This is a genomic window from Rhodococcus sp. C1 (assembly GCF_020809065.1).
GTDB classification, from domain to species: Bacteria; Actinomycetota; Actinomycetes; order Mycobacteriales; family Mycobacteriaceae; genus Rhodococcus_F; species Rhodococcus_F qingshengii.
The window spans coordinates 920,636-1,843,381 of sequence record NZ_CP078080.1; the positions used below are offsets into that span (position 1 = coordinate 920,636).

The 922,746-nt window shown below is 62.4% G+C and carries 878 protein-coding genes, 6 tRNA genes, 6 pseudogenes and 6 riboswitches (2 of these 896 only partly in view); of the genes and pseudogenes, 475 read left to right on the top strand and 415 right to left on the bottom strand.

Annotated elements, in window-relative coordinates; translation table 11 throughout:
• Positions 1-1,088, bottom strand: the 5' portion of a protein-coding gene (locus tag KTR60_RS04235) for an NAD(P)/FAD-dependent oxidoreductase (protein ID WP_003945449.1). Its footprint begins 223 nt before the window's first position; 1,088 of the gene's 1,311 nt are visible here — the first part of the coding sequence; the start codon lies at positions 1,086-1,088; its stop codon lies beyond the left edge, outside the window.
• 257 nt (positions 1,089-1,345) lie between these two features.
• Positions 1,346-2,686: an MFS transporter gene (locus KTR60_RS04240; RefSeq protein ID WP_058039219.1), complete on the bottom strand. Its 1,341-nt coding sequence runs from the start codon at positions 2,684-2,686 to the stop codon at positions 1,346-1,348.
• A 401-nt stretch (positions 2,687-3,087) separates the two neighbouring features.
• Here KTR60_RS04240 and KTR60_RS04245 point away from each other — a divergent pair, with 401 nt between their 5' ends.
• Complete coding sequence (locus tag KTR60_RS04245) at positions 3,088-4,305, top strand: PucR family transcriptional regulator (protein ID WP_041814672.1); 1,218 nt, start codon at positions 3,088-3,090, stop codon at positions 4,303-4,305.
• Between the two features lie 642 nt (positions 4,306-4,947).
• On the opposite strand, the gene KTR60_RS04250 is transcribed toward KTR60_RS04245, so the two are convergent.
• From KTR60_RS04250 to KTR60_RS04260, 3 genes are all read right to left on the bottom strand, one after another.
• The gene (locus KTR60_RS04250; protein ID WP_228401885.1) at positions 4,948-6,372 is read right to left on the bottom strand and encodes a PQQ-binding-like beta-propeller repeat protein; all 1,425 of its coding nucleotides are present in this window, start codon (positions 6,370-6,372) and stop codon (positions 4,948-4,950) included.
• A gap of 142 nt (positions 6,373-6,514) precedes the next feature.
• Positions 6,515-7,816, bottom strand: coding sequence for a TrpB-like pyridoxal phosphate-dependent enzyme (locus tag KTR60_RS04255; protein ID WP_003945451.1), 1,302 nt, complete (start codon positions 7,814-7,816; stop codon positions 6,515-6,517).
• Positions 7,817-8,073: 257 nt separating this feature from the next.
• Positions 8,074-8,532 (bottom strand): PaaI family thioesterase, encoded by a 459-nt coding sequence (locus tag KTR60_RS04260; RefSeq protein WP_003945940.1) that lies wholly within the window; start codon positions 8,530-8,532, stop codon positions 8,074-8,076.
• Between the two features lie 85 nt (positions 8,533-8,617).
• On the opposite strand from KTR60_RS04260, the gene KTR60_RS04265 reads away from it, so the two are divergent.
• The 3 genes from KTR60_RS04265 (at position 8,618) to KTR60_RS04275 (ending at position 11,048) form a co-directional block, all read left to right on the top strand.
• Entirely contained in the window at positions 8,618-9,193 is a 576-nt protein-coding gene (locus tag KTR60_RS04265) for a TetR/AcrR family transcriptional regulator (RefSeq protein WP_007734151.1), read from the top strand.
• A gap of 72 nt (positions 9,194-9,265) precedes the next feature.
• The gene (locus KTR60_RS04270) at positions 9,266-9,769 is read left to right on the top strand and encodes an SRPBCC family protein (protein WP_019746932.1); all 504 of its coding nucleotides are present in this window, start codon (positions 9,266-9,268) and stop codon (positions 9,767-9,769) included.
• Positions 9,770-9,797: 28 nt separating this feature from the next.
• Positions 9,798-11,048, top strand: a complete 1,251-nt coding sequence (locus tag KTR60_RS04275; RefSeq protein ID WP_007734160.1) for an NADH:flavin oxidoreductase/NADH oxidase family protein — start codon at positions 9,798-9,800, stop codon at positions 11,046-11,048.
• Here the strand turns inward: KTR60_RS04275 and KTR60_RS04280 are convergent, their stop codons facing one another.
• Positions 11,049-11,924: an aldo/keto reductase gene (locus tag KTR60_RS04280; RefSeq protein WP_064112448.1), complete on the bottom strand. Its 876-nt coding sequence runs from the start codon at positions 11,922-11,924 to the stop codon at positions 11,049-11,051.
• Positions 11,925-11,977: 53 nt separating this feature from the next.
• The gene (gene ald, locus KTR60_RS04285; RefSeq protein WP_003945541.1) at positions 11,978-13,078 is read right to left on the bottom strand and encodes an alanine dehydrogenase; all 1,101 of its coding nucleotides are present in this window, start codon (positions 13,076-13,078) and stop codon (positions 11,978-11,980) included.
• A 109-nt stretch (positions 13,079-13,187) separates the two neighbouring features.
• Between ald and KTR60_RS04290 the strand changes: the two genes are divergently transcribed.
• Entirely contained in the window at positions 13,188-13,709 is a 522-nt protein-coding gene (locus tag KTR60_RS04290; protein ID WP_003945867.1) for an Lrp/AsnC family transcriptional regulator, read from the top strand.
• A gap of 7 nt (positions 13,710-13,716) precedes the next feature.
• Here the strand turns inward: KTR60_RS04290 and KTR60_RS04295 are convergent, their stop codons facing one another.
• The 3 genes from KTR60_RS04295 to KTR60_RS04305 are packed head-to-tail and all read right to left on the bottom strand — an operon-like array spanning position 13,717 to position 16,106.
• On the bottom strand, positions 13,717-14,781 hold the full coding sequence (locus KTR60_RS04295; RefSeq protein ID WP_064075162.1) for a maleylacetate reductase: 1,065 nt from the start codon (positions 14,779-14,781) through the stop codon (positions 13,717-13,719).
• A gap of 1 nt (position 14,782) precedes the next feature.
• The gene (locus KTR60_RS04300) at positions 14,783-15,571 is read right to left on the bottom strand and encodes a pirin family protein (protein WP_020906267.1); all 789 of its coding nucleotides are present in this window, start codon (positions 15,569-15,571) and stop codon (positions 14,783-14,785) included.
• A 37-nt stretch (positions 15,572-15,608) separates the two neighbouring features.
• On the bottom strand, positions 15,609-16,106 hold the full coding sequence (locus KTR60_RS04305) for a VOC family protein (RefSeq protein ID WP_007734170.1): 498 nt from the start codon (positions 16,104-16,106) through the stop codon (positions 15,609-15,611).
• Between the two features lie 111 nt (positions 16,107-16,217).
• Here KTR60_RS04305 and KTR60_RS04310 point away from each other — a divergent pair, with 111 nt between their 5' ends.
• Both KTR60_RS04310 and KTR60_RS04315 read left to right on the top strand, forming a co-directional pair.
• Entirely contained in the window at positions 16,218-16,688 is a 471-nt protein-coding gene (locus KTR60_RS04310; protein WP_042449445.1) for a MarR family winged helix-turn-helix transcriptional regulator, read from the top strand.
• A 62-nt stretch (positions 16,689-16,750) separates the two neighbouring features.
• Positions 16,751-17,569, top strand: a complete 819-nt coding sequence (locus KTR60_RS04315) for an HAD family hydrolase (RefSeq protein WP_003945542.1) — start codon at positions 16,751-16,753, stop codon at positions 17,567-17,569.
• Between the two features lies 1 nt (position 17,570).
• On the opposite strand, the gene KTR60_RS04320 is transcribed toward KTR60_RS04315, so the two are convergent.
• The 8 genes from KTR60_RS04320 to KTR60_RS04355 form a co-directional block, all read right to left on the bottom strand.
• Positions 17,571-18,458 carry an alpha/beta fold hydrolase gene (locus KTR60_RS04320; RefSeq protein WP_007734173.1) on the bottom strand — a complete coding sequence of 296 codons (888 nt, stop codon included), beginning with the start codon at positions 18,456-18,458 and terminating at the stop codon, positions 17,571-17,573.
• Between the two features lie 225 nt (positions 18,459-18,683).
• Entirely contained in the window at positions 18,684-19,349 is a 666-nt protein-coding gene (locus KTR60_RS04325) for a hypothetical protein (RefSeq protein ID WP_064112450.1), read from the bottom strand.
• Between the two features lie 122 nt (positions 19,350-19,471).
• On the bottom strand, positions 19,472-20,236 hold the full coding sequence (locus KTR60_RS04330; protein ID WP_042449451.1) for an SDR family NAD(P)-dependent oxidoreductase: 765 nt from the start codon (positions 20,234-20,236) through the stop codon (positions 19,472-19,474).
• A 146-nt stretch (positions 20,237-20,382) separates the two neighbouring features.
• Complete coding sequence (locus KTR60_RS04335; RefSeq protein WP_003945931.1) at positions 20,383-21,435, bottom strand: acyl-CoA dehydrogenase family protein; 1,053 nt, start codon at positions 21,433-21,435, stop codon at positions 20,383-20,385.
• On the bottom strand, positions 21,432-22,397 hold the full coding sequence (locus KTR60_RS04340; protein WP_007734178.1) for an acyl-CoA dehydrogenase family protein: 966 nt from the start codon (positions 22,395-22,397) through the stop codon (positions 21,432-21,434). The genes KTR60_RS04335 and KTR60_RS04340 overlap by 4 nt, the downstream gene beginning before the upstream one ends.
• A complete protein-coding gene (locus tag KTR60_RS04345; RefSeq protein WP_007734181.1) occupies positions 22,394-23,554 on the bottom strand; it encodes an acyl-CoA dehydrogenase family protein in 1,161 nt (386 codons plus the stop codon). Before KTR60_RS04345 ends, KTR60_RS04340 begins: the two co-directional genes overlap by 4 nt.
• Positions 23,554-24,426, bottom strand: coding sequence for an enoyl-CoA hydratase (locus KTR60_RS04350; RefSeq protein ID WP_228401886.1), 873 nt, complete (start codon positions 24,424-24,426; stop codon positions 23,554-23,556). The genes KTR60_RS04345 and KTR60_RS04350 overlap by 1 nt, the downstream gene beginning before the upstream one ends.
• Positions 24,423-25,964, bottom strand: a complete 1,542-nt coding sequence (locus tag KTR60_RS04355) for a FadD3 family acyl-CoA ligase (protein WP_021332413.1) — start codon at positions 25,962-25,964, stop codon at positions 24,423-24,425. The genes KTR60_RS04350 and KTR60_RS04355 overlap by 4 nt, the downstream gene beginning before the upstream one ends.
• Before the next feature lie 55 nt (positions 25,965-26,019).
• Between KTR60_RS04355 and KTR60_RS04360 the strand changes: the two genes are divergently transcribed.
• The 4 genes from KTR60_RS04360 (at position 26,020) to KTR60_RS04375 (ending at position 29,969) form a co-directional block, all read left to right on the top strand.
• A complete protein-coding gene (locus KTR60_RS04360; RefSeq protein WP_007734188.1) occupies positions 26,020-27,249 on the top strand; it encodes an acyl-CoA dehydrogenase family protein in 1,230 nt (409 codons plus the stop codon).
• Positions 27,249-28,061 carry an SDR family oxidoreductase gene (locus KTR60_RS04365; protein ID WP_003945582.1) on the top strand — a complete coding sequence of 271 codons (813 nt, stop codon included), beginning with the start codon at positions 27,249-27,251 and terminating at the stop codon, positions 28,059-28,061. Before KTR60_RS04360 ends, KTR60_RS04365 begins: the two co-directional genes overlap by 1 nt.
• Positions 28,062-28,137: 76 nt before the next feature.
• Positions 28,138-28,809 (top strand): TetR/AcrR family transcriptional regulator, encoded by a 672-nt coding sequence (locus tag KTR60_RS04370; protein ID WP_003945807.1) that lies wholly within the window; start codon positions 28,138-28,140, stop codon positions 28,807-28,809.
• An 11-nt stretch (positions 28,810-28,820) separates the two neighbouring features.
• Entirely contained in the window at positions 28,821-29,969 is a 1,149-nt protein-coding gene (locus KTR60_RS04375; RefSeq protein ID WP_007734192.1) for an acetyl-CoA C-acetyltransferase, read from the top strand.
• Positions 29,970-30,023: 54 nt separating this feature from the next.
• Here KTR60_RS04375 and KTR60_RS04380 read toward each other — a convergent pair whose 3' ends face one another.
• Together KTR60_RS04380 and KTR60_RS04385 are read right to left on the bottom strand one after the other, a co-directional pair.
• The gene (locus KTR60_RS04380) at positions 30,024-30,341 is read right to left on the bottom strand and encodes a DUF4333 domain-containing protein (RefSeq protein ID WP_228401887.1); all 318 of its coding nucleotides are present in this window, start codon (positions 30,339-30,341) and stop codon (positions 30,024-30,026) included.
• A gap of 97 nt (positions 30,342-30,438) precedes the next feature.
• Positions 30,439-31,839 (bottom strand): cytochrome P450, encoded by a 1,401-nt coding sequence (locus KTR60_RS04385; RefSeq protein WP_228401888.1) that lies wholly within the window; start codon positions 31,837-31,839, stop codon positions 30,439-30,441.
• A 96-nt stretch (positions 31,840-31,935) separates the two neighbouring features.
• Between KTR60_RS04385 and KTR60_RS04390 the strand changes: the two genes are divergently transcribed.
• On the top strand, positions 31,936-32,523 hold the full coding sequence (locus KTR60_RS04390; protein WP_003945528.1) for a TetR/AcrR family transcriptional regulator: 588 nt from the start codon (positions 31,936-31,938) through the stop codon (positions 32,521-32,523).
• A gap of 47 nt (positions 32,524-32,570) precedes the next feature.
• Here KTR60_RS04390 and KTR60_RS04395 read toward each other — a convergent pair whose 3' ends face one another.
• A complete protein-coding gene (locus KTR60_RS04395; protein ID WP_228401889.1) occupies positions 32,571-33,581 on the bottom strand; it encodes an ABC transporter substrate-binding protein in 1,011 nt (336 codons plus the stop codon).
• 82 nt (positions 33,582-33,663) lie between these two features.
• Positions 33,664-34,542, bottom strand: coding sequence for a bile acid:sodium symporter family protein (locus KTR60_RS04400; protein ID WP_003945620.1), 879 nt, complete (start codon positions 34,540-34,542; stop codon positions 33,664-33,666).
• A gap of 132 nt (positions 34,543-34,674) precedes the next feature.
• On the opposite strand from KTR60_RS04400, the gene KTR60_RS04405 reads away from it, so the two are divergent.
• From KTR60_RS04405 to KTR60_RS04415, 3 genes are read left to right on the top strand one after another with little or no spacing between them, the layout of a single operon-like run.
• Entirely contained in the window at positions 34,675-34,947 is a 273-nt protein-coding gene (locus KTR60_RS04405; protein WP_003945457.1) for a DUF2277 domain-containing protein, read from the top strand.
• 5 nt (positions 34,948-34,952) lie between these two features.
• A complete protein-coding gene (locus KTR60_RS04410; RefSeq protein WP_042449462.1) occupies positions 34,953-36,374 on the top strand; it encodes an alpha/beta hydrolase in 1,422 nt (473 codons plus the stop codon).
• A 23-nt stretch (positions 36,375-36,397) separates the two neighbouring features.
• Positions 36,398-36,889, top strand: coding sequence for an NUDIX domain-containing protein (locus tag KTR60_RS04415; protein WP_073512098.1), 492 nt, complete (start codon positions 36,398-36,400; stop codon positions 36,887-36,889).
• 384 nt (positions 36,890-37,273) lie between these two features.
• On the opposite strand, the pseudogene KTR60_RS04420 reads toward KTR60_RS04415, so the two are convergent.
• The 11 genes and pseudogenes from KTR60_RS04420 to KTR60_RS04470 all read right to left on the bottom strand — a co-directional run.
• Positions 37,274-37,600: pseudogene (locus KTR60_RS04420) on the bottom strand (transglycosylase family protein); the annotation flags it as partial.
• 484 nt (positions 37,601-38,084) lie between these two features.
• Positions 38,085-38,990, bottom strand: coding sequence for an oxygenase MpaB family protein (locus KTR60_RS04425; RefSeq protein WP_003945519.1), 906 nt, complete (start codon positions 38,988-38,990; stop codon positions 38,085-38,087).
• Between the two features lie 24 nt (positions 38,991-39,014).
• Positions 39,015-39,572 (bottom strand): hypothetical protein, encoded by a 558-nt coding sequence (locus KTR60_RS04430; RefSeq protein WP_054827261.1) that lies wholly within the window; start codon positions 39,570-39,572, stop codon positions 39,015-39,017.
• Positions 39,559-40,779: an MlaD family protein gene (locus tag KTR60_RS04435; RefSeq protein WP_007734224.1), complete on the bottom strand. Its 1,221-nt coding sequence runs from the start codon at positions 40,777-40,779 to the stop codon at positions 39,559-39,561. Before KTR60_RS04435 ends, KTR60_RS04430 begins: the two co-directional genes overlap by 14 nt.
• On the bottom strand, positions 40,776-41,804 hold the full coding sequence (locus tag KTR60_RS04440) for an MCE family protein (RefSeq protein WP_228401890.1): 1,029 nt from the start codon (positions 41,802-41,804) through the stop codon (positions 40,776-40,778). Before KTR60_RS04440 ends, KTR60_RS04435 begins: the two co-directional genes overlap by 4 nt.
• 32 nt (positions 41,805-41,836) lie before the next feature.
• Positions 41,837-42,934 (bottom strand): MCE family protein, encoded by a 1,098-nt coding sequence (locus KTR60_RS04445; protein ID WP_007734229.1) that lies wholly within the window; start codon positions 42,932-42,934, stop codon positions 41,837-41,839.
• Positions 42,931-43,986, bottom strand: a complete 1,056-nt coding sequence (locus KTR60_RS04450; protein WP_228402260.1) for an MCE family protein — start codon at positions 43,984-43,986, stop codon at positions 42,931-42,933. The genes KTR60_RS04445 and KTR60_RS04450 overlap by 4 nt, the downstream gene beginning before the upstream one ends.
• Complete coding sequence (locus KTR60_RS04455) at positions 43,986-45,017, bottom strand: MCE family protein (protein WP_228401891.1); 1,032 nt, start codon at positions 45,015-45,017, stop codon at positions 43,986-43,988. Before KTR60_RS04455 ends, KTR60_RS04450 begins: the two co-directional genes overlap by 1 nt.
• Complete coding sequence (locus KTR60_RS04460; protein ID WP_228401892.1) at positions 45,014-46,237, bottom strand: MCE family protein; 1,224 nt, start codon at positions 46,235-46,237, stop codon at positions 45,014-45,016. The genes KTR60_RS04455 and KTR60_RS04460 overlap by 4 nt, the downstream gene beginning before the upstream one ends.
• Positions 46,238-46,240: 3 nt before the next feature.
• The gene (locus tag KTR60_RS04465; protein ID WP_003945491.1) at positions 46,241-47,098 is read right to left on the bottom strand and encodes an MlaE family ABC transporter permease; all 858 of its coding nucleotides are present in this window, start codon (positions 47,096-47,098) and stop codon (positions 46,241-46,243) included.
• Entirely contained in the window at positions 47,098-47,907 is an 810-nt protein-coding gene (locus KTR60_RS04470) for an MlaE family ABC transporter permease (RefSeq protein ID WP_003945485.1), read from the bottom strand. Before KTR60_RS04470 ends, KTR60_RS04465 begins: the two co-directional genes overlap by 1 nt.
• A gap of 540 nt (positions 47,908-48,447) precedes the next feature.
• Here KTR60_RS04470 and KTR60_RS04475 point away from each other — a divergent pair.
• Both KTR60_RS04475 and KTR60_RS04480 read left to right on the top strand, forming a co-directional pair.
• Positions 48,448-49,707, top strand: coding sequence for a TetR/AcrR family transcriptional regulator (locus KTR60_RS04475; protein ID WP_228401893.1), 1,260 nt, complete (start codon positions 48,448-48,450; stop codon positions 49,705-49,707).
• 34 nt (positions 49,708-49,741) lie between these two features.
• Positions 49,742-50,947, top strand: coding sequence for a winged helix-turn-helix domain-containing protein (locus tag KTR60_RS04480; RefSeq protein WP_042449474.1), 1,206 nt, complete (start codon positions 49,742-49,744; stop codon positions 50,945-50,947).
• A gap of 246 nt (positions 50,948-51,193) precedes the next feature.
• Here KTR60_RS04480 and KTR60_RS04485 read toward each other — a convergent pair whose 3' ends face one another.
• Both KTR60_RS04485 and KTR60_RS04490 read right to left on the bottom strand, forming a co-directional pair.
• Positions 51,194-52,348: a Rieske 2Fe-2S domain-containing protein gene (locus tag KTR60_RS04485; RefSeq protein ID WP_042449476.1), complete on the bottom strand. Its 1,155-nt coding sequence runs from the start codon at positions 52,346-52,348 to the stop codon at positions 51,194-51,196.
• Positions 52,349-52,431: 83 nt separating this feature from the next.
• Complete coding sequence (locus KTR60_RS04490; RefSeq protein WP_007734247.1) at positions 52,432-53,196, bottom strand: SDR family NAD(P)-dependent oxidoreductase; 765 nt, start codon at positions 53,194-53,196, stop codon at positions 52,432-52,434.
• A gap of 250 nt (positions 53,197-53,446) precedes the next feature.
• Here KTR60_RS04490 and KTR60_RS04495 point away from each other — a divergent pair, with 250 nt between their 5' ends.
• Entirely contained in the window at positions 53,447-54,166 is a 720-nt protein-coding gene (locus KTR60_RS04495; protein WP_042449480.1) for an IclR family transcriptional regulator, read from the top strand.
• A 78-nt stretch (positions 54,167-54,244) separates the two neighbouring features.
• Here KTR60_RS04495 and KTR60_RS04500 read toward each other — a convergent pair whose 3' ends face one another.
• Genes KTR60_RS04500 through echA20 form a run of 4 tightly spaced genes read right to left on the bottom strand, consistent with a single transcriptional unit; the run spans position 54,245 to position 57,747 of the window.
• Complete coding sequence (locus KTR60_RS04500; RefSeq protein ID WP_007734249.1) at positions 54,245-55,306, bottom strand: NAD(P)H-dependent flavin oxidoreductase; 1,062 nt, start codon at positions 55,304-55,306, stop codon at positions 54,245-54,247.
• A complete protein-coding gene (locus KTR60_RS04505) occupies positions 55,303-56,058 on the bottom strand; it encodes a CoA-transferase subunit beta (protein WP_003945796.1) in 756 nt (251 codons plus the stop codon). The genes KTR60_RS04500 and KTR60_RS04505 overlap by 4 nt, the downstream gene beginning before the upstream one ends.
• Entirely contained in the window at positions 56,055-56,963 is a 909-nt protein-coding gene (gene ipdA / locus KTR60_RS04510; RefSeq protein WP_042449482.1) for a cholesterol ring-cleaving hydrolase subunit IpdA, read from the bottom strand. Before ipdA ends, KTR60_RS04505 begins: the two co-directional genes overlap by 4 nt.
• 7 nt (positions 56,964-56,970) lie before the next feature.
• Positions 56,971-57,747: a (7aS)-7a-methyl-1,5-dioxo-2,3,5,6,7,7a-hexahydro-1H-indene-carboxyl-CoA hydrolase gene (gene echA20 / locus KTR60_RS04515; RefSeq protein WP_003945611.1), complete on the bottom strand. Its 777-nt coding sequence runs from the start codon at positions 57,745-57,747 to the stop codon at positions 56,971-56,973.
• 102 nt (positions 57,748-57,849) lie between these two features.
• Between echA20 and KTR60_RS04520 the strand changes: the two genes are divergently transcribed.
• The gene (locus KTR60_RS04520) at positions 57,850-58,764 is read left to right on the top strand and encodes an SDR family oxidoreductase (protein ID WP_003945561.1); all 915 of its coding nucleotides are present in this window, start codon (positions 57,850-57,852) and stop codon (positions 58,762-58,764) included.
• A gap of 67 nt (positions 58,765-58,831) precedes the next feature.
• Here the strand turns inward: KTR60_RS04520 and KTR60_RS04525 are convergent, their stop codons facing one another.
• From KTR60_RS04525 to KTR60_RS04540, 4 genes are all read right to left on the bottom strand, one after another.
• Complete coding sequence (locus KTR60_RS04525) at positions 58,832-59,503, bottom strand: GNAT family N-acetyltransferase (protein ID WP_003945460.1); 672 nt, start codon at positions 59,501-59,503, stop codon at positions 58,832-58,834.
• A 94-nt stretch (positions 59,504-59,597) separates the two neighbouring features.
• A complete protein-coding gene (locus KTR60_RS04530; protein WP_007734258.1) occupies positions 59,598-60,011 on the bottom strand; it encodes a hypothetical protein in 414 nt (137 codons plus the stop codon).
• A gap of 57 nt (positions 60,012-60,068) precedes the next feature.
• The gene (locus KTR60_RS04535) at positions 60,069-60,557 is read right to left on the bottom strand and encodes a nitroreductase family deazaflavin-dependent oxidoreductase (protein WP_050655745.1); all 489 of its coding nucleotides are present in this window, start codon (positions 60,555-60,557) and stop codon (positions 60,069-60,071) included.
• A gap of 1 nt (position 60,558) precedes the next feature.
• Positions 60,559-61,722 (bottom strand): steroid 3-ketoacyl-CoA thiolase, encoded by a 1,164-nt coding sequence (locus KTR60_RS04540; RefSeq protein WP_003945509.1) that lies wholly within the window; start codon positions 61,720-61,722, stop codon positions 60,559-60,561.
• A gap of 174 nt (positions 61,723-61,896) precedes the next feature.
• Between KTR60_RS04540 and KTR60_RS04545 the strand changes: the two genes are divergently transcribed.
• Positions 61,897-63,147 carry a cytochrome P450 gene (locus KTR60_RS04545; RefSeq protein ID WP_007734267.1) on the top strand — a complete coding sequence of 417 codons (1,251 nt, stop codon included), beginning with the start codon at positions 61,897-61,899 and terminating at the stop codon, positions 63,145-63,147.
• A 194-nt stretch (positions 63,148-63,341) separates the two neighbouring features.
• Here the strand turns inward: KTR60_RS04545 and KTR60_RS04550 are convergent, their stop codons facing one another.
• The 6 genes from KTR60_RS04550 to KTR60_RS04575 form a co-directional block, all read right to left on the bottom strand.
• Positions 63,342-63,722, bottom strand: a complete 381-nt coding sequence (locus tag KTR60_RS04550; protein ID WP_020906296.1) for a VOC family protein — start codon at positions 63,720-63,722, stop codon at positions 63,342-63,344.
• A 173-nt stretch (positions 63,723-63,895) separates the two neighbouring features.
• The gene (locus KTR60_RS04555) at positions 63,896-64,306 is read right to left on the bottom strand and encodes a nuclear transport factor 2 family protein (protein WP_007734269.1); all 411 of its coding nucleotides are present in this window, start codon (positions 64,304-64,306) and stop codon (positions 63,896-63,898) included.
• A gap of 9 nt (positions 64,307-64,315) precedes the next feature.
• Positions 64,316-65,179 (bottom strand): TIGR03619 family F420-dependent LLM class oxidoreductase, encoded by an 864-nt coding sequence (locus KTR60_RS04560; protein ID WP_019746978.1) that lies wholly within the window; start codon positions 65,177-65,179, stop codon positions 64,316-64,318.
• A 36-nt stretch (positions 65,180-65,215) separates the two neighbouring features.
• Positions 65,216-66,397 carry a thiolase domain-containing protein gene (locus tag KTR60_RS04565; protein WP_007734272.1) on the bottom strand — a complete coding sequence of 394 codons (1,182 nt, stop codon included), beginning with the start codon at positions 66,395-66,397 and terminating at the stop codon, positions 65,216-65,218.
• Positions 66,397-67,467, bottom strand: a complete 1,071-nt coding sequence (locus KTR60_RS04570) for a thiolase domain-containing protein (protein WP_007734273.1) — start codon at positions 67,465-67,467, stop codon at positions 66,397-66,399. The genes KTR60_RS04565 and KTR60_RS04570 overlap by 1 nt, the downstream gene beginning before the upstream one ends.
• Positions 67,468-67,477: 10 nt before the next feature.
• Complete coding sequence (locus KTR60_RS04575) at positions 67,478-68,455, bottom strand: Zn-ribbon domain-containing OB-fold protein (RefSeq protein ID WP_019746979.1); 978 nt, start codon at positions 68,453-68,455, stop codon at positions 67,478-67,480.
• Positions 68,456-68,528: 73 nt separating this feature from the next.
• Between KTR60_RS04575 and KTR60_RS04580 the strand changes: the two genes are divergently transcribed.
• On the top strand, positions 68,529-69,566 hold the full coding sequence (locus tag KTR60_RS04580; protein WP_019746980.1) for an LLM class F420-dependent oxidoreductase: 1,038 nt from the start codon (positions 68,529-68,531) through the stop codon (positions 69,564-69,566).
• Positions 69,567-69,739: 173 nt separating this feature from the next.
• The gene (locus tag KTR60_RS04585) at positions 69,740-70,714 is read left to right on the top strand and encodes a hypothetical protein (RefSeq protein WP_228401894.1); all 975 of its coding nucleotides are present in this window, start codon (positions 69,740-69,742) and stop codon (positions 70,712-70,714) included.
• 137 nt (positions 70,715-70,851) lie between these two features.
• Here the strand turns inward: KTR60_RS04585 and KTR60_RS04590 are convergent, their stop codons facing one another.
• Complete coding sequence (locus KTR60_RS04590) at positions 70,852-71,676, bottom strand: crotonase/enoyl-CoA hydratase family protein (RefSeq protein ID WP_007734275.1); 825 nt, start codon at positions 71,674-71,676, stop codon at positions 70,852-70,854.
• Between the two features lie 79 nt (positions 71,677-71,755).
• Between KTR60_RS04590 and KTR60_RS04595 the strand changes: the two genes are divergently transcribed.
• Both KTR60_RS04595 and KTR60_RS04600 read left to right on the top strand, forming a co-directional pair.
• On the top strand, positions 71,756-73,429 hold the full coding sequence (locus KTR60_RS04595) for an acyl-CoA synthetase (protein ID WP_039973409.1): 1,674 nt from the start codon (positions 71,756-71,758) through the stop codon (positions 73,427-73,429).
• On the top strand, positions 73,429-74,544 hold the full coding sequence (locus KTR60_RS04600) for an NAD(P)H-dependent flavin oxidoreductase (RefSeq protein WP_007734277.1): 1,116 nt from the start codon (positions 73,429-73,431) through the stop codon (positions 74,542-74,544). Before KTR60_RS04595 ends, KTR60_RS04600 begins: the two co-directional genes overlap by 1 nt.
• Before the next feature lie 55 nt (positions 74,545-74,599).
• Here the strand turns inward: KTR60_RS04600 and KTR60_RS04605 are convergent, their stop codons facing one another.
• The 6 genes from KTR60_RS04605 to KTR60_RS04630 form a co-directional block, all read right to left on the bottom strand.
• Positions 74,600-74,755 (bottom strand): hypothetical protein, encoded by a 156-nt coding sequence (locus KTR60_RS04605; RefSeq protein WP_003945810.1) that lies wholly within the window; start codon positions 74,753-74,755, stop codon positions 74,600-74,602.
• Between the two features lie 67 nt (positions 74,756-74,822).
• Positions 74,823-75,560, bottom strand: a complete 738-nt coding sequence (locus KTR60_RS04610) for a FadR/GntR family transcriptional regulator (RefSeq protein ID WP_007734278.1) — start codon at positions 75,558-75,560, stop codon at positions 74,823-74,825.
• A gap of 60 nt (positions 75,561-75,620) precedes the next feature.
• Complete coding sequence (locus tag KTR60_RS04615) at positions 75,621-76,439, bottom strand: ABC transporter ATP-binding protein (protein WP_007734279.1); 819 nt, start codon at positions 76,437-76,439, stop codon at positions 75,621-75,623.
• Positions 76,436-78,514 carry a dipeptide/oligopeptide/nickel ABC transporter permease/ATP-binding protein gene (locus tag KTR60_RS04620; protein WP_039973385.1) on the bottom strand — a complete coding sequence of 693 codons (2,079 nt, stop codon included), beginning with the start codon at positions 78,512-78,514 and terminating at the stop codon, positions 76,436-76,438. Before KTR60_RS04620 ends, KTR60_RS04615 begins: the two co-directional genes overlap by 4 nt.
• Positions 78,514-79,473, bottom strand: a complete 960-nt coding sequence (locus KTR60_RS04625; RefSeq protein WP_003945671.1) for an ABC transporter permease — start codon at positions 79,471-79,473, stop codon at positions 78,514-78,516. Before KTR60_RS04625 ends, KTR60_RS04620 begins: the two co-directional genes overlap by 1 nt.
• 43 nt (positions 79,474-79,516) lie before the next feature.
• Positions 79,517-81,142 (bottom strand): ABC transporter substrate-binding protein, encoded by a 1,626-nt coding sequence (locus KTR60_RS04630; RefSeq protein ID WP_007734285.1) that lies wholly within the window; start codon positions 81,140-81,142, stop codon positions 79,517-79,519.
• Between the two features lie 274 nt (positions 81,143-81,416).
• Between KTR60_RS04630 and KTR60_RS04635 the strand changes: the two genes are divergently transcribed.
• The 9 genes from KTR60_RS04635 to nagB (KTR60_RS04675) are packed head-to-tail and all read left to right on the top strand — an operon-like array spanning position 81,417 to position 89,794.
• Entirely contained in the window at positions 81,417-82,475 is a 1,059-nt protein-coding gene (locus KTR60_RS04635; protein ID WP_007734287.1) for a Gfo/Idh/MocA family protein, read from the top strand.
• Positions 82,472-83,467: a Gfo/Idh/MocA family protein gene (locus tag KTR60_RS04640; protein ID WP_007734295.1), complete on the top strand. Its 996-nt coding sequence runs from the start codon at positions 82,472-82,474 to the stop codon at positions 83,465-83,467. Before KTR60_RS04635 ends, KTR60_RS04640 begins: the two co-directional genes overlap by 4 nt.
• Entirely contained in the window at positions 83,464-84,522 is a 1,059-nt protein-coding gene (locus tag KTR60_RS04645) for a Gfo/Idh/MocA family protein (RefSeq protein WP_007734307.1), read from the top strand. Before KTR60_RS04640 ends, KTR60_RS04645 begins: the two co-directional genes overlap by 4 nt.
• 46 nt (positions 84,523-84,568) lie before the next feature.
• Positions 84,569-85,498 carry a dihydrodipicolinate synthase family protein gene (locus KTR60_RS04650; RefSeq protein WP_007734313.1) on the top strand — a complete coding sequence of 310 codons (930 nt, stop codon included), beginning with the start codon at positions 84,569-84,571 and terminating at the stop codon, positions 85,496-85,498.
• A 1-nt stretch (position 85,499) separates the two neighbouring features.
• A complete protein-coding gene (locus tag KTR60_RS04655; RefSeq protein WP_007734314.1) occupies positions 85,500-86,429 on the top strand; it encodes an ROK family protein in 930 nt (309 codons plus the stop codon).
• A complete protein-coding gene (locus KTR60_RS04660; protein ID WP_007734316.1) occupies positions 86,426-87,133 on the top strand; it encodes an N-acetylmannosamine-6-phosphate 2-epimerase in 708 nt (235 codons plus the stop codon). Before KTR60_RS04655 ends, KTR60_RS04660 begins: the two co-directional genes overlap by 4 nt.
• Entirely contained in the window at positions 87,130-87,822 is a 693-nt protein-coding gene (locus tag KTR60_RS04665) for an SGNH/GDSL hydrolase family protein (RefSeq protein ID WP_073512002.1), read from the top strand. Before KTR60_RS04660 ends, KTR60_RS04665 begins: the two co-directional genes overlap by 4 nt.
• The gene (locus KTR60_RS04670; RefSeq protein WP_228401895.1) at positions 87,822-89,003 is read left to right on the top strand and encodes an N-acetylglucosamine-6-phosphate deacetylase; all 1,182 of its coding nucleotides are present in this window, start codon (positions 87,822-87,824) and stop codon (positions 89,001-89,003) included. The genes KTR60_RS04665 and KTR60_RS04670 overlap by 1 nt, the downstream gene beginning before the upstream one ends.
• Before the next feature lie 11 nt (positions 89,004-89,014).
• Positions 89,015-89,794 carry a glucosamine-6-phosphate deaminase gene (gene nagB / locus KTR60_RS04675; protein ID WP_063315002.1) on the top strand — a complete coding sequence of 260 codons (780 nt, stop codon included), beginning with the start codon at positions 89,015-89,017 and terminating at the stop codon, positions 89,792-89,794.
• 9 nt (positions 89,795-89,803) lie between these two features.
• Here nagB (KTR60_RS04675) and KTR60_RS04680 read toward each other — a convergent pair whose 3' ends face one another.
• The 3 genes from KTR60_RS04680 to KTR60_RS04690 form a co-directional block, all read right to left on the bottom strand.
• Positions 89,804-91,435: a long-chain-fatty-acid--CoA ligase gene (locus KTR60_RS04680; protein ID WP_007734324.1), complete on the bottom strand. Its 1,632-nt coding sequence runs from the start codon at positions 91,433-91,435 to the stop codon at positions 89,804-89,806.
• 61 nt (positions 91,436-91,496) lie between these two features.
• Entirely contained in the window at positions 91,497-92,618 is a 1,122-nt protein-coding gene (locus KTR60_RS04685) for an acyl-CoA dehydrogenase family protein (protein ID WP_054825143.1), read from the bottom strand.
• Positions 92,619-92,630: 12 nt separating this feature from the next.
• Positions 92,631-93,812, bottom strand: a complete 1,182-nt coding sequence (locus KTR60_RS04690) for an acyl-CoA dehydrogenase family protein (protein WP_003945878.1) — start codon at positions 93,810-93,812, stop codon at positions 92,631-92,633.
• Positions 93,813-94,077: 265 nt separating this feature from the next.
• Between KTR60_RS04690 and KTR60_RS04695 the strand changes: the two genes are divergently transcribed.
• From KTR60_RS04695 to KTR60_RS04750, 12 genes are all read left to right on the top strand, one after another.
• The gene (locus KTR60_RS04695; protein WP_007734330.1) at positions 94,078-94,269 is read left to right on the top strand and encodes a ferredoxin; all 192 of its coding nucleotides are present in this window, start codon (positions 94,078-94,080) and stop codon (positions 94,267-94,269) included.
• 109 nt (positions 94,270-94,378) lie between these two features.
• Entirely contained in the window at positions 94,379-95,296 is a 918-nt protein-coding gene (locus KTR60_RS04700; RefSeq protein WP_007734334.1) for a 3-oxoacyl-ACP reductase, read from the top strand.
• A gap of 502 nt (positions 95,297-95,798) precedes the next feature.
• Positions 95,799-96,563, top strand: coding sequence for an MlaE family ABC transporter permease (locus tag KTR60_RS04705; protein WP_003945687.1), 765 nt, complete (start codon positions 95,799-95,801; stop codon positions 96,561-96,563).
• A gap of 64 nt (positions 96,564-96,627) precedes the next feature.
• Positions 96,628-97,479: an MlaE family ABC transporter permease gene (locus KTR60_RS04710; RefSeq protein WP_042920421.1), complete on the top strand. Its 852-nt coding sequence runs from the start codon at positions 96,628-96,630 to the stop codon at positions 97,477-97,479.
• 11 nt (positions 97,480-97,490) lie between these two features.
• On the top strand, positions 97,491-98,675 hold the full coding sequence (locus KTR60_RS04715) for an MCE family protein (RefSeq protein ID WP_003945815.1): 1,185 nt from the start codon (positions 97,491-97,493) through the stop codon (positions 98,673-98,675).
• Complete coding sequence (locus tag KTR60_RS04720; RefSeq protein ID WP_054188084.1) at positions 98,675-99,694, top strand: MCE family protein; 1,020 nt, start codon at positions 98,675-98,677, stop codon at positions 99,692-99,694. Before KTR60_RS04715 ends, KTR60_RS04720 begins: the two co-directional genes overlap by 1 nt.
• Complete coding sequence (locus KTR60_RS04725; protein ID WP_003945728.1) at positions 99,691-100,749, top strand: MCE family protein; 1,059 nt, start codon at positions 99,691-99,693, stop codon at positions 100,747-100,749. The genes KTR60_RS04720 and KTR60_RS04725 overlap by 4 nt, the downstream gene beginning before the upstream one ends.
• Positions 100,746-102,050 carry an MCE family protein gene (locus tag KTR60_RS04730; RefSeq protein ID WP_083471212.1) on the top strand — a complete coding sequence of 435 codons (1,305 nt, stop codon included), beginning with the start codon at positions 100,746-100,748 and terminating at the stop codon, positions 102,048-102,050. Before KTR60_RS04725 ends, KTR60_RS04730 begins: the two co-directional genes overlap by 4 nt.
• Positions 102,050-103,297 carry an MCE family protein gene (locus KTR60_RS04735; RefSeq protein WP_118606095.1) on the top strand — a complete coding sequence of 416 codons (1,248 nt, stop codon included), beginning with the start codon at positions 102,050-102,052 and terminating at the stop codon, positions 103,295-103,297. Before KTR60_RS04730 ends, KTR60_RS04735 begins: the two co-directional genes overlap by 1 nt.
• A complete protein-coding gene (locus KTR60_RS04740) occupies positions 103,294-104,688 on the top strand; it encodes an MCE family protein (protein ID WP_020906318.1) in 1,395 nt (464 codons plus the stop codon). Before KTR60_RS04735 ends, KTR60_RS04740 begins: the two co-directional genes overlap by 4 nt.
• Positions 104,688-105,491 carry a hypothetical protein gene (locus tag KTR60_RS04745; RefSeq protein WP_228401896.1) on the top strand — a complete coding sequence of 268 codons (804 nt, stop codon included), beginning with the start codon at positions 104,688-104,690 and terminating at the stop codon, positions 105,489-105,491. The genes KTR60_RS04740 and KTR60_RS04745 overlap by 1 nt, the downstream gene beginning before the upstream one ends.
• Positions 105,488-106,036, top strand: a complete 549-nt coding sequence (locus KTR60_RS04750) for a twin-arginine translocation pathway signal (RefSeq protein ID WP_228401897.1) — start codon at positions 105,488-105,490, stop codon at positions 106,034-106,036. Before KTR60_RS04745 ends, KTR60_RS04750 begins: the two co-directional genes overlap by 4 nt.
• An 88-nt stretch (positions 106,037-106,124) precedes the next feature.
• Here KTR60_RS04750 and KTR60_RS04755 read toward each other — a convergent pair whose 3' ends face one another.
• Together KTR60_RS04755 and KTR60_RS04760 are read right to left on the bottom strand one after the other, a co-directional pair.
• On the bottom strand, positions 106,125-107,588 hold the full coding sequence (locus KTR60_RS04755) for an alpha,alpha-trehalose-phosphate synthase (UDP-forming) (protein WP_085989962.1): 1,464 nt from the start codon (positions 107,586-107,588) through the stop codon (positions 106,125-106,127).
• 103 nt (positions 107,589-107,691) lie between these two features.
• Positions 107,692-107,865, bottom strand: coding sequence for a hypothetical protein (locus KTR60_RS04760; RefSeq protein ID WP_164490548.1), 174 nt, complete (start codon positions 107,863-107,865; stop codon positions 107,692-107,694).
• Between the two features lie 156 nt (positions 107,866-108,021).
• Here KTR60_RS04760 and KTR60_RS04765 point away from each other — a divergent pair, with 156 nt between their 5' ends.
• Positions 108,022-109,776, top strand: coding sequence for an ABC transporter ATP-binding protein (locus KTR60_RS04765; RefSeq protein ID WP_228401898.1), 1,755 nt, complete (start codon positions 108,022-108,024; stop codon positions 109,774-109,776).
• Positions 109,777-109,787: 11 nt separating this feature from the next.
• Positions 109,788-111,575: an ABC transporter ATP-binding protein gene (locus KTR60_RS04770; protein ID WP_376136873.1), complete on the top strand. Its 1,788-nt coding sequence runs from the start codon at positions 109,788-109,790 to the stop codon at positions 111,573-111,575.
• A 44-nt stretch (positions 111,576-111,619) separates the two neighbouring features.
• Here the strand turns inward: KTR60_RS04770 and KTR60_RS04775 are convergent, their stop codons facing one another.
• Positions 111,620-112,555 carry a methionyl-tRNA formyltransferase gene (locus KTR60_RS04775; protein WP_007734348.1) on the bottom strand — a complete coding sequence of 312 codons (936 nt, stop codon included), beginning with the start codon at positions 112,553-112,555 and terminating at the stop codon, positions 111,620-111,622.
• Between the two features lie 110 nt (positions 112,556-112,665).
• Between KTR60_RS04775 and KTR60_RS04780 the strand changes: the two genes are divergently transcribed.
• Positions 112,666-113,469 (top strand): alpha/beta fold hydrolase, encoded by an 804-nt coding sequence (locus tag KTR60_RS04780; RefSeq protein ID WP_003945829.1) that lies wholly within the window; start codon positions 112,666-112,668, stop codon positions 113,467-113,469.
• A 59-nt stretch (positions 113,470-113,528) separates the two neighbouring features.
• Here the strand turns inward: KTR60_RS04780 and KTR60_RS04785 are convergent, their stop codons facing one another.
• From KTR60_RS04785 to KTR60_RS04795, 3 genes are all read right to left on the bottom strand, one after another.
• Positions 113,529-113,798, bottom strand: coding sequence for a metal-sensitive transcriptional regulator (locus KTR60_RS04785; RefSeq protein WP_007734349.1), 270 nt, complete (start codon positions 113,796-113,798; stop codon positions 113,529-113,531).
• 90 nt (positions 113,799-113,888) lie between these two features.
• A complete protein-coding gene (locus KTR60_RS04790; RefSeq protein ID WP_228401899.1) occupies positions 113,889-114,299 on the bottom strand; it encodes a DUF302 domain-containing protein in 411 nt (136 codons plus the stop codon).
• Positions 114,300-114,402: 103 nt separating this feature from the next.
• The gene (locus tag KTR60_RS04795; RefSeq protein WP_228401900.1) at positions 114,403-116,550 is read right to left on the bottom strand and encodes an MMPL family transporter; all 2,148 of its coding nucleotides are present in this window, start codon (positions 116,548-116,550) and stop codon (positions 114,403-114,405) included.
• 151 nt (positions 116,551-116,701) lie between these two features.
• Between KTR60_RS04795 and KTR60_RS04800 the strand changes: the two genes are divergently transcribed.
• From KTR60_RS04800 to KTR60_RS04815, 4 genes are all read left to right on the top strand, one after another.
• The gene (locus KTR60_RS04800; RefSeq protein WP_003945672.1) at positions 116,702-117,286 is read left to right on the top strand and encodes a class I SAM-dependent methyltransferase; all 585 of its coding nucleotides are present in this window, start codon (positions 116,702-116,704) and stop codon (positions 117,284-117,286) included.
• An 85-nt stretch (positions 117,287-117,371) separates the two neighbouring features.
• On the top strand, positions 117,372-134,081 hold the full coding sequence (locus KTR60_RS04805) for an amino acid adenylation domain-containing protein (RefSeq protein ID WP_416309257.1): 16,710 nt from the start codon (positions 117,372-117,374) through the stop codon (positions 134,079-134,081).
• Positions 134,082-134,231: 150 nt separating this feature from the next.
• A complete protein-coding gene (locus KTR60_RS04810; protein WP_007734359.1) occupies positions 134,232-135,578 on the top strand; it encodes a lysine N(6)-hydroxylase/L-ornithine N(5)-oxygenase family protein in 1,347 nt (448 codons plus the stop codon).
• Positions 135,575-135,823 carry an MbtH family protein gene (locus tag KTR60_RS04815; protein WP_003945538.1) on the top strand — a complete coding sequence of 83 codons (249 nt, stop codon included), beginning with the start codon at positions 135,575-135,577 and terminating at the stop codon, positions 135,821-135,823. Before KTR60_RS04810 ends, KTR60_RS04815 begins: the two co-directional genes overlap by 4 nt.
• A gap of 83 nt (positions 135,824-135,906) precedes the next feature.
• Here the strand turns inward: KTR60_RS04815 and KTR60_RS04820 are convergent, their stop codons facing one another.
• Positions 135,907-137,334, bottom strand: a complete 1,428-nt coding sequence (locus tag KTR60_RS04820) for a threonine/serine ThrE exporter family protein (protein ID WP_007734361.1) — start codon at positions 137,332-137,334, stop codon at positions 135,907-135,909.
• A gap of 122 nt (positions 137,335-137,456) precedes the next feature.
• On the opposite strand from KTR60_RS04820, the gene KTR60_RS04825 reads away from it, so the two are divergent.
• Positions 137,457-137,528, top strand: a tRNA-Thr gene (locus KTR60_RS04825).
• A gap of 70 nt (positions 137,529-137,598) precedes the next feature.
• On the opposite strand, the gene KTR60_RS04830 is transcribed toward KTR60_RS04825, so the two are convergent.
• The 4 genes from KTR60_RS04830 to KTR60_RS04845 all read right to left on the bottom strand — a co-directional run bounded on the left by KTR60_RS04830 (position 137,599) and on the right by KTR60_RS04845 (position 141,447).
• The gene (locus KTR60_RS04830) at positions 137,599-138,396 is read right to left on the bottom strand and encodes a GAF and ANTAR domain-containing protein (RefSeq protein WP_228401902.1); all 798 of its coding nucleotides are present in this window, start codon (positions 138,394-138,396) and stop codon (positions 137,599-137,601) included.
• A gap of 478 nt (positions 138,397-138,874) precedes the next feature.
• Positions 138,875-139,690, bottom strand: a complete 816-nt coding sequence (locus KTR60_RS04835) for a hypothetical protein (RefSeq protein ID WP_003945831.1) — start codon at positions 139,688-139,690, stop codon at positions 138,875-138,877.
• 47 nt (positions 139,691-139,737) lie between these two features.
• Positions 139,738-140,052: a DMT family transporter gene (locus KTR60_RS04840; RefSeq protein WP_228402262.1), complete on the bottom strand. Its 315-nt coding sequence runs from the start codon at positions 140,050-140,052 to the stop codon at positions 139,738-139,740.
• 14 nt (positions 140,053-140,066) lie between these two features.
• Positions 140,067-140,132: riboswitch (guanidine-III (ykkC-III) riboswitch) on the bottom strand.
• Positions 140,133-140,175: 43 nt separating this feature from the next.
• Positions 140,176-141,447, bottom strand: coding sequence for a hypothetical protein (locus tag KTR60_RS04845; protein WP_228401903.1), 1,272 nt, complete (start codon positions 141,445-141,447; stop codon positions 140,176-140,178).
• 372 nt (positions 141,448-141,819) lie between these two features.
• Here KTR60_RS04845 and KTR60_RS04850 point away from each other — a divergent pair, with 372 nt between their 5' ends.
• Both KTR60_RS04850 and KTR60_RS04855 read left to right on the top strand, forming a co-directional pair.
• Positions 141,820-142,536: a response regulator transcription factor gene (locus KTR60_RS04850; protein ID WP_007734368.1), complete on the top strand. Its 717-nt coding sequence runs from the start codon at positions 141,820-141,822 to the stop codon at positions 142,534-142,536.
• Positions 142,533-143,984: a sensor histidine kinase gene (locus KTR60_RS04855; RefSeq protein WP_064111860.1), complete on the top strand. Its 1,452-nt coding sequence runs from the start codon at positions 142,533-142,535 to the stop codon at positions 143,982-143,984. The genes KTR60_RS04850 and KTR60_RS04855 overlap by 4 nt, the downstream gene beginning before the upstream one ends.
• Before the next feature lie 25 nt (positions 143,985-144,009).
• Here KTR60_RS04855 and KTR60_RS04860 read toward each other — a convergent pair whose 3' ends face one another.
• Entirely contained in the window at positions 144,010-145,320 is a 1,311-nt protein-coding gene (locus KTR60_RS04860; RefSeq protein ID WP_042449526.1) for an alanine racemase, read from the bottom strand.
• 47 nt (positions 145,321-145,367) lie between these two features.
• A complete protein-coding gene (locus KTR60_RS04865; protein ID WP_003945627.1) occupies positions 145,368-146,843 on the bottom strand; it encodes an amidohydrolase family protein in 1,476 nt (491 codons plus the stop codon).
• Between the two features lie 203 nt (positions 146,844-147,046).
• Here KTR60_RS04865 and KTR60_RS04870 point away from each other — a divergent pair, with 203 nt between their 5' ends.
• The 7 genes from KTR60_RS04870 to KTR60_RS04900 all read left to right on the top strand — a co-directional run bounded on the left by KTR60_RS04870 (position 147,047) and on the right by KTR60_RS04900 (position 155,216).
• Positions 147,047-147,892: a M55 family metallopeptidase gene (locus KTR60_RS04870; RefSeq protein WP_007734371.1), complete on the top strand. Its 846-nt coding sequence runs from the start codon at positions 147,047-147,049 to the stop codon at positions 147,890-147,892.
• Positions 147,893-148,168: 276 nt separating this feature from the next.
• Positions 148,169-149,386, top strand: coding sequence for an MFS transporter (locus KTR60_RS04875; RefSeq protein ID WP_228401904.1), 1,218 nt, complete (start codon positions 148,169-148,171; stop codon positions 149,384-149,386).
• A gap of 14 nt (positions 149,387-149,400) precedes the next feature.
• The gene (locus KTR60_RS04880; protein WP_019747028.1) at positions 149,401-150,258 is read left to right on the top strand and encodes a tryptophan 2,3-dioxygenase; all 858 of its coding nucleotides are present in this window, start codon (positions 149,401-149,403) and stop codon (positions 150,256-150,258) included.
• A gap of 143 nt (positions 150,259-150,401) precedes the next feature.
• Entirely contained in the window at positions 150,402-151,496 is a 1,095-nt protein-coding gene (locus tag KTR60_RS04885) for a M20 family metallopeptidase (RefSeq protein ID WP_003945833.1), read from the top strand.
• A 2-nt stretch (positions 151,497-151,498) separates the two neighbouring features.
• Entirely contained in the window at positions 151,499-152,437 is a 939-nt protein-coding gene (locus tag KTR60_RS04890) for a GNAT family N-acetyltransferase (RefSeq protein ID WP_003945514.1), read from the top strand.
• Positions 152,434-153,549, top strand: coding sequence for an o-succinylbenzoate synthase (menC, locus tag KTR60_RS04895; RefSeq protein ID WP_228401905.1), 1,116 nt, complete (start codon positions 152,434-152,436; stop codon positions 153,547-153,549). The genes KTR60_RS04890 and menC overlap by 4 nt, the downstream gene beginning before the upstream one ends.
• Positions 153,550-153,596: 47 nt before the next feature.
• On the top strand, positions 153,597-155,216 hold the full coding sequence (locus KTR60_RS04900; RefSeq protein ID WP_058039306.1) for a PucR family transcriptional regulator: 1,620 nt from the start codon (positions 153,597-153,599) through the stop codon (positions 155,214-155,216).
• Positions 155,217-155,287: 71 nt separating this feature from the next.
• Here the strand turns inward: KTR60_RS04900 and KTR60_RS04905 are convergent, their stop codons facing one another.
• From KTR60_RS04905 to KTR60_RS04915, 3 genes are all read right to left on the bottom strand, one after another.
• Positions 155,288-156,184: a serine hydrolase gene (locus tag KTR60_RS04905; protein WP_007734380.1), complete on the bottom strand. Its 897-nt coding sequence runs from the start codon at positions 156,182-156,184 to the stop codon at positions 155,288-155,290.
• Between the two features lie 156 nt (positions 156,185-156,340).
• Entirely contained in the window at positions 156,341-156,976 is a 636-nt protein-coding gene (locus KTR60_RS04910; protein ID WP_007734383.1) for a ScbR family autoregulator-binding transcription factor, read from the bottom strand.
• A 238-nt stretch (positions 156,977-157,214) separates the two neighbouring features.
• Positions 157,215-157,643: an HIT family protein gene (locus tag KTR60_RS04915; protein ID WP_042449536.1), complete on the bottom strand. Its 429-nt coding sequence runs from the start codon at positions 157,641-157,643 to the stop codon at positions 157,215-157,217.
• A gap of 87 nt (positions 157,644-157,730) precedes the next feature.
• Between KTR60_RS04915 and KTR60_RS04920 the strand changes: the two genes are divergently transcribed.
• Entirely contained in the window at positions 157,731-158,972 is a 1,242-nt protein-coding gene (locus tag KTR60_RS04920; protein WP_007734387.1) for a glycosyltransferase, read from the top strand.
• Entirely contained in the window at positions 158,969-161,116 is a 2,148-nt protein-coding gene (locus KTR60_RS04925; RefSeq protein ID WP_228401906.1) for an ArnT family glycosyltransferase, read from the top strand. Before KTR60_RS04920 ends, KTR60_RS04925 begins: the two co-directional genes overlap by 4 nt.
• Positions 161,117-161,201: 85 nt before the next feature.
• Here the strand turns inward: KTR60_RS04925 and KTR60_RS04930 are convergent, their stop codons facing one another.
• From KTR60_RS04930 to KTR60_RS04955, 6 genes are all read right to left on the bottom strand, one after another.
• Positions 161,202-162,506: an HNH endonuclease signature motif containing protein gene (locus KTR60_RS04930; RefSeq protein WP_228401907.1), complete on the bottom strand. Its 1,305-nt coding sequence runs from the start codon at positions 162,504-162,506 to the stop codon at positions 161,202-161,204.
• A 70-nt stretch (positions 162,507-162,576) separates the two neighbouring features.
• A complete protein-coding gene (locus tag KTR60_RS04935; protein WP_003945821.1) occupies positions 162,577-163,224 on the bottom strand; it encodes an ABC transporter ATP-binding protein in 648 nt (215 codons plus the stop codon).
• A 1-nt stretch (position 163,225) separates the two neighbouring features.
• A complete protein-coding gene (locus KTR60_RS04940; protein ID WP_228401908.1) occupies positions 163,226-164,143 on the bottom strand; it encodes an ABC transporter ATP-binding protein in 918 nt (305 codons plus the stop codon).
• Positions 164,140-164,961: an ABC transporter permease gene (locus KTR60_RS04945; RefSeq protein ID WP_228401909.1), complete on the bottom strand. Its 822-nt coding sequence runs from the start codon at positions 164,959-164,961 to the stop codon at positions 164,140-164,142. The genes KTR60_RS04940 and KTR60_RS04945 overlap by 4 nt, the downstream gene beginning before the upstream one ends.
• A complete protein-coding gene (locus tag KTR60_RS04950) occupies positions 164,954-165,988 on the bottom strand; it encodes an ABC transporter permease (protein ID WP_228402263.1) in 1,035 nt (344 codons plus the stop codon). The genes KTR60_RS04945 and KTR60_RS04950 overlap by 8 nt, the downstream gene beginning before the upstream one ends.
• Positions 165,985-167,607 (bottom strand): ABC transporter substrate-binding protein, encoded by a 1,623-nt coding sequence (locus KTR60_RS04955; protein ID WP_042452680.1) that lies wholly within the window; start codon positions 167,605-167,607, stop codon positions 165,985-165,987. Before KTR60_RS04955 ends, KTR60_RS04950 begins: the two co-directional genes overlap by 4 nt.
• A gap of 171 nt (positions 167,608-167,778) precedes the next feature.
• Here KTR60_RS04955 and purD point away from each other — a divergent pair, with 171 nt between their 5' ends.
• Positions 167,779-169,035, top strand: coding sequence for a phosphoribosylamine--glycine ligase (purD, locus tag KTR60_RS04960; protein WP_042452678.1), 1,257 nt, complete (start codon positions 167,779-167,781; stop codon positions 169,033-169,035).
• Between the two features lie 242 nt (positions 169,036-169,277).
• Complete coding sequence (locus tag KTR60_RS04965) at positions 169,278-170,846, top strand: GMC oxidoreductase (RefSeq protein WP_007734403.1); 1,569 nt, start codon at positions 169,278-169,280, stop codon at positions 170,844-170,846.
• 74 nt (positions 170,847-170,920) lie between these two features.
• On the opposite strand, the gene KTR60_RS04970 is transcribed toward KTR60_RS04965, so the two are convergent.
• Positions 170,921-171,433 carry a MarR family winged helix-turn-helix transcriptional regulator gene (locus KTR60_RS04970; protein ID WP_003945763.1) on the bottom strand — a complete coding sequence of 171 codons (513 nt, stop codon included), beginning with the start codon at positions 171,431-171,433 and terminating at the stop codon, positions 170,921-170,923.
• Positions 171,434-171,475: 42 nt separating this feature from the next.
• On the opposite strand from KTR60_RS04970, the gene KTR60_RS04975 reads away from it, so the two are divergent.
• Positions 171,476-172,558, top strand: a complete 1,083-nt coding sequence (locus KTR60_RS04975) for an ABC transporter substrate-binding protein (protein ID WP_228401910.1) — start codon at positions 171,476-171,478, stop codon at positions 172,556-172,558.
• Here the strand turns inward: KTR60_RS04975 and KTR60_RS04980 are convergent.
• Positions 172,494-173,327 (bottom strand): phosphatase PAP2 family protein, encoded by an 834-nt coding sequence (locus tag KTR60_RS04980; RefSeq protein WP_228401911.1) that lies wholly within the window; start codon positions 173,325-173,327, stop codon positions 172,494-172,496. The genes KTR60_RS04975 and KTR60_RS04980 overlap by 65 nt on opposite strands.
• Before the next feature lie 117 nt (positions 173,328-173,444).
• Here KTR60_RS04980 and KTR60_RS04985 point away from each other — a divergent pair, with 117 nt between their 5' ends.
• Complete coding sequence (locus KTR60_RS04985) at positions 173,445-174,119, top strand: response regulator transcription factor (RefSeq protein ID WP_228401912.1); 675 nt, start codon at positions 173,445-173,447, stop codon at positions 174,117-174,119.
• A gap of 3 nt (positions 174,120-174,122) precedes the next feature.
• Here the strand turns inward: KTR60_RS04985 and KTR60_RS29285 are convergent, their stop codons facing one another.
• Positions 174,123-174,422 (bottom strand): sensor histidine kinase, encoded by a 300-nt coding sequence (locus tag KTR60_RS29285; protein WP_416309258.1) that lies wholly within the window; start codon positions 174,420-174,422, stop codon positions 174,123-174,125.
• Positions 174,423-174,492: 70 nt separating this feature from the next.
• Between KTR60_RS29285 and KTR60_RS29290 the strand changes: the two genes are divergently transcribed.
• Entirely contained in the window at positions 174,493-174,750 is a 258-nt protein-coding gene (locus KTR60_RS29290; RefSeq protein WP_416309259.1) for a hypothetical protein, read from the top strand.
• On the opposite strand, the pseudogene KTR60_RS29295 reads toward KTR60_RS29290, so the two are convergent.
• From KTR60_RS29295 to KTR60_RS05005, 4 genes and pseudogenes are all read right to left on the bottom strand, one after another.
• A pseudogene (locus KTR60_RS29295) lies at positions 174,742-175,341 on the bottom strand (HAMP domain-containing protein); the annotation flags it as partial. The gene KTR60_RS29290 and the pseudogene KTR60_RS29295 sit on opposite strands and share 9 nt — an antisense overlap.
• A 349-nt stretch (positions 175,342-175,690) precedes the next feature.
• The gene (locus KTR60_RS04995) at positions 175,691-177,088 is read right to left on the bottom strand and encodes a serine hydrolase domain-containing protein (RefSeq protein ID WP_007734413.1); all 1,398 of its coding nucleotides are present in this window, start codon (positions 177,086-177,088) and stop codon (positions 175,691-175,693) included.
• A 20-nt stretch (positions 177,089-177,108) separates the two neighbouring features.
• Positions 177,109-180,477, bottom strand: coding sequence for a serine hydrolase (locus KTR60_RS05000; RefSeq protein ID WP_228401913.1), 3,369 nt, complete (start codon positions 180,475-180,477; stop codon positions 177,109-177,111).
• A 54-nt stretch (positions 180,478-180,531) separates the two neighbouring features.
• Complete coding sequence (locus KTR60_RS05005; RefSeq protein WP_042452661.1) at positions 180,532-182,142, bottom strand: ABC transporter substrate-binding protein; 1,611 nt, start codon at positions 182,140-182,142, stop codon at positions 180,532-180,534.
• A 162-nt stretch (positions 182,143-182,304) separates the two neighbouring features.
• Here KTR60_RS05005 and KTR60_RS05010 point away from each other — a divergent pair, with 162 nt between their 5' ends.
• The 5 genes from KTR60_RS05010 to KTR60_RS05030 all read left to right on the top strand — a co-directional run bounded on the left by KTR60_RS05010 (position 182,305) and on the right by KTR60_RS05030 (position 187,536).
• Positions 182,305-183,465: a pyridoxal phosphate-dependent aminotransferase gene (locus KTR60_RS05010; RefSeq protein WP_228401914.1), complete on the top strand. Its 1,161-nt coding sequence runs from the start codon at positions 182,305-182,307 to the stop codon at positions 183,463-183,465.
• Positions 183,466-183,529: 64 nt separating this feature from the next.
• On the top strand, positions 183,530-184,135 hold the full coding sequence (locus KTR60_RS05015; RefSeq protein WP_003945736.1) for a TetR/AcrR family transcriptional regulator: 606 nt from the start codon (positions 183,530-183,532) through the stop codon (positions 184,133-184,135).
• Between the two features lie 56 nt (positions 184,136-184,191).
• Positions 184,192-185,613, top strand: coding sequence for an adenylosuccinate lyase (purB, locus tag KTR60_RS05020; RefSeq protein ID WP_003945775.1), 1,422 nt, complete (start codon positions 184,192-184,194; stop codon positions 185,611-185,613).
• Between the two features lie 65 nt (positions 185,614-185,678).
• Entirely contained in the window at positions 185,679-186,092 is a 414-nt protein-coding gene (locus KTR60_RS05025) for an HIT family protein (RefSeq protein WP_042920316.1), read from the top strand.
• A 55-nt stretch (positions 186,093-186,147) separates the two neighbouring features.
• Positions 186,148-187,536, top strand: coding sequence for a DUF1254 domain-containing protein (locus tag KTR60_RS05030; RefSeq protein ID WP_076948615.1), 1,389 nt, complete (start codon positions 186,148-186,150; stop codon positions 187,534-187,536).
• A gap of 13 nt (positions 187,537-187,549) precedes the next feature.
• On the opposite strand, the gene fes is transcribed toward KTR60_RS05030, so the two are convergent.
• On the bottom strand, positions 187,550-188,785 hold the full coding sequence (gene fes / locus KTR60_RS05035) for an enterochelin esterase (RefSeq protein WP_228401915.1): 1,236 nt from the start codon (positions 188,783-188,785) through the stop codon (positions 187,550-187,552).
• A 66-nt stretch (positions 188,786-188,851) separates the two neighbouring features.
• Between fes and fepB the strand changes: the two genes are divergently transcribed.
• The 3 genes from fepB (at position 188,852) to KTR60_RS05050 (ending at position 191,931) form a co-directional block, all read left to right on the top strand.
• Positions 188,852-189,847: a Fe2+-enterobactin ABC transporter substrate-binding protein gene (gene fepB, locus KTR60_RS05040; protein ID WP_042920315.1), complete on the top strand. Its 996-nt coding sequence runs from the start codon at positions 188,852-188,854 to the stop codon at positions 189,845-189,847.
• 147 nt (positions 189,848-189,994) lie between these two features.
• The gene (locus tag KTR60_RS05045) at positions 189,995-191,272 is read left to right on the top strand and encodes a sensor histidine kinase (RefSeq protein ID WP_007734428.1); all 1,278 of its coding nucleotides are present in this window, start codon (positions 189,995-189,997) and stop codon (positions 191,270-191,272) included.
• On the top strand, positions 191,269-191,931 hold the full coding sequence (locus tag KTR60_RS05050) for a response regulator transcription factor (protein ID WP_003945911.1): 663 nt from the start codon (positions 191,269-191,271) through the stop codon (positions 191,929-191,931). The genes KTR60_RS05045 and KTR60_RS05050 overlap by 4 nt, the downstream gene beginning before the upstream one ends.
• A gap of 96 nt (positions 191,932-192,027) precedes the next feature.
• On the opposite strand, the gene KTR60_RS05055 is transcribed toward KTR60_RS05050, so the two are convergent.
• Positions 192,028-192,960 carry a tyrosine-protein phosphatase gene (locus KTR60_RS05055; RefSeq protein WP_007734429.1) on the bottom strand — a complete coding sequence of 311 codons (933 nt, stop codon included), beginning with the start codon at positions 192,958-192,960 and terminating at the stop codon, positions 192,028-192,030.
• 250 nt (positions 192,961-193,210) lie between these two features.
• On the opposite strand from KTR60_RS05055, the gene KTR60_RS05060 reads away from it, so the two are divergent.
• The 3 genes from KTR60_RS05060 (at position 193,211) to KTR60_RS05070 (ending at position 197,408) form a co-directional block, all read left to right on the top strand.
• Positions 193,211-194,248, top strand: coding sequence for an ABC transporter substrate-binding protein (locus KTR60_RS05060; RefSeq protein ID WP_128637852.1), 1,038 nt, complete (start codon positions 193,211-193,213; stop codon positions 194,246-194,248).
• A gap of 155 nt (positions 194,249-194,403) precedes the next feature.
• Positions 194,404-195,297 (top strand): phosphoribosylaminoimidazolesuccinocarboxamide synthase, encoded by an 894-nt coding sequence (locus KTR60_RS05065; RefSeq protein ID WP_003945463.1) that lies wholly within the window; start codon positions 194,404-194,406, stop codon positions 195,295-195,297.
• A complete protein-coding gene (locus tag KTR60_RS05070; RefSeq protein ID WP_215515663.1) occupies positions 195,294-197,408 on the top strand; it encodes a S9 family peptidase in 2,115 nt (704 codons plus the stop codon). The genes KTR60_RS05065 and KTR60_RS05070 overlap by 4 nt, the downstream gene beginning before the upstream one ends.
• Positions 197,409-197,436: 28 nt before the next feature.
• Here the strand turns inward: KTR60_RS05070 and KTR60_RS05075 are convergent, their stop codons facing one another.
• Entirely contained in the window at positions 197,437-198,126 is a 690-nt protein-coding gene (locus tag KTR60_RS05075; protein WP_003945570.1) for a response regulator, read from the bottom strand.
• Complete coding sequence (locus KTR60_RS05080) at positions 198,123-199,709, bottom strand: sensor histidine kinase (RefSeq protein WP_042920313.1); 1,587 nt, start codon at positions 199,707-199,709, stop codon at positions 198,123-198,125. Before KTR60_RS05080 ends, KTR60_RS05075 begins: the two co-directional genes overlap by 4 nt.
• A gap of 119 nt (positions 199,710-199,828) precedes the next feature.
• On the opposite strand from KTR60_RS05080, the gene KTR60_RS05085 reads away from it, so the two are divergent.
• Entirely contained in the window at positions 199,829-201,241 is a 1,413-nt protein-coding gene (locus KTR60_RS05085; RefSeq protein WP_007734438.1) for a C4-dicarboxylate transporter DctA, read from the top strand.
• Positions 201,242-201,369: 128 nt separating this feature from the next.
• On the opposite strand, the gene KTR60_RS05090 is transcribed toward KTR60_RS05085, so the two are convergent.
• From KTR60_RS05090 to KTR60_RS05100, 3 genes are all read right to left on the bottom strand, one after another.
• Positions 201,370-202,593, bottom strand: coding sequence for an acyl-CoA dehydrogenase family protein (locus tag KTR60_RS05090; protein WP_054188015.1), 1,224 nt, complete (start codon positions 202,591-202,593; stop codon positions 201,370-201,372).
• Positions 202,590-203,867 carry an acyl-CoA dehydrogenase family protein gene (locus KTR60_RS05095; protein ID WP_042920311.1) on the bottom strand — a complete coding sequence of 426 codons (1,278 nt, stop codon included), beginning with the start codon at positions 203,865-203,867 and terminating at the stop codon, positions 202,590-202,592. Before KTR60_RS05095 ends, KTR60_RS05090 begins: the two co-directional genes overlap by 4 nt.
• A gap of 125 nt (positions 203,868-203,992) precedes the next feature.
• Complete coding sequence (locus KTR60_RS05100) at positions 203,993-204,817, bottom strand: sucrase ferredoxin (RefSeq protein WP_228401916.1); 825 nt, start codon at positions 204,815-204,817, stop codon at positions 203,993-203,995.
• Between the two features lie 277 nt (positions 204,818-205,094).
• Between KTR60_RS05100 and KTR60_RS05105 the strand changes: the two genes are divergently transcribed.
• The 4 genes from KTR60_RS05105 (at position 205,095) to KTR60_RS05120 (ending at position 208,984) form a co-directional block, all read left to right on the top strand.
• Positions 205,095-206,033: an ABC transporter substrate-binding protein gene (locus KTR60_RS05105; protein ID WP_042452648.1), complete on the top strand. Its 939-nt coding sequence runs from the start codon at positions 205,095-205,097 to the stop codon at positions 206,031-206,033.
• A 47-nt stretch (positions 206,034-206,080) separates the two neighbouring features.
• On the top strand, positions 206,081-206,578 hold the full coding sequence (locus KTR60_RS05110; protein ID WP_003945816.1) for a glutathione peroxidase: 498 nt from the start codon (positions 206,081-206,083) through the stop codon (positions 206,576-206,578).
• A 94-nt stretch (positions 206,579-206,672) separates the two neighbouring features.
• Complete coding sequence (locus KTR60_RS05115; protein ID WP_007734443.1) at positions 206,673-207,377, top strand: DUF2334 domain-containing protein; 705 nt, start codon at positions 206,673-206,675, stop codon at positions 207,375-207,377.
• A gap of 227 nt (positions 207,378-207,604) precedes the next feature.
• Positions 207,605-208,984 carry an Ig-like domain-containing protein gene (locus tag KTR60_RS05120; RefSeq protein WP_228401917.1) on the top strand — a complete coding sequence of 460 codons (1,380 nt, stop codon included), beginning with the start codon at positions 207,605-207,607 and terminating at the stop codon, positions 208,982-208,984.
• An 8-nt stretch (positions 208,985-208,992) separates the two neighbouring features.
• On the opposite strand, the gene KTR60_RS05125 is transcribed toward KTR60_RS05120, so the two are convergent.
• Positions 208,993-209,640 (bottom strand): MBL fold metallo-hydrolase, encoded by a 648-nt coding sequence (locus tag KTR60_RS05125; RefSeq protein WP_007734446.1) that lies wholly within the window; start codon positions 209,638-209,640, stop codon positions 208,993-208,995.
• Between the two features lie 165 nt (positions 209,641-209,805).
• On the opposite strand from KTR60_RS05125, the gene purS reads away from it, so the two are divergent.
• Both purS and purQ read left to right on the top strand, forming a co-directional pair.
• A complete protein-coding gene (gene purS, locus KTR60_RS05130; protein ID WP_003945817.1) occupies positions 209,806-210,045 on the top strand; it encodes a phosphoribosylformylglycinamidine synthase subunit PurS in 240 nt (79 codons plus the stop codon).
• On the top strand, positions 210,042-210,719 hold the full coding sequence (gene purQ / locus KTR60_RS05135) for a phosphoribosylformylglycinamidine synthase subunit PurQ (protein WP_003945887.1): 678 nt from the start codon (positions 210,042-210,044) through the stop codon (positions 210,717-210,719). Before purS ends, purQ begins: the two co-directional genes overlap by 4 nt.
• A gap of 79 nt (positions 210,720-210,798) precedes the next feature.
• Here the strand turns inward: purQ and KTR60_RS05140 are convergent, their stop codons facing one another.
• Positions 210,799-212,019: a pyridoxal phosphate-dependent aminotransferase gene (locus KTR60_RS05140; RefSeq protein WP_058227295.1), complete on the bottom strand. Its 1,221-nt coding sequence runs from the start codon at positions 212,017-212,019 to the stop codon at positions 210,799-210,801.
• A 138-nt stretch (positions 212,020-212,157) separates the two neighbouring features.
• On the opposite strand from KTR60_RS05140, the gene KTR60_RS05145 reads away from it, so the two are divergent.
• Both KTR60_RS05145 and KTR60_RS05150 read left to right on the top strand, forming a co-directional pair.
• Complete coding sequence (locus KTR60_RS05145; RefSeq protein ID WP_042452643.1) at positions 212,158-213,564, top strand: PLP-dependent aminotransferase family protein; 1,407 nt, start codon at positions 212,158-212,160, stop codon at positions 213,562-213,564.
• A 57-nt stretch (positions 213,565-213,621) separates the two neighbouring features.
• Positions 213,622-214,068 carry a MarR family winged helix-turn-helix transcriptional regulator gene (locus KTR60_RS05150; protein WP_007734451.1) on the top strand — a complete coding sequence of 149 codons (447 nt, stop codon included), beginning with the start codon at positions 213,622-213,624 and terminating at the stop codon, positions 214,066-214,068.
• A gap of 6 nt (positions 214,069-214,074) precedes the next feature.
• On the opposite strand, the gene KTR60_RS05155 is transcribed toward KTR60_RS05150, so the two are convergent.
• Complete coding sequence (locus KTR60_RS05155) at positions 214,075-215,283, bottom strand: macrolide family glycosyltransferase (RefSeq protein ID WP_158170193.1); 1,209 nt, start codon at positions 215,281-215,283, stop codon at positions 214,075-214,077.
• Positions 215,284-215,446: 163 nt separating this feature from the next.
• Between KTR60_RS05155 and KTR60_RS05160 the strand changes: the two genes are divergently transcribed.
• A complete protein-coding gene (locus KTR60_RS05160) occupies positions 215,447-215,737 on the top strand; it encodes a YiaA/YiaB family inner membrane protein (protein ID WP_228401918.1) in 291 nt (96 codons plus the stop codon).
• On the opposite strand, the gene KTR60_RS05165 is transcribed toward KTR60_RS05160, so the two are convergent.
• Positions 215,721-216,842, bottom strand: coding sequence for a sensor histidine kinase (locus KTR60_RS05165; RefSeq protein WP_082893152.1), 1,122 nt, complete (start codon positions 216,840-216,842; stop codon positions 215,721-215,723). The two genes, KTR60_RS05160 and KTR60_RS05165, sit on opposite strands and share 17 nt — an antisense overlap.
• Positions 216,839-217,552 carry a response regulator transcription factor gene (locus KTR60_RS05170; RefSeq protein WP_007734457.1) on the bottom strand — a complete coding sequence of 238 codons (714 nt, stop codon included), beginning with the start codon at positions 217,550-217,552 and terminating at the stop codon, positions 216,839-216,841. Before KTR60_RS05170 ends, KTR60_RS05165 begins: the two co-directional genes overlap by 4 nt.
• Positions 217,553-217,768: 216 nt before the next feature.
• Between KTR60_RS05170 and KTR60_RS05175 the strand changes: the two genes are divergently transcribed.
• On the top strand, positions 217,769-218,419 hold the full coding sequence (locus KTR60_RS05175; RefSeq protein ID WP_007734459.1) for a DUF305 domain-containing protein: 651 nt from the start codon (positions 217,769-217,771) through the stop codon (positions 218,417-218,419).
• Positions 218,420-218,561: 142 nt separating this feature from the next.
• Positions 218,562-220,610: a heavy metal translocating P-type ATPase gene (locus tag KTR60_RS05180; protein ID WP_228401919.1), complete on the top strand. Its 2,049-nt coding sequence runs from the start codon at positions 218,562-218,564 to the stop codon at positions 220,608-220,610.
• 18 nt (positions 220,611-220,628) lie between these two features.
• Here KTR60_RS05180 and KTR60_RS05185 read toward each other — a convergent pair whose 3' ends face one another.
• From KTR60_RS05185 to KTR60_RS05200, 4 genes are all read right to left on the bottom strand, one after another.
• On the bottom strand, positions 220,629-221,399 hold the full coding sequence (locus KTR60_RS05185; protein ID WP_228402264.1) for an alpha/beta fold hydrolase: 771 nt from the start codon (positions 221,397-221,399) through the stop codon (positions 220,629-220,631).
• Between the two features lie 142 nt (positions 221,400-221,541).
• Entirely contained in the window at positions 221,542-222,123 is a 582-nt protein-coding gene (locus KTR60_RS05190; RefSeq protein ID WP_228401920.1) for a hypothetical protein, read from the bottom strand.
• An 8-nt stretch (positions 222,124-222,131) separates the two neighbouring features.
• Complete coding sequence (locus tag KTR60_RS05195) at positions 222,132-223,733, bottom strand: ABC-F family ATP-binding cassette domain-containing protein (RefSeq protein WP_042452635.1); 1,602 nt, start codon at positions 223,731-223,733, stop codon at positions 222,132-222,134.
• Between the two features lie 218 nt (positions 223,734-223,951).
• Positions 223,952-224,506, bottom strand: coding sequence for a hypothetical protein (locus KTR60_RS05200; RefSeq protein ID WP_003945732.1), 555 nt, complete (start codon positions 224,504-224,506; stop codon positions 223,952-223,954).
• Positions 224,507-224,602: 96 nt separating this feature from the next.
• Here KTR60_RS05200 and KTR60_RS05205 point away from each other — a divergent pair, with 96 nt between their 5' ends.
• From KTR60_RS05205 to KTR60_RS05215, 3 genes are all read left to right on the top strand, one after another.
• Complete coding sequence (locus KTR60_RS05205) at positions 224,603-226,420, top strand: penicillin-binding transpeptidase domain-containing protein (RefSeq protein ID WP_228401921.1); 1,818 nt, start codon at positions 224,603-224,605, stop codon at positions 226,418-226,420.
• 107 nt (positions 226,421-226,527) lie between these two features.
• Positions 226,528-228,207 carry an NTF2-like N-terminal transpeptidase domain-containing protein gene (locus KTR60_RS05210; RefSeq protein WP_042920293.1) on the top strand — a complete coding sequence of 560 codons (1,680 nt, stop codon included), beginning with the start codon at positions 226,528-226,530 and terminating at the stop codon, positions 228,205-228,207.
• A 30-nt stretch (positions 228,208-228,237) separates the two neighbouring features.
• Positions 228,238-228,975: a sulfite exporter TauE/SafE family protein gene (locus KTR60_RS05215; protein ID WP_003945554.1), complete on the top strand. Its 738-nt coding sequence runs from the start codon at positions 228,238-228,240 to the stop codon at positions 228,973-228,975.
• 6 nt (positions 228,976-228,981) lie between these two features.
• Here the strand turns inward: KTR60_RS05215 and KTR60_RS05220 are convergent, their stop codons facing one another.
• The 4 genes from KTR60_RS05220 to KTR60_RS05235 all read right to left on the bottom strand — a co-directional run bounded on the left by KTR60_RS05220 (position 228,982) and on the right by KTR60_RS05235 (position 233,317).
• The gene (locus tag KTR60_RS05220; protein WP_228401922.1) at positions 228,982-230,454 is read right to left on the bottom strand and encodes a peptide MFS transporter; all 1,473 of its coding nucleotides are present in this window, start codon (positions 230,452-230,454) and stop codon (positions 228,982-228,984) included.
• A gap of 57 nt (positions 230,455-230,511) precedes the next feature.
• Complete coding sequence (locus tag KTR60_RS05225) at positions 230,512-230,889, bottom strand: DUF3054 domain-containing protein (RefSeq protein WP_042920346.1); 378 nt, start codon at positions 230,887-230,889, stop codon at positions 230,512-230,514.
• 64 nt (positions 230,890-230,953) lie between these two features.
• A complete protein-coding gene (locus tag KTR60_RS05230) occupies positions 230,954-231,502 on the bottom strand; it encodes a YceI family protein (RefSeq protein WP_003945643.1) in 549 nt (182 codons plus the stop codon).
• Positions 231,503-231,580: 78 nt separating this feature from the next.
• Positions 231,581-233,317, bottom strand: a complete 1,737-nt coding sequence (locus KTR60_RS05235; protein WP_058039160.1) for a 2-isopropylmalate synthase — start codon at positions 233,315-233,317, stop codon at positions 231,581-231,583.
• A 163-nt stretch (positions 233,318-233,480) separates the two neighbouring features.
• Between KTR60_RS05235 and KTR60_RS05240 the strand changes: the two genes are divergently transcribed.
• Positions 233,481-234,161 carry a FadR/GntR family transcriptional regulator gene (locus KTR60_RS05240; protein WP_007734477.1) on the top strand — a complete coding sequence of 227 codons (681 nt, stop codon included), beginning with the start codon at positions 233,481-233,483 and terminating at the stop codon, positions 234,159-234,161.
• Here the strand turns inward: KTR60_RS05240 and KTR60_RS05245 are convergent.
• Together KTR60_RS05245 and KTR60_RS05250 are read right to left on the bottom strand one after the other, a co-directional pair.
• Positions 234,158-235,264: a TIGR00374 family protein gene (locus KTR60_RS05245; protein ID WP_058039159.1), complete on the bottom strand. Its 1,107-nt coding sequence runs from the start codon at positions 235,262-235,264 to the stop codon at positions 234,158-234,160. The genes KTR60_RS05240 and KTR60_RS05245 overlap by 4 nt on opposite strands.
• 9 nt (positions 235,265-235,273) lie before the next feature.
• Entirely contained in the window at positions 235,274-236,752 is a 1,479-nt protein-coding gene (locus tag KTR60_RS05250) for an adenylate/guanylate cyclase domain-containing protein (protein WP_003945952.1), read from the bottom strand.
• Between the two features lie 192 nt (positions 236,753-236,944).
• Between KTR60_RS05250 and KTR60_RS05255 the strand changes: the two genes are divergently transcribed.
• The 4 genes from KTR60_RS05255 to KTR60_RS05270 are packed head-to-tail and all read left to right on the top strand — an operon-like array spanning position 236,945 to position 240,737.
• On the top strand, positions 236,945-238,123 hold the full coding sequence (locus KTR60_RS05255; RefSeq protein WP_007734480.1) for an AI-2E family transporter: 1,179 nt from the start codon (positions 236,945-236,947) through the stop codon (positions 238,121-238,123).
• Positions 238,116-239,339: a MacS family sensor histidine kinase gene (gene macS, locus KTR60_RS05260; protein ID WP_058039158.1), complete on the top strand. Its 1,224-nt coding sequence runs from the start codon at positions 238,116-238,118 to the stop codon at positions 239,337-239,339. The genes KTR60_RS05255 and macS overlap by 8 nt, the downstream gene beginning before the upstream one ends.
• A gap of 28 nt (positions 239,340-239,367) precedes the next feature.
• A complete protein-coding gene (locus KTR60_RS05265) occupies positions 239,368-240,000 on the top strand; it encodes a response regulator (RefSeq protein ID WP_047269712.1) in 633 nt (210 codons plus the stop codon).
• A 17-nt stretch (positions 240,001-240,017) separates the two neighbouring features.
• The gene (locus KTR60_RS05270) at positions 240,018-240,737 is read left to right on the top strand and encodes a DUF1707 SHOCT-like domain-containing protein (protein WP_007734485.1); all 720 of its coding nucleotides are present in this window, start codon (positions 240,018-240,020) and stop codon (positions 240,735-240,737) included.
• A gap of 4 nt (positions 240,738-240,741) precedes the next feature.
• Here KTR60_RS05270 and KTR60_RS05275 read toward each other — a convergent pair whose 3' ends face one another.
• Together KTR60_RS05275 and KTR60_RS05280 are read right to left on the bottom strand one after the other, a co-directional pair.
• Positions 240,742-241,194 carry a MaoC family dehydratase gene (locus tag KTR60_RS05275; RefSeq protein WP_003945664.1) on the bottom strand — a complete coding sequence of 151 codons (453 nt, stop codon included), beginning with the start codon at positions 241,192-241,194 and terminating at the stop codon, positions 240,742-240,744.
• Between the two features lie 35 nt (positions 241,195-241,229).
• Positions 241,230-241,757: a cupin domain-containing protein gene (locus KTR60_RS05280; RefSeq protein WP_228401923.1), complete on the bottom strand. Its 528-nt coding sequence runs from the start codon at positions 241,755-241,757 to the stop codon at positions 241,230-241,232.
• 152 nt (positions 241,758-241,909) lie between these two features.
• Between KTR60_RS05280 and KTR60_RS05285 the strand changes: the two genes are divergently transcribed.
• Both KTR60_RS05285 and KTR60_RS05290 read left to right on the top strand, forming a co-directional pair.
• The gene (locus KTR60_RS05285) at positions 241,910-242,482 is read left to right on the top strand and encodes a TetR/AcrR family transcriptional regulator (RefSeq protein WP_042920278.1); all 573 of its coding nucleotides are present in this window, start codon (positions 241,910-241,912) and stop codon (positions 242,480-242,482) included.
• A 137-nt stretch (positions 242,483-242,619) separates the two neighbouring features.
• On the top strand, positions 242,620-244,482 hold the full coding sequence (locus KTR60_RS05290; RefSeq protein WP_076948591.1) for a DUF2339 domain-containing protein: 1,863 nt from the start codon (positions 242,620-242,622) through the stop codon (positions 244,480-244,482).
• Here KTR60_RS05290 and KTR60_RS05295 read toward each other — a convergent pair.
• Genes KTR60_RS05295 through trmB form a run of 3 tightly spaced genes read right to left on the bottom strand, consistent with a single transcriptional unit; the run spans position 244,457 to position 248,869 of the window.
• Entirely contained in the window at positions 244,457-247,396 is a 2,940-nt protein-coding gene (locus KTR60_RS05295; RefSeq protein WP_007734492.1) for an MMPL family transporter, read from the bottom strand. The genes KTR60_RS05290 and KTR60_RS05295 overlap by 26 nt on opposite strands.
• A gap of 10 nt (positions 247,397-247,406) precedes the next feature.
• Positions 247,407-248,114 (bottom strand): NYN domain-containing protein, encoded by a 708-nt coding sequence (locus KTR60_RS05300; RefSeq protein WP_003945733.1) that lies wholly within the window; start codon positions 248,112-248,114, stop codon positions 247,407-247,409.
• Entirely contained in the window at positions 248,111-248,869 is a 759-nt protein-coding gene (gene trmB / locus KTR60_RS05305; protein WP_118602730.1) for a tRNA (guanosine(46)-N7)-methyltransferase TrmB, read from the bottom strand. The genes KTR60_RS05300 and trmB overlap by 4 nt, the downstream gene beginning before the upstream one ends.
• A gap of 163 nt (positions 248,870-249,032) precedes the next feature.
• Here trmB and KTR60_RS05310 point away from each other — a divergent pair, with 163 nt between their 5' ends.
• From KTR60_RS05310 to epsC, 6 genes are all read left to right on the top strand, one after another.
• Positions 249,033-249,965, top strand: coding sequence for a GTPase domain-containing protein (locus KTR60_RS05310; RefSeq protein ID WP_228401924.1), 933 nt, complete (start codon positions 249,033-249,035; stop codon positions 249,963-249,965).
• Positions 249,958-251,298 carry a hypothetical protein gene (locus KTR60_RS05315; RefSeq protein ID WP_228401925.1) on the top strand — a complete coding sequence of 447 codons (1,341 nt, stop codon included), beginning with the start codon at positions 249,958-249,960 and terminating at the stop codon, positions 251,296-251,298. The genes KTR60_RS05310 and KTR60_RS05315 overlap by 8 nt, the downstream gene beginning before the upstream one ends.
• A gap of 134 nt (positions 251,299-251,432) precedes the next feature.
• Complete coding sequence (locus KTR60_RS05320) at positions 251,433-251,771, top strand: DUF6802 family protein (RefSeq protein ID WP_058039155.1); 339 nt, start codon at positions 251,433-251,435, stop codon at positions 251,769-251,771.
• Positions 251,772-252,048: 277 nt separating this feature from the next.
• Positions 252,049-253,878, top strand: coding sequence for a phosphoenolpyruvate carboxykinase (GTP) (locus KTR60_RS05325; protein WP_003945806.1), 1,830 nt, complete (start codon positions 252,049-252,051; stop codon positions 253,876-253,878).
• A gap of 165 nt (positions 253,879-254,043) precedes the next feature.
• Entirely contained in the window at positions 254,044-254,979 is a 936-nt protein-coding gene (gene cysK, locus KTR60_RS05330) for a cysteine synthase A (RefSeq protein WP_058039154.1), read from the top strand.
• A gap of 5 nt (positions 254,980-254,984) precedes the next feature.
• Entirely contained in the window at positions 254,985-255,563 is a 579-nt protein-coding gene (epsC, locus tag KTR60_RS05335; protein WP_228401926.1) for a serine O-acetyltransferase EpsC, read from the top strand.
• Between the two features lie 57 nt (positions 255,564-255,620).
• On the opposite strand, the gene KTR60_RS05340 is transcribed toward epsC, so the two are convergent.
• Genes KTR60_RS05340 through KTR60_RS05350 form a run of 3 tightly spaced genes read right to left on the bottom strand, consistent with a single transcriptional unit; the run spans position 255,621 to position 257,854 of the window.
• Positions 255,621-255,929, bottom strand: a complete 309-nt coding sequence (locus KTR60_RS05340; protein WP_058039153.1) for a hypothetical protein — start codon at positions 255,927-255,929, stop codon at positions 255,621-255,623.
• Positions 255,930-255,957: 28 nt separating this feature from the next.
• Entirely contained in the window at positions 255,958-256,905 is a 948-nt protein-coding gene (locus KTR60_RS05345) for a cation diffusion facilitator family transporter (protein WP_228401927.1), read from the bottom strand.
• Positions 256,906-256,915: 10 nt separating this feature from the next.
• On the bottom strand, positions 256,916-257,854 hold the full coding sequence (locus KTR60_RS05350; protein WP_228401928.1) for an alpha/beta hydrolase: 939 nt from the start codon (positions 257,852-257,854) through the stop codon (positions 256,916-256,918).
• A 52-nt stretch (positions 257,855-257,906) separates the two neighbouring features.
• Here KTR60_RS05350 and KTR60_RS05355 point away from each other — a divergent pair, with 52 nt between their 5' ends.
• The 5 genes from KTR60_RS05355 to KTR60_RS05375 all read left to right on the top strand — a co-directional run bounded on the left by KTR60_RS05355 (position 257,907) and on the right by KTR60_RS05375 (position 262,363).
• Entirely contained in the window at positions 257,907-258,515 is a 609-nt protein-coding gene (locus tag KTR60_RS05355) for a TetR/AcrR family transcriptional regulator (RefSeq protein WP_228401929.1), read from the top strand.
• Between the two features lie 16 nt (positions 258,516-258,531).
• Positions 258,532-258,669: riboswitch (cobalamin riboswitch) on the top strand.
• A gap of 115 nt (positions 258,670-258,784) precedes the next feature.
• Positions 258,785-259,792 carry a FecCD family ABC transporter permease gene (locus tag KTR60_RS05360; protein ID WP_118602736.1) on the top strand — a complete coding sequence of 336 codons (1,008 nt, stop codon included), beginning with the start codon at positions 258,785-258,787 and terminating at the stop codon, positions 259,790-259,792.
• On the top strand, positions 259,789-260,607 hold the full coding sequence (locus KTR60_RS05365; RefSeq protein WP_070162149.1) for an ABC transporter ATP-binding protein: 819 nt from the start codon (positions 259,789-259,791) through the stop codon (positions 260,605-260,607). Before KTR60_RS05360 ends, KTR60_RS05365 begins: the two co-directional genes overlap by 4 nt.
• Positions 260,604-261,665: an ABC transporter substrate-binding protein gene (locus KTR60_RS05370; RefSeq protein ID WP_118602738.1), complete on the top strand. Its 1,062-nt coding sequence runs from the start codon at positions 260,604-260,606 to the stop codon at positions 261,663-261,665. Before KTR60_RS05365 ends, KTR60_RS05370 begins: the two co-directional genes overlap by 4 nt.
• A complete protein-coding gene (locus KTR60_RS05375) occupies positions 261,662-262,363 on the top strand; it encodes a (2Fe-2S) ferredoxin domain-containing protein (protein ID WP_070162153.1) in 702 nt (233 codons plus the stop codon). Before KTR60_RS05370 ends, KTR60_RS05375 begins: the two co-directional genes overlap by 4 nt.
• Positions 262,364-262,694: 331 nt before the next feature.
• On the opposite strand, the gene KTR60_RS05380 is transcribed toward KTR60_RS05375, so the two are convergent.
• The 5 genes from KTR60_RS05380 to KTR60_RS05400 form a co-directional block, all read right to left on the bottom strand.
• Entirely contained in the window at positions 262,695-264,140 is a 1,446-nt protein-coding gene (locus KTR60_RS05380) for an aldehyde dehydrogenase (protein ID WP_003945530.1), read from the bottom strand.
• A gap of 4 nt (positions 264,141-264,144) precedes the next feature.
• The gene (locus KTR60_RS05385; protein ID WP_228401930.1) at positions 264,145-265,314 is read right to left on the bottom strand and encodes a hypothetical protein; all 1,170 of its coding nucleotides are present in this window, start codon (positions 265,312-265,314) and stop codon (positions 264,145-264,147) included.
• A gap of 1 nt (position 265,315) precedes the next feature.
• Positions 265,316-266,503 (bottom strand): phosphotransferase family protein, encoded by a 1,188-nt coding sequence (locus tag KTR60_RS05390; protein ID WP_228401931.1) that lies wholly within the window; start codon positions 266,501-266,503, stop codon positions 265,316-265,318.
• A gap of 139 nt (positions 266,504-266,642) precedes the next feature.
• Positions 266,643-267,530: an ROK family protein gene (locus tag KTR60_RS05395; RefSeq protein WP_228401932.1), complete on the bottom strand. Its 888-nt coding sequence runs from the start codon at positions 267,528-267,530 to the stop codon at positions 266,643-266,645.
• A 4-nt stretch (positions 267,531-267,534) separates the two neighbouring features.
• On the bottom strand, positions 267,535-268,305 hold the full coding sequence (locus tag KTR60_RS05400; protein ID WP_228401933.1) for a class I SAM-dependent methyltransferase: 771 nt from the start codon (positions 268,303-268,305) through the stop codon (positions 267,535-267,537).
• Positions 268,306-268,478: 173 nt separating this feature from the next.
• Between KTR60_RS05400 and KTR60_RS05405 the strand changes: the two genes are divergently transcribed.
• On the top strand, positions 268,479-269,693 hold the full coding sequence (locus KTR60_RS05405; protein ID WP_063314955.1) for a glycosyltransferase family 4 protein: 1,215 nt from the start codon (positions 268,479-268,481) through the stop codon (positions 269,691-269,693).
• Here the strand turns inward: KTR60_RS05405 and KTR60_RS05410 are convergent.
• A complete protein-coding gene (locus KTR60_RS05410) occupies positions 269,640-271,379 on the bottom strand; it encodes a hypothetical protein (RefSeq protein ID WP_228401934.1) in 1,740 nt (579 codons plus the stop codon). The genes KTR60_RS05405 and KTR60_RS05410 overlap by 54 nt on opposite strands.
• A gap of 33 nt (positions 271,380-271,412) precedes the next feature.
• Between KTR60_RS05410 and KTR60_RS05415 the strand changes: the two genes are divergently transcribed.
• On the top strand, positions 271,413-272,639 hold the full coding sequence (locus KTR60_RS05415) for a lipopolysaccharide biosynthesis protein (RefSeq protein WP_042920247.1): 1,227 nt from the start codon (positions 271,413-271,415) through the stop codon (positions 272,637-272,639).
• Here KTR60_RS05415 and KTR60_RS05420 read toward each other — a convergent pair.
• Positions 272,620-273,576 (bottom strand): ABC transporter substrate-binding protein, encoded by a 957-nt coding sequence (locus KTR60_RS05420; protein ID WP_228401935.1) that lies wholly within the window; start codon positions 273,574-273,576, stop codon positions 272,620-272,622. The genes KTR60_RS05415 and KTR60_RS05420 overlap by 20 nt on opposite strands.
• Positions 273,577-273,745: 169 nt before the next feature.
• Positions 273,746-274,879: a DUF3068 domain-containing protein gene (locus KTR60_RS05425; protein WP_007734539.1), complete on the bottom strand. Its 1,134-nt coding sequence runs from the start codon at positions 274,877-274,879 to the stop codon at positions 273,746-273,748.
• A gap of 288 nt (positions 274,880-275,167) precedes the next feature.
• Between KTR60_RS05425 and KTR60_RS05430 the strand changes: the two are divergent.
• Positions 275,168-276,097 (top strand): annotated as a pseudogene (locus KTR60_RS05430) (acyltransferase family protein); the annotation flags it as partial.
• Between the two features lie 71 nt (positions 276,098-276,168).
• Here KTR60_RS05430 and KTR60_RS29245 read toward each other — a convergent pair.
• From KTR60_RS29245 to KTR60_RS05450, 4 genes are all read right to left on the bottom strand, one after another.
• Positions 276,169-280,503: an alpha-(1->3)-arabinofuranosyltransferase gene (locus tag KTR60_RS29245; RefSeq protein ID WP_323374291.1), complete on the bottom strand. Its 4,335-nt coding sequence runs from the start codon at positions 280,501-280,503 to the stop codon at positions 276,169-276,171.
• Between the two features lie 43 nt (positions 280,504-280,546).
• Entirely contained in the window at positions 280,547-280,720 is a 174-nt protein-coding gene (locus tag KTR60_RS05440; RefSeq protein ID WP_003945488.1) for a DUF2613 domain-containing protein, read from the bottom strand.
• A gap of 129 nt (positions 280,721-280,849) precedes the next feature.
• Positions 280,850-281,938: an isochorismate synthase gene (locus KTR60_RS05445; RefSeq protein ID WP_228401937.1), complete on the bottom strand. Its 1,089-nt coding sequence runs from the start codon at positions 281,936-281,938 to the stop codon at positions 280,850-280,852.
• Positions 281,939-281,983: 45 nt separating this feature from the next.
• Positions 281,984-282,451 carry a universal stress protein gene (locus KTR60_RS05450; RefSeq protein WP_003945900.1) on the bottom strand — a complete coding sequence of 156 codons (468 nt, stop codon included), beginning with the start codon at positions 282,449-282,451 and terminating at the stop codon, positions 281,984-281,986.
• A 101-nt stretch (positions 282,452-282,552) separates the two neighbouring features.
• Between KTR60_RS05450 and KTR60_RS05455 the strand changes: the two genes are divergently transcribed.
• Complete coding sequence (locus tag KTR60_RS05455; RefSeq protein WP_228401938.1) at positions 282,553-283,731, top strand: glycoside hydrolase family 3 N-terminal domain-containing protein; 1,179 nt, start codon at positions 282,553-282,555, stop codon at positions 283,729-283,731.
• 72 nt (positions 283,732-283,803) lie between these two features.
• The gene (locus KTR60_RS05460; RefSeq protein WP_003945885.1) at positions 283,804-284,403 is read left to right on the top strand and encodes a TetR/AcrR family transcriptional regulator; all 600 of its coding nucleotides are present in this window, start codon (positions 283,804-283,806) and stop codon (positions 284,401-284,403) included.
• Positions 284,404-284,519: 116 nt separating this feature from the next.
• Here the strand turns inward: KTR60_RS05460 and KTR60_RS05465 are convergent, their stop codons facing one another.
• On the bottom strand, positions 284,520-285,383 hold the full coding sequence (locus tag KTR60_RS05465) for a MaoC/PaaZ C-terminal domain-containing protein (protein WP_007734551.1): 864 nt from the start codon (positions 285,381-285,383) through the stop codon (positions 284,520-284,522).
• Positions 285,383-286,729 (bottom strand): 3-oxoacyl-ACP reductase, encoded by a 1,347-nt coding sequence (locus KTR60_RS05470; RefSeq protein WP_003945596.1) that lies wholly within the window; start codon positions 286,727-286,729, stop codon positions 285,383-285,385. Before KTR60_RS05470 ends, KTR60_RS05465 begins: the two co-directional genes overlap by 1 nt.
• A 130-nt stretch (positions 286,730-286,859) precedes the next feature.
• Between KTR60_RS05470 and KTR60_RS05475 the strand changes: the two genes are divergently transcribed.
• Entirely contained in the window at positions 286,860-288,215 is a 1,356-nt protein-coding gene (locus KTR60_RS05475) for an acetyl-CoA C-acetyltransferase (protein ID WP_003945465.1), read from the top strand.
• A gap of 294 nt (positions 288,216-288,509) precedes the next feature.
• Complete coding sequence (locus KTR60_RS05480) at positions 288,510-290,729, top strand: VanW family protein (RefSeq protein ID WP_228401939.1); 2,220 nt, start codon at positions 288,510-288,512, stop codon at positions 290,727-290,729.
• Between the two features lie 4 nt (positions 290,730-290,733).
• Here KTR60_RS05480 and KTR60_RS05485 read toward each other — a convergent pair whose 3' ends face one another.
• From KTR60_RS05485 to KTR60_RS05495, 3 genes are all read right to left on the bottom strand, one after another.
• A complete protein-coding gene (locus KTR60_RS05485) occupies positions 290,734-291,717 on the bottom strand; it encodes an LLM class F420-dependent oxidoreductase (RefSeq protein ID WP_228401940.1) in 984 nt (327 codons plus the stop codon).
• An 85-nt stretch (positions 291,718-291,802) separates the two neighbouring features.
• Complete coding sequence (locus tag KTR60_RS05490) at positions 291,803-292,291, bottom strand: hypothetical protein (protein WP_007734564.1); 489 nt, start codon at positions 292,289-292,291, stop codon at positions 291,803-291,805.
• Entirely contained in the window at positions 292,288-292,533 is a 246-nt protein-coding gene (locus KTR60_RS05495; protein ID WP_007734566.1) for a helix-turn-helix transcriptional regulator, read from the bottom strand. The genes KTR60_RS05490 and KTR60_RS05495 overlap by 4 nt, the downstream gene beginning before the upstream one ends.
• Positions 292,534-292,598: 65 nt before the next feature.
• Between KTR60_RS05495 and KTR60_RS05500 the strand changes: the two genes are divergently transcribed.
• Positions 292,599-293,177 (top strand): nucleotidyltransferase family protein, encoded by a 579-nt coding sequence (locus KTR60_RS05500; RefSeq protein ID WP_228401941.1) that lies wholly within the window; start codon positions 292,599-292,601, stop codon positions 293,175-293,177.
• Here KTR60_RS05500 and KTR60_RS05505 read toward each other — a convergent pair.
• Both KTR60_RS05505 and KTR60_RS05510 read right to left on the bottom strand, forming a co-directional pair.
• Positions 293,174-295,186, bottom strand: coding sequence for a YhgE/Pip domain-containing protein (locus KTR60_RS05505; protein WP_007734572.1), 2,013 nt, complete (start codon positions 295,184-295,186; stop codon positions 293,174-293,176). The genes KTR60_RS05500 and KTR60_RS05505 overlap by 4 nt on opposite strands.
• Before the next feature lie 5 nt (positions 295,187-295,191).
• Positions 295,192-295,914, bottom strand: a complete 723-nt coding sequence (locus KTR60_RS05510; RefSeq protein WP_064111899.1) for an ATP-binding cassette domain-containing protein — start codon at positions 295,912-295,914, stop codon at positions 295,192-295,194.
• Positions 295,915-296,093: 179 nt separating this feature from the next.
• Between KTR60_RS05510 and KTR60_RS05515 the strand changes: the two genes are divergently transcribed.
• Positions 296,094-296,726 (top strand): hypothetical protein, encoded by a 633-nt coding sequence (locus tag KTR60_RS05515; RefSeq protein WP_228401942.1) that lies wholly within the window; start codon positions 296,094-296,096, stop codon positions 296,724-296,726.
• An 85-nt stretch (positions 296,727-296,811) separates the two neighbouring features.
• Here KTR60_RS05515 and KTR60_RS05520 read toward each other — a convergent pair whose 3' ends face one another.
• The 4 genes from KTR60_RS05520 to KTR60_RS05535 form a co-directional block, all read right to left on the bottom strand.
• The gene (locus KTR60_RS05520) at positions 296,812-298,647 is read right to left on the bottom strand and encodes an acyl-CoA dehydrogenase (RefSeq protein WP_007734578.1); all 1,836 of its coding nucleotides are present in this window, start codon (positions 298,645-298,647) and stop codon (positions 296,812-296,814) included.
• Positions 298,648-298,736: 89 nt separating this feature from the next.
• A complete protein-coding gene (locus tag KTR60_RS05525; protein WP_228401943.1) occupies positions 298,737-299,369 on the bottom strand; it encodes a class I SAM-dependent methyltransferase in 633 nt (210 codons plus the stop codon).
• A gap of 21 nt (positions 299,370-299,390) precedes the next feature.
• The gene (locus tag KTR60_RS05530; protein WP_070162176.1) at positions 299,391-301,874 is read right to left on the bottom strand and encodes an FtsX-like permease family protein; all 2,484 of its coding nucleotides are present in this window, start codon (positions 301,872-301,874) and stop codon (positions 299,391-299,393) included.
• The gene (locus KTR60_RS05535; protein WP_054826162.1) at positions 301,874-302,656 is read right to left on the bottom strand and encodes an ABC transporter ATP-binding protein; all 783 of its coding nucleotides are present in this window, start codon (positions 302,654-302,656) and stop codon (positions 301,874-301,876) included. Before KTR60_RS05535 ends, KTR60_RS05530 begins: the two co-directional genes overlap by 1 nt.
• 109 nt (positions 302,657-302,765) lie before the next feature.
• Between KTR60_RS05535 and KTR60_RS05540 the strand changes: the two genes are divergently transcribed.
• The 4 genes from KTR60_RS05540 to murJ all read left to right on the top strand — a co-directional run bounded on the left by KTR60_RS05540 (position 302,766) and on the right by murJ (position 307,549).
• Complete coding sequence (locus KTR60_RS05540) at positions 302,766-304,004, top strand: sensor histidine kinase (RefSeq protein ID WP_179090776.1); 1,239 nt, start codon at positions 302,766-302,768, stop codon at positions 304,002-304,004.
• Positions 303,992-304,633: a response regulator transcription factor gene (locus tag KTR60_RS05545; RefSeq protein ID WP_042452561.1), complete on the top strand. Its 642-nt coding sequence runs from the start codon at positions 303,992-303,994 to the stop codon at positions 304,631-304,633. Before KTR60_RS05540 ends, KTR60_RS05545 begins: the two co-directional genes overlap by 13 nt.
• A gap of 161 nt (positions 304,634-304,794) precedes the next feature.
• A complete protein-coding gene (locus tag KTR60_RS05550; RefSeq protein WP_003945837.1) occupies positions 304,795-305,823 on the top strand; it encodes a beta-ketoacyl-ACP synthase III in 1,029 nt (342 codons plus the stop codon).
• Positions 305,824-305,920: 97 nt separating this feature from the next.
• A complete protein-coding gene (gene murJ, locus KTR60_RS05555; protein WP_228401944.1) occupies positions 305,921-307,549 on the top strand; it encodes a murein biosynthesis integral membrane protein MurJ in 1,629 nt (542 codons plus the stop codon).
• On the opposite strand, the gene KTR60_RS05560 is transcribed toward murJ, so the two are convergent.
• From KTR60_RS05560 to KTR60_RS05570, 3 genes are all read right to left on the bottom strand, one after another.
• Positions 307,535-308,689, bottom strand: coding sequence for an alkaline phosphatase family protein (locus KTR60_RS05560; protein WP_058227328.1), 1,155 nt, complete (start codon positions 308,687-308,689; stop codon positions 307,535-307,537). The two genes, murJ and KTR60_RS05560, sit on opposite strands and share 15 nt — an antisense overlap.
• 135 nt (positions 308,690-308,824) lie before the next feature.
• On the bottom strand, positions 308,825-309,598 hold the full coding sequence (locus KTR60_RS05565; protein ID WP_042452552.1) for a VOC family protein: 774 nt from the start codon (positions 309,596-309,598) through the stop codon (positions 308,825-308,827).
• A 262-nt stretch (positions 309,599-309,860) separates the two neighbouring features.
• A complete protein-coding gene (locus KTR60_RS05570; protein WP_042452549.1) occupies positions 309,861-310,805 on the bottom strand; it encodes an alpha/beta fold hydrolase in 945 nt (314 codons plus the stop codon).
• 219 nt (positions 310,806-311,024) lie between these two features.
• On the opposite strand from KTR60_RS05570, the gene KTR60_RS05575 reads away from it, so the two are divergent.
• Positions 311,025-311,162: a hypothetical protein gene (locus KTR60_RS05575; protein WP_003945592.1), complete on the top strand. Its 138-nt coding sequence runs from the start codon at positions 311,025-311,027 to the stop codon at positions 311,160-311,162.
• Here the strand turns inward: KTR60_RS05575 and KTR60_RS05580 are convergent.
• Complete coding sequence (locus tag KTR60_RS05580; protein WP_007734596.1) at positions 311,144-311,905, bottom strand: SDR family NAD(P)-dependent oxidoreductase; 762 nt, start codon at positions 311,903-311,905, stop codon at positions 311,144-311,146. The two genes, KTR60_RS05575 and KTR60_RS05580, sit on opposite strands and share 19 nt — an antisense overlap.
• Before the next feature lie 205 nt (positions 311,906-312,110).
• Between KTR60_RS05580 and KTR60_RS05585 the strand changes: the two genes are divergently transcribed.
• Entirely contained in the window at positions 312,111-312,260 is a 150-nt protein-coding gene (locus KTR60_RS05585) for a hypothetical protein (RefSeq protein WP_021343080.1), read from the top strand.
• A gap of 109 nt (positions 312,261-312,369) precedes the next feature.
• Here KTR60_RS05585 and KTR60_RS05590 read toward each other — a convergent pair whose 3' ends face one another.
• The gene (locus KTR60_RS05590; protein WP_158170210.1) at positions 312,370-313,215 is read right to left on the bottom strand and encodes a hypothetical protein; all 846 of its coding nucleotides are present in this window, start codon (positions 313,213-313,215) and stop codon (positions 312,370-312,372) included.
• Between the two features lie 108 nt (positions 313,216-313,323).
• Between KTR60_RS05590 and KTR60_RS05595 the strand changes: the two genes are divergently transcribed.
• The 3 genes from KTR60_RS05595 (at position 313,324) to KTR60_RS05605 (ending at position 317,132) form a co-directional block, all read left to right on the top strand.
• A complete protein-coding gene (locus tag KTR60_RS05595) occupies positions 313,324-314,559 on the top strand; it encodes a cytochrome P450 (protein WP_158170211.1) in 1,236 nt (411 codons plus the stop codon).
• Complete coding sequence (locus KTR60_RS05600) at positions 314,556-315,119, top strand: TetR/AcrR family transcriptional regulator (RefSeq protein WP_042452540.1); 564 nt, start codon at positions 314,556-314,558, stop codon at positions 315,117-315,119. The genes KTR60_RS05595 and KTR60_RS05600 overlap by 4 nt, the downstream gene beginning before the upstream one ends.
• Positions 315,120-315,218: 99 nt before the next feature.
• Positions 315,219-317,132, top strand: a complete 1,914-nt coding sequence (locus KTR60_RS05605; RefSeq protein WP_003945738.1) for an alkyl/aryl-sulfatase — start codon at positions 315,219-315,221, stop codon at positions 317,130-317,132.
• A gap of 34 nt (positions 317,133-317,166) precedes the next feature.
• On the opposite strand, the gene KTR60_RS05610 is transcribed toward KTR60_RS05605, so the two are convergent.
• From KTR60_RS05610 to KTR60_RS05620, 3 genes are read right to left on the bottom strand one after another with little or no spacing between them, the layout of a single operon-like run.
• The gene (locus KTR60_RS05610) at positions 317,167-317,787 is read right to left on the bottom strand and encodes an L-threonylcarbamoyladenylate synthase (protein ID WP_003945756.1); all 621 of its coding nucleotides are present in this window, start codon (positions 317,785-317,787) and stop codon (positions 317,167-317,169) included.
• A 26-nt stretch (positions 317,788-317,813) separates the two neighbouring features.
• Complete coding sequence (locus tag KTR60_RS05615) at positions 317,814-318,239, bottom strand: MerR family transcriptional regulator (RefSeq protein WP_047269546.1); 426 nt, start codon at positions 318,237-318,239, stop codon at positions 317,814-317,816.
• Positions 318,240-318,274: 35 nt separating this feature from the next.
• Positions 318,275-319,774: a SulP family inorganic anion transporter gene (locus tag KTR60_RS05620; protein ID WP_228401945.1), complete on the bottom strand. Its 1,500-nt coding sequence runs from the start codon at positions 319,772-319,774 to the stop codon at positions 318,275-318,277.
• 297 nt (positions 319,775-320,071) lie between these two features.
• On the opposite strand from KTR60_RS05620, the gene KTR60_RS05625 reads away from it, so the two are divergent.
• The 4 genes from KTR60_RS05625 (at position 320,072) to KTR60_RS05640 (ending at position 323,642) form a co-directional block, all read left to right on the top strand.
• Positions 320,072-321,286: an Ig-like domain-containing protein gene (locus KTR60_RS05625; protein ID WP_064443192.1), complete on the top strand. Its 1,215-nt coding sequence runs from the start codon at positions 320,072-320,074 to the stop codon at positions 321,284-321,286.
• Positions 321,287-321,341: 55 nt separating this feature from the next.
• Complete coding sequence (locus tag KTR60_RS05630; RefSeq protein WP_054187972.1) at positions 321,342-322,460, top strand: Ig-like domain-containing protein; 1,119 nt, start codon at positions 321,342-321,344, stop codon at positions 322,458-322,460.
• A 289-nt stretch (positions 322,461-322,749) separates the two neighbouring features.
• Positions 322,750-323,118: a hypothetical protein gene (locus tag KTR60_RS05635; RefSeq protein ID WP_003945774.1), complete on the top strand. Its 369-nt coding sequence runs from the start codon at positions 322,750-322,752 to the stop codon at positions 323,116-323,118.
• 353 nt (positions 323,119-323,471) lie between these two features.
• Positions 323,472-323,642, top strand: coding sequence for a hypothetical protein (locus tag KTR60_RS05640; RefSeq protein WP_007734610.1), 171 nt, complete (start codon positions 323,472-323,474; stop codon positions 323,640-323,642).
• A gap of 16 nt (positions 323,643-323,658) precedes the next feature.
• On the opposite strand, the pseudogene KTR60_RS05645 reads toward KTR60_RS05640, so the two are convergent.
• The 3 genes and pseudogenes from KTR60_RS05645 to KTR60_RS05655 all read right to left on the bottom strand — a co-directional run.
• A pseudogene (locus KTR60_RS05645) lies at positions 323,659-324,402 on the bottom strand (HNH endonuclease family protein); the annotation flags it as partial.
• Positions 324,403-324,480: 78 nt separating this feature from the next.
• Positions 324,481-324,822: a pyridoxamine 5'-phosphate oxidase family protein gene (locus KTR60_RS05650; RefSeq protein WP_003945719.1), complete on the bottom strand. Its 342-nt coding sequence runs from the start codon at positions 324,820-324,822 to the stop codon at positions 324,481-324,483.
• A gap of 136 nt (positions 324,823-324,958) precedes the next feature.
• The gene (locus KTR60_RS05655) at positions 324,959-325,327 is read right to left on the bottom strand and encodes a hypothetical protein (RefSeq protein ID WP_020906454.1); all 369 of its coding nucleotides are present in this window, start codon (positions 325,325-325,327) and stop codon (positions 324,959-324,961) included.
• A 704-nt stretch (positions 325,328-326,031) separates the two neighbouring features.
• Between KTR60_RS05655 and KTR60_RS05660 the strand changes: the two genes are divergently transcribed.
• Positions 326,032-326,502: a hypothetical protein gene (locus KTR60_RS05660; protein WP_228401946.1), complete on the top strand. Its 471-nt coding sequence runs from the start codon at positions 326,032-326,034 to the stop codon at positions 326,500-326,502.
• Positions 326,503-326,509: 7 nt separating this feature from the next.
• On the opposite strand, the gene KTR60_RS05665 is transcribed toward KTR60_RS05660, so the two are convergent.
• From KTR60_RS05665 to KTR60_RS05675, 3 genes are all read right to left on the bottom strand, one after another.
• Positions 326,510-327,433 (bottom strand): DUF2797 domain-containing protein, encoded by a 924-nt coding sequence (locus KTR60_RS05665; RefSeq protein ID WP_058037552.1) that lies wholly within the window; start codon positions 327,431-327,433, stop codon positions 326,510-326,512.
• Positions 327,434-327,498: 65 nt separating this feature from the next.
• Complete coding sequence (locus KTR60_RS05670) at positions 327,499-328,155, bottom strand: DUF305 domain-containing protein (RefSeq protein WP_064112936.1); 657 nt, start codon at positions 328,153-328,155, stop codon at positions 327,499-327,501.
• Entirely contained in the window at positions 328,152-329,717 is a 1,566-nt protein-coding gene (locus tag KTR60_RS05675) for an LVIVD repeat-containing protein (RefSeq protein ID WP_228401947.1), read from the bottom strand. The genes KTR60_RS05670 and KTR60_RS05675 overlap by 4 nt, the downstream gene beginning before the upstream one ends.
• A gap of 178 nt (positions 329,718-329,895) precedes the next feature.
• Between KTR60_RS05675 and KTR60_RS05680 the strand changes: the two genes are divergently transcribed.
• Entirely contained in the window at positions 329,896-330,483 is a 588-nt protein-coding gene (locus KTR60_RS05680; protein WP_228401948.1) for a TetR/AcrR family transcriptional regulator, read from the top strand.
• A 45-nt stretch (positions 330,484-330,528) separates the two neighbouring features.
• Positions 330,529-331,665 carry a GIY-YIG nuclease family protein gene (locus KTR60_RS05685; protein WP_228401949.1) on the top strand — a complete coding sequence of 379 codons (1,137 nt, stop codon included), beginning with the start codon at positions 330,529-330,531 and terminating at the stop codon, positions 331,663-331,665.
• Positions 331,666-331,745: 80 nt separating this feature from the next.
• On the opposite strand, the gene KTR60_RS05690 is transcribed toward KTR60_RS05685, so the two are convergent.
• The 4 genes from KTR60_RS05690 to KTR60_RS05705 all read right to left on the bottom strand — a co-directional run bounded on the left by KTR60_RS05690 (position 331,746) and on the right by KTR60_RS05705 (position 335,551).
• On the bottom strand, positions 331,746-332,963 hold the full coding sequence (locus tag KTR60_RS05690) for a Dyp-type peroxidase (protein ID WP_228401950.1): 1,218 nt from the start codon (positions 332,961-332,963) through the stop codon (positions 331,746-331,748).
• A complete protein-coding gene (locus KTR60_RS05695; protein ID WP_228401951.1) occupies positions 332,956-333,456 on the bottom strand; it encodes a copper chaperone PCu(A)C in 501 nt (166 codons plus the stop codon). Before KTR60_RS05695 ends, KTR60_RS05690 begins: the two co-directional genes overlap by 8 nt.
• Positions 333,457-333,481: 25 nt before the next feature.
• Complete coding sequence (locus KTR60_RS05700) at positions 333,482-334,912, bottom strand: PepSY-associated TM helix domain-containing protein (RefSeq protein ID WP_007734624.1); 1,431 nt, start codon at positions 334,910-334,912, stop codon at positions 333,482-333,484.
• A 108-nt stretch (positions 334,913-335,020) separates the two neighbouring features.
• A complete protein-coding gene (locus KTR60_RS05705; protein WP_214925352.1) occupies positions 335,021-335,551 on the bottom strand; it encodes a hypothetical protein in 531 nt (176 codons plus the stop codon).
• A gap of 220 nt (positions 335,552-335,771) precedes the next feature.
• On the opposite strand from KTR60_RS05705, the gene KTR60_RS05710 reads away from it, so the two are divergent.
• Together KTR60_RS05710 and KTR60_RS05715 are read left to right on the top strand one after the other, a co-directional pair.
• Positions 335,772-336,479, top strand: coding sequence for a hypothetical protein (locus KTR60_RS05710; protein WP_003945876.1), 708 nt, complete (start codon positions 335,772-335,774; stop codon positions 336,477-336,479).
• A 309-nt stretch (positions 336,480-336,788) separates the two neighbouring features.
• Complete coding sequence (locus KTR60_RS05715; RefSeq protein ID WP_003945525.1) at positions 336,789-337,955, top strand: MinD/ParA family ATP-binding protein; 1,167 nt, start codon at positions 336,789-336,791, stop codon at positions 337,953-337,955.
• Positions 337,956-337,995: 40 nt separating this feature from the next.
• On the opposite strand, the gene KTR60_RS05720 is transcribed toward KTR60_RS05715, so the two are convergent.
• The 3 genes from KTR60_RS05720 to KTR60_RS05730 all read right to left on the bottom strand — a co-directional run bounded on the left by KTR60_RS05720 (position 337,996) and on the right by KTR60_RS05730 (position 340,595).
• Positions 337,996-339,030 (bottom strand): hypothetical protein, encoded by a 1,035-nt coding sequence (locus tag KTR60_RS05720; protein ID WP_007734628.1) that lies wholly within the window; start codon positions 339,028-339,030, stop codon positions 337,996-337,998.
• Between the two features lie 201 nt (positions 339,031-339,231).
• Positions 339,232-340,314, bottom strand: a complete 1,083-nt coding sequence (locus KTR60_RS05725; protein WP_003945574.1) for a M48 family metallopeptidase — start codon at positions 340,312-340,314, stop codon at positions 339,232-339,234.
• Between the two features lie 77 nt (positions 340,315-340,391).
• Positions 340,392-340,595, bottom strand: a complete 204-nt coding sequence (locus KTR60_RS05730; RefSeq protein ID WP_003945456.1) for a hypothetical protein — start codon at positions 340,593-340,595, stop codon at positions 340,392-340,394.
• Between the two features lie 145 nt (positions 340,596-340,740).
• On the opposite strand from KTR60_RS05730, the gene KTR60_RS05735 reads away from it, so the two are divergent.
• Positions 340,741-340,896 carry a DUF6131 family protein gene (locus tag KTR60_RS05735; protein ID WP_003945912.1) on the top strand — a complete coding sequence of 52 codons (156 nt, stop codon included), beginning with the start codon at positions 340,741-340,743 and terminating at the stop codon, positions 340,894-340,896.
• Here the strand turns inward: KTR60_RS05735 and KTR60_RS05740 are convergent.
• The 3 genes from KTR60_RS05740 to KTR60_RS05750 all read right to left on the bottom strand — a co-directional run bounded on the left by KTR60_RS05740 (position 340,890) and on the right by KTR60_RS05750 (position 345,712).
• Positions 340,890-342,068 carry a carboxylate-amine ligase gene (locus KTR60_RS05740; protein WP_042452497.1) on the bottom strand — a complete coding sequence of 393 codons (1,179 nt, stop codon included), beginning with the start codon at positions 342,066-342,068 and terminating at the stop codon, positions 340,890-340,892. The two genes, KTR60_RS05735 and KTR60_RS05740, sit on opposite strands and share 7 nt — an antisense overlap.
• A gap of 1,165 nt (positions 342,069-343,233) precedes the next feature.
• Positions 343,234-344,640: a serine hydrolase gene (locus KTR60_RS05745; RefSeq protein ID WP_228401952.1), complete on the bottom strand. Its 1,407-nt coding sequence runs from the start codon at positions 344,638-344,640 to the stop codon at positions 343,234-343,236.
• A gap of 184 nt (positions 344,641-344,824) precedes the next feature.
• Complete coding sequence (locus KTR60_RS05750) at positions 344,825-345,712, bottom strand: class I SAM-dependent methyltransferase (protein ID WP_228401953.1); 888 nt, start codon at positions 345,710-345,712, stop codon at positions 344,825-344,827.
• A 384-nt stretch (positions 345,713-346,096) separates the two neighbouring features.
• Here KTR60_RS05750 and KTR60_RS05755 point away from each other — a divergent pair, with 384 nt between their 5' ends.
• Positions 346,097-346,582: a hypothetical protein gene (locus KTR60_RS05755; RefSeq protein ID WP_054827314.1), complete on the top strand. Its 486-nt coding sequence runs from the start codon at positions 346,097-346,099 to the stop codon at positions 346,580-346,582.
• A 44-nt stretch (positions 346,583-346,626) separates the two neighbouring features.
• Here the strand turns inward: KTR60_RS05755 and KTR60_RS05760 are convergent, their stop codons facing one another.
• From KTR60_RS05760 to KTR60_RS05775, 4 genes are all read right to left on the bottom strand, one after another.
• Positions 346,627-347,397, bottom strand: coding sequence for a glucose 1-dehydrogenase (locus KTR60_RS05760; protein ID WP_003945779.1), 771 nt, complete (start codon positions 347,395-347,397; stop codon positions 346,627-346,629).
• Complete coding sequence (locus tag KTR60_RS05765) at positions 347,394-347,981, bottom strand: TetR/AcrR family transcriptional regulator (RefSeq protein ID WP_007734655.1); 588 nt, start codon at positions 347,979-347,981, stop codon at positions 347,394-347,396. The genes KTR60_RS05760 and KTR60_RS05765 overlap by 4 nt, the downstream gene beginning before the upstream one ends.
• Before the next feature lie 51 nt (positions 347,982-348,032).
• Positions 348,033-348,560, bottom strand: a complete 528-nt coding sequence (locus tag KTR60_RS05770; RefSeq protein WP_042452472.1) for an SRPBCC family protein — start codon at positions 348,558-348,560, stop codon at positions 348,033-348,035.
• 112 nt (positions 348,561-348,672) lie between these two features.
• Complete coding sequence (locus KTR60_RS05775) at positions 348,673-349,860, bottom strand: zinc-dependent alcohol dehydrogenase (RefSeq protein ID WP_042452468.1); 1,188 nt, start codon at positions 349,858-349,860, stop codon at positions 348,673-348,675.
• Positions 349,861-350,041: 181 nt separating this feature from the next.
• Between KTR60_RS05775 and KTR60_RS05780 the strand changes: the two genes are divergently transcribed.
• On the top strand, positions 350,042-350,188 hold the full coding sequence (locus tag KTR60_RS05780) for a hypothetical protein (protein WP_164490549.1): 147 nt from the start codon (positions 350,042-350,044) through the stop codon (positions 350,186-350,188).
• 139 nt (positions 350,189-350,327) lie between these two features.
• On the opposite strand, the gene KTR60_RS05785 is transcribed toward KTR60_RS05780, so the two are convergent.
• Both KTR60_RS05785 and KTR60_RS05790 read right to left on the bottom strand, forming a co-directional pair.
• Positions 350,328-350,966 (bottom strand): PAS and ANTAR domain-containing protein, encoded by a 639-nt coding sequence (locus KTR60_RS05785; protein ID WP_037132380.1) that lies wholly within the window; start codon positions 350,964-350,966, stop codon positions 350,328-350,330.
• Positions 350,967-351,134: 168 nt separating this feature from the next.
• Positions 351,135-352,010: a haloalkane dehalogenase gene (locus tag KTR60_RS05790; RefSeq protein WP_047269290.1), complete on the bottom strand. Its 876-nt coding sequence runs from the start codon at positions 352,008-352,010 to the stop codon at positions 351,135-351,137.
• Positions 352,011-352,072: 62 nt separating this feature from the next.
• Between KTR60_RS05790 and KTR60_RS29300 the strand changes: the two genes are divergently transcribed.
• Entirely contained in the window at positions 352,073-352,531 is a 459-nt protein-coding gene (locus KTR60_RS29300; protein WP_176741993.1) for a MarR family winged helix-turn-helix transcriptional regulator, read from the top strand.
• A 125-nt stretch (positions 352,532-352,656) separates the two neighbouring features.
• On the opposite strand, the gene KTR60_RS05795 is transcribed toward KTR60_RS29300, so the two are convergent.
• The 3 genes from KTR60_RS05795 to KTR60_RS05805 form a co-directional block, all read right to left on the bottom strand.
• The gene (locus tag KTR60_RS05795) at positions 352,657-353,271 is read right to left on the bottom strand and encodes a hypothetical protein (protein WP_047269291.1); all 615 of its coding nucleotides are present in this window, start codon (positions 353,269-353,271) and stop codon (positions 352,657-352,659) included.
• A 49-nt stretch (positions 353,272-353,320) separates the two neighbouring features.
• On the bottom strand, positions 353,321-354,109 hold the full coding sequence (locus tag KTR60_RS05800; RefSeq protein WP_003945568.1) for a hypothetical protein: 789 nt from the start codon (positions 354,107-354,109) through the stop codon (positions 353,321-353,323).
• A 70-nt stretch (positions 354,110-354,179) separates the two neighbouring features.
• Positions 354,180-355,052 (bottom strand): hypothetical protein, encoded by an 873-nt coding sequence (locus KTR60_RS05805; protein WP_116057147.1) that lies wholly within the window; start codon positions 355,050-355,052, stop codon positions 354,180-354,182.
• Between the two features lie 369 nt (positions 355,053-355,421).
• Here KTR60_RS05805 and KTR60_RS05810 point away from each other — a divergent pair, with 369 nt between their 5' ends.
• On the top strand, positions 355,422-356,798 hold the full coding sequence (locus KTR60_RS05810; RefSeq protein ID WP_228402265.1) for a WS/DGAT/MGAT family O-acyltransferase: 1,377 nt from the start codon (positions 355,422-355,424) through the stop codon (positions 356,796-356,798).
• Positions 356,799-356,813: 15 nt separating this feature from the next.
• Here KTR60_RS05810 and KTR60_RS05815 read toward each other — a convergent pair whose 3' ends face one another.
• The 6 genes from KTR60_RS05815 to KTR60_RS05840 all read right to left on the bottom strand — a co-directional run bounded on the left by KTR60_RS05815 (position 356,814) and on the right by KTR60_RS05840 (position 363,053).
• Complete coding sequence (locus KTR60_RS05815) at positions 356,814-358,025, bottom strand: serine hydrolase domain-containing protein (RefSeq protein ID WP_054187951.1); 1,212 nt, start codon at positions 358,023-358,025, stop codon at positions 356,814-356,816.
• 74 nt (positions 358,026-358,099) lie between these two features.
• Entirely contained in the window at positions 358,100-359,425 is a 1,326-nt protein-coding gene (locus KTR60_RS05820; protein WP_007734679.1) for an MFS transporter, read from the bottom strand.
• 132 nt (positions 359,426-359,557) lie between these two features.
• A complete protein-coding gene (locus tag KTR60_RS05825) occupies positions 359,558-359,872 on the bottom strand; it encodes a DUF202 domain-containing protein (protein ID WP_007734680.1) in 315 nt (104 codons plus the stop codon).
• Complete coding sequence (locus tag KTR60_RS05830) at positions 359,869-360,198, bottom strand: YidH family protein (RefSeq protein ID WP_100245478.1); 330 nt, start codon at positions 360,196-360,198, stop codon at positions 359,869-359,871. Before KTR60_RS05830 ends, KTR60_RS05825 begins: the two co-directional genes overlap by 4 nt.
• Positions 360,199-360,299: 101 nt before the next feature.
• Positions 360,300-361,484, bottom strand: coding sequence for an acyl-CoA dehydrogenase family protein (locus KTR60_RS05835; protein WP_007734683.1), 1,185 nt, complete (start codon positions 361,482-361,484; stop codon positions 360,300-360,302).
• 12 nt (positions 361,485-361,496) lie between these two features.
• Positions 361,497-363,053, bottom strand: coding sequence for an acyl-CoA synthetase (locus tag KTR60_RS05840; RefSeq protein WP_228401954.1), 1,557 nt, complete (start codon positions 363,051-363,053; stop codon positions 361,497-361,499).
• A gap of 115 nt (positions 363,054-363,168) precedes the next feature.
• Between KTR60_RS05840 and KTR60_RS05845 the strand changes: the two genes are divergently transcribed.
• Positions 363,169-363,777, top strand: a complete 609-nt coding sequence (locus tag KTR60_RS05845; RefSeq protein WP_007734687.1) for a TetR/AcrR family transcriptional regulator — start codon at positions 363,169-363,171, stop codon at positions 363,775-363,777.
• Here the strand turns inward: KTR60_RS05845 and KTR60_RS05850 are convergent.
• From KTR60_RS05850 to KTR60_RS05860, 3 genes are all read right to left on the bottom strand, one after another.
• Entirely contained in the window at positions 363,735-364,937 is a 1,203-nt protein-coding gene (locus KTR60_RS05850) for a CaiB/BaiF CoA transferase family protein (protein WP_007734688.1), read from the bottom strand. The genes KTR60_RS05845 and KTR60_RS05850 overlap by 43 nt on opposite strands.
• Positions 364,938-365,075: 138 nt before the next feature.
• Positions 365,076-365,936, bottom strand: a complete 861-nt coding sequence (locus KTR60_RS05855) for a hypothetical protein (protein ID WP_007734690.1) — start codon at positions 365,934-365,936, stop codon at positions 365,076-365,078.
• 12 nt (positions 365,937-365,948) lie between these two features.
• Positions 365,949-366,926 carry an HAD family hydrolase gene (locus tag KTR60_RS05860; protein ID WP_052027945.1) on the bottom strand — a complete coding sequence of 326 codons (978 nt, stop codon included), beginning with the start codon at positions 366,924-366,926 and terminating at the stop codon, positions 365,949-365,951.
• Between the two features lie 177 nt (positions 366,927-367,103).
• Here KTR60_RS05860 and KTR60_RS05865 point away from each other — a divergent pair, with 177 nt between their 5' ends.
• On the top strand, positions 367,104-369,446 hold the full coding sequence (locus KTR60_RS05865) for an arylsulfatase (RefSeq protein WP_228401955.1): 2,343 nt from the start codon (positions 367,104-367,106) through the stop codon (positions 369,444-369,446).
• Positions 369,447-369,454: 8 nt separating this feature from the next.
• Positions 369,455-369,636, bottom strand: a riboswitch (cobalamin riboswitch).
• Between the two features lie 41 nt (positions 369,637-369,677).
• Here the strand turns inward: KTR60_RS05865 and KTR60_RS05870 are convergent.
• On the bottom strand, positions 369,678-370,535 hold the full coding sequence (locus KTR60_RS05870) for a siderophore-interacting protein (RefSeq protein WP_003945614.1): 858 nt from the start codon (positions 370,533-370,535) through the stop codon (positions 369,678-369,680).
• A gap of 156 nt (positions 370,536-370,691) precedes the next feature.
• Between KTR60_RS05870 and KTR60_RS05875 the strand changes: the two genes are divergently transcribed.
• Both KTR60_RS05875 and KTR60_RS05880 read left to right on the top strand, forming a co-directional pair.
• Positions 370,692-370,850: a hypothetical protein gene (locus tag KTR60_RS05875; protein ID WP_155419158.1), complete on the top strand. Its 159-nt coding sequence runs from the start codon at positions 370,692-370,694 to the stop codon at positions 370,848-370,850.
• Positions 370,851-371,016: 166 nt separating this feature from the next.
• The gene (locus KTR60_RS05880; RefSeq protein ID WP_054187942.1) at positions 371,017-371,808 is read left to right on the top strand and encodes an SDR family NAD(P)-dependent oxidoreductase; all 792 of its coding nucleotides are present in this window, start codon (positions 371,017-371,019) and stop codon (positions 371,806-371,808) included.
• 50 nt (positions 371,809-371,858) lie between these two features.
• On the opposite strand, the gene KTR60_RS05885 is transcribed toward KTR60_RS05880, so the two are convergent.
• Positions 371,859-373,214: a DUF1254 domain-containing protein gene (locus KTR60_RS05885; protein WP_054187941.1), complete on the bottom strand. Its 1,356-nt coding sequence runs from the start codon at positions 373,212-373,214 to the stop codon at positions 371,859-371,861.
• Positions 373,215-373,315: 101 nt separating this feature from the next.
• Here KTR60_RS05885 and KTR60_RS05890 point away from each other — a divergent pair, with 101 nt between their 5' ends.
• From KTR60_RS05890 to KTR60_RS05905, 4 genes are all read left to right on the top strand, one after another.
• A complete protein-coding gene (locus tag KTR60_RS05890) occupies positions 373,316-373,717 on the top strand; it encodes a nuclear transport factor 2 family protein (protein ID WP_054187940.1) in 402 nt (133 codons plus the stop codon).
• A gap of 164 nt (positions 373,718-373,881) precedes the next feature.
• Positions 373,882-374,037 (top strand): DUF6131 family protein, encoded by a 156-nt coding sequence (locus tag KTR60_RS05895; protein ID WP_003945564.1) that lies wholly within the window; start codon positions 373,882-373,884, stop codon positions 374,035-374,037.
• A 135-nt stretch (positions 374,038-374,172) separates the two neighbouring features.
• A complete protein-coding gene (locus KTR60_RS05900) occupies positions 374,173-374,649 on the top strand; it encodes a hypothetical protein (RefSeq protein ID WP_003945539.1) in 477 nt (158 codons plus the stop codon).
• Positions 374,650-374,713: 64 nt separating this feature from the next.
• On the top strand, positions 374,714-375,871 hold the full coding sequence (locus KTR60_RS05905; protein ID WP_042453495.1) for an AI-2E family transporter: 1,158 nt from the start codon (positions 374,714-374,716) through the stop codon (positions 375,869-375,871).
• Positions 375,872-375,878: 7 nt separating this feature from the next.
• Here KTR60_RS05905 and KTR60_RS05910 read toward each other — a convergent pair whose 3' ends face one another.
• A complete protein-coding gene (locus tag KTR60_RS05910; RefSeq protein WP_003945874.1) occupies positions 375,879-376,094 on the bottom strand; it encodes a hypothetical protein in 216 nt (71 codons plus the stop codon).
• Positions 376,095-376,281: 187 nt separating this feature from the next.
• On the opposite strand from KTR60_RS05910, the gene KTR60_RS05915 reads away from it, so the two are divergent.
• Positions 376,282-376,551, top strand: a complete 270-nt coding sequence (locus tag KTR60_RS05915; protein ID WP_003945929.1) for a DUF4235 domain-containing protein — start codon at positions 376,282-376,284, stop codon at positions 376,549-376,551.
• A 22-nt stretch (positions 376,552-376,573) separates the two neighbouring features.
• Here KTR60_RS05915 and KTR60_RS05920 read toward each other — a convergent pair whose 3' ends face one another.
• Positions 376,574-376,981, bottom strand: a complete 408-nt coding sequence (locus tag KTR60_RS05920; RefSeq protein ID WP_019747226.1) for a RidA family protein — start codon at positions 376,979-376,981, stop codon at positions 376,574-376,576.
• A gap of 111 nt (positions 376,982-377,092) precedes the next feature.
• Here KTR60_RS05920 and KTR60_RS05925 point away from each other — a divergent pair, with 111 nt between their 5' ends.
• Positions 377,093-377,308: a BldC family transcriptional regulator gene (locus KTR60_RS05925; protein WP_003945782.1), complete on the top strand. Its 216-nt coding sequence runs from the start codon at positions 377,093-377,095 to the stop codon at positions 377,306-377,308.
• 72 nt (positions 377,309-377,380) lie between these two features.
• Here KTR60_RS05925 and KTR60_RS05930 read toward each other — a convergent pair whose 3' ends face one another.
• The 3 genes from KTR60_RS05930 to KTR60_RS05940 are packed head-to-tail and all read right to left on the bottom strand — an operon-like array spanning position 377,381 to position 380,003.
• Positions 377,381-378,580, bottom strand: coding sequence for an acetyl-CoA C-acetyltransferase (locus tag KTR60_RS05930; protein ID WP_192712023.1), 1,200 nt, complete (start codon positions 378,578-378,580; stop codon positions 377,381-377,383).
• Positions 378,577-379,239, bottom strand: a complete 663-nt coding sequence (locus tag KTR60_RS05935; RefSeq protein ID WP_007726396.1) for a 3-oxoacid CoA-transferase subunit B — start codon at positions 379,237-379,239, stop codon at positions 378,577-378,579. The genes KTR60_RS05930 and KTR60_RS05935 overlap by 4 nt, the downstream gene beginning before the upstream one ends.
• Positions 379,236-380,003 (bottom strand): CoA transferase subunit A, encoded by a 768-nt coding sequence (locus KTR60_RS05940; RefSeq protein WP_179090791.1) that lies wholly within the window; start codon positions 380,001-380,003, stop codon positions 379,236-379,238. The genes KTR60_RS05935 and KTR60_RS05940 overlap by 4 nt, the downstream gene beginning before the upstream one ends.
• Positions 380,004-380,170: 167 nt before the next feature.
• On the opposite strand from KTR60_RS05940, the gene KTR60_RS05945 reads away from it, so the two are divergent.
• Positions 380,171-380,950, top strand: a complete 780-nt coding sequence (locus KTR60_RS05945) for an IclR family transcriptional regulator (RefSeq protein WP_042452404.1) — start codon at positions 380,171-380,173, stop codon at positions 380,948-380,950.
• Between the two features lie 17 nt (positions 380,951-380,967).
• Here the strand turns inward: KTR60_RS05945 and KTR60_RS05950 are convergent, their stop codons facing one another.
• Entirely contained in the window at positions 380,968-381,549 is a 582-nt protein-coding gene (locus KTR60_RS05950) for a helix-turn-helix domain-containing protein (RefSeq protein ID WP_042453490.1), read from the bottom strand.
• Between the two features lie 112 nt (positions 381,550-381,661).
• Between KTR60_RS05950 and KTR60_RS05955 the strand changes: the two genes are divergently transcribed.
• The 10 genes from KTR60_RS05955 (at position 381,662) to KTR60_RS06000 (ending at position 395,312) form a co-directional block, all read left to right on the top strand.
• A complete protein-coding gene (locus tag KTR60_RS05955; protein ID WP_042452402.1) occupies positions 381,662-383,065 on the top strand; it encodes an MFS transporter in 1,404 nt (467 codons plus the stop codon).
• A 109-nt stretch (positions 383,066-383,174) separates the two neighbouring features.
• Positions 383,175-385,082: an alkyl/aryl-sulfatase gene (locus tag KTR60_RS05960; RefSeq protein ID WP_042452401.1), complete on the top strand. Its 1,908-nt coding sequence runs from the start codon at positions 383,175-383,177 to the stop codon at positions 385,080-385,082.
• Positions 385,083-385,099: 17 nt separating this feature from the next.
• Complete coding sequence (locus KTR60_RS05965) at positions 385,100-386,080, top strand: linear amide C-N hydrolase (RefSeq protein WP_228401956.1); 981 nt, start codon at positions 385,100-385,102, stop codon at positions 386,078-386,080.
• 104 nt (positions 386,081-386,184) lie between these two features.
• Positions 386,185-387,516, top strand: coding sequence for an MFS transporter (locus KTR60_RS05970; RefSeq protein ID WP_007726415.1), 1,332 nt, complete (start codon positions 386,185-386,187; stop codon positions 387,514-387,516).
• Between the two features lie 46 nt (positions 387,517-387,562).
• Positions 387,563-388,759 (top strand): anhydro-N-acetylmuramic acid kinase, encoded by a 1,197-nt coding sequence (locus KTR60_RS05975; protein ID WP_003941439.1) that lies wholly within the window; start codon positions 387,563-387,565, stop codon positions 388,757-388,759.
• On the top strand, positions 388,756-389,631 hold the full coding sequence (locus KTR60_RS05980) for a MurR/RpiR family transcriptional regulator (protein WP_003941452.1): 876 nt from the start codon (positions 388,756-388,758) through the stop codon (positions 389,629-389,631). The genes KTR60_RS05975 and KTR60_RS05980 overlap by 4 nt, the downstream gene beginning before the upstream one ends.
• A gap of 123 nt (positions 389,632-389,754) precedes the next feature.
• A complete protein-coding gene (gene murQ, locus KTR60_RS05985; RefSeq protein WP_228402266.1) occupies positions 389,755-390,672 on the top strand; it encodes an N-acetylmuramic acid 6-phosphate etherase in 918 nt (305 codons plus the stop codon).
• Positions 390,673-391,452, top strand: coding sequence for a glucosamine-6-phosphate deaminase (nagB, locus tag KTR60_RS05990; RefSeq protein WP_161120330.1), 780 nt, complete (start codon positions 390,673-390,675; stop codon positions 391,450-391,452). It begins immediately after the preceding gene.
• A gap of 60 nt (positions 391,453-391,512) precedes the next feature.
• Positions 391,513-392,928, top strand: coding sequence for an FAD-dependent oxidoreductase (locus KTR60_RS05995; RefSeq protein WP_161120331.1), 1,416 nt, complete (start codon positions 391,513-391,515; stop codon positions 392,926-392,928).
• 86 nt (positions 392,929-393,014) lie between these two features.
• Positions 393,015-395,312: a serine/threonine-protein kinase gene (locus KTR60_RS06000; protein ID WP_228401957.1), complete on the top strand. Its 2,298-nt coding sequence runs from the start codon at positions 393,015-393,017 to the stop codon at positions 395,310-395,312.
• Positions 395,313-395,339: 27 nt separating this feature from the next.
• Here KTR60_RS06000 and KTR60_RS06005 read toward each other — a convergent pair whose 3' ends face one another.
• A complete protein-coding gene (locus tag KTR60_RS06005) occupies positions 395,340-395,648 on the bottom strand; it encodes an amphi-Trp domain-containing protein (protein ID WP_037129603.1) in 309 nt (102 codons plus the stop codon).
• Between the two features lie 248 nt (positions 395,649-395,896).
• On the opposite strand from KTR60_RS06005, the gene KTR60_RS06010 reads away from it, so the two are divergent.
• From KTR60_RS06010 to KTR60_RS06020, 3 genes are all read left to right on the top strand, one after another.
• Entirely contained in the window at positions 395,897-396,340 is a 444-nt protein-coding gene (locus KTR60_RS06010) for a Fur family transcriptional regulator (protein ID WP_037129600.1), read from the top strand.
• 36 nt (positions 396,341-396,376) lie between these two features.
• A complete protein-coding gene (katG, locus tag KTR60_RS06015; protein WP_212633930.1) occupies positions 396,377-398,599 on the top strand; it encodes a catalase/peroxidase HPI in 2,223 nt (740 codons plus the stop codon).
• A gap of 79 nt (positions 398,600-398,678) precedes the next feature.
• On the top strand, positions 398,679-399,152 hold the full coding sequence (locus KTR60_RS06020; RefSeq protein ID WP_064114277.1) for an NUDIX hydrolase: 474 nt from the start codon (positions 398,679-398,681) through the stop codon (positions 399,150-399,152).
• Between the two features lie 17 nt (positions 399,153-399,169).
• Here the strand turns inward: KTR60_RS06020 and KTR60_RS06025 are convergent, their stop codons facing one another.
• From KTR60_RS06025 to ctaD, 3 genes are read right to left on the bottom strand one after another with little or no spacing between them, the layout of a single operon-like run.
• On the bottom strand, positions 399,170-399,988 hold the full coding sequence (locus KTR60_RS06025; protein WP_064114278.1) for a universal stress protein: 819 nt from the start codon (positions 399,986-399,988) through the stop codon (positions 399,170-399,172).
• Positions 399,966-400,217 carry a hypothetical protein gene (locus KTR60_RS06030; protein WP_007726433.1) on the bottom strand — a complete coding sequence of 84 codons (252 nt, stop codon included), beginning with the start codon at positions 400,215-400,217 and terminating at the stop codon, positions 399,966-399,968. The genes KTR60_RS06025 and KTR60_RS06030 overlap by 23 nt, the downstream gene beginning before the upstream one ends.
• Positions 400,210-401,952, bottom strand: a complete 1,743-nt coding sequence (gene ctaD, locus KTR60_RS06035; RefSeq protein ID WP_007726434.1) for a cytochrome c oxidase subunit I — start codon at positions 401,950-401,952, stop codon at positions 400,210-400,212. The genes KTR60_RS06030 and ctaD overlap by 8 nt, the downstream gene beginning before the upstream one ends.
• A gap of 199 nt (positions 401,953-402,151) precedes the next feature.
• Here ctaD and KTR60_RS06040 point away from each other — a divergent pair, with 199 nt between their 5' ends.
• On the top strand, positions 402,152-402,532 hold the full coding sequence (locus KTR60_RS06040; RefSeq protein WP_007726436.1) for a VOC family protein: 381 nt from the start codon (positions 402,152-402,154) through the stop codon (positions 402,530-402,532).
• Between the two features lie 3 nt (positions 402,533-402,535).
• Here the strand turns inward: KTR60_RS06040 and KTR60_RS06045 are convergent, their stop codons facing one another.
• The 3 genes from KTR60_RS06045 to KTR60_RS06055 all read right to left on the bottom strand — a co-directional run bounded on the left by KTR60_RS06045 (position 402,536) and on the right by KTR60_RS06055 (position 405,536).
• Positions 402,536-404,236 (bottom strand): GAF domain-containing protein, encoded by a 1,701-nt coding sequence (locus tag KTR60_RS06045; protein ID WP_039972680.1) that lies wholly within the window; start codon positions 404,234-404,236, stop codon positions 402,536-402,538.
• Positions 404,226-404,957 carry a response regulator transcription factor gene (locus tag KTR60_RS06050; protein WP_039972719.1) on the bottom strand — a complete coding sequence of 244 codons (732 nt, stop codon included), beginning with the start codon at positions 404,955-404,957 and terminating at the stop codon, positions 404,226-404,228. Before KTR60_RS06050 ends, KTR60_RS06045 begins: the two co-directional genes overlap by 11 nt.
• Before the next feature lie 234 nt (positions 404,958-405,191).
• Positions 405,192-405,536, bottom strand: a complete 345-nt coding sequence (locus KTR60_RS06055; protein ID WP_037129595.1) for a nitroreductase/quinone reductase family protein — start codon at positions 405,534-405,536, stop codon at positions 405,192-405,194.
• A gap of 238 nt (positions 405,537-405,774) precedes the next feature.
• Here KTR60_RS06055 and KTR60_RS06060 point away from each other — a divergent pair, with 238 nt between their 5' ends.
• Entirely contained in the window at positions 405,775-405,996 is a 222-nt protein-coding gene (locus KTR60_RS06060; protein ID WP_042925672.1) for an RGCVC family protein, read from the top strand.
• A gap of 254 nt (positions 405,997-406,250) precedes the next feature.
• On the opposite strand, the gene KTR60_RS06065 is transcribed toward KTR60_RS06060, so the two are convergent.
• The 11 genes from KTR60_RS06065 to KTR60_RS06115 all read right to left on the bottom strand — a co-directional run bounded on the left by KTR60_RS06065 (position 406,251) and on the right by KTR60_RS06115 (position 419,407).
• Complete coding sequence (locus KTR60_RS06065) at positions 406,251-406,718, bottom strand: DIP1984 family protein (protein ID WP_007726442.1); 468 nt, start codon at positions 406,716-406,718, stop codon at positions 406,251-406,253.
• A 282-nt stretch (positions 406,719-407,000) separates the two neighbouring features.
• Positions 407,001-407,978, bottom strand: coding sequence for an ABC transporter substrate-binding protein (locus tag KTR60_RS06070; protein ID WP_007726443.1), 978 nt, complete (start codon positions 407,976-407,978; stop codon positions 407,001-407,003).
• A 59-nt stretch (positions 407,979-408,037) separates the two neighbouring features.
• Complete coding sequence (locus KTR60_RS06075; protein ID WP_063892133.1) at positions 408,038-409,648, bottom strand: ABC transporter substrate-binding protein; 1,611 nt, start codon at positions 409,646-409,648, stop codon at positions 408,038-408,040.
• 14 nt (positions 409,649-409,662) lie between these two features.
• Positions 409,663-410,967 (bottom strand): NtaA/DmoA family FMN-dependent monooxygenase, encoded by a 1,305-nt coding sequence (locus tag KTR60_RS06080; protein WP_007726446.1) that lies wholly within the window; start codon positions 410,965-410,967, stop codon positions 409,663-409,665.
• Positions 410,964-411,794, bottom strand: a complete 831-nt coding sequence (locus tag KTR60_RS06085; protein WP_228401958.1) for a sulfurtransferase — start codon at positions 411,792-411,794, stop codon at positions 410,964-410,966. Before KTR60_RS06085 ends, KTR60_RS06080 begins: the two co-directional genes overlap by 4 nt.
• Before the next feature lie 61 nt (positions 411,795-411,855).
• Positions 411,856-413,823: an acetyl/propionyl/methylcrotonyl-CoA carboxylase subunit alpha gene (locus KTR60_RS06090; RefSeq protein WP_228401959.1), complete on the bottom strand. Its 1,968-nt coding sequence runs from the start codon at positions 413,821-413,823 to the stop codon at positions 411,856-411,858.
• Between the two features lie 4 nt (positions 413,824-413,827).
• Positions 413,828-415,429, bottom strand: coding sequence for a carboxyl transferase domain-containing protein (locus KTR60_RS06095; protein ID WP_228401960.1), 1,602 nt, complete (start codon positions 415,427-415,429; stop codon positions 413,828-413,830).
• Entirely contained in the window at positions 415,416-416,615 is a 1,200-nt protein-coding gene (locus KTR60_RS06100; RefSeq protein WP_007726452.1) for an MFS transporter, read from the bottom strand. Before KTR60_RS06100 ends, KTR60_RS06095 begins: the two co-directional genes overlap by 14 nt.
• Positions 416,612-417,775 carry an aminotransferase class I/II-fold pyridoxal phosphate-dependent enzyme gene (locus KTR60_RS06105; protein ID WP_230691568.1) on the bottom strand — a complete coding sequence of 388 codons (1,164 nt, stop codon included), beginning with the start codon at positions 417,773-417,775 and terminating at the stop codon, positions 416,612-416,614. The genes KTR60_RS06100 and KTR60_RS06105 overlap by 4 nt, the downstream gene beginning before the upstream one ends.
• A gap of 556 nt (positions 417,776-418,331) precedes the next feature.
• Positions 418,332-418,934 carry a hypothetical protein gene (locus KTR60_RS06110; protein ID WP_007726456.1) on the bottom strand — a complete coding sequence of 201 codons (603 nt, stop codon included), beginning with the start codon at positions 418,932-418,934 and terminating at the stop codon, positions 418,332-418,334.
• 23 nt (positions 418,935-418,957) lie between these two features.
• Entirely contained in the window at positions 418,958-419,407 is a 450-nt protein-coding gene (locus KTR60_RS06115) for a winged helix-turn-helix transcriptional regulator (protein ID WP_007726458.1), read from the bottom strand.
• Positions 419,408-419,534: 127 nt separating this feature from the next.
• Between KTR60_RS06115 and KTR60_RS06120 the strand changes: the two are divergent.
• Positions 419,535-420,632: pseudogene (locus tag KTR60_RS06120) on the top strand (MFS transporter); the annotation flags it as partial.
• 66 nt (positions 420,633-420,698) lie between these two features.
• Here KTR60_RS06120 and KTR60_RS06125 read toward each other — a convergent pair.
• The 4 genes from KTR60_RS06125 to KTR60_RS06140 form a co-directional block, all read right to left on the bottom strand.
• Complete coding sequence (locus KTR60_RS06125) at positions 420,699-421,949, bottom strand: amidohydrolase (protein ID WP_064114285.1); 1,251 nt, start codon at positions 421,947-421,949, stop codon at positions 420,699-420,701.
• Positions 421,950-422,046: 97 nt separating this feature from the next.
• Positions 422,047-422,469: a hypothetical protein gene (locus KTR60_RS06130; protein WP_007726468.1), complete on the bottom strand. Its 423-nt coding sequence runs from the start codon at positions 422,467-422,469 to the stop codon at positions 422,047-422,049.
• Between the two features lie 470 nt (positions 422,470-422,939).
• A complete protein-coding gene (locus tag KTR60_RS06135; protein WP_003943619.1) occupies positions 422,940-423,488 on the bottom strand; it encodes a hypothetical protein in 549 nt (182 codons plus the stop codon).
• 159 nt (positions 423,489-423,647) lie between these two features.
• Positions 423,648-423,908, bottom strand: a complete 261-nt coding sequence (locus KTR60_RS06140) for a hypothetical protein (RefSeq protein WP_228401961.1) — start codon at positions 423,906-423,908, stop codon at positions 423,648-423,650.
• A gap of 187 nt (positions 423,909-424,095) precedes the next feature.
• Between KTR60_RS06140 and KTR60_RS06145 the strand changes: the two genes are divergently transcribed.
• The 4 genes from KTR60_RS06145 to KTR60_RS06160 all read left to right on the top strand — a co-directional run bounded on the left by KTR60_RS06145 (position 424,096) and on the right by KTR60_RS06160 (position 428,742).
• Positions 424,096-425,811, top strand: coding sequence for a 3-ketosteroid-delta-1-dehydrogenase (locus KTR60_RS06145; RefSeq protein WP_073513440.1), 1,716 nt, complete (start codon positions 424,096-424,098; stop codon positions 425,809-425,811).
• Between the two features lie 688 nt (positions 425,812-426,499).
• Positions 426,500-427,306 (top strand): peptidoglycan DD-metalloendopeptidase family protein, encoded by an 807-nt coding sequence (locus tag KTR60_RS06150; protein WP_228401962.1) that lies wholly within the window; start codon positions 426,500-426,502, stop codon positions 427,304-427,306.
• 175 nt (positions 427,307-427,481) lie between these two features.
• Positions 427,482-428,312 carry a pentapeptide repeat-containing protein gene (locus KTR60_RS06155; protein WP_228402267.1) on the top strand — a complete coding sequence of 277 codons (831 nt, stop codon included), beginning with the start codon at positions 427,482-427,484 and terminating at the stop codon, positions 428,310-428,312.
• Positions 428,313-428,325: 13 nt separating this feature from the next.
• On the top strand, positions 428,326-428,742 hold the full coding sequence (locus KTR60_RS06160; RefSeq protein WP_037131026.1) for a hypothetical protein: 417 nt from the start codon (positions 428,326-428,328) through the stop codon (positions 428,740-428,742).
• A 44-nt stretch (positions 428,743-428,786) separates the two neighbouring features.
• Here KTR60_RS06160 and KTR60_RS06165 read toward each other — a convergent pair whose 3' ends face one another.
• From KTR60_RS06165 to KTR60_RS06180, 4 genes are all read right to left on the bottom strand, one after another.
• Entirely contained in the window at positions 428,787-429,161 is a 375-nt protein-coding gene (locus KTR60_RS06165; RefSeq protein ID WP_228401963.1) for a hypothetical protein, read from the bottom strand.
• The gene (locus KTR60_RS06170) at positions 429,158-430,309 is read right to left on the bottom strand and encodes an alkane 1-monooxygenase (protein ID WP_228401964.1); all 1,152 of its coding nucleotides are present in this window, start codon (positions 430,307-430,309) and stop codon (positions 429,158-429,160) included. Before KTR60_RS06170 ends, KTR60_RS06165 begins: the two co-directional genes overlap by 4 nt.
• A gap of 95 nt (positions 430,310-430,404) precedes the next feature.
• Positions 430,405-431,058 carry a class F sortase gene (locus KTR60_RS06175; RefSeq protein ID WP_003943710.1) on the bottom strand — a complete coding sequence of 218 codons (654 nt, stop codon included), beginning with the start codon at positions 431,056-431,058 and terminating at the stop codon, positions 430,405-430,407.
• Positions 431,059-432,390 (bottom strand): ice-binding family protein, encoded by a 1,332-nt coding sequence (locus tag KTR60_RS06180; protein WP_228401965.1) that lies wholly within the window; start codon positions 432,388-432,390, stop codon positions 431,059-431,061. It abuts the gene before it with no gap.
• A 223-nt stretch (positions 432,391-432,613) separates the two neighbouring features.
• Between KTR60_RS06180 and KTR60_RS06185 the strand changes: the two genes are divergently transcribed.
• Positions 432,614-433,330, top strand: coding sequence for a TetR/AcrR family transcriptional regulator C-terminal domain-containing protein (locus KTR60_RS06185; RefSeq protein ID WP_042452349.1), 717 nt, complete (start codon positions 432,614-432,616; stop codon positions 433,328-433,330).
• A 357-nt stretch (positions 433,331-433,687) separates the two neighbouring features.
• On the opposite strand, the gene KTR60_RS06190 is transcribed toward KTR60_RS06185, so the two are convergent.
• The 5 genes from KTR60_RS06190 to KTR60_RS06210 all read right to left on the bottom strand — a co-directional run bounded on the left by KTR60_RS06190 (position 433,688) and on the right by KTR60_RS06210 (position 438,155).
• Complete coding sequence (locus KTR60_RS06190; RefSeq protein WP_165639161.1) at positions 433,688-433,831, bottom strand: hypothetical protein; 144 nt, start codon at positions 433,829-433,831, stop codon at positions 433,688-433,690.
• A 58-nt stretch (positions 433,832-433,889) separates the two neighbouring features.
• Complete coding sequence (locus KTR60_RS06195) at positions 433,890-434,351, bottom strand: Hsp20/alpha crystallin family protein (RefSeq protein ID WP_007726499.1); 462 nt, start codon at positions 434,349-434,351, stop codon at positions 433,890-433,892.
• Positions 434,352-434,537: 186 nt separating this feature from the next.
• Positions 434,538-435,422 (bottom strand): MBL fold metallo-hydrolase, encoded by an 885-nt coding sequence (locus KTR60_RS06200; RefSeq protein WP_042452347.1) that lies wholly within the window; start codon positions 435,420-435,422, stop codon positions 434,538-434,540.
• Positions 435,423-435,559: 137 nt separating this feature from the next.
• Positions 435,560-436,813: a wax ester/triacylglycerol synthase domain-containing protein gene (locus KTR60_RS06205; RefSeq protein ID WP_065352041.1), complete on the bottom strand. Its 1,254-nt coding sequence runs from the start codon at positions 436,811-436,813 to the stop codon at positions 435,560-435,562.
• A gap of 46 nt (positions 436,814-436,859) precedes the next feature.
• Entirely contained in the window at positions 436,860-438,155 is a 1,296-nt protein-coding gene (locus KTR60_RS06210) for a hypothetical protein (protein ID WP_176741986.1), read from the bottom strand.
• Positions 438,156-438,707: 552 nt separating this feature from the next.
• On the opposite strand from KTR60_RS06210, the gene KTR60_RS06215 reads away from it, so the two are divergent.
• Together KTR60_RS06215 and KTR60_RS06220 are read left to right on the top strand one after the other, a co-directional pair.
• Positions 438,708-439,325, top strand: coding sequence for a hypothetical protein (locus KTR60_RS06215; protein WP_007726510.1), 618 nt, complete (start codon positions 438,708-438,710; stop codon positions 439,323-439,325).
• Between the two features lie 200 nt (positions 439,326-439,525).
• A complete protein-coding gene (locus KTR60_RS06220; RefSeq protein ID WP_007726512.1) occupies positions 439,526-440,017 on the top strand; it encodes an FBP domain-containing protein in 492 nt (163 codons plus the stop codon).
• Between the two features lie 149 nt (positions 440,018-440,166).
• On the opposite strand, the gene KTR60_RS06225 is transcribed toward KTR60_RS06220, so the two are convergent.
• The 4 genes from KTR60_RS06225 to KTR60_RS06240 form a co-directional block, all read right to left on the bottom strand.
• Positions 440,167-440,907, bottom strand: a complete 741-nt coding sequence (locus tag KTR60_RS06225; protein WP_007726514.1) for a hypothetical protein — start codon at positions 440,905-440,907, stop codon at positions 440,167-440,169.
• On the bottom strand, positions 440,904-441,839 hold the full coding sequence (locus tag KTR60_RS06230; protein WP_042452339.1) for an ABC transporter ATP-binding protein: 936 nt from the start codon (positions 441,837-441,839) through the stop codon (positions 440,904-440,906). The genes KTR60_RS06225 and KTR60_RS06230 overlap by 4 nt, the downstream gene beginning before the upstream one ends.
• Positions 441,836-442,198, bottom strand: a complete 363-nt coding sequence (locus KTR60_RS06235; protein ID WP_007726518.1) for a GntR family transcriptional regulator — start codon at positions 442,196-442,198, stop codon at positions 441,836-441,838. The genes KTR60_RS06230 and KTR60_RS06235 overlap by 4 nt, the downstream gene beginning before the upstream one ends.
• A gap of 2,488 nt (positions 442,199-444,686) precedes the next feature.
• A tRNA-Gly gene (locus KTR60_RS06240) sits at positions 444,687-444,760 on the bottom strand.
• 305 nt (positions 444,761-445,065) lie between these two features.
• Here KTR60_RS06240 and dcd point away from each other — a divergent pair.
• The 3 genes from dcd (at position 445,066) to KTR60_RS06255 (ending at position 447,797) form a co-directional block, all read left to right on the top strand.
• Positions 445,066-445,635 carry a dCTP deaminase gene (dcd, locus tag KTR60_RS06245; protein WP_003943702.1) on the top strand — a complete coding sequence of 190 codons (570 nt, stop codon included), beginning with the start codon at positions 445,066-445,068 and terminating at the stop codon, positions 445,633-445,635.
• A gap of 25 nt (positions 445,636-445,660) precedes the next feature.
• On the top strand, positions 445,661-445,945 hold the full coding sequence (locus KTR60_RS06250; RefSeq protein ID WP_042452329.1) for a hypothetical protein: 285 nt from the start codon (positions 445,661-445,663) through the stop codon (positions 445,943-445,945).
• Positions 445,946-446,273: 328 nt separating this feature from the next.
• Positions 446,274-447,797: a hypothetical protein gene (locus KTR60_RS06255; protein ID WP_228401966.1), complete on the top strand. Its 1,524-nt coding sequence runs from the start codon at positions 446,274-446,276 to the stop codon at positions 447,795-447,797.
• A 3-nt stretch (positions 447,798-447,800) separates the two neighbouring features.
• Here the strand turns inward: KTR60_RS06255 and KTR60_RS06260 are convergent, their stop codons facing one another.
• A complete protein-coding gene (locus KTR60_RS06260) occupies positions 447,801-448,553 on the bottom strand; it encodes an IclR family transcriptional regulator (protein ID WP_228401967.1) in 753 nt (250 codons plus the stop codon).
• Positions 448,553-450,064: an APC family permease gene (locus tag KTR60_RS06265; RefSeq protein ID WP_042452324.1), complete on the bottom strand. Its 1,512-nt coding sequence runs from the start codon at positions 450,062-450,064 to the stop codon at positions 448,553-448,555. Before KTR60_RS06265 ends, KTR60_RS06260 begins: the two co-directional genes overlap by 1 nt.
• Positions 450,065-450,302: 238 nt before the next feature.
• On the opposite strand from KTR60_RS06265, the gene KTR60_RS06270 reads away from it, so the two are divergent.
• From KTR60_RS06270 to tatA, 3 genes are read left to right on the top strand one after another with little or no spacing between them, the layout of a single operon-like run.
• Positions 450,303-451,883 carry a flavin monoamine oxidase family protein gene (locus tag KTR60_RS06270; protein ID WP_007726538.1) on the top strand — a complete coding sequence of 527 codons (1,581 nt, stop codon included), beginning with the start codon at positions 450,303-450,305 and terminating at the stop codon, positions 451,881-451,883.
• 39 nt (positions 451,884-451,922) lie between these two features.
• A complete protein-coding gene (locus KTR60_RS06275) occupies positions 451,923-452,594 on the top strand; it encodes a Rid family hydrolase (protein WP_007726540.1) in 672 nt (223 codons plus the stop codon).
• Positions 452,594-452,770, top strand: coding sequence for a Sec-independent protein translocase subunit TatA (gene tatA, locus KTR60_RS06280; protein ID WP_003943732.1), 177 nt, complete (start codon positions 452,594-452,596; stop codon positions 452,768-452,770). The genes KTR60_RS06275 and tatA overlap by 1 nt, the downstream gene beginning before the upstream one ends.
• Before the next feature lie 52 nt (positions 452,771-452,822).
• Here tatA and KTR60_RS06285 read toward each other — a convergent pair whose 3' ends face one another.
• From KTR60_RS06285 to KTR60_RS06305, 5 genes are all read right to left on the bottom strand, one after another.
• A complete protein-coding gene (locus KTR60_RS06285) occupies positions 452,823-453,437 on the bottom strand; it encodes a class I SAM-dependent DNA methyltransferase (RefSeq protein ID WP_042926398.1) in 615 nt (204 codons plus the stop codon).
• The gene (locus KTR60_RS06290; protein ID WP_003943643.1) at positions 453,434-454,192 is read right to left on the bottom strand and encodes a PIG-L deacetylase family protein; all 759 of its coding nucleotides are present in this window, start codon (positions 454,190-454,192) and stop codon (positions 453,434-453,436) included. The genes KTR60_RS06285 and KTR60_RS06290 overlap by 4 nt, the downstream gene beginning before the upstream one ends.
• Positions 454,186-455,124: a hypothetical protein gene (locus tag KTR60_RS06295; RefSeq protein WP_007726542.1), complete on the bottom strand. Its 939-nt coding sequence runs from the start codon at positions 455,122-455,124 to the stop codon at positions 454,186-454,188. Before KTR60_RS06295 ends, KTR60_RS06290 begins: the two co-directional genes overlap by 7 nt.
• On the bottom strand, positions 455,121-455,825 hold the full coding sequence (locus KTR60_RS06300) for a glycosyltransferase (protein WP_228401968.1): 705 nt from the start codon (positions 455,823-455,825) through the stop codon (positions 455,121-455,123). The genes KTR60_RS06295 and KTR60_RS06300 overlap by 4 nt, the downstream gene beginning before the upstream one ends.
• A gap of 233 nt (positions 455,826-456,058) precedes the next feature.
• Positions 456,059-456,826: a GAF and ANTAR domain-containing protein gene (locus KTR60_RS06305; protein ID WP_003943624.1), complete on the bottom strand. Its 768-nt coding sequence runs from the start codon at positions 456,824-456,826 to the stop codon at positions 456,059-456,061.
• Positions 456,827-456,935: 109 nt separating this feature from the next.
• Here KTR60_RS06305 and KTR60_RS06310 point away from each other — a divergent pair, with 109 nt between their 5' ends.
• The gene (locus tag KTR60_RS06310; RefSeq protein ID WP_037131016.1) at positions 456,936-457,634 is read left to right on the top strand and encodes a HemK2/MTQ2 family protein methyltransferase; all 699 of its coding nucleotides are present in this window, start codon (positions 456,936-456,938) and stop codon (positions 457,632-457,634) included.
• Here KTR60_RS06310 and KTR60_RS06315 read toward each other — a convergent pair.
• Positions 457,591-458,640 carry an iron-containing redox enzyme family protein gene (locus tag KTR60_RS06315; protein WP_058038939.1) on the bottom strand — a complete coding sequence of 350 codons (1,050 nt, stop codon included), beginning with the start codon at positions 458,638-458,640 and terminating at the stop codon, positions 457,591-457,593. The two genes, KTR60_RS06310 and KTR60_RS06315, sit on opposite strands and share 44 nt — an antisense overlap.
• Between KTR60_RS06315 and KTR60_RS06320 the strand changes: the two genes are divergently transcribed.
• Positions 458,641-458,880, top strand: a complete 240-nt coding sequence (locus KTR60_RS06320) for a CDGSH iron-sulfur domain-containing protein (RefSeq protein WP_003943717.1) — start codon at positions 458,641-458,643, stop codon at positions 458,878-458,880. It begins immediately after the preceding gene.
• A gap of 128 nt (positions 458,881-459,008) precedes the next feature.
• Here KTR60_RS06320 and KTR60_RS06325 read toward each other — a convergent pair whose 3' ends face one another.
• The 3 genes from KTR60_RS06325 to KTR60_RS06335 all read right to left on the bottom strand — a co-directional run bounded on the left by KTR60_RS06325 (position 459,009) and on the right by KTR60_RS06335 (position 461,030).
• Entirely contained in the window at positions 459,009-459,212 is a 204-nt protein-coding gene (locus tag KTR60_RS06325; RefSeq protein ID WP_003943666.1) for a cold-shock protein, read from the bottom strand.
• A 316-nt stretch (positions 459,213-459,528) separates the two neighbouring features.
• Entirely contained in the window at positions 459,529-460,506 is a 978-nt protein-coding gene (locus KTR60_RS06330) for a YihY/virulence factor BrkB family protein (RefSeq protein WP_003943713.1), read from the bottom strand.
• Positions 460,507-460,592: 86 nt separating this feature from the next.
• Entirely contained in the window at positions 460,593-461,030 is a 438-nt protein-coding gene (locus KTR60_RS06335; RefSeq protein ID WP_054187566.1) for an STAS domain-containing protein, read from the bottom strand.
• Between the two features lie 329 nt (positions 461,031-461,359).
• On the opposite strand from KTR60_RS06335, the gene KTR60_RS06340 reads away from it, so the two are divergent.
• Positions 461,360-461,608, top strand: coding sequence for a hypothetical protein (locus KTR60_RS06340; protein ID WP_003943680.1), 249 nt, complete (start codon positions 461,360-461,362; stop codon positions 461,606-461,608).
• 16 nt (positions 461,609-461,624) lie between these two features.
• On the opposite strand, the gene KTR60_RS06345 is transcribed toward KTR60_RS06340, so the two are convergent.
• Together KTR60_RS06345 and KTR60_RS06350 are read right to left on the bottom strand one after the other, a co-directional pair.
• Positions 461,625-462,407: a SigB/SigF/SigG family RNA polymerase sigma factor gene (locus KTR60_RS06345; protein ID WP_003943639.1), complete on the bottom strand. Its 783-nt coding sequence runs from the start codon at positions 462,405-462,407 to the stop codon at positions 461,625-461,627.
• Positions 462,404-462,838, bottom strand: a complete 435-nt coding sequence (locus tag KTR60_RS06350; protein WP_003943620.1) for an ATP-binding protein — start codon at positions 462,836-462,838, stop codon at positions 462,404-462,406. Before KTR60_RS06350 ends, KTR60_RS06345 begins: the two co-directional genes overlap by 4 nt.
• A 237-nt stretch (positions 462,839-463,075) precedes the next feature.
• Between KTR60_RS06350 and KTR60_RS06355 the strand changes: the two genes are divergently transcribed.
• Complete coding sequence (locus KTR60_RS06355) at positions 463,076-463,513, top strand: hypothetical protein (RefSeq protein WP_039972685.1); 438 nt, start codon at positions 463,076-463,078, stop codon at positions 463,511-463,513.
• A gap of 9 nt (positions 463,514-463,522) precedes the next feature.
• Here the strand turns inward: KTR60_RS06355 and KTR60_RS06360 are convergent, their stop codons facing one another.
• From KTR60_RS06360 to KTR60_RS06375, 5 genes are all read right to left on the bottom strand, one after another.
• Positions 463,523-463,840, bottom strand: coding sequence for a WhiB family transcriptional regulator (locus tag KTR60_RS06360; protein ID WP_003943622.1), 318 nt, complete (start codon positions 463,838-463,840; stop codon positions 463,523-463,525).
• Between the two features lie 185 nt (positions 463,841-464,025).
• Positions 464,026-464,697, bottom strand: a complete 672-nt coding sequence (locus tag KTR60_RS06365; RefSeq protein WP_042925720.1) for an ANTAR domain-containing response regulator — start codon at positions 464,695-464,697, stop codon at positions 464,026-464,028.
• A gap of 48 nt (positions 464,698-464,745) precedes the next feature.
• Complete coding sequence (locus tag KTR60_RS29175) at positions 464,746-464,880, bottom strand: hypothetical protein (protein ID WP_256082897.1); 135 nt, start codon at positions 464,878-464,880, stop codon at positions 464,746-464,748.
• 73 nt (positions 464,881-464,953) lie between these two features.
• The gene (locus KTR60_RS06370) at positions 464,954-465,499 is read right to left on the bottom strand and encodes a Dps family protein (RefSeq protein ID WP_003943731.1); all 546 of its coding nucleotides are present in this window, start codon (positions 465,497-465,499) and stop codon (positions 464,954-464,956) included.
• A gap of 84 nt (positions 465,500-465,583) precedes the next feature.
• Positions 465,584-465,742, bottom strand: coding sequence for a hypothetical protein (locus KTR60_RS06375; protein WP_003943664.1), 159 nt, complete (start codon positions 465,740-465,742; stop codon positions 465,584-465,586).
• Positions 465,743-466,100: 358 nt separating this feature from the next.
• Here KTR60_RS06375 and KTR60_RS06380 point away from each other — a divergent pair, with 358 nt between their 5' ends.
• Positions 466,101-466,403: a MerR family transcriptional regulator gene (locus KTR60_RS06380; RefSeq protein ID WP_003943719.1), complete on the top strand. Its 303-nt coding sequence runs from the start codon at positions 466,101-466,103 to the stop codon at positions 466,401-466,403.
• Positions 466,404-466,427: 24 nt separating this feature from the next.
• Here the strand turns inward: KTR60_RS06380 and KTR60_RS06385 are convergent, their stop codons facing one another.
• The 4 genes from KTR60_RS06385 to KTR60_RS06400 all read right to left on the bottom strand — a co-directional run bounded on the left by KTR60_RS06385 (position 466,428) and on the right by KTR60_RS06400 (position 469,293).
• Entirely contained in the window at positions 466,428-466,805 is a 378-nt protein-coding gene (locus tag KTR60_RS06385) for a hypothetical protein (protein WP_007726560.1), read from the bottom strand.
• A 136-nt stretch (positions 466,806-466,941) separates the two neighbouring features.
• Positions 466,942-468,429, bottom strand: coding sequence for an alpha,alpha-trehalose-phosphate synthase (UDP-forming) (locus KTR60_RS06390; RefSeq protein WP_064075809.1), 1,488 nt, complete (start codon positions 468,427-468,429; stop codon positions 466,942-466,944).
• Entirely contained in the window at positions 468,426-468,845 is a 420-nt protein-coding gene (locus tag KTR60_RS06395; protein WP_007726563.1) for an STAS domain-containing protein, read from the bottom strand. Before KTR60_RS06395 ends, KTR60_RS06390 begins: the two co-directional genes overlap by 4 nt.
• Positions 468,846-469,104: 259 nt before the next feature.
• Positions 469,105-469,293: a PI-type proteinase gene (locus tag KTR60_RS06400; protein WP_136472457.1), complete on the bottom strand. Its 189-nt coding sequence runs from the start codon at positions 469,291-469,293 to the stop codon at positions 469,105-469,107.
• Positions 469,294-469,460: 167 nt separating this feature from the next.
• Between KTR60_RS06400 and KTR60_RS06405 the strand changes: the two genes are divergently transcribed.
• Positions 469,461-469,709 (top strand): hypothetical protein, encoded by a 249-nt coding sequence (locus KTR60_RS06405; RefSeq protein ID WP_007726566.1) that lies wholly within the window; start codon positions 469,461-469,463, stop codon positions 469,707-469,709.
• A gap of 220 nt (positions 469,710-469,929) precedes the next feature.
• On the opposite strand, the gene KTR60_RS06410 is transcribed toward KTR60_RS06405, so the two are convergent.
• Both KTR60_RS06410 and KTR60_RS06415 read right to left on the bottom strand, forming a co-directional pair.
• Positions 469,930-470,421 (bottom strand): hypothetical protein, encoded by a 492-nt coding sequence (locus KTR60_RS06410; protein WP_218960345.1) that lies wholly within the window; start codon positions 470,419-470,421, stop codon positions 469,930-469,932.
• Positions 470,418-470,996, bottom strand: coding sequence for an RNA polymerase sigma factor (locus KTR60_RS06415; protein WP_007726571.1), 579 nt, complete (start codon positions 470,994-470,996; stop codon positions 470,418-470,420). The genes KTR60_RS06410 and KTR60_RS06415 overlap by 4 nt, the downstream gene beginning before the upstream one ends.
• A 186-nt stretch (positions 470,997-471,182) precedes the next feature.
• On the opposite strand from KTR60_RS06415, the gene KTR60_RS06420 reads away from it, so the two are divergent.
• The 10 genes from KTR60_RS06420 (at position 471,183) to KTR60_RS06460 (ending at position 474,898) form a co-directional block, all read left to right on the top strand.
• Positions 471,183-471,647 (top strand): Asp23/Gls24 family envelope stress response protein, encoded by a 465-nt coding sequence (locus KTR60_RS06420; RefSeq protein ID WP_003943699.1) that lies wholly within the window; start codon positions 471,183-471,185, stop codon positions 471,645-471,647.
• Complete coding sequence (locus KTR60_RS06425; protein ID WP_042452304.1) at positions 471,644-471,928, top strand: hypothetical protein; 285 nt, start codon at positions 471,644-471,646, stop codon at positions 471,926-471,928. Before KTR60_RS06420 ends, KTR60_RS06425 begins: the two co-directional genes overlap by 4 nt.
• 70 nt (positions 471,929-471,998) lie before the next feature.
• Positions 471,999-472,187, top strand: a complete 189-nt coding sequence (locus KTR60_RS06430) for a hypothetical protein (protein WP_007726577.1) — start codon at positions 471,999-472,001, stop codon at positions 472,185-472,187.
• A 38-nt stretch (positions 472,188-472,225) separates the two neighbouring features.
• Positions 472,226-472,405: a hypothetical protein gene (locus KTR60_RS06435; protein WP_003943629.1), complete on the top strand. Its 180-nt coding sequence runs from the start codon at positions 472,226-472,228 to the stop codon at positions 472,403-472,405.
• Positions 472,398-472,790, top strand: coding sequence for an Asp23/Gls24 family envelope stress response protein (locus KTR60_RS06440; protein ID WP_019747452.1), 393 nt, complete (start codon positions 472,398-472,400; stop codon positions 472,788-472,790). The genes KTR60_RS06435 and KTR60_RS06440 overlap by 8 nt, the downstream gene beginning before the upstream one ends.
• Positions 472,787-473,356: a DUF6286 domain-containing protein gene (locus KTR60_RS06445; RefSeq protein ID WP_065456024.1), complete on the top strand. Its 570-nt coding sequence runs from the start codon at positions 472,787-472,789 to the stop codon at positions 473,354-473,356. Before KTR60_RS06440 ends, KTR60_RS06445 begins: the two co-directional genes overlap by 4 nt.
• Complete coding sequence (locus KTR60_RS06450; RefSeq protein ID WP_118602922.1) at positions 473,353-473,937, top strand: hypothetical protein; 585 nt, start codon at positions 473,353-473,355, stop codon at positions 473,935-473,937. Before KTR60_RS06445 ends, KTR60_RS06450 begins: the two co-directional genes overlap by 4 nt.
• Positions 473,938-474,001: 64 nt before the next feature.
• Positions 474,002-474,124, top strand: a complete 123-nt coding sequence (locus KTR60_RS29180; protein WP_003943707.1) for a hypothetical protein — start codon at positions 474,002-474,004, stop codon at positions 474,122-474,124.
• A gap of 222 nt (positions 474,125-474,346) precedes the next feature.
• Complete coding sequence (locus tag KTR60_RS06455; protein ID WP_003943661.1) at positions 474,347-474,610, top strand: GlsB/YeaQ/YmgE family stress response membrane protein; 264 nt, start codon at positions 474,347-474,349, stop codon at positions 474,608-474,610.
• A gap of 90 nt (positions 474,611-474,700) precedes the next feature.
• Positions 474,701-474,898, top strand: coding sequence for a CsbD family protein (locus KTR60_RS06460; RefSeq protein ID WP_007726588.1), 198 nt, complete (start codon positions 474,701-474,703; stop codon positions 474,896-474,898).
• A gap of 33 nt (positions 474,899-474,931) precedes the next feature.
• On the opposite strand, the gene KTR60_RS06465 is transcribed toward KTR60_RS06460, so the two are convergent.
• Positions 474,932-475,654 carry a hypothetical protein gene (locus tag KTR60_RS06465; RefSeq protein WP_021333851.1) on the bottom strand — a complete coding sequence of 241 codons (723 nt, stop codon included), beginning with the start codon at positions 475,652-475,654 and terminating at the stop codon, positions 474,932-474,934.
• 306 nt (positions 475,655-475,960) lie between these two features.
• Here KTR60_RS06465 and KTR60_RS06470 point away from each other — a divergent pair, with 306 nt between their 5' ends.
• The 4 genes from KTR60_RS06470 to KTR60_RS06485 all read left to right on the top strand — a co-directional run bounded on the left by KTR60_RS06470 (position 475,961) and on the right by KTR60_RS06485 (position 482,342).
• Positions 475,961-477,922: a hypothetical protein gene (locus KTR60_RS06470; RefSeq protein ID WP_054187561.1), complete on the top strand. Its 1,962-nt coding sequence runs from the start codon at positions 475,961-475,963 to the stop codon at positions 477,920-477,922.
• Entirely contained in the window at positions 477,919-479,652 is a 1,734-nt protein-coding gene (locus KTR60_RS06475) for an ArnT family glycosyltransferase (protein ID WP_003943618.1), read from the top strand. The genes KTR60_RS06470 and KTR60_RS06475 overlap by 4 nt, the downstream gene beginning before the upstream one ends.
• Before the next feature lie 46 nt (positions 479,653-479,698).
• Positions 479,699-480,847 carry a cellulase family glycosylhydrolase gene (locus KTR60_RS06480; RefSeq protein WP_054187559.1) on the top strand — a complete coding sequence of 383 codons (1,149 nt, stop codon included), beginning with the start codon at positions 479,699-479,701 and terminating at the stop codon, positions 480,845-480,847.
• Positions 480,848-481,418: 571 nt separating this feature from the next.
• Complete coding sequence (locus KTR60_RS06485) at positions 481,419-482,342, top strand: UTP--glucose-1-phosphate uridylyltransferase (protein ID WP_007726597.1); 924 nt, start codon at positions 481,419-481,421, stop codon at positions 482,340-482,342.
• On the opposite strand, the gene KTR60_RS06490 is transcribed toward KTR60_RS06485, so the two are convergent.
• The 3 genes from KTR60_RS06490 to KTR60_RS06500 all read right to left on the bottom strand — a co-directional run bounded on the left by KTR60_RS06490 (position 482,336) and on the right by KTR60_RS06500 (position 485,859).
• Positions 482,336-482,662, bottom strand: coding sequence for a helix-turn-helix domain-containing protein (locus KTR60_RS06490; protein ID WP_228232489.1), 327 nt, complete (start codon positions 482,660-482,662; stop codon positions 482,336-482,338). The genes KTR60_RS06485 and KTR60_RS06490 overlap by 7 nt on opposite strands.
• Positions 482,663-482,923: 261 nt before the next feature.
• Positions 482,924-484,396 carry a glycosyltransferase gene (locus tag KTR60_RS06495; protein WP_081305432.1) on the bottom strand — a complete coding sequence of 491 codons (1,473 nt, stop codon included), beginning with the start codon at positions 484,394-484,396 and terminating at the stop codon, positions 482,924-482,926.
• The gene (locus tag KTR60_RS06500) at positions 484,390-485,859 is read right to left on the bottom strand and encodes a hypothetical protein (protein ID WP_228401969.1); all 1,470 of its coding nucleotides are present in this window, start codon (positions 485,857-485,859) and stop codon (positions 484,390-484,392) included. Before KTR60_RS06500 ends, KTR60_RS06495 begins: the two co-directional genes overlap by 7 nt.
• Positions 485,860-486,731: 872 nt before the next feature.
• On the opposite strand from KTR60_RS06500, the gene KTR60_RS06505 reads away from it, so the two are divergent.
• The 24 genes from KTR60_RS06505 (at position 486,732) to KTR60_RS06620 (ending at position 516,294) form a co-directional block, all read left to right on the top strand.
• Positions 486,732-488,252, top strand: coding sequence for a sugar transferase (locus KTR60_RS06505; RefSeq protein WP_007726602.1), 1,521 nt, complete (start codon positions 486,732-486,734; stop codon positions 488,250-488,252).
• Positions 488,253-488,402: 150 nt separating this feature from the next.
• Positions 488,403-489,500, top strand: coding sequence for a glycosyltransferase (locus KTR60_RS06510; protein WP_007726604.1), 1,098 nt, complete (start codon positions 488,403-488,405; stop codon positions 489,498-489,500).
• Positions 489,472-490,623, top strand: a complete 1,152-nt coding sequence (locus KTR60_RS06515) for a polysaccharide pyruvyl transferase family protein (RefSeq protein WP_228232491.1) — start codon at positions 489,472-489,474, stop codon at positions 490,621-490,623. Before KTR60_RS06510 ends, KTR60_RS06515 begins: the two co-directional genes overlap by 29 nt.
• 1 nt (position 490,624) lies before the next feature.
• Entirely contained in the window at positions 490,625-491,947 is a 1,323-nt protein-coding gene (locus tag KTR60_RS06520) for an O-antigen ligase family protein (RefSeq protein ID WP_054187556.1), read from the top strand.
• Entirely contained in the window at positions 491,944-492,993 is a 1,050-nt protein-coding gene (locus KTR60_RS06525; RefSeq protein WP_007726612.1) for a glycosyltransferase, read from the top strand. Before KTR60_RS06520 ends, KTR60_RS06525 begins: the two co-directional genes overlap by 4 nt.
• Positions 492,990-493,781: a glycosyltransferase gene (locus tag KTR60_RS06530; protein ID WP_003943625.1), complete on the top strand. Its 792-nt coding sequence runs from the start codon at positions 492,990-492,992 to the stop codon at positions 493,779-493,781. Before KTR60_RS06525 ends, KTR60_RS06530 begins: the two co-directional genes overlap by 4 nt.
• Entirely contained in the window at positions 493,771-494,697 is a 927-nt protein-coding gene (locus KTR60_RS06535; protein ID WP_007726615.1) for a glycosyltransferase family 2 protein, read from the top strand. The genes KTR60_RS06530 and KTR60_RS06535 overlap by 11 nt, the downstream gene beginning before the upstream one ends.
• A 164-nt stretch (positions 494,698-494,861) precedes the next feature.
• Positions 494,862-496,046: a polysaccharide biosynthesis protein gene (locus KTR60_RS06540; protein WP_228401970.1), complete on the top strand. Its 1,185-nt coding sequence runs from the start codon at positions 494,862-494,864 to the stop codon at positions 496,044-496,046.
• A 46-nt stretch (positions 496,047-496,092) separates the two neighbouring features.
• The gene (gene gmd, locus KTR60_RS06545) at positions 496,093-497,124 is read left to right on the top strand and encodes a GDP-mannose 4,6-dehydratase (RefSeq protein WP_064114234.1); all 1,032 of its coding nucleotides are present in this window, start codon (positions 496,093-496,095) and stop codon (positions 497,122-497,124) included.
• Positions 497,121-498,089, top strand: a complete 969-nt coding sequence (locus tag KTR60_RS06550; RefSeq protein ID WP_054187555.1) for a GDP-L-fucose synthase family protein — start codon at positions 497,121-497,123, stop codon at positions 498,087-498,089. Before gmd (KTR60_RS06545) ends, KTR60_RS06550 begins: the two co-directional genes overlap by 4 nt.
• Before the next feature lie 52 nt (positions 498,090-498,141).
• Positions 498,142-499,467: a UDP-glucose dehydrogenase family protein gene (locus KTR60_RS06555; protein WP_007726621.1), complete on the top strand. Its 1,326-nt coding sequence runs from the start codon at positions 498,142-498,144 to the stop codon at positions 499,465-499,467.
• 639 nt (positions 499,468-500,106) lie between these two features.
• Entirely contained in the window at positions 500,107-501,552 is a 1,446-nt protein-coding gene (locus tag KTR60_RS06560) for a polysaccharide biosynthesis tyrosine autokinase (RefSeq protein WP_007726623.1), read from the top strand.
• Between the two features lie 381 nt (positions 501,553-501,933).
• On the top strand, positions 501,934-502,272 hold the full coding sequence (locus tag KTR60_RS06565; protein ID WP_228401971.1) for a GNAT family N-acetyltransferase: 339 nt from the start codon (positions 501,934-501,936) through the stop codon (positions 502,270-502,272).
• A gap of 879 nt (positions 502,273-503,151) precedes the next feature.
• A complete protein-coding gene (locus KTR60_RS06570; protein WP_228401972.1) occupies positions 503,152-504,675 on the top strand; it encodes a sugar transferase in 1,524 nt (507 codons plus the stop codon).
• On the top strand, positions 504,662-505,987 hold the full coding sequence (locus KTR60_RS06575) for an O-antigen ligase family protein (RefSeq protein WP_228401973.1): 1,326 nt from the start codon (positions 504,662-504,664) through the stop codon (positions 505,985-505,987). Before KTR60_RS06570 ends, KTR60_RS06575 begins: the two co-directional genes overlap by 14 nt.
• Position 505,988: 1 nt before the next feature.
• Positions 505,989-507,200 carry a glycosyltransferase family 4 protein gene (locus KTR60_RS06580; protein ID WP_228401974.1) on the top strand — a complete coding sequence of 404 codons (1,212 nt, stop codon included), beginning with the start codon at positions 505,989-505,991 and terminating at the stop codon, positions 507,198-507,200.
• Entirely contained in the window at positions 507,197-508,408 is a 1,212-nt protein-coding gene (locus KTR60_RS06585; RefSeq protein WP_228401975.1) for a hypothetical protein, read from the top strand. The genes KTR60_RS06580 and KTR60_RS06585 overlap by 4 nt, the downstream gene beginning before the upstream one ends.
• Positions 508,405-509,301: a glycosyltransferase family 2 protein gene (locus KTR60_RS06590; RefSeq protein ID WP_228401976.1), complete on the top strand. Its 897-nt coding sequence runs from the start codon at positions 508,405-508,407 to the stop codon at positions 509,299-509,301. The genes KTR60_RS06585 and KTR60_RS06590 overlap by 4 nt, the downstream gene beginning before the upstream one ends.
• Positions 509,298-510,464 (top strand): glycosyltransferase family 4 protein, encoded by a 1,167-nt coding sequence (locus KTR60_RS06595; protein ID WP_228401977.1) that lies wholly within the window; start codon positions 509,298-509,300, stop codon positions 510,462-510,464. The genes KTR60_RS06590 and KTR60_RS06595 overlap by 4 nt, the downstream gene beginning before the upstream one ends.
• Before the next feature lie 5 nt (positions 510,465-510,469).
• Entirely contained in the window at positions 510,470-511,366 is an 897-nt protein-coding gene (locus KTR60_RS06600; protein ID WP_228401978.1) for a WecB/TagA/CpsF family glycosyltransferase, read from the top strand.
• Entirely contained in the window at positions 511,363-512,394 is a 1,032-nt protein-coding gene (gene gmd, locus KTR60_RS06605; RefSeq protein WP_003943655.1) for a GDP-mannose 4,6-dehydratase, read from the top strand. The genes KTR60_RS06600 and gmd (KTR60_RS06605) overlap by 4 nt, the downstream gene beginning before the upstream one ends.
• Positions 512,391-513,359: a GDP-L-fucose synthase family protein gene (locus KTR60_RS06610; protein ID WP_037131034.1), complete on the top strand. Its 969-nt coding sequence runs from the start codon at positions 512,391-512,393 to the stop codon at positions 513,357-513,359. Before gmd (KTR60_RS06605) ends, KTR60_RS06610 begins: the two co-directional genes overlap by 4 nt.
• Positions 513,360-513,414: 55 nt before the next feature.
• On the top strand, positions 513,415-514,740 hold the full coding sequence (locus KTR60_RS06615; protein ID WP_037130986.1) for a UDP-glucose dehydrogenase family protein: 1,326 nt from the start codon (positions 513,415-513,417) through the stop codon (positions 514,738-514,740).
• 129 nt (positions 514,741-514,869) lie between these two features.
• Positions 514,870-516,294 carry a polysaccharide biosynthesis tyrosine autokinase gene (locus KTR60_RS06620; protein WP_064074620.1) on the top strand — a complete coding sequence of 475 codons (1,425 nt, stop codon included), beginning with the start codon at positions 514,870-514,872 and terminating at the stop codon, positions 516,292-516,294.
• Here the strand turns inward: KTR60_RS06620 and KTR60_RS06625 are convergent.
• Entirely contained in the window at positions 516,266-516,790 is a 525-nt protein-coding gene (locus KTR60_RS06625; protein WP_058038968.1) for a protein-tyrosine-phosphatase, read from the bottom strand. The genes KTR60_RS06620 and KTR60_RS06625 overlap by 29 nt on opposite strands.
• Before the next feature lie 108 nt (positions 516,791-516,898).
• Between KTR60_RS06625 and KTR60_RS06630 the strand changes: the two genes are divergently transcribed.
• A complete protein-coding gene (locus tag KTR60_RS06630; protein ID WP_228401979.1) occupies positions 516,899-518,218 on the top strand; it encodes a UDP-glucose dehydrogenase family protein in 1,320 nt (439 codons plus the stop codon).
• Between the two features lie 149 nt (positions 518,219-518,367).
• Entirely contained in the window at positions 518,368-520,044 is a 1,677-nt protein-coding gene (locus KTR60_RS06635; protein ID WP_228401980.1) for an Hsp70 family protein, read from the top strand.
• 9 nt (positions 520,045-520,053) lie between these two features.
• Here KTR60_RS06635 and KTR60_RS06640 read toward each other — a convergent pair whose 3' ends face one another.
• On the bottom strand, positions 520,054-521,316 hold the full coding sequence (locus KTR60_RS06640) for a YibE/F family protein (RefSeq protein WP_003943628.1): 1,263 nt from the start codon (positions 521,314-521,316) through the stop codon (positions 520,054-520,056).
• 509 nt (positions 521,317-521,825) lie between these two features.
• A complete protein-coding gene (locus KTR60_RS06645; protein WP_003943683.1) occupies positions 521,826-523,079 on the bottom strand; it encodes a pyridoxal phosphate-dependent aminotransferase in 1,254 nt (417 codons plus the stop codon).
• 76 nt (positions 523,080-523,155) lie between these two features.
• Here KTR60_RS06645 and KTR60_RS06650 point away from each other — a divergent pair, with 76 nt between their 5' ends.
• On the top strand, positions 523,156-525,096 hold the full coding sequence (locus tag KTR60_RS06650) for a prolyl oligopeptidase family serine peptidase (protein ID WP_228401981.1): 1,941 nt from the start codon (positions 523,156-523,158) through the stop codon (positions 525,094-525,096).
• On the opposite strand, the gene KTR60_RS06655 is transcribed toward KTR60_RS06650, so the two are convergent.
• A complete protein-coding gene (locus KTR60_RS06655) occupies positions 525,086-526,018 on the bottom strand; it encodes a hypothetical protein (protein WP_228401982.1) in 933 nt (310 codons plus the stop codon). The two genes, KTR60_RS06650 and KTR60_RS06655, sit on opposite strands and share 11 nt — an antisense overlap.
• Before the next feature lie 245 nt (positions 526,019-526,263).
• Between KTR60_RS06655 and KTR60_RS06660 the strand changes: the two genes are divergently transcribed.
• Entirely contained in the window at positions 526,264-527,442 is a 1,179-nt protein-coding gene (locus tag KTR60_RS06660; RefSeq protein ID WP_218694972.1) for a DUF6745 domain-containing protein, read from the top strand.
• A 45-nt stretch (positions 527,443-527,487) separates the two neighbouring features.
• Positions 527,488-527,943, top strand: coding sequence for a hypothetical protein (locus KTR60_RS06665; RefSeq protein WP_003943690.1), 456 nt, complete (start codon positions 527,488-527,490; stop codon positions 527,941-527,943).
• Between the two features lie 173 nt (positions 527,944-528,116).
• Here KTR60_RS06665 and KTR60_RS06670 read toward each other — a convergent pair whose 3' ends face one another.
• Complete coding sequence (locus tag KTR60_RS06670; RefSeq protein ID WP_214924474.1) at positions 528,117-531,284, bottom strand: (Fe-S)-binding protein; 3,168 nt, start codon at positions 531,282-531,284, stop codon at positions 528,117-528,119.
• 359 nt (positions 531,285-531,643) lie between these two features.
• Here KTR60_RS06670 and KTR60_RS06675 point away from each other — a divergent pair, with 359 nt between their 5' ends.
• Positions 531,644-532,294 carry a glycine zipper family protein gene (locus KTR60_RS06675; RefSeq protein ID WP_003943407.1) on the top strand — a complete coding sequence of 217 codons (651 nt, stop codon included), beginning with the start codon at positions 531,644-531,646 and terminating at the stop codon, positions 532,292-532,294.
• Between the two features lie 79 nt (positions 532,295-532,373).
• Here the strand turns inward: KTR60_RS06675 and KTR60_RS06680 are convergent, their stop codons facing one another.
• The 5 genes from KTR60_RS06680 to KTR60_RS06700 form a co-directional block, all read right to left on the bottom strand.
• Positions 532,374-533,684, bottom strand: a complete 1,311-nt coding sequence (locus tag KTR60_RS06680; RefSeq protein WP_054187117.1) for a S1 family peptidase — start codon at positions 533,682-533,684, stop codon at positions 532,374-532,376.
• A gap of 225 nt (positions 533,685-533,909) precedes the next feature.
• Positions 533,910-535,250: a S1 family peptidase gene (locus KTR60_RS06685; protein ID WP_042452237.1), complete on the bottom strand. Its 1,341-nt coding sequence runs from the start codon at positions 535,248-535,250 to the stop codon at positions 533,910-533,912.
• 109 nt (positions 535,251-535,359) lie between these two features.
• A complete protein-coding gene (locus tag KTR60_RS06690) occupies positions 535,360-536,607 on the bottom strand; it encodes a hypothetical protein (protein ID WP_228401983.1) in 1,248 nt (415 codons plus the stop codon).
• 111 nt (positions 536,608-536,718) lie between these two features.
• Positions 536,719-539,157: a LuxR C-terminal-related transcriptional regulator gene (locus KTR60_RS06695; RefSeq protein ID WP_228401984.1), complete on the bottom strand. Its 2,439-nt coding sequence runs from the start codon at positions 539,155-539,157 to the stop codon at positions 536,719-536,721.
• Between the two features lie 14 nt (positions 539,158-539,171).
• Positions 539,172-540,899 (bottom strand): Hsp70 family protein, encoded by a 1,728-nt coding sequence (locus KTR60_RS06700; protein WP_228401985.1) that lies wholly within the window; start codon positions 540,897-540,899, stop codon positions 539,172-539,174.
• Between the two features lie 336 nt (positions 540,900-541,235).
• Between KTR60_RS06700 and KTR60_RS06705 the strand changes: the two genes are divergently transcribed.
• The 5 genes from KTR60_RS06705 (at position 541,236) to KTR60_RS06725 (ending at position 549,362) form a co-directional block, all read left to right on the top strand.
• A complete protein-coding gene (locus tag KTR60_RS06705; protein WP_042452232.1) occupies positions 541,236-543,533 on the top strand; it encodes an IniB N-terminal domain-containing protein in 2,298 nt (765 codons plus the stop codon).
• A 123-nt stretch (positions 543,534-543,656) separates the two neighbouring features.
• Positions 543,657-545,525, top strand: coding sequence for a dynamin family protein (locus KTR60_RS06710; protein ID WP_007726689.1), 1,869 nt, complete (start codon positions 543,657-543,659; stop codon positions 545,523-545,525).
• Positions 545,522-547,006 (top strand): dynamin family protein, encoded by a 1,485-nt coding sequence (locus KTR60_RS06715; protein ID WP_042452229.1) that lies wholly within the window; start codon positions 545,522-545,524, stop codon positions 547,004-547,006. The genes KTR60_RS06710 and KTR60_RS06715 overlap by 4 nt, the downstream gene beginning before the upstream one ends.
• Before the next feature lie 104 nt (positions 547,007-547,110).
• Positions 547,111-548,694 carry an MFS transporter gene (locus tag KTR60_RS06720; protein WP_007726692.1) on the top strand — a complete coding sequence of 528 codons (1,584 nt, stop codon included), beginning with the start codon at positions 547,111-547,113 and terminating at the stop codon, positions 548,692-548,694.
• Between the two features lie 23 nt (positions 548,695-548,717).
• Positions 548,718-549,362, top strand: coding sequence for an FMN-dependent NADH-azoreductase (locus tag KTR60_RS06725; protein ID WP_076948793.1), 645 nt, complete (start codon positions 548,718-548,720; stop codon positions 549,360-549,362).
• A 19-nt stretch (positions 549,363-549,381) separates the two neighbouring features.
• Here the strand turns inward: KTR60_RS06725 and KTR60_RS06730 are convergent, their stop codons facing one another.
• Both KTR60_RS06730 and KTR60_RS06735 read right to left on the bottom strand, forming a co-directional pair.
• Positions 549,382-550,386, bottom strand: coding sequence for a TIGR03617 family F420-dependent LLM class oxidoreductase (locus tag KTR60_RS06730; RefSeq protein ID WP_042452226.1), 1,005 nt, complete (start codon positions 550,384-550,386; stop codon positions 549,382-549,384).
• Positions 550,383-550,958 carry a hypothetical protein gene (locus KTR60_RS06735; protein WP_039972689.1) on the bottom strand — a complete coding sequence of 192 codons (576 nt, stop codon included), beginning with the start codon at positions 550,956-550,958 and terminating at the stop codon, positions 550,383-550,385. Before KTR60_RS06735 ends, KTR60_RS06730 begins: the two co-directional genes overlap by 4 nt.
• 262 nt (positions 550,959-551,220) lie before the next feature.
• Here KTR60_RS06735 and dnaK point away from each other — a divergent pair, with 262 nt between their 5' ends.
• The 9 genes from dnaK to KTR60_RS06780 all read left to right on the top strand — a co-directional run bounded on the left by dnaK (position 551,221) and on the right by KTR60_RS06780 (position 561,549).
• Complete coding sequence (gene dnaK / locus KTR60_RS06740; protein ID WP_003944365.1) at positions 551,221-553,074, top strand: molecular chaperone DnaK; 1,854 nt, start codon at positions 551,221-551,223, stop codon at positions 553,072-553,074.
• A complete protein-coding gene (gene grpE, locus KTR60_RS06745) occupies positions 553,071-553,667 on the top strand; it encodes a nucleotide exchange factor GrpE (RefSeq protein ID WP_003944430.1) in 597 nt (198 codons plus the stop codon). The genes dnaK and grpE overlap by 4 nt, the downstream gene beginning before the upstream one ends.
• A gap of 22 nt (positions 553,668-553,689) precedes the next feature.
• Entirely contained in the window at positions 553,690-554,862 is a 1,173-nt protein-coding gene (dnaJ, locus tag KTR60_RS06750; protein WP_003944329.1) for a molecular chaperone DnaJ, read from the top strand.
• Positions 554,859-555,269 (top strand): heat shock protein transcriptional repressor HspR, encoded by a 411-nt coding sequence (locus tag KTR60_RS06755; protein WP_003944355.1) that lies wholly within the window; start codon positions 554,859-554,861, stop codon positions 555,267-555,269. Before dnaJ ends, KTR60_RS06755 begins: the two co-directional genes overlap by 4 nt.
• Before the next feature lie 332 nt (positions 555,270-555,601).
• The gene (locus KTR60_RS06760) at positions 555,602-556,816 is read left to right on the top strand and encodes an ABC transporter substrate-binding protein (RefSeq protein WP_007726702.1); all 1,215 of its coding nucleotides are present in this window, start codon (positions 555,602-555,604) and stop codon (positions 556,814-556,816) included.
• Positions 556,813-557,670 (top strand): branched-chain amino acid ABC transporter permease, encoded by an 858-nt coding sequence (locus tag KTR60_RS06765; RefSeq protein WP_007726703.1) that lies wholly within the window; start codon positions 556,813-556,815, stop codon positions 557,668-557,670. Before KTR60_RS06760 ends, KTR60_RS06765 begins: the two co-directional genes overlap by 4 nt.
• A gap of 1 nt (position 557,671) precedes the next feature.
• Positions 557,672-559,522 carry an ABC transporter permease subunit gene (locus KTR60_RS06770; protein WP_003944379.1) on the top strand — a complete coding sequence of 617 codons (1,851 nt, stop codon included), beginning with the start codon at positions 557,672-557,674 and terminating at the stop codon, positions 559,520-559,522.
• Positions 559,522-560,241, top strand: a complete 720-nt coding sequence (locus tag KTR60_RS06775; protein WP_042452222.1) for an ABC transporter ATP-binding protein — start codon at positions 559,522-559,524, stop codon at positions 560,239-560,241. Before KTR60_RS06770 ends, KTR60_RS06775 begins: the two co-directional genes overlap by 1 nt.
• Before the next feature lie 132 nt (positions 560,242-560,373).
• Positions 560,374-561,549, top strand: coding sequence for an NADH:flavin oxidoreductase (locus KTR60_RS06780; protein WP_042452220.1), 1,176 nt, complete (start codon positions 560,374-560,376; stop codon positions 561,547-561,549).
• A gap of 91 nt (positions 561,550-561,640) precedes the next feature.
• Here KTR60_RS06780 and KTR60_RS06785 read toward each other — a convergent pair whose 3' ends face one another.
• Entirely contained in the window at positions 561,641-562,102 is a 462-nt protein-coding gene (locus KTR60_RS06785) for a hypothetical protein (RefSeq protein WP_007726708.1), read from the bottom strand.
• A gap of 176 nt (positions 562,103-562,278) precedes the next feature.
• Between KTR60_RS06785 and KTR60_RS06790 the strand changes: the two genes are divergently transcribed.
• Positions 562,279-562,938, top strand: coding sequence for a response regulator (locus tag KTR60_RS06790; RefSeq protein WP_058038556.1), 660 nt, complete (start codon positions 562,279-562,281; stop codon positions 562,936-562,938).
• Positions 562,939-562,945: 7 nt separating this feature from the next.
• Here the strand turns inward: KTR60_RS06790 and KTR60_RS06795 are convergent, their stop codons facing one another.
• Positions 562,946-563,386: a hypothetical protein gene (locus KTR60_RS06795; RefSeq protein ID WP_039972735.1), complete on the bottom strand. Its 441-nt coding sequence runs from the start codon at positions 563,384-563,386 to the stop codon at positions 562,946-562,948.
• A 237-nt stretch (positions 563,387-563,623) separates the two neighbouring features.
• Here KTR60_RS06795 and KTR60_RS06800 point away from each other — a divergent pair, with 237 nt between their 5' ends.
• The 5 genes from KTR60_RS06800 (at position 563,624) to KTR60_RS06820 (ending at position 567,943) form a co-directional block, all read left to right on the top strand.
• A complete protein-coding gene (locus KTR60_RS06800; RefSeq protein WP_007726712.1) occupies positions 563,624-565,249 on the top strand; it encodes a flavin-containing monooxygenase in 1,626 nt (541 codons plus the stop codon).
• Positions 565,246-566,043 carry a mycofactocin-coupled SDR family oxidoreductase gene (locus KTR60_RS06805; protein WP_228401986.1) on the top strand — a complete coding sequence of 266 codons (798 nt, stop codon included), beginning with the start codon at positions 565,246-565,248 and terminating at the stop codon, positions 566,041-566,043. Before KTR60_RS06800 ends, KTR60_RS06805 begins: the two co-directional genes overlap by 4 nt.
• A gap of 4 nt (positions 566,044-566,047) precedes the next feature.
• Complete coding sequence (locus KTR60_RS06810; protein ID WP_228401987.1) at positions 566,048-566,878, top strand: mycofactocin-coupled SDR family oxidoreductase; 831 nt, start codon at positions 566,048-566,050, stop codon at positions 566,876-566,878.
• A gap of 115 nt (positions 566,879-566,993) precedes the next feature.
• Positions 566,994-567,296, top strand: a complete 303-nt coding sequence (locus KTR60_RS06815) for a hypothetical protein (RefSeq protein ID WP_007726715.1) — start codon at positions 566,994-566,996, stop codon at positions 567,294-567,296.
• Positions 567,293-567,943 carry a hypothetical protein gene (locus KTR60_RS06820; RefSeq protein WP_003944437.1) on the top strand — a complete coding sequence of 217 codons (651 nt, stop codon included), beginning with the start codon at positions 567,293-567,295 and terminating at the stop codon, positions 567,941-567,943. The genes KTR60_RS06815 and KTR60_RS06820 overlap by 4 nt, the downstream gene beginning before the upstream one ends.
• Before the next feature lie 21 nt (positions 567,944-567,964).
• Here KTR60_RS06820 and KTR60_RS06825 read toward each other — a convergent pair whose 3' ends face one another.
• Positions 567,965-569,398: an FAD-dependent oxidoreductase gene (locus KTR60_RS06825; protein WP_054187130.1), complete on the bottom strand. Its 1,434-nt coding sequence runs from the start codon at positions 569,396-569,398 to the stop codon at positions 567,965-567,967.
• A gap of 423 nt (positions 569,399-569,821) precedes the next feature.
• Between KTR60_RS06825 and KTR60_RS06830 the strand changes: the two genes are divergently transcribed.
• Both KTR60_RS06830 and KTR60_RS06835 read left to right on the top strand, forming a co-directional pair.
• Positions 569,822-570,133 carry an STAS domain-containing protein gene (locus tag KTR60_RS06830; protein WP_228401988.1) on the top strand — a complete coding sequence of 104 codons (312 nt, stop codon included), beginning with the start codon at positions 569,822-569,824 and terminating at the stop codon, positions 570,131-570,133.
• A 236-nt stretch (positions 570,134-570,369) separates the two neighbouring features.
• Positions 570,370-571,641, top strand: a complete 1,272-nt coding sequence (locus KTR60_RS06835) for a DICT sensory domain-containing protein (protein WP_007726720.1) — start codon at positions 570,370-570,372, stop codon at positions 571,639-571,641.
• Between the two features lie 57 nt (positions 571,642-571,698).
• Here KTR60_RS06835 and KTR60_RS06840 read toward each other — a convergent pair whose 3' ends face one another.
• On the bottom strand, positions 571,699-571,941 hold the full coding sequence (locus tag KTR60_RS06840) for a hypothetical protein (RefSeq protein WP_042452212.1): 243 nt from the start codon (positions 571,939-571,941) through the stop codon (positions 571,699-571,701).
• A 72-nt stretch (positions 571,942-572,013) separates the two neighbouring features.
• Positions 572,014-573,384 carry a cytochrome P450 gene (locus KTR60_RS06845; RefSeq protein ID WP_080726744.1) on the bottom strand — a complete coding sequence of 457 codons (1,371 nt, stop codon included), beginning with the start codon at positions 573,382-573,384 and terminating at the stop codon, positions 572,014-572,016.
• A gap of 91 nt (positions 573,385-573,475) precedes the next feature.
• Here KTR60_RS06845 and KTR60_RS06850 point away from each other — a divergent pair, with 91 nt between their 5' ends.
• Positions 573,476-574,096, top strand: coding sequence for a TetR/AcrR family transcriptional regulator (locus tag KTR60_RS06850; RefSeq protein ID WP_042452208.1), 621 nt, complete (start codon positions 573,476-573,478; stop codon positions 574,094-574,096).
• On the opposite strand, the gene KTR60_RS06855 is transcribed toward KTR60_RS06850, so the two are convergent.
• A complete protein-coding gene (locus KTR60_RS06855; RefSeq protein WP_042452206.1) occupies positions 574,074-574,751 on the bottom strand; it encodes an AAA family ATPase in 678 nt (225 codons plus the stop codon). The two genes, KTR60_RS06850 and KTR60_RS06855, sit on opposite strands and share 23 nt — an antisense overlap.
• Positions 574,748-575,182 carry a nucleotidyltransferase domain-containing protein gene (locus tag KTR60_RS06860; RefSeq protein ID WP_037131485.1) on the bottom strand — a complete coding sequence of 145 codons (435 nt, stop codon included), beginning with the start codon at positions 575,180-575,182 and terminating at the stop codon, positions 574,748-574,750. The genes KTR60_RS06855 and KTR60_RS06860 overlap by 4 nt, the downstream gene beginning before the upstream one ends.
• Positions 575,183-575,274: 92 nt before the next feature.
• Here KTR60_RS06860 and KTR60_RS06865 point away from each other — a divergent pair, with 92 nt between their 5' ends.
• Both KTR60_RS06865 and KTR60_RS06870 read left to right on the top strand, forming a co-directional pair.
• Complete coding sequence (locus tag KTR60_RS06865) at positions 575,275-575,475, top strand: hypothetical protein (protein WP_228401989.1); 201 nt, start codon at positions 575,275-575,277, stop codon at positions 575,473-575,475.
• A complete protein-coding gene (locus tag KTR60_RS06870) occupies positions 575,472-575,957 on the top strand; it encodes a flavodoxin family protein (protein WP_007726729.1) in 486 nt (161 codons plus the stop codon). Before KTR60_RS06865 ends, KTR60_RS06870 begins: the two co-directional genes overlap by 4 nt.
• On the opposite strand, the gene KTR60_RS06875 is transcribed toward KTR60_RS06870, so the two are convergent.
• The 3 genes from KTR60_RS06875 to KTR60_RS06885 all read right to left on the bottom strand — a co-directional run bounded on the left by KTR60_RS06875 (position 575,930) and on the right by KTR60_RS06885 (position 577,174).
• The gene (locus KTR60_RS06875) at positions 575,930-576,175 is read right to left on the bottom strand and encodes a hypothetical protein (protein ID WP_007726731.1); all 246 of its coding nucleotides are present in this window, start codon (positions 576,173-576,175) and stop codon (positions 575,930-575,932) included. The two genes, KTR60_RS06870 and KTR60_RS06875, sit on opposite strands and share 28 nt — an antisense overlap.
• On the bottom strand, positions 576,175-576,561 hold the full coding sequence (locus tag KTR60_RS06880; protein WP_003944423.1) for a nuclear transport factor 2 family protein: 387 nt from the start codon (positions 576,559-576,561) through the stop codon (positions 576,175-576,177). The genes KTR60_RS06875 and KTR60_RS06880 overlap by 1 nt, the downstream gene beginning before the upstream one ends.
• Positions 576,562-576,673: 112 nt before the next feature.
• Positions 576,674-577,174, bottom strand: coding sequence for a flavin reductase family protein (locus KTR60_RS06885; protein ID WP_007726733.1), 501 nt, complete (start codon positions 577,172-577,174; stop codon positions 576,674-576,676).
• A gap of 240 nt (positions 577,175-577,414) precedes the next feature.
• On the opposite strand from KTR60_RS06885, the gene KTR60_RS06890 reads away from it, so the two are divergent.
• Positions 577,415-578,116 carry a PadR family transcriptional regulator gene (locus KTR60_RS06890; protein WP_228401990.1) on the top strand — a complete coding sequence of 234 codons (702 nt, stop codon included), beginning with the start codon at positions 577,415-577,417 and terminating at the stop codon, positions 578,114-578,116.
• A 1-nt stretch (position 578,117) separates the two neighbouring features.
• Here KTR60_RS06890 and KTR60_RS06895 read toward each other — a convergent pair whose 3' ends face one another.
• The 5 genes from KTR60_RS06895 to KTR60_RS06915 form a co-directional block, all read right to left on the bottom strand.
• Positions 578,118-578,900, bottom strand: coding sequence for an IclR family transcriptional regulator (locus tag KTR60_RS06895; protein WP_007726735.1), 783 nt, complete (start codon positions 578,898-578,900; stop codon positions 578,118-578,120).
• Positions 578,901-579,129: 229 nt separating this feature from the next.
• Positions 579,130-580,041, bottom strand: coding sequence for a biphenyl-2,3-diol 1,2-dioxygenase (gene bphC / locus KTR60_RS06900; protein ID WP_228401991.1), 912 nt, complete (start codon positions 580,039-580,041; stop codon positions 579,130-579,132).
• A gap of 39 nt (positions 580,042-580,080) precedes the next feature.
• Complete coding sequence (locus tag KTR60_RS06905) at positions 580,081-581,262, bottom strand: acyl-CoA dehydrogenase family protein (RefSeq protein ID WP_003944352.1); 1,182 nt, start codon at positions 581,260-581,262, stop codon at positions 580,081-580,083.
• Positions 581,263-581,313: 51 nt separating this feature from the next.
• Positions 581,314-582,510, bottom strand: coding sequence for a Rieske 2Fe-2S domain-containing protein (locus tag KTR60_RS06910; protein ID WP_003944428.1), 1,197 nt, complete (start codon positions 582,508-582,510; stop codon positions 581,314-581,316).
• A 126-nt stretch (positions 582,511-582,636) separates the two neighbouring features.
• A complete protein-coding gene (locus tag KTR60_RS06915; RefSeq protein WP_007726737.1) occupies positions 582,637-583,182 on the bottom strand; it encodes a hypothetical protein in 546 nt (181 codons plus the stop codon).
• A 222-nt stretch (positions 583,183-583,404) separates the two neighbouring features.
• Between KTR60_RS06915 and KTR60_RS06920 the strand changes: the two genes are divergently transcribed.
• The gene (locus KTR60_RS06920) at positions 583,405-584,979 is read left to right on the top strand and encodes an AMP-binding protein (protein ID WP_039972740.1); all 1,575 of its coding nucleotides are present in this window, start codon (positions 583,405-583,407) and stop codon (positions 584,977-584,979) included.
• Positions 584,980-585,003: 24 nt separating this feature from the next.
• Here KTR60_RS06920 and KTR60_RS06925 read toward each other — a convergent pair whose 3' ends face one another.
• Entirely contained in the window at positions 585,004-585,687 is a 684-nt protein-coding gene (locus KTR60_RS06925) for a response regulator (protein WP_042452198.1), read from the bottom strand.
• Positions 585,684-587,336, bottom strand: coding sequence for a sensor histidine kinase (locus KTR60_RS06930; protein WP_228401992.1), 1,653 nt, complete (start codon positions 587,334-587,336; stop codon positions 585,684-585,686). The genes KTR60_RS06925 and KTR60_RS06930 overlap by 4 nt, the downstream gene beginning before the upstream one ends.
• A gap of 112 nt (positions 587,337-587,448) precedes the next feature.
• Here KTR60_RS06930 and KTR60_RS06935 point away from each other — a divergent pair, with 112 nt between their 5' ends.
• A complete protein-coding gene (locus tag KTR60_RS06935; protein WP_007726742.1) occupies positions 587,449-588,501 on the top strand; it encodes a Bug family tripartite tricarboxylate transporter substrate binding protein in 1,053 nt (350 codons plus the stop codon).
• Positions 588,502-588,594: 93 nt separating this feature from the next.
• Positions 588,595-589,980 (top strand): CitMHS family transporter, encoded by a 1,386-nt coding sequence (locus tag KTR60_RS06940; RefSeq protein ID WP_003944372.1) that lies wholly within the window; start codon positions 588,595-588,597, stop codon positions 589,978-589,980.
• Between the two features lie 6 nt (positions 589,981-589,986).
• Here the strand turns inward: KTR60_RS06940 and KTR60_RS06945 are convergent, their stop codons facing one another.
• Positions 589,987-591,174 carry a nitric oxide synthase oxygenase gene (locus KTR60_RS06945; protein WP_228401993.1) on the bottom strand — a complete coding sequence of 396 codons (1,188 nt, stop codon included), beginning with the start codon at positions 591,172-591,174 and terminating at the stop codon, positions 589,987-589,989.
• A 235-nt stretch (positions 591,175-591,409) separates the two neighbouring features.
• On the opposite strand from KTR60_RS06945, the gene KTR60_RS06950 reads away from it, so the two are divergent.
• Positions 591,410-592,570 (top strand): globin domain-containing protein, encoded by a 1,161-nt coding sequence (locus KTR60_RS06950; protein WP_003944359.1) that lies wholly within the window; start codon positions 591,410-591,412, stop codon positions 592,568-592,570.
• Between the two features lie 3 nt (positions 592,571-592,573).
• On the opposite strand, the gene KTR60_RS06955 is transcribed toward KTR60_RS06950, so the two are convergent.
• Together KTR60_RS06955 and KTR60_RS06960 are read right to left on the bottom strand one after the other, a co-directional pair.
• Positions 592,574-593,320, bottom strand: coding sequence for an FAD-binding oxidoreductase (locus tag KTR60_RS06955; protein WP_228401994.1), 747 nt, complete (start codon positions 593,318-593,320; stop codon positions 592,574-592,576).
• Between the two features lie 16 nt (positions 593,321-593,336).
• The gene (locus KTR60_RS06960) at positions 593,337-594,533 is read right to left on the bottom strand and encodes an FAD-binding oxidoreductase (protein ID WP_007726748.1); all 1,197 of its coding nucleotides are present in this window, start codon (positions 594,531-594,533) and stop codon (positions 593,337-593,339) included.
• Positions 594,534-594,715: 182 nt separating this feature from the next.
• On the opposite strand from KTR60_RS06960, the gene clpB reads away from it, so the two are divergent.
• The 5 genes from clpB to pyrE all read left to right on the top strand — a co-directional run bounded on the left by clpB (position 594,716) and on the right by pyrE (position 600,848).
• Entirely contained in the window at positions 594,716-597,268 is a 2,553-nt protein-coding gene (gene clpB, locus KTR60_RS06965; RefSeq protein ID WP_007726750.1) for an ATP-dependent chaperone ClpB, read from the top strand.
• Positions 597,269-597,426: 158 nt separating this feature from the next.
• Positions 597,427-598,380 carry a hypothetical protein gene (locus KTR60_RS06970; protein ID WP_228401995.1) on the top strand — a complete coding sequence of 318 codons (954 nt, stop codon included), beginning with the start codon at positions 597,427-597,429 and terminating at the stop codon, positions 598,378-598,380.
• Positions 598,381-598,466: 86 nt separating this feature from the next.
• A complete protein-coding gene (locus KTR60_RS06975) occupies positions 598,467-599,369 on the top strand; it encodes a hypothetical protein (protein ID WP_228402268.1) in 903 nt (300 codons plus the stop codon).
• Between the two features lie 46 nt (positions 599,370-599,415).
• Positions 599,416-600,216, top strand: coding sequence for an SDR family NAD(P)-dependent oxidoreductase (locus KTR60_RS06980; RefSeq protein ID WP_228401996.1), 801 nt, complete (start codon positions 599,416-599,418; stop codon positions 600,214-600,216).
• 98 nt (positions 600,217-600,314) lie between these two features.
• On the top strand, positions 600,315-600,848 hold the full coding sequence (pyrE, locus tag KTR60_RS06985) for an orotate phosphoribosyltransferase (RefSeq protein WP_003944385.1): 534 nt from the start codon (positions 600,315-600,317) through the stop codon (positions 600,846-600,848).
• Positions 600,849-600,899: 51 nt separating this feature from the next.
• Here the strand turns inward: pyrE and KTR60_RS06990 are convergent, their stop codons facing one another.
• From KTR60_RS06990 to KTR60_RS07000, 3 genes are read right to left on the bottom strand one after another with little or no spacing between them, the layout of a single operon-like run.
• Entirely contained in the window at positions 600,900-602,156 is a 1,257-nt protein-coding gene (locus KTR60_RS06990) for an MFS transporter (protein WP_003944384.1), read from the bottom strand.
• A gap of 23 nt (positions 602,157-602,179) precedes the next feature.
• Positions 602,180-602,623, bottom strand: coding sequence for a MarR family winged helix-turn-helix transcriptional regulator (locus tag KTR60_RS06995; RefSeq protein WP_003944339.1), 444 nt, complete (start codon positions 602,621-602,623; stop codon positions 602,180-602,182).
• A gap of 33 nt (positions 602,624-602,656) precedes the next feature.
• Complete coding sequence (locus KTR60_RS07000) at positions 602,657-603,220, bottom strand: TetR/AcrR family transcriptional regulator (RefSeq protein ID WP_003944378.1); 564 nt, start codon at positions 603,218-603,220, stop codon at positions 602,657-602,659.
• A 63-nt stretch (positions 603,221-603,283) separates the two neighbouring features.
• Between KTR60_RS07000 and KTR60_RS07005 the strand changes: the two genes are divergently transcribed.
• Together KTR60_RS07005 and KTR60_RS07010 are read left to right on the top strand one after the other, a co-directional pair.
• Positions 603,284-603,964 carry a lysophospholipid acyltransferase family protein gene (locus tag KTR60_RS07005; protein WP_003944312.1) on the top strand — a complete coding sequence of 227 codons (681 nt, stop codon included), beginning with the start codon at positions 603,284-603,286 and terminating at the stop codon, positions 603,962-603,964.
• 49 nt (positions 603,965-604,013) lie between these two features.
• The gene (locus KTR60_RS07010) at positions 604,014-604,727 is read left to right on the top strand and encodes a lysoplasmalogenase (protein WP_058038546.1); all 714 of its coding nucleotides are present in this window, start codon (positions 604,014-604,016) and stop codon (positions 604,725-604,727) included.
• A gap of 4 nt (positions 604,728-604,731) precedes the next feature.
• Here KTR60_RS07010 and KTR60_RS07015 read toward each other — a convergent pair whose 3' ends face one another.
• The gene (locus tag KTR60_RS07015; RefSeq protein WP_007726759.1) at positions 604,732-605,175 is read right to left on the bottom strand and encodes a hypothetical protein; all 444 of its coding nucleotides are present in this window, start codon (positions 605,173-605,175) and stop codon (positions 604,732-604,734) included.
• A 34-nt stretch (positions 605,176-605,209) separates the two neighbouring features.
• Here KTR60_RS07015 and KTR60_RS07020 point away from each other — a divergent pair, with 34 nt between their 5' ends.
• The 5 genes from KTR60_RS07020 (at position 605,210) to KTR60_RS07040 (ending at position 609,249) form a co-directional block, all read left to right on the top strand.
• On the top strand, positions 605,210-605,992 hold the full coding sequence (locus tag KTR60_RS07020) for an SDR family oxidoreductase (protein WP_003944309.1): 783 nt from the start codon (positions 605,210-605,212) through the stop codon (positions 605,990-605,992).
• A 67-nt stretch (positions 605,993-606,059) separates the two neighbouring features.
• Positions 606,060-606,659, top strand: coding sequence for a DUF6636 domain-containing protein (locus tag KTR60_RS07025; RefSeq protein WP_003944380.1), 600 nt, complete (start codon positions 606,060-606,062; stop codon positions 606,657-606,659).
• Complete coding sequence (locus KTR60_RS07030) at positions 606,659-607,351, top strand: TrmH family RNA methyltransferase (RefSeq protein ID WP_042452183.1); 693 nt, start codon at positions 606,659-606,661, stop codon at positions 607,349-607,351. Before KTR60_RS07025 ends, KTR60_RS07030 begins: the two co-directional genes overlap by 1 nt.
• A gap of 57 nt (positions 607,352-607,408) precedes the next feature.
• Complete coding sequence (locus KTR60_RS07035; protein WP_063314837.1) at positions 607,409-608,530, top strand: glycoside hydrolase family 76 protein; 1,122 nt, start codon at positions 607,409-607,411, stop codon at positions 608,528-608,530.
• Positions 608,531-608,541: 11 nt separating this feature from the next.
• Positions 608,542-609,249, top strand: a complete 708-nt coding sequence (locus KTR60_RS07040) for an alpha/beta fold hydrolase (RefSeq protein ID WP_054187134.1) — start codon at positions 608,542-608,544, stop codon at positions 609,247-609,249.
• On the opposite strand, the gene KTR60_RS07045 is transcribed toward KTR60_RS07040, so the two are convergent.
• A complete protein-coding gene (locus tag KTR60_RS07045) occupies positions 609,212-610,210 on the bottom strand; it encodes a GNAT family N-acetyltransferase (protein WP_228401997.1) in 999 nt (332 codons plus the stop codon). The two genes, KTR60_RS07040 and KTR60_RS07045, sit on opposite strands and share 38 nt — an antisense overlap.
• 91 nt (positions 610,211-610,301) lie before the next feature.
• Here KTR60_RS07045 and KTR60_RS07050 point away from each other — a divergent pair, with 91 nt between their 5' ends.
• The gene (locus tag KTR60_RS07050; RefSeq protein ID WP_228401998.1) at positions 610,302-611,654 is read left to right on the top strand and encodes an LLM class flavin-dependent oxidoreductase; all 1,353 of its coding nucleotides are present in this window, start codon (positions 610,302-610,304) and stop codon (positions 611,652-611,654) included.
• A 44-nt stretch (positions 611,655-611,698) separates the two neighbouring features.
• A complete protein-coding gene (locus tag KTR60_RS07055) occupies positions 611,699-612,826 on the top strand; it encodes a GTP-binding protein (protein ID WP_003944416.1) in 1,128 nt (375 codons plus the stop codon).
• Between the two features lie 11 nt (positions 612,827-612,837).
• Here KTR60_RS07055 and KTR60_RS07060 read toward each other — a convergent pair whose 3' ends face one another.
• Complete coding sequence (locus KTR60_RS07060; protein ID WP_003944306.1) at positions 612,838-613,500, bottom strand: DedA family protein; 663 nt, start codon at positions 613,498-613,500, stop codon at positions 612,838-612,840.
• Positions 613,501-613,529: 29 nt separating this feature from the next.
• Positions 613,530-614,267, bottom strand: a complete 738-nt coding sequence (locus KTR60_RS07065) for a VTT domain-containing protein (RefSeq protein WP_277921643.1) — start codon at positions 614,265-614,267, stop codon at positions 613,530-613,532.
• Between the two features lie 181 nt (positions 614,268-614,448).
• Between KTR60_RS07065 and fbaA the strand changes: the two genes are divergently transcribed.
• Complete coding sequence (gene fbaA / locus KTR60_RS07070; protein WP_007726777.1) at positions 614,449-615,486, top strand: class II fructose-bisphosphate aldolase; 1,038 nt, start codon at positions 614,449-614,451, stop codon at positions 615,484-615,486.
• Positions 615,487-615,565: 79 nt separating this feature from the next.
• Here fbaA and KTR60_RS07075 read toward each other — a convergent pair whose 3' ends face one another.
• On the bottom strand, positions 615,566-616,396 hold the full coding sequence (locus KTR60_RS07075; protein WP_058038540.1) for a nuclear transport factor 2 family protein: 831 nt from the start codon (positions 616,394-616,396) through the stop codon (positions 615,566-615,568).
• 125 nt (positions 616,397-616,521) lie between these two features.
• Here KTR60_RS07075 and KTR60_RS07080 point away from each other — a divergent pair, with 125 nt between their 5' ends.
• The 3 genes from KTR60_RS07080 (at position 616,522) to KTR60_RS07090 (ending at position 619,091) form a co-directional block, all read left to right on the top strand.
• The gene (locus KTR60_RS07080) at positions 616,522-616,938 is read left to right on the top strand and encodes a DUF3151 domain-containing protein (protein ID WP_007726781.1); all 417 of its coding nucleotides are present in this window, start codon (positions 616,522-616,524) and stop codon (positions 616,936-616,938) included.
• The gene (locus KTR60_RS07085; protein WP_003944297.1) at positions 616,925-618,070 is read left to right on the top strand and encodes an FUSC family protein; all 1,146 of its coding nucleotides are present in this window, start codon (positions 616,925-616,927) and stop codon (positions 618,068-618,070) included. The genes KTR60_RS07080 and KTR60_RS07085 overlap by 14 nt, the downstream gene beginning before the upstream one ends.
• Positions 618,071-618,161: 91 nt before the next feature.
• The gene (locus KTR60_RS07090; RefSeq protein WP_007726784.1) at positions 618,162-619,091 is read left to right on the top strand and encodes a cation diffusion facilitator family transporter; all 930 of its coding nucleotides are present in this window, start codon (positions 618,162-618,164) and stop codon (positions 619,089-619,091) included.
• Here KTR60_RS07090 and KTR60_RS07095 read toward each other — a convergent pair.
• Complete coding sequence (locus KTR60_RS07095; RefSeq protein ID WP_054187145.1) at positions 619,081-619,545, bottom strand: pyridoxamine 5'-phosphate oxidase family protein; 465 nt, start codon at positions 619,543-619,545, stop codon at positions 619,081-619,083. The genes KTR60_RS07090 and KTR60_RS07095 overlap by 11 nt on opposite strands.
• Positions 619,546-619,609: 64 nt before the next feature.
• Here KTR60_RS07095 and KTR60_RS07100 point away from each other — a divergent pair, with 64 nt between their 5' ends.
• Positions 619,610-620,563, top strand: a complete 954-nt coding sequence (locus tag KTR60_RS07100; protein WP_065352077.1) for a helix-turn-helix transcriptional regulator — start codon at positions 619,610-619,612, stop codon at positions 620,561-620,563.
• On the opposite strand, the gene KTR60_RS07105 is transcribed toward KTR60_RS07100, so the two are convergent.
• A complete protein-coding gene (locus KTR60_RS07105; protein ID WP_007726787.1) occupies positions 620,560-621,501 on the bottom strand; it encodes a DUF808 domain-containing protein in 942 nt (313 codons plus the stop codon). The genes KTR60_RS07100 and KTR60_RS07105 overlap by 4 nt on opposite strands.
• 240 nt (positions 621,502-621,741) lie before the next feature.
• Between KTR60_RS07105 and KTR60_RS07110 the strand changes: the two genes are divergently transcribed.
• Positions 621,742-622,398, top strand: a complete 657-nt coding sequence (locus KTR60_RS07110; protein ID WP_042452162.1) for a class I SAM-dependent methyltransferase — start codon at positions 621,742-621,744, stop codon at positions 622,396-622,398.
• Between the two features lie 28 nt (positions 622,399-622,426).
• Here the strand turns inward: KTR60_RS07110 and KTR60_RS07115 are convergent, their stop codons facing one another.
• Positions 622,427-623,596: a thiolase family protein gene (locus tag KTR60_RS07115; RefSeq protein WP_228401999.1), complete on the bottom strand. Its 1,170-nt coding sequence runs from the start codon at positions 623,594-623,596 to the stop codon at positions 622,427-622,429.
• Positions 623,593-625,008, bottom strand: a complete 1,416-nt coding sequence (locus KTR60_RS07120) for an MFS transporter (protein WP_064114292.1) — start codon at positions 625,006-625,008, stop codon at positions 623,593-623,595. Before KTR60_RS07120 ends, KTR60_RS07115 begins: the two co-directional genes overlap by 4 nt.
• Before the next feature lie 58 nt (positions 625,009-625,066).
• Between KTR60_RS07120 and KTR60_RS07125 the strand changes: the two genes are divergently transcribed.
• Complete coding sequence (locus tag KTR60_RS07125; protein WP_007726791.1) at positions 625,067-625,564, top strand: winged helix-turn-helix transcriptional regulator; 498 nt, start codon at positions 625,067-625,069, stop codon at positions 625,562-625,564.
• A gap of 92 nt (positions 625,565-625,656) precedes the next feature.
• A pseudogene (locus KTR60_RS07130) lies at positions 625,657-626,896 on the top strand (DUF222 domain-containing protein).
• A gap of 100 nt (positions 626,897-626,996) precedes the next feature.
• Here the strand turns inward: KTR60_RS07130 and KTR60_RS07135 are convergent.
• The 3 genes from KTR60_RS07135 to KTR60_RS07145 all read right to left on the bottom strand — a co-directional run bounded on the left by KTR60_RS07135 (position 626,997) and on the right by KTR60_RS07145 (position 628,997).
• On the bottom strand, positions 626,997-627,485 hold the full coding sequence (locus KTR60_RS07135) for a GNAT family N-acetyltransferase (RefSeq protein ID WP_007726792.1): 489 nt from the start codon (positions 627,483-627,485) through the stop codon (positions 626,997-626,999).
• A 70-nt stretch (positions 627,486-627,555) separates the two neighbouring features.
• Positions 627,556-628,326, bottom strand: a complete 771-nt coding sequence (locus tag KTR60_RS07140) for a site-2 protease family protein (protein WP_003944319.1) — start codon at positions 628,324-628,326, stop codon at positions 627,556-627,558.
• Positions 628,323-628,997, bottom strand: a complete 675-nt coding sequence (locus tag KTR60_RS07145; protein WP_082654884.1) for a hypothetical protein — start codon at positions 628,995-628,997, stop codon at positions 628,323-628,325. Before KTR60_RS07145 ends, KTR60_RS07140 begins: the two co-directional genes overlap by 4 nt.
• A 283-nt stretch (positions 628,998-629,280) precedes the next feature.
• Between KTR60_RS07145 and KTR60_RS07150 the strand changes: the two genes are divergently transcribed.
• Complete coding sequence (locus KTR60_RS07150; RefSeq protein ID WP_003944351.1) at positions 629,281-630,570, top strand: adenylosuccinate synthase; 1,290 nt, start codon at positions 629,281-629,283, stop codon at positions 630,568-630,570.
• A 52-nt stretch (positions 630,571-630,622) separates the two neighbouring features.
• Here the strand turns inward: KTR60_RS07150 and KTR60_RS07155 are convergent, their stop codons facing one another.
• Both KTR60_RS07155 and KTR60_RS07160 read right to left on the bottom strand, forming a co-directional pair.
• Positions 630,623-631,093: a 5' nucleotidase, NT5C type gene (locus KTR60_RS07155; protein WP_073513520.1), complete on the bottom strand. Its 471-nt coding sequence runs from the start codon at positions 631,091-631,093 to the stop codon at positions 630,623-630,625.
• A gap of 45 nt (positions 631,094-631,138) precedes the next feature.
• Entirely contained in the window at positions 631,139-631,369 is a 231-nt protein-coding gene (locus KTR60_RS07160; protein WP_003944349.1) for a hypothetical protein, read from the bottom strand.
• 61 nt (positions 631,370-631,430) lie between these two features.
• Between KTR60_RS07160 and KTR60_RS07165 the strand changes: the two genes are divergently transcribed.
• Both KTR60_RS07165 and KTR60_RS07170 read left to right on the top strand, forming a co-directional pair.
• Complete coding sequence (locus KTR60_RS07165) at positions 631,431-632,900, top strand: PLP-dependent aminotransferase family protein (RefSeq protein WP_118602868.1); 1,470 nt, start codon at positions 631,431-631,433, stop codon at positions 632,898-632,900.
• Between the two features lie 47 nt (positions 632,901-632,947).
• The gene (locus KTR60_RS07170; RefSeq protein WP_003944389.1) at positions 632,948-634,051 is read left to right on the top strand and encodes a class I SAM-dependent methyltransferase; all 1,104 of its coding nucleotides are present in this window, start codon (positions 632,948-632,950) and stop codon (positions 634,049-634,051) included.
• A 60-nt stretch (positions 634,052-634,111) separates the two neighbouring features.
• Here the strand turns inward: KTR60_RS07170 and KTR60_RS07175 are convergent, their stop codons facing one another.
• The 3 genes from KTR60_RS07175 to KTR60_RS07185 form a co-directional block, all read right to left on the bottom strand.
• Entirely contained in the window at positions 634,112-635,212 is a 1,101-nt protein-coding gene (locus KTR60_RS07175; protein ID WP_042924245.1) for a CaiB/BaiF CoA transferase family protein, read from the bottom strand.
• A 107-nt stretch (positions 635,213-635,319) separates the two neighbouring features.
• Positions 635,320-637,386, bottom strand: coding sequence for an ABC transporter ATP-binding protein (locus tag KTR60_RS07180; RefSeq protein WP_003944426.1), 2,067 nt, complete (start codon positions 637,384-637,386; stop codon positions 635,320-635,322).
• The gene (locus KTR60_RS07185; RefSeq protein WP_058227530.1) at positions 637,383-639,116 is read right to left on the bottom strand and encodes an ABC transporter ATP-binding protein; all 1,734 of its coding nucleotides are present in this window, start codon (positions 639,114-639,116) and stop codon (positions 637,383-637,385) included. Before KTR60_RS07185 ends, KTR60_RS07180 begins: the two co-directional genes overlap by 4 nt.
• Before the next feature lie 320 nt (positions 639,117-639,436).
• Here KTR60_RS07185 and KTR60_RS29185 point away from each other — a divergent pair, with 320 nt between their 5' ends.
• The 6 genes from KTR60_RS29185 to KTR60_RS07205 all read left to right on the top strand — a co-directional run bounded on the left by KTR60_RS29185 (position 639,437) and on the right by KTR60_RS07205 (position 643,902).
• Complete coding sequence (locus tag KTR60_RS29185) at positions 639,437-639,559, top strand: hypothetical protein (protein ID WP_003944443.1); 123 nt, start codon at positions 639,437-639,439, stop codon at positions 639,557-639,559.
• 210 nt (positions 639,560-639,769) lie between these two features.
• Positions 639,770-639,892, top strand: coding sequence for a hypothetical protein (locus KTR60_RS29190; RefSeq protein WP_019749478.1), 123 nt, complete (start codon positions 639,770-639,772; stop codon positions 639,890-639,892).
• Positions 639,893-640,254: 362 nt separating this feature from the next.
• Positions 640,255-640,401 carry a hypothetical protein gene (locus KTR60_RS07190; RefSeq protein ID WP_007726811.1) on the top strand — a complete coding sequence of 49 codons (147 nt, stop codon included), beginning with the start codon at positions 640,255-640,257 and terminating at the stop codon, positions 640,399-640,401.
• 240 nt (positions 640,402-640,641) lie between these two features.
• Positions 640,642-642,147, top strand: a complete 1,506-nt coding sequence (locus tag KTR60_RS07195) for a GGDEF domain-containing protein (protein ID WP_228402000.1) — start codon at positions 640,642-640,644, stop codon at positions 642,145-642,147.
• A 40-nt stretch (positions 642,148-642,187) separates the two neighbouring features.
• Positions 642,188-643,423, top strand: a complete 1,236-nt coding sequence (purT, locus tag KTR60_RS07200) for a formate-dependent phosphoribosylglycinamide formyltransferase (RefSeq protein ID WP_003944342.1) — start codon at positions 642,188-642,190, stop codon at positions 643,421-643,423.
• Positions 643,420-643,902, top strand: coding sequence for a DUF456 domain-containing protein (locus tag KTR60_RS07205; protein ID WP_065352080.1), 483 nt, complete (start codon positions 643,420-643,422; stop codon positions 643,900-643,902). The genes purT and KTR60_RS07205 overlap by 4 nt, the downstream gene beginning before the upstream one ends.
• Here KTR60_RS07205 and KTR60_RS07210 read toward each other — a convergent pair.
• Positions 643,806-644,645 carry an amidohydrolase family protein gene (locus KTR60_RS07210; protein ID WP_228402001.1) on the bottom strand — a complete coding sequence of 280 codons (840 nt, stop codon included), beginning with the start codon at positions 644,643-644,645 and terminating at the stop codon, positions 643,806-643,808. The two genes, KTR60_RS07205 and KTR60_RS07210, sit on opposite strands and share 97 nt — an antisense overlap.
• A 109-nt stretch (positions 644,646-644,754) precedes the next feature.
• The gene (locus tag KTR60_RS07215; protein WP_003944405.1) at positions 644,755-646,152 is read right to left on the bottom strand and encodes an FAD-dependent oxidoreductase; all 1,398 of its coding nucleotides are present in this window, start codon (positions 646,150-646,152) and stop codon (positions 644,755-644,757) included.
• Positions 646,153-646,382: 230 nt separating this feature from the next.
• Here KTR60_RS07215 and KTR60_RS07220 point away from each other — a divergent pair, with 230 nt between their 5' ends.
• From KTR60_RS07220 to KTR60_RS07230, 3 genes are read left to right on the top strand one after another with little or no spacing between them, the layout of a single operon-like run.
• Positions 646,383-646,808, top strand: coding sequence for a hypothetical protein (locus KTR60_RS07220; protein ID WP_007726820.1), 426 nt, complete (start codon positions 646,383-646,385; stop codon positions 646,806-646,808).
• Positions 646,809-646,854: 46 nt separating this feature from the next.
• Positions 646,855-647,283, top strand: a complete 429-nt coding sequence (locus KTR60_RS07225) for a rhodanese-like domain-containing protein (protein WP_007726822.1) — start codon at positions 646,855-646,857, stop codon at positions 647,281-647,283.
• Positions 647,280-648,503 (top strand): O-succinylhomoserine sulfhydrylase, encoded by a 1,224-nt coding sequence (locus tag KTR60_RS07230; RefSeq protein ID WP_172403504.1) that lies wholly within the window; start codon positions 647,280-647,282, stop codon positions 648,501-648,503. The genes KTR60_RS07225 and KTR60_RS07230 overlap by 4 nt, the downstream gene beginning before the upstream one ends.
• A 43-nt stretch (positions 648,504-648,546) precedes the next feature.
• Here KTR60_RS07230 and KTR60_RS07235 read toward each other — a convergent pair whose 3' ends face one another.
• The 8 genes from KTR60_RS07235 to KTR60_RS07270 form a co-directional block, all read right to left on the bottom strand.
• Positions 648,547-649,143, bottom strand: coding sequence for an alternate-type signal peptide domain-containing protein (locus tag KTR60_RS07235; protein ID WP_047269470.1), 597 nt, complete (start codon positions 649,141-649,143; stop codon positions 648,547-648,549).
• The gene (locus KTR60_RS07240) at positions 649,143-650,741 is read right to left on the bottom strand and encodes a hypothetical protein (protein ID WP_156778953.1); all 1,599 of its coding nucleotides are present in this window, start codon (positions 650,739-650,741) and stop codon (positions 649,143-649,145) included. The genes KTR60_RS07235 and KTR60_RS07240 overlap by 1 nt, the downstream gene beginning before the upstream one ends.
• Positions 650,742-650,746: 5 nt before the next feature.
• Entirely contained in the window at positions 650,747-651,349 is a 603-nt protein-coding gene (locus KTR60_RS07245; RefSeq protein WP_082920554.1) for a SipW-dependent-type signal peptide-containing protein, read from the bottom strand.
• Positions 651,333-651,977: a signal peptidase I gene (locus KTR60_RS07250; RefSeq protein ID WP_065352084.1), complete on the bottom strand. Its 645-nt coding sequence runs from the start codon at positions 651,975-651,977 to the stop codon at positions 651,333-651,335. The genes KTR60_RS07245 and KTR60_RS07250 overlap by 17 nt, the downstream gene beginning before the upstream one ends.
• The gene (locus KTR60_RS07255) at positions 651,974-652,540 is read right to left on the bottom strand and encodes a hypothetical protein (protein WP_064443278.1); all 567 of its coding nucleotides are present in this window, start codon (positions 652,538-652,540) and stop codon (positions 651,974-651,976) included. Before KTR60_RS07255 ends, KTR60_RS07250 begins: the two co-directional genes overlap by 4 nt.
• 4 nt (positions 652,541-652,544) lie before the next feature.
• Positions 652,545-653,102 carry an alternate-type signal peptide domain-containing protein gene (locus tag KTR60_RS07260; protein WP_047269467.1) on the bottom strand — a complete coding sequence of 186 codons (558 nt, stop codon included), beginning with the start codon at positions 653,100-653,102 and terminating at the stop codon, positions 652,545-652,547.
• A gap of 290 nt (positions 653,103-653,392) precedes the next feature.
• On the bottom strand, positions 653,393-654,208 hold the full coding sequence (locus tag KTR60_RS07265; protein WP_003944345.1) for an HAD-IIA family hydrolase: 816 nt from the start codon (positions 654,206-654,208) through the stop codon (positions 653,393-653,395).
• A 37-nt stretch (positions 654,209-654,245) separates the two neighbouring features.
• A complete protein-coding gene (locus tag KTR60_RS07270; RefSeq protein ID WP_003944404.1) occupies positions 654,246-655,013 on the bottom strand; it encodes a sulfite exporter TauE/SafE family protein in 768 nt (255 codons plus the stop codon).
• A 199-nt stretch (positions 655,014-655,212) separates the two neighbouring features.
• A riboswitch (SAM riboswitch) is annotated at positions 655,213-655,307 on the top strand.
• Between the two features lie 7 nt (positions 655,308-655,314).
• On the opposite strand from KTR60_RS07270, the gene KTR60_RS29305 reads away from it, so the two are divergent.
• The 16 genes from KTR60_RS29305 (at position 655,315) to KTR60_RS07340 (ending at position 670,458) form a co-directional block, all read left to right on the top strand.
• On the top strand, positions 655,315-655,392 hold the full coding sequence (locus tag KTR60_RS29305; RefSeq protein WP_350318888.1) for a putative leader peptide: 78 nt from the start codon (positions 655,315-655,317) through the stop codon (positions 655,390-655,392).
• A 110-nt stretch (positions 655,393-655,502) separates the two neighbouring features.
• On the top strand, positions 655,503-656,477 hold the full coding sequence (locus KTR60_RS07275) for an amino acid ABC transporter permease (RefSeq protein WP_003944440.1): 975 nt from the start codon (positions 655,503-655,505) through the stop codon (positions 656,475-656,477).
• A complete protein-coding gene (locus KTR60_RS07280; protein WP_003944418.1) occupies positions 656,474-657,259 on the top strand; it encodes an amino acid ABC transporter ATP-binding protein in 786 nt (261 codons plus the stop codon). Before KTR60_RS07275 ends, KTR60_RS07280 begins: the two co-directional genes overlap by 4 nt.
• Positions 657,260-657,293: 34 nt before the next feature.
• A complete protein-coding gene (locus KTR60_RS07285; protein ID WP_007726832.1) occupies positions 657,294-658,265 on the top strand; it encodes an ABC transporter substrate-binding protein in 972 nt (323 codons plus the stop codon).
• 10 nt (positions 658,266-658,275) lie between these two features.
• Positions 658,276-659,385, top strand: coding sequence for an FAD-dependent oxidoreductase (locus KTR60_RS07290; RefSeq protein WP_007726834.1), 1,110 nt, complete (start codon positions 658,276-658,278; stop codon positions 659,383-659,385).
• Positions 659,386-659,393: 8 nt separating this feature from the next.
• A complete protein-coding gene (locus KTR60_RS07295) occupies positions 659,394-659,984 on the top strand; it encodes a GNAT family N-acetyltransferase (RefSeq protein ID WP_228402002.1) in 591 nt (196 codons plus the stop codon).
• A 17-nt stretch (positions 659,985-660,001) separates the two neighbouring features.
• Positions 660,002-660,096: riboswitch (SAM riboswitch) on the top strand.
• A gap of 8 nt (positions 660,097-660,104) precedes the next feature.
• On the top strand, positions 660,105-660,194 hold the full coding sequence (locus KTR60_RS29250) for a putative leader peptide (protein WP_310504006.1): 90 nt from the start codon (positions 660,105-660,107) through the stop codon (positions 660,192-660,194).
• Positions 660,195-660,331: 137 nt separating this feature from the next.
• On the top strand, positions 660,332-661,969 hold the full coding sequence (locus KTR60_RS07300; RefSeq protein ID WP_003944291.1) for an ABC transporter substrate-binding protein: 1,638 nt from the start codon (positions 660,332-660,334) through the stop codon (positions 661,967-661,969).
• Between the two features lie 2 nt (positions 661,970-661,971).
• Positions 661,972-662,970, top strand: coding sequence for an ABC transporter permease (locus KTR60_RS07305; protein WP_003944382.1), 999 nt, complete (start codon positions 661,972-661,974; stop codon positions 662,968-662,970).
• Complete coding sequence (locus tag KTR60_RS07310; RefSeq protein ID WP_047269463.1) at positions 662,963-663,853, top strand: ABC transporter permease; 891 nt, start codon at positions 662,963-662,965, stop codon at positions 663,851-663,853. Before KTR60_RS07305 ends, KTR60_RS07310 begins: the two co-directional genes overlap by 8 nt.
• On the top strand, positions 663,850-665,472 hold the full coding sequence (locus KTR60_RS07315) for a dipeptide ABC transporter ATP-binding protein (RefSeq protein ID WP_228402003.1): 1,623 nt from the start codon (positions 663,850-663,852) through the stop codon (positions 665,470-665,472). The genes KTR60_RS07310 and KTR60_RS07315 overlap by 4 nt, the downstream gene beginning before the upstream one ends.
• Entirely contained in the window at positions 665,459-666,577 is a 1,119-nt protein-coding gene (locus KTR60_RS07320; RefSeq protein WP_228402004.1) for an LLM class flavin-dependent oxidoreductase, read from the top strand. Before KTR60_RS07315 ends, KTR60_RS07320 begins: the two co-directional genes overlap by 14 nt.
• Positions 666,578-666,601: 24 nt before the next feature.
• Positions 666,602-667,972 carry an NtaA/DmoA family FMN-dependent monooxygenase gene (locus KTR60_RS07325; RefSeq protein WP_228402005.1) on the top strand — a complete coding sequence of 457 codons (1,371 nt, stop codon included), beginning with the start codon at positions 666,602-666,604 and terminating at the stop codon, positions 667,970-667,972.
• The gene (locus KTR60_RS07330) at positions 667,969-668,793 is read left to right on the top strand and encodes a DUF1684 domain-containing protein (protein WP_228402006.1); all 825 of its coding nucleotides are present in this window, start codon (positions 667,969-667,971) and stop codon (positions 668,791-668,793) included. The genes KTR60_RS07325 and KTR60_RS07330 overlap by 4 nt, the downstream gene beginning before the upstream one ends.
• Positions 668,790-669,932 (top strand): LLM class flavin-dependent oxidoreductase, encoded by a 1,143-nt coding sequence (locus KTR60_RS07335; RefSeq protein WP_208689773.1) that lies wholly within the window; start codon positions 668,790-668,792, stop codon positions 669,930-669,932. The genes KTR60_RS07330 and KTR60_RS07335 overlap by 4 nt, the downstream gene beginning before the upstream one ends.
• A 28-nt stretch (positions 669,933-669,960) precedes the next feature.
• Positions 669,961-670,458 carry a nucleoside deaminase gene (locus KTR60_RS07340; protein WP_073513513.1) on the top strand — a complete coding sequence of 166 codons (498 nt, stop codon included), beginning with the start codon at positions 669,961-669,963 and terminating at the stop codon, positions 670,456-670,458.
• 30 nt (positions 670,459-670,488) lie between these two features.
• On the opposite strand, the gene KTR60_RS07345 is transcribed toward KTR60_RS07340, so the two are convergent.
• Positions 670,489-671,430, bottom strand: coding sequence for an alpha/beta hydrolase (locus KTR60_RS07345; RefSeq protein WP_003944347.1), 942 nt, complete (start codon positions 671,428-671,430; stop codon positions 670,489-670,491).
• Positions 671,431-671,545: 115 nt separating this feature from the next.
• On the opposite strand from KTR60_RS07345, the gene KTR60_RS07350 reads away from it, so the two are divergent.
• The 6 genes from KTR60_RS07350 (at position 671,546) to KTR60_RS07375 (ending at position 677,663) form a co-directional block, all read left to right on the top strand.
• The gene (locus tag KTR60_RS07350) at positions 671,546-672,310 is read left to right on the top strand and encodes a hypothetical protein (protein WP_228402007.1); all 765 of its coding nucleotides are present in this window, start codon (positions 671,546-671,548) and stop codon (positions 672,308-672,310) included.
• The gene (locus tag KTR60_RS07355) at positions 672,310-672,783 is read left to right on the top strand and encodes an RDD family protein (RefSeq protein WP_003944375.1); all 474 of its coding nucleotides are present in this window, start codon (positions 672,310-672,312) and stop codon (positions 672,781-672,783) included. Before KTR60_RS07350 ends, KTR60_RS07355 begins: the two co-directional genes overlap by 1 nt.
• On the top strand, positions 672,780-673,127 hold the full coding sequence (locus KTR60_RS07360; protein ID WP_003944317.1) for a YidH family protein: 348 nt from the start codon (positions 672,780-672,782) through the stop codon (positions 673,125-673,127). Before KTR60_RS07355 ends, KTR60_RS07360 begins: the two co-directional genes overlap by 4 nt.
• Before the next feature lie 95 nt (positions 673,128-673,222).
• Positions 673,223-674,236, top strand: a complete 1,014-nt coding sequence (gene fgd / locus KTR60_RS07365) for a glucose-6-phosphate dehydrogenase (coenzyme-F420) (protein WP_003944371.1) — start codon at positions 673,223-673,225, stop codon at positions 674,234-674,236.
• 146 nt (positions 674,237-674,382) lie between these two features.
• Entirely contained in the window at positions 674,383-676,467 is a 2,085-nt protein-coding gene (gene pta, locus KTR60_RS07370; RefSeq protein ID WP_039972712.1) for a phosphate acetyltransferase, read from the top strand.
• On the top strand, positions 676,464-677,663 hold the full coding sequence (locus KTR60_RS07375) for an acetate kinase (protein WP_007726849.1): 1,200 nt from the start codon (positions 676,464-676,466) through the stop codon (positions 677,661-677,663). Before pta ends, KTR60_RS07375 begins: the two co-directional genes overlap by 4 nt.
• Positions 677,664-677,696: 33 nt before the next feature.
• Here the strand turns inward: KTR60_RS07375 and KTR60_RS07380 are convergent, their stop codons facing one another.
• The 3 genes from KTR60_RS07380 to KTR60_RS07390 are packed head-to-tail and all read right to left on the bottom strand — an operon-like array spanning position 677,697 to position 682,394.
• Entirely contained in the window at positions 677,697-680,024 is a 2,328-nt protein-coding gene (locus KTR60_RS07380; protein WP_007726850.1) for a serine/threonine-protein kinase, read from the bottom strand.
• Between the two features lie 7 nt (positions 680,025-680,031).
• Complete coding sequence (locus tag KTR60_RS07385) at positions 680,032-681,018, bottom strand: glutamate ABC transporter substrate-binding protein (RefSeq protein WP_003944406.1); 987 nt, start codon at positions 681,016-681,018, stop codon at positions 680,032-680,034.
• A 14-nt stretch (positions 681,019-681,032) separates the two neighbouring features.
• Positions 681,033-682,394, bottom strand: a complete 1,362-nt coding sequence (locus KTR60_RS07390) for a hypothetical protein (protein ID WP_007726852.1) — start codon at positions 682,392-682,394, stop codon at positions 681,033-681,035.
• A gap of 158 nt (positions 682,395-682,552) precedes the next feature.
• Here KTR60_RS07390 and KTR60_RS07395 point away from each other — a divergent pair, with 158 nt between their 5' ends.
• Positions 682,553-683,197 carry an NUDIX hydrolase gene (locus KTR60_RS07395; protein WP_007726853.1) on the top strand — a complete coding sequence of 215 codons (645 nt, stop codon included), beginning with the start codon at positions 682,553-682,555 and terminating at the stop codon, positions 683,195-683,197.
• Between the two features lie 92 nt (positions 683,198-683,289).
• Here the strand turns inward: KTR60_RS07395 and KTR60_RS29195 are convergent, their stop codons facing one another.
• Together KTR60_RS29195 and thiE are read right to left on the bottom strand one after the other, a co-directional pair.
• On the bottom strand, positions 683,290-683,421 hold the full coding sequence (locus KTR60_RS29195; RefSeq protein ID WP_003944354.1) for a hypothetical protein: 132 nt from the start codon (positions 683,419-683,421) through the stop codon (positions 683,290-683,292).
• Positions 683,422-683,669: 248 nt separating this feature from the next.
• Positions 683,670-684,365, bottom strand: coding sequence for a thiamine phosphate synthase (gene thiE / locus KTR60_RS07400; protein WP_007726855.1), 696 nt, complete (start codon positions 684,363-684,365; stop codon positions 683,670-683,672).
• 26 nt (positions 684,366-684,391) lie between these two features.
• Positions 684,392-684,538, top strand: a riboswitch (TPP riboswitch).
• On the opposite strand from thiE, the gene thiO reads away from it, so the two are divergent.
• From thiO to KTR60_RS07435, 7 genes are all read left to right on the top strand, one after another.
• Entirely contained in the window at positions 684,538-685,617 is a 1,080-nt protein-coding gene (gene thiO, locus KTR60_RS07405) for a glycine oxidase ThiO (RefSeq protein WP_003944311.1), read from the top strand. Its footprint overlaps the riboswitch before it by 1 nt.
• Entirely contained in the window at positions 685,614-685,829 is a 216-nt protein-coding gene (thiS, locus tag KTR60_RS07410) for a sulfur carrier protein ThiS (protein WP_003944402.1), read from the top strand. The genes thiO and thiS overlap by 4 nt, the downstream gene beginning before the upstream one ends.
• Complete coding sequence (locus KTR60_RS07415) at positions 685,822-686,574, top strand: thiazole synthase (RefSeq protein WP_007726857.1); 753 nt, start codon at positions 685,822-685,824, stop codon at positions 686,572-686,574. Before thiS ends, KTR60_RS07415 begins: the two co-directional genes overlap by 8 nt.
• 129 nt (positions 686,575-686,703) lie before the next feature.
• The gene (locus tag KTR60_RS07420; protein ID WP_125051626.1) at positions 686,704-687,693 is read left to right on the top strand and encodes an ABC transporter ATP-binding protein; all 990 of its coding nucleotides are present in this window, start codon (positions 686,704-686,706) and stop codon (positions 687,691-687,693) included.
• Positions 687,693-688,463 (top strand): ABC transporter permease, encoded by a 771-nt coding sequence (locus KTR60_RS07425; RefSeq protein WP_047268852.1) that lies wholly within the window; start codon positions 687,693-687,695, stop codon positions 688,461-688,463. The genes KTR60_RS07420 and KTR60_RS07425 overlap by 1 nt, the downstream gene beginning before the upstream one ends.
• Before the next feature lie 132 nt (positions 688,464-688,595).
• Positions 688,596-690,047, top strand: a complete 1,452-nt coding sequence (locus KTR60_RS07430) for a M20/M25/M40 family metallo-hydrolase (protein ID WP_007730129.1) — start codon at positions 688,596-688,598, stop codon at positions 690,045-690,047.
• A gap of 97 nt (positions 690,048-690,144) precedes the next feature.
• Positions 690,145-690,996, top strand: a complete 852-nt coding sequence (locus KTR60_RS07435; protein ID WP_007730127.1) for an adenylate/guanylate cyclase domain-containing protein — start codon at positions 690,145-690,147, stop codon at positions 690,994-690,996.
• 18 nt (positions 690,997-691,014) lie between these two features.
• Here KTR60_RS07435 and thiD read toward each other — a convergent pair whose 3' ends face one another.
• Positions 691,015-691,857, bottom strand: a complete 843-nt coding sequence (gene thiD, locus KTR60_RS07440; protein ID WP_007730125.1) for a bifunctional hydroxymethylpyrimidine kinase/phosphomethylpyrimidine kinase — start codon at positions 691,855-691,857, stop codon at positions 691,015-691,017.
• Positions 691,858-692,094: 237 nt separating this feature from the next.
• Between thiD and KTR60_RS07445 the strand changes: the two genes are divergently transcribed.
• Positions 692,095-692,445, top strand: coding sequence for a GNAT family N-acetyltransferase (locus KTR60_RS07445; protein WP_003945052.1), 351 nt, complete (start codon positions 692,095-692,097; stop codon positions 692,443-692,445).
• A gap of 44 nt (positions 692,446-692,489) precedes the next feature.
• Here KTR60_RS07445 and KTR60_RS07450 read toward each other — a convergent pair whose 3' ends face one another.
• From KTR60_RS07450 to KTR60_RS07460, 3 genes are read right to left on the bottom strand one after another with little or no spacing between them, the layout of a single operon-like run.
• A complete protein-coding gene (locus tag KTR60_RS07450; RefSeq protein WP_003945060.1) occupies positions 692,490-693,290 on the bottom strand; it encodes an exodeoxyribonuclease III in 801 nt (266 codons plus the stop codon).
• Positions 693,291-693,306: 16 nt separating this feature from the next.
• Complete coding sequence (locus KTR60_RS07455) at positions 693,307-694,218, bottom strand: GNAT family N-acetyltransferase (protein ID WP_007730122.1); 912 nt, start codon at positions 694,216-694,218, stop codon at positions 693,307-693,309.
• 40 nt (positions 694,219-694,258) lie between these two features.
• Positions 694,259-694,858, bottom strand: a complete 600-nt coding sequence (locus KTR60_RS07460; RefSeq protein WP_003945053.1) for a peptide deformylase — start codon at positions 694,856-694,858, stop codon at positions 694,259-694,261.
• A gap of 244 nt (positions 694,859-695,102) precedes the next feature.
• Here KTR60_RS07460 and KTR60_RS07465 point away from each other — a divergent pair, with 244 nt between their 5' ends.
• The 5 genes from KTR60_RS07465 to KTR60_RS07485 all read left to right on the top strand — a co-directional run bounded on the left by KTR60_RS07465 (position 695,103) and on the right by KTR60_RS07485 (position 699,584).
• Positions 695,103-695,453, top strand: coding sequence for a DUF3263 domain-containing protein (locus KTR60_RS07465; RefSeq protein WP_007730120.1), 351 nt, complete (start codon positions 695,103-695,105; stop codon positions 695,451-695,453).
• A 53-nt stretch (positions 695,454-695,506) separates the two neighbouring features.
• Complete coding sequence (locus KTR60_RS07470) at positions 695,507-696,097, top strand: LytR C-terminal domain-containing protein (RefSeq protein ID WP_042926201.1); 591 nt, start codon at positions 695,507-695,509, stop codon at positions 696,095-696,097.
• 95 nt (positions 696,098-696,192) lie between these two features.
• The gene (gene sodC / locus KTR60_RS07475) at positions 696,193-696,894 is read left to right on the top strand and encodes a superoxide dismutase[Cu-Zn] (RefSeq protein ID WP_007730117.1); all 702 of its coding nucleotides are present in this window, start codon (positions 696,193-696,195) and stop codon (positions 696,892-696,894) included.
• Positions 696,895-696,984: 90 nt separating this feature from the next.
• Positions 696,985-698,109, top strand: a complete 1,125-nt coding sequence (locus KTR60_RS07480) for a glutamate--cysteine ligase (protein WP_003945034.1) — start codon at positions 696,985-696,987, stop codon at positions 698,107-698,109.
• A gap of 107 nt (positions 698,110-698,216) precedes the next feature.
• Entirely contained in the window at positions 698,217-699,584 is a 1,368-nt protein-coding gene (locus tag KTR60_RS07485) for a phosphatase PAP2 family protein (protein WP_003945056.1), read from the top strand.
• Here the strand turns inward: KTR60_RS07485 and mnhG are convergent.
• From mnhG to KTR60_RS07515, 6 genes are read right to left on the bottom strand one after another with little or no spacing between them, the layout of a single operon-like run.
• Positions 699,550-699,894, bottom strand: a complete 345-nt coding sequence (gene mnhG, locus KTR60_RS07490) for a monovalent cation/H(+) antiporter subunit G (RefSeq protein ID WP_003945045.1) — start codon at positions 699,892-699,894, stop codon at positions 699,550-699,552. The two genes, KTR60_RS07485 and mnhG, sit on opposite strands and share 35 nt — an antisense overlap.
• On the bottom strand, positions 699,891-700,160 hold the full coding sequence (locus KTR60_RS07495) for a monovalent cation/H+ antiporter complex subunit F (protein ID WP_003945061.1): 270 nt from the start codon (positions 700,158-700,160) through the stop codon (positions 699,891-699,893). Before KTR60_RS07495 ends, mnhG begins: the two co-directional genes overlap by 4 nt.
• Positions 700,157-700,729 (bottom strand): Na+/H+ antiporter subunit E, encoded by a 573-nt coding sequence (locus KTR60_RS07500; protein ID WP_003945063.1) that lies wholly within the window; start codon positions 700,727-700,729, stop codon positions 700,157-700,159. Before KTR60_RS07500 ends, KTR60_RS07495 begins: the two co-directional genes overlap by 4 nt.
• On the bottom strand, positions 700,726-702,426 hold the full coding sequence (locus KTR60_RS07505; RefSeq protein ID WP_003945059.1) for a Na+/H+ antiporter subunit D: 1,701 nt from the start codon (positions 702,424-702,426) through the stop codon (positions 700,726-700,728). The genes KTR60_RS07500 and KTR60_RS07505 overlap by 4 nt, the downstream gene beginning before the upstream one ends.
• Positions 702,423-703,055, bottom strand: coding sequence for a Na(+)/H(+) antiporter subunit C (locus KTR60_RS07510; RefSeq protein ID WP_003945054.1), 633 nt, complete (start codon positions 703,053-703,055; stop codon positions 702,423-702,425). The genes KTR60_RS07505 and KTR60_RS07510 overlap by 4 nt, the downstream gene beginning before the upstream one ends.
• On the bottom strand, positions 703,052-705,889 hold the full coding sequence (locus KTR60_RS07515) for a Na+/H+ antiporter subunit A (RefSeq protein WP_007730104.1): 2,838 nt from the start codon (positions 705,887-705,889) through the stop codon (positions 703,052-703,054). The genes KTR60_RS07510 and KTR60_RS07515 overlap by 4 nt, the downstream gene beginning before the upstream one ends.
• A gap of 190 nt (positions 705,890-706,079) precedes the next feature.
• Between KTR60_RS07515 and KTR60_RS07520 the strand changes: the two genes are divergently transcribed.
• The gene (locus KTR60_RS07520; protein ID WP_007730102.1) at positions 706,080-706,505 is read left to right on the top strand and encodes an NUDIX hydrolase; all 426 of its coding nucleotides are present in this window, start codon (positions 706,080-706,082) and stop codon (positions 706,503-706,505) included.
• Here the strand turns inward: KTR60_RS07520 and KTR60_RS07525 are convergent.
• The 3 genes from KTR60_RS07525 to KTR60_RS07535 all read right to left on the bottom strand — a co-directional run bounded on the left by KTR60_RS07525 (position 706,462) and on the right by KTR60_RS07535 (position 709,981).
• Positions 706,462-707,841, bottom strand: a complete 1,380-nt coding sequence (locus KTR60_RS07525; protein ID WP_228402008.1) for a hypothetical protein — start codon at positions 707,839-707,841, stop codon at positions 706,462-706,464. The two genes, KTR60_RS07520 and KTR60_RS07525, sit on opposite strands and share 44 nt — an antisense overlap.
• Before the next feature lie 67 nt (positions 707,842-707,908).
• Entirely contained in the window at positions 707,909-709,336 is a 1,428-nt protein-coding gene (locus KTR60_RS07530; RefSeq protein ID WP_212633921.1) for a hypothetical protein, read from the bottom strand.
• A gap of 9 nt (positions 709,337-709,345) precedes the next feature.
• The gene (locus KTR60_RS07535) at positions 709,346-709,981 is read right to left on the bottom strand and encodes a TetR/AcrR family transcriptional regulator (protein ID WP_003945046.1); all 636 of its coding nucleotides are present in this window, start codon (positions 709,979-709,981) and stop codon (positions 709,346-709,348) included.
• Between the two features lie 128 nt (positions 709,982-710,109).
• On the opposite strand from KTR60_RS07535, the gene KTR60_RS07540 reads away from it, so the two are divergent.
• Genes KTR60_RS07540 through KTR60_RS07550 form a run of 3 tightly spaced genes read left to right on the top strand, consistent with a single transcriptional unit; the run spans position 710,110 to position 713,199 of the window.
• The gene (locus KTR60_RS07540; RefSeq protein WP_003945041.1) at positions 710,110-711,378 is read left to right on the top strand and encodes a cytochrome P450; all 1,269 of its coding nucleotides are present in this window, start codon (positions 710,110-710,112) and stop codon (positions 711,376-711,378) included.
• A gap of 46 nt (positions 711,379-711,424) precedes the next feature.
• Positions 711,425-712,177 carry an isocitrate lyase/PEP mutase family protein gene (locus KTR60_RS07545; RefSeq protein ID WP_007730096.1) on the top strand — a complete coding sequence of 251 codons (753 nt, stop codon included), beginning with the start codon at positions 711,425-711,427 and terminating at the stop codon, positions 712,175-712,177.
• A 2-nt stretch (positions 712,178-712,179) separates the two neighbouring features.
• Entirely contained in the window at positions 712,180-713,199 is a 1,020-nt protein-coding gene (locus KTR60_RS07550; protein WP_007730095.1) for a DUF2804 domain-containing protein, read from the top strand.
• An 88-nt stretch (positions 713,200-713,287) separates the two neighbouring features.
• Here KTR60_RS07550 and KTR60_RS07555 read toward each other — a convergent pair whose 3' ends face one another.
• Positions 713,288-714,526: an HNH endonuclease signature motif containing protein gene (locus KTR60_RS07555; protein ID WP_212633920.1), complete on the bottom strand. Its 1,239-nt coding sequence runs from the start codon at positions 714,524-714,526 to the stop codon at positions 713,288-713,290.
• A 198-nt stretch (positions 714,527-714,724) separates the two neighbouring features.
• On the opposite strand from KTR60_RS07555, the gene KTR60_RS07560 reads away from it, so the two are divergent.
• On the top strand, positions 714,725-714,877 hold the full coding sequence (locus tag KTR60_RS07560; RefSeq protein WP_073512160.1) for an aminoglycoside phosphotransferase: 153 nt from the start codon (positions 714,725-714,727) through the stop codon (positions 714,875-714,877).
• A gap of 81 nt (positions 714,878-714,958) precedes the next feature.
• Here the strand turns inward: KTR60_RS07560 and KTR60_RS07565 are convergent, their stop codons facing one another.
• The 7 genes from KTR60_RS07565 to KTR60_RS07595 form a co-directional block, all read right to left on the bottom strand.
• The gene (locus tag KTR60_RS07565; RefSeq protein ID WP_212633919.1) at positions 714,959-716,581 is read right to left on the bottom strand and encodes an amidohydrolase; all 1,623 of its coding nucleotides are present in this window, start codon (positions 716,579-716,581) and stop codon (positions 714,959-714,961) included.
• Between the two features lie 9 nt (positions 716,582-716,590).
• Positions 716,591-718,768 carry an AAA family ATPase gene (locus KTR60_RS07570; RefSeq protein ID WP_228402009.1) on the bottom strand — a complete coding sequence of 726 codons (2,178 nt, stop codon included), beginning with the start codon at positions 718,766-718,768 and terminating at the stop codon, positions 716,591-716,593.
• A 21-nt stretch (positions 718,769-718,789) separates the two neighbouring features.
• Positions 718,790-719,620 (bottom strand): CDP-alcohol phosphatidyltransferase family protein, encoded by an 831-nt coding sequence (locus KTR60_RS07575; protein ID WP_029254795.1) that lies wholly within the window; start codon positions 719,618-719,620, stop codon positions 718,790-718,792.
• 59 nt (positions 719,621-719,679) lie between these two features.
• Positions 719,680-720,393, bottom strand: coding sequence for a phosphatidylserine decarboxylase (locus tag KTR60_RS07580; RefSeq protein WP_007733711.1), 714 nt, complete (start codon positions 720,391-720,393; stop codon positions 719,680-719,682).
• Between the two features lie 72 nt (positions 720,394-720,465).
• Positions 720,466-721,485, bottom strand: coding sequence for a MerR family DNA-binding transcriptional regulator (locus tag KTR60_RS07585; protein WP_007733712.1), 1,020 nt, complete (start codon positions 721,483-721,485; stop codon positions 720,466-720,468).
• Complete coding sequence (locus KTR60_RS07590) at positions 721,475-721,927, bottom strand: hypothetical protein (protein ID WP_007733713.1); 453 nt, start codon at positions 721,925-721,927, stop codon at positions 721,475-721,477. The genes KTR60_RS07585 and KTR60_RS07590 overlap by 11 nt, the downstream gene beginning before the upstream one ends.
• Positions 721,928-721,961: 34 nt before the next feature.
• Entirely contained in the window at positions 721,962-722,432 is a 471-nt protein-coding gene (locus KTR60_RS07595; RefSeq protein WP_003941500.1) for an SRPBCC family protein, read from the bottom strand.
• Positions 722,433-722,621: 189 nt separating this feature from the next.
• On the opposite strand from KTR60_RS07595, the gene KTR60_RS07600 reads away from it, so the two are divergent.
• Positions 722,622-724,013, top strand: a complete 1,392-nt coding sequence (locus KTR60_RS07600) for an amino acid permease (RefSeq protein WP_007733714.1) — start codon at positions 722,622-722,624, stop codon at positions 724,011-724,013.
• On the opposite strand, the gene KTR60_RS07605 is transcribed toward KTR60_RS07600, so the two are convergent.
• Entirely contained in the window at positions 723,985-725,238 is a 1,254-nt protein-coding gene (locus KTR60_RS07605) for an NAD(P)/FAD-dependent oxidoreductase (protein WP_007733715.1), read from the bottom strand. The two genes, KTR60_RS07600 and KTR60_RS07605, sit on opposite strands and share 29 nt — an antisense overlap.
• 990 nt (positions 725,239-726,228) lie before the next feature.
• Here KTR60_RS07605 and KTR60_RS07610 point away from each other — a divergent pair.
• Positions 726,229-726,732 carry a hypothetical protein gene (locus KTR60_RS07610; RefSeq protein ID WP_042450431.1) on the top strand — a complete coding sequence of 168 codons (504 nt, stop codon included), beginning with the start codon at positions 726,229-726,231 and terminating at the stop codon, positions 726,730-726,732.
• A gap of 211 nt (positions 726,733-726,943) precedes the next feature.
• On the opposite strand, the gene KTR60_RS07615 is transcribed toward KTR60_RS07610, so the two are convergent.
• Complete coding sequence (locus KTR60_RS07615) at positions 726,944-728,404, bottom strand: wax ester/triacylglycerol synthase domain-containing protein (RefSeq protein ID WP_058228005.1); 1,461 nt, start codon at positions 728,402-728,404, stop codon at positions 726,944-726,946.
• A gap of 1,428 nt (positions 728,405-729,832) precedes the next feature.
• The gene (locus KTR60_RS07620) at positions 729,833-730,981 is read right to left on the bottom strand and encodes a PucR family transcriptional regulator (RefSeq protein ID WP_007733721.1); all 1,149 of its coding nucleotides are present in this window, start codon (positions 730,979-730,981) and stop codon (positions 729,833-729,835) included.
• A gap of 82 nt (positions 730,982-731,063) precedes the next feature.
• On the opposite strand from KTR60_RS07620, the gene KTR60_RS07625 reads away from it, so the two are divergent.
• The 4 genes from KTR60_RS07625 to KTR60_RS07640 all read left to right on the top strand — a co-directional run bounded on the left by KTR60_RS07625 (position 731,064) and on the right by KTR60_RS07640 (position 736,114).
• Positions 731,064-731,849 (top strand): HAD-IIA family hydrolase, encoded by a 786-nt coding sequence (locus KTR60_RS07625; protein WP_003941506.1) that lies wholly within the window; start codon positions 731,064-731,066, stop codon positions 731,847-731,849.
• Positions 731,850-731,929: 80 nt separating this feature from the next.
• Entirely contained in the window at positions 731,930-732,487 is a 558-nt protein-coding gene (locus KTR60_RS07630) for a DUF6764 family protein (RefSeq protein WP_039973364.1), read from the top strand.
• A 273-nt stretch (positions 732,488-732,760) separates the two neighbouring features.
• Complete coding sequence (gene groL / locus KTR60_RS07635) at positions 732,761-734,386, top strand: chaperonin GroEL (protein ID WP_003941476.1); 1,626 nt, start codon at positions 732,761-732,763, stop codon at positions 734,384-734,386.
• Between the two features lie 282 nt (positions 734,387-734,668).
• Positions 734,669-736,114 carry a wax ester/triacylglycerol synthase domain-containing protein gene (locus tag KTR60_RS07640; protein WP_007733729.1) on the top strand — a complete coding sequence of 482 codons (1,446 nt, stop codon included), beginning with the start codon at positions 734,669-734,671 and terminating at the stop codon, positions 736,112-736,114.
• Between the two features lie 271 nt (positions 736,115-736,385).
• Here the strand turns inward: KTR60_RS07640 and KTR60_RS07645 are convergent, their stop codons facing one another.
• Complete coding sequence (locus KTR60_RS07645; RefSeq protein ID WP_003941534.1) at positions 736,386-736,589, bottom strand: PspC domain-containing protein; 204 nt, start codon at positions 736,587-736,589, stop codon at positions 736,386-736,388.
• 145 nt (positions 736,590-736,734) lie between these two features.
• On the opposite strand from KTR60_RS07645, the gene ppk2 reads away from it, so the two are divergent.
• Both ppk2 and KTR60_RS07655 read left to right on the top strand, forming a co-directional pair.
• Complete coding sequence (gene ppk2, locus KTR60_RS07650) at positions 736,735-737,649, top strand: polyphosphate kinase 2 (protein WP_007733731.1); 915 nt, start codon at positions 736,735-736,737, stop codon at positions 737,647-737,649.
• A 51-nt stretch (positions 737,650-737,700) separates the two neighbouring features.
• The gene (locus tag KTR60_RS07655; RefSeq protein ID WP_042450422.1) at positions 737,701-738,534 is read left to right on the top strand and encodes an alpha/beta fold hydrolase; all 834 of its coding nucleotides are present in this window, start codon (positions 737,701-737,703) and stop codon (positions 738,532-738,534) included.
• Positions 738,535-738,538: 4 nt separating this feature from the next.
• On the opposite strand, the gene KTR60_RS07660 is transcribed toward KTR60_RS07655, so the two are convergent.
• The 3 genes from KTR60_RS07660 to KTR60_RS07670 all read right to left on the bottom strand — a co-directional run bounded on the left by KTR60_RS07660 (position 738,539) and on the right by KTR60_RS07670 (position 742,996).
• A complete protein-coding gene (locus KTR60_RS07660; RefSeq protein WP_047268841.1) occupies positions 738,539-740,590 on the bottom strand; it encodes a prolyl oligopeptidase family serine peptidase in 2,052 nt (683 codons plus the stop codon).
• 84 nt (positions 740,591-740,674) lie between these two features.
• Positions 740,675-741,691, bottom strand: coding sequence for an alpha/beta hydrolase (locus tag KTR60_RS07665; protein WP_007733734.1), 1,017 nt, complete (start codon positions 741,689-741,691; stop codon positions 740,675-740,677).
• A gap of 255 nt (positions 741,692-741,946) precedes the next feature.
• Positions 741,947-742,996 carry an alpha/beta hydrolase gene (locus tag KTR60_RS07670; RefSeq protein WP_007733735.1) on the bottom strand — a complete coding sequence of 350 codons (1,050 nt, stop codon included), beginning with the start codon at positions 742,994-742,996 and terminating at the stop codon, positions 741,947-741,949.
• A gap of 233 nt (positions 742,997-743,229) precedes the next feature.
• Between KTR60_RS07670 and KTR60_RS07675 the strand changes: the two genes are divergently transcribed.
• The 3 genes from KTR60_RS07675 to KTR60_RS07685 all read left to right on the top strand — a co-directional run bounded on the left by KTR60_RS07675 (position 743,230) and on the right by KTR60_RS07685 (position 746,845).
• Positions 743,230-744,216 carry a dipeptidase gene (locus KTR60_RS07675; protein WP_058038501.1) on the top strand — a complete coding sequence of 329 codons (987 nt, stop codon included), beginning with the start codon at positions 743,230-743,232 and terminating at the stop codon, positions 744,214-744,216.
• 49 nt (positions 744,217-744,265) lie between these two features.
• On the top strand, positions 744,266-745,669 hold the full coding sequence (lpdA, locus tag KTR60_RS07680) for a dihydrolipoyl dehydrogenase (protein WP_003941477.1): 1,404 nt from the start codon (positions 744,266-744,268) through the stop codon (positions 745,667-745,669).
• Between the two features lie 183 nt (positions 745,670-745,852).
• Positions 745,853-746,845 (top strand): iron-siderophore ABC transporter substrate-binding protein, encoded by a 993-nt coding sequence (locus KTR60_RS07685; protein WP_063314797.1) that lies wholly within the window; start codon positions 745,853-745,855, stop codon positions 746,843-746,845.
• On the opposite strand, the gene KTR60_RS07690 is transcribed toward KTR60_RS07685, so the two are convergent.
• Positions 746,821-747,270: a winged helix-turn-helix transcriptional regulator gene (locus tag KTR60_RS07690; RefSeq protein WP_007735410.1), complete on the bottom strand. Its 450-nt coding sequence runs from the start codon at positions 747,268-747,270 to the stop codon at positions 746,821-746,823. The genes KTR60_RS07685 and KTR60_RS07690 overlap by 25 nt on opposite strands.
• 118 nt (positions 747,271-747,388) lie before the next feature.
• Here KTR60_RS07690 and KTR60_RS07695 point away from each other — a divergent pair, with 118 nt between their 5' ends.
• On the top strand, positions 747,389-748,240 hold the full coding sequence (locus tag KTR60_RS07695; protein WP_228402010.1) for an SDR family oxidoreductase: 852 nt from the start codon (positions 747,389-747,391) through the stop codon (positions 748,238-748,240).
• A gap of 52 nt (positions 748,241-748,292) precedes the next feature.
• Here KTR60_RS07695 and KTR60_RS07700 read toward each other — a convergent pair whose 3' ends face one another.
• Positions 748,293-749,894: an MFS transporter gene (locus KTR60_RS07700; protein ID WP_003941517.1), complete on the bottom strand. Its 1,602-nt coding sequence runs from the start codon at positions 749,892-749,894 to the stop codon at positions 748,293-748,295.
• A gap of 68 nt (positions 749,895-749,962) precedes the next feature.
• Here KTR60_RS07700 and KTR60_RS07705 point away from each other — a divergent pair, with 68 nt between their 5' ends.
• On the top strand, positions 749,963-750,538 hold the full coding sequence (locus KTR60_RS07705) for a TetR family transcriptional regulator (RefSeq protein ID WP_003941498.1): 576 nt from the start codon (positions 749,963-749,965) through the stop codon (positions 750,536-750,538).
• Between the two features lie 3 nt (positions 750,539-750,541).
• Here KTR60_RS07705 and atzF read toward each other — a convergent pair whose 3' ends face one another.
• The 6 genes from atzF to KTR60_RS07735 all read right to left on the bottom strand — a co-directional run bounded on the left by atzF (position 750,542) and on the right by KTR60_RS07735 (position 756,699).
• Positions 750,542-752,251 (bottom strand): allophanate hydrolase, encoded by a 1,710-nt coding sequence (gene atzF, locus KTR60_RS07710; protein WP_054186870.1) that lies wholly within the window; start codon positions 752,249-752,251, stop codon positions 750,542-750,544.
• Positions 752,252-752,268: 17 nt separating this feature from the next.
• Complete coding sequence (locus tag KTR60_RS07715; RefSeq protein ID WP_019744458.1) at positions 752,269-752,970, bottom strand: GntR family transcriptional regulator; 702 nt, start codon at positions 752,968-752,970, stop codon at positions 752,269-752,271.
• 76 nt (positions 752,971-753,046) lie between these two features.
• On the bottom strand, positions 753,047-753,580 hold the full coding sequence (locus KTR60_RS07720) for a carboxymuconolactone decarboxylase family protein (RefSeq protein WP_047268860.1): 534 nt from the start codon (positions 753,578-753,580) through the stop codon (positions 753,047-753,049).
• Positions 753,577-754,383 carry an SDR family NAD(P)-dependent oxidoreductase gene (locus tag KTR60_RS07725; RefSeq protein ID WP_042923321.1) on the bottom strand — a complete coding sequence of 269 codons (807 nt, stop codon included), beginning with the start codon at positions 754,381-754,383 and terminating at the stop codon, positions 753,577-753,579. Before KTR60_RS07725 ends, KTR60_RS07720 begins: the two co-directional genes overlap by 4 nt.
• Positions 754,384-754,479: 96 nt before the next feature.
• The gene (locus KTR60_RS07730) at positions 754,480-755,700 is read right to left on the bottom strand and encodes an MFS transporter (RefSeq protein ID WP_228402011.1); all 1,221 of its coding nucleotides are present in this window, start codon (positions 755,698-755,700) and stop codon (positions 754,480-754,482) included.
• 9 nt (positions 755,701-755,709) lie between these two features.
• Positions 755,710-756,699 (bottom strand): LLM class flavin-dependent oxidoreductase, encoded by a 990-nt coding sequence (locus KTR60_RS07735; protein WP_039973481.1) that lies wholly within the window; start codon positions 756,697-756,699, stop codon positions 755,710-755,712.
• 227 nt (positions 756,700-756,926) lie between these two features.
• Between KTR60_RS07735 and KTR60_RS07740 the strand changes: the two genes are divergently transcribed.
• Genes KTR60_RS07740 through KTR60_RS07750 form a run of 3 tightly spaced genes read left to right on the top strand, consistent with a single transcriptional unit; the run spans position 756,927 to position 758,800 of the window.
• Complete coding sequence (locus tag KTR60_RS07740; protein ID WP_058227456.1) at positions 756,927-757,556, top strand: SipW-dependent-type signal peptide-containing protein; 630 nt, start codon at positions 756,927-756,929, stop codon at positions 757,554-757,556.
• 7 nt (positions 757,557-757,563) lie between these two features.
• Positions 757,564-758,181: a hypothetical protein gene (locus tag KTR60_RS07745; protein WP_228402012.1), complete on the top strand. Its 618-nt coding sequence runs from the start codon at positions 757,564-757,566 to the stop codon at positions 758,179-758,181.
• Between the two features lie 10 nt (positions 758,182-758,191).
• On the top strand, positions 758,192-758,800 hold the full coding sequence (locus tag KTR60_RS07750) for a signal peptidase I (RefSeq protein WP_054827776.1): 609 nt from the start codon (positions 758,192-758,194) through the stop codon (positions 758,798-758,800).
• Positions 758,801-759,152: 352 nt separating this feature from the next.
• Here KTR60_RS07750 and KTR60_RS07755 read toward each other — a convergent pair whose 3' ends face one another.
• The 8 genes from KTR60_RS07755 to urtA form a co-directional block, all read right to left on the bottom strand.
• Positions 759,153-759,374, bottom strand: a complete 222-nt coding sequence (locus KTR60_RS07755) for a hypothetical protein (RefSeq protein ID WP_042923314.1) — start codon at positions 759,372-759,374, stop codon at positions 759,153-759,155.
• 114 nt (positions 759,375-759,488) lie between these two features.
• Complete coding sequence (locus tag KTR60_RS07760) at positions 759,489-759,989, bottom strand: hypothetical protein (RefSeq protein ID WP_228402013.1); 501 nt, start codon at positions 759,987-759,989, stop codon at positions 759,489-759,491.
• 205 nt (positions 759,990-760,194) lie between these two features.
• Positions 760,195-760,884: a GntR family transcriptional regulator gene (locus KTR60_RS07765; protein ID WP_042923309.1), complete on the bottom strand. Its 690-nt coding sequence runs from the start codon at positions 760,882-760,884 to the stop codon at positions 760,195-760,197.
• A gap of 1 nt (position 760,885) precedes the next feature.
• On the bottom strand, positions 760,886-761,578 hold the full coding sequence (gene urtE / locus KTR60_RS07770) for an urea ABC transporter ATP-binding subunit UrtE (protein WP_228402014.1): 693 nt from the start codon (positions 761,576-761,578) through the stop codon (positions 760,886-760,888).
• Positions 761,579-761,581: 3 nt separating this feature from the next.
• A complete protein-coding gene (gene urtD / locus KTR60_RS07775) occupies positions 761,582-762,418 on the bottom strand; it encodes an urea ABC transporter ATP-binding protein UrtD (protein WP_064688302.1) in 837 nt (278 codons plus the stop codon).
• Complete coding sequence (urtC, locus tag KTR60_RS07780; protein WP_021333894.1) at positions 762,415-763,521, bottom strand: urea ABC transporter permease subunit UrtC; 1,107 nt, start codon at positions 763,519-763,521, stop codon at positions 762,415-762,417. The genes urtD and urtC overlap by 4 nt, the downstream gene beginning before the upstream one ends.
• Positions 763,518-764,402 carry an urea ABC transporter permease subunit UrtB gene (gene urtB, locus KTR60_RS07785; RefSeq protein WP_003941514.1) on the bottom strand — a complete coding sequence of 295 codons (885 nt, stop codon included), beginning with the start codon at positions 764,400-764,402 and terminating at the stop codon, positions 763,518-763,520. Before urtB ends, urtC begins: the two co-directional genes overlap by 4 nt.
• 54 nt (positions 764,403-764,456) lie before the next feature.
• On the bottom strand, positions 764,457-765,713 hold the full coding sequence (urtA, locus tag KTR60_RS07790; RefSeq protein ID WP_007735391.1) for an urea ABC transporter substrate-binding protein: 1,257 nt from the start codon (positions 765,711-765,713) through the stop codon (positions 764,457-764,459).
• A gap of 267 nt (positions 765,714-765,980) precedes the next feature.
• On the opposite strand from urtA, the gene KTR60_RS07795 reads away from it, so the two are divergent.
• The 9 genes from KTR60_RS07795 to KTR60_RS07835 all read left to right on the top strand — a co-directional run bounded on the left by KTR60_RS07795 (position 765,981) and on the right by KTR60_RS07835 (position 775,319).
• Positions 765,981-766,721: a TetR/AcrR family transcriptional regulator gene (locus tag KTR60_RS07795; RefSeq protein ID WP_003941474.1), complete on the top strand. Its 741-nt coding sequence runs from the start codon at positions 765,981-765,983 to the stop codon at positions 766,719-766,721.
• Positions 766,722-766,847: 126 nt separating this feature from the next.
• On the top strand, positions 766,848-768,032 hold the full coding sequence (locus KTR60_RS07800) for an ABC transporter substrate-binding protein (protein WP_228402015.1): 1,185 nt from the start codon (positions 766,848-766,850) through the stop codon (positions 768,030-768,032).
• Positions 768,033-768,047: 15 nt separating this feature from the next.
• A complete protein-coding gene (locus KTR60_RS07805) occupies positions 768,048-768,923 on the top strand; it encodes a branched-chain amino acid ABC transporter permease (RefSeq protein WP_003941557.1) in 876 nt (291 codons plus the stop codon).
• Entirely contained in the window at positions 768,923-769,951 is a 1,029-nt protein-coding gene (locus tag KTR60_RS07810; RefSeq protein WP_228402016.1) for a branched-chain amino acid ABC transporter permease, read from the top strand. The genes KTR60_RS07805 and KTR60_RS07810 overlap by 1 nt, the downstream gene beginning before the upstream one ends.
• Positions 769,948-770,721 (top strand): ABC transporter ATP-binding protein, encoded by a 774-nt coding sequence (locus KTR60_RS07815; protein WP_228402017.1) that lies wholly within the window; start codon positions 769,948-769,950, stop codon positions 770,719-770,721. Before KTR60_RS07810 ends, KTR60_RS07815 begins: the two co-directional genes overlap by 4 nt.
• 1 nt (position 770,722) lies before the next feature.
• The gene (locus tag KTR60_RS07820) at positions 770,723-771,427 is read left to right on the top strand and encodes an ABC transporter ATP-binding protein (protein ID WP_047268870.1); all 705 of its coding nucleotides are present in this window, start codon (positions 770,723-770,725) and stop codon (positions 771,425-771,427) included.
• Positions 771,428-771,436: 9 nt separating this feature from the next.
• Positions 771,437-773,077, top strand: coding sequence for a class I adenylate-forming enzyme family protein (locus KTR60_RS07825; protein ID WP_065352110.1), 1,641 nt, complete (start codon positions 771,437-771,439; stop codon positions 773,075-773,077).
• 68 nt (positions 773,078-773,145) lie between these two features.
• Positions 773,146-774,165, top strand: coding sequence for an alpha/beta hydrolase (locus KTR60_RS07830; protein WP_228402018.1), 1,020 nt, complete (start codon positions 773,146-773,148; stop codon positions 774,163-774,165).
• A gap of 131 nt (positions 774,166-774,296) precedes the next feature.
• Positions 774,297-775,319, top strand: coding sequence for an alpha/beta hydrolase (locus KTR60_RS07835; protein ID WP_083058865.1), 1,023 nt, complete (start codon positions 774,297-774,299; stop codon positions 775,317-775,319).
• Between the two features lie 5 nt (positions 775,320-775,324).
• On the opposite strand, the gene ramB is transcribed toward KTR60_RS07835, so the two are convergent.
• The 4 genes from ramB to KTR60_RS07855 form a co-directional block, all read right to left on the bottom strand.
• The gene (ramB, locus tag KTR60_RS07840) at positions 775,325-776,737 is read right to left on the bottom strand and encodes an acetate metabolism transcriptional regulator RamB (RefSeq protein WP_003941547.1); all 1,413 of its coding nucleotides are present in this window, start codon (positions 776,735-776,737) and stop codon (positions 775,325-775,327) included.
• Positions 776,738-776,862: 125 nt separating this feature from the next.
• Complete coding sequence (gene fmdA / locus KTR60_RS07845) at positions 776,863-778,122, bottom strand: formamidase (protein WP_228402019.1); 1,260 nt, start codon at positions 778,120-778,122, stop codon at positions 776,863-776,865.
• Positions 778,123-778,216: 94 nt separating this feature from the next.
• Positions 778,217-778,504, bottom strand: a complete 288-nt coding sequence (locus tag KTR60_RS07850) for an FmdB family zinc ribbon protein (RefSeq protein WP_037129638.1) — start codon at positions 778,502-778,504, stop codon at positions 778,217-778,219.
• Positions 778,505-778,583: 79 nt separating this feature from the next.
• Positions 778,584-779,207, bottom strand: coding sequence for a serine/threonine protein kinase (locus tag KTR60_RS07855; protein WP_228402020.1), 624 nt, complete (start codon positions 779,205-779,207; stop codon positions 778,584-778,586).
• Positions 779,208-779,710: 503 nt separating this feature from the next.
• Here KTR60_RS07855 and aceA point away from each other — a divergent pair.
• The 4 genes from aceA to KTR60_RS07875 all read left to right on the top strand — a co-directional run bounded on the left by aceA (position 779,711) and on the right by KTR60_RS07875 (position 785,592).
• On the top strand, positions 779,711-781,000 hold the full coding sequence (aceA, locus tag KTR60_RS07860; protein WP_003941533.1) for an isocitrate lyase: 1,290 nt from the start codon (positions 779,711-779,713) through the stop codon (positions 780,998-781,000).
• 184 nt (positions 781,001-781,184) lie between these two features.
• Positions 781,185-782,081, top strand: coding sequence for a 3-hydroxybutyryl-CoA dehydrogenase (locus KTR60_RS07865; protein ID WP_003941541.1), 897 nt, complete (start codon positions 781,185-781,187; stop codon positions 782,079-782,081).
• 91 nt (positions 782,082-782,172) lie between these two features.
• Positions 782,173-784,479 carry a 5-methyltetrahydropteroyltriglutamate--homocysteine S-methyltransferase gene (gene metE, locus KTR60_RS07870; RefSeq protein WP_003941510.1) on the top strand — a complete coding sequence of 769 codons (2,307 nt, stop codon included), beginning with the start codon at positions 782,173-782,175 and terminating at the stop codon, positions 784,477-784,479.
• 72 nt (positions 784,480-784,551) lie between these two features.
• On the top strand, positions 784,552-785,592 hold the full coding sequence (locus tag KTR60_RS07875; protein WP_042452947.1) for an NAD(P)-dependent alcohol dehydrogenase: 1,041 nt from the start codon (positions 784,552-784,554) through the stop codon (positions 785,590-785,592).
• A gap of 37 nt (positions 785,593-785,629) precedes the next feature.
• Here the strand turns inward: KTR60_RS07875 and KTR60_RS07880 are convergent, their stop codons facing one another.
• Together KTR60_RS07880 and KTR60_RS07885 are read right to left on the bottom strand one after the other, a co-directional pair.
• Positions 785,630-786,424 (bottom strand): RNA polymerase sigma factor SigF, encoded by a 795-nt coding sequence (locus tag KTR60_RS07880; protein WP_003941515.1) that lies wholly within the window; start codon positions 786,422-786,424, stop codon positions 785,630-785,632.
• Positions 786,421-786,852 (bottom strand): ATP-binding protein, encoded by a 432-nt coding sequence (locus KTR60_RS07885; RefSeq protein ID WP_003941553.1) that lies wholly within the window; start codon positions 786,850-786,852, stop codon positions 786,421-786,423. The genes KTR60_RS07880 and KTR60_RS07885 overlap by 4 nt, the downstream gene beginning before the upstream one ends.
• A gap of 391 nt (positions 786,853-787,243) precedes the next feature.
• Between KTR60_RS07885 and KTR60_RS07890 the strand changes: the two genes are divergently transcribed.
• The gene (locus KTR60_RS07890; protein ID WP_228402021.1) at positions 787,244-787,687 is read left to right on the top strand and encodes an STAS domain-containing protein; all 444 of its coding nucleotides are present in this window, start codon (positions 787,244-787,246) and stop codon (positions 787,685-787,687) included.
• A gap of 54 nt (positions 787,688-787,741) precedes the next feature.
• Here the strand turns inward: KTR60_RS07890 and KTR60_RS07895 are convergent, their stop codons facing one another.
• Positions 787,742-789,010 (bottom strand): glycosyltransferase, encoded by a 1,269-nt coding sequence (locus tag KTR60_RS07895; RefSeq protein ID WP_228402022.1) that lies wholly within the window; start codon positions 789,008-789,010, stop codon positions 787,742-787,744.
• Between the two features lie 120 nt (positions 789,011-789,130).
• On the opposite strand from KTR60_RS07895, the gene KTR60_RS07900 reads away from it, so the two are divergent.
• A complete protein-coding gene (locus tag KTR60_RS07900) occupies positions 789,131-789,544 on the top strand; it encodes a DUF6292 family protein (protein ID WP_003941464.1) in 414 nt (137 codons plus the stop codon).
• Between the two features lie 22 nt (positions 789,545-789,566).
• On the opposite strand, the gene KTR60_RS07905 is transcribed toward KTR60_RS07900, so the two are convergent.
• Complete coding sequence (locus KTR60_RS07905; RefSeq protein WP_007735369.1) at positions 789,567-790,136, bottom strand: DUF2231 domain-containing protein; 570 nt, start codon at positions 790,134-790,136, stop codon at positions 789,567-789,569.
• A 114-nt stretch (positions 790,137-790,250) separates the two neighbouring features.
• Between KTR60_RS07905 and KTR60_RS07910 the strand changes: the two genes are divergently transcribed.
• The gene (locus KTR60_RS07910) at positions 790,251-790,472 is read left to right on the top strand and encodes a hypothetical protein (RefSeq protein ID WP_039973486.1); all 222 of its coding nucleotides are present in this window, start codon (positions 790,251-790,253) and stop codon (positions 790,470-790,472) included.
• Positions 790,473-790,488: 16 nt separating this feature from the next.
• Here the strand turns inward: KTR60_RS07910 and KTR60_RS07915 are convergent, their stop codons facing one another.
• Both KTR60_RS07915 and KTR60_RS07920 read right to left on the bottom strand, forming a co-directional pair.
• Positions 790,489-791,343: a polyphosphate kinase 2 family protein gene (locus KTR60_RS07915; protein WP_054827968.1), complete on the bottom strand. Its 855-nt coding sequence runs from the start codon at positions 791,341-791,343 to the stop codon at positions 790,489-790,491.
• A gap of 57 nt (positions 791,344-791,400) precedes the next feature.
• Positions 791,401-792,135: a TetR/AcrR family transcriptional regulator gene (locus KTR60_RS07920; protein ID WP_003941527.1), complete on the bottom strand. Its 735-nt coding sequence runs from the start codon at positions 792,133-792,135 to the stop codon at positions 791,401-791,403.
• A gap of 170 nt (positions 792,136-792,305) precedes the next feature.
• Here KTR60_RS07920 and KTR60_RS07925 point away from each other — a divergent pair, with 170 nt between their 5' ends.
• The 5 genes from KTR60_RS07925 (at position 792,306) to KTR60_RS07945 (ending at position 796,608) form a co-directional block, all read left to right on the top strand.
• Positions 792,306-793,586 carry a DUF445 domain-containing protein gene (locus KTR60_RS07925; RefSeq protein WP_020968906.1) on the top strand — a complete coding sequence of 427 codons (1,281 nt, stop codon included), beginning with the start codon at positions 792,306-792,308 and terminating at the stop codon, positions 793,584-793,586.
• Between the two features lie 103 nt (positions 793,587-793,689).
• Positions 793,690-794,196 carry a helix-turn-helix domain-containing protein gene (locus tag KTR60_RS07930; RefSeq protein ID WP_003941483.1) on the top strand — a complete coding sequence of 169 codons (507 nt, stop codon included), beginning with the start codon at positions 793,690-793,692 and terminating at the stop codon, positions 794,194-794,196.
• Positions 794,189-795,016: a heparin-binding hemagglutinin gene (locus KTR60_RS07935; RefSeq protein WP_003941552.1), complete on the top strand. Its 828-nt coding sequence runs from the start codon at positions 794,189-794,191 to the stop codon at positions 795,014-795,016. The genes KTR60_RS07930 and KTR60_RS07935 overlap by 8 nt, the downstream gene beginning before the upstream one ends.
• Positions 795,017-795,111: 95 nt before the next feature.
• A complete protein-coding gene (locus KTR60_RS07940) occupies positions 795,112-795,408 on the top strand; it encodes a DUF2516 family protein (RefSeq protein ID WP_003941505.1) in 297 nt (98 codons plus the stop codon).
• A gap of 168 nt (positions 795,409-795,576) precedes the next feature.
• Entirely contained in the window at positions 795,577-796,608 is a 1,032-nt protein-coding gene (locus KTR60_RS07945; protein ID WP_021333908.1) for an alpha/beta fold hydrolase, read from the top strand.
• 12 nt (positions 796,609-796,620) lie between these two features.
• Here the strand turns inward: KTR60_RS07945 and purU are convergent, their stop codons facing one another.
• Positions 796,621-797,508, bottom strand: a complete 888-nt coding sequence (gene purU, locus KTR60_RS07950; RefSeq protein WP_003941509.1) for a formyltetrahydrofolate deformylase — start codon at positions 797,506-797,508, stop codon at positions 796,621-796,623.
• Between the two features lie 64 nt (positions 797,509-797,572).
• Between purU and deoC the strand changes: the two genes are divergently transcribed.
• A complete protein-coding gene (gene deoC, locus KTR60_RS07955) occupies positions 797,573-798,238 on the top strand; it encodes a deoxyribose-phosphate aldolase (protein WP_007735361.1) in 666 nt (221 codons plus the stop codon).
• Here deoC and KTR60_RS07960 read toward each other — a convergent pair.
• On the bottom strand, positions 798,235-799,005 hold the full coding sequence (locus tag KTR60_RS07960) for a DUF2993 domain-containing protein (RefSeq protein WP_228402023.1): 771 nt from the start codon (positions 799,003-799,005) through the stop codon (positions 798,235-798,237). The genes deoC and KTR60_RS07960 overlap by 4 nt on opposite strands.
• A 127-nt stretch (positions 799,006-799,132) precedes the next feature.
• On the opposite strand from KTR60_RS07960, the gene KTR60_RS07965 reads away from it, so the two are divergent.
• From KTR60_RS07965 to KTR60_RS07975, 3 genes are all read left to right on the top strand, one after another.
• Complete coding sequence (locus KTR60_RS07965) at positions 799,133-799,711, top strand: type IV toxin-antitoxin system AbiEi family antitoxin domain-containing protein (RefSeq protein ID WP_003941523.1); 579 nt, start codon at positions 799,133-799,135, stop codon at positions 799,709-799,711.
• 310 nt (positions 799,712-800,021) lie between these two features.
• The gene (locus KTR60_RS07970) at positions 800,022-801,458 is read left to right on the top strand and encodes an Ig-like domain-containing protein (protein ID WP_042923274.1); all 1,437 of its coding nucleotides are present in this window, start codon (positions 800,022-800,024) and stop codon (positions 801,456-801,458) included.
• Positions 801,459-801,539: 81 nt separating this feature from the next.
• Complete coding sequence (locus KTR60_RS07975; protein ID WP_065352114.1) at positions 801,540-803,573, top strand: Ig-like domain-containing protein; 2,034 nt, start codon at positions 801,540-801,542, stop codon at positions 803,571-803,573.
• 70 nt (positions 803,574-803,643) lie between these two features.
• On the opposite strand, the gene KTR60_RS07980 is transcribed toward KTR60_RS07975, so the two are convergent.
• From KTR60_RS07980 to KTR60_RS07990, 3 genes are all read right to left on the bottom strand, one after another.
• On the bottom strand, positions 803,644-804,432 hold the full coding sequence (locus KTR60_RS07980; protein WP_003941937.1) for a hypothetical protein: 789 nt from the start codon (positions 804,430-804,432) through the stop codon (positions 803,644-803,646).
• A gap of 7 nt (positions 804,433-804,439) precedes the next feature.
• Positions 804,440-804,940, bottom strand: coding sequence for a DUF2505 domain-containing protein (locus tag KTR60_RS07985; protein WP_007735352.1), 501 nt, complete (start codon positions 804,938-804,940; stop codon positions 804,440-804,442).
• A 76-nt stretch (positions 804,941-805,016) separates the two neighbouring features.
• Positions 805,017-805,514: a DUF2505 domain-containing protein gene (locus KTR60_RS07990; protein ID WP_054826635.1), complete on the bottom strand. Its 498-nt coding sequence runs from the start codon at positions 805,512-805,514 to the stop codon at positions 805,017-805,019.
• 74 nt (positions 805,515-805,588) lie between these two features.
• Here KTR60_RS07990 and KTR60_RS07995 point away from each other — a divergent pair, with 74 nt between their 5' ends.
• The 4 genes from KTR60_RS07995 (at position 805,589) to KTR60_RS08010 (ending at position 810,275) form a co-directional block, all read left to right on the top strand.
• Positions 805,589-806,632, top strand: a complete 1,044-nt coding sequence (locus KTR60_RS07995) for a UDP-N-acetylmuramate dehydrogenase (RefSeq protein WP_064114012.1) — start codon at positions 805,589-805,591, stop codon at positions 806,630-806,632.
• Between the two features lie 32 nt (positions 806,633-806,664).
• The gene (locus KTR60_RS08000; protein ID WP_064114009.1) at positions 806,665-807,861 is read left to right on the top strand and encodes a L,D-transpeptidase; all 1,197 of its coding nucleotides are present in this window, start codon (positions 806,665-806,667) and stop codon (positions 807,859-807,861) included.
• Positions 807,862-807,981: 120 nt separating this feature from the next.
• Complete coding sequence (locus KTR60_RS08005; RefSeq protein ID WP_064114008.1) at positions 807,982-809,520, top strand: hypothetical protein; 1,539 nt, start codon at positions 807,982-807,984, stop codon at positions 809,518-809,520.
• Positions 809,517-810,275, top strand: coding sequence for an ESX secretion-associated protein EspG (locus KTR60_RS08010; protein ID WP_007735346.1), 759 nt, complete (start codon positions 809,517-809,519; stop codon positions 810,273-810,275). Before KTR60_RS08005 ends, KTR60_RS08010 begins: the two co-directional genes overlap by 4 nt.
• A gap of 15 nt (positions 810,276-810,290) precedes the next feature.
• Here the strand turns inward: KTR60_RS08010 and KTR60_RS08015 are convergent, their stop codons facing one another.
• Genes KTR60_RS08015 through KTR60_RS08025 form a run of 3 tightly spaced genes read right to left on the bottom strand, consistent with a single transcriptional unit; the run spans position 810,291 to position 814,351 of the window.
• Complete coding sequence (locus KTR60_RS08015) at positions 810,291-811,040, bottom strand: SDR family NAD(P)-dependent oxidoreductase (protein WP_003942076.1); 750 nt, start codon at positions 811,038-811,040, stop codon at positions 810,291-810,293.
• Positions 811,041-811,055: 15 nt separating this feature from the next.
• Positions 811,056-813,377 (bottom strand): arylsulfatase, encoded by a 2,322-nt coding sequence (locus tag KTR60_RS08020; protein ID WP_065352115.1) that lies wholly within the window; start codon positions 813,375-813,377, stop codon positions 811,056-811,058.
• Entirely contained in the window at positions 813,374-814,351 is a 978-nt protein-coding gene (locus KTR60_RS08025; RefSeq protein WP_042452972.1) for a TauD/TfdA dioxygenase family protein, read from the bottom strand. Before KTR60_RS08025 ends, KTR60_RS08020 begins: the two co-directional genes overlap by 4 nt.
• 342 nt (positions 814,352-814,693) lie before the next feature.
• Between KTR60_RS08025 and KTR60_RS08030 the strand changes: the two genes are divergently transcribed.
• Complete coding sequence (locus tag KTR60_RS08030; protein WP_074447122.1) at positions 814,694-815,965, top strand: ROK family transcriptional regulator; 1,272 nt, start codon at positions 814,694-814,696, stop codon at positions 815,963-815,965.
• Between the two features lie 15 nt (positions 815,966-815,980).
• On the opposite strand, the gene KTR60_RS08035 is transcribed toward KTR60_RS08030, so the two are convergent.
• On the bottom strand, positions 815,981-816,340 hold the full coding sequence (locus KTR60_RS08035; RefSeq protein WP_065352116.1) for a YybH family protein: 360 nt from the start codon (positions 816,338-816,340) through the stop codon (positions 815,981-815,983).
• Between the two features lie 70 nt (positions 816,341-816,410).
• Here KTR60_RS08035 and KTR60_RS08040 point away from each other — a divergent pair, with 70 nt between their 5' ends.
• A complete protein-coding gene (locus tag KTR60_RS08040; RefSeq protein ID WP_065352117.1) occupies positions 816,411-817,280 on the top strand; it encodes a LysR family transcriptional regulator in 870 nt (289 codons plus the stop codon).
• Here the strand turns inward: KTR60_RS08040 and KTR60_RS08045 are convergent.
• The 3 genes from KTR60_RS08045 to KTR60_RS08055 form a co-directional block, all read right to left on the bottom strand.
• Complete coding sequence (locus tag KTR60_RS08045; RefSeq protein WP_007735336.1) at positions 817,246-818,250, bottom strand: tocopherol cyclase family protein; 1,005 nt, start codon at positions 818,248-818,250, stop codon at positions 817,246-817,248. The genes KTR60_RS08040 and KTR60_RS08045 overlap by 35 nt on opposite strands.
• The gene (locus KTR60_RS08050; RefSeq protein WP_058227471.1) at positions 818,247-818,639 is read right to left on the bottom strand and encodes a PaaI family thioesterase; all 393 of its coding nucleotides are present in this window, start codon (positions 818,637-818,639) and stop codon (positions 818,247-818,249) included. The genes KTR60_RS08045 and KTR60_RS08050 overlap by 4 nt, the downstream gene beginning before the upstream one ends.
• A 64-nt stretch (positions 818,640-818,703) precedes the next feature.
• On the bottom strand, positions 818,704-819,477 hold the full coding sequence (locus KTR60_RS08055) for a PIG-L family deacetylase (RefSeq protein WP_003942001.1): 774 nt from the start codon (positions 819,475-819,477) through the stop codon (positions 818,704-818,706).
• Positions 819,478-819,588: 111 nt separating this feature from the next.
• Between KTR60_RS08055 and KTR60_RS08060 the strand changes: the two genes are divergently transcribed.
• From KTR60_RS08060 to KTR60_RS08095, 8 genes are all read left to right on the top strand, one after another.
• A complete protein-coding gene (locus KTR60_RS08060) occupies positions 819,589-820,815 on the top strand; it encodes an MFS transporter (protein ID WP_003942019.1) in 1,227 nt (408 codons plus the stop codon).
• Positions 820,761-821,588: an alpha/beta fold hydrolase gene (locus KTR60_RS08065; protein ID WP_042452989.1), complete on the top strand. Its 828-nt coding sequence runs from the start codon at positions 820,761-820,763 to the stop codon at positions 821,586-821,588. The genes KTR60_RS08060 and KTR60_RS08065 overlap by 55 nt, the downstream gene beginning before the upstream one ends.
• Before the next feature lie 42 nt (positions 821,589-821,630).
• On the top strand, positions 821,631-822,959 hold the full coding sequence (gene mshA, locus KTR60_RS08070; protein WP_065352118.1) for a D-inositol-3-phosphate glycosyltransferase: 1,329 nt from the start codon (positions 821,631-821,633) through the stop codon (positions 822,957-822,959).
• Positions 822,956-823,453, top strand: a complete 498-nt coding sequence (locus KTR60_RS08075; protein ID WP_047268888.1) for a YbjN domain-containing protein — start codon at positions 822,956-822,958, stop codon at positions 823,451-823,453. Before mshA ends, KTR60_RS08075 begins: the two co-directional genes overlap by 4 nt.
• 139 nt (positions 823,454-823,592) lie before the next feature.
• A complete protein-coding gene (locus KTR60_RS08080; protein ID WP_042923257.1) occupies positions 823,593-825,194 on the top strand; it encodes an AMP-binding protein in 1,602 nt (533 codons plus the stop codon).
• A 46-nt stretch (positions 825,195-825,240) separates the two neighbouring features.
• Entirely contained in the window at positions 825,241-825,996 is a 756-nt protein-coding gene (locus KTR60_RS08085) for a phosphoglyceromutase (protein WP_003941992.1), read from the top strand.
• 162 nt (positions 825,997-826,158) lie between these two features.
• Positions 826,159-827,394, top strand: a complete 1,236-nt coding sequence (locus KTR60_RS08090; RefSeq protein ID WP_003941938.1) for a sensor histidine kinase — start codon at positions 826,159-826,161, stop codon at positions 827,392-827,394.
• Positions 827,391-828,080, top strand: coding sequence for a response regulator transcription factor (locus KTR60_RS08095; RefSeq protein WP_003942020.1), 690 nt, complete (start codon positions 827,391-827,393; stop codon positions 828,078-828,080). The genes KTR60_RS08090 and KTR60_RS08095 overlap by 4 nt, the downstream gene beginning before the upstream one ends.
• 87 nt (positions 828,081-828,167) lie before the next feature.
• On the opposite strand, the gene KTR60_RS08100 is transcribed toward KTR60_RS08095, so the two are convergent.
• A complete protein-coding gene (locus KTR60_RS08100; RefSeq protein ID WP_003941928.1) occupies positions 828,168-828,953 on the bottom strand; it encodes a hypothetical protein in 786 nt (261 codons plus the stop codon).
• A 66-nt stretch (positions 828,954-829,019) separates the two neighbouring features.
• Between KTR60_RS08100 and KTR60_RS08105 the strand changes: the two genes are divergently transcribed.
• The 3 genes from KTR60_RS08105 to KTR60_RS08115 are packed head-to-tail and all read left to right on the top strand — an operon-like array spanning position 829,020 to position 831,980.
• Positions 829,020-829,970, top strand: coding sequence for a Ppx/GppA phosphatase family protein (locus KTR60_RS08105; RefSeq protein ID WP_003941975.1), 951 nt, complete (start codon positions 829,020-829,022; stop codon positions 829,968-829,970).
• Positions 829,970-831,088, top strand: coding sequence for a hypothetical protein (locus tag KTR60_RS08110; protein ID WP_070162628.1), 1,119 nt, complete (start codon positions 829,970-829,972; stop codon positions 831,086-831,088). Before KTR60_RS08105 ends, KTR60_RS08110 begins: the two co-directional genes overlap by 1 nt.
• 7 nt (positions 831,089-831,095) lie before the next feature.
• The gene (locus KTR60_RS08115) at positions 831,096-831,980 is read left to right on the top strand and encodes a sugar phosphate isomerase/epimerase family protein (protein ID WP_228402024.1); all 885 of its coding nucleotides are present in this window, start codon (positions 831,096-831,098) and stop codon (positions 831,978-831,980) included.
• On the opposite strand, the gene KTR60_RS08120 is transcribed toward KTR60_RS08115, so the two are convergent.
• From KTR60_RS08120 to KTR60_RS08135, 4 genes are all read right to left on the bottom strand, one after another.
• The gene (locus KTR60_RS08120) at positions 831,960-833,393 is read right to left on the bottom strand and encodes an HAD-IB family hydrolase (RefSeq protein ID WP_003941905.1); all 1,434 of its coding nucleotides are present in this window, start codon (positions 833,391-833,393) and stop codon (positions 831,960-831,962) included. The genes KTR60_RS08115 and KTR60_RS08120 overlap by 21 nt on opposite strands.
• Entirely contained in the window at positions 833,390-835,726 is a 2,337-nt protein-coding gene (locus KTR60_RS08125) for a glycerol-3-phosphate 1-O-acyltransferase (RefSeq protein ID WP_007735324.1), read from the bottom strand. Before KTR60_RS08125 ends, KTR60_RS08120 begins: the two co-directional genes overlap by 4 nt.
• A 3-nt stretch (positions 835,727-835,729) precedes the next feature.
• Positions 835,730-837,196, bottom strand: a complete 1,467-nt coding sequence (locus tag KTR60_RS08130) for a wax ester/triacylglycerol synthase domain-containing protein (protein ID WP_007735322.1) — start codon at positions 837,194-837,196, stop codon at positions 835,730-835,732.
• Positions 837,197-837,351: 155 nt separating this feature from the next.
• Entirely contained in the window at positions 837,352-837,975 is a 624-nt protein-coding gene (locus KTR60_RS08135; protein ID WP_003942051.1) for a TetR/AcrR family transcriptional regulator, read from the bottom strand.
• A 150-nt stretch (positions 837,976-838,125) separates the two neighbouring features.
• On the opposite strand from KTR60_RS08135, the gene KTR60_RS08140 reads away from it, so the two are divergent.
• The 7 genes from KTR60_RS08140 (at position 838,126) to KTR60_RS08170 (ending at position 843,550) form a co-directional block, all read left to right on the top strand.
• On the top strand, positions 838,126-838,764 hold the full coding sequence (locus KTR60_RS08140) for a MerR family transcriptional regulator (RefSeq protein ID WP_042453006.1): 639 nt from the start codon (positions 838,126-838,128) through the stop codon (positions 838,762-838,764).
• On the top strand, positions 838,761-839,606 hold the full coding sequence (locus tag KTR60_RS08145) for a thioesterase family protein (RefSeq protein ID WP_042923249.1): 846 nt from the start codon (positions 838,761-838,763) through the stop codon (positions 839,604-839,606). Before KTR60_RS08140 ends, KTR60_RS08145 begins: the two co-directional genes overlap by 4 nt.
• 34 nt (positions 839,607-839,640) lie before the next feature.
• Positions 839,641-840,456, top strand: a complete 816-nt coding sequence (proC, locus tag KTR60_RS08150; RefSeq protein WP_003941923.1) for a pyrroline-5-carboxylate reductase — start codon at positions 839,641-839,643, stop codon at positions 840,454-840,456.
• 126 nt (positions 840,457-840,582) lie between these two features.
• Entirely contained in the window at positions 840,583-840,819 is a 237-nt protein-coding gene (locus KTR60_RS08155) for a helix-turn-helix domain-containing protein (protein ID WP_003941845.1), read from the top strand.
• A gap of 244 nt (positions 840,820-841,063) precedes the next feature.
• Positions 841,064-841,165, top strand: a complete 102-nt coding sequence (locus KTR60_RS08160; protein ID WP_003402602.1) for a 30S ribosomal protein bS22 — start codon at positions 841,064-841,066, stop codon at positions 841,163-841,165.
• A 217-nt stretch (positions 841,166-841,382) separates the two neighbouring features.
• Positions 841,383-842,516, top strand: coding sequence for an NAD-dependent epimerase/dehydratase family protein (locus KTR60_RS08165; RefSeq protein WP_003941967.1), 1,134 nt, complete (start codon positions 841,383-841,385; stop codon positions 842,514-842,516).
• On the top strand, positions 842,513-843,550 hold the full coding sequence (locus KTR60_RS08170; protein ID WP_042923247.1) for a lysophospholipid acyltransferase family protein: 1,038 nt from the start codon (positions 842,513-842,515) through the stop codon (positions 843,548-843,550). Before KTR60_RS08165 ends, KTR60_RS08170 begins: the two co-directional genes overlap by 4 nt.
• A 39-nt stretch (positions 843,551-843,589) precedes the next feature.
• On the opposite strand, the gene KTR60_RS08175 is transcribed toward KTR60_RS08170, so the two are convergent.
• Complete coding sequence (locus KTR60_RS08175; protein ID WP_020968932.1) at positions 843,590-844,585, bottom strand: HAD family hydrolase; 996 nt, start codon at positions 844,583-844,585, stop codon at positions 843,590-843,592.
• Between the two features lie 200 nt (positions 844,586-844,785).
• On the opposite strand from KTR60_RS08175, the gene KTR60_RS08180 reads away from it, so the two are divergent.
• The 12 genes from KTR60_RS08180 (at position 844,786) to KTR60_RS08235 (ending at position 853,540) form a co-directional block, all read left to right on the top strand.
• A complete protein-coding gene (locus tag KTR60_RS08180) occupies positions 844,786-845,046 on the top strand; it encodes a glutaredoxin family protein (protein WP_003941953.1) in 261 nt (86 codons plus the stop codon).
• A gap of 140 nt (positions 845,047-845,186) precedes the next feature.
• Positions 845,187-846,074, top strand: coding sequence for a redox-sensing transcriptional repressor Rex (locus KTR60_RS08185; RefSeq protein ID WP_042923244.1), 888 nt, complete (start codon positions 845,187-845,189; stop codon positions 846,072-846,074).
• Positions 846,071-847,432 (top strand): glutamyl-tRNA reductase, encoded by a 1,362-nt coding sequence (locus KTR60_RS08190; RefSeq protein WP_042923241.1) that lies wholly within the window; start codon positions 846,071-846,073, stop codon positions 847,430-847,432. Before KTR60_RS08185 ends, KTR60_RS08190 begins: the two co-directional genes overlap by 4 nt.
• A complete protein-coding gene (gene hemC / locus KTR60_RS08195; RefSeq protein ID WP_019744374.1) occupies positions 847,429-848,403 on the top strand; it encodes a hydroxymethylbilane synthase in 975 nt (324 codons plus the stop codon). The genes KTR60_RS08190 and hemC overlap by 4 nt, the downstream gene beginning before the upstream one ends.
• Positions 848,404-848,463: 60 nt before the next feature.
• On the top strand, positions 848,464-850,026 hold the full coding sequence (locus KTR60_RS08200; protein WP_003941969.1) for a uroporphyrinogen-III synthase: 1,563 nt from the start codon (positions 848,464-848,466) through the stop codon (positions 850,024-850,026).
• Positions 850,027-850,101: 75 nt separating this feature from the next.
• Positions 850,102-851,076, top strand: coding sequence for a porphobilinogen synthase (gene hemB / locus KTR60_RS08205; RefSeq protein WP_007735309.1), 975 nt, complete (start codon positions 850,102-850,104; stop codon positions 851,074-851,076).
• Between the two features lie 49 nt (positions 851,077-851,125).
• Positions 851,126-851,788 carry a hypothetical protein gene (locus KTR60_RS08210; protein WP_003942024.1) on the top strand — a complete coding sequence of 221 codons (663 nt, stop codon included), beginning with the start codon at positions 851,126-851,128 and terminating at the stop codon, positions 851,786-851,788.
• Between the two features lie 57 nt (positions 851,789-851,845).
• Positions 851,846-852,001, top strand: a complete 156-nt coding sequence (locus KTR60_RS08215) for a hypothetical protein (protein WP_003941930.1) — start codon at positions 851,846-851,848, stop codon at positions 851,999-852,001.
• Between the two features lie 15 nt (positions 852,002-852,016).
• Positions 852,017-852,454, top strand: a complete 438-nt coding sequence (locus KTR60_RS08220) for a hypothetical protein (RefSeq protein WP_003942066.1) — start codon at positions 852,017-852,019, stop codon at positions 852,452-852,454.
• Positions 852,447-852,962, top strand: coding sequence for a hypothetical protein (locus tag KTR60_RS08225; protein ID WP_003941872.1), 516 nt, complete (start codon positions 852,447-852,449; stop codon positions 852,960-852,962). The genes KTR60_RS08220 and KTR60_RS08225 overlap by 8 nt, the downstream gene beginning before the upstream one ends.
• Positions 852,955-853,227 carry a hypothetical protein gene (locus KTR60_RS08230; protein WP_007735305.1) on the top strand — a complete coding sequence of 91 codons (273 nt, stop codon included), beginning with the start codon at positions 852,955-852,957 and terminating at the stop codon, positions 853,225-853,227. Before KTR60_RS08225 ends, KTR60_RS08230 begins: the two co-directional genes overlap by 8 nt.
• 31 nt (positions 853,228-853,258) lie before the next feature.
• Positions 853,259-853,540: a metal-sensitive transcriptional regulator gene (locus tag KTR60_RS08235; protein WP_003942012.1), complete on the top strand. Its 282-nt coding sequence runs from the start codon at positions 853,259-853,261 to the stop codon at positions 853,538-853,540.
• 12 nt (positions 853,541-853,552) lie between these two features.
• On the opposite strand, the gene KTR60_RS08240 is transcribed toward KTR60_RS08235, so the two are convergent.
• Positions 853,553-854,164 carry a TetR/AcrR family transcriptional regulator gene (locus KTR60_RS08240; protein WP_003942004.1) on the bottom strand — a complete coding sequence of 204 codons (612 nt, stop codon included), beginning with the start codon at positions 854,162-854,164 and terminating at the stop codon, positions 853,553-853,555.
• Positions 854,165-854,418: 254 nt separating this feature from the next.
• Here KTR60_RS08240 and KTR60_RS08245 point away from each other — a divergent pair, with 254 nt between their 5' ends.
• The 9 genes from KTR60_RS08245 (at position 854,419) to KTR60_RS08285 (ending at position 864,011) form a co-directional block, all read left to right on the top strand.
• Positions 854,419-855,165 (top strand): 3'(2'),5'-bisphosphate nucleotidase CysQ, encoded by a 747-nt coding sequence (locus KTR60_RS08245; RefSeq protein WP_058227480.1) that lies wholly within the window; start codon positions 854,419-854,421, stop codon positions 855,163-855,165.
• Positions 855,162-856,067: a sulfate adenylyltransferase subunit CysD gene (gene cysD, locus KTR60_RS08250; RefSeq protein ID WP_019744365.1), complete on the top strand. Its 906-nt coding sequence runs from the start codon at positions 855,162-855,164 to the stop codon at positions 856,065-856,067. Before KTR60_RS08245 ends, cysD begins: the two co-directional genes overlap by 4 nt.
• Positions 856,067-857,968, top strand: coding sequence for a sulfate adenylyltransferase subunit CysN (gene cysN / locus KTR60_RS08255; protein WP_007735300.1), 1,902 nt, complete (start codon positions 856,067-856,069; stop codon positions 857,966-857,968). Before cysD ends, cysN begins: the two co-directional genes overlap by 1 nt.
• Positions 857,969-857,992: 24 nt before the next feature.
• Positions 857,993-858,352 carry a nuclear transport factor 2 family protein gene (locus tag KTR60_RS08260; RefSeq protein WP_205907643.1) on the top strand — a complete coding sequence of 120 codons (360 nt, stop codon included), beginning with the start codon at positions 857,993-857,995 and terminating at the stop codon, positions 858,350-858,352.
• Positions 858,346-859,137 (top strand): SDR family oxidoreductase, encoded by a 792-nt coding sequence (locus KTR60_RS08265; protein WP_064113990.1) that lies wholly within the window; start codon positions 858,346-858,348, stop codon positions 859,135-859,137. Before KTR60_RS08260 ends, KTR60_RS08265 begins: the two co-directional genes overlap by 7 nt.
• A 22-nt stretch (positions 859,138-859,159) precedes the next feature.
• Entirely contained in the window at positions 859,160-860,305 is a 1,146-nt protein-coding gene (locus tag KTR60_RS08270; RefSeq protein WP_073512135.1) for a sulfotransferase family protein, read from the top strand.
• 89 nt (positions 860,306-860,394) lie between these two features.
• Positions 860,395-861,456, top strand: a complete 1,062-nt coding sequence (locus tag KTR60_RS08275; protein WP_042925645.1) for a DUF1214 domain-containing protein — start codon at positions 860,395-860,397, stop codon at positions 861,454-861,456.
• A gap of 24 nt (positions 861,457-861,480) precedes the next feature.
• Positions 861,481-863,139 (top strand): ABC transporter substrate-binding protein, encoded by a 1,659-nt coding sequence (locus KTR60_RS08280; RefSeq protein WP_065352128.1) that lies wholly within the window; start codon positions 861,481-861,483, stop codon positions 863,137-863,139.
• The gene (locus KTR60_RS08285; RefSeq protein WP_118606352.1) at positions 863,136-864,011 is read left to right on the top strand and encodes a TIGR03619 family F420-dependent LLM class oxidoreductase; all 876 of its coding nucleotides are present in this window, start codon (positions 863,136-863,138) and stop codon (positions 864,009-864,011) included. The genes KTR60_RS08280 and KTR60_RS08285 overlap by 4 nt, the downstream gene beginning before the upstream one ends.
• On the opposite strand, the gene KTR60_RS08290 is transcribed toward KTR60_RS08285, so the two are convergent.
• The gene (locus KTR60_RS08290; RefSeq protein ID WP_003941925.1) at positions 864,002-864,562 is read right to left on the bottom strand and encodes a TetR family transcriptional regulator; all 561 of its coding nucleotides are present in this window, start codon (positions 864,560-864,562) and stop codon (positions 864,002-864,004) included. The two genes, KTR60_RS08285 and KTR60_RS08290, sit on opposite strands and share 10 nt — an antisense overlap.
• 131 nt (positions 864,563-864,693) lie before the next feature.
• Here KTR60_RS08290 and KTR60_RS08295 point away from each other — a divergent pair, with 131 nt between their 5' ends.
• Positions 864,694-865,710 carry an ABC transporter permease gene (locus tag KTR60_RS08295; protein ID WP_065352130.1) on the top strand — a complete coding sequence of 339 codons (1,017 nt, stop codon included), beginning with the start codon at positions 864,694-864,696 and terminating at the stop codon, positions 865,708-865,710.
• 40 nt (positions 865,711-865,750) lie between these two features.
• On the opposite strand, the gene KTR60_RS08300 is transcribed toward KTR60_RS08295, so the two are convergent.
• Positions 865,751-867,682, bottom strand: a complete 1,932-nt coding sequence (locus KTR60_RS08300) for an acyl-CoA dehydrogenase (RefSeq protein ID WP_024487810.1) — start codon at positions 867,680-867,682, stop codon at positions 865,751-865,753.
• Positions 867,683-867,741: 59 nt separating this feature from the next.
• Positions 867,742-868,089 (bottom strand): hypothetical protein, encoded by a 348-nt coding sequence (locus KTR60_RS08305; RefSeq protein WP_007735283.1) that lies wholly within the window; start codon positions 868,087-868,089, stop codon positions 867,742-867,744.
• 110 nt (positions 868,090-868,199) lie between these two features.
• Between KTR60_RS08305 and hemL the strand changes: the two genes are divergently transcribed.
• From hemL to KTR60_RS08340, 7 genes are all read left to right on the top strand, one after another.
• Entirely contained in the window at positions 868,200-869,525 is a 1,326-nt protein-coding gene (hemL, locus tag KTR60_RS08310) for a glutamate-1-semialdehyde 2,1-aminomutase (protein ID WP_037129903.1), read from the top strand.
• A 66-nt stretch (positions 869,526-869,591) separates the two neighbouring features.
• A complete protein-coding gene (locus KTR60_RS08315) occupies positions 869,592-870,251 on the top strand; it encodes a histidine phosphatase family protein (protein WP_003941868.1) in 660 nt (219 codons plus the stop codon).
• Entirely contained in the window at positions 870,248-870,853 is a 606-nt protein-coding gene (locus tag KTR60_RS08320) for a TlpA disulfide reductase family protein (RefSeq protein WP_007735280.1), read from the top strand. The genes KTR60_RS08315 and KTR60_RS08320 overlap by 4 nt, the downstream gene beginning before the upstream one ends.
• A 2-nt stretch (positions 870,854-870,855) precedes the next feature.
• The gene (locus KTR60_RS08325) at positions 870,856-871,704 is read left to right on the top strand and encodes a cytochrome c biogenesis CcdA family protein (protein ID WP_007735278.1); all 849 of its coding nucleotides are present in this window, start codon (positions 870,856-870,858) and stop codon (positions 871,702-871,704) included.
• Positions 871,701-873,365, top strand: a complete 1,665-nt coding sequence (resB, locus tag KTR60_RS08330; RefSeq protein ID WP_042453041.1) for a cytochrome c biogenesis protein ResB — start codon at positions 871,701-871,703, stop codon at positions 873,363-873,365. The genes KTR60_RS08325 and resB overlap by 4 nt, the downstream gene beginning before the upstream one ends.
• The gene (gene ccsB, locus KTR60_RS08335; RefSeq protein WP_047268895.1) at positions 873,362-874,324 is read left to right on the top strand and encodes a c-type cytochrome biogenesis protein CcsB; all 963 of its coding nucleotides are present in this window, start codon (positions 873,362-873,364) and stop codon (positions 874,322-874,324) included. Before resB ends, ccsB begins: the two co-directional genes overlap by 4 nt.
• Before the next feature lie 143 nt (positions 874,325-874,467).
• Positions 874,468-876,129 (top strand): MinD/ParA family ATP-binding protein, encoded by a 1,662-nt coding sequence (locus tag KTR60_RS08340; RefSeq protein ID WP_228402025.1) that lies wholly within the window; start codon positions 874,468-874,470, stop codon positions 876,127-876,129.
• 25 nt (positions 876,130-876,154) lie between these two features.
• Here KTR60_RS08340 and KTR60_RS08345 read toward each other — a convergent pair whose 3' ends face one another.
• Positions 876,155-876,361, bottom strand: coding sequence for a hypothetical protein (locus KTR60_RS08345; RefSeq protein WP_003941996.1), 207 nt, complete (start codon positions 876,359-876,361; stop codon positions 876,155-876,157).
• Between the two features lie 165 nt (positions 876,362-876,526).
• Positions 876,527-876,739 carry a BldC family transcriptional regulator gene (locus KTR60_RS08350; protein ID WP_003942029.1) on the bottom strand — a complete coding sequence of 71 codons (213 nt, stop codon included), beginning with the start codon at positions 876,737-876,739 and terminating at the stop codon, positions 876,527-876,529.
• A gap of 291 nt (positions 876,740-877,030) precedes the next feature.
• Between KTR60_RS08350 and KTR60_RS08355 the strand changes: the two genes are divergently transcribed.
• On the top strand, positions 877,031-877,417 hold the full coding sequence (locus tag KTR60_RS08355; RefSeq protein WP_030535490.1) for a DUF4229 domain-containing protein: 387 nt from the start codon (positions 877,031-877,033) through the stop codon (positions 877,415-877,417).
• Positions 877,414-878,517, top strand: coding sequence for a PLP-dependent cysteine synthase family protein (locus KTR60_RS08360; protein WP_003941980.1), 1,104 nt, complete (start codon positions 877,414-877,416; stop codon positions 878,515-878,517). Before KTR60_RS08355 ends, KTR60_RS08360 begins: the two co-directional genes overlap by 4 nt.
• On the opposite strand, the gene KTR60_RS08365 is transcribed toward KTR60_RS08360, so the two are convergent.
• The gene (locus KTR60_RS08365) at positions 878,415-879,038 is read right to left on the bottom strand and encodes a GNAT family N-acetyltransferase (protein ID WP_054187825.1); all 624 of its coding nucleotides are present in this window, start codon (positions 879,036-879,038) and stop codon (positions 878,415-878,417) included. The genes KTR60_RS08360 and KTR60_RS08365 overlap by 103 nt on opposite strands.
• 122 nt (positions 879,039-879,160) lie before the next feature.
• Here KTR60_RS08365 and KTR60_RS08370 point away from each other — a divergent pair, with 122 nt between their 5' ends.
• Genes KTR60_RS08370 through KTR60_RS08385 form a run of 4 tightly spaced genes read left to right on the top strand, consistent with a single transcriptional unit; the run spans position 879,161 to position 881,206 of the window.
• Positions 879,161-879,898, top strand: coding sequence for a lysophospholipid acyltransferase family protein (locus tag KTR60_RS08370; protein WP_065352133.1), 738 nt, complete (start codon positions 879,161-879,163; stop codon positions 879,896-879,898).
• A gap of 54 nt (positions 879,899-879,952) precedes the next feature.
• Positions 879,953-880,204 carry an HTH domain-containing protein gene (locus KTR60_RS08375; protein WP_003941869.1) on the top strand — a complete coding sequence of 84 codons (252 nt, stop codon included), beginning with the start codon at positions 879,953-879,955 and terminating at the stop codon, positions 880,202-880,204.
• A gap of 5 nt (positions 880,205-880,209) precedes the next feature.
• Positions 880,210-880,776: a Clp protease N-terminal domain-containing protein gene (locus KTR60_RS08380; protein ID WP_065352134.1), complete on the top strand. Its 567-nt coding sequence runs from the start codon at positions 880,210-880,212 to the stop codon at positions 880,774-880,776.
• 49 nt (positions 880,777-880,825) lie between these two features.
• Positions 880,826-881,206, top strand: coding sequence for a phage holin family protein (locus tag KTR60_RS08385; protein ID WP_003941998.1), 381 nt, complete (start codon positions 880,826-880,828; stop codon positions 881,204-881,206).
• Positions 881,207-881,218: 12 nt separating this feature from the next.
• On the opposite strand, the gene KTR60_RS08390 is transcribed toward KTR60_RS08385, so the two are convergent.
• On the bottom strand, positions 881,219-882,088 hold the full coding sequence (locus KTR60_RS08390; protein ID WP_019744341.1) for a 1,4-dihydroxy-2-naphthoate polyprenyltransferase: 870 nt from the start codon (positions 882,086-882,088) through the stop codon (positions 881,219-881,221).
• Positions 882,089-882,137: 49 nt separating this feature from the next.
• On the opposite strand from KTR60_RS08390, the gene KTR60_RS08395 reads away from it, so the two are divergent.
• Positions 882,138-885,386, top strand: coding sequence for a BTAD domain-containing putative transcriptional regulator (locus tag KTR60_RS08395; RefSeq protein WP_065352870.1), 3,249 nt, complete (start codon positions 882,138-882,140; stop codon positions 885,384-885,386).
• A 21-nt stretch (positions 885,387-885,407) separates the two neighbouring features.
• On the opposite strand, the gene KTR60_RS08400 is transcribed toward KTR60_RS08395, so the two are convergent.
• From KTR60_RS08400 to KTR60_RS08430, 7 genes are all read right to left on the bottom strand, one after another.
• Positions 885,408-886,235 (bottom strand): ABC transporter permease, encoded by an 828-nt coding sequence (locus tag KTR60_RS08400; RefSeq protein WP_003941848.1) that lies wholly within the window; start codon positions 886,233-886,235, stop codon positions 885,408-885,410.
• The gene (locus tag KTR60_RS08405; protein WP_003941960.1) at positions 886,232-887,239 is read right to left on the bottom strand and encodes a daunorubicin resistance protein DrrA family ABC transporter ATP-binding protein; all 1,008 of its coding nucleotides are present in this window, start codon (positions 887,237-887,239) and stop codon (positions 886,232-886,234) included. Before KTR60_RS08405 ends, KTR60_RS08400 begins: the two co-directional genes overlap by 4 nt.
• Before the next feature lie 88 nt (positions 887,240-887,327).
• Positions 887,328-888,467 carry an o-succinylbenzoate--CoA ligase gene (gene menE, locus KTR60_RS08410; RefSeq protein ID WP_228402026.1) on the bottom strand — a complete coding sequence of 380 codons (1,140 nt, stop codon included), beginning with the start codon at positions 888,465-888,467 and terminating at the stop codon, positions 887,328-887,330.
• Positions 888,464-888,766, bottom strand: coding sequence for a DUF3349 domain-containing protein (locus tag KTR60_RS08415; RefSeq protein ID WP_003941976.1), 303 nt, complete (start codon positions 888,764-888,766; stop codon positions 888,464-888,466). The genes menE and KTR60_RS08415 overlap by 4 nt, the downstream gene beginning before the upstream one ends.
• Positions 888,767-888,770: 4 nt before the next feature.
• Positions 888,771-889,106 (bottom strand): DUF3349 domain-containing protein, encoded by a 336-nt coding sequence (locus KTR60_RS08420; protein WP_003941853.1) that lies wholly within the window; start codon positions 889,104-889,106, stop codon positions 888,771-888,773.
• Positions 889,107-889,160: 54 nt separating this feature from the next.
• Complete coding sequence (locus KTR60_RS08425; protein WP_003942079.1) at positions 889,161-889,424, bottom strand: hypothetical protein; 264 nt, start codon at positions 889,422-889,424, stop codon at positions 889,161-889,163.
• Between the two features lie 15 nt (positions 889,425-889,439).
• Positions 889,440-890,639, bottom strand: coding sequence for an inorganic phosphate transporter (locus KTR60_RS08430; RefSeq protein ID WP_007728486.1), 1,200 nt, complete (start codon positions 890,637-890,639; stop codon positions 889,440-889,442).
• A 284-nt stretch (positions 890,640-890,923) separates the two neighbouring features.
• Between KTR60_RS08430 and KTR60_RS08435 the strand changes: the two genes are divergently transcribed.
• The 5 genes from KTR60_RS08435 to KTR60_RS08455 are packed head-to-tail and all read left to right on the top strand — an operon-like array spanning position 890,924 to position 896,520.
• Complete coding sequence (locus KTR60_RS08435) at positions 890,924-892,348, top strand: ABC transporter substrate-binding protein (protein WP_064443322.1); 1,425 nt, start codon at positions 890,924-890,926, stop codon at positions 892,346-892,348.
• 60 nt (positions 892,349-892,408) lie between these two features.
• Positions 892,409-894,667, top strand: coding sequence for an ABC transporter permease (locus KTR60_RS08440; RefSeq protein WP_065352135.1), 2,259 nt, complete (start codon positions 892,409-892,411; stop codon positions 894,665-894,667).
• Positions 894,660-895,403, top strand: a complete 744-nt coding sequence (locus KTR60_RS08445; RefSeq protein WP_003942056.1) for an ABC transporter ATP-binding protein — start codon at positions 894,660-894,662, stop codon at positions 895,401-895,403. Before KTR60_RS08440 ends, KTR60_RS08445 begins: the two co-directional genes overlap by 8 nt.
• Positions 895,400-896,158 (top strand): ABC transporter ATP-binding protein, encoded by a 759-nt coding sequence (locus KTR60_RS08450; RefSeq protein WP_003941866.1) that lies wholly within the window; start codon positions 895,400-895,402, stop codon positions 896,156-896,158. Before KTR60_RS08445 ends, KTR60_RS08450 begins: the two co-directional genes overlap by 4 nt.
• A 2-nt stretch (positions 896,159-896,160) precedes the next feature.
• On the top strand, positions 896,161-896,520 hold the full coding sequence (locus KTR60_RS08455; RefSeq protein WP_003942018.1) for a hypothetical protein: 360 nt from the start codon (positions 896,161-896,163) through the stop codon (positions 896,518-896,520).
• Positions 896,521-896,600: 80 nt separating this feature from the next.
• Here KTR60_RS08455 and KTR60_RS08460 read toward each other — a convergent pair whose 3' ends face one another.
• Both KTR60_RS08460 and KTR60_RS08465 read right to left on the bottom strand, forming a co-directional pair.
• The gene (locus tag KTR60_RS08460; protein WP_003941917.1) at positions 896,601-896,990 is read right to left on the bottom strand and encodes a VOC family protein; all 390 of its coding nucleotides are present in this window, start codon (positions 896,988-896,990) and stop codon (positions 896,601-896,603) included.
• A 28-nt stretch (positions 896,991-897,018) separates the two neighbouring features.
• The gene (locus tag KTR60_RS08465; RefSeq protein ID WP_024487301.1) at positions 897,019-897,912 is read right to left on the bottom strand and encodes a 1,4-dihydroxy-2-naphthoyl-CoA synthase; all 894 of its coding nucleotides are present in this window, start codon (positions 897,910-897,912) and stop codon (positions 897,019-897,021) included.
• A gap of 83 nt (positions 897,913-897,995) precedes the next feature.
• Between KTR60_RS08465 and KTR60_RS08470 the strand changes: the two genes are divergently transcribed.
• From KTR60_RS08470 to KTR60_RS08480, 3 genes are read left to right on the top strand one after another with little or no spacing between them, the layout of a single operon-like run.
• The gene (locus KTR60_RS08470) at positions 897,996-898,640 is read left to right on the top strand and encodes a PaaI family thioesterase (RefSeq protein ID WP_037129937.1); all 645 of its coding nucleotides are present in this window, start codon (positions 897,996-897,998) and stop codon (positions 898,638-898,640) included.
• 1 nt (position 898,641) lies between these two features.
• Positions 898,642-899,637 carry an o-succinylbenzoate synthase gene (locus KTR60_RS08475; protein WP_065352136.1) on the top strand — a complete coding sequence of 332 codons (996 nt, stop codon included), beginning with the start codon at positions 898,642-898,644 and terminating at the stop codon, positions 899,635-899,637.
• A 48-nt stretch (positions 899,638-899,685) separates the two neighbouring features.
• Positions 899,686-900,132 (top strand): DUF6918 family protein, encoded by a 447-nt coding sequence (locus KTR60_RS08480; RefSeq protein ID WP_003941973.1) that lies wholly within the window; start codon positions 899,686-899,688, stop codon positions 900,130-900,132.
• A gap of 66 nt (positions 900,133-900,198) precedes the next feature.
• Here KTR60_RS08480 and KTR60_RS08485 read toward each other — a convergent pair whose 3' ends face one another.
• Together KTR60_RS08485 and KTR60_RS08490 are read right to left on the bottom strand one after the other, a co-directional pair.
• Positions 900,199-901,026 (bottom strand): siderophore-interacting protein, encoded by an 828-nt coding sequence (locus tag KTR60_RS08485; RefSeq protein WP_042453072.1) that lies wholly within the window; start codon positions 901,024-901,026, stop codon positions 900,199-900,201.
• Positions 901,027-901,084: 58 nt separating this feature from the next.
• A complete protein-coding gene (locus KTR60_RS08490; RefSeq protein ID WP_065352137.1) occupies positions 901,085-901,687 on the bottom strand; it encodes a flavin reductase family protein in 603 nt (200 codons plus the stop codon).
• Positions 901,688-901,755: 68 nt separating this feature from the next.
• Between KTR60_RS08490 and menD the strand changes: the two genes are divergently transcribed.
• The 4 genes from menD to KTR60_RS08510 all read left to right on the top strand — a co-directional run bounded on the left by menD (position 901,756) and on the right by KTR60_RS08510 (position 905,759).
• Positions 901,756-903,369: a 2-succinyl-5-enolpyruvyl-6-hydroxy-3-cyclohexene-1-carboxylic-acid synthase gene (gene menD / locus KTR60_RS08495; RefSeq protein ID WP_065352138.1), complete on the top strand. Its 1,614-nt coding sequence runs from the start codon at positions 901,756-901,758 to the stop codon at positions 903,367-903,369.
• A complete protein-coding gene (locus KTR60_RS08500; protein WP_042453078.1) occupies positions 903,366-903,809 on the top strand; it encodes a DUF3592 domain-containing protein in 444 nt (147 codons plus the stop codon). The genes menD and KTR60_RS08500 overlap by 4 nt, the downstream gene beginning before the upstream one ends.
• Before the next feature lie 68 nt (positions 903,810-903,877).
• Positions 903,878-905,023: a glycosyltransferase family 4 protein gene (locus tag KTR60_RS08505; RefSeq protein WP_197523597.1), complete on the top strand. Its 1,146-nt coding sequence runs from the start codon at positions 903,878-903,880 to the stop codon at positions 905,021-905,023.
• Positions 905,024-905,120: 97 nt separating this feature from the next.
• The gene (locus tag KTR60_RS08510) at positions 905,121-905,759 is read left to right on the top strand and encodes a demethylmenaquinone methyltransferase (RefSeq protein ID WP_153212777.1); all 639 of its coding nucleotides are present in this window, start codon (positions 905,121-905,123) and stop codon (positions 905,757-905,759) included.
• A gap of 55 nt (positions 905,760-905,814) precedes the next feature.
• On the opposite strand, the gene KTR60_RS08515 is transcribed toward KTR60_RS08510, so the two are convergent.
• Positions 905,815-907,077, bottom strand: a complete 1,263-nt coding sequence (locus KTR60_RS08515) for a geranylgeranyl reductase family protein (protein ID WP_416309275.1) — start codon at positions 907,075-907,077, stop codon at positions 905,815-905,817.
• A 104-nt stretch (positions 907,078-907,181) separates the two neighbouring features.
• Between KTR60_RS08515 and KTR60_RS08520 the strand changes: the two genes are divergently transcribed.
• Together KTR60_RS08520 and htpX are read left to right on the top strand one after the other, a co-directional pair.
• The gene (locus KTR60_RS08520) at positions 907,182-908,231 is read left to right on the top strand and encodes a polyprenyl synthetase family protein (protein ID WP_037129929.1); all 1,050 of its coding nucleotides are present in this window, start codon (positions 907,182-907,184) and stop codon (positions 908,229-908,231) included.
• Positions 908,232-908,384: 153 nt separating this feature from the next.
• Entirely contained in the window at positions 908,385-909,248 is an 864-nt protein-coding gene (gene htpX / locus KTR60_RS08525) for a zinc metalloprotease HtpX (RefSeq protein ID WP_007728460.1), read from the top strand.
• A 71-nt stretch (positions 909,249-909,319) separates the two neighbouring features.
• On the opposite strand, the gene KTR60_RS08530 is transcribed toward htpX, so the two are convergent.
• A complete protein-coding gene (locus KTR60_RS08530; protein WP_003941854.1) occupies positions 909,320-909,811 on the bottom strand; it encodes a YajQ family cyclic di-GMP-binding protein in 492 nt (163 codons plus the stop codon).
• A 224-nt stretch (positions 909,812-910,035) separates the two neighbouring features.
• Here KTR60_RS08530 and KTR60_RS08535 point away from each other — a divergent pair.
• From KTR60_RS08535 to KTR60_RS08630, 20 genes are all read left to right on the top strand, one after another.
• Positions 910,036-910,118: transfer RNA gene (locus KTR60_RS08535), tRNA-Tyr, on the top strand.
• 330 nt (positions 910,119-910,448) lie between these two features.
• Positions 910,449-910,521: transfer RNA gene (locus KTR60_RS08540), tRNA-Thr, on the top strand.
• 45 nt (positions 910,522-910,566) lie between these two features.
• Positions 910,567-910,639: transfer RNA gene (locus KTR60_RS08545), tRNA-Met, on the top strand.
• A gap of 61 nt (positions 910,640-910,700) precedes the next feature.
• On the top strand, positions 910,701-910,868 hold the full coding sequence (rpmG, locus tag KTR60_RS08550) for a 50S ribosomal protein L33 (RefSeq protein ID WP_003941903.1): 168 nt from the start codon (positions 910,701-910,703) through the stop codon (positions 910,866-910,868).
• Positions 910,869-910,954: 86 nt separating this feature from the next.
• On the top strand, positions 910,955-911,509 hold the full coding sequence (hadA, locus tag KTR60_RS08555; RefSeq protein WP_007728457.1) for a (3R)-hydroxyacyl-ACP dehydratase subunit HadA: 555 nt from the start codon (positions 910,955-910,957) through the stop codon (positions 911,507-911,509).
• A complete protein-coding gene (gene hadB, locus KTR60_RS08560) occupies positions 911,496-911,921 on the top strand; it encodes a (3R)-hydroxyacyl-ACP dehydratase subunit HadB (RefSeq protein WP_003941909.1) in 426 nt (141 codons plus the stop codon). Before hadA ends, hadB begins: the two co-directional genes overlap by 14 nt.
• Before the next feature lie 173 nt (positions 911,922-912,094).
• Positions 912,095-912,167: transfer RNA gene (locus KTR60_RS08565), tRNA-Trp, on the top strand.
• Positions 912,168-912,198: 31 nt separating this feature from the next.
• Positions 912,199-912,702: a preprotein translocase subunit SecE gene (secE, locus tag KTR60_RS08570; protein ID WP_228402027.1), complete on the top strand. Its 504-nt coding sequence runs from the start codon at positions 912,199-912,201 to the stop codon at positions 912,700-912,702.
• Positions 912,703-912,786: 84 nt separating this feature from the next.
• A complete protein-coding gene (gene nusG, locus KTR60_RS08575) occupies positions 912,787-913,623 on the top strand; it encodes a transcription termination/antitermination protein NusG (protein WP_003942049.1) in 837 nt (278 codons plus the stop codon).
• Between the two features lie 66 nt (positions 913,624-913,689).
• Positions 913,690-914,124, top strand: a complete 435-nt coding sequence (gene rplK, locus KTR60_RS08580) for a 50S ribosomal protein L11 (protein ID WP_003941896.1) — start codon at positions 913,690-913,692, stop codon at positions 914,122-914,124.
• Positions 914,125-914,232: 108 nt separating this feature from the next.
• Positions 914,233-914,952: a 50S ribosomal protein L1 gene (gene rplA, locus KTR60_RS08585; protein ID WP_003941982.1), complete on the top strand. Its 720-nt coding sequence runs from the start codon at positions 914,233-914,235 to the stop codon at positions 914,950-914,952.
• Positions 914,953-915,086: 134 nt separating this feature from the next.
• Positions 915,087-915,779 carry a hypothetical protein gene (locus KTR60_RS08590; protein WP_042453090.1) on the top strand — a complete coding sequence of 231 codons (693 nt, stop codon included), beginning with the start codon at positions 915,087-915,089 and terminating at the stop codon, positions 915,777-915,779.
• A 419-nt stretch (positions 915,780-916,198) separates the two neighbouring features.
• Positions 916,199-916,783 carry a 50S ribosomal protein L10 gene (gene rplJ / locus KTR60_RS08595; RefSeq protein WP_003942074.1) on the top strand — a complete coding sequence of 195 codons (585 nt, stop codon included), beginning with the start codon at positions 916,199-916,201 and terminating at the stop codon, positions 916,781-916,783.
• Positions 916,784-916,861: 78 nt separating this feature from the next.
• Positions 916,862-917,248, top strand: a complete 387-nt coding sequence (gene rplL / locus KTR60_RS08600) for a 50S ribosomal protein L7/L12 (RefSeq protein ID WP_003941857.1) — start codon at positions 916,862-916,864, stop codon at positions 917,246-917,248.
• 259 nt (positions 917,249-917,507) lie between these two features.
• Entirely contained in the window at positions 917,508-918,629 is a 1,122-nt protein-coding gene (locus tag KTR60_RS08605; RefSeq protein ID WP_007728450.1) for an ABC transporter ATP-binding protein, read from the top strand.
• 9 nt (positions 918,630-918,638) lie between these two features.
• Positions 918,639-919,433, top strand: coding sequence for an MlaE family ABC transporter permease (locus tag KTR60_RS08610; RefSeq protein ID WP_003942038.1), 795 nt, complete (start codon positions 918,639-918,641; stop codon positions 919,431-919,433).
• A 5-nt stretch (positions 919,434-919,438) separates the two neighbouring features.
• A complete protein-coding gene (locus KTR60_RS08615; protein WP_003941894.1) occupies positions 919,439-920,299 on the top strand; it encodes an MlaE family ABC transporter permease in 861 nt (286 codons plus the stop codon).
• Positions 920,296-921,657, top strand: a complete 1,362-nt coding sequence (locus KTR60_RS08620) for an MCE family protein (protein ID WP_003942007.1) — start codon at positions 920,296-920,298, stop codon at positions 921,655-921,657. The genes KTR60_RS08615 and KTR60_RS08620 overlap by 4 nt, the downstream gene beginning before the upstream one ends.
• The gene (locus KTR60_RS08625; protein ID WP_003941932.1) at positions 921,654-922,733 is read left to right on the top strand and encodes an MCE family protein; all 1,080 of its coding nucleotides are present in this window, start codon (positions 921,654-921,656) and stop codon (positions 922,731-922,733) included. The genes KTR60_RS08620 and KTR60_RS08625 overlap by 4 nt, the downstream gene beginning before the upstream one ends.
• Positions 922,730-922,746: the 5' end (the start) of an MCE family protein gene (locus KTR60_RS08630; RefSeq protein WP_003942053.1), read on the top strand. Its footprint extends 979 nt past the window's final position; 17 of the gene's 996 nt are visible here — the first part of the coding sequence; it begins with the start codon at positions 922,730-922,732; its stop codon lies beyond the right edge, outside the window. Before KTR60_RS08625 ends, KTR60_RS08630 begins: the two co-directional genes overlap by 4 nt.

Genomic DNA, 922,746 nt, shown 5'->3' on the forward strand with positions numbered 1-922,746 from the left:
TGCCTGTCTGTCTTGTCATAGATCGGGGTCCAGTCGGATGCTGCGTCGTACACGCCGGCAATACCTTTCGGTTGTGACGGGACCTCCAGGGTGGGGAAACGCCTGGCGGCGCGGAAAACCTGCGCTTCGAACCGGGCAACAGTGCGATTCGGGTTGGCGGTATCAGGATCGTCGATCCACTCGAGCGGATCGCAATCCGGTTCGGTTCCGCCGACAAGGAATCCGTTTCCAGGTTCGGCTCGCATGTAGGTTCCGAGATCCAAATCGGCGATCATCGGGCCGAGGATCTCGTCGTCGTTGTAGCCAGTGGGTGCGGTGACGTGATGAACTTCCTGGCGCAAGGGCCGAACCGAAACCTTGAAGTCGGCCCCGACGTTCGACAGCTTGTTGAACGCTCCTGACCAGGGGCCGGCGGCATTGACGACAATCTTGGATTTCACACTTTCCCCGTCGTCGAGCCCTAGCTGCCAGATGCCGTCAGGCAACTGCTCGACTGCCACTACACGCGTGTTGTATGCGAAAACTGCACCGTGCGAACGTGCTGCCGCAGCAAGATTCGCGGCAGCCAGTTGCGGGTCGTCGACGAACCCCGCCTGAGGTGTGTACAGCGCGCCGAGCGTGGTTTCGGCATCTGCGAAGAAGGACTCCGAGTCGACTGGCTTCGGAGGATAGTATTTGCCGGCGTCGATACCGGGAATCTTCTCGACGAGTGTCGTTGCGTCCCAAAGCTGGTAATCGATTCCTATCTTCTCGAATAATCCGATCGTGCGCGCGTGGGGCGCGACGTCGACATCGAGCAGTGCCATCCCGCATTGCCGAAACTTCGCAAGCGCGCCGTCGACTGTCGCGTTGAGATGCTCGTTCCAGTTTTGCCAGCAATGCAGCGACTCCCAAGCCGCAGCCATACCGTCGAATGTGGAGTAGTTGAACCGGATAACCGCACTGGATGCACTGGTCGAGCCGTAGCCCGGACCACCAGACTTGTCGATGACCAGGACTTCGTAGCCTCGAGCGGCCAGTTCGTAGGCGATGGAGCTGCCGATCACTCCAGCTCCGACCACAACTGCATCGGTCTTGTCGGTAGGCACTTTCGGCCTCTCTTTCTACTGATGGCTTCGCCGGATCGAAAGCACAGCTGTTCGATCCGGCAAGCTTGGGTTCTGGTAATTCCGACGCCGTCGACTTCCTCTGGAGAGCTTCATCCCGACTTCTCGGATTCGGCTCTGTCTTAATGAATTTGGCACCTGAAAGTCCAGAGGTGTTCGTCGTCCTCAACTCTCTCGTGGCGGCCATCGGAACGCTATCGACAGCTGCGCAAAAAATCACAGCCGTGGCGCGTCCGTTGTCAGAAATGTTTCGTCGGGCTGCCCTGCGTGGCAGACCAGTTTTTCGTTTCCGGAATCCCTCGCCACAGAATGGGAAGCGCGATCAAAGCGATGGCGGTCGCATAGAAGGCAGGCGACAGATCGCTTCCAGTGGCGTTGACCAGTGCTGCGCACACCAGAGGAGCGGTCCCTGCAAAAAGTGCATATGCGATGTTGTAGGGGATTGCCGTGCCGGTGAATCGCGCATGCGTCGGCATCATTTCGAGAATTACGAGCAAAGCGGACGCGAGTAAGGAAAGCGCGAGGACCAGAGAAGCCAGTGCAACGGCAATCGCGAAAATGTTTCCGGTACCGATGAGCATGTAGCTGGGCACCGAGACGAAAACTGACATCACCATGCCGATTCTGACGAGTGGCCTCCGGCCGATTCGGTCGACTGTGGCGCCGAAGAAGATGAACAGCGGTACTGCGAGAACCAAAGCGCCGGTTGTCATCAGCAGTGCCACCGTGCTCGGAACATCGGCTGAGAGAACCAGAAATGTCGGCATGTAGCCGAGCAGCATATGAGTAACGACACCGAGCGAGGCGAAGTACACGAAGGACGTGAGCAGAGTCCGCCAGTGATTGCGGAACAGATCTGCGAGTGGGCGGGTTGGAAGGGAATCGTTTTCTTGCATTTCCTTGAACGCCGGAGTCTCCTCGACGGCAAGCCTCATGAACAGGCCCACCATGGCGACAACGCCTCCGATGATGAACGGCCAACGCCATCCTCCGTCGGCGAAGTGCTCAGCGCCGACCGAGCTGAATGACAAGACTGTGACCGTGGCCAAGATGCTGCCGACAAATGACGAAGAGCTGATTATCCCTGCGTACAAGCCTCGGCGGTGGGACGGCGCATGCTCGACGACGAAGGTGGCAGCTCCGGTGTATTCGCCCCCGGCCGAGAATCCTTGAACCAATCGGCACAGCAGCAGCAACAGCGGTGCGGCAACACCGATCGAAGCGTACGTCGGTAGGAGACCGATTGCCGCCGTCGAGCAGCCCATGAGCGTAATTGCCAGGGACAGTGACCTGCGTCGGCCGAGGCGGTCACCAAGCCGTCCGAAGAATATGCCGCCGGCAGGTCTGGCCAAGAAGGCGACTCCGTAAAGAGCGAAGGTGGCAAGCAGTGCGCCACTGCCGAACTCCGGAGGGAAGAACACTGTCGCGAGAACTGCGGCAGTGAAACCGTAGATCGTGAAATCGAACCATTCGACGATGTTGCCTGTCGCCCCGGCGATCAGGGCCCTACGGCGCGCCGATCGACGTCCAGGTGGAGTCTCGGTTTGATGCCCTGCAGGAGCATTCGCTGTGCCGGTCATGATGATTCCTCTCGGGATATGCTGAATGGCAACGGCTTTGCGACATCACGGTCACCGATGTCATTCGAGGTATTCGACATTGAAAGAGGTCGGTGGGATTCGATGTTGAACTGGCGAACGAAGGTCGTTTGTCGATTTCGGGTCGGAGGCGACCTCGTCTGAGGGAGATCGTGCCGGCCGGCCTCGCGCCCCACTATGCAAATCCCACGGCTGCAACAGCTCTCGTCGCTGCCACTTCTGCCGGTTTGTGGACCGAGTGAAGACGTCACGGGTCTCGAGTGCTTGGCATGAAGCGAGCCTATGGCGCAAAAGTTAGTTGCATCACTGTCATGTGTTCAATTTTCTACGTAGAAATTTGGGCATATGTTGCAAACCGGAGAGGGGGCTCGTACAGTTCGACCATGGTCGGAGAACTACAGCATTTGGTGGACACTACCGGGCGCCGACTGGACCGTTCCGTTGCGATCGATGATGTACAGATTCGTCTGCTCGCGTACAACTCGCATGACAGTGCCGTCGATTCAGTCAGAATGAATTCCGTTCTACAGCGGAATGTTTCACGCGAGATCGTAGACTTCATCTACGCGAGTGGAGGCCGTGAAGCCCTCGATCTCTTCACTGTTCCCGTCAACGAAGAACTAGGGCTGACCCTTGGCCGGGTCGGGATGCCGATCCGGTACCGCAATGCGCTGCTGGGCTTCGTCTGGCTGTTGACTTCGGAGGGCGAAGTTGACGAGGATCAAGCCGAGGTCTTGAGGCGCACGGCTGATGCGGCAGCGATGATCCTCCACCGCGAACAGTTGCTGGACGAGTTGTCCCGAAGTCGGGAGCGGGAACTTACTCGAGACGTCCTGTCGGGCGAGCGGTCGCTGCGCGAGGACGCGGCAAACAGGTTGGCCGAGGAGGGCTTGTTGGCTGCGGGTCCAGCAGTCGTGGTCACTGTGTTGCTCCGTCCTGGCGACCAGTCGACATTGACCGAAAGAGATCGTCTGAGTGTTGCCGTCGGCGTCGATCAGCTTCGTCGGAGGCTCCCGCGGAACAGTGCAATCCAACTCGACCGCCCCGACCACAGTCTGTTGATCGTATCGGTGGCCGAACGCTCGACTCAAACCCATCTGGACTCGCTGATCGTGGCAGCCCGGGAGCGAGTCTTGTCTGAAAGTGGGCGCCAGAACATCGAATGTTGGGTCGGTATCGGTGAACCGCGAACCTCGGTTGCGGATGTGCGCGAATCCTACGAAGAGTCCAGACGTTCCGCAGATGTGGCCCAGGTCGTCAAGGTGCTCGGAAATGTTGTGCGTTATCGGGATCTCGGCGTCTACGGACTTCTGGCCGAACTGTCGGAGGATCGACTCGAGAACAGTATTCACTCAGGTTTGCAGTCCTTGCTCAGCCATGAGGACTCGAAAAGTGAGGCTCTTCTCGCGACGCTGGAGAGCTTTTTGGACAATGCCGGTGACGTAAAGCGAACGTCAGAGGCGCTCTGTGTGCATCGAGGGAGCTTGTACTATCGCTTGCGGCGAATTCAGGAGATAACACGAGCAGACTTGGCAAACGGCGACGACCGGTTGGCCTTGCATTTGAGCCTGAAAGTCGCGCGGCTGTTGGATCTCCGATGATCCCGATCCGAGAAGAGGGGACTGCGGAAGAATCCAGCGGCTGAACGTAGTTGGCGGCTTTCGATCGTCAAGCATGATGGTTCTGGGGTGGGAAAGGAAGCGCGTCGTACATCGGCCGGGGTGGGTTGGCTTGACCTGCTGAGACGTTCATACGTTTGATCGGGCACCTTCTATCCTCCTGTCGGCAGATGCGGCGGAGTGCAACTTTTTCGGGCATTGAAAGTGCAGAATCGTCCAGATGGGTGTCGAGCTGCGTGAAGAACGCGCGTTTTTGCAAACCGAAATGACGACGAATTTGGTCTGAGTTCGGTCCCCCGGTACGCAGATGTTCGCGCGCGAACTGGACTATTTGTTGCCGACTGCAAATTGGGGATTTCGCATCCATTCCCGTTGGCTCCCTTTATCGTTGGATTGGATCAGATACCTGAGTCGGTGCGATTCGTATGCACCCCTTCACCGCAGGTCTGGTCTGATCTTTCCGAAGTCGGAGTCGCGGAGATACATGCAGTTGTTCGAGATCGTTCCCCCGAAATTGAACAAACGCGCCAGACTGGATTGTGGCCATCGAGGCTGTACGTCTATCCATTTGCTGGTTGCTGAGCCGGCTGGTCAGTACGACACTGAACCGGTGATGTTGCCGGCCTATCGCCAAACGGTGAAGTGGTTTTGCCAGGAGAACGACACGTTTTTGCCGGCATTCGAGACGACGACTCCGCGCGGATCGACCTCTGGCGGAAGGGGGACCGACCACATCATCTTTCCGTCGCGAGCCCTGATCGAATGCATGCCGGTGTAGTCGCTGAAGACGAAGTGATCGCCATCAGTCGCACCGCTTCGAACCCAGTACGCGTCTTGCCAGGGCGTTTGCCACAGTTGTCGGCCACTCTCGACGTCGAGACCCGAGATTGTGCGAGTCTCGGGAGACGTGACCAGGATTGTTTTTCCTACCACCGCGGCGATGGCGCTTCCCGTCCCGGCCATCGCGGTGTTGACGATTTGTGAACTGCGCCAAAGTTCGTCACCCGACTCCGGATCGTAGGCGCCGTCGCCGAGAAACATCGGCACCGCCGTCGAAGGCTTACTTGGGTAGGACGACGATGAGTACGAGGGAATCGGTATCGCACGAATCGTGGATCCGTCGGAAGCCAAGAGGTTTTGGGTTCCGGCATATCCCGACCGGCCGCCGACACTGGTGAGGAACAATCCGTTCCCGGTAGGGACAAGCGAATCGCCCTCGAATCGGAATCGTTCGGCGCCGGACTGCAGATCGTAGATTCGATAGCGGTACTGCGGGTCCCCGCCGTCGCCCTGTTCCATCGCAATGACAGTGTCGGTGTGAGGGACCGTGTAGACGGCTCCGAACTTCTCACTTGGTTCGAAGGTACGCACGAAGTTGGCAGTCAAATTGGTTGTGGTGCCGCTGGCAAGAATTCGTGTTCGAACCGTTCCGTCCATCCTTTCGCCGGACGTGTACACGGTGTCTCCGGCGATGGTGGCGCCATTGAGATCGAAGTCGGTTCCGAGGTCGGACATCAGAGTTCCGGTCGCGGTATCGACAAAGATCATCCGTCGATCGCCCCAGCACGCGATGATCGTGGATTCGTTCTGCTGACTGCACTGGCCGATGACTCCGCCGATTCGCGTTTTCCACAGCGGACTTCCGTCGTCGGGATTCACCCCGACGAGTGTGACGGCACCGACTCCCTGACTCGACGAAGACTCGTCGGTCTTGGGAAGCGGATAAGCAGTCGCGGCCACCAGCACGTCACTGACTTGGTACGTGTTGCCGTAGCCGTAGTAGCTATCGAGCGTGGAAGGCATCGACAGCAGCACGTCCCCGGGGTTGTCCGTGAGCGCTCGGACATCGAGTTCCCAGGCTTGTTGCGGAGGATCGGAGAGGTCTACGTCGACAACGCCTTGCTCGACGATCGGACCGCCTGTCTTCTGCTTCGGCCATGCCGCATCACTGGAGTCGGAGATTACCGATACGACGATGAACGCGATCGCCACGAGCAATGCCAGTCCGAGTGCGACCAGTTTCCAATGTTCCTTCAACCGAAGCTGCATCGAAAGACCGTAACCGATCGATCAAACTGATCGGTTCGTTTCGCGGACGGCCGGCACGATGTCGATCGCGAGATCGAGCCCACGTGCTCGGTGTGACGAAGTGTGGTGGCCTCGTACGCACGAGACCACCACACCGACGGCGTCAGACGTAAGGCGAGTACGCCGGAAGATCCAACTGACCGTTGCCGGACAGCCCGATCACGATCACCTCGGGTTCGGTGACGGCACGGGCGTGAGCGATAGCGCCGGCAACCGCGTGGGTTGATTCCGGAGCCGGGATGATTCCTTCGGCGCGGGCGAAAATCAGACCTGCCTGGAGTGCGTCGTCCTGATCGACGGCAATTGCATCCATGAGTCCGAGGTTGACCGCGTGCGAGACCATCGGCGACATGCCGTGGTAGCGGAGGCCACCGGCATGGATGGCCGGCGGTACGAAATCCTTACCCAGAGTGTGCATCTTGAGCAGCGGCGTCAGGCCGGCGACATCACCGAAGTCGTAGCGGTACTCGCCCTGGGTGAGGGACGGGCATGCCGACGGCTCGCAGGCGACCAGACGAGTCTTGGTGCCTTCGCGAAGGTTTCGTCCCAGGAACGGGAAGGTGAGTCCGGCGAGGTTGGAACCGCCACCGGCGCAACCGAACACGGTGTCGGGGACGGCGTCGCCGGCTTCTTCGAGCTGGACCATTGCTTCCTGACCGATCACGGTCTGGTGCAGCATGACGTGGTTCAGCACGCTACCGAGTGAGTAGTGCGTGTTCGGATCCTGCGCAGCGACCTCGACGGCCTCACTGATGGCCATACCGAGCGAGCCGGTGGTGTCGGGATGCGACTTCAACAGTGCGCGTCCGGCTTCCGTCAGGTCCGAAGGCGACGGGTGACAGATTCCGCCGTACGCCTCCATCTGGATGCGTCGGTACGGCTTCGAATCGAAGGACGAGCGAACCTGCCATACCTCGACGTCGAGTCCGAGCAGCGCGCCCGCGAACGACAGCGACGCACCCCACTGTCCCGCACCGGTTTCGGTGGTGAGCTTGGTGGTTCCCTCGATTGCGTTGTAGTAAGCCTGCGCGACAGCAGTATTCGGCTTGTGTGAACCGACCGGGCTCACGCCTTCGTACTTGTAGTAGATGCGGGCAGGTGTGCCGAGAGCGCGCTCGAGTCGATGCGCGCGGAACAGGGGAGAGGGCCTCCACATGCCGTAGATCTCGCGAACCGTCTCCGGGATCTCGATGTAGCGCTCGGTTGCGACTTCCTGCGCGATGAGGTTCATCGGGAACAGCGGCGCCAAGTCCTCGGGGCCGAGCGGCTCACGAGTGCCCGGATGCAGGTGCGGGGGAACAGGCTCGGGGAGGTCAGCCGCCAGGTTGTACCAGTGCGTCGGCACTTTCGACGGGATGGAGACGCCCAAAGGCTCGAGCGAACGGTTGAGTGGGGTGGTGGTCAACTAACTCTCCTTCGTGGATTCGGTACCTGATCTTGGCGGTCGTAGCGACGACGCGTACGGCATTTGCCGGATCGGGGATCCTGAGAGGAGCCTGCTGGACCACCCGATATCGGTCCGGGCAGCACGCAGTTGCGGCTGACCGTCAGCGGTCGGGCCACCAGAGGTGCGCAGTGAGCAGGGTCACGAGCCGATCGTACATCGGCACTCGCACCCTGCTCACGTCGGGCGCAGCTACATTCTCGCCATCCTTCGTCGGCTCAGCGGAAAATCATGCACGTCGTGGTTCCGTGCGCCACCAACTTGCCGTTCTTGTCCAAGACCTTGCCCTCTGCCGTCGCGGTACGCCCGCCCACGTGAATGACGCTGCCGTGGGCTGTCAGTTCGTCACCGTCGAGAGGCACCGTGCGGATGTAGTTGAGCTTGAGTTCGAGGGTCGTGTAGCCGACGCCGGCCGGAAGCATCGTGTGTACCGCGCAGCCCATGACCGAGTCGAGCAGCGTTGCGCAGATGCCGCCGTGCACAGTGCCGAGCGGGTTGCTGAAATCGGCGCGCGGGGTCAGGGCGAAGCTCACGGATCCTTCGTTGACCTCGCGCATCTCCATGCCGAGGAGGCGTCCGATGCTGGGTCGGTCGTTGACCTGCGTTCCCATCCAGCGGAGAAGTTCGAGGCCTGTCATCTGCGCCGGATCGACGGTCGCGGTTGTCTCGTCACTCATTGTTTCATCCCATCACTATGTAGGTCGTCATACATAACGTAGCGTATGAGTCGACAGGTGTACCGACGGCCGAAGGATCTGTGACATGGCAGAGCTGAGCTCACGTGATCGCATGATTCGCAGTGCGGTTGAACTGATCAGCCGCAACGGTGTCGACGCGACGTCCTTCAGCGACGTCATCAAGCACAGCGGCGCACCCCGTGGGTCGATCTACCACCACTTTCCTGGCGGTAAGACCGAGTTGATGGTCGAAGCCGTGCGCGCGGCCGGTGCGATCATCACCAGACGGATCAGCTCGGCTGCGGCTACCGGTTCCACGGCCGACGTGATCGAAGCGGTCGGAGACATCTGGCGACTCAATCTCACACGCTCGGACTTCGCGATCGGCTGCCCGGTGATTGCCGGCGGGTTGGCGCGTGCCAGTGAGCCAGAAGTCGCGGAAGTGTCGGCTGAGGTCATGCTGGGATGGCAGAAGTTGATCGAATCGCAACTCGAAACTGCGGGTTATCCTGCAGTGCAGGCAAAATCGATGGCAAACCTGACGATCACGTCGGTCGAAGGTGCAGTGGCGGTGTGCCAGACGACTCGAAGTATCGAGCCGCTCGAACAGGTCATCGCTTCACTGCAGGGGCTCTCTCGTTCTGAGGCTTGGTCCCGCTGAGCCTTCGGGGGTTGACTTCGGTCGTCAAGTATCCGTAACTTCATGTAACGGCTAATTGGGCAGGAGTAGGCGATGACACATTGGTTCGACCTCGAACCGGTCGGTGTCGATTTCTTCGACACGGCACCGCATATCTTCACGTACTCGATCGATCTCGCCGCCGAACCTGACGCCGTCTGGGCCGGTCTGACCGCCGACGAGCCTTTGTCGTGGTGCCGACTGCTCACAAAAGTGCACTACACCTCGCCGCGCCCCTACGGCGTCGGCACGCGCCGAATCGCGGAGGTGGGCGGCGGTGCGATGCAGATGCGCGAAAAGTTCATCACCTGGGACGACGAAACGCGTCGGCACTCGTTTTACGTCGAACAGTCCAATGTTCCGCTGTTCCAATCCTTCGCGGAGGACTACCGCGTCGACGAGCTCGCAGTGGGTTCGAGACTGCAGTGGAATTTTGCATTCTCGCCGCGTCCGAAGCTGTCGCTCGCGGTGCGCGGCGGGCTACCGGTCAACTCGCTGATCTTCTCGAGCTTCGTGCGCGATACCAAGCGGCACTTCGGTTCTGCGCCACGCCATTGACTTTCTTCCCTTCATACGAGAGGCATCCATGACCACACTCGGAGAATCGTTGACTTTGCCCTGCGGGCAGATCCTGCGGAATCGGACCATGAAAGCTGCGCTCAGCGAGGCTCTGGGTGACCGCACTCATGGACCGTCCACTCGCTTGGAAACGCTGTACGGTCGTTGGGGCAGTGGCGGGTTCGGTTTGCTGATCACCGGCAATGTCATGGTCGATCGATCGCAGATCGCCGAACCGGGCAATGTCGTCGTCGACGACGATCGTGATGCCGAAGCACTGACTGCCTGGGCCAAGACCGCCAAGAACGGCGGCGCCGAGATCTGGATGCAGCTGAACCACCCAGGGCGGCAATCCAACCCGATTGCCAGCAGAGGTAGACCGGTCGCCCCGAGCGCGATCGCGCTGAAGATTCCGGGAATGGCGACGCCGCGAGAACTCTCGACCGCTGAGATCGACGAGATCATCGACAAGTTCGCGGAAACCGCTCGCGTCGCCGAGTCCTCCGGCTTCGGCGGCGTGCAGATACACGCAGCGCACGGTTATCTTGTTGCGCAGTTCCTTTCGCCCTTGTCCAATCAGCGGACGGACGAGTGGGGTGGAGATCCCGAGCGTCGACGACGCTTTCTGATCGAGATCGTTCGGCGCATACGCTCTGCCGTTGCTCCGGGATTCGCGGTCTCGGTCAAGCTCAACTCGGCTGATTTCCAACGAGGTGGATTCTCGGAAGACGAGTCGCGAGAAGTAGTGCGCGCGTTGACCGAAGAGTCGGTGGATCTCATCGAGATCAGCGGTGGCAGTTATGAATCGCCGGCCATGATGGGTAAAGCGCAGAAGCAGAGCACTCGGGATCGAGAGGCATATTTCCTCGAGTACGCCGAGACAGTCCGAGCGATTGCCGGCGACATTCCCTTGGCGGTCACCGGCGGCTTCCGCTCGCGATCGGCGATGGTCGAGGCACTGGCTTCCGGCGCGTGCGACGTGATCGGCCTCGGCCGGCCGACGATCACGATCCCCGACGCGGCAACCGTTCTCCTGGAATCGGATCGGGAACGATTGACCGTGCCGACTGTTGAGTTCGGAGCGCGGAAGTTGTTGGGGAAGGTTGCCGACATCTCGATGCTCGACGGTGCACTCGACCTGCAGTGGCATACCGATCAGCTGCACCGGATGGGCGACGGAAGCGAGCCGGATCCGGCTCGGCCGTGGTGGAAGACCCTCGGAACGATGGTGAGGCGAAACGGATTCGATGCGCTTCGCCCCACCAAACGAGCGGCTTGATCAGTTCGGTGCACCGATGTTGAGTTCATCGGGATGCGCGCCGACGCGGGTGCCGTCGTCGAGAGTGTCGATTTCGCTCAGGTCGAGATCGGTGAGTTCGAAGTCGAATACGTCGATGTTCTGAGCGATTCGAGCATCGTGTACGGATTTCGGGATGACGATCAGGCCGTTCTGAAGGTGCCAACGGATCAGGACCTGCGCGGCAGTCTTGCTGTGGCGGTCACCGATTCGTGTGATGATCGGGTCGGTGAGCAGGGTGTTGGGCTTGGACGCCTTACCCCAACCTGCGTTACTGGTACCGCCGAGTGGGCTCCACGATTCGACCTTGATCCCGTGCTCGGCGGCCTTGTCGCGAATGGCGTGCTGCGTGAGGTGCGGGTGCAGTTCCACCTGATCGACTGCGGGCAACAATCCACCGCGTTCGACGAGAAGCTGCAGATGATGCGGCTCGAAGTTGCACACCCCGATTGCCTTGGCGCGGCCCGATTCCGCGATCTTTTCTAGTGCGTCCCACGTGCGGAGGAGTCGGTCGTTGTCCTGCAGAGGCCAGTGGATGAGGTAGAGATCGACGTAGTCGACGCCGAGCTTGTCGATGCTGGTGTCGAAAGCCTTCAACGCCGGCTCGTAGCCCTGATCTGCATTCCAGAGCTTCGTGGTGAGGAAGATGTCCTCTCGCGCGACGGACGAGTTGGCGATACCTCGTCCGACGCCCTCTTCGTTTCCGTAGGCGGCAGCGGTGTCGATGTGCCGGTAGCCAGCCTCGTCGAGTGCGAACCGTACTGCATGCTCGGTTTCGTCGTTGGTGGCCTGCCAGACTCCGAGGCCGAGTTGCGGGATCGCGGTTCCGGAATTCAGCGTGATGTCAGGAATGCTCATGGATCAAGGCTAGCGATCTCGAGCTGTCCTTGCCTGGGTCAGAGCTGCCTGGGTCAGAGAGTGGTAGCCGAGTACCCATGCGCCGCTGCAACACTGTCGGACAGGAGCAGGCCGTCGTGTGTGCTCAGACCTGACCCCAGGCCGGGAACTGTCGCGACCGCGTCCTTCCACCCCTTGTCTGCCAAGGCGACGACGTACGGAAGCGTCGCGTTGGTGAGTGCGTAGGTGGACGTACGGGGGACGGCTCCGGGCATGTTCGCAACGCAGTAGAAGACCGAACCGTGTACCTGGTACGTCGGATCGGCGTGCGTGGTCGCGTGTGAATCCTCGAAGCAGCCTCCCTGGTCGATGGCGATGTCGACCAGGACAGAACCCGGCTTCATACGCGCCACCAGGCTGTTGGAGACGAGAGTCGGCGCCTTCGCCCCGGGGACCAGCACTGCGCCGATGACCAGGTCGGCGTCGAGGACTGCCTGTTCGAGTTCGAGGCTGTTGGACGTGATGGTCTTGACCTGGCCGTGGTACAGCTCGTCGATTTCCCGCAGGCGCGCGATCGACAGGTCGAGAACGGTGACGTCGGCCTGCATGCCGTAGGCCACGGCGATGGCGTTCTTGCCGGAGACTCCCGCACCGATCACCACGACCTTGGCGGGGCGCACTCCGGGTACGCCGCCCATCAGCACTCCGCGTCCGCCGCCGTGACGCATCAAGTGATAGGCGCCCGCCTGCGGTGCCAGGCGTCCGGCTACTTCACTCATCGGGGCGAGGAGGGGCAGTGAACCGTCGGAACCGACAACTGTTTCGTAGGCGATGGAGGTGGTCTTCGACGTCAGGAGCGCGTCGGTGCATTCCTTCGACGCCGCCAGGTGCAGGTAGGTGAAGAGAACCTGATCCTTACGGAGTCGCGAATACTCTTCTGCAATAGGTTCTTTGACCTTCAGGAGTAGATCTGCGTCCGTCCAGACCTGATCGGCAGATCCGAGGATCTGCGCGCCCGCGGCCTTGAAATCCTCGTCACTGAACGAGGAGCCGACGCCTGCACCCGTTTCGATGACGACTTCGTGTCCTCGGCCGACCAGTTCGTGGACGCCTGCTGGGCTGATGGCCACGCGGTACTCGTGGTTTTTGATCTCGCGGGGGATTCCGACCTTCATGACAACGCTCCGAACTGAGTCTGTTGTTTCTTCGAATGGCAGGTGCCAAGCATGAAGTTTCGTCGCCAGATAGTGAAGAGAAGTGAAGATAATTCTCTAGGCTGTATTCATGGTGCGCGAAAGTTCAAAAATCGGTATTCAGACGGCCGCCTCGCCGAAGCATGTTCGGGCAGCAATGAAGTTGGACGAGATCGACCGGGTTCTGCTCGAAGAGCTGGCGAAAGACGCGAGGATTCCGAACAATGCGCTGGCTGCGATCGCGGGAATTGCGCCGTCGACATGCCTCGGCCGTGTGCGCGCCTTGGTGGACAACGGCGTGATCAGGGGATTTCACGCGGACATCGACCCCGCCGCTCTCGGAATGGATCTGCAGGCGATGATCGCAGTTCGACTGCAGGCCAACGCACGGTCGCACCTCAACCGGCTCGGCGACGATTTCGCCAAGCTGGACTCCGTGCTCAACGTGTACTTCGTTGCCGGTGTCGACGACTACATGCTGCACGTCGCAACGACGGATTCGGCGCAGTTGCGTGACTTCGTCGTCAACAATCTCTCGGCACATCCAGCGGTTGCTGCGACCGAGACGATTCTGATCTTCGAACACGTCAGGCCTCGAGGCGGTACTGCCTGATTAGTTCTCACCTGATGGCGGGTCGACGCCCGGACCAGGCGTTCTCGAGGAGTTCGCTCAGGCCCGGCGGGGTGATCTCACGCGGATTCGGATACGCGGCGGAGGTGGCGAGTTCGACTGCATTTTCGATTTGATCGTGACTCATTCCCAGTTCTCGCAGAGTGGTCGGTCCGCCGCACGCGGTGACGAGGTCGAAAACGCCGGTAGCGGCATCGGATGCGCCCAGAGCAGTCGCTATTCGCGACATCACATCCGGGACAGCAGGCGCGTTGAATGCCATCGCGTGGGGGAGGACAACGGTGTGGGTGGGAGCATGCGGCAAACCGAAGCTGCCACCGAGGGTGTGGCACAACTTGTGATGAAGCCCCATACCGACCGTGCCCAAGCAGGTTCCGGCTAACCAGGCTGCTTGCAGTAGTTCGGCCCTACCTTCCAGATTTTTCGGATCATCGACAATGCTCGGCAGCGCACGGGCGATCCCGGAGATCGCCTCGATCGCCATCAAGTCCGTGATCGGGTTGGACTCGGTGGAGTACAACGCTTCAACCGCATGCGCCATCGCGTTGACGGCACTGGTGACGGTGGTATCCAGCGGCAGATCGAGAGTGAGGTCGACGTCGTAGATGACGGTTTCCGGTCTGATGTGGGGAGAGGAGCGAGTTGTCTTGCGTCCGTTCTCTGTTTCACCCAACACCGGAGTGACTTCTGATCCCGCGTACGTTGTCGGAACGACGATCTGATCGAACCCCGCTCGTAGTGCCAATGCCTTGGACAACCCGGTTGCCGAACCGCCGCCGATCGCCACGACCGTGTCGACGTGATGGTTCTCGGCAAGTCTCAGCGCGGCTGTCGTGACTTCGATCGGAGTATGCATCACAGCGCCGTCGAAGCGGGCCACCGCCATGTCGCCGAGAGATTCGGTCACGGCGGCGGCAACCGCGTCGAGTCGACGACTTGCCAGCACCATCACTCGGCTACGGCCGAGCCGCCGCACTTCTTCGGCGATCGTATCGATCATCCCTTGGCCGAAGACAATTCGAGCCGGTGAAGCGTCGTACGAGAAGGGCTTCATGTCATCCCTGCGAAACGGTGGCGTGCATTTCCCAGACGATGACCTCTGCCCCGGTATCGGAGCTGAGCTGCTGACCTCCGCCGCCGGACACGCGTACCGCGTCACCTTGTTCGAGCACTCCGACGCCTTCCATGGCGGCCTGACCGTCGGCGACAAAAACGTGCAGGAACGGTGCGTCGGGCAGGGTCACGGGCTGTCCGGGTTGCAGACGCGCAACGTGCATCGCGGCGTACTTGTTCTTGATCCGGATTGCCGAGTGATCGGCGTACGCGTCCATGCCCGACGCGACGGGAACCAGTCCACCGGCAAGCAATTCGGCGTCGATCTCCAACTGCTCGTATCCGGGCGTGATTCCGGCCTCGTCGGGGACGACCCACATCTGGATGAAGTGAACCGGGTCGCTGTGCTTGTCGGAATGCGCACCCGCCACGTCACCGAGTCGCCACGAATCGTTCTTCTCCGAATGCAGGATTCCCGTTCCAGCGCTCATCCGCTGGGCGAGACCGGGGTAGATGACGCCCGAATGCCCCATCGAATCCTGATGTACGAGAGAACCTCTCAGTACCCAGGTGACGATCTCCATGTCCTGGTGCGGGTGGGTGTCGAATCCCATTCCGGGCGTGACGATGTCGTCGTTGTTGACCAGGAGAAGACCGTGGTGAGTGTTCTTCGGGTCGTAGTGATTGCTGAACGAGAACGAGTGCTTCGAGTCCAGCCAGCCGGCATTGGACTTGAAGCGATCCCCGGATCGACGGATATCGAGGTTCGGCTGAGACAGAGTGGAGGTCATGGTGTGCCTTCCGAATGGTATGGGGGAGAGCAAGTTTTCAGAGGACGTGATTGCCGTACATCTCACCGAGTGGGTCTGCGATCAGTTCGAGTCGAGCGCCGTCGGGATCGCGGAAGTACAGCGAAACCTCACTGTGCTCGATCAGTTCGACGCCGGCCTCGGTCAGTCTGGTACGTAGCTTCGCCCACTTGGCAGGTTCGACGCTGATCGCGATGTGGTGGAGGCCGCCGAGTACTTCTTGGTACGGGCCCACGTCGAGTCCCGGGAAATCGAAGAAGGCCAGGAGGTTCCCGTTGCCGATGTCGAAGAAGAAGTGCGAAGACCCGGGATAGTCGCGGTTCTCGATCAGCTCGGTGAGAGGGAAGCCGAGGAGATCTTGATAGAACTTCACGGTTCGTTCGACGTCGCTGCTGATCAGGGCCGTATGGTGCAGGCCGCGTGCGGTCGATGCGGGTCGTTTGTCGGCGGGGAGCAGATGTCGATCCCTGATCTCGGCCCGGCGTTCCTCGAACTGCACTGCGTTGTTGTCGCTCATAGCGCCCGCCTCTCGGTTGAACCTTCTCTTCGAACAGGTAGTTGACTGATCAACTACATTGAGAATAGATCATTTGATTTCGTTGTCAACTACTTCGGATATGCTGGTGTCATGGAATCGACGCGGTGGTTGAGCGACTCGGAGCAAACGGCCTGGCGGGCTTACCTGGACTCGACCCGACTGCTCCAGCGTGTTCTCGATCAGCAGTTGGTGCGAGACTCCGACATTTCGTTCACGGACTTCGAACTGTTGGTTGCTCTATCCGAAGCGCCTGGGCGGCAACTGCGCATGAGTGAGCTCGCCGATGCTGTGATGGCGACCCGAAGTGGTGTGACCAGGGCCGTCAATCGGCTGGTCGGTGCCGGGTGGGTGCGCCGGGTCGAGTGTGTCGACGACAAGAGGGGCGCTAATGCGGAGCTGACCGACTCGGGTGCCGAGAAATTGGCGTCGGCAAGCCCGGCGCACGTGGCCGCTGTACGGGAGAGCATGTTCGACCTGCTGAGCCCGCGAGATGTCGAGCGGCTGGGTGTGGTCTTCGGTGAGATGCGTCGGCACCTTCTCGAGGCCCAAGCAAGTAATTGACAGAGCAACGGCCCATGTCACGTAGTTGGTGAGGGCTGCGAACGGACTGCCATCATTGTCTGGTGACCCGTATTCGTATGTTCGCAACCGACCTCGACGGCACCCTGCTGCGCTCCGACCGAACGATTTCGGCGCGCACCGCGCAGGCCATGGAGAACGCGCGGCTCGCGGGGATCGAAGTTGTGTGGGCGACGGCCCGGGCCAGGCATTCGGTACACACGTTGGCGAGCTCGTGCGGATTTCGCGGTAAAGCTGTGTGTGCCAACGGAGCTGTCATTCTCGACCTGGCGGACGGGACTCCGGAGATCGTCGACACCGTTTCGATCGAAACATCTTTGGCTGCAACAGCTATGGAGCAGGTTCGTGCTCTGATTCCTGGCGTCGTGTTCGCGAACGTCGGACCCACGCAGTTCTTTGCCGAGCCGGAGTATGCCGCTCTGTGCGAGTTCGCGGACCATCACCGGCACCTGCACGAGATGGTGCTCGCCGATACGCTGCCGCTGGACGTGGAGCCGATGGTCAAGATCGTGGCCCGGCATGCCGAGGTTCCCAGCGCCGACCTGTACCGAACTGCGGTCGCTGCGGGCATCGAGGGTGTGGAGTTGACCCACTCCGGGGCTCCGTACATGGAAATGGCTGCAGCGGGCGTCTCGAAGGCCAGCGCTCTCGCGCAGTTGTGCGCGATCGACGGCATCGACGCGTCGGAAGTTGCCGCGGCCGGTGACGCCTTCAACGACGTTGCGATGCTGACCTGGGCCGGAACGGCTCTGGCGCCCGCCAACGCCAGAGCCGAGGTCATCGAGCTCGCCGACCGAATTTTGCCCACGAACGACGAGGACGGGGTGGCGAGCTACCTCGAAGAGCTGGTTGCGGGGAGCTAGTTCAGCTGCTGACGGCCTTGGGTCCGGTGCCGATACCGACTCCGCAGTCCGTCATGAATTCGGAGAAGACACGGTCGAAGCGATCCGGATAGTCAAGGTGCGGGAAATGCCCGGCGCGCTTGAATATCTCCACCCGCCCCAGCGGTAGTTCGGCGCGAGCATTCTCGGTGTGGGCGTTGGGGATGATGGTGTCTTCCTCGCCCCACACCAGTAGTGCCTGCAGGTTCTTGAAGTTGGCGAAATGCGGAGTGGCATTGACGGTTTGGCCGTTGTAGTTGATGACCGATCGCGCGGTCGCCAGAAATGCCTGACGTGTCGACGCGTCCGATACCGAAGCAAAGCTCTTACGGGCCTCACTCGCGCTGGCACCGAGCTTGAACAGGCCGATCTTGTTGAAAAGTCCGAGCGCTTTGTCTGTCACGTCGGTCAGCGTCCGGGACGCGAGGACGGGAAGTACCAGTTCGCTGCCGGGCAGAGTTGCTGCGCGCAGGAGTGGGCTCACCTCGGGGCCGAGTCCGCCGCTGGCTACCAGGCACAGCCGCTCCACACGCTCGGGGAAGAGATACAGCGTCTGCATCGCGATCCCACCACCGAGGGAGTGGCCGACGAGGGTGGCCGACGGAATGTCGAGGGCCTCGAGGAGGTCACGCACAGTGGCGGCGTGAGCGCTGAGTGAGTAGTCGCCGGCAGGCTTGTCCGACGCACCGTGTCCGAAGAGGTCAGGAGCGATGACACGGTAGTGGCGCGAGAGTGTCTCGATCTGCGGCTCCCAATTGGAGTGCGCGCCCAGTAGGCCGTGAATGAGCACCACAACGGGGCCACTGCCTTGGTCGACGTATTTGAGCTGGTCGCCGTGCAATACAACCGTCTGCAATTGGTCGGTTGCCATGATTGAACCTTTCGGAGCCGCCAGTGTCTGTGGCTGCTCGCGTGTTGTCGGACCGCACCCGCCCCGACGCGGATCCACGGGTATTTGTGACCGGGAGTAACCCCAGTTCCCTCAGTATGCCCACCGAGGGGCCCGATGTCGTCGCCATCGGGCGTGTTGTGACGAACCGTGAGCCGTCGGCTGAGGGGAGACGTACAACTCACCGCCGTGTGTCGGCGCCGCTGATCAGGCGAAATCGACCAGTTTGCCGAAAGTGAGGTTGATGTCCCACGGTGTGACGCCCCACGTCTCGATCGCTGATACCGCGAAGATTCCGGCAGCCTCGATGGTGTCCTGTGAGGCTGGTGCCGAAACGGAAACGCCGGTTTGTCCGCTCGGAACCTCCGGCCAGACGCCGGTTCCGGCGGGCGCGGGGGTGGCCTCCACGACCGCGTTGGCCAGTCCCGATTCGTCGACGGTCGTGAAGAGGCAGTTCGGCTCGTGCGGAGAATCCCACCCGCCGAGTTCCGCGAGCCAGAATTCGCCACGTCCAGCAGCGGAGATCGCGACCGACGCGAGTACCGATTCGAGATCTTCCCAAGCGTCGGACGTCGGGGCCGACGCCTCGGTGAGCTTGAACGGTGCGGCAAGTGCAGTGCTGTCAGGGGAAGCGAAGCGCGGCTGCACAGTGAGGACCTGGGTCTGGGTATCCAGAAACGCAACCTCTCGGAACTTGTTGTCCGGCAGGGTCGTACGGGCTACGAGACCGCGTCCCAACTGTGCGCCGAGCGCCGCGGGATCGTCGACGCTCCACAAGCGGGTCTCGTCCTCGGACCAGGTGCGGATCTTTCCGCCGACGACGGGACTGATCAGCACGGGCTCGAGGTTCGTAGTGCCTGTTGACTCGCTCACCGCTGGCTCCCCACCGCACGTCGTACCGCCGGACCGGTTCCGGGCGACGAGATAAGTATGCCGCCTCGCTGCTGTGCGCCTTTATTAACCGCCGGCGGTTAATAAAGGCGCACAGCAAGTGGTCACATATGCGTGCCGCCGTCGATGCGGATTTCCGTTCCGGTGACAAACGAGCCGTCCTCGGAAGCGAGCATCGCGATCACGCCGGCGACCGCGGACGGGGGAGCGAAACCCTCACCGATTGCCGGGGCCAGCTTGCCGAGCAGCGTGAAGTCGATGTCGGCCGGGAAGCCGGGATCGGAGGTCATGCCCGAAGCGATGCTGCCGGGTGCGACGGCCACGGCGCGAAGGCCCTGCTTGCTGTACTCGAGTGCAAGTGCGTGCGTGAAGGATTGGATTCCACCCTTCGACGCCGCATATGCCGTCATGTACGGGTGGGCGAAGGTCGCCGATGTGGAACTGAAGTTGACCACGACGCCTGCTCCGCTTTCGAGCAGTGCCGGCAGGGACTCCCTCGTCATGAGGAATGTTCCGGTGAGGTTGACCCCGATGACGGTGTTCCAGAAATCGAGTGTCATCTCGTGGGTGTGCGCGGAGCGCAGAATGCCCGCCGCATTGACCAGCACGTCGAGCCCGCCCAGAGCCTTGATCGCAGCGCCGACCTGTTCGCGAACAGACTCTTCGCTGGAGATGTCGACCTTCACCGTGGTCAGGCGATCGGAGTGTCCTGCGTCCTTCGCGGTGTTCAGCGTCTGTTCGAGGCCGGTCTCGGAAATGTCGGCGGCGACGACGGTGCCACCTTCTGCCAGGATGCGGGCAACGGTGGCCTGGCCGATTCCGGATCCTGCGCCGCTGATGAGGACGCGCTTGTCGTCGAATCGATTCACGAGAAAACTCCGGTCTGTGGGATGGACAGCTGTCTGGTGACCGATTCTGCGCGATCCAGAGCTATTAATCTGCTGGGCATTCCACTGACTGGGCACCAGTGGTGCTTGTTCGCTCGCAATCCCGAGCGAACAAGCACCGACGTCTCCTAGAGGCCCGCTGCCTGCGCGAGGCTCGGCAGGTAGGTGCTCGGCTGACCGAAGAGCTGAGCGCTGCCGTGTGCACGCTTGAAGTACAGCTGAGCGTCGTGCTCCCAGGTGATTGCGATTCCGCCGTGCAACTGAACCGCTTCGGAGGTGATCTGCTGCAAGGCTTCCGAGCAGTAGACCTTCGCCACTGCCGCGTCGTCCGCCGACTGCGTCGCCACGGCGGCGTACGTCATCGAGCGCGCCGTCTCGACCAACGTGTACATATCGGCCATCCGATGTTTGAGGGCCTGGAAAGAACCGATCGCGCGACCGAACTGCTTGCGCGACTTGGTGTATTCCACGGTCTGTTCGACGATCGCTGCTGCCGCTCCGACCTGTTCAGCAGACAAGGCGATCAGAACGACGGTTCGGATCCGATCGACCAGATCTTCGGACCACTCCAGTGGCCGACCACGAACACCGGAGAACGTGACCTCCGCCAGCGTTCGCGTCGGATCCATGGTGGGGACGCGTCGGCGGGAGACGCCTTCGGCCGCTGGATCCACTTCGTAGAACCCGTCGGCCGTCAGAACGAGCAGGGTGTCTGCGACGTGTCCGTCGAGGACGTACGACGCCGTGCCGGTCAACGCGTCTTCGGTTGCCTCGACGCCGAAGGTGCTCCAACCCGCGGCACCTGCCCAGCACAGAGCGAGCGTGCTCTCGCCGGACGCGACACCGGGCAGCAGTCGCGAGCATGCGTCGTTGTCACCGGAAAGCAGCAGTGCCTGTGCGGCAAGAATCGCCGAACCCAGCATCGGTGACGGGGTCAGCGTGCGGCCCAATTCCTCCTGGACCACATGTACCTCGCCCAAACCTGCTCCGACGCCGTCGAACTCCTCCGGAATCGCCAACGCGGCGACGCCGATCTGCTCGCACAGCTTGCTCCACAAAGCGGCGTCGTAGCCGATCTCGGTGGTGATGGCGGCGCGGACGGCAGCGGAGTCGGAATGCTTGCTCAGGAGATCGCGTACCGATGCGCGCAATGCTGCCTGGTCTTCGGTGTCGATGCTCATGATGCAACCAGCGCTTCGACGACGCGTGCGCGATGCTCGGACGGTGTGCCCCACGCGGTGAGCAGCGCCCGTACCTTGGTGAGCCACAAGGAGAGATCGTGTTCCATCGTGTAGCCGATGGCGCCGTGAACCTGGAGTCCGACGCGAGCGGCCTTGTACGCAGCATCCCCGCACGCGACCTTGGCCGCAGAGATGTCACGCGAGGCGTCGGCCGACTGATCGCGAACCGACAGTGCGGCGCCGTGCAGCAGGGGGCGAGCCATCTCGAGGGAGACGGCAACCTCGGCCAGGTGGTGCTTCATGGCCTGGAACTGTCCGATGACCTTGCCGAACTGCTTGCGCTGCTTCGCGTATTCGGTGGTGACCTCGAGCAGTGTCTGGCCCAGGCCCTGCAACTGCGCGGCAGTGGCAAGAGCGCCCATGTCGAAGGCGGCCGAGAAGTCGGCGGAGCCCAGCGATTCGCCGGCTGAAACCTCGTAGAGCTTGCGGGAGAGATCCACCGATGCCTTGGCTTCGCCAGGGACGCCGAGTGATACGGCACCGTCCTGCGCGAGCAGAACCAGATCCACCGCATCGGCGTCGAGCGCGAACGGTGTGCGCGGGGGAGCTGCGACAGTTGCCAGCGAACCCTCGGCGAGAGCAGAGAGACGTTCCGGTGCAACGGAAGCCAGGAGCGTCGGCGCCACGGCGATCGTTTCGACGACCGGTCCGGGTACTGCGTGCCGACCGAGCTGTTCGAGCGCAACGACCAGGTCGACGGCGTCGGCGCCGAGTCCGTCGTGCTCTTCGGAGATGACGAGACCGTTGACGCCGGTCTCGGCGAGGCGCTGCCAGAGCTTCTTGCCCGGCTCGGTGTCACCGTCGTTCCACGAACGGATGACGGCGGGCATGTCGGACTTGGTCAGCAGTGCATCGATGCTTGCAGCGAAGTCCTGGTGGGAGGAGTCGAGCGCGAATCTCATCGGTCCGCCTTCGGTAGGCCGAGCAGACGCTCAGCGATGACGTTTTTCTGAATCTCGTTGGTGCCTGCGTAGATTGGGCCGGACAGGGAGAACAGGTATCCGTCCATCCAGTTGTCGGCCAACTCGGCTTCAGGGCCCTGAAGTTCGAGAGCAGTCTCGTGGGTGGCGATATCCCACTCGGACCAGAAGACCTTGTTGATCGAGGACTCGGCGCCGAGCTGTCCACCGTCGGCCAGACGGGTGACGGTGCCGAATGTGTTGAGTTGGTAAGCGCGAGCGCCGATCCAGGCGTCGGCGACCTGGTTGCGCAGAGCGCTGTCGTCGGTGCGTCCGCTGGACTTGTACAGCTCGAGCAGGCGGTCGACGGTGGCGAGAAAGCGGCCGGGGCTGCGCAGCGAGAGACCACGCTCGTTGCTCGCGGTGCTCATCGCGACCCGCCAACCTTCGTTGACGTTTCCGATCACACCCGACTCACCTGGGTTGGCCGGGTCGTCCGGAACGAAGACGTCTTCGAGGAAGATCTCGGCGAAGCCGGGCTCACCGTCGAGCTGATCGATCGGGCGAACGGTGACACCCTTCGACCGGAGGTCGAACATGAAATACGTGATGCCCTTGTGGCGCTGCGCATCCGGATCGGAGCGGAACAAGCCGAAGCCCCAGTCGGCGTAACTCGCGCGTGAGCTCCACGTCTTCTGACCGTTGAGCAGCCAGCCGCCGTCGACCTTCTTCGCACTCGAACGCAGGCTTGCGAGGTCGGAACCGGACTCGGGCTCGGACCAGGCCTGGGCCCAGATGTCGTCGGCACGAGCCATGCGCGGCATGATGCGAGCCAACTGCTCGGCATTTGCATGCTCGAACAGTGTGGGAGCCAACAAGAAGATACCGTTCTGGCTTACGCGGCCGGGCGCGCCCGAGCGGTAGTACTCCTCCTCGAAGATGACCCATTCGAGCAGGGACGCATCGCGTCCGCCGAGTTCCTTGGGCCAGGAGACGACGGCGTAGCCGGCGTCGGCGAGTGTGTGCTCCCACTGACGGTGCTCTTCGAAGCCTTCGGCGGTATCCATCGACTTCAGGGGAGTCGCGGGCACATTCGCTTCCAGGAACGAGCGAACCTCGTCACGGAATGCGGTTGTGGCGTCGTCGAATACGAGATCCACTATTTTGTTCCTTCCTGCGGTGCGCGAGCACTGGCAGCCATAGCTTTGGCGTCGAGACCACCAAGCGAGTCTTTGCCGACTTCGGCGTTGTGAGCGTGAGCGAAGTGATGCAGACCGAAGACGGAGTCGATGCCGTTGCGCATCCCCATCTGATCCTCGCACTGATTGACGGCCTTCTTGGTCAAAGCCAGTCCGAAGCGCGGCATCTCGGCGATACGTCCGGCGAGCTCGAACGTCTCCTTCTCGAGATGCTTGCGGGCGACGACGCGGTTCACCATGCCGATTTCGTATGCACGTTGCGCGGTGAACCGATCGCCGGTGAAGAGCATTTCCTTGGCGAATCGTGAACCGACCATCCACGGGTGCGCGAAGTATTCGACGCCGGGGATGCCCATGCGGACAACGGGATCGGAGAAGAAGGCGTCGTCGGCCGCGACGATCATGTCGCAGACCCAGGCGAGCATGAGCCCACCGGCAATGCAGGCGCCTTGGACCATCGCGATGGTGGGCTTGGGGATCTCCCGCCAACGGCGGCACATGCCCAGGTAGACCTCCATCTCGCGGGCGAAACGCTGGTCACCGCCTGGCTTGTCGACGTGATCCCACCACATGGTGGCCTTGTTCTCGTACTCGACGTGATGGTCGCGTCCCGGAGTTCCCAGGTCGTGACCGGCACTGAAGTGAGGTCCGTTGCCTGCCAGGACGATCACCTTCACCTCGTCGTCTTCGACGGCGCGCTGGAATGCCGCGTCGAGGGCGTACGTGACCACCGAGTTCTGGGCGTTGCGGTAGTCGGGTCGATTCAAGGTCACGACGGCGACCGAGTCACGAACCTCGTAGGTCACGACGTCGGCTTCGAAGGGAACGGTCATGATTGTTCCTCGCGCAGAACCGTTTTGAGGACCTTGCCCGAAGGGTTACGAGGCAGGTGATCGACGAAGCGCACCTCGCGAGGCACCTTGAAGCCTGCGATCTTCTCCTTGAGGAAAGCGATCACCGACTCTTCGGTGAGGCCGGCACCGTCGAGTTGGGCGATGTAGACGCGGCCCACCTCTCCCATCCGGTGATCGGGGATGCCGATGGCAGCAGACTCGTGGACGCCGGGCAGGCGAGCCAACATGCCCTCGATCTCGGCGGGGTAGACGTTGAATCCGCCGCTGACGTACATGTCTTTCAGACGGTCGGTGATGTCGAGATATCCGCGCTCGTCGAGGGTTCCGACGTCTCCGGTGTGCAGCCAGCCGTCGACGTCGATTGCCTTGGCGGTGGATTCCGGGTCGTCGAGGTACCCGAGCATGACGTTCGGTCCGCGAAGCAGGATCTCGCCTTGGTCGCCGATCTTGACCTCGAAATCGGCTGTCGCGCGGCCGGAACTGGTGGAGACGGTGACCGGGTCGTCGTCGGTGCGGCACATGGTCGCAACCACTGCCTCGGTCAAACCGTATGCCGTGAGGACGGCGTCGAAAAGCTCTGCTTGCATGCGCTCGACGAGAGCAACCGGCACGGGTGCTGCGCCCGTGATCGCGATGCGGAGCGAGGACAGGTCGTATTCGCTGCGGCGGGGATGATCGAGGATGGTCTGGTAGATCGTCGGGGCGCCGGGCAGGATGCTGATCTTCTCGCTGCTGACCAATGCGAGGGTGTCGTCGATGTTGAAGACGGACACCGGCACGATCGTCGCACCGTTCAACAGGCAGACCAGGATTCCGGCCTTGTACCCGAAGGTGTGGAAGAACGGGCTGATGATGAGGAAGTTGTCGTCGGCGGTGACCTCGGCGCATTCACCCCACGACTTGGCGACAGCGATGGACTGACGATGCGCGGTGATCGCACCCTTGCTGCGCCCCGTGGTGCCGGAGGTGAAGAGGATGTCGCTGACGTCGTCTGGCTGCACCTTCGCAGCACGCGCGTCGGCTTCGGTGCGGGCGGCGTCGGTGGCGAGCGCGAGGAAGTCCTCGAACTCGATGACGCCGTCACGGTCGTCGTCCCCGTCGATCGGTACCTGGATGACGGTGGGGATCCTCAGGTCCGGATTGGCGTCGAGCAACTGCTGGTACCGGTCGGCCTTGAGGAACGTGCCGACGACCACCAGGGCAGCTGCGTCGACGCGCTCGATGATGTCGAGTGCTTCGGTGCCGGTGTAGCGCGTGTTGATCGGGATGATGGCTGCGCCGGCGTACTGAGCGCCGAGCAGGGCGATCACCCAGTGGTACGTGTTGGGCGCCCAGATGACGACGCGGTCGCCTGCCTTCACCCCACGGTTGATCAGTGCGCCGGCGAAATCGCGGACGCGCTGATGTAGCTGTGCGAAGGTCAGTCGGGTGTCGCCATCGGCGATAGCCGCGCGCTCACCGAACTCCTCGGCGGCCCGGATGAGGGCTGATGGGATGGTTCTCGGTTGTTCGGTCACTGGACTCCTACCTGACACGCTACCTAGCAAGTGCTTGGTAGGTTATCTTACATATGTGGACCAGAGCGAGAGCCCGGACGGGCAGATGACGGACGACGAGTTTGCGGCCACGGTCGCGCAGTGGTTGGCCGAGAACTTGACGGGCAAATTCGCCCAGCTCAAGGGTAAGGGCGGCCCCGGCAGTGAGCACGAGTTCTTCGAGCAACGACTCGAGTGGGACAAGCACCTCGCAGCGTCGGGGTGGACGTGCCTCGGGTGGCCGAAGGAGTTCGGCGGGCGGGGAGCAAGCATCTCCCAGCAGGTCATCTTCCATCAGGAGTACGCGAAGGCCGGTGCGCCCGCTCGCGTCAGCCACATCGGTGAAGAGCTGCTCGGCCCGACGCTGATCGCGTACGGCACCGACGAGCAGAAGCGCCGATTCCTTCCTGGCATCAACACGGTCAGTGAACTGTGGTCGCAGGGCTACTCCGAGCCCGGCGCCGGTTCCGACCTCGCGAACGTCTCCACGACCGCACGCCTCGAAGACGGCAAGTGGATCATCAACGGCCAGAAGGTGTGGACCTCACTGGCTCACGTCGCGCAGTGGTGCTTCGTGGTCTGCCGCACCGAGGTGGGCTCCAAGCGTCACCAGGGGTTGAGCTTCCTGCTTGTCCCGTTGGATCAGCCCGGTGTGACAGTTCGGCCCATTCAGCAGCTCACCGGCACATCGGAGTTCAACGAGGTCTTCTTCGACGACGCCGTCACCGATGCCGATCTGGTGGTCGGGGAACCCGGCGAGGGCTGGAAGATCGCGATGGGGCTGCTCACCTTCGAGCGCGGTGTATCGACGCTCGGACAGCAGATCGGATTTGCCCGCGAGCTCCAAGGCGTCGTCGACCTGGCGAAAGCCAATGGCAGTGACCAGGATCCGCACATTCGCGAAAAGATCGCCCGCGCGTGGGTCGGACTGCGCGTGATGCGCGCCCACGCGATGCGCACTCTCGACGCGGTCGACGCCGGAACCGGTGGCGGAGAAGCGTCCGTCGCAAAACTGTTGTGGGCCAACTGGCATCGTGATCTGGGACAGCTGGCGATGGACGTGCAGGGTGCGTCGTCGTTGGTTGCACCGTGGGCGGATTCCGAAGGCAATGCCTCGGACATCACCGATCCCGAGCACCTCGAGCTCGACGAATGGCAACGCCTCTTCCTCTTCACCCGCGCCGACACGATTTACGGCGGCTCCAACGAAATTCAGCGCAACATCATTTCCGAGCGCGTGCTCGGTCTTCCCCGAGAGGCCCGTTAATGTCTGACACCAAAGCCGCGTCCCCGCTTTCCGTTGCGCCGGAGGAAACCCCGGGCCACGGACTGCTCGCGGGCAAGAAGGCGATCATCACCGCCGCAGCCGGAACCGGCATCGGTTTCTCCACTGCGCGCAGGGTGCTTCTCGAGGGCGGCGACGTTCTCGTCTCCGACTTCCACGAGCGTCGACTCGGCGAGACGGTGGAGAAGCTGAAGGCCGAATTCCCCGGTCAGCAGGTCGAATCGATCATCTGCGATGTATCGAGCACCGAGCAGGTCGACGCGTTGTTCGTCGGCGCCGCCGAGAAGTTGGGACGTATCGACATCGTCGTCAACAACGCGGGCCTTGGCGGTGAAACTCCCGTCGTCGACATGACGGACGATCAGTGGGATCGCGTTCTCGACATCACCCTCAACAGCACCTTCCGTTCGACGCGCGCCGCCCTGCGGTACTTCAAGAGCGTTCCCCACGGCGGTGTTCTGGTGAACAACGCGTCCGTTCTCGGTTGGCGCGCGCAGCATTCCCAGGCGCACTACGCCGCAGCCAAGGCCGGCGTCATGGCGCTGACTCGGTGCAGCGCCATCGAAGCAGCGGAGTACGGAGTCCGTATCAACGCGGTCTCGCCTTCCATTGCGCGTCACGCGTTCCTGGCGAAGGTCACCAGTGAGGAACTGCTCGACCAGTTGGCTTCCGGTGAGGCCTACGGCCGCGCCGCGGAGGTCTGGGAGATCGCAACGGTCATCGCGATGCTCGCCAGCGATTACTCCACCTACATGACCGGCGAGATCGTCTCCGTTTCTTCGCAGAGGGCCTAGCGTCCCCGTGCGCGGTTAAGGAGCCCCTGGACTCGCTGACCGCGCACAGGGGAAGGCCCTGGATAGGATTGAATACATGACGCCACCTCGAAATTCCGACGAATCAAACGGCAAGTCCGGGCGCCGCGACGAGCTGCTCGAGATCGCGGCGGGGCTCTTCGCCGATCGCGGAGTGCGCGCGACGACCGTCCGCGACATCGCCGACGCCGCCGGGATCCTGTCCGGCAGCCTGTATCACCATTTCGATTCCAAGGAGTCGATGGTCGACGAGATCCTGCACCAGTTCCTCGACGAACTCTTCGGAAAATACCGCGAGATCGTCGCGGCGGGGTTGGACAGTCGCGCGACGCTCGAAGCACTGGTCGTGACGTCGTACGAGGCCATCGACGCCTCACATTCGGCTGTGGCGATCTACCAGGACGAGGTCAAGCACCTCGTCGGGAACGAGCGCTTCGCTTACCTGGCCGAGCGCAACACCGAATTCCGGGACCTGTGGGTCGGCGTCCTCGAAGCCGGCGTCGCGGACGGGACCTTCCGCTCCGACATCGACGTCGAATTGGTCTTCCGCTTCATGCGCGACACCGTGTGGGTCGCGGTTCGCTGGTACCGCCCTGGTGGATCCCTCTCGGCTCACGCCGTCGCGGCTCAATATCTCGCGATCGTGCTCGACGGGCTCTCCGATCCGGCCACAACTTCAGACGCTATTGCTGAATCAACTTCAAGAACTATTGCTGCACAACGAAACTAGGAGCTAACGCTATGTCCGAGGTTTACATCGTCGACGCCATTCGCACACCGATCGGCAAGAGGGGCGGCGCGCTGTCCGGCGTGCACCCCATCGATCTCGGTGCGCACGTCGTCAAGGCACTGGTCGAGCGCACCGGTATCGACCCCAGTGACGTCGACGACGTGATCTTCGGTTGCGTCGACGCCATCGGCGGCCAGGCCGGCAACATCGCCCGTATGTCCTGGCTCGCAGCGGGATTCCCGGAGCACGTTCCCGGGGTGACCGTCGACCGTCAGTGCGGTTCGAGCCAGCAGGCAGTGCACTTCGGCGCTCAGGCCATCCTGTCGGGCACCGCGGATCTGATCGTTGCCGGCGGCGTTCAGAACATGAGCCAGATTCCGATCTCGGCAGCGATGATCGTCGGTCAGCAGTACGGATTCGACACGCCGACTTCGGGTTCGGTCGGTTGGACCGAGCGCTACGGTGACCAAGAGGTCTCGCAGTTCAAGGGCGCCGAAATGATCGCCGAGAAGTGGGACATCAGCCGCGAAGAGCTCGAGAAGTGGGCCCTGCAGAGCCATGAGCGCGCCAAGGCTGCAATCGCCGCGGGTCGTTTCGACAACGAGATCGTCGCCATGGGCGACGCGACCGTCGACGAAGGACCCCGCGAGACCAGCCTCGAGAAGATGGCGACGCTCAAGGTTCTCGTCGAAGACGGACGCATGACCGCGGCAGTGGCCAGCCAGATCTCCGACGGTGCGAGTGCGCTGCTGCTGGCGTCGGCGGAAGCGGTGGAGAAGTACAACCTCAAGCCCCGCGCCCGGATTCATCACCTCAGCGCACGCGGCGACGACCCGATCTTCATGCTCAGTGCGCCGATCCCGGCCACGAAGCATGCTCTCGCGAAGGCCGGCCTGAGCATCGACGACATCGACATCGTCGAGATCAACGAAGCTTTCGCCCCGGTCGTCCTGGCCTGGATCAAGGAAATCGGCGCAGATCCGGCCAAGGTCAACGTCAACGGCGGCGCGATCGCACTCGGTCACCCGCTCGGCGCGACCGGCACCAAGCTGATGGCAACCCTGCTCAACGAACTCGAGCGCACCGGCGGTCGTTACGGCCTGCTGACCATCTGTGAAGGTGGCGGCACCGCGAACGCGACGATTATCGAGCGTCTCTGACGCCTTGCTGTGCGCCTTTATTAACCCCCGGCGGTTAATAAAGGCGCACAGCAGTTAGTTGTTCGGCACATCCGCAACCTTGATGTCGAAGTTCGCACTTTCACCGTCAACGCTGGTCACGGTAGCTGTGACGTCGTATTCGGTGCCCTGCTCGGTCAGGATGCACGTGATCGATGCGCCGACTTCGGCGTCGAGGTTCTCCGGACACGTCACGTCGTCGGGTGGCTCGCCGATCTTCTCGGCTAGTTGAGTGGAGATATGACTTGCGACTTCGGACTTGTCCACTTGCGGCGTCCCGACGCTTGCCGAGCAAGCTCCCGTGGCCAATGCCGCCGAGAGTAAGACGATTCCCACTGCAGGCCTCTTTGTCATGTGAACTCCCAGAGTGCGCCGGTGCTCGCTGCTGCCACCTCAGGGATTACCGCATTCGGGACTGTTCAACCGAGTTGCGCGACGCAGTTTTGCGAGGTCAGCGTCGGCGGACCGTCAAGTTGAAGCCTTCGGGCATCAGGGTGAGCCGTTCGGCTACCTTCAACTCGTAGTCCGGATCGGCCTCGATCGTGTATTTCTGCAAGATGGTGCCCAACACGAGGACCGCTTCGTGAATGGCGAATTGTCTTCCGATGCAGGCGCGTTCACCCGTTCCGAATGGCTTGTACACGTGCGCCGGCCTGGCTTTGATGTTGGCAGGCAGGAAGCGATCCGGATCGAACGCCTCGGGATCGTTGCCCCACACCGGATCACGATGAAGTGACGGGATGAGCACGAGCATCCAATCGCCCTTCTTCATCGGATACTTGCCGACGAGCGTCGTGTCTTCGAGCGCCGCGCGCCCGTAGGCGGGAGCGGTCGGCCACAGACGCAATGATTCGTCGAGGACGCGTCGTACGTATCGAAGTTTCGCGATCTTCTCGAAGGCGGGCTCCTCGCCCTCCCATACCTTGTCGACCTCGGCTTGCGCCTTGGCCAGCACGTCAGGGTTTCGTGACAGGTAGTACAGCGCGAACGACAATGCGCCGGAGGTCGTTTCGTGTCCGGCGACGAGGAAGGTCACGACCTGATGGCGGATGTTCAGTTCGTCGATACAGTTGGGATCGTTCTCGCGTGCCGCCCGCAGCATCAGTTCGAGAAGATCTTCGGGCCCCGGTTCGGTACTTGTCCGCCGGGCACGGATCACTTCGTCCACAACCTCGGCCATGTACGCCTTGCGGACCTCGTCACGTTGATCGGCGCGACGTGCGAGCACTCGCCCGAGGGCGGTCGACTTCAGGAACGTCGTGCGCTGCGAATGGGAGAGTGCGCCGACCATTGCCTTGACGAACGGATGCTGTTCTTCACGCTCGAAGGAGTCGAACGAGTAGCTGAATCCAGTGCGTCCGATGGTCTCCAACGTCAGCTTGGTCATGTCTGCGGAGACGTCGATGGGGGAGTCGCTTTCACGACTGTCCCAATGGTCGACCAACTCGCCGGCCACGTCGAGCATGGTGCGGTGGTACGAGCGCATCGCAGTCTGGCTGAACGCCGGGGCCAGGAGATTGTGCGCCTTGCCCCAGTTGGGTTCGTGGTTGTACGCCGTGAACAGGCCGTCGCCGCCGATTCCGCGGAGTGCTTTGACTCCAGGTGCAAGGTGCTTCGCGAACCGGGACTCGTCGGACAGTTCTGCCACCATGTCCGCGCCCGAGGCGAAGACGAAGCGATTTCCCAGGACATTTCTCTCGAAGATCGGGCCGAGTTCGCGGCCGATGCTCACGGAGTTCTGCAGCGGTGTCCGGATATTGATCCCGAGAACGTCCCCGAGGACCGGCAGGCGCCACGCCGGATGCGGGATCCGAGCATCGGTCGTCGCCTCTGGAGTGGTGTCGACGCTCATTGTGTGTCCCCCGGGGTGAGATCGCTTACTGAATTGATGTCTAGTACGCAAAGTACGCCTTACTGAATCGGTGTCAAGTAGTAATCTGACTTGCCTATGGTCGCACCACGAAAACGCCTGGACCGAGAGCAGCGGCGCACGCAGTTGCTCGACATCGGCGCGCAACTTTTTGCCGATCGCTCGTACGAGGATGTGTGGATCGAAGAGGTCGCCGAGATTGCGGGCGTCTCGCGCGGGTTGATGTACCACTATTTTCCGACCAAGCGAGACTTCTTCGCCGCAATCGTCGAGCGCGAATCGCAGCACCTGCTCGAGGTGACCGCACCCGATGCGACGCTACCGGTGCGCGAACAGGTGGCAGCCGGGTTGGACGCCTACTTCGCGTACGTGAAGTCGCACAGCAGGGGAGTGCGCGCCATCAACGTCGGGACGCTCTCGGCCGAGGCCGGTATCCGGGCGATTGTCGAGCGCGAACTCGAACAGCAGCAGATTCGAATCCTCGATGCACTGGGATTCGAGGGCGAAAGAAGACAGCTCGCTGCCGTTGCAGTTCGCGGATGGATCGCGTTCGTCCGAGCTGTCTGCCTCGACTGGCTCGATCAACCTTCCATACCGCAGGAAGAGTTGAGAGTGATCTGTCTGCGGACCCTCTCCGGAGCGTTGGGCATCGACCTCGAAACGTGAAATGCCGACCGCGCGGGAGCGGCCGGCATTTCCACGGACAAGTCTGATCAGTCGAGCGTCGAATAGAGATCGTCCCAGCCCTTGGCGACGTACATGTTGGTGTAGATGGACCCGTAGTACGTGCTTCCTTGCAGAACGGTGACGTTCCCGGCCTGCACAGCCGGAAGTCTTTGCCACAACTTGGTGTCCGAGAGTTGTTCGAAGGTGGTGTCATTGCTGTCTGTGACAGAAACCATGAACGCGTCGCAGCCTTGCAGACGATCCATCTCTTCGATGCTCAGTCGTCCCTGATTGTCGAAACCGGTTGTGTTCAATGTTCTTCCGCCGATATCGGCGAGCGTCATGTCGGTGGGTTGACGATTCTTCTTTCCCGTTTCCTCCGACACGGGCAGGCTGTCGATGTAGATCGTGGCCTTGTCCGGACTGTAGGACAAGCTTGCGACGGTCTTGCCCGCGATCGCCGAAGCGTGTCGAGAGCGGATGTCGGTGATCAGAGCGTCATAGTCGGTGATCAGGCGATCCATGGTGGGTGTTCGGCCCAGCCAATCGGAGAGCCGGGTCAGGTTCTCCCGCCACGTCTGCTTCGATTCGGTCGTCAGGACAGGAGCGATGGCTTGGAGCTTTGCGGCGGGCCAGTACTCGTTGTCGGCGTTGACGCAGATGATGAGATCGGGTGCGAGTCCGAGGATCTGCTCCAGATTGGGCTTGTCGCTGAGGTATTCGGCCGAGCCGTCGACGGGAACCCACTTGGTGACGGGCGAGATGTTGTATCCGAACACCGGTAGTTCCAGGGCAATGGCGAGCTCGAGGTCGGTTCGGGCGTCGACGGCCAAGACCCGCTTGGGTTTGGTAGGTATGTCGTAGGTCCCCAACGGCGTGGTGACGGTGCGCATTTGAGCGTCATCATCGGCCCCTGAACCGTCGCTGGAACTGCAGGACGACAGAATAGTTGCGACTGCTGCCATCCCGGCTCCGATGCCGAATTGGCGACGGGTAAGTGCGTCGACTAGCTCTTGCCAGACGCGTTCGTCCGGCACGGTAGGTGTGTTGGTCAGCATTTTTTCGATACCCTTCGGTCTGAGTCCGTATCGATCGTAGGGTTGGCGATACCAGATCACCTATATCGAAAACCGCCTGATATTAGTCGATTTCGGCCATGGTCCGTGACTTTCGGGTGATGGCGGCGCCGAAGGCTGCAGCGAGCGGGAACATCAGAACGCCGTACACCGCGGCCGGTACTGCCAATTGCACGTTGTCGAGGAGACTGACGGCGATGGTGATCGCCAACGTGCTGTTGTGGATGCCGATTTCCATGGAACTGGCGATGGCCTGACGATCCTCGATGCCGAATATCCGGGGAACGACGTAACCGATCGAGAGGCTCAGTAGGCAGAACAAGGCAGCGACGACGCCGATGTCGACGAGATAGTCCGCGATGTTCTCGCGCTCGGAAACAACCGTTCCGACGATCACCAGTGCCAGAACCACCGCGGATCCGATGCGGACGGGCTTGTCCATGCGCTCGGCAAAGGCGCTCGAGCGCAATCGAACCCACATTCCGAGGGCGACAGGAATCAGTACGACGGCAAAGACCTGAAGTACCTTCGTGAACTGCAGTCCGAGGGTGCCGTCCGCGTCCTCGGGTTCGAAGTAGCCCAACGCGAAGTTGGTGATGAGCGGAAGGGTGACCACCGCTATCACCGAATTGACCGCAGTGAGTGTCACATTGAGAGCGACATCGCCGCGGAACAGATGGCTGAACAGGTTTGCCGTGGTGCCGCCCGGTGATGCGGCGAGGAGCATCATGCCGACAGCGAGCAGCGGGTCGAGGTCGAACAACGTGACCAGACCGAAGGCCGCGGCCGGGAGCAACAACAACTGACAGATCAGGGCAATCGAGACGGCTTTCGGCGCTTTTGCCACGCGGGCAAAATCTCCGACCGTCAAGGAAAGTCCGAGGCCGAACATGATGATGGCGAGTGCGGCGGGTAGGCCGACGGAGGTGAGTGCAGAGTCCATGAGTTAGTGGCTACTTCCAGTCACTGGGGGAATTTCACTGAAACTACCGTGATGCCCGGATCTGCGTGGCAGTTTGGATACATTGATGTATCGAACCGTGACGGCGTCGGTGAGCAGGGTTATCGTCGAATTATGTGCCGAAACATCACTGAACTTCGTGGACTCGAGCCCGCTGCTACGCCGGAGGAGATCGAGGCGGCCTCTCGCCAATACGTACGTAAGGTGAGCGGAATAGCCAAGGTGTCCGACGCGAACCGAGACGCCTTCGAACAGGCGGTGCGTGAGGTGACCGAAACGACGACGCGCCTGCTCAGTGCGTTGCCGCCTCGCAGACAGCCACCTCAGACCGTCCCTCCGTTGCGTCGCCCGGAAGTACAGGCTCGGATCGCTGCTCGTTCGTCCTGACCCGAGTGGATCTCACAGATATCGACGTATGGGACGTCGAAGCCTTGGATCAACTGTCTGCTGGGTTGGAAGGCGTTCTGGTCGCTCACCGCGTTCGCGACATCCGTCGACGGCTGGATACGCTGCGCAAAGAGGCCGTCGCCGACGACTTGCATATTCGTCAGGATGGAACCGTCTCTGCTGTTGCGCCCATCGCCGACGGTCACCCGCTCCACGTGCACGCCCAGTTGCTCGAGGTCGCAGTTCGAGAATTGATCGGTGAGGCACTGCTGGTCAGCGCGGATCTTCATCATGCGTTGTCTCTGCGGTCTCAGGTCGGCACCGACCTCCGTGACAAAGCTGTGCGTGTGGGGGAGGAGTGGCGAGCGTTCAGCCCTGATCGGCAGCGTCAGATGTTGCGTCATGCACCAGGCCTGATCGCCAACCTCGACGGCATTCCTGCTGCGATTCGCAGCCCGGCCAATCTCGATCGAATTCAATCGGAACGAGCACGGCTGCAAGATGATTCAGTCCGAATATCGCAAGAACTTCACCGCGAGTTCTTCGGCGGCAGACTGAGTAACACCGGGGCGGGCCAGTGGTACGCCGAACGCAAACTCGAGGATCTGGACGCGCTCGACGAGTTGTTTCGCGCCGAACCTGATCGACGGTTACTGCTCATGGACATGCGCTCGGGCGAACGCGGCTTCGCTGCAATTGCGATCGGTGATCCGGACACAGCGGATCACATCTCCGTGACGATTCCCGGACTGAACACCAACGTCAAGGACTCGATGCGCGGAATGGTCGGAGAGGCAACGCGATTACGAGCCGAGGCGATGCGGCAACTCGAACTGGCCGGCCGAAAGGAAAGCGTGGCCACCATCGCCTGGATCGGATATGACGCGCCACAGGTGATCGGGCCGGGAAAGTTCGACATCGGTCGGGCCAGCTTCGACGTCAGTCGATCGTCCAAAGCAGGCATAGCCGCCGACGCATTGGGTAGCTTCTTTCACGGTCTTCGTGCCGCGTCGGTCAACGACGGAGTCCATATCACCGCGTTGGGCCACTCCTACGGATCCCTCGCGACTTCTCTTGCGCTGCAACGCGGGGCAAGCGCAGCGGTCGACGACGTGGTGTTCTACGGTTCACCCGGGGTGCGAGCCAAGGTGGAGTCGGACCTCGGTATCGCCGACCGCCACGTCTACGTCATGAAAGCGGAAGGCGACAGTATCGCGGGGTTCGGCCGTTTCGGTGGCGATCCGACGCGCACCGAGTTCCATCGGTTGTCCACGGCCGAGGGGATCACCCCGGATGGAGTGAAACACGAGCGGGCGTTCGGGCATGCGGAGTACGCGAGGACAGGGGACAACGGAGAACTGCGGATGTCGGGATACAACCTCGCGGTTGTGGTTGCCGGACTGCCGGAGTTGGCCGTTATGGCCTGACCTGCTGGCTTACAGTGGCACTCATGCGTCTGAGGCATTCGGCCAGGGGGTTGGTCGTTGACGACCAGTCCCGTCTTCTGCTTTACCGATTCATCGCGCCCGGGGGCGGGCTGACGGTCTGGTGTCCTCCGGGCGGAGGCTTGGAAGGAGACGAAACCCCGTCCGAGGCGCTCGCGCGCGAATTGGACGAGGAGATCGGCTTGCGCGACTACGGCGCAGCCACCCATGTGTGGCATGAGGAGATCCGTGACCCGGCGATATTGCCGGGTTGGGGTGGTGCGATCAACGACTACTTCCTCGTGCCGGTGGCGACCGCATTCGAGCCCTGTGGGTCGTTGGGGCGCGAAGCGCTGGCCGCCGAGCTGGTCGAGCACTTCGAGTGGTGGAGTGTTGACCGCCTCTTGTCACACAGTGGTCGAGAAGTGTTCGGGCCACGCGATTTACCCGACCGGTTTGCACGCCTGGTCAAGGATGGGCCATCGAGTGCGCCGGATCGATTTGTTCGGTCGCAGTGAGGGATGCGAGGTAGCGATTGAAAACGAACATTTCGGCATCGAAACACGGCTACGCTGGGGTTATGGAGCACTACGTGCGTAAGGACCCCATCCCGTACGCTTCTACGGCTGCGCCGGTCAGTTCTCACAACCGGTTGGCGAGGACGGCCCAAAAATTGTGGATGGCTCTCCGAGGGCTGATGCGTGATCGGAAGGCGAGTCAGTACACCTCGCTCGCTCCGCGTCATCCCGACGGATCACGTACCGCCGTAATGTCTTTCAACAGCAGCGGCGGAGGGGCCGGATCAGGCGGGGCATGAAGGTCGCTAGTGCGACGCTGCCCGGGGCCCGTCGAATTCTCGACGAACGCCGGGCAGCGACGCAGTATGTGAGCTGGGATCAGCGGAGGTACTGTCCGCACACCGGCCACGCGCCGGCGCCCTGACCGGCAAGGACGTTTTCAGCAACGCGGACCTGTTCTGCCTGGCTGGCGTTGGCGGCGCTGCCCGCTCCGCCGTAGGCCTCCCACGTGCTCTGGCTGAACTGGAGTCCGCCGTAGTAGCCGTTTCCGGTGTTCGCGGCCCAGTTGCCCGAAGATTCGCATTCTGCGACACCCGACCAGTCGTGGGTGGCTGCGGATGCGGTGCCTGCGCTCAATCCGAGGGCTCCGGCTGCGAGGGCTCCGGCTGCGGCGACAGAGGCAAGTGCACGGGTAACGGTGGTCTTGGTCATTTTTGGTAAATCCTCTCGAGTCCCGCCGACGGAGGACGGTGACCGTCTCAGCTCCGCTCCCACCACTAGGAATGTTGTCGAGTCCGAACCGCGGGGTGGGACGGGCGGTGGCGATTCGGTAATGCCCGGTTGATCGGGCTGTCACCAACCATAAGAGATGATTACGGATTGGTCACGGGTCGGCGTGTCGACACATGTTTGTGCAACAGAAATGCATCAAAGAGTGTTTTCCCAGGTCGCATGGCGATATGCCACCTCTCCCGGCGTTACATAAACGAGATAAAATGTGATGTAAGTCACCTGAAACGTGCCTCGACGGCGTCGATATGCGGCGAATGTGACACTCAATCAGCCCGGTTTGTCGGCTTTTCGACCCGGTCTTCAGTCGTGCTGGAACCCATGTCCAGCCGTGATCTGTTGTCGACCGACCGGCCCGATTTACCTGTAGGGCAGCAGAATTGACAACGAATAACGCGCCGCTGGCTCAGACGAGATTCTTGCTCGCCTTGATCCGGCGGCGAATGTCGCGCATCTGAATGGTGTTGCCGGCCTGACGAACGGAGCGTGGGATGAACCTGTTGACGAACGACACGAAAATGAAGAGGTGTTCGAACCGGCGGCGGTCGTCTTCGGTCCACTCGAGATCGAGTTGGTCGCGGTAGATCGGTGGAAGGAATCCGACCGTCAGGAACCGCAACAAGTTTCGGAACACCAGGCGTATCGGCCACGCGATCATCTGTAGGTTGACCAAGTCGATCAGGTACTGCTTGGTGCGTTCGTCGATGACGACGCGTTCGCAACCGAGGTTCCAGTAGCGCTCGAAGTCGGCACGTGTGGCCGGCCACATCTCTTCGGTGACCTGCAGCGTCGTTCCCAAAGTTGACGCGGACTTGTAGAACGACTCCGCCTGTTCTTCGGACATCTTGCCGTGCAGCAACTGATGACTGTCTTCGAAACCGATGAACAGGCATGCAGCAACCCATAATTGGAGTTCGCGATTGAAGGCGTTGTACTTGACCGGGCTGTTTGAATCCGACTTCACATGTCGGTGCACCGAGTTCACGGCCTCGCGGTAAGCCTTTCGCTCTTCCTCGTCACCCAGGATCGCGACCGTCAGGTACTGCGTCGTGGTTCGTGCACGCTTCCACGGATGCGCTGTCAGAGCACCCGATTCGACCTTGCTCTCCATGACGCCGTACGCCACCTCGGGCCAACCGAGTTGCAGGATGACGTTGGCAGCGGCTCCGGCGAACGACCAGAAATCGAGTGCGTCGGTGATGTGTGCGGGCTTACGTGCCCACCGTCTACGCTCGGCCGTGATGGTGATGCGTGTCTGATCGGTGCGAAGCGACGACTCGGACTTTTCCGAATCCAGGTAGTGAGTGGGCATGGATCTTCCTCCGCGTGTGGTGAGTTACTTGGTCTCGACGTTGCTCACGAGCCACCGGTCGCCCGAGCGGACCAGGGACACGACCATGCGGTACTTCTGTGTGTTTCCCTCTGGCGCTGCGACATTCTTGGCTTGTTGGTCGACGAACACGAGCACCTTGGCCGACGAATTGTCCAGCGATTCGATACCGACGTCTGTCGCCGTCGCGCTCGCCTGGCCTTGGCCCCCGGCAACGACTTCGCGAAGTGAATCGACCATTGTTCGGTAGGTGCCGGCAAACTCGTCGGTCGACATCGAGGCAATGCTGTCTTTGTTGGCATCGAGGTTCTGATAGTCGAAGGAGGACATGATGGTCGAGTAATCCCGCGCGGTGTCCAAAGCCTCCTGCCGCAGCGTGTCTTCCTGATTCGCCGAGTACATCTGGAATCCGAGCACCGCCAATGCTGCGACCAGCGCTACCGCCATTAGTGAGATCAGTGCGTTGCGTGGCTCCTTCAGGCGGTGAAGTAGCGACGGAGAAGTCGGATGTTCGGCCACCTCGGCTTCTGTCTCGTCGAGTAGTGCGTTGTCACCGTGTGCCATTTCCCAGTCCTTCCAACATCAATCTCCAGTAGTTCAGGGCGTCGACTCCGGTCGGGACGAGAATCGGATCTGCGACGACGGGCGGTCCGATCGGAGTGCCCGGGACGGTCGAGTTCTGCAAACCGAGGTCGTTCGGACGCGGAGCATTCTGTGCTCCGCGTTGGACGAGGTCGTCGGCGGGGGGACAGTACATCGCCAGACTCGGACTGGTGGGAGACAGATCGCCGACCTCACGCCGAGGGGTGTCGTAGTTGCAGACCGGCCCCTGGGTCGCAACCAAGGCAAAGTCGGCGCGATCGCCTTTGACGATGGATGCCAGTTTGGCGAGACCTTCAGGAATCGTGACAAGTCCGGTTTCCAGGGCGTCTGTGCGGTCGGAGATGATCGGTGCGACAGTGACGAGATTGGCCAGGACCGCTCCGAAAGTGTTGTGGTACTTGTCGAACAACTGTTGAGCGCTGTTCAGGGCGGCGGGCGAATGATCGGTGAGGTAGATCAGCACCGGCGCGTTGGATTCGAGTTGTTCGGTGAAGTTCTTGGCAGCTGCCATTCCCCGGACGAACGAATCCGATTGTGTCGCCATGGAGTCCACCAACGTGGAGGTTCGCGACAGCAGCGCAGCGAGTTCGGCCGACTGGTCGTTCAACTGCGCCGACATGGTCCCACCGTTGTCGATCATCGTCGCCAAGCTCGGGCCGAGCCCGTTGAACGAATTCCCCAGCTCGGTCCCGATGTCGCTGATCGCTTGTGGATCAATCCCTTCCAAGACACCGGACGCCTGAAGCATCAACTGGCTCATCTGGACCGGTTGCTGATCCGCGGGCATGGCGATCTCGTCGCCGTCCCTAAGATACGGGCCGTGGTCTGTGTTGGGGTAGATGTCGACATTCTGAATTCCGGCTGCGGTCCCCATCGTCACCTTGGCGACGCTGTCGGTAGGTATCTCGGTGTTGTCGTTGAGTGAGAGTTCCACCCGAGCCGTGCGGGTGCCTGCGTCGAGTTCGACTTCACTCACTTTCCCCACCTGTACGCCGCGATACGTGACGACCGTGCCCTTGGTCAGTCCGAAGGCGTCGGACATGTTGGCGTGCAGCCGGATTTGACCCCCGAAACCCTGAGGGCCGACCACGTAGACGATCCCGAAAGGGATGACCACAGCAGCGATCAGAGCGAACAGGACAAGTTGAACAAGCGCAAGGCGACTCAACGCAGACCTCCCTGAAGTAGATCGGTGAGAGTTCCCGCTGGTGCGATCGATTGACCGGCCATACCGCCGCTCCAGAGCTTGTCGATCGTTCCCGGAATATCCAGGGCGCCGTCGAAAACGAGGTAGTCACCCTGCACTGCACCGGTGAAGTTTTCGAGCAACCCGTTCATGTTCGTCAGCGTCTGGCCGATCTCCGAGTTGAACGAATCCAGAGTCCCGACAACGGTCGACGCATCGTGCAGCATCGCGTCGAGGCCGTTGGGAGACGAGTCGAGAATGGTGTTTGCGTTGGTGGCGAGCTGAACGGTCGAGTTCAACAGGCTCGCAATCTGATCCTTCTGTCCCACGAGAATCGACACCACCTGTGGAACGGAATCGAGGTAGTTGTCGACAACTACGCGTTGGCCGGCCAGTTGGGAGGAGACCCGGGCAGCGAGGTCGACGGCCTCGTCGAACTCGCTGCGGTGACTGCTTGCCTCTGCCATGAGCGAGGTGAGGGTCTCGGTCAGAGAACGAACTTCACCGGAGCGCCCGGAAAACGCGGTGTTCAGCTCGCGCACCACGGTATCGAGTTGGTCGATGCCGCTTCCGGTCAGAACCGTGCCGAGGGTGGCAAGCGCACTTTCGACCTGCGGACCGATCTCGGTGCGAGACTCCGGAATTGTGTCTCCGTCGCTGAGCGTGGAGCCGGACGGAACTTCCGGCACCAAGAGTCTGATGAACGGATTGCCAAGTGCGGACGGGAGTTCGACGGAAGCTTCGACGTTGTCGGGCAATGGCGTCGCGGCGTCCAGACTCAGAGTCACATCGGCTCCGACGACATCGGCTGACAGCGCGGATACTCGACCGATGACTTTCTGGCCGCTGCGGACGTCTGCTCCCAACACCAGGCCGTCGGCGCCGGCCAGCTGCAGCGCCACGTTGTACGCGTCACCGTCGGCCGAACGACCCAGGGGTAGGTCTTGAATGCCTGCGCTACAGCCGCCGAAGGCGAGCACGGCCGCAGAACCCACACCGATGATCACGATACCGGCGATTATTCGAACCGATTGCCGCGTCAATTGCCACCTCCGGGGACGGCTCCGCCGGAAATCGCGGAGGCGATGCCGAGCGGATCAGAAGTGCTGAGGGGGAAGGAAATCGGATTCGTGAACCCGGCTCCGGTGCAGATCGGCAACTTGTAGGTGTCGCACAGCGGTTTCGCCACCGCGAACTGAGTCAATGCAGTCGAGACGTTGAGCCGAATGCGCCCGCGCTGATCAGGACCGATTGTCTGGGAGAGGTTCTGCATCATCAACGGCACCAGGTCCATGAACTCGGCGAGGCCGGGTTCTTTGGCAGCCAGAGTGTCACCGAGAACTCGCACGTTGTCGGCTATGGCACCGACATCATCGCCGTGAGTTGTCATGAAACTGTTCAACTGGTCGAAGACCACCTGCAGATCCTGCAGAGGCTGTGAGATGTCCATGTTCTGGCTCGCCCATTGATCACCCAGGACGCCGAGGTCGCCGACAAGTTCGTCGAGGCTGACCTGCCGTGCGTCCAGAGCATTCATCAAAGTGTTGAGATTGTCGACAAGGGCACCTATGTCTTCCGACCGAGCGCCGACAACTCCGGTTGCCGTGCTGAGGTTGCGAATTGCGGTGTTGAATTGATCGCCCTGGCCCTGCCACCCGGCGGCGCCGCGGCTCACGAGATCGCCGAGATTGCCCCCATCCCCGGCAAATGCGTCGGCCAAAGTGCTGACGCTTCCCATCAAGCCGTCGAAATCTATGGGGGAGTGGGCACGTTCGATCGGAATCTGGTCGCCGTCTTTCAGTGTCTCTCCGCCGGTGTACGCCGGGCCGAGTTCGATGTGTCGATCGCTGATCACCGATGGATTGAGGACATAGGCCGAGGCGTCGGCGGGCAGGTCCACGGAGTCGGGCATCGACATCGCTACTCGAACAGAAGTTCCGCGAGGTTCCACCGACGTGACCGTCCCGACGCCGACTCCGAGGACGGTGACCTTGCTTCCCTCGTAGATTCCGCCGACGTGGCTGAAATCGGCGTAGACGGTCTTGGACTGATCTGTTCGTCCGAATATGTACCAACCGGGCAGGGCGATCGCCAAGGTCACTACCAGCATGGCCGTGACGGCTTTTCGTGTATTCACTTGCAGCCCTCCATGATGCCGAGCGCGCAGAGCAGATTGTCCGGGATCACGGCCGCCGGCGCGTTGACGTCGGTCCAATTGCCGGTGCCGGTTGAATCGGTGACCGAACGCAGCGCGGAAGGAAGACGAGTCAACAGCAGGTCGATCTGATCTGCGTTGTTCTTCAGCGTGGTGGTGACCGCGACGAGGTTGTCGGTCATGGCTCCGAACTCGTCCTGACGATCGACGAAAGTGGTGGAGAGCTTCGAGATGATGATTGTCAGGTTGTCGACCAGCTGAGTCAGTGCGTCCTTGCGCATCGCAAGAGTTCGAACGATCGTCTGAGCATTGGCCGCAGTACCGACGATCGAATCGGTTTGTGCCGCAGCCATGTCCGACAGCTCACGAGACATGATGAGAATCTGGTCGATCTGTTCACTGTTCTGCGCGAAAGCCGCCGAGGCGCCGCTGATTCCGGCCAGAGCCCGGCCCACCTGATCGGATTCAGTGGGAATCACCTGCGAAAGGGTGTTCATCATGGACTCCATCGCCTGTAGGTCGACGCCTGTTGCCGCAGTGGTGGCATCACTGCTGACGTCGTCGAGGCTGTACGGCACGGTTGTGCGGGAGAGCGGGATGACCCGCGCCTCGGAGTCGTCGACCACTCCGGCCGGCACGATCTCCAGGTAGCGCTTGCCGAGGACCGTCTTGAGCCTGACCGTCGCCGTGCTCTGGTTTCCCAAAGGCTGGTCCTTGTCCAAGCGGAAGTTGACGACGACGTGGTCGCCGGCAAGGTCGATTGAATCCACTCGGCCCGCGGGAACCCCGGCCACGTAAACCGGATCGGTGTCGGAAAGCCCGCTGGCATTGGCTAACTCGGCTGTGTATGCCGACGTGCGTACGTTGTACCAGAGCTTCGGAATGCCCAAGGCGGCGCCGAGTCCCACCACCAGAACGAAGATTCCGAGACTGCCCAGGGCGAGAGCGGTGCCGCTACCGCTGCGACGGCGATCCCCTTTGAACAGGAAGAGCATGATGCCGACGAACACGTCGATCAGCTTGACCAGGAACATCATGAGCACACCGGCGAGTGTGTCGGACCGAAGATGTTGGCTTCCATGTCGCCTGCCTTCAGAGTGAAATTGCACAGATACAGGCTGATGAAACTTCCGTAACTTCCGATCCGGTTGGCGGCGTCGGCGAACTGGGGAAGGTTGACGAGAAGTCTGTTGAACTCGTCGGTGCTCGCAATCCAACTCCCGGTGACACTTTCGAGTTGTTGCACGGTCTGACCGAATGCGCCGTTCGACCCGGCCATGATCTGAGCCAACGACGAGACAGTGCGGTTTCCCTGATCCAAGAGCGAGACGAGTTGATCGTTCTGCCCGACGACGGAAGTACTCAGATCGTTCAAACCGTCCAACAGACCGACCAATTCGGGTTGACGCTCGTCGACGGAGGTGAGAAGTGTGTTCATGTTCGTGAGTAGTTGCGCGAAGACGTCCTGACGGTCGACCAGGCCGGAACTCATGGTCGCGATCTGGTCGAGCAGGGTGGTCATTGCCTGGCCCTGGCCGTTGAAGGTTTCGACAAAACTTCGCGTGAGCGTGTTGACCTGCTCGGGCTGCAGCGCGGCGAACAACGGTTTGAACCCGTTCATCAGGGCCGTCAAGTTGATCGGCGGTGTTGTCTGCGCCAGCGGTATCGTGTCACCTGGTTCGAGCTGTCGTGCGGATACCGTTGTTGCGCTGTCGTCTTGCGTCAGTGCCAGATATCGAGCACCGAGCATGTCGCCGTAGCGCACGGCGGCACGGACATCCGACTCGAGGGAAAATCGCGACTCGATTTCGACGTCGACGATCGCCTTGCTCGTCCCGCCTCCGTTGTCGGCGAACGCAACCGAGTCCACGCGGCCGATACGCACACCCGACATGGTGACCGGGTTGCCCGGGTTGAGTCCTTCGACGTCGGTGAACTCGAACGAGTACGAATCGGTGCTTCCGCGAACCGGGACCGACAACGTGTTCGCCACGAACGACGCGCAGGCGACGCCGGTGAGACAGAAGAGTGACAACCGAATTACCTGGCCAGGACGGACCTTCACGGGACGGTCACCTCGTTACCTCTGACCATCGGCCCCAACATCAGTGTTGTTGCCGGGTTGGGGGTATCCGAGGGTTCCGGCGAAACGCCCAGTAGTTGATCTTCGAGGTACCGCAGGGGGGCCGCTTCGGCTACGCCGCCCACGACCGGGGCACTGACGGGTTGTTCAGGCGTCAGGTTGGAGCCCGAACACTGTGCTCCGCGCGAGTCACCGTACTGCGGGCAATCATCACCCGTGTATGGGAGCGGTTCGGCGAACGTGGCAACTGCTGTGATGTCGAACTTTCCGGTGGCGAAGACTCGAGCGCCCGCGGCGCCGAACGTACTGGCATTGGCGAGGGTGGAACGCAGTCCTCCGGGATTGGCCGCGGTGGTTGCGAGTATCTTTCCGGCGGAATCGATCACAGTGATGATGTTTCGGTTGTTCGCCCCGACAAAATCGTCGACGGTAGCGGCGAAGACTGCGGCCGCGCCGATCGAGGACTCGAGATTCGCTCTGTTGGCGACCATGTCGTTCGAGACGGTTGTGGCGGCTGCCAAGGTATCGAGAATGTCGGGGGTCGCACGGTCCAACGCGTCGACGACCGACTTGAATTCGGGTGTCGATTCGAGGAATTGGTGTGCGGCGGGTGTCAGTACGCCGGACGCGGCACTGAGATTGTCTATCGTGGTACCGATCTCGGCTCCGTTTCCGTCGAGCGCCTGGCCCAGCGCAGTCAGGGCTGTCTGCAACTTCTCGGGCTGCATCGCAGTGAGGACGCCCACCAACTTGGTGTACACGTCGTAGAGCGCAACGGCTTCGGGACCGTCGTCCATGTGGATCTCGTCTCCGTCCGCCAGAGTCGTCTGGCCCTGCTCATTCGGACTGTCCACGAGCTGCATGTAGATGTCGCCGAAGAACGTGCGTGGAACAACGCGAGCCACCACGTCAGCGGGAATCTTCGACGCGTCATCGGTCTGAATCTGCAACTGCACAACGGATTCGGCGGTTCCTGATTCGATTTCGCCGATTCGGCCGACGTTGACGCCGTGGTACCGAACCGGAGCTTCACCGCTGATGAGACCGGCTGTGGCTGGAACAGCGACGAAGATGTCGGTGCTCTGCTCGAGATTTCCCGAACCGCGTAGAACCATTGTCACGGCGGCGGCGACGGCTACGACTATGGCGATCGCGCCGCGAAGGGCGTACACGATCTTCGTGCGTGTAGTGAGTCTGTCCACGGCTCAGACCCCCATTCCCGGGATCTGGGGCACGAGGCCCCACAGCGCGAAAGTCATCAGTACGTCGAGGATTCCGATCGCGAGGATCGCAGTCCGGAGCGCGCGCCCGGCCGCTTGCCCGACGCCGGCCGGACCACCGGAGGCATAGTAGCCGTACGCGCAGTGAACCAGCGCGACAACAGCGGCGAACACCACGGCCTTGAGACCCGAGTACAGGAGATCCTGCGGAGAGATCGCCAGATGGAAGAAGTAGTCGTAAGTACCGGCCGATGCGCCGTTGAAGAACACGACGACCAGTCGGGTCGAGAGGTAACTGGCCAGGAGTCCGATCATGTAGATCGGGATGACACAGATCATGGCAGCGATCACCCGGGTACCCGCGAGGAAGGGGATCGATCGGATCGCCATCGAGTCCAGCGCGTCGATTTCGTCGGAGATACGCATGGCCCCGATCTGGGCGGTGAAACCCGTTCCGACCTTGGCGGCCAACGCGATCGCGACGACAACAGGGGCCAGTTCACGGGTGTTGGCAACCGCGGACAGCATGCCGGAGAGCGAGGTCATCCCGACAAGCTCGAGGCCCCGGTGGGTCTCGACGCCCAACATCATCGCCGCGGCCAGCGACATCGCGAAGACGATCCCGATGGTGCCGCCGCCGGACAACAAGGAATTCGTGCCGAAGCTGACCTCGCTGATCTGACCGAGTACATGCTTGCGGTACTTGGTGAGCGCAAAGGGGATCGATGCGATAGTGCGGACGTAGAAAGTGACGTGCTGACCGAGGGAGACGAGGCCGTCGCCCGCGGTTCGCAGGGGTCTGCTCGCTTGACGTGCTCGAACACGGAGATCGACGAGCGACATCAGAATTCACCGACTGCCGGGACGATTACGGTGTAGAGCGCGGACAACACTGTGTTCACGATGAAGACGAGCGCGAACGCGATGACCACGGCTTCGTTGACTGCGTCGGCAACGCCGCGTGGGCCACCTTTTGCATGTAGACCTTTGAAGGTGGCGACCAAAGTCGAAGCGATGCCGAAGACCGCAGCCTTCACCAAAGCCATGACGAAGTCGGAAGATCGCCCGTACTGACTGAACGTTGCCATGAACGTTCCGGCCGGAAGATGCTGGACGTAGATGTGGTACAGGTAGCACGCGATCACACCGCCGAAGGTGACCATCGAACACAGTGCAAGGGAGACGATCACTGCCGCAACCAATCTCGGTGCGACGAGGCGCTCGATCACGTCGATGCCCATCACTTCCATCGCGTCGATCTCTTCCCGGATCTTTCGTGAACCCAAATCCGTGCAGATCGCCGATCCTGCGACACCGGCCATCATCAACGCGCACACCAGCGCCGCGGCCTGACCGACGATGATGAAAGCTACGACAGCTCCGGAATATCCACCGGCTCCGATCCGGCCGGCCAGTTCACCGACCGAGACGGCGATGAATACACCGATCGGAATCATGAGAAGCAGCGACGGGCCGGTGCTGACGCGACCGATGAACAGGGTCTGAGTAACCGTCTCGTGCAACGAGAGTCGTCTGCGCAGGATTGCCGTGAACAGACCGAAGAGTGCCTGAACCGAGAATCCGATCAGATAGCCCCCCTGTAACGCTACGTCTCGCACCGGGCCCTTCGCGGCTGGCAGCTCGTACGTCATCTAATTGAATTCCTTTGCAGATCAACAGTGTTCGGCACGGAGTTCGAACTGTTCGAGCGCTGGCGGTCGAGCGAACTGCCTGTGAAGCATCTCACACATATATGTGTCCAAGCAAGCATTATGTGAACCGAAATTCTCGTCGAACTGTCAGCCCTGTTGACCGAGTTTCCTTCATTGACGTGGAGATATCGGAACTGTTCATATCGACATCCTGTGTATGTTTACGAATATTCCGAATCTGTCAGTCGGATTGCTTCGCGGATGCGGGCTGGATGCTTCGAGCGGTGACCCTACCCACTGCTGGTGGCCACAGGCAACGTTTTGTTAACGAAGATTCTCGGTGGAAGCAACGGGGAGGTGGCGAAGGGCGAGTGGTGTGTTCTGATCAAAGGCAGCGTTACCTGCATGTATGAAACTCTAGACGCGCGATGTGCTGAAATCGGTGTACGAGTTTTCAAAATCATGCTTATGCTGATTCTCGTCTGATGAGCAGGCGGATCGAAGTGCTTCGTGCGTGAGGGCTGGAGAGTGGGGTACACGGTGAGCCTGAACGATCAGTTCGTCGACGCGCAGACGTCGAATGGGATTGTTCGGCAGCCGAGGTCCGACTCCGTCAAGAGGCGACCGAAGGACCGCAAGGCGCAGATCGCGGCTGCAGCGGCAATCGCGTTCAGTGAGCGCGGATATCCTGCTGTCAGTGTCGACGACATCGCGTCGGCGGTCGGTATTTCGGGTTCGGCGCTCTATCGGCACTTTCCGAACAAGTACGCGATGTTCCGCCACGCGGCACTGGAGTTGACCGGAGCGCTCGCCAGTGCCCTCGATGCCGTTTCGGTTGCGCCTGCGGCAACCGATGCGCAGCGGTTGCGCGAAGATCTGATTGCAGTGATACGAACGACGATCCGCAATCGGCGTACGGCCGGAATCTATCGTTGGGAGAGCCGGTTTCTCGACACCGATGATCGGAAATCCGTTCGAGCGCAAGCCAGTACGGTCAATCGCCGAGTAGCCCGGTATCTTTCGCGCTCCGAACCCGCGATGACGGCGAGGGACGAGACCCTTGTCGTGGCAGCGATGTTCAGCGTCATCGGCAGTATCACCGTCCATAACCTGTTGCTGCCCCAGCGAGCGATGGAGAAGGTTCTGCTCGACGCGTGTCTGGCGATAGATCAAGGTGAGGCTGCAATCACCGCTAGCCGCTTGGAGCAGTCCTCGTTACCTCGAACCGTGACCACGAACAAACGTGAACGTCTCTTGCAGGAAGCCGTGCGCCTCTTCGACTCTCGCGGGTATCACGACGTCAGCATCGAAGAGATCGCCGCGGCCGCCGGCTTGAACGCATCCGGTATGTACCGCTACTTTCCCAGCAAGGCAGAGCTTCTCGGCGCCGTGTTCTATCGAGCTGCATATCGCTTGGACTTGGCGACGGCAGCGGTCTTCGACTCCGCGACTTCGCACGAACAAGTGCTCCGGTCACTGTCGGCGATGTACGTGGAGTTGTCGTTTGCACAGCACGAATTGATGTCGGTCTACTTCTCCGAGATGAACAACCTTCTGCCGAGTCATCGAAGCGATCTGAAGAATCGCCAGAAGCTTTACGTGGTCGAATGGGCGCGAGTGCTCGGCGAGATTCGTCCTGAGCTGTCGGCAGTAGAGGCGAAGTTCGTAGTTCATGCTGCGCTCAACCTGGTCCCGGATGTCGGCCGCATGATGAAGTTCGACGCTGCCGCAGAGAACGCGGCCAGGTTGCAGGTGTTCATGTCGGCAGTACTGTTCGGCCGTCGGGCTTCGGCCGCCTGAAGCGTGTCGGTGGGTGTGCGTAGTCTGGCCCACTATGAGCGAAGTCGTGTCACTGGCAGCTGCCCGTCGCATAGCGCTTGCCGCTCAGGGATTCGGCAAATCGCATCCCACGACGGTGACGCGTCGCAATCTGGTCGGCGTGATGGACCGGCTGCAGGTGCTGCAGATCGACTCGGTCAATGTCTTCGAACGCAGTCACTACCTACCCGTTTATGCGCGATTGGGCGCATACGACAAATCCAGACTCGATCAGCTTGCCTTCACCCCCGGTTCGGGATACCTCGAATACTGGGGTCACGAAGCAACGTTCTTGCCGGTGGACATGTGGCCGTTGTTCCGCTGGCGGATGGACCAGTTTCGCGCCAAAGCGTTGAGTGACAAGGACGGGTGGGCTTCCGATCGGCGCGTCTTCCTCGATTGGTTGCGGCAGGAGTTGCGCGACAACGGTCCGATGGCGGCGAGCGAGATCGAACACGAGGCGAACACGCGGCGCGGTCCGTGGTGGGGGTGGTCCGACGTGAAGGTCGGGCTCGAGACGCTGTTCCGTTGGGGCGAGGTGGTCTCGGCGGGGCGCGCCGGTTTCGAGCGTCGTTACGGCCTGGCCGAGCAGATGCTTGCACCCGAGATACTCGACGCACACGTCGAGCGGTCGGAGGCGATACGCGAACTGGTGCTGCGGGGTGTGAAGGCACACGGTCTCGGCACCCTCGACGACATCGCCGACTACTTTCGTCTGCCCAGCGCAGAAGCACGAACGGCCTTGCAGGAACTCGAAGACGCCGGCAGCGTGCGCCGGGTGTCCGTCGACGGCTGGGAGCGTCGAGGCAAGGCAAGGGAGGTGTGGATCGATCCGCGAGCGAAGCGTCCCAGGTCCATCCGTGCGGATGCGCTGTTGTCACCCTTCGACCCGGTAGTGTGGGCACGCGATCGAGCGTTGCGGCTCTTCGACTTTCACTACCGGATCGAGATCTACACTCCGGCGCACAAGCGAGTTCACGGATACTACGTGCTCCCGGTGTTGATCGACGACAAGATCTGCGCCCGAGTCGATCTGAAGAACGACCGTCAGAACCGTCGACTGCTTGTCCGCGCGGCGTGGGCCGAACCCACCGCGGACGCCGACACTGCGCCGCGGTTGGCGGAACTCCTTCGGAGAACTGCGCGTTGGCAGGGCTGCGACACCATCGAGGTGGAGAACAAAGGCACGTTGTCTCAGCAGTTGGCCGCCGCCATGAGGTGAGCCTTCAAGGCCGCGAGGGAGATTGTCATTCGGGAACGGTTATCCGCCCGTCGATTGCGGCCCTGCTGATGGAATTTCTCAATGCGGAACAACTTCCGGATCGAATTCTCGGCGGTTCAGCATCGTCGCGGTACTCCAAACATGCCGTGCGCGAATCTGATCGCCACTGGGTCGACGTGTGATGCCAGCTGTTCTTCTCCACGAGGACGTAGGTTCCGCACCGCTCGCAGTCCAGCGGTTCCATGGTCATTGCCCTACTCCTGCGGCGGCCCTGCGTGCGATGTTGTCAGCGACTTCCTGCTTCCACACTTCGATGGGTTTGCTTGTGTCCATCTCGAATTCGAAACGGTCGACCATCTCGGGTGTGACGTCGGCGACGTCCACGTAGAACTGTTCATACCACCGCCTCAGTTGGTATACCGGACCGTCCTCGGTGCAGAGCAGCGGATTGTCGATGCGGGTCTTGTTCTTCCAGATCTCGATGTCCTGCTCGAACCCGACACCGATGTATCCGATCATCGCGTCGACAAGTTGATCGGCGAACTCGGCGGGCATCTCTGCGGACTTCTGGACGGTAATGCCGTACATGAGTACGAATTTGTTCGGGCTCACCGGGTAGTGGCAGTTGATCAGCACCGAATCGGTCGTGAAGTTCTCGTAGACGTAGCGCAAGTCGTCGATCATGAACGACGGTCCGTGGTAGGCCGCTGTCGAAAGATTCGACACCAACTTCGGTACGTCGGGGTCGGTCCAGGTCACGATGTCGTCGCGGTTGATGCCGCTCTGCTCCTGGATGGCGACGTGTCCTTCGAAGACGTTCTTGAAATAGGTGGGGAACGAGAAGTGCACGTAGAAGAAGTGCGCCATGTCAACGACGTTGTCGACGATTTCTCGGCAGTTCGTATCGATGACTATCGACTTCCAGACCCAATCGGTCCACTCGTGCTCCGCAGACTTGATGATCGGTATGGCGACTTCGGCAGGAGGCGGATTGCCTTCGGGGTCGTGCCAGACGAAGAGCAGCCCGTCTTGTTCGAGCGCAGTCCAAGCGCGGGTCTTGGCAAGCGGGGGGACACGTCGAGCATAGGGAATCGCGGTGCACTTACCGTTGCCTCCCCACCTCCAGTCGTGGAAGGGGCACGCGATCGAATCGCCCTTGACCGTGCCCTGACTCAGGTCGCCGCCCATGTGACGGCAGTACGCGTCGAGGATCTTCAGTTCGCCATGCGAGTCGGAGAAGACGACCAGTTTGGTACCGAAAGCTTCGACGGAATGCGGGTTCCCGTCGCTGTAGTCCTTGGCGAGGCCGAGGCAGTGCCATCCGCGGGCAAATCGAGTGGGAGGTTCTCCCTGGTCGATGATGCGAACCTCTTCCGATTCATTGACATCCGCAATTGTCATGTTCTTCCTTTCGTGAGTGCACCCGGTGGGCTGGACCGAGCGACGTTGTACGACAGTCGAAGGGGGGTAAATCTCTGGGCAAGTCACATACGCTGCGACGAGATGTTGCCGCCGTCGACAACCAATTCCGTTGCGGTGATGTAACTTGCTTCGTCGGACAGCAGGAAGCGGACAGCGTGTGCGATTTCCTCCGGGCGACCGAGCCTGCCGAGGAGGATGCGTCGTTCGAATGCCCCGTCACCCAATGCGTCTACGGTCGGCTGAAGCAGAGGGGTCAGAATCTGTCCGGGAGAGACGCAGTTGATCCGAATGCCGTCCGGGCCCAGTCGGTCCGCCAGCGATCGGACCATCGACAACATCCCACCCTTTGCAGCGGAGTAGACAGGGTTGATTGCATTGCCCAAAGTTGCGTTGATCGAAGCGATTCCGACTATTGCCGAACCGGGATTGGCCGTGAAATCAGGCATCAACTGTTGAACCAACAGGATGAGCGGACGTAGATGGGTGTTGATACCCGTCTCCCACACGTCGAGCGTCACTCCTTCGAGGGATCCGATATCGACGACCCCGGCGGAGTGAACAAGTCCGCCGATGGAGGGAAGTGAGGAACGGGTTGTGGCCAATGCGGCCGCGTAGTCGTCCGCTCTCGTGAGATCGATTCCCACTCCGATGGCGTCGATGCCGAATTCGGAGGAGATCACGGCTGCCTGATCGACCGCTTTTGCCTCGTCGATATCCCAGAGAGCGACTGGTCGTCGGATCGCCGCGAGCGCGCGGGCGGAGGCCAATCCGATTCCGGATGCGCCGCCGGTGATGATCACGCCTGTCGACGGGGATGAAGCATTCATGTGTCCTCCTGATTTTGAAGCGTTCTGCTCGGCGCCGCATGATCTGATGGGCTCCGGTCATCACTGTGACGAGGGATGGATTCGGACTCAACGAACATGACCGATCATCGGTATAGGTGCTGGTGAGAGCCCATGCAGATGCATCTCCCGCTGCGTGGGAAACGTACTGGCGTCGTGTGTCCACGGAAGCTCAGATGGGCGGAACGAATGTTGGCTGCCGAAGCGGCGGGCCACCGGAACGGAGACATCGATGTTGGTCGGACCGATCACCGAAGAGTCCATCCCCATGTCAACTCTCGACAGACTGTCGGTGGTGGTGGACTGCTTTCGTGACGCGCCTCGGCTGACATTGGGGGAGGTCGCGCGCCGAACCGGGATTCCGCGATCGTCCGTGCACCGGATGCTACTGAAACTCGTGAGGATGAACTGGCTACGCCGCGAAGGACTCGAGTACGAGATAGGCGACAAGCTAGGAGATCTGGGCGCGCTCTCGCTGTATCGAAACAAAGTGGATCGAGTGGTTACGCCCCTACTTCAGCAATTGCATTTCGTGACTGGACACGCCGTGCACCTCGGGGTGTTGGAAGGAAACCATGTGCGCTACATCCAGAAGATCGGGAGCCTGATGGTCCCCGACCTTCAGACTCGCGTCGGCTCACGTATCCCAGCGCAAGCGTCGACCATCGGGAAGTCACTGTTGAGCGCCGGCAACAGATCGGTGGCATCGTCGCACAACGCCAATGACGTTCGCCAACACGCAGTTGCGTTCGGAATCTGCAATTCCGGGATGGGCTGTATCGGCGCGCGAATCGGGGTGCTCGACCACATGCCAGTAGGTCTCTCGATTTGTGGGCCCTTGATTCGCGGCACGATAGACAAGAGGAACGCCGCTCCCGTACAGATGGCGGCAGCAGCGATCTCGCAGTATTTCGGAATGATCGACGGGTTCGAGCAGGAGAAGACGGGATAGTCCGACAAACGCAAAGAGTGCGCCTCCCCCCACTACGCGTAAAGCGCAGTGGGGGAGACGCACTCGGATAGAGCTGTGTCAGCGAAGAGCCGCAAGCGCGTCGATACGCCCCGCGGCACCTTCCATGATGCTTTCGATCAGTTCCTTGCAGCTGGGCAGATCGTTGATCATGCCGACAACCTGACCCGAAGCAAGAACACCGGCTTCCGTGTTGCCCTCGACCAGTCCGGCCTTGAGCAACATCGGTGTGTTGGCTGCCATGATGATCTGCATCAGCGTGCGGTCACCCGACCGCTTCATCGCGAGACCGTCCTTGGCGAGGGTCGACCACTTCATGCCCGTCATGGCCTTGAACTTCGTGGCATTCTTGGCCGCGGCGATCAAACCGGTTGCATAGCTGGAACCTTCGAGGCTGTTGACCAGGTCGGTGTTGAGCACACGATGAGGCATGCCGTCGACCTTGCGGGAGACAGTCGTATCCGTCAGTCCGCGCTTGAGATACTCCTGTTTGACGGAATCGGGAACCGAAGAGTCGCTGGTGAGAAGGAATCGCGTTCCCATCGCGACACCGGCAGCGCCGTACGCCAGTGCGGCAGCCAGCCCGCGGCCGTCGAAGAATCCGCCACCGGCGATGACCGGAATATCGACCGCGTCGAGAACCGAGGGGAGAAGCAATGTCGTGGCCACACCGCCGGTATGGCCACCACCTTCGCCGCCCTGGACGATGACGGCGTCCGCGCCCCAGGATGCAACCTTGACCGCGTGCTTCGCGGCACCGATCGAGGGCACGACGACGATGCCGTGGTCCTTGAGCTTGGCGATCAGTTCCTTCTTGGGAGCCAACGCAAACGACGCGACCTTGACGCCTTCACGGATCAGCAGATCCGCGCGTTGCGGGGCGTCAGTGGCGTCGGCACGCATGTTGACGCCGAACGGCTTGTCCGTGAGCTGCTTCGTCTTCTTGATCGCGTGCTCGAGCTCGTCGTACGTCATCGTGGCCGAAGCCAGGATGCCGAGACCACCGGCGTTAGCCGTTGCTGACGTGAGAGCGGGACCGGAAACCCAGCCCATACCCGTCTGCACGATCGGGTACTCGACACCGACCAGTTCGGTCAGCGCGGTCTTCAGGGTGGGGGTCATGCCGAGACCTCACGGTCCCGGAGGTTGCGCGGATCGAGGGTTTCGCGGATGAGGTGAAGTTCTTCGGCGGTGGGGTCACGGGTGATACCGGCCTCGGCGAGTCCGGCAACCTCGAACGAGGTGTTCTCGGCTACCTCTTCGGCGGTGACGCCGGGGTGAAGGCTCAACGCGCGGAAGGTGTTTCCTGGTCCGCCGAAGTCGAAGACACCGAGGTTGGTGACGACGCGGGGGATGTTCAGGTACTTGTAAGCCGGATTCTCGGGATCGATCTGGTCGTAGCCGACACCGCACACCACGTCGACCTTGTCGACGAACACTCGCTTGGAGTGCTTGGGGACGAAGTAGCTCGTCGCGTGGTTGATGGTGTTACCCGGGGCGCCGCGCACACCGAACATCTGACGCGTCGGCTGCTGAAGCGGGCCGAAGGCGGAGAGGTTCTGGTTGCCGTGGCGATCGAGCTGATTGGCGCCCATGACTACGTGACGGCGGCCGGAAGCGACGACGTCGAACACCTTGCGGAACGGCATCCATCCTTCGACGGGGCCCTTCGTTCCGACGGCCGGAGTGTCCTCGAGAATGAGGGCTTCACCATCGGTGATCAGCAGGTCGGGCTCGGTGGTGAGTCGAGCCAGGCGAGCGCCGATGGTGGACGACGTCGACATCGGGCTGGCCATGATTTCGCCTGCACCGGAGAAGATTTCAGCGCAAGCGAGAACAACGTACTCTGCGCGGGTGACGGTGGATTCGCTCATTTTGCCTGCTCCCCTGCCTTTGATGAATCGGCAAACTTCTTTACTGCGGCTTGGTAGTCCTCTTCGCTGCCGGAGAGGAAGGTGTCGACGAACGCCTGCCACGACTCGGGGGTCTTGGCGGACTCGGCGTAGTGACGCTGGAACTTCTCGTCGCGGCCGTAGCTTTCGCCGGCCAACGTGAAGTGCGCACCATTGGGTGCCTCGACGACGGCGTCGACCATCATGCGGTTGAGCAGAAGGTTCTGCAGTGGAACGGATTTGACCAGCTCCTCGGTCTCGACGATGCGTTCGACGGAGACGTAACGCTTTTCGGCCGCCATGCAGTACAGGTCGTCGAAGTACGGGTCGACGCCGTTGTACGCGGCATTGCCGTGCTTGTCACCGAGATTGAGGTGAACGAACGACGCATCGAGGTTGAGCGCAGGCATCGCGATCAAGGTCTCGGAGCGGCCGTCGGCCTCGGGGTACGGGGAGGTGACGGTCTTGAGTTCGTCGCCCCAGAAGTTGCGGACATCCGAACCCAGGCCGGCGCGGATCGGGAGGAAGGGAAGGCGAGCGGCAGCTGCTTCGAGGCCACACTTGACCATGCCCTCGTCCATCTCGCGGACTTCGATCTCACCGGCGGTGCGTGCCTTGGCAAACCACGGGTCGTAGAACGGCGCGGAGTCGAGGGACACGAAACCGTAGTATGCCTTCTTGACCTTGCCGGCCGAGCACAGCAGTCCGAGATCCGGTCCGCCGTAGGTGACCACGGTCAGGTCTTTGACGTCCGAACGCAGAATCGCACGCACGAAGGCCATCGGCTTGCGGCGAGATCCCCAGCCGCCCAAGCCGATCGTCATTCCGCTGCGGAGTTCGCCGACTACCTCGTCGAGCGACTTCGTCTTGTCACGCTTGCTAGCCATGTTTGTCTCAGCCTTCCTTCTGGGTTGCGTTCTCGCGCGGCTTGCCGGTGGCGACGAACTCGTCGCGGTGTTCGTCGGACACGCCGAGGAGGTTGAGTTCGAAGGTGTAGCCCTGCTCGAGGCGGTAGCTGCCCTTGACGTCCACCGGGTCGATGCCGTTGATGGCTTCCTTGGCGCACCGGATGATGCGGGTGTCCTTGGCGGCGATCTTCGCGGCGATCTCGCGAGCGCACTCGTCGAGCTTCTCGCGCGGGACCACGTCGTAGACGCTGCCGAACTGCTTGAGTGTGTGTGCGTCGACGCTCTGTGCGGTGTAGTAGAGCGTGCGCATCATGTGCTGTGGCACCAGCCTCGAGAGGTGTGTGGCAGCGCCGAGTGCGCCGCGGTCGACCTCGGGGAGGGAGAAGATCGCGTCGTCGGAAGCGACGATCACGTCCGCGTTGCCGACGAGTCCGATGCCGCCGCCGACACAGAATCCGTTGACGGCCACGACGACGGGTACAGCACAGTCGTAGACGGCCGCGAAGGCCGCGGCGCAACCGCGGTTGGCGGCGACCAGCGCGTCGAATCCCTCGGTGGCCTGCATCTCCTTGATGTCGACGCCGGCGTTGAATCCGCGTCCCTCGGCTCGCAGGATCACCACGTGAGTGTTGAGATCCTTGCCCGCGTCGAGGATGGCGTCGGCAAGCTCGAACCATCCCTTGGACGGGATTGCATTGACCGGCGCGTAGTCGATGGTGACCGTGGTGATGCCGGTTCCGTCGGAGGAGGTGCTGATGCCCATATCGGGATTCCTTACGTCTGTGTACCAAACCAAGCGATTGCTTGGTAAGTTAGCACACAAGCGGAGCCGACAAGCCCGAGCAGAGTGCATTAGGAGACAAATATGAGTGGATTGGTCGACGGACGCGTAGTCATCATCACCGGGGCTGGCCGCGGTATCGGACGTGCGCATGCATTGGCATTTGCTGCCGAGGGCGCCAAGGTCGTCGTCAACGACATCGGTGCGGGTGCCGACGGTTCCGCGACCGGTGAGAGTCCGGCCGAGCAGGTTGTCGCGGAGATCATCGCCGCCGGTGGCCAAGCAGTGGTCAACGGAGACGACGTCGCCGACTGGGCGGGCGCCGAGAATCTGATCAAGACCGCGATCGACACCTTCGGTGGCCTGGACGTACTCGTGAACAACGCAGGCTTCCTGCGGGACCGCATGCTGGTCGGTATGAGCGAAGGCGAGTGGGACGCGGTGATTCGCGTGCACCTCAAGGGGCACTTCGCGCCGCTCCGTCACGCAGCTGCCTACTGGCGCGCCGAGGCCAAGGCAGGCAAGACCGTCGACGCACGCATCATCAACACCAGTTCGGGTGCAGGACTGCAGGGTTCGATCGGCCAGGGCAACTACGCCGCGGCCAAGGCCGGCATCGCCGAGATGACCATCCAGGCCGCCGCCGAGCTCAAGAATTACGGAGTCAGTGTCAACGCGATCGCGCCTGCTGCGCGCACACGCATGACTGTCGGCGCGGGCGGGGCGATGGCAGAAGCGATGGCAGCTCCGGAAGAGGGCTTCGACGCCATGGCTCCCGAGAACATCTCGCCGCTGGTCGTCTGGCTCGGTAGCGCCGAGTCCAAGGACGTCACGGGCCGGGTGTTCGAGGTAGAGGGCGGAAAGATCACCGTCGCGGAGGGCTGGCGTCACGGCCCGAGCGAGGACAAGGGAGATCGCTGGGACCCGAAGGAGATCGGGCCCGTCGTGGCAACGCTGTTGGAGAAGGCGGAGATTCCGACGCCGGTGTACGGGGCGTAGGGCCTCCGGCCCTGTGAGTGGTTAAGGAGTGCAGGGACTCCTCAACCACTCACAGGCGGCGTGCCGCCTACGCGGGCGCCCGAACCACCAACACGGTGCCGGGGAACTCAGCTGCGAGTTCGCGCCGCGAATGTTTCACGCAGGCGGTGCCGTAGCCCTTCTTGCGAGATTCCGGCGCGATCCAGATCGCCACGTTCACCTCTTGGCCGTCGAGTTCGCCGAATACCAGGCCGACGCTCTTCGGGCCGTCACCGGAGACGTCCTCGGCGACGAACCAGGCAGCGCTCTCGTCGTCGATCCGACCGAGACCGCCGACGCGCTCGGCTTCGATCCGATCCTCGCTCCACGGCTTGCCGTCTTCGCCGAGCTGCTCGGCCGAGCGAATCGTGAACAGTGCCTTGTCTTCTGCGCTGTCGCTGAACGGACGCAGGGTGAAGTTCTGCCCGCTGCTCGCGGGACGATCGAGCGTCGTCCATTCGAGAGTGGCGTCGAGATTCTCCAGCTCGCCCTGGATGCGATCGCGCGCTGCCTTGGTCAGTGCGCTGAACTTGAGGCTCAGAACTGCTTCGGCATTTGCTTCCGACGTGCCGAGGAGTTCCGCGACGGTGGTCAGTGCCTCCTGGTGGTCCTTGCTGTCGACCACTGCGTCCAGCACCTCGTGGCGACGCTCCAGCGCACGCACGAGGGCTGAGGTGATCTCGCGTCGGTCCAGGATTTGATCTTGAATATGCGTCGTCATATATGCGACTCCTTGCTGTGTTCGAGGCTCTGTCGAAACGCCGTGCGGACCGTACGAGTCAATAGTGCTCCAACTCGCCGGTTATGGCACGCGTTCAGCCTCCGGTGCGGCGAACGAGCCGTTCGTAGCGCTGGCGGGCGGCTTGAGTGCTTCCGAGTCCCAGCCCGAAAGCGATGTCCTGCCAGGTCATGCCCCGTTCGCGGGCAATCCCGAGGAACAGTGCTTCCAGCTGTTCCATTTCGGCTCGGGCCTTGGGGATCAGAGTCAACGCGGCCATGACGTCGGCATCGTCGACCTCGGGTTCGTTCGGCTGCGGTGTGTCGGTGCCACCCGCAAGACGAGCCACGACGCGCACCGCGCCGTAGGGCTCGAGCATCTCCGGATGAGATTGCCGCGCGCGCTGGCTTGGGGTCGCGCCGTGGCGCTCGCTGATTCGAAAGAGTCCGGCGTACTCGCGATGTGCGCGTTCGCGGCCGGAATCGATCGGTCTGAACTGGTCATCGGTCATGAACCCAGGGTGGCACGAACCCGGGTCAATGTAAACGTTTTGTTGTAAACAGTTCGTTTAACTCTTCAGTGGCTCGCACACGATGACGGGAATGACCCGGTCGGTCCAGGCCTGATAGTTGTCGAAATCCGGATACATCGCCCTCAACATCGGCCACAGCCGAGCGCGCTCGTCCTCGGCCGCGACGCGGGCTTTCATCGAGCGGATCCGAGACTTGATCTGCACCGTCACCACCGGGTCTGCCTTGATGTTGAGGTACCACATCGGGTTCTTCGGAAGACCGCCTTGCGACGCCACCAGAATCACGTTCTCGCCGTCCTCGAGGAACAGCAGCGGGCTGATCCGCTCCTCGCCGGATTTGCGACCGGTGGTGGTCAGCAGGCAGATCGGCAGCCCGCGAGGGAACGCGCTGCCGACCCGCCACTTGCTACCCAGCCGCCCGTCGGTGGCGCGATACATCGCGACGTTCGCCTTCGACATCCACTTGATGATCTTGACCGTCGCCGGAGCGTCGAGTCCCTTGGGTTTGGCTGGGGGAGTAGTCATCTCAGATACGCTCGATGATGGTTCCGGTGGCCAGTGCGCCGCCGGCGCACATCGTGATCAGAGCCGTCGAGCCGTTGCGACGCTCGAGTTCGTGCAGTGCGGTGGTGATCAGGCGAGATCCCGTGCTGCCGACCGGATGGCCGAGAGCGAGCGCGCCGCCGTTGACATTGACGTTGTCGAAGTCAGGTTCGTGAACCTGAGCCCAGGACAGTGCGACGGATGCGAATGCTTCGTTGATCTCGAACAGATCGAGATCGCCGATCTTCATTCCGCTCTTCTCCAGGACACGGCTGGTTGCCTGCACCGGTCCGTCGAGGTGGAATTCCGGTTCCGAGCCGACCAGCGCCTGGGCGATGATGCGGGCTCGCGGCTTCAATCCGAGCGCGCGAGCCTTGTCCTCGTCCATGAGCAGGACTGCGGCCGCTCCGTCGGAGATCTGGGAAGACGTTCCGGCCGTGTGAATCCCGCCTTCGAGGACGGGCTTCAGTCGGGCAAGGGACTCCGCCGTCGTATCGCGCAGGCCCTGATCGCGATTGACGACCTTGGTCTCGCCCGTGAGGTTTCCTTCCTTGTCGACCTGGGGTGCCGAGAGTTCGAGAACCTCGCGGTCGAAACGTCCTTCCTCCCAAGCCTGCTTGGCCAGCGCCTGCGAGCGGACGCCGAGGGCTTCGACGTCGTCGCGGGTCAGTCCGCGTCGACGCGCGATGCGTTCTGCAGCTTCGAACTGGTTGGGCATGTCGATGTCCCACGTCGCGGGTCGGCGCGGTCCGGCCTGATCGCCGACGTTGGCGCCGAGGGGAACCTGGCTCATGGCTTCGATGCCGCAGGCGATACCGGCGTCGATGGCGCCGGTGGCGATCAGACCGGCGATCAGATGGTTCGCCTGCTGGGCCGAACCGCACTGGCAGTCCACGGTGGTTGCGCCGGTCTGCCACGGAAGTCCGGCGTGCAGCCAGGCCGTGCGCGTGATGTTGTTGGACTGAGCGCCGGCCTGGGTGACGCAGCCGCCGATCACCTGCTCGATCAGCAACGGGTCGATTCCCGACCGGTCGAGAACTCCCTTTTGTGCAGCTCCGAGGATCTCGGCGGCGTGCAGACCGGCGAGCCAACCTCCGCGCTTGCCGATCGGTGTACGGACAGCCTCGACGATTACTGGTGTGCCCACAGCGGGCTCCTTTCCTTGTAATGAAAAAGTAGAACAGGTTCTCTGCGGGAAGCAAGACCTGCCGACGTTTCCTTTCCTAGTAAGCAGGCTTGTGTTTCAATGAGAGTAGAACGTGTTACACATCACGGATCCCCATCACCCCTGTGATGAAAAGGCTTAGGGCAGGAGACATCAGTGGCACAGCCCGCATTCCCCGAGGGAATCGACTTCACGGACCCCGACATCTACGCGGAACGCATGCCGTTCGAGGAGTTCGCCGAACTCCGGAAGACGGCCCCCGTGTGGTGGAATCCGCAGCCTCCGGAAATCGGTGGATTCCAGGACGAGGGCTTCTGGGTGGTCACCCGTCATGAAGAGGTCAAGGAGGTCTCGCAGCGAAGCGACATCTTCTCGACCCACGAGAACACCGCGATTCCTCGCTTCGCCGACGACATCCCGCGCGAGAACGTCGAGATGCAGCGATTCATTCTCATCAACAAGGACGCTCCGGAGCACACCAAGCTGCGCAAGCTGGTATCTCGTGGATTCACCCCGCGCGCCATCAACAGCCTGCGCGAGGAACTGACCGAGCGTGCCGAAAAGATCGTCACGACCGCGGCTGCCGGCGGTGCCGGTGACTTCGTGGTTCAGGTCGCGTCCGAACTTCCGCTGCAGGCAATCGCCGAGCTTCTCGGTGTGCCGCAGGAAGATCGAATGAAGCTCTTCGACTGGTCCAACCAGATGACGTCGTACGACGATCCCGAGTTCGACATCGACCCGCAGGCAGCGTCGATGGAGATTCTGGGATACGCGTACCAGATGGCGGATCAGCGCAAGAAGTGTCCCGCCGATGACATCGTCACCAAGCTCATCGAAGCTGACATCGACGGAAATGAGCTCTCCCCAGAGGAATTCGGCTTCTTCGTGATCCTGCTTGCGGTCGCGGGTAACGAGACCACTCGCAATGCCATCACACACGGCATGGTTGCCTTCCTCGACAATCCCGACCAGTGGGAGCTGTACAAGAAGGAACGCCCCAAGACGGCGGCCGACGAGATCGTTCGTTGGGCGACCCCGGTGACTTCCTTCCAGCGCACCGCGCTCGAAGACACCGAACTCGGCGGACAGAAGATCAAGAAGGGCGATCGCGTCGTGATGATGTACGCGTCGGCCAACTTCGACGAGGACGTCTTCGAGAACCCGACGAAGTTCGACATCATGCGTGACCCCAATCCGCACCTCGGATTCGGCGGCACCGGTGCGCACTACTGCATCGGCGCCAACTTGGCCCGTCTGGAAATCGATCTGATCTTCAATGCGATCGCCGATCACCTACCCGACATCACCAGGCTCGGGGATCCCCGACGCCTTCGCTCGGGCTGGCTCAACGGCATCAAAGAGTTTCAGGTTGATTACAAGACATCGGGCTGCCCGGTCAAACACTGATCCGGACATATACTGACCTGGTAACCGGCGAGTAGGTTCTGTGTAGGTTTTCGGGAGTTGCCTCTGCACTCTCGAACACGCAGAACTACAGTAGACGTTCCGGGGAGCCACTTGTTGGCAACCTGGAACTGCGGCGGCGTCTGCGGGATCCCTCATCTCCCGTAGGCGCCGCCGTTTGTAGTTCGATCTCCAATTCAGCCGCCGTACGGTTTGGTGATGGCTTCCAGGAAATGTCCCGACGGGTCGAGGAAGTAGACCCCACGCCCACCGTCGTTGGTGTTGAAGCCGGTACTCGACTGGCGCGGATCGGCCCAGTGATCCAGTTTCAGCGCCTGTATCCGCTGGTAGATGCCGTCGAAGTCATCCTCGGAGACGAGGAAAGCATAGTGCTGAGACGCAACCTCGGCGCCTTCTTCCACCTGTGCGAAGTCCAACGTCACGCCGTGCTCGAGTTCAACGCCGAGAAAGTAGCCGGCTTCGACCGGGCCTGGAAGGCCGAACATGTGAGTGAAGAACCACGCAGACTCTTGTCGGTCTTTTGCGGCGATGATGGTGTGATTGAACGAAATGGTCATGAGTGACCCCTTGCGGTACGACGCCTCCATGCCTGACGCAGTCCGTCATCGACACGCGACGTTGGGAACCAGGAAACCATTTCGAGTTTCTCGGTGCAAGTACGACAGGCTGATTCGAATACGACGAGCGCGGCCCCGGTCGATGACCGGGGCCGCGCTCGTACTGTGGGTTCTCAGGCTTTGCGTGCCGTCTTCATTGCACGGTCCACTTCCCAGAATGCTCGAAGCGACGCGATCTTGCCGTCGTCGTTCACCCGGTAGACGAACACGCCCTCGGCGTCGATGATCGAGCCGCCGATGGTGGTTCGGATCTTGCCGATGTTGACGTTCTCGTTGCCGCACACCAGGGAATCGTCGATCAGAAATTCGAGCTTGTCCGCGTTCGCGATCGTCATGTCGTAGAACTTGGAGATCGCTTCGCGCCCGTGATGGCCTTTGCCTTCGGGATCGAAGCCCGAAGGCCCGACCGGATCTTCCACCCAACCGTCCTCGGCGAAGAGGTCCAGCCAGGCTTCCTTGTTCTTGCCACTCGCTGCGGCGCGCGAAGCGTTACCCGCGACGCGGGCGGGGTGTTCGTCGGTCATCGCGGCTCCTCAGTTGATGTACTGCTCGGCGAATTTGCGCATCGAATCCTGCTTTGCCTCCAGTGGGGCATCGAATCCGATTCCGTCGAAAACCCAAGGCACGGTAATGATGTCCGTGACGCCGGCATCTTCGAGCTCTGCGTAACCGTCCTTGCCGAAACGGTCGATGCACACCGTCTGGATTTCGAACGGCTCGTTCTCGCGGCCGTACTCGGCGCGCAGTTCGCGTAGTCGTGCGATCACACCCACCAGGTCGTCGAACTTGATCATCGCCGAGGTCCAACCGTCGCCGACTCGCGCAGCACGCTTGAGTGCGACCTCGGTGTGGCCGCCGACGTAGAACGGAACCGGCTTGGTGGGGGCCGGGCTCATCTGCAGGCGATCGAAATCGAAGAACTCACCGTGATACTCGACCATGCCGCCGCCGAGGATCAGTTTGAGGACGTCGATCATCTCGTCCACACGTGCGCCCCGACGCTTGTACGGAGCGCCGCACCACTCGAACTCTTCCGGAGCCCAACCGATTCCGACGCCGAAGCCGAAACGGTTGTTCGTCAATGCCGCCACCGAACCGACCTGCCGCGCGAGCAGGACGGGATTGCGGCTACCCAGCTTGAGCACCTGGGTGTAGAACTCGATCTTCTCGGTCACCGCGCCCATTGCAGCCGCGGCGATGAGCGGATCGACCCAGGGGGTCTCGGCATTCCACATCCGAGACCCGTCCGGGGTGTACGGGTAATCCGCCGCCTGCGTTTCCATGAAAAACAGTGAATCGGGGAGAGCGATCGACGAAAAGCCGCATTCCTCAGCAGTTTTGGCGATACCGGCTAACTGGTCCAAGGGGTTCATGGCAACCCCGACGGTGTACTTCATCTTCGGCCTCTTCCTGATCGGCGTGTGTGCTGCTGCTTACGTGGTGGGACGTTCGGAGCCGACGACCCACATCGAGAAGTACTGCGAGCCACCGCCGTAGGCATGGCCGAGCGCCTTGCGAGCATCGGCCACCTGGTGATCGCCGGCGCGGTGCATGACCTGCATCGCCGACTCGGCAAAACGGATCATGCCCGAGGCGCCGATCGGGTTGGAGGAGAGAACACCGCCCGAGGCATTGACCGGGAGCTTGCCGCCGATCGCGGTTTCACCCGCCTCGGTGAGCTTCCAGCCCTGGCCTTCCTCCGCGAAGCCGAGGTTCTCGAGCCACATCGGCTCGAACCACGAGAACGGGACATAGATTTCGGCGCAGTCGATCTCGTTGAGCGGATCGGTGATTCCCGCTGACTTCCACAGTGCTGCTGCAGCGTCACGGCCGGCTTGCGGATTGACCTGATCGCGTCCGGCATAGAAGGTCGGCTCGGTGCGCATGGCCGTCGCGTGGATCCACGCGACCGAACGACCCTCGGCCTCGACCTGTGCGGCCGCTTCCTCGTTGCCGATCACCAGAGCGCACGCGCCGTCCGAGGACGGGCAGGTCTCGTCGTATCGGATCGGATCCCAGAGCATCTGAGATGCCTGTACCGATTCGAGAGTGATGTCCGGCTGCCGCAAGTGCGCATACGGATTGAGGCTGCCGTTGAGCCGATCCTTCACCGCGACGAGGTAGCCGATGTGCTCCGGTGCGCCCGATCGACGAATGTACGAACGGACGTGCGGGGCGAAGTATCCACCGGCACCGGCGCCGACCGGCATGTTGAACGGAACCGGTACGGACAGCGCCCACATGGCGTTCGACTCGGACTGCTTCTCCCAGGAAACCGTCAGAACCCGCTTGTGGACACCGGATTTGACCAGGCTGGAGGCGACGATAGCCGTCGAACCGCCCACCGATCCGGCAGTGTGAACACGCAGCAACGGCTTTCCGTTTGCGCCCAGAGCATCCGACATGGCGAGTTCGGGCATCATCGAACCCTCGAACAAATCGGGGGCCTTTCCGATGACGACGGCGTCGATGTCGTCCCAGCCGACGTTGGCGTCGAGCATCGCGGCGTCGATGGCTTCACGGACCAAGCCCGCCATCGAGACATCGTGACGCTTTGCGACGTAGTGAGTTTGGCCGGTGCCGAGCACGGCCGCGAGTTGAGGCGTTCCGGCCATCAGTTCCGTCCCTCCAAGACTGCTACCAGATTCTGCTGCAGCACAGGGCCGCTTGTTGCATGGGCCAGAGCGCGATTCGCCTGGCCGTCGAAGATTGCCTTGGCGGCGTGGCCGATTCGTTCCAGACCACCGGCGAACAGTGGGTTGCCGCTGAGCGGACCGCCGGACGGGTTGATCGTGGTGGCGTCGGTCAGGCCGATCGCTTCCTTCAAGATCAATTCCTGGTGAGTGAACGGTGCGTGCAGTTCGGCGACGTCGATGTTGCCGACCTCGCCGCCCGTTGCCGCCTTGGCTGCCGACGTAGTAGACGGTGAGGTGGTCAGGTCACGTGCACCCAGGTTGGGGGAGTCGATGCGATGCTCGAGTCCGGTGATCCACGCCGGCCGCTCGCAGAGATCGCGGGCGCGGTTACCCGAGGCCAGGACGATTGCTGCCGCGCCGTCGGTGATGGGCGCACAATCGTGTGCGCGCAACGGATCTGCGAGGAAGGGGCTGGCGAGAAGGGCCTCGATGTCGACCTCGCCTGCGAGCTGAGCCTTCGGATTGCTCAGCGCGTGACGACGGCTACGAGCGGCAACCTCCGCCATGTCCTCGTGCGTCCACTTACCCGCGTCGAGTCCGAGTCGGGCTTGAAGTCCGGCGATCGAGACGGAGTCCGGCCACAGCGGAGTGACGAGGTACGGATCGAGCTGCATGGACAGGATCTTGCGCAGGTGCCCGGCGGAGGACTTGCCGAATCCGTACACCAGCGCGGTCTCGACCTCACCGGTCAAGATCTTGATCCACGCTTCGTAGAAGGCCCACGCAGCGTCCATCTCGACGTGAGATTCGTTGATCGGCGGGACCGCTCCGATGGAGTCGATGGCCGAGATGAAGGAGAACGCTCGTCCGGCCAGGTAGTCGGAAGATCCGGAGCACCAGAAGCCGATGTCTGACTTGGTGATTCCCAGATCGCTGTAGAGCTGCTGGAAGCACGGGACGAGCATCTCGACGCCGTTGGTGGTGCCGTTGGTTTCGCGGACGTGGGGTGCCTGAGCAAAGCCCACGACTGCGATGTCTGCAGAAGTCATTTCAGGAGCCTCACAGGTGGTGTTGGAAGGTGGAGTACTCGGCGTCGGGTTCACCTGTCGGCCGGAAGTATTCGATGTTCTCGAGGGTGTAACCCCACTCTTCGCGAGGCTTCCACTTGGCTTCGACGCGCATGCCCATGCGTACGTCCGCGGCATCACATTCGAGAATCAAGTGCAGGAACGGAATGTCAGCCCCGTCGAGAAGCACGTAGGCGGCCACGTAGGGCGGTTTGATTCGCTGCCCGAGGAACGGGACGTTGACGATGCAGAAGGTGGTGACAATTCCCTTGTCCGGCAGTTCGATCTGCTCGCTCGTCGGCTTCCCGTTGGTGGGATTCGCGCCGCGCGGTGGGATGTAGATCTTGTCTTCGGGTCCGCTGCGACCACCGATGAGCTTGCCTTCTGCGAGACCGCGGAGGTAGAAACTCTCCTCGGCCGAAGCGGAATGCATGAAGTGCAGGTCGACAGGCGTCGTGATCATGGTGACAGGATCGGCGCTGGAATCGACTGTCGCGATTCCATTTTCGCTCTCACCTGGTTCGAAGCACTCGATGTCCTTGATCTGCCCGATCCGCTCCGACGCCCAGCGAGCACGAACCCGCAGGCCGGTGCTGATGTCGTCGGGGGAGTCGACGTCGACTGCGTGGAGCATGGACGTGTCCGCGCCGTCGAGCTTGATCAGGGCCCACGCGAAAGGCTTCGTCAGGGGTTGACCCTCGATGGGTTCGGGCATCCACGTCCAACTCACGACCGTTCCGCCGTCGGAGACTCCGACGAAGTCGGTCAGTGGCTCGGCCGTGTCCGGATCGAATTCCGGTGGCGGCACGAAGACACGACCGTTCGACCCGCGTGCGCCGATCACCTTGCGATCACGCAGGGCAGTCACGAACGCGCCGATGGTCGGTCCCGTCGATCTGGTGTAGTCGAAATGGAGATTCAATGGTGCGCTCAGGGGCTTGTCGGCCACCCCGCTCTTTCCGATGGTCACAAGATCGAGTAGAACAGGTTCTAGAGATTGTGGCAAGAGTCACTTCTGATCACCGGCAATGTGGAGGCCTGCGATGAAGCTTGGGTTGCAACTCGGATACTGGGGCGCACAGCCGCCGGCAAACGCCCCGGAACTGATCGAGGCCGCGGAAGGCGCCGGATTCGACGCGGTCTTCGCGGCGGAGTCGTGGGGCTCGGACGCTTTCACCCCGCTCGCCTGGTGGGGATCGCGCACCGAGAACGTCCGTCTCGGGACCTCCGTCGTACAGATTTCGGCGCGAACACCGACCAGCTGTGCCATGCACGCGCTCACTCTCGATCACCTCAACGGTGGGCGAACGATCCTCGGGCTCGGCGTATCCGGACCGCAGGTCGTCGAAGGTTGGTACGGCCAGCCGTTCGAGAAGCCGCTCGCGCGCACCCGCGAATACGTCTCGATCGTGCGCCAGGTCCTCGCCCGTGAAGCGCCCGTCACCAGTCCCGGTCCCCACTACCCTCTGCCGTATGCGGGACCGGGCAGTTCGGGACTTGGCAAGCCGCTCAAGCCCATTACGCACCCGCTGCGTGCGGACATCCCGATCTGGCTCGGCGCCGAAGGGCCGAAGAACGTCGCGCTCGCCGGTGAAATCGCCGACGGCTGGCTGGCGATCTACTACACCCCGCGCCTGGCCCCGATGTACAACAAGTGGCTCGACGAAGGCTTCGCTCGCGCCGGGGCCCGTCGTAGTCGCGAAGATTTCGAGGTGGCCGCCACGTGCCAGGTCATCGTGACTGACGATCGCGCCGCTGCCATCGCCGCTCTCAAGCCGATGACCGCCCTCTACGTCGGCGGAATGGGCGCCCCGGAGTTGAACTTTCACGCGCAGGTCTACAAGCGGATGGGCTACGAGAAGGAGGTCGACGAGATCGGTCGCCTCTTCATGTCGGGCCGCAAGGACGAAGCTGCTGCCGTCGTCCCCGACGAGATGGTCACCGAGACCATGATCATCGGCAACGTCGACGAGGTGCGCGCAGACGTGAAGCGTTGGGAGGAAGCCGGAGTCACGATGCTGCTGGTGACCTGCCGCGACGCCGACCATGTGCGAGAGCTCGCGGCCGCGGTGGGTGGTTGAGCGGGGCACCCCCCATTTTCGAGCGGTACCCCCCTTTTTCTTCGAGCGAACGGCACGTTCAGCGCATCTGAGGCGCTGAACGTACCTTTCGCTCGCCCAAAGTTATCCACAGGCGCACCGAAACCCCAGTTCGCCGCCGGGGCCCGCGCTGATGCTCGAGTCATGCTGCAACCATGCGGCGAGGAACGTGGGGCGATGATCTGGACGCGATTTACCGCGTCAGTCGAAGCGGAGTGATCCGAACGGCGGAGTTGGCGCGATTGGGCGTGTCCAACTCCGCAGTGCACACCCGGTGTCGGGTAGGTGGACCGTGGCAGCGCATATTGCCGGGGGTCATTCTGCTCAGAAACGGTCAACCGACGCCACGTCAACGCTCGATCGCTGCGCTCATGTTGAGCGGTGACGATTCCCTGCTGACCGGGCGATCAGCCATGTCGGAGTACGGATATCGAACGCACTCGGGGGATGTGCAGGTGCTCATCCCCATCGACCGTCGAGTTCAATCGGTTGGGTTCGTCACGGTGGAGCGCACTGTTCGACTGCCCGAGCCGGAGATTCGGAACGGTCTGCGCTGTGCTCCGCTGCCGCGAGCGTTACTCGACGCTGCGAGGCGGTACAAGGCGCTCGATCCCACACGGGCACTCATCGCTGAGGCTGTTCAGCGCGGCGATGTCTCGGTGCGCGAACTTGCGAAGGAACTCGAAGCGGGTAGCAGTCGGGGTTCCGCGCTACCTCGGGTCGTGTTGCGCGAAGTGAACGCGAACGTCCACTCGGTTCCGGAGGTTCACGCGCGAAAATTGTGGCAGCGGAGCGGGCTGCCGGAAATGTTGTTCAACCATGAGATCCGGGATGCCAACGGGGACTTCATCGCAGTTCCGGACGGATGGATCGATTCGGTTGCCTTCGCGTGGGACATCGACTCCTTGGAATGGCATGCCGCGCCGACGGACTACAAGCGCACGGTGGAGCGTCGGACGCGTATGCAGAATGCGGGAATCATCGTGTTGCCGACGGTGCCCAGTGCACTGCGAACGGACCCTGATCGCGTGATCGAGGACCTGCGTGCGCACTACAGATTGGCGCAGTCACGTCTCCGGCCGCAGGTGTTCGCGAGGTCGAGATGGGTGAAATTGGACGAAACCGGCTGAGCGAAAGTGCCTTTCGGCACACTGAAGGCGCCGAAAGGTACGTTCGCTCGAAAAGGGGGTGGGTGGGACCGAGAGCGGACAGGAAAGGGGGCTCAGGCGGGGGTCGGTCAGACGGGGGTGGCTCAGACAGGGGTGGGTCAGACGCCCTTGAACTGGGGCGCCCGCTTCTCACCGAAGGCTCGCGGGCCCTCCTTGGCGTCGGCGCTCATGAACACCTTCATGCCCAGCTGTGCGTCGATCTGGAAGGCCTCTTCCTCGTGCATGCCCTCGGTGTCGCGGATGGTCTTGAGAATCGCCTGCACGGCGAGAGGGCCGTTTGCACTGATCAGGTCCGCGAGCTCCAGCGCCTTGTCGAGGGCCTGGCCGTCCGGGACCACGTGGCCGATGAGCCCGATCTCCTTGGCCTCCGGAGCCTTGATGTGACGACCTGTGAGCAGGATGTCCGCCGCGATCGTGTACGGAATCTGTCGCACCAGACGCACTGCGGAACCGCCGAGCGGGAAGAGCCCCCACTTGGCTTCGGAGACGCCGAACTTGGCGCTCTCACCCGCGACGCGGATGTCGGTGCCCTGCAGGATTTCGGTTCCGCCGGCGATGGCTGCACCCTCGACCGCAGCGATCAGCGGCTTGGTCAACCGACGGCCCTTGAGGAGGCCTTCGATCTTGGACATGTCGACGCCACCGCCCGCGAAGGAATCTCCCGGCGGCTTGGCGGACATGTTCTTGAGGTCGGCGCCGGCGCAGAAGTCGCCGCCCGCACCGGTGAGGATGGCGACACGGATTTCGGGGTCGTTGTCGACCTGATCCCAGGCGTCGACCATGATCGCCATCATCTCGCCGGTGATGGCGTTCTTACGCTCGGGGCGATTCATGGTCACGATGAGAACGTGGCCACGCTTCTCCACGAGGCAATGCGGCGCGGTTTCCGAAATGTCTGATTTTTCGGTCGTCGAAGTGGACACTGATGGCTCCTGGCGGGTCTGTGAGCTGGCTCTCAAATTGGGTCTTGCCAGAAACGGTAACACGTTCTACTTTGAACTCGTGGCCCTTAACATCGCAGACTTCGTAGAGCACGCAATCGACCTCGTTCCGGACCGCGTTGCGCTGGTCTCGGACAACCGCGAGATGACTTATGCACAGTTGGAGGACCGAGCAAACCGCCTCGGCCACTACCTGCGTGAACATGGCGTTCAGCCGGGTGACAAGGTCGGCATCTACTGCCGGAACGTCATCGAGGCGATCGAGGCCATGGTCGCGGTTTTCAAGATCCGGGCCGTGATGGTCAACATCAACTACCGGTACGTCGAGAACGAGTTGCAGTACATCTTCGACAACTCCGACATGGTTGCGCTCATTCACGAGCGCCGCTACTCGGACAAGGTCGCGAACGTCCTGCCGAACACTCCCAAGGTCAAGTCCGTCATCGTGGTCGAGGACGGCACCGATCTGGACTTCAGTGCTTTCGGCATCGGCTACGAGGACGCACTCGCGCAGAGTTCGGGTGAGCGTGATTTCGAAGAGCGCAGCAACGACGACATCTTCATGCTCTACACCGGCGGCACCACCGGAAGTCCCAAGGGCGTCATGTGGCGTCACGAGGACTGGTGGCGTGTTCTCGGCGGAGGCATCAACTTCGTCACCGGAGTTCCGGTCGAGGACGAGTACGAGATGGCGAAGGTCGGCGCCGCCAACCCGAGCATGATCCGCTACCCGATCCCCCCGATGATTCACGGCGGTTCGCAGTCGGCGGTATTCCACAGCCTCTTCGGCGGCGGAACCTGTTTGATGCACCCGGAATTCGACGCCCACGAGGTGTGGCAGAACATCGACAAGCACAAGGTCAACCTGATCTTCATCACGGGTGACGCGATGGGCCGTCCGATGCTCGACGCACTCATCGCCGGAAACCCGGAGACCGGTGAGCCGTACGATCTTTCGACGCTCTACGTGATGGCCAGCAGTGCTGCACTCTTCTCGCCGAGTATCCAGGAGCAGTTCCTCGAACTGTTGCCCAACCGCCTGCTGACGGACTCCATCGGAGCATCCGAGACCGGCTTCGGTGGACTCGCCGTGCTGAGCAAGGGCCAGAAGCACACTGGCGGTCCGACGGTCAAGATCGACGCCTCCACAACGGTTCTCGACGACGACGGCAACGAGGTCGAACCCGGATCGGGCAAGCGCGGCATGCTCGCTCGCAAGGGCAACATCCCGCTCGGCTACTACAAGGACGAGGTCAAGACCGCCGAAACCTTCCGCACCATCAACGGCGTTCGCTACTCGATCCCCGGCGACTATGCGCAGGTCGAAGCCGACGGCACGGTCACGATGCTCGGCCGCGGTTCGGTGTCGATCAACAGCGGCGGCGAGAAGGTGTACCCGGAAGAGGTCGAAGGCGCTTTGAAGGCGCACCCGGACATCTTCGACGTCCTGGTGGTCGGTATCCCCGACGAGCGCTTCGGTCAGCGCGTTGCCGCAGTGGTCCAGGTACGCGAAGGCACGTCGCCGACGCTGCACGACATCGCCACCGCAGCACGCAAAGAGATTGCCGGATACAAGGTTCCGCGCAGCGTGTGGTTCGTGGACCAGATCAAGCGCAACCCGGCAGGCAAGCCCGACTACCGCTGGGCGAAGGCCGAAACGGAATCGCGCGAGGCCGATGATCACAACGGAAACGGCGCTCCTGTGGCGTCCGCAAACGAAAGCGTGGAAGCCTGATGCGTTCGGATCTCGCCGACAAGTTCGGCATCGAATACCCGATTTTCGGATTCACTCCTTCCGAGCACGTCGCGGCCGCGATCAGCCGCGCGGGAGGTCTGGGCGTGCTCGGTTGCGTCCGGTTCAACGACCCGGAAGAGCTCGAAGCCGCACTGACGTGGATGGACGAGAACACCGACGGTAAGCCGTACGGCGTCGACATCGTCATGCCGGCCAAGGTGCCGACAGAGGGCGGCGCCGTCGATCTCGACAAGCTGATTCCGGAGGAGCACCGCGCCTTCGTCAACCGCACGCTCGACGAGCTCGGTGTGCCGCCGCTTTCCGACGACGTCGAGCATGCGACCGGCGTATTGGGATGGCTTCACTCGGTGGCGCGGTCTCACGTCGATGTTGCTCTGGGACACCGGATCGCGTTGATTGCGAATGCATTGGGATCACCGCCGAAGGACGTCATCGATCAGGCGCACGAGAAGGGCGTACCGGTAGCAGCGCTGGCCGGCGCCGTCGAGCATGCACGTCGTCACGTCGAGAACGGTGTCGACATCGTGATCGCGCAGGGCTACGAGGCAGGCGGTCACACCGGCGAAATTGCGTCGATGGTTCTCGTTCCGGAAATCGTTGATGCACTGGGTGATTCAGCTGCTGTGCTGGCTGCCGGGGGTATCGGCAGCGGCCGTCAGGTGGCTGCCGCACTTGCACTCGGTGCGTCCGGAGTGTGGATGGGCTCGTACTGGCTCACCACGTCCGAATACAAACTCGGCAGTGCATCGGGCGATGGCCCGTCCGCTATTCAGCGTGCACTGTTGGGCGCGACGTCGGCCGACACCGTTCGTTCGCGCATCTACTCGGGTAAGCCCGCTCGGTTGCTCAAGACCAAGTGGACGGAAGCCTGGTCGAACCCGGGAGCACCGGCGCCCTTGCCGATGCCGCTGCAGAACCTTCTGGTCAGCGACGCTCATCAGAGAATCGCTGCATCGGAGAACCCGGAAGTTGTGGCAATGCCCGTCGGTCAGATCGTGGGACGGATGAACGAGATCCGCCCGGTCGCCGAGGTCATGGCAGAGCTGGTGTCCGGGTTCGAGGACGCGCGAACCCGGCTGGATTCGATGAAGTAGTAGATGACACGTGCGTGTGCCCTCGGCCGAGTTTCGGCCGAGGGCACACGTCGTTTCAGCCGGCGAGGTCGTCCGGTCCGACGGTGTCCGACAACCATTCTCCGCGGCTGAGGGCGCCGTCGTCGCGGCGGCGTGCGATCACGAAAATGACCAGGGCGGCAGCGAGGACAACTGCGAGAACGCGCGAAGGCGTCAGGTTCGGGTTCTTCATACCCGTAATTTTGCCGGAAGAACGGGCGCGATGGTGAGACAGCGGAGCAAAATCACGTGTTTCGAAATTACTGCGCTTCCGACGCATGGAGACTGGCGATCCGCTCGCGCAGGCCACCGAAGTGCACATCGAGAGTGTGCGCCGCCTCGACTGCATCACCCGTACGGATCGCGTCGAGAATCGCACGGTGCTTCGACGCGATGTCGATCAGCGGCGTATCCGAATGCCCGATGGCCTGCTGGATCTCGCTGTACACCTGCCAGAAGACGTCCATCAACTGAGCGAGGACCTGGTTGTCCAGCGGGGAGTACAGGCGGGAGTGGAAGGTCGCGTCGATGTCGGAGAAGTTCTTCCCGGCAGCGGCACGGACCTCCATGCCGGTGACGAGTTCGTCGAGGTCGGCGTGGTCGGCCGACGTCATCTCGGCCATCGCCGCACCGATCAGTCCGGTCTCGAGTGCCTGACGAATGTCGACCAGTTCCATCGCCTCGTGCCCGGTGCCCTGCAAGGACAACCGGCCACGGAAGGTCAGGCCGTCGGCGAGAGCGTCGAAGTTGCTAGGGGCGACGAACATTCCGAAGCCGTGACGGATCTCGACGACGCCCAAGGCCTGCAGAACCTTGAGCGCCTCCCGGAGCGTGTTTCGGCCGATACCCAATTCCTCGGACAGTTCGGCCTCGGTGGGCATCGGGTCGCCGGGGGAGAGCCTGCGTTCGAGGATCAAGTTCATGATGTCCGTCTGAAGTGCGCGCATGCGGTTTTGCGCGCTGAAACGAGCGCCCTGTGTGCCACTCCGGACAGACATCGATTCCCCTTTTCTGATACGAACGTCCTTCATCCTATGTCCGGTCATCCGCTCCATTGGTCAACCCACGTCAACGGTGCGTTGCAGGAGGCTGGGCGCCGCACCCAGCAGTTTGGCCGTGTACGCATCCGACGGGTTGTCGAATACTTCCTGGGCCGTTCCCTGCTCGACGATCCGCCCGGCGTTCATGACGACGATGGTGTCGGAGACGTACCGCACCGTCTGTATGTCGTGCGAGATGAACACCATGCCGAGCCCCAACCGAGCCTTGATGTCGCTGAGCAGATTCAGGATCTGCGCTCGCACCGAGACGTCGAGCGCCGACGTCGGCTCGTCGGCCACGATGACGTCAGGTTCGAGCGCGAGTGCACGCGCGATCGCGACACGTTGCCGCTGACCGCCGGAGATCTGGCTCGGGATGACTTCGAGCGCAGATTGGGGGAGTCCGACCAAACCGACCAGCTCGCAAACTCGGGCGGTCCGGCTCGCGCGGTTGCCGATGCCGTGGACGTCGAGTGGATCGGTGAGGATGTCGGCCACCGTCATTCGGGGATTGAGCGCGGTAGCCGGATCCTGGAAGACGATCGAAATCGCCCGGCCGAACTCCTTGCGCACGCCGGCCGACCGGGTCAGAGCGCTTCGGCCGCGAAAGACCACGTCGCCCGACGTCGGTTTCTGCAGTCCGACCATGACTTTGGCCAGAGTGGACTTGCCACAACCCGACTCGCCCACGATGCCGATCGTCGTCCCTCGTCGTACGTCGATACTGACATCGTTGACCGCGTGAACTGTGCCCGGTTTGAACAGTGATCCCGAACGGGTCTTGTGGACGACGTGAATGTTCTTCAGTTCCAGGATGGGTGCTTCAGCTGTAGTCATCGCACGCTCTCCAATTCCGATTCTGTACGTACGGGAGTCGCGGACTGGTCGGCGAACCAATGCTCGGTCCCGTCGACCCGGACCATCTCCGGCTTTCGGAGGGGGTCGGAGTCCGGGCGAGTGGAACGCTCGGCGAAACGGTCACCCGGCGCGAAGTTTCCGGGCGAGGGAACAGTTCCCTGAATCTGATGCAGTCGCGGCGCTTCGTCCTCGATCGAGAGAACGGCACCGAGAAGGCCCTGGGTGTATTCGTGGCGGGGATCGACGAGCAGATCACTCGTGGGCGCCGACTCGACGACCTGACCGGCGTACATCACCGTGATCTTGTGAGCGAGTGAAGCAACGAGTGCAAGATCGTGGCTCACGAAAACCATGGCAAACCCCAGCTTTTCCCGAAGATCGTTGAGCAAGTCCACGACCTGGGCCTGGACGGTGACGTCGAGAGCGGTGGTGGGCTCGTCCGCGACGATCAACCGCGGACTGCGGGTGAGCGACATGGCGATCAGAACGCGCTGACGCTGACCACCGGAAAGCTCGTGTGGGTAGCTGGAGAGAGTGCGCACCGGATCGAGTCCGACGAGTTCGAGCAGTTCCTCGGCTGTGCGGGTACCGCCGCGCTTGGTGAGCTGCTTGAACTGCGCGCGGATCAGCATCGCCGGATTCAGTGAACTCAGCGCGTCCTGGTAGATCATGGCCATGTCGTGCCCGCGCAGCTTGTTTCGCTCTCGGTTGTTCAGCTCGAGGACGTTGACTCCGTCGAACAGGATCTCGCCGGTCACCACTGCCGTCTTGGGTAGCAGACCCATGATCGCCAGCGACGTGAGCGATTTTCCGCAACCGGACTCGCCGACGAGTGCCATCGTCTCGTTCGGGCGGACGGTGAAGCTCACGTTGTCGACGATCGCGGTGTCTCCGTAGCGTTCCGGGAACCGGATCGTGAGATTGCGGACCTCGAGGAGTGGCGCGGCATCGCCCTCGTACACAAGACGATCGGAGCGGGACCGCTCGGTTTCCGCCAGGATCTTCAGGTGCGTTTCGAGAGGAGTCGGCTCGGCGGCCGGCTCGAGAACATCTTTCACGACGCTCGGATCGGCGAAGTCGTCTATCAACCCCGGAGTGTCGGTGACCGATGCGGCTTCGTCCTCCAGAATGAGCTCGTTGGAGGTCTCCTCCGCTGCAGCGGTCTGCGCTGCTTGGAGCGCGGAGGGCGTCTTCTTGGTCTTCTTCAGACTCGGATCGGCCATCGCGTCCGTCAGGCCCTCGGCGAGCACGTTGAGGGAGAGCACCGTCAGCAGAATGAGCAGGCCGGGGAACACCGTTGCCCACCAACCACCGAGGAGGACCATGTTCTTGCCGTCGGCGATCACCGATCCCCACGACGGGTCCGGGGGACGCACACCGGCGCCGATGAACGACAGGCTGGCTTCCAGCACGATGGCGTCGGCGACCATGACAGTGCAGAAGACGAGAACGGGCGCAGCACAGTTGGCTACGACGTGCTTGACGACGATGTGTGAAGTTCTTGCGCCGATGACCTTTTCGGCCGCGACGTAGTCCTCGCCGTACTGAGCGAGAACGTTTGCGCGAACGACGCGAGCCACCATCGGTGTGTAGAGGAACGCGATAGTGACGATCAGAACCGGGATCGAACCACCGAAGGCCGCGACGAGTACGGCAGCGAGCGCAATGCCCGGGAACGCCATGACCACGTCGAGCACACGCATGATGGTCTCGTCGACGCCTTTTCGGCTCGTTGCGGCCACCGATCCGATGAGAGCGCCGGCGCACAGTGCGAGGAAGGTGGAACCGAGACCGATGGTCAGCGACCAGCGTCCGCCGTAGAGCAAGCGGCTGAACAGATCTCGACCGAGACTGTCCTGACCGAACCAGTGCTCGGCGCTGGGGCCCGCGGTACCCACCGCCTGTTCGAGCGGGGTGTACTGCGTGATCAGCGGCGCGAAGAGGCAGGCGAGCACGATGATCGCGAGAACCGCCATCGACAGCCAGGCCGAGAGGGGGAAGCGAGAAAAGGTGATGCCGGGTCGCGAAAGCTTCTCGGTGAGTTTTCTTCTCATCATGCTGCGCTCCGAAGTCGTGGATTGACAAGCAGGTAGAGGATGTCGACGGCGAGGTTGACGACGACGAAGCCGACCGCGATGACGATGACAACACCCTGAACGACTGCGGGGTCACCGTTGGTGACGCCGTTGATCATGAGCTGACCCATGCCGGGCAGGCCGAAGATCTGCTCGATGACCACAGCGCCACCGAGGAGGTAACCGACACGGAGGCCCAGGACGGTGAGCGGGTTGATCAGCGCGTTACGCAACACATTCCGTCCGATCACCACGTGATAGGGCAGGCCGCTGCCGATCGCGGTCCGGACGTAGTCCTTGTCCAACTCCTCGACCATCGACGTGCGGATGATGCGCGTGAGTTGTGCTGCGACGGGCAGTGACAGGGACAGCGCCGGGAGCGCCATGTACCAGAGCCAGTCGCTGACGGAGTCGCTCGGATTGACGTAGCCACCGGTAGGGAACCATCCGAGTTGGACAGCAAGGTACTGAATCATCAGCAGTGCCAACCAGAATGACGGTGCCGCCACACCGCCGAGGGAGATCACTCGGATGACCTGATCCGGCCAACGATCGCGGAACAGTGCGCTGGTGACGCCGAAGATCAGCGAGAGCACGATGGCGATCACCAGTCCGAGAACCGTGAGCTGAATGGTCAGTGGCAGAGCGGTGGAGATCGAATCCAACACCGGGGTACCGGAAATCAGACTGTCACCCATGTTGCCGCTGACCAGATCGGTCACGAAGTGAACGTATTGCAGCGGAAGCGGATCGAGCAGTCCGTTCTCTTCCTTGAACTGCTGCAACTGTTCCGCAGTCGGGTTGCCACCGTTGAACGCCGCGGTTGCGGGATCGGTGGGCGCGAACTGCATCACGATGAAGACGAACGCGATGATGCCGAGGATCAGGGGGATCAGTATCAGTAATCGCCTGATCAGCATGGGGAGGACTCTTGCCATCGGGGGATCTCTCAGTTGTGGGAAACGGCCGAGCGGGCGGGTATCAGGCCGGCTTCGCCTGAAGCAGGTTGACGCCGGGGTACGGCAGCGGAGTGACGTCGGCGATCTTCTTCGGATCCCACGCAGTCAGGAGCTCCTGATGGAGAACCGGGTAGTAGACAGCATTTTCGGCGATCTGGTTCAGGTACGACTGCACGAGGGTGCTGCGCTTTGCCGGGTCGGTCTCGCGGGTGGCTTCGTCCATGGTGGCGTAGATCTTCTGCGCTTCGGGGGTGTCGTCCCACTTGGCGTAGGTCTTCGTCCACAAGCCGCCCTTGCTGTACGTGTAGCGGACGAGAAGGTCGACGTCGCTGCCGAATGCCTGCGGGTTGGACGTACCGGCGGCGATCTGGAACTTCTGGCCGCTGTTGAGCTTGCTCACCATGGCGCTGGTGTCCTGCGGTTCGAGTGTCGTGTTGAATCCGACTGCGTCCCAAGACTCTTTGATGGTCGGCAAGCAGTCGGCCAACCAGCTGACGTTGGTGGAGAGCAGCGTCAGGTCGAGGCCACTGACACCGGCGGCAGCGAGGAGCGAGCGGGCCTTGTCCGGATCGTACGAGTAGACGGTGGACGCTCGCGCGTAGTCGGGGTTGCGCTCGTACAGGTAGCTCGTGGCCGGTGCTGCCTTGCCGCCGAGGGCGATTTCGATCATCTTCGGGGTGTTGATCGCATAGAACATCGCCTGGCGAACACGAACGTCGTCGAACGGTGCCTGAGTCGTGTCGAAGAGCAGGTACATGAGGTTCATGCCCGGGTTGCCCTCGACGGTGCGCCCACCGGAGGTCAGAGTGGGGACGTTGGCGACGGGGATGTTGTCGGCGAGTTGTGCACCGGCATTGTTGCCCGAGACGCGCGCGATGCGTGAGGAGGTGTCGACGATGGAGAGCCAGTTCATGGTCGCGAAGTTGGCCGGACGCGGCCCGTTGTACGCCTCGAAGGCCTCGAAAGCTGTGTTGCTCTTGGGGGTGTGGCTCTTGAGCTTGTACGGACCGGAACCGACGACCAGCGTTCCGGACTTGGCCTCGTCCCAGTGGCCGTCGAAGACGTGCTTGGGCATGATCTTGGCGATCGAGAGACGCTGTGCGGCAGCGCTGAACGGGTAGTTGAAGTTCAGGGTCACCGTTTGGTCGTCGACCTTGGTGACGGACTGCAGCCAGGAGGAGAAGAAGGAGCGGATCAGTACGTTCTGCTGTGGATCGAGGATGCGATCGAAGGTGAAGACGACGTCGTCCGAGGTGACCGGAGTGCCGTCGTGCCAGGTTGCTCCCTCGCGGATTTTCATGGTCCAGCTCGAGGCAGTGGCGTCGGTCGGGACGGCCTGTGCGAGCGCCGCATACGTCTCACCGGTGCCTGGATCGTTTTCGAGCAGTCCCTCGTAGACGTGGTTGACCGCTGCCATGAGGAAACCGGATGCAGTCTGCATCGGGTCGAAGCTCTGGTCGTTGCCGTATCCGATGGCGGTGGTCAGATCGCCGGTGCTCGCGGAACCGCCGACAACCGAGGTCGACGACGGCCCGCCGCCACAGGCCGCGAGAGTCGCGGTGATACCTGCTGCAGCTCCCAGTAGCCCGGTGTACCGGAACAGGTCTCGGCGGGTGAACGCGGAGCTCAGCGGTCGTTCGTTCTTCAAGGCGGCCTCCAAGGCGGGGAGCGGGACATCAAGGGAGTGGATAGGGGATGTCCTATGTTCGACGTCCGATGTTGCGTAACTTACATTGTGGATCAGAAAGCGTCTAGAGAATCTTCGGAACTGGCGGCGCCGAACTTCGACGTTTCGCCGGTTTCGAGCCAAAAATAGTGCGCTCACCTGCATGGATGAAGACTGTGTTACCGGTGTCGAATTGACGAGCGATGACGCCGGCCGTATAACATAGGACATCCCTCATCCAATCTTTGGAGACTTCATGACCCGATACAAAGTCGGTGTGGTCGGTTGCGGATTCTTCGGTAGTTCCCTCGCTCGCGAGCTGGCTGCCCATCCACGTTTCGAACTGACGATGCTGTGCGACCGTGACTTCGAGCGGGCCAAGGACGTCGCCGCAGAGTTCTCGGCAACCCCGACAGACGATCACGACGCGGTGGCCGCTCACCCGGAGTTGGCCCTCGTTGTCGTCGCGACGCCCAATCACGCGCACGCCGAACCTGCCATCGCGGCGCTCGAACACGGCAAGGCAGTTTTTGTCGAGAAGCCACTCGCCGTCGAACTGGTCGATGCGCAGAACATGATCGCGAGCGCCGACGCGAGCGGTTCGCCGTTGATGGTCGGGCACATCATGCGGATGATGCCGGGTGTACGACGGCTGGCGGGCCTGCTGACGTCGGGGGAGCTCGGCGAGGTCGCTGCGATCGAAACGTCTCGCTCACGATGGATCGACACCGACGGCGCAGATCCACAGTGGTGGAAGCTCGACAAGAGCCGAACGGGTGGAGAACTGACTCACGAGATTCACGAACTGGACCTGATGTGCTGGCTCGGCGGCGAGGTGACTGCCGTGTCGAGCATCGCCACCGCGGACGACGGCTTCCGCAACACAGTGGTGTCGTTCGCCGGCGGCGCGATCGGCAGACACACCATCTCGACGCGTTCACACACTTCGTCGTGGCAGCTGACCGTCGATGCCACCGAAGGTTCGGTCCACGCGGACTTCCACACCGGCCGGGTCAGCCGACTGCGCGGGGGACAGGTCGTAGAGTCGTGGCCGATCTTCGACGTCGACGCCGAGAACCAATCGTTGATCGACGCTGCGAGCAGGACGCAGAAGTACAACTCGGGTAACGGAGGATCCTCGCTGTGGATGCAGGCTGCGATTCGTCACGAAATCGACGAGATGGCAGCAGTTCTCGACGGCAAGGCTGATCCCGACTCGCCGTTGACGTACGCACGTGAACGCGCACTCGTCGTCGCCGAACAGGTGCGACTCGGTGGCGGCGAACCGGCAGCGCTCTCGGGAAGTGCCAAGTGACGGTGCGTGTAGCCGTCATAGGTAGCGGCGGAATCGCGCGGGACCACGTCAGCGCCTTGGCGCGCATCCCGTCGGTCGAAGTCGCCTACGTATTCGGCAGTGACTTGGACCGGGCCGCATCGGTTGCGGCGTTGGCGCCGGGCGCGAAGGCCAGTACCGATCTGGCGAAGATTCTCGCCGACCCGAGCGTGCAGGCGGTCAACGTCGTCGGGGCCACTCCCGACCACGCACCCGTGACGATAGCCGCGGGCCGCGCGGGAAAGCATGTGCACGTGGAGAAGCCGGCCGCGCTGACAGTCGCGGACTTCGACGCGATGGTCGAGGCCACCGAAGGTAACGGCACCTCACTGATGGTCGGACAGACCGTACGATTCCAGCCGTCGATCACCTCGATCGGAAACTCGGTTGCACAAGGTGCCATCGGCGACCCCCGGTTGATCCATCTCAGTTGGTACACCGGCCATGTCTGGCCAGGGGGCTGGCGAGGCTGGCAACACGACAAGGAACGTTCGGGTGGTCACCCCGTTCACAACGGAACCCACGCACTCGATCTGGTGACGTGGCTGATCGGTCGTCGTCCGACCCGTGTGTTCGCTCGTAGTTTCCCCACCTTCGCGGCGGGGATGCCCGTGCACGACAGCTTCCATCTGACCGTTCGCTTCGAGGACGGATCGCTGGCTCTGATCGAATTGGCCTACGCGCTACCACAATCGGGAAAGATGGTGCGTCGGATCGTGGTGTCGGGGACTTCCGGCACGCTCGCGCACGACACCGGCGACGACCCGGGACTGATGACGGACACGACCAACGCGCCGCCGTCGTCGATCGAGGACGCGATGTCGCATCAGATGCGTCACTGGATCGCCACTCTCGACGGTTCCGCGAGCCCGATAGTCGAGAACTGGCAGGTGCGTGCAGCTCTCGCGACTGCCATCGCTGCCCAGCAATCGCTCGACACCGGCCGCGCTGTCTCGATCGGAGAAAACCAATGACCGGCACCGGTTCGATCCGCGTCGGATTTGTCAGCGGCGTCAGGCATGCCGGCTCCTATGCGGACCTGTTGCGATCCGATCCTCGAGTGAGCCTGGTCGGGGCCTCCGACGAATCCTCGGTCCCCGATTGGATTCGTGAGGACGGGATCGCGATGGCAAAGGCCGCAGACATCGAGTGGATCGACGAACTCGGCGAGTTGCTCGACCCCGAACGGATTGACCTGGCGATCATCTGCAGTGAGCCGACCAGGCATGCGCGGCTTGCGATTGCCGCATTGAACGCCGGACTCGACGTCCTGGTGGACAAGCCGGTGGGCGTCGACGAGGCGGAGGCCGCGGCGGTTCAGCAAGCCGCACGGTCGAACGGGCGAATCTGCACGGTGGTGAACCGCACTCATTCACCTGCGCTCCGGCGACTGCGCCGATGGATCGACGCCGGAAATCTCGGACTGCCGCGCCACGTCGACATCGAGTTCCTCGCAAGCGGAACACATTTCGCGACGTCTGTCGAGCGTCCCGAACTGGTGGTGGATCCCGCGCTTTCCGGCGGGGGAGAAGTAGTGAACTTCGCCGGTTACGCCGCCGACTACCTCCGATACCTCACCGGCCTGGACGTCACCGAGGTGTACGCCGAGACGAGCACACTCTACGGCGGGGCCCACCAGCAGTTCGGAGTCGAAGACACGGCGTTGATCTCGCTCGCCCTGGAAAACGGCGTCACCGCGACGGTGACCGTCGGAAGAATCCCCGCAGCACCGGGTTTCGGCGCGAATACCGCGACGGTTCGCGTCCTCGGATCCCACGGATACGCGAGTTCCGACGACGACAAACCCGCGGTGACCCACTTCGCGGCCTCGGGAGACGTGACCGCACTACCCATCGGCGGCTTCGGTTCGGACAACGCGGTGTCGAGCTTTCTCTCTCACGTGCTCGATCGACTTCCCACACGGACCGAACCCGACTACACCGTGGCAGACGCCCGCGCGTCGATGCGCGTGATCGATGCTGCCTATCTGTCCGCCTCGAGCGGTCAGCCGGTCTCCGTTTCTCCCTGACAGCCGCACCCACAACTCAATCCGACAACCAACATATGGAGACCCCATGAGCACGGAAACCACCACCTTCAGCGGAATCGTCCCGCCGATCGTCACACCACTGACGCTCGAGGGCGAGGTCGACACCACGTCGCTCGAACGCCTGCTCTCACTGCAGATCGAAGCCGGAGTCGACGGCTTGTTCGTCCTCGGTTCCTCGGGTGAGGTCGGTTACCTCACCGACGCTCAGCGCGCCCAGGTGGTGCAGACGGCCATCGGTCACGTCGGTGGCCAGGTACCGGTCCTCGTCGGAGTGAACGACATGACCACCAACCGGGTCATCGCCGTCGCCGAGCAGGCGCGCGAGGCTGGTGCGGATGCCATCGTCGCGACGGCGCCGTTCTACGCGATCACCGATGCAGCCGAGACGGCAACGCATTTCCGCTCCATCCACGCCGCAGTGGATCTTCCGTTGTTCGCCTACGACGTCCCGGTTCGTGTCCACAGCAAGCTCAGCCCGGCAATGCTGGTCGAGCTCGGTCGCGAGGGAGTCATCGCCGGCGTGAAGGATTCGAGCGGCGACGACGTCAGTTTCCGTATGTTGCTCCGTCAGTCGGCCGGGCTCGAAAACTTCGCCGTCTTCACCGGGCACGAGGTAGTCGTCGACGGATGCCTGCTGATGGGTGCTTCGGGCGCAGTGCCCGGCCTGGCCAACGTGGACCCGCACGGCTACGTACGACTGTGGCGCGCTGCGCAGGCAGGAGACTGGGCCGCAGCGAAGGCCGAGCAGGATCGACTCACCGATCTGTTCTCCATCGTCGAGGCGCCGACACCGGGTCGCGTCAGTGCCGGTGCCGCGGGTCTGGGCGCGTTCAAGACGGCTCTGGCCCTGCGCGGCGTCATCACCGGCAACACGATGTGCGCGCCGATGCTCTCGCTCGACGAGTCCGAGACCGCAACGATCAAGGTCGTTCTGGAACAGGCCGGGCTCCTCTGACATGACATCTGGGCAGAAGCGATGGATCGGTATCGACATCGGCGGCACCAAAGTGGCTGCCGCGGTGGTGACGTCCGACGGAGACGTGATCGACACCGTTCGTGCGGCAACACCGACGGCGGGTAGGGAAGCCGTTCTCGGGACCGCTACCGCGTTGATCGACCGTCTGAGGGCGAATCACACGGTAGCCGGAATCGGAGTCGGTGCACCGGGAATCATCGATCGGGTGCGTGGCCGCGTCGTCTTCGCCTCCGACATTCTGTCTGGATGGAGTGGCGCCGAGGTTCGCGGAGAACTCGAGGCACACTCAGGCCTACCAGTGACGGTGGACAACGACGTGCGCGCGATGGCTCACGGCGAGAACATGATCGGCGCCGGTCGCGGTCGAACCTCTGCACTGTTCGTCTCGATCGGTACCGGAATCGGTGGCGCGTTGACCGTGGGCGGTCAGCTGTACCACGGTGCCCACGGAACAGCCGGCGAGCTCGCGCATCTGTTGGTTCCGGTCTCCGGGGCGATAGGTTGCGGTTGCGGCAGAACCGATCACCTCGAGGCAGTCGCGTCTGGCCCGGCGATGGCAGCCGAGTACGCAGCGCGGGCGGGTGTGCCCACTCAACCGTTACAGGCAGTGGTGGCGCTCATGCACTCGGGCGATCCGATCGCCCGTGCCGTGGTCTCCGACGCCGGTACTCTGCTGGGCCGCGTCCTGGCCGGCATCGCGACTGCATTCGATCCCGAGGTGATCGTCATCGGCGGCGGCGCAGCCCAGATCGGAGCCGACCTCCTGTCTCCGCTGACGTCCGCTTTCCGGGTGGAAGCGATGGGCCCCATTGCCGAAACCGCCATTCTTCCTGCCCGTTTGGGGACCGATGCGCCGCTCGTCGGCGCTGCGCTCCTGGCCGCCGCAACACGAATCGAGGTAACACCGTGACTGTCGAAGAATTGCTCACGATCATCAGCGGGAAGCTGATCGTGTCCTGTCAGGCCGGACACGGCCATGCCCTGCGCGACACCGGGACCATCGAGAGGATGGCCCGCGCTGCGGTCGACGGGGGAGCGGTGGCTATCCGCTGCGGCGGTGTGGGCGGAACCCCGGATGTCGCAGCAGTCGTGTCGGCAGTGAAGGTACCGGTGATCGGTTTGACGAAGATCGGCTCGGAGGGCGTGTTCATCACGCCGACAAGGGAATCAGCCCTCGAAGTCGTGGATTCGGGTGCGCAGATCGTGGCTGCCGACGCCACGCTGCGACCTCGTCCGGACGGGCTGACCTTTGCCGACACCGTCGACGCGGTCCATGATCGCGGCGGCCTCGTCATGGCCGACTGTGGAACACTCGAGGACGGCGTCGCTGCCGCCGCGTCGGGCGCCGACATCATCTCCAGCACACTGGCGGGATACACCGAGAACAGCCGACGGCTGGCCGGCCCGGACCTGGAGCTGATCTCGGAACTGCGGCAGGCACTTCCAGATGCAGTCCTCATTGCCGAGGGGCGATACCACAGCCCGGAGGATGCGGCACGCGCCATCGCCCTGGGTGCAGACTCGGTGGTTGTCGGAACCGCAATCACGGATCCGGCGTTCATCACGTCGAAGTTCGCAGCGGCAGTATCGGGCGCCGAAAGGTCGAGGGTGTGACCCCGACGTCGAAGGCTCTGAAATCCAGGACCGCTGAACGGATTCGGCTGGAGACTTTGCTCGTAGACTCCTCGACGCCGATACGGTGGGTCTTCACCGGCGACAGCATCACTCAGGGATTGACGCACACCGACGGTCATCGAAGTTACGTCGAACACTGCGCCGAGCGCGTCCGTGGTGAGCTTTCCTTGTTCAACCACGTCCTTGTCAACACCGGGGTGAGCGGCAATCGATCCTCCGATGTGCGTGCGGGTTTCGCACACCGCATCGAGGTGTTCGAACCCTCGGTGGTGTTGATCATGCTCGGTACGAATGACGCATTGGATGGCGAAGAAGGACTGGAGCGGTTTCGAGACGACCTCTTGGACACGATCTTCCGGACACGAGCGATCGGTGCGGTGCCGATCCTGCAGACGCCGCCACCGATCGACGTCGAGAATGCGCCCACCAGAGCGGGATTGGTTCAGTACGTCGAGGTCGTGCGGCAGGTTGCCGCCTCGACGCGCGTGGTGTTCGTCGACCACTACGCGCAGTGGACGGCCCATTCTCCCGAGGGCCCACCGCCGGCTCTCCTGGCTGACGCATTCCATCCGAACGAACAAGGGCACTACGTGCTCGCGGACGCCGTGCTCCGTGAGTTGTCGATCGCGGATACCGAAGTTCCCGTTGTACCGCAGGTGATGTCGTGATGCATCGTAGACAAATTCTTCGTGGACAACTGGTGACCGGTGGGCAACTGCTTCCGGACGGTGTCGTCGAGATTTCCGGTGATCGTGTGGTGTGGGCCGGGCCCGCGTCGCAGCGAACCGACCCGTTACCCGAACGGGCAGCTGCGGGGACAACGATCATCCCGGGGTTGGTGGACGTTCACTGCCACGGCGCCGGCGGATTCGGTTTCCCCGAGGCAGACGAGTTCGGATCCACCGTGGCTGCCGATCACCACCGGACGAACGGCACGACCTCGGTGATCGGCTCGCTCGTCTCCGCGCCGCCGCAGATCCTGCGCAGTCGCATCGAGCTCCTGGCAGGACTGGTGGACGAGGGCACGCTGGCCGGAATTCACCTGGAAGGTCCATTCCTGTCGGTACTCCGTTGTGGCGCCCAGGATCCCGACAGCATTCTCGACGGCGACCCGGCTCTGCTCGAGTCGCTGCTCGAAGCCGGCCGCGGGCACATCCGCTCGATGACGATCGCTCCGGAGACAGCACACTTCGGCGAACTTGCCTCATTGCTGGAGCGTCACCGGGCCGTCGTGAGTATCGGACACACCGATGCGTCCAACCCGATTGCGACACGTTCGATCGCATACTCGGCGCATGCACCGCTCAGTGCCACTCACCTGTTCAACGGTATGGCTCCGATGCATCATCGCGCTCCCGGCGCAGTGGCGGCGTGTCTTGCCGCGGCCGCGAAAGGACAGATGGTGGTCGAGTTGATCGGGGACGGAGTACATCTCGCCGACGAGACGGTGGCGACGGTGTTCGATCTGGTCGGTCCGCATCAGATCGCGTTGGTCTCCGACGCGATGGCTGCGGCGGGAATGCCCGACGGGCGCTACCCACTCGGACCTCTCGACGTCGACGTGGTCGGTGGCGTGGCGCGGCTGGCCGGCCAGGGGGAAACGGCCATTGCCGGCGGGACGAGTCGGTTGATGGACATTGTCCGCAGAGCCGTCAATCACGCGGGCGTCGATCTGCTTTCGGCTGTCATCGCAGCGACAGCAACGCCTGCTGCGCTGATGGGGCTGGCCGGAATAGTCGGCGATCTCGTGCCGGGTTGCCGCGCCGATCTGATCGTCACCGGTCCAGAACTCGAAACCCGCGCCGTCATGGCCGCTGGGAACTGGCTCATGAACTACACCGAAAGCTGAGGAATCAACCGATGGAAATTGTCATTGTCGACAGTGCGGAGGCGGCCGGCACCGTTGTTGCCGACGTCTTCGAACACGCGGTGCATTCAGGTGCACGGACTTTGGGCCTGGCGACAGGATCTTCACCGCTCTCGGTGTACCGCGAACTCGCGCGCCGTCACCGCGAGGAAGGGTTGAGTTTTGCCGGCGTGCAGGCGTTCCTGTTGGACGAATACGTCGGCCTGCCGGAAGGCCATCCGGAGTCGTATGCCCAGGTGATCCGCACCGAGCTGGTGAATCACCTGGACCTGGACGCGGCAAGGGTATTCAGCCCCGACGGAACCGCGCCGGATCCATTTGCCGCCGCGGCGGCCTACGACCGGGCGATTGCGTCGAATGGTCCGGTGGACGTTCAACTTCTGGGCATCGGCGGCAACGGTCATATCGGTTTCAACGAACCGACGTCCTCACTGAATTCGAGGACCAGGGTCAAGACGCTGACGGAACAGACTCGAACCGACAACGCCCGATTCTTCGAGAGTCCGGACGACGTACCACGGCACGTGATCACCCAGGGCCTCGGAACTATCTGCGAAGCAAAGCATCTGGTGATGATCGCGACCGGCGAGCACAAGGCCGCTGCGATTGCCGCTGCCGTCGAGGGGCCGCTGGCCGCGGTGTGCCCGGCATCGGTCCTCCAACTGCATCCACACGCGACGGTGGTGATCGACGATGCAGCGGCATCACAGCTTCGGCTCACCGAGTTCTACAAAACGGTGTCGGCGCACAAACCGCTTGCTCAGCACTACTGAGATATCGGGCTAGACGGGCTCTCGCGTCTTCTCGAGGCCGAGTGCCATTTCGGGAGTGAGTAATTGGAAGTCGGATTCTCCACGCCGTCGGATCCACACCGGATCGGAGGTGTTCCAGCGTTCGGCGCTCTGCGTTCGAGTGACCACCTTGAACGTCGCCGTTCTCGGGAACTCACTGCACACTCGGATCAAGGTCGGCTTCTGCTTCGGCCCGAGTTCCGGCCGGGAATCGATGTATTCGGCTACGGCTGCCGGGTCGAAGTTGTCGACATCGCCGACCGGAATCACCGACGCCATGACGCGGTCGCCGACGTCGCTGTCGGGGACTGCGTACACGGACACCTGCGCGAAGCCCGGGTAACCGACCAGGGAGCGTTCGATGGGTGCGGCACCGATGTTCTCGCCGTCCACTCGCAGCCAACCGGAACTGCGTCCCGCGAAGTAGACGTAACCGTCGACGTCGGTGTACGCCAGATCGCCACTCCAGTACTGGCCGTTGCGCATTCGCTCGGCGTCGGCTTCCGGGTTCTTGTAGTACCCGGCGAACGTGCCTGGGCCGGTGACATTGACCAGTTCACCAGTTGCCTCGTCGGCGTTGGTGATCCGGCCGTCGGCATCGAAGACTGCAGGCGGGCATGGTGCTCCGGTCTCGGGATCGAGGATCTTGACGCCGTCCGGGAGCAGTCCGAGGGCGCCTGGCCGGGGAACCGGTGCCGCGGAGATCGAAATGCCGCCCTCGGTGGAACCGAACCCGTCGATGACGCGAGCGTCGAAGCGCCGGACGAAGGTGGCGACGGCGGGCGCCGAACCCTCGTTGCCGTACATGATCTTCAAGGTGTTGTCCCGCTCGTTCGGCACCTCGGGGGTGGAAGCGATGAAGGACAACGGCTTTCCGACGTAGTTGGAGTACGTGATTCCGTACTTGTGAACGTCGGGTAGAAAACCCGAAGCGGAGAACTTGCGTCGCATGGCAATTCCCGCACGAGCGTGCAGCGCGACCGTCCACGCCGCCATCATCGCGTTGGAATGGAACATGGGCATCGCCATGTAGACGACGTCGTCGGCGCCGAGCCCGAAACGATCGGCAAGCATGACCCCGGGAGAGGCCAACTTGTGGTGCGTGCACCGAACCGCTTTGGGATCACCGCTGGTTCCGGAAGTGAAGATGAGCATCAACAGATCGTCGGGCTGCGCCGTCGACGCGTAGGCCGGCGTATCGGCGAAGGGCGCCAACAATTCCGCCCAGGCCGGAGAATCCACGTTGATCACCCGGACGTCGCCGAGATCGACGTCGTCGAGTAGATGTGCCTGGTTGTTCTCGGTGAAGATGACCTGGCAGTCGGAGAGCGCAATGTCTCGCGCCAATGCCGGGCCGCGCCTGGTCGTGTTCAGCCCGGCGGCGACCGAACCCGAGAACGATGCCGCTCCGAGCAGCAGCGAGAACTCGGGGACGTTCTCCATCAGAAGTCCGAAATGCCTGGGGCGCGTTCGATCGAGCAGCGTGTCCAGCAGCGCTGCTCGATCGAACGAGCCTTGAACGTGCTCGCGCCAGGTGATGACCTGGTCCTCGAAACGGATACCGCGGTCGTCGATCTCGCTGACTCCGAGGAGTAGATCGGAAACAGTGGGGCTCTGACTCATAGCTGCATCATCATCGATTCGTCTCGGACCAGGTCATGGATTTCCACTCGGTGGGACGCACTCAGGCAGGGACTGCGGCAAGTACCTTGCCGAGCGCGCGAAGCTGATCCGTTGCGTTGCCGAGCAGGAACTCGTGATGCTTGGCCGCGAGGAAGTAGCGGTGAACTGGATGGTCCTCGTCCAGACCGACACCGCCGTGAACGTGAACCGCAGTGTGCCCGACACGGTGTCCCGCATCTGCAGCCCAGAACTTGGCCGTCTGTACAGCGCCGTCGGAAGGAAGTCCTTCGCTCAGACGCCACGCGGCAGCCCACAGAGTCAGACGAACACCCTTGACGTCGATGTATCCGTCTGCGAGGCGCTGGGCCACTGCCTGGAAACTACCGATCGGTCGACCGAACTGCACACGCTCGGTGGCATATTCGGCGGTCAGCTTCAACGCTTGATCGAGCACTCCGTACTGGTAGGCGGTCGAACCGAGCTGAATTCGCTCGACGATCCACGCCGCGATGTCCGATCCCTGGGCAACCGAGCCGAGAACACGATCGGCCGGGATCTGCACCGAATCGAATTCGACGAGACCCGCGCTCGAGAAATCTGTGGTCGATTGCCTGGTAATGCTCACGCCCGCGTCCGACGGTTCGACGAGGAAGACCGCGACGCCGTCCTCGGTGATGGCGGGGACGAGGAACAGATCTGCGAGCGGTGCACTGTCGACGGTGATCTTGGCTCCGTCGATGCGCCAACCGTCGGCGGTCTTCTCGGCACGCGTGACGGGGTGGGCCGGGTCGTCGTTGTATTCCTCGGCGAGGGCCGCGGTGAGTATCTTCTCGCCGGCGGCGGCGGCGCTCGCCCATTCGTCTCGCTGCTTGTCCGAGCCGAATTCCGCTATCGCTGCGGCGGATCCGACGATGGACGTCAGGAACGGAACGGCTGCAACACCGCGTCCGAGTTCGGCCAGGATGCTGCACTGCTCGAGGACACCGAATCCGTCGCCGCCCACCGATTCCGGAAGGGCCGCACCGAGGACGCCGGCCGAAGCCAGCGCATTCCACAAGATGGCGTCGAAGCGGTCTTCCGCGGCGTCGAGTTCACGAAGGCGATCGTTGGTGACCAGTTCGGTGACTACGGATCGTGTCAGGCCGGACAGGTCCTGCTGGGCCTCGGTAAGGGTGAATTCCATGATCGTGGGTCCTTATCGCTTCGATGCGGGAAGCCGCAGAGCTGTCATTCCGATGATGTCGCGTTGCACTTCGTTGGTACCGCCGCCGAACGTCAGGATCAGCGAAGAACGATGCATACGTTCGATGCGGCCGCGCAGAAGAGCGCCGGGGGAGTTCTGCCTGATCGTGGCGGAGGATCCGAGGATTTCCATCAGCAAGCGGTAAGCCTCGGTGGCGAATTCGGTACCGAACACCTTGTTGGCGGACGCAGCTTCGGGGCCGGGAGCGTGATCGGTTGCGGAGGCGATTTCCCAGTTCATCAACTTCAGGTACTCGGCTTTGGCATGCACGCGAGCCAGATTGATCTGCACCCATTCCTGGTCGATCATGCGTCGGCCGTCGGGCAGCTTGGTGTTCTGTGCCCACTCGCGGACCTCACGCTGCGCGGTCAGAATCGGTCCGGCCGAGGTGAGGGCAACGCGCTCGTGGTTGAGCTGATTGGTGATCAGTGCCCAGCCGCCGTGTTCCTGACCCACGATCGACGACGCCGGGACCCGTACGTCCTGGTAGTAGGTGGCGCTGGTGTCGGGGCCGGCCATGGTGTGAACCGGTGTGTAGGAGAAGCCTTCTGCCGTGGTGGGGACGATCAGCATGCTGATTCCCTTGTGCTTCTTGGCTTCCGGATCGGTGCGGCACGCCAACCACACGTAATCGGCGTACTGGATCAGGCTGGTCCACATCTTCTGCCCGTTGATGACGTAATCGTCACCGTCACGGACCGCCGACGTGCGCAGAGAGGCCAGGTCGGTGCCGGCCTCGGGCTCGGAGTAGCCGATCGCGAAGTGGAGCTCACCGCGAGAGATCTTGGGCAGGAAGAAGGCCTTCTGCTCGTCCGTACCGAAATGCATGATTGTCGGCGCTACCGAATTGATCGTCAGGAACGGCACCGGCGCACCGGCGATGGCGGCTTCGTCGGTGAAGATCAGCTGGTCCATCGCGGAGCGTTCCTGTCCGCCGTACTCTTTCGGCCAACCCAGGGTGAGCCAGCCGTCCTGGCCCATCTGCGCGACGACTTCGCGGTACACATTGCCTTCGCCGTACTCACCCGTCGTGGCGGCGAGCGCTTCACGCCGCTCGGGAGTCATCAGTTGTGCGAAGTAGGCACGCAACTCCTCCTGGAGCTGTTGCTGCTCAGGGGTGTAGGTGATGTGCATGGTTACCTCTCCATAGAGATACGAATCAAAGCGTCAACCATTCGATTGACACAGGTTCTATCGATGCGTTCATCGGCGACAAGGGGCGCCCTCGCCGTCTCCGGCGGATCGTTCGACGTCCGTTCTCGGTACTTTTTCGAATCATTGCACACGACTGAAACAGGTTCTAGTGTTATCGCCAGGAACGGTGTGCGGCACAGCCCTGCGGCACTCGTTTCGTATCCGTGTTCGTGTGAGCAGTTGTGAGTAGAGAAGAGGAATCGCCATGGAGGTCAGGGTTGATCTGGACCGTTGCGAGGCAAACGGTGTGTGCGTCGGGATCGCGCCCGATATTTTCGACCTCGACGACAACGAGGAGCTCGTGATCAGTTCTGTGCGCCCACCGGAGGATCGCTGGGAGGATGTCCGTTCCGCGATCGCTCAGTGCCCGCGCGCGGCACTGACCGAACATCCGTGACGATGGTTGCCCAAAACAAGAACACGTTCTAAAGTTGCGAACTCGTGGGTCACGGCAATCGAGCCGGGTAACTCGACACACGACCGCAGAGAACCGGGAGAGCGCTTCGATGAATGCTGTGAACAGCCCAGAAACCAGTCTCGAAGGCAAGGTCGCCATCGTGACCGGTGCCGGATCGGGGCTTGGAAAGTTCGAGGCCATCGGTCTGGCGAAGGCCGGTGCTTCGTTGGTCGTCAACGATCTGGCCCCGAACGAGGCCGTCGAAGCGACGCTCGAGGAAATCCGTGGTCTCGGCGCCAAGGTCGAATTCGTGGCAGGCAACGTCGGTGAGCGTTCTACCGCCGACGCTCTGATGGAAGCAGCGCAGGGGCAGTTCGGCAGTGTCGACATCGTCGTCAACAATGCAGGGGTCGTACGCGACCGGATGCTGTTCAACATGTCCGACGAAGACTGGGATCTCGTACTCGAAGTGCACCTTCGCGGCCATTTCCTCTTGTGCCGCAACGCCGCTGCCTACTGGCGGGCGAAATCCAAGGAAGCCGGGGCGCCGGTGTACGGGCGCATCGTCAACACTTCTTCGGAGGCGGGTCTCCTCGGACCGGAAGGGCAGCCCAACTACGGCGCTGCAAAAGCCGGAATCACGGCGCTGACGTTGTCGGCCGCACGTGGGCTCTCGCGCTACGGCGTACGGGCCAACGCGATCTGCCCGCGGGCACGGACGTCGATGACCGAAGGTGTGTTCGGTGACGCGCCGGCCGACGGCATCGATCCACTCTCGCCCGAGCACGTGGCTTCGCTCGTCTCGTACCTGGCATCACCAGCGGCCGACGCCGTCAACGGTCAGGTATTCGTGGTGTACGGACCGATGGTTGCGCTGATGGCGGCGCCCGTCGTCGAGCAGAGGTTCGACGCAGAGGGAGATTCCTGGTCGCCGGAAACGCTGTCCGCGGTGATGGGTGACTACTTCGCTGACCGTGACCCGGCAAAGATGTTCTCGGCATCGGCGGCCCTGCGCGCGTTGGGCTGATCGACGGGTCTGATTCTCAGGTGCGCGACACGTAGAACCGTTGTTCACACTTAGACGGTCTACGTGTCCACTTCCTGGTAGAAATAGCGTGTTCACGAGTCGGTGGGCGCGGCACTCTGCCTGCGTTCTACAACGAGACCAACGGTCTCGAAAAAACTAGACTGTGTTCCAATTTTGCATTCCTGTGAACGATGCGGTATTCGATCGGCGTGCCCAGTCAAGGCTCTCGCATGGCTGAATTTCGAACCTGGCGCCGAAAGGCGCCGATCATTCAAAAGTATTAATTTCCAGGATATTTCGGCGAAAATCGCATCGAAAAGGGATGCTTCCCATGTCTCCGATCTTCCGGTTTCGGATCGGCGCCGTGAGGCTACTCCTTAGAGTTGGACACTTGTTTTTGACAGGTGAACACGTTCTAGTTAATATGACCTGAGTCACAAGCTGTCGGGGGCTGGACTATGAGAACAGACAGTACTGCGGCAACCAAGGACGAGGAGGGCGAATGGTAGACCTCGTCGAGGTGCCATTACGAGCGGTCGGTGGCTTCTTTCAGATGTCCGCCCAAACCTTGAGGGCAGTCTTCTCCCGCCCCTTCCAGCGTCAAGAGTTCATCGATCAGGCCTGGTTCGTGGCCCGAGTCTCGATGGTGCCGACGGTGCTGGTCGCAATCCCGTTCACTGTGCTGGTCAGCTTCACCATCAACATTCTCTTGCGCGAGATCGGTGCAGCCGACCTCAGTGGTGCCGGAGCTGCCCTCGGCACCGTCACGCAGGTCGGCCCCATCGTCACCGTGCTGATCGTCGCCGGCGCCGGCGCAACCGCCATCTGCGCGGATCTTTCGGCCCGAACCATCCGCGAAGAGATCGACGCCATGAAGGTGCTCGGGATCAATCCCATCCACCGGTTGGTCGTTCCCCGAGTGCTCGCGTCGACAGGTGTGGCGCTGCTCCTCAACGGACTGGTCTGCACCATCGGCATCCTCGGCGGTTTCGTCTTCTCCGTGTTCATCCAGGACGTGAACCCCGGCGCCTTCGTCAACGGCATCACACTGCTCACCGGATTCGGTGAGCTCATGCTCTCCATGGTCAAAGCAGGGCTGTTCGGCATGATCGCCGGCCTGGTTGCGGCCTACCTCGGACTCAACGTCAAAGGCGGCGCCAAGAGCGTCGGTGACGCGGTCAACCAGACCGTCGTGTTCGCGTTCATGGCGCTCTTCGTCGTCAACGTGCTCATCACGACCATCGGTATCAAGTTGACGGCCGGATGAGGCCCACGGCAGTCGGAGAGATCGAAGTGGACAGAACGACAAACGACAGACGGGAGGAGATCTGATGGCGTTGGCCGCAGCGGGACGCTTCCCGCGCACACGTCGACAGATCGGTTCGCTCTCTCGCAGTATCGACAGCATCGGTGATCAAGCGCTGTTCTTCGCGAAGGCTCTCGGTCACGCTCCCAAGGCGCTGATGCGCTATCCACGTGAAACTCTGCGACTGATCGCCGAGATCAGCATGGGCACCGGTGCGCTCGCCGTCATCGGTGGCACCGTCGTGATCGTCGGATTCCTGACACTGTTCACCGGTGGCACCATCGCCGTTCAGGGCTACAGCTCGCTGGGCAACATCGGCGTCGAAGCACTGACGGGCTTCTTCGCCGCCTTCATCAACGTTCGCATCGCAGCGCCGGTCATCGCCGGAATCGGCCTCGCCGCGACCATCGGCGCCGGCTCCACCGCGCAGCTCGGTGCGATGCGCGTCTCCGAAGAGATCGACGCGCTGGAGACGATGGCGATCCCGTCGATTCCGTATCTGGTCAGCACCCGCGTCATGGCCGGCATGATCGCGATCATCCCGCTGTACTCACTGGCGGTGATCGCGTCGTTCGTCGCCAGCCGCTTTGCGACGGTGTTCCTCTACAACCAGTCCGGCGGCGTGTACGACCACTACTTCACGACCTTCCTGATACCCACGGACATACTGTGGTCGTTCGCCCAGGCGATAGTCATGGCGCTGGCCGTCATGCTCATCCACACCTACTACGGCTTCAACGCAACCGGTGGCCCGGTCGGCGTCGGTGTCGCGGTGGGTAACGCAGTGCGCGCCTCGTTGATCGCGGTCGTCACGGTCACCCTGCTCATCTCACTCGCCATCTACGGCGGGTCCGGCAACTTCAACCTGTCGGGATAGGCGGGCAAGCGATGACCGTACCCAGATGGCACAAGAAGTTGGCCGCAGCCGGCCTGGTCCTCGGACTCGTGGCGATCGTCGCCGTTGCTCTCACCATGTTCTCGGGTGGGTTCACCAAGAGCACGCCCATCACCGTGACGTCCACGCGTGCCGGCCTGGTCATGGAACCCAATGCCAAGGTGAAGTTGCGCGGAGTGCAGGTCGGCCGCGTCGAGTCGATCTCACTCGTCGGGGACCAGGCAAACCTGAAGTTGGCGATGGACCCGGGCCAGATGTCGAAGATTCCGTCGAATGCCCGGGTGGAGATCAAGACCACCACGGTGTTCGGTGCGAAGTACGTCAACATCGTGATCCCCGACGATCCGTCGACCCAGCCGATCCAGGAGGGTGCTGTCATCGCTTCGGACAGCGTCACCGTCGAGTTCAACAGTGTCTTCGAACATCTTTCGGACGTACTCGCGAAGATCGAACCGGAAAAGCTCAACGCCACACTCGGCGCGATCTCCACCGCACTCAACGGGCGCGGCGAGTCGCTGGGTGAGGTTCTCGAGCTCGGTGACACCTATCTGAAGAAGATGAATCCGGTTCTACCGCAGCTCCAGGAAGACTTGGTCGGCGCCGCCGATGTCACCAATCTGTACGCCGACGTGGCACCGGATCTGATGCGCATCCTCGACAATGCCACCGCGACAAGCGGATCGATCGTGGCCGAGCAGGCAAACCTCGACTTGCTGTTACTCAACGTCACCGGCCTCGCGGACACCGGCAACGCGTTGTTGACCGACAACGAGCAGAACCTGACCACCGCCCTCGACACTCTGACCGCGACGACGACCCTGCTCGACAAGTACTCGTCGGGTCTGACGTGCTTCATCGTCGGATTGAACGACGGTCGGATCAAGTTCGAGCCACTGGCAGGCACCGGGGACAAAGCGGCGCTGATGCTGAGTGCGAGCTTCATGTACGGCGCCGAGGCGTACCAGAATCCGCAATCTCTCCCCAAGGTCGCGGCCTCCGGCGGACCCAATTGTTATGGTCTGCCCGAATTCGATCCGAAGGTCGACGGGCATGCACCGTTCGCAGTCACCAACACCGGCAACGTGCCCTTCGTTCCCAACACCGAACTGCGCGTTACCGTGCCGACCATTTTCCAGTATCTCTTCGGTGACTCCTACGAGCAGGAAGACGGGAAGTGATGAGACCGACCACGGTCAAGCTGCTGATTTTCACCGTCGTCATGGCGGTCATCTTCGCCGGACTGGCGATCGTCTTCAGTCAGGTGCGCTTCAGCAGCAGCAACGGATTTCACGCCACCTTCTCGGACGTCTCGGGACTCAAGTCCGGCGACAAGGTCCGCATCGCCGGTGTTCCGGTCGGGTCGGTCACCGGAGTGTCCATCGGTGACTCCAACCAGGCCGAGGTCGAGTTCGACGTCGATACCAAGTACTCACTGATGAAGAGCACCAAAGCGACTGTGCGCTACGAGAACCTGGTGGGCGACCGCTACATGGAACTGCTCGAGGGCGCTGGTTCCACCGAGACGCTTTCGTCAGGTGGATCGATTCCAGTCGACCAGACGTCGCCCGCGCTCGATCTGGATCTGCTGCTCGGCGGATTCAAGCCGCTGCTTCGTTCGCTCGACCCGCAGCAGGTCAACGACCTCTCCGGGGCACTGCTGCAGGTACTCCAGGGCCAGGGCGGAACGCTGGTTTCGTTGCTGGGAAACACCAGTTCGTTCACCAGCACGTTGGCGGACCGAGACCAGCTGATCGGGGACGTCATCACCAATCTCAACGACGTACTCGGCACCATCAACGACAAGGGCGATCAGTTCTCTACCACGATCGATCAGCTCCAGCAGTTGGTCAGTGGATTGGCGAAGGACAGTGGCCCGATCGGCAACTCGATCACCGAGATCGCCGGTGCCACGGGAGATCTCGCGTCGTTGCTGCAGGCGACACGTCCGGACATCCAGACGCTGATCGGGGAGACCAACCGAACGATGACGCAGCTGGACCTGGGCAAGGACGACATCAACACCGCTCTCGATCGTCTGCCGTCCGACTACCGGAAGCTGATCCGAGTGGGCACGTACGGAGCGTTCTTCCAGTTCTATCTGTGCGCCAACACTTTCAAGTTCTCCGGACCTGACGGGACGACGATCATCTTGCCCACGGCAGTTCAGGACACGGGAAGGTGCGCAAAAGTCTCATGACCCCTACCCGTGAACGTAATCCGGTACAGATCGGTGTCATCGGTCTCGTCCTGGCGGTGGCAACCGTCGGTGCCGCGCTTCAATACGATCAACTCCAGTTCATCAACGGTGGCATTCGCTACTCGGCGTACTTCCAAGATGCCGGCGGCCTGGTCACCGGCGACGACGTGACCATGGCCGGCGTGAAGGTCGGCAAGGTCAGCGACGTCGAACTCGACGACCAGAAGGTGTTGGTCACCTTCACCGTTCAGGACGGCGTCGCCCTGGGCGAGCAGACAGCGGCCGATATCAAGACCAACACGGTTCTCGGCCGAAAGTCTTTAGCGGTGCGGCCGGAAGGATCCGGACTGCTGCGGACGGACACGCCGATTCCGGTCGAACGCACCAACTCCCCGTACTCGCTCAACGACGCTCTGGGTGACCTCGGGACAACGGTGTCCGAACTCGACACGGAACAGATCAACGATTCGCTCAACGCGATCTCGGACACCCTGGCCGATACTCCGCCAGAACTTCGCACCGCATTGGACGGAATGACGCGGCTTTCGCAGAGTATCAACTCACGCGACGAGAGCCTGCTCCAATTGCTCTCGCGGGCCGAAGATGTCACCAAGATCCTTTCCGACAGAAGCGGTCAGATCGATTCGTTGCTGGTCGACGGCAACAAGTTGTTTGCCGAACTGAGCTTGCGGCGTGACGCGATCAGCGAACTGATCGTCAACACCGGCGCAGTCTCACGTCAACTGTCAGCGCTGGTGCAGGAGAACGAGGCTCAGATGGGGCCGACCCTCGAGAAGCTGAATTCGGTCGCCGAGGTTCTCCAGCAGAACAAGGACAACATCGCGGGAGCGCTCGACGGACTCGGACCGTACATCACCGCGCTCGGTGAGACCGTGGCCAGCGGCCCGTTCTTCGACGCCTTCATCATCAACATTCTGCCGAGCAACTGGTGGAAGACCCTGGTGGACACCAGCGTCGCGCCCGAGCAGGTTCCGGGCGACCTGGAAGACTTCTTCCCCGGTATTCCACCGACGATCAGGGGGCCGGGAGAATGACCGAGACCATGACTTCACAGGATTCACAGGGCTCCACCAACCCACGCAAGAAGTGGGTGCTGATCGGAGCGGGTGTGCTGGTCGCGCTGCTCGTGGCGGGTGCGGCCTACCTCTTCATCCCTGGCCTGGGCAAGACCAAGATCTCTGCGCACTTCGTCTCGACCACCGGTCTCTACGAGGGCGATGTCGTGCGAGTGCTCGGTGTCAACGTCGGCAAGGTGACGAAGATCGAACCGCGTGATCGGGACACGTACGTCGAGATGAAGATCGACTCGAGCGTCGACGTTCCGGCAGATGCCAAGGCGCTCATCGTTGCTCAAAGCCTCGTGTCCGCACGCTTCGTGCAATTGACCCCCGTGTACTCCGGCGGGGAACAGATGCCCAACGGCGGCGAGATCCCGATCGAGCGCACCGCCGTTCCGGTGGAGTGGGACGAGATCAAGACCGAACTGACCAAACTGTCGGACGCACTCGGACCGGAGGGTCTGGACGATCAGGGTTCCCTCGGTCGATTCATCGACACCGTGGGAACGAACCTCGACGGTAACGGTGAGTCGATTCGGTCGACGCTGCGCGAACTCTCGGCCACGATGCACACGCTGTCCGAAGGCCGGACCGATTTGTTCTCCACCATTCGGAACCTGCAGGCGTTTGTCACTGCGTTGTCCTCGAGTAACGAGCAGATCGTGCAGTTCAGCGGTCACCTCGCTTCGGTGACAAGCGTTCTCGCAAGCAGCTCCGACGAGTTGGGTACCGCCCTCAGTGATCTCGACCTGGCCGTCGGCGACGTCCAGCGGTTCGTCAAGGACAACAGCGAGGGACTGAGCGAATCGGTTGCGCGTCTCGCCGATGCCACTCAGGTACTGACTGACAAGCGCCCGGAGATCGAGCAGGTTCTGCACTCCGGACCGACGTCGCTTGCCAACTTCTATCAGATCTACAAGCCGGCTCAGGGCAGTATGACCGGCGCAATTGCACTGAGTAACTTCAAGAATCCGATCCAGTGGATCTGTGGTTCCATCGAAGGTATCGAGAGTGGTAACTCCCAGAACAGTGCCGACCTGTGTAAGCAGTACCTCGGGCCGGTGCTCAGCACGATGATCGGCAACTACCCCGGATTCCTGTTCAACCCGGTCGCGGGCGTGCAGGCTTTCCCGGATCAGATCGTCTACACCGAACCGGGATTGGAAGCGGCAAGTCAGAATCAGCCGGAAACCGTCGCAGGACCGATGTCGGGTGCTCCCATGACGAGTGTTCCCAAGGATCTCGCCGAACTCTTCAACATGGGCGGAGGGAACTGATGCGGGTAGCTCGCAAGACCACGGTTGCCGTGTTGGCCACGGCAGTGGCACTCGGCGCCAGCGGTTGTGAATGGAACGGTCTCAACTCGGTGCCGATGCCAGGCACTCAAGGCCGGGGCGAAGGCGCATACGAGGTTCAGATCGAGATGCCGAACGTGACTACGCTGTCGCAGAATTCGCCCGTCCGGGTGGATGACGTGGCAGTGGGAAGCGTTTCGAACATCGAGGTTCAAGGCTGGCACGCTCTGGTGACGGTGTCGCTGAATCCCGAGGTTCAGTTGCCGGCCAACGCGACGGCAAAAATCGGTCAGACCAGCTTGCTCGGCTCTCAGCACATCGAGTTGGCGCCGCCGGTAGGGGAGGAGCCCGAGGGCCGACTCGAAGCCGGTGACCTGATTCCGATCGAGCGGGCGGGCGCTTACCCGACGACGGAACAGACGCTGTCGTCGCTGTCGGTGGTACTGAACGGCGGCGGTCTCGCTCAGGTTCAGGACATCACGAAGGAACTCAACGCCGCTCTCGGTGGGCGTGAAGATTCCGTTCGAGACCTCCTGCCTCAGCTCGATCAGCTGGTCGGCAGTCTGGACAAGCAACGGGGCGACATCGTTTCGGCGATGGAGGGACTCGATCGACTGTCCTCGACGGTCCAGGCCCAGCACGACACCCTGAACAAAGCACTCGAAGGTATTCCGCCGGCACTCGAGGTTCTTGTCGCTCAGCGTCAGGACATCACCAACGCCTTGACCTCCCTCGGTGGTCTCAGCGAGGTGGCCAGTCGCGTCATCCAGGAGAGCGGTGACGATTTCGCGACCAACGTTCGCGCGCTGTCGCCGACTCTGAAAGCGTTGGCGGATTCGGGCAACGCTCTCACGCAGGTTCTCGGAGTCCTCTTGACGTTCCCGTTCCCACAGAACGGAATCGACAACGTCATTCGCGGTGACTACGCCAACCTGGCCATGACCATTGACATCTCGCTGCCCCGACTGGACGCGAACTTCCTCACCGGAACTCCGTTGGCCGGAACGCTCTCCGGACCGGAAGGCGTGTTGGGTAAGCAGGCTGGGCTGGCCGGACAGACAGGCAACCCGTTGAGCGATCCGCTCAAGCCTGCCGCACCGCCCGCACAGGCCCCTGCCGGACAGGCTCCCGTAGGACAGGCTCCGGCAGCGGATCCGAATACCATTCAGATTCCGGGACTTCCGCCGATCAACATTCCAGGACTTCCTCAGGGGGCACCGGCACCATGATGCTCACAAAGTTCGTCCGCATCCAGCTCATCATCTTCGCCGTCTTGACGGTCGTCGGTTTGATAGTGATGGCCACTCAGTACGTGCGTGTTCCCGCTATGGTCGGTATCGGCCGATACGACGTCACCGTCGAATTGCCCGCCACCGGTGGGCTGTACAAGAACTCGAACGTCACCTACCGCGGTCAGACCATCGGCGTCGTGAACGCGGTGGAGTTGTCGGAAACGGGCGTGAATGCGCGACTGTCTCTCGAGAGCGGCGTCAAGGTGCCCTCGGACGTCGACGCTGCGGTCAAGAGTGTGTCGGCGATCGGCGAGCAGTTCGTCGATCTGATTCCGCACACCGACAGCTCCGGAGCGATCGTGGTCGACGGGCATCTGGAAAACGGATCGGTGATTCCCGAAGACCGAACCAGCATTCCGCAGGATGTCGGCGCGATGCTCGATCAGGCAGATCTGTTGCTGCAGAGCATTTCCGACACCAAGCTCAAGACTGTCATCGACGAATCCTTCAAGGCGTTCAACGGTGCCGGCCCGGATCTGCAGAAGCTGATCGACTCGGCTCGGCTGTTCGTCGAGGAGGCGAACAACAACTCCGACGCGACCAAGACCCTGATCGAGCAGGCCGGTCCACTCCTGGACACCCAGGTGGTCAGCAGCGACGCCATCCGTTCCTGGACAAGCAATCTGGTGACGTTCACCGATCAGCTCCGAGCCAGCGACCCTGATCTGCGTGCCGTCATCCAGAAGGGGCCGGCGGCAGCGGCGGAGGCGAATGCTCTTCTGCAAGACATGCAGCCGACATTGCCGATTCTTCTGGCGAACCTCGTGTCCGTCGGACAGGTCGGCGTGATCTACAACAACGCGATCGAGCAGATTCTGGTCATCTACCCGCCGCTGGCCGCGGCGCTGGTCACGGTGGCAGGCTCCGGCCCGGCTGCGGATGGTGCACTGGTGGACTTCCACATGGAGGTCAACGACCCGCCGCCGTGCACTACAGGATTCCTGCCCGCAGAGCAGTGGCGCAGTCCGAAGGACGAATCACCGATCGAGACGCCGTCAGATCTCTTCTGTCAGGTTGCCCAGGATTCGCCGATCGCCGTGCGCGGCGCGAGAAACCTTCCCTGCGAGGAGTATCCGGGACGTCGTGCGCCTACGGTCGAACAGTGCCGTTCCGGCTACGTACCGATGGGCACGAACCCGCAATCCGGGCCTCCGGAACCGATTACCGCGACCCCGAGCTCGTACACGTCGACGCCTTCGGTCTCGGCTCGTCGGTACGATCCGATTACAGGCACGTACATCGGGCCGGACGGAAGGACGTACTCGCAACCGAACCTCGGTGGCGGCGACGTCAGTCTCGAACAGTTCATGAAGGGTCAGCAGGGTTGATGACAGACGAAGATCCACAGGCCGGGCAGCGGGTGCGCCGTCGCGCGTCCCGCAGCGCCGGACCCACGGGTGCGGATGCAGACGCTGCCGCGGTAGTAGTGCCCACCGAAAAGAAGTCGGCCGAACAGAAGCCAGCCGAGCAGAAGGCGGCCGAGCAGAAGCCAGCTGAGCAGAAGGCGGCGGCGCCAGTTGCTTTGGGCAAGCCCGATACTCCACCTGAGAAGGTCGTCAGCGGTGATCAGGTCACGACCGAGGCTGAGCCGACCGGTACCGCCGAAACCCCCGCAGAAACTGCTGTGGACACCCCTGTTCGTTCGAAGCCCAAGGCCGGGTTGGTAGTCGGGATCGCCGTTGCTTCGGTGATCGCTGTTGCTCTTGCGGCCCTGACGGTGTTTCTTCTCGTCGACCGGAACAAGGCGTCCAATGCCGACGAGGACCGAGCCCGCTACGTGGCCGGTGCCCGGACCACCGCACTGAATCTGACGACACTGCACGCGGATACAGCGGCTGCCGACCTCGACAAGTTCCTCGCCGGCACCACCGACGAGTTCAAGTCGCAGTTCGACGGACGCAAGGATTCGTTTGTCAACGTCCTCGGGCAGGCCGGAGTTCAGACCGACGGCGAGGTGCTCGAAGCCGGGTTCGAGAAATCCGACGGTGATTGCGGGACTTCATTGGTCGCGGTGCGTGCGATGCAGAAGAACGGCGACGAAGCGCCCGCTGAACGCAACTACCGACTCCGAATCACCATGTGCGACGTCGACGGGCAGTTGCTTGCCTCGAATGTGGAGTTTGTGCCATGACCCCAGAAGTGAACCCCGAGACGTCCAAGCAAGTTTCGCCGAAGCCGAAGCGCGCCTCACCGCTCGCCATCATCCTGTGCGTCATCAGTGCAGTGGCCATCGCGTTGGCGGCAGTGTCGGCGTATCTCTACTTCGGTCCGGACGGAACGCGTGACACCGCAGCGATCGATCGGACCAGAGACGAAGTGGCACAGGCCTCTTCCGATCAGGCGGTAGCGATGTTCCAGTACGACTACAACAACGTCGACCAGCAGTTGCATGCAGCCACAGACGGTTTGACGGGCGATTTTCAAGGCACGTTCACCAACCTGATCGAATCGGTGATCATTCCGGGAGCCAAGGAAAAGTCGCTGACCGTTCAGGTCGTCGTCCAGGGCGCCGCGGTTCTCGACGCGGAGGCGGACAGCGCGACGACGATGCTGTTCCTCAATCAGATCACCACGTCTTCGGAATCGCCCGAAGCCGTTGCCAGTGGCAGTCGCGTGAAGATGAGTCTGGAGAAGCAGGACGGACGTTGGCTCGTGAACAACGTCCAACCCTTCTGATCAAACACACGAAGGCTGGAGCCGGGTACGAAAGAGGCTGGGGCCGCGGAGATTCACTCTCCGCGGCCCCAGCCTTTGTGCACTGTCCTCAGTGGTCTTGTGCTTCGGCCGGGGCGATCAGCGCCGGGCCTGCGGCACCGCCGTGTGCGAGCGCGTCGAGGAACGAGCGCGCCCAGCGGTCGACGTCGTGCGTCAGGACCTGACGACGTAGCGCACGCATGTGGCGCCGGCCGTCCTCGCGCGGTTGATTGAGGGCCTTCTCCATCGAATCCTTGACGTCGTCGAGGTCGTGAGGATTGCACAGGAATGCCTGGCGGAGTTCTGCTGCGGCACCGGTGAATTCGCTGAGCAGCAATGCACCACCCAGATCACTGCGGCAGGCGACGTATTCCTTCGCGACGAGGTTCATGCCGTCACGCAGCGGCGTGACGAGCATGAGATCGGCGGCGACGAAGAACGCGACCAGTTCGTCGCGTGGGATCGGCCGATGGATGTAATGGACGACGGGGCGGCCGACTTCGCTGAACTCGCCGTTGATCCGGGAGACCTTCTGCTCGATGTCTCCGCGCATCTGTACGTAGCTTTCGACGCGTTCGCGGCTCGGGGTCGCCAACTGCACCATGACGGTGTCGGCGGGATCGATGCGCTTCTCCATGAGAAGTTCGTGGAGCGCAGCGAGCCTGACGTCGATGCCTTTGGTGTAGTCGAGGCGGTCGACGCCCAGCATGATGTGCTTGGGGTTTCCGAGTTCTTTGCGAATCTGCTTGGCGCGGTCTCGAATTGCCTTGGTGCGCGAGAGCTCGTCGAGCTTGCCGGAGTCGATGGAGATAGGGAAGGCGCCGACGCGGACGCTACGGAAACCTACTTGCACCACACCGAGTTTGGAGCGGACGCCGACGGTTCCACGTGAAGTCTGTTGCCCGGCAAGGCGTCTGGCCAGGTACAGGAAGTTCTGTGCGCCACCCGGAAGGTGGAAGCCGATGAGGTCGGCGCCGAGGAGGCCTTCGACGATCTCGGTGCGCCACGGCATCTGCATGAACAGCTCGACCGGGGGAAACGGAATGTGCAGGAAGAAGCCGATGGTCAGGTCGGGGCGCAGCATCCGCAGCATCTTCGGTACCAACTGCAGCTGGTAGTCCTGGATCCAGACTGTCGCGCCCTGTGCCGCTGCCTTGGAGGTGGCTTCGGCGAATCGCCGGTTCACCTCGACGTAGGCGTTCCACCATTCGCGGTGGTACTCGGGTTTGACGATGACGTCGTGATAGAGCGGCCAGAGGGTGGCGTTGGAGAATCCCTCGTAGTACTCGTTGATCTCCTCGGCGCTCAGCGGCACGGGGTAGAGCTCGAGTCCGTCTTCGACGATGGGGTCGAGCTCGGCGTCCGCCACCCCCGCCCAGCCCACCCACGCGCCCTGATTGCTGCGCAGGATCGGCTCGAGAGCGGTGACCAGTCCGCCGGGGCTTCGCTTCCAGCGGGTGGTGCCGTCGGGGAGCCGTTCCAAGTCGACGGGCAGGCGGTTCGCTACGACAACGAACTCAGCCTGACCGGACACGGCTTCACCGGTCGAAGAAGCAGGTGCGCTGTCAGAAAGGGTTGAACTGGTCGAATCCGGACTGACAGGCACGTGGTTCCTTCTCGGTCGGTGAGGGAAAGATTCAGTCGAGCTTGGCGGCGGGGGAGATACCGAGCATCGAGAGCAGCATCCTGCACTCGTCGGCATCTTCCGCGTAGGCAGCGACGACGCGCTGTGCCTGACGAGCAGTTTCGTCCGCTACGGGCTCGAGGTCCTCGTCCGCGATCTCGGTTTCGACGGTCGTGTTCTCAGCCATCATGTTCCTCTCGTGCTTGCCTGCACGGCGCAAGCAATGGTTCTTACTCGCGACTCTATGAGAACTGGGCGTGTCGACGCTAGTTGCTCATGTATTAGGGTCGACTTACTTATCTCTGTACTCAACTTTATCGCTTCCATCGATGCTTGGAGTTCCATGAGTTCGACCCCCTCGAGTGTGACCGTCGACTCGGACGAGCCGGATAGTGGCAATCACAGCGGTGCTGCGATTTTGCGACGTGTCCTCGTCCGTAACCGTGGCCCGCTCGCCATCGGCACGGTTCTGGTCTGTCTGCACCAACTGACCGAGACGGCGGTGCCGATCTCCATCGGTGTGATCATCGACCGTGCGGTGGAGACTTCGGACACCACGGCCCTGATCGTCTCCATCGTCGGTCTCGCGGCTCTGTTTCTCGTTCTGACGGCCGCGTGGCGCTTCGGCGCACGCTTCATCGTCACCGCGATGCAGCAGGAGGCTCATCGCCTCCGGCTCGAGGTGGCGCACCGCGTCCTCGATCCGCGTGGGGTGCGCACCGATCTGCGTTCGGGTGAATTGCTGACAGTCTCGACATCCGATGCCGAGCAGACTTCGTGGATCGCGGACATCGTCCCGCGCGCCGCTGCGGCCCTGACAGCTGCGGTGGCGTCGGCGGTGGCGTTGGTGTGGATCGACCTCTGGCTGGGGCTGGCCGTTCTGATCGGAACGCCGGTCATTCTCGGTCTGCTGCAGTTGGCGGCGCCTCTCATCACGTCGAGGGCCACCGGTCAGCAGGCGTCGATCGCGCGGGCGTCGGCGATGGCTACGGATCTGGTCAGCGGATTGCGTCCGCTGCGCGGTATCGGCGGTGAGAAGACCGCGTCGGCGCGCTACCGCACGGTCAGCCGTCAAGCGCTCGCATCGACGATCGGCACGGCCAAGGCGACCGGTATCTACACCGGCGTTGCCGCGACCATCAGTGCGTTGCTCGCGGTCGGTGTTGCGGGCTTCGCGGGATACTTCGCGTTGCAGGGCCGGATCACGGTCGGTGAACTGATCACCGTGGTGGGGCTTGCGCAGTTCATCATCGAACCGCTCGGATTGCTTGCGTCCATTCCCGGATACTTCGCGGTGGCGCGAGCGTCGTCGGATCGACTGGCACTGGTCTTGGACGCGGAGCCACTGCGTGGCGCGGGTTCGCAGACCGAACTCGAAGGCACCGACCTGACTCTCGACAGAGTCGAGTACAAGTCACTCAAGGGCATCGACCTGCATCTGCCTGCCGGAGAACTGCTGGGCGTCGTGGCTTACCAGCCGCAGGACGCCGACGCTCTTGTCGCGGTCCTGTCCGGTCAGCTGGTGCAGGACGCGTATCGCGGAGTGGTGAGGGTTGGCGGAATCAGCCTGTCCGACATGGAATTGCGATTGGCACGTCGGACGGTGTTGGTGGAGCCGCACATCACCGATCTGTTCTCCGGGTCGCTTGCGTCGAACGTCACCGCGGGCGCCGGTGATGCCGCTGCTCTCGACATCCAGAGTGCTCTGGTGGCGTCGGCAGCGGCGGATGTCGTCGACGCACATCCGGACGGTCTCGACCTCGAAGTGACCGATCGGGGCGCCAGTTTGTCGGGAGGCCAGCGGCAACGCGTCGCCCTCGCGCGCGCCCTGGTGGCACAGGCACCCGTGATGGTCCTGCACGATCCGACGACGGCGGTGGACGCGGTGACCGAGGCGTCGATCGCCGAAGGAATCGCACAACTGCGGCACGAGGGTGCCGGTGGCATCCACACGACGGTATTGATCACCAGCAGCCCAGCCTTGCTGGCCGTGACGGATCGAGTGATCGTGTTGAACGACGGAGTGATCGCCTCGATCGGCACACATTCCGAACTCTCTCGCGGCGACGCGAACTACCGAGGAGCGGTGCTGCGGTGACGGCCACGGACATGACAACCAAAATGCCGGCCGGGGAGAACGCCGAGAAGGTGACAGAGCGCGAGTTGTTGCCGATCGCGAGTGGTCGCCAGACCTGGAAGTGGTTGCGGGCGGCGCTGACCGAACACCGGATGCAGAGCCTGCTGGTCCTGATCGTCGCGGCTTCGGCGTCGGCGATGGCCTTGGTGCCGATTTACGTCTTCGGCGTCCTGGTCGACCGGGTCCGGGACAACGCGCCCACGTCGACGATCGTCGGGGTGGTCGTGATCATCGCCGCTGCCGCAATCGTGGGCGGTGTGTTCACCGGTGTGGCTGCCTATCTGATCAAGCGGCTCGGTGAGACGATCCTGGCGGATCTGCGAGAGCGGACCGTGGACCGGGCACTGCGACTGCCGATCCAGACCGTCGAGAAGGTCGGTAAGGGCGATCTGCTCTCGCGTGTCGGCGACGACGTGTCGGTGATCGCCAAGGCCGTGTCCGACGTGGTTCCCGGCATGATCGCGGCGGTTCTGCTCGTGGCTCTGAGCATGGTGACCATGCTCGGACTCGACTGGCGACTCGGTCTGGCCGGAATGGTCGCGCTGCCGATGTACGCGCTGGCGCTCAAGTGGTACCTGCCACGCTCGGCTCCTGTTTACGCAGCCGAGCGGGTAGCGATGGGCGCTCGTTCACAAGCGCTGATCAGCAGTCTCCAGGGTGCGAAGACGGTCCGCGCGTACAGCCTCGAGAAGGAACACCTCGGGCAGATCGATGCGGCGTCGGCAAAAGCGCGCGATCTGGCAGTCGGAGTGTTCGGCCTGTTCACGAGGTTCGCCGGTCGAGGTAACCGCGCCGAATTCGTGGGCCTGTCCATGATTCTCGTCGTCGGATTCCTGCTGGTCCGTGAGGACGTCGTGACAGTCGGCCAGACGACGACTGCTGCCCTGCTGTTCCACCGCCTGTTCAACCCGATCGGCTCGCTGCTCTACACCTTCGACGAAGTGCAGTCGGCCGGCGCCAGCCTCGCGCGACTGGTCGGCGTCGTCGAGATCGAGGAAACGGAGCCTTCGACGGATGCAGGTTCCGTTCCGGCCGACGGTTCGCTGCGTCTGGATGACATTCGGCACAGCTACGACGGTGGTCATGAGGTTCTCCACGGAGTGAGCCTCACACTGCGTGCGGGGGAGCGCGTGGCGCTCGTCGGTTCGACCGGAGCCGGAAAGACGACGCTCGCGGCGATCGCTGCCGGTTCGATCACTCCGACGTCGGGCCGGGTGTCGATCGGCGGTGTCCCGCTTGCCGACCTCGACGACCTACGACGCCACATCGCGATCGTGAGTCAGGAGGTTCATGTCTTTGCCGGACCTCTGATCGAGGATCTGAGATTGGCGGCTCCCGAATCCTCGGACGAGGACGTTGCCGCGGCACTGCGGACGGTCGGCGCGTACGAGTGGGTGGAGGCTCTCGACGAGGGAATGCTGACCGTAGTCGGCGAAGGCGGGCACGAGATGACGGCGGCGCAGGCGCAGCAGTTGGCTTTGGCGAGACTGGTGTTGGCCGATCCCGCCGTCGCCGTACTGGACGAGGCAACAGCGGAGGCGGGCAGCGCCGGAGCGCGGGAACTGGAAGCGACTGCCGACGCCGCTACGGAGGGCCGCACCACTCTGGTTGTCGCACACCGGCTTACGCAGGCTGCGGGCGCCGACCGAGTGATCGTGCTCGAACACGGACAGATCGTAGAAGAAGGCCCGCACCGCGAACTGGTGTCCGCGGGCGGGCGTTACGCACAACTGTGGGTGGCCTGGGAAGGTCGCGACTGAGGGGTTTGTACTGGGTTTTGTACTGAGGGGGTCTGATCCGGCGATCAGGTGAGGTACCCGCCGCCGTGGGGGAAGAACTCGGCGGCGGTGTACTCGCTGCCGTCGTCGAGTCGGACGCGCTCGATCCGCAGTCCCTTGTTCTTGCCCGACCACGCGTCGGGGCCCGCGACGATCACCATGCCGTCGTCTTCCTGGATGAACACTCGGCCGGGGGTTCCGCCGTAGTGCCCGCGTGAGACGGACGCCTTCAGGATGCGGATGCGCTGGCCCTTGAACTCGGCGAAAGCGTTGGGGTACGGATCGGACTGTGCCCGGACGAAACGCTCGATGACCTCGGCGGGCCAGGACCAGTCGACGTGGCTGTCCTGCGGTGCGCGCTTGTGGAAGAACGTGGCCTGCGATCGGTCCTGCGGCGTCCAGTCGGTACGGCCGGACGCGATCAGATCCAGGGCGTCGAGTGTGATGGGGCCGATCATGTCGATCGTGCGGTGGAACAGATCGGTGACGGTGTCGGTCGGGCCGACCGTCGTCGAACGCTGCAGCACGATGTCGCCCGCATCGAGTTCCTCGTCCATCAGGTGCGCCGTGAGCCCGACTTCTTCTTCGCCGTTGATCAGAGCCCAGATGAGCGGGGAGAATCCCGTGTACTTGGGCAGCAGCGAATCGTGGATGTTGAGGGTGCCGTACTTGGGTGCGTCGAAGACCTCCGCAGGCAACCAGGTACGCCAGTTGTTGGCGACGATGATGTCGGGAGCTGCTTCGGCCAGCGCGGCTTTGAAGGCATCGTCAGGCTTGTTCGCCACGTGAACGGGTACACCGTTCTCGGCCGCCAGATCTGCAACCGAGTCCGCCCACATCTGTTCGTAGACGTGTTCGCTCTTCGGGTGTGTGATTGCCAGCACGACCTCGTGATCGGAGTCGATCAAGGCCTGCAGGGTACGGTGGCCCCAGGTTTGGTATCCGAGCGTAGCGACTCTCAACGGGGGTCCTCCTGGACGAGCATGGGCTGGGGTTGCGGTCACACGACCGCCCATCAGCTTAGGCTATCCAACCAAAATTGTTGATCACACGTACGAGGAGGAAGGCTGACATGACGGTCGCCACAATCAACGGAATCCCCATCAATTACCAGGTCAAGGGTGATGGAGATCTGGTGGTGCTCATCATGGGGACCGGCAGCCCCGGCCGCGTCTGGGATCTGCACCAGACCCCGGCGCTGGTGGCCGCCGGCTACCGAGTCTGCACCTTCGACAACCGCGGAATCGCACCGTCCGGCGAGAGCCTCGGCGGCATCACGATGCCCGACATGGTCGCAGACACCGCCGGACTGATCGAGCACCTCGGTGGCGGTCCGGCCCATGTCATCGGCACCTCGATGGGCGCCCGGGTGGCGCAGGAACTGACGCTCGCCAGGCCCGATCTGGTTCGCAAAGCAGTGTTCCTCGCCGGTCACGCCCGGATGGATCATTTCCAGCAGGTCCTGACCGAGGGTGAGCGCCAGTTGTTCGACAGTGGCGTCGCTCTGCCGGCCAAGTACCGTGCCGCAGTGACCGCGGTGATGAACCTCTCGCCGGCCACGCTGGCAGACGATCACTCCGCGCGCGACTGGATGGACATCTTCGAGTTCACCGGCGGCGCAACGTCACCGGGTGTTCGCGCGCAGCTCGGTATGGACCGCGCCTTCGATCGACGGGGTGCGTACAAGTCGATCATGCGCCCGTGCCTGTCCGTCGCTTTCGCCGACGACCGCATGATCCCGCCCTACCTCTCCCGCGAGGTGGCGGACTGCATCGCTACGGCGTCGTACGAAGAGATTCCCGACGCCGGGCACTACGGCTACCTCGAGCGTCCGGAGGCCGTGAACAAGGTGCTGATCGACTTCCTGGCGAAGTAGTTTTCCGCACGCGAGAAAGGGCCTGACCTGCTAACTGCAGGTCAGGCCCTTCTCATGTTTCAGGCCAGTGCCAGGAACAGCTTCTCGAGTTCGGCCTCGGTCATCGGTTCCTGACCTTCCGCGCTGTCACCGCTCAGGCATTCACGCAGCCCGGAAGCGACGATCTTGAACCCTGCTCGGTCCAGCGCCTTGGACACGGCGGCGAGTTGCGTGACGACGTCCTTGCAGTCGCGGCCGTTCTCGATCATCGAGATGACCCCGGCAAGTTGGCCGTGGGCACGACGCAGTCTGTTCAATACGAGCGCAATGCTCTCTTCGTCGCCGGTCATGGTGGCCCCTTCTCGAGTGTTCGTGCTGCGGTCAAGGGTACCCCTGGGGGCATGTCACTGCTTGATTCAGTGTTTGATCCGGCTGCGGTGTCAGATCAGCGAGTCGACGGCCGCGCGCAACTTGACGGCTGCGTCGGCTGCCACGGACTCGAGGCCGGGTTCGCCGGAAACCTGAACCATGAGAGCAGGATTCATCGCTTCGACGAAGAACGAATTCTCGGTAGTCGTATCTTCGCGGACGACGACGTTGCACGGCAGTAGGAGGCCGATCTGACGATCCACCGAAACTGCCCGATGGGCCAACGATGGGTTACAGGCACCCAGGATCAGGTACTTTTCCATGTCCTCGTCCAGCTTCGCCTTGAGTGTTGCTTGCATGTCGATCTCGGTCAGGATGCCGAAGCCCTGCTCGGCGAGAGCGCCACGCGTGCGGGTGACGACGTCGTCGAAGGTTCCGGTGACCTTGGTTGCGATCGCTATCGGTTCTGTGGGTGTTGTCATTGCGCGCTCCTCGTCGTTGGCTGTCACTGTCGCCGGCTTTGATTTCTCTTGTCTCCATCATACCCCTGGGGGTATCAGTAGGACAGTGATGTCGGGTACACGATCAGCCATGCGAGAAGCTGATGTTCGGCAGGACGCGACGCAGCCATGCCGGCGCCCACCAGGCTGCCCGGCCGGTGAGGCGTAGGAGAACGGGCAGCAGCACCAAGCGGACGAGCACTGCGTCCAGGAGCACAGCTACGCCGAGGATGATGCCCATTTCCTTGGGTGGCAAGGGATCTGCGAGCGCAAAAGTGAAGAAGACCGCAACCATCACCGCTGCTGCCGCCGCAATGACCCGACCTGAATGCGCGAGGCCGTCGATGTGTGCGATCGCGGGGTCGCCTGTGCGTTCGTAGTGCTCCTTGGCACTCGAAAGCAGGAACACGGTGTAGTCCATCGCGATCGCAAAGATCATGGCGAAGAAGAAGACCGGACCCCACCCGTTGAGGAAACCCTGGGGGGTGAAGCCGAGTAGGCCTGCTCCGTGACCGTCCTGGAAGATCAGCTTCGCGATTCCGAATGCGGCCCCAGTGGACAGCAGGCTGACCAGCGTGCCGATCAAGGCGATCAAAGGCGCCTGGAGGGCGATCAGCAGCAACAGGAATCCGAGCGTCAGAATCACGACCACGACGATGGGAAGGTAGTCGTCGAGTGCCTGCTGAAGGTCGAGATTTTCGGCCGGAGCGCCGCCGACGAGCGCCGATTCCGGCAGTTGCGACCGAAGGTCGGCAAGGATGGTTTCCATCGCAGGATCTGACGGGTCGACGGTGGGAACTGCTTGCAGCATAACAAGATCGGACCCGTCGGCAGCTTGTTGCGCTGGGGTGACCATGGCCACGCCGTCAACGCTCATGGCAATACGTGAGGTGTCGGCTGCATCGTCGGCGGACGTGACGATCTGCAACATCCCCGGGGCGCCGTCCCCGAATTGCTGCTGCACCAGTTCATAGCCCTGGCGAACCGGGGCGTCCTCGGGAACCACGGCGATGGAGGGCATTGCCACCTTCAGTCCGAAGACCGGAACAACGAGTGCGATCAGGATGAGTAAGGCGCCGAAGCCGAATGGCCACGGGTGCTTGTGCAGCAATGATGCCCAACCTGCGAACATCGGGGAGCGGTGTTGCTGGCGCTTTGCATACGGTAGAGAACCGCCGTTGACCTTCGCGCCGATCCTGCCGAGCACGGCAGGCAACAGGGTGAGTGTTGCGGCGAGAACGAAGATCACAGCGAGCATGATTCCGACAGCCATCGTGCGTACGGCCGGGGCTGGAACGATGAGAACCGCAGACAAACTGACCAGAACTGTGAGGCCGGAAAGGACCACAGCCTTGCCGGCGGTGTCCATGGTTTGAGCCACGGCGGCCCTTGGATCCGGATCGGCTCGCAATGCATCCCGGAACCTGGCGACGAGGAAGAGTGCGTAGTCGATGCCCAGCGCGAGAGCGAACATCATCGCGAAGTTCATGGCCCACACGGAAATCGGCGTGATCTCGTTGAGGATTACAAGCCCGCCCGCCGAAGCGATCAGGCCCGCAAGCGTCAGCAGTAGTGGTAGACCCGCGGCAACCAGGGAGCCGAAGGCCAACACCATGATCGCGAGAGTGACGGGCCACGACATCATTTCGGCTTTGATCATGGCTTCGTGATTGGCCTTGTTGAAATCGCTCCACAACGCCGACGCACCCGTCGGGTACACCTCGATCGTGTCGGTGGACAAGCCCGTGAGCTTCTTGCCGAGTTCGTCTACCGCGCTGACCATCTCGTCGGTACTCGCGTTGGCGCCCGCGACCATGATGCCGGTATGTCCGTCCGGGCTGATGGTCATACCGGGCTGCGGGGCGATCACTTCGCCGAAGCGAGGGTCCGCGGAAAAGATTTCCGTTGCCGCGGCCAGGGTTTGCTGCATCGACGGATCCGTGATGGGTAGAGAATCCGAGTGAACGACCACTTGTACTGCGGCGGAGGAATTTCCACCGAAATGCTGCTCGGCCAACTCGCGAACTTGCACGGATTCGGATCCGTTTGCCTGCCAACCCGCGCCGGCCAGGGAGGTGAAGACGCTGGGTGCTGCGGCGCCGAGTGCGATCAACGCGATCAACCAGACGCCGACGACGAGGCGGGTGTGAGTCGCCATCGATCGACCGAGACGCGCAAGTATGCCGTCGGCTCGGGTGGGTGGGTCCGCGGTGACTGTTCTGGTCGCTGACATCTTCACTCCTGATACGGGTGGGGGTATTCCTGTCCGTCACCTGTATACCCCCAGGGGTATCGATCTGTCACATTCGAGGGTTCTCTATGCTGCTGGGGGCACCGTCCGATCTGAAACGGTGAAACGGTGAAACGGATATGGGAGAGCAATCATGGACGCACGCGACTGGGACGAGCGATACCGAGCGGTGACGGAGCCATGGGGAGTCGACCCGGCGGGAACCGTCGCAACAAGAATTTCCGATCTGAGACCGGGCACCGCGATCGATCTGGCCTGCGGCGACGGCCGTCACGCGCGGTGGATGGCTGGGCAAGGTTGGTCGGTGACTGCGGTCGACTACTCGTCGGTGGCGATCGATCTGGCACGGGCGAGTGACGGGGACAAGGCTGTCGACTGGCAGGTCGGCGACGCGACCGAGTGGCAGCCGGAAGGGCTGGTCGACCTGGTGTTGGTCAGCTTTCTTCACCTCGAGGTCGACCATCTGGCCGCAACCTTGAAGCGCGTCGGGGAGTGGCTGACGCCCGGCGGACGGGTCCTCTATTTGGGGCATTCCATCGAGAACTTCCATCGTGGTGTGGGCGGTCCACCCGAACCGACCATTCTGCCCGGTATTTCCGATCTCGCTCGCGCTGCGGAGGGATCGAGGGTCTATGCCCTCGAACATGTCGTTCGGCCGCAGGACGGTAAGACGGCAATTGACGTTTTGCTCGAATTCGGTCCGTGGGAACAGGTCTGACCAGGGCGGGAGCGCACCTTCACGTTCCTGGGTAGCCTACCCTAAACTTGCGAGGGTGTTCGTCGTTCGATGAGCATGAACGACGATGATCGGATTCTTGATGTCTGACCACTCTCAGGTAGCTCACCCGGCGGTATCGGGCGGTGCCGATCTGGACGCAGCGCTCCCGGCGACGGCCGCTCAGCGTGAGGTGTGGGTTGCTCAGAACGTGGATTCGAGCAGTCCGGTCTACAACATCGGACTTGTCGTCGAGGTCGACGGCACGATCGACATCGAGCGCGCGGCAGCGGCGATCGAGGCCAGCGTCGGACGCGTCGAAGCGCTGTTCGTGCACTTCGAGGTCGATGCCGACAACCAGCTGATCCAGGTGCCGATTCCGGATGCGCGCTGGGACGTGGAAATTCTCGACCTTCGGGCCGAGGCGGATCCCGATTCGACTGCGCAGTCGTGGATGGACACCGACATGGCTCGGGTCTTCGGTCCGGACGATCTGCTGTTCCGCCAGGTGCTTCTGCTGACCGCTGACGACCGAGTCATCTGGTATCAGCGCTATCACCACAGCGTGATCGACGGGTACGGCATCTCGCTCATCGTCGCCGACGTCGCCGAGCGATACGACGATCCGAATCTCGGGACTGCCGCGCCGCAGTGGTCACTCGACGCCGTGGTTGCAGCCGATCTGGATTACCGGAACTCTCCGCGATTCCAGACCGACCGTCAGTACTGGGTCGAACGCGTTGAATCGGGACCGGAAGCGACGCGGATTCTGCATGGGCAGGTGGATGATTCGCTGCCGCCGATCTCGGCGATACTCACGCTCGACGCTGATCGCGCGGCACAGCTCTACCGCTATGCGGCCGACGCCGGGATTCGACGAACTCGCCTGCCCATGGCCGCGCTGATCGCGTACATTGCGCGGACCACCGGAAAGCACGACGTTGTCGTCTCGGTACCGATGGCCGCTCGGGTGGGGCGCGACATGCGTCGCACTCCTTCGATGGCGTCGACGATTTTGCCGCTGAGTATTCGGGTAGAACGCTCGGAAAGCATCGGCCAGTTGGCAACTCGTCTCGACACCGCCCTGGTCTCGATTCTCAAGCACGGGCGGTACCGAGGTGAGGATCTTGCTCGCGACATTCGGGCGATCGATCCCGACCGTCAGGTCTTCGGCCCCGGCATCAACTCGATGATGTTCGAACACACACTCACCTTCGGCGGATGCCCGGTGCGCGTGCGTAATTCGGTAACCGGTCGAGTCAGTGACCTGGATCTGAGTGTGCGCGGTGGTCAGGACGGGGAGCCGATCGAGATCGACGTCCGCGCCCCGGCCGGATTCGACAGGGAGTTGGCCGATCACACCGCGAGAATCGAACAGTTCCTCGATCGATTCGTAGCCGAGCCGCAGCTTCCGATCTCGGCACTCGACCCCATGTCGCTCGCGGAGAGAGAACTCGTGCTCCACGGGTGGAACGACACCGCAGAGCCGCAGCCAATCACGACGGTGCCGGATTTGTTGCGCAGCAGCTTCTCTGCCGATCGGGGCGCTGTCGCCGTGGTCGACGGCGACGTCCGGCTGACCTACGGCGAACTCGAAAGTCGGGTATCACAGCTCGCCGCGCACTTGATCTCTCGCGGTGTCGCGACCGAAACCGTTGTGGCGATCGGGCTTCCGAGATCCGCCGAGATGGTGGTGGGGTTGTTGGCCGTCATGTGTGCCGGTGGTGCCTTCGTTCCGCTGGATCCGTCATGGCCTGCCGAACGCCGCGAATCGGTACTTGCCGACGCGGGCGCCACACTGGTGCTCACCTCGGACGGTGTAGACGACTCCGTTCCGGTCGATCTCTCCGCGTGGGCGTACGAGGACGGGCCCTCGGACCTGTCCGAGACAATGACCTCCGACATTCGTATTCACGGTGCCCAACTCGCATACGTCATCTTCACGTCCGGTTCGACCGGACGTCCGAAGGGCGCCATGATCCGCCACGAGGCAATCTGCGCAAGGTTGCTGTGGCAACGGGAGCGGATTCTCGGGTTCGGGTCCGGCGATGCCTCCTTGTTCAAAGCCCCACTCTCGTTCGACATCTCGATCAACGAGATCCTGCTCCCGCTCGTCTCCGGCGGTCGATTGGTGATCGCGAAGCCCGAGGGGGAACGCGACCCGCAATACCTGCTCGACCTGATCGCCGGAGAATCGGTCACCTTCGTCTACCTGGTCTCGTCCATGCTCGACATACTGCTGGACCTGGCGAACGAGACCGATCAGCTAGATTCGTTGAAGCACGTGTGGTGCGGCGGTGAGGTTCTCACGCCTGAACTCTTCGACCGGTTCCGTGCCCAACTGTCCACGACGCTGTATCACGGCTACGGGCCGGCAGAAGCGACCATCGGTGTCTCCCATGTGATCTACCGAGAGGACGCGGAACGAATCGCGACCTCCATCGGGCGGCCGAACCCCAACACTCGCCTGTACGTGTTGGACGGCGACCTGCAGCCGGTTCCGATCGGCACCGGCGGCGAACTCTACGCCGCGGGCTTCCTGCTGGGACGCGGATACGTCGGCGCGTCGGCACTGACCGCATCTCGTTTTGTCGCGGATCCCTTCGTCTCAGGTGATCTGGCCGGATCCCGGATGTACCGCACCGGTGACTTGGCCCGATGGGCCCCGGACGGCACCCTCGACTTCCTCGGACGCACGGACAATCAGGTGAAGATTCGTGGCATGCGCCTGGAACTCGAGGATGTCGAAGCCGCCGTGATTTCGCACCCCGCAGTGCGTCACGTGGCAGTTCTGGTGCGCCAAGCACCAACCGGTGCAAAGTATCTCGCCGCCTACGTGAGCGCAGCGTCGGGGACGAACCTCGCGATCGACTCACGTGAGCTTCGCGAGTGGGCTGCGAGCAAGCTGCCCGACTACATGGTCCCGACCACCGTCACCGTCCTCGACAAGTTTCCGCTCACGGCAAACGGCAAACTCGACCGTCGCGCGCTACCCGAGCCCGATCTCGCCGAACTGAGTGCACATGTCGCTGCGAGAAACGAAGTCGAACAACAGTTCTGCACGTTGATCGCGTCGGCAGTCGGCCTCGATTCGGTCGGCGTTACCGACGACTTCTTTGCACTGGGCGGCGACAGCATCGTCGCGATCTCACTCGTGACCGCGGCTCGTGCTGCCGGTTTGTCGATCAGTCCTCGCGAGGTGTTCCAACTGCGCACCGCCGAGGCTATGGCGCGTGCCCAGTCCTCCCGAGTGGCTGAGATCGTCGACCACGCGGACCAACCGATCGGCCACGTAGCCACGACGCCGATTGCCGCCAAGGTTCTCGGAGTGTCGGACGCAGTACGAACCTTCCACCAGCGAGCGCTGATTCAGACCCCGTCAGCTTTGACCTCCGAGCACGCCGAGTCGGCGCTCGACGCCCTGGTGGCGCGCCACGATGCACTTCGTGCGACGTTGACGCCCGAAGGAAGACTGCTCGTCCCGGAGACAAACGAAGCGGCTGTGGTCTTCGAGACCCGTGCACTACCGGCACCGCTCGAAGAATGCGGACCGCTGATCGTCGCCGAGACCGAGCGAGCTGTCGGCCGTCTGAATCCAGCCGACGGCACGATGGTCAGCGCTGTTCTGTTCCGCCCTGTGACCGGTCCCGGACGGCTGTTGCTTGTCATCCACCACGCGGTGGTCGACGGCGTCTCGTGGCGCATCATCCTCGAGGACCTCGCGCGCGCCGGCATCGCAGCGATGAATGGCGACGAACCCGCACTCGCTCCGGTCGGCACGTCGGTGCGAAGGTACGCCGAACTCGTCTCGGAGGCGGTCGGAGCCGGGCGACTGGACTCGGAAATCGAGTTCTGGGACTCGGTGACGTCCGCACAACGGGCATCTCTCGGCCGTCGGGCACTCGACCCGGCAGTTGACCTCGCGCGCACCGCTGCGGCGCGGTCGATCACCCTACCTCCAGAACTTGCAGATCAGCTGTTGGGCAGTGTCCCACGGGCGTTCGGAGCCGATGTGAGCGAAGTGCTGGTCACCGCACTTGCCGTGGCGCTGACCCGTTGGAGCGGTGCCGGATCGGTGACGATCGACCTGGAGGGGCACGGACGCGACGAAGACATCGTTCGCGGTGACGGCGATGCGCACGTCGACCTGACTCGTACCGTCGGATGGTTCACCACAGTGTTTCCGGTGGCGCTCGAGATCGGTACAGCCGCTCCCGATCTCGACGCGAGCGGCGAGTTGGCGGGGGTTCTCAAGAGCGTCAAGGAGCAACTTCGACGGGTCCCGAACGCCGGCTTCGGGTACGGAGCATTGCGATACCTCGGCGGCTCGGATCAGTTGCGTAGTTTCGCAGCGCCGGAGGTGGTGCTCAACTATCTGGGACGCACTGCCGCAGCGGAGGGGGACTGGTTCCCGGTGTCGATGGACGGTGCTGCCGATCCGTCCATGCCGATGGGTCACGCGTTGTCTGTCGACGTCGTAGCCGAGGACGCCGCCGGTGGACCACGCCTGCGAGCCACCCTGACCTGGGCGTCGAACATCTTCCTGCGTAGCGACATCGACAAGTTTGCGCGGTTGTGGCTGGACTCGCTCGAGGCCGTGTCCGGGCTCGCAGCCTTCGGCGGAGCCACACCCTCGGACTACCCTCTGGTGGCGCTCGCTCAGGCAGACGTGGACGGGTTACCGAAGGCTGAAGAGATTCTCCCACTCACTCCGCTGCAGGAAGGGATCTACTTCCATTCGGCGTTTGCCGATCCGGGGGCCGATCAGTATGTCGTGCAACAGGTTGTGGAACTGACCGGAGCCGTGGACAGTGCGGCGCTGCACCGCGCGCTGCAATCCGTCGTCGATCGGCATGAGGCGCTGCGCACCGGATTCTCGGTCCTGGGTGACGGCCGGGTCGTGCAGGTGGTGCACCCGAGCGCTGTCGTGGAGATGGCGGTAGTCGAGGTGGCCGGCGCCGATGTCGATGAACTGCTTTCCGCCGACCGCGCGCGCGGGTTCGACCTGGCGCAACCGCCGCTCGTCCGTTACACGCTTGTCCGTGCCTCTTCGGAGAAGTACCTTCTGCTGCAGTCGATTCACCATGCGGTCGCAGACGGATGGTCGGTTCCGGTGATGCTGCGGGAGCTGATGGCGTCGTACAGCGTTGGCGACTCCGGCGCGGTGCTCCCGACTCCGGCGCCGTACCGCAGCTATCTCGAATGGTTGGCCCGCCACGATCACGAGGCCTCGGCAGCGGTGTGGAGAGAAGCGCTGAACTCTCCCGGGCCCGCGGTCGAACTTCCCGCGCCGAGCGCGGGCAGCAGCGGCGTCTGTGCCACCCGAGTCGAGCTGTCCGACAGTGATACTCGCGCACTGGCGATCAACGGACGCTCCCATGGCCTGACGCTGAGTACGCTCGTGCACGGCGCCTGGGGGCTGGTGCTCGGCCGAATGACCGGCCGAACAGACGTGCTGTTCGGATCGACCGTATCGGGACGCGGTGGAGACCTGCCCGGCATCGAGTCCATGGTGGGCTTGTTCATCAACACCGTGCCGGCTCGGTTGCGGTTCGATCCGGCAGAGACAGCCGCGCAAGCGCTTTCCCGTTGGCAGAGGGAACAATCGGAACTACTCGACCATCAATACCTGGGGTTACCCGAACTGCGACGGACCGGCGGACTGGAGCAGGACTTCGAATCACTCGTCGTGTTCGAGAACTATCCACTCGGTGACACGGCAATCGCTGATCCGACGAACTCGGTGCGACTGACGGGAATTCGATTCGACGAGCGACCGGCCTACCCGCTGACCCTGATCGTCGTCCCCGGCGATCGATTGGCGTTGGAGCTCAAGTACGACGCTGCTCAGGTGGACGGCGACGCCGCTGCGTCGCTGGCCGAAACTCTCGCAGTCGTACTCACCGAGCTCTCGCGCGATCTCGATCAGGTCATCGGCCGGATCGCGCTGGCACCCGCACAGCCGGGGAGCGTCGGCACGGCCTTGGATCGGCCGCGCGCAACGCTGACCGAGCTGCTGAAGGATCAAGCCGGGCGTACGCCCGAAGCCACCGCAGTGATCTTCCGTGAAGAGTCGTTGACCTACGCCGAACTTCACTCTCGCGCTGATCGTTTTGCGCATCTGCTGCGCGAACGTGGCGTCGGACGCGAATCGTTGGTAGCGGTTGCCTTGCCTCGCTCTCCTGATCTGATGGTCGCGATACTCGGCATCGGGAAGGCCGGGGGAGCATACGTTCCCCTCGACACCGGCTACCCGGCGGAGCGGCTGACGTACATGCTGGGTGACGCCGATCCTGTGTGCGTCGTGGTGTCGGAAGACTCTTCACTCGATTCGGGTTCGGTTCCGCGGGTGACGGTATCGGAGTCGGCGCAGTTCCCCGCCGATCCGCTGAGTGTCCCAGGATCGCCCGCGGATGCCGCGTACATGATCTACACTTCGGGTTCGACCGGTCGCCCCAAAGGCGTTGTGGTCAACCACGAGGGTGTGGTCAACCGATTGCTCTGGGCACAGCAGATACGTCCGATGGACGTCTCCGACCGGATGCTGCAGAAGACCCCGTCGAGCTTCGACGTCTCCGTTCCCGAATTCTTCTGGCCGTTCCTGGTGGGGGCAACTCTCGTGATGGCCGAGCCGGACGGGCACAAGGACCCTGGCTATCTGGCCGACGTCATCGTCGAACATTCCGTGACCCGAGTGCATTTTGTTCCGTCGATGCTCGACGTGTTTCTCGCGGAGCCGAAAGCAGCACTGTGCTCTTCGCTCGAGATCGTCAACTGCAGCGGCGAGGCACTGCCCGTTCACGTTGCACGCAAGGTCTCCGAGATCCTGCCGAATACTCTGGTGGACAACCTCTACGGCCCCACCGAGGCCGCCGTCGACGTCAGTTGGCAGCCGTCGGTGCAGGAAACTCCGGCAGACGCCGTCAGCGTCCCGATCGGCGCACCTGCCGCCAACACCGGCCTGTTGGTTCTCGATCCCTACCTGCAGAACGTCCCGGCCGGTGCCACCGGTGAGCTCTATCTGGCAGGGCCACAACTGGCGCGTGGTTACCACGGACGTGGGGGATTGACCTCCGAACGATTCGTGGCGAATCCGTACAGCGACGGCGGCTCGCGGATGTACCGGACCGGTGACATCGTGCGGTGGAATGCCGACGGCGTTCTCGAGTACCTCGGCCGTGCCGACGAGCAGGTGAAGGTTCGTGGATTCCGAATCGAACTCGGCGAAATCGAAGCGCAATTGGCGCTGTGCCCCGGAGTCACGGCAAGTGCCGTGATCGTCCGAACCGACGGTCCGAGCAACCGCGCACAGGTGGTCGCCTACCTGGTCGGAGATGCTGATGATGTTGCGGTTCGAGCTCAGTTGTTGTCAGTGCTACCGGAGTTCATGGTGCCAAGTGCCTTCGTGCGGCTCGAGTCGCTGCCGCTGAGCCCGAGTGGCAAGCTCGACCGAAAAGCACTACCTGCACCGGATTTTGCGGCACAGGTGGGCGACTTGACGGGAGTGGTTTCCTCGGGCGTTGCAGACCTCCTCGCCGGGCATTTCGCGACGGTTCTCGGACTGCCCCGTGTCGGGGTGCGCGACGATTTCTTCACTCTCGGCGGCGACAGTATCCTGGCGATCCGCATGGTCAACCTGGCTCGTCGTGATTCGGTAGTGCTGACCCCGCGTCAGATCTTCGAATTGCGCACTCCCGCTGCGATCGCTGCAGCGGTGGGTGATGTCGCCACCTCGGATGCCACCGTCACGGCCGACATCGGCGTGGGTGAGCTGGTTCCGCTGCCGGTGGTTCACCGCTTGTCCGAATGGACGGGTGGTACCGACCGCTTCAACCAGGCAGTTCTGATCCACTCTCCGGCAACATCTCTCGGTTCGATCACCGGCGCATTGCAGGCCGTGCTCGATCACCACGACGGACTTCGCCAAACCTTGATCCGACATGACCGCGGGATGTGGTCGGCGCGGATCGAGGAACCCGGTAGTGTCCGGGCAGCGAACCTGGTCGAACGCGTTGATGCTCGGGGACTGGATGACTCCGAGTTGCGAAGACTCGTCACTGAGCACTCTGAAACTGCGACCAGTCGATTGGATCCGTCTGCAGGGCGGATGGTCTCGGTGGTCTGGTTCGATTGCGGCGCTGAGAGTCTGGGCCGACTCGCGATAGTCGCGCACCACCTGGTCGTGGACGGGGTTTCCTGGGGAACCCTGCTCGAGGATCTCGCGATGGCCTGGGTGGCAGTCGAAGCCGGAGAGCCCGCCGCACTGGATGCCGTCGGAACTTCGCTGCGTACCTTCTCCCGTACGGTGGCCGAACACGCATACAGTGCTCATCGATTCGCCGAACTCGATCACTGGCTGACCGTGACCGCTCCGGGCGCGCAGTTGATCCCCGACGCCGCGGGCGATGCCGTCGTATCCGGAGGCTCGAGGCGCACGGTCACGGTGGACGGAGCAATCTCCGAGGCAGCACTTGGATCGGTTGCGGCAATGGTGGGTGCCGAGGGAACGGATGTTCTGTTGGCAGCGCTGACGATGTCCGTCGATCGCTGGCGCCGCTCCACCGGCCGCAGTGAGCACGAATTGCTGGTCGATCTCGAACGGCACGGCCGGGAGGAGTTGGTGGCGGGCATCGATCTGTCGCGAACAGTCGGCTGGTTCACCACGATTGCCCCGATGCGACTGCACGGCGGAATCGACCCGGTGGACACGCTACGCGAGGTGAAGGAGAGCCTGCGGGCGGCTCCGGACGGCGGTATCGGCTACGGGATGCTGCGATACGTGAATGCCCGCACGGCATCGACATTGGCGGGGCGCTCCGAATCTCAGATCCTGTTCAACTATCTCGGACGTACGACGACAGCTGGATCGACAGCATGGTCCTTGGCAGCGGAATCCGAAGCCTTGTCCACCGATCCCGACGCAGACATGGGAGGCCCGTACCGACTGATCGTGAATGTCGTCAGCGTGGATTCGGGGCTCCGCGCCGAGTTTGCCTGGGCAAGTGAAGATTTGTCCGAGGAGGACGCGCAGTCACTCTCCGACGGCTGGGTTTCGGCCCTCGGCGATCTGGCGGCTGCAGCCGCGCGTCACGCCGGGCCTCCCATTCTGACCCCGTCCGATGTGACGTTGCTCGACCTGAGTCAGACCGAGATCGACGCGATAACCGATGCGAGTCCGGCAGGTGTCAAAAGCATCCTCCCACTCTCACCGTTGCAGGAAGGCCTGTACTTCCAAGCCGGCTACGCGGGCAGCAGCGACAGCAGCAGTGGTGGGGACATCTACACGGCACAGTTCTCGATGGACTTCGGGCACACCCTCGATGTCGACAGGTTGGCTGCGGCCGCCCGGACACTTCAACGACGAAATCCCACGTTGCGAGCGGGTTTCGTGAGCGAAGGGCTGAACGAGCCGGTGCAGTTCTTCAGCGCTGGACTCGATGTTCCGGTCGTCGTCCACGATCTCCGTGAACTCGACGACTCGGTTGCTCGTGAGCGTGCCGAGGCCGTCGCCGCCCAAGACCGAGTGACGCCATTCGACCTGACCGCGCCGCCGCTGTGGCGTATGAGTGTGCTGCATCTGCCTGGCGGCCAGGATCGTCTGGTGATCAACAGGCAGTTCCTGCTGTGGGACGGCTGGTCCAACGGCCTTGTCGTCAGTCAGCTTCTGGCGCTTTACGATACCGGCGGCGACGACAGCGCATTCGGCGAACCCGAGGGGTCGTTCGAGACATACCTCGCCTGGTTGGCCGATCGCGACGGTGCAGCCGCCGACGAGGGGTGGCGCGGAGCGCTCGCAGGACTCGAGGAGCCGACGCTTGTTGCCGAGCCGATGCCCGGTGTCGAAGTTCAGCTTCCGGATCGCCGCGATGCGGTTCTGTCGGAAACGCTTTCGCGTGCCTTGCGTGAGCGCGCTGCCGCGTCCGGCGTCACGTTCAACACGGTACTGAATGCAGCGCTGGCCCTCGTGCTGGCGTCGGCCACCGGTCGACAGGACGTCGTCTTCGGCTCCACGGTTGCCGGACGGCCGCCGGAGGTACCGGGAATCGACACCGTGGTGGGCATGTTCCTCAACACCGTTCCCGTTCGGCTGCAACTGGATCCGAACGAGAGCGTCGAGGAACTTCTTCGTCGGACACAGGCGGATCGACTTTCGCTGATGCCCTTCGACTACCTCGGTTTGGCATCGATCCAGCGTGTTTCCGAGCATCGTCAACTCTTCGACGTGCTGATGGTCTTGCAGAACTTCGTGGACGAGAAGCAAGTCCACGCGCTCAACGCCGCTCACGACGTGAGTGGAAGCGACAGTATCGATCACACGCACTATCCGCTGACCGTCGTGGTCACACCGGGTGCCACCGTCAACGTCAAGTTCGAGTTCCATCCGAATCTGGTGACCGCGCGCCGGGCCGAGGACCTACTGCGTCACTTCGTCGACCTGCTGCAGAGTTGGTCGCAGGACATGACGGGATCGGTTGTTGCGTCTCCGGTTCCCGCAGTAGCGCAGCAGACGCAGATCCGGGAGTTGCCGGAGCGCACCATTGCCGACCTGTTCGAAGAAGTCGCGTCGGCGCAACCGAACGACACGGCACTCGTGTTCGGGAAGCGCCGGATGACCTACGCCGATCTCGACGGCGAGATCAACCGGATGGCGCGGTTGCTGATCAATTACGGCGCCGGCCCGGAAAAGATTGTCGCTCTTGGCCTACCACGTTCGGTGGACATGGTCGTCGCGCTCTTCGCGGTATTGCGCACGGGTGCTGCCTACCTACCCCTCGAACTCGACCATCCGGCCGAACGGTTGGCCGTGATGATCGACGACGCGGATCCTGTCGTGTTGCTGACAACCGTTTCGGCCTCACCGAGGTTCGAAGGTGCGGACGTCCGCACTATCGTGATCGACGAACCTGATACAGCAGCAAGGAGACTGACGATCTCGGCGCGGGCACTCTCCGCGTCGGAACTCGGAGCATTCGCCCCGGGGGCACCGCATCGACTCGACCACCCCGCGTACGTCATCTACACCTCCGGTTCGACCGGCAAGCCCAAGGGCGTGGTCACCGGTTACCGCGGCTTGACGAACATGCAGTTCAACCACCGCGAGGCGATTTTCGAACCCGTGATCGCCGCGGCGGGCCGGCGCCTGCGGATCGCGCACACCGTGTCCTTCGCCTTCGACATGTCGTGGGAGGAACTTCTGTGGCTCGTGGAAGGCCACGAGGTGCACATTTGCGACGAGGATCTGCGTCGTGATGCCGAGGCACTCGTTGCATACTGCGACGCACTGGACATCGACGTCGTCAACGTGACACCGACCTACGCGACGCACCTGATCGACAGCGGGCTTCTCGACGACGGTGTGGGACACCACCGCCCGCCGTTGGTCCTGCTCGGCGGTGAAGCCGTTCCGGATTCGGTGTGGAACAGGCTGCGCGACACCGAGGGAACCGTGGGCTACAACCTCTACGGTCCGACGGAATACACGATCAACACGCTCGGTGGCGGAACGTTCGACAGTGACACCCCGACCGTCGGCAAACCGATCTGGAACACCGCCGCGCATATTCTCGACGGCTGGCTGCGTCCGGTCCCCGATGGAGTTGCCGGCGAACTGTACATTGCCGGAGCCGGTTTGGCTCGCGGCTACCTCGGACGCTTCGCGCTCACGTCCGAGCGCTTCGTCGCAGATCCGGCTGGGACCGGAGGACGTATGTACCGCACCGGGGATCTCGTGCGGCGACGCGGTGACGGCAACCTGGACTTCCTCGGCCGCACCGACGATCAGGTGAAGATCAGAGGTCACCGCATCGAGCCGAGCGAAATCGTCTCCGTTCTCGAATCCGACGAACATGTGCGGCAAGCGGCAGTGGTGGTCGACATCGGGGCAGGTGGAGTCAAGAGGCTCGTCGGCTACGTGACACCCGTGCGACTCGGCGCCGGGCACGACTACCGCGCGCAGGCGCGAGTTCTCCTACCCGACTACATGGTTCCGGCCGTGGTGATCGAGGTGGAGACACTACCGATGACCGTCAACGGCAAGCTCGACGTCAAGGCACTGCCCACCGCTGATTCGGTGCTGGGGGAGCGGAGTGGGGAGTCGATCGCACCGCGTAACCACACGGAAGAGGTCCTCTGCGACCTCTTCTCCGACGTACTCGATGTGGGCGATATCGGGGTCGACGACAACTTCTTCGACCTCGGTGGGCACTCGCTTCTGGCCACCAAGCTGATCAGTCGAGCTCGGATCGCCATTCCGAACAGTCTGACCATGCGTGATCTCTTCGAAGCGCCGACGGTGGCGGAACTCGCGGAACGTATTGTGGCCGAGCAGGGATCGACGCGACCGGTGCTGGTAGCGAAGCCGCGGCCGGACCACCTTCCTCTTTCTGCCGCTCAACAGCGATTGTGGCTGATCGGACAGATGGAGGAGAACTCCGCGGCCTACAATTTCCCGATCGTGCTCCGTTTGGACGGCGCACTGGACGCGGACGTCTTCGCCGCGGCGCTCGGCGACGTCGTGGAACGACACGAATCCCTGCGTACGGTGTTCCGGTTGGTGGACGGATCGCCGGAGCAGATAATTCTCGAATCGGCGACGATTCCGGTCGAGACAGTTCATCGAGACGAATCCGGTGTCGCCGGTGAAATTGCCGTGGCAGTGGGTCGTCCGTTCGACCTGTCTGACGAGATTCCGATCCGCGCACGTCTGATCCGGGTGGACGGTGCCGAGGTGGACGGTGCCGTAGTGGTCGTGATCGTCCTGCATCACATCACGACGGACGAATGGTCCGATCGGCCATTCCTGCGCGATCTGATGTCTGCATACTCCTCTCGGATCCAGGGCGAAGATCCAATTTTCGAACCGCTTCCGGTTCAGTACGCGGATTACACTCTGTGGCAACGGGAATTGTTGGGCAGCCCCGACGATCCGTCGAGCATCCTGAGCACGCAGTTGGACTTCTGGGCGAAGAGTTTGGACGGAGCCCCCGAAGAACTGCTGCTTCCCGCCGACCGGAGTCGACCGGCCAGACCGAGTTTCTCCGGTGGTGCAGTGGTGACACGGTTGGGCGTGGAGACAACTGCTGCACTGCGAGATCTGGCGCGCGAGAGCCAGAGTTCGATGTTCATGGTTCTGCACGCGGCGTCGGCGGCGTTGCTGACTGCGCTCGGAGCGGGTGAGGACCTTCCCCTCGGCGCTCCCGTCGCCGGACGTAGTGAGCAGGGACTCGACGAACTGGTCGGCTTCTTCGTCAATACGATTGTGCTGCGCACGGATACGTCGGGTAACCCGACGTTCCGGGAGTTGGTGGATCGCGTTCGCGAGGGAGATCTCGAGGCCTTCGCCAACGCCGACGTTCCCTTCGAAACGGTGGTGGAGCGCCTCAATCCGTCGCGTACTTTGGCACGTAATCCGCTGTTCCAGGTCATGGTCGGCTATCACAGCCGCGAGGAGACGGGCGGCGATTCGTTCGAACTCGAGGAGTACACGGCCAAGTTCGATCTGGTGTTCAACTTCACCGAGTACCTCGGCGACGAAGGCTGCATCGACGTCCGGCTCGAGTACGGCAGCGACCTCTTCGATCGCGAAACGGCACAGCGAATTTCGAACCGATTGGAATCGGTGGTCGCGGCAGTCGTGGAATCGGCCGACATCGAGATCGGCGACATCGACATCTTCTTGCCAGGCGAACTCGAGCAAGTTGTCACCTCGTTCAACGACACCGCCGTCGACGTGCCGGAAGAGACGTTCTACGACGCTTTCGCGCGTGGAGTCGTTGCTACGCCCGAGGCGATTGCGGTGCGCGACGAGGCGGGGCAGGCCACGTACCGCGAACTCTCCGAGCAGTGTGATCGGATCGCCGGCGTGCTGTATCGCCGCGGAGTGTCGGTCGAAGACGTGGTGGGGCTTGCCGTCCCGCGCTCGGTGGAAATGGTCGCGTCGGTCCTCGCCGTGCTCAAGCTGGGGGCCGCGTATCTACCCCTGGATTTGAGTCACCCGAGCGAGCGCATCACATACATGCTCACCGATTCCCGCGCCTCGGTACTTCTGTCCACTGCGGAGGAAAGCTCGCGGATCGAGGATGTGGTCGGCGTCGAGCGAATTCTCCTGGACGATCCGCTGATCCGTGCGGAACTGGACGAGGCAGTGATCGTCGAAACTCCCCGGCCACCAGTTGGCGTCAGCCACGCTGCCTATGTCATCTACACCTCGGGATCGACTGGAAAGCCGAAGGGAGCCGTCCTCTCCCATGACGGTATTCCGAGTCTTGTTGCCACAGCTGAGGTTCGGATGCGACTGGTACCGGGTTCGGTGGTGATGCAGTTCGCTTCGGTCGGCTTCGACGTCGCGGTATTCGAGCTGGCGATGGCACTGTGCACGAGCAGCACCCTGGTGATCGTGCCGCAGAATGCACGAGTTGCCGGTCCGGCGCTGACCGATTTCATGACGAGCAATCGTGTCACCCACGCGATCATCCCTCCCTCGTTGCTGGCCGCTCTGCCGGCAGGATGTGAAGTGCCGCAGGGCTGCACCGTGTTGGTCGGAACCGAGACGGTGCCACCGGAGCTGATCGGGCGATGGGCGGAGCGGCTGAATTTGCTTGCCGCGTACGGACTCACCGAAGCCACGGTGAACAACACACTGTGGCAGGCGGAACCCGGTTGGAACGGTCCCGTGCCCATCGGAATCCCTGACCCCAACGAACAGGCGTACGTGCTCGACGATCGACTCCGTCCGGTTCCGCCGGGAGTATCCGGCGAGCTGTACATCGCGGGACGCGGCCTGGCGAGAGGCTATCTGGGCCGATTCGATCTGACGGCACAGAGATTCATCGCCGATCCCTTCACCGCGGGCGATCGCATGTATCGCACCGGGGACCGCGCGCGGTGGCGCACTGACGGGAACATCGACTTCCTCGGCCGCGTCGACGATCAGGTCAAGATCCGCGGTTTCCGAATCGAGTTGGGCGAAATCATCGGAGCTCTCAGTGCCCATCCTTCGGTGAAGCAGGCAACGGTCGTCGCGGATCGGCAGGGCGAAATCACGCGCCTGGTCGGTTACGTGTCACCGGAACCCGGTGTCGTCGTCGACACGACGGCAGTGCGGAACCTCGCGGCAGTGTCGTTGCCCGACTACATGGTTCCGACCATGGTTGTCGCCCTTGACGGTCCGCTGCCGTTGACGCCCAACGGAAAGCTCGACCGCAAGTCGTTGCCCACTCCGGACTGGTCGGAGCTGGCGGGTGATGTTGCTCCTCGCACGGCAGTGGAGTCCACGGTTGCGGCTGCATTCGCGGAAATCCTGCAACTCCCGAGTGTCGGAGTCCACGACAGTTTCTTCGAACTCGGCGGCCATTCGATGGCTTCGATGAAACTGGTCGGTCGCATTCGGGAAGCGTTCGGCGTGGACGTCAGTATTCGAGACGTATTCGACGCGCCGAGTGTTGCGGAGTTGGCGGCCGTCGTCGCGCGTTCGGAAGGTGGGCGTCCGATCCTGGCGCCGGCGGTGAAACGTCCCGAGACGATGGGTCTGTCTGCGCCGCAACGTCGTCAGTGGGAGTTGTTCCGCGCGTCCGGCGCGCAACCGCAAGCAAGCCACGCTCTGGCGCTGACCCTGAAATCGAAGATCGATCCGGAGATTCTCGGGCACGCCTTGGACGATGTGACTTCGCGGCACGAACCCCTGCGGACCACCTTCGTCGAGGTCGACGGCATCGTCGTGGCAAGAGAATCGGTGCGTCCGACTGTCGATGTGGTCGATGTCGGCGCCGGCGATGTGGGTCGAGTGGTGTTCGAACTGGCTCAACTTCCGATGGATCTGCGTGAGCAATCACCGTTGCGGGTTCATCTGGTGCTCGGTGAAGACGGCTCTAGGACACTGCTTCTCGTCATGCACTACATCGCCGTCGACGAGTGGTCAGTAGTGCCGCTGTTGGGAGATCTGGTCTCTGCTTATGCAGCCCGGTCGCAGGGAGATCAACCGGTTTGGGACGAGCTTGCATTGACGTACGCCGATTACACCGTGTGGTCGGAGGAGCTGTTGGGAGACCCCCGAGACGTCGACAGCCGTGCGTCGAAGCAACTTGCATATTGGCGGGATGCGCTCGACGGAATACCGACCAGTGTGAATCTTCCGTTGCCGGAAGGTGACTCGGAGCCTCGAGGTGACGTGATCGCCGTCGACATCGACGCGGGTCTGCACGCCGGAATCGACGCCCTGGCTGCGCGCACCGGCACGAGTATGTTCATGGTCCTGCAGGCCGCACTGGCCAGCGTTCTCACGAAGGCCGGCGCGGGTACTGATCTTCCCATCGGTTCATTGGTTGCGGGCAGGTCGGATCCCCGTCTCGAACCGATGATCGGGTCCTTCTTCAATGTTGTTCTCCTGCGCACGGATACGTCCGGTAGTCCGACGTTTGCAGAATTGCTGGGCCGAGTGAGGGAAAGAAATCTGGAGGCGCTGAACAATCAGGATGTCTCATATGTGTATGTCGAGCAGGCGCTGGGTAATCCGGCGTCCATGAGACCTCAGGTGATGGTGATCCATCACCAGCAGGCGGATTTGGACGGGCTCGGCGACTTCGGTTCTCTCGTACCGATTCCGGTGGGAGTGCCCCATGCGGATGTGACGTTGAGTTTTTACGAGCCGGTGGGCGATGGGCCTGTCTTTGCAACTCTCGGGTTCCGTGCCGACCGCGTCGATGCGGGTGCAGTCCGCGTATGGGCAGGTCAGTTGGTCGACGTGATCGAGGCTGCAGTCGCCGCCGAAGGGGATGACGCGAGCGAGGGGGCGAAACTATGACATACGTCGCATCGCTCCGTGGGGTCGACCGCTATACGGGGGCTCACAGTGTTGATACCCTCACCTCATTAAGGGTAGCCTTTGCTACTTACTTCGGGACATCGATTGGCGGCCGTACCAGGTCGTTCCGTCGGGGATGGACTACCTGTAATGAGTGAATCACCAAGAGACTCCAGCGCCGAACCTGCCATTGTCGACATCGTCGGCGTCGGGTTCGGTCCGGCCAACCTCGCGTTGGCCATTGCTGTCGAAGAACACAATGCAAATTGTGCGGCCGTTGATCGGGTGAACGCGCGGTTCTTCGAAAAGCAGTCTCAGTTCGCGTGGCATCCCGGGATGCTGCTCGACGGTGCCACCATGCAGATCGCGTTTCCGAAGGACCTGGTGACGTTCCGGAATCCACAGAGCGGATACAGCTTCTTCTCGTATCTGTTCGAGCAGGGTCGACTGGTCGACTTCGTCAACCACCAGACCTTCTTCCCCACGCGCCACGAATTCAACGACTACCTGTGCTGGGCAGCTCGACGAGTCGACGCGGACGTGCAGTTCGGTACAACCGTCGACGGGGTCGAGGGCATCAAGAACTCCGACGGCGTTGTCGATCGCTTTGCGGTTCGCACCGCCGACGGTGAAACGGTGATCGCGCGCAACATCGTTGTCGGAGCCGGACTGAAAGAGCGGATCCCGGAGTGGGCGACGCCTTCGTCGCGGTGCTTCCACAATCACCAGTTCCTCTTCCATCTCGAAGCAATGCCGGAGCCCGTACACAACCGGTTCGTCGTTCTCGGCGCCGGCCAGAGTGCCGCGGAGATCGTGGACTACCTGCACGCGAACTACCCGAACGCCGAAGTTCACAGTGTTTTTGCCCGTTACGGCTACAGCCCGGCAGACGACAGCCCGTACGCGAACCGCATCTTCGATCCCGAAGCCGTCGATCAGCTGCACGGTGCAGACGCCGCGGAACGACGCCGACTGCTCGATCTGCACCGCAGTACCAATTACTCGGTCGTCGACATCGAACTGATCAACAAGCTGTATGCCACCGAATATCAGGAGATGGTTCGTGGGCCGCGGCGACTGTTCATGCGTCGGGCCTCGGAGATCACGAGTGCCGTGGAGACCGAATCCGGCATCGAACTGGCTGTCCGTAGCAATCTCGACGGCTTGACCGACACGCTGGCGTGCGACGCACTCATTCTGGCCACGGGTTTCACCCCGGCACCTCTGGACGATTTGTTGGGTGAACTCGTGCCGGATTCGTCCGTTCCGCGTAACGTCAGTCGGGATTATCGACTGGCTGTAACGGAGGACGTGACAGGCGGTATCTATCTGCAGGGTGGGACAGAACAGACTCACGGATTGACGTCGTCGCTGCTGTCGAACGTGGCAGTGCGGGCGGGGGAGATTCTGGCGTCGGTGCTGAGCCACCAGAACCGAACTGGTGCGCTTGCTAGTCTGGGCGCACAAGACACGTACGTAACGAGTGAGGCGAGATGAGCACTAACCCTTTCGATGACGAAGACGGCCGCTTCTACGTGCTGGTGAACGACGAGGACCAGCACTCGCTGTGGCCCACGTTTTCCGAGGTCCCCGCCGGCTGGCGAGTGGTGTTCGGTGAAGACAGCCGCAAGGCGTGCCTCGAATACGTCGAGGCCAACTGGACCGACATGCGTCCGAAGAGCCTGCGTGAGGCCATGGAAGCCGATCAGGCTGCCGGTGGAAAGCACGCAGTCGAGAGCTGATTCTCTCACCGCTCGGAACCCCCGAGTGAACAGAAAAGAGCTGGGCACCGTCAGGTGCCCAGCTCTTTCTGCTTGAACGACGCCTACTTCTCGGTGACGGGAACTCGACGCCTGCGCTTGCGGACCATCGGGCGACGTAGCGAGTCCACGCGCATCAGAATCCGTGGACGACGCAGCGTGCGCGCTCCCCATTCGCCGAGCGTGACGCCCGCGGCCAGGGCGCAGCCGATGCCGAAGGCCGACAGCAAGGCAGTCAATCCGATCAGTACCTGGTCGTTGAGCAGCGCGTACAGGCCTCGGTACAGCGACAGACCGGGGAGCAGCGGAGTGATGCCTGCGACCGCGACAACCAGCGGAGGCGTCAGTGCGCGGCGAGCCATCAGACCACCGGCAAGACCGACCACGGTTGCGGCGATTGCGGCGGCGATCACGGGACCGACGTCGAGTGTCTGCACGAAGATCGACACACCACTGCCTGCCGCACCGCCCAGGAACGCCGCGGTGAGTGCACGCCGCTCGGCGTAGCAGGCGAGCGCGTAGAACACCGACGCACACGCACCGGAGAGCATGAGGATCGGCAACTGCGTGATGGTGGAGACTTCCACATTGATCGGTGGAAGCGTCGAACCCAACATCCCGGTCATTCGCAACGAGATTGCGACGCCCGCGATGATGCCGCCCGTCATCATCACCACTTCGAAGAATCGCGCGACAGCTGTAATGGGTGCACCCATGATCGCGTCCTGGACCGAGCCCACCAACGACAGCCCGGACAGTAGAACGACCACTCCGGCCGCGATGACCAACGACGGCCGGATACTGATCCCCAGCTGGTCCTGAAATGTATAGAGCGTGGCGGCAGGCGCAGCCGCGATGAGACCACCGACAACCTGCTGGAAGAAGAACGGCAACCCGAACCGGTTCAGTACGCGGTTGACTCGATCGATGACCATCGTCGTCAGAAACGCGACTGTGGCAACGAGGAACCCACCCCCGAGCAGGACGGAGACCGAAGCCGCCATCGCAGCCCAGGCCATGGTCGCGGTCCATCGGTTGTACGGGTGCGGCGCCGTCGTGATGGCTGTGAGCGCGTCGTGCGCTTGGTCCGGTGTGATCGCCTCACGGCGGATACGACGTGTCAGACGGTCGACGGCCGCCAGCCGCGTGAAGTCCATCGAGCGGTAGTGGACGATGCGCATCGTGCTCGCCGGCGGTCGCGTCGGGCCGCGATAGGCAGAGAGCACAATCGAGTTGTAAGTGACGTCGACGTCACACTGGGCAAGGCCGTACGTGGCGGCGATGAACTGCACCTGCTCAGCGGTGTCCATGGCCGCGGTTCCGGATGCGAGGAGGACTTCGCCCACCCGAACCGCGAGGTCCAGGACCTCTGCGACGACGGCGTCGTCTGTCAGGTCGATCGGTTGAAGCGGTGCGGGAGCCGACGTGACCGTGTCGACGGTGGCTTGCCGGTTTCCCGTCAGGCGTGTGAGTACTTCGGTGAATTTCGCCATCAGGGGGCGGAGTGGGAGTTGCGCATGGGGCCCACGCTATCTAACGTGACCCGCGCGCGGCCACCGTGACGGCTTGGATATGATGGCTCCGCAAAGTCAGTCGCGGCAACGCGTCGGTCTTCGCCTCCTTAGCTCAGTGGTAGAGCACTCGCCTTGTAAGCGAAAGGTCGTCGGTTCAATCCCGACAGGAGGCTCCGAAAGAGGAGGCACTCACCAATGTGGTGGGTGCCTCTGTATTTGCTGAGGTGCCGATAGGCGCCCGGTTCAGTTGGTCTCGGGCTTGTTCGTAGCCTGGCGCGGGTCGATCGCGCCGTCGATGTACTGCTGGGCGATCAGTCGCAGTTTGACGTTGCTGCGCTGCGAGTCCTGGATGAGAATGCGGAAGGCTCGGTCGGCGTCGACGTGGTGGGTGCCCATGATGATGCCCTTGGCCTGTTCGATGACGCCTCGCGATTCGAGTGCTCGCTCGAGGTCCATTGCGTGCTTTCTGGCGATGTCGAGGCGCTGCGAGCTGTGCAGCGCGTAGGCCGAGGTCACGGCGAACAGTTGGAGCAATGCCACGTCGGCGCCGGTGAAACCTCGGAGGTCGTGGCTGTAGAGATTGAGGGTTCCGAGCGGGCGTTCCCGGCCAGGCAGTGGCATGGACAAGAAGCTGACAGCGCCGACTGCCTTTGCCGCGCTTGCGAATTGAGGCCACCGGCTGTGGGCTTCGCTGGCATGTGCGCGGACAACGGTTCCCGTGCGTGACGACGTCACACTCGGTCCGTAGTCCAGTCGGAATTGGATCGAGTCGACGGTGCGAACAAGTTGGTGGGTGGCGGCGACGGTTCGGAATGTCGTGTCCGAACCGCCGATGGTAATTCCGGCCATGTCGGCGTCGGCGATGAGATCGACGGCATGCCTGCAGACTTGTTCGAGAAATTGCTCGGCCTGGGCATGTGGATCGAGGTGCGCGTACAGCGATTGCAGGGCGTCCGAGGCGGCGTCCAGGCTGTCCTGCGACGCGGAATTTCGGCCCCCGGTAGGGCCGCGGTGTCCTCTGGCGATGCGCGGCGCCGTCATTGTCTCAACCACCCTTCCCCATCACGTCGCAGGCATGTCCGATTCGTCTCATTGTTGCACCGGACTAACTGTTGTGCACTCTGTTTCGGTGGACAAGTGTCTGATGGGGCGGACGGTTATGTGAAGTGGACTGCGTATGCCCAATCGTGATGTTTGATTCGGCCGTTAGCGGGTAGTGCGCCGATCTTGGAATTATGTTGTCCTGCAACAGTTAACGTGGAAACTGCGACCGGGGTACAAGTTTTCTCCGCAATGGCGCGCAGGTCACGAACTTGGCCTATTGTCAGCGCCAGCGCACAATCTTGTACGCGTAACCCGTAGACAGTGAAGGGGATACGACGATGAACGGACTGATCGCGGCTCTGAACAGTGGAATGACCGTTGGCTTGGCCAACACGATCCTGACTTTCGGCGGAATCATCATCAACCTCAACATCGTGATCAACAACTGACCGCGTAATCGGGGAGTAACCGTTTGTTATGCCGATTCGATCGGAAGGTCAGGCCCTGGGCGGTCGCTCTTGCTCTTGAGCCACCGATTGGGAAGTTTGCCGGCAAGTTCTCCGAGTGGACCGACTGCAGCGCTGAGGATTCCGACGGTTTCCTGAAGGACCTCGATGCTCGCGCTCATCCGCTCGAGGTTGGGGGCGAGGGAAGTCAAGGTGTCGGACAGTGCAACGATCTGGTCAAGCGGGCCGCCTTCGGCGATGAGCCGTTCGAAGGCGCCGTTCTCTGCCAGGAGTGTTTCGAGGATGCCGTTCTCGGCCAGTGCGCGATCGATGACACCGTCCTTGGCAGTCAGGCGTTCGACGGCACCGTCTTGCGCTGTCAGGCGTTCCAGCGGACCGTCCTCCGCCATCATTCGGTCGAGGAGACCGTCCGGCGCGAGCAAGCGTTCCAATGCGCCGTTCTCGGCGAGCACTCTATCCAGCGGTCCGCCGGGGGCAAGAAGTCTTTCGAGTGGTCCGCCGGGAGCGAGTAGTCGTTCGAGAGTGCCGTCGGGTGCAGTCAGTTTGTCGACCGGGCCGCCGGGAGAGAGAAGTCGATCGAGTGGCCCACCGGGGGCCAAGGCCTGCCCGATGGGCCGATCGTCAGCGGTGAGCGATGACAACTGCTGGATCATCTGCATGGGTCCGCGGGGGCTTGCCAAGCCGGCAGCACCCGCCGTCACGGCGCCGGTATTACCGACGGCGATACGAACTGTCGTGACCGTCAGCTCGGCGATTCCCAAACTGATCTCTGCGGCTGCAATGCCCGCGCGTAGGGGAAGCGTGAGCATCTCCAGCAGTTTCATGCGTTAACTGTAACCGGTAACACACAAACACTCACCAGGATCGCCGGTCAGTGAAGGACCTTCAGACCGACGACACAGCCGACGATGCCCAGGATCAGCAGTATCTTGACGATCGACGTGGACTCCGCGCCGGTGATCATCGCATATCCCACGGTCAGGGCGGCGCCGATGCCGACCCAGATCGCGTAGGAAGTCCCGATGGGAAGGGTACGCATTGCAAACGCGAGGCCGGCCATACTGACGATCAGGCCGAGGACGAAGACGATGGTGGGCGACATCTTGCTGAATCCGTCGGACTTACCGAGTGCGGTAGCCCAGACAGCTTCGAAAAGTCCGGAAATGACGAGCACGATCCATGCCATGGTGAACAGCTCCCAAGGCACCGTCTTTTCGCTGGCCGGGTACGGTGCGCTCGTCCGGATGTCGTCGTTGACCACCCAACCATAGCAACAGAATTCTGCGTTCCGACCCGATCAGCTGGCGATTTAGGTCACCACCGCCGTTCGAACTCTCTTCAGATGGATGGTCGACACGGCCACCACGATCGTCGCCGTCGCAGCGAGAACAGTCAGAGGAATCGGCGTGTTCACGGCGGCCGGTCCGTGTTCGACGAGCACACCGGTAGACCACCCGAATTCCCGCGAGCCCGGGTCCAAGAAGGTCGGTGAAACCGAGAACAACGTGAAAGCGACGGGCAGCATCGCCCCGCTCGAGACTGCTCCGACGGCAACAGGCATGCATGACGTGACGGCCAGTCCCAGCGCAAGCGGGAGGATGAGGACGTAGGCAACCGTGGTCGGGGCGGCATCCAGCAATCCCGAGAGTGCAGTCACGGCAAGGAGTCCCAGCCCGAGTTGCGGCATCGGTCTTCTCCAGCCGACGACGACGCCCAACGCCAGGGCAGCAGCTCCCGCGGGCATCGCCCAGGTCCAGTCGGATGGAAAGGAAATCGAGCTGACCGAAACCGCGCTGACTGCCAGTCCGACGAGTACGAAACGACCGTCGTGTGGCGGCAACCGCCAAGCCAGTGCGACGGTAACGGCAACCGCCGATACCACCGCGATCACCCATGACCCAGGTGATGTCGTCGAGCCCAACCACACATAGAGAGCCGTGAATACCAGGGGCAGAACAACTCCCAGCTTCACCAGGCGTGCGTCGATGTCGCCCGGCTCCTGATTCGGTCGTGCGAGTGCGGCGACTCCACCCACGAGAAGAGTTGCGGCGAGCAGAATCCAGACGGGAACCGTGGACGGCACGGGGTAGGAATCGCCCGGAAGTGTGAGCGACCACCTGGGGACGCGATCGCGCCATAAGTCCGCTGCGCCGAAGTACAGGGTCGTCGTGGTTACGCCGAGTCCGAGAGCGGTTTGTGCTCCGCGGTGACCCTTCGTCGGAAATGCCGCTGCCGCGAGGAAAGCGCCTGCTCCGATTGCGTTCAGAGTCACCGAAATCTGGGCGGAGACGGGGACGAATGCAGGTAGCGCGATGGCGAGGGCGCCGACTACAGCGAAGACACTCGCGAGACCGCCACGTCCCCAGCGATGCAGTAGCGCTACGCCGACGGCCGCAACCACAGCGGCAGTTGCTCCCGCCCACTGCGGCGTGATCACCACCGAGATAACGCCGGCGTCGGAGAAGGAGAAGTCGTCAACTCGGGACTCGGCCACTGCGTACGCGGCTACCACACCGCCGACCAGCGCGGACGCCACAGGACCGTAGAGCTGAGCGATTTGAACTGGGCTACGTTGCTGCATAATTCGTCGAATTTTTGCACAACTCGCCGATACGACTTATCGTCACATCGCCGTGCGGATCAATCCACACCGGTTCCCCGTCTCGAAGTCGAGGAACCAGCAGATGGCGTCCTCGACTCGGCCACTGAACGAAGTCGTAGCCGGCCAAATTTGTCTGAACTGCGTCGGCGACCCACACCGCAGCGTCCGCGAATGCAGTCTCCATCGACAGTGCGTTGAAGTAGCTGAATCCGCTGATGTCACGTGTGCCTTGCCAGCCGATCGAAGCCTGGATCCTTGCCGGGATCCTGCTGTCAGCTTTTCACCTGCACCCGGCCGTTCACAGGAAGCTCCCAGGGAACATACAGCGGGAATCCAGTGGCAGGGGAGAAGATGGTTCTCGTGACCGACAAGACCCCCGAAGCCCGCATCCTCGTTGTCGACGACGAACCCACCATCGTGGAGTTGCTCTCCGTGAGCCTCCGATTCCAGGGTTTCGAGGTGGCAACTGCTTCGAGCGGCGCCCAAGGCCTGGACGTCGCACGGACATTCCGTCCCGACGCGATCGTTCTCGACGTCATGATGCCCGGGATGGACGGCTTCGGTCTGCTTCGACGCCTGCGCGCCGACGGTGTGGACGCGCCCGTCCTGTTTCTGACGGCGAAGGATTCGCTCGACGACAAGATCAGCGGCCTGACCCTCGGCGCGGACGACTACGTGACCAAGCCCTTCAGCCTCGAAGAAGTCGTGACGCGGTTGCGGGTCATCCTGCGCCGCGCCGGTCGCGGTGTCGCGCCGGAGCAGTCGCCGCGGGTGAAGTTCGCCGACATCGAACTCGACGACGACACCCGCGAGGTCTGGAAGAAGGGCGAGTTGGTTGCACTCTCGCCCACCGAGTTCACACTGCTCCGATACTTCATGGTCAACGCCGGGACGGTTCTCAGCAAACCGCGGATTCTCGACCACGTCTGGAATTACGACTTCGGTGGGGAGGTCGGAGTTGTCGAGTCCTACGTTTCCTACCTGCGGCGCAAGGTGGACACGGGGGAGACACCGCTGATTCACACATTGCGTGGGGTCGGCTACGTGATGCGTGAACCGCGGCAATGATCGCCGCCGCGGAAAACGATCAGCTTCCGAAGCGGGGTCGTTTCCGTCTCCATTCACTGCCGCTGCGCTTCACCCTGGTTGCGGCCTTGCTGGTGTTGGCCGCGCTGGGTCTGTTGGCGTCGGGTGTAGCGGTCACTTCTGCTCTCGAGAATTCACTGACCCAGCGAACCGACAAAACGCTGTACGAAGCGGTCGACGGCTGGGCAAAGCCGCACAGCAGAGATCTGCAGCCGCCCAGTGACGTCGGCCCGGGCACCCGCCCACCCAGCCCCTTCTTCGTTCGGACCGTGACCCCGGACGGACGGGTGATCATCCTGAACGACAAGTCGACGACGACCGAACCCGACCTGTCGAAAGATTCCACCAACGGCCCGATCACCGTCGGATCGAGCGACGGTTCGGACGTGAACTGGCGGGTTCTCACGACGGTCCGCGACGGCACGACCACGACTATCGGTGTGCGACTGACGGATAACGAGCAGACCGTCGACGACTTGGTCGGCCTGCAACTCGGCATCGGCCTGGTTGTCCTGCTGATCCTCGGCGGCGCAGCGTATTTCGTGGTTCGTCGGAGCCTCCGTCCGCTTGTCGAGGTGGAGGAAACTGCCGCTGCCATTGCCGCCGGCGACCTTCATCGACGTGTTCCGGAGCGCGATGACCGCACCGAGGTCGGTCGACTGTCCGTGGCGCTCAACGGAATGCTCGCGCAGATTCAGCACGCATTTGCCGCGACCGAGGCTTCGGAGGAATCGGCCCGGCGTTCCGAGGAGAAGATGCGTAGGTTTGTCGGCGACGCGAGCCACGAGTTGCGCACACCCTTGACGACTATTCGTGGGTTCGCCGAGTTGTATCGCCAAGGCGCCATGACTGATACGGAAACGCTGATGAACCGGATCGAGGGCGAGGCGTCGAGGATGGGACTTCTGGTCGAAGATCTGCTCATGCTGGCAAGACTCGACGAACAGCGTCCACTCGAGAACAAGCCTGTGGATCTGCTTGCAGTTGCGGCGGATTCGGTACAGGCGGCACGAGCGATCGCACCGGATCGAACTGTCGAACTTCAGATGGCCGGCGGCCCAGGCCTGCCCGAAGTGCATGGTGACGAGGCCAGGCTGCGTCAGGTAGTTGCCAATCTGGTGGGCAACGCGATCAAACACACTCCGCCGGATGCGCAGGTCACCGTTCGTGTCGGTACGACCGAGAACTCCGCGGTGGTCGAGGTTTCGGATACCGGTCAGGGTTTGAGTGACGAGGATGCCGCGCGGATCTTCGAGCGTTTCTACCGCGCCGACACCTCTCGCACCCGTGAGACCGGGGGCGCCGGTCTCGGCCTGTCCATCGTTTCGGCTTTGGTTGCAGCGCACGACGGAACCGTCAGCGTCGAGACCTCCCTCGGGCAGGGGACGACGTTCCGCGTCGAATTGCCGCGTGACCCGAAGGACGACTGACGCCGGATTGCCGCAACCGGTCCCCTCAGAAGTAGGTGTGCACCGTGCCGACGACGCGGTAATCCGAATCGACCTCGGGAATCAGTGACCACTTGTCGAATGTGGTGCAGGGATGCGAGATTCCGCAACCGAGCAGATCGCCGACCTTCACGTCGAAGTCATCCGGAACGTCGACGTACGCGTGCTGGTCGTTGAGTGCGGTGATCGTCAGCTCTCGCGCTGATCGGTTGGATCCGTCGCGTCGGCGCCACAGGACTATGGGAAAGCCTGCGTCGGAACCGACATCGCGGCGGCCGAAGCCCAGGATCACCCGTCCGGGTTCAGGTATGGAGAGCACTACGCCCCAGACCTCTGCGGCTCCCTGCAGAGTTCGCGGACCGTCAGCCCACGGCGAAGTTTCGGCATAGAGACCGTGATCGTGAGTGATGTAGCAACCGCTGCGCAGCACGATGCGTACACCGTTGTCGAGTGCCCATCGGCCGGCCAGCTCGCGTACAACCAGATCGTGAAACGCACTGCCGCCGAAAGTGACCAGTGGCTGGGGAGCCTTTGCGGAGTTGTTCTCGAACAGGTTCTCGGCCACACAGATTTCCGTGAAAACCCGCGCGGATTTGAGATACGAATCGACGGAGATACGGCGGGCTGCTACCGAGGCTCCGGGCATCATGCCCTCGAACCCCTCGACTCCGGTGAGTATCAACGAAGGTGCCTGCGATGCTGCGCGTGCGACGTCGAGTGCTTGCTCGACAGTGCGAGCGCCCGCGCGTCCGCTGTCGTAGCCGAGTTCGACGAGAACCCGGATACGGCTGGCCGGTGAGACTTTCGCGATCAACTGTTCCATCAGGCGGACGCTCTCGACCGAGTCCACGAGGGTGGTGACGAAGAAATCGGGGTCGGTGGCCTGGGCGTCGCAGATCCACCGAATACCGGCGGGATCGAGAACCTGGCTGGCGATGATGATGGTGTCCACACCGAACTCACGCAGAATGCGTGCCTGCGCAACGGTTGCGGCTGTCATCGCCCAAGCCCCGGCGTCGAGTTGCCGTCGAACCAGTTCGGGGCTCATCGTGGTCTTCGCGTGAGGCGCCAGATCCACATCGTGGTCGGAGCAGAACTGCGCCATGAGGTCGACATTGTGCGCGATCGCTGCACGGTTGAGTGTCATCACGGGTAGCAGGAGGTTGCCGTCGAGTGCCGAGATCCCCAGCGGCTCGAGGTCGGAACCGTCGCGACCTTCGAGGTCGGTGCCGAAGGCCTTGTGCTGCCAACCGATCGGGGGGTTCGCGAAATCCGTCATGGCATCGATTGTGCCGTTGATTGCAGACGATGTGTTCATGTGTGGTGACTTTCTGTCAGAACTATGCAGGTCAGAATGAGATCCGGCTACGAGCGGCGTACCGGGCGACCAGGCAACGCGTCCTGGACCACGACACCGTCTTCGACGACGGGTACTCCGCCGACCAGCACGCGGCTGATACCGGTGGAGGGGCGGGTGCCGTCGATGTACGTGGCGTTGTCGGTGATTCGCTCGGGGTCGAAAACGAGGATGTCCGCGTCGCTACCGGGGCTGATCCGACCTTTCGTCGCCATCGAGGGAACCGACTCCTCCAGAATCTGCGCAGGGATCAACGAGCAGCGCGCGATTATCTCCGACAGCGACAGCAGTTGACGCTCGCGGTACAGCGTACGAATCGCACGTGCATAGGTGCCGGCGCCGCGGGGGTGGCCGAGTGCCTTCTCCGGCAGTGGCCACTGCAATGCGTCGGCAGGCGAACGGCCGGGCCAGGTCAGTGGCATCGCGTCGCTCGCGATGGCGGCGCGATCGAAAGTCATCGCCCGTTCGAGGAATTCGCGCTGCACGGTGTCGTTCTCGTCGAGGAACTCCACCAGCACCAACCCACCGGGGTCGGTGGCCCGAAGATGTTCCAGCTGCTTGCGGTCCGCGATACGTTCACCGGTGGGTACGAATGTCAGCGACCGTGGTGTCAGATTCATCAGGTGCAGCTTGTCGGGATCGAGAAATGCAGCTCCGACGGCCGTCGACCCGGAACCGTACGGATACGCCTCCGTCGTGACGCGCGATCCGGCTGCCTGAACCTGTGCCACCACCGACAGCGCGTGGTCGACGTGCATTCCCGAGGTGCTGTTGACGTGGCAGTAGTGCATGTGTGCGCCGGTTTCGGCTGCTGCACGGGCGATTTCGACGGCACCATCCACCGGGCTCGACGGATCGGCCGAGATGAGAGGGCGCGCATGGGTATAGGTGGGAACACCGGCTCGCGCCGCGAGATCCGCCACCTGTAGGTACTCCACCGGATCGGATTTCGGCGCGTACCCGACCACCACGCCGATGCCGAGAGCGCCTGCGGCCAGATCGTTTTCGAGGAGTTCGAGAATGTGGGCGCGCTGAGAGGCGGTGGGCTCGCCCTGCCAGCTCGGGGAACCGAGATGGTGCAGGAGCGTTCTGATGTCGCCGTCGGGATCGGCCCCTGAGAGTTCGATCATTCGGGCGTGCGCCCACGACGTCGCGTAGCCGTAGTTGATCGGGCGGCCCTCGGCGCCGGCCCGGGCATATGCCTTTGCAACAGGAATGACGCCGGCTTCCAGTTCGAGGGCCGTCGTGACTCCGTCCAATGCCTGAAGTCGCTGCTCGGCGATTTCCTGTCCGTGGCTGTGCAGGTCGATGAATCCGGGGCAGATGACCTGACCGGTCACGTCGATCGTCTGCCGGGCTTCGATCGCGTCGCGACCCCACGCCGAGACCTTGCCGTCGGTGATCGCGATGCCCCGAACCTCGTCGGTCCCCGATGCGGGATCGACGACACGGCCGCCGGTGAACACGATGTCGTGGACCTGCATCAGCGCTGCACTCCTGTCGTTGGTCGAACCGCCTGGCCCGGCGAATGTCCCGATGGTTTCACGGCTCGGGTATCGGATTCTGGTGTGAACGTCCCAAATGGAGGCCGACTCACCGTTCGAGCGGACAAGAAACGGATGCGCTCGAGTGTGAAGGTGAAAGCGAAGTTATCAATTCAGCCGATTGAGATCGATGGAGGACAGGAATGCACGTCTATATTTCGGTGGACATGGAGGGTATCGCGGGTATCGCGACGCTCGATCAGACGATCCGCGGCGGTGGCGGCTACCACCGTGCGCAGATGCTCATGACCGCCGAGACCAATGCCGCGATCGCCGGTGCGTTCGACGCCGGTGCGACGAGCGTCCTGGTCAACGACAGCCACGGAACGATGGACAATCTGCTTCACGCCGACCTGGATCCACGGGCGCGTCTGATCTTCGGAACACCGAAGATGCAGTGCATGGCGGAGGGACTGACGTCCGATCACGACGTCGCTCTGTTTGTCGGCTATCACGCACCAGCCGGTGGGCCCGGCGTCCTGGCGCACACGTTCTCGAGCTTGTTCGCCGACGTCCGCCTCGACGGCAAGTCCGTCTCGGAGACCGACGTCAACACCCTCTACGCTGCCACCCAGGGCGTTCCCGTCGGCCTGGTGACGGGTGACGACATCATCTGCGGCTTGGTCGACGCGGCCTCGCCGACAACCGAGACCGTCGAGGTCAAGAAGGCACATGGATGGTCGGCAACCAATTCGCTGCCGCCGTCGCTGGCGTGCGAGCAGATCCGAGCAGGAGCCGAGCGCGCAGTGCGTAAGGCCGACACACTGAAGCCGGTCGAGCTGCGTGACGAATGGACCCTCGAGATCGTTCACCCCACCACCACGGGAGCTGAACTCGCCGAGGCTGTTCCCGGCTCGCGACGGATTTCGGATCGTACGATTTCGCACACACTCGGTAGCGTCGACGACATTCTCGGTCTGATCACTGTCAATGCTCGGCTTGCAGCCGCAGGCGTCTCGACGATCGTGGCAGTCGCCAATCGCACGTGATGAAGTAGCGACTCCATCGCGAAATGCCGTCGACGCCGTGTGCGCCGGCGGCATTTGTCATCTCTTGGGGCAGAACATGTTCCGACCGACCAAACGTTGCTTCGGCTATTGGTGAAACGGACCAATGCGGTAGACGTGTTCGCTGTCACACTTCATCAGTCTTTTCAATGTTCCAGTCCATGCGGCACAAGACAATTCGGGAGGCTTGATGAAGGCGGAACGCGTCACAGTGGAAGCGCCGTCGCGGGCGAGCGACGGTTCGGTTCGGTTCGGAAAATGATGGACAACAAGTCGATTCGTCGTACGACCACCGTTACGGTGGGGCTGCTCAGTACCATCTGGTTGATCGACATGGTGGATCGCGTCATGATCGGGCTTGCGCTTCCGATGATCGGCGACGAATTCTCGCTCAGCAGTACGCAGTTGGGTGGCGTGGTCTCGGTATTCGCGATCTTCTACATGCTCGGGCAGGTCCCCGGCGGAATGTTGGCCGACCGCTTCGGACCCAGGCCCCTGTTGATCGTTGCTTTGATCCTGTGGTCGGTGTTCACAGCGTTGACAGGGTTCGCGTGGGGTCTCGTCTCGCTGATGGTCATGCGTGCGATGTTCGGCATCAGCCAGGGGCTCTTTCCAGCGGCGTCGTTCAAGGCTTTGGCTGAGCGGACGCGTCCGAAAACCAGGGCGACCGCGATGGGTTTCATGCTCGGCGCCAACAACCTCGGCCCCGGCATCGCACCGCTGATCATCGCGCCGGTCCTCATGGCCGTGGGGTGGCGTGACGCGTTCTGGCTGGTGGCGATCGTCGGCGCAGTGATCGGCACGGTGGTGTGGTTGGTGCTGCCCGCACCGCTGGACACGGAAATCTCGGAAGATCCCGAGGCAGCCTTGCAACCTCTGGCGAGCGAGCACTCTCGCGCCGCCGTGTTCAAGTCCGCGTCGGTGTGGAAGTTCGCGATTCTGTTCTGCCTGGCCAACATGTCCGCGTACGGGCTGATGACCTGGGTGCCGAGTTATCTGCTCAACGACAAGGGACTCTCGCTGATCGACACGGGAATCTTTGCCGCAATCCCCTTCATCGTCACGGCGCTGGCCACGATTGTGGGCGGGCGGTTGGTGGACAAGTACTTCCACGACCGGGCCAGGATCCTTCTGGTTCCGTGTATGGCCACGTCGGCAGTCCTGTTGTTCCTGATGACCACCGCTGACACCGTCGCGATGTTCACGTTCTACGAGACGTTGGCTCTAGGCATCAGCGGTCTGTGTTCGATGTCGATCTTCGCGATGCCGTTGCGGGCACTTCCGGCCGAATTCCTCGGTTCCGGAATGGGTTTGATCAACGGTTGTGGTCAGTTCGCCGGTTTCATCACCCCGCTCGTGATGGGATGGATGGTGGACCAGTTCTCGTACATGGCTGCATTCGGAGTCCTGGTCGGAGCGACGAGCGCTGCCGCATTGGTGGCCATGATCGTTCCGCAGACCCCGGCGAAATTCTGACAAGGAGACCGAAGATGTCGGCAACGGACGGCACACGAAAGATCGAAGACGACGTCGTCACCGATTTTTCCGAGAAGATGAGTTACGGGGCCTACCTCGGACTCGACACCCTCCTGGATTCGCAGCACCCGGTGAGCGAGCCGGAACACCACGACGAACTCTTGTTCATCATTCAGCACCAGACCAGCGAGTTGTGGCTCAAGCTGTTTCTCCACGAGATTCGGGCGGCCAGAGCAGCGATCGCTGCCGACGATATTCGGGTTGCGTTCAAGCGGATCGCACGTGTCAAACATATTCAGGCCACCTTGACCGAGCAGTGGTCGGTGTTGGCGACACTGACGCCGGCGGAGTATGCGGAGTTCAGGGGCGTTCTCGGCAACTCGTCGGGGTTCCAGTCGTACCAGTACCGCGCCGTGGAATTCGTGCTCGGAAACAAGAACGCGGGCATGCTGAAGGTGTTCGAATCGGATCCGTCCGCCCATCGATTGTTGGAGACCCTGCTCGGGGAGCCGACACTGTACGACGAGTTCTGGCGGTACCTGTCCAGGCAGGGGTACGACGTTCCGGCGTCGGCTCTCGAACGAGACGTCAGCGCGCCCTACGTGCGAAACGACGAGCTGATTCCGCTGGTCAAAGCAATCTACGAGAACGTCGAACAGCACTGGACGGCGTACGAGGCGTTCGAGGAGTTGGTCGACCTCGAGGAGAGCTTTCAGCTGTGGCGGTTCCGGCACCTTCGGACCGTGCTGCGGGTGATCGGCATGAAGAAGGGGACCGGCGGTTCGAGTGGTGGTGCCGGCTTCCTGCAACGTGCGCTGGAGTTGAGCTTCTTTCCCGAGCTGTTTGCCGCCCGAACAGAGATCGGTACCTGACACACCTGCTTGATGGCACCCAGCTATTCGTGACACACGACGAATCCGAGCCCGAAGGACAGGAGTCTTGGACAAGATCCGACAGGGTCGCTTCGACCAAGCTTGACTGCGAAGTTGCAAGTCGGTGACAGGAGAGCGTCGGAGTGGACAAGAAATCAATGGTGGCAGACCTGGCGGCGTTGGTAACCGCCGAGTCGCCCAGTTCCGATCTCGGCGCAGTCGATGCATGTGCGGACGTGGTGGCCGAAATCGGCGAACGCCACCTCGGAAGCACCCCCGAACGTATCCGCATCGACGGGCGCCAGCACTTGCGTTGGTCGTTCGGCGCGGAGCCGAAGGTGATGCTCCTGGGCCATTTCGACACCGTCTGGCCGCTCGGAACGCTCGCGGAGTTGCCCTGGTCTGTCACCGACAACATCGCCACCGGACCCGGAGTCTTCGACATGAAGGCCGGCATCGTCCAGCTCTTCCACGCGCTCGCATCGCTTCCGTCGCTCGACGGGGTGGTCGTGCTCCTCAATTCCGACGAGGAAATCGGCTCCCCGACCTCGCGCGCACTGATCGAGGAGCAAGCACGTCAGGTCGACGCGGTGCTGGTCCTCGAAGCCGCAGCCGACGGCGCAGTGAAGACCGCGCGCAAGGGTATGTCGCTGTACTGCGTCGACATCGAGGGACGCGCTGCACACGCCGGACTGGAACCGGAACGAGGTGTGAACGCTGTAGTGGAGCTCGCACACCAGATTCAGGCCGTGGTGGAGCTCGCGGACCCGGCGGCGGGAACGTCGGTGGTTCCGTCCGTGATCAGTGGCGGCACGACCACCAATACTGTTGCAGCGCAAGCGCAACTGTGGTGTGACGTTCGCATGTGGTCGGCGAAGGAACAGGAACGCATCGACCGTTCGATCCGTGCACTGACACCGGCGCTGGCCGAAAGTCGAATTTCGGTGTCCGGAGGCCCCAACCGTGGACCACTGGAATCAGTGTCTTCGGAGAAGCTGTACTTTCTCGCTCACCAGGTCAGCAGTGAGAGCGGTTTGGGGATGCTGCGCGACTGCGCCGTCGGCGGTGCATCGGACGGAAATTTCACTGCCGCAGTAGGAACTCCCACGTTGGACGGCCTCGGTGCCGTCGGCGGTGGCGCCCACGCAGCGACAGAACACGTAGAGATAGATCAGATGATCCCGCGCGCCACCTTGTTGGCCGGTCTGGTGACTCGAATCCTGGAGGGAGGACTGTGACTATGACGTCGCCGAACAATGTCCAACGCAAGACCGTTCAACCATTCGGAGGTGTATCGCCTTCACGGATGCGGCAAGCAATCAGCCAGGCCGAGCAGGCCGCCCTGCTTGCATGTGTGACTATCGAAACCGTCACCGGGCATGCCGAGTTGGAACAGGTATTCGGTCTGTTCGAGAAGGTATGGCAGCCGGAGAGCGGTAACCCTCCCGTCCATCGGGACATGATGAAAGCGCTCGCACACTCCGGTAACTACGTCGCCGGCGCGTTTCGTGGTGGAGACTTGATCGGCGGCTCGGTTGCATTCTTCGAGGAACCGCAACATCGTTCTTTGCATTCACACATCACGGGGATCCTCCCGAACGTGCAGAACGGGCACATCGGCCTCGCGTTGAAACTGTTCCAGCGAGCGTGGGCACTGGAACGGGGAATTCTCCATGTGCGGTGGACTTTCGACCCGCTCGTCGCACGCAATGCCTACTTCAACGTCTCGAAACTCGGTGCGTTCCCGATCCAGTATCTGCCGCGTTTCTACGCGCCGATGAACGACAGTCTCAACGGCGGCGCAGACAGCGACCGATTGCTGATCGACTGGGAAATCGGTAGCAGCAAGGTTTCCGACGTCGTCGCCGGTTCGGGAGAGGTCCCGACTCCCGAGTCGTTGGGAGCGAGCGAACTGTTGTCGATCTCCGAAGCCGGCCTGCCCGTGTTGAAGTCGACCAAGAATCGATTCGTCACTGTGGCTACACCGAATGACGTGTACACACTGCGTAAGTCGGACCCGGCGGCGGCGAACGACTGGCGCCTGGCAGTCCGCGAGACTCTCGGTGGTGTGCTCGCCGAGAACGGAGTGGTTCTCGCAGTTACCAGAACCGGAAAGTACGTGCTGGACCGTGCGCCGGGAACACAGGCAGGCAGGACAACAGCGGAGGTTACATCGTGAAGATCGACGGAGTTGAATTACGCCGGGCGGCAATGCCGTTGAAGGCGCCGTTCCGTACCTCGTTCGGCACCGAGACCACCAAGGACGTGTTGTTCGTCAAGGTGGTCACCTCGGAATCGGAGGGCTGGGGCGAGTGCGTGGCGATGTCCGAGCCTCGCTACTGCTCCGAATACACGGACGGCGCCGCCGAAGTCCTTCGTAAGTTCCTGATTCCGTCTCTGGGTGAACTCACCGATCCCGACGTGCACGCACTGAGCGCGACGATGGAACAGTTCGCCGGGCACCCCATGGCCAAAGCGGCACTGGAAACCGCATTTCTCGACGCCGAGTTACGGGCTGCCGGGACGAGCATGTCTTCGTACCTGGGTGCAGTAGTCGATCGCGTACCCGCGGGTGTCTCGGTGGGTATCAAGAATTCGATCGATGAGCTGCTAGAGGAGGTAGGCGGGTTCCTCGATGCCGGATACCTGCGCATCAAACTGAAGATCGAACCGGGCTGGGACATCGAGCCGGTTCGCGCAGTCCGCGAGAGGTTCGGCGACGACGTACTCCTCCAGGTCGACGCGAACACCGCGTACACCCTGGCTGACGCCCGCCATCTCCAGCGGCTCGACGACTTCGACCTCCTGCTGATCGAGCAGCCGCTTCCCGAAGAGGAACTGCGTGGCCACGCCAGGCTGGCCGAGATGATGCGGACGCCGGTCTGCCTCGACGAGTCGATCACCTCCGCGAAGGTCACCGCCGACGCGCTGGCAATCGGTGCGTGCAGCGTGGTGAACATCAAACCGGGACGTGTGGGCGGTTATCTGGAATCGCGTCGTATCCACGACGTCTGCAAGGCCAACGGAATTGCCGTGTGGTGCGGCGGAATGCTCGAGACCGGAATCGGCAGGGCCGCCAACGTCGCGCTTGCCGCGCTCCCCGGATTTGTCCTACCAAGCGATACATCGGCTTCCGACCGGTACTTCGCCGAAGACATCACCGAGCCGTTCGTACTCGACAACGGTTACGTGAAGGTTCCGGAAGGACCGGGTATCGGCGTCGAACCGATCCCCGACCTGCTCGAAGCAATTACCACGTCGGTCGAATGGATCGGCATGGATCGGCTTTGACGAATCACTATGACACACTTCGTTCACCGGACGAAGGAGTGATAGACGTGGGCACCGTACGACCTCGCATCAGTTTGGTGCGGCTTCTCGAAGACGTGGGAACTACGGTGCTGAATCCGGTTGTCGGCGACCCGGAGGCGGTCCAGGAGATCGCCTCGGTGGTCATTCACGACCCCGACGACGACTCACCCTCGACACCGGACTCCATGGTGCTGCTCGTCGGCGTCACCGGAGGCGAACGTATCGCGGAGTCCGTGGCCGGCCTGGCCGAGCGCGGAGTACGCGTGGTGGTCGCGCGAGTGACCGCCGAGGTCAGCGATGCGGACCGCGAATCCGTCATCGCCTCGGGCGTCGTGCTGTTGGCCTTGGCGCGTGGAGTCTCGTGGGTTCAGCTGACAAGCCTGCTTCATTCGGTGCTCTCGGCCCGAAACGAAGTCGGGCACATCCACTCACGCGGAGGTGGCCCGGCCGGCGATCTGTTCGCCTTCGCCAACGCTGTCAGCGCACTTCTCGATGCGCCGATCACGATCGAGGACCGAAGCTCACGGGTCATCGCCTTCTCCGGCCGCCAGGAAGAAGGAGACGGTCCACGTATCGCGACCGTTCTGGAGCGGCAAGTTCCTGACCAGTACATTCGAGTGCTCGAAGAGGCCGGGGTCTTCGACCGGCTCTATCGCAGCGACGATCCGGTGTGGGTCTCGGCCGAGACCCTCGGTACCAAAATGGGTCGTATCGCCGTGTCCATCAGAGCCGGCGACGAGTTCCTCGGCTCCATGTGGGTGGCAACCGGTGAGCCGATGTCCGACGACCGGATGCGTGCTCTGCGCGATTCAGCCGGGTTGATCGCGCTGCAGATGTTGCGGTTGCGCGGCGGCGCCGACGCCGAGCGCCGACTGCGCGCAGACCTGATCGCAACCCTTCTCGACGGTGGGTCAGGTGCGGTCGACGCGATGAATCGCCTCGGCCTCGGGACCGGCCCCGCACTCGTGATGGCTTTGGGTCGTAGGTCTTTCGAAGGATCGTCGAAGCCGGACGATGCCGCCCACGTGGTGCGACTGACCGACGCTCTGGCCATGCACCTCGGCGCCGTCCACTCGCAGTCGGCGGCAGCCTTGGTCAACGGAACCGGCTACGCGGTGCTGTCTGTACGAGGGCATTCCCCGGCCGAAGCCGAGTTGCAGGCGTTCCGTGTGGCCTCGGACTTCCTGGACCGCACCGGAGCGTCCGGCGACACGATCATCGGGATCGGCCGGGTCGTGACCAGACCGGCGCAGCTGAGCCGATCGAAGCGCGACGCCGAACATGCCCTCGAAGTGTTGTTGGCGGGACGAGCGTCGGGCAGCGTCGCCACCTTCAGTAGCGTCCACGTCGATGCCATCCTGTTGGAGATCGCGTCGGAAGCTGCAGCCGAAGGGTTCTCGGACCTCGGACCGATCGAGGCGATCGCCAGCCACGACGCCGCTCATGCGACCTCGTTCGTGGACACTCTCGATGCGTGGCTCAACGCGTTCGGTGATGTCGGTGACGCCGCGGCGTCATTGCACGTGCACCCCAACACCTTTCGATATCGCCTCAGCAAGTTGAAGGGTATGGCCGCGTTGGATCTCGACGACCCCAACGTCCGCTTCCGGTTGATGGTGCATCTTCGTCTGCGCGGTCCACGCTAGCTCGAAAGCCGAAAAATGCGGGTCGCACTGATTTCTCAGCGCGACCCGCATTCTTTGTCAGTGGGTTCGGATCAGCTGTTGTTGCGAAGTGCTTCGACAGCGATGCGGCCGACGGTTCCGATGGAGGCGTCGATCTTCGGGGCGCGGTGGGTGAGCTCGTGGGACTTGGTGAAGACACCGACGGCGTAACGCTTGCCGTCCGGGTACGCCACGACGCCGGCCTCGTTTCGTACCAGTCCCAGCGTTCCGGTCTTGGCGGCGACAGTGACCTCGTCGGGGAAACCGGACGAAAGGCGGTGCGGCCAGACCTGCTTGCTCATGATGGTTCGGACCTCTTCACAAGCCGATGCGGGGCCGGCTTCATCCCTCCAGATTGCAGCCAGCAACATTGTGATCTCACGAGGAGTACTGGAATTGGAGCGGGCGGGATCCATGACGGAAATTGTCCGAAGAATTTCGATGGGGGGCATTTCCAGCAAGGTGCCCTTGTCGACGCCGAGGTCGTCGTAGACCGTCTTGAAGAGGCCTCGGCAGTCACGGACCAAGTTGGTCTTCTCCAAACCGAGCCCGCGCAGCGTTGCGACGATGTTGTCGAGTCCGAGACGCTCGTACAAGAAATCCGTGGCGGCGTTGTCGCTGAAGCTCATCATGAGCAGAGCGAGGTCTCGCCAGCTTGCAGTCACGTCGTCGGCGCAGCCGCCGATACCGATGCCGCCGGAGCGGAACTCGGCGGTCACCGTGGCGTGCTCGGTCGGATCAAGGGTGCCTGCCGCTACTTCACGGGCGTACTGAAGCACAACAGGAATCTTGAAAACGGAGGCGAGGATGACACCTTCGTCCGCGCCGTAGCCGAACTCTTCGCCGGAATCGATGTCGCGTGCGTGGACGTAGGCATCGGTCTTCGCTTCGGCAAGTACAGCAGCGATCTCCTGCTGTGCGCTCTCAACGTACGTGGCGGTTTCGGTCATTCGAGAAGCCCTTTCGTCGGTATCCATGTATCTGGGTTATTCGTGGATCTGACGATAGTGAGTCGACGACGGGGGGTCTTGTACGAATCGACGAAGGTTGGCGCACGGTTCGGTGCTGATGCGCCGAATCATCCGGGCGTCGGGGTGTTCTCCGGATCAGGACGCATAAGTTTCGAGGCGACATCCGACCAGTTCGGCGACGGCGCTGCGTCGCTTGTCGGAGACCACGCCTGCCAACAGGAGGGTGAACAATTCGTCGATACGGTCGTTCAAATCGCTTCGTCTGGTGAGAACGTTCGAAACCAGTTGAACGCCGGTGAATGCCGAGATCACCACGCGACCCACCGATTCCGGCTCCACATCGTCGCGGATGTCGCCTTCGAGCTTCGCGGCCTCGGCCAGTTTTCGAAGCTCGCGGATCCACGCGACGTACGGGCCTTGCGAACCGTCGGCAGAGGCCAACTCGAGGGTAAGTCGGATTCCCGCACGAACAATAGGTTCTGCGACGAGTTGGCGGCCCATCTCGTGGCACACCATGACGAGCTGTTCCAGTGCCGGTGCGCCTGTGGCTGCAACTGCGGTGAAGGCACTGATCGAGATCTGGTGCTGTTCTTCGATCACCGCCTGAGCCAGTTCGTCTTTGGACGAGAAGTGAAAATAGACCGCGCCCTTGGTCATCTGCGCCGCGGACACGATGTCATTCATGCTCGTGCTGCCGTACCCCGTGACTTCGAACCGATCAGCAGCACCTTGAAGAATCTGTCGGCGACTGATCTTGGCACGTTCCTGCATTGCTCCCTTGTCCTCCGACTGTTAACACGTGAACCAGTTTTAGGGCCCTAGGTCCCGGACCAGCGACCCACGGTAGCAGCGAATCTCGTGCTCGCGCGACAGCGCGAAACGGACTGTTCGGTGTGCAATCGCAGGTCACGGTCGGTAGGAGCGACAAATGCGACCGCCGCAACCTCCGTTGGAGGCTGCGGCGGGGAGTCCAGTTATCGGCCAGCGAAATTCGGTCGAAGGTATGCGATCAACGAGTCGAGACAGTTGCCTCGAAGCCGAGGTCGCGTAGCGCCGACTTGAGTTTGGTCTGTGCCTCGTCGAGAGATTCGGGTGACGGCGAGGTGTCGGCGCCACTGATGTCGAAGTTCCCCATGTCGTATGCGGGGAAAACATGAACGTGAAGATGCGGAACTTCCAGACCTGCGATGAGGAGACCCGACCGAGGCGCGTCGAACGCCTTACGCACGGCTTGGCCGAGGTTGCGGGCAACAGCGGTGACCTTGGCAAAGAGTTCAGGATCCACGTCCTGCCACTGATCGACCTCGGCTCGCGGAACCACAAGCACGTGGCCCTGCGTTACCGGCGCGATGGTCAAGAACGCGACGACGTCCTCGTCCTCCCACACGAAACGTCCTGGTAGATCCCCGTTGATGATGGCACTGAAGACTGAAGGCATACCCCGAGATTAGCCCGCGTCCGGTTGCCAGGAAACTCCCAGGCTGGACGCAGGTTCGTCGGAGCCGGCCCGACAAATCTAGGACGCATGACGACAGAAGCCATGCAGACCGCGGGCAGCACGGACGCAGAGGAGGTCTCCGCGACGACTGTAGTGCTGGACGTGGTCGTCCCGGTATACAACGAAGAGGCAGGCCTCGAGACGTGCGTGCGGCGCCTGCGCCGGCATTTACGCACGCAGGTGCCATTCTCTGCACGAATTACCATCGCGGACAACGCCAGTGTCGACGGCACGTTGGCACTCGCCCGTTCCCTCGCCGAAGAATTCGACGACGTCCGGGTCGTCCACCTGGATGCGAAGGGTCGTGGTCGAGCACTGCGGCAGGTATGGAGCGACTCCGATGCCGACGTGGTCGCGTACATGGACGTCGACCTCTCGACCGACCTCAACGCCCTGATGCCGTTGATTGCTCCGTTGCTCTCCGGACACTCGGACATCGCCATCGGTTCCCGGCTGGCACGATCGTCCCGCGTGGTGCGCGGCCCCAAGCGTGAGTTCATCTCACGTAGCTACAACCTCATCCTCCGAAGCGCACTGCATGCTCGCTTCTCCGACGCCCAGTGTGGATTCAAAGCCATGCGCGTCGATGTTGCACGGCAACTACTTCCGCTGGTGGAGGACACCGGGTGGTTCTTCGATACCGAATTGCTGGTGCTGGCCGAGCGAGCGGGCATGCGGATTCACGAGGTCCCTGTCGACTGGGTGGACGACCCGGACAGTCGGGTAGACATCATTGCCACGGCAGTTGCCGACCTCAAAGGTGTGGTCCGTGTCGGGCGAGCACTGTCTACCGGTTCCCTTCCATTGGCCGAGCTCAGGGCAAGTTTCGGACGTGAACCGTTGGTTCCCGGAGTTCCACGAGGAATGGTCGGGCAGCTCTCACGCTTTGCCGTGGTGGGAGTCATTTCGACGCTCGCGTACGCGCTGCTCTACCTCGCTCTGCACTCGATCATGGGTGCGCAGTGGGCCAACGCCGTCGCATTGCTGGTGACCGCGGTATTCAACACCGCCGCCAACCGGGCCTTCACCTTCGGGATCCGAGGGTCGGAAGGATCCGCTCGTCACCAGATGCAGGGCCTGCTCGTGTTCGGGTTCGGTCTACTGCTCACCAGCGGATCGTTGTTCGTGCTCGACGTCATGGCGCCCGACGCTTCCAAGCACGTGGAGCTTGCCGTACTCGTCATCGCCAATCTTGTTGCCACAGTCAGTCGATTCATCGCACTGCGCTGGGTGTTTCGCACCGCACAATCCGTAGGAGCCAATCGATGACCGCCACTGCAGAGACACTCGCCGCGCCGCTGCCAGCGCCGGAACCGCAACGTCAGGTGCGCTGGGAACCGTGGGCGCTGGGAGTGTTGTTGGTGGGCACCGGAGTTGCCTACATCTGGGGCCTGGGCGCGTCCGGATGGGCCAACTCGTTCTATGCCGCTGCGGTACAGGCAGGTTCGGTGTCGTGGAAGGCTTTCTTCTTCGGCTCCTCGGACGCTGCAAACTCGATCACCGTCGACAAGCCGCCCATGTCCCTGTGGTTGATGTCGCTGTCGGTTCGCATCTTCGGACTCAATTCCTGGGCGATGTTGGTGCCGCAGGCACTCCTCGGGGTCGGATCGGTTGCACTGTTGTGGGGAACGGTTCGACGGTATTTCGGTGCGGCCGCCGGCCTCCTCGCGGGCCTGGTACTTGCGCTCACACCCGTAGCGGCGCTGATGTTCCGGTTCAACAACCCGGATGCTCTGCTGGTGCTCCTGATGATCGCAGCAGTGTGGGCGATGATGCGCGCCGTGCAGGACGGCCGCACCCGCTGGCTCGTGTTGGTCGGTATCTTCTGCGGATTCGGTTTCCTGACAAAGCAATTACAGGTCATGTTGGTAGTTCCACCGCTGGCGCTCACCTATCTGATCGCCGGACCGCCGAAACTGGGTAAGCGCGTACTCCAACTGTTCGCGGCACTGGGCGGACTGATCGTCTCCGCCGGATGGTGGTTGGCAATCGTCGAACTGTGGCCGGCCGACTCGCGTCCGTGGATCGGTGGTTCACAGAACAATTCGATTCTCGAACTGACGCTCGGCTACAACGGGCTCGGGCGCTTGAGCGGCAACGAGACCGGAAGCGTCGGCGGCGGCGGAATGCGCGGTGCTGGTGATGCTGCGGCCGGCGCTGCTGCGGGCGGTTTCCCCGGCATGGGCGAGGCCGCAGGTGGTATGGCCGGGGGAGGTATGGCACCAGGTGGTGGGGCCGGCGGTGGTATGTGGGGGAGTACCGGCATTACCCGACTGTTCGAATCGGCCCAGGGCGGACAGATCGCCTGGTTGATTCCTGCTGCACTGATACTTCTGGTGGCTGGAATCGTGCTGCGAGGCAAGGCACCCCGCGCTGACACACAGCGTGCGTCATTCATCGTCTGGGGGCTCTGGCTGTTGGTGACCGGACTGACCTTCAGTTTCATGGCGGGAATCTTCCACGCCTACTACACCGTTGCGCTGGCGCCGGCGATCGCCGCGCTGATCGGTTCAGGATCGGTAGTGGCGTGGCGTCATCGTGACGTCCTCTGGGTTCGCATCATTCTGGCGGTGTCCTTGGCCGCAACCGTCGCGATGGCGTGGGTACTGCTCGGACGCTCGCCCTCCTTCGTACCGTGGCTTCGCTGGACCATTCTGGTGGTCGGCATCGTCAGTGCCGTGGCAGTGCTGATTCCGGCAGTGACGCGAGGTCGATTGGCTGTGGCAGTGATTCTCGCAGCGATCTTCACCGGTCTGGCGGGTCCGACTGCATACGCGATCGACACGATCAATACTCCGCATACCGGTTCCATAGTTTCGGCCGGACCGAGCGTCGAAGGTGGAATGGGCGGGCCCGGCGGTGGCCGCGGAGGCTTCGGTGGATTCGGTGGCACGGCTGATGGCGGTAACCGTCGGACTGACGGGGCTGGGACCGGAATGCCGGGCACGCCCCCTGTAGGAATGGGTCAGATGCCCGGTGGTGCAACAGTTCCGGGCGGTACCACGCCGACCACCGACGGGACGCGAGGCGCAATGGGAGGCGGTGCCGGTGGTCTACTGCAGGGCAGCACGCCGGGAGCCGCTGTTGTGTCCACTCTCGAAGAGAACTCCGACCAGTTCACTTGGGTAGCCGCGGCAATCGGGTCCAACAGCGCCTCGGGATATCAGCTTGCGACGCAGTCACCGGTCATGGCTATCGGAGGGTTCAACGGGAGCGATCCGTCGCCGACGCTCGCGCAGTTCCAGCAGTACGTGGCAGAGGGCAAGATTCACTTCTTCATCGCCGGCGGTGGGATGGGTGGCGGTATGAACGCCGAAGGCACCGCTACCGCTATCTCGACGTGGGTGACCGAAAACTTCACCGCCACAACGGTGGACGGAGTAACCCTCTACGACTTGACGGTTGCAGGCTGACCAACAGGAACGCACGCCAGGTCCGCATCGGAGGTGCTTCCTCCGATGCGGACCTGGCGTGAAGTTGTATGCCTGAGGTTCGTCCTCAGGTTTTGAAGGTGGTGTTCGCCGGCCTGGGTTGCTGCCCGGGGTCGATCGAGGGTGGCGGGATGAACCACGGTTTGTTGTCGGCGCCGATGCGGATCACCCATTTCCCGACGAACCCTGATTTCCGGTGCATCAACCGATGATGTGAACGGCACAGCAGGACCAGGTTGTTCATCACCGTCGGGCCACCGTTCGCCCAGTGCCGGATATGGTGCGCATCCGTCCAGGCCGGTACACATGTGCAGCCGGGGAACGCGCAGCTTTTGTCCCGGGCGATCAACGCCACTCGCTGTTCGGCGGTGACCAATCGTTTTCCTGGTTGCGCATCCAAGGGCGCGCCGTGATCATCGAGCAGCACCGTGGACAGGAAACAATCGCACCCAAGGAGTCTGGTCTGCGACACCGACAGCGGTCCGAGCCAGGGCATGTGCCCGACATCGAGATCCGATACAGCCATTCCGTCATCAGCAGTGGAGGGTGTTGCGGCGCAGTCCCGATGCTCAGCGAGATCCCGAGCGTTGATGTGCACGTTCACGTGCGGGCGTTGGCCACCATCGGTACCGGTTTTCGCGCAGTCCAGATACCGGCGGATTAGTTCCGTGAACCCGTCCGCCGTGCGCTTCGGCGCCGACCGAGCATCCGGGGTTCCATCGGGTGCCGGGGTGGGCATCGTCAGATTCGACAACGCCGACAGCAGCATTTCACCGGTCAGGGCGTCGAAATCCCCACGCACCACCACCCGACCGTTCAATGTCGACGCGATCCGCAACTCGTTGAGATCGACATCCTCGGCGGGCGGGATCTCATCCGATTCGAACAACCGCTCCAAGGTCGCGATCACGTTCCGCACTTTCGTCGTCGTCGCCTCCACACCCGACGCAGCAGCCAACAACAAATCGATACACTTCGGTAATGCCTCCTCCGGCATGCCCTTCGGTGGTGACTCGCAGAACGCCACGATCAACACGGCATGCTCGAAGGAGCAGTCCCCGCAATCGAACCGAGCCGCCACCGCCGGAAACGGCCGCAAAGCCGCACCCAATGCGGCGATCTTCTTTCCGTCCCGAACCTGCAGCATCGTGTTGGCCGCCAACCACGCACCCGTCCCGCGGCTGGCGATCACCTCATCATCCGGCCGCAACGAGAGTTCGTCGACCACAGCCACTCGAACGGCTTCCAGGCGCAGAATCTCCGCACTCGCCTCGACAGCAGCAGCGCGCAACTCGGCAGCAGTCAACCGCCACAGGCGTCCGCGTAACCCCACCGCAGAACCAGACACCACATCCGACAACAAGACACTCATTGAATCCCCCGATCCCCTGCCCAAATCATACTCGAACATACGTTCGGGTCAAGGGTCGATTTCGCAGGGGCTAAGCGCTGATACTGTCGAGGTCGTGGACCACGTCGCAGCAGGCGCCGAGTAATTCGCGATCATGGCTGATGAGTAATACACCGACGCCGGTTTCGGCGGCGCGACTCTCGATCAACCGAATGAGCGCGGCCGTCGTGGCGGCGTCGAGCATCGCCGTCGCCTCGTCACAGATGAGGTATTTCGGTTGTTGCGCCAGCGATCTCGCCAGGCAGGCGCGCTGTAGTTGGCCGTCGCTCACCTGGTGTGGTCTGCGCGACAAGAGATCGGGAGTGAGGCCCACTTCTGCTGCCAGCGCGGCCACATCGATTGACCTACTGGCAATGTCACCGGGTTGGCCGATGATCGAGGCGAGCGTCTGCCGAGGGTCGGTCGATGCGCGAGGTGACTGAAACAGCATGGACACCGTGCCGCGTAGTGCCGCGGGTACCGAGAATTTGGTACCCACAACGGGTGATCCGTCGATCCGCACTTCGCCTGACCACGGTGCATCCAGCGAAGCGAGAATCCTTGCAAGTGTTGATTTTCCGGTGCCCGAAGGCCCGGTCAGGCCGATCAGCTTTCCCGACGGAATCTCGAGCGAGACGTTCTCGAGAACTGGCCGGTTGCGACGGTAACCGCTGGTGATTCCCAGAGCTTGCAGACTCATGTCAGCCCACCTTCCGCAGCGTTCGGTACGTGCGGTCACCCAATGTGACCAGTTCGGTCGGGCCACCGGATTGTTTCGACTCCGGGCGTCGTAGGTGATAGACGCACTCCTCGGGGAGATCGGTGAGTTGCGGTGGCGATCCCGGCATGGGAGTCAAACCTCTGGAAGGTAAGGCGCCGAGAAGGTCTCGGGTGTAATCGTGAAGCGGATCTTGGAACACCAGCGCGGCCGGACCGGTCTCCATGATGCGTGATGCGTACATGACGGCAAGTCGATCCGCGGCACCGCTGCGGGTAAGGGATGCCAGGTCATGGGTGATGAGCAGGACCGCCGCTCCGGCGTCCGCGCACTCTCGAAGTAATCCCATGACGTGGTCGGTGAGTTCGCGGTCGAGGTTGGCGGTGGGTTCGTCTGCGACGATCACCGACGGATTCCCGGCCAGCGCACCGGCAATGGCCACGCGTTGCGCCATGCCGCCCGACAGTTCGTGCGGGTAGCAGTCCAGGGCCGACGGTTCGAGTCCGACGCGAAGTGCCAAGGCATCGCAAGTGTGATCGCTGCCGAGTGCGTCGATCGTCTCCTGTAGTTGCGATCGCGCAGTCCGGACGGGGGTGAGATGTGTTGCGGCGGATTGTGGGACGAGAGCCACGTGCCGCCCACGGAACGCGGTGCCGGAGAAGACGTCGATCTCGAGGTCCGGTGTTGCGACGGTGACCGTTCCGGTTCGAGAAGCATTCGGCGGCAACATGTTCATGACCGAGGTGGCGATGATCGACTTGCCACACCCCGATTCCCCGACAAGTGCGGTCACCGTGCCGGCTGGAACGTCGAGGTCGATGTCGCTCGCAGCGTGAACTACCGATCCTCCGAGTAGAGGGATCCTGACGGTGAGAGATTCGATGCGCAGGCCGTGGTTCACAGTCGCAACTCCGAAGGTCGAGGGGGCGTGAGCATCGACCGCAGGGCCGAACCGGCGACGGCAACTGCGACGGTGGCGATCACGAGAACTGCGGCGGGGAATGCCAGCGTCCACCAACCGCCGAGGAGCAGAGAACTGCGTGCCTCTTCGAGAAGCGTCCCGAGACTGGGCTTGTGCGGGGGAAGGCCGAATCCCAGGAAGGACAACGTCGATTCGTGCCAGACGGCGTGGGGCAGCAGGAGAACGACTGCGATCAAAGCCTGTGGCGCCGTCGCCGGCACGAGGTGTCGCATGATCACGTGACGTCGACTGGCTCCCGCGAGAATGGCGGCGTCGATGTAGGGACGCTCGCGCAGACTCAAGATCTCGGAGCGGATGATCCGGGCCACTTGGGTCCAGTGGGTCAGTGCGATCGAAAGCACGATGGCGGCAATGCTTCCACGGAACATCGCGACGATGACGATGCCGAGCAACAGGTGGGGGAGTGCGTTGACGGCATCGGTGCCGCGCATGACGAACCTGTCCACCCAGCCGCCGACCAGTCCGGCCGTAGTGCCGACGGCGACGCCGATCACCGTGGCGAGCAGCGCGCAGGCGAGTGCGATCAGAAGTGAGGTTCTGATGCCTGCAGCTATGCGCACGAACAGATCTCGGCCCGCCGAGTCAGTTCCGAACGGGTGATCGAACGACGGAGCCAGGCGAGTCGCCGAGAAGTCTGTGACTCGGTCGTCGACGTCGGCCAACCATGGGACCAACGCCGCGTACAGCGCCACGAGGATCAGCACGCCGACGGCGATCTTGAAGCGTCGTTCAGCCATCGGTACTCACTCTCGGGTCGAGTACTGCAACGAGGACGTCGGCAATCAGTGAGCCGAGCATGACCGTCAATGTCGTACCGACGGTGAGGAACGCGAGCAGTGCCATGTCGAGGTCACGGGCTGACGAGACGATGGCGCCGGCGATCCCTGGCCAACTGAAGACCTCTTCCACCAGCACTGCCCCGACTATCAGCTCGGGCAGTCGCACGCCGACGATGTTCACGAAAGGCGCCAGTGAGGTCGGCAGTACGTGGCGTTTCGTGATGGTCGGCGTCGGGATTCCGCGTGCTACGGCGCCCGCGACAAATCCCTCACATTTCGAACCCACGACGGATTCTCGGACCGCGAGTAGGAGCCACGGCATCTGCGAGATGGAGAGGACCGTCACCGGTAGGACCAAGTGCCGGATCACCTGTCCCGGTGTGGGATCGGCACCCCCGTCGGTCAACCCGGCGACCGGGAGCCAGCCGAGAGTCAACGCGAAGAGCGCGATGGCACCCAGCGACAAGACAAACGGCGGAAGTCCTTGGACCACGACGCTCAGCCCGGACACGGTCTTGTCCAAGAATCCTCCACTGCGGATTCCGGCGAGAACACCGAGTGTCAGCGAGGCGAGAATCGCGATGAGGAGTGAGATACCGACCAGCAGCAGGGTCCATGGCAGACGCTCGGAGATAACTTGGGAAACAGGCTGATTGAACGATCTGGAGATCCCGAGATCACCGGTGAACACGCCCTGGAGCCAATTCCAGTACGTGCTGTACCAGGGGTTGTCGAAACCCATCTGATCGGCGATCAACGCTTTGTCCGCGTCGCTGGTCGTCATGTATCGCGTGCCCAGGTAGCCGACAAGTGGATCGAACGGTGAGATCGCGGCGGCGGCAAAGAGTCCCGCGGACACCACGGCGATCACCGGCACGATGAACAACACCCGCCGACCGACCATCGTGAGGATGGCCTTTCGGCGGGAGTTGCCACGGTGGCCGAGCGATTGCCGCGCGTCTACCCGAACGTCGACCGCTGTCATTGCCCTCTGGCCCACGTCTGCAGTGACCACCACGGGCCCCAGGTCACACCGTGTGAGTGTGGCTCGAGTACAGGTCCGGACATCTGCCAGTCCGAATCCTTCGAAACGTACGTATGGTCGAGGAATACGAGGATGACAAATCCGGGATCCTCGACGTACGCCTGCTGCACGTCGCGATACGCGGCGTCACGCGTTGCCTGATCCAGGCTGCGGCGTCCTACTTCCAGGCCTGCGTCGACTGCTGGATTGGAGTAGTCGCTGGCGTTGTCGTAGATGCTGCCGACCCCGGGCGCTATGTACTTCGAGTTCAGCGCGTCGTACGCCTGCGTGTCTGGATCGAAAGGTTCGTCTCCACCACCGAGAAGCGTCGAATCCTGGTTGATTCGAGGGTCTATGCGGTCCCAGGAGAGCGCTTCGAGATCCACCTCGATGCCGACAGCGAGAGCATCGGAGGCAAATGCCTGAGCGAGATCACGTCGAACGGTGTCGACGGAGTTGTACATGATCGTGAACTGCGCCCGCTGACCGTCTTTCGAACGGATTCCGTCGGCACCTTCGATCCAGCCCGCTTCGGTGAGAATTCGCTCGGCCTCGGCCGGGTCGTAGGCGAAGGTTGCGTTCGGGTTGTACGAATCGCCGTAGACCTCGGGGATCGGAGTGGCGGCGACGCGGCCGTGTCCGCCCAGGACGTTGTCGATCATCGACTGGCGATCGGCGGCGAGGTTGAGCGCCATCCGTACGGCTTTGTCGCCTGCCACGGGATTGTTCGTCGGAAGTGAGAGACCGCGCCAGTCCGCTGACTGATGGGCAGTCACCGACATGTTGTCTTTGCCCGAGAACGTATTGGCAAGCAGTGGAGGGAGATTGGTTCCGTCGATCTCGCCGGACACCATACGTTGGGCGCGGGTGTTGTCGTCCGGAACGTAGAGGAGAGTGAGCTTCTTGATCTCCGGTGCACCGTCCCAGTAGTTCTCGTTCGCCTCGAAGACCGCTCGATCCGGTGAGAGATCGACGAGTGTGTACGGACCCGTACCGACAGGCGCGGTGTTCAACGGCGATTCGGCGGCAAGTCCGGGTGTCGCGAGGGATTCCGACGGGACCATGCCGATCAGCATTTTCGTCAGCAGGGGCGCATACGAGTACGCGAGGCGGAACTCGACTGTGTTGTCGTCGACGGCCACGACATCGCTGATCATGTCGTACGACGAACGCGCTTCGGAGGCGGAAGCGGGATCGAGGATCGCCTTGTACGTGGCAACCACGTCGGCGGCGTCGAAGGTCGATCCGTCGGAGAAGGTGACCCCGTCGCGGAGTTTGACCGTCCAGACTGTCGCGTCGGCGTTGGCAGTGGGCATCTCCGCGGCCAGAGACGGCTCGAATCCCGGCATGCCGGTCCCTCCGGTGAGTCGGACGAGACCGTCGTACATCTTGGCCTCGCCGGCAGCGCCGAAGCCTGCGACCGGGTTGTAGCCGCCCAGCTCGTAGCCGTCGGCCAAGACCAGGCCGTCGTTGTTGCCCGAGGAGTCGGTGCCAGTCGGGCTACTGCACGACGTGATCAGAAGTGCGCCGATTGCGGCGGTTGCGGTGAGCGTCAGAACGCCTGGTTTGTGGAGTTTCACGGGTGTCCTTTCCTTGGTGGACAGGTGTCCGAAAACATCTGTTCACCTATTCAGGTATTCATATGATCTCATCTCGAAACGGATATTTCGCACAAAGGCCGAACGCTGGGACCTTGGCCCCGTGAGTGGCACTCCGAGAGCGCTGTTATCGCAGGCCGTAGTCTGTTCCCCGTGCGCGTACTAGTAATCGGCTCCGGAGCCCGTGAACATGCCCTCCTTCTCTCTCTTGCTCGCGATCCAGGTGTCACGGCCCTGATCTGCGCGCCTGGCAATGCCGGGATCGCAAAAATCGCCGAGCAGCACCCCATCGACGTCGCTTCGGGTGACGCGGTTACCGCGCTGGCCCAGAAGGTCGAAGCCGACCTCGTCGTCATCGGACCCGAGGTTCCGCTGGTCCTCGGTGTCGCAGACGCGGTGCGGGCAGCAGGTATCGCCTGCTTCGGGCCTTCGGCCGACGCCGCCCGCATCGAGGGATCGAAGGCTTTCGCCAAGGACGTGATGGCTGTCGCCGGCGTCAAGACCGCTCACAGTGAGATCGTCGACAATCCGGCCAAGCTCGACGAAGCACTCGACCGCTTCGGTCCCAACTGGGTGGTCAAGGACGACGGATTGGCCGCGGGTAAGGGCGTAGTCGTCACGACGGATCGTCTCGCCGCGCGCGATCATGCCGCAGAACTGCTCGAGACCGGACACCCGGTTCTCCTCGAGTCCTTCCTCGACGGTCCGGAAGTTTCGCTCTTCTGCCTCGTCGACGGCGAAACTGTGATCCCGCTGCTCCCGGCTCAGGACCACAAGCGTGTCGGCGACGGAGACTCCGGACCCAACACCGGCGGTATGGGCGCGTACACCCCATTGCCGTGGCTGCCCGACGAGATGGTCACGCAGATCGTCGATGACGTCGTCAAGCCCGTCGCTGCCGAGTTGGTCGCGCGCGGTAGCAGTTTCTCCGGCCTTCTCTACGCCGGTCTGGCGATCGGTGTCGACGGCCCGGCCGTCGTCGAATTCAACTGCCGGTTCGGTGACCCCGAAACTCAGGCCGTGCTTGCTCTCCTCGAAACGCCGCTGGGCGGTCTACTCAATGCGGCCTCGACCGGAACACTCGATTCGGTCGGTCCGTTGCAGTGGCGCGACGGTTCCGCTGTCACGGTCGTGATTGCCGCGGAGAACTACCCGGCAACCCCACGCACCGGCGACGTGATCACCGGAGCGGACGCCGACGGAGTCCTGCACGCCGGTACCAAGAAGCGTGAAGACGGTGCCGTCGTCTCGGCCGGCGGGCGTGTGCTGAGTGTTGTCGGAGTTGGCAAGGATCTGACCGAAGCTCGCGACGACGCCTACGCAAAGATCGCCGACGTCAAGCTTCCCGGCGGTCATTTCCGCAAGGACATCGGACTCGGCGCCGTCGAAGGTCGCATCTCAATTCCCTGACTCGTTCTTTCGGAGGGCCGGTGAACTTTCTGTTCATCGGCCCTTTTCATGGAAAATCAACGGTTCCTCGAAGTTACCCACGAGTATGGACTTCTCGTTCGGTTTCTCCCGGTATATCTCAGCGCGGGGGTCACGGAAAGAGAAGGGCACACTTGAGCATTCGCGCTGGATTCAACGAACGGCACGCACGTACCAATTCCACGCTCTCGCGTAGAAACTTCTTGGCAGCAACAGGATTAGCTGTGGGGGCCGCCGCACTCTCGTCCTCGTGGACCACGGCGGCCGCTGCGCCCAGACGAGCATTGAACGACGGAGACCGTGTCCCCGCGCTCGTGATCGGCAGTGGATACGGCGGTGCCGTTGCAGCACTTCGCCTGACGCAGGCCGGTATCGACACGCACATGGTCGAGATGGGGAAGTCGTGGACCACACCAGGGTCCGACGGCAAGATCTTCTGCCCGATGCTCTCGCCCGACGGTCGGTCCTTCTGGCTCAGAGACCGTACAGTTCAACCGGTTTCACACTTTTCCGGCGGCTCGGTGGACAAGAACATCAGCCGCTACGTCGGCGTTCTCGACGCCGAGGACTTCGGCGGGATCAAGGTCTACCAAGGCCGAGGGGTCGGCGGCGGGTCACTGGTCAACGGCGGTATGGCCGTCACACCCAAGCGCAACTACTTCGAAGAGATCCTGCCCGGGGTCGATTCCAACGAGATGTACTCGACGTACTTCCCGCGGGCCAACGCTGCGCTCGGAGTCAACAACATCGACCCGGCCTGGTTCGAATCGACCGAGTACTACAAGTTCGCGCGGACGGGGCGAAAGACCGCTGAGAGATCCGGTTACACAACAACGTTCGTTCCGAATGTCTACGACTTCAACTACATGAAGCAGGAAGCTGCCGGCCAGGTCACCAAGTCCGCTCTGGTCAGTGAGGTCATCTACGGCAACAATGCCGGAAAGAAGTCACTGGACAAAACGTACCTCGCTGCGGCATCCGCCACCGGCAAGCTCACCATTTCAGCTCTGCACGTCGTGACCTCGGTTGCCCCGGCCGCGACCGGCGGTGGCTATCAAGTGGTGATGAACCAGATCAACGAGCAGGGCAATACCGTCGGCACCAAGACAGTGACGGCGGACAAGGTCTTCTTCGCGGCCGGCAGTATCGGGACCAGCAAGCTCCTGGTCGCGATGAAAGCGCAAGGGCAGCTGGCGAATTTGCCGGGTGCAGTTGGACAGGAATGGGGTCACAACGGCAACGTGATGGTGGGCCGCGCCAATCACATGTGGGACGCCACCGGTGCGAAGCAGTCGGCGATCCCCGTGATGGGTATCGACAACTGGGCCGACACATCCGCTCCCGTCTTTGCGGAAATCGCACCCTTCCCGGCCGGTACCGAACTGTGGGTCAGCCTGTACTTGGCGATTGCCAAGAATCCGCAACGTGCTCAGTTCCAATTCAACTCGGCAACAGGCAAAGTCGGATTGAACTGGCAGCGCTCGCAGAACCAGCCGTCGATCGACATGGCGAAGAAGCTCTTCGACAAGATCAACAAGAAGGAAGGCACGATCTACCGGACCGACCTCTTCGGCCCGACGCAGACGTGGGGCGATCAGTTGACGTACCACCCCCTCGGCGGTTGTGTGCTCGGCAAGGCGACCGACGGCTACGGTCGTCTGCCGGAGTACCCGGGTCTGTACGTCATGGATGGATCCCTCGTACCGGGCAATGTGGGAGTCAATCCGTTCGTCACCATCACCGCTCTGGCCGAACGGAATATCGAGAACATCATTGCGAACGACATGAACTAGGGCGGTGACTCGTCAGCAGGTGCGGTGCGGTGCGGCAGGTGCTGCACCGCACCGCTTCTGTATGTCCCGGAGTGTCATCGCGGCGCGTGATCTCGCAATGATCGATTGACTCGGTCGAGGATGCCGACGGCAGTGGTCAATGTGTCGAGGTCGCCCTCGTCGAGGGACGCCAATTCTTCGGCGAGAACGCCGATGCGTAGTTCGGATCGACGGTCTCGTCGCGCGCTTCGTTCGTCCTTCACGAAAAGTGTGCTCACTCGGCCGTCCGTGGGATCGGGTCGCCGTTCGATCAGGTCTTTGTCGGAGAGTGTGCGCACCAGCGTGCTGACGGTGTTCGGGCGTCTGGAGAGACGATCGGCGACCGCCCCGATGCGAGTGCCCGGATGGTGTGCGACATCGTGAAGTACTTCGGATTGTGCCTCTGGCAGAGTCGCGTCGGTACCCGACGTATCCATGTATTCCCGCAGCGCTCGACGCAATTCGAACGCCGCAGCGATGAGTGATCTCGATGCTTCTTCCGCGGTGGGCATGCGATCGGAGTAGCGATCGACCCCGTGTGATCCACGCCCTGGAACTGTATCTGACACAGATATAGTTTACAGTTCTTCAAAGGGTAGGGTCACCTAACCATGACGGAAGATGAAGCTGTCATGCTTCACGACGTACGGGACACGATCATGAATTTTCGAAAGAAGTCACGCAGTGTAATGCTGATCGGCGCACTGACATTGGTGGCAGCTCTCAGTGGCTGCTCGAGCGAGGACGCGTCGCCCACAGATGCCGAGATCAGTGCGTCGGCTCCGGCGGACTCTGCGTTTGTCGCTCCGCGAGAAGTCCCGGTTGGAATGGGGAGCGGAAAGTCGGACGGCGAGTTCCCTCGTACCGTCTCACACTTCAAAGGGGACACCACGATCGAATCGCAGCCCGAAAAGGTTGTCGTCATCTCGACCGGGCAAGCAGATGCACTCCTGTCGCTCGGTGTCGTGCCCGCAGGTTCGACGCGTGGTGACGGTGCGGACCTGGTGCCTCCGTACTTGTTGTCTGCGTACCCCGAATTCCGTACTCAGCTAAGTGATGTCGTTGACGCAGGTGGACGCTTCACACCGAATTTCGAAGCGATCGTCACGCTCGATCCTGACCTGATCTTGATGAATGTTGCAGGAAAGGACGCTGATTCGCTGTACGACCAGCTTTCCGCCATCGCACCCACGGTGGCAACACAGGGGACCGGCGTCTACTGGAAGCAGGACTTCCTGCTGGTTGCCGACGGGGTAGGTAGGACGCAGCAGGCGACGGCACTGCTGGATACCTTCAATACCGATGCCGCGGCCCTCGGTGCTTCCCTCTCGTCGCCGCCGACGGTGTCGTTCACGCGCCAGAACGGAAATCGTCTGCGCATCTTCGGTATTCCTTCGTTCACCGGCAGTATCGCCGAGGATGCCGGCTTGACCCGTCCGCAGTCGCAGCAGTTCGACGACACTTCCCGAGACATCAGTGAAGAAGAGTTGAACGTGGCGGACGCCGACTGGATCTTCTACGGCGTGCAGGGCGGGGACCCGGCGACATTGACGAACGCGCCGTTGTGGGCGCAGTTACGTGGTGTGGTCGCCAACCACGCCGTCGCTGTTGACGATGACGTCTTCTACCTCAATACCGGGCCGACTGCGGCTCGTGAAGTGCTGAAGGTTCTGCAGAGCGCATTGCAGCAGTAGTCGATTCAGCTTGGTTGTGAGTGCCGACGAATCGGAAGAGGGCTCCACCCACCGTGACGGCAAGCGTCGCGAGAATGGCTCCGGCGATGACGTCGGTGAGCCAGTGCGCACCCAAGTAGAGGCGAGTCAGCGCGACGACGACGGTGACCGTCACGGCGAGGAGCATCAGAAGGCGTTTGACGGCCGCTGTTCGGTCGACGCTCACAACGAGAACGGCAATGCCGAACAGCGCTGCTGTGCCCGTCACGTGACCGGAGGGGAACGAGTGGCCGGTCTCGAGAAGAACCTGGATGTTGGTCGGCGGACGTTCGCGACCGACGAGCGCTTTGATTACCGTGCTGGCGACCGCCGCCCCGCCAACGGTTCCGATCACGATCAAGCCCGGAACGACCGAACGCGCTCGCCATGAGATGAGCACTCCGCAGGTGATCCCGAGCAGCGCGGTGGCGACAGGGCTACCGAGATCTGTGACGGCGACCGCGATCTGGTTCAGGGCGCCGCTCCGATGATCGACCATCCAGTCGGTCACCGGCCCGTCGAAGCTCGTCAACCACCCGCTTCCATACACCTGGATCGACAGCGTCACCAGTGCAAGCACGAGTCCGCACGTGCGAAGGGCTGTAGACCGAACGCTGGAAGCTCGGTAGATCGAACCGAACGCGAACAGAGCTGCGGCCACCACGATTGCGGCAACCGCGATCTCTGCGGTGGTGCTCTCGGTCAGGACTTCGGTGACCACGTTTCGCACGGTCGACACAGTTGCAGGCATGAATGCAGTGTGACGATCCGAAGCTGAAGAAACGCTGAACGGAACTCGGCCCTGGGTCTACCGTCTGCTCTACTGGGTGCATCCGAACAACTGCGTGGCGACGAAACGGGGCCGGTGGTGCGAGTACTGGTGGTCGAAGACGAAGTGCGCCTGGCCGAGACGATCCGGCGGGGATTGGTGGCCGAGGGATTCGTGACCGCCGTCGAACTCAACGGTGACGACGGATTCGCGACTGCGTGCAGTGACGAATTCGACGTGATCGTTCTCGACATCATGTTGCCGGGCAAACACGGGTACGACATCGTGCGGGATCTACGCGCCCGGGAGATCTGGACGCCGATCCTCATGCTCTCGGCAAAGGACGGCGAATACGACCTGGCTGATGCATTCGATCTCGGCGCCGACGACTACCTGGTCAAGCCATTCTCGTTTGTCGTGTTTCTCGCTCGGCTGCGCGCACTGGTGCGTCGCGGCGCTCCACAACGTCCGGCGATACTCTCCATTGGACACCTGTCCCTCGACCCGGCCAAACATCAGGTGAGCAGAGCGGGAATCGAATTGACCCTGACGCCAAGGGAGTACAGCGTTCTCGAATTCTTGATGCGCAACAATGGTGTGGTGGTCACGAAGACCGAGATCGTTCGCTCTGTCTGGGACACCAACTACGAAGGTGACGAGAACATCGTCGAGGTGTATATCGGTTACCTTCGTAAGAAGCTCGACCTCCCGTTCGGAACTCAGAGCATCGAAACGGTCCGAGGCGTCGGGTACCGCTTTGTCGGCACTGCCTGATCTTCAGTCGTTCGGTACCGGAATCGTCACCTCGAATCGACTTCCACCGCCCGCCCTCTCGCTGACGGAAATGGTTCCGTGGTGCGCCGCAACTATTTCCGACGCGATGGCGAGTCCAAGTCCGGACCCGCCTCCCTGCCTCGACCGCGGCTGGTCCAGGCGGACGAAGCGTCCGAAGATTCGTTCGCGTTCTGCTGCAGGGATTCCGGGCCCGTCGTCCTCGATCACGATGTGGGCTTCGTTTCCGGCTTCGGAGCACTCGAGATACACGAGGGTCTCCGCATGCCGCACTGCATTGTCCACGAGGTTTCGCACCATCCGCGTCAATGCTCTCGGGTCTCCGGAGACCCTCGAGATACACGAGGGTCTCCGCATGCCGCACTGCATTGTCCACGAGGTTTCGCACCATCCGCGTCAATGCTCTCGGGTCTCCGGAGACCCGAACCGGAGCCACGGCAGCGGCGACCGTAACTTCGGAGATACCGTCGATCCTTTTCTGCTCGGCGAACAAGATGTCATCGAGGTCGACGTCGACGACGATGCCGAACTTTTCGAGTTCGCTTTCGTCAGAGCGCGCGAGAATCAACAGGTCTTCGATCAACTGCCGCATTCGGCGCGCCTCGGGAAGTAGTGCGTCTTCGATCAGCGCGTCGTCGAGGAGATCCGGGCGTCGGTGTGCCAGTTCGAGGGCCGTCGTGATCGTGGACAGCGGACTGCGTAACTCGTGTGAGGCATCGCTGACAAATCGTTGCTGGGCCAGCGCACCTTCGTCGAGGCGCGCCAGCATGTCGTTCATTGTTGTTGCCAGTCGGGCTATCTCGTCGTTCCCTGACGGGACAGGCACTCGTTCACCTTGACGCCCACTCGAAATCGATGCTACCCGAGCGCGGATGCGTTCGACGGGAGCGAGGGCCGAACCGACGAGGCGGTAGGTGGCAAACGCTGCCAGCCCCAGGACCAGAGGTCCGACGATGGCCAGCAGAACGGCAACGGTCGTCACCACGGTTTCAACCGGTTCGCGGTCGGCGCCGACGAAGACGGTGACTGGTCCGGTCGGCGTCTGAGCGCCTCGCCCGATCAGCCAGTAGTCCTCGTCGTCGGACTTCTTGACCCTTCCGAGAGCGTCCGACTCGTCAGGGCCGAGAAAACGTTCGGACAGGAGGTCGCTGTCGGTTCCAGGTGATTGGGCGACTATTCGGTGATCGGCGTCGACGATCTGCACGATTCCGATCTGACTGTCTGTGGACAGAAGCGAAGGGTCGAGATCGGCCGGGTTTTTTTCCGTTGAGCTGCTGGACCAATTGCGTGGCGCGAGCTTCGGAGCCGTTCAGCGCGGACAGATGCAGGGAGTTTGCCAGCACGAAAACCAGTGCAAGCCCGGCGATCACCAGGCAGAAGGCGATCACGAGTGTCGAAGCCACGGTCGAACGGGCACGCACGCTCCACCGGGAGGGGTGCAGAATCGACTCGCCGATGAAGTTCATGGCGTCCAGTCTGTACCTTCTCGGCTGTGCATTTACGAAGACGGGTGACGCGGTCCCGTAATCGGACCGCGTCACCCGTCTAGAGGATCAGGCCACTCGCTTGGCGGTGCGGCCGCCGAATTCGAGCATCACGGCGCGACCGGTGTCGTCGGTGACGAAGCGGCCCAACGCCCGGGTGGTGTCGGCGCGAGCAGCGAAGTCACGGTCGTTGAGGAAGGCGATCGGGATTGCCGGCGGCCAGACGATGTCCTCGTATTCACCGAGATCCTGCGCGCTGCCCATCCGGATGCCGATTCCCTCGTCACCGGGGGCGACGGTCATCGTCAGTGAGCCGGCCTGATACTTGCCCAGGACTGCGTCGACGGCAGCGGGTTCGGGCTCGACCACGTCCAGGGATGCCGGCGTGGGTAGTTCAGTGAGGTTGGCCATGCACCAGTCGACGATCTTCTTGCCGATTCCGCCGCCGAGGGCGTTGGTCAGCACGGTGACGGCGAAGTTCTTCTCGGGCACTGTCATGAACTCGGAGACCTGGAGGTTGCTCACGTTTCCGCCATGCCGCACTACCTGCGTGGTTCCGTATCGAGTCAACAGCCATCCCAGGCCGACTTCTTCGAACATCATCGCGGCGGGACGCTGCGGCTTCTGCATCAACAACCGGGTGGACTCGTCGAGTGGCTGTCCTTCGCCGGGGTGTTCGCCAGACAGTGCGTAACGTGCCCAGACGAGTTGGTCTCGCACCGAGGACCACATTCCGCCGCAAGGGATCATGCCGCGGTCCAGTCCGGTTTCGTTGGACACGAACGGCACACCGTCGCGGATGTAGTGACCGAGTGCGAACCGGTGGGTCATCACGTCCCAGGGCAGGAAGGCCGAGTTCTTCATTTCGAGGGGGTCGAGCACGCGCTGCTTGACCAGCTCTTCGAAGGTCAGTCCGCTGATCTTGGCCACGACATGTCCGGCGAGAACGAATCCGGAGTTGCTGTAGGAGAAGACTTCTCCGACGGGAAATTCTTGTCGCAGTTCGTTCAGCCGTGAAACCGAGCGTCCCAGGGCGTCTTCGCCCCAGCCTGCCGAGAGGCCCGCGTCGCCGGTGAATCCGCCGGTGTGGGTGAGGAGGTGACGCATCGTGACTGTGCGCGTGGCTGTTTCGTCGGCGAAGGTCAGTTCGGGGACGTACTCGACCAACGGGGTGTCGAGATCGAGTAGGCCGTCCTCGACGAGTGCCATCGCGGCTGTTGCGGCGAACACCTTTGTGGTGGAGCCGATCATGAACATCGTCTTGTCGGTGACCGGGAGTTGGGTTTCGACGCTCTCGATGCCACTGGTGACGACGATGTCCTTGTCGCCGTGAACGATGCCGACCGAGACGCCGGGGATGTTTGCCTCGACCCTCCACTGATCGACGAGTTCTTGAAGCTGTTCTTGCATCTTTGATTCCTCGAGTTCGCTGGCGTTCTGTGTTTCGGCGTTCTGTGTTTCCGTCATCGTATGTGTATCGGTCATCGTCACGCGTTAACCCGTGGTAGGAAGCGGAATCCGACGTACACTCCGTCTCGGTGCGGCCGTACCGTCGTCCAACCCGCGGCCCCGGGTTGACGGGTGGTCCAGGTCCCCGGGATCTGCGACGGTACGAGAGTGGCTACCGTTGCAGGCTTCTTCGGAGCTGTCTCGTCTTCCTCGGGATTCGGGATTACGTCGCCGATGACGGTGATCACGGCCTCGTCAGCGGACTCTCCACGACGGAACTCGATTGCTATTCCGCCCGAGCTGTACTTTCCCAGAACCGAATCCGGAATCGACTCCACACTCGCGGGGTTCGGGGCGAGGGCTTGCGGAGGTTCGAGTCCGACCAACGCGGCCGCGGCTTCGGTGAAGAGATCACGGTAGAGGCCGTCGGCCTTGCCGCCGCTGGTCAGCAGTGCGATCGCGACATTGTGGCGGGGGAAGATGCGCAGATACGCGTGCTGGCCGATGGTGCTGCCGTCGTGCCCGAAAATCTCTTCGCCCGACCAGGTTTCGTGGAACCAGCCCAAGCCCCAACCCGACTTGTCCGGGAACAGTTCGCTGATGTCGATTTCGGGTGTGCGCATCGCGGCGGCTGACTTTTCCGACACGATCCGTACGCCGTCGACGCTCTGTCCTTCGAGAAGACCGAGTTCCGCGAACGTGAGTAGATCTCCGATGCTGGCAGTGATGCAACCCGCGGGCCCCATCGAGCGCGTGATCGGCCAGACGGGCATCACGACGGAGTTCCCCGTATGACCCGCTGCCACAGAGTATCTCGGTGTATCTCCGGTCAACGTGAGTGTGTGCGCGAGGCCGAGCGGATCGATGATCCGCTCCTTGAGGATGTCGTCCCAGATGCCGCCGCGAAGAACCTCGACGATACGAGCTGCAAGGACGTACGCGGAGTTCGAGTACGCGAAGCCGTCCTCGAGTGGATGAACCTGACGGAAGTCACGCAGGCCCTCGACGTAGCGTTCGACGACGTCGTCGCCGCGACCCTTGTCGATGAACAGGTCACCGTCGATTCCGTTGCGATGGTTCAGAAGTGCGCGAACCGTGATGCGGGCAGCTGTTTCCTCGTCCTGCAGTGCGAAATCGGGCAGAATCGACCGGACGGTCGCGTCCAGGTCGAGCAAGCCTTCGTCGACAAGCTGCATGACCAGCATCGCGGTCCATACCTTGGTGATGGATCCGATCTGGAACAGGGAGTCGGTGGATACCTCGACCCCGGTGTCTGCGTTGATCACGCCGGAAGCCACCGTCGTACGGGTGATTTCCTTGCCGCTGGAATCGAGTGTGAGAATACCGAATTGAGCACCGGTGACGCCGTAACGCTCACACAGTACGTCCAGTGAGCGCTTCCACGCGTCGGCGCCGGCAGATGCATTGGCCAGGCCGGTCTTGGGCAGCTTCGCGGAGGTGTATCGCTTCACCCACTCGATGAGCCGCGTGCTGTAGTCGATTCGGTGCGAGATCGAGCCGTTGACGAGGAACCCGTGGCTTGCACCGGGATACGCCACCAGTCGGGTGGGTACATGCTGCTGGCGCAGTGCGGCGAACCAGGCCTCGGCCTGACCCAGCGGGCACCGCTCGTCCGACTTTCCGTGCAGGATCAGCGTCGGGGTCACCACATTCTTCACAGCGGCGAGCGGTGAGGCTGCCAGCAGCCCCGCGGAGTTCTCGGGAACAGTCGTGCCGGTGGCGAGTGACGCGAGGTGCGGACCGAAATCGCAGACTCCGGCCATGGCGTTGAAATCGCAGATCAGCCCGCCGGCAACTGCAGCGGCAAAACGATCCGTCGCGGACGTCAGGTGACACGTACTGTATCCGCCGTAGCTGTACCCGGTGATCGCCAGACGGTCCCCGTCGACAAGTCCCTCGGCGACAAGCGCGTCGATCGGCTCGAGGAAGTCGGCTTGGTCGGAGGTACCCCAGGCGCCGTTGACGGCGTACATGAAGTCTGCGCCGTACCCGTCCGACCCACGTGGATTGAGGGTCAGGATGCGCCAACCCTGGGCGGCGAGAACCTGGTGGGCGGGGTGATAGGTATCTGCAACGCCGGTCCACGCGTTGTGCGGTCCGCCGTGAATGTCGAGCAGAAGAGGTGCAGCGCCACTGGTTTCGGGAGCGGACAGTAACCAACCATGCACGGTGCGGCCGTCGGAGATGGTGAACTCGCGTTCCTCGGCGGCAAACAGTGTCACCTCGGGGAGTGCTTCTGCGGTGAATTTCGTCAGCGTGGTGACCGCGCCGCTGTCGAGATCGACGAGTGCGACCTCGCCGAAGGACTGCTGCGTGGTGACGATGACGGAGGCGACGCGGGCGTCACGGGCAACGGAGAGCGCCGAGACGACCTCGTTGGGATTGGCGACGAGGGATCGAGAGGTGCCGGTTTCGATGTCGGCCGCGTACAGATGCGTCCATCCACGATCGCGTAGGCAGAACACGATTTCGTCGCGAGTATTCGACAGTGCCGGTGTGCCGCCGGGGTAACCGGGTGCACCGGGCATCACGTTGCGATCGAGATGAGCTGTGAGGGTGACGTCGACCGGTGTCTCGGTTGGGCCGGGGACGGACAGCCGGATCAGGTCTGCAGTTCCGACACGGACCTCCGGAGTGCCGATGGCGACGACCGAATCTCCCTGCGGATGCCACAGTGTGGAGCCCTGCACTCCGGTGGCATGACCGAGTCGCTGCGGGGGAACCGACAGATCGTCGACGAGGATGCGGTAGGCGCTGAACGTGAGGTTCAGATCGCTGTCCGGTTCCAGATTCGCGGTGAAGGCGAGAGCCTTGCCGTCCGGTGACCAGGACGGAACGTCTGCATTCCAGTCACCGTCGGTGAGCCGTCGAACTGCCTTCGTCTCCAGTTCGACGGTGTGCAGGTGGCGCCGGAAGGTGCCGAGCCAACCGGCACCGTCCACCTTGTATCCGAGTCGGTCGGTGACGATGGGCGCGTTCGGGTCGGTGGAGTCCGAACGTGAGACCACGGCGGCGAATGCAATGGCTTTTCCGTCGGGGCTCCAGGCCGCTGCGCCGGCTCCGAGGGGGAGTGATGCTGCTGTGGTGAGGGTTTCGGCCTCGCCGCCGGCGAGCGGGATCAGGTGCAACTGCGCGGAGTCGCCGACCTTGCGGAGGAAGGCGATCGACGTTCCGTCCGGAGAGAACCGCGGGGCCGAATCGGCAGGTCCGGCAGTGAGGCGACGAGCCTGGGAATCGCGGGACACCGCCCACAATGATGTAGTTGCCTTTCCGGCAATTATTTCCGAGCGAACGAAGACGACCACGGCGCCGTCGGGAGAGATTGAGGTCTCCGTGGGTGTGACCACACGGTGGAGGTCGTCGAGAACAAATGGACGGTCAGTCATGTAGATCCTTCGAATCGGAGAAATAGATGCAGACGTAAAGCTTTGTCTTCCGGCTTATTTCAGAACGCGAATGCCAGGGCCGGCCAGGGTGCCGCCAACTGGTGCATACAGGGCCGTTGCGCCGTTGAAGAACATGAAGTTCGGCGACGTGGACACCGGAATGACGTCGGACGAGGTGAACAGTGCTTGTTCCGCTTCCTTCCACACCGAGCAGGATTCCTGCCCCGGCAGAACCGAGGCCTTCGCCGCCAGTTCGGCGTACTTTTGATTGTCGATCGATGCGAAGTTGACACCCGACGGTGGGGTGGGGCCGGCGAAGTACGGAACGAAGATGCTGGGGGTATCGCTCTGGACGGTCAGTCCGATCGAGATCGACCATGACGTCAGGTCTTTCGCTGCGAATGTGTTGGAAATGATGAAGTTGTTGTCACCACCACGAAGCTCTACCTTCGCGCCGAGCTCCTGCCACTGCTTCATCGCGTATTCTGCTGCTGCAGAGGTGGTGTCGCGGTAGTTGGCAAAGATGACCGTCAATTGCAGCGCTTGACCGTCCTTGGTCAGGACACCGTCGGATCCGGGCTTCCAACCGGCGTCCGCAAGAGTCTTTTTCGCAGCGGCCATGTCGAACTTCGGAACTACACCGGTGACGCTGTCGAAGTCACACGCCCGCGGATCGACTACTGCCAGTGCCGTAGCTCGTGAGCCTTTGCCACCGGTGTTGATGTCCGTGTAATCGTCGAGATCGATCGCCTGCACGAGTGCGGTGCGTACCGCTTCGTCCTTGGTGGGGAGAGCCGCATTGTGGTTGAAGATGAACTGTCCGCTCAGGGTGTTGGACGTCATCGACTCGAGGCCTGAAGCTTCCACACGTTCGATATCCGCGCCGGCAACCGGGGCCGCGTTGACCGTTCCGGTGAGGACGAGATTCGCCGTCGTCGCGGCGTCGGTCACGACCTTGATCGTGACCGTCTTGGGCACTCCGAGCGTGTCCGACGTGGTTTCGCCGTTCGGCCCCCAGTTGTATCCGTCGCGGCGTTCGAGCGTGACGTGATCGTTGGCCACTACTTCGGTGATCTTGAACAGTCCGGTTCCGTTGCTGCTGCCTCGAACACTGGCAGGGTCGTCGAGGGCTGCCTGGCACGCCATCTTGAGAGCGCCGATGCGCTCGAGGAGGAAGGGCGCGGGTTCCGTTGTCTTGATCGTGAGCTCGTCACCATCAGCGGTTGCTACCGCAGTTTCGGGTACGGATGCTCCCAACCACGGCGAGCCGTTGGTCGTGTCTACGACCCAGTTGATGTTGTTTGCCGCTGTCTGGGCAGTGAAGGTCGTGCCGTCTTCACACGTGATCCCCTTTTTGAGGGTGAAGTTCAGCGAAGTTCCGTTCTCGCTCCATTTTTCGGCCAGATACGAGCCCGCTGCGCGGGTTTTGGGGTCGATGGCCAACAACGAGTCGTTCGTATAGCTGTTGATCGCCTGCGTGGCAGTCAGATTGGTGATCAGGGGATGAAGGTTGCCGGGATCGGTGTTCACGATCGTGGTGAAACTGCCGTCCTTCGCGTAGTCGCCGGAAGAATTGCCGCCAGGATCAGAGGTGCTTCCGCACGAGGCAACCGTGAGAACGCCGATCGTGACCAGAGCCGCAGTGGGCACTGAGCGAGCTTTCATCTGATGCACCTTTTGATCGAAGGAAGTCGTTGATCAATGTTGCGCGAGGGACGTGGCCCAGGTCTCGTTGAATCGACTCATGCTGAGCGCCTGAATCTGTCGGATCGTCACAATGGGTGGTCGTCGTTTCTTGCCGCACCACGGTTCGACTACCGTCGGAGTGTGCGCTCAGAATCTCGTCGATCAGATATCCAGACCTTCCATGTCATGGATGTATGGAAGGCCGCGACCGAACGTCAGCGGACACATGGTGACGTCCTGACCTTGGCGGCAGGTCAACCGTCGACGCCCGCGCCGGCACCGGTGCTACGTGCGACGCGAGAGATTCTGGGCACCGAACTACTCGGGTATACCGAGACTTTCGGGATCCTGCAGCTACGCGAGGCTATTGCGCGCTACCACAGCGAGCGATCGGGAATCGCCGTCGACGCCGAAGACGTGGTGGTGACGACCGGTTCGTCCGGGGCGTTCACCTTGCTCTTCCTGGCCGCGTTCGACGAGGGCGACACCGTGGTGGTTGCTCGACCCGGATATCCCGCGTACCGCAATACCCTTGCCGCTCTCGGCTGCAACGTCGTCGAACTCGACTGCGGGCCGGCAACTCGATACCAGCCGACAGTGGAAATGCTCGAGGCTTTGCCGTCGCCGCCTGCCGGTCTGATCGTCGCGAGCCCGGCAAATCCCACGGGCACGGTGATCTCGCCCGAGGAGCTCGCTGCATTGGCGACGTGGTGCGAGCAGCACGGAACTCTTCTGATCTCGGACGAGATCTACCACGGCATCGGATACGGCGATCAGCACACGTCGAGCGCCTGGGAGACCTCACGCGAATCCGCCGTGATCGGCTCGGTGTCCAAGTACTTCTCGATGACGGGTTGGCGACTCGGGTGGATGTTGGTGCCGACCTATCTTCGGCGCCCGCTGCAGAGACTCGCGTCGAACATGACCGTGTGTCCGCCCGCGATCTCTCAGTACGCCGCCGTCGAGGCATTCTCGGACGAGGCGAAGGTCGAGTTGGACGGGCACGTTCAGCGGTACGCCGTCAATCGTGAACTGTTGTTGACCGGGTTGCCGAAACTGGGCATCACCGAGTTGGCTCCCGCCGACGGTGCGTTCTACGTCTACGCGGACATCGGCCATCTGTGTGGCGACGAGGGCGCCACCGCGTGGTGTGCCCGGTTGCTGACAGATACCGGGGTCGCGCTGGCACCCGGAATCGATTTCGACACCGTCCACGGAAACCGGATGGTCAGACTCTCGTTCGCGGGTGCGACAGCAGACATCCAGGAGGCACTGGCCCGCCTCGAGAAGTGGCTCGGGTAACAAACAGCAGGGTCTTCGAGCTGTTTCGCCATGCGGAGGTGCCCTCTGCTGGCACGATGTCGTGGTGTCTTCTGCAGCTACGCCCAAGGGCGAACGACGTCGCCAAGCTCTGGTGGCGTCCGCTGCTGAACTTTTGCTGGAGGGCGGGTTCGACGCCGTTCGTCACCGAGCGGTGGCAACCAGAGCTGACCTTCCACTGGCTTCGACGACCTATTACTTCGACTCACTCGACGATCTGATCGCGTGTGCCGTCGAGCTCAACGGCAACGCCGACATGGAAGCGATGCGCGCCAGAGTGGCTGCGGTGACCCAACGTCGGCGGGGCGCGGAATCAACCGTCGAACTGTTGGTCGAGCTGCTGCTCGGAGACGAAGAGAAGCGGCCGGAGAGCCGCGAGCGTTTGATCTCGCGCTACGAACGATTTGTGGCATGTGCCCGTCATCCCGCACTTCGTGACGTGCAGTTGCGCCTACGAGCCCAGCTCGACGACCTGTTGACCGATGCGCTTCGACGCTCGGGCCGGTCGGCTCCCGAGGGGCAATTGCGCCGTCTCGTCGCGATGGTCGACGGTGCGATGATCACGGCTCTGGGGGAGTACGACCCGGACCCACGGGGGTTGGCCAGGGGAATGCTCTTGGAATCGATCGACGTGATGGCGCCGCCGGTCTAGCTCGGTTCTCTATCGGGGGTAACGGCACTGCTTGGCCCCCGTTAGACTGAGGCCTCGTGAGCCGCATCCCGAATGTCCTTGCCAACCGCTACGCCAGCCCGGAGCTCGTTGCTCTGTGGTCTCCCGAGTACAAGATCGTGCTCGAGCGTCAATTGTGGGTGGCGGTGTTGCGTGCGCAGGCAGAGCTGGGCATCGACATTCCGGCCGACGCCATCGACGACTACGAGCGTGTCATCGACAACGTCGACCTCGAGTCCATCGCGGACCGCGAGCGGGTCACCCGCCACGACGTGAAGGCACGCATCGAGGAATTCAACGCACTCGCCGGGCACGAGCAGGTCCACAAGGGCATGACCAGCCGCGACCTCACCGAGAACGTCGAGCAGCTGCAGATCGTGCGTTCTCTCGAACATGTCTACAACCACGGCATCGCCGTTGCCGCCCGCTTGGGTGAGCGCGCTGCCGAGTACTCGTCCATCGTTATGGCCGGCCGCTCGCACAACGTCGCAGCTCAGGCCACCACCTTGGGCAAGCGTTTCGCTTCGGCCGCCGACGAGCTGCTGGTTGCACTGACGCGTCTGCGCCAGCTGATCGACCGGTACCCGCTTCGTGGGATCAAGGGCCCGATGGGGACCGCTCAGGACATGCTCGACCTCCTCGACGGCGATGCGGCCAAGCTCGAGCAGCTCGAAGCGAAGGTTGCGGAGCACCTCGGATTCGCTCACGTGTTGACCAGCGTCGGCCAGGTGTACCCGCGTTCCCTCGACCACGACGTCATCTCCGCGCTCGTCCAGGTCGGCGCGGGCCCGTCGTCGTTTGCACACACGATCCGCCTGATGGCCGGCCACGAGTTGGTCACCGAAGGCTTCCAGCCCGGCCAGGTCGGCAGCTCGGCGATGCCGCACAAGATGAACACCCGCTCGTGCGAGCGAGTCAACGGACTTCAGGTGATCCTGCGCGGATACGGCTCCATGGCAGCCGAGCTTGCGGGTGCGCAGTGGAACGAGGGCGACGTCTTCTGCTCCGTCGTGCGCCGCGTCGCGCTCCCGGACGCGTTCTTTGCGATCGACGGCATGTTCGAGACCTTCCTGACCGTGCTGATCGAGATGGGCGCGTACCCGGCCGTCATCGAGAAGGAACTGACCAGGTATCTGCCGTTCCTCGCCACGACGCGCGTGCTCATGGCCGCCGTCCGCGCCGGCGTCGGACGCGAGACCGCACACGAGGCGATCAAGGAGAATGCCGTCGCAGTTGCGCTGGCGATGCGTGAAGAGGGCAAGGAGCCCGACTTGCTCGATCGCCTTGCCGCCGACGACCGTTTGCCGCTCGACCGCGTTGCACTCGACGAGGCCCTGGCCGACAAGGCTGCTTTTGTCGGTGCCGCTTCGGCTCAGGTCGATGCCGTTGTCGCCGAGGTGCAGAAACTTGTCGACGCCAACCCCGAAGCTGCGGCGTACGCGCCGTCGCCGATTCTGTAAGGGCTACGCCCCGTGCGCCTTTTCGGTGGTCACCACTACCGAAAAGGCGCACAGGGTCGGAGACCATGGACTGCATCTTCTGTTCCATCATCGCCGGTGAGGCCGAGGCCAGCGTCGTCTACGACGACGCGAATGTCCTTGCCTTCATGGATATTCGGCCGTTCACATCCGGCCATCTCCTGGTCGTGCCGAAGCGCCACGCCAGTGGATTGTCCACGCTCGATCCCGACGACGGTGCCAGGATCTTCGCCGTCGCGCAGAAGATCGCCGCGGCGATGCGTACCGGATCTCTCCCCGTCGACGGAGTGAATCTGCACCTCTCCGACGGAGCTGTTGCGGGGCAGGAAGTCTTCCATGTTCATCTGCATGTCATTCCGCGAAATCGCGGCGACGGCTTCGGCCTGCGCGCCCTACCTCGCACGCCCAATCGGACAATCCTCGACAGCACGGCTGCCGTCATTCGAGGCGCACTGAACTAGAGGTTCACCCGGTGTGGGTGATTCGCGCCGAGGTTTCTCCCAGCACCATCTGGGTATGGCCGACATCGAACTGACGTATTCCTCCGGACTTGTCCCGAGGGACGGAGAGCTTCCCGCTCGCGAAACCATCGCAACGGTCTTCGACGAGCTCGACTTCCAAACAGCAGTGCAGGCGTACTTGTGGGCCATACCCATCGTGTCCTGGGCTCAGTGGATGGACGTGCATACCAACATCTTCGGAGCAACTGCCTCCGATATCGTCGTCTACCGCTCATATCGTGACCGACTAGGCCTGATCACCGCCAACGCGACGACTCCGTACATCTTGAACTTTTTCGATCTCGGTGCAACGGGGCCGTTGGTGATCGAATTGCCGCCAGGGCCGACCGCCGGGGGCATCGCAGATTTCTGGCAACGAGAATTCGCGGTGCTCGGTGAGATGGGCCCCGATGCAGGCAAGGGTGGCAAGACCCTGGTAGTCGGCCCAGGTCAGAGTGTCGAGGACACAGGTGATTACACCGTTGTCCACTCCCCGATGATGCACATCATGTTCGGCTTCCGCACGCTCGATCCCGACCCGGCGCGCTCGGACGCGTTGGTCGACGCCGTCCGGGTGTACCCGTACTCCGATCGTGAGAATCCGACTCCGACGCGTCTGGTCTCACCGGACGGCAAGCCCTGGAGCGGAATTCAGCCGCGAGACCTTCGATACTGGGAACTCCTGCACGACATCGTGCAGGACGAACCTGTCGAAGAGCGCGACCGCTTCCCGATGGCGTGGCTTCGGCAGCTGGGGATTGAGAAGGGCAAGCCCTTCGCCCCGGATGATCGAGTGAGAAAGATCTTGCGACGGGCCGTCGAAGTGGGGGAGGTGTTCGCCCAGGCGAATGCGTTCGTCAAACGCTTCCCCGGTTCGCGCTACTGGCCGGATCGCCAGTGGGACTTGGCGATTGTCCTGGACAACTCAGCTCAGCGAGGGGACAACTACGACGAGTTCTACGAACGCGCGTCGTGGTTCTACGAGGCGGTCACCTTCTCCGAGGCGATGAAGAGTACGACGCCCGGACTCGGGCAGGCATATCTGGGTAGCTACGCCGACGCCGAGGGGCACTGGTTGGACGGAGGAAAGAGTTACACACTCCACGTACCCGCCGATGTCCCGGCAAAGTTGTTCTGGTCCGCGACGGTCTACTCGGTCGACACACGCTGCCTTGTCGACAACCAGCAGGGCCGAGGCGACCGTGGCTCGCGAGATCCCGATCTTGTTGTCAACGAGGACGGTTCGGTGGATCTCTACTACGGACCTACAACTCCGGTAGGGAAGGAACCCAATTGGGTTCAGACCATTGCGGGTCAGCACTGGTTCTCGTACTTCCGCTTCTACGGACCGCTCGAACCATATTTCGATCGGACTTGGAAGCTTGGTGACATCGAGCCGGCCTAGAGCGTGGTCTGTCTCACGGACTGCCGATCAGTTCGACAACGGAGTCCAGAAGGACACTGCGCCAGCACAACCAGTCGTGGCCGCCGTCGAAGATCCGACACGACACTTGCGCTCCTGCGGCCTCCAGCGCCTGTGCGACCGCTGCGCTGTGCCCGACCATGTCGGACTCGTGCTTACCTACTTCGAGGACAACGCGTAAACCGTCCGGTACGCCGTCGCGCTCGATCCGTGCGGCTATGTCTCCACCCGGCGGGCCGTCTTCCCCGCGCTTCAAGCCGGTTGGCCACCAGAACGAACCGGACCCGCTGGCGACCAGCGCGAAGTGTTCGGGGAATTCGAGTGCTGCGAACATCGAAGCCAGGCCGCCGAAGCTCTGCCCCGAGACCACCGTTCGCGTTCGATCAGACGAGAAAGGTGTGACGGCGCGCACCTGCGGAAGCAGTTCGTCGACGACTGCACTCCAGTAGTCGCGGTTGCACGGCAATTCCTGCGAACGGCGTTGATTGTCAACGGAATCGATGGCAAGCAGAACGCAGGATTTCAGTTTGCCGGTCTGGACCGCACGATCGAAGGCGGCGCCTGCCGGCATGACCTCGGCCCAGTGGCGCCCGTCGAGAAGTATCACGAGCGGCCGTTCTTCGAGCGGTGTCAATCCGTCGTCCACGGTCTCGTAGATCCACACCGGCCGCTCGACGTCCAAAGTCGAACTAGCCCAGGTGAGCTGTACCGACTTCCTGAAAACTGGAGCATCCCAACCGAACTGGACCGGCGCCGAGGGCATCTCGGCGACGGAACGCCTTGTGTCCACACCTGCGGAAAGCGGATTGAGTGGGTCGGCAATTCGGTGCTCGAGCAACCCCAACCAGCGTGTGCGGCGGGTCGAGTCTTCCTTGCCTGCTCCCGGATAGTCGAACTCGTCGACTACGGACTTCGGTACCGGGATGATGCTGTAACTGCTACGCCAGGTGTTCGAGACTTCGGCGGTGTAGAACCACACCGGACTGTCGCCGAGTCGCTGCATCACGCTGAGTTGTTCTGCGTGATGGTCGGTCAGCGAATTTGCATCCAGGTAAACGCGCTCGACCTCGGTCTCCTCGGGCTGACGCCAGAGGAACGTAACTCGAACAGTCTGTGTATCAACGCTTTCGATGATCGGCGTTCCTTGTTGCACTATCCGATTCCAGGACGTCTCGATGTCGGGCGAGGCCGCGAGGGTAGCGGACAATTCGGTCACCGCCTGAGTTAGCATGAGCACAGCCTAACCTAATTTGATGGGCTTTTGAATTCGAGGAGTGGTCCGCCAGTGGGCGTCACAATGAAAAAATCACGCACCCTGAAGGTGCTCTCCGCAGTCTTGGTAGCAGGGTTCGCCCTCGCCGGTTGTAGTTCTGCGGATGCCGATTCCGATGCTGACTCAGCTGCATCGCAGGGTAATTGGCCGCGTATCGTGGAAACGCCGAAGGGGCCGGTGGAGATCACGTCGAAGCCGGAGAGGATCGTCTCGACCAGTGTGACGCTGACGGGCACGCTGTTGTCGATCGACGCTCCGGTGGTGGCTACCGCATCGACGGGACCGAACACCGACGTCTCGGATGCGCAGGGGTTGTTCACACAGTGGGGCGACATAGCAGAAGAACGCGGACTTGCAGTGTTGCCGATGGGCGGTGCGAACGCGGAATCCGTTCTGGCGCAGAACCCGGACCTGATCGTCGTCTCGGCAACTGGAGGTGACTCCGTCGTCGATCTGTACGAACAGTTCACGGCCATCGCGCCGACAATCGTGGTGGACTACGGCGGAAGTAGTTGGCAGGAAGTCGCCGCTGTGCTGGGTAAGGCGACAGGTCTCGAAGACAACGCGGCGGCCACGGTCGCGAAGTTCGACAGCGCAGTAGAGGCCGCGAAGGCCAAGATCACACTTCCCCCGCAGCCGACCACTGCGCTGGTCTACTACGAGGACGGCAGCGGCGCCAATATCTGGACGCACGAGTCGGGGCAGGCGAAGTTGCTCACGGCGATGGGTTTCACGGTCGCCGACATTCCCGAGTCCGCGAAGAGCAGTGAATCCATGGGTAAGCGCAAGGACATCATTCAGGTCTCGGCGGAGAACCTCTACGACGGTATCGCGGGCAACACCCTGATCTTGGTCAGTGCCGACGACGGTGCGGTGAAGGCGGTCGAGGCACTTCCACTGTTGGCCCAGCATCCGGCAATTCGTGATCACCACGTCTATGCCGTGGGTCTGGACACCTTCCGTCTCGACTACTACAGCGCAACCAACATGGTGAACCGGTTGGTCGAGCAGTTCAGCTGAGCCATAAGTACTAGGCCTTTCACCTTCAACTAGTGCTTTGGTAGGAGCCGGGAATCGAACATTCCCTTCACGTTCGCCGAATGTGGGACCAAGTGGTGCGCGCATGCCACCATGAACGTCAATCATCGGATGCGGAATGGGGAGTGGATGTTCGACTCGGCTGGTCAGAATGCCCCGGGGCAAGCCCTGGCATCGCGAGGGTGGGGACGTTTCAACCTGAACAACCCGGCCACGGCGGCCGTGATCGTCGGCCTGCTGAGTGTGCCGTGGGTGTTCGGTCTCGCCAGTCTCAAGACTGAACCCGAGACGAGCAATCGAGTGCTGAGCGATCCGGGAACCGTCGTCGGCATCATGGGTTTCCTGACGGTGTTGACCGTTGTGGCGTGTGCGCGCCGGCGGTACCCGATCGCGTACTACCTCCTGACGTTGGCAGGATCCGGCGGATTGATGCTCTTCCTCGGCAGTCGATCGCTGGGGGCCACGCCGCTTTTCTGGTTCGCGATCATGGCAGTGTCCATCCGAGTGACAGGCATGCGCCTGGTCGGACTGCTGGTCCTCGGAATGGCGATGGACGTGATCTTGGCGATGTATCTCACCGAACGGGACGGGCTGACGGTCGCCGAGGTTCAGGTGGGGGAGTTGCCTCACTTGTTCCTCGAACCGGCGGCAAACACCGTCACGAGTTTTCTGGTCGTCGCAGCCATGGGAAAGATCGTCGCGCGCCTGCGAAAACAAGCAGTGGAGAACAGTCAGGCAGTAGCGGATCTGCACCGGGACCGCGAACGCAAGATCGCGAATGCCGTTGTCGCCGAACGGCAGGACATGGCACGTGAACTGCACGATGTCGCTGCCCACCACATGACCGGCATGATCATCCAGGCTCGTGCCGCCGACAAGTTCTTCTCGAGCAATCCCGAACAAGCACAAGCCCTTCTGGGGGGCGTCATCGAGCAGGGTCAGCGGGCCCTCAACAGCTTGCGGCAGATCGTGGGGATACTTCGCCTGGGTGAGGAAGACCCCGATTTCCCGACGCCCATGGTCTCCGACATCGACGAGTTGGTGGACGACTGCAAGCGCACCATCTCGTCGATCTCGTTGGAGAAGGTCGGCCGCTTCGACGACCTGGACAGCGGAGTCCAGTTGACGTGTTACCGCATCGTGCAGGAGGCGTTGTCGAACGTCCTTCGCCATGCGCCGGGTAGCGAGTCCAAGGTGTGTCTGAGTCGAGAAGCCGGTGCGGTGAGGGTACGGGTGGTCAATACTCTCGGGAATGCTCGCCCGGCCTCCGACGGGCAAAACCTCGGAATTGTGGGAATGCGCGAACGCGCGACGCTCATGGGTGGTCAACTGGACGCCGGACCGAATTCGGAAGGTGAGTGGGCTGTGCAGGCACTGGTGCCGGTGAACGGGAGGATCAACGCATGATCGATGTCCTTATTGCAGACGACCAGCAGGTGGTACGGCAGGGGTTCGAGCTGTTTCTCTCCGGTCACCCCGAGATTCGCGTCGTCGGGCATGCCAAGACGGGAGTCGAGGCGTACGAGCAGGTGCGTGCACTGCGTCCGGACGTCGTGCTGATGGATATCCGAATGCCGCACGGCGACGGGTTGACTGCGACTCGGGAGGTCCTTGCCGAGTTTCCCGGGACCCGCGTCATCGTGATCACCACGTTCGATCTCGACGAGTACGTTTTCGAGGCGCTCGACAGCGGTGCCGCAGGGTTCTTGCTCAAAGACGCCGATCCCGAAGAGCTCTCGTCGGCAGTGTTGACCGTGGCCGAAGGTGGTTCGGTGCTCTCGCCGAGATTGACGTCGAGACTGATCGTGGAGTTCGCGAGGCGCAAGCCGGCACCGATGTCCACGGCGCGCTCCGGATCGGATCACGGTCTCAGTGCGCGTGAGATGGATGTGGTGCAGTTGCTGTCACAAGGCTTGGGAAACAACGACATCGCAGATTCCCTCAGCCTCGAACAGAGCACGGTGAAGTCGCACATCAGCAACATCTGCAAGAAGCTGCAGGTGCGTACCCGTGTGCAGATCGTCATCTGGGCGTACCGAAACAACGTGATCGCCGTATCGCGCTGACGCACGGGACGCTGCGGCGCATCCGCCGCGGCACGGGCAGAGAAGTACACGTGCCCCGGGTCCGATCCCTCGTCGAACCCGGGGCATCCGTGCCACTCAGCCCAGCAGTTTGGCTTTGAGCGTCATGACAGTCGCCGGGCTCAGACCCAGGCCCTCGGTCAGGTACCGATCGACCGACCCGTAGGTCTGGTCCAACTGGGCGAGACCGGCATCGAGATAGCTTGCCTCGACACCCAACAGGGGCTCCATGTTGACGGCCATCTGTTCGCCCAGGCTCGCCGCGATGCCCGCGCGCGTGGCCTTCATGCCTTCGGCTGTGTACTCGTTGGTCAGCAAGTAGTCGTTCATGATCACCGAGCGGTCGACACCGGCGATACTCAGCAGCAGAAACGACGTCCAGCCGGTGCGGTCTTTGCCTGCGGTGCAGTGGAAGACCTGTGCACCTTCGGTTTCCGCGAGACCCGTGAGCAACTGCGCGAACCCGGCTCGCTCCGTCGCTCCGGTGACGAAGGCGCGGTTCATGTCCTGCATCATCGATCGTGAGTCCTCGGGGGACTTGATCTTCGCGATCATCTCGGCGATGTTCCCGGACAGGATCGGAATGTTCTCGTACGCAACCCCGTCGGGCAAGACATCGGGCTTACTGGCGATCTCGGGTTCAGTGCGCAGATCGTAAACCTTTGTCAGTCCCAGCTTTTCGAGATTGCTCATGTCATCGCCCTTGGGCGTGATCGCGTTCGCGCGGTAGAAGACTCCCTTGTTCACGGGCAGGCCGAAAGTTCCCGAGTATCCGGCGCCGGTGCCTGCGACGTCGCGGAAATTGTCGATCCCGGTCAGCCGCGGCGCATCTGGGGTCTGCTCGGAACTGCCGAGGTTGCTGGATCCGAAATCCAGCGAGCCGAACAGCGGAGCCGAGGGGCCAGGTTCGGCCTGCGCGATCGAGGCGCCGAAACCGGTGATGAGAAAGCTACTGGTCAACGCAATGGCCGCGGCAGACCGTAGTGAGCAGGTACGGGTGGATCGGGACATGTGTGAGCCCTTCGTCGAGCGGAGAGAGTGGCGAGTCGATGAGGTATCGCGAAGGCAAGGTAGCGAGTTCGCGTGTCCGATTCGAGAGGAATCTTGCTTTGCTCCCTCTCAGTGGGAGGCGTGCTGCTGTGAGCGTGGGCGGCTCGGGAGGCGCAGTTCATTCCTCGGGACCTGTGTTTGTGTAAAGGTCCGGTGCCCTGATATTGGTTAGCCTCACCAAATCAATTCCGGAGCGGTCCGGTGCGTTCAGATGGAGTTCAACATGCGGGTTCAAGGTCTGTCGCGGTTTCGCCGCGCAGTGGTGATCGGCGCAGCAGCTGCGCTGGCGGTCGGCGTCGCCGGCTGCAGCAACTCCGAGGAGGCGTCGTCGTCCGAATCGTCGACGACAGCCGCGAGCTCGCAGACCCGTGTCTTCGAGGCACAGAACGGATCCATCGAGATCCCGAGCGACCCGCAACGGATCGTGGCCTGCGGATACGCAGTTCTGCCGCTGATTCAGGCGGGAGCGAACCTGGCAGCAGTATGCGAGTGGACCCGTGAACTCGGCAACATGGACGACAAGACCAAGGCCGCTTACGAAGCTCTGCCGAAGGTCGCGCCCGACGGCAACGTCTCCCAGCTCAACTACGAGGGAATCGTCGCTGCCGAGCCCGATCTGATCATCATGGGTGTTCCCGCTCGAGTCGAAAGCCAGCTGGACATGGCGCAGCTCGAGGCGGCCGCTCCCGTCGTCTTCCTGGGACCGACGGTTCCTGCTGATTGGCGAGTGCTGGGCGAGCAGTTCGCCGATGCCGCGAATGTCTCCGACACCTACGGCGAGTTCAAGGACGACTACGACGCCAAAACCGCCGAACTGGCCGCGAAGTACAAGGACAAGCTCGGCTCGTTGACCTTCGGCGGCGTGTGCAACGTCTGCAAGCCGGAGGCCGGCACCTTCTCACGCGAGTACGCGTCTTCGTACACGACCAATCTCTTCGACGGACTCGGACTGCAGTTCCCCGGCACCCCCGCAGACCCCGCCGACATCCACGTCGAACAGGTATCCATCGAGAAGATCGGCGAAAATCTCGGAAATGTCGACGTGATCGTCTACGGCCTCAACGCCGACGGCTCGATGTCTCCGCAGTTGCAGGAGCTGGTCAATTCCGAGCTGTGGAAGGAATTGCCCGCAGTGAAGGCCGGCAACGTCGTCCAGGTCCAGCATTCGCTGGCCGCGACCTATCAGACGGCTCTTCTGACGCTGGATTCGATCGACGAGGGCCTGTCGAAGCTGCCCGCAAACCAGTAGTTCATCGACTGTGACGGTGGCCTCTCGCCTGCTGGCGAGGGGCCACCTGCATATCCGGATGAGCAGGGCGGACAGCTCTCCGATCGGCGAGGACGCTTACCTGTCCCGGCTACCGGGGTTCTGTACGAACTGCGAACGCCCGATAGGGTGACCGGGTGCGTCCTACACTTGATTCCTACACTCATCTGGCCGGTGGCAAGGTCCGTGACCTTTACACGATCGACGACGAGCATCTGCTGCTTGTCGCGAGTGATCGGATCTCGGCCTACGACCACGTGCTCAGCACGCCGATCCCGGACAAGGGTCGCGTGCTCACCGCGATGAGCGTGTTCTTCTTCAACGTCCTCGGTGGCACCAACCACCTGGCCGGCGAGCCCGACGACGATCGCATCCCGGAAGAGGTACTCGGCCGCGCTCTCGTCGTGCGCTCCCTCGACATGGTTCCCGTCGAATGCGTCGTTCGTGGCTTCCTCACCGGCTCCGGCTTGGTCGACTACAACAACACCGGCGCAGTGTGCGGCGTCGCGTTGCCCGAGGGCCTCGTCGAGGCGTCGCGTCTGCCCGACCCGATCTTCACCCCGGCGTCCAAGGCGGCTCTCGGGGATCACGACGAGAACATCAGCTTCGATCAGGTAGTGGAGAAGGTCGGCCAGAAGCTGGCAGTGCAGCTTCGCGAGGACACTCTCGACGTCTATGCCCGCGCCTCCAACTTCGCAGCCGATCGCGGAATCATCCTTGCCGACACCAAGCTCGAATTCGGTCTCGACTCCGCTGGAAACCTCGTGCTCGCCGACGAGGTGCTCACCCCCGACTCGTCGCGCTACTGGCCTCTCGAAGGCTACGAAGCGGGCAAGGTGCAGCCCAGTTTCGACAAGCAGTTCGTGCGCGACTGGCTCACGAGCCCCGAATCCGGCTGGGACCGTAGCTCGGACACGACACCGCCGCCGTTGCCGCAGGAGATCGTCGACGCGACCCGGGCACGCTACATCGAGGCGTACGAGCGCATTTCCGGTCTGTCCTTCGACGATTGGGTCGGTCCCAGCGCATGAGCCTGATCCCGCCGGTCGCAAAGAAGGTCCCCACCGAACGTACCCATCACGGACACACGTTCGTCGATGACTACGAGTGGCTGCGGGACAAGGACAACGCCGAGGTAGTCGCATACCTCGAAGCCGAAAACGCGTACACCGACGAGCAGACGGCCGCGCTCGAGCCATTGCGCGAGAAGATCTTCCAGGAGATCAAGTCGCGGACGCAGGAAACCGACATGTCGGTGCCCACTCGCATGGGTAAGTGGTGGTACTACTCGCGCAGCGTGGAAGGCAAGTCGTACACCGTCCAGTGCCGGTGCCCCATCGCCGGTGAAGACGACTGGACTCCGCCCGACCTGACGCCCGGCGTCGAGCTGGCCGACGAGCAGATCCTCATGGACGGCAACGTCGAAGCCGAAGGGCACGAGTTCTTTTCGCTCGGCGCGTTCTCCATCAGCGAGGACGGCACGTTGCTCGCGTACTCGGTGGACATCGTCGGCGACGAGCGGTACACCTTGCGGTTCAAGAACCTCGAGACCGGTGAGATGCTCGCCGACGAGATTCCCGATACCGCGCCTGGCGCCACCTGGGCGATCGACCACAGTCACGTCTTCTACATGACGGTCGACGACTCCTGGCGTCCGGACACGGTGTGGCGTCACAAGCTGGGAACGCCGCAGAGTAAAGATGTTTCGGTGTTCCACGAGCCCGACGAACGGTACTGGGTTTCGGTGGGGTCCACCCGCAGTGAGAAGTACCTGATGATCTGGGTCGGTTCCAAGGTGACCAGCGAAGGCTGGATGCTGGAATCGGCGAACCCGGAAGGCGAATTCCGCGTCATCATCCCACGTCGCGAGGGCGTCGAGTACGGGGCCGAGCACGCCGTGATCGGGGGAGAGGACCGTTTCCTCATTCTCCACAACGACGTCGTCGACGGCATCAAGGCCGAGAACTTCGTGTTGGTGGAAGCTCCCGTGTCGGATCCGACGAACATGACGACGCTGATCGAGCACAGCGCCGACGTTCGGCTGGAAGAAGCCGAAGCCTTTGCCGGACACCTCGTCCTGAGCTACCGACGCGAGGCGCTCACTCGGGTTGCCGTGTGGCCGTTGACGGATGACGGCTACGGCGAACGCCACGAGATCGACTTCGACGAAGAACTCTTCAGCATCGGCATGGGGTCCAACCCGGAATGGGCGCAGCCCACCATCCGGCTCGGCTTCACGTCGTTCATCACTCCCGGGCAGGTGTACGACTACTACGTCGCCAGTGGTGAACTGGCACTGCGCAAGTCGCAGCCTGTTCTCGGTGACTTCGATGCGAGTAACTACGAGCAGCGTCGCGACTGGGCAGTAGCCGACGACGGAACCCGCATTCCGCTCTCGATCGTGAGGCGCGTAGGTGCGCCGGAAGGTCCCGCGCCGCTGCTGTTGTACGGCTACGGTTCCTACGAGGCGAGCATCGACCCGTCGTTCTCGGTTGCCCGCTTGTCGTTGCTCGATCGCGGTGTCGTCTTCGTCGTCGCACACGTGCGCGGCGGCGGCGAGATGGGCCGTCACTGGTACGAAAACGGCAAGACGCTCACCAAGAAGAACACCTTCACCGATTTTGTCTCTTGCGCAAAGCATTTGATCGACACCGGTGTCACGTCGGCCGACCGGATGGTTGCCGACGGCGGTAGTGCAGGTGGATTGCTGATGGGCGCTGTCGCCAACATCGCTCCGGAACTGTTTGCCGGCATTCTCGCCAATGTTCCGTTTGTCGACCCGTTGACGTCGATTCTCGATCCGTCGCTGCCGTTGACGGTCATCGAGTGGGACGAATGGGGAGATCCGCTGCACAACAAGGACGTCTACGACTACATGCGCTCGTACAGCCCGTACGAGAACGTGGAAGCCAAGGACTATCCCGCCATTCTTGCGATCACGAGCATCAACGACACCCGTGTTCTGTACGTGGAGCCGGCCAAGTGGGTCGCAAAACTGCGCGCCACCAAGACCGGTGATGCTCCGCTACTTCTCAAGACCGAGATGAGCGCCGGGCACGGCGGTGTCAGCGGTCGGTACGAGAAGTGGAAAGAGGTCGCGTTCGAGTTCGCCTGGGTGTTGGACACCGTGGGCGCGAACTAGCTTCTGTGTCAATCAGGTTCGGTGACTGTCAGGTTCTGCGGTAACGAACCTGAGGGCGCCCAGCGCGCCCGTACTCGGTCTCCCGGGTGAGCATGCCGTCGTCTGCCAGCTTTTCCAGGTAGCGCCAGGCTGTCACCCGGGACACGCCGACCGATGCTGCCACCTCGGCGGCGGTCACAGGACCTTCCGAATCCCGGACGGACGCTGCGACGAGTCCGAGTGTTTGAGACGCAAAGCCTTTCGGTGCCGCTGCTCGATCGTCGGACGTTCGTAGCGCGGACATCGCGCGGTCGATGTCGTGTTGACTGACCGCAGACTCTCCAGCGGGAAGCGCTGCACGATATTCGAGGTAGCGCTCGAGCTTGTCGCGGAATGCTGCGAAAGTGAACGGCTTGAGAAGATAGAGGACGATCCCGCGAGCCACGGCGCTTCGGACCACCTCCAGATCGCGCGCCGAGGTAACCGCGATGATGTCCGGACTGGGCCGCAAACCGCCCAGGGCGGAAGCCACGTCGAGACCGCTGGCGTCGGGCAACCCGATGTCGAGCAGGACCAGGTCGATGGGCTGGTCGGTGGCGTTGGCCGCCGTAACTGCACGCACGGCGGCGTTCCCGGAATGAACCACGCCGTGGACCACGAATTCCGGCACACGCTCGACGTACGAACGGTGCGCCTGGGCGATCAACGGTTCGTCGTCGACTATCAGCACACGGATCATCGCGGTGCTTCCACCTCGCGCAGCGGGATACGGACAACCAGCATGGAGCCCATCGCCGGCTCGCTGGTGAGCGTGCCGCCGTGCCGTTTCACAACTTGAGAGACCAGTGCGAGACCGAGTCCGCGAGAGCCGGATTTTGTGGAGTAGCCACGGCCCTTGGCCTTTTCGAGTGCTTCGGGTGTCATTCCCGGGCCGCTGTCGGCGACGGCAACAACCATCATCGAATCCTCTTCCATTACCGTCACTTCCACCCACGGAGACTCGCTCGCGCGCGATGCGTCAATAGCATTGTCCACGAGATTGCCGACCAGCGTGACCAACTCGCGTGCATTGAGCGAAGGAACCGGACCGAGCGCGGTGTCTTCGGTGATGGTCAGGTCGACCCCGCGTTCGGCCGCTTCACTCATTTTCCCGAGCAGCAGTGCGGCGAGCGCCGGCTCGTGGACCGCATTCATCAGACGATCTATCAACTGTTGGGACACTCGCAATTCATTGGTGGCGAAGGCCACTGCGTCGTCGTTCCGGCCCAACTCGACCATCGTGATGATCGTGTGAAGACGATTTGCACTCTCGTGGGCTTGCGATCGAAGCGACTCGGCAAAACTGCGTACCGAATCCAATTCCCCGAGTACGTTCTGCAATTCGGTGTGATCGCGAATTGTCAGCACGGTGCCAATTCTGTTGCCCTCCCACTCAACCGGGTGTTGGTTGACCACCAGCACACGCTTGTCGGTGAGGTGCACTTGATCCTTCGCGGGAGAGGCGTCGTCGACTCGCATGGTCTCGGGGATGGACGAAAGTGGCACGGGCCCGTCCGGTAGATCGAGGAGGCGACGCGCTTCGTCGTTGACGATATCCACTCGCGCATCTCTGCTTCGGCCTCGCCCGATCACCACCAGACCCTCACCGATGCTGTGCAGGACGGCGTCGTGGTGTTCGTACATGGTGCGCAGTTCATCCGGCGCCATCCCCAGGGTCTGTCGCCGGATACGCCGACTCACCAGAAGTGAACTCAGGAGGGCGGCAAGAAGACCGCCGCCGGCAACGAACAGGATGACCGGAACACTTTGGGCGAACTGCTTGCTGATCTGCTCGCGGGTGACACCGGCAGAAACCAGACCGACCAGGGTTCCGCCGGAATCGTAAACAGGAGTGACTGCGCGGATCGACGGCCCCAGCGACCCGGCGTACGTCTCTGTGAAGGTCACGCCGGCAAGTGCGCGGTCGATGTTCCCGGTGAAGAGTTGACCGATCAGCTCCGGGCTCGTGTGGGTGAACCGAGTGCGATCAGGCGCCATCACCACGATGAAATCGACGCCGGTTGCCTGTCGGATCTTCTCGGTCTGTGGTTGCAGAATCGCGGTCGGGTCCGGACTCGTCAGGGCTGCCGCCGTCGAATCCGACAGGGCGAGAGTCTGCGCTATCGAGCTCACCTGCCTGCGGATCGCGTCGTCGCTGTCTCGGCGTTCGTCGACAACTGCGAGCGCGGCCCCCACACCGATGACCAGCGCCAACAACGCCAATTGCAGGAGCAGGATCTGCCTGGCGACGCTCATACGTCGGCCGGTCTTTCGTTCGACCATCGAGCGCCTCCTGAACGTAATGAACACAAACTTCCGGGCCCACCTGTTTGCAACAAGAATTCTCCACGACTCGAAGTGATCCCGATCACTTCACAGATATCCGATCCAAAGGACACCCCATGAGCAGCACGGCAACAGGGACAGTAGACGGTTCCCCACAGCCCGAGGGCACCAAGGCAAAGCGCGACAAGACGCATTGGCTCTACATGAGCGTCATCGTCGCGGTCATCGGAGGCATCCTCGTCGGTTGGCTCGCACCCGAGTTCGGTAAGTCCGTCGGTGTACTCGGCACGTTGTTCGTCAGCCTGATCAAGATGATGATCAGCCCGGTCATCTTCTGCACCATCGTGCTCGGCATCGGCTCGGTTCGAGCGGCGGCCAAGGTCGGCAAGGTCGGCGGCCTCGCACTCGCCTACTTCATCGGGATGTCCACCATCGCACTCGCGATCGGCCTGGGCGTCGGCAACCTGCTCAACCCGGGCAGTGGCCTGAACATCACGCCCAATGCGGCCTCCGTGGCCAAGCTTGCAGATCAGGCCCACAGCGCGGGCGGTACCTGGGACTTCATCGCGTCCATCATTCCGACGTCGATGCTGTCCTCCCTCACAGCCGGCAGCGTGCTGCAGACTCTGTTCGTCGCCCTTCTGGTCGGCTTCGCGATCCAGTCGCTCGGCAAGTCGGGTGAACCGATCCTCAAGGCCGTCGGATACATCCAGAAGCTCGTGTTCAAGATCCTGACGATGATCCTCTGGCTCGCCCCGATCGGTGCTTTCGGTGCCATCGCCAGCGTCGTCGGCCAGACCGGTTTGAACGCCGTCGTCCAGCTCGGCACGCTGATGATCGGCTTCTACCTGACCTGCCTGATCTTCGTCTTCGGTGTTCTCGGAACGCTGCTGCGCGCGGTCACCGGATTCAACATCTTCAAGCTGGTCAAGTACTTGGCCCGTGAGTACCTGCTCATCTTCGCCACGTCGTCCTCCGAATCGGCACTGCCGCGTCTGATCGCCAAGATGGAGCACGTAGGCGTCGAGCGCACCACGGTGGGCATCGTCGTTCCCACGGGCTACTCGTTCAATCTCGACGGCACCGCGATCTACCTGACGATGGCCTCGATCTTCATCGCCGACGCCATGGGACAGCCACTCGGTTTCGGTGAACAGCTCTCGCTGCTGGTGTTCATGATCATCGCCTCCAAGGGCGCTGCCGGAGTCAGCGGCGCCGGTCTGGCCACGCTGGCAGGCGGACTGCAGAGCCATCGCCCCGAGCTTCTCGACGGCGTGGGACTCATCGTCGGAATCGACCGCTTCATGTCGGAAGCGCGAGCGATCACCAACTTCTCGGGCAATGCGGTTGCGACTCTCCTGGTCGGCGCCTGGACCAAGACGATCGACAAGGAACGCGTCGTCGAGGTACTCGACGGGAAGATTCCGTTCAACGAAGCCACGATGCTCGACGACGAGGACGAAGAAGAGCAGCACAAGCTCGAAACGGCTCCGACCGGCACCAAACAGTCGTTCGTGAGCCATCACTAGAAACGTCCGCTCTGCTGAACGTTTGACTGCGCTGCAGGCGCGGAACCCGATCTACGATCAGTGATCCTGGTCGTAACGATGAAAGAGACCGCCGCACCAACCGTGCGACGGTCTCTTTCTGTTCGTGGCTAGGTGTACCAGGTCGGTTCGGGAATCTCGCCGGTCAGAAAACGACTACCGACTTCACGGCGCTTGTACGCGAGCGGATCGTGAAGGGTATGCGTCCGGATGTTGCGCCAGTAGATGTCCAGGCCGACGTCGTTGGACGTGGCTCGGGCACCGGTCAGTTCGAAGATCTTGTTGCTGATCTCCAAGGAGACGTCGGCGGCGCGAAGTTTTGCGGCCGCGATGCGTACGGCGAGGTCGCCGCGAGCCTGCTCGGTGAGGTTTTCGCGAGCGTCGTGGAGCACTGCGTCGGCCTCACGGCTGACCTGATCCACGAAGGCCTCCGCTGCCCACAGCTTGGATTGCAAGTCGCCGTAGCCCTCACGGAGGTACCACTCGTCGGTTGCGATTTCGCGGTTGTCACCGCCGTACGGCCATGGACGCGTACGGGTTCGGGTGTACTCGGCGGCAGTGTCCAGTGCGCCACGAGCGATCCCGAGGTAGAAGTTGGCGAACACGATCTCGATCGCCGGGAAGTTCAGGGTGTTGTAGACCAGAGGTTGGAATTCCTTGTCGACAAAGCCTGCCGCACTTGCCCAGTCGACCTCGACGTCGTTGATCTCGACGCTGCCGGAATCGGTGAGGCGCTGCCCGAGATTGTCCCAATCACCGCGGAAGACTATGCCGTCCTGAGCAGTCGGCACGATTGCGAACACATGCGTCGCAGTTCCGTCGATGATTCCTTCGAGCACCGTGAGGTCGGTGACTCGGCCGCCGGTGGAAAACGACTTCACACCGTTGAACACCAGGGTGTCTCCGCGGTCCGCGACGGTGAGGTCGGTGTCTCGAGGGTTGACCGCGCCGCCGAAGAAGAATCGGTTGCTCGTGTACAGCTCCTCGACAGCGGAGATCTGCGGATCGGTTCCGACCAATCTGGCTGCCCATGCCCACAGATAGTGGTATCCGAGCAGTTGTCCGATGGAGCCGTCGGCGCGGGCGATCTCCCGAACCACCTTGTAGGCGGTCTCCCATCGCTGCCCGCCGCCGCCGAACTCGACCGGGCCCAGGAGCGTCACAAGACCACTGTCCTTGAGCAGCTGAACTTCTCGGAACGGTGGTTCGCCGGCTCGGTCGCGGGCGAGTGCGTCGGCGGCAAGGATGTTGCTCACCTCGCGAGCCCGGTCGATCCAGCCCTCGGATGTGTCGGGAACGCCGACGAAGACTTCGGTTTCACTGGTCACGGTCATGCCTGTTCATCCTTTTCGGTCGGTGCGGTCCCGATGGCCCACACGTAAATCGGTTCGGTTCCGTTGATTTCGTAGTCGCCGACAACTTTGGATTTGAAGACGACCGGATTGTGGCTGGCGACGGTGCGGGCGTTGCGCCAGAATCGATCGAGATCGAGGTCGCGGCTGACTCCGGAAGCACCGAGTGCGTCGAAGATCTTGGCCGTGGCCGGCACGACGAGTCCGATCGAGGCGACTTGCCCTCGCCCCGAATCGATTTCGGCTGCGATGTTGGCGGCCTTCTCTTCCTCCGGCGAGCCGGAGAATGCGGCTTCGTAAGCCCATTGGGACGACTGTGCTGCGTGCAGTGCAACGGCCTCGGCTGCAAAGGCAGCAGAGGACACCTCGCCGACAACTTGCTGGATCTGCGAATCCTGCGCGTATCTCGGAGCGTTGCCGTGACTGAAGGTTCGAGTACGAGAGGCAACTCGACGAGAGATCTCGATCGTAGCAGCCTTGGCGATGCCGGCGAGAGTGGCGAGGTGGAACAATTGGTAGAACGCGGTCTGGTATTTGAATCGTGTCGAGAAGTCGAAGATGTTCTCCGGCTGTACAATTGCGTCCTCGTAGACGGACGAACCGGAGCCAGTCGTCTGCTGACCGAACCCGTTCCAATCGTCACTGTGTGTGACACCGGGTTGTCTCGCCTCGACCGCCGCGATCACGAATGCGCCGGTGTCGGTGCGCTGCGAGTACAGGTCGATCCAGTCGGCGAAGATGGAACCCGTGCTGTAGAACTTTGCCCCGTTCGCCAGGAAATGGTCGGCATCGGGTGCGGGCGAGACCTTGGTGTTGGCTTCGCCCAATGCAACGTCGCCGATTTCGGTCCATGCGTTGCCGACCAACTGTCCCTCCGCGAAGCGTCGGAGCCAGATGTCACGCTCCGGGTCGGGGTCGGCGACCAGTCGGTCTTCGACAAACGCGAAATGTCCGCGCAGGGCCTGGGTGATATTGGAATCGGCGCTCGACAGCTCGACTAGTAAGCGGATCAATTGCGGGATGCTCGCACCCGATCCACCGTGTGTTGTCGGCACCCGAACGGCGCCGAAGCCTGCATTCTTGAGCGCGTCGATCTGTTGGAAGGGAAGCACGTGATCGCGTTCGCGTTCGACGACGCCTTGTGCGATGTCCGCGAAGATCGGACGGAATTTCTCTGCCAGTGTTTCGTAGTCGACCTCACTTTTGATCGGATCAGCAGACCGGGGTACGGCATTCGGCGTCAGTGCGGTGGTCATGGGAAGAATGCAAGCTGTAAACACCAGGGGCGTCGATCCTTCATCGCGACCTGATTCGAAGTGTTGTCAGTCAGCGCAAATCTCGGTTCGATGGCCTGCCGGGCACTCTTGTCGAAATCGAGTGGTCAGTGGGGTTGCTCGCGAACGTGCTCGACGGTCCATCCGCTCCATTCGACGGTCCCTCCGGCACCACAATCATGTCGGAACGGTAGCCCTGGAGGACCGGAGCGAACGACGACGCGAAAGTCTCTCCCCTCCAACCGAAGATCGACAGTCGTGTGTTCTCCGTCGACACTCTCGCTGATGCTCTCGAGTGCGTCCGTGGCGACGATGTCGGTGGCGCGTCGGACAGCATGTTCGGCTGCCTGAGCGGTCTGTGACAGTGCCGCCCGGCCGCGCAGGTGCAGCAGCTCCAATTCTCCGGCTTGGTATTTCTCGGCAGCATCGATTGCGGAGTTGCCGTCCAGTCGGCTGAAATAGACTGCGGCGGGCCACGCAATCATGTTGGCCGCGAAACGATCTCCGCCGATGTGACTGCATTCCCACACATCTGCGATCTGTGCCGCGTTCAGCGCCGACACGACCGGGCGGCCGAGTTCCGCGCAGCACGCATCCTTCTTTCCATGTGTGCAGACTGCGAAGAGCGGTTCCGTGCGGGGGCGGCCGAAGTCGGGTTCCGCTCCGGTGGCCATCGATTCGAACGGCAGTACCGACAGGTCCTCGTATCGGTCGACCGCCCCTTCCCGCATCCATTGGCGTGTGCCGTCCGTCCAGGCGAGTACACACGTCGGGGTGAGCACCCGGCGGTTGCGGGTCCGCCGGATCACCACGACACGGATACGGCCCTGCGCTGCGTAGATCTTTTCGGTGAGCGCGACGGGGAGAACGTCGTCAGGGGCGGACGCCGGCCAGGGGCCGGGGTGCTCGATCAATACCCACAGATGTGTCATTCCGGCGCGACCGACCATAGGTTCGCCGGCGGTCGACGACTGCCGTGTACAGGCGTGAGGGCGTCGACTGGTTTGCGGATTGGCGACAAATTCCGAAAGGCACTGCATAGATCCTTTCCCCAGGACACCGTCGCTGTGGCAGGGGAGGGAAGACATGATGAGGCTCCAGTCTCGTAGGTTAGGCTCACCAGACTATTGGATGGTGAATCCTTTGCTCAGCCGCGGTGAATGCACGTGGCTGTGACGGTCGGAAGCAGTCGGTAACAGGAGTTTGTGAATGAAACGCAGTAACTCGCGGACGAAGTACATGCTGGGTGGTTTTGTCCTCGCCGCCATAGTGGCAACGACAACAGCGTGTGGCAGTGACGACAAGACGGATACCGGCAGTCAGTCTGCCGACACCGTGCACGCGGTCACCCACGCCCGCGGAACTACCGACGTACCGACGGATCCGCAGCGAGTTGTCGTGCTCGAGCCGGTTCAGCTCGACACGTCGGTAGCGCTGGGCGTGATTCCCGTGGGCACCGCGGTACTCAGCGAGACGACCGGCGTTCCGGCGTACCTCGGTGAGAAGGCGGCGGAGATCGAGATGGTCGGAACCGTCGCGGCACCGAACCTCGAGAAGATCGTCGCACTGAGCCCGGACCTGATCATCGGAACGGAATCGCGGCACGGTGATCTGTACGAGCAGCTCGCTGCCATCGCACCGACCGTCTACATGGCAACTCAGACCGATCCGTGGCAGGACAACGTCCAGTTCGTCGCAGAGGCGTTGAACAAGACCGATCAGGCAGGTGAACTGCTCGGTGACTACACGGCACGCTGCGAGGAAGTGGCGAGCAAGCACAGCACCGAGGGCAAGACCGCTCAGCTGATCCGCCCACGCGACGACGTTCTGACGCTGTACGGACCCACGTCGTTTGCCGGAAGCACTCTCGAATGTGCTGGACTCACGATTCCCGCACGCGACTGGGAGAACTCGATCTCCGTCGACCTCTCCCCGGAATTCGTCTCCGGAGCCAACGCCGACCTCATCCTGGTCACCTCCGCGAAACCGGCCGATGCCGGCACGATGCCGAAGGCCGTCGCAGACAACGCCGGATTCTTCCCGAACCCGCATCTGGTCGACATGTCCTACTGGATCACCGGCGTCGGACCGCTCGGCGGCCTCACCGTTCTGGACGACCTCGATCGCATTCTCGGAGCGTCGAATTAGCAGTGCGCGAAGGAGCAGTGCGCGAGAGAGTCGCTAAGTTGGAGCCTATGACAACTCCAGTACAGAACATCGCGATCAACACCCTCGGTGGCGTGCCCACCTCTTTGGGTGAATACGACGGCCGCGCCGTCCTCGTGGTCAACGTCGCGTCCAAGTGTGGACTGACCCCGCAGTACTCGGCGCTCGAGAAGCTGGCCAGCGAGTACGCCGATCGCGGTCTGACCGTGATCGGTATCCCGTGCAACCAGTTCATGGGGCAGGAACCGGGTACCGCCGAAGAGATCGAGACGTTCTGCTCCACTACCTACGGCGTCACGTTCCCGCTTCTCGAGAAGATCGAGGTGAACGGCGAAAACCAGCATCCGCTGTACGCCGAGCTCACCAAGGCGGCCGACGCCGAAGGCGCTGCGGGAGACATTCAGTGGAACTTCGAGAAGTTCCTGATCGGACCGGACGGCACCGTCGTCAACCGCTTCCGTCCGCGGACCGAGCCTGACGCACCCGAGGTTGTCGCCGCGATCGAAGCTGCGCTTCCCAAGAACTAGAGGTTTCCAAGAACCAGTAGGTGCGCTGAAAACTGCCGCCGGATGATCATCCGGCGGCAGTGTGCTGTTCACCCACAGCTGCCACTATCGGAGTATGTCCGCAGAACTGATCGTGTCGGTATCCGGAATCAGAGACGAGACATGTTATCTCGCTGCCGGATTCGCAGACGAGATGGACACTCGAGGTGTCCGCTTGTCGCTCCTGGTGGCGCCGCGACTGAAGGACAAATACCGACTGGCCGACGACGCGGTGACGACGGCTTGGCTGCGTGAGCGTCGCGAGCACGGCGATGCCATCGTTCTGCACGGCTACGACCAGGCCGCGACCAAGCGTCGCCGAGCCGAGTTCGCCACTCTGTCGAAGCACGAAGCGAAACTGCGACTACTCGCTGCGGACCGCGTTCTCGAGCATGCAGGCCTTCGGACCCGGGTGTTCGCACCGCCGCGCTGGGTGGCATCGCCCGGTGCCATGTCGGTGTTGCCGGAGACGGGCTTTCGCACGATGGCAGGCCTCGGGGCAGTACATGATCTGACCCGCGGAACCTTGCAACGGGGAAGGGTTTTCGGGATCGGCGAAGGCTTCAAGGCCGAGCCGTGGTGGTGTCGCGCATTGGTTCTCGGAGCCGGGCGTGCCGCCAAACGTGGGGGACTGGTCAGATTGTCGATCACGGCCAAGCAGTTGGGAAACGAGGGCCCACGTCAGGCCGTCCTCGACGCCGTCGACCTTGCCCTCTTCCACGAAGCCGACTCGCAGGTGTATCGGTGGAACTCCCCGTCTCAGGAGCTCGGCGCTGCCTGAATTCGGCAGTTGGCAACTATTTGATAGCTACGAGACTATGTCGTCTGTCCGGGTTGTCCGAGCGGGCAGACTCTTCGCGTTTCTCCACTTCCTTGCTGGTAGTAGTGCAGAGTGGGTCAAAATCGCATAAAACGGACGTTTAATTAGAGCGCTGGGTCAGCCAATTCTCCCACTGCTAGAGTGCGTGCAGTTAATCTGCCGCTAGTAGATGGGATTGGGATCTCGCCATGCGCACGAGAGTGTTCTCCAAGTCGGCCGAGGGTCTTGTCGCCGTGGCTGTGGGCGCAGTCGTCTGTGCTGCGTTCGTTCCGGCGCTCGCGTCTGCCGCTCCGACCGGCGCGGTTCACATGCTGCCGACGGGCAGTGTCGACGGCGGGTCGAGCGGATCGAGCGGATCGAGCGATGGCGTCCGCACCGCAACCGTCGACGATGAAGGTGAGCAACTCACACTGCGCCTTCACAAGATGAACCTGCGGGGATCCGAGTTCTCGATGGCTGTGCAAGACAGCGACGGAGAGCTGACCGACGCGGTGATCCCGGCGCCCCGTTCGTACATCGGCAGCGTGGAAGGGCGTCCGGACGCAATCGTCTCGGCCATCGTCGACTCCGCCGGAACACTGCGCGGGCAGGTGATTTTCGATCGTGGTGTTTCGATAGAGTTCGTCGGATCCGAGGTGGTCGGTCGCAGCACGGCGCCGATCGACGCAAAACCCAAGTGGCCCACCGCGGCCATTGCGCCGGCCTCGGCCGCAAGGGTCGGCAAGACGGTCAAGCAGTTCGTGGTCGGACTGGACCTCAGTGGCGAGTGGTACTCCGCGCACGGCGCAGGCAGTGCCGCCGTCGCTCTGGATCGGGCCGAGGAATCAATGGCCCGCACCGCTGCCATCTGGATCAGAGACGTCGGGATTCGGCCGGTCCTCGGTCGAGTTGTCCTGCGGGCAGATTCCGCCGGCGATCCGTACTCGAGCAGTTGTGAAAATCTCGAGCAGTTGGAAGATCTGTGGTCCGATCAGGTCGGGTCGAGTGTCGATCAGGCGACCGTCGTGTGCGCATCCGGTGGCGGAAATGCCTACTACTCGAAGTTCGAACTCGACCACAGCTACGCGCATGTCGGTGCCGAGTCCGACGGCAACTTCAGCCGCGTTCTCCGCCACGAGTTGGGCCACAACTTCTATGCCGACGACTACCACGGCGGCGGCGCCGAGGGATCGACCATCATGAACGGTAACGACCTCTCGCGCTTCGACGGCACCGAATTCACTGCCATCGTCGATGCGGCGGAGGTTGCCTCGGCTCGACTCGACGACGTCGGTCGGTACACGGCAAGCCCGATCCCGCCGTACGCCGCACTCGACACCGCGCGGGTCCGCTCAGGCGGCACAGTCACCGTCGACGCCGTCGCGAATGATCATGACAGCAACGGAGATTCGATCACAGTGACCGGCGTCGGGGCGACGTCACTTCTCGGTGGCACCGTGAAGCTCGAAAACGGCGAAGTGGTGTTCGAAGCCGGAACGAAGGCAGGCACCGACAGGATTCTCTACACACTCACCGACGCAGCCGGTGGCACGAGCACCGGCTGGATCATCGTCGATGTGAGTGCGTGAGAACCGAATCAGGCGACTTCGACGCTCGACTCCTCGTCGAGAACTCGGAACTCGGTGCCGTCGGCAGCCATTTCCGAGTAGCGACCGTAGAAGATGCCTGCGGCCTCGTCGCGGATGATCGCTTGATGAATGGGAACCGCAACGCGCGGCGCCACCGCGCGGAGGTAGTCGATGGCCTCCGAGATCTTGAGCCACGGTGCGGCGGCGGGGAGGGCGAGAACGTCGACCTTCTGTTCGGGGACGTAGAGGGAATCGCCGGGATGCATGAACCGTGCCGGGTTGGTGGCGTCACCGAGGAGGAACGCGGTGTTGTCGATCATCGGTAGGTCCGGATGGATGATTGCGTGCTCTCCGCCCGTTCCGGTCACCTCGACGTCGCCGATGCTGAACCGGTCGCCCGGCCGGACGCCGGTCCAGCGCCCACCGAGCTTTTCAGCCGTCTGCGGATCGCTGTAGAGCACGGCGTCGGGATTCGCTTCGGCCAGTTCGGGCAGCCGCGCAGGGTCGGCGTGATCGGGGTGTTGATGTGTCACGAGGATGGCGTCGAGGCCGGTGATGCCTTCGAATCCGTGCGAGAAGTTGCCGGGATCGAAGAGGATCTTCGAGCCGTTCAACTCCACGAGCACACAGGAATGGCCAAAATGTGTCAGTCGCATGATTTCGAGTATGCGCCGCCCCGAAGGGACTCGCAGGCGGGTTTCACAGGTGGTCGCCGTCACGCCCCGATCACTCGATGCGAACCATCTCGGGTCCGCCCGGTAAACTGGCCATCACCCGAGCGTTTCACTCCGGGTTCGCGCACTAGTACCGAGGAGCAGCACGTGGCCCGTGTCGTCGTCGAAGTCATGCCCAAGGCCGAGATTCTCGACCCCCAGGGACAGGCAATTGTCGGGGCACTGTCTCGCCTGGGCTTTGCAGGAGTATCCGATGTCCGTCAGGGCAAGCGGTTCGAGTTGGAGATCGACGGCAGTGTCGAAGACGCCGAACTCGAGAAGATCGCCGAAGGCCTGCTGGCCAACACGGTGATCGAGGATTGGACCGTCAGGCGAGTCGAGGCATGAGCGCACGTATCGGAGTAATCACTTTCCCCGGCACGCTCGACGACATCGACGCGGCGCGGGCAGTGAACCTGGCCGGCGGTGAAGCTGTCGAACTCTGGCACGGCGATGCAGACCTCAAGGGTGTCGACGCGGTCATCGTGCCCGGCGGATTCTCGTACGGCGATTACCTTCGTTGCGGCGCGATCGCACGTTTTGCTCCCGCGATGGGCAAGGTTGTGGAAGCAGCCAAGGGCGGCATGCCGGTCCTGGGCATCTGCAACGGTTTCCAGATCCTCTGCGAAGCAGGATTGCTGCCCGGTGCCCTGACCCGTAACCAGGGTCTGCACTTCATCTGCCGCGACGAGTGGTTGACGGTCGAAGCCAACAACACGGCGTGGTCCTCGCGATACGAGGCCGGCGCGCAGATCCTCATCCCCCTCAAGTCGGGTGAAGGTCGCTTCCAGGCGTCCGAGAAGGTTCTCGACGAACTCGAGGGCGAAGGCCGCGTCGTCTTCCGTTACTCGGAGGAGAACCCCAACGGCTCGCAGCGTCGTATCGCCGGCATCTCCTCGGCCAACGGCCGGGTCGTCGGTTTGATGCCTCACCCCGAGCACGCCACCGAGGCTCTCACCGGTCCCAGTGACGACGGATTGGGCTTGTTCTACTCGGCCCTCGACGCGATCGTCACTGCCTGATCGCCTGCTGATTTTCACCACTGAACGCCGACCGGAAATCCGGTCGGCGTTCAGTCGTATGTGGGCCCGGTACCCAGGGCTACTGGCTGTAGGAACTGAGGAAGTTGCCGAGTCGCTCGAGTGCCGTCGAGAGATCGTCGGTGTTGGGGAGAGTCACCAACCGGAAGTGATCGGGTTCGATCCAATTGAACGCGCGACCGTGGCTGACAAGAATCTTCTCCGATTCCAGTAGATCGAGAACGAACCTCTCGTCGTCGACGATGCCGAACTTGTCGACGTCGAGCTTGGGGAACAGGTACAGCGCCCCGTCGGCCTGTTGGCAACTGATCCCGTCGATGCTGTTGAGCGTGGTGTGTGCGAGATCGCGCTGGGCCGTCAGCCGACCTTGTGGAAGCAACAGGTCCTCGATGGACTGACGTCCGCCGAGTGCAGTCTGGATAGCGTGCTGCGCCGGCACGTTGGCACACATTCGCATGTTGGCCAGCAATTTGATGCCTTCGATGAAGCTCGACGCCCGCTCGAGTGGTCCGGTGACGGCCAGCCATCCGGCTCGGAATCCGCACACGCGGTAGGCCTTGGACAGTCCCGAATACGTCAGACACAGAACGTCTCGCCCGGTCATCGTCGCAAGGTTTGTCATGGATCGGCCGTCGTAGACGATCTTTTCGTAGATCTCGTCGGCGAAGAGCATCAGATCGTGTTTGCGCGCTAGATCCACGAAGCGTTGCAGCACCTCCGTCGAGTAGACGGCGCCCGTCGGATTGTTGGGATTGATGACGACAATCCCTCGGGTGCGCGGCGTGATCCGAGCTTCCAGATCGTCGAAGTCCGGTGCCCAGCCTTGGCTTTCATCGGTGAGGTAGTGGACGGGCGTGCCGCCGGCAAGTGAAACCGAAGCCGTCCACAAGGGATAGTCGGGAGCGGGAATCAGGATCTCGTCCTCTGGATTGCAGAGGGCCTGCATCGTCAGGGTGATCAGTTCGGACACACCGTTTCCGAGATAGATCTCGTCGACGGTGACGTCGGTGATACCCCGCGTCTGGTAGTACTGGACCACCGCAGTGCGCGCCGAATACAGTCCGCGAGAATCGCAATATCCCTGCGCGGTAGGGAGATTGCGGATCATGGCCATCATGATTTCGTCCGGAGCTTCGAACCCGAAGGGGGCCGGATTGCCGACGTTGAGTCGCAGGATCGTGTGTCCCTGATCCTCGAGTTCTTCGGTCTTGTCGAGAATTCGCCCTCTGATGTCGTACCTGACATTCTCGAGCTTGCGGGCCTGATCGATGGGTGTGTTCACGCGGTTACGTACCTCTCCGGTTCGGGTGGGCGAGTTGTGTTTCAGATGAGAAGGGCGCCTCAGGGTTCGGTCTGGAAACGGACATTGATTCGCGATAGCGCTAGCGGCGAAAGAGGAGTAGCGCTACTATGATTCGACATGTCCAATGATAGCAGTTCGAGGATTGTCGCAGCCTTGCGTGAGTGGATCGCGACGGCTCCTCCAGGCGCGAAGCTTCCGTCCACTCGGTCGCTCGTCAGCCTGCACGGGGCGAGTCCGGTCACCGTGCAGAAGGCGCTGCGAACACTGGTATCTCAGGGGGTTGTGGAGGCTCGTCCCGGTGTGGGGACCTTCGTGCGCGCGGCGCGCGTCGTGCGACCCAACGACTACGGGTGGCAGACAGCGGCGCTTGGATCGCCGAACTATCGTCTGCAGCTGCCCATGGCGCTGCAGTCCACCTCCAACGACGTGATCGCGCTGCATTCCGGCTATCCGGCCCGAGAGCTGTTGCCGGAAGGTCTGGTTCGTGCAGCCTTCACCAGGGCGACGCGAACCGACGCCGTGTTCAATCGGCCCCTCGCTGCCGGGCTTCCGGAACTGCAGTCCTGGTTTGCCTCCGAATTGGGTTCCGCCACTCCTGCCGGGATCACTCCGCCGGGGCCGAACGACGTGGTTGTACTTCCCGGCAGTCAGGGTGGGCTTGCGACGTCCTTTCGCGCGTTGGTGGGGGAGGGGCGTCCGTTGCTCATGGAATCGCCGACCTACTGGGGAGCGATCCTGGCCGCCGCGCAGGCTGGAGTCACGGTCATTCCGATTTCCAGCGGCGCCAACGGTCCTGATCCTGAAGAGCTTTCGCGTGCATTCGAACAGACCGGTGCCCGTGCGTTCTACGCACAACCGAGCTTCGCGAGTCCGACGGGAGCGCTGTGGTCGCCGTCGTTGGCTGACAAGGTTCTCGACACCGTCCGTCGGCACGGCGCATTCCTCATCGAGGACAGTTCGGCGCTCGACTTCGGAATCACCGCAGATCCCAGCCCCATCGCTGCACGAGACGACAGCGGTCACGTCGTCTACCTTCGTGCGCTGACCAAGAGCGTGTCCCCATCGGTGCGAGTTGCCGGATTGATCGCTCGGGGGCCGGCGTACGAGCGGATTCTGGCTGATACACAGGCAGATTCGATGTATGTCAGCGGGATGCTGCAAGCGGTAGCGCTCGACGTCGTGACCCAACCGGCCTGGCGAACGCACTTGCGCAGGCTTCGTCACCAACTCGAGGCCAGACGCGACCTCCTCGTGTCGAGTCTGCGCGAGCACGCGCCGGACGCTCACCTCGACGCCGTACCGAAAGGCGGACTCAACCTCTGGCTTCGGCTCCCGGACACCACGAACGTCGAACGCGTGGTGCAGGACTGCCGGTCGGCCGGCGTCATCGTCGGGGCCGGTGACGATTGGTTCCCGGCAGAACCGACTGGAAAGTTCTTGCGGCTCAACTACGCCGGACCGAACCCGGGTGAGTTCCCCGACGCCGCCCGCATTATCGGCCGAGCAATCACGCAACATATGTAGAACTTCACCTCGCTGGTGGTTGACCTGAACTTCCGTTGAGGTTTTATCGTCGTGTGCATGAACAAACAAGCGATGCAGCCACCGGCCAACCAGCCGATCGGATTCTGGACCGCGCGAGCCGGTGAAGCGATTCGCACGCGCACGCGCGGAGCACTCGAAGCGATCGGCGTCACCCAGCCGGGGTGGTGGGTCCTGCACCAACTTTCGCTGCACCCTGAAGGGGTGGAGCGCGCTGTCCTCCTGCGGACGATCGGTCCGAACGAATCCACCGACGTGATCGATGACGCCGTCGACTCTGCCCTCGAACTGGGGTGGGCGCGCGAAGACGGGTCTGTCCTTCGCCCGACTGATGCGGGCTCCGAGCAGTTCGATCGCGCCGCGCGGGTACAGCAGATGCTGCAGGAAGAGCGGATGCAGGGAATCACCGAAGAGGAGTTTGTCACCACCATCACTGTGCTGCAGCGAACCATCAAGAACGTGGGCGGCGACGCCTGGCACTGGTAGCAGACATTATCTGGGCCCGCTGCCGGGTAGAGCGGCTTCGATCAATTCGACGGCACGGGACACACCGCCCGCCGCTGCGAGTTCTTCTGCCAACTCCGCGCTGCGTCGGCGGAACTCGTCGGCGCTCACCAGAGTCAGCGCCTCACGAAGCTCTACTGCCGTGACGGTAGCGCTGTCGACGCGTACTGCGACACCGGCGTCGACGAGCGAGTCGGCGTTGCCGAACTGATCGACGGCTTGCGGCACTGCGATCATGGGTGTCCCGGTCACGAGTCCCTCGCTGGATCCGCCCATACCCGCGTGGGTCACGAACGCGTCGGCCTGCTGCAGAATCGCGAACTGCGGTACCCAACGGTGTATTTCGACGTTGTCGGGCAATGGTCCGAGATCTGAGATCTGCACCTGCTTTCCGATCTGGAGGACGACGTGCCAGCCGTCCATCTGGCCGAAAGCCTCGACGCAGGTGCGGTAGAAATCCGGATGATCGGTGAATGCTGAACCCAGCGAGATCAACATGAGCTTGCGTTCGGGATCCGGGTTCACCCAAGGTTGACTGCTCGGTTCGAGTGCGGGGCCGACGAACGTGTAGACGTCGCGGTTCACGCGATCGGCGTTGGGCTGCATCGATTCTGCGATCAGCACGATTGCACGGGGTGGGCGTCCGGTGAACTCACGTGGATCGACCTCGACGCCTTCGGCGCGGAAGAACCGGGTCTCCCGATCGAGCAGGTCGACGCCTCTCGGATCGGAACGAATTTCGTCGTACATCGGTGCGGCGTCGGCTTCGTAACCGTCCCAGGCAACGTACGTCGGCGACAACTGGATGATGGGAACGCCCCACTGCTGAGCCAGTATTCGTGCCGGAATGCCGGCGATGTCGTAGAGAAAGAGGTCAGGGCGATCGTCTTCGTAGATTCGGCGTAGCTGCGGCAGCATCGACTCGTAATCGTCCTGGAAAATCGTCAACTGATCGATCAGATCCCCGTCCCAGCTCTTCTCCGGTTCGGCGCCGTCGGGAGAAGGGACGAGGCTGGGCAGCGTGGAGACGTACGGTGCGAATTCGGCCCCGGTCGCCTCGATGATCTCACGCATCGACTCGTCGTTGGCATAGGTGACGCGGTGACCGGCGGCGACGAGACGCGCGATGATCGCCAGGCTCGGATTGACGTGGCCCGGTGCCGGAATGCTCACCATGGCTATATGTCTGCGGGTCATCGATCACTCCTGCCGTCTGACTGTTCTGGAACAACTCCGGATACCGGACCGAGACTATCCACCAGGATGGGTAACGGCATCTGATTTTTGCCGGGGAAGTACCGTGCGCACTCGAGTAGGACTACGCATCCGAGTGCCGGGATGGGCGAGCAGACTTCGAAGCATGAGCACACCGACAACACTCTCGAAGACCACTGCAGCCTTCTATCTTCAGGCCGGAATAGCCTTTGCCGTCAGTTTTGTCGGCACCCTCCTCGGAATTGCGTATCTTCCGATCGATGCGTGGCAACGCGGATTTCTCGGAATGTCCTTGCTGTTCTTGGTCACCAGTACGTTCACGTTGGCCAAGGTGATTCGTGATCAGCAGGAGGCATCCACAGTCAGGGTTCGAGTGGACGAGGCTCGACTCGAGAAGCTGATCGCCGAGCACGATCCGTTCAAAGCGGCAGCCTGAAACCTGTCGGCAAGGTGAGGATCAGCGTGCTGCCGAGAGGTTGCTCGTTTCGGAGCGCCGACAGATCGCCGCCGTGTGCGAGCGCGAGGCTGCGCGCAATCGTGAGCCCCAAACCGGAACCGTCGGATCGATCACCGCGATGGAAACGGTCGAAGACTGATTCGAGTTGGTCTGCGGGAATTCCGTCACCGGTGTCGGTGACGGACACCGAGAGGTGGTCACCTTCCCGTGCGAGTGTCACCGTCACCGAACCTCCGCTCGGAGTGTGCCGCAACGCGTTTTCGAGCAGATTGGCGAGGATCTGTTCGATTCGTTGGCGATCGACCTCGGCCGTGATCGGTTGCGGAGGTAGCGCGGTCGTCAATTCGACTCCACGATCGGCGAAACGTGGCGCCGCTGCTGCCGTTGCGCTGCAAACGATGTCGTCGATCTTCTCGTCTCGGCGATCGAGTTCGAGAGCGTGTTCGTCGGCCGCGGAGACGTCCGCCAGATCGCAAGAGAGCCGACGCAGTCTTTCGAGTTGATCGCGCATGACCGACCATGAAGAGTTGTCCGTGGGGAGGACGCCATCCTCGATGCCGTCCACGTACGCAGCCAAAGTCGATACCGGAGTGCGTAATTCGTGGGCAAGATCGGCAAGCAGGCGTTTGCGGACCCGATCCGAATGATCAAGGCGTGCCGCCATGTCGGCAAAGGCAGTTTCGAGACGCGTGAAATCGGCATCTACGTCGGACCTGCCGATAGTCACGTCGAAGTTCCCGTCTGCGACGCTTTGCGCCGCCTCCGCCAGCGTTGAGATCGGGGCCGTGATGCGTCGGACGATGTAGACCGCGGCGATGCCTGCGCCTACCAGTGCGACCGCGATCCCGCACAACAGTGCAATGGTCATGGTCTGAGCGAATGCCTCTTCGGTGTGGGTACGGACATTCGAGTCTTCGATGCCGGCCATCATGAGGTGGTTGTGAAAGAGCGGGGCAGCGACGGCAATGGCGACTGCGGCGATGGCGAGGCAGGAGACGAACAGGACGACAAGCTGCGCCAGCAGCAGTTTTCCGCGTAGCCCGAGTTTCTTCATGACGACCCCGTTCATGACGACCGCGTTCATGACGACCTCAGGGAGTATCCGACGCCCCTGACGGTTCTGATGAACCGAGGATCGGTCGCGTCGTCGCCGAGTTTGCGGCGTAATGCACGCACATGGACGTCGACGATGTGCTGGTCCCCGAACCAGGACGAGCCCCACACCGAGGCGATGATCTCGGCCCGACTCCAGGCAGCGTCGGGTCGGGATGCAAGCGCGGAGAGCAACGCGAACTCGGTGGGAGTGAGATCGACAGGGTGGTTGTCGACATGCACGGTGCGGGCGAGGACGTCGATGTCGAGACCGGGAGGCGTCGGCAGCACTTTTGGCAGCAAACTCGACGCGCGTGGCCGTCTGAGCAGTGCTTTCACTCGCGCAACCAGTTCGCGGGGGCCGAAGGGTTTGACCACGTAGTCGTCTGCGCCGGCCGCCAGACCCGTCACCTTGTCCGACTCTTCACCGCGGGCGGACAGCATCAGGATGTACGCATCAGAGAAGGTACGGATTCGTCGGCAGACTTCCATGCCGTCGAAGCCCGGGAGCATTAGATCGAGCACTATCAGCGCGGGCTCGAATTCGCGCACCGAACGTACCGCGCTCGGCCCGTCGTGGGCGAGGCGCACGGTGAATCCTTCGCGTGTCAGATAGTTGGCGACAACCTTGGCGAGGGCAGTCTCGTCGTCGACGACAAGAACGCGCCCCGGTTCCTCGCCAGGTCGTAGTTCGGCGCTCATCAGACCGAGGTTAGTCGACTGCGTGTCTGCATTGCTGGCGCGTGGTGGTTTCCACTCGACTGTGAAGATTCGATGAAGGAAGCCTGTTCGAGCCGGTTATCGGGCTTCGCGGTGGATTTTCGCCGGTAACGTGGCAACTGTGCATGTGCAGCACTCTTGTCAAATCAATTGTGGTGCAGTGCATATCGAACAGAATCAATTCTCGGGAGTGAAAACATGTCTTTGACGGTCAGGAAGAGCGCCGCGCGGTTCGTTCCGGTTGTGGCAGCGGCAGCACTGTTGATTGCCGGATGCTCGGACAACTCCGGGGAGAGCATCAACCATTCCTCCGAAACAACCAGTGTTGCAGCACAGTCGGAGATTCCTTCGGGTGTCAATGCTGCCGACATCGAGTTTCTCGAAGGGATGTACCCGCATCACGCGCAGGCATTGGACATGGCCAGAATGGTCGACGGTCGAACCGACAATGCCGAACTTCTCTCTCTTGCAGCGCAGATAGAGGCAGCGCAAGGCCCGGAGATGGCTCAGATGACCGAATTGTTGACGGAGTGGGGACGCCCCGAGCCTTCGTCGAGTTCGATGGAGGGCATGGATGAGTCGGCGCACGCGGGACACGGCGTCGGGATGGCCGAGATGCCGGGAATGATGTCGGCCGACGACATGACCGCCCTCACCGATGCCAGTGGCGCGGAGTTCGACAAGTTGTGGCTGACGATGATGATCGAGCACCACAAGGGTGCCATCACCATGTCCCAGACCGAACTCGACAACGGGCTCGACCCGTCGGCGGAGAAGATGGCAGAAGCGATCATTGCCGGTCAGCAGGCGGAAATCACTCAGATGGAAGCGATGTTGAAGGGGAGTTGAACAGGAGGCCTTGGCCGCGTGACCTTGCTCGGGTGGCTACCTGGGCATACGTTCGAGGCTGATGGCTTGACCGGTGCTGTGCTGCAATCACACGCGAGGGGATGACCGCCACATGGATCACAGTCAGATGGACCATGGCCAGATGGACCATAGCGAGATGAGCCATGGCCAGATGGAGCATGGGGCACACGGTGGTCACGGGGATCACGTCGCACAGTTCCGGACGTTGTTTGCAGTCATGCTGGTCATCGCGGTTCCGGTCGTTGCGGCAGACGCGATGTTCGCTGATCTGGTCGGGTACACACTGCCGGAAAACTCTCTGGTGGAATGGATCTCACCGGTACTCGGCACGGTGATGTACTTCTGGGGTGGCAAGCCGTTCCTCGCCGGCGCTGTTGCCGAAATCCGTTCTCGGCAGCCGGGAATGATGCTGTTGATCGCGCTCGCGATCACCGTGGCTTTCTTCGCGTCATGGTCTGCGAGTCTGCACTGGGTGGATCACACTCTCGATTTCTGGTGGGAGCTCGCGCTTCTGATCGTGATCATGTTGTTGGGCCACTGGATCGAGATGCGTTCGCTCAGTCAGACATCGAGCGCCTTGGATTCACTTGCCGCTTTGCTGCCCGACGAGGCAGAACGGGTGGTGGGGGAATCGGTGGAAACCGTGCCCACCGCAGCTCTGGCGACCGGCGACCTGGTGATAGTTCGTCCCGGGGCCCGTGTTCCCTCGGACGGAACGGTGGTCGAGGGAAGCGCCGACATGGACGAATCCATGATTACAGGCGAGTCGAAGACCGTCCGCCGGACTGTCGGAGATCAGGTGGTGGCCGGCACGGTAGCCACCGACTCGGCACTTCGGCTTCGAGTCACCGCCGTGGGAGAAGACACCGCGCTCGCCGGTATCCGGCGCCTGGTCGAACAAGCCCAGAACTCGTCGAGTCGCGCGCAGGTGTTGGCGGACAAGGCCGCTGCTCTGCTGTTCTGGTACGCACTGGGCGCGGCAGTGCTGACCGCGATCGCCTGGAGTATCTGGGGCACCCCGGAGAGCGCAGTCACCCGGACGATCACCGTTCTGGTGATCGCCTGCCCGCACGCGCTCGGGTTGGCGATTCCACTGGTCGTCTCGATCGCGACGGAACGGGCGGCTCGGGCTGGGATCTTGATCACCGACCGCATGGCCCTCGAGGCGATGCGTAACGTAGACACCGTTCTCTTCGACAAGACCGGCACTCTCACCAAGGGGGAGCCCGCAGTGGTCGGTGTACGCGGTGTCGACGGGTATTCCGATGACGACGTTCTCAGCGCAGCGGCTGCCGTCGAGTTCGACAGCGAACATCCACTCGGGCGCGCCGTCGTCGCGGCGGCGCGGGAGTTGTCGCTCGAATTCACTTCGGGTTCCGACTTTCAGGCGCACAACGGGATCGGGGTTGCTGCGGACGTCGCCGGTGCACGCGTCGGTGTCGGCGGACCGGGGATGCTGCGATCGGTCGGGGCCACCGCGATCCCGGGGACCGAAGAGTGGCTCAGTGACGGGTCGACCGTCCTGCATGTAGTGCGTGACGAGAAGGTAATCGGCGCATTGGCATTGGCCGACGAGATTCGCCCGGAATCAGCATTGGCCGTCGACGCCCTCCATGCTCGCGGTGTGCGGGTGGCCATGGTCACCGGAGACGCGGAGGCCGTGGCCCATTCGGTGGCTCGCAGGCTCGGGATCGACGAAGTTTTCGCCGAAGTGCTTCCGCAGGACAAGGGAGCGCAGGTATCTCGGCTTCAGGCTGCGGGCCACCGCGTGGCGATGGTCGGTGACGGGGTCAACGATGCGCCGGCACTCGCCCAGGCGGATGTTGGCATCGCGATCGGTGCCGGAACCGACGTGGCGATCGCGTCGGCGGGAGTTGTTCTGGCCAGCGATGATCCGCGTTCGGTGAGCTCGGTCATCGAGCTCTCCCGCGCCACCTACCGCAAGATGGTTCAGAACCTTTGGTGGGCAGCGGGATACAACGCGATCTCGGTTCCCCTCGCTGCGGGAGTACTGGCGCCCGTCGGGTTCGTGCTGCCGATGGAGGTCGGAGCAATCCTGATGTCGGTATCCACTGTGGTCGTTGCCGCGAATGCCCAGTTGTTGAGGCGCTTGGACTTGCGGCAACCACCGGTGACCGCGTTGGAGTCGAGAGTGCTCACATCGCAGTAGCGAGAGGTTGAAGGCGGACTACTGTCGGCTCAGGAACGGAATGAGCGCACGCAGTACAGCATCGGAGTCTGCGACTGCGCTTGCGTGGTCAGCCCCTTCGATCACAGTCAAGGCACTGTCCGGGATCAGCGACGCGAGATGCTCGGTATCCGGCAGGCGCTCGCGATCTCTCGATCCGACGAACAACAACGCCGGTGTGGTGATCCGTTGCAGCACGGCGTCGTCGATGCCGTGCTCCTTCTCTGCGCGGCGCATGTAGGCAGCGAGCGCGATGGCATCATTGATTCGGAAGGCAGTCGCAGTCTGAGGATCCACCGGTTTGCCGCGCCTCACGCCCCAACCGGTCAGAAATCCCTCGATACCGCCGCTTTCGAGTACGTCGATGCAACCCGGGAAGAACAATGCGTCGAACGCGCCCGTCATCGATCGGCTGCTACCGCCCCCGACGGTCAGCGATCGCACCCGTTCGGAGTGCTCGACTGTCAGCGACATCACCGAACGTCCGCCGAACGAGTATCCGAGGACGTGTGCCGGCTCGAACGGAGACTCCGTGTCGAGGATCTCCAGGAGATCGCCGACCACCAGATCCATTGCATACGAATCGGAGTCGTGTGGTTTGTCACTGCGTCCGTGACCCCGCATGTCGACGAGGATCAGACGATATTGCTCCTGAAGTGCCTTGACGTACCCGAAGCCACGCCAGATGGAGCGCGACAACGCTGTGCCGTGCACCATCAACAGGGGTGGGCCATCGCCCACGATCTGATAGGTGATCCGTGCACCGTCCACCGGATTTCTCACGTCGTGCAACACCCGTCCAGTATGGGTGCCAGTTGCTACGCACGTGAACTCGAGTAGTCGTCCGGACCCATTCGACGGATGGCGTGGACTCTCACGAACAGTCGGGCCGTCAACTCGGCCTCCCCCAGAGCTACCGGTCACTGCCCGGCGGGGCAGTACCCACTGTTCCAAGCAATGCATCGGTTGAGGGGTCTGCAGTGCTGACGCCTGCGGCTATGCCCCGAATCAGAGCCTCGAAATCAGCGGCGACGATGGTGACCTCCTCGAACTCCGGCTCTCCTCCACGGACAACCTGACCGTCGGGTGCGAGCGCCAAGTACTCGTACCCATTGCGCACCGACAGCAGGACCGGGAGGTGAGTGGACCAGAAGGCGTTGATCGCCGCGCGCTCCGCCGGCCCGGAAGCGACCGCCAGGCTCTCGTGCCGGAACGCATTCCAGGGAAACGCCTCATCGCTGACGCCAACGCCACCGGCATAGTTCTCCGCCGAGAGAAACCACACCTGGTCGTCGGAGCTGGCAAGTACGGAGAACGAACTCGCCCACACTACGAGTTGGTCACAACCGCCGACCAGTGGTTGCGGAACTGGGGCAGAGGCCGATCGAGTGGGTTCTTCGCGAACCCAACCTGCGAGCGACAGCGCGGCGGTTGCGTCGAGGTGAAGGCACATCGCCCCACGGTAGGCCAGACCGTCGAGCACCGACAGCGTCAACCGTCGGCCTACTCGGGATCGATGTCTCGAATACCAGTCTCGTCCATGCTGATCCATCGCGTTATGCCGATGCCGCGAAGGAACGGCAGATCGTGACTCACCACCACCATGGCGCCGCGAAAATCGGAAAGTGCCTGCGTGAGGTGGGCGAGACTCGGTAGGTCCAGGTTGTTGGTCGGCTCGTCGAGAAGAAGCAGCTGGGGCGCGGGTTCGGCCAGCAGGATCGTGGCTAACGCCGCACGCAATCGTTCACCGCCGGAGAGTGCGGATGCCGATACGTCGGAATCCGTTCCCCGGAAAAGGAACCGTGCCAACTGCCCGCGAATTTCCTCGGCTGTCGCGTGTGGCGCGGCCAACGCGACGTTGTCCGCCACCGAGAGATCCTCGTCGAACACGTCGAGACGTTGGGGGAGCGCACGAGAGGCTACGAACGGAGTCGACGCGGCGAGTGCATCGAGCAACGTCGTCTTGCCGATTCCGTTGCGTCCCACTATCGCAATCCGCTCCGGCCCGGTGATCTGGAGCGATACCACTTGGCCGCTCTGCAACGTCACCTCGTCGAGCCGCGCAACCTGCTGCCCCGGATGAACCTCTGTAGCAGGCAGATCCAGACGAATCTCGCGATCGTCTCGAAGGAGTTCCTCTGCCTCCGACAGGACAGACTTGGCCTCGTCCACCTTCCCGATATGGTTGAGGGCCAGCTTTCCCGCCGAAACTTGGGCCTGACGTTTTCGTGTCTGCGCGATGATCGGCGGCATCCGCTTGTTCTCGAACATCTTCTGCCCATAACGCTTACGCCGGTCCAGTTTCGTTCGAGCGTCGATCAGCTCGCGGCTCTGCTTTGCCAGATCGGCCTTGGCGTCGCGAACGGTGGCGAGTGCGTTTTCCTGCTCAGCGGTCACGACCTCCTGGTAGTGCGAGTAGTTGCCGCCGAACACGCGTAGATCCCCCCGACGTAGTTCGATCGTGTACTCCGCGGTGTCGAGCAGTTCCCGGTCGTGGCTGACGATCAGCACGGTTCCCGGAAACTGTTGGACTGCAGCATGAACTCGTGATCGAGCGTCGCGATCCAGGTTGTTGGTCGGCTCGTCCAGGAGCAGTACCTGTGGATTCTTCAGCAGCGTTGCGGTCAGGCCGAGTAGGACGGTCTCTCCGCCGGAGAGGGTGCCGACAGTTCGGCTCAATGCTGCGGTATCCGGAACCACCTTCTCGAGGCCGAGTCGATGCAAGGTGGAGAGAGCGCTCTCCTCGATATCCCAGTTGTTGTCCACGAGCGCAAAGTCGGATTCGGAGCCGTCGCCGGTTTCGATGCGGTGCAAAGCGTTTCGGAGTTCGTGGATACCGAGGATGTCATCCACCCGAACGCTCGGATCGAGTGTGATGTCCTGACGGAGGTAGCCGACCTCGCCGGAAGCGGTCACGGATCCAGATTCCGGTGAGAGCTCTCCCGCGATCAATCGCAGCAGAGTCGACTTTCCCGATCCGTTGAGTCCCACGAGACCGACACGGCCACTGGGGAATACAAAATTGGTGTGGGAAAAGACTGATTCGCCGTCCGGCCAGATGAAGGTGAGATCCGAGAGCGACAGAGAAAGATGGGATTGGGTCATGAGTACTCCAGAGGGTGCTTGGACTGTGCGCCCGGCTCAGCAAGTGCTGATGGGTGCGAGTGCCTTCGCGTGATGAACCTCTAGAGGAGCAACGGCCCGTTTCCTGTTCTGTCGGGAATGATTCGTGTTCCAGGTTAGAACACTCGAACGGTCCCGTGCAATCGAATTATTCTGTGCTGTCGGTCTCGTCAGTGTTCGGTGCTCAGATTTTCGGGCCGTCAGATTTTCGGACCCTCGGATCGGAGGTCGTCGACCTTCGACATCGCTTCGCGGAGTTCGGTGAGCCATTGTTCGCTGTGCTTGCCCGCCAACCGGACTGTCCACATGAGGGCGTCCGCTCGCGAACGAGCAACACCCGCGTCCACCAGAGTGTCGAGAACCTTGCGTTCGGGCTGACGTAGTCGTGTCATCACCGGAACTGCGAGATGTGTGAACAGGACGGTCTTTTCGTCCAGACGTACACCCCAGGCGACCTTGCGCCCGTAGCGAGCCTCGGCCTCGTCGGCGATGCGCATCCGGTCGGCGCGCGTGGTTTCGCGAAAGCGTGAGATCCTTCCGTCCGCGGCGGCCTCGCCACCGTCGACTGCCGGGAGTTCACCGATCACGACGATTTCTTCGCGGTCGACCTGGACGTCGGCGGTTCCGGTGAACCAGTCATCTGGAAGTCGACCGGCAAACCAGTCGGACGCATCACTCGCGTCGGGAACCGACGCCTGTTGCCAACCTCCGGGACGGCCGAACCTGCGGTCGCCGGAGTTTTGTGAGTTCTTCATGGCGTTCTCCTCGGAGAGCTGGTGGAGTGTGGCGTGCGTTTATTGCACTGATTACATGATTACACCGATAGTCGAACTGGCGCCACAAATTCGGGCATGATCGGAGTCGTGCGCCTTTCACACGCTCGTCAGAGCTTCCGAACTTTCCGTCGTCCCGTGGCTGCCGTGGCTCTGGGGGTATTGGCCGCAGGATCGGTAGTTGCCTGCAGTTCTGGCCCTGACCAGCCGAAATCAGTGGCAGAGGAGTTCGCCTCCGCGCTCACGTCCGATGACGTGCAAGCGGCGGCAGCCCTGACCACCGATCCAGCGGCGGCGTCGACTGCGATTTCGGCTCTGATCGACGGGCTGGGCAAGGACGAGGGAACATTCACCGTCTCCGACGCCACCGAGTCCGGTGATTCTGCGGGGAAGTTCACACTCGATGCGGCGTGGAAGTTCGGTGAAGGTCAGGACTGGAACTACTCGACGCAGGGAAACGCGTCGAAAAGCGGGGACAACTGGCTGATTCAGTGGGACCCGGCGCTGTTGGCCCCGGACCTGACCTCCTCGACGACCTTGCGCTACACACCCACTACCGGTGCTCCGCCGTCGGTGCTGGACGCGGCGGGCCAGCCGATCATGGAGCAGCAGGTGGTGACGCTGGTCAATCTCGATTCCGCCGCGGTGCCCCCGGTGGACACGGCAGCCGTGGCGGCTCTTCTCTCGCCCATCGCGCCGACGATCACGGCGGCATCGCTGAGCGGCGATCTTGTGTCGGCAAGTGGGAAGCCGGTCACCGCAATCACTTTGCGGGCCGAGGATCTTGCACCGATCGAGGAGAGGTTGGCGGCGATTCCCGGAGTGAGCTTGGCGCCGCAGGCTCGGTTGCTCTCGGTGGACAAAACTCTGGCGTCGCCGACTTTCAGTGGGTTGTCCGATCTGTGGCAGGAGGGGCAGGACAAGTCCGCGGGCTGGGCGGTACAGCAGGTGAAGCAGAACGGAACCGTCACCACCGTCGCCGGCCAAGACGGGCCGGTTGCTCCGAACATCGCGACAACGATCGACCGACCGATGCAACTCGCGGCCGAGAATGCGCTCGCCGGGGTGACACAACAGGCGGCGATCGTTGCGCTGCAGCCGTCGACCGGAGCGGTGTTGGCGGTGGCCCAGAACGCCCCCGCCGACGCACAGGGCCCGATCGCTCTGACCGGCCTGTACCCACCGGGTTCGACGTTCAAGACCGTGACGACGTCCGCGGCCCTGCAAGCCGGCGTCGCTACACCGGACACCGTTCTGCCGTGCCCGGGTACCGAGAACATCGAGGGCCGTCAGATTCCCAACGACGACGAGTTCGACCTCGGATCGGTTCCGCTGCACACCGCTTTCGCGAAGTCGTGCAACACCACAATGGCGAGGATGGCCGTCGGTCTGCCCGCCGATGCTCTGCACAAAGCGGCGCTGCAGTTCGGGCTCGGCGTCGACTACGTCACCCCCGGACTCACGACGGTGACGGGCAACGTCCCTGACGCGAACACCCCCGCCGAACGCGTCGAGTCCGCGATCGGACAGGGCACGGTGACCGCCACGCCCTTCGGGATGGCTCTCGTGGCGGCCTCGATCGCCAACGGAACGACACCCGCGCCGATGTTGGTCAAGGGACAGCCCGGCGTGGCAGATCAGACCGTTGCACCGGCTCCCGCGGAGGTGACCGAACAGTTGCGGGTGATGATGCGCGAGACCGTCACAGGCGGTACGGCGACGTCGTTGCAGGACATTCCGGGGCTTCTCGGCAAGACCGGCACGGCCGAAACCGAGGGTGGCCCGGCACATGGGTGGTTTGTCGGAATCAAGGGAGACCTCGCATTTGCGGTATTCATCGCGGGTGCGGACAGCTCTTCGCCTGCAGTGCAGGTAGCGGGCACTTTTCTGCGCTGAAACCTGTTTTCCGTTGCAGTTGGATCACACCGTCGTAGCTCAACCGTGACACGTTCGTAGGCATCCCGTGCTTGTTACTCGTGTGACAGAAGTAAAGAGTTACATGCATGGGGCCCGGAGGACAGCACAACCGTCGTGGAAAATATGTCGTTGCGTCGATAACTGCTGTCGTTCTGACAGTGGCGCTCGCGTCGTGTGTCATCGGTGGGGAGAAGAAATCCGACGCCGCCTCGGTGGTGGAGGACTTCGTCACCGCCCTCAACAACCACGACGCCGAAGCTGCCGCGGCGCTCACGTCGTACCCCAACGCGGCGCGGCCGTCGATCCAGCAGATGTTCGACGGACTGGCCGCCAAGTCCACCGACTTCGACGTCGCTCAGGTCATGGATCTGGGTAGCGACTCCGGACTCTTCACACTCGACGCGTCCTGGAACTTCGGCGAAGGCAAGGACTGGAGCTACCAGTCGCAGGGTGAGGTTCGTGATCTGTCGGTCGGCTGGCGTGTGTCCTGGGACCCGTCGGTCCTCGTCCCCGACCTCGGCAACGGTCGCACCGTTTCGTACACCCGCACGGACGCAGCGCCGCCGAAGGTAGTCGACAGCACCGGCACCCTGCTCATGAACGAGCAGACCATCAACGCGATCACTCTCGACCCGGCCACCATGCCGGACCCCGTCGACACCACTCGTCGCCTCGCCACGGTGCTCGAACCTGTCGCGCCGTTGGTCACTTCGGAGTCGATGTTGGCCGACCTCGCCGCAAACCCCGGCAAGCCCGTCACCGCCGTACTGCTCCGCGATCCCGACTACGCCTACCTGGAAAGCGATTTTGCGATCCCCGGCGTCGTCGTGGTCAAGACACCCAAGCTGATCGCCTCCGACCGTCGAATCAACTCGCCGTTGCTGGACCCACTGCGGACCGTGTGGCAGGCCAATCGCGACGCCACCGCCGGCTGGGCGGTCAATCTGGTCGAGCCCAACGGATTCCCGATCAAGCAAGCCGGCTTCCAAGGACCTCCCGGCCCCGACGTCGCCGCGACCCTCGACTCGCACGCTCAACTCGCCGCGATCGAAGCTGTCGTCAGTGCAGGTACTCCTGCGGCCATCGTCGCGATCCGCCCGTCGGACGGCGCCATTCTGGCTGCCGCACAGAACAATCAGGCCATCGAACAGGGCCCGATCGCCTTCACCGGGTTGCGCCCGGCCGGCGGCGCCCTCGATCTGGTCCGTCTCGCATCGTCGATGCAGAACGGCGTCGACCCCGGCGCCGTGTCACCCGAACAGTTGGCCGACACCGGGCAGCAACTCGGACTCGGCAACGGCTTCCACATTCAGGGACTCGAACAGCAGACAGCAGTGCTTGCCGCGAACCGCCCCGGCGTGGACCAGGCGATGAACAACGTCATGGCCAACAAGACGTCCAACGACGCGAACACACCGACGGTAACTCCGTTCGGAATGGCGATGCTCGCGGCATCGATTGCCCGCGGCAGTGCCCCGATGCCGATGATGGTCTTCGGACAACCGGCTACCGCCGACGTCACGCCGACGGCATTGCCCGGCGACGTCAACAATCGTCTGCGTGACGCCATGCGAGGCGCCGGCGGACTGGCTGGGTACCCGGACATGATGGCGGCCGGTGCAGCGAGCGGTGACGATCGCTGGTTCTACGGATCACGCGGAGACTTCGCGTTCGCAGTGTTCGTCGCAGACGCCGACGGCGGCGATCGAGCAATGCAGATGACGGACAAGCTCTTCCAGGAACTCGGCAAGCCTGCCGACAAGTAGTACCGGGCACCGCGAGTAGATTCCTGGTTCGTGAACCTGCTCGATTTCCTTTTCCTCGTCGTAGCGGGATTCTTCAGCGGTCTAGTCGGTTTTGTCACCGGTCTTGCATCGATCGTTTCGTATCCGGCGCTGCTGAGCGTCGGGCTCTCACCGGTCAGCGCGAACATGACCAATACCGTCGCGTTGGTGGCCGTCGGCGTCGGAGCGTTGGCGAACTCGTCCCGTGAAGTTGCCGATACCGGTCCGAAACTTGTTCGCTGGTCTCTCTATTCGGCGGCCGGTGGCATCATCGGTGCCCTCATCCTGTGGCTGGCACCGGAAGGTTCGTTCGAATCCGTTGTGCCGGCGATGGTCGTGTTCGCCTCGCTCGCGCTGCTGCTGCAACCGAAGATTCGTGAGTTGTCCGGCGGCGGTGACCGCCCCGGAATCTACTCCGCAGCACTGTTCGCCGTCGCGGTATACGGCGGCTATTTCGGTGCCGGTGCCGGCGTCATCTTCCTGGCTGCGACGCTCATCCTCACTTCCGAAACGGTGTGGCGTGCAACGATCCTGAAGAGTTTCTTTCTCGGCATCGCCAATCTTGTGGCTGCACTCATCTTCGCCTTCTCCGGACAGGTGCATTGGGTGGCCGCGTTGGCGATGGCGCTCGGCGCGTTGGCCGGAGGTTGGTGTGGCCCGCCCGTCGTCAAGAAAATCCCGCCATCGGTACTGCGTGTGGCAGTAGCGATAGCGGGATTCGTGTTGGCTCTGTGGTTGTGGGTGAAGTGAGCCCGTCTACTTCACGCCCTGCATCAGCTTCTTGATCCACGGCGAGGCAAGAGCAAGAATCACTCCGATTCCGATCGACGAGAAACCGATGATCAGGAAGAACGGGCGACTGTCGTCGATGTCGAAGTAACCGGCCAAGGTTCCCGCCATCGAAGAACCCAATGCAACGGACAAGAAGAACAACGCCACCATCTGAGTGTGGAAATGCTCGGGCGCGAGTTTGGTTGCAAGGGAAAGGCCGACGGGGGACAGGAAGAGTTCGGCGAAGGTGAAGAGCAGAAGCACACCGGCAAGGCCGAGGAGCGGTGCACTGTTCGGTCCGCCCCCGGTGATCGGGATGAACGCCAGGAACGCCAGACCCATCGTGCCGGTACCGAGCGCGAACTTGATCGGCGACGACGGCTGACGGTCACCGAGTTTGGTCCACATCGCTGCGAACACACCGGCAAAGATGATGATGAACACCGGATTGATCGACTGCACCCACGTCGGCGGGAAGTCCCAACCGAAGAGATTGCGGTCCAGGAGCTTGTCTGAGATCACCGGCACGGTGGTGAACTGCTGCTGAAACAGCGACCAGAAGGCCGCGCTCGCGATGAACATCGGGATGAATGCAAAGACTCGACTGCGTTCGACCTTGGTGACCTTCTTGCTGGTGAGCATGAGGAGGAAGTAACCGACCGACGCGACGATCGTGAGTCCGACAACGACGTCGGACATGTTGTCCGCCGTGATCAAGCCGGTGACGGAGGCGACCGCGACGACGACGATCGCGACAATGCCGATCCCGATGTAGAGTGCGCGCTTGTCCGCGGGCAACGGGTTGCCGGGTTCGGCACCGATTCCGTGAAGATGCTTGCGGCCCAGCGTGTACTGGATCAGGCCGAGCGCCATGCCGACGGCAGCGAGAGCAAAACCGGCGTGGAATCCCCAGGCGTCCTGGACGGCTCCGGTGAGCAGCGGACCGACAAGACCGCCGATGTTGATGCCCATGTAGAAGATGGAGAATCCGGCGTCGCGGCGAACATCCTGTGCGGAATAGAGATCTCCGACCAGAGAGGTCGCATTGGCCTTCAAGCCGCCGCTGCCGAAGGCGACCATGACGAGGCCGACGCCGACACCCCACATGCCGGGAAGAACCGACAGTGCGATGTGGCCGGCCATCACCAGCGAAGCACTGTAGAAGAGCGTGCGCTCGGAGCCGAGCAGTCGGTCGGCCACCCACGCCCCGAGAATCGTCGACAGGTAGACGGTGCCGCCGTACGCGCCGACGATGCTGGTCGCTGCCGCCTGGCTGATGCCGAGGCCGCCGTCGCTGACGCTGTAGTACAGGTAGTAGATGAGGATGCCTTGCATCCCGTAGAAGGAGAATCTCTCCCACATCTCGACGCCGAACAGGTTCGCCAGCGCAAAGGGTTGGCCGAAGAACCCCCGGTCTTCCTTCTCGCTACGTTCGACGGGCTCCGTAGTGTTGCTCATCCGAAAAGTGTCCTACGTGCTCGGGCATTTCGGGTGGTTCCGAGCCGTGGAGTTTGGTTACGACTTGGTGCGGATTCTCACTACCAGCGGAGCGAGTGCGCGCCAACCGAGAAGGAACGCGCCGAGGACCAGCGTCGCGACGACGATGAAGCTGAACTGGGTGCCCTGGCCACTCAACACTCGCAGGATCATCCCGATGACGACGGCGCCGAGCCAAACGACAACGCCGGTGGGAACAAGGAGAACGGCGTTGAACTTGTCGCGGTAGAGCGCGAACGTGGCAGCCCATCCGATCACCAGGCCGGTCAGGAAGGGCCAGGATGTCTTCGCCAGACCGGCGAGCGCATTGGCTTCTTCGTGGGTACGGCGCCCTATCGCGCAGAAGATTATGACAAGAATGGCGTCGATCAGCAGGAATGGTGCGTACTTCTTCACGCTCACACCATACGACTGTGCGCCTTTATTAACCGCGGGCGGTTAATAAAGGCGCACAGTGCTGTTAGGCCTGGAGGCCGGCTTCGATCTCGAGGGTGATCGTGATCTTGTCGCCGACAACTGCTCCGCCGCCTTCGAGGGGCATCTCGATGGAGATGTCGAAGTCCTTGCGGTTGATGACGGTGGTGGCCTCGAATCCGGCGACGGGGCCCTGGCCCATGCCCGGGTTGACGCCGTTGAACTCGAGGTTCAGCTCGACCTCGCGGGTGACGCCGTGGAGCGTGAAGTCGCCGGCGAGGACGAAGTCGCTGCCCTTGGATCGCACTGCGGTGGACTTGAAGGTGGCTTTCGGGAACTTCTCGACGTCGAAGAAGTCAGCGGACTTGATGTGGCCGTCGCGCTGCTCGTTCTTGGTGTTGATGGAGTCCACGGAGATCTCGGCCTCGACGGCCGGGGTTCCGTCTTCGGCAACGGTGATCGTTCCGGAGAACTCGTCGAACGTTCCACGAACCTTGGAAACCATGAGGTGGCGAACCGAGAATCCGACAGTGGAGTGGACGGTGTCGATGACCCAGGTTCCGGCGGTCAATGCGGGCAAGGTTGCGGTGGTCATGGAAGCTCCTGAATAAGTAGTTGAATGTTCAAGTTCTTGTAGCTTCAACTATGGACCCCAGGAAATCCTTCCGCAAGATCATGTGAGCTGCATCACAGTGTTTGTGCTTGCGGCATAGACCGCGTGAAGCGCCGACGCTGTCACCGACTGATGCACCGCAATGCCCCAGCGTCCTTCACCGTTCACCACGCACTCTGCAATGGTGACTGCCGAATTCGCACTCCCGGAAGAATTCGGGTTGCGGGGCAGTGAATGCTGGGTGAGCGAGACAACCTCGACGGCCGAGCCCTGTTCGGTCAGGATTTTGCTCAATGCCTCGACCGGCCCGGACGCACTGGCCGCGGCGGTGACCTCGCGCCCGTCGCGATCGATGGCAACGAACAACTGATCACCGTCGGCGGTGTGTTCCAGTGAGTACCGACGCACTCCTCCGTTGTACCCGTACTCGCGCAGCAGCAGTTTCCACAGTTGGTCGGCAGTCATTTCGGTGCCCGAGTCGTCGGTTTCGAGCTGCACCCGCGAGGCGAAGTCGATCTGCAGGCGCCGGGGGAGTTCGACCCCGTACTCGGTCTGCAGCAGATATGCGATTCCGCCCTTGCCCGACTGGCTGTTCACACGAATGACCGCCTGGTAGTCGCGGCCGACGTCGGCGGGGTCGATCGGCAGGTAAGGGACCGCCCACGGCGCCGATCCCGGATCGACGCCGGCAGCCTCCGCGCTCTCGTAGTGATGCGCGAAGCCCTTCTTGATCGCGTCCTGGTGGGTTCCGGAAAATGCCGTGTACACGAGATCGCCGCCGTACGGGTGGCGTTCGTGGACGGGAATTCTGTTGCAGTACTCCACCGTTCGACGGATCTTGTCGATGTCGGAGAAGTCGATTTCCGGATCGACGCCCTGTGCATGCAGATTGAGCCCCAGCGTGACCAGGTCGACGTTGCCCGTCCGCTCGCCGTTGCCGAACAGGCATCCCTCGACGCGCTGCGCGCCGGCCAGCACTGCCAGTTCGGCGCACGCAACGCCGGTGCCGCGGTCGTTGTGCGGGTGGACCGAGAGGATCACCGAATCGCGTCGGGCCAGATTCTGGTGCATGTATTCGATCTGATCGGCATAGATGTTGGGGGTGGCGATTTCGACTGTGGCAGGCAGGTTGTGGATAACCGGGCGATCGGGGCTGGCGTCCCAGAGTTCGGTGAGACTGTTGCAGACCTGCAGGATGTAGTCGGGTTCGGTGAGGTTGAAGACCTCGGGTGAGAACTCGAATCGCCAGCCGTCGTGGCCTTCGCCGCCACGAGCAACGTCTTGCGCGGCGCGGAAAATCATGTCGTGCAGCTCTTCTCGCTCCTTGCCGAGAACGACGTTTCTCCACGTCGGCGCAGTCGCTGTGTACATGTGGACAACCGCGTCAGGCAGCCCCTCGATCGATTGATATGTCCGTTCGATCAAATCCGTACGCGCGGCGGTGAATACGACGATGGTGACGTCGTCGGGAACGAGATCGAAGCGCACCAGGTCGCGAACGAAATCGAAATCGGTCTGGCTCGCAGAGGGATAGCCGACCTCGATTTCCTTGTAGCCGATCGCCACCATCAGTTCGAACATTCGACGCTTGCGTTCGGGGTCCATCGGTTCTGCGAGGGCTTGGTTGCCGTCACGCAGATCGACGGGCACCCACAGGGGCGCCGCGGTGGTGCGATTGGACGGCCACGTCCGCTCGAAAGTCGGAATGTCGACGCGATCCCACGCGGCGCGATAGCGCTCGGACGGCATGGGTGACGGCTTCTGGTTGTTCCAGCGGTTGGCGCGGGTAGTACTCATCTTCGGTTTCTCCTGCGGTCGAGTCGAGAGACCGGCATGGCGAAACCCCGCGGAGGGGTGCCGGTCTTTCAGGCCCCGCCGCGGCAGTCGAGAAGGAGTGCTCCTGTAGCCATGCGGGCTACACTAGAACGAAATTACTTATCAGACAACCTGAGGAGTTCACGTGTCCCCGATCGTCGAGCGTCGGCTGCTCACCGACCAGGCCGCGGAGTTGCTACGCGCGCGGATCGTGAGCGGTGAATGGGAAGTCGGCGCCAAACTTCCAGGTGAAACCACTCTTGCTGCGCAGTTGGGTATCGGGCGGTCCACTATCAGGGAAGCAGTGCGGACTCTCGCGGGCCTCGGCATGCTCGAATCGCGGCAGGGCGCCGGGGTCTTCCTACGGAGTACGACGCCTCCGGATCAGTGGCCCCGAGTGCTCGAAGCCGAGGCGATCCTTCACGTCGTCGAGGTGCGCAACGCGGTCGAGATCGAAGCAGCTCGCCTCGCTGCGCAGCGGCGCGATGCCGTTGACGTCGCGGCTCTGCGGCAAGCGCTCGACGGTAGAACTGCCGCAGCGCACTCTGGCGACGCAGCGTTCGTCGACGCCGACATCGCCGTCCACCGAGCAGTGGTGGACGCGGCACACAATCCCGTGCTGTCGGAACTCTTCGAGACCTTTGTACCGCGTCTGCGGGCTGCGTTGATCGAGTTGATCGCGGTTCTGGACCTGCATCCCCACAGCCAGCCCGATGCGGACGAGCATCGAATGTTGGTGGACGCCATCGAAGCCGGCGACGCGGAGGCAGCCGTACGGATCAGCCGGGCACACCTCGACGACATGGCGGCAGCGTTGCGACGCTAGACGCCCGGCTGTTCGCGGCGTTCGAACTCGAGGTCCATCTCGAGGTCTTCGTGGTGGGTTGCACGGAAAGTGATCAAGAAGACGATCCAACCGGCGACAGCGACCCCGACGAAGCTGACCATCCGATATACAAACCATGCCGCAATTGCCTGCGCTCCACTGGCACCGGCGATCGTCAGCGCGGTGATCAGTGCGGTGTCCACGTAGCCCAGCCCGCCGGGCAGCAGCGGAATGCTGCCGACTGCTTTGGCGGCGGTAAAGGCAATCAGGAGCCCCGCGAAGGAGGGTTCCGCGCCCACCGCCCAGCATGCGAAACCCAAACAAGCGACATCGGCGACACGATGGATGGCCGACCACCCGAATGCGATGACCGAGTCGGTGCGGCTGAGCTCGACCGAATCCAGTTGCTTGAGGATTTCGGACCAACGGTGCATACCGCGCCCGGTCGGGTTCTTGCGAGAACGGTTGTACAGCGCCAGAACTCGGTGCCCGATGCGCTCGATGCTGCCGGGATTCTGGGCTATGTATCGCAACGCCAGAAACAGTGCTGCCATGCCGACGAGCGAAATCGTCAGCGTCACCGGGCTGACCTTGGTGCCGAACGCCGCCGCGCCGGTAGCGCCGAGTAGTGCCAGAGTCGCGGCGGCGATGACACCGCACATCGCCAACTGCCAGGATGCGACAACCGGTGTAGCGCCCCACTTTCGAGTCTGCTTGTACGTGAACGCAGTGGAGAAGACCTGGCCCGCAGGCAACGTCAGCGCCATTGCCGTACTGGCATAGATGACCGAGAGGTTCTTGAGGTGACCGGCAACCACACCAGCGGCATTGAGCAGACGTTGTTGAACGGACGCGTAACCGCTGAGTGAAATGAGTTGGGCCGCGACGCACGCGGCCACCCAACCCCAATGGATTTCGGTCAGGACCCGCCAGGCCTCACTTAGCCTGGGCCAGAGATATGCGCCTTCGACTATCAGGAGGGCGATGAGTGCTATCCCGAGCACCCACTTCAGCCACCAGAAGCGCCCTCTGGCCCGACTGGTCTCGGCCACGGGCGAGCGTGGTCGTCTCAGTCGCCGTGGGGTGTTTCCAGGCTGAGCCATCGACTCACCCTAACCAATTTGATCCGGATCGACCTCTGGATACTTTTCGGGCCACGCCAGATGCGTCAGTCGTCGGCGCCCACGCAGTTGGACTTGCTCGCCGAGTTCCCACTCGGCCTGTTCCTCTTCGTCGGCGAAGTACAACGCGCTCGTCGACGCCAGCACCCGGCTGGGCCGAAGTTTCGCGAGCTCAGTGAGCCGTGACGCCTCGTTGACCGGATCACCGATCACGGTGTACTCGAAACGTTCGGCAGCACCGATGTTGCCGGCGACCGCGAGCCCCGCGCTCACACCGATTCCGACGTCGAGGCCGGTGATGTCGTTGAGCTTGAACCGCAGCTCGCGAGCCGCAGCGAGGGCTGCCGTCGGAGCGTCGGGTCGATCGAGTGGTGCACCGAAGATGGCGAGCGCTGCATCACCCATGAACTTGTTGACAAAACCATGGTGACGATCGATGACGTCGACGACCACACGGAAGAACTCGTTGAGCAGTTCGACCACTTCACCCGGCGGGCGCTCGGCCGCGGCACCGGTGGATCCGACCATGTCGACGAACAGAACTGCCACGAATCGAGTTTCGCCGCCCAGCTCGGTACCGAACTTCAACGCGCGCCGGGCCACGTCCTCGCCGACGTGCTGACCGAACAGCTCACGCAGCAGACGACGTTCGTCGGACTCTTTCATCATGCGGTTGAAGCCGACCTGCAGCCGACCGATCTCACTGCCGTCGAACACCTCGACGCGTACGTCGGTGGCGCCGCGCTGCACCCGCTCGATGGCGCGTCGCAGTTGGCGGATCGGATCGGAGATCTGGGTAGCCGTCAGCATCGACAGCGCGAAGGCCTGCACGATCGCCATGATCGAGATGAGCAGGATCGCCCACGCGAGCGAGTCGGGGGAGAACTCGAGATCGGTCGTGAGCTGCGTCGAGCACAGCAAGATGATGCCTGCGACGGGCATCAGCGTGCCGAGTCCCCAGGTCATCGCCAGCCGGGTTCCGACGCCAGGCGCCATGGTCCGATCGAATTCGCCCTCGCTCAAGGCCTGGGCGGCGACCGGACGCAAAATGCGCTCACCGAGCATGTAGGTGAACCCGAAGGTCGTGGTCGCGGCCATGCAGACCGTCACGATCACGGCGATCGCGAGACCGGGCATCTCGGTGATGGTCAGGAACACGAAGATGATGCCGCCCAGAATCCACAGCACCAGGTGGACGATGGCCTGGCGAAGCGGCGCGTGCAGTGCCGCCATCTGCTCGGACCTCGTCGGTGGACCCCCGCGCAGCCGCCAGCGAATGACCGACTTCAACATCATCGCCGCCGCCGTAAGGCTGACGGCGCCGGCGAACGCCAGGTACACGCCGAAGATCGCGAAGTTGCGGACCCGGTCGGCAACTATCGCGTCGGACTCCTGGATCGGCACGCCGTACCGGACGAAGGCAAAGACCAGTACCGCGCCGATCAGATTGGCTGCGAGCATGGAGAGCATATAGAGGGGCCACCGGCTGCGGATGGTCACCGCTATTGCTCTGTATGAGGCCCGCACAGGGTTCAATTTAGCTGGCAGAGGTCGAAGTGTTGGTACGCGCGTCCGATTATTCGTCCGCTCACCTGTGTCGGCCGGGCCGGTTAGGCTCGCGATGTGAACGCAAACAGGGGGCGTGCGGAGCGAGCATCGAGGATGAACAAACCCATCTCCGCCGACGCTCGGGCGGTGCATCCCGGCGTGCGCATCGCTGCGGAATGGTCGTGGCGCCTCATTGTGATCTTCGCCGGACTGTTGGTTCTCGGGTACGTCGTACTCCGCCTCGAAACCGTGCTCATCCCGGTGGGGCTGGCTCTGCTGGCATCAGCTCTGCTGATCCCGATTGTCGATCGGCTACAGGTGTGGGGTGTTCCCCGCTCGGCAGCCGTCATCGTCGTTCTGCTTGCCTCGATCGGACTGGTCGCGGGAATCATGACGTTTGTCGTCGAGCAGTTCATCGACGGGTTGCCCCAGCTCACCGACCAGTTCACGGCCAGCGTCACGCAAATTCAGAACTGGCTCACCAGCGGTCCGCTGCACTTCAGCGAGGATCAGATCCGCCAGGCAGGTGATTCGGTCGTCAAGTCGGTGCAATCCAATCGTGAGTCCCTGACCAGCGGCGCTTTGACCACGGCGACAGTCATCGGCGAGATCTTCACCGGGGCATTGCTGACGCTGTTCACTCTCATCTTCTTCCTCTACGGCGGCGATCAGATCTGGCAGTTCGTCACCCGGATCGTTCCCACCGACGCGCGTCGTCGCGTACGGATCGCCGGTTCTGCAGGTTTCGGGTCGCTGATCGGCTACGTGCGCGCCACGGTCGCGGTTGCCGCCGCCGACGCGATCGGTATCGGTGCCGGCCTGGCGATCCTCGGGGTGCCGCTCGCCCTGCCGCTGGCGTCGTTGGTGTTCATCGGCGCGTTCATTCCGATCGTCGGTGCATTTCTGACCGGTTTTCTCGCGGTGCTTGTCGCTCTGGTCACGAAGGGTTTCCTGACGGCGCTGATTGTCCTCGGCATCATCATCGGCGTCATGCAGCTCGAAGCGCACGTGATGCAACCGCTGTTGTTGGGTCGCGCTGTTCGCCTGCATCCGCTGGCAGTCGTTCTCGCCATTACAACGGGCATCGTTCTCGCTGGAATCGTCGGCGGGCTCTTGGCTGTTCCGATCGTCGCGGTCCTGAATACCGCTATTCGTTCCCTCCTCGCCGACGACCCGGACATCGCGTACGCCGAACTGCACGTCGAAGATCCGGAAACCCCACTGTTCCCCGCCGAACCCGACGAGCCGCGCGCCGAGCCTCGCATCGTGAACCCCACTCCTCCCGATGACTGAGCCCACCCGCCGTCGTCGGCTGCACTATCAGCCGACCGTTCGCGAGGCGTCGGGCGTCGACACCGACCCTGATGCCCCGCTGTGGCGGGCGGCGCAGGCATTTCGGCTCGTCACGCTGGTGTACGCGATCAGCTACCAGCTCGCCTCGGCCTCCGACTACACCAACTCTCGGCTCAGCTGGTTCTTCGTCGCTCTGATGGCCGTGTGGACCGGGGTGTCGGCACTGTTGCTCGGGACATCCGGTGCTTTGTTCGGGAAGAAGCTGCCGCGGTATCAGGTGGTGATCGCCGATCAGGTGGTCGTCATGTTGCTGATGGCGTCGACGAGGCTGGTCTCCGACCACGAGTGGTATCAGAATCACCAGACGCTGCCCACCACGCTGTGGGCCACCAACGCGGTCATCTCCGCGGCAATTCTCGGCGGGCCGTGGCTCGGTATGGCGTCCGGAGTTGTCATCTCGGCGGCCAGCGCGATCATCCGCGACCAGGTCAACCTGGACCTCTGGCGCGATGCGACGGCTCCCGTGCTCGTATCGGTCGGCCTGGCGTTGGGCTTGGCCACCACCACCGCTCGGCGCTCGCATCGACAACTCGAGCAAGCCGTCCGTCTGGCGGCGGCCACCGAAGAGCGCGAGCGTTTGGCACGCGAAGTACACGACGGCGTTCTGCAGGTGCTGGCGATGGTGCGCAGGCGAGGTGCGGCACTCGGCGGCGAGGCAGCTGAACTGGCTGCTCTGGCCGGTGAGCAGGAGGTCGCCTTGAGAATGCTGATCTCCGAGCAGGTTTCGGGCGCCGCGGCAGACGTCGGCGGACAGACAGTGGATCTGTGTCCGCTGCTGACCACGCAGGCAAGCACGTCAGTGTCGGTGTCGACGCCCGCGCACCCCGTCGTGATCGAGCGTGATCGAGCCATCGAACTGGCAGCCATCGTCGACAATGCTCTGTCCAATGTCGGGCTGCACGCCGGGCCCGCGGCGAAGGCATACGTATTGCTCGAAGATTTGCCGGACGAGGTGATCGTCAGCATCCGCGACGACGGCGTCGGAATCCCCGAGGGTCGCTTGGCGCAGGCCGAAGCCGAAGGCCGCATGGGAGTATCGAAGTCCATTCTCGGCCGAGTGCAGGTGCTCGGCGGCACTGCAGTCCTGCAAACCGGGCCGGGGGAGGGCACCGAATGGGAGATCAACGTTCCGAAGGGGAAAAGTGAGCGCGGCTGACGAACATGGCGAGAATCCGGTGACGGTGATGGTCGTCGACGATCACCCGATGTGGCGCGACGGTGTCTCCCGGGACCTCGAAGCTGCCGGCTTCACCGTGAGCGCCACGGCGGAGGGTGTCGAGAGTGCGCGCCGCCGGGCCGCCGCCGTGCAACCGGCGGTGGTTCTGATGGACATGAACCTGCCGGACGGAAACGGTGCCGACGCCACCACCGCAGTTCTCGAGGTTTCGCCGAAGAGCAAGGTACTGGTGCTTTCGGCCTCTGCCGAACGTGACGACGTCCTCGACGCGGTCAAAGCCGGAGCGTCGGGTTACCTGGTCAAGAGTGCTTCGGTGGCGGAACTGCTCGAGGCCGTGCGAGCGACTTTCGACGGACAAGCCGTCTTCACCCCCGGCCTCGCCGGATTGGTGCTCGGTGAGTACCGCCGGATGTCGACGGCACCGGCCGACGATCGCGCACCCGAGCTGCCTCGGCTCACCGACCGTGAGACCGAAGTGCTCCGTCTTGTCGCCAAGGGGCTGAGCGCAAAACAGATCGCCACGAGGCTCTCGCTCAGCCACCGGACCGTCGAAAACCATGTGCAGGCAACGCTTCGGAAGCTTCAGTTGGCCAATCGCGTCGAGCTCACGCGATACGCGATAGAACAAGGTCTCGAATAACGTTTATCCTGGAAATCATGGAGGCCAGGAATCTACGCGTATCCGATGCCGAACGAGAGCATGTCGGCGAGCTGCTGCAGAAAGCTGTCGGTCAAGGGATGCTCTCGCTCGGTGAGTTCACCGAGCGCATGGACACTGCCTTGGCCGCAAAGACACGAGGTGAGCTCAACTCGGTTCTCGCCGATCTTCCGGGCATCACACTGATCTCCGACTACGACCCACCCGCGTATCCCAATGCGGGTCAGCCGATGTACCAAGGCCAGCCCTACCCGGCGCCGACGTACCAACCCCAACCGCCGCCGGTTCACCCGAGCCCGCCTTACCGCGCTCCCGTCGGGGCTCCGGTTGTAGGTACTTACGGAGCGGCAAATGCTGCCGTGATCCGTGGACGAATGGCGACGGTGACGCGGAACGGTGCCTGGATCGTTCCACCAGCTGTCGTGGTCGACACCAGAATGTCCAGTGTGACTATCGATTTCACGCGTGCGGTGATGCAGACGCAGGTCGTGAACATCTCGATCGACGACTACGCCAGCTCGATTTCACTGATCGTTCCCGAAGAGGCGACGGTGGACATGAACGGTGTCGAGGCAGTCGGGGGAAGCGCGTCGAACAAGGTTCGGTCCGGCCCACAGATGGGCCCGCTGCATCTGGTGGTGCACGGCAAGGTGCGATTCGGCAGTGTCACCGCGAAGCATCCCTTCGGTACCACGATCCGAAAGATGTTCGGCTCCTGACCTTTCAGTGATACGCGCGGGTCAACATCTCGGCGACGCACACGGGCTTGTCACCGTGTTCTCGTTCGAACGTCTGCGTCACCGTGATCTGGACACCGCCGTTGATCGGTTCGACTTTGCTCAACGTCGCGCGCATGCGGACACGAGAGCCGACCGGAAGCGGAGCAGGCAACCTGACCTTGTCGAATCCGCAGTTGAGAGCAAACGCAAAACCTTCGAGCGAGAACATTGCGTACGAGAACTTGGGGCCGAGTGAGAGCGTGTAGTTGCCGTGCGCGATGGTTCCGCCGAACGGTGACTCCTTCGCGCGATCCACATCGACGTGAATCCACTGATCGTCGCCGGTGACCCGGGCGAACTCGTCGATGGACTCCTGGGTGACATCGTGCCAGTCGCTGACGCCCAGCTCTTGGTTCAGGTTGGCGCTGAGGTCTTCTGCTCCGGTGAGTACAAGCATGAATCTTCCTTCGATCGGTAGGTGCTGACAGTCGGTCAGTGACTTTCGATGCCGAATCCCACACCGTGTGTCTGTGCGATCTCGGCGGTGGCAACGAGATCGAATTCGATCCCGAAGTCTGCTTCTACCCGCGCTGCAACCGATTCCGCGGCGGAACCTGCTTCGGTCAGTAGTTTCGGCATCAGTTCGAACAGGTCTTCCATTCCTCCGGGCGTGATGATTTCGAGAATCCGCGCTGGAGCGTCGTCGGGATTCCACACGGCGTGCCACTGGCCACGCGGTTTGAAGATCATGGCGCCGGTCTCCGCGTAGACGACCTCGTCTCCGACCATCGCTGCGACGCGGCCACTTTGAACCACCGTGTACTCGTCTTCCCGGCTGTGGCGATGGACCGGTGAGGTCATCGAATGCGGAGCGATGCGGTGTTGTACAAGAGAGAAACCTCCCTCGGTTTGTTTGTTACGAACCATCATCCGGACGCCGGTGGCCGCGAGGGTCCCGGCGAGGTCTTCGTCCGGTCCGAGGACGGTCGTGGTGGTGTTGTTCGGGGAATTCGGTGACATCGATTCAGTCCTTCGTCGTCGTGAGCGTCGTTGGCCGCGCTCCGGTTTGTTGATTCCCGAATCATGTACCAATCGGTCTAGTGATGCAAGGTTTTGACAATTTATGCACTTCAACTGTTGTCGATATGTGTACTGATCGGTATATTGAACGTATGTCTACGAGGGATTTGTTGGTCGATGCCGCTGCCGATCTGTTGCAGCGGAAGGGCTACGCCGGAACGGGTGTGTCGGAAGTTCTCTCGGCTAGTGCGACTACCAAAGGTTCCTTGTACTTTCACTTTCCCGGCGGCAAGGAAGAACTCGCAGGCGAGGCTCTGAGACGACGTGGCGAGGCAATGGCCGATTTCATCCGGCACCTGCTGGAGAGCTCACCCGATGCAGCCACCGCGATCTCGGCATTCGCCGCCGCATTGGCTGCGCGTTTGTCGGATTCGGACTACGAACGTGGATGCGCCCTGGCTACGGCAACACTGGATGCCGCAACCGAATCCGAGGTCATCCGCGGTGCTTGTGCGGACGGGTACAACTCGTGGCTCGCACTGCTGGCTCAGCGCCTCGAGGCAGACGGTTGGTCCCGCGAAGACGCCGAGTCCGAGGCAATTCTCGCTCTGTCCGCACTCGAGGGCGCGCTGGTCCTTGCTCGGGCGCGTCAGGATCCCGCTCCGCTTCACACTTCGGGTCGGCTTCTGTCCGAACGATTGCGGAACGCGGCACCTCGGCGTTAGTGCCCTGTCAGTCGATGATGCAGTCAGTCGATGATGCAGTCAGTCGAAGGTGTCCTCAGTTGAGTACGAGAAGTCCTCAGGCTGATCGAGTAGTACTACTCATCTGATCGGTTCGGCCACGCAGCAAGCTCGAAGCCATGACCACACCGAGCTCTTCCGCCGTCGATCCGCGACTGGTGACCGCCCTCTCGGCCGAGTGCGACAGCATCGGCCGGCAGTTGCGTCACATGGGCCAGAACCTGTCGATCCTGCAGACTCAGCTGGCCTCGGCTACTGCGACCCCGCCCATGCCGGTAGTTCCGGCACCCGCAGCTCCGGTGCCACAGGTGCCGCAGATGCCGCCAATGCGTCCTCAGCAGAGCGTGCCCGCGTGGCAGCCGCCGACGTATCCGGCTGCCGCACCTCGCCAGCCCTGGTGGCAACGCGACGGTGTCATCAGTCGACTCCTGGCCGCGGCCGGTGTTGCCGTCACACTGATCGGCGTCGTGATGCTGCTGGTACTTGCAGCGCAGGCCGGATTCTTCGGACCTCCGCTGCGGGTGCTCGGCGGTGCGCTCCTTTCCGGCGCCTTGGTGTTTGCCGGGGTGCGGGTCCACGGACGACCAGGGGGCAAAGTGGGGGCAATTGCCCTGGCTGCCACAGGTTTTGCAGGGATGTATCTCGATGTCGTCGCAGCCTCCGTTCTCTACGGTTGGGTGACGACACCGCTCGCGGTGGTGATTGCCTTCGGAATCGCCGCCGCCGGCGTTGCCCTCGCCGTGAAGTGGCATTCCGAATCGCTGGCGCTCATGATCGTTCTGGGAGCAGCGCTGCTGGCTCCCGTGTTGACGTCGGGAATATCGTTGACCCTCATCGGTTTCCTCTTCGCGATCCAGTCGGCGACATTCTCCGCCCAGCTCGGTCGTGACTGGAAGTACCTGGGCATGGCGCGCACCGTACCGGTGGTTCTCGCACTGCTCGCAGCGATAGCGTCGGAGTCCATCTTTGACGAATCCGGTAACAGTGCAGTGCAATTGGTGGTCAGTGCCGGCGTGGTTGCAATCGTGGGGGCCGGCTGCGCGATGGTTATGCAGTGGACGGGTTCGCCCTCGCGTGACGGCATTGCAGGGGCGTGGTCCACCGCTACCTTTGTTGTCTCGTCCCTTCCGCTGATGAGCGTCGGAGCCGTGCTCGGGCGCACCGAATCCGCAGTGCTGTACGGAATTGCTGCGGCACTACTTCTTTCGGCTGCAGCGGCGGCCAAGCCTTTGCCGACGCAACTGCGATTCGGACTGGGCGCAACCGGCGCCCTCGCATTGTTGCTCTGCTGCTTCTCCGGGGCGACTGAATCTCTGGTCGTACCGCTGATCCTCACGGTCGGAATGATCTTCCTCGGAGTCTCGCTGTATGCGGGTTCGCGCTTCGTCTTCGCACTCGGAACCGCCTTTGCGGCAATCGGATCGATCGGATACCTCACGACGGTTCCGCCGGAAGCGTTGACGACCGCTCGCGCCGCGTCCAGGCAACTCGGTGCGATCACGGCACTCTCGAGCCTGACGGCGATAGGCGCGCTGGTGATGCTGGTCTGGGCGATTCACCGACTGAAGTTGATCGCCGATTCGAATGCAGCGGTTCTATGGGCGGCCGCAGGGTTCGGTGTCCTCTACGCGGTGACGTGCGCGCTCGTCTCATCCGGCGTCGAAATTTTCGACAGTGCAACCGGTTTCGTTGCCGGGCACAGCGTTGCAACCATCGTGTGGATGCTTGCCGCCACGTCAGCGCTGGTGCTCGGATTGAACAACCGCCAGCACGCTCGCGTCTTGCTCGGAGCCGGGCTTGCTCTCACCAGTGCGGCCGTGGCAAAGCTGTTCCTCTTCGACCTGGCCACACTCAGTGGGCTGGTGCGCAGCGTTGCCTTCCTGGTGGTCGGCTTGCTGCTCCTGCTGGTCGGGACACGTTATGCACGAGCCTTCGCCAAGCAGGAGCAGGAGCAGGTCAGCTTCGCTTCTGGCGAGCGATGAGCTCGCTCACGCTGATGGCGCCTGCGTCGTCAGGCCGGTGCCTGCCGGTGGCGTTGTCGTCGCCGTCAGGGGTGGCGTCCGAGACTCGGGGCTCGTTGGTAGGCGAAGGCGAATCCGTGAAAACCCCGTTACGACGCTCCGGAGCGGTCGGTGGAGGCGGCGACTGGGGGGTCGCCTCCACCGAGGTCGGGGCTGAACCGTTTGTTGCAGAGCCGTTGGTAGCACCGTTTGCGGAGCCGTTCCGGCTCGCGCCGTTGGAGCCTGAACTGCTGCTGGCAGCACCGTTGGTCGCCGAACCGTTTGTCCGCGAAGGCGTCCGGACCACCGGCAGTGGACGTGAGGCCGGGGGAGTCTGTTCCCGGGCCCGCAGGTCCGACAACCAACTCTCGATGGGACGCTCGGCCGGCGCAGCGGGCGTGGGGTTTCTGCGCTTGTCGCTGGCATTCGGTTGCGGCCGGTACGAGGGATTGGGTACAGGTGCCTCGATCAGGTTCTGGGGGGCGCTGGCTGCACTCCCGATATCGAGACGACGTCGCGGTGCCGGCTTCTCCGCGGCGGGAGCCTCCGTGTTGGGTGCCTTGATCGCCATTTCGCTGAGCGGAATGGGCTCGGTGAGAGGATCGGGAACGCGAGGTCCGCTTTCCGGCTGTGCAGCCGGGGCAGGCGGCGGCATGACCCGCGAGGCCGCTTCGATCTTGCGCGGCTGCCCCGGTCCGGCGATCGCACCGACAGGCGCGATCTGCGGGACGTTCGCGAGTACCAGCTCGTTGTCGAGGATCGGCTCGCCCAGCCCGATCTTCTGCTGGATCCGCTTCATCCAGGCCGGAGCCCACCAGCAGTCGTCGCCGAGCAGTTTCATGGTCGCGGGGACCAGGAACATTCGGATGAGAGTCGCGTCGATGATCAGCGCGGAGATCATGCCGTAGGAGATGTATTTCATCATCACCAGATCGGACAGGCCGAATGCGCCGGTGACCACGATCAGAATCAGTGCGGCAGCGGTGATGATCCGGCCGGTATGTGCCGTGCCGATACGGATGGATTCGGTAGTACTCGCGCCCTGCGCGCGCGCTTCGACCATGCGGGAGAGCAGGAACACTTCGTAGTCGGTCGACAGGCCGTAGACGATCGCGATGATCAACACCAGGACGGGAGACATGATCGGTCCCGGCGTGAAGTTCAAGAGACCGGAACCGTGCCCGTCGATGAAGATCCAGGTCAGGATTCCGAGCGTCGAACCCAGTCCGAGCGCGCTCATCAATGCGGCCTTGATGGGCAGGACGAGCGAGCCGAACGTCAAGAACATCAGCAAGGTCGTCAGCAGGATGACGGATACGACCATCAGCGGCAGACGATCGAGCAATGCGTCGACGCTGTCCTGCTCGATGGCCGGAGTACCGCCGACCAGCACAGTTGTGCCCTCGGGCCAGTCCGCGGACCGCAGATAGTCGATGGTGGGACGTGCCTCGTTCCGCTCCGTCAGACCGGCCTTGAGGACGTTGACACCGTCCTTCGTCGCAACCTCCGGGGTGAACTTCTCGACCAGACCCGGCGCAGCATTTGCGGTCTTGGAAATCTGACCGAGGGTGGTGTTGTCGGCTCCCTCGATGACGAGTCGAACGGGCTCGGTGCGATTGCCGGGGAAGAGTTCGTCGAACTGCGCCTGCGCGACACGCGTGGGGCTGTCCGGGGGCAGGTACGTCTCGTTGATACCGCCGAACTTGATGCCCGTCAGCGGAATGATCATCAGCAGTAGAGCCGCGACGATCGGGACCGCGACCTTGAGCGGATGCTGCATGACCCAGCGGGTGAGCTTGCCCCAGAAACCGTTCTCGATTTCCTCGTTGGTCTTGGTCTGGCGCAGCTTCTTGAAGGTCAGCGCGTCGATCCGCTTGCCGAGAATGCCGAGAATCGCGGGAAGAATCGTGATGGACGAGATCGCGGCAAGCATGACGGCAGCAATGGCGCCGTAAGCCACCGATTTGAGGAAGCCCTGCGGGAACAACAGCAGACCGCCAAGGCTGACGGCAACCATGGTCGCCGAGAACATGACCGTTCTACCCGCCGTCATGACCGTTCGGCGTACTGCGGTCGGGGTGTCGTACCCCTCGGCTATCTCTTCTCGGAAACGGCTGACGATGAACAGTCCGTAGTCGATCGCGAGACCCAGGCCGACCAGAGAGACCACGGGCGCAACAAACGCGTTGACCTCGGTGAAGTTGGTGATCAGTCGAATGATGCCGTTGGCGCCGATGACGGTCAGACCGCCGACGATCAACGGGAGGGCAGCAGCGACGACGCCACCGAAGACGAAGAACAGCAGGACACCGACAGCAGGAATCGCGAGCATTTCCATGCGCTTGATGTCGTTGGCCATCGTGTCGTTGAGCGAATTCGCGACAGGTTGCAGGCCGGCGAGTTGCACGTCGACGCCGTCGATGTAGAACTGCGACTCGACGTCGCGGAAGTTGTTGGACACCGCGGTGTCGTTGTCTCCGGCGATCGCGATGCTGGTGACCGCGTGTTGCTTGGTCTTGTCCGCCAGGGCCGCCACCGAGAGACCGTTGTCGACCTTGAAGTACGAGCCGTTGATCTTCATGATCTGGTCGGGGTTGTCGGCGACGAGTCGCTGCAGATTGTCGATGACCTTCGCTTGGAACTCGGGGTCGTCGACGGTCTTGCCCTCCGGCGCCGTGTACAGCGCCAGAACGTCACCCGTCGTGCTGCGTCCGAACGTGCCGTCAGCGAGTTTGGCAGCCTCTACCGATTCCGACCCCGGATCGTCCCAGCCGCTCTGGCTGAGATGATCCTGCAGGCTCAGGCCGTACGCAGCGAGCCCGAGGAGCCCCGCCACCATGACAGCGATGACGGTGAAGCGGGCTCGATAGACGATGCTTCCCCAGCTGGCGAACACTGATCAACTCCTACTCGGCAACACTTTTTCGCCCGATGAGCAGGGCAGAAAGCGGTCGGAACGGCTGCAACCAGGCGCCCTCGTCGGGCAGGGTGTCCAGGCTTACCCGTGGCAGAGGCTCACGGAAGACACCTGGGATGTCCTCGAGATCGACGAAGTCCAAGATATCGGACGACACAGCCCAGCTGGCGTGTTCACGGAACCCGAGAACCTGGACCGGGATACCGGTTGCTGCGATGTCCTCGAGAGGTTCGCGGAACGCTTGGCCGTCGGCGGACGCGACCATGATTCCGGCGAGGCCCTCGCCGTACCGGAGCGCGATGTGCTCGAGCATGTCCGAATCGACATCGCTGTCTTCATCGACCTTCGGCTTGGCGAACACCGCGAAACCCACGTTACGCAAGGCTTCGACCCAAGGACGAACGACGTCGGCGCTGCCGGACGCGATGTTGGTGAAGACGGTCGCTTCAGGCTCGAGCGTGCCGCTGTTCTGTGCGGACAGTTCGGCGGTGCGAGAGAGCAGCCAACGACCCAAAGCGTCGAATCGTGGCCGGTAGGCGGCGGTAGGCCGGCCACCGAGGATAGCGCCGAGGCCCATGTCGAGGTTAGGGGCGTCCCAGACCAGAAGCACCCGCTTGGGGTGGCGGGAGTCACGACCGAAGTCGAGAGGAGATTCCGACGACGTCACGTCGTCGGATAGCTGTTCGCTGACGCTCATGCTCTGATCTTCCCCCATATAAGCTCGGTGATTGCACTTCCGACCTTATGGGCTTTGTCCTCGAACTTGGTGACCGGACGCTCGTGGGTCATCGGAGACTCCCAGTCGAGTGCGGTCAGCAGCGGCTCGGCATTGCCGGCTTCTTCGATCCATTCGGCGTACTCGGCGTGATCGGTTGCCACGTGCAGGACTCCGCCGGGCTTGAGGCGGTTGGCGATCAGCGAGAACGTCGGCCCCTGCAGGAGGCGACGCTTGTGATGGCGGGCCTTGGGCCACGGATCCGGGAAGAACACCCGGACGCCCGTCAGGGAATCGGGGGCGACCATGTTCTCGAGTACGTCCATCGCGTCACCGCGCAGTACGCGGACGTTGGGAATTTCTTCGCGTTCGACCTGCTGGAGAAGCTGCGCGAGCCCTGGGCGGTACACCTCGATCGCGATCAGGTTCACGTGCGGTTCCGCCTTGGCCATTGCGGCCGTCGCGGTGCCGGTACCCGAACCGATCTCGATGATCAGGGGTGCTTCACGTCCGAACCAGGCGTTCGCATCGAGCGGTGTGTCCGAGACGTCGGCGCCGATGAGCGGCCACTGACGGTCCCAAGCCTGCTGCTGTGCGTCGGTCAGCGCACCCCGGCGAGAGCGAAAGCTGGTCACTCTCGGATGGAGACGGGACCCCTTGGTGTGGTCCGTCTGCCCCGTGTCAGGGGTCTGCGGTGCATGCTGATCGGCTTCGTTCACGAACCCATTGTCACGCATGACCCCCGTTTAGCGCAGACGGGTCTGAAGTTTGAGTTGAGACTTTCCACGGAAAGTCCTGAAACCGTCGACTTCGGACTGTCGGCGAAAGGGCGGTGTCACCTGCCGTCCTTGCCGAGAACCTGACAGAATCTCACCGACACGATGGGGACGTGGGGTGGGGATGAACACAGGATTTGCATGCCGTGAGTGGTCACGAATGTTGCCCGCAGAATCGATCGACGACGCCTGCTCGGAGCCGATCGATCAGCTGCGCGCTCTGGCATATCGGCTGACGTCGATCGATTCGGGAGCCGCAGAGGCGGTCCACTCGGTGCTCGGATCGCTGACTGCGCCGCTCGAGCTGGTGGTCGCCGGACGGGCCGGGGTGGGGCGGTCGTCGTTGGCGCGAATCCTGAGGCGCGACGACCGGTTCTCGCGCAGAGTTGTCGGCGCACCGGTTGTGGTGACCGAGTCGAGGGCATTCGATGTCCCTGGAACGTCGAACCCCGATCTGGGTCGTCGTTGCGTTGTCTACGTGGTGGTCGACGCGGTCCGCGACGTCGACGGCCGAGCCATTGCTCGAGTTTCCGATCGTGTGGTCGTCGCTGCGAACAAGGCTGACTTGTTCGGTCCGCGCTGGGACGAGGCGCTGGGACGGGCGGCGGAAATCTCGGAGAACGTCGGCGTGCCCACGGTTCCGGTGGAGACACTGACCGGGCGCGGCGTCGAAGAGTTGTTCGCGGCTCTCGGACCTGTTCTGGAGGCGCAGTGGTGGGGCCGGGTCGAGCAGATCGGCCCGGCGCTGAGGCGATCTGCCTCGCGCAGCGCTGCGGGCAGGGACGAGATCGAGTTGTATCTGAGTTCGGACTCCGCGGTGTTGTTCGGCGCCGCGGCGGCGATGATGAGCCCCGAAATTCGAGCCCTGCGTCAAGGCGAACCTCCCGATCCTCGGACTGCTGACGACGCGGGCACGTGCAGCCGGTGGTGGAGCGAGCTCATGAACGAGTCGGAACAGTGTCCGCAACAACGGGTCTCACTGATTCGACGCGGGTATGTGCGTCGGTGGGCGCAGCTCGGAGGCGATCGCTCTGCCCCGGCGGTGACCGATGAATAGCGTTTCGGTACTTCCGGATTCGGTGCTGCGCGTGGTGCAGCGATGGAATCCGGCATCCGATCCGGGTCGTCGGGTCGCCGCCGAAACATCCAGTGGCACTCGCATTTACGTTGTCGGTCCACCAAGGTGTGGACGGGAAGACGTCGCGCAGATGTTCGATGCTTCGGATGATTGTTCGTCAGTGACACGCGAGGTGGACGCCGACGTCGTACTTCTGGTCGTCGACGCCGCCAGTGTGATCGGACGCGAGGATCTCCTTCTCCTCGGCGACGCTGCGGCGAGCGGAACCCCGGTGGTGGTGGCGCTGACCCGCGTCGACGTCTATCGAGACTGGCAGGCGGTGCGCCGGCGTGATGCCGAGATTCTCGCTTCGCACTGCACCGCTTTTGCGCAGGCTCCCGTGGTCCCGATTGCGCCTGGTCAGGAGCAGTCACTCGTTGCGGTCGTGAGCCGGGCGGCACGGGAGAGGGAAGCAGGTGGTTCGGATTCCGGAGTCATCGCACAGACGCGCCGGATGATCGAGATGGAGATCCGGAATCTACGTGACGGTGTTCCTGGTGCCGAACTGCGGGCAGAGCGATCGCAGCTGCTCGCAGACCGTGACGGCCGGCGAGGCGAACGCCTGGTGCAGGTGCGAAGCCGACTGCAACGAGCGCGCGGGGATCTGTCACAACAAATCGCCGAGGCAACCCGGGCGACGGTCGCCGGGGCACGTGCCTGGGTCGACACGGCCTCGCGAGCCGAATTGGGCAGCGTGCCGACGCGACTGCAGCACGAGGTCGACCACCACACCCGGGTGTTCGACGCCGCGATGGCGGCAGCGGTGGAATCTGCGGGGACGAACGGATACATGCCTTCCCCGCAGATTCCGGAGGGCCTGCCGGGCCGTCAGCGCGGAAACGAGGACCGGGTGACAATTCTTGTCGGCGCGTCCGCGGGTCTCGGCCTCGGCCGTATCGCAGTGACTCCGCTGGAAATGATTCCGGCCTTGGAGTTCGCAAGTATCCCCGTGACGTTGATTCTGGGTGGCGCCGCGGCGTGGTGGTTGGCGCGAACTCGCGGGCTGACGGCCGATCGTGCCCACTCCAGGTCGTGGATCGTCGAATCGATGTCGGCGGTTCGCGCTCAGTGGGAGCAGCGAGTGCAGAGCGTGCTGCTCGAGGCCGAGGCGGATCTGGGAGCGGCGATCATGGCGGAGAGTCGCGAGCAGTTGGCGTCGGCGCAGGCTCGAATCGTGGAGATCGACGGTGAACTTCGTGAGCTCGCCGCGGCCAGATCGGGTCAGCTCGCGTCGTGCGAGCGCGACCTCGCCGTTTTGAACACCGCCTACTGATCATTTCGCGAGTGCAGAGTTCTCCACAGTGCGGCAATTTCGGCCACGACTGATCGTCGGGGTCTGGTAATACTGAGCGGACGGTTTCGGTAGGGGTTGCCGAAGCAGTAGGTCACCATCCAGTAGGGGGAGTAATGGAAGCATTTCTGATCACGGCCGGACACATCGACGGGCACGAAGCCGAAGCGCTCGATCCTGGGCGTATCGAGCCCGAGACCTTCGGGCCCGCGTCGGGACCGGTCGATGCCGGCGACCTGAACTTCGACGCCTTCGACTTGGACGGTGACGGAACGGTCGACAGCCGTGTCGTCCACTCCGACGACGCCGTCGTGATCGTGTCCGATTTCGATCGCGACGGTAGCGCCGATCGCCTCACGATGATCGACTCGGACGGCGACTACTCGGCCTGGGAATGCAGTCGAGACGACGAAGGCGCCCTCGTGTGGCAGAAAATCGATGCCGGAGCGCTCTGAAAAGCTTCCGTTTATGTGCTCTGAGCGCCGGGTAGGCACCTGAACACACCAACTGAATCGTTTCTGTGACATTTCTGACCGCACCCGATTACCTGCAGGTGAACAGCCAGCGTTAACCTCAATACATAGGACACCCGGCGTCCGTGAAATCCACGTGAGTGGATGACGCGGCTGGACCCCGTCGAGAGGGGGACACCGGGATCGACTGGTATCGGGGCGCTGCAGTTCGCATCCGGTGTCACGAGAACCCGGTTCCGGCTCACCCCAGGAGAGTTTGATGACCTCAGCGACCATTCCCGGTCTCAATGGAACTGACGGCACGCCCCCCACGCAGCACAAGGAACTGCTTGCATGGGTGCAAGAGGTTGCCGAACTCACCCAGCCTGATCGCGTCGTCTTCGCAGACGGCTCGGACGAAGAATGGGACCGACTGACAACGAAGTTGGTCGAGGCAGGAACCTTCACCCGCCTCAACGACGAGAAGAAGCCGAACTCTTTCCTCGGCAACTCCGATCCGTCCGATGTCGCGCGAGTCGAATCGCGTACGTACATCTGCTCGAAGGAAGAAATCGACGCAGGTCCCACCAACAACTGGATGGACCCGGCGGAGATGCGCACCCTCATGGGTGACCTGTACCGCGGTTGCATGCGTGGACGCACCATGTACGTCGTGCCGTTCTGCATGGGCCCCCTCGACGCCGAGGACCCGAAGCTGGGCGTCGAGCTCACCGATTCCGAGTACGTCGTCGTATCCATGCGCGTCATGACCCGCATGGGCAGCAAGGTTCTCGACAAGCTCGGCACCGACGGATTCTTCGTCAAGGCGCTGCACTCGCTGGGCGCTCCGCTGGCCGAAGGCCAGGAAGACGTCGCGTGGCCGTGCAACGACACCAAGTACATCACCCACTTCCCCGAGGATCGTGAGATCTGGAGCTTCGGTTCCGGCTACGGCGGAAACGCTCTCCTGGGCAAGAAGTGCTACTCGCTGCGTATCGCCTCGGCAATGGCGCACGACGAGGGCTGGCTGGCCGAGCACATGCTCATCCTCAAGCTCATCTCGCCCGAGGACAAGGCCTACTACATCGCGGCGGCATTCCCCTCCGCTTGTGGCAAGACCAACCTCGCGATGATCCAGCCGACCATCCCCGGGTGGCGCGCCGAGACCCTCGGTGACGACATCGCCTGGATGCGTTTCGGTGAGGACGGACAGCTGTACGCCGTCAACCCGGAATTCGGTTTCTTCGGCGTGGCTCCCGGCACCAACTGGTCCTCGAACCCCAACGCCATGCGCACCATCGACCAGGGCAACACGGTCTTCACCAACGTCGCTCTGACTGACGACGGTGACGTCTGGTGGGAAGGCCTCGAAGGCGACCCGCAGCACCTGATCGACTGGAAGGGCAATGAGTGGACGCCCGAGTCGGGCACCCATGCGGCTCATCCCAACTCGCGTTACTGCACCCCGATGTCGCAGTGCCCGATCATGGCTCCCGAGTGGGACGACCCGAAGGGCGTGCCGATCTCGGCAATCCTGTTCGGCGGACGCCGCAAGACGACGGTTCCGCTGGTCACCGAGGCTCGCGACTGGCAGCACGGCGTCTTCATGGGTGCAACGGTCGGCTCCGAGCAGACCGCAGCAGCCGAAGGCCAGGTCGGTACGGTTCGCCGCGATCCGATGGCAATGCTGCCGTTCCTCGGCTACAACGTCGGTGACTACTTCCAGCACTGGATCGACCTCGGCAAGTCCGCGGACGCGTCCAAGCTCCCCAAGGTCTTCTACGTCAACTGGTTCCGCCGCGGCGACGACGGACGCTTCCTGTGGCCAGGCTTCGGCGAGAACTCTCGCGTCCTGAAGTGGATCGTCGAGCGTATCGAGCACAAGGCTGCCGGTATCGACACCCCGATCGGCGTCGTTCCCACCGGATCGGCACTCGACATCGAAGGCCTGGACGTGTCGGACGCCGACATCACCGAGGCCCTCGCGGTCAACATCGACGAGTGGAAGGCCGAGATCCCGCTCATCGAAGAGTGGTTCGACTTCGTCGGCGAGAAGCTGCCGACCGGCATTCGCGACGAGTTCGAAGCTCTGAAGCAGCGGTTGGCCTGATAAACCGCCCCCGTATGTAGTGGCCTGATGCCGCATTGGTTCAATTTGATGAACCGATGCGGCATCGGTCGTCTGTATGCCCTTGCCTGTAGCCGTTAAGCAGTTCAGCCGTAAAGCAGTGATCAGCGAGCGGGTCGACACACTCGATCCTCAGGAGGACCAGATATGAGCGGGATCTACAACAACGTGACCGAATTGGTCGGGCGCACCCCGATCGTGCGGCTCAACCGTCTGACCGAGGGCCTGGGCGCACAGGTCGCCGTCAAGCTCGAGTTCTACAACCCGGCCAACAGCGTCAAGGACCGGATCGGCGTGGCGATCATCGACGCCGCCGAGAAGTCCGGAGCACTCAAGCCCGGTGGCACGATCGTCGAGGGAACCAGCGGTAACACGGGTATCGCACTCGCCATGGTCGGTGCTGCTCGTGGCTACAAGGTCATCCTGACCATGCCCGAGACCATGTCCACCGAGCGTCGCGTGATGCTGCGTGCTTACGGCGCCGAGATCGTGCTGACCCCGGGATCCGAGGGCATGGCCGGTGCGGTCGCCAAGGCCAAGGAAATCGTCGAGCAGACCGAGAACGCTGTCTCGGCCAGCCAGTTCGCGAACCCGGCCAACCCGGCCATCCACGAGGCAACGACGGGCGAAGAGGTCTGGGCCGACACCGACGGCGCCGTCGACATCTTCGTGTCCGGCATCGGCACCGGCGGCACCATCACCGGCGTCGGACGCACCCTTCGCAAGTACAAGCCCGAGGTCAAGATCGTGGGCGTCGAGCCCATCGACTCGCCGATCCTCAACGGTGGCCAGCCCGGCCCCCACAAGATCCAGGGAATCGGCGCGAACTTCGTGCCCGACGTCCTCGATCGCGAGATCTACGACGAGATCATCGACGTCTCGTTCCCCGATTCCATCGAGGTCGCTCGCGCACTCGGCACCAAGGAAGGCATCCTGGGCGGCATCTCGTCCGGCGCCATCGTCTGGGCAGCACTCGAGTTGGCGAAGCGTCCGGAAAACGCCGGCAAGCTGATCGTGGCTGTCGTGTGCGACTTCGGCGAGCGTTACATCTCCACCCCGCTGTTCGAACACATCCGGGACTGAGACTTGTGAGTATCCTCGGGACAATTCGCGAGGACCTGCAGGCTGCGCGCGGTCAGGATCCTGCCGCGCGCAGCAATCTGGAGAACGCGCTCGTTTATTCAGGGCTGCATGCTATTTGGGCGCATCGGGTTGCACATCGCATGTGGGCCGTCCCTGCGCTACGCGGCCCGGCGCGAGTGCTCTCGCAGCTGACACGCTTCGTCACCGGCATCGAGATTCATCCCGGTGCCACCATCGGTCGGCGGTTTTTCATCGATCACGGCATGGGCGTCGTGATCGGGGAGACGGCCGAGGTCGGTAACGACGTGATGCTCTATCACGGCGTCACTCTCGGTGGTCGCTCGCTCGAACAGGTCAAGCGTCACCCGACGCTGGGAGACCGGGTCACCGTCGGCGCTGGTGCCAAGATCCTCGGACCTGTCGTCATCGGTGAAGGTAGCGCTATCGGCGCCAATGCCGTTGTCACCAGAGATGTTCCGGCCGAATCCATCGCGACGGGTATCCCGGCGGTGGCGCGGCCACGGACCACCAAGGAAAAACTGGTGGACCCGAACAGTTACATCGACCCTGCGATGTACATCTGAACGTATTCCTCGGATGGCCACCCCTCGTGTAGACGACGGGTGGCCATCGGCGTCTGCTCAGGCGCGTGTCAGGCGCCACCCGAGACGTCCCAGTACGGCCGCCGTCAGAGCGCCCAGTGCTGCTCCGATCAGGGGGTAGCAGGCGAGAATCAACCACTGGGGCGATTTGTCTGGGAGCGCCATGTAGGAGATGTCCAGGCTCGACTCGTAGTCGCGACTCATCTGCACACCCCGGATCGGTTCGTACGCACCCTGATAGACAATGGTGTCGTCAGGACTGGTCATCACGTCGATCAGACTGCCCACCAGGGGAATTCCCCCGACTGCAAATCCCAGAACCATCAGAATCACGATCAGTGCGCGCATCGAAAGAGCCTATCGCCCAGCCGAAAGTTCAGACTGCGATCGACGGTTCTTCGGGCGTCGAGAGGGTCAGGATCGCCCGCACGACGCGTGGGCTCTGCTCGAGTGAGCGTTCGAGTTCGCGCAACGTGTGGGCCACTCGGGATTCCGCGTAGTCACCGACCAGATCGACGCTGGCCACCAGGTAGACCTGCCGCGGCCCGAGGTATTCCATGCGTAGGAACGTGATTCGGTTGATTTCGGGTAGTTGAGTGAGAGCTTCGACGGCTGCTGCCCGCAGCGTCGGTGAGGCCTCTTCGCCGACCAGGAAGCGGCGGTTCCGATCTATCAGAATGATTGCGATGACCCCGAGGAGAATGCCGACGAAGATGGAGCCGAGGGCGTCGGGGATCGGCGAACCGGTGACCTGGTGCAACAGAACACCGACGAACGCGATGACCAAACCGATAAGTGCCGCAGCATCTTCGGCGAACACGGCCCGAGTCGTCGGGTCGGATGTGTTGAGTGCCTGGGTCATGACGTCGCGGTTCACGGCGGACGCTTCGTTTCGGAGTTGTTTGTACGCCTGCCGGAACGAGATGCCTTCGAGGATGAACGAGACGCCGAGGACGGCGTAGGCGACAGCGAAGTCGGACGCCGGTTCGGAATGGAACAGTTCCTGGATGCCATGAGTGATCGAGACACCTGCGCCGAGTGCAAACAGTCCGAGGGCGGCGAACATTGACCAGATGTATGCCTCCCGGCCGTACCCGAGTGGCTGGTCTCGGTCGGGAACCCGTTTCGAGCGGCGGTTCGCGATCAGCAGCAGCACTTCGTTGCCGGTATCGGCCCAGGAGTGGGTGGCCTCTGCGACCATCGATGCAGATCCGGTGACGATGGCGGCCGCCGTCTTGGCACCGGCGATCAGCGCGTTCGCCGCAAACGCCAGTACGACCGTCGTGGTGCTCTCGTCGGCCGATGCTTCCGTTTCGGTGCTCACGATTCTCAGGCTAGGCGGGTGACGACGGTTTCGTGCGGTGACGCTCGGCGACGGAGTGCAGCAGTGTGGCGACGGCGTCGTGGAACTGCGTCAGGCCCGGCTCTTCGACGGGAAAGTGCCCGCACCCGTCCAGCATCACGAATTCGGTGGGTGCGTTGATGCGGCGGAGGAACTGCAGGCTCAGTTCGGGTGGCGTCCATCGGTCGTCGGCCGGGTGGGTGAGCAGAACGGGCGTCGTCCGAAATGCTTCGGGTGCGGTGTGCTCGAACGAGAAGTAGCTGCTGAGGAATCCGAGTGGCACCCGAACACCGCCACCGCGCGGATCGGTTGCGCACAGCGTTGCGAGCTCCCGATTGCTGCTCATGTTCGCCACGTCGGCGACCCAACGGATGGGCACGCGGATACGGCCCACCAGTCGTTCGGTGCGCCGCATCAGGGGAGCGCCGTAGACACCCATCGGGCCGAACCGCGCCGCGGCAGCTCTGGCCGATGGATCCGAGGGATCGAGCAGGCAGGTAGCGACGACGGCGTCGGCCAGACCGGTCCGCGCGGCCACCTCGTAGGCCAGCAGACCGCCGATGCTGGCGCCCAACAACACAAGCGGCCGATCGTCGGCCGCCTTCTCGGCCCGGACGAGATCGCAGAGGAGATCGACCCACTGCTCGTACCGGACGCCGGCGGGATCGGCTACGACGGTGTCGCCGTACAGCGGAAGATCAGGGAAGAGGACTTCGGCTCCGAGTTTCACGCCGATCCCGGCGAACGGCCACAACCCGCCCGAGTAGCCGCCGGCGCCGTGGATGCCGAGAACACGAACCGGCGCGTCTGGAACCACTGCCCGTGCGACGTGGACGGTGTTGCCGTTCCACTCCCACCACGTCGGGGTCGGCGCCGGCATGTGGTCGGTGTACCGGTCGGGCATAAACTTCGAGTAATCGGCGCTGGTCACCTACACAATTCTCGGTATCGGCGTCGCGGCTGACAACTCGCATCGGAGGACCGTGTCGACTCGGCGGAAAAGGCCCTCCCAGCAGCGCTCGAGGGCTACCTACGACGCGATCCTGGAGGCAGCTACTCGCGTTTTCGCTTCGGAAGCCATGGCAGCGACCACCAACCGGATCGCTGACGAAGCAGGGGTGTCGGTGGGCTCGCTCTACCAGTATTTCGGCGACAAGTACGAGATCCTCTCGGAGTTGGCGAACCGTCACGTGAGTGCTGCGCGGGAGAGTTTTGCGCTCTGCCTTGCCGACATCGTCGAGCGTGAGCTCACCCCGGACGAGGCCGTGAGGATGTTGGTGGAGTGCGCGGTCGAAGTGAACAGTCAGCCGCGAGAGTTCTTTCACCTGCTCTACGATCAGGTTCCGCGTACGCGTGAGCTCATCGAGCAGGTCGAAGGAATGAATCGGCAACTGGTACTGGGTTTTTCGGATTACTTGCAGAGCCGCGGTTTCAGTGCGGAGGATGCGTTGCTGACATCGCGGCTGACTGTGACTGCCGTGGACAGCCAGGTGCATCGGGTTGTGCTGGAATCGGATTCACCCGAAGAACTTCGAGTGCGAACGGAAGCCGTCGTGCGGCAGACGAGATCGATGATCGCGTCGGAATCCTGATCCGGTGTGCGGAATGGTGACCACAGTCCGTTATGGTTCTGACGTCATCATCGAGGTAATGGGAAGTCGGTGCAATTCCGGCGCGGTCCCGCCACTGTGAGGTCGTCCCTGCGTCGACCGTAGCCAGATACCACCCTCGTTGACGTTGTGTCATGCCACGAGGATGGATCGGTCACACCATGAATGCTGTTGGCGGAGCTCTGTCTCCACCTACCCACCTGCCTCCGCCGAAGGCGGGTGCGCCGCGAGGACGGCTCAGTCCGGGTATCGTGCTGCCCGCTCTGCTGGTCGTCACCGTGCTCTCTGCTGTGTGCGCGTTGGCATTCGGATCCGAGATGCTCCCCGTGTCCACTGTGGTGGACGTGGTGCACTCGCGCTTCGGAGGCCCACCCGTCACGCGTTCCGAACTTGCGATCGTGTGGGGGATCAGAGCACCTCGGGTACTGCTCGGTCTGGCCGTCGGCGCTGGTCTTGCCGTCGCCGGCGCGGTGGTGCAAACCCTCGTCCGTAACGCTCTCGCCGATCCCCACCTGCTGGGAGTGTCGTCCGGCGCGAGTGTCGGTGCCACCGCCGTCATCACCACCGGACTGTTCGCCGGCGCGGGAGTATGGGCGCTCAGCCTCGGCGCGATGATCGGGGCATTGGGAGCTGCGATTCTCGTCTTCACCATCGCGACGCTGCAAGGCGGTATCACTCCACTGCGATTGGTTCTGACCGGCACCGTTACCGCATCCGCCCTGTCGGCGATCGCGAGTTTTCTGGTGCTGCGTACCAATGATTCCCAGGCCGCGCAGTCCGTATTGTTCTGGCTCCTGGGAAGTTTGGCCGGGGCATCCTGGGACAAGTTGTGGGCGCCGGTCATCGTTGTGTTCCTGCTGACGGCAGCGGTGTTCGCCCTGCACGGTTGGCTGGACGCGCTGGCGGCCGGACCGGACGTCGCGGCTTCGCTCGGTATTCCCGTCCGAACCCTGCGAAACGTGCTGTTCGGCGTGCTGGCAGCGTTGGTCGGCACGATGGTTGCAGTGTCCGGCGCGATTGCCTTCGTAGGCTTGGTCATACCGCACGTCACACGCATGCTCGTCGGAGCCAGACATCGAGTGGTGTTACCGGCGGCAGCACTGATCGGCGCGTCCTTCCTGGTGTGGGTCGACGTCGTGGCGCGGACCTCGTTGCGGCCGACCGAGATCCCGCTGAGCGTGGTGACCGGGGTGATCGGGGCCCCGCTGTTTCTCCTGCTTCTCGGCCGTCGGCGCTACCGATTCGGTGGCAGTTCGTGAGCGCCCGAGCCCTGGCGCTGACCGCGTCCGGAGTAGTTGTCCGCATCGACCGTCGAACCATCGTCAAAGGCGTCGACATCGCGGCCGACGCCGGTGCAGTGGTCGGCGTGGTTGGTCCGAACGGCTCGGGCAAGTCGACGTTCTTGCGTGCTCTCGCCGGTCTCGGGCCGATCGCCGGCGGTGACATTCGTGTCGGCGGCGACTCCGTGCACGCGATGTCCGCGCGGTCGAGGGCCAAAGCCATTTCCTTTGTGGCGCAGGAAGAGCAGAGCCCCGCCGATTTGTTGGTTCACGAGTACGTGAGTCTGGGCCGCACACCACATGCAAAGCCCTGGAGCGTCGGTGGAAAGCACGAGAATGCCGTCGTCGATCGTGCTCTGGGCGAGGTCGGAATGATCGAGCACCGGTTCTCTTCGATGGACACGCTTTCCGGCGGTGAGCGTCGGCGGGTGTTTCTCGCCCGAGGTCTCGCGCAGGACGCCGGTGTGCTCATCCTCGACGAGCCGACCAATCATCTCGACATCCGGCATCAACTCGAACTGCTCGATCTGGTCCGGTCGTTGGACCGGACGGTGATCATGGCACTGCACGACCTCGATTTGGCTGCGGCAGTGTGCGATCGGGTGCTCGTGCTCGCGGATGGAGTGGCCAGGGCGTTCGGACATCCATCCGACGTACTCACCACCTCGGTGGTGGCAACTGTTTTCGGCGTCGAGACTTTCGAACTCGTGAACCCCGCGACAGGCCGTTCACACCTCGTATTCGAATCACGAAATTCTCAACCACAACAATCATTTTCGGAGAGTGCACTTTGATACAGGTCAAGACCCGCGCGTCGTTCGGTGCGGTTGTAGCCGCGACAGCGTTGTTGACAGTTGCCGGCTGCTCGGCAACTGCACCGGTGGACGAAGCTGCAGACAAGACTTCGGTGACATTGGAGAACTGCGGGACCGAAAGCACTTTCCAGCTTCCGATCGAGAACGTCGTTGCGACAAGCAATGCGGCCAATATCGGCACCATTCTTCGAGTCGGCGGTTTGGATCGTCTCGCTGCCGTCGTGTTGAACACGAACAACGACGCGGTCATGGAGTCGATGTTCGGCCCTGGAATTGCGGACGTCCCACACCTGGACGGAACGATCACGATGGAGACGATTCTGGGTAAGCAGGCGGACCTGGTGGTCGGCTCCTACAGTGGCTTGTTCAAGGGCGCCTCCGGTGTGACGCCGGAATCGCTGCAGAGCAACAACATCGATGCATATGTGATCTCCGACAGTTGTCGGCAGAGTGCCGCAGCGGATTCCGCGCTCGGCACGATGGGTCCGTGGGATGCCCTTCGTGCGGACGTGACCAATTACGGAAAGCTGTTCGGAACCGAGGACACCGCCGCCGAGGCATTGACCGAATTGGATTCACGTTTGGCACGTCTGGAGTCCGCGCCAGATGCCGCCGACAAGCCGAAGGTTTTGATCTACGACAGCGGTGAAGAAGATCTGTACACCAGCGGAGGCAACGGAGCCCCCAACGGAATCATCGACGTCGCCGGGGGAACCAACGTGTTCGCCGACGTCGACAACACCTGGTTCAAAGCGAGCTGGGAGACCGTCGCGAAGGCAGAACCCGACGTCATCGTGATCATGGACTACAAGAAGAGTGCCGACGAAGTGCAGGGCAAGATCGACGCGATCAAGAGCCGAGAAGGCCTGCGTGACCTCGACGCAGTCAAGCAGAACCGTTTCGTCGTACTTCCGCTCGCCATGTTCACCAGCGGGTTCCCCAATATCTACGGCGCGGAACAGTTGCGCGCGAAGATCGAAGAGTTCGGGCTGGCTCCGTCGAGCAGCATCGACTGGACAACCGCGCCGTCGGCATGAGCAACAACCGGTGCTCGCGTCGGGTGATTGTCGTCTTACGGCCGACTGTCAGCGGCCTGGACGAGTCGGCTGCACGACGGATGCTCGACGCTGTTCGGGCCGGCACCGACGCCGACGTTCGCGTTGCGTACCTCGATGTCTCCTCGCCGAGCCTTCACGAGGAACTCGATCGAGCCCATGTCGATGACGTCGACAAGGTCGTGTTGATTCCAGTTGCGGTGCCGAGGGATCGGTACCTGCTCACGTGGACAAGCAAGGCGGTTGCGAACTGGCGCGAAACCCGAATCGACGCCGAACTGGAAGTGACGCTCCACGAATCGGAAACGCTCGAAGGTGCGGTGGCCGGGCAGGTGATCGACGAACTCGACTCGGCGGGAAAGCCGATCACCGCGAGTCCGGCGTCGTATCGCAGTCCGGCGTGGTCCGTGATCGAGCAGCACGATAGGCATCTGTTGGTGTGCAAGGGCCCTCGCTGTATGGCGTACGGAGCAGGACCGTTGCACCGGGCGATGAGCGCGGCGGCCAAAGGTACCTCGTCGAAGGTGACCGGAACCGGTTGTCTGAGCCCGTGCAACCTGGGGCCGTTGGTGATCGCGAACCCCGGCGGTACCTGGTTCGGGCACGTGGACGCCGGTGATGCCGAGGCCTTGGTCTCCGGTCACGAGGATCGATTGGTGGATCACGTTCTGGACCGGTAGATACCGGGTCGGTAAAGCAGAGAACCCGCTGGGCGCGAAGTGCGCTCAGCGGGTTCTGTTGTCTTGTCTCAGGAACCGAAGGGAAGGGTTCCCGGCGGGATCTGGTATCCACTGCTGCCGACGGAGGCGCTGCCCCAGAGTGCGAGGAAAGCGTTGATGGCGTTGGTGAGCATATGAATGTCCTTTGTGAGATGACTGATTCGTTTTCGACGGTACCGGGTGGATCTGTGGATTCGCTGGGAGTTGGCACCCATTTCATGGGGCTGGCACCCGTTCCGGCAGGTCGGAACGGGTGCCAACTGTCAGCAAAGGGTGCCAACTCCCGGGTGGGTCAGCCCACGTAGCCGGGCGGCATGAGTACGGACTTGGTCTCGCAGAAGGCTTCGAGGCCCTCAGGTCCGTTCTCGCGCCCGATACCGGAGTTCTTGTAACCACCGAACGGCGATCCGGGATCGAAGGCGTACCAGTTGATCGCGTAGGTACCCGTGCGGATCTGCGCAGCAACTTCGAGTCCGTGATCGATGTCGGTGGTCCACACCGATCCGGCGAGGCCGTAATCCGAATCGTTGGCGATCTTGATGGCCTCGTCCTCGGAGTCGTACGGAATCACCGAGAGAACGGGTCCGAAGATCTCCTCGCGTGCGATGGTCATCGAGTTGTCCACGTCGGCGAAGATGGTCGGCTCGACGTACCAGCCCTTGTCCAGGCCGGCGGGGCGTCCACCACCGAGTACGACGCGCGCGCCTTCTTCCTTACCCTTGGCGATGTAACCCTCGACGCGCTCGCGCTGCTTCTCGGAGATCAGCGGGCCGAGTTGTGCTGCGGGATCGGACGGATCGCCGACGGTCATGAAGCCTGCGGCGGTCTTCATTCCCTCGATGACCTCGTCGTAACGCGAACGGGGAGCGAGGATTCGGGTCTGAGCGACACAGGCCTGACCGGTGTTCATCAGGCCGGACATGACGAGCATCGGCATTCCGGCGGCGATGTCGGCGTCCTCGAGGATGATCGCGGCGGACTTGCCACCCAGTTCGAGGGAGCAGCGCTTGAGGTTCTGTGCGGCGATGGCACCGATCTTGCGGCCGACGGCACTGGATCCGGTGAACGTGATCTTGTCGATGCCCGCATGAGAGACCAGGTATTCGCCGGTCTCGGCTCCGCCGGGGAGCACGGAGATGACGCCTTCGGGAACGCCTGCCTCGGTGAAGATCTCGGCGATCACGTGGACGGAGAGAGGGGATTCGGGTGCGGGCTTGAGCAGTACGGTGCAGCCGGCGAGCAGTGCGGGGGCCAGCTTGTTGATCGCCAGGAACAGCGGGACGTTCCAGGCCAGCACGGCGGCGACGACGCCGACGGGCTCACGGGTCACCTTGGTCTGCCCGAAAGCGCCGGTGCGCTTCTCTTCCCACGCGAACTTGTCGGCCAGCTCGGCGTAGTAGCCCAGCGTCGCCATCGACGGGGTCTGCTGCATCATGCCGACCATGGCGGGCGGCTGGCCCATCTCGTTGGAGATGAGCTGGTTGATCTCCGCGCTGCGCTCTTCGATCAGCTTGGCGGCCTTGGCGAGGATCGCGCCGCGCTCGGCGGGGGTGGTGCGTGACCACGGTCCCTCGAACGCCGCGCGGGCTGCGGACACGGCCGCGTCGATGTCTGCCGGTGCTGCGATGGGACAGCTGCCGACGCGCTCCTCCGTTGCGGGAGAGAACACTTCGAGTACCTGGTCGGTGGCCGGGGCCACCCATGCTCCACCGATGTAGAGCTTGTCGTAGTCAGTCATCAATTCATTCCTCGGTGTTGTCGGTCGCCGCGAGGGCATACGCGTCGTCTGCCTGTGCGGTGTCGGTGAAACTGGTGAATCCGTATTTCTCGTGCGGTCCGATGGCGGCTACCTCGAAAAGACCGGTGCCGGTGTTGGTGTTCGTGCCTTCGGTGAGCGTGAAGGACGCGAGGTTGTCGACGGGGGAGAACATGCGTTGGAACGGTTCGATCTCGTGGACCTTGTGGCGCAGTCCCTGTACGACGAGTTCGCCCTGCCACATTCCGTGACGCCAGTCCTGTTCGAGCCCGTAGCCGGTGCCGATTCCGATGTAGTTGGCCAGCAACAGTTCGCAGGGGACGGTCAGGACTTCACCGCCCGGCCGGTGGAAGGTGACTCTCGCCCCGGTGACGTCGCGGGTGTCGGGGCAGAACGTCAGCTCGTGTTCGGGCCGGCCGAGCCATTCGTTGTCCCTGGCTTCGTCCGGCCACACTCGCATGGCTTCTTCGACGATGCGCCTGCCCTGCTCGTCTTCCTGCATGATCACCGAGATCGTGAACTCGTCGAACTGCATGACCGCGTAGATCCAGAAGAAGTTCTGGATTCCGTCGACGGCGCGTCTGCCTTGCGGTTCGGCTTCACCGACCGGACGCACACCCCACGAGCGGTCGCGGTTCCCCCGCCACGTCTTCGGGTCGATCGCGAACTCCTCCCCGTCGACGGTGAGCGATCCGGTCCAGGTTCCGGTCTGCAGGAAGCGTGAGGTGTCGAACGTGACTCGTTCGAGTTGACGGCGAAAGTGCTTGGGCTCGAGCGCCGCCGGGATGGTGGCGTCGAAGGTGATGTCGAAGGAGAGATCGTATTCGCTGCCTGGTTCGAGGACGACGCGGAGCTTCTGCAGTCCTTCGAGCACTTCGATGCGCAAAGGTCCGACGGTGGTGTCGGTGCGGTCGGCGCCCAGAGCCTTCGACATACGAGCAACGATGTGGTCGTCACCGCGGCGCAGTACCGCGAAGGCGTCCATGACGCCGAGGTTGGGGTACTGGCCGAGTCCGACGATGAGGAACACGTCGGGGGATTCCGTGGGGTAGCAGTTGAAGTAGTAGCGGTCGTAGAAGTTTCGATCCGAGGTGGCTACGTGACGGATCGGTTCGGCGATCTGGTGAACGGGGTAGTCGTCCATCGGTGAGAGCATGTCAGGCCAACCTCTCCCAGTAGGTACCGTCCAGCATGGCGGCCAGCGAAGCGCGGTGCATGATCATGTCGTCAGGGTCTTCGGGTCGCTGTGACTGGCCGAAAGCTATGGCACGGGCCTGGATTCGCCACATGATCACCGCCTGGCGAAGTGCAGCGTACGTAACGTAGAACTCCAGATCGTGTGGGGTGTGGCCGGTGATCTCGGCGTAGGTCTGCGCGAGATCCGGCAGTCGAAGGAAGTCGGGAATGCCGGGTAGGTTCGCAAGTCCGGCGATGTCCTCGAAGAACCTGTGCAGGAATGCCATCCAGCCCAGATCCATCTCTCGTGGGCCGAGAGTTGCCATTTCCCAGTCCAGTACGGCTACCGGCGCGAAGTCCTGGTACATGACGTTGCCGATGCGCGAGTCGCCCCAACAGAGCACGGCCGGAGAATCGTCCGCGGGATTGTTCTCCTCGATCCAGTCGAGGGCACGTTCGATGAGCGGTGATCTGATCCCGTCGGAGACCACCCACTCGTAGTACGCGCGCTGCTCGGCGATGTGCGCCGTGAATGCTTCTCGTGCAGTCGTTCCCGAATTCGGGAGTCGGAGGAAGTCGAAACGCTCACCAGGTTTGTCGATGGCATGCAACTGAGCCAGGACGTCGACCGAGCTGCGCTGCAGGGTCTTTCGCTGCTCGGGAGACGCTTCGGTGACCCACGATCCGAAGTTGTACGGCATGACGTCCGGTGGCACGTCGCCGGAGATGCGTTCCATCACGAAGAACGGCGCACCCAACGCGTCCGGGTCGGATTCCGACCAGTACACCGCGGGTACGGGCACTGCCGAGTGCTCGCGCACCTGAGCCATGGTGCGGAACTGGGATTCGAGGTCGTAGGCAGGAAAGACCGGCATGGTCGATTCCGTCGGCGCCACCCGAGCGACCAAGGGATGATGTTCGCCGTCCCAGGTGGCGTCGAAGAGGATGGTTTCGCTGGACATGCCGTTGGCTGCGGGCAAGGTGACGTCGGCGACGGTCACAGTGGATCCACTCGGCACCTTGCCGGCCATCCACCGTTCCAGGCGCTCACGGAGGTCTTCGGTGTCGCGGAGGGAATCGCTTGGTCGGGCGACCTGGGCGTGATGCTCGGTTTCATCGGTCGAAGAAGCAGTCGAGGCAACGTCAGATGAGGAAGCGTCTGGGCTCACGGTCACCTCCTTCCCGTAGGCGTCACGTGCAATGCCCGTAACGGTGTGAGTCAGAACACTAAAACACGTTACAGAAATTGGGAACAGGTGGCACCCGTTTAGTGGGACTCCCTGCGGATTTATCGGGGAAGAACGCGTGTCAGATAACGGCGGTGAGCGCGAGCAAGCCCGCACCGGTCAGAGTTCCGGCGCCACCCAGCTCGGCGGGAACGATCCGGAGCCCGGCGATGAACGACAAACGGGCATGTCGGGCAGCCGCGTCGAGCATCGGTTCCCACAGCGGTGTACCCGACTGGGCGAAACCGCCGCCGATCACCGCGAGGTCCACGTCCAGGAGGGCAGCCGCCGAGGCGATGGCACCACCGAGCGCCGTGCCTGCACGGTGAAGCGCGTCCACGGCGATCGCGTCGCCGCTGCGTGCACCCTCGGCTAGTTCACGGCCGGTGTTCCCCGACCAGCCCTGGCTACGAGCCCATCGCACCGCGGACGGTCCACTTGCCACCGTCTCGAGGCAGCCGACGCCCCCGCAGCTGCACGGTTCGGCAGATCCTGGAACGACGAGGTGGCCGATGTGACCGGCGTTCCCCGTGCGACCCCGAGCAATCTCACCGCCGAGAACGATTCCTCCGCCGATTCCCGTCGAGACGACCAGGCTCAGGAGGTTCGGGGTTCCGCGTCCGGCGCCGTGGTGGAACTCCGCCAATGCCGCTGCGGCTCCGTCCATGGCGAGGGCGGTTCCGGCATCGGGAAAGACACTGCGGACGCCCGCTACGAGCTCGAATCCTTGTGCCCACTCGGTGATGTTGATGGGAGCGACGACGCCGGCGACGGTGTCCACCGGCCCGGCGCACGCGATGCCGACACCGTCGACCTCTCGGCCGTCTGCGACTCGTTCGAGCAGCGCCGCACACGCTCTCCACGGGTCGGTCTGCGGCGTCGGCACGCTGTCGAACACGGGAACGCGGCCGTCCTCGGACACGACCCCGGCAGCCATCTTGGTACCACCGATGTCGACTGCGAGGCGCATGTCGCTATCGCTTTTCGAGAACCACGACGAGGTTGCTCACCAGGAACTCCCGCAGACCGGGGACTCGGACCATCCACCACGCCCACGACGGGTGGTAGCGCGGGATCGCGGCGAGTAACGTGCCCTGGCTGGTTCCACGGGCCCAGCGTAAGCCGTCCGTGGCGCCGACTTTGAACAACGACACCCCGAATCTGTTCTTCGGTTCGTGTCCGATCTTGCGGAGGTACCGCTTGGCTGCGTACTCGCCGCCCAGCGCGTGCCACGGTCCGGTTTCGTGGCCGCCGAACGGACCCCACCACAGGGTGTACGAGAGAACCATCAAGCCGCCGGGCTTGGTCACGCGCAGCATTTCCTCGGCCATCAGCCAGGGCTCGCTGACGTGTTCGGCCACGTTGGAGGAGAAGCAGATGTCCACGGACGAGTCCAGGAACGGCAGTGCCAAACCGGATCCACGCACCGCGCCGCCCACGGTCAGACCCGCAGCATGCATCTCCGACGGATCGGGTTCGACGGGAATGTAGCGGGCACCTGCGGCTTGAAAGACCTCCGCGAAATAGCCCGGACCGCCGCCGACGTCGAGGACAGTGAGACCGTCGAGGGATCGTCCGGTGTGACCTTCGTGCAGGTCCGAGATCAATTCGACGGAGTCGCGCGCAAGCGCGCCGTAGAAGATGTCGGGCGCGGACTGCTCGTGGCGGAAGTCGCTGAGCAGGCCGAACGAGCGTTTCAGGGTTGCCCGTCGGCCGAAAATGCGGGTCACTGCGGGCTTGGTCACGGGTAGCAACTTTAGCCACTGGGTCGCCCGGTCCACGAACACCGTCAGGAGCGCGGCAATACGGACGCTCGAACAGTTAGGGTGTTCGGCAGGGTTACCGGCCGGTCAGGCGGGGCATCCCGCAGGATCGCCCGAACCGGGGTGGCCACCGACCAACTCAGGGAGTAACGCACGTGCGCGAGGTTCTGTTGCTCTGCTGGCGCGATACCGGGCATCCCCAGGGCGGTGGAAGCGAGCGTTACCTCGAGCAGGTCGGATCCCAGTTGGCCGAGCGCGGTATCAAGGTGACGCTGCGGACGGCGTCGTATCCCGGGGCGCCCGCGTCGGAGGTTCGAGACGGCATCACGATCAGCCGGGCCGGTGGACGTTTCAGCGTGTACCCCCGCGCTCTGGCCGCCATTGCCGCCGGACGTCTGGGTTTCGGATCGCTCAAGGGCATCCGCCCCGACGCGGTGATCGACACCCAGAACGGCATCCCCTTCTTCTCGAAGGCCGTGGCGGGTGCACCGGTCACGCTTTTGGTCCATCACTGCCATCGCGAACAGTGGCCGGTGGCAGGCAAGCTCGTCGGCCGGATCGGCTGGTGGGTCGAATCGCGATTGTCACCGCGCACCCATCGACGTAGTCAGTATCTGACGGTGTCGCTTCCCTCAGCGGAAGAATTGGTGGACCTCGGTGTCGAGCGCGAACGAATTGCCGTGGTGCGTAACGGTGCCGATCGGCTCCCCGTCGGCGTCGACGCGGGCGGATCGATCACCAGGGCCGAGCGTCCCACCATCTCGGTTCTCTCACGGCTGGTGCCGCACAAGCAGATCGAGGACGCACTCGAAGCGGTCGCAGCCCTGCGGCCTACGCTTCCGGACATCCATCTCGACGTCATCGGTGGTGGTTGGTGGGAGCAGAACTTGCGCGATCGTGCCGCCGAGTTGGGGATCGGTGACGCCGTCTCGTTCTACGGCCACGTCGACGAGGCTCGCAAACACGAACTGCTGGCGCAATCGTGGATCCACCTCATGCCTTCGCGGAAGGAAGGGTGGGGCCTGGCGGTCATCGAGGCTGCGCAGCACGGTGTTCCGACGATCGGTTACCGCAGTTCGAAGGGTCTGACCGACTCGATCGTCGACGGAGTGACGGGCCTTCTGGTCGGGGGCGAGAACGCCGGCGACGGCGACATCGCCGATCTGACGCAGGCTGCCGGCACTCTGCTCCGCGACCACGAACTTCGCATGGTGCTCGGTGAGAAAGCTCGGGTGTGGTCCGGTGAGTTCTCCTGGGAGCAGACCGGCACCGGAGTTCTCGAGGTGCTGACCGCGCACAAGGACGGTCGGTGGGTCTCAGGACTGGCCGCGCCGCGCGAGTCGAATTCGGTTCTGGTTCAGTCCGACTGAGATCAGCGCGATCGCACCCATCAGGACCCACGCGAGATGCGCAACTAGGACGGCAGTTCGGGCACCGGTCGAGGCTTCCTGCGTGGCAATGTCTCCCGGTACTCGGAATAGCGCGAGATCGTCGTCGGCGAAGACCTGTTCCAAGCCGTCGAGCGTGGTTGCCGAGTTGCCGAGTTGACCTGGTGTCCCGCGCTCGATCAGTACCCATCCGACTCCGAGATCGGCCAACTGCGTAGGACTTCCGCCGGCCAGCAGTAGGTCTTCGACCCGAGTTGCCCGAGTCCCCTCGCCGCCGACAGCACCACCGGCAACCACCAGTTGGCCGGTCTGCAGCACGTCGAGGGGTAGGAAGCGTGGTGCGGGGTCGAGTACCGGCGCATCACCGCTGTAGGGGAACGCGCGGAACATTCCGGCGGGAAGCACTGCAACGTCACCGGTTTCGTCTCGCAGTTGCTCGGTCACCACGGTCCAGGAACCGGGGTAGTGCACGGGCTTCAACGCGCCGCCGACACCCCACACCAGATCCGGCAGTGCCACGATCGTCACCACGACGGCGGCAACCGAGAATGCCGGGCGGGGGAGGGAGAACCGATTGCCTGCCCACATCACCGCGGCGGCCGCAGCAAGTGCGTAGAACGGGACGGCCAGCGCGACCCACTTCTGCGCGTCACGCAGTAGACCGGCGCCGGTGAACACCTCGACCGACCATCGGCCGGCGTCGAGACCCCACGGGGTAGCGCCCATGGTCGGAGCCAGCACCGCGAACAGGGCCAGTAGTCCGAGTCCACCGACAACAGGATTCCGGCGTCGGCGCCACAGAGCGGGCATACCGGCGAACACCACGACAAGCAGAAGAACTGTTCCCACCAATGCGAAGAGTGTTGTGCGCGTGGACGGTACCGCTGCCGAGTTCCAGATACCGCCGAGACCGGCGAGGCTGCCGAGCGTCGCGAGTCCCGGTTCTGCTCGGGCGGCAAAGGCGGCGACTCCCGCCGGATCGGAACCGTCGCCTGCTGCTCCGGATACGAAGGTGGCGACCAACCACGGCGAGGCGGCGACGAGGAACAGCCCGATAGCGCCGCAGACACGCCGCATGGCCGAGGTTCGGCCTCCGGGGGTGGCAACTACCACCAGTGCGGCCGTCAGAGCGAGTAGAGCGCCGGTAGGTGTCAGGCCCGCGAATGCCAGTGACGCGGCCAACGCCCACCAGGACCCGGGCGTGGCTCGGCGAACTCCGATTCCGGCACACACGATCCACGGCAGTGCGGCATAACCGGTCAGCAGGCTCCAATGTCCTTGCAACAGGCGCTCGGCCACGTAGGGGTTCCAGAGCATCACCGTCGACGCGACCAGTTGTGGACCGAGACCGGCCGTCGGCAGCAGGACGGCGACCATGCGCGCCGCACCCCAACCGGCGAGCCAGAGCGCCACGAGCAGGATGAACTTGACCACCAGTCCGCCGTCGATCACGGTGCTCAACGCTGCGATCAGCGCGTCCTGGGGAACGGCGCGGGCTGCGGCGTCGGTGAGTCCGAGGGCGGAGTCGGTCAAGTACGAGCGCGGCGTGCTGACGGCGTCGCGCAGCAGGAGGTAGCCGGGGCCGAGCAGCGGTCCGAGGATCAACAGTGCCAGCGCCAGGCTGTACGCCGCAGGCAGGTAACGGCGGTATCCGGCTTGCACTGTCATGACGCGCACGATACGTGGTGCATCATTACTGCCATGCCTCGCCAACCACTCGATCGCGCCGCCGCGGCCGGGGTCGGCATGGTTTTGGTGGGATCGATGACGGCCAATGTCGCGTCGTACCTGTTGGCATGGTTGGCCAGCCGATGGTTGGGTCCGGTCGGCTACGGAGAGTTCGCGAGTCTGCTTGCCGCCCAGTTGGTACTTGCGGTTCCGGCTTTGGCGTTGCAGACGGTGGTCGCCCGCGAGGCGGTGCGTGGCAAGAGCACAGATGCGTTGCGGTCGTTGGGGTATCGATGCACCGCGATCGTCGCCGTCCTCGCGGTGGCGCTCACTCCGGCGATGGCGTGGCTGCTCGACACCGGAATCGTGGCGTCGTTCTCGGCATTGGTGACTGCGCCCATGTTGGTTCTGCTGGCCACGGAGCAGGGGTTGTTGCAAGGACACGGTCGATTCGGCACTCTCAGCGCCGTACTGGCCGGGGCCGGGGTGATGAAAGTCCTTCCGGCAGTGATCGTTCTGGCTTTCGGCGGCGGAGCAGGCGCGGCATTGGTCGCGGGCGCGGCCGGAACTGCGTTGCTGGTGGCGATAGTTCGAGTGGTCGACCGAACCGTCTCGGTGAGCGAGGACCGTCCGGTGCGTATCGGCGTCGTCTCCGTGCTCGCGGCGTCTCAGGTTCAGCTCGCGCTGATCGCGTTGTCTTCGCTGGACCTGCTGATCGTCCGTGTCGTTCTCAGCGAATACGACGCCGGTGTCTACGCACTCGGCGCCGTCGCGACGAAGGTGGCGTTCTGGCTGCCACAGGCAGTGGGCGTCGTGCTGTACCCGAAGATGGCGAACCCGGCGCACTCGGCGCAGGCGGTTCGCTCGGCGTTGGCGGTGCTCGTCGGTATCGGCGCCGTCCTGGTTCTGGGGGCCGCGGTTGCCGGCCCGCTGGTGCCGATGCTCGTGGGCGACGCGTACGCCGCCGTGGCTCCGATGCTGTGGGCCTTCGCTCTGCACGGTGCAGCGTTGGCGGTACTCCAGGGTGCTTTGCTGTCCGCAATCGCGTCAGAACGCACGCGAGTGGCCCTTTTGGCGTGGGCAGGACTGGCCGTGGAGGCGACGGTGATGCTGGTGTGGGCGAAGACGCCGGGAGAGTTGATCGGCGTCGCCGTGGTGGTTGCGTCGACGACGGCGTTGGCGGTGTCCGTCGCCGCAGTGCGAAGTGCCGACCGCGCCCGGCCGGCACCTCACACCGGCGTCAGTTCTCCAGACGCGTGAACAAATCGTCGAAGTAGTCGAGCGTACGCATCGCGGTGTAGACGGATCCGTAGTTGATGTTCCCACCCGTGTAGACGACGTTGTCGCCTTGTACTGCGCGGATACGGTTCCACATCGCGCGGTCGTCGCTGACGGGATCCACGCCGGGCGGGGTGGTGACGATCATTCCGTCGGCCGAGTCGAGGGCAGTCACGAGGTTTTCGGTAGAGATCTCCTTCTGTCCCTCGACCGGCCACTGGAGCTGGACGCCGAGGTCTTCGGCCACCTGTGTGGAGATGCCCTTGCGGTTGACGCCGTTGACCTTCTGATTCACGTAGTTCAGCAGCACGATCTGCTTGCTCGCCAAGCTCGGGGCGTGGCGTTCCTTCAATCCGGTTGCCTTGTCCTCGTACGCTCCGATGACCTGACGGACGTCGGGGTTCTCGGTGCGATTCAGCCAACTCGCCAGCTGATCGATGTTCTCGCGCCACGGGCGCGTGAAGTCCATCGGAAGCACAGGCGCTGTCTGGCTCAACTGCTGTAGCGGCCACATGTCGGAGGCCTCACCGATGTCGGTGCAGATGATCAGGTCCGGTTCCAGCGCGAGAATTGCCTCGACGTTGACCGGTGCCTCGAACACCTGTGCCGTGGGATCGGCCGGAACCCACGGCTCGGCGGCGTCGAAGCTGTACGCGATGACCGGCAGGCCCATCGCAACGGCTGGTTCGAGGTCGAGTCTGGAGTCGATGGCGACGACGCGCTTCGGGGTGACCGGAATGTCGTAGGTTCCGAGCGAGGTCGTGACCGTGCGCATCCCGGCCGAATCGCCCTCGGTACCGGCGGACCTCGCGCAACCGGCGGCGAACAGCCCGGAGAATGCAGCCGTGCCGACAACAAATCTCCGTCGCGTCAGATCGCTGACACAGATGTGCGAACCCAGAACTGTTGATGCGGGCATGTGGCTCCTCGTGTTCGGGGTGGTCTGGACTTCCAGAAAACGCTAAGCCCGCAACCACGCGGAGGGAACGACCCGTTTCGCCAATCCGTACGCCGATCCGGCAACAAAGCCCCGAAACGCAGCAGAGCGCCCCTTCCGTGTGGAAGGGGCGCTCTGCTTACTGTCTGAATCAGTCCTTGCGCAGATCCGGACGCGGAATCACCTGAGTGTCGTCCGAGGTCCAGTCGTGCTCACCCGGAGCCGGCTCGGGCGAGCCCTGGCCGCTGGGATTCTGGTTCGTTCCGCCGTGTGCAGCGCGGGCCGGAGTTCCGCCCTTGCCGCCGCGAATGCCGAGGAAGATACCGGCGATCAGCGCGATGACGCCGAGCACACCTGCCACGATCGGGACTGTGCGGCCGAACAGCGAGAGCTTGTCCATGCCGTCACGTGCCTGCTGGACCTGGTACTCGATGGTTGCTTCGTCGAAGGGCAGCGTGACCTTGAGAACCTCGACGTCGACCGAGTCCTTGTTGCGTCCGTAGTACTGGTGCAACTGCTCCTGGCCCTTGACGACGACGCCGGTCTTGGGCTCGACCCACAGGTCACGGACGTTGGTGTACCAACGCGTCATCGTGATCGGAGTAGCGCCGCCGGGAACGCCCCAGGTGTCGGCGGGCAGGCTCAGCTTGTTGGTGGGGGAGTTGACGACCTTCGACAGGTCGACGGGATCGATCGTCTGCTGGAAGTGGTACACCTTCAGACCGTTGATCTCGGTCTCTTCGACGAAGTCGATGTCCTTCGTGGCGCGAGCGTTCAGGTCGAAGTAGGGGTAGCTCTTCTGTTCCGTGTTGAACGGGAACTTGTACTGCAGACCGTCGCGGGAAACTTCTTCGGCGGGCTGGTCGCTGGACGTCTGGACGGTTCCGACCGGATCGTTGGTCGGCATCGAGCTGACGCGATCGAGCGTGACGCGGTCCAGGGTTGCGGTCAGCAGTCCGGTGTCACCCTGCTTGTCGGTACGACGGACGGTCTGGCCGGCTTCGACGGTGATGATGTCGGCGTCGGACGGGTCCTGCGTGGTGACGTAGCGCTGAGCGACGATCGGCACGTTGGTGTCGACCTGTGCCTTTCCGCCGAGGAGGGCCGCCGAGTTGAGGACGCTACCGGTGCCTGTGGCGACAGTGGTCACCTCGAGGTCGAGTGGCGTCTTCTCCAGCTTGCCTACCGTGTAGGTAGGAATGAGGATGGCGATGGCCAAAAGGAAGGCACCGAGGCCCACCAGAATGCAAGGAAGTATCCGGCTCGGCCCTGAGCGTTCCGCCATGCTGTGACTCCTAACCCGTTAAGTCTTTCGAGGTTCCCCAACCGGCACAATATGAGCTGCGCAGATCGCATGGGGCCCCCGATGGACACCATGTGTGGCAGAACACTAACAGTCCACCGGCCCGGTTTGTCGCATGAGGGCATGAATTGGCCAGGCATTTTGTTGTGAGTCCCTGGTGGTTTCCCTCAATCGGCCTGGGGTGCACACTTATCCGTGATGATCAGTTCCACGAATTCCCCTCAGACGGTCCCGCCACAGGCTCGGGGCTTCGTTCCGGCTTTGGACGGTATGCGTGGATTGGCGGCGCTCGGTGTCCTCGTCACCCATGCCGCGTTCCAAACCGGTGAAGCGCAGTCCGGCGCGATCGGGCGCGCGTTCGGTCGACTCGATCTCGCCGTAGCGGTGTTCTTTGCGTTGTCCGGATTTCTCCTGTGGCGCCCCCACGCGGCAAAGGCTCGCGGAATCGGGCAGCCGCAGTCGACCGTCCGGTACTGGATCTCCCGCGCGACGCGCATTCTGCCGGCGTACTGGGTGGCAGTGGTCCTGATCCTGCTGTTCCTGCCCGGTGCCGGCGGGGGCTACCAAGTGTGGTTGGCGAATCTCGGGTTGGCGCAGGTCTTCGTGCCGTTGACACTCACCGAGGGCCTCACGCAGATGTGGAGCCTGTCGGTCGAGGTGGCGTTCTATGTTCTGCTGCCGCTGTTCGCGTATCTGATGGTGCGACTACGCGGAAACTCGGCCCGGTTCCGGCTACCGCTTCTGCTCGGGGTGTCGGTGTTGGCGCTGACGTGGGCTTTCATTCCGATCCCGACTCCGGACGCCATTCACCACGACAACTGGCTGCCGGGCTACCTGCCGTGGTTCGGCGCAGGCATGGTGCTGGCCGAGTTGGCCGTGGGCCCGTCGACGTGGATGCATCGCCTCGCGCACCGGCGGGTGCTCCTGACTTTTGTTGCGTTTGTGGCCTTCGTTCTCTCGTGCACCGATCTGGCCGGGCCCGAAGGTCTGGTGCGGCCGGAGCCGTGGCAGTACGCGATCAAGATTGCACTCGGCGCGATCATCAGTTTTTCGTTGATCGCGCCATTGGTGTTGCGCGATCAATCGCAGCATCGATTCCTGGCGAGCCCGCTGGCGCTGGCAATCGGACGCTGGTCCTACGGCCTGTTCATCTGGCACCTGGCCGTACTGAACGCTGTGTTCCCCGTGTTCGGCATAGTTCCGTTCTCGGGCAGCTTCTTCTACGTCCTGGCGCTGACGGTCGTCCTGAGCGTCGCTGTGGCCTCGGCCAGTTACGCCTTGGTGGAGGAACCGGCGCGCGTCGCCGTGACGCGCTGGGAGAAGCGCCGCCATATCGGTGAACCGGCAAAGGGCAACGCGGCCAACCCGGTCACGACCAAGGCCACCAACATCGAGAACTGAATCGCGAACGAGTCGCCCACATAGCCGCCCGGTGCTCGCCACGGTCCGGTCGAGAGCAGCGTGATGCCGATCATCGCGGCCACGCCGGCGGTGCCGACGAGAATGCGTGCGGTCCGAGCCGGGCCGAAGATTCGCAGCGCGGCAAGTCCGAGGATCGAGCACACAACTGCGATCGCCGCTCCCACTCCGCCGCCGATGACGGTGGCCGCCGCGAGCACGCCCACCCATCCAGCCGCGACGCTGCGCCACGGTCGGGGTGGTGTGAGGGGCTTGGGCTCTCGGCGCGTGGGGACAAGAGCCGCGAACAGCAGCGGGATCAGCAACACGAGCCCGCCGAATATGCCGAGGCGGTACCAACGGTCGCTGGGGAAGTCGATGGTGACGGTTCCCGCGGTGCCTGCCGGCACGATCCAGCCCTGCTGCCAACCGTTCACGACCACCGGCGTCAGCTCGGAACCGTCCGGCGCGGTGGCGATCCAACCGATGCTGGTGCTCTCGGGATTGACGATCAGCTGATCGATGGACGAGTTCGTGACGGAGAGTTCGCGGTGATTCGCCGTCCACGCGGTCGATTCGAGCGGTGTATTCCGTTGCGCGGCTGAAGGACCGACCGTCGTCAGGTCGAGATTGTCGACCGAGAATGCGGGGCCTGGTTCGACGACCACTTCAGGCTGTCCCGCCGGCAACGTCGCCGACGCGTCCAGACCGCACACACGTGCCTCGACGGGTGCGCCGGTCCGGAGTTGCGTCGCCGTCGCCGTGATCGAGGTGGGGAATTGCTGTCCGGCAACCGAAATGGTCGGGCCATCGCCACAGGTGACGGTGACGGTGCGGTTGTCGAATGAGTCCGAGCCCTGCACTCTCGAACCGGCGATCGGGGTTCCGTCGGCACCGATGACGCCGACCTCGGCGAGGCCGGTGGGCTGCGCCTGGGCGAAGCCGAGCGCCGTCTGATCGAGGACCGGTTCCCAATCGGTGATGCTCAGGACGATCTTGTCGGTGACGAAGGGGGAGAGGGTAATTCGACTGGTTCGAGGCGTGTCGTCCGAGGGTTCGGGCAGCTCTCGCACCTGCGGCCCGTTGCCGAGATTCACCGCGACGCTGGTTGGCAGCGACGGCAGGGTGCCGAGTCCCCGCGTGATGTCCAGGCCGGTGACCAGGGTGGGCTCGGGAAGATTGAGAGTCAGCGTCGGTTTCGGGCCGCCGGGTTCGGTGGTGCTCTGCGGCGCCGACCACGTGGTGCGTGCGTCGCCGTCGGTGGCAGCGAAGGCAGATCCGCGTGTGTCGCCGATGTCGCTCGAACCCGAAGCCGTGATTCGGCCTGGGACGGCAAGCAGATCTTCGAGGGCGTTGCCCTGACGCGCTCGGACAGTCAGTGTCGGTGTAACGATTGTGTTTTCGGGCACCGTGAGCGTGCGCTGGAAGCGGCTCGGCTCTTCCGGTATCGCCATGAATGCATTGCTGCACCGCACGCGGTCGGTCGAGTCCGCGCACGCGTTGCGACCGGGGAACTCCTGGCTCAGATTCCAGGCGTTCACGGATGCGCCCGTCGGCGTATTCGGCAGGACCGTGTCGAAACGGATCGGTACGGTCTTCGGTGCGCTGCGATCGGAGAAGTCTTCGACGGAGAGTTCGCTGATGCCGAACTGTGTTCCAGGCGATCCGTTTTCGGTGTGAGTCGCTGTGATGCGTACCCACGGAGTGGTGCCGCCCGGGATCGAGACGGTGATGGGCTCACCGGGACGCTCCACCTTCACCGCTGTGCTGCCGTTCGGTGTCGAGACCTCGAGCCATTTGACGGGAGCTCCGATTGCCGCGGCACTGGTGGTCAGATGAAGCAACCCACTGGAAATCGGTGTGTCGAAGTCGATCTGCAACCACTGGCCCAGTGCGCGCTCGATGCCGTTGCTGAACCAGCCGGTGGCGGGATCGCCGTCGACCGTCGACGCGGGACTGCTCGACGGTGAAGTGCCGCCCAGCTGGGTGGCATCTGAGGCGGCGCTGGAAACGGTGATCGAAGCTCCGCTCCAACGGCCTTCCACGAGAGGCGTGTTCGCAACCGGGTAGTCGGGCACCAGATTGTAGGTACGACGAGCGTCGTCAGGGGTGCGCAGGGCGGAACTGTGGTTGTCGACCTGACCGAAATCGGTTTCCCGATCGCGCGGTGTGTCGGTGACGGTGACAGAATCGACGGGCAGTCCCGCAGCTTCGGCGTCGGCGGCAAGAATCATCGGCCCGGTCCCCGGAACCAGCCCGCTTTCGTGAAGTCGCACAGACGATTCCGGCCCACCTTGTACACGCGGAACCTGGTTCAGGTCGACGGAGTACGGGCCGCTGACCGCCGGGGTGCCGTCGGGCGGGGTGACCTCGAAGATCTCGATGGCTGGGTAACCGGGACGCAGATCGCTGTCCGCGACCAGCCCTTCGATCGGTTCGGGGCTGTCGTCTTCACCGAAGTGGGCGACTCGCTTGATCCCCGGCGAGCCTTCGACCGCCTGGTGCACGAGTATCGGCCTGGCCGAGCGCGACGTTTCGCCGTCGAGGTCGTTGCGCATCACCAGGTAGTGGATGCCCTGCCCCAGCAAGGTCTGTGCGAGGCCGTCCGACGGACGTCCGTCGGCGATGAGACGTTGCACCGAATCGAGCGCTCGGATGGCGCCGGGAGGGGTCAGCGGGACCGAGTCACGTACTGCCCACGGCGTACTCGCCAACGCCTGAAGCGGTTCGTCACGCGTCAGACCCCACACCTGGCTGCCGAAGGGCGCTCCCGGGACGACCAGGGCACGTTCGGCTTCCGATCCGGGGGAGGTGTTGTCCTCGAGCCACTGCGCCGCCTCGTTCCAGTACGAGGGGACGTCCGGATACGCACCACGGGGAGCGAGCTTTCCCGTCCAGGCCAAGGCGGTCGAGAGGGTGAGGGCAACGAGGATCAGGCTGGTCAGTGCGACCATCGGTTCGCGCTCGGGATGGGCGAACGCGCGGCGCCATCGGGCGAGTGGAACCGATCCCGGCAGTGGCACTTTGGCCAGCAGGTGTGCGAGTCCGAGCACCAGCGGCAGACGGACCAACGGCTCGAGCTTGTGGACGTTGCGCAGCGGCGCGCCTGCCGAGTCGAGGAACAGGCGCACCGACTCCGACACCGGCGAGCTGAGTTCACCCACGTAACCCGCGGCCAGGCCGGTGATACCGACGAACAGGATGAGCGTCAGCCGGCCGCGAGCAGGCATGGACCGCATGCAGAGCCCGGCGAGGCCGGCGGCGGCAACCAGGCCGGTGGCGACGACTGCTGCGGGTTGGGTGACCAGGACGGCGCCGGCAATGCGTTCGGGGGAGACGAACGGGGTCCAACTGTCCGTGCCGCGAAGTATCTCGGCGAGCGATGCCCACTGAGTGGTGACACCGGAGGACTCGATGTAGTCGAGAAACGGTGGGCTGATCTTGCCGAGCAGAAGTAGCGGCACGATCCACCAGAGGGTGCCGAGAGCGACGAACAGCGCCCACCACGCGGTGAACGTCAGCCATGTTCGGTTGGGTTTGTGCGAGAGCCACCAGATGATCGCGACCAGGCAGGCCGCGGCGGTGGCGACGGCGTTGATCGAACCCATGAGTGCGACGGCAAGTGCGGATTGTGCGGCCAACCGCCTCAACCCCCGTGAGTGGTCAGGGAGTCCAGGGACTCCTTTTCCACGCACAGGGCCGAAGGCCAAAACCACCGGCAACAACACCCACGGCGCCAACATCATCGGCAGGGTTTCCGAGGAAATCGAACCGAGCGTGGTCAGCACGCGGGGAGAAAGAACAAAGGCAACCGCTGCGATGACGCGCGAACTACGGCTGCCGATACCGAGAGCCTCGGCAACGCGGATGATGCCCCAGAAACCCGCGATCAGAAGCAGCGCCCACCAGATGCGCTGGGTGACCCACGGCGGAACGTTCGCCAACTCGCCGAGCGCGAAGAACGGCCCGTGCGGAAAGAAATATCCGTAGGCCTGGTTCTGAACCTGGCCGAGCGGGGCCTGACTACTCCACTGATGCGAGGCGCGTTCGAGAAAACCGAACGGATTCTGCGTCAGGTCGTACTTGGTGTCAGCGGTGATCAGACCCGGCGATTGCAGAAAAGTGAGAAGAAACGCTACGACGGAGGCGCCGAACAGCCACCGCTTCGACAGGGGCTCTGCCGACGGGGCGGTGTCTACCGAAGACACCGCTGCGTCGGCGGAAGAACGGGAACTCGCGAGGCCTGCGCTCTCAGCGGCTGCCGTACTCAACCTGGTTCAGCACGGAAGAATCTGCGTTTCCGCTGCGGTCGATCTCGGGACGAGTGTTGTCCGACGCGGCGGCCGTGACACCGAAGATGACGCCGGCACCCAGAACGGCACCGATGACAGCGCTGGCCACACCGGGGACAAGGAACTTCGTCATCGCGGATCTCCCAATTGGTCGTTAGTCGGTCGTTCGCGGTCGGACGGACTTACCGGCCCGTACGAACTGCTCGGGTCAAGGTATCACCCGCACTCGAGAATCCGGACGATTACCCTCGTGACGTGCTGGTCAGTCGAGGGTTTCGACGCCAAGCGCGGTCAACAGAGTGCGCAGTTTCGTAGATGTCTCGTCGAGTTCGTCCTGCGGATCCGATTCGGCGACAATTCCACCACCCGCGCTGGCCCAGGCGTTGCGGCCGTCTGCACTGATCTCGGCGCAGCGGATGGCAACTACCCAATCGCCGTCACCGGCCTCGTCGCACCATCCCACGGCGCCGCCGTAGAAACGCCGAGGTTCCTCGGTCTCGCGGATGACCTTCAGTGCCGCGTCAGTGGGTGTTCCGCACAGCGCGGGCGTCGGATGCAGCGCGATGGCGAGGTCGAGCGCAGTAGTGTCGTTTCGCAGCGTGCCGCGGATCGGGCTGGCCAAGTGCCAGACCTCGTGAGTATTGGTCAGTTCGGGAGTTGCCGGCACCGACAGATCACTGCACATCGGTTGCAGGACCTCTCGGATCCACGACGTCACGAAGGCGTGCTCGGCCAGATTCTTCGTCGAATGCAGAAGGCTTTCGCCTGCCTCGCGGTCTTGATCGGCGTCGGCGGATCGCTTGGTGGTCCCGGCCAACGGGCGACACGTCACGACGCGCCCGCGTCGACTGACCAATACTTCGGGCGTCGCGCCGACCAGGCTGTGGCCCTCGAATTCGGCTCCCGCAGCAGAGAGGTCGACGGCAAAGGTGTTGGCGACGGGATTGAGCGCCGCCATGCGTGCGGCGAGCGCGGTTGGGGAGATCGGGGTCTGCGTGCGAAGTTCCACAGTGCGAGCCGCGACAACCTTGTCGATCTCTCCACTGCGGAGGCGTCCGATCAACTTTTCCACTCGACGAAGATGCTCCGACGACGACGGGATCTCCCGGTCAACCCGGGTCGTGGGCAGGGCCTGGGGATCGCGCGGTTGCCACGGCCGCGACGCGATCGTCGCCTCGGCAGGTTCGTACAACGCCGTTGCGGCAGCCGGGTCGAAGGGGAGCGCTCCGACGATCAGCTTTGTCGTACCTGCCGACAGAGCGTTGGTGGCCGCGTCGGAGCTGTCGAAGCTGCGTCGTACGCCGCGGGTGACCACGCTGTGATCGGGGCGCGAGAGAACAAAACCGTCCATGGTGCTTTCGACACTAGTCGGCCACGGATCAGGAATGCGCGAAGGTCACTTCCCCGGAGGGACGATCAACACCGGCCGATGACTGTGACGCAGAACATGATCCGCGACGCTGCTCTGCAGTAGCGACCGCAAACCCGTGGTGCCACGGGTGCCGGTCACGATGATGTCGACGTCCAATTCGTCTGCGGTTTCGCAGATTGCAGACCAGATCGCGGATCGGCACTCGGCGCTTCTGCCTTCGACGGTCAGGCCTGCGGCCTCGGCCAGTGCGACGCCCTCGGCGAGGGTGACTTTGGCGTCGGTGTACGCGATGTCCTCGACGTCGTCGTCGGGAACCCACTCCGGTTGCATCACCCCGGACAGGCCGGACATGCGAGCGGCCTGGCGAACCATGGGCTCCCAGGCAGTGACGAGAACAGCACGATTGGCGGAGAGGAAACGCCCCGCATAGTCGACTGCACGCTTGGCGTTGTCGGAACCGTCGTACGCGATGAGCATCAGACCTTGTGGCATCACGACCTCCTCGTCAGCGGGGGAATCGGTTCTCTTCCAGGCTACCGTCCCGATGTGCCCGTGAGGGAGTGTATGGGTACCGGGTCCGTTACGGTCGAGGTATGCGGATCAAGTTTCTGAAGGCTGCGACGACCATTGCTTTGTGCGGAGGGTTGGTTGCGGGATGCTCGGGCGAAAACGGGACCGCCGATCCGGTTTCGAGCGCCCCGACCAGCACCAGCACCGAGATCACGTCGACGCCTGCGGCATCGAGCTCCGCACCCGTCGCCGCGTCGTGCGGTAGTGACCTTCTAGTCTCGCTGTCCTTGCGTCAGAAACTTGCCCAGCTGCTCAACGTCGGCGTCACCGGGACCGACGACGCAGTGTCGATAGTGCAGAACGAGGAGATCGGCGGCATCTTCGTCGGAAGTTGGACCGATCAGTCGATGCTCACCAATCGCGAAGTGCCGCAGGTTGCTTCGGCGTCGAAGTTGCCGTTGATGGTGACGATCGACGAAGAAGGTGGACGAGTTTCCCGCGTCGCGGACATCCTCGGGCCCGATCCGTCGGCCAGGGAAACGGCGCAGACCATGACAGTGGAACAGACGTACCAGATGGCACTCGAGCGTGGACGCGGTTTGAAGGATCTCGGGATCACCGTCAACTACGCCCCCGACGTCGACGTCAGCAGCCAACCCGACGACTCCGTGATCGGGGACCGCTCGTACTCCGACGACCCCCAGACCGTGGTTGCCTACGCCGGTGCGTACGCGCAGGGCATGCGCGACGCCGGAATCTTCCCGGTGATCAAGCACTTTCCCGGGCATGGCAGCGCGTCGGGTGACTCGCACCGGGGTGAGGTGACCACGCCGCCGCTACAGGATCTGATCGCGTCGGACCTGATTCCCTTCCGTGAGCTGTCGGGGACCGGAGTCGGCGTCATGATGGGTCACCTCGAGGTTCCCGGTCTGACCGAGCCCGGTACCCCTGCCAGCATCAGCCCCGCAGCCGTTGCGTTGCTTCGCGACGGAGTGGGTTACGGCGCAGCGCCGTTCACCGGCCCGGTGTTCACCGACGACCTCAGCGGCATGCAGGCGATCACCGACCGATACGATATTGCCGACGCGGTTCAGGCTGCGCTGGTGGCTGGAGTCGATCAGGCATTGTGGCTGACCACCGACGACGTTCCGCGGGTTCTCGATCATCTCGAGCAGGCCGTCGCGTCGGGTGAGCTTCCGCAGACGCGTGTCGATCAGGCTGTGGTCACAGTTGCCGCTGCCAAAGGTGCCGTGACCTGCTGAGTCGAAGTCAGGATTCGACGCGCAATCTTACCGTAGAGTAAGATCGACATTTACCCTGTGGTTGGAGGAAGCATGGCCGGCGGTACCAAGCGACTGCCACGCGCAGTGCGTGAGCAGCAGATGCTCGACGCGGCTGTGGACGTGTTCTCCGACAGGGGATTTCACGAAACTTCGATGGACACCATCGCGGCCAAGGCCGAGATCTCGAAGCCGATGCTGTACCTGTACTACGGCTCGAAGGAAGAGTTGTTCGCGGCGTGCATTCATCGTGAAGGGCTCCGCTTCCTCGAAGCGCTCGCCCCGGCGGGCGCGCCGAACCTGACTCCGCGTGAACAATTGCGCGCCGCTCTCGAGGGCTTCCTCGGGTTCGTGGGCGCAAACCGCAAGTCGTGGATGGTGCTCTACCGTCAGGCAGTCGGGCAGCAGGCTTTTGCGGGCACCGTGCAGTCCAGTCGCGATCGGTTGATCGAGTTGACCGCGCATCTGCTCGAGTCCAGCACCAAGGATCCTGATGCCGCGCACGATTACGGGATCATTGCCATCGCGCTCGTCGGCGCCGGTGAGGCGGTAGCGGACCGGGTTGCGGGTGGGGAAATCGAAGTGGATGCCGCAGCGGATCTACTCGAATCCCTCGCGTGGCGCGGTCTGTCGGGCAAGAAGAAGTCCGAATAGCCCCCCAGTCACATCGCGTAAACGTATCGCTCCCCTTGTTGAACAAGGGGAGCGATACGTTCACACTGTCGGGGCGGGGTCGGAAACGCACCAGCCCAACCCAGTTCAGTCCTAGGTCAGCGCAGCGTCGCAGTGACGTGCGGGTAACCCTTCTTCGGGTGGCGCAGTGACAGATCCCAGCCGTCGTCGGTGCGATCAGCGTAGGCATTCAGCGTCGCCGGTAGCAGAATCGGCTTGCCGAAACGCACGCTGTAGGTGACCTTGTCCGCGACGGACCCCTCGACAGTCCGCAGAACTGCCGCGGCACTCCACATTCCGTGAGCAATGGTCTTCGGGAAACCGAAAGCCTTCGCGCCCAGAGACGAGACGTGAATCGGATTGCGGTCGCCGGAGACAGCGGCGTACTTGCTGATCGTGGTCTGGTCGACGCGGATGGTGCTCATCGGCATCGGCGGGACCTCGTCAGCCTTGGGCTCCGGACCGGGCTGGCCGGACAGGGAGGTCTTCTGCTGGTTCAGGAAGCTCGAGGTCTGTCGCCAGACCAGTTCCCGTCCCACCCGAATTTCGGTGATCACGTCGATCAGCAGGCCCTTGCGGTGCTCACGCAGGTTCTCGGCATGCACCGAGAGGTCCAGCGGTTCGCTGACGGAGATGGGCCGCAGCGATTCGATGACGTTCTCGGCGTGAACGGAGCCGACGGCGGCGAAGGGGAAGTCCTTCGACACCATCAGCTTCATCACGGTCGGGAAGGCCAAGGTGAAGGGGTAGGTGATCGGCAAAGTGTCGCCGAACCGCAGTCCGGTCACGCGGCAGTACGCCGCCAGATTGTCGGTGTCGACCTTCAATCCGGTGAGGGTGAAGGTCTGCTGTGGCACCGAGCGTGAGTTGGACTTGTTCCACGGCAACAATCCCAGTACCGCGCGGGAGTAGATGTCGAGGGTCTTCGGCTGCTCGGTGAGCGCGACGGTCTTTGTTGCCATCATGCGCCCAGGAGGCTCTGGCCGCAGACGCGAACGACCTGTCCCGTAACGGCATTGGAGGCCGGGCTGGCGAAGTATGCGACGGTCTCGGCGACGTCGACGGTCTCGCCGCCCTGCAGGAGCGAGCTCATGCGGCGGCCGGCTTCGCGGGTGGCGAAGGGGATGGCTGCGGTCATGGCGGTCTCGATGAAGCCCGGTGCGACGGCGTTGATGGTGATGTTCTTCTTCGCCAGGACGGGAGCTTCGGCGTGTACGAGGCCGATGACGCCGGCCTTGGAGGTGCCGTAGTTGGTCTGGCCGCGGTTGCCCGCGATGCCGGCGATGGAGGAGACGTCGACGACGCGGCCGCCTTCCTTGAGGGCGCCCTTCTCGACGAGGTGCTCGGTGATCTTCTGCGGTGCAAGAAGATTGACGTTCATGACCATGTTCCAGCGGCCCTCGTCCATGTTGGCGAGGGTCTTGTCGCGGGTGATGCCGGCGTTGTGGACGATGATGTCCGCTCCACCGTGACGCTCGAGGAGGTGAGCTGCGAGGACCTCGGCTGCGTCGGCTGCCGTGACGTCGAGGGCGAGGGACGTGCCGCCGACCTTGTTCGCGGTCTCGGACAGCGCTTCGCCGGCGGCCGGGATGTCAGCGCAGACGACGTGCGCGCCGTCGCGGGCCAGGACCTCGGCGATGGTGGCGCCGATACCGCGGGCTGCGCCGGTGACGACGGCAACCTTGCCTTCGAGCGGCTTGTCCCAGCTTGCGGGCGCGACGGAATCTTCAGCGCCGACGACGATGACCTGGCCGTCGACGAAGGCGGACTTTGCCGAAAGGAGAAAGCGCAGAGTCGATTCCACGCCGGAGAGTCCGGTGGATGCCTTGGGGGAGACGTAGACCAGCTGAGCGGTGGAGCCGCGCTTGATCTCCTTGCCGACGCTGCGGGTGAAGCCTTCCAGAGCGCGCTGCGCGACATGCTCGTCGACGCTCGACGTTTCTTCCGGCGTCGTGCCGAGAACGACGACGCGAGCCGACGGTGCGAGGTTGCGGATCACGGGCTGGAAGAACTCGAACAGCTGCTCGAGCTCGCTGACCTGAGTGATTCCGGTGGCGTCGAACACGAGTCCACCGAAGCTGCTGTCGTGTGCCTGAGCCGCCGGGTAGTCGGAGAGCAGTACGCGAAGTGGTTCTGCGAGTCGACCCTTGCCGCCGATGAGGACAGGTCCGGCGAGTGCGGGTTCTCCTGCTTTGTATCGACGCAGGTTCTCGGGCCTGGGCAGGCCGGCCTTCGACGCGATGAATGCGCCGGGGGCGGACGAGAGGAACTGTGAATAGAGGTCGGGAGCTCCCTTGCTGGCTGCCACGGTCCTACCTTCTGTTGTGTTTCGGGTTGTCTCTCACCGGGCAATCGAAAGAATGCGGCGATAGACAAGTAACTTACTACTGAGTAAGAATAGTCTTCAACAGGTAATCGCACCATCCTTGGAGACGCAAGTGACAAGCAAAGCCCGTTCAAATGCAAAGCCCGCCGCACCGCGCACTGCACCGGCCGCAGCCGCTGCAAATTCTGCAGGTCAGCGCCGTCCGGTTGCGATCGTCGGCGGAAATCGCATTCCGTTCGCACGCTCGGACAAGGCGTACGCACAGGCGTCCAACCAGGACATGTTCACTGCGACGCTCGACGGTCTGGTGAGCCGATTCAATCTGCAGGGCGAGAAGCTCGGCATGGTCGTCGGCGGTGCGGTGCTCAAGCACAGCCGTGATTTCAATCTCATTCGCGAGTCCGTTCTCGGCAGCGCGCTGAGCCCGTACACGTCGGCGTACGACCTTCAGCAGGCGTGTGGCACGGGACTGCAGTCGATCATCGCCGTCGGCGACGCCATTTCGGCCGGCCGCATCGATTCCGGCATCGGCGGCGGCACGGACACCACGTCCGACGCCCCGATCGGCGTCAACGATCAGGCGCGCGAGTTCCTGCTCTCCCTCAATCGCGCGAAGTCCACGGGCGACCGCATCAAGCTGCTCGGCAACGTCCGTGCGGGCATGCTCGGCCTGGAAATTCCGCGCAACGGCGAGCCTCGCACCGGCAAGTCGATGGGTGACCACGCTGCGATCACCGCCAAGGAATTCGGCATCAAGCGCGAGGACCAGGACGAACTTGCCGCTGCCAGCCACAAGAACATGGCAGCTGCCTACGACCGCGGTTTCTTCGACGACCTCGTCACCCCGTTCCTCGGCCTGACCCGCGACGACAACCTCCGTCCCGGTTCGACCGTCGAGAAGCTGTCGACGCTCAAGCCCGTCTTCGGTACCAAGCTCGGCGACGCGACGATGACGGCAGGCAACTCGACGCCGCTCACCGACGGCGCTTCTGCAGTGCTCCTCTCCACCGACGAGTGGGCAGCCGAGCGCAATCTTCCGGTTCTGGCGCACCTCGTCGATTCCGAAACCGCTGCCGTCGACTACGTCCACGGCAAAGACGGGTTGCTCATGGCTCCCACGTACGCGATCCCGCGTTTGCTGGCCCGCAACGGTCTGACCTTGCAGGACTTCGATTACTACGAGATCCACGAAGCCTTCGCTTCGGTGGTTCTGGCAACCCTGCAGGCCTTCGAGTCGGACGAGTACTGCAAGGAACGCCTCGGCCTCGACGGCGCATTGGGATCGATCGACCGAAGCAAGCTCAATGTCAACGGATCGTCCTTGGCTGCAGGTCACCCGTTCGCGGCAACCGGCGGACGTATTGTGGCTTCCCTCGCAAAGATGCTCGCGGAGAAGGGTTCGGGCCGCGGCCTGATCTCGATCTGTGCGGCCGGTGGCCAGGGTGTCACGGCGATCATCGAGCGGTAACCGCTCCACAATCTCCCCATGCGACTGAAAACTGCGCTCACCTGCAGTGATCGTCGCGAGGGGATGCGTAATCGGGGATCCGGCCACGAGGGGTGGCCGGATCCCCGAACTCTTTGCAAACTTTTTCGCGCAGGCGTGTAACGCTGCAGAATAGCTACCGATATTCATGACAGCCCCGTGTTGCTGCCTGACCCCCGACCTGGCAGCAGCGCGGGGCTCTCGTATGTCCGGATATCCTGTATTGAGTTGTCGGTGAGCGCCGCAGCGACGGTTGATGCAGCGAGGAGCCAACAGGTGAGTGACGAAGAGGGTCCGTCCGTCGAGAAGACGAACAGCGAGGACTCGTCCCTCCCGGAACAGGAACTCGAGTCGGTCGAGGAACCTCAGGCGGTCGAAGAGACCGAGTCGGTCGAGGAACCCCAGTCGGTCGAGGAACCCGAGGCCCCTGAGGACACTGAGGCCGTTGTCGAGGCTGAATCAGTAGAACCGGAACCAGCCGAAGCACCAAGGCCTGTCGACGAAGAAGCAAGCGCCCCGGAAGCGACAGTCGACGAATCGGCAAACGAGGTCACCACCGTCATCCCTGTCGTCCCAGCGGAGGACGCACCGCCGACGGAAGTAGTCAACTCGGCTCCGGCGACAGAAGCCATCGACGAGCAGACAGAGCAGTTCGAGCCCCCGGCAGTGGTGGTTCCCCCGAAGCCGCCGCGTCCCGAGTTCGTGCAGCAGTACGACACCCAGCAACTCGAACCCATCCAGCAGCAGTACGAGCCTGTTGTCCGAGAACCAGAGGTAGTTGCACCCCCGGCGCCGCAACAACCGGTGGCGCCCGCTTCGCAGTCTTCCCGCAAGTGGGTCAAACCGGCGATAGCAGTCGGCGCCATCTTTGCCGTCGCAGCGATTGCCTACGGAGTGGACATCTTCACCTCGTCCGGGAAGACACCACGCGGCACTCAGGTCGCCGGGGTGGACATCGGTGATCTCACGCCCGCCGACGCGGAAGCCACGCTGCGCGCCCAACTCGGCCCGAGGCTCGTCGAACCGGTAGCGGTACATGCAGGCGGCGTCGACTCCGAGATCGTTCCCGCGTCTGCGGGTGTGGACGTCGACTGGTCGGCGACGCTGTCGGGCGTGAACGCTCAGCCCATCAACCCGATCACCCGTATCACGTCGTTCTTCGGCTCCCGCGAGGTGCCCGTGGTGTCGGCAATCGACCAGGGTGCGTTGGATGCGTCGATGGCGCAGCTCGCGGCGAACAGCGATCGTGCGCCCGTCGAAGGTGCAGTCGTGTTCGAGAACGGGAAGGCGACTGGTGTTTCGCCCGCTGCCGGTCAGGCGCTCGAAACGCAGCAGGCGGGTTCGACCTTCGCCGCTGAATGGTCCGATGGTGGCGTCGTCGATCTTCCGGTCGACGAGGTTCCGGTGACGGTCACTCAGGCCGGTGTCGATCGTGCGCTGCAGGAGATCGCTATTCCAGCTGTCTCGGGTGACGTAGTGGTCAACGGCCGTGACGGCAAGGTCGCGACACTCGGCGTCGATCAGATCGGCGAGGTTCTGACCTTCACACCCGACGGCTCGGGTGGGCTGACTCCGCAGTACAACACGGATGCTGCGATCAAGATTCTGACTCCGCAGTTGGCGTCGACGGAAGTACAACCCAAGGACGCGTCGTTCACCTTCGCCGGTGGCAAACCGTCGGTTGTGCCCGGTGTCGTCGGTGATCTGATCAACTGGCCGGACACGGTCAAGGAACTTCCGGTTCTGTTGGGCAGCACGGCTTCTCGGGCAACGCCCGCCGTGTACGGACCGGTCCCGCCGGCGTTGACCACCGAAGCCGCGGAGGCCCTCGGCATCAACGAGGTGATCGGCGAATTCACTACCGGTGGTTTCGAATACGCGTCTGGTGTGAACATCGGCCTGGCCGCGTCGGAGATCGACGGGGCCGTGATCAAGCCCGGTGACACGTTCTCGCTCAACGAGTACACGGGCCCGCGCGGTGCGGCGCAGGGATACATCGAGTCGGGGATCATCAACAACGGTCGCCCGGACAAGGCTGTCGGCGGCGGTATCAGCCAGCTCGCGACGACGCTCTACAACGCGACGTATTTCGCAGGTATGGAGGACGTCGCGCACACCGAGCACAGTTACTACATCTCGCGGTACCCCGAGGCTCGTGAGGCGACCATCTTCGATGGTGCGATCGACCTGCAGTTCCGTAATCCGGCGAAGACCGGCGTGATGATCGAGACGATTGCGACGTCGTCGAACATCACCGTTCGGATCTGGGGAACCAAAACTGTCGATGTCACGTCGACGACCGGCCCGCGGACGTCGCCGACGTCGCCGAACACCGTGACCTTGCCGGAGGGGCCTGGCTGTGTGGCTTCGAGCGGTGCGCCCGGGTTCACGGTCAGCGACACTCGCGTGATCACCGACCACGCGAGTGGCGCCGAGATTTCCTCGAACACCCGGACCGTCAAGTACGACCCGGTGCCGATCGTGAAGTGCGAGTAGGGAACTACTTGCCGACGAGTGGGCCGAGGGTGCGGCCCGCGAGGTCGACGATGCCTGGCTCTTCGCCGTTGGTGATCAGGTTGATCACGACGCCGTCGATGCCGTGGTCGAGGATGCGCGTCTGAACCTGCTCGGCGACGTCGTCCGGGCTGCCGACGAAATGGCGTTCGGTGGCCTTGGCGACCACGTCTTCCGGCGCCGTGGTGATGTCGAGGCCACGCTCCGCGAGAAACGTTCGCTGATGGGCGCGAGCCTTGTCGCCGTCCTCGTCGATCATCATGAACGTGAGGAAGCTGGTCTCGAGGGTTGCGGGATCGCGACCGGCTTCGTCGCAGCGTGCCGCAAGTGCTTCCAGCTTGCGCGGCAGTTCCGACGGGTCGCAGATGATGTTGAGGTGATCCGCGAAGCGAGCGGCGAGGCCGAACGTCTTTTTCTCACCGCCACCGCCGAGCAGGATCGGCAGGTCGTCGCGGACACGAGGCTCGTTGATGGCGTCCTTGACGTGGTACCACTTGCCGTCGAAGGTGGGGCGATCACCGCGGAGCATCGGCGCGATGATCTGCAGTGCTTCGTCGAGTTTCTGGAAGCGCTCGGTGAACGTTCCGAACTCGTATCCGAACGAATTGTGTTCGAGTTCGAACCAACCGGCGCCGATGCCCAGGATGGCCCGACCGCCGCTCACCACGTCGAGGGTGGTGACGGTCTTGGCGAGCATGGGCGGATTGCGGTAGGTGTTTCCCGTGACCAGTGCAGACAACTGGATGGTCTCGGTGGCCGTCGCCAGCGCGGAGAGCGCCGAGTAGGCCTCGAGCATCGGGGCGTCCGGCGCTCCGATTCCGGGGAGTTGGTAGAAGTGATCCATCACGAATGCAGTGTCGAAGCCTGCGGCTTCGGCTTCGCGGGCCTGCGCTATGACGGTGGGGAAGAGGTCCTTGACCGGACCGCCGTAGCTGAAGTTGGGCATCTGGTATCCGAGGCGAGTGCTCACCGTTTCGACGTTACTCGCGATCGGTTGACCTGGCACGATTTTACCAACTCTATGGATTCCGTTGTGCTGGGCAGACTTCCGGAAGTCAGAGAAGTTCTTCGGCCGCTTCGCGTCGCTTGGCTCGCTGCTGGTGAAGCTTGACTGCCGCGATTGCGATGCCGCCACCGACAATTCCGCCGACGAGAGCGCCGACCCAGGTAGACGATTCTTCGTAGGAATCGAATTTGAGACGCGCCATGATGCCGACTGCGGCGACGAGGTACAGCGCGATGCCGATCACGACCCGGGGGCGGTTGTAGTTGGACAATACGTAGACATCGACGTCGCACCGAAGTGCATAGATGATCGTGATCAACGAGCCGAACAACGCAACGATCAGCAGGGCGAGCGAGATCCACGCCCCTGTTCGGCCGGCGACCCAGGGCAGAATCGCCGAGCTGACGAATATTGCCCAGAAGACACTCTGGAGTCCCACCGCCGAGGCTTCGTTCCAGACGTCGCGCTGACGCTCGTCCTTGTAGAAGTCGTCGTCCAGATCTCCGACGAACCGCATTGCCTTCATCATGGTGCTCATGCCGTCTCCTCTGGAATTTCTGTGGTGAGTTCCGATTCGGGTAAGGGGAAGAGCGCTTCGACGGTGGTCCCCAGCGCCAGGGCCAGGCGAAGTGCCAGGTAGACACTCGGTGCATAGTCACCGCGTTCGACGGAGACGATGCTCTGTCTGCTCACCTGACCTGCCGTGGCCAGTTGCGCCTGGGTGAGGCCGGCGAGGCGTCGGTGCTCCCGCACGTTGTTGTCGCCGGCCTTTCCAGTCATGCAAAAAGTAAAGAATACTTGTCACTAGATGTCAAGTTTGCTTGTCATATGAGAGGCTGAAGAGCATGCGTGAACGATTTCTCGAGATCACCTTGGCCAATCCGGTGGTCGCAACGATCGTGGATCGTGCGCCGAAGCTGGGATTGCCGGAGTGGTACCTGACGGCGGGTGGGCTCTTCCAAACCGTCTGGAATCACATCGACGGCCGTGATCTCGGCGCCGGAATCAAGGACTACGACCTGTTCTACTTCGACGCCGGCGATCTGAGCTACGACGCGGAGGACCGTGTGATTCGTTCGGCGGCAGAACTGTTCGCCGATGTGGATGCCGATGTCGAAGTACGCAACGAAGCCCGCGTGCACCTGTGGTACGAGCAGCATTTCGGGATTCCCGGCGTTCCGTTCACCAGTTGCCGCGACGCTGTCGACCACTTCGCTTCCACAACTTGCTGTTTCGGGATCACCAAGGGATCGGATGGGACCTTGGACGTGTATGCCCCGCATGGATACGACGATCTTTTCGACATGATCGTCCGCCCCAACCCGGTGCTGGCGCCGAGAGAGGTTTACGAGGCCAAGGCAGCACGGTGGCGCAGGGAATGGCCTGCGCTGACCGTGGAGCCTTGGCCGGAGACCCTCGCCTAGACTTCGATCGGCGGATGCAGCCTGTCCATGGTCCATTGCCGATTTCGGCGTGCAGCAAGTGAACTGGCGCCGAGTGAGGCGACGAGAAGGCCGCCGAGGACGGCGATCGAGACCCACAGTCTCGAGTCGATACCGCCGACGGTGAGTTGTCGTAGCCCGTTCACCGCGTAGGTCATCGGGTCGAAGGGGTGGATGATCTGGAACGGTTTCGCGGTGGTTTCGACGGGATAGATGCCGCCGGCCGAAACCAGTTGCAGCATCAGGAACGCCAGGGTGATGACGCGTCCGACGGAGACTCCGAAGATGGCGTTGAATGCCTGGATCAACGCCATGTACGTGGCAGTGATGAGCATCAGGAATCCGACGGTGCCGAGGGCGTGTGTGGGGTGCAGGCCGACGGCGAAGTGCACGACCAGGTACATCACGATCACCTGGCAGATGCCGATGAGCAATGCCGGCCAGTACGAGGCGAGGACCACTCGCAGCGCGCCGAGTCCGTTTGCGATGGGCCGGTTCTGGAGCGGCTTGAGCAGCATCCAGGTGATGATGCCGCCCACGAACAGCGCGAGGGGCAGGAAGAACGGTGCAAAACCGGTACCGAACGTGCTTGCCCGGTTCTCGTACGTCTCCTGTAGTTCGACCGGGCTGGAGAGGGTTTGAGCGGTTGCGGTTCGCTGCTGATCGCTCCAACTGGGGACCTGACCGGCGCCCTCGGTGAGTTTGGTCGCGAGTTCGGCAGACCCGGCACGGAGTTGCTCGGTGCCGTCTGCGAGTTTGGCTGCACCATCGGAGAGTTGAACGCTTCCGTCGGTGAGTTGAACCAGTCCACTGCTGAGGGTTTGAGCGCCGTCGTTGACTTGTTGACCGCCGTCACGCAGCTGTACCAGGCCGTTGCGGAGTTCACCACCGCCGTTGGCCGCGGCGCTGAGCCCGGCTCGGAAGGTGCTCGACGGATCGTCGAGTTGGTAGGCGAGTTGTTGTGCACCGCTCTTGAGTTCGCCCAGTTGGCCCATGGTCGCTTCACCGAAACCCTGAGTGCGCAGCATGTCCTGGGCAGGCGCGAGGGCATTGGCGATCTGTTGGCTGACGGGATCCGGGTTCAGTCGAAGGCTGGCCACTGCCTGCCCGACCAGCTGTGCGACGTCTGCTTGTGTGTTCCCGAGGACACTCAGTTGGTCGACGACCTGGGTGACGCCACCACTGAGTTGGCTTGCGCCGTCGCCAAGTTGGACGGCTCCGAGATCGAGCTGCCCCAGACCGTCGGTCAGTGCGAGGACGCCGTCCGTGGCGGTGTTGATACCGGTCGAGAGTTGCGCTGTACCGCCGGCAAGAGTGGCTGCACCGTCACGTGCGGTAACCATGTTGTCGGCCAGAGTTTTCGAGCCCGACGCCAATTCGCCGGCTCCGGCGTTGGCAGTGTTCACTCCGGCCGAGAGCTGGAGCGCTCCGTCGGCGGCCTGCTTCAAACCAGCACCCGCATCGGTCAATCCGACCAGAACTGTTTCGACGGACTGCGCGCCGATCTTGTCGCTGACCTGACTGAGGACCTGCTGGGCGGCGTTTTGGCCGATGATGGTGCCGAGGTAGTTGTTGACGTCGTTGAAGGTGAACTGCAACTGAGCTTTGTGGGGGTCCTTGGTCGTCGGGGAGGCGACGGCCTCGCTGAAATTCTCAGGCAATGTGAGAGAGAAGTAGTACGTGCCGTCCGAGACTCCCTGAGCGGCTTCCTGCTGCGAGACCAGGTGGAGATCGAGCTCACCGGAATCGAGCAGCGCTTGGCTTACCTCGTCGCCCGCGTTGAGCTCCTGACCCTGCACCATCGCGCCGCGGTCGGTGTTGACCAGCGCGACGGGGACCTTGTTGACCTCACCGAACGGATTCCAGAACGCCCACAGGTACATCGCGCCGTACAGCAGTGGCATCAAGATGATGGTGACGAGTGCGATCCTGGGCATCGCGCCGCGGGAGAACCGCTTGAGTTCGGTTCCGAGAGACATTCCAGCGAGCATCGCGGTTACCTCGCCCCTTCTTGGTCGGGATTGGTGACTTCTTGGAGCAGGGTGACGGCATCGATGGGTGATCCGTCTGGCAGCGGGTTGACGGTCGACGCGATGATGGTCTGGTAGCTCCCCATCTCGACGAGTCGCTCGACGAGGTACGCACGTTCGGAGTCGCGCCGCACTTGTTCGAGATCGTCGACGACAAGCAGGGCCGGCTTTTTCGTGTTCGCGACGGCGATACGCAGCAGGATCGCCTCGAGTTCCCCGAGATCGCTGACGTACCGGCCGAGCGCAGGTAACGGATGATCGCCGAAGACGGGAGCGCACACCGCTTCGAGTTCGCGGTCTCCGGCGCGTCCGATGAGCTTGTACCAGGGCGCATCCCAGCGAATTTGTTCGGTGATCAGATCGCGGACGGTGACGGATTCGGCAAGCTCGTCGATGTCCTCGAACCCGGCGACCCCGGCGATCTCGAAGATCTCGCGGGGACGCGTCCGACCGAAGACGGACAGTGAGCCGGAACTGGCTTTCATTCGTCCGCTGAGTGTCAGAAGTAAGGACGTACGTCCTGAACCGGCCGAGCCTTCGAGGATCGTCACACCGCCCGCACGAATCTCGAGATTGACGGGTCCGAACACCGGCCCCCATGGGCCGTCGAGCGCCAAGTCCGTGGCGGTCAATGCCAGGTCGGGGGCGTAATCGGGTTGTGAATGCTCTGGTGCGACCACGATGATCACCTGTCTGTTGATCTACTCGGCCTGCGAAAGAACCGAGTGCTGGTTCAGTGGACGTTCGTGCTCACCCAATCACATCGGTAGCGGGCGAGCGGTCCCAGGAATGGGATGTGTCGGACACGTTCGATAACTTGAAGACCGAACGGTATGTATTCTGTTGGAAACGGAACGGGGGAGTCGAGGTGCCGGTTCGTAGACGCGGTATGTGTGCGTTACTGGTCATGGCCACCCTGTCGGTTGTCTCCTGTGCCGGTGAGCGCGAGTCGCCCCCGTTCGTGTCGAGCGAGAGGCTTTTCGAGTTCACCGGTCGCAATGTCGGACCCGTGACCGTTCCGCCCTTGCCTTCCGATCGGCACGAGTCCGAAGCAGCGCCGTACGGAGCCATCACCCTGTCCGGTGGGTGGAGCGGCGCAGCCAATGTCTCGCTGCCCGGATCCGTCACGTGTTTCGAGCACAACTGGGCGGATTCGGTGCCCGCCGGTCACCGCCAGTGGGCCTACGAGGTGCACACCAGTTCCTTTTACGAGTACGACGGCGGCGGCGAGTATCCGGGACGTGATTTCCAGTTGCAGGTCTACGTGAACGAAAAACCGGAACCAGGTCAGCACGGGTCGGCGATCATGAAGTTCTCGGATCAGAGCGGACAGTTCGTGTCCTTCGGGGGCGGTGACGACAAGTCCATCGAAATCGTCAGTTCTCCGGACCGCAGGCGCGTGGCGCTTTCCCTGGTGGGAAGGGCGGCACGGCCCGGCGAACAACCGACGACGTCCGTACTGTCCGCACAGATCAGTTGCCCGACCGTCGAGCGCAGATGACCTCGGATTCCATGGACTGCTGAGCATGAAAATGCCGGCCCCGAAACGTTCTCGGGACCGGCACTTTTCATGAATCAGGAACGAATCAGAATGCTGCTTCGTCGATCTCCATGATGTCGTTCTCGGTGTTCGCGATGATCTCGCGTGAAGCGGTGAGCTCGGGCAGGACGTTCTTGGCGAAGAAGGAAGCGATGGCGACCTTGCCCTCGTAGAAGCCCTTGTCCTTGTCGGAAGCGCCGTTGTCGAGTGCTGCGAGAGCGATCTCGGACTGGCGGAGCAGCTGCCAGCCGATGAGCAGGTCGCCGACGGACATCAGGAAGCGGACGGAGCCGAGGCCGACCTTGTACAGCTCGGTGGGCTGCTCCTGAGCTCCCATGAGGAAGCCGGTGAGCGTGGCGGCCATGGCCTGGACGTCTTCGAGTGCGGTGGCGAGCAGTGCGCGCTCCGCCTTCAGACGACCGTTGCCGGCTTCGCTGTCGATGAAGGTCTTGATCTGTCCGGCAACGTGAGCGAGCGCGACGCCGCGGTCACGAGCGATCTTGCGGAAGAAGAAGTCCTGAGCCTGGATGGCCGTCGTGCCTTCGTACAGCGAGTCGATCTTGGAGTCGCGGATGTACTGCTCGATCGGGTAGTCCTGCAGGAAGCCGGATCCACCGAGGGTCTGCAGGCTGTCCGTCAGGTACTGGTACGCACGCTCGGAGCCGACGCCCTTGACGATCGGGAGCAGCAGGTCGTTGACGCGGAACGCGGTGTCCTTGTCTGCGCCCGAGACGAGCTGGGCGACAACCTCGTCCTGGTGAGCTGCGGTGTAGAGGTACACCGCGCGCAGGCCTTCGGCGTATGCCTTCTGCATTGCCAGGCTACGACGCACGTCGGGGTGGTGCGTGATGGTCACGCGCGGTGCTGCCTTGTTGGTCATCTGGGTCAGGTCTGCGCCCTGCACGCGCTGCTTGGCGTAATCGAGAGCGTTGAGGTAACCGGTGGAGAGGGTGGCGATTGCCTTGGTGCCGACCATCATTCGAGCGTGCTCGATGACGTCGAACATCTGGGCGATGCCGTTGTGGACCTCGCCGACCAGCCAGCCCTGTGCGGGGATGCCGTGGCCGCCGAAGGTGACCTCACACGTGGCGGAGACCTTCAGGCCCATCTTGTGCTCGACGTTGGTGACGAAGACACCGTTACGCTCGCCGAACTCTTCGGTCTCGAAGTTGAAGTGCGTCTTCGGGACGAAGAACAGGCTCAGGCCCTTGGTGCCCGGTCCGGCGCCTTCGGGGCGAGCGAGAACGAGGTGGAAGATGTTCTCGAACAGGTCGTCCGAGTCGGCCGAGGTGATGAAGCGCTTGACGCCCTCGATGTGCCAGGAGCCGTCGTCCTGCTTGATCGCCTTGGTGCGTCCGGCACCGACGTCGGAGCCGGCGTCGGGCTCGGTGAGGACCATCGTGGCGCCCCATCCGCGTTCGACGATGGTGGCTGCCCACTTCTTCTGCTCTTCGGTGCCGTTGTTGAACAGCACGTCCGCGAAAGCGGGTCCGGCCTGGTACATGTGCGCTGCAGGCTGTGCGCCCAGGATCAGCTCACCGATGGCCCACACGACGGAGCGGGGAACCGGCACGCCGCCGACCTCTTCGCTCAATCCCATGCGGTACCACTCGGCATCCCACAGAGCCTTGAACGACTTCTTGAAGGATTCCGGAAGTGCAACGGTGTGCGTCTCGGGATCGAAGACAGGGGGGTTGCGGTCCGCATCGGCGAAAGATTCGCCAAGCGGTCCCTCGGCCAGGCGTGCGACCTCTGCCAGCATGTTGCGGACAGTGTCGGCATCCAGGTCGCCCCAAGCGCCTTCGCTCAGTGGCTTCTCCAGTCCGAGAACCTCGAAGAGGTTGAACTCCAGGTCCCGAACGTTGCTCTTGTAATGGCCCATGTCTTCTGCTTCTCCCAGTGAGGTGGTGCGGTCCAGCACTCCTAGTACCGCCCGAAGTTTATTACTCGTCGGTAACTTAATACATGTTACTAGCCGTTCTTTGCATTGCCAACACCGGATTTGCGTCCGATGACAAGCGCGTCGACCGCGATTCCCGTTTCGGTGTGCCTGTGGGGATTTCCGGCGATCTCGAACTCGAGCTTTCCGCGGAACTCCTGCATCAATTCTTCTGGTGTGTAAAGGATTTCGGGATCTTGCGACCCGCCGACGCCGTAGTCGATGTTGCTTCGGTCGTGACCCAAAATCATGAGGATTCCATCAGGTTTCAGAGAATTTATGGCACGGTTCACAACCAGGGTGCGTTGTGGTGCGGGCAGATGAAGGTAAAGAAGCAGGGCCAAGTCGTATCCCTGCCCGTTCCTCGAGGCGTAATCCGCGACGGTGACGTCGCCGCATCGGTAGTCGAGCCGGTCGAGAACCGATCGGGGCGAGCGGGCCGCGATCGTGCGGGCTTTCTCGATCGCGACGGCCGAGTAGTCGATCCCGGTGACCTCCCAACCGCGGGTCGCGAGCCACAACGCGTTACGGCCCTCGCCGCACGCCAGGTCCAGTGCCTGGCCGTGGGGGAGGGCCGTCGCGTATTCCACCAGCAGTTCGTTGGGAGGAGCGCCCCAGACGAGCTCGGTTTCTTCGTACTTCTTGTCCCAGGCCGCCGCATCCATAGATGACGACGGTAGTGCCACTCAGTGGTTACGCACTCCGTCCATCGGGTTCTTGCGTAGAGCGGCGCGCGTCGGGATCGCGATGGAGACAAATCCCAGAACAGCGGTCACCGCGACGATGGAACCGTAAATCGCCGGTGAAATCGCCGGGATCGGCTGCCCGGACACCGCTACGGCAATGCCCATCAGAGGCGGCAGGGCGATCAGTGATCCGACCACGACGGCGATTCCCACCACCATCAACGACTCGATGCGCATCATTGCTCGGACCTGCCTCGTCCGCGAGCCCACCAGTTGAAGGAGCGCGAACTCGCGGGAACGCTCGGCAGTGGCGGCGACCAGGGTGTTCACGACTGCGACTGCGAGATAGCCGAGCAGGACGAGGACGGCGAGGATGCTGACCCACGACTGCATACGACGCTGATCTTCGCCCGCGGCCCCGAACTGGTCCTGGTTCATCGCGGCGATCGAGGGGAACGAGCGCAACGACTGCTGGACTTCGGCCGACCGTCCGGGTTCGGCAGCAACCAGAACGGTGTCGATCAGAGCGTCGGTGGAGTGCTGACGCAAAGTCTCGATCGGCATGGTCACGTCCCCGAATCCGAGGCCGCGACCATATTTTGCGACGACCATGGGATGTACCAGTGTTCCGTCACCCAGATAGAGGTCGACGCGCTGGCCTACCTTGGCTCCGAGGGTGAAGGCGCCGTCTTCGCTCACGGCAACGGTATCGCCGGTCAGAGCGCTGAGGTCGCCCTCGGTCACCGCGAGATCGAGGGTCGCGTCGGCGCTGGCGGCGTCGATGCCCTGGGCCGCGATCGCGCTGTCGGCTGAGCCGCCTTCCTCTCCGCTGGGTACCGGGAGGACTTGACTGCGGACCACCGGGTTTGCCGCACTCACTCCGGGCACCGATGCGATCGACTCGAGTAGCGAGGGAGCGATACCGGCCGGTGCGCCGACGATCAGGTCGGCGGTGACGCCCTTGATCGACTGGTTGGTCGCCTCGGCGGCGACGGTGCTCTGGCTGAAGAACTGCACCGAGCCGAGCGCGATTGCGAGAGCCAACGGAACAACCGCCGACGAGAGCCGTCTCGAATTGGATTCGGCGTTGGCGGCAGCGAGAACTTTGGACGCCGACCCACTGCGGCGCAGCGGACCGCCGATCACCTTGATGATGCCGCGCACCAACAAGGGGCCGAGCAGCGCGACCGAGAAGATCAACAACAGTGCGCTCGAACCGGCTCCAGCGGCCGCCACGCTGCCGGGCAGGAAAGCAGGGAGGACGCAGGCGCTGAGGCCGGCGGCGCCGAAGATCAGCCCGGTGACGATGCGTCCGCGGCTCAGTTTCGCCGGGCCGCTTTCGGATTCGCGAAGCGCTTCGACGGGGTCGAGCTTCGCCGGTCGTCGTGCCGCGATCGCCGCTGCCGCGCGGGCAGTGAGTACGCAGATCAGGAAAGCTGCGATCGCCGGAAGCGGGCTGTAGGCCAGCGCGAAATCGGTGGGCATGACCCCGGCGTCGGCGAACTGTGCGCCCAGCACTCGGGCGAGCAGGTATCCGGGCACCGCGCCGAGAGCTGCCGCCGCAGCAGCAACGAGCAGCACTTCACGTCCGATCATGACGTGCACTTGCCGCGTGGTGGCCCCGATTGCCCGCAACAGAGCGAACTCTCGGCGCCTGGCGTTGATCGAGAGCGACAGCGTGCTGGAAACGACGAACATACTGACCATCAACGCGAGACCGGCAAACGACGCGCAGAGCACGATCAACTGCGTCCGCGCAGCACCGGCGTCGAGGAATTCGATGCCTCCGCGTGCAGTGCCGGTCGAGACCTCCGCACCGGTTCCGGCGAGTGCATCGCGGGCGAGAGCGGCAGCATCCACGCCTTCGGGAGCGATCAATCCGACTGCGGTGACAGCGTTCTGGTGCGGCCACAACCGTTCGGCCTCTGCGTCGTCGAGGAAGACGAGTGCCGGACGGTCGGGTGACGGCACCGAAGCCGAATCAGCTGTGCCGACGACGGTGTACTCGTCCGTTACCGCGCCGTGAGCCAGCGTGATTCGCTCGCCGAGCGCGGCGCCCGTGGTCGAGACCACCTCGTCGCGGCTCTGCGGAGCGCGCCCCTTGGTGAGCGAGTACGGCGCCAATTGTGCTGTGTTCCAAGGATGTGCATCGAGTACGACGCCCTCGGCGGTGCTGACGGGGACGGAGATGTCGGGAACCACGGTGACATCGAGTGCGTCGAGCTTGCGGACCGTATCGCCGGCGAGGAGAACTCGCTCGGCAAAGGGCTGATCGGCGTCTTCCTTGACCTCGAGCGCCTGTGGCGCACTCACGATGGCGTCGGCACCGGCGTAGAGATGTGGTGAGACACCGCCTCGCACTCCCGATTCCAGCAGCACACCCAGACCGCAGGTGAGGAGCGCTGCACAGAATACGGAGACGAACACGGCGACGAAACCGGAGCGATGCGCTTTCAGGTGCGCAAAGGTGTGCGCTTTCATCATCACCAGTCCCCGAGGTGCGTCATGCGCTCGGCGATCTGCTGCGGGGTCGGGCGGTCGATGTGCCCGACAAGTTTCCCGTCGGCGAGGAACAGCACACGATCGGCGTACGACGCGGCCACCGGGTCGTGCGTGACCATGACGATGGTCTGATCGAACTCGGCAGCCGTCCGGCGCAACAACTCCAGAACCTGCTTGGCGCTGCGGGAGTCGAGGGCGCCGGTCGGTTCGTCGGCAAAGAGTGCGTCGGGGTGAGTGACGAGGGCGCGCGCGATGGCGACGCGTTGCTGCTGACCGCCGGACAGTTCGGAGGGTTTGCGCTTTCGGTGTGATCCGAGTCCGACGGATTCCAGGACGAAGGTCAGGTACTGCTTGTCGGCTCGTCGCCCGGCGAGGAGTAGGGGGAGCGTGACGTTCTGCTCGACGTCGAGAGCGCCGAGCAGGTTGTAGGCCTGGAAGACGAAACCGATGTGATCGCGACGGAAGATGCTGCGGGCCTTCGGCTTCAGCTGTGAAATTTCGGTATCGCCCAGCCACACCGATCCGCTGCTCGGTCGGTCGAGGCCCGCGGCGCAGTGCAGGAAAGTGCTCTTACCTGATCCGGACGGGCCCATCACGGCGGTGAAGGTGCTGCGTGGCAGAGTGAGGCTGATGTTGTCGAGGGCGGTCACGGCGCCGCGGCCGTTGCCGTAGACCTTGCTGACCCCTTCTAGTCGCACGGCAGATGTTCGAGCTCCCGTGGCACCAGGAGCCGGCGGGGCGAGGACCGAGTGTCGATTCTTCATGGGAAGAACGCTATGGAGATTCGCCATTCGTCGACATCCAGCAGAGTCCCGAATCAATGGTGTAGCCAGCTGTAGTGGATCGTGCAGTGTGGTGCGGCATGCTGGGGCAGTGAAGAAGAGAACCAGGGCTGCGGTGTACGTGCTCGTCGAGGGCGCGGCAGCTGTGGTTTCCCTGTTCTTGCTGATGGTCGGTCTCATTCTGTTGTCGCTCTCGATTCTGATCGTCGGCTGGTTGCTGTTGCCGTCGTACGTGCGAGTGCTCCGGTGGTGGGCCGGCCTGGCTCGCAAACGCACCGCTGCGTACACCGGACGCCCTGTTCTGCAGCGATACCCACCGATGCCCAGCAATCCGACATTCGGGGACTGGAGCCGGTTCCTCACCGATCAGTCGACGAGGCGCGACGCGGCCTGGTTGTCGATTCATGGTCTGGGTGCTTTCGTCGCGGCGATGCTGACCATTGCTCTGCCACTCGGTGCGCTCAATGCGATTGCCGTCCCGCTGTACTGGCAGCAGATGCCCGCCGGTGAACCCGTCAACAATCCGTACCCCGTGACGTCGTGGCTGGGCGCTGCCGGAATGCCGTTGATCGGCATCCTGTACTTCCTGATCGCGTGGTGGTTGATCCCCGCGATGGCGAAATGGATCAGCTGGTCGACCACGACTTTGCTTGCGCCGGATACGCGTTCGGACCTCTCGAAGCGCGTCACCGCCCTGACGGCCAGCCGCGCTGCGGCGCTCGACGCGCATTCGGCCGAACTCAAGCGCATCGAGCGGGATCTGCACGACGGAGCGCAGAACCGTCTGGTCGCGGTGGTGATGATGTTGGGGATGGCCGAGCGGTCGTTGCAGAACAATCCGGACCAGGCTCTGCCACAACTGCATCGGGCCCAGGATGCGGCCACCGAGGCGTTGAGCGAACTCCGGACGTTGGTGCACGACATCTACCCGCCGATCCTCGACGAGTTGGGTCTGGAGGGCGCGATCTCGGCGCTCGCCGGGCGCTCCGCCGTGCCCTGCGTACTCGAGATCGACGAGCTCCGCCGTGCCCCGGCTGCCGTCGAGGCTGCTGCGTACTTCGTCGTCGCCGAGGCCTTGACCAACGTCGCAAAACACAGCGGAGCCCGCAGGGTCACCGTCACGGCACGGACGGAGACGTCGGACGACTCGTCGGGTGAGACGATGCTCATCGACGTGATCGACGACGGTCACGGCGGCGCGAACGAACGCCCGGGCGGCGGCGTGGCGGGTATTCGACGCCGGGTCGAGGCTTTCGAAGGAACCGCAGTATTGGAGAGCCCGGAGGGTGGACCGACAACGATGAGGGTGGAACTACCGTGCGGATTCTGATTGCCGAGGACGACGCTCTTCTGCGAGAGGGGCTGGCCCTGCTGCTCCGTGGAGAGGGCTTCGAGGTGTCTGCCGTCTCCGACGCCGCACAGTTCCTCACGGTGTTCGAGGAGACAACCCCCGACGCCGCGGTGCTCGACGTCCGGATGCCTCCTACTTTCACCAACGAGGGACTTCGAGCGGCGATCGAGGTGCGCAAGCTTCGCCCGGGCTTTCCCGTCCTGGTCCTTTCCGCTTACGTCGAGGATCGCTACGCCGGTGAATTGTTGGCAGGAGGCGCCGGCGGGGTCGGGTACCTGCTCAAGGAACGAGTCGGGAAGGTAGCCGAGTTCGTCGACGCATTGAACCGGGTCGTCGACGGTGGAACGGTGATGGATCCCGAGGTCGTATCCCAACTGATGAGCCGTCGACGCGCCGACGATCCGATCAGATCGCTGACGCCACGCGAGTCCGAGGTTCTCGGACTGATGGCGGAGGGGCTGGGAAATCAGGAAATCGCCAGGAAACTGGTCGTCAGCGACACTGCTGTGAGCAAGCACATAGGAAATATCTTCGCAAAACTCGGCCTGTCGGCTTCCGAAAGCGGGCATCGTCGTGTTTTGGCAGTTCTAGCTCATTTACGCGCCTGATCGTGGATCTGGACTACATACCTGACCGAAGCGTAATGTGAGCCAGCCTCATGTTGTTGCCGTGATCGAACGGTGACCTGAGAGGCAGGGGCTTATGTCCTGTACGTAACGTGTGATGTCGAATGCGCGTCATCACCAGAAACCAACGAGGAGATCGATCAATGGGTAAGCCGATTGCCAGTGTGGCCGGAGGTCGGCAGTCCGTCCTTCTCGGGCTCGGCGTTCACCGCCCGGAGCGAGTCGTGACCAACGACGAGATCTGCGAGCTGATCGATTCCACCGACGAGTGGATCCAGACGCGATCGGGTATCAAGTCGCGCCGGTTCTCCGGCGAAGGTGAAGGCATCCTCGCGATGTCGATCAGCGCTGCCCGTAAAGCACTGGACGTCAGCGGCATTGCACCCGAGCAGATCGGTGCCGTGATCATCGCGACGTCGACGTGGGACCTGCAGACTCCCCAGGCTGCGTCCATCGTCGCCCACGAACTCGGCATCAAGGGTCCGGCTGCTTTCGACGTCGCGGCAGGCTGCGCCGGTTTCTGTACCGCTCTTGCAGTGGCCAGCGACCTCGTTCGCGGTGGCACGGTTGATCACGTACTCGTCGTCGGCGTCGAGTTGATGAGCGAGGCCACCGAGCCCACCGATCGCAGCGTTCGCTTCATCTTCGGTGACGGCGCAGGCGCAGTTGTCGTCGGCCCGAGCGATACCGTCGGAATCGGCCCGGTCGAGTGGGGTTCGGACGGCAGCCAGTCCGACGCCATCGTTCAGGAGCCGAGCTGGCTCGACTACACCAAGAACCCGACCGGACCTCGTCCGTGGATCAAGATGGCCGGTACCGCGGTGTTCCGCTGGGCTGCCTTCGAGATGGGCAAGGTCGCCACTCGCACCCTGGAGAAGTCGGGGCTGGGTATCGAGGACATCGACGCTTTTGTGCCGCACCAGGCAAACCAGCGCATCAACGAGGTCATCGCTCGCAGCATGAAGCTGCCCGAGGGCTTCCCCGTCTCCAACGACATCGCCGAGACGGGCAACACGTCCGCGGCCTCGATCCCGCTCGCCATGGAGCAGATGCTGCGCGACGGCCAGTGCAAGCCGGGCGACAAGGCATTGCTTCTCGCCTTCGGTGCGGGTCTGTCCTTCGCCGGTCAGGTTGTCGTCATGCCGCCGTTGGCTGGAGCGGAATCCGCCTGATTGTTCCTTACGGAAGGGCGCCTCGAACCCACGGTTCGGGGCGCCCTTCCGTTTCCGTCCGGATCGTCGAACGTCTGCGATGTGGCACTCTGGCGAGATGGTCGAGAACGTGGGGGAGTCCGAACGGGAGTCCGAACGTAATGGTGTGACGGGCGGCAGCTTGGCGAAGATGGGCGGGCAAGTGGCGCTCGCCAGCACGGTCAGTCGGATCACCGGCTTCGTCCGCACCCTTGCCCTTGCCGCGGTCCTGGGCATCGCCCTGGTCAGTGATGCGTACAACGCGGCCAACAGCTTCCCGAACATGGTCTATCAGCTCCTCCTCGGCGGGATTCTCGCCAGCGTCCTGCTTCCGTATCTGACGCGGCAACGGAGCCGTGGGCGGACGCTCGAACGAGAGCAGATGCAGCGCGTTCTCACCGTCGGAGCGCTGGCTCTTGCGCTCGTGACGGTAGTGGCCGTGGTGTGCGCGCCGCCTCTGGTCTCGGCCGTGATCGATGATCCGGCTCAACGAGAGCTGACGACGCTCTTCGCGTACTTGCTCCTTCCGGAGATCTTCTTCTACGGCGTCACGGCGATGATGACGGCTGTGCTCAGCGTTCGATCGGTATTCGGCGCGCCGGCCTGGGCACCGGTGATCAACAACGTCGTCCTTCTGGTGACGGTCGCGGTCTTCCTGTGTATCCCGGGACCGGTGGCTCTGACTCCCGAGTCGATGACCACCGCGCAGGTTCTGGTGATCGGTATCGGCACTCTGCTCGGGATCGTGGCGCAAACCGCCGTCGTTGCTCGAGCGCTGCACCGCAACGGGTTTCGGTGGTGCCTTCGCGTGCGCGTCGTACCGCACACCTGGCGACCGGTGCGCGTCGGGGCGCCGTTGCTCGGCTGGGTACTTGTGTACGTCGTTGCCGGCCAGATCGGTGTGTGGGTGACGATGAAGGTCACTCTCTCCCGTCACGTCTACTCGATGTACACGCACGCGGATCTGCTGTTTCAAGTGGCGTACGGCATTCTCGGTGTGTCGTTGTTGACGGTGCTGATGCCGCGGATCGCCAGGTCGGTTGCTGCGGGTGACGACGTCGGCGTCGTATCCGATCTCGGCCGGGGAGCCCGGTATTCTGTGGTGGCGCTGATCCCGGTGACTGTGGCGCTCATGGTGTTCGGTCCCTCGTTGACCACCTTGATCTTCTTCGGCCGGGTCGACGGCAGCAGTGCCCGGTTGATCGGGACGGCCGTTGCGGTCAGTGCATTCGGGCTGGTGCCCTTTGCGATGGTCATGCTTCAGCTGCGAGTGTTCTACGCCGACAACAACACCCGAACTCCCGCGGTGATCGCCCTGGTGATGGTGGTCGCCAAGACTGCGCTCGTCCTTCTTGCGTCACTGTCGGCTAGTGACGAAAGGCTGGTCCTGGCCGTCTGTGCCGCCGGCTCGTTCTCCTACGTGTGTGGAGCGGTACTCGGCCACATCCTTCTTCGAAAGCGATACGGGCTGTTGGGATTCCGTCGCGTGCAGGCCACCGTCGGAAGGATTTCGGCGGCGGCAATTCTGGCAGGTGGTTGTGCGTTCGCTTTGGTGGTGGCGGTTCAGAACCGAGTTCCCGAGCCCAGGCTTGCTGCTGTTATTTCATTGTCGGCGGGTGCGGCCGTCGGTGCCGTCGTCCTGTTGGGCGCATGCAAGGTCGTCGGTGTTCCCGAGATTCGCCGGGCGCGAGCCCTACTGCTGTCCTGAGGACAAGAGCGGTACCAGCAGTTCGTCCGGAGTGAGGGCGCCGTGCTGTCCACGGAGGCCGGACAGTCCCGATTCGACAGATCGACGTACGACGGCCACGTCCCCGGACGCAATGGCGATGACATCACCGATCCGGCCGTGATACTCGGAATGCACTGCAGGCCCGAACAATCCTGCGACTATGCCCTCGGACCTCGTCCCGATCCACATGCGGTCACCCAGTTCGGCGCGCCAGCGGTCGGCAACATCTTGTGCAGCGCCTTCTCGGGTGTGGATGTGACGACATCTAGGTTCACCGGCAAGAGCGAGTACATCTTTGGACAGAATCGGAGTGTTGTCGAAGTCGATCTTGTTCTCGTCCGACACGTCGACCATTCCGTGGTCTGCCGTCACCAGCAATCTCACGTCCGGACCGAGAGCCGCGGCGAGTTGCTCGACCAGTCGATCGACCAGCATCAGTTGGAAAATCCACGGCTCGGACTCGGGTCCGTAGACGTGGCCGAGTGCATCGATCTCGCTGACGTAGCAGTACGTGAACGTGCGGTCGGCAGATTTCGACGCCGCCACGGTGCGAGCGAGGAGGTCTCCGTATGCCTGGATTCCGGCGAACTGGGCACCGCGCATCCCGGCACGGGTGAGGCCGCTGCCGTCGAACTTCGACGGTACGACGGTTGTAACGGTGATGCCGGCTGCGGCGGCGCGATCGAACGTCGTGGCCTGCGGCTGCAGGGTTTCCGGGACGATGGAGTCGGTCTGAGATTCCTTCTTGCCCGCGCTGTGCCAACCCAGCCAGTTGAACACCGAATCGGCTTCTTCGACGTAGGACTGGTAGCCGGTGATGCCGTGCGCTCCCGAAGGCAGACCGGTCCCCAGTGAGACGATGCTGGTGGCCGTCGTCGTGGGGAAGCCTGCCCGGATGGGCGTTCCGATCAGTGAATTCAGGAATGGTGCGTGTTCGGCGTTGCGGGCGAGCAAGTTCGCGCCCATCCCGTCTACCAGCAGAATTACGGTCTTCTTGCTGGGCTGTAGATCGAGACGGTTCGCTTCGCCGCTCACTCCGAGAGAAGCGAGTACCGACGGCGCAAGCGTCGACAGAGTCGGCTGCGAGTACACATCGAGGAGAGGGGCGGGGGCGGGCATCCCATGAGATTAGGCGTTGGACGCAGAAAACTGCATACCTTCTGGGCGAGTGTTCAAATCTGTGCGGTCAAATCCGGACTTTCCAGATGATCAGCGCGCAGAGACCGCGGACCGGTGCGGCCTCCGCGCGGAGATTCATTCCATGATCGTGGAGATCTGGAACTTGGCACCTAGTGGATCGGCCACCGACGCGAGACGACCGAAGGGCGTGTCCTCGGGATCGCGCAAGACGCTGCCGCCGAATTCGACGACCTTGGCGACGGCCGCATCGGTGTCGTCCGCCCCGAAGTACACCTGCCAGAACGACGGCGCCTCTGCCGGGAGGAACGAGCTGGCATCCATCAAACCGGCGACGACGGTGTCACCCTGCTTGGCCTGTGAGTACCGGAACTCGTCGCTGTCACCGATCGACTCGTAAGTCCAGCCGAACACGTCGGTGTAGAACGGCAGGACCGCGGCGTAGTTCTTGGACAAGGTCTCGTGCCAGACCGGCGCTCCGGCCTCGCCGACCAAACCGAAGCCGTGATGCTGATCTGCCTGCCAGATGCCGACGACGGCACCGGCCGGATCGCCCACGATCGCCATGCTGCCCTGAGGACCGACCTGCATCGACGGCATCATGATCGTTCCGCCCGCGGCTTGGGCCTTGGACGCCGACGCTGCCGCATCAGTCGAGGAGATGTAGGTGGTCCACACGTTGCCGTAGGGGTTTCCCTCCTGCTGGGGTCCGAGCCCGGCGATGGGCTGCCCGTCTTTGCTGAAGATCGCGTAGCCGCCGTACTGCGGGTCGTCGTTTGTGTCAGCCTGCCAGCCGAACACGTTGGTGTAGAAGGATTTGGCAACCTCGGTGTCGGAGCTGGTGAGGTCGATCCAACAGGGTGTTCCGTCGAGCGCTGTGCGTGCGGGCATCTGAAAACTCTCCTTAACCGAAACGGATACACAAGCAGGGGACGCGGAAATGCTTGGCCGAGGAAGGCCTGAATCTCACGCTACGCGCGTACCCCGACACATTCCCAGGGTTCGAGAGCTTTGGGGTATGTGTCCGTTTCGCGTTCCCCGGTGGGCCGGACCTGCCAACGTAGACGACCGCCGAATCGTTCTTGATACTCCGAAGTTGATGGGGCACTTGCTCGATCGGCAAGGGCGTTCCACCGGGGAGTGTTGGTACGTGTCAGCTCCTGATCAGCCCCGTGCGATCGAGCCACGCGAGCGCATGACGGGTGAACTCGTCCGGAATCTCCAATTGTGGGGTGTGGCCGGTGTCGCCGAGAATGATGGTGGTCCAGTGTGGATGTGCAGCAGCGGCTGCCCGTGCGGCCTCGACTGGGACAAGCCGATCGCGATCGCCGTGCATCAGGAGCGTCGGAGTCGTGATCTCTCGCAATGTCTTTCGATAGGAGGCAGGACGGGCGAGGGTCATCAGCAGTGACCGTGCTGCCTGAAGGAATTCGGCATCCTGGGTAGGTTCGTTGCGGCGAATCGCCGTCAAGGCAGCGCCCGCGTCGAGGACCGCGGGGTCGGCTCGCGTCGGATCGGCAAAACACAATCTGGTCATCTGAGCGGCCAACTGCCGGTCTGACATCTTTCGGCGTCCGAAGCCGAGAACCTGCTCACCGACGTACGGCATCGAGTAGAGCGCGAATTGGGCGGCGACGGTCAGATCGGGAAGTTGGACGGGCAGGGGGAGCGCCGGATCCACCAGCACCAGGCCGGCGACTGATTCGGGACTGGCATGGGTCGACATTGCCGAGACCATTCCGCCCATGGAATTGCCGAACAGGACGGCGGGCTCACCCACCACTGTGTCGAGAAAGCGATTCAGAAGTACTGCGTTGGCGTCGACGCCGGTGTGTCGCCCACGGGCAGAGGTGAGTCCGAATCCGGCGAGGTCAAGTGCGTACACGCGCGTGCGCGCCGCCAGCGCCGGTGCCACCCGCACCCAGTTCAGGTGCGAGCCGCCCAGACCGTGAACGAGCACGATGGGCGGCGCTCCGCTGGGACCGCCGAAGTCGATCCAGTGAACGTCACCGCCGAGATCGGTGATGTTGCTCGTCCCGCCCCACGGGTGTGTGAGGGTGCTTCCGTCGGTGAGTTGGGCCGAAACAGCGGATTCCATACCTGCCAGGATGCACCGAGGTGTCGTCGTAGTCACGCACGCGTTCCGGTTCGGGATCCGAATATGTGTCATCGATCACGGATTCTCAAGAAGCTCAGGAAACGGGCAAAACGGAATTTGACTGGTGTTCAGCACTTTTCGAGGCTGTCGCCGCTTTCCGACGGCCGTGGCGCGCGTCCGGCGGAGGTCGGTTCGGGCATACTGAAAACCATGTGGTGGATGGTCGGGCTCATAGTGCTGGCCGCGCTGGTTTTGGCATCCGTTCTGGTCGGTTTCGTTTTCCGCCGCCCGATCGCCGAAGCCAAGTCGGCGGTGCTTGCCTTCGACGACGCCAGCTCTCAGCCCCAGCGCGACTGACCACCGTCGAGCGGAATTGTTGCTCCAGTCAGATACGCGGCATCCGGGCCGACCAGGAAAGCCACCGCGGTGCCGATGTCCGTCTCGCAGTCTCCGATCCTGCGGAGCGGAATACCGGCAACAAAAGCGGCAGCCTCTTCCGGGCGTGCATCTGCCCAACGCTGCAGCCCCGGCGACGACGCGTGGGGAGCAACCGCGTTGACCCGGATCCCGTCGACGCCCCATTCGCATGCTGCCGCGCGACTGAGTGCTCGGACGGATTCCTTCACGGCCGCGTAGCCGCCGTAGCCGGCAGCGTCCCAGCGGACGGCCACGGAGCTGACCATGTTGATGATTGCCCCGCCGCCGCGCTCCTTCATGAACGGGTAACAGGCTTGCATGGTTCGCAGAGTCGCGACGGGGCCGGACGTCAATCCGTCGGCAAGGCGCTCCGGAGTGAGGTCGAGGACGTTGCCGAGCGGGTTGAGGCTGGCGTTGTTGATCAGAATGTCGACGCCGCCGAACAGTTTCACCGTTCGCGCCACGGCTCCGGTGATGGAATCTGCGTCGGCGATATCCATGAGCACCGGTTCGGCACGGCCTCCGCGTTCGGCGATCTCGTTACATGTGACGACGAGTTTCGACTCAGTGCGGCCCGCGACCGCGACGGAAGCGCCCTCCTTGGCGAGCGCAAACGCAACTCCCTGGCCGACGCCTTGCCCTGCGCCAGTGATCAGGGCCACTTTTCCATCCAACTTGCCCACTGCTGTTCTCCTGCTCGTCATTCAACGGTTCCCGAAGCGTTGTCCGAATCGCGCATTGTTACTCGTGGGTTCCCGCTGGATGAGATGTGAGTTACGTCCCACTCAGCGGTGCCGCTTCAATTTTCGGTCGTCTTACGTATATTGTGAGCGCCGTTACATACCGGGCGCGCGGACCGCGTACACATTCCATGATGAGGAGCTAGACATGGCATACACCAGCAGCATTGCAGCCAACGCAACCACCGGACCGCTCACGGACCTGGCCAAGGTTCTCGGCCCGATCGCCGGCATCGTTAGCGGCATCGCAGCCGTCGCCACGATTGCTGCACTCTTCGGTGGCAACAGCGCTTCCTGATCTGCTTCTGCAGTCAGATTTCCTCCGGCTCGCATTCTGAAGGTATTGCCTTCGTGGATGCGGGCCGGAGGTTTATCTGCACCTGAATATCTGTGTCTTGCAGGAACATTCAATTCTGTGATACGTCCATTGCTGCCGGAACGTCCACACCTTCTTCGTAGACCTGGGGTCCGAAGTTCGGCAACGGAGTGAAGTCGAGTGCCGCTTCCGAACCGCGGTAGTGGCGGAAGTAGTAGAGCGATCTGTCCGGCCGCACCAGGCTGTCCGGTTCGCTTGTCTTCCATCCCCAGTGGACGTCTGCTCGCAAAATCTCCGACAGCTCCAGTATGTTCTTGCAACCATGGCTCTGTAGCCCAAGGCATTTCAATTCCTCGACGTCTCGCAATTGCCCGTCGCGCGTCCACCTGGATTCGTAGACCAGAGCATCGAGAACGACGCGGTGCGAACCCGCTTGAGTAACGCCGGCAAGTAGAACCTCCCAGTCCAATCCTGGTGCGTGTTGGAGGTATTCGTCGGCGTCGATGAATGCTGCCCATGCGACGGTGTCGCGGTACCGGCTCACGTAATCGACGTACGCCTCTACCTGTCCGTGCACGATCCGACCGTCCGCGTCGCGCGGTTGCCAGTCGACGATCGTCACCGGAAGGTCGTGCAGTTCTTTGCGGAATGCGACCTGAACTTCACTGTCCGACATCGATCGGGTGAAGGCACCGTAAGAGTTGCCTCTCTTGTCCTCGCTGCGGCCGTGCCAACGGTTGAGGCTGAATGCGCTTGTCTTGCGGGTGGACCCGACGGAACCGGTGTTGTCGTAGAGAACAACCTCCCAGCCTTGCTCGATGTGGTGCAGGCACCAGTCTCTGATGAAGGGGAGATGTTCGCGGGGGAGCAGGACCGCAACCACGGCGCGGCGCCCGGCGTCAGCGCTGTTCGGATGATTCTTCGGATCCGTGATCACCCGACACACGATAGTGCTCTGCGTGGATGCGAGTTACTCAATGCTGCTCGTGGGAACGGTTGATCGTAGAACGTTGACACATTCGGCAATTTGTCTCATAGTCGAGTCATGACAACCTCTGTGTCACATTCGCCACGGTTTGTACCTTCCACCGGGGAGTCCTGGCGTTCGCCCTGGGCCATGTACGACGCATTGCGCGAGAACGACCCGGTGCACAACGTTGTGCCGGAAGCTGCGCCGCAGGACGACTACTGGGTGCTCACCCGTCACGAAGACGTCTACAACGCCGCTCGCGACTACGAGACGTATTCGTCGGCAAAGGGATTGACCACTGTCTACGGTGAACTCGAACAGATCGGGATGCAGGACAATCCGCCGTTCGTGATGCAGGATCCGCCATTGCAGTCGGAGTTCCGGCGCATGGTGTCGAAGGGTTTCACTCCGCGTCAGGTATCGGCGGTCGAGCCGATGGTTCGCGCATTTGTCGTCGAACGTATCGAGGCGCTGAAAGCGCGTGGCAGCGGCGATATCGTCGTCGAGCTCTTCAAACCGTTGCCGTCTATGGTTGTCGCACACTATCTGGGTGTGCCGGAATCGGACCGTGACCGGTTCGACGGCTGGACCGAAGCCATTGTCGCTGCCAATTCGGCAGGTGGTGTGGCCGCGGCAGCGACGACGGCGCAGGCCGCCACCGGTGAGTTGATGATGTACTTCGCTTCGCTGATCGAACGCCGCAAGGTCGAACCGGGTGACGACACGATTTCGCACCTACTCGCCGCTGGACTCGGTGAAGACGGCGACATGTCCGGCCTGCTGTCGATTCTGGGCTTCGCCTTCACCATGGTGGCCGGGGGAAACGACACCACGACAGGAATGCTGGGTGGTTCGGTGGCGATGCTGACCGAACGCCTCGACCAGCGTCAGATCCTGCTGGACGATCCCGCATTGATCACCGACGCGGTCGACGAGTTGCTTCGACTCACCTCGCCGGTCCAAGGACTGGCACGCACCACGACGCGAGATGTGGCCTTGGGTGGCAAAGTGATTCCGGCAGGACGTAAGGTTCTGCTGATGTACGGTGCGGCCAATCGTGATCCCGAGAAGTACGGACCCGACGCGGCGGAGTTGGACGTCTTGCGTCGACCGCAGAAGATCCTCACCTTCAGCCATGGCGCCCACCATTGTCTGGGCGCGTCGGCAGCTCGAATGCAGGCGCGAGTTGCTTTGGAAGAGTTGCTTTCCCGGATTCCCGACTTCCATGTCGACATCGACGCGATGCAATACGCGCCGGGCAACTACGTGCGCCGTCCGCTCTCGGCTCCGATGTCGGTGACTCGGCCATGAGCAACGACTGGCTCGGCGAGGGGCGCGCCTTGGCGGCAGCCGAGAAGATCCTCGACAGTGCGGCACAATTGTTCGTCGAGAAAGGCGTCAACGCGGTCGGTATGGCGGAGATAGCCTCTGCTGCAGGATGTTCCCGAGCCACCTTGTATCGGTACTTCGAGAATCGGCAGGCTCTTCACATTGCGTTCGTTCACCGCGAAGCTCGCAGGCTGGGAACTGCGATCGCGGAATCGGTAGCGACCATCGACGATCCGAGTGAGCGTCTGGAGACGGCCATACTCACCGCAGTCTCCGCGGTGCGTAGCACTCCGACGTTGGCTGCATGGTTCGCCCCGGGCGATGCGAGTCTTGCCGGTGAACTCGCCAATTCGTCCGACGTCATCAACGGACTTGGTGTCGCGATGCTCGGTGAACTCGGAGCAGGCACAGCGTCGCGGGCACGCTGGATCGTGCGGGTGATCCTCTCGCTGCTCATGGTGCCGGGGGCGGACGAGAACGACGAGCGGACGTTGGTGCGTGAGTTCGTCGTTGCGCTGTTGATTGCTGGACGGGCCACCTGATCATCCCTTCCGGGTGATGCGCGAGGGCTGCGTGGGAATCGAGGATGAACCGATATCCCGACACAGGTCACCGCGAGTTCCCGAGGAGCGTAAGAGAAGATGACTACACCGTCCGAACTCGACCCCAAGCCCGCCACCGAAGCGACTCGCCTGGCAAATGCCCAGGTTCTCCGTGACCTTCCTTTCGACGACACCTTCGACTTCGAACTGATTTCTCGAGGTCTCGTGGCACCGCTCATCGATGGCGGACTGGTCAAAGGTGACAAAGGGCAGTTCATCTTCTCGTACGACGCCTACGGGTTCGCCGACGGCGATGCACCGGATACCGTCAACCCGAGTCTGTGGCGCCAAGCCACTTTGATGGGAAAGGGCGGTGGACTGTTCAAGCTGGCTGATCGTCTGTACCAGGTGATCGGCCAGGACTTGTCCAACACGACGATCATCGAGGGCGACACCGGGTTGATCATCGGTGACACTCTGATGTCCGCGGAAACAGCCGCTCTCGCGCTGGAGTTGTACTACCAGCACCGCCCGAAGGTTCCGGTCAAGGCAATCATCTTCACGCACTCCCACGGCGATCACTTCGGCGGTGTCAAAGGATTTGTCACCGACGAAGAGATCGAGTCCGGTGCCGTAAAGGTCTACGCACCAGACAGTTTCACCGAGGAAGCGATTTCCGAGAACGTACTTGCCGGCACGGCGATGACACGTCGCGGAATGTACATGTACGGATCGTTCCTGCGTCCGGGGCCACAAGGGCAGGTATCCGGTGGTCTCGGCCTGTCCACTTCGCACGGCACTTCGACGTTTGCCGTGCCTACCGACGTCATCACCGAACCGGTGCACGAAGAGGTCATCGACGGTGTGCGCGTGACGTTCATGCTCGCGCCGGGAACCGAAGCGCCATCCGAAATGCTCTTCTATTTACCAGATTTCAAGGCGCTCGGGTCAGCCGAGGACGTCACGCACACGATGCACAATCTATACACGTTGCGCGGCGCCAAGACTCGCGACGCCAAAGCGTGGTCGCACTACGTGCGTCTGGCAATGGAACTGTTCCCCGACGTCGAAATCATCTTTGCGCAGCATCATTGGCCCACGTGGGGCAACGACAAGATATTGAAGCTGATGTCGGATCAGGCAGATCTGTACAAGTATCTGCACGATCAGACGTTGCGCCTTGCCAACAAGGGACTGACACCGGTAGAGATTGCCGACCAGATCGAGGTACCCGACGCGATCGGAAAGCAGTGGTACAACCGTGGGTACTACGGCTCGCTCAGTCACAACGTCAAAGCGATCTACACCTTCTATCTCGGTTGGTTCGACGGCGTTCCCGCTCATCTCAATCCCCATCCGCCGGTGGAGAACGGCAAGCGCTACGTCGAAGCCGTCGGCGGGCCGGACGCACTTTTGACCAAGGGCAAGCAGGCGTTCGACGACGGCGACTACCGCTGGGCCGCGGAGCTGGTGAACCATCTGGTGTTCGCCGATCCGAGTAATCAGAAAGCGCGAGAGTTGTTGGCGGACACGTACGAACAACTCGGCTACCAAGCCGAGAACGGTACGTGGCGCAACTTCTACCTGGTCGGAGCGATGGAATTGCGGCATCCGCTGGCGCCGATGCCGTCCAACAACCCCACTGGCCCGGCCGTGGTCGCAGTGATGCCGCTCGAACAGATGCTGGATTTCTGGGCAGTTCGCCTCGATGGCCCGAAGGCCGCCGACGTCGACCTGTCGTTGCGATTCGTGTTGTCGGACACCGCGGACAACGTCCTGGTCACAGTGCGCAACGGCGTGCTGAACTACGACATGGACAAGGCAGATGCTTCGGCCGCCCTGACTCTGACCTTGACCCGTGCCGTGTTCAACGAGGTGTATCTGGGAACGACCTCGCTCACCGAATCCATCAAGGCCGGAACGGCAAAAGCTGTGGGAGATCAGTCCGAACTGGAGACGTTCATCTCGCTGCTGGAGGACTTCGATCTGTGGTTCGATATCGTCACGCCGTGACTGGTCGACTCCATGATGTGGCCCGGGCGGGGGATCATTCGAAACGAGAAGGATCTCCCGCGCCGACCCGCACGATTTCGGGAACACCGGACGAATAGTCGACGACTGTGGTGGGTTCGGTTCCGCAGTCACCCGAGTCGATGACGGCGTCGAGTTGGTGGTCGAGTTCTTCCTTGATCTGCCAGCCGTCCGTCATCGGTTCCTCGGCGCCGGGCAGGAGAAGGGTGCTGGAGAGGATGGGTTCACCCAACTCTTGCAAGAGTGCCCGCACTACCGGGTGGCTGGGGATACGCACTCCGACGGTCTTCTTCTTGGCGTGTGCCAGCCTACGCGGAACTTCCTTCGTGGCGGGAAGGATGAACGTGTACTGCCCAGGCGTAGCCGCTTTCACCGCGCGGAACGCCGAGTTGGTGACGTGGACGAAGTGCCCGAGCTGCGCGAAATCGGCACAGACCAGCGTGAAGTGATGGTCCGAACGCAGATGACGGATCTCGCGGATCCGATCGGTGCCCGAGTGATTGTCCATTCGGGCGCCCAGGGCGTAGCAGGAGTCGGTGGGGTAGGCGATGACCGCGTCGTTGCGCAGCATTTCGACGATCTGGCTGATCGCGCGCGGCTGCGGGTTTTCCGGGTGAACGTCGAAGTATCGGGCCATCAACTCAGCTTAGTTCAGCTTGCAGATCACGAATGCCGTTCACCGTTGAGACTGTGGTCGGCGAGCAAACCCGTCAGCTCTTCGGCGTAGGCGAGTTGCTTACGTAAGTGTGTGCAGCTTTCTTCCGCCCGGGTGTGGCAGTCGGTGACGAATTCGGTTGCAGCGGTGCGCGTTGGCGCGTCCGAAGCTTCGTCGCCGAGCACTGCCAGAGAATCGAGAAGTTGTTTCATTTCTTCGAGACTGAATCCGAGTGGCTTCATTCGTCGGATTACCAGTAGCCGTTGGACATCGGCCTCGGTATAGAGGCGGAATCCTCCGGCGCTCCGCTCGGACGGAGTAACCAGACCGACCTCGTCGTAATGACGAATCGTCTTGATCGACAGTTCGGTGCGTTCGGCAACCTGTCCGATCTGCATGTTCGGCCCTTGGCCCGCATGTTCCGGCTCAGACATCACTCCCACTTTCCTCGCGCTGGGCTTCCATACTCTCAGTGACCGTCACCCAGGCGACCGGACAGGCGCAGGTGGCGCTCGGCCGATGCGTCGTCGAGCCCCACGATCTCGACATTCTTGCCTCTGGCCGCGTACTTGGTGGTGATGGCGTCCAGTGTCGCGACGGTCGACGCGTCCCAGACATGAGACTCGGACAGATCGATGACAATGTTCTTCGGGTCGCCGGCGTAGTCGAATTGGTAGATCAGATCGTTGCTGGATGCGAAGAACAGTTCGCCTCGAACCGCATAGACACGGGTGTCCTCGTCCGGATGCGCGACGTCGATCACTTCGGTGAGATGCGCGACGCGGCGGGCGAAGATGACCATCGCGGTGATCACTCCGATGATCACGCCGTAGGCAAGATTGTGGGTGGCGACGGTGACTACCACGGTGACCAACATGACCACTGTCTCGCCGATCGGCATGCGGCGCAGGGTCTTCGGATTGATGCTGTGCCAATCGAAAGTGCCGACCGAGACCATGATCATGACGGCCACCAATGCGGCCATGGGAATCAACGCCACCACATCGCCGAGGCCGACGACGAGTATCAGCAAGAACACGCCCGCCAGGAAAGTCGAGATTCGAGTGCGAGCGCCGGAGACCTTGACGTTGATCATGGTCTGGCCGATCATCGCGCACCCTCCCATGCCCCCGAAGAAGCCGGTGACGATGTTCGCGACGCCTTGGCCCCACCCTTCTCGGGTCTTGTTCGAGTGAGTATCCGTGACGTCGTCGACGAGCTTGGCCGTCATCAACGATTCGAGGAGTCCGACGAGCGCCATGGCCAATGCGTACGGCGCAATGATCGACAGTGTGTGCATGTCCAGGGGGACGTCGGGGAACAGTAGCGTCGGTAGGCTCGACGGAAGCTCGCCCTCGTCGCCGACGTTGGGGACATCGAACGCGAAAACGACTGTGGCGGTTGTCAGTAGCACGATTGCCACCAGTGGAGCCGGGACGGAGTTCGTCAGTTTCGGCAGGAATACGAGTATCAGAAGTGCGACTGCAAGGAGTGGGTAGACGAGCCACGGAACATCGATCAGGTGGGGGAGTTGGGCGATGAAGATCAAGATGGCGAGTGCGTTGACGAATCCCACCATGACGCTGCGCGGAATGAAGCGCATCAACTTTGCGACGCCCAGGAGGCCCAGCACGATCTGGAGAAGGCCGGCCAGAAGGACTGTCGCAATCAGGTAGTCGATTCCGTACTCGCGCGTCAGTGGAGCGACGACCAGTGCGACGGCGCCGGTAGCTGCGGAGATCATTGCGGGTCGTCCGCCGACGACGGCGATGGTCACTGCCATCGTGAACGACGCGAACAGTCCTACCCGCGGATCGACGCCGGCGATGATCGAGAACGAGATCGCCTCGGGAATCAGTGCCAACGCCACGACCAGTCCGGCCAAAACCTCCGTTTTGAGACGGTGAGGTGACCGGAGCGCGGCCCGAACCGAATTGTCGTTGGTGGATGAAGCGATGGTTACTGCCATGAGATTCCGTCCTGACGAGGTTCTCATACTCTACCCTCCTGTAAGGGTAGAGTATGACCGGAGATCTCTCTATGGTGCGAACTTCTGTCGAATTGTGTTTCCCTGCAGTGAATCTCGAATTGCGAGATTGATCGAGAGAGGAAAGGCCTGCGGCGGCGGTCAGATGTGACGACTAGCAACTCTTACCAAGTATTTACCTACTGTGTGGGTTTTGTTTATTGAAAACGGGTCAACTCGGGCGCTGGCTCCGTTACAGTTCGGCGGCAAACGTCAATCAGGTTGTTCCGAGAGGACATCATGTCAAAACGCCTACTGAATGCTGCGCTCCTTACCGGCCTCCTTGCCGGTGGAACCGCTGTGGCCGTGATTCCGGCAACCGCGGCGCCCGTTGCAGAAACCACGTCGACAACGTTCCAGGTCACGTGCCGCGCAGTTCCGAGTGCGTTCTCCGGTCCTTCGTCAGACGGAAAGCCTGCCACGGTGCGGGTTTCGGCTCCGACGGTAGTCGCGCCAGGTCAGGTCTTCGACATCGACGTGGATCCGGGTAGCGTCCAGATCCCGAACGATGTGAGCGGCGCAAGCGTCAAGAAGATCTCGCGTCTGAAGATTGATCTGCCGATTCCGACCAACGCGGAGTTCGTTTCGGCGACGGTCACCGATCCGGGCAATGTTATTGCCGGGAAACCTGCTTCGGTGATTCGTGTCAACGAAGACGGCACTCCCGCAGCGGACGGTCCGATACTCCGGTTGTCCGGCGCAAACGAAGCGATCGGCAACAGCCCGTCATCGTCGTCGGGTGCGCACGGCGGGCTGGCGATCAATGCTCAGTCCGGAGCCGAGACGGACATCGTCTTTCCGAAGATCAGAATCACCGTAAAGGCCGGGCCTTCCGGCGCAGTCGAAACCAATGTCCGGACTTCGGGTGCTGCAGGTACTTTCGGTGGGCCGGAGTCATTTTTGACCTTCCTCCCTCAGGTCAGTCACTGGCTCGCGGGAACCATCTGGGCGCCCACATCCTGCTCGCCGCGCGACGCTGAGACCGGCCCCCTCAATGCCGGTGCCGGCGCCCTGGCATCCACGAAGATCGACGGGGACCTGGGGCCCGTTGATCCTGAGCCAGGCGCGGACATCGTGACTAAGCTCGAAGGACCGGCTACCGCCGCGACCGGTACCAAGGTGTCTTTTGCTTCTCACGTCGATCCGGAAAACGCAACGGGAACAGTACAGTTCATGGTCGACGGCAAACCCGTCGGTGACCCGCGGCCGGTGGTTCGCGGTATTGCGCGCCTGGATCTCACCTTCGGTAAGGCGGGTACCAAGTCCGTGACTGCAGTATTCACCGCTACCGGAGACGAGGCGAAGTACACGTCGGCGGCACACGTACTCACGGTGACCGGTGACACCACAGGTCCGGTCGATCCCAACCCGACCGATCCGGGCACTCCGGGCGGTCTCGGCAGCCTCGAGTCCGTTCTGCCGCAGCTGCCGACGGGTTCGCTCGGTGGCAAGTGATCACGGTCCTACCTCACTGAACTTTCAATGGCCGAGTTCTTCTGAAAGGCAACACATGAACCCCCGCACTCTGGCAGTTTGCGCTGTCGTACCAGCACTCGCGGCCGGACTCCTCGCTGTGTCCGCGCCGGTGGCAGCGGCTTCCGATACCGTGACGCGGACAGTTTCCTTCGAACACAAGTGCCGGGTCGACGGCGCCACCGATTGGGATTCGTCGTTCTCCGACAACATGGAGGTAACGGCGCCCACGTCCGTGCGTCCCGGCGAACAGTTCACAGTGAAATTGCATCCAGGCACCATGCGTAGTTCGGATTCGGACACCGGTCGTATCAAGTACGACATCGCACTACCGCAAGGGGCAACCCTGGTTTCGTACTCCCTCGTCGGTGATTCGTCGTCCAACTTGACCGGCGAGACTGCGGTGCTGCTCCGGGTGGGCGCAGACGGAAACGCGAACCCAGCGGGTGAGTACCTGCGAATTACCGGTACCGGCAACAAGACAGTCAACGACGGTCCGAGCGCGAACGACAACAAGCCCAAGGAAGGGCTGCAAGTCAAGGCCAACACGGACTTTCGTTTACCGGCAGTCGAATTGAAACTCGAAGCTCGGTCCGACGAGGGAAACGCGACGACGCACCTGCGCGCCGGGGCGACGAGCCCGAGCATCAAGATCAAAGACACGAGCATGAGTTTCGGTGAGTCCCGGTGGGTCAATGCCGCTGGGTATTGTGTTGCTGCGGGCGAGGGACGCAGCGCCCTCTCGACTACCGAGGTCTTCACGACCAACCAGACCGAGACGATGGTCGCTGTCGCACTGGAGGCACTGACGGGCGAAGACGTCAAGATTGCGGCGAGTATCGACCCGAACCCGGGTGAGGGAACGGTCGAGTTCTTCGACGGCGATACGAAGATCGGCAGCGCCACAGTCGATTCCAATGGCCATGCAGAACTGGTCTGGCCGTTCCGCGACCAGGGCGAGCATCGCATCACCGCAAAGTTCTTGGGTACCAAGAAGTTCAGTTCTTCGGAATCTGCGGACAAGACCGTGACCGTCACCGTGCCTGGTGTCATCGTCGTCGAGCCGGTGGATCCGACGGAACCGGAAACTCCTGGTGGAACCGGAAGCCTCGGGGACATCTTCTCGAAGCTGCCGACGGGCTCACTCGGAGGCTGAGTCACCCAAACGGCAGGGGAGCGTCGACGTTTCGGCTCGAATGCGGGTGTGTGATCGAATACTGGAATGACAGGTTCGAATCATGCCGAGAGCCGCAACGCCGGCGTTCCCAGTTTTTCTCAATGGGAGTCTCCGTCACGGAAATCGGGCCAGAACCACAAAAAGGTAGCTCACCAAAACTCGTGCCCTTTTACTACCGTGAGTTGAAGAACTGCGCGAACCGCGGGTTCTTACATCAACAAGCCTTCGAACTCGCCGCTGCGGTTCAGGTATGAACAAGGTAGGGAAAATGCGCAAGGTTAGTTTGCTCGCGTCCGCTGCAGCAGTAGCTGTCGGTGTGGCAATGATCGGGACGTCTGCGGCCTCAGCAGCGCCGGGAACGATTCCCGGTCACGGGCTGTTCGACGTGCCGTGGGAGGTGTTGCCGGGAACCTACACGACGTCTGGGCCCGTATCAGCTGACATGCCGTGCATATACGGCCGAGCGAAAGTCGATGGCGATGGTGAATTGAATGTACTCGAGTTCGAAAGCACCCTCGAACCGGCGACAGTCACGATTCTCTTGACGGATTCTCGCTTCACCACCGCATATTGCTCTGATTGGAAGCGAGTGTCGTCAGTCGGATCGTTGGATCTCGGATCACTTTTCGGGTCATAGACGTCGCCGCTCTGATTCCAGATGGGCCTCTGGCCGTGGCCACGGACCTCTGCTATCTCGGCTAACGCTCGCCTCGCGGATGTGCTCGTTCGTCTCGAGTTTCCGACCACTCGTCGCATGAGTCCATGACCAGGGACTTTAGCCCTCGGTAATTACCTACCAATCGGTATATTCTGCGAAGGTACGGACTTCGTGAACCGATGTGAGTTGGCTCCGGGGGACGTGCCGGCCTCGCAGGACCGCCCGCAAAGTCAGCCCGGTGAGGCCACCGGAGTTCGCGCATTTCGACAGATTGCCGCTGGGTCCGTCCGCTACGAGGGGAGCGGACGGACCTGACAGCACGAGAGAGTGCCATGCCTGAACGTGGTCAAAGCAGAGTGGACGCGGGGATCATTGCCGTCGTCGCAGTCATCACCGGTGTGTTCGTCGCACTGACCGGTCACGGTCTGGTTGCAGCGCTCGCCACCGTAGTGGGCCTCGCGCTCGGAATGGCGATTGTGCGGTATCTGATCAAGGGCCGCTGATCACCGCAAGAGTTCAGCAGGTCGCGAGAATGTCTGCGATGGTGTCGTGTTCGGCTTGGGTGACCCACAAACCGTATGCCGCTTTGACTTCCACTTGAGCAGTCACGTACTGGCAGCGGTAGGCCTTGTTGGGTGGCAGCCAGGTCGCCGCGTCGGAATCCGACTTCTTCTGGTTCGTGGGCCCGTCGACAGCGCGCAGGTTTCGAGGGTCGTTGGCCAGATTGGTTCGCGTCTGTGTATCGAGCTGTTGTGCGCCCTTCTGCCAGGCGTCCGAGAGTGCGACTACATGATCGATCTGGACTGCAGAAGACGTGTCCTGGCCGCGGGTGAACGCGATGGTCTTGTTCGTGTACGGGTCACGGAGCGTACCGGTTTGGACCGAGCAGCTTTTGGAGCCGTCCTTGAATGTCAGGTCGGTGAGGTCACGCCGCAGGATGTCGTTGCGAGTATCGCAGCCGTTGTGGCCGAATTCGACGGTGACGTCGTCGGTCCAGGCGGTACCGAACAGCGCGCGGTCGTATCCGGTCTTGGGTGCGCGTCCCTTGACGGGGATCTGTGCCAGCAGTTCAATTGCGGCGGACGAAGGAGCCGAGGCTTCGGTCACGACCGTCGTGGTGACACCGGATCCGATTCCCGAACCGAGAGAAGATGTTTCGGGCGCGTCGGCGTTGGAATTGGCGCAACCTCCCAGCACGATCACGGCAGCAATGCCGATGGTGACGCCGGTGATGCCGCGCCTGTGATGTGCCGTGCGTGCCATGTGTGAGAGTCCATTTCTGCGAGAGATGAACTACAAGTATGTCATTCACGACAATTCGGGCCTAACCGGCACTGTCTGTCAGTCTGGTCGAAGGAACCATCGAGTCACCGGGACCGAGACGAGGACCCGCGGACCGTCACGAGTTTCGTCTGCGGCATCCCAGCCGTCGTACTTCTCGCCGAAAAGTCTCAGGAGGTCGACGAATTCGCCGACATCGTGATGAATTGTCGCGAGGCCCTGTGCGACCCACGGGTCGCCAGCGGATCCGTCGACTGCCAACGAGACCCGAGGATCGTCCAGCAGGTTCCGAACCTTACGATTCTGCTCAGCGCTCGGTATCCAGAATGTGTTCTGATGCAGTAAGAACCAGACCGGAGTCGTGTGCGGCGAGCCGTCGCTTCGGAGGGTGGTCAACCACACGCAAGGAGCATCCGCGATAGTCACGGTCCCCGTATCGGCGCCGGCGCGAGGTTCACCAATCGAGTGTTCGGAACGAACAATGCCCGGCCCTCGCCGTTGGCGAGGACCGGGCATTGTCGGGAAGGAAGTGGAAGCGTCAGATCTCGATCTTGGGGGTCTGTTCGCCCAGCTTGTGGCGGGCCAGCGCCAGGTTCGCACGCGCACGGTCCAAAACGAGGTACACGAACAGCGTCGACAGTCCGGGCGTCTCGAGGACGCGAATGAGGTGGTACTGGTTGCTCAGGGTGATCAGGATGTCTTCCAGGGTGTCGGTAATCCCCAAGTTACTCATCGTGCGGAGCTTTGCTCGCACAACCTCGGAGTTGCCGGCGCCGGCGTACTCGAGGCTGAATGACGGGTTGCCGCTCATGCCGAGAACCATTCCGCTGTCGGCGTCGACGACGGCTGCACCGCTGGCACCGTCGATGCGCATCAATTCGCCGAGGATCTTGTCGATGTTGCTCATTGCTTCTCCTTGGTAGGGCCGAGTCGCGCGGGGCGACTCCAGGTGATGCTTCGGTGGTGAAGTCATCGGTACATTTCGAGGTGGAATCGTTGGTTGCGGCGTCGGGAGTGGGTCGGGCGGCAACTTTTCAGTTTGTGAGATTTGTGGGCTCGTTCCGTTCGGTGCAGATGGGCGGCCATTCGACGACTCGAATTCGTCGATGCGGTCTGCGGGTAGCCAGCCGTCTCCGGCGGGTGCGTTGAGTGGCCGTCTCGTATCCGTCTCGTAGTCCGGGGCCGGCGGCTGGAGTTGCGGATACACCGGTGCGGTCAGCGGTCGCTTGTACGGAATCGGCTGACCACCCGCGTCGGCGACGTTCGCGAACCAGGCGGCGTACCCGGGGTCGCTGCGATCGAGGTTTTGCCCGCGATCGTCGTCTTCCTCGCGGGAACCTCGTCGACGAAAAAGTCCCACTCGTTCCAGCCCCTTATAGACGAACTATTTCCGATCGGAGCGTTCCGGATGAACGCGGCAGACCGGACAATCCCACCCGTAGTTATTTTGCAGTTAAGTCACCGTAGCATGGGTTCGCGAACGGGGCATACAGTCCAATCCCGCAGTCGGGAGGGCGAGGCGCTCGGATTCGGCAGGATGCTCGGGCAATTGGCGCTGACGGGCGACGCCGGTCCGTTCGAGCGCCAGTGGCCCTCTGGCATCCTTGAGGGATGAAGAAAACGATCACCGGGTTCATCGGTGCCTGCTCGCTGGTGGCGCTGGTTGCCTGCGGTTCTGACGGAGACAAGCCGACCGAGGTCGGAACACTCACTTCCACTGCTTCGGCGACCACCACGGCGACGTCGACGACGTCATTCGAGGCTCCGGCGACGTCGTCGGAAATACCTACCGAGACCCCTTCGGTCGACTCGAGTGCTCCGGCTGAGGTCCCGTCCGACCCGAATGTGAGTTCGGCGCTGCCACGGACCTACGCGCAGGCGTGCTCCGACGTTCTCCGGTACCTCGACGCATACCAGCCGGCCATCGACGAGTCCGGAGAGGAAATGGGCATGACGCGTGAATCATTGGCAAACGACATGCTGACCTCCATCCAGGCTTATCCCGAATGGTCGAGCCTGTCTGCCGACGAGCAGGCCGAGGTCACTCGCGGATTCGCCGCAGCGACCGCGGGAAGTTGCTGACCTACTTTCAGAACAACGATTCCTGAATCGCCACGCCAGGGGACTCGAACTCGCCGACGGTGATGGTTCGACCGACCAGTCCGGACACATCCGCGACGAAGCGTGGCGATTCAGGATCGGGGTCGATCCGCAGCGAGGCGATCGAACCGGCAAGGCCCTCCAGATACAAGGAATGTTCCCCGGACTCGAAAGTGTGCGGATACGCGATCAACGGTGCCGCATCGAAGACCACGTCAGCGCACGCCGGCGCCGTCCATTCTTCGGGAGCCTCCAGGATCTCGATTCCGTCGATGTCCGATCCGATGTCATTCAGCTCGTCTTTGATCGACGATACGAAGTGGTGCAACGACTTTCGTAGTTTCTCTCGATCCAAGGGACCTGTCAACGCTTCGATCTTCCGAGACGTACGTATTGCCTGGCTCAAGTGGAAGTGCTCCGAAACTCGGGCTTCGAGGGCGCGAATGCTGTAACCGTCCGTCGACCGCGCTACGAACAATGCGCAGACTGCCCCTTGTTCGGCGACTCGCGGATGCTTGCGGAACTCGGACGCCGTCCCCACCTTCATCTGGCCGCCGGCGAATACGTCGACGTAGAGCCATTGTGGTTGTGCGAGGTAGGTACGCACATTCGGATGAATGTGCGCGCCGCTGACGTGTGCCTGATGAACCGTGGTGAACCCCTCACGATTTCGGCATCGGTCGCATTGGCGTCCTGCGGTGACCGTCGCCCCGCGGTCGCACGGCGAGTGTCCTGGACCTTCGGCGGTGAGATCTCGCCAGCCGAGGCAGCGGCGGCCCTTCGTCTCGTCGACGGAGAATCGCAGCACCGAGTCGTGAGTGAAGAAGGTCGTAGCAGCAGTGGTGTCGTCGACGCATCGGATCCGCGGTGCTGTCGGGTTCGACCAATCGATTCCGCGAACAAGCAGGGTCATGATGAAGTGTCGATTCCTTCTGTAGTTCGCAGGTCGACACCTATGGTAGTCACTGGACATGCGGGTCAGTGCAGTGGTTGTGCCCCACGTTGTTCGAGCATCAGTGTCATCAGCCCGGATTCCTGACTCTGGGTGTTGATCATGTCGCGGGCGGACTGTTTCACCGGCCCGCTCTCGAGCAGGGCATCGGCGGCCTGCGCCATGGCGATCCCGCCACGGTGGTGGCGTTCCATCAGTTGAAGGAAAAGGACCTCGGCGTCGAGCCCGCGAGCGCTGCTCAGTTTCTCGAGTTCTTCGGTCGTAGCCATACCCGGCATGGAGTCGGTCTCGGTGTCCAGCGTTGCCGGGTGATGACGAGAGTCGCCGGCGCCGCTCGGCGACGCCTCCATCCACGCCATCGGCGTTCTACTATTCGGCGGGACACCGGCCAACCTCAGCCAACCGAGCATGACACCGATTTCCGTTCGTTGAACATCGTCGATCTGCTGGGCCAGTCTCGTCACCGCCGGGTCCACATCGGGACTCAGACGCGCGAGAATGAAGAGGGCCTGTTGATGGTGGGCCGCCATGTCGTGCACGAATCCGATTTCGGTTTCGCTCAGAACAGCTCTCTGCGTGTGGTTCTCGGGTGCGAACAGGGGACGTAATGCTGCGCCGAGTACGAGCAGCATCAGTGCCGCGGCCACGAGTGCGACGGCTTTGACCGATCGCGGCGCCGTCATGATCCCACGGTCGTCTTCTGGTCGGCGGGTGGTGTGTAGACACCGTTTTCGAGTTGCATGGCAACAAAGCCGTTGTCGGCGCACGTCGCCCACAACGTGGTCCCGCGCCATTCGGGCGGGGAGAAGCACCAATCGGTCGAGATGTCGCCGAGAGCGACCATGCCCGACCGCGAACTCAGTGCTTGGCCGGGGTCGAACTGGCCCTGCGCGATCGACTGCGCGATTGCCGGGGTGCTGAGAACGGGTACCCCGATGAGCGACGCGAGAGCGTGTGGCGAGTTGGCGAGTTCGAGATTGTCACCGGTCCGAGCAGGTGGATTGAAGTACGCAATTTCGTGGACGTCGAAGGGATCTCGAACATCGAAGACCCGAATCCCGCTCGAGATCCATCCACATGCGAGCGCAGTCGGGTCGACCGGGCGATCTGCCGAACAGTAGTGAGATTCGTACGCGAACAGCGATCCACCGGCCGCGGACGCCAGCGCAGCGTCTTGATTCTCCGGCAGATTGATTTCGAGCTTCACCGAATTGACGACCGACGGTTCGTCGTCATCGGAGACGTCGATCAATTTGACTCCGCCGGAACCACCTTCGTCGACGGTGAACAGGTACGGCGAACCGTCGTAGGTGACCGGAATGCTGTGTTGGGTGGCCCAACCGTCGGTCCACGAGAGCTGGGACAGTTGGCGCACCCGAGGATTCGGGACCCGGCGCTGAACCTCACTGATGTCGAGGACATGTATTCCGCCGAGATTGTTCGACAAGTACATGCGATTTCCGTCGGGACTGATTCCGAAGCCGTGCGTCGACAACCCGATGAGGTCCTGCCAGACGACGCGCGGGTCGGCGGGATCGGTGAGATCGACGGCGCTCACCACGCCGGGAGCGGTGCCGGAAGACCAGTAGGTGTTCCCGTCCGGTGAAAATCCTCCCTCGTGATTGGTGATGGGCAGCAGCATCCCCAGATCGGTTCCTGGTCCGGGGTTGAGCAGTTTCGGGTGCGCGCAATCGGAGATGTCGTAGACCGACATCAGGCCGACGCCGGTCAAGAGCGGAACGCCCGTGCCCACCAGCAGCTTTCGCGCGGTGTTGACCTTGAGGCTCTCCCACGTTCCGGCCAGCATCGCGGGTTCGGTCAGCGTGGCGGTGAGAGCGGGATTGGCAGGATCCGACACGTCGAGAACTTGGACGCCCTGGGCGGGGCCCAGGAGGTTCCCGGGGAAGAAACTGCCGACGTACGAGCAGTGTTCGAAGTTGGTGGACGTGATCCCGCCGCCGCGACCCGAGTAGCCGCCGATCTGAGACATGTTGCAGCTGTAGCCGTCTCGGCTGCGTCCGCTGTTTCGGTCCTCGGCCGGAACATCACCCTGCAACCCGGTCTCGGGCATCGATCCCGGGCCGCATTCGGCGCGGCTTGCGGCGGTGGAAGCGACACCCGGGTTCTCGTGGATCGAGCCTGGGGCAGTGGCGGGCTCAGCCGACGCGACGCACACGGGAAGGACGGTGATCAAGGCGACGAGTGCGATGGCAGATCTGGTTCTGATGGTCGTGAACGATTTCATCGAGTCCAACTCCCGGTGCGGGATTGCCTTTCGTATCTCACGGGCAGACGTATCTCACGGACAGGCAGCACGGAGGGCAGGCGCGTGTTCGAGCGCTCACGACGATCGGGTCGGGGTGTGAACCGGTGTCGGGCCGCAACCAACCGGACAATGCTGTCCGGTTGGTATCGTAGTGTGCGTGACATCGTCTGGCCGCGTCAATAGCGGATCTCTCAACAGAGGGCCGAGAGATGCGGCGCGCAATCGTGCGGCACTCGTCTCAGCAGCTCGTGAGGTGTTCGCCACTCAGGGTTTTGCTGCTCCGCTCAGCCTGATCGCCCGCACGGCCGGCGTCGGTCAGGGCAGCCTCTACCGGCACTTTCCCACTCGCGAAAGCCTCGCACTCGCGGTGTTCGACGAGAACATCGTCGAGCTGCAAGATATGGCTGCCGATCCGGATTCGACTCTCGACGATCTTTTTCGATTGTTGGTAGACCAGATCACCACCTCCATCGTGTTCGTGGAGGTCATCAAGCCCGTCTCCTTCGGCGACTCACGACTGAATTCGGCAGGCACCCGTCTGACCGATCTCCTCGAAGGACGGCTCGAGGAGGCGCGTCGAGCTGGGAAGATACGCGAGTCCGTGACTGCTGAGGACGTGATCCTGGCGATCGCCATGTTCGCCGCGATCATGGAACGGACTGCCGAGAGCTCGCGAAAAGAAGTCGCGCAGTCGGCCTGGAACCTACTTGTGCAGGGACTGGCCGGGCCGGCAGCGGCGGGCTGAGTCGCGTTCGCCTCGCGTCTCGAGGTGATCGCCTAGGCTCGTGGCATGGCTATTGTCTGGACAGTTCCTCGCGCTATCGGCTCCACTTTGCTCGTTGCTCCGTTGATCAAGGAGTTCCTTGTCGAGGGTGACGGCACCCTCGATGCAAAACTGACTGCGGTCGGTACGGTCTCTGCCACTCTCGAGAAGCAAGTCGGCCGCACGTTCACCTCGATCAGCGCTGCTTCGGCGGCAATCTTTTCCGGTGCTGCCGGTTCCACCAGCGTGCCAGACGCACTACGTCTGGCCGTGATGCGCACTCTGTCCACCGAGGTCGTCGTCAGGAAGCCCGCTCCGCAGCCGTTCTCCGAGAAGGTCGGGAAGAGGCTGGGGCAGTATGTCTTTGCTTTGCGTGACCCGCGTAACGACCAGGTGTTCCATGTCGGGCACGGCACGGGAAATCAAGTATTCGCGCCGGTATTCGAAGCGCTCGGTGAACTCGCGAACCTCGAAGGAGCGGACGCTCCGGCCGAGTCGAATGCTGCTGTGACGGCAGCCAAGATCGCTCGGATCCGCGAGATCTACGACGCAGGTTCGGCGGTGGAGCACTTCGTACTCCTCCGCTCGGTCTCTGCCGCCACGGATTCGGCCGCCACTACCGACGAGGTCGTCCGCGGCATCGTGGAAGCCTTGCGGATCACCGACGCGGGAGAGGGTCTGACCAATCTCGCAGGCGATACCTCGGACAAGGACGCCCGAGCGACCCGCGTCGAGGAACTCGCATTGCGCTACTCGGCTGATCCCGCGCCGGAACTCCCGACGCCGAGCATCGTCCTCCACGTACCGGCCTCCGCCCGTCCGGGAGCAACGCCGGAAGAGATCTACGAACTCGCGCGCGCCGAGTGGTCTGCCGGTGCGGCTGTTCGTGCCGAGATCGGAATTCCCGTTCTGGTGTTTGCCGACAGCATCATTCGTGGTGCCTTCCGTGCTCAGTCATGGGAGGTGTCCACCCGCAATGCCGACGGAAGCCAACTGTGGCGGTTCAACGGAACCGTCGACGACGAGCTTGCTGCCAAGTACGTCGGAACCGAGGTCACCCCGCACAATGTCGGCCTGAAGAAGTGGCCCGTCAGCGGTTGGGTCACGAGGTTGACTACCGCCCGTCCAGGTGCGGTCATGCCGGGACCTCGTAAGTCCAAGTAACGCAACAACTTCAGGTAGAAGGCACTGTGGGGGCGGGATCCGTTCGGATCCCGCCCCCACAATATCGTTGCCCGGGGTTGTCAGCCGAGCAATCCGCTTCCCAGATAGTCGTTCTCGGTGCATCCCGGCGGAATGAGATACACCGCAGAACCGATCGGCGTCGTCCACTCGTTGAGTGCGTCGAAGTCACTCAATCGCTGTTGGACCGGTAGATATTGCTCGGCGATGTCCCGTTGGAATGCTGCGAAGATCAATCCCGAATTCGAGGTCTGCCCGCTCTCGGGTGCGTCGTCGTAGTTGTATGCCCGACGGAAGAACTGCTCCTTCTCATGCGTCTGGTGGGCTCGCGCGATGTGCGATCCTGGCGGGATCACCGGAATGCCGAACTTGTCCGTGAGTGTGAAATCCGCTTCGTCGAATTCGTTGGTTCCGTTGAGCGGAGCGCCATTGGACAACGTGCGCCCCATCGTGAGTTCGCGCCCCGAACGGTCGAGTTCGTCCCAGGTATCCATTTCCATGCGAATGCGTCGCAGTACCAACGAGGTTCCGCCCGCCAGCCACGACTGACCCGCGCCGTCGTGCCAGATCAGTGAATCGAAATCCACTGTTCCCGGAGCAGGATTGACGGTCCCGTCCACTTGGCCCATTAGGTTGCGCATCGTGGTTCCCTCAGGCGTGGTGCCGCGAGCGTTGCGGAACCCCTTTTGCGTCCACCGGATGGTCGTCAGTGATCGGACGTTCTTGGTCAGAACTCGCACAGCATGAGCAATGGTCACCGGATCGTCGCCACAAATCTGCAACAACAGGTCCGATCCGCTCCATCGATCGTCAAGTCGGTCGATCGCGTAGCTCGGCAACGGCTCGAACCAGTCCGGTTGACGTGCTTGCAATCCCAGCTTGGTGAACAGGGCAGGGCCGTAGCCGACGGTCACTGTCAAGCGTGCCGGATCCACAGCCAGTTCCCGTTCGGTGTCCGCCAACGCCGGGTAGCCCGCGGTGAGCCGTGACGCATCCTCGGACCACATCTTCATGATTCCGACGACGACTGCTCGATCGGTTCCAGGCAAGAGGTCGAACCCGATGAAGGTGCCGTGCGCTTGCGGCGTGGTGGCGATGCCGGCTTGGTGGACTCCGTAGAACGGTTCCACCAGCTTGCCTGCTTGCTGCTCCTGTTCGCTGCGCTCGACCACTGTGGTTGCGCCCCAGGTTATTCCCGCCACGCCGAGCGCGGCGGCGCCTCCTCCGAGAAGGCGCCGCCGACTGACTGCTCGGCTGGGCGGGTTCGTGTTCTCAGCCACCGTGATTCGGGTCGTAGTTCTCCTGATTACCGGAGAAGTCGCGAATCTGGGCTGTGAACGTGGTGCTGGAACCGTCGTCGTAGATCAAGGTGAGGTCGGTTTCTGCGCCTGGGAGCAGCGGCGCGGACAGGTCCATGAACATGAGGTGGTCACCGCCCGGGGTGAGGGAGGCGGACCCGTTGGCAGGGACCAGGAAACCGCCGTCCTTGGGACGCATCGTCATCGTTCCGCCGTCGCCGGTCACGACTTCGTGCAGTTCGAGTCGAGACGACGCGGGGCTGGTGGCCGAGACCACGCGTACGTCCTTGTCACCGGAGTTGACGAGTTCGGCGAACGCCGCGCTCATTCCTTCCGGCGCGGCCTTGACCCATTGATCCTGAACTGTGATGGATTGTGCAGCTTCGGTTTCCTTGTCGGAGTTGGAAGAACAGCCGGTCAGGGCGAGAGCTGCGGACAGTGCAACAGCTGCGAATATCTTTGTGCGAACAGTCATGTGTGTCTCCGTAATTCGTGAAGTGTCAGGTGGTGGCACGGCGTTTGAACGCCGCAATGCACAGGTCGATCAGCAGGAATGCGAGAAGGCTGATGCCGAGTAGCGGAACGAACCAGCCGACCAACGCCGTGATCGCGACGAGAGCAACGAGGCCGACCGGGGAGAGGTTGCGGATTCCGCCGCGGGCAGGAACCCGGCCGACTGCCCAGTCGGAGCCACGAGTGGGGCGTCGGCGCCACCACATGATGTAGCCCCGAATGACCACGCTGACCAGTGCGAGTGCCAGTGCGGCGAGTGCGATCTGGTTGGCAAGACCGAACAGCAGGCCCATGTGGAGTTGGATTCCCCAGGCCGAAAGTTTGGCTGCGAGTGGCCAATCCGAGAACCACAACTCGTCGGTGACCTTTTGCGTCGCTCCGTCGATTGCGATGGTGTTGTTGCTGTACACCCAGGGCTGACGTGTCTGGGCGACGGTGAACGCCGTCTCGGCGTTCGCGGGTATCGATACTTCGACGGGACCGGTGATCCCGTTGTACCTGGCGATACCGAGGACGGTGTCGACGCGTCCGACGTTGGTGTCCGTCAGCGTGCCGGTGGCGGCGGGGGCCATGTCGTGACCCTCGTGCCCGCCTGTCGCCGGAGGGGGAGCGTCGCCGAGAGTTTTCACAACTGAGGGCGTCGTCCAACTCAACGCGGTTCTCAGATTGCTGACGTTCTCTCCGGCGTAGGTCGACCACGTGAGGCCGGTCGCCGAGAGGAAGACCAATGCAACTGCTATCCAGATGCCGACGACACCGTGCCAGTTCAGGGTCCGGCTTCGTCCGGTGGATGCTCGGTCGATCGTGAGCAGTCGAGCGTTCCGGGCGGTGCGGTAACGACGGAACCAGAGGTAGACACCGCCGAGTGCGACCACCCACATCCACGACGCGGCCAATTCGCTGTAGAGGCGGCCGGGTTCGCCCAGATGAAGGTGGCGATGCAGTTGGGAGATCCAGGTTCGCAGTGGCAGCGAACCACTGCTTCCGTAGACCGCCAACTCGCCGACCGGCTGTGCGAGCACCGGATCGACGAAGACGGCGAGCCTCTCCGATTCGCCCAGTGACGGATCGGTGAACAGGACTCGGGTGGTTTCGCCGGCAGCAGGGGACGGACGTACTGCCGAGACGGTCAAGTCGGGGCGGTACTGCTGAGCGGAACGGATCTGGTCGTTCAGTGACGCGATCTGTCCGGTGGTGTCGGTCTGGAGGTAGTCGCTGTAAACGAACTTCTCGATGGTGGGTGCCATCGCGTAGAGGCCGCCGCTCAAAGCGGCGATGAGGATGAACGGTCCGATCAGGACGCCGGCGTAGAAGTGCAGACGCAGGATCAGTGGTCTGGCGCCGCCAACCTGCTTCTTCGGGGGAGAACTGTCGTTGGACGCGCGCGTCTGTGCGCGCTCCAATTCGGGTGCGGACATGCGTGTACTCGATCCCGCCGTGCGCCTTTATTAACCGCGGGCGGTTAATAAAGGCGCACAGCAAAGTGGCGCACGTAATCACGTGCGTGAAAGGAAAGGGGAGGTGAGTTACACGAATGCCGGTGGGCCGCGAGTGCCCAGGCCAGAGGTGAGAAGTTGACGTAGAACAACTTTGGCGCGGTATCGAGTACGTGCAGCGAACGGTGACGGTTCAGCTGCCCACGGGCGCAATAGAACGGCGACGATTGCCGCTACCGTCGATGCGGCCACGACGTATCCGCGTTCTGCGCCGCGGATCAGCACTGCGCACACTCCGATGGCAGCGATGTGTGCTGCGAGCATCGGAAGGGACAGGAGCAGGCCGTGTTGATGATCCGAAGCGATGGTCAACGTCGCGTGACCGATGGCCTGACCCGCAGCGAGCATGAGGGCGAGCAAGAGCGCGGGGGAGCGACGGGTGTCGATGGACGTGACCACCGCGCCGACGCTCGCGCAGGCGAGGATCAGCAACACGACAGCGCTTTCGGACGGGGCCATGCCGCCACCACCGAGCGCGTGGGCTGCGACGGAAACCGCGCCGGAGGTGCCGCCCACGAAAGCACCGCGCAGCTGCGCGACATCTTTCGGACCCGGCGTCATACGCGAAAGGATACAGGCGCCTACTACCGGGCTTAGTAGGTGATCGGTCGGGATCGTTTCGGTGGCCGACCGACGAACGCGTTAGGTGGGGGATTTGTCCGATTCGCCAAACTTTGCCGAGGACCGGGTGAAACAAACGTGACGGTCATTTTCCGGTGCCAGACTTGGCTCTGGTCGCCGGCAACGGGTCGACGGCAGGGCAAACACATAGGAGAGTTTCATGAGGCGTCGATTCTTTGCGATATTCGCCCTGATGGGTGCGTTCGGTCTCTTCCTGTCTTCGGTGGCCTCGGCGGACCCGGTCACACGCTCCGTGTCGGGCACCCTTGTCAACTCGTGTAGCGATACTGGCGATCCGGTCGGGATATGGATGGTCGTATGGGATGGCTCGACGCAGATATCCTCGGCCACTGTCGGGGTGGGTGGCGCATACACGATCACGAACGTTCCTCCGGGCAATTACACGGTCAGTCCATACTCGCCGGCTGGATGCGGATCCGTACCCGACAGGACGGCGGTAGATCTGACGACGTCCGACGCGACCGGGATCGACTTCGAGTTGGTGAAGGTGTTCAGCATCGTCGGAACTGTCACTGGGTGTCCGGGTGCTGACGGGGTCGGCGCGTCTGACGTGACGTTGAATCTCCTCGATGCCGGCACGCAAATCGCGACGACAACGACGGATGATTCCGGTGACTACTTCTTTCAGTACAAGCCGGCCAAGGACGGCTATTCCGTAGAAGTGGTTCCCGGCAGCGGATGCGGTGCCGATCCAGCAGTAATTCCGGTGAATCTGAGCACGAATGACGTCACCGGTGTCGACTTCGCGCTCACTGCCGACGGCTGCGATACGGGCAGTTCGTTCGGAAGTGTGGATCTGTCGACGATTTTCGGAAGTCTCGGTAGTTCGGAATTCTGCAGCAGCTGAACACTTGTCCATGAAGGGAGGGTGATCGCCGAGGCGATCGCCCTCCCTTTTCTCGTTTGTTACCAAGGGATTTGCCCTGACATTGCGGAAGGCTGTTTCTAGCGGCAGATGAAGATATCTGTGCCGCATATCGTTACGACGTTCGTATTTGCTGAGATCGGCACAAGCTTGGGGACCAAAGTCATCGAAGTGCGGGTGTAACGGTCTGTTGTGCCACGACGGTATTGAGCAGAGAACGGCAAGCCCGCCAGAGTGATAGCGTCCGAGAGGCTATGTCCGAAATGATTCCGAACTCGACCTAGGAAAACGGTGCGCAGCGATAACAACGGTTCGAATAACGGAGTCCTGGGGAACAACTCCGGAACGACTCAGGGCGACGGCCATTTCGACGCGTCCGACGACGGCTATGCAACGTCGATTCGAACCGTCACCTTCACACCACAATTCGACGAGCCTGCAGCAAAACCGTTGCCCAGTCAGCGGATGCGCCAGCAACGTCGTGAAGAGCCGACCGATTTCCGGACCTCGACGCCCAGGCCTATGACCTCCGTCGACGACCTGGACATCATCAAGCGGGCGAAGCGTCCACCCGAACGCGGTTTGGGCAGTGTGTTGTTCAAACTCACCGGGGGCCGGATCAACACCGGGCAGTCGGCTGCCGAACTCGAACACCAGGCTCTCGTGCGCCGTGCCAACCGAACGGTGCGCGGCGTGTACAAGATTGCTTTCATCTCACTCAAGGGTGGAGTGGGGAAAACCACGGCGGCCAAAACTGTCGGTTCGACGTTCGCATCGATCCGTGGGGATCGAATCGTAGCCATCGACGCCAATCCCGACCTGGGGACCCTGGCTGATCGCGAACGACGTGAACATCACCTGACCGTTCGTGATCTGTTGGCCGACGGTGACATTCGTACGTACAGCGATGTTCGCTACTACACCTCGCAAGGCGACAGCCGACTCGAAATCCTTGCGAGTGAGGCAGATCCGGAAACTTCGGAGTCGTTCAACGAGCAGGACTACCTCGATACTCTCCGAATTCTCGAGGTGCATTACAACATCGTCATCACCGACTGTGGCACCGGAATCATGCACTCGGCCATGTACGGAATTCTCGACGAAGCAGATGCTTTGGTTGTCGTCAGCCCGACGGCTCAGGATGGTGCCCGTAGTGCTGCAGCAACGCTCAGTTGGCTGACCAAGCACGGATACGCAGATCTGGTGAGCAGGTCGGTCGTGGCGATCAATTCGACGCGGCCGGGTTCGTCTTCGCTCGACCTCGATCAACTCGAGGACGTTTTCGCTCAGCGTGGAGTGCGAGCGGTCAAGACGTTGCCCTACGACGATCACCTGGGCGAAGGCGGTCCGATCGACTTGAAGTTGTTGAACAAGCGCACGGCACGGGCATATCTGGAACTCGTCGCAGCAATTGCCGATGGTTTCCCGGACTCGGTGGGCAAGCACGCTTCTCGATAGAACGTGCTCGCCACCGAATCTGATCAGCAGGCTCCGGCGTTCAAGGGTGCCGAAGTATCGCGCCGTATCCGTCGGCGAGAACGAGGCGTTCGTCGATCTGTACCAACTCGGTGCCGGTCCCGATTGCGATGTAGGGGAGTACGCGATCGGCGGGCCCGATCAACTCTCCACTGGTGACTTCCTTGTCGTCAGGATCGGTGAGCAGCAGCGTCTCGACCTTGCCCTGTTCGAGGGCGTCGAGGACGCGTGCGGTCCCGTCGATGGAGAGGCCGGAGTCCCGGCCCTGCTCGGCGACGTAGCGTTCGGTTTCCACATCCATTCTGCGCAGTCGCTGCGTGTCGATCAGTTCACGAATCGACTTGGACACCTCGGCGGGTGTCGAACCGACTGAACGCGAACCCTTTTCGACGTCCACCACCCGTAGCGTCGACGGCAAAAGCTGTGCAAAAGCTTTGCGGGATTGTACTTCTCCGATGACAACTACCAGCGCGACCTTGTGTTCACGGGCGAGCGCCGCCGCGCGCTCCACAGCCTGAGTCAGGTTCTTCCGGATATTCTCCTCCACGAGGCTTTGGCTGTCGGTGTATCGCTCCTGACCGCCCACGTGTGCCTTGTGGACCGGGAAGCCGTCTCCGTCTACCGTTTCGCCGTACACGTCACGCCCGCGAGCATCGCGCACGCACAGGTCCGCGCCAGTGTGGTCGACCTTGGCGATGAGGAACGGTTCGGTGTCGTATCCGTGTGCGATCAGTGGAATCAGGTAGGGCAGTTCGCCCAAGGTCGCGATAGTGGAGCCGGCAGGTTCGAGCAGAATATCGTCGATCAGTACTGCCTCGGAAGTGGCGACGATCGCGCGTCCGGCGCGACCTGAGATGCCGTGATGGTTGTCCTTCACCTCGTCCAGTCGTGCGATCAGCGATTCCGATGCTCCCTGTTTCGTGAGTTGATTGCGCATCGAGCGCCATTCGAGTTCGAAGCGCTCGCGCGCATCTTCCCGGTTACGGACGTCTTCGAAGTACACGGAGGCAAACGGGCCGTCACTCGAACCGACCTTCTTCAGTCGCCCAGCATGCATGTCGGCTCCCTTCTGTAGTGGTCCTATGCCGCGTACCCGACAACCGGTGATTCGACACGACCGCTTTCAGTTCGCACGTTTGTTCGACTGCTGGTACTGTCTGTGAACGTGAGGGTGGTGCAGAGGGAAGCCTGCATCACCTTCACGCCAAGAGCCCGGGACCTGCCGCCGACTGCCTTCGGTGGCAGGTCCCGATTCTGCTTACTCGGCGTCGTCAGTGCCCTTCGACCTGTCGGAACTCTTGCGCCAGTGGGTGAATCGTTCCTTGATGTCCGACGCTACATCGCCGACGCCATTCCCCACGGCGCCCACCGCACCGCCCAACCCGCTACCGATGTCGCGCACCATGCGGATCAAAGGGTCCTCCGACTCGTCGAAGTTCTGCTTGTAGGTCTTGGCTGCATTCTTGAACTCGTCGCTGATCTTCGCTCCGTCGTCATCGCCGCGACGGGGGTAGTTTCCGCGCAGAATCGCGGCGTAGTCTCCGCTGTCCACCCACTTCTTGAGCTCGGCGGCGCGAAGCACCGAGAACGGGTGAGAGAGCAGTTCGATGTTGAGGAGCTTGAGTACACCGTCGCGGAGGTCGCCGCTGGCGTCGTACTCGGCGGCCTGGGCAAGAAACGCGTCGATGTCGATTTCACTGACTCGGGATCCGCCCGCCAATTTCATCTGGACGCGAATCGCGGTGTGTACGTCCTGCCCGCACAACAGTCCGGCACGATCACCGGACAGTTCTGACTTGCGCTGCCATTCCATGAGGGCGGCGATGATCGCGCGCAATGCCCATCCGCCGACGGGCAGCCATCCGATGGTTCCGGCCAGTCGCATCAAATGCATCAGGATGGTCCGATACACAGCATGACCGGACAGCGCGTGGCCAAGTTCGTGGCCGATGATGAACCGCTGTTCCTCGTAGTTCATCACGTCCAATAGGCCGGTAGTGACCACCATGAACGGCTTGTCCATGCCGATGGTGAAGGCGTTGACCATCGGGGTCTGGAGTACGAACAGCTCGGGTGTCTCGTCGGCCTGCAAGATCTCGACGCAGTCACGGCGCAGGTCGTTCAGGTCGCTGAACTGGCGTTCGTCGACTCGCACCGACGTGGCGAGGTACATGAGGCGGTGCTGACGTTCTTGGAGCAGTCCGGACAGTGTCCGTAGGACAGTGTCGAACCCCCGAAGCGTCCGGAGCGTCACCAATGCAGCCCGATCGGCTGGGTGCTCCCACGCACGCGAGCTGATGTCCGGGAACTCGATTCGGGTGCGATCTGGTGCAGTGGTCATGGTGGCCCCTCACTTCGATGTGTGTCGACTCACCTCCAGGGTAACGACTAGTCGGTTTAGCGTGGACTTCCGGCAGCTCACTCGGTGGGCTGGGGGAGCGTGCAATCGGTGACTTTGGGGTTCACGCCGAAGTAGTTCAGCGGACCCGCGATGACCGTGAGCGCGATGGTCCCGACGCCGGCGCAGTTGGTCGGCGAACTGCTGTAGTAGCCGCGTTGGCCGGCCGCGACGGCCCCGACTATCAGCCAGATCAGAACGATCAGAGTCACAATTCTCATCATGGCGGGCTCGATTCTTCAAATATTATGGTGCCCAGCGAAATACCCGGTCAGAGTGGGTATGAAACGCTCTGCCGACGGGTATCCACGGTGTATGCGGCTCGAGGCGGGCGTATCCGCCCGAGTGAACGCACTGAAGGAGCTTGTGATGATCATCCTCGGCGTGATCCTGCTGATAATCGGTTTCGTGGTGAACATTCCGATCCTGTGGACGATTGGTGTCGTCTTGCTGGTGATCGGAATCATCCTGTACGCGCTGGGCGCGGCCGGGCACGCCATCGGTGGTCGGCGGCATTACTACTGATCCGTTGTCGGCTCGTCGTGCGTATCCGTGCCAGTCGGCGCGGTCGGTACGGTGCGCTGAACGGCACGCGCAATCAGTTCCCGAAGGCAGACCTGGCGCAGCGTTCGCTGTTGCCAGTCGCTGCCGTTGCCTGTGACTGACTTGAGCTGCAGCGCCGACTCCACGCTCGCGTACTCGCCTCCCTCGTCGAGGGAGTCACGGACATGGATCAGGAGCCGGTGCAACAGTTCGGTGGCTGAAATTCTTTGTGAGGTAATCGGATCGATCGACGCTCCCAGGACGCCTTCCTGCGCGGATACCCAGGTTGCGAGGCGGAGGCTCTCGAGGGAAATGTTCGGAGCCTCGATGCCCCGGTCTATCGCGCGTAACGCAGTTGCCACCAGAGCCCGTCCAAGGGTTGCAAGTAGCGCTGCATCCTCTGCTGTCGGCTGAACGTCGCAGACTCGGATCTCGACGGTCGGTAGGTGGCAGGAAGGTCGGATATCCCAGTAGGCCATCCGCTTGTCGAGCATCACGCCGCAATCCACCATCTTCGCAACCGCGGTGTCGAAGTCCCCGGTGGTCTCGAAGTACGGCGGCGGCCCGGCGACTGGCCACCTGGACCATTGGATCGCCCGCCAACTCGCGAAGTCGGTGTCGACTCCTTGGTGGACACGGGAATTGGCGCTCAGTGCCAACAAGGCGGGCAACCAGATGCGCACGTGATTGCAGACCTGCACGGCCTGTACTTGATCAGCGACGCCCACATGGATGTGGCAACCGCAGATGCTTTGTTCGGCAGCGAGGGCGCCGAAGCGTTCGCCCATCCGGCGATAGCGAGGCGAGTCGCTGATCTCGAAACGCGAAGGCCCCGAAAGCGGTGCGCCGACGGCCAACAGCCTGCAGCCGTTCAACTCGGCAGCTTTTGCCGCGAGCCGACGCATGTCGATCAAGTGGGTTCGGAGTTCGTCGATGCCATGGCACACGGGAGAGTTGGTCTCGACTTGGCAGCGGGACAACTCGAGCTGAAGATCCAACCCCAGTGTCGACGCGGTTTCCGCAACCGCAACATTGTCGGTGGACGGCAACCAGGACGTCGGGTCGACGAGGATGAATTCTTCTTCGACGCCGACGGTCGGGGTCGTCGATTCGTGGCGGCCAGCGGTGGATTCGGCCGAGCAGGTGGCGCCCATGCTCGCGTCTACCCGGTCGGTCGAAGGCGGAAACCGACCCGAGGAAGCCCCGTTCTCGTCGGGAGAACGGGGCCTGTGGTCGGCCTTGCCAACATCTCGGAAGCGTCAACGAGTCCTTGCACACCGTATGAATCTGGGGACTGGCGTGCCTGGGAAAACGTACTGTGTCGGACTCGGTAAAACGAGACCCCAAGGCATGTCTCACCCCCTATTTCACCCTCGTGTGGACTTGTCCGCACACCCTTCGCCGAGTCGCGGATCATGACCTGGCGGCCTGCGGTGGTGCAGTCTCGGTTTTATCCGTGGGGCCGCCGTTATCGAGCAGATTCCGAGAATACGAACCCATCTAAACTAACGTCCAGCATTCGGATGTGACGTTCTGGCGGAGTGTGTGGGGTCGGTGAGTCAGCAGATATTTGATCAGTTAATCGCGTGCACAGCATCCGGAGAAGTTGTGGAACTTTCGAACTGGTATTGCGTTTCACCAGCGCACATCTTCAGTGGTCATGAGTAAAAGTCAGAAGATGGGAGAAAGTGCCTGGGATTGTGTTGCTACCGGTTCGTTATCGCAGACGAGTGTCCACTATGTGCGTGGATGACGACTCTAGAAGGCGGGCAAAACTGCGTGTCAGCTGTGTGGGAGCTTCCTCTGCCTTTGTGTTCTTGGATTGAGAGTTTCACCAGGAATATCTTTCGTGATCGACGCGCCGGGAAATTTTTCTCAAGATTTACCCACTTGCTAATTGGGGAATTCAGCGGGTTGCGGAAGACCGAAATATTGCGGGTGGGAGCTGTTATTTCCGGTGATTTGCCCATATCTTGCTGAGTGACGTGTTTGCGACCGAAGTGTCGCGCGGTCGAGAAATAATGCTTTTCATGCTTTACATTGGAAATTGCAAGATGCACGTTTCATCCTCAGTGTTAAGCGAAAGGACGAACGCAATGGGTAGCTTGGAAGATTTCGACATCGCGGCACTTCTTCAGAAGGTCATCGCATTCTTCGACGGATTCTCGTCGGACGAGACCGAGACCCCCACGGGCTAAGACTTAGCGAAGCCGCTGTGCATCCGGATGACACTGGATGCGCAGCGGCTTCTCTGTATCCGGCGCCTTCATCGGCGAGGGCAATGAATCGGCGTGCGTGGTTTCGGCCCGCCACTGGGCACTAACTGGTTGCATCCGTCTGGATCAAGAGCATCGCGTCGTCGACCGGATCGAAGTACAGAGCCGGGTCGGCAACCAGTGCAGCGTCGTCACCATGAGTTTGCATGGTGACAACCCAGGCACGATCGTCGTGTTCCACGTAATAGGCACCCACAAGGACCCCGATAGAACTGCCGCCCTTGAATCCGCCGTAAGTGAACCATTTCGCGGACTCGTCACTGAGCGCCGGATCCTCGGCGAGAATGTCTCGAACCGGTGCGCCGCTCTCGGTCTTCGCCTTCTCTTGCAACGTGACCAACGCGGCACGCAGGTCGGCGGGCGAGGCGAACCAATCGATGTCGAAAGGCCATGCGGGGGTGGTGAATGCTGACGCCGGGATGTCCACCAGGCCGCCAGGTAGTGCCGCGAGTATCGCTCGACGCTCGTCCGGAGTTCCGTCGCGCCAAGCGATACGTTGTGCGCCTTGGTCACCCCAGCCGAGTTGGAACAGTGCGCGGGTCGGCTTGAGCGGGATGTTGAGCGAAGGATTTGCCATGCCCATCGGGGCGAATTCGGCTTCTACCTGCTCGCGCCCGACAGCGGCGATCAGCATGTCGGTGGCGGTGTTGTCGCTGATCGAGATCATCTTGCCGGCGGTATCTCGGACCGTGACTTCAGTTCCCGATGGCAGGTCCTGGATGGTCCCGCCGGGCATCGATTTGAGGTCGTCGGTGATGGTGAGCTTCTGATCCCAGGAGAGTGTCCCGTTCTGGACGGCCGTCGCGACCGCGCCGAGAACGTACAGCTTGATCGTTGACCCTGTGGGCTGTGGTGAGGTGTCGCCGACATTGAAGACTTCGGCGTTCTTTCCTTCGGTGACCTCGGTGACGGTCAGATTGGTCGGCGCGGGAAGCGCTTTGACAGCTGCCTCGAGTTCTTGCCAAGATGCCGCCGGCACATGAACGTCCTTGGTCGGTGTGATCGCCATCCCGAGGATCAGCCCGTTGCCGTCGACGACGACGTTGACGTCGAACGCACCGCCGGAGGTGCTGGTGATGGAAACTGTGCCGTCGGAGTCGCCTCCCTTGTACTTCACTGTTGTCCAAGGCTGTCCGGCTCGGATGGAGTCGAAGTCCGGAGGTGTCAGGACTACGGGTGCAGTGGGCCCGAAGTGTTCGGCGATTTCTTCCTGGGTCAATGGCGTGCTCGTGTTGAACGCATTGAGAAGCCAGGTGATCTGCTTGCCGACGGAGCTGTCAGGGATCGTGACCGTAGCGGGTGCCGCGGTGGGGGAGGTCTTTGTGTTGTTTTCAGAGGTTTGTGCGGAATCAGTCCCGGAAGTACATGCGGCGAGGGCGAATACCGCTGCGGAGGCAAGTGCTACCAGCGCGAGCGGGCGGCCCTTCCTGCGTGTGTGTTCGAGTTTCATGGACTCACTTCATCAGCGTTCTCTTCGGCGCGCGTCCGTCTGAGGTGTAGACGTACTCAGCCTGAGGTACTGAATCGCTTCATCCTGGAGTACCGTCAACCACTTGTAGTGGTGACACGCGCCTTGCCGCTGGACAAATGGGAGAAAGGCTGCACTCGAGGAACTTTCGTGATGACTGCGAGAGCTAGTTCTTGGTCGCGGCCAAAAAGGACGGTTGCGTTGACAGCGCTGCGATTTCTTCGGGGAGTTCGGGGATCCGGCGATCGTACAGTTCTGCCAACTCGACCGAGCTGAAGCGTCGGACAGTCCAATTGTGTTCAGCCAACCACTGGCCCGGATCGGATCGATTGTCGCTGTAGAACAGTTGCGAAATGTCCAGGTCTCCGAACGGGTCCTTGGCGAAGTACTTGGATCTGATGGCCGCAAGCTTGCTCGGGTCGGTTCCGGCCGGAAAGTCGTTCACCGCCAAGCGACTACCGGTGGCCGAGAGTTCGTCGATCCGCTCGAACAGGGCGTCGTGGGCCGGGCCGGGGAGATAGGCGAGCAGGCCTTCCGCCGACCAGGCTGTGGGTTCGTTCGGGTCGAAACCAGCCTCCTCGAGTGCGGCCGGCCAGTCGTTTCGCAGATCAGTAGGCACAGTGCGTCTATCGGTCTTCGGCTGGGCGTCGTGCGCCGCGAGCACTTCGGCTTTGAACTCCAGCACCTTTGGCTGATCCACTTCGAATACCGTCGATCCTGAGCTCCAATCCAGCCGGTACGCACGCGAATCCAACCCTGCTGCAACGATTACCGCCTGCCTTACTCCGGATTCGGTTGACGACGAGAAGAATTCGTCGAAGAACCTGGTTCGCAACCCCATGAAACCGCCGAAGGGGGTGTCCTCGAGGAGCGTGGGATCTTTCAGAAGAGCTGTGAAATGCGGCTCGGCTGCAGCTTCTACGAACCACGATGCGAACTTGTCTTCGATGATCGCGTCCGGACGGGTGCTCTCCAGTGCTCGGAACGTTGCCACTGCCAGCGCGGTAAGTCCGACGCTACTGACGATGTCCCACGTATCTCCATCGCTCCGCATTGTCTGGGTGTCCTTCCGCTCTTGACGACTGAGCCGAACTCTCTCGACCCTACGCCCGTGTGACCCCTCGTCGCCTGGAACGGAACGGTCGGACTGGGAGCAGCAAATACACGCTGACCGGATCGAAAAATTCTGCAGTGCAAGGCGTTCGGTTTGAATCAGCATCCTGCCAGGAATTTGCCAGGTCAGTGCCAGTGAGCGGCAAGGATGCAGGACTTCACTGGGGTGTGCCTCAGGGCTGAGAGAGAGCCTCGAGAATCCTTCGGGCAGGGGATTGATCGTGGCATGACCATCCGCCGGAACCACTTCGTGGGACCGTTCGGTTCCAGTTGATCTCTCGGACCGCACAACGAATGTCCCGTCGAGAAAGAGAGATGTGAGCCCATGTTGCAGGAAGGCTCGCTGGATGTATTGGCCGCCGCGGCGCGGAGCGGTAGCCGTGAGTCCATGGCCAGTTTGTATGCGGCGTTTCGTCCGATGGTTGTGCTGCGGTGCCGCGCCGAGCTTGATCAGGCCGTTTCCGATTCCGCCGCGGATGCCGCGTGCGTCGCCGTTCTCACGGCAGTGTGCGACGGATCGGAGACGTATCAGCCTTTTCTACGCGTGCTGTACGCGAGTACAAGCATCGCGATTGCTCGGGCGGCATCCGACGGGTTCAGCGGTGGATCGCTCCCGCCTCCGACAACGCTCCCGATTGTCGAACGCGATGTCCTGGTGTTGCGGCTGATCGTCGGGCTCGATACAAAGGCGACCGCAACGTCGCTTGCCCGTACGACAGACGAGGTGTCGCTCGACCTGCATCGGGCGCTGCGGCGACTGCGAAAGTTGTCTTCTTCGAATGCAATCAGGGAGAGCTTGGTATTCACCTGAGGGCGTTCGGAATGCGCAGATTCGGGCGGGAACGGATCCCTCCCTTACTGGCCGGCGATGTATTCGATCGACGGGCCGGCAGTCCAACCGCCGTCGACGGCGATCTCGGAACCCGTTGTGTACGAGGCATCGTCGGAAAGCAGGTAGGTGACCGCTCCGACCAACTCCTCCGGGCGACCGACACGGCGATACGGATTGTTGGGGAATGCGCCCTCTTCGAGGCTGATGCCCGTCGGTGCAGTCATGGGCGTCAGGACCATGCCGGGGTGAACCGAGTTGACCCGGATCTTGTCGCGGCCGAGTTCGACGGCGGCGATCTTGCTCAGCCCACGCACGCCCCACTTGGCTGCGCCGTAACCGCTGGTCAGAGCCATGCCCATCAGGCCGGCGGCCGAGGAGATGTTCACGATGGATCCGCCGCCGGCTGCCTTCATGAACGGCACCACCGTGTGGATACCGGTGTGCACGGACACCAGGTTGATCTGGATGATGCGCTGGAACGTCTCGAGTGGTTCCTCGGCGACTGTCTGGCCGGACGCCGAGATTCCGGCGTTGTTGACCAAACCGTTGATCGCGCCGAACTCGGATACTGCGTACTCGGCGGCGGACTTCCAAGACGCTGGATCGGTGACGTCGAGGTGAACGTAACGCGCTGCGTCGCCGAGAGATTCGGCCACTGCTCGACCGTCGTCGTCGAGTAGGTCGCCGATGACGACGCGGCCGTTGCCCGCGACGATGCCGCGGGCAAACGCCTCGCCCAGGCCGCGTGCGCCGCCGGTGACGAGAACGATTTTTCCGGAGAGATCCTGAGTCATGATTGTTCCTTACCTGTAGGTGTTGCGAGATATGGCTTCGAGAACGCCCCGAGCGCGCGGGTGATGGCCTCGGGTGCGGGCGTCCGGAGGTCTGCCATCTCACGCAGTGCGGCGACTACCGCAAGTGTTGCCTGGCCCGAAGCCGCTGTGGTGTCGAGCGAGGTTTCCGGACGGTCGATCAGGCGTGCGACTTCTGGGCGAATCAGTTCCATCGTCTCGAAAGTTGCTGATTCCCAAACTCTCCGGAGTGCCGCATCACCGAAGATGATGGGCATCAGTGACCGGGTCATCGGCTCGAAGGACTCGCCGACCGATGCGATAAAGGCATTCTTCACAGCCGCTGCGAGCCCGAATTCGCGGGCTTGCGCGCTGAGTGCGGTGGCCAGACTGCGGTTTCCCTCGTCGAGCATCGGCCAGATGCTCTCCTCTTTGGTGGCGAAGCAACGGTAGAACGTTCGCTCGGAGATTTCTGCCCGCTCGGCGAGCTCCGCGATGGTCGTCGAAGTGTCGCCGCGTTCGACGAAAGCGGCAGCACAACTCTGCGAGACGCGGAGAAGTAGTGCAGTGCGGCGGGCTGTTGCCATATCCGCACTGTACCAAAAGTGGCAGAAACTGCCACAAATGGTGTCGGCCGGTCAGCCGACGTTATCTTCGATTCCGGAAACCTCCTGCTCAACTGCGTTCTTGAGGTTCAGGAGCGTCTTGCGGATGTTGCCGCGCTGAAAATCGGCGAAGGTTTTTCCTCCGGTGGCAATTTTGTCGAACATGTCGGCGGCGAAGTCCGGCCAGCCGCGCCTGTCGTCGGTCCACGTTTCGGTAACTCGGGTTCCGTCGGGCACCGGCGAGAATCGGTACTGCCAGGTTGCGATAGAGGCGGGGATCCGGGGAGTACTGAGGCCGATCTTGTGAACACGGAATTCGAAGAGCTTCCCGGCCTCGGCAGCGGTGACGGTGCATCGCGTGGTCCACTGCGCGCGCCCACGCTTGTTGTGCCCGTCGAACTCCATGCCCAGGAAAGCGCTTTCGCGGTCTCCCCGCAAGGTTGCGCCTGTGTTTTCGGGACTCCAGGCACCCATACGAGTGGGATCGCTGATGACCTCGTAGAGGGAAAGCGCGTCGGAGCTGACGACGATGCTGTCGGAGACGGTAAGTTCGCGAGCCATTTCGGTTTCAGGTTCTTTCTGTCGAGCGTGTGTGAGGTGAGTATGACGATCGGTGGTTTCGCGAACAAGATGCGGACGTGGCGGATGAACCGTCGACCTGATCGGCGTTGAACTACAGGTGCGGTTTCAGTTGGATCTTGACCGCGCCTTCCTGCTTCTTCTGGAAGATCTCGTAGGCGTGTGGCGCCTGATCGAGCGGCAGCTGATGGGTGGAAAAGGTGTCGACGCCGAGTGGGTCGTCGTCAGTGAGCAGGGGCATGATGTCCTCTACCCACTTCTTGACGTTCGCCTGGCCCATCCTGAGCTGAATCTGCTTGTCGAACATGGTCATCAGCGGCAGCGGATCAACCATTCCGCCGTAGACACCGATCAAAGAAATGGTTCCGCCGCGCCGAACGATGTCGATGGCCGAATAGACAGCGCCAAGGCGATCGATTCCTGCGTTACGCATCGCAGGCGCGGCAAGAGCATCGGGAAGGAGTCCGACGAACTGCTGCGCGAGCTTTCCGATCGGAGACCCGTGCGCTTCCATACCGACAGCGTCGATCACCGAATCGGTTCCGCGGCCGTTTGTCGCGTCTCTGATGGCATCGCCGATCTTGCTGCCGTAGTCGTCCAGGTTGAGGGTCTCGATGCCGCGTTCGGCAAGGCGCGCAAGGCGTTCGGGTACACGGTCCACACCGATTACTCGAAACCCCTTGTGGTGGGCGATACGAGCCGCCATGTCACCGATCGGTCCGAGGCCGAGGATTGTCACGGACCCACCCGGCGGAATGTCGGCGTATTCGACCGACTGCCAAGCGGTGGGGAGCACGTCGGAGAGGTAGACGAATCGCGAATCCGCGGGACCTTCGGGAACTTTGATGTGTGTGAAATGTGCTTGCGGTACTCGGAGGTACTCAGCCTGCCCGCCGGGCACCGAGCCGTAGAGCTCGGAGAAGCCGAACAATGCTGCGCCCGTTCCCTGATCGCGGACCTGCGTCGTCTCGCACTGTGTGTAGAGGCTCGAATCGCACATGAAACAGTTGCCACACGAGATCTGGAACGGAATCACGACGCGGTCACCTATCTCGAGATTCGTGACTTCCGAACCGACTTCTTCGACGATTCCCATCGGTTCATGGCCGAGAATGTCGCCGGCATTCATGAACGCACCCAGAGTCTCGTACAGGTGCAGATCGGATCCGCAGATATTCGTCGTGGTGACCTTGATGATCGCGTCGGTGGGTTCGACGATCTTCGGGTCCGGAACCGTATCGACGCTTACTTTCCGTTTGCCTTGCCAAGTCACTGCGCGCACTGGGATCGACCTCTCATCGTGGAAATGCTGTTCGCAGTCACCTGCCCGAAAGCACTGAAATGCAAACAAAATCGGTGAGGGTTGCGAGAAGTCCTGAGCGCGTTAGATTGAGATGGAGCTGGGTCCCGGTCTCTTTGCACCGGCTCCAGGACTGAGACGACGAGATGATGAGGACGATCGCATGACCGACAAAGACGACAACGACCAGTCGCCCAAGGGTGGGCACCCAGGACCCGTGGACAAGGGCGGCGACGGGGGAATGGCAACGCGAGAACAGGCGCCTGAACTGGTCGAGGAGACCTCCGGCGAGAAGTCTGACGACGAGTAGTTTCCTTTTACTCCGCGTTGGGTAACAACGGGGATAGGCCGCATCGGACCGTCCCGGAATCAATGCGGGCGAGGTTCCTCGAGGTTGAGCAGCCAGCCACGGGAACCGCCTTGAGCAGATCCCTCAACCCTGTTGTCATTCAACCCTGTAACAGCACGTGATCGAATCGGGTCCGCAGTAGTGTCGGGACCCGGAAGTCGTCAAGCGTTCGAACTATCAACTGCTCGGCAACATCCCGGAGTTTCACGTTGGTCTCTTGAGAACGCCACACGAGTATGTCGAAGGCGCGATCGGCCGAAATGCCGTAGATCACCATGAGCATGCCTTTGGCTTGCTCGATTACTCCGCGAGAAGCGGTGATTTCGTTGACCAGCACGTCGACAGACGCTTTCACCGTGCTGTCGAGGGTTTCGGTGACGTCGATGTAGAAGCCTGAGCTGCCGACCACGGCACCCGACTCGTCCACGACGCTGTCGCCGACGACGATTACCGAGTGAGTATCCCCTGCAGTGTCGATGATGCGGTGGCGGCTGCTGAACGGTCCGCCTGAAGTGCGGATGGCGTGCAGTGTCTGGGCAACGTGTCTTCGGTCGTCGGGATGCTTGTGCGAGAGCATCAATTCTGTCGTCGGAGCTACTTGGTCGGGTTCGTATCCGTGAATCCGTGCAACTTCGTCCGACCACTCCCACCGGTCGCCGTTGCGGTGATAGAGAAAGCCGCCCACCCGGTGTGGAGCCCCCGATCCTGACGTTCGCCCCAACCCGTCCTCGTTCACCACACACGCCCCCTCGTTCTCGACCTCGTCCCAACCGGCGTACTCGCCAGTTAGTTATATCGGACAAATCCGGCGGAGGTGGTGTCGGTCCCATATTTCGGAGCATCGTCTGGATCGCTACCGCATGGGTCGGGGAAACCGGCGCTCAGAGTACTTGGCGACGGTCCCACGTCACTCGCGGTTGAAACAGTGTTGCCGCTCTGTCCATTCGGTGATCGCCGCCGCGATGGCCGCAGGCTGATCCTCGGGGGCGAGATGTCCTGCGGGACCGCACTGTTCCACCTCGAGATTTGCGATATTCGATCGGCTCCACGTGACTTCGTCAGGCCCGATCATGAGAAGTTCTGCGGGGCCGCTGAAGGTGAGAAGAAGTTTGGGTACGTCGGTGCTTTCTGCGAGCCAATCGCTGTACGCCGCCACACGTGCATTCACGTCACCGGGAGTTCCTTCGATGGGGAAGGATCGTGGCCACTCGAGAAGGGGTCGGCGACTCTCTCGTGACGGATAAGGGGAGCGATAGGCCTCGGCATCGGTTTCGGTCATTTCACCGAGAACCGTTCTGTGAAGCGCTATTTCGAGAAAGAAGTTCTCGTCGAGTACCTTCGTCTCTCCTGTGTCGGAGTCCCTCAGAGCTTCCACCCGTGCCCGTGCCTCTCCCGGGAAGTGTTCGTCCCAGGTCATCGGACGAAGGATCGTTTCGAAGAAGGCCACACCTCGGACGCGATCGGGGTGGCGGGCAGCCCAGTCCAGTGCAAGTGCCCCGCCCCAGTCGTGTCCGACGAGTACGACGTCGTCGAGTTCCATCTGGTCGAACCAGGCGTCGAGGTAGCGGGCGGTGTCGAGGAAGCCGTAGTTGATTGGCGGTTTGCCTGACTGCCCCATTCCGATGAGGTCAGGGGCAAGTGCGCGGCCTAGATTTCCTATCTGCGGCAGGATGTTTCGCCACAAGTGCGAGGATGTGGGGTTTCCGTGGATGAGTACGAAGGGTGTTCCTTCACCGCGCGAGCGGTAGGCCATGGTCGAGTCGAGCACGGGAATTGTGGGCATTGCGACTCCTCAAATAGTTTCCATATACTCTAATTGAGATAGTAGCCATGTATTCTATTTGTATGCAAGATCGAGAAACATGGACGACAGGGTCGCTGGTGTGGCACCTTGGCTTGCGCTGGCGGGCGGGGGTTGACCGAGCGATCGCGCACCTGGGGTTGACTCACGCCCAGTATTCAGTGCTCGCGTCTCTGCATGGTCTGGTGAGTGCGGGGGAGAGGCCGAGTCAGCGAGAACTCTCAGCGCACACAGGATTGCAGCGAATCTACATATCCAAGCTCGTGCGAGCGTTGGAGAAGAGCGGGTTTGTTGTCAGTGAACGCGATAGACGCGATGCGCGAGCCGTTCGCCTCGATCTCAGTGACGAGGGCAAACGAGTCATAGAGCTCGCTAAAGACATTGTCCGCCAATTGGATGCAAAGAATACGGAAGTGCTGACGAAAACCGGAGGGCGGGAACTCGCCGAGCTCCACCGCGCCCTTGACGCGTTACTCGACGCCACCGAAGCAGCAGATGGATAATGCGCCGGTCCGCTTCGTGGCGAAACCGAAGGCGATCGTGTGCGGACCCGGTCCACAGGACGTTCGTTGGAGGACCGACGGAAGCGTCGATCCCCCAACGAGCCCTATTGTCTAGCTGTCGATCGTCACGGTGTCACGTTGATCGGTGTGGCCGATGCGAACTGCAGTGTGCCCGACATTGTTGCCGTGCCAGTGGCTGCGGCGGGGCAGACGGGTCCGGTGCCGGTGCGTGTGTAGTTCACGGTGCCGGTGTTGCTTGCCACGACGCGCTGGTTGGGAATATCGAATGGCAGCGGTCCGACAGTGCTGGCCCCGACGGTGACTGTGCATGTTGATCCGGGCATCGTGACGACTGCGCCTCCTGCAGGAATGACCAGGGATCCCTGAGCCGATCCGGTGTCTGCCGAGACGTTCAATAGCCAGGAGCCGGAGGTCGTGACCACAGCGGGTAGGCCGTTAGCCTTGCACCCGGTCAGGCTGGGGGTGCCGATATTGACGTTGACTCCGCCGGTGCCGGTGTTGGAATTACCCGGCGCGGATGGGATGGTCCCGGAGCCCGTCGTACTGGAGCAGGTAAGTGTGATCGTTCCTGTCTTGATACTGAGATTGCTGCTCGAAGCAGTCACGGCTTGACCCGCTGGAGTGACGACGGTCGAAGCCAGAGCGGTGCCGGCTGCGACCGCAATCGCGGCTGCGGCGGCAGCTGTGACGATGGTGGTGCGGCGAACTGCATGGGTCATCGATATCTCCTTGTTGTCGGTGATACTTCGTGAGTCGCCGGTGCTTGCTCTACTGCGTCCGCAGGCTGTCGGCGCCGATGTTGAACACATCGCTTGTGGTGGTCAACGAGTTGTGACCACTCGAAGACGGAACGTTGGCGCGAAGATTGACTGCCCAATTCAATGCGCCGAACAGTCCACATCCAGATGCGCCCGGTACCGCGAACGTCTGGTCGGCGTGCGTCACGTTTCTGACGGCGGCGGTATCCGGAAATCCTGGAACTTCCTCCAGGACACCATTTTCGGACACTCCGAGTTTGAACATGATCGGGTTGCTCGCAGAACCCAGATAGCAGTTGCCGCCCAGCAAGGGGTTGGAGATCTTCAATCTTGCCGGAAGTGTGACACCGAGTTGGAATGCGTCGACTGTTGGCAACGCGACCGGTTCGACTGTTGCCTTGATGGTGGTCAAGCCGCCGGGGAACGGTATACCGAGCCCGAAGATTCCTCCTGGTACCTCGATGGGGGTGGAATAGACGCCTTTGGTGCCGTCAGTGGGAGGAATGAAGATCTGGTCGAACCCGAATTCTGCGTCGGGGTTCTCGCGATAGGCGACACCGCCGGCGATATTCAACGAGCCGGAAGGAATCGGTACTTTGAGCCCGTTGATGTTCATTTCGCCGCCTTTGACGACGACATCGACACAGGTGCTTGTCTCCGGATTGGCTATCGGGCACTTTCCCCAGCCCCCGAACGGCGCATTGGGCAGCGGGGCCGCCGTCGCGGTTGACACCGCCCCGAGAGTGAGGACTCCCGCTGCGACGACGGCGAGCGCGGCTCTGAATCGTATTGTGCGCATGGACAAGTGAACTCCGTTTCGAGGTGGCAATCTGTCGTCGATGAAGGTTCTGTGGCAGTGGGTTGGATTGCTAGTTGGCACTACGTTCGGCAACGACGGCAGCGGGTTCGGGTGAGCCGGCCGGCTGGGGCCTGAGGCTGTCGGCACCGATGTTGTAGACGTCACTCGTCGTGGCGAGGGAGTTGGACGTGGTGGACGAGGGAAGCCCGGCGCGCCAGTTGACGATTGGATTCAGAACGCCGAACGGGCCACACCCGGAAGCTGTCGGGACCGCGAAGGGCTGTCCGGTGTGCCCGGTGTTTCGAACGACGGCAGTGTCCGGGAAACCTGGAACCTCTTCGAGGACACCGTATTCGGTCACATCCAAGTTGAGTTGGACGGGGTTGTTGTCCGAGCCCAGGTAGCATTTGCCGCCGAGGAGAGGGTTCGCGATCTTCAGTTTGACGGGTAGCTTCACACCAAGCTGAAATGCGTCCACGGTGGGGAGTGCAGACGTCGACTCTACGGTGGCCGAAGCCTTGTTCAGTCCGAAGAGATTGTTGAATGGCAGGTCGATTCCGAGTGCGCCCCCGGGGATGTCGATGGGTTTGGCGTAGATCCCCCGACTGTTGTCGTTGGGTGGGATGAATACTTGGTCGAATCCGAATTCAGCCTCTGGATTCTCCCTGTATGCAACTCCGCCTGCGATGCGCATCGCCCCGGCGGGAATGTTGACGGAAAGCTTGCCGATCTTCATGTTTCCGCCGGTGACCGTGACGTCCATACAGGTGCTGGTCTCGGGATTGTCGATCGGACATGAATCCCAACCGCCGAAGGGGATCTCCGCTGCCGGGGCGGCTCCTGCAATGCTTGCTGACAAGCTTCCCACCGCAGCGGCGGTGGTGAACACGGTTGCGGTGGCGAGTGCGCCGAAAAGCCCACGCGACGTCGAACGTCGGGACATGTATTTCTCCTTTGGGTACAACCGACCAGTCGGGATTGTGATGATGAGTGACGGTAGTCACGTGTGACTTGGATGTACAGACAATTTGAAACAATTCCGACAAAAGTATTACTGCGATCGCCTCCGCTACTACTTGTGGCTGTGAGGATTGAAATTTGTTGCAGTGCTCTGTGTCTCGTCATTCACCCGCGAATCGCTGTGAGGTGCTTCGACCCGAAAAGGCGTTCGTCGACGGGAATATCGGACTCCTGTCGAAATCGAGGGGGCAATGTTTTGTCGGAGTCGCCAATGAGGGAAGTCAGGGCGAGTAACTTTGTCGAACAGCGGCTGATCGGTACTCCGGGCAGCTGCCCGAGAGAACGGATCGCCATGACGCTGATGCTGCCGCTCGACTCGATGTTCCTACTGATGGAGTCACGGGAGCATCCCATGCACGTCGGTGGCCTGTCGCTTTTCGTTCCGCCGGAAGGGGACGACGGCGAATTCGCCAGGTCGCTCTACCGTTCGCTCACCGACGTCGACTCGATTCGGCCACTCTTTCGCCGCAAGCCGGTGCAGTTCTTGTCGAACTTCGCGCCGGTGCGTTGGACGGAGGACGCAGACGTCGATCTCGAGTATCACGTCCGGTTGCTCGCGCTACCCAAGCCGGGTCGAGTCCGCGAGTTGCTCGAGCTGACCTCCATGCTCCACGGCACGCTGCTCGATCGGCATCGGCCGCTGTGGGAGGCGTACGTGATCGAAGGTCTCGCCGACGGCCGAGTTGCCGTGTACATGAAGACGCACCACGCGCTCATGGATGGTGTGTCTGCTGTTCAGGCGTGGTACCGCAGCCTCTCGTCGGATCCGCACGATCGACATTCGATGCCTCCATGGGCGCAACGACCTTCTTCGGGGCGGGTTCGTGCCGGTCGCGGGCTGGACCTGCAGAGGCGGGTGGGCTCCGTGATCGAGACCGTGCAAGATGTGGTCGGGGTCGGCCCTGCGATAGTGAACGCCGCTGCCTCGGCAGTGAAGGACCACATCGCACCGTTGCCGTTTGCTGCCCCGAAATCGATCTTCAACGTCCCGATCACCGGAGCGAGGCGTGTCGCCGCGCAGTCGTGGCCGATCGAGCGCCTGCGCAAGGTCAGCTGCGTTGCAGACGTGACGCTCAACGATGCGGTGTTGGCAATGTGCGCGGGTGCGCTACGGCGATACCTGATCGAACTGGACGAGTTGCCGGACAAACCGTTGATCGCGATGGTGCCGGTATCCCTTCGCAAAGGCGAAGAGGGTGAGGCTTCCGGCAATGCCGTGGGTGCGGTGTTGTGTGATCTGGCAACCGAATTGGCAGATCCGGCGGCCCGACTTCAGAGAGTTCACGACTCGATGAGTAGCGCCAAGTCCCTGATGTCGGGCCTGACGCCCCTGCAGATCACGGCGCTCAGTGCATTGAACGTCGCGGGTCTCGGGCTGCCGCTGATCCCTGGTTCATCCCGACTGATCACTGGGCGTCCAGTCTTCAATCTGGTGATTTCCAACGTCCCCGGCCCGACAACGACGCGCTATTGGAATGGCGCGAAACTCGAGAGCTGTTACCCGGCATCGATTCCGTTGGACGGGCAGGCGATGAACATCACCGTCATCGGCTACGCGGACACCATGCAGTTCGGGCTCGTCGGCTGCCGCCGCAATGTTCCGCACTTGCAGCGGCTCCTCGGCCATCTCGAGGAATCCTTGAGTGAGCTCGAAGCCGCCGCAGGCTGAATGCGTGAGGAAACCTCAGCTGACGGGGACCGCTCCGCGAGCGTTCGATACCAAGTGAGTGCCGATCTGAAGGAACGCGGGTACGAAGTTCGGGGTGTCGATTGCAGGCGAAAGGATGTGGGCTCCGAAATGCGCGACCACAAACTCCAGGTCGCGTGAGATCAAGAGCCTCTGGCCATGGATTCCGCTTGCCATGAACGATCCGAACGGATCATTGAGGATCCACCAGTAGTCGTGGTAGCTCATCGTCGCGGGGGAATCGACAGGGGCACGCGGGCTTCTGACCTCCGAAGGATAGCCTGCGGGCACTCCCGCGGTCATCGATCGCGCGATGTGCGGTGGGATCACCTGACGATCCTCGACGGCACCGTCACAACGAATCATCTCACCCACTCTGGCTACGTCTCGAAGGGTCGCACTGAATCCGCCCGCCGCCATTTCCGTTCCAGCGGAGTCGACTATGTAGAACGCATCTTCTTCGGCTCCGATTCTTGACCAGACCAGCTCACTGAGTAGTTCGGCGAGTGAAGTTCCGGTCACGCGGCGCAATATTTCTCCGACAGTCTCGACATTGCCGTTCTCGTAGCGGAATTCGACGCCGGTCGGGCCCGCAGTGCGTGCCGTGGCGAGGTGCTCGAGAATGGTCTCCGGGCCGCGGTAATTCATGGGGCGCAGCTTCGGGGCGACTACGGCCCAGAAACGGCTGGCTTCGATGGTGCGATGGAACGGCCGACCGCCGTACGTTACATCAGTGCCCATGTGAAGAAGGTCCTGAATCCGATTGTCTCCGAACGCAGTTCCTGCCAACTCGGGAATGAATTTCGACGCCCGATCGTCGCGGTCGAACAATCCTTGTGCTTCGACCAGTGCAGCCATCAAACCGACGTAGGATTTCGCCATCGATGCATTGAGGTGCGGTTCGTGGGGTTTGCAACCGTGCAAGTAACTCTCGTACACCATGCGTCCCCGATGTAGCACGGCGATACTGTCACTGTGCGCACCCGCGAGGAACTCGGACACCGTCTGCTTCGGCTGATCCGGAAGGTTCAACGTGACACCGGACAGATCCGTGTAGTCGGTCGGGAGGGTCCATTTGGGTCCGTCGCCGCGCCACACACGGCGAGTCGCTACCATCTCTCGTATGGTTGTGGCTTGTTGGCGCACGTCGGCCGGGTCGGTGAATCCGCGCGCCCAGGGGATGTCATCCGTTGCGATGTTTTGTGCCATCTGAGGTCTACTTCCGTCTTGATTGCCGAGTTGGAGTGTTGATTGCCGCGTTCGTAGTTGATGAACTGAATTGCCTAGTGCCGAAGCGCATTCTGTTCATGTAGGGGGTTGGCGGATGGCCCGGAGAGTAGGGCCGCACTGTCGCGGGCGTAGGGGCGATACAGTGCGCCTGAAGCGACCCCGTTGACGGTGGTCAGCACTACGGTGACGATGAAGAGCGCGCCTTGTAATCCGATTCTGTCGCCGAGGGTTCCGACCAAGACAGCGTATCCGGCGTAGGCCAGCGCTTCGACTGTCGAGACGGAGACGGCAAAGGCCAGGGCTCGCAGTTCCGGACGAACTATGGCCATGATAATCGGCCGATTTACCACTGGGACCTGACCTTGAAGGACGCCGACGATCCCGAACAAGACCGCGTAGACGCCGATGCTGTTCCAGGAAATCTGCGTAGCGATCAGTGCTGCGGCCGCGAATCCGAGTTGGCTGGCCTGAAGCATGATGATGCGGCCGTTTCGGGGTCGTTTGACGTGTACGGCGTCGTTGACTCGTCCGCCGACGAACGTGCCGAGCAGGTACCCGATTGCGAAGGGCGGTGCGATGATCGAAGCAGTTGCGGTCGTGAATCCGTGCTCCTCGACGAGAAATACGATGCTGAAGCTCATGATGACGTTCTGGCCCGAGAATGCGCGTTGTACGAGTAGGTATCGGAATGTCTTGATAGCGAGTAGCTCTCGTATCCCTTCGCGCCAGAATCTTGCTTTGGAGCCGAGATCGTCGGTGGTCGTCTGTGCGGGCGCATCGCCGGATTCAGGATCGTCGAGGAAAAGCATGATAAGCACACCGATGGCGATGCAGATTGCACCGGTGATGATGTATCCGTAGCGCCATCCATCTTCGAAGCGAGACAAAAGCCCGAATATCGGGGCGGTCGCGCCGGTGATGACGGCGACGCCGCCGTATACCAATCCCGTTGCGCGGCCCCTCCGGGCGTCCTCGTACAGATCTCCGAGGATGGACAATGCAATCGAGCCGGCGCCGGCGAAACCTGCGGCGCCGATCGCATAGAGGACGAGAAACTGAGTGAAACTGCCGGACAATCCGGCCAGGATTACCCAGGCACCCCAGAACCCTGAACAGATGGCAAGTACCGACTTGCGAGAATATCGTCGGGCAAGGAACGCCCAGGGGATTGCCGTGAAGACCCCGACGGCCTTGGCCACTGCAACGATCGTGCCGAGCGCCGCCGATGACAATCCCATGGCCTCACGCATGAGAGGGAAGAGCACGGACGTCACGCTGCTTTCGGCGTTGTCCATTGCCGTGGAGCCGGTCAGGAGTGCGAGGTTCTTACCTCGCCGACTGCGTGGAAACTGAGTAGGTGCCGCAAGTTCTGTGGTCATTGTTCCCTCTCGAAAAATGCCGATGATTGCTTGGGCGCGGTGGGCAGCGCTCGGCGGTCGACTGTGCACTGAGTCACAGTGAGCATTAATGGAGACAATATACATAAATAGACAGACTGTCTATCTCTTTGTTCAAAGTTGGATGACAGTGCAGGTGCCGAGTCCCGCAACCGTGACGCCTACGGCCAAAGTCGCCATGACAATGAACGGTATTTCTCGAGAATCCTTGTCGTCCAGACTGAGTCGACGATGACGGATTGTCGTGCCCACGATGACTCCGGCAGTCGTAATGATGAGCGTGGCGAACACTGCGATTCGTAGAACGGACGGATGCAAAGCGATTTCGCGACCGGTGATCACTGACACAGTCACAGAGGAGAGGGCAGTTCGTCGCCAGGCGAGCACGGTTCGCTCGGGTTGCAGTCCGGGCGGCTCGTTTTTCGTCACAACACGGTCATCCCTACGCCGAGACCCGCAACGACACACACCCCGCCGACGAGAAGCGCGATCATCGGTGACGTGGGTAAGGGAAGATCACGCCTCATCGCGGTTTGGACGGCCTTCCAGTGTCTGAGCGCGCCGAGCGCTACAGCCGACGCCACGACGGTGCACACGACTCCGAGCATTTTGTACATATTGTCGTCGTTTTCGGATACGTAGAACTGACCGACTGCGACGCCGCCTGCCAACAACCCCAACGCAGTTCGTATCCAAGCCAGAAATGTTCGTTCGTTCGCAAGACTGAATCTGTAGTCCGGTTCGTGATCGATCACGGTGATTGCCTCTGAAAAGTCGAGTGCCCGCCAGGCCGTCACGTCGAGCGTATGACGACCTGGCGGGCGCGAAATTGGATACGACTGTCTTTGAATGATCTTCAGGTGGTGAGTAATTGACGCGCGATTCCGTTCTTCTGAATCTCGGAGGAGCCGGTGAGGATTCGGAACATCCTCAACCGCTGGAACAGTGATTCGACCTCCGAACCACGGATGACCCCGGCTTTTCCGTGAATCTGAACTGCGTGGTCGGCGATGGTGAAGGCCTTCTCGGCAACGAACAGCTTGCACATGAATGCTTCGGTACGCGGACTCCCACCGGCATCGAGTGTGGCGAGTGCGTCGTAGGTCATCGAGCGCGCAGCGTAGTAGTCGGTCGCCATGTCGGCGAGTTTGTGTTGGATGGACTGCAACATCGCAAGAGGAGCGCCCTGCACCTGGCGAGTCTTGCTGTACTCCAACGACAATTCCAGTGCTCGGCGGGCTCCGCCGAGGACGGTGGGGCAGTGCAACAACCGGTTGACTGTGACTCGACCGAGTCCGATTCTCAAGCCTTCGCCCACATTTCCGAGAAGCTGTTCCGGCCCCACGTAGCAGCCGTCGAGGATGATGTCCGCTTCGATGTGCTGACCGGACATCGGGACGTCACCGTCCGCCACTGTGCAGCCAGGAGAATCCAAGTCGACCAGGAAGGCCGAGTACGAATCCGGTCCGTCGCCGTCGGATGCCATCTTTGCGATCAGTACCGAAAAGTCGGCGAAGGGGCCCGCGGACGAGAACACCTTGTGGCCGTTGAGGCGCCATCCGGCACCGTCCGGGGTAGCTGTGGTGAGCATGCCGCGAACATCGGAACCTGCGTCGTTCTCGGTGAGAGAAAAGCAGCACGCCTTCTCTCCTCGCAGCACCGGAATCAAGTACTTTTCCAACTGATGCTCGGTGGCGTATTGAAAGATCGATCCCGCGCGGAGTGGGCCACCCATGTCTCCGAGCACGGACGTCGCGAGGACCCGCGGCGATGCACCGACCTCTTCTTTGAGTGCGGCGAGTTCGGTAAAGGTGAGGTTCTGGCCGCCGAGTTCAGTGGGGAGGTGTATTCCGTAGAAGCCGAGTTCGCGGCTGCGTCTCCACACTGGCTCAAGCGTCTCACGGATGTAGTGGGATTCTTGAGTGAGACCCAATTCGGCTTCGTACTCGGCTAGTTCGCCGTCGAGATAGTCGCGTAGACGCTCGACGAGCGATTGAAGTCTTGGATTGTCTTCGTAGGTAGGGGTGAGAGCGAATGACATGTCTATTTCCTGTCAGTTGACGTGACGGTCAGCGGTGGTCCAGTAGGTCGCGCGAATCGCGCGGCGATCGATCTTGCCGTTTCGGTTGACAGGCAACGAATCTGCGAAGTCGACCGAACGTGGCTTCTTCATGCTTGCCAGACGCGTCGAGCAGTGCGCGATCAATTCCATTGCGGTGGTGTCAGTTCCATCTCTGGTCACGACAACAGCCTTGACTGCTTCGCCCCACTTCGGATCGGGAACTCCCACTACGCAGACTTCGGAAACGGCGGGATGTTCGTACAAAGCGGCCTCCACCTCGCTGCAGTAGATGTTGAATCCGCCCGAGATGATCATGTCCTTCTTGCGGTCGACGATGAACAGGTAGCCGTCTTCGCGGAAATAGCCGACATCACCCGTGTGGACCCAGCCGTTCCTGAACGTCTCAGCCGACAGCTCGGGTTCGTGGAAGTATTCGCGGACACAGTCCGGACCACTGGCTACGATCTCGCCGATCGTGCCGGCCGGGACCTGTACGCCGTTGTCGTCGACCACGCGAACATCGGTGTCGTATGCCGGCCGGCCGCACGAGAGAAGAAGCTCAGGGTCGGATTCGATACCGCGCACCACGTCTTCAGCGGTCAAGACAGTGACGACGCTGGTCGTTTCGCCGAGCCCGTATCCCTGAATGACGATGGGACCGAACACCTTTACCGCGTCGCGCAACCGTTGTGGAGAAACCGGCGCTGCGCCTACGCCGATGCAGCGCAGCGAGCTCAGGTCGACGTCGGTAACCGACGGATGGTCCATCAGCAAGTTGAGCATCGTCGGGACCACCATGGTGGTGGTGATCCGCTCACGTTCGATGGTCTGCAGGAACGTCCTCGTGTCCCATGCCGGCAGGATCACCACTGCGGCGCCCCTGGCGAACATTCCGAGCACCACCATGCCGGAAGCGTGTGTGATCGGGCCGGGGGCGAGGTAGCGATCACCAACAGTCGGCGCGCCTTCGGGGCTCATCAGTCGCTTGCGCATGTTCGCCAAGCGGTTGCCCTGACTCTGGACCGCAGCCTTGAGCTTGCCGGTGGACCCGGATGTGTAGTTGAGGACAGCCGGGGCGTCAATGTCGACGTCCACCTCGACGTTGTCTTCGCTGCCCCTTGCCGTCAGTTCGTGATAACTGTCCGCGTCGGGAGTCGAAGTGCTGTAGTCGATCACCCTGCAGTTCAGCCCTGCGTCGGCGACGACCTTCAGCGCCATGCCGGCGTGTGCGGCGTCGACGAAGAGGACACGCACATCGGCGTCGGCGAGGATATGCCCGAGTTCGTCGGCGCCCAGTCGTGCGTTGATCGGTACCCTGACGAATCCTCCCTTGTACAAGGCCATTTCGGTCACTACGAGTTCCCCGCAGTTTCCGGCAAAGGTTCCGATCATGTGTCCGGGCCGTGTCCCGATCACTGCGAGAGCCGACGCGAGACGGTTTGCGGCCGTATCGAGCTCGCTGTAGGTCCACCGGCCTTCGCCGCAGACAAGGGCTTCGAGATCGGGGTAGTAGCTGGCGCTTCGGGCGAGATAAGTACCGAGGTTCATGGACATCTCCAGAGAAAATCGACATCACGAATGTTAATGGACAGTCTGTCTATATTCGATCGTCCTGTCAACGTTGAACTATGCTTCGTACAACAGTGCGAAGGAAGGGAACCCAATGCCTCCAGAAGACAGACGTGTCCGGCGTACCCGACGATTGCTGCGGGATGCCTTGGTCTCGCTCGTTCTGGAACGGGGATATGCCGGGATCACCGTCGAAGACATCACGGACCGTGCAGATTTGGGTCGGGCGACGTTCTACAGTCACTACACCGACAAAGACGATTTGCTCGGTCAAGTCGTGTCCGATCTGGCCGATGACCTGCAAGAGCGGCTCGGTCCGCTCATTCCCGCCTCTTCGATCGGATTCACCGGCAAGCCTGTGCTCGAGATGTTCAGGCATGCCGCTGAGGAACGTGACGTCTACCGTGTGATCCTGCGTGGTGAGGGGGATGGCAAGGCGCTGCGAAAGTTCGTCGAAGACCGCAGCGTCGCCGCTGTGCGGATATTTTCCGCACGGGCAGAAGCGCTCGGGGTTACTCCGCGAATCGACATCGAAGTACTCTCGCGGGCATGGGTGGGTGAACAGATCGCGGTCATGCAGTGGTGGCTCGAGTCCGACCCGCCACCGCTGACGCCGGAAGAAGTCACCGAGATGCTGCTCGAACTTTCGTTGCGGGGACGCTACTGGTCTTCGGGTTTCGACGGCGAATTGAAATCCGAATAGCCGCTGTCACGTCTCGCCGTTGCCGCGGCGGCTTCGTCGAGAACCGACTCGGTGTGCTCGCCCACGTACGGAGTCGGAAGTCGAAAACTGTTCAGTCCCAAGCTGAATTGCGCCGGGAATCTCATCTGGGGCCAGCTTTCTCCGTTTTCGGTCGCGACCTCGCTGAACAGGTTTCGAGCGATGACATGGGGATCGCTCATCAGTTGTCCGGCGTCGGTGAACACCGGCGCCCACGGCGCATTGATCGCAGTCAACGATTTTTCCCACCACTCGTATGTGTGCGTACCGAAGGTGGTGACCAGGAGTTCCCGCAACTCAGCCTTGTGCTGTGTTCGGGTCCATCGATCGTCGTAGCGCAGTGTGTTCAGTGCCGGAAAATCAGCGCTGAATGCTGTGCGGAACTCGATCCAGAACTTGTCTTCGAAAGTGGCAAGTGAAAGCAAGCAACCGTCGGAAGTCTCGAAAATGTCGTTGTCTCCCTGGACGGTCGGTGAATCGGTAGGGTTCTCGATATCGCGGATCATGAGCGCGAAAGGCGCGCACCAGGCGGTTGCAGCCTCGGCGAGGGAAATGTCTATGTGTTGTCCGCGTCCGTGCTTGTCCACGCTGGCGAGAGCAACCGAGATGGACAGTGCCGCGTACATCGAACCCACCAGATCACCGGCCCGGATACCAGGGCGGGTGACGACTCCGTCGGTGCACCCGGGAACCGCGAAAAAGCCGGAAAGGCCGAGGAAGTTCAATTCGTGCCCCGGCTTGTCGGCATAGGGTCCGGACTGCCCGTAACCGGTGATCGAACATAATACGATGCGTGGGTTGGCTTTTCGAAGTACGTCGTAGCCGAGTCCCATGCCTGTCAGTACCTGTGGCCGGAACCCCTCGACCACTGCATCTGCGGTCTCGACCAGTCGAAGGAACGTCTCGCGATCGGATTCGAGACGGAGATCGAGCGCGATCGATCGCTTGTTCCTGTTCAACGAGGCCATCCGTTCACCAGCTGCCCGCGTCGGATCAGGTCGCTTCGGGTTCTCGACCTTGACCACGTCGGCGCCCAGATCTGCGAGCAGCGTCGTCGCAAACGGGCCGGGCAGAAGGCGAGAGAGGTCGAGAACGCGCTTGCCGTGTAAGAAACTCCATTCCGACGTGTTGTCGCTGTCCATGTTCACACTCCGAAGACTGTCGAGGCAGTAGCCGATAACGCCAAACCCTCATCGGCACGGCATTGTTCGTAACTGCTGGATCCCAGGATGATCAACCTGATCGATAATTGGCAGACTATCGATTAATGAACAGGATGTCTACGAATTGATTGCGGCGAGGTTTTGTTCTGCTTTGTCGACGCGACGCTCAGCAACACGGAGTTCCTTCTCGGATTCTCGAACCGCAGCGTCACTGGTCTTCTCGGCGTTCCGTGCGAACTGCCGTTGCTGCTCAGCGTGCTCGAGTTCGGTGCGCAGTTCTTCAACGCGCCGTTCGACGTCGGAGAGCGTCGTTCTGGCTTCCTGGAGTTCGGCGGTCTCGGACTTCACCCGGCGGCGGATCTCGTCGGCCTGCGCCGTGGCTTCCTTCAATTCTGCTTTTGCTCTGGCTTGTTCGGCCTTCAGTTCCGGAGTTTTCGACTTCGGAGTCGTCGGCTCTTCAATCGCGGCGTGCTGCGGTGATTTCTCATTCACCACGGCGAGCCCGGCGGGTCCGAAACCGCTGTAAGTCGCAGCGGTCACGACCCGTCCGAGTCGAACCTGCGCGGCAGTCTCCTCATCGGCCAGGGCGGCATTGAGAGTCTGCGCGACATCGCGCAACGAATCCTCGCCGACGCTTTTTCCCCGTGAAGCGGCGATCTCACCGGATTTGTGGGCGAGACTCCGCACCACCTGCTGCCTCTGTGTCGTCAGCCGTCGCAAGTCCGGGCCCGAGAGATGGCGTTGAGCGTCGCGTAGCGATTCGCCAAGCGCGAGAAGTGCATCCAGATCCTCTGGTGCATCTCGCGAGATGAGATTGACCAACCACCCCACGGTGGTCGGCTTCCGAAGTTTTCCGATCTCTGCGGCCAGTGTGCGGTCGTTGTCGTCCCGGGCAGCCTTCACATGCTTTGTACGCGCCTCTACGAACTCGCCGGGGTCGAGGCCGTAGAGTTCGTCGGCGACATCATCGAGGGTCACGTATCAATACTGTCATTCGGCGAATCGTTCGAAGACTGTCTTCCAGTCGTTCTTGATGCTCACCACCGTCCACCCGTTTGCGCGCGAGACGTCGAGTGCGTGCTCGGCCCCGTCCACGTAGTCGAACTCGCGTTCCGGATCGTCATGGAGCACCAGAAGGCGAAGTGCCGGAACGTTCGGGTGTTCGGCGAACTTCAACATAGGTAGGTCACCGTTGCTGTTTCCGGCCGCGATGACAGGTCGTCGGCCGATTCGGTTCCAGATCTGTACGGGCTTGGCCGGCCCGTCGTCGACGACATCGGTTTGGGGCTGACGAAGGATCGTGCCGCTGTGGCCGTCGTCCTTCCACGTCAATGCCACGCCGCTGCCGATGACGCGATCTCGGGGGATGCCGTAGACCTCCTGACTGATCGGCCGCATGAAATCACGTCCGCCGCCAGAGACTATGTAGTTGGAGAAGCCTTTGGCCGCAAGGTAATCGAGCAACTCCACCATGGGCGAATAGCTGCAGTGCAAATATTTGCGATCGAGAGTGGGATGCGAAGCAGTGCGCAGGTAAGTATCGGCGTGGGTTTCGAATTCGTCGACTGTGACTTCGGCGAATGCCGCCAGGACACCGGCCGCGAGTACCTTCAGTGCGCTGTCGTCGCCGCGATAGTGCTTCGAGATCACTTCGTTCAACCAGGAGTAGTCCTTTTCGAACGCAGCCTGCCACGGTTGACGGTTGCGAAGAGACGGATCCTGGGCGGTCATCTCGACGAGGCGGCGCAGGATGAAGTCGAGTTGGATCGGCATCGGCTTCTCACACCACAGGGTTCCGTCGTTGTCGAAGACTGCGATCCTGTCTTCCGGTGCGATTTCGTCCGGACTTCCCTCAGCCGTCGCGCGTTCGACGAATTGCCGGACGGCCTGCTTCGGCGGGCCGTCTTGCCAGCTCGGTAGCGGGTCGCAGGTGTCGGAGGTGGAGGCTTCAACGAATTGACTGCTCATGTGGTCCCTGGCTTCCAGTGAGTCGATGACAAATCCGGCACTCTCATACTCGGATCTCCTGCCGAAAATGGCATCGCCCATTTCGGGCGACAGCGGTTCGGTGACCACAATCGGGGTATGCGATTCACCATGCGGCCGTAGAGGCTGGAAATCAGATGACCTACAAGGAGCCAGATCATGGCCAACGCATTCAAAGGCGTCGTCAACCTCGATATTCGCGATTCGATTCCCGACTGGAGCCCGTACGAGCAGCCGAAGGCCGCCGCCGGCACACCGAATATTCTTTACATCGTTCTCGACGACGTCGGATACGGCGCCTTGGGTTGTTACGGGGGACCGATCGAGACGCCGAACATCGACCGCATCGCGGGCAACGGATTGCGGTACGGGCAGTGGCACACCACAGCGCTGTGCTCCCCGACGCGATCGTGTCTGCTCACCGGGCGAAACCACACGACCAACGGCATGGCCTGCATCAGCGAGTGCGCGGTCGGTTTTCCCGGCGGAAACGGTCACATCCCTCCCGAATGTGCCACGCTCGCCGAGGTTCTGGTCGAGCAGGGATTCAGCACCGCGATGGTCGGCAAATGGCACCTGTGCGCAGAAGACGAGATGAATCTTGCTTCCACGAAACGGAATTGGCCGGTCGGCCGCGGATTCGAGCGGTTCTACGGCTTTCTCGGCGCCGAGACCAATCAGTGGTATCCCGATCTCGTCCACGACAACCACCCCGTCGAACAGCCGTCGACGCCCGAAGAGGGGTATCACTTCAGCGTCGATATCACCGACAGAGCGCTCGAATACATCGGCGACGTGAAGTCGATAGCTCCGGACCGGCCTGTATTTCTCTACTACGCACCCGGGTGCGCACACGCTCCGCATCACGCGCCCCGCGAATGGGCCGATCGCTACGCAGGCAGGTTCGACGCAGGGTACGAAGCCATGCGGGACGAGATTCTGGCCAGACAGAAGGAAATGGGACTTGTCCCGAAAGACACGACCCTGCCCTCACTCAACCCGATAGGCACTCCTGAGACCCGCACCGGGCCCGACGGCGAACCGTTCCCGCCGCTGGATTTCACCCGCCCCTGGGACACCCTCTCCGCTGACGAGCAGCGACTGTTCTCACGGATGGCGGAGGTGTACGCGGGCTTCCTCTCGCACTGTGACGATCAGATCGGACGCCTGCTCGGATACCTCGAAGAAATCGAGCAGCTCGACAACACGATCATCGTGGTGGTCTCCGACAACGGTGCCAGCGGTGAGGGCGGACCCGACGGATCTGTCAACGAGAACAAGATTGCGAACGGCGTACCCGACGACCTAGCCGAGAACCTGGCGAAGCTGGACGAGTTGGGCAGCACCGAGACGTACAACCACTATCCCAACGGGTGGGCGATGGCGTTCAACACGCCCTTCAAGATGTGGAAGCGTTACTCGTTCAACGGTGGAACCTGCGACCCATGCATCATCTCGTGGCCGGAGGGCATCGATGCCCGTGGCGAGATTCGAGATCAGTACCATCACGCCATCGACGTCGTCCCGACTCTGCTCGACTGCGTCGGCGTCGACTTGCCTGACACGGTGAAGGGGTACACCCAGCACCCGATTCAAGGCGTGAGCATGCGGTACAGCTTCGATGCCGGCAACATCCCCACCGCCAAGCACACCCAGTTCTATTCGATGCTCGGAGGACGAGGAATTTGGCATGACGGCTGGAAGGCCGTCACCACGCACCCGACTCTGAGCGGGTGGGGCCATTTCTCGGAAGACACCTGGGAGCTCTACCACACAGAGTTGGACCGAGCCGAGCTCCGGAACCTTGCGGATGAAGAACCCGGCAGGCTGGCAGAGCTGGTGGGGTTGTGGTTCCACGAGGCCGGTGCCAATCAAGCTCTGCCACTGGACGATCGGTCCGGTGTCGAACTCCTCACCACGCCTCGCCCCCAGTTGGCCCCGCCCCGAAACCGGTATGTCTACCGCCCGGGCGGAGCCGAGGTACCGGAAGCCGTCGCCGTCAACCTTCGTAATCGTTCATTCTCGATCGGGGCAGTTGTCGATTTGGCCGAACCAGGTGCGACCGGTGTGCTCTTCTCGCATGGTGGCAGGTTCGGTGGGCATTCGCTGTACGTCAAGGACAACCGCCTGCATTACGTGTACAACTTCCTCGGCAGTGAACAGCAGAAGATCGATGCCACCGAAGACCTTCCGATCGGCGAAAATATAATCTTGGCAGCAACTTTCGAGAAGGAAGGCGAGGATCCGCCGGGCACAGCGCACGGGGTGCTCGGCCTCTACTACGGCGATCGGAAAGTCGGTGAGGGCAGAATCCGCACTCAGCCAGGCAAGTTCAGCATCGGCGGCGGCGAAGGGCTCAATGCAGGCCGTGACAGCGGGGAGCCCGTAACCGACGACGCGCTCAACAGGGCAGCGACGGCGGCGGCGGGTAGGCGAAGTCTGGACAGACGCATGGAATCTCGTTCTCGCAGGGGCTCGTTCGCGGAGCCCGTTACCGTGTGAACAGGCGCCTGTTGACCCCTGCTGCCAGCCGGTATTCGGACTCGAGATCGCCCCACCCGAGCGCCTTCCCAGATTCTCATCCAGTGGCGTAAGCCCGGGCGGTCACCCTCACCGCTGCGCGTCAGTTCCGGATTCACACCGGATTCCCTGACCCCCTGTGTGGAGGTCCGCTGGCACAGAGGAACTTATCACCGCAGTGCACCGCCGGTCAGGTCGGCTGGTGTGAGGTAATCAGATCTCGATGGCCAGGTCGTCGATGTCGGTGAGGGTTCCGCCGTCGGCGAGGATGCGCTCGTAGTTCTCGCGTCGACGGAGGTCGATTTCGGTGTTGCTGACGCCCTCCTTCCAATATCCGAATATCGCGACGTCGTTTTTGTCGAGTCCGACGGTCGATCGAAAGTGCTTCCGGATTGCGCGCATCTCGTTGCGTTCACCGGCGCCCCACACGACGTAGCTCGCGGGATTGGCGAGCTCGCGTGCTCGTACCGCCAGTGGGCCGTCGGGCTCGGCCGGATCTGCGCTCACGCGGTGAAGCTCCAGGCCGGGGAGGGCGGGCAGTTCGGCGAAGGCGACCTCGTCATCTGTTGTGACCCAGCCGATTCCGACGACGTCGGTAGGTAACTGCTCGATGATTGAGTGCAATGCGGGTATTGCGGTGCCGTCCAGAAAAAGTGCGATACGTCGACCAGGAACATCAGGGATCAAGAAGTGTGGCCGCGGACCGGTGAGGCCGAAGGTGTCACCGACGGCCAACGCTGCTGCCCACCTCATCATCGGACTGGTCTGTCCGTGCAGGACCACATCGACGACGATCGATCCGCTCGCTGAATCGTAGGAACGCACCGTGTACACGCGCGAAGCGTCGTCGAAGGCCGGCCCGAGATTCATGCGTACGGTCACATTCGGGCGTGACCAGGTCGGATCGTCGGTCGACTCCGTCAAACGAGCCGTGATCCGCAGCAGGTGATCGCTCGGTCGCTCCATCGCTTCGACGATCGCGAGAACGTCGTTGAGTCCGCGATTGTGGTCAGCGGTCCGTAGGACGGTCGTCGGGGGAGTTGTTGTGCGCGAGGCGTCTGCATGTGTCATCGACTGTGCTCCTGGATCGGGTTTTCGGGATGCCGCCAGGTTAGTGCTGCCTAAGTCGAGCGAGTTGTCCAGAAGTGACATCTGATTACCTGAATGATTCGGGTCTCGAAACGACGCGGTTGAGCGAGTGGTGCCGGCGCTGCTACCGTGCCTGTGATGTCCATACGCCGCTGTTCTCTCGCTTCCGGCCGTGCACTGCGCACGGCCCGATTCGGCGTAGCGACTTTCCGACGTGGGCGTAAGGCGATCGACCGCCGCCCGTCCGGTCTTGTCTGGATCGAAAGAGCCTTGGCCGCACCGGCCGGATCCGTCTGACATTCGCCACTTCGGCGAGCATTGCCTCGCCGAGATTTCGCAGTGCCACACCTGTTGCAGTGCTGCGCATTTCCCGTACCTGAAGTTTCTCGCGGGTGAGTTGTGAGTGTCGGCGCCACCGAGCCTGGAATGCCAGCCAACTCGTTTTCGTGAAAGGTACACAGCAATGAATCGTTTCGAAGGTCGTCGTATTCTCGTCACCGGCGCAGGATCTGGAATCGGGCAGGCCACCGCGCTGCGGTTGCTCGCCGAAGGTGGCCGCGTGGTCGCTGCAGACATCTCCGAGCAGGGTTTGGCGAACACCCGGAAATCGGCAGAACATGCTTCGACGGAGGATCGCCTCGACACCGTCGTCGTCGATATCGGTGACGAGAGTTCCGTCATCAAGGTTGTGGGTCAGGCGATTTCGACTCTCGGGGGATTGGACGTACTGGTCAACGCCGCCGGGATACTGCGTGGTGGGCACACCCACGAGACCTCGCTGGACCTGTGGAATCAGGTGCTCTCCGTGAATTTGACGGGCACTTTCCTCGTCACCCGCCAGGCACTGCCGGCTCTCCTCGCCACCGCCAACGCAGTCGTGGTGAATTTCAGTTCCACCTCCGCGGCCTTCGCGCACCCGTACATGGCCGCGTACGCCGCAAGTAAGGGAGGAATCCAGTCCTTCACTCACGCACTGGCTCTCGAATACGGCAAGCAGGGTCTGCGTGCCGTCGCGGTGGCTCCAGGCAGTGTGAAGAGCGGGATCACCGACACTACGGCGTCGTACTTGCCGGAAGACACCGACTGGTCGCTCTTCGGCAAGTTGTCACCGATTCTGAGCACTGATCTGGAGTCCGGTGGTGCCCCCATGGCCGGGCCGGAAAGTGTTGCGGGAGTTATCGCGATGTTGGCATCCGACGATGGTGCCTTCATCACGGGCACGGAGATCCGTGTCGACGGCGGCACACACGCCTGATTCTGAGTCCGTCTGACGGCCCGCACAGGCAGGCCGTCAGACGCGAGCCGTCATTCTTGCGAGCGAGTGATGGCGGGGACGACGTAGGACTGATCGAGCACGGCGGGCGAAGGTTCGTACATTCTCAGTACCGGTCGGAAATCCCCGCGCGGTGCGGGCAGCCAGTTTGCCTTCGCCGTGGGATCTTTCGGCTCCTCGTGGCTGATCGTGATCGTCAACGCACCGTCGGCGTCGTGGACGATTCCTGGAGTGCGGTCGCCGATCGAGTATCGGTCGACGGGGTTCGCCACGAGGAAGAAGTCCGGCACCGAGTACATCGTCAGCGACCAGAAGGCGCTCACCGGCGGAGTGGGGTCGAGTCTTATTGTGTAGGTCTGGTTTCCGTTCAACTGCTCGCCCTGATCGTCGACGTAGGTCATGATGTACGCCGCTTCGTAAGGGTGGTTGCCCCACAGCCCGCCCTTGGCAGCCGCGGCGCGTTCGACGATGCGCAACTTGGGATCGGCGATCTTGAATTGTGGATCGTCGATTGTGCCGACCTCGAAGTAGTCGAGGTTGTAGTCGAAGGCGTGGAATGTGAGCTTCCATCCGTTGACTTCGGGGCTGGAGCCTTTCGTGAGGGCCTCGAGCAGGTTCTTCTCACCGATCGTCAATCCGTCAGCCAACGCGGCTGCCTCGTCGGCAGAGAGTGAAGCGGCAGAGTGTGAGCTATAGGGAGAGGCCCCGGGCTCGTCGATTCCGATCGGGGAGAAGGAATCCTGGAGTTCTCGATCGCGTGGGGCCGGCGGAAACGCCTGTGACCAGATGCGGAGTTTCTCGAGGAACAGGAGGTCCTGGCTTACCCCGGGTTCGGGCACTGGGAGACCCGCCGAGTTTCCGGTGGAGTCGACGACGGTCAGTGTGGTGGCGTCCTGCAAGGCGTGCACCGCAGGGAGGTCGTCGTCGCCACCGCATGCCCACCGGCCCACGATCGACGCAATGTTCGTGGGAAATCTGATCACCGTGGTCTGGTCCGCCGGGGTTCCCGTCCAGGTGGGTGGGACGAGAAGGAAGTCTCCGCTCTTCGTGCCGGTGGCCCGATGCCCGACGTAAGCGAAATTGTTTGTCCAGGCGTCCACGAACTGGAGGACGTAGTAACGGCCATCGGTATCGGGGACGTGCAGCGCAACGGGGCCGACAGAGAGATCGATCTGCGCCATGGAATACACGGTGTCGTTGTTGATCGTGACGAAAGTGTCTGCCGGCCCGGCCAGTGTGCGGGCGTGGCTGAAGGTGTTGAAAGGTGCGGCGGGGTTCGCTCCGACACCGTTGTGAACATACCGATGGACCTGGTCGAGATTGAAAACGAGGGGAAATCCGTAGATATACGCCTGAGCTGCAAGCTCGGTGCGACTGGTGTCTGTCATCTCTGCCCTCTCGTCGTGCACGTCGGTTCGAAGTCCACCCTGCGGGAACCCTGCCGTCGGGGCATCACCCGCCGAGGGTGACGACGGTAGAGGGAGAAGACATGTCGGATCAGGAGAGTGCGGCATTGGTCGCTGTCGCAGACGAGTGGAACGTCGCGATGTGCTCGAACGACGCCGAACGGATCGGCGATTTCATGGCAGACGACTGGGTGATCGTCTCGGAATCCGGAGTGTCGACCAAAGCGGAGTTCCTGGGCTTCGTGGCCTCGGGCGACCTGACTCATTCGGCGATGGACCGCGTCGGGAGCGCTCGCGTGCGTTTCTTCGGTGACGTCGCACTGTTCACCACGCTGATCGTCAATACCGCGCACTACGGCGGCAGACAATACGACGCCGACGAGTGGACCACCGACGTGTTCGCGCGGCGAGACGGTCGTTGGCGCTGCGTGTTGAGCCACATCACGCCGGCGGTCGAGGCGAAGATCGAGGACGTGGAACTGTGAGGTAGAGATAAGAGAAAGGCTGATGTTTTAACGGAGGCGCTATTGGGTAGTAATACGAGTTTCGCATTTATGAATGTATTTATCGGATTTATCGATTGTGAAGTTTCTGTAGTAGCGTCAGTTGAGTAGATCATTTTGATACGCATACCGGATGAGGTTCTCACATGATTGTTCTCGGCATTATTCTGGCGTTGATCGGCTTTTTCACGGGGTTGAGCATTCTGACCACCGTCGGCATCATCTTGGTCGTCGTAGGTGCAGTTTTGTCCATCCTCGGTGCTACCGGGCGCGCAGTGGGCGGACGAAAAGTCTGGTATTGATCAATACTGCGCGAGTAGTTGAGAAGGCGGTACCCGATCTCTTCGGAGATCGGGTACCGCTTTTTGTGCTCCAACTGGTTTTCGGTCTCTCTACCCCAAATTATCGATCTGAGCGGCATCGGGTAAACATGAAGGATGCTTTCTCGAGACCATGACGAAGAGAAATCTGCCGAGCGATTCAGATTCCCTCGCAGATGGAATCAGGTTGACGAATCGCGCCGCGGTTTGGTGTTGGCGTGGGTGGCCTTCACGTTGACGTTCGGCGGAGCACGTCTGGTGACGTGGTTGATCCAGATCGACACCAGGGACGTCGGCGACATCAGCGCCGGTGGCACTCATCTGCATCACTATTTATGGGGAATTCTGCTGTTGGCCGGGGTGGCGATCTTCGGACTCGTCGACCGAAGTCCTCGCGCAAGAACATGGATGGGCATCGCGTTGGGCATCGCACTCGGGCTCATCGTCGACGAGGCTGCGTTACTGATCACTCTCGACGACGTCTACTGGCAGAGCGACGGTTGGCCCAGCATCGCCATCGCTGTGTCGATCATCGGAGTGGTAGGAACCGGTCTCGCGCTGACCCGAAGCGGAGCGGAGAAGCCTCGAGGTTGATCCGGCCACGGCACGGGTACTCACTCCCGTGCCGGGAAGTCGCGCGGATCGTGAGGTGGCTTGAATGGATCCCAGTTCCGCGGACACCTCACCGGATTCCGACAGTGAAGTCAAAGCGGCAGATCCGATGGCGGAAGCCGAACGTGAAGCCGCAGCATTGGCGACGCCCGTCCGGCCGCTGGGCGAACCGGGGCCGAGGTTCGATCGTCGTTCACCGTTCTTCATCGGTCTGAGCGCGGCGGCCGGTGTTGCCGTGACGTACGCGGTGATCGAAGTGCTCCTGGCGGCGCGAGGCATGCTGATCCTGATCGTGGTCGCGCTGTTTCTCGCGGTGGGCATCGAACCGATGATCGTCTGGCTGGAGCGGAGACATTTCCGACGCTGGATCGCAGTCACCGTGGTACTCCTCGGAATTGCAGTGATGTTGGCGCTGTTTCTGGTTGCTGCGATCACCCCGCTGGTCGAGCAGGGACGTCAGTTCGCATCACACGCTCCCGAACTTCTGACACACATTCGTGACCGGTATCCGATCGTCAGCGACCTCGACGAGAAGTATCACCTCGAGGAGCACCTCACCACCCAACTGGACGGTTCGGGGTCTGCGCTCGCGACGGGTTTGCTCGGAGCGGGGCGGGCGGTGTTCAGCGCAGTCGCCGACGCTGGAATCGTTGCTGTACTGACGACGTACTTCTTGATCGACTACCCACGAATCCGCACGAATCTGTATCGGCTGGTGCCACATTCGCGGCGGCCACGAGCAATCGCCATCGGTGATCAGATACTGGCAGGTGTGGGTGGGTACGTCCTCGGCAATGTTCTGATCTCCGTGATCACCGCAGTGTGCACCTTCGCGTGGTTGTTGATCTTCGACGTGCCGTATCCGTTGATCCTGGCGCTGCTGGTCGCTCTGCTCGATCTGATTCCGATAGTCGGTTCCACGATCGCAGGGGTTGTCGTCGCCCTGGTCTCCCTGACAGTCTCTGTCCCAACGGCATTGGCGACAGTTGCGTTCTTCATTGCGTTACGTCTGCTCGAGGACTACCTGCTCGTTCCGAAGATCATCGGGAAGACGGTAGCGGTCCCGGCACTGGTGACCGTTGTCGCGGTTCTGTTGGGTGGAGCGTTGCTCGGTATTGTCGGTGCGTTGCTGGCGATTCCGGTCGCTGCGGCCTTGCTGCTGCTTGCAAGGGAGACGCTCTTTCCGCGCCTCGACGCTTCTTGACCGGCTTCTATCGGACGCTTCGCGCGCGACGCCGAGAACCAGGATTCGGCTTGGGGCACATCCGAGTCGGGATGGTTTCTCCCTCGGCGGTGATACGGAATACCGAGACTTTCTCGCTACAACCGTGATTCAGATCGACCGCGTATGCGATTGCGGCGCGATCCGAGACGAAATCTTCCATCACCGTTGTACCGTCCGGTAGTTCGATTCTGTAGTTTTCCATGACTTACACAACCTTCTTTCGCTAAGACGATCCTACCCGGCTCGAGAAGTGGCAAACCCGTGGAACACAACGTGCGACAGTCGTCTTCGTGCCTTGCCGGAGCAATGTTTCGACACCTCGCCTGCTGGGTAGTGAGAGTCGGTCAGCCGCTCAGGCGGTACGTATCGAACCACGGAGGATCCGCGCAATGAGCGCAGTATCGAAAGCGATGTACAAGCCACTCTCACTGGCGACCAGCGTCCTGGGCGGCATCTTGGCCGGCGCTGTCTTCCAGCAGGTGTGGAAGCGCATCGGTGACGACAAGAATGCGCCCGAGCCCAAAGACTTGAGCAGGTCGAGCAAGGAAGTCCTGATCGCCGCAGCCCTGCAGGGAGCCATCTTCGCTGTTGTGCGAGCCGCAGTGGATCGTGCGGGGGCAAAGGGCTACCGGGCCCTTGCTCACGAAGATCCTCGGTAGGAACGCCCGGTTCGGTTCGAGTTCAGTCGACGACGGCCGCGATTGCCTCGATCTCGACCAGTTGATCGTCGTAACCGAGAACGGTCACACCCATCAGAGTGCTCGGGGCGTCGTGATCACCGAACGCGTCGCGGACTACCTCCCACGCCGCAACGAGGTCGGCTTGATTGCTCGACGCCACCAGGACGCGGGTGTTGATCACGTCGGTGATGGACGCGCCCGCGTCCGAGAGAGCTGTTCTCAGGTTGTCGACGGCCTTGGCTGCCTGTCCTGCGTAGTCACCGATGGCGGCAGTAGAGCCGTCCTCGTTCAACGGGCAGGATCCGGCCAGGAAGATCAGTCGGGCCTCGGCGGGAGCCGTTGCTGCATAGGCATATTCAGCCACCGAAGAGAGTGACGTGGAACGGATCAGAGTTACCGACTTCGACATTATTTCCCCAAGGAATAGTAAAGTTTTGCAGCGAGTCTTTCACAGCACGCCAGGGGTTGCCAATTCATCGTCGGACCCATCCCTTCAGTCGGCAGCTACGAATGACTGTCAATGAGCCGAGAAGAAGAGCACACAGCACCTGTCGACGAGTGGCTGACGACCAAACAGGTTGCAGCACTGTTCCACGTCGACAGGACCACGGTGTCCAGATGGGCGAGGGAGGGCAAAGTCGGCACTCTGAGAACGCTTGGCGGGCATCGGAGGTACCGGCGATCGGAGATCGAGACGTTGCTGCGTAACCGCTCGACGACGCTCGATCACCAATAACCTCCGGCACGAAACAGACAGGTCGCCGAGCATGATGAGGGCTCGGCGACCTGTCTGGTCAGCAGGAAGTAATCAGGCCTTGGGGACGCGGATGATGAGTGCGTCGCCTTGTCCGCCGCCGCCGCAGAGTGCGGCTGCGCCGATGCCGCCGCCGCGGCGTTGCAGTTCGAGGGCGAGGTGCAGGGCGATGCGGGCGCCGGACATGCCGAGGGGGTGGCCGACGGCGATGGCGCCGCCGTTGACGTTGACCTTGGCGGGGTCGAGGCCGAGTTCGCGGGTGGAGGCGATCCCGACGGCGGCGAATGCTTCGTTGATTTCGACGAGGTCGAGGTCGGTGGGGTCGATGCCTTCCTTCGCGCAGGCTTTGGCGATGGCCCGGGCGGGTTGGGACTGGAGGGTGGAGTCGGGTCCGGCGACGACGCCGTGGGCGCCGATTTCCGCGATCCAGGTCAGGCCGAGTTCTTCGGCTTTGGTTTTGCTCATCACCACGACGGCGGCGGCGCCGTCGGAGATCGGGGAGGCGGAGCCGGCGGTGATGGTGCCGTCCTTGCTGAACGCGGGACGCAGTTTGCCGAGGGATTCGGTGGTGGTGTCGGCGCGGATGCCTTCGTCCTGGGCGAAGACGATGGGCTCGCCCTTGCGTTGGGGGATGGAGACGGGGACGACTTCGTTGTCGAAGAGGCCGTCTTTCCAGGCGCGGGCCGCGTTCTGGTGTGAGGCGGCGGCGAAGGCGTCCTGCTCGGCGCGGGTGATGTGGGCGGTTTCTTGTTGGTTGACCTGTTCGGTGAGCAGGCCCATGGCCTGGTCGGTGAAGATGTCGTGGAGGCCGTCGTAGGCCATGTGGTCGCGGAGGGTGACGTCGCCGTATTTGAAGCCTTCGCGGCTTTTTTCGAGCATGTGGGGTGCGCGGGACATCGATTCCTGCCCGCCGGCGACGACGATGTCGAATTCGCCGGCGCGGATGAGTTGGTCGGCGAGGGCGATGGCGTCGATGCCGGAGAGGCACACTTTGTTGATGCTCAGGGCGGGGACGTTCATGGGGATGCCGGCGGCGACGGCGGCTTGGCGGGCGGGCATCTGGCCGGCGCCGGCGGTGAGGACCTGTCCCATGATGACGTAGTCGACCTGTTCGGGTGCGACTGAGGACTTGTCGAGGGCGCCTTTGATGGCGATGCCGCCGAGGTCGGACCCGGAGAGGTCTTTCAACGATCCGAGGAGTCGACCCATCGGGGTACGAGCTCCCGCAACAATCACAGTGGTCGTGTCGGTCATGCCAGTTCAACTTTCAGTTCGGTGCCGGTTGCGGCGACTACGTCTTCGACGCTGACATCGGGGGCGAGTTCACGCAGGACGAGTGGACCTTCTTCGCTCACGTCGATGACGGCGAGGTTGGTGATGATCCGATTCACCACGCCCTGGCCGGTCAGGGGCAGGGTGCACGCGTCGACGATCTTGGGGTTGCCGTCGCGGTCGTTGTGCTCCATGACGACGATGACACGCCGGGCACCGTGGACGAGGTCCATTGCGCCGCCCATGCCCTTGACCATCTTGCCGGGGACCATCCAGTTTGCGAGGTCACCCGTCTTCGACACCTGCATACCGCCGAGGACTGCGGTGTCGATGTGGCCGCCGCGGATCATCCCGAACGAGAGGGCCGAATCAAAATATGCCGCACCGGGGTTGACGGTCACGGTCTCTTTGCCGGCGTTGATGAGGTCAGGATCGACGTTGTCCTCGGTGGGATACGGTCCGGTGCCGAGAATTCCGTTCTCCGAGTGCAGGACCACACGAACGTCCGAGCCCAGGTATCCGGGAATCAGTGTGGGAAGGCCGATTCCGAGATTGACGTACTCCCCGTCGATCATCTCTGCAGCCGCCCGCGCTGCCATCTGCTGGCGCGTCCAACCCGTCACTGTCACTGGTGCGGTCATCGTGAGGTTCCTTCCGAAGCGCTGACGGTTCGCTTTTCGATTCGCTTGTTCTGAGGGCCGGTGTGGACTACGCGCTGGACGAAGACCCCAGGTAGATGCACCGATGCCGGGTCGATTTCACCGGGCTCGACCAGACGTTCCACCTGCGCGATGGTGACCCGTCCCGCCATCGCGGCGAGCGGGTTGAAGTTCATCGCGGTCTTGTCGAACACGAGGTTGCCGTCGGTGTCTCCGAGAACAGCGTGCACGAGTGCGTAGTCGGCGTTGATCGCCTCTTCCATTACGTAACGCTTGGTTCCGAAGACGCGAGTCTCCTTCGGAGGCGATGCAATAGCGATCGAGCCGTCGGCGTCGTAGCGCCATGGCATTCCGCCGTCGGAGATGGGGCTACCCACTCCGGCCGGTGTGAAGAATGCGGGGATTCCGGTTCCGCCGGCGCGCAGACGCTCGGCGAGCGTTCCCTGCGGCGTCAGTTCCACTTCGAGTTCGCCGGCCAGGTACTGCCGGGCGAACTCCTTGTTCTCGCCGACGTACGACGCGGTCACTCGTCGGATACGGCCGGCGCTCAGCAAGATTCCGAGACCGTGATCGTCGACGCCGCAGTTGTTGGAGAACACCTCGAGGTGGGTTGCACTCGTAGCTGCGATCGCGTCGATCAACACGTCGGGGATGCCGCACAAGCCGAATCCGCCGACGGCCAGCGTTGCGCCGTCGACGATGTCGGCGACCGCCTCCGCTGCGGACTCGTACACCTTTGCTGTCATGTTCTCTCCCTGCCAAGCGTTCATTGAGTAGACACTCACTCACTTCGATATCCAGTGAACTATCTCCAGTTCACAGGTTCAAGGAATCTCGAACATCAACCGAGAACTGATCGACTACTGATCGTCTGAAGGAATTTCGTTCATTGAATGGACGCTAGGATGGCTGCATGCCAACTCACGGGCAATCGCCGGCCGTGGTCGCGCGGGTGGCTGCACTTCTGCGAGCCCTCGGCGCGTCCGAACCAACGGGCACTTCCACCACGGAATTGGGCAAGGTCACCGGCCTCGCTCGGCCCACTGCGCACCGACTGCTCACGTCCCTGGCTGCCGAAGGACTGGTCGACCGTGACGCACGAACCGGTCGGTGGTCTCTCGGCCCGGAGTTGTACCTCCTGGGGGCGGCGGCCGGAAATCGGTACGACATCACCGACCGGGCTCGCGACGTCGTCGACGAACTTGCCCGGGTCACGGGGGAGAGCGCCTTCCTGTCGGCACGCCGAGGTGACGAGACCGTCTGCATCCTGAGTCAGGAAGGCAGTTTTCCACTGCGATCTCACGTGCTGCACGAGGGGAAGCGATTCCCGTTGGGGGTCGCGTCGGCGGGGCTTGCCATCTTGAGCCATCTACCGACGCGGGACGTCGACGACTATTTCGCCCGAGTGAATCTGGAATCGGAATGGGGTGAGATCCACAGTGAGGCATCACTCCGTGAGCGAATCGAGTCGACGCGTGTCACCGGGTACGCGGTCAATCCAGCCCTCATCGTCGAGGGAAGCTGGGGGATGGGTGCCGCGGTGTTCGATCGCAACGGTCGCCCGGCCTGGGCGCTGAGCCTGACCGGAGTGGAAACACGCTTCCGGCCCGCGCGTCATGCCGAGTTGGGAACGCTACTCCTCGAGTATGCTCATACGTTGTCGAACCGACTGAAAACACATGCAGTGAACTAGCTTTCGATAAACACGCTTTAGGCAGGAGCGTTCTTTACCTTCGTGCGCACGTGTGCCTTCTCGCCTTGCGGGCCGAACAGGTGCAAGATCTCCACCACCTGTTCATCGGCAGGCCCGAACCAATGGGGCTCGGCAGTGTCGAACTCCGCGACTTCCCCGGGGTGCAGGACAACCTCGTTCGCCCCCAGGATGAGACGCAGATCCCCGGCGAGGACGTAGAGCCATTCGTAGCCGGCGTGGGTGACGAGCTTCGGTGGACGCGGCCCGATCACCTGCTTGAAGACCTGCACTCGGCCGGGATAGCGCGTCAACGGAACGACGGCACTGCCGTTCTTGCGTCGGCTCGGGGTGAGATGGACCCGAGGATCGCCCGTAGCGGGGGCGCCGACGAGTTGGTCCAGCGCGACCCGGTGCGCTCGGGCAAGCGGCAACAGCAGATCGAGGGTGGGACGACGCTTACCCGATTCGAGGCGTGAGAGTGCGCTGACGGAGATGCCGGTGGCTTCGGACAGGCCCTCGAGGGTCAATCCGCGATCGCGTCGGAGCGTGCGCAGTCTCGGTCCGATATCGGTGATCAACTGCTCGAATTCAGCATCCATGCCGTCCATCTTTGCAGTTTCCGCAAAATTTCTACCGGCTTCGGACGCTGGAGAGCAACGATCCTTTCGACAGTCGAGTACGGCAGAGCACTTCGAGAGATGGAGTCCGACCATGAAACCTTCGAGCGGGATCGAACCGCAAGTGATCGGACTCGATGCAGGGCGGCGATGGGGCATCCTGGCGATCTGCTGCACGAGCCTGTTCGTCGTCGGGTTGGACACCACCATCGTCAACGTGGCCCTGCCGACGATCGGTGAGGGATTTCGCGTCGGAACCCGTGGTCTGGAATGGGTCGTCAACGCATACACACTCGTCCTGGCGAGCTTGCTGATCTCGTCCGGAGCAGTGGCCGATCGTTTCGGCAGGAGACGAGTCTTTCAGATCGGGCTCGTCGTCTTCGGGGTGGCGTCGATTGCCTGCGCGCTCGCTCCGTCCGTCGAGATGTTGATCGCGGCGCGGATCGTCCAAGGCGTCGGCGGGTCGATGCTCAGTCCGGTTGCCTTGGCGATCGTCGTCAACGTGATGACCGACCCGAAGGAGCGGGCCAAGGCAATCGGGGTGTGGGCCGCGGTCTTCGGCCTGAGTATGGCGGCAGGGCCGATCGTCGGCGGCGTGCTCATCGAAAGTTTCGGCTGGCGATCGGTTTTCTGGATCAACGTGCCGGTGATCTTGGCCGTGCTCGTCTTGACTGCTGTGTTTGTTCCGGAGTCCCGAGCGCAGCAGTCGCGACGACTCGATCTTCCCGGTCAGTTGCTACTGGTGATTCTTGTCGGCGGGGCGGTTGCCCTTCTGATCGAGGGTCCGCGAATCGGATGGTTCTCTGCCGCGGCGACGGCAGGGTATGTCGTTGTTGCTGCAGCGTTGGCCGCATTCATCCGCGTCGAATCACGCAAGCGCGAGCCACTGATGGATCTCGCACTCTTCCGCCGCAGACCGTTCTCGTCGGCTGTGGTCGGCGCTGTCGTGGTGTTCGTGGCGTTGAACGCGACGCTACTGCTCGGCACGTTCTACTTGCAGCACTCCCGCGGTATGAGTCCGGCCCTGGCCGGCGCGATCACCCTCCCGATGGCTGTTGCGGCAACGGTCTGCGCGCCGTTGTCCGGAATACTCGTCGGACGCTTCGGCCCGCGGCGACCGCTGCTGATCGCCGGTAGTTTCACGACGCTCGGTGGACTGTGCCTGGTCTCGCTCGACAACAACACGGCGATTCCGATGCTCTTGGCCGCTTACCTGTTCCTCGGTATCGGATTCGGGTTCTCGAATGCCCCGATCACCAACACCGCCGTCAACGGGTTGCCGAGATCGCAGGCGGGGCTTGCTGGTGGAATAACCTCCAGTGCACGCCAATTCGGTGCTGCTCTCGGTGTTGCGCTGGCCGGTGGCATTATCGGCGGCAGTGCACCGGTAGACGTCGCACAGGCATCGAGGCTGGGATGGATCCTGGTTGCCGGATGTGGGATCGCGGTCCTGGTGATTGCACTCGCATCCCGGAATTCCGAGGAACTCCCCGGCTGATCACCTCGCGTGTTCGTGGGAGCTTCACCCTGCGCGGGTGATTCCAAGCGCGTGCCCAACCGATACAGATGATGGGGTATCAGATCGTCGTATCCGAGCGGGGAGTGCCATGTGCCAGACACCTAAGGACGCAACACCGGCCACAGTCACGGCGAATCGCGAGGCAGTCGCACGGTATGCCATGGACGACCGGCAGGATTTTGCCGACGCGGATCGAGGGTTGATCGCTCCGTTGCCGGGCAAGGTTGTCGCCGATGACGGGCATACGGTCTTCGATCCTGATGCGATGGCATACCTCGGTGACGATGTTGCCGCGCCGGAGACAGTCAATCCGAGCCTGTGGCGTCAAGGACAACTGATGCGCCGAGGTGGTCTGTATCAGGTGACGGATCGCCTTTACCAGGTACGGAACAACGACCTGGCAAATTTGACGGTTGTCGAAGGTGGCGAGGGACTGATCGTCATCGACTGTATGGCGGGGGTCGAATCGGCGCGCCAGGGTATGAAGATGATTCGTGAGCACGTCAGCGACAAGCCAGTTTCGGCGATCATCTACACGCACACCCACATCGACCACTACGGCGGAGTCAAAGGGATCGTCGATCTGGACGACGTGACGTCCGGGCGAGTTCCGATCATCGCACCGGGCACGATCGCGTCGTTCGACAAGTTCGCGATCGGGGAAAACGTCGTCGCCGGAAATGCCATGGCGAGACGGTCCTTCTACGCCTTCGGTGGATTGCTCGATCTCGATGCCAAAGGGATGGTTACCTGCGGCATCGGCACGATCAGCACGAAAGGTCCACTTGTCTCGTATATTTCCCCCACTGACAGCATCACGGAGACCGGAACGAAGCGTGAGATAGCCGGTCTGGAATTCGAGTTCCTCTACGCGCCGGATACCGAGGCCCCGGAGGAAATGCACATCTGGATCCCCGAACTCGCCGCGCTGACCTGTGCGGAGAACGCCAATCATTCGCTCCACAACATCCAGACCTTAAGAGGTGCGCGCACTCGCGACGCTCGGAACTTCGCGCGGTATCTGGACGAGACTCTCGAACGGTGGGGAGACGACGCGGCTGTTCACTACGGACCGCACACGTGGCCGGTGTGGGGTAACGAGAACCTGGTGCCGTTCATCGAATCGCAAAGGGACACTTACAAGTACATTCACGACCAGGCACTCCGTCTCGCGAACAAGGGGTACACGCCGCTCGAAGCTGCCGAGGTGATCGAACTACCGGACGAACTCGGGCGCAAGTGGTACAACCGCGGATATCACGGCACTCTGCACCACGACGTTCGCGCCGTGTACACCAAGGAACTGGGAATGTGGGACGGCGATCCGGTGTCGCTTCATCCTCATCCGCCGGTCGAATCGGCGAAGAGGTTCGTCGATCTCCTTGGCGCGCAGAAGATCCTGGACGAGGGTAAGCGGGCATTCGACGCCGCGGACTACCGATGGGCGGCAGAGATCCTGCACAAGTTGGTGTTCGCGCAACCGGAGAACGCCGAAGCGAGGAACCTGCAAGCCGACGTCTACGAGCAGATGGGCTATCAAGCCGAAGGGCCGCAGTGGCGTGGGATCTATCTCTCGGCCGCGTTGGAACTACGCGAGGGCGCCCAGCCTGCCCCGTACGTCACGGCAAGTCAGGACAGTGTCCTTGCGATGCCCATCGACATCCTCTTCGACTTCGTTGCAATTCATCTCATCGGCGACAAGGCCACCGACGCGGAACTGCGGATCGATTTCGTGTTCACCGATCGCGGCGACGAGGCATGGACTGCGTGGGTCAAGCGCGGTGTCCTCAATGCACGTAAGGGTGCGTCACCGAACACACAACTGACGGTCTCGGGCCCGAAGGCGGCGCTCGTGGGAGCGCTTCTTCAACCGGGCGCGGCCGCCGAACTGGCCAAGGCCGGGCAGATTTCGCTCGACGGAGACGAATCAGCGCTCGAGACGCTGGGAGGGTTGCTCGATACCTTCGATCCCAGTTTCAATATCGTCACGCCGTAACGAAGGGATAGCTTTCGATGTGTACACGCTTGGTCTACTTGGGGCCCAACGACACTGTGATCACTGCTCGATCGATGGATTGGAAGGTCGACCTCGGAACAAACCTCTGGGCATTCCCGCGCGGCATGACCAGAGAGGGCTGTGCAGGTCCGAACTCGATACAGTGGACGTCGAAATACGGAAGTGTTGTCGCGACGGCCTACGACATGTGCACGACCGACGGGGTCAACGAGGCTGGACTGTCTGCCAATCTCTTGTGGTTGGTCGAGTCCGAGTACCCGACGTATGACGGTTCGACCCCGGGATTGTCGATCGCGGCGTGGGCGCAATACGTCCTGGATCGCTTTGCGACAGTTCAGGAAGCGGTCGAAGTGCTCGCGTCGGAACCGTTCACGGTAGTGACCGCTGCCGTTCCCGGCGAAGACCGCCTCGCAACGCTGCACATGTCGCTCTCGGACGCCGGGGGAGACAGCGCGATCATCGAGTACGTCGGTGGACGCCCGACGATTCATCACAGCCGTGAGTACCAGGTGATGACCAATTCGCCGATCTTCGATCAGCAACTCGCCGTCAACGAGTACTGGAAGCAGATCAACGGAACCGTCATGCTGCCCGGAACCAACCGTGCCGCTGACAGATTCGCGCGGGCATCGTTCTATGTGGATGCGATACCGCAGACGGACGATCCGCGGGCGGCGTTGGCATCCGCCTTCAGTGTTATTCGGAATGTGTCGGTGCCCCTCGGTATTTCGACTCCCGACGAGCCCAACATTTCATCGACCCGTTGGCGTACGGTCGTCGATCACAAACGCACGCTCTATTTCTTCGAGTCGGCAATGACGCCCAATACCTTCTGGGTGGACGTGGCGTCGATGGATCTCGCGGAAGGGACACCCGTCCGAAAGCTCGGACTCGGACCGAACGAGAGCACCGTCTATTCCGGTGACTCCACTGACCAGTTCGAACGGGCGGAGGCATTCACGTTCGCGGGAGCATAAGGCTTCGGGGCGTAGTAAAAATCCAATCGTGAAACTTCTTGACATTTCTACTCCGTTTAGATGAAACTTTGTTGCATATTCGGGTTTCGTCAACGGAGGACGGCATGGGCATCACAGTGCAGACACGGAATGATGGTGCGCAGCTCAAACGGCGCAGGGCGCTCGTCGCCGGCTCCGTCGGAAATTTCATCGAGTGGTACGAGTTCGGTGTGTACGGGTTCTTCGCGACGATCATCGCGTCGAACTTCTTCAGCGCCGACGGCTCCGGCGACCTCGAAAGCCTGATCAAGACCTACGCGTCGTTTGCGCTGGCCTTCTTCTTCCGTCCAGTGGGGGCCGCGCTGTTCGGTCGACTCGGTGACCGCATCGGCCGACGCCCCACCTTGGTGATCGTTCTTCTGCTGATGTCGGGTGCGACGACCCTGATCGGTGTGCTCCCCACCTACGAGAGCGTCGGAATTCTGGCACCGCTGCTCTTGACGGTCCTTCGAATTCTGCAGGGATTGTCGGCCGGCGGTGAGTTCGGCGGTGCAGTGTCGGTTATGACCGAGTTTGCTCCGCCCGGGCGACGCGGGCTCTACGGCTCGTGGCAGTCGTTCACCGTCGCGCTCGGACTGCTCGCCGGTGCGGGGATCGCAGCACTCCTCGCTACTGTCCTCGACTCGGGACAGCTCGGTGACTGGGGCTGGCGCATTCCGTTCCTCCTTGCACTTCCGATGGGTCTGGTTGCTCTGTGGCTCAGGCTCCGCCTCGAAGAAACGCCGTCGTTCGAGCGTGCTCGATCAGTCCAGTCCGAACCGACAGCTGATGCAGCGGCGCCTGTAGTGCAGCCGACTGTCGGAGAGACAGCCAAGGCGATTCTGCTCGGAATCGGGCGGTTGATGGGGTGGTCTGCTGCCGGTTACACGTTCCTCGTAGTGATGCCGACTTATCTTCAAAGTTCGCTCAACGCGACTTTCCATCAGGCACTTGTTGCTTCCGTGCTCGCCAATGCGGGCTTCGCGGTGACCATTCCGATCGCGGGTGGACTCAGCGATCGCATCGGACGACGCGCGGTCATGCTCACCGGCACCGTGATAATTCTGGTCTTGGCTCTGCCGCTGCTCAACGTCCTGCAGAATGAGCAGACGTCTCTGACAGCCAAGGGATTTGCAGTGTTTGCCGCCGGCGCCGCAGTGGGACTTGTTGCCGGACCCGGACCCGCCATGCTCTCCGAGATGTTCCCCACCTCGGTCCGGTACACCGGATTGGGACTCGCATACTCCCTGTCCAACGCGGTCTTTTCGGGCTGCGCCGGTCTGATCATCACGTGGTTGATCAAGGAAACGTCCAATCTCGATATTCCGGCCTACTTCGTGATGGCAACGTGCGCCGTCAGCGCGATCGCCTTGAGTACCTTGCGAGGGAATGCCCACAAGCGGGCACTCGTCGACTGACCGCAGTTCTTCCGAATGCCGAAACGATGCGAGTAAGGGATATTTCATGAGAGTCATCGGTCTGATGTCCGGTACTTCGTACGACGCTATCGATGCTGCCGCAGCAGACATCCGGATCGACGGGGACACTCTTGTGCTCACCCCACTGGGCATGGTCAGCGAACCGTATTCCGGTGAGTTGCGGGCTGCGGTGGCGGCTGCGGTACCGCCGGCGTCCACCACTGTCGGTCAGATCTGCCAACTCGACACCGAGATCGGACAGGCATTCGCGGCCGTGGCTGCGCGGGCGAACGAGGAACTGTGCGGTGGCAGTGCGGAATTGATCTCCTCACATGGTCAGACGATGTTCCACTGGGTCGAAGGAGCGCAAGTAAAGGGCACTCTTCAGCTCGGGCAGCCGGCCTGGATAGCCGAGAAGACCGGATGCACGGTCGTGTCGGACCTGCGCTCTCGCGACGTGGCGACGGGTGGTCAGGGTGCACCACTGGTCAGTGCGTTCGACGTATTGTGGCTCAACGGAAGAACTTCGGGTTCCGTCGCGCTCAATCTCGGTGGCATCGCCAACGTCACTGCTCCGGGAGGCGCTCCGACATCGACGGCAGATGGTGCCGCAGTACCGATTGCCTTCGACACCGGCCCCGCAAATGCGTTGATCGACGCTGCGGTAAGCGAATTCACCGCGGGGGAGCAGTGGTTCGATCTCGGAGGTGCTCTGGGCGCAGCCGGCACACCGAACGTCGATCTGCTCGCACAACTACTGAGCGAACCGTATTACGCGCAGCCCGCTCCCAAGAGCACAGGCAAGGAATTGTTCCATCGGGACTACCTACTCGCTGCACTGCGGGGCTACGAATCCTTGTCTCTGGCCGACATCGTCGCCACACTGACTGCACTGACCGCCCGGACCGTCGCCGATTCCGTCAAAGCACTGGCGGCTACCGAAGTGGTGGTGTCAGGCGGTGGCACCAAGAACCCGACGTTGATGGCGATGCTCCGTGACGAACTGGGCGACATCGCGCTTGTCTCTTCGGACGAACTCGGCGTCACCTCCGACATCAAGGAAGCATTGGCTTTCGCGGTTCTCGGCTTTCTCACCGCACACGGATTGCCTGGAAGCATTGCTTCGTGCACCGGTGCACGTCACGCCAGTGTGCTCGGATCCCTGACGCCAGGAAGCCGTGGGCTGCCTAGAATCACATCGGTGCCGTCAGCTCCGAAAACGATGCGAATCGAGGCGTTATGACTTTGGACCGGAGTGCTCCGGCGTCCGTCGACCTGCTTGCTCGTATTCGTGCATCACTGAGTAGCCTCTCGCCTGCCGAGCTGCGGATCGCCGAAATCATCGAAGCCGACCCCAGTCTGGCCTCCACCCTGACGGTCAACGACCTCGCCGAACGAGCGTCGACAAGCACGGCGACAGTGGTCCGCACAGCCAAACGACTCGGTTTCGAGGGTTATCCACAGCTTCGTCTCGCGCTGGCGGCGATCAGCGGGTCCGGTACAGAGAACACGATCCCGCTCGGTGTGGACATCGTTGCTGCCGACTCGGCCGGTGAGGTGATGGCCAAGCTCGCCGAGTTCGAATCCGAACAGCTCAAGGGCACGGCGCAATTGACAGATCCTGCTGCGCTCGAAGAAGTTGTGTCCCGGATTCGATCCGCCCGCCGCGTCGAGGTCTACGGCATCGGCGCCTCTGGCATCGTCGCGCAAGACCTCACGTTGAAGCTCTCTCGCATCGACGTCAACTGCCGGGTTCATCTCGACCGAGACGCGGCCATGGTCAGCGCCAGCTTACTCGGACCGGACGACATCGCAGTGGGGATCTCACATTCAGGTGAGACTTCGGATGTCGTGGAACCACTTGCCCTTGCCCGTCGAACCGGGGCGTCGACGGCTGCGATCACCGGAGGGGCACGATCGACGCTCGCCGTGCAGTCACATCACGTTCTGCTCACTGCCGGTAGAGAATTCGGTTTCCGATCGGCTGCGATGGCAAGCCGCACCGGTCAGCTGTTGGTAGTCGACACAATTTTTGCGATGGTGGCGCACTCGCTGCCCAGCGCACTCTCTGCTCTGCAACGAAGCCATGATGCCATTGCTTCGAAGCGGCACTGACGAGGAGTCGTCGCTGTGAGTACTGACGAGGAGTCGTCGCTGTGAGTACTGACGAGGAGTCGTCGCTGTGAGTACTGACGAGGAGTCGTCGTAATGAATATCGATCGAGGAGGACTCGCCACAATGCAATTGGAAATGCTCTCCACCGAGAGACCCAACCCTCTGACCCGCGATCTCGATGTCATGTCGGTGTCGGGTCTGCTGACGGTGATGAATCAACAGGACTCAATCGTGGCCGACGCGGTGGCAGCGGTACTACCCGCCATCGAAGTCGCAGTCGACTTGATCGTCGCGGCCCGAGCACAAGGTGGTCGACTGATCTACCTGGGAGCGGGGACAAGTGGGCGTCTGGGAGTTCTCGACGCGGTGGAATGCCCTCCGACGTTCGGGACCGATCCGGGCGAGGTGATCGGCATCATCGCCGGTGGCCCTGGAGCGTTTCTGAACGCCGTCGAGGGGGCAGAGGACGATCCGCGAGCGGCTGGGGTCGATCTCGACGCAATCTCGTTGAACGCCAACGACGTCGTGGTGGGTCTGGCTGCCAGCGGTCGTACCCCCTACGTCATCGGGGGACTCGATCACGCCCGCGAACTCGGCGCTGCAACAGTGGCAGTCTCGTGCAACCGGAACGCGGCAATGAGTTCTCACGCCGGCGTGGCCATCGAAGTGGAGACCGGCCCCGAAATCCTCACCGGATCGACGAGGCTCAAGGCCGGAACTGCGCAGAAGATGGTGTGCAACATGCTCTCCACGGCCAGTATGGTTCGCTCCGGGAAGGCATTCCACAATCTGATGGTCGATCTTCGGCCGACCAATGCCAAGCTTGTCGATCGTGCGAACCGGATCGTCGCGGCAGCCACCGGAGTCGATACCGAGATCGCTGCGGAGACCATCGACGATGCCGATGGTCATGTGAAGGCAGCGGTCGTCATGTTGTTGGCCGAATGCGACTTCGCCGAAGCAACCGAACTGTTGGACCGCGCTTCGGGTTCGGTACGTGAGGCCATCGTCGGAGCGGGCAAGAGCGGCGAGGAAGTCTGAATGGAAATCGTCATAGTTCCCAGTCCGGAGGACGGCGGGCGAATCGCTGCAGATATCGTTTGTGGCGCAATCGAAAACGGAGCGCGGACGCTCGGCCTCGCGACCGGATCATCACCGCTGCACACGTATCGAGAGCTGATCAAGAGGCATCGAGAATCGGGAGTGTCGTTCGCGGCGATGAGCGCGTATCTTCTCGACGAGTATGTAGGTCTCACGTCCGATAAGCCGCAGTCCTACGCGCACACCATCCGCACGGAACTCGTGGATCACCTCGACATCGACAATGCGCGAGTGTTCAGCCCCGACGGCGGGGCCGCGGATCCCAGTGACGCTGCCCGGCGTTACGACGCTGCCATCGCCGAAAACGGTCCCATCGACGTGCAGATCCTCGGCATCGGCCTGAACGGACACATCGGTTTCAACGAGCCCTCCTCCTCGCTTGCATCGCGCACCCGAGTGAAGACCTTGACCGAGAGGACCCGCGCCGACAATGCACGGTTCTTCGCAGACCCAGCCGACGTACCGCATCATGTGATCACGCAAGGACTCGGAACCATCAGTGATGCACGGCATCTCGTCCTGATCGCGGACGGCGCCCGCAAAGCGCCCGCCGTCCGGGCCGCGGTCGAAGGTCCGGTCTCGGCATTCTGCCCGGCGTCGGTGCTGCAGCTGCATCCACACGTGACCGTCATAGTCGACGAGGCAGCTGCCGGCGAACTCCAACTAGCGGACTTCTACCGCTACACAACCGAGCACAAGCCTGCAGAGCAGGGTTACTGAAAAGCGGGCTGCTGAAAGCGGACTTGATCTCCAGCGCAGTTGAGGTCCTAGCCTCGGGGGATGATCAACGCCAGAGGTCCAGCGGTATCCCCGCCTGCGGCGCCCCGATTCTTCTCACCACCGCTCAGTGTCGCGATCGTCGGAGCGGGGCCGGCGGGAATCCACGCCGCCGGCGCTCTCGCCGAACTTGCGCCCGGCACCAAGACAGACGTGTTCGAGCGTCTACCGACGCCGTACGGACTGGTGCGCTACGGTCTCGTACCAGGGCACCCCGAATCCGAAAAGTTCGCCCATTCTCTGCACACCACGCTGGTCGCCAGTGACTTCCGGCTGTTCTGCAACGTGGAGATCGGAAAGGACCTTTCCGTCGGTGACCTACGTTCTTCCTACGATGCCGTGATCATCGCAACCGGTGCGCCGCGGGATGCACCCCTCGACATTCCCGGCGTCGAGCTTCCAGGTTCTTTCGGTGGCGCCGAGTTTGTCGGTTGGTACAACGATCACCCGGACAGCTCGCCGCAGTGGCCGCTGAACGCGGAATCGGTCGCAGTGATCGGAGGTGGCAACGTCGCGCTCGATGTCACGCGGATGCTCCTCGCCGAGGCACAATCGCTGCAGGCCACGGACGTCTCCGACCAAGTTCGGGAAGGGATCGCCGGCAGTCTCATTCGTGAGGTGCACGTCTTCGTCCGACGCGGGCCCGCCGACGCTCGATTCTCACCGAACGAGTTGCGCGCTCTCGGTGAACTGCCCGGAGTTGATGTTGTCGTCGACGCTGCCGATGTCGCGCCGGACCGGCATGTCGAGCGGATGACCAAACAGTTGGTGCACACCCGACTGGCAGTCGAGACACTCCGTGGTTTCGCCGACACTGCGCCTGCCGACCGAACTGCCCAGCGTCGAGTTCACCTGCACTTTTACCGACAGCCCGTGGAGATTCTCGGCAGCGGGAAAGTCGAGGCACTCCGCGTCGAGTGGACTGACCCCGACGGCTACGGTCACGTCACCGCTTCGGGTGTCTGTACCGACTATCCGGTTCAAGCTGTGTACCGGGCAATCGGATTTATCGGGACGCCGCTTGCCGGGGTGCCTTTCGATCACGGACGCGGCATAGTTTCGCACCGGAGCGGCGCGGTGGTCGACGAGAGCGGTCTACCGATCGCGGGCTTGTTCGTGACGGGCTGGATGAAGCGAGGTGCCGCGGGGCTGATCGGTGCGGCGCGGCCAGACGCTCGCCAAACCGTCGAAACCTTGCTGCGACAGTTGGATTCGGCATACGAGCGTCGAGCCGGTCACGGCCGGATCGCGGAGGTCCTCGGGGCCGGCAGAGTGGTGCCCGTCGATTGGGACGGATGGCTTCGCATCGATGCCGCCGAACGTGCCCTCGGCGTGAAGCATGGGCGTGATCGGATCAAAATCAAAGAGCGCGACGAACTCGTTCGCATCGGCACGAAGTCGGCAGTTCACGCCGAATAGATTCGCTGGGGTCTGGAGTACCACCGGGGTTACGCTGAAGTGAGTCACTCCGATTCATTGTGATCGAGGTGCGGAACAGAAGTGTCATGAATGAACGTGGTGCGCAGGCCAGTGACGCGACAATCGCGAGCGGGCCCCTGACCGAACGGGGCACCGTCACCGAGTTGCGCCCTTCAACGCTGCCGGTGGTGCGTGACGGCCAGAACGGTGCAGACGGCCTCGGCCGCCTTGTGGCGGATTGGGAGGAGGGACGAACCCCGTCCGACCTGAGCGACTATCTGCCTGATCCAGCCAAGATTCGTCGGGCGGCGCTGATCGAACTGGTCGGAATCGACATGGAGTACCGCTGGCTGAAAAATGATTACCCGAAACGGCTCACGGATTACTGTGCCGAGTATCCCGAATTACTCGAAGAACCATTACCGGCCGAGCTCCTGTACGAGGAGTTCCGGCTGCGGAAGCAGGGTGGGGAGGACGTCGCAGCAGCCGAGTACCTCAGCGAGTTTCCCTTGCAGGCAGAGAGTTTCGAGCAGATGTTCGACCGTGATTCGATGGCCGGTCGCGAAGACGTGATGATGTTGGGGCTCTCGGGTTTCGACGAGTTCGAAATCGGGCAGCACCTGGACGATTTCGAACTGGTGTTGGAACTCGGGCACGGCGCATTCGCCCGCGTGTTCCTCGCTCGGCAACTCTCGATGCAGCGGTGGGTTGCGTTGAAAATCTCGCGCAACGTCGGAGTCGAGCCACAGACTCTCGCCCAGCTCGACCATCCCAACATCGTCCGGGTCTTCGATCAACGGCTGCTCGAGGAACGCGCACTGCGAGTCCTTTTCATGGAATACGTGCCGGGTGGGACCCTGCTCGACGTGGTCAAACTTGTCCGCGTGACACCGCAGGCGCAGCGGTCCGGACAACTACTTCTCGACGCCATCGACAAGACCCTGGCGAAGAAGGGAGAGATGAAGCCCAGCGAGACGAGCCTGAGGAGCGAGATCGCTGCGATGTCGTGGCCGGAGACCGTGGCCTGGATGGGGATGCGACTGGCCGATGCCCTCGAGTATGCGCGTGAGCACGGCGTATTACATCGGGACATCAAGCCGGCGAATGTCCTCCTCAGCGTCGAAGGCATCCCCAAGCTCGCCGACTTCAACGTCAGCTCGAGCGAGGAGGTCTCGACCGAGGACGCTGCATGTTTTGTCGGAGGCTCGCTTGCCTACATGTCTCCGGAGCAATTGGAGGCCTGTGCGGTGGGGGCGCCTGGCACACTCGACACCCGTAGCGACATCTATGCACTGGGCGTGATGCTGTGGGAACTCCTCACCGGGAGTAGGCCTTTCACGGACGACGGTACGGGGGAGAGCCCACCGTCGCCCAAGAAGGCGCTCGAGGCCCGCCGGCGCGGGGTGGATCCCGCAGCCGAGGCACGGCTACCGGACGACTGTCCGCCGGCGCTGCGCCGAGTTCTGGTCAAGTCTCTCTCGCCGGAGAGAGACGGAAGGTGGTCTGGCGGCCGAAAGTTGGCTCGTCAGTTCGCACTGTGTCTGGACCGGTCTGCTCGCAATCTGGTGGACCCACCGGAAGGGAGTCCACGTTCGACGCTGTGGAAGTGGGCGCTGCCGATAGTGCTTGCCGCGATCGGAATTCCGAATCTTCTTGCGGCGGGCTACAACTACTACTACAACAAGATGCTGATCATCTCGGGTCTCTCGCCGCAGGCTCAGCAGCATCTCGAGCAGGTTCATCTGGTCATCGGGGTGGCTGCGTTCTCTCTCGGTGCCGCAGCGATCCTGTATTGGTGTCGGCTTGCACTCACCGTGCCTCACGGACTGCGCAACGGTCAGACGTACAGCGCGGAGGTCTTGAACAAAGCGCGTACTGCGACGCTGAACGTCGGACATCGCGCGGTCGTGATCGCATTCGGTCTGTGGGTTCTGGCCGGTATCGCATATCCGGTCGCATTGCAGATTGCCGCCGGCGGAATTCCGCAGCGAGCCTACGTGCACCTGATGTCGTCGCTGGCGGTGTGCGGCGCCGTCGCAGTCGCGTATCCGTTCTTCATCCTGACGTACTACTCGGTTCGATGTCTGTATCCGATCTTGTTGTCACACGGCGAGTTACGAAGCGACGACGGACGCGATATTCGCTCGTTGGGTCGGAGCAGCACGCGTTACCTCGCAGTCGCGGCGTCGGTTCCACTGGTGGGAATCGCGGGGCTCAGTTTTGTCGGTTCGGGTGCCGGTGAGGAACTCAACGCAACAGTCCGTGCGCTGTGTTTGGGCGGTATCGCCGGATTCATCGTTGTGTATCAACTGTTTCGACGGATCGAAAGTGACCTCCGAGCACTGCTGCGCGTCGTGTCTCTCGAGGTGTCGGCATCTCCGTAAGTGCCGAACAACCGTATTCGAGTCGGCCTATGTGGAAGTGCTCTTGCGTGGTCGGCTGCGACGAACTGCTTTGGTGCGAGGCGGAGACTTCTCTTCCGATTCTTCCTGAGGGTCGTCGCGCCAGTGAATCTCGATTTCTATCTCGACTTCGTTGCCGTCGACTTCGATCTCGAGTTCCCACCGAACCTGTTCCGGAACACTGATTTCGATCGAGTCCCCACCCGACCCCAGCTCCACTTCCGATCCACTGGCGAGGGCTTGGCCGAGGGCGATGAGTCGGTCGGCGACTTCCTGCCGTGAGAGTTCTGACTTCCTCTTGATCTCCAGTTTGGGCACGAGCACTCCTGACCTCGGCGGATTCTCCCTTTCACGGTAGTTGGACGACGGGGAGATTGTCGGAGTTTGTGGAACCACACAGCAGGACGCGTCGACGCACAACAAACCTGAAGGCGGTGTGGGGACGCCAGAAAGAGCGAGGAATCCGGCTCACTTCCAGCACGGACGAATCGGTCGGGAGGGCCCTGTCAGCGATGATTTTCGCGAAAGTCTGGGTTCAGTCCAGAAGATTGCGCAATAGTGGAAAGGTGCCTTCGACGCCGGATTATGCAGCCCAACTGCGTAACGCTGAGCTTCGCGTGACTCGTCCCAGAGTCACGGTGCTCGAGGTTGTGCATGCACGCCCACACGCAGCCACCGAGACTGTCTTCGATGCTGTGCGGGCTGTTCTGCCGGGGGTGTCGCGGCAGGCGGTCTACGACGTGTTGCACGCTCTCACCGACGCCGGGCTGATACGGCGGATCCAACCGTCCGGATCGGTGGCGCTGTACGAGTCACGCGTCGGCGACAACCATCATCACGTCGTCTGCCGGTCCTGTGGGGTCGTTGCAGATGTCGACTGCGCAGTCGGAGAGGCACCGTGTTTGACGCCGTCGGCGCACAACGGTTTCGTTCTCGACGAAGCCGAGGTCATTTACTGGGGCCTGTGTCCCGACTGCTCGACAACTCAGAGTTTGCGATCACAAACGTGATCGAAGTCCGTTCTACTCGCTCATGGAGGGATTACCGTGTCCGATAGTTGCCCGGTTGCTCACGACGGAAACACCGAGAGCACCAGCGAAAGTGAAAACCCCGCAATCCCGTCTCCGACGCCTACCGGGAATCGTCCGAGAACAAACAGCGACTGGTGGCCGAATCAGCCGGATCTCTCTGTCTTGCATTCACATTCGTCGAAGTCGAATCCGATGGGTGCCGACTTCGATTACGCCCAGGAATTCGCCAAGCTCGATGTCGAGGCGCTAAAGCGCGACGTCATCGCGTTGATGACGGCGTCGCAGGATTGGTGGCCGGCCGACTACGGGCACTACGGCGGACTCTTCGTGCGTATGAGCTGGCATGCTGCCGGCACCTATCGCATTGCAGACGGCCGCGGCGGTGGCGGCCAAGGTGCTCAGCGTTTCGCCCCGCTCAACAGTTGGCCGGACAACGCCAGCCTCGACAAGGCCCGGCGCCTGCTTTGGCCCGTGAAGCAGAAGTACGGAAAGCAGGTTTCCTGGGCCGACCTGCTGGTGTTCGCGGGCAACTGCGCCCTGGAGTCGATGGGGTTCAAGACCTTCGGCTTCGGATTCGGCCGAGAAGACATCTGGGAGCCCGAGGAGATCTACTGGGGTCCCGAGGACACCTGGCTCGGCGACGAGCGTTACAGCGGAGACCGTGAGCTGTCCGGACCGCTCGGAGCCGTGCAGATGGGCCTGATCTACGTCAATCCCGAAGGACCCAACGGGCAACCGGATCCGGTAGCGGCCGCCCGCGACATCCGTGAAACGTTCGCCCGCATGGCGATGAACGACGTGGAGACAGCTGCGCTGATCGCCGGCGGTCACACCTTCGGCAAGACGCACGGAGCCGGACCGGCCGACCTCGTCGGACCGGAACCGGAAGGTGCTCCCATCGAGCAGCAGGGACTGGGCTGGAAGAGTGCCTTCGGCACGGGTGTGGGTAAGGACGCGATCACCAGTGGTCTCGAAGTCGTGTGGACTCCCACTCCGACGAAGTGGGACAACACCTTCTTGGAGATTCTGTACGGCTACGACTGGGAGCTGACCAAGAGTCCGGCGGGTGCGTGGCAGTGGATTCCGAAGGACGGCGCGGGGGCGGGCACCATCCCGGATCCGTTCGATTCGTCGGCCGGACGCACCCCGACGATGCTGACGACCGACCTGTCCCTACGCCTGGATCCGACATACGAGAAGATCACCCGGCGCTGGCTCGATCATCCGGAAGAATTCGCCGAAGAGTTCGCCAAGGCTTGGTACAAGCTCCTTCACCGTGACATGGGACCGGTCACGCGCTACCTGGGACCTTGGGTTCCCGAGCCGCAGCTGTGGCAGGACCCGGTTCCCTCGGCCGATGATCAACTGATCGGGGACGCAGACATCGCGATCCTCAAGAGTCGACTTCTCGACTCCGGGCTGTCCATTTCGCAGTTGGTATCGACGGCGTGGGCGTCTGCCGCGAGCTTCCGCAGCACGGACATGCGCGGCGGCGCCAACGGTGCGCGAATCCGACTGGAGCCGCAGAAGAATTGGGAAGTCAACGAGCCCGCAGCTCTCTCCTCGGTGCTTCAGACTCTCGAGCGGGTTCAGCAGGACTTCAACCAGGCTGGTGGAGCAAAGGTTTCTCTCGCCGACCTGATCGTTCTGGGTGGTACAGCGGCCGTCGAACAGGCTGCGAAGAACGCCGGACAGGACATCACGGTCTCGTTCACTCCGGGACGTACGGACGCAACGCAGGAGCAGACAGACGTCGACTCGTTCGAGGTACTCGAACCCCGGGCCGACGGATTCCGGAACTACCTCAAGGGAGGCGAGAAGATTCCGGCAGAGATTCTGTTGGTCGACCGCGCGTACATGCTGTCGCTGACCCCGCCCGAGGTGACAGTGATGGTCGGCGGACTTCGCGCGCTGAACGCGAACTTCGGCAATACCCGTCACGGCGTGTTCACCGATCGTCCCGAGACGTTGACCAACGATTTCTTCGTCAACCTTCTCGACATGGGTACCGAGTGGAAGCCGTCGAAGACGGACGAAAACGTCTACGACGGTGTTGATCGCGTGACGGGCGATCCGAAGTACACGGCAACTGCGGTCGATCTCGTTTTCGGATCGAATTCGCAACTGCGTGCACTCGCCGAGGTGTACGCCAGTGCAGACGCCAAGCAGAAGTTCGCCGAGGACTTCGCCGCAGCCTGGACCAAGGTGATGGACCTCGACCGGTTCGACGTGAACTGATCCAGCAGATCGTCGACGACGCCCCGCGAGCTTGTTCTCGCGGGGCGCCGTCATTTCACGCGCACGATAGCGTGGTCGTGTGGCCGATCAATTTGCGCTGGTACCAGCGGTGTACGTGCTGTTCTGTCGAAGCAACCCGGTACAACGGCGCGAGGTGCTGCTGCAATTGCGCGAGGGCACGGGATTCATGGACGGATACTGGGCTCACGCTGCTGCGGGGCACGTCGAACTGGGGGAGTCGGCGATCGACGCTGCCGTTCGGGAGGCTGCGGAAGAACTTGGTGTCGAGTTGCTTTCCTCGGAACTGAAGCCGCTGACCGTGTTGCATCGCCGCCACGCGGACGGGAGCGAACCGGTGGATCATCGAGTGGACTTCTTCTACGAATGCCGCACGTGGTCGGGTGAACCACGCCGGATGGAGCCGTTGAAATCTGCAGATCTGCGGTGGTGGCCGGTTGACGAACTTCCGGAGAAGTTGGTCGACCACGAGCGTTTCGTAATCGAAGCCCATCACTCCGGTCAGCTCGCACCCATCCACAGTTACGGCTTCTGACCGGGTGAGGATCTGATTCAGGCTTCGCTGGCAACGATGACCGGGCAGTGTGCTTTTCGAATCATCGCACTGCTCGTGGTGCCGAGAGCGGTGTCGTCGAACGAACCTCGTCCGCGCCGGCCCACGACGAGAAGCCGTGCCTCGGTGGAGAGTTGTTCAAGAATGGCAACCGAGGGGCCGTCGAACTCGATCTGACGGATCGCGACGCCAGGGTAGAGCGTGGCCCAACCCGACAGTTGCCACGTCAGCGGCGTCGAGTGCTGGGGCGAGTGCCCGGATGCGAAGTCTCGACGCAGCTCGGCCTCTGGCGGCGCTGCGTGCACGACGACCAGTTCGGTGTTCGCTGCCTCTGCTTCCTTGAATGCGATGGCCAGAGCGCTTTCGCTGTAGGCGCTTCCGTCCAAACCGACGACAACCGGCAAGGCTGCCGCAGCGCTGCTTTCACGCGGTGTTCCGACTCTTGCGAACGAACATGTCGGTCCAGGTGCGGCGGGATCGTCCTGTGTTGCGACGATCAAGGCGGCCTCGGACGTCAACGCGGTGAGGATTGCGGTGTTCTCCCCGGAGATCAGATCGGTCCGGATCCGAAGATCTGGCGACACCGACTCGGCGATCTGAATGGCCTCCATGAACAGGCCGGTCGGCGATGCCGAGGTGTTCAGATCGGCGCTCGGAGCTACGAAAACGATTCGCATCCAGAGACCGTGGCGATGTGCGAACTCAGCCGCCCACGTGATCACGTCGGGGCGCACCGGGGATCCGTCGATGCACACGACCACCGCTCCGTCCGCGGACCACTCCGAGGTGATGAGATCAGTCGATAGTTCGGGCTTCATCGTGAACTCCTCGGGCTGTGTCTGTTGAATGCGAACTAGCTTGCAGGACAGTGCCGAACAGCAATCCTGCGACGACTATCGAGCACGCGGCAGTCGTCAGGGGCAACCACACGAGCGTCGTGACAGCGAACATGAGCACGAGCAACGGGGCGAGGAGATGGCCGGGTTTCGCTCGGCATTCGTGGTGCTGCTTTTCTGCCCAGGCTCGGTACTTCGTGCCGTCATTCATGTTGTTTCACCTCAGTTCTCACGTCGGAAACCGACTTGTGACCAAGCAGTCCGACATGCGCCTCGTCGCGCATTCTTTCGACCATGTGGGGGTAGTGCAGTTCGAATGCCGGCCGCTCACTGCGGATTCGGGGAAGTTCGGTGAAGTTGTGTCGCGGTGGTGGGCAGGACGTCGCCCATTCGAGCGAGTTTCCGAAGCCCCAAGGATCGTCGACGGTCACAATTCGGCCGTACCGGTAGCTCTTGAAAACGTTCCAGATGAACGGAATCGTCGAGGCTCCGAGCACAAACGCGCCGATGGTCGAGATCGTGTTGAGAAGAGTGAAATTGTCCGATGGCAGGTAGTCCGCGTACCGCCGAGGCATGCCCTGGGCGCCGAGCCAATGCTGGACGAGAAATGTTGCGTGAAAGCCGATCAGGGTCAACCAGAAATGGATCTTGGCGAGCTTCTCGTCCAACATCCGGCCGGTCATTTTCGGGAACCAGAAGTAGATTCCGGCGTATGTCGCGAACGCGATTGTCCCGAAGAGGACGTAATGGAAATGCGCGACAACAAAGTACGAGTCGGTGACATGAAAGTCCAAGGGCGGGCTGGCAAGGATGACGCCGGAGAGTCCGCCGAACAGGAATGTGACCAGGAAGCCGACGGAGAACAGCATGGGCGATTCGAAAGTCAACTGCCCCTTCCACATGGTGCCGATCCAGTTGAAGAACTTGACTCCGGTGGGAACTGCGATCAGGAAGGTCATGAACGAGAAGTAGGGGAGGAGAACGGCGCCGGTTGCGTACATGTGGTGCGCCCACACAGCGATCGACAGTGCAGCAATTCCCAATGTTGCGTAGACCAATCCGGTGTATCCGAAGATCGGCTTGCGGCTGAAGACGGGGAAGATCTCCGAGACTATGCCGAAGAACGGCAGCGCCAGAATGTAGACCTCGGGATGGCCGAAGAACCAGAACAGGTGCTGCCACAACATGACTCCACCGGTGGCGGGGTCGAACAGGTGCGCTCCCAGGTGCCGGTCCACCCACAGTCCGATCAAGGCAGCAGCGAGCAGCGGAAAAACGAGGAGGATCAGCATGCTGGCGACCAGCGCATTCCACGTGAAGATCGGCATGCGGAACATCGTCATACCCGGGGCGCGCAGGCAGACGATCGTCGAAACGATGTTGACTGCGCCGAGGATGGTGCCGACGCCGCCGAGAGCGAGACCGATGATCCACAGGTCGGCGCCCATGCCGGGGGAGTGGAGTTCGCTGGTGAGCGGTACGTAGGCGGTCCAGCCGAAATCTGCCGCACCACCAGGTGTTACGAATCCGGCGGACGCGATCAGGCCGCCGAAGAGATAGAGCCAGTAGCTGAAGGCGTTGAGTCGCGGGAAACACACGTCCGGCGACCCGATCTGCAGTGGCATGAGGTAGTTGGCGAATCCGAAGAACACCGGGGTCGCGTACAGCAGGAGCATGATCGTGCCGTGCATGGTGAACAACTGGTTGTACTGCTCGTTGGACAGGAATTGCATTCCCGGAACGGTCAATTCCATGCGCATGAGTAGTGCCATCAGTCCGCCGATCAAGAAGAAGGCAAACGATGTCACGATGTACATCAGACCGATCATCTTGTGATCGGTGGTCCTGAGGATCTCGACCAGTTTCGAACCCTTCGGAGCGGTTCGGGGAATTGCATCGGCGGGGGAATCGACCTCACCGACCGGCCGGGGCGCGAGATCAACCACGACGGCCGCCTACGCACATCGACGTGACGAAAGACCGAGAATGCCTGGGACTGTGGAACATAACGCAATGATCGTGGCGACCGGGAACTCGGACGAGGGGAAAAGGTCCCTAGGATCGGAACAGAGGCATGGCGTAGATCACGTGGTCCGGTACGGTCGAGAGAGTTGTCTTCACGAGCCGAAAGAAAGCGAGATGGTCATGGCATGTCGTATCAGTGAACTGGTGCTCGGTTGCCGGGAACCCGAGGTGCTGGGCCGGTTCTGGTGCGAGGTCCTCGACTTCGTCGTGCTCGATCGAATGGACGACGGTTCGTTGGAGATCGGCCCACGCGAAGGGTTCGGCGGTCCGCAGCCGACGATCATCCTCAGTCGCAGAGACGAACCGGAGAAGGGTAAGCCCCGCCTGCATATCGACGTCAACGCCACCGATCGCGATCAGGAGGCCGAACTGGAACGCCTGTTGAGTCTTGGTGCGCGGCCGGCCGACATCGGCCAGACAGGGCACGAACAATGGCATGTCCTGGCCGATCCGGAAGGTAACGAGTTCTGCCTGCTCAAGGCCCAACTGGATCCGCTCTGACGCTCAACGATGCTGGATCGGCAACGGACTTCGCCTGGGGCTCAGCGGAACACGCCACACCAGTTCGGTGACACCGTTCTCGCTGGTGATGTTGCTCGAGCCTCCGCACTGACGAGCGCGGGTCGCCAGGTTGTCGAGACCGTGGATTCTGGTTGCCTGGTCGATTCCCACACCGTCGTCGACGATGCTGATGACAAGCTCCTCGGTGGCCCGGATGGTGACGTCGATGGCATCGGCATGTGCATGCCGCAGAGCGTTGCTCAAGCCCTCGCGCACAACGGCTTCGGCGTGCGGGGCAAGTCGAGACGGGACGGAACTGTCGATGGTTCCCTCGAAAGTGACGCTGGGAGTGATCGACGAGTGGCCGGACAGACCGTTGACGGCATCGAGTAGTCGCCGCCGCAGGCTTGTGGGAGTAGACATCTCGCTCGTATGGAGGTCGAAGACTGCGGTGCGGATTTCACGGACTGTTCGATCGAGTTGATCGACAGAGGTGTCCAATACGGTTCGAACGGTGTCCTCGTCGCCTGGACGTTGCAGCACCCCCTGCAAACTCAACCCGGTGGCGAACAGCTGTTGGATGACGTGGTCATGGAGATCCCGCGCGATTCGGTCGCGATCTTCGAGGACGTCGACCAGTCTTTCTTTCCGTTGCTGTTCTGCGAATTCGACAGTGACAGAAGCGATGTCTGCCATCGCCGTCAGTTGCTCGATCTCGTCCACTCCCCACGGGCGGTTGCTGCGGCGTGACGCGAAGAGAACACCGCCGCCGAACGAGGTCCCGGAGAGGGGGAGTGCGACCACTGATTCGTCGCCGGAAACATTCAGTGCCGGAACGGAACTGCCATGTGGTGCAGAGATCGGCCGCCGGCTCCGCGCAGCGTCGTCGATCACGGTCCCGGACAGATCGACGGCTGATCCGGTCGCGGGGACAGGCTGGGAATCAGCAGCATCGGCGACGTGGACTACCGGCTCTCTGCCGAGGTCGTAGCGAACGACGCACACAAGATTTCCATCCGTGAGGTGCCGCGTCGTCCGAACCAGTTCCGATAGCGTCTCGTCGCGGGATCCGCCGCTGAGCAGACGTGCATTGACGGCGGCGACGGCCTTGAGCCAGGCTTCTCGCGTCCGGGATTCCTCGAACAGACGCGCATTGTCGATGGCGATGCTCGCAGCATTTGCCAGAATCTGGAGTACAGCCTCGTCGCGGTCGTCGAATGCAGTCCGTTCCGAGCTGTCCGCGAGGTAGATGCTGCCGAACACCTCGCCCCTGACGAAGATCGGAACACCGAGAAACGTGTCCATCGGCGGATGATTGGTCGGAAACCCTGCCGAGGACGGATGCGAGGAGATTCGGTCGGTTCGAACCGGGCACGGTTCTCGAACGACCAGGCCCAGCAGGCCGTGACCTTCGGGAAGATGCCCGATCTTGGCAACCTGCCCCTGAGTCATACCGGAGTGGATGAATCGGGACAAGCGTCCGTCGGGGGATTTCACGCCGAGCGCGCCGTAGTCCGCTTCGAGGAGATGTCGCGCGACGTCGACTATCTGTTGCAGGGTTTCGTCGAGCTGGAGTGTGGACCCGACGGTCAACACGGCACTGAGCAGTTTGGGAATTGCAGTCGGGTTGAGAGCAGTCAGCTCTGCGCTTCCGGCGATGTCGCCGAAAAGGCTGAGCATGAGCGCGTCGCGGCTACCTGGCATGGTGCGTGCCCGTGGTGGCGGAGAAGGGCGAGCCGGATGGCGTCAGCAGGTGAGTGGTCGCCTGGCCCGAAGGATCCGGGTGCGAAGTGCCCGCACGAAGCTTTGTCGCCAGAACTGCGGCCTGCGTTCGACGTTCGAGACCCAGTTTCTCGAGGATGCGTGAGACGTAGTTCTTGACTGTTTTCTCCGAGAGTTCTGCGTGCGAGCTGATCTCTCGATTGCTCAGTCCCTTGCCGATCAACTCGAAGATCAAGAGCTCCTGATCGGTCAACAGGGCTGCCGCAGTACCCGACTCCTGTTCGGACCGGATGCGCCGGACCAAACCGATCACCGCCTGGGTGTTCAACAGCGACTTGCCGGTAGCAACCGTGCGGATCGCCGACACCAGGTCGTGGCCGCGGATGTTCTTGAGGACGAATCCTCGTGCGCCGGCGATCAGGGCGTCGAGCAGTGCGTCGTCGTCGGAGTACGACGTGAGCATCAAAGTGGCGGCGCTCGGGTAGGTCGACGCCAGTTCTCGGCACAGTTCCACACCGTTACCGTCGGGAAGTCTGACGTCCATGACAACCACGTCGGGTCGGCATTCGGGTATTCCGGCCGAGGCTTCGCGAACACACGACGCCTCGCCAACAACGTTGAATCCCGATACCTGATTCAACAGGTCTGCCAATCCACGACGGACGATCTCGTGGTCGTCGACCAGATAGATGCCGATCGTCACGGTGGTCACCTCTTCCAGCTCACGCCTGCCGTCGATGTTACCGGACGGTAATGTCCCGACAGGATCGGGTTGTCCGACCGATGGTCGACAAAAAACCCGCGTCGAAGGGTGCGAGACCGAGTCTCGATTGCACAGAGTCAAAGGTCCCGACCGTCACGAGATCTGAATCACCCAGATCTCGTGAGGCGGTGGGTGTGAGCTGAATGTGATTGCACCGGTGGCTGTTCGATCCGCTCAGTCGACGGGAGCGAGTTCGACGGAGACGTAGACACCCTTGCCTTTTCGGTGTGCGAGTGCCTCGCCGGGGCGATCGATACCGTCCAGTTGGAGAACGATCGGACCTTGTTCCGGGTAGAAATTGCGCCACCAACTCTTCTTGTCCGGCATGGCAACGCCGATCGTTACATGGTCGCCTTTTCGTTTGTAGGACACGGGCGCGCTGAAGGTGCGACCGGACTTGCGTCCGACGTAGGTGATGACGGTCATGGAACGGCCCAGTAGTTTGCCTACGATCGGAGCGCCGATCAGTGGTTGGACCACTACGTTCACGGCGGCGGATACACGTTGGAAAGTGTTCACGAGAAGCCCTTTCACGACGAATGCTGCACGAATTCGAATCCTGCACGGAAATGGTGCGTGCAGTAGTTCTATCCTGCTCGACCGGGATTGTCGCGTGGGCAGAAATTGGTACAAACCGGTGTGCCGAAGCGAGTAGCGTGGGGTACGTCGAGGGTCATTCGAATATGCGCGGTCAAGCCATGTCGTCCTCGACGCCAACCCGGTCTGTGGTCGAACGGCCGAGAACTGGAGCGCCGGTATGGCGTCGAACCCGTCCGATGTGTCGAATGCACGAGGGCAATCCGAGTCGACTGACGAGGATCAGAAAACACCGTCGATCTGCCCGGCGTGTCAGCACAGTATGAAATCCCACGATCCGCTCGGGGTTCGCTTCTGCGCAGTGACTGCCGACCGCGGTCTCGATCGAAAGTGCATCTGCGCTGCAGATCGCGAGGAGATGCAGCACTATTCGCGCTACTGAGGTGCATCCTGCATCCCAATCGGAGACGCACCGACCTGTAGTCGCCGACAGTGCTGGATGCCCCGAACCCGCCCTCGTCTATCGACGATCAGCACGTGGTGGTGATGTGTGCGTAGTGCACTTTTACCTGTACGACGTGCAGGGCTGCAATGTGTAGGTGCGCTGCCCGCCGCGCTCAGAGGTGACCGGATAGACCGCCGGTCGCGGTGTGTGCTCGCTTCGCCGAACGACTACCTGCTCCAACGCTGCCGTGCTTACTCGATCAGATCCACCTCCCAATTCGTTCGTTGAATCTGTGTATCGACCTCGCGAATCTCGCGGGCGAGGTCGTCCGCGATTGCCCGAAGTTCGGTGACGGGGACTGCCGCGACATAGACCAATTCTGATCGGAGTTGACGACCGTAACCTCGCTCTTCGCGCCCCGACGCGGCGTCCGCAGCGGCATTGACTGCAGAGTGTCTCAGACGCAGCACATCTCGATGGGCGAGTGCATCTGTGACAGTGCCGTTTCCGAGGATCGCCTGCGCATTGGTTCGATTGATCGCGCGCATCAACCATTCGAGTTCGCTCAGAGTTGACGTCAGCTCTTCGAGAAGGACGGCGGCGTCTTCGGCGGGAACTTCTCCCTCCTGGTGGCGTGCATTGTCGACGATCCGCTCGCGCAAGTGCGCAACCTTGCGAGTGGTGTCACTGCGTAGCGCCAGTGCCTCTGCCAGTTTCATGGATGAAGCTCCTGCTCTGACCTGAATCGGGAACTCCAAGCTAGCACTCGGTTGACAACCTGGGTCGGATTCCATTGTCTTGCTGCGTTCTTCCCAGTTCAGCATTCGAATCACCTTGGAGACAGCTGGTGCTGCGTGTCCTTCGATGAAGCGATGCAGCCGGTGGAGCACGCTGCGCACGGTCTCGGGTCGACGGGGCGGGCGAGGCATACGATGGTCCGCCGTCGATCTCGCGGTTCAGACTGAAATAGTCGCCCCGCGACGAGTTAGAGTGCGCCTTTCCTATTTGTTCGTCTTCGGGAGGCCAGGGGGATTGACCAGCGACTTGTCGACTGCCTCGTTGGTGATCTTCCATCGCTCGAGAACTTGCTCGTATGTGCCGTTTTCGATGAGATGATCTATCGCCTCGCTGATCGGTTGTACCAAGCCGTTGTCTTTCTTGACCAGTACACCGATCTGGCCCAACGCGGCCTCACCGGCTCCGGAGAACTGACCGATCACTTCGTTCTCGCCAGTCTGTGCAGCGTGAAACTGCGATGACGGGTTGGGGCCGAAGTAAGCGTCGATTCGACCGGAAGACAGCGGCAGGTAGTAGTCAGTGGTCTTCTGGTACACGGTGATTTCAGCGGGAGCACGCCCAGCTGCGAGGTTGTCCTCATTCCACTTCACCAGCAAAGCCTCCTGATTGGTGGCAGCGCCGACTCCGATCTTCAGTCCGGCGATGTCTTCCGGCTTCTCGAGTGAGAGATTCCTGTCCTTTCTGACCTCGAACGCGAGAGTGTCGAGGCGGTACGTCGCGAAGTCGTATTTCTCTTTGCGCTCTTCGGTGACCGTCACGTTGGAGATGAACGCATCTGCGTCTCCCGAATCGATCCGCACCGAATTCTGCGCCCAATCCGCGACCTGAAGGTCGATTTTCAGCCCGAGCACCTCTGCAATCAAATACGCGAAGTCGGTCTCGGAACCGATGACAGTCTTGTCGTCGTCGGCATAGAAGCGCAACGGTGGAGCGGTTCCAGCGTTGCCGGTGATTCGGATCGTGCCCCGGTCGCGGAACTCCTGAGGGACCTTCGCTGCGATCGAATCAACCTTGTCGGTGCTGATGCGGTTCTGCTCGGCCGACAAGTTGATACTGGATGTTGTTGCACCGGAGTGTTGCCCGGTCGATTCTTCATCTGGGCTTCCGCAAGCGGTACCCAGGAGAGTAACTGTGGCCAGGGTAGAGATCAGAAGCGTTGCGGTGCGAGGACGGGTGAACATCGGGTTCCTTCCGGGAAGAGGGCTTGTCGAAGCAGGTTGTCGAGATCACGAAGTGTGGGCTAGCTCTTCCACGCATCCACGAAGTCCACCGAGTAGAGATCGGCTTGGATGCGCAGGTCGTGAACCGCGGAAGTCGTCGCGTAGATCAGCGAAGAGGCGTGCAACGGGATCGCCAGTGCCTGATCTGCAATCAGTTCCTGAATCTCCTTCAACACTCCGTTTCTCGCATCGACGTCTACGGTCTGAGATTGTTTGACCAGCAATGCATTCAGCTCCGGAGTCGAGGCGATGCCTTTGGTCGAGCCGAGAGTGGGACTGAACACCAGCAGTACGTCACCGTCGGCGCGCAAGCTCTGGAAGTAGATCGATTCCCATGTGCCGTCGGTTCTCGCGGCGTTGTCCTCGGCAGTCGAGCGAGGTTGCAAGTTCACTGCAACTCCGATATCGCGCAGCTGAGATTGGATCAGTTCGAACTGCGATTGGGGGAGGTGGTTGCGGTAGGCCAATTCGACGGTCAGTTTCTCACCGTCCTTGGTTCGGAATCCGTCACCGCCGACTGTCCATCCACTGGCGTCCAGCAGTGACTTCGCACCCGACGGGTCATAGGTGTACTCGGACGACAGATCGGTGTAGCCGGGCGCTTTCACCGACAAGATGCTTCGCGCTTTCTCGTCACTCGGTGTGTAGGTGGTGTCGATGATCTGCTGGGTATCGATGCCCTTCACCAAAGCACGCCGCACGTTCAGGTCCGCAAGTACCGGCGCGAACGTGGGGTTGAGCAAGAGCGAGTCGTTGATGCCGGCAGCAAGGGACGGGATGACAGTGAGTCCGGCGCCTTCTGCCCGGTCGACGTCTGTGCTCGGAATGTCGATCGCGGCGTCCAGTTGTCCTGACGTCAAACCGCCGATTCGCACCGAGGATTCGGGGACCACCAAAAAGGTGATCGAATCCAGATAGGCCTCTCCCTTGTTCTTGTTGAGTGAGGATCCCCAGTGGTACCCGTCCCGACGAGCGAGTACGACCTTCGCGTTGGTCTCCAGTTCTTTCTGTACGAACGGGCCGGAAGCGATAACGCCCTGGGCGCAGCGTTCTTCGGGCGTCTTCTTCAACGATTCCGGTGCGATGATGGCGAGCGTGTCGGAGCGGGCGGCTTGAAGGAAGCCCGCTGACGGTTCCGAGAAATTGAGTGCGACAGTGGAAGCGTCGAGTACCTCCGCTCCAGTGAAGTTTGCGAGATGTGACTTCGCAGTGGTCGCGAAGCCACTGTCTCCCAGTCTCTTCTGGCTTTCGAAGTTGTCCGCGACAACCTGCGCATCCAGACGCTCGCCGTTGCTGAAGGTCACGCCGTCCCGCAGAGCGAAGACGAATCGTCGACCGTCGTTCTGGACCTCCCAGGACGTCGCCAACCAAGGCACGATCTCCCCGGTCTCGAGGTTCTGGTCGACGAGTTTGTCGTAGAGTGGATGGAATGCCGTAGCAGTTTGACCGTTCAGGGTCTTGTCGATGCACGGTGGAAACGTATTGATCGCAAAGGTCAGATCGCCCCCTGACACGGGCTCGGAGTCGGCGCTCGCAGCTGGCGTTGCAGTGCTGCAGCCGGCTGCAACTGCAAGCGTCGACGCCAGGATGGCGACTCGGATCGGTATGGATGAAAGCCGCGACGTCGTCATGGGCTGAGTTCCGTTCATCGTGGGGAAGTGCGAGTGGTGTCGAAGATGTGGGACCGCAGGGTCGTTCCGGTGTATTCGCGCCGGAACACGCCCCGATCTTGCAGAAGTGGCACGACGGAACTCGCGAAGTCGTCGAGCCCCCTGGGGAAGTGGGTAGCGGTCAGGATGAAACCGTCAGCTGCTCCCGATTCGAAGAGGTGCGTCAACTCGTCCGCCACTTCTTGCGGCGAGCCGACAATCTCGGGAGTGAGATCATTGCGCGCGAACAACTCTGCGGTTTCGGCGATGGTGAGATTTCGGGATTCGATCAGGCGTGCCAATCGACGCGAGGGGCCACTACCGCGGTTGAGAACTTCGGCGATCGGAGTGGACGGATCGAACTGCGACAAGTCTAGTCCTGCGGAGTGGGAGACCCACTCGATTGCCGCATCCGGATGGATCAAGGATCGCAGGTACTCCTGCCGTTCCTTCGCGATGCTCGTCGTCTCGCCGACTATCGGTTGCACAGCGGCGACGAGGCGCACCGAATCAGGGTCGCGTCCGGCCTCTTCCGCGTAGCCGCGAATTGCCTTGCGCTTCGCTCGAAGATCTTCCTCCAACGGGTCGATCGCAAAGACCAGATCTGCCCACCGCCCACCGAATTCGCGCCCTCTCACAGATTCACCTGCCTGGATGAAGACCGGGCGGCCCTGAGGTGATTGTGGCAAGGTGAGTGGACCCTGCACCGACAAGTATTTGCCCTTGTAGTCGGCCGCGTGAATCTTGCTTGTGTCTGCGTAGATTCCGCTGTCGCGATCGGCAGATACGGCGTCGCCGTCCCACGACGACCAGAGTGCGGTGGTTGCTTCGAGAACTTCGTCGCCGCGCTCGTACAGTTCTTCTCTCGGAAGCCGATCGACTTCGGGAAAGTTGTCGTTAGCCGGACCGGGTGCCGTCATCACGATGTTCCAGGCCGCGCGCCCACCGCTGAGTATGTCGAGGCTGCCCAGAGTTCTCGCCAGGTTGTACGGGCTGTTGAAGCTTGCCGAAAGGGTTACGCCGAGACCGATACGATTTGTTGCGCCGGCCACCACTGCAGCCAACTGCGTCGGATCATGTTGAAAGCCGGTCAGCAGACCGTATTTGGTGTGGCCGTCGACGTAGTGCACACGCTCAGGTATCAGTATCAGGTCGAATTTTGCTCGTTCCGCTGCTTGCGCGTATCGCTCGTAGAGCGCTCTGTCCTCGAAGGCATTCTCCGAGTACGAATGCCGCCACATTCCGGCACTGTGCATACTCGGAAAGACCATGTAGGCGCCGAGGATCATCTGTCGTGTCATCGCTGGTCCGGATTCCTTGGTGTGTGATGGATGTCAGTGGATACGGGTCGTTCGGGGTCGGCGCTCCACCCCGACCACGACGCGACGTAGACCGCGGAGCTGATGCCGACCGCTGCAAGCGCCAGTGCGTTGTGCGACGCGGCAACTCCGCCGCCGCAATAGGACACGACGGTGGCACCACGCTCTATTCCGAACTGGTGGAAGTATTCTCGTAACTCGCGGTCGGGAAGTAGGAATCCGTTGTCGTCGAGTAGGTCAGTTGCCGGCGCTGAGATAGATCCGGGAATGTGGCCGGCGCGGAAACTGCTCGATCCTCGGGCGTCGAGCAATCTGCCGGCCGATGCCGCGCGCAGGGCGTCTTCTGCGTCGGCGAGTGTCGTGCTAGTGGTGGAAGGTGGTACGGGAATCGAATCGTTTGTCGATATGCGTTTCCGGGCTGTAACCCATCCGGACGATCCGCCGTCCAAGTACCGCACTGAACGTCCTGCCCAGCGAAGCGTGAACCACGCGCGGGCCGCAAGCAGGGGGCTGTCCGAACTGTAGACCACGATGTGAGCATCGGCGGATACTTTCAGATCGTTCAGTGTTCTTCCGAATGCGTCGAGGTCTGGCAGCGGTCGATTCCCGTCAGTCCCGCCTCCACGGCTTTGAAAGTCGTTGATCGACAATGTGATGGACTGCGGCGCAGTAATGATTCCGGCTCCGCCCTCGCTGTTGTCTCGCACCACGTTGACGACGACGAGCGTCCGATCGGAACGAATGAGTTCGCGGAGTTCGGTTGCGGAAACAATTACTGCGCGACGCTCGATTCCCCCTGCTTCTGACATGAAAGATATTGTGTAACAATTGCTTCAGTCAAGAAAGAGATAAGATCGTGGCAATCTTTACTCATGGCGCCACGGCTGCCAGCACTTGTCCGGCATCGATGACATCTCCCACCGTTACTGTCACCGCCGAGACGATTCCGGGTGTGGAAGCACGAAGGGCAGTCTCCATCTTCATTGCTTCTACGACCGCGACGACATCACCTTCCGACACCCGCGTTCCAGTCTGCAGCACTGCCAGCACGGTTCCCGGCATCTTCGATGTGATCTCTCCGTCGCTGAGATCGGAATCCTTTGCTGTATAGACTTTCTCGTCCACCTTCACGGTCCAGCCACCAACGCACACCCATGTACCGGTGCCGACTCCGAGGCGCCCAGCGGTAGTTGTCAAATCATCGGCGACCAGACTGAGTGTCACCTCGTCGGTTCCACCCCTGACGACCACCGAAATGTTCCGGCCGTCGGCGGCGACAATCCAGTGGTTGCTTCGTTGTGAGATGACGGTTGTCGGCACGACGCGGCCGTCGGCAATGAGTTCGCGTCCGATCGGGTCGGATCCCAACTTGCGCAATGTCTCTCGATGTAGTCCGTGGGGGCCGGTCCATGACGACCCGGTGACCGGCGATTGTTCCTCGACGGAAGTCCACACCATCGCAACAGCAGCGGCGGTGGCCTGGAGCTCTGCAGAATCCGGGATCAACCGAGTGAGGTGCTCGTCGACGAAGGAAGTGTGAATGTCATCCGCGCGCACAGCCGGTGTCGCCAAGAGAAGTCGGAGGAAACCGATATTCGAGGTTCCACCGAAGTAACTCGAGTCGGCCAAAGCTCGGTCCAATGATTCCAGTGCGGTTGACCGCGTCGGACCGCTTGCTATGACCTTTGCGATCATCGGATCGTAGAACGGCGGAATGCTGCCGGCACCCTCGAAAGCACTGTCGATGCGAACCCCCGACGGCCAGGCTATGTCCACGGAATGTGAAGGTGCGGGCCGAAACCCGTTCGACGGATCCTCGGCGTAGATTCTGGCTTGCACCGCGAAACCCCGCAGCGCGATATGGCGCTGCTGTAACGGCAAACGGGCGCCGAGGGCGATGTCGAGTTGCAGTTCGACGAGATCGACGCCGGTCACTTCCTCGGTGACCGTGTGTTCGACTTGTAGGCGCGTGTTGACTTCGAGAAAGTAGTAGCGGTTTTCGGCGTCAACCAGAAATTCGACGGTTGCCGCATTCACGTAGCCGACGCCTCCGAGTAGTCGCAGAGCGTCGTGCTGCATGGCTCCCAGGACCGATTCGGGGACAGAACTTGCCGGTGCCTGCTCGATGATCTTCTGGTTCCGACGCTGTAGGGAGCATTCACGGGTGAAGAAGTGAACTCCTGTACCGAAGGAATCGAAGAGGACCTGAACTTCGATGTGACGCGGACGCTCCACCAGCGTTTCGATCATCAGGTCGCCGCGGCCGAAGTTCCTTTCGTTCAAACCGATTGCAGAGGTGATGACCTCTCGTGCGTCATCACCCGGATGTAGTCGAACCATCCCCTTGCCGCCGCCCCCGAACACCGGTTTCAGCAGCACCGGCACGTCGAGAGATCGAACGTGACCGAGGACGGTATCGGGATCGGCGCTTGCCTCGCCCCACGCGGTGAGAGTCGGGATGCCGGCGTCAGCGGCGGCCTTCTTCGCTCTTGCCTTGTCTCCGAGTAGAGCGATGGATTCAGCGGCCGGACCGACGAATGTCAGACCTGCAGCGACGACGGCTTCAGCGAAATCGGAGTCTTCGGAGAGGAATCCGTAACCCGGGTGCACGGCATCGCAATCCGCGGCCAGCGCGGCCGCAATGATTTGATCCGAATCGGTGTAGGACTCCGAGGGGATGTCTCCGTCCAGAAGCACGGTGTGATCGGCGAGGCGATGCCACTGTGCGTGTGAATCGACGGGGGAGGAGATCGTCACTACCGACATGCCGAGACGACGGGCCGTGCGCGCGATGCGCGTGACGATTTCACCCCGATTGGCGATGAGAAGTCGAGTCATGTTCTCACATCCTGAAGACGCCGAAGCGCGTTGTTCCGTGATTGCGGGGAAGCATGGACAGCGCGAGTGAAACCCAGGATCGCGTGTCGACCGGGTCGACGATCGCGTCAACCCATAGCCTGGATGCGACGTACACCGACTCGCCCTGCCGGTCGTAACCTTCGCGTATCGGCCGTTTGATTTCCTCGATTTCCTCTTCCGTGAGCGGAGTTCCGCGTGTGCGCGCAGATTCGATCTTCATCAATGCCATCACCGACGCTGCTTGCTCGGAACCGACCACGGTGGTCTTCGCGTTCGGCCACACGGCCATGAAGTCAGGACCTATCGAGCGTCCGCACATCGCGAGGTTTCCCGCCCCGTAGCTTCCGCCGATGACGATGCTGAGCTTGGGAACCCTGGCGCAGGCAACGGCATTGACCAGTTTCGCGCCGTGTTTGGCGATACCTTCCGCCTCGTACTGCTTCCCGACCATGAATCCGTTGACGTTGTGCAGGAACAACAATGGGATGTCTCGTTGTGAGCACAGTTCGACGAAGTTCGCGGCCTTGAGGGAGTCCTCCGAAAAGAGCACACCGTCGTTCATGATGACCCCGACGGTGTACCCCTCGATGTGGCCGGTCCCGCAGACGATGGTTCGGCCGTAATTCGCTCGGTACTCGACTAATTCGCTGGCATCGAGCAGGTGGGCCAGAACGTCGCGCGCGACGATCGGGGTTTTCGAGGAAGCCGGGATCACCGTGTCGAGCTGCTCGGGGGAGTGAAGAGGTGGTCGCGGAGATCGTGACGGCGCCCGTACCTCCCGTCGATCACCGCGGGCGACGATGTCGGCGATCATGCTCAGAGCCTCGATGTCGTCGTTGGCGATGTGATCGACGACGCCGCTGATCACCCCGTGCACGTCGGCGCCGCCGAGCTCTTGCGGTTCGACGTCGACACCGGTTGCAGCCTTGACCAACTGAGGGCCGCCCAGATAGACGGTGCCGGTACCGCGGACGATGACGGTCTCGTCGCACATCGCTGGGATGTATGCACCTCCAGCCGTGCAGGAACCCATGACTGCTGCGATCTGAACGATGCCGTCTGCCGACATTTCGGCGATGTTCTTGAACATCTCGCCGAAATGGTGCTCGTCGGGGAAGATCTCGTCCTGCATCGGAAGGAAAACACCTCCGGAATCGACGAGATAGACACACGGCAGCCTCAGCCGACGAGCGACGGATTGCAATCGCAGTTGCTTCTTGACGGTCAGCGGGTAGTAGGTGCCGCCCTTGACGGTGGCGTCGTTCGCGAAGATGGCGCAGAGTGAGCCGCGGATGAGCCCTACGCCCGTGACCAGACCAGCCGACGGGAGTTGCTCGTCGTACACCTCGAATCCGGCCAGTTGTCCGATCTCGAAGAACGGGGACTGCACGTCGAGAAGAGCATCGATGCGTTCGCGAGCGGGCAATTTGCCGCGAGCCCGGTGCTTGGCAACCGACTGCTCGGGTGCCCCGTGAACGGACAAGTGTTGCGCGTCCGCAACTCGCTCGCGAATTTCCTTGTATGCCAGTAAGTTTTGCTCGCGGGTACCGGGGTCGAGTTGTGCGGTGCGTTCAATGACGGGCATGGGACGTACCTACTGTCGGTTCGGAGGAAGCTGTGCGGAGGGAGAATACGAGCGCAGTCGCTGCTGCAGTGATCAGTGCGACGATTGCTGACCACACGCGTTCATCGGATGCGAGAGGTCCGACTACAGAGGCGAAGCCGGCAATTCCCTGCTGTACGAGTCCGCAGTACGCGACGGCGATGGCTCCGCCTTCAGCAAAATGCGTCACTGCTGATGCTGCCGAGTTCGGGAAGAGAAGCGATTGCCCAAATGTCAATGCGATGTATCCGAGCAGGAAGACCGCGAGCAACGGCGTGGAACCGAGTGGGGGATACCAGCAGAGCATGAGGACGAGGCCGGCAAGCAGCATGCACAGCGCACCTCGACGCATCAACTTCTCTGAACCGACGGTTGTGGCCCTTCGATTGACGTAAAGCGCGCCGCTGAAGTAGGCGGTTCCGTAGAGGATTCCGAAGGCTCCGAATGCCCACGGTTGCAAGTCGAATCGATCGCTGAACAGGAAGGGGCTCGATTGCTGCACAAGGACTATCGCGCCGAAACCCAGGCCCCCCGCAATGGCTGGTTTGTAGAACCGGGGTGTCAGGACTATGGCATTCCACCGAACAACGCGTTCGTTGTTGTCGCGGACTGTGGTGTTCTCGGTCCTCAGTGCCACCGCAGCGAGTGCTGCTCCGAGTACTCCGAGCACGCCGAAGCCGGTTCGCCACGAGGTGAACGACGCAAGAGCGCCGCCGATCAGTTGGCCACCGCCCAGTGCCACCACAAATGCCATCGACAACAGCGACAAGCGGCTAGCCAACTCCGAACCGGTGAACTTGTCCTTCACCATCATTCGCACGATGATGGCCGCACCTCCTGCTCCGATGCCTTGAACGATCCGGCCGATCAGTAGTACGGCGGCGCTCTGGACCAAAGCCAATGCAATGCAGGCGATCACGAACAATACCAAGCTGGACAACAGTGCCGTCCTGCGTCCGAGTCGATCTGCCAACCGCCCCCACACGACCACCGGAAGTGCGGCACTGATCACGAAGAGTGTCACCGACCACTTCACCACGGAATCTTCGATGCCCAGATCCGTCGCGATCTTCGGCAGTGAAGGGAGGTAGATGGTCGTGGCCATTTGTGCTGTCAACACGACGGCACAAGCCAGCGGTGTCACTGCCACAGTGCGGTCGTCGCTCATTCCGTGACACTTCGTAGGACGTCGGCGAAGCGCTCGATCGTTGCATGTGGAAGGTCCGCCCGAAGCATCAGTCTCAGCCCGGCTTTGCCCCGGCCGATGACAGGGAAGAAGACCGCCGATGTGTAGAAACCGCTAGCCAGCAGTTTCTGTGCTGCGGTGATGGTTTGTTCTTCCTCGTGGAGCGTGACGAAGCGGATCGGGAGTCCATCGCCCGATGCCGGCGTGTCGACGAGCGAATCGAACAGTTCGACAACCGTGCGGAGTTGCCGCTGCCGCTTGTCGACCTCTCCGCTGCGGTGGAGCTCCACGGACGCCGCAATAGCACCCAGCCCGGCTACGTTCACACGCTGCGACCACGTCAACGGGCCGCCGTAGCGAAGTGCGAGATCACGATTTCGACTGCCCCCGTTCCGGCCGAGTGCGATCGCACCGCCGGAAGCACCGAATCCCTTGTTCAGTGATGTCAGCAAGAATGTTCGATCATTGAGGCTGCCGATGAGATCCAGGACCGCGCCACGCCCGTTGTGTCCGATGACCGAGGTGCTGTGCGCCTCGTCGAGAACGAGAATCAGTCCGTATTTGGCCTGTAATGCAAACAGTTCGTTCAGGGGCGCCTTCCCGCCTGTGCTGTAGACGGTGTCCGCCACGTATGCCACCTGAGAATTTGTTCGGCAAAGACTTTCGAGTTCATCGACGTCGTCGTGCCGAATGGTCACGATCGTCGTTTCGTCGGCGACGCTCGCCTTCATGGCATTGAGGCAGAAGTGTGCGTTCTTGTCGAACACCATGAGGGGAGGTTCACCGCCGGTGAGCAACCCGGACGCGACGAGGGGGAGCAAGCTCCACGCAGCGTTTGCGGCGGATCCGAGGGTGAGCACATGTGCGTCAAGCAGTTCGCTCAACGCGGCCTCTGTGTCGTCGAGAAGGCTGGAGTGGACTCTCATCCGCGAGATGGAACTGTTCAACGTTCGTTCGCGCTCGAGAGCGGCGATCGCACCCGAACGAATTCGGTCGTCGGTGTCGAGCCCCAGATACGAGTACGTGGAGAAGTTCTCGAATTCGTATCCTTGGATCGTCCGGTGTTCGAAACCTGCGACGCGATCGGCGGTGATATCGGCCAGACCCTCACTGACTGCGCGATCCCAGAATGGGTTGCTCAAATCAGCAGCACGCCTGAGGTTGGAGTACAGATTCCTATCTTTCAAGCTCTCGGCAACCGTCATTTCGCGGCTGGTCCCTTCACTGGATTCGATAGCGGAATTACTGCGTTGATGCACTGAGACGCATCATCGTCAGTTGACATCGCTCATTGAGAACGAAAGACAATTCGATGTCAAGCATTACGGAATCGAGACGCCGAGAAAAAGGAAGAAACCCTATGGTTTGGAACTAGTTGAATCTGTAACTTAAGGCGTTGTTGCAGTTCAGAGACGGTGATGATTTATCACGATTTCCCGTGATAAATCTGATAATGCCGTGAGTCACAGACTTGTGTGCACTTCCGCGTGATGTTCGAAGAATATTATGATCCGAATGCGTCAAAGGGTTGGCACGGAAGCGATAAGGCTTCTGTCTCATATTTTTCGAGGATCTCGTGGAGGTTCGGCAATCAGGCGATCCTGTATCTGGAATCGATTTTCTTCTTAATGAATTTCAAAACATTTTAGGTCCGCTTATCGAATTCTTTACTCGGAGTATGGATGATCCGGTAATGATTCATCCTCGTCGCGACCACTTGCCGCGCAGAAGCATCAGTGCGGTAAGGGTGAGGCCCCATCCGATCGTGGACAGTGCGACGCCCACGCCTGCCTGTCCGGTGACATCAGTACTGGCGTCGATGCTGAATGCGGTGGTGAATCCTGCAGCAGTGCCGGCAGCGGCCGTCATACCGCCGGCCTTCATCCATCGCGAGCAATGGGCGGAACCGAAACACGCCAGAATCACTGTCAGTCCACAGGCGACGACCTGCCAGGTGGGGAACTGTGTCGGGGCAGGCAGGCCGGGGCCGCGGAATCCGCCTTTGTAGTCGGCTGACCAGCTGAGCCAGCCCACGCAAGACAGAAAGCCCAGTGCAAAGGCCAACAGGCCGGTGCTCCACAGTCCGAGTGAGCCCGATCCCGTGTGCCCGCCGCCGAGGGCGGTCGTGGAGTGCTCCAGGCCAGTTCGTTCCGAACGCCAGATTGTCCAGATGATGCTCGCGCCGATAGTTGCGGGCACGCCGACGAAGATGAATGCAATCCAGAGAAACTGCGGCCAGGAGAACTCGAGATCGACAGTCATGGTCGGAGTATGCGCGTACTTCGAATCATGTGCGCCCATCTGTCAATCTGGCGAGTTGCGGGTCAACCTTCCTCGACCTTCTCCACATGTGTACTTGTAGGGTCCAGGTCGATATTCCGTGTGTTGATCAGTCGAAGCCTGGGAACCGGATCGCCCGTGGTGTCGTCGATCAAGATCGAGTGTGGCTCACCGTCATCGAAGGCGTGGCGCTCTCCCCACTGTCGCAGGCTAATGATCACGATGAACAGATCCATACCGCGTTCGGTCAGGATGTACTCGTTGCGGGTACCTTGCGCGTTCGGTTGGACTTCGAAGATTCCCTGCTCGACAAGGACTTTGAGCCTGTCCGTGAGAATGTTCTTTGCGATGCCCAGGTTTCGTTGAAACTGACTGAATCTCGATGACCCGTCGAAGGCGTCACGCACGATCAGCAGCGACCATCTGTCGCCGATGATGTCGGCCGCTCGGGCCGTCGGGCAGTGCGGGTCTGTCCATTGTGCGCGATCCGGCATCGAGTTCCTCATTGGTTGCGTTTTGAAACTGTATTGACGTAACCTCCAAATGGTATCAAAACGCAACCAAGTTGAGGTGGAAGTGACTGCACGTCATGCTGTCGAGAACGCGCGGGGCAAGTTGAAAATGTCTCGCGGACTTCGCCTGTTGCTCGCAGTGCTCTGCGGGGTCTCGGTAGCCGACATCTACTACGCACAGCCGCTCCTCGGGCAAATAGGCTCGGATCTTTCCATTCCTCCGGCCGGCCTCGGTTTCGTAGTCGCACTCGCCCAACTCGGTTATGTGGTGGGGTTGATCGTGTTGGTGCCATTGAGCGATCTCGTGAATCGAAAGAAATTGATCGCAATCCAGATCGTCGCTGCTGCAACGGGAACGATGCTTGTTGCTCTGGCCACCACGAATCTGCAGCTGTTGATCGGGATGGCGGTCGCAGGCACGTTCTCGGTAGTTGTTCAAGTCATAGTTGCCTATGCTGCGGCAATCAGTGACCCGGACGAGCGGGGCGCAAACATCGGTGTCATCACCAGCGGCGTGGTCGTCGGGATCATCCTCGCTCGGACTGTCGCCGGCGCAGTTGCGGATCTGGCAGGCTGGCGGGCGGTCTACGCGGGATCCACTTTCATTTCGGTACTGGTCGCGGCCGTCGCGCTGACGATGCTGCCGAAAGATCCTCGTTTGCAACACGATAGGCGTTCGTACGTGCGTGCAATGGGGTCTGTCGTGACGTTGACGCTTACGAACCGACTGTTTCGCACCCGGGCCCTGATCGCCTTGTTCCTTTTCGCGTCCTTTGGTGCTTTGTGGAGCGGAATGGCCCTGCCGTTGAGTGAGGAACCATGGCGGTTGTCGACCACACAGATCGGGCTCTTCGGAATCGCAGGATTGGTTGGAGCATTGGGCGCGGTCGGTGCCGGTCGGTGGGCCGATCAAGGCAAAGCGCAACGCGTCACCGGGGCGTCGTTGGTCGTTCTCTTGCTGTCGTGGGTATTCAACGCGCAGGCGACGCACTCGCTGGTGTTACTCGTAGTCGGTGTTGTTGCGTTGGACTTCGCCGTGCAGGCTGTTCATGTCACGAGCCAGAATCTGATCGTCGCAAACACACCGGAATCGTCGGGGCAGATCATCGGTAGTTACATGGTGTTCTATTCGTTGGGCAGCGCGGCTGGGGCGGTTTCCACCACTATGGTTTTCGACGCGGCAGGGTGGGGCGCTGCAAGTATTCTCGGCGGCGCCTACGCGTTTGCAGCCTTGATCGCATGGACGATCGATCGATTGCGCACCCGCAACACTCTAGGGAGTTGGGAGCCACGTCCTGGCCGCGACGACCAAGGCGTTCACACCGATGGTCAGGGTCGGCTCGATCACGGGAGCGTAGTGCGGAGAGTGGTTCGACGGCACGGTTCGCAAAGCCGGATCAGTCATGTCACCTGTCGTGAACAGTGAAGGGTCGGTACCGCCCAACAGCCAGTACGACAGTGGCGCACCGGCACTGGTCGCGAGAATGCCGACATCTTCACTACCTGCTCCCGCTCCGGGATCGAGAATCTTGTTCGTCCCCAACCATTCGGCAAACGCATCGAGTGTCTTGTCCAGCGCTGCCGGATCATTGACGACGATCGGAAAGTGCTCCGTCTCGGTGATGGTCGGTGAGGTGGGTGCACCGGCGGTGGCCGCTTCGCCCCGGACGATGCGGTCGACGCTGTCCAGGATGCGCTGACGCACACCTGCGTCGTAGCTGCGGATGTTGAGTTGCAGTTCTGCTTCGCCGGGAATGACGTTGGCGGCATCTCCAGCATGGATGGAGCCGACGGTGAGGACAGCTGTGGCAGTACTCGGGACCTCGCGTGAGATGACAGTTTGCAAACGCAACACGGTTTCGGCTGCCATGACCACGGGATCGACCGAGTTCTCCGGCATAGATCCGTGGGCGCCCTTTCCGACCAGTCTCACACGAAGTGAGTCCGATCCCGCATACGAGGGGCCGGCGTGCCCGGCGATCGTGCCTGCCGGTAGCGGCGATACATGTTGTCCGAGAACGATGTCGGGCCTCGGGAATCGCTCGAACAGTCCGTCGTCGACCATGGCTTGCGCACCCGCGCCAAGTTCCTCAGCCGGTTGGAAGACGAGGACAAGAGTGCCAGACCAGGTCGTCGTATCCTGAGAGAGGATCCGGGCCGCACCGAGTAAGCAGGTCGTATGCAGGTCATGGCCGCACGCGTGGCTGACCGAGACGGTCTTTCCCTGATCGTCGGTCGTTGTCACGGTACTGGCGTAGTCCAATCCGGTTTCTTCCCGAACCGGGAGGGCGTCCATATCCGCACGCAGCAGCGCTGTGGGGCCCACTCCGTTCTTCAGGACTCCGACGACTCCGGTAGTCCCGACATCGGTGGTGGTGTCGAATCCAAGTGCTGTTAAATGTCTTTCCACCAGACTGGATGTTCGTTGCTCGTGAAACCCCAGTTCCGGATGGCTGTGGAGGTCCTTGTACAGGTCGATCAAATCCAGATCCACGGCGATCGTTTCGTGCACTGACGAGGTCATGAGTGTCCTCTCGGTAGCGTCTTTTCAGGCTAACCGGGATGACGGGTCGGTAAACAGGACCTTAGGTCCCACGGTGCCGGTGATGCGGAGTCTGGTGCTACGGCACGTAGAACGATGTGACACCTGGGGTGATGATGGATCCGGCCACAGACAGCACGGCAACAGCGACTTGACCGGTCCCGGTCTGCACGATCGCCTCTGCTGGGACTCCGTTGAGGCCGTCCGAGAGCCGAGCGGAGCCGGAGGCCCCGGTCGAAAGGTTCAGCCAGCGCACTTCGGACGAGAGCAGGCATCCCCACCGGCCTTCCTTGCCTCCGGTGATCGTCACCGTGCCGGGTTGTTCACCGACGACAGCTACGCAGCGGACGGCCGGCGCGTCGAAGCTGCCGTTCGGGTTGCCGTACGGCGCAGGGTTGACCTGGAATGGAATGGTCACCGCGGCGGATGCGAGCGCCACCGACGTCAGAGTAGAAGCGATCACGACGGATGTGCAGACGCTCAGTCGGCGAACGAGATTCATCACGGAGGCCTCCAGCCATGTCCAGGTGATTTGCTTGTCTTCCCCGACGTAACGTTTTGGTCGTAGCTTCCCTTCTTGCATCGCCGCATTGAAGACGACAGCCTCACCATATCCGGTTGCACAGGAGAATTCAGGTACTCGTCGCTATTCGCTACATGTGGCGGCCTCAGATGCCGTCCGTCGAACCGCCTCTGCCGTCGTCGAAGCACGTACTACGGCAACCGGTGTTCCGGCTGCGGGATCGAAACTCCAGTCCTGCCGATAGGACTGGAGTAGATCTGGATCTGTGATCATCGCACCTGGCGACAATCGCTGGGCGAGCGTGTTCAAAGCGTCGACATTGACCATGATCTGGTTTCAGCCTTCCGCTCCGAGATGTGAAACTCATTGTGTCCAAGGCATGTCCGTGGACCCGAGAGTTGAAAGTCAGTATCTCGAGTGCGGTTGAGATCCACCGAATATGGCGTACGTCATATGTTGCTGAGGTCGGTCAGTACCTGATCGAAGGCGCCGGTACGTCCAGGTGTCACTACCTTCTGAAACAGTGTCAGGACACATTCGTCAAGGGCGTCCGTTGCCGTGAGGGTTCTTCTGGCGACGGTACTTCTACCGGACCATCGGCCACGTTCCATGTGTGCCAATGCGATTCCGTCACGCCGGGCTGTTGCCTTTCGGCCCGATGAATGAACGAAGAGGTATGTTCTGCCCGCGATATCGACTTCGCACAGCTTGTTCTTGCGGCGCATGGCCTTGGGCTTCTGGTCGATCAGGGTCCCGATCGTTCCGTCGGACAATCGAAGTGATGCAGGTCGGCCTTTGCGGAATGTGAGCCTGGATCGATCCTGCTCGGCTGTTGACGATTTCCTCTTCCGCCCGCCGGCAACGCTCTCCGATCCGTCGTCGGATGCGGGAATCAGTTCGCCTTGAACGTTCCCCGACGGATCGAATATCGATACGGCCGAACCACCTTCGGCGAGGTTGACGAACCAGCCGGTCTCTGTAGGGGTGTTCCATTTCATGTAGATGATTATTCTTCATCAGTGCCGAGGAATATCAGCCGACAGCCCGAGACGAGGATCGCGGTCAGGATTCGACAGTCACCTCGATCACGCCATCGTCGCCGTTGAAGCGAACCGCCGGCCAGTACCCGTCCATGAAATGCAAACCGCACGAGTCTGTCAGACGTTGACAATCGCTTCGACGGCCTGACGGTGAAGAGCGTGGTGCTGCTCGAAGACGTGGCGTAGGCGGGGAAGCATGCCGCGTACAGCGTCGGGGTCGAGGGAGTGTGCGATGAAGCTGACAGTGCGCCCGTCGACGTTGCAGGTCAGGCTGTAGTAGTCGTCGTCCAATCGCTCACCGTCGGACAAGACGTAATACCCGCGGGCAAGGGTGCCGAGCGTTTCGTCGACGATGCCGAAGCTGGGATTTGTCCTCACGTGAGCAGCGTAGACATCGAAGAAGGCAAGCCGCGATTCTGCTGGGGCGGGCACAACGCCCGACCCGTGGCAGGAGTCGTTCTTCGCCAATCCACTCGCAATGTCCCGCTGACTGGGCATCCGGAACCTTCTGCGCCGCGACTGCCTTAGCGTTCTACGTCGATAACCACGTGAAGGGATTTGTTCAATGGCGAAGAATCAGGCACCCCCCGCGACACAAGCCAAGGACATCGTTGTCGATCTACTGGTGATCGGGTCCGGTACCGGCATGGCTGCCGCCCTCACCGCGAACGAGCTCGGCTTGTCCACGCTGATCGTGGAGAAGACGCAGTACGTTGGCGGTTCGACGGCGCGGTCCGGTGGAGCGTTCTGGATGCCTGCCAACCCGATCTTGGCGGAAGCCGGTGCGGGCGACACCGTTGAGCGCGCGAAGACATACGTGCGTTCGGTGGTCGGTGATACTGCCCCTGCCCAACGTGGGGAGGCATTCGTCGACAACGGTGCGGCCACCGTCGACATGCTTTACCGCACGACGCCCATGAAGTTCTTCTGGGCCAAGGAATACTCCGATTACCACCCCGAACTGCCGGGAGGTAGCGCCGCCGGACGTACCTGCGAGTGCCTGCCGTTCGACGCGTCGGTACTCGGCGCGGAACGCGGTCGCCTGCGGCCCGGTTTGATGGAAGCCGGACTGCCGATGCCGGTGACAGGTGCGGACTACAAGTGGATGAACCTGATGGTGAAGAAGCCGAGCAAGGCTTTCCCTCGCATCATCCGCCGCCTGGCGCAGGGCGTTTACGGCAAGTACGTACTCAAGCGTGAATACATCGCAGGCGGTCAGGCGCTCGCCGCCGGCCTGTTCGCAGGTGTGGTCCAGGCCGGTATCCCGGTGTGGACGGAAACGTCGTTGGTTCGGCTCATCACCGAAGATGGCCGCGTAACGGGTGCAGTTGTAGTGCAAGACGGACGTGAAGTGACGGTGACGGCTCGGCGTGGTGTCGTTCTGGCAGCCGGCGGGTTCGACCACAACATGGAGTGGCGCCACAAGTACCAGTCGGAGAGCCTCGGTGAGCACGAGAGCCTGGGCGCAGAGGGCAACACCGGCGAAGCGATCGAGGCAGCACAAGAGCTCGGCGCAGGTATCGGATCGATGGATCAGTCGTGGTGGTTCCCGGCGGTGGCAAGCATCAAGGGCCGCCCGCCGATGGTGATGCTCGCAGAGCGTGCGCTGCCAGGCTCGTTCATCGTCGACCAGACCGGTCGTCGATTCGTGAACGAGGCGACGGACTACATGTCGTTCGGCCAGCGCGTGCTCGAACGGGAAAAGGCCGGAGATCCGGCCGAGTCGATGTGGTTTGTTTTCGACCAGGAGTACCGCAACAGCTACGTGTTCGCAGGCGGTATCTTCCCCCGTCAGCCGCTTCCGCAGGCATTCTTCGACTCCGGCATCGCGCACAAGGCGAGCAGTCCGGTCGAGCTTGCCCGCAAGGTCGGTCTTCCCGAGGAGGCTTTTGCCGAGTCCTTCGAGAAGTTCAACGAGGCCGCTGCTGCCGGTAGCGATGCGGAATTTGGTCGCGGCGGAAGTGCATACGATCGGTACTACGGCGACCCGACAGTGTCCCCGAACCCGAACCTGAGGAAGCTCGACACGAGTGCCCTCTACGCGGTGAAGATGACGCTCAGCGACCTCGGCACCTGCGGCGGTGTGCAGGCGGACGAGCATGCACGCGTGCTTCGTGAGGACGGCAGCGTGATCGACGGCCTGTACGCGATCGGCAATACTGCGGCCAACGCATTCGGTCACACCTACCCGGGCGCCGGTGCGACGATCGGCCAGGGGCTGGTTTACGGATACATTGCCGCCCACCACGCAGCCGAGAAAGTAGCTTCGACTCAGCAGTAGATCCACTAGGCAACAGATCGCCGAACGGGAGATCAGCACGCGTTTCCGATGCCGGGAACGTGCACTGGTCTCCCGTTCGGCTTGTAGGAGCAATGCACCTGTATGTCCCATCTCGGTAACGCTGACGCGCCGGGTGACCAAGACGCGGTATCGTCTCCAGAAGTGACATGGGGCACTGGCGATTGTTCGAACAGATGCCATCTACCGAAGGCGCGCCTGATATCGACCGGTCGGGTCGAATGCGCAAAAACAGGTATGTACCCAGGTAATTCAACCGTGGTGTGGAGCGTCGTGAAGCGACAGCGTATGAGGTGATTCCTCATCCGCAACGCAAGGATCTCCATGTTCCACCCCCTTTCCGACCATCCGGGTAGACACCCACCCTGTCGATCTTCGAATGAGAAGCCTCCGGTTTGTTCCGGCATTCGTAGTCCTCGATCAACGATCGATTCAGGCACTGCCTCGATGTAGAACCCGTATCTCCTGTGCTGTCACCAGGAGATACAGACCTGCGGGTCTATGCGCGCGCTCGCGTTCGAGAGCGGTCACCGTACCTCTCTCCATGGCGCGATCCGAACATTTCACTCCAACGGAGTCTTGGTGCGATACACCAAGTAGCTCAGCACGTATTGAGTGCTGTCTGCGGGTAGAGCCTGCACCTGCTCCGAGCACATCAGTCAAGGACAACATGAGTAAGCACAGAAAACACAAGCCTTCCAGCACAAAACGATTCATCGCCGTAACTGCGGGACTGGGCGCCCTTGTGGGGGCCGGAGCAGTAGCCAATGCAGGTACCGCCGGTGCGCAGGGCTGGTCGGCGAGTTGCAATTGGGAGTGGCCGGTAAGCGGATCACTTTCGCAGGGTTACCACGCGGGACATGACGGAGTCGACTTCGCTGTCAACGTCGGCACCGCGCTCCACGCGCCCACATCGGGCACGATTTCTGTTGCCGGACCCAATGATCCGGGTGGATATGGAACGTACATCCAGTTGGAAGCGGACAGTGGCGAGCAGATTCAGATGGGCCACCTCTCCGAAACATGGGTCGGTGTGGGGCAACACGTCGAGGTAGGCGACGAGATCGGGGCAACGGGTAACACCGGTAGCTCCACCGGCCCACATCTGCATCTCCGCATTCACAGTGGAGGCGCCGTCGATCCCATGTCCTTCCTGAGTTCGATCGGGGCGTGCGATACCGGGTCGAGTATTGCGCCCGCGCCCGCGCCCGCGCCGGCACAGGACGTAGCACCCGAATTTGCACCGGAACCGGCGCCTGCTCCCGTTGTCTACTCTGAGGCATCCGAATCTGTACCGGTAGAAAGCATTCCGGAGTCGGAGACTCCAGCGTCCGGCTCAGAGGTAGTCGTTGCAGCCGGTGATACATTGTTCGACCTCGCGGCAGAACGAGGTCTCACCTGGCAGCAGGTGTGGGACGTGAATCCGCAGATCGTCAATCCCGATCAGATCCTTGTGGGCGACGTGATCAACTTGTGAGAGTTGATAATTCGATACCGATCCGGAGATGAGTCAACGGCTCGTACACGACCGGTTTCAGTACCCCAGTTGACTCCGAGTTCCACTTCGTGCGCGTGAGCGCTGCAGCCGGGCCGTGCATTTCACGGTCCGGCTGTTTTGCGCGCTCCGAGAAGTGATTCCTACCGAAGTACTGATGTGTGGTGGTTCGCTTCTCGGGCAGCCACGGCCAATCGCTGGGGATCTTGCCGATACTATTGAGCCCGTGAACCGGTCCGCGATCACCTCCCTACGTCGACGTTGGTCAGATGAGGGCGTCGATAATTTACGGGCGCAGCTGCTCGATCAGTCGCGGATCGTCAAGCCGCCCCACACTCTCGTCTCCCCATGGGCAGAGACCGATGACGGGCTGATCGATGTGCGTGGCCTGACAGCGGGTAGCGCTGGATTGGACATCCGGTATCTCACGTTGGAACGGATTGATCTGAGTTTCGCTCGGGGTCCGATCTCCGTCTTCGAATCCGAATTATTCGACTGCCGTTTCGATTTCGTGGCACTGACCGGACAGCCCCGTTTCAATCGCCGATTCGAACGGTGCAGTTTCCGGGGTGCGACGCTCTCTCGTGTGGCGCTCGGACCGAGGGTCGTCGATTGCGATTTCACTGGAGCCAAAGCACGCGGGCTCCGCTCCGTGCCCAATACTGTGTTCGAACGATGCGCATTCGACGACACAGACCTGACTGGTGCGCAGTTCGCCGATACCTCATTCGTGGAGTGTACTTTCGGCGGCGCACGATTCTCGGCGGCCACGAGTTTTGTGCGGTGTTCCTTCACCCGGACCGCTGTCGAGTTCTCCGAGGCGCAAGTGTCGCGAACAACGTGTGACGGCACCGCGATTCCGGATCAATGGGAGGGTGAGGCCGATTCAGCAGTCGCACTGGAGCGGTATGCCGGTCGATATGCCCGAGCACTTGGCGTGGGGGATACAGAGGGTATGGCCCTCGATCCTGAAATGGATGATTCGTAAAGGGGGCAGATCGATGACTCGCGGGGTCACGTTCAGGACAGTATTCGGTGGACCGTCGGTGCCGCTTGACTTCATCGAGGAGTTGACTCGGCTCAGACACCGGCTGAGGGGCATCGCGATGCAGTACGACTTCGATCTGTTTGTGGTCGTTGGTGGCGACATCTCCGTGGTGACCGATCCGACCGGGATCCGGCTTCCGCGTGTGTTTCTGGGCAGGCGTACTGCTACGGCGCAGGTTCAGATGAACACTGACGACGTGATGGGGGTGTCCGACCCGCGTGCATTTCTGTACACGACGATCCATGCGGCACTGACGGAACTGATCACGCGTGTCTCAGACCGCGACAACGACTTCGATGCGGACGGGGAGCGAGCGAAGATCGAGTTCTTGATCCTCGATGACATTGGCGAGCGCGAATCAAAGCTGTGATGGCAAATGACAAATGCTGCGCTCCCGAATTCGTCAGGCTGTTGTCACTCTCTGGCATCAAACACTGCGGTGACCACTTCACAGAAAATCGCCGGTGCCGGCAATGGACGAACCTCACTATGAGTTCTGCGGTGCGCGGTAGCGGTGACAAGTAGGTAGCGTTCAGCTGCGGCGTAGTCGGTGATCGATGTTCCGTCGGGCCCGGGGGTTTGAGTGATCCGGTCGAGGTATCGGCGGCGATAGAGGTATGCGTCGGGCTGGGTCAACAGGTACTCCGCGGCAGCGACGACGTCCAGGCTCGGTGCGGCTCGTCTGAGCCGGGTGCGCGCCGGCTGGTACGCAGCTCTGGCGTGTTTGGTCGGCCCGGTGGCCGTGTAGTGCCCGTCGCTGTGGTCGTCGTCTCGGGCATTGTCATTCATATCGTCGCCTTGGTGTGAATGAGCTCGACGTTGCCGTTGTAGTAGCCGAGGACACGGTGATCCATCATCCGCCGCCACAGTGGTGGTACGGCAGCGCAGACGATCATCACCGCGTATCCGGCAGGGAGTTGCGGAGCGGTTGGAGCGCTGCGCAGAGATTGGTAGCGCAGACGCGGATTCGCGTGATGGTCACTGTGTCGTTGTAATTGGTACAGGAACAAATTGGACAAGAGATGATCACTGTTCCAACTGTCTTCGGGCCGGGCTTTGACAAAGCTGCCGTCTTGTCTTCGCGCACGGAGCAATCCGTAGTGTTCGAGGTAGTTTGCGGCCTCGAGGAACGTGATCCCGGCCAAGGCTTGCAGGAGCAGCCAGGGCAGTATCTGCCACCCGAATAAGGTGATCAACGTCCCGAACAGTGCGGCGCTCAGCGACCATGCCTGCAAGATGTTGTTTCGAGGCGACAGTGCGGGTGAACCCTGCCGGCGCAGGCGTGCTGATTCGATCCGCCAGCCCGATTTCAGACCTCCGAATACGCTGCGGGGCAGGAATATCCAGAACGATTCCCCGAAACGAGCACTGGCGGGATCGCGCGGCGTCGCAACGTTGACGTGGTGACCGTGATTGTGCTCGATGTAGAAGTGCCCGTAGAACGATTGAGCGAGCACAATTTTCGCCAACCGCCGCTCGAGGCGGCTGCTCTTGTGGCCTAGTTCGTGTGCGGCATTGATACCGACGCCCGCAACGACGCCGACGGTCATCGCCAGTGCGATCTTCTCTCCGGTTGCCATCGGGGCGTGCGCCCAACACCATGCGGCGAAGACGAGGCCAGCGTATTGAAGTGGCACGAACAGGTAGGTACACCAGCGGTAGTAGCGGTCGTCCTGCAATGCCGCGATCACGTTGTCGGGTGGGCTGCGGCCATCTGCGCCGACTGCGACGTCGACGATCGGGATGGCGAGAATCAGGATCCAGGCACCGGTCGCCCAGAACAGGCCGAGGTGCAAATATTCGACCAGCAGCCAGGACAGGAAGGGACTCAGCGGGATCAGCAATCCCAACGGCCACCAGTAACGCTTCCGATCCCGCCATGCAGGAGCGTCGACACCTGCTTCGGCGCTCGCTCGAATGTCGTCGGTGTCTGTCATCGAAACTTCTCGAGCACGGGAAAGTGGAATACGGTCATTGCTCTCCAACGGTTCGTGCGGACTTTCGAAGTGGTGTGCTGCGGCGTCTCAGGCGGTTAGGCCAGGTCGGCGAATGCGATGATGTTGTCGTTGTAACTGCGTGCGGTTTCGTCGAAGGATCCACCGCACGTGATGATCCGGAGTCCGGGGTGGTCGATGTCGCCGTATACGACGTCGGTGGGAAAGTCCTCTTTGGGGAAGTGTTCGACACTGGTAGCGGTGAACACTGCGCGACTTCCGTCTTCGCGGGTGACGATGATGTCGGCTCCTGTTTCGAGATTCCGCAGATCGAAGAAGACCCCGTCGGTGCCTTGCCAGTCGACGTGGCCGGCGATGATTGCCGGTCCGACCTCACCGGGTGCGGGAGCGCCGGTGTACCACCCTGCGTCCTTCCCATCCGGTGGGACCTCGAGTGCTCCATCGGTATCGAGTCCGAGATCGATGATGTCGGTGTCGACGCCGATGGACGGGATTTCGAGGCGCGCGGGGCGGTGTTCAGCAGTTACCGGCGCCCTTTCGGGCAGTGCAGAGTCAGTGGCGCGTGGCGCGGATGTGGTGTCTTGTCGAGGCGACGAGTGTGGTTGTGAATTTCCGCTGTCGGATTGTCCACCGGCGCATCCGACCACCGTTACGAGTACTGAAACAGTAAGGGCGAGAGCCGTGATGGCTCGGCGAGTTCGCGGAGCCATCACGGAGTTTTCGTCTTTCATCTATCGACTTGTCCGACGGATGACGAGGGCCGACATAGCCACGACGCTGAAGAAGCCGACGAGCAGGGCGATCCACCCTCCACTGGACTGTCCGCCGCGTTGGGATTGTGTGCTTCCGTCACCGGTGTCGACCGACCCTCGTGGTACCTGCTGCACCTGAGGGGCTCGAACATTCGGGGATCCCGGGCCTACCGGTTGAGTGGTCGGGGTACCCGTTCGAGAAGCTGACGTCGTCGGCACCCGAGACGGGACGGTTACCGTCCCGGGAACGGTGGGAGGTATTCCCGGCAGTGGTGGGAGACCGGGAATCTCGGGTATGGACGGAATGTTTCGGCTGGTCGTGATGATCGGCGGTACGTCCACAGTGGTTGTAGTCGTGCCGTTCGGCCCTGGTGTGGTGGTCGTCGCTTCCACCGGTGTACCAGTCGTGGTTGTAGTCACCTCCGGCGGGACGACCGTCGTGGTTGTAGTCACCTCCGGCGGGACGACCGTCGTGGTTGTAGTCACCACCGGCGGGACCACAGTCGTGGTGGTAGTCGTCGCGGTGTCAGGCGGGACTGTAGTCGTCGTAGTGGTCGGAGTCGTGGTCGTGACAGGAGGCGCACAGGTCGGGATCGTAACGGTGTTCGTATCCAGAGTGACCGCGCCATTGATCGCCAACAGTCGACCCTCGACGGTTGCCTCGGTTGTGGCAGTAATGTCTGTCAGCGCCAACAGGTTTCCTCGGAAGACGGAGTTGGTGCCGAGGGTGGCGGAACTTCCAACCTGCCAGAAAACATTGCACGCCTGCGTTCCGTTGATCAGTGCAACGGTGCTGGACGACGATGTGATCAGCGTTGATCCCGCTTGGAAGACGAAGACTGCATCGGGGTCACCTTGCGCGTCGAGGGTGACGGTTCCCGACAGTGCGATCGACGAACCGGAGTTGTAGACACCCGAAACCAGTGTCCGACCGGTCAAGTCGTCTCCCGTCGGTTGTGTGGGTCCCTGACCGGCAAGAGTGTTGTAGGCAGTCAACACGTCGGGTTTCGCTCCCTGCGATACCGCGTCGCCACCATGATTGGTGCCGGTAATCGTCAGGTCCGATACACCGGTGATGGTTGGAGTCGGATACGTGCCGATATCGCCGCCGAGGGTTGTCGGTCCGGTGTTGGTGATTCCTGCTCCGGCAAGGACTGCAAAGGGCTCAGCGGTGCCGAGTCCGACAGCAGTCGCTTCCGCGCCGGCAGTGCCGGCCGGCAAGACGAGAATGCCGACGGAGAAAACGGAAATCGTTGCAATACCCGAGAATTGAAAGAACCGCGAGCGTCGTGTTGCGGTGGGTGCTGTCATGTTCTGTTCATCTTCGATCCTTTGAAGAAGGGACTCATGCGACGAAAGTGAGTCCGTACGTCCGCGCCGACTCCGGCGCCGGGACGTATCGATGAGCGCCCACGTAAATCCGGACATTCCGGGTATACGATGTGTGTATACGTTGTATGCATAGGGCGTATCCGAATAGTAAACCAGCCGTACTGTTCTGTCAACGCGTAGGCATACGATGTATGTTTTGTGGATGACCGGACACTCGCCAGATCGCACTAAGGGTTTGATTCCCGCCGCGGACCGCGAGGAGCCCCTCACCAGGGCGCTCGTACTCTCGACGGCGTTGGCGATCATCGACGAGGAAGGTGCCGACGGCCTCTCCATGCGCCGACTGGGCAAAGCGCTCGACAGAAATCCGATGACTCTCTACAGGTACGCGGCCAACAAGGCGGCCCTGCTGGACGGGGTCGTCGAGACCGTGCTCGAACAACTGGTCGTCGACCCGTCCGATCGCGACTGGAGGGGGCAGCTGCACGCAGTTGCGTACGGGTATCGCCGCCTCGCGCTCGCGCACCCCAACGTGGTTCCTTTGCTGGTCACTCGGCCGCTGTCCACCCCGCTCGGATTGCGTCCTCCCGGGACGTTGCGCTACGTCGAAGCGATTCTCGAACTGCTGATACGGGCCGGTTTCACTCCTGAAGACGCATTACACATCTACCGAGCAGTGTTCGGCTTCCTCAACGGGCACATTCTCAACGAGCTTCAGGAAATAGTCGAAAATCCCGAGGAGACGGACGATCTCTTGCGGCTCGGTCTGCATCGGCTTGCGCTTGCCGAGTTTCCGAGACTGCGGTCGATGGCTACGATCATGGCTCACTACGACGGGCAGGACGAACTCGAGCGCGGTCTGGCAATCCTTCTGGAGGGTCTGGCGACGGCATCTCCTCCGACGAGGGTTGAGGGCTGACCACTTTCAGTTTGGGTATAGACATGAGACGACCTCGACGGCCACACAATTCAGGGGACCGACGAGGTCGGTAAGCGTCAGCGCAGTCACTGACGTCTACATTTCAACCGTACGAGTCACGGTTGGCAGGGTGGCGGCGAGCTTCGTCCTTGTTGTGTGAGTGTTTCGTCCTGCTTCGCCCATTTCGGGCGGTTCCTGACCTGCTGCAGGTGATGGCTCTTCGGTTCGGCCGGAATGCTTCATCGAGCTGAACGTGTGTAGAGCGCCTGTAAATGCCTTCCGTCCGCCTCGGTGGACGGACGGAAGGCATCAATTCATTTGTGGGTGACCGTATTCGGCGAACACGGTCTGGTTTTGTCAGGGTTGAAATTCTTCGTTGGTGGGGTTCTCGGGCGGGGTGGCCGCGAGGATGCGCTTCCACCAGCCTTGCCGCTGCGGGTCTTCGTTCCAGACGACCGGTTCAGCCAGAGCTGCGGCGGGGGCCATGATTGGCGCGGGCATAGTGGACCTCCTGGATGAAAGGCTCTCGTACAGTCGATTTCGTGCCAAGCCGTTCAGGTCAGGCTTCGATCTGTCCTTGGGTTTTCACCTCGGAGTTTGCGGTGCGGGACGGCGGCCCCGACGAGATTTCGATCCGCCGCGGTTTCGCCTTCTCTGCGATCGGCAAGGTCACGGTCAACACGCCGTTGTCGTATGAGGCGACGATCCGTTCGGAATCGATGTCCTCGCTGATGGACAGCTGCCTTCTGTATGTTCCTGTGAAACGCTCACCGGCCAGCCACGTCACTCCCTCTTCGGAAATGGCGCTGCGGTGCGCGGTCAGGGTGAGGGTCGAGCCGTCTACCTGTACGTCCACTGATCCTGGGTCGACGCCGGGAAGATCGGCGTGAAGGACGTAGTGGTCATCGATCTTGTAGAGGTCCATCGGCATGAAGCGTGGACTTCGGCTGCTGCCGGTTCCGGTGGCAAGCAGGGACTTGGTGATCGCGTCGATGTCGGTGAAAGGATCGAAACGAAGCACAGCAACACACCTCCCGTATCGTCTAAGAAAGGTCACCGTCACCTCGACGGCGACCGAACTTACTGTGCGAGAACATGATAACCAGCCAAACTGGCACTCTGCAACCTCGAGTGCCAGATTTTTTCGGTGAACTTCGGTCCGATTTTCGGAAGTATCCGAAATGGCGCGATCAGTTCGCCAGGGATGTCAGAGGGTCCGGCGAAACACCTTGTCTTCGTCGACTGTGACGGCACCGGATGCGATGAGTCGTTCGAGGTGTAGCTGAGCTGTCCGTCGTTCGACGGCGTCGACGTACGGGGCCGATACGTGGGGGCGGTAGACGAGTCGATGAGCGACTATGTCTTCCAAGAGTTTTGGTTCGCCGAGGAATTGGATGAGACGGTCTTCGCGGCTCAGTAATTTGTCGCGGTATGCGGACAACCGGCGACGGAACTCGTCGCTGCCCTCGACCACGCCCTTCTGATGGAATGTTCCGTACCAGCGTGCGTCGATCGTTGCGACGTGGTCGATGGAGTCGAGGAAGTCGTTGACGCTGCTACCCAGGTCGCCGTACATCGGGCCGAAGGAGGTGAGGTCGATGTCGGCGACGTAGAAGAAGCCGTCGGGTTCGACGAGGACCCCGCAGTGTCCGCGGGTGTGCCCTGGCAAATGAATGACTGTCGCAGTGCGGTCGCCGAGGTCGAAGACGTGGCCGCCCGCGATCCCCGACACGTTCTCGTGGGTCGGGGGTATGCCGTATTGCGTAGCGATCGACTGCTGGACCTCGACTCGTTCGTTCGGAGGAAGGCCGTAATTGGTGAGCATCGTGTCGAGGGATGCGACTGCGGGTGCGTCGAGATGGTGCGCATAGGCCGGGGTGTCGAAATGGCGTAGTCCGGCGATGTGGTCCTCGTGCCCGTGGCTGACGAATACGAGGTCTGCGCCGACGGGATCGCGGTCGAGGGAGAGCGAAGGGTCGATCACGAGCGTGCTTTCAGATCCGTGCACTACCACGGTGTTCCCGTAGGGGACGGCACCACCGTTCTCAGGAACCAGTACCGAGACCTTGCCGAATTCTGCAGGTGTGAACATCTTTCGCCTTCCTCGTGACGATCGTGTCGTGACGACACCGGCTTGCAGGCTCGAATCAGTGGAGATGTTGTCGAGACGTCTCGACAGTATCCGTTGCCCAAGCGGCGAGGTGCATCGGATAGTGGCAGTAGATCCAGTCAGTGTGCAGTGCCGGCTATTTCGTCGAGAGTCCGTTCGACGGCTCGGGCGATCTTGCTTGCAGGTGGGAGATGCTCGGCATCGGCCTGGATTCCGATCCAGAATGTGTCGTTGTAGGACGCTGCGGTGAAGCCGACGCGGACATTGCCCGCCAACGGGCCCAGAGGCCAGAGTTCGACTAGCGCTGCCCCGTCGAGCGTGAGCGGGCCGCGCGGTCCATGGACGTTGGACACGACTGCACCGATCATGTGCTGCCGCTTTGCGAGCTTGTCGAAAACGCCGGCGATACGCGGTGACCGAAAGGTTGTTCCCGCAGCGCGTGCGGAAGGTTTGGCCGCAGCGGTTTGCTTCGCGACGATCGCGACTGTGCGTTGTGGGTCGGTTTCACGAAGTGGAAGGTCGATGATCATGAACCCGACGGCATTGCGTGCGCTACCGATCGCTGTGACTGCGACGGGTACCGATACCGCAATCGACTTGGGGATGGGCTCGCCGCATTCTTGGAGGATGAATCGCAGTCCGCCGCCCACCGCAACGAGATAGGCATCGTTCAAAGTGCCTCCCGCTTGCTGCGCGGCATGCTCGATCAGAGAGGTGCGGACGTTGACGGACGAGATCGATCTCGTGGGACCAATGGCGCCCAGCAACACCCGTGATCGGATTGGCCGGTGCAGGAAAGTACCGATTCGAAATCGGAGGAGGTCGAGGGAACCGGCGGCCTTCGGAGGGATGTTCGCCACGGGAGCGCCCGGGTCGGTACTTTTCGAATCAGGTGAGGCGAACAAGCGCTCGAAAAGGTCGCTGGCTCTGGCGCCGTCGAGAACCGCGTGATGCACTCGGATCACAATGCCGCACAGACCCGGTCGAGCTGCAGGAACGAAGGCGATGTGCCACAACGGTCGGGTGGTGTCGAGGGGTTGCATCACGAGTCGACCACAGACGGATTCGAAGTCGGGTTCTGTAGGCCCGCGTTCGTCAAGCGAGAGATGGAGGTCGAAGTCGATGTCGTTTTCCGTCCACCACCATGACCCGTTCCGCATGATCGGTCGCTGCCGCAGTAACGGCTCCTGCGCGATGTGAGCGGCGAGGGTGCGGTGAAGTCGCATTAGATCAGGTCGACCGTCTCGATCGACGAAGCCACCAGGAGCGAGCAGTCCGGCAATAGTGACCAGGTAGGGCTGGACGTGCACACCGAGCTGGAAGCTCGCAGCGTCGACGGGTGATATCGGCACGTCGGGTGTGGTGTCGACCATCTGCTGAGCCTAATCGAGGCGACACGGTGGACGGCGATGGTTTCGGCTAGCGGATCACCAAGTCGTGGTCGGTGGCGCTGAGCGTGATCGCGGCAATGGGGTTTCCGCGCATCCAGTCCTGCACGAACGCGTCCAGAGCGGGGTTCGATGCCCGATCCGCGTACGCGTCCGACGGGATCTCGATTGCCCCGACGAGGTGGCGCGGATCGGCATCGAGGCCGGATGCGCGGGGAGCCATCCGTAGTCCGTCGGCGGTGTGCAGGACGACCGGAAGAACCGTGCCATCCGGTGCAGTCACGGTCGCGGTCCGCGTGGTGGCGACCGGGTCGAAATGGTCCACGTCCAGTCGGTATCCGGACGGTTGTGCGTGCTGGCCGATCGCGTCGAGCAGACGCGGATCCACCACAGAGTACGGAAACCCGATGTCGATCAGAGCCTGACCGTCGATGGCACCGTCGCGGGCGGGCAGGGTCGTGGACAAGTGCCAGGGGGCAGCGGGGGACAGGGTATCCGTCGACCGGTCTGTCGGCGCGTTTTCGATCAGTGTGCCGAGGAGGGACGCGCCGGTCGGCGTGAACTCCCAGGCATCCCCGACGAGATCCTTGTGCCAGAAGCCGGATTCGGCGCCGCGGAGACCCTCGACGCGCAACTCCCGCCGGTTCGGGCCGGGACCGAGTGAGTGCACACTGATCGCGGATGTGACTTCACCGGGAATTTTGGGCTGGTGCACCCAGTCTGGGGCCGGAAGTCGGATCGCGGCGGTGCTGCGGTCGAGTGTTTCGGCCACGAGGTTGGGTGCCGACGGCTTGTCCGACTGATCTTCCCAGCTGTAGCGGAAGAAGATCGAGTCCGATCCCGAAGAATCGAAATCAAATGTGCGGGTGTATATGTCGCCGTACTTGTTCATCACGAAAGTGGTTGATCCGGCCGCCGACAGCGAGTCCGCCTGGAATCGCCCGCCGAGCGGGCCGCCGATCTCGTAGCTGTCGTCGTTGGGCAGCCACGGGTCCGCGTAGGTTATCCGGCTGCCGTCCCCGGTCAACGTGGGGATCATCGTCATCTTGGCGAGTCCGACGAAGTGAATCCGTCCTGCGACGTCGGTGAAAGTTTGGTTGTCCCAAGGCGACGAGACGCTCAGTGCCCACCCGTTCGGGTGGTCTCCGGGGAGTTGTCGGCCGGGACCGCTCCACAGCGGTGCGCCCCATGCCGAGGTCCAATTCCACACCAGCGGATCCTGGGATGCGTTGTCCATCGTGTAGATCCAGCCGTTGTCGTCGACCGCGACGAGTTCGTCGTCGTCCAGTGATATCCCGACCAGTCGTCCACGCAGGCACTCGGGCATCGGCACGAAACGCCACGGTTGAGCCGTTGATGCGCCTGGCTCTCGCGGCCGAGCGAGTAAGTCGTGGTCGACTAGCGCGAAGTCCCAGAAACGATTGAATTGCGTAGTTGGCGTGCGGATCTGGACCGAGCTGGGGGCGGTTGAACCGGTGAATGTCGGTAGGTTTGCCAACCCGACTCGACCTCCACCGGAGGGCGCACCTGGTGGCAGTTGGGCGGTTCCGAATGATATGCAACTGGCCGGCCCAGGTTCGGTGGGCGCGGCAGCGGCGAGGGGAGTGGACCACAGGAGGGCGGCGGAGAGTAGGACGCCGACGCTCAGCAGTCGCGGTCGGTGCGGGTGCGAAACTCCACTCGCGGTCTCGTTCACCGTCCGATTGTCGCATGATCGGCACGTTGAATCTGCGAATTGTGAGGTTTGTCCATCTGTGTCGGTTGCGGCGAGAGTGCCGATCGCTGCGTTGGTTGTTGTGAGTGGAACGAGAGTGCGTGTACTGCAAAGGTATTCGCCGTGTAGCTGAGTTTTGCCATGACCTGCAGATACGGTGGGGTGATGAGAAGGCCGAAGTCGCTGGGTGAATGGTTGGTAGCTGACCCTCCGGAGTCGTCCAAGCCACCGGGGCCGATTCTTTTGGCATTCACCGTTGTTCCGCTCATTGCGTTGGTCTGCCGGCATTACGGTTGGTGGCCTTCGCCGTTCGGGGAGTACAGATGGTTGGATCCCTTCCTCGTCAGCGCCGCGGCTCTGCTCATCTTGATCGTGGTCGGTCTGGTGTGGGCGATCCGCACCCTCTATGCCCTTGGCCAGGACCGGCGGTGGTCGTGGTGGATTCTGTCCTCCCCGATCGCCGTCATCGCTGCAGTAGCTCTGGTGTTGTTGATGCCGCCGGCAACTTTCCTCGACAAGAGCGGAGAGTTCGAGACCATCGCGATTGGTCTTTTGGAGCAGCCTGAATCGACCGTGGAAGAGCTCGAGATCGGCCAGTTCGATATCAGTAGTGCCCATGTCGTGCGGCCGGATGAGGTCTACTTCATCGACAACGACAGCATGTTCATCACCTCGAGTGGGTGGGTGTACTCGCCCAGCGGCCCACCATCGGGGTTCGATGATTTCTCCGCAACTCACCTCGGCGGACCTTGGTACGAGTTCACGGCGGTATGGCGTGACTGATAAATCGAGTGGCCTGTAACGCAGGCCTGTAGCTACCATCGCGGTGTGGATACGTACACGGTGACGCCCCATGGGCGTGAGGGGGTTGTCGGCGTCGTCTTCGCCGGCGACAGATAGCGCATTTCGGACCCGACAGCACTTGGTGCTGATCGGGCCATGAGCTGTACCCACCTTCACCGAGCCACGATTGGTATACACCCATGATCATTTTGACCGATACATCTATTCGTTCCAGCCTCGTCAACGCGAGTCGTAAGGAGAAGTCCGATCTCACCCTGCCGGACGGCTTCGGCACCATCGACTTCGACGCTCTCGACTACCTGGGCTGGCGAGATCCGAAAATGGGCCGACGCGCCTACGCGATCGTCCCGACACTCGACGGGGAGACCATCGGAGTCTTGCTCGTTCAAGCCGAGGCCACTCCGCGATCGCGCGCCCAGTGCTCCTGGTGCCGCGACACGCGACTCCCCAACGAGGTCGTCTTCTACGGCGCCAAGTTGGCCGGGCCCGCCGGTCGACGTGGCAGCACGGTCGGAACACTGATCTGCCGAGACTTCCAGTGCTCGTCCAATGTTCGTAACGACCCCCCGCTCCCGTATGCCGGCTACGATGCCGCCGCTGCGCGCCAGAACCGGAAAGATGAACTGGTGCTGCGGGCTTCGAGTTTTGTCGAGCGGGTGGCTCGGCAGTAGAGCGGACCAAATCGGGGACGAGATAGCACCCTGTTGCGACGTTCGTCCCCCTTTCCTGACTCAGGGAGGGGGACGAGCTGTCTAGACGGGTTTGATCCGACGAGCACTTCGAGACGACGCGACATGTGGCGTCGCACATGATTGCGCGGTCACGGCGTTGCTCGACGCAACGTCGCCCAGGCTCCGGCGATGCACGCGATGGCAAGGGCCAGAGGGAGTAGTGCCATCGGTACCACTCGGGGAGTATCGACAAACCACGAACCGATCGCCGGCCACCACCCAGCCCAGGTGATCGCGATCGCTGACAAGCCGAGCAAGCCGAAAAGCCCGGTGAGGGAGGCGAGTAGACCGGTGATCCTCCACCGCTGGTAGATAGCGCCTGCCAGCATTGCGATCGAACTGGTCAGCAGCAGCGTCGCGAACAGTGCGAGCAACTGTACGGCGGTGTTGTCGGTGAAATAGCGTGCGATGCCGAACATGCGCATGTGCACACCCCAGCCGTTGGTGGCGGACTCCAGCACGGACAGCAGTTGCAGCGCGATTGCGAAGACTGCGGACTGTGCCAGCGCCATAACCGTGGTGGCAGTGAAGAACTCGCGGCGGGTCACGCTCAGTCCGAGCGCGAATGGGAACGTCTGCGTCATCGACTGGAGGTAGAACGCCAGCACGAAACCGTAGACCGAGAACACACTGCCGGTGAATCCTTCACCCTCCTCGTTCCCGACGATCGCGTAGATAGTGAAGCTGATCAGGAACGAGATCAACAGGATGCCCACCGGCCAGGCGATCAGCAACGGCCACGCGACCGTGTGCAGTTGTAGGACGGCACCGATCCTGGACCGAGCGGGCGTCTTCGGGACCGTCCGTGGCTCTGTCGTTGCGATACTCATACGGTGATCTCCTTGCGCTGCGTCGAAGTCGCGATGACAAGTTCCTGCAAAGATGCCGGTTCCACTTGGACTCCAGCCTCCCGCAGTCGGTTTCGCTCGGTCTCTGTCACATCGGCCTGCAACATGATTCGGCTGTGGGCGCCCAGTGTCTCCCGGCGCAGGACCCTGCCGGACGCAGCAACGGCATCCACCGCATCAATGGGACCGGATACCACCACGGCGCGGCTACGCAGTGCATCCGCGTCTGCGTCGACGACAATCCGGCCGCCGTCGACGACAATCACGTGCTCGAGTAGATTGGCTACCTCGTCGATCAGGTGAGTCGAAAGCACCACAGTGCGAGGATGTTCGGCGTAGTCCGCAAGCAGGCGATCGTAGAACAGTTGGCGTGCAACGGCATCGAGACCGAGATACGGCTCGTCGAATAGCGTGAGCGGTGCACGGGAGGCAAGTCCGATGATCACTCCCAACGCTGACCGCATGCCGCGCGAGAGCTTCTTCACCTTGCGGCACAGGGGAAGTTGGAAGTCGTCGAGCAGTGTCTCGGCGAACGCGTGGTCCCAATTCGGGAGTAGATGGCCGGCGGCGACGAGTACGTGCTTGACCTTGAGGTCTTCGGGGTACGTCTGGCTTTCCTTGACGAAGCACACGTTTGCCAGGACGTCGGCATTTTCGAAAGGGGCAGCGCCGAATACCTCGACGTCGCCGCGGGTGTGCAGGTCCTGCCCGGTCAGTATCTGCATGATCGTCGTCTTGCCTGCGCCGTTACGGCCGAGCAGACCGTAGATCTTGTTGCGGCTGATCTCGAACGAGACGTCCGCGAGCGCGTCGACATCCCCGTACTTTCTGTCCACGGAGCGCATCGAGGCGACAAGTTCAGTTTCGTCGAAACGCCTGACTCGGGGCTCGGTCGTTGTCGTGCTTGCGTTCATCGGTCCGCCTTCCTGTCGTCCAGCATGGATTTGAGTTCGCCGAGGGAAATCTGGAGCCGGTCGGCCTCCGCGACCAGCGGCTCGATGTATTGGCGCGCGAACGCTTCTCGGCGTCTGAACCTGAGTGCGTCGCGGGCGCCGACCGTGACGAACATTCCGATTCCCCGTTTCTTGTAGAGGATCCCCTCGCCTACGAGCTGATTGAGGCCCTTGGCTGCCGTCGCCGGATTGATTCGGTGGAACGCCGCCAGTTCGTTGGTTGAGGGCACCTGCCCGTCTTCCGGCAGGGAGCCGTCGATGATCGAGCCTTCGATCTGCTCGGCGATCTGCTGGAACAGTGGTCGTCCGTCGTCGATCACGATGATCGACGCCCGGTGTTCACTGGTTCATTACTCATGTAATGAACCATAGAACGTCGTGGAGCATGTTGGCAATGAGATCGCGGAAACTGGCATCGACGACTTGGGTCTCCGAGCGCTACCCATCGGGACATTCACCGAGGCAACAGCGGTGGACAGTTCCGCCAGTGGTCGCAGGGGCGACAACCCGCGGGGCGTTGCACCACAGGCATTGAACTTCTGCGGATCAGTGGAACCGCCCGTTGTAGTTGGTCGACCACGGGGCGGGGCACCTTCGGGTGGCCGGCAGATATCGCCTCAATGAATTCGGCCACCTCGTCGAAGGCGGCAACTATGTAGCGGGGGACATTCTGCATGGACGTTGTAGATGGGAGTTCGCTATGCGTTGACGCAAACGCCAGTAAGCATCGGCAGTTCGCCACCCAACGTGAAGCCGGAGAAACCAGAAGCCTCGGCTTCCGGTCGCAACCCGCAGTCGTAGAACAGAAGCCGGACCGCACGCCGCGGTCGGGCCCCTTTTCGTCAACCCAAAGACGGAGTCGTATCCACCGCAAGTAGGGACTTAGCGCCCCGTTTTGGTGTTTCTGTACTGATTTGCAATCCCGATACGTACGCTTCCGGCCAGGGAATCGGACACTCGACCAGCAGGGGTATCTATGCCGAATGTGACAGTGAAATTCGGGGGTTCAGACCCGGAAACAGCAGACCTCGCACGCCGGGCACTGCAACCAGTACTAGACAGCATCTACCGCACGTACCGCAGGAAACCGCTCCCATTCGTCGAAGCCGCACTTAGACGCGCAGGTCGAGGAAGCTTCTCACAAGCAGGAATTGAACGATTCGCCGACTACATTTCAAGAGGAGACCGACCGATTCTCACCACATAGCGGCCGCTCGTGATCAGGCCGAAGACCGAAGCGCTTCCACCGGCTACCTGTTCGACGACCTAAATTGGTCAGTGCCAACTAGGTACAGGTCCATCGTGGTCAACATCAACATCAAGAGACAGCGCCCGCCCGCGTCCGAGATTGGTAGCTTGCCTCACCGTGGCAAGGGCACTCGAGCCAGCAGACGTATTCGATCAAACGGAGCTGAGAAGGCTGATTCAGCAGATGCACATTAATCGACCTCTGTGTGAATTCTGCTCACGGTGCACACTCGCGTGATCAAACCAGTCGGCGCTGTGACATTCGGTTGCTGATCCTATTCGGGGCGGCCTCGACCGACTATTTGAGACCTGTCAAACATAAGCTCCCCTTCCTGGCCAGGTAGGGGAGCTTGTGTTTGTGACCACCGCACGATCCACGCATCTTCTGATATGCAGGTTTCAGGCAGAGCTGAAAATGTCATCCACATGCGGTCGGCCGATCTTCTCTACAAGTCGGGAGCGGTTAGTGGCCCTGCGCCTTCTAATGAGAAGGGGATCGTGGAACCGTTCGCCATCGCCACGATCATGTTGACGATAGCAAAGAGGACGTTATCCATTTGAATTCACCTCCTCGCTCCGTCTAGGGCCCGGCAAGATTCGCTACTGCATACAGGGCAGATGTCCTGCTATCGAAATTGGGACCTGCAATGTAAGCGGGCGAGCCTGGACCGAATGAGGTGACTGTCCTGATATATCCGAGGCGATTCGAGGAGTTGTAGTCCACCAACCAAGGTCCACCAGAAGCACCTGCGCCAAAGTTGCCCGGTTTGGGAGTTGCGTGAGAAGCCGTAGCTCCGAACGTCATAACCAGGGAAGGCGCTGCGATGCTTGCGGGGAATAAGGTTTCGACTCTGGACACCTACGGCCTTCTATCGAATTGGGGCCAATCTGCCGGTTTCTAAAGATCGTCGGGAAGGTAGCACGACGCTAATGTGACATTCCTCGAAACTGGGGTATTTCTTCGAGCTTTATCCGGCTCTCCGGATCCGTGCAGAGCGATGGTCTTACATTGGCACTTACGGTTAGGGCGTCCGATACTTAGGAAGAATACGTACTTGATTCTTTTCGAAGGTGATTTTTGACGCACTTGGGTCCTTTCACAGTTGTGATTGTGAGAAGACCTGCATTCGTGCGTGAGTTGTGGTCCTCGGCGTATGGGTGCGCTACGGCAGATCGTTTTTGCAATATTCAACTGACAAGCTGCGCGGAGTCCGAGCGGAGACAGTTTCCAAACCCATTTGTTGGTAGTCGCGCTCGAATCACTGATGGACGGCAAACGAACCGAGGTACCGGCGACCATCGGCTTCGAGGTCGACAGCACTCTCCTGACAGTGCGCGCAATGGACACCGATTCAGGCCGGGGCACGACCAGTCGGACGGCATCGATGAACTGCAGAATTCCGAGACGCGGTCCTCTAGCACCCCCATTTTCGTTGGATTCACATTGACTGATCACTGAATGGAGGGGGTTGTGTACCTGCCGTGTACCTGTCACAGGATTGGGACCCAAACAAGCGAAGTTCGACTGCCCCAAAAGGGCTCTGAACTGCGGAAAATCTGTGGAGCCGATGACGGGAATCGAACCCGCGTATTCAGCTTGGGAAGCTGATGTTCTACCATTGAACTACATCGGCGTCGCAGCCGACCGGACGTGTTTTCACCGCCGATCAACGTGCTTTCCGAACATTATCAGACGAGCTTTCAAGCGGCGGTGTCCCCGGCCGCCATTGATCAACACAGGCGTGTCGAAGTCGGCGCCTTCGGTAAATGATTTGCCCAAAATTTGTGCGCAGGAACGCCTTTCGGGATGGAGAACTTGAGACAGGTGGGGCTGGGCTCTCCCGTGGGAGTCCAGAACCCGCGCATCGTGTTCGGTAACCACAGTGTGATCGCCCCGGCGATGGGCCGGCACTGCCCGCAGAACCGGTAACCTCTACCTGTGCTGCTCTCCGATCGTGACATCCGTGCCGAAATCTCCGTTGGACGTCTGGGTATCGACCCTTTCGACGACTCCATGGTGCAACCGTCGAGCGTCGACGTGCGCCTCGACGGTCTGTTTCGGGTTTTCAACAACACGCGGTACACGCACATCGACCCGGCACTTCGCCAGGACGAGTTGACCAGCCTGGTCGAACCGGCAGAGGGCGAGCCGTTTGTGCTTCATCCCGGCGAGTTCGTTCTCGGTTCGACTCTCGAAGTGTGCTCACTGCCGAACGACCTCGCCGGCCGTCTCGAAGGTAAGTCGAGCCTCGGGCGCCTGGGCCTTTTGACGCACTCCACCGCCGGTTTCATCGACCCGGGTTTCAGCGGCCACATCACACTGGAGCTGTCCAATGTCGCAAACCTGCCGATCACGCTCTGGCCGGGAATGAAGATCGGACAGCTCTGCCTGCTCAAGCTCTCGAGCGCTGCAGAGTTCCCCTACGGAAGCTCCGAGGCCGGATCCAAATACCAGGGCCAGCGCGGCCCGACACCGTCGAAGGCGTACCTGAACTTCAACCGCGGCTGAACGAACGAACTTCGGGGGGAGTCGCATGATCGGAATTTTCTACGGTCTGGTTTTCATGAACTTGTTGTTCGTGACCAGCACCGTGTGTTTGATGAAGCCGTCCAAAGCCAGTGTTGTTGTGACCGTCTGTGCAGGGGTGGCGTGGCTGTTCTTCAATGGACCGCTGGAAGGTCAGGTCTTGTGGTCGTTGAACAGAGAACACGGTCTGACGGTCTCGGATCTGATGTCGCTTGTTGCCTTCGGCATCGCCGCTCGTGGTTGGAATCAGGTTCGCAAAGCCCGTGAAACCGTCGACGCAGATCGTTTCTGACCTGCGCGCTCACCTGGATTGACCGCCACGATTCGGACAGATGTTTCGACCTGGAGCACAACAGTCGTCGAATCGGGCACAATTACTGGTTATGTGGTGGATTGTCGGAGGCGTACTACTCGTATGGGTCGTGTGTTCCATTCCGATTGCCATCCTGGTGGGGCGGGGTATCGCGCGTCGGGACCGCGCGGAATTCGACGGGCGAAATCAACAGTGGGCCGACGAGGTTGTCAGGTCGATCGAGAAGCAATCGGAGCAGGACAATGCCGATCGGCGTAAGCCACCACTGATAAGCTGACCAGCTGGACTTTTCCGGAGGTGAGTGGGCATGGAACTTCCATCCGATACTCCCGACGACGTCGTGGCCGCGGCCGCCGGCGGACCAAGGGTTCCGCAGTTCGATCCCACAGTGGGGATTCCGGTAGTTCCGCCAGGGGGAGATGCTCCCCACCGGTTGGTGGTCATCGGCGATTCGCTGTCTCAGGGATTCCAGAGCGGGGCGATCTTCAATACCGATCTGTCGTATCCGGCGATCATTGCTTACCAGCTGGGCCGGCTCGACCAGTTCCGCTTTCCCCGTTACGGCGGCCCGGGCGGGCTTCCGCTCAACATCGAACTGTTGCTCCGCACCCTCGAGGAGCGCTTCGGCCCACGGCTCGACCTCTGGGAGGTGCCGCTCGCACTCTTTGCTGCGCGCGCGTTCATGGATCAGGTAGAGGACTATTGGGAACGCGGACCGGGCAGCGAAGCGCCGACATTCTCGACAATCAACCACAACCTCTCGGTGTACGGGTGGGATCTTCGTGACGCTCTGACCAAGACGGCGCAGGGCTGTGAGGCAGCCCTGCACGAACCGCACGACGATTTGATCAGCCAGATCGTCGAGAACAACGGTGAGCGCGCCGCACTGCGAGTTCTGCCGCGAGGCTCCGACGCCGAGAAGCGCATGACCGCGTTCGACGCAGCAGCGGAGTTGGGCAAGGAAGGCATCGAAACTCTGATCGTCTTCCTCGGAGCCAACAACGCGCTCCGCACCGTCACCGAACTCCGAGTCGAGTGGAGCGGCAACAACTTCCGCGATCCGGACAGCAAGCGTGACTACACGGTGTGGCAGCCCGAGCACTTCGCGTCGGAGTATGCCGAGGTGCTCGCTGCGATCCGGAAGATCAACGCGCAGCACGTCATCCTCTGCACCGTCCCACACGTGACCATCGCACCGATCGCCCACGGGCTCGGGGGGAAGATCGAAATCGGATCCCGCTATTTCCCGTATTACGCGCGACCATGGTTGCGCGACACAGACTTCGACCCACAGCGCGATCAACACATCACCGGTGCGCAGGCGTGGGCCGTCGATACCGCAATCGACATGTACAACGACGGAATCGAGCAAGCCGTCGCGAATGCCCGTCGGGTGGGGAAGGACTGGTACCTCTGCGATATTGCCGGGTTGCTCGAGCGCGTGGCCTCACGGCGCTACGTCACCGACGTCAATGCGCGGCCGTCATGGTGGACGCCGTACCCCCTTCCCAAGGCGCTGACCGACTTGCAACCCGTGCCGGACTCGCTGTTCCTCTCCGCCGACGGTCGCGGCGGCCGCGCTTCGGGCGGCCTCTTCTCGCTCGACGGCGTTCATCCCACGACAGTCGCGTACGGGGTGATGGCGCAAGAACTGGCGAACATCATGGTCACGGCAGGGGTCCAGTTCGACCGCGCTCAGATCGATTTCGACCGACTCGTCCGACGCGACACCTTGGTGCGCACTCCGCCGCAGAATCTCGATTCCACGCTCGGCGTCATCGGCTGGGCCGACGAGCATCTCGGCTTTGCCAAACGTGTGTTCGGCCTCTGACTTTCAGCTTGCCTTCGACATCGTCGGTGCAACGATGCGTTCCGCGTACTCCCGCAGCAGTGCCACCAGGTCTGCGTCGTCGACGGAAAGTCTGCCGGTCGGACCTATCGCAACCAAGGCACCGACGACACACCTTTCCGCGTCGTGGATCGGGACGGCGACGGCGGAGCGTCCGACACGAATCTCGTCGACCTCACGGGCGGCCTCACCGCGCCGGATCCGCGAGAGCTCGAGTTCCAACGCGTCGCCGTCAGTGATGGTGTGTGCGGTGACCTTTCGCAATGGGGCCTCGGCCAATTCGGGTCGGTTGGCGAGGAGCAGCTTCCCGATAGCCGACGCGTGAACGGCTGTGACCAGTGTCCGTTCACCACTGAGTTCGTGGTCGGGATCGCGATCGACGAGCCGAATTCTGTTTTCTGCAAACGACGCGAGGTAGACGCCGAACCGTAGCTGTTCGCGGAGTTCTTCGAGGAGCACCGAATTGTCGATGGGTGTGGGTTCGGCGGCAGCCCCGGCTAATTCACGGGTGCGTCGGCCTAGTGCGAAGCCGGAGAGGTCGGCGATCCGAACCAGGTAACCGTCGGCGACAAGGATGTTGAGTAACCGATACGCAGTGGCAGGTGGGATGTCGGCCAGGGCGGCAATGTCCTTGGCGGTGGCTCCCGATCCGAGCCTGGCCGCCGACTCGAGGAGGGCAAGGGCGCGCTGAACCGCTCGGGGTTCGTGCCCACCGAGGTCGCGTGGTCGGCCCACCATCAGCGGGCGCCGGCAGTCGGCTCGCCCACCAGCACGATGTTTCCGGCTGCGTCGGTGGCGAACACCCCAGCTCCTGGTAGTACGTCCTCGGTTTCGGGACTGTCGAAAGCTCCGACGTGCAGCAGACTTTTGGGGCTTCGGCGTCGCAGGTAGAACTGCCAGAGTGTGCCCGAAGTCAGGATCACGAGCACGGCGATCGGTGCAACGTACGCGTGGTCGATCGTGTTGGCATAAACCAGGTAACCGAGGACTATCGCTCCGGCACCACTGCCACACGACGCGGCCGCGAGAACGCCGGGAGTGTGCTCGCCGATCCGTGTCAGGAAGACAACGGATGCGATAGCCGTCAGTGCATAGGCCACGATGACGGCGCCGCGAACAGTCAGTCGAACGTCGTCGAAGATTTCTCCGCGCCCGAGAACGGCAAAGGTTCCGCCGCCCAGCAGGACGGTGCAGACCACGGTAGTCAATGCGAAGTAGGGCGTACGGAAGGCACTGTGAACCGAGGCGAACCGGCGGGGGAGTAGGCGCTCGACACCGAACGAATAGACCAGGCGTGACGCAGCATTGGACGACGCCATCGAGGACGCCAGCCACGAGCACCCCAGACCGACGTTGAGCGCGATCACGACACCGGGGCTCACGCCCGTCGCCGTTCCGTGGAGATAGGCGTTGACGAGGGTGTCACTGCGCCCGGACCAAGCGGCCCAGCCCGCGAAGATGAAGAGCGATCCACAGATGATCGGAGTGAGAAGGACTGTGCGGGTGACGGTTACCAGCGGACGACGGGCCTCGGGGCCGAAGAAGGCCGCGCTCTCGAATCCGGCGAGAGCGAACACGGCAGCCAGGGCGGTGAGTAACAACCCGTGGCCGGAGGTGGGTGGAACGATCTGTGCTTGTTGACTTCCGGAACCGCCCAGGATCATGAGCCCGACGATGAACAGAAGTGAACAGCTTTCGACGACGAGGATCGCGAGCGCGGCAAATCTGACACTTCGCACGAGAGCGCCGAGAATCAGCAAGGCTATCCCCAGATAGAGCGCGATGACGTGAAAAGTCTTGTCCACGTGCACACCCGCGAAGCCGAGCAATGCGATTGCGGCCTGTCCGCCGTGATAGAGCGTCATCACCGCGCTGCCGACGTACTTGACCAGCATGGCGATGCCGGTGGTCAATGCTGCCCGGGTGCCCAGGCCACGAAAGACGAAGCTGTGCAATCCGCCCGACGCAGCCATTCGGCGAGTGAACTGCGAAACGCAGAAGGCTATGAGCGTCACCAGCACGGTGGCCGCGATGATGGTGATCATCCCGCTCAACAATCGGCCGTGTGTCAGCATGGTGACGGGCAGAACGACCATCGACACAGCAGGGGCAGTGGTTGCCACCGACTGGGCCAGCACTTCGGCGCCCGAGAGTTGCCGACGGCCCAACGCCCGCAGCGGTGATCGCGCCGGGGGCTGCTTCTCGCGCGTGGTGAAGGACCGCGCGATGGCTTCGGTGAGAGCGGACATGTCGCGTCACGCTAGTCCGGTTCTGTAACGCCGATATTGCGGGCATGCTTCCGCTGATCGCACTCGGGTGAGAGAGCAAGATGCGAACGCTCGCACGTTTCTCACTCGGTCCCCACCGACTGTTTCCTGCGCGTCAAGTTCCGGACCCAACGCTCCTGAAGTCTGTGTTCAACACCAACCACCCGGGTCACCGGGAGCACACTGGGGAGCTCGAATGCCATACACACGTAGATCTTTCATGCGCAGCCTGGGAATCACCGGCGGCGCCGGCCTGGCACTCGGTGCTATGTCGTCCATCGGCCTGGCGCCGGCAGTGGCGTCGACGCCGAGGCGATTTCAGGCACCTGCTGCGGGTGACCTGATCGGAAAGGTCAAGGGAAATCACTCCGTCGTGATCCTCGGCGGCGGACCGTCCGGGCTGTGCTCTGCCTACGAACTGCAGAAGGCCGGATACAAGGTCACCGTCCTCGAAGCACGCAACCGCCCGGGTGGTCGGGTGTGGTCGATCCGCAACGGCACCGAAGAAACCGACCTGAACGGTGAGACACAGACCTGTTCGTTCTCCGAGGGGCACTTCTACAACCTCGGTGCGACGCGTATTCCGCAAAATCACAACACCATCGACTACTGCCGCGAACTGGGCGTCGAACTGCAGATGTTCGGAAACCAGAACGCGAACACCTTCGTCAACTACACCGGCAACAAGCCGCTGGCGAATCAGTCGATCACCTACCGAGCAGCCAAAGCCGACACCTACGGATACATGTCCGAGCTGCTGCAGAAGGCCACCAATCAGGGCGCTCTCGACCAGGTCTTGAGCAAGGAAGACAAAGAAGCACTCTCGTCCTTCCTCACCGACTTCGGCGATCTCTCCAGCGACGGCCGCTATGTCGGATCCTCGCGTCGAGGGCACTCCGCGGAGCCGGGCGCCGGCCTCAACTTCGGAACCGAGATCGAACCATTCGGGATGAGCGATGTCATCCAGGGCGGCATCGGGCGTGCATTCTCCTTCGAGTTCGGTTACGACCAGGCCATGACGATGATGACCCCCGTCGGTGGCATGGACCGGATCTACTACAAGTTCCAGGACGCGATCGGGATGGACAACATCGAGTTCGGCGCCGAGGTCAGCGGCATGAAGAACGTGCCGGAAGGCGTCACCGTCGACTACGTCGTCGACGGCAAATCCAAGTCGATCACCGCCGACTACGCAATCTGCACGATCCCGCCGCACTTGATCAAGCGGCTGAACAACAATCTGCCCTCCGACATCCTGCTCGCGTTGGATGCAGCCAAGCCGTCGTCGTCGGGCAAGCTCGGTATCGAATACTCGCGTCGGTGGTGGGAGACCGAGGACCGCATCTACGGTGGCGCGTCCAACACCGACCGCGACATCTCCCAGATCATGTTCCCCTACGATCACTACAACTCCGACCGCGGCGTCGTCGTCGCGTACTACAGCTCGGGTAAGCGTCAACAGGCTTTCGAATCGCTCACCCACCGTCAGCGGCTGGCAAAGGCCATCGCCGAAGGCGCAGAAATTCACGGCGACAAATACACTCGCGACATCTCGTCGTCCTTCTCCGGAAGCTGGCGTCGCACCAAGTATTCGGAATCCGCCTGGGCATCATGGGCCGGCGCGGGAGATTCCCACGGCGGCATGGCAACTCCCGAGTACACCAAGCTGCTCGAACCCGTCGACCGGATCTACTTCGCCGGCGATCACCTCTCCAACGCCATCGCCTGGCAGCACGGGGCCTTCACGTCCGCGCAGGACGTCGTGACCCACCTGCATCAGCGTGTTGCGCAAACTGCCTGACGTGCTTCGTTTCCCATCACTTTTTCTGGAGGTCTAATCATGAAATCTCGCAGCACCAAGGTCCTTGCAGCGGCATTCGCCGCCACCACGCTACTGGGCTTCGCCACTGCCTGCTCGTCTGACGAGGCGGACGCCGAGACCACATCGAGTTCGTTCGTCTCGAAATCGATTCTCGAAGCGGGGCAGGCAAACCCGATGATCGCTCAGGGCGTCGCGATCGGCGGCGACACCGCAATCTACAAGACCAGCGGCATCGGTCCGTCGGCAGGAAACAAGGCGGCGCCGGAAGGTTCGCCGGAGTCGTACATCGACGGTCAGTTCTCCGGCGGTGTTCTGCCGACCGGTGTCACCGTCACCGAGGCGCAGGGCATCAATGTACTCAAGAAGATCCGCGACAACCTCGAAGCTCAGGGATTGAGTCTCGAAGACGTCGTGACGATGCGCGTCTTCCTCGACAACGCGCCGGGATCGGACAAGGCCGACTACACCGGATGGAATCGCGCGTACCGGCAGTTCTTCGCCAACACCAATCTCGACACGGGTGACACCGAGTTGGTGCCGATGGGCACGGCCGAGCCGATCGCTCCGATCGAGCGAAACAGCGCCCGGCCCACCCGCTTCGCCCTCGAGGTTGCCGGACTGCCCGTTGCCGGTTGGCTCGTCGAGGTAGAGGTCGATGCGGTGTACCCCGACGGCAAGGAACCCGCCTGATGGGCGCGCTCAGCCCGACTCACTGGGCGATCGTCGCAGTAGTGCTCGTGGTGCTGTTCGGTTCGAAGAAGCTGCCCGACGCGGCCCGGGGCCTCGGCAGGTCGATGCGGATCCTGAAGTCCGAAGTCGGTGAACTGCAGTCGGATACGGACCTCGCGTTGGAGCAGCGAGACTGACCCCCGTGCGCGGTCGAGGAGTCCCCACACTCCTCAACCGCGCACAGGTCTACTAGATCAGACCTTCGGAACGAGCTACCGACGGTGGTGACGGCGGACCCTTCACGAAGACATCGATCAGCACGTCCTCGTCCTGGTACGACGCGAACTGCGCCAACCCCGGGGTCTGGCGCACAGCCGAATGAACAGCGTCACCGTTTTGCGGATACTCCGGTACGACGTGACGCCAATGGGCGCACAGCAGCGTTCCGCCAGGCTCGAGATGCTCGACGACCTGCAGCATTGCCTCGATGAGCTTTTCGAAGGTCAGGTAGTAGCCGACTTCGCTGATGACGACGAGGTCGAAGGTTTCGTCGGACCAGTCGTCACCCAACGCCCAGAGCCGAAATTCGGAGTCATGTCCGGTAAGCCTCGCACGAGCGCTCTCGAGTGCGGTCGGGACGATGTCGGTGGCGAGAACGCTGTCGCAGCGCTCGGACAACTTCTCGGTGAGAACCCCGATCGAGCACCCCGGTTCGAATGCGCGACGGTATCGAGGTTTCGGGAGCATAGCGACACTGAGTGCGTACTTCCGCTGCTCGTACCAGCGGGATTCGAAATCCCATGGGTCGGACTGTGCGGCATACATCTTGGCGAAGTAATCCGCGGGGAGTTCACGATCGCTCATACGAACACCGTCTCGTACGGCCTCAGTAATCGTTCCATCGCGTGGCGGGGGAGGATGGGTGCATCCGCGGGATGATCGGAAAGCGGAGCGATCTGTGAAGTGAACTCATTGGTGGCAGCAGATTTCGCAGCCTGAACGTCGGAGGGCAAGGTCACCTTTCGTGCTCTTTCCCACGGGACTGCCGCATGATCCGGCGCGGCCCAATGCCACGCCCAGATGGGATACTCGATCAATCGCGATCCAGTGTCCGCGCACGCCCTCGCCGCCGCGTCTCCGGTGGCTTCGTGGTCCGGGTGGCCGTCCCCGCGCCACGTGGAGGCGCACCAGGTATCCGCCGAGGAATCACCGAGAATCGAGCTGAGGCGGTCGGTCAACTCCTGTCGGTTCTCGCCGATCTTTCCGTCCGGGATGCTCAATCTAACCGGTGTGGGAATTCCGAGGACACGCGCTGCCCGATCCGACTCGGACCGTCGACGGCGTTCCATCTCGGGCTGAGTCACGGTCGGTGAATCGGGATGCGAAGCTCCGCCGTCGGTGACAGATACGACCTGAACACTGATGCCGGAAAGTATTGCCAGAAGAGCGGTTCCGCCCAGACCGAGTATTTCGTCGTCGGGATGGGGAGCGACGATGATCAATCGTGAGCATCCGGTGAGATCCAGTTCCGGAAAACTTCTTCCCCACTCCCGCCATGTCGATTCGGGAGTACCGCCGTCGTCGACAGGTTTCTGCGCGAACAGTTTCGAGTTCACCACGGCCGTTTCCCCTTGGCTGCAATCCGGCCCAGCTCGGCGAGATCCTTCTCGGCGTGACTCTGCCGCAAGTAGACGGTGAGATCGGCTACCCGTGCGGCGTGCGCGGCGTCCATGCAGAGCGGTGCGGCGCCGAGAGCGCGTCCCACCCGATCCAGGGTCTCGGTAGCGGCGCGCTCGACAATTGCGCGCACACGGAGTGCCCGCTGCATGGCCTCAGCATTTTCGTCGAAGGGATCCGCATCGATCTCGGCCGCCGCGACTGCGAGCGCGTTGCGCGCTGCGGCGAGCGCTGCATCGACCGCACCGAGGTGTGCGAGTACGTAGGGGTCTTCGCTGCTTGCAGCCTTGTCGTACAACGGATCAGCGACGCCGCAGGCGCCGCCGTACCAGCATGCAGCCACGCCGATCGCGCCGTGCCAGAACCCCGGGCGGCTCAGGTAGTCGCCTGCCGTCCCGACCGGTATGGCCGGAACCATGTCGAAGTCGACCGCGCTGGAGTCGCTTTCGGCCATACCGACGGCCTTCCACGAATCGGGAACGGGATGCACCCCAGGTAGTCCGAGCTCGACCGCGAAGAGGGAGGGGACACCGTCGACCAAGGCGGTGATCAGTGCATGCGTGCAGGTGTTGGCGCCGGAACACCACAACTTGCGACCGGTGAGCGTCCAGATCCCCACGTGCTCAGACGCATTCACCACAGGTTGGGGTGGCTCGGCCGCCCACACTCCCCACAGCTGCCCGGGTTCGGGATCCGGTCCGTCGAGTTCGGTGAGTATCGCGACGGCATCGGTGTGAGCCTCAGCCATCCGGCCGAGAACCACATTCTCCCGTGTGAGCTCTGCCAGGGAGGTCCACCGTGCGGCCGTCGCGCCGCCGCCGGGCAGCGGCAAGTACAGTCCACCTGCGTCCAGGAGTGTGTGTAGTCGTTTCATCGTGCCAGCTCCGCTTCTTCGTTATCGGCGGTCTTACCACCCAGGTTACGGATATGTCCGGCAAAGCCGCCCGGAGTTCGGCCGTCGAGACGCGCAGACGTGGTGACCGCAATGTCCTCTGCCCACGCGATACAGGCACCGGCCTCGCTCAACCGCCGGACGAGATCGACATCCTCGTCTTCTTCGAGATCGCAGAATCCTCCGACGTCCCAGTACATATCGGCGCGGACACCGAGGTTGGCACCGTGGACGTGACCGTGTCGACCATAGGGATGTGCGTGGTACATACGTTCGTACCGTTCGCGAACGGAGTGCGGATGGCCTTCCCAGTCCGCGATGCGAACGGTGCCCGCGACGACGTCCGCAGTACGCGCATACTCCAATTGGCGCGCAATCCAGGTGGGGCCGACCACCGAATCGGCATCGGTCGTGGCGAACCACGCTGAGGCCCCCAAATCCGAGCCGAACGCAGAGAAACCCGTCGCTCGCGAACGGCCGACGTTCTGATGCTCGACGCGGAGTACTTCCACCCCGTCGGGGATGACCCCCGCGGTTCCGTCCGAACAGTTGTCGAGGACGGCAACCACTCGGACGGGGACAACGCAAGCCGACGCCGCTGTTGCGAGTGCACGAAGGCAATTGGGGAGGTCTTCGGCTTCGTTGTGGGCGGGAACTACGACAAGAACCTGGTCGATTGGCACAGTGACGATCCTTTCCTCACCCTGGTACGGTCGGGTCTTCTTTCGTCCCGGTTCTCAACAGATAACCACATTTCGGACGGGTGCCGCCGCGCGACCGCCAGCAGCCGTGCAGGTCGAAAACTGTTTCGGTGAAACATCTCTGGATACGTTTGAGAGATGTGCCGGCGGGGTACAAGACGGGGTTTTGCGACTGTGCTTTCGGGTGCAAAACGGGGTTTTGCACCGAAGAATCTTCAGAACCGGCGGTGGCGCACCGAATCGACGAGCATCCGGGCCACCTCGTGCAGTTTCACGTTGGTGTGCTGCGATTGCTGAACGAGTCGGCTGAATGCTTCGTCGGCGTCGATGCCGTGGATGGCGATCAGCACGCCCTTGGCTTGTTCGATCTCGGCACGAGATTCCATGGCGCAGTGCAACTGTTCGATGTGCTCGTGTGCCTGACGCCAGCGTCGTGAATCTGCGATCGCCGCGCCCGCACCGGCGGTGAACAATTTCATCAACTCTTCGTCGAAGGGCTTGAACTCTGTCGAGGCGAATCCGTAGACGTTGAACGCGCCGAGAAGTTCGGTGCTTCCTTCGCCCATGGTGAGCGGCACGGACAAGTAGGACCGGACACCTTGTTTCCGGGCCTCGGCGGTGAATTCCGGCCATTTGTCGTCGTGATCACCCACCTTCGACCGAACCGACGACATGGTGCGCGCGGCGTCAACGCACGGACCACGATCGGCGGAATGCTGGGCATCGTCTATCGCGGAAAGGTAGTCCGCGGTAGATGCAGCAGTTCGTGGGCCATCGGCGGACAGCACCGTCACGCTGACAGCATCGGCATCCGGCAGCGCTTTGACCGCCGTCTCGGCCAGACGTTGGAGCATGGAGTCGAGATGCGCGTCCGTGTTCAGAGTGGACCGGAGTCCGGCAATCGCTTCGGCGAGGGTGTCGAGCGAATCTGCTGCGGAAGCAAACGCCGCGGCTCCCTGTGGGGTGTCCGCATTGCCTGTCATGATTCAGGTCTACTCCGCAAAGTGCGGCGATGTAACCGTTCCAGGCGGTCTTTGCTTCGATGTTGCATGAAATCCGAGGTTCCTGGGTAGCCGCACGCAGCGATGTGCGATGTCGCCTGAAAAAGAGGAGCCGATGATGATCCTGCGTTTACCTGGTGTGTATCCACCGCAACACGACACGTCGTTACTGGCGGATGCGCTGCTGTTCGAGCGCCTCACCGCTCGCAGTCGGGTGCTGGATCTGTGCACGGGGACCGGCGCCCTCGCTGTCGCGGCATCCGCGGCAGGCGCAGGCCACGTCGTCGCGGTCGACATATCTCGCCGAGCGTGTGCCAATGCTCGTCTCAACGGGATCCTCAACGGAACCTCGATCGACTCCCGTCGTGGCGACCTCACCGAGGCGGTGCACGGCGAACTCTTCGATCTGGTGATCTCCAACCCGCCGTACGTCCCTGCTCTTGCAGATGATCTCCCTACCGCTGGAATCGAACGTGCTTGGGACGCAGGCAAGGACGGACGCGCCCTCATCGACAGGATCGCAGCCACCGTGCACGAGGTGCTCGTCCCGGGCGGCACACTGCTTCTCTTGCAATCGGTGCTGTGTGGGGTCGACAAGACCGAGGCGATACTCGAAGAACACGGTATGGCCGTAGAGATTTCAGCCCGGAAGTACGTGCCCTTCGGGCCCGTGATGCGCGAGAGGCGCACCATGCTCGAGGCACGAGGGTTGATCACCACCGGTCAGGAAATCGAACAACTCGTGATCATTCGCGCAACGAAGTCTTGCCCTTCTCCCAACTCGATGTGAGGTGATCGCCGAGAAGATCGTCGAACGCCAGGCACGCTGCGGCGCCGAACAAGATGTCATCAGTGCGGTGCGGCTGCGAAGAAGCGAGACCGCCGGCAAGTTCCCGAACGGCGATCTGTTCGTGAACGGAATCCGCTTCCACGTGCTCGTCGTAGAACAGTGTCGCGCCCGAACCGAATCCGAGTCGGCGCAGTCCTGCGCTGTATCGTTTGCTCGGCAGCGCAGACGTGGTCTCGACAGCGCACAGGTGCCCGACCAGCGTTCCGAGATGGCGGCGATGAAAACCGAAGAGCGAGAGAGCATTCAACGACGCCAACGTTACCGCGGGAACAGAATCGATGTAGTGGCCGTAGCGGTCCGAAAGACCCACAGCCCGCATGGTGTCGGCAAAAAGACGCGAATGCATTCGCTCTGCGCGGCCGCCTCCGTACTCGTCGCTCTGCACTTCGACGAGGGCGGCCTTGACGGCACCGGAGAGGCGCGAAATTCCGAGGGTGTGCACATCCGCCTCGCGGAGCTGATTGAGCGAACGGTGAATCAGCACCTCCGAGAACTGATCGATCGTTGCATCCTTCGCCATGAAGGACGCAAGACCGGGGCCTGCACTGGGGGCGGTCATCGACCAGAGGTCGGCCACGACGTCGCCAGACGACTCCACTGTCCCCACGAGCTGCGCGATGGCGGACTCAAAGCGCTCTTCGAGCCGAGACCGCACCGCGAGCAGGTCGGGATTCCACTCCCATTTGTCCGAGACGTTCTCGATTCCCTGCAAATGAAGCTCGTAGAGGAGCGTCAGGGTCAGCTGAGCGTCGTCGTCACGAAGAATGTCGTAGGTGAGGTCGGTGGACTGTGCATCCTCGTACGCGTCAGCGGCAGCCGTGATCTCCCTCGGATCGGCCGAGGAGCGCAGAATGGAAACGAGAGTGGCGCTCAGTGGGCCGCGGGCCTGTGGAACAGGCATGGAAGTGGGCACACCAGTGGCCGAATCGAGAACTGAAGAGGACATATGACCGCGTTTCCCGAATCGTCATCTGCCGAAACACCGAGTGTTCCCGGTAACAACACCACCATAACCGCCTGCACGGACGGCCCGCTGCTGGTGCGTGGTGACTTCGAGTTGCTCCGTGACGACGGCACTCCGATAGAGAACAAGCGCTCTACGGTTGCATTGTGTCGATGTGGGCGGACCGGCATCGCGCCGTTCTGCGACAGCTCCCACAAGAAGAAGCGGGCGAGAGCGACGTAACCGGTGCCAATTCGGAACAAGCCCGACCCGTGAACCAAGACGATCCGGAAACCAAGAAAAGGCTGGATGCCGGCACCATGCGGTGCAGCGTCCAGCCTTTTCAGTCTGAAGTCAGACTGGGATCGAACTCAGATGGCGCGAACGTTCTGAGCCTGGGGGCCCTTCTGGCCCTGTCCGATCTCGAACTCGACCTTCTGGCCCTCGTCGAGGGACTTGTAGCCGCTGCCCTGGATCTCCGAGTAGTGAACGAACACATCCGGTCCGCCACCTTCCTGCTCGATGAATCCGAAGCCCTTTTCACCGTTGAACCACTTGACACTGCCCTGAGCCATAACCAAATTCTCCTGGATCCATCGAGCCGAGCCCTCCCATCGAGAGTCCGGTCTCACACCTGATCCTGCCATGCTCTTCTTTTTCTGTCTCCAATTACATGCATGGCGAGTTGCAGTATTTGACGGCTTTGTCCCGTTCCGGGACCACGTCGCAAGCAGGTGATTGTTCAACTATGCGCGTTCACCTGCTGTGATGTATTCGTCCCTTCGATGCAGCGTGAAATGACAACACCTGTGTTAAATCTGGATTCGCGGCGCAGAATGCCACCCCGATACCGAGGAGGGGACCAAATACCCAACTCGATCGGGGTCGAGATCAGTCCGAATCGTCGGGTTTGGTGTGCCCGTCGAACGTCACATGGATGTTCTCGTGGGGAACCGCGCGTTGTGCTTTTGCTTGATCGGCGAAGGTGCGCCGATCGCCTTCGATGAGTTCGGTGTTGTCGGTGAACGGAGCCAACAACGCCCGCGGATGGAGTTTGTCGACTCGCACGACGTTGATTTCCGCACACATGACGATCGAGGCTGCAGCGAGGAACAAGAAGGCCAACAAACCCAGAACGATGGCAAAGACGCCATTGGTGGTAGAGGCACCCCGCACCACAGAGGTCACATAGAGGGCACCGAAGGACTGAAGTGCTTGCCAGAGAACAGCAGCGGCGATCGCTCCAGGTGCCACATCGGCTACCGAGAGCGGGCGGGCGCAGGTGAGCCGGAAAGCGACGATGAAGATGCCCGCATTCAAGACGACTACCGCAAGGGTCAGCAGGAAGCTGAACGAACCGCCCAGATGAAGCGCACCACCGATGTTGGAGACAGCGGTGGTCCCCAAGATCGCGAGACCGATCGTGCCGAGGAGTAGTAGCCCTTGGAGACGCCCGCGGATGGGATCCGGTCGCATGTTTCGGGGCACCGACCACACCGTGTTCATCGCGTTCTGGCAAGCCAGAGCGACACCGAGGCCACCGTAGAGACCACCGACGATTCCGATCACCAGACCCGTGACACCGCCGCCGATCTGTTGCGCATTGCCCAGGTCGTCACCGATCACCGGAAACTGATGCAGCGCGGAGTCCAAGATCTGTTGCTGAAGCTCAGGGTTGCCCGACAGCACGAAGCCGAGAATGGTCGAGAGCAACAGAAGAAGAGGAAAGAGCGAGACGAAGCCGTAGTAAGCGATCAGCGCGGCTAGATAAACACCTTGATCGTCGAGGAACTTGTAGAGGACCGCTATCGGGAACCCCAGGGCCGGATGCTTCTGTTGCAAGGCATCGAGGCGCTTGGCGATTGTCATTCTCGGTCTCTCTCAGCTCGTCGGACAGCCCGACGAACCTTAGTCGCTGCGAGCGCCCGGCGCTCGACGCCGGTGCAGCCGTCGCGTCAGGAGGCTTCGAGTGACTTCTCTGCTTCGTCGAGCGCGCGCATTGCTCCCTCGACAGAGTTGGTGACCGGGAATTCCTCTTCCGCCCGCGCCGCGCGAAGCAAGCGTCGAAGCGGGTGTGACCCGATCGCGGCCCACTGGAAGTCGTTGGCTCGCGAACGGGAGTTCAGCTCGGCGAACAGTTCGAGGCAGACCGCACCGACGAACAGTGAGTTGGACAAGTCCAGAATGACGCGAGACCACTCCGCAGCGTACGAGTTGAGAAGTTCTCGTAGTGCTGGGGCGGAGAGTTTGTCGAGGTCGACCTCGACCTGGATCAGGACTGTCGAGGGCGCTATCCGCCAGGCCGCGAAACCATGCGTTTCCACGATCGGCCCCAATTGTGTTGAGGGATCGATGGAATCGATCGGTGTGTGGTCGAGTTCATTCAGATTCATGGCAGATCCGGTCTGTGTGCTTTCATCGAAAGGCTGACGACCGATCTGGCGGCGCGGAAAGTTAATGCGTCCAGGCGTGGAAAGCTTTAGAGCTCAATGGAAATGAACAGTACAGATGTGCGCAGGAAATGCTCACCTGATCCAGAGCCTTGATGCGAACCGAGCGCCAGTGGCTTCAACCCCGGCTGTATTCTCAACCTCGGTACCGTTCAGTGTAGCTCGAGGGCGTGAATCGGTCCAGGTGAGAGGTCGAATATTAAGCGGTGCAATGTTTTTGGTCGACGCTTCGGTATGGTGGAAGATCAGCGTCACCGGACGAAGGGAATCAGATGAACGACCGCGATGCACTCACGGCCATCTCGACCAAGCTCGACACACTGATCGGCGCGGAGACCAACGGTTTGCGGGACGAGGTTCCGCCCGGTTCCAGTGTGCAGCGCACCGAGCAGGACGGCGAGCACGGCCGGTGGGGGCACGATTACCGCCTCGCCAACAAGTATCTCGAGGCCCTCGACATCGGCCAGCCCGGTCTCATCGATCGAGACGAGCTGGAACGTCTTGCGCAGGAATACATCTGATCCTCGAGACGTACCTTCAGAAGATTTCACCCATCTCGGTGCGTAGCTGCTTCAGTGACTGAGTGAGGATTCTGGATACATGCATCTGAGAGATGCCGACCTTTTCGGCAATCTGGGATTGGGTGAGATGGCCGAAGAATCTGAGAACGACGATCGTGCGCTCGCGCTCCGGTAGTGCCAGGAGCGCGGGCCGCAGGGTTTCGTGATTGTCGATCCGACTGATCGCTTCGTCGTACTGTCCCAAAGTGTCTATCAGAGTCAGACCACTCCCGTCGCCGGCGGACGCGGTGTCGAGCGGTGTGGTTCGGTACGAATTACCGGCGGTCAAACCTTGTTCGACCTCGTCCGGTTCGATGTCGAGTTCCTTGGCGAGTTCCGCGACTGTCGGTGCACGGCCGAGCGTCTGGGACAAAGTCGTGAGCGCCCGGTTGAGGGCAAGGTGCCGTTCCTGAAGGCTACGAGGCACTCGCACGGACCAGCCGTGATCGCGAAAATGCTTGCGAACCTCACCCATGACGGTCGGGACGGCGAACGAGAGGAAATCCGATCCTTTGTCGACGTCGAATCGCTGCACGGCCTGTATGAGCCCGACGCGAGCAACTTGCTCCAAGTCCTCGAAAGGCTGGCCACGCCCCTGGTATCGGCGAGCGACGTGTGTGGCCAGGGGTAGGCACAGTTCGATGATCGAGGTGGTTATTTTTTCTCGGCTGGGATCATTCGGCGGAAGCGAGGCCATCGAGACGAACAGTTCGACAGCTGTTTCGTACTGGTCCTTCTTGTCCGGTGGGACAGCGGTCACGCACGCTCCTGGGGCAAGCCCTTTTCAAGCGTCATCGTCAGGGTGATGTGACCGTCCGCGTCGATTTCCGACTGTTCCAAGCGGACGGAATCGACCAGCGCTTCGAGAACGAACCATCCGAAGCTGTGCGACTTGTCGGGTATCTCGGAGTGCGCGATCACGGACACGACAGTCCGAAGTGTGCGGCCGACGGTGTCGAATCGGCAAGTCAAGTCGCTGGACGGTATCGCGTGGCCGATGAGGATGCTCGCGACTTCGTCCATCGCCAGAGCAAGGTCGGCTGTTCCGTCGACATCGAGTCCGGTGTTGTTGGCAACCGTTCGGGTGATTCCGCGCAGAGTGGGAAGTTGAGAGTACGACGCGCGGACGCGGAGCGAGGCGATGGAGTCGTGAGTTAGTTCGGTTTCGGTCGGACTCGACAGAGGGATCAAGGGGCTTCCTGTAGGTAGATGTGGCGTAATTCCGGCGGACCGAGGCAAGGACCGGTACCGGCCGTGCGTGCCAGCCATCTCTACCCCGGAAGTATTCATGGCCTTGGATTACCCTTCGCCCGGCGAACTAACCCTCTTTACCCGAACTAGAGGATGAATTGTGAGACACATCACCTGTGGTGCGGACGTACCGAATCCTCATCTTTCATTTTCGCGTCGTTCGGGTACAGCCGCTTCATGGACACCCATTCGGACAGACAGATCCCCGTACACATACGACCGGAAGGTGTCACTGATGACGAGGTGAAGGCGGCAGGAGTGCTGTCGAACGCCCTTGAAACGGTGGAACGGGCACGCGGTGCTCTGTACGACTTCCATCAGCTGATAGGGCATGCCGATCTGATGCTCGACGAGGTCGTCGAGCTACTGCGATCCAGCGGCAACGACGACCTGGCCGATCAGGTCGAGGGCGAGTTGATGGGCCGGAACGTGGTCGAGGGGCGCTGGACTTTCCAGTTGGTCGAAGAGTTCGACGAGAACTACTGGTCGTTTTTTCGTGAATGCGAGAAAGTGGTGCGCGACAAGCTGGCAGGCGGAGTGCCGCACCTCTTCGAAGCCGAGATGAAGGAGCGACGCCGCACGCACGGTTTGCGGCACCACGAGGCCAGGCCCTGAGGTTCCTATCTACTCTCGTGAGCTCGTCGCGGCACTGATCAGTGGTTCAGTTCGAGCTTTGCGCAACGATTCTCGCTCGGTCGCCGTCATGCCGCCCCAGATTCCGTGGGGTTCCCCGGTCTGGATGGCGTGCACCAGGCATCTCTGCACGACAGGGCATCTGGCGCACACCAGCTTCGCCGAACTCTCGCGCTTCGCTCGCCTGGAGCCGCGCTCGTTCGTGTCGTCGTAGAACAGAGCGGGGTCGGTGTCGCGGCAGGTGCCGGACAGTTGCCAATCCCACTCGTCGGCAAGGGGCCTGGGAGATGTGTAGGAGCGCATGAACATGGACGTTCCCTTCGCTGCGTGACGAACTCGACTCGGATCGCGGATCCAGGTCGGGTGTTAAGGCAAAGCTCGGTCCCGCCGGCCTGAACCGGCGGGACCTTCGAGGCTCCTCCCTCGAGGGGGAAGATTTCGGGGGTACCTCTGGTCGGTCATTACCCAGCCGTACAACTTTTGAATCCCGGTCGTCAGGAATTCTTTCGATCCACGGCACGTCGTTCTGCTGCGGCGACAAGACCACCGGCGATGTCGCGCACCTTGACGTTCCATTCCTGCGACATCTGGACCAGAAAGTCGAAGGCTTGGTCGGCCGAGCACTCACGCTCGGCCATCAGTAATCCCTTGGCCTGCTCGATCAAGGGCCGAGAATCCAAAGCTCTTCTCAGTTCGTCATTTTCCGCGCGAAGGCGGGTGAGGACGTCTGACGCCGAACTGGACTGCTGAGCCAGCGGTCGTTGAACCTCGTATACACGATGAAGCACACCGATGACCCTGCCGTCATCATCGGTGACGGCGGAATTCACCGTATTCCAATAGCGGGTGACAAACATCCCGCTCCCGCGCTCGTCGCGCACGTCGTAACGCTGAGTCGGCAGTGCGTCCCGAGTTCGGGACCGCATCGTGCGCTCGAATGACGCTGTCAACGAGAAGATTCCATCGGCAAACGAGTCGTCGGGATTGTCGGGGAAGGCTTCGAACACTTCCACTCGGTGCAATTGATCGAGGCTGCGACCGGATACGGCAAGGTATTCGTCGTTTGCGCCCTGGATACGAAAATCGCTGTCCACGAGCAGAAGAGAAGAACTGCTTGCCGCAAATCGATCGCTACGAACGATCGAGCGGAGAGTGCTCGAACTCATGATTGTGTCGTTTCTGTCCTGTCTTCGACGGTTGCGGCCCCTGATATTTCAGAAGTAGGTGATCGCGAGAACTCCGAGGGCGGTGCCTGCCACGATCGATCCGAACAACAAACGCTGCTGCAACACGAACATCTGATACTCGCGACGTGTTTGTGTCGACGTGCCGCGCGAGTCCGCAGACATGCTCTTGCCCTTTCCTGTTGTGGGGAGTGCGATTTCGGCCGACCCCCGATCGGCCGAAACCGCGGACGGTGCGTCAGTTCTGACGCGCCTCATTTGCGGCATCCTGCTCGGTGGACGCGCCTTCGTGTACGAGGCTGCCACCCGAGTTCTCGAGGTGAGCACGAACGAACCACTGGAACTTTTCCAACTGCGCCGTCTGGCCGATCAACATGTCCTCGGTGATCGGATCGATCTTGCCGACGCTGTCGATTGCGGTGCGACTGTCGGTGATGATCCCGGTGTAGACGAGGTCGAGCGCAGCGAGGTGCGCACGAGCGTCGTCGCGGCCGACGGAGTAGTCGTCCCACGTTCGATCGCGCTCGATTGCTCCCGCGGTGCCCTTGGGCGAGTTACCCAGTGCCGCGATACGTTCGGCCACATCGTCGGCGTAGCCGCGAACCAACTCCACCTGGGGGTCGATCATCTCGTGCACGCCGATGAAGTTGGGGCCCACGACGTTCCAGTGAACGTGCTTGAGCGTGAGGTGAAGATCGTTGTAGGCGCTGAGGCGTTCCTGCAGAATATCGGCGACGGACGAACCGTCTGCGCTGCTCAGTCCCGGTACGGTGAACTCGGACATATGTTTTCCTCTCGTCTTGATGGGGATCGCCCTCCAGTGGGGCGGTCTCGCGCCATCGTCAATCGGATCGCGTGTCGGTCAGGTTCAGTGCGCGAGTGCTACTGGCTCCTCTGTCACCGGGTCGCCGTACATCATCGCGATTCGGCGCTTGACCTCTTCGGTTGTCAAAGTCGCACTTGCGACAGTGATTCCGATGCCGGTGGTGCTCTCGCCCTGTGTGGGCGGGATGTCGATCGTCGTCATCTTGCTCCCGGTGAAGAGTGTGCCGTGAGGGAGTCGGCTGAACCACCGACTCCGACGTCTGGGTGTTCTGCGCCTTCGAGCTCCAGTTATGGCGCTTTCAGGTGCTACAAAATCTATATCAGCCGATGTAGATAATTGGCAAGGCTACTTCGATTCGCGGGCGAAGGAAAGCGCATTGTGCAATCTTGTCGAAATCGGCTTTGATCTGCCATTTCACGCCCTTTCTGCTCGACGATTCTTGTTGTCAGTGGTCCTGGACACGCTTGAATCTATGTCCTGGGCGTCAGATTCACTGCGTGATGGTGCTAAGGTCGGGTGACGCCGATTGAGACAGCCGACACCGAACTAGGAGGTTCCAGTGACGTCGGAATCCCAGACCCGGGCGCTGCGCGGCGTGTACGGGATCTCAGTGATGTCTGAACTGTCCGGGGTAGGACCTCAGACGCTGCGCCTTTACGAGCGAAGGGGCTTGCTCACACCAACCCGCACCGATGGCGGTACGCGCCGGTACAGCGAGGCCGACCTGGATACGCTCGGACGAATCACCGCGCTGATCGACGACGGAGTCAATCTCGTCGGTATTCGTCTGATTCTGTCCCTCGAGGCCGAGAATGCAGTCTTAGCGGCTCGAATCAGCCAGTTGACCGCCGAGGGGGACTAGTGGTGCTGCTCGAGACGATGCCGTTCAGGATGGAGTTTCGGTGCGGGTAGGGTCGCCGAAGTCCGCGTCGGCGGAGATTTTGTTCCCTGCCGCTGCGATCTGTTCGAGCGCGGCGTCCAAAGCATCGACCAACCATTGATGCGACGCCTCCGCGAGGAGGCGATCCGGAGTGTCGGTGTTCTCGGATTGGAAGAACCGCACCAGCCATGATTCTCCGTTGTCGGGTCGATCGGAGAGTCCAGCCGCGGTATTGGTCGCCAGAAGGAACCGGTTGTATTCGAGGTCAACACGAATGGCGTACTCGCCGAACAGGTTCACCACGTTGGCCGGCCGATGAGTAGCGGCAGCGAGCGCAATGAGAGCGTCGTTGTAGGTTTCGGAGTACTTCATCGTGAGGGGCATGGTCGGCCTGTCTTTCTGGGCCGATGCAGCATTGCACGGCTATGTCGAGGAGATCAGTTCGCAGCCGCTGCTTGACGATGAACTGAAACCAATCCTAGCTCGAGCCTCCGAGCGCACTGACGCAAGCCCGTGAGGGTCAGTTGTTGCGCGCAAAGTTCGACTCACGCTCCGTGACGAACTGATCGTCCGGAAGCGGTCCGGGTGGGGCAAGCGCAGTCAGGAACGACTCGGCCCACTGATGCACATCGTGTGTCATGACCTGTCGATGCAGCGCAGCCATACGGCGACGGCCTTCCTTCGGATCCTGATGAACCGCGGTCAGGATCGTATTCTTCACGCCGTCCAAATCATGCGGGTTGACCAGGTATGACTGTCGTAATTCCATTGCGGCACCGGTGAACTCGCTGAGAACGAGAGCACCTCCGAGGTCGCCACGACAGGCCACGTACTCCTTGGCCACCAGATTCATCCCGTCGCGCATCGGCGTCACGAGCATGACGTCGGCAGCGACGAACAGTGCGATCAGTTCTTCACGGTCGACCGGCTGATACAGGTAGTGAACGACGGGGCGGCCGATCTGACTGTGGTCACCGTTGATGCGGCCCACCTGCTCTTCGATGACGCTACGCAGGTCGATATAGTGCTGCACGCGTTCACGACTGGGCGTCGCGAGCTGCACCATCGTGTACTTCTCCGGATCCAGACGATCCTCGTCGAGGAGTTCCTTCAAGGCTTGAAGCCGCAGGTCGATACCCTTGGTGTAGTCCAGCCGGTCGACTCCCAGCAAGATTTTCTCGGGATTTCCCAGCTCTTCCTTCAATTCGCGCGCGCGACGCAGGACCGAATCGCTTTTCGACTGGCGCTCGAGTTCGGCAGAATCGACGGAGATGGGAAAGGCGCCCACCTTGACGACGCGAGAATCGAAATCCACATGCCCGAGCGCACTTCGAACACCGACGCCCGCGGTCGTCGTCTTGAGGCCGAGAAGTTTGCGGGCCAAGAACAGGAAATTGTTTGCGCCACCAGGTAAGTGGAAGCCGATCAGATCGGCGCCCAGCATTCCCCTGACGATCTCCTTGCGCCACGGAAGCTGCATGAAGAGCTCGACCGGAGGGAACGGGATATGAAGAAAGAACCCGATCGTCAGATCTGGCCGCAGCTCGCGCAGCATCGCCGGCACAAGTTGCAACTGATAGTCCTGCACCCAGACAGTCGCTCCGTCCGCGGCGCAACGCGCGGTTTCCTCGGCGAACCGCTGGTTGACCGCGACGTAGGTGTGCCACCACGACCGCTCGAACGTCGGAGCCACCAGAACGTCGTGGTAGAGCGGCCACAACGTGTCGTTGGAGAACCCCTCGTAGTACTCGGCGAGGTCCTGAGAGGTCAGCTCGACGGGAAACAGACGAAGGCCGTCAACCACTATCGGATCGACCTTCTCGTCCGCGACCCCCGGCCAGCCGACCCAGGCGCCATCCCGCTGTCGGAGGATGGGTTCGAGCGCAGTGACGAGCCCACCCGGACTTCGCTTCCAGTTCTTGCTTCCGTCTTCGTCGGTTTCGAGATCGACCGGCAGTCGGTTTGCGACGACGACGAATTCGGAGAGCTTTTCGAGATCGGTACTCACGCCGACATCGGCTCCGCCAGGGTCTCGTCCAGGACGGAGGTCGAGGACAGGTACGCGACTGCATCGGCTGTCGAGTCGGTGTACACGATGTCGGTGTCCATCTTCAGAAGAGACAGCGGACGCCTGACAGGGTGCGCTGCGACGAGCGTCCACGGCACGCCGAGCCTCCGTGCCTTGGCCGACAGAGTCTCGATGATGGAAAGACCTCCGACGGAGATGAACTGGACGTCCGAGCAGTCGAGTACGAACGGGTGTCGCTCACCGATCAGGTCGTCGACGCAGGCAGCGAAATCAGCTCGGGACCGGACGTCGATCTCGCCGCTGACCACGAGCGACTGAATGTTTTCGGCACAGGTCGTCGTGAAGGTGGGGGGACTGTCCGTACGCTCATCTGTAGTTCTCGAAAACTCGTTCATCGAAACTCCTGACGGATTGCTCGAAACGGTTCGTTCGAACGGTCTGGTTCGAAACGGTTTCGTTCGAAACCGGGAAACGGCACGGGAAGCAACGCACGAACCGTGCTCGTCTTCAACGGCTGGGTACTCAACCGTGCTGAGTGCCTACCTTACCGCATCGCGAAAACCCAGGTGAAAAGCGTTAGATCCGTACGGATTTCAAGGTCCCATGAGCGTCGGCCCACGGGACCTTGGTCCCGATGGTTCAGACCTTCCGGGATCAGTCGGTGTCAGTCGCCGGGCCGGTGCTCGAGGCTCCGCCCTCGTCGGCCCACGTACGTTCGCCCGACGGATCGGTCTGAACGTCCTTGGGTGCGGTGTCGGAGCCGGTTCCCGGACCGTGGTCGGTGCCGGTGGTCTGCGGCTCGTCCGTCTGATCCGTGCGGTCGGTGGAATTCTGTTCACTCATGGTGTGCGTTTCCTTCGGGAAGTCGTTGTTCATGTACTTGTCGTTTCCTGCTCACCCGCGAGGGGTACTCAGTAGGGGGTAGTGCGTCACGTCGAGCCAGTACGTCACGTCGAGTCCATACCGGCAAAGTCAGCTGTCACCGAAGCAGGAGATTTCACGTGAACCATATGACCGTGACGACCGAACACCTGCGTGCACTGCTGGGCAGTGGCCCCCATTCGGAACTGGTAGCGGTCGGGGGCGAGATCGAGATCTACGTCCCCGATGAAGAAGGGTTCGGTCTCGAGGGTATCTCGCTTGTCACTCGCGAGCAGTTGGCCGAACGTCTACCGTCCTCACCCGACAATCCCGACGAAGGTGAACTACGTATCGCCGCAGAATCGTTGAGCGAGATGATCGCCGAACTCGGCGGTTGAACTCCGAAGTTCGGGGCAGCCGACGTCAGATCTGCGGGATCGGATCCGGAGGGTACGGGTTCGGTGGCGTCGGAGTCGGTGGCACGGGCGGCGGATTCATCGGATCGGGTGGTGTCGGCGCCGGTGGTGTCGGCGGCCCCGGGTCGGGGGCGGGGCCCGGATCCGGTGGTGGGGGAGTGGTCATGAGTGCCGGGTTCCCAAACACTTGCCGAACAAACACCTAGTGTTCGGAGTGGCTTTTGGTGTTCCCTTCGGCAGGTAGATCATCGACGATGTCGACTACGGCGACGTGGATGCTCTCTGCAGAGACCGGTGGGTCCGTGTCGCCGAGGATCAGGTGAACGACATCGACGACGGTGAATCGAACCCGGTCCGACAGTTCGGCCAGATCCACTCCGTATGGCGCTGCCAGTTCGATACGTAGTGAACGTATTTCGTGGCCGTCGACGAAGAACTCGATGCTGCTCGGCGAGCAGTGGTGCCGAGAACGTATCTCGGCGGCCAAGTGGGTGCGGAGTACGTGATCGCTCACCGACACCGTGCCTAGACGTGGACCTTCCGACGCGTGTGCGTCGAGCGGCCAACCGGACGCCGAGGTCGACCGTAGCGCCCGGATCACCTTGTCGCTGATTCGATCCCAGCCCGGCTCGGGAGCGTTCCGCAGGACGTCGGATGCGTGCGCCATCAATGCGTCGGTTCGTGATTCAGTCATCGCCACCTCGTCATTCGTTCACTCAGGTTAGCCCGTGCACGATGGTGATGCCCGCGCACCGCATCCGGGGTGAGTCTTAGAATCTTGCCGATTTGAACGAACGTGAGCATCTCCACCTCTCGCAGCGTCCATGCCGCACGCTGGCGATAAGGCAGTTCACCCAACGCTTCTTCCAGTGCCTCGAGGAACGCGGAGTTCGAGGTCGTGTCGAACGGGCCGGCCTCGGGAGACGGCACGAGAGGATCGAGCAATCTGTCGTCGATCGGTTGAGCTCTCTTGATTCGATAGCTGTCCACGATCTTTCGGGAACAGATCGCGAAAAGCCATGTTCGCATCGACGATTCGCCACGAAACGAATCGAGTCGACGCCAGGCGGCCACGAAGGTGTCCTGGACTACCTCGAGAATGTCACCTTCGTCTGCGAGCATGCGACGCGCATAGCGGTGAAGTGCAGGTCCGTAGTAGTGCACCAGTGACTCGAATGCTTCTCGGTCGCCGAGTATCGCAGCGTTCACTGTCGCGGTGTCCAAACCGTCAGGTGCTTCGGTGAGCCCCTGTGTATGCGGTAACGCCACAGTCGCTCCTCTCGCGGAAATGCGGAAAACTCGGCTGCGTTCGAAGATTGTTCGCCCGGCCGGGGCGTTGAATGTTACGGACAGTAACTAACAAGTGTCAGTGATGCACGTCACCTGACTGGGGCATTCGGTTTTGCCTTCGAGTGACGACTACACAGGTAGATCGATCAACAGGAGGAGATGACAATGGTCAGCACGCAGGTTGCGACAGCATCTACGAAGGATGTTGCATCATCGAACGACTCGGCTCTCGTGAGTTCGCAAGGAAAGACGTCGATCGCCGACACCGTTGTCTCGAAGATTGCCGGCATCGCTACGCGAGAGGTGAGCGGCGTGTACGACGTCGGCGGCGGAGCGTCGCGGGTTGTCGGGGCACTGCGCGAGCGGATCCCCGGCGCGAGTGTCAATCACTCCCAGGGAGTATCGGTCGAGGTCGGCGAAAAGCAGGCAGCGGTCGACATCGACATCGTGGCCGAGTACGGCGTATCGCTCGCCGATCTGGCCACCGGCATTCGCCGCAACGTCATTGCGGCGCTCGAACGGATGACGGGTCTCGAAGTGACCGAGGTGAACATCACGGTTCACGACGTTCACCTCGACGAGGGCAGTGACGACGAAACCGGCGAGCCCAAGACTGCACGGGTGCAGTGAGTTCCGAAATCGCCGACACCATCGCGGCGGCTGTGACGGGGATACCTGGGGTCGCCTCGCTTCATGCCGGAATGTTCGGCGAGGTTGGCACGTACCTCCCCGGTCGCCGCGTCGTCGGCGTGCGGGTGACGGAGTCGTCGACAGACATCCATGTGTGCATCTTCGCCGACGCCGCCGTTCGAGATACGGCTTTACGTATCCGCCAAGCGGTTTCAGGACTCGTTACAGGCCCCGTGAACGTGACAGTGGAAGACGTAGTCGGTCGTGCGCACGATGCCTGAGCACTCTCGTGGTCCAGTTCCTGATCGCCGATCCGCACGCCGAGAGGCGATCAGGAGCTACCACCCCGACGTGGGCGGATCTGCCGACGCACTCAATCGAGCGCTCGAACGCGTCGACCGGGACTTCGCGTCCCCGATCGGTGTGGGTGTGCGCAGGACACTGCGCGGCACGATGCGGCAGATAGCGAAACCCGCTCGGACCCAGTACACGCGTTTGCGCGCTCGGTTTCCGGGTGCCAAGACCTACACCGAGATCTGACTCGCACCAACGAACATCATCCACAACGGAGGATTCACATGACCACCTCGACTGTCGGCCTACTGGCAGGACTACTTCTCGGAGTCGCAGCTGCTGCAGGCGGTTTCACCGGATTCCTCATCGCTCTGGTTCTCGGTGTGATCGGATACCTCGTCGGTGGTCAGCGTGACGGCGAGTTCGATCTCGGTGTGATGCTGAAGGGTCGCGGACGTGGCTGAGACAGCTCGACCGGAGTCGTCTGTGCTTGGTGAGCCGGGCGATCGCGGAACGCTGACGATTCGAGACAGAGTCGCGCAGAAGTTGGTTCTCGAGGCGACGCGCGGAACCCCGGGGGTGCGCCATCACGCCGCCGGCATGGACAAACTGACCGGGCGCGAATTGCCGAGGGCGCGAGTGCTGGTATCCGGCAAGCGGGTACGGGCCAAGGTGGACATCGCGATCGAGTGGCCCGGATCCTTGTCGGTCATCGGTACCGCGGTGCGAGAGAACGTGACAACCCAGTTGCAGTCTGTATCGGGCCTGGACGTAGACGGCGTGGACGTGGCGATCGTGAGCGTTCTCCCGGCATCGACCAAGCGTGACGCGGGAAGGAAAGTGCGATGACCGCCGACAAGGTCGCACCACCCAATGCCTCGAGGGCTGCTGCTCCTGTTCCCCTTGCGGCGCCCGGATCGGCCGTCACGGGATTCCTCATCGCCGCGGCGCTACTTGCGCTCGGCGTGGTCGGCGTCCGCGACGCGCTGGTGGATACCGGCGTGATCACCGGGTCGCAGTGGATACCAAGTGCTGCCGCATATGTGGACGGGCTCGCGTACCAGGGTTGGATGTTGCCGGCGGGGATCGCAGCCGTCGTTCTCGGCCTGTGGTTCGTCATCCTCGGACTCAAACCGCGACGAAAGACTGCCAATGCCTTGGTCGGAGTCGCGAATACGTGGATCGATCCCGCCGATGTAGCGGCGATAGCGTCTGTTCGCGTCGAGTCACTGGCCCAGGTTCGATCCGCTTCGTCACACGCGACCCGGCGCAAGCTGGAAGTGAAGGCCTCGGTCACGCCCGATGGAGCCGCCACCGCTGAATCGGAAATCCGTGCGGTGCTGGGGGACTTGGCCGGGTCGCTGTCACCATCGCCGCGAATCAAGGTTCGTATCCAGACGGGATCGCTGTCATGACTCGGACGGCGACGGCGATGGATCGCGTGGCGACATGCGTCGTGGGGATGCTCGCGATAGCGCTGGGAGTTGCAGCGATCCTGTGGAATCGCGACGTGATCAAGGATTTCCCGGCGCGTATCGAGATCCCGTGGGCTGAAGATCTTGTCGATCACTCGTGGTGGCCATGGGCTGTCGGAGCTGGGGGAGTATTGCTAGTCCTCCTCGCGTTGCGGTGGTTGATCGCGCATGTGCCGCTGCGTCGGGTGAAGGAGATCACGGTCCCTGGGTCGAACTCGCACAATTCCATCACCGCGGATCTGGGTGCGGTGGCGGAAGGGGCGAGCGCATCACTGGAGGACTTCGACGAAGTGTCGCGTGTCCGAGGAAAAGCGTTGCTCGATCGTGGAGTTCGCACGATCGATTTGCGAGTGACATTGAGACGTAGCGTCGTATCCGGATCGGAAACGTTGTCCGAGTTGATTTCTCGCGTCACTGACACGGGGGATCAAGTCGAGTCGGTGGTCGGTGATCCATCCGTCGCGACCAGAACTCACATCGCCGTGGAAAGCGCGAAACGCGATGAGCCGAGAACTCTCTGATCAATCGAGGTTTGAGCCTCCCGGTGACCGGGTATTGGTAGACCTCCCGATCGTGCACAGAGTCATGGATGTTGCTGTGGCACTGTGCGTCACGGTGCTCCTGGCGACCGTGACCTCGATGGCGATCGCGATCGTCGTGACGCTGATCATGTGTGCGTCGGTGAGTGTCGTTTCTCGTATGTGGTGAATCGCCAGTCATTTTGGTTCTGTCGTGAACACCTGATAGAAAGGTAAGCAGACAATGTGGCTGCTACTGAGTGCACGATCCCCCGCGTCGTGCGGTGGAGAGTCCGGTTGTGTGCAAACACTAACCGCGATCACGGTCTAGTTGCGCGGGCCGATCGCTCGGAACTCTCCCTTTACCGGCAGTCTCTCATTGCGCCGCCCCTCTTTACTCTAAGGAGTTCAAATGCTTCCTCTCGGTATCATCGCCTGGATCATCATCGGTGGACTGGCGGGTTGGATCGGCAGTAAGATCATGAAAACCGATGCGCAGCAGGGGATCTTCCTCAACATCGTTGTCGGTGTCATCGGCGGTCTGATCGGTGGTTTCCTGCTTCGAGTCTTCGGCGTCGATGTCGAGGGCGCGGGCTGGATCTTCAGCTTCCTCACTTGCCTCCTCGGCGCCGTCATCTTGCTGTTCCTGGTCAAGGCAGTCACCGGAAAACGCTGACACGCATTTGTCCACGCAGTTCGAGTTCGACTGAATCCACGACCGAATTCCACGGCCGAACGCACGACCGAATCCAAGAAGGAGAAATACATGTCTGACTTCATCGACAAGGCAAAGCACCGCGCTGAGGATCTCATCGGCGAAGCGAAGGAAAAGTTCGGAAACGCCACGGGCAACGATGATCTGGCTGCCGAGGGTGTTGCCGATCAGGGCGAGGCGAAGGTCAAGAAGGCCGGCGACACTGTCAGTGACAAGGTCTCGGATATCAAGGACAAGTTCACAAGCTGAGTGAGCTTCGGCGCGGTTGATCGGCACGTCCGGTCAACCGCGCTTTTGTGTGTCTCCTCGGCCGTTGCGGCTACCGCGATACGCGAACTTGCGCGTTTCTGCGAGCCACTCCGGAAGCATGCGCATGTGGGCCGGTGTGTTCAGAATCGGATCGAAGGACGGCTGGAGGCAATCCGGGTGGTCCTCGACCTCGTCGAGACAGAGATGCCCGATCGGTATCAACTGAAGTTGAATTCTCGCGAGGTACACGGAGAAGTGCAGCGGGGAATGATCGACCGCAGCTTTCAATGCAGACAAAGAAGTGCCGGCCGGATGGACACCGCGCGGTGTCACGATCAGCCACGCCGCGGCACCGCCCGCGCGTGAGTAAGGAACCAGTGTGCTGTACCTCGCGCCGTTCCACGAGAAAGCCGGAGCTGGAAACATTTTCGAGAAGGTAGAAAGTCCTGATGTTGCGAGAAGAATGTCCCACGGGTTTTCATCTGCGCCGACATCGTGCAACCGAAGCGCCAGGCCGAGTACGTCGGGTAGGTCTCCGGGTGTTCCGAGGGCTTTCGACATTCGAGCGGTGACGGTAATCGTCGACGACTCCGATACCGGCCACCATGGGGTGGCCGGCTTCAATGTTCCCTTCAGTTCGATCCCGTGAGGGTGAAAAACCCTGGCCATGCGCAGCGATGATGCGAAGTGGAACGGCGCACCGACCAGCTTCCCGATCGCACTCTTGCCGGCGGGGATGATCGAATTGATCGTCACAGCTTCCTTTATCTGAGAATTCTCCGCCCGTGAAGCGCCCGGACTGGACGGACGTTCAGGCGTATTGACGGGCTTTTCAGTGGCGTCTTTCGACTTCCCAGTGGTGGTGATTGCTAATCATGTGACATGCCGTAACAAAAGTCTCGCCCGCCGGGATAATTAGCCAAACGCATAAATTGGTCGTTATGGTTTGTTTGTCCGTAACGGTGCGATCGGACCTGTGACCGTCGCGAACTGGCGAGATTGCTACTCGTGATTTGTGTTTGGTGATTGCGCGGAAACAAGAAATGTCGAGGAGACACGCTGATGGGCCACTCTCGAACCTGGCTGACGCGCGCGCTGGCAATGCCGGTGGCTGTCGCGGTCACTTTGTTGCTTCCGCTCGGCAGTGTCGCCTCCGCCCAGGATTTCGAGGACGACGCAGATACTTCGGTGGCCGCCGCAGCCACAACTCCGATCTCCTTCACCGAACTCGGACGAGGAACAGACATCGTGTTCTCCTCCGATGATGCACCCGTCTTGGTGACCGTGCCGGTGCCGGACGGACTCACCGCAACAGCCGTGACCGGAATCCTGACCGCCCCGACCGACTTCAGTAGGGGTTGGCTCGAAGTGACTGCGGACGGCAGATTGGTGAGCCGCGTCGACTTCGACGCCGGGCAGGCCGGAACCGGCCTACCGATTTCGGTTCCGTTGCAAGGTCTCGAAGTGGTCGACCGGAGCGTGACCGTGTCGATGATCGCTCACCTCGTTCCCGTCGACGACCGCTGCTACGACCGAACGAGATACCAGCCCCTTGCGCTCCGGGATGCCTTTGTCGCCTACGACGGTGCCGAGCAGCAGCCCACGACTGTTGCAACCTTCTTTCCGCCGATTTTGAGGAAGGCAACCATCTACGTCACGGATGGTTCGTCACGGTCACAGCAGAGTGCGGCTCTGCAGCTGAGTGCAGCGATTGTCAACAAGTACGGAAGTCAGCCTGACGCCGTGGTGGTGGAACAACTGCCGAACGGCCAGAGTCTGCCGTCCGCTGAGCCGGGACTGTTCGAGAGAGCTGTAGTACTCGGCAACAGTGGGGACGCCGGCATCGATCTCGCGGCTGCTCCGAATGGTGCACCAGTGCTGCGAATTTCAGGGGACGACAAGACCCTCGTTCCTCAGGTCAGTCTGTTGGCGGCGAACTTCGACGGCTACTGGGCGGCGAGCAGGGCGCTCGCGTCACCGGACAACACAGTTGCCCAGATTTCCCAGGACGCCATCACCGTCGGTGAGCTGAAGCTCGGAACGTTGACGGCTTCCGGTCTCAATCACATCGAGGTCGACGTCCCGTTCAGCCAGTCGCAACTGGGGCGTCCGATGAAGGACGTGTCGATCCGAATGATCGGATCCTATGTACCGCTGCCGAATTCACGCAACGGAGAACTGTCGATTTCGCTGGGGGACTCACGGCTTGCTTCGCAGACGGTGAACGAGACAGGGCGCTTCGACATCGGCGTCGATGTTCCGAACGAACTCCTGCGTCGCGACCTGACCTTCGAAGTCTCGATGGATGTGACCGGCGACTTCCAATGCGGCACCAGTAGCCCGTCTTCGCTCACTGTCGATCCGGCAAGCACCATCACGTCCACTACCGGATTCCCGCCGACGCCTGGAGGATTCCAGGCATTACCGCAGTCGATGCTGCCCACACTCGATGTCGGTTTGAGTCACGGTGATTTCGCAGATCTCGTTCGCGCGCAGCGCCTCGTTGTCGCGATGCAGCGGTTGAGCTATCTGCCGCTGCAACCGCGTGTGCTCCCGTTCGGCGACGCGGCGACCAGTTCGCTGCCGGCGTTGTTGATCGCGGCGGACGGGAAGCTTCCCACTCCGGTGGCTCTACCCATGGACACAGCAGATCAAGGGCTCCTGCGCTTGCAGGGTCTGGAATTCGGTGGACAATACGGTGCCTTGCAGGTGGTTTCGGGTTCGCACAACGAAGTGGTGGCGCTGACCTCTGAGGGTGATGCGGCCGATGCCGACGGTCTGCTCAACTGGTTGGAAGGTGGGAAGGACCGGTTCGCAGAACTGACCGGCGATCTCCTGGTCGCGCCTCGGGGAAGTGAGCCCTTCGATGTCGGAGTCAACGTCGCCCCGTTGGGCACCGCGACCTCGGCCGAAGAGGAGACCGGACTGAGCGCGGTCACGATCGGCTGGATCGGATTCGGGACCGTGGTTCTGATCGCTGTTGCCGTCGGTGGTGTGCTCGTGGCTCGGCGTCGCGGACAGTGACCGTCACCGATCGCCCGGCCCTGTCCGTCGCGGTCCACGATCTACCGGGCCGCAAGCCATGGCGGATGTTCGTCGCGCTCTTCGCGATCTACACCGCGTTGGGCGTGTGGATGAACGCGGGTATCGGGTTCATCTTCACCGATTCGCTCAGCCGCGTCGCCGCGGTGTCGGCGATGCTGCTCAGCCGTGATCCGCACTTCGCGGCGATCGGATTCGTGTTCACCCCGTTGACGGCGGCAGTCCAGATTCCGATGGGCCTGATGGGTCATTGGTGGCCGGATCTGCTGCGGTGGAACATCACTGCGGTCGTGATGTCCGCGGCCTTCATGGCCGGTGCTGTGATTCAGGTACGTGGGATCAGCCGCGACCGTGGGTGTGCGCGATGGGTCACCGTCGTCCTGACCGTGCTGTTCGCTGTCAACCCGATGATCGTCATGTACGCGGCGAGCGGAATGAGCGAAGCTCCGTTCCTCTTCTTCGTTCTGTGGGCGACACGTCGATTGATTCGGTGGATGCGAAGCGACGACGTACACGACCTCATCGGTGCCGGCCTCGCTTTCGCTCTGGCGTACCTCACCAGATACGACGCATTGGCCCCGCTGTTCGTCGCGGTGGTGCTGGTGACCGTGGTGAGTTGGCTTCGTTTCCGCCCGACTGCGGAGGAGCGCGGCGAGGGCGCGGGGCCTGGCTTGCGGCTCTGGGCAGCAGCCCTCGACGGTGCCGTAGTGCTGATGCCGGGATTCCTTGCCTTCGCCTTGTGGTCGTTTGCCAGTTGGCTCATCACAGGTCAAGCGTTCCAACAGTTCTCGTCGGTCTACGGGAACAGTTCCATCCTGGAGCAGGCTGGTGCCGGAACCGACTCACCGATCGCCCGTCTTGCGTTCTCGATTACCGAAATGGCCGTACTCGGCCCGGCGCTCCCGGTGCTCGCGGTCCTTGCAATCATCTACGCACTTCGGCGGCGCGACACCGAAGTGGTCGTGCCTCTTGTGTTGTTCGGCGCCATCCTCGGTGCCCAAACCTTGCTCTACGTGATGGGATCGACGTTTCCCCTTCTGCGCTTCTACATTTCGATCATTCCGCTGTGTTTCGTGTTGGTCGTCCTGATCGCACCTCGCGGTGCGCCGGTCGTCACGCGTCGACCGGGGGCTGCTGCGTCACGCTCGGTATCGACGTACCCCGAGCAGTCGGGGCCCTCTCTGCCCCTTGTGATCTCTCTGTGCTTGCTGGTCGGGTCGACGCTGGTCACGTTTGTCGCGATGGGTAATGCGCGGATCGCAGTGCTCGAGCATTCCATTGCCAGTGCGATCATTCCGGGCCGGCAGAACCTGGAGGAGCAGACGAATCTGCGCACGTTTGCGGCCGAGCGTCGCATCGCCAGATACCTGGACGACTTGGCTCTGCCGGAGGGGTCGGTTCTGCTCGACACCGTGCAGAGCTATGCCGTCGTGGCGTCGTCGAACAACCCTCGGCAATTCGTCGTGCCTTCCGATGCGGACTTCGTGCGCGTACTGAACAACCCCGCCGAACATCACGTCGAATACATCCTGTCGGTGCCGAACACCGGTCGCGGTGTGTCGGACGCGGTCAATCGGCGCTATCCGACGATGTACGACACCGGGGCCGGCGGTGTGGGAGCGCTGGTACTCGAGGTTCCCAACGACGGCGGCATGGACCCTTCGGCCTGGCGTTTGTATCGCGTCACCGGTGAACGGCAAACGGGTCGATGAGGCAATTCGTGTGGGAGGATTGTCCGTATGACGTGGATGGTTGTAGATGTCTTCTGAAGAAGTGCGTCCGCGTGTGCCTGGCACAGTGCGTCGCCGTATCGCTGCCGCTGTAGTCAGCTTTGCAACCGTCGCGGTGGTGACAGGAATGTTCACGACGCCGGTGGTTGCCGATTCGCCCAAGACGGTTCGGGTGGGAGCGTCGTCGAGCGGACTGACGCTCGACGGACAGCCATGGTGGCCTACCGGGCTGAATGCTTATCAACTGGCCACTGATTGGTCGGTGAACTTCGGCTGTGGCGCCATGGTCGATCTCGATGCCTACTTCGGTTCTCTGCCACCGAACTCCGTCACGCGTTTCAACGCGTTCCAGGCGCTCGCGGTGAACAAGGTGTCCGGGGAGATGGATTTCGGCCCGATGGACGCGGTGTTCGACGCTGCGGCGCGACACAATCAGTTCACGATTCCGGTGCTCTCACCCCAGGACAGCGGGTGTGATGACGGGCTGTTCAAATCCAGGGACTGGTACACCGACGAGTGGAAGGTCGCGAACCTGATCCCAGGTCGAGCCACCATGAGCTTCCAGGACTGGATGCACACCGCCGTCGACCGTTGGAAGAACGAGCCTTCCGTCGCGGCGTGGGAATTGGTGGGGGAGCCGGAACCGAGCCTGTGTACCGATGCCGCCTGCAATTGGTGGACAAGAACGTGCCCGTCTGATTCCGCGCAGGTGTTGCGGGAGTTCTTCGACACGGCAGGCGCCGAACTTCGGGCGATCGATCCGAACACCCTGATCACGGCCGGATACGTCGGGGGCGGTCAGTGCGGCACTGCGGGTGACGACTACCAGTACGTGAGCGAGTCCGACTTCGTCGACGTTCTGCAGTATCACGACTACGGAGCAGACGGGGTTCCGCTTCCGGGCGACCAGTGGAACGGACTGGCGCGTCGCATCGAACAGGCCGCGAACGTCGGGAAGCCGTTGTTGGTCGCCGAGACAGGCGAATTGGCAGGCAGTTGTGAATCACTGGCGACCAGAGCCACGAATATCGAGACGAAGCTGACGGGGCAGAAGGTGGCCGGTACGGCCGGAGCTCTCCTGTGGGCATTCGTGCCGGATCCACGGCCGAACGAATGCACGATGGATATCGGGCCTGACGATCCACTCTTCGACGTAATTGCTTCACTGGCAAGTTAGGACACTGCGAGTAGTCCACTGGGAGTTCCGCCCAGTGGGAGTATGGTCACGATTTGATAACAACCTGAACCTGGTGTTGCGGCGTGATGATCGTATTTCGTTCGTATTCAATGGTATTCAGTGGCATTCACCTGTGGATAACCGAACTTGAAGGCTGGTGAAGTCGCACGGGACCATCGATGCGACGCCTCCAGGACCTACGTCCGGGTCGGCTGGGGACGGTCCGGTTGAGGCGCTGAGTTCGGAAGTTGTGTCGTACCTGTCTCTTTGGTCAGTTGCTACGTCCCGCCGTGGTCAACGTCGAAATACGATCACAACCGTTCGCCGCGGTAACGGGTAGTGCGCGGAGTGCGGCGCGCCCCTCGTGGAAGTGACATCGAGGGGTGGTGTGTAGCTCTCGCGCGCAACGAATTCCGAGTTCGAGTCAACTTGCGGCGGCATCGGCCGCCCGGTAGACCTTGTGCGCAGGCTGTACATGCGGTGTGAGCTTCGGTCGTCGAAATGAGGGGACGACCGCTGCATGCGCGTAACGGTAAGTGTGTGAAACATCGCGTGAGCGGAGAGGTGAACGATGACTGGGTGCGCTGAACGGCCTTTCAAGACTGCTGTGGTTCCGGCTGCCGGAATGGGGACTCGTTTCCTCCCGGCCACCAAGACGGTTCCGAAAGAGTTGCTCCCCGTGGTCGATACACCCGGGATCGAGCTGGTCGCCAGCGAAGCGGCGCAAGCAGGCGCGGAACGTCTGGTGATCGTCACTGCGCCGGGCAAGGCATCGGTCGTCGGGCATTTCGTCGAGGACCTGGTGCTCGAGGGCAAGCTCGCCGCCAGCGGGAAGCACCATCTACTCGAACGTGTGCGTCGGGCTCCGGGCCTGATCTCGGTGGAGCCGGTTGTGCAAGAGTCTCCGCTGGGATTGGGACACGCTGTCGGTCTGGTCGAATCGGTGCTGGACGCGGACGAGGACTCGTTCGCGGTGCTGCTTCCCGACGATCTGGTCCACCCCTGCGGCATTCTCGACGCGATGGCGAAGGTACGTGCCGAGCGTGGTGGTTCTGTGCTGTGCGCGTTCGACGTCGCGCCCGATCGTGTTGGGGCCTACGGAGTATTCGACGTCCAAACACCTGTGGAGGGCAGCGATCCCGATGTGCTTGCCGTCATCGGCATGGTTGAGAAGCCGGCTCCTGAGGATGCTCCGTCCACTCTCGCCGCGGCCGGACGATACCTTCTCGATCGCGCCGTGTTCGACGCGCTCAGACGAATCTCACCCGGGCAGGGTGGCGAACTACAACTGACGGATGCGATAGCGCTGTTGATCGCGGAGGGGCATCCGGTTCACGTCGTCGTCCATCACGGAACCCGCCACGATCTTGGTAACCCGGGAGGCTTTCTGCGAGCATCTCTCGACCATGCGCTCAGTCGCACCGAGTACGGACCGGAGTTGCGAGTCTGGCTCAAGGAACGATTGGATCAGCCGGATCCGCAGCTGACCTACTGACTTGCAAGGCTATGCGACGCGGAGCGTCTCGCCAGCTCATCGAGGAGATCTTGCGTGCTGAGCGACGACAGCGAAATCGGCTTGTCGTCCAGACCCGACTCGTCAGGTGTCATGTAGCCCGCCGCGACAAGAATTTCCTGGACGTGGACGTCGAAGACGCGGCAAGCAGTTCTGATCGTGTCCTGCGTGGGGGGGCGTTTCGCGGACAGCCACCGACCGAGTTCGGAGGGGCGTATTCCCAGCGCACGCGCAGCATCGGCTACGTCAGTTTCTTGGCGAAGTTCCAGTTGATGCTTCACCCATTCCGAAAAACCGCTCATACCGGTCATAGTGCCTGAGTGCTGCGCGGTAAGCCAGCGCCGTCTCGACACGTAAGGCGCTCGACGGCTGATCTGTGATCATTCGGCAACCAATCACCGCAGTTCTCGCGTACCGGTAGTTAAGTTTTGTGACTGGATTGTGTGTTTACCGCAACCATCTAGCTGTGCGTTTTCCGGTGAAACCCGAAATCGGGTGAAATTGTGGGTGAGGCGGATCAGTAGACATAACTCACACCTGTGTAGAACGTGAGGGTTGCGTTGTCACGTGTTCAGACCGTGGAAGGTTTTTTCCCAGTAGGACGGGTTGCGAATCAATTGGTAGGTCCCCTTGATCGCCGCGATGCTCATCAGCACCCAATACAACGGAGCAGTCAGACAGGCGAGGAGGAGCATCGCGTTTCGCGTTTCTCGGCACGCCACGAGGTTCATGTAGAGAACAGCGGCATTACCGAATGCCAGAGAGATCAACGCGGGGAAATAGACATAGTTGGGGAAGACCTGGTGGATCACTTCAGGTTGTCCGAGAATCCAGTCCAGACTGATGAGCCAGAACACCATGTTCAAAGTGGCGACCAATGGTGTGCCGGCCATGAGAATCGTGAATCGGAGAAAGCCGATCGGACCCAATCCTCGCCATAATTTGACGGGTTGGCGCATGTGGACGAGCCACGTCTGCAAATAGCCCTTGTACCAACGCGAGCGCTGTCTGATCCAGTTGATCGTGTCACTGTTGGCTTCTTCGAGCGTGGTGGAATTCAAGACCGCGGTGCGATATCCGCTCTCTGCAATCCGCACGCCGAGGTCCGCATCCTCCGTGACATTGAAAGGATCCCACGCCCCGATCTCGTCGAGGACGCTACGGCGTAGGTGATTCGAGGTGCCGCCGAGAGGAATCGGTGAATTGCTCCGCATCAATCCAGGAAGGATGAAGCTGAACCACAGCGCGTAATCGGCGGTGAACCACGCGGTCAACAGGTTCTGAGTTCCGTTGTGGAATGCAAGTTTGGCCTGAACACAAGCAGTGTTCTCGGGAAGTTTCGCGAAAGTTGCGACTACTCGACGTAATTGGAGTGGGTCGGGGGAATCCTCGGCGTCGTAGATCGTGACGATCTCGCCCGTCGAGAAATGCAGACCGTAGTTGCATGCTTTCGGTTTGGTTCGTGGATCGGCCGCGGGCACCTTCAGAATGCTGACGACCTCGTCCACACCGGCGGCAAGTGCAGCTTCGATAGTGACGGCGTCGTCTTCCTCCAGTAGGAGAAGGACTTGCATCTTGTCTGCCGGATACTCGATCGCTCGCATGGCTGCGATGAGGTCGCCGACGACTTCAGGCTCGTTGTATGCGGGGACCAGAATGGTATAGGTGGGAAGGTCGTCGTATGAAAGAGCAAGTGCCTCTTCGTCACTGATCGTCATGATCGAGGACGCATCGAGACCCCTCGTGAACAAGATCAGACGGTCGACCATCGCCCAGATGTATCCAATGGTGCAGATCAATGTCAGCGCGATGAGAGTCGGGACGAGGAAGAACACGAGGCTGACGACGACCAGCGCAAAGCCTGCCAACAACGTATTTCGCTGCCACGGATAGAAGGCCACGGAGGCGGATGAGATCGGATGGCGCTCGCGTAGACCGTTCACTGCATCGTGCAGGGCGGCCTCGCGGTACTCCGCTGTATCCGGGTCACCGCTGACCACGACACTGTTGGACTGGCTTCGGTTTGCGTTCACCACGTCTGAGCCTCCACGAGTAGTCGAGCGAGTGCTTCGAGCATGTCCAGGTCCTTGTACTCGGATTCGGTGTCTTCGGTCGAGGTTTCACCACGCAGTAGAACGGCGAGGGTATTGCTACCGTTGGACGCCATCGACGGCTTCGGTTCGGGGAAGTAGGCGTCGGGTTCGTGATTGTCGACGCTGATCAGGCTGACTCGTTGCGCTGCTCCGTCGCCCCGCGTCCAGACGAAATTGAGATTGCTCCATGTGAGAAGGAGAGCGTCGTCGACGATCGTGTACATCTCGGCGACGATCCCGTGCGGCAGCTCCAGCGTGACCGTCGGGCTGACTCTCGCGTTCTCCAGGTCGTAGGTGGTCTTGCTGGGATACACGGCGAGCGTGGAGGGTCGACGGACCTGGACGACGTCAATCTGTACCGTGCGAGGCCGCATCTGTGAGTCCCAAGCGGGATTCGGAGTGTCGGCCCGAATGGTCTGACGACTCAGTTCGGCGGTGCTGCCGAAGTAGCGACGGGGCCAGTCGTATTCGGATGCTCCAATCTGATGCCAGCCCAGCGGAACGACAAGTCGAGGATCCGCAGTAGCCGGGGGCGGACCGACGTTGACGGTCAAACTTGTCGATGGCAGCGGCGTGAAGAACATCAGCACTGCGGCGGCAAACACCGCGAGGATGGTCCAGTTGCTTGTGGCTGTCGAAGGCTTTCGGAGTGGTCGGTCGAACGGTTTGAGCGACTTACCCCGGCGTTCGTACAGATAGAAGGCACCGCCGACGACGATTGCGGTTCCGAGTGCCGGAAACAACTGCACGGCGAAAAGCGGAGCAGCGGGATACGTCTGAATCGTGAAGTAGAGAATCACCACACCGAGCACCGTCGCGGCGACGAAGGCGATCGCCCCTCGCCTCCACGTTCTACTGACGGCGATCGTGGTCGCGGCAGACGCGACAAGCACCATGAGGACGCTGTAGTCGAAACGAGTTCCGCCCATTTCGGTCGCGATGGCGCGGTAATGCAGCGGCGCCAAGATGATCGGGACCACCCAGATTGCCCAGTACCGATTGACCGGACGGAGGCCGAACATCAGAACCGCTGCGCTCCAGACGAATACCCAGGCTGCGATGACGTCGATATGCATCAGTTCGTAGGTCTCGGCGAAACGCGGTAGCAGGAGCGCTTGAAGTCCCAACGCGACGAAGAGACCGATGCAGCCGACTATCTTGTCGGTCTCACGATCGTGAATCGGAAGCTCCGGGCCGCGCCTCAAGTCTGTTCCGACGGCTGCAACCAGGCACAAGAGCGGTAGAGCGAAGACGTAGCCGATGGCAGTTCCGCTGGCCGTGCTCTGCCAAAGCTTGGTCCAGGTGGGCCAAAATGCAAAGATCGTGGCGAGCGCGATCATCAACCACCGCACTGCGAGTCGAGGAATGATCCCGGACTCGGAGCGGATCTCACGAATCTTCAACATTTCCAGTTCCATTCGCTTACTACCCGACATCTGCGTGCGATTCGAGGCTGCGCACCGCTGGGGACTGCCGACCATCGCCATCGGTCCGGCGCCATATGCAGACATTACTTGATCGAGACATATCGCCCTCGCCACGTCGAAGCGCCAGTCGCCGAGCAGTCCGGCCGGAACGTCTCACATGCTCACATCTCACATAGTGGGAATTTTGAAATCTTTTTTTCGGTACCCAGTGCGGGTCTGGGTTGGCCGGATGGCATGGCGGGATTTCGGGTCTGCCGAATTACTCCATATCGAAGGGCAATTCACTTGCGAATTGCAGAAAGTTCAATCAGGTCCGGCGGATTCGACCTACGGGGACATAGGTCCCCGGCGTGCAGGGACGGTTCTCGGTTGCGTGGATTCGGGTCCAGTTACCCATGCGAAAGAACTGTGGTCAGCAGTGAGAGGCAATGTCCGCTTTGTGAGCTATTGCAGTCGTCGGGACCTAAGCCCTCGACGTTTCCGCGGATTTACTCAATAGCTGAACTATAGCTACTAACTGGTAACTACAGCGTAAATGGCACCGTGACATTGCGGCGATTGAACGTGAACGATCGTCCAACATTCTTTGGGTGTGTGCTGGGAAGAAAAATTGCCGGTTAGAGTCTTGACCTGCAACATTATTCGAATTGAACTCCGGCCTTGGAGATGTTCTCATAGTACTCACGCGGCACGTGCAATGCCTCCGGATTATCGAGTTGCAATGTTGCCGATACCTAAGCGGAACATTTGCTCTTCTCCATCTCTAGCTGTGCCTGAAGCATTCGGGTGCAAACGGGAAATTCCGAAGAACGGTCGGGGCCTGGCGGCTCGCAAACGGGAAGGTTGGTCAGATGTCGGCATTGGACATGTCCATGGCGCCGTCGCTCGGGTATCGGCGTCCGCGCATCGTGCCGGACTCCCGTGCGGAGTTTTCCTCGCGTGCTGCGTGGCAGCATCGATACATACGTGCTCTGGCAGTGACGGATTCGCTGATTGTCGTAGCGGCGGTTTCGGCTGCGCAGTGGCTTCGATTCGGCGCCGCGCCGACCGCCGTCGACGCTCGTGAGCTCGGGCAGTTCAGCTACACCGGTTTGTCGATCGGCGTGGTGATCGCGTGGCTGGCGACGTTGCAGATATTCAGGACCAGATCTGCGAGTGTGATCGGAAGCGGTCCTGAGGAGTATCGGCGAATCCTGGTGTCCGCGATGAGATTGTTCGGCGTCATTGCGATAGTAAGCCTTCTGCTTCGTCTCGATATCGCCCGGCTCTACCTCGCATTCGCGTTCCCTGTCGGCCTTCTCGCGCTACTGGTGAGCCGTTGGCTCTGGCGTGGGGTGATCGTGCGAAGGCGTACTCGCGGTGAGTGCCTCACATCGGTACTGGTGGTGGGCAGCAAGGATGCCGGCGCTGAACTTGCACGAAACTTCGAGCGGGGTAGCGCAGACGGTTTCCGCGTGGTCGGAGTGTGTGTGCCGGGGTTCCTTCGGCGCGCGGACGAGTCCATCGCAGTCGACGGGCGTGACATACCGCTCCTCGGTGGTGAGACATCGGTGGTCGAAGCGCTGGAACTGGTCGGCGCAGACACCGTTGCCGTGACGGCAACCGAACATCTCGGCTCGGATGGAATCCGTGCGCTTGCCTGGGATCTGGAATCGCGGGACGTAGATCTGGTCGTTGCGCCAAGTATCGTCGACGTGTCGGGGCCGCGCCTGTCGATGCGGCCGGTGGCCGGTCAGCCTTTGATACGCGTCGAGCGCCCGAAATATCATGGTGCGCAACGCTTTGCGAAATCTTCGTTCGACGTAATTTTCGCGTCATTGTTACTGGCAGCAATTGCACCTGTTCTCCTGGCCGCGGCTCTGGCGGTCAAGCTCTCGAGCCCGGGCCCGGTGTTGTATCGAGCGGAGCGAATGGGACTGGACGGCAAACCATTCCCGATGCTCAAGTTCCGTTCGATGGTCCAGAACGCAGACTCACAGGTGGAGTCGTTGATGGCCCAGAACGACGGCGCCGGTGTGCTCTTCAAGATGCGCGACGACCCGCGCGTTACACCGGTCGGGCGCTTCTTGCGCCGTTACTCGATTGACGAGCTGCCACAGTTCGTCAATGTTCTTCGGCGCGAGATGAGCGTGGTCGGCCCCAGGCCTCCGCTTCGCCGCGAGGTCGAGGCCTACGACGGAACTGTCAGTCGCCGACTTCTTGTCAAGCCGGGGATCACAGGATTGTGGCAGGTCAGTGGACGATCGGACCTTTCTTGGGAAGAGACTGTACGACTGGACCTTTCGTACGTCGACAACTGGTCGCTGATGGGTGATGTATTGATCGTCGGCAAAACGTTGAAAGCGGTGTTGGCCAGCGACGGTGCGTACTGAGACGTGAATGCGGATTCGGGACCGACTTCAGTTCGTGATGTTCTCGGTGGAAAGGCATAGCTCCCCTTGATCTTTCGTACGTCGACAACTGGTCGATGACGAGCGAGAACACGATCGTCGCGAAGGTGCTCAAGGCGATGTTGGGAAGTGATGGAGCAAATTGACCAGGAGAAGTTTGTGTCGGAACCGCCAAAGTTGAAGTCGTTGCTTGTTGTGGCGCCCTGGTTGGAAGGTGGGGGTGCACAGAAGTCATTGTGCGGGTTATTGCGCGGGCTTACCGACACACATACGACCGTGGTCACTTTGTTTGCAGGATGCCGAGACTTCAACGAGGTTGCGGACCTCGCAGACGAGTTCGTCATGCTCGACTATCCAAGGAGTCCTGGCGGACTGGTCGGAGCCAGTCGAGCCATAGCAACACATCTACAGCATTCGGATGTGGTCTATTCACTGATGAGGGGTAGCCATGTCGCACTCGGCGTTTCGAGTTTGCTCAAACGTCTTCCGGGTGAGCTGATTGCGACCTTCCATCAGTTGCCGAGTGCGGATGAAACTGGCGTTTTCTCCCTGGTCGAGAACATGCTCGTTCGCAAAGCACTTCGGCACGCAAAGCTGATCACCGCGCCTTCGGAATCAGCCGTGAGTCAGATTCGTCAGCGACGCTACGGACCGCACGCTCGGCTTGTTTACGAGCCGAACTTGATCCGAGTTGACTCGAGAGAAACCATTCGTCGTGAATCTTCGGGGGCACCGCTACGGCTCCTGGCCTGTGGCCGTCTATCCAAGCAGAAGGGCTTCGATCGTATTCCCGAACTGCTGTCAGATATCGAGATTCCGTGTGAAATAAAGATCTTGGGATCAGGACCGGAAGAAGAAGACCTGAAACGGCGGTTCGGCAGTACGAAGTCTTCTTCGCATACGGTGGAACTAGTAGGACGCGTCGATGACGTTGTGCCCTATCTGGATTGGTCAGACGCGGCATTTATGCCCAGCCGAAACGAACTCAACCCTGTGTTCGTATGGGAGGCGTGGGCGCGCGGCCGGCCGGTTGTTGCTGCCGATCTACCTGCATTCGAGGATCTGCGAACCTCCGGGCCGGTGCTCACATTTACCGGCGCGGCCAGCCTTCGGTCCGCCCTCGGCGTCGTATCGAGTGACGAGTACCGAGATTTCGCCTATTCAATGGGTTTGCAGGCGTCCCGAACCATGACGACCAGGAGTGAGATCGTTGCCCGAATACAGTCGTGACCACCCGCGCATCCTGGTCATTCACGCATACAGTGCTCAAAACTCCGGCGACCGGTTGCTGGTGGAGGAAACACTCGAATTGCTGAGATCGGTGTGGCCGGATTCTGTCGTCGACGTGATTGCCACTGATGCCGAATCGTTCCGTCACCATCCGATGGCGGATCATGTCAAGTTTCATCAGTGGACGTCGGCATGGATTCCGAACCCGAAAAAGAAGGCATCCGTACGTGTTTCCATGCTGGCCAGTACCGTCACCGGCGGGCCGGCACCTGTCAGGATACTGTTCGAGCAAGCGGATTTGATAGTCGCTGTCGGGGGCGGATACCTTCGGGGTTCGTCCGTTTCCGAGGCCCTGAAAACTGCGGGGGCGCATTTCGGTCAACTCGATCTTGCCGCACGAAGTCGTGCGCGTAAGATCTATCTGCCGCAGAGTATCGGTCCGTTCCCGAACATTCTCCGTCGGCGTATCGCGAGTTCACTGAAGGCGATGGATCAGGTGCTCGTTCGTGACGATCGATCACGGGAATTGTTCGCCGACCTGACCAATGTCGAACGAATCTCGGATCTGGCGGTTCTCAAGATGGCGGAGGTCCGTACACCTCGTACTATCGAGATCACGCATGGCCCGGTAGTCGTGGCACGTGAGCTGTCCCGCCCTGGATCCTACGAGAACACTCTGTCCGACTTGGCTCGGTCAGATCATGTTGTATGGGCGATTCAGTCCACCGGTGGCGGAAACAATGACACTCCACTCACCGTCAAATACTCCTCGGGAACCCCAAAGCCATTGCAGCACTATCTGGAGAGCGCGGAGAATCGCGTCGTTGTCAGTACACGCCTGCATGGATCGTTGTCTGCATTGCTCGCCGGAAAGCCGAGTGTGCACCTGGGCTACGAACGAAAATCATGGGGAGCATTTCATGATCTGGGGTTGGAACAGTACGTTCTCGATGCCCGACGGACTTCGGCAACTCGCGTTCTCGACGCGGTGGAATCGATACGAGACGATCCAGCCACTTACTGGCGCCTGATCGATTCACGCATCGAGGCCGTCGCGTCCCAGAGGGAACGCCTACTCGGCTCCCTGGCTGTGCCATGCCACCTGCCGACGGCTGGCCAATGACATGAACCTCTCGTTCCTGTTGTTTGCCAGTGTTTTTCTCTTGCTGATCGCACGTGTACGTGGGGTGACGGTGTTGCCAACCCGCCGTCAAACCTCAACAGGTACCAGAAGCGGGCTGATCGGGATCTGGTTTTGGGTATCGGTGATATGGCCGGTCCTTTTCAAGGCGGTGTTAGGTAGCGTCCTTGCCCTATACCTTCCAGTTTCTGGCTCCGCGGTCTTCGTGATCTCCTACGTGCCTTCGATTGTCATCGGAATCGCGATTTTCATCGCCTCTCTCGGGTCCCGAGATTCATTCCCCTATATCCCCGCGATACTGGTCATGGCGGTGGCGATCATGCCGATCCTCATCTTCGGGGTCGTGGACATCGGTGTCGTCGGAGCGATATTCATGATTGTGCCTACGCTCCTGTGGTGCCGCGCGCTCTCGGTTGACGTACTGAACTGGCCCCGTCTTTGTTACCAGGGTCTGCTTGCGCTTTGTCTGAGCATGGCTGTGGTTTTCGTCGTCTGGCCTGAGGCTGTGGTCGAGACCTGTCGGTTGGACAAGTGCACTGTGGCGGGCCAAGTGCTCACGTCATCGATCACAGGCAATGGCAACTTCCTGGGGCTGTGTGTCGCACTGCTGAGCGTCGTTGCCGTGTATCGGCAACACTGGATCACAGTTGCGGCGGTTGGACTGGCGAGCCTCATCGTGATCGAAATTTCTGGCAGTCGAACAGCGATGATCGGTCTGGTTCTCGGCTACCTCGTAGTCCTCGGTATCGGAAACCGCATGTCGCGGGTTGTGGCTCTGGCAGCTGCGATGGTTGCGTTGGTGATTTCTTTTGTGCCAGTGTTCCGAGTTTACGGGCTCCGCGATTACACCTATCGCGGTGCTTTGTGGATGAGGGCGAAGGAGCTGATTTCGGAGAGTCCGAATGTTGGTCACGGCGCGAACTATTGGACGGAGCATAACGCGTATCGCTTCTCCTCCAACTATGCCGCGCACAACATTTGGTTAGAACTCGGCGTTGCCGTCGGGTTTCTCGGAATTGCCGTGCTTGTCGTCGCTGCGGCCTGGGCGTTGCTGACCACTGACGTGGAAAATCGATACTTGGCATGGGCGCTGATCGTAACTACGGTCGCTGTGGGATTTCTGGAGGCGCCCATCCAACCGTATCGAACCGGTCTGCTTCCCTTCCTGTGCCCTCTCATTCTTCTCTTGTGCTCCTCGGGTATGCGGAAAAGATCAGTTGATACTTCGGAGACGGAAGACCTTGCGATGGAAGATATTCGAAGCTCACATGTTGATGCCGGCCTGACGAGGGATGGTGCGCGATGAAAGTTCTGCATGTCACGGAAGCGCTCGGAGGAGGTGTAAGCACCGCGATCTTGAACTATCAGGCGTTGACGCCAGAAATGCATCACTGCGTGATTGCTCGCGAACGGGCCGGGCAGAGCACATACAATTTCCCCTCCGAACTCAGCGTGACATTGGTACCTGGAAGTTTGGCCGCACTTTTGCTGTCCGCGATTCGTATGGTGCGCCGGGGAGATTTCGATGTTCTCCACCTGCATTCCAGTCTTGCCGGTCTCGCCCGGATCATCCCGGGGCACCGAGCTGGAATCGTATACACCCCACACTGTTACGCATTCGAGCGCACCGACGTCAGTCCCCTGGCGCGGGTACTCTACAAGTCCGTTGAGCGTGGGCTACTCTCGATTCGGCGTCAGTGCGTTGTTGCCGTGAGTGGACGAGAAGCCGAGTTGACTACGGAGTTGTCGAACTCCTCCACCTCCATCGTGGTCGGCAATGTATCCCCGACCGATCACGGCGCATATTTGCGCGCAAGCAGCCCTCGGACAGCGGAAGCATCGGCTGAAAGAAGCCGAGTAGTGATGGTGGGAAGGATATTTCCCCAAAAGGATCCCCAACTGTTCGCCGATATTGCAGCAAGGTTGTCGAGCAGGTTCGAGTTCGTGTGGGTAGGAGACGGCGAAGCCGGGTTGAAAGAAAGTCTCGTGGAATCCGGGGTTCGGGTGACGGGCTGGATTCCAGCTGAACAGGTGCTGGATGAAGTGCGCGCCAGTTCGCTGTATCTCCATACCGCGGCCTGGGAGGGCGCTCCGATTTCCGCTGCGGAAGCCGCCGCGGTCGGTGTCTCGGTGATCAGTCGTGACATCAAAAGTATGGTCTCGCTTGGCTATCCAGTCGCTGGCAATACTGCGGAGTCTCTGTCAATGGCCGTCACACATTACTTCGACTGCCTGGACTACCGAACGACTGTTCAAGCCAAGACACAATATTTCAACCGAACAGTGGACGTCATGAGTTCGCGTACAGCACTCATCGACGCCTATGCATTCGCGATAGGGGCTTCTCGATGACTTCATCGGTCACCGTCATTACCATCACCAGGAATGATCTTTCGGGGCTGGTCCGCACGATCGAGAGCGTCCGGGCTCAGAGTGCACAGGGAGTCGAACACATCGTGATCGATGGTGGTTCGACGGATGGAACTGTCGAATACCTTGATTCGTTGGGTGATTCGTTAGTGTGGAACACAGGCCTCGACAGCGGTCGCTATGACGCAATGAACATCGGTGCGGAACTGGCGAGTGGCGAGTTGCTGTGGTTCATGCACTCGTCCGACGTGTTCCATTCATGTGACGTTCTGGAGAGAGTCTCTCGAGATCATCAAGGAGGGGGCGTCTCTTGGCGGTGGGGTTACGGGCTGAGCAACATCCACGACTCCGGAAGTTCCATCGGAATCGGTGGCCGTATCCCGTTCAGTCTGTCCCGATTCGCGCTAGGTGGAAACATCATTCCCCATCAAGCATGTGTGATCGAGAAGTCGCTGCATGTTGAGATCGGCGGTTACGATACCGAATTCGGACTCAGTGCCGACCAACTGTATCTGTTGAAGATGGCGGTCCGATCGCAACCGCGCGTGTGGACCGAGTTCTTCTGTGACTTTGATTCGGCCGGCGCTGGTTCGGTGCGGGGCATGATGGATCATTACCGGGACATGCGGCGATCACGCGCCCTGACCGGAATTACAGTCTTCAGGGCGCAGTGGCTCGATTATGCGGTGTCCTTGGGGGTTGCGCTTCTCGCAAAAACCGACCGTGTTCAAAGACGAGTTCTAGCAGGGGTGACTCCTCGTGTCCGATGACTATTTGGAACCCACAACGCAATCAAGTGCGGAATTCGCAGTTGTCATACCAGCTTTCAACGCGGAAGCCACACTTTTGGCGTCAATCGAGAGCGCGCACAATGCGGGCGCTTCGGAAGTCATCGTGGTGGACGACGGATCCACAGACAGTACCGCCGCGTTATGTCGCGCCCACGATATACGTGTCCTGACGCAGCCAAATGCGGGTGCATACCTCGCGAGACGACGGGGGGCCACGCTCGTCACGGCACCGTACATCGTGTTCCTGGACGCGGATGATCTTCTGGTCGCACCCGGCATTCACGAGTCCTTGCGTATTCTCTCTGCACAGGCGGACTGCGCAGTCGTCGCTGGACGTGTGATGGCGAGTCTCCCACGTGGGCGTAGTCGGTTGAACAATCAGTCGTACTCCGAGATCAATACTCGAACCCTGTTGACACAAGGGTATGGTCCGTTTCCACCGGGAGCGGCGCTGGTTCGGCGTGCCGATTACGAAGCAGCGATTGCGCTGGACGTACCGGAGATCGTCGAGCGTTACGCCGACGACTACGAAATGTTCATTCGTCTATCCGTCGTCGGCCGAGTCGTTCAACACAACACCGTTTCCCTCGTGTATTCGATGTACGCAGGCAAATCCATTGGTTCTCCTGAGAAATCGCTGTTGTGCAAGGAATCGATCAGGGGGCACTACGCGCGACATCTGGGGATCCCAGTTCGGCTGATGAGCGCATCGGCGGTTGCCGCAGCTGCGAACGCACGCATGGGACGAGCGTCGTTCGCGCAAGGTTTGTACTGGCGGGGTTGCGTGAAGGTAGCAGTTGCCGCGTGCTACAAGGTACTCGCTCGGATCGGCGACAGCGGTCTGAAGCAGTCCACAATCGTGTCTGGCGCTGGAACCTCGGAGACACGAGGGTGAACACAGTGGTCAGCTCATACGTGAGGTCGGCGAAGTCGATCGACCTGGGCGGGACCGGGTTCTTTCGACTGGTAGGTCTGCTGGCCGGCGCTTGCGCGAACTTCGCCGTAATAGCAATTCTGTCTCGGGACTACGGCGTCGAGTACTACGCCTTCTATGCGCTGATGGCGTCCATGTTGAATCTACTTCCCTTCGCGGACTTCGGTATCGGCGCGACCATGGTGAACGCGACAGCAGATTACCGAAGTGGTGCACTCGATCGGATGTCGTTCCAATCCCATTTTCGGCGGGCGAGTCTGGTCACCGTTCTGGTATCCCTCGCTGTCGCAAGCCTCGCGTTCCTGTTCTATCAGATGGGGCTGTGGGTGCCAGTTCTAGGCGCAGTCGGTGAGATGGATCATGCGTCGGCGCTGGCCACAGTAGTGATTGTATCTGCGGCAGTTGGTATTCCATTGGGTTTGGGGTCACGCATCCTGCAGGGTTGCGGAAAGATGCGCGTTGTCGTTACCGCAGCGTTGATCGGTCCGATCATTCAACTGATCGTGATAGGGGTTTGTTGGACTACTCAGGCGCCGGCCTACCTGTTTGTTCTGGCACCGTGCGCAGGCTACCTCGCCGTCGGATTTCTTACCCTTGCTCTCGCGCTTCGATCGATTTCCGGCGATGAGGGTTCGTTGATCGGCTGGCGTCTTACAAGCCCGGTGCGAGTTCGCATAGCTGAAACGGCGGTTCCGTTTTTTCTCATATCGATCGGCATGGTTGTCGGGTTCCAGAGCCATAGGTTGCTGATCTCCACTTTTGGAACGGTCGAAGACGTCGCACAATATTCGGTGGTGGCGCAATTCGCTGGACCCCTGCTGGCTATCTTGGGAGTGATGGGCCAGAACTTGTGGTCAAGATATCGCGAGCGATACCGAATCGGGACACTTCGGGTGCGTGAATTCGCCCAGCATATAGTACTTCTCGGCACTGTGGGCGCCGTATTTGCGCTTGCTCTGGTCGTCATCAGCTATCCGGGAATTCGGTTTGTCTCGGGTGGAAGTCTTGTCGTCCCGCTGGCAACCGTTTTGGCCGGAAGTGTTTACATCCTTGTTGTTTCGGTGCATCAGCCGGCGGCGATGTTCCTCATGGACCCGCGAGGACTATGGTTGCAAGTCCTCTGTGTCTGGCTGAGCGGCCTCGTCGGAATGGTATTGGCAATATCCCTGATTCCTGAACTCGGAGCCGCCGCACTCTACTTGGGACTATCCGCAGGAATGGTTGTACTCCAGGTTATTCCGTGTATCTATATTTCGGTTCGGCGAATTTCAAGCATGGAGAAGGCGGTGGAGGCAGGCGTGACCGTGTGAATAGCTGCCCGAAAATCGTGAAGTCGCACATACATGAAGGAGAGAAATGAAGAAGGCACTGATCACAGGCATCACCGGTCAAGACGGCTCCTATCTCGCGGAGTTGTTGCTGGGCAAGGGATACGAGGTCCACGGACTTATTCGTAGATCGTCCACGTTCAATACAGCTCGAATCGATCACATGTATGTGGATCCCCACACGCCGGATGCAAAACTGTTCCTTCATTACGGAGATCTCAGCGACGGGGCGCGTTTGGTCACTCTTCTCGCACAGATACGCCCGGACGAGGTCTACAACCTCGCAGCGCAGTCCCATGTACGGGTAAGTTTCGACGAGCCCGAACATACCGGTGACACGACGGGAATCGGGTCGATCAGGCTGCTCGAAGCAGTCCGGATGGCTGGTCTCGAATGCAGGTTCTACCAGGCGTCCAGCTCCGAGATGTTCGGTGCGACACCGCCTCCGCAGGACGAGCAGACTCCCTTCTATCCGCGATCGCCGTACGGTGCGGCGAAGGTGTACTCGTACTGGATCACCAAGAACTACCGCGAGGCGTACGGGATCTTTGCCGTGAACGGAATTCTGTTCAACCACGAATCTCCGCGGCGAGGCGAAACATTCGTAACTCGCAAGATCACGCGAGCGGTGGCGCGGATCAAGGCCGGCCTGGAAAACGATTTGTACATGGGTAATCTCGATGCAATCCGCGACTGGGGCTACGCGCCGGAGTACGTGGAGGGAATGTGGAGGATGCTTCAGGCCGACGAGCCGGACGATTACGTGCTCGCGACAGGCGGTAACTACTCGGTCAAGGATTTCCTGACGGTGGCCTTCGAGCACGCGGGTCTGAACTGGGAAGATCATGTGCGCTTCGACGAGCGCTATCTGCGGCCGACGGAAGTAGACGCGTTGATCGGAGATGCAGGTAAGGCGGAGCAGAAGCTCGGCTGGAAGGCGACTGTACATACCCCCGAGCTGGCTCGAATCATGGTCGATGCGGACGTAGAGGCTCTGAAGTGTGAGGGCAAGCCCTGGATCGACCGCCCGAACCTGGTGGATTGGGAGCATGCCCGATGACGGGGGAGTACGCGCAGAAGTCCCTCGATCGGAACGATGCGGTGTACGTCGCGGGCCATCGTGGACTCGTGGGTTCAGCGATCTGGCGTCGTTTGGAGGCCGACGGTTTCAATCGCCTTGTCGGTCGCACGTCCGCCGAACTCGATCTTCGCGACCGCGGTGCCGTGTTCGAGTTCTTCGCCGCCGAGAGGCCGAAGAACGTGGTCCTCGCGGCAGCCAAGGTGGGCGGGATACTGGCGAACAGCACACTGCCGGTGGACTTCATCTCCGACAACCTTCGCATCCAGGTGAACGTGATGGACGCGGCGGCCGAGTTCGACGTAGATCGCCTGCTGTTCCTCGGATCATCCTGCATCTACCCGAAATTCGCTCCTCAACCGATTCGCGAAGAATATTTGCTGACCGGTCATTTGGAACCGACGAACGATGCATATGCCATCGCCAAGATCGCGGGAATCCTGCAGGTACAGGCTGTTCGAAAGCAGTTCGGGCGTCCGTGGATCTCCGCGATGCCGACCAATCTCTACGGCCCGGGTGACAACTTCTCTGCCAAGGGCTCTCATGTGCTGCCAGCCCTCATCAGACGCTTCGACGACGCGCGCCGTGATGGAGCTGCTTCAGTCGTGAACTGGGGCAGCGGGACGCCGAGGCGCGAGTTTCTCCACGTCGACGACATGGCGGATGCCTGCCTTCATTTGCTCGACCACTATGACGGAGCAGAACACGTCAATGTTGGTACAGGCGAGGACCAGAGCATCGCGGAGATCTCTGCGATCGTGGCGGACGAGATCGGGTTCGACGGCGAGATCGAATGGGATCATTCGAAACCTGACGGGACGCCGCGGAAGTTGCTTGACATCGGGAAGCTTCGAGATTTGGGGTGGCAGCCCAAGATTGATCTTCGTGCGGGGATCGCATCGACCGTGGAGTGGTATCGACAGAACGTCGATTCGATCAGGACATGAAGTACTACAGCATTATTCGACGTAAACTCGACTTCGACAGGCAGACATCGTTATGACTTCTCGTATTGCGGTATTCGGCACAGGCTACCTCGGGGCGACACACGCAGCTTGCATGGCCGAGTTGGGTCACGAGGTTCTCGGGGTGGATGTTGATCCGAACAAGCTCGCTATGCTCGAAGCTGGGGAGGTTCCTTTCTACGAACCGGGACTCGAGGAAGTACTGCGCCGCAACATAGCCGCGGGACGTCTTCGATTCACGGCTTCCTACGAGGAGGCCGCAGAGTTCGCCGACATCCACTTCCTCGGCGTCGGTACGCCGCAGAAGAAGGGGGAGTTCGCGGCCGACATGCGTTTTGTCGATTCGGTGATCGAGACACTCGCACCCCTCTTGACCAGGCCGACCGTAATCTTCGGGAAATCAACTGTGCCAGTCGGTACAGCAGAGCGATTGGGTGCGCGGGCACGGGAACTGGCGCCTGCCGGACAAGACGTGGAGGTGGCGTGGAACCCGGAATTTCTCCGGGAAGGCTACGCGGTGAAAGACACGCTTCACCCGGACCGGCTTGTGCTCGGGGTCGACCGCAATCGACCCGGACGTGCGGAATCGATTGCGCGTGAAGTGTACGAGCAACTCTTGAACGAAGGTATTCCCTTTGTTGTGACCGACCTTGCGACTTCGGAGTTGGTCAAAGCATCAGCCAATGCATTTCTGGCAACGAAGATCTCGTTCATCAATGCGATCTCGGAGGTGTGCGAGGCTTCAGGTGCGGATGTGACCGTTCTTGCCGATGCCATCGGCCATGACGAGAGAATTGGTAGGCGATTCCTCAACGCCGGAATCGGTTTCGGTGGGGGCTGCTTACCGAAGGACATCCGTGCTTTCATGGCACGTGCTGGTGAGCTGGGAGCAGATCAAGCACTCACATTCCTACGCGAAGTCGACAATATCAACATGCGTCGTCGTACTCGGATGGTCGAACTGGCTCGAGAAGCGTGTGGTTCTCTACTCGGAGCCAATGTGGCGGTTCTCGGTGCAGCCTTCAAGCCTGACTCCGACGACGTGCGCGACTCACCTGCGCTGAACGTTGCCGGGCAGATTCAGCTGCAAGGCGCTGCCGTCAATGTCTATGACCCGAAGGCGATGGGAAACTCGAAGGCGTTGTTCCCCACCCTCACTTACACTTCGAGCGCACTTGAAGCGTGTGCAGGCGCTGATGTCGTCTTGGTTCTGACCGAGTGGGCCGAGTTTCGAAAGTTGTTGCCGTCGGACCTCGAACCTGTCGTCCGCAAGAAGGTCATCATCGACGGACGTAACTGTCTGGAACCGACCACCTGGCGCGACGCAGGGTGGACCTACCGAGGTCTCGGAAGGCCGTAAACCGGTGAAACCTTCACGGAGGGTGGGTGTTGTAGGCATCGAGGGGAAGTGGCCGTGTGCCCGGGACCAAAGTCCGTCAGCGAGCGAGCTGTGGCCGGGGGAGATGCTGGGATAGCCGCTCGTGCATCACAGGGTGAGGGGCATGTTGCCTTGTTCGGTTGGTATGCATCAACTTCCGGCGGCAAGTTGCGTAGTTGGTCGTCGACGGACGTTGGTCCTACGGCCCGCTGTGGTATGTGACCCTTTCATGGTCGGCACAGTCGACTGACGATGTCTAGGAAGTTTCGAGGCTCCGTTGCGGTGGTGAAAAGACCAATGACGCAGTAGAGTTCAGCCTGGCTGCACGTTGTGTCTGCTCTGCGCGATGTGTGAGTGGGCCCGATGTCAGTGTCGCGGGTTTGTCAGTGTCGCGTGTTCGCCACTTCCCGATCATGCATCGGCCAGGAAGTGAGATGTGTGAGATGCCGTGAAGGCCTCTCCCCCCTGGCTGTTTCGGCAAATACCTCGCGCTGTGACGCAGGGACACGCGATAGAAGATTGGCTGCCTCGTTCAGCCTGCATTGAGTGCAGCGGCTCGACAGCGGCTGTCGATTACTACTCGAAGACGTGATACGTGTTCGAGCCGAAGGAGATTCGACGATGGATGTACGGGACTACCTGAAGATTTTGCAGGCACGGTGGAAGATAGTCGCTGTCGTCACTGTGGTCGTGATCTTGGGCGCATTGGGCGCCTCGTTGATTGCCACGCCGATCTACCAGGCTTCCACGCGCCTGTTCGTGTCGACTTCTACCGGAACAACCGTGAACGAGGCTTACCAAGGTAACCAGCTCTCACAGCAGTTGGTCACTTCCTACGCCAAGCTCCTTACCGGCGAGACACTGGCACAGAGAACGATCGATTCAGTCGGGCCCGATCGACTCGGCGGGCTTTCCGCTGCGGAGATTTCGTCCAAGGTGACCGCCACATCGGCGCCGGATACAGTACTGCTCGATTTGAGCGTGCAAGATGCGTCGCCTGAACTGGCACGTGAAATCGCAAATGCGCTCTCGGACGAGTTTGTCGTGATGGTCAAAGATCTGGGTACGCCCGCAAATGGTGGCACAGCACCTGCGCGCGTCGTTGTCGAACAGCGAGCACAAACTCCCGCGGAACCGGTGTCGCCGAAGACTTCGCGGAACGTGGCGCTCGGTGCCGCGATCGGGCTTCTGCTGGGGATCGGGTTGGCTGTGGTGCGTGATCGCCTGGACAACACCGTCAAAGAGCGCAAGGTGGTCGAAGACATCGCCGGCGCGGCGATGGTGGGAACAATTCCGTTCGACAAGGAACGCGAAGTTCATCAAGCGATCAACTTCCACGAGGGCAACTCCGCAAGTGCCGAGGCGTACCGCGAGCTGCGAACCAATCTGCAGTTCCTGGCCGTGGATCGCCCACCGAGTGTCATCGTCGTTACGAGTTCTCTTCCCTCCGAGGGAAAGACCACGACTGCGGTGAACATCGCACTCGTGTTGGCCGAGGCAGGCAAGAAGGTGTGTCTCGTCGAAGGTGACCTCCGTAAGCCTCGCGTTTCGAAGTATCTGGGACTTATCGGAAGCGTTGGTCTGAGCTCGGTCCTGGCCGGGCAAGCAGATCTCGACGACGTACTTCAAGTCACGAGCAATGCTGACCTGACGGTTCTTGCCTCAGGTCCGATTCCCCCGAACCCGAGCGAACTTCTGGGCACTGACACTGCCCATGCGGTCTTTACCGATCTCCGCAGAAGGTTCGACTACGTCATCATCGACGCCTCGCCGTTGCTTCCGGTTACGGATGCTGCAGTTCTTTCAGCGCTGGCGGACGGTGCGCTAGTGATTGCTCGTCACGGCACGACGAAGAGGGAACAGCTGAGCAGGGCGGTCGGCAATCTCCACAGTGTGGGCGCGACGATTCTCGGTACTGTCATCACGATGACCCCGCTGAACGGTCGTGGTGTCTACGAGTACAAGTACTACTACGATTCCGATCCGGTTGTCGCTGACGTGGCCGTGGAAGGGTCCGTGGACAGCAATCCAGTCGGCGAACGAAAGGTCACGTCGACAGTCATCTGACCTGGTCGTACTTTAAAATCCCGACGCCTCATAGGGCCCTCGAGCAATGCTCGGGGGCCCTTCTCTGTGTGGTGAATCGGACGCAATCTCTAGTCGGGTCGTCTGAGTCTGCGACGCGCACTGCCGGAATGCAGGTTCATCGGCCGTCGCAGTAATCGGGTAGGCACGGGCATGCGGGATGTGACGCTGCGGTCTCAGCTGTCCCTGCTTGACCGGTGCCTCTATGACTGTCGATCTGGTTGCGACCGACGAGGCCTTGTGGGCGTCTTGGTTGGAATCGCGTAGCGAGTGTGGCGGACCGCAGGCGGACCAGCCCGATTCGGCCTCGAGAGTTTCGCAACGCCTAGATGTCGATCTGGCATCCCTCGATGGATTTGGACAGTGGGTGCGGGGGTTGTCGGCCAGCTGCGACTCAGCATGAACGAGTTCTTGGCCGACGTCGGTGGTCATATCGGCCACGGGGTCCGTCGGTCGGAGCGCCAGAAAGGGATAGCGGCGACTGCTCTGGGTGAGGTGCTCGCGTATGTCGGCGACCCGGTGGGGCTCAGTCGCGTCCTGGTTACCTGCGACGAAAGGAACCCCGTTTCGCGTAAGGCAATCGAAGCGTGCGGGGGTTTACTCGAGAGCGTGCGCCCAGCTGATCAGTTGTCCCGCAATGTCGGTTGTTCGAGAGACACGCTCCGCTACTGGGTGCGAACGAGCGTGTCGAGCGTCCGTTGACCCTACACGGCCACACACGCTTGCCATGGCCATGGCCATGGCCATAGCCATCGGTAGCAGTCGCCCGCTTTGCAGCCGAACGGCTGCGCAACTCGCATGTCCCTAATTAGGCTGTGCTGCAACTATTTCAGGACCTCACAGGCGATCGCTGGCGGTCCACACTCCTCCTTTTGCATGTCTGAATTCTCGGTGTCGCCCGATCGTAGGTTCGCGCAATGCCGGCCAGGAGTAGGTAAGACGCCCAGGGGCGAAGTGTCGACAATCGTCCAGGGCTGAGTCGACGCTGAGCGCATCAAAGTATGGATTGCAGAGTGTTTACCAACCGCGTGCTGGTTTTCGTCCAAACGCGGAGCCCAAATGGGCTAGGCGATGAAAACTATAGGTACGCAATGGTAATGGTGAGCAATGTTCACTCCTTCTTGTCGGAGGGTGAATAACTGACGTCAATGCTGGCGTCGGGAAGAACTTCGGAAAGCGCTATTGCCACGCTGTCCGGAATGTGGCAAACTCCTCACTGGTACTGACCAGCTAGCCGAAGGGTTGCCAAGATGTGAGTCCTGGCAATATCGAGGCCGGCGACGTCAGCGGGCGAGGAGAAATCGCCGATCGTCCTGTGTTTGGGTTGTTAGTGGACTCTGCTTCAATCACGGGGTGTGAGCTGCGGCAATGCCGCAATAATCGACAGTTGGGCCGAGGCCTGACAATAGTCGCCGGGTTAACTGCAAGGCGCACGTAATGCGACCATACGCACTGAACGCAGCAATGCGGAGCAGTTGCTTCGCTGTCGAAGTTTCGGGAATCGGCAAGGCGGTCCGATGGACCTCGGCCGGTGAACATCTTCGGGCCGAATTCTGTGCATGGGGAAAGGTTTCTGAACACATGACGGTTCTCGAGATGGCCGCGCCCACGAAAGAGCGGCCACAACAACACCGACGAGTAACGCCGGAGAGGGCCGGTGGAGTTTCCGCACGCAGGAAATGGCAATCTGCGTATCTTCGTCGTCTGGCGATCACCGACACGATCATCGTTGCGGCAGTTGTGTTTCTGGCTCAATGGTGGCGATTCGGTAGCGACGCGGATGTCGTCGACGGTGAAGCATTCGGCCATTTCAGCTACACCGCACTGTCTTTCGCCCTGATTGTCGGCTGGTTTGCCGTACTGAGGGTATTTCGGACCAGATCTCCTCGCGTGATCGGAAGCGGCCCTGAAGAGTACCGATTGATCGCTGTCGGAACGCTCCGCCTGTTCGGACTGATTGCGATCGCCAGCCTTCTCCTTCACCTGGAGATCGCGCGCCTGTACCTTGCCGTGGCGTTTCCGATGGGATTGACCGCCTTGATCGCGAGTCGTTGGATCTGGCGACGGGTGATTGCTCGTGAGCGAGCCCGAGGTGAATTTCGAACTGCCGTACTTGTGGTCGGTGTGCGAGGGGCGGTTGTCGATCTTGCACGCAACCTCGAGCGCGACGATGCCCATGGATACCGAGTTGTCGGAGTCTGCGTACCCGGCTACGGAGGAGACGTGGGCGAAGTTGTCACAGTGAACGGTCGGGACATTCCGGTGCTCGGAGACGAGCACAGTGTCACCGACGCACTCGAACAGGTCGGTGCCGACACGGTGGCGGTGACGGCGTCGGAGCGACTCGGACCGGAAGGGCTGCGCAAGCTGGCCTGGGATCTCGAGCGCGATCATGTGGACCTTGTTGTCGCACCGGGGATTCTGGATGTGTCCGGGCCGAGGCTCTCGATGCGCCCGGTCGCAGGATTTCCGCTGATTCATGTCGAGCGTCCGCGCTATCACGGCGCACAGAAGTTCTCGAAGACGACCTTCGACGTTGCTTTCGCGGCGCTCGTGCTGGCCGTGATCAGTCCGGTGCTTCTGGCGGCTGCGATCGCCGTCAAGCTCACGAGCAAGGGGCCGGTTCTGTACAAGTCCGAGCGGATGGGGTTGGACGGTCAGCCGTTCCCCATGCTCAAGTTCCGCTCGATGGTCCAGAATGCGGATTCACAGGTCACGGCGCTGATGAAGGAGAACGAAGGCGCCGGAGTGCTTTTCAAGATGCGAGACGATCCGCGTGTGACGACGGTCGGTCGATTCATGCGCCGATACTCGATCGACGAGTTGCCCCAGTTCGTCAATGTCCTCCGGCGTGAGATGAGCGTTGTAGGCCCGCGGCCACCGCTTCGGCGCGAGGTCGAGATGTACGACGGTGCGGTCAGTCGTCGGCTACTGGTCAAGCCCGGTGTCACCGGCCTGTGGCAGGTCAGCGGACGTTCTGATCTTTCGTGGGAAGACACTGTCCGCCTGGATCTTTCCTACGTCGACAACTGGTCGATGATGGGTGACGTCATGATCGTCGCGAAGACGCTCAAGGCGGTGGTGGGAAGTGATGGCGCCTACTGACAAGAAGGCGGTACCGGCGCCTTGCGAAAATGAGGCACCGAACAATCCGCTGATCTTGCGAACGGCATTGGTGATCGCGGTCATCGGCGCGAGCGGAGCCTTTCAGGCGTACACGCAGAGGACAGCGCTCGGATCGTTGCTCGTACACGGTTCGGCCGTTCTTTCGGCGACACTTGCGTTGGTCTACTTCCTCGACCGGCGATACTCACGCAATACGACGTGGCCTGCCTTCACACTTATGATCTCGGCCGGCGTCCCGGCAACCAGCTGGTACTGGTCGACACTGCCCCGGAACTCCGCCGTCGCCGGCATCGTCGTCGTGTGCCTGGCGATCACGGGAATCATCGTCGCCCGTGAGTTGACCTTCGCGGTGCGAGTGCGGACTGTTGCCCTCACCTTGCTGGTACTTCTCATGCTGTCGCTGATGGTCGTGTTCCTCGATCCTTCGACTGGCATCGACGTGGACACCCGCGCCGTTGCTTATCGCGGAATCTTCACGCACAAGAACACTTTGGGACGAATGGCTGCCATCGAAGTTGTACTTGTCGGTGTCATGCTCATGCTTCCCGACGTCAAGCGTATTCCGTGGGTGGCGGCGATGGCTGTCGCCGGCATCGTGTTGTTCGGGGCCCGGAGCCAGACCGGTCTCGTCGCTGCGGGGATTGCGCTGGCGACAATGCTTGCTCTGAGGTGCTTTCGACGGACACCGAACGCTCACCTCGCCTCGACTGTGATCATCGGCCTGTACCTCGGGGTGTCCGGCGCGATGAAGGTGCTCGGACCCGATGTCGCGGCGCTACTCTCGCGAGATGTCACGCTGACCGGCCGGTTACATCTCTGGACGGTATCCGACTACTACGCCGAACAGCGGCCTCTGCTCGGATGGGGCTTCGGCTCGGTGTGGGCGCCGGACAGTGCAGTGGGGCAGATGATTCGGTCAAAGCTGTCCTTTCCGGCGACCAGCGCACACAACGGAATGCTCGACATTCGGCTGCAGATCGGTTGGATCGGATTCCTGCTGCTGTTGGCCGGCTATTACCTGCTTCTGAGCACGGCGCTCGGGCGAGCCCGCAGCAGAACGGAGTACATCGCCGTCGTCGCGATCATGGTTCTCGTCTTCTCGATGGACTTGACGGAGTCGACGCTCTTCTTCGGCGCCATGTGGCTGATCGCATGGGTCTTCCTGGCGCCGTACGGACCCTCGACCCACCGCTCCCACAGTGCGGGGAACGCCGAGTTGTCGATCCGTGGCGTTCGTGCCGACAAGAACGACGCGTACAGGTTCGCTCCGGAGCGAAGAGGAGGTCACTGAGATGTACAAGTCGTTCGATGTAGCGCGTTCGAAGCCTGAAGTGAACCCGACGTCCGCCGGTGGATTCACGCCGCCGAAAGCCTTGATGTTCCATGCGATCTATCGGAATCCGGGTGGTGAGGAGCAGAGCTTCGCCAACGAATCCAAGCTCCTGAAATCGATCGGATACGAGACGGTTCAGTGCACCACCGAGAATTCCAAGATCTCCCGGGGACCGTGGGCGGCAGTCACCGCAGTGTTCAGTCCTCGCGTACTAGTCGATGCGTTGCGCATCATCCGTTCGGAGCGCCCCGACGTCATCTACGTGAACAATCTCTGGCCGGCGTTCTCGGCTTCGTTGCTCGTGGCCGCAAGAGCCGCCGCAATTCCTACGTTGCAGGCGGTTCGGAACTATCGCCTCGCCACACCGTCAGCCAAGTTGCGCGCAGATGGCACGTGCACCGAATGCGGTTCCACCAAATACTTCACGAGTTGTGTCCGCAACGGATGCTACGGAAACAGCCGACTGCAGAGCCTTGTCTGCTACCTGAGCGCTACGGCGGTCAAGCTGAGCGTCTTTGGGTGGAAGCAGCACAGGTTCGTCGCAACGAGCGCGATGACAGCACGTCTGGTCGAAGGACGACTGATCAGTTCTGGCCGCGTCGTGGTTCGTCCGAACTTCGGATTCGAAGAAAATGAACCCGAGTTTCGGAGCACTGATTCGGTTGTGTGCGTCAGCCGACTGACACCGGAGAAGGGCGTCCTGGATTTGGTGCGCAACTGGCCGCAGGGCGCTGGAAGTACCTCGCTCACAGTTCTCGGTGACGGACCGCAGTACGGCGAGATCTCCAGCATAAGCGCAGCTCTCGACAACGTCACGCTGGCCGGATTCACTTCGCACGAAGATGTGATCGAGATACTTCGCGACAGTGCGGCGTCCGTGGTGCCGTCTCAATGGGCAGAACCGTTCGGACGCGTTGCGATCGAATCGATGTCGGTTGGCACCCCGGTCATCTACGCAACCAACGGTGCACTCGCGGACATCGTCGGACCGGGCGGAACGCCTCTCCATACCTTGGAAGAGTCGTCGATACGCGAGGCCCTCGATCGAATCTTCGGAGCGGACGATCGATCGGCGATACGCAGATCCGCTTATCGTCACTACTCGAATCGCTTCACATCGCACAAAGCGGCGACGTCGATGCGTGAGCTCATCGACGAGGTGAGATCGTGAAAGATCGCACTCGGCATGTGACATTCATGGCCGATCAAGGGCTTTCGAGCGTCCTCACTTTTGTCGTTCTCACCTCGGTGGCACGACTCGGTGGTCCGATCGAAGTCGGCCAGGTTGCCGTGATTCAATCGGCGGGTCTGTTGGCACTGGCACTGGGGAGAGCGATCGGCGTCGACGTCTGGCTGTCGCGAGGGGCGGGGTCTGACGAGCGTGGACCGGCGTTGGCGCCCACGATCGTGCTGGCGGCGGTATCGGTGACATCGGTGTGGGCACTGTTCGTGATCGCCGGCTCGGACTCGATGGATCTCACGGTATACGCCTTGGCTGCAGCTGGTTTCGTGGTGTTGGACGTGATACGCACGATGCTGATGCACGACGGTGCGAGTTGGATCTCTGTGTCGATACAGATCGTGACACTCTCGTTCGTCCTTATTGCAGCTTTCCTGGTCGAAAATCTGACACTTGCACTCGTGACCTATACGGTCGGTGTCTTCGTCGCGCTCGCTCTCGGTCACGCATCCATGCGTCTGGTACCGCCGGTGCCGTCGATCAGGTACTCGCGCACTCACCGATATAGATCCGTGCCGTTTGCGATCGAGATATTGATGGGATCAGCTGCGCAGCAGGCGATGTTCTTGATACTCACTGTGGTGGCGTCGATCTCGATGATCGGTGAGATCAGAACTGCCCAGACACTGCTCGGTCCGCTGTCCTTGATGTTCGCGGGCATCTCGCCAATTCTGATGCGTAAGTTCGGCAGTGGTGTCGAAGCGATGAGCCCGAGCGAGTGCATGGCACTCGGCCGCCGAGTGGGCTTGCAGATCTTCTGGGTTTCGATCATCTGCGTTTCGCTGATCTGTCTCACGCTCGAGATTCGATTCTTGGGAGTGCGATTGATGGATCATCTGGTCGGGCCGCACTTTCCGAACTTGATACCGGTCATTCTGCTGTGCGGGTTGGCGGTGGCGTTCAACGGGATTCTGCTGGGAGTCGGCACGTCGATCCGCGTCGTGGACAAGACGGGAAACCTCAACAGATTTCGCGCCTTGCTGTTACCTCTGCAGTTTCTGATCGTTCTCGGGGCGGGACTGACCGACAGTGCCGTACCCGTCGCAGGAGCATTGGCCGCGTCGGCGTGCGTCAGCGCGAGCGTCGCACTTCTGGTTTCGATGAACCGTGACGCCCGACCGAAAGTTGACCTCTCATGAAGAATCCCAGCGGCGTCGTAGTGGCGATTCTGACCTTCCGTCGTGAATCGGAACTGGCTGTCTGCATCGACAGCGTCCGGGCATCGATCCAGGCTTCCGGTGCCTCCGCCCAGGTCGTAGTAGGCGACAACGATCCGGAATCCACCACGCCGACGTATGTTGCCGACGGGATCGAACGACTGCATCTCGGATTCGGCGGGGTATCTCCGGCGCGACGTGCGCTCGTCGATCTCGCCCGTGCACGAGATCGTCGTTACATCGTCTTCGTCGACGACGACGAGTACGTCGATGTCGACTGGCTGTCGAATCTCCTCACCTGCGCAGCAGATTTCGACGCAGGTGCTGTGGCCGGTCCTGTGATTCCGGTGGGTCCGCCTGCCTCGGAACTTCCATTGCACACTCGCGTTCGCCATTCGACCGGCACCCCGGTTGCGTCTGCAGGCGCTGGAAATCTGTTGTTGGACCTGAAGGCTTTGAACGGCTTGAACTTCAGTGACGACTGGGATCTACCTGGCGGCGAGGACACCGAGTTCACGCTCAGGATGAGCGCCGGCGGTGTCCGGTTGTTGTGGTGCGACGAGGCGCTTGCGTACGAACCCGTAGGCGAGGATCGGCGTCGGGATTCCTGGCTCTTCGCCCGGTATGTCAACAACGGACGAATCCTCGCGGTCTGTCAGGGACAGCTCGAGCTGCCACTGTTGGCGGCTCAGAGTGCCAAACGCGCTCTGCTCGTACTCGCGTCGGCGACGTTGATCCCCGCTGCCTTGATCAGTCCACGGATCAAGCGCGTGGTTCTCGACAACGGTGCACGCAACATCGGTTGGTTCTCAGAGCGATTCAGCCGCAGCGATTCTCGGACGCCGCGCGCACAGAGGCTGGTGGTAGCGCGATGACACGGTTGTTGATGACGGCATACGCCTGCGATCCGAATCAGGGGAGTGAATCCGGTGCGGGTTGGGCGCTTCTCTCGGCGGCTTCCGAACTGTGTGAGTCGATCACGGTGGTGACTCGCTCCGGTGAGGCTCCCGCATTGGAATCAGAGTGTGAACAGCTCGGTTGCGAGGTTCGTGTCGTGCGAATAGCGACTTTGCCCGCGGAAGAAGCCGGATCGTACGGTCGATACCTCCGATGGCTCTGGCACACTTCACTGTTCGTTCGGCGTGAAGCGGCAAACTTCGACGTCCTGCATCATGCAACGTTCGCCTCCGACTGGTTGCCCCCACCGGTGCTGTTCGGTGGAGCCGGCGGAGTACGACTGGTATGGGGGCCTGCCGGGGGCAACACCTACCCGCCGATGCCGCTCGCCAGGCGCATCGGTATGCGGTACCTGGCAACCACGGCAGGTCGGACCTGCTCCACGAAAGCCGTTCGGTCACTGACACACATCTTCATGTCCGGACGAGTCGACACTTTCATCGCGATGAACTCCGACAGCGGACGAGGCGCACCGCGGGCACGCAATGTCGTCGTCCAACCCAATTGTGTTCTGGACTACGACGGAATCGAGAAGCAAGCGGTACCCAGACCGAAACGAAGACTCTTGTTCGTAGGAAGACTGTTGCAATACAAAGGAATCGACCTGATTCTGGATGCGCTCGAGCAGCTGGGCACCGATTGGTCCATGACCTTTGTCGGGGAGGGACCCGCCCGCGGGCGGATCGAGAAGTCGCTTCCGTATCGGCGCGGTCAGGTCACGCTTCGCGGATGGCGCGACAGATCGGAAGTGGTAAGCGAGATGGGGGCCTCCTCCGCTCTGCTCTTCCCGAGCATGCACGATTCGGGCGGCTGGGTGGCGGCCGAAGCGGCTGCGGTGGGCCTGCCGGTGGTCTGTTTGGATCTCGGCGGTGTGCCGACACTGGCAGGTAGGAACGCCGTGACGATCCAGGTTGCTCCGGCGTCGACTCTCTCCTCTCGTATCGCTCGATCGATTGTCGAGACCGAGCTTTCTTTCTTTGAACCGCAGCGTGATTGGACTCGATCTCGGTTGACATCAGTCTTGTCATGCAGCTACGGCCAGTGCAATGAACGTCGACAAACAAACTCGAAGAAGTGGTGAGACAGATGAGCAGTCCGTTCGAGGTCATCGAGGTGGGTGGCATTCCGTTTGCCGCGACCAATCTCGAGGGAGCTACCGATTGGGTAGTCAACGACAGACGAGAGGGAGCCGGAACCGGAGTCTCCGTGAGGTTGTCGAATTCCTACTGCGTGTCGGCGGCGCACAGTGATCGCGACTACTCCGCGGTTTTGAAGGGTCCCGGTGTGAACTTCGCAGACGGAACCCCGGTCAGCTGGGTGATGCGCCTGATCGGCGGCACCGCCGATCACGTCGGTGTTCGACCAGTCCGGGGTCCGTCGTTCTTCGAGGCCACCCTGGACAAGGGACGCCGCTACAGCCTTCGTCACCATTTTGTCGGCACGACAGAAGAGACGTTGAATCTCTTGACGGATCGAGTCGAGGAGTTATACCCGGGAATCAAGGTGGCCGGCACATATGCCCCGCCGTTTGCCGCGTTCAGCGAGGAGTTCGTCGACGACATCATCACGAAGGTCGATCCGACGTCACCGGACATCGTGTGGGTCGGTCTGGGTGCGCCGAAGCAGGACTTTGTCACGAAGGCGATAGCGGATCGAACCGACTACGTGGCCGTCGGTGTCGGCGCGGCCTTCGACTTCTTGGCCGGAACTGTTTCGGAGGCGCCATCTTTCGTCCAGAACTCGGGTTTCGAGTGGTTGTATCGACTTGTATCCGAACCCAAACGTCTGTGGCGGCGCTACCTGTTCGGTAACTCGACATTCGTACGGCTGGCATCACGTGACATACGAAAAGTCTTCGGCCGTTTGGGGGGGACGCGCATGAGCGAGATCAAGACTGCCGAGCGATTCGGAGGACTACGGACCACAACCGTGGTTTCGCAACTATCAGGCGGGCTGTCCCGCAACGGAAGGAACGCAGGATGAAACGCGCACTGATTACCGGAATCACGGGGCAGGACGGCTCTTACCTTGCCGAGTTGCTGCTCTCCAAAGGCTACGAGGTTCACGGACTGATCCGTCGATCCTCGACGTTCAACACTTCGAGGATAAACCACATCTACGTTGACCCGCACGATGCGGATGCCCGACTTTTTCTTCACTACGGTGACCTCAGTGACGGAGCGCGCCTGGTGACACTACTCGCGCAGATCAATCCGGACGAGGTGTACAACCTCGCTGCGCAGTCTCACGTCAGGGTCAGCTTCGACGAACCCGAACACACCGGGAACACCACTGGCGTCGGGTCGATCCGACTACTCGAAGCGGTTCGGATGGCCGGACTCGACTGCCGGTTCTACCAGGCGTCGAGTTCCGAGATGTTCGGTGCCACACCGCCACCGCAGAACGAGGAGACACCGTTCTACCCACGTTCGCCCTACGGTGCAGCGAAGGTGTACTCGTACTGGATCACCAAGAACTATCGTGAGGCATACGGGATCTTCGCTGTGAACGGAATTCTGTTCAATCACGAGTCCCCCAGGCGTGGTGAGACATTCGTGACGCGGAAGATCACGCGCGCGGTCGCACGCATCCAGGCAGGTATCGAGGATCATCTGTACATGGGCAATCTCGATGCGATTCGCGACTGGGGATATGCGCCGGAGTACGTGGAGGGAATGTGGCGCATGCTGCAGGTCGACGAGCCTGAGGATTTTGTGCTCGCCACCGGTGGCAACTACTCGGTGCGCGACTTCCTGACCGTCGCGTTCGAACATGCAGGTCTGAACTGGGAAAACCACGTTCGATTCGACGAACGGTATCTTCGGCCGACCGAGGTGGACGCACTGATCGGGGATCCGAGTCATGCCGAGCGCAAACTCGGTTGGAAGGCCGGCGTGCACACACCCGAACTGGCCCGGATCATGGTCGAGGCAGACATCGAAGCGCTCGAACACGAAGGGCGGCCGTGGATCGACACTCCGGCACTTCCCGACTGGTCGGCGACGCGATGAGTGATTCATTCGCAGCGCGACCACTCGATCGAGGCGCACCGTTCTACGTGGCCGGCCACCGAGGTCTGGTCGGCTCTTCGGTGTGGCGACACCTGGAATCTGCGGGCTTCACCAGGTTGCTCGGAAAGACCTCGGCCGAACTCGATCTACGTGACCGGGAAGCTGCTTTCGATTTCTTCGCCCGCGAAAAGCCGACCAACGTGATCCTCGCAGCAGCAAAAGTTGGTGGGATTGCGGCGAACAGCACTTTCCTCGTCGACTTCCTGTCGGAGAATCTGCGCATCCAGGTGAACGTGCTCGACGCTGCCCTCGCACACGGCGTCGAGCGTCTCCTGTTCCTCGGATCATCTTGCATCTACCCGAAATTGGCACCGCAACCGATCAAGGAGGAATACCTGCTCACCGGGCATCTCGAGCCGACCAACGACGCCTATGCAATAGCAAAGATCGCGGGAATACTCCATGTCCAAGCTGCCAGGCGGCAGTATGGTCGCCCCTGGATCTCAGCTATGCCCACCAACCTGTACGGCCCGGGAGACAATTTTTCGCCGCACGGATCGCACGTACTTCCCGCACTCGTTCGGCGTTACGACGAGGCGCAGTCGTCGGCAGTCCAGTCGGTTGTCAACTGGGGGAGTGGCAATCCGCGACGTGAATTCCTGCATGTCGACGACTTGGCGTCGGCGTGTCTGCATCTGCTCGACAACTACGACGGTGCATCGCATGTCAACGTCGGAACCGGCGAGGACCACACAATTCGTGAGATCGCTTCGATAGTCGCCACGGAGGTCGGATACACCGGAGAGACGCGGTGGGACACCTCGAAGCCGGACGGAACGATGCAGAAACTGCTGGACGTGAGCATGATTCGGGAACTCGGATGGCGGCCGACAATCGGATTGCGCGAAGGAATCGCGTCGACGATCTCGTGGTACCGCGACAACATCGGTGCCGTACGTACCTGAATCGCTTTTCCCATCAACACACTTCGCACACTCTCGAGAAAGCAGATCGAGCAACATGAGCACTCGCATAGCAGTATTCGGCACGGGATACCTGGGCGCGACACACGCGGCCTGTATGGCCGAACTCGGTCACGAGGTCCTCGGAGTGGATGTCGATGCGGCAAAGCTGGAGAAACTGGCAGCAGGTGAAGTTCCGTTCTACGAGCCAGGGTTGGGCGAGGTCCTACGAAACAACATCGATCGAGGGCGACTGAAGTTCACGTCGTCGTACGAGGAAGCCGCAGAATTTGCGGACGTGTTCTTCCTCGGGGTCGGTACGCCGCAGAAAAAGGGTGAGTTCGCCGCGGACATGGTCTACGTGGATGCCGTGATCGAGACTTTGGCGCCGCTGCTCACCAAGCCCTCGGTCATCTTCGGCAAGTCCACGGTACCGGTGGGCACCGCGGAACGGCTCGGTAAGCGCGCGCGCGAACTGGCACCGATCGGTGACGGCGTCGAAGTCGCGTGGAATCCCGAGTTTCTGCGTGAAGGATTTGCCGTCCAGGACACGTTGCACCCGGACCGACTTGTGCTCGGAGTCGATCGAAATGTCCGTGGTCGAGCGGAATCTGTTGCGCGCGAAGTCTATGCAGAGCTCATCGATGCGGAGATTCCGTTTCTCGTCACGGACCTTGCGACGGCGGAGTTGGTGAAAGCGTCAGCGAACGCTTTCCTGGCCACCAAGATCTCGTTCATCAACGCCATCTCCGAAGTGTGCGAGGCTGCGGGCGCCGACGTCACAGTGCTCGCCGACGCGATCGGGCACGACGTTCGGATCGGACGTCGATTCCTCAACGCGGGAATTGGTTTCGGCGGAGGGTGTTTGCCGAAGGACATCCGTGCCTTCATGGCTCGCGCCGGTGAACTCGGTGCCGACCAAGCACTGACGTTCCTGCGCGAAGTCGACAATATCAATATGCGCCGACGTACACGCATGGTCGAACTGGCGCGGGAGGCATGCGGATCGCTTCTCGGTGCGAGAGTCGCAGTTCTGGGTGCCGCGTTCAAACCGGACTCGGACGACGTTCGTGATTCGCCGGCGCTCAACGTCGCGGGTCAGATTCAGCTCCAAGGTGCTGCAGTGAACGTGTACGACCCAAAGGCCATGGACAATTCGCGCGCGCTGTTCCCGACGCTGACCTACTCGGCAAATGCATTGGATGCCTGCGAAGGTGCCGATGTCGTCCTGGTATTGACCGAGTGGCCCGAATTCTTGAAGTTGCAGCCGTCCGATCTCGATTCGGTGGTTCGCAAGAAAGTGATCGTCGACGGGCGCAATTGCCTTTCCCTCGACGAGTGGCGAGGCGCAGGTTGGAACTACCGCGGACTGGGACGCCCGTGAGCACAGGACGTCTCGTCCGTCGCAGCTGATCTATATCGAAATGAGAAAGCCCGGTTCGCCCTCGCGGTCCGACCGGCAAAGACCGCTCAGACCCGCAGTGGACATGCGTGAGCCGAAGGAGACATCAAGATGGAAATTGTCGACTACCTGAAGATATTGCAAGCCAGATGGCGAATAGTCGCTGCTGTAACCGTGCTCGGAATCCTGGGAGCCCTCGGCGCTTCTCTTCTTTCGACGCCCGTTTACCAGGCCTCGACGAGGCTGTTCGTTTCGACGTCGGCGGGTACCTCGGTCAACGAGGCACTGCAGGGCAGTCAACTTTCACAGCAGCGAGTTCTGTCCTATACAAAACTCCTGACCGGCCGAACACTCGCACAGCGGACGATCGACGAACTGGGACCGAGGGTGGTCGGCGGGATGTCGGCTGACGAGTTGGCCTCCAAGGTCACTGCGACGTCGGCGCCCGACACTGTGTTGATCGACCTCGCAGTCAAGGACGCGTCACCGGAACTCGCACGCGAGATCGCAAACACTCTCTCATCCGAATTCGTGGCATTGGCAAAGGAACTGGAGACACCCGAGAACGGCGGAACACCGCCTGCACGTGTGGTCGTCGAACAGCAGGCTCAACAGCCGACTGTTCCGGTGTCACCCAAGACTTCGCGCAACCTCGCGCTCGGCGCAGTGGCGGGACTGGTTGTGGGGATCGCGCTTGCGTTGATTCGTGATCGACTCGACAACACGGTGAAAGATCGTCGAACTGTAGAAGAGATCGCGGGTTCGGCGATGGTGGGCACGATCCCGTTCGACAAGGACGTCGAAGTCAATCACGCGATCGCTTTCAGTGACGGAAGTTCCGTGAGTGCCGAAGCCTTCCGTGAGTTGCGCACCAACCTTCAGTTCCTCGAGGTGGACCATCCACCGCGTGTTATCGTCGTCACGAGTTCGCTTCCCTCCGAAGGTAAGACGACCACGGCCGTGAACATCGCTCTCGTCTTGGCGGAGGCCGGCAAATCAGTGTGCCTGATGGAAGGCGACCTCCGGAAGCCGCGAGTATCGAAGTATTTGGGATTGCTCGGAAGTGTCGGCGTCAGTTCGGTGCTCTCCGGTCAAGCGACGCTGGACGATGTGCTTCAGCCGACCGAGTTCGACGGGCTGACAGTGCTCGCCTCCGGACCGATCCCGCCGAACCCGAGCGAACTACTCGGCACGGACACGGCCAAACATGTTCTCGAGGAACTGCGGGCGCGATACGACTACGTCATCATCGACGCCTCGCCGTTGCTACCCGTCACGGATGCCGCGGTCCTGGCCGCGATGTCGGACGGTGCCCTGGTGATCGCCCGACACGGCTCCACGAAGTGCGATCAACTGGCGCGCGCGGTCGGAAACCTACAGAGTGTGGGTGCGCACGTCCTGGGCACTGTCATCACGATGACGCCGTCTCGCGGACGCAATGCGTACGAGTACAGCTACTACTACGAGTCGGACAAGTCGCTACCGCAGTTGACCGCGGTGCCCGCGCTCAACGCTCACCGAAGCGAAGTCGGCTGAGCAGCGGGCCGAGGAGATCGGCGATCTCGAGTCCGATCTCGTGAAACACGTTCTCTTCCTTACCCATCGGATCCATGACGTCCTCGGGTTCGGTGGCACGAAATCGGGGTCTGGCGGCGGCGAGGTCCTCGACAGTTCCTGCATCTGCGAGCGAGCCCAACCGTGCGGCTTCTCGAAGTGTGAACGTGCGCTTGAGCCGCGCCGGAGCCATCGCCAGGACTTTGTCTCGCTGACTTTCGGTCATCGTGAGAATGAGGTCGGCGTCCGACGCCAGCGCTGTTGTCATGCGTCGGGCTTGAAACTCCGTGGGGTCGCCGCCGAGCCCCGCGAGAACCCTCGCAGCAGTCGGCTCGATCGGGTGTCCGACCATCGCCCGGGTTCCGGCACTCGACGCGGTGAATCCGGTGACCCCGGCTTCGGCGGCATAAGCACGTGCAAGGCGTTCGCCCGTGGGTGATCGGCAGATGTTTCCCGTACAAACGAAGAGAACGTGCATGGCAGAAGCATAGGTTGCACACGCGACGCACTCGTCGTACGCCCGATGTTGGTTTCGCGCCCACCTGGCGTACGCGTTTCGGAAAGTTCGGACGCATACCAACAACACATGAAGATGACCGTGTTCGGAACGGGATACCTGGGGGTGACCCACGCAGTGTGTATGGCCGAACTTGGCCACGACGTGCTGGGAGTCGACATCGACCAGTCCAAGGTCGACAAGTTGTCTCGTGGGGAGGTCCCGTTCTTCGAGCCGGGTCTGACCGACATGCTGGAGAAGAATCTGGCGTCGGGTCGGCTGCAGTTCACGACTTCCTACTCCGATGCCGCGGATTTTGCGGACATCCATTTCGTCGGTGTGGGGACGCCCCAGAAGAAGGGGGAGTACGCCGCAGATCTGAGTCATGTTCATTCGGTGATCGACATGTTGGCGCCGTTGTTGCGAAAGCCTTCGCTGATAGTCGGGAAGTCGACGGTGCCGGTAGGCACGGCAGCGGCTCTCGGCGAGCGACTCCGAGCGACTGCGCCGGCGGGTGGCTCGGTAGAGGTGGCCTGGAATCCGGAGTTCCTGCGTGAAGGACACGCGATCGCGGACACCTTGAGCCCTGACCGGTTGGTTCTGGGGATCGATCGTGACCGGCCGGGAAACGCCGAAGGCGTTCTTCGCGAGGTGTATGCCGAGATACTGGACGCGGGGGTGCCCTTCCTCGTGACCGATCTGGCGACGTCCGAGTTGGTCAAAGGATCTGCGAATGCGTTTCTCGCGACCAAGGTGTCCTTCATCAATGCGATTGCGGAGGTGTGCGAGGCGACCGGGGCCGACGTCACGATGTTGGCCGACGCTCTCGGGTACGACGCTCGGATCGGTAGACGGTTCCTCAATGCGGGCTTGGGGTTCGGCGGTGGTTGCCTGCCGAAGGACATTCGGGCGTTCATGGCACGCGCCGGGGAGTTGGGTGTCGACCAGGCGCTGTACTTCCTCCGCGAGGTCGACAGCATCAACATGCGACGACGGACAAAAGCTGTGGAACTGGTGACGGCAGCCTGCGATGGCAGTTTGCTGGGAGCTAACGTGTCGGTGCTGGGAGCTGCGTTCAAGCCCGAATCCGACGATGTGCGCGATTCGCCTGCGCTCAACGTTGCAGGAATGATGCAGTTGCACGGGGCGGCGGTCACCGTTTTCGATCCGAAGGCAATGGATAATTCTCGCCGACTGTTTCCCACCCTTCACTACGCAACCTCCACGTCAGAAGCTTGCAGGAATGCTGATGTGGTCTTGATCGCCACTGAATGGGACGAGTTCGCCTCACTCGTGCCCGCCGATTTGGAACCACTCGTTCGGCGGCGGGTGATCGTTGACGCCAGAAATTGCCTCGATCCGGACCTGTGGCGCTCCGCCGGTTGGAACTATCGCGGATTGGGGCGGTAGGTCGAACGTCCAGGTAGCGAAAAAATAGCTGCGAGAAGGCCTTAGGTGAGATGCGCGAACCTCGCAGACCATGCCCAGTGGGTAGACTTCCGGCCGGGGAATGACGGGGTCTGGTGACGGAACCCGTCGACGGTCGACGAAGGTGGATCATGAACTTGGTTTTGGGTGTGACGGTGGGAGCCAGCGCTGTGCGTTTGGCGCGCCCGGGGACGCCCGACCACAGTGGTCCGGTGTTCCGATCCAGAGCGGTCGATCGAGGCCGCGAGATTCCCGAGGAAGTCGCAGCGGAGGCAACCGGCGTGGCCTTGACCGAGAATGCCGACCTCGGCAGCAATACGGTCGTCGCTTACCGGGATCAAGCGCAGGCCGGAGCACTCCAAACAGCGTTCGAACAGAAAGGCATCGACAACTTCGAGCTGGTTCCCGAAGTAGTCGCGACGCTTCGAATGCTCGAGGAGTCCGGTGCGTTGACCGACCAGAGCACACTCGTCGTCGTCGACATCGGTAGTTCTGGATCGACGATCAGCATTGTGGACAGGCAGATGCGGTCTACCGTCGTCACCGCCCGGTCGACGCGGGTCAGTGGAGATCACTTCGACGAGCTCGTCTACTCGGATCAGACCGTGCGTCGCCGTATAGCTACGCCGGCCGACCCGGGCGGCGATGCCGAACTGCAGGCGCGATGCCGACTCGCGAAGGAACAGCTGTCCTCACGAAGTGCGGTGTGCCTGCCCGGCCCCGGCGGGCTTCTCCTGCTGTCGCGGGAAGTTTTCGATTCGTTGGTCGTCACGTCGGTGGAGGCCTTCGCACGCGAGATACGAGAGGTCATCGCAACGTCCGGCCGTAACCCCGACGCGATTCTCCTGATCGGTGGCGGTGCACGCATTCCGATCGTGCGGGCGACCCTCGCCGCGTGGCTGGAGTGCCCCCTCATCGCGCCCGAGCAGCCGGAACTCGTGACTGCTCAAGGCGCTGCGCTGATCGCGGAGTCGTCGATGACGCCATCGGCGCGCGCGGTATCTGCCCCGGTTCAGGTTCCGGCTGTAGCGCCGATCTTTGCGCCGTATCCGATCCACACCCCGGCGGAGGTACCCGTTCCGGTTCAGGCGTTCAGCCACGGAGGGGTCGCAACGCTCGCGGAATCGGAGCGGCCGAATGCGTTGTCCGAAGCCGCTTCCGGCACGAAGTCCGTTCCGCAAGAACAGGTGCCGAGCCCTTACGCGGCGGAACTGCCTCAGCCGCGACCGAACCGGCACGAGCAACGATTCGATCCGGCCGCAGATCTCATGGTCGTCGACAGCGACCCGGCCACGGACGGATTCGGCACAGAACGTGACGCAGACACCGAGGCCGTGATGGTTGACGCCCAGGCGTACTCGGCGATGTACGAAGGCGAGGGACCCGGAGCAGGAACCGCACACCCGTCCTGGCTCGCCGGGACACAACCCGTTGAATCGACATCCAAAGAGCCGAGAAACCCGCTACGGTTCGCGGGCCTCGGCGCCGGTGTGATCGCGGCGATCGTGATCGTGGGGTTGGGATTGGGCTACGGAGGAAAGGTCTTCGATTCCGAGGATGCCGGACCCGTGGCAACCGAGGTGACCACGACGGCACCGACGACCACGACTACTCCGCCGCCGACGACCACAACGACCGCGCCCCCGACGACGACGGAGGAAGCCCCTCCGGTCGTCGAGGCTCCGCCAGTCGTGCAGGACACTTACGTGCCGCCCGCGCCCGCGCCCGCGCCGCCACCGCCGGCGATCTACATCCCGGGGCTTCCGCCGATTCTGTTGCCGGTTCTCCCAGCGATTCCCGGACTCTGAGGCTCGCTTTCAGCGTTTGGAGTGTCGGCCACCTGACGTGGGGCCGGCCTTGACCGCGCTACCGGGCGGACGGGCGAGAATCACGGCGATGGCAGTGGTGAGTGGAACCGAAAGCGCCAGGGCTATTCCGCCGACAGCGGACCTTACGATCTCGATTGCGACGGCGTCACCGACCAGGACGTCCTGAAGAGGGCGCCCGCTGACGCTGAAGAGCAGTAGCAGTGGCAGCGCCCCACCCGCGTACGCGAGAACCAAGGTGTAGACCGTGCTGGCGATGTGATCACGTCCGACCCGCATCGCACCGCCGAAGACTTTTCGACGGGACGCATGCTTGTCGAGTTCGGCCAACTCGAATGCCGAGGATGCCTGGGTGATGGTGACGTCGTTGAGAACGCCGAGCGAGCCGATGATGAAGCCCGCCAGCAGCAGGCCGGTGATGTCTATGTGCTCGATATAGGTCTGAACATTGGTGTTCTGCTCTTCAGACAAACCGGTGAGGTGTGTCAGTTCAATGCAGAGGTAGGAGAGAACCGCGGCGAGCACCATGGCGGCAAGGGTGCCGAGCAAAGCAGAGCTGGTCTTGAGTGAGACCCCGTGCGCCAGATAGAGAACCGCGTACAAGATCACCGCCCCGGCGACCAGCGCAACCGGTATCGCAGGCTTGCCGTCGAGCAGAGCGGGTAGGAGAAACCCGACGACTACGCCGAAGGCGATCACCAGGCCGACGAGTGCGCGCAGCCCTCTCCACCGTGCGACTGCGATGATGACGACGGCGAACGCGATGACGATCAACGCCAGCGGGAGCCCACGCGAATAGTCTTCGAAGGAGTACTGCGTGTTTCCGTTCGGGTCGGTCTGACGCACCAGCCGAATGTGGTCACCCACGCGAAGGTCCGGCTGACCGGCGCCCGGAATGACCTCGAGCAATGTCTTCGTTCCGGCATTCGGCCCGGATTCGATATCGACGATACTTCGCTGGCACTGGTAGGCGGAGGTAGGCGGCGGTTGCGGGGCACCGACGAATACCCTTCCGGCGGAGGAACTTCCGCAGTCGCCGAGATCCTGCATCGTGACGGTGCCCGCCTCGGTTTCCACCGAGCTGCCGTCGGCATTCTGGAAGGGGAGTGGGACGGGAATGGTGTTCTTGTCCGGCCACAGTGCGACAGCTGCCGCGACGACGACCATGCCGATGACGACGAGCAACCCGATGACGACGCGTGATGCGGTGGGGCCGATCTGAATGGGGCCACCGTGGCCATGGCCGTGACTCATCGGAAACTGAGTGTCGGACTGGGGATTTGCACCGGTGCAATGTTATCGGCTCCGAAGCGAATGGTCAGCTTCTGACGGCAGTGTCGGTGAAAGGCAGTGTCGCTGCAAGGCAGAGTCGGCGAAAACCGGTGCTACCGATGAGGGTTTGTGAAACTGGGATTGGTCGAGCTGGGTGGCGGGGAACAGGGGGGGTTGTCCCCGCCACCAACCTGGTATCCACAGGGGGGGGAGGGATACCAGGTGCTCGCGGCACCGAAGTGCTGCTAACTAATGTACCCAATTTCAAACCGATTTGGCGCGTTGTCCAACTACCAATTTCACAACGAATCACGTACCGGTTGGACCGTTTTCACATCGGGGCAGGTCACTAAATAGTTAAAGAGTCAATCAAACCGCCTGGTTTGCGAAAAATGTGACCAAGGTCGCACAAATGCCCCGCAGTTTTACGTTTACGGGGCATTTGTACAACGAATTGTTTACTCGATTTCAGCCGGATTCAGCGTGAGAATCTACTGTTTGTAACTGGTGAGGAAGTTGCCGAATCGCTCGATGGCCACGGCGAGATCTCGGGCCCACGGAAGGGTGACGATCCGAAGGTGATCGTGATTCGGCCAATTGAACCCGGTGCCTTGAACCATCAGGATCTTCTCCTGGAGAAGCAGGTCCTGAACCAATTTCTCGTCGTCGTGGATCTCGTAGACGTTCGGATCCAGACGAGGGAACGCGTAGAGCGCGCCGCGAGGCTTCACACACGAAACGCCCGGAATCATGTTCAATCGCTCCCAAGCGACGTCGCGCTGCTCGAGCAGGCGGCCGCCGGGCAGGATCAGGTCTTCGATGCTCTGGTGACCGCCGAGGGCGACCTGAATGGCGTGCTGTCCGGGGACGTTGGGGCACAGACGGGTCGACGCCAAGAGATCGAGTCCCTCGAGGAAGCCGGCCGCGTGATCCTTCGGGCCCGTGATTGCCACCCAGCCGGAGCGGTAGCCGGCGACGCGGTAAGCCTTCGAGAGGCCGTTGAACGTCAGGCACAGCAGATCAGGGGCAAGTGTTGCCAGCGAGATGTGCTTGGCGTCGTCGTAGAGGATCTTGTCGTAGATCTCGTCGGCGAGCAGCAGAAGCTGATGCTTGCGTGCCAGATCGACCAACTGCTGCAGAACCTCCATCGAGTACACCGCACCCGTGGGGTTGTTCGGGTTGATGACGAGGAGGGCCTTGGTCTTGTCGGTGATCTTGGATTCGATATCGGCGATATCGGGATTCCAGTCGTTGGCCTCGTCGCAGAGATAGTGGACGGGCGTGCCTCCGGACAAGCTCGTCATCGCAGTCCACAGGGGGTAGTCCGGTGCTGGGATCAGAACCTCGTCGCCGTTGTTGAGGAGGGCCTGCATGGTCATCGTGATCAGTTCGGAAACACCGTTGCCGAGGTAGATGTCGTCGACGTCGAGCTCGGGGAAGCCGGGAACCAGCTCGTAACGCGTCACGATTGCGCGCCGCGCCGACAGAATGCCCTTCGACTCCGAATAGCCCTGTGCATAGGGCAGGGCGGCGATCATGTCCCGCATGATCACATCGGGGGCGTCGAATCCGAACGGTGCCGGGTTGCCGATGTTGAGCTTGAGGATCCGGTGTCCTTCCGCCTCCAACCGGGCGGCATGCGCGTGCACCGGTCCACGGATTTCGTACAGGACGTTCTGGAGCTTCGACGACTGCTCCAGCTCGCGCTGCGGCTGACGGTGGCGGACGGGTTCTGGTGTGCTCACGAGTTACATGATTCCACCACTGTGCAAGTGCATTGTCGGGGACCGTGTCGCACGCCCCGTTGGCTATTGTCGAGCGATGACCCCCAGCGAGCAGATTGCAGCCCCGTACGGATCGTGGACTTCTCCGATCGGAGCAGCTGATCTGGCTGCAGGTGGGCACCCTGTCGAGGGTGGACGATACGTCGGTGACGAGATCTGGTGGGCTGAACTTCGTCCGACCGAGGGTGGTCGGACCTCGATCCGTCGATCCGGTCTCGACAACCAACCCGTCGACATCCTCCCCGCGCCGTGGAACGCGCGTACCAGGGTTCACGAGTACGGCGGTGGCGCCTGGACGGTCACCGAGTCCGGAAAACTGGTCTTCAGTGAATTCTCCGATCAACGGGTGTACATCCTCGAAGGAGTCACTCCACGGGCTCTGACGCCCGAACCGGCGTCGCCGGCCGCATTGCGATACGCAGACCTGCAGATCGTGAACGGCGAGGTGTGGGCGGTTCGGGAAGCGCACGCGGAGGACGGGGCGATCACTCGCGATATCTGCGCGATTCCGCTGGACGGTTCCGGCAACATCCGCTCGATCGTCGGCGGCTCGGACTTCCTCTCGTCACCGAGGCTTTCGCCGAGTGGAACCAAGATCGCCTGGATCGCATGGAACCATCCGCAAATGCCCTGGGACGGTACCGAACTGCGGGTAGCTCCACTTGTCGACGGCGTCGCTCAGGCGTATTCCGTGCTGATCGGCGGACTTGAAGAGTCCGTCCTGCAGCCGGAGTGGATCACCGACGACGAACTCTACGCAATCAGCGATCGCAGCGGCTGGTGGAACATCTATCGCGTCGGCGGCAAGATCAGCCCGATTTGCCCGGTGAACGCGGATTTCGGTGGCCCGCAGTGGCGCTTCGGTGGGCGCTGGTTCGTCGAACTCGGCAACGGGCACCTTCTCACCGCACGCACCGTCGGAACCGACACGCTGGCGGTACTCGACCCGGCGTCGGGAGAACTGCGCGACATCGCGACCCCGGGTGTCACCAGCATCGGCCTCATGCAAGTTCGCGGCGATCGGTTACTGCTCATCTCGGGAGGCGCGAAACTGGCGGGCGCGCTACGTGAACTGGACCTCGGTACCGGCGAACTCACCGAAATCCGTTCGTCGGTCGAAGAATTGCCCGAGTCTGCCTACCTTCCGGAAGCGCGAGCCGTCGTGGCTCACGGACACGGGCGAGAAGTTCACGCCGTTGCGTATCCGCCGCGCAGTCCGCGATACGAAGGGCTCGACGATGAACGACCGCCGTATGTCGCGTTTGTTCACGGTGGGCCGACGGCGCACGTCGCACCGGCCCTCAACCTCGTCTACGCCTTCTTCACCAGCCGCGGAATCGGCGTCGTCGACGTGAACTACGGCGGGTCGACCGGTTACGGACGTGAGTACCGTAATCGATTGCGTGGTCAGTGGGGTGTCGTCGACGTGCAGGACGTCGTCACCGCCGTCAACGGGTTGGCCGAGCAGGGGCTTGCCGATCCGGCCCGCCTTGCCATCGAAGGCGGATCCGCCGGTGGTTGGACCGTTCTGGCCGCACTGACGACGTCCGACGTGTTCGCTTGTGGTGCTTCCTATTTCGGCGTGGCTGAACTGGACCTGTTCGTGCAGGAAACTCACGATTTCGAATCGCGTTACGTCGACGGTTTGATCGGCCCGCTGCCGGAATCTGCCGACCTGTACGCGGAACGTGCTCCACTCAACAACGTCGACGGGTTGAACTGCCCGGTGTTGCTTCTCCAGGGTCTCGACGATCCGATCGTGCCACCCTCGCAGGCGGAGCGATTCCGGGATGCTCTGGTGGCCAAGGGCATTCCGCACGCGTACCTGGCCTACGAGGGTGAATCTCACGGATTCCGCAAGCAGTCGACCATCATCAGCTCACGCAACGCCGAGCTGTCCTTCTACGGGCAGGTGCTCGGATTCACTCCACCCGGCATTCCGACGCTCGAGCTGTGGAAGCCTGCGATCAGTAGCTGACGGCCCCGTGGCTGCGCGCGAAGGCCGCCAGGATCCGACTTGCCACCAGTGACGGGGTCGACAGGTCGGCCCACGTCCACCTCGCGACCTCCCACCCTGCGTCACGGAGTCGGTCTTCGCGGAGCTTCTCGTTCCAGAGCGCGTCCTCGGGGCTGCGACCGGCTGGCACCAGTCGGCCGTACTTGACGCGGCCGTCGAACTCTCCGATGGTGCGCTGCTCACGCCACAGAAAGTCGACGCGGCCGGCGAACCCTCGAGCGTCGTGGATGTCGACCTGGGGTTCGGGGAGCGGCAGGTGTTCGTGCAGGAACAATGCGAGGCTCCGTGATTCACCGACGCTTTCGATGTGGGAGTCCATCGCGGTGAGCGCGTGGAGCGCATGTCGATGGCGCGGATGGTTCGGGCTGAGTGCCAGCGAGGCTGCAACCGCGTCCTTGGTCAACCTTGAACGGTGCAACGCTGAATTGCCCACGACGAGAGCCTGTTCGAAAGTGAGTGTCCTCGCGAGATCCGCAACAGTTCGTGCCGGAGTCGTGACGCGCAGCCCATCGACTTCGGTGATCTCGTTGTCCGCCAGCCATGTCGAGTGCACATGACGTCGAGCGGACTTTCGGCCACCACCTCGCCGGTTCCGGGACAGGTGAACGACGTCGAGCGGAGTGTTCCAGAGTTCGAAACCGTGCAGAACCGCAGCCGAGACGTGGCTGACAGTGGCACCGGGTGAAGCGGCGCAGGCCACGGCCTCTGCCCGCAATCGATGTCGTCCGTATGCGTCGAGGCGGGACAGGTGGCCGCTGTCCACGTACGCACCACGATGGATTCTGGCCCAGGTTCCACTAGCGCAGGCCTGTCGGATCTCGGCATCGGTGCGACCGATCGACAGTTGGTCCGGCCTGCGGATGATATGTGTCTGTTCCCCCATGTCGATCAATCTTGCTGTGCCCGGCGCTGGAAAGGAAGCCGTGACCCCGGGGGTGTGGATAGCCGTGAGTGAACACCACTTGTCCACAGCTCGAACCGGTTTCGCGTCGCTGGAGAGGGTGTTCGGTATGGGGAAACGGTGGCAGGTTCCCGGTGTCGCGCTCTAGGAAACCCTTGCGTCCGGAGCGTTCGCGTGCCAGGCTGTTCAACTATGACTACAGGAAAGGCGGACACCGCCACCGTCGCGTGAGCGCCGCACCGATTCGCTCGTCGGCATCACATCGAGCGACATTGCCCGAGAACTTCAATCTCTTCGATGAAGACAGTCTGGCCCTGGAAAAGATCCGCGACGTGTGGCTCGAACGCGGATTGTGTACTCGTCCTGCTGATCGAAACACCGCAGAAGCCTCTGTCGCGCAACTGTATCGGCGCTCCGGGCTCCCGAAACCGGAGTTCGTCTGGGTCCCGTCGCCGTCTGCTGGTTCGGACCTGATCGTCACCGAAGGACTGTCGACCAAGATGTCATTGGACGGCACCGGCCTCGACTGCGCTTCCGGGTACATCGCGAGCATGTTTGCGGCATCGCGCCGACGCATGGACGCGCGAATCGAATGTCGGAGAACTGGCTGGCAGATGGAACGCCGGCAGGGGGAGCGCCTGATCAGGGCGTCCATTTGGGAATCGTTGCACACCACGCTGTTCGACGGCGTCGCAGCTGCGATACGAACGATGTTGACCCCGGTGGCCGGGGAAGTGACCTGGTACGGGCAGCAGGACGCACATCGAATCGCGTACTACGACACATGCCATCGATTCGGTCTTGCGACCTTCCGCTCGGAAGACCGTGAACTCCTCGACGTGCAGACCGCACTGGCCGACTCGACCGGGTGGTGGTGGGCGTTCGACGACGTGTGCATCATGGCGGAACGACCCACTGCCTTACATGCCGAACCGATTCCGGGCAGCGCGCAGGGGGCACGGCGCTTGCATCATTCTGATTCCCCCGCAATCGAATTCGTAGACGGTACAAAGGCGTTCGTTCTACACGGAGCGATCGTTCCAGACTGGGTGGTGCTCGACCCCACCGCCGAACGCATCGCACACGAGCGCAATGTAGAGATCCGTCGATGTGCAATCGAGCGGATCGGGTGGGATTCCTACATCGAGCTGGCGGGCCTGACACTGGTCGACCAAACCGACGATCCCGGTAACGCCGGTTGCCTGCTGCAGCTCTACGCGTCGCCGGAGGGCTGGGGTCGAAGTGGACGGATTCTCCTCGCGGTCAACGGTTCTCTCGAACGCGACGGGCATCGGCGTCGATACGGCCTTCACGTACCCGGATGGTTTACCTCCGCGTTGGATGCCGCCGGATGGACTTACGGCATCACCGGTACCGACTATTCCCGTCTCGTTCGTCGAACCTGAATCTCGAACCCTCTACCCTCAATCCTCAAACCTTGGGTGATACTTATGAACTCGAACATGACCTTGTCCGCTCTCACCAGCCTCACCGGCCTCGATGTCTTCGACTACCTGGACCAGGAAGTGTCCATTCCTGTGATCGACGGACTTCAGGCGCAAGGCGATCTCATCGTGATCCCGTTTTCGCTGCTCGCAAATATCGTGGCGCCTCTGCCATGGACACGCTCTGTGAGAGTGCCGCTCTCCGGCGTGGAACTGCTGCGAAGTGCGGCGGGAGGGAACCCCCACAGTCTGGTTGCAGACGAAGGGGAGTGCACGTGGTCGACGCCGGTGAAAGATGCTCGGGGCCTTGCACTCGGCATGCTCGACACCCGAGTGACCGCGTACCTCATCCACCCGGAGCACGGCGCGACCGGCATCGCTCCGGGACGATACGTCATCGGCCGGCAGCAGGAAAGGGGCGTCGGGCGTGCGCGCGGTGCGGTGATGCTTGTCGCCGATTGACACGCCGGCCTCGAGTTGGCGGGGGAGTGAGCACCACTTGCACAGGGCGAGCACCGGTTTCCGTGTGCTGGACGGTGTGTCGGGTCGAGGGAAAGGGTGCTCGGTCGGCAAAGGCTCCCGCACAAACACGAATGCCCTCACCGTGACGGTGAGGGCATTCGCGTGTGGTGCGCTTACTTCTTGCGGCCAGGAGCCTTCGCGCCGGCCTTGAATCCGAGTCCGCCTGCCTTGGGGGCGGGCGGCGCGGCAGCAGGCGCCGGAGCTTCCGCGGGTGCGGACGCCTCAGCAGGCGCTTCAGCGGGTTCTGCCTTCACAGGTTCGGCCTCGGGAGCCGGGGCCTCTGCAGCCGGCGCCGGGGCCGCAGCGGGAGCTGCCTTCCGGGCACCGGGAGCCTTTGCGCCCGACTTGAATCCGAGTCCGCCGGCCTTGGCAGCAGGCGGAGCCTTCGGGGCTTCCGCCTCGGCGGCCGGAGCCTCTGCCGGTGCAGCCGGAGCCTCTGCCAGAGCCTCTGCCGGAGCAGCAGCAGGTGCTTCAGAAGCAGGAGCAGCCTTTGCACCAGGAGCCTTGGCCCCGCCCTTCATCTGCAGTCCCTTGCCGCCGGGTGCCTTGGCGCCGGACGCCAGGCCCAGACCCTTCGGCTTGGCGACGGGTGCAGCAGCTTCGGGTGCAGCAGCCTCAGCTGCCGGAGCTTCCGCTGCCGGTGCGGCAGCGGCCTTTGCTCCGGGTGCCTTGGCGGCGCCCTTCATCTGCAGTCCCTTGCCGCCGGGAGCCTTGGCCCCGCCTGCCAAGCCGAGACCCTTGGGCTTTGCGACAGGTGCTGCCGGTGCAGCAGCTTCGTCAGCGGGAGCTTCCGCGCTTGCGGCGGGAGCCGCCTTCTTGGCGCCGGGAGCCTTTGCCCCGCCGGCCATTCCGAGCCCCTTGCCGGGTGCCTTGGCACCGGGAGCTTTTGCACCTGGTGCTTTGGCGAGTCCCTTCATGGCCAGACCCTTGCCTGCCGGTGCAGCCTTGGCTTCCGGAGTCGCGGCAGCTTCCTCGACTTCGGCGACCCGATCCTGCTCGACGGTCTCAGCCTTTGCCTCAGCAGCGACCGGTGCCTTCTCGCGCGGGATCACCTTGATGTTCTCGCCGAGCTGGGCGGGATCGAGGCGGGTGACGGAGTTCAGCATCAGCTGCGCGACGTCGACGACCTCGACGCCTTCGCCCTGGCCTTGCTCCTGGCGGGCAGTGACGCCGTCGGTGAGCATGACGCGGCAGAACGGGCAACCCGTGGCGATCTTCTTTGGGTTGGTGGAGAGCGCTTCGTCGACGCGGTCGACGTTGATGCGCTTGCCGATGTTCTCTTCCATCCACATGCGAGCACCACCGGCACCACAGCACATGGAACGTTCGCCGTGACGCGGCATTTCGACGAGCTTGGAGCCTGAGGCTTCCATGAGTTCACGGGGAGCGTCGTAAACCTTGTTGTGGCGTCCGAGGAAGCACGGGTCGTGGTAGGTGACGTCTTCGCTCACGGACGCAACCGGGATCAGCTTCTTCTGGCGCACCAGACGGTTGAGCAGCTGAGTGTGGTGCACGACCTCGTAGTCGCCGCCCACCTCCGGGTACTCGTTGCCGAGGGCGTTGAAGCAGTGCGCACAGGTGACGACGATCTTGCGCTTCTTCTGCTCGATACCGTCGAAGACCGAATTGAGCATCTCGATGTTCTGCATCGCGAGCTGCTGGAACAAGAACTCGTTGCCGGCACGACGTGCGGAGTCGCCGGTGCAGGTTTCGTCGGCGCCGAGGACCATGAACTTCACTCCCGCGGTGGCGAGGAGTTCGGCAACGGCCTTGGTGGTCTTCTTGGCACGGTCTTCGTAGGCGCCGGCGCAGCCGACCCAGAAGAGGTACTCGTAGTCCTCGAAGCTGTCGGCGTCCTTGCCGAAGACGGGGATCTCGAAGTCCATCTCGTTGATCCAGTTGAGGCGATCCTTGGAGTTCTGACCCCAGGGGTTGCCCTTGTTCTCGAGGTTCTTGAACAGGCCGGCGAGCTCGGAGGGGAACTCCGATTCGATCAGGACCTGGTAGCGACGCATGTCGATGATGTGGTCGACGTGTTCGATGTCGACGGGGCACTGTTCGACGCAGGCACCGCAGTTGGTGCAGCTCCACAAGGTTTCGGCGTCGATGACCGGGGCCATCTCACCTTCGACGGTTTCACCGACGAGCTTGCGGTCGGCCTCGAGGCGTGCGGCCTCGGGGATGGCTGCGAGTGCGGCTTCCTTGACATTGCCTTCGCTGTCGACGAGACCGATCTCGTCGCCGCCCATGTCCTTGCGTCCACCAGCGAGCAGGTACGGGGCCTTGGCGTAGCCGTGGTCACGCAGCGACATGATGAGCAGCTTGGGAGAGAGCGGCTTTCCGGTGTTCCAAGCAGGGCACTGGGACTGGCAACGCCCGCACTCGGTGCAGGTGGTGAAGTCCAGCCAGCCCTTCCAGGAGAAGTCTTCGATGTTTCCGGCGCCGAGAGTGTCGGTGTCGGGGTCGACGTTCTCCATCGTCAGGACTTTGCCCTTGGACATCATGGGCTTTGCCGCGCCGAGCGCGACGGTGCCGTCGTCTTCACGCTTGAAGTAGATGTTGAAGAACGCCGAGAAGCGGTGCCACGCGACGCCCCAGGTGATGTTGCGGCCCACGATCGCGAGCCAGATCATGCCGGTCATCAGCTTCACGAATGCGAACACCGAGATCATGACGGGGCTGGCGGGAAGCAGTTTCGCGACCTGCATGGTGAAGAAGTCGGTCCACGGGTTGGCGTGACCGTAGGTCGCGATCTTGCCTGCCTTGACCATGATCATGCCCAGGCCCTCGAGCAGGACGATGCCCTCGATGACGTAGGCAGCCTTGAAGTTGGAGCCGCCGAATCGGGACAGGCGTGCAGGCAGACGCGGGTGGTTGAGCTGACGGATCACGATCAGCGTGGTGATACCGATGACGGTGCCCAGGCCGAGGATCTCGTCCCACAGGTGCCACGCCCACGTGTTACCGAAGATGGGCCAGTGGAATTCGGGGTTGAACGTCTGGCCGTAGGCCTCGAACCACAGCAGGAACCCACCGAGGAATCCGACCATGACGAGCCAGTGGGCCCAGCCGACGCTGCGGAACTTGTTCATGCGCGTGTGCGCGATGAACTCGATGATCATCTGCTTGAAGCGAGGGAAGAACGGGCGCCATCGATCGGGTGCCGACTGGCCGATGCGCACGGTGTTGAACATCCTCAGCGCGCCTGAGAGGAAGATGTACCAACACACCAAGCTCAGCAGAGCACCAATCGTGCCCAACGTAATCGTCAGGGCATTCATGTCGCGGCCTTTCGTTTCAGGGCGACGCGTCGGCCACCTCGGGACAGCCCACTGATACTAACCTGCGTTATGTTACCCGCCAGTAACTAGCATTACCAGCCTGTAGGTACCGGCTGGTAACCGCTCGTGGCCTGGAGAGATCGATCTTCTGCGTCGGACGGGCTGGGCCAGACGCAGACATGTCTGGTCGTCACGTTAGGCGGTGCCCGTCAGGTGTCCATCTGTCAGGCAGCCCTAAGTCGGGTTCCGAGCAGGTGAGAACAACCGACCGGCTGTTATCGTTACGCCCGTCACGCACAGGGGAAACGGGTGGTGTGAGTCATCGACTGACGCCCGCCCGATCCCGGGGAGGATCAAAAATGTTCATTCGAAAAGCTGCGGCCGTCGCAGCGATGACCATTGCCGCTACGGGCATCGCTGCAGGTACTTCTTACGCAGCTCCGGAGACGTCACCCGACGTTTCGTACACCGCCGAGGTCGTCGACCAGGCCGTTGTCACCACCATCGACGCCGGAGCATTCCGGGTCTCGGGCGACGGAACTCACGTCGACTTGCAGAACAGCCAGGGCGCAACTCTCGTGAGCCTTCCGCTCGCGTTCAACCTCGGCGACGTTCAGTTCCCGTTCGACGAGACCGTCAGTGAGGACGGCAAGACCCTCACCCTCAAGCCGAACCTGGACCCGGCCAGCTCCAAGCCGAAGCCGGTCGCTGCCGAGTTCACCCCGGTTGCTTCGCCTGACGAGGATCAGAAGGCAATCGAGAAGTTCCAGTCACAGCTCGGGCTTGCCACGCAGATCGGCAGCCTCACCGGCACGATCGTCGGGGCGGTCATCGGTTGCATCGTGGGTCTGCCCGGCCTGGTCGTCGGCTGCCTGCCCGGCATGGTCACAGGGGCCGGTATCGGTGGAGTCGCCGGTACCATCCTCGCCGGCGGCGGAACTGCCGTCGTCGCGGGCTTGGACCTGATCAAGGTTCTGAACGCTCCGGCTGGAACAACTCTCTTCCAGTAGAACGTCACGAACGCCGAAACGGGCGCCACACCTTCAGAAGGTGTGGCGCCCGTTTTGCTGTCTCGAGGAATGCGTGTGATCAGTAGTCGCGAACCTTCAGGCCTGGGTTGGCGGCGAGGATGTCGTTGATCGGCGTCGCGTACTGGGTCGGGGCTTCTTGCCCGAACAGTGTCTCTGCCTGAGCGATCTCGCACAGGGGAGAGGTGGCGACGTTGGACGCACTCGTGATGCCCACTGCCAACGTTCCGGAGACGATCGGGCCACCGCTGTCACCCTGCAGGACGCAGATGTTGGTGGTGAAGCCGTTGTCGAGGGTGTGATCCAAAACCTTTGCGACGCGGTTGACGCCGGTGACGACGCCGCAGCTGAAGCCTGTGGTCGATCCTGCCTTGCAGACCGGGGCGCCCACGACAGGATCGGCGGTACCGGTGATGTTGACCGAGCGGTTGAACGGGACCCGCACGCTGTTGTTCTCGAAGCGGTACTTCGCGTTGTCGTCGATGTTGATGATCGAGTAGTCGCGCCCGTCGAAGCTGCTCTTGGCGAAGTACCCGACGCGGGGCCCGGTCTGGTTGTTCACCATCGGGAAGACCTGGCTGGAGTTCGAGGTGCCGGCAGCGGCACGGTTGGGATCGCAGTGACCGGCGCTGATGTTGACTGTGCGTCCTGAACCGTCGGTGCCGTTGAAGCCGAACGAACAACGCAGTCCAGTGTTACCGGAGGTTGCGCCGAAGGCGTCTCCGCCCAGTGCAGCGTCGCCGGTTGCGGATCCGGTTGCGGGGATGAGGTCCGCGACGATCGGGGGAACCAGTAGCGGAGCAGCGGTATGGACGACGGTCCGCTTCAGGAATTCAGGCAATTCGATGCCGGCGGCAGGATCGGCCGTGAGGGCGACTCCGTTGCCGACGACGTCGACGGCGATGCCACGCACGAGGTCTGCGACCTCGGCAGGCTGCGAATCGAGCCAGGTGTTGAGTGCCGAGAGTTGACCTTGCAGAGCCTGCTCGCTCTGCGCGACGTCCTTGACCTCGAAACCGGCCTTCTCGGCGGCCTCGCGGGCAGCATCCTTGTCGCGACCGTCAGCGAGAGCGACGATGCCCTTGCCGAGGTCGTCGAGCCACACTCCGGCAAAAGAGTCGGGAAACTGGACGCGCGCGATGGCGGCGAACTCCGCGAGCTTCTGCGCGAGTTCGGAACGCGAGACGAACTGGTCGGGCGTCAGCGCCAAGTCGTGCTGTAGGGCTTCGGCGAGTTCGACGGGCAGATGGGCTGCCTGATCGGATACCCCGGATTCGTTCGGTTCTGCGTTCGCGACCGCGGTAATCGGTCCGAGGAGCAGCAGCGCGGCCGAACCGAACACTGCGGCGCGACGTGCGATGGAGCTTCGCATGTGGGCCTTTCCACTTCGTTGACCGCGTACCACCCCCCTGGGAGCACACGGATACGGCTCACGGACTTGTGGTGAGCCGATCACAGTCGACCATGACTATATGGGTTCGAACGCGCTATTCCCACCCGTTACATGAGCAGACAGCGCTGACCCCGACCGACAACAGCACTGTGCCCGCCGATCGCGAAACGGATCGGCGGGCACAGTGCGTGAAACAGTGGTTGGTCAACCTGCAGTGCGGACGCGGATTCCGGCACCGACACCGCCACCGGAAGCGCGATCTGCCGCGTCGAGGATGTCTCCGACCGGAATACCCAGATTCGAGGTTCCACCGGAGGTCGCCAGTACCAGGTTCGCTTCGTTGCAACTGGGTGCTCCGCTGCTGTTGGAGCCGCTGGTGATGCCCAGAGCCAAGGTTCCGGAGACGATGGCGCCGCCACTGTCCCCGGCGAGGGTGCACGCGGTGCCGGCGAATCCGCGAACGGTTCGTGAATCACCGTCCGCCATGACCAGTTGAGTTTCGACGCGATCGGCTGCCACGACACCACAGGTGAAGGACGACGTCTGGCCGGACTTGCAGATGGGAGCGCCGATCACGGGACGTGCTGTTCCGGTGATCGCGAGGGTGGTCCCGTTGGCACCGCGGACGGCAGCACGGTCGAGGCCCGCGTCGATGCCGGACTGGTCGAACTTGATGACCGAGTAATCGAGATCGCCGGCGTTGTTGCCGACGGAAGACTGTGAGAATGCTCCGATCAACTGACTGTCGTCGACGTTCGCGTGATTCGGCAGGTAGACGGGCGACTTCGAACCCTCGGCCGGATTGCAGTGTCCGGCACTGATATTGAGAGCATTGTTCTGATCGTCGACGGCGTTGAACCCGAACGAGCAGACCGAGATGTTCTCGGTCGGTGTCTCGCGAATGGGGCCTGTCGACGTGATGTAGGTGTCGCCGCCGAGTGCTCCGGGATCAACCGATCCGCCACCGTCCGGGCTGAGAACGATCTTGGTGTTCTCGAGCAGGGTCGGAAGATTGAGCGCCTGCCCGACGGGGCTGTTCGCGACGTCGATGACGACCTGGTTATTCAGGACGTCGATAGTCGCCGAATTGACTGCGCGTGAGATTTCCTTGGGCAGCCCGGCAATCCATCCGTTGACGTCGGCCAGCGTCTTCTCGAGGGTGTCGGCGGAGACGGGGGCGACGTGCGTGCGGTAACCGTCGTCGGCCGCGATGCGTGCAGCTTCGGTGGTGGTGACGGCTACGACGGGTTGACCGTCGAGTCCCATCCACGAGCCGGCGTAGTCGCCAGGGCGCTCGGACTTGAATTCCTGGGCGTATGCACCGAGTTCCTGAGCTTTGGCAGCGCGGTCCAGATACTCCTGTGGGGAGATCTTCAGATCGCGTGTGATCGCCTCGACCAGCTCAGCCGGAAGCTGATCTGCCCCGAGCTGTTCGACATGCGTGTCGGAGGCGGGCTCTGCCGATGCCGTCGTGGTGAATGGAGCTGCGAGCAGTAGTGCCGAGGCGCCGACCACAGCGGTGCGGATCGCCAACGAGTTACGCATGAAATCCCTTCAAGTCCCCGGCACCGAGCCGGTAGGTACCGCACCCACCATAGGGGAAAAGTTTCGACGAGGAATATGTGCCTATTGTCGGCAAGTCGAATTATTCTGTCTAACTTGGCATTCCGGGTCTCGGGGCCAATGGCATGACGGGCATGTCGGGATTCGGAACCACCGGATCGGTTGTGTCGGTCGGGTTGGACGGCTGCGTCGGCGTTGTCTGTGTATCAGTGGGGGCGGTCACGGCGGGAGTGTCCGGGGTATCCGGATCGACCGGATCCAGCGGTCCGACGACCGGCGGCAGGTTCTCGATCCGAAGGGGATCGATCTGGATGGTGATCGGCGATCCCTGTTGCGCGGGGACGTTCGCCGTAGTGGATTTCTCTGTACCGGTGCCCGGACTCACCGGAATGGGCTGGAATTCGGATGAGGTCGATTCCGCTTCGGATGCCCACGACTGCGCCGTCGGCTGCGCGCCGAGAGCGGGTACTTCCGGTGGGGGTGAGGTCGCTGATTGCGTGCCTGTCCCGGATGAACTCGTCGGTGTGGCAGCTGTGTCCGTCCCGGGGGACAGGGAAGATTGTGCGTCGAGAATCCTGGGTGCTGAAATGGTCGGAGTGTGTCCGATGATGACCGCGGCCGCGCAACCCGACACCGTCAGAAAGACTGCGGCGGCTGCTGCGGCGATGATCGGTCGGCGCTCCGACCGCCACTGGCGATTCAGCCAACCGTCGATGCTCGGTTCTTTCGTGACCGGTGCCTCCACGCCGGATTCCGGCTCCGGTTCGATCAGAACGAACGGCGGAAACTCTGCGGGGGTGTCTTCTGGCTCAAAATCGGTTGGCTGGGGTTCGGGACAGGTAGAGGTGATCGAGAAGGGTGCGGCCAACGCTGCGGCTCCGCGAGCAGCACGGTCGTCGGCGTCAGGATCCGCGAGCCAAGCCGCAGAGGCTTCATCTTCTGAAATCAGTTCGACGCCGTCGAGATTCATGCTGTCGAGTGCGCCGCGCAGTACGTCGACGGAATCGCTCGACCAACCCGCGGGGATCACCGCAGAGATGTTCAGGTTCTGATCGGTGAGTGTTCGGACTTCCTTGACCAGGCAATACATTGCTGTCGCTACCAGTTCCTCCCCTCGCGTCATGTGCTCGGAGAAGTTGTCGGTATCGTCGGTGCCGACCCTGTCGAGGAACCCGCGCAACCCGGTGGACCCCGCCGCGGTTCCGCCTAGCTGCACGGTGCCGTCGGGGGCGTGGTGCAGAACCGATTCGCGTTCGAGGGTCACCAGCTCCGAGTCAGGTCTCGCGATCGCAGCAATGCTTCGTTTGTTGCCGACGGCGAGTCCGACTCCCCACTTCATAGCGATCCCCGTTTCACAGTTACCGAACTTTGCTCGGCAGGCATGTCCTGATTCCTGTGAAAACTATCACTTAAACGGATATACGCAACCCTCTGGACAATATGCAGCTAACTACTTGTTCGGCGGTGTCATGCTGCGAAGGATGGTGAGCAGTTCCGAACGAGACTGCGCCCCGACGCGCCGCTTGATCCGTGCGACATGGTGCTCGACGGTTTTAGCGGAGATGTAGAGGCGTTCGCCGATTTCCCGATACGTCAGTCCGACGACGACGAGTTCGGCAACTTCTTGTTCGCGCTCGGTCAGCGCCGACGGTGGCGCCGCACTTGTGGCGGTATCGGTTGCACTTGTCTCGGCCGTCGACGTTGTGCGTAGCGAGCGCGCAACGTGGAGCAGTGCCGTGGCCGATTTGGTGTCCGGGGTGCGCAGCGCTGCTTCGCCGGCGAGGCGAGCGGCGTCCCACGGGAGTCCGATCCGACTGAGCGTTCGTGCGGCGGCTTCGACACCGTCTGCGTCGACGTTGCCTTGCATGAGTAGGAGCCACTGGCGTCCGGCGATCGCCAAACCGGCTGCGTAAGTGTGAGTTTTGGCTGATTCGGCGAGTGTATGGGCGTGTGGGAGGAGATCGGCCGGCGACTGCGAGAGGATCGACGCCTGGACGCCGTACCAATGCAGCGGCGACGACCACAGCGGCGGCTCGCCGAGCGCGCGGAGGAGTGAGCGCGCGTCGTCGACGAGATGCTCGACCTGCTCGGTCTCCTCGAGCCGTACTGCCGCAAGCCACAGTTCGCCGATGGGAAGCAGATTGAACAGATCAACGCTGCAGGACGAGAGGGTGCCTGCCGCGCCCGACCAAGCTCGACGCAGCTGGGCGAGATCGCCGGAACGCCGAGCAAGACCCACGATCAGAGCATGCAGAAACAGTGCGTCACGCTCACGGAGGGGGCCGCGGACGACCTCCTGCGGTAGGTCTTCGAGAATCGCGTCCTGCCCGCGGACCATCGCGATCCAGGCGCCGAGAAGGTGAAGTCGCGCCCACGTGTGGCTGCTTGCGTCGTCGTCGGCGGCGATCGCGGCCGTGACGACAGCGGCGGCCCGTTCATGGGCGCCGTTGTGCAGGAGTGCAAGAGCTACCAGCGCCGGGGCGGAATCAGGCTGGAATTCAGATGTGTCGGCTCCGCCGGGGAGCGAGAGTGCGCGCGACATCGTGTTGAGCGCACTCGGCGCGCTCCCGGTGACCGATTGCATCAGTCCGTTGGCCAGTGTGGTAGCGCCGACCGTCGAGCTCGACGGTGATCCGGTGTGCCCGGTGAGCGCCGCGTTCGCGTCATCGACCTTGCCGATGCCGAGGAAAGTGATTGCGGCGAAGGGGGATTCGTTTCCGGTGCGCCCTGGCCCCAGCCAGGTGTAGAGATCTGCAGCGGCGCCGAGTTGGCCGCATGCTGCGGACGAAGCTGCGCGGATTCGCACCGCCGCAGCCAATCTCGCGTCGTCGAGATCGGGTGCGGCGATGACGGAATCGGCCAGACGGCAGGCAGTGTCGAGGTCACCACTGCGAGCCGAGACCTGGGCGTACAGCAGCGTGTCGGCCACGCCGAGAGGCTCGATCGAATTCACGCGGCGAAAGAGATCTGCCGCGACCGCCGGCGTGCTCGCCTCGACGGCGTCTCGTAGTACACCCGTGAGATCGCGGTGGCGGATTCCGGAGTCGAAAAGTCTTCGTGCTGTGTCGATATCGAGGGTTCTCGTGTGTGCGCGTGATTCGACGATTCTGATCAGCTCGCTGCGGATACGCCCGGTGCTCGTCGACTCGGCGAGCACGCTCGCGACGAGTGGTGATCGCGAACCGAACAGTCCGGTCGCCAGTGCCCGGTCGAATGCAGCTGTGAGGCTGAACTTCTCCTGTCCCAGATCGAGCTCGAAGGCGTCGATGTCCGGGACGGCGAGTGAAACTTCGAGGATCTCGCGCTCGATCGGATGCAGAGCGGTGACCTGGTGGAGGATGTGTGTGCGTATGGCGTTCGGCATTTCCAGGCGGCCTGCCGAGGCGGCGGCGAAGTACGCTTCGATCGCCCCGAAGGAACCACCGGACAGATGCTCGAGCGCCACCACGGCGCGGTCGTCGAGCGGGACTTTTCGCTCGGCCGCGATCTTCCGAATATCGTTTCGGTTCAACGGGTTCAGATGCAACACCGTGCCGAAACTCGAGATGTTCGAGTAGATCGGTGCGAGTGGTGGATCGATCCGATCGGAGGCTACGACAACTCCGAGGTCGTCACGTTGGACAAGCTCTTTCAGGGCACGGATTTCATCGGAGGTCAGAGCTTGCGCGTCCGCGATCACCACAATCGCGTCGGCGGGGACGTCATGCGTGACTGCGGTGACCACGGGCTTGTCACCCGATTCGATTCGCTTCCGTACAACCCTCGTCACTTGGGGCCGAGCGCTGGCATCGGTCCCGGTGACGAATAGGCGCAGTGGCGATGCAGTCAGGTCGACGTCGCGCAAAAGTCCTGCGATGAACGACGATTCGGTGCCGTTGTCACGGTTCATCGAAAGACCGCCGGTCAGCGGATCGGTGCGGTGACGCCGCCGACGACACCACCGACCACGTTTCCGACACCACCGACGACGTTACCGAGACCTCCGACCACGCCGCCGACTCCGTTGCCGACACCGTCGACCAGACCGCCGACTCCGTTTCCGATGCCGGTCGCAGCGTCACCGACACCGGTCCCGACGCCGGCTCCAGGCGCGGGTGCGGGTGCTGGTGCCGGGGCGGGAGCAGGTGCGGGCGCCGGGGCGCCGGGTGCGGCAGGTGCAGGCGCCGACGGAGCGGTCTCGCCCGGTGCGGGCGAGGATCCCGCCGGTGCGCCGGCAACCGGAACTGCCCCCGGCGCCGTCGTCGAGCCGCCTGCGGCAGCAGGAGAACCGGGCTGATTGCTTTGAGTGCCGTTGTTCGCAGTCGTGGATCCGGTGCCTGCCGCTTCCGCTGCCGTGGTGCTGCCGGGAGTAGAGCCCGCGGTGGTCGAAGCGGTCGAGGAGGTGGACTCGCTGGTGGTGTTCGCCGAACTGGACGGAACGTTGATCTTGTCCATGGCAGTTCCGATTCCGAGCCCGCCTGCGGCGAGCACGATGAATGCTCCCACCACTGCAGCAACGACGCCGACCCTCGACGAGCGTCGAGTCGCCGTGTTCTCTTCTTCGGTCGGCTCGGCAAGCAACGGAGTGGAGAAGGCGGGAACCGGTGCGGGCTTGCGAGACGGCTCGGCGGGAATCACTGCAGTGGCAGCGGCCGGCACTTGCGAGTCTCTGGCGTCGAGTGCGAGGGTCGCGGCGCCGGACGCCGCGCACGACGCTGGATCGGCGTCGGCGATCACCGGGACACGAAGCTCCGCCGACAGTAGTTCGGCGACAAGGGGAATGGACGAGCTTCCGCCGGCCAGGACAACCTGATTGACGTCACTGGACTCGACGCCGGCAGATCGCAGGCTTTCGCGAACCAATGCCACCGATTCGGTGAGGGCGGGCCGGATCAGATCTTCGAGTTCGGAACGAACGAGTCGAACGTCGCTGACGGCACCGGGAAGCGCCACGCGGGCAACGGTTTCCGTCTCGGTGGAAAGTTCCTCCTTGGCTGCGCGGGCATGCTCGCGCAGAGTTTCCAGCGCTGCAATCGTCTCGGGTGCAAAGGGATCAAGGGTTGCGAACTGGTCGGAAACCGCATCGAGCAGGTGAACGGTGACGAGGTGATCGAATTCGTCGCCGCCGATGTCCTCGCTGCGCAGCGGCTTACCGAATATCTCGCTTCGTCCGTCGGTCGTGGACATCATCGTGACGTCGAGCGAGCGAGCACCGAGGTCGTAGACGACGGTCAGACCGTCGCTGACGACAGTTCCGGAAGCGGCGAGCCACGCCATGACGGCTGCGGGTTCGGCGACGAGAGTCGCCCCGTGAATTCCGGCGTCGTCCAGAGCGGACTCCATGGTGCGTGCCGTGTGGCGGTTCCACCCCACCGGGTGAGCCAGGACGACAGTTGGCCCTTCGTTACCGCCTGCCTGGTCTACCAGTGCGCCGACCGCTGTCGCCGCGAGAGCCTCGCCGCGGTACTCGGTACCGTCGGCGGCAAGTATCGGAATCGGGTCCCCGACGCGCTCGACAAATCCGGTGATGACGGATCCGTCGTCCAATTGCAGCGCACTGGGTAAGCGGACCTGTTGCGTTTCACCGGTCGAGCCGTCGGTGACAGCTACGAGAGTGGCCGAACCGATGCTGATGCCGAGCCCTGCCGCCATGAACGAACTCCCCTGGTCGTGGGCGACAGAAGGACTGTCGCGGTTGTCTGCGATGTCGGTTTCAGGACCTAGATCGTTACCGGATCGGAGGCGTCGCGACGAAGTAGGGGACCGATCCCCTAATCGGGGCAAATCCCCTATTCCGACCGGGCGTAGCCCAATGGGGGGGCTTCCCCACCTGTCCCTGGAGAAGAGGGGGGTGCTCCCCGTTGGCCCCAGTCGCAAAAGTTCTTAGCGTTGATTCCACTCGCTACCTCTGGCAGCGCACCAGTTTCCGGACCACCGGCAACTACCCACCGGCAACAACCCGGTCAACGAACTTCAGGAGAACCCGCCATGGCAACGAACGCCGTACTCGAATTCATCCTCGGGCTACTTCGTGACGACGAGGCAGCTGCCAACTACTGCGCCAACCCGACCGCGGCACTCGATGCTGCCGGTCTGTGCGACGTCAGCCCCGCCGACATCGTCGCGGTCGCTCCGCTGGTCGCCGAGTCCGGACTCTTTGCCGGTGGCGGCGCCGACCTGTCCGCGATCGTCAACGCCGGTGCGTCCGCTGCCGGTGCAATCGGCGGCGGTCTCGGACTCGGCGGTGGTCTCGGTGGTGGACTCACCGGTGGTCTCGGTGGTGGCCTCGGCGGCAGCCTGGGTCTCGGCGCAGGTGCAGGAATCGGAGTCGGAGGCGCCCTCGGCGGCCAGTTCGACCTGGTCGGCGACTTCGCAGCAGCCCTCAGCGCTGCGCTTGCCATCGGTGGCGAGATCAGTGCCGAACTCGGCGCAGCCTTCGGCGCTGTGATCGAAGCCGGTCTCGGTTTGGGCGGCGCACTCGATCTCGAAGGAGCTCTCGATCTGGGCGCACAGCTCAGCGCGGCTCTGGGCGGCGCCCTCGGTGTGACCGGCGGCCTGACTGCGGAGCTGGGAGCAGCCCTCGACGCCGCGATCGGAGCAGTCGGCGGACTCGACCTGACGGCAGGGCTCAGCGGAGCTCTCGCACCCGTCTTCGCCATCGGTGGTGACCTCGGAGCCGATCTCGGCCTGGCTCTCGGTGGACTCCTCGGCGGCGCAGCAGACCTCAGCGGTCTCCTTGACATCGGCGGCGAACTGGGCGCGAGCCTGACCGGCGCACTGGAATCCGCTCTTGCACTCGGCGGCGGCCTGGATCTCGCCGGCGCTCTGACAGGCGACCTCAGCACGGCATTGTCCGGCGCGCTCTCGGGCGTCCTGGGAGCCGGCGGCACGATCGGCGCCGATCTGGGTGCATCGCTCGGCGGCGTCCTCGGCGCGATCACGGATGTCAGCGTTCTCACCGATATCGCGGGCGGCCTCGATCTCGGTGCTGCCCTGAGTGGCGCCCTCGGCGGAGCACTCGGCGTCGGCGGCGGTCTGGAAACTGCATTGGGCGGCGCACTCGACGCAGCACTGGGTCTCGGCGGCGGACTCGACCTCGACGCCGTACTCGGCGGCGGCGCAGACCTCGGCGCGCAGCTCAGCGCGGCACTCTCCGGCGCCCTCGGTGCCGGCGGAACGGTCGGAGCCGACCTGGGTGGCGCACTCGGTGGACTGCTCGGGGGAGCACTCGACCTCGAAGGTGGTCTCGGCGCAGACCTCGCGGCAGCTCTGGGCGGAGGCGCGAATCTGTCGACGGCCCTCGAGGGTGTTCTCGGTTCGGCACTCGGCGTCGATGCCGGGCTCGCGGGCGGTCTCGGCGGCGCTCTCGACGCAGCGCTGGGCGCAGGCGGACTTACCGGAATCGACCTCGGTGGTGCACTCGGTCTGGGCGGTGAAGCAGGCTTGGCAGCCGGTGTCGCTGCGGCTCTCGACACCGCCCTCGCAGGTGCAGGCGGCTTGGGTGCTGTCGGTTCCGTGGGCACGGACCTGACCGGCGCGCTGGACGGTGCGCTGGGCGCGGGCCTCGGGCTGGGGGGCTCTCTCGACAGCGTTCTCGGTGCCGAAGGTGCACTCGGTGGAGCGCTGGACACCGCACTGAACCTCGGCGGAATCGACACCGGTTCGATCGGTGCCGACTTGCCCTCCGTCGACCTCGGCGCTGTGAACCTCGGCCCGATCTCCGCTGAACTGCCTTCCGTCGACCTCGGAAGCATCGCGGCAGAAGGCCTGAACCTCGGCGGTGTGACCGGCGACCTCGGAGCAACTGTGGGCGGCGCGCTGGACGCAACCGCAGGTCTCGACGCAACAGCAGGTCTCGACGCGGCCACGAACGCTGCGGCTGGTTTGGGTGGGTCGCTCGGCGGCGCACTGAACGGCGTCACCGATCTCGGTGGATCGCTCGGCGGGGCTGTCGGAGCAGTCACCGACGTGACGGGTTCGATCGGTGCCGACGCAGCCGCAGCTGCCGGTGGCACAGTCGACGGCGGCGGTACCGTTGGCGGCGGCGGAGTCGCTGACCTGGGCGGATCCCTCGGTGGAGCAGTGAGCGGAGTGTCCGACCTGACGAGTTCGTTGACCGGTGCGCTGAACCCGTGGTCGTCGATCGATGCGACCGATGCTTTCGGTTCGGGTTCCACTTCGGGTCTGAGCGCCGATACCGAACACTCGCTCTTCGCCGAGGATTCGGTTGCAGCGCCGGTCGATCACATCGACCCGGTTGCGGTTGTCGATCACCTGCATCCCTGATCTGCTGACGCAGGAACTGAAATCGGTCAAAATGACCTGATGTAACAAATCCGGCCCTGCGTGCGCTATGCGTTCGCAGGGCCGGATATTCGAGTCGGGAAGAATTGCGGGTCAACGTAGCTCATGAGTGATTCAGCGAGTCAGGTAAGCAGCCGGAAGGCGCGCGTCGCGTCGTCGACGGCGTCGTTGCTCGAACGAACAGCCGTCGTGGCGAAGGATTTCGGGCGCACGGATCTGGTGCGCCGACTCGAGAACGCTCAGGTGAGAGTCAACGACCCGCGTATTCGCATCGTGGTGGTCGGACCCCTGAAGCAAGGCAAGAGCCAGTTCGTCAATTCTCTGCTCGGCATCGATGTGTGCTCGGTCGGTGACGACGAGACCACTGCCGTGGCGACGGTAGTTCAGTACGCGGAGACCGCGGTCGCCGAACTGATTCTCGCCGATCCGGGTGCGGCGCCCATTCGGGTGCCCCTCCCGCTCGAGGAACTGATGGGGATCACCCCGGCCACGCCTCGCGCCGAAGGGCGTGAGGTTCTGCGTGTGGAAGTGGGTGTTCCCAGTCCGCTGTTGGCCGACGGTTTGGTTCTGATCGACACTCCCGGTGTCGGCGGTCACGGAAATCCTCATGCTGCAGGAACATTGGGATTGATCACTGCGGCCGATGCAGTGTTGGTGCTGTCGGACTCCAGCCAGGAGTTCACCGAACCGGAGCTGGGATTCATCCGCCAGGTCGTCAATCTGTGTCCTGCGGTAGCCGGGCTGATCAGCAAGACCGATCTGTACCCGCACTGGCGGCAGATCCTCGACGCCGATCGCGGACATCTCCAGCGTGCCGGCTTGGATCTGCCGCTCATTCCGATCTCCTCGGTACTGCGCTCGCACGCGCTGAGGCTGGGGGACAAGGAACTCGAAGCGGAATCCGGATTCTTGGACCTCTATCAGTTCTTGCGGGACAACGTCGTTGCGCGTGCCGAATCGAATACTCGACGCGCAGTTGCGATGGATGTGCGTTCTGCGGCAGCACATCTGACGTTGGAGATGGGCAGTGAGCTTGCGGCGCTGAAGGATCCGTCGACCGCTCAGGCAGCGGTCGCGGGACTGCAGCGTGCCCGGGCAGCGGCCGAGGAACTGCACAAGAAGACCTCACTGTGGCAGCAGAGCCTCGGTGACGGCATTGCAGACCTTGCCGCCGACATCGATCACGACCTCCGGGACCGGTTGCGCCGGGTGACCCGCCAGGCCGAGGAGACGGTCGACGAAGGCGATCCCGGTAAGGACTGGGACGTCGTGGGGGAGTGGCTCGAACAGGAGATCGCCACCGCGATCGGTGACAACTTCGTGTGGGCGCATGATCGCGCACAGTGGCTGGCAGAAGTTGTGGCGCAGCACTTTGCGGAGACCGGTGACGTCGCGCTCCCGCATCTCGACGTCGCCGACACCGACGGTTTCCTGGAACCGGTCGGTGCATTGGCGGACCTCGAATCCGGCCGAATCGGCATCACTCAGAAAGTCCTGGTCGGCATGCGCGGCTCGTACGGCGGCGTGCTCATGTTCGGCTTGATCACCACGATGATGGGCATGGCTCTGGTCAACCCGATCTCCATCGGCGCCGGGGTTCTGCTGGGCACCAAGGCTTATCGTGAAGACAAGCAGGCTCAGGTACTCAAGCGTCGCGCTGAGGCGAAAGCGGCCATCCGACGGTTTGCCGACGACGTCAGCTTCCAGGTGGGCAAGGAGTCGAAGGATCGCCTACGCCTGGTGCAGCGGCTGTTGCGTGATCACTTCACCGACATCGCCGAGCAGGCGTTGCGCTCGATCAACGAATCCCTCCGCGCCACTCAGGAAGCCGCGCAGTTGGAGTCGAGTGAACATGCCGCTCGGATCAAGCGTCTGGAGACCGACATGCGCGTCGTCGCGGAGCTCGACGCCGTTGCCGGAACGCTGATCGGCGAAACTCCCGCTCCTGCCTCGGCAAAGGTGACCAACGCATGAATGCCACGACCACCGTGACCGCAGTGGAGTCGGCACACGCCCTGATCGACCACGCCAGACGTGCCTACGCCGATCAGCCGCAGACGCGCGCCCAGTTGGAAGAATGTGCGGCCAGGCTCGACGAGCCACTCCGGGTGGCGCTCGCCGGCTCCCTCAAAGCGGGTAAGTCGACGCTGCTCAATTCGCTTGTCGGACAGGATATAGCGCCTACCGACGCGACGGAATGCACACGCGTCGTCACCTGGTATCGGAACGGGACGACGCCGCAGGTGACCGCGACGGCCGAGAACGGTGCCGAGTTCAACGTGCCGGTGACGCGCCGCGACGGCAGGCTCACGTTCGATCTGGGCGAGTACACCGCAGACTCGGTGGACCGCATCGACGTCGACTGGCCGTCTTCGGCATTGGCTCGTACGACGATCATCGACACACCGGGCACCTCGTCGCTCTCGACCGAGGTCTCGGCCCGCACCTGGGACATGCTCGTTCCCGACGGTGAGGCACCAGGCGCGGATGCAGTGGTCTACCTCCTGCGGGCTCTCAACGCCAGTGACATGCAGTTCCTCGGGAAGATCGCGGATCACGTGGGCGGAGAATCCGGGCCACTCGGAGTGATCGGAGTTCTCTCGCGTGCCGATGAGGTCGGCGCAGGCAGGCTCGACGCGTTGTCTTCGGCGAAGGACGTCGCGGCGCGATTTGCCGAGGAGTTGGAGCGAACCGGCCTGTGCCAGTCGGTGGTTCCGGTGGCAGGTCTGCTCGCGCTCGCTGCTCGGACGATGAGGCAGAGCGAGTTCGCGGCCTTCTCGGCGCTCGCGCAGGTTCCGGCCGAGGATCTGAGCCTTGCGCTCCTCTCCGCGGATCGCTTTGCCAGGCAGGACAGTCCGCTGCCGGTCGATGCGGCCATGCGGGCGCAATTGGCCGATCGGTTCGGGCTCTTCGGAATTCGCCTCGCCGTGACGTCGATCAAGTTGGGGGCCACTGATTCACCGTCCCTGGCGGCCGAATTGTTGGAGCGCAGCGGCCTGGACGAACTGCGTCAGGTGATCGACGTTCAATTCGGGCAGCGGGCAGATCAGCTCAAATCGCACACGGCGCTGGTGACGCTGGGAAGAATCCTCGAAGCCGATCCGAGCGAGGAAGGCGATCAGATCGCGGCGGAGGCGCAACGGTTGCTTGCCGATGTTCACGGCTTTCACGAACTTCGCCTGCTCGGGCGTCTTCGTTCGGTACACACGGATCTGCCACCCGACGACCTGGCACAACTGCAAAGACTGATCGGCGGCTACGGAATCCGGGCAAGTGACCGGTTGGGCTGCGAACCGGAAGAATCGCCGGAGGTGCAGCGTGCGCGGGCCACGGCGGCTGTCCGCAGATGGCGCGAGTTGTCCAGACATCCGCTCTTCGACAGGTTCACCTCGCGCGCCTGCCTGGTCGCCGCCCGCAGCGCCGAGGGCGTCCTGGCTGAAATTGTGCCCGAATAGGGACCCGTTCACTATGCGAGCGCCGGACGAGGGTTCTATCTTGAGTTCGGGATGATCCGGACATAACTCCCAGGTTCGGGTCCCACCTCGATGGGAGCACGCGCATGGCGAGTGACATCAAGTCCGCTTCACCGGATCGAGCCACCCTCGTCCTGGGGACGCTCATCCTGGTCGCTGCGGTCGCGAACCTCAATCTCTCGGTCGCGAATGTCGCTTTGCCCGATATCGGGCGGGCTTTCGACGCCAGTCAGACGCAACTGAACCTGATCGCGGTCGGCTACTCGCTGGGCCTGGCCGGAACGGTGCTCTACCTGGGGGCCTTGGGAGACCGATACGGCCGCAAGATGTTGCTGGTCACCGGCATGGCGCTGTCCATTCCGGCGTCGATCGTGGCGGGATTCGCCGGGAACTTCGAAGTGCTGTTCCTCGCTCGGATAGTCGGAGGCGTCTCGGCAGGTCTGGCGTTCCCGACCACGCTGGCAATCATCACGGCGTTGTGGGCCGGACCGGCACGAACCAAGGCGATTGCCATGTGGTCGGCAATCGGTGGCGCGATTTCAGCACTCGGTCCGATCGTCTCGGGGGCGCTGCTCGAGCAGTTTCACTGGGGTTCGGTCTTCTTTGTCACCCTTCCCTTGGCCCTTGTGGCACTGATCTGTTCCCTGGTGTTGGTTCCCGCTCACGTCAACGAGACGACCGAGCGAGTCGATCACCTCGGCGGCATAGTGTCGATCGTCTTCATCGGGGCGCTGGTGTTGTCCATCAACTTTGCGCCGGTGAAGGGTTCGGGCACGTTGGCTCTGGTGCTCGGGGCGATAGCAGTTGTCGCGGGTATCGGGTTCTTCCTGCAACAGCGACGCGCGGCCAATCCGCTGTTCGATCTTCACGTAGCTGCGCGCCCGACCTTCTGGGTCGCGGCGGTGGGTGGGTTGGTCGTGTTCGGTTCGCTCATGGGCGCGATGTTCATCGGCCAGCAGTTCCTGCAGAACGTCCTCGGGTACTCGACGCTGGCAGCCGGTGCGGCGATCATTCCGGCTGCGCTGGCGATGGTGATCGTCGCGCCGCGCTCGGCGACCATGATCGAAAGGTACGGCGCCCGCGTCACGCTGCTCGCCGGCTACCTGTTCGTGGTTCTCGGTTTGTTCGTCGCGCTGTTCCTGTGGAACGAAAGCACACAGTATTGGCAGGTCGCGCTGGCCTATGCGCTTGTCGGCATCGGCGTCGGTCTGGCCGGCACACCGGCATCGCGTTCGCTGACCGGATCCGTTCCCGTGCACCGCGCTGGTATGGCGTCGGGAACCTCGGACCTGCAACGCGACCTGGGCGGCGCCATCATGCAGTCGATTCTCGGCGGAATACTCACGGCCGGGTACGCAAAATCGTTGGGAAATGCGATCTCGTCCTCGCCGAACGCATCCGAAGTGACTCCCGAAACTCAGGCCGCGCTCACCAAATCCTTCTCCAGCGCCGAAGTTCTCGCGGAACGCTACCCGCAATACGCGGACCAAATCATGACCGCCGCCAAAAACGCCTTCCTGGACGGGGATACAAACGCCTACATCGCGGCGATCATCATCGTGTGTGCCGGTGCCGCGGTGGTGACGTTCTTCTATCCGCGTCGCGAGCGCGAACGAGTCCTGCTGGCGCAGTACGCAGCGGAATCCGATCTAGCCGCGGAGAAGAGTTGAGCGCGCTCTGGTAGTGATGAGGGATGCCACAGCTACTTCACATCGATTCGTCCGCCGAACTCCACCACTCGACCTCACGTGATCTGACCGCACTGTTCGCTCAGCAGTGGTCGAAGAACAGTCCGGATCACACGACGGTGACGTTGGACCTGCACCGGGATCCCTTGCCGCACCTCGCGGACGCGGCCCTGCACTATGCACCACGCTTGCGAGTCGAGGGCGAGATTCCGGATCCCGCCGCGGAAGCACTCCAGGCTCGGGTCATCGAGCAACTTACCGCTGCAGACGTCGTCGTGATCGGTGCGCCGATGTACAACTGGTCGATCCCGTCCACGTTGAAGGCGTGGATCGACTACGTACACGTCCTGGGGACTACGGTGCCTTTCGACACGCGTACTCAGCCTCTGGCAGGTAAGCCGGTGGTGATCGTCTCCAGCCGCGGAAACACCTATGCGCCGGGCTCGGGAAACGAGGCCAACGATCACACCGTCCCGCCACTCGTTCAGGTGCTCGGGGTGTCGATGGGAATGGATGTCTCCGTCATCACCGCGGAACTGACTTTGGCGCAACGTATTCCGGCGATGGCACCTCTGATCGAGCAGGGTGACGCGAGCCTGCGTGCTGCCCGGGAGTCGTTGACCGAGCTGGCCCGTATCCTGGGGGCCTGATCAAGAAGTTCGACCGGGTTCAGGTGAGAGACGAGATCATCGACGCCACGTCTGACGGTTCTACGTCGTAACCGGGGAAATAGCAGCACACTTCGTCGGCATGTTCGCCGAACCGCCGCCGAATCTCGGTGGCGCACTCTTCGGGAGTGCCGACGACGGCGAGTGTGGTCAGCATCGGATCGGTGATCAGCGACGCCATCTCGGTGTAGCCACCTCGCTTCGACAGGGCATTGAGTTCCGGTTGGACCTCGCCCCACCCTTCGACGTCGAGCACCGGACGGTATGCGGGCGTCGAACCGTAGAACGAGAGCAGGGCTCGGACGCCTCTGGCGGCCGCGGCAAGTTGATCGTCGCCGCGGCCGACGCCGACGATGACCTGCGGGATGATCGTGAATTCGTCTCGGGTGCGGCCGGATTCGCGAAGACCGGCATCGACGGCCGGAAGTGTTCGTTCGAGGAAATGACGTTGCGTGTGGAACGGCATGACCAGTAGTCCGTCGGCCACCTCGGCAGCCGTCCTGGTCATCACCGGTCCGAGCGCACCCATCAGGATGGGCGGCGGCCCATAGGGGTTGGGGCCGGGATCGAACGTCGGAGGCATCAACGTGTGGGTGAAGAACTCGCCGCGGAAGTTCAGCGTCGAGGTGTTCTCCCACGCAGTGAAGATCGCCTTGACCGCTGCGACCGTCTCCTTCATGCGGGCCGCCGGACGCGACCACGTTGCGCTGTAGCGTTTTTCGATGTGCGGTTTGATCTGCGATCCGAGACCCAGTCGAAAGTGGCCGCGACTGAGCAACTGCAGGTCGTTGGCCGAATGCGCCAGATGCATGGGACTGCGGGGGAATGCGATGGCGACGTTGGTCATCAGGTCGAGGTCGACGGCCGATGCTGCTTCGACGAGCGGGAAGAACACGTCGTGTGGTCCCTCGAACGTGAACAGGCCACCGGCGCCGGTCTCCGCGAGTTCACGGCTACGAGCAGCGCCCGCGCCCGGCGCGGAGTCCAGTTGTACGTGAACCTTCATCGGCGTCCCCGCAGCCAGGTGCTGACACCGGGAGCGAACGGAGCGATCGCCGCCACCGCGACCAGGGCGCAGTAGAGAATCGGACCCCATCTCAGAACTCCGGCGCCGATGTCTGCTGCGCCGTCGACCAGAGACATGAAGCCGAGTCCGGCCGCGATGCTCACGACTCCCACGATCGCCGTCATCACCCGCCCGGCGTTCTTGCGTGCGCGGAGGAGTTGAAGGCTCATGAGTGCGAGCAGGACCAGGACGAGAGCGCCGCCGCCGCTGCCCGCGAGTACGACGGTCACGGCATCGGAGATGTCGGTGGACGAGTATCCGGGATTGTCGCGCGCAGTCGATTCTTCGAGAGCCGACCGGACGTCGTCGAGGCTGGTGACTACCACTCCGGCGATTCCGGCCAGGACGACGAACGAGCCGATCCAGGCAGAGGTAGACAATGTCACGGCTTTGGGTGTCTCGTCGCTCGCTGCAGGTCGGAGCGGCCGAACCGAGACGTCGGGTCGCTCGGGTGCCGGGCGTGGAGGTGACGGGCGAGGAGGTCGCGCGGGAGAATTGTCGGGATCGGTCACCGGCCGATCCTAGCCATTCGGAGAGATACGGAAGTGATGTGGCGCACTTTTCCGGCTTTTCGGGGAAGGCGGGAACAAATCTACGTGGGCTGTAGTTGACCATTTCGACAAGCTTGAGCGCCCTCGACTCAACTTCAAGTTGACTCCCGGCCACGGTCGGAGGCAAACTTGAGCGGAGGACGCTCACCAAGCGAAAAACTCGCGGTCATGTTCGAGATCAACCACTCGGGCAGAGAACCGCAGAACGAAAGGTAGGAACACTATGGCTCGTGCAGTCGGTATCGATCTCGGTACGACCAACTCGGTAGTTGCAGTGCTGGAGGGCGGCGAGCCCGTAGTGGTCGCCAACGCCGAAGGCTCACGTACCACCCCCTCGGTGGTCGCATTTGCCAAGAACGGCGAGGTTCTCGTCGGTCAGCCCGCGAAGAACCAGGCAGTCACGAACGTCGACCGCACCCTCCGCTCCGTCAAGCGCCACATCGGCACTGACTGGAACGTGGAAATCGACGGCAAGAAGTACACGCCGCAGGAAATCAGCGCCCGCACGCTCATGAAGCTCAAGCGTGACGCGGAGGCTTACCTCGGCGAAGACATCACCGACGCCGTCATCACCGTCCCCGCGTACTTCGAGGACGCACAGCGTCAGGCAACCAAGGAAGCCGGCCAGATCGCCGGCCTCAACGTCCTTCGTATCGTCAACGAGCCCACCGCGGCTGCACTGGCATACGGACTCGACAAGGGTGACACCGAGCAGACCATTCTGGTCTTCGACCTCGGTGGCGGCACCTTCGACGTCTCCCTGCTCGAAATCGGCGACGGTGTTGTCGAGGTTCGCGCAACCTCCGGTGACAACCACCTCGGTGGCGACGACTGGGACGAGCGCGTCGTCGCTTGGCTGGTCGACAAGTTCAAGGCTCAGAACGGCATCGATCTGACCAAGGACAAGATGGCCCTGCAGCGTCTGCGTGAGGCTGCGGAGAAGGCGAAGATCGAGCTCTCCAGCTCGCAGAGCACCTCCATCAACCTCCCGTACATCACGGTCGACGCGGACAAGAACCCGCTCTTCCTGGACGAGCAGCTCACCCGCAGCGAGTTCCAGAAGATCACCTCGGACCTGCTCGATCGCACTCGTGCGCCGTTCCAGGCAGTGATCAAGGACAGCGGAATCGCCGTCAAGGACATCGACCATGTCGTGCTCGTCGGTGGCTCCACCCGTATGCCGGCCGTCTCCGATCTGGTTCGTGAACTGACCGGTGGCCGTGAGCCCAACAAGGGCGTCAACCCGGACGAGGTCGTCGCCGTCGGCGCCGCACTCCAGGCCGGTGTGCTCAAGGGTGAGGTCAAGGACGTTCTGCTCCTCGACGTCACGCCGCTTTCCCTCGGCATCGAAACCAAGGGTGGCGTGATGACCAAGCTCATCGAGCGCAACACCACGATCCCCACGAAGCGTTCCGAGACCTTCACCACCGCTGACGACAACCAGCCTTCGGTGCAGATCCAGGTCTTCCAGGGTGAGCGCGAAATCGCTTCGCACAACAAGCTGCTCGGCTCCTTCGAGCTCACCGATCTGCCGCCCGCCCCGCGTGGCGTTCCGCAGATCGAGGTCACCTTCGACATCGACGCCAACGGCATCGTGCACGTGACGGCGAAGGACAAGGGCACCGGCAAGGAAAACACGATCAAGATCCAGGACGGCTCCGGTCTGTCCAAGGAAGAGATCGAGCGCATGGTCAAGGATGCCGAGGCTCACGCCGAGGAAGACAAGGCCCGTCGCGAAGAGGCAGAGGTTCGCAACCAGGCCGAGTCGCTGGTCCACCAGACGGAGAAGTTCGTCAAGGAGCAGCGTGAAGGTGAGAACGCGGGCAAGGTCTCCGAGGAGATCCTGACCAAGGTCGAGGCAGCGGTCAAGGACGTCAACGACGCCCTGGCAGGCACCGACATCGCTGCAGTGAAGACCGCAGTGGAGAAGCTGGGCACCGAGTCGCAGGCTCTGGGCCAGGCCATCTACGAGGCTTCCGCTGCAAACGAGGCCGGAAACACCGACGGCGCAGGCAATGACGACGACGTCGTCGACGCCGAGGTTGTCGACGAGCCCACCGACTCGGACAAGAAGTGACCTCGGACAACCCCGAGAACAACCCGGTCGACCCCGAGACCGGTGCACAGGGAGAGGCGGCGGGGGAATCCCTGCCGCCGCTCGACTCGGAAGACACAGGGGTAGTTCAGGAAGCAGAGTCGATCGTGGAGGAAGCATCCGCCACCGATCAGCTCGCCGAACGGACTGCGGATCTGCAGCGACTTCAGGCGGAGTTCACCAACTACCGTCGTCGCGTCGAGCGTGACAAGCAGGTCATCAAGGAAACCGCGCGGGCTTCGGTCATCACCGAGCTCATCGGAATTCTCGACGACCTGGATCGCGCTCGGGCACACGGTGACCTCGAATCGGGTCCACTGCGTGCACTCGCAGACAAACTCAACACGACCCTGACGGGTCTGGGTTTGACCGACTTCGGTAGCGAGGGTGACGATTTCGATCCCGCACTCCACGAAGCGGTGCAACATGAAGGCGAAGGCCACGACCCGGTACTCGGGACGGTCATGCGCAAGGGATACAAGCTCGGCGACCGGGTCCTTCGGACCGCAATGGTGGCCGTGACGGACCGGGTAGGCGACAAGCCTGCAGACGGTTCAGAACAAGAAGCGAAGTAACAGTGAGAGGAGGAGACGCCCAGTGAGTCAACGGGAGTGGATCGAGAAGGACTTCTACAAGGAGCTGGGCGTCTCGTCCACCGCGACGGCCGACGAAATCAAGAAGGCGTATCGCAAGCTGGCTCGGGATCTTCATCCCGACGCCAACCCTGACGATGCGAAGGCCGAAGAGCGTTTCAAGTCCGTCAGTGAAGCTCATGCCGTTCTGTCTGATCCGGACAAGCGCAAGGAGTACGACGAGGCTCGGCGCCTCTTTGCCAGCGGCGGCTTCGGCCCCCGCGCGCAGGGCGGCGGCGGATTCAACCCCGGCGCTGGTGGTTTCGACATCAACGACCTGTTCGGCGGCGGGGCCGGTGGGCAGGACTCGGGTCTCGGAGACATCTTCGGCGGATTGTTCAACCGCGGGGGAGCGGGCCAGCGAACAGCTGCGCCCAACCGCCCGCGTCGAGGCAAGGATCTCGAGACCGAGACGACGCTCGCCTTTCGTGAAGCAGCGCTCGGTGTCACCGTCCCTCTTCGTCTGACCAGCCCTACGTCGTGCACCACGTGTCACGGCAGCGGCGCAAAGCCAGGCACCAGCCCGCGAGTGTGCCCACATTGCAACGGAACCGGCGTGGTCAGCCGGAACCAGGGCGCCTTCGGATTCAGTGAGCCGTGTGACGATTGCCGGGGAACCGGCTCGATCATCGACTCGCCGTGTGAAGACTGCCACGGTAGCGGAGTCACCAATCGCACACGGACCATCACGGTTCGCGTGCCTGCCGGTGTGAGCGACGGTCAGAAGATCAGACTCAAGGGCAAGGGCGAAGCGGGACTCCGCGGCGCTCCGGCCGGCGACCTGTTCGTCAACATCCGCGTCAAGCCGGACAGTGTCTTCGGACGCAACGGCGACGACCTGACACTGACGGTTCCGGTGAGCTACGGCGAGCTGGTGCTGGGAACGACACTGTCCGTGCCGACTTTGGAAGGCCGTGTCGGAGTGAAGGTTCCGGCTGGAACGGTGGACGGACGCATTCTGCGAGTTCGCGGACGCGGTATCCCCAAGCGGCCGGACGGTGCCGGTGACCTTCTGGTCACGGTCAAGGTATCCGTTCCGCAGAAGTTGGACGACCCGGCGATCGAAGCGCTGAAAACCTATCTCGAAGCCGAGAAGGCGAGCGGGTTCGATCCACGGGCCGGGTGGGCCGGTGCATGATGACAGAGCGACCGCAGAATCAATGGGATGCGACGGTCGATCCTGACGCTCAGATCTTCGTGATCTCGGTGGCAGCCGAGTTGGCCGGAATGCACGCGCAGACTTTGCGTAACTACGACCGACTCGGGTTGGTCACCCCGCATCGAACCACCGGTGGCGGACGACGCTACTCCCCGCGCGATGTTGCGCTTCTTCGTGAAGTACAACGGCTTTCGCAGGACGAGGGAGTCAACCTTGCCGGAATCAAACGAATCATCGAACTGACCAACCAGGTCGAGGCTCTGCAGCATCGCGTCCGCGAATTGGCCGAGGAGATCGCGAAAGTCCATGCGGGCTATCGCCGGGATCTCGTGCCGATTCCGCGCAACAACGCGTTGGTGGTCTGGAAGCCCCGCAACCAGCGATAGTCGGACCTTTACACAAACGGCTCCACGCCCTGTCGGATTCATTTCGTCGAATCCGCCAGGGCGTGGAGCCGTTTCGGCGTTTCCACCCAGCGGGAAGAGATCTGTCGACGCCGCCTCAATGTGCATAGCGTCCGCTTCCATGACTCCACTTTTCAGCGTTTGACGTTATCCAGATCACATTCTATGCTCCATCCCAAGCAACTGCTTGCTAGATCATCAAGCGGGTGCTTGGTTGGCTGGTGCTCGAAATCAGGCACGTCCACCGGCCGATCATTCTTTCGTCAGGTATTCGCCTGACGTTCGGTGCATACATGTGTTCTAGGAGTGCAGACATGAATCGTCGGCCCATTCTTGTTGCGGCAGTTGCCGTGACGGCTCTGGCTCTTGCAGGGTGCAGTGGTTCTTCGGAGTCCGACGGAGGTGCGGACTCGCCCTACCGTGTGCTGCTGACCGGCGGGATCAGTGCACAGGGAGTCCTCGCGGCTAATTCGCAGACCTCGCTGCTCGCCACCAAGGCGGGCGTTCAGGTCCAGAACGAAGCCGGGGGGATCGGTGGCCGTCAGATCGAGCTCACTACGGTGGACGACGCGGGTGACGCAACCATCGCCGTCACCAAGCTGCGCGAAGCCATCAATTCGGGGAACAAGCCTGACCTCTACCTGAACTCGGGTCCGTCGTCGATCGCGGCTGCGGTTCTGCCGATCCTCAAGCAGAACAACATTCTCTCGATGAGCATGGCTCCCTCGCCCGATTCGACGGACCCCTCGAAGTTCCCGCTCAACTTCGATCTGGCTCCGGGTGCGACCGATACCGCTCGCGGAATTTCCGAGTACGCGAAGTCCAAGGGTTACAGCAGCGTCGGAGTCTTGCACGGCAGCACCGCTTACGGTGAGCTGTTCGGCGAAGAAATGACCAGTGCTTTGCAATCCGCAGGTCTGAAGGCCGCCGGTAACGAGGAGTACGACGCCGCCGCTTTGGACATGACGGCGCAGTTGCAGTCGCTCAAGAATTCGGGCGCCGCGGCAATCGCCTTGGATGCGTACGGCGCTCCTCTCGGATACGTGTTGCAAAGCCTCGAGCGACTCGGCTGGGACGTGCCGCTGGTCGGAAACACCTCGGTGTCTGCCACCAACCTGATCGCGAATGATCCGCCGGCCGGTGTGCTCGGCACCCCGCAGGTGAAGAACCTGGTGACGCAGGTGTTCAGCAGCACGGTGTTCGATCCGAACAACGCACTCGTCAACACGATGGTGGACACGATGGCTTCGCTGGGCTCCATCCCGTCGACGCTGATCCTCGCGGACAACTACGACGCATTCCCCCTCGTCGCGGCGGCAGCGGAGAAGGTCGGCAGTTCGACCGATCCGAAGAAGCTCGCCGAAGCACTGGAAACCACTGAGGTCCAGGAGAATGCCAAGACCGCATTCCTCTCGCGCTACAACTTCAGCTCCGACAACCACGGCCCGAACCCGGACACCAGCGAGCTGAAGTTCATCAGCCCGACGAAGATCCTCAACGGTCAGTTCGGAAACCCGGCTGCGTCATGACCATTCTGTGGTCCGGATTGGCGCTCGGCGCGGTTTACGTGCTGGTTGCCATCGGGTACAACATCGTTTTCGTTTCCTCCAACACATTCAACTTCGCTCAAGCTCAGCTGATGATGGTGGGCACCTTTGTCGCCTACACGGGTCTGGTGACCCTGAAACTCCCCGTTCTCGTGGTGGCCGTCATGGCTACCGTGACCGTGATGCTCCTCGCCTCGGTCGAGGAGATCGTCGCGATCAGACCGGTGGCCGATCACCAGAACCAGTTGGTCACGACGTTGGGTGTCGCAACTCTGCTCAACGGCGCCACTCAATTGATCTGGGGTAGTGAACCTCTCACGGTTCCGTTCTTCGGATCGAACGAACCGATCACCCTGCTCGGCGGCCGTACCTACCCGGTCGAGATCGCTCTGCTGGTTGCGGCGATCGCACTGGTCGTCGGGTTGAGTTACGTCTCGAAGAAAACGATGACGGGTCTGGCTCTGATCGGCATCTCCGAGGATCGTGAAGCGGCGATGCTGCGAGGAGTCAACGTACGACGGTTGGCACTGGGAGCGTTTGCCTTCTCGGGTGCCTTGGCCGGTGTCCTCGGACTCTTCGTCGGCCCCAAGACGTTTGCAGTTGCGACGTTGGGTGCAGCGTTGGCCCTCAAGGGATTCGTGGCGTTGGCGATCGGCGGGTTCGGCTCTCTGCCTGGCGCTTTGATCGGCGGTCTGACCGTCGGCCTGGTGGAATCGTTCACCGCCCTGTGGGCGGGAAGTCAGTACAGCAATATCGCCGTCTTCACGGTGCTGATCGTCATCTTGATGGTCAAACCGGCTGGACTGTTCGGCAATGTCCGAGAACGGGTGGTGTGAGATGGTAAGTGCGTGGCGGACTTTCCGTTCCCTACCGAGCTGGATCATCCCACTCGTCCTGGCCGTGGTGATCCTGCTGCTGCCCGTGATGGGACTCGACCTGTCGACATCACGTCAGATTCAATTGGCCTGCATCCTGGCACTTGTGGTCAGTGGCCTGAACTTGAGCCTCGGCTTTGCCGGTGAACTGGCACTCGGCCAGGCAGCGATGTACGCGGCCGGTGCCTACACCGCGGGTCTGATGTCCCAGGCAGGTCACACCGACATTCTGCTTCAGCTTGCTGCCTCCGGAGCAGTGGCACTGGCGGTCGGAATCCTGACCGGTGTTCCCGGTCTGCGCCTGGGCAACTGGTCCCTGGCGATGACGTCGTTCTTCCTGGTTCTGCTGGTACCGGACGTACTGGCGATCTTCGGTGGCAAGACCGGCGGCCGAAACGGCCTCACCGGTATGGAGCCGCCGACGTTCTTCGGTTCCGAACTCGACACCCAGCAGTACTACATGGTGGTCGTCGTCGTGACCGTGCTCTGGTTCGCGGTGATGCGTAACCTGGTGGTCTCGCGGCACGGCATCGCGTTCCGCACGCTCAAGCAGTCGCCGGTTCTGGCGTCGTCGCAGGGTGTATCGGTGTTCCGGATGAAGCTGCTCGGTTATGCCATCGGTGCGTTCCCCGCCGGTCTGGCGGGTGCGCTGTTCGCCAACACCGACCTGTTCATCTCGCCGGAAGCCTTCGGGTTCACCTTTGCCACAGCAGTTCTGGCGGCGTCGATCCTCGGCGGTGCGGCAAGTGTGTACGGCGCCGTGGTCGGTGCCGCGATCATGCAGCTCGGTCCCAACCAGTCGACGGCGTTCCAGGAGTATTCGCTGATCTTCTACGGCGGCTTCCTGATCATCGGCGGTGTGCTTCTCTCCGGGGGTTTGACCAAGGTCGGGCGAGCGATCGTCTCGAAACTCGATCGCAAGGCCGGCCTGGGCGTAGTCACTGCAAAGGAAAACAGCGGTGGGACACCGGAACTGGCGCCGATCAACGGAGCACGGTTGGTGGTCGACGGAGTGTCCAAAGCGTTCGGTGGCAACCAGGCGCTCAATGCGGCAACCCTGACCGCAGAGGCCGGTAAGGTCACCGCGTTGATCGGGCCCAACGGTTCGGGTAAGACGACCATGCTCAACATGATCTGCGGCTTCTACACCGCAGATGCGGGCGTGATCACGATCGGTGACACGGTGGTCTCGCAGTCGTCGCCGCACAAGGTGGCGCGCGTGGGTGTGGCGCGCACGTTCCAAACTCCGACGATTCCGGAAAACATCACGGTTCTGGAAGCTGTTGCATCCGGACGTTATTCGGTGCACCGAGCGTCGATGGCGTCGGCTGTGCTTCGCCTGCCCAGCTTCCGCAGGATCGCGAAGGCCGACATCGTCGAGGCCGAGCGTGTCCTCGAACTCGTGGGGATGTCGCACTTGCGCAACGAGATCGCGACGTCGCTGCCCCTGGGGATGCGTCGCATGCTCGAGGTTGCTCGCGCCGTCATCGCCGAACCGAGGGTCGTCCTCTTCGACGAGGTGGCATCCGGACTCGACGAGGACGAACTCGAACGCCTGGCAGATCTGATCCGGGTACTGCGAGATGCCGGGGCGACAGTGGTGTTGGTGGAGCACAACTTCCGCCTCGTCCTCTCGCTGGCCGACGAGATAGTCGTGCTGGCGCAAGGGCAGGTGATCGCCACCGGCGATGCGGCAACCATCGAACATCACCCACGCGTCTTGAGCGAGTACCTCGGAGTCAAGTCCGGTGACGAAGAAGCACTTCTCGAAGAAATCGGCGCGGTAGACCATCAGACCAGTGAGGTGAAGTGATGGAACCGATTCTGAAGGTCCGAAACTTGCAGACCGGGTACGGCGATCTGCGCGTCGTCTGGGATGTCTCGTTCGACGTCTATCCCGGTCAGGTGACCGCCCTGCTCGGACGCAACGGCGCAGGCAAGACGAGCACGCTCCGTGCCCTGTCCGGCCTCAACAAGGTGGCCTTCGGAACCGTCGAGATGGACGGCGCCGACATCACCGGAGTCCCCGCGCACAAACGGGTACGACAGGGGATGGCGTACGTGCAGGAGGGCAAGCGGGTCTTCCACAAGCAGACCGTCGAGCAGAACCTCCTGCTGGGCGGGTACACCCGCAAGGCAAAGCGCGGCGAGCTTATGGAATCCGTCGAATCGATGTACGAGATGTTCCCGATCCTGGGGGAGAAGCGTTCGCTTCCCGCCGGTTCCATGTCGGGCGGTCAGCAGCAGATGCTCGCGATCGGCGCAGCGCTGATGGCGCAGCCTAGGTTGCTCCTTCTCGACGAACCTTCGGGCGGTCTCGCTCCCGTGATCGTCGGTGAGGTGATGGACCGCGTCCAACAACTCAAGGAAACCGGCCTGGCTGTTCTACTGGTCGAGCAGGCAGTCGAGGCCGCAATGAGCGTCGCCGATCATGTCACGGTCCTCGACATCGGCAAGGTGGTTCTCGACGCCGATGCCAAGGACATCGACGACCTGGCAGTGCTCAAGGATGCGTACTTCGGACGCGTCTGAACGGCAATGACGACTTCAGCCCGGCCTTCTCGGCCGGGCTGAAGCCGTTTCCCGCTCCGTGGCACGGGCCCTAGCCGGCTCGGGGCCATCGATCTACCGTCCTGCAAACAACTCCCGCGAGAGGCAAACTCGATGACCACTGCTCCCGACGTGCTCGCCCCGGCGAAGCTCGGCCCGGTGACCCTTCGAAATCGAATCATCAAGTCCGCGACATTCGAAGGCAAAACTCCCGACGCCCTGGTCACCGACGAGCTGATCGAGTTCCATCGTCGCCCAGCCGCCGGCGGAGTCGGGATGTCCACCGTCGCGTATTGCGCCGTCGCACCGGAAGGGCGCACCGAATACGGCCAGCTCTGGATGCGGCCCGATGCCCTCCCCGGGCTTCGGCGGCTCACCGATGCCATTCACGCCGAAGGTGCTGCTGCGTCGGCGCAGCTCGGCCATGCCGGTCCCGTGGCGAATCAGAAGTCGACCGGACTGCCCGCGCTGGCACCGTCGAGTTCGTTCAATCCGTTGAGCATGAGGATGATTCGCACTGCCACGACAGCGGACATCACCAGAATTGCGGCCGCGCACGGGAGCGCTGCGCGACTTGCCGTCGAGGCAGGATTCGACGCCGTCGAGATCCACTTCGGTCACAACTATTTCGCGAGCTCGTTCCTGAGCCCGAAACTCAACCGTCGTAAGGACTCCTACGGCGGATCGCTGGAGAACCGGGCTCGCGTCGTACTCGAAACTGCACGCAGTGTGCGCGATGCCGTCGGTGACAAGATCGCGATCTTGGCCAAGCTGAACATGGACGACGGTGTGCCAGGCGGATTCTGGGTGGACGAAGCAATCCAGGTGGCGCAGTGGCTCGAAGCATCCGGAAGCGTCGACGCGCTCGAGTTGACGATGGGCAGTTCACTGCTCAACCCGATGTACCTGTTCAAGGGCGATGCGCCGATCCGCGAGTTCGCCGCCGCGATGCCGCAACCTGTTCGACTCGGTGTGCAGTTGGTGGGGAAGAGCATGTTGCATACCTATCCGTACAAGCCGTTGTTCATGCTGGAAGAGGCTCGGCAGATTCGTGCTGCGGTGAAGTTGCCGCTCGTGCTGCTCGGGGGTGTCACGGACAAAGCGGGCATGGATACCGCAATGGCGGAAGGGTTCGAGTTCGTCGCCATGGCACGGGCGCTGCTCAGAGAACCGGATCTGATCAATCGGATCGCGGCCGAATCCGATACCCAATCACTGTGCATCCACTGCAACAAGTGCATGCCCACGATCTTCAGTGGCGCCCGCTGCGTGTTGGTCGAACGCGTCTGAGCTGGTCAGCGCACACCACGTCCCGACATCCATGCGGATACCGGGTCGTGGGCCGTAGCGGATCAAGTTCGTGGTTGCATCAACGCTTGGTTCAGTTCTGCGTGAAGACGTCGTAGGAGGCGTTCATCGTGGGGTAGCCGGTGGCCATGTAGTCGGTGAGGATGACGTGCGTCGGGTCGCCGATGATGCGAGTCCCGTCGAGGGTGGGGTTGCCGACGTAGTTGTTGGCAGCCATGACCGTCTGGACGCCGTCGGCGACGTTGTAGGTGACGTCGACACCGATACCGCGGGGATCGCTGCTGTAGGCGGTGACGATCTCGGTGGTGTGCGGGGCCAGGTAGGAGCGGGGGCCGTTGATCCACTGTCCGTAGGGGTTGGACGCGCTGTCCAGCAGCATCGGGTTGTCGGTGTTGTTGGTGATGGTCATGGCAACCGTCGGGCCGTCGGTGGGCATGGTGCCGGCGTTGGCGATCGCTGCGGTTCCCAGTGCGGTTCCGCCGACAGCGAGGGCGATTGCGGTGACTGCTACGAAGCGAGTGGTGTTGGTACGCATGATGTCTGCTCCTGGGATGGTGTGTGGTTGCCGTTCTCGGCGATGAATCAATCTTGTCGCGAATGAGTGCTGCAGTATGTCCGCCGACGGGGCCGTGGCGGGGTTGAATCTCTTGTCCCCCGATCGGGGGAGGCGTAAGTGCTCGCATTGCTGGTACGGGCGTGAGAAAGTGAGCAATGCGCGAAGGCACGAAGCCGCTGGCCGGCAAGGTTTCCGTGGTGGTCGGCGACGACCACCCACTGTTCCGTGAGGGCGTGGTTCGGGCTCTGACCGGCAGTGACGGCATCGACGTCCTGGGCGAGGCCGACGACGGCGCAGCAGCGCTCGCAATGATCCGCGAACTACGCCCGCAGGTCGCGCTGCTCGACTTCCGGATGCCGCACCTGGATGGAACTCAGGTCGCCGCCGCAGTCGTTCGAGACGAGCTTCCGACGCGTGTGCTTCTGCTCAGCGCTCACGACGAATCGTCTGTCGTGTACCAGGCCCTGCAAGCCGGTGCTGCCGGATTCCTGCCGAAGGAATCCACTCGCGCCGAGATCGTGAGCGCCGTGCTCGACTGTGCTGCGGGACGAGATGTGTTGCCGCCCAGTATCGCCGCCGGATTGGTAGGAGAGGTTCGGCGTCGTAGTGAACCGTCCGGTCCGACGCTCAGCGCCCGCGAACGTGAGGTTCTCGGATTGATCGCGCAGGGCGCCAGCATCCCGGCCATTGCCTCACAACTCTTTCTTGCGCCCTCCACCGTCAAAACCCACGTGCAGCGCCTCTACGAGAAACTCGGAGTCAACGATCGAGGCGCCGCCGTCGCCGCTGCAATGCGGCAGGGATTGTTGGAGTGAGCAAGCGTCACCGAAGCACGTACGTGACGTTCATGGCCGGGTAACCCGAGGTCATCGTCACCGTGACGTCGTGGCTGTCGGGGGCGTACGTACCGCCGGCATCCGCCCTGGTCTTCGAGTTGGTGGCACTGAAGACAAACACTCCACCGTCGTCGGAGCGGTACGTGAGCACGATGGGGAAGTCGTTCTGGTTCTTGCTCGTGGCCACAACGTTCACGTTCATGTTGGGGAGGATGTAGTCCGCCGGCGGGACGACCCAGTCGCCGTTCGGATTGGACGCGTGGACCAGATACAGGGCCCCGCGACCCGAATTGCTGATCATCGCCGTCGTGACGGATGTGTCGGTCATCGACTTCACCGTGTTCGCACCGGCGGAGCGGGCAACCAGAGCTGCCATGCTGAGGCCGGAGAAGGAAAGTGCTTCAGGTCGAATTGTGTTGGTGCTCATCATGTTCTCCTCGATTTGTCGGTCTCGGTGACCGTGTGTTTCTGTGATGAGACAACTATGGCCCCGAAATCCCTTCGGGTCTGTCCACCTACGGGTCCGAGTGCTGGACGACATCGCTGTCCCCCGATCGGTGGACACAGCGCTCTCCGCCCACCCAGTGTCATGGGGTGGAGGCTCCGCCCACCCAGCGGGAGAACCTGTTCCTCTACCATTCAACCCACTCGTAGCGTGGCCACCATGACCGATCCTGACTTCTCCACCGCACCACTCGACGTCGTAGTCATCGGCGCCGGCGTCGCCGGCATGTACGCCATGCACCGACTTCGCGAGCAGGGGCTGCGTGTCCACGGCTTCGAGGCGGGCTCCGGAGTGGGCGGCACGTGGTACTTCAACCGCTACCCGGGCGCACGCTGCGATGTCGAGAGTTTCGACTACTCCTACTCGTTCTCCGAAGAGCTGCAACAGGATTGGGACTGGAGCGAGAAGTACGCCGCGCAGCCGGAGATCCTGTCCTACCTCGATCACGTCGCCGATCGCTTCGACCTACGCAGTGGGTTCACTTTCGATACCCGTGTCCTGAGCGCACAGTTCGACGAGGACTCGTCGACGTGGCGAGTGCACACCGACGGTGGTCATGACGTCACCTCGCGGTTCGTGGTGTGCGCCACGGGCAGCCTCTCGACCGCGAACGTTCCGAACATTGCAGGTCGCGAGACTTTCGGCGGTGAGGTCTTCCACACCGGCTTCTGGCCGCACGAGGGCGTCGATTTCACCGGCAAGCGAGTGGGAGTGATCGGCACCGGATCGTCGGGCATCCAGTCCGTTCCGTTGATCGCCGAGCAGGCCGATCACCTCTTCGTGTTCCAGCGGTCCGCGAATTACAGTGTGCCGGCGGGAAACACGCCTCTCGATGACAAACGACGCGCAGAGATCAAGGCCGACTACGCCGAGCGTCGAGCGCTGTCCAAGCGCAGTGGCGGTGGATCTCCGTTCGTTTCGGATCCTCGCAGCGCGCTCGAGGTGTCCGAGGCCGAGAGGAACGCGGCCTACGAGGAGCGGTGGAAGCTCGGCGGTGTTCTGTTCGCCAAAACCTTCGCAGACCAGACCAGCAACATCGACGCCAACGCGACGGCGGCCGCATTTGCCGAGGCCAAGATCAGATCGGTGGTCGAAGATCAGGCCATCGCCGACCTGCTGATCCCGAACGACCACCCCATCGGGACCAAGCGGATCGTGACGGACACCGACTACTACCAGAGCTACAACCGTGACAACGTGAGCCTGGTCGATCTCAAGAGCGCACCGATCGAGGCAATCGACGAGGCCGGGATCAAGACGACCGACTCGCACTACGAACTCGACGCATTGGTGTTCGCCACCGGTTTCGATGCGATGACCGGGGCACTCGATCGCATCGAGATCCGTGGCCGCAACGGCGAGACCTTGCGAGAGAACTGGCATGCGGGTCCGAGAACCTATCTTGGTTTGGGAGTTCACGGCTTCCCGAACCTGTTCATCGTCACCGGGCCGGGCAGCCCGAGTGTGCTGTCCAACATGATTCTCGCTGCCGAACAGCACGTCGACTGGATCGCCGACGCGATCAACCACCTCGATTCGGCGGGCATCGACACCATCGAGCCGAGTGCCGAAGCCGTGGACAACTGGCTCGAGGAGTGCTCACGCCGGGCGTCGGCAACATTGTTCCCATCCGCGAACTCCTGGTACATGGGAGCCAACATCCCGGGAAAGCCGAGGATATTCATGCCCTTCATCGGAGGCTTCGGTGTCTATTCCGACATCTGTGCAGACGTGGCAGCAGCGGGATACCGAGGCTTCGAGCTGAACAGCGCGGTGCACGCATGAGCCGGCTGGAGGGCAAGCGGGTGCTCGTGACGGGTGCTGCCGGCGGAATGGGACGCTCACACTGTGAGCGGCTCGCCGAGGAAGGCGCGTCCGTGATCGCGTTGGATGTCGAACAGGCGCAATCGGGGTTGGCGGAAACCGCTCAGGCAGTGCGTGATCGAGGCGGTGTCGCGGTCACCGGTGTGGCGGATATTCGGGACTTCGACGGTCTGGCCGCCGTCGTGGCCGAGTGCGTTACCGAACTCGGCGGGTTGGACGTCGTGGTCGCGAATGCAGGTGTGTACGACACGCCGGGACCGTCGTGGACCATCGATCCTGCAGTGTGGAACCGCTCGCTGGACGTCAATCTGACCGGGGCGTGGCACACCGTCAAGGCCTGCGTTCCGCACTTCGGCGACGGTGGATCCGTCGTTCTGGTCAGCTCGACAGCGGGAATCAAAGGTATTGCCGGAGCAAGTCATTACAGCGCAGCCAAGCACTCCGTGGTGGGCCTGGCCAGAACGCTGGCCAACGAGTTGGGGGCGCAGAGTATCCGCGTCAACTCCGTGCATCCGGGTTCGGTACGTACCCCGATGATCATCAACGAGCGAGTGTTCGCGAACCTGTGCCCGGACATCGAGAATCCCACCGAAGCAGACGCTGCTGCAGTGCTCAGCGCTCGCAACTTGCTGCCCGTTCCCTGGGTCGATCCGGTGGACGTCAGTAATGCGGTCCTGTTTCTCGCATCCGCGGAGTCCCGCTACATGACCGGCTGTCAGTTGATTGTCGACGCCGGCCTGACCCAGAAAGTGTGAATTGATGACTTCTCGATTGGAAGGCAAGATCGCGCTGATCACGGGTGCGGCACGAGGAATCGGGCGGGCTCAGGCCGTGCGTTTTGCCGAAGAGGGCGCGGACATCATCGCGGTCGACGTGTGCACTTCGGTGGAAACCACAGTCACGCCGCCCGCGACGGAGGCCGATCTCGATGAGACAGTGGCGCAGATCCGGGCGCTGGGGCGAAAGGTCGAATCTGCGGTAGTGGACGTTCGGGATCTCGAGGCACTACGCAGTGCCGTGGACTCGGCCGTCGGAACGCTCGGTGGTCTCGACATCGTCTGCGCTACAGCTGGTATCACGTCCTCCGACGGGGCCCTGACCATGTCGGAAACGATGTGGCAGACCATGCTGGACGTCAATCTGACCGGCGTGTGGCACACCACGACCGTCGCGGCTCCGCACTTGATCGCGCGGGGCGGGGGATCGATGACACTCACAAGCTCCATCGCCGGACTTCGGGGGCTGGTCGGAGTCGCGCACTACACCGCAGCCAAGCATGGAGTCGTTGGTCTGATGCGTTCGCTGGCAAAGGAACTGGCTGCGCACAACGTACGCGTCAATACGGTCCATCCCACCAACGTCGACACCCTCATGATTCAAAACCCGTTGGTGCGCGGCAAGTTCCGCCCCGATCTCGAGAACCCGACGCGCGAAGAATTTGCTGCCGCAGCGATGACGATGAACATGCTCGCCATTCCGTGGATCGAACCGGTGGACGTAGCGAACGCTGCTCTGTTCCTGTCTTCCGACGAGGCTCGCTACATCACGTCGGTCGCCCTGCCGGTGGATGCAGGAAGTTCGTCCCGCTGAGGTTTCGAACAGCTGAAATCTTGAACAGCTGAAATCTTGAACAGCTGAGGTTTTGACACGCTGAGTTCCGCCACGGTGTGTAGCGTCGGTTTCACCTAACCGAAAGGCGTACACCGTGGCGGAACGGCGCTATCTGGAAGTCACCGTCGGGACCAACATCGTGATGGTCCTCGACCACCGCACGGTGGAGGTCTTCGACCGCACCGCCGCGAGCACGAGCGAAGTGGCTCGTTGGCATGTCGAACACATTGCGGTGAAGGCGAAACCGTCGAAGTCGGGACTGAAACTCACCATCGGGAACAGGCTCGCCGACGACTCGATCGCGGTAGCGGGTCCACGGGCATCGCTGACTGTTCCGCCGGAGAACGAGGCAGCCGTCATCGCGTTCTTCGACGAGGTCAAGGCTGCTCGGGTGTGAATCGGCAGAAGACCTTCGGCGCGGATGATTCGGGTTCTCTAGTCGAGCACGTCGTGCGCTGCCACGAAGATCGGGCCGGACGCACTTTTGTCGGGATCTCGGGAATCGAGGCTTCCGGAAAATCGACGATCGCGGACGAGTTGGCTGCCGGTATCTCGAAGTCGGGCCATGACTTCATCATGATCCATGGGGACGAGTTCTCGACTGCGAAAGCGGTACGGAACAAAGATCCTGACACGGTGCGTGGGTATCTCGAGGATGCGTACGACTATTCGAACCTGAGTAGCCGTGTGATGGTGCCGCTACGGTTGGCCGAAGTTACCGAAATTTCCTACGTCTCGACTGATCCGGAGACAGACGAATCGGTGGTGTCGAAGCCACGAGTCCCGGATCGCGCCATTGTGATCGTCGAGGGAGTGCTGCTTTTTCGCGGACTGATGCGAGATCAGTTCGACCTACGAATCTGGGTTGAAGCAAGCTTCGACGAGTCCTTGCGGCGTGCGAAGGGACGTCCGCGCGATGTGAGCTATTACGGGACGGCCGAGGCGATAGCGTCCCGGTACGAATCCCGGTTTCATCCGGCGCAGAGGATTCATCTGCGTGACGATCGACCACAACTGACCAGCCACGTAATCGTGCGTGGCTAGTCAGTCGAAAGGCCGGCGATATCAAGCTTTACGCGCGGCGGCATGGGCCCCGGCGACACGGCCGAATGCGAAGGCGTCGGCAATGTGGAATCCGCCGTCCTTCGCCGCGCTGTAGGTGGAACTGACCGCGCCCGCGGCGTAGAGGCCAGGAATCGGATTGCGGGCAGTATCGAGTACGCGGGAATGACCGTCGCGGCGCGGCCCACCGCTACTCCATCCGAGCAGTGGCGACCCGGAGACGGCGTAGAACGGAGCGGTAGCCACCGGGGCCAAAGTTTCGGGATTGCGGCCGAACGAATGGTCGATGCCGTCCGCGCACGCCTCGTTGTAGCGTCGCACGCTCGTTTCCACGACTGTTGGGTCCAGTCCGAGTTTCTCGGCGAGTTCGGCGAGCGTGTCCGCCTTTAGGATCCATCCCTTGTCGATCTCGGCTTGATTGTCCGAGCTCCACTCGTACCCTTCGTCGAGAACCCTGTGGCCGACGGGCAGTGCGTCGCGGCCGGGGCTCAGCTGTCCGGCCAACCTCATCGTCTCGTCGAAGACGACGTTCATCGGTTGCACCGGAAAGTGTTGGTAAGAACCCTCTCTGAACACATGACCATGCCGCATTTCGGCTGACTCGTCGGTGAAGCGTCTACCTTCCCGGCTGAGGAACACATAGTTGTGCGCGTTCCACAGTGCGAGGAAGAATCCAGTCGGATTTTCGAGGTCGCCGGGAATTCCCGTAATGGTCATCATGTTGTTCATGTGCCACAGATCGGCGCCCACGGCCTGTGCCATGCGGTGACCGTCGCCGGTTGCCGATGGTGAGCCCCAGATCTTCGGATTCTCCAGACGCAAGTAGTCGCGCACCATCGTCGGATTTGCTTCGAATCCTCCGGTGGCAAGGATGACGCCCCGGCGTGCCTGGATCTGCGAAGTCTTTTCACCCGAACGGATCTCGACTCCGGTCACCGCTCCGGATTCATCCGTCAGCAGTCCGGTGGCTTCGGTGTCGAATAGTGTTGTGACGCCGCGTTCAGCGAGAGCGGAGACGAGGAACCGGTAGAGAAGTTCATTGCCCATCTTCCCTTCGACGGTGTCCATCCCTGCGTAACAAGAACTTCCGTCAAGTTCGGCGAACTCTGCCGCGGAATGGAAATCGCCGGTCATCGCTACAGTTGCACCCAGACTGCGGATCCAGTCGGACAGTCCGTGAGTGTTCTCGGCCCAGGCATCGATGACGTCCTCGGCAACGGGGAACTCCCCGTTCAACGAACGCAGGAAGGTTCGGGCGGCAGCGGGGTCCTGGTTGACGAACCATCCACTGCCGGACAGTCGAGTGTTGCCGCCCGCGGAATCAGGTCCGCTCTTTTCCAGAATCACGACCGATGCGCCGTCGGCGTGCGCTTGGAGCGCTGCGGCCGATCCGGCAGCGCCCGATCCGATGACGAGTACGTCGACAATGTTATCCATGTCACAGAAGGTATTGCGGAATGGTGGTGCGGCGAACCCACCTTCCCGATGAGCGAGAAAGCCAGTGGTCGGCGCCGCAGAGACGTCGCCCCGCAGGCACGTCGGGGGCCAGGCGAGGTAGCGGTTCAGTGCGTCGGGGGTGGCGCCAAAAGTGCGATATCGCGCTGTGACGTTTTCGAGACCCTAGCGTTATAGATGTGGTTGTGTCGGCGAAACCTGCCGGTGGCAGAGTTCGTCTGGAACGCAGTGACCGACACGGTTGGTTATCCGACGCACAGTGATTCATCGCTGATTCGGGCGGTGGGGCACGCCGAGTCCAGACAAGAGGCTTTCATGACTACGATCAACGAACGTTCTTCAGCTGCAAATGTTCTCGATCTCTTTGACAGCGCCGGCCGAGAAGGGCATCGGTACAGTATCGACGTGGAAAGCTACACCCCTTCGTATGCGGTACTGAGACTTGCCGGAGAATTGGACATGGGTCAGCGGGTGGAATTGGTGCACGCGCTCGACCGACTTCTCCTGGTCGGAACCGATATTCACGTCGATCTCTCCGGCGTGACCTTCATGTCGTCCGGAGTGGCGAATGCCGTTGTCGATGCTGCGGGGCGTGGCAACAACCGCATTCGCTTGTTTGCCCCGACGCGAGCGGTCTCCATGATCTTTCAGGCTCTCGGCGCCTCCGAACTCATTGCGGGCGTTGCCACGTCGACCGCCGATGCTCTCGGTGCTTGAGCCGGAAACAACTCCCACGAACGATGTGAAGTGAGCAGTGCTCGATACGCGTTGACTTGGTATCTGGTCTGATCTGCGTGTCGATGTGCACTTTGCGGCGCGGGATCAGGTTGTCGTCACCGGGTTGCGCCGAGATTTGCGGTAGTCTCGTTCGGTGTCGAGCAGCCGGCGCTGCCATCGACGCGTCCGGCCGCATGAACGCTTGGTGGTCCCGACTCGTAGTGAAGAGCCACACCATGGCGTATGACACCAGCAACGGTTCGACATCGTCGAATTCTCCGATCACCCAGTTCTCCGATGTGATTGGTCTGGAAGTAAGCATGCAGTTCGCACCGATACGCCGCCTCGACGACCACGCACTTGCAGGCGCCGAGTTGCAATTGCGTGGGCCTGACAATTCCTCTCTGTGTTCGGCGCATGCCCTCCGTCGCGCCTCGCAATTGATGCAGCAACGCTCGGAATTCGACAGTCACAAACTGGCCATGTCCCGTACTGCACTCGCATGCACCGTCGCGGATCGCCTGCCGTTGCTGGTGGCAGTCGACTCGGCTTCCCGAGCAGCTCTGAACGCTCCTGGTATCGAAGGAGTGACGAGAAATCTGCAACGGATCGTCATCACGGTTGACAGCGCATCGGTGCTTACCGATCCCCACAACTCTCTGGCAGTGATCAGAGAAGCCCGCGCGGGCGGGCGTCTGATTGCACTCGACGGCGTCGGCATCGACAGGCACTCGGCGACACTTCTGTCTTTGGTCGAACCCGACATCATTATCACTTCCGCTGAATTACTCTCCAAGGCGGCATATTTCGAAGTCGGAACGACGGTGCACGCGCTCGGCGCCTACGTCGAGCGATCGAACGCGATTATCCTTGCCGAGGGTGTCGACTCGGAATCGTCCCGTCTTGCCGCAATCACCATCGGAGCCACATACGGAACGGGTGAGTTGTATCCCGCAGTCGACGATCCGAGTTCACTGTTGTCCGAACCGGTCGTCGCGATGCCCGACAGTCCGGTGTGGAGTGATCCCATCCCCGACGTGGGCACTCCCTACTCGATCGTGTCTGCTCACAGCCGGATCCGGCGCGGTACCAAGCGTCTGTTGATCCAACTGAGTAAGTCTCTCGAAGCGCAAGCCGCCACATCGGGTTCCTCGATGCTTGTTCTGGGCACCTTTCAACAAGCCGAGCATTTCACCGCATCCACAACAGCACGGTGGCGTCACCTCGCCGATACCGTAGGGTTTGCCGGTGTCTACGGTGTCGGACTGTCCGTGATGCTCGACGGTAAAGTTCAACACGCACCGCTCGACCCGGGTGATGATCTCGTCAACGAGTGGACGGTCGTCACTCTGGGACCACACCATGCGGCGATGCTGTCGGCGCGAGATCTTCATGACAACGGTCCAGATCTCGAGCGGACCTTCGACTTCGTGCAAACCTACGATCGCACCACCGTCACCCAGGCAGCGCACTCTATTCTTCGTCGTTACCCCAAGACGAATTCGTGAACCCCGTACCGATGTTCTCGACGTTCGCCGCGAGCGCTGCCCGACCGGCGATCGTGGCTAAGGAGTGGCCGGGCGCCGCGCAGCACGTCTCTTTGCTGCAGAGTTGAGTAGATACCTTTCGGCGACCGTGTAGTCCGTGACGGTTGCGCCATCCGGCGCTGTGGTGTGGGTGAGCAGTTCGAGATAGCGGCGACGGAAGACATGGGCGTCGGATTCTGCGAGTAGGAACTCCGCCGCTGCGACGACCTCTGGTTTCGGAGCAGCGCGTGCATGCCGGTTTCGGGCAGGCCGAGTGCTCATGTTTTCCTCTGGATTTCGAAAGCGTCTGTGCCGGTAGTCATGTGCGAGTTGATCCTGACGTCTGTTCGGTCGCTACCGGTCATGAGAAGTCGTGAGTGGTTTCAGATCGATCGGCTGTCCGTCGGAGGGGAACGGCAAGGACATGTAGTTGAGAGGGGCGGTGTAGCCGGGCGCGACCTGCCAATCGAAGCGTGTGAGCAGGTGGTGCATGATCGCTTTGATTTCGACGCCGGCGAAGTGCATGCCGAGGCATTTGTGCACGCCTCCACCGAACGGTTCCCAGGCATACCGGTGCACCTTGTCTTCACGTCGGTGGTCCGCGAAACGTTCGGGATCGAAATGTTCGGGGTCGGGCCAGTACTGCGGCATGTGGTGAGTGAAATGTGGCACCACTGACACGTAGGTCCCAGCGGGTACGAAGTGGTCCTGTATCTGGGTGTCACACACCGCTCGGCGAGCCATGACCGGCACGGGAGCGACGAGTCGGAGGCATTCTTTCATCACCAGGTCCAAGCCGGCGAGTTGGTCGAGTTCGGCATAGCTCGGCGTCGACGTACTCAGTGCGAGTGATTCCGCCCGACATCTGTTCTGCCACTGCGGATTCTGGCCGAGATATTGCATCATTGTCGAGATGGTGATGGTGGAGGTGTCATGTGCGGCCATCAGCAGGAAGATCATGTGATCGATCACCTCGCCGTCGCTGAAGCGCTGTCCGGTGTCTGATTCGATGTGACAGAGAACGGAAAACAGGTCGTCGGTTTCGCGTGAACGGCGCGCAGGTAGGTAGCGGCGGAAGAAGTTTTCGAGGGTTCGGCGCCCGTCGAGGCCGCGCTTCCATCTGGTGCCGGGAACTCGATAACGGATCACCGAGGTTGCAGCTTGCACGCAATCGACGAAAGCTTTTTTCACAGAGTCGATTTCGCTTTCAGTGGTCCCTTCCGCGCCGCCCATGAAGATGTCGGTCGCCAGGTTGAGTGTGAGAGCTTTGAGGGCGGTGTAGGCGCGGAACCCATCGGACGGAGTCCAGGCGTCGAGCGCGGAGGCGATCGCGGGATTCAGCACGTCCACGGTCTTTTCGAGACGCGATCTCGTGAAGGCTTGTTGCATGATGCGTCGTTGTCGTAGGTGCTCTTCGGAGTCGAGAAGCATCAGACCCCCGTGAAAGAAGGGGCCGATGAGCACTGACCAACCGTCGCTGTTGACAAAAGCGCGGTCTTTGTTCTGGAGAACTTCTTGGCATGCGTCGGGTCCGAGGGCTGCGACCCACCGTCTACCGGCCATCGAGAACCACGAGACCTCGCCGTAACGATCCCAGCGTTTTTGCATCAGAGCGAGAGGGTCGCGGATGTATTCGAAAGTTTGCCCTATTCCGGGTAGTCCCGAATTGCCTGAGATGGGACGCAACTGCGACCGGATGGGTGGAGCGGCCAGGATTTTCGACATCACGTACCTGCCTTCCGTTTGCATCTGACAGTGGCGCCTGTCAGATGGGGGTAGTCTGCGTCACAGTCGCGTCGTCTGTCAAGATCGACTCATGGCTTCTCCCACGCCCCGTCGATATGCCGGTCTGAGTGGTGAGCAGCGGGCCGCGCTTCGGCGTGAAAGCTTGCTCGCAGCAGGACTGGACGTGTTTGCGGCCGCGGGCAGGCAGGGTGCCACCATGACCGCCATCTGTGCGCATGCCAAGCTGACAGAGCGATATTTCTACGAGAGTTTCACCAGCAGGGACGAACTCCTCCAGCAGGTTTTCGACGGAATCGTCGACGAGGTGCGCGTGGCCGGAATGGCTGCACTCCGAACGACCGAGGGGACACGGGAGGAGCGCGTGCGGAGCGCCATTGCTTCGTTCGTCAACATCCTGACGGACGATCCTCGAAAAGGGCGTGTCGCGATGGTCGAGTCGGTGGCTTACGAGCCGCTGCGCACTCACCGGCGGGGAGCGCTGCGTGGGTTCGCGCAGATGGTGGCCGACGAGGCTGCGCTCTTGTACGGCGATCGAGCTTGGCCTCCCCATCAGGGTGAGATCAACGGATTACTGTTCGTGGGCGGCCTGGCCGAATTGGTGACGGCCTGGCTCAACGGCGAAATCGACATCACGCCCGCTGAGATCGTGGATGCCGCAACCTTCCAATTCACATCCACAGCGCACCGATGAAACGCGGGGCCGGCGATGCGGACTGCCAACTCCAGTGGGCGGCATGTGTCGTGATTCGAGGCAGTTTCGGGTCTGAATTGTCGATGACACTGTCCGCGCGGGTCCAGGGCTCTGCAGCCGCGAAGTACAGACGTTGGCCGCCGACATAACGGTTCATCGACGGGTGTTCCGGATCCGCGTTCGTTCCGTCGCGAAGGTTCATTCGCTCGGCGGTGATCTCGAAGGGCACGTCGAGAAAGATCGAATAGTCCCATCGGGAAGCAAATTCGTCCCGATGCAGAAAGAGTCCCTCGACGAGGACTACGGCTCCGTCGGCTGCATGCAAGTACGCGTCGCTGTCCCGTCGTGGTCGGTACTCGCGGTTACCTCCCGGTCTCAGAGGGGCGAGAACATGACGCTCGAGGGCGTCGTAGTCGTAGCTGTCGAGCCAGAAGCCTTCCGGTGACAGCCGACCTCTGCGATGGCGAATCTCCGGCGGATTGAGGAAGTCGTCGACGTGAATCACAATGGCGGGGCGTTCATTCAGCTGTGCTGCAAGACTTTTCGTGAATGTCGTCTTGCCGCTCCCGTCGACGCCGTCGATCGCGACGACGGGAGAGCCGCGCAGCGCGTTTATTTCGGCGGCCAAGGTCTCGAAGACCGTCTTGGTGCTCATCGAGCAGTTCTTCCCGCGCTCGTAGCGACGCGAAGAGGCCCGGTGTCGTACAGGATTCGGTGGCCGTCTTCGAGGACGCGTCGAGTGCCCGCGTCGAGCGGAAGGTCGGCCCAGCTCTCGCTCGCGAAATTCAGTTCGACGAGAAGACCGGACCGTAGGCGGAAGCGTCGTTCTCGGACTGGCCCCCAGTTGGCGGCTCTGATGAATCGCGCGTCGGGGCGGAGCCGGTCGAACCAGTCTTCATTTGCGAGTGCGTTCGCGTCGTCGGCCAGGATCATCAGATCAAGATCACTCGCCATACGCTCCGCGCCGCGCGCGTAGGATCCGACCAGCGCTACAGCTTTGACGTCATCGTGCTCAGCGGCCCATCGTTCGACGTCGACGAGCAGCGCGTTCACCGCACGTCTTCGCCCCTTCAATCGTGCTGACATACCGGCATCATTCCCCATCTCCACCATTGTCCGTAGCTTCGCCGGGACCTCTATCCTGGAACTGTCGGTGACAAGCCATGGGAGGGATGCGTATGTCCAAGGAAGTATCGGCGGGTCTGGCTGTTGGTGCGATGGTCCTTGTTGCAGGCTTGATCTGGACTGGATTTCCCCTCGACACGTATTCGATTGTCGCCGTGATCCTTGCAATGTGCGGTGGATTCATCACTTGGATCTACGTACGCGCAAATGAAGAGAGCACCGGAGACGCTGCCACGAAAGAAAGAAGTCAATGAAGACGATCATCGTGTGTACCTCTGTCTCCCATGGCAATACGAAGCTGATCGCCGACGTCATCGGAGAAGTTCTCGATGCTCGCGTGGTCGAGCCCGGTGACATCGACGCCGCGCAGCTCGCCGACTACGACCTGGTGGGGTTCGGCTCCGGCATCTACCTACGCTCGTACCACGCAGATTTACGCTCGTTCGTCGAGGCACTCCCCGAAGAACGGCGATCCAAGGCTTTTGTCTTCGCCACCAGTGGATTTCCTGACAAGGGGATTCATCGCTTCTCGCGTCCACTGGTTCAGTTGCTCGAACAGAAGGGCTTCGATGTGGTCGCAGCCTTCTCGTCCCGTGCGTGGGATACCTATCTCCCGTTCAAGCCTTTCGGCGGTATCCGGAAGGGGCGGCCGAACGCCGACGACTTGGAATCGGCGCGCATGTTCGCCGAAATGCTACGCGGAAGCGTTCAGGACAGCTTGCCCGGCACCGGGTAGCTGCGCAGGCTCATCTCCAGCTCACCGGCGTCGGCAAGGTCGTTGATCGTCTGGCGCAGAGCGCCACACGTCCGCTGAGCGTTGGCACGGCTGTTCGCGCGACCCAACTCCGGGCACACTTCCTGCGACTCTTCGAGCCATTGGACGCTGGTGTGCGCTTCGCTGTACTTCTCGACGAGGACACGGTTTCCGCAGTTGCGGCAACTGACCTGACGCATCAGCGTGCAATCAGATCGGCCGGTGACCAGAAGGCGCGCATGCTCGTGATCTTGGCGTCCTCGTCGAAAGTCATGACGTCGATCGGTTCGACCTCGTACACCTGATCGCCCACCGGTGTGACGACGCGGAAGTGGAAGGCCGCGCTGGATCCGCTCACCCGCAAGGTAAGCAGTTCCGTCTCTTGCGAACCGCCCTCGAGAGCGCCGTAGAACTCGGTGATCGCGGCCTTGCCGACGCGGGGTTCGCTGCCGACCGGGTCTTCGAGCGTCGCGTTCTCGGCGTAGAGGGCGGCGATGTCCGCTGACGATCCGCGAGCCACGGCGTCGAGGTAGGTGGTAACCGTCGCCGTGATCGCGGCCGTGGTGTCTGGTTCGAGAGTGGTCATCGAGTTAGTCCGATCAGTCGAGAAGTTCAGGGTCTGACAACTACTTCGGACGCTATCGGTGCGGGCTCGATTCGGCGCCGGCATCTCCCACGCAGCGGGACAGCCTGAGCACTCAGGCGTCGAAGCGTCCGAACCCGCCGCGGTAGAACAGAAGCGGACCGTCGTGGCGCAGCACGTTCAGATCGGTGATGCGTGCGACGACGATGGTGTGATCACCGGCGTCGTGCTCCTGCTCGACCGTTGCTTCGATGCGGGCGAGCGCGCCGCTCAGCGCCGGAGCACCGTTGCCGGCGGCATCCCACTCGACGCCGAGGAACTTGTCCGTCCCGCCGCGAGCGAACGCCGAACACATGTCCTGCTGATCGTGGGCGAGAACATTGATGCAGAGAGTTCCCGTTTCGCGAAGCTTCGGCCAACTTGTCGACGTCTTCGCCGGGCAGAACGAGAGCAACGGGGGATCAAGCGATACCGAGACCAGGGACTGGCAAGTGAAACCGAGGGGTGAATTTCCGTCGTGAGCGGTGATGACGGTGACGCCGGTGCAGAAATTGCTCATCACGTTGCGAAGTGTGCGTCCGTCCAGAACTGGCGGCTCGGCGTTTTCCACGGTCATGTCGTCTCCTTGTTCAAATCTTTTGTTCAAAACTCTGCAAACAGCTTCAGAAGCAACGATGTGTGGCGCCGCGGCCGTAATCCAGCGGCAGTCCCACTCAATGGCAGCAATGGCTTCTCGGCACGGGTCAGGACCGACCGATTGGCAGGTGGTGGGGTTTCGAGCAAATTTGATCCCGCTCAGCGGTCCGTTCGGATTCTACGAAACCAGCAAATGACCAGTGATTGTTAGACTTCGGGCATGTCCGAACCTGATGACGTGTCCCGAGGACTTCCCGCTACCAGCTGGGCAGTGCTCGGGATGCTGACGTTCGGGGAGGAGCTGACCGGAAACGATTTGAAGAAGTGGGCTGACTGGAGTGTCGGCTTCTTCTATTGGAGCCCGTCCATCAGCCAGGTGTACGCAGAACTGAAGAAGCTCGAAAGCATCGGGTTCGTGGAGTCCCGGGTCGTCTCCGAACCAGGGGTGCGAGGCAAGCGCCTTTACTCCATTACTCGGTCAGGAACCGACGCCGTCCGGACGTGGTCACGGGAGGCACCGGTGGAAGTTCCGGTGCTCAAGCACGGCGTGATGTTGCGTCTGTGGATGGGACACCTCAACGAGCCCGAGCGACTGAAGGCGCTGGTGGAAGCCCACATCGCCAATGTCGAAGAGCAGATTCGACGCGCGAAACTCCACGCAGATCATGCCGAGAACGAGCCGGCCTGGTCGTTCCCGGTCATGACGTTGCGATGGTCGGAACGGTACTTCCGAGCCGAGATCGAACTTGCTCGCGAACTGCTCGACGACATCGATCGTGCGACCGCCGAGTTCGCGAACGTCGCCGAGCACGACCGACTGGGATCACCGTTGCCCTCGACGCCTGGCAAATGGAAGAACGTCGAGGAGTACGTGTTGGCGCTCGAGCAAGCCGGGCTCACCGGCAACGGTTCGAGTATCTGAGTCAGGCCCCGGCTGCGGTCGGCATGTTGCGCAGCAGATGACGACGTTGCAAAGTCGGAGTGACGCTCAGCGATCCGCCGTCGATGCCTCGCCAAATGGCAGCGGCCGCCATACGGACCGGCGCTGCGCTGACGTGGTCGAGGCGGAGGGCCTTCGACGGCGCGCAGATGGATACCGCGGCGACGGCGCGGCCGATGGGGCCGATCGGTGCCGCAAGACAGCTGAATCCCGGTAGGCCGTTTCCGGATTCGAAGGCAACCCCGGACTCGCGGATTCTGGCGAGGTGGGGCAGTGCGTAGCCCGAGGACTTCGGCGAACCGAACGCGAGCAGTGCCTGACCGATCGCAGTGGTCTCGGCGCGGCGTCGACCACCGACACGCGTCGGCACTGCGGCGGCGAGGCGTCCGCCGATCTTCTCCATGTAGACCACATCGGGCCCGTCGAGGATGCCGAGGTGAACCACAAATCCGGTGACTCGGTAGAGCTCATGGAGAAGGGGCATGGCTGCAGCGTGGAGGCGGTCCTGATGAACCGCGAGCGATCCCAGTTCGACGAGGCGCATACCGAGTTCGTAGTCACGGCCGTCGCGACGCAGCCAACGCATCGAGACAAGACGTTCGAGCATGCGGTGGGCAGACGAGCGGGGAAGGCCCGTGCTCCGAACGACTTGAGCGAGCGTCAACCTGCCGGGACCGTCGAAGGCGTCGAGAACCAGCGAGACGCGATCGAGAATTGCTGTCGGGGCCGAATCGGCGCCTAAAGCATCCACAGCCTGCAGTGTCATCGTGTACCTCACTTCTCTTAGAGCTCCACAACCAGTGAACTGGCTATTTCAATTAGAAATAGTGTCATAGAGTTACGGATTTGTGAAGTGGATCACCGGTCTGTTTTCGGGCGCGTCGCGGTGGAAACGACGAGGGGGTTTGCGCGAATGCTCGCGCAAACCCCCTCGTCGTTTAACTACTGGCAGGTATTACATCGCCACCGGCAGGTATTGATCGCCACCGGCGGTACTACATAGCTGCCAGTGGTTCGCTTCCGGACCAGTCGTGGCCCCAGTAGCTGTCAGCGGTGATCTCCTCGGAGGAGTACGAGTCCTGATCCACCCTCGCGCCCTCGGTGCCGAACTCGATGTCCCAGCCGCCGGGTGCGCGGACGTAGAAGGAGATCATCTTGTCGTTGGTGTGACGACCCAGGGTCGACGACACGGAGAATCCGTCCTTCATCACGCGGTCGAGTGCCTGGCCGACGGCGTCGAGGGTGTCCACCTCGACCATGATGTGAATCAGGCCGGGTGCGCCGCCGTGCGGTGCCGGGCACAGGGCCAAGCTGTGGTGACGCTCGTTGACGCCCATGAAACGGATTCGCAGCGGCCCGAATTCAGGCGGGGCCGGCAGGCGGAAGGCGCCGCGCGGGTAGAAGCCGAGCACCTCGGTGTAGAAGTCGAAGCTCGCAGCACTGTCCATGACGGGGAGTACGACGTGGCCGAGACCCTGTGAGCCGGTGACGAATCGAGCGCCGAAGGGCGTCACCACGGGGCTGTGGTCGAGGATCGCTCCGTGGAAGACCTCGATGGCTGCTCCGCCGGGATCGGTGAAGGCGATGACCTCTTCGACCCGTCGAGCATCTGCTTCGGCGAGCGAAAGCTGCTCGACCTCGGTGCCGTTCTTTTCGAGTGCTTCTTGAACGCGGCGCAGTGCGGCGTGGTCGGCGACCTCCCAACCGATGTTGACGATCTCGTCGCGCTCACCCTCGACGACGACGATGCGAGCAGCACGCTCGTCGAGTCGTAGGTAGAGCGCGTTCTCGTCCGGCCCACTGCCCTTGGCGAAGCCGAGAACGTCGAAAGCGAAAGTGTGCCAACGTGCCATGTCGTTGGTCGAGATCTTGACGTAGCCAAGTCCCTTGATGTCGGTGCGTGTCATCGTGTCTTTTTCCTGTCGATTTCTTGTGTCGAAGTCTGATCAGATCATCGCCCGCAGCGGACCCTGCGGGTCTGCGCCGAGACGGCTCAGTGATGCGGCGTGGAAAACGGTGCTCGGCACGTGAATTGCGTGATGCTGTCCAGCATGAGCATCGCGCCAGAATCGCTGAAGCGGCTTGTCCATCCGCAATGCGTTGCCACCGCAGCGTGGGTAGACCTGATCGATTGCGTTGACGGCGCGCCAGGCGGCCTGTACCTGAGTCTGACGTCCCTCCGCGCGCTGCTCGAAGGTCACTTCCTTGCCAGCGTCCACTCGATCCCACATGCGGTCGACGTTGGCAAGCAGGGTGTCGCGCGCAGCCCGGATGTCGGCGGTTGCCTGACCGATGGCGAACAAGGTGTACGGGTCGTCCTTGATCGCCGTGCCCTGCGCGTTGATGCGATCGGCTTGGTACTCGTTGGCGTGGAAGAGCATTCCCTCGCAGATGCCGATCGTGGCGGCGGTGATTCCGAGGGGGAAAATGTTCGACCACGGCATGAGGTACAGCGTCTCGGTGCGCCCGTACTTGCGCACTGCCGTGCCGTCGATGACCTCGTCGCAGTCCATGACACGGTAATCGGGGACATACGCATCCTTGACTACGAGATCCTTGGAGCCGGTGCCGCGAAGTCCCATGACATCCCACGAGTCTTCGATGATCTCGTAGTCGGTGCGCGGAATGATCACATGGAGCATGCGCGGCGGCATCTCCATGTTGCCGTCCTTGTCGCACGCCATCGCGCCGAGGAATGCCCAGTCGCAATGGTCGGTACCGGAGGAGAACTGCCAGCGACCGGAGAACTTGTAGCCGCCGTCGGTGGGGATGCACATTCCGCCGGGCATGTACGGCGATGCCATCCAGGTGTCGGGATCGGATCCCCAGATCTCCTGCTGCACCTTGGGATCCGCGAACGCGAGTTGCCACGGGTGAACTCCGACGATCCCGTGGACCCAGCCGGCCGACGGGTTCAGTGAAGCCATGCGCATGACGGTTTCGGCGAATTCGCGCGGATGCGCCTCCATGCCGCCATGCTCCTTGGGCTGCAGCATGCGGATGGAACCGATTGCCTTCATCTTCTTGGCGGTGTCGTCGGCCACCCGGCCGATCCGCTCGGCCTCGATGCCTTCGGCGAAGATGTCGTCGGCCATCGCGTTGATCTGTTCGAGCACTTCGTACGTCATGTTGTTCCTTGCATCCAGTCTGGTTGTCTCAGCAGTGTTTTCGACTGCGGATCAGGAGGTTGTCTCGAGTGCCTGGGCGTCGCGTGCGGCAACGTTTTCGGCGACTTCCCGCTTCCAGCTCTCCACTGCGCGGGTGGTGTCGATCTCGAATTCGAAGCGCTTCGTCATGTCTTCCGTGACATTCTCGACGTCGGTGTAGAACTGGTTGTACCAGCGACGCAACTGGTAAACCGGGCCGTCCTCCTCGGAGAGCAGTGGGTTGTCGATCGGAGCTTTGTTCTTCCAGATCTCCACGTCCTGAAGGAATCCCATCTCGACGCCCTCGGTGAACTGCGCGGCCATCGCGGCAGTGGACTCGTCGTCCATACCGGGTAGCTTCTTGACCATCGCGCCGTACTGCAGGACGAACGCATTGTTCGAGATCGGGTAGTGGCAGTTGATCAGGACGGTCTCGATGATCTGCCCGTTGGCTTCGCTCTTGATCCAGTCGATCATGTACGACGGTCCGAAATATGAAGCATCCGAACGGAGCACAGCGTTGGGATCGCCGTAGTTGGTGCCGCTGATGACGTCCTCACGTCCCACCGATTCCATGTACTGGCTCGCGACATGACCTTCGAAGATGTTCTTGAAGTACTTGGGGAACGAGTAGTGAACGTAGAAGAAGTGGGCCATGTCCACGACGTTGTCGACGATCTCGCGGCAATGAGAGCCTTCGATGGTGAGCGTGTTCCAGCTCCAGTCGCTCCACTCATCGCTTCCGAAGCCCTCGATGTCGGGGATCGTGACCTCGGCGGGCGGGGGATTTCCCTGGGGATCGTGCCAGACGAACAGCTGACCGTTCTTCTCGAGAGTGATCCATGCCCGCGTCTTGGCCAGCGGCGGAACGCGTCGTGCGTAGGGGATCGCCGTACATTTTCCGTTACCGCCCCAACGCCAGTCGTGGAACGGGCAGGCGATCGAATCGCCCTTGACGGTTCCGTGAGCAAGGTTGCCACCCATGTGGCGGCAGTATGCGTCGAGAATCTTGATGTCGCCCTTGCTGTCGGCGAAGACGACAAGGCTGGTGCCGAATGCCTCGATCTGGTGGGGCTGACCGTCGCGATAGGTATTGCTCAGTCCGAGGCAGTGCCATCCACGTGCGAACCGTGCGGGAGGCGCTGCCGCTTCGATTTCTCGAATTTCCTCGCCGGCGCCCGTCTGCGTCGGGGTGTCCGTAGTGGTGAGTGGGCCGGTTCCGAGTGCCATGTCTTCCTCCGAGCCGCGTCTTGCGACGCTCCAGTGATGTGATCCGTCTCATACAACGACGAAGCGTCCGCTGGAGATACGGCAGTTCCCGCTGGATGGAACGCCTACTCGGTGACCTGCAGAGATTCAGCTCGCGAGTGTCGCCACATCGTCGATCGCGTAAGTCGCCCAGGCCCGGGCAGTGACGACCCCAGCGGGATCGGTAGCGACCAGAGCTACGTCGGCCACGCTCTCGTGGTCCTTCTCGTACGTCGCGAGCACTGTCACGGAGCAGTGCAGATCTGCTCCCGTGGAAGTCGCGGTGGAACGTCCGCGGAAGCGTCGTAGTGACGCCGAGCCGTAACGACGAGCAGCGAAATCAGCAAGGGCGGCAACGGAATCGGTTCCGGTGCCCGCTGTCGGGACTTCCCGGACGAAGACCTCGGCCACCAGATGTCCGGTCTGGTCGTGGTATTCGGTGATCCGCTCGAGTGTCGAACTCAACGCCCTCACGGATCCGGTGAGCAGTGCGCCGGGATCGGGGCGTCCGAAGAACACGACGTCCTGCTCGACGACGGCCCCGTCGGGTGCCGAGCGCACGGTGCCGTACAACGAGTCGAAATCGGAGAGGAGCGTGGTGGCAGTACGCGGAGCAGTTGCCGTGAAGTGGGCGGTACCGAGGTTGGTAGTCATGACACTCTCCGTTGGACGCGACCGAGACGCTGTCGTCTCGGTGGGTACATCGACGCTAACCACCGCTCTCGCGGGTGACGACGGGCTTCCCGCTGATCGGGAGCATTCTCGGATTCGATCGAAGAGGTGGAACCTGTTCCAGTTTTGTGCAATTCTGGATATCGTATCCGTGACCGGGAGCACATCTCGATGACTGCACGCGCCGAGCAGAAGGAAGACCAGATGACAGACGAGTTCGCTGACCTGCACCGACCGGTATACGGTCCGGACCTGCTCATCACCGCTCTGGAACGCAATCACGACAAGCCCGCGCTGTACCTCGGCGACGTGATCCTCACCGGCGGTCAGATGCGCGATCAGATCAGCTGCTTCGCCCAGGCGCTCGCGTCTTTGGGAATCACTCAGGGCACCAGCACCGCGATGCTGTCGAAGAATCGCCCCGAGGTTCTGATCAGTATGGGCGCGACCATGATCACCGGCTGCCGGGCGAGCGCCTTGAACCCGATGGGATCGCTCGACGACCACAAGTACATCGTCGACGACGCCGAGATCGAGACGCTGATCTTCGATCCCAATGCCTTCGAAGAGCGTGCCGCCGAGTTGAAGGCGTCGTCACCCTCGTTGACCAACGTGCTCTCGATGGGGCCGTCCGAGGTGGGAATCGACATCCTCGCGCTGGCTGCCACGTTCGAGCCCGCGCCGCTGAAGGCAGCGCACGTCGACGCCGAAGACGCCAGCAGCATGGTTTACACCGGTGGAACGACCGGCAAGCCCAAAGGTGTTGTCGGATCCTTCCGTTCGGGTGCTGCGCTCAATCAGATCCAGATGTCGGAGTGGCAGTGGCCCGAGGACAACCGCTTCCTCATCTGCACGCCACTCTCACACGCAGGTGCAGCGTTCTTCATCCCGACCTTGCTGCGCGGCGGTGCGTTGATCGTCCTGCCTGCCTTCGAGCCAGGTGCTGTGCTCGAAGCGATCGAGAAGCACAAGATCACGGCAACCATGTTGGTGCCCACCATGATCTACATGCTCATGGACCACCCCGATCTGCCCAAGCGGGACGTCTCGAGTTTGCAGACGCTGTTTTACGGAGCGTCCGCGATGTCTCCCGCCAGACTGCAGGAGGGCATCAAGAAGTTCGGTCAGATCTTCTTCCAGTTCTACGGTCAGACAGAGTGCGGCATGACTATCTCGGTGCTGCGCAAGGAAGAACACCTCGCCGACGATCCGGCCCGCCTCGCCACGTGTGGGCGTCCGGTGCCGTGGCTCGACGTCCGGTTGCTCGACGACGACCTCAACGAGGTGCCGCAGGGAGAACTCGGTGAGATCTGCGTCCGTGGCCCGCTGATCATGAAGGGCTACTGGAAGAAGCCGGCCGAAACCGCCGAGGCGTTCCGGGGTGGTTGGCTGCACACCGGCGACATCGCGCGCAAGGACAAGGACGGGTTCATGTCCATCGTCGATCGCAAGAAGGACATGATTGTGACCGGTGGTTTCAACGTGTTCCCCCGCGAAATCGAAGACGTGATCTCGGCGCATCCGTCCGTCGCGTCGGTGGCGGTAGTCGGTGTGCCGGACGACAAGTGGGGCGAAGCCGTCAAGGCCTGTGTCGTACTTCGTGCCGGACTGACCGTCGACACCGAGGAACTGGTCGACAAGGTGAAGGCAGCCAAGGGTTCGGTTCACGCTCCCAAGAGCATCGACTTCGTGGAATCACTCCCGCTGACACCGCTGGGCAAGCTGGACAAGAAGGCGCTGCGCGCGCGGTACTGGGAGACCAGCGCCCGCGCGGTCTAGGAACCAGCGTCGTGTAGCGAAGGGTCAGCGTTTCCAGACGTAACGACGTTCCGGGCGGCCCACCACTCCGTATTTCAGCGAAGTGGTGGACCGCCCGGTTTCGTAGAGGTATTCGAGGTAGCGCCTCGCGCTCGCGCGTGAGATGCCGACCCTCTCGGAAATATCTGTGGCCGAGGCGGGTTCGGTTTCGTCTCGTAGTGCTGCCTCGACCAGCTGAAGGGTCTCAGGACTGAGTCCTTTGGGCAAACCTTTGTGGGACGACGCCCCGGGCGCGCCACCTGCCACACCGAAGGCCTCGTCCACTGCTGTCTGTTCTGCTTCGCCGGAGCTGTCGAGATTCGCATATGTCGATCGGTAACGCTCGAGACGCTCACGGAGAACCTCGAACGTGAAGGGCTTCATCAGGTAATGCACGACGCCGCTGCGCAGCGCTTTCTTGACCGAGCCGGCCTCACGCTCACTAGTGATGACAAGAACATCCAGCTCCGGTGCCAGCTCGCGAAACGGGGCGATCAGATCGAGTCCGGTGGTGCCGGGCAGGTGGACGTCGAGAAGAACCAGGTCGGGTTGCAACTCACCGACTGCGGCCAGTGCGGTCTCGGCCGAATGGGCAACGCCGCACACTTCGAAACCGTCTATCCGCGAGACGAATCCGCTGTGCACCTTCGCCACCATGAAGTCGTCGTCGACCACCAGTACCCGGATCATGCGCCCTCTCCGTCGTGTAGGACTGCGCTGAAGACAGTCCACTCGATGTCCTCTGCCGAACGAGTGCTCACGGTGACGTCGCCGCCCCGCCTGCGGCACGTCAGGCGCACCAGCGCCAAACCGAAACCGTGTCCGTCACTCGATTGTCCCTTGGTGCTCCAACCCTGGCCGAACACCCTGTCGCGATTCTCCGGCGCGATACCGGGGCCGGCGTCCTCGACCCGCACTTCGACCGCGGTGCCACGGCCCCGAATCGACAACCGAACCTTGCGGCGCGCGGCTTCCGGCATCTCACCGACGGCGTCGACGGCATTGTCGACGAGGTTTCCGACCACTGTCACGAGATCTCGTCCGAGTCTGCGGTCCACCGTCTCCAGATGTGTGTCCGCCGCCAGCTCGACCGTGACCAACCCCTGTGCAGCAGCACCTATCTTGGCGATCACGAGTGCGGCGGTGCCGACGTCGGCGATCTTCTCGGTCACGGTCGCGCTGACCTGCGCGCGCTCCATGGTCAGACCCTCGACGTAGCCGACCACCTCGTCGTATTCGCCGAGCTGGATGAGGCCGGAGATGGTGTGCAGTTGATTGTCGAACTCGTGGATGTGGGCGCGTAGTGCGTCGGTGCTGGTTTTGGTCACGTCGAGTTCTTCTTCCACGGAGCGCAATTCGGTGCGGTCGCGGAAAGTGGTGACCGACCCGATGGTGCGGCCTTTCGATTCGATCAAGACGGTGTTGAGGACGAGCAGGCGATCGCCGACAAGAACCAACTGATCGGATTCGGTTGTGCCGGAGGTCAGTACACTCTGGAGGCGGTCGTCGAGACCGAGGTCCCGCACCGATCTACCGGCGCTGCCGCGTGGGATGTCGAGGAGTTGGTGGGCACTGTCGCTCATCAGCACCACCTTTCCCTGCGCGTCGAATGCGATGACGCCTTCCTTGAGACCGCGCAGCATTGCTTCACGTTGGCGAACCAGGTCCAGGATCTCGCCGGCTTCCATGCCGAGGGTTTGCCGTTTTACCCTGCGGGCCAACAGGATCGACCCGACGCCGCCGAGAAGGGATGCCACCGCGAGGTATACCAGGAGATTCGGTGCAGACTGCAGCAGCCGTGTCCAGATCGAGGGGTACTCGATGCCGACGATCGCGGTTCCGGTAATCGCTCCTTCGCTGCCGAGAATCGGAACGTGCGCCTCCACGGCCTTGCCGGAGGGCGTGTCGACCAAACCCGTCCACGACCGATCCTCCGTCTGACGTGCGTCGATGCCGACATCACCGGGACGCGTCGAAATGACGACACTGCCGTCGGCGTCGGCAAGCGAGACGTAGGTGACGCCCGAGATGGCGCGTACCGAGTCGACCGAACCTTGTAGTCCGGAGCGGAGACGGGTCTGCGCCTGGGGGAGTAGCTCGCGTACTGCCGGATTGGCTGCGAGCGATTCCGCTGCCGAGAGTGCGCGACGTCCCTCCTCGCGTTGGAAACTCGCGGACGACTGCGCGAGGGAGAGGGCGGTGACGCACACGAGAACTGCAACGACGATCAGAAGTTGCAGTTCGAGAAGTTGTGTCGCCAGAGTGTGCCGGCGGCGAAACAGCCGGGCAAACAGAGACGACTTGCTCTCTCGCTCCGCCTGCTCGTTTCCTGAGGACACCAGCCAGACCCTAGCCTTCAGTTCGATGCCGGGAAAGCGGCCGTTCGTGAGCACAATGAGCACAAATCAATTTGCTTTCCCAATGGTGACCCCAGTCACAAAGTGCGTCAGTATGAAACCTGTTCACACATCGGTACCGGCAGACAAGGACGAAGCCATGAGCACATCGAAGCGGCTGAGCAGGCATATCGCCCTGCTCGGTGCCTGCGCGATGACTCTCGTGCTCTCGACCGGATGCACTCCGGTCGAGTCCTTCGTCGCCGGTGGCCGAGCGGGTGAGAGTTCCGAAGAACTGCGCGTACTGGTGCCCTCGGTGGCCGGTGGTGGTTACGACCTGACCGCCCGGACCATGGTGCAAGCACTGGCCGACGAAGGGACCGTCGACGCTGACGTCGTTGTGCTGCCCGGATCGGGCGGCATCGTCGGACTCAACCGGTTGGCTCTCGAAAGCGGGAATCCCGACCTACTCATGGTCATGGGGCTCGGAGTTCTCGGTTCGCTCGAGATACTGCCGTCCGAGCACACACTTGCCGACGTGACACCGATTGCGAGACTCGTCGAAGAACCGGAAGCGCTACTGGTTCCAGCAGATTCACCGTACAAAACTCTCGCCGATCTGACGCAGGCCTGGGTGGCGGATCCGTCGTCGATCTCGATCGGCGGTGGTTCGAGTGAAGGTGGACCGGACGGGTTGTTCCGCCTTCTGTTCGCACGGGCGGTCGGCGTCGATCCGTCGCGCTCCCCGTACCGCATCTACGACGGCGGCGGCGAACTGCTTCCCGCACTGCTCACGAGGCAGGTCGACGTAGCCGCCACCGGTATCGGTGAGTACCTCGATCAGATTGCGGCAGGCACGGTTCGGGTCCTTGCGGTCAGCTCGCCGGCCCGTACCCCGGCGGTGGATGCGCCCACGATGGCGGAGTCTGGCGTCGACGTCACGTTCACCAATTGGCGCGGCCTCATGGCGCCGCCGGGCCTGACGGACGATCAGCGTCAGCACTTGCAGAATTTGGTGCGGGATCTGGCGGCAAGTCCGCGCTGGAACGAGCTGTCTCGCCGAAACGGTTGGAACAGTGCAGTTCTCACCGAACCCGAGTTCTCCGCATTCCTCACCGATCAATCCCGGTTCGTCGACGCAACACTCGATCCGCCCGGCATCAACTGAGCACTACCGAAGTTTCGTTTCACCTCCACGAAGGTCACCGGCTCGATTTGCCGTGCCGTTTTTCTCGGCAATTCAGCACTAAAGGAGTTCATCATGCTCGTCACACTCGGCTTCCTCATGGTTGCGGTGTTCATGTTCCTGATTCTCACCAAACGCGCGACCCCGGTGGTGGGACTGACTCTGGTTCCGGTGGCCTTCGGACTACTTGCCGGGGCCGGCCTCGGAATCGGCGACATGATCACCGACGGCATCAAGTCGCTCGCACCCACCGCGGCGCTGTTGTTCTTCGCGATCATCTTCTTCGGAATCATGATCGACGTCGGCCTCTTCGATCCGCTGGTCAAGCTCATCCTGCGGATGGTGCGAGACGATCCGATGAGGCTCGTGGTCGGAACCGCAGTGCTCGCGATGGTGGTCTCGCTGGACGGAGACGGTTCGACGACCTTCATCATCGTGACCTCGGCGCTGCTTCCGCTCTACCTCAAACTCGGTGTCAGTCCCGTCGTTCTGACGGTGATCGCCGGCCTGTCCAACGCGACGATGAACATCATTCCGTGGGGCGGCCCGACCGTCCGGGCCGCGAGCGCGCTGGGACTCTCACCCTCCGACGTGTTCGTGCCGATGGTGCCGTCGTTGATCGTCGGCCTGATCATGGTGCTCGGATTCGCGATTCACCTCGGGATCATGGAGCGCCGCAGGATCGGGACTTTGGTCCTGACTTCTGAGCGCATCCTCGAAAAGGTCGGAAACGGTGGAAGTTCCAGCACCGGTAGCGCCGGCACCGGCGGCTCGAACGACTCCGAGGACGACGGCGGCGACACCGGACGATTCATCGACGGCCTCGACCCCAAGCGAGACACCTTGCGGCCGAAATTGCTCTGGTTCAACGCTGCGCTGACGACGATCCTTCTCGTCGTACTCGTGATGGACATCCTGCCCATCCCGGTGCTGTTCATGATCGCGTCGTCGATCGCCCTCGCGGTGAACTTCCCGGCGGTCAAGGATCAGGGTGAAGCAATCGCACGCCATTCGTCGAGCATCGTCTCGGTGGTCGCGATGGTGCTGGCAGCAGCGGTGCTGACCGGCGTTTTCCAGGGAACCGGCATGGTCGAGGCGATGGCAGAGTGGCTGCTGCAGGTCATCCCCGACGCGATGGGCCCGCACCTCGCCGTCATCACGGGCGTCCTGAGTATCCCGCTCACGTTCTTCATGACCAACGACGCGTTCTACTTCGGTGTGCTGCCGGTGCTGTCCGAGACTGCAGCGCAGTACGGCATCGAGCCGGTGGAGATGGCGCGCGCCTCGATCACCGGGCAGGCCGTGCACATGCAGAGCCCGCTGGTCCCGGCGATCCTGCTACTGGTCACACTCGCCGGTGTTTCTCTGGCGGATCACCACAAGAAGGTTCTGTGGCGAGCGGGCCTGATCTCGATCACGATGCTCGTGGTCGGCGTCGGATTGGGGCAGATCCCCTTCTGAGCGCGATCAGTTGTGGAAGGGGCACCGGCCTTGGTCGGTGCCCTTCTTCTTTTTTGTCACGAAATTGGGCCGGATGTCGAGATCGGGCTCGTCGTACAGGCGGTGGAACGTCGGCGTGAGCGAGCTGGACATGGGCGGGTTCACCCATGACCAGTCGGTCGGGCACTTGCGCCCGGCCTTGTCCTCACGCGCGATGTGATCGATGAATTGCTTTGCGACAGTGTGATGGTCGACCATGATTACGCCGGCCTTGCGGTAGCTGTGGATAACTGCACGGTTCAGTTCGACCAGTGCGCGGTCCTTCCAGAGCGTGCGGTCGTGGCTCATGTCGAGCTCCAGCATCGCTCCGATGGTGGGCAACATGTTGTAGCGATCGGTGTCGCTGAAGTTGCGTGCGCCTACCTCGGTGCTGACGTACCAACCGCTGAACGGCGTGCAGGGATAAACGATTCCGCCGATGTCGAGGTTCATGTCCGAGACCGCAGGGACGGCATGCCATTTAAGCCCCAGATCAGCGAACCAGCTGTATTCGGGGTGCTCGATCTCGACCTCGAGAACCAGGTCGGTCGGGACGTCGAAGTACTGCAGGGGTTCGTCGGGAACCGAAATCAGTACGGGGAGAACGTCGAACGGCGTACCGGCGCCCTTCCACCCCATCGCGGTGACCTGAGCAGTCAGATCGACGTGCCACGGGTCGCCCAGAATGGTGCCGTCAGGCTGCCGGTAGCCGGCGTAGCGGATCAGTTGCGGGCTGAGGATTCGGTACTCCTGACCGTCCTCGCGGGGGAGTGGCCCGACCGTCACGACCGACTGCAGAGCGCCGCCGTTGGTCGACAGTCGCAGGTGCTCCCAGCATGCTTCGGCGAGAGCGGAAGCCGTGACGGCATCGCGCGCGTCGATGAGTTTGAGGGTCCGCCAATGCGCGCGACCGACGCACCTGGCGTGGTTTCGCCACGCGAGTTTGGCGCCGACGAGCAATTCCTCCGCTGTGTGCGTGTAGGTGCCGGTCCGATGGAGTTCACGCAAGGCCTCACGCCGCCGAGACGTCGGGAGGTGGCCCAGTTCCGGAGAGTCGAAAAATTCGACGCACTCGAGTTCCCGACGTTGAAGCTCGGTCAGCGTCGGGGTAGTGGAGGCGATCTGGGACGTAAGCCCGCTATCGGTGGGCAATTCGTCCTGTCGAACAAAATCCACGGCACGACTCCTGTTTGGCTGGTTGAGATTTCGCTGAACGTTAGCTCGGCGATCGAGAGTGTCGAAGCTCTTGTTTATCTTGCACGCAAGAATAAGAAAGGGACGGTCACACCGCGAAATGGGGTCGCATTGTGACACTTGTCCAGAATGATTTACGAGTCAGACATTTGTGACATAAGCTGCAGACGAAATTCCGCGGCGGGTCTTGCCGCGTCTAGTCGGGACGAGGATGAGCGTGGATTCGCAAGCAATCTCTCTGGTCCGGTCGAGCTTCAAATCCGTCGCTGCGGTAGAAGATGGTCCGGAACGGCTCGCCCGTACCTTCTATTCGATCCTGTTCGCTCGATCGCCCGAAACCCGGGAGTTCTTTCCGGCAGCGATGGATGTGCAGCGTGACCGGCTTGTCAGCGCTATCGCTCACGTCGTCGAACGCCTCGACGAGTCCGACGCGATACTCGAGTACCTCGCACAGCTCGGCCGCGATCACCGTAAGTACGGCGTCACCGACGAGCACTACACGGCAGTCGGCAATGCCTTGATCGAAGCACTCGAGACCTTCGGTGGCGCCGAAATGTGGACCGACGAGGTCGACAGCGCGTGGCGTAACGCGCTCGCGATCATCTCGGCGGCGATGATGGATGCCGCCAACGCGGAAGACGGTCCGCCCGCGTGGAGTGCCACGGTCATCGAATGCCGCCCGGTCATCAAGGGCGTCGCCGTCGTGCGGCTGCAACTCGACCAGACGATGGAGTACCGCGCCGGTCAGTACGTCAGCGTGCAGGTCGCCGCGAGGCCACGGATGTGGCGCTACCTCTCTCCGGCCACGCCGTACGACGGGACCGGAATCCTCGAGTTCCACATCCGCCAGGTCACCGGCGGGTGGGTCAGCCCGGTCATGGTGAACCAGACCGCTGTCGGTGACACCTGGGTGGTCGGTTCGCCCATCGGCGCCTTGGGGATTCCGGAGAACTCCAAGGACCTTTTGATGATCGCGTCGGGAACAGGTGTCGCGCCTCTTCGCGCTCAGATCCTCGAACTGATCCGACGCGGCAACACTCGCAAGGTCCAACTGTTCTACTCCGGACAGCATCCGTGCGATCTCTACGACCTTCCGCATCTGTGGAAGCTGGCCGAGAAGTACCCGTGGCTCACGATCATCCCGGTCTCCGAAGAAGACGAGAATCCGTGGTGGCACACCGAAGCGGAGCCACTGCCGCCGATCGGCATGAAGCGGCGCATCGTCGGCAAGGTCGGTAAGGTCGTGACCTCGTTCGGGGACTGGGCGGGCTACGACATTCAGGTCGTCGGCAGCGAATCCATGGTCAACAGCACCAAATTCAGGCTTCGCGCAGTGGGCATCGACGTCGATACCGTTCGCAACGACCCGACGTACTGACCGTCAGTACGGATCGAACTGAATGACCTCGGCCGGCGTTCCGGCCTCGATCAATCGATCACGCGTCGACCGAACCATGGCCGCCGATCCGCACACCAGGACCTGATGTTCGGTGAACGCACCGTACGACGCGACGACGTCGGCGAGCGTGCCTTCGATGAGATGATCGTCGCCGAATCCGATGTCGACGTTCAACCGGTCGAACCATCCGTCGGGCGGGCCGCCGTCGGAGAGATCTTCGACGACAGGAATGGGCTGCAACCACGGAAACTGGTCGGCGAGCAGCCACAGCATGTCCGCAGCGTAGAGATCACGAAGCGTTCGGCCACCGAAGAAGAGGTACACCTGCGGCGGGCTCGGGGTCTGAGCCAGATCGAGAATGATCGACCGGAGTGGGGCCAAACCGGTTCCGCCCGCGACCATGATGACGGTGGGGCCGTTCTCGTCGACGGACAGGTTGCCGCGCGGGTCGAGGATCTGCCAGACGTCACCAGGCTGGGTGTCCTTGACTATCGAACCGCTGACCCAACCACCGGGAACCGTCTTGACGTGAAACTCCAACTTCCCGTCGTGTGAGGGAGGCAGTGCGGGGGAGAGTCGACGGAGCAACCGCGAATTCTGCGGGACGCTGACGTCGACGTACTGGCCCGGTCGGAACGGGACGACGTCGCCGACAAGACGAACAACCGCCAGATCCTCACGGAGACGGTGATGTTCGACGACTGTGCTCGACCAGGTTCGCTGGGCCATGAAAGTTCTCCTGTAGTCAGTAGAGCGGGTCGTGCCGGATCTGGTCGAGCGGAGTTCCGCCGGCACGCAAGGCGTAGACGGTTGTCTTGATCATCGACGGTGACCCCGAGATCTGCACCTGACGGTCGGCCCACGAACCGAACTGCGCGACCACTTTTCCGATCGGTCCGATCAGCCGGCTGTGCATTCCGAACGGTGGTTCGAGCACCGGTCCGTTGTGCCACCAAGGGTTTTCGGGTTCTTCGGAAACCGGCACGACGGTCAACCACGGGTTGCTGAGCGAGATGTGCCAGAGGGTTTCGAGGTCGTACAGATCGCAGGGATAGCGGCCGCCGACGAACAGGTGCACGCGCGGGTTGTGCGCGCGTTGAGACATTTCCATCACCTGTGCCCGCAGTGGAGCGATACCGGTGCCGGACCCGATCATGAGAACGTCACGGTCGCTGGTGAAGTCGACCTCGAGGCCGCCGAGGGGAGTGGACATGACCCAGCGGTCACCGACGTTGGTCTCGCTGACGATCGCGGGGCTGACCCATCCTCCCGACACCTTGCGGATGTGGAACTCGAGCTGACCGAAAGGGTTGGTCGGAATCGCCGGTGAGTAATACCGCCACATTTTCGGGCGCTGGGGAATCTGAACACCTACGTATTGCCCCGCCCCGTACGGAATGGGTGGGTCGGCTTCGAGGCGAACAATCGCCAGATCGTCGAGGACTCGTTCGTGGCTGACCACGGTTGCGCCCCAGAGCGCCGGGGTCGTATCGGATTCGGCGCCGTCGGCCATCGTGCCGACGACGAGGTCGGTGAACTGAGACCAGGCCTCGTCCAGCTCCGGCGTCCACTTGTAGCGGCTGTGCGCGCTCGTGCCGTACATCGACCGAACCGCGCGCTTCAGAGCGACGCCGGCGGCCTCGTAGTGCTCACGCTCGACGCCGTAGCGACGGTGGTCGCGGCCGAGTTGGGTGAGGAACTTCCGGATTCGGCGATGCTGGGGCAGATTCTTCACGACGAACTCGATGGCTCTGAAGAAACGGTGGCCCTGCGATTCCATCCCGGCGGGGAACAATGAGCGGTACAGAGGATGTTCCGCAAAGAGGCCGGTGTAGAACACTGCCGAGAAGTGCGCACGGCTCTCTTCGTCGTCGGTCAGAGAATCGAGGCTGGATTGCAGACGGGCGATCACTGTCGGATCCAATCCATCCCCCTTTCGCACCAGCTGCAACTCTCGCCACAATTCTAGTACGGCTGAAAATGTGACCTACGAAACCAACTCGGCCTGGCGAAAACAAACTTGAGCGGAATAGACTCAAGTTTGTCCGCGTTGAGCATATTGACACAGTCGCAATACCAACCGGTCGCGGCTCTTCCCGTTCGACTTCGCCAGAAAGGTGACAAGTGGACTCGTTCACACCAACAACCAAGACCCAGGCTGCGATGACGGCTGCACTGCAGTCGGCGTCGTCGGCGGGTAACCCCGATATCCGGCCTGCCCATCTGCTGGTCGCATTGCTCGACCAGACCGACGGCATCGCTGCCCCACTACTCAAAGCTGTAGGCGTCGACCCCACGGTCGTACACCGTGAAGCACAGGCAATCGTCGATCGCCTGCCCAAGACAACCGGCGCAAGCTCCACCCCGCAACTCGGGCGTGAGGCACTCGCGGCACTCACTGCTGCTCAGCACCTCGCCACCGAGATGGACGACGAATACGTCTCCACCGAGCACGTCCTCTACGGACTGGCCGGCGGGGACTCCGACGTCGCACAGTTGCTCGTACGGCACGGCGCCACCCAGGACGCATTGCGTGAAGCCTTCACCACCGTCCGCGGCAGCGCTCGCGTCACCAGCCCGGAGCCCGAAGGCACCTACCAAGCGCTGGAAAAGTACTCCACCGACCTCACCGAAGCTGCACGTAGCGGCAAGCTCGACCCGGTGATCGGTCGCGACACCGAGATTCGCCGTGTCGTGCAGGTGCTCTCGCGTCGTACCAAGAACAACCCGGTACTCATCGGTGAGCCCGGCGTCGGCAAGACCGCGATCGTGGAGGGCCTTGCCCAACGCATCGTCGCGGGTGACGTCCCGGAATCGCTGCGAGGCAAGACCGTCGTGTCCCTGGATCTCGGGTCCATGGTCGCCGGTGCCAAGTTCCGCGGTGAATTCGAAGAACGCCTCAAGGCTGTCCTCGACGACATCAAGAACAGTGCCGGACAGGTCATCACCTTCATCGACGAGTTGCACACCATCGTCGGCGCCGGAGCCACCGGTGAATCCGCGATGGACGCAGGCAACATGATCAAGCCGATGCTCGCCCGTGGTGAGCTGCGGCTGGTCGGTGCGACCACACTCGAGGAGTACCGCAAGTACATCGAGAAGGACGCAGCACTCGAGCGTCGTTTCCAGCAGGTGCTCGTCGGTGAGCCCTCGGTCGAGGACACCATCGGTATCCTGCGCGGCCTCAAGGAGCGCTACGAGGTGCACCACGGCGTGCGCATCACCGACTCCGCGTTGGTGGCGGCTGCCGCGCTGTCGGACCGCTACATCACGTCGCGGTTCCTGCCGGACAAGGCCATCGACCTCGTGGACGAAGCCGCATCGCGACTTCGTATGGAGATCGACTCGCGTCCCGTCGAGATCGACGAGGTGGAACGCACGGTTCGCCGACTCGAAATCGAAGAAGTGGCACTCGAGAAGGAAACCGACGACGCGTCCAAGGCGCGGCTCGAGAAGCTGCGTCAGGAACTCGCGGACGACCGCGAAAAGCTCAATCAGCTCAGCACCCGCTGGCAGAACGAAAAGCAGGCCATCGACTCGGTGCGCGTGCTGAAGGAACAGCTCGAAACCCTGCGAGGAGAGTCCGAACGCGCTGAGCGTGACGGCGATCTGGGCAAGGCAGCCGAGTTGCGCTACGGCCGTATCCCGGCGCTCGAGAAGGAACTGGAAGAGGCAGCAGCCGCTTCCGGAGCTGCCTCCGACGGTGACGTGATGCTCAAGGAAGAGGTCGGGCCCGACGACGTCGCAGACGTGGTCGCAGCCTGGACCGGAATCCCCGCCGGCCGGATGATGGAAGGCGAAACCGAGAAGCTGCTCCGCATGGAGTCCGAACTCGGCAAGCGCGTCGTCGGCCAGACCGACGCCGTCGTCGCCGTCTCGGATGCGGTTCGCCGCGCCCGAGCAGGTGTCGCCGACCCCAATCGGCCCACCGGTTCCTTCCTGTTCCTCGGCCCGACCGGCGTCGGTAAGACGGAGCTCGCCAAAGCCTTGGCGGACTTCCTCTTCGACGACGAGCGCGCGATGATCCGCATCGACATGAGCGAATACGGTGAGAAGCACTCGGTGGCCCGACTCGTCGGTGCTCCTCCGGGATACGTCGGCTACGAAGCCGGTGGCCAGCTCACCGAAGCAGTTCGACGACGCCCGTACTCGGTGGTCCTCTTCGACGAGGTCGAGAAGGCACACCCCGACGTGTTCGACGTCTTGCTCGCAGTACTCGACGAAGGCCGACTGACCGACGGTCAAGGCCGCACGGTGGACTTCCGCAACACCATCTTGATCCTGACCTCCAACCTGGGATCCGGTGGCACGCGGGAGCAGGTCATGGATGCGGTACGCCACGCGTTCAAGCCGGAGTTCATCAACCGTCTCGACGACGTGGTCATCTTCGACTCGCTCTCCGAGGAGCAGTTGGAGCACATCGTGGACATCCAGCTCGAGCAGTTGCAGAAGCGTCTGGCTGCGCGTCGTCTCACCCTCGAGGTGAACGGTGCGGCTCGGATGTGGCTCGCAGTGCGCGGCTACGACCCGCTGTACGGCGCTCGGCCATTGCGTCGACTCGTTCAGCAGTCGATCGGCGACCAGCTCGCCAAGCTGCTCCTGGCCGGCAAGGTCCAGGACGGCGACACCGTGCACGTCGGTGTCAGCGAGGACGCGGATCAGTTGGTTCTCTCCTGATTCGGTAAGCGGAATGCCCCGTCGATCCACTTGGATCGGCGGGGCATTCGCATTTTGTTCTACCCTGGATGGCTGGATGCTCGAACCGGGGACGAGTGCACCCGCGCCTCTCCGAACGACTTCGACGCTCTTTCGTCCCAACCGAAGGTGAGCCAGGCATGACCGATCAGAACGATCCGCGTAACTCGGGTGGGCCGCGCCGTGAGGATCCCGAGGCCACCGAGGTGTGGGGGCGTACGCCCGACCAGCCGACGGAGCAGTACGGGACGGTGTCCGGCCAGAATCCGAACCAGCCGACGGAGTATTTCGGTCAGCAGCCGGGGGCACAGCAGTATCCCTACGGGGGCCCGGATCAGAACACGGAGTATTTGGGGCAGCAGGGTCAGCAGCCGAATCCCACTCAGGCGTTCCCTGCCTACAACCCGCAGTTCGATCCGCAGGCGCCGCCGCCTGGTGCGACGCAGGCCTATCCGCCGTACACCGCTCAGCAGTACGGGAACCCGGATCAGTACGGGAACACGCAGCAGTACGGAAATACACAGCAGTATCCAGTTGCCGGTGGTGGCGGTGGAGTTCCGCCGGAACAGCCGTTCATCGACGATGGATCGTCGGGCGGCGGTAAGAAGCGCAAGCTCGCGACGTGGGTGGCCGCCGGTGTGGTCGGGATCCTGGTCGCCGTGATCGCGATCATCGCGTTCTCGGCGTTCGGCTCGAACGACAAGGGCACCCAGACCGCTTTCGTTCCCCCGACCACCACGACGCAGGCGCCGACCACGACACCGCCGAAGGCCAGCACCACGGCGCCGACTCCGACGACGGATTCTCCGCTCAGCCAGCTTCCAGGCGGGCTCGGCGAAGTCATCGGTGACGCCGGGGGAGCCGTCGGCACCGTGAAGTCGAACGACGGCGGCACGTTGGTCATCGATTCGATCGGGGGTTCGCAGGTGACGATTCTGACCACCGCGGACACCACGCTCATCGCGCTCAACCGCGCCACCATCGCCGATCTGCAACCGGGAGACAACATCGTCGTCGACGGCACGCCGGTGGAGAACGGCACGATGACCGCCAACACGATTCTGAGTACGTCGCTGCCGAAGTTCGGCAACTGAGTCGTTCACGACACATCGGGCGAGTCCACCAGGGTGTCGCGGGAGGTTGAGGCCGCGAGTCGCTACCCTGGAGGGTGATGACTGGAATGTGGTTCGGACTGGCAGCAATTGCACTCGCAGGCGCGGGTGCGCTTCTGTACGTCGACAGGACGAGGCGAGATCAATCCGGGCGAGTGCGTCAGATCTGGGCCAAGGCGCAGGGTTACACGTACACGGCCACTGACGATCAGCTGGCAGGCGAATGGCACCGCGCGGTCATGGCCAAGCAGGACTACCTGACTGCTACCGACGTCGTCCGCGGCCGCCGTCGCGGAGAGCAGTTCGTGCTGTTCGACCTGGAGGAGACCGCAACCATCGTGGCTGTTCGCCGCGAGATCGGGTCGGACGTCGACATCGATCTTCGGTTGAAGTCGACGGCTCCGCCCAAGGACGGCGACCTGAACCTGTTGGGTGCGATCGGTTCACGAGTCGTCTTCGCGACCGATCTCGAGATCGCACGTCGTGTCTGTGATCAGCGCATGGTGGCGTTCACCGAATCGGTTCCGCCGTCGATCAGCATGCTGTGGAGCGAAGGGCAGTGGACGCTCGGTTCGCTTCCGGTGACCAGTAACGGCCGGGACTGGGACGCGGCAATCGAGTCGGTTGCGCGCCTGTCCGGCATTCTGCATGTCCTGCCTCCCGTCACCGATCCCAACGAACTCGAGGTCGATCACGATCCGAGCCGCCCGCGGCCGGGCGCCGAGAAGTCTCGCCCAACTCCGGATCCGGTAGAACAGCCCCGTTCGCGTCAAGAGCAGCCGCCCCGTGACGCTCCGCCGCGTGAATTTGCCCCGCGTGAGTCCGCACCGCGTGAGCCCGCACTGCGGGAGCCCGCACCGCGGGAATCTGCGCCACGTCCGGATCAATCGCTGCGCAAGCCCGAGGCGGCTGACAAGCCGGCTCAGCGCCCGGCGTCGCAGCGCTCGGGCACAATTCGCCCGGTCGACTGACCTTTAAGGTTCCCGTCCAGGCGCGATAACCACTAGCGTGGCCGGTATGTCGACTTCCCACTCGGATCGCCCTGTGCGTCCCGTTGCCCTGGTGACCGGACCTACCTCTGGTCTCGGCGCCGGTTTCGCCAAGAAATACGCCTCCCTCGGATACGACCTGGTTCTCGTCGCACGTGACGAGGTCAGATTGCACGACCTCGCGTCCGAGTTGAAGACGATGTTCGGCACCGAGTCGGAGATTGTGGTTGCCGATCTCGCGTCGGAGGCCGGACGCGACACGGTCGCGCTTCGTTTGGAGAAGGGCGTCGAGGTGTTGGTGAACAACGCCGGATTCGGTACCTCCGGCGAGTTCTGGACCGCCGATCCGGCGCTCCTTCAGTCTCAACTCGACGTCAACGTCACCGCCGTGATGCGGCTGACCCGTGCGGCGCTGCCCAGCATGATCGCGTCGGCGCACGGAACGATTGTCAACGTCGCGAGCGTCGCTGGCCTGCTGTCCGGCCGCGGTTCGACGTATTCGGCAAGCAAGGCATATGTCATCTCGTTCACCGAAGGGCTGTCCGGCGGGTTGGCCGGGACGGGAGTGCGCGTGCAGGCGTTGTGCCCGGGCTTCATTCGCACCGAGTTCCACGAGCGTGCGGGCATCGAGATGTCCACGATCCCCAAGCCGATGTGGCTGAGCGTCGACCAGGTGGTTGCGGCGTCGATGAAGGATCTCGGTGACGACAAGGTCATCAGTATTCCGGGATTCCAGTACAAGGTCCTCACGACGGCCGGGCGTCTCGTTCCCAAGGGGCTGGTTCGCCGGCTGACCAACATCGTCGGACGAGGCCGCGGGCGCACGTAGCCCAGAGGCGGAAGCCGGACGTAGCCCAGAGGCGGAAGCCGGACGTAGCCCAGAGGCAGAAGCCGAACACAACGCAGTGGTCGGTAGGCTGAGCACTCATGAGCGATCGTGAGGATTTGGCTGCGCTGGTGCGCGAATTGGCTGTTGTACACGGAAAGGTGACGTTGTCCTCGGGCAAGGAAGCCGATTACTACGTCGACCTTCGCCGCGCGACACTTCACCACAAGGCAGCGCCGCTGATCGGCTCGCTGCTGCGTGAACTGGTCGCGGACTGGGATTTCGACGCCGTCGGCGGTTTGACGATGGGCGCCGATCCGGTCGCTATGGCGGTGATGCACGCTCCCGGCCGACCGATCGATGCGTTTGTCGTCCGCAAGGCTGCGAAGGCCCACGGGATGCAGCGCCAGATCGAGGGCCCGGACATCGTCGGCAAGCGTGTCCTGGTTGTCGAGGACACGACCACGACGGGCAATTCGCCGTTGACAGCAGTGAAGGCCCTGCGCGAGGCAGGGGCCACCGTGGTCGGAGTCGCTACGGTCGTCGATCGCGCGACGGGTGCGGATGCGGTGATCGGTGCCGAGGGCGTCGAGTACCGCTCGCTGCTGGGCCTGGAAGATCTGAACCTGAGCTGACGCCCCGTGAGTGGTTAAGGAGTCCCTGCGCTCCTCAACCACTCACAGGGGTCAGTCGCCTACGGTGACGGCGAGTGCTTCGTCGACGCTGTGCGGCGCGGGATCGTGGTCGTCGACGTGAGCGAGAACCTTACGTCCGCTCGACAGGACGAATACGGCGGCGAGGGTGAGCACCGCGCCGACCCAGAACGGCATGTGGACGTTGGACTCGCCGAGCTTGCCGGCTACCCACGGAGCAGCGGCGCCGCCGACGAATCGAACGAAGCTGTACGCAGCCGAGGCGGTCGACCGCTCCACGGGAGCCGAGATCATGACGGTTTCGGTGATGAGTGTGTTGTTCACGCCGAGGAACAAACCGGCGAGGACGACACCCACGATCAAGACGATCTTGTTCTCGGTGAAGAGCGCCATCATGCCCAGGTCGAGTGCGAACAGGGTCAGTGCCAGCATCATCATCGGCAGGGTGCCGAAGCGTCGTTGCAGGCGAGGGGCGAGGAAAACCGACGAGATCGCCAGCATCAGGCCCCAACCGAAGAAGATGAATCCGATCGGGTACGCCCCCATGTCGAGGGGGAACGGCGTGTACGCGAGCAGCGTGAAGAATCCGTAGTTGTAGAGCAGCGCGGTGATGGCAACGGTGAGTAGCCCGCGGTGCCGCAACGCCTGGAAGGGCGCAGCGATGGACGTGTGGTGTTCGGGCTTGGGTGCGCTCGGAAGCATCACGACGATGAGAATGAAGGCGACCGCCATCAGGGCTGCGACGCCGAAGAACGGTGCGCGCCAGCTGATGTCACCGAGAACTCCGCCGACCAACGGGCCGACTGCGATACCGATGCCCAGTGCAGCCTCGTACAGGATGATCGCCCGTGCCACGCCGCCGCTGGCCGCGCCGACGATTGCCGCGAGCGCCGTTGCGATGAACAGTGCATTGCCGAGTCCCCAGCCCGCACGGAATCCGACGATCTGGCCGATGGTGCTGGAAGCGCCTGCCAGAGAAGCGAACACGATGATGATGGCAAGGCCTGCAAGAAGTGTTTTCTTGGCGCCGATGCGGCTGGACACCACACCGGTGATGAGCATGGCCACGCCGGTGACGAGCATGTAGCTGGTGAACAGGAGCGAAACCTGCGACGGTGTGGCGTCGAGTTGTTCGCCGATCGGCTTGAGGATCGGATCGACCAATCCGATGCCCATGAAGGCGATGACGCTGGCAAAGGCTACCGCCCACACCGCTTTCGGTTGTTTCAGGAGGCTCGGCGGAGCCTCGTTCTGGTGCGTTGATGTCGCGGTCGTGTTGCTCACGGCCACCTCCTTTTTCAGTGGTGGGTATTTCAGCTGGGGTCGGAAGTCTTGATGATGGAACGCAATTCGGCCAATCCGTCGGCCAGTTTCTTGATCTGCTCGGGCCCGAGTTCGACGAAGTGGGGGACTAGAGCGTCGGCGATCTCGTTTCGGCCGTCGTTCAAGATCTTTCGTCCCTTGTCCGTCATGGCCACTCGAACTGCCCGGGCGTCCTCGGGGTCGGCGCGGCGTTCGACGTAACCGTTCTCGCCGAGTTTGCGCAGTAGTGCAGTGGCAGAGGGCTGCGAGCTTCTGTCGAGTCGAGCGAAGTCGCTGATCCGCATTTCGCCGTATTCCTCGAGTAGCGAGAGTGCGCGCAGCCAGGCGCGTGGGTACTGATCGGACGCGAAGGAGCCTGCCAGCTTCGCGAAGCGGTGCGTATTGCTCACGAGGTCGACGAGTAGTTCGTGCAGTTGCTGTTCTTCGTCTGTCACGAAGAATATTATTGCATAGGTTAACTATGTAAATCAACGAGTCCGTGGAAGGTGGTCCGTCACGGCGGTGGCTACCAGCGACGGCACATCGAGGTCGGGTGCGACGAGTGCGAGGCTTCGATTTGCCGCCAGCACTGCGATGCCGTGGGTTCCGGTCCAGATGTTCAACGCAGATGTGGTGGGATCGGAGGCGTCGGCCTCTTCGGTCAGGGATTGCAGGGCGGCGAAGAGCGGGAGTGAAGACTCTCGGAGGTTGCTGCCTGCGCCCTCGAGGAGGTCGTGGCGAAACATCAACTCGAACATCGCCGGTCGCTCCTGGGCGAATGACACGTATTCGATTGCTGCCGAGATCAATCGGCTACGAGCGGGTTGTTTGCCGGCGAGGACGGGATCGAGTCTGTCGGCGAGATCGCGCAGGCCGTGTGAGGCAATTGCGGCTAGCAGGCTGTTGTGGGTCGGAAAGTATCTCCGCGGGGCGCCGTGCGACACGCCCGCCCGACGCGCTATCTCCCGTAGCGTCAGTTCTGTGGCGCCGTCGGCATCGAGAATCTCGACGCCGGTGGCGACGAGTGTTTCGCGAAGGCTGCTGACAGTCATGGAAGACAGTGTCTACTATTCTCGTCGTAGACACTGTCTACTAGACGGAAAAGGTGATGCCCTGTGCTCTATTGGCTGTTCAAATACGTCCTGATCGGCCCGGTCCTCTGGCTGTTCGGGCGGCCGACGATCGAGGGTCAGCACCACATCCCCAAGAAAGGGCCGGTGATTCTCGCCGGCAACCATCGGGCAGTCGTCGACTCGTTCTTCCTGGTTCTCATGGTGCGCCGACGCATCACCTTCGTCGCGAAGAGTGAATATTTCACCGGGACCGGTGTGAAGGGCGCGATGCAGCGCTGGTTCTTCGGTGGGGCCGGTCAGGTGCCGATCGACCGTAGCGGCGCCGACGCCTCCCGTGCGGCGTTGGACACGGCCATCGGGATTCTCGACAAGGGTGGTGTCTGGGGGATCTACCCCGAGGGAACACGATCACCCGACGGTTGCCTGTACAAGGGAAAGACCGGAGCGATTCGAGTTGCATTGGAAACCGGGGCGCCGGTCATTCCCGTCGTCGTACACGGCGGCGACGCAGTCAACCCGCCGGGTACGCGGATGTGGCGCTTCAGCAAGGTCCGGATCACGGTAGGGGAGCCGATCGACTTCTCTCGGTACCGCGAACTTCGTGGCTACCAGGCCGTCGTGCGTGCGGCGACGGACGAATTGATGGCAGTGCTCTGTGACCAGTCGGGGCAGGAATACGTCGATGTCTACGGCGCGGACGTCAAATCCGGCGATGCCGCCTGAGTGACCCAGTACGGTCGCTGTTGGACGTGTAACCAACAGGAGGATTGTGATGGCGGGCAAGTGGGGCATCGAGCACGCAGTTTTTGCGGCGGCGACGGCAGCGACAGTGGTCGGGGCAGTAGTCGGTAACGAGCGGGTTCAGCAGATCGCGAAGCCGTTGATCGCACCCGCTCTGGCCGCCCGAGTGCTGCGCAAGCGCTCGGAGACGGAAACTGCCGATACCGCACTGCTTCTGGCCGGTCTCGCCGCTGCAACTGTCGGCGACGTGTTCATGATCGACCCGGACAACGATGCTCGTCTGATCAAGGGCGCGTCCTCGTTCGCGGTGATGCAGGCCAGTTACTCGGCGCTCCTGCTGCGCCGCGGCGCTCGGCCGACCCGCGCTGCCCTGCGGCCCCGCATCAGCGGTTGGTCGACGGCGTCCGGACTGCTCCGTGCCAAGGCCCCGAGCGTGTCGACGCCGCTCACCGGATATGGATTGATGTTGGGAACCACCTCGACGTTGTCGGCGGACCCCGCTCTGGCACCGCAGTCCAACGCCGTGCTCGACGTGGTCGTCCCGAACAAGGATCGACGCTCCTGGCTCGGATTGGGCGGAGTGCTCTTCACCGCATCCGACGGATTGATCGTGGTGCGTCGTCTGTTCATCCGCGGGGCTGCCGGCCGCGCTGCTGCCGAGGGAGTGATCCTGGCGTCGTACGCGGGAGCGCAGCTGATGCTGGTGGAGGGCATGTTGGCGCTGGGACGCAAGAAGAGCGTCTAGTCCTTCACGGGCACAGCATGATTCGGTCTCGGTTCTTCGGGTCCACCATGACGGTGACTGTGGATCCGGGAGTGATCTTGTCTTTGTACTCGGGTCGGATCTCGTACTCGATCCGGCCCGAGTACGAATCGGAACCTGGAACCGTGAGGTGGAGTGCGAGCTTGGCCAATTCGCCGTCGACGGTTCGGCGCAGGGGTGTGACGGTGTCGATTCGTGCCCACCCTTCGAGGCCGTGCTTTTCGAGTTTGCGCTCGGCGCGGGTCGGGCGGTTGGCCCATGCCATTCCGAATCCGAGAACCGAGCCGAAAGCGGCGAGCAGCCCGCCGATCTGATAGGGCAGCGTGCCAGGCGGAGTGTGCTCGACCAGCCATCCGAGCCACACGGCGAGCACGATCAGATACCCCACCGCGATGAAACACACGGTGTGTACGACGCGACGGTGATTCATCAGATTTCCTCCACATCCAGGATAGCCTGACCGGATGAGCGAACCGAACGTCTTCATCACCGGTGCTGCGGCTGGAATCGGGCGGGAGACGTCGCTGTTGTTCGCGCGCAACGGATACCGCGTCGGCGCGTTCGACATCGACGACGCCGGCCTTGCCTCCTTGAAGGCCGAGATCGACGGTTTCGGTGGGAGCGTCGTGACGGGTGTCCTGGACGTCACCGATCCGGCGGGATGGGCGCAGTGTCTGGCCGATTTTGCCGGGGAGTCCGGGCGTCTGGACATCCTGATCAACAATGCGGGCGTGCTCTCGTCGGGACGGTTCGAGGATATTTCTCTTGCGGCGCATCGCCGAATGGTCGACATCAACATCACCGGCACCCTCAACGGCACGCACACGGCTTTCCCGTACCTCCGCGATACCGTCGGCGCCCAGGTGGTCAATCTGTGCTCCGCTTCGGCGATCTACGGCCAGCCCGAACTGGCGACGTACGGTGCAACCAAGTTCGCGATCCGCGGCCTGACCGAGGCGCTCGATCTGGAATGGGCACAGCACGACATCCGTGTTCTCGCGCTCTGGCCGTTGTTCGTCCAGACCGCGATGGTCACTGGAATGGACACCGGAGCCACCAGATCGTTGGGTATCAAGCTGACTGCAACCGACGTCGCGCAGGAACTGTGGGCGGCCACACGCGGCGCCGGACGGATGCACAAGGTTCACTACCCGGTCGGAACTCAGGCGAAGCTCTTCCTCAGCGCGTCGCGGTTCTCGCCCGCGTGGCTCTCACGGCTGATGAACAAGCGCGTCACCAGCACTTAGTCGACCACACGATAGAGTGCACTGTCGGCTGTTGCTGGGCCAAGATGACGTGTGTGGAGGTAGTCGGGTGGTTCGTGTTCGGGTGGGGTTCGTCTTGTTGGGCGTCGGGTCGGCGCTCGTGCTCGCAGGGTGCAGCGGGGAGGCGGATTCAGCGCCGACCGTAGCGGCGCAGCCCAGTTCGTCCACCACTACCGCAGTGCCGACGACAACCACCACCGTCGCGCCCGTCGTCCCCACGACCACCGAACCACCGACCACGACGCTGCCACCGACGACGACACTCACGGACGTGCAGTTCGAGCGCAACGAGTCGTACTACTTCACCACTCCCGACGGAAACTTCCAGTGCGGCATCATCAAGTTGCCCACCAGAATCGAAGCCGGGTGCGAGGGAACGACCACTCCCGTTCCGCCGCGGCCGGAGAGCTGCATGGTCAACTGGGGCAACGGTATTCGCGTCACCGACGAGGGTGAGGGTGCTTTCATGTGTTCGGGCGGAGAGGTGTACACCTCTGGCGGCCCCGACGCCGATCCGGTGTTGGCGGCCGGTCAACCGCTGAGCAAACTGGGTTTCACCTGTACGACCACCGCGACAGACGTCTCGTGTGTCAACGATCAGACCACGCACGGCTTCACCGTGGCTGCAGATTCCAACGAGGTGTTCTGATGACCGAAGTCGCAGCCGACGACGTGTCCGGCGGAGCCGGTGAACCGGGACCCACCGAGTGGGGCGAGAATCCCAACGGCGTCGGACCCTGGGCCGAGGAGCACGACACGGAACCGCCGACCGACGAGCGCTACGACCCGGTACTTCTGGCCGAGGGTGATCGTCGAAACGTCTTGGACGAGTATCGGTACTGGACGCGGGAAGCGATAGTCGCGGATATCGACTCGCGCCGTCACACGATGCATGTCGCCATCGAGAACTTCGCGCACGACGCCAACATCGGCACGGTGGTCCGCACGGCCAACGCGTTTGCCGCGGCCGCGGTCCACATCGTGGGGCGTCGGCGCTGGAATCGGCGGGGCGCCATGGTGACCGATCGATACCAACACATCGTTCACCATGCAGACATCGGCGAACTCGTCGAGTACGCCCGTGAGAATTCACTCACGATCGTGGCCGTCGACAACACCCCGGGGTCGGTGCCGCTGGAAACGGCAAGCCTGCCGCGGGAGTGCATCCTGCTGTTCGGTCAAGAAGGCCCCGGAGTGACCGATCATGCGAAAGAGGTTGCGTCCATGACGGTCTCGATCGCACAATTCGGTTCGACTCGCAGCATCAACGCCGGTGTCGCGGCCGGCATCGCGATGCACGCGTGGGTACGTGAGCATGCCGATCTCGCCGATTCCCGCTGATCTCGCTCGCGAATTCCGGCTAGCGTGTAGCGCCTCGACCAGACAGGATAGGTAGTTATGCAGGAAGTGTGGGCAGAGCGGGCCGATGCGGCTGAGGGCGCGATAGTCAGTCGTCACCTTCGGCGCCTGTGGGGAATGCCCCGGACAGCACTCGGCGTGGTTGCCTGGCCTGCTGTTCGACGCGAGCGGATGTTCAAGCCGTGGCACTACTGGTGGCAAGCGCACCTGCTCGATACTGCGATCGACGCACTCGAACGTGACCCGACCCCCAAGCGTCGTCGCCGGGTCGCGAAGGTTGCCCGCAGTGTGCGGGTCCGCAACGTCTCGGCGTGGACCAACAACTACTACGACGACATGGCGTGGCTGGGCCTCTCGCTCGAACGTGCGCAACGCATGTTCTCGGTCGATCACCGAACCGCGGTTCAGGCGCTCGAATCGCAACTCTTCGATTCGTGGTCCCCGGCCGACGGCGGCGGTATTCCGTGGTGCAAAGGCTCCGATTTCTACAACACACCGGCAAACGGACCCGCAGGAATCATGCTGGCGCGCACCGGAAAACTCTGGCGTGCGCAGGCAACGGCCGACTGGATCGACGAGACACTGCGGGATCCGGACTCCGGACTGATCTTCGACGGTATCCGCCGCGACGGCACCCTCGAGCGCGCGATCTATTCGTACTGTCAAGGCGTCACGCTGGGGTTGGAAACCGAGTTGTCGACGCGATTGGGCGAACCGCGCCACCGCGAGCGAGTCCACAAACTCGTCGACGCGGTGTACGACGGCATGACCGAGTACGGAGTTATCACGGGCGGTGGCGGAGGCGACGGCGGGCTGTTCAACGCAATCCTGGCTCGCTACCTCGCGTTCGTGGTGGTGAACCTGTCCTGGGAGACTCACGAGGACCTGCGAGCGCGCGAACTCGCAGCGCAGATCGTTCTGTCCTCCGCGGAAGCGGCCTGGAACAACAGACTGCAGATCGAAGGTCTGCCGCTGTTCGGGCACGACTGGACCAAGGATGCTCAGTTGCCGAGTCTGTCCGGCGACATCGCCACCTTCGCCGCCGGAACCGTGCGCGCGTCGAGCGTGCCCGAGCGAGACCTCTCGGTGCAGGTAGGTGGGTGGATGCTCATGGAGGCGGCATTTGTCGTCTCGGCGGCTGGATACCCGCGTAAGCGTTAGGCTTTTTCCTCATGGAATCCCGGCACGTGGTCGACACGGACGGCGTACGTCTTCACGTCGATGTCGGTGGGGCAGGGGCGGACGTTCTGGTTCTCTCCGGCGGCCCGGGATGCGTTCACTATCTTGCTCACGACGAGCTGGTTCCGGAAGGAATGCGCGCGTGGTGCCCTGAGCCACGCGGAGTCGGCCGGTCCGGTGGCGGCGCTCATACGATGGCGCAGGCCGTTGCGGACCTCGAACTCGTCCGCCGCACGTTCGAGATCGACAGCTGGGTCGTGCTGGGGCACTCGTGGGGATCCGACTTGGCGGTGCGGTACGCACTCGACTGTCCGGAATCGGTGTCCGGCGTCGTCGGCATCGCGGGGCACGGCCTCCACAAGGACCGGACATGGTCGAAGCAGTACGAAGCGGGAATCGAGCCGGACCCGCAGATACCTTGGGAACCTGTTGTCTGGCAATCGCTTCAAGAATCGTTCATCGAATGGATCCATGAACCACAGCTGTTTCGGCAGTTGGCCGACTCACCAGTGCCCATGACATTTCTCGCGGCGGCCGACGACATTCGCCCGTCGTGGCCGTTGCAGCAACTGGCCGAGCTCGTGCCTAACGGCAGTTTCGAGGTCGTCGACGGTGTCGCGCACAACTTCTGGCAGTCTCACCCGCTCCTGTGGAGGAAGATCGTCACCGAGGCTTGTGCGGCGCACTCTCGGCTCTCCTGATTTCCACCAGGATCCGCTCCGCGACGGTCTGGTATCCCAGGCTCCGATTGACGGTCAGCATCGGGTGATTCTCCGCGTTCACCGTTGTGTAAATCTTTCGCACGGAGGGAAATTCAGCTGCCAACACAGACGCTTGTTGCTCCTTGACCCACTGAGCGAGACCGTGTCCGCGGTGCTGGGGAAGTACCACGGTGTCGTGCTGCGATGCGTGGGTGCTGTCATGTTCGTCCACCGTCACCACTGTCGCTGCGGCTACTTCGCCGACGCCGTCGTCGACCGCGCAGCACACCAGGAGTACTCGAGAGCCACCCGTCATCTTCTGTTCCCACGATCTGACCTCGTCGGCTCCCCAATTACGTTCGGGCACCTGCAGTTCAGCGCCCGGCGCGTCGAGGAGTCGGTTCAATGCCTCCGAGAAGGAGTGGATCAGCTCGTCCGGGGTTCGGTTGCGCCAACTGACGATTCGATAGCCGGGGCGAGCGCTGTGTGCGGTGGGAGCACTGAGGTGCTGGACCTGGTTGGCCAACCGAAGCAACACGCGGTGACCGTCGAACGATCGCAGGAAATGCTCGGCTGCGCTTCCGACGAGCGCCGTCACTCTGATTCTTCGCACGCCGAACCCGGCGATGTCGACTTCGACGAGTTCGGCAAGCGCTCGTCCCACCCCTCGTCGCTGCGCGTGGGGTGTCACGTACATCCGAAACTCTGCGAGATCGGCTTCGGCCGAGTTGCGTCGTGCCTGGGCGATGCCGAGGACCTCGTCGGTGCCGGCGTCGCGTGCAATCCAACGCCGTACATCGGCCGAATTGTCTTCGGCCTCGATCATTTCCATCAGCGCAGTCGCTGTCGGCGCAGTCCCGGACAGGTGACGTTGGCCTTCGGCGAACACCTCACACCACTGATGAAGAACAGTTGCTGTCGCTCCGGACGGTACGAACTCGGCTACAACTACGCGGCTCACCCATGTGACGATACCGACCTGCCCACCCTGAGTTGGAATCACGCGAACCCTAACCCTGTCGGACTGCGGCGGCAGTTGCCAGCATTCAGGCATGTCTGATTCTCCGCGCCAACTGAGCCTCAACGCGTTCATCCACCCCGCCGGTCATCACGAAGCGGCGTGGCGTCATCCGTGGACAACCCCGGAACGTCTGTTCGACGTCACGTATTTCCAGGAGATCGCTCGCACTGCTGAGGCGGCGAAGTTCGACGGAATCTTCTTCGCCGACGGTCCCGCGTTGCGCAGCGACGTCGAGCACGGTCCTGCAGGAACGTTGGAGCCGATCACCTTGTTGACGGCCATTGCAGTGGCAACCGAGCGGATCGGATTGATCGCGACGGCGTCGACCACGTACTACGAGCCGTACAACCTGGCTCGGGTGTTCGCCTCGCTCGACCACATCTCGAACGGACGTGCTGGGTGGAACATCGTCACCACGGGTACGGATCTGGCTGCCGCGAACTTCGGGCTGGCCAAGCATCCGGACCACGGCGACCGGTATTCGCGTGCAAGGGAATTCGTCGACGCGGTGGTGCGGTTGTGGGACAGCTGGGAGGACGACGCGATCAGTCTGGACCGGGAGAACGGAATCTACGCGGACAGAAACAAGATTCACGAGATCAACTACGTCGGCCGGCATCTTCGGGTGCGGGGACCGTTCAACGCACCGCGAACGCCGCAGGGATACCCGGTGCTGGTGCAGGCCGGGGCGTCCAACGACGGTCGCGCGTTTGCCGGTCAGTATGCGGAGGCGATTTTCACAGCGCACCAGAGACTTTCCGATGCGCAGGCGTTCTACACCGACATCAAGTCGAGGGCTGCTCAGTTCGGGCGCAACCCCGATCATGTCAAGATCCTGCCCGGAATCAGCCCGTTCATCGGTGACACCGAGGAACAAGCCAAGGCGCTCGAGCGAGAATTCAACGAGTTGACTTCGCCGGAGTACGGGCTCGCGCAACTCGGTGCACTCACCGGGACCGATGTTCGGAATCTGGAACTGGATGCACCGGTTCCTGTCGAATTGTTCGCGGCGGCAGGTGATGTCACCGACAACAAGCAAAGCAGATTGCAGGTGATCGCCGGCATAGTCGAGCGTGAGCGTCCGACGGTTCGGGGACTGCTTCATCGTTTGGCGGGTGCGCGCGGACACCGGGTGTTTGCTGGAACCGCCGAGCAGGTGGCTGACACGATCGAGGAATGGTTCACCAGCGGTGCTGCTGACGGCTTCAACGTCATGCCGCCGTACTACCCGGGTGGACTCGAGATCTTCACCGAGCGTGTGGTCCCGATCCTGCAGGATCGCGGTCTTTTCCGGACCGAATACTCGGGTACGACCCTTCGTGATCATTTCGGTTTGCCGAGGCCCGAGAGCCAGTTCTCGGGTAGTGCCTCTGCAGTGCAGTAGGCCCGCCCGCTGTTGTCGATAATGACAATGGTTACCATTAAGGAATGAAGCAGCTACCGGTAACCGTGCTGTCCGGATTTCTGGGCGCAGGCAAGACCACACTCCTCAACCACATTCTCGCCAATCGCGATGGCCGGAGGGTCGCCGTCATCGTCAACGACATGAGCGAGATCAACATCGACGCGGCCCTCGTCGCGGGCCAGGGTCATCTCGACCGCACGGAAGAGAAGTTGGTCGAGCTGACCAACGGATGCATCTGCTGCACGCTGCGTGAAGATCTGATCGACGCCGTCGGCGCTCTCGCGCGAGAAGGACGGTTCGATCAGTTGGTGATCGAGTCCACCGGCATCTCCGAACCGATGCCGGTGGCGGCCACCTTCGACTGGGAATTCGAGGACGGATTCAGCCTCGGCTCGCTCGCGAAGCTCGACACCATGGTGACCGTGGTGGACGCGTCGACCTTCCTCGGCGAACTGGCAAAAGGCGAACGACTGGACGAGCGCAACCTCGAAGCCGGGGAGGGGGACGGACGCAGCATCTCCGATCTCCTGGTCGATCAGGTGGAGTTCGCCGACGTCATCTTGCTGAACAAAACCGACCTGGTGAGCCCGCGGGCGGCGGGAACCGTCGAGGCGACGCTTCGAAGGCTCAACCCCACTGCTCAGCTGATTCGGACCGACCACGGAAAAGTCACCCTCGATCGCGTCCTCGAAACCGGTCTCTACAACCCGGAACTGGCTGCGCAAGTACCCGGTTGGGACGAGGAGCTGGCCGGCGGGCACACCCCGGAAACCGAGGAATACGGAATACGCAGCGTCACGTATCGAGCCTCGCGACCCTTTCATCCGGCGCGACTCGAGGCTGCGCTCGGTCAGTTCGCGGGACTCTTGCGAAGCAAAGGCTTCTGCTGGATCGCCAGTCGGCCCGAGTTCGCCGCGATCTGGTCGCAGGCAGGCCCCAACCTCGTCATCGAACCGGCGCAACTGTGGGCGTCGGCAGCGGAGGTGCCAGGGCAGGAGATCGTGTTCATCGGAGTGAAACTCGACCCGGCGGCGCCATCACGAATCCTCGATCCGGCTCTGCTGACCGACGACGAACTACGCGAAGGTCCGCGGGCCTGGACTCGCTACGAGGACCCGCTTCCGGCGTGGGACCAGAGCCACCTGCACTGAGCAGACAGCTTCTAGTCGAGGACTTCTTCGACCTCGACGTCTTCGGCCGGTCGGGCCATCTCCTTGCGGTACTGCCAGATTCCCAGCGCAGTACCGATGACCAAGCTGACCATCATCACGATCAGCACGGCGGGCAGCAACCATGGCACGCGATCGAGGAACGAGCCACCGTAGAAACCGAGTAGCAGGAGCACGGGCGCCCAGATGATCGCGCCGATGGTGCTCGCGATGGTGTAGCGCGTGTGGTTCATCTTGGCTGCGCCCGCGACCATCGGGCACAGGGTGCGCACCCACGGAACCCAGCGAGCAATCAGGACCGCCCAGAACCCGTGTTTTTCCAACAGGATGTTCACGCGGTGCAGGTTCTTCTCGGTGAAGTACTTGCCGCCCTTACGGGCTTTGATGTGATTGCCGGTCCGGTGGCCGATGACGTACCCGACCTGGTTGCCGGCAATGGCCGCGATCATCGCACCGACAGACAACGCCCACACGTGGCCCGCGCCGGATTCGTGGCCGGCAAGAACGATTCCGGCTGTGATCAGAAGCGAATCACCGGGGAGAAACAACCCGAGGATGATCGCGCACTCGATGAAGACGAACGTGACGACGATGATCCAGACCAACAGAGGCCCGGCAGTCTCGAGCGGGGAGAAACTGCCGGATGCGAGCGTCATCGTCGTCAGTTCTTCGCCTCGTTCTGCAATCAGGGGGTGGGGTCTTCGGGGACTGTCACCGTCGAATTGTCCGTAGTGGAAGTATTCGCCGTTTCACCACGTCTCGACGCCAGAATTCGCTTCCCGATTTCGAAGACGATCGGCAGAACCGACACCAGGACGATCAAGATGAAGATGTAGTCGACATTGTCGCGGATGAATTCGATCTGCCCCAGGAGGTAGCCGAGCAAAGTCACGCCGGCACCCCACAGGATGCCGCCGACGATGTTGTACGTCAGGAACAGTGAGTACTTCATCTTCGAAGCGCCGGCGACAACCGGAGCAAAAGTACGCACGATCGGCACGAACCGAGCCAGGATAATGGTGATCGGGCCGTGCTTTTCGAAGAAGGCGTGTGACTCGTCGATGTACTTCTTCTTGAAGAACCGCGCGTCGTCCGTCTTGAACAGGGCAGTTCCGCCCTTGGTGCCGATGTAGAACCCGACTTGGTCACCCAGAATCGCGGCGATCGGAATCGTCACCAGGAGCACCCACAGTGGCGCGAACGGTTCGATCTCGGTGGACTTGGACGCCGCGATCAGCCCTGCGGTGAAGAGGAGCGAATCGCCGGGCAAGAGCGGAAACAGCAGGCCTGATTCGATGAAGACCACCAGAAGCAATCCCACCAGAACCCACGTTCCGAAGGAATTCAAGAGGTTCACGGGATCGAGGAAGCCGGGCAGCAAGGCCAGGTTCGTCACGGATTCAGTTGCTGCCTGCACATTCACGGTGGCCAGAGTACCGGCCGAATCTGAGTGTTTCCCACCACCGCAGGTCATCGCGTCGGTGGCGGCAGGCCGAGACCGCAAAGAGACGTGACGAGTCGGACTTGCCATACTGCTAGGACCACACGAAGCGCTTTCACATCGCCGAGCGCTCCGAACGACACGTATATGGAGGACTCCCGCCGTGCCTATCGCAACTCCCGAGGTCTATGCCGAGATGCTTGGTCGGGCCAAGGAGCATTCCTTTGCCTTCCCCGCCATCAACTGTGTCGGCTCCGAATCCATCAACGCAGCCATCAAGGGCTTCGCGGACGCCGGCAGTGACGGCATCATCCAGTTCTCGACGGGCGGCGCCGAGTTCGGTTCCGGTTTGGGCGTCAAGGACATGGTCACCGGCGCTGTTGCGCTCGCCGAGTTCGCACACGTGATCGCGGCAAAGTACGACGTCACCATCGCGCTGCACACCGATCACTGCCCGAAGGACAAGCTGGACACCTACGTGCGTCCGCTGCTCGCGATCTCGCAGGAGCGCGTCGACGCCGGTCGTAACCCGCTGTTCCAGTCGCACATGTGGGACGGCTCGGCTATCCCGATCGACGAGAACCTGGCCATCGCCAAGGAACTGCTCGCCCTCTCGAAGGCTGCACGCATCATCCTCGAGGTCGAGATCGGTGTCGTCGGCGGCGAAGAAGACGGCGTCGAAGCCGAGATCAACGACAAGCTCTACACCTCGAGCGAAGACTTCGAGAAGACGGTCGATGCTCTGGGCATCGGCGAACAGGGCAAGTACCTCCTTGCCGCCACCTTCGGCAACGTCCACGGCGTCTACAAGCCGGGCAACGTCAAGCTCAAGCCCGAGGTTCTCGAAGAGGGCCAGAAGGTCGCCGCTGCCAAGCTCGGCCTGGCTTCCGGTTCGCAGCCCTTCGACTTCGTCTTCCACGGTGGATCGGGATCGTTGAAGTCGGAGATCGAGGACTCGCTGAACTTCGGCGTCGTCAAGATGAACGTCGACACCGACACCCAGTACGCGTTCTCCCGTCCGATCGCCGGACACTTCTTCACCAACTACGACGGCGTCCTCAAGGTCGACGGCGAGGTCGGAAACAAGAAGGCATACGACCCGCGCAGCTACCTCAAGAAGGCCGAAGCCGGCATGACGGCTCGCGTCGTCGAGGCGTGCAACGACCTGAAGTCGGCCGGACGCTCGGTGTCGGCAGGCTGATCGGTTTCACAACTGCGCTTCACAGAACAAAATGCGCGCCGGCGAAATTCTCGCCGGCGCGCATTTTCTGTTCAGGTACCTACTTGCTGGGATCGCAGACCTTCCACGTGCCGTCCTGGCGCTCGAGGTCGAACGTGCGCCACGACTGCTCGCCCGTGCTCGGCAAACTCGCCTGGACCTGAGCGATCGCGGTGTCGTCGGTGATGCGCACCGCGTCGACGGCTCCGACCTGCGGGATCGTCTTCTGAGCGACGGCATTGTCGTGGACCTGAGCGAACGCTGCGTCGGGAATGGTGCGGTAGTACTCGCCCAACGCCCCACAGGTCGACGTTCGCAGCGTTGCCAGATCGCCGGTCTGCAGAGCGTCGACATACGTCGAGATGGCGGTCTGGACCTGAGCTTCGGGTGAGCTTTCACCGCTACCGCTGTTGGACGAGACGAATACGGCGACGCCGATCGCCGCGAGGACGGCGACGCCGGCCGCTGCTGCCGCGATGTACCAGCCCTTGCCGCTGCGCTTGGTCTTCTCCGGCGCGGCGGGCTCGATGCGAGTCGGCATCGGCTGAGCCGGCGGTGGGGTCGCTGCGACACCCACACGTTGAGGCGCGGCGCGCTGCTGCGGTTGAGGCGCAGCGCGCTGCGGTGGTGGTGGTGTCGGCTGCGCGGCTTTCGGAATCGCGACGGTGGCAGGCTCCGGCTTGGGCTGGGGTGTCGGTGCTGCTGTGGTTGCCTGAGTTGCCTTGGGGATCGCGACGGTTGGTGCGCTGGCAGCTTTGGCGTCGCCGTCCGCTTTCGAGGCCTTGTCTGTCTTCTGGATCGCCACAGTCGCAGGTTCGGTCGGGGCCGACTTCTCGGGCGCACCCTTCGGTGCTGCGCTCTTTTTCGAGTTGTCGTCTTTCGAGTCCGGCACGGGTAACCCTTCGGTCTTATGCAGCAATGACCATGTCAGGGTAACGACCGGTATGTAGCCTGCATAACTCCGACCGTCGGCGAGGCGGTCCTGTGGCAGAAAGGCGTAGCGGGCACAATGAGCGCATGACCCAATTCGGTGACCTGCTCGGACCCAAGCCCACTCTGCTTCCCGGCGACGACGACGCGGAATCGGCACTGCTCAACCACGCTGAACCGGCCCAGGTAGCGGCCGACCACCCCACTGCCTCCATTGCGTGGGCCTACCTGGCCGAGGCTGCCCTGGACAAGGGCGAAACCATCACGGCCTACGCCTACGCGCGTACCGGATACCACCGCGGACTCGACCAACTGCGTCGCAACGGTTGGAAGGGTTTCGGTCCCGTGCCCTACAGCCATGAACCGAACCGTGGTTTCCTGCGTTGCGTCGCAGTCCTGGCCAAGGCCGCGAAGACGATTGGTGAAGCCGACGAGTACGCGCGTTGCCTCGATCTGCTCGAAGACTGCGATCCCAACGCCGCCGAAGCGCTTGGCCTCGGTTAGCAGTTTCCGTCCGAGCCGGGCCGGCATCAAGGACCGGGCTCGCAAATCGGTGCGTCGACTTCAGACGTCGGCGCTACCGATCATTCAATGTGCCTTGGCGGCCGGATTGGCGTGGTGGGTTGCCACCACGGTGATCGGGCACCACGCGCCGTTCTTCGCGCCGATTGCCGCTGTGGTCTCGCTCGGTCTGTCGTTGGGTGCACGACTACGACGCTCGTTCGAGTTGGTTGCGGGAGTCACGGTCGGTATCGGAATCGGTGATCTGATCATCTCCGGTATCGGGAGCGGACCGTGGCAGATCAGTTTGGTTGTCGTGCTGGCGATGTCCGTCGCGGTGCTTCTCAACAGCGGGCCGATCTTCTCCATGCAGGCGGGAAACTCGGCTGTGCTGGTGGCGACGCTGATCCCGCCGGGCGGCAGCGGCGGTCCCGATCGCATGATCGATGCCCTTGTCGGTGGCCTGGTGGGTATCGCGGTGGTCGCGATCATCCCCACCCACCCGGTACGACGCGCGCGCAAGGATGCCGCATCGATCCTCGGAACCGCTTCCGAGGTACTGCAATTGGTGGCAGACGGCCTCGTCGCGAATGACCCGGACCCGATCGTGAAGGCACTGCAGAAGGCGCGCGCAACTCAGGGTGCCATCGACGGGTTGCGCAGTAACCTTCTCGGCGGGCGCGAGATCAGCCGAATCTCCCCGCTGTACTGGAACAGTCGGCCTCGCCTCGAAAGGCTCATGGCGACAGCCGATCCCATCGACAACGCGATGCGCAACATTCGAGTGCTCGCGCGTCGTTCGTTGACGTTGGTCAGGGACGACGAGATCCTCGATCCGCGTCTGGTGGCTCAGGTCGAGCGCTTGTCGAAAGCCGTCGAAGTTCTTGAGGACATGATCCTGGCGGAGCCGGGGGAGCAGCCTGATCAGGCCGAAGCAGCGCGCGTCCTGCGCTCGGTCGCGAAGGAACTGAAACCGGCGATAGTGGAGAACGCGGGCCTGTCCTCGACGGTGGTGTTCGCCCAGATTCGATCGCTGGTCGTCGACCTGTTGCAGGTCGCGGGCATGAAGCGAATCTCGTCGATCGCCACTCTGCCGCCCACCGTGCCTCATCCCGCCTACGAGCCGGATCACTGACCTCTGCCGTTTCCCGCTCACTGAGCAACTCATTGTATGTATGCGAATGTATGCATATGCTCTGAGAAGGACTTGGGAGGGAACAGGACAAATGGGAGCAGGGCACGGTCATTCACATGGCCACTCGGCAGCAGATTCGGTCGGCGTAGGACCGTCACCGCAACGCATCAGAAAAATGGCGATCGCGCTTGCGATCCTCGTTGCGTTCCTCGTACTCGAGGCCACGGTCGGCATCCTGATCAACTCGTTGGCTCTGCTTGCCGACGCCGGTCACATGCTCACAGACGTGGTGGGTATGGCCATGGGACTGACGGCGCTGCTGCTCGCGAAGAGGGGCAGCACCACCGCGGCCAGGACCTTCGGTTGGCACCGCGCCGAAGTGCTGACCGCCATGGCCAATGCGGTGATGCTGCTGGCTGTCGCCGCCTGGGTCTTCTACGAGGCAATCGGCCGCATCGGTAACGAACCCGAGATCCCGGGCGGCGCCCTGATCATCACGGCGGCCGCCGGCCTGGCCGCGAACATCGTCGTGATGCTGATGCTGCGCGGCGATTCCAAGGACAGCCTGGCCGTGCGTGGTGCCTACCTCGAAGTGCTTGCCGACGCCGTCGGTAGCGTCGGCGTTCTGATCGCCGGTGGCCTTGTCCTGCTGTTCAACTGGACGTGGGCAGACGTCGTCGTCGGTGTTCTCATCTCGCTCTGGGTGGTGCCGCGCGCGATCAAACTGGCCGCAGCATCGCTGCGCATTCTGACGCAGGCTTCGCCGGCCGACGTCGACGTCGAGGCAGTCGAGGCCGACCTGGCCGCGCTGCCGAGCGTGATGGGTGTCCACGACCTACATGTCTGGACTCTCACCACCGGCATGGATGTCGCCACGGTCCACCTGACTAGTGACGCGAATTCGTCGAACGTTCTGGAATCCGCGCGCACCGTCCTCGAGAGTCACGGTCTTTCCCACGCCACCGTTCAGGTGGAATCGTGTGCCAACGGCGAGCATTGCGAGAAGAACGTCACTTGGTGAAGCGGGTGATCTCCTTGCCCGGCTTCCAGAGATCGACGTACATGTGCTCGTCGTCGACCGTCGTGTGCACCACCTCGTCGATGTCGAGCACAAAGAGGTGCAGGGGTTTCGGAACCTCGTAGGTGTAGCTTGCGAGCACGGCTTCGAACTCGTCGCCGGTCACCTCGCGTGCGATTCCGGCGATCTTCGCGTCACCGCCCTCCATGGTGTGCTCGCCGGGATTGCTGTGGAGGGCGTAGCGCCCGTCACGGATGAGATCCTTCGCCTTGAGTGCGCCGAACATCGAACCGAGCACCAGACGCCCGTCGAGGATTTCGACTTCGGTGCCGCTGACCCGTGGTGAGCCGTCCTTGCGCAGCGTTGCGAGGACGTGATGCTTGTGGGCTTTGAACCGCGCTAGGACCGCGTCGGCAAGAGCGGGTACTTCTTCGGAGAACTGCTTCCAGGTGACCATGACGGTCATTGTGCACCCCTATTCCTGACAACTTCTGTCAGTGATTCTCGGTAATGTTCGGTCCATGAGATCCGCGCGGTTACTCCAACTCATGCTGCGTTTGCAGGGGAGTCGCGGCGTCGTCGCCGAGCAGTTGGCCGACGAGTTCGGTGTGTCAGTGCGGACGATCTACCGCGACGTGGCCTCGTTGTCGGCTGCCGGTGTGCCGATCTGGACCGAGAGCGGCCCCGGTGGTGGCATCCGTCTGCTCGACGGTTGGCAATCCAAGCTGTCCGGTATGACCGACGACGAGACGTCCGCACTCATGCTGTTGGGCGTGCCGTCCATCGCTGCAGATCTCGGGCGATCCGACGCCGTCGGTTCGGCGGGGGCCAAACTGCTCCGCTCCCTGCCCGGTCCCCTGCGCGAGAGTGCACGACTGTGGCAGGACCGCATTCTCGTGGACGTTCCGGGCTGGTTCGGCGGCGTCGACGACATCTCTGCGCTTCCGATCGTCACATCCGCTGTGCTGGACTCGCGTCGACTGCGCTTCGTCTATCGCGATCGCGAGCGGACGGTCGAACCGCTGGGTCTGGTCATCAAAGCCGGTGTTTGGTATCTGGTGGCGGGGATGAACGGTCGAACGCTGTCGTTTCGAGTCGGCCGCATCAAAAATGCCGTGGTAGAAGATGATTCGTTCACTCGGCCGGTGGATTTCGACCTGCCGTCGTGGTGGGCGGCGTCGATGGCCGAGTTCGACCGTTCGCTGCTTCGCTTCGAGTGTCGCGTGCGATTGTCACCAGAGGGCAGGCGCCGGCTCCCCGATGTGGTGGGCGAGCTTGCCGCTGCAGTCGAAGTGGGGCCAGAGGACAACGACGGATGGGTCAGTGCCGAGCTGAAACTCGAGAGCGAAGCTGTCGCTCTCTCGCAGTTGATCGGGCTGGGAGCCGACGTCGAGGTGCTCGAACCCTCGTCTTTGCGTGAAGGGATACGCACCGTGGCGGAGCAGATGGTGCTCCGCCACGGGCACGACAGCTAAGCCGTCGCAGAACGCTTTGCGAGCATGCGGGTGATACCCAGTTGAGCGGCGACGATAACGGCGCCAACCACCAGGCCCAGTGCTGCCGAGGCAAGTGTGTTGACGATCCACGCCAGCACGCCACCGACTCCAGCGATGTCACTGACTGCTTCTTCGCCGTGATGAACGGCGTCGTAGAGCGGGTGGAAGCCCAGTTCGTCGATGCCGACCAACAGGATGTGGCCACCGACCCACAGCATCGCGGCGGTACCCACGACCGAGAGCACTGACATCACGTGAGGCATGCCGCGAACGAGGCCTCGGCCGACCTTGTGGGTGAAGCCAGACGACGTCTCGGCGATCTTCAATCCGATGTCGTCCATCTTCACGATCAGTCCGACGACGCCGTAGACGACCACGGTGATGACGACCGCCACGACGGCAAGGATCACCAATCGGCTCCAGAAGCCTTCGCCTGCGATGGTGTTGAGTGCGATCACCATGATCTCGGCGGACAGGATCAGGTCGGTGCGGACGGCGCCCGAAACCACTGCTTCTTCGTCGCGAGGATGCTCGTCAGCGGCCTCGTGGTGGTCACCGTGGCCGAAGATTGCACCCCAGATCTTGTGAACCGCTTCGTAGCTGAGGTAACAGCCGCCGACCATCAACAGTGGCGTCAGCAGCCAGGGGAGGAACTGACTCAGCAGCAGAGCGATCGGAAGGATGATCAGCAGCTTGTTGCGCAGCGATCCGATGGCGATGCGCTTGATGATGGGCAACTCGCGTTCGGCTGCGAGCCCACGGACGTACTGCGGCGTGACGGCTGCGTCGTCGATGACGACGCCGGCCGCTTTGGCGGTCGCCTTACCGGTTGCGGCGGCAACGTCGTCGATCGAGGCGGCAGCCATACGAGCCAGGGCTGCGACGTCGTCGAGCAGGGCGAAGAGTCCGCCGGCCATCACAGACCTCCAGTGGAATCAGTGGAAAAAGGTGGCCGGACCGAACCGGTGACGCAGTTACTTGATCGCACGAGGTCTCTATCCATGATCGTCGTAGGTGAGGTCAGGTCACCTGGAACGATACCGGGGGCATCCGTCAGGGACGACCTCGCGAGGTCGGTTGCCCTTCGTCACGAAAGGTCTTCCCGACCCGGTGCTCGCGTGTAAGACTGCACAGAAGATCGATCGAAACGGGGCACTATGCGTGAACCAGACACTGCACAGGTCGCCAAGACTTTCGACGCAATGGCGGCGCACTACGACCGACAGATCGGGCGCTTCGAACGCTTTGTGCTCGGTGACGCCCGGAAATGGGCCGTGGACCAGGCGCATGGCCGCGTGGTCGAGATCGCCGTGGGTACCGGACTTAACCTGCCTCTCTACGGAGACGACGTCGATTACGTCATCGGCGTGGACATCTCGACTGCGATGCTCGATCAGGCCAGGCTCAAGGTCTCCGAGGGAGTGAAGACCGAAGTCGACCTACGACTCGGAGACGTGCAAGCACTCGATGTTCCCGACGAGTGCGTGGACACGTTGGTCTCGACCTACGCCTTTTGCACGATCCCCGATCCGGACCGAGTTGCGAACGAAGCATTTCGAGTCCTGGTACCCGGTGGTCGATTCGTCCTCGCCGAGCACGGACCGAGCAAGAACGTTGTTGCTCGTACGTTGATGAAGGTCGTCGAACCGCTTTTTGTTCGGTTCGGTGCCGATCATCTCACCCGTGAACCGGTTGAATACCTCGAAAACGCCGGTTTCCTGATCGACGAGGTGCAGCGCAGCGGCCGGGGCGGAATCGTGTTTCGGGTCGTTGCGCGCAAGCCGGATCCCGAATGGACGGCACTCGGTCACTGATGTCGGAATGCCGTCCATCGGGGATTGCTCAGCCCAGGCGCTCCAGGATGGTCGCGTTGGCCAACCCACCTGCCTCACACATGGTCTGGAGTCCGTAGCGCGCGCCGCGCTGCTCCATCGCGTTGACCAGGGTGGTCATGATCCGCGTTCCGCTGCCGCCCAGTGGGTGGCCGAGCGCGATGGCGCCGCCGTGGACGTTGACCTTGGACAGGTCGACGCCGGTGTCCGCTGCCCACGAGAGGACCACTGGGGCAAAGGCCTCGTTGACCTCGAACAGATCTATGTCCGAGACCGTCAATCCCGCACGGGCCAGGACCTTCTGCGTAGCCGGGATGACCGCGGTGAGCATGTAGAGCGGATCGTCGCCGGCAACTGCGAAGCTGTGCAATCGTGCCTTCGGGGTGAGGCCGAGTTTCGCGGCGATCTCACTGGTCGTGATCATCACCGCCGAACTGCCGTCCGAAAGCGGGCTGCTGTTGCCCGCGGTGATGGACCAGTCGATCTGTGGGAATCGCTGTGCGTAGTAGTCGGATTCGAAGGCGGTCCGTAGGCCGGCCAGGGTCTCGACCGTGGTGCCGGGGCGGATGGCCTCGTCGACCGACAGCTGCGGGAGCGTGGCGAGTTCCTTGGTGAAGGAACCACTCTCGGTTGCCAGCGCGGCTTTCCGATGGCTCGACGCCGAGAACTCGTCGAGTTGGGTGCGGCTCAGTCCCCACTTGGCGGCGATCAATTCGGCGCTGATGCCCTGCGGTACCAGACCGTCCGGATAGCGCTCTTCGAAACCCACGCCGAGTGATTCGCGCCCGATGCTGCTCGAGCCCATAGGGACTCGGCTCATCGACTCGACTCCGGCAGCGACAACGATGTCGTACGCACCGGCAATGACGCCCTGAGCGGCAAAATGAACTGCTTGTTGGCTACTTCCACACTGTCGGTCGACGGTGGTTCCCGGTACCGACTCAGGGTAGCCTGCGGCGAGAAGGGCAGTGCGAGTGACATTCTGGCTCTGTTCACCGACTTGGCTTACCGCTCCACCGATGACGTCGTCGATCAATGCTGCATCGATTCCAGTGCGTTCGACTACCGCCTTGAGGCTGTGGGCGAGGAGGTCGACGGCGTTGATGCCGTGCAGGGCGCCGTTCGCCTTTCCCTTGCCGATCGGAGTGCGAACGGCTTCGACGATAACTGCGTCTCTCATGACAAATTCCTTTCAGGGATGGCGGATTCAGCAGGGACAACCGGGGTGGGTGTGGTCGCAGGCGTCATTCCCAGTGATGCCAGGGCAGACACAAGCGCGACGCCAAAGATCACCCACCAGGCCTGGCGGAAGGTGTCGTAGTCGACAGCAGAGCCGAGAACCGCGATCAGAACGCTCACGCCGAGAACGGTTCCGATCTGTCGGCTCATGCTGACGATTGCGCTACCGGTGGCCGATCTGGCAGGTGCCAGATCCGCCGTGGCCTGCGACAGGATGGTCGGCAGGGCAAGGCCGACACCGATCCCGGCGATGATCCAGCCTGGTAGGAGTCCGGTCGCGTAGTTGGGCGTCGTATCAACCGAGACGAGAACGAGTACGGTTCCGACTGCCCACAGAAGGCTGCCGAGTGCGGCGACGCGTCCCGCCGAGTACCTCCGCGTCAGCGATCCGCCGGCGATGGCGAACAGCGGAACGAGAAGCGGACCCGGTGAGACGGCGAAACCGGTTCGCAGAGCGGAGTATCCCCAGGCTTCCTGGAGCCACAGGATGTTCGAGAGAAGACCCGCGGCGAATGCTGCGCTGAACAGGATGGCGGTGACGTTGGACCAGGCAAACGAGCGGATCTTCAGAAGATCCGGAGCAATCAACGGAGTCCGGTGACGAGAGTTGCTCCACCAGAACGAGAGTAGTGTCACGGCGGCCACGGCGAAGGCAATCAGAACGCGATTGTCGGTCCATCCCCAGTCCGGACCCTGGACGAGTGCCAGGGCGAGAGAGCCGATTCCGACGGTGAGGAGGGCAGCGCCGACGAAGTCGATACCGGCATCGGGGTCCTTGTGTGTTGTATCCGGTACGAGTCGGACTGCGAAGTAGAGCAACACGATGCCCACTGGAACATTGATCAGGAAGACCCAGCGCCACGAGGCCTCTACGAGGATGCCGCCCACGACAGGGCCGAATGCAGCTGCTGCAGCGCCGGCGGCTGCCCAGATGCGAACGCCGGATTGACGTTTCGCGGCGGGAAGCGCATTGATCAGAAGCCCGAGACTGGCCGGGGTGAGCGCAGCGGCACCGACTGCCTGGACGATACGGAAGGCCACCAGTGCCCACAAGGACGGGCTGAAGGCACAGGCGGCGCTGGCGAGGGTGAACAGTGCGAGGCCGGCGATGAAGGCGCGCTTGTGCCCGATCCTGTCCGCCCAGCGTCCGAGGGGTATCAACAGTGCGGCGTAGACGATCGCGTAGCTGTTGAGGATCCAACTGAACTCGCCGAGCGAGTGACCCGGGTAGCTCTTGGCGATGTCGCCGAAGGCCACGTTGACCACAAAAAGATCGAGGCTGGCGACAAACGGCGCCCCCGACAGTATCGCGAGCAGGGGTCCGGTCCGCACCGGCTGGCTATGAAGTTCCATAGTCAGCAATCTAGACTCTGGCTATGGTTATGGCAAGCCAGGGGGTATGGTGAATTGCATGGACGCTGTACGACTGACCGGAGTGCTCGAAGATCGCGACGCCTGGCGGGCCACGCACTGTTCGATCGGGCGGGCCATGGAAGTGGTCGGCACTCGATCCGCGATACTCATTCTGCGAGAGGCCTATTACGGCACAACGCGTTTCGACGACTTCGCGTCGCGCGTCGGCATCACCGAGGCGGTTGCGTCGGCGAGGCTGAAAGAACTCACTGAGGCGGGACTGTTCGAGCGTGTGCCGTACAAGGAGCCTGGAAAGCGGACGCGGCACGAGTATGTGCTCACCGAGAAGGGCCGTGACCTGCTGCCGGCGGTTCTCGCGCTGATGCAGTGGGGCGACAAGTATCTGCACGGCGGAAAAGGTGGACCGTTGGAGGTGGCCGACGACGCTACTGGTGAGCGCGTTCGCGTCGAGGTGCGCAGTGAGTCGGGTCGTGAAGTGCCTTTGGGGGAGTTGCGAGTCTCTGTCAACGAATCGCGTCGGCGGTTGCGCGAATAGCGATGCATCTCAACAGCTCTCGAGTGTAGGTCTTCTTGAAGTTGTCCGGTTTGTCTCTGGTTATCGAAAGTATGTTCGATTAAACTTTGAGCATGGACAGTCGGGAAGCATGGCAACTGGATAGCGAGGACCTCAAGGGTGAGGTTCTGGATCTGGTGCGCGCCCGACACGAGTTGCAGTCGCGGATGGTGTTGCTGATCGTGGAGATGTTTTCCCGTGAGGTTCTCGGCGGGAAGGGTTTTCGGGCGATCGCACAGTGGTTGCATGGTTCGACGAATCTGGAGATCGGTGAGTGCAGTCTGCTGGTCGGGTTGGCGCGGTTGTTGATGCTCGAACCTGTTGTCGGCGATGCGTTTCACCGTGGTGACGTGGATGCGTTGAAGGCGTGGCAGGTGGCGTCGTTCTGTCAGCATCCGCCGAAGAACATGACGCCGGCGGACGTGGAGACGGCTCGCGGGATCCTGCTTGGCCTGGCGTCGAAGAACATTGCGGATTGTGATGCGGTGCGAGTGGCGATCCGGCGGATCGAGAACCAGTACGGCAGGCGTGAGGACGGCGTCCCGGTGGGTGAGGATTCGGAGCGCAACGAGTTCTACGCCTCGAAAGGCTTGTACGGGCGGGTGACCGTGAAGGGTGATCTGGATGCTGTGAACGGGGCCCGGTTGATCACGTTGTTGTCGAGCCTGTCTGCGCCGACACCGGAAAAAGACGGCGTGAAGGACACACGCACGCCTGCATTACGGCGTGCGGATGGGTTCTGCGATTTACTGCAGCGGTACGAGCGGGCGGGGTTGGGTCCGATCGAGGGCGGAGTGAAACCGCACATCACGGTGACCGCGTCGGCAAAAGATATGACGGACCTTAAAGTTCTGAAAGACCTGTTGCCGTCCACCGAGGAACTGGGTTTCGCGTGGGCGGATTGGGTGGGCCCCATCAGTATCGATACCGCGCGGATGTTGGCGTGCGACTGCACCGTGACGCGGATTTTGTTGGACGAGAATGGTGTTCCGCTCGACTGCGGCAAGGAAGCGAGAACGGCGACGGTTCCGCAGCGGCGGGCGTTGGCGGTTCGTGATGGTGGTTGCGCGTTTCCGGGGTGCGGGACACCGCCGGGGTGGTGCGATGCCCATCATATTGTTCACTGGAACGATGGTGGCCCAACAGATCTCGACAATCTGATCTTGTTGTGCGGGTCATCATCATCGAACGCTGCACCACACCGAATGGCGGGTCGAGATCGGCCCCGACCGAAAAACAGTGTTCTATCCACCGATGTCGATTGATCCGTTCCAGCGGCCCATCGGCGGGAACAGTCCGCCCACCGCGGCGTGAATCGCGACAACTGAAGACGTGAGCACCGGGGCACAACCATGCCCCGGTGCTCGAGCTCGCGTTTGGGAGTCCCCGAGTTTGGGAGTTTTGTGGCAGGGCGTCAGCTCAGTGACTTCTTGAACCCGACATGGGAGGCCACAAATCCGAGTCGCTCGTAGAAGTCGTGAGCTTCCTTGCGAGTTTGATCCGAGGTGAGCTGCGCCAGAAACGCGCCGCGCCGGGCACCTTCTTCGCAGGCCCATCGGATCATCGAACTGCCGATGCCTTTACTTCGGTAGTCCTCGTGGACGCGAACAGCTTCGATCTGCAGTCGCGTGGCACCCATCCGGCTCATACCCGGAATGAAGGTCAATTGCATTGTGCCGATTACCGCGTCGCCGACCAGAACGGTGACGAGAAGTTGAGCCGGATCCTCGTCGATTCGCTTGAACGCGTCCTCGTAGATCGTTCGGGCTTCGGGGTTGGTCGTCTCCCGGGTGCTGCCGATCGGGTCGTCGGCGAGCAAGTCGATCAGTGCCTCCACGTGTCGAATCTCGGCCCGCGTGAGGGTGTACTCCACTCCGCCGGACTGAAATGACGTCGCAATCATCGATGCTCCCCTGAAGAAGAATGAATGTCTGAAATGTCAGACTCTCACGAGTCTCCTCCAGCGCACTCGATCACGTCCAAAAACGCATGAGGGCGTTACCGAGCATGGCGTAGTAGTCGGACACACCGCTCAATTCGAAGATCCAGTAGATCGCGTCGAAGAAGACGACATTGATCTGTGGGACGAACAGGAGCGCAACCAGCAGGAGCAGTCCGTACGGCTTGAACTGGTCGAGTTGGTGCCGTGTATTGGGTGCGAGGTAGGGCTCCAGCGCGTTGTAACCGTCCAGACCCGGGACTGGGAGCAGGTTCAAAACTGTTGCCATGACCTGCAAGAAAGCCAGGAAACTGAGGCCGGCCCAGAACGTCAGATGCTCGGCCGATGAGCCGTACGTACGTATGACGACGAGGAGGATCACGGCGGCGACGGCATTCGTGAACGGACCGGCGAGCGATATTCGGGCCTGCACCTTGGGCGGGAACATCCCGGTGCGCAGGTACACGGCGCCGCCGGGAAGCCCGATGCCGCCCAATGCGATGAACAGCACCGGCAGACCGATCGAGAGCATCGGATGGCTGTACTTGAGCGGGTTGAGCGTCAGGTAGCCACGAGCCTCGACGTCGGTGTCTCCATGACGCCACGCCAGATAGGCATGCGCGAATTCGTGCAAGCAGAGCGTGACCACCCAGCCGGCAACCACGAGGACAAAAACACCCGCGCGGCCCGCGATGGAACCCCACGTCGAGTTCCAAGCGACGATTCCGGCGATGACAGTGATCGCAACGACGCCGAGGAAGACAGGGCTCGGCCGAACCGCCGACCGTGCTGCTCCGGTTCTCACCTGACCAACAACCAAGTCTTGTCGTGCCGGTAGAAGGTCGAACGCTTCAGATCGCGTGGGTTGGCCACCCCGTCGCGAACCAGTCGCGCTGCCGGCGAGCCCAGTTGAATGGCTCGGCCTTCCAGCCAGCGTCGCCCGCTCCAGCGGCTCTTGCGGTCGACTGATGCCTTGATCCCGGGGAGCTTGGGGCTCGGCACTATCCGGATGCCGGGGACTGTACCGGAGAACAGCTTGTTGTCGTCGACGTAGGCCTCGCCGATCAGTTCGTCTGCATCCGCCGGACCCGTGACAGTTGCTGCACCTACCAGCGCGATTCCAGCGTCGTCGCGAATGAGCGGCACGGTGTGGACTGTGCCTTTCAAGGCCGTGCGCGCAGCTCGTGCACCGGTCGCGAGTTTGTACGCGTCGGTTGCGTCGGACCTGTTCTCGGTGACGTAGGCGAGTTCGACGTTGAGTCGCTCCAATCGCATCAACCGCGTCAATGCCGCGGCAAACGCGCCGTCGTTGCCCACGACGATCAAGCGCGGCTCCGCCACGACCTGCAGTTGGGACAGTGCCTCGTCGAAGTCTTGCTTCTCCGGAAGTTCAGGGACAGTGAACGACGTGAGTTCACCCAGGGGGAGTGGAACCGGCGAATCGCCACATTTGAGCACCACAGGGGTCAAAGCCACTCCTAGCTCGATCAAGACTTCTTCTCGGGTAGTGGGACCTCGCCACCCTTCCCCGAAATGGCCGTCCGAATCACTGCCGACGATCTTAGTGCGAGTGTCTGTGTCGACTCGCAATCGTGATGGTCACCGGCCAAATTCTGGACCGTCAGGTCTGGTCTGGTGCTCTGGGCTAGACTGCTCCTTCGGTCACTGCAACAGTTCGGCGCTGCATCATGTGCGCGGAAGCCAGGCAGTACCAATGCGGCGGGACAACTGCTGCACGTCGACCGTAGGAGACAACGTCATGCCGGCAATCGTCCTGATCGGCGCCCAGTGGGGCGACGAAGGTAAGGGCAAAGCTACAGATCTACTGGGCGAGCAGCTTCAGTGGGTCGTGCGATACCAGGGCGGTAACAACGCCGGACACACCGTGGTTCTGCCGAACGGTGACAAGTTCGCACTGCACCTCATCCCGTCCGGAATCCTCACCCCCGCCGTCAACAACGTCATCGGTAACGGTGTCGTCGTCGACCCGGGTGTGTTGTTGACCGAATTGGCAGGCCTGGAAGAGCGCGGCGTGGACACGTCCCGCCTGCTGCTTTCTGCTGATGCGCACCTGATCATGCCGTACCACGTGGCCATCGACAAGGTCACCGAACGCTTCCTGGGAGCGAAGAAGATCGGCACGACCGGCCGCGGTATCGGCCCGTGCTACCAGGACAAGATCGCCCGTGTCGGTGTCCGTGCCGCGGACGTCCTTGACGAGAAGATCCTGACCCAGAAGGTCGAAGCAGCACTCGAATTCAAGAACCAGGTGCTGGTCAAGATCTACAACCGCAAGGCACTCGACCCGCAGCAGGTCGTCGAAGAGGTACTGACGCAGGCCGAGGGTTTCAAGCACCGCATCTCGGACACGCGCCTGGAACTCAACCTCGCCCTCGAGCGCGGCGAGACCGTTCTGCTCGAAGGTTCGCAGGGCACTCTGCTGGACGTCGACCACGGCACGTACCCGTACGTGACCTCGTCCAACCCCACTTCGGGTGGTGCGGCGGTCGGTTCGGGAATCGGCCCCACCAAGATCACCACCGTGCTCGGCATCCTGAAGGCGTACACGACGCGTGTCGGTTCCGGTCCGTTCCCGACAGAGCTGTTCGACGATCACGGCGCATACCTGGCGAAGCAGGGCGGCGAGGTCGGTGTCACCACCGGACGCGCTCGTCGTACGGGATGGTTCGACGCTGTCATCGCGCGCTACGCGACGCGCGTCAACGGCATCACCGACTACTTCCTCACCAAGCTGGACGTGCTGAGCAGCCTCGACACTGTGCCGATCTGTGTCGCGTACGAGGTGGACGGTGTCCGCCACGACGAAATGCCGATGTCACAGAGCGATATTCACCACGCCAAGCCCATCTACGAAGAGATGCCCGGCTGGTGGGAAGACATCTCGGAGGCTCGCACCTTCGAGGAACTGCCGCAGAATGCGCAGAACTACGTGCTTAGGCTCGAAGAGCTTTCGGGTGCGTTCATCTCCTGCATCGGTGTCGGCCCCGGCCGCGACGAGACGATCGTCCGGCGCGAGATCGTCCGCTAGTTCGTTCCCTCGAAATCCCCGCTCATGCAAGCATGAGCGGGGATTTCGTGTTTCAAGCCAGCTTCGACAAGTGCGCGGTGACGGTCATCCAGTCGGGAAACTTGGTGCTGCCGAACTTGATCCACTCGCCCTCGAATCGATCTGCTCCGTTTGCTCCGCGGTCGTCGACGAGGTAGTCGCCCCGATTGAGGTGTTTGTGGTGCGAGAGGATCAGACGTTTGTACGCGACGCTGCCTTCCTCCATTCCGAGGTGCTCTTGTACCCACAGAACCTTGTCGTGCCAGGCTGTGGCGTTCTTCCACGGCGCTGTCGAGAGGATGTAGGTGTCGAACTGCTGTGCCAGTTGGTGGTAGGCGTCGATAGCGCCGTCGAGAGGATCCATGCGAGAGAAGATGTGCGGCGCTTCGTCGAGGTCGTTCTTGTACTTCTCTCGGACGCTGTCGGTCAGGCGATCGATGCCCGACTGGAAGTTGACCAAGGTGTTGTCGAGATCGATATAGAGAATCTTTTTGGAAGCCGGCATGGGAACCCTCTCTGGAGACTTTCTGAGTGCGAAAAGAGTCCAGTTTTACGCAACTGGACTGAGATCAGTGAATTCTTCCCCCTGATCACAATCGCACGGGGGTCTGACAGCGTCGTTCTCGCGGTCTGAAGTCTTGTCGTGGAAGATGCCGCCGAGGGGTGCTGCCAGGCGAAACTGCTCCAACCGAATGTATGTACCTTCACCTTCGGCGGGCGCGAAGAAGTAGACGAGTGCCACGAAGAGTCCGATGCCGATCAGGGTTGCGAAGGTAGTCATGGACATATGATCAACTCGACTGGTATTGAGTTACATAGCCAAGTTGTCGATACTGGACTGCATGATGACTCGAGTTCTCGGTGCCCGTTCGCTTGCGCGCGATCTGGGATCCTGGCAGGAAGAGTCCGGACGCAGGCCCGCGTACCGTGCGCTCGCCGACGGTATCCGCCTGCTTGTGCACGACGGTCGCGTTCCGCTGGGGGTCGCACTGCCGAGTGAGCGTGAACTTGCGGCGGTACTCGAACTCAGTCGGACCACGATCACGTCGTCGTACTCGGTGCTGCGCGACGAGGGTTACCTGATCAGCAGGCAGGGTTCGCGAAGCACCGTGGCATTGCCTGCCGGCGCGCGGCCGAACGGGTTGATGTTCCGCTCCCATCAACCCGGGCCGAGTGGACCCGTCGTCGACCTCAGTTACGCGGCGATGGCAGCTCCCGCCGCTCAGGTCGAACTGGCGTATGCGTCTGCGCTGCAGGAACTTCCGAACTTCCTGCCCACGCACGGGATGGAACCGGTCGGGATCGCCGACTTGCGTGACGTGATCGCGCAGCGCTACACGGCGCGGGGTCTTCCCACCACCGCCGAACAGATCATGGTCACCTCGGGTGCGCAGCACGCGCTTCGATTGTTGCTGTCGGTGCTCACCTCACCCGGCGAGCGAGTGCTGGTCGATCATCCGACGTACCCCAATGCGCTGGAAGCGATTCGGCGAAACGGCGCTCGGCCCGTACCGGTTCCGGTCCGACCGGAGTTAGCCGGAGCCTGGGATCTCGACGGGATTCGTAGTGCAGCAAGGCAAACCGCTGCCAGAATGGCATACCTGATCCCCGACTTTCACAACCCGACCGGCCTCTGCATGGACTCTTCCGGCCGCGCCGAGCTTGCGAAGATTGCGCACGAAACGCGGATGACTCTGGTCGTCGACGAGACGATGGTGGATCTGTGGCTCGACGCACCACCGCCGGCGCCGGTCGCCTCACATGGGCGAGGCGCAGCGAAAACCGAAGTGGTGACGCTCGGTTCGACGGCGAAGTCGCTGTGGGGCGGGCTACGTGTCGGTTGGATTCGCGCCGATGCCGCGCTCATCACCCAGTTGGTGGGGGCGCGTGCCGCGGTCGACCTCGGTACTCCCGTCATGGATCAGTTGGCAGCCGCCTACTTGCTCGCCGACGACCGCTCGTTGCTCGAACAGCGTCGCGAAGTTCTGCGAGAACAGCGTGCGGTACTCCTCGGTGCGGTGGCCGAGCATCTGCCGGACTGGCGTCCCACCATCGGTTCCGGCGGAATGTCGGTCTGGATGCGAATGTCCGCGCCCGTCTCGACGGCGTTGGCGGCGGTGGCACCCAACTTCGGCGTACTCCTTGCCGCCGGCCCCCGTTTCGGCGTAGAAGGTGCGTTCGAACGATTCATCCGCGTGCCGTACGCACGTTCTCCCGAGGACCTCATTCGCGGCGTTGCATCCATCGCCGCTGCGTACGACACTCTCGCGACGGATCGCGACACGGCAGACCAACGAATGGTCGTCGTCTGAGAACTGGGTACACACCCTGAAAGTGGTGTGAAACCAGGAGGTAGGGCATGACGGCGGTAGACGGTACAGGCGCAGCGGGAACCAGTGCGGCGGAAGCGCTCGCAGAACGATTGTTCGCGGCCACGCTCGGGGCATCGGAGCTGCAGGCCGTGTATCTGGGCGACCGGTTGGGCTGGTACCGCGCGCTGAGCGATCACGGCCCGCTCACGTCGACGGAGCTGGCGGACCGGACAGGGACCGTCGAAAGATATGCGCGGGAGTGGCTCGAGCAGCAGGCCGTCGCCGGTTATGTGGACGTCAATTCGGATGCCGATCGCCGGTACAGCCTGCCGCAGGCCCACGCCGATGTTCTGGTCGACGACGAGAACCTACTTTTCCTGGCGCCGCTGGCGAGGCTGTTCGTCGCGACGACGTCGTCGATGCCACGTCTACTCGACGCTTATCGTCACGGTGGGGGAGTCACGTGGGAATCGATGGGCCCCGATGCTCGCGAGGGTCAGGCGCTACTGAATCGGCCGATGTATCTCCATCAGCTCTGTCAGCAGTTTCTGCCGGTAGTCACCGACCTGCACGCCACACTTTCGGACGGCGGGCAGGTCGCTGATCTCGGGATGGGGGAGGGCTGGTCGTCGATCGCGCTCGCCCTCGGATACCCGAAGATCGAAGTGCACGGTTTCGACGTCGACGCGGCGTCGGTGAACGCTGCCCGTCGTAACGCTCATGATCGGGGGGTGGACGACCGCGTGCATTTCTCGTTGGTCGACGTCGCCGGACAGGCTCCTGAGGCCGGGCGAGCCGATGCCGGGACCTACGACGCCGTCTTCGCTTTCGAGTGCCTTCACGACGTTCCGGATCCGGTGGGCTTTCTGTCCACGGCTCGGGCGATTGCCCAGCCGGGCGCTCCGGTGATCGTGATGGACGAACGAACGGCGGATGAGTTCGATCCCGAGGCGGGTCCGATCGAGCAATTGCTGTACGGATTTTCGCTGACCTGCTGCTTACCGGACAGTCTTTCGCATCCGGGAAGCATTGCCACCGGGACGGTGATGAGGCACTCGACACTCGAAAGCTATGCCAAGGCGGCAGGTTTCGAGCGGGTGGACGTGCTGCCGATCGAGCACGAGATGTTCAGGTTCTACAGGTTGGGCTGACGCCCCGTGCGCCTTTTTGGTTGCAGTAACTACCAAAAAGGCGCACAGGGGCCGAAGGCCCTAGGTCCAGACCGTATCGATATCCGTCGCCTCACGCGCCGGCGCAGCAGGCGTCGTGGTGGGCGTGCGCGAGAAGCGCGGTGCGGGAGCATGCTGGGTGACGCCGTCCAGTTCGATGAGCGAACCGCGAGCCGCGATGTGTTCGTTGGACGGAGCCTCGGCGAAAGTCAGGACAGGGGAGACGCAGGCGTCGGTGCCGAGGAAGATCTTGGCCCACTCGTCGCGAGTCTTGGACAGGAACTTTTCGGTGAAGAGCTTCTTCATGTCGTCCCACTTGGACGTGTCCATCTGGTGAGGGAGCGTCGCGGGATCGAGTTCGAGGCCCTCGAGCAGCAATGCGTAGAACTGGGGTTCGATGGATCCGACGGCCATGTACTTGCCGTCGGAGGTCTCGTAGGTGTCGTAGAACGGAGCGCCGGTGTCGAGGAGATTGACGCCGCGCTCGTCGGACCAGACGCCGCGACCGCGGAATGCCCACATCATGTGGGAGAGCGCGAGGGTTCCGTCGACCATTGCCGCGTCGACGACCTGGCCCTTACCGGACGTCGAGCGCTCGACGAGAGCCGACAGAATGCCGAAGATCAGGAACATGGAACCGCCGCCGAAATCGCCGACCATGTTGAGCGGCGGGACGGGACGTTCACCCTTGCGTCCGATGGCGTTGAGGACACCGGTCAGTGAGATGTAGTTGATGTCGTGACCGGCGGCGTTGGCGAGCGGTCCTTCCTGTCCCCAGCCCGTCATACGGGCGTAGACGAGGCGCGGATTGCGCTCCGAGACCACGTCGGGTCCGAGTCCCATGCGTTCCATGACGCCGGGGCGGAAACCCTCGATGAGGACGTCGGCGCGGCCCAGGAGATCGAGCACTTTCGCGACGTCGGCCGGGTCCTTCAGGTTGGCCTCGACGATGCGGCGGCCGCGCTTGATCTGGTCGGTTGCGTTCGAGTCCTGCGGAATCTGCCCTGCGCGCTGCACGATGACGATGTCGGCGCCCATGTCCGCCAACAGTGTCGCGGCGTGCGGGCCCGGTCCCAATCCAGCGAATTCCACGATCCGAATGCCCGCGAGCGGGCCCTTCTTCTCCACAGCTTCTGCAGACACACGCACTCCCAATTCAGACGGTGACAACACTTCTGACCCGACGGTAACGTGTCGAATCGATCAGGTGTGCTCCGGGGCACTGTGTCCGCCGAGGGAGGCGCCGATCACTAGACGGCGGCACCCTCGAACTGAGCGTTGTAGAGACGGAAGTACGCGCCCGCCGCTGCGATGAGTTCGTCGTGTGTGCCCTGCTCGACGATCTTGCCCGCCTCCATCACGACGATCAGATCGGCGTTACGGATGGTGGAAAGCCGGTGCGCGATGATGAAGCTGGTCCGCCCGACGCGCAACGCGGACATTGCTTGCTGCACAAGCTGTTCCGTACGTGTGTCGACCGAGCTCGTCGCCTCGTCGAGAATCAGCAGCGACGGCTCCGACAGGAATGCACGAGCGATCGTGATGAGCTGCTTCTCGCCGGAGCTGATGTTCGACGCCTCCTCGTCCAGCACGGTGTCGTACCCGTCCGGGAGGGTGTGGATGAAGCGGTCGACGAAGGCAGCGCGTGCGGCTTCGTGAATCTCGTATTCGCTGGCGTCGAGTCGGCCGTATGCGATGTTGTCGCGGATCGTGCCGCCGAAGAGCCAGGTGTCCTGCAGAACCATGCCGACGTGCTTGCGCAAGTCGGAGCGGCGCATCTGCGAGATGTCGACGTCGTCGAGAGTGATTCGGCCGGAGTCGACTTCGTAGAAGCGCATGAGCAGGTTGACCAAGGTGGTCTTGCCGGCACCGGTGGGCCCGACGATGGCGACCATCTGCCCGGGCCGGGCCGTGAGGTACACGTTCTCGATCAACGGCTTGTCCGGCTCGTACCGGAACGAGACGTTCTCGAACTCGATGTGACCGACGTTGCGATGACGTCCGGCGGGCTCGGGGAGGAGCGGCACGTCGATGTCGGGCGACTGCTCGGGTTCGTCGAGAAGCTCGAAGACCCGCTCCGCCGACGCGGCTCCGGACTGCAGGCTGGTCGACATGGACGCGATCTGCGTCAGTGGCTGGCTGAACTGGCGCGAATAGACGATGAAGGCCTGAACGTCACCGAGTGACATGTTGCCGCTGGCGACCTTGAGAGCGCCGACCACAGCGAGCAGCACGTAGGTGATGTTTCCGACGAAGTTCATGACCGGCATGATCAGGCTGGAGAGGAACTGTGCGCCGAAGGACGCGTCGAGGAGCTTCTTGTTCTGCTCGGCGAATTCACGCTCGGCTTCGGCCTGATGCCCGTACACGCGTACCAGGTCGCGACCGCTGTAGTTCTCCTCGATCTGCGCGTTGATCTTGCCCGTCTCGGTCCACTGAGCCTTGTACAACACCTGTGCTCGCTTGGCGACCCTGGCAACGAGGAGCACCGATACCGGCACCGCGATCAGTGCGATCAGGGCGAGCATCGGAGAGATGACGAACATCATCGTCAGGACGCCGAGGACGGTGAGCACCGACGTCAGGAGCGAGGTCAACGTCGACGACAGCGTCGACGAGATGTTGTCGATGTCGTTGGTGACGCGGCTGAGGATCTCGCCACGCGGCGTCTTGTCGAAGTATGGAAGGGGGAGACGGTGAAGCTTCGCCTCGACCGAGGCACGCAGGTTGTAGATGGTCTTCTGGACGATGATGTTGAGGAGGAATGCTTCCAACCAGGCAAGCAGCGACGAGAGCAAGTACACGCCGATCGCGAGCATGACGACCTTGCCGATGGCGTCGAAGTTCAGACCCACACCGGGAACGACGTCGGTCGAGTTGGCGACAAGATCGGCGAACGTCGAATTCCCTGATGCCCGGATGGCGTCTGCGGCCTGCTCGCGGGTCAGTCCGGCGGGCAGGCTCTTGCCGATGAACCCGGCGAAGATGAGGTCTGTCGCGTGACCGAGGATCTTCGGCACTGCGACGGAGAGTGCGATGCTGGCGATCGTCGCAACGACGACACAGAAGACCGCAAACTTGTGCGGCTGCAGAAGCGAGAGAAGCCGCTTCATCGTCGCCTTGAAGTGGCGAGGTTTGGTGTCCGTCGCGGTCAGCGCGGGCTTCGGCTCTTTGTCGGGGGTCTCGGGGTTACTCGACTTCGCATCCCCGTCCGCGGATTCAGGTTCGCTCGGGATCTTGGCGAACACCACCGTCGGGGCATCGTCGAAGTACTGACTGTTGGGGCCGCCCCATGTCGGGTCCTGCGGGCTGGTCATGCGCTCATCTCCGCGGGAATCTGGGAAGCCACGATCTCTTGGTACGTCGGACAGTTGGCCAGAAGGAACTGATGGTCGCCGAGGCCGACCGGCGCACCGTCTTCGAGGACCATGATCTGGTCGGCATCGATGATGGATGCGACGCGCTGAGCCACGATGATGACCGTCGAATGAGTCGAAACCGTCCGGAGTTCGCGTCGGACCGCGGCGTCCGTATGCATGTCGAGAGCGGAGAACGAATCGTCGAAGACGAAGATCCGGGGTCTGCGGACCACCGCTCTGGCGATGGCGAGACGTTGTTTTTGTCCGCCCGAGAGATTGCCGCCGCCCTGGGCGATCGGTGACTCGAGACCGTCGGACAGCTCCCGGACGAAGTCGTCTGCCTGGGCGATGGTGAGGGCTGCCCAGATGTCGTCGTCGGTGGCGGTCGGGTTTCCGTAGCGGATATTGCTCGCGATCGTGCCGGCGAACAGATAGGCCTTCTGGGGCACGTATCCGAAGTTGGCGAAGAGTTCGTCCTGATCCCAGCCACGGACGTCCAAGCCGTCGACCAGGACGGCGCCGGCTGTGACGTCGAAGAGCCGGGGGATGAGTGAGACGAGGGTCGATTTGCCACTGCCCGTACTGCCGACGATCGCGGTGACCGTGCCTGGCATGCATCGCATCGAAACATTCGACAGAACCGGCGTTTCTGCTCCTGGATACGTGAATCCGGCTCCACCGAACTCGACCACGCCGTATGGGCTGGTCGGGCGAAGGGGCTGGGCCGGCGCGGGCACGGTCGCCTCGGTGTCGAGTACTTCGGTGATGCGGTCGGCGCACACGGCGGCGCGGGGGATCACGACGGCCAACATGGTCGCCATGACCACCGACATCAGGATCTGCATGACGTAGGCGAGGAAGGCGCTGATCTGTCCGATCTGCATGTCTCCGGTATCGACCAGATGCGCGCCGAACCACAGGACCGCCACGCTCGACAGGTTGGCGATCAACATGACGGTGGGCAGCAGAACCGCCTGGTACCGGCCGATGAGGAGCGAAGTGTCGGTCAGTTCCTTGTTGGCCTTGTCGAAGCGGATCGTTTCGTCGGGTTCGCGAACGAAGGCGCGAATGACACGCATACCGGTGAGCTGTTCGCGCAGTGATCGATTGATGTTGTCGATCCGCGTCTGCATCGTCCGGAAATGCGGGATCAGCTTGGCCACCACGACCGAGACGGTGATGCCGAGCAGTGGTACCGAAATCGTCAGGAGCCAGGACATCTGCAGGTTCTCGCGCAGAGCCATGATGACGCCGCCGATGCACATAAGTGGGGCGCTGACGAGCATCGAGGACGTCAGCATGACCAGGGCCTGGATCTGCAGGACGTCGTTGGTGTTGCGTGTGATCAGCGTCGGCGCACCGAAACTGTTGAATTCGCGATCCGAGAAACTGCCGACTGCCTTGTAAAAGGCGCCTCGAACGTCGTGGCCGAAGCCCATCGACGATTTTGCAGCCAGATAGGTCGATGCGACCGACGCGATGATCGACGCAAGCGAGACCAGGAGCATGATCCCGCCGGTGGACATGATGAATCCGGTGTCGCCTCGGGCGACGCCGTCGTCGATGATCCGCGCGTTGAGTGTGGGGAGGACCAACGACGCGATGGCCCCGAAGAGTTGCAGTGCGAGGACCCCGGCAAGCAACCAGCGGTACGGCGGCAGGTACGTCTTGAGGAGTTTTGCTAGCACGACGGTTCCCGGTGAGTTGCCTCGGTTGCCGCTCGTTCGCGATTGATCACACGCACACGGTATGACAGATCGCGGTCGAGGTTGGCACCGACTCTGACGATTGCATCCTTTTGTCCTAATTGACTGTGATCTCGAACACGCTCGAATTCGAGATTGGATTCAGGTCACAGCACCTGAACTGCAGGTTTACATATTCATCCAATGTGTCACGTTTTCGATTGGACAGAAACAAACTGGACGTACGTATTTAGCTTGGCTACAAAGACGTGCAGCGAACAAAACGTGCGCCGCGTCATAGATATTCATGCAAGGAGTCACATATGGGATCCCTCGGAAACCTCCTCAAAGCCAACGGTATGGGCTGGGGCATTCTCCAGCTTCTGCCCCTGGTCAACATGCTCAAAACCCTTCAGGGGCTGGACACCGCGAGCTCGAACTCCTGACGTTCGACCTCGAGAAATCTTCCGAAACAACACAGGAGTAGTCGCATGACCTCGATTCAGAATCTCGACGCCTTCCTCAAGAGCGTTCTTGCATTCGTGACCAAGTTGAACGCGGGATCGGCAGACGGCTCGGGTTCGGCCGGTTCGGCCGCCGAGTAGTTCTCGGTCCTCACTTCATCTCAACTGCATTCCGACAAAAGGAGGCCCGACATGGGTTCATTCGAAGACTTCAGCGGCGTCGTCAAGACGTTCATTCCGGTGCTCAAGGACCTGTTCACGGCACTCGGTGGTGGCTCTCTCACCCCTGGGACGGGATCGGCGGCCGATAAGTAAGTCCAGTTTGTCCGAAAGTGTGGCTCGCAGTTGTCTGCGGGTCACACTTTTCGGCTTTTCACTGTGAGCTAAATCACATTATGGGACATTCTAGAGGGTGAATTTGCGCTTTGAACTGCAATTATCCGTAAAGGTGTGACCGAAAGTCCGTATTGATAGCTATTAGGTAGCTAGACAAGTGTGGAAAGCCGGTCTATAAATGCAGGCAGCGCCAAGTAAGTGCGCTACATCACAGCTCGGGATGTTGTTCGGGGGGCGGTTCAGCCATCCGTGCGGCAGAAGTTCCCGAACCATCTCGGCCACCGCCTGCGGCCGGAATGGCGCTGGAACATCACACCACCTCACATACAGGAGAACCTCCTATGTTCGGATCACTCAGCACCCTCGGACCCCTGCTCACCGCGCTCGGAGCTTTCCTCAAGTCCGTTCCCACCGAATCGCTGTCCGGCAAGGGCGAGGGCTCGTCCACCGGTTCACTCTCGGGTCTGTCCAGCGGATCCGCCGAGTAGTCATCCCTTCCGGCAGGTCCATTCGGCTCTGCCGATCGGATTGCATGCAGGTGCCCTCTGTCCACTGTCGTGGCCGGAGGGCACTCGCGTTTGCGGAGATGGTCGCAGCTGCCGTTTTGGCATGTGAACACAGAACTGCGAGTGGCAGCACCTGCGTACGATGGTTCGACGACATCGGCATACGGTCACCGCGACGTCCGGTGCTCCCGAATTCAGAGGTAGCCGACCGCGAGGTGACGCATGGTAGGGACGAGTCGCTTTCTGCGCCTTCTCCTAGTGCTGGCCGTCGTACTTGCGGCATCGTTGATCGGCATCCTCACGCGCCCACCAGGTTTGCTCGCGACTTTCTGGTGCGCCAACGCCATTCTGCTGGGAATGATGGTCAGATGGCCGGTCCTGATCGAATGGCGGACGTGGATCGCCGCGGCCGTCGGATACGTCTGCGCTGACCTGATTACGGGCAACTCGCTGTCGCTTGCCCTGCAGCTGAACGGGGCCAACCTCGCCGGAGTGACGCTCGGTGTTCTCGTTCTGTACTACTTGAAGCGCACACCGTTCCGATTGGTCGATTCGCAGTCGCTGGTATGGATGGTCTTCGTTTCGTTCGTCGCGGCGACTGGTACCGCGGCCACGGCCGGCGCCTTGGACCGGCTCTTACGCGGTCAGTCCTTTGCCGACACGTTTTTCCACTGGGGTGCCACCGAGGTCATGGCGTACCTGCTGGTCCTTCCTCTCATTCTCACTCTCACCATCCCGTCGAGCCTTGCCGAGTTCCGCAGGAGACTGACCGCCAGAACTGTCGCCGCTCTGAGCGTTCCGCTACTCGCCACTGCAGCCTGCGTGCCGATCGCCCTCAGTATCGAAGGGCCGATTGCGCTGGTCTTGCCGATTCCAGCTCTCCTCTGGTGTGCCACTCGCATCTCGGTTCCGAGCACTGCCTTCGTTTCAGTGGTCTGGTCGGTGTGGTCACTCATGATGGCGGGTAGCGGTCGACTCGACATCGGAGATCAAGCCGCCTCGACGTGGAACGAGGACGTCATCACATCCATAGCGGTCACGCTGATCGCGTTGGGGCCGATAGCGGTTGCCTGTGCGACCGAGGAACGCCGTGCTGTCGAGCGTGAGCTCTTCCTTGCCGTCGAATTCGACCATCTGACCGGGGTCCTCTCGCGCGGTGCGTTCCTCGGCCACGCGGAAGCGGAACTTGCCGACGCGGCTCGCACACAATCTCCGGTCGGCCTGCTGATGCTCGACCTGGACCACTTCAAGAGCATCAACGACACGCATGGACATATGACCGGTGACAGCGTTCTCGCGAACTTTGCCGAGCGGGCCGCTGACCGATTGTCGGACGGCGATCTGATCGGAAGGCTCGGCGGCGAGGAGTTCGCCGTTCTGCTTCCGGACTGCAGCTACGCGCGAGCAATCGATGTCGCCGAGGCGGTCCGCGGCGCGCAAGTCGAGTACTCGGCCGAATCAGATGTGACGAGCACCGTCAGCGTCGGCGTCGCGTGGGTCGATCATGCGACGCCGGCGCTGTCGACCCTCATGAGCGTCACAGACGAGGCTCTGTACGACGCCAAGCGTGCTGGGCGCAACCTCGTGAAAGTGCACCGCGTCGGCAACGACACCGTGCCGCAACGGAATTCCGAGCCGGACACTGCCACCCGCACCTATCGCAAACCTGCGCTACCCCGAACGATCCGGCGAGGATTTGGCCGCGAAGGTGTGGTGGACGGCCGATAACCGCGCTGACCTGCATCGGGATTGGCATATAGTCGCACCCATGCAGCTTGATTCGACGCCTTCGCCCCTGCCGACGCTTCCGCTCCGATTCGGAACCCCACTGACCGAGAACTCCATCCGCGTGATGATGTTGGGATCAGGCGAGTTGGGTAAGGAAGTTGTCATCGCGCTGCAGCGTCTGGGCGTCGAAGTGATTGCGGTGGATCGGTATCCCGATGCCCCTGGGCACCAGGTGGCTCATCGTGCTCATACCGTCGACATGACCGATCCGGAAGCACTGCTTGCCGTCATCGAGTTGGAAAAGCCTCACTTCGTGGTTCCCGAGATCGAGGCCATCGCGACGGATGCGCTTGCACTCGTCGAAGAACGCGGGGGTGCGGTGGTCATTCCGACCGCCCGAGCCACCCAGCTCACGATGAACCGTGAGGGAATCCGTCGGCTCGCGGCCGAGGAGTTGGGCCTGCCCACTTCGCCGTACGCCTTCGCGGACTCGCTTGCCGAAGTGCAGGCAGCGACAGACCGAATCGGTTTCCCGTGCGTCATCAAGCCAGTCATGTCCTCGTCGGGGAAGGGACAGTCGACGGTTCGATCCGCCGAAGATCTCGACGCCGCATGGGATTACGCGATGGCCGGAGGTCGTGTGAATCACGGCCGGGTGATCGTCGAAGGCTTTGTCGATTTCGATTACGAGATAACGCAATTGACAGTTCGAGCCGTCGGTGAGAGCGGTCAGGTCGAGACGTCGTTCTGCGAACCGATCGGGCACCTGCAGGAGGCCGGAGACTACATCGAATCGTGGCAGCCGCAGCAGATGTCCGCGGTTGCCCTCGCCTCGGCCCGAGACGTCGCCGAGAAGGTGACCACGGCTCTGGGCGGGCGAGGCATCTTCGGCGTCGAGCTATTCGTGAAGGGCGACGACGTCTTCTTCTCCGAAGTGAGCCCACGGCCGCACGACACCGGATTGGTGACTCTGCGGACGCAGCGACTTTCGGAGTTCGAACTGCATGCCCGCGCGATCCTGGGCTTGCCGGTCGACACGACGCTCACGTCTCCAGGAGCATCGGCAGTGATCTACGGCGGAGTGGAGGCAAAGGGGATCGGATTCGACGGCGTCGCCGAGGCGCTCGCGGTTCCCGAGACGGACCTGCGGCTCTTCGGCAAGCCGGAGAGCTTTACGCGTCGTCGCATGGGTGTTGCAGTGTCGACGGCCGCCGATGTGCCTACTGCACGCGACCGTGCTCGCGAGGCTGCGTCGAAGGTGCGTCCCGTCGGATGAGTCCAGCGGCCGAGGTCCTCGTCGGGCTGGTCATCCTGGTCGGTCTGATCGGTGTCGTCGTTCCGATTCTCCCGGGGACGCTTCTCGTTTTCGGTGCAATTCTGGTGTGGGCGATCATGACCGGTGGTGCCACGGCGTGGACGGTGTTCGCGCTGTCCACGCTGGCACTGGTGGTCACCGGGATCGTGAAGTACACGTGGCCGGGCAAGCGGATGAAGTCCGGGGGAGTGCCCAACCTGTCGGTGGTGGTCGGCGGCGTCGTCGGCATCATCGGGTTCTTCGTGATTCCGGTCGTGGGCTTGTTCCTGGGATTCATCGTCGGAACGTATTTCGCGGAACTAGCGCGGCTGCGCCGTTACGACATCGCTTGGTCGTCGACGCTTCACGCGGTGAAGGCAGTCGGATTGTCCATGCTGGTGGAACTGTTCGGAGCGCTGGTCGCGGCGGGGCTGTGGCTGGGAGCCGTTGCGTTCACCTGAGCGCAGCGGTACCAGGAGCGGGCGTTGTCGCACATGACCGCGGGCAGGTCGTCGCCGACAGCGTCGGCGATCACGTCCAGGTCGTGGACCTCGAACGCTCGACGTGCCCGTGTACCGGGTAGATCGGTGCCGAACATCAGCGCAGCGGGATTGACCGCGTGGATCTGGCGCAGCACATCGCTGACGTCGGAGATGGTTGTGCGGCCGAACCCGGTGGCTTTGACGCGCACTCCGCGGTCGACGAGGTTGAGGAGATACGGCAGTCCGCGGGTGGACATTCCCAAATGGTCGATGCTCACCGCGGGCAATTTGGCGAAGACCGGTTCCAACGACAGCAACAGCGTGGCATCGACGTAGAACTCGGCGTGCCAGCCGACCAGATCGAATGCGCGGTTGGCAAGATCGGCAAGCAGACGCAGGTCGGTGGCGCCGCGGCGCAGGTTGAACCGGACGGCACGTACTCCCAGTGCGTCCAGAGCAACGATGTCTTCATCCGTCGCATCGAGCGGCAAAGCAGTGACGCCCACCCAGCCTTCACCGAGTTCGGACAAGGCAGCTTTCAGGTATTCCTGGTCATTGCCCTGGTACGACGCGGTCACCACCGCGCCGCCGTCAACGCTGAGGCCCTTCAGCGAGGCAATCCGGGCCCGGTAATCGGCCACGGTGAAGGGCTCAGGCAGGTACCCGTGATTCTCGACCAGCGGGAAGCGCGGGTCGATGATATGCACATGGGCGTCAAACACGGGGTCTATTTTGCCCTGTTGCCCTGGGTCCCTGCACACACCACCGGCCCGATGTGACCTGGGTCGCGTCGGGCCGGTGGAGGGCTTCTGTTCAGTTACTTCCGCGCACTCAGTTCGCGCGGTCGGGCTCGGATGCCTTCAGCATGTCGTGACGCTCGACGACCTTGATGCGCTCACGGCCCTCGGGCTCGCCCAGGCTGCGCTCGTGCGCGTCGAGGCGGTACCAGCCCTGCCAGGTCGTGTACGGAACCTGCTTGCCTTCGAGGAACTCGATGACTGCGTTCTCGTCGGGGTTCGCGGCGCCCGCGAAGTCGACGGAATCCTCGAGAAGATTCGCGACGGTTTCGTTGGCGTCACCCTTGGTGTGGCCGATGAGGCCGACGGGGCCGCGCTTGATCCAGCCGGTGACGTAGGTGGCCGGCATGAACCGGGCTGCGCCCTCGGCGTTGTCGTCGGCGACGACGCGTCCGGCGTCGTTGGGGACGGTGCCGGCCTGGTCGTCGAACGGCAACTGCGTGATGTTCTGCGAGAGGTAACCGACGGCGCGGTACACGGCCTGGACATCCCAGTCCTTGTACGTGCCGGTGCCCTTGACGTTGCCGGTGCCGTCGAGCTGAGTGCGCTCGGTGCGCAGGCCGACGACTTTACCGTCTTCACCGAGGATCTCCGTGGGAGATTCGAAGAAGTGCAGGAACAGCTTGTGAGGACGGGCTCCGACGTCGCGAATTGCCCAGTCCTGCAGCGTATTCGCAACCATGTCGACCTGCTTGGAGTTGCGGCGAGCCTGCTCGGAACCCTCGTCGTAGTCGATGTCCTCGGGGTCGACGATGACCTCGATGGTCGGCGAGTGGTCGAGTTCGCGCAGTTCGAGAGGGGTGAACTTGGCCTGGGCCGGGCCGCGGCGTCCGAAGACGTGAACCTCGACGGCCTTGTTGTTCTTGAGGCCCTCGTAGACGTTGGCGGGGATCTCGGTCGGCAGCAGTTCGTCGCCGGTCTTGGCGAGAACGCGGGCGATGTCGAGGGCAACGTTGCCGACGCCGAGGACGGCGACCTTCTCGGCTTCGAGCGGCCACGTACGCGGTACGTCGGGGTGGCCGTCGTACCAGGAGACGAAGTCGGCCGCGCCGTAGCTGCCGTCGAGTTCGATGCCCGGGATGCCGAGCGCACGGTCGGCGTTGGCGCCGGTGGAGAAGATGACCGCGTCGTAGAACGACTGCAGGTCGTCGAGGGTGATGTCGGTGCCGTAGTCGATGTTGCCGAGCAGGCGTACCTGAGGCTTGTCGAGCACCTTGTGCAGGGCGGTGATGATGCCCTTGATGCGCGGATGATCAGGCGCGACGCCGTAACGAATCAGGCCGAAGGGCGCGGGCATGCGCTCGAAGAGGTCGATGCTGACGCCGCGGCCGGAAACTGCGGTGTCGGATTTCATGAGGGCGTCGGCGGCGTAGATGCCGGCGGGGCCGGCGCCGACGATCGCGACCCGGAGTGGGCGGTTGGAGTCAGTCATCGTGAGGACAGCTACCTTCTTCGAAGTTCGGACAACATATCGACAAGTATCCAATTTAGCCGAACCTAAGCACAGTGCCTCGGTTGCGGCCGAACGGATCCACACTCTCACTCGATCGGTTGTGGGTAAACCTATTCTTTCCTCCCATTCTCCTGTTGTCTCGGGTATCCGGGGTAGGGGCCTGATCCTTGACGGGCCACAATTTCAAGTTGTGGGGGACTATTGGCGTTATGAGTGACGAGCTGCGCGAATCCGACAACATCGATGGCAAGAAGGCGTCTGCGGGGCCGTTCCTCTTGGCTGTCGCCATCGTCGCCTTGATCCTGGGTGGAATCTTCGTCGCATCGTGGATCTCGCCGGCCGAGGAGAACGTCACCGAGTCGGACCGCGTGAGCCGCTCCGTCACCGACTACGTCGATGCCGAGAATCGGAATGACGCGGAGACGATCAAGACCCTGACCTGCGCGAGCTTCAATTCGAGCAACGGTCCTATGGCCGGCGTCGACGGGACGGTCGAGCTGAAGGGTGTGGACGGGGTCGCGGTCAACGGCGATCGCGCCCGGGCCGACGTGACGATCACCGGTGGCGGAGCGGGCGAGCGAGTCTCGACCTGGGCCCTGACCCGTGACGGCAACCGTTGGGTCGTCTGCAACTGACGGCCCGCTCAGGCGCTCACGGCAGTCTTGTGAAAACATGGACTACGTGAGTTACGCAGGCGATCTGACGCCGGAGCAAGCCTGGGAGCTGCTCCGCGAAAACCCCGACGCCGTGCTGGTCGACGTGCGGACCGATGCGGAGTGGAAGTACGTCGGTGTCCCCGATGTGTCCTCCCTCGGCAAGCAGGCCGCACTGATCGAATGGGTGAGCCACCCGACCGGCGCGCGCAATGACAACTTCGTCGACCAGTTGAAGGAAGCCGGCATCACTGCTGATTCCTCCGGGTCGGAGCGTCCGGTGATTTTCCTGTGTCGATCCGGACAGCGTTCCATCGGTGCGGCGGAAGCTGCGACTGCGGCGGGCATCGGCCCGTCGTACAACGTGCTCGACGGGTTCGAAGGCGCATTGGGTGCCGACGGACATCGCGGACTTGTAGGTTGGCGGGCCATCGGCTTGCCATGGAGGCAGCAGTGAGCGGAATTCCCCAGGGTGGCGCATTTCAACGAGCGCTGCCGGACGACGTCGGTCTCGGCACTCTCGGTGTTCGCGGCGGACTGATGCGTACCGGGTTCGAGGAGACTTCCGAAGCGCTGTTCCTCAACTCCGGATTCGTCTACGAGAGTGCAGAAGCCGCCGAACAAGCCTTCACCGGCGAGGTGGATCATTTTGTCTACTCCCGCTACGGCAACCCGACCGTCAAGATGTTCGAAGAGCGTCTGCGTCTCATCGAAGGCGCGGAAGCCTGCTTTGCGACTGCCAGCGGAATGTCGGCAGTCTTCACGGCGTTGGGCGCACTGTTGGCCAACGGCGACCGATTGGTGGCTGCGCGCAGCCTCTTCGGATCCTGCTTCGTCGTGTGCAACGAGATTCTTCCGCGCTGGGGAGTCGAGGTCGTCTTCGTCGACGGTGAGGACAACGCGCAGTGGGAAGAGGCGCTGTCCGTGCCTACCACGGCAGTGTTCTTCGAGACGCCGTCCAACCCGATGCAATCTCTCGTCGACGTTCGACGGGTGTCGGAGCTTGCTCATGCAGCCGGTGCAAAGGTAGTGCTGGACAACGTCTTCGCGACGCCGCTTCTGCAGCGCAGCCTCGATCTGGGTGCCGACGTCGTGGTGTACTCCGGCACCAAGCACATCGACGGTCAGGGCCGCGTGCTTGGTGGCGCGATCCTCGGTACCGAGGAATACATCAGCGGTCCCGTTCGAGAACTGATGCGGCACACCGGTCCTGCGCTCAGTCCATTCAATGCGTGGACTCTGCTCAAGGGCCTGGAGACGATGCCGGTCCGTATTCGGCACTCCGTGGCTTCGGCACTCGAGATCGCCGAATTCCTCGAAGGACACTCCGGCGTCAAGTGGGTCAAGTATCCGTACCTGACGTCGCATCCGCAGCACGAGCTCGCGAAGTCTCAGATGAGCGGTGGCGGAACGGTTGTCACGTTCGAGCTCGATGCGCCTGACGGAGAGGGCAAGAAGCGGGCGTTCGAGGTTCTCAACGGTCTGCGCGTCATCGACATCTCCAACAACTTGGGAGATTCCAAGTCGTTGATCACTCACCCCGCCACGACGACGCACCGGGCCATGGGTCCGGAAGGCCGTGCAGCAGTGGGTCTTACAGACGGCGTTGTCCGTCTGTCCGTCGGTCTCGAAGACACGGCTGATCTGTTGGCTGATCTGAAGCGAGCACTCGGCTGAATCGCTGGAGCGCCTTGCCTCGAACTTCCGACGGCAAGGCGTTCTACGGTGCGGGCGTGAGACCCAGTTGTTTGACGTCGATCGTCAACGCCGTCGTATTCAGTGTGAGACCTGAGCTTGTCGTGTCGGTGGGGTAGATCGTGAACAACACCTGCGCCGTCAGATTGGTGTTGTTCAGGGCCGACGTGACCGCGATGAGGTTCGGCGTCGGTGCTGTGCTGTCGTACAGCAGATTGTTGCTCTGATCCGTGACGTACGTGCGAAGGTCGATGTTGGCGGCCGCGAGCCCGCCGCTCAACTTGGTCTTGTCGACTGTCACGTTCGCTTTCAGACGTGGGCCGGTGGCCATCACCTTCGAATCGCAGAAATACGTGTAGTTGAATCCGGGCTTGAGCCGGTAGGTAGTGATGTCCGGGATATATACGAGTGGATTCGGATTGGTGGGCGCGTTGACGTAGACCTGCGAATACCAGCCCCCGCCGCTCGTGGTCACGCACGCTCCCAGATCCAGGGTCCCGGACTGGACAGCGGCGCTTGTCAGGGTCGCACTGTCGGTCCACTTCGCCAATGTGCCCGAACCGCCGAGCAATACGGCTCCGGCCGCGGCAACTGCCATGGCAGCTTTCGTTGTCTTTCTCATCACGGCACCAGCGCCTTGATCTCGTCCGGCAGTTCGCTCGGGGCAGGAGATTCGGCCCAGACTCCCGTTGACGTGTCGATGACGGTGACTCCGGAAGGGGTGATTACGTATAGCTGATCGGTACCGGTGAGCCAATGCAGGACAGCGTCGCTGTCGACGGTACCTCGATAGACTTCAGTACCTGATGAATTCGACACGGACACAACGGTTCCAGCGGAAGTCGAGAGCTTCTGTGCACTGTGACCGGTAGTGGTCACCGGGGCGTCGACGGGAACCTCGCTCGGGGTGGTCGTAGTTGGTGGCACCGTTGTCGTTGTCGTTGTAGCGGTCGTCGTCTGGGGCGCCGTAGTTGTAGCCGGTGACGAGGTGGTTGTCGACGGTGCAGTTGTGCTGGTGGTTGTCGACGGTGCAGTTGTGCTGGTGGTTGTCACAGCCGGCGCCAATGTCGTGGTGGGCGTGGTGGATGAGGCGGTCGTGGAAGTGACGGCCGTGGAAGTGACGGCCGTGGTAGGAGTGCTCGGAGCGTCTGCCGCCAGTGCCGGCGCTGCCGATCGACTGAGAGCAGATGTCCCGCTGATCGGACCGCCACACGAGTAGAGCAGGCCGACGAGAATGCTGAATTGGTAGCCGGAGTACGACGGCGTGACCGACGTGCCGCTCAGTCCATGGATTTCGATGTTGTAGGTGCCGACGATGAGCGGGAACGCGACTGTTGTACCGCCCGAGCCGTATCTCATGGAGCCTGTAGTAGACGTTGCGGTGTAGTCATTCGATCCCAACAAGGATCCGTTGCTATCGCGGGCAATGAGACGGTATGAGCTTCCGACCGTCGCTGGCCAAGTGATCGTTACTGCGACCGCAAAATTCACTGCGCAACTGGCTGTGCTTGGAGACGTGGGAAAGGTTGCAGCAGTGCCGAACTGAATGCTTGTTGCCGTGGCTGTGTCGGTGTACCCCGCCTTGGTACCACCGATCTGGGACACACCGACCATCGTGAGACCGACCGTAGCCAAGGCGACGATGGCCTTGAGGGCATGGGAGTCGCCGCGTATGTCCTGACGATCCCGCTGAGGTTCCTCCGCGTCGGAAGCCTCACGTCGACGGAACGCGATGTACAGGAGCCCACCGACGGCAATCGCACCAAGCACAAGCCCACTCGGTCCGGACAGCCAGACTGCCACGTATCCGAGGCGGTTGATGCTGAAGAAGACGCGATCGGCTTCGGTGATGACGTAGGGATCGGGATCGGCGATCGGATTTGCATCACCACGTAGTTGTGCGACGGCAAGGTTGTTGCCCTGCTGATCTATTGATTCCACACGATGGGTGATGCGCGTGCCTTGGCTGTCGGAGACGCTGACGATGTCACCGACCAGCACTTCCGAAGCAGGCACGGTGCGCGCGAATGCGAGAGCACCGGTATCGATCGCGGGTGACATCGATCCACTCCGAAAGATCAGCGGGGTGATACCGAAAGCCAGACCGGCGATGAAAATGATGATGGATACCAAGCCTGCGAGGGCTCCCAGACTGAGCAGGACTTCCCGTACCCGGTTCGGCATCGAGGCCTTTGCATGTTTTTTCGTGTGTCGAGCCATTGCCATCACACCTTTGCCGTGAAGGTCAGGACGATGTTCGACGTGCTGTTCGTCGGCGGTGTCGGTGTTGTCGGAAGCTGCACCGAGACACATAAATTCTCGGTAGCCCCGACCGCCAGTGGGCGGTCGGGGCTACCGATGGCTTGATTCGCGGTGAGTGTCAGCGCGAGCGAGGACACAACGTTGGCGCCGTCAGTGCACTTGTTGGCAACAGTTCCGTTGGAGGAAACCGTCATTCGTAGAGAGGTCGTCAACGCACCACTACTCGTAGACGTGATCGTGTACTTCAGCGGGACAGTTGTCCCTGTGCCCAGGTTGTTGACCTTGATCAGAGCGGTATTCGAATCGCCGGGAATCATTCCGGACTTGCCAAGCTCACTGAAATTCAGAGACCTGGTCAGAATGGGCTGGGCAATGCTGTTCAACTGCAGATTGATGGAACCCGTCGTGATGTTGCCCGAGGTTGCCGTGGCGGAAGACGTCCAGGCCGCGAGTGTGGTCACGCCGCCGACACCCAGTACCATCCCCAAAGCGAGCAGCGCGCGAAAGCGCGTGCTGGTCAACAGGTGACGAATCCGGTGAGCCGGACGGTCAGGGCGCGAGGGCATCGTGCTGGCCTTTCTCGATCTGGGCGTTGTCTGCGGGCTCGAAAGGTGCAGGGTCAGCAGCCAATCGGGCGCGAGCTCGCTCCTTCCGGCCGTCACGGATGCCGCTGATCATCATGTACGACGCGTACAGCAGTAGAGCGGTCACTACGATCACCACGATCACGGTGCGCTGCTCTCCCGTCAGCCAGGTGTTCACGTAACCGAGATAAGGCAGGCTGTACCAGACCTTTCCCCGGATCTGCACCGGCCGCACTTCCTTCTCGTCAGGCTCACCGTTCGCATCGCCCTGGGTGATGAAAGTTCTTTCACCCTTCTGGTTTTCACTTGTGGCGATGATCCGGTGCGTGACGACGGTCGGCTGACCCGATTCCAGCTGGTACGTAATAGGTGTACCGATCCCCAGTTCGGACGGATCGACAGGTTTGACCACTACCAGTGATCCAGGGTTGTACGTCGGGCGCATCGAACCGGTCAGAATCGTGAAGCGCTGTGCTCCGGCAAAGAAGGGAACGACAATCGTTGCGACGATGACTGCCGAAATTGCCAGCAGCAGTGTCCAGCTGACAATCGAGGTGACCCACCACAGAGGGCCGGTACGTTCACCGCGTTTGGTCGAGTGTTTTGTCATACCGGACCTGCCTGGAACGTGAAGGTGGCCTTGTTCGTTTGACCGGAGACCGCACCAGAGTCCACCGCGAGCCGCAGACACAAGACGTAGGTGCCGCCAGGCACGAGCGGATCCGGCATGTACGCCGGTGAAACCGGGTGCTGCAGCGACGCGGTCATCGGTGCTGACATCAGGGATGGAACGGCAGGAGCTGCCGTGTTCACGCCGGTCGGGCAGGCGCCTTCGTTGGCGACTCCGTACGTGGTCAACGTGAATCCCGTAAGTGCGGTCGTCGACTGCATTCGCCATTGCAGAGGATCAGTCCCCGAATTCTTGACGGTGAGCGGTGCTTGCACCGTGTTTCCCGGGACAACGGGCGTCGCGGCCGTCGTCAAGTTCGCCAGGGTGTACGCCGCACTGGTTCCGGCAGTTGTACCAACCGTGAGGTTGACGCTGGCGGCTGTCGCCGTACCGCCATTCGCGCTCGCCGAATCGGACCACAGCGCGAGCGACTGCTGTGACGATGCAAACACCGCTACAGCAGCCACCGCGACTGCGATCGCTCCCCAGACCTTTTTCCTCATGAAATTACGGGGCCGGTGTCAGTGCTGTCTGAGTGACGACCAACTTCATCGCCGACAAGTTCAGCGACTGGTTCTGCGCGACCTGATTGGCCACCTCGTTGAAGTTCAGCCGGACTCCGACGTGGACGATCGTTCCGTTCTGGGCTTTGGTGATCTGCGAAATCGGGTTGCCGCCAGTGTCCTTGATTGTCGTCACGGGCACGACAGCAGCGGCAAGCTCGGCGCTGTTCGCACCCGGAACGATTCCGGCCGTATCAGCGGTCAGAACAGCCGCGAGACGATCGCCCACTGCGGTCACAGTGACGTCGCAGGTGTATTCGATGCTCTCGGTGGTGACTATTCGGTAAGCCGAGATGTTGGTGATCGCGGTCTTCGTCGGGTTGAGGGAGTTCCACCCGCCACCGACCGGTGCGCAAGAGCTCAGGTCGAGGGCGCCGGACGTGACGGGCCCGCCGCCACTGACGTCGGCCGAATCGCTCCAGACTGCGAGCGAGCCGGCACCGCCGAGGAGGAGGGCACCGGCCGCCGCAGCAGCGATCGCACCCTTGGTCTGCTTCTTCATGAAAATCTCATTTCATGTCTGGGACCCGAAATGGGGCCATTCAGACATGAGTATCAGACACGGCAAACGATTCGTTACCACTTTTCGAAAAATCAATTTTACGACTGGAGTCCAACTGTCACTCGGTGTCGAAATGATCTTTGACCTGCGTCTAACTACTCGTTTGTAAGTTTGGTGCGAATAAAACCGTTGGTTTGTTCAGTTGGACAAAGCGGACGAGTCGGAACTTGGCAAATCTGCTGTTTTTTACCAGTTAATTACCGAGTTTCGGTTTTGTTTTGCAATTTGAATCAATTGTTTGTGTTGCTACGGAATGGATCGGTTGTTGTTCCCACAAGATCGGCGACCGACTCGAGGACGATGGTCGGGCGGTAGGGATAGAGCTCTACCGACGCGCGGGTCGAGATCCCGGTCATCACCAGAATCGTCTGCAGTCCGGCTTCGAGGCCACAGACGATGTCGGTGTCCATGCGGTCGCCGATCATCAACGTATTGGCGGAATGAGCGCCGATGGACCGCAGGGCTGAGCGCATCATCAAGGCGTTGGGCTTGCCGACGTAGTAGGGATCGCGTCCGGTTGCCTTGGTGATGAGTGCCGCGACCGAGCCGGTGGCCGGCAGCGAGCCGTCACGCGACGGCCCGGTGGCGTCCGGGTTGGTGGCGATGAACCGCGATCCACGCTCGACCAGGCGAATGGCGGTGGTGATTGCCTCGAAGGAGTACGTTCGCGTCTCGCCGAGGACGACGTAGTCGGGGTCGCTGTCCGTCAGGACGTAACCGATGTCGTGCAGGGCAGTGGTCAGGCCCGATTCGCCGACCACGTAGGCGCTGCCGCCTGGCCGCTGGTTGGCCAGGAACGTCGCGGTTGCGAGCGCTGACGTCCAGATCGACTTCTCCGGGATGTCGAGTCCCGAATTGAGCAGGCGTGCTCGCAGGTCACGCGGGGTGCGGATGGAGTTGTTGGTGAGCACCATGTACGGGATGTCGTTCGACGCCAGCTCTGCCAGGAACGTGTCCGCTCCAGGTATCAAGTGCTCCTCGTGGACGAGAACCCCGTCCATGTCCATGAGGTAGGTCCAACCGGTCTGATCTTCTGTACTGGTCATTACTCCAGTATGTGCGGGTGGCGCCCGATGTGGGCGGTCAAGCGAGAAGGCGCCACAGGCCGATCAGGCCGACGACGACAATCGTGTAGCGCAATGCAGTGGGGGACAGGCGCCGTCCGTAGCGGGCGCCGAGGACGCCACCACCGAGTGAGCCGACGGCGATCAAACCGGCTGCTGCCCAATTGATCTGATCGAATGCCAGAGTGATGTACATCCCTGCTGCAACGATGTTGACGAGCAGCGACAGCAGGTTCTTCGCGCCGTTCATGCGCTGGAGGGTTTCCGGGAGGATGGCACCCATCACACCGATGAGAAGGATGCCCTGCGCGGCAGTGAAGTATCCGCCGTAGATGCCGACTGCAAAAGTGCCGGCGGTCAGGAGCATCAGCCTCTTGGTGGACAGCGTCGTTTCTTCGGTGGAACGCTTCTTGGCCCACGCCTGGATGCGTGGTTGGAGGAGGACGAGCGCGAGAGCGAGGACCAAGAGCACCGGAACGATGGTCTCGAACAGTTTCTCGGGTAGGTGCATGAGCAACCACGAACCGAGTAGTGCTCCGGCGAGGGACGCCGGAATCTGCCACTTCAGTCGGTCCCACTGTCCGGACAGCTCACGTCGGTAGCCCCAGGTACCCGAAACTCCGCCGGCGACGAGCCCGACCGCGTTGGACATGGTTGCGGTCACGGGCGGCATGCCGAAGGCGACCAGGGTGGGAAACGTGATCAGCGTTCCACTGCCGACCACGGCGTTGATCGCGCCCGCGCCGATACCGGCCAACAAGATGAAGAAAGCGTCGAGTCCACTCACTCCGCAGACGGTACGGCAGAGGAAAAGTCAGTCCGGACGGCGGTCCCGGTCTTCATTCGAACGCTCCATTCAACACGCCGAACGCGGCTTCGGACACCGTTGGAATCAATGCGATTTCAACATCGTGGACCCTTCATTTCCCTTGCAGTGCAGGGAAATACAACATTTGACGACTCGACATTTCGCGTCTAGTCTTTGCTCACCATCCAGAGCGACCGAGAGACCTGGCTCGTCGACGTCGCAGCAACCCCCCGAGTGATCGGGAGCGGGTGCTACCGCCAGGACCGATGGAAGGCATCACATGGGTACCACTTCGCACGCTGCGCACAAGCGACGTCACATCGATCTGTGCCGCACCGCTTCGTGTCACTGTCGCTGACCGAACTCTCGTCGTCTTCGCAACTCGAGCGCACCAACTCGAGGACACAGCTGCGTTCCCATTTCCCCGAAAGGTCTATTCGTGATGTCCACTCCGTCAGGTAGCGCGCCGTGAGCGCGCCCACCGATGTCCGCCCCGAAAAGTCGGTGTCCGAGTCGCAACTTCCCGACTCGGAGCTTGTCGTCGCTCGCACCTGGCACCCGCTGCGCTGGGTGATCAGTGCGGTCGTGCTGGTCCTGCTTGCTCAGTTCATCCACGGGCTCGTCGTCAACCCCGGCTGGGACTGGCCGACGTTCGCGCAGTACTTCACCGCGAAATCAGTGCTCGCCGCGCTGTGGATGACGATCAAACTGACCTTGTGGGGGACGATCCTCGGTTTCGGTCTCGGTGTCTTCCTGGCGCTCGGTCGGTTGTCGAAGAATCCGGTCCTGCAGGTGATCGCCTGGACCTACATCTGGGCCTTCCGCTCGATTCCACTCATCGTGCAGCTGCTCTTCTGGTTCAACATCACATACCTGTACCAGACGCTTTCTCTCGGAATACCTTTCGGTCCCGAGTTCTTCACCTTCCAGGTCAGCGGTGTGATCGGCGGATTCACCGCAGCAGTCATCGGTTTGGCGCTGCACCAGGCTGCATACTCGGCCGAGATCATTCGCTCCGGAATCATCTCGGTGGATCACGGTCAGATCGAAGCTGCTCACTCGCTCGGTATTCCGCGCAGTCGCCAGTTCTTCAAGATCGTTCTCCCGCAGGCAATGCGGGCGATCCTCCCCAACGCCGCCAACGAGGTCATCGGACTCTTCAAGGGAACGTCGATCGTCTCCACCATGGCAATCGCCGAACTGTTCTACCAGGTGCAGGTCATCTTCGGCCGCAACGGACGAGTCGTGCCCCTGCTGATGGTCGCCACGATCTGGTACATCATCCTCACGACGTTGCTCTCGATCGGTCAGTACTACGTGGAGCGCCACTATGCACGAGGATCCGCTCGTGCTCTTCCGTTGACTCCGGTACAGAAGGCGCGCAAGAAGTTCGAAGAGATTCGCGATGCGCGTCTCGATATTCCGAGAGGTGCTACCCGATGACCGCAGAACTGGCCGAAGATACGGTGTATGCCGTCGAAGCACGCGGAATTCACAAGTCTTTCGGTGCCTTGGAAGTACTTGCCGGCGTTGATCTCCTGGTTCGCAAGGGCGAAGTGACCGTCATTCTCGGTCCGTCGGGTTCCGGTAAGTCCACCTTGCTGCGCACCCTCAATCACCTCGAGAAGGTCGACCGCGGGACCGTACGGATCGACGGAGAACTGATCGGGTACCGGCGCAAGGGAAATCGGCTCCACGAACTGCGTGACCGCGAGATCCTGAAACAGCGTTCGCACATCGGATTCGTGTTCCAGAACTTCAACCTGTTTCCGCACCTGACCGCGTTGGAAAACGTGGTGGAAGCGCCGCTCTCGGCCCAGAAGCGTGATCGTGACGAGGTGTACCGCGAGGCCCGCGCACTGCTCGAGCGAGTGGGAGTGGGGGACAAGGCGGACGAGTATCCCCGCCAACTCTCCGGTGGCCAGCAACAGCGCGTCGCGATAGCGCGAGCGCTGGCACTGCGGCCGGCGGTCATTCTCTTCGACGAGCCGACGTCGGCGCTCGACCCGGAACTGGTGGGCGAGGTTCTCGAAGTCCTGGCTCAGCTGGCCCGTGACGGCGCCACCTTGGTGATCGTCACACACGAGGTCGGATTTGCTCGGGAAGTGGCGGACACTGCGGTCTTCATGGACGGCGGCGTCATCGTCGAACAGGGCCCGCCTTCGCAGGTGATCGACAATCCGGTCCACGAACGGACCAAAGCCTTTCTCTCCCGCGTCCTCTGACGCGACCCAGACTCATTCCCGGAAGGAAAAATTGATGTTCTCCACATCCCGTCGCGCGACTTTTCTGATCTCGGCGCTTGCCACCGTCGGATTGCTCAGCGCTGCATGCAGCAGCGCGGACGCCGAGTCCGACGGCGCCCAGGTCACCGCTGCTGCGGGTTACAACCTCACGGCCGATCAGAACCGCATCACCACCGACAAGGTGGATTCAATCGCCGCCGAGCTACCTCAGGACATCCGCGATCGTGGCACGCTGCGCGTCACCGGTAGTGCCGGTTCCGCTCCGCCGCTCCGTTTCTACGCCGACGACGACACCACCCTCATCGGTTCCGAGACCGACTTCGCCTATCTGATCGGTGACGTTCTCGGCTTGAAGGTCGACCTGCAGACAGCAGATTGGGCACAGAACTTCGTCCGGATCGACTCCGGTGAGGCCGACGCCTTCCTCTCCAATGTGACTGTCACAGAGGAGCGTAAGGAGAAGTACGACTTCGCGACCTACCGTCTCGACACCCTCGCCTTCGAAGCCAAGAAGGGTGCCGGAATCTCCATCAAGGAACCCAAGGACGTCGCGGGCAAGAAGATCGCCGTCTCCTCGGGCACCAATCAGGAAGCGCTGCTGGTCAAGTGGAGTGAGCAGAACGTCGCGGCCGGCCTGGCGCCTACCGACATCTCCTACTACCAGAACACCACCGACTACTACCTCCCGCTGCAGTCCGGCCGGATCGACGCCTACTTCGGCCCGAACCCGTCGTCGCAGTTCCACGCCAAGCAGTCGGGGGAGACCGAGGTTGTCGGTGAGTTCTCCGGGGCCGGCGACACCCTGCAGGGGCAGATCGCGGTGCTGGTGAAGAAGGACAACGGCCTGATCAAGGCGATCAACGACGCGATCAACCACACGATCGAGAACGGCACGTACCAGCAGATCCTCGAGCGCTGGAACATCACCAGCGAAGCCGTCGACACGTCCCTGATCAACCCGCCCGGCCTTCCGAAGACCAAGTGAGCTCTCGTCCATGAGTGAGATTTTCGATGTGATCGTCATCGGCGGAGGACTCGTCGGGTCCTCCGCCGCCTGGCGGCTCGCGGCACGCGGACGTAGCGTCGTTCAGCTGGAACAGTTCGGGCCGGGGCACAAGCACGGTGCGTCGCACGGTACTTCGCGCATCTATCGGCAGGCGTACGACAATCACCTGTACACAGGTTTGGCGGCCGGCGCGCTGCCGCTGTGGCGGGAGTTGGAGACCACGACGGACATCGGGTTCCTGGAACTCACCGGTGCCGTCGATCACGGCCTGCCGCAGGCAGTGCAGTCCAAGGCGAAGATACTTCGCGAGGCGGGCATCAAGGGTGAGATCCTCACTCCTGCCGAGGCGTCCGCCCGTTGGCCGGGGCTGCGATTCGACACCACGGTGCTCCATCATCCCGACGCAGGCCGGTTGCACGCGGACCGCGCAGTGACCGCTCTGAAGGCAGGAGCGGTGTTTGCGGGCGCCGAGGTCCGTCACGATGTTCGGGTGTTGGCACTCGCGCGGGCGTCCTACGGCGTGGACGTGGTGACGGACAGTGGAACGCTCGCAGCTCGTCAGGTCGTGATCGCGGCCGGTGCGTGGACTGCAGATCTGATCGCAGACAGCGGTCTCGGCTCCGAGATCGTACTGCCGACATTGCGCACGACACAGGAACAACCGGCACACTTCGCACCGCTCGATCCCGGAGTCGAGTGGCCGAGTTTCGTTCACCACACCGGCGCAGAATTGGAGACCGCGGGGATCTACGGGCTCGGTTCCGAGGACGGGATCAAGATCGGCGAACACGCGACCGGGCCGGTGGTGACTCCGCAGACCCGTGACTACACCCCTGGTGTCGACGGAGAGCAGCGATTGGTGGAGTACGCCGAGTCGTGGTTACCCGGTGTCGACACCACCCGTGTCGAGTCGCTCACCTGCCTGTACACGAGCACGCCGGACAGTAACTTCGTCATCGACCGAGTCGGCGCCGTCACGGTGGCAGCGGGATTCTCGGGGCATGGGTTCAAGTTCGGTCCGGCCCTGGGTGAACTTGTGGCGGACCTCGTCGACGGAACCACCCTCGCTCCGGAAGTTTTCAGGCTGGGGGAGCGTTGACCAGATTCATGGAGGAAAGTGTTGTGGCACTGGAGCTCGGAACTCGACAGCTCGAGGGTGTCGGAGCGGTAGAGGTCTATTCGGTATCGCAGGACGATCCCTTGGCAGCTCCACTGATCGCGGAGTTGGCACTCGAATACAGTTCGCGTTACGGCGGGACTCACGAAGCGATGCTCGAGGATCTCACGACGTATCCGGCAGAAGAATTTGCCTACCCGCAGGGTGCGCTTCTGGTGCTCACCCACGACGGTCTGCCGATCGCCGGTGGTGCGTTTCGTCAATTCGATTCCACCACTGCCGAACTGAAGAGAATCTGGACATCGGTCGACCATCGGAAGCGCGGCCTCGGCAAGGCCGTCGTTCGCGAGTTGGACCGAGAGATCGAACTTCGTGGATACAACCGGGTGTTTCTCACGACGGGTCCTCGGCAACCCGAGGCCGTCGCGCTGTATCTGTCCAGTGGATACACACCGCTTTACGACGCTTCACTCTCGCCCGAAGAGGTGGGCATCCACCCGTTCGAGAAACAACTTCGGGTCCTCGAAAATGTGACTCGAGCAGCAATTCCTACCGACCGGGTTGACAACACCCGGGTTTAACCTCGTAGACTTGCGAACGACCATCCAGAGCGACCGAGAGACCTGGCTCATTGAAGTCGCAGCAACCCCCCGAGTGATCGGGTGCGGGTGCTACCGCCAGGACCGATGGAGGAACACGAAATGAAGGCAGTCGAAGGCGGTTTCGATACCGCCTGGTCGCGTCGTCACGTAGACCTGTGCCGCACCGCGGGATCTTTCTGTACCAACTGACCTCGGTCAGTCATTCACACTCAGGCGAGTCGTCGACAAGTCTGTTTTCTCTTCTCTCACAAGTGATTCGTGCTCGATCGCCTTTTTCGTCTCAGGCGACGGGTGCGCTCTTCGGCATGCCTCTTTAGGAGTTCTTGGTGTCTTCGCCCTCATTCGGTGCCCGCAAACGCGCGACCGTAATCGCCGGTATCGGTGCTGTCTCGGTTCTCGGCACCGTCCTCGCCGGCTGCAGCAGCGGGAGTGACAGTGCTGCCGACGCAGGCCCCGCCCAGTCCGGCGGAACCCTTCGCTACGGTCTGTCGCAGGCGCCGACGTGCGCCGATCCGGCCCAGGCCGGCAGTAACCAGACCGTGTATGTCACTCGGACCGTGGTGGATTCGCTGACCGATCAAAATCCCGACACCGGAGAGATCACCCCGTGGCTCGCGAAGAGCTGGGAGATCAGCCCCGACGCCGCTAGCTTCACGTTCGTCCTTCGCGACGACGCCACCTTCAGCGACGGCACCCCGGTGACGGCGGATTCGGTGAAGAAGACCTTCGACTCGGTCAAGAACCTGGGACCGAACGCGTCGTTGGCGAAGAGTTACCTGTCCTCGTACACCGGTACCGACGTCGTAGATGCTCACACGGCGAAGATCAATTTCTCCGGACCCAATGTTCAGTTCCTGCAGGCAACTTCGACACCACAGCTCGGAATCCTCGCCGATTCCACCACCGCGCTGGCATCCGAGCAGCGCTGCCCCGGTGCAGCGGTGATCGCCTCCGGACCGTTCGTGTACACCGACTGGCAGCAGGACAAGAGCGTCAAGATCGCCAAGCGTGCGGGATACAACTGGGCCTCGGATGCGGTCGCGCATCAGGGCGAGGCGTACCTCGATGGCGTCGACTTCACGGTGGTTCCCGAATCCGGTGTGCGGGCGGGCAGCGTGGCCTCCGGCCAGCTCGATGCGGTCAGCGATGCGCTTCCGCAGGATGCGCCGCAAATCGAGGGCGCGGGTGGACGAATCCTCACAAGGCCGAACCCGGGTGTGAGCTTCTTCTTCCAGCCCAACGTCAGTCGCGGCGTTCTCGCTGATCAGGCTGTTCGTCAGGCCATCATTCCCGCGATCAACCGCCAAGAACTCGTCGACACCGTTCTGGATCCGTCGTTCTTCCCGGCCACGAGCCCGCTGGCTCACACCACTCCGCTCTACAGCGACGAATCCAGTGTCGTGACGTACGACGCCGACAAGTCGGCGAAACTCCTCGACGCGGCTGGTTGGAAGACCGGCAGCGACGGTATCCGCGAGAAGGACGGGCAGAAGCTCACTTTCAGCGTCACCTTCAGTCCGGTGTTCTCGGGTAACCAGGCCATCCTCGAGCTCGTGCAGCAGCAGCTCAAGAAGGTCGGCGTCGACCTGCAGCTCAACCTGGTCTCGAACGGTGAATGGACCGAGAAGGGAGTATCGGGTGATTACGATTCGCTGTATTACAACAGCACTCGCGCGGACGCCGACATCTTGCGGGCATCGTTCAGCACCGAAGGCCGCAACCTGAACCGTCGCGGCGCAGATCCGGAGCTCGACAAGGTACTCACAGACCAGCTTGCAGCCACGGACAACGGCCAACGCGGCGAACTGGTATCCACCGCACAGGAATTGATCCTCGACCGTGGACTCTCCATCCCCACCATCGAGCTCTCGCAGGCCATCGGCGCCGGATCGAGTGTGCAGGACCTGAACTTCGAAGCCTCCTCGCGCCTGCAGTTCTACGACGCATGGTTGTCGGGTAAGTAATCATGACTCGATACGTACTCACCCGACTGGGCCAGGCCGCAGTGGTTCTGTGGGCCGCCTTCACCATCTCGTTCGTGATTCTGTTCCTCCTGCCCAGTGATCCCGTCAGCATGGCTGCCGACTCGTCCGGTCAGGGTGTTGCAGTGGATCAGGCTGCGCTCGATCAGCTTCGGGCACGGTACGGCTTGGACCAGTCGGTGTGGGTGCAGTACTGGACGTCGCTGACGAATGCTCTTCGCGGCGATTTCGGTACGTCCATCTCCACCGGTCAGTCGGTGACGGATGCCATCTTCTCGGCGCTGCCGAGCACTCTGGTCTTGGCAACCACCGCTTTGGTTCTGGCCGTGTTGTTCGGAGTGGCGATCGCGTTCTTCGCTACCTACACCCGCAAGCGGTGGCTCGCGAATCTGTTGTTCTCGCTGCCGCCGCTGGGTGTGGCAGTGCCCACTTTCTGGGTGGGCCTGATTCTTCTGCAACTCTTCTCGTTCCGTCTGCACATCTTCCCGGCATTCGGAGACAAGGGATTCGCAACGGTGATTCTTCCGGCGATCACCTTGGCGATCCCGACCGGCGCGGTGATCGCGCAGGTACTCACGACCAGCCTGCAGTCGACGCTGCGTTCGCCGCACGTGGAGACTGCGTATGCCAAGGGCGCCAGCCGCTGGCGCGTGCAGACCCGTCATGCGTTGCGACTGGCGAGCATTCCGGCATTCACCATCGCCGGTGTACTGGTCGGCACGCTGCTGGCGGGCTCGGTGGTTGTGGAAACGGTGTTCTCTCGCGCGGGCGTCGGCCGTCTGACACAGACGTCGGTGATGGCGCAGGACATCCCGGTGGTGCAGGGAGTCGTTGTGTTCGCCTCTCTCGTGTTCGTGCTCGTCAACCTCGCGGTCGACCTCTTCTACCCCTTGATAGATCCACGGATCATCCAGACGAAGAAGAGTCACACCGAAAAGTCGAATACCGAAAGCTCGACCGATCTGGAGCCGGCTCATGTCTGACACATTGATCGAACCCCTACTCCTCGATCCGAGCGTCGAGGCGAAGGCACCTGTTGTTTCGCGCCGAAAGTCCACGGCCATCGGCTGGATCCGAAAGCCCGGCTTGGTGATTCCGGTGTTGATCGTGTTGCTTGCCATCGGCTTTGCCGTCGCACCCGGATTCTTTGCCAGCGGCGATCCGTTGTCCGGTGTCCCGGCGGACAAACTGCAGGGCCCGAGCCTGGCTCACTGGTTCGGAACCGACAATCTCGGGCGTGACCTCTACACACGGTTCGTGCACGGTGCCGCGCTGTCCCTGACCGCAACCTTGGTGGCGGTCGGAATCGCACTGGTGGCGGGATCGATAATCGGTTTGCTTGCGGGCTTTGTCGGTGGCGTCGTCGACGCCGTGCTGATGCGTATCGTCGACGTGCTGCTGTCCATTCCGGCGCTGCTGCTCTCGTTGGCACTGGTGACCGCACTCGGCTTCGGCACCATCAACGTCGCCATCGCGGTCGGCGTCAGCATGGTCGCGAACTTTGCGCGAGTGATGCGTGCCGAAGTGATGCGGGTGCGCGGCGCTCAGTACGTCGAGGCCGCGTTCGGTTCGGGTGTGCGGTGGCTCGGTGTCCTGCGTCGGCACGTGCTTCCCAACTCGTACGCGCCCGTGGTCGCGCTGTCCGCAGTCGAGTTCGGGCAGGCAGTTCTTGCAGTGTCGGCACTGAGCTTCTTGGGATTCGGCGCGGTACCGCCTACCCCGGAATGGGGATCGCTGGTATCCGAGGGGCGTAACTTCCTCGCCAATGCCTGGTGGATGACAACACTTCCCGGTCTCGCGATTGTCGCCGTGGTCATCTCGGCACACCGTATCGGCCACGAGATCGAAAGGAACAACCGGCGATGAGCACGACCGAAGAACAGCTGCTTTCCGTCACCGACTTACAGATCGCCTACGGCGCCGAGCCCGCGGTATCCGGTGTGAGCTTCACCGTCGGTCGGGGCGAAGTAGTTGCGGTGGTCGGGGAATCGGGTTCCGGTAAGTCGACCACGGCCCACGCGATATTGGGTCTGCTCGCCGGCAGTGGCCACGTCACCGGCGGGACCGTCGAGTTCGAGGGTGAACAGATCGACTCGTATTCCGACCGTGCGTGGCAGCGAATCCGCGGCGCGCGTATCGGTTTGGTGCCGCAGGATCCGACGACCTCGCTCAACCCGGTGACCCGGATCGGCGACCAGGTTGCAGAAGTCCTGCGGATCCATGGCCTCGCAGACCGCCGCAAAGCCCGGTTGGACGCCGTCGAGGTGCTCGAGCGTGCGGGTATCGACCGGCCGGAAATCCGAGCACGCCAGTACCCACACGAGCTCTCCGGCGGTATGCGGCAACGAGTTCTGATCGGTATCGCGCTTGTCGCGAACCCGGCCCTCGTCATCGCCGACGAGCCGACCAGTGCTCTGGACGTCACGGTTCAACGACGCATCCTCGACCACTTGGACGAGCGAATCGCCGAATCCGGTGCCGCCGTGCTCCTGATCACGCACGACCTGGGTGTGGCCGCAGACCGCGCGGACCGGATCCTGGTGATGCAGGGCGGCAGGATCGTCGAATCCGGCCGCACCGCGGATATTCTGGACAACCCGCGAGACGAGTACACGAAGAAACTTCTGAGCTCTGCGCCGAGCCTGTCCTCGGGACCAGTCGTTCGCCCGGTCCGCCAGGACACCAGCCCGCTGCTGACCCTGACGGGAATCACCAAGCACTTCAACGTCGGACGCGGGAGTTCGATCACCGCGGTGAACGAAGTGTCGCTGACTGTTCCGAGGGGTCAGACGGTGTCGCTGGTGGGGGAGTCGGGCTCCGGCAAGTCGACCACCGCACGCATTGTCGTGCGATTGGAGCAGGCGGATGCCGGCACCATCACCTTCGACGGCCAGGACATCACGAAGGTCAAGGGCAGCGACCTGCGTGAGCTGCGCCGAAGGATCCAGCTCGTGTATCAGAACCCCTATGCATCACTCGACCCGAAATTGTCCGTCCAGGACATCGTTGCGGAGCCGCTGCGGGCCTTCAAGGTTGGTGGACGCAGCCAGCAGCAGACTCGTGCGGCAGAGTTGCTCGATCAGGTTGCACTTCCCGAGCAGTTTCTGAGCCGCAAACCGGCCGAACTCTCGGGCGGCCAGCGTCAACGGGTGGCGATCGCTCGTGCGCTCGCGTTGAAGTCGGACCTGCTCGTTCTCGACGAACCCGTCTCCGCTCTCGACGTCTCGGTGCAAGCGCAGATTCTGGCGCTACTCGACGAGTTGCAGCGCGAACTGGGCCTGACCTATCTCTTCATCTCCCACGATCTTGCGGTTGTTCGCCAGATCAGCGACGTCGTCGGCGTCATGCGGGCCGGGCGATTGCTCGAAATCGGCACTACCACCGAGATTTTCGACAATCCCCGAAACGAGTACACACGCACACTTCTCGACGCGATCCCCGGGCGGGATCATTCGACACGAAAGGCCGAACATGTCCGAGCGTAGTTCCGGAGCATTCCTGGTCGGCCTCGAATTCGAGGGAACCGGAGCTCATCCGTACTCCTGGCGACGCGAGGATTCGCGCGCCGAAGATCTGTTCACGCCCTCGTACTGGGTGGACCTGGTGACCGCCGCGGATCGGGGTGGGGTGGATCTGGCGTTCCTCCCCGACTCGTTCGGACTGCAATCCGAGGGCCAGCACGCAGTGCGGGGCAGATTGGAGGCGGTGGCAACTGCGGCGCGGCTGAGTGCTGTGACCTCGCGTATCGGCCTGATCCCCACCGCGACAGTCACGCACACCGAGCCGTTCCACATCTCCAAGGCCGTCGCGAGTATCGACTACTCCTCAGCGGGGCGGGCCGGCTGGCAGGTCGCGGTGTCCGACACCGCTGAGCAGGCGTCGTTGTTCGGCCGAAAGGCAGTGCAGGGCCCCGAGTCCGCGTGGGAGGAAGCGTCCGAGGCTGTCGAGGTGGTCAGTCGGCTGTGGGACAGCTGGGAGGACGACGCCGAGATACGGGACGCTGCGAGCGGACGATTCATCGATCGAGACAAGCTGCACTACATCGACTTCGAGGGAAAGAACTTTTCCGTCAAAGGGCCGTCCATCACGCCGCGCTCCCCGCAGGGGCAGGCGCTGATCGCCGTCGACGCGAGCAGGCCGGAGGCACGCGAGCTCGCTGTTGCGCGCGGAGATCTGATTCGGATCTCGGCAACCGACCTCGGCGTGGCCAACGCCACGGCCAAGCTGGTCCACGCGAATGCCGCTGCCCTCGGGCGCAGCGTCAGGGTTCTCCTCGACGTCGACGTGCTTCTCGGCGCTGATCGCGGAGCCGCCGACGACGCTCTGGCCGAACTCGAGGAATGGGCGGGAGCGCCGTACGCCCCGCACTCGCTGTTCTATCGCGGTGACAGTGCCGGCCTGACTGTCCTCCTTCGCGAGATCGGTGGGCTGGCCGGGGTCGACGGTGTTGTCCTGCGTCCCTTGGCTTTGGCTGCCGCCGTGGAGAAGATCGCGGCGGACGTGGTGCCGAATCTCAATCCGCGACCGACTACCGGCCCGACGCTGCGCGAGCGGTTGGGTTTCGAGTTGCCCGTCAATCAGTTCGCGTAGCGCGAGCAGAGAACAGGAACACCGATGACACAGAACAGGATTCGCAAGCAAGTTCATCTGGGCGCTCACTTCCCCGGCGTGAACAACACCACGGTGTGGACCGATCCGGCGTCCAAGAGCCAGATCGAGTTCAGCTCGTTCGAGCATCTCGCCCGCAGTGCCGAACGCGGATTGTTCGACTTCTTCTTCCTCGCAGAGGGTTTGCGCCTACGCGAGCATCAGGGCAAAATTCACGACCTCGACGTAGTCGGTCGCCCGGACACCTTCAGCATTCTCAATGCGGTTGCCGGTGTGACAACGCATCTCGGCCTGGCCGGGACGATCAACACCACGTTCAACGAGCCGTACGAGTTGGCCAAGCAGTTCTCGACGCTCGATCATCTCTCCGACGGCCGCGCCGCCTGGAACCTGGTCACCTCCTCGGACGCCTTCACCGGCGAGAACTTCCGCCGCGGTGGCTATCTGGAGCATTCCGAGCGGTACGCACGCGCAAACGAGTTGGTCGACGCAGTACGGACGCTGTGGGACAGTTGGAGCATCGATCGTCCGATCGTCGACCGTGAGCGCGGCGTTTTTGCCACCGACCAGCAGGTCGGTCAGTTCCACCACGCCGGTAAGCAGTTCGATATCACCGGACGCTTCGAAGTTCCTCGGAGTCCCCAAGGGCACCCAGTTCTGTTGCAGGCAGGTGATTCCGACGAAGGACGCGAGTTCGGCGCCGCCAAGGCGGACGCGATCTTCACCGGGCACGGAACGCTCGAAGCAGGCAAGGCGTTCTACGCCGACGTGAAGGGACGCCTGGCCAAGTACGGACGCAGGCACGCAGACCTCAAGATTCTCCCCGCCGCCACCTTCGTGCTCGGTGACAACGCCGCGGACGCACAGGAGAAGGCGTATCACATCCGGCGGCAGCAGGTCGGACCCCAGACTGCCATCGCTTTTCTCGAACAGGTTTGGGGCAGAGACCTTTCCCAGTACGACGCCGACGGCCCGTTGCCGAAGGAAGATCCGTCGGACGACGTCAACATCACTCGCGGACGCGTCCGCCACGTCAAGGATCCGCGAGCGGTCGCAGATCAGTGGCGTGCCAAGGCCGAGGCCGAAAACCTCAGCATCCGTGAACTCATCATCGAAGTGACTGCCCGCCAACAGTTCGTGGGTAGTGCAGCGGAGGTGGCTGCCGAGATCGACACCTACGTCCAGGGCGACGCGAGCGACGGATTCATCCTCGTTCCCCACATCACCCCCGCGGGCCTCGACGAGTTCATCGACACCGTCGTACCGGAACTTCAGGACCGCGGCAGTTTCCGGACCGAGTACTCAGGAACCACCCTGCGCAGCCATCTCGGGCTGCGTCACCCGCACGAGCAGGCTGAAGGAGTCCGCGCATCATGACCGTTACCGACACTTCCACCAGCACCTTCACCGGCGATTGGAATGCCTGGCACGCCTCGCGCGACGCCACCTTCGGCGAACCCCTCGGCTGGCTGAGCCTGACTGCGTTGCATTGGCTGGTGGACACCGATTCCACCTTCGCGGACCTGCCCGGTGCATGGCGCGCCGACGCGAATGCCGTTGTCGTCACCGCGACGCCCGCAGACGACTTGTCGATCGACGGCGTCGCAGTGGACGGTGCGGCCACTCTGAATCCGATCGAGGGGGCGCCGGGACTGATCGTCAAGCAGGGCGCGCGGTTGGTCGAGGTCATCCGCCGCACCGGCGAGGTGGCTCTGCGGATCCACGATTCGTCGGCCCCGGCTTTGGCGCAGTTCAGTGGTATCCCGACCTTCGAGCCGAACCCGCAGTGGCGCATCGAGGGTGTCTTCACAGCTTTTGAGGAGGCTCGCACGGTGACGACAGGTGCGGTCGTCGAGCGCCTCGAGCATCATCACGACGCCCGCGGAACCATCAGCTTCGAACACGACGGTGAAACGCATACGCTGATTGCGTTCGCGGGCAAGGACAACGGCTTTCACATCCTGTTCACCGACGCGACCAGTGGTGTGTCCACCTACCCGGCCGCCCGCTCGCTGCACGTGAGTGCACCTGAACCCGGTGGCGCGGTAGTCCTCGATTTCAATCGGGCGTCGAACCTGCCCTGCGCGTTCACCGATTACGCGACGTGCCCGGTGGCCCCCGCCGAGAACCGCCTGGCGTTCGCGGTGGAAGCCGGCGAGAAGACACCGGACACCCGCTCCGAAAGCGGACCGAGGTGAGCGCGCCGCTGTCCGTACTCGACCTCTCGCCGATCAGTGAGGGCGGAACGGCCCGCCAGGCTTTGCGGAACTCGCTGGACCTCGCTCGTTCTGCCGAAGCGTGGGGATACAAGCGTTACTGGGTCGCCGAACACCACTTCGTCGGCGTTGCCTCTTCGTCGCCAGCAGTGCTTGTCGGGCTGATCGCGGCCGCCACCAACACCATTCGCGTCGGCTCGGCCGCCGTGCTGCTGGGCAACAACACGGCGGCTCAGGTGGTCGAGGCCTTCGGTACCGTCGAAGCGTTGTATCCGGGTCGTATCGATCTCGGTATCGGGCGCAGCGGACAGCGTCGGGTGGAGGCACTTCGCGCCGTCGCTGCCGGAACGCCTGCGCCGCCAGAATCGAAGCGAGAGAACGTCGTACGCGACGGCGTCGTGATCCCGGCACCCTTCGATCCAACCGGTCTTCTCACGTCACCGCGGTTGCAGGCGTCGTTCGAGGCATTGGCGTTTCCGGGCGCGCAGGCGCCCGATTTCAAGCAGCAGGTCGACGACATACGCTCGCTCCTGAACGGTACCTACAGAACCCGCGACGGCATCGAATTGCACGCCAGTCCCGGCGAGAATGCCGACGTCGAACTGTGGGTGTTCGGAAGCAGTGCGGGCCCCAGTGCCGAGCTCGCCGGACGACTCGGATTGCCGTTCGGTGCGAATTACCATGTGGCGCCCTCGAGTACGCTCGATGCCGTCGAGGCATACCGTGCAGCATTCCGACCGTCGGCAGTTCTGTCGGAGCCGTATGTCGTCGTCTCCGCGGATGTTGTTGCTGCGGAAGACGATGCGACGGCGAGAGGGTTGGCGTCTACGTTCGGGCACTGGACGCACAGCATTCGCAGCGGACACGGCGCCATCCCGTACCCCGATCCCGCGACAGCGCTCCCACTTTCCGACGCCGACAAAGCAGTGGTGGAGGATCGGCTGATCACGCAGTTCGTCGGTTCACCGTCTACCGTCGCCGACAGGCTCGACAGTTTGCAGAAGCTCACCGGAGCGGACGAATTGGTAATCACCGGGGTGACCCATCGGCACGAGGATCGTCTGCGCTCGTACGAGCTGCTTGCCAAGGAATGGGGACTACCCGCACTACTGGCAGCGTGAGTTTGCCTTGGTCCATTAGTGTCGAGTGATGTTTTCACCTCGAGATGCCCTTGCGGTTGCTCTTGACGTAGCGCGTGAGGGCATGGAGCTCGGGGAGATGCCGATCGGCGCAGTCGTGTTCGACGACGACCGTGTGCTCGGGCGGGCGTATACGCAAGAACGGGCACTCGGCCGACGGGTAGTCCATGCGGACCTTCAAGCGCTCTTGCAGGCCGACGAGGCTCTCGGATTCACTCGAGCGTCCGGTGAATTGACATTGGCGGTCAATCTCGAACCATGTCTCATGTGTATGGGTGCCGCGATCACGCTCGGCGTGACCCGGGTGTGGTTCGCTCTCGAATCCCCGAACGACGGTGCGGCGGAACTCGTGCAGCTGTGGGCGCCGCCTGTGGAACTTCCGTTTTTCCGTAAGCCGCGTGAAGTCCTCGGCGGCATCCGCCGTGACGAAGCGCGAAATCTGTTCGCTGAATACGCCACCGGCACTGGCCCCGCCGGGATGCGGGACTGGGCGCGCAGTCTCACCTGACGCCATGGCTTGTAAGGAGGGCCGTGAGGCTCACGCCCCGATAGCGCCCGCGATCATCGGCCACGACGCGCGCATGTCGGCTTCGAAGAGCCCCCAGGTGTGGGTGCCTTCGGGTCGGAAGCTGAACGTCGCGGGAATGCCGAGCTGACCGAATCGCCCCTGCAGGGCAGCGGTGCACATGTTGGTGATGCCTTCGAGGACCGCGCCGGGAACGACGCCGGCGGCCATCGCCAGCGAGTTGATTCCGTCCACCGGGCCGGGGAGGCCGTTGCCGGTCGAGATGAACAGCGCTGTGCCACGCAGTTTCTCGGCGTTGATCAACGGGTCGTGCGCCGCCCACTGCGGGCTACCCCACGGCCCCCACATGTTGGCCGCGTTGCCGCCGCCGAGTATCTCGACCATCGAGCGCACCGCTGCCTGGCCGAGCGGGTCGCCGGCGCGCGGACAGCCGCTGTACGAGCCGACTGCGCGGTAGGTGCCCGGCGACTGGATCGCGAGGTCCAGAACCGGTCCGCCGGCCATCGACACACCGCCGAGTGCGTTGACACCGGTCGTGTTGTACCGAGCGTTGACCGCCGCCGGTAGTTCCTTGGTGAGGTACGTCTGCCACTTGTTACGGCCCAGCACCGGATCGTCGGCGTTCCAGTCGGTGTACATGCTGAACTTGCCGCCGACCGGCATGACCACGTTGACGTGTTTGTCGTCGAAGAAGTCACGAACTCCGGTGTTGTTGAACCACGAGATCCCGTCCTCGCCGCCGCCGACACCGGTCAACAGATAGAAGGTCGGGGCCGGGCCTCCTCCGGCCGGCGAAATCACGTCGTTGGCGATCCAGCGGTCCATCGAGGGGGAGTAGACGTCGATGCGACTGACCACGGAATCCGCGCTCGCGGTCGGCGCGCTGAGGCCGAGAAAGCCGGCGGCCATGGCCACCGCCATCGTCAGCCGAACCGTGAAACGACGTGTCTTCATATTTCCCCCCAGGCGCAAGCCGGACAGCGTATTTGTGCCTTCCAACAGTGGCACAATGCGAAGAGGAGTGACGAATGTCCGGGTAACAGTCGTATAAGAAGATGGAGACAATTGCGTGGGATCGCAGTCGCACCACCCCCAATCCGACGTGATTCGGCTGGCCTTCGGGCTGGCCGCGATCACGGCTGGTGCGGCGCGCAGAACCGCTGGTCTCGCACTTGATTCCGTGCAGCGGATCCCTGTCGTCGGTGACGCACTCGACGGCGCGATCACCCAGGTCACCACTCGCGGCACGGAAGCGATGCACTCGACCGTGGAGTTCGCCGACTCGACCTTGCGGACGGTGATCAAAGCTGTCGTCGACGCTGCTCTGTCCGAAGTCGACATCACCAAGATCGTCGTCGACCACGTGGACATCGACAAGATCGCCGAGAACATCGACGTGGACAAGATTGCCGAACGGGTCTCGCTCGAACCGATCATCGACCGGGTCGACGTGGACGAGATCGCAAGCCGCCTCGACGTCAAAGCGGTGATCGATCGCCTCGATCTCGACGGGATAGTCGACACGGTCGACCTCGAACGCCAGGTCAACCGCATCGACCTCGTCAAGATCGCCGACCAGGTCATCGAGGGCGTCGACCTGCCCCAGATGATTCGTGAATCGACCGGTTCACTCTCCACGGAAGCCGTGCACGGAGCTCGAGTGCAGGGCATGCAGGCGGACGACGCTGTCGCCGGCTTCGTCGGGCGACTCTTCGGCCGCGACAACGCACCGTCATCAGATAAACCGTCATCAGATAAACCGTCATCAGATAAACCGTCACCAGAAAAACCGTCGACAGAGACCGATCCGAAGACGAACGCAGGCGAACGCTAGTGGCCCAGGAGAGTTCCGGCCCAGCCGGCATCGTCACCCGTGGACTCGCCGGACTGATCGACCTGGGCGTCGTCCTGCTCCTGATGGGTTCCGTGTACGTGGGCTTCGCCTTCGTCCGACTGCTCTTCTCGCCACAGAGTTTCACTTTCTCGGAACCGGGAATCTTCCTGTCCACGACGGCATTTCTCGGTGTCTCGGTGGCGTATCTGACCGCCTGCTGGGCGACCACCGGTCGGACCGTCGGGTCCCTCGTGATGGGGCTGCGGGTGATCACGTCCGGGCATCGCCTCGTGCGCTGGCCGTTGGCCTTCATCCGTGCGGTGCTCTGCGTGCTCTTCGCCTTCGGATTGCTGTGGTCGGCGGTCGATCGACGACGACGTTCGTTGCAGGACATCGTTCTGCGCACCGAGGTCGTCTACGACTGGCGTCAGGACCCGGATCTGGTGGCACCGCACGGAGGTGAGCACGCATGAGTGAACCGAACCGCCCGGACGAGCGCTTCACCCTTGCCAGCGAGCGCACCTTCCTCGCCTGGATGCGTAGCTCACTCGCCCTGCTGGCCGGAGGCATCGCCGTCGTCCAATTGGTACCGGAATGGAGTACCGGGTGGGTTCGCACGACTCTCGGTCTGACCCTGATCGCACTCGCGGCGGCGGCCGCACTGGTAGGTATGCGACGCTGGCTACAGGTGAAGAAGGCGCTCGAGGACGGAGCGGCGATGCCGGAACCGCACGCTTTGTGGCTGTTTGCACTGGCACTGGCCGGGGTTGCCGTCGCAGCCGGCGTGGCAACGGTGGTCACCAGCCTCGCTCGCTGAGATACGCAGAGAAGTCCGAGCGGTGTCTGGATAGTCTGCAAAGAACGTGAAGCATGTCAGAGAAGTAAACGAAACAGACGACAAGGGAGTGCACGGTGGCGCAGGAACTCAAGCTCGGATACAAGGCATCGGCTGAGCAATTCGGCCCTCGCGAACTGGTAGAGCTGGCAGTTCTGGCAGAGCAGCACGGCATGGATTCCGTTGCGGTGAGCGATCATTTCCAGCCGTGGCGCCACAACGGTGGCCACGCACCGTTCTCGCTCGCCTGGATGACCGCCGTCGGTGAGCGCACCGAGCGCGTGCAGATCGGCACGTCCGTGATGACGCCGACGTTCCGCTACAACCCGGCAGTCATCGCTCAGGCGTTCGCGACGATGGGATGTCTCTACCCGGGACGCATCATGCTCGGCGTCGGCAGCGGTGAGGCTCTCAACGAGATCGCCACCGGCTTCCAGGGCGAGTGGCCCGAGTTCAAAGAACGCTTCGCGCGGCTGCGTGAGTCCGTGCGGTTGATGCGTGAGCTGTGGCTGGGCGATCGTGTCGACTTCGAAGGCGAGTACTTCACCACTCGTGGCGCGTCGATCTACGACGTTCCCGAGGGAGGCATTCCCGTGTACATCGCGGCCGGCGGACCCGTTGTCGCCCGATACGCGGGACGTGCCGGTGACGGCTTCATCTGCACCTCCGGAAAGGGCATGGAGCTCTACACCGAGAAGCTGCTTCCAGCCGTTGCCGAGGGCGCAGCCAAGGCCGAGCGCGACGTCGCCGACATCGACAAGATGATCGAGATCAAGATCAGCTACGACACCGATCCGGAGGCTGCACTCGAGAACACCCGCTTCTGGGCTCCGCTGTCCCTGACGCCGGAGCAGAAGCACAGCATCGAGGATCCGATCGAAATGGAAGCCGCTGCCGACGCTCTGCCCATCGAGCAGGTGGCCAAGCGTTGGATCGTCGCTTCCGATCCGGACGACGCCGTCGAGCAGGTCAAGGCCTACGTCGATGCCGGTCTCAATCACCTGGTGTTCCACGCACCGGGCCATGATCAGCGCCGGTTCCTCGAACTGTTCGAGCGTGACCTCGCGCCTCGCTTGCGTGCTCTGGGCTGATCCTCGAGATCAACTGAACGGTGTCTGCCACTCGACGTGTGGCAGGCACCGTTCGTCTTTCTCGTAGCCGCCGGTTGTCGGCACGAGCGTGAGCGTGACCACGATCAGTGGCAAGGTGGGCGGCGGCCCACACTAGGCTGTTGGGCATGCCAGAAGCGCCCGCTGCCGTGTCGAGTGTCTACGTTGCCTCTCCTGAAGGTGACACCGGAAAATCCACCATCGCGCTTGGCGTGCTGCAGATGCTGTGCGCGACCGTCGCCCGGGTCGGTGTCTTCCGCCCGATCGCCCGCTCTACCGAGGAAACCGACTACATCCTCGAACTGCTGCTCGAGCACACCACCGCCGATCTCTCCTACGCCGACGCACTCGGCGTCACCTACGAGCAGGTTCACGCCGATCCTGAAGCCGCGCTGGCCGACATCGTCGCGAAGTACCACACCGTGGCCGAGCAGTGCGACGCCGTCGTCATCATCGGAAGTGACTACACCGACGTAGCAAGCCCGAGCGAGCTGAGCTTCAACGCCCGCATCGCCGTGAACCTCGGCGCGCCGGTTCTGCTGGCGGTTCGAGGCGCTCGGCGCAGTGTCGAGGAGGTCGCCCAGCTCGCGCATCTATGCGCCGCCGAGTTGGCCGCCAACCACGCTCATCTGCTCGCGGTCGTCGCCAATCGTTGCGATCCCGACAAGCTCGACGAGGTCACCGCAGCGCTGTCCGACATCGGAGTTCCGACGTGGAGCCTGCCGGAGATTCCGTTGCTCGTCTCGCCCACGATGGCCGAGTTGATGGAGGCCACCGGCGGCGAGTTGTATTCGGGTGACCCGGAACTGCTGCACCGCGAAGCGCTCAAGGTGATGGTGGGCGGCATGACCGCGGAGCACATCCTCGAGCGTCTGGTCGAGGGCATGGTCGTCATCGCACCGGGCGATCGCTCGGACGTACTGCTCGCATTGCTCAATGCACATGAGGCGGAAGGATTTCCGTCGCTCGCGGGCATCATCATGAACGGCGGAATCACACCGCACCCAGCCATCGCAGCGTTGATGGCCGGCCTCAAACAGCGTCTTCCGATCCTGACGACAACCCTCGGTACCTTCGACACCGCAAGCGCCGCAGCCCAAACCCGCGGACGCGTGGCAGTCGGTTCGCAGCGCAAGGTCGACACCGCGTTGAGCTTGATGGAACAGCGCGTCGACGCCGACATCCTGATGGACCGACTGGCACTGCCGATCCCGTCCGTCGTGACCCCACAGATGTTCGAGTACAAGCTGATCGACCGCGCTCGACGCGATCGCAAGCACATCGTCCTGCCTGAGGGTGACGACGACCGGATCCTCCGCGCGGCCGGCCGGTTGCTGCAGCGCCAGGTTGCCGACCTGACGATCCTCGGTGACGAACCCAGTGTGCGTCGACGCGCCGCGGAACTCGGCGTCGACATCAGTGGCGCGCAGGTACTCGCACCCGCGCAGTCCGAGTACACCGAGCGCTTCGCACAGGAATACACCGCGCTGCGTGCGCACAAGGGCATGACCATCGAGCGGGCCCGCGAGGTGATCGCCGACATCTCGTACTTCGGAACGATGATGGTGCACTTGGGAATTGCCGACGGCATGGTGTCCGGCGCTGCACACACCACCGCTCACACGATTCGACCCTCGTTCGAGATCATCAAGACCGCCCCCGGTGTCTCGACGGTCTCGAGCATCTTCCTGATGTGCCTGGCCGACCGCGTTCTCTCCTACGGTGACTGCGCCGTGGTTCCGGACCCGACGTCGGAGCAGTTGGCGGACATCGCGATCTCGTCCGCACAGACGGCGTCGCAGTTCGGGATCGATCCGCGCATCGCGATGCTCTCGTACTCCACCGGGGATTCGGGCAGCGGAGCCGACGTCGACAAGGTTCGCACCGCGACCGCTTTGGTGCGCGAGCGTCGACCGGATCTGTTGGTGGAAGGGCCCATTCAGTACGACGCCGCCGTCGAGCAGAGTGTCGCCGACAAGAAGATGCCGGATTCGCTGGTGGCGGGCAAAGCAACGGTGTTCGTGTTCCCGGACCTGAACACCGGCAACAACACGTACAAGGCAGTGCAGCGTAGCGCCGGTGCTATCGCCGTCGGGCCGGTTCTGCAGGGACTGAACAAGCCGGTCAACGACCTCTCGCGTGGAGCGTTGGTCCAGGACATCGTCAACACCGTGGCTATCACGGCAATACAGGCACAGGGAGCGCAAGCGTGAGCGACGGCACCGTACTGGTCATCAATTCCGGCTCGTCATCCATCAAATTTCAACTCGTGCATCCGGATACGGCGGAATCGGTGGCACACGGTCTCATCGAGCGCATCGGTGAGCCCGACGGCCACATCGTCTACAACCACCGCACCGGAGTCGAAGACCGGAGCCTTCCGATCGCCGATCACCGCGCAGGTCTGAAGATGGTGCTCGACATCGTCGCCGAGGTCGGGCGGCCGCTGAGTGAGGCCGGAATCATCGCAGTCGGTCACCGAGTCGTGCACGGTGGTGACATCTTCTATTCGCCGACTCTCATCGACGACGGCGTCGTGAAAGCCATCGCGGATTTGTCGAACCTTGCGCCGCTGCACAATCCGGCCAACGTGATCGGTATCGAGGTGGCGCGCGAGGAACTGCCCGACGTTCCGCACGTCGCAGTGTTCGACACTGCCTTCTTTCACACACTGCCCGCGGCGGCGTCCACCTATGCGATCGATCGGGATGTGGCCAAGGCCAACCAGATTCGCCGGTACGGCTTCCACGGGACCTCACACGAATACGTGTCTGGACGGGTCGCGGAGTTCCTCGGCAAGGATCCCGCCGAGCTGAATCAGATAGTCCTGCACCTCGGAAACGGCGCTTCGGCCTCGGCAATCAAGGGCGGCAAGGCCATCGACACCACGATGGGCCTCACCCCGCTCGAGGGTCTTGTCATGGGCACCCGCAGCGGCGACATCGACCCAGGCATCATCTTGCACCTCAATCGCAACTCGGGAATGAAGGTCGACGAGATCGACGACCTCCTCAACCGGCGCTCCGGTTTGAAGGGACTGTCGGGAGTCAACGATTTCCGTGCCCTGCTCGCACTGATCGAGGGCGGCGACCAAGACGCACAACTTGCGTACGACGTTTACGTACACATGCTCCGTAAGTACATCGGCGCCTTCATCGTTCAACTCGGTGGCGTCGACGTCATCACCTTCACCGGCGGTGTTGGCGAGAACAACATCGACGTACGACGCGACAGCCTGGCCGGGCTTTCCCGTCTCGGTATCGAGGTCGATCCGGCTCTCAACGAGGCGAAGAGTCGCGACGAGCGTCGTATCTCCGCATCCTCGTCGGCCGTCGAGGTGCTGGTGGTCCCCACCAACGAGGAGTTGGCGATCGCCCGCGCGGCGAAGGCTTTGGTGGCCGCACTGTAGGTTTCTGCAGCACTGTAAACCTCGGGGCGTCCGTCAGAAATTGCTGCGCGGACGCACCGCATTCGCCCGGTCCACGAGGGCGTAGCGGTGCGTGCGGGAGGTCGTGGCGCGAGCGAGGGCGCGAAGGCAGGCTTCGGCTCCGGTGCGCAGACCTTGCTCGGTGAAGGGCAGGTCGAGGATGGGTTCGAGTTCGGTGTGCGAGCGATTGCCGTAGCGAATCCAATCGAGTGCCGTGCCCAACACCAGGGTTCGCATCTGCAGGCTTCGGCTCTCTTCAGCAGGCAGCGCCCGAACACGACGGGCGGCTTCCCGCAGAGTCGATTCGTCGAGTTCGGCGATCGGAACGCCGGACAGCATCGTCAGAGCGCTGGACATCCGTGCGACGTTGTAGTGCCGGGAAGACGTGGGTACTTCGTCGAGGGCGGCGATGGCTGCCTTCTTGTTGCCGTGATCGGCGAGTTGTCGGGCGAGCCCGAATGCTGCGCTGACGTAGTTCCGTTCGGTCCGCCAGACGGTGCGGTAGTACTTCTCGGAGAAGCGGCACCATTGGTCCGGGTCGTCGCTCTCCCAGTGCTGGAGGATCAGTTCTGCCGTCGCTGCCAACGCCAGCTTTGGTGCAGCCTCGCCGGGCAGTGCGGTGAGAACTGTCTCGAAGTGACTGAAAGCGGGCTCGAATCGGTCCAGTTGTAACGCCGCAAGTCCTCGATACCACTCGATCTTCCAGTGGTCCCCGATGTTCTGCTGGAGTTCGCCCAGAACTGTCAGTGCGGTTTCCGGATCACCGAGATCGAGATGAGCTTTGGCCTCGGCCAGTCGAACTTCGCCCGAGACGGCGGCCGCCGGTGTGCCTGACGTTCGGTCGATTCCGTTCTCGCGGGCATGCTTGAGAGCATCGAGAGTCTGAGACGGTTCGCTGTGCACCGCCGCTGCCAGCAACGGCGCGCTGGGATCGGTGGGGTCGACCAACGGAATGGGAAGTGCGTGCGCAACTTCGCGCGGATCGAGAGCGGCGTCGTGGCTGACACCGTCCACGTACACATCGGTTTGCCCGACCAATTCATCGGTGCCGAAAGACGTTCGCTGCCTGCTGAACACGAGCGAGAGTCCGGGATTCTCCTGCCCGGTCTGCTCGGCGAGGATTTCTCGCAGAACGCCGGTGAGTTGTCCCGCGATTTCCTCGGCGGACTGGAATCGCTTCTTCGGATCCGGGTCGGTGGCGCGTAACAGTAGACGGTGAAAGAACTCGTGGTCGCGCAGTAGTGGCTCGTCCTCCGGTTCGGGAAGGCCGTCGAGGTACCGTCCGTGCTTCGAGGGCATGTCGAGGGTGAGAACCGCGAGTGTTCTTCCGACGGTGAAGATGTCGGAGGCGATGGTCGGACCGGTCTCGATGATCTCGGGTGCTTGATAGCCGGCGGTACCGTACAGGTATCCGTAGTCTTCGATTCCGGACACGGCGCCGAGATCGATCAGCTTCAACTGATCCTCGGTGACCATTACGTTCTCGGGTTTGAGGTCGTTGTAGGCCAGGCCGGTGGAATGCAGATAGCTCAGCGCCGGAAGGATTTCCAGTACGTAGCCGATTGCCTGCTCGATCGGCATGTGCTTGCCGTCCGGGAATTCGGCCAGCACCTCGCGCAATGATCGCCCACCCACGTACTCCATGACGATGTACCCCATGGGTGTGCCATCCGGGCGCGGATGCTCGACGAAGTTGAAGATCTTGACGATGCTGGGGTTGGCGACCTCGGCGAGGAACTGACGCTCGGCCACCGCAACGGCTTGCGCTTCGGAATCACCGAAATGCAAGAGCCCCTTGAGAACTACCCACCTGTCGCTGACATTGCGATCGATCGCGAGGTAGATCCATCCCAGGCCGCCGTGCGCGATGGGCCCTTGAACCTCGTACTGACCGGACACCAATTCGCCCTCTTCGAGGAGTGGACGGAAGTCGAAAGTGGAACCGCACTTGGGGCAGGTGCCGTGCTGAGTTGCCTTGGTGCTTGCGCTCTTACGACCGACTGGTTCGTTGCATTTCCAACAGAACCGTTTCCGCTCGGGGACGGTCGGGTCACTCATCACCGCAGATGCGGGGTCGATCTGAGGGACGGGGGGAACCTCGACCAGGCCGCCGCCGAGGCGCAGCTTTCGTCCCGACCGGCTGCGGCGGGATCGAGTGGAGCGGCCGGTCGGGGAGGAGGATGCGGACGGCGTGGTTCCTCGTATCTGGGCCGAGGTCGGTTCGAGACGCTCGTAGGCGCCCGTGGCTTCGGGCTCGGGCCGCTCGTAGGCGCCGGTGGCTTCGGGTTCGGGACGCAGGGAAGCCTGCGTGGCGTCGGGCTCGGGGCCGGTTTCTTCGGTCATGTCAGCCTCAATCCCGGTAGACGGCCGGCGGGGGACCGGGCGAAGGACCGAGGACGCTGAGCCAGCGGTCGTAGATACGGTTCCAGGTCCCGTCGCTCCGGATCCGATCCAGTGTTCCGTTGACGAATCGGACCAAGTCGGGGTTGTCCTTGTTCACTCCGATTCCGTATGGTTCGACGCCCAGTGAGCCACCGACCATCATGAGATACGGGTCTTGCGAGGCGAGGCCCGCGAGGATCGTGTCGTCGGTGCTGATCGCGTCCACCTGCCCCTGCTGGAGGACGACGAGGCAGTCGGACCACATCGGGACGGTGACGACGGTCGCTTCGGGTTGGAGTTGCTGGATTCGAGTCGCCGAGGTCGTTCCCCGGGCAGCGCAGACCCGCTTGCCTGCGAGGTCGTCGATGCCGCGGACGGATGACCCCTGCAAGACCTGAATTCGTTGTTCAGCGGAGAAGTACTGCGTCGAGAAGTCGACCTTCTCGCGCCGCTCGCACGTGATGGTCATGGTCTTGACGACCACGTCGACCATCGATTCCTGGAGTGCGGCGATCCGATCGTCCGACGTCAGGATTCGGTACTCGATCTTCTCCGGGTCACCGAGCAGATCTCGGGCGATTTCGCGGGCGATGTCCACGTCGAAACCCTCGAGGCGCCCGGTGGCCGGATCGCGAAAGCTCATGAGGTTGGAACCGGTGTCCAGGCCCACGATCAGCCGCCCGCGGGCGCGGATGGCGTCGAGGCTCGGCGTGGGTGGCTGCGGAGATGCGTCTGCGGGGGTGGGCCGCAGGCTCGCGGTGAGGTTGGTGCACGACGCGGTAGTCGTCGGTGTCGGGCTGGGAGCGATGGTGGCCTCGGCCGGCAGCGGCGGTTCCGTGTACGACGTGGCGCCTGCGTTGTCCAAGTCTTCGGCTCGATCCGCACCGCAACCGGCGAGCACCAGCATGGCCGCTGCCAGAACCGCGACACATACGGCCGGGCTCTTCCTCCGCATCACCGGTACTCCCGTCACTGATACTCCCGCAGTCGAGGCCAGAATCCGATGAAGATTCCGGCAACTCCGAGAACTGCCAATACAGACATGCCCGGTGCAGAGGCAGCCAACACCCGGGAGGCGTACGAGACGTCGGACCGAAGATTCGTGCGCGAATCCACGATTCCCTGCCAGAGTTCGTGATCGAGCTTTCCGTACTCCGCGGCCGAATCCTGTTCTCCGGCGCCGATGGTGATGGCTGCGGCGGACGTGAAGTCGCCGTTTCCGAGACGGTCGTACATGCGCGTGTGCGCAGCCACCCACTGCTGGCGCGAGTCGAGTGCGGCGGTCAGCACTTCGCTGTTCACTCGGGCGCGTTCGTCGCTTTGCAGGCCCTCGAGGATGTCCCGCAGAGCATCGACCTTGCGGGTGAACGTCACGTTGTCCTCGGCGGTCGAATCCCGCCTCGCCAGCGTGAGGGTTTCCACGGTGCGTGCTTGCTGCGCCATGATTCGTGCCTCGGTCAGTTCGTGCAGTGGCTCGGCCCCGGCGTCGAGCGCGCGCCCGGTGGCCAGTGCGGAGACCAGTCCGACCGTGAGCAGCCACAGCAGAGCTGCAGCGACCGCGAGCGAGGCAAGGATCAACCCGAGATTGAAGCGTCGGCGACTCTTGCGGGAGAAGTACATCTGTGTCGCCACCAGCGCGCACAGCACGAAGACGAACGCCACGATCGGCCACCACGGTGGAGTCTCGAAATCGCGCTGTACTTGGGAGACCAGCGTCTCCTGCGAGGCGTGCAGTTGCTGGGCCATCGGCAGCAGCGAGGTCTGCATCAACTGCGAGGCCTCGCTCAAATATGCTGCCCCGACCGGGTTTCCGACGCGATTGTTCGCCCGTGCAGTTTCGACCAGCCCGGTGTAGACGGAGAGGTCGGTCGAGATTGTGGTCAACGCGCTGTGACCGGCAAGATCGGTCGAGTCGAGACCGGCCGACGCCTGGACGATCTCCGCAGAGGCCTCACCGATCGACTGCGTGTATCGGTCGCGGACTTCGGCGGGTTCGAGGCCGCCGGAGATGAAGGCGGTGGCCGCGGCGGCGTCTGCCAAGGACAACGCACTGTAGAGATTCTGGGCCGAGTTGGCGAGAGGCTCGGTTTCGACGAGGAGGAGGTCGAGGTTCGCCTGGCGGTTCTCGATCGCTGCGGTGGCGAGGAGTCCGGAGATCAAAGTGATCGCGATCAGGATCAGTCCGACGACGGTCAACCGGCCAGGCGTCGAGGACATGAAGGCCTGCAGTTCGCGCCGCAGAAGTGCCTGCTCGTCCTCCGCCGACACTGATGTGGCCTCGGAGTGCGGCAGCGACCGGGGTTCGATGGACGGGACGACACGGTCGACCATCGAGCACCTCACTTCGCTGTAGGCGGGCTACCGAGAAATGATGCCGCCGAGAAATGATTCAGGGCATCTTCGCGAGCATATAAGCATCACCTACACCTGGAGCAGATTGAAACGGTTAGTGTGGGACAACGGCGAGAGCGGGCGGAGCGAGGTAGTCGATGCGTGGTGACGGTGACGGTTGGTCCATCGGATCGGACGGTACTCGGCATTGGGGTAAACACGGAGCTGCAGGACTGCTTCTGCGTGCCCCCGATTCGGACGGATCACCCATGGTCTTGCTGCAGCATCGTGCGGCGTGGAGCCATCAGGGCGGAACGTGGGCACTGCCCGGCGGTGCGCGGGACTCACACGAGAGCACGACGCACGCTGCCGTCCGGGAGGCACACGAAGAAGCAGGTATCGCCGAGGACGCCGTCCGTGTCCGCGGGGAAGTAGTGACGATGCGCGCCGAGAGCGGGTGGACTTACACCACCGTCGTGGCTGACGCGGCGCATCCACTGTCGACGGTTGCCAATGGTGAGAGCACCGAGTTGCGGTGGGTACGCGAAGCCGACGTCGACTCACTGCCGCTGCATCCGGGCTTCGGTTCCTCATGGCCCGACCTCCGGACCGAGCCTGTTGTGGCCGTGGACGGCGATCCGCACACCGTCGTGCTCGAGGACGGCGGATTCGGATGGTTGTCGGGTAGTTCCCACCACGGCAGTGACCAGGCAGGCAGCGACCAGGCAGGCAGCGACCAGGCACGCGGTGACCAGGCAGGCAGCGACCAGAACCTGTCCGAGGCGAGCAGTACCCAGTCGTAGCAGTCGAGTCTTCACAGTTCATACACAGCAGAAGGGCCGGACTCCGCGGGAGTCCGGCCCTTCGGTGTTTCGGTCGTCGACCGAAACGAGGCTCAGCTGAGCGAGTTCAGCGCCGTGATGAAGCTGACCGCGGTGATACCGAGCTTGAGCAGCTCGCTGATCTTGCCGAGGTTCAGGTCTTCGAGCGATTCGGTGCTGAGCGAGCCGGTGTCGAGGGATCCCATTTAGTGCTCCTAGGTTCAGTTAGTAACTGGAGGTAAACTACAACAAACCGAATGGGATGTGACACGCAATCGAAGCAACTGTGAGCAAGATCACTTAATCCGACTTTTCGGACATCCAATCGCACCTAGGAACTGGGAGTTTGTTGTCTGATCGGACAACTTCCGTTCACAATTCGAGTCAGGCGTGCTGACCCGTAACTGTGCGGAAATCGCCCGGCAAACACTTGACGAACGCCAGTTACCGGCTTTCAGCGCCCAGCGACGGCTGCGGCGAGGCGTTGCGCGGCCGCCTGGGGATCCGATGCTTGCGTGATTGCACGCACGACGACGATGCGCGTGGCGCCGGCATCGAGCAGCTCTGGCAGACGTTCCTCGTCGATGCCGCCGATCGCAAACCAGGGCCGCGGCGGTGCGGCGTCGGCGGTCGATCGAACCAGTTCCAAACCGGACGCACTTCGATTCGGTTTGGTCGGTGTCGCCCAGACCGGCCCGGTACAGAAGTAGTCGACGCCCTCCTCGATGGCGGCCAGACTCGCCTGCGCGCGACTGCTCGTCGAACGGCCGATGACGACGTCTTCACCGACAACGGTTCGCGCGTAGGGGACGGGAATGTCGTTCTGGCCGAGGTGGAGGATGTCGGCGCCGGAAGCCATCGCGAGATCCGCGCGATCGTTGACGGCCAACAATGCGCCGTGGCGTCGCGCTGCGGCCGCGAGAATGCCCAGCGCCACCAGTTCGTCCTTGGCCTCGAGCGGGCCGAACTCGCGCTCACCGGCAGAGCCTTTGTCACGCAATTGGATGATGTCGACTCCGCCGGACAATGCTGCCTCGGCGAACTGCGCGAGGTCGCCTTTCTCGCGGCGCGCGTCGGTGCACAGGTACAGCCGTGCTGCTGCCAGGCGCTCGCGCCGGTCGATGTCGTTACTGGGATGTGTGGGGTGCACGGAGCAAACGGTAGCCTCTAGGGAGCAAGGTTCGACACGGGAGTCCTGAAACGTCGTCGTCACTTTTTGTCGTGACTGCGAGGTTCGTAGGGCTGAGAGGGGATCGCGACCAGATCCCGACCGTCAGACCTGACCCGGATCATGCCGGCGCAGGAAGTGGAGGTGGAGTTTCGTGAGTACACACGCTCGTACGGTGTCGGTTGTCGGCGGCGGTGTCATCGGTCTCGCTATCGCGTGGCGAGCAGCCCGCGACGGGTGGGCCGTTCGGTTGTACGACCCGTCCATTGGATCAGGTGCTTCGTGGGTGGCGGGCGGAATGCTTGCCCCGCTTTCCGAAGGCTGGCCGGGTGAAGAAACCGCGTTGACAATCGGTGCAGCGTCCCTGGAACGGTGGCCGACGTTCGGCGAGGAGCTCGGAAAATTCGGGCAATCGGTCTTCACCGCGGACAGCTCGCTGACGGTTGCACTCGACGCTGCCGACGCGCAGGACCTGCAGACCATCGCCGAGTGGGTGAGCTCGCAGGGGCACGAACTCGAAGTTCTCGGTCGCGCGCGCATCCGTGAACTCGAACCGATGCTGGGCCGGGGCATCCGGTCGGGGTTGATGGCTGTCGGTGAGTCCGCCGTCGACAACAGACTTCTGCTGGCGGCGTTGCAGAAGGCCTGTGCGGAATCCGGCGTCGAATTGATCGCGCGGGCCGTCGACGACCTTGCCGAACTCGATACCGATCAGATAGTGCTCACCGCCGGTATCGCGTCACCCAAGCTGTGGCCCGGGCTACCGGTACGCCCGGTCAAGGGCGAAATCCTTCGCTTGCGCAGTAGGCCTGGAGTCACCCCGGCGCCCAGCCGCACCATCCGCGGAAGCGTCCACGGGCGGCCCGCCTACCTCGTCCCGCGCGGTGACGGAATCGTCGTCGGCGCAACACAATACGAGTCTGGTGAGGACACACAGGTCACGATGGCCGGGGTACGGGACCTGATCAACGACGCCGAGGCACTGATGCCGGCGATCGGCGAATACGAACTGTACGAGTGCGCGGCAGGTCTGCGTCCCATGACGCCGGACAACCTGCCGTTGATCGGGCGCGTGTCCGATCGTGTTGTCGTCTCCACCGGGCACGGCCGCAACGGAGTCCTGCTGACGCCCGTCACCGCCGATGCGACGGTCGCGTTGCTGAACGGCACATCTTTGGTCGAGGTAAAAGGAACCGAACCCGAGCGGTTCGCAGTAGCTAAGGAAAATTCATGAGTGAGCAGGTCCCGATCGGGATCACCGTCAACGGCGAAGATCTCGAGTTCGATCGAGCAGTCACGGTGACCGAACTTCTGACGCACCTCGAGTTGCCGAGCAAAGGCATCGCCGTCGCCGTCGACGGTGCGCTCTTTCCTCGCGGGCGTTGGGACGAATCCGTCGGACGTGGTTGGGAAATCGAGATCCTCACGGCGGTGCAGGGTGGCTGAGCAGGACCTTCTCACTATCGCGGGCCGCAGTTTCGGTTCCCGGCTCATCACGGGGACAGGCGGCGCCGCCAACCTTGCGGTCCTCGAGGAAGCGCTTGTCGCCTCCGGTACCGAACTGACCACCGTCGCGATGCGGCGAGTCGACGCGGCCGGCGGCACCGGCGTTCTGGACCTGCTTCGTCGCCTCGGAATCGAACCGTTGCCGAACACCGCCGGGTGTCGGGGCGCCGCCGAAGCGGTCCTGACGGCGCAGTTGGCACGCGAAGCGCTCGAGACGAACTGGGTCAAACTCGAAGTCATCGCCGACGAGCGGACTCTGCTGCCCGACGCAATCGAACTCGTCTCCGCCGCAGAACAATTGGTGGACGACGGATTCACCGTCCTGCCGTACACGACGGACGATCCGGTGCTGGCGCTTCGCCTCGAAGAGGTCGGCTGCGCGGCAGTCATGCCGCTCGGTTCACCCATCGGGACAGGGCTGGGTATCGCGAATCCGCACAATATCGAGATGATCGTCGAGCGCGCCGGCGTGCCCGTCATCCTCGACGCCGGAATCGGAACGGCCAGCGACGCCACCCTTGCCATGGAGTTGGGCTGCGACGCCGTCCTACTTGCGACAGCGGTGACGCGGGCCAAGAATCCCGCGTTGATGGCGTCGGCGATGCGGCACGCAGTGGTAGCAGGTTTCGAAGCGCGTCACGCCGGCCGGATTCCCAAGCGGTTCTGGGCCCAAGCATCGTCCTGACGGACCATTTCCGGGTGTTTTCTCAGGGTTATGCCCAGATTGTCCGGCTTCGTGTCCTACCTGAGTACCACTCGGAACTAGACCTGTGGCCGATGTGCTGGTCATTGCCGGTAGGGCAAAGTTCTCCTCATGATTGAACTGAGGGGATTGACCAAGGTTTACGGACCGACGAAAGCGGTGGACGATTTGTCGTTCACGGTCAAGCCGGGCATCGTGACGGGCTTTCTGGGCCCGAACGGTGCTGGTAAGTCGACGACGATGCGGATGATCCTGGGTCTGGATCAGCCGACGTCGGGTGCGGCGTTGATCGAGGGCAAGCCGTACCGGGAGCTCAAGACGCCGTTGCGGACGGTGGGTGCGTTGTTGGATGCGAAGTGGGTGCACCCCAATCGCAGTGCGCGTGCACATCTGCAGTGGATGGCTGCTTCGAACGGGATCCCGAAGTCCCGCGTCGACGAGGTGCTCGGGTTGGTCGGGTTGTCCGAGGTGGCGGGCAAGAAGGCCGGCGGGTTCTCGTTGGGTATGTCGCAGCGTCTGGGGTTGGCGGGTGCGTTGTTGGGGGATCCGAAGGTGTTGTTGTTCGACGAGCCGGTCAACGGTCTCGATCCGGAGGGCATCGTCTGGATTCGTAAGTTCATGCAGCGGTTGGCGGCCGAGGGCCGCACGGTGCTGGTGTCGAGTCACCTCCTGTCGGAGATGGCGCTCACGGCGGAGCAGTTGGTGGTGATCGGTCGGGGTCGGTTGATTTCGGATTCGACGGTCGCGGAGTTCGTGGATCGTTCGTCGGAGTCGACGGTGCGCGTGCGCAGCCCACAGCTCGATGCGTTGCGCAGTGTGTTGCTCTCGCAGGGGCTGACGGTGCGTGAAGACGGTTCCGGCGTTGCCCCGGCATTGGTGGTCGTGGATTCGACCACCGATGTGATCGGTGGTTTAGCTGGTTCGCAGGGAATCGTGTTGTACGAGTTGGCTTCTGTGCAGGGGTCGCTCGAGGATGCGTTCATGAAGTTGACCGGGGACGATGTCCAGTACCACGCATCCGGTATCGATCCGGGTGTCGGTGCACACCACGCAAATACACAGCAGGCAAACACGCAGCAGGCTATGGGAGGTGCACTGTAATGGCTGTTCTCAGTGCTGAACGTATCAAGATCACCACGACCAAGTCGCCGCTGTGGTGCTCGGTCATCATCGTCGTGCTCGCGCTCGGCTTCGCGGCCATCATGGGCGCGGTTGCCAAGTCGGCTCTGACGTCCTCCGACGTCCAGGGAGCACCGGACCTCGACACCGCCGTTGCCACGGCCGGCATCTCGGGTTTCGGAATCATGGTTCTCATGATCATGGCGGCCCTCGCGGTCACCAGTGAGTACCGCTTCGGGACCATCCGCACCACCTTCCAGGCCGTTCCGAACCGTGCCTCGGTTCTGATCGCCAAAGCCGGCCTCATCGGTGCTTTCGGTGCTGTGCTGACATTTGTTCTCGCCTTCGGCGCGTACGCCATGGCCAAGGCCATCGCCGGTACCGAGGCGAGTGCCGGATTGACTCTGTCGAGCGGCAGTGACTGGCGCGCGATCTACGGCATCCCGATCTACGCCTTCCTGTGCGTGATTCTCGCTGTCGGCGTCGGATCGATCATTCGCCAGTCGGCCGGCGCTATTGCGTTGCTCCTGCTCTGGCCGCTGCTCATCGAGAGCCTGTTCGGACTGTTCGGCAGCTTCGGCGAGAAGATCACTCCGTTCCTGCCGTTCGCGAATGCAAACCACTTCCTCAGTGCGAGCAGCGGTGGCGTCGACTTCCACTGGGGACCCTGGGGCAGCCTGATTTACTTCGCGGCCTTCGTTCTGGTGATTTTCGGAGCAAGTATCGTCATCGTGAATCGTCGCGACGCCTGATCTTGTCGCTCCCTCGGTAGGTGTTGTCGGGAGACCTACCGAGAACAAGGAGTGACAGCAGAGTAGGGACCCAGTACGAAAAACCATTCGTACTGGGTCCCTTTCCTGTGCTCCGGCCGATATCCTCCGAAGATGAGACTCTTCGGTGTGGTTGTGGTCGCAATGGCTGGAGCACTCGTGGTGAGTGGATGCGCGTCGGGAAGTGAAGCGGCCGTCCCGACAGACCCGGTTGCATTCTCCGAGACCGTCACGGTCGACGCCGTGACCGGGCATCTGGAGCAACTCGAGAAGATCGCCGCCAACAACGAGGGCAATCGATCGGCCGGTACCCCCGGCTACGACGCCAGTGTCGACTACGTGGCAAACCTGCTCGAAGACAAGGGTTTCGAGGTCAGCACCCCGGAATTCGACTTCAGCTCCTTCGATCCCGGCACCGAATCCCTGAAAGCCGCTGACGGCTCCGATGTTCCGGTGCGGGCGCTGACATATTCCACCTCCACGGGACCGACCGGAATCACGGCGCGTCTGGTGGCGATTCCCGCCGACGAGACCCCCGGTTGCGAGGCCACCGACTACGACGGCCGCGACGTGAACGGTGCAATCGTGCTGGTCACCCGCGGAGTGTGCCCGTTCGGCGACAAGCAGAAGATCGCCGCTGATCGCGGCGCGGCGGCGTTGCTGGTTGCCAACAACGAGGACGCAATGCTGGGCGGGGCTACCTTGGGTGAACCCGAAGACGCCCGCATTCCGACCGGCGGGGTGAGTAAGGCGTCGGGCGAGGCTCTTGCCGCAGCGCCCGGAGACCTCACGCTGATTCTCGACACGTCGACGGAAACGACGAAGTCGCGCAACGTGATTGCGCAGACCAAGACCGGCGCGACCGACAACGTGGTTGTCGTGGGCGCCCACCTGGACAGTGTGCCGGAAGGTCCCGGAATCAACGACAACGGAAGCGGTACCGCAGCCGTACTGGAAACCGCGCTGCAGATGGGAAGCTCACCGAGCATCGAAAATGCCGTGCGTTTTGCTTTCTGGGGAGCGGAAGAAGTGGGATTGGTCGGCTCCACCCGCTACGTCGAGGGTCTGAGCGATCAGGAACGGGCCGACATCGCCCTGTACCTGAATTTCGACATGCTCGGTTCGCCCAACGCCGGATACCTGGCTTACGACGGCGACAACTCGGATGCCGTCGGGGAGGGGCCCGGGCCCGAGGGGTCGGCGGGCATCGAGCGCACCTTCGTCGATTTTCTCGCCGGGCGAGGGATTGCGGCGGACGGAACGGACTTCGACGGGCGCTCCGACTACGGCCCGTTCATCGAGATCGGGATCCCGGCGGGTGGCGTGTTCAGCGGCGCGGACGAGCGCAAGACGCCGGCACAGGCCGAGAAGTGGGGCGGAGAAGCGGAGGAGACCTTCGACCCGAACTACCACAGTGCCCAGGACAACCTCGCGAACATCGATCGCGAAGCGCTCGCTGCCAACGCTTCTGCAGTAGCCTTCGGAGTTGCGACGTATGCCCAGGATTTGAGCGGGCCGAACGGAGTTCCCGTCGGCGATGCCCGGACACAGGCCAGAACCGAATGATCGACTGACCGAATGATCGACTGTGCGAGCGACCAGGAGGCCACTGTGCGAGAACGGCGGCAGCACACTGTCTGTAACTCTGAGTTACGCTTGAGTTATGGCTGATCTGTCCCCGGAGAACACCGACACGGCAGGTGCTTCTTCCTCCTCGGTTCGAGGCGTCGTCGACGTCGTCTTGAACTCTGCGGCAGAACTTAACCGTCGGCAGCAGCTCATCGACGCGCTACGACGCCTCAGGCGGGCACTACCCGGTGATCCAGGGTTTGGGGATCCGCTCTCGCTCGCCGGCCCCGGCGGTGCCCGCGCCGTGGCGCGCGTCGCTGACAGATTGCTCGATCAGAAGCCGGCAGCCACTCGCGAAGTGAGCCTCGGAGCACTGCAGGTGTGGCAGGCAGCGCTGGAAAAGATGGGCCGCGGACGTGGCGATCAAGAACTGACCATCGTCTTCACCGATCTGGTGGGCTTCTCCACCTGGTCGCTCGCAGCCGGTGACGGCGCGACGCTGACCCTTCTGCGTGCGGTGGCGCAGGCCGTGGAAACTCCGATCACCGACAACGGCGGACACGTCGTCAAACGGATGGGCGACGGTCTGATGGCAGTGTTCATTCGCCCGGATGCGGCTTTGAAGGCGGTGTTCACCGCGCAGGACGCGCTCGCGGAAGTCGATCTCGACGGATACACCCCGCGCATGCGCGTCGGCCTACACACGGGTACCCCGCGTCAGATCGGTGACGACTGGCTCGGCGTCGACGTGACCATCGCCGCCCGGATGATGGGCTTGGGCGGCGACGGCAACGTCATGATGTCGGCGACAACTCTCGAGGAACTCGAAGCCGGCACCCTGGAGGATCTCGATCTCACGATCCGGCCATGGCGGCGAGGGTTTTTCGCGACCACGCCCAACGGAGTTCCCGTCGACCTGGGAATCTGGCGCGTGCGCCGGAACTAGCGCCCTGGACCTCGAGCGCTAGACCTGGAGCCGCCAGAGCGGGGACACCGGACCGTGTCCCGCGCCGAGGTCGTACGACGCCTCGAGACACTTGGTCACCCACTCTTTGCCGAACGCCACCGCGTCCGGAACGGAATAGCCGTGTGCGAGAGCGCAAGTGATCGCAGCAGCCAGCGTGTCTCCGCCGCCGTGATCGTTGCCGGTGTCGATCCGGGCACCGCTGAATTCGAGGAAACGGTCGCCGTCGAACAACAGGTCGGTGGACAACTCCGAAGTACGAAGGTGGCCACCCTTGACGATGGACCATTGAGCGCCGAGCGCATGCAGCGCTTCTGCCGCTTGGCGGGCGCTCTTGTCGTCGACGACCTCGATACCGGTGATCAACCGAACCTCGTCGAGGTTCGGAGTGACCACCGTGGCTGCCGGAATCAAGGTGTTGCGGACCGCGTCGAGAGCTTCTTCGTGCAGCAGCGGATCGCCGTGCATCGACGCGCACACCGGGTCGACCACGAGCGGAATCGGACGGTCGCGGCCGATCCCAACCTCGGCGGCAACCGCGGCCACCGCTTCGATGATCGTCGTCGACGCGAGCATTCCCGTCTTCGCCGCACCGACGCCGATGTCCGAGACCACGACGCGCACCTGGTCGGCGACGATCTCCGGCGGAATCTCGTGGAATCCGCTGACTCCCACCGAATTCTGGACCGTCACTGCGGCGACGGCCACGCAGGCGTGCACTCCGCACATCGCCATCGTGCGGGAATCGGCTTGAATGCCGGCTCCGCCACCGGAGTCGGTTCCGGCGATGGTCAATGCCCGAATCGGGGTCTGTCCGGCGGGGGTCAGGGGCAGCAGCTTCACGACGACGAGCCTACCGATCGGACCTGGGGAAACGGCAGCTCGGTCCCACCTCTCGCGGGAACGACGGCGCGAACTGCGATTGCGATCCGGTCGTTCCCGGTGCAAAAATTGGTCGAACCCGGGACAGCGTCGTCGGTAGCTGATTCTATGAGTGGCATGGATCACAGTTATGGAGAGCGTGCGAACGCAGCTGTCGCCGATCGCGCAGGTGCACATCGTGCCGTGGAGGTCGCCGCAATGAACGACATCGAAAATTCGAAAACCGGAACCTCACCGGAAGTCACGCTCGTGGACAATCCGTCGCACGAACGATTCGAACTGCTCTCCGACGACGAGTTGGTCGGCATCCTCGGATACCGCGACGAAGACGAGATTTCGGGGAGCGGAGCCGAAGCGGGCGACGTGGTTGCGTACATGCATACCGTCGTCAAAGAGGAGTACGGCGGGCAGGGACTGGCAGCCGTACTCGTGCAGTTCGCAATGGACTGCGCCCGTGAACGTGAATGGTCGGTACGGCCCGTGTGTACCTATGTTCAGCGGTACCTCGGCGAGCACCCCGAGTATCTGGAACTGCTCGTCGAGGACTAGAAGCCCGAGGGTGCAAACAGACGATCAGGCTCCGAGATTCACGATCACCCGAGATTCACGATCACCGGAGCGTGATCGCTGGCGCCCTTGCCTTTTCGCTCGTTTCGATCGATCTCGGCCGCCTCGACGCGAGCTGCGAATGCCGGTGAGCCGAGGATGAAGTCGATTCGCATACCCTGCTTCTTCGGGAAGCGAAGCTGCGTGTAATCCCAGTACGTGTACACGCCGGGACCGGGTGTGTACGGGCGAACTACGTCCGCGAACCCGGACTCGGTGAAGGCGGTGAACGCAGCTCGTTCCGGCTCCGACGTGTGGGTCTTGCCCTCGAAGAAAGCGGGATCCCACACGTCGTCGTCCGTGGGAGCGACGTTCCAGTCGCCGACCAGGGCGATCTGCGCGTCGGGATCCTGCTTGAGCCAGCCCTCCGCGTCGTCGCGCAGCTTGGCCAGCCAATCCAGCTTGTAGGCGTAATGCGGGTCTTCCAGCTCACGGCCGTTGGGGACGTACAGGCTCCACACCCGCACACCGCCGCAGGTGGCACCGATCGCACGTGCCTCGCGGACCGGGTCTGCCTCGGGATCCTTGTCGAATCCGGGCTGATCCTCGAATCCGATCTGCACGTCGTCCAAGCCGACGCGGGAAGCGATGGCGACACCGTTCCACTGGCTCAACCCGACGTGGGCGACCTCGTAGCCGATCTCCTTGAAGCGTTCGTACGGAAACTGCTCGTCCTTGCACTTGGTTTCCTGCATTGCCAGGACGTCGACGTCGGATCGACCGAGCCAGTCGATGATCCTGTCGGTACGGGCACGGACGGAGTTGACGTTCCAGGTAGCGATGCGCACGAGGGCAAGCCTAGCGTCAGCCGCCGACAGGATCGGTGGCGTATCGGTAGCGGTGGTGTTCGACGAATCCGAGCTGCTCGTACAGCGCGATCGCCGCGAAGTTGTCCGCCGAAACCTGGAGGTACGCGTGCGTCGCACCGTTCTCACGACCCCAGGAGAGTAGATCTCCGCAGATCAGCGACCCGATTCCGTGACGACGGTGTTCCGGGGCGACGTGAATGCCGGTCAGCCCTACCCAGCGTTTGTGGTCGGGTGCCTCGGTGAGCGCAGCGCGCCCGATGGCAAGCGTCGTGTCGGTGTTTCCGATCGCGCCGAAAGTTGCACTGCCCACGACAGCCGTGAGGACCGCCTCGACGTACGCCGGATCGCCGTGGGCGTCGTACATCGACAGCCAGTTGTGGTCGGGGCGGTCGGCGAACGAGGTGACCGGAGGACCGAGCGGCAGCGTGACATTGCCCAGATCGGCGGCCATCACGATGGTTTCCTTCTCGCTGGTCCACCCGTCCGGAGCGGTGCCGAGTCGATCGGGGAGGAGCAGCAGGTTCGGCAGTCCGCGGTCACCGAACCACTGGCGTATCCGCTCGATGGTGCTCGCGTCGAAGCCGGCAACCGCCCCCGCACCACCGAGCGGCAAAGCCGAATTGGCGCGGCCGGTGACACCGTGACCGGCGCGCAGCAACCAACCGTCGATCCACGCCTGCTCGACCCCCGGCCACGCCGCCGCAGCAGCCGTTTCGAGGTTTCGAATCTCGCCGATGCGAATCGGGCGGGCCGAGAGACTCTTGAGCGCGATCACCTGATCGGCGGAGACCTGGACCAGCCGACCGTCGCCGGCGCGGACGGCGATGGGATCGGCGCCCTCGAGGATGCCGATGACGTCGGTCATGGGATGCGAATAGCCGGGTGGGAGCTTGTATCGCAAAACCACCCGGCTACCGATCGAAATGTTGCCGTTCAGAGCAGAATTCTCAGTCTTCGTAATCGTCGTCGTCGTGACCGAACGGATCGTCGACGGTCCCCGGCGTCCAGGTCAGACCGGGCTTGCCCCAACCGGAACGCTTGATGATCTTCTTGGCAGCGCGCGCGTTGCGGCCGATCAGTACGTCCGTGTAGAGGAAACCGTCGAGATGCCCGGTCTCGTGCTGGAGCATCCGTGCGAAGAATCCGGTGCCCTCGACCTCGATCGGGTTGCCGTCGGCGTCGGTGCCGGTGACCTTCGCCCAATCGGCGCGACCCGTCGGGAACTGCTCGCCGGGAACGGACAGGCAACCCTCGAAGTCTTCGTCCGGGTCGGGCATCGTCTGGGGGATTTCGGACGTCTCGAGTACCGGGTTCACGACGACGCCGCGTCGACGCTCGCTGCTGCGGTCGTCACCGGGGCAGTCGTAGACGAAGACTCGCAGTGGAACACCGACCTGATTGGCCGCCAGACCGACGCCGTTGGCAGCGTCCATCGTCTCGTACATGTCTGCGATCAGTTCGGCGATCTCGGCCGGGGACTGAGTGACCGGCTCTGTCGCCTTGTGCAGTACCGGGTCGCCGACGATTCGGATGGGGAGGATAGCCATGCGGACAAGGATAGTGCGGCGCGCCCGCGTAGTTATCACGGCCCGCACACTCGATCATGGTTCAATGGTTGCTGAAGAACAGCGATGTAATTCGTTGCTCGGTCGGAACGTGGGCCGCGGGGGAAATTGTGAGTTACCTTCGGGCCAGGGGACCGGGAAACTCACGGCCGCGAGAATTCGGTCGGAAAAAGAACACCGGGCATACGAGTCTCGCTGACGCCGAGCACAGCAGTCGAGGAGTGACATGGACGGCGCAACCGCGCGTAGTCGGAACCAGTCCGAAGGCACTGGCGCCGACGATTCGGTAGTAGATACAGCAGGCATGCACGAGGTCGGCGAAGACGGCCTCACCCGCCGGGAGCACGACATCCTCTCTTTCGAGCGTCAGTGGTGGAAGTACGCCGGTGCGAAGGAAGAAGCCATCAAGGAGTTGTTCGACATGTCGGCAACCCGCTACTACCAGGTTCTCAACGCCTTGGTCGATCGCCCCGAATCCTTGGCGGCTGATCCCATGCTGGTCAAGCGCCTGCGTCGTCTGCGTGCCAGCCGTCAGAAGGCCAGGGCCGCGCGTCGCCTCGGCTTCGAGGTCACCTGAATCACGCGTACATATGATCGGGCTGTCCACGCACTGGCGATAAGGTCGACATCGTGAGTACCCCGAAAGAGCAGCCGTCCGGACCTCCGCTTCGCGCAATCGCCATGGTGTTGATCGCGTTGGCGATCGTGTTCATCGGTCTCGGAGCAGCCTCACTGGGTGGATCGAGCGACGGTGGATCGGGCGACGAGAACACCGCAGCAGAGCAGACCGAATCCTCGGCGTCTGCCACGACGAGCGCCCCCGCGCCGGCCACCACCAAGCCGGCAGCGACGACACAACCCGCTTCGGGCGATACCACCACCACGTCGCGACCCTCGGGAACTGCGACGACCACGACTTCCAGCTCCGCGAGCGGCACCGACACGTCGAATGTCAGCGTTCGAGTTCTCAACAACAGCACCGTCTCCGGTCTGGCAGCAGGCACCGCCGAGGAATTGACGGCAGCAGGTTGGAACGTCGAGGAGACGGGTAACTACAGCGAGGGCACCGTCAGTACGACGACGGTGTATTACGGATCGTCCGCGGCGGAGAAGGCAGCGGCGCAGAAGATCGCGGCTGAACTCGGAGTCTCCGCAGAGCCTCGATTCGCCGGCATCGCGAACGCGTCACCTGGCGTGATCGTGATCGTGACCTCCAACTGACCGGTCGTGAAGGTGGAACTGACCCGTCGGTTCCAGCTACTACACGCGCCGTTATGATCAGAAGCACTTTCTCGCCACCTCAAAGGAGCGGTTCGATGGCCCCCAGCAGCACCCGGCGTATGTCCTGGCGCGTCGTTGCCCCTGTAGTCGCGATTGCCGCTTTCGGCTTGACCGCTTGCAGTAACAGCGAAGAGCCCAGCAGCGTCCCCGGCACGACTCCTCCGGTGTGGACCGGTGCAGCCGATCCCAGCGCGCACGAAAGCGCGGGCGGCCACGGTTCCGAGACGGCTCACGCCGGCGCTTCTGCCGAAACGGTCACCGCAACGCTGAACGGCACCGACGGCGCCAAGGTCGGAACGGTCACGTTCGCGCAGGAAGGTAGCGACGTCAAGGTCACCCTCGACGCCAAGGGCCTCACCCCCGGCTTCCACGGATTCCACGTCCACCAGGTCGCCAAGTGCGAGACCAATTCCGTTGCCCCCAGCGGCGGAGAGCCGGGTAACTTCCTCTCGGCAGGCGGACACTTCCAGGCCGAGGGTCACACGGGCCACCCGGCGAGCGGCGACCTCACTTCGGTTCAGGTCCTCGAAGACGGCACCGCCACGCTGGTCACCACGACCGATGCATTCACCGTCGACGAACTGGTCGCAAACGGTGGAACATCCGTCATGATCCACGCCGGAGCGGACAACTTCGGCAACATCCCGACGCGTTACGCGCCGGCACCGGATCAGCAGACCCTCGACACCGGTGACGCAGGCGGACGCGTTGCTTGCGGTGTCATCACCAAGAGCTGACAAACTCACCTGAGTTTTGCATCACTTCCGGCGACTACCACGCAGTAGCCAGCACGGTGTTTTTACCGACACTGTGATTGGATTCTCTGCGTGGTAGTTCCATTTCCAGGTTCGCCGCGCCCGACGCTGGGCGTGGAGTGGGAGATCGCGCTGGTCGATCGCAAGACCAGAGATCTCTCCAACACAGCAGCCGAGGTGTTTTCGGCGGTCGAAGAGCTTGCCGGCTCCGAAACCCCGCACATCACCAAGGAACTACTGCGAAATACCGTCGAACTCGTTACGGGTATTCATTCGACGGTCGGCGAGGCGATGAGTGATCTCGACAGGTCACTGGATCTGCTTCGCCGCGCTGCGAATCCGCTCGGCGTCGACCTCATCAGCGCGGGCACGCACCCGTTCGCGCAATGGTCGACTCAGTTGGTCACACGGACGCCCGACTACGACGAGCTCATCGAACGCACGCAGTGGTGGGGTCGGCAGATGCTGATCTGGGGCGTGCACGTCCACGTTGGTGTCTCGTCCGCAGATCGCGTTTTCCCCATCATCAACGCACTGCTGCAGCGCTATCCGCATTTGCTGGCGCTGTCGGCATCCTCGCCGATGTGGGCCGGTGTCGACACCGGCTATGCGTCCAATCGAGCGTTGATGTTCCAGCAGCTCCCCACCGCAGGTCTTCCGTACCAGTTCGAGAACTGGGCCGAATACGAGTCGTTCATCGACGACCAGATGAAGACCGGTGTGATCACCAAGATCGGTGGCATGCACTGGGACATCCGTCCCGCGCCGAAGTGGGGAACCATCGAGGTCCGGGTGTTCGACGGCGTCTCGACGCGCGCCGAACTGGGTGCCCTCGTTGCTCTGGTCCACTGCCTCATCGTCGATCTGGACCGCAGACTGAGCGCCGGTGAGACTCTGCCGAACATGCAGCCGTGGCACGTCAAGGAAAACAAGTGGCGCGCAGCGAGATACGGACTGGACGCCGAGATCATCCTCGACTCCGACGCAAACGAGTGCCTCGTCACTGACGATCTGGATCGCCTGCTCGACGACTTGGCGCCGATTGCGGTCTCACTCGGCTGCGCGGACGAGTTGGCGTCGGTGGCGGACATTCCCCGTCGCGGCGCGTCCTACCAGCGGCAACGTCGTGTCGCGGAAGCGACGGGCGGCGATCTGGTTGCGGTCGTCGACGCCTTGGTCGCAGAGTTGGGCACCTAGCAGGTTCACAGTGCGAAGGACTGTTTCGCGGACTGGAAATCCGGGCATACCAACCGTTTGTCCAGTGGGTGTCCATATTCAGTTCACACGCCGTTTACTATTGTCCGGTGTTGATAGACAGTTGGTCCCAACGAGGGGGCGCACCCGGACAGTCGGACCGTTCGTGGTCGAGTTCTCACCGACTCCTTCTGATCGGCACAGCAGCATTGACCGTGCTGGTCCTGGGCGTGCAGGCGTTCGCGTCGTACAAGGGCTATCTCGGTCCGGTGGAAAGCCTGTTCGGTGACTACTTCCTCGTTCCCCGCTCCGCGACCATGCCTTGGGTGGGCCTCGCTCTCGCGCTCGTCGGACTGAACAACAAAGAACGCATCTACGCGGTATCCGCGGCCGTCGTGATCGACGTGGTCGTCGGCGCGATCCGCTGGTTCTCGGGTGGACCGCTGACGATGGGCACCGGCGGCACCTGGGTGCTGACGGCCATCGCGGTGTACGCGGTGTGGAAGTTGTCCGGTGAGCGTCGACTCAGCGTTCTGCACGGCGTCGCGCTGGGCGCGTTGCTCATCATCGCGGCCAAGGTTGCCGAGACGTGGCTGGAGATCACCATTCTCGTCGGCACCGACGTGTGGGACGAGTACGTGTTCCTCGCCGACCAGGCTCTCGGGAATCCGTCGTGGGTGATGGGCCAGATCGTCGACGCCATGGGCCCCGTCGGTGCAGCAGCCCTCGACTGGATCTACGTCGAACTGCCGGTCGCGGTGATCGTGGTTGCTCTCTATCAAGTACGTAAGGGATGGCCGTCGCATCACCTGCTGCGCACGTTCCTGCTCATCGGGCTGATCGGCCCGATCTTCTACGTCCTGTTCCCGGTGGTCGGCCCGGTGTTCGCCTTCGGTCCGCGTGGGTTCGGATTCCAGATCGGTGACTACTGGCCGAACATCGTGCCCAACTTCGACTTCGCATCACCGTCGTCGCTGCCGTTCGACGACGCCGCACCGCGAAACTGCATGCCGAGCCTGCACACCGCGTGGGCGGTCGCATTGTTTATCCACTCGCGCAGCGGGCCGTGGTGGATTCGCAGCCTGGGATCGTTCTGGCTCGTTGCGACCCTGACCGCGACGCTCGGTTTCGGATTCCACTACGGCGTCGACCTCATTGCCGGTGCCGTCCTGTGCTTGACCCTCGATGCGGCGCTACGGGATCCGGAGCGCGGCTGGGGTTGGTTCCGAGTGCGTCTGTTGATCGGTGGCTCGGCACTCCTGGCGGGATTGTTGCTCTCGTACCGGTTCGCTGCGGTGCAGATGGCCGAGTACCCGGCGATCTTCGGGCCGCTGCTGATGGCTGTCCTGGTTCTGATGTCGGTGGCGTACTTCGCCACCTTCTTCGCCCGCCCCGGCACTGCTCTTGCGGTGTGGGGCGAGCGCGACGGCGAGTGGGATGCCGTTACAGGAGAGAGTCCGGGTCTTCCAGCTCGTTGATCTTCATGAGGTCGTCCTCTTCGCGCTGTTCGCGGTAGGCGACTCGGCCGACGCTGTGCGCGATCACGGGCGCCGTCAGCAGCGTGAAGATGCCCACCAGGACCAACATCCAGATGTCGACGCTCCCACGAAGCAGGAACACGGCGCCCATCAGGACCAGGATCAGTCCGACCACCTGAGGTTTCGTGGCCGCGTGCATACGACGCAGAGTGTCGGGGAAGCGAACGATTCCCACCGCGGCGGTCAGCGCGAGCAGCGCGCCGAGGAAGATGGAGATGGCCCCGATCGTGTCGAGGATGTTGCCGATCACTGGTCACTCACCCGGAAGCGCGCGACGGACACCGAACCGATGAAGCCGACCAGCGCCAGCGCGACGATCGCGGGAACGATGGTCGTGTCTTTGCTGTACGCGGCCCAGACCGCGAGTCCACACATCGAGACCGCGATGATCGTGTCCAGGGCTACGAGGCGGTCGAGTGAGCTCGGACCGTCGAGCAATCGGAACGTGGTCAGTACGGCGGCGATCAGCAGAATCACTCCGGAAATGATCAAGATCGTGGTGATGAACCCGTTCATGGTTGGTCCTCCTGCCGGGGTGCATCGAATTCGTAGTCGCGCTGGTGCCATGGGCTGGGTTGCCAGTCCGAATCACGTTCGAACGACGCGATGAACAACCGCTCGAGGTCCTCCACCGAGCGGTAGAACGCGCTGACGGCTTTCTGCGAGCCGACGTCGAGCACGTGGACGTAGACGATGCGTCGGTTCTGGTCGATCTCGAGAACCATCGTGCCGGGGATCAGGTTGAGAACGTCGATGCACAGCGTGAGAACCAGGTCGGACTTGATCCCGAGTTGGTACCGCAGAACTCCGGTGACCGGGGGCGGCGACGGGCGGATCGCCAGCCACGCGACCTGGATACTCGACTGGATCGCGTAGTACACGATCATCCACAACAGACGCAGAATCGACAGCAGATGTACCCGACCCTCGACCGGTACGCGGGGGAGGGGAAGCAGGACCATGATGATCAGGCCGACGGCGAGTCCGCCGAAGATGTTGCCGAAACTGATGTTGCCCCACAACAGGATCCATACGACCATCAGCCACAGCAGGATCCCGACGCGGAGTACCTGTTCGCGTTTCATCGCGGAGCCTCCTCGGTATTCGGGACGTCGGTGTTCGGGGCCTCGGTATTCGGAACGGCTGCGGGGTCGTCTGCAGCGACGGGAGCTTCGTCGACCGGCACGGGCCGGTGGTTGCCGAGAACCGCGTCGATGTAGATGGACCGGTCCTGCAGATCCTTCGCCGCTCTGTCGCTGATGTCGATGATCCGGCCCGCGAACACCGTCAGTGCCAGACCGACGATGACAAGTCCGACCGTCGGAATCAGCATGAAGAGCGGAATCTTGCCGACATCCTCGCGGTCGACGAACGCGATGTCCTCTTCGGACTCGTCGATCAACGCTGACGGGCTGACGTCGGCGAGGTCACCTTCGGGCGCGTCGGCCCGGGCTCGCCAGAAAGCCTTGGTCCACACGCGGGCGACGGCGTAGAGCGTCAGCAAGCTGGTGATCGTGCCGCCGGCAACGAGGATCCAAGCCAACGCGCTGGCGTCGGCCGCACCGGCCTGAAGGAGCGCGACCTTGCCGATGAAGCCCGAGAACGGCGGGATACCGCCGAGATTCAGCGCCGGGATCAGGAAGACGATCGCGAGGATCGGGCTGGCCGCCGCCAGACCGCCGAGACGGCGCAGCGACGACGACCCGGCTTGTCGTTCGATCAGACCCACGACGAGGAAGAGCGTCGTCTGCACGATGATGTGGTGGGCGACGTAGTAGATCGCGCCGGACAGCCCGGACGTCGTGGACAGTGCGATACCGAAGATCATGTAACCGATATGGCTGACCAGTGTGAACGAGAGCAGACGTTTGATGTCGCTCTGCGCGATGGCACCCATGATGCCGACCACCATCGTGAGCAGGCCGCACACCATCAGTACGTTGTCGAGTTCCCCTTGCGGGAACAGCAGTGAATGCGCGCGGATGATCGCGTACACACCGACCTTGGTGAGCAACCCGGCGAAGACGGCGGTGATCGGTGCGGGCGCGGTCGGATACGAGTCCGGTAGCCACGCAGACAGCGGGAAGACCGCGGCCTTGATGCCGAACGCCACGAGAAGGACAGCGAAGATGGCGGTTCGTGTGCCCGGCGGAATGTTGTCGAAGCGCAGGGCCATGTCGGCCATGTTGAGGGTGCCGGTCGCCGCGTAGGCGAAGGCGATGCCCGCCAGGAAGATCAGCGAGGACACCATCGAGACCATCACGTACGAGACACCGGCCCGGACGCGGTCGGCGCTGGCACCGAGCGTCAGGAGCACGAAACTCGCAGCGAGCAGAACCTCGAATCCGACGTAGAGGTTGAAGAGGTCACCGGCGAGGAACGCGTTGGAGATACCGGCGGTCAATGCGAGATAGGTCGGCAGGAAGATCGAGACCGGCTGGGCCTCGCTGCCGTCGCGAATACCCTGACCGATCGCGTAGATCATGACGGCGAGCAACACCACCGACGAGACCACGAGCATCATCGCCGAGAGACGGTCGACCACGAGTGTGATGCCGATGGGGGAGTCCCAGCCGCCGACCTGAACGGCCGTCGTACCGTCGCGGTCGGCGAGGTAGAGCAGCAAGCCCGACACCGCGACGACGCCGACGAGCGCGATCAGTGTGATCACGCGCTGGAAACGAGGACGTCGGCCGACGACCAGCGTCGCAGCAGCGGCCAGCATCGGGATCAAGACGGGCAGGGGCGCAAGGGCTCCCATCAGGTTGTCCGAGATGGTCATGCGCCTCCACCTCCCTCGATCTTGGTCTGGCGAGCGTCTTTGCGCCGCTTCTCGGATTCCTTCTTACGAGCAAGGTCGGTGGCCCAGTCGGGTACCGGTTCGTCCTCGAAGTCGCCGTCGTGGAGGTCGTCGTAGCATTCGATGTCCTCGAGGTTGACCAGTTGTTCGAGGGGAATAGGGTTGCCGTCCTTGTCGAATGCGTCGCCGCCGATGCTCGGGGCACCGGTGACCGGGTCGTCGGAGCGGTCGTGGTCGGGAGCGTCGGCAGGCAGGCGACGCTTGAGAACCTTGGTGTCCTCGGGATCGTCCTCGACGGCGTCGGCGGTGTTGATCTTGTAAGACCGGTACGCCAGTGCCAGAACGAAGCCGGCGATACCCATCGTGATCACGATCGCCGTCAGGATCATGCCCTGGGCGAGCGGATCCGCTATTTCCTCGTGGACCGAATCTCGGCCGACGATGGGCGGATTCCCGTCCGATCCACCGACGGTCAGGATCAAGAGGTTGATGGCGTTGCCGAATAGAAGTAGACCGAGCAGCATCCGAGTGATGCTTCGTTCGATCAGCAGGTAGACACCGGCCGACGTGAGGACGCCGATCAGGATCAGCATTCCGATGTTTGCGCTCATGGTGCTTTCACCTCGATTTCTGCGTCGAGGCGGGCGCCGAGACTTCGGAGTACGTCCAGGACCAGGCCGACCACGATGAGGTAGACGCCCAGGTCGAAGAACAGTGCGGTGACCAGTTTGACGTGGCCGATGAGCGGGAGTGTGAACTCGAATACGGCGGACGAGAGCGCCGGGGCGCCGAGGAACAGCGACACCAGGGCGGTGCCCGCGGCCAGCGCCAAACCGAGGCCGAGAATCTTGCCCGCGTCGATGGGTACGGCTTCACCGAGTTCGTAGCGTCCGCCGGCGAGGTACCGAAGTACCAGCGCCAGGCCCGCCGTCAGGCCTCCGGCGAAACCGCCACCGGGGGCATTGTGACCGGAGAAGAAGAAGTAGATCGACAACACCATGATGGTCGGGAAGATCAACCTCGTGGTGACCTCGAGAACCAGCGAACGGTGTCGAGGATCGATGAGGTCTCCGCCGCGCAACCACGTCGTGTCCGAGTTGGCAGCTGCCTTGTCGACGATGACGGAGGGGGCGTCCGCGACGCGCGGCGCGATACCGAACCGGCGGTTGCGGAAGACGAGGCTGGCGACGCCAGTTGCCGCGACCAGCAGCACCGAGATCTCACCGAGGGTGTCCCATGCGCGGATGTCGACGAGTAGGACATTGACGACGTTCTTGCCGTTGCCCAGGTCGTAGGCAGCGTCGGGAAGCAGCTCGTAGATCGGACGAGTGTTTCGGGCATTGGTCGCGAAGGCCGCGATGGTGGTGACGGTGATACCGACGGCGACAGCGAGTGCGGCACGCGGCCACTTGAAGCCGATCGCCTTGCTCTCGTCGACTTCGGCGGGGAACTTCCGGAGCACGAGCACGAAGATCACCAGTGTCAGTGTCTCGACGAGGAACTGGGTCAGCGCGAGGTCGGGTGCGCCGTGCAGCGCGAACAACACGCCGCAGCCGTAGCCGGTGAGTCCGACGAGGATGACGCTGGCGAGTCGGTTGCGCATCAGCGTCGCGGCGATGGCGGCCGAGATCATCATCAGCGCGATAGTGAACTGGATGGGTGAATCCCACATCCGAAGGTCGACTCCGCCGCCATCGGTGTCGATGATCAGCAGGAACAGCGGCACAACGACCAGCGTCGCGAGAATCGTCGACTGTGTGCGGGGGAGCGAACCACGCTGAGTGGCACCGGTCAGGCGCATCGAGATGGTGTCCATGCCGCGCAGGGTCGCGTCGTAGATACGGTCGGCGTTGCCGAGCGGCGGGTGCTCGAAGTGCAGTCGGCTGATCTGACGCTGCGCGATGTAGAGCGCGATGCCGCCGGCGATGACGATGCAGGTGAGCAGCAGCGGAGTGTTGAATCCGTGCCACAGCGCGAGGTGGTAGTCGGCGTGAGGTCCGGGGGCCAGTGTGGTGGAGTACGGGGTCAGCAGCTTCTCGAGCTGGGGCGAGAGAATGCCGGCGGCCAGACCGAGAACAGCGAGCAGGCCGGGCGCGAACAGGAACAGCCAACCCGGCTTGTGCATCTTGCTCACGGCTGGGCTGGGCTTGCTCAGGGTCTTACGTCCGAAGGCGCCCCAGATGAAGCGGACGCTGTAGCCGACGGTGAGGATCGAGCCCAACACGATCACCGTGACGACGGCGATGGACGACCAGTGGCCGAGCGCGTTCGTTTCGAGCACCGATTCGAGTGCGGCTTCCTTGCCGACGAATCCGAGTAGCGGTGGCAGACCGGCCATGCTGGCGGCAGCGAGGCTCGCGATGATCGCGAGAGCGGGTGCCGCTTTACCCAGGTGAGCAAGTTTGCGCAGGTCACGGGTACCGGTCGTGTGATCGATGATGCCAACGACCATGAAGAGTGCGGCCTTGAACATCGCGTGCGCCACGACCATCGTCATGCCGGCCAGGGCGGCGTCACGCGTGCCGATGCCGACCAGGACCATCATGAAGCCGAGTTGGCTGACGGTTCCGAAGGCGAGGACGAGTTTGAGGTCGTACGCGCGCATGGCTCGCCAACCGGCGAGGATCATCGACAGCAGACCCAAACTGATGATGGTGATGCGCCACGGCGGCGAATCGGCGTACCCGGGAGCCAGGCGCGCGACGAGGTAGATACCGGCCTTGACCATTGCAGCAGCGTGAAGATAACCGCTGACAGGGGTTGGCGCGGCCATTGCACCGGGAAGCCAGAAGTGCAGGGGCACGATTGCCGATTTGGAGAGCGCACCGATCAGGATCAGGACGATCGCGACGGACGGGAGCCACCCCGTCGGCGGGTTCGCGACCAGTTCGGACAGGTTGTAGCTGCCGCCGACCTGGCCGAGGATGATCATGCCGACCAACATCGCCAGACCACCCGCGGTGGTGACCAGCAGTGCCTGGGTCGCGGCGCGGCGGCTGGTGGCGCGTTCGGCGTAGTGACCCACGAGCAGGAACGACAAGACCGTTGTCAGTTCCCAGAACACGTAGAGAAGCAGCATGTTGTCGCTGGTCACTAGCCCGAACATGGCACCCGCGAAGGCGACCATCTCGGCGGCGAAGATACCGAGTCGAGGTTCGTCGTCGGTGAAATAGCGGGCGCAGTAGACCAGGATGAGCGTGCCGACACCCAGGACGAGCACGGCCATGATGGCCGAAAGCGCGTCGAACCTGAAGTCGATGTCCATCGACAGCCCTGGAACCCAGGTGATGTGCAGCGTCTCGACGGTGCCCCATTTGTCGATGACCCAGCCGAGGCCGGCGAGGGGGACTATCGCGAGGGGGAAGAAGCCGTTTCGCCCTAACCTGCGCACCACAAGCGGAGCCAAGAGGGCGGCAACGGCATGGGCAAGCAAGATAGCGAGCAAAAGGCACTCCGTCGTGTTGTCAGCGGGCGGCGGGGTGTCCGAACAAAATCGAACCTATCGGATTAACGAGACAATTCACCTTGTCGGAGAGGTTGTCTTTGCGTACATATTACCGGGCGTGGCAGTTTCGATGTGCAGCGAGTCGATTCGGACATCATCGGCACTCGCTGATACACGTAGGTTGGACGACGTGAATTCGTCGACACCCACCACGATCATCCGTACCGCTGCCCTTGCACACATTCGTGACCGCAAGCTGATCCAGACCCGCTCCGTGGGCAAGACGGCGTTCTACATGGCCGGCGGAAAGATCGACCCGGGGGAGACGCCCGAGCAGGCACTGCACCGCGAAATTCGGGAGGAACTCGACGTCGATCTGGTCGACGGGACGGTCACGTTCCTCGACGTCTTCGAGGCTCACGCTTTCGGACATTCCGCGGACACGGGCCTGCACATGAGTTGTTATCTGGCGGAGATGGCCGGAGACCCGCACCCGACCAGCGAGATCGCCGAGTTCCGCTACTTCACGCTCGCCGAGTATGCAGCGATGGACGAGGTGGCGCCCGGATCACTCAAAGTGTTCCATCGCCTGGCGTCGATGGATCTGATCGACTGATCGGCGGAGGAACGGATCGATTGATCCGCCCCAATCGGAGACTCACGTAGGCGCAGACGGCCACGATGATCAGCGCCACGGCGTCGAGTATCAGAATGTCGGTCGAGATTTCGAACGGGCCGACCGTCGTGATGCCGTTGAAGGGCTTGTTCTCGTCGAGCGGCGTGTACGCCGTCCATCCGTAGTCGAACTGCGGATAGACGAGCAGGGCCAGCGCCGTCGGGCCGAAGATGACACCGAGTCCGACGAGGGCTCGTGACGCTCCGGTCCGCGGTGGCTCTCGGTACATCGCGCTGGCGATCGCGTACGTGACGACCGCAGCGGTGAAGGCGACAAGAAGATCGCTGATCGTGAGAACGTCACCGATCTTCGGCGACGGCGACGTGGCGTAGCTGACGATCCCGGCGACCGTGACCGTCAGGAGCAATCCGTAGCCGACGACTCGCGAGGGAGCGATCGCGCCGATCGCTGCCGCGGCGACGATGACGAGTCCGATCACGACGGCGGTGGAGGCGGGGGTTTTCGACCATTCCATGGCTTCGGTTGCGGGACGGTTCGCCGAGACCGCCGCCAGAGTTGCGACGGCAGCGGTACACATCAGCAGGATTCGACTGCCGTCGCCCAGCACCCGCGCGCAGATCACCGTGATCACCAGCGCGACGAGTAGTAGAGGCACCGCCGCCGTGACGGTGGTGATCTCGAACCACCAATTCGCAGCGACCCCGAAGAGAGTGAGCACCGCCGCGATAGTCACCGGTCGAACGGCCATCCGTTCCTTGGGGTGGTCCTTGTCGAAGTCGTGGAACCAGAACGCGGCGACGCAGGCGGCGGCCAAAGCGAGCGCGAACAGTGTTGCCCCCAACACTGGTGGTTGAAACTGGTTGGTGTTGTCGGCGATGTAGTCCGCGTACCGCCGAGGAATAGCGTCTTCGTCGAGGAGTGAATCCGAGACATGCACGGCAACAATCGTTCCCGCGACGGAAGCGGCTCGGACCCGGGGAGCGGCAGCAACCGTGACCGCGCCGACAGCGACTCCCGCACCGACGGGTGAGAGTGCCTCGAAGTTGTGATCGTAGAGCCCGGGCAGTTCGAGTAGGAGTCCACCGAAGACCGTCATGGCCGCGGTCCGCAACCGGCAGCGGGCCATCATCGCGGCTGTCCCGACCGCGACGACAGCCAAGACGCCGGCGCCGATGGTCGAGATGGACCAGAACCTGTCGCCCGTCGAAATCGACGTCGACTGGCTGTTCACGAACGGTGCCAAGGCGACGACGGTGACGACGAATGCCGTCACACCACTCAGCGCGACGAGCAGCGTCCTGCGGGCGATGGGCACTGCTCCAAAATAGTCAATCCGGTACCAGTTGCACCGCAATAGCAGGTCTCAGTCCGGTGACGGTGTGTCAGTCGACTGGCCCCGGTTCGATCCGAGATTCCGTGGTGTCGACGGGTGGATGGGACCGTCGGAGGATCGCTGCACCGCAGAAGCCGATGATCAAGGCGAAGAGGATTGCAGCGCCGACGGTCTGAGGGGTGACGTAGTCGATGGTGATGCCTATTCCGCGTCCGAATAGTCCTCCGTTGGCGCTGACGTGCGCCGGGATGGGAAGTTCCATCAATCGCTGAATGTCTGCCGCTGTCAACTCTGGCGGCGCGGTGAGCTGATCGGTGAGAATGGCGATCGACGAGAAGGTCATTGCGGCAAAGGGAATGGCGAGTCCGAGTGTGGCGTCGACCAGGCTGCCGGGAGCCAGGGCACCGAACAGCAATCCGGCGGCGAGACCCAGCGAGGCGATCTTCAGTGCGATTGACCAGACACCGTGCGCGGAGTCGAAGGGCAGTAGTTCTGACAGCGGTACCGCAACGAGAACGGCGATGGGAACGAGGTTTGGCACCTGCTTGTGCAGTCGCAATCCGACGGCGACCGGCAGGGCTGCGAAAAGCACCAGTACCCAGGGGGACTTCAGGTCTCCCCAGTGGCCGGAACCCTTCGCGATGTCGACGAACAGCGGAGCCGACGCAGCGGCCAGAGCGGTTGCGGCCCAGAGGAACTTGCCACCAGCACCGGAGGTGTCGCCGAGACGGTAGGCGGCGATCCATGTCAACGCGAGCGCAGCGCCCGCTGCCAAGACCATGACGATCCAGGCAGTTGCCTCGGACGCGTACTGCTGGCGATCGATCACGGCGCCGAGCACTCGATGCCCGATCGCCAGCGCGGCGATCACCACGAGCGCTATGCGGATTTCGCCCGCGTCGGGCTTGCGGATCCGGAAGCCGGATTGCGCGGTCACTGCACAGGCGATTGCTGCTGCGGCCGTGGCGCCGATCAGCCACCACGACGGCTCACCTACCGAAGACGTACTCATCCGGCCCGTCCCGCCGGCGAACGTGCGAACCGTGAGGAAGGCGGCAAGCACGCCGAGGAGGGTGGCGTTCTTCGTGGCGGTGCGATCCCAACTGACGGCAACCACACAACCCAGAATCGCACCGGCTGCAACACTTTTGACGATGATCACGGCGATCAGCAGGTCCAGTGACGCAACCTCGGGCACGACTGCCCGAATGATCGCGATGACGGCGACCCCGACGGTGATCGCGATCCAGGCTGCCCGACGGGAGCCGCGACGCTGTGAGAGTGCGCAGGCAAGCACGGCAACCACGGCGCCGAGCCCGACAGCGGTGGGTCCACTGCTGATCCAGCGATCTACTTCCGACGGAGAGGCCACGATGGCCCAGTCACGGAGAACCGGATTGGTCAGGGCCAGCGCAGCGAGTATCCCGGACAGGAGCGCAGCGACGGTGGTGAGGATCGCTCGAAGATCGAGTGGCATCGGGCCAACCTATCGCGGCGCCGCGACATCGGTCGTGGGCGGCGTGAGTGCCGGAAACCAGATGTCGGTGAGAACGTCTGCTGCGACGTCCGCACCCGCGGTGATCGCGCCCTGTTCCGCCCAGCGAATGAAGAAGCGCTCGACCTGTGTCAGCAGGAGTTCGACCCGGAGTTTCGCCTCGTCGTGTCGATTCTGCGGCCAACGGGCGAGGTACGACGGCATCGCGTTGGGCAGTGCAGAGATGCCTTCGCGGGCCAGTGTGCGGAACTCGGGTTCGAGGACCATGGCCTCGTCCCACGCCCGCATCATGTGGTGGTGATCGCGGCACCAGTCGAGAGCGCGGTTGATCCAGCCGGCGAATTCTTCGCGCGAACCGGAATCGAGTACGTGGTCGAGATCCTGGAATATGGCGAGGGTGCTGGATACGACGGTGTTCGAGCCGAGCGCCTTGAGGATGTCGATCTTTCCGGGAAAGTGCAGGTAGAAGGTGGCTCGGCTGCAACCGACCCGGCCGGCGATGTCCTCGACGGTGACAGCCGCGTATCCGCGTTCGGTGAAGAGCGCGCCGGCGGCATCCACGAGGTCTGCGCGGGTTCGCTGCTTCTGCTTCTCTCGCAGCGTCAGTCTGCCGGAGGTATCTGTCATTACCAGGATCCTAGTGCCGCGGGGGCTCTCACGGGTCAGTTGCACGAGACTCTCCGTCTTTCACTTGACAGTCCGTTAGTGAAAGCTACTCTGTGGTGTAGCGCACATTCGACCGATCAGAGGACGCCATGACCATCTCGGACACAACACGCACGCCTGACCTGCCGGCCGGATTCGACGTCACCGATCCTGCTGTCCTCGGGGAGCGGATCCCTTTCGAGGAATTCGCCGAACTGCGTCGCAACGCACCCGTGTGGTGGTGTGAGCAGCCGCCGACGGTCGGTGGATTCCAGGACGAGGGCTACTGGGTGGTCTCGCGTCACGCTGACGTCAAAGAGGTCAGCCAGCGCAGCGATGTGTTCTCGAGCTGGGAGAACACCGCGATCGCGCGTTTCGCCGACGACATGCCACGTGAGGCCGTCGAGATGCTCCGTCATCTTCTGCTCAACAAGGATGCACCGGAGCACACCAAGCTCCGCAAGCTGATTTCGAAGCTGTTCACGCCTCGCGCGATCAACGGCATGCGCGACGAATTGGATCGTCGTGCACGGAGCATCGTCGACACCGCTGTGAGCGAAGGCCCGGGCGACTTCGTGAAGCAGGTTGCCAGCGAGCTGCCGCTCCAGGCGATCGCGGATCTGATCGGTGTACCGCAGGACGATCGAGACAAGCTGTTCAAGTGGTCCAACGAGATGATGGGCTACGACGACCCGGAATACCAGGGTGATCCGGCAGTCGCGTCCACCGAGGTCCTCGGATACGCGTACCAAATGGCAGACGCACGTCGTACCTGCCCGGCAGACGACATCGTCACCACTCTGGTCCAGGCCGACATCGACGGCGACTCCTTGAGCCCGGAGGAGTTCGGGTTCTTCGTGCTCATCCTGGCGGTCGCAGGAAACGAGACCACCCGCAACGCCATCACGCACGGAATGATCGCGTTCCTGGACAACCCCGAGCAGTGGGAGCTGTACAAGAAGGAACGTCCCAAGACGACGGCCGACGAGATCGTCCGTTGGGCGACACCCGTCACCGCCTTCCAGCGCACCGCGCTCGAGGACACGGAATTGGCAGGAGTGTCGATCAAGAAGGGGCAGCGCGTGGTGATGCTGTACAGCTCCGCGAACTTCGACGAGGACGTCTTCGAGAACCCGATGACGTTCGACATCACTCGTAACCCCAATCCGCACTTGGGCTTCGGCGGAACGGGCGCGCACTTCTGCATCGGTGCCAACCTCGCTCGTATGGAGATCGACTTGATGTTCAACGCGATCGCCGACAACGTCCCGGACATCACCAAGATCGGTGATCCGCGCCGTCTGCGCTCGGGTTGGATCAACGGCATCAAGGAGTTCCAGGTCGATTACAAGAGCACAGGCTGCCCGGTCGCTCACTAGAGTCGGTAGGTGAGAGGTACACCCCACGATCTCGAGGAGCCACCGCATGACTTCGATCAACGACAAGGCAACAGCTCTACTGGCGTTGCACCAGCCAGGCAACCCGGTCATTCTCCCGACGGTATGGGACGCGTGGTCGGCGAATCTTGCGGTGGCTGCAGGTTTTGCAGCCCTGACGGTAGGCAGCCACCCGGTTTCCGATTCCATCGGCAAGCCGGACAACGAGGGCATCACCTTCGACGAACTTCTGCACCGGATCAAGCAGATCACCGGTGCGGTCGACGCCCCGATCTCGGTGGACATCGAGGGTGGTTACGGGCTCGAGCCGGCAGTTCTCATCGACGGGTTGATCGATGCCGGCGCTGTCGGACTCAACATCGAGGACACCGTTCACAGTGAAGGCGGACGCTTGCGCGAGGCGCAGGAGCACGCCGACTTCGTGGGTGGGCTTCGTCAGGCCGCCGACGCAGCCGGAGTTCACGTTGTCGTCAACGCGCGCACCGACCTGTTCGTGAAGCAGGTCGGTGACGAGTCCGATCGCGTCGATCGCGCCATCGCACGCCTCAAGCTGGCGGCCGACGCCGGCGCCGACGTTCTTTACCCCGTCGGGCGGCATGACGACGCGACCCAGCGCCGCCTGACGTCCGAACTTCCACTTCCGATCAATGCGATCGGAATCCCGGATCAGGACGACCCGGCAAGTTTCGGTCCGCTCGGAGTGGCACGTGTGAGCTTCGGTCCGTTCTTCCAGATGGCATTGGCCAACCGTGCGAACGAGATCTTGGGACGCTGGAAGTAAGAATGCAGACACTGATGTCGCCCGGCCCGCTTCTCGACGATGGCGGACATTTGGTCGAGACGGGTTGGGCCCCATCGGAGATTCGCAAGTATCGACGCTCTGCGATCGCCGCTCCGAAGTTCCGGATCAAGGAGTGGGACTACTACTGCGTTCTTACTGCGGATTACGGCATCGCGTTGACCGTCGCCGACAACGGGTACATGGGCTTGCTCGGAGTCTCCTGGCTCGATTTCCGAACACCACACGAGATTACCGAAAACGTGATGCTGCCGTTCCCGATGGGAAGGCTCGGTCTGCCCGAAAGCGCGGACGACGGTGATGTGGTGGTGTCGAAAGGTAAAGCTCGCTTCGAGTTTCGCCATGTGGACGGTGGGCGCCACCTGATCGTCGACTACCCGGCTTTCGACGGTGGACGAGGTCTTCATGCCGATTTGTTCCTGGCGAGTCCTGCCGATGACCGGATGGTGATCGCCACACCGTTTCCGAAGGCGTCCCGATCGTTTTACTACAACCAGAAGATCAACTGCCTGCCCGCTGCCGGGACCGTGCGAATCGGGAGCGACGACTTCACATTTCGCTCGGAGGACTCGTTCGGCGTTCTCGATTGGGGCAGGGGAGTCTGGACTTACGACAACACCTGGTACTGGGGTTCTGCATCCGGAGTGGTGAACGGCGAGCGGTTCGGATTCAACATCGGTTACGGCTTCGGCGATACTACGGCGGCCAGCGAGAACATCGTGTTTGTCGGAGGGCGGGCACACAAACTGGACAGGATCGACTTCGGCATCCCGCAGGGAACGTACGACGGCGCTCCGTGGAACTTCTCGAGCAACGATGGTCGCTTCGAGATGACTTTCGAGCCGATCATCGACCGTGCCGCGACTTTCGACGTCGGGGTGCTGCGTTCGATTCAGCATCAGGTGTTCGGAAAGTTCTCCGGCACAGTGATCCTCGACGACGGTACCTCCGTGGTGGTTCGAGATCTCCTCGGATTTGCCGAGGAGGTTCGGAACCGCTGGTAGGCCGTACGTCTCCGCGAAGATGACGGAACGCAGCACGAGCACCGGGGCATGATCGTGCCCCGGTGCTCGCGTCTCGAGTTGTTTCACTTCAGGCTGCTGTCGGTGGGCCGTTCCCGCCGATCGGCTGCTGATACGGATCAACAGACATCGGCGGGTAGAACACCGTTTTGCGATCCGGCCCGATCTCCACCCGCCATTCGGTGTGGTGCAGTGTCCGGTGGTGATGACCGCACAACAAGATCAGATTGTCGAGATCTGTTGGGCCACCATCGTTCCAGTGAACAATATGATGAGCATCGCACCACCCCGACGGCGTTCCGCACCCCGGAAACGCACACCCACCATCACGAACCGCCAACGCCCGCCTCTGCGGCACCGTCGCTGTTCTCGCTTCCTTACCGCAGTCGAGCGGAACACCATTCTCATCCAACAAAATCCGCGTCACGGTGCAGTCGCACGCCAACATCCGCGCGGTATCGATACTGATCGGACCCACCCAATCCGCCCACGCAAACCCGAGTTCCTCCGTCGACGGCAGGAGGTCTTTCAAAGCCTGCAGATCCGTCATGTCTTTCGCGGACGCGGTGACCGTGACGTGCGGTTTCACCCCGCCTTCGATCGGACCCAACCCCGCCCGCTCGTACCGCCGCAGTAGTTCGCAGAACCCGTCCGCACGCCGCAGCGCCGGAGTACGGGTGTCCTTCACGCCGTCCTTCTCCGGTATCGGCGCAGACAGGCTCGACAACAACGTGATCAGACGCGCCCCGTTCACCGCATCCAAATCACCCTTCACGGTCACCCGCCCGTACAAGCCTTTCGAGGCGTAGAACTCGTTACGCTCCGAATCCTCACCCACCGGAACGCCGTCCTCGCGTTTGCCGTACTGCTTCTCGATCCGCCGGATCGCCGCCCGCACCGCATCGCAATCCACGATGTTCTTCGACGCCAACCCCAACAAGATCCCGCGGGCCTTGTCGACATCCGCCGGCGTCATGTTCTTCGGTGGATGCTGACAAAACGACGCCACCTGACGGGCTTTCAACGCATCAACGTCACCGCGGTGAAACGCATCGCCCACCACGGGTTCGAGCATCAGCAACCGCGCCAACCCGACCAGCAGGCTGCATTCGCCGATCTCCAGATTCGTCGACCCGTGCAACCACTGTGCGATCGCCCGAAAACCCTTCCCGCCGAGAACGTCCCGGGAAAACATTTCGACGATCAGCAACACCATCCGCGACTGCAACTCGTGCCGGGCGCGCACCAGATCCAGAACCTCACTCTTGAGGCCCTCACCATCCAGCTGCCACGCTTCCCGACTGTCCATGCTCAAAGTCTAATCGAACAAAGTTTCGAACACAAGACTTGAATCTCGAAAACTGTTCCTATGCAATAATTTTCGACAATTCTGATTTCTGGGACTTTTCGGATCTTCATTCGATTTGCGGCAGGCAATCTCGACTGCCTCATTGCATGGACTCTGCTGACGCCGAGCACTCGGCATACATTCCGGCTTCATGTTGACGTGGACGAGGGCACTTGGACGCGTGGCCGCGCATGGGCTCTGTCGATTGCATTGGTTGCCTTGCCGTGCTACCGCGACACGAACGAGCAGATCACGGCCTGGGCGAAACATGCGATTGCTCAGGTCGTTGACGACATCCGCACTGAACCCTGAGACCACCTGCGCCGTCTCCGGTTTCGCAACGATCCTTGGAACTCGAGCAGGGAGGGCAACAGTCTTGTCCGCGGCGACCGATCAGCCGATCTCGCTCAGGTCTCCGTACACCGTCCGACCCTCCAGGATGGTGGCGAGCACCGTGATGTCGGCCAGCTCGGCCGGCTCGACGTCGAGGGGATTTGCCGACAGCACAACCAAATCCGCGTAGGCGCCGGGAAAGATGGACCCGATGTGATCTTCGCTGAACAGCTGCCAAGCGGCGTTGACCGTATGGGCGCGCACGGCGGCGTCCACGGGGATCCGTTCCTGGGGTGCGACGACGCGACCGCTGGGCGAAAGCCTGGTGACGGCGTCCTGCATGTTTCGTAGCGGATTGGCGGGGGTGACGGGACCGTCGTTGTGGAAGGTGAACCGTTGCCCGGCCGCGAGTGCAGATCCTGCTGCGGCCCAGACGGATCCGTATTCGGGGCCGAACAGGTCATCCACCAGAACGTCACCCCAGTAGTGCAGGTGGTCGATGAAGATGCTGACCGTGACGCCCAGTTCCGCCGCGCGGACGAACTGATCCGGACGCATCGCGCCGACGTGTTCGAGACGCAACCGGTGATCGGGCCGGGGGTGCTCCTTCAGAAGTTGCTCCCACGCATCGAGAACCATGGTGATCGCGTCGTCACCGTGGGCGTGGCACGCCATCTGCCACCCTTTGGCGAAGTAGGCGGAACTGATGTCGTGGATCTGTTCGCCGGTGTAGTTGGCGTGCCCGTGCGTGCAGGCGATCCCGAGCGCGCGGGTGGCTTCGGTATCGAGATACGGGAAGCTGGTGGCGATGTTACCGACCCACGGCGAACCGTCGGACCAGACCTTGATGCCGATCTGGCGCACCAGGTCGTTTCCGTCGCCCGGTGACGCCTCGGTAGTGCGCGCGTCGTTGGACATCTCGTAGAGCCGCAGGCGGGTGGTGAGGAGTCCGGCGTCGGCTATCGCTGCCAGGGCGGGCCGCATCTTGGGGTCGAACGACAATTCGGCGATGGTGGTGATTCCCGCGGCGTTCAGCCGGGCGCATTCGGCCGCCACCAGTGCGGGGAAGTCGTCACCGATGGTGACTGCGTGGCCCGCGACTGCGAACACCGCAGGCATTTCGTACGCGGCTCCGTCGAGTGCGCCCGTCGCGTCGTGGCCGTACGATCCGCCGATCGGATCGGGGGTATCGCGGGTGATGCCGGCCTGCACTGCTGCCGCCGTGTTGAAATACGCGACGTGTCCCGAGTTGTGCATGATCACGAGGGGGTACTCCGGCGCTATGGAGTCCAGCCAGTCGATGGTCGGATCGGGTAGGCCCTTCTGCAGCAACGGGTCCCAACCGTTCAGAGAAGCGCCGGCAGCACCTCGCGAACGAACAGTGTCGACGACGGCAGCAACTACGGCATCCGCCTCGGCGATCGTGACAGGCCGGATGTCGACGACGTCAGGCCCGAGAACGATGGCTTCTTCCAGGGGGTGACCGTGCGGTTCGATGAACCCCGGCAGAACAGCGGCACCTCCGACGTCGACGACGCGGGTATCCGGCCCCACCAGTTTCTCGACGTCCGTGCGCGCGCCGACGGCTGTGATCCGGCCGCCCGTCACGGCGAGCGCCTGGGCGCGTGGTGATTCCTCGTGCATGGTCACGATGTCGCCGTACAGAACCAGATCAGCAGCCATGGTCAGTCCTTATCGGTTGTCCGCGTACGCCTGTAGGTGTGCCACCTGCTCGGGATCGAGTGAGGGACGTACCTTCTCACGGGCGGTTGCCACGTCCGCGGCCGTCACGTCGGCCGCGTCCATGCTCCGACGCATGGCGGCGAGTGCAGCCTCACGCAGGAGAGCCGAGCAGTCTGCTGCCGAGTATCCCTCGAGATCGACGGCCAGAATGTCCAAATCGACATCTTCGGCGAGCGGTACCGACTTGCCGGAAGCACGCAGAATCGCTTTGCGGGCCTCCGCATCCGGCGGCGGTACGAATACGAGACGTTCGAGTCTGCCGGGGCGCAGAAGAGCCGGGTCGATCAGATCCGGTCGGTTGGTGGCGCCCAACACCACGACGTCGCGTAGCGGTTCGACGCCGTCGAGTTCGGTCAGCAACGCGGCTACGACGCGATCCGACACCCCGGAGTCGGAACTTTGACCACGACGCGGGGCAAGGGCGTCGATTTCGTCGAGGAAGATCAACGACGGCGCCGAATCGCGTGCGCGCTGGAACAACTCTCTTACGGCCTTTTCGGAGGCGCCGACCCACTTGTCCATCAGCTCTGCGCCTTTCACGGCATGAACGCTGAGGTGACCTGAGCTGGCAAGGGCACGAACGAGATACGTCTTGCCGCAGCCAGGAGGGCCGTAGAGGAGCACGCCGCGGGGTGGGTCGACACCGAGGCGTGCGAAGGAGTCGGGGTGCTGTAGCGGCCACAGCACCGCTTCGGTGAGGGCCTGTTTGGTTTCGACCATGTCGCCGACGTCGTCGAGGGTGACGCTGCCGATCGACAGTTCTTCGGTACTCGAACGAGACAGTGGCCGAATCACTTCGAGGGCACCGACAAGATCTTCCTGCGTGATCTCCGGAGAATCACCGGATTTGGACGCCCGCGTCGCCGCTCGCAATGCAGCTTCACGGCAGAGCGCCGCGAGGTCGGCGACCACGAATCCGGGTGCGCGCGAGGCGATGGCGTCGAGTTCGAGGGTTCCGGTGGGCACGCGGCGGAGCAGGAGTTCGAGCAACGCCTTGCGAGTTGCGCCGTCCGGCAGGGTAAGTGCGAGTTCTCGATCGCAGAGATCCTGGCCGCGAAGGCGCGCGTCGACGGTCTCCGGATGGGCGGAGGTCGCGACGAATGCCACGCCCGGGGTTGCGACGGCGCTGCGCAGTTGTTCGAGGATCAGTGCGGACACCGGTTCCGCGGTGGCCGGAAGCAGAGCGTCGATGTCACTGATCAGTAGTACGCCACCGCCGCGCACGGCAGCAACGGCGTCGAAGATTCGCTGCAGGCGGGTATTCGCCTCGGTGGCACCGACTCCCGGGCCGTCGAGTTCGACCAGTTTGCGCGAGGACAGGACCGAGCGGGCCAACGTGGCTTTGCCTACGCCGGCGGGGCCCGTGATGAGGACGCCGAGGTGCGGTGAGGCGCCGAGCGTACGGAGCAGTTCTGGTTCGTCGAGTGCCAGGCCGAGCCACTCGGTCAGCTTGGCTGCCTGCGCTTGCGCGCCGACGAGGTGATCCAGCGGAACCGACGGTGCAGGCTCGATCGCGACGGCGGCCGGACTGGAAACAAGCGCACTCGGTGTCAGTGTGCCCGCCGAGCCGGAACCCCAGTTGACTGCCGAATTCGGCTGGACGCTGACCGGACCACCGGCAGGTTCGACGGCCGTGACGGTGAGCAGTTCGGATGTCCACGCGACGCCGAAGGTACGGGAAAGCGCTTGGGTGGCTTCGGAAGTGCTCGTACCCGGACCGAGATCGCGGGGGAGGAGCGAGACCGTGTCGCCGACGCTGACGACCTTGCCCAGAAGAGCTTGTCGCAGAACCGTCGAGCTGATCGAATTTGTCGCCATGGACGAGCCGGTGACGGAGACGGATCGCGCTCCGTACACCGTCACCGGACCGACCACGACGGAAGAGTTCTCGGTCAGGCCGACGTTCGACATGGTGACGTCGTCGAGAAGGATCGTGCCTGCCGGGGTTCCGGTGGGTGCACGGCCCGCGACGGTCGCGGTGCCGCGGGCTCCCATGAGTGCGATGGCATCCCATTCGCGGATGCCCAACGCCGCCAACGCTTCGGGGTGCAAGCGCACGACCCCGCGGCGTAGGTCGGCGGCAGAGGTGTTGAGTCGAACGGTGAGGGCGAGTTCCGGCGAAGTCACCTCTCGAGAGTACGTCGTGGACTAGCGGGGTCGCCGCAATCCGAGACGAGCGGCCGAGCGGCGGCCACCGACGTTGGGTTGGCGTCGGATCGCGCGGCGTTCGGAAGGCTTGATGTCCCAGGTTTCGGGACGTGCTGCCACCCACCGCTTCGAGTGCACGGCAAACGGGATGTGCACCAGGTAGATCGCGATGAGAACGATCAGCAGGATGTACGGGTAGGTGATGAGTGCGGCTGCAGCCAACGTCACCAGGACGAGCAGGCCGGCCGCCATGTGCGGCGGCACGGATACCGACTTCATCGCCAGCGTCGGGATGCGGCTGACGATCAGTGCAGCCGAGAAGAGCGTCCACACGATGACGACGAAGTGCGAAGACCACCAGCCGTCACCCCACTGAGCCGTCGCGGCCAGGGGAGTGAGGGCGATGAGTGCGCCGGCCGGAGCCGGAACGCCGACGAAGTACTCACGTGCATACGCGGGGACGTCGTCGTCGTCGAGCAGGGTGTTGAAACGTGCGAGTCGCAACACGATGCTGACCGCGTAGATCAACGCGATGATCCAGCCGATGCTGGTGCCGTCCAGCAAGGTCACGTACAGGACCAGGGCCGGGGCGACGCCGAAGGAGATGGAGTCGGCCAGTGAGTCGAGTTCGGCGCCGATCTTGCTGGTGGCGTCGAGCAGTCGCGCGATGCGGCCGTCGAGTGAATCGAGGACGGCAGCTGCGCCGATCATCGCGAGCGAGGTACCGGGTTGTCCGTCGAGAGCGAATTTGACGGCGGACAGCCCGGCGCACAGCGCCAGGATGGTGATGACGGACGGCAGCAACCGCACCGCCTGGGTGCGTTTGGGCATCTTCGCGCCGGGTTGGGCTGCTCCCGGCTTCTTCACGGCTGACTTCATCTTCGGCGTCTTCACGGCAGTTGCGCGATAACTGTTTCAGCACCGATCGTGCGTTGTCCCGGCTCGACCAGGAGTGTGGTTCCGGCGGGGAAATAGGTGTCGACGCGTGAGCCGAAACGGATCAGTCCGTACGTGTCGCCGATCGGCAGGACGTCACCGACACCGGCGTAGCAGACGATGCGGCGTGCAAGCAGTCCCGCGATCTGGACAACCGCAACCTCGTGACCATCGGCGGTTTCGATCAGCATGCTGTTGCGCTCGTTGACCTCGCTGGCGTCGGCGAGATCTGCGGAGAGGAACTTGCCTGCCTGGTGAACGACCTCTTTGACCGTTCCACCGACAGGGCTGCGCTGGACATGCACGTCGAGAACCGACAGGAAGATGCTGACGCGCGGGCGCGGCTCGCTTCCGAGATTGAGCTCGGCGGGCGGAACGGCGTTGTCGACCAACGCCACCTCGCCGTCGGCGGGTGCGACGACGACGCCGATGCGGTTGGGCGGCACCCGGTGCGGGTGACGGAAGAACGTGGCGCATGCGGCGGCGGTGGTCAGACCGGCTCGGCGCACCCACTTACGGTTGCGGCCCAGAGCTGCAACTCCCAGCGGGGCCAGCACGAACGGCAGGCCGGCGGGATGAAGTGGCGGAATCGCATGGCGAACCAGATCGACGATATGTCCGATCCCGGTGGGTTGCGGGGTTCCGGGGGGTGTGGGTCGGCGTGCCACAGGCTCCTCTAACTACTCGGTAGGTCTTCTGCTGGTCGCACTGACAGTACGGGGTGGTAGAGCATCCATAGATTACGTGAACGCCTTCTCTCCTACAGGCTGTAGTGGCATCAAGTACGAGTAGTACCCGACACAGTCGCCGGTGCGTATCGCCAGCGGGAGCGTCGCACCGCTTACTCGGATCACCAGTTGCCGCCCCGGTTGGGCTGCGGCGGCGTCGCGCAGTCGCTGCCGGTCGACCAGTACTCGGAACTTCTCACGGGGATCCGTTCCGCCCGGATCCACCCGGGCACCACCGTCTTCGCCGACGCTGACGACGGCACTGTCCTCGGTGCCGTTGAGCAGGGCGGCAAGGTGGTCGCCGCTCAGTTCGACGGCGTTGTGGTGCTCGCGCAGGATTCGGTGATCGGGGAACTCTCCGTCCTCGATCAGGGGGCTGGACACCTCACCTCCCGGATACGACGCAGTCACCGTGCGCGCGGAGAAAGTCAGCGTCACGACGCCGGCGACGTCGCGCAACAATCGCGCGAAGGTGACGGGAACGACAGCGGACACCGTCAGAGCGGAGTGAACTTTCACCTCGGCGACCGCGAGCCGGAACTGATCAGTGGTGACAAACGCAGCGACGCCGTCGTGAATGTCGAGGTGGACGCCGCGAAGTATCGGGAACTCCGATTCCTCGTTCACGGCGAACAGCACGGCGTCGAGTGCGCGTCGTAGATCCCACGAGTCGATGTCCACGCCGCCGGAGATAGGTAGCGCGTCGATCAGGCGGTGGATTCGTCCCAGTTCGGCCCGGGCGTCGGCGAGACCGTCCTCGAGGTTGCGCAGATGAGCGTCGAGGCACGAATGGGGTTCCGGTCCGGTCAGGACGGCCATCATGTCGCGGATCGGAACACCGACGCGCCGCATACCGGCGATCACGCGTGCGTCGCGGAGTTGGTCGTCGGTGTACCAGCGGTAACCGGTGTGCGGATCGACGGAATGCGGGACGAGTACGCCTTCCTTGTCGTAGAACCGCAGCGCGCTGATCGGGAGCGCCGACGCCCGGGACATCTCGCCGATCGTCAAGAGGGCGGAACTAGTGGTCACGGATCAATTCTGCCCGCAGTCGCTCGATAGCGCCCCTGATCATCCGGCCGTAACCGTCGTCGGCGAGTGTGCCGACCGACGCCTCGGCCTTCGTCAGATGCTCGACGGCCTCGGCGTCGCGTCCGAGTTTGCGGTAGTCGGCAGCCAGGTTGAGGTGCAGCGATGGATAGAAACCGGCGACCTGCAGCGATGCGTGGTGTTCCTGGGCTCGCGCGTCGGTCAACGAATCGGCAGCGTCGAGGGCGCGCAGGTCCCAGCAGAGCTCTTGAGCCGGATCGTCTTGAACGTCGGCCATGTAGTGCGCGAGGGAGACGATGTGGAGCGCATCGGGGGCGGCGCTGATCTCTTCCCACACCTTCTCGAACGCAGAGCGAGCCCCGGCTCGATCGCCGGAGCTCGCCAATTCTTGTGCCTGCGCTATCTGTGTCATCACGGGATCCATGGAACGGATCCTGATGCCTCGACCAGGTCGAGGGTCAAGCAGAGGTGCGTGCAGCCGCCTCGGCCTCGCTCTTCACACGCTTCAATGTGGCATTCATGCCTTCGACGAGCTCGACCTCGAAGTCGGCGTTTCCGCCCAGGACGGTCTTGACGAGGAACTGCGAGACCTTCGACGTTCCGGTGGGAGCCTCGCGACGCTCGGTCACTTTGGTGCCGGTAGCGGTCGGCTCGAGTTCGTAGGACCAGATCGTGCGGTTCTCCGCGATGCGGAACGCCACCGACTTGTTGGGCTCGAAGCGAACGACCTTCGACGACGTCGGCCAGACCAGCAGGCCCTTGCGGTTGACGTTGATCGTCTTGGCACCCTCACGCACGGTCCCGCCGATCACCTTCATGACCTTGCACTGGGGGCTCCATTCGCCCATGCGCTGCAGGTCGGCGACGATTGCCCACACATCCTGCGGTGATGCGTCGATGTCGATGCTTGCTTCGAGGGTGTTGGACACAGTCTCTCCAGTCGAGTTGATGCTACGTAAAGTTACAAACACTTTTGTCGATCGTAAGCGATCCGTCAATGGACCATGTGTGTCAGGTCACTGTACGGCCGTCCAACAGGGTCGTGCGGGAACACGCGCGGTGGTAGCGGACAATGGTTCGCGCACGTATGACGATCCATCCGACTGGAGTACCGAGAAGTGAACAGCGACGCAGCGACGCAGGATGGCCTCAAGCGAGGGCTGACAGCGCGCCATATCCGCTTCATCGCCCTCGGATCAGCCATCGGAACCGGACTGTTCTACGGCAGCGCCGAGGCCATCAAACGAGCCGGCCCGTCGGTGCTCCTGGCCTACCTGATCGGCGGTATCGCGGTCTACCTGGTGTTGCGAGCGCTCGGCGAGATGGCGGTCCGTAACCCGGTTTCCGGTTCGTTCAGCGAGTACGCGAACAAGCACCTCGGACCACTCGCCGGTTTCATGACCGGGTGGACGTACACGTTCGAGATGGTGATCGTGTGCCTCGCCGACGTCACCGCCTTCGGCCTGTACATGCAGTTCTGGTTCCCGGACGTACCGAGATGGATCTGGGTTCTGGCTGTCGTCTTCTTCATCGGCGCGATAAACCTGTTGAGCGTCAAGGTGTTCGGCGAACTGGAATTCTGGTTCACGCTCGTGAAGATCACCGCCATCATCGCGATGATCGCCGGCGGCATCGCGATCATCGTGTTCGGATTCGGCGTTCACGACACCGATGCCGGAATCAGCCACCTCTGGTCGGACGGCGGGTTCTTCGCGACGGGCTTCGGCGGATTCGTCGCGTGTTTCGCGATCGTCATGTTCGCGTTCGGCGGCACCGAGATCATCGGTATCACCGCGGGCGAAGCCGAGGATCCGGCGCAGACCATCAGGAAAGCCGTCAACACGGTGCCGGTGCGCATCATTCTCTTCTACATCTGCACCCTCGCCGTCATCATGGCGATCATTCCGTGGCAGGCCATCAACTCCGACAACAGCCCGTTCGTCCAGATCTTCGAGAACCTCGGATTGGGAACGGCCGCTTCGATCCTCAACATCGTCGTCATCACCGCAGCCCTGTCGGCCATCAACAGCGACGTTTTCGGTGCGGGTCGCATGATGTTCGGAATGTCGCATGCCGGTCAGGCCCCGCAGGTGATGAAGAGAGTCTCCGCCAACGGTGTTCCGTGGATGACCGTTGTCATCATGACCGGTGCCCTGTTGGTGGGAGTCCTGCTCAACTACCTGATCCCGGACCAGGTGTTCCTCGTCATCGCCTCGCTGGCCACCTTCGCCACGATTTTCGTCTGGATCATGATCCTGCTCTCGCAGTTCCGTTCCCGCGCTCAGATGAGTGCAGACGAAACAGCGGCACTGAAGTTTCCAGTGCCGCTGTGGCCGTACGGTCAGATCTTCGCGATCGTGTTCCTGGCTTTTGTCATCGTGTTGCTCGGCGTCATCGCCGATACCCGAGTTGCTTTGCTCGTCGGTGCCGGATGGCTGGTTCTGCTGACGGGCGCGTACTACAAGTGGGTGAAACCGGCTGTCAGCGCAGCGGATCGAAGTGGCGCATGACGGTCGGCGTCTGAGCGCCGGTCATCGAGTCGGCCACCATCTTTCCGGTCAACGGACCCAGGGCGATTCCCCACATCCCGTGACCACCGGCGACGTGCACCCGCGGCGACTTCGTGGCTCCGATCAACGGCAAGCCGTCGGTAGTGCACGGTCGTGATCCCACCCACTCCTCTTCCCGCGCAGTCCAGTCGATGCCGCTGAGCATCGGCTTGGCCGCATCGATGATCGCCTGCACGCGGCGCGGATCCAGCGGCGCGTCAGGGCTGCGGAATTCCATCATTCCGGCCACTCGGAAGCGATCGTGCAACGGAGTGCATGCGACGCGCTGGGTGGGGAAATACACAGGGTTCTTGGGGAGGTGCTCGGGCTTGACACTGAAGCTGTATCCGCGTCCGGCCTGCACCAGTTTGCGCACACCGAACGGTGCTGCGAGCTTGTTCAAGCGGGCACCGCTCGAGATGACCACGGCGTCGCCGTCGCGTGAATCACCGTGTGCACTGCGAACAGTGACTCCGCCGACCCGATCGTCGATCTGCGTGACGTCGAAACCGCTGACGATTTCTCCACCGCGTTCACGAACCGCGTCCGCCAACGAGTTCACGAACAACGGGGGATCGATGAAACGCTGATTACGCAGACGCAAACCGGCTTTCACACCCTGGCCGAGTGAAGGCTCGAGCGAGTGAATCGCGTCGTAGTCGAGGAGGTCGAAGTCGACTTCTCCGCCGGCAGCTTCGACGTGATGGAACTCGTCCACCAAGGTCTGTCGGTCCTTCTCGGACGCAAACGCGGCGAGGAAAGGATCGGCCAGGCGGGTCAGCTCTTTGACGCCACCGTCGGCGAGTTCGTCGTACGCGCCCAAGGCTGTTCGGTTGACCTCGGTGTAGACCGACATCGCTTCCTGCCACTTCGACGGCGTGCAGTGGCGCGCGAACCCGACCAGGAACCGAATCAGCTTCAGATCGGTGGTGAGTGGCACGTACACCGGGGACGACGGGCTGAGCATCGCGCGCAAGCCGTATTGGAGCACTGCGGGTTCGGGCAGCGGAAGCGTCAATGCGGGGGCCAGCCAACCGGCGTTGCCCCAGCTCGCGTCGGCTGCGACGCCGTCGCGATCGACGACGGTGACCTCGACTCCACGTTCCTGCAAGAACCAGGCCGTCGACAATCCGACAACACCCGCACCGACCACGACCACACGATCGGGGCTTTGACGAGTTCCCATGACGCACTCCTTCTACAGACTCTGCTCGAACCGAGACGCCGGTCACATCCGGCTCTTCTCCCAAGCATGAATCGCGGGGGCGGCAAAAGGACTGGCCGTTCGGCCACAGCTTCGGGGAATGCGTTGTGCGAGTGCACAGCCCTCGCTTGGGAAGCGAATCACAGTGAGTCGGTTCGTAAATGCGCTGGAACTTTTGAATTAATACTAAAGTATTAACCATCTCTCGAATGAGCTGCGTTGTTAATACTTTAGTATTAATGTTTCGCTGAATGTTAGTTCCTTGGTATTAGTCGCGTGCAAATCCTGGATGTAAGTGGGGGCGCCATTTCAAGTTGTCGAGAGATTTCTTTCAAAAACTGTTACAAGTTCTAGTAATTGAGGTATGGTGACGGTCATCACATAAACGGCAAATCGTGAATGGCCTTCAATCGTCGATCAGCTGTTCCAACTTACCGCTCGGTGTGAGCATCCAGTGGAATGGGTGCTACCAAACCAGCTGATTGGAGGTGGTTTCTCACGGTCGGACGTCATCTTTTTCGGAATCGAGACATGATTCCCGGGTGATGTCGTATCGCTAATCTCCGTTGTCAAGATTTCGGTCGTGCATCGGTAGTGAACAAATCCTATCGTGCTGCGCACGGCCTCAAAGACTTCCCCTTCGCCGCGAAAATTCCGGTGATGCGGAGGCTGTCAATGCAGTAGTTCAACTTTACTCGAACTGCGTTTTGGCGGGAAGTGCTATCAACGCTATAAACCGATCCCGAAAGGGAATGAGGAGTAGAAGATATGCATGTTTCAACGGCAAAACGTACGGTGGCCGCTCTAGCAGTAGCAACTGCTTCGGCGGGCATGGTATTCGCAGCAGTTGCACCGGCGTCGGCAACTGCAGGTACGACGGTGACGAGCTATAACCAGGCGTGCCGCGCTGTAAGTGTTGGGCAGACCGTGGATCAGGTAGTTCCAACCTCGGTCACGGCTAACCACGTCACTGTGAATGCCACGCCCGGGGTAAATTCATACACCCTTCAGCCCGGTTCAGCGACGACGCCCAGCAGTTCTGGCGTCTCGGGTGTCACATTCCTCGGCATTGATGACGTCAGGCTTGTCTACCGCTATGACCCAGCGACGTTCGTCGCAGGATCGGCCGCACTGGTGGCCGGTTCCGGTTCGGGCTACACAGGCACGGTCACTCTCACCGATACCGGATCGCAACTGATCGTGGACGGTGCGGATGTCGGCGTAGGCGTGACATACCAGCTTCCGAAGATCAGTTTCCAAACTCGGAACAGTGCGTTGGACGTGAAGTTCGACACTCAGGGCACCGCGGCCCAGATGTATAACTTCTCGGCGAATTACTTCCGTTTCACATCGAAGGCGTCAGTGCCTATCTTCGGGACAGTCAGTGCGCCGACCTCATGCATTCCCGCCAATGCGGTGGGTGCGACCGGTAGTTACCCGGCACTGAATTCGGGTGCGGGCGTTCTGCATCCATAGTCAATCCGGACCCCGGTGATAACAGCGCTGCCTGACACCCCACTCAGGCAGCGCTGTTTTGCGTAGTCTTGTGCGTGAGTGCCAGAAGTGTGTGCCGGGAGGCGCTTCCAGACCATGTGGATGCGAGTTACGTGCAGAATTACCCGCTCGACAAGAATCCCGACCTACCGCAGTGGTAGGCCGGGCTCGTAATGTCTTGGTGAATAAGGGATCAGGATGCGATGACGGTCGAGTTGCTCTCGAGCTCACGCGTCTTTGCGGCTTCCTTCAGTTCCTCGAAACTCGCGCGAAGCAACTCCAGGTAGTGGCCTAGATCTGGCATCGTTGCGGCGTCTGCAATCACGTTGAGCGTTAGGTTGCCGCCACTCGCAGCTACCATGAAGTGCCGCAGCCCGTCACCGTCGACCGGTGCTTGATTAGCGAGTACGGCAGTGCCAGTTGCCCCGTTCAGGGTCAGTCCGTTGACCGAGAGCGGAATGTTACTCACCATCGTGTGCTGATACCGCGGCCCATCCGGCTTGTAGTCGTCATGGTGACGTGAATATGCCATCAACCGCGCTATCGGAGCGGGTAGGGTCTCCAACACTGTGCTCATCCGCCGGACCGCTGTGTGGGACGTACGGGCCTTCTCCGAGCGTGCAGACTCTGCGATGAGAGCGAGTCTCTTCAGCGGATCCGTGATCGTGGTGTGCATGTTCACGGACAGATTCACCAATTGGTTTGCGGACTCCCACTCCTCTTGCTTGCGCATGGACCGCGGAACCATCGCGAACAGAGAACCTCGAGGCGCTTCGCTCTTCTCGGTAAGGTATCGCGCCATCGCGCAACCGACCACAGCCAGAAGGACGTCGTTGACAGTCGCTCCGGGGACTGCGTTCTTCACATGCCGAACCTCGTTGCCTGCGAGGATGATCGGCTCCACCAATGCCGACCCGCTTACCTTGCAGTTGAAGCGGGTGCTAGTACTTTCGTAGATGCACTCGTCCCATTCTCCAGCACTCTTCGCCTCGACTACCGCACGGGCAGCAGCCCGATTGCCCGGAATGCTCTTGGCGAACTGGATAAGTTGGCCGGGGAAACTCAGCACTGATCGCGTGAAGAGACGTCCCCGTAGGAACCGTATTGCAGGTGCTGATTTCCTCGGCCGTTGCGCATCCGAAAATATGGCTTCACCCAGCATTCGGATCGCGATTCCGTCGGCCGCGCTGTGATGAGACTTGAGCACAACCGCCGTCAGCCTGCCGGGTAGAGCGTCAAGCCCCTCGATCCCCGTGAAAAAGTGCAGTTCCCAGGGTGGGCGGCTGAGATCCATTCTCGAGGTCAGCAGGGCGCTGAGCATTTCTTGAAATGGTGCCCAACCCGGCTCGGAAATCGCGTTGACCCGCACGTGGTCGCCCACATCCAGGTTGGGGTCTGGAACCCAGTACGGATGGCCGAGTCCCAGTGGCGTGTGCTGGATTCGGTGGGTGAACATGCGATTGTGTCCGAGCCTGGCGGTGACCCAATCGACGGCTTGCGCCTGCGTGAATTCTGCGGCTGGGTGCTGAGATGTTTCGAAGAAGTACACGCCGACCAGATGCTTCAGGTGGCCGGCGGACTCGTTGTAGACGAAGTCCGCGTCTCGCGGATTCACCTGTGTGACAGCCGCATCCAGCAGGTTGGGCAGTCTCATGTCGAACTCCTCACGTGGCGGGTGCCGGATCAAAGTGTCCGTGCCCCGGAACTCTCGTGGCCCGGAACTCTCGTGCCTGGAAAACTCTCGTGCTTGGAACGCGAAATGACCCCCGAGGCGAATTGGAGCCTCGGGGATCATCGAAGTTCAGAGTAGAGAAGTTGCACCAGAGAATTTACTTCTGCAGAATGGTACTTCCCAGGCCGGTCAACTCTATGGTCCCAGTAGCCCAGGCGATCAAACTGGTGATATATCTTTGCAGCATTGTAAATCACCTTTCCTTAGAGCGGCGTCGGCGTGTACGCGGACAGGGTGTTGAGATACTTCGCGAACGTACCTACTAGGTCGATTGAGCCAAATCCCACCAGATCCGACAGATAGCTCATTGAAAGATCGAACATTATTGTCTCCTCTCCCGACTACGGGGCAACGGTCGAGCCGAGGGCGGTCTGAATGCTTCCACCAATACCTGCAGAACCGCTAGCCATTAGGTTGATGGCTGCGGAGATAGACTTGAAGATGCCGTCGACTATTGCCTGCACATAAACGAACGGGGGAAGCAATGATTGCGAATCAATGCTCGTGACTGCGTCGATGATACTTGCTGTATCCACTATGCTAACGCTCCTTGCGGTAGATTTTTATCACGGTAGGAAATTCTGTTGAAGTCAGCCGAGTGGGGGTTGCCAGTCGAAGTCGACTGACGCCATGGAGCCTCTGTATACGAGCAATGAAATGATCTGCAAAATTATCGGTTCCTTGAGGTAAGGCACCATCGATCCTAGATCCATCGTTTACTCCTGTCGTTGGGTGATGTTCTGAAATGGATCAGGGTTGCGATGAGCCGGTCTCGATTAATCCGGCTAGCGAGCCGGTGGCGCCCTCGATGCCGGGCACTAGGGATCCGCTCCATACATTGTCCAGTAATCCGGTGAACAACGCAGCCGTTGCTTGAAGGAACATTGCGATCATATGAAGTTCCATCCTTTCGATAGATCTGGAAGACTTTTTGTACATCGGCGCATGCTTGTTGCATTCCACAAAGAGCAGGTTCGACTAGTGCACGGACCCTTGCGATCGTTCTGCTAAGAGATCCGTGTGGCGTTCGGGGTCTTATGTGGCGTGACGGGAATGAGGTTAGCTCGAGCAAGTCCACTTTGACTAGGAATTTGTAGAACCAAACTGAAACGTGTTTCATTTGTGCTGGTCAGGCAACCAAAATGGCCTATTTGGGCCGTGAGAGGAAGATCTTGCGGAACGCTAACCAGATTGCAAGATTGATGATTGCCGAATTGCTGGGTTTTGGGAATCGTGGCCGGTAATTATGACTTTTGGCGGACTGGTCGTTAATACTTTTGGGTGATATTTTGTCGAATACCCCCCAAAGTGGAGCGGCACGGGAGATGCTCCGATACCTTCTTCGCCGGCTCAGGAACTTCGTAGTTTGAACTGAAGCATCAGGATCAGTCGAGTGTCCGCGTCGCTCAGGTCAACCCCGCACATCTCCTTGCAGCGGCGTAATCGATTGCGGAGAGTGTTGGGGTGAACATGCAATGCTGCGGAGGAACTCGCGACATCACCGCCCTTGTCGAGGAAGGTGTGGGCCGTTGCGACGAGTTCGCTTCCATGTCGACGGTCGTACCCTTCCAGGGCGTGCATAGGTGTGGCGGTGCTCAGTCCGTCGAATATGTCGGCAACATGTAAGGCCAGTACCGACGCCAAGGTGTCGTTCATACCCGCGACAATCCCGCCGGACCGGTTGTGTCGCAGCGCGCCCAGAACATGGTCGGCGTCGGCGCGTGACAAATGGCATTCGCTGGCTGATTTCACGGTGCGGCCCACCGCAACGGCAAGTTGTGCTCGTGTGCGGGCGCGGCTGAGGAAGTCCTCCAACAGTCGGCGGGCGTTCGCTTCGTCAGCGCCGACAACAAGGTACGTCGAGTCGATCAACTGTGCGATCACGGCGTCGACGGCCAGAGTGTCCAGGTACAAGCTCAAGGAGGCGACCAACCCCGCCGGCAGTGGTCCCGTGACGGTTCCGACCGCGACCACCGTGAGCGGACCTGCCAACCGCAAGTCGTCGGCGGCGCGGAATGCGGGTTCGCCACCGCCGATCAGTGCTTGGACGCGCTGGGATTGGCGACGACGTGTGCTGTCGACCCGGTCACGCTCCGAGGCGATTCTCTCGGCCACGACAGATACCGCGGAACGAAGTATCGATTCCTGTGTGGGCGTCGGTGTTCCGGCCAGTGCGACCCAGATCGAGCCGACGGGGTGATCGTTCTCGCGAACTGCGATAACCAGTCGCGGCGTGATCGCGGGGTCTTCGAGGTCGACGTAGATGGGATCGCTCTCTCGGTGAAGCCGATCGAATACTCCTGCATCGGAGAGTAATTGGCGGAATCGGCTGGGTACCTGCCGACCGAGGATCGTGCCGATGCGAGCTTCGTCTACGGCCTGCTCGCCGCCGGAGTACGCGAGAACCGTCGAGTTCTCGTCCTCGATCGTGACGGGAGCGCCGAGCAATTCGGCCAGAGAACCGGCAACGGAGAAGAGGTCGTCGTCGCGCAGGTCCATGGGTGGGAGCCTACTGAGCGATGGACGGATTTCGGGTTTCGACGCCTCGGCAGGACCTCGATGGCGAATATAGGCTGGTGCAATGGCCGACATCGAAGGTGTTCTGTTCGATATCGACGGAGTCCTGCTCACGTCCTGGCAGCCGATCGAGGGAGCAGGGGAAGCAGTACGCGAAGTTCGGCGGCGCGGATTGGCCTGTGGGTTTCTGACCAACACCACCTCGCGCAGTTCGACACTCATCGCGCAGGGGTTGTGCGACGCCGGTATCGAGGTGGAGGCGAGCCAGATAGTTACTGCCGCCAGGCTCACGGGGGAGTACGTGCGGGCGACGTACCCGGACGCGAGGGCGTGGGTACTCAATCACGGTGACGTGTCCGCCGATCTCGAGGGAATCGAGTTCGACGACGCCGATCCCGAGGTCGTGATTCTCGGCGGCGCCGGCCCGGAGTTCACCCACGAGGCGCTGAGCCGAGTGCTCGAACTATTGCTCGCCGGAGTGCCCGTCGTCGCGATGCACCGCGGGATGATGTGGGAGACCGTAGACGGCCTTCGGATCGACACCGGAACGTACTTGCCCGGCTTCGAGGAAGTGGCGGGTGTAAACATCGCCGCAGTGGGTAAACCGTCTCTCACGGGGTTCCTGACAGCCACGGAGTTGATGCATGTCGAACCTGAGGCGACGGTGATGGTCGGCGACGATCTGATCGGGGACGTCCTCTCCTCGCAGCGGGTCGGCCTGACCGGAGTTCTGGTGCGCACAGGCAAGTTTCGGCAAACAGTGCTCGACCTCTCGGTTCAGAAGCCCGATCATGTCATCGATTCGGTCGCGGATCTCCCGGCCCTTCTCGGGGTCGTCCTCGAGGCTTGACCAGGCGGGGGTGACGGACTTCACTCGAGCGGGTACTCTCGCGCCCGAATCCAATGAACTTGTTCCACGAAGGAGTTTCTATGCCCTTGATCTCGTCAGTCTGGTTCCGTCGCTCATACTCTCGAGTCAGCGGAATTTCCAGTAGTCGGTTGGGGGGCCGCCTGGCGAGAACAGGGGCTGTGATGACTGTAGGTATGGGGCTCGCCGCCGGGCTGGCGCTGACCGGTGCGGGAGCTGCTTCCGCGGCGCCCGTCGCGTGTGTCTCGCCGCCGTCGGCAAATGACATCCAGGTCTCCGAGACCGCGAGCTGCGGCGCGCAGTCCGTCGGAGCCGGCCGCGCGCAGGCCGGTGCCGCCGAGAGCGGTACGGCAGTGAGCGTCGCCGCCGACAACGGCTACTCCAATTCATATGCCAACGGCTTCGGAACCGCGCTGGGGGCGTCTCGCGGTAACGGTCAGGCGCAGGCATTCGCGCTCGGCGGCGGTATCGCGCGGGCCGGGGCGGCTGACGGAAATGTCACCTTCGCCATCGCCGGTTACGGGGCGGGCGCTACAGCCGATGCCAATGGCGTCGACTGCGTCGGAGTGCTCTCGTTCGCGGTCAATTTGAGTAACGGACAGTTCTGCATCGCGGGCTGAGGCTCAACCTTGCACTCGGCACGCTCGAGTGCTAAAAATGCAGTTGGCACTCGCGAACCGTGAGTGCCAGGTCGAGGCAGTGAGACCGGGAACCATAGACACCCCCGGTCGTCCGTCGCGGGCACTGACTAGACCACAGGCGTAGATGGGTGACCAGGCAAATCGGTCGCCCGTGTAATGAGGTGACCGGTCAAACGGTCGCCTTGTGCCGATGAGGTGACCCGACGAGCGGTCACCTTGTGTGTCACCCCCTATCCGGAGGATCACTTCGCAATGGCAAAGATCATCGCGTTCGACGAAGAGGCACGTCGTGGCCTCGAGCGAGGCCTCAACGCCCTCGCCGACGCTGTCAAGGTGACGTTGGGCCCCAAGGGTCGCAACGTCGTTCTCGAAAAGAAGTGGGGCGCCCCCACGATCACCAACGATGGTGTTTCCATCGCCAAGGAGATCGAACTCGACGACCCGTACGAGAAGATCGGCGCCGAGCTCGTCAAGGAGGTCGCCAAGAAGACTGACGACGTCGCTGGCGACGGCACCACCACCGCTACCGTTCTCGCACAGGCACTGGTCCGTGAAGGTCTGCGCAACGTCGCAGCCGGCGCGAACCCGCTCGGCCTCAAGCGCGGCATCGAGAAGGCTGTCGAGGCTGTCACAGCTCGCCTGCTCGAGACCGCCAAGGAGATCGACACCAAGGAGCAGATCGCTGCTACCGCCGGTATTTCCGCCGGCGACCCGTCCATCGGTGAGCTCATCGCCGAGGCTATGGACAAGGTCGGCAAGGAAGGCGTCATCACGGTCGAGGAGTCCAACACCTTCGGCCTGCAGCTCGAGCTCACCGAGGGCATGCGCTTCGACAAGGGCTACATCTCGGCGTACTTCGCCACCGATGCAGAGCGTCAGGAAGCCGTCCTCGAAGACGCGTACATCCTGCTCGTCAGCTCCAAGATCTCCACGGTCAAGGACCTGCTGCCCCTGCTGGAGAAGGTCATCCAGTCCGGCAAGCCGCTCCTGATCATCGCCGAGGACGTCGAGGGCGAAGCTCTCTCCACCCTCGTGGTCAACAAGATCCGTGGCACCTTCAAGTCTGTTGCCGTCAAGGCTCCCGGCTTCGGTGACCGTCGTAAGGCTCAGCTCGCCGACATCGCCATCCTCACCGGTGGCGAGGTCATCAGCGAAGAGGTCGGACTCTCCTTGGAGACCGCAGGCCTCGAGCTCCTCGGCCAGGCACGCAAGGTCGTCATCACCAAGGACGAGACCACCATCGTCGAGGGTGCCGGCGACGCCGACGCAATCGCCGGTCGTGTCAGCCAGATCCGCGCCGAGATCGAGAACAGCGACTCGGATTACGACCGTGAGAAGCTGCAGGAACGTCTGGCCAAGCTGGCCGGCGGCGTTGCAGTCATCAAGGCCGGCGCTGCTACCGAGGTCGAGCTCAAGGAGCGCAAGCACCGCATCGAAGATGCAGTGCGTAACGCAAAGGCAGCCGTCGAAGAGGGCATCGTCGCCGGTGGTGGCGTTGCACTTCTCCAGGCAGCTCCCGCACTGGACGACCTCAAGCTCGAAGGTGACGAGGCAACCGGCGCGAACATCGTTCGCGTTGCACTGTCCGCTCCGCTCAAGCAGATCGCATTCAACGCAGGCCTCGAGCCCGGCGTTGTTGCGGACAAGGTCTCCAACCTGCCCGCAGGTCACGGCCTCAACGCTGCGACCAACGAGTACGGCGACCTGCTCGCTGCAGGCATCAACGACCCGGTCAAGGTCACCCGCTCGGCACTGCAGAACGCAGCGTCCATCGCGGCTCTGTTCCTGACGACCGAAGCCGTTGTCGCTGACAAGCCCGAGAAGGCCGGAGCGCCTGCAGGCGATCCGACCGGCGGCATGGGCGGCATGGACTTCTGAGTCCATCTCCACCTAGCTCCTGGAGCCCGGCCCACCATTCGGTGGGCCGGGCTTTTGCTCGTGCGGGGGAGGCAAGTTTCGATGACTTGGCAGCGGCAGCCGCGATGCAGATTGCGGATTCACCTAACCAAGAGGTTGCCTCCTGATCGATCGGAATCACAGGCACCTTTTCCGATTGCTGGATCCGGTGATACCCAACGATTCCGAGCAGAACCCAGAGGATCGGCATGTCAGCTCGCTACAATTCGGACATTCGTTCAGCGTCGGAATTGAGGGGCATGCATGATCTTTCGGAACTCGTTGCCAGCCGCGGTATCTCAGATGGGGCCGCGAGACGCGGAGTTCGTCTACAACGAGTCCGGCGGACATCTGAGCCACATGGTGTGCGCCTACTTCTTCGACACGACGGGCCATCCGCTCGCAGAGATGACGCACGACGACGCGGTTCGGTGGATCACCGAAAGATTCGGATACTGGCCACTGTTCACGAGTCGACTCCAGCGAGTTCCGCTGGATCTGGACTATCCCTATTGGGTCCCGGCCGATTTCGACGTCGGTGATCACGTGCACGTCCATCGTGCCCCGGTTGCCGGGTGGGCGCCGGTTCGTGAATTGCTCGGGCGCTCGCTCGGTGAGCCGATGGACTTGTCCCGGCCGCCCTGGGAGTTGCACGTCATGACCGGAGTGCACGGGATCGACGAGCTACCGGGCAATCTGACGCTGATCATGCTCAAGACCCACCACGGGGCCGGTGACGGTCTGGCGATCCGCGATCTGACCAACCTTCTGTTCTCCGGTCCGCCGAAGCCGGAGACGAAGCGTGCCGGTTCGGGGCTTTCGTCGCTGAATTTGATCGGGCGCACGGTCGTGGGTTTGCCCGGCCAGGCGATCCGTTTCGGCCGGGGTCTGTCCGTGACAAAGGTTGCGGCCGAGACGGTTCGGGAGGCGGAAGAGGCCGGAGAGCTGCCTACGTACTCGGCCGACCGCCTGCCGACCCGATTCAACGGCATGCTGGGCGGAGACATCACGATCGATTTCCTGACGCTGGACGGCGCAGACATCAAAGCGATCCGAGCGGCCGTTCCGGACGTGACGGTCAACGACATCTTCCTGACCGTCGTCGCCGGCGCTCTCGACGCATACCTGTCGGAGAAGGGCGAGAAATCAGGCAGTGGGTTGGCGGCGATGGTTCCCCGATCGATGCGGCAGATCGCCGAATGGGAATCGGCCAACCAACTGGCGCTGTTGACGGTCGATCTGCACACGGACGTCGAAGATCCGGTCGAGCGGCTGACACGAATCAGGGATTCGGCGCTGATGGCAAAGGGGCGGAGTTTGCACCCAGCCGTCCGTCGATACGGCACACGCATCGAAACGTCGCCCGCGGCTCTGCTCAGACTCACCGGTCTCTCGCGTCGGATCAACAAGCTTGACCCTTCGCACAAGGTCATTCAGAACACGACGATCAGCAATGTCCCGGTATCGGTCGACGGCAATGTCTTCGAAGGTGCGCCGGCGGTGGCAGTTCTCGGCGGGCAGGCGCCGGTCGACGGAGACATTCTGCGCCACTTCCTCATTGCTGCGCGTGGAGGTTCTCTGACGCTCAATGTCATTGTCTCGCGAGAGACGATGCCAGATATCGAGCACTACATCGAATTATTGCGGGTGGGGTTCACGGCGCTTCTGCAGGCAGTTTCCGACCAAAATCGTGAGTTGGTCGAACGATAATCTCTCGACACCTCAGCTTTACGCCGCCTGTCGTTCCCTGAGTTTTCTGATCGGCGTCATTTGCTCGTCCCAAGTGAACCACTGAACATCTTGGTTGGGCAGCGTCAGTGGCCTGGCCGTCAAGGGTCTCGAGGCCCTCGCTGCGCTCAGCGGTGGAGAGTTGAAGGCCGCCAAGTAGATTGTCGATTTCGGGGCCTGCTCGTGTTGGCGCGTAGGCCCCGAAATACCTTTTGTCGGCGCGTAATTCTCGCCATGTCAAGTGCCGGAATTCTCAACCTAACGGCATGAGCATCCAGGCGGCGAGATATACCAAAGCCGCGGTTCCACCCGTGCAAATAGCCGCGATAACGGCGAGTAGACGGACAAGATTTACGTCGGCGCCGAAGTAATCTGCAATTCCGCCGCACACTCCGGCGAACATTTTCTTGTCGTTGGAACGGGTGAAGGGGCGAGGTGTGTTGCTTTCGAATGTCATGCTTCAATTCTGAAGCGAGATCGCATCAGGCACCATCGGGGACGACCCCCATCTGCACCCTGATCTTTTGAGCCCGTCGTGTCATACCCCGGTAGTTCATCCCAGCTTCACCGAACGGTTGCTGCGGGAGACTACCTTGTCGGCGGTGACCGATTTAGCAGAACGCCGACCGTTCCTCAGCGCCTTCGCGGATCTCTCGACCGCCGTCGATCTGGCCGACACCGCCGCCTTCACCGTCGACGACAATGACGACGACGATCCGGTGCTGCTGACGTCGCCGGACGGTTTCGAGGTCGACACCTGGCGGGAGGGCTACCCGTACGACGCACGGATGCCTCGGGACGAGTACGAAATGTCCAAGCGTCTGCTGCAGATCGAACTCCTCAAGCTGCAGAACTGGTCGAAAGAAACCGGCGCACGGCACGCCATCGTGTTCGAAGGACGCGACGCTGCCGGTAAGGGCGGAACGATCAAACGATTCATGGAGCACCTCAATCCTCGTGGCGCTCGCGTCGTCGCGCTGGAGAAGCCGTCGGCTCGCGAGTCGACGCAGTGGTACTTCCAGCGCTACGTGCAGCACCTTCCCGCCGCCGGGGAACTGGTGATGTTCGATCGATCTTGGTACAACCGGGCCGGGGTCGAGCGGGTCATGGGTTTCTGCACCGACGAGGAGCATGAGCGATTTCTGCGCCAGGTGCCGTTGTTCGAGCAGATGCTCGTCGACGACGGCATCAGCTTGATCAAGTTCTGGTTCTCGGTTTCACCGCTGGAGCAGCGCACGCGGTTCGCGATCAGACAGGTCGATCCCGTGCGGCAGTGGAAGCTTTCGCCGATGGACATCGCTTCTCTGGACAAGTGGGATGCGTACACGGCGGCGAAGGAAGAGATGATCCGGTTCACCGATACCGCCACCGCTCCGTGGACCGTCATCAAGAGCAACGACAAGAAACGCGCGCGGATAAACGCGATGCGTCACGTGCTCAGTCAGTTCGATTACGACAACAAGGATTACGAGATCGTGGGTACTCCGGATCCGCTGATCGTGGGCAGCCTCGAATAGTCGGCGCGTGTGCTCTGCCCATCCGCGGCGTGGGTGGTTAGTGTGAGTTGAATGGAGACCGTACCGATCCAACTCCCCGACGGCACCGTGACCCCGATCCGTCTGTTTCCCGGACCGAACGACGACGCACCCGTGGTGGTGATGTTGCCCGGGCTCGGAGTTCCCGCCGGGTTCTACGATCCGGTGGCGCAGGCCCTGGTCGAAGCCGGCTTCAACGCGGCCATCGGTGAACTGCGCGGCCAAGGTGACAGCAAACCGCGCCCGAGCGCGTCGAGTGCTTTCGGATATCAGGAACTGGTCTCGATCGATTGTCCGGCGACGTTCGAGGTAGTGCGCGAGCGGTTCCCGGCCAGCACACCATTTCTGATGGGGCACAGCATGGGCGGCCAGATCGGGGTGATGTACGCGTCGAGGATTCGGGGCCGGCTCGGCGGACTGATCCTGGTTGCCTCCGGATCGCCGTATCACCGCGGATTCCCCGGAATCCGTGCGCCCGGACTCTATCTGGGTTCGTCCGCGATGTCGGTGACAGCCAACATTGCCGGCTTCTGGCCGGGAGACCGGGTCAACGTCGGCGGCTTCGGTCGACAGTCGAAAGTACTGATCACCGATTGGGCCCGGTTCGCCAGGACCGGTCGCATGGAACCCGTCGGTGCGGATATCGACTACGAGGAGCGGATCGCTCGCCTGACCTTGCCGGTTCTGTCGATCACGATCGAAGGGGACGATCTCGCTCCACGCCGGTCGGCAAAGAACCTGGTGGACAAGCTCTCCGGGGCCCAAGTGACGATGACGCACATCGACGAACCACTCGGTCACAACGGTTGGATACGCAATCCCACCGCTGTGAGCGAGCGCGTCGTCGCGTGGTTGCGCGACCGCTGAAAGATCAGGCGAGTTTCTGCCAGAGGAACTCGTAGGTCAGCGCAGTCTTGAAGGCCAGCTGAGCATTGTCCGCGGCGCCGCCGTGGCCACCCTCGATGTTCTCGAAATACAGCACCGGCTTGCCCAGCTCTTCCAGCCGTGCGGCCATCTTGCGGGCATGCGCGGGGTGGACGCGGTCGTCGCGGGTGGACGTCGCGATCAGGATCGGTGGGTACGACGCGGCGGCGTCGATGTTCTGATACGGCGAGTACTCCGAGATGAATGCCCACTCCTCCGGGACATCGGGGTCACCGTATTCGGCCATCCACGAAGCGCCGGCCAGCAGGAGATGGAATCGGCGCATGTCCAGCAGCGGGACCTGACAGACGATGGCGCCGAAGAGCTCGGGGTACTTGGTCAGCATGATGCCCATCAGCAGGCCGCCGTTGCTACCGCCCTGAGCTGCCAGAAGATCCGGGGTCGTGATTCCGCGATCGACGAGGTCTCTCGCGACGGCAGCGAAGTCTTCGTGCACCTTGTGGCGCCCGGCCTTGAGAACCTGTGTGTGCCAACCGGGTCCGTACTCGCCGCCACCACGAATGTTCGCAACCACATAGGTTCCGCCCTGCGTCAGCCAGGCACGGCCCAGAGAACCGCTGTACGACGGTGTCAGCGAGATCTCGAATCCGCCGTACCCGTAGAGCAGGGTAGGGCCGGGCTCGCTACGCGGACTGCGCACCACGAAGTACGGAACTTGGGTGCCGTCGGCAGAGGTGGCGAAGAACTGCTCCGTGGTGATGCCCTCGGCGTCGAAGAACGAGGGAGCCTGCTTGAGGGCAGTGGGTTCGGTTTCGCCGATCACGCCGTGCAAAAGAGTTGCAGGGGAGGTGTATCCACTCGAATTGACGAAGTACTCGTTGCTGACATCAGGGTCGGTGTCGAGAATTTCGATACTGGTCAGTTCTGGAAGCCCTTCGAAAGGTCGATCCTCCCAGCCGTTTTCGCCCGGCGTCAGGATTCGCAGCGTCGTGCGCACGTCGGTCAGGACCACCAGAATCAGATGATCGCGTGTCCAGGTGTAGTGCTCGAGCGAGGAATGTGCGTCGGGTTCGAAGATCGATGTCAGTGCTCGTGAGCCGGCAAGGAAATCGTCGTAACGGATGGCAAGCAGTGCGCCGGTCGGATATTCGGTGTCCTCGACGGCCCACACGGACTTGGTGCGGATCAACAACCACTCGTGGTGAATCGAGATCCCGGCGTCCTCGGGGACGTCCACGAGCACCAGTTCACCGTCGGGGCGAACTTCGAAATGCTGAGAGTTGTAGAAATCGACCGAGCGAGTGACGAAGTCTCGTTCGAATCCGGGCGTCGGATCGTGCGAAGCCGAGATCGCCACGTCCGTGGCCTGGCCCTCGTAGACGGTCTCGGCGCTGGAGAGGGGAGTGCCGCGTTTCCACCGCTGGGCCAGACGGGGATATCCGGAATCGGTGAGCGACCCCGGTCCGATATCCGTTCCGACGTAGACGGTGTCGATGTCGATCCAGTCGATGTCGGTCTTGGCCTCGGGAAGGTAGAAGCCGGGATTCTCGCCCTCGGGAGCGAGGAACTCGCGCTTGTCGATGTCGAACTCGCGAACGACCGCCGCGTCTGCCCCACCGCGGGAGAGGCTGATCAATGCACGGTTGCGGTGTGGCCGTAGAAGTTGCGTGCCCTTCCAGACCCAGTTCTCGCCCTCGGCCTCGGCCAGGGCGTCGAGGTCGACGAGGACGTCCCATTCCGGGTCGTCGGTGACGTACTGATCGAACGTCGTGCGTCGCCACAATCCGCGAACGTGGGTGCTGTCGCGCCAGAAGTTGTAGAGGAACTCACCTCGACGGCGGACGTAGGGGATTCGCGCGTCGGTATCGAGGATCTCGCGCACGTCGCTCTGTAGTCGATCGAAGCGCTCGTTGTCGGTGAGCTGCTCCTCGGTCACGGCATTGTGCTGACGGACCCAATCGAGTGCAGACTCACCGGTCACGTCTTCGAGCCAGAGGTAGGGGTCGTCGCCGGTGGTGGGCTGCTGATCGGAAGTCATACGTCCATTCTTACTGCTCGCTCCCGACAGCACTCGACCCCGCTCCCGAAACACTGGAGCGGGGTCGAGTGAGAACGAATCGGGTCAGACGCCCAGGGAGTGAGCGAGCATCGGCCAGGAGTTGTGGAGATCGTCCTGCCAGTAGCCCCACGAGTGGGTGCCGGTCGGCTTGAAGTCGAAGGTGGCCGGGATCTTCAGGTCGCTCAGGCGGTAGGCGAGGTTGTGGGTGCAGTAGTTGACCGCTGCCTCGATGACGCCGCCGACGATTGCCTGGTTGGCGAGCGCACCGACCTGACCGTTGATCGCGGGATTGGCGAGAGTGTCGTGTGGGCCGGGGAGTCCCGAGCCGGTGGAGACGTAGAGTTCGGTGCCGCGGAGCTTCTCGGCGTTGAGGACCGGATCGTTGTCCTTCCATCCCTGACCGTCGAGCGGGCCCCACATGTTGGTGATGTCAGCTCCACCGCGGGTACCTGTGACAAGTTCGATCGCACTCTGACCGACGGGGGTGCTGGTCTCAGCGCATCCGCTGTACGCCCCGACGCCCTTGTAGAGGCCGGGAGCCGCGATGGCGAGGTTGAGGACCGAGGTCGCGGTCATGGAGATCGCGGAGATCGACTGGACCTTGTTGGTGTTGAACTCGGCGTCGATGACGGGCGGGAGTTCCTTGGTCAGGAACGTCTGCCACTTCTGGCGACCGAGAACCGGATCGTCGTTCACCCAGTCGGTGTAATAGCTGAACGCGCCTTCGAGTGGAGTGACGACGTTGACGTTCTTGTCCTGGAAGAAGTTCATGACGTCGGTCTTGCGTTGCCAGGTCGCCGAGTCTTCGCCGCCGCCTGCACCGTTGAGCAGGTAGAGCGTCGGGCGGGGTTCGCTGTTGTCTGCGGGGAGGATGACCTCGAGCGGGATGTTGCGATCCATCGCCGGGGAGAAGACCGAGATGGTGACCTTGCGGTCGCCGGTCTTGGTGTTGCTCACGACGTGCGATCCGGACGTGTCACCGCCCGCAGAAGCTGTCGCCGGACTGATCAGCATCGGCAGCACCGTGGCCACTGCGAGAGCTGCGATCACACTGCCACGCTTGAAAATTCGAGCACGCATACGTTCGGATCCTCCACCTGAATGTCTTCGGATCCGGAACGGATCGAAGTGCCTGTGAGCCCTTACTGGAACAGGTTCACTTTTTGTTATGTGTCAGTAAAGCAGAGCGGGCGCAGAAAGTGACGCGATTCGATTGCCTGACAATTGAATTGGCCCCGGAATTAACCCCCGAATTAACCCCCGAATCGGCCCAGACAAGCACTCGACCCCGCTCCCGGAAGTGCAGGGAGCGGGGTCGAGTCGGAACGATTTCGGTCAGATGCCCATCGAACGAGCGAGCATCGGCCAGGAGTTGTGGAGATCGTCTTCCCAGTAGCCCCACGAGTGGGTGCCGGTCGGCTTGAAGTCGAAGGTGGCCGGGATCTTGAGATCGTTGAGGCGGTAGGCGAGGTTGTGGGTGCAGTAGTTGACTGCTGCCTCGATGACGCCGCCGACGATCACCTGGTTGGCGAGTGTGCCGACCTGTCCGTTGATCGCCTCGTTGTTCAGGGTGTCGTGCGGGCCGGGGAGTCCGGAGCCGGTGGAGATGAAGAGCTCGGTGCCGCGGAGCTTCTCGGCGTTGACGACGGGGTCGTTGTCGATCCAGCCCTGGCCGTCGAGGGGGCCCCACATGTTGGTCACGTCAGCGTCGCCGCGCATGCCCACAACCAGTTCGATGGAGGACTGGCCGACCGGTGTGCTCGTCTCGGCGCATCCGCTGTATGCACCGACGCCCTTGTAGAGGCCCGGAGCTGCGATGGCGAGGTTGAGGACCGAGGTCGCGGTCATCGAGATCGCGGAGATCGACTGGACGCCGTTGGTGTTGAACTCGGCGTCGATGACGGGCGGGAGTTCCTGGGTCAGGAACGTCTGCCACTTCTGACGGCCGAGGGACGGGTCGTCGTTCACCCAGTCGGTGTAGTAGCTGAATGCACCTTCGAGCGGGGTGACGACGTTGACGTTCTTGTCAGCGAAGAACTCGTTGACGTCGGTCTGACGCTGCCACGTCGCCCGGTCTTCGCCGCCGCCTGCACCGTTGAGCAGGTAGAGGGTCGGGCGGGGTTCGCTGCCGTCTGCCGGGAGGATGACCTCGAGCGGAATATCGCGTTCCATGGAAGGGGAGTACACCTTGATGGTGGCGATGCGCCCGTTGTCCGTGCGGCTCGAGAGCTTGGAACCCGTTGTGTTTGCCTTGGCAACAGTTGCCGTGGTGGTCGACGGATCTCCGCCTGCGGACGACACTGCAGGGCTGATCAGCATCGGCAGCACGGATACTGCGGCTACAGCGGCGACCAGACGGCCACGCTTGAAAGTGCGAGCACGCATACGTTCAGAAACCTCCACCTAAAATTCCTTCGAATCCGCCCAGGAGTGAACGGTCCTTTGTTGCTGTTCCCGTACGGGAATTCATGCTGGGTACATGCTCTGTCGATAGGTACAGGGCGTGTGAGTCTTGTAAGTTCTACCGCATCGGTGCGTTATCCGCCAGTGAACCAGAGATTTGCTGAACGTACGACCAGTTTCAGGTGAATTTCCCTGATCATCGACGGGATTAGTGAGTGAACCGGACATATCCACTATGGGAACAACATTGTTGCCTACCTCTGCAGTCGAACGCGTCTGTCGAAGATCTTCTCCGATATCAGCGCCCAGCGGGGAGTTACGTTTCGGTGAACGTCGGTTACTCGCCGCAGACTCGCGCGGACTCGACGGCAATCGCCAAGAGTTTCGCGTGGCAGGCGCGGGTCGAGTTCCCGGAGATCACCCCTGTCTTCACCGTCGACGGCGTCGTCGAGATTCAGGAGTCCGGCGGAATCGCCCTGGCCTTCGACCTGGAGGACTCGAATCCGCTGGAGGGAGACCTGGCCAACGTCTCGTACTTCTACGACCTCGGAGTCCGCTCGATGTTGCCGACGTATAACTACATGAACGCTGCCGGCTGCGGCTGCTTGGACCTGGCGGACACGGGGTTGAGTGGATACGGCCGTGACCTGGTTGCCGAGATGAATCGCGTCGGAATGACGGTCGACGGCTCACATTGTTCTGTACAGACGGGGTTGGACATCTCAGCTATCACCCAGCGAGCAATGATCTACAGCCACTCGAACCTCCGAAGGTTGTGGGAGCATCCGCGCAACATCACCGACGATCAGGCCAGAGCGTGTGCGGAGACCGGCGGCGTCGTCGGGATCAACGGCGTGGGCATATTCCTCGGCGTCAACGGACCGGATGACGACCAGGCTCGGCTGTCCGCGATGGCCGACCACATCGAAGAGGCTGTGGGACTCGTCGGCATCGATCATGTCGGGATCGGCTCCGACTTCTCATTCGACGCCGACGACTTCCGCGAAGAGATCGAGCAGAACCCGTCGTCGTTCTCCGAGGCGTACACCGCGTGGGGGCCACTGCAGTGGACTCCTCCGGAGGAGGTGCTGACACTTGATCAGGTATTGCGTGAGCGGGGCTTCGACGAGCCGTCGATCGAGGCCGTGTACGGCGGAAATTTCGCCCGAGTTGCCCGAGAAGTGTGGGCTACCGACGGGTAATACGACCATCTGGGGACAGCGAAACGATGCAGGACTACCCTGGTGAATCGTGACCTCACACTATGACGTCGTTGTCCTCGGAGCCGGCCCCGGTGGGTACGTCGCTGCTATCCGCGCGGCACAACTGGGCCTGAGCACCGCCATCATCGAGCAGAAGTACTGGGGCGGTGTATGCCTGAATGTCGGCTGCATTCCGTCCAAGGCGCTTCTCCGTAACGCCGAACTCGCGCACATCTTCACGAAAGAAGCGAAGACGTTCGGCATGTCCGGAGACGTGTCCTTCGATTTCGGCTCCGCTTTCGATCGCAGCCGCAAGGTCGCGGACGGGCGAGTCAAGGGCATTCACTTCTTGATGAAGAAGAACAAGATCCCGGAGTACGACGGCAAGGGCACGTTCGTCGACGCCAACACCATCAGCGTGGAGCTGAGCAAGGGTGGCACCGAGACGATCACGTTCGACAACGCCATCATCGCGACCGGTTCGTACACCAAGCTGCTGCCCGGCACCTCGCTGAGCGAGAACGTCGTGACCTACGAAGAGCAGATCCTCACCCGTGACCTTCCGGGTTCGATCCTCATCGTCGGTGCCGGCGCGATCGGCATGGAGTTCGGTTACGTCCTCAAGAACTACGGCGTCGACGTCACGATCGTCGAGTTCCTCGATCGGGCACTGCCCAACGAGGACGCCGACGTCTCGAAGGAAATCGCCAAGCAGTACAAGAAGCTCGGCGTCACCATCAAGACCGGTGCCGCTGTGCAGTCCATCAGCGACGACGGCAGCAAGGTCACCGTCTCGATCAAGGACAACAAGTCCGGCGAGATCGAGACCGTGGTCGTCGACAAGGTTCTGCAGTCCGTCGGCTTCGCACCGCGCGTGGAGGGCTTCGGTCTCGAGAACACCGGTGTCGCGTTGACCGATCGCGGCGCCATCGCGATCGACGACTACATGCGCACCAACGTCCCGCACATCTTCGCCATCGGTGACGTCACCGCCAAGCTGCAGCTCGCGCACGTCGCAGAAGCTCAGGCTGTCGTCGCTGCCGAGACCATCGGCGGCGCGGAGACGCAGACACTCGGTGACTACCGGATGATGCCGCGTGCGACGTTCTGCCAGCCGCAGGTCGCCTCGTTCGGTTTGACCGAGGAGCAGGCCAAGGCCGAGGGCTACGACGTCAAGGTCGCGAACTTCCCGTTCGCTGCCAACGGCAAGGCACACGGTCTCGGTGACCCGACCGGTTTCGTCAAGCTGATCGCCGACAAGAAGTACGGCGAACTGCTCGGCGGGCACCTCATCGGACCGGACGTTTCGGAACTGCTGCCCGAGCTGACCTTGGCCCAGAAGTGGGACCTCACGGTCAACGAGTTGGCACGCAACGTCCACACCCACCCCACGCTCAGTGAGGCACTGCAGGAGGCGATCCACGGCCTCGCCGGCCACATGATCAACTTCTGACGGCAGGGCCTTCGGCCCCGTGCGCCTTTTCGGTAGTTCGCACTACCGGAAAGGCACACGGGGTTTTTCGTCTTTTGTGTCGAGTTGTGTTGCGAAACCGCCATCTGAGGCCTTCGAGTCGGGGTGTAGGCGCGCAACGCATTAGCGTCCCGAGTCGACCATTCGGCTTTCGAAGGACCACTCATGAAAACTCGTTCCGTACTGCTCGCGGCTTGCGTCGCGCTGACGCTCTCCGCCTGTGGAACCTCAGGTGACTCCGGATCGGACGCCGAAGCTTCGGGTGCCGCCGAGGCGGGGGCGTTCCCCGTGACCGTCGACCACGCCTACGGTTCGACGACGATCGACGCGGAGCCTATGCGCATCGTGACCATCGGATGGAGTGGCCAGGATGCGGTGATCGCACTGAACAAGGTTCCGGTCGCCATGGAGAGCTTCTCCGGCGCCGGCATCGAGAACAACATCCTGCCCTGGGACGCTTCGCGTCTGAACGGTGCCAAGCCTGTTCTCATGACGACCAATCCCGATATCCCGTTCGAGCAGATCCTCGGGCTCGATCCCGACGTGATCCTCGCCGTCTACTCCGGCATCGACGAGGGCGAGTACAAGCGTCTCAGTGACATCGCGCCGACCGTCGCGTTCCCCGACCAGCCGTGGGATACGGCGTGGGACAAGCAGATGAGCATGATCGGTGCAGCGCTCGGACAGCCGGAGCAGGCTCAGACGCTGATCGACGAGACCGGGGCGTACTTCGAGAAGCAGGCCGCTGATCACCCACAGTTCCAGGGCAAAACCGCAACGTATGCAATGCGCACCGACGAGGGCCTGATCGTCTTCTGCGGCACCGACCCGCGGATCCGTCTTCTCGGCCAGCTCGGGGTGAAGACCTCGCCCGGTGTCGACGCAGTGTGCACTTCCGGCGACAGTTCGGTGTCCGTGGGCATGGAATCCATCGACACACTCGACGCCGACGTCTTCATTCTCGTCGACGCCGACGGCACCAACCTGGACAAGCTGATGTCCTTCGGTCCGTTCGCGAACATGACCTCGGTGTCGAACGGCCGTCTGGTTCGTCTGGTCGGAATGGACTACGCGATGGCTACGTCCGCTCCGACGGTGCTGAGCGTTCCCTACGCATTCGACGAGTTCATCGCTCAGCTCTCGGACAAGTTGAGCTGATTCCGGGCGTCGTACGACGCTTGTGACGCAACGATTTTCGGCACCTGCGATTCGAGTAGTTCGATCAGGGCCGTGATCTTTGCGGCGACGTCGGCGCCGAGTTCGGTCAGGCTGTATTCCACTTTGGGCGGGATGGTTTCGAGTACCTCACGGTGCACGAGGCCATCCCGCTCGAGTGTTTGCAGGGTCTGCGAGAGCATGCGCTCGCTGACTCCGTCGACGCGTCGGCGCAGGGCACTGAACCGGTACGGGCCCTCGTTCAATGCCGCCAGCGCGAGTGCTCCCCAGCGTCCGGTTGCATTCTGCAATGCCGCCCGAGAGTTGCACCCGCGAGCGAAGACGTCAGCCTCGAGCGTTGGGTCCACGACGTCGGCATTCGGATCAGGGGTCTGGGCAGCACGTGAAGGTGAGTCGGTGCTGGTCATGAACCCAGGCTACTACTGCACGATCCCATAGCGCTAACTCGACGTGTTGCACTTACGAAAAATAAGTGCATGATGGTTGCAGAACGTATTTACGCTTCAACCTGGATCGGGAGTTCGCATGAGCATTGCAGTCACCGGCGCAACCGGAAACCTCGGACAACTGGTAGTCGAGTCGTTGATCGAGCGGGGAACCGCCGCGTCCGACATCGTCGCAGTGGTCCGCAATCCACAGAAGGCGGAAAGCCTCGCCGCCCGCGGAGTAGTTGTACGCCAAGCGGACTACGCCGATGCCTCGGCGTTGGAAACCGCACTGGCGGGCGTCGGCAAGCTGGTTCTGATCTCGGGAAGTGAAGTGGGGTCACGGCTCGCGCAACACACCAACATCATCGACGCGGCGAAGGCTGCCGGCGTCGGATTCATCGCCTACACGAGCATCTTGAATGCTCAGGACACGCCGATGAAGCTTGCTGCCGAGCACAAGGCGACCGAGGACGTGCTCATTCGGAGCGGTATTCCGTTCGCGCTGTTGCGCAACGGTTGGTACTGGGAGAACTTCACCAACGACCTGGCCGGTGTGATCGAACGCGGCGCACTGGTCGGTGCGGGAGCGGAAGGCAAGATCGCGGCTGCGGCGCGTGCGGATTACGCCGACGCCGCAGCAGTAGTCGCGACCACCGATGGCCACGAAGGTGCAGTGTACGAGTTGGGCGGTGACGAGAGGCTCACCTACGCCGAATTGGCCGAGAAGATCAGCGAATTTGCAGGCAAGCCTGTCGCGTACCAGTTCGTGAGCGAGGACGCATACAAGGGGATTCTCGAGAGCGTCGGCCTGCCTGCCCCGGTCGCAGAGATTCTCGCGGATTCCGATGCTGCAATTGCCAAGGGGGCGTTGGACACCGGGTCGGGTGACCTGCAGAAGTTGATCGGCCGCAGCAGCACTCCGGTGGCTGAGGTGTTGAAGAAGGCCTGACCTGCTGTGCGCCTTTATTAACCGCGGGCGGTTAATAAAGGCGCACAGGGGGTTACCCCATGTGGACTGCACCCTCGGCGGGCAGATCACCCTTCTTGGCGCGGACCAGCACCAGCACTACCGGTGCGATGATCGCCAACAGGATTGCCGCCCAACCGAATGCGGCCGAGTATCCGGATACCTCGGCGCCGAAGAAGTAGTCCGTCATCGAGGCGACGAAGTCCTGCACCGGCTGGGGGAGTAGCGCCAATTGGTCACCAGTCGGGATGGTCGCGTTCGACATGTCGACAGGAATGCCTTCCGGCGGGATCGGCGCCGCGTTGTCGGCGGTGAAGGCCGACTTTGCCGAAGCGTAGATCGTGGTGAACAGTGCGGTTCCGAGTGCGCCGCCGATCTGCAGGGTGGCGTTGACCAGGGCGCTGGCAGCGCCGGCGTCGTGGTCGGGGACACCGATCAGTGCGAGGTTCTGCATCGGCACCATCAGCAGACCGAGTCCGAAGCCGAAGATGGCGAGGCCGGGGAACACGTGCGTCCAGTAGGAGCTGTGTACCTCGATCTGGGTCAGCATGAGCAGTCCTACGGCTGCCACCAGCGGGCCGGCGACCATGAGCGGCTTGGGGCCGATCTTGGTGGACAACTGCGCTGCGATGGTCGACGCCAAGACGATGAAAAATGCCATCGGCAGCGATCCGACGCCGGCCATGACCGGGCTGAATCCGAGCACGATCTGCAGGTAGAACGTCAGGTACAACGTGCCGCCGAGCAGGGCGGCGCCCACCAGCATGGAGCCGATCAGAGCAGCGCCGCGATCACGATGCCACGGAACGCTCAGCGGTAGAAGCGGATTCTTGCTGCGGCTCTCGACGACCACGAAGATGGCGAGGAAGACCAGACCCAGTGCGATGAACAGCAAAGTGTCCGCCTGACCCCAGCCGTGCTCGGCGCGTGTGAATCCGTAGACCAGTGAGCCGAGCCCCAGGGCGATGAGGACAGCGCCGGGAAGGTCGTAGCTCGTGTCGCCGTGCGCTTTGGTTTCCTTGACGATCGGGACGGCCGCAGCGATGGCGATCAGCGCGATCGGGATGTTGACGAGCAGGCACCAGCGCCAGTCGACGTACTGCGTCAGCACTCCACCGAGGAGAAGGCCGATAGCAGCGCCACCGCCGGAGATCGCGCCGTAGACGGCAAAAGCCTTGGCGCGCTCCTTCTCTCCGATGAAGGTGGTGGTGAGCATCGACAGCGCGGCGGGCGCGAGCAGTGCTGCGAAGACGCCCTGGCCGGCGCGGGCGATGAACAGTTCGATACCGCTCTGCGCGATGCCGCCGATGCCGGAGGCAACCGCGAAGCCCGCCATGCCGACGATGAAGGAGCGCTTGCGGCCCCAGTAGTCGGCGATACGTCCGCCGAGGAGCAGCAGCGCACCGAACGCCAAGGCGTACGACGTGACCACCCACGCGCGGTCAAGGTCGCTGATGCCCAGTTCCTCCTGGGCTGCCGGTAGGGCGATGGAGACGATGGTGCCGTCGAGCACCACCATGAGTTGAGCGAACGCGACGATGCAGAGCACCAGCCAGCGACGTTGATGATTCGGATTCTCGGAGACAGCCGGGATCGGTGGCAGAGTGCCGCCGTCGACGTGGGACGTGGTGGTCATTGGAAAAAGGTATTCCAGCCTTCTCGGGTGAGTCAAACGAAATAGTTCGTTCGGTTACCATCATCACTATGGCTCCCACTGACGTGACCGCGACGAAACAGCGAATCCTCGACGCTGCGCAAGAAGAATTCGGCACCTACGGGCTTGCCGGTGCGCGCATCGATCGGATTGCGAAGAACGGAAACGCCAGTAAGGAGCGCCTCTACGCCTATTTCGGTGACAAGGTCGCGTTGTTCCACGCGGTGCTCGACGTCGACTTCGAGCAGGCGATGGAATCCGTCGAGTTCACCGGTGAAGACATGCCCGCGCATGCTGTCGAACTGTTCGACGCAATGCTCGGCAAACCACAGATTCAACGGATGATGATCTGGGGTCAATTGCAGGGTGAGGCACCACGGATGAAGAAGTTGGCCGAGGAACATTCCAGCTGGGTTCCGCGAATGGCCACGATCCGCAAGGCTCAAGAAGACGGCCTCATCTCGAAGCACTGGGACCCCCAGGACCTGATCACGATGCTGTTCGGCCTCGTGTTCGGCTGGGTGGTGGCCCCCGGTGTGGCCGACAACCAGAACGTCGACGCCGACGAGATCGCGCGCCGCCGTGAAGTGGTGCGCGAGGCCGTCACTCGAATCTGCAAGCCGTGACTGTCAGCGAGAGAGGTACGCGGCCCAACCGCCGTAGTCGGTGATGTCAGCTGCGCCGTTTACGGCGTCATGAGTGCAGCTGAAACCGACTGTCGTTCTGCCGTCGGATAACTCGACGCTCGTGAGCGCCATCGGTGCAGGCAAGGCGGCGAGGAACGTTCCCAGCCCGGCCGGTGAGATTCGGAAGATCTCGCCGACGACCGGTGCGCCGAGTCCAGGGCCACGGCGTACCAGGCCGGGCTTCGGTGGCGTCGTGTCGAGAGCGAAGAGCCGGTAGGCATCCGAGGTCGTGACGGTTTCGACGTACCGCGCGCCGAGGTCGACCAACTGTGTGTTGAGGGGTTGCCCGCGCAGGTGAGCGCCGAATACTGCGAGGTCGATTCCGGTATCGACGAGGGTAGGTGAAGGCACACCGCCGAGTCGCGCAGCGAGGTCGATGGCGCTCTGGTCGTCGAAAGCAGGTACGACGAACATGACGCCGAACGGGTGATCTTCGGCAGTGCGGTGTCCGGGCGCCGCGACGGCCGCCATGTCGAGCAGGTTGCAGAAGTTGGTGAAAGTTCCCATCCGGCGGTTGATTCCGAACGGATCCTCGGTCACGGCGGCAATCGTCGGGTGTTCGGTGGTGGTGGGAAGCAGTAGGGCGTCGAACCCGGCGAGGAGTTCCCGGGCGGCAGCCTTGGCGCGGGTGAGAGCATCGAGATCGTCGACTAGCTGGTATCCGGTGGGGTGCTTCGCACCGAGCACGATGTCGGACACCGCGGGATCTGCTCCGGCAGGACGAGTTTCGAGGAACTCGCCGGCAGCGGCGTACCGCTGCGCCACTACGGCGCCGTCGTAGAGCAATCGGGCCGCGTCGAGCAGTCCGGATATGTCGACGGTCTCGGTCTCGGCGCCGCCGGCTACCAGAGCTGCCACAGTGTCCTGAAATGCTGCTGTATACGACGGGCTCAGTTGAGTGAGATCCTCGATTCGGGGGACGGCGACGCGGGGATTCGGCGCCGCCGCGAGACGAACGTCGGAAGGCCAGACGCGGCTGCGGGGATCTCGAGGTTCGTGGCCGATCATGATTGCCGCTGCCGCGGTTGCCGATTCGAGGTCGTCGGCAAATACCGTCAGAGCGTCGTAGTCGACGCAGGCGGGCACTACTCCGTGGGCTGGGATGACGCCGAGCGAGAGCTTGAGTCCGTAGATCCCGTGGAACGCTGCCGGCACCCGGCCGGAACCGGCGGTGTCGGTGCCGATTCCGATGTCTGCAATTCCCAGCGCGACAGCGACGGCGGATCCGGAGCTACTACCGCCCGAGATCAACTCTTCGTCCCAGGCGCAGCGAACGGCTCCGTACGGACTGCGCGTTCCGACCAGTCCGGTGGCGAACTGGTCCAGATTGGTCTTCCCCAGAACAACAGCCCCGTGCTCGATCAACCGCGCAACGGCACTGGCGGTTTCGTCCGGCGAATACGCGAATTCGGGGCACGCCGCTGTGGTCGGCAGACCGGCGACGTCGACGTTGTCCTTGACGGCGACCAGACGCCCAGCCAGAGGAAGATGCTCGCCCGCGGCGATTCTGGCTTCGACCGAAGCGGCATCGGCAAGCACATCTTCCTTGCGGCGCAACGTGATCCAGACTTCGGGGCGATCTACTTCCTCGATCCGCTGGAATGCCTGCTCGACCCGGGCTGTCGGGGTGAAAACTTCTGCTGCGATGGTCATGGTGTGTACTGCTCCGATCAGTCCGTGATGTTGGCGAGTGAGAGCGCGGTGATCGCGCGGGTCACCCGGTCGAGGACGACGTCGAGAGACTCGCCGATGTGCTGGTGCAAAAGCGTGCGGGCCTCGGGCAGATTGCCGGCACGTAGTTCTTCGAGGATTCGAATGTGCTCCGCGATCGAGGTGTCGATGCGGCCGTTGACCATGAAGTCGTACATCCGAACGTGCCGGATACGGGAATTCACCGACAGCAGCGACGCGACCAGTTCATTGTTTCCCGACGCCCTCAGTACGGCGACGTGGAATTCCTCGTCCAGTTCGACGAACCCCGGTTCCTGAGCGGGCGGATCGAGAGCCAGGGCACGCCACCGCACCAATTCGTCGTCGAGGATTGTTCGGTCGTGCCGGATCGTCGGATCTGCGATCGCCCGGGTAATTCCCTGTAGTTCCAGAGTGATTCGGAGTTCATACAGATCTCGGATCCGCGGGATACTCGGGCGCACGGCGGAGAACCCGTACTCTTCCCGGCGCAGGAGTCCATCGGCGCACAGCATCGTCAACGCTTCCCGTACTGGTGTGCGAGAAATGCCGAAACGCGTGGAGAGTTTCGGTTCCGTCAGGCGCTGATCGAACCCGATAGTCCCGTTGACCAGTTCGGTGCGTAGTTCCCGGTAGACCACCTCACGCAGTGGCTCCGGCGCCGTATTCATCCCTGTCGACATACCTGTATACGCTATTGATCAGGTGTTTCGTCCAGATGTCTTCGGGTTAGAGCTGAGTTACGGCCGCCGCGGAACTTCAGGAGAAGTCGCGCTGAACCCGCAAGGTTCCGATCGTGGTGGCCAGGCCGTCGTACTGAGTGACCAACAAGGTGAATTCGATCAACCGACGATCGTCGAGATGCTGCGAGAGCGTTCCCCACGTGTTGTCGGTGACGTCCTTGGTGGTGACCAACTCGTCGACCGCAGTCAAGATCGCACGGTGACGCGGACTCAACTCGGAAGCGCCAGGGCCCTCGATGATTCGGGCCAGTTCTTCTGCGTCGATTCCGGCTTTGCGGCCGAGCCTGATGTGGTGATCCATCTCGTAACCGCAGTCCCGCAGGTGCGCGACCCGCAGGATGATCAGTTCGGTGTCGTGGCGAGAGATCTTGCCGCCGGGCATGAGTGAGCCGGAGTAGTGCAGCCAACCGCGGAAGAGTCCGCCCGTGCGCCCCAAGGTGCTGAACAGATGCGCATCGGGTGCTCCGGCAGCCTTCGACAGGACACGCCAGATTCCCCAGTTGATCGGACCGAGGTCCTTGAATCGGCCGGGCGGGATGCGGGGGTTCATGCGACTCCACGGATGTGAGAGGGACGGAGGTCGATAGCTCGTTGCGCGATGTGGCGAACCGCGGCGCTGCGGCGGGGCGCGTGTACGCGTGACTTCCGGCCGACGATACCGCGCTCGAACGCGTCGACGGCGTCAGCGACGGTCGTGGTGCCGGCGCTGGCGAGGGTTCCGCGTGCTCCGTCGAACGACAGTGCGGTGGTATCGGTGTCGATGTCGCCGATATACGCGACGCCCACCTTGGTGCCGAGGTGTTTCATTTCCAAGCGCAACGCGTCACCCAAGGCTTCGACGCCGGCGCGCGAAGCACCGAACGGTCCGCGAAACGGATGCTTGGCGGCGCCGTGAGCCGAGGCGACCACCAGGGCGTAACCGTTTTCGTGACTGATGTGCGGACCGGCTGCGCGCAGGGTGTAGTACGTGCCCATGAGATTGACTTCGACGGCGCGGCGCATGTCCGCAGGGTCGCCGCCGAGGATCGACGAGTTCGCCTCGACACCGGCATTGGCGACGACGACGTCGATGCCTCCCAGCTTCTCAGCGATGTAGTCGACGCCGCGAGATACCTGCTCGAGGTCGGCGACGTCGCACAACTGCCACGGCGCGCGGCCGCAGGAAGTGGCGACTTGTTCGAGAAGTTCAGGCTCGAGGCCGAGCAGTCCCACGGACGCACCACGGTCGTACAGGCGTCTGGCCAGCGAAGAACCGATATTGCGGGCAGCGCCGGTGATCAGGATGCGCCGACCCGTCAGGTCGTCCGCACTACTCTTGGCCGATTCGGCCTTGCCCGCCTCGCTCTTGCCCATTGCTGTGTCCCTACGCAGTGACCTTCTGGTCCTCCGACGCTAACACCGCCGGGTAGCTGCGACTGCAAGTACCGCCAACTCCGTCCGAACGGGTGTTCAGACCGATGCGGCTTCGAGACGCGGATGTGACGCGGAAGCCTGTGTCGACCGCAATCGGCGGAATCGGACCACGGCAACGACGGCGGCAACAGCGGCGAGGATCACCAACGGCAGTGACGGACCCACCGTGGGTTCGATGACAACCAGTAGCACCGGCAGTCCGAATCCGAGATAGGTGCCGACGTAGAAGATCCCGGTCAACGCGCCCCGCGAGGCGGGGGGAGCCAGCGACTCGACGTCGAGCAGTCCCTCGCGTAGACACAGTCCGTAGGCCGTACCGAGGACGAGCGCGCAGACGATGAACAACCCGAGCGCGGGGTGTGCGCCGCCGACGGCGACCAGGCAGTATCCGAGCGCCGCCAGTGCGGCGCCGACCGTGCCGGCCTGAGGACCCCAATTGCGATGGCGCGCAGCGGTTTGAACCAGGATTCCAGCACCCAGAGTCAGCGCCGCCGCGAAACCCGGAAGGAGAGGACCTGAGTAGCGGTCCCCGAGCCTGGCCGTCATGGTCACAAAAGAGACTGTTGCGCTGGCGAACACCCACGGCGCCAACGGAAGTGCCCAGAGCAGCGCATTTGCGACGGAGCGCTCCGCGCCGTCTGGCGCATTTGCGACGGAGCGCTCCGCGCCGTCTGGGACGGGTGTGATGGTCGCGGCTTCTACGGGAACAGGTGTACGACTCCACACAGCTGCCGCGGTAACCGAACCCACCGACAAGACGGCCGAGACGACAAAGGGCGTAGCGAGTGGGAAGGCGGCAAATTGTGCCAACAGACCCGAAAACAGTGGTCCCAGTGCAAAACCCGAGGTGAGTACTACGCCCGCCATCACGGTTCCGGACTTGCCGCGAAGGTCAGCCGCCCACGCGGTGCCGGCGCCGATTGCCAGACCGGCACCGATACCGACAACGAGGCGCCCGACCATGAGCCCGGGCGCGTCGTGCCAGAGAAGAAGAATCAAGGTTCCGAGCGAGGCTATGAGCGCTCCGGGCAGGACGACTACAGCTCGGCCGACGCGATCCGACAGTGCTCCACCGGTCAACAGGCCGGGTAGGAGTCCGAGCGCGTAGATACCGAAAACACCGTCGAGCACGGTATGCGAAAGACCCTCGTCCACCCGGAGAACCGGGATGAGCGAAGCAAAGTGGTTGGCGGCCCAACCCGTCGAAAGTAGAACTGCCAGTACCGAGATGAACCCGCGACGGGATGGATCGCCCATACCGGCAGCTTAGGCGGGTACCAGATCGCTCACGTCGGCGAGGAGTTCGAACGTGCGCAACCAAGCCTCGCGGTTGGTGCCGGTCGACACCGTGATCAGCTCGTCGGCCTGTGCATGCTCGGTGAACTCGTCGAGGTAGGCGCGGACCTCCGTGGGCGTGCCGATGGCGCTGTACTTGGTCATCTGCAGAACCTGCTGACCCGCGGGGGAGTCGAGCAGCATGTCCGCTTCGTCGTCCGTGAACTTGCGTCCGCGTCCGAGAAGAAGGCTGACGCGCGAACGCTTGGCCGCGAGGAAGTCCTGCTGAGCCTGCTCATGGGTGTCGGCGGCGATGACGTTGACGCCCGCGATGACGTACGGCTCCGCCAACTGCTCCGACGGCTTGAACTCGCGTCGATAGATCGCGACGGCGTCGCGCAGGGCGTTGGGGGCGAAGTGCGAGGCAAATGCATACGGCAGGCCGAGCATCGCGGCGAGCTTGGCTCCGAACAGTGACGATCCGAGAATGTAGAGCGGAACGTGAGTGCCCTTACCGGGAACGGCATTGATTCCGGGGACGCGCGAAGTGTCGCCGAGGTAGCCCTGAAGCTCGAGTACGTCCTGCGGGAAGCTGTCCGAAGAACTCGGGTCGCGTCGCAAAGCCTGCATGGTCTTCTGATCACTACCGGGCGCGCGACCGAGACCGAGATCGATGCGACCCGGGTGCAGAGTCTCGAGGGTGCCGAACTGCTCGGCGATCGTCAGCGGTGCGTGGTTGGGCAGCATGATTCCACCGGCGCCGAGGCGGATTTTGCTGGTGTGCGCGGCGACGTGGCTGATCAGAACGCTGGTGGCCGAAGACGCGATGGAACCCATGTTGTGGTGCTCGGCATACCAGATTCGCTTGTAACCCCACTCCTCGGCACGCTGCGCCAAGGTCACGCTGGCGTCGAAGCTGTCTTTGGCGGTTTCGTTGTCGCCGATGTGGGCGAGATCGAGGATGGAAAGTGGGACGGCCATGAATGTGGTGCCTTTCTCAGCGAATAGAACGCAAACGTCGTTGGAAGGTGCAACCATCTGGCCGGCTTTCCTATTTCCGCCTGGTCAGCGCCCACGGATGGTGGCGAGGCGGACAAGGCGTGAAGTTCTTGTCTCGATTTCGGTCATTTCGGATATTTCGGATGAAATTGGGGGCTAGATTTCCCGAATCGGAGGTTCTTTCGCATTCCAAGTGAATCGAGACCAGCATGGCCACTGATCGGAAGGCTGTAAACAAGCGCAAAGTACGTGCGTTACTTGCCGGAGGACTTGTCCTCGGTATCGGCGCCGCTGTCACCTTGGCGGCGTGGACAGACAACGTTTTCGGCGACGCGCAGTTCAAGACGGGAAGTTGGAATCTCCAGGGCAGTTTCGACGGACTGACGACCTGGGGTGAGTATCAAGTCGACGCTTCCGCCGGCCACTTCCAATTCAGCACGGGATTCAACACACTCGCACCCGGAACGACGGTATACGCGCCGGTAGCGCTACGGATCGGTCCCACGGCCAGCACTTCCGGCGCGACGGTACAACTACTCGGTGCGACGGGCGGTGATGCCGATCTCAAACCCGCCCTGCGGTACTCGGTGTATCGAGGTGTCTCCTCCACGGCCTGCACGGCGGCGGGAATTGGAGCAGGCACAGCATGGGTGGGCACGACAGCTAGTCCGGTGGCCTTGACGGCAGGTTCGGGTTCGGATGTCACCTTGCTAGGCACGGGTGTGCCGGTCGAACTGTGCTTCGCGGTCACGCTGCCCGCCGGAGTCGACCCCTCGATCGTGTCGGGCAAGGACACCGGGCGCTTGCTCTGGCAGTTCACCGGCCAGTCCACCCCCTGACGCCTGCGTGGTCACACGGCGAATGCGTCAGGTGTACGCACTGGCGGCCTCGGGACTCGTCCTGGGTATCGGTGCAACCACCGTGGCTGCCAGTTGGGTGGACAGCACGATGGGCGATGCATCGTTTCGCACCGGAACCTTCGGAATCGAGTCGAACGTCGGCGGTGGATGGTCGTCGCATGCATCCAGTGCCCCTGGCATTTTCACGTACACACCCTCGGCGCTCCTGATTCGCCCCGGTGCGTTCTCGTACGGCCCGATATCTCTTCGAACAGTGCCGGTCTCGCCGGCAGCATCCGTCACTCTGCAGGCGGCCACGGTTGCCGGCGACTCCACTCTGGCGTCGGCGCTGCGGTATCGGGTGGTCAAGTCGACGACCTGTGATGCGTCGGCCTTCTCCACGGGAACACCACAATTCGTGGTGGGAAGTGCGACGGTGTTTCCGTCGCTCTCAACTGGTTCCGCAGTCGGGGCCATCGCGCTACCCACCGGTGGAGCGTCCCCGGGCGCCGCGGTGGCGCTGTGCTTCGAGATTTCGCTGCCCGCAACCTCGGCTAATTGGAGCAACTCGGCGCTGACCGGTAAAACGGCAACTCCCACTTGGCAGTTCAGTGCAACACCCTGAAGGAGCTGCAATGCCAACACATGCCCGGGCAACACATGCCCGGACGAAGAAGCGTTCGGTCCCCACGATCATCGGGGACTGCATCCTTCAGGTTCTTGCAGTCGGTGGGGTCATCTGTATCGCTTTGGTGATCTGTGCCTTCGTTTTCGACATCACACTGATCATGTTCAAGACCGGATCGATGTCGCCGACCATTCCGACCGGATCTCTGGCAGTTGTGCGGGAAGTACCGGCAGATTCCGTCGAGGTGGGCGACGTCGTCACCGTCGATCGGGGAGTGTCCGAACTGCCGGTGACCCACCGGGTCGTCTCCGCTCGCACCCAGGACAACGGCATTACGATTCTCGATCTCAAGGGTGATGCCAACGCTTCGGCTGATCCCGCGGTATACGAGGTCACCACGGTCCGAAAGGTGCTCTGGCACGTTCCGGGATTGGCGCGGGTGATCGTCTACTTCTCGAATCCTCTTGTTCTGGGGGCGATCACGCTGACCATGGCCGCTTTGGTGGTCGCGGTATTCTGGCCGCGCAATACCGATGACGACGATGATGCCGACTCGGCCGACCCGAAAACCGAACCCATTCAGGTTCTTCTACCGCCAGACGGCGGTAGACAATGAAGCGTCGCCACCTGTTTTCAGTCATCGTATTGGCAGTTGCGGTTGTTCTGGGCTCTGGTTTCTCGTCTCACCCACTCCTCGGAGAGACAGAAGCGGCGTGGACAGACTCCGAGTACGTTACCGGCCCGATTTCCACCGGTTCATGGACGACGAGTGGGTACGGCAGAGGCGCCGGCGGGCTCGGGTTGTCCAGTGGCGGAATCGTGATAGATCTTTTCGGCAGTTCGATGTTCGAAGGTGTCTCACAACAGAACACGATTGGAAAGGACCTGGACACAACCAATCTGGTGGTTGCAAAGCTACTGGGCGTCAACTCGTTGTCCCGGACCGGATCGATCTCGTCGTGCGCTGCCTACTCGGTCGGGCAGCCTGCGAGCGGCCGCTGCCAGTCGGCAATTGTTTCGGATACCGATGCGACGTCGACACTCACCTCGATGACCGTGACAGTGAACTTGCTGTCTCTACTGGGGGTTGATCTGGTCAGTGCGCCGATAGTCACTGTGGCATCGCCGATTACGGCAGGGGCTGCGTGCGATACCTCGAACAGGGCATCGGTATCGGCGAGTAGCCCCACGAATCAGGTGACGGTGGGATCTCGCGTCCTCACGATTCCACAGCCTGCCGAGAACGCATCGGTGACGGTAACAGGGGCGGACGCCACTGTGAACGCCGCTGGCTTGGCGACGATTCAATACACGAACATCAAGCTCGTGAGCACGCGAACGTCCACGGCAACAACGGCGCAATCGACGCTGAGCGTGAGTCTTTCGATGGCAGCTTTTGCGATTCTGGGGGCGCAGATACTGGGCACCACAAACGTGACATTCAATCTTGTAACGGCCCAATGCGGAATTGGCAGCGCGACATACCCGGTCACGCCGCTGAGCCTCCCAACCGGATTTGCTGCGCGTGCGGTCAGCCCGACGTCTACTTCGGTGAGCGAACCCCCGTCATCGACGACTTCTTCGACCACGGCAGCTGAGACCACGGCAGCTGAGAACACTGCAGGGATGACGACCACCGCGTCTGTGCCGACACCGACAGCAACCCCGACATCGACAGCAATCCCGACATCGACAGCAACCCCGACAACGACGGCTACACCAACTACGAGCACACCGGCGCCGGCGGATCCAATCGGGACAGCGATCCACGGCCCCGCCGATTCGAGCATCTCCGCCTTCACCACGGATACCGGACTCTCCTGCGACGTTGCGCCTGATGCGGACTACACGAGCGAAGTTGCAGTCGAATGCTCGGACGGCACAACGGGTACGGTCCCCGGTTCTGTACTCGGCCCGCAGCCAACCGTAGCGGGGGAGTATCTGCTGGTCCCCCTGACGAGAGACCACGTCACCGAAGTCTTCACCCTGAAGTCAGCGACACGACGCTGATCAGTTACGCACGGCATTGGCCATAGCGGCCAACGAGAGGGCCTGACGAGCACGGTCGAGGACAACCGCACGAGAGATGTCGATGTGCGATACCAGTGCCTCGTGCGCTTGCGGAATCTTGCCGTCCAGAACCAGCTCGACGACGGCGATATGTTCCTCCACGGTGGCCTTCATACGGTCGGGAGTCAGGTAGTCGAACATCCGCACGGGGCGCAGCTTCGAGTTGACGGCCTGCAAGGCGTCGACCAACGCATGGTTTCCGGACGAGGCGAGGAGCGCGATGTGGAACTCCTCGTCGAGCGTCACGAAACCGGCGTCCGGTACCGGCATCTGTTTGAGAAATGCGTACCACTTGTCGAGTTCGGAACCGAGCGCGTCTCGATCATGAGCGGGGGCCTCACCGTCGAGTACCCGCCGAAGTCCGTGTACCTCGAGGAGTATGCGCAGCTCGTAGAGGCCACCCAACTCGTCGAGGTGCGGTCGGTACGGAAAGAGGCCGTGTTCGTCGCGCTCGACCAACCCGTCGGATTCCAACTTCGCGAGCGCTTCGCGCACCGGTGTTCGCGAGACACCGTAGAGATGGGCCAGGCGTTCCTCGCCCAGTCGTTCCGAGGGCGCGATCTGACCGGACATCAGATCGTTTCGGATCGACCGGTAAACCTGTTCGCGCAGCGGCGGCCGCACACTCATGTCAGATTGCCATCGCTCGACGAACCGCCTCGGTGGACGTGGTGCCGCCCTCACCGGTCGAGGTCACGTGTCCGGCCGCGAGAATGCTGTAATGCTGAGCAGATTGGAGCGCGAAACCGATGTGCTGCTCTACGAGGAGGACACCGAGATCGCCGCGCTCGGTGAGTTCCATGACGGTTCTTTCGATTTCGGCGACCACGTTGGGCTGAATGCCCTCGGTTGGTTCGTCCAGAATGAGGATCTTGGGCTCGGTGATCAGGGCGCGAGCGATGGCAAGCTGTTGTCGCTGCCCACCGGAGAGAAGTCCCGCGCGACGGTCGAGGAGCGTGGTGAGTGCGGGAAACAGATCCAATGCCTCTGCGATGAGTGCCTTTCCGCGTTTGCGCCCGTCGGCGACCACCCGAAGATTCTCGGCAGTTGTCAGTTGTCCGAACGACTGCTGACCCTGCGGTACGTAGGCAAGTCCGCGAGCGACGCGGGCGCTCGGCCGTAGAACGGTGATGTCCTCACCGTTCAGAAGTACCTTTCCCCGTGTGGGTTTGATCAGACCGACGGCGGCGCGTAGCAAGGTGGTTTTACCCGCACCATTGTGACCCATGACTGCCGCAACCCCGTCGCTGGGAACCAGCAAGGAAACGCCGTGGATCACTTCGGTACGTCCGTAGCCGGCGCGGATGTCGACGAGTTCGAGCATGATTCAGTCCTCCGGGGTCGGTTCGGTGTCGGCGCCGAGATCGGTTCCGGCAGCGGCTGTGCCGAGGTAGACCTCTTGCACCTTGGGGTCGGCTTGGACCTCCGCCACAGTTCCTTCGGCGAGTACTTTCCCAGCGGCGAGCACTGTGACGGACGTGGCGAAGGATCGCATGAAGTCCATGTCGTGCTCGACTACGACGACGGTTCGCGCACCGCCGATGCGCCGCAGAAGGTTCCCGGTCTCCTCGCGCTCCTCCAGGCTCATCCCAGCGACGGGCTCGTCGAGTAGTAGCACGGAACAGTTCTGTACCAACAACATTCCGATCTCGAGCCACTGTTTCTGCCCGTGCGCCAGAATGCCCGCGGGAGTGTCTCTGAGGTGCTCCAACCCGGTTGTCTCCAGCGCCTCTTCGATCTCGGGAAGCACACCTTTGCGTTTTCTGAGCAGGTTCCACGGTGATCGGCCGGCTCCGGCCGCGATGTCGAGATTCTGCAGCACCGAGAGCTCTTCGAAGACGCTTGCCGTCTGGAAGGTTCGCCCGACGCCGAGGCGGGCGATCTTGTGAACCTTCTTGCCGAGCAGTTGCTCGCCGGACTTCGTGATGGAACCCGTCGCGGGAACGAGTCCGGTGATGGCGTCGACCAACGTTGTCTTTCCAGCCCCGTTCGGGCCGATGAGAAACCTCAGGTCGCCCTGCATGAGGGTCAAGTCGACGCCGTCGACGGCCTTGAAACCGTCGAAGCTGACCGAAAGATTTCGTACTTCGAGGTACTCGGACGACATTCCGGCGTTGCCACCCAGTGCCGGTGTGGGTTCGCTGGTGGCGGTTGTGTTGGTCATGACGACACCTCCACTGGTTCGGGTTGGGAGACCTTGACCGGCGGGTCGGCCGGGGTCTCACGCTTCTTGCGGTGGCGCATCAGGGCGAACAATCCGGCCACACCTGCCGGGAAGAATCCGACCACGACGATGAACATCAACCCTTGTGCGTAGATCCATCCCGAAGGGAGTTTCTCCGAGAATGTCGACTGCGCCCACGCGACGCCGATCGCACCGAGTACCGGACCCAGAAGCGTTGCGCGGCCACCGATCGCGACCCCGATGAGAAAGGCGATTGACGGAACGATCCCGACGTCGGCGGGGGAGATGATGCCCACGATCGGAACGAACAGCGCACCGGCGATACCGGCGAGGAACGCCGCGGTCACGTAGGCGACCAGTTTGATGTTCGCCGGATCGTATCCGAGGAAACGTACGCGCTCCTCTTGATCGCGGACGGCGACGAGGAGTTCGCCGTATCGGGAGTTCATCAGCTGGCGAATCAGAGCGACCGATGCGAGAAGAACTCCGGCGGCGATGAAGAACAACATCTGCTTGTTCGCCGGATCGTTGAGGTTGAAACCGAAGAACGTGCGAAAGCGGTTGAGGCCGTTGCTGCCACCGATCGACTGCTGGCCGATCAAGAGGATCGCGAAAGCCGCGGCGAGTGCCTGCGAGAGGATCGCGAAGTACGCGCCCTTGACTCTCCGCTTGAACACACCGAGTCCGAGGAGAAAGGCAACAGCGGCCGGCAGGAAAAGGATGGCGAAGATCGCCACGAATGGCGAGGCGAACGGTTGCCAGTATCCCGGCAGTTCGGTCTTGCCGGCGATGGACATGAAGTCCGGGACCGCGTCGCCTTTGAGTTCGGCATCGGCGATCTTGAGGTGCATCGCCATCACGTATGCGCCGATTCCGAAGAAGACGCCCTGGCCGAGCGTGAGCATTCCGCCTCTGCCCCAAGCCAAGCCGATGCCGACAGCGACTATGGCGAAGCACAGGAATTTGGCCAACAGTGACAGCCTGAAGTCCGAGAGCACAGCCGGGGCGATGGCGAACAGCACGATCGCGGCAAGTGCAAAACCGCCCCACACCCGAATTCGGGAATTGTTCAGGATGCTCATACGAGGCTCCTCGTCTTGACTGCGAACAGGCCCTGCGGCCGAACTTGAAGGAAGACGACGATGATGACGAACACGATCACCTTCGCGATCGACGCTGTCGTCGAGTACTCGATGAACGAGTTCAAGATGCCGAGGGCGAAGGCTGCGATCACGGCTCCCTTCATCTGACCGAGACCGCCGACGACAACAACCAGGAAGGCGTCGATCAGATAGGACTGGCCGATGGTCGGGCTGGTGGAACCGATGAGCGTCAACGCGACACCCGCGACGCCGGCGAGCCCGGAACCGAGGAAGAAGGTCGTGATGTCCGTACGACGAGAGGAGATTCCGCTCGTCTCGGCCAGATCGCGATTCTGGACGACGGCCCGGATGCGTCTACCCATCGACGACTGCTTCAGTGCGACCGAAAGTGCGATCACCGCTGCGATCGCCAACACCAGAATGAAGATGCGGGTTTTCGGCACCACGGCGCCGAAAATATCGACCCCGCCCGAAAGCCAGCTCGGCGCCGAAACATTGACTGCCGGCGCGCCGAAGATGTCGCGCGCCAACTGCTGAAGGATCAATCCGACGCCGAATGTCACCAACAGCGTGTCGAGGGGTCGGTGGTACATCCGCGATACCAGGACCACTTCGAGCACGACACCCATCAGTCCGCCGACGACGAAACCGACGAGCAGAGAAATGATCAACGATCCCGTTGCATTCGAGATCACCTGCTGCACTACGTATGCGGTGTACGAGCCGGCCATGATGAACTCGCCGTGTGCCATGTTGATGACACCCATCTGCCCGAACGTGAGAGACAACCCCAACGCTGCCAACAGGAGAATCGATCCGATACTCAAACCCGTGAACAACTGCCCGATCACAACATCCATGACAGACGCTCCACCTCTCTACTCGTCGATTCCGTCAATTCCGCCTTTCGTCGATCAGCTACCGAGCCCCTCAGCCCAGGGGTAGTTCTTCAGGTACGGATCCGGCTCGATCGGCTGTCCCGAATCCCAGACCGTGTAGATCAGTCCGTCGGAACGGATTTCGCCGATCCGGGCAGTCTTGGTGATGTGGTGGTTGTCGCCGTCGATGGTGACGAGTCCTTCGGGCGCCTGGAAGGTCACACCGTCGGCGTTGTCCTGAATATCCTTGACCGCAAACGAGTTGGCCTTCTCGACGGTGTTCTTCCAGAGGTAGACGGAGGTGTATGCCGCTTCCATCGGATCGGACGTGGGCTTGTCCTGGCCGAACTTCGCCTTGTACGCCGCGACGAACTTCTTGTTCTCGGGGGAGTCGATGGTCTGGTAGTAGTTCCACGCCGTCAGCTGGCCTTCGACGTTCTGGACTCCGATACCACCGACCTCTTCCTCCGCAATGGAGACGGAGACGACGGGCATGTCGGCGGGCTTCAGGCCGACATTCGAGTATTCACGGAAGAATGCAACGTTGGAATCGCCGTTGAGTGTGTTGAACACGGCATCGGCGTCGGCTGTGCGGACCTTGTTCACGATGGTGGAGAAGTCGGTCGAACCCAGAGGCGTGTAATCCTCGCCCTTGATCTCGATGCCGTTCGCTGCCGCGTACGCCTTGATGATGCGGTTGGCGGTCTGCGGGAACACGTAGTCGCTGCCGACCAGATACAGCGACTTGACGCCCTTCTCCTTCAGGTAATCCAGAGCCGGGATGATCTGCTGGTTGGTCGTTGCGCCCGTGTAGAAGATGTTCTTCGAATCTTCCAGTCCCTCGTACTGGACCGGGTAGTAGAGCAAAGAGTTGTTGTCCTCGAACACGGGCAGCATGGCCTTGCGGCTCGAGGAGGTCCAGCCACCGAAAACTGCTGCGACGCAATCGCTGCTGATAAGTTTCTCGGCCTTCTCGGCGAACACTGTCGGCTCCGACGCGCCGTCCTCTGCCACGATCTGGATCTTCTTACCCAGTACACCGCCGGAATCGTTGATCTCCTGCACCGCCAACGAGATGGAGTCGCGGACCGTCACTTCACTGATGGCCATGGTGCCCGAGAGTGAATTCAGGGAACCGACCTTGATCGTGTCCCCCGAGGTGTCGACGCACGACGTAGCCGTCGAATCTCCCGATGCGGTGTCTGTTGCCTTGCTTCCGCAGCCGGTGAGAACCAAGCCCAGCGCGGCGAGAGCGGCCGGCGCGGCAAGGGTGCGCTTCGAGAAGGTTCGCATGTACGGGCCTTTCGTGTCGATGGCTCTGGCAGACAATGGCTCTGACAGATCTGTATCCGGAGTGCGTATACAACGCTGTATTCGTCGAGTGCACAGAGTAGGTGGAAGTTGTTGCGGTGGAATGACTGTCGGTGACAAGTGTGTGTCCGGTGTTTCGATTGGGTGTCCAGGACCTCACACCGCAGGTCAGCGAGGGTGCGGTGTTAGCATCGACGAGAAATTGATCAAGCACTCGCTTGACGATCGGAACGTCGGAAGGATCTTCTCGTGCGCTCGACCCGACGGGACGAAATACTCGCTCATGCGGCCAAGCTGTTCAGTGAGCGGGGGATCGCCGCGACGACGGTGCGAGACATCGCCGACGAAGTCGGGATCCTCTCCGGCAGCCTCTATCACTACTTCGACTCCAAGGATGCGATAGCCAACGAGATCGTCGTCCGGTTCCTCGAAGATCTCAACGTCCGGTACGAGGACTCGATCGAACCGGAAGGTTCGGCTCGAAATCGCCTGGCCACGATGGTGTCGGTCTCTTTTGCCTCGGCGGTGGATCACCCGTATGCCACGGAGGTCTATCAGGGAGAAGCCATACTTTCGTCGCAACCGGCGGACGCGCCCATCACCATCCTGGTTCAGAAGGCACACAGCTACTGGCGATCGGCTATCGCTCGCGGAATTGCCGACGCGGAGTTTCGGGAAGACATCGATCCCGAACAGTTTCACCGTCTCCTGCGTGAATCCGTCTGGTCCACCGTCGCGCAGTATCGCCCGCAGCTTTCCGAATTGGCCGAAGATCTGCAGCGCAATCTGATTTCGGTTTTCCTGGACGGCTTTGCCGCACGTTCCGTCGACGGCGAGCCGGTGGCACGCATTGCGCGGCGCACGGCGAAGAAGGAAGCGCAGACCGAATCTCCCGACTCGGACCTTGCCGAACTCCGCTCTGATGTCGACGAATTGAAGTCCGTCATTCGCGAACTCAGCTCGTCGATCCGGCAGCTGCAGAAGCCGTAACACCGCAGTTCCTGCGCGTGTAGTTCGGATTTTGACTATCAGTGTGACCCAGTGCATACTTCTGTCCACACTCGTAAATCAAGCGCTTGTTTGATTTACCAAGCACAGTTTGGACGGGAGTTCGATGTGAGACTCGGAAAGGCGATCGCCGTCTGCGCGGCAGTGGTCCTCGGGGCGAGCGCGTGCGCATCTGCCGGTGTCATTCCCGAAGACACCATCGTCATCGGTTTGGACGAGGACTCCACCGGGCCCGGTGCGTCGTACAGCACGATCGCCGGCAAGACGGTGCGGATGACCGTCGACCTGATCAACCAGGCGGGCGGAATCAACGGTAAGCAAGTCGAATTGGTTGTCGAGAACGACGAGAGCAGTCCCACCAAGACCCCGTCGATCATTCGGAAGTTGGTCGATCACGGGTCCAGTGCGGTCATCCTCGCCACGGGCAGCGGGTCGGTGCTGCAGGCCAAGTCGATTCTCCAGCAGTCGAAGATTCCTGCGATAGCTCCGGTCGTTCTCAGCGACGCCTTTGCCTCGGCGCCCGACAACGACTTCTCGTTCATGATTCCGAACTCGTTGAAGCAGTACGCCCAGGTGTACTGCGGGGCTTTCGAGAAGATGGGGTACAAGTCCCTGGGAATTCTCGGTGACGCGAGTGCGTCCATCGACGGAATCATCAAGACCCTGCGGCCGGCGCTCGAGAAGTGCGCGATAGTGACGGGCGTCGAAAAGGCGCCGGTCGATGCCGCGGACATCACCGCACAGGTCTCACGTCTCGCGGAAACCGAACCGGACGCGATTCTGGTCGCCAGTATCGGCGGGCACTTCGAAATCCTCGCGCACAACACCTTGTCGAAGGTCACCCCGCAGACGCAACGCTTCTCACTCGCTTCCATCGGAAACCAGCCCGCATCTTGGGCTTTGGCGGACTCGAAGGCGTTGAGCGGCATGGTGTACATGGGCTCGCTCAGTGAGAACAACCCGAGAACCGCCGAACTGCGTCGCAAGGTGCAGGCGGTGAAGGGGCCTGATTATCAACTGACCGCCTACGACGCACAGGCGTACGACGCCGTCATGATGTTGGCCGAGGCAATCGAAATTGCCGGCGACCACCGAGATCGGACGGCCGTTCGTGATGCTCTTCAACAGGTTTCGGCACTTCCCGCCAGCTTCGGCCAGGACGGATTGACACTGTCGTTTTCTTCGCAGGATCACCTGGCTCCGGACAGCCTCTGCGGACTGGTGCTCGTCGAATTCGGTGAGGACAACAAGCCGGCCCATCCGTGGGATTCCTACCAACCCCCGTGCGGATAACCGAGGAGCCTTGACATGACAGACGCACAACTGTGGCTCGCAGCCATCGAGATCGGTGCATTCTTCTCACTGATAGCCCTCGGAATGTATCTCGTGGTGGTCGGCGCCGATTTCTTCAACTTTGCGATGGGCCCGTACGCGATGGCTGCGGCCATGGCGTCGAGTTGGGTCGCGATCAATTACGGGCTCGCTCTCTGGATTGCCATGCCGCTGGGGATCGCGGTAGCGGTGGCGCTGTCGATCCTGACGGAAAAGCTTGTGGTCAAACAGGTTCAGAAGCGTTCGGGTCGTGGGGAACTACCGGCGTTGGTGGCGGTGACCGCAGTACTGTTCGGGATCCAGCAGCTCGCCGGCACGGTCTTCGGCCGAACACCACTTCCCGGACAGAAGATCTTCGACTTCGATCCGATATCGGTGCTCGGTGCCACCGTCGACAGTTCGACCGTTGTACTCGTCGTCGGAACTGCCGTGATCTTCGTCGGTATCGGACTGTGGCTGAACCGGTCCACCTCGGGCCGTCTGCTTCGCGCCGTCGGCGACAATCCGGATGCCGCCCGCGTCCTGGGCTTGCCGGTGGATCGGGTACGCCTCATCGCGTTCACCCTCGCGGGTGTGATCGCCGCCGTCGCCGGACTTCTGTTCGCTCCCAAGGCCGGTGTTCAGTTCACGAGCGGTCTGTCCTGGACGCTGACGGCATTCATCGCACTCGTCATCGGTGGTACCGGCCGAAGTTGGGCTCCGCTGATCGGCGGAATGGTGTTGGGCGTCGTCCAGGTATTCGCCCCGTACTACTTCGGTGCGAGTGCTGCTCAAACCGCGATTCTGTTGATTGCCCTGGTGTTCTTCGCTTTCCGTCCGGAAGGCTTGCTCTCGAGGAAGGTTCGCGTCTGATGGCCTCGCTTTCTACCAGTCCGCTGACGTCAAATCCGCCCACTACATCCGGCCGTTCCCGGACGAGGATGCTCGCCCTGTCACGAGAAGCGCTGATCACCGTGGTCGTGGTTGCTGCCGTGCTGCTGTGGATGGGGCCGAGTCTGTACCGGCAGGATCTGGTGTTCCTCGCTGCGACGTATTCGCTGATCGCACTCGGCATGTACGTGCCATTCGTGCTCGCGGGATCACTGTCGATGGCGTACAGCGCGTATGCGGCGATCGGCGCGTATGCCGTTGCGCTGATCTCGGTTCGGACCGGGTTGTCGATGTGGTGGGGATGGATTCTCGGCGCCCTCGCCGCTGCAGCGGTTGCAGCACTCCTCAGCTTGGCAACGCAGAAACTCTCCGGCTTCTACCTTGCCGCGGTGACCTTGTTGTTCGGTATCGCTTTCGAGCACTGGTTGATCGACGGGCCGAGTTTCACCGGCGGATCGGCCGGGATCTCGGGCGTCGAGACTGTGACGATGTTCGGCTGGGAGCCACCGCGCTACGCATTGGTCGTGTTCGCGATCTTGTTCGTGTGTCTGATCGCGGTCGCTGTCGATCGACTCCGGAAATCGGTGTGGGGGCTGATGTTGCAAGCTGCCCGCGACAATCGTAATGTCGCACGGTCTTCCGGCGTCAATCCTGCGCACCTGACCGTTGTGGCGCTGGCGATCGGTGCCGCGATCGCGTCGACCGGCGGATCGCTGTTCACCGTGTCGGTGCAAGCTGTCACTCCTGAAACCTTCACTCTCAGTATTGTTTTCCTTGCGATCTTCATGCCGATCATCGGCGGTCGCAGTTCGGCGTGGGGTGCTCCGCTCGGTGCATTGATCGTGGTGATCGTGACGCTGAACATGCCCGGGTACCAGGGAAGTGGCGAACTCCTGCTTGCCGGAGCCGTCCTGGTGATCCTCATCGTCGCGCCTGGTGGGGTGATCGGGTGGAGTCAGAACGTTCTGGGTCGAATGAACCGTCTGTACAAGGAGCGTGGCAATCGATGACTCGGCTACTCGAAGTGAGCGGGCTCCACAAGTCCTACGGCGGCGTCCGCGCTGTCGACGATGTCTCGTTCAGCGTCGGACCGGGAGAGGTGATCGGACTGGTCGGCCCGAACGGGGCAGGCAAGACCACACTGGTGGACTGCATCTTCGGCACTCAGCAAGCAGACTCCGGAACCGTCGCGCTCGCGGGTGCTCCCTTGACCGGGCCGTCGGAGCGCCGTGCACGGCAAGGGCTCTCGCGCACGTTTCAACATCCGCAGCTCGCGGCGGAACTCGACGCCGTCGACAACATCATCCCGGGACTGTACGGGCACAAGATCACCTCACCTCTGCACTCGCTGTGGTGGGCGATCAAAGGACCTTTCGAGAACTGGGACCGGACAGCACAGCGGGCCCGGGAGATTGCTGCGCGATACTCGGTCACCGACGTCGAGAGTGCTTGCGGGGATCTCAGTTTGGGGGCGCAGCGTCTGGTCGAGGTGGCGCGGGCGATGGCGACCGAACCCGAAGTCCTCCTGTTGGACGAACCGTTTGCCGGCGCGGATCACGACGGCATCGCTGCCATCTCCGGTGCCGTGCGATCGATTGCCGCGCAGGGCAAAGGAGTAGTCCTGGTTGATCACAACGTCGATCTCATCGCGGCGCTCGCAACCAAGATCGTGCTGCTCAGTTTCGGATCAGTGGCGTTCTACGGACCACCGCAGGAGTGCTTGGCCAGCGACGCGATGCGAGAAGTCTATTTCGGTTCCGAATACGAGGAAGGCGCCTGACATGCTCGAACTCGACAGAGTCACAGTTCGATACGGATCCGCTGTCGCCGTCCGGGAAGTCTCCCTTGCCGCTCCCGCCGGTGAAGTGACAGCGATCGTCGGGCCGAACGGTGCAGGCAAGACCAGCTTGGCGGGATCCATCTACGGCTCGGTTCCCGCCACCGGGACAATGAAATTCGATGGTCGAGAGATCCAGAAATTATCGGCACTGGATCGTGTCCGCAGCGGATTTGCCTACGTTCCCCAAGGCAGGCAACTGTTCATGCGAATGTCCGTTCGCGAGAATCTACGCGTGGGCGCAGACCTGCTGGGATTGAAAGCCGAAGCCGTGGAAACAGCTTTCGAGAGGTTCCCGATCCTGCGTGAACGCTCGGAGAGTTATGCCGGGGTCCTCAGCGGTGGTGAGCAGCAGATGTTGGTTCTGGGGCGGGCCCTTCTGGAAACCCCGAAGGTGTTGCTACTCGACGAGATGATGACCGGACTGGCACCGAAAATCGTCGCGGAGCTGCGAGCATTGGTCGGGGGTCTGGCCGCCGAGGGTGTGACCGTCATCGTGACGGAACCGGCACTTACTGCACTGAAATCGGTTGTCGACCGCGGATATGTCATGCAGCGCGGCGAACTCGTCCGCGAATGCGATTCCGCAGCGACACTGGACAACGCGTACAAACAATCGATGGGCGTCCTCAGCGCCGACGGGAGATGATCGACGATCATGCTTGAAACGAAGACACTCGACTTCACCGTCGGTGAATTCGCCACGAATCCGGACCGCTTCGCCGGCGTCAGCATCAGCGAAATGGTCAGGCATTGGTCTGAGACCATCCCGGACGAAACCGCCTTTGTCACTCCGGAATCGAGGGTGTCGTGGAAGCAGTACGACGCGGCTGCCGATGCGATCGCGTCGGCGCTGGATCTAGCTGGTGAGGGATACGGACATGTAGCCGTGTTGCTCCCCGACACCGCTGTATTCCATGCGGCTCTCTGCGCAGCATTTCGTACCGGCCGCGTCGCCGTCGGAATCGGTTCGCGCTCGGGCATTCGCGAGATCTCTCATCTGATCGCCCGCTCGGAAGCCTCCGTACTCGTCACCACTCGCACGCTGCGCGGCGTCGATACCGCCGAACTCGTGGCGAGTCTGCGGGCAGAGCATCCCGGACTGGACGTCGTCTTCGCCGACGAACGCGCCGACGTGAGTTTCGAACGCGTGAGCGCAAACGGCGAACTCACCTCGTTGCCGGTCGAGCCAAAGCAGTTCCCCGCAACCAGTCCGTGTTTTGTCACGTCAGCCGTTTCGATGCTGAACTCGACCTCCGGCACAACGGGCCTACCCAAACTGGTCACACAAACCGAGGATCGTTGGGTTGGTTTCTCCGAGATTGCCGCCGAGGCGGCGGCGATCGGTTCGGATGAGGTGTTCCTCGGCGCGGTTCCAGCACCTTTCGGATTCGGCCTCTGGACTTCGCATTTCCTGCCGGCACTACTCGGTGCTCGCAATGTCGTCATGGAACGCTTCGACGTTTCGGTGATGATCGAGTTGATCGAGCGCGAACGGGTGACTGCTTTGAATTGTGTGAGTACACAATTCAAGATGCTGTTGCGTTCGGAGGCCGCGGAATCGGCCGATCTCTCGTCACTTCGTTTCATGTTCACCGGTGGTGAAGCCGTGCCCTATTCGGAGGCGCTGGCATTCGAACAACGTACCGGAGCGGCTGTCCTGCAGTTCTACGGATCGAACGAAACCGGCGCCGTCTCGGTGACGACGGTTTCGGACGATTCCGACACCCGACTGAAGACGTGCGGCCACGTCATCGATCGCATGCAAGTTCGTGTATTCGACGATGCGGCAAAGGAAATGACCGGCTCCGTCCGCCGCGGTCAGCCTGGGGTGAACGGACCGCTGATGTGTCAGGGCTATTGGGGGGACACCGATGCGAACGACGAGTTGTACACCGATGACGGTTGGATGCTTCTCGGCGACATCGTCGAGATCGACGAGACAGGACGGGTGCGTGTGGTCGGGCGCAAAGCCGACATCATCATTCGTGGCGGCAAGAACATCTCCGCGGTCGAAGTCGAGGAGTACGTGCGCGCGCACCCTTCGGTGGAGTTGGTCGCCGTGGTCGGGGTCGACGATCCGCTGTTCGGTGAGAAGGTCTGTGCGGTCGTCGTGTCCGCCGATGACGATCTGAGTTCGGAGGATCTGACCGCCTGGCTGCAGAGCCGAGGAGTGACCCGCGAGTACATACCCGAGTACGTGATGACGGTCGCCGAATTGCCGATGGCGGCAGGCGGCAAAGTAGCCAAGGGTGAAGTCAAGGCACTCGCGCAGAGGCGGATCGCTGAACTCGGCTGATCGCACTTGGCGGTACCGGCTTCGCGTTACGCTGATCCGGACATTGTGCCGAGAGTGAAGGAAACCCGATGACGAACCCTTCACCGCATCGGTGGCGCAGGCGCTTGCTGTGGGCTCTGGCAATTGTGTTCGTTCTGGTCGGAGCCGTGGTTCTGGCCTTCGTTCTGAGCCCGAGACCTGGCGCACTCACCGTGCGATGGGTCTTCGATCGTGATGCCGTGAAAGTCACCGAGGCGCTCGAGAAGCACGCGCCCGAAGGCGTCGACTCGATCAAGGACCAGCAGTACCGCGCCGATGACGACGACGCATACCTGGATGTCTACTTTCCCGCAGCGACGACGACCGCATTGCCTACGGTGATCTGGACTCATGGCGGTGCCTGGATCTCGGGAAGCAAGTCCAACTACGCGCCGTACTACGAGTTGCTGGCCTCGCGTGGCTACACAGTTGTGTCCCTGGACTACTCACTCGGACCTGAGCACCACTATCCGACGGCAGTGCGGCAGCTCAACGACGCTCACGCGTACGTCGTCGCGAATGCGGAACGGCTGCATGTTGATCCGACGAAGATCGTTCTGGCGGGTGATTCTGCGGGAGCGCAACTCTCGAGTCAGCTCGCCACTCTCATCACTGATCCCGCCTATGCGAACCGTGTGGGCGTGGTCCCGTCGCTGCGGCCGGATCAGTTACGTGGAGTAATCCTGAACTGTGGAATCTACGACGTCGGGAACATGGTCGGCGGACCCGGCATCATCGGTTGGGGAGTTGATCGGTCCCTCTGGGCGTATACCGGCGTGCGTGACTTCATGAGTACCGACGCAGCGGATCAGATGTCGACCTTGAACTACGTCAGCGATCGATTTCCGCCTGCCTACATCAGCGGCGGCAACGCCGATCCGTTGACGGATTCTCAGTCGAAACCGATGGCTGACAAATTGACCGGGTTGGGAGTTGCGGTCGACACACTGTTCTATCCGGCCGATCACGTTCCGGCGCTCGGTCACGAGTATCAGTTCGATCTGGACAATGCCGACGGTCTCACTGCGCTCGATCGCACGGTTCAGTTTCTCGAGGCTCATACCGGCTAAATGTCGGATTGTGGTGAACCACTGCGAAAATGGTCATTTTGGACAAAGCTCCGCGGGTGCGTTGCCAGGGAATTCTCAACTAGTCCTTTTGGTCTAGCCTGGGTGAATCCGATCCGACCCCAGGAGTTGTTGTGCGCGCGTCTTCCCCCGACAGACGGCGAAGGCGCATTGTCGGAACCGCGGCGGTATTCGTCGTCATTCTGCTGTCCGGGGTAACCGCGGCACTCGTCAGTCCGTGGCCAGGAGTTCTCGTCGTACGGTGGATGTCAGCGGGTGGCTCCGAAGCGACACACGCACAACTCGACAGACATGCACCATCAGGAATCGTCTCGGTCCTCGATCAGTCGTACCGCGAAGGCGACGACGATGCACAACTCGACGTCTACTACCCGTCGGAGTCCACTTCGGCGCTACCGACGGTGGTCTGGGTGCACGGCGGCGGCTGGATAGCGGGTTCGAAAACCGACACCGACGGTTACTACAAACTACTGGCCGATCAAGGGTTCACTGTGATTTCGGTGGACTATTCACTGGGGCCGGACGCGTATTACCCCACCGCAGTGAATCAGCTTAACGACGCGTATCGATTCATCGTGAGCAATGCGGACAGGTTGCATGTCGATTCGAACAACCTCTTTCTTGCCGGAGATTCGGCAGGCGCGCAGTTGTCCAGTCAGTTGGCGACCGTCATGACCAGCCCTGACTACGCGTCGGAAATGGGTGTGGAGCCGGCATTACGTCCCGAGCAGATACGCGGAGTTGTCCTCGACTGTGGGGTCTACGATCTGAAACCGTTGCTGTCACAGGGGAAGTACCTCGGTTGGGGCGTCGACAAGCAATCGCTGTGGGGATACCTCGGAACAAGAGACTTCGACGGGTCGACTGCAGTGGGTCAGATGTCGACACTCGGGCACGTCACCTCGACCTTTCCATCGACGTTCATCACCGGCGGAAACATCGACCCGCTGACTGCCAGCCAGTCGAAACCCATGGCAGAACGGCTCGCCGATCTGGGCGTCGAGGTAGATGCACTGTTCTACCCGGACGATCACGAGCCTGCACTCGACCACGAATATCAGTTCGACCTCGACACCGTGGACGGGATGATCGCGTTCGATCGCACAGTCGCGTTCCTGCGCGACCACGTGCGTTAGCGCGGTCAGCGAATCACGTACGGCGAAATCGAACTCCGGTGCTCGCTGATGTCGAGGTCTTTACCCAACGGAGGGAAGGCACGCTGCGGACAATTGAGGCGTTCGCAGACACGGCAGCCCGAGCCGATCGGCGTTCCCGGATTCGACTCGTCCAGATCCAGACCGTCGCTGTAGACGAGTCGGTGGGCGTGTCGAATCTCGCATCCCAATCCGATGGCGAAGATCTTTGCGGGCTGTCCGTATCGAGCCGCTCGACGTTCGACCGTGCGCGCAACCCAGAGGTATCGACGACCGTCGGGCATCTGCGCGATCTGAGGCATGATCTTGCCCGGATACGAGAACGTCTCGTAGACGTTCCACAGCGGGCACGTACCGCCGCTGGTAGAGAAGTGGAATCCGGTGGCGGACTGACGCTTCGACATGTTTCCGGCACGATCGACACGCACGAACATGAACGGAACCCCGCGAAGTTTGGGGCGCTGCAGGGTCGAGAGGCGGTGGCAGATCGTCTCGTAGCTCGCGGAATAGAAGGCAGACATACGCTCGATGTCGTACCGGAAGTCCTCGGCAACCTCGTGAAACTGGCTGTAGGGCAGCACGGTGGCCGCGGCGAAATAGTTGGCCAAACCAAGCTTCGCCAGGGAGACCGACGCTTCGCTGGTGAAGTTGCCCTCGGCCACCAACGAGTCGAGCAGGTCGCCATGCTCGAGGTATGCGAGTTCTGTCGCGAACTTGAAGACCTGTTGCCCGCCGGAGAGTCGTGCGGAAATTTCCAGGACCCTGGTGTCCGGGTCGTAGCGATGAAGTATGTTCTCGCCCAAGTCGACTCGTCGAACGATCTGCACGTCATGGACGGACTCGAGGCGTCTGGCGATCTCGCCGGCGACGTCGCCACGGTGAAAGCGCATCCGGGCCGTGAGTTCTTCGGCTGCGGTGTCGAGATCGTGGATGTAGTTCTGTCGCTGATAGAAGTAGTCGCGCACTTCCTCGTGCGGCATGGTGATCGAACCGCTGCCGCTGCCGTCCGAGAAACGGTCCTCCGTAGCTGCGGCGAGCTGGGCCGTCGTGTTGCGGAAGCGGCGATGCATGTTCACCATCGCCTTGGCCAGGCCCGGGTGGGTGGAGACCATCTCCGCGATTTCGTGGGCGTCGGCGTCGATACCCATCTCCTGATCGAGGGCAACTTCACGCATTTCCGCGATCAGGCGTGTGTCGTCCTGCGGGGAGAAGAAGGTGGTGTCGACACCGAAGACTTCACTGATTCGCAGGAGAACCGGCACGGTGAGTGGCCGGACGTCGTGCTCGATCTGATTGAGATAGCTTGCCGAGATCTCGAGCGTCTTGGCCAGCGAAGCCTGACTCAACCCGCGCTCGGTCCGCAGTTGGCGGAGCCGGACACCGACAAAGGTTTTCGACATTTTCCCAGGATACGAGTGACAGTCCGGCTTCGCAAAGGTGGGTTCGCAGTCTTCGCACAGGGGCTCCGCCCCCGTGAGTGGTTGAGGAGCCTCGGCACTCCCTAACCACTCACGGGGCCGGAGGCCTAGACCCTGTTCTCCGAACGCGGGGCGCCGATTCCGGGATCGATCTGGAACGGCCCGCTCGACGAGGGTGCAAGGGGGAAGTCGAAGATCGCAGTCGGGAGATAGACCGTCGAACACGAGTTGGGGATATCCACGACACCCGACAGGCGGCCCTCGATCGGCGCCGCGCCGAGTAGCAGGTACGCCTGCTCTGGCGCGTACCCGAACTTGGTCAGATACTCGATCGCATGCAGGCACGCACGCTGGTAGGACAGATGTGAATCCAGGTACTTCTGTTCGCCGTCCAACGTGACGGAAGTGCCCGAGAACGCAAGCCACTCGGAATACTGCGGATCCGTGTTGCCCGGCATGAAGATGGCGTTCTCGGAAACGCCGTAGGTATCCATTCCGCCCTTGATGATGTCCACACGAAGATCGATGAAGCCGCCCATCTCGATGGCACCGCAGAAAGTGATCTCTCCGTCGCCCTGGGAGAAGTGAAGATCGCCGACCGACAGATTCGCACCGTCCACGAATACCGGATAGAAGATTCGGCTGCCCTTGGTGAGGTTCTTGATGTCCTGGTTTCCACCGTTCTCGCGAGGGGGAGCGGTGCGCGCCGCCTCGCCGGCCACGCGTGTGTACTCGTCACCGGTCAAGGTTCCCAGTACTGCATCGCGGGGCTCGGGCGGAAGTGCAAGCGGGGGAACCCGATTGGGATCGGTGGCAATGAGGGCGCCCTCGCGGGCATTCCACTTGGCGAGCAAGGCTGCCGACGGAGCCGTGCCCATGAGTCCCGGGTGGACGATGCCCGTGAACGAGACCTGCGGAATGTGACGCGACGTCGCCGTTTGGCCGGAGAAATCCCAGACGGCTTTGTACGCATCGGGGAACTGTTCGGTGAGGAAGCCGCCGCCGTTGTTCCGAGGGAAGATGCCCGTGTACCCCCAGCCTTGGCCGGCCAACGGACCCGAATCTTCTTGGGGGATAGGCCCGATATCCAAGATGTCGACGATCAAGAGGTCGCCGGGCTTCGCGCCTTCGACGGCAAAGGGGCCGGACAGCGTGTGGACCGTGGTCAGTGGTGCATTGAGAATGTCGTCGGCTGAGTCGTCGTTGTGTATTGCGCCGTCGAACCATTCGCGGCAATGGACACGAAACGCATCACCGGGTTTCACTGTCACCGCCGCTGGGATGTCCGGGTGCCACCGATTGTGGCCGACGATTGCCTGGTCGGTGAATTTCTTGGCGGAATCGAGTGGAAACAGCAGTTCAGGCATATGCACTCCTCATTCTCGAAGAAACGGAAAACTCGTGGCGGCAGGACTTTCGTGTCGGATCGGGCCTCATGGCGAGGACGCGCGGTGAGGACGCTCAGGGGCGAGGTAGCTTGCGGTGCAACGGATTGGACGTCGTCGGGGCAGATTGCCGGCCGCGGCCGGGTAGCGACCCACTGACCACGGCAGGCTCGTGAGCCGATCGAGCAGTGCTGTCCAGTAGACCCATCGCGGCCGACGACGCGTGACTCAACCGGGGAGACGAGACCACCCGCTTGGACTCGAGACTGCACTGGGGGCAAGTAATCGACTGGGGCACTTCGGCCATCGCGAACGACCGCTCGAGCGGGCCGCAGCCGGTACAGCGAAACTCGTACAGAGGCATGCGGTCACGCTATCGGAGGATCCGTAAGTGCGACACTGGAACGACACGCACCGGGTTGCCGATGCCGCAATTGCGCCCGTCAGCGCAAGTACACAACCGCGTTGTCTCCGCCGGTACAGGTGACGATGCCGGAGGTCACCTTGCATGCCATCGTGTACTCCTTGCCGGTCACCGGACTACGTGCGGACACGGTGCTGGATGCACCGGTTGCACCGGAGTTCCCGTAGGCGATCCGAACCGCCTCGGCAAACTCACATGAAGTTTTGCCCCCACTTGTCGCGGACTCCTTGTAACTTCCGGCCGGCTGCCCGCCGGGGCAGGCGGACGCACCGGCCGGAAAGTTCGCGGCGCGTGTGGTCGTCGGGGATGTCGTGCTGGGAGCGGTTGTCGTGGTGCCGGGTGTGTTCGCGGCGCTGATGGTGGTGTGGGCGGCGCCACCGGCGGCCGAGTTGGGGACGTCCTTCGGCCAGAGGACCCAGGCAAGCCCGCCGAAGAGAGCCAACACAGTGATGACTCCGATTACGGATACCGGAATCACCCAGCCGGCCCGACGCGGCGGCGGATTTCCACGTGGCGGTGCAGGCGGGAATCCCTGGGGCGGGGGATACGACTGCGGCGCGGCTCGGTAGCCCAACTGCGGCGGCTGTGGACCGGATTGCGACCATGCCTGGTTGTTCGGTGGCCGCTGATAGTTGTCCGGCACCGCTTTATCGCCCGGTCGGGGGCGTCGAACGACAAGTCATGGTTCGACAGCATATGGCCGGCGAACGGGTTGTCTCCGGCTTTCCCAGGGGTAGATCCCGGAATTGTCCTAGCGAAGGCTGGTGCCGAGGAGTGATTGCGGTCACTCGCGGGTAGTGAAGTTGGCTCCGAAGTAGCGGACGGGCCTGTTCCGAGTGGCGTGCGAACTGCCCGAATTCGCAAGCGGCGGAGTTGAGTGCATTTCGTTCACAGCCTGCGGTTTCTTTGCTACTCGCCAGTATGGAACCTGTCCGATTGGGTAGTACCAGCCGCGTAGGAATCTTCACAGACTTAGCAAAGTGTGTTGAAAAGGTAGCGAAGATTGGCATTAGCAACAGGTAGACGGCACTTTTTCGATGTGCCATTCTCGGTAAGTACACAAGAAGGGCCTGGCAAGTATGTGAAGTAGTACGCACGTACTGCTCACAACAGGCCGGACCAGCAGATCAAAGAGATGGAGTCTTGATGTCGACCACCGGCACCCCGAAGACCGCAGCTGAGCTCCAGCAGGATTGGGACACCAACCCTCGCTGGAAGGGCGTTACTCGTAACTACACGGCCGATCAGGTCGTCAAGCTCCAGGGCACCGTCGTCGAGGAGCAGACCCTCGCTCGTCGCGGATCCGAGATCCTGTGGGATCTCGTGAACAACGAGGACTACATCAACTCCCTCGGTGCACTTACCGGCAACATGGCTGTGCAGCAGGTTCGCGCCGGCCTGAAGGCCATCTACCTCTCCGGTTGGCAGGTTGCCGGCGACGCTAACCTCTCGGGCCACACGTACCCGGACCAGAGCCTCTACCCGGCCAACTCGGTTCCGACCGTCGTTCGTCGCATCAACAACGCACTGCTGCGCGCCGACGAGATCGCCAAGACCGAGGGTGACACCTCCGTCAGCAACTGGCTCGCTCCGATCGTTGCCGACGCCGAAGCCGGCTTCGGTGGCGCTCTCAACGCTTACGAGCTGCAGAAGGCCATGATCGGCGCCGGCGCTGCCGGTGTCCACTGGGAGGATCAGCTCGCTTCGGAGAAGAAGTGCGGCCACCTCGGTGGCAAGGTGCTCATCCCCACGCAGCAGCACATCCGCACCCTGACCTCGGCTCGCCTGGCTTCCGACGTCGCGGACGTTCCGTCCGTCATCATCGCCCGCACCGACGCTGAGGCCGCAACCCTCATCACCTCCGACGTAGACGAGCGTGACCGCCCGTTCCTCGACGGAACCCGCACGGCTGAAGGCTTCTACGGCGTCAAGAACGGCATCGAGCCCTGCATCGCTCGCGCCAAGGCTTACGCACCGTACGCAGACCTCATCTGGATGGAGACCGGCGTGCCGGATCTCGAGGTTGCAAAGAAGTTCGCCGAGTCCGTTCGCAGCGAATTCCCGGACCAGCTCCTGGCCTACAACTGCTCCCCTTCCTTCAACTGGAAGGCGCACCTGGACGACGCGACCATCGCGAAGTTCCAGAAGGAGCTCGGCGCAATGGGCTTCAAGTTCCAGTTCATCACGCTGGCCGGCTTCCACTCGCTCAACTACGGCATGTTCGACCTTGCCTACGGCTACGCCCGCGAAGGCATGACGGCATTCGTCGACCTGCAGGAGCGCGAGTTCAAGGCTGCCGAAGAGCGTGGCTTCACCGCCATCAAGCACCAGCGTGAGGTTGGCGCCGGCTACTTCGACACCATCGCCACCACCGTTGACCCCAACACCTCGACGGCAGCTCTCAAGGGCTCCACCGAAGAGGGACAGTTCCACTAAGAACTGACTTCGGGTGGGGGAGAGGCTCGGCTTCGGGTCTCTCCCCTGCTTGTATCACCGCACTACTTTCTCTCGTCTTCAAGGCAGTTCCGATTGCGTCGGCCACCAGCGTCGACGCAGTTCGAAGTGCTTGTTTTGCAACACCTTCACCAGACAAACTCCACGAGACAAACAAGGAGCTGACGTGACCAGCGAAAAAATTCAGCGCGTCGGCGTTATCGGCGCCGGAATCATGGGTGCCGGAATCGCCGAGGTGTGCGCCCGCGCACATGTCGATGTTCTGGTCTTCGAGCAGACTCGCGAGCTTGCAGCAGCCGGGCGTTCACGCATCCTGCGTTCGCTCGACCGCGGCGTGAGCAGCGGAAAGATCACAGAACGTGAGCGTGAGCAGGCCGCATGGCGTCTGCGTTTCACCTCCGATCTGGGAGATTTCGCGGACCGCCAGCTCGTCGTGGAGGCCGTCGTCGAAGACGAGAAGATCAAGAGCGAAATCTTCGCCGAGCTCGACGCGGTCGTGACGGACCCAGATGCGGTTCTCGCGTCCAACACGTCGTCGATCCCGATCATGAAGCTCGGCATCTCGACCAAGCGTCCCGAGCGAGTCATCGGCATGCACTTCTTCAACCCGGTTCCGGTTCTGCCGCTCGTCGAATTGGTGACGACGCTCAAGACCAGTGCCTCCGTCTCGCAGCGCGCCGAGGCTTTTGCCAGCGACATCCTCGGCAAGCAGGTCGTCCGCAGTGCCGACCGCTCCGGCTTCGTCGTCAACGCACTCCTGGTGCCGTACCTGCTCTCGGCGATCCGCATGGTCGAGTCGGGCTTCGCGACCAAGGAAGACATCGACAAGGCAACGGTTCTCGGCCTCGCGCACCCCATGGGTCCGCTGGCTCTGACGGACCTGGTCGGACTCGACACCGTCAAGTCCATCGCCGACTCCATGTACGAAGAGTTCAAGGAGCCGCTGTACTCCGCTCCGCCGTTGCTCCTGCGTATGGTCGAAGCCGGCTTGACCGGCAAGAAGTCCGGCGCGGGCTTCTACGAGTACGCCGACAACGGTCGCTCCACCAAGCAGGCAAGCTAAGGCCCAACGCCCCTGTGCGCCTTTCTGGTAGTTCCGGCTACCACAAAGGCGCACAGGGCGCTCGCGCCCCTCGGTTAGAAAGGTCGACCGCATGTCCAGCAGCACTGCAGCATTCGGCTCCAGCGTCCTGGGGTATCCGCGCATCGGGCCGCGCCGTGAGCTCAAGCGCGCCCTCGAGTCCTACTGGCACGGCACTTCGGACAAGGACGCACTTCTCGCGGTCGCCAAGGAACTCCAGGAATCGACCTGGAGCGAATTGGCTGCGACGGGATTGAGCCAGGTTCCCGGCAACACCTTCTCCTTCTACGATCACGTGCTCGACAATGCGCTGCTCTTCGGCGCAGTGCCGGAGCGGTTCAAGCCGCTCGAGGGCGCCCTCGAGCCGCTCGATTTCTACTTCACGATGGCCCGCGGCCGCCCGGACTTCCCGCCTCTCGAGCTGGTGCGCTTCTTCGGTACGAACTACTACTACCGTCAGCCCGAGATCGACGCGAACACAGTGTTCTCGCTCAACTCGGATGCACTTCTCGACGAGTTCGAACGTGCGAAGGCGCGCGGCATCGAATTGCGCCCCGTCATCATGGGGCCCGTCTCGCTGCTTCTGCTTTCGAAGGTCGGACCTGCCACCGAGAAGTCCGATCCGAACTTCACCCCGCTCGACCTGTTGGACGCGCTCCTGCCCGAGTACGAGAAGCTCTTCGAGCAGCTCGCCAAGGCCGGTGCGACCTGTGTTCAGTTGGACGAGCCTTCGGTCACCGAGGACCGCACCCCCGAGGAGCTAGCCGCTCTGGGACGTGCGTACGAGAAGCTTTCGACGGCCCCGCTGCGCCCGCGCCTGTTGGTGACGGGTCCGTACGGCAAGTTCGGCGAAGCCCTCAACATCTTGGCGCCCACCAAGATCGAAGCCTTCGGTCTGGACCTGGTGCACGGCAAGATCACGGCCGAGGAACTGGCCGCGGTGCCGAACATCAAGCGCAAGCGCATCTACGCGGGCGTCGTCGACGGTCGCAACGTCTGGCGCGTCGACCGGTTCAACACCTTGACGTACCTGAACGAACTCAAAGACGTTGTGCCTGACCTCGTCGTCTCCACGTCGTCGTCGCTGCTGCACGTGCCGTACGACGTGCTCTCCGAGTACGACATTCCGGGAGACGTCGCAGACCGTCTGGCTTTTGCGAAGCAGAAGGTCGGCGAAGTCGTCTCACTGGCGAAGGCGCTCACCGAAGGTCCTTCGGACAAGTGGCGTAAGCGTCCGACGAAGGTGCACTTCAAGCTCAAGCACGCTGTCCGTGCTCGGGTGAACGCGATCAAGCCCGAAGATCGTGTGCGTGCACCGTACGAGGAGCGTCGTAAGGCTCAGCAGGAACGGTTGAATCTGCCGTTGGTGCCGGCCCAGACACTGGGTTCGTTCCCGCAGACCGACGCGATTCGCCAGGCTCGTTACGAACTCGGCCAGGGGCGTTTGGAGTGGGACGACTACTACAAGCGCATCCAGGAAGAGATCGAGCGCACAATCCGTCTGCAAGAGGACATCGGTCTCGATGTTTTCGTGCACGGCGAGCACGAGCGCAACGACATGGTCCAGTACTTCGCCGAACTGCTCGAGGGCTATGCCTTCACGCACAACGGTTGGGTTCAGGCCTACGGATCTCGTTGCACGCGTCCGCCGATTCTCTACGGCGACATCGCACGTCCGAAGCCGATGACGGTCGAGTGGATCGCGTACGCGCAGTCGCTGACCGACAAGCCGGTCAAGGGCATGCTGACGGGTCCGGTCACCATGATCGCCCGTTCGTTCGTTCGCCAGGATCAGCCGCTCTACGAAACGGCAGAGCAACTGGCACTTGTCATTCGAGACGAAATCGCGGATCTCGAAGCTGCCGGAATCGCCATCATCCAGGTGGACGAACCGGCAATTCGTGAACTGCTGCCACTGCGTGAGGACGGCCGGGAGGCCTACCTGGAGTGGGCCGTCGACGCGTTCCGTCTGGCAACAGGTGGAGCGAAGCCGGAAACACAGATCCACACACATTTGACGTACTCCGCTCGGTCGTCGGTGGTCGACGCCATCGAACGGTTGGACGCCGATGTGACGGCTATCGTCGCGACCCGCTCCATCACGTGGGTTCTCGAAGCACTCAAGGAAGGCGCGCTCACGCACGGCGTCGGCCCCGGTGTCTACGAATCTCGCTCGGCTCGGATTCCCGACATCGACGAACTCGACGAATTGCTCACTGAGGCAAGCGAATCGATCTCTCTCGATCGCTTGTGGGCAAACCCGGACGGCGGCCTCAAGACCCGCCATCCGTGGCAACTCGAGCCTTCGCTGCGCAATATGGTTGCGGCCGCGAGGCGCCTGCGTCGTCGGGCCGAGCAAGCCGAGCGCGACGCCGGGTAAGTCACGTAAAGAACAAGTCATGGAGGGGCCTGCGAGTTGCAGGTCCCTCCATGCACGGGTAGGCATGTGTGCATGGTTACTGCTGCTGCTTATGCCGCGACGTCCGCTGACGGTCCCCTCGAGAAGACCACTGTCGAACGCCGCGAGCTCGGTCCACTGGACATTCTCATCGACATCAAATTTGCCGGCATCTGCCATTCCGACATCCACACCGCTCGCAACGAGTGGGGCGGAGCCAAGTACCCGATCGTCCCCGGACACGAAATCGCCGGCGTCGTCGCCGCCGTGGGGTCCGATGTCACCAAGCACAAGGTCGGCGACCGCGTGGGCGTCGGCTGCTTCGTCGACTCGTGCGGGGAGTGCGACGCCTGCACCGCCGGTGAAGAGCAGTACTGCCGCAAGGGTGTGACGGGTACGTACAACGCCACCGGCCGCGACGGCGAGCGCACTCAGGGTGGCTACTCGACGCACATCGTCGTCACCGAGCACTTCGTGCTCTCGATCCCGGAGGGCATCGAACTCGACGTTGCAGCGCCGCTCCTGTGCGCGGGCATCACCTTGTACTCACCGCTGCGGCACTGGAATGCCGGCCCCGGCAAGAAGGTCGCCATCATCGGGTTCGGCGGCCTCGGTCACGTCGGTGTGAAGATCGCCAAGGCGCTCGGCGCGGAAGTCACCGTCCTGAGCCAGACGCTCGGCAAGAAGGAAGACGGCCTTCGTCTCGGTGCCGATCACTACTACGCGACCAACGACCGTGAGACGTTCAAGGCTCTTCGCGGCGAGTTCGACCTGATCCTCAACACGGTCTCGGTCAACCTCGACATCGACGCCTACATGTCCTTGCTCGCCATCAACGGCACTCTCGTCGAACTCGGCCTGCCCGAGAAGCCGATCGAAGTTCGAGCATTCTCGCTCGCCGCAAACCGTCGTAGCCTCGCCGGCTCCATGGTCGGCGGTATCCCGCAGACACAGGAGATGCTCGACTTCTGCGCCGAGCACGGCATCGGCGCAGAAATCGAACTGATCCCGGCGAGCGACATCAACGACGCTTACGAGCGCGTGATCAAGAGCGACGTCCGATACCGATTCGTGATCGACACCGCAACGATCTGACCCGCCCGGTCCTGCTCAGTCGAATTGTTCGCGGAGCTCAGTCGAGTTGCTCGCGAAGATTACTCAATGTCTTCGCGAGCAACCTCGACACGTGCATCTGGGACACACCGACTTTCTCGGCGATCTGTGTCTGCGTCAGATTTCCGAAGAATCTGAGCATCAACACCGTCCGCTCTCGCTCGGGCAGCTTGTCGAGAAGCGGACGCAACGCCTCGTGATTCTCGACGTTCTCGAGTGCTGCGTCGTAGTCACCGAGTGTTTCCACGAGCGGGAGATCGTCGGTGTGATTGGACGCGGCACCGTCGACCGAGACCGTCTGATACGCGTTGCCGGCGATCAAGGCCTGGGCAACTTCTTCGCGTTCGATCCCCAACGTCTCGGCCAACTCGTCGACGGTCGGCGCGTGCCCGAGCTGTTGTGACAGCTCGCTGATGGCCTGCCCGAGTTGGAAGTGCAACTCCTTCATCCGGCGGGGAACCCGCAATGCCCAACCGGTGTCGCGGAAGTGTCGTCGAACCTCGCCCATCACGGTGGGAACTGCGAACGAGACGAAATCGGATCCGCGCGTGGAATCGAAACGGTCGACGGCGTTGACCAGACCGAGACGCGCCACCTGAACCAGATCGTCGTGTGCCTCGCCACGACCGTCGAATCGTCTGGCGATGTGCTCGGCCAACGGTAGGCATCTGGTGATGAGTGCAGTGCGCACTCGTTCGTACTCCGGGCTGTGGGGCTCGAGGGTCCGCAGTTCCTCGAAAACTGGTATTACGTCCCGATATTCGTCGGTGGACCGCCGACGCGGGCGTGACGGGCCGTCTGCGGAAGCGGTCACAGGCGCCCGCTGAGGGCCTTGGTGAACTTCATGGTGGTGATGTAGCCGACGCCGCCGAGGTTCTCTTCCTGGTCGAGCGAAATCGAATCGGTGAGTTCGGTGAGGATGTGCCACCCGAACGAACGCTGACTGCTGTCCTCGTACTCCGTGGTCGTCGTGGACACGGACACGTGCAATTGCGGCGGCGTGAAGACGAACCGACACACCAGAACCGAATCAGGCGCAGCGCGAACGATCAGATGCGTACAGATTTCGTCCATGGCCAGTTTGATGTCGGCGATGGCGTCGAGGTCGAAGTTTTCCTGAATGGCAACGGTGGCGGCCAGTGCACGCAAAATCGACAGCTGATCGAGAGTCGCTTGAATCCTCAACTCCACAACTGGCTGAGTCTGATCCTGATCGGGCTCGAGTGCGCTGAGGTGTGCCATAAGTTCTCCGGATCGTCGTACCAGGGGTCGCGGTGAAGTCTGGTGCCGAGAACGATACCCATCCCGACCTTCACAGTGACCCCCGAACACGAAATTTGGTCGATGGTGGTGCCGGGGTAAACGACACGATTCTGCTCACGACCGTTGGCGATCGCAACATCGGATTACCTCGCGGAACCGCAGACCAAACCACATTTTTGTTCGGAACACCGAAACGAATGGTCGCAACGCACTTGTGACGTCCGTCATGCTGGCGTACTGTTTCAAACCGAGGTTGAGCACACAGCCGATGAGGGATTTATCCGTATTTCTGGAGACCCGTTCATCGTGCGTCTCCTTCGGAGGTCCCTTCTCTTTTGCAGAGTGTAAACCGTTGCGGGATGGGAGAACCATGACTGTTGTTCCAGGATCATCTATTTCAGGCTTTACGAACGCGGCGAAGGGATCGGTAGACTACGGACCTCCCGCGACCGGGACAGCGACCGCATCGTTTCACGCGCACCGCATCAGTGCACACACCGCTGTGATCAAAGTTCGTGGTGAGATCGATCTGATGAGCGCCAATGCTTTTCGTGACTTCTTGACGTACCACGTGGCCGCGGACCGGACGCTGGTCGTCGATCTATCCGAACTCCAATTCATGGGGACGTGCGGCTTGTCCGTACTGTCGGTCCTGTCGACGCGATCACGCGACGTGGGCGGCACACTCGCGCTCGTCTGCGCCCGCCCGGTGCAAAGGTTGCTCAAAGCAGCTGGTCAGGAGTCGATGTTTGCCTGCTACGAGTCGCTCGATCATGCAATCGGACTCGAAGAGACCCGACGTTTCCCCGCTTGATCACGCAGTTTCAGTCCAAGCTTCGCGAATTCAGTTTCGTAGAGCCCGTCAGCGTCAGTGCATTTCACTTCGGTGAGTGCCCTTGTGTTGGCGGGCTCTCGGCGGTGCTGTGACGCAGCGGCCGTAGGTGCGGACCACTTCGGTGGCGACGTGATCCCACGAATACGATTCGCACGCTCGGGCCCGGCTCTGCCGTGCAAACGCCGCGCCTTCATCCTCGTCGTCGAGAAGATGGCGGACTGCGCGCGCGGTTTCCACCGGGTTGTTGACCGGGACCCGACGCCCGGTGAGTCCGTCGATCACCGTATCCCGCAGTCCGCCAACAGGAGTCGCGACTACGGGAACTCCGCACGCCATTGCTTCCAGCGCCGCGATTCCGAACGGTTCGTATCGAGGGGTGCACACGAGGGCGTCGGCCGATCGCATCAGTTTCGGTAGTTGGCGGTGCGGAACCCGTCCCAACAATTGGACGCGATCTGCGACGCCGAGGCGCTCGGCGAGCTTGACCAAGCGGATCGCCACTTCGTCGGTGCTCAGCTGCGCGACGGGTGGCCCGCCGATCACCACCAACTCCGTATCCGGCAGCGAAGCCAGCGCGGCGACGGCAACATCGAAGCCCTTCTGCTCCACCAGTCTTCCGACGCAGATCAATCGATGCGGTGCGGTTTTCTTCGCGGCGGGTCCCTCCGGGGTGAATGCTTCGGTGTCCACGCCCGAGGGCACCATCGTGGTCCGTGATCGCGGTGATCCCTGCCGGACCAGATCGAAGATTTCGTCCGAACTGGTCGCGATGACATGGGTTGCGCCCCTGGCGATCAACGGTTCCAGGTGAGTCCGCTCCGAGGGGCTGTCGTCGGCTGCTCCGAGGTGGCGGTGCGCCGCAGATCCCAGGGAATGGAATGTCTGAAGTACGGGGATGCCGAGCGATCGGGTCGCGAGTTCCGTTGCCACACCGGACATCCAGAAGTGCGAGTGCACCACATCGGGTCGGTCGGTACTCCACTGAGTGCGCAGAATGCTGGCAAAGGTTCCCAGGTGAGGGAGGATGTCGGCATCCGGAAGAGCCTGCGTCGGGCCGGCCTCGAGATAGTCGACGGAGTACCCGGCGCGGGCGCGAACGCGGTCCGGCCCACCGACGTGGGCACGCCTGGTGAAGACGGTGACGTCGTGTCCGGCACGAACCAAGGCGGCAGACAGTTCGTCGACGTGCAGGTTCTGTGCACCGGCTGCCGAGCAGCCCACCGGTGCGAGTGGATCGGCGTTCACCGACACCATGGAGATCTTCAGCATTCGTCCGGGAGCCATAGCGGGCGAGTACTTCATCGGGTCCCCTCTCCACTTGATCGGTTCGTCTGGGGATACCCGGAGTCCGTGATCTGAACCGGGTTTCGACGCGGTCAGCGCTGGGCACATTCCAAACACGATGGCGAGGAGTGAGGTTCGATGACAGAACAAATGCTGGTCGACGCAACCGTCGGACTCGGGTTCGAGCGGTACGTACAACGGGTGGCGGTCGGTGTGGGGGCCGGCATCGAGCAGTGGTGTTGCAGGCGCGAGCACCCTCTGGAGGCTTACATCGCATTGGACCGAACTGTGCCGCGTTTCCCCGGGCGCGAGGTGGCTTTGCTGTGGGAGGAGACGTGCGGTTGGGCCCTGGCCGTGGAGACCAGATCAGGGGAGGACCTCATCGTTCTCGGATATCTGGGCGAACACGCAGTGCCGACCCCGGACGCCGTCGCCGATTTTGCCGCGACACTGGGCACGCGCAGCCCACACTGGGTCATGAACAGACCATTGGCGGATTCGGACGAGACCGCGCGAGAACTGCGGAGCTACTCCGGAAGTGCTTACGCCTGAACAGTATCGAGGTCCGATCGGCTCAGTTGACTACATCCAGGATGGGATCGAGAACCGGAGTCGCTGCAGCCTCGACGGCCGGATCGTCCATGAGCTTGAAAACGATGTGACCACCGAGCGCGCCACCGACACCGACCGCGGTGAGCCCCAGCACCGACAGCACTCGCGCCAGCGCGAGTGAGTCCTTTCCGCGTAGCCTGTACGACGCCGCAAAAGACCAGATCCCCACTGCATTCGACGCCGCGTGCACCAGCCCCACTCGGCGTGCGACGTCGCCACGTTCGGACCAGTCCAGCCATCCCGTCAGCAAAGCCGGCGGAGTCGAAACCAATCCGAGCCCGATCAGCCGTCGTGCAGTCTGCGGATCGCCTAGAACATCGAAGATCAACGAAGCCGTCCACGCGCCCGCGGGAATGGTCACGAGGGCAGGATGGATGGGATGCCCGACGGCGGCGCCGCGCAGAAGTGCCGCGACAGTGCGCGATCGGTCGGATCGCTCCGTGATCTCGAGGATTCTGCGCCTGAGGCCAGTGGACGGACCGTCCAGTCCGCGAGCGGATTCGATTCCGCGATAAAGAGTTCCGATGTCCATGTAATTCGGCTACCCGGCGTAGACGTCGGGAAACCTCGCGACGGCGGTGTCTTGTCGACCGTCATGCTCCGGCGTACGGTCGAAACGAAAGAGATCCGACCGGAGGAGCGAACGATGAAGCTCAATCTCTTTGCAGCGTGGGCGTCGTATTTCCTGGTGCTGGCCACAGTGGTCTGCCTCGGCAGTTTTCTGGTGGCGGCAGGTTCAGGCCAGGGTGGTTGGGCATTGATCGCCGGCCTCGCCGGCGTCGCGTGCATCGGCCTCGCGGTAGCCCTGTACGCCAGTACTGTGCGTCACGACCACAAAGTGCACCGCGAATCCCCACACCTGTTCTGATCAGGCCTGCTTCTGATCAAGACTGTGCGAGTCGTGCCTTCTCCGCCTCGATGTCGAAGTCGGCAGGGGGCCAGTCGAGATCGAGCTTTTCCAGAGCGTCGATCAGTAGCTCCGTGACCGCAATGCGGCTGTACCACTTCCGATCACACGGCACGACGTACCACGGCGCGTGCTCGGTCGACGTCTTGTCGAGCATTGCCTGATACGCCTGTTGATATGCAGGCCACAAACCGCGTTCGGTCACGTCGCCAGGGTTGTACTTCCAGTACTTGTCCGGGCGGTCGAGACGTTCTTCGAGTCGCTTCTTCTGCTCGTCGAGCGAGACGAACATCGCGACTTTCACGATGGTGGTTCCGGCGTCGACGAGTTCCTTTTCGAACTGGTTGATCTCGTCGTAGCGCTTGCTCCAGACATCCTCCGGGACAAGATCGTGGACGCGCACTACCAGGACGTCCTCGTAGTGGGAGCGATCGAACACACCGAGATAGCCGCCGCGGGGGAGTTCCTTCTTGATCCGCCAAAGGTAGTGATGTTGCTTTTCCTCTTCGGTCGGGACGCCGAAGGCCGCGTGCTGAACTCCCGAAGGATCCACGTGACCGATCACGTGTCGGACCATGCCGCCCTTGCCTGCGGTGTCCATTCCTTGCAGAACCAGCAGGACTGAACGACTGTCCCCGGACCGGCCGTTGGCGTACAGCAACTCCTGCAGGTCGGACAGAACCGCGCCGCGCTCCTCGAGCAGACGTTCGCCGTCAGCTTTGTTTCCGGTGAATCCCGGAGTGCTGTTGCGATCGAGTTGATCGAGTTCGAACCCGGGCTCCGCCCGCAGGGTCTTGGCGGCCGGTGTTTCCCACAGCGAGTCTTGTGCCATGCCGAAAGAGTGCCACAGGATCGCGCCCGGTGGCCCGAAAGTTCGGTCTCGGGCGAGTCAGTCCTCGGCAGGCTTGACGAGGGGATGCGGAACCGACTTGAACTTGGCCGGTGATCCGTTGACCGCAGCTATGCCGGTGATGCCGCCCCACGTCATCATCGTGAGGTAGTCGATCAGCGATTCCGCGGACATCGACTTGTTGGAGATCCACCAGTGCGTCGCGAGCTGAATTCCGCCCACGATCCCGAACGCCCACGGCAGCGAACCGCCGGAATCCATCTCCATCTCGCGAAGACGATTGCCCAACACCGTGGAGAGCAATTCGGCGATCATGCGCTCGGAATCGGCAACGACGTCGCGGTTGGCGCCGGCGCCGTTGGCCATGACGTAGAGGTAGATGTCGGGGTCGGATGCCACCGTCTCGACGTATGCGGTGATGCTCGCCTGGGTGAGTTCGAAATCGTCGAGATCGCCACTGATCGCTTCGTAGATACGCGGCGACAGGATGGTCTCGACGTACCGCATCATCGTGGCGGTGGTGAGGTCGCTCTTGTCGGCGAAGTATCGGTAGAGCACGGTCTTGGAGACACCGATCTCGGACGCGATCTCGTCCATGCCGATCTCACGGCCGCGCGCGCGGATGGCGGCGATGGTGCCGTCGACGAGTTCCTCGCGGCGAGCGATCTTGTGCTCACGCCAACGACGCTTACGACCGTCGGATTTCTCGGGCTTCGCATCAGCAACGACTGGGCCGTCTACCTGCTCGTTGTCCTGCACGGCATTCTTGGCCACGAGTCATCTCATATCTGTGGTGCGAGCCACGTCCGATCGGTCTACTTTCCGGTCCAGCTTAATGTCCGCGCCTTTATCTCGGGCACTCACATCCGCAGTTCGGGGGATTAGGTCCTGCAGAATCGGACTTCGTGTCGCTCGCGCTACGCCGCGTCACACCTTTCGGCACAATGGCGAGGGTGCAGCAACTGAGCCTCTCCGCCTTCGACGACGCCGCCAAGCGTCGGGACCTTCGCAAGATGAAGGTCTTCGCTACTGGCCTTCTGGGCTTCGCGACGGTGGTCTACATCTTCTGCCGGTGGCAGGAATCCCGCGGCGCCGGAGAGTGGGTCGGGTACGTCCGGGCCGCGTCCGAGGCAGGCATGGTCGGCGCGCTTGCCGACTGGTTTGCCGTCACCGCGCTCTTCCGTCATCCGATGGGCCTTCCCATCCCGCACACTGCCATCATCAAGCGTAAGAAAGACCAGCTCGGAGCCAGCCTGAGCTCATTCGTCGGTCAAAACTTCCTGGCTCCCGAGGTTGTGTCGGCCAAGGTGCAGCAGGCGCAGATTCCGCTGCGGCTCGGCACGTGGATGGCCGAACCTGCCAACGCCGCTCGCGTCGCCGCCGAGACGTCGACGGTCTTGCGTGGCATGGTCGAGGTTCTTCGCGACGAGGACATCGCCCAGATCATCGACAACACGATCGTGAAGCGTCTGGCCGAGCCCATGTGGGGACCGCCGATCGGCCGAGTGCTCGGTGAACTTCTCAAGGACAACAAGCAACTGCCGATCATCGAATTGCTTGCCGAGCGGGCACATCAGTGGGCTCTCGGCAGCCAGGAGACGATCGATCGTGTGATCGTTCGCGATTCGCCCGCGTGGTCGCCGAAGTTCGTCGACGCCATGCTGGGGGAGAAGATCTACAAGGAACTCGTCGAGTTCACCTGGAAGGTCCGTTCCAACCCCGAACACGAGGTACGCCTCGCCGCCAACCGCTTCCTGATCGACTTCGCCGATGATCTGCAGAACGACCCGGAGACCATCAAGAAGGCCGAGGGGATCAAGGCCGAGATCATGGGTCGCGAGGAAGTGACGGGTCTGGCGTCGTCGACATGGCAGGTTGCCAAGCGGCTCATCATGGAGTCCGTCGACGATCCGAACAGCACCCTGCGGACCAAGGTCGCCGAGAACGTCGCCGGCTTCGGAGTCAGGCTGCGTGACGACGAGTCCATGCGTGAGAAGGTCGACGGCTGGCTGGTGCAGGGCACCAAGTACATCGCGGAGAACTACACCGACGAGATCACTGGAGTCATCAGTGACACCGTCGAGCGGTGGGACGCCGACGAAGCGAGCCAGAAGATCGAGTTGCAGGTCGGTCGAGATCTTCAGTTCATCCGTATCAACGGCACCGTTGTGGGCTCGATCGCCGGACTGCTGATCTACACGATTTCGACGCTCATCTTCGGCTGAGCTGTCCGGTATGTGACGTCCACCACGAGTGCTAGCAGTAGTGCTTGCAATAGTTAGCACCCTCTCCTATCCTGGGAAATGTCCACTGGAAAGGGAGGACGCAATGCCAGCGAAGTCGACGAACTCCGATGACGGAGATCGTGAATCATCCGGTGCCGCAGCCGGAGCAAGCGACTTGGCAGCTCGCGTCGTCAGCTCTGCGGCACACGACATCGGGGGGTTCATTCGTGCACAGCGGGAAGCCGCCCAAGTTTCGATGCGCCAACTCGCTCAACTCGCCGGCGTCAGCAATCCGTATCTGAGTCAGATCGAACGCGGATTGCGCAAACCGTCGGCGGACGTACTGGCGCAAATCGCCAAGGGCCTTCGAGTCTCATCAGAAGTGCTGTACGTCCAAGCGGGATATCTCGAGCAACGCCCGCACAGTCCCATCAGGGACGCGGTGTTGGCCGAGACGGCCATCAACGAACGGCAGAAGCAAGTACTGCTCGAAATCTACGACTCGTTCTGTCGCGAGAACGAGTCGTCAAGACCAGCCGCAGCGCCCGATTTCGCTGAATCGGCCGCAATTCCAGACACCGAGACTTCACTAGGAGAACAAGATGACTGACAAGAACGCCATCGACAGCGTCAAGACCTCGCTCTACGCCGCCGTCGGCGCAGGCGACCTGGTTGTCCAGGCCGTGGCCGATGTAGTTGCTCAGGTTCGTGAGCGCGCCGAGAACACCCAGGGCGATGTCAACGGCCGTGTCGACGGTGCTCGCGAGAAGCTCGCTTCCGTCCAGGGTGACGTTGCCGAGAGCGTCGATGCGCTGCGCGAGCGTCTCGCCGGCCTGCCGTCCGAGCTGCCCGAAGAGCTCGCCGAGCTGCGCGAGAAGTTCTCACCCGAGGAACTCCGCAAGGTCGCCGAGGCATACCTCAAGGTTGCCGGAGATCTGTACAACTCCCTCGCAGAACGTGGCGAAGACGCAGTCGAGCGCATCCGCAAGCAGCCCGCAGTCGAAGAAGGCATCGCTGCTGCAGAGTCGGCACTCGGCGACGCCGTCGAGCTGACCGAAGACGCACTCGGAACCGTTGCTCGTCAGACGCGCGCCGTAGGCGAGCAGGCTGCCAAGCTGGCCGGCCGCGCTGCCGGACGCATCTCCGACACCGCAGAAGAGGTCGGCGAGAAGATCTCTGACGCCGGTGAGAAGATCGCCGACGCAGGCGACGAGGCTGCACTGAAGGTCCTCGACCTCGGTGACCAGGCTGACGAGGCTTCCAAGGAAGCTGCCGCTCGCGTGACCGCTGCTGCTTCCGACGTCCAGGAGCGCGCGACCACCGCCGCGAAGAAGGCCGCTCCGGCCAAGGCTGCACCCGCCAAGGCTGCTCCGGCCAAGGCCACCGCACCGGCTCCGGCCAAGAAGGCTGCTCCGGCCAAGAAGGCCTGATTTGCCCAGCTCCACCTGACGAAGGCTCCCGCGCTCAGCCGAGTGTGGGAGCCTTCGTGTTCGTCGGGAACCGGATGAGAACTTAGGATGTAGTTGTGACTCAAGTCGATGGGCTAGTCGGTCTGATCTTTCTCGCACTCAAAGTGCTCGCATTGGTGGGTGCTGTCTACGCGATCGTTCATGCCGTCAGGCAGCGTCCTGACGCTTTCACCGCGGTCAACAAATTGACCAAGCCGATCTGGCTGGGAATTCTGATCGTCGCGGCGTTGATCCTCTTGGCGACGTCCCCTGTCGGGCTCCTGGGCATCATCGCGGTCGTTGCAGTGTGCGTGTATCTCGTCGACGTTCGCCCGCGGGTGGACGACATTCAGCACGGCGGTTCTCGCTGGTAGTTTGCCGCACTCCCGCTCATTCCGAGCCGTGGTTCCCGGCTCATGGTGTGCTGCCCCACTCTTCTCTCCAACGCTGACAACGGGCGTTGTTCGAGTGATAGTGTCGGTTAACGGCAGTCACACATAGATTGCATCCGTCTGTCGTCAGCAGCAGTCAGGGGTAAATGCATGTCCAGTCGTTCGCGCACCACAGAGCTTCGAGTACTGGCAGGCGCCGTCGGAGTGGGAGCACTCGTCGCGGCCGTCGCTGGGATCCGTCATCGGCGATCCACGCGTGGGTTGACTCTTTCGAGCGACGTCGAGCCCAATGCACTCCTGAAGACTCCGACTCTCAAAGCTGACATCAGCGAACTGACCACCGACGACGGTGCGATCATCAATGTCCGGGCTTACGGTCCCGTCGACGGCGATCCGATCGTTCTCAGTCACGGCTGGACGTGCTCCACCGAATTCTGGTACCCGCAGGTCAATGCGCTTGCCGGCGAATATCGCGTCATCACCTACGATCAGCGCGGTCATGGCCGCAGCACCGTCGGCAATCTTCCGCTCGGCCCGGACGTCCTTGCCGACGATCTCTCTGCAGTGCTGGCGGCCACGGTTCGCGAGGACAAGAAGGCCGTCATCGTCGGTCACAGCATGGGCGGGATGAGCATCATCGCCTGGGCGGGTCGTCACCCCGACGAGGTCAAGAAGTACGCGTCGGCGGTCATGCTCGCGAGCACCGCGAGCGAAAGGTTGATCGCCGAGACCACGGTCATCCCACTGCCCAATCGTTTCCCTCGCGTGCCGGTCCCCGTGGGCCGCGCCATCCTCAGTTCGCCCGTTCCGTTCGTCTCCTCGGGCGCCATGACGAAGGCGATCCAGTACGTCTCGATGTCACCGAACGCGACCAAGGCCGAGATTCAGTTCTGCGAGAACATCGTTCGTGAGTGCAAGCCCCGCATCCGTGGAGGTTGGGGAGCAGCGCTGAGCACCCTCGACATTCACGAGGGACTCGACAATCTCGAAGTGCCGACCACCGTGCTCGTCGGTTCGCTCGATCGGCTCACTCCGCCGGTCCATGCGCGCAAGCTTGCGCAGGTCCTCGACGACGCCGGCAACCTCGAACGGTTGATCGTGTTGCCGGGCGTCGGTCACATGTCGTCGATCGAGAACATCGACGAGTTCGACAAGGAAATCGTGCGACTGCGCAATCTCTAGCGCAACGCAGCTCTAGCTGAAGACGACCGTCTTGCGCCCGTGGACCAGCACACGATCCTCGAGGTGCCAGCGCAGTCCGCGGGAGAGTACGAGCTTTTCGATGTCTCGACCCTGACGGACCATGTCGGCGACATCGTCGGCGTGGTCCACACGGATCACGTCCTGCTCGATGATCGGACCGGCATCGAGTTCGGCGGTCACGTAGTGGCAGGTGGCGCCGATCAACTTCACGCCGCGGGCGAAAGCCTGGTGATAGGGGCGGGCACCGATGAACGACGGCAAGAAGCTGTGGTGGATGTTGATCGCGCGCCCGGCCCAGTGCTCGCACAGTGATTCGGGCAGCACCTGCATGAATCGGGCAAGCACCACGGCGTCGGGATTGTGAGCGTCGACCAGGGCGCGGACCTTCTCGAAGGACGGTCCCCGTTCTGCCGGGTCCTTGGCGAACGGAACATGGTGGAAGTCGATCCCGTGGCGCTCGGTGACACTGCGCAGATCTTCGTGGTTTCCGATGACGGCGCTGATTTCTGCCGGGAGTTCCCCGCCCGCGGCGCGGCCAAGGAGGTCATGCAAGCAGTGACCTTCCTTGCTCACGAGCAACACGATCTTCTTGGGTGCGCCGGAGTCGTGAAGAGTCCACTCGGTTTCCGGACCGATCTCGGCCGCAACAGCTTTGAACCGTTCACGAAGCTCGTCGATGCTCATGCTCACCGACGATGCACGGACCGCCTGACGCGTGAAGAACCATCCGGTGTCGGCATCGGCGTGGTATGCAGCCTCCACGATCCATCCACCGACGTCGGTGAGAAAGGTCGAGATGCGTGCGACGATGCCCGTGGTGTCGGGGCAGCCGAGGGACAGAACATAGCGACGATCATCGATCGATGGTGCAGCGGTCATGCGGCCTAGTCTCTCAGGTGCGGCTGCAGCGACGGTCGCGTGGTGGTGTGCCAAGCTTTCCAACATGTCTGAAGCTGCACTCACTCGTTCCCAGGTTGCCGCGATGGTGGACCACACTCTCCTCAAACCCGAAGCCACCGCGGCCGATGTGACCGCCCTGATCGACGAAGCACGCAGCCTCGGTGTGCTGGCTGTCTGCGTCTCGCCGTCGATGTTGCCGATTCGCGCCGAGGGACTTGTGACGGCGGCCGTCGTCGGATTCCCGTCGGGGAAACATCATTCGCTGGTCAAGGGTGCTGAAGCGCGACTGGCCGTCGATCAAGGCGCAGCCGAGATCGACATGGTCATCGACGTAGGAGCGGCGGTCGCCGGCGACTACAGCGCGGTGTTGGCCGATATCCTCACCGTCCGCGAGGCGATGGGGGAGAGTGCGATCCTCAAAGTGATCCTCGAAACCGCAGCGCTGTCCGACGAGGCCATCGTCGAATGTTGCCGCGCAGCTGTGCATGCCGGGGCGAACTTCGTCAAGACCTCGACCGGCTTCCACCCCGCGGGTGGAGCGACGGTTGAGGCCGTCGCACTGATGGCGCAGACGGTCGGCCCGGGCGTGGGAGTCAAGGCCAGTGGCGGAATACGTACGACGCAGGCAGCGCTCGACATGATCGCGGCCGGCGCCACCCGCCTCGGACTATCCGGAAGTCGAGCAGTATTGGACGGTCTGGCCGACTAGGTCAGCAGGCCGCAGCTGTCCGGAACCGCCGAGGTGTTCTGGTTGTTCGCGTCGGCGACGGGCATGGCGTAAGCGCCGCCCTCCAACGAGATCTGGATAGCGTCGTCGGTGACGATCAGCTTCGTGGGCTTCATGTCCAGCGGGTAGGTCTGCAGGCTGTCGGTGAGTGTCTGGACGATGCCGTCGACCAGATCGGTCGGCAGACCCAATCCGAGAATCTCGGCGCCGACGGTCTGGACGTCGACCACACCGTTGGTGACGGTGGGCTTGACCGTGAGCTTCGCGAGCCCGACCGGACCGACGTCGAACGCGAGTGTGCCGGCGCTCGAGTCGGCGGTGACGCCGGAGACGAGCCCGCCGAAGGTCTGTTCCTGCAAGGTGGCGAGAATGCCTGCGGTAGACCAGGTGACGTCGGCGCTGGAGCTGCCGATGGTGCCGCTGTTGCCCGCCGAGGGCTGCAAGTTGATGTCGTTCACCTTCGCGTGAACCTGCATTCCCGTTGCGGGGCCGAACGAAGAGTCGTCACTGTCGATGCTGATGTACGGCACCTTCTTGTCGACTGCCTGCAGGAGTACGGGCTTCCAGCTCAACCCGACGTCGACCTGGGATCCCAGTTCGCTCTGGAACTGATCGGCCATGCAGGTCTTCACCTGGTTGCGTACGTACAGTTCTCCACCGACGAGCGCCGCGACGAGTACGGCGATCACCACGAGAAGGATGATGAGCACTCGGTTGCGCGGACGAGGGTTGTTCGCTGCGACAGTCATTCGCCAGATTCTTCCCGACGAGTCTGAACGAACTCTGTGAATACGCACTTCCTCATTCCTGTGATGCGCGACACACTCGCCCGTAGTCTGTTCGAAACGGCGTTTTCGACGGTCACCGGAGGTGGTCATGGCTTCGGACTACGAATCACTCGAGTTGCTGGCGCTGCGACAGTGCGGATTTGTCACGGCTCTCCAGGCATCCGAACTGGGTTTCGGTCTGGCGTTGATGGAAGAAATGACGGAATCCGGAACATGGACATGTGAGTGCCGCGGGCTTTTTCGCCTCGAACGCGTCAGACATACCGCCTTGGACGAGTTCGCGAAGTGGTGCACGTGGTTCGCCGGTAGCGCCACCGTCTCGCACTACAGTGCCGCAGATCTGCATGGCCTCGGGCACCTGCAACCTCGCTTCATTCACCTCTCCGTTGCGCACCCTCTCGCGGCGCCGACCCGCCAGGTAGCGCTGCACCGACTGCCGCTCGCGGACGACGAGTGTGAACAGATCGGGCCCATCCGCATCACCACGCCTTTGCGTACCGTGCACGACCTCGCTTCCGGTGGAATTTCTCAAGTCCTGCTCAACGAAGTAGTCGCCGATGCGGTCGCGATAGGTCGACTGGACGCGCACGAGCTGTATCTCTCGTGTGAGAACGCGAGCGTCGACGTTGCTGTTCGGGTCGAGTTGGCTCTGGCCGCAAGCCTGTAGCCGAGAGAGATCTTCGAGGCTCCTGCGACCTTCTGGCATCACGCCCGAAATCGAATATGACGCCGATATCAGAGATTTGTAAATCGCTATTTTCGGGCGACTGTTTTGTCTTTAGCGCAGGTAAGAACGCATCCAGATGTGCGGTTCGGGACGTTCAGCCCACTGTTATTGCAGTTCGGCGATGTCGCCGATGAACTAAATCTGCGAAAAGCGTAGTTACTTTACAGTCAATGGGATAACGTCACGGCATCGAAAGCAGACGGACGCTTGTCCTGGACGCCTGTCTGCCCCGTTGTCGAGAGGGATCTGGATGTCCGTGAGTGGTGTTCGTCGTGTTGTCGGTGGGTTGAGTGTTTTTGCTGTTTCTGCGGGCTTCGCGGTGGTTGCGGGCGTCGGGGTTGCTGGTGCGGCTCCGGTGACGGCGGAGTTCAATTCGAGTGGTTACAAGATCACACGAACGATCAGTAACGCGACGCCGTCGGAAGGTGATGTGATCACCTCTACGACAGTGTTCAAGCGGACCGACTTTGTGGTCAATTACCTCTACGCGGTTCGGGATTTTCATCCGTCGTGCATGACGTATGTCGAGGGCTCGGCGAAGGTGAACGGGAAGGCCTATTCCCCGGAAACGCCGGTGAGCGCTGATTCTGTGCGTGTGAGCGCGAGCATCACGGATTGGCCGTTGTATCAGAACAATACGAAGTCGTTCGAGTTTCAGTATCGGGTCGGCGCAGGATGTGAGCGCGGGACCGATCTGGCAAGCACAGTGCATTTCGACGGTTCGGCTTGGGTGAATGACACGACAAATGGTCGTGGTCCTTCGGTCAACATTCAGAAGAACGTCTCGACGACAGCACTTGCGCCCGTCGGTGGCGCTCAGGTGGGGCAACCGGTGACGCTGAGCGCGACGGTGACCGGTGGTGCCGACGGTGATTCGGTGGAGTTCTTCGACGCCGCCACCAAGATTGGTGCGGGTACCCTCGCCAATGGTGTTGCAACACTTGCCTGGACACCGACCACCCGTGGAGACCACTCGATCACAGCGAAGTTCGCCGACACGGCGCGTGCCGTCGGCTCCGCTTCGGCAGCGCTGATCGTGAACGTTTCGCAGGCCGATGCTCAGTCCAGCACGACTCTGGCGCCGATCTCGGGCGCGCAGGTCGGCAAGTCGACCAATCTCAAAGCGACTGTGTCCGCGTCGGGCACCGGTGGAACGGTCACGTTCAAGGTCGGCGGAACGGTGCTCGCTTCGGTGCCGGTGGCAGGCAACGGTGAAGCGACCTATGCCTGGGTTCCGACGGTCGCCGGTGCACAGACGGTGGAAGCCGTATTCGCCGGTCGATCCGGTGTCACCGGGTCGAGTACCACCGCGAATGTGACAGTCGCCGAACAGCCCGCCGGAACAACAAGCTCCACAACAGATCTCAGCGTAGTAGCGGGCCAGGTCGGCGTTGCCCAGACGATCTCCGCTCAAATCAGCCCCGCCAATGCGGGTGGCACAGTCACCTTCAAGGACGGCGAGACCGTCATCGGCACGGCCACGGTCGATTCATCCGGAAAGGCCAGCCTTTCGTGGAAGCCCGCAACTCAAGGGCAGCGAGTTGTCGCGGCGGAGTACTCGGGCGCCGGCACGGTGACGGCATCGTCCGATCAGGTCTCCGTCCAGATCGCCGCACCCGTCGACGGTGAAGAACCAGGCAACGGCACCGGTTCGCTCGGCAGCCTCGGCAACATCTTCGGCTCCTAGCAATCGATACCCGGTGATGCCCCGCCCGCTTCAGGTGGTGGGGCATCACCCATATCCCTCACTTCTCGAGAAGGAAAATCTATGTCTGTAGGTTCTGCACGTCGTGCAGTTGCAGGTCTGAGTGTGTTTGCTGTTGCTGCGGGTTTCGCGGTGGTTGCGGGTGTCGGGGTTGCTGGTGCGGCTCCGGTGACGGCGGAGTTCAATTCCGACGGGTACAAGGTGACTCGGACGATCAGTAACGGGACGCCGTCCGAGGGTGATGTGATCACGTCGAAGACGGTGTTCAAGCGAACTGCCGCGGTTCACAATCTGTATGCGGTGCGCGATTTTCATCCGGCGTGTATGACGTATGTCGATGGTTCGGCGACGGTGAACGGTAGTGCGTTCCGTGTCAACGAGGTGGCTACTGATTCTGTTCGTTTGAGCGCGGGTGCTACGGAATGGCCGATGTGGGGTGGTGACGTCAAGACGTTCGAATTCCAGTATCGCGTCGGTGCGGATTGTGCTCGTGGTACTGATTTGTCGACGACGGTGCATTTCGACGGCACGGTGTTCGTTGACGACACGACGAATGGTCGTGGTCCGTCGATCAACGTTCAGAAGAACGTCTCGACGACGACGCTGTCACCGACCAGTGGCGTGAAGTTGGGACAACCTGTTCCGTTGAGCGCGACGGTGACCGGTGGTGCCGACGGTGATTCGGTGGAGTTCTTCGACGGTGCCACCAAGGTCGGTGCGGGCGCGCTCGCCAATGGTGTTGCAACGCTTGCCTGGACACCGGCTGACGTCCGAACCCACAGCGTGACGGCCAAGTATCTCGGTAATGCAAAGGTGGCGACCTCCACGTCGTCGGCTGTCGACGTCGTCGTGTCCGAAGCGGACAAAAGCACTGCAACCGCGATCACCGGTCCCGCAAGTGCAGTTGCAGGTGAGTCCGTGACCGTCGAGGCTACGGTGTCGCCCACTCCGGCGGGTGGCACGGTGCAGTTCAAAGACGGTGCAACCGACCTCGGCGGCGCCGTTACCGTCGATGCCAACGGCAAAGCCTCGCTGACGAATTCCTATGCAGTCGGAGCGCATTCGATCGTGGCGGTGTACTCCGGTTCCGGTGTCTACCAGACTTCGACGTCAGCGCCGCATGCGCTGACAGTCGCTCCGGTGGTGGTCGAGGAGAACACAACGACCACCCTCGTCGGCCCGTCGACCGCTTCGACCGGAGAGACATTGTCGTTCACTGCCTCGGTCTCGACCGGTGTTGCAGGTGGCACCGTGCAGTTCAAGGAAAGTGGCAGGGATCTGGGCTCCCCGATTCCCGTGGACGCAACCGGAAAAGCGACAACCACGCCGATCTTCAACGTGGCGGGTGAGTACAGCATCACCGCAGTGTTCTCGGGTTCGGGTAACTACCTGGGCTCGACATCGAACGCCCAGACCGTGAACGTCAAGGCGCCGGCTCCCACCGACCAGCAGACCCAGACGGTCTTGACCGTTCCGGCGGATGCAAAAACCGGTACGGCAGTTGGTCTGTCCGTAACCGTTACGCCGACGCCGGTGGGCGGCACAGTGCAGTTCAAGGACGGCTCGGGCAATCTCGGCTCGCCGGTGCCGGTCGTCGAGGGCAAGGCGTCGATCATGCACGAGTTCGCGAGCGTCGGTACGCACGACATCACGGCCGTCTACTCGGGTGCAACAGGATTCCTCACCTCTACCTCGGCCGCTCAGTCGGTTTCGGTCACGGCTCCGGCCGCGGAGGATCAGGAAACGTCCATCACCGTGAGCGCTCCGGCGTCAGCGGTCAAGGGCGCGAAGGTTGATCTCGTTGCGGCAGTGGTACCTACGCTCAGCGCAGGAACGGTCCAGTTCATGGACGGAACCACCCCGATCGGTGGACCGGTTGCCGTGGTGAACGGTAAGGCCACGCTCTCGCACACCTTCACCGAACTCGGAGATCGCCGAATCACCGCGGTGTTCAGTGGAACTGACGGCTATCTCGGTTCCGAGACCCAGGCCGCAGTCACTGTCAGGGTAACGGCAGCGTCCGACGGCGGGGATCCCGGCAACGGCGGCAGTTCGACCGGTTCACTGGGAAGCCTGGAAAACATCTTCGGGTCCTAGCCCGACGCCTGCACACAGACGCCTCGCCGCGGAGAACACCTCCGCGGCAGGGCGTTTCCCGTCTATGAGTTCAGGGATTCGGCGCTACGACGTGCCAGGGCACGGTCAGGATGCAGTCACGAAGACGTCGCCGCGCGGGCTGCACGGGAATTCCTTGCGCCCGAAGAATTTCCAATGCGGCAGCCCAACGATGGCGAGGTCCGAACGAGGCGTGCGGCGCGGCGGTGGCCCAGGCTCGATCGGCCGCGCTGAGCAACGCGTGGATCGGCTCACCGGGAACGTTGCGGTGGATGAGAGCCTTCGGGAGACGTTCCGCGATGTCGGAAGGACGCTCGATGTCGAAGGGGTCCCAGGCCAGTGTCAGGGTCAATGGACGATCAGCGTCGAGAAGCACCCAAGCGCAACGCCTTCCGAGTTCGTCGCAGGTTCCGTCGAGTAGCAGCCCGCCCGGTGCGAGACCGGACTGAATGTGTGACCACGCAGAGTCCACAGCCTCCTCCGGGTACTGCCGGAGCACGTTGAAGGCGCGTACGAAGACGGGTGTGAGACCGGCAAGTTCGAATCCACCACGGGCGAAGCTGACACCGTCACGACTCTCGACCACGCGGGCGGGGTCGATCTCGAGCCCGATGACGCGTCGATCCCGCCGGACAGCGGTGAGGCGGCTTGCCATCTCGAAGGTGGTGTCGGGCCTCGCCCCGTACCCGAGGTCGACGATCAACGGATCGGTCGCGTTGTTCAGGGCGTGCGCGATAGTGCGGTTGTGCACGATCCACCGGTCACTACGTCGCAGTCTGTTGATCCCCGTCGTGCCACGGGTGATGACCCCCTCGATCTTCGGGGGTGGAGCCTTCTTCACGCCGGCTTCAGCGTGCGGCGAGCCAGGTCGCCGTGACCTGAGCTTCGGTGCGGAACAGATCTACGAGGTTGATGAGCATCAGTTGCTCCAACTTCGCGCCGATGAACGGTATGAAGACCTTGGCCTCGGACGTGGTTCGCAGCGTGGACCCGGTATCGGTCGCGAACAACTCCATGGTGCCGGACAAACTCCCCGGCCCGGCCGGGATGGACGCTTCGTACGTTCCGGTCACGGTGTCACCGAAGGCGCCGTACGACTCCTTACGAGTGATGACCAGATCCTTCTTCATCACCGTCTGAGCAATGTCCGGCAAATCGGTGCGCGGGAGAATGTGGTGCAGCACGAGATCGATTCCGGAATCGGTGACCTCGAAATGTTCCACATGGTTCTCGGAATGCTTGCGCATCTCCTCGACACGGGCCTCCCAGTACGAGCGGTCCGCCAGTGCCGCATAGACCTGCTCGGGGGAGTGCTGATAGCGGGCGGAGTAGTCGATGCGGCGAGCCATGATCGGAAAGAATACCTGTTACGCGCTGTGACAAGCCAAATTGGCTGTATCCACAACCATCGCCGCCCGCAGGATTTTACTTCGTGATCCACTCCCGGGTGAAGTCCTGTTCGGCCTGGATGAGCCGGACAACCTCGTCGACAATCGCACTTTCGATCTTTCCGCCGAGGAACGGGATCTTGACCTCGACCTCACCGTCGATCTCGAGAGTGGCGGAGTTCTCGTCACCTGTCAGCACCTGCGTGCCCTCGACACGGGCGGGAACGCCGTCGACGTGGGCGGAGAAGGTGCCGGTGGCCTTGCCATCCTTGAAAGGCGCCATCGTTTCACTGCGCTTGATGACGATGTCGCCGTTGACGACTTTCGACACCATGCTGGGGAGGTGCTCTGCGGCAATGATCTGCGACATCGTGACCGCGACGGTCTCGTCGCGAACGGTCAGCTCTTCGATCGCCGCGCCGGGACCACCGACAGCGACGATTCGGTCGCGCCAGTACTGCTCGGAGGTCACCGCCTCATGGACCTTCTCGGCGGGGACTGTGTACTTCGACGAATGCTCGATGCGACGGCTCACGATTGTGGAGGCTACCGTTTATCGATGTGTGGGACGTAACCATTGGCAGACGCGTCGTGGAATCAGGCGCTTTCGTGTCCGAGAACGTTGACTTGTCAGGATTGACGACGCTCCGAATCGGGGGACCGGCGCGGCTGCTCGCCGAATGCCCGACGACGCAGTCGTTGATCGACGTCGTGACGCTGCTCGATCGCGAGCAGATCCCGACGCTGATTCTCGCCGGCGGATCCAATCTCGTGATCTCCGACTCGGGATTCGACGGAGTTGTCGTTCGTGTGGCCAACACCACCGTGAGCCTCGACACGGACCGCGTCGTTGCCGAAGCGGGCGCGGTGTGGGACGAAGTAGTCGGCCAATCCGTCGCCGCGGAACTGGGTGGCCTCGAGTGCCTGTCCGGGATTCCGGGCTCGACCGGTGCGACGCCGGTGCAGAACGTCGGCGCGTACGGCGTCGAGGTGGGCTCGCGGCTCCGGCGGGTTCAATTGCTCGACCGGCGCAGTGGCGAAGTGTCGTGGGTCGAACCGTCGAAACTCGAATTGGGTTACCGGTCGAGCGTCCTCAAGCATTCGGACGCAGCACTGGTTCTCGCCGTCGAATTCGACGCGTCGACCGACGGATTGAGCGCCCCGCTCGCGTACCGCGAACTGTTCACCGCACTGGGGGCAGAAGAAGGCGAGCGGTTACCTGCGTCGCAGGTCCGCGAGGCAGTTCTGGGACTTCGGACGGGTAAGGCGATGGTGCTCGATCCGTACGACCACGACACCTGGAGCGCGGGTTCCTTCTTCACCAACCCCGTGGTGCCCGACGACAAGCTGCCTGCCGTGCTCGCAGCCATCGCCGAACAGCTCGGCGACGTCACCGTGCCGCAGTTCCCCGGCAGTGGTGGAACCAAGCTCTCGGCCGGATGGTTGATCGAACGGGCCGGATTCTCCAAGGGTTATCCCGGCGAAGATGCACCGGCCAGGCTGTCGACCAAACACACCTTGGCGTTGACCAACAGAGGGTCCGCAACGAGTGCGGATGTGGTCTCGCTCGCGCGGGCAGTGCGCGACGGAGTCGAGGCCGCGTTCGGTGTCCACCTGGAACCGGAACCGGTAACTGTGGGCTGCACCATCTGATTCCTGACGGAGCCCGCAGGTAGCCTGTTGAAGTGCATGAGCTGGGTGGTAGGAGAAGTCGTTCGCGTCTTGTTGCGTTGGTAGCTGTATTGCTCGCTCTGATGGTGGCCGTCGTCGGCTGCACGATCGGTGGCAAGGACGGACAGGGCGGCGCGGCGGCCGCCGAGCCAGCACCGGTGGCGACCGTGGTGTCGACGCCGGCGCCCGGCACCAAAGATGTCAGCCCGGTCGCCCCCGTCTCGGTGGCGGTGACCCAGGGAACGCTGTCCGACGTCAGCCTCAGCAATGCGGCCGGTAAAGCCGTTGCAGGACAATTGTCGCCTGACAAGACATCGTTCACCGTCAGTGAGGCACTCGGCTACGGCACCACGTATTCGTGGTCGGGCTCGGCAACCGGGACCGACGGTAAATCCGTGCCAGTCCAAGGGAGCTTTACGACGGTTGCCCCGGAGTCGACCACCGGCGCCACCCTCAACATCGCCGACGGCCAAGAAGTTGGTATCGCGGCACCGATCACGTTGCAGTTCGACAACTCCGTCGTCGACAAGGCGGCCGTCGAGAAGGCTCTTGTCGTGACCACCGTGCCGCCCACCGCCGGATCGTGGGCTTGGCTGGCCGACGACAACGGCGGATCGCGGGCCCATTGGCGTCCGGCCGATTACTGGGTGCCGGGCACGACTGTCCATCTGGACGCCAAGCTCTACGGCTTGAACTACGGCGGTGGCGCCTTCGGCGACCAGGATCTCACGCTCGACTTCACGATCGGTCGCAGCCAGATCGTGAAGGCGAATGCGCCGAGCCACCGCATGCAGGTGGTGCGCGACGGTCAGACGATCATGGACATTCCCGTCAGCTACGGCGAGGGAAACGAACCTCGAAACGTCACGCGCAGCGGCATTCACATGGTGACGGAGAAGTACGAAGACTTCATGATGTCCAATCCGCCGTTCTACGAGAACGTGCGTGAGCGTTGGGCGGTGCGCATCTCCAACAACGGCGAATTCATCCACGCCAATCCTGAGACCACCGGGGTGCAGGGCTCGTCGAACGTCACGAACGGTTGCATCAACCTGTCGACATCCGACGCGCAGGAATACTTCGGAACCGCCCTCTACGGTGACCCCGTAGAGGTGACCGGCACGTCGATCGACCTGTCTCCTGCGGACGGCGACATCTACGACTGGGCAATCGATCTGCCGACCTGGAAGTCGATGTCGGCACTGCCGTAACTCTGTACTGCGGTAAATCCGTGGATGAGGGAACCGTCCGGGCTCTGCTTGCGTCTGTACAGGTAAGTGCTGTCGGCTCGGGGGAGTCCGACGGGGGTTTTCGACTTCAGGGGGACAGCGGTGGGCATTCCATTTCTGGAAGACGTGCTGGGAAGAATCTCCGATGCGACGCAGGCCGTGCCTCCTGGCGTGGCGGCATTGCCAGTTGTCGGCACTCCCATCGCGAGCGCAATCGCTACATCTGCTCTGGTGCAATCCATAACCGACGACCGCGGCGCGTTCGACGACGAGATGGCTGCTGCGACCGTCGACGCCGATGTGGAGCGCGCACGAGCCTGGGGTGAGCGCGATGCCCTCACCGCTCAGACGTCGTCGCTCGAGTACAGCGAACACGCAATCGTGGACGACGATCCGTTCGATGCGATGTCGCACTCCGAAATCTTCGACCACGTCAACGAGATGAATCCGGCAACCCTGAGTGCGATCGGTGAGGCTTGGAAGGCCATTGCAGGCCGGGTCGAAGCCGGCATCGGGAAGTTCCAGAACGACGTGAACGGTGCGATCACCGAAGGCTGGCAGGGGCGCGGCGGCTCGGCTGCGCTGGAAGCAGTGCTGGCCTACTCGGCTGATGCGGGTGAGCTGAAGGTGCGGGTCGATCTGATCTCGAACAAGATCGAGGAGGCGAAGATCGCACTCGACGAGGCAAAACGCTCGATTCCGGCACCCGACGGCGCCTCGACGGTCGAGAGGTTTCTCAGCATGGTTCCCGGGGCTACATGGAAGCAGGCCCAATACGAAGCGGAAGAAGCCGAACGTCAAGCGCGCCAGGTGATGAAGGACGTGTATCTGCCGTCCATGAAGCGTGCGGACGATCAGGTGCCGATCCTCCCGGCCGCATTCAATCCGGTCACCGGCGGTGGAGGGGCTGGAAGTGGCGGGGCTGGAAGTGGCGGTGCATTCGGTGGTGGTGGTGCCGACGGCGGGAACTTTTCGGGTCCAGGAAACGGGCTCGGCACGCCATCTACATCGGGTGGCGGAGTCGGTGGGGGAGCGGACGGTGGAAACTCCGGCGGTGCAAACCCGGCCGGAGACGGTTCCGGTCAGAATCCATCCGGCACCGATTCCGGAAATGGTGACAACCGTAGCGGCGTTGATGCCCAAGGGAATCCGAACGTCGATGCAGTTCGATCCGGAACCGATTCCGACCCGGCCGGGACCACGGCGGCACATGCCGGCCCACTGCCGGCCGGTGCAGCGCCAGGTGGCCTGGCAGGTGCAACTCCGAATGGCGCTCAGCTTGGTTCCGGAACGCCGTCAGGCCTGGTAGGTAGCGGTTCGGGTGGTGGTCCTGCTGGTGGAATCGGTACCGGAGGCTTCGGGCCAGGCGGAACCGGAGTCGGAGCCCTCGGCCCTGGCGGCACCGGTGGCCTCGCCGGTGGCGGGCGTGGGGGCGTCAACGGAACTGGCGGTACCTCGGCGACGGGCGCGCAGAGCGGTCGGGGCGCGATGGGTGGCGTCGGCGGCATGGCACCGGGACGAGGGCAAGGGCAAGACGAAGACAACGTTCACGACACCCCCGGCTACCTCGTCACCGTCGAGAACGGCAATGCCCTGGTCGGCGACCTACCGATGGTCTCCCCGGCGGTGCTGGGCGAATGACCACCATGCAGTGGCAGTTCACCGGCCTCGAATTCCAGATTCTCTGGGAAGCGGTCGGACGTGACCGACTCCCGTACCCGCTGCGGTTTCGTCCGACGGCCGAAACCATGAACGAGCTGACAGAAGAGCGACGTCGAGCGGGAGCACACCTGGCTTGGTTGCTCGACGATCGGCTGCATCACGTTCTCGGTGCTCTTGCGAATCCTGATGCTCGCGTGGAGGTTTCCGGTTTTCACGGGCAGAACATGAGTACGGTGACGCGATTGCACGGCGTTGTTGCCGGCGACCTGGGGGTGCTCCTGACTCAACTGCCCGGCAGGACTGTCGACTGTGGCTCCGACGTGGTTTTCACCGTGGTACGCCCATCGGCAATTCCACGGATGCTCGTCGATCACCTGCCGACCTGCCCCGCTGGATCGGAGCGTGGTGTGAGCATCGAAAGGCCGAAAACTTCCGGTAGAGCGAGCTTTCTGAGCAGTGCTGCCGGTGCGCGCGGGAGCGAGGAAGTGAGCAGATTCTTCGGCCGAGAGCGGACCTCGATAGGTGAAGTCACCACATACCCGGGAGGAGCGGTGGACAGCAGACCGACAGACGACGGAATAACGTTCCACTGGTACGACTATGCCGGAGATGGTCGGTACATCGTCACCGCTGGTGAAACCGTAAGTGCCCGTAGCGCTTCCACGGAAATGACGGAGGCCGAGATTGCACGCAATCTCGGCCTCGTCCTGCACCGGGTGATTCGCACTGGTTAGTCAGAACGATTCGAACTAGCTGGTGGTGCGGTGGAACCGACCGGGGCTTGCCTGATCCCTCGGCTTGACGATGATCTGATCGAGGTTCACATGTGACGGCCGCGACGCGACAAAACCGATGATCTCGGCGATGTCCTGCGCCACCAACGGTGTGATTCCCTCGTACACCTTGTCGGCCTTGTCCTGATCGCCCTCGAACCGGACGAGTGAGAACTCCGTCTCGACGGCTCCCGGCGCGATTTCGGTCAGTCGAACGGGCTTGCCCAACAGTTCACCACGCAATGTCCGATGAAGGACGGCTTGAGCGTGCTTGGCGGTGGTGTAGCCCGAGCCGTTGTCGTATGCCTCCAGCGCGGCCACCGAGGTGATGGTCACGACCAGACCGTCACCCGAATCGATCAGCTTGGGCAGCAGTGCCTTCGTCACACGCAACGTGCCCAGAACATTGGTCTCCCACATCCACCGCCAGTCGTCCAGATCGGCGTCCAGGACTGTTGCCAGACCCTTTGCACCACCCGCGTTGTTGACCAACACGTCGACACGGGGGACCACGGCCGCGAACGCGTCGACGGAATCCTCGTCGGTGACGTCGAGTTCGAGAGCGGTACCACCGATTTCCTCGGCGATCTTCTCGAGACGATCGACGCGGCGAGCACCGATCACGACGTGGAATCCCTGAGCTGCCAGGGTGCGGGCGGTGGCCTCACCGATTCCGGAGCTGGCTCCGGTGACTACGGCGATGCGGGCATCGGAAGAAATGGTCATGATGCAATCGTAGGGCTAGTCGGCGGCATACTCTGCTTCCCGTTCGATGGATTCGATGTGACGACGCGGTACTTGTATCCGACCGGGTGTGTAGGTGACGGCGCGCAGCGCGCCGCTGTACCGGAAGGGACCATGGCGTCGTCGTACCTCCCACGACACAGGTCCCCTGGCGTCGACACCGACCGAGATACCGGTCCACGGCGCCATTCCCACCAGTTGTACTTGCCCGAGCAGCTGGCCCGCGTGAATGCCGTCGACGCTGACGTGGAGATCCCAACGCAACCGCGGTACCACCGTCACCGACAGCTCGATGCGTTCGGTGCCGAGCGCCAGCGGTCCGGCGTCGACAACGGAGTAGGAACCGAACGCGTTGTACCCGAGATGCTGGTGCCCGTCCTCGACGTAGAGAAGGTACCCACCCTGCGGATCGCCATGGGCGACAAGGACACCGGCGTCACCTTCGCGGTAACCGTCGAGTTCGACCGTGATGTCGAAGTCGCGGAACCCGATCAGCTTGGATGAGCGGTAGCGCTCCAGCGGGGGCGTTCCGGCAAGTAGTCGCACCGGGCGTGAGAGTGCTCCTTCCTCCGGACGGCGAACCGCGCCGACGGTATTGCCGAGTAGAGGAAACACGGTGTTCGCCCACGCCGAGTGGTCCCAGGCCTCGGCGAGTTCGCGAACCTTGTCGGGAAACCGTGATGCCAGGTCGTCGAGCTCGGTCGGGTCGGTGCGGACGTCGAACAACTGCCAGTGCGGTTTGTCGATGTCCGCCGGGGTGAGAGCCAGCAGTTTCCAGCCGTCCTTGTAGTAGCCACGGTTGCCGGTCATCTCGGTGTACTGCTCGGTGTGAGTGCTCGGAGCGGCAGACGAACGCAGAACGGACGCGGAAGACACCCCGTCGAACTCTTTCACCGGGAGCCCGTTTCGCACACTGGGTGCGTCGATTCCGGCCAGTTCGAGCAGCGTAGGGGTCAGGTCGGTGACGTACGCGAACTGGTCGCGAATCCCGTTGTCGTCTGCTCCGGGTTTCAATCCAGCGGGCCAGGACAGGAGAAAAGGAACACGGATCCCGCCGGCAAAGGATTGCCCTTTGTAGAACCGGAACGGGGTGTTGGACGTCTGTCCCCATCCACGTGGATAGTGGACGCCCAATTCAGGTCCGCCGATGAGGGATTCGTCGTGGGGGACATCGCCCACCCAGTCCGGATCCTGAATATGCGCGAACTGTGCGAAGTAGCTTCGGGTCCCGTCCGAACCGCCCTCGGCGGTGCCGCCGTTGTCGGAGGTGAAGACGATGATCGTGTTGTCGAGCTCGCCGAGTTCGTCCAGGGTGTCGACGATGCGTCCGACGCTCTGATCGATCGAGTCGACCATCGCCGCGTACACCTCCATGTAGCGGGCGAACCTGGACTGCACTTCCGGCGTGAGTGATTCCCATTCGGGGACGTCGAAGCCGGGTTCGGAGTTTCGCGGTGCTTGTTGCGTACCTTCCGGAAAGAGGCCTTGCACGAGCTGAGAGGCGAACCGCGACTCGCGGATTCGATCCCACCCTTCGTCGTAGCGGCCGCGGTACTTTTCCTGGTCGGCAGGCTTGGCCTGCAACGGTCCGTGCATGGCGACGTGTGCGAAGTAGAGGAAGAACGGCTTGTCCTGATCGTGGGCGCGGAGGTCCTTGATGTACCCGACCGCTTTGTCGGTCAGATCGTCGGTGAGGTAGTACCCCTCGGGGTACTCGTCCACGTCGACCACAGAATTGTCGGAGATCAGTTGATTGGGATAGTAGAAGGAGTTGAGGCCTTCGAGTGAGCCGTAGTAGCGATCGAAACCGCGCTGCGTCGGCCAGGAGTCACGACTTCGTCCCGGGGCCAGGTTGGCGTCGCGTACGAGGTGCCACTTGCCGACGGCATAGGTCGCATAGCCCGCGCCGCGGAGGATTTCGGGGAGTGTCTGGACGTCGTCGGCCAATTCCAGACGCAGTCCGGGGTAGCCCGGATCGGCGTTGGCGACAAAACCGTACCCGGCGCGGTGCGGATTCAGGCCGGTGAGAAGAGCTGCGCGCGACGGCGAGCAGAGGGGCGTCGTGTGGTAGTTGGTCATCCGAATGCCCTGCGCGGCAAGGCGGTCGAGGGTGGGAGTCTCGATCTCGGAGCCGAACGGCCCGATGTCGCTGTACCCCATGTCGTCGATCAGAACCACGACGATGTTGGGTGATCCGGGAATCGGGGTCGTGGAGGTGGGCCACGACGGGGTCGAATCGGCTGCGGTGCGGCCGATTCGACCCTCGAAGCCTTCGTATCCGCGGGCGTGCGGAGGAGGGGCGGAATCCGGTGAAGTCATGGGAGAGTCGAGGCGCCTTCGATGATCGAGTATTCGGAAGCGTCGCCGGCGATGCTGCGGCTTCGTTCCCCGTGGATGTTGACCGGGATGTCGCCGGCAAGGGTGATGCGCTCCAGACGCCGGTACTGATCGTCGTAGTCGGCGATCGCGTAGTGTTGGGTGGCGCGGTTGTCCCAGATCGCGACGTCACCCGCTTCCCAGTTCCACCGCGTCGTGTACTCGAGCTTGATGGCGTGATCCTGCAAGAGCTTGAATACACCGTTCGACTGTTCGGTGCTCAACCCGACGAAGTTCTTGACAAAATGTCCGAGGACGAGCGTGCGTTCTCCGGTTTCGGGGTGGACCCGCACCACCGGGTGTTCCGTCTCGAAGTACGTGGACTGGAACTCCTCGCGGTAGGCGGCCGTGCGATCTTCGGTGAGCCGCTCGGCGCTGGTTGCCGCATAGTCGTAGACGTTCGTGTGGCGAGCCCAGAGGTTCTCCGCGAGCGCCTTGAGCGGATCCGGCAGTCCGTTGTAGGCGGCTACCCCCGACGCCCACGTCGTGGAACCGCCGTATTCGGGTAGCTGCACCGCGCGCAGGATCGAAGCCTTGGGGATGCGGTCGACGAAGGTGACGTCGGTGTGCCAGCTGTTGGCCTTGCCCAGGTCCGAGTCGATGGGCAGAACTTTTGCGCCGTGCGACTTCACGGTGGGGTGGGCAGTGGTCGGGGTACCCAGCAGCTGGGCGAACTCGTACTGCGAATCGTTGTCGAGGTGGTCTTGCCCGCGAAAGAAGATCACCTTGTGTTCGAGAAGTGCTTGCCGGATGAGGGAAATCGTCGCCGGGTCGAGATGCCCGCCGAGAGTGATTCCGTCGATTCGGGCGCCGATATGCGCGCCGAGGGTGGTGACAGTGCCGCGAGCGGCGTCAACGGCCGCTCCGTTCGTTGATGCCGAATTCGTGAGGGTCGGCTTGGCGAAAGCTGTAGACATGGTGCACCTTTCGTGGGGAGTGTGCCCACCCAAACACGCGAGATTTCGCCCCGACAGGGTTGCGTTCAGTGTGATCGTTACCGCACCTGATTTGTGAATCTCGGTGAAGCTGCTACTTTTGGAGCCATGTCGACCGACCAGCCTGCCGCTTTGCGGGTCACCTATGTGACCGCTGCGCTTGGTTCGCGTCTGCCTCTGGCGCGAGAGCTGTGTTGTCGCCGCCGTTCTTTCTGCAGCTAATTTCTGCGCCTTTTCTGTCTATTTCTTCGTGTGACCAGTGGAAACGCTGATTTCTCGGTCGACAGAGATATGCGCCTTCTCCTCCTTCTGCAAGGGACAGCCATGTCGACACCCACAATCTCCGCCATTCCGAACATCCGATCGCGAACCGCGCTCTCGGGAACCCGGACCCGTACCCAGATAGTTGCGCCCGAACTACGCATCGCCGACGGTCCGTCCGCGACTGTGTTGCGCATTGCTCGATCCCGTGGGCCGCTCTCACGTGACACTGCGGCAAAGGCATCAGGGCTGAGCATCGCCACCGTGAACCGGCAGGTCACGAGCCTGCTGGACCTCGGGATCCTGCGCGAACGCGCGGACCTGACGGCCTCCGGAGCAATCGGGCGTCCGCGAGTTCCGTTCGAGGTCAACCACGAGCCTTATCTGACAGTCGGCATCCACATCGGTGCCGTCGTCACCAGCATCATCGCCAGCGACATTCGTGGAAAGGTGCTCGGCGCCGTCGAGATTCCGACGCCTGCCACCAATTCTGCTGTCGCGCTTGCCACCATTGCGCGCTCGGCCAAATCCTTTGCCTCGCGGTGGCACAAGCGTCGTCCGCTCGCCGTCGGCGTGGCCATCGGCGGTCGCGTCGATTCAGCGACCGGAGTCGTCGATCACCCGCGTCTGGGATGGAAGGGCGCCAAGGTCGGGTCCATCATCGGAGCCGGCTTGGATCTCCCTGTATCGGTAGCCGCCCACGTCGAGGCGATGGCCGCGTCGGAACTACTGCTCAGCACCGACCGTGCCGAAGCCCCGACGCCGGGCACTACCGGCCTGTACTTCTACGCTCGTGAAACTGCCGGCATCGCAATCACTTTCGAAGGGCGAGTGCACACGCCGTCCAGCGGACCCGGTTCGATCGCGCACCTCCCCACCGGTTCGTCCGCACGGTGCACCTGCGGAGCCGTGGGTTGCCTTGAAGCGACGATCAGTGACCGCGCCGTAGTCGCGCAGGCTTTGTCTTCGGGCGCCGTGATCCAGGGCAGCGAGCGTGTCACGATCGCGGACGTCTACCGGGCCGCGTCGTCGGGTTCCATTCCGGCACACGAGCTTCTGGTTGATCGAGCACGCGTCCTCGGCCGGACAGTGGCGATGCTGCGTGACCTGTTCAACCCGGATCGTGTGATTCTGGGTGGTCAGGCATTCACCGACTATCCGGCCGGGGTGCCCCATGTCGCCGAGGCTTTCTCGACGGCATCCTCCTTGGAGCGTAAGGACATTCGAATTACCGGTTTCGGCAATCGGGTTCAGGAATACGCTTCCACGGTCGTGTCACTGAGCTCACTGTTTGCTGATCCCGCTGCGGCTATGCGCCGCGCGTCGGCCGTCTGACTGCGAAGAGGGCAGTCAGAGTTCCGGTCGATCCAAGACTAGCAACCATGATCCGTCGGGCTGGCGGCGCGCGACCTGCGTGCGCCCGCCGGTTCCGTCGGAAGGTTTGGTCGAGGTCATGGCCAGGTCGCCGCTGATCACCGTCGGTAGAGATTCCTCGACGGTGAATCTCGGTGCAGCTGCCAGCATCTGAGAGATCACCTCGCGGATGGCTTGGCGGCCCACGGTGAGGGATCCGGGAGGGAAGGCCATCACCGCATCCTCCTCGTAAAGTGCGGCGACGGCGTCTGCGTCACCAGCGTTGGCGAACTGCACAAAAAGCTTCGCGATGTCTTCCGGGGTTCCGGCCTTCTGAACGTCATCTGTTGTTGTCATGCTTCCATCGTTCTAGTACTCCGGCGATAAGTCCAAGATCTAGTTTGTCTCGCAGCTAGAATCAGCAGTTATGGAACTTCGGCAGCTCGAATACTTTGTCACGGTAGTGGAGGAAGCCAACTTCACTCGCGCCGCCGAGCGGCTTCACGTAGCCCAACCGGGTGTGAGTGCGCAGGTCAAACGGCTGGAACGTGAGTTGGGGCAGGAATTGCTCGATCGTAGTGGTCGAACCGTTTGTCTGACCGACGCCGGGCGAGCTGTCCTCCCGCACGCCTACGCTGCACTCGCTTCCGTTCAGAGCACCCGCGACGCTGTCGATGCCTTGAACGGACTGGTTCGGGGTTCCGTTTCGGTCGGGATGGTTACCGCCTGCGCTTCCGCCGACCTCACAGATCTGCTCAGTCGGTTGCACAACAAACACCCCGGACTGGACATTTCGCTGGCCGAGGACGATTCGCGCAGTCTGCTTGCCGGAGTGTCGGACGGAACCTTCGACATAGCCGTCATCGGGGTGGCGGGCAAGCTGCCGGAAGGGCTCGAATCGAGGGTGATCACCGACGAACGACTGGTGGCCGGAGTGGCGGCGGATCATCCGCTGGCCGAGGTGTCGTCTCTGCCGTTTGCCGAACTCGCGACGCAATCGGTCATCTGTCTGCCGGAGGGAACCGGCATCAGAACGTGTCTGGACTTCGCGTGCGCCGCAGCCGGCACCAAGCCGACGGTTGCGCTCGAGGCAAGCAACCTCGGCATCATCGTTTCATTGGCAGCGCAGGGGCTGGGAATGGCCGTGCTTCCGGAGTCGACAGTGGGGGAGTTGCATCGGATCGATCTCGAACCGGAAGCACGATCTCGGCTGGAATTGGTCTGGCGTTCGTCGGGCGGCAAGAATCCGGCGGCCTCTGCTCTCATCGATCTTGCGAGAGCTGTTCCCGCCGAGTGAGTTCGGCCTGCGCCCGATCCAATCCGCCGTGCTCGAGAGCAGCCAACCTCGACCTGTCCTTCCAGACGATGGTGCCGCGTCGCCGGACGATGACCGACATCGTTCCACCGAGATGCTCGAGCGCTCCTGGCACGTTTCGACGCTCGGCAGGTATCGGAACAGGAAGTATGTGTGCGTCGGCGATGGGTGCGGTCCCGTCGATGTCGACGCTCCACTTCCGGCTGTAACCCCGAAGCGTCCAGCGATCGTCGGACACCGTCGTCTCCACCTGTGACGTCAGAGGATTACCCAGCCGCAACACCGTTCCGTCCGGTAGCGCGGCAACGACGGCGGTGACTTCGGTGCGCAGAGGTCCGGCGCTGACCTGTCCGCCGGCAAACGCCACGCAGGCTCGAGGATCGGTGAACCCCTGTGCCTGTCCCCACCACCAGGATTCCGGGAATCCTCCCTTTCCCCAGTTCTTCTCGCCGTACACCTGCGCTCCGGTGAGATCCCAGCTCTGTCCGTCGATGACGGCGCTTCCCTCGACCCGGCCGCCGAGCAGCCACGGATGCCAGTACTGATTGAGTGCGGGAACTGATTGGAAGTAACTCGACCCCCCGAAGCGGCGGTGCGGCCAGAATCGCTGATTGCTGATGCGTACGTCGAGATGACTGTCGCCGAAATCGACCTGGAGTCGATCGGCATTGCCGCGGAAAGCGTTGTCGGCGTAGGCCCCCAGGATACGGGGATCGGCCGATCCATTCGGATGCTCAGCAGTGCGGAGGAATCCGCCTGGGTGTGCCGCGAGACCGAGCGTCGACCAGCTGCCGCCGTCGGCCTTGTTGATTCCGGCGAGCGCGATCACCACCCGTCCGCTGTCTGGCATCGTGAATCGCCAGAAGTAACCCTCCATCGCAACGTCATGGGAGGCAAGCAGATTGCCGTACGGCAGGGTGGCACCCGAGGCGCGGTACGCGGGAAGCTTCACGATCCCAGTACTGCCTGTGATGCGGTGACCTGAGCGACGAGGCGGCCCTCGTCGTCGCGGATCTCGGTCACCACCGCGACGGTGCTGCGCCCCGCGTGCAGTGGCCGGGCGGTGGCGGTGACCGTGCCCTTGCGCACGCCGCGAGTGAAGACGGTCGACGAACTGGTGGTGGACGTACTTGCGCCGGGCGGCAGATTGAGGAATGCACAGACGGCGCCGACGCTGTCTGCCAGCGTCATCAAGGCGCCGCCGTGCATTCCGTTGCCGGCGGTGGTGCGGTGGCTGTCCCAATCCAGATGGCCGACAACCTGTTCGGGTGCCGCGCTGTCCAACTGAATTCCGGTGTGAACTGCAAAAGGCATGCTCGCGACAAGTTGTTCGAGGTCCATGCCTACCGATGTTAACGAGCCGCCGAAACCTCCGTCGGGACTTCGGTTTATCGAGGGCGGTGACTCACAGGGGCAGGGCGGTTTCCGACAGCCCTTCCGGCGCGTTGCGACGACGGAACCACTCGGTGCCGAATGCCGCGGCGAGCTGCTCCGTCGGCATTTCGAGGAACGGGCCGAAATCGCCGACCTGCGTTGCGTGCGCGTACATGGCCGCGCGCTTGGACGAGATCACCGAACTGACGTCGACCGCGGTGGTGAGTTGGTCAGCCGGAAGCCCGAACGATTCGATGTCCGGCGGCTGCGCCTCCTCGGTCCACTCGGGGTTGGCCTGCATCAGCATCTTCATGTGATCGCGGTTGGTGGACGCCTCGTAGACGAACGGCGTGCCCGCGAGTTCTGCAGCACGAACGCCGACGTGGTGGACCTGGATGTGATCCGGGTGGCCGTATCCGCCGTTGGGGTCGTAGATGGTCAGGACATCGGCGTTCTCTTCACGAAGAACCTCGGCCAGACGCTCGGCGGCCTTCTCGACGTCGACGTTGCAGAACGCTTCCGGATTCTCGTTCTCGGGCGTACCCACCATCCCCGAATCCGGGTAGTGCAGGGACACGACGCGACTGGCACCCAACGCGTCGGTGGACGCCTCGAGCTCACGGCTGCGGCGCTGAGCCAACGTCTCGTATTCGTCCAACAGTCCGTCGGGGAATTCACCGAGAGCACCGTCGGTAGCGGTGACGACTACGACGCGGTGACCTGCGTCGGCGGCCATTCTCATCACGCCGCCCGTAGTGAAAACTTCGTCATCGGGATGGGCGTGGAAACACACCAGGACACTCATTCGCGCAATCGTAAGGCAAGTTACCGACAGGTCAACCCGAGCGCACAGTGAAAACGATTTGTCGAGTCGGCCTCGGCTCTGTGAACCTTGTTCAGTGCACGAGAAGCTGACATGAGCGAATCCACCAACAAAGGCCTGCTGAGCGCCTACCGCGAGATCTTTGCCGCCCCCGGATCGGTCGCCTTCTCGGCCGCCGGATTTGTCGCAAGGCTGCCGATCGCCATGATCGGTATCGGAATCGTGACGATGATCTCGCAACTTCGTGGTGACTACGCGCTCGCCGGCGCGCTCGCCGCGGTTTTTGCGCTCTCGTCGGCGATCATCGCGCCCGCGGTCTCGCGTGCGGTCGACCGCTTCGGACAGCGAGCGGTCCTGCCGATTGCCGCAGCCGTGAGCGTCACCGCGATCGGGGCGCTCCTGCTCGCAGTCCGGATGGAAGCTCCCGACTGGCTGCTGTTCGTTCTGGTCGTCCCCGGCGGCGCCACTCCGACGATCGGCGCGATGATTCGCGCCAGGTGGGTGGCGATCTATGTCGGAAAACCTCAGCTGCGCACCGCCTTCGCCTTCGAATCGGTGGTGGACGAGCTCTGCTTCGTGGCGGGCCCGGTCATATCGGTAGGTCTGAGCATCGGGCTCTTCCCCGAGGCTGGACCACTGGCAGGGTTGATCCTGCTGGTCACCGGAACCCTGCTGCTGGTCATACAGCGCGGAACCGAACCGAAGGTGCATCCGCGTCGACCCGGCCGCGGACGATCGGTTCTCGGTAACCACGTGATGTGGATCGTCATCGTGATCATGGTGATGCTCGGAACGATCTTCGGCGTCATCGACGTCGGCGCCATCGCGTTCACCAAGGAACAGAATTCGCCGGGGTCGGCGACGCTGGTCCTCGCGCTGTTCGCCGGCGGTTCGGGAATCGCGGGACTGATCTTCGGGTCGATGCACCCGGCGCGATCGCTGCGCGGGCAGTTGATGATCGCGTCCTCGGCGGTCGCCGTTCTCAGCGTCCCGCTTCTGTTGGTCGGAAACGTGGCCGCACTTGCGGGTGCCTACGTGCTGGCGGGCGCGACCATCGCACCGACGCTCATCATCGCGACAGCCCTGGTCGAACAGATCGTCCCACCGGAAAAGCTCACCGAGGGAATGACCCTGACGGTTACCGGCCTCGGCGTCGGCGTGGCGCTCGGGTCTGCGCTGGCCGGACAGCTGATCGATCGCTACGGCGTCCCGTCGGCCTACATGCTCGCCGTCGGCGCCGCAGTCGCAGCCTCTATCGTGACGGCATGTCTATTCGTGAAGCCGTCAGCGTCGACGGCACGTCCATCGTCTATCGAGTAACCGGAAATTCGGCGGGGACCCCGCTGGTGTTGCTGCACGGCTGGGCTCAGTCCTCGCAGTGCTGGGGCGAGCAGGTCCTCGCGGACCTGGCCGCGGACTATCGGCTGATCGCCGTCGATCTGCGCGGCCACGGTTACTCAGATGCGCCCGAATCCGGATACGACGATTCCGCGAACTGGGCCGGCGACGTCGCGGCTGTTCTTGCGGCCGAAGGCGTCACCGAGAACGCGATCCTGCTCGGCTGGTCGTACGGCGGTCTGGTGATCTGCGATTACCTGGCAGCGCACGGCACCGGCGCGGTGGCGGGCGCGGTTCTGGTCGGGGCGATCACCAGCATCGGGCGCGGCGAAAAAGGTGGCAAGGTCGGCTCGGCGATGCGTAGCGCAGTTCCCGGCGCGATGTCCGAAGATCCCCGCGAGGCGATCCGTGCACTCGGCGCTTTCGGCAATGCTCTCACCGGCCCACCCGAGGGCAAGGGTGCAGCGTCGCAGGCCTTGTTCGGGTACAGCCTCTCGACGCGTCCGCGGGTGCGCGCAGCACTGTTCAACCGTGCTGTCGGTCACGACGAGTTGCTTCGCAACCTGGACATCCCGGTCCTCGTTCTGCACGGAACCGACGACTCCGTCGTCGACGTGAGCGCAGGTAAGCACGCCGAGGAACTGATTCCCAAGTCCCAGGCGTCGTACTGGGAAGGCTGCAATCACGGCCCGTTCGTGGAGGATCCGACACGATTCGTGTCCGAAGTGCGAACCTTCATCTCGAGCCTCGGTTAGAGTTCGCGCCCGGTGAGGGGGCAGTATGGAGTCGTGACGCCCATGCACATTTCGCGCCCTCGCCGGGTGGCCGTTCTCTCGGTCCACACCTCGCCATTGGCACAACCCGGCACCGGTGACGCGGGTGGGATGAACGTCTACGTTCTGCAATCCGCCATTCAGCTCGCCAAACGTGGCGTCGAGGTGGAGATATTCACCCGCGCGACGTCCTCGGCCGACGCACCCGTGGTGGACGCCGCTCCCGGAGTGCGGGTTCGGAACATTGCTGCTGGTCCCTTCGAAGGGCTGGACAAGGCGGATCTGCCGACTCAACTGTGTGCCTTCGTCGCAGGAGTTCTGCGGGAGGAAGCGCGCCACGAGCCCGGGTACTACAGCCTGATTCACTCGCACTACTGGTTGTCCGGTCAGGTCGGCTGGCTGGCCCGCGACCGCTGGGGCGTGCCCCTCGTACACACCGCCCACACCCTCGCGGCGGTGAAGAATCTTTCGCTTGCCGAGGGAGACACCCCGGAGCCGGCAGCACGTCAGATCGGCGAGCAGCAAGTAGTCGCCGAGTCCGATCGCCTGGTCGCCAACACCACCGACGAAGCCAAGGCGCTGCACGAGTTGTACGGCGCAGACCCCACGCGTATCGACGTCGTGGCTCCCGGCGCCGATCTCACCCGCTACCGACCGGGCGATCGCGATTCCGCCCGCGCGTCGTTGGGGTTGGACCCGGGCGAGATCGTCGTGACTTTCGTCGGCCGGATCCAACCTCTGAAAGCGCCGGACGTTCTGCTGCGTGCTGCCGCCGAAGTGATCAGCCGTCGCCCCGAGTTGCCGTTGCGCATCCTCGTCGTCGGCGGGCCGTCCGGAACTGGCCTCGCGCGGCCGGACGTGCTGATCGAACTGGCACGCTCACTCGGCATCACAGCGCAGGTGACGTTCTTGCCGCCGCAGGCACCGGAGCGTCTCGCCGATGTCTACCGTGCCTCGGATCTGGTTGCGGTGCCGAGCTATTCGGAGTCCTTCGGATTGGTCGCCATCGAAGCTCAAGCCTGCGGAACTCCCGTGATCGCCGCCGACGTCGGCGGACTGGGAGTAGCCGTACGCAACGGGGAGACAGGCCTGCTGGTTCAAGGACACCGCACCGAAGACTGGGCCGGCGCCCTCGAATCTTTGGTGACAGCACCGACGCGCTTGGCCGAACTCGCCGCGCAGGCACCGCGTCACGCCGAAAATTTCTCGTGGGAACACACCGCGGACGGTTTGCTCGAGAGCTATCGCAAAGCCGCAGTCAACTACAACAACGGAACCGGTCCCAGCGACTTCTCGCCCCGCCGTGCGCGGGGTCTGTGGCGTCTGCGCCGGACCGGGGGAGTGCGTACATGAGCAGCATTTCGGACACCATCGAGCAGGCCCTCACCGAGCGTGAACTCGACTTCACCAGAAAAGACGACGCGCATTTCATCGTCGAACTTCCCGGTGAACACAAACTCAAGACGTCGACTCTGCTCACCGTTGGCAATCACGGTGTGCGGGTCGAGGCCTTCGTGTGCCGCAAGGTGGACGAGAACTTCGAAGGCGTCTACAAGTTCCTGCTCAAGCGCAACCGCCGTCTGTACGGGGTGGCGTACACACTCGACAAGGTCGGGGACATCTACCTGGTCGGCAAGATCGCGGAGCATGCCGTGACCGGCGATGAACTCGACCGAGTGCTCGGTCAGGTTCTCGAAGCCGCCGACGGCGATTTCAACGTCATCCTCGAACTCGGCTTCTCCTCGTCCATCAAGCGTGAGTGGGCGTGGCGGGTGTCGCGAGGCGAGTCGCTGGCGAATCTCGAACCGTTCAAGCACCTCATCGAGGAGGAGCCCGCGCAGAGCTGATCGAGCGGGGTGAGACACATCGCGGATGTGTCACGTAAAGTGACCTTTACTTGTGACTGTCGTCACGGAATAATACTGTTCCCGTGAGTCACAGTAAGTTGGTCACACCACCCCGCCGCGCAACTTTTCGAGGAGCACAGTGAGCTTCAAGAGTCCGTTCCCCGACGTTGAAATCCCCAACCTCAGCGTCTACGACTTCCTGTTCGGAAACACCGACCCCGCAGACCTCGACAAGACGGCATTCGTCGAGGGCAGTTCGGGCGCAGTCACCACATACGCTTCGCTGATCGCACAGATCAACGGCGTTGCAGGCGCTCTCGCAGCGCGCGGACTCAGCGTCGGCGACGTGGTCGGGCTGCATTCGCCCAACGTCCCGGCCTTCGGTTCCGTCTTCCACGGCATCCTTCGTGCCGGTGGCGTCGCGACCACGATCAACGCGCTCTACACCGCCGAGGACATCGCCAAGCAACTCACCGATTCCAAGGCCAAGTTCCTCTTCACCGTCTCGCCGCTCCTGCCGCAGGCAAAGGCCGCTGCTGACCTGGTCGGTATCCCGGCCGAGAACGTGTTCGTACTCGACGGGGCCGAAGGCCACCTCTCGCTGCGTGATCTGCTCGGCGAGGGTGCAGCGGCGCCCGAGGTCTCCTTCGATCCGGCCACCCAACTCGCGGTGCTGCCGTACTCCTCGGGCACCACCGGCCGACCCAAGGGGGTCATGCTCACCCATCGGAACCTCGTGGCCAACGTCTGCCAGATCATTCCGCGGATGGGCATCGAGACCGACGACAAGATTCTCGCGGTCCTGCCGTTCTTCCACATCTACGGCATGACTGTCCTGCTCAACGCTGCGCTCTATCGCCGCGCGAGCCTCATCACGATGCCGAAGTTCGATCTCGTCGAGTTCCTGCGGATCGTCGCCGAGCAGAAGTCGACGTACATCTTCGTCGCACCGCCCGTTGCCGTCGCGCTGGCCAAGCATCCGCTCGTCGATCAGTACGACCTCTCGAGCGTGCACACCATCTTCTCCGGTGCGGCCCCGCTCGACGCGGCGCTCGGCAAGGCCGTCGCCGACCGGTTGAACTGCCACGTCCGCCAGGGCTACGGCATGTCCGAGATGAGCCCGGTCTCGCACGCGATTCCGTTCGACCGCGACGACATCGCGCTCGACACCTGCGGTCCGACCATCGCCAACATGGAATGCAAGCTCGTCGACCCCGGAACGGGCGAAGAGGTCGCGTACCCGGCTCTCGGCTCGGACGGCGTCAGCGAGCCCGGCGAACTGTGGTGCAAGGGCCCGAACATCATGCTCGGCTACCTCGGCAACGACCAGGCCACCAAGGACACCCTCGACGACGACGGTTACCTGCACACCGGTGACATCGCGACCGTCGACGGCGACGGCGTCGTCAAGATCGTCGACCGCCTCAAGGAACTGATCAAGTACAAGGGCTACCAGGTTCCCCCGGCGGAACTCGAGGCCTTGCTGCTGACCCATCCGCAGATCGCCGACGCCGCAGTGATCGGTGTGCTCGACGCCGAGGGCGAAGAGGTTCCGAAGGCATTCGTCGTGCTCCAGGACGGCGCCGAGTTGACCGAAGACGACGTGATCACCTTCGTCGCCGAGCGCGTCTCGCCGCACAAGAAGGTTCGCCAGGTTTCGTTCATCAGCACCGTGCCGAAATCCGCGGCCGGAAAGATCCTCCGCAAGGATCTGCGAACTGCGGAAGTAGCCCCGAGCTGATTTCCGGACAGGGTTGATCAAGAAGGGTTCCGGTACTCGTGCCAGGATGAACGCCATGAGTATCGGAACCCTGGTCCTGCTCCGCCACGGCGAGAGCGAATGGAATGCACTCAATCTGTTCACCGGCTGGGTGGACGTACACCTGACAGACAAGGGCATGGCCGAGGGCAAGCGCGCCGGCGAACTGCTCGCCGAGCACAACCTGTTGCCCGACGTTCTCTACACGTCTCTGCTGCGCCGCGCGATCAGCACCGCCAACCTCGCGCTCGACGCCGCCGATCGCCACTGGATCCCGGTAGTGCGCGACTGGCGTCTCAACGAGCGTCACTACGGCGCTCTGCAGGGCAAGAACAAGGCGCAGACCAAGGAAGAGTACGGAAACGAGCAGTTCATGCTCTGGCGTCGTAGCTACGACACCCCGCCGCCCGCCATCGAAGCCGGCAGCGAGTACAGCCAGGACACCGATCCCCGGTACGCGAACCTCGACGAGGTTCCCTTGACCGAGTGCCTGCTCGACGTCGTCAAGCGTCTGATCCCGTACTGGGAGGACACCATCTCCCAGGAGCTGCTCGCCGGTCGGAACGTGCTGGTCACCGCGCACGGCAACTCGCTGCGTGCGTTGGTCAAGCACCTCGACGGCATCTCGGACGAGGACATCGCGGGCCTGAACATCCCGACCGGAATCCCGCTGCGTTACGACCTCGACGAGAACCTGAAGCCGCTCAATCCCGGCGGCACCTACCTGGATCCGGAGGCCGCAGCTGCCGGCGCCGCCGCGGTGGCGAATCAGGGCGGAAAGTAGCAACCCGATGATGTGCGTCGAGGCCCCCCGAACAGTGATTTCGGGGGGCCTCGGCCAACAGCAGATGAACGACGAACCAACGCCGTCCACCTGGCGGATTACACGGGTGGGAACGTCCGAACCCGCCGTAACCGACTCTTCGCGCGAACGTACGATTGCGCCGTGAGTGTCGTGATTGCAGTGCTGCTGGTCGTGGTCGCCGGCTTGGTCGGCTACCTCGTCGGCGGGGTGCTGGTACCCAGGCTGTCGTCGCGCCAGAGTCAGCGCTCGGACGAACAGACCGGGCTCACGATGTCCCAGGTTCTCGACCTCATCGTGTTGGCTTCGGAAAGCGGTATCGCCGTCGTCGACGGTTTTCACGACGTCGTGCTCTTCAATCCTCGCGCCGAGGAACTCGGTCTCGTCAAGAATCGTCTGGTCGACGAGCGAGCTTGGCGGGCTGCTCAGGAAGTTCTGCGGACGGGTCAACCCGTCGAGGTCGATCTGACGGCGCAGACCGCTCAGCGGGGCCGCGACAAGATCGCGGTACGTGGCACGGCCCGGTTGCTCAGCAAGGACGATCGCAACTTCGTGGTCCTGTTCGCCGACGACGATTCCGAGCAGGTCCGCATGGAGGCGACCCGACGCGATTTCGTCGCGAACGTCAGCCACGAACTCAAGACGCCGGTCGGTGCGATGAGCCTGCTCGCGGAGGCGCTGCTCGAGTCCGCTGACGACCCGGAATCGGTGCGCCACTTCGGCGAACGGGTGCTCGGTGAGTCGATTCGTCTGGGCAAGATGGTCACCGAGTTGATCGCACTCTCGCGTCTGCAAGGTGCCGAGAAGCTGCCGGATCTCGACGTGGTCGACGTCGACACCGTGGTGTCCGAAGCACTGTCGAGGTCGAATCTGTCGGCCGAGGCCGCCGGGATCACGGTCACCACCGACCATCCGAGTGGGCTGGAAGTACTCGGGGATCAGACTCTCCTCGTCACGGCATTGTCCAACCTCATCGAGAACGCTATTGCATACTCGCCCAAGGGTTCTCCGGTTTCCGTCAGTCGGTCGGTACGCGGCGACAATGTCGCGATCGCAGTCACCGACCGAGGAGAAGGCATCGCGAAAGCGGACCAGGAGCGAGTGTTCGAGAGATTCTTCCGCGTGGACAAGGCGCGGTCACGGCAGACCGGTGGAACCGGTCTGGGGCTGGCGATCGTCAAACACGTCGCGGCCAATCACAACGGCTCCATCGAACTGTGGAGCAAACCGGGTACAGGGTCTACCTTCACGTTGCAGATACCGGCACACGTGGAGTCGGACGACGACATCGACTCTGACGACGCGGGAACCGCCGGTTCCACGCGGATCGGCAGACGAGAACAAGGCAGTAGAGAAAACGGCATGGAGGCCAAACGATGACGAGTGTGCTGATCGTGGAGGACGAGGAGTCCTTGGCGGACCCGCTGGCGTTCCTGCTCCGCAAGGAAGGCTTCGAGACCACCATCGTCAACGACGGACCGTCGGCGTTGGCGGAATTCGATCGCTCCGGAGCGGACATCGTCCTGCTCGACCTCATGCTGCCCGGCATGAGTGGCACGGACGTCTGCAAGGCGCTGCGGTCGCGCTCCGGCGTCCCCGTCATCATGGTGACGGCGCGTGACAGTGAGATCGACAAGGTCGTCGGACTGGAACTCGGTGCGGACGACTATGTGACCAAACCGTATTCGGCGCGTGAGCTGATCGCTCGCATCCGTGCGGTGCTGCGCCGCGGGGTGGAGAACGAGGCGGACCTCGCCTCCGACAACGGGGTGCTCGAGGCCGGACCGGTACGGATGGACGTCGAGCGCCACGTCGTGCAGGTCGCGGGTAACCCGGTGACGTTGCCGCTCAAGGAGTTCGATCTCCTCGAGTACCTGCTCCGCAACTCCGGTCGGGTGCTGACCCGCGGACAGTTGATCGACCGCGTCTGGGGCGCCGACTACGTCGGTGACACCAAAACCCTTGACGTACACGTGAAGCGGTTGCGTTCGAAGATCGAATCGGATCCGGCCAAGCCGGAACATCTGGTCACGGTCCGTGGATTGGGTTACAAGCTCGAAGCGTGATCGAACCTCGTCGAGAAGAAATGTCGAGAAGAATTCAGCCGCTCACACGATCGTGTGAGCGGCTGAATTCTTTTTGTTCAGGCGGAGTCAGCCCTGAGCTTTGTTCTGAGCGATCGTGGTCGCCGGATGGACTGCGATGAGGCCGAGGCCCGCGCGACGCCTGCAGAGGCGAGCCAGCTCGTCGTACGCGCGCTTTCCGAGAAGTTCCGTCAACTCGGGCCCGTAGGACTGCCAGACCTGCCGCTCCCCGACATGAGCGTCGGGGGAGCCGGAGCAGTACCAGGCGAGGTCGTCGCCGCCCTCACCCCAGCCGCGGCGGTCGTACTCGGTGATCGTGGTCTTGAGGATCTGGACGCCGTCCGGCCGGTCGACCCAGTCCTGGGTGCGGCGGATCGGTAGCTGCCAGCACACGTCCGGTTTCACCTCGAGCGGCTCGATGCCCTTCTTGAGCGCCATGGAATGCAGAGCGCAGCCCTCGCCCCCGGCAAAACCCGGCCGGTTGAGGAAGATGCACGCTCCTTTGTAGCGGCGGGTGCGCAGCGCGGGCTCGTCCTCGAGGTCGTCTTCTTCGACGTAGCCCTTCTTGCCGAGACCCTTTTCCATGAACTGCCAGTCTTCGGCTGTGAGCATTTTCACTGACGCATCGAGCTTGTCCTGATCTTCCTGATCGGAGAGGAAAGCGCCGTGCGAGCAGCAACCGTCGTCCGGGCGGTCTCCGATGATGCCCTGACACGCCGGCGTGCCGAACACGCAGGTCCAATGCGAGAGCAACCACGTCATATCAGCGGAAATGAGGTGTTCGGAGTTATCCGGATCGACAAATTCGACCCATTCGCGCGGGAAATCGAGATCGACCTCGGGGCTCGGAGTCATCTTGTGGGACCGGTCTGGGTTACCTGCTGTCACAAGGGCCGACCGTAGACCCAGTAACGTGGCGATGTGCGACTAGGGGTACTCGACGTCGGAAGCAATACCGTCCATCTATTGGTTGTGGACGCCCATCGGGGCGGCCACCCAACACCCATGAGCTCGACCAAGTCCACGTTGAGGCTGGCAGAAAACACTGACGACCGTGGCGATATCACCACGTCAGGAGCCGATCGGTTGGTGTCGACGGTTTCCGAATTCGCCGGTATCGCCAAGACGTCCGGGTGCGAGGAAATGATGGCTTTTGCCACTTCCGCGGTCCGTGACGCCAACAATTCCGAAGCCGTACTCGCCCGCGTCCGCGCCGAGACCGGAGTCAACCTCGAGGTTCTGTCCGGGGTCGACGAAGCCCGCTTGACCTTTCTGGCCGTGCGCCGCTGGTACGGCTGGAGCGCCGGACGCATCCTGAACCTGGACATCGGCGGCGGCTCGCTCGAACTCACAGCAGGTGGTGACGAGGATCCGGACGTCGCCTTCTCACTGCAACTCGGTGCCGGACGGTTGACGCGCGACTGGCTACAGGCCGATCCGCCGGGCAAGCGCCGGGTCGCTGTATTGCGTGACTGGCTGGACGCGGAGTTGGTCGGACCAGCCAAGGAACTGCGCGCCGCCGGCGACTGGGACCGCACGGTCGGGACTTCGAAGACCTTCCGATCGTTGGCTCGGCTCACCGGCGCGGCCCCTTCTGCCGCAGGCCCCCGGGCAAAACGGACCCTGACTTCCAGCGGACTCAGGCAACTCATAGCCTTCATATCCAGGATGACGGCGGCGGACCGTGCAGAATTGGAAGGAGTGAGCTCGGATCGGTCACAGCAGATTGTGGCCGGCGCGCTCATCGCAGAGGCAACCATGCGGGCGCTCGGAGTGGACGAACTGGAAATTTGTCCCTGGGCACTGCGTGAGGGTCTGATTCTGCGAAAGCTCGACACAGAAATGGGCGGTGAATTGGTGGTGAGTGCTTGATGACCGAGGACAGTCAGCAGATTTCCGTAGCGGAACTGCTCAAGCGGAACGGTCAGAGCGTCGAATCCCGAGGTGGACGACGCCGGCGCGGCGTAGCCGGTGGCATCTCCGTCGCCGAACTGACGGGTGAGATCCCGATCGTTCGCCAGTCGGGATCGCGCGCGGCCGCCGAGCCCGAGTCCGACGAACCAGCAGCCCAGCCCGAAGCCGCTGCGCCGGAAAACTCTGCACCTTCAGCGCCGGCCGAGGCTGTCGCGGAAACCGCCAAGTCAGCCGAACCGGCACCGAAGGTTCCCGCCGATCGCACCGCAGCCTTCGCCGTCTCGTTCGACGACGACGATGACGATGACGAGCCGCAGGCACCCAAGGGCGAGTCGAAGCCGGTTGCTGCGCCGCCGGTCACCACTCCGAAGCCGACTTCCACACCTTCGCCGGGACAGACCTCGAAGTCCTCGCCCGGGCAGTGGGTGAGCCGGGCACCGCTCAACTCCTCGTCACCGACGCAGGTAACGCAGGAACCAGCCCTGCTGTCGGGTCAGACCCTGGCGGGCGACCTGATGCGTCAGGAGCGCGCCGCAACGCAGTCGCCGTCGTTGCGTCCGCCGATCCTGCCGCCGCGTGTCCCCACTCCAGTCGTGAAGGCACCTGCACCGACTGCTCCTGCTCCGGCCGCGCCGGAAGAGAGCACCGAACTGATCGACAAGATCGCAGACGCGGATGTCGGCGAGGCCGAATCCACCGCTGTTGTCGATCTGGTCAAGGCACCGGCAGTCGATGACGGTGCAAAAAAGTCCAGTGCCGTCGCGGAGTCCGATGTCGAAGCCGAATCGGCAGCGGAAGAGACAGGCGAGCGTAACTCGATCCGTGAATGGGCAGTGCTTGCCGGTCAGGTGGTTGTTGCACTGATCGTCGGCGGCGCGATGTTCAAGGGCTTCGAGAAGCTGTGGGACATGCTGCCGTGGGTGGCGTTGGTGCTCGCGCTGATCGTGATCGTCGGCCTGGTTGCTGTCGTGCGGGTTCTGCGGAAGACGGACGACATCACGAGTTTCGTGATCGCGGTGGTCGTCGGCATGATCGTGACGCTCGGTCCACTGGCGTTCTTGTTGACCTCGGGTTGATCGGACGATGATCGGGGGATCGCAGCGCATGGTTCGTCGGCCGATAGCCGTCGGCCTGTCGACGGCTTCGGTATATCCGGAGAACACGGAAGCAGCATTTCGCTACGCCGCTGATCTCGGATACGACGGTGTCGAACTGATGGTGTGGGCCGAATCCGTGAGTCAGGACGTCGGTGCTGTTGCCGCCCTCGTTCGCAAGTACGCCATTCCGGTGCAGGCGGTGCATGCGCCGTGTCTGCTGATTTCGCAGCGCGTGTGGGGTTCCGATCCGGTCGAGAAGCTCGAGCGTTCGGTGCGCACCGCCGAAACCTTGGGAGCGACGACGGTGGTCGTCCACCCGCCGTTCCGGTGGCAGCGCAAGTACGCCGAAGGCTTCGCGGAACAGGTTGTCGAACTCGAATCGAAGAGCAGCGTCGTTGTGGCGGTGGAGAACATGTTCCCCATGCGCGCCGACAGCTTCTTCGGCGGCAAGGACAAGTCCGCGGAGCGTCTGCGTAAACGTGGCGGTCCAGGGGCAGCGTTGTCCGCGTTCAGTCCGTCGTACGACCCGACCGATTCCGATCACGCTCACTACACACTCGACCTGTCGCACACCGCGACGGCGGGCATGGATGCCCTGGAGTTGGCCTCCCGTATGGGCAAGGGGCTCGAGCACCTGCACCTGGCCGACGGTCGCGGGGCGTCGATGGACGAGCACCTGATTCCGGGGCATGGCTCACAGCCGTGCGCGGAGTTGTGTCAGCAATTGGCTGCGAGCGAATTCAGCGGCCAGGCAGTCATCGAGATCAACACGCAGAACGCGCGCACCCGGCGGGAGCGGTCGTCGATGCTGGCGCAGGCGCTCGCGTTTGCACGCGAGCACCTGGCACGCTCAGCGGTGGCCGGCAAGTAGCGCAGCTTCGAACTGCGCGCGCACCTTCTCGACGTGTGCGTCGAGGTCTTTGGTCTCCCAGCCTTCGGTCGAGATGGGATCGAGCACCGAGACATAGACCGGGCCTGGATGGGCGACAAGCGAATTGCGCCACATCCGTTCACCCGCGTTGTGAATCACCACGGGCACGATCGGCACACCGGCTTGGATCGCCAAGTGGAATCCACCCTTCTTGAAAGGGCCCAGACGTGGCGTCGGAGAACGGGTGCCCTCCGGAGCTATGACTATCGAGACACCATTCTTCAGCTTGTCGACTGCCGGTTGCAGTGCAGCCTTCGCCTTCGTGGTGTCGGTGCGGTCGATGTAGGCGACGTCGAGCAGTGCACCGACGGGCATGAACCGCGGATCGCTTGCCGCTTCCTTCTTCGCGACGCCGGTCACGTCACGCTTGATCACGGTGCCCAGGACCAACATGTCCAGGGAACTCTGATGGTTGAACATGAACACCGCCGGGCGGTGATCCCACACGTTGTGCTCGCCGTCGATCTCGACGTCGATGCCCAGCAGTGAGAGCGAGATGTCGGGGCCGTACGTGCCGACCAGGTTCGCACCCAGTTGACGGTTCCCGGTGACAATGCCTGCCGACGCACCGAGGGCGGCGGTGGCAGCAAGCGCGCCCATGGCCGTCGCCGTTCGGATCGTGGAGATCGGTGTTGCGCCTCGTTGCGGTTTACGCAGGCTGACCGAAGGCCAGTGATTGCGCAACGCGATCTTGGCCAGACCACGATCGGGATTCAACGCGACAGGTCGCCCGACGGCCTCGAGCATGAAGACGTCTTCGACACCGTTGGAGTACGCAAACGCGTTCTTCAGATCGGCGCCCATCTTCTCGGCATAGCCTGCAAGGGCATTGGCCTTGGCCGGCCCCCACAGTGCGGGCGAAGACAGTTCGCCGGTGAGCATGCCGTCGACGACTTCGGGTTCGGTGCACAGCACGTCTTCGATGTCGAGATCTTCGGCGACGTACTTGGCCTGGAACGGAGTCGCCGACGTAGCCATCACGATCGTGTGGCCGGCTCGCCGGTGTGCCGCCAGTAGCCCGCGGGCTTCCGGGTAGATCATCGCGGCGATTTCCTGCTTGAACAGCCGTCGGCCCCAGTCGTTCAGTTCCTCGACGGTACGGCCGCCCAAGGCTCGAACGCCGATGTCCATGAGTGCTCCGACGTCAGCACCGCGGAATTGGGTGTCGATCGCGGCACCGGTGGTGCGCAAGAGTTCGCCGACGCTGATATCCAAGCGTCGCAGGCGGTCTCGGTACACAACGCTGGCCGAGTACCCGCTGATCAAGGTGCCGTCGAGGTCGAAGGCGGCGATCGTTCCGGGCCCGGGCGGGGCGGCTTCGATGGCGGAGTGCAGACGCTCGAGTCCGGTCACAGTCCTACTTCCTCGTTCGCGGCGGGCGCTCGGTTTGCTTCTGGAATGGTCACTACCGCAGCGGCGTCCGGTACCGGCATCGCCACCTGATCGAGTCGTGCATGCGCGAGTGCGCGAAGGTGACGCAGGCGCTCGACCTGAACCTTGATCTCGGCAGCGAATGCCAGGCGCCGGGCCCGGACTCCGTCGTCGTCGACTTCGATCAAGTTACGGTTGCGCGCCAAATTCAGTGCGGTGGCGAATAATTCGCCGGAGACGGATTCGTTGCTGGCGATCTGCTGCCGCAGTCGACGCTGATGTGCGACGTCGATGCAGTTGCTGATGAACGACTTTTCGTCGAACGATGTCGAAATCGGCGCGAGCACAAGCTGATCGGCGACAACCTGGTACGCCTCGAGGAACGGTTGGAGCACGCGGTGCGCGAGGTACGGGCGAACCGTCTCGATCATGTGCTCGGTTCGTTTGTCGTCGGCCATGACGGTTTCCCACTCGGGGTCGATCAGCGTCAGCTCGGTCCGCATCTCCTGCTCGAACGTGTCCCGGTCACTGAAGAAGAACTCGAATTTCAACAAATCTCGGATGCGCTTGGCCTCTGCCCACCCGTCCCCGATGGGGTCCTCGAACCGCTCTTCGACGGCTGCCTGAAGTACGAGTTCGGTGATGGCACGCACGACGAGAAAGTGAATCGTGTTGTTGCGGTAGAAGGCAGCGACAAGATGCTGGTCCTTGCCGAGGTAGAAGACCTGCTCGCCGCCCCGATCGAAGCGCTCGAGCACCCCGGAATCGACGTGTGTCTGCAATGCCTTCTCGATGACACGCGGATCGGACAGTTCGACGTCGCCGGCGATCGGAAGATTTCGCGCGGTGATGTAGCCGAACAGCGGCGTGAGAATCGCGGTGAGTTCACGAACGGTCAACGCCCGGTCTTCGATTCCGAGGAACGCCAACATCGCCAGTGAAGACACGGTCACCGGGGTGACCTCGTTGATGCGGTGACACACCTCGATGCCGGCCTTCTGAATGGCGAGGCGCTGATCGGTTTCCTGGCTGAGTGCGTCCGCGAGTGAGAGCGGCCGGCCGATGGTCACGTGCGCGACACCGTTGCGTTTTCCCTGGGCGCGTACGTAACCCACCATCCAGCGCAGGCCTTCCGGTGTCTTCTCGGCGCCGAGTGCCTCGGCAGCCATTGCCCCGACCTCGTAGAGCTGGTCGTAGCTCAGCGCGACGGGGACGAGGTACACGTCGGATGCGCCGCTGACCTGAAAGGCCTTGGTCAGGTAGGTCAGGAGACCGAAGCGCGGTGGGCGTAGTTTCCCGGTACGCCCGCGTCCACCTTCGATGTACCACTCCAGATTGAAGCGTTTGGTGAGCAGGTAGCGCATGTACTCGTGCATCGACCACTTGTAGACCTCGTCGTTGCCGATGCTTCGACGAATGAAGACGGTGCCGCTGCGCTTGAGGATCGAGCCCATGGGCCAGAAGCTGATGTTGAGGCCGCCCATGACGTGATTGAGCGGCAAGCCGTTCGCGATCAACGCCGGACGCAGGACGAGGGGATCGAGGTACGAACGGTGACTCGGGAGGAAGACCAGTGAGTGTTCCTTGTTCAGCTCACGGAGTTCCTCGAAGCGGCTCGTGTCCACGTCCAGCTTGTAGGCGCGAGCGAAGTAGCGGCCCAGGCGATCCCACACCGCGATGGCTTGGCGACTCTGGGTGGCAACCATTTCTTCGAGAGCTTCACGTGCGCGGCGATCGACTTCGGCGACGGCGATGTTCAACCGGTCGGCCAAAGCCATGACCTCGGTGGCGAATCGGCGGGTGTCGGTGATCTCGTCGACGACGAACCGTGACACCTTGTACTGGCCACCCAGAAGGCCCAATTCGGCGCGTTCGAGTGCCAGAGCGGCCTGCCGTCGGATGAACTCCGGTAGCGAACCGCCACCGCTCTTTTCGAGGCGACGCTCGAGATCGCTCAGTGGTGCGGGTTCACCTTCGATGACCTGGCACCGTGAGGGGTCGGTGCGCAGGGTTCTGCGTTGTGCACCGCGTCCGGGGTGGAGAGGATCGCGTGGTGCCAGCGCATCACGTAGTCGCACCGCGACGTTGTGCTTGGTGTGGGTGTCCGGAATCCACACCACGCGAAGCGGTGCGAGCATCGGGTCGTCGGTCCGTGCCGCCAGTTCTGCCAGGGTCTTGTCGGTGATGTTGACGGTGACCGGCCGAGTTTCGGATGAGCTTGCCTTGTCGGCAAGCCACTTTCGCAGCACGCCGGCTTCGGCCTCTGTCATGGTTTCGGTGAGGTACACGCGCGGGTTGGTCGTGTTCTCGCTCATGACTCACGCACCTTCCGTTGTGACTCCGAGAGCGACGATCTCGTCCAGGCTCTCCTGCAAGCACTGCATCAGCAGCGCGGGTTTTGTGATCGCGGCGGTGTCGAGATTGATTCCGATACAGCACACCCCGACGTGGGAGACCAGTGTCGCCATTGCCGCGCAACCGGGCGCCGGGCCGAACGGGAACATCCGCTCGATCTTCGCTCCGGCGAGATAGACCGGTACCGGTACGCCGGCGACGTTGCTGGCCTGCAGGTCCAGACCCGTCGACTGTGACAGATACCAGTTCGCGAGTAGATAATTCGGCAGGCGGGCGAGGATCGGGGCGGCGACGTCGAGAGCGTCCAACGCGGGCTCCTCCCGGAGACCCAGTACGATCTCTCGCACCTGCCTGATGCGTTTGGCCGGATCGGTTTCGGAGACCGGGCCGTTGAAGCGAACGGCTGCAAACCTGTTGCCGCCGTTGGCGTCTGCGCCCGTACGCATGCTGATCGGCATACCCATCGGAATGCTGTCGACGGACTGTCCGAAGGCTTCGTGGTAGCGACGGAAGCCGCCGAGCAAAGCGGCGACGTACGCGTCGTTGAGTGAGCCACCGGCAGCTTTCGCCCCGGCCTTGAGCTCGGGGACACCCACCTCGAGAGTTCCGAACCATCGTCCGAGACCACGATCGTGGAGCAGAGGGGAACCGGAACGAGCTGGGGGAGTGACGATCTTGCGGAGTGAATTGGCGTAACCGAGGACCTCGGAAGCTGTCGTGATCGGACTCGAGATCGCCGTGGTCGCAACATTGGTGGCACCGCGGACCAGCTTGGCGATACGCGAGGGCGCACGCCGGATCTCGCTGACGACCTCCTCGCCGAAGGCGCCCACCGATGACAGATGCTCAGGAGCAGGCGGTGTGCGGTCGGGCTTGTTCGGAGTGGGGTCCGGGCGTCTGCTGTGCAGGAGCGTCATCATCTGGATGCCGCCCATGCCGTCGGTGATGGAGTGGTGAGTCTTGACCACGAACACGGCGCGACCGTCGTCGAGACCTTCGATGAGCAGCGCGCTCCACGGCGGTCGAGCCTTGTCGAAAGGTTCCGTCGCAAGGTGACGACACATGCGCAGTGCGTGATCGAAGTCCGCCGGTGCAGGTAAGCGGACGCGTCGTAGGTGGTAGCCGATGTCGAACTCGGGATCGACGGACCACACCGGATTGCCCAGCTGCATTGCCGGTTCCACTGCTCGCATACGAATACGCGGAACCACGTGCGATGCCCACTCGACTGCGTCGAGAAGTCGATCCCAGTCCGGGGCACGATCGAGAACCTCCACCGCAACGATCGGTGAGCGCAGTTGCGGCTGCGCCTCTTCCATCCGCCACATTCCAGTCTCGAAGTCGGACATCGTGCGGTTCGCCCCCCAGGCGACCGCGGAAAGGTCGACGTCGACCGCGCTAGGAGGAACAAATGGATTGCTGTTGGCCATACGTCAAGAACTCCCTCGGTCTGCGGATCCACCCCGCGCATCTCTGCTTCTAAGTGTGGACCCGCGACCGTGGGCGCGTCCCGGTTTCGGTGTCAGCCGACAGGTGTGACGTTCGTCAGTTAAGGGCTAATCGGACATGCCGGGAAGTTCAGTGCTCAAGAAGTGACGCCGACGGCTTTCAGGGCTATCTCGCGGTAGAGAACACTGACTTCGCGCGGAGTCTGCGGCCCGTCGAGTCGATACCAGAGGACGACGGACTGACACATTCCCAGTAGTGCACGGCCCGTTCCGGTGATGTCCGGGACCGTGAACTCACCGCTCTCGACGCCTGCCGTCAGTACGTCGACGAGTAGGTTCTCGAGCTTCTTTCGCTTGGCGGCGTAGCTCTTTCGTTCCGCGTCCTCGAGGTACCGCAGTTCGGAATCGAGGAAGGCTATGTCGGAGCGACTGGTCATGTGCAGAACACACGCCTCGACGAGATTGCCGAACTGTGCCGTCGGCGACGGTCCGGCAGCGTCGACCGCAGCGCTCGCGCGTGCGGTGACGTTCTCGATGCCCGGTTCCATCAGCGCGACGAGGATGCCCTGTTTGTTGCCGTGGTGGTAATACAGCGTCGGCACGGTGACACCGGCACGTTTTGCGATGTCACGAACCGACGCTCCGTGGTAACCGAGTTCGTGGAACACCTCGAGTGCGGCGGTGAGCAGGGGAGTCAGCGTCAGTGGTTCCACGATGCGCCACTGTTCGTCGGGCTGAGCCTCCGACTGCAAATCCGTCATTCCGCCTGTTCGCTCCGTTCGGAAATTTCTGGTGATGTGCGCAAAGAAGGTTCAACCCTAGCGCAAGGCGTGTCCTCCTTACCGATGCTCGGCCACCATTGGATAGCATCACTATCCAGTAAAGGGTCGAGCGAGTTGGACGGAGGAGCGGTGAAGGTTTCCGAACTGGCCGCACAGTCCGGCGTTGCACTGGCCACTATCAAGTACTACCTCCGTGAAGGTCTGCTGATGCCTGGTGAGCCGACCAGCGCAACGGGAGCGAGGTACGGCGAACAGCACGTCCGGCGACTCGCGTTGATCAGGGCCCTGGCCGGGGCGGGACTCGCGATTCCACGGATTCGCGCGGTGCTCGAACTGGTGGACACTGACGAGCGATCCGAATTCGAGACTTTCGGCCGCGCAATCGCGCAACTACCCCCGTACGTCGAACCTGAACCGGATCCAGAGTTCCCCAGAGCTCGCAAGGTTCTGGAGTTTCTCGGTCAGGTTTTCGAGCCGAGGTACGTGGCGGTCGCGCACCTCGAGCGGGCACTGATCGGCCTCGAGGATGCAGGACTGAGTCTCTCGGACGAGCGCCTGCGCGCCTACGGCGACCACATCCGAGGGATTGCCGAAGTGGAAATCGAGCTGATGCCTACCAGTTCGACCGAGGACGGCATTCGCTATGCGGTCCTCGGAACCGCCATGTACGAACCCGTCCTGACAGCTTTGCGACGCCTGGCGCACCAAGATTTGGCCGCACGACATTTCCCGCAACACCGAGAAAGCACCGAACAGGAAAATCGATGAGCACCAGTCCCTTTCAAGATCTCAATCGCCTCACCTCGCTCGGCGACGGGCGATACACCGCAACGATCGATTCGATCTGGACCATCGGGCCGAAAGTGCACGGCGGCTCCATGATGGCTGTGTGCGCCGCTGCCGCGCGTCGATGTCTGCGAGACGGCGCAGGTGAGAACGACTCGCTTCTGAAGATGCAGCCACTCGCGGTGAGCGCCAACTATCTGTCGGCCCCAGATCCGGGTGAAGTCGAACTGGAGGTGATCGTCCGAAAGCAGGGACGCCAGGTCGCGTTGTTCGACGTCGAGTTGAGCCAGGCGGGCCGCAGCGCTGTTCGCGCGGCGGTCACGCTCGGATTCCCCGATGACGGCGACCCCACCTTCGTCACGGCCTCGTCGATCGACGACATGTCACCGGAACCGCCGGAGAGTGCGGTGGCAGTCATCGGCGATCACCCGATGGCGCAGGTCGTGCATGTCGGTCAGGGTTGCGACATGCGAATCGACACCACCTCGGCGCACTTCCTGACCGGCAGCCAAGGCGAGGCCGAGGTCAGGATGTGGGTCCGTCCTCGACCCGAGGACGAAAACGACCTCGACACCGCTGTGCTGTTCGCGATCATGGCGGGTGACATCAGCGCGCCGGTGACGATGAACCGCGGCCTGTTCGGGTGGGCGCCGACCGTGCAGTTGACGACGTACCTGCGCCGACTGCCGACGCCGGGATGGCTTCGCGTGCGGGCGAGCTCGGATGTTCTGGGCAGCACGTGGTTCGAAGAGGATCATGCTGTTCTCGATTCGACGGGCGCAGTCGTCGTCCAGAGTCGTCAATTGGCGATGATGCCCCGCTAGGGTCGATCGCTGCGGTCGTGGCAGGCTGTTCGCCATGACAAGAATTGCGATTATCGGTGGCGGCAAGATCGGCGAGGCGCTGATCTCCGGGCTGTTGCAGGCCGGCCACGCCATCAAGGATCTGGTCGTCGCCGAGCAATATCAGCCTCGCGCAGACGAATTGATCGCCGAATACTCCATCCGCGTCAGCACGGTCGCCGATGCCGCCGAGGGTGCGGACGTCATCGTCATCGCGGTGAAGCCGAACGACGTCGAGTCAGCGCTCACGGCGTTGACGAAGGTCGATCTGGACGGCGACCTCGAACAATTGATCGTTTCCCTTGCGGCGGGAATCCCCACGGGATTCTTCGAAACGCGTCTGCCCGCAGGGTTCCCGGTCATCCGCGTCATGCCGAACACCCCCATGTTGGTCGGGGAGGGCGTGAGCGTGCTCTCGCCCGGACGGCACGTCAAGGCCGAGCATCTCGAGCTCGTACGCGGCATCCTCGGCAGCGTCGGCAAGGTGGTCACGGTTCCCGAATCGCAGATCGACGCGGTCACGGCTGTCTCCGGTTCCGGCCCGGCCTACTTCTTTCTGGTCGCCGAAGCGATGATCGACGCGGGAGTCGGTCTCGGCCTGACGCGCCCGGTCGCTACCGAATTGGTGGTGCAGACGATGGTCGGTTCCGCAGCGATGCTCGATCGCACCGGCGACAGCGCGACGGATCTTCGCGCCGCGGTGACGTCACCGGGCGGAACGACGGCTGCGGCACTGCGTCAGCTCGAAGCGGGCGGCCTGCGGACGGCGTTCTTCGATGCCTTGGATGCCGCCAAGTCGCGCTCGGCCGCGATGGGTGCAGCTGCGGATTAGTCGTCCGTTTAGCCACACCCGTCGCTTTAACCCCACCAGTACAGCTAAGCTCGACTTAGTACGTACGTGTCTGTTCCGCCGGAGGGGAAGCCGGCGGCGCGAGTCGTGCTGGAGGTATGTGGATTAATGGTGTCTGCAAACAAGCCGTCCATGGGTTCGTCCCACGACGGAAAGCCGGCAGTGGCCGGCACGCAATTCCTCACTGTTGCTGAGGTAGCAACTTTGATGAGGGTGTCGAAAATGACTGTGTACCGGTTGGTACACAGTGGCGAATTGCCTGCTGTACGAGTGGGCCGTTCGTTCCGTGTACATGCGAAGGCAGTACACGATTACCTCGAAACCTCGTACTTCGATGCCGGCTGACCAGCCGGTTCGAAGAGGATGACCTCGGCGTGAGCCGAGTCGCGGGCACAGCGGTTGCTGTGCCGGAGGCTCGGTTTATGCCGAGTGACTCCACACCGGTACGATGAGTCACTGTCGTACCAGCAAGCTGGTGTCGTAAGGCGCTGAGCTAGTTAAAACGAGGGCCAGGCGCCAATTGCTTGGCGCAGGCGTACGTGACCGGCGTGCGCAGGAACGCTAGAGAAGAACGTGAGGGACACCCGCTATGGGTTCAGTGATCAAGAAGCGTCGCAAGCGCATGTCGAAGAAGAAGCACCGCAAGCTGCTTCGTCGTACCCGAGTACAGCGCAGGAAACTCGGTAAATAAGCAGTACCTGTTGATGCCCGCCACCCCTTCCGGGGTGGCGGGCATCAGCATATTCGGGGGAAAGCGATGTGTGCCACGTCTCATTGGCTGGGCGGTTTGTCTTGAATGGCCGAAATTTGGGTAGTCAGCGCGGGACCCCCTCTGCCCGTAAAGTGGGGGAAAATCGCGGGAGGGACGCTTCGGCAGAGCGCGTTTCTACTGGATATGGGGGTACTTGGTGGTTGAAGGTGACAACACTTCAGGGGGCACGACGCCTCGCGTCGTACTGGTGACCGGGGCGAGCAGATTTCTCGGCGGCTACCTGGTGACCAGGCTTGCGCAGAATCCGTCGATCGAGCGTGTCATCGCCGTCGACGCCGTCAGTCCGAGTAAGGACATGATGCGCAGAATGGGCCGCGCGGAATTCGTGCGAGCAGACATCCGCAATCCGCTGATCGGCAAAGTGATCCGAAACGCCGAGGTCGACACCGTCGTGCACGCGTCGACGCTTCAGAAAGCCCCCAAAGCCGGCAGCCGCGCCGCGATGAAGGACATGAACGTCATCGGCGCCATGCAACTGTTCGCGGTCTGTCAGAAAGCTCCGACGGTTCGCAAGGTGGTCCTGCGCTCGGCTTCGGTCGTCTACGGGTGCAGTGCCAAGGATCCCGCTCAGTTCACCGAAGAAATGAGTGCGCGCCGCCGGCCGCCGGGCGGATATGCCCGCGACAGCCTCGAGATCGAGGGATACCTCCGCGGAATGGGGCGTCGGCGCCCGGACATCTCGGTCGGGATTCTGCGGTTGGCGCCGTTGATCGGACCTCAGCTGACTGCAACCGTCGGGCACTACGTCACCGCCCCACTCGTGCCCACCATCGTCGGGCGCAACGCGCGCCTGCAATTGCTCCACGTCGAGGATGCCCTCGCGGCGCTGGAGAAGGCGACCATCGGACACGCTTCGGGTACGTACAACATCGCCGGCGACGGAGTGGTCATGATGTCGCAGGCGATCCGCCGGGCAGGCAGGGTGGAAGTTCCCATGCCGCTCGCTCTGTTCCGCAGCGTCGGGAGCGCGTTGGTGGGGTCGTCCATGAGGCTGTACACCGACGAGCAACTCGAGTACTTCCGGTTCGGCTGCGGACTCGACACCACTCGCATGCGCAGCGAGCTGGGGTTCGAGCCGCGATGGACCACCATGCAAGCACTCGACGATTTCATGCGTGCGATGCAGACGCGCCGGATCATCAAGTCCGAGTGGATCGATCGGGCGGAGAATGCGTTGACCACCATCCTCGGCGGTGACACCGCCGCGGCGGCAACAAGTGCAGACGTGATGCACATGCCGCTGTCGGGACGAAGTGCGGTGAAGGGGTGACTGACGTGGCGAAGGTAATTCCCCTGCGGCCCAGCGCAACTCACACCGGAAAGTCGGCAACTTCCCGTTCGCGTGAGTCCGTCACCGGTGCGGAGCGTGACATCCGTGAACAAAGTGAACGTCGGCATCCGTCCGGAGTGTCCTCGGCGGCCGACCACGGCGGTGAGAGCACGTTCGTCGATTCGGCCAGGTCGGCGATCGTCGACCAGATCGCCTCGGCAGCAGAATTCTTCCGACGTCGGGTGTCGGGCGACTACGAGGTCGACGAGTTCGGATTCGACCCGCATTTCGCGGACAACGTCGTCATGCCGATGTTGCGCCCGTTGTTCGAGAAGTGGTTTCGCGTCGAGGTCAGTGGGATCGAGAACATTCCCCTCACCGGGGGAGCGCTTGTGGTCGCCAACCACGCCGGTGTGATCCCGATCGACGGACTGATGACGTCGGTTGCCGTGCACGATCACCATCCAGCGCATCGTCCACTGCGAATGTTGGCTGCGGACATGGCATTCGAGATGCCAGTGGTGGGTGGACTGGCGCGCAAAGCCGGTCATACGTTGGCCTGCAACCCCGACGCCGAGCGTCTGCTCAACGACGGTGAAGTCGCGGCCGTGTTCCCGGAAGGATTCAAGGGCATCGGGAAACCGTTCAGTGAGCGGTACAAGTTGCAGCGGTTCGGGCGCGGTGGCTTCGTGTCGGCCGCAATGCGAACCGGTGTTCCGATCATTCCGTGCTCGATCGTGGGTTCGGAGGAGATCTATCCCAAAATCGGTGATCTCACCACACTCGCACGCGTTCTCGGTCTTCCGTATTTCCCGGTGACACCGCTGTTTCCACACTTCGGGCCGCTCGGCCTGGTTCCGTTGCCGTCGAAGTGGTACATCGAGTTCGGAAAGCCCATCGTCACCGACACCTTCGAGAGCGGTGCCGCCGACGATCCGATGGTCCTGTTCGAGGTCACGGACCACGTCCGGGAAACCATTCAGCAGACGCTGTATCGACTGTTGGCCAAGCGTCGCAACGTCTTTCTCGGCTGAGTTCGGTCCGGATCGCTGCTCGATCCGGACCGAACCCGCTCAGGCGTTCTGTTCTTTGCGCCTGGCGAGAATTGCCGCGAGCGCCCCGCCGACCGCTCCGAGCACCAGCGCCGTCGGTACGCCGATCTTGGCGGCCTTTCGTCCGGTGCGGAAATCGCGAACTTCCCACCCGCGGTTCTTCGCGAGTTCACGAAGATCTGCGTCGGGATTGATCGCCACCGGTGTCCCCACCAACGAGAGCATCGGAACGTCGTTGTGGCTGTCGGAGTAGGCGGAACAGCGCTTGAGATTGAGTCCTTCACGCACCGCCAACGTCCGTACGGCGTGCGCCTTGCCCATGCCGTGCAGGATGTCGCCGACGAGTCGGCCGGTGAAGACGCCGTCCTCACTCTCGGCGACAGTGCCCAAGGCGCCGGTCAATCCCAGTTTCTCGGCGATGACCTGAGCCAGTTCGACCGGAGTTGCCGTCACCAACCACACCTGTTGTCCGGCGTCGAGGTGCATCTGGGCCAACGCCCTCGTGCCTGGCCAGATCTTGTCGGCGATGACCTCGTCGTAGATCTCCTCGCCGAGGCGGGCGAGTTCGGCGGTGGATCGACCGGCCACGAAGGACAGTGCTTTCTCGCGGCCTTCGGCGACGTCGTCGCTACTTTCTCGGCCGGTGACTCGGAACTTGATCTGCTTCCACGCGAAATCCACCAGATCCGAGGTCTTGAGATACTTTCGTGCAGCGAGACCACGGGCGAAGTGGATGATCGACGCACCCTGCACCATGGTGTTGTCGACGTCGAAGAATGCGGCGGCCGTGAGGTCGCGCGGAACGGCCGGGGGCTCTTCGCCGGTTTCCGGTTCTGTGGGGTTGGCAGCTTCGTGCAATGCCAGAGCTGCGTCAGCGCTCGCCTCGCCGGCGAGATTGGCTCGAACTTCCGACTCACTCGGGCCCAGCGGATTCTTCACATGGCGACGTCCGGGGAGAATGACCCCGGCAAGCCCTGATCCGAATCCGGAGCCGTTCGGTAGTGATCGCGCAGGCACCCGCACCTCCCGTGTTGCATTCTCGAGCAGAGAACTCTTCGAGTCAGCCTATCCTCCGCGATGAGGCCCGATGGGTTGGATGGTGACCTTCCCTGTGGTGTGTGACGTTCCTCTCCGCCGATTTGGCACCGAGTGGGGCTCCGAAGGCACACTCGACCGATCAAGTAGATGGCGTCCCCGTAGAAGAAAGGTATGCGTCGATGACTGCAGCTACGCATGAAGTGACCCTGTTGACACGCGCAGGATGCGCGTCCTGCGTCGGCGCGGCGGAGGTCCTGCGACGGGTCTGTTCCGAGTTCGAGCTGGAATTGACGTGCATCGACGTGGACGAAGCTGCCGCGACGGATCCAGAGCTGAGAGCGGAGTACGGAGACAGATTGCCCGTCATTCTTCTCGACGGACGCGAGCACGGTTACTGGGAAGTCGACGAGGAGCGCCTTCGTGACGATTTACGCAAGTAAGGTAACCCTCAAAGTTGTCCGCGGAGCCGCTTTGCAGGTGAACGGCACATCGAACCCGTCTCGAGCAACTTTGTGCATGGGTTCACAAGCGGTTACCGTGGTGTGAACATTCCCCCGGAGCATCGTGGAGGTCGACAGTCGTGTCGACCGGACGAGGAGCCAGCGACGTGACCGAACCGCACCAGACGCATGAGCCTGTGGCTCAGCGCGTCACCGGCGCTGCGGGCTCTTCCGTCACCGACGCTGCCAGCGCCTCGGTTACCGACCCGATCGCTCAGGATCGCGTCATCCCCCAGGCTACGGTGACGCGCTTGGCCGCATACCTGCGGGTCCTCGGAGTGATGTCCGACCGGGGTACCTCCATCGTCTCGAGCGAGGAACTTGCCCAGGCGTCCGGCGTCGGATCAGCGAAATTGCGTAAGGATCTGTCGTTCCTCGGACCCAACGGTGTCCGCGGCGTCGGGTACGACGTCAACAGGCTCCGCATCCGCATCGAGCGTGCACTCGGACTCGATCGTGGGCACAAGGTCGTTCTCGTCGGAGTCGGAAACCTCGGCAAGGCGCTGGTCGGCTACGGCGGATTCAGCCGCCGCGGTTTCGAGATGGTCGGACTCTTCGACAGTGATGCAGATCGAATCGGAAGCAGAGTCGGGGATCTCGTCGTGCGCAGCACCGAGGAACTGACCGTCGCCTGCCGTGAACTGAATGCGACCATCGGCGTCATCTCCACACCGGACGAGGCAGCTCAGGGCGTGTGCGACCAGTTCGTCAGCGCCGGGCTGCGCTGCATCATGAGTTTTTCGCCGATCGCCCTCGACGTTCCCGATCACGTGGAACTGCGACGTGTAGATCTAGCCGTCGAGATGCAGGTTCTCTCCTTCAACAGTGCGCGCAACGCCGATCAGGCATCCAGCGCGCCGCGAGTACGAGTGGCTCACGCCGCATCCGCTTCGTCAGTCCCATCCACCAGTTCACCCGCTCCGGTCGGAGCAGGTTCGACAAGAAACGGATCAGTGATCGCGCCGTGAGTGTTCTGCTTGTCGGGGTCTCGCATCGAACCGCGCCCGTCCCGGTGCTCGAGCGAGTAGCTGTCACCGACACCGATCGTCCGAAGCTGATCGACAAGCTTCTGGCGTCTTCGCACATCTCCGAAGCGATGATCGTCTCCACCTGTAACCGGGTGGAGGTCTACGCGGTGGTGGACGCGTTCCACGGTGCACTCACCGAGGTCGGTGAAATCCTGGCCGACCATTCGGGTCTCGACCTGACAGCGCTGCACGCTCACGCGTACGTCCGCTACAGCGAAGCAGCCGTCGAGCACCTCTTCGCGGTGGCCAGCGGCCTCGATTCCATGGTGATCGGCGAACAGCAGATCCTCGGCCAGATCCGTTCGGCCTACGCATCTTCGGATGCGCAGCAGGCCGCCGGACGCGTCGTCCACGAACTGGCTCAGCAGGCACTGCGCGTCGGCAAGCGAGTGCATTCCGAAACCGGAATCGACTCCGCCGGAGCATCAGTCGTGTCCGTGGCTCTCGATCGTGCAGCGGGCATCATCGGTGAGGGCGGCCTGGTCGGCCGCACTGCCGTGGTCGTCGGGGCAGGATCGATGGGCGGTCTGTCGGTTGCGCATCTCACCCGCGCCGGAATCGCACGCATCGTCGTCGTCAACCGGACACAGGAACGCGCCGAGCACCTGGCAGAGACGGCACGCTCCAACGGCGTCGACGCCGACGGTGTTGCCTTCGATCAGCTTTCGGCCGCGATGGCGCAGGCAGATGTCATGGTCACCTGTACCGGCGCGGTCGGGGCAGTGGTCACCCTGGCGGATGTGCACCGCGCACTCGCCGAGACCGATCGCGACAACACCAAGCACCTCGTCATCTGCGACCTCGGGCTGCCGCGCGACATCGATCCCGCCGTCGCCGGCCTGCCGGGTGTGACCGTTCTCGACATGGAGACGCTGCAGCGTGATCCAGCGGCGGGCGCAGCCGCCTCCGACGCAGATGCCGCACGCACCATCGTCGCTGGCGAGCTTGCGACCTACCTTGCCGGACAGCGCCTCGCCGAGGTCACTCCGACCGTGACGGCTTTGCGTCAGCGCGCCGCCGACGTCGTCGAAGCCGAACTGATGCGGCTCGATTCGCGTCTGCCCGGCCTGGACGATCCGCAGCGCGACGAGGTTGCACGCACCGTGCGACGCGTCGTGGACAAGCTTCTCCACGCCCCGACCGTGCGCGTCAAGCAACTGGCGTCGGCCCCCGGCGGCGACTCCTACGCAGCAGCGCTGCGCGAACTCTTCGAACTCAGCCCCGGATCTCCCGCGGCCGTGGCCACACCCACCGACCTGGTGGACGGCGACCGCACTGGAAGGGACCTGCAGGCATGAGCGTCACCACCCCTCGATCGGGGAGCCCGCTGCGGATCGGCACTCGCGGAAGTCTTCTCGCGACCACGCAAGCCGGTACCGTGCGCGATGCCCTCATTGCAGCGGGACATCCCGCCGAGTTGGTCATCATCAAGACCAAGGGCGACCAGTCCACCGATCCCGTCCAAAAGATCGGCGTCGGAGTGTTCACGGCAGAGCTTCGAGAAGCTTTGCTGGACAACCGCGTCGACGTTGCTGTGCATTCCTACAAGGACTTACCGACCGCGCAGGATCCGCGTTTCGTCATCGCGGCGATTCCGCCACGCGAAGATCCGCGTGACGCGCTCGTCGCCCGCGACGGTCTGGTCCTCGGGGAGCTTCCGGCCGGCTCCAAGGTGGGAACCTCGGCGCCCCGCCGTGTTTCGCAGCTCAAGGCACTCGGACTCGGCCTCGACATCGTGCCGTTGCGGGGCAACCTGCAGCGCCGTCTCGGCAAAGTCGAATCCGGTGAACTCGACGCCGTGATCCTCGCTCGCGCCGGCCTGTCCCGTATCGGGCTGCTCGATCTCATCACCGAGAATATCGAGCCCGTGCAGATGCTCCCCGCTCCGGCGCAGGGTGCCCTGGCCGTCGAATGCCTTTCTGCCAATGCGGAATTGGCGGCGATCCTCGCCGAGCACGACGACGCGGGTACCCGGGCGGCAGTTACTGCCGAGCGCGCCCTGCTCGCCGAGTTGGAAGCCGGCTGCACCGCTCCGGTGGGAGCGATCGCGGAGATCGTCGAATCCCTCGACGACGACGGCAGAATCTTCGACGAACTGTCGGTACGCGGCTGCGCAGCCGCCATCGACGGTTCGGACGTCATCCGTACCGGCGCAGTGGGTGCGCCGGACAAGGCCGAGGAACTCGGCCGAGCGGTAGCGCGCGAGTTACTCGAACTCGGCGCCCGCGAGTTGATGAACGTGACTACAGGCGAGGCAGCCGATGTTTGACGCCCCACTTTGCACTTGCACCAAGTTCCCATTTCGATACAGCGCACTGGAGAATCACCGATGACCCGAGTCCGAAAGAACACTCCCGGACGGATCCTGTTCGTGGGATCGGGACCGGGCGACCCCGCCCTGCTCACCGTTCGCGCACGTGACGTCCTCACCGGCGCCGCAATGGCATTCACCGATCCGGATGTAGACAAGGGCGTCGTCGCACTCGTCGGCATCGACATGGGCCGCGACGAGGAGACCGGCGAGCTGATCGCGGACGTGCGTCCGGCACTCGGCGAGCCTGCCGAGGTTGCAAAGACATTGGTGCACGAGGCCAAGAACGGCCACGACGTCGTGCGTCTGGTCTCCGGCGACCCGCTGACCACGGATTCCGTGATCGCAGAGGTCACCGCAGTCGCCCGTACGCAGGTTCAGTTCGAGGTTCTCCCGGGTCTGCCTTCCGGTTCGGCTGTGCCGAGCTACGCCGGCATGGCGCTCGGCTCGGGTCACACCGAGGCCGACGTTCGCGGTGAAGTCGACTGGGCTGCTCTGGCCGCTGCACCGGGACCGCTTGTCCTGCACGCGACGTCCGGACATCTCGCCGAGACCGCCAGCGCGCTGGTCGAGAACGGCTTGGCCCCGCAGACGCCTGCTGCGATCACCGTCCGCGGTACCACTCGTCAGCAGCGAACCGTCGAGGCAACTCTCGCGACGCTCAACGAAGCCGGATCCGAACTGGTGGGCTCGCTCATCGTCACCGTCGGCAAGGTTGTCGCGCAGCGCAACAAGATGTCGTGGTGGGAATCGCGCGCTCTGTACGGCTGGACCGTCCTCGTGCCGCGCACCAAGGATCAGGCCGGCGAGATGAGCGACCGTCTGGTCACTCACGGAGCGATCCCGATCGAGGTTCCGACCATCGCCGTCGAGCCGCCTCGCAGCCCGGCTCAGATGGAGCGTTCGGTCAAGGGACTCGTCGACGGTCGCTACCAGTGGGTCGTCTTCACTTCCACCAATGCTGTTCGCGCAGTGTGGGAGAAGTTCGAAGAGTTCGGCCTCGACGCTCGCGCCTTCTCCGGTGTGAAGATCGCCTGCATCGGTGAAGCAACCGCAGCCAAGGTGCGCTCGTTCGGCATCAACCCCGAGCTGATCCCGACCGGTGAGCAGTCCAGCGAAGGCCTGTTGGCCGAATTCGCCCCGTACGACGACGTTTTCGATCCGGTCAACCGGGTTCTGTTGCCGCGGGCGGACATTGCGACCGAAACCCTCGCAGAGGGCCTGCGCGAACGCGGTTGGGAGATCGACGACGTCACCGCCTACCGCACCGTCCGGGCAGCGCCGCCGCCGGCCGAGACCCGCGAGATGATCAAGACCGGTGGATTCGACGCCGTCTGCTTCACCTCGTCCTCGACCGTGCGCAACCTCGTCGGCATCGCCGGCAAGCCGCACGCCCGCACGTTGGTCGCGTGCATCGGCCCGAAGACGGCCGAAACCGCTATCGAGTTCGGTCTGCGCGTCGACGTGCAGCCCGAGACCTCGCAGGTGGGACCGCTGGTGGAGGCTCTCGCCGAGCATGCTGCTCGTCTGCGCGCCGAAGGTGCTTTGCCGCCCCCGCGCAAGAAGTCTCGAAGGCGCTAGCGCACCCGTGAGTGGTTGAGGAGTCTGTGGACTCCTCAACCACTCACAGGTTCCGACGAAGGAGGGCTACTTCTCGTGTTTCCCACTCATCGCCCTCGCCGGCTCCGGCGCACTCCTGCGCTCCGGCGACTCGTGGCAGAGACCTCGCTCGAACCCCGGCACCTCGTTTTGCCGATGTTCGTCGCCGACGGCATCGACGCACCGCGTGAGATCAGTTCCATGCCAGGCGTTTTCCAGCACACTCTCGATTCGCTGCGGTCCGCAGCGGTGGAAGCGGTGGAAGCCGGCGTCGGTGGCCTGATGCTGTTCGGTGTCCCGAAGGCGGAGGACAAGGATCCCCAGGGGTCCGGTGCCTCCGATCCCGACGGAATCCTCAACGTCGGATTGCGCGCTCTGGCAGACGAACTCGGCGATTCGACGGTCATCATGGCCGATACCTGCCTCGACGAGTTCACCGATCACGGCCACTGCGGCGTGTTGACTGCCGGCGGCGCTGTCGACAACGACGCGACCTTGATCCGATACGTCGAAATGGCTCTCGCACAAGCTGAATCGGGTGCGCACCTGCTCGGTCCCAGCGGCATGATGGACGGTCAGGTGGCTGCGATCCGCGGTGCACTCGATGCTTCGGGGTATGTCGATGTCGGTCAGCTCGCCTATGCCGCGAAATATGCGTCAGCGTTCTATGGGCCGTTCCGTGAAGCCGTCGGATCCTCACTGCAAGGCGACCGTCGTACGTATCAGCAGGACGGCGCCAATCGCCGCGAGTCGATGCGCGAGGTAGACCTCGACGTCGCCGAGGGCGCCGACATGGTGATGGTCAAGCCTGCAATGTCATACCTGGACATTCTGCGTGAGACCGCCGACCGGTCCCCGGTTCCGGTCGCTGCGTACCAGATCTCGGGGGAGTACTCGATGATCACCGCGGCCGCGCAGAACGGGTGGATCGATCGGGACGCGGCGATTCTCGAATCGCTCATCAGCATTCGCCGCGCCGGTGCCGACGTGGTCCTCACGTACTGGGCGTCGGAAGTTGCCGGATGGCTGTGACGGAGTCACGCATGGTGGCTGCGCCGGTATCGACCGATACGCTGGTGTCATGACCGAGCAGTGGCCGCCGTCGCGCCAGGAACCGCCCCGCCGGGAACCTCCCTACGAGAACCAGCCGTTCGAGAATCAGCCGTACCGCGAACTCGGACCGATGCCGACGGGTCAGATCCCGGGATACGGCCCCGGTTACAACGGATACCCGGGACCTGCGCCGAAACCCGAGCCGCCGACGGACGTCGTGACTGCGATTCAGTTGTGGTGGGCTGTGACGGCGCTGGGGTTGGTCCAGGGCGGCGCGATGATCTGGATGCTGCTCGGGCAGAAGTCGATGTTCGTCGACGAGATGCTCAGAAATCAGGCAGCTGTCGACGCCGGTCTGACGCGTTCCGACGTGGAGGGCATGTTCCCACTGGTCATCGTGTTCTCTGCGGTTTTGGTCGTGATCGTCACCGCGGTGTTCCTTCTGTTCGTGCGCGCGATGAGTCGCGGCAAGAACTGGGCTCGAATGTTGCTGACGTTCTGTGGCGTCTTCATGCTGGTCTCCGCGATCCCGGTGATCTTCGGGCTCGGCGGCGACGGCGGCGCGGCCACTCTGCTGTTCGGCGGAGCGGAAATCCTGCAGGCAGTTGCTGCTGTCGGGGCGATCGTGATGATGCACCGAAAAGAGTCCAATCCGTACTTTCTTCGTTTCCCCCCGGCGGGGAACCGGTAGGTAGCTCGGGGTACTGTGAAACGGGTCACTGAAGTAGTAGGGGAGAGGTCGGACGCGATGAGTTCTCAGGAAGCCCTGCGTACGGAAAGCACCCACGACGCGCCACTGCGCCAACGTGGTTCACGCACCGAAGTGATCTTGTTCGCGATCCTCGGAGCCTCTGTTCTGGTGACACTCCTGATGCTCATGATTCCGGGCATCGTCAGCGGATAGCGCACACTTGAACCCGTGAGTATCTCTACGAAGGTCAGGCGCCCGACGGCTGTCGAGGCAGCATTCTGGCTGTGGATCGCCAGCGCGTTCCTGCTTATACTCTTCGGCCTGATCAATGTCACCAGCGCTTCGTATTCGTTGCGTGAGCAGTTCACCGATCAAGGCGTTTCGGCCGGAAACATCGACATCTACGTCACCTTCGTGCGGGTGTCAGGGCTGGTTCTGCTGTTGACCGGCCTCGCGATCGGCGGCCTCGCCGGTCCCACTCGCGCCGGAAGGGCGTTGTGCCGACGGATCCTGGTGATCGTGTCCGGAGTGTTCGCGGTGCTGCAGATCGCGCTGGTCGTCGCCGGGATCAGTACCGTGCTCGCGCTGGTTGTTCCCGTCATGCTGATCTGTGCCTGCGTCGCGATCTACCGCGACACCACCCGAAGTTGGTTTGCCCGTGGCTGATCGCGCGCCGGAAATCGGCCCGGACGTTCTGTACTACGAACCGGGTTCTCGGTGGTGGGCCATCGCGTTCGGTCCGATCTTCTGCCTGATCGCCTTGGTCATCGAACTGTTCACGGGCCCGGTGGTGCATTGGTTCGGTCTGGCGATGTTCGCCGTGATCCTCACCGGATTGGTCTACGTGCAGGTGATCGCAGCACGGCGGCACGCGAGCGTACTTCTGACCGCGACCACGTTGCGTCAGGGAACCGAAGAGGTGCCGATCACCGAGATCGCCGAGGTGTTCCCGGAGTCCGACGACGCTGCCTACGAGGACGAAATGGAACCGTGGGAAACGGCACGCGCGCTCGGTGAGCTGTCCGGAGTGCCCAGGCGTCGGCACGGTATCGGCTTACGTTTGACCACCGGGGGATTGGTGCGGGCGTGGGCAAAGGACGATCAGGCACTGCGCGAGGCGTTGAGTCAGGTCGTTGTGGTTGGTGTCGAACCGGACGGGTCTGCCGATGACTGAGCCACAGCCATCCCCGCGTGTCGACGTGAAGACGTGGATCGGTGTACTCGGTATCGTCGCCGCAACGATTCTGGCGGTCGTGTGCTGGCGAGCGGGTACGACGACGTCCGACTTCGGACCGATACTGGAGGGCGCTCCACCGTTCGAGAGCACGCACTACGACGGTCTCTGGATCTCGGGCGCCGGGTTGTCGATTCTGGTTGCGGGGCTGATGGCCATCGATGTCGTGCGCCGCGTCCGGGTGGGCTTCGTCGCATCGCAGTAGCCCTCATACGGGTAGGGGGTATAGTTGCGGTATGAGTAGTTACAGCCCCGAGCAGGACGATCTGCTCAAGCGCCTTCGTCGTATCGAAGGTCAGGTAGCCGGAATTTCACGCATGGTCGCAGACGACCGGTACTGCATCGACGTGCTCACCCAGGTATCCGCCGCGACGAGCGCGTTGCAGTCCGTGTCCCTGAAGCTTCTCGACGCCCACCTTGCGGGTTGCGTCGTCGAAGCTGCCAAGCAGGGTGGTCCGGAAGCGGACGTCAAGATCAAGGAAGCTCAGGCGGCCATCGCTCGCCTCGTTCGTTCGTAAGGTGTCGGTCCGTCACTCCGTGATGGACCGCGCGAGCGCCCGGGCGGAGAAGCTCACGAAGTACTCGGGTGTGACTTCTTTGGCGATGTTGATGACGATGGTGTCCGACAGGCCTTTGAGTCCGGAGAGCACGAGATGGATCAACGCGGGGTCGTCGATCAACCGGCTCCCTTCGGCTGCAGCAGATTCGGTGAGCGCTCGAATCAATGCCGAGTTGTAGACCGCTACGGATGCGTGAAGTTCCCGCATGCTTTCTCGGTCGGACCCGGCCATGCCTTCGATGTCGCGCCAAGTGGTGGTGAGTCGACCCACCCGTGCCCAGTGCCGAGCAAACTCGGAAATCATGGACTCGAGTAAGGCGCTCAGTCCCTGCTCGCGGGGGAGCGAGTTCACGAAGTCCGCCATTTCCAGCTGACTTTCGCTGAGGAGGGCGGCGAAGATGTCCTGCTTGTCGACGAAGTACTGGTAGATCAGGCCAGTGCTGGTGCCGGCTCGTTTGGCGACAGCGCGGATCGTGAGCGCGGAGTAGCCTCCTTCGTCCAGAAGCGAGATCGCCGCGTCGAGAGTTCGGCGTCGACGCACTTCGGCGTCGCCGTAGATCGACTTGCTGCTGGTACTGCTCATTTGATCACCGTAGTCGCGGTGGTCGGCATCCTCAATTCACATCGAACACTGTTCGTTGTCGAACGCCACCCAGAAACCAATGTGACGCAGATCATAGAATGAACATTGTTCGAAATAGAATGAACATCGTTCATTCTGGTGTTACGGTATGGCGCAGACCACATCGAGGCCAGTGCAAAGCGCTGGACACTCTGCGGTCTGCCTGACCTTTCTTCCCGTATCGATCGGGAGGTCTACACAGTTGTGGAGTACCTATGACACGCACTAACGATGAACGCGCGGCGATCGACATCGCCGCTACGGCTGGAGAACTTCTGCTCGACCATCGGAAATCCCTCGGCGAAAACGACGGTGATGTCGCGACTTTCAAGAACGCGGCTGATCGGCTCAGTCACGAATTCATCGTCGCCGAACTTGCCCGACGCTTTCCTGCGGATGCAGTGCTGTCGGAGGAAGGGGCTGACGACCTCGCGAGGCTGGCTGCGGATCGGGTGTGGATCGTCGACCCTCTCGACGGCACCCGTGAGTACGGCGAGGCCGGACGACCGGACTGGGCCGTTCATGTTGCACTGACCGAAAACGGTGTCCTCACAACAGGTGCGGTCGCAATGCCTGCCCTTGGCGTCACCTATTCGAGCAGCGATGATCGAACCGAACGGGATGCCGCGACGCCGGTTCGAGTCGTCGTATCGCGGACGCGTCGTCCGGAACCGGTCATGCGCATGGCCGACTCGATGGGCGCGGAGTTGATCGAAATGGGATCCGCCGGAGCCAAAGCAATGGCTGTCGTCTCGGGTGAGGCAGACATCTATGCACATGCGGGCGGACAGTACGAGTGGGATTCGGCGGCGCCCGTTGCTGTCGCACGTGCTGCGGGACTGCATGTTTCGCGTATCGATGGCAGCGAACTGCGCTACAACCAGGAAAACCCGTGGTTGCCGGATCTGCTGATCTGCCGACCCGAACTCGCCCCGAAAGCACTGGAGGAACTGGGCCGATGACCGCGACACTGACGCACCTCGAACGACTCGAAGCCGAGAGCATTCACATCATGCGTGAAGCTGTTGCCCAGAGCGAGAACCCGGTGATGTTGTACTCGGTGGGCAAGGACTCCGCCGTGATGCTGCATCTGGCGCGCAAGGCCTTCTATCCGTCGAAGCTGCCGTTTCCGCTTCTGCACGTCGATACCACGTGGAAGTTCCGTGAAATGTACAAACTTCGTGACAGTACCGCCGCTGCAGGCGATCTCGATCTGATCGTCCACACCAACCCGGACTGCGTGAAGCAGGGGATCAACCCGTTCACTCACGGCAGCGCTGTCCATACCGACATGTGGAAGACCGAAGGCCTCAAACAAGCCCTCGATCACTACAAGTTCGACGCTGCATTCGGCGGCGCCCGCCGTGACGAAGAAAAATCCCGCGCCAAGGAACGCATCTTCTCGATCCGATCAGCTGCGCACCGTTGGGATCCCAAGCAGCAGCGACCGGAACTGTGGCGGATGTACAACGTCCGCAAAGCGCCGGGCGAGAGCCTGCGCGTCTTCCCTCTCTCGAACTGGACCGAGCTGGATGTGTGGGAATACATACGCCAGGAAGAGATTCCGATCGTTCCGCTGTATTTTGCCGACAAGCGGCCCGTCGTCGAGCGGGACGGTGCGCTGATCATGGTCGACGACGACCGGATGCCCTTGCTGCCGGGAGAGACTCCGGAACTCAAGAGCGTTCGTTTCCGCACCCTCGGCTGCTACCCGCTGACCGGAGCCGTCGAATCGACCGCCACGAGCCTGACCGAGATCATCTCGGAAATGTTGCTCACCACCACTTCCGAACGCCAGGGACGGGTCATCGACCACGACTCCAGTGCGTCGATGGAGAAGAAGAAGCAAGAGGGGTACTTCTGATGACTGTTTCCTCGGATCTGATCGCTGACGACATCGAGGCGTACCTCGAACGTCATGCGAACAAGAGCATGCTGCGATTCATCACGTGCGGCAGCGTCGACGACGGCAAGAGCACCTTGATCGGCCGTCTGCTCTACGAATCGAAACTCGTCTTCGACGACCAGTTGACGGCGCTCGAAGCCGATTCGCGCAAGAGCGGAACCCAGGGGGAGGGGCTCGATTTCGCGCTCCTGGTCGACGGTCTCGCCGCCGAACGTGAGCAGGGCATCACGATCGACGTCGCCTATCGCTACTTCACGACCGAGCGACGCAAGTTCGTCGTCGCCGATACTCCGGGGCACGAGCAGTACACCCGAAACATGGTGACGGGCGCGTCGACCGCCGATCTTGCTGTGATCCTTGTCGATTCCCGCAAGGGGATACTGACTCAGACCCGCCGGCACTCGTATCTGGTGTCGTTGCTGGGGATCAAGCACGTGGTGCTTGCCGTGAACAAGCTCGACCTCGTCGACTACTCGCAAGAGGTCTTCGATGCCATTACCGCGGATTACGCAGAGTTCGCTCACGAGATCGGTCTGGACGGGTTCGTCGCCATCCCGATGTCGGCATACATGGGTGACAATCTCACCGAGCGCAGTGCGAATACCCCGTGGTATTCCGGACCAAGCCTGATCGAGCATCTCGAAAGCGTGGACATCGACGATGCTGCCGCCGCGGCTCCGTTCCGGATGCCGGTGCAGTGGGTCAACCGGCCGGACCTCGACTTCCGCGGATTCTCCGGCCAGATCGTTTCAGGCACCGTATCTCCCGGAGATCCCATCCGCGTGCTCCCCAGTGGAAAGACGTCCACAGTCGAGCGCATCGTGACCATGGGTGGCGACCTCGACGTTGCCGGTGCGGGCCGCTCGGTCACCATCACGCTCGCCGACGAGATCGACATCAGTCGCGGTGATGTGCTGTCCATCGGCGACAATCCGCCGGCCGTAGCCGATCAGTTCGAGGCCTGCATCGTCTGGATGGGTGAGGCTCCCATGCTGCCCGAACGGCCGTTCCTGTGCCAGATCGGTACCGTCACAGTCACTGCGCGCATCACCAAACCGAAACACAAGATCAACGTCAACACTCTCGAGAAGACCGCAACGACTACTCTCGCGCTCAACGAAATCGGTGTGTGCAACCTCAGTTTCGATCGACCGGTCCCGTTCGACCCGTACGTCGGCAACCGTGACACCGGTAGCTTCATCCTCATCGACCGCCTCACCAACGGCACTGTCGGTGCGGGCATGATCACGCACTCGCTGCGTCGATCGGACAACATTCACTGGCAATCCGTCGACGTCGACGAGGCCGCGCACACCAGGCTCAAGGGACACCAACCCGCAGTTCTGTGGTTCACCGGTCTCTCCGGTTCGGGAAAGTCGACCATCGCGAACGATGTCGAGCGTCAACTGCACGCACTCGGCGCGCACACCTACCTCCTCGACGGAGACAACGTCCGTCACGGGCTGAATCGAGACCTCGGATTCACCGAAGCCGACCGCGTCGAGAACATCCGTCGCGTCACCGAGGTCACCCGACTGATGGCGGACGCCGGTCTGATCGTGCTCGCGTCCTTCATTTCACCGTTCGAGGCCGAGCGTCATGCCGCCCGCGAATTGATCGGCGACGAACAGTTCGTCGAAATCTTCGTCGACACCGCGCTTGCCGTCGCAGAGGAGCGAGATCCCAAGGGGCTGTACAAGAAGGCTCGACGGGGCGAGTTGGTGAACTTCACCGGAATCGATTCGCCGTACGAACCGCCGCAGAACCCTGACATTCACATCGACACCAGTGTCACGACGACCGAGGACGCTGCGATCGCGATCGTCGACCATCTCCGCGCCCGCGGAACCATTTCTTGATCCGCCTGAACACGAGGAGCATCCATGCCTGACAGGGCTGAAATAGTTTCTGCCGTAGAAGATTACGTCAAGTGTCTCGGAAGTCACGACGTCGACGGACTGGTTGCGCTGTTTGCGCCCGACGCAGTTCAACACGAACCGCTGGGGGTCCAGACCTACCGCGGCATCGACGAGATTCGCGAATTCGATACCGCGAACGCGCAGGTCGATTTCACAGTCAGCCTGCTCGGTCCGATTTCGGTGACGGGAAAGTACGCAGCGATGCAGCTTCGGGTGCAGCGCACCGGTATCCCTGACTTCGCTGCCACCGATGTGTTCGAGTTCGACGAGAACGGCAAGATCATCTCCCTGAGTGTTGTTCTCGATCCGCAGGCGCTGTGCTGACCCATCAGGGCCTGCTGGCAGGCAAGGTCGTCGTCGTCTCGGGAGTGGGCCCGGCGCTGGGTCGTTCGATTGCGCTGCAGAGCGCGGCGGCCGGAGCGAAGGTTGTTCTGGCTGCCCGCACACCCGAGCGCTTGGAATCGGTGGCAAGGGAGATTCGAGACCGCGGCGGAATCGCGTTGGCCGTACCGACGAACCTCACCGACGTCGATTCGATCGCTTCGTTGGCGGAGACAACTGTCGCTGAGTTCGGTGCGGCGCATTGCTTGGTGAACAACGCATTTGTTCAACCCGCGCAGGTCCCGCTCCTGGACGCCGACGTGGCGTCCATCCAGTCGGGCATCGACATCAACTTGCTCGCGGCGTTGAACGTCACCAGAGAATTTGCTCCGGCATTGATCGAGTCGCACGGGTCCGTCGTGATGGTCACGTCCATGGTGTTGCGCAACCAGCTTCCCGGGTTCGGGGCCTACCGCATCATGAAATCCGGGCTCCTGGCAATGGCACGCAGTTTGTCGATCGATCTCGGTCCCAAGGGCGTTCGAGTCAATTCGGTTGCTCCCGGCTATATCTGGGCGGACTCGGTCAAGAACATGTTCGAGAAGAAGGCGGCGGAGGCAGGAGTCGACCCCAAGGTGATCTACGACGAGATCGCAGCGGGCGCCGATCTGCGCCGATTGCCGGAGCCAGATGACATCGCAAACGCTGTCGTCTTCCTCCTGTCCGATTCAGCCAGGGCCATCACAGGGCAATGTCTCGACGTCAACTGCGGTCACACGCACCACTGATCAACTCATACAAGGACTAGCCATGACACAGGATTACGACGGCATCGGTTCCATCGATCACCTGCACCAGGCTGCGCGCGAGGCGGCCGGGTACGAAAACTTCGGCAGCGAAAGCTATCTCGAAGGACTTCGAGTTCTCCTCGAGTCGTTCCAGAACGAGGCCGACCTCACTCCTCACGGCAAGGTGATCGCTCGCAAGATGATCGTCGGAGCGCTCGCGGGTCGCCTGACCAGTGAGGCCGGATTCGCGAAATATCCAGAGCACGTAGATGTTCCGATCGAACGCCCGATCTTCGTGGTCGGGTTGACCCGCACCGGCAGCACCGCGCTGCACCGTTTGCTCGGTGCCGACCCGGCGCATCAGGGCGCCGAGATGTGGCTCGCCGAGACGCCGCAGCCGCGCCCCGAGCGCGACAAGTGGTCGGAGAACGAAGATTACGTTCGCTCCGACGCCTTCTACCGTGCTCGCCAGCGTAACGAGGCAGACCTGATGAAGGTTCATTTCATGGGGGCGGAGGAGGTCGAGGAATGCTGGCGGCTGCTGCAGCAGACGATGCTCTCGACCGCGTTCGAGACGGTGGCGTACGTGCCGAGTTACACCCGGTGGCTGGCGGAGCAGGACTGGACCGAAACATATGCGCGGCACAAGAAGAACCTGCAGTTGATCGGGCTGCACGACCAGGACAGACGGTGGGTGCTCAAAAGCCCGAGCCATGTCTTCGCGATCGACGAGATCATGTCGGTCTATCCGGATGCACTGTTCGTTCGGACCTTCCGGGACCCGTTGACATCGATGGCGTCCACCTTCAGCCTCGTAGAGCAGGGCGGACACGACATGTCGAGGGCCTTCGATCGTCCGGCCATCGGGCGCACGCAACTGGAGTTGTGGGCGCGAGGGAATGCGAACTTCAACAATGCCCGTAGCCGTTACAACCCCGATCAGTTCATCGACGTCGACTACAAGGACTTCATCGCCGATGCGGTCGGCACCGTCGAGAAGATCTATGCACAGTTCGCCCTGCCCTTCACAGACGACGCCCGCGCCGCGGTGGAGGCGTCGCATCAGGCCAGCCTTGCCGAGCACCGTCGTCCGTCGCATCGCTATTCGCTCGAGGATTTCGGCGTGAGCGCTGCCGACGTCGAAGCGAAGTTCGCCACCACACCCTGAAGGCCTCCGGCCCTGTGCGCCTTTTTGGTAGTGCCGACTACCAAAAAGGCGCACAGGGGCGAAGCCCCAACCGAAACAAGGAGATTCACATGAATGCTGTTTGGGAAAAGTTCTGCGCAGATCTGCTCGAGGTCGGAAAGGTCCTGGAAGACGAGATCGTCCCTCAGGATCCGCTGACTCAAGCCGAGGGCGTCCGCTACCTGAGTCGGTTGCTTCGGTACGGCACGATCAACTGTGTCGAGTACACCGATCCACGGTGGCCGCAGTTCTCGTCGGCTCCGAACCCGAACATGATGACGAAGATCGGTGCCGACAACCCGGACAACGTCTACATGCGCGCCAACATTTCCGGTAAGTACAACTACCGGATCATCGGCACCCGAGGCACCGTCCCGCTGATCACCTTCGGCTCGCGCGTAAATCGGTACCACATCGACGGCACCATGCTGCAGACCGGCGATCTGCATATCCACGACCTCGAGGTCGACGAGAACGGCCGTTTCGAGTTCATCGCGAGCGTCGACAAGCCCGATGAGGGCGCTTGGCTGCCTTTGGCGCCCGACAGCAACCTCATCTCCGTTCGGCAAACTCACCAGGATCGACGCAACGAGATTGTCGGTGATCTGACCATCGAATGCCTGAACCCGGACGGGGAGTTCGTCCCGTTGACTCCGGAAGAGATCGGCGAGCGCCTCACCAAGTCCGTCGGGATCGTGAAGGGGATGGCGGAGACCTTCCTGGAATGGTCGCGCAAATTCCAGCCGCACACCAACGAGATCTTCGACTGGGGACAGGACTACTTCCAGGATGCCGGCGGCGATCCGACGATCTTCTACTTCCACGGTTACTGGAAGCTCGCCGAGGACGAGGCGTGGGTCATCGAGACCGAGGTTCCGAACTGCGAGTACTTCAACTTCGTGCTGCAGAACTTCTGGGTCGAGTCCCTCGACTACAACCGCACGAACATCTACATCAACAATCACACCGCGAAGCTCAACGACGACGGCACCATGACAATCGTCGTGGCGGCGAAGGATCCGGGTTATGGCAACTGGATCGACACCGATTCGCATGCCGAGGGGACATGGGCGCTGCGCTGGATCAAGGCGGACTCGCACCCGATCCCGACGTCGAAGGTAGTCAAGATCTGACACGCTGACGGAGATTGGGAACGTATGTACACCAGGAAGATTAGGTTCGGCCCTCGCTTTGTCGCGCTCGGGCTTGCCGGTGCATTGATGTTGGCCGGCTGCGCGTCGAGCAGTGGGGACAACTCGGGATCGGCTTCACCGAGCAGTAGTGGCGCAGCTGGTTTTGTGGGCGCCCCAGATGTGGGGGAGCGGATCGACGGCGGTGTTCTCACCTTCGGGTCCTATTCGTTCCCTTCCTCGTTGGACCCCACGAGAACGCAAGCCGCCGGTTCGACCGGCGGAACCGAAATGGCCGCGATTTACGACACGCTGGTACGCAGCGACTCCACAAACGGGAGCTTCGTGCCACAACTCGCGAAGACACTGTCGAACAACAGCGACTTCACCTCGTACACCGTCACTTTGGCTGACGGCCTCACCTTCAGCGACGGAAGTCCGCTCGACGCGGAAGCGGTGAAGTGGAGTATCGATCGATTCGTGGCAGGCAAGGGTGATGTATCGCAGACCTGGCTCAACATCGTGGATCGGATCGAGACGCCCGACGCCACCACAGTCGAATTCGTGCTCGAGCGGCCCTGGCGTCAATTCCCGGCGCTGTTGTCGCTCGGGCCCGGAATGATCGTTGCGCGAAGTTCAGGGGGAGAGGCAGGGTCGGTTTCAGGAACCGGGGAGAGAGCGTTCACACCGATCGGGGCGGGTCCGTTCACCTTGGCCAAGTTCGCCCCGCACGAAGAACTGGTACTCGCCGCACGCACGGATTATCAGGGCGGTAAACCTCCACTGGACACAGTGCGGTTTGTTCCCACGTCGGGTGCGCAGTCTCAGTACGAATCGTTGAAGAGCGGCCAGATCGACATGACGTACATTCTCCGCGACGAGGCCGTGATCGAACAAGCTCTCGACGACGGATACTCGGGTTACCTCAGTCCGACCGGACAGAACGGGATCGGCACGATCAACAACCGTGAGGGCAAGCCCGGGGCCGATGTTCGCGTCCGTCAGGCGATCGCCTACGGGGTGGATCCGGCGGCGGTCAATACCCGGGCGAACAACGGATTGGGCACCGCCAGTTCCGAACTGGTCCCGCAGACGTCACGTTGGTTCAACAACACAGCAGGCATTCCGTTCGATCAGGTGAAGGCAAAGGCGCTGCTCGATCAAGCGAAGTCCGACGGGTACGACGGGAAACTCCGCTACCTCACCACCTCGGAGCCGAGCCAACAGGCGACGGCACTGACGGTTCAGGCGTCGCTGAACGCGATCGGTTTCGACGTCACCATCGACTACGCGACCGATGTGACCGATCTGGTTCGACGGGTATACAAGGACCACGATTTCGACATGACCAGAGGTGGCGCTCCGGTCGGAGAAGAAGCGCCGTACCTCAATTTGTACAACAGTATGGCCAGTGATTCGAAGAACAACCCGTCCGGCTTCGCGGACCCGGAGATGGACGCGATGATCACAGCTGTGCAGACGGCATCGACGGACGATGCTGTCCGTGAGGCGATCAGCAAGGTGCAGGAGTACGCCAACGTGACTGTGCCTTACGTGATCTGGGGGCCGGCGTCGGTGTTGACCGCATGGGACGGCAACGTTCACGGCGTCGTACGCAACATCACCGACATCATGTTCTTGGGCGGCGCTTGGATCTCGCCCAACGGCGAAACGGTGGAACGATGAAGTGGTCCTTGGCGGGTGCGATGATCGACGCCCTGGAACTGTGCGAGTTGGCGCAGGTCGCCGAAGAGGTGGGGTTCGACGGAATCGCGATGCCGGATTCCGTGTTCTATCCGGAGCAGGTGTCGGCGCCGTACCCGTACACTGCTGACGGGAAGCGGATGTGGGCGCCGGAAACGCCGATGCCTGATCCGTTCATTGCCATGGCGGCGATGGCGGCCGTCACATCGCGAATTCAGTTCTACACCAACGTGTTCAAACTTCCACTGCGCGATCCGCTGTTGACAGCCAAGCAGGTCGCGACCATGGCCGTGATGTCGAGGAACCGCGTCGCTCTCGGCGTCGGTTTGTCCTGGATTCCCGAGGAATTCACCTTCACCGGTACCGAGATGCGCACCCGCGGCGCGCGTACCGACGAAGCCATCGAGATCATCAAGGCGGTGTGTGCGGGACGTGGGCCGGAATGGGTCGAATACCACGGCAAGCACTACGATTTCGACGCTCTGATGATCAGTCCTGCTCCGGAGATTCCGGTTCCGATCTACATCGGTGGGCACAGCGAACCGGGGTTGCGTCGTGCAGCCAGGCTGGCTGACGGTTGGATGTCGGTGAACACGACCAAAGCCGAATTAGCCTGCGCCATCGATTGTCTCACGGAATTGCGGGTCGAGTACGGTCGTGCCGATGTTCCTTTCGGCGTCAACGTCTCGCCGACGGATGTTCGTGATCTGGACGGATATCGCGAACTCGAGACTCTCGGAGTCACGGAAATCAGAGTTTTGCCCTGGTATCGCTACGGAGTTGACGCCGGTGATCGTCAGGGGCGACTCGACTCCGTTCGGCGGTTTGCCGAGGAGGTCATCGCTCAGTACTGATCGATCAGCGTCTGCATCGCCCGGCCGTAGAGTTTTGCCAACTCGTCGCGATCTGCGGACTGGGGGATACTCTCGTCGCTGAGGACGCTCAACAGCCCGGACACCTGGGCGGAGACCAGGAGTGCGCGGGTGTACGCGTCTTCGCCGTCTAGACGAGCGGCGAGATTGGTGGCGAATACTCCGGTCATGTCTCTGAGTCGCTCCCGGATGCGTGGACTGTCCGACGCTCGCATGAGCGCTGTGTACACCGACAGCATCCGGGCGTCGGCCTTGCCCAGGACGAAGGCGGCGATTCGCTCACCGAGGGTGTCGAGTGGGCCGTCGAACTGGCCTTCGAAGTAGTCCGCAACCGGCGTGGTTTCCAGGAACAGTGCTTCTTTGGACCCGAAATGCCGGATGACCAGGGCCGGATCGATTCCGGCAACTTTGGCGATGGCGCGAACTGACGTGCCGCCGAACCCGTGCTCGCCGAACAGTTGGAACGCCGCCGCGCGAATCGCCTCGGATGTCGAGGGTTGCTCCTGCTCTGGCGTGTGCCTCGTGGGTGTCACGACATCGACCTCCGTGCTCGCTCGCCGACCGCGTTGTCAACGGCGTTGACTATAACGTGTCAACGGTGTTGACTGTTGAGTCTGTCAACGGTGTTGACAGCTAGATGCGGTTAGTGAAGAGAGCGTGGAATATGACAGATACCGACGTCCGAGTACCCAGCGAAGAAGTTGTCGATCCGCCGACCAATTGGAAGATGGTGGGCAGTGGACTCGCATTTCCGTTGTTCTTCGTCATCATGTTCTGCCTGTGCTACGTCAGCGCCTTCCATGCGCCGACGCCGAATCAGGCACCGATCGTGGTGGTCGGGTCGCCGTCCGTCACGGCCCCGCTGATCGACGGAATCCAGGCTTCGACGGGTGACAAGTTCGACATCGTTGCCACAGCCAACGCCGCCGACGCACTCTCTCGGATCGACAACCGCGATGCGATCGGCGCCATCGAGATCGGTGACACCGTGACCGCACATATCGCCACCGGCGCGGGCGCCTCGACGGTTTCCGTGGTGAGCAGCTTGGCGCATTCGGTTGCGGAGCAGACGGGGCAGCAGGTCACGGTGATCGACTCGGCGCCTGTCACGGCGCGCGACTCCTCGACTGTCGGACTCTTCTACTTCCTGATCGTCTGCACCCTCGGTGGCTACCTGACCATCACGGTGCTCAGTCAGGTTGCGCCGAGAATGCGGTTGCGCGAGCAGTATTCGATCCTGGCCGGTGCGGCGATACTCACCCCGCTCATAGCCTTCGGCATCACCAGCATCTTCATGCACGCCTTCGGGGCGTCGTTCGGCCAGATCCTGCAACTGCTGGGAATCTCGATGGTTTACACGTTCACCGTCGGTGCGGTGAGCATTCTGCTCAATCGACTGCTCGGCCAAGCCGCGATCTTCGCGGTGCTGACGGTGCTCGTTTTCATCAACTTCCCGAGTTCGGGTGGTGCCATTCCGGTGTCGTTCCTGCCGGGATTCTGGCAGCACATCCATTCGTTCTGGCTCGGATCGGCAGCCATGGAGCCCATCCGCTCCGTCATCTACTTCAGTGGCAACGGCGCCGGACCGCACCTGCTCGTTCTGGGGATCTGGCTGGTCGCGGCACTCGGCCTGACCGGACTGCTCGCCTCTCGCCAGTCGAAAAAGGCAGCAGCGCACTGAGTGTGGTGGGGCCGGCGATTGCCGACCCCACCCGAACCCTTTACTTCAGCCGTACCGCGTCGGTGCCCGGTCCGTCGAGCATCGCGGACCCCAGCAGGATGTCCGGAATGCCGAACCCGTCGATCAGTGTCTCGACGTGGGGGCGCAGGGTGCGGCAACGCTCGTTGATTCCGCGCGTCACGGCCTTCGAACGCTCCACCGACAGATGCCGGTGCTCCATGAACCAGGCCTTGTCCTCTTCGATCACGGACAGTGCGTAGAGATCGCACACCTCGCCGAAGAGTTCCTTTGCGGTCTCGTCCTCACACGAGTCGATGCCGGCGACGAATGCTTCCAGGATGACGCGCTCGATGTGCGCCTGAGCGGCTTTGAGTACGTGGTCCTGCACGAAGTTGAACGCGTCGAACGGGTTCTCCTCGCGCTTCTGTGCTGCCTGCAATCGCCTTGCCGCAGTGGCGAGTAGGTACTCTTCGCGGTCTTCGAACATCTTCATCTGGGTGCCGCGATTGAAGAGGCTGCCGTCCTCTTCGTTGTCCTGGCGAGTGTCGACGATCGTCTGCAGGATCTGCTGCGCTGCCGTGCGTTTCTTGACCACGTCGGAGACCGTCGTAGCGGCGAAGCGCATCCAGTCGACAGGGCTCATGCCGCGGACTTCGTCGGCGTAGGAGGTGAGGAGTTCTTTTGCGACCAACTGCGTCAGAACGTGGTTGTCACCCTCGAACGTGGTGAAGACGTCGGTGTCCGCCTTGAGTGCGGTGAGGCGGTTCTCGGCGAGATAGCCTGCGCCGCCGCAGGCTTCGCGTGCCTCCTGGATGGCCCGAGTGGCATGCCAGGTGTTGGCGGCCTTGAGTCCGGCGGCGCGACCTTCGAGTTCGCGCTGCTCCTGCGGATCCGGGTCGTCGCTGCTCTGGATGTCGTGCATCGCGGCTACGAGTTCGTTCTGTGCGAACTGCAGAGCGTACGAGCGGGCGATCAACGGTAGCAGGCGCTTCTGGTGGACGAGGTAGTCCATGATCAGGACTTCGTCGTCACTCTTCGGAGCACTGAACTGCCTGCGCTGCAGGGCATATCGACCGGCGATGGCCAATCCGACGCGGGCGGCCGCTGCCGCGGAACCACCGACGGTGACACGTCCACGAACCAGTGTGCCGACCATCGTGAAGAAACGACGGTTCGGGTTCTCGATCGCCGAACTGTACGTGCCGTCCTCGGCGACGTCGGCGTAACGGTTGAGTAGATTCTCACGCGGGATGCGGACCTGGTCGAAGACGATGCGGCCGTTGTCGACTCCGGGCAGTCCACCCTTGAGCCCGCAGTCGGACGTCGTGACGCCGGGGAGGTCGTTGCCGGCGTCGTCACGAATCGGCACGACAAAGCAGTGGACGCCCTGACTTTCGCCTCCGGTGATCAGCTGTGCGAACACCGCTGCGACGGTGGCGTGCTGGGCAGCGCCGCCGATGTAGTCCTTGCGAGAGGACGGAGTGGGGGAGTTGACGACGAACTCGCCCGTCTCGACGTCGTAGGTCGCCGTGGTTTCGAGTTCCTGGACGTCGCTGCCGTGACCGGTCTCGGTCATCGCAAAGCAACCGAGCAGGTCCAGATCGATCAGCGGCTTGACGTACGCCTGGTGGTGACGCTCGGTGCCGAGGTTTTCGATGGCGCCGCCGAACAGACCCCACTGGACGCCGGCCTTGACCATCAGTGAGAGGTCGGACATCGCGAGCATCTCGATGCTGGTGACGGCGCCACCCGCGTCGCCCGTTCCGCCGTGAGAGACGGCGAAACCGTTTGCGGCGTACCCGAGATCGGCGAGGACCCGCATCTGTTCGAGAGCCTTGGAGCGCGCAATGGCGGTGTTGGGTGTGTAGTGCGGAGCAAAACGTTCGTCGTTCAATTCGCCGCGAACGCGCTCACGCACCTCCCGCCAGCGTCCGTCGAGTGTTGTCCTGAGGTGGTCCGCTGTGGTGGCCATGGAACCGACGATAGCGCGTAGCGCACCGCGGGCAACCCGGTTCGATCCCAACCTCACATTCAGCAGGAGCCCGCGGCACCCGCTTCGATTCCTTGGCGGAAGAGTTCCTTCTCGCTCTCGGACATAGCCTGGTACGAAGGGTCGTTCTCGACGATCTTCAGGAAGTCGGCGCCCGCCGTCTGGGTCGACGTGTCGCCGCTCTGAACACGCTGCTGAACGTAGACGGACACCGCCGAACACCCGCCGAGAAACGCGGGGTCGGTGCTCGTCGCCGCGGTGGTTCGAGCCGAGTCGGTGGCGCTCGGCGGCGACGAAACTGTCGCCTTGTCGTCGTTCGAAGCGTCCGAACCACACGATGTGAGAAGAATCGCAGCCGAGACCATCAGCGTCGTCAACAGTCGCTTCATGCCCGGAATCGTCTCACGCGGGGCCCGGTTCGACCGGAAAACTCGCCTCGAGCACCGAAGTCCTACACCCTGTCGTTGTCAGATTCGACAGAACTGGGACACTGGAAGCCGTGACTGTGTCTTCCGGTGATCCCGACGTGCATGCAACGAACTCCGCTCGGCTCTTCGAACGTGCCGGCAACGTGATTCCGGGTGGCGTCAACTCGCCCGTCCGCGCGTTCGGTTCGGTCGGCGGAACACCGCGATTCATTCGCGAAGCATCCGGCTACACCCTCACCGACGTCGACGGAAACAACTACGTCGACCTGGTGTCGTCCTGGGGTCCGATGATTCTCGGGCACGCTCACCCGGCAGTCGTCGAAGCCGTTCGCGAAGCCGCGCTCGGAGGTCTCTCCTTCGGTGCGCCGACCGAAGGCGAAGTCGCTCTCGCCGAGGAAATCGTCGCCCGCGTCGCGCCCGTGGAAAAGGTTCGCCTGGTCAACTCCGGAACCGAAGCCACGATGAGCGCAGTCCGCCTCGCCCGCGGATTCACCGGGCGGACCAAGATCGTCAAGTTCTCCGGTTGCTACCACGGCCACGTCGACGCCCTTCTCGCCGACGCCGGATCCGGCCTCGCGACGTTCGGGCTGCCGACCTCTCCCGGCGTGACCGGCGCTCAAGCAGAAGACACCATCGTCGTGCGCTACAACGATCTCGACGCGGTGGCCGCGGCCTTCGCGGCCAATCCCGGCGCCATCGCGTGCGTCATCACCGAAGCTGCCGCCGGAAACATGGGCGCCGTCGCACCGCTTCCCGGTTTCAACGAGGGTCTGCGTCGTCTCACCCGTGAGCACGGCGCACTCCTGATCATGGACGAGGTGATGACCGGATTCCGCGTCAGTGCCTCGGGTTGGTACGGCATCGACAACGTCGCAGGCGACCTCTACACCTTCGGCAAGGTCATGAGCGGCGGCCTGCCTGCCGCAGCATTCGGCGGCCGCGCCGACATCATGGGCCACCTCGCACCGGACGGTCCCGTCTACCAGGCAGGCACCCTCTCGGGTAACCCCGTAGCCGTCGCCGCCGGACTCGCGAGCCTGCGCGCCGCCGACGCCGAGGTGTACGCCAAGCTCGGCCGGAACGCGACCGCCCTCGGCGACCTCATGACCCAAGCACTCACCGCCGAAGGCGTCGAACACCGAGTGCAGTACGCAGGCACCTTGGTGAGCGTGTTCTTCACCGAGAACACGGTGACCAACTACGACGAAGCCAAAGCCGCGCAGACCTGGCGATTCCCCGCCTTCTTCCACGCACTGCTCTCCCGCGGCGTGTACCCGCCGCCGAGCGCGTTCGAAGCGTGGTTCGTCTCCGCAGCCCTCGACGATCGAGCCTTCTCGATCATCGCCGACGCCATGCCTCACGCAGCCAAGGCCGCAGCTGCTGCCGTCAAGCCCTGACCAGTTCCCATTCCAGAACACCCGCACGCTTCCGACATCCATCATCTTCAGCGAGGACCCTCGACTGTGACCGACGCCGATCACCCCGACCACACGTCCACCCGCACCATCGTCCACGTCCTGCGCCACGGCGAAGTACACAACCCGCGCGGGATCCTCTACGGACGGCTCCCGGGCTTCCGGTTGTCGGTGGCGGGCGAAGCTCAGGCTCGTGCGGTCGCGTCGGTGCTCGCCGATCACGACATCACCCACGTGGTCGCGTCGCCGCTGCAGCGGGCGCAAGAGACCGCGACTCCGATCGCCGAGGCACACAAGCTCGACATCGTCACGGACGAAAACCTGATCGAGGCAGGCAACGAGTTCGAGGGTCTCAAGGTTGCCGTCGGGGACGGTGCGCTCTCGCGTCCGCGTCACTGGTGGAAACTGCGTGACCCGTTCACCCCGTCCTGGGGCGAGCCCTACCTGCAGATCGCGCATCGCATGCTCGCAGCCGTCAATGCCGCACGCGTCGCGGCAGTCGGACACGAAGCCGTCGTCGTCAGCCATCAGCTTCCGGTCTGGACTCTGCGTCGATTCCTGCAGGGTGAGCGTCTGTGGCACGATCCCCGTCACCGTCAGTGTGGACTGGCGTCGTTGACGTCACTGGTCTACGAAGGCGACACCCTGGTCGACATCGTCTACTCCGAACCTGCCGGCGCCTCCGACCCGAGAGTGACAGGAGCATGATTTCGCGCCGCATCGCCGCAGCATTCGCAGCCGCTGCGTCGGCGATGCTTCTTCTCTCGTCCTGCGCGACCGGCGACGACGCCGTCGCACAGGGCGGAACTTTCGACTTCGTCTCACCGGGCGGACAAACCAAGATCTTCTACGATCCGCCGTCCGACCGAGGCACCATCGGCAAGCTCTCCGGGCCCGATCTGATGAACGAAGGTCAGAAGGTCGGTGTCGAGGACTTCGAGGGCAAGGTCGTCGTCCTCAACGTCTGGGGTCAGTGGTGCGGACCGTGCCGCGCCGAAGCCGACGACCTGGAACAGGTCTACGAGCAGACCAAGGATTCGGGCGTGCAGTTCCTCGGCATCAACGTCCGCGACGACACCAAGAACAAAGCGCAGGACTTCGTGGTCGACAACAAGGTCTCGTACCCGTCGATCTACGACCCGTCGATGCGTTCGCTGATCGCCCTCGGTGACGGCTACCCCACGTCGGTCATTCCGACGACGATCGTCCTGGACCGCCAGCATCGCGTCGCCGCGGTGTTCCTCCAAGAACTTCTCGCCGAGGATTTGCTGCCCGTCGTCCAGCGAGTAGCTCAGGAAGACGCGCAGTAAAGATGACAACCACGACCACTACGCTGCTGGCCGGCAGCGACACATTGAGTGCCGGTGTGGGCGAAGCGTTTCAGAACGCGGCGTCGTCCGGTCCGCTTCTGCTCGCCCTCGGCGCCTGTGTGCTCGCCGGTCTGGTGTCGTTCGCTTCACCGTGCGTCGTGCCGCTCGTTCCCGGCTACCTGTCCTACCTGGCCGGCGTCGTCGGTGCCGACGCTCCCGCGATCACCGCCGAAGAAGCGAAGACGCGGACGATCACCCGGAGCAGTCGACTGAGGGTGGCCGGTGCGGCCGGACTGTTCGTCGCGGGCTTCACCGTTGTGTTCGTCCTCGCGACCGCGTCGGTATTCGGCGTAATCTCCACGCTGCTCGTCAACCGCGAGGTCCTGATGCGAGTGGGCGGTGTCGTCACCATCGCAATGGGTCTCGTCTTCATCGGGCTGATTCCGGCGCTGCAGAAGGACGTTCGTTTCGAACCGCGTCGCGTGTCGTCACTGGTGGGTGCGCCGCTGCTCGGGGGAGTGTTCGCTCTGGGCTGGACGCCGTGCCTCGGTCCGACATTGGCAGGCGTGATGTCCGTAGCGGCGGGAACCGACGGGATGACGGCCGCGCGTGGTGTCACGTTGATCGTCGCATACTGCATCGGACTCGGCCTGCCGTTCATCATCTTGGCGCTGGGATCCGCGCGCGCGCTGACCGGCGTCGGCTGGTTGCGTCGTAATGCACGCACCATTCAAATTTTCGGCGGAATCATGTTGGTGGCAGTGGGAATCGCCCTCGTCACCGGCGCGTGGGACCAGTTCGTCGGCTGGGTTCGCGACGCATTTATCTCGGAGGTGACGCTGCCGATATGACAGCTGACGACAATAACGACCACCCGAAACCCGTGCTGCCGAAGCAGTCGGTGATCGGTCGAGTCGTTGCACTCGGGCGCAACACCTGGCGCGGGCTCACCTCGATGCGGACCGCGCTGGTACTGCTGTTCCTCCTCGCGCTCGCTGCGATCCCCGGCGCCCTGCTGCCACAGCGAACCCTCAACGAGGGCAAGGTCACCGACTACATCGCCGCGCGTCCGACGCTCGGTCCGTGGATGGACCGCCTCGAATTGTTCGACGTGTTCAGCAGTTTCTGGTTCACCGCGATCTACGCATTGCTCTTCATCTCGCTGGTCGGCTGCATCCTGCCGCGTTGCGTGGAGCACGCGAAGGCGCTGCGCACCCGTCCGGTGAATGCGCCGCGCAATCTTGCTCGCCTGCCGCACCACACCACGAGCGTCGTGGACGGCGAGACTCCTGACGAACTTGCTGCCCGGGTGTCGAAAGAACTGCGCGGGTGGCGCGTCGAAACGCGTCGCGGCGATTCGAAATCACGACGCGAAGGCGAGATCACCATCTCGGCGGAGAAGGGATACCTCCGCGAGTTCGGCAACCTCGTGTTCCACCTCTCGCTGGTCGGATTGTTGATCGCGATCGCCGCGGGCAAGTTGTTCGGCTACGAGGGCAATCGCATCGTCATCGCCAACGACGGCCCCGGGTTCTGCACGACCTCGCCGGCAGTGTTCGACTCCTTCGTCGCCGGTCTGAGCCTCGACGGCACCGGCATGACCCCGCTGTGTGTACGTGTGAAGAATTTCCAGGCCGACTACCTCGAGACCGGTCAGGCCGAGATGTTCACCTCGGACATCTCGTACCAGGCAGGCGACGACCTCGAGTCCGATACCTGGCGGGACACGACCATCCAGGTGAACCACCCACTGCGGATCGCCGGCGATCGTGTGTACCTGCAGGGACACGGATACGCGCCGACATTCACCGTCACGTTCCCGAACGGTGAGACCCGCACCGAGACGCTCCAGTGGCGTCCGGACGACGCCACGACGTTCCTCAGCAGTGGCGCGATGCGCTTCGACCCGCCGGGCGGCATGTATCCCGATGCGGACGAGCGTCGGAAGAATCAGATTGCCATCGAAGGATTGTTCGCGCCCACCGCGCTGTTCCACGGCAACCTGCTGTCGTCGAGCTACCCGGCGATGAACGATCCGGCAGTCGCCATCGACATCTACAAGGGCGACACCGGACTCGATACCGGTAACCCGCAATCGCTGTTCGAACTCAACACCGAACTGATCAATCAGGGCCGACTGGTCAAGCAGGATCGAGTCAATCTGTTTCCGGGGGAGAGCGCGACGCTTGCCGACGGAACCCAGGTGCGATTCGATGGTGCCGTCGACTTCGTGAACCTGCAGGTCTCCCACGATCCCGCTCAGGTGTGGGTGTTGGTTTCGGCGTTGACCATGATGGCGGGCCTACTCGTCTCGCTCGTGATCAAGCGTCGCCGCGTCTGGGCACGTATCTATCCAGATGACGAACGACGTACTGTAGTAGAACTTGGTGGGCTTGCCCGCACCGACCACGCAGGCTGGGGCGACGAGTTCGACCGCCTCGCCGACCGCTTGCTGAAAAGCAATCCGACCACCGCGGTGAACCAACCGCACGCGCAGGAGAACGCCCGATGACAACGAACGAGACACTCGCGCAGTACAGCGACTGGGCCTTCAAGTCCGCCTTCACCGTGCTCGTGCTGGCGTTTGTGCTGCTCATCGTGCAGTACGCGTCGGCCAGAGCAAAGGCGGTTCAGGACAAGGAACTGGTCTCCGCCGGCGGTGTCGACGCATCCGTGCCTGGCAGGGTCGCGGAGACTCCGAGCAAGTCGCTCTCGGAACGATTCGGCGGAATGGGCCGAGCTGTCCTGGTCGTCGGAACGGTGCTGATCATCGCGTCGATCGTGCTCCGCGGATTTGCGACGGAACGATTCCCGCTCGGCAACATGTACGAATTCGTGGCGATGGCGTGTGCGGCGTCGTTGCTGGTCGGGCACGTCCTGTTGATCAAGCCGGCGTACCGTCCGATGTGGGTCTTCTTGCTGGTGCCGGTTCTGATCTTGATGTTCCTCGCCGGCACGGTCCTCTACGCCGACGCGGCTCCCGTGGTGCCGGCGCTACGCTCGTACTGGCTTCCGATTCACGTGACGATCGTCAGCGTCGGCTCCGGAATCTTCATGATCGGCGGTATCGCGAGCCTTCTGTTCCTGCTGCGACTGAAGTTCCCGCCCGGTGAGGAAGGCACGAGCATCGGTGGCCGGATCGCAGAGCGACTGCCGGATGCCCAGACTCTCGACCGCTTGGCGTACAAGAGCACGATCATCGCGTTTCCGCTGTTCGGCGCCGGCGTCATCCTCGGTGCCATCTGGGCGGAAGCTGCGTGGGGACGCTTCTGGGGTTGGGATCCGAAGGAGACGATGTCCTTCATCGCCTGGGTGATCTACGCGGCCTACCTGCATGCGAGGGCAACGTCCGGGTGGCGGGAGACGAAGGCCGCCTGGATCAACATCGCCGGTTTTGTTGCGATGCTGTTCAATCTCTTCATCATCAACATGGTCGTCTCCGGCTTGCACTCCTACGCGGGACTCACCTGATCCTCTCGAGGTACCGTGGGTGGCTGCCGACCGGTCTGTAGGTATTACCGGTCGGTACGTCAGGGGCGGGCAACAGTTACGATGCAGCTTGGCGAATTACTAGCTGTCTGGTAGCTGTGGGATCGACGAGGGGGAGCGGCGAGATGGTCGACAAGATTGAAGACGCCGGAGCAGGATTGTGGGAGCCGGTGCGCCCTGCCGAGCCGACGCGGCGCGAGCCGCGCGCATCCGCGCCCGAGCCGTCATCGGACTCGGTTCCCAGCGACGTTCGTAGTCTCTTCGTGGCCCCGGTCGACTCCGGGCCGCTCCAGCAAGTCGCCGGCCAGGCGCCCAGTGCACCCGCCGCTCCGCCGCCGACGACGACCCCAGCGGCTCCGGTACCAGGTCCCAAGACTCCGGTCATCCAGTATCCGGCAGCGCAGCCAGGCCCGATCAACGGCCAGTTCTCGACCTCGCCTGCGATGCCGATGCAGACCTACGAACCTACGAATCGTGGAGGGTCGCTTCCGGATTCACGAACTGGCGTTCCGCAGCCTGTTCAGAATTCGCAGCCTGTTCGGAACTCGCAGCCTGTTCAGAACCTGCATCCTGTTCAGAATTCGCAGCCCGGCCCGACGGCGCATTCATCCCCGAGACCGCTCCAGCAACCGCAGGCACCTTTTTCGCCCGGCGTCCATCCGCCCAATCCCGCGATTCGGCAGTTCGGTCATCCCGGCGCTGCGCCGGTGCAGAACGGCCACACCCTCCAGAATGGTCAGGCCGTGCCGATGGCCCCGCCGACGGCGCCACCTACTCGCGCTCCGATGCCGCAGACCGGACTCACCTCGGCTCCGGACAGTCGCTTCGAGTCCGCTCTCCCGATGACTGCGCAAGATCTCTCGGCTGCGCTCCTCGTCAAGCGGCCTGTCCGGCCTGCCCCGGTGGGTGGCTGGCGCAAGGCGCTGTACACGTTGTCCGGCCGATCGGTGAACCTCGGAAACGGTGCAAAAGAGCAGCACCTCGTCGAGTTGACGCGCCAGATCAACCAGCCGCTGCAGGGCTGCTACAAGGTTGCGGTGCTCAGTCTCAAAGGCGGCGTCGGAAAGACCACGACCACAGCGACACTGGGGTCGATGTTCGGCTCGATCCGCGGCGATCGCGTCGTCGCTGTCGATGCAAACCCCGACCGGGGAACGCTGAGCCAGAAGATCCCGCTCGAAACTCCGGCAACAGTGCGAAACCTGCTGCGCGACGAGAACAGCATCGAGAAGTACAGCGACGTCCGTGGCTACACATCGCAAAATCGACACCGGCTCGAAGTGCTTGCCTCCGACAGCGATCCAGCAGTTTCAGAGGCCTTCAGCGGTGGGGACTACACGCGCACGGTCGACATGCTCGAGAAGTTCTACAGCATAGTTCTGACCGATTGCGGCACCGGATTGATGCACTCGGCGATGCAGGCCATTCTCGAAGGTGCAGATTCGTTGATCGTCGTCAGTTCCGGTTCCGTCGAGGGTGCACGTAGCGCCTCCGCAACACTTGACTGGCTCGACGCTCACGGTTACAGCAGGCTGGTCGCCACGTCCGTAGCTGTCATCAACGCGGTACGGTCTCGGTCGGGCAAGGTTGATCTGCCGCGGGTCGTCGAGCACTTCGAGCAGCGCTGTCGAGCGGTGAAACTGATTCCGTTCGATCCGCATTTGGAAGAGGGCGCCGAAATCGATCTGGACCGGCTGCGTCCAGGTACTCGGGAAGCGGTGCTGGAGTTGGCTGCGGTGGTTGCCCAGGACTTTCCGGCCTCCCCGTTCGCGTTGACGGGGAGGTAATCGGATAGCCGGGTGAGCCCGGACGCTACGTCGACGCGTCAGTCGGCGGTACGTCCGGACCTTCCGTGCGCTTGCGTCGTGTTTGCTGGTTCACATTCCACAGGAATTCGGGATCGTCATCCGGCCCGCGTACACCGCTCACCGGGGTGCGCGTCGACGGATCGGGCCCAAATGCCTTCCACATCAGAACGATCAATGTCACCAAACCCACCAACGCCAACAGATACAACACGGCGCACCTCCTCAGGGAACTGAAGTCGAGCCTACTCAGTCTCCGCCCCGCTTCACCAGAAGTGGTGCGGACAAGCGTTTCGGCTCAGTGCGCTAGTGCTGTATCTGTCGGGTACTGCAAGATCTCTCGGGTACCGCAAAGTGCTTCGAAGTGAGCTGAAGTTGCTCAGTTGTTGTCTGCTTCGGTGGTCAGCGAGCGCAGAAGCTGCATGACCTCGGTCTCACGGAATCGACGATGTCCTCCTGGCGTGCGAAGCGAGCCCAGTCGTCCTGCGTGTGCCCAGCGGGTCACGGTCTTGGGATCGACATGAAACAATGCCGCTACCTGTCCGGGCGTCATGAGTGCGTCTGCGGCGGTATTGAAGGTTGGTGCGCTCATTGTGAGGTCCTCCATCTTGATGTCGAACGTTTGACGAACAGTGATTCCGAACCGAGCAGTGATTCCGAACTTTGGTTCCGAACCGGTGTGTCGACCAGTTGCCAAAAACCTGCGTCGAGTTTGTTTCGAAGTCCTTCGCTCACATTCGACCGTTTTCTGAGTGGTAGCGCAATGTTTGCACAGATATAGCCGGGTAGTCGATCTTTCAAGAAAAAGTAATGTTTAAGTAAAGGACAAAATGGATATAGCGGGCTCGGTCCCACCCGTATTCGGAATGGGTAACCTGAGAGGGTGAGTCAGTTGTCTGAAAACCCCGAAAATGTTCCTTCTGAGCCGGTCAAGGCCAGTAAACCTTCCGCAAACTCTGGGCAAGCAAAGTCGGCTTCCGGGCCGGTGACCAAGGGTCAACTAGCCCGCGACGTGGTGCTGTACTCGGTCGCTCGGCTGCTGCTTGTCGTCGTGATCGGTGCCGTCATCATCGGTGGCGGAAAGCTCGCCGGCACGGACGTTCCCTTGATCGTCGCGGCGCTGTTCGCAGTTCTGATCGCGCTGCCGCTGTCGTTGCTGCTCTTCGCGAAACTGCGCAAGCGTGTTAATGCGGGCATTGCGGCGGTCGACGCCCAGCGTCGGTCCGATCGTGACGATCTTCGCTCCAAGCTGCGCGGAGACGGGCGGTGACCACGGGGTCGCTCGACGTCGACCGTCGGACCTCACGCCAGTGGGTCGACAACGCGGTGCGGTTGATCGAAGCCGACGCGCAACGCAGCGCGGACACTCACCTGCTGCGCTATCCGCTGCCGAGTAACTGGACCGTCCAGCTTTATCTGAAGGACGAGTCGACCCACATCACGGGGAGTCTCAAGCATCGACTCGCACGGTCGCTTTTCCTCTACGCGATCTGCAACGGCTGGGTTACCGAAGAGACCACTGTCATCGAAGCGTCGTCCGGATCGACGGCTGTCAGCGAGGCGTATTTCGCGAAGTTGCTGGGCCTGGATTTTGTCGCGGTGATGCCCGCGAGCACGAGTCCCGCCAAGATCGCGTTGATCGAGGCGCAGGGGGGACGTTGTCATTTCGTGAGCGATCCGTCGTCGATCTACTCGGAATCGCATCGGCTCGCGAGTGAGTTGAACGGTCACTACATGGACCAGTTCACCCACGCCGAGCGCGCGACGGATTGGCGCGGAAACAACAACATCGCCGAATCGATCTTCACTCAGCTCGAACACGAGGAACATCCGATTCCCGACTGGGTGGTCGTCGGAGCCGGGACGGGCGGAACCGGTGCCACGATCGGCCGCTTTCTTCGTTACCGGAAATTCGACACGGGGCTGTGCGTGGTGGACCCGGAGCACTCCGTGTTTTTCGACGCGTGGCGAGCGAGCGATCCGTCGATCGTCGGTACTCGAGGTTCCCGGATCGAGGGCATCGGCCGTCCGCGCGTCGAACCGTCGTTTGTCGGTCAGGTGGTCGACCGAATGATCAAGGTGCCGGACGCAGGCTCGATCGCGGCCGCCCGGCACGCCAGCGCAGCCCTGGGGCGCAAAGTGGGCGGCTCGACGGGGACGAACCTGTGGGGAGCTTTTGCGTTGATTGCCGAAATGATGGCGGCCGGGCGCAGCGGCAGCGTCGTCACCCTCCTGTGCGACGGCGGAGAGCGTTACTCAGGCACGTATTACAACGACGAATGGGTGGCTTCGGAAGGGATCGACCTGCTCGGCCCGACGACAGTGCTGGACGAGTTCGTCCGTTCGGGTGCGTGGACGGCCAGTTCCTGAATCGCCGGCGCCGGACCGTGTGACGGGCGGCTCATCGTCACGCGCGGCCAGGCGTCCAACCCGGACGACTGCTCGTCCGTTCTGATGCGTATCAGGCCGGGGGAGAGCGTGTTCTCGGCCAGACGCACGAACCCGAGTCGCTCGTAGTACGGCGCGTTCCACGGAACGTCGACGAACGTCGTCAGAGTCACGAGATCGTGGTGATGGTCCGCCGCCCATTCGGTGACGGCGTCGATCAGCTGTGCTCCGAGGCCTTTCCGGGCATGATCGGGGTGAACGGAGACCTGTTCGATATGCGCGCCGCCGTCCACGATCTCGACGAGTGCGTACGCAACGGGTACGTCGTTCGCGTCGGTCTGAACCCAGATGTGCTCGGCTGCGAGAAAATCGTTCAACTCGTCGAGCGTCGGCGGTGGATCGTCTGCGATGGCGTCCATCCCGATGTCTCGGAACGGTTCGCCCGCGGCGATCTCGATCTGTTGCAGTGCGGGTAGGTCGGTGGATATGGCCGAGCGGATCACAGAAACCGTTTTACCTCGAGAAGTGCGTTTCTCCCAGCGCTACGCCTTCTGTAACGCAAACCTACGCAACCGTAGGTTGTGTATCGTTTGGTCAAGGGGCACTTCTCCAGCGAGGGCGGATCATGGGCAATCCTGAAGTTTCACTCGACAATTACGAGGCTGTGTACGAGTACTACCGCAGTCATCAGCAGAACCGATTCGTGGCGAAGCTCGCTTATGCCGCATTGGCGCTGAAGTACCGCCCGCGAGTGAGGTACGCGCCGGGTGCGGAAGGTGCGCTGAAGACTCTGCTGGAACGTAAGACGCAGTTGGTCGTGGCAGTCAATCATCTGACCGAGAGCGACCAGTTCACGCTCGCCGCGACCGCGTGGCGTACTCCGTTGCGTCGAGTGATCGGACGGACCCGGGTCCTCGCCAAAGACGAACTCTTCGTTGATCCTTCACAGCGCAAGAAGGTCGACATGATGGGCAGCATCCCGGTTTTTCGCAGCAAGAACTACGGCCTCCGTGCAGTTTCGGATGCCGGCCGAGTGATGATGGACGTCGCGGCCGAGCGGCTGGGCAACGGGGACTGTCTGGCGATTTTCCCGGAAGGGACGTGCAACACCGAAGATCCGACGCGGCTGCAGCACGTCAACAGCGGAATCGGCCACATCGTCGCGCGCGCCGAGAAGTTGGGATGCTCACCGGCACTGGTGTCGATCGGCATCAATTACGGTCCAGTGGCCGGCGACGTCAAGGCTGCGAGTGTCTTTGTCGGAATGCCGGTGACCGAACTTCCGGACAAGCCGATGGATATCGCCCGAACTGTGCAGGCCGACTTGCAGGTGGCAGTGGACGGGGCCGTCGCCGGGTACTAGGCGCGCCTGTCAATTTTGGTTGACAAATTCCGGTTGTCAACCTAAATTGACAACATGACCGAAGCAACCTCTCTCGCTGCTGCCGCCGGTAGCCCGGATCCCACCGAGGGATTGCGTGCTGTTCGAGCGCTGCGTCGTCTTCTCGAAAAACTCGAGGCCATTCAGGTCGCCAATGCGCGCCGTCACGGATGGTCCTGGCAGGCGATCGCGGAAGCTCTCGAGGTCAGCCGTCAAGCCGTCCACAAGAAATACGCGTCCGCGCAGTCGGAATCGATGCTGCGTTCACTGCGCGAGAAGGGCAGGTAATTGCCATGTTCGAAAGGTTCTCCGCACAGGCTCGAGGCGTCGTTGTCGATGCTGTCGCCGGCTCCGGTCCTGTCACGCCGATGGAACTTCTGACCGCGCTGATCACCTCTGATCGGGGCATCGCCACCGAGGTGCTCACCGAGTCTGGTGTCACGCTCGACGTGATCCGCCACGCCGGCGCCGGATCGAACGAAGGTAGCTCCAACAATTTCGACGACGACGCCGAGATACTCAAGTCGATCGGCATCGATCTCGATGCGGTTCGGGAGAGTCTCGAGCAGTCCTTCGGCGAAGGTGTGCTGGACGAGACTCCTGTGCCGGACGGCGTCGACACTTCTCGCAAGAGCCGATTCGGGTTCCCTCGTTCACGATTCGAGAAGGACTCCAAGAAGGTGTTGGAACTCTCGCTCCGTGAAGCGCTCGCGCACAAGGACAATCGCATCGGCGCCGAACACATCCTGCTCGGCATCCTGCGTGTCGCCGACGGGCCTAGCCGTCAGGCCCTCGAAACGCAGGTCACGATGTCGGTGATCCGTGAGCGCTTGGAAGCGAAGATGAATCGCGCCGCCTAGATTCGGCACGGCTCCGCATGCACGGGGCGGGATGTGCCAGCATTCAGACATGACATTTCTGGCACGTCTCATCATCAACGGCATAGCCATCTGGCTGGCGTCGGCGTGGGTCACCGGCATCACGATCGCCAACCACGACAACGGCACCTGGGGCACGGTTCTCGTGATCGCGGTGATCGCTTTGATCTTCACGGTGGTCAACGCGTTCATCAAGCCGGTAGTGCAGCTTCTCTCGCTACCGCTGCTCATCCTGACTCTCGGATTGTTCACGCTCGTGATCAACGCCCTCATGCTGATGCTGACGGCGTGGATCTCGTCCGGAACGTCCTACGGCTTGACGGTCGACGGCTTCTGGACGGCAGTCTGGGGCGCGCTGATCATCTCGATCGTGAACTTCCTGCTCAGCGCGTTCGTCCCGGACAACCGTTGAGTCCGTCGACTTTCAGGCGAGACTGAGCGCAACTGCGGTCGCGGCACCCCAGACGAGCATGGCGAGTCCGGTGTCGCGCAACGCGGGGATCAGGGCCATACCCTGCCCGCCCGAACGCAGTGGGGCGTTGGCTCGGATTGCCAGTGGCAACGCCAGCAATCCGAGCAATGCCCACGGAGTGCGCAGGATCAGCAGCAGGGTCGCGACGAACGGGACGGCCAGCAGGATCACGTGCAGTGTGCGGGTCTTGGCGTCGCCGAGCCGGACTGCGAGAGTGATCTTTCCGGACTCGGTGTCGGTCGGGATGTCTCGAAGATTGTTGGCAACGAGCACCGCGCTCGAGAACGAGCCGATGGCGATCGCGCCGGCCAGCCCGGCCAGATCCACCCGTTCGGCCTGTACGAACTGAGTTCCCAGCACTGCAATCAGTCCGAAGAAGATGAACACGGCGATCTCGCCGAACCCGCTGTATCCGTAAGGCTTCTTGCCGCCGGTGTAGAACCAGGCACCGATGATGCAGAACACGCCGACCGCAACCAGCCACCAGGCTGTGGTCGCCGCCAGAACGAACCCGGCTACCGCGGCAACGGTGAAGCAGCTGATCGCCGCGGCCTTCACGGCTCCGGGACTGACCAACTTCGATCCGACCAAGCGCAGTGGCCCGACGCGGTCGTCGTCCGTTCCGCGGATTCCGTCGGAGTAGTCGTTCGCGAAATTCACCCCGACGATCAAGGCCAAGGAGACGATCAGTGCCAGGAGCGCCTTCCACCACACTGCGAGGTCCAGGGACGCCGCGGCTCCGGTGCCGACCAGCACGGGCGCAATCGCGTTCGGGAGTGTGCGCGGCCTCGCGCCTTCGATCCATTGAGCAGCTGTTGCCATACAACGATCTTTGCACTGTGCAATACGATCGAACGCGGTGGATCAGCACATGACTCGAGACGTGAGTGAGCGCGCCAGGTACGCGCAGTCGGGCGAAGACCTGGCAGACATTGCCTTGCTCGGACCCGTTTCGACCAAAGTGGGCGGTCGTCTGGTTCCGTTGCCGGGTCCGCGAGCTCGAACTCTGCTGGTTGCGCTGGCTCGCAATCCGGGTGAGCCACGTACCGCGCAGAGCCTGATCGACGACGTCTGGGGGCTGGAGCCGCCGCGCTCACCGATGAACGCCCTCCACACTCAGGTCTCGCGCCTGCGATCTGCACTCCCGGACGGGGCCCTCGAAGTCACGGCGGCCGGATACCGGCTCACTCTCGCTCGGGAGCGTGTCGACCTGGCCAGGGCAGCGGACGCCGCCCGTGGTCTGCGCACCGTCGGCGCCGAAGCGTCCGAAGCGCTCGCCGTCACGACCGCGTCATTGCGCCTGTGGCGCGGTACCCCCGGGAGTGACGTCGTCGGCGACGTTGCAGATCGTCTGGCGCTCGACGCAGGCCGGGTGTACGACGAACTGGAGACGGCGCAGATCGACGCGTTGCTCACATTGGGGGAGTACGCGGCAGCCATTCCCCTGGTGCGCGGACGCCATCTGGCGAGCCCATTCGACGACACAGCGGCCGAGGCGTTGATGCGTGCACTCGCCGGAGCAGGCCGAGTCAACGAGGCACTCGAAGTGTTCGCGGAGTTCCGCAACCACCTCGCCAATCGCCTGGGCGCTGATCCGTCACCCGCACTGGTGACTCTCAACGCGGAACTTCTCGGGGCACCTGCGGCTACACCGCGGGCCGCGCGTGCGATCGGTCTCCGCGCTGCCCCCAACACCTTGCTCGGTCGCGACAACGACATCGACCAGATCGAATCCTTGCTCGCCCGCTCGCGCGTCGTCACCATTCTCGGACCTGGTGGCGCCGGAAAGACCCGTCTCGCACACGAATTGGGCCTGCGCGGATCCGTGAACCAGCCGGGCGTCTCGGTGGTCCTCGTGGAGTTGGCGTCGTTGCGCAGCAGCGAAGATGTCATCGCGGCCATCGGAGGCACCCTCGGAATCAGCGAATCCGATCTGGCGCCAGGCAAATTGACCGTCGGCCGAACGCATTCGGCGAGAGAGCGACTCAAAGAGGCGCTGTCCGCCGGTCCGATGTTGCTCATCCTCGACAATTGTGAGCACGTGATCGGCGCGTGTTCGGAGATCGTGGCCGAGATGATCGCGGCCGGTCGTCAGCTGACGGTTCTGACCACCAGTCGTTCTCCGCTCATGATCAGTGCCGAGGCGGTGTACCCGTTGCCGCCGTTGGCGATCGAAGACGGAACCGGCTCGGCAGTCGAACTCTTCTCGGCGAGAGCCCGTGCGGTGCGGCCGTCTGTTCATCTGGACGTCGACGCGGTAGTCAAGCTGTGTACGACGCTCGACGGACTCCCGCTGGCGATCGAGCTCGCTGCCGCGCGGGTCCGCACCATGAGCGTCGACGAAATCGGTTCGAGACTGCGAGACAGGTTCGCGTTGTTGCGCTCCGATGATCCGACGTCTCCGGATCGGCATCGCACCCTGCACGCGGTGATCGACTGGAGCTGGAATCTGTTGGGCAGCGGGGATCAGATTGCGTTGCGTCGATTGTGCCGATTCCCGGCCGGCTTCACCCTTTCTTCGGCGCAGGCCGTTGCCGGGTGGGGCGAGTTGACCGATGTGGCAAGTGCCGTCGAAGCGCTGGTGAATCAGTCACTTCTTTCCGTCAGCGACGGGCAGGGAGATCTTCGGTACTACATGCTCGAGACTGTCCGTGAATACGGCGAGGAGCAACTCGCCGCGTCCGGGGAGGGACCGGAAGTGATTCGGCGCCTCGACGACTGGGCGATTGCGATCGCCGAGGATGCCGTCGTGCGTGCACGGACGGATCAGCTCCGTCTGATTGCCGACCTCGACGCCGAGCACGACAACCTTCTGGCTGTACTTCGCTGGGCCGTGGAACGCGGCGACGCGGTGACCGTAGCCAACGTCTTCCCCGTCCTTGCGATTCTGTGGGCCGTACGAGGATCGAACTCGGAAATCTCGAACTGGGCGTCGAAGATCGTCGGGGCGACCGCGGACAACGATCTGCGCGACGTGAATGCAGAACTGGTGGGCGCTACGTTCATCCTGGTGGCGATGCATCTCTTCTTCGGAGAGGCCGATCGAAACCATGCCCGTGCGCGGATCCGACTTCGAAAGCTGTTGCGTGAGCGCGATGATCTCGGTCCGTTGTTCGCATTTCTGATCAAGCTGACCACGAGTGGGATCGCCAACCACAAACTTGCGCGGTTGGTGGCCGAAGGCGTTCGCAGTTCCGATCCCGAGACCCGAATGGCGGCGCTGTCCGCGCGTTCGAACATGCGGGAGAACATCGGAGATCTGCGCGGTGCGTTGCTGGACGGGGAGACTCTGTTCGACTACGCCACCAGCATCGGTGACGAGTGGGGTCTGGCGATGGCGGCCCAACATGTCGGGTCGGTTCACAGCCAATCCGCCCGCTATGGCGAGGCCATCGAGTTCTACGCGATCGCGGCGGCGTCGATGGAACGCCTCGGTGCGCGTGACGAGGCGATGCAGCTCATCTGCTTTCAAGCCGGAGCAATGATCGCGGCCGGTGACACCGCTGGTGGTCGGGTGCTTCTCGATCGTGCACGTCCGGCATTGGCGCATTCGGGTGGGACCGGGGCCATCGAAACCGATCAACGGCGCGCGGCGCTCATAGCGAGTATCGCCGAGGCGGATCTCGCGGACGGCCGTATCGACGAGGGCTTGGCTCGGTATCGAGAAGCGCTGGAGCTGTTGGGTTCTGCGATCGAGAACATCTTCGGTGATCCCTTCGTCGTTCTGCTCGGTGCCGCGGCTGTGTGCGCTCACGCAGTTCACGGCCGGCACGAACTGGTGGCGGGCCGCGTTCTGCAGATGAAGGAGTCGAGTGCTCTCAAGCTCGATCCCAACGGTTACGCGGACCTGCCGCTCGCGGGTTCGTTGGCGTCGGCGATCGGGTCGTTCGATCTTGTCACGGGCAACATCGAACGCGGAGTCGAACTGATGGCTTTGTCGTTGAAAATGCCGGGGAGACAAGACTTCGTCTCGCTCCATCACGCGCGCCTCTCCGACTTCGCGGTTGGTCTGGTCGGAGCCGACAGGTGGTCTGTGGAAACCGAGAAGGTATCGGGTTACTCACGCAGAGCGGTCCGCGAAGCAGTGTTGGCTGCGCTTCGCGGACCGGTGCTGGACTAGGTCTGGACGATGGTGCGGGACTTATGTCTTGCGCATGTACATCCGCACGGTCAAAGGTGCCATGACGGCAACGATCACCGCGGCGCCCACCAGCGACCATACGACGTGGATACCGAAGTGTCCGTCGTTGGCCAGCTCGCGAACCGCGGTCACCAGGTGTGAGACCGGATTGACGTTCACGAACTTCTGAAGCCAACTCGGCATGGTGGCAGGATCGACGAACGCATTCGACAGGAACGTCAGCGGGAACAGCACGAGCATCGAAACACCCTGCACCGTGGACGCTTTGTTCATCAGCACGCCCATGAGAGCGAAGATCCAGCTGATGGAGAACGCGCACACCATGACCAGGATCGCGGCAGACAGAATGCCGACCACGCCGCCTGCGGGGCGGTAACCCATCGCGAAACCGACGATGAACGTGATGGTCGTGGCGATGCCGTAGCGCACGACGTCGGCGAGCAATGCACCGGACAGCGGGGCGATACGAGCGATGGGAAGGGACTTGAAGCGGTCGAACACGCCCTTGTCCATGTCCTCACGAAGCTGAGTGCCCGTGACGATGGAACCGGTGATGACGGTCTGGACGAGGATGCCGGGGATGATCGTCGGCAGATATGCCGTCACGTCACCGGCGATCGCGCCGCCGAAGATGTAGGTGAACATCAACGTGAAGATGATCGGCTGGATGACGACGTCGAACAGTTGCTCGGGGTTGTGCTTGATCTTGAGAATTCCGCGGTACGCCATCGTGAACGTGTTCGCGAAGCTCTGCTGCAGGCTGATGCGGCGGGGTGCGGCATCCGGCTGGGCTATCGGCGACCGGGGTTTGGTGAGGGTGGTTGTCATGCGACGCTCCGATCGGAGTCGTTGTCGGACTGGGCGTCGTTGCGTCCACCGTCTTCGGGCTGGTGCCCGGTGATGGTCAGGAACACTTCGTCCAGGCTGGGTTTCTGTACGTTGATCTCGTCGACGGCGATACCTTGCTCACGCAGACGGATCAACAGGTCCGCCGTGATCGATGGGTCGCTCAGTGGTGCGGTGATCCGCCCGACCTCGGGAGTGACACCCACCTCGACGCTCAGCGCAGCGGCGATGAGCGAGCGAGCCTCCTCGGTGCGATCACGATCGACCAGCTTGAGTTGGAGCGAGGAGATCCCGACCGAAGCCTTGAGTTCGTCGGCGGTGCCGTTGGCGATCACGCGGCCGCGGTCGATCACCGCGATGCGATCGGCCAGTTGATCGGCTTCGTCGAGGTACTGCGTGGTGAGCAACACCGTCGAACCCTCGGCGACGAGTCGCCGGATGGTCACCCACATCTGGGCGCGGGTGCGCGGATCGAGGCCGGTGGTGGGCTCGTCGAGAAACAGCAGCGGCGGGCGCGCGATCAGGCTTGCCGCCAGATCCAGGCGTCGACGCATGCCACCGGAGAAGTTCTTCAGCGGTTTGGTCGCGGCCTCGACCAGATCGAACTCCTCGAGGAGTTCCAGGGACTTGGTGCGCGCATCGCGGCGGCTCAGGCCGAGCAGCCGCGAGAAGATCACGAGGTTCTCGGTCGCCGTCAGATCCTCGTCGACGGAGGCGTACTGACCGGTGACGCCGATCAGGGATCGGACCGCGGTGGGTTCACGGCTGACGTCGTGGCCGAAGATGCGCGCCTCACCGCCGTCGGGGCGAAGGAGAGTGGCGAGCATGCGGACGGTGGTGGTCTTGCCGGCGCCGTTCGGCCCGAGGACGCCGAACACCGAGCCGGTGGGGACGGTGAGGCTGACGCCGTCGACCGCGCGGTGCTCGCCGAACTTCTTGACGAGTCCGTCGGCCTCGATGGCAAGAGGCGAAGCTGTGTGGTTCATGGGATGAAGCTTGGCAGACCGATCTTGCATGGACCTTGCGTGGAACTTGCGGTTACTTGCACAGCGCGCGAGGTCGGTGCTGCGGCTGCTAGCTGAACCGAGCCACCAGGGCGGCGCGGTCGAGCTTTCCCGGTCCACGCAGGGGGAGCGCGTCCACGACGAAGAGTTCCCGCGGCGCCGCGGTGACGTCGAGTGTCCGCTGAGCATATGCGCGCAGTTCGTCGAGCGTCGGAGCTTCGCCCTCGGGTACGACCACGGCCACCACCCGCTGCCCCAGCCGCGGGTCCTTGATGCCGATCACCGCGCACTCGCGAACGGCGGGGTGATCGGCCAGCGCGGCCTCGACCACCTGCGGTACGACGGTCAGCCCACCGGTGGAGATTGCCTCGTCCAACCGGCCGCTGATGCGCAGGACCCCGTCGACCACTGATCCGGCGTCGTCGGTCCGGAACCATCCGGGTTCGGCGAAGGCAGGGTGGTCGGGAAGCCCGCGGTACCCGGACGCGAGCATCGGACCGCCCAGCAGAACTCGGCCGTCGTCGATACGAATCTGTGCTCCGGACAACGGGATTCCGTCGTAGACGCAACCGCCGGACGTTTCGCTCATCCCGTAGGTGCGGACGACGGTGATGCCCGCTTCGGTCGCCTGCGCGAGTACCGGTGCGGGAATAGCAGCGCCGCCGAGCAGAACCGCGTCGAGCGAAGCCAGGGCCTCGACCGCGGAGCGATCACCGAGTGCCTTGACCAACTGCGTCGGCACCAACGAGGTGTAGCGGCGCGGTCCGCTCATCGCGGCGACAGCGCCCGGCAATGCGGCAGGGTCGAAACCCGCACTGACGTCGACGATCACCGGTTGTGTTTCGGCGAGGACACTGCGCAACAGAACTTGCATCCCGGCGATGTGGTGCGGGGGGAGAACCAGCAACCAGGATCCGGTGCCGCCGAGGCGTTCATGGGTCGCGTCGCCGCTGGCTCGCAGTGCGCTCGCGGTGAGCATCGCGCCCTTCGGGGTTCCGGTGGTCCCCGACGTGGCGACCACCAGCGAGATGCCGTCGTCGATGGGCTGATCGGGGTGCAGAGCGTCGCTCAGTCGGGCCGTCTCGCGTGCGTCGGCCGCCGGGACGGGAAGCACGGCGTCGTGCACGCCGTCCAGGATCTGCGCGATGGCAGGCAGTACCTCGAAGACCGCCTCACCCTGTGGAACAGCCAGTGTGCGAAGAACTTTCACCGGACGTCCGGTCCAGCCAGCGGCCAACCACCGGCAGCCAGATGGCTTCGTACGCGGTCGACGTCGGTTTCGAGTGGCATCTCGTTGGTGATCTTCGTGATGAGGACCTGGATGTCGGTCTTCTCGATGGGTAGATCGCCGTCCTCGATCAACGCGTCGGCGACGGCGTCGACCTCGGTTTCGGAGAGTCTGCGAGTGAGGAGCGCGAAAAGTGGGATGTAGTCCTGCTCGGGGACGCCATTGGGATAGCCGGCCCGCAACCAGCCGACTATCGACGTGAGGAAGGGCGGAAGGGCCATGACGTCAGCTCACGTCTCGAACTTCGTTGTCGGTGTCCACGTCTTCGATGACCGGCCACCCACCTGCGCGCAGCCTTTCGGTGACACGATCGACGTCGTCCTCGGACGGCTCCTCGTTGAGGATTCCCTCGATGATGGCGCGGATGGTGTCGTAGTCGACGTGGCGGTCCGGCACTTCGTGTGCCGACTCGATGGACATCGAAACGACCTGCTCGATCTCCTCGTCCGTCAGACGACGACGGAGAACGGCGAGCAGCGCAAAATGATCCTTGTCCGGGATGCCCTCGGGATACCCGGCACGCAGCCAGTCGAGCACGCTGCGCAATGAATACTTGCTCAAATCCTCGGCCTCATTTTCGTTTCGGTGGTTTCAGTGGTGTGCCGCGACGACCACTCAGAAGACGTGGATTCCGAACGTGCTGGCCAAGAAGTTCTTCATCAACAACAGTATTCCGGCGAAGATCGTGACGAGCACGACCGCAAAACAGAGGTACGCACCCATTTTACCCAGGGTGGACGGTCCTTCGGTGCCGTCGGCGTTCGGCAGACTCAGCGACTTGAGGCCGAAGGCGAAGATCGCCGGCAGTCCGGCTCCGAAGAGCAGTCCGACTGCCACTACCTGCCAGAGCGAATCGAGGGTATCGGTGAGTAGATGCATTCTCTTGCGCCCCTTTCAGGAGTTGCGAGTGGGTTCGGTGGACGGAGTGGGATCAGCAGTCGGAATCTCGCGAGCCGTCGCATCCGGATTCTCGTCCCATTCGGCGGTCACGTTGGCGGCGTCTACGGGTTCCTTACGCGAACGCAGGTACATGAAGATCGCGAACGCGATGAGGGCAGCGAAGACGACGAGCACGCCGGCCAGGCCGCCGATCAGATGCGCGAGTGCCCAGCAGATGGCGCCGACCACTGCGGCCGACGGCAAGGTGATCAACCAGGCGGCGGCCATCCGGCCTGCGACGCCCCAGCGGACCTCGGCGCCCTTGCGCCCGATGCCGGTACCGAGGATCGATCCGGTGGCGACGTGGGTGGTCGAGAGGGGGAGTCCGAGGTGGCTCGACGTGAGAATGATGGCGGCGGACGACGCTTCGGCTGCCAGACCCTGCGGCGCGGCGATCTCGACAAGGCCCTTGCCCAGGGTGCGGATGATGCGCCAACCGCCAAGGTAGGTGCCGAGAGCGATCGCGACGGCACAGGTGAACTTCACCCAGAACGGCATCTCGGTCTCGGCGGTGATGGTGCCGTGAGCGACCAGGGCCAAAAAGATGACGCCCATAGTCTTCTGGGCGTCATTGGTGCCATGCGCAAGTGAGATCAGCGAGGCGGTGCCGATCTGGCCGAAACGGAAACCGCGCTCACGCTCGTCTTCCTTGACGGATGCGGTGATTCGGTACACGAGCTTGGTACCGACGCCTGCGACCAGGGCCGCGACGACCGGCGCGAGGATCGCGGGGACGACGACCTTGGTCAGAACTCCACCCCACTCGACGCCGCCCATACCGATGGAGGCGATTGCGGCGCCGATCAATCCGCCGAACAGTGCGTGTGAGGAGCTCGACGGCAATCCGAGCAGCCAGGTCGCCAGATTCCAGATGATTCCGCCGACGAGACCGGCGAAGACGATCAGCAGCAGATCCTGCCCACTGACCGCGCCGAGGTTGACGACGCCTTTGGCCACGGTCGCAGCGACCTCGACGGACAGGAACGCACCGACCAGGTTCAGGATCGCGGAAAGTGTGACCGCAACTTTGGGCTTGAGTGCTCCGGTCGCGATGGAGGTGGCCATTGCGTTACCGGTGTCGTGAAAACCATTCGTGAAATCGAACGCGAGGGCGGTGACAACTACCACCAGGAGGATTACGAGCTCTGCGGTCACAACGTGAATTGTGCGTATCGAACGCGTAAAAGTACAGCGAACGGGATGCGAACAGGGGCTCCGCGGAGTACGTCCCCGCGCGTGGGCTGCGGCGCTGCCGTTCGCGATGTGTTCAGCGCCACGAAATCGGAACCCTGTGTGGGACCTCACTTTTTGGTCTCACTCACCGGGAAGGCACATTCGGACCGTTTTAAACGCTGATTACCTACGGGCACCGAGCGCACCGGAACAGGGGTTTCACCCCTGTTTCTCGGTGTCTGTCAGTGAGAAGGAGAGCTCCGACCGTGAAGCCCAACAAGTCCACGAAGCTGATCGTGGCACTCGCCGCGACCGCCGTTCTGGCGTCAGCCTGCGCATCGAATCGTGGTGACGATCCCTACGCCGTCGCTGTCGGCGGACCCGGCGTCAGCGCAGACCTTGCGTCGAGCACATCCGACGCGAAGTTCGGCACCCTCGATTCGCCCTGTGGTGAAGGCGACGCCACCGGCGCAACCGATCAAGGCGTCAGCGACACCGAGATCAAGATCGGGTTCGGTGACGACCGCGGTTATGTGAAGTCTCCTGGGCTGAACAAGGAAATGAGCGATGCGGTGAACGCGCTCATCTCTTGGTGCAACGATCAGGGCGGCATCAACGGCCGCAAGGTTGTCGGTACCGACTACGACGCCGCGATGACGCAGGCCAACTCGGTCATGCAGGAAGCGTGCGCGAGCCAGTTCATGATGGTCGGCTACGGCTTCGCGATGGATCAGACCGCCGAGCAGACGCGTGTCGCGTGCAACCTGGTGTCCGTGCCAGGCTTCACCGTGTCACCCGACGCAGCCAACGGACCGATGACATTCCAGGGTGTCCCGTTCCCGGTCGACTACGCGAACGGTTCGCAGTGGTTCCAGATGGCCGAGATGCACCCCGATCTGGTGAACGACTTCGACGTCGTCAACAGCACGATGCCCACGATCATCAGCTCCACCACGAAGATTCGCTCGATCGCCGAGGCTGCGGGCTTCAAGCTCAAGGATTGCGGCGTCACACTCAACTACGAGGGGGAATCGAGCTATGTGCCGTTCGCCGAGAAGTACAAGGAGTGCGGCGCGAAGGGGATCTGGACGTCACGATCGGCAAGCCCGTCGGAGCTGAACTTCGTGAAGGCGCTCGATCAGGTCGGGATCGATCCCGTCTTCTTCGGTGAAGCCACCTGGTACGGCGCGACCGTCTCCGATTGGAACAAGGACACCGGACTGCTCGACAACCTCAACGCGGGCATGACCTTCCAGATGCTCGAGAACGCGGACAAGGTGCCCGCAGTGAAGAAGTACGTGGATCTGGTCTCCGAGCAGGGTGGCAAGACCGCGCTCCTCGGTATGCAGGCGGCGTCGTCGTTCCTACTGTGGGCGGCCGCCGCGGACGAGTGCGGTAGCGATCTGACGCGTCAGTGCATGGTGAACGAACTCTCGAACATTCACGAGTGGGACGGCGGCGGATTGCATGCCGTCACCGATCCCGGCAAGAACATGCCGGCCACCTGCGGACTCATGACCTCGCTGAAGGGCAGTACCTACTCGCAGGCGTTCCCGTCCACCGCGGGCGAATTCAAGTGTGACCCCAAGTACCTCGTCGCGACCGACAAGAGCACCTGGGGAACCGAACTCGGCGCTGACCGCGTGTCGACGAAGTACCAGAACGCCAACGTCATCAAGCCGCAGTCCTGATTCTTCCGACTCGGGCGGCGAGCGCCAACCGCCGCCCGAGTCCCTAACGAGGGTTCAGCCATGAACACTTTTGTCACTTTCACGATCCTGGGCCTGGTCCTGGGGTCGGTGTACGCGATCGCCGCCTCCGGGCTGGTACTCACGTACAACACGTCAGGCATCTTCAACTTCGCGCACGGTGCACAGGCAATGCTCGGTGCGTTCATCTACTGGCAGTTGCGCTACGGCTGGGAACTTCCCACTTTCGTCGCCTTGCTGATTTCACTCGTCCTGGTCGGGCCACTGATGGGCCTCGGCCTCTACGTCCTGATCATGAAGGGTCTGCGCGATACCGCCGAGGTCACCAAAATCGTTGTGACGGTCTCGATCCTGCTCGGAATGCTCTCGATCTCGCACTGGTTCTGGCACCCCGAGACCGCTCGGACGATGCAGATGTTCTTCGGCGACCAGTCCAAGATCACGGTGTTCGGCGCGAGCATCCGCTACCACGAGTTGATCTGCATCCTCGTTGCGATCGCCATCGCCGTCGGCCTGCGCATCCTGTTCACGCGCACCCGCGCCGGTGTCGCGATGCGCGGCGTCGTCGACGATCCGGAACTGTTGCGCCTCAACGGCCACAATCCGGAGCGTCTTGCGGCACTGTCCTGGGCGATGGGTTCGACGCTCGCAGTCCTGGCCGGCATCCTGATCACCCCGATCAGTGGCGGCACACTCGAGGCGAACATGTTGACACTCTTGGTGATCGACGCGTTTGCCGCGGCCATGTTCGGCCGGTTGCGCAGCATTCCGCGCACGTTCGTCGGCGCCGTGGTCCTCGGGCTTGCCGGTACGTACGTATTGGCATACTTCCCGACGAGTTGGAGTTGGACGTCGAATTTCCGTGTCTCCCTGCCGATGATCGCGCTGTTCGTGGTGCTGATCGTGCTCCCACAGGACCGGTTGCGTGGAGCGGTCACCCGTACTCGCGAGCGTTACCACGTGCCGAGCGTGCGCAAGGCCGTCGTCTGGGGCGTGGCACTGATCGTCATCGTCTACCTGATCCGTCTGCTGATGGTGACCTCCGCCGTCACCACACTGACCATCGGAATGACGTTCGCGATCATCGCGCTCTCGCTCACACTCCTCACCGGCTACGCGGGTGAATTGAACTTGGCGCCGGTGTCTTTCGGCGCTATCGCGACCATCGTGGCCTTCCATTTCGGGATCTCCGGTTCCGGGTTGGCTGCGCACCTCAACCTGTGGGGCATCGTCGTCGGAGTCCTCGTCACCGCAGTGATCGGTGGCCTCGTCGCCCTACCGGCGCTGCGGCTGAGAGGGCTGTATCTCGCGCTGGCAACCATGGCCTTCGGAGTGTTCCTCTCCAACATGGTCCTTCGCGACACCACCGAACACGAGATGTTCGGCATGAAGTACTCGCTGTTCAAGGACGGGAACATCGCCCTCCCTCCGCTGAAGATCGGTCCGCTCGATCTGAGCAACGAGACGGTGTTCCTGATGACCGTGACCGCGCTGTTCTCGGTACTCGGCGTCGGCGTCATCGCGTTGCGTAACAGCGGCTACGGGCGCCGACTCGCGGCGATGAAGGACAGCCCGGCCGGTTCGGCCATGCTCGGACAGAGCCTGGTTCGGCTCAAGCTGAGCGTCTTCATGATCTCTTCGGGGATCGCCGGTCTCGGCGGCATTCTGATGTCGAGCGCCATGGGGTCCGTCTCGGGCGAGAGCTTTGCCATCATGGTCAGCCTCTCGCTGCTCATGCTGACCGTCGTCGCGGGTATCGGATACGTCACCGGCGCCCTGTTCGGTGGACTGATGGCCGGAATCGGGTTTGCGGTCATCATGGTCTCGTTCACCAATCTGGCTTCGGCGCAACCGGAGTTGGAGGGAATGTGGCTGCTCTTCGGCAACATCGCGGCAGTCAGCCCGGCACTGATCGGTATCGGCGTCGGCGCGAACCCCAGCGGAACGGTCCACAGCGTGATCGAGGGCTACCGACGGCTCGCCGGTGCCAAGCCTGTTCTGATCGGCGGCGCCGCAGTCGTTCTGCTGACCTACGTCCTTGCTCTGACCGGTGTACTCGGCAACTGGTGGTTCGCGTCCATCACGATCGCGGTGGTGTTCATGCTGCCGGTGATCGGTGAGATGGTCATGCCCAGCGCGGTTCTCACTCCGGAGGAACTGGCCGCCAAAGCGACAGTCGTTCCCGAGGACATCGGGATCGATGTCCCGTACAGCCCCGAGATCCGTGACGAGATCGACCGCGAACTGGGGATTCCTCAGTACCAGGGTGGCTCGCCGAAGGAGTTGACCGTCCATGTCTGATACACCACTTCTCGAAACGCGCGGTGTGAGCGTTCGTTTCGGTGGACACGTCGCGGTCAAGGACGTTTCGCTCACCGTGCAACCCGGCACCGTGACAGGACTCATCGGACCGAACGGTGCCGGCAAGACGACGCTCTTCAACACAATCACCGGGCTGCAGAAACCCACCTCCGGTCAGGTGTTCCTCGGTGGCGTCGACGTGACGAAGCTGCCGCCGCACAAGCGGGCGGGGCGCGGGCTGGCACGTACCTTCCAGCGGCTCGAACTGTTCGTCTCGCTGTCGGTGCGAGACAACCTGCGCGTCGCGGGAGACATCCACAAGGCGAACGGCCGCAACAAGATCGACGTGGACGGCGAGACCGATCGCCTGCTGGAGCTGACCGGGCTCACGGATGTCGCGGACAAGGACGTCGCGGACATCCCCACCGGACGGGCTCGCGTCGTCGAAGTTGCACGAGCCCTCATGACCGACCCGCGAGTGCTTCTGCTCGACGAACCGGCCTCGGGTCAGACCGAGCAGGAAACCGAGGTCTTTGCCGAGATGCTCACCGAACTTGCTGCGGGTGGACTCGGAATCTGTCTGGTGGAGCACGACATTCCGCTGGTGATGAAAGTGTGCTCGACCATCCACGTGCTCGACTACGGCGCAGTCCTCGCCTCGGGTGATCCGGAGAAGATCCGGACGGATCCGGAAGTGATCGCGGCCTACATCGGGACCGAGGAGGAGGCGGTATGACGTCAGCGAAAATTGGCGAGGCGAAAATCGACGAGGGTATACGCAGCCCCGACCGCGCCGAACCGTTGCTCGAACTGTCCGGTGTCCGCGCCGGTTACGGATCCATCGAAGTTCTGCACGGGGTGGACCTGATTCTGGAACCGGGCGCCGTGGTGGCGCTACTCGGACCCAACGGTGGCGGCAAGACGTCGACGCTCAAGATCTGCTCGGGCGTCCTTCCGGTCACCCGCGGCGAGTTCCGGCTCGCGGGCCAGGTCGTGAACGGAGTCGAGCCTTCGGAGTTGGCTCGGCTGGGGGTCTGCTCCATCCCCGAAGGACGCGGGATCTTCGCCAACCTCACTGTGCGGGAAAACCTGTGGATCGCCACCGGAACGGGCGTCGGGCTGGCCGAACTCGAAGAGGTTGCGTACGGCAGGTTCCCGATCCTGGGGGAGCGGCGCGGACAGTTGGCCGGATCGATGTCCGGTGGTGAGCAGCAGATGCTGGCGCTGTCACGGGCACTCGGCACTCACCCGACGGTGCTCCTGCTCGACGAGCTGTCGATGGGTCTCGCACCTCGAATCGTCTCGCAGATGTACGACGTCGTCGGCTCGCTTGCAGCCGAAGGCATTTCCATTCTCGTCGCCGAGCAGTTCGCGCGAGCGGTGCTGCCCATCGCGACCTCGGCCGCACTGATGTTGCAGGGACGCGTCGTCAAGACCGGCGATCCACACGACATCGAAAACGAACTTTCTACCAGTTATCTAGGAGGATGACGATGACTACTCTCGCCGAAGATCGCCGTGAGGAATTCAAGAAGAACATCGCAGAGTTGAAGCTGGACAAGAAGCAGGCAGGCGGCGACGCGGCGACGCGCATCGCGGGCCTGGTGCTCATGGTCGTCGGAGTGGTCGGCGCCTTCGTCGTCTACATCTCTTCGCTGACGCTCTCGGACCTGCGGGATCTGGTGTCGTACCAGATCCTCACCGTGGTTTTCCTCGCCCTGACAGTGGTCGGTGCCGCACTCTTCCTGGCCGCATCGGTGGCAAAGGTGCTGCGGCTGTGGTTGGTTCGCCAACTGCTCGAGGGCCAGGCACAGACAGATCAGATCTCTCAGGCGCTGAGCACGCGCAACTGATCTCTGCGAAGAACCGACAGATGCCCGCCACGAAAGTCGTGGCGGGCATCTGTCATTGCTCGGCTACAGCGGTGTCTCGACTACGCGGACGGTGGCCGGGAATCGCGTCGGATGGGATGGTCCTCCGGGATCTGCACCATCACGATCGGTGTCCCGTCCGGGTCGGCGATCCACATCTCGTGTAGACCCCACGGTTCCTGTCTTGCCTCGCGCGCGATCTTGACCCCGGCGAGAACCAGTTCGGTCTGAACGGCAGTGAGGTCCCGGACCTGCAGCCAGATCGCGCCGCGAAAGCCGCCCTCGCCGGTGCCGCCGTGCGCAGCGACTTCGATCAGCCCTTGGCCGGCGAAGAAGACTGTGCCGCCGGGATATTCACGAGCGATCGCCAGACCGAGGGTGTCTCGGTAGAAGCTCAGCGTTCGTTCGTACTCGCTCGGGCGCAATATCGTCCGACTGCTCAGAATCTCCACGTCCGACCTCCCTCTCGCACCTACTGTGTCAGAAATACCAGGGATATGGTGACCAGTCGGGATCACGCTTTTCGAGGAACGAGTCACGACCCTCGACGGCCTCGTCGGTCATGTACGCCAAACGTGTTGCCTCACCGGCGAACAGCTGCTGGCCGACCAACCCGTCGTCCTGCAGGTTGAACGCGTACTTGAGCATCCGCTGTGCCTGCGGCGACTTGCCGTTGATCTTGCCGGCCCAGTCGATCGCGACGTTTTCGAGTTCAGCGTGGTCGACAACCTTGTTGACCGCGCCCATCTGATGCATTTCCTCGGCGGTGTACGTCTCACCCAGGAAGAAGATCTCGCGAGCGAACTTCTGGCCCACCATCTTTGCCAGATAGGCGCTGCCGTAGCCGCCGTCGAAGCTTCCGACGTCGGCGTCGGTCTGCTTGAACCGTGCGTGCTCGCGGCTGGCGAGCGTCAGGTCGCACACCACGTGCAGGCTGTGGCCGCCGCCCGCAGCCCAGCCGTTGACCAGGCAGATCACGACCTTCGGCATGAAGCGGATCAAGCGCTGGACCTCGAGGATGTGCAGGCGCCCGGCGCGTGCTTTGTCGACGGTGTCCGCCGTTTCTCCTTCGGCGTACTGGTAGCCGCTGCGACCACGGATGCGCTGGTCTCCGCCGGAGCAGAACGCCCAACCGCCGTCCTTCTCGCTCGGTCCGTTGCCGGTCAGGAGCACCGCTCCCACGTCGGAGGTCATCCGGGCGTGATCGAGCGCGCGGTACAACTCGTCGACGGTGTGCGGGCGGAACGCATTACGCACTTCCGGTCGGTCGAAGGCGACGCGAACGGTGCCTTGGCTGACATGCCGGTGGTAGGTGATGTCGGTGAGGTTCTCGAATCCGGGGACAGGGCGCCAGAGCTGCGGGTTGAAGGTCACCTGAGCCACGATAGAGGCACGGCTCGCGCGTCTAACGGATACCTGAGGTAGAACACGTTCCCGGGCGCGCTAACGTGCAGGTCATGAGCGAACAAACCGCAGACGGCACGGAGATCGTCACAGACGGTGAGAAGCGGGGCGGATTTCCACGGTTCCGGCACACTCCCGCAGGTCCGGACTTCGGCCGCTTCGTCGAAGCGATGCGCAGGTTGCAGGACCTTGCCGTCTCGACCAATGTTCCCGACGACGTACTCGCAGACATCGCTACGCAAGCCGAGGAGCTTGCCGATCGGTTGACTCCGTACGAGGTCCCGGAAGGCAAGTCGCCCGCGGGCTCGAACATCCAATTGCCCGGACGCGGCAGCCTCCTCATGCTCCCGTGGATGGTCGAGAAGTTCGACACCGAAGGAGTCCGCAGTACCGGCGTCTTCCGTCGCTACCACCTGGGCGGCAACGGCGCCGCTCACGGCGGTGTCCTGCCCTTGCTGTTCGACGACGTCTTCGGGATGACGGTCCACGCGGGTGGCCGTCCGATCTCCCGCACCGGCTACCTCCACATCAATTACCGCGCGATCACTCCGCTCAATCAACAACTGGTGATCGAGGGGCAGGTGGATCGGGTCGAGGGTCGCAAGACTTTTGTCAGCGCGCGCCTGACCGATCTCGACGGCAAGCTCCTCGCCGACGGTGAGGCGCTCATGATCGAACTGCTTCCGGGACAGCCCTGACATGTTCCCCTCGTTCGACGATCTGATCGCGGACGCCGTGGTTCTCGCGCTGCCGATGCGAGTTCGCTTTCGCGGCATCACGACTCGTGAGGCCCTGCTCGTTCGCGGCCCGGCCGGGTGGGGAGAATTCGCCCCCTTCGTCGAGTACGACGACGACGAGGCGTCGCAGTGGCTGCTCGCGGGTATCGAAGCGGCGTGGCTGGGTCCGCCGCCTGCGCTTCGTGACGCAGTTCCCGTCAACGCGACCGTGCCGGCGATCGACGCGTCTGCCGTTCCGGAATTGCTGGAGCGCTTCCCCGGCGCCCGGACAGCCAAGGTCAAGGTCGCCGAGAAGGGACAGTCGCTGGCGCAGGACGTCGCCCGGGTGAACGAGGTGCGTCGGCACATCCCGAACGTGCGCGTCGACGCCAACGGCGGGTGGAGCGTGGACGAGGCGATCACGGCCTTGCGAGCGATCACCGATGCCGGTGAACTCGAATACGCCGAGCAGCCGTGTGCAAGCGTCGAGGAACTGGTCAGGGTCCGCGCCGCGGGGACCGGTGTGCGGATCGCTGCCGACGAGAGCATTCGCCGTGCCGAGGACCCGCTGCGCGTCGTACGAGCCGGGGGAGCGGACGTCGCCGTCGTGAAGGTGCCCCCGCTGGGCGGAATGCGTGCTGTGGTGGCGCTGTCGGCGCAGCTGGCGGACTACGGGGTGCCGGTGGTGGTCTCGAGTGCGCTGGACACGGCTGTGGGGATGTCCGCGGGACTGGCGGCCGCGGCAGCGTTGCCTTCGCTTCCGTTTGCCTGCGGCCTCGGCACGGGCGGCCTGTTCGTCCGGGATGTCGCGGTCACCGGGGCAGCTGTCGACGGTGCTTTGTCGGTGAGTGCCGTCGAGCCTGATCCGGTTCTGCTCGAGACGCTGGCCGCGCCCGCGGACCGGCGCGACTGGTGGTTGGAGAGGGCCAGGCGCTGCCATCGGATACTCGGCAGTAGGGACCAGCCGAATTTCGTATAGTCTCGGGCGCGACCTGATGAACATCAGTGAAGAATGAAGGGATCGAAAGTGGTTGCAGCTCTGAACGAAACCCTGCTCGAGGAATCACGGGTTCCCGCGGTCGTCGCGGACGTGCAGACCTTGATCGACGCAGAGGTTTCGGATAAGTCGGGGGCCTCAGGGCTGGCTCTCAAGGGTGGCTACGGCGCGGTCAAGAAGGTGAGCCCGTCCATCGTGCCGGACGCCGTCACCGCGCTTCTGCCGGCTTTCGTGGCAAAGCTCGAGCCGTACTGGCAGGAATTCTCGGCTTCCGGCGAAGGCAGCTTCGCCGATTTCATCAGCGCCCGCGGCGACGCGGTTGCCGATTCCCTCCTCGAGGTGACGGACGAGCGTATCGAAGGTAGCGACAAGGCCGTCGTCAAGTCGATGTACTCGAAGCTGCGCGGTTCGGCGAAGAAGCATGTGACTGCAGCTCTGCCGCGTCTGGGCGATGTGATCCAGAAGCACGCTGCATAAGCGAACGTAAAACGACGAGTGGCCCGGGAGTTTCTCTCGGGCCACTCGTCGTTTTCGGTGCGTTTGTCAGTGAGCCGAATGTCCGTGGCGCCAGAAGCCGGTGAAGGTGATGTCGGTTTTGGCGAACTTCCGGTCGTTCACGAGGTGCCGACGCAGCCCGGTGGTGAGTGCCTGTTCGCCGGCGACAAAGGTGTACGACGGCCCCTCGGGCAGTTCGGCGGCGCGGACGGTCTCGAGGGTCAGAACACCCGGCGTCGCGTGTTCGTCCTCGCGAACGAGCCAATGCACGTTGACGTTCGCCAACTCCGGAATGTCTTGCTTGTCTTCGATGTTCGGAATCTCGACGAAGACCTCGGCACGCAGGTCTGCGGGCGCGGATTCCAGAATGCCGATGATCGCGGGAAGTGCACTCTCGTCGCCGACGAGCAGTTGCCACTTGGCCTCGGGTGTGGGGTTGTAGATGCAGCCTTCGTCCAAGAGGGCGACCTCGTCGCCGGCCGACGCGGTGTCCGCCCACGCGGATGCCGGGCCGATGTCGCCGTGATAAGCGAAGTCGATGTCGATCTCCGTGGTCTCGCCGAAGAGACCGGATCCGGCAGCACGGTAGGCGCGAATCGTGTAGTTGCGCACGACTGGTCGCGTGTCCTTGGACATCAACAGGTACTGCGCATACCAGAGATTGCTGGCCGCGCTCGGCAACCGGAGTTCACTCTGGCCGACCTGCGGGATGAACATGCGGAACCACTGATCGGCACCCATCGGAGCGATGGTGGACAGCTCTTCGCCGGCAATGGTCACCCGGATGAAGCTGGGGCTGATTCGTTTGTTCGCCACGACCTGCGCCGACACGATGCTGCGTGAGGCCGGTTTCACGAACTTGGCGCGCTTGGCCATGACTGGTTGCTCCCTGATTATCTGTTACTCGTACCTAATCAGGTAACCCTAACCTGATTTACGGTAGCTGTGGAGTGGTGGGTCTGTCCTTTTCGACGACTTCGGGAGGAAGACCCCACTGCGCTCGGCCAAGTCGGCTCATCGGTGCTATTGCCGCGAAGTCCGGCAGGCCGTCGTCGGCGACAGCCTCGGGACGTACTGCGACCGCCACCACATTTCCCATCACGACAAATGAATTGCCGACCTCGACGACCTGGTGGAGCGTGCATTCGATGGCGATCGGGGAGTCGGCGACCCGGACGGGGCGAACCCGCTCGCTCGGCTCGCTACGGATGTTCAACTCGAGAAACTCGTCGGCCTCGGCGTCGTAGAAGGCGGAACTCTGGTTCACCACGTCGGCAAGCCTGGCAGTCGCCAGGTTGATCACGAATTCGCCGGTCGCTTCGATGTTGCGCAGACTGTCCTTGCGTCCGACCGACGTGAACTGCACGATCGGCGGCGCCGAACTTGCCACGGTGAAAAAGCTGTACGGAGCCAGATTGCCGACGCCGTCCGCCGACAGGGTGGACACCCAGGCAATCGGCCGGGGGACCACCGAAGCGGTGAGTAACTGATAGAACCGGCGGGGTTCGAGCTCGGCTGGATCGAAGAGTGTGCGCACCCACACATAATGCCGCTGTCCCCGCCCCTGGGCATGCTTGCACCCGAACATCTGACACTCTTGAAGGCGTGAATCCGTCCACTGCACAAGCCACAGCCGTCGTCGACGAACTGGTTCGTGGTGGCGTGCGTGAAGTCGTGCTGTGTCCAGGCTCTCGCAACGCGCCCCTCGCATTTGCCCTCCAGGCTGCCGATCTCGACGGCCGGTTGCGTCTGCACATGCGGATCGACGAGCGGACAGCAGGCTTTCTGGCACTCGGAATGGCAATCGCCGGGAAACGACCGGTCCCCATCGTGATGACTTCCGGGACCGCCGTCGCGAATCTCGGACCCGCTGTCCTCGAGGCCAACTACGCGCGAGTGCCGCTGGTGGTCCTGAGCGCCAACCGGCCGTACGAGATGCTCGGCACCGGCGCCAACCAGACCGTCGAGCAGCTCGGGCTCTTCGGCAGTCAAGTCCGCGCAACCATCAGCCTGGGCCTGGCGGAGGACGATTCGACGCAGAACAGCCAGTGGCGCTCGGCGGTCTGCCGGGTCCTCGCCGCTGCCCGCGGAACCCGATCCGGAAACGCGGGTCCGGTGCATTTCGACATTCCACTTCGTGAGCCGCTGGTGCCGGACGTGCACGTGCAGGGACCGGTCCCGGAGGGCCGTCCCGGCGGTGCGGCCTGGACCACCACCCAGAATGCGACGCTCGACGTTCCCGTCGATCTGGATCTGACCGCAGATACGGTGGTCATTTCCGGACACGGCAGCGCACTTCGGCCTGAGCTGGCCGGCCTGCCGACGGTGGCCGAGCCGACGGCTCCGATGCACGGGATCGCACTGCATCCACTCGCGCTCTCGCAACTCAAGCCCAAGCAGGCGATCATCACCGGCCGCCCGACGTTGCATCGTCAGGTCTCGAAGGTGCTGGCCGACCCAGGCGTCCACGTCTACGCGCTGACTACCGGGCCGCGCTGGCCGGACGTATCCGGCAACGTACTCGCCACCGGAACCAGAGCAGTGGTCACCGGGACTCCCGATCCCGCCTGGATCGCTCGATGTGCCGCGCTGACCGAACACGCCGAAACTGCCGTCCGCAAGCAACTCGACGCCCACCCCAAGGCCACCGGCCTGCACGTGGCCGCTGCTGTGATGGATGCTCTCGCGGACGGCGACCAGCTTCTGCTCGGCGCATCCAACCCTGTTCGCGACGCGGCCCTCGTGAGCTACCCCAAGCCCGCCGTGCGGGTGCTGTCGAATCGTGGCGTCGCAGGTATCGACGGCACCGTCTCGGCGGCGGTCGGTGCTGCGTTGGCGTACGACGGTGGCCGGACCGTCGCTCTCATGGGTGACCTGACATTCCTGCACGACGCTTCCGGGCTGCTGATCGGGACCGGTGAGCCGAGGCCGAGCGACCTCACCATCGTCGTCGCCAACGACGACGGCGGCGGTATCTTCGAGCTCCTCGAACAAGGCGACCCGCAGTACGCCGGCGTCTTCGAGCGAGTGTTCGGAACACCACACGGCATGGACCTCGCTGCGCTGTGCGCGGCCTACCGCGTGCCGCACGCAGCGGTCACCGTCGACGCCCTGGCAACGACGCTGGCGCAACCGGCCAACGGCATTCGTGTGCTCGAGGTCGCGACGGATCGCAGTGGGCTGCGCGAACTCCACGCTTCCGTGCGGGCACAGCTGTGACGCAAACAGTTCTGCGTCGCCTCCGCATCGGTGTGCTGGTGGTTGCGGTCGGCATTTCCGTGCTCGCGGTGATTCTGGTTCTCGGTGCCTGGCGCAACGATCGGACCATCGAATCGAACATGGGGACCGCAACCGCCGAGGTGCTCTCGGCGGGCTCGCTACGTTCGGCGATCAGCTTCGTGACACCGGACGGCGCAAATCACAACCCTGAACTCGGCGTTCTCTACCCCACCAATCTGACTGTGGGACAGCGCATCGAGGTGGAGTACTACAAGACCGAGCCCGATTTGGTTCGGGTAGCAGGACGTAACGCGACGGTGGCACTGATCCCGGCCGGATCGGTGATCGTCGTGACGTGGCTCCTGGCTGGACCGTCGATCTGGTACCTGCGCAAGCGGGAAGCGCAGGCGGCAAGTTCGGCGCCGGTCGCCTCGAGTTAGTTCGCGCTTCGCCCGAACTTCACACGAACATGACGTGGACTTTTCCTGGCCCTGTCACCGTTCTCGGTGTGAGAGTAGCCATCGTTGCGGAGTCATTCCTGCCCAACATGAACGGCGTCACCAACTCGGTACTACGCGTGCTCGAACACCTCGATCGCACTGGCCACGACGCCATGGTCATTGCGCCGGACACTGTCGGATCCGACACCTCTGCCGCCACCGAACACGAAGGCGTTCAGGTGGTTCGGGTGCCAGCCGTCATGGTGCCCAAAGTCAGTTCACTTCCCGTCGGCCTGCCGCAACCACGATTGACCACGGCCGTGCGGACCTTCGCGCCCGACGTCGTCCATCTGGCGTCACCGTTCCTGCTCGGCGCCGGAGGAGTGGCCGTCGCGAAGCGGCTCGGGATCCCGACCGTCGCGGTCTACCAGACCGACGTCGCCGGATTTGCCGAAAGCTACGGGCTCGGCGTCACCAGCCGCGCCGCATGGGCGTGGACCCGTCGAATCCACAAGAGCTGCAACAGGACACTCGCGCCCTCCACGTCGGCAGTCGACGCCCTCGAAGAGCACGGCATTCCGCGCGTGCACCGATGGGCCCGCGGCGTCGACGCACAACGATTCGCGCCTTCGCGTCGTAGCTCGGTGTTGCGGCAGTCCTGGATCGGCGACAGCGACCGGTTGGTGGTCGGCTTCGTCGGTCGCCTCGCGCCCGAAAAGCACGTCGAACGATTGGCGGCCCTGGCCGGCGATCCCAGTGTGCAGATCGTCGTCGTCGGAGACGGCCCGGACCGCGAGAACCTACGACGACTGATGCCGGACGCGATCTTCACCGGACAACTGGGCGGTACCGCGCTGGCCGACGCCTATGCGAGCCTGGACGTATTCGTTCACCCCGGCGAGCACGAGACCTTCTGCCAGGCGGTTCAGGAAGCCCTCGCGAGTGGTGTGCCTGTCGTCGGACCGGACGCCGGCGGACCGCGTGACCTGATCTCGCATTGCCGCAACGGCTACCTCCTGCCGACGGACAGGTTCACCGAACTCCTGCCAAGCGCCGTGGACGCTCTTCGTCAGCGTGATCTGCGGGTGCAGTTCGGCTCCGCGGCGAGGCGCTCGGTGCTGCACCGGACCTGGCCGGCAATCTGCGAAGAGTTGCTCCGTCACTACGAGGATGTGCAGGGCCTCGGGCGGCGAACGGGTGCCAGAGCAGCCTGAACGCCCTCGCTGCCCGAGGGTTGGTAGCGTTTCGGGTGTGGCCACTACACACGGAACCCGAGCAACTCTCGAGAAGCAACCGCACGAAGTAGCGTCGATGTTCGACGACGTCGCGGAGCGATACGACCTCACCAACACCGTGCTGTCCTTCGGCCAGGACAAGGGTTGGCGCAAGGCCACCCGCGAAGCCCTCGACCTCAAGCCGGGCGAGAAGGTACTCGACCTCGCCGCCGGAACCGGAGTCTCGACCGTCGAACTGGGGCGCTCCGGTGCCTGGTGCGTCGCCACCGACTTCTCCAAGGGAATGCTCAAGGCCGGAATCTCGCGCAAGGTTCCGATGGTCGCAGGTGACGCGATGTACCTGCCGTACGCCGACAACGTGTTCGACGCCGCGACGATTTCCTTCGGTCTGCGCAACGTCTCCGACTTCGAAGCCGGACTGCGTGAGATCGCCCGCGTCACCAAGCCGGGCGGACGTCTCGTCGTCAGCGAGTTCTCGACGCCCGTCTTCGGGCCCTTCCGCACGGTCTACATGGAATACCTCATGAAGGCGCTCCCGCAGGTCGCACGCACCGTCAGCAGCAACCCCGACGCCTACGTCTACCTCGCCGAATCGATCCGCGCCTGGCCGACCCAGGAAGAGTTGGCCCGCAAGATCGAGGCTGCCGGGTGGAAGAACGTCAAGTGGCGCAACCTCACCGGCGGCATCGTGGCGCTGCATTACGCCACTGCCTGAACTGCTGTGCGCCTTTATCAACCCCCGGCGGTTAATAAAGGCGCACAGCACTTGCTCAACCGAACAGCGGTCGGGAGTCGATCTTTCTCGACGCGGCCCCCGACGCACGCCATGCCTTCGCCGTCAGATCGGCGTCGGCGTCGGTGACGAGGTTCCCCATCACCCGAACGGCGACCGTCATCAGTGCCCGTGAGCGCATCGCAATCGGGCCCGAGGCGGGCAGGAATTGCGGAACCGTCAGCAGGCCTGCGAGCCGGCGCGCGACCGAGAATGCCTGCCCGTAATGCTCCCGAAGCACGGTCGGCCACAGCTCCGTGAGGTCGTCGGCGCCGAGCTGTTCGACCACCAGACGTCCGCCTTCGAGGCCGTAGTCGATGCCCTCACCGTTGAGCGGGTTCACGCACGCTGCGGCGTCGCCGATCACGGCCCAGTTGCGTCCGGCGATGTTGGAAACGGCTCCACCCATGGGTAGCAAAGCCGAAGCGACGGAATGTATTTCGCTGCTCCACTGCCACTCGCTTCGGCGCTGATCGGTGTAGAGGTCCAGCAAGGGTCGCAAGGCACCTGGTGCCGGGCGCTTGGACGTCGCCAGTGTCCCGACGCCGATGTTCACCTCGCCGGTACCGAGCGGGAAGATCCAGCCGTACCCCGCCTGCAACGTGCCCTCGGTGTCCCGCAGTTCCAGATGCGAGGTGATCCACGGGTCGGCGCTGCGCGGCGTCGCGACATACGCGCGTGCCGCGACGCCGTACGCAGTGTCCCGGTGCCACTGCCGTCCCAGCTTCTTGCCGAGCGTCGAGCGAACGCCGTCGGCGATGATCAGCGTCCGACAACGAAGGGTGCTTCGTCCCGAGGGGCCGGCGAGTACGACGGCGGCTACTCGATCACCGTCGAGTTCGACGTCGACGGCCTTGGTGCCCTCGACCATGACCGCGCCGGATTCGACGGCGCACCGGCGAATGGCGTCGTCGAGTTCGGTCCGAGGGATCGCACTGCCGATCGGCGGGAACGACGTCCCTGGCCACTCGAGTTCGAGTTCTTGTCCGAAGCCGGACAACCGCAGGCCCTTGTTCGTCGTATGTGACCGAACCCACTCGCCGAGGCCGAGGCGATCCAGTTCGGCCACGGCGCGCGGAGTGAGTCCATCACCACAAGTCTTGTCTCGCGGGAACACGGCAGCGTCCACCAGCACGACGTCTCGGCCGCTGCGGGCGGCCCACGCCGCGGCCGAAGAACCCGCGGGACCTGCGCCGATGACCACAATGTCGGTTTCGTTCGGAAGCGAATCGACGACGGGGGACTGCTCTTCTACGGACACACTCACATCTTCCCAGGCTCGCGATCGCCACCGTGGCGAGGCCGTCCCGAGTGCGAACCGCTAGGTTCACTACCGTGGGAACCGAGCCGTCACTGACGACAGGAATGGGTACTGACATCGTGAGCACCGAAAAGACTGCTGCCGACGCAACCGCATCGAGCACCGTCGTTGCAGGCATCGACCTGGGCGACGAACAGCTCGCCGCAGTAGTGCGTGGTGGACTCTCCGATGTCGAGGAGTTGTTGGTCAGCGAGCTGTCCGACGGAGAAGACTTCCTCACCGAGGCCGCGCTGCATCTCGCGCGAGCTGGTGGAAAGCGCTTCCGTCCGTTGTTCACGATCCTGACCGCGCAACTCGGACCGGTGCCGAACGATCCGTCGATCATTACCGCAGCGACTGTCACCGAACTCGTTCACCTGGCGACGCTCTATCACGACGACGTCATGGACGAGGCGTCCATGCGGCGCGGAGCACCCAGCGCCAACGCCCGCTGGGGAAACAGTGTGGCGATCCTGGCCGGCGACTATCTGTTCGCGCACGCATCACGCCTGGTGTCGACGCTCGGACCCGAGGCCGTTCGGATCATCGCCGAAACATTCGCCGAACTGGTCACCGGCCAGATGCGCGAGACGATCGGTGTCAAGAAGGAGCAGGATCCGGTCGAGCACTACCTCAAGGTCGTGTGGGAGAAGACCGGTTCGCTGATCGCTGCTTCGGGACGCTTCGGCGGCACCTTCTCCGGCGCCGACGCAGCTCACATCGAGCGCCTCGAGCGCCTGGGTGACGCCGTCGGCACCGCGTTCCAGATCTCCGACGACATCATCGACATCTCGTCCGTCTCGGCGCAGTCCGGCAAGACGCCCGGCACCGACCTGCGCGAGGGAGTCCACACCCTGCCCGTCCTGTACGCCTTCCGCGAAGAAGGGGCCGACGCAGATCGCCTGCGGGAGCTGCTCGCGGGCCCGGTTACCGAAGATGCCCTGGTAGAAGAGGCCCTCGAACTGCTCGAGCGTTCGCCGGGCATGGTCAAGGCGAAGGCAAAGCTGGGCGAGTATGCCGTCGCGGCGAAAGCACAGTTGGCTGAGCTCCCGCAGGGACCGGCCAACGAAGCGCTCGTGCGTCTCGTCGATTACACGATCGAACGAGTCGGCTGACACCTCGGCGAATCGGGGCTACCGGGTGGAAACCCCGACAGTCACTGGGTGGGAACCCTGATGACCCTGTCCTTCGTTGACTTAACAGAACCGGTGCATACACCGGGGAGTTCGGGTGAGCCTTCGGCTCCAGCGAGGCAAGAGGTGAGCGGTTTGCACGGCTACGCGAACGGTGCGAAGACATTCGGCTTGTTGGTGGGGATGTCGGCGCTGATCGTCTTCATCGGCTCGCTGTTCAACAGCCCGTTCCTTCTGTGGGGATCCGTTCTGTTTGCCGTCGGCATGAATGCCTACGTGTACTTCAACAGCGACAAGCTGGCGCTTCGATCGATGCGCGCCCAGCCCATCACCGAGGTCGAGGCACCGGCGATCTACCGGATCGTGCGCGAACTCGCCACGACGGCGCACCAACCGATGCCCAGGCTGTACGTCAGCCCCACGAACGCCCCGAACGCGTTTGCCACCGGTCGTAGCCCTCGGCACGCCGCGGTGTGCGTGACCAGCGGCATCATGCAGATCCTGAACGAACGCGAACTGCGTGCCGTGCTCGGGCACGAACTCTCCCACGTCTACAACCGGGACATTTTGATCTCGTCCGTGGCCGGCGCGATGGCCAGCGTCATCTCTGGCCTGGCCAACTTCGCGATGTACGCGAGCATCTTCGGCGGCCGAGGGAACGGGCAGGGAAGCAATCCGATCGCGCTGCTGCTCGTCTCCCTACTGGGACCGATCGCGGCAACCGTGGTCAAGCTGGCCGTCTCGCGCTCTCGCGAGTACCAGGCGGATCAATCGGGAGCCGAGCTCACCGGTGACCCGCTGGCGTTGGCGTCGGCGCTGCGCAAGCTCGAGTCGGGCGTCGCAGCCGCGCCGTTGCCGCCTGAGCCCAAGCTCGCGGCGCAGTCCCACCTGATGATCGCCAACCCCTTCAGAGCGGGGGACAAGGTCAGCAAGCTGTTCTCGACGCATCCGCCCATGGCGGACCGGATCGAGCGTTTGGAGAAGATGGCGGGGATGTAGGGGCCTTCGGCCCCTGTGAGCCTTTCTGGTCGTCGGAACTACCAAAAAGGCGCACAGGGGCGCAGCCCCTACTACCGGTAGTTCACGAACTGCAGGGCGATCCCGAAGTCCTCACCCTTGAGCAGGGAGATGACGCCCTGGAGGTCGTCGCGCTTCTTGCTGCTCACACGAAGTTCCTCACCCTGGATCTGCGCCTTGACGCCCTTGGGGCCCTCGTCGCGAATCTTCTTGGTGATCTTCTTCGCGTTCTCGCTGCTGATGCCCTGGACCAAGGTTCCGGACAGCTTGTAGATCTTTCCGGACTGCGCCGGCTCGCCGGCATCGAATGCCTTCAGCGAGATGTCGCGACGGATCAACTTCTCCTTGAACACGTCGAGGGCGGCCAGCAGTCGCTCCTCGGTGTCGGCGTTCAACGTGATCGTCTCTTCACCAGACCACTCGATCGACGCTCCCGTGTTTCGGAAGTCGAAACGCGTGGTCAACTCCTTGGCAGCCTGATGCAGGGCGTTGTCCACCTCTTGACGGTCAACCTTGCTCACCACGTCGAAGGACGAATCAGCCACTTCACACTCCCGCTTTCCGGTAGTTCACGAACATCGAGTTCCGCCCACCTTCCATACCGGTGGACACCTCGACGTTATCGGGTCGGCACCGCCCGTTACCACCCGGTTTGCAAAATGGGGGTGTGTTCGTTGTATTCTTCTCACCGCACCGAGGAAGCCGTTTTCGGCCGCCGCACGTCGCGATATACTTGCGAATGCGCCGGATCGAAGCCTGGTGCAAGCACGGCAGATTGCCCGAGCGGCCAATGGGAGCGGACTGTAAATCCGTCGGCTTATGCCTACGTAGGTTCGAATCCTACATCTGCCACACCAAGTCAGCCCCGATTCTCTTCGCGAGAGTCGGGGCTGACTTTTTTGTGCGTGTACCGAGGTCGAGCGCGCGTTGGCGACGCAGGCGCCGGCTTCGGCTCAGGGGTGTCGGGGGCTCAGGGGCCTCGGGATGGGCACCGGGGGATGGTTTCAGGGGGAGTGCAGGGTCGAGCTGGTTCCCGCATAGCCCTCGCCAGCGGCCCCGATCGGTGCAACAATGGGCTCCGGCACCATTTTTGCCCCGATGACCAGCGGATTTGGTGCTGGCGCTCGTTCGTGTGTAATCTTTCGGAGGCTTCAAGAGAGCGGCAACGCACTCCTGAGCCACGCCCCCTTAGCTCAGTCGGTAGAGCGTTTCCATGGTAAGGAAAAGGTCAACGGTTCGATTCCGTTAGGGGGCTCGCTGGATTGTGGTGCCGTGCTTTCCGCGCGACACTCGACACCGAGGCGGTGTAGCTCAGTTGGTAGAGCAAACGACTCATAATCGTTGCGTCGCCGGTTCAAGTCCGGTCACCGCTACACAATATGCATGATCCACCCTGATTGCTCGTAATCAGATACACCCGAAAGAAGGCATCCCGTGGCCTCCTCGACCGACGTTCGGCCCAAGATCACCTTGGCCTGCGAGGTATGCAAGCACCGCAACTACATCACCAAGAAGAATCGGCGCAACGACCCCGATCGCCTGGAGCTCAAGAAGTTCTGCCCCAACTGCGGAACCCACCAGTCGCATCGCGAGTCGAAGTAGTAAGTCCTTAACAGGACGACGATTTTCGCGGAAGACCCTCTCTGGGCCTGCGTCTTCGGGTCCTAGCTAGAAGAGAGTCTCACCGCGTGACAGATTTGCAAGAGAACCAGGCAGCGGCCGAGGTCCCTACGGACCCGGCCGCTCATGCCGTCCAGATGGTCGGTCACCACTATCGTGTCGAAGACTTCTACGAGGTCGGACGCGAGAAGGTACGCGAGTTCGCTCGCGCCGTCCAGGACGCCCATCCCGCGCACTACGACGAGACGGCAGCCAAGGGCCTCGGATATGACGGCCTGATCGCTCCCATCACGTTCGTCGCCATCGTGGGTGCCATTGCTCAGCGACGTCTGTTCGAAGAGATCGTCACAGGCTACGACCTGAGTCAGATTCTTCAGACCGATCAGCGCTTGGTGCTGCACAAGCCCATGCAGGTCGGTGACCGACTCTTCTGCGACGTCTTCCTGGATTCGTTCAGGCAGGCCGCAGGTAGCGACATCATCGTGACCAAGAACATCATCACCGATCAGAACGACGAAGCCGTCGTCACCACGTGGACGACGCTTGTTGCTCGAACGGGTGGGGAAGTGGACGAGAACATCGCCCACGCAGTCAAGGACGTGATGATGCATGTCGCTTCGTAAATTTTCCGACGTGAGTGTCGGCGAACTTCTCCCCGAGAAGTCCGTCACCCTGACGCGTGGAAACCTCGCCAACTACGCGGGTGTTTCGGGAGATCCCAATCCGATTCACTTCAGTGACGAGGTCGCACGACTTGCCGGCTTGCCGGACGTCGTCGCGCACGGCATGCTCTCCATGGGCATCGGTGCCGGCTACGTCACCGAATGGCTGGGAGATCCGGGCGCAGTGACCGAGTACAACGTACGGTTCACGAGCCCGGTGATCGTGGCAGCCGACAAGGCTGCCGAGATCGAGTTCACCGCCAAGGTGAAGTCGATCGACGAAGAAAGCAAGACCGCAGTACTGGCAATTGTGGCCAAGTCCGAAGGTAAGAAGATCTTCGGTCGTGCCACTGCCACGGTCCGTCTAGCCTGATCGCAGGGCGGATTGTGTTTGTTCCGGGGCTTTGAAGTACACTGAGATTTCTGGGATTCCTCAGCGCTGCGCGCTGCCCTGAATGTTGCAAGACATTCACCTCGGGTAGCGCGTATGTTGTGTGATCGCAGAACGGTTGATTCAGGCAGGGTCTACCTGTCGAGGTCAACCAAAGGGGCGTAGCTCAACTGGCAGAGCAGCGGTCTCCAAAACCGCAGGTTGCAGGTTCAAGTCCTGTCGCCCCTGCCCCCGGATGCCAGCGACTGAGAGGAACGACGTGAGCGAGGAGCGCGCCAAGCGCGACGCCGACACTTCGGATGCGGAGACTTCACTGTCTGCCGATTCGACCGGTGTCGACGACACTGCAGCTGACGCGACTACGCGTTCCGATCTTTCGTTGGACAAGGACGGTGCCGAAAAGGCTCCCTCCGCATCCAGTGGGGTTTCCAACAAGCCGACCGGCAAGCGCGCTGCACGCGGCGCCTCGGTCAGCGCGTCCACCGTGAAGACTCCGGCCCGGACGGCATCCCGGACATCTTCGGCCAAGCCGACTGCAACGAACCCCGGCAAGAAGCCCAAGGTGAAGAAGGACAACATCTTCAAGCGCCTGCGCAAATTCTTCCGCGAGGTCATCGCAGAACTCCGTAAGGTCATCTGGCCGAACCGCAAGCAGATGATCACCTACACCAGCGTCGTGCTGACGTTCGTGGTCTTCATGGTCGCTTTCATCAGCGGCGTCGATATCGCTGTGATCAAGGGTGTCACCTGGCTGTTCGGCTGATCGCCGTAGCAGTCGGGCGTCTTTGCCTGCGAGCGCGACAAGACCCGACCCGGGTCCGAGTAACGAGAGGAAGCGAGTGCCCCAGTGAGCACCCCCGAGAACGACACGAATGAGGCTTTGGCCGAAGAGCGTGTTTCTGCCGAGGCGGCAGCCGAAGTAGACGTCGTGGTTGCCGAAGGCACCGATGCAGACGTTGCCGAAGGCACTGATGCAGACGCTGCAGCGACCGAGGACGTCATCTCCGACGATGCCGAGAACTCCGACGAGGCCGCTCCCGCCGCCGAGCTCGAGGTCGAGGATCCCGTTGCCGAACTCAAGGCTGCGCTGCGCCGCGCCCCGGGTGACTGGTACGTCATCCACTCGTACGCCGGTTACGAGAACAAGGTCAAGACCAACCTCGAGACTCGCGTTCAGAACCTCGATGTCGGCGACTACATCTTCCAGGTGGAAGTTCCCACCGAAGAGGTCACCGAGATCAAGAACGGCCAGCGCAAGCAGGTCAACCGCAAGGTTCTGCCCGGATACATCCTCGTTCGCATGGAGCTCAACGACGAGTCGTGGGGCGCCGTGCGCAACACGCCTGGTGTCACCGGTTTTGTCGGTGCCACGTCGCGTCCCTCGCCGCTGACCCTCAACGAGGTCGTCAAGTTCCTGCTCCCGCAGCAGGAGCAGAAGAAGCAGCAGGCTGCAGCGGCCGCCGTCGCAGCAGGCGAGGCACCGTCCGAGTCCTTCGGCAAGCCCCTCATCGAGGTCGACTTCGAGGTCGGCGAGTCGGTCACCGTCATGGACGGCCCGTTCGCAACCCTTCCGGCCAGCATCAGCGAGGTCAACGGCGAGCAGCAGAAGCTCAAGGTTCTCGTGTCGATCTTCGGTCGTGAAACCCCGGTTGAGCTCAACTTCAACCAGGTCGCGAAGATCTGACCACCCCAAAACTTGCAATTTGTTCGACGCAAGACACACACCCAAGCTAGAAACTAGGAACTAGAGATGCCCCCAAAGAAGAAGAAGCTCGCCGGGCTCATCAAGCTGCAGATCCAGGCAGGTCAGGCTAACCCTGCACCTCCCGTGGGTCCCGCGCTCGGTCAGCACGGCGTGAACATCATGGAGTTCTGCAAGGCCTACAACGCGGCGACTGAGTCCCAGCGCGGCAACGTTGTGCCGGTCGAGATCTCGGTCTACGAAGACCGGACCTTCGATTTCAAGCTGAAGACCCCTCCCGCCGCCAAGCTGCTCCTCAAGGCAGCCGGCGTCGCCAAGGGCTCCGGCGAACCGCACAAGACCAAGGTTGCCTCGGTGACCATGGATCAGGTGCGCGAAATCGCGAAGACCAAGGCTGAAGACCTCAATGCCAATGACATCGAGCAGGCCGCGAAGATCATCGCCGGCACCGCTCGTTCCATGGGCATCACGGTCCAGGGCTGATAGTCGCTCCACAGCATTACGTGGGAGGGCCGGCCAGGCCCCGACCACAACTGAACCATTCACCACTGCACAGGTAATTCGCTGCAGTGACAAGTAAGGACAGAACAAATGGCAAAGCGCAGCAAGGCGTACCTCGCCGCCGCTGAGAAGATCGACGCAGACAAGCTCTACAGCCCGCTTCAGGCTGCAAAGCTCGCCAAGGAGACGTCGTCCACCAAGATGGATGCAACCGTTGAGGTTGCAGTTCGTCTGGGCGTCGACCCCCGTAAGGCTGACCAGATGGTCCGCGGAACGGTCAACCTGCCCCACGGCACCGGTAAGACCGCTCGCGTCATCGTGTTCGCTGTTGGCGAGAAGGCAGCAGAAGCCGAGGCTGCAGGCGCTGACGTAGTCGGTGCAGAAGACCTGATCGAGCGCATCCAGGGTGGATGGGTCGATTTCGACGCCGCAATCGCGACTCCTGATCAGATGGCCAAGGTCGGCCGCATCGCCCGTGTCCTCGGACCCCGTGGCCTGATGCCGAACCCGAAGACGGGCACCGTCACGGCGGATGTCACCAAGGCTGTCAACGACATCAAGGGCGGAAAGATCAACTTCCGCGTCGACAAGCAGGCCAACCTGCACTTCGTCATCGGCAAGGCATCGTTCGACGATGAGAAGCTGGTGGAGAACTACGGCGCAGCCCTGGACGAGATCCTGCGTGCGAAGCCCTCGTCGGCCAAGGGTCGCTACGTGAAGAAGATCACGGTCTCGACCACCACCGGTCCGGGCATCCCGGTGGATCCGAACCGTACTCGCAACCTCCTCGAGGATGCTGCAGACGCGTAAGCAGTCCGCATACGAACAAGAAGGCCGGCAGGGATCACTCCCTGCCGGCCTTCTTGTCGTTTCGGGAGAGGGTGATCCCTGCCGGTGGTATCGGTCCATCGGTGGTATCGATCTAACGGTGGCATCATCGGGGTATGCACGAAGCGTTCCAGTTCCTCGGAAACTTTTGGTGGCTGATCTTCGTTTTCGGCGGCACCATCGGTGGGGCGCTGAAGGGTGTCGCGGTTGCCAACGAAAGGCGGATCGAGCGCCGGCAAGAGCGCTTCCGGCTCAAGCAGCAGACCAAGGTCGCCATCGCGCAAGCCAACGCACAACATCACGCCGACGAAGAAACACAGCGCCGAGAGCTGGCCAAGGCAATCGAGCAGCACGATGCGGTCGACGCCCGATGGTTCTCGTACGAGCTCGATCCGGTCACACTGCTCGACACCCCGATGATGACGGACATGCGCGAGCCTTTGACCGCCGATTTTCATCGAGCCAAATATCGTGCCGATCTGCTTCGCCCAGGCAATCCGGAGACGATGATCGGCAACCAGCAGGCACAAACCGAGTACCGCGAGGCGGTGCACGCTTACTCGATCGCCTTCGAAATCGCGGAAGCTGAGGCGAAGCGCCGCCGACGGAGCGGATTCACCCTCGACGAACAAGAACGCCTGGTAAGGGCGCAACGTCTGCTGCGACTGGCCATGGACGAGGGCGCGACGCCACAGGAACGTCAGAGTGCGTACCGGAAGGCCCACAAGGAACTCGATGGATTGCTGGTGTTGCCGGACCGAGCTCGGGCAGCAATCGAACACAAGATCGCCAGGGCTATCGGTGCTTGAAGGAATCGGGTGCATGACGAACCCGATTTGGTTGTGCAGCGAGCAGTCAGGTAGTCTTCGAGGCGGAGTTCAGTGCTGGATATGAACTTCACCCCAAAATCATGTTCTACCCAAGACCGTTGGTGATTGCACTCAGTGATGGGTGTGGTTGAAAGTCCGGGAGTGCCCGGCGGCCCACGTAGGTGAACGAGGTAGGGGGATAGCTTGATGTAGTGGTTCTACAGTTTGCCTGGTTATGCACTGCCTCGCTTTGCATCGTTACGCTGATTCGTAAGCCTCTTCTTCATGTTTCCTCTGTACGCCCCGTGCGCTTGCGCCGGGGCGTTTTGCATGTCGCGGACTGTGTCTTCTCGGGTTCACCCCGATGAGGTGCAGCGGTTCCTGAGTGGGACAACGACTGTCACGAGAGGAGGCGAAGTATGGCAAAGCCTGAGAAGGTTTCCGCAGTTGCGGAAATCACCGAGCAGTTCAAGGGTTCGACCGCCGCTGTGGTCACGGAATACCGTGGCCTTTCGGTTGGCAACATCACGACACTGCGACGCGCTCTCGGAGAAGGTGCCACCTACTCCGTCGCCAAGAACACCCTGGTCAAGCGTGCCGCCGCAGAGGCTGGCATCGAGGGCCTTGATGACCTGTTCGTTGGTCCGACCGCCATTGCATTCATCAAGGGCGAACCGGTCGACGCTGCGAAGGCTCTGAAGAACTTCGCTAAGGACAACAAGGCGCTCATCATCAAGGGCGGCTACATGGACGGCGCTGCGCTGTCCGTGGAAGAGGTCAACAAGATCGCGGATCTCGAATCCCGCGAAATCCTGTTGGCAAAGCTTGCCGGCGCGATGAAGGGCAACTTGGCAAAGGCCGCAGGCCTGTTCAATGCTCCCGCTTCGCAGATGGCCCGTCTGGCCGCTGCCCTGCAGGAGAAGAAGGCTGCAGAAGGCGGAGCCGCAGAGGCCCCCGCAGAGGCTGCCACCGAGGCTCCGGCCGAGGCCGAAGCCGAAAGCTGATCCGCACCCGCGCATCACTGCTATAACCCCGCCCGGTCGCGGATCAGCGACATGGGACTTACAGGAAGGACCGCCACAATGGCGAAGCTCAGCACCGAAGAGTTGTTGGACCAGTTCAAGGAGCTCACCCTCCTCGAGCTCTCGGAGTTCGTTAAGGCATTCGAGGAGACCTTCGAGGTCACCGCTGCTGCTCCCGTCGCCGTCGCCGCTGCAGGCGCACCGGCCGCCGGCGCAGAAGCGGCTGAAGAGCAGGACGAGTTCGACGTCGTCCTCGAGTCGGCTGGCGACAAGAAGATCCAGGTCATCAAGGTCGTCCGTGAGGTCGTTTCCGGCCTCGGCCTGAAGGAAGCCAAGGACCTCGTCGAGAGCGCTCCGAAGGCCATCCTCGAGAAGGTTGCCAAGGACGCCGCAGAGGCTGCCAAGGAAAAGCTCGAAGCTGCCGGCGCAAAGATCGTCATCAAGTAAGACGGTTTTCCCGCTGCTCTTCGCGAGTAGTAACGAAGAGGGCCACTCCCCACGGGGAGTGGCCCTCTTTTTTTGAACTTTTTTCGCGGGTGATATGCCGGAATTCATGCAGGTGGGAGGGGTGTCCGAACTAGGCTGTGATCTGAATTATGCTTCTTCCCTACTCGTTAGTAGTATTCGCAGTCACGGGTACCACTCCCATGCGATAGAGTGACCCAACCCACACGGGTGCATGCATGCAACGGACGTCGCGGAGGTAATGGTGGGAGTCGAGGTAGCGGTACAAGGACTGACAAAGTCTTTCGGGTCGCAGAGGATTTGGCAGGACGTGTCGTTGACACTTCCCGCGGGTGAGGTCAGCGCACTGCTCGGGCCTTCGGGTACCGGTAAGTCGGTGTTCCTGAAGTCCCTGATCGGACTGCTCCGCCCTGAACAAGGCTCCATCGTCATCGACGGCACGGACATCCTGCAGTGCTCCTCCAAGGAGCTCTACGAGATCCGCAAACTGTTCGGCGTTCTCTTCCAGGACGGCGCACTGTTCGGCTCGATGAACTTGTACGACAACATCGCCTTCCCGCTTCGTGAGCACACCAAGAAGTCGGAATCCGATATCCGCAAGATCGTGATGGAGAAGTTGGACCTCACGGGTCTGGTCGGCGCCGAGGACAAGCTTCCCGGTGAGATCTCCGGCGGTATGCGCAAGCGTGCCGGTCTGGCGCGTGCACTCGTTCTCGATCCCGAGATCATCCTCGTCGACGAGCCCGACTCCGGTCTGGATCCGGTGCGTACGACGTACATCAGCCAAACGCTGATCGACATCAACGCCCAGTCGGACGCGACGATTCTGATCGTCTCGCACAACATCAACCTCGCACGCACGGTGCCGGACAACATCGGCATGCTCTTCCGTCGTCAGTTGGTGATGTTCGGTCCTCGCGAGGTGCTGCTCACCTCGGACGAGCCCGTCGTCAAGCAGTTCCTCAACGGAACGATGATCGGTCCGATCGGTATGTCGGAGGAGAAGGACGAGGCTCAGATGGCGCACGAGCAGGCGCTCGTCGACGCCGGTCACCACGCCGGTGGTGTCGACGACGTCGAGGGCATCGTGCCGCAGATGAAGGCCACCCCCGGAAACCCGGAGCGTCAGGCTGTTCGTCGTCGCCAGGAGCGCGTCCGTCAGATCATGCACACCCTCCCAGCTAACGCACAGGCGGCGATTCAGGACAGCCTCGACGAGGTTGACGGAACTGGGCAGTACGATCCCCAGTACGCCGAAGCGAGCGGCTATCAGGGGGAGTGGAACGACAACTCGCAAGACACGCAGGTCATTCCTGCATACGAGGGCGATCCCTACGGAAACACGACACACGGGCAAGGGTAGGCATATCGGATGGGGGTTACCCGCAACTCGGTTCTGAGTCCGGTCAACGGAGCATTAACTCAGGCCGGAAACATCGTCGAACTGTTTGTCGACGTCGTCAGGAATACGTTCCGGCGTCCATTTCAGTTCCGTGAGTTCATCGAGCAGGCCTGGTTCATCGCCAGCGTGACAATATTGCCGACGGCATTGGTAGCCATCCCTTTCGGCGCCGTCGTCTCACTGCAGACCGGTTCGCTGATCAAGCAGTTGGGTGCAGAATCGTTCACCGGCGCTGCCAGCGTCCTGGCGGTGATCCAGCAGGGTAGCCCCCTGGTGACAGCGTTGCTGGTCGCCGGTGCGGCCGGATCGGCCGTGACGGCCGATCTCGGTTCTCGAACCATCCGTGAAGAGATCGACGCGATGGAAGTCCTCGGAATCAATCCGATTCAGCGCCTGGTGGTTCCGCGTGTACTCGCGATGGTGCTGATCGCTGTTCTGCTCAACGGACTGGTGTCCGTCGTCGGTATCGCGGGTGGTTACTTCTTCAACGTGATCCTGCAGGGCGGTAACCCCGGTGCCTACATCTCGTCGTTCTCAGCTTTTGCGCAGCTACCGGACATTTGGAGCGGTGAGATCAAAGCCGCGGTGTTCGGTGTCATCGCTGGTGTGATCTCCGCGTACAAGGGACTCCACCCGTCCGGTGGCCCGAAGGGCGTCGGTGAGGCGGTGAACCAGGCCGTCGTCATCACGTTCCTGCTGTTGTTCTTCGCCAATCTGATTCTGACGATGGTGTACCTCCAGATCGTGCCGGCGAAGGGATCTTGACCTAAATGACCATCGCACGAGGCCGCGGCGATCAGTTCCTGCTGAAGAGTCGCAAAGTAGCCAGAATTCCAGTGAACGCGTTGGACCGCGCGGGCGAGCAGATGTCGTTCTACGCGCGCGCCATCGCGTGGACCCCGCGCACCCTGCATCGGTACCGGAAGGAGACGCTTCGACTACTCGCCGAAGTGACCTTCGGTAGCGGTGCGCTCGCAGTGATCGGCGGAACCATCGGCGTCATCGCGATGATGTCCGGATTCACCGGTGTCGTCGTCGGCCTCCAGGGCTTCGCCGCTCTGGAGCAGTTGGGTAGCTCGGTCCTGACCGGCTTCCTCTCCGCATACGTCAACACCCGTGAGATCGCTCCGATCGTTGCGGCTCTTGCGCTCTCGGCCACGGTGGGTTGTGGTTTCACCGCTCAACTCGGTGCCATGCGTATCTCCGAAGAGATCGACGCGCTCGAGGTCATGGCAGTTCCGTCGGTGCCGTTCCTGGTCACGACGCGCATGATCGCCGGCTTCGTCGCCGTCATTCCGCTGTACATCGTGGGTCTACTCGCGGCGTACCTCGCCTCGAGAGTGATCAGCACGGTCTTCAACGGGCAGTCGACGGGTTCCTACGACCACTACTTCAACCTGTTCCTGCCACCGCAGGACGTGCTGTATTCGTTTGCGAAAGTCCTGGTATTCGCCTTCGTGCTGATCCTGATCCACTGCTACTACGGGTTCCATGCCTCAGGTGGTCCCGCAGGTGTCGGTGTGGCCGTCGGCCGCGCTGTTCGCGCCGCAATCGTTACGATCGCCGTTCTCGACTTCTTCCTCAGCCTCGCAATCTGGGGCACCACGACGACAGTGAGGGTGGCCGGATGATCGAGGCTCCGTCAGTCCTGCGCCGCCGTGTGCTCGGACTCGTGTTCTTCGTGGTGTTGGCATTGTTCCTGGCCTTCACCATCGGAACCTTCAACAAGACGTTCAAGGACGTCGTGAAGATCGACCTCGTGACCGACACAGTCGGAAATGCGTTGCCACCCAACGCAGACGTCAAGGTCCGTGGGCTGCTGGTCGGCGAGGTGCGATCCGCGTCGACGAAAGACGGCCAGGTCACCTCGGTCCTCGCGATCGAGCCGGACAAGGCTGATCTGATTCCGTCCAACGTCACGGCGCGTCTGCTCCCGAAGACGCTTTTCGGTGAGCGCTACGTCTCCCTGATCATTCCGGAGGGAACCACCGCGACCCCGATTTCCGCGGGAACGGTGATCCACCAGGACAAGAGCGGCAATGCTGTCGAGGTCGGCGACGTTCTGGACGGACTGCTCCCACTTCTGCAGGCGATTCCGCCGCAGGATCTGGCGAACACTCTCGGTTCTCTCGCGCAGGGTCTGACGGGACGCGGCGCCGAGCTCGGTCTGACGGTCGATCGTCTCGAGGAGATCTTCCGCGGCGTCAATACCGAACTGCCCGCGGTGCAAGAGGATCTGCGCAAGTTCGCGGACTTCTCCCAGACGTACTCGGACGCTGCGCCCGATCTGATCAACGCTCTCGACAATCTGCGGACCACGGGTAACACGGTGGTGCAGAAGCAGGACCAGTTGCGGACACTGCTGGCGTCGCTCACCGTGACATCGTCGGACACCGCAGCCTTCCTCGAAGCGAACTCGTCCTCGATCATCACGCTCGCTGCGGATTCGAAGGAAGCTCTCCAGCTTCTGGCCCAGTACTCTCCGACCTTCGGGTGCACGTTCAAGGGCTTCTCGGACACCGCTCCGGAAGCTGCCAAGATCCTGTCCACCGACGCGCCCAATCCTGGTGTGCGTGCGAGTATTCAGATCGTGAACCCCAAGGGTCGCTACCTGCCCAACCAGGACGAGCCACGGCTCGTCGACAACCGCGGCCCGGTTTGCTACGACAACGTCACCGAGCCCGGTCGTCCGTTCCCGCAGTACCCCGGCGGTTCGTACGGTGACGGTTCCTACCAGGTTCCTTCCCGCAATCCAGGTCCCGCCACCATGGAATTCCTGCCTGCACCCGAGGGCTCCGGACCTCAGTTGTTCTCGACCAACAACAGCGGTCCGGCTCAGCAGGCCGGCTACGCGGGCTCGAAACTCGAAGAGGATACGTTGAAGGTGATCTACGGACAGGCCAACGGTGTTGCGCCGGACGATGTTCCGGCGTGGACCACGATGGTCAGCGCTCCGGCATTCGCAGGTGCGGAGGTGAGCGTCCAATGAGAGGACTCGCAGCTCCGCTGACAAAGCTCATCATCTTCGTCGTGGTGACGGTCCTGGCGACAGGACTGCTGGCAGCCAGTATCGCCAACCTCGGCGGCGGTGGCGGCACCAAGTTCAACGCCGTCTTCTCCGACGTCACTTCGTTGAACGAGGGCGACGAGGTTCGCATTGCCGGTGTTCGTGTCGGCCAGGTCGAGAAGATTGCCATCGTCAACGACAACCAGGCCGAGGTCCAGTTCTCGGTATCCGACCGTGATTGGTTGCCGGCCAGTTCCATCGCCACCATACGGTTCCGCAACCTGGTGGGGCAGCGCTACATCTCGCTCTCGCAAGGTGAAGGCAGCCAAGGCAAGAAGATCACCGGCGGCGATACCCTGCCGCTGTCTCAGACGCGCCCGGCAGTCAACCTCACGACACTCTTCAACGGCTTCAAGCCGCTGTTCACCACCCTGAGCGCGGACGACGTCAACAAGCTGTCGTACCAGATCATCCAGGTCTTCCAAGGCGAATCGGGCACCATCAGTGAGCTCGTGCGCAACACCGCGAGCCTGACCAACACCGTCGCGGACAAGGACGCGGTCATCGGCGCGGTGATCAAGAACCTCAACGACGTTCTCGACACCGTCAACGCGAACGACAAGAACCTCGATTCACTGATCGTCAACACCCAGCAACTCGTCACCGGGTTGGCCAACGAGCGTGGGGTGGTCGGTTCGGCCGTCACCTCACTCGCCGGCCTGACCGACGCGACGGCAGACCTGCTCGAGCCGACGCGGCCGTCGATTCAGGGCTCGATCACGGCGCTCAACACACTGGCGACCACACTCAATCGTCGGAGTGACGACGTCAACGCGGTGCTCGAGACCTTGCCGGTCAAGCTCGAGAAGCTCGCACGCGTAGCGAGCTACGGTTCCTGGTTCCAGTTCTATCTGTGCGGAATCGACATCGTTGCCGGTCCAGGACAGTCTGCGTCGCTGAATCTGCCCACCGGCCTGCCGACGGTCAATCAGCCGATTTACACCAACGCGGCCACGCGATGCACTCAAGACGGTATGAGGGAGTTGCAAGGTCGATGAGTAAACGTCGCAG

Coding starts and splice junctions, on each gene's coding strand:
- KTR60_RS06920 (WP_039972740.1), top strand. CDS start 583,405: ATGACAGACGAGTTCGCTGACCTGCACCGACCGGTATACGGTCCGGAC.
- KTR60_RS07060 (WP_003944306.1), bottom strand. CDS start 613,500: ATGACGCTCGCATCCGGCAGTTTCTCCCCGCTCGAGACTGCCGGGCCT.
- KTR60_RS29185 (WP_003944443.1), top strand. CDS start 639,437: ATGGGATCCCTCGGAAACCTCCTCAAAGCCAACGGTATGGGCTGGGGC.
- KTR60_RS07055 (WP_003944416.1), top strand. CDS start 611,699: ATGAAGCAGCTACCGGTAACCGTGCTGTCCGGATTTCTGGGCGCAGGC.
- KTR60_RS04855 (WP_064111860.1), top strand. CDS start 142,533: ATGATCGCCGCCGCGGAAAACGATCAGCTTCCGAAGCGGGGTCGTTTC.
- KTR60_RS06060 (WP_042925672.1), top strand. CDS start 405,775: ATGGCGTCGAACCCGTCCGATGTGTCGAATGCACGAGGGCAATCCGAG.
- KTR60_RS04860 (WP_042449526.1), bottom strand. CDS start 145,320: ATGAACACATCGTCTGCAATCAACGGCACAATCGATGCCATGACGGAT.
- KTR60_RS06065 (WP_007726442.1), bottom strand. CDS start 406,718: ATGAAACTGGCAGAGGCACTGGCGCTACGCAGTGACACCACTCGCAAG.
- KTR60_RS05760 (WP_003945779.1), bottom strand. CDS start 347,397: ATGACTCAGGATCTCTCCGGAAAAATCGTTCTCGTCACCGGCGGCGCA.
- KTR60_RS07245 (WP_082920554.1), bottom strand. CDS start 651,349: ATGCCCTCGCGCCCTGACCGTCCGGCTCACCGGATTCGTCACCTGTTG.
- ccsB (WP_047268895.1), top strand. CDS start 873,362: ATGACAACGAACGAGACACTCGCGCAGTACAGCGACTGGGCCTTCAAG.
- KTR60_RS04815 (WP_003945538.1), top strand. CDS start 135,575: ATGAGCACTAACCCTTTCGATGACGAAGACGGCCGCTTCTACGTGCTG.
- KTR60_RS05705 (WP_214925352.1), bottom strand. CDS start 335,551: ATGACGCCGGGTCCGAAAGATGTCGCGCAGCTGCGCGGTGCTTTCGTG.
- KTR60_RS04480 (WP_042449474.1), top strand. CDS start 49,742: ATGAGCGAAGTCGTGTCACTGGCAGCTGCCCGTCGCATAGCGCTTGCC.
- KTR60_RS04920 (WP_007734387.1), top strand. CDS start 157,731: ATGACGACAGAAGCCATGCAGACCGCGGGCAGCACGGACGCAGAGGAG.
- KTR60_RS07735 (WP_039973481.1), bottom strand. CDS start 756,699: ATGGCCGTCCCACTTTCCATCCTCGATCTCGCCCACATCGGCGACAAC.
- KTR60_RS07850 (WP_037129638.1), bottom strand. CDS start 778,504: ATGCCTCTGTACGAGTTTCGCTGTACCGGCTGCGGCCCGCTCGAGCGG.
- KTR60_RS07180 (WP_003944426.1), bottom strand. CDS start 637,386: ATGACCAGCCCGCAGGACCCGACATGGGGCGGCCCCAACAGTCAGTAC.
- KTR60_RS06110 (WP_007726456.1), bottom strand. CDS start 418,934: ATGGGCGCACATGATTCGAAGTACGCGCATACTCCGACCATGACTGTC.
- KTR60_RS06090 (WP_228401959.1), bottom strand. CDS start 413,823: ATGACTCGACTTCTCATCGCCAATCGGGGTGAAATCGTCACGCGCATC.
- KTR60_RS04335 (WP_003945931.1), bottom strand. CDS start 21,435: ATGAGCATCGACACCGAAGACCAGGCAGCATTGCGCGCATCGGTACGC.
- KTR60_RS04785 (WP_007734349.1), bottom strand. CDS start 113,798: ATGACCGGCGACGAAGAGAGCATTGCGCTCGTATTGAACAGACTGCGT.
- KTR60_RS05750 (WP_228401953.1), bottom strand. CDS start 345,712: ATGCGGAGCGATGGAGATACGTGGGACATCGTCAGTAGCGTCGGACTT.
- KTR60_RS07460 (WP_003945053.1), bottom strand. CDS start 694,858: ATGGCTATCCTCCCCATCCGAATCGTCGGCGACCCGGTACTGCACAAG.
- KTR60_RS04245 (WP_041814672.1), top strand. CDS start 3,088: ATGGTCGGAGAACTACAGCATTTGGTGGACACTACCGGGCGCCGACTG.
- KTR60_RS04535 (WP_050655745.1), bottom strand. CDS start 60,557: ATGACTACTCCCCCAGCCAAACCCAAGGGACTCGACGCTCCGGCGACG.
- KTR60_RS05780 (WP_164490549.1), top strand. CDS start 350,042: ATGACCGACAAAGACGACAACGACCAGTCGCCCAAGGGTGGGCACCCA.
- KTR60_RS05090 (WP_054188015.1), bottom strand. CDS start 202,593: ATGACCGTGACCAGTGAAACCGAAGTCTTCGTCGGCGTTCCCGACACA.
- KTR60_RS07750 (WP_054827776.1), top strand. CDS start 758,192: ATGCCAACACATGCCCGGGCAACACATGCCCGGACGAAGAAGCGTTCG.
- KTR60_RS06725 (WP_076948793.1), top strand. CDS start 548,718: ATGCCACAGCTACTTCACATCGATTCGTCCGCCGAACTCCACCACTCG.
- KTR60_RS05600 (WP_042452540.1), top strand. CDS start 314,556: ATGAGCAACGACTGGCTCGGCGAGGGGCGCGCCTTGGCGGCAGCCGAG.
- KTR60_RS06845 (WP_080726744.1), bottom strand. CDS start 573,384: ATGTCGAAAATCCTGGCCGCTCCACCCATCCGGTCGCAGTTGCGTCCC.
- KTR60_RS04415 (WP_073512098.1), top strand. CDS start 36,398: ATGCGTCTGAGGCATTCGGCCAGGGGGTTGGTCGTTGACGACCAGTCC.
- KTR60_RS08510 (WP_153212777.1), top strand. CDS start 905,121: ATGTTCGACGACGTCGCGGAGCGATACGACCTCACCAACACCGTGCTG.
- KTR60_RS06880 (WP_003944423.1), bottom strand. CDS start 576,561: ATGACCACTCTCGAACCAGACACCACGGCCGCGATCACGGCGACGGTT.
- KTR60_RS07645 (WP_003941534.1), bottom strand. CDS start 736,589: ATGACATTCGAAAGCAACACACCTCGCCCCTTCACCCGTTCCAACGAC.
- KTR60_RS06295 (WP_007726542.1), bottom strand. CDS start 455,124: ATGAAACGACTACACACACTCCTGGACGCAGGTGGACTGTACTTGCCG.
- KTR60_RS07900 (WP_003941464.1), top strand. CDS start 789,131: ATGACAGAACAAATGCTGGTCGACGCAACCGTCGGACTCGGGTTCGAG.
- KTR60_RS06400 (WP_136472457.1), bottom strand. CDS start 469,293: ATGAGTGAACAGAATTCCACCGACCGCACGGATCAGACGGACGAGCCG.
- KTR60_RS07195 (WP_228402000.1), top strand. CDS start 640,642: ATGGTAGGGACGAGTCGCTTTCTGCGCCTTCTCCTAGTGCTGGCCGTC.
- KTR60_RS05535 (WP_054826162.1), bottom strand. CDS start 302,656: ATGAAGAATCGACACTCGGTCCTCGCCCCGCCGGCTCCTGGTGCCACG.
- KTR60_RS08020 (WP_065352115.1), bottom strand. CDS start 813,377: ATGACTTCACCGGATTCCGCCCCTCCTCCGCACGCCCGCGGATACGAA.
- atzF (WP_054186870.1), bottom strand. CDS start 752,251: ATGACCATCGCAGCAGAAGTTTTCACCCCGACAGCCCGGGTCGAGCAG.
- KTR60_RS05895 (WP_003945564.1), top strand. CDS start 373,882: ATGATTGTTCTCGGCATTATTCTGGCGTTGATCGGCTTTTTCACGGGG.
- gmd (WP_003943655.1), top strand. CDS start 511,363: ATGAAACGCGCACTGATTACCGGAATCACGGGGCAGGACGGCTCTTAC.
- KTR60_RS05420 (WP_228401935.1), bottom strand. CDS start 273,576: ATGCCCGCATCAACAGTTCTGGGTTCGCACATCTGTGTCAGCGATCTG.
- KTR60_RS04370 (WP_003945807.1), top strand. CDS start 28,138: ATGACGCCACCTCGAAATTCCGACGAATCAAACGGCAAGTCCGGGCGC.
- KTR60_RS05455 (WP_228401938.1), top strand. CDS start 282,553: ATGCGGATCAAGTTTCTGAAGGCTGCGACGACCATTGCTTTGTGCGGA.
- KTR60_RS05975 (WP_003941439.1), top strand. CDS start 387,563: ATGAGAGTCATCGGTCTGATGTCCGGTACTTCGTACGACGCTATCGAT.
- KTR60_RS04615 (WP_007734279.1), bottom strand. CDS start 76,439: ATGACTACAGCTGAAGCACCCATCCTGGAACTGAAGAACATTCACGTC.
- KTR60_RS04375 (WP_007734192.1), top strand. CDS start 28,821: ATGTCCGAGGTTTACATCGTCGACGCCATTCGCACACCGATCGGCAAG.
- KTR60_RS08160 (WP_003402602.1), top strand. CDS start 841,064: ATGGGTTCAGTGATCAAGAAGCGTCGCAAGCGCATGTCGAAGAAGAAG.
- KTR60_RS05795 (WP_047269291.1), bottom strand. CDS start 353,271: ATGACCCATGCAGTTCGCCGCACCACCATCGTCACAGCTGCCGCCGCA.
- KTR60_RS05415 (WP_042920247.1), top strand. CDS start 271,413: ATGCCTCGCCAACCACTCGATCGCGCCGCCGCGGCCGGGGTCGGCATG.
- hadB (WP_003941909.1), top strand. CDS start 911,496: ATGTCGCTTCGTAAATTTTCCGACGTGAGTGTCGGCGAACTTCTCCCC.
- KTR60_RS05195 (WP_042452635.1), bottom strand. CDS start 223,733: ATGACCCAATCCCATCTTTCTCTGTCGCTCTCGGATCTCACCTTCATC.
- KTR60_RS08115 (WP_228402024.1), top strand. CDS start 831,096: ATGATCGGGGGATCGCAGCGCATGGTTCGTCGGCCGATAGCCGTCGGC.
- KTR60_RS07915 (WP_054827968.1), bottom strand. CDS start 791,343: ATGGCACAAGACTCGCTGTGGGAAACACCGGCCGCCAAGACCCTGCGG.
- KTR60_RS05930 (WP_192712023.1), bottom strand. CDS start 378,580: ATGACCGACACGACCACTGTGATTGTTGCGGGAGCTCGTACCCCGATG.
- KTR60_RS05490 (WP_007734564.1), bottom strand. CDS start 292,291: ATGAGCACCATGATGAAGGCAATGCGGTTCGTCGGAGATCTGGACGAC.
- KTR60_RS08615 (WP_003941894.1), top strand. CDS start 919,439: ATGACCATCGCACGAGGCCGCGGCGATCAGTTCCTGCTGAAGAGTCGC.
- KTR60_RS04880 (WP_019747028.1), top strand. CDS start 149,401: ATGTCGGCAACGGACGGCACACGAAAGATCGAAGACGACGTCGTCACC.
- KTR60_RS07685 (WP_063314797.1), top strand. CDS start 745,853: ATGAAAACTCGTTCCGTACTGCTCGCGGCTTGCGTCGCGCTGACGCTC.
- KTR60_RS06540 (WP_228401970.1), top strand. CDS start 494,862: ATGGCGTCCATGTTGAATCTACTTCCCTTCGCGGACTTCGGTATCGGC.
- KTR60_RS07285 (WP_007726832.1), top strand. CDS start 657,294: ATGTTCTCCACATCCCGTCGCGCGACTTTTCTGATCTCGGCGCTTGCC.
- KTR60_RS07040 (WP_054187134.1), top strand. CDS start 608,542: ATGGAATCCCGGCACGTGGTCGACACGGACGGCGTACGTCTTCACGTC.
- KTR60_RS06975 (WP_228402268.1), top strand. CDS start 598,467: ATGTGGTTCGGACTGGCAGCAATTGCACTCGCAGGCGCGGGTGCGCTT.
- KTR60_RS07345 (WP_003944347.1), bottom strand. CDS start 671,430: ATGAAGACACGTCGTTTCACGGTTCGGCTGACGATGGCGGTGGCCATG.
- KTR60_RS29250 (WP_310504006.1), top strand. CDS start 660,105: ATGAAGGCAGTCGAAGGCGGTTTCGATACCGCCTGGTCGCGTCGTCAC.
- KTR60_RS07705 (WP_003941498.1), top strand. CDS start 749,963: ATGGCTCCCACTGACGTGACCGCGACGAAACAGCGAATCCTCGACGCT.
- KTR60_RS05080 (WP_042920313.1), bottom strand. CDS start 199,709: ATGGTCGAACGAAAGACCGGCCGACGTATGAGCGTCGCCAGGCAGATC.
- rplJ (WP_003942074.1), top strand. CDS start 916,199: ATGGCAAAGCCTGAGAAGGTTTCCGCAGTTGCGGAAATCACCGAGCAG.
- KTR60_RS07030 (WP_042452183.1), top strand. CDS start 606,659: ATGACCGAAGTCGCAGCCGACGACGTGTCCGGCGGAGCCGGTGAACCG.
- KTR60_RS05905 (WP_042453495.1), top strand. CDS start 374,714: ATGGATCCCAGTTCCGCGGACACCTCACCGGATTCCGACAGTGAAGTC.
- KTR60_RS05815 (WP_054187951.1), bottom strand. CDS start 358,025: ATGGCACAAAACATCGCAACGGATGACATCCCCTGGGCGCGCGGATTC.
- KTR60_RS06595 (WP_228401977.1), top strand. CDS start 509,298: ATGACACGGTTGTTGATGACGGCATACGCCTGCGATCCGAATCAGGGG.
- KTR60_RS07805 (WP_003941557.1), top strand. CDS start 768,048: ATGACAGACGCACAACTGTGGCTCGCAGCCATCGAGATCGGTGCATTC.
- KTR60_RS05285 (WP_042920278.1), top strand. CDS start 241,910: ATGTCTACGAGGGATTTGTTGGTCGATGCCGCTGCCGATCTGTTGCAG.
- KTR60_RS05425 (WP_007734539.1), bottom strand. CDS start 274,879: ATGGCGGAACGCTCAGGGCCGAGCCGGATACTTCCTTGCATTCTGGTG.
- KTR60_RS06225 (WP_007726514.1), bottom strand. CDS start 440,907: ATGAGTATCGCAACGACAGAGCCACGGACGGTCCCGAAGACGCCCGCT.
- KTR60_RS08305 (WP_007735283.1), bottom strand. CDS start 868,089: ATGAAGCGACTGTTGACGACGCTGATGGTCTCGGCTGCGATTCTTCTC.
- KTR60_RS05115 (WP_007734443.1), top strand. CDS start 206,673: ATGTCCGCAGAACTGATCGTGTCGGTATCCGGAATCAGAGACGAGACA.
- KTR60_RS05630 (WP_054187972.1), top strand. CDS start 321,342: ATGAACCCCCGCACTCTGGCAGTTTGCGCTGTCGTACCAGCACTCGCG.
- KTR60_RS04260 (WP_003945940.1), bottom strand. CDS start 8,532: ATGAGTGACGAGACAACCGCGACCGTCGATCCGGCGCAGATGACAGGC.
- KTR60_RS07315 (WP_228402003.1), top strand. CDS start 663,850: ATGAGCACGACCGAAGAACAGCTGCTTTCCGTCACCGACTTACAGATC.
- KTR60_RS05955 (WP_042452402.1), top strand. CDS start 381,662: ATGAAACCTTCGAGCGGGATCGAACCGCAAGTGATCGGACTCGATGCA.
- KTR60_RS07425 (WP_047268852.1), top strand. CDS start 687,693: ATGGCTGTTCTCAGTGCTGAACGTATCAAGATCACCACGACCAAGTCG.
- KTR60_RS06190 (WP_165639161.1), bottom strand. CDS start 433,831: ATGCCCGCGCCAATCATGGCCCCCGCCGCAGCTCTGGCTGAACCGGTC.
- KTR60_RS07220 (WP_007726820.1), top strand. CDS start 646,383: ATGAGTGACGAGCTGCGCGAATCCGACAACATCGATGGCAAGAAGGCG.
- KTR60_RS06100 (WP_007726452.1), bottom strand. CDS start 416,615: ATGAGCGACGACCGCACTGTGGCAGTGACACCGCTGGCTTGTGCCGTC.
- KTR60_RS06795 (WP_039972735.1), bottom strand. CDS start 563,386: ATGAGCACCAACACAATTCGACCTGAAGCACTTTCCTTCTCCGGCCTC.
- KTR60_RS05265 (WP_047269712.1), top strand. CDS start 239,368: ATGGTCGTCGACGATCACCCGATGTGGCGCGACGGTGTCTCCCGGGAC.
- KTR60_RS06160 (WP_037131026.1), top strand. CDS start 428,326: ATGACTCGCGGGGTCACGTTCAGGACAGTATTCGGTGGACCGTCGGTG.
- thiS (WP_003944402.1), top strand. CDS start 685,614: ATGAGTGAGCAGGTCCCGATCGGGATCACCGTCAACGGCGAAGATCTC.
- KTR60_RS08390 (WP_019744341.1), bottom strand. CDS start 882,088: ATGGCAACAGCTGCTCAATGGATCGAAGGCGCGAGGCCGCGCACACTC.
- KTR60_RS06360 (WP_003943622.1), bottom strand. CDS start 463,840: ATGTTCATGCGCTCCTACACATCTCCCAGGCCCCTTGCCGACGAGTGG.
- KTR60_RS08025 (WP_042452972.1), bottom strand. CDS start 814,351: ATGTCTACAGCTTTCGCCAAGCCGACCCTCACGAATTCGGCATCAACG.
- KTR60_RS07700 (WP_003941517.1), bottom strand. CDS start 749,894: ATGACCACCACGTCCCACGTCGACGGCGGCACTCTGCCACCGATCCCG.
- KTR60_RS07150 (WP_003944351.1), top strand. CDS start 629,281: ATGCCGGCAATCGTCCTGATCGGCGCCCAGTGGGGCGACGAAGGTAAG.
- KTR60_RS05445 (WP_228401937.1), bottom strand. CDS start 281,938: ATGGACGGTTTTGTTCTCTCGCGCCCCGATCACAGCGTGGTCACCCGC.
- KTR60_RS06385 (WP_007726560.1), bottom strand. CDS start 466,805: ATGCCCCTCACGATGAAGTACTCCGAAACCTACAACGACGCTCTCATT.
- KTR60_RS08245 (WP_058227480.1), top strand. CDS start 854,419: ATGACACGCACTAACGATGAACGCGCGGCGATCGACATCGCCGCTACG.
- KTR60_RS07730 (WP_228402011.1), bottom strand. CDS start 755,700: ATGGGCGATCCATCCCGTCGCGGGTTCATCTCGGTACTGGCAGTTCTA.
- KTR60_RS04270 (WP_019746932.1), top strand. CDS start 9,266: ATGACACATTGGTTCGACCTCGAACCGGTCGGTGTCGATTTCTTCGAC.
- KTR60_RS07895 (WP_228402022.1), bottom strand. CDS start 789,010: ATGAAGTACTCGCCCGCTATGGCTCCCGGACGAATGCTGAAGATCTCC.
- KTR60_RS05720 (WP_007734628.1), bottom strand. CDS start 339,030: ATGCATGCTGGGCGACTGAAGAAGGTCGGTTCGAGTGACGGCCCGTTT.
- KTR60_RS06860 (WP_037131485.1), bottom strand. CDS start 575,182: ATGTCAGCACGATTGAAGGGGCGAAGACGTGCGGTGAACGCGCTGCTC.
- KTR60_RS29195 (WP_003944354.1), bottom strand. CDS start 683,421: ATGGGATCCCTCGACACCGGCTCGCTCAGCACCGAATCGCTCGAAGAC.
- KTR60_RS05980 (WP_003941452.1), top strand. CDS start 388,756: ATGACTTTGGACCGGAGTGCTCCGGCGTCCGTCGACCTGCTTGCTCGT.
- KTR60_RS06765 (WP_007726703.1), top strand. CDS start 556,813: ATGACCATTCTGTGGTCCGGATTGGCGCTCGGCGCGGTTTACGTGCTG.
- fmdA (WP_228402019.1), bottom strand. CDS start 778,122: ATGCCTGAACTGCTGTTTCCACTCGATTCCGCCAAGAAATTCACCGAC.
- KTR60_RS05755 (WP_054827314.1), top strand. CDS start 346,097: ATGTTGCAGGAAGGCTCGCTGGATGTATTGGCCGCCGCGGCGCGGAGC.
- KTR60_RS06570 (WP_228401972.1), top strand. CDS start 503,152: ATGACGGTTCTCGAGATGGCCGCGCCCACGAAAGAGCGGCCACAACAA.
- KTR60_RS06790 (WP_058038556.1), top strand. CDS start 562,279: ATGCGCGAAGGCACGAAGCCGCTGGCCGGCAAGGTTTCCGTGGTGGTC.
- KTR60_RS07810 (WP_228402016.1), top strand. CDS start 768,923: ATGGCCTCGCTTTCTACCAGTCCGCTGACGTCAAATCCGCCCACTACA.
- KTR60_RS06875 (WP_007726731.1), bottom strand. CDS start 576,175: ATGCGTCAGGTCAGTTGCCGCAACTGCGGAAACCGTGTCCTCGTCGAG.
- KTR60_RS06170 (WP_228401964.1), bottom strand. CDS start 430,309: ATGACAGACACCGACGACATTCGAGCGAGCGCCGAAGCAGGTGTCGAC.
- bphC (WP_228401991.1), bottom strand. CDS start 580,041: ATGACACGCACCGACATCAAGGGACTTGGCTACGTCAAGATCTCGACC.
- murQ (WP_228402266.1), top strand. CDS start 389,755: ATGCAATTGGAAATGCTCTCCACCGAGAGACCCAACCCTCTGACCCGC.
- KTR60_RS06275 (WP_007726540.1), top strand. CDS start 451,923: ATGAAATCTCGCAGCACCAAGGTCCTTGCAGCGGCATTCGCCGCCACC.
- hemC (WP_019744374.1), top strand. CDS start 847,429: ATGAGCGTCACCACCCCTCGATCGGGGAGCCCGCTGCGGATCGGCACT.
- KTR60_RS06905 (WP_003944352.1), bottom strand. CDS start 581,262: ATGACGTACGAAGTGCTCGAACAGATCAACGCGATGGCCGACGACATC.
- KTR60_RS06485 (WP_007726597.1), top strand. CDS start 481,419: ATGACTGGGTGCGCTGAACGGCCTTTCAAGACTGCTGTGGTTCCGGCT.
- KTR60_RS07825 (WP_065352110.1), top strand. CDS start 771,437: ATGCTTGAAACGAAGACACTCGACTTCACCGTCGGTGAATTCGCCACG.
- KTR60_RS06460 (WP_007726588.1), top strand. CDS start 474,701: ATGTCTGACTTCATCGACAAGGCAAAGCACCGCGCTGAGGATCTCATC.
- KTR60_RS04430 (WP_054827261.1), bottom strand. CDS start 39,572: ATGGCACACGGTGACAACGCACTACTCGACGAGACAGAAGCCGAGGTG.
- KTR60_RS07630 (WP_039973364.1), top strand. CDS start 731,930: ATGCCCTTGATCTCGTCAGTCTGGTTCCGTCGCTCATACTCTCGAGTC.
- KTR60_RS06445 (WP_065456024.1), top strand. CDS start 472,787: ATGACCGCCGACAAGGTCGCACCACCCAATGCCTCGAGGGCTGCTGCT.
- KTR60_RS08475 (WP_065352136.1), top strand. CDS start 898,642: ATGTTCCCCTCGTTCGACGATCTGATCGCGGACGCCGTGGTTCTCGCG.
- KTR60_RS05460 (WP_003945885.1), top strand. CDS start 283,804: ATGGCCGGCGGTACCAAGCGACTGCCACGCGCAGTGCGTGAGCAGCAG.
- KTR60_RS07660 (WP_047268841.1), bottom strand. CDS start 740,590: ATGACTTCCGATCAGCAGCCCACCACCGGCGACGACCCCTACCTCTGG.
- KTR60_RS04365 (WP_003945582.1), top strand. CDS start 27,249: ATGTCTGACACCAAAGCCGCGTCCCCGCTTTCCGTTGCGCCGGAGGAA.
- KTR60_RS07935 (WP_003941552.1), top strand. CDS start 794,189: ATGACTGACAAGAACGCCATCGACAGCGTCAAGACCTCGCTCTACGCC.
- KTR60_RS04730 (WP_083471212.1), top strand. CDS start 100,746: ATGACCGAGACCATGACTTCACAGGATTCACAGGGCTCCACCAACCCA.
- KTR60_RS06185 (WP_042452349.1), top strand. CDS start 432,614: ATGACCGGACACTCGCCAGATCGCACTAAGGGTTTGATTCCCGCCGCG.
- KTR60_RS08340 (WP_228402025.1), top strand. CDS start 874,468: ATGGTCGACAAGATTGAAGACGCCGGAGCAGGATTGTGGGAGCCGGTG.
- KTR60_RS04400 (WP_003945620.1), bottom strand. CDS start 34,542: ATGGACTCTGCACTCACCTCCGTCGGCCTACCCGCCGCACTCGCCATC.
- KTR60_RS04995 (WP_007734413.1), bottom strand. CDS start 177,088: ATGACGGAAACACAGAACGCCGAAACACAGAACGCCAGCGAACTCGAG.
- KTR60_RS07160 (WP_003944349.1), bottom strand. CDS start 631,369: ATGACTACCTTCGCAACCCTGATCGGCATCGGACTCTTCGTGGCACTC.
- KTR60_RS04735 (WP_118606095.1), top strand. CDS start 102,050: ATGCGGGTAGCTCGCAAGACCACGGTTGCCGTGTTGGCCACGGCAGTG.
- KTR60_RS08445 (WP_003942056.1), top strand. CDS start 894,660: ATGTCTGATACACCACTTCTCGAAACGCGCGGTGTGAGCGTTCGTTTC.
- cysK (WP_058039154.1), top strand. CDS start 254,044: ATGAGCGGGATCTACAACAACGTGACCGAATTGGTCGGGCGCACCCCG.
- fes (WP_228401915.1), bottom strand. CDS start 188,785: ATGCTAACTCAGGCGGTGACCGAATTGTCCGCTACCCTCGCGGCCTCG.
- KTR60_RS07690 (WP_007735410.1), bottom strand. CDS start 747,270: ATGACCAGCACCGACTCACCTTCACGTGCTGCCCAGACCCCTGATCCG.
- KTR60_RS04625 (WP_003945671.1), bottom strand. CDS start 79,473: ATGGCAAGAGTCCTCCCCATGCTGATCAGGCGATTACTGATACTGATC.
- KTR60_RS29290 (WP_416309259.1), top strand. CDS start 174,493: ATGCCGCACTGCATTGTCCACGAGGTTTCGCACCATCCGCGTCAATGC.
- KTR60_RS04645 (WP_007734307.1), top strand. CDS start 83,464: ATGACCGGCACCGGTTCGATCCGCGTCGGATTTGTCAGCGGCGTCAGG.
- KTR60_RS05935 (WP_007726396.1), bottom strand. CDS start 379,239: ATGACCGCACCAGTGACAGTGACGGGTTGGACGCGCCAGCAGATGGCA.
- KTR60_RS04465 (WP_003945491.1), bottom strand. CDS start 47,098: ATGTCGCTCGTCGATCTCCGTGTTCGAGCACGTCAAGCGAGCAGACCC.
- KTR60_RS05960 (WP_042452401.1), top strand. CDS start 383,175: ATGTGCCAGACACCTAAGGACGCAACACCGGCCACAGTCACGGCGAAT.
- KTR60_RS06270 (WP_007726538.1), top strand. CDS start 450,303: ATGCGCAGCCTGGGAATCACCGGCGGCGCCGGCCTGGCACTCGGTGCT.
- KTR60_RS07740 (WP_058227456.1), top strand. CDS start 756,927: ATGGCCACTGATCGGAAGGCTGTAAACAAGCGCAAAGTACGTGCGTTA.
- urtE (WP_228402014.1), bottom strand. CDS start 761,578: ATGCTCGAACTCGTCGACATCCGCGCCGGCTACGGACGTACCGAAGTG.
- ald (WP_003945541.1), bottom strand. CDS start 13,078: ATGAAGGTCGGAATCCCCCGCGAGATCAAAAACCACGAGTACCGCGTG.
- KTR60_RS07290 (WP_007726834.1), top strand. CDS start 658,276: ATGAGTGAGATTTTCGATGTGATCGTCATCGGCGGAGGACTCGTCGGG.
- KTR60_RS05860 (WP_052027945.1), bottom strand. CDS start 366,926: ATGAGCAGTCAATTCGTTGAAGCCTCCACCTCCGACACCTGCGACCCG.
- KTR60_RS06640 (WP_003943628.1), bottom strand. CDS start 521,316: ATGAGTCACGGCCATGGCCACGGTGGCCCCATTCAGATCGGCCCCACC.
- KTR60_RS04695 (WP_007734330.1), top strand. CDS start 94,078: ATGGAGGTCAGGGTTGATCTGGACCGTTGCGAGGCAAACGGTGTGTGC.
- KTR60_RS05595 (WP_158170211.1), top strand. CDS start 313,324: ATGACAACCTCTGTGTCACATTCGCCACGGTTTGTACCTTCCACCGGG.
- mshA (WP_065352118.1), top strand. CDS start 821,631: ATGCACATTTCGCGCCCTCGCCGGGTGGCCGTTCTCTCGGTCCACACC.
- KTR60_RS07695 (WP_228402010.1), top strand. CDS start 747,389: ATGAGCATTGCAGTCACCGGCGCAACCGGAAACCTCGGACAACTGGTA.
- KTR60_RS07885 (WP_003941553.1), bottom strand. CDS start 786,852: ATGGCACACCTCAGCGCACTCGAGCCCGATCAGGATCAGACTCAGCCA.
- KTR60_RS07135 (WP_007726792.1), bottom strand. CDS start 627,485: ATGATTGCGACGTCATTTCAGTCCGGCGGAGTGGAGTACACCCTCACG.
- KTR60_RS06680 (WP_054187117.1), bottom strand. CDS start 533,684: ATGCGAAGCTCCATCGCACGTCGCGCCGCAGTGTTCGGTTCGGCCGCG.
- KTR60_RS04890 (WP_003945514.1), top strand. CDS start 151,499: ATGACGTCGCCGAACAATGTCCAACGCAAGACCGTTCAACCATTCGGA.
- KTR60_RS07715 (WP_019744458.1), bottom strand. CDS start 752,970: ATGTCGACAGGGATGAATACGGCGCCGGAGCCACTGCGTGAGGTGGTC.
- KTR60_RS05275 (WP_003945664.1), bottom strand. CDS start 241,194: ATGCTTGTACTCACCGGAGCAGAAGACCTCAGCGCCAACCTGAACCAA.
- KTR60_RS05635 (WP_003945774.1), top strand. CDS start 322,750: ATGCGCAAGGTTAGTTTGCTCGCGTCCGCTGCAGCAGTAGCTGTCGGT.
- KTR60_RS04505 (WP_003945796.1), bottom strand. CDS start 56,058: ATGAGCGAATCCACCGTCACCCGCGCAGAGTACGTTGTTCTCGCTTGC.
- KTR60_RS04765 (WP_228401898.1), top strand. CDS start 108,022: ATGAGTTCGACCCCCTCGAGTGTGACCGTCGACTCGGACGAGCCGGAT.
- KTR60_RS04865 (WP_003945627.1), bottom strand. CDS start 146,843: ATGCAGGTCCACGACATCGTGTTCACCGGCGGCCGTGTCGTCGATCCC.
- KTR60_RS08030 (WP_074447122.1), top strand. CDS start 814,694: ATGTCGACACCCACAATCTCCGCCATTCCGAACATCCGATCGCGAACC.
- rplL (WP_003941857.1), top strand. CDS start 916,862: ATGGCGAAGCTCAGCACCGAAGAGTTGTTGGACCAGTTCAAGGAGCTC.
- KTR60_RS06435 (WP_003943629.1), top strand. CDS start 472,226: ATGACCACCTCGACTGTCGGCCTACTGGCAGGACTACTTCTCGGAGTC.
- KTR60_RS05810 (WP_228402265.1), top strand. CDS start 355,422: ATGACGCTGATGCTGCCGCTCGACTCGATGTTCCTACTGATGGAGTCA.
- KTR60_RS05605 (WP_003945738.1), top strand. CDS start 315,219: ATGACTACACCGTCCGAACTCGACCCCAAGCCCGCCACCGAAGCGACT.
- KTR60_RS06700 (WP_228401985.1), bottom strand. CDS start 540,899: ATGGCGGCAGGGCTCGGCATCAGCATCGGTTCGGCCACTCTCGTAGCT.
- KTR60_RS04240 (WP_058039219.1), bottom strand. CDS start 2,686: ATGACCGGCACAGCGAATGCTCCTGCAGGGCATCAAACCGAGACTCCA.
- KTR60_RS05105 (WP_042452648.1), top strand. CDS start 205,095: ATGAAACGCAGTAACTCGCGGACGAAGTACATGCTGGGTGGTTTTGTC.
- KTR60_RS07575 (WP_029254795.1), bottom strand. CDS start 719,620: ATGCCCAAACGCACCCAGGCGGTGCGGTTGCTGCCGTCCGTCATCACC.
- KTR60_RS06800 (WP_007726712.1), top strand. CDS start 563,624: ATGACCGATCCTGACTTCTCCACCGCACCACTCGACGTCGTAGTCATC.
- KTR60_RS08280 (WP_065352128.1), top strand. CDS start 861,481: ATGTACACCAGGAAGATTAGGTTCGGCCCTCGCTTTGTCGCGCTCGGG.
- KTR60_RS05840 (WP_228401954.1), bottom strand. CDS start 363,053: ATGAACCTCGGTACTTATCTCGCCCGAAGCGCCAGCTACTACCCCGAT.
- KTR60_RS06095 (WP_228401960.1), bottom strand. CDS start 415,429: ATGCCCGTCATTGAACGCACCGCACAACTCGACCCCGGTACCCGCGAG.
- KTR60_RS04910 (WP_007734383.1), bottom strand. CDS start 156,976: ATGCAGGAACGTGCCAAGATCAGTCGCCGACAGATTCTTCAAGGTGCT.
- KTR60_RS04700 (WP_007734334.1), top strand. CDS start 94,379: ATGAATGCTGTGAACAGCCCAGAAACCAGTCTCGAAGGCAAGGTCGCC.
- KTR60_RS04405 (WP_003945457.1), top strand. CDS start 34,675: ATGTGCCGAAACATCACTGAACTTCGTGGACTCGAGCCCGCTGCTACG.
- KTR60_RS05380 (WP_003945530.1), bottom strand. CDS start 264,140: ATGACTGACTACGACAAGCTCTACATCGGTGGAGCATGGGTGGCCCCG.
- KTR60_RS06610 (WP_037131034.1), top strand. CDS start 512,391: ATGAGTGATTCATTCGCAGCGCGACCACTCGATCGAGGCGCACCGTTC.
- KTR60_RS07535 (WP_003945046.1), bottom strand. CDS start 709,981: ATGACAGATACCTCCGGCAGACTGACGCTGCGAGAGAAGCAGAAGCAG.
- KTR60_RS05745 (WP_228401952.1), bottom strand. CDS start 344,640: ATGAAACTCGAACACACACGCAGGAAGGGCCGCCCGCTCGCGCTGGTA.
- KTR60_RS06205 (WP_065352041.1), bottom strand. CDS start 436,813: ATGGTCGACACCACACCCGACGTGCCGATATCACCCGTCGACGCTGCG.
- KTR60_RS04835 (WP_003945831.1), bottom strand. CDS start 139,690: ATGAAACTGCTGGAGATGCTCACGCTTCCCCTACGCGCGGGCATTGCA.
- ramB (WP_003941547.1), bottom strand. CDS start 776,737: ATGTCGAAAACCTTTGTCGGTGTCCGGCTCCGCCAACTGCGGACCGAG.
- KTR60_RS05290 (WP_076948591.1), top strand. CDS start 242,620: ATGACCACACCGAGCTCTTCCGCCGTCGATCCGCGACTGGTGACCGCC.
- KTR60_RS07000 (WP_003944378.1), bottom strand. CDS start 603,220: ATGACTGTCAGCAGCCTTCGCGAAACACTCGTCGCCACCGGCGTCGAG.
- tatA (WP_003943732.1), top strand. CDS start 452,594: ATGGGCGCGCTCAGCCCGACTCACTGGGCGATCGTCGCAGTAGTGCTC.
- KTR60_RS07640 (WP_007733729.1), top strand. CDS start 734,669: ATGATCTTTCGGAACTCGTTGCCAGCCGCGGTATCTCAGATGGGGCCG.
- KTR60_RS08295 (WP_065352130.1), top strand. CDS start 864,694: ATGACAGATACCGACGTCCGAGTACCCAGCGAAGAAGTTGTCGATCCG.
- KTR60_RS06080 (WP_007726446.1), bottom strand. CDS start 410,967: ATGACACGACAGATGATCCTCGGCGCCTACATGGTCTTTCCGAGTATG.
- KTR60_RS07545 (WP_007730096.1), top strand. CDS start 711,425: ATGACTTCGATCAACGACAAGGCAACAGCTCTACTGGCGTTGCACCAG.
- KTR60_RS08275 (WP_042925645.1), top strand. CDS start 860,395: ATGAATGCTGTTTGGGAAAAGTTCTGCGCAGATCTGCTCGAGGTCGGA.
- KTR60_RS06410 (WP_218960345.1), bottom strand. CDS start 470,421: ATGACTGAATCACGAACCGACGCATTGATGGCGCACGCATCCGACGTC.
- KTR60_RS05940 (WP_179090791.1), bottom strand. CDS start 380,003: ATGACAGCAAAGGTGTACGAGTCCGCAGCGGAGGCGGTCGCCGACATC.
- KTR60_RS05610 (WP_003945756.1), bottom strand. CDS start 317,787: ATGGCCCGATACTTCGACGTTCACCCGGAAAACCCGCAGCCGCGCGCG.
- KTR60_RS05910 (WP_003945874.1), bottom strand. CDS start 376,094: ATGGAAAACTACAGAATCGAACTACCGGACGGTACAACGGTGATGGAA.
- KTR60_RS04555 (WP_007734269.1), bottom strand. CDS start 64,306: ATGACCGACGAACACCCCGCCCGCGTCGCGGGTAACGCTTCGCGCGCC.
- KTR60_RS05255 (WP_007734480.1), top strand. CDS start 236,945: ATGAACAAACCCATCTCCGCCGACGCTCGGGCGGTGCATCCCGGCGTG.
- KTR60_RS05570 (WP_042452549.1), bottom strand. CDS start 310,805: ATGGAATCCGCTGTTTCGGCCCAACTCACCGACGGAAGCACCCTCACA.
- KTR60_RS08135 (WP_003942051.1), bottom strand. CDS start 837,975: ATGACGGATTTGCAGTCGGAGGCTCAGCCCGACGAACAGTGGCGCATC.
- urtA (WP_007735391.1), bottom strand. CDS start 765,713: ATGCGAACCTTCTCGAAGCGCACCCTTGCCGCGCCGGCCGCTCTCGCC.
- KTR60_RS05230 (WP_003945643.1), bottom strand. CDS start 231,502: ATGACCACCGCAACCTTGCCCGCATTGACCGCCGGAACCTGGGTCATC.
- KTR60_RS04340 (WP_007734178.1), bottom strand. CDS start 22,397: ATGAGATTCGCGCTCGACTCCTCCCACCAGGACTTCGCTGCAAGCATC.
- KTR60_RS04975 (WP_228401910.1), top strand. CDS start 171,476: ATGACGGAAGATGAAGCTGTCATGCTTCACGACGTACGGGACACGATC.
- KTR60_RS05095 (WP_042920311.1), bottom strand. CDS start 203,867: ATGACCACCGCACTGACGCCGAATGCCGTACCCCGGTCTGCTGATCCG.
- KTR60_RS05375 (WP_070162153.1), top strand. CDS start 261,662: ATGAGCAACAACCGGTGCTCGCGTCGGGTGATTGTCGTCTTACGGCCG.
- KTR60_RS06560 (WP_007726623.1), top strand. CDS start 500,107: ATGGATGTACGGGACTACCTGAAGATTTTGCAGGCACGGTGGAAGATA.
- KTR60_RS08400 (WP_003941848.1), bottom strand. CDS start 886,235: ATGACAACCACCCTCACCAAACCCCGGTCGCCGATAGCCCAGCCGGAT.
- KTR60_RS06775 (WP_042452222.1), top strand. CDS start 559,522: ATGGAACCGATTCTGAAGGTCCGAAACTTGCAGACCGGGTACGGCGAT.
- KTR60_RS07605 (WP_007733715.1), bottom strand. CDS start 725,238: ATGGGAACTCGTCAAAGCCCCGATCGTGTGGTCGTGGTCGGTGCGGGT.
- KTR60_RS04470 (WP_003945485.1), bottom strand. CDS start 47,907: ATGACGTACGAGCTGCCAGCCGCGAAGGGCCCGGTGCGAGACGTAGCG.
- KTR60_RS08200 (WP_003941969.1), top strand. CDS start 848,464: ATGACCCGAGTCCGAAAGAACACTCCCGGACGGATCCTGTTCGTGGGA.
- KTR60_RS07620 (WP_007733721.1), bottom strand. CDS start 730,981: ATGGACCTGCGCGACGACGACCTCTTCTCCGTTGCCGGTTCTCTGGCC.
- groL (WP_003941476.1), top strand. CDS start 732,761: ATGGCAAAGATCATCGCGTTCGACGAAGAGGCACGTCGTGGCCTCGAG.
- KTR60_RS07240 (WP_156778953.1), bottom strand. CDS start 650,741: ATGGCTCGACACACGAAAAAACATGCAAAGGCCTCGATGCCGAACCGG.
- cysD (WP_019744365.1), top strand. CDS start 855,162: ATGACCGCGACACTGACGCACCTCGAACGACTCGAAGCCGAGAGCATT.
- KTR60_RS07530 (WP_212633921.1), bottom strand. CDS start 709,336: ATGCCACTCGATCTTCGAGCGATCCTCACCACCGTCGCTGCGCTCCTG.
- KTR60_RS08075 (WP_047268888.1), top strand. CDS start 822,956: ATGAGCAGCATTTCGGACACCATCGAGCAGGCCCTCACCGAGCGTGAA.
- KTR60_RS04385 (WP_228401888.1), bottom strand. CDS start 31,839: ATGAGCGTCGACACCACTCCAGAGGCGACGACCGATGCTCGGATCCCG.
- KTR60_RS05970 (WP_007726415.1), top strand. CDS start 386,185: ATGGGCATCACAGTGCAGACACGGAATGATGGTGCGCAGCTCAAACGG.
- KTR60_RS08620 (WP_003942007.1), top strand. CDS start 920,296: ATGATCGAGGCTCCGTCAGTCCTGCGCCGCCGTGTGCTCGGACTCGTG.
- KTR60_RS06490 (WP_228232489.1), bottom strand. CDS start 482,662: ATGAGCGGTTTTTCGGAATGGGTGAAGCATCAACTGGAACTTCGCCAA.
- KTR60_RS05070 (WP_215515663.1), top strand. CDS start 195,294: ATGAGCCTGATCCCGCCGGTCGCAAAGAAGGTCCCCACCGAACGTACC.
- KTR60_RS07090 (WP_007726784.1), top strand. CDS start 618,162: ATGGGAGCAGGGCACGGTCATTCACATGGCCACTCGGCAGCAGATTCG.
- KTR60_RS07155 (WP_073513520.1), bottom strand. CDS start 631,093: ATGCCGGCTTCCAAAAAGATTCTCTATATCGATCTCGACAACACCTTG.
- KTR60_RS05000 (WP_228401913.1), bottom strand. CDS start 180,477: ATGACTGACCGTCCATTTGTTCTCGACGACCTCCACCGTGTGGTCACA.
- KTR60_RS07925 (WP_020968906.1), top strand. CDS start 792,306: ATGGCGAGGGTGCAGCAACTGAGCCTCTCCGCCTTCGACGACGCCGCC.
- KTR60_RS07970 (WP_042923274.1), top strand. CDS start 800,022: ATGTCCGTGAGTGGTGTTCGTCGTGTTGTCGGTGGGTTGAGTGTTTTT.
- KTR60_RS08325 (WP_007735278.1), top strand. CDS start 870,856: ATGACAACCACGACCACTACGCTGCTGGCCGGCAGCGACACATTGAGT.
- deoC (WP_007735361.1), top strand. CDS start 797,573: ATGTCTGAAGCTGCACTCACTCGTTCCCAGGTTGCCGCGATGGTGGAC.
- KTR60_RS08060 (WP_003942019.1), top strand. CDS start 819,589: ATGAGCGAATCCACCAACAAAGGCCTGCTGAGCGCCTACCGCGAGATC.
- KTR60_RS05820 (WP_007734679.1), bottom strand. CDS start 359,425: ATGACCACAGAACTTGCGGCACCTACTCAGTTTCCACGCAGTCGGCGA.
- KTR60_RS06655 (WP_228401982.1), bottom strand. CDS start 526,018: ATGGGGGAACAGACACATATCATCCGCAGGCCGGACCAACTGTCGATC.
- urtB (WP_003941514.1), bottom strand. CDS start 764,402: ATGGATGTTGTGATCGGGCAGTTGTTCACGGGTTTGAGTATCGGATCG.
- trmB (WP_118602730.1), bottom strand. CDS start 248,869: ATGCGTGACAATGGGTTCGTGAACGAAGCCGATCAGCATGCACCGCAG.
- KTR60_RS06840 (WP_042452212.1), bottom strand. CDS start 571,941: ATGAGCACTCGGCCTGCCCGAAACCGGCATGCACGCGCTGCTCCGAAA.
- KTR60_RS06505 (WP_007726602.1), top strand. CDS start 486,732: ATGTCGGCATTGGACATGTCCATGGCGCCGTCGCTCGGGTATCGGCGT.
- KTR60_RS06040 (WP_007726436.1), top strand. CDS start 402,152: ATGGCATGTCGTATCAGTGAACTGGTGCTCGGTTGCCGGGAACCCGAG.
- KTR60_RS05685 (WP_228401949.1), top strand. CDS start 330,529: ATGGCTATTGTCTGGACAGTTCCTCGCGCTATCGGCTCCACTTTGCTC.
- KTR60_RS07010 (WP_058038546.1), top strand. CDS start 604,014: ATGGCGGGCAAGTGGGGCATCGAGCACGCAGTTTTTGCGGCGGCGACG.
- KTR60_RS04705 (WP_003945687.1), top strand. CDS start 95,799: ATGGTAGACCTCGTCGAGGTGCCATTACGAGCGGTCGGTGGCTTCTTT.
- KTR60_RS07815 (WP_228402017.1), top strand. CDS start 769,948: ATGACTCGGCTACTCGAAGTGAGCGGGCTCCACAAGTCCTACGGCGGC.
- KTR60_RS05200 (WP_003945732.1), bottom strand. CDS start 224,506: ATGAAGAACTCACAAAACTCCGGCGACCGCAGGTTCGGCCGTCCCGGA.
- KTR60_RS06310 (WP_037131016.1), top strand. CDS start 456,936: ATGTCGCCTGAAAAAGAGGAGCCGATGATGATCCTGCGTTTACCTGGT.
- KTR60_RS08605 (WP_007728450.1), top strand. CDS start 917,508: ATGGTGGGAGTCGAGGTAGCGGTACAAGGACTGACAAAGTCTTTCGGG.
- KTR60_RS07430 (WP_007730129.1), top strand. CDS start 688,596: ATGAGACTCTTCGGTGTGGTTGTGGTCGCAATGGCTGGAGCACTCGTG.
- KTR60_RS08415 (WP_003941976.1), bottom strand. CDS start 888,766: ATGGCCCTTCCGCCCTTCCTCACGTCGATAGTCGGCTGGTTGCGGGCC.
- KTR60_RS04690 (WP_003945878.1), bottom strand. CDS start 93,812: ATGCACATCACCTACACCCCTGAGCAGCAACAGCTCCAGGAGGAGTTG.
- KTR60_RS07550 (WP_007730095.1), top strand. CDS start 712,180: ATGCAGACACTGATGTCGCCCGGCCCGCTTCTCGACGATGGCGGACAT.
- KTR60_RS06420 (WP_003943699.1), top strand. CDS start 471,183: ATGGTCAGCACGCAGGTTGCGACAGCATCTACGAAGGATGTTGCATCA.
- KTR60_RS08125 (WP_007735324.1), bottom strand. CDS start 835,726: ATGAGCGAGAACACGACCAACCCGCGCGTGTACCTCACCGAAACCATG.
- KTR60_RS08260 (WP_205907643.1), top strand. CDS start 857,993: ATGCCTGACAGGGCTGAAATAGTTTCTGCCGTAGAAGATTACGTCAAG.
- KTR60_RS06085 (WP_228401958.1), bottom strand. CDS start 411,794: ATGTCAGAAGCAGGGGGAATCGAGCGTCGCGCAGTAATTGTTTCCGCA.
- KTR60_RS05965 (WP_228401956.1), top strand. CDS start 385,100: ATGTGTACACGCTTGGTCTACTTGGGGCCCAACGACACTGTGATCACT.
- KTR60_RS05005 (WP_042452661.1), bottom strand. CDS start 182,142: ATGAAAGCTCGCTCAGTGCCCACTGCGGCTCTGGTCACGATCGGCGTT.
- KTR60_RS06665 (WP_003943690.1), top strand. CDS start 527,488: ATGAACTCGAACATGACCTTGTCCGCTCTCACCAGCCTCACCGGCCTC.
- KTR60_RS06885 (WP_007726733.1), bottom strand. CDS start 577,174: ATGACCGTGGAAAACGCCGAGCCGCCAGTTCTGGACGGACGCACACTT.
- KTR60_RS06910 (WP_003944428.1), bottom strand. CDS start 582,510: ATGGCACTCGGAACCGGCCCACTCACCACTACGGACACCCCGACGCAG.
- KTR60_RS05550 (WP_003945837.1), top strand. CDS start 304,795: ATGGGTAAGCCGATTGCCAGTGTGGCCGGAGGTCGGCAGTCCGTCCTT.
- sodC (WP_007730117.1), top strand. CDS start 696,193: ATGGCCCCCAGCAGCACCCGGCGTATGTCCTGGCGCGTCGTTGCCCCT.
- KTR60_RS06260 (WP_228401967.1), bottom strand. CDS start 448,553: ATGGTGGGCCGACCACGCGACCTCGGTGGGCACGAACCCCGAGCGGTT.
- KTR60_RS07250 (WP_065352084.1), bottom strand. CDS start 651,977: ATGACAAAACACTCGACCAAACGCGGTGAACGTACCGGCCCTCTGTGG.
- KTR60_RS07190 (WP_007726811.1), top strand. CDS start 640,255: ATGTTCGGATCACTCAGCACCCTCGGACCCCTGCTCACCGCGCTCGGA.
- KTR60_RS04685 (WP_054825143.1), bottom strand. CDS start 92,618: ATGGAATTCACCCTTACCGAGGCCCAGCAGGACCTGTCCGGCCTGACA.
- KTR60_RS04610 (WP_007734278.1), bottom strand. CDS start 75,560: ATGTCTGTCCGGAGTGGCACACAGGGCGCTCGTTTCAGCGCGCAAAAC.
- KTR60_RS05125 (WP_007734446.1), bottom strand. CDS start 209,640: ATGCGACTGACACATTTTGGCCATTCCTGTGTGCTCGTGGAGTTGAAC.
- resB (WP_042453041.1), top strand. CDS start 871,701: ATGACAGCTGACGACAATAACGACCACCCGAAACCCGTGCTGCCGAAG.
- KTR60_RS08100 (WP_003941928.1), bottom strand. CDS start 828,953: ATGACTCCGAGCCCCGAGGTCGATCTCGATTTCCCGCGCGAATGGGTC.
- KTR60_RS07110 (WP_042452162.1), top strand. CDS start 621,742: ATGCGTGAACCAGACACTGCACAGGTCGCCAAGACTTTCGACGCAATG.
- KTR60_RS05885 (WP_054187941.1), bottom strand. CDS start 373,214: ATGACAGACACCAGTCGCACCGAGCTTGCAGCTCAGGCGTATATCTAC.
- KTR60_RS06135 (WP_003943619.1), bottom strand. CDS start 423,488: ATGAAATGGAACACCCCTACAGAGACCGGCTGGTTCGTCAACCTCGCC.
- KTR60_RS07625 (WP_003941506.1), top strand. CDS start 731,064: ATGGCCGACATCGAAGGTGTTCTGTTCGATATCGACGGAGTCCTGCTC.
- KTR60_RS04745 (WP_228401896.1), top strand. CDS start 104,688: ATGACAGACGAAGATCCACAGGCCGGGCAGCGGGTGCGCCGTCGCGCG.
- KTR60_RS04290 (WP_003945867.1), top strand. CDS start 13,188: ATGGTGCGCGAAAGTTCAAAAATCGGTATTCAGACGGCCGCCTCGCCG.
- urtC (WP_021333894.1), bottom strand. CDS start 763,521: ATGAGCATCCTGAACAATTCCCGAATTCGGGTGTGGGGCGGTTTTGCA.
- KTR60_RS07305 (WP_003944382.1), top strand. CDS start 661,972: ATGACTCGATACGTACTCACCCGACTGGGCCAGGCCGCAGTGGTTCTG.
- ipdA (WP_042449482.1), bottom strand. CDS start 56,963: ATGGCTAGCAAGCGTGACAAGACGAAGTCGCTCGACGAGGTAGTCGGC.
- KTR60_RS05385 (WP_228401930.1), bottom strand. CDS start 265,314: ATGCTCTCACCGATGGACGACTACCCCGTTCACCAGATCGCCGAACCG.
- KTR60_RS07320 (WP_228402004.1), top strand. CDS start 665,459: ATGTCCGAGCGTAGTTCCGGAGCATTCCTGGTCGGCCTCGAATTCGAG.
- KTR60_RS06285 (WP_042926398.1), bottom strand. CDS start 453,437: ATGAGCGATCGTGAACTCCCCGCGGATTACTTCGCCAAGATGTATGCC.
- KTR60_RS04635 (WP_007734287.1), top strand. CDS start 81,417: ATGACCCGATACAAAGTCGGTGTGGTCGGTTGCGGATTCTTCGGTAGT.
- KTR60_RS04980 (WP_228401911.1), bottom strand. CDS start 173,327: ATGCCTGCAACTGTGTCGACCGTGCGAAACGTGGTCACCGAAGTCCTG.
- KTR60_RS04805 (WP_416309257.1), top strand. CDS start 117,372: ATGATCGGATTCTTGATGTCTGACCACTCTCAGGTAGCTCACCCGGCG.
- KTR60_RS04380 (WP_228401887.1), bottom strand. CDS start 30,341: ATGACAAAGAGGCCTGCAGTGGGAATCGTCTTACTCTCGGCGGCATTG.
- KTR60_RS07670 (WP_007733735.1), bottom strand. CDS start 742,996: ATGCGTGCTCGCACTTTCAAGCGTGGCCGTCTGGTCGCCGCTGTAGCC.
- purU (WP_003941509.1), bottom strand. CDS start 797,508: ATGACCGCTGCACCATCGATCGATGATCGTCGCTATGTTCTGTCCCTC.
- KTR60_RS08520 (WP_037129929.1), top strand. CDS start 907,182: ATGGGTACTGACATCGTGAGCACCGAAAAGACTGCTGCCGACGCAACC.
- KTR60_RS08610 (WP_003942038.1), top strand. CDS start 918,639: ATGGGGGTTACCCGCAACTCGGTTCTGAGTCCGGTCAACGGAGCATTA.
- KTR60_RS04945 (WP_228401909.1), bottom strand. CDS start 164,961: ATGGCTGAACGACGCTTCAAGATCGCCGTCGGCGTGCTGATCCTCGTG.
- KTR60_RS05150 (WP_007734451.1), top strand. CDS start 213,622: ATGAACAAACAAGCGATGCAGCCACCGGCCAACCAGCCGATCGGATTC.
- KTR60_RS05055 (WP_007734429.1), bottom strand. CDS start 192,960: ATGTCCCGATCCACCCGTACCTGCTCACTACGGTCTGCCGCGGCCATT.
- KTR60_RS05800 (WP_003945568.1), bottom strand. CDS start 354,109: ATGCGCACAATACGATTCAGAGCCGCGCTCGCCGTCGTCGCAGCGGGA.
- KTR60_RS05300 (WP_003945733.1), bottom strand. CDS start 248,114: ATGAGCGTCAGCGAACAGCTATCCGACGACGTGACGTCGTCGGAATCT.
- KTR60_RS08385 (WP_003941998.1), top strand. CDS start 880,826: ATGACATTTCTGGCACGTCTCATCATCAACGGCATAGCCATCTGGCTG.
- KTR60_RS08035 (WP_065352116.1), bottom strand. CDS start 816,340: ATGACAACAACAGATGACGTTCAGAAGGCCGGAACCCCGGAAGACATC.
- KTR60_RS05280 (WP_228401923.1), bottom strand. CDS start 241,757: ATGTCACCGAATTCCCCGAACAACACCACCACGACCGTCCTCGGACCG.
- KTR60_RS06150 (WP_228401962.1), top strand. CDS start 426,500: ATGAGTAAGCACAGAAAACACAAGCCTTCCAGCACAAAACGATTCATC.
- KTR60_RS08370 (WP_065352133.1), top strand. CDS start 879,161: ATGGGCAATCCTGAAGTTTCACTCGACAATTACGAGGCTGTGTACGAG.
- KTR60_RS04655 (WP_007734314.1), top strand. CDS start 85,500: ATGACATCTGGGCAGAAGCGATGGATCGGTATCGACATCGGCGGCACC.
- rplA (WP_003941982.1), top strand. CDS start 914,233: ATGGCAAAGCGCAGCAAGGCGTACCTCGCCGCCGCTGAGAAGATCGAC.
- KTR60_RS06405 (WP_007726566.1), top strand. CDS start 469,461: ATGACCGTGACGACCGAACACCTGCGTGCACTGCTGGGCAGTGGCCCC.
- KTR60_RS05235 (WP_058039160.1), bottom strand. CDS start 233,317: ATGAGTACTACCCGCGCCAACCGCTGGAACAACCAGAAGCCGTCACCC.
- KTR60_RS06450 (WP_118602922.1), top strand. CDS start 473,353: ATGACTCGGACGGCGACGGCGATGGATCGCGTGGCGACATGCGTCGTG.
- KTR60_RS06705 (WP_042452232.1), top strand. CDS start 541,236: ATGGCAACGAACGCCGTACTCGAATTCATCCTCGGGCTACTTCGTGAC.
- KTR60_RS08625 (WP_003941932.1), top strand. CDS start 921,654: ATGAGAGGACTCGCAGCTCCGCTGACAAAGCTCATCATCTTCGTCGTG.
- KTR60_RS07725 (WP_042923321.1), bottom strand. CDS start 754,383: ATGGGCAAGAGCGAGGCGGGCAAGGCCGAATCGGCCAAGAGTAGTGCG.
- KTR60_RS07035 (WP_063314837.1), top strand. CDS start 607,409: ATGCAGGAAGTGTGGGCAGAGCGGGCCGATGCGGCTGAGGGCGCGATA.
- KTR60_RS07495 (WP_003945061.1), bottom strand. CDS start 700,160: ATGAACGGGTTCATCACCACGATCTTGATCATTTCCGGAGTGATTCTG.
- KTR60_RS06340 (WP_003943680.1), top strand. CDS start 461,360: ATGAACGACCGCGATGCACTCACGGCCATCTCGACCAAGCTCGACACA.
- KTR60_RS04560 (WP_019746978.1), bottom strand. CDS start 65,179: ATGAAGTACACCGTCGGGGTTGCCATGAACCCCTTGGACCAGTTAGCC.
- KTR60_RS04585 (WP_228401894.1), top strand. CDS start 69,740: ATGCGGCGAGGAACGTGGGGCGATGATCTGGACGCGATTTACCGCGTC.
- KTR60_RS05665 (WP_058037552.1), bottom strand. CDS start 327,433: ATGACCCTGCTTGTTCGCGGAATCGATTGGTCGAACCCGACAGCACCG.
- KTR60_RS06335 (WP_054187566.1), bottom strand. CDS start 461,030: ATGAATCTGAATGAACTCGACCACACACCGATCGATTCCATCGATCCC.
- KTR60_RS07295 (WP_228402002.1), top strand. CDS start 659,394: ATGGAGGAAAGTGTTGTGGCACTGGAGCTCGGAACTCGACAGCTCGAG.
- KTR60_RS04310 (WP_042449445.1), top strand. CDS start 16,218: ATGGAATCGACGCGGTGGTTGAGCGACTCGGAGCAAACGGCCTGGCGG.
- KTR60_RS06365 (WP_042925720.1), bottom strand. CDS start 464,697: ATGAGTTCGAGCACTCTCCGCTCGATCGTTCGTAGCGATCGATTTGCG.
- KTR60_RS04925 (WP_228401906.1), top strand. CDS start 158,969: ATGACCGCCACTGCAGAGACACTCGCCGCGCCGCTGCCAGCGCCGGAA.
- KTR60_RS05695 (WP_228401951.1), bottom strand. CDS start 333,456: ATGACTGTTCGCACAAAGATATTCGCAGCTGTTGCACTGTCCGCAGCT.
- KTR60_RS06600 (WP_228401978.1), top strand. CDS start 510,470: ATGAGCAGTCCGTTCGAGGTCATCGAGGTGGGTGGCATTCCGTTTGCC.
- KTR60_RS07120 (WP_064114292.1), bottom strand. CDS start 625,008: ATGGAACTTCATAGCCAGCCGGTGCGGACCGGACCCCTGCTCGCGATA.
- KTR60_RS04810 (WP_007734359.1), top strand. CDS start 134,232: ATGAGTGAATCACCAAGAGACTCCAGCGCCGAACCTGCCATTGTCGAC.
- KTR60_RS06685 (WP_042452237.1), bottom strand. CDS start 535,250: ATGCGTAACTCGTTGGCGATCCGCACCGCTGTGGTCGGCGCCTCGGCA.
- pyrE (WP_003944385.1), top strand. CDS start 600,315: ATGAGCGATCGTGAGGATTTGGCTGCGCTGGTGCGCGAATTGGCTGTT.
- KTR60_RS04800 (WP_003945672.1), top strand. CDS start 116,702: ATGGACGCACGCGACTGGGACGAGCGATACCGAGCGGTGACGGAGCCA.
- KTR60_RS06940 (WP_003944372.1), top strand. CDS start 588,595: ATGCTCGTCACACTCGGCTTCCTCATGGTTGCGGTGTTCATGTTCCTG.
- KTR60_RS06780 (WP_042452220.1), top strand. CDS start 560,374: ATGACCACTGCTCCCGACGTGCTCGCCCCGGCGAAGCTCGGCCCGGTG.
- KTR60_RS04795 (WP_228401900.1), bottom strand. CDS start 116,550: ATGTCAGCGACCAGAACAGTCACCGCGGACCCACCCACCCGAGCCGAC.
- KTR60_RS06215 (WP_007726510.1), top strand. CDS start 438,708: ATGAGAAGGCCGAAGTCGCTGGGTGAATGGTTGGTAGCTGACCCTCCG.
- KTR60_RS08180 (WP_003941953.1), top strand. CDS start 844,786: ATGACTGCAGCTACGCATGAAGTGACCCTGTTGACACGCGCAGGATGC.
- KTR60_RS07655 (WP_042450422.1), top strand. CDS start 737,701: ATGGAGACCGTACCGATCCAACTCCCCGACGGCACCGTGACCCCGATC.
- KTR60_RS29305 (WP_350318888.1), top strand. CDS start 655,315: ATGGGTACCACTTCGCACGCTGCGCACAAGCGACGTCACATCGATCTG.
- KTR60_RS05325 (WP_003945806.1), top strand. CDS start 252,049: ATGACCTCAGCGACCATTCCCGGTCTCAATGGAACTGACGGCACGCCC.
- KTR60_RS06690 (WP_228401983.1), bottom strand. CDS start 536,607: ATGAAGTGGGGAGTCGGACTCGCCGTCGGCAACAAACGAAGCATTGCT.
- echA20 (WP_003945611.1), bottom strand. CDS start 57,747: ATGGGCATCAGCACCTCCTCCGACGGAACCGGCATCACCACGGTCACC.
- KTR60_RS06075 (WP_063892133.1), bottom strand. CDS start 409,648: ATGACGACGTCGCGGCTTTCATCCATACCGATCCGAGTCGCCATCCTG.
- KTR60_RS04905 (WP_007734380.1), bottom strand. CDS start 156,184: ATGACCGAAACCGCCACGTACGTTGAGAGCGCACAGCAGGAGATCGCT.
- KTR60_RS05180 (WP_228401919.1), top strand. CDS start 218,562: ATGGACCATAGCGAGATGAGCCATGGCCAGATGGAGCATGGGGCACAC.
- KTR60_RS07205 (WP_065352080.1), top strand. CDS start 643,420: ATGAGTCCAGCGGCCGAGGTCCTCGTCGGGCTGGTCATCCTGGTCGGT.
- KTR60_RS08235 (WP_003942012.1), top strand. CDS start 853,259: ATGAGTAGTTACAGCCCCGAGCAGGACGATCTGCTCAAGCGCCTTCGT.
- KTR60_RS06730 (WP_042452226.1), bottom strand. CDS start 550,386: ATGAAGGTTCACGTACAACTGGACTCCGCGCCGGGCGCGGGCGCTGCT.
- KTR60_RS04525 (WP_003945460.1), bottom strand. CDS start 59,503: ATGACGACGCATATTCAAGATCAAATCCTGGACCGACGCGAGATCACC.
- KTR60_RS07720 (WP_047268860.1), bottom strand. CDS start 753,580: ATGAACCCCCGCATCCCGCCCGGCCGATTCAAGGACCTCGGTCCGATC.
- KTR60_RS06220 (WP_007726512.1), top strand. CDS start 439,526: ATGATCATTTTGACCGATACATCTATTCGTTCCAGCCTCGTCAACGCG.
- KTR60_RS07930 (WP_003941483.1), top strand. CDS start 793,690: ATGCCAGCGAAGTCGACGAACTCCGATGACGGAGATCGTGAATCATCC.
- KTR60_RS06865 (WP_228401989.1), top strand. CDS start 575,275: ATGTCCAAGGAAGTATCGGCGGGTCTGGCTGTTGGTGCGATGGTCCTT.
- KTR60_RS07050 (WP_228401998.1), top strand. CDS start 610,302: ATGTCTGATTCTCCGCGCCAACTGAGCCTCAACGCGTTCATCCACCCC.
- KTR60_RS05145 (WP_042452643.1), top strand. CDS start 212,158: ATGTCCAATGATAGCAGTTCGAGGATTGTCGCAGCCTTGCGTGAGTGG.
- KTR60_RS04490 (WP_007734247.1), bottom strand. CDS start 53,196: ATGAATGCTTCATCCCCGTCGACAGGCGTGATCATCACCGGCGGCGCA.
- KTR60_RS07215 (WP_003944405.1), bottom strand. CDS start 646,152: ATGACTGACTCCAACCGCCCACTCCGGGTCGCGATCGTCGGCGCCGGC.
- KTR60_RS06210 (WP_176741986.1), bottom strand. CDS start 438,155: ATGCCCGAGTGCCTGCGTGGACGACTGGTCGGGATATCACTGGACGAC.
- KTR60_RS04715 (WP_003945815.1), top strand. CDS start 97,491: ATGACCGTACCCAGATGGCACAAGAAGTTGGCCGCAGCCGGCCTGGTC.
- KTR60_RS06200 (WP_042452347.1), bottom strand. CDS start 435,422: ATGTTCACACCTGCAGAATTCGGCAAGGTCTCGGTACTGGTTCCTGAG.
- KTR60_RS07965 (WP_003941523.1), top strand. CDS start 799,133: ATGGCTTCGGACTACGAATCACTCGAGTTGCTGGCGCTGCGACAGTGC.
- KTR60_RS08145 (WP_042923249.1), top strand. CDS start 838,761: ATGAGCACCAGTCCCTTTCAAGATCTCAATCGCCTCACCTCGCTCGGC.
- KTR60_RS06045 (WP_039972680.1), bottom strand. CDS start 404,236: ATGCCAGGTAGCCGCGACGCGCTCATGCTCAGCCTTTTCGGCGACATC.
- KTR60_RS08240 (WP_003942004.1), bottom strand. CDS start 854,164: ATGAGCAGTACCAGCAGCAAGTCGATCTACGGCGACGCCGAAGTGCGT.
- KTR60_RS06115 (WP_007726458.1), bottom strand. CDS start 419,407: ATGCCGGATCGCGCACAATGGACAGACCCGCACTGCCCGACGGCCCGA.
- KTR60_RS06395 (WP_007726563.1), bottom strand. CDS start 468,845: ATGAACGAGTTTTCGAGAACTACAGATGAGCGTACGGACAGTCCCCCC.
- KTR60_RS04605 (WP_003945810.1), bottom strand. CDS start 74,755: ATGAAGAACCCGAACCTGACGCCTTCGCGCGTTCTCGCAGTTGTCCTC.
- KTR60_RS04875 (WP_228401904.1), top strand. CDS start 148,169: ATGATGGACAACAAGTCGATTCGTCGTACGACCACCGTTACGGTGGGG.
- KTR60_RS08485 (WP_042453072.1), bottom strand. CDS start 901,026: ATGGCCAAGCGCGCCAAGTTCGTGAAACCGGCCTCACGCAGCATCGTG.
- KTR60_RS08405 (WP_003941960.1), bottom strand. CDS start 887,239: ATGAACCACACAGCTTCGCCTCTTGCCATCGAGGCCGACGGACTCGTC.
- KTR60_RS08230 (WP_007735305.1), top strand. CDS start 852,955: ATGACTGAGCCACAGCCATCCCCGCGTGTCGACGTGAAGACGTGGATC.
- KTR60_RS04295 (WP_064075162.1), bottom strand. CDS start 14,781: ATGAAGCCCTTCTCGTACGACGCTTCACCGGCTCGAATTGTCTTCGGC.
- KTR60_RS05770 (WP_042452472.1), bottom strand. CDS start 348,560: ATGGCTCGCGAACTTACCGTCTCCGACAGCATCGTCGTCAGCTCCGAC.
- KTR60_RS07590 (WP_007733713.1), bottom strand. CDS start 721,927: ATGGATCCCGTGATGACACAGATAGCGCAGGCACAAGAATTGGCGAGC.
- KTR60_RS06325 (WP_003943666.1), bottom strand. CDS start 459,212: ATGGCTCAGGGCAGTGTCAAGTGGTTCAACGGTGAAAAGGGCTTCGGA.
- KTR60_RS04395 (WP_228401889.1), bottom strand. CDS start 33,581: ATGCTGACCAACACACCTACCGTGCCGGACGAACGCGTCTGGCAAGAG.
- KTR60_RS05075 (WP_003945570.1), bottom strand. CDS start 198,126: ATGATCCGTGTGCTGATAGTCGACGACGAACCGTTGATCGCCCAGGCG.
- KTR60_RS08300 (WP_024487810.1), bottom strand. CDS start 867,682: ATGGCCACCACAGCGGACCACCTCAGGACAACACTCGACGGACGCTGG.
- KTR60_RS07435 (WP_007730127.1), top strand. CDS start 690,145: ATGGCTGATCTGTCCCCGGAGAACACCGACACGGCAGGTGCTTCTTCC.
- KTR60_RS07565 (WP_212633919.1), bottom strand. CDS start 716,581: ATGGCTGCTGATCTGGTTCTGTACGGCGACATCGTGACCATGCACGAG.
- KTR60_RS05915 (WP_003945929.1), top strand. CDS start 376,282: ATGAGCGCAGTATCGAAAGCGATGTACAAGCCACTCTCACTGGCGACC.
- KTR60_RS05045 (WP_007734428.1), top strand. CDS start 189,995: ATGTTCGACTCGGCTGGTCAGAATGCCCCGGGGCAAGCCCTGGCATCG.
- KTR60_RS06305 (WP_003943624.1), bottom strand. CDS start 456,826: ATGACAGGCAATGCGGACACCCCACAGGGAGCCGCGGCGTTTGCTTCC.
- KTR60_RS08215 (WP_003941930.1), top strand. CDS start 851,846: ATGAGTTCTCAGGAAGCCCTGCGTACGGAAAGCACCCACGACGCGCCA.
- KTR60_RS06470 (WP_054187561.1), top strand. CDS start 475,961: ATGGGCCACTCTCGAACCTGGCTGACGCGCGCGCTGGCAATGCCGGTG.
- KTR60_RS05270 (WP_007734485.1), top strand. CDS start 240,018: ATGGAGGCCAGGAATCTACGCGTATCCGATGCCGAACGAGAGCATGTC.
- KTR60_RS05740 (WP_042452497.1), bottom strand. CDS start 342,068: ATGGGCGCCACCTGCTCGGCCGAATCCACCGCTGGCCGCCACGAATCG.
- KTR60_RS07555 (WP_212633920.1), bottom strand. CDS start 714,526: ATGGACAGTCGGGAAGCGTGGCAGCTGGATGGTGAGGGCCTCAAGAGT.
- KTR60_RS08470 (WP_037129937.1), top strand. CDS start 897,996: ATGAGCGAACAAACCGCAGACGGCACGGAGATCGTCACAGACGGTGAG.
- KTR60_RS07080 (WP_007726781.1), top strand. CDS start 616,522: ATGACCCAATTCGGTGACCTGCTCGGACCCAAGCCCACTCTGCTTCCC.
- KTR60_RS07960 (WP_228402023.1), bottom strand. CDS start 799,005: ATGACTGTCGCAGCGAACAACCCTCGTCCGCGCAACCGAGTGCTCATC.
- KTR60_RS05050 (WP_003945911.1), top strand. CDS start 191,269: ATGATCGATGTCCTTATTGCAGACGACCAGCAGGTGGTACGGCAGGGG.
- KTR60_RS06550 (WP_054187555.1), top strand. CDS start 497,121: ATGACGGGGGAGTACGCGCAGAAGTCCCTCGATCGGAACGATGCGGTG.
- KTR60_RS08590 (WP_042453090.1), top strand. CDS start 915,087: ATGCACGAAGCGTTCCAGTTCCTCGGAAACTTTTGGTGGCTGATCTTC.
- KTR60_RS04770 (WP_376136873.1), top strand. CDS start 109,788: ATGACAACCAAAATGCCGGCCGGGGAGAACGCCGAGAAGGTGACAGAG.
- KTR60_RS06480 (WP_054187559.1), top strand. CDS start 479,699: ATGTCTTCTGAAGAAGTGCGTCCGCGTGTGCCTGGCACAGTGCGTCGC.
- KTR60_RS04750 (WP_228401897.1), top strand. CDS start 105,488: ATGACCCCAGAAGTGAACCCCGAGACGTCCAAGCAAGTTTCGCCGAAG.
- KTR60_RS06620 (WP_064074620.1), top strand. CDS start 514,870: ATGGAAATTGTCGACTACCTGAAGATATTGCAAGCCAGATGGCGAATA.
- fepB (WP_042920315.1), top strand. CDS start 188,852: ATGAAAAAATCACGCACCCTGAAGGTGCTCTCCGCAGTCTTGGTAGCA.
- KTR60_RS07115 (WP_228401999.1), bottom strand. CDS start 623,596: ATGAGAGACGCAGTTATCGTCGAAGCCGTTCGCACTCCGATCGGCAAG.
- KTR60_RS04790 (WP_228401899.1), bottom strand. CDS start 114,299: ATGACAACACCCACAGAACCGATAGCGATCGCAACCAAGGTCACCGGA.
- KTR60_RS07020 (WP_003944309.1), top strand. CDS start 605,210: ATGAGCGAACCGAACGTCTTCATCACCGGTGCTGCGGCTGGAATCGGG.
- KTR60_RS05870 (WP_003945614.1), bottom strand. CDS start 370,535: ATGACACATGCAGACGCCTCGCGCACAACAACTCCCCCGACGACCGTC.
- KTR60_RS05120 (WP_228401917.1), top strand. CDS start 207,605: ATGCGCACGAGAGTGTTCTCCAAGTCGGCCGAGGGTCTTGTCGCCGTG.
- KTR60_RS05920 (WP_019747226.1), bottom strand. CDS start 376,981: ATGTCGAAGTCGGTAACTCTGATCCGTTCCACGTCACTCTCTTCGGTG.
- KTR60_RS06770 (WP_003944379.1), top strand. CDS start 557,672: ATGGTAAGTGCGTGGCGGACTTTCCGTTCCCTACCGAGCTGGATCATC.
- KTR60_RS06025 (WP_064114278.1), bottom strand. CDS start 399,988: ATGAAGCCCGAACTATCGACTGATCTCATCACCTCGGAGTGGTCCGCG.
- KTR60_RS07385 (WP_003944406.1), bottom strand. CDS start 681,018: ATGCGGAGGAAGAGCCCGGCCGTATGTGTCGCGGTTCTGGCAGCGGCC.
- KTR60_RS06265 (WP_042452324.1), bottom strand. CDS start 450,064: ATGTCCGCTCTCACCGAAGCCATCGCGCGGTCCTTCACCACGCGCGAG.
- KTR60_RS06805 (WP_228401986.1), top strand. CDS start 565,246: ATGAGCCGGCTGGAGGGCAAGCGGGTGCTCGTGACGGGTGCTGCCGGC.
- KTR60_RS07510 (WP_003945054.1), bottom strand. CDS start 703,055: ATGAGCGCAAACATCGGAATGCTGATCCTGATCGGCGTCCTCACGTCG.
- KTR60_RS05995 (WP_161120331.1), top strand. CDS start 391,513: ATGATCAACGCCAGAGGTCCAGCGGTATCCCCGCCTGCGGCGCCCCGA.
- KTR60_RS06870 (WP_007726729.1), top strand. CDS start 575,472: ATGAAGACGATCATCGTGTGTACCTCTGTCTCCCATGGCAATACGAAG.
- KTR60_RS04950 (WP_228402263.1), bottom strand. CDS start 165,988: ATGACAGCGGTCGACGTTCGGGTAGACGCGCGGCAATCGCTCGGCCAC.
- KTR60_RS07380 (WP_007726850.1), bottom strand. CDS start 680,024: ATGACCGAAGAAACCGGCCCCGAGCCCGACGCCACGCAGGCTTCCCTG.
- KTR60_RS07830 (WP_228402018.1), top strand. CDS start 773,146: ATGACGAACCCTTCACCGCATCGGTGGCGCAGGCGCTTGCTGTGGGCT.
- KTR60_RS06580 (WP_228401974.1), top strand. CDS start 505,989: ATGTACAAGTCGTTCGATGTAGCGCGTTCGAAGCCTGAAGTGAACCCG.
- KTR60_RS05890 (WP_054187940.1), top strand. CDS start 373,316: ATGTCGGATCAGGAGAGTGCGGCATTGGTCGCTGTCGCAGACGAGTGG.
- KTR60_RS08050 (WP_058227471.1), bottom strand. CDS start 818,639: ATGGACCTCGAACAACTTGTCGCGAGCATGCCTTTTGCAGTTCACACC.
- KTR60_RS04550 (WP_020906296.1), bottom strand. CDS start 63,722: ATGACCATTTCGTTCAATCACACCATCATCGCCGCAAAAGACCGACAA.
- KTR60_RS06935 (WP_007726742.1), top strand. CDS start 587,449: ATGAAACCTGTTCACACATCGGTACCGGCAGACAAGGACGAAGCCATG.
- KTR60_RS07985 (WP_007735352.1), bottom strand. CDS start 804,940: ATGGCTCGCCGCATCGACTACTCCGCCCGCTATCAGCACTCCCCCGAG.
- KTR60_RS06955 (WP_228401994.1), bottom strand. CDS start 593,320: ATGGCCCAGCGAACCTGGTCGAGCACAGTCGTCGAACATCACCGTCTC.
- nagB (WP_161120330.1), top strand. CDS start 390,673: ATGGAAATCGTCATAGTTCCCAGTCCGGAGGACGGCGGGCGAATCGCT.
- KTR60_RS29180 (WP_003943707.1), top strand. CDS start 474,002: ATGGATGTTGCTGTGGCACTGTGCGTCACGGTGCTCCTGGCGACCGTG.
- KTR60_RS06850 (WP_042452208.1), top strand. CDS start 573,476: ATGGCTTCTCCCACGCCCCGTCGATATGCCGGTCTGAGTGGTGAGCAG.
- KTR60_RS06175 (WP_003943710.1), bottom strand. CDS start 431,058: ATGAAAGACGAAAACTCCGTGATGGCTCCGCGAACTCGCCGAGCCATC.
- pta (WP_039972712.1), top strand. CDS start 674,383: ATGCCAGAAGCGCCCGCTGCCGTGTCGAGTGTCTACGTTGCCTCTCCT.
- KTR60_RS05170 (WP_007734457.1), bottom strand. CDS start 217,552: ATGAGCGCCGAACTACGACCTGGCGAGGAACCGGGGCGCGTTCTTGTC.
- murJ (WP_228401944.1), top strand. CDS start 305,921: ATGGTCGAGAACGTGGGGGAGTCCGAACGGGAGTCCGAACGTAATGGT.
- KTR60_RS04320 (WP_007734173.1), bottom strand. CDS start 18,458: ATGGCAACCGACCAATTGCAGACGGTTGTATTGCACGGCGACCAGCTC.
- KTR60_RS05950 (WP_042453490.1), bottom strand. CDS start 381,549: ATGGATGCTGAATTCGAGCAGTTGATCACCGATATCGGACCGAGACTG.
- KTR60_RS06890 (WP_228401990.1), top strand. CDS start 577,415: ATGTCCGAACCTGATGACGTGTCCCGAGGACTTCCCGCTACCAGCTGG.
- KTR60_RS06355 (WP_039972685.1), top strand. CDS start 463,076: ATGGACACCCATTCGGACAGACAGATCCCCGTACACATACGACCGGAA.
- KTR60_RS04600 (WP_007734277.1), top strand. CDS start 73,429: ATGCGTTCGGATCTCGCCGACAAGTTCGGCATCGAATACCCGATTTTC.
- KTR60_RS08130 (WP_007735322.1), bottom strand. CDS start 837,196: ATGGCCAACAGCAATCCATTTGTTCCTCCTAGCGCGGTCGACGTCGAC.
- KTR60_RS06000 (WP_228401957.1), top strand. CDS start 393,015: ATGAATGAACGTGGTGCGCAGGCCAGTGACGCGACAATCGCGAGCGGG.
- KTR60_RS04425 (WP_003945519.1), bottom strand. CDS start 38,990: ATGCCCACTCACTACCTGGATTCGGAAAAGTCCGAGTCGTCGCTTCGC.
- KTR60_RS04300 (WP_020906267.1), bottom strand. CDS start 15,571: ATGACCTCCACTCTGTCTCAGCCGAACCTCGATATCCGTCGATCCGGG.
- KTR60_RS06630 (WP_228401979.1), top strand. CDS start 516,899: ATGAAGATGACCGTGTTCGGAACGGGATACCTGGGGGTGACCCACGCA.
- KTR60_RS05900 (WP_003945539.1), top strand. CDS start 374,173: ATGCTTTCTCGAGACCATGACGAAGAGAAATCTGCCGAGCGATTCAGA.
- KTR60_RS05410 (WP_228401934.1), bottom strand. CDS start 271,379: ATGACAGTGCAAGCCGGATACCGCCGTTACCTGCCTGCGGCGTACAGC.
- KTR60_RS08375 (WP_003941869.1), top strand. CDS start 879,953: ATGACCGAAGCAACCTCTCTCGCTGCTGCCGCCGGTAGCCCGGATCCC.
- KTR60_RS05310 (WP_228401924.1), top strand. CDS start 249,033: ATGAACACAGGATTTGCATGCCGTGAGTGGTCACGAATGTTGCCCGCA.
- KTR60_RS06455 (WP_003943661.1), top strand. CDS start 474,347: ATGCTTCCTCTCGGTATCATCGCCTGGATCATCATCGGTGGACTGGCG.
- KTR60_RS06760 (WP_007726702.1), top strand. CDS start 555,602: ATGAATCGTCGGCCCATTCTTGTTGCGGCAGTTGCCGTGACGGCTCTG.
- aceA (WP_003941533.1), top strand. CDS start 779,711: ATGTCGACCACCGGCACCCCGAAGACCGCAGCTGAGCTCCAGCAGGAT.
- KTR60_RS07975 (WP_065352114.1), top strand. CDS start 801,540: ATGTCTGTAGGTTCTGCACGTCGTGCAGTTGCAGGTCTGAGTGTGTTT.
- KTR60_RS05245 (WP_058039159.1), bottom strand. CDS start 235,264: ATGGCTCAGCCTGGAAACACCCCACGGCGACTGAGACGACCACGCTCG.
- KTR60_RS07945 (WP_021333908.1), top strand. CDS start 795,577: ATGTCCAGTCGTTCGCGCACCACAGAGCTTCGAGTACTGGCAGGCGCC.
- KTR60_RS04935 (WP_003945821.1), bottom strand. CDS start 163,224: ATGAGTCTGCAAGCTCTGGGAATCACCAGCGGTTACCGTCGCAACCGG.
- KTR60_RS05790 (WP_047269290.1), bottom strand. CDS start 352,010: ATGCCCACAATTCCCGTGCTCGACTCGACCATGGCCTACCGCTCGCGC.
- KTR60_RS07125 (WP_007726791.1), top strand. CDS start 625,067: ATGGACGCTGTACGACTGACCGGAGTGCTCGAAGATCGCGACGCCTGG.
- KTR60_RS07890 (WP_228402021.1), top strand. CDS start 787,244: ATGACTGTTGTTCCAGGATCATCTATTTCAGGCTTTACGAACGCGGCG.
- KTR60_RS08095 (WP_003942020.1), top strand. CDS start 827,391: ATGACGAGTGTGCTGATCGTGGAGGACGAGGAGTCCTTGGCGGACCCG.
- KTR60_RS05660 (WP_228401946.1), top strand. CDS start 326,032: ATGAAGAAAACGATCACCGGGTTCATCGGTGCCTGCTCGCTGGTGGCG.
- KTR60_RS06650 (WP_228401981.1), top strand. CDS start 523,156: ATGACCCCCAGCGAGCAGATTGCAGCCCCGTACGGATCGTGGACTTCT.
- KTR60_RS06695 (WP_228401984.1), bottom strand. CDS start 539,157: ATGAACCGTGACAACGGCACCGAATCGTCGTTCATCGCAGGACTTTTG.
- KTR60_RS05925 (WP_003945782.1), top strand. CDS start 377,093: ATGAGCCGAGAAGAAGAGCACACAGCACCTGTCGACGAGTGGCTGACG.
- KTR60_RS05805 (WP_116057147.1), bottom strand. CDS start 355,052: ATGTCCCGACGTTCGACGTCGCGTGGGCTTTTCGGCGCACTCGCCACC.
- KTR60_RS07015 (WP_007726759.1), bottom strand. CDS start 605,175: ATGAATCACCGTCGCGTCGTACACACCGTGTGTTTCATCGCGGTGGGG.
- KTR60_RS05725 (WP_003945574.1), bottom strand. CDS start 340,314: ATGACCACTGCACCAGATCGCACCCGAATCGAGTTCCCGGACATCAGC.
- KTR60_RS05500 (WP_228401941.1), top strand. CDS start 292,599: ATGCGTGAACGATTTCTCGAGATCACCTTGGCCAATCCGGTGGTCGCA.
- KTR60_RS07105 (WP_007726787.1), bottom strand. CDS start 621,501: ATGGCCGGCGGACTCTTCGCCCTGCTCGACGACGTCGCAGCCCTGGCT.
- KTR60_RS07325 (WP_228402005.1), top strand. CDS start 666,602: ATGACACAGAACAGGATTCGCAAGCAAGTTCATCTGGGCGCTCACTTC.
- KTR60_RS04915 (WP_042449536.1), bottom strand. CDS start 157,643: ATGCCTTCAGTCTTCAGTGCCATCATCAACGGGGATCTACCAGGACGT.
- KTR60_RS07255 (WP_064443278.1), bottom strand. CDS start 652,540: ATGAGGAAAAAGGTCTGGGGAGCGATCGCAGTCGCGGTGGCTGCTGTA.
- KTR60_RS06895 (WP_007726735.1), bottom strand. CDS start 578,900: ATGACACTGCAGGCTGTGGATGCTTTAGGCGCCGATTCGGCCCCGACA.
- KTR60_RS04850 (WP_007734368.1), top strand. CDS start 141,820: ATGGTTCTCGTGACCGACAAGACCCCCGAAGCCCGCATCCTCGTTGTC.
- KTR60_RS06755 (WP_003944355.1), top strand. CDS start 554,859: ATGATGACAGAGCGACCGCAGAATCAATGGGATGCGACGGTCGATCCT.
- KTR60_RS08040 (WP_065352117.1), top strand. CDS start 816,411: ATGGAACTTCGGCAGCTCGAATACTTTGTCACGGTAGTGGAGGAAGCC.
- rplK (WP_003941896.1), top strand. CDS start 913,690: ATGCCCCCAAAGAAGAAGAAGCTCGCCGGGCTCATCAAGCTGCAGATC.
- KTR60_RS05845 (WP_007734687.1), top strand. CDS start 363,169: ATGCCTCCAGAAGACAGACGTGTCCGGCGTACCCGACGATTGCTGCGG.
- KTR60_RS06915 (WP_007726737.1), bottom strand. CDS start 583,182: ATGACTACCAACCTCGGTACCGCCCACTTCACGGCAACTGCTCCGCGT.
- KTR60_RS06970 (WP_228401995.1), top strand. CDS start 597,427: ATGACCGATCAGAACGATCCGCGTAACTCGGGTGGGCCGCGCCGTGAG.
- KTR60_RS06330 (WP_003943713.1), bottom strand. CDS start 460,506: ATGACAATCGCCAAGCGCCTCGATGCCTTGCAACAGAAGCATCCGGCC.
- KTR60_RS06825 (WP_054187130.1), bottom strand. CDS start 569,398: ATGGATAACATTGTCGACGTACTCGTCATCGGATCGGGCGCTGCCGGA.
- KTR60_RS06165 (WP_228401963.1), bottom strand. CDS start 429,161: ATGAATGACAATGCCCGAGACGACGACCACAGCGACGGGCACTACACG.
- KTR60_RS07395 (WP_007726853.1), top strand. CDS start 682,553: ATGCGTGGTGACGGTGACGGTTGGTCCATCGGATCGGACGGTACTCGG.
- KTR60_RS06145 (WP_073513440.1), top strand. CDS start 424,096: ATGGCGAAGAATCAGGCACCCCCCGCGACACAAGCCAAGGACATCGTT.
- KTR60_RS04930 (WP_228401907.1), bottom strand. CDS start 162,506: ATGAGTGTCTTGTTGTCGGATGTGGTGTCTGGTTCTGCGGTGGGGTTA.
- KTR60_RS07235 (WP_047269470.1), bottom strand. CDS start 649,143: ATGAGAAAGACAACGAAAGCTGCCATGGCAGTTGCCGCGGCCGGAGCC.
- KTR60_RS04500 (WP_007734249.1), bottom strand. CDS start 55,306: ATGACCCCCACCCTGAAGACCGCGCTGACCGAACTGGTCGGTGTCGAG.
- KTR60_RS04725 (WP_003945728.1), top strand. CDS start 99,691: ATGACCCCTACCCGTGAACGTAATCCGGTACAGATCGGTGTCATCGGT.
- KTR60_RS06635 (WP_228401980.1), top strand. CDS start 518,368: ATGAACTTGGTTTTGGGTGTGACGGTGGGAGCCAGCGCTGTGCGTTTG.
- KTR60_RS08065 (WP_042452989.1), top strand. CDS start 820,761: ATGTCTATTCGTGAAGCCGTCAGCGTCGACGGCACGTCCATCGTCTAT.
- KTR60_RS08380 (WP_065352134.1), top strand. CDS start 880,210: ATGTTCGAAAGGTTCTCCGCACAGGCTCGAGGCGTCGTTGTCGATGCT.
- KTR60_RS06180 (WP_228401965.1), bottom strand. CDS start 432,390: ATGACAGCACCCACCGCAACACGACGCTCGCGGTTCTTTCAATTCTCG.
- KTR60_RS08270 (WP_073512135.1), top strand. CDS start 859,160: ATGACACAGGATTACGACGGCATCGGTTCCATCGATCACCTGCACCAG.
- KTR60_RS05495 (WP_007734566.1), bottom strand. CDS start 292,533: ATGACTGGAAAGGCCGGCGACAACAACGTGCGGGAGCACCGACGCCTC.
- KTR60_RS08110 (WP_070162628.1), top strand. CDS start 829,970: ATGACCGAGGACAGTCAGCAGATTTCCGTAGCGGAACTGCTCAAGCGG.
- urtD (WP_064688302.1), bottom strand. CDS start 762,418: ATGACCAACACAACCGCCACCAGCGAACCCACACCGGCACTGGGTGGC.
- KTR60_RS05520 (WP_007734578.1), bottom strand. CDS start 298,647: ATGGGCCATTACAAGAGCAACGTTCGGGACCTGGAGTTCAACCTCTTC.
- KTR60_RS07330 (WP_228402006.1), top strand. CDS start 667,969: ATGACCGTTACCGACACTTCCACCAGCACCTTCACCGGCGATTGGAAT.
- KTR60_RS06125 (WP_064114285.1), bottom strand. CDS start 421,949: ATGACCTCGTCAGTGCACGAAACGATCGCCGTGGATCTGGATTTGATC.
- KTR60_RS04680 (WP_007734324.1), bottom strand. CDS start 91,435: ATGAGTCAGAGCCCCACTGTTTCCGATCTACTCCTCGGAGTCAGCGAG.
- KTR60_RS05620 (WP_228401945.1), bottom strand. CDS start 319,774: ATGGCAGTAACCATCGCTTCATCCACCAACGACAATTCGGTTCGGGCC.
- KTR60_RS04450 (WP_228402260.1), bottom strand. CDS start 43,986: ATGTTCCTGGTCAAGCTGATCGACGTGTTCGTCGGCATCATGCTCTTC.
- KTR60_RS05205 (WP_228401921.1), top strand. CDS start 224,603: ATGATCGGAGTCGTGCGCCTTTCACACGCTCGTCAGAGCTTCCGAACT.
- KTR60_RS05315 (WP_228401925.1), top strand. CDS start 249,958: ATGAATAGCGTTTCGGTACTTCCGGATTCGGTGCTGCGCGTGGTGCAG.
- KTR60_RS05320 (WP_058039155.1), top strand. CDS start 251,433: ATGGAAGCATTTCTGATCACGGCCGGACACATCGACGGGCACGAAGCC.
- KTR60_RS04485 (WP_042449476.1), bottom strand. CDS start 52,348: ATGACAATTGCGGATGTCAATGAATCGGAAGAGGTTCGCATCATCGAC.
- KTR60_RS07500 (WP_003945063.1), bottom strand. CDS start 700,729: ATGAAACGCGAACAGGTACTCCGCGTCGGGATCCTGCTGTGGCTGATG.
- KTR60_RS06625 (WP_058038968.1), bottom strand. CDS start 516,790: ATGCACGTTCTCTTCGTTTGTACGGGAAACATCTGCCGATCACCCACG.
- KTR60_RS06785 (WP_007726708.1), bottom strand. CDS start 562,102: ATGCGTACCAACACCACTCGCTTCGTAGCAGTCACCGCAATCGCCCTC.
- KTR60_RS05060 (WP_128637852.1), top strand. CDS start 193,211: ATGGAGTTCAACATGCGGGTTCAAGGTCTGTCGCGGTTTCGCCGCGCA.
- KTR60_RS05100 (WP_228401916.1), bottom strand. CDS start 204,817: ATGACACATCTGTGGGTATTGATCGAGCACCCCGGCCCCTGGCCGGCG.
- KTR60_RS07910 (WP_039973486.1), top strand. CDS start 790,251: ATGAAGCTCAATCTCTTTGCAGCGTGGGCGTCGTATTTCCTGGTGCTG.
- KTR60_RS08395 (WP_065352870.1), top strand. CDS start 882,138: ATGACTCGAGACGTGAGTGAGCGCGCCAGGTACGCGCAGTCGGGCGAA.
- macS (WP_058039158.1), top strand. CDS start 238,116: ATGACTGAGCCCACCCGCCGTCGTCGGCTGCACTATCAGCCGACCGTT.
- KTR60_RS05875 (WP_155419158.1), top strand. CDS start 370,692: ATGTCCATACGCCGCTGTTCTCTCGCTTCCGGCCGTGCACTGCGCACG.
- KTR60_RS05165 (WP_082893152.1), bottom strand. CDS start 216,842: ATGAACGCGGTCGTCATGAACGGGGTCGTCATGAAGAAACTCGGGCTA.
- KTR60_RS08350 (WP_003942029.1), bottom strand. CDS start 876,739: ATGAGCGCACCAACCTTCAATACCGCCGCAGACGCACTCATGACGCCC.
- KTR60_RS05250 (WP_003945952.1), bottom strand. CDS start 236,752: ATGCTCTCCATGCTCGCAGCCAATCTGATCGGCGCGGTACTGGTCTTT.
- KTR60_RS04265 (WP_007734151.1), top strand. CDS start 8,618: ATGGCAGAGCTGAGCTCACGTGATCGCATGATTCGCAGTGCGGTTGAA.
- KTR60_RS06925 (WP_042452198.1), bottom strand. CDS start 585,687: ATGATCCGGGTACTGGTGGTCGACGACGACTTCATGGTGGCGAAGGTG.
- KTR60_RS04720 (WP_054188084.1), top strand. CDS start 98,675: ATGAGACCGACCACGGTCAAGCTGCTGATTTTCACCGTCGTCATGGCG.
- KTR60_RS06980 (WP_228401996.1), top strand. CDS start 599,416: ATGTCGACTTCCCACTCGGATCGCCCTGTGCGTCCCGTTGCCCTGGTG.
- KTR60_RS05585 (WP_021343080.1), top strand. CDS start 312,111: ATGGCATACACCAGCAGCATTGCAGCCAACGCAACCACCGGACCGCTC.
- purT (WP_003944342.1), top strand. CDS start 642,188: ATGCAGCTTGATTCGACGCCTTCGCCCCTGCCGACGCTTCCGCTCCGA.
- KTR60_RS04275 (WP_007734160.1), top strand. CDS start 9,798: ATGACCACACTCGGAGAATCGTTGACTTTGCCCTGCGGGCAGATCCTG.
- KTR60_RS04820 (WP_007734361.1), bottom strand. CDS start 137,334: ATGGCGAAATTCACCGAAGTACTCACACGCCTGACGGGAAACCGGCAA.
- KTR60_RS08320 (WP_007735280.1), top strand. CDS start 870,248: ATGATTTCGCGCCGCATCGCCGCAGCATTCGCAGCCGCTGCGTCGGCG.
- KTR60_RS07615 (WP_058228005.1), bottom strand. CDS start 728,404: ATGAGACTGCCCAACCTGCTGGATGCGGCTGTCACACAGGTGAATCCG.
- KTR60_RS07905 (WP_007735369.1), bottom strand. CDS start 790,136: ATGGACATCGGAACTCTTTATCGCGGAATCGAATCCGCTCGCGGACTG.
- KTR60_RS05625 (WP_064443192.1), top strand. CDS start 320,072: ATGTCAAAACGCCTACTGAATGCTGCGCTCCTTACCGGCCTCCTTGCC.
- KTR60_RS06510 (WP_007726604.1), top strand. CDS start 488,403: ATGGAGCAAATTGACCAGGAGAAGTTTGTGTCGGAACCGCCAAAGTTG.
- KTR60_RS06855 (WP_042452206.1), bottom strand. CDS start 574,751: ATGAGCACCAAGACGGTCTTCGAGACCTTGGCCGCCGAAATAAACGCG.
- KTR60_RS06670 (WP_214924474.1), bottom strand. CDS start 531,284: ATGAATGCCCTGACGATTACGTTGGGCACGATTGGTGCTCTGCTGAGC.
- KTR60_RS04495 (WP_042449480.1), top strand. CDS start 53,447: ATGTTGGTCGGACCGATCACCGAAGAGTCCATCCCCATGTCAACTCTC.
- KTR60_RS05575 (WP_003945592.1), top strand. CDS start 311,025: ATGGTCGGGCTCATAGTGCTGGCCGCGCTGGTTTTGGCATCCGTTCTG.
- KTR60_RS06710 (WP_007726689.1), top strand. CDS start 543,657: ATGAGTGATTCAGCGAGTCAGGTAAGCAGCCGGAAGGCGCGCGTCGCG.
- KTR60_RS29175 (WP_256082897.1), bottom strand. CDS start 464,880: ATGTCTGCGGACTCGCGCGGCACGTCGACACAAACACGTCGCGAGTAT.
- KTR60_RS08455 (WP_003942018.1), top strand. CDS start 896,161: ATGACTACTCTCGCCGAAGATCGCCGTGAGGAATTCAAGAAGAACATC.
- KTR60_RS04740 (WP_020906318.1), top strand. CDS start 103,294: ATGATGCTCACAAAGTTCGTCCGCATCCAGCTCATCATCTTCGCCGTC.
- KTR60_RS06230 (WP_042452339.1), bottom strand. CDS start 441,839: ATGAACGCAAGCACGACAACGACCGAGCCCCGAGTCAGGCGTTTCGAC.
- KTR60_RS06720 (WP_007726692.1), top strand. CDS start 547,111: ATGGCGAGTGACATCAAGTCCGCTTCACCGGATCGAGCCACCCTCGTC.
- KTR60_RS06500 (WP_228401969.1), bottom strand. CDS start 485,859: ATGTTGAAGATTCGTGAGATCCGCTCCGAGTCCGGGATCATTCCTCGA.
- KTR60_RS05220 (WP_228401922.1), bottom strand. CDS start 230,454: ATGAGCAACACTACGGAGCCCGTCGAACGTAGCGAGAAGGAAGACCGG.
- KTR60_RS04650 (WP_007734313.1), top strand. CDS start 84,569: ATGAGCACGGAAACCACCACCTTCAGCGGAATCGTCCCGCCGATCGTC.
- KTR60_RS07280 (WP_003944418.1), top strand. CDS start 656,474: ATGACCGCAGAACTGGCCGAAGATACGGTGTATGCCGTCGAAGCACGC.
- KTR60_RS06590 (WP_228401976.1), top strand. CDS start 508,405: ATGAAGAATCCCAGCGGCGTCGTAGTGGCGATTCTGACCTTCCGTCGT.
- metE (WP_003941510.1), top strand. CDS start 782,173: ATGTCCAGCAGCACTGCAGCATTCGGCTCCAGCGTCCTGGGGTATCCG.
- KTR60_RS04870 (WP_007734371.1), top strand. CDS start 147,047: ATGCACGTCTATATTTCGGTGGACATGGAGGGTATCGCGGGTATCGCG.
- KTR60_RS06555 (WP_007726621.1), top strand. CDS start 498,142: ATGACTTCTCGTATTGCGGTATTCGGCACAGGCTACCTCGGGGCGACA.
- KTR60_RS05735 (WP_003945912.1), top strand. CDS start 340,741: ATGATCATCCTCGGCGTGATCCTGCTGATAATCGGTTTCGTGGTGAAC.
- KTR60_RS05880 (WP_054187942.1), top strand. CDS start 371,017: ATGAATCGTTTCGAAGGTCGTCGTATTCTCGTCACCGGCGCAGGATCT.
- KTR60_RS06715 (WP_042452229.1), top strand. CDS start 545,522: ATGAATGCCACGACCACCGTGACCGCAGTGGAGTCGGCACACGCCCTG.
- KTR60_RS05465 (WP_007734551.1), bottom strand. CDS start 285,383: ATGGCAACAAAGACCGTCGCGCTCACCGAGCAGCCGAAGACCCTCGAC.
- KTR60_RS07100 (WP_065352077.1), top strand. CDS start 619,610: ATGAGATCCGCGCGGTTACTCCAACTCATGCTGCGTTTGCAGGGGAGT.
- KTR60_RS08425 (WP_003942079.1), bottom strand. CDS start 889,424: ATGCATCTACTCACCGATACCCTCGATTCGCTCTGGCAGGTAGTGGCA.
- KTR60_RS05710 (WP_003945876.1), top strand. CDS start 335,772: ATGAGGCGTCGATTCTTTGCGATATTCGCCCTGATGGGTGCGTTCGGT.
- KTR60_RS07465 (WP_007730120.1), top strand. CDS start 695,103: ATGGACGGCGCAACCGCGCGTAGTCGGAACCAGTCCGAAGGCACTGGC.
- KTR60_RS04830 (WP_228401902.1), bottom strand. CDS start 138,396: ATGACGGCGCCGCGCATCGCCAGAGGACACCGCGGCCCTACCGGGGGC.
- KTR60_RS06575 (WP_228401973.1), top strand. CDS start 504,662: ATGGCGCCTACTGACAAGAAGGCGGTACCGGCGCCTTGCGAAAATGAG.
- KTR60_RS08085 (WP_003941992.1), top strand. CDS start 825,241: ATGAACGCCATGAGTATCGGAACCCTGGTCCTGCTCCGCCACGGCGAG.
- KTR60_RS04670 (WP_228401895.1), top strand. CDS start 87,822: ATGCATCGTAGACAAATTCTTCGTGGACAACTGGTGACCGGTGGGCAA.
- KTR60_RS05865 (WP_228401955.1), top strand. CDS start 367,104: ATGGCCAACGCATTCAAAGGCGTCGTCAACCTCGATATTCGCGATTCG.
- KTR60_RS05850 (WP_007734688.1), bottom strand. CDS start 364,937: ATGGACAGCGACAACACGTCGGAATGGAGTTTCTTACACGGCAAGCGC.
- KTR60_RS05160 (WP_228401918.1), top strand. CDS start 215,447: ATGAGCACACCGACAACACTCTCGAAGACCACTGCAGCCTTCTATCTT.
- KTR60_RS05340 (WP_058039153.1), bottom strand. CDS start 255,929: ATGCGCGCACTGATCGTGATTCTGATGGTTCTGGGATTTGCAGTCGGG.
- KTR60_RS06520 (WP_054187556.1), top strand. CDS start 490,625: ATGAACCTCTCGTTCCTGTTGTTTGCCAGTGTTTTTCTCTTGCTGATC.
- KTR60_RS04530 (WP_007734258.1), bottom strand. CDS start 60,011: ATGACCGATGACCAGTTCAGACCGATCGATTCCGGCCGCGAACGCGCA.
- KTR60_RS06030 (WP_007726433.1), bottom strand. CDS start 400,217: ATGAATGACGGCACGAAGTACCGAGCCTGGGCAGAAAAGCAGCACCAC.
- nagB (WP_063315002.1), top strand. CDS start 89,015: ATGGAAATTGTCATTGTCGACAGTGCGGAGGCGGCCGGCACCGTTGTT.
- KTR60_RS05640 (WP_007734610.1), top strand. CDS start 323,472: ATGCCTGAACGTGGTCAAAGCAGAGTGGACGCGGGGATCATTGCCGTC.
- KTR60_RS08210 (WP_003942024.1), top strand. CDS start 851,126: ATGACCGAGCAGTGGCCGCCGTCGCGCCAGGAACCGCCCCGCCGGGAA.
- KTR60_RS04840 (WP_228402262.1), bottom strand. CDS start 140,052: ATGGCATGGATCGTGCTCGTCATTTCCGGACTTTTCGAAGCTGTCTGG.
- KTR60_RS04305 (WP_007734170.1), bottom strand. CDS start 16,106: ATGAGCGACAACAACGCAGTGCAGTTCGAGGAACGCCGGGCCGAGATC.
- KTR60_RS06530 (WP_003943625.1), top strand. CDS start 492,990: ATGACTTCATCGGTCACCGTCATTACCATCACCAGGAATGATCTTTCG.
- purQ (WP_003945887.1), top strand. CDS start 210,042: ATGAGCGCACGTATCGGAGTAATCACTTTCCCCGGCACGCTCGACGAC.
- KTR60_RS08010 (WP_007735346.1), top strand. CDS start 809,517: ATGACCACCATGCAGTGGCAGTTCACCGGCCTCGAATTCCAGATTCTC.
- KTR60_RS07260 (WP_047269467.1), bottom strand. CDS start 653,102: ATGAAGAAGCAGACCAAGGGTGCGATCGCTGCTGCGGCGGCCGGTGCC.
- KTR60_RS04250 (WP_228401885.1), bottom strand. CDS start 6,372: ATGCAGCTTCGGTTGAAGGAACATTGGAAACTGGTCGCACTCGGACTG.
- KTR60_RS04845 (WP_228401903.1), bottom strand. CDS start 141,447: ATGCAGCAACGTAGCCCAGTTCAAATCGCTCAGCTCTACGGTCCTGTG.
- KTR60_RS06070 (WP_007726443.1), bottom strand. CDS start 407,978: ATGTTCACCCGTCCTCGCACCGCAACGCTTCTGATCTCTACCCTGGCC.
- KTR60_RS04760 (WP_164490548.1), bottom strand. CDS start 107,865: ATGGCTGAGAACACGACCGTCGAAACCGAGATCGCGGACGAGGACCTC.
- KTR60_RS06810 (WP_228401987.1), top strand. CDS start 566,048: ATGACTTCTCGATTGGAAGGCAAGATCGCGCTGATCACGGGTGCGGCA.
- KTR60_RS07540 (WP_003945041.1), top strand. CDS start 710,110: ATGACCATCTCGGACACAACACGCACGCCTGACCTGCCGGCCGGATTC.
- KTR60_RS05085 (WP_007734438.1), top strand. CDS start 199,829: ATGAGCAGCACGGCAACAGGGACAGTAGACGGTTCCCCACAGCCCGAG.
- KTR60_RS05175 (WP_007734459.1), top strand. CDS start 217,769: ATGTCTTTGACGGTCAGGAAGAGCGCCGCGCGGTTCGTTCCGGTTGTG.
- KTR60_RS05730 (WP_003945456.1), bottom strand. CDS start 340,595: ATGATGAGAATTGTGACTCTGATCGTTCTGATCTGGCTGATAGTCGGG.
- KTR60_RS04710 (WP_042920421.1), top strand. CDS start 96,628: ATGGCGTTGGCCGCAGCGGGACGCTTCCCGCGCACACGTCGACAGATC.
- KTR60_RS07505 (WP_003945059.1), bottom strand. CDS start 702,426: ATGACCATCTCGGACAACCTGATGGGAGCCCTTGCGCCCCTGCCCGTC.
- KTR60_RS05615 (WP_047269546.1), bottom strand. CDS start 318,239: ATGTCTGAGCCGGAACATGCGGGCCAAGGGCCGAACATGCAGATCGGA.
- KTR60_RS08015 (WP_003942076.1), bottom strand. CDS start 811,040: ATGACCATTTCTTCCGATGCCCGCATCGCCGTAGTCACCGGAGCCAGC.
- KTR60_RS05525 (WP_228401943.1), bottom strand. CDS start 299,369: ATGGATGCGGCGGCCTGGGACAAGAAGTACGAAGAAACCGAGCTCGTC.
- KTR60_RS07665 (WP_007733734.1), bottom strand. CDS start 741,691: ATGCGTGCTCGAATTTTCAAGCGTGGCAGTGTGATCGCAGCTCTCGCA.
- KTR60_RS04280 (WP_064112448.1), bottom strand. CDS start 11,924: ATGAGCATTCCTGACATCACGCTGAATTCCGGAACCGCGATCCCGCAA.
- KTR60_RS05565 (WP_042452552.1), bottom strand. CDS start 309,598: ATGCCCGCACGCACAGCGCTCGACGGAACACCCTGTTGGATCGACCTC.
- KTR60_RS07765 (WP_042923309.1), bottom strand. CDS start 760,884: ATGAGTGTGCGGCCGCCGCTGCGCGAACAGGTTTACCGGTCGATCCGA.
- KTR60_RS05765 (WP_007734655.1), bottom strand. CDS start 347,981: ATGGCAACAGCCCGCCGCACTGCACTACTTCTCCGCGTCTCGCAGAGT.
- KTR60_RS05395 (WP_228401932.1), bottom strand. CDS start 267,530: ATGCGCCTCGCAGTCGACATCGGTGGTACCAAGATGGCTGCCGGGGTC.
- KTR60_RS06250 (WP_042452329.1), top strand. CDS start 445,661: ATGATCGGAATTTTCTACGGTCTGGTTTTCATGAACTTGTTGTTCGTG.
- KTR60_RS06320 (WP_003943717.1), top strand. CDS start 458,641: ATGACCGCGTTTCCCGAATCGTCATCTGCCGAAACACCGAGTGTTCCC.
- KTR60_RS08285 (WP_118606352.1), top strand. CDS start 863,136: ATGAAGTGGTCCTTGGCGGGTGCGATGATCGACGCCCTGGAACTGTGC.
- KTR60_RS06315 (WP_058038939.1), bottom strand. CDS start 458,640: ATGTCCTCTTCAGTTCTCGATTCGGCCACTGGTGTGCCCACTTCCATG.
- KTR60_RS06255 (WP_228401966.1), top strand. CDS start 446,274: ATGGAACTTCCATCCGATACTCCCGACGACGTCGTGGCCGCGGCCGCC.
- KTR60_RS06155 (WP_228402267.1), top strand. CDS start 427,482: ATGTGTGGTGGTTCGCTTCTCGGGCAGCCACGGCCAATCGCTGGGGAT.
- KTR60_RS05835 (WP_007734683.1), bottom strand. CDS start 361,484: ATGTCATTCGCTCTCACCCCTACCTACGAAGACAATCCAAGACTTCAA.
- KTR60_RS07420 (WP_125051626.1), top strand. CDS start 686,704: ATGATTGAACTGAGGGGATTGACCAAGGTTTACGGACCGACGAAAGCG.
- KTR60_RS05655 (WP_020906454.1), bottom strand. CDS start 325,327: ATGAGCAACATCGACAAGATCCTCGGCGAATTGATGCGCATCGACGGT.
- KTR60_RS07445 (WP_003945052.1), top strand. CDS start 692,095: ATGAACGACATCGAAAATTCGAAAACCGGAACCTCACCGGAAGTCACG.
- KTR60_RS04565 (WP_007734272.1), bottom strand. CDS start 66,397: ATGGCCGGAACGCCTCAACTCGCGGCCGTGCTCGGCACCGGCCAAACT.
- KTR60_RS07310 (WP_047269463.1), top strand. CDS start 662,963: ATGTCTGACACATTGATCGAACCCCTACTCCTCGATCCGAGCGTCGAG.
- KTR60_RS29300 (WP_176741993.1), top strand. CDS start 352,073: ATGCAAGATCGAGAAACATGGACGACAGGGTCGCTGGTGTGGCACCTT.
- KTR60_RS07360 (WP_003944317.1), top strand. CDS start 672,780: ATGAGTGAACCGAACCGCCCGGACGAGCGCTTCACCCTTGCCAGCGAG.
- KTR60_RS05450 (WP_003945900.1), bottom strand. CDS start 282,451: ATGCCACAAGGTCTGATGCTCATCGCGTACGACGGTTCCGACAACGCC.
- KTR60_RS05700 (WP_007734624.1), bottom strand. CDS start 334,912: ATGTCCGCACCCGAATTGGAGCGCGCACAGACGCGCGCGTCCAACGAC.
- KTR60_RS05530 (WP_070162176.1), bottom strand. CDS start 301,874: ATGATGAAAGCGCACACCTTTGCGCACCTGAAAGCGCATCGCTCCGGT.
- KTR60_RS04520 (WP_003945561.1), top strand. CDS start 57,850: ATGAGTGGATTGGTCGACGGACGCGTAGTCATCATCACCGGGGCTGGC.
- KTR60_RS06130 (WP_007726468.1), bottom strand. CDS start 422,469: ATGAATCTCGTTCGCCGACTGAGCGTCTGCACATCCGTCGTGATCGCT.
- KTR60_RS05110 (WP_003945816.1), top strand. CDS start 206,081: ATGACAACTCCAGTACAGAACATCGCGATCAACACCCTCGGTGGCGTG.
- KTR60_RS07340 (WP_073513513.1), top strand. CDS start 669,961: ATGTTTTCACCTCGAGATGCCCTTGCGGTTGCTCTTGACGTAGCGCGT.
- KTR60_RS07265 (WP_003944345.1), bottom strand. CDS start 654,208: ATGACCAGTACAGAAGATCAGACCGGTTGGACCTACCTCATGGACATG.
- KTR60_RS07095 (WP_054187145.1), bottom strand. CDS start 619,545: ATGGTCACCTGGAAGCAGTTCTCCGAAGAAGTACCCGCTCTTGCCGAC.
- KTR60_RS08155 (WP_003941845.1), top strand. CDS start 840,583: ATGGTGTCTGCAAACAAGCCGTCCATGGGTTCGTCCCACGACGGAAAG.
- KTR60_RS08450 (WP_003941866.1), top strand. CDS start 895,400: ATGACGTCAGCGAAAATTGGCGAGGCGAAAATCGACGAGGGTATACGC.
- KTR60_RS05210 (WP_042920293.1), top strand. CDS start 226,528: ATGGGGCCCGGAGGACAGCACAACCGTCGTGGAAAATATGTCGTTGCG.
- KTR60_RS07165 (WP_118602868.1), top strand. CDS start 631,431: ATGATGACTCGAGTTCTCGGTGCCCGTTCGCTTGCGCGCGATCTGGGA.
- KTR60_RS06370 (WP_003943731.1), bottom strand. CDS start 465,499: ATGTCCGAGTTCACCGTACCGGGACTGAGCAGCGCAGACGGTTCGTCC.
- KTR60_RS05945 (WP_042452404.1), top strand. CDS start 380,171: ATGCCAACTCACGGGCAATCGCCGGCCGTGGTCGCGCGGGTGGCTGCA.
- KTR60_RS06375 (WP_003943664.1), bottom strand. CDS start 465,742: ATGACGACGATCGACATCCCGCCCACACAGGGCGAGAGCACCACCGGC.
- KTR60_RS04390 (WP_003945528.1), top strand. CDS start 31,936: ATGGTCGCACCACGAAAACGCCTGGACCGAGAGCAGCGGCGCACGCAG.
- KTR60_RS05675 (WP_228401947.1), bottom strand. CDS start 329,717: ATGAAATCGTTCACGACCATCAGAACCAGATCTGCCATCGCACTCGTC.
- KTR60_RS04350 (WP_228401886.1), bottom strand. CDS start 24,426: ATGACCGTTCCCTTCGAAGCCGACGTCGTGACCTACGAGGTTCGTGAC.
- proC (WP_003941923.1), top strand. CDS start 839,641: ATGACAAGAATTGCGATTATCGGTGGCGGCAAGATCGGCGAGGCGCTG.
- KTR60_RS04780 (WP_003945829.1), top strand. CDS start 112,666: ATGACGGTCGCCACAATCAACGGAATCCCCATCAATTACCAGGTCAAG.
- KTR60_RS07170 (WP_003944389.1), top strand. CDS start 632,948: ATGACGGCGGTAGACGGTACAGGCGCAGCGGGAACCAGTGCGGCGGAA.
- gmd (WP_064114234.1), top strand. CDS start 496,093: ATGAAGAAGGCACTGATCACAGGCATCACCGGTCAAGACGGCTCCTAT.
- KTR60_RS08055 (WP_003942001.1), bottom strand. CDS start 819,477: ATGAGTGTCCTGGTGTGTTTCCACGCCCATCCCGATGACGAAGTTTTC.
- KTR60_RS05025 (WP_042920316.1), top strand. CDS start 185,679: ATGGACTGCATCTTCTGTTCCATCATCGCCGGTGAGGCCGAGGCCAGC.
- KTR60_RS29190 (WP_019749478.1), top strand. CDS start 639,770: ATGGGTTCATTCGAAGACTTCAGCGGCGTCGTCAAGACGTTCATTCCG.
- KTR60_RS05560 (WP_058227328.1), bottom strand. CDS start 308,689: ATGCCCGCCCCCGCCCCTCTCCTCGATGTGTACTCGCAGCCGACTCTG.
- KTR60_RS06675 (WP_003943407.1), top strand. CDS start 531,644: ATGTTCATTCGAAAAGCTGCGGCCGTCGCAGCGATGACCATTGCCGCT.
- KTR60_RS06615 (WP_037130986.1), top strand. CDS start 513,415: ATGAGCACTCGCATAGCAGTATTCGGCACGGGATACCTGGGCGCGACA.
- KTR60_RS07875 (WP_042452947.1), top strand. CDS start 784,552: ATGGTTACTGCTGCTGCTTATGCCGCGACGTCCGCTGACGGTCCCCTC.
- KTR60_RS06835 (WP_007726720.1), top strand. CDS start 570,370: ATGGCGTATGACACCAGCAACGGTTCGACATCGTCGAATTCTCCGATC.
- KTR60_RS06525 (WP_007726612.1), top strand. CDS start 491,944: ATGAAAGTTCTGCATGTCACGGAAGCGCTCGGAGGAGGTGTAAGCACC.
- cysN (WP_007735300.1), top strand. CDS start 856,067: ATGACTGTTTCCTCGGATCTGATCGCTGACGACATCGAGGCGTACCTC.
- KTR60_RS05155 (WP_158170193.1), bottom strand. CDS start 215,283: ATGACCCGCAGACATATAGCCATGGTGAGCATTCCGGCACCGGGCCAC.
- KTR60_RS04580 (WP_019746980.1), top strand. CDS start 68,529: ATGAAGCTTGGGTTGCAACTCGGATACTGGGGCGCACAGCCGCCGGCA.
- KTR60_RS04570 (WP_007734273.1), bottom strand. CDS start 67,467: ATGACTTCTGCAGACATCGCAGTCGTGGGCTTTGCTCAGGCACCCCAC.
- KTR60_RS05505 (WP_007734572.1), bottom strand. CDS start 295,186: ATGCTCGCTGGAATGTCTCTCGGAACCGAACTCAAGCGGTTCTCCCGC.
- KTR60_RS07820 (WP_047268870.1), top strand. CDS start 770,723: ATGCTCGAACTCGACAGAGTCACAGTTCGATACGGATCCGCTGTCGCC.
- KTR60_RS04620 (WP_039973385.1), bottom strand. CDS start 78,514: ATGAGAAGAAAACTCACCGAGAAGCTTTCGCGACCCGGCATCACCTTT.
- KTR60_RS05440 (WP_003945488.1), bottom strand. CDS start 280,720: ATGACGAAGTTCCTTGTCCCCGGTGTGGCCAGCGCTGTCATCGGTGCC.
- KTR60_RS08440 (WP_065352135.1), top strand. CDS start 892,409: ATGAACACTTTTGTCACTTTCACGATCCTGGGCCTGGTCCTGGGGTCG.
- KTR60_RS07390 (WP_007726852.1), bottom strand. CDS start 682,394: ATGGTCGACCGTGTCGTCCCGTCCATCGAACCCCGGTCGCTGCCGCAC.
- KTR60_RS05030 (WP_076948615.1), top strand. CDS start 186,148: ATGGCCGACATCGAACTGACGTATTCCTCCGGACTTGTCCCGAGGGAC.
- KTR60_RS05670 (WP_064112936.1), bottom strand. CDS start 328,155: ATGACGGCGCCGCGATCGGTCAAAGCCGTCGCACTCGTGGCCGCGGCA.
- dnaK (WP_003944365.1), top strand. CDS start 551,221: ATGGCTCGTGCAGTCGGTATCGATCTCGGTACGACCAACTCGGTAGTT.